The organism is Gracilibacillus timonensis (assembly GCF_900086715.1).
Lineage (GTDB): Bacteria > Bacillota > Bacilli > Bacillales > Amphibacillaceae > Gracilibacillus > Gracilibacillus timonensis.
Window position 1 is genome coordinate 634386 of the sequence record NZ_FLKH01000012.1, and the last position, 922746, is coordinate 1557131.

886 protein-coding genes, 7 tRNA genes, 2 other RNA genes, 9 pseudogenes, 1 CRISPR repeat array, 4 riboswitches and 4 other annotated features are annotated in these 922746 nt (G+C 40.0%); of the genes and pseudogenes, 457 read left to right on the forward strand and 447 right to left on the reverse strand.

Features of this window, described 5'->3' with window-relative positions; all coding sequences use genetic code 11:
• Positions 1-334 precede the first annotated feature (334 nt).
• The 6 genes from menB to metK all read left to right on the forward strand — a co-directional run bounded on the left by menB (position 335) and on the right by metK (position 6666).
• Entirely contained in the window at positions 335-1153 is an 819-nt protein-coding gene (gene menB, locus BN6556_RS14095; protein ID WP_066192623.1) for a 1,4-dihydroxy-2-naphthoyl-CoA synthase, read from the forward strand.
• 118 nt (positions 1154-1271) lie between these two features.
• The gene (locus BN6556_RS14100; RefSeq protein WP_066192625.1) at positions 1272-2702 is read left to right on the forward strand and encodes an o-succinylbenzoate--CoA ligase; all 1431 of its coding nucleotides are present in this window, start codon (positions 1272-1274) and stop codon (positions 2700-2702) included.
• Between the two features lie 155 nt (positions 2703-2857).
• Positions 2858-3697 (forward strand): ABC transporter ATP-binding protein, encoded by an 840-nt coding sequence (locus tag BN6556_RS14105; protein ID WP_066192627.1) that lies wholly within the window; start codon positions 2858-2860, stop codon positions 3695-3697.
• 154 nt (positions 3698-3851) lie between these two features.
• Positions 3852-4184 (forward strand): hydrolase, encoded by a 333-nt coding sequence (locus BN6556_RS14110; protein WP_066192629.1) that lies wholly within the window; start codon positions 3852-3854, stop codon positions 4182-4184.
• 94 nt (positions 4185-4278) lie between these two features.
• Positions 4279-4752 carry an RNA deprotection pyrophosphohydrolase gene (gene ytkD / locus BN6556_RS14115; protein WP_066192631.1) on the forward strand — a complete coding sequence of 158 codons (474 nt, stop codon included), beginning with the start codon at positions 4279-4281 and terminating at the stop codon, positions 4750-4752.
• A 714-nt stretch (positions 4753-5466) separates the two neighbouring features.
• Positions 5467-6666 (forward strand): methionine adenosyltransferase, encoded by a 1200-nt coding sequence (gene metK / locus BN6556_RS14120; protein ID WP_066192633.1) that lies wholly within the window; start codon positions 5467-5469, stop codon positions 6664-6666.
• Between the two features lie 55 nt (positions 6667-6721).
• On the opposite strand, the gene BN6556_RS14125 is transcribed toward metK, so the two are convergent.
• Positions 6722-7243, reverse strand: coding sequence for a gamma carbonic anhydrase (locus BN6556_RS14125; RefSeq protein ID WP_066192635.1), 522 nt, complete (start codon positions 7241-7243; stop codon positions 6722-6724).
• 84 nt (positions 7244-7327) lie between these two features.
• On the opposite strand from BN6556_RS14125, the gene BN6556_RS14130 reads away from it, so the two are divergent.
• Positions 7328-8398, forward strand: coding sequence for a tetraprenyl-beta-curcumene synthase family protein (locus BN6556_RS14130; protein WP_316245328.1), 1071 nt, complete (start codon positions 7328-7330; stop codon positions 8396-8398).
• Between the two features lie 15 nt (positions 8399-8413).
• On the opposite strand, the gene BN6556_RS14135 is transcribed toward BN6556_RS14130, so the two are convergent.
• Positions 8414-8983, reverse strand: coding sequence for a class I SAM-dependent methyltransferase (locus BN6556_RS14135; protein ID WP_066192636.1), 570 nt, complete (start codon positions 8981-8983; stop codon positions 8414-8416).
• Between the two features lie 102 nt (positions 8984-9085).
• Between BN6556_RS14135 and BN6556_RS14140 the strand changes: the two genes are divergently transcribed.
• The 8 genes from BN6556_RS14140 to BN6556_RS14180 all read left to right on the forward strand — a co-directional run bounded on the left by BN6556_RS14140 (position 9086) and on the right by BN6556_RS14180 (position 17221).
• On the forward strand, positions 9086-9370 hold the full coding sequence (locus BN6556_RS14140) for a DUF2524 family protein (RefSeq protein ID WP_235817531.1): 285 nt from the start codon (positions 9086-9088) through the stop codon (positions 9368-9370).
• Positions 9371-9492: 122 nt separating this feature from the next.
• Positions 9493-10203: a hypothetical protein gene (locus tag BN6556_RS14145; protein ID WP_066192640.1), complete on the forward strand. Its 711-nt coding sequence runs from the start codon at positions 9493-9495 to the stop codon at positions 10201-10203.
• Positions 10204-10205: 2 nt separating this feature from the next.
• Positions 10206-10571, forward strand: a complete 366-nt coding sequence (locus tag BN6556_RS14150) for a GntR family transcriptional regulator (protein ID WP_066192643.1) — start codon at positions 10206-10208, stop codon at positions 10569-10571.
• Positions 10564-11220, forward strand: a complete 657-nt coding sequence (locus BN6556_RS14155) for an ATP-binding cassette domain-containing protein (protein WP_066192645.1) — start codon at positions 10564-10566, stop codon at positions 11218-11220. Before BN6556_RS14150 ends, BN6556_RS14155 begins: the two co-directional genes overlap by 8 nt.
• Positions 11221-11445: 225 nt before the next feature.
• A complete protein-coding gene (gene codB, locus BN6556_RS14160; RefSeq protein ID WP_066192647.1) occupies positions 11446-12702 on the forward strand; it encodes a cytosine permease in 1257 nt (418 codons plus the stop codon).
• Positions 12703-13959: a cytosine deaminase gene (gene codA, locus BN6556_RS14165; protein ID WP_066192649.1), complete on the forward strand. Its 1257-nt coding sequence runs from the start codon at positions 12703-12705 to the stop codon at positions 13957-13959. It abuts the gene before it with no gap.
• Positions 13960-14632: 673 nt separating this feature from the next.
• Positions 14633-15412: a hypothetical protein gene (locus BN6556_RS14175; protein ID WP_066192653.1), complete on the forward strand. Its 780-nt coding sequence runs from the start codon at positions 14633-14635 to the stop codon at positions 15410-15412.
• A 99-nt stretch (positions 15413-15511) separates the two neighbouring features.
• On the forward strand, positions 15512-17221 hold the full coding sequence (locus tag BN6556_RS14180) for an MFS transporter (RefSeq protein ID WP_066192654.1): 1710 nt from the start codon (positions 15512-15514) through the stop codon (positions 17219-17221).
• A 37-nt stretch (positions 17222-17258) separates the two neighbouring features.
• On the opposite strand, the gene BN6556_RS14185 is transcribed toward BN6556_RS14180, so the two are convergent.
• Positions 17259-18494 (reverse strand): MFS transporter, encoded by a 1236-nt coding sequence (locus tag BN6556_RS14185; protein ID WP_066192655.1) that lies wholly within the window; start codon positions 18492-18494, stop codon positions 17259-17261.
• A 271-nt stretch (positions 18495-18765) separates the two neighbouring features.
• Between BN6556_RS14185 and BN6556_RS14190 the strand changes: the two genes are divergently transcribed.
• The 8 genes and pseudogenes from BN6556_RS14190 to BN6556_RS21730 all read left to right on the forward strand — a co-directional run.
• The gene (locus BN6556_RS14190; RefSeq protein ID WP_078060105.1) at positions 18766-19410 is read left to right on the forward strand and encodes a helix-turn-helix transcriptional regulator; all 645 of its coding nucleotides are present in this window, start codon (positions 18766-18768) and stop codon (positions 19408-19410) included.
• Between the two features lie 4 nt (positions 19411-19414).
• Positions 19415-20221: a pyruvate, water dikinase regulatory protein gene (locus BN6556_RS14195; protein ID WP_066196402.1), complete on the forward strand. Its 807-nt coding sequence runs from the start codon at positions 19415-19417 to the stop codon at positions 20219-20221.
• Between the two features lie 15 nt (positions 20222-20236).
• Positions 20237-21205, forward strand: a complete 969-nt coding sequence (locus BN6556_RS14200) for a 2-hydroxyacid dehydrogenase (protein ID WP_066192658.1) — start codon at positions 20237-20239, stop codon at positions 21203-21205.
• A 189-nt stretch (positions 21206-21394) separates the two neighbouring features.
• Positions 21395-21622 (forward strand): hypothetical protein, encoded by a 228-nt coding sequence (locus BN6556_RS14205; protein ID WP_066192659.1) that lies wholly within the window; start codon positions 21395-21397, stop codon positions 21620-21622.
• Between the two features lie 186 nt (positions 21623-21808).
• Positions 21809-22579, forward strand: a complete 771-nt coding sequence (locus BN6556_RS14210) for a sirohydrochlorin chelatase (protein WP_066192661.1) — start codon at positions 21809-21811, stop codon at positions 22577-22579.
• Complete coding sequence (locus tag BN6556_RS14215; protein WP_187374480.1) at positions 22551-23546, forward strand: anthranilate phosphoribosyltransferase; 996 nt, start codon at positions 22551-22553, stop codon at positions 23544-23546. Before BN6556_RS14210 ends, BN6556_RS14215 begins: the two co-directional genes overlap by 29 nt.
• A gap of 38 nt (positions 23547-23584) precedes the next feature.
• Complete coding sequence (locus BN6556_RS14220; RefSeq protein ID WP_066187115.1) at positions 23585-25303, forward strand: IS1634 family transposase; 1719 nt, start codon at positions 23585-23587, stop codon at positions 25301-25303.
• 102 nt (positions 25304-25405) lie between these two features.
• Positions 25406-25666, forward strand: a pseudogene (locus BN6556_RS21730) (anthranilate phosphoribosyltransferase); the annotation flags it as partial.
• A gap of 5 nt (positions 25667-25671) precedes the next feature.
• Here BN6556_RS21730 and BN6556_RS14225 read toward each other — a convergent pair.
• Positions 25672-26289, reverse strand: a complete 618-nt coding sequence (locus BN6556_RS14225) for a precorrin-2 dehydrogenase/sirohydrochlorin ferrochelatase family protein (RefSeq protein ID WP_066192663.1) — start codon at positions 26287-26289, stop codon at positions 25672-25674.
• A 143-nt stretch (positions 26290-26432) separates the two neighbouring features.
• Between BN6556_RS14225 and BN6556_RS14230 the strand changes: the two genes are divergently transcribed.
• The 8 genes from BN6556_RS14230 (at position 26433) to BN6556_RS14265 (ending at position 33356) form a co-directional block, all read left to right on the forward strand.
• Positions 26433-27041: an alpha/beta hydrolase gene (locus BN6556_RS14230; protein ID WP_066192664.1), complete on the forward strand. Its 609-nt coding sequence runs from the start codon at positions 26433-26435 to the stop codon at positions 27039-27041.
• Between the two features lie 305 nt (positions 27042-27346).
• Entirely contained in the window at positions 27347-27742 is a 396-nt protein-coding gene (locus tag BN6556_RS14235; RefSeq protein ID WP_066192666.1) for a GntR family transcriptional regulator, read from the forward strand.
• Positions 27729-28631 (forward strand): ABC transporter ATP-binding protein, encoded by a 903-nt coding sequence (locus BN6556_RS14240; protein ID WP_066192667.1) that lies wholly within the window; start codon positions 27729-27731, stop codon positions 28629-28631. Before BN6556_RS14235 ends, BN6556_RS14240 begins: the two co-directional genes overlap by 14 nt.
• On the forward strand, positions 28606-30582 hold the full coding sequence (locus tag BN6556_RS14245) for a DUF6449 domain-containing protein (RefSeq protein WP_066192669.1): 1977 nt from the start codon (positions 28606-28608) through the stop codon (positions 30580-30582). The genes BN6556_RS14240 and BN6556_RS14245 overlap by 26 nt, the downstream gene beginning before the upstream one ends.
• A gap of 16 nt (positions 30583-30598) precedes the next feature.
• Positions 30599-31126: an RNA polymerase sigma factor gene (locus BN6556_RS14250; protein WP_235817532.1), complete on the forward strand. Its 528-nt coding sequence runs from the start codon at positions 30599-30601 to the stop codon at positions 31124-31126.
• A gap of 138 nt (positions 31127-31264) precedes the next feature.
• Positions 31265-31522, forward strand: a complete 258-nt coding sequence (locus BN6556_RS14255) for a hypothetical protein (RefSeq protein ID WP_130859772.1) — start codon at positions 31265-31267, stop codon at positions 31520-31522.
• A 379-nt stretch (positions 31523-31901) separates the two neighbouring features.
• Positions 31902-32255, forward strand: a complete 354-nt coding sequence (locus tag BN6556_RS14260; protein WP_066192673.1) for a hypothetical protein — start codon at positions 31902-31904, stop codon at positions 32253-32255.
• A 60-nt stretch (positions 32256-32315) separates the two neighbouring features.
• Positions 32316-33356, forward strand: a complete 1041-nt coding sequence (locus BN6556_RS14265; protein WP_066192675.1) for a lactonase family protein — start codon at positions 32316-32318, stop codon at positions 33354-33356.
• 41 nt (positions 33357-33397) lie between these two features.
• Here the strand turns inward: BN6556_RS14265 and BN6556_RS22320 are convergent, their stop codons facing one another.
• The 3 genes from BN6556_RS22320 to htpG form a co-directional block, all read right to left on the reverse strand.
• A complete protein-coding gene (locus BN6556_RS22320) occupies positions 33398-33565 on the reverse strand; it encodes a hypothetical protein (RefSeq protein ID WP_162840601.1) in 168 nt (55 codons plus the stop codon).
• A gap of 24 nt (positions 33566-33589) precedes the next feature.
• The gene (locus tag BN6556_RS14270) at positions 33590-35524 is read right to left on the reverse strand and encodes an aconitate hydratase (RefSeq protein ID WP_066192677.1); all 1935 of its coding nucleotides are present in this window, start codon (positions 35522-35524) and stop codon (positions 33590-33592) included.
• Between the two features lie 453 nt (positions 35525-35977).
• Entirely contained in the window at positions 35978-37858 is a 1881-nt protein-coding gene (htpG, locus tag BN6556_RS14275; RefSeq protein ID WP_066192679.1) for a molecular chaperone HtpG, read from the reverse strand.
• A gap of 196 nt (positions 37859-38054) precedes the next feature.
• On the opposite strand from htpG, the gene BN6556_RS14280 reads away from it, so the two are divergent.
• The 6 genes from BN6556_RS14280 to BN6556_RS14305 all read left to right on the forward strand — a co-directional run bounded on the left by BN6556_RS14280 (position 38055) and on the right by BN6556_RS14305 (position 41651).
• Positions 38055-38312 (forward strand): hypothetical protein, encoded by a 258-nt coding sequence (locus BN6556_RS14280; protein ID WP_066192681.1) that lies wholly within the window; start codon positions 38055-38057, stop codon positions 38310-38312.
• Entirely contained in the window at positions 38296-38565 is a 270-nt protein-coding gene (locus tag BN6556_RS14285; RefSeq protein ID WP_066192684.1) for a type II toxin-antitoxin system RelE family toxin, read from the forward strand. Before BN6556_RS14280 ends, BN6556_RS14285 begins: the two co-directional genes overlap by 17 nt.
• Before the next feature lie 231 nt (positions 38566-38796).
• Positions 38797-39615, forward strand: coding sequence for a purine-nucleoside phosphorylase (locus BN6556_RS14290; RefSeq protein WP_066192686.1), 819 nt, complete (start codon positions 38797-38799; stop codon positions 39613-39615).
• Positions 39616-39626: 11 nt separating this feature from the next.
• Complete coding sequence (locus tag BN6556_RS14295) at positions 39627-40034, forward strand: cytidine deaminase (protein ID WP_066192688.1); 408 nt, start codon at positions 39627-39629, stop codon at positions 40032-40034.
• Positions 40035-40049: 15 nt separating this feature from the next.
• Entirely contained in the window at positions 40050-40715 is a 666-nt protein-coding gene (deoC, locus tag BN6556_RS14300; RefSeq protein WP_066192691.1) for a deoxyribose-phosphate aldolase, read from the forward strand.
• Between the two features lie 399 nt (positions 40716-41114).
• Complete coding sequence (locus BN6556_RS14305; RefSeq protein ID WP_066192694.1) at positions 41115-41651, forward strand: GNAT family N-acetyltransferase; 537 nt, start codon at positions 41115-41117, stop codon at positions 41649-41651.
• A 116-nt stretch (positions 41652-41767) separates the two neighbouring features.
• Here BN6556_RS14305 and BN6556_RS14310 read toward each other — a convergent pair whose 3' ends face one another.
• Positions 41768-43168 carry a purine-cytosine permease family protein gene (locus tag BN6556_RS14310; protein WP_066192696.1) on the reverse strand — a complete coding sequence of 467 codons (1401 nt, stop codon included), beginning with the start codon at positions 43166-43168 and terminating at the stop codon, positions 41768-41770.
• Between the two features lie 386 nt (positions 43169-43554).
• Here BN6556_RS14310 and BN6556_RS14315 point away from each other — a divergent pair, with 386 nt between their 5' ends.
• Together BN6556_RS14315 and BN6556_RS14320 are read left to right on the forward strand one after the other, a co-directional pair.
• Entirely contained in the window at positions 43555-43992 is a 438-nt protein-coding gene (locus tag BN6556_RS14315) for an NUDIX domain-containing protein (RefSeq protein ID WP_066192698.1), read from the forward strand.
• A gap of 76 nt (positions 43993-44068) precedes the next feature.
• Positions 44069-44842 carry a class I SAM-dependent methyltransferase gene (locus tag BN6556_RS14320; RefSeq protein ID WP_066192700.1) on the forward strand — a complete coding sequence of 258 codons (774 nt, stop codon included), beginning with the start codon at positions 44069-44071 and terminating at the stop codon, positions 44840-44842.
• Positions 44843-45336: 494 nt separating this feature from the next.
• Here BN6556_RS14320 and BN6556_RS22165 read toward each other — a convergent pair whose 3' ends face one another.
• The 8 genes from BN6556_RS22165 to ilvB all read right to left on the reverse strand — a co-directional run bounded on the left by BN6556_RS22165 (position 45337) and on the right by ilvB (position 53856).
• A complete protein-coding gene (locus tag BN6556_RS22165) occupies positions 45337-45510 on the reverse strand; it encodes an NUDIX hydrolase (protein WP_161485713.1) in 174 nt (57 codons plus the stop codon).
• A gap of 228 nt (positions 45511-45738) precedes the next feature.
• Positions 45739-46323, reverse strand: a complete 585-nt coding sequence (gene leuD / locus BN6556_RS14325) for a 3-isopropylmalate dehydratase small subunit (RefSeq protein ID WP_066192702.1) — start codon at positions 46321-46323, stop codon at positions 45739-45741.
• A gap of 20 nt (positions 46324-46343) precedes the next feature.
• The gene (gene leuC / locus BN6556_RS14330) at positions 46344-47762 is read right to left on the reverse strand and encodes a 3-isopropylmalate dehydratase large subunit (protein ID WP_066192704.1); all 1419 of its coding nucleotides are present in this window, start codon (positions 47760-47762) and stop codon (positions 46344-46346) included.
• Positions 47763-47864: 102 nt separating this feature from the next.
• On the reverse strand, positions 47865-48935 hold the full coding sequence (gene leuB / locus BN6556_RS14335; protein ID WP_066192706.1) for a 3-isopropylmalate dehydrogenase: 1071 nt from the start codon (positions 48933-48935) through the stop codon (positions 47865-47867).
• A gap of 29 nt (positions 48936-48964) precedes the next feature.
• Positions 48965-50488, reverse strand: a complete 1524-nt coding sequence (locus BN6556_RS14340; RefSeq protein ID WP_066192708.1) for a 2-isopropylmalate synthase — start codon at positions 50486-50488, stop codon at positions 48965-48967.
• A complete protein-coding gene (ilvC, locus tag BN6556_RS14345) occupies positions 50475-51506 on the reverse strand; it encodes a ketol-acid reductoisomerase (RefSeq protein ID WP_066192710.1) in 1032 nt (343 codons plus the stop codon). The genes BN6556_RS14340 and ilvC overlap by 14 nt, the downstream gene beginning before the upstream one ends.
• A gap of 98 nt (positions 51507-51604) precedes the next feature.
• Positions 51605-52126, reverse strand: a complete 522-nt coding sequence (gene ilvN / locus BN6556_RS14350) for an acetolactate synthase small subunit (protein WP_066192712.1) — start codon at positions 52124-52126, stop codon at positions 51605-51607.
• Positions 52123-53856: a biosynthetic-type acetolactate synthase large subunit gene (gene ilvB / locus BN6556_RS14355; protein WP_066192714.1), complete on the reverse strand. Its 1734-nt coding sequence runs from the start codon at positions 53854-53856 to the stop codon at positions 52123-52125. The genes ilvN and ilvB overlap by 4 nt, the downstream gene beginning before the upstream one ends.
• 786 nt (positions 53857-54642) lie before the next feature.
• Positions 54643-54738, forward strand: a riboswitch (TPP riboswitch).
• 107 nt (positions 54739-54845) lie between these two features.
• Between ilvB and BN6556_RS14360 the strand changes: the two genes are divergently transcribed.
• The 9 genes from BN6556_RS14360 (at position 54846) to BN6556_RS14400 (ending at position 61508) form a co-directional block, all read left to right on the forward strand.
• Positions 54846-55463 (forward strand): thiamine phosphate synthase, encoded by a 618-nt coding sequence (locus tag BN6556_RS14360; protein WP_066192717.1) that lies wholly within the window; start codon positions 54846-54848, stop codon positions 55461-55463.
• Positions 55460-56596 (forward strand): glycine oxidase ThiO, encoded by a 1137-nt coding sequence (gene thiO / locus BN6556_RS14365; protein ID WP_066192719.1) that lies wholly within the window; start codon positions 55460-55462, stop codon positions 56594-56596. The genes BN6556_RS14360 and thiO overlap by 4 nt, the downstream gene beginning before the upstream one ends.
• Positions 56597-56613: 17 nt before the next feature.
• Complete coding sequence (thiS, locus tag BN6556_RS14370) at positions 56614-56823, forward strand: sulfur carrier protein ThiS (RefSeq protein ID WP_316245329.1); 210 nt, start codon at positions 56614-56616, stop codon at positions 56821-56823.
• A 4-nt stretch (positions 56824-56827) separates the two neighbouring features.
• Positions 56828-57586: a thiazole synthase gene (locus BN6556_RS14375; RefSeq protein WP_066192722.1), complete on the forward strand. Its 759-nt coding sequence runs from the start codon at positions 56828-56830 to the stop codon at positions 57584-57586.
• A complete protein-coding gene (locus BN6556_RS14380) occupies positions 57586-58611 on the forward strand; it encodes a ThiF family adenylyltransferase (protein ID WP_066192725.1) in 1026 nt (341 codons plus the stop codon). The genes BN6556_RS14375 and BN6556_RS14380 overlap by 1 nt, the downstream gene beginning before the upstream one ends.
• 166 nt (positions 58612-58777) lie before the next feature.
• The gene (locus tag BN6556_RS14385; RefSeq protein WP_066192727.1) at positions 58778-59386 is read left to right on the forward strand and encodes a dihydrofolate reductase family protein; all 609 of its coding nucleotides are present in this window, start codon (positions 58778-58780) and stop codon (positions 59384-59386) included.
• Between the two features lie 157 nt (positions 59387-59543).
• On the forward strand, positions 59544-59987 hold the full coding sequence (locus BN6556_RS14390) for a DUF3995 domain-containing protein (protein ID WP_235817576.1): 444 nt from the start codon (positions 59544-59546) through the stop codon (positions 59985-59987).
• An 86-nt stretch (positions 59988-60073) separates the two neighbouring features.
• Positions 60074-60532 carry a DUF6884 domain-containing protein gene (locus BN6556_RS14395; RefSeq protein ID WP_066192731.1) on the forward strand — a complete coding sequence of 153 codons (459 nt, stop codon included), beginning with the start codon at positions 60074-60076 and terminating at the stop codon, positions 60530-60532.
• Positions 60533-60542: 10 nt separating this feature from the next.
• On the forward strand, positions 60543-61508 hold the full coding sequence (locus BN6556_RS14400; RefSeq protein ID WP_066192735.1) for a zinc-binding dehydrogenase: 966 nt from the start codon (positions 60543-60545) through the stop codon (positions 61506-61508).
• A gap of 47 nt (positions 61509-61555) precedes the next feature.
• On the opposite strand, the gene spoVAE is transcribed toward BN6556_RS14400, so the two are convergent.
• The 4 genes from spoVAE to BN6556_RS14420 are packed head-to-tail and all read right to left on the reverse strand — an operon-like array spanning position 61556 to position 63860.
• Positions 61556-61906, reverse strand: a complete 351-nt coding sequence (spoVAE, locus tag BN6556_RS14405; protein ID WP_066192737.1) for a stage V sporulation protein AE — start codon at positions 61904-61906, stop codon at positions 61556-61558.
• A 47-nt stretch (positions 61907-61953) separates the two neighbouring features.
• The gene (gene spoVAD, locus BN6556_RS14410) at positions 61954-62961 is read right to left on the reverse strand and encodes a stage V sporulation protein AD (RefSeq protein WP_066196414.1); all 1008 of its coding nucleotides are present in this window, start codon (positions 62959-62961) and stop codon (positions 61954-61956) included.
• Positions 62958-63413 (reverse strand): stage V sporulation protein AC, encoded by a 456-nt coding sequence (spoVAC, locus tag BN6556_RS14415; protein WP_066192739.1) that lies wholly within the window; start codon positions 63411-63413, stop codon positions 62958-62960. The genes spoVAD and spoVAC overlap by 4 nt, the downstream gene beginning before the upstream one ends.
• 12 nt (positions 63414-63425) lie before the next feature.
• Positions 63426-63860: a YhcN/YlaJ family sporulation lipoprotein gene (locus BN6556_RS14420; RefSeq protein WP_066192742.1), complete on the reverse strand. Its 435-nt coding sequence runs from the start codon at positions 63858-63860 to the stop codon at positions 63426-63428.
• A gap of 332 nt (positions 63861-64192) precedes the next feature.
• Between BN6556_RS14420 and BN6556_RS14425 the strand changes: the two genes are divergently transcribed.
• Entirely contained in the window at positions 64193-64636 is a 444-nt protein-coding gene (locus tag BN6556_RS14425) for a hypothetical protein (RefSeq protein ID WP_066192744.1), read from the forward strand.
• Between the two features lie 208 nt (positions 64637-64844).
• Here BN6556_RS14425 and BN6556_RS14430 read toward each other — a convergent pair whose 3' ends face one another.
• Complete coding sequence (locus BN6556_RS14430; RefSeq protein ID WP_066192745.1) at positions 64845-65486, reverse strand: hypothetical protein; 642 nt, start codon at positions 65484-65486, stop codon at positions 64845-64847.
• A gap of 1839 nt (positions 65487-67325) precedes the next feature.
• On the opposite strand from BN6556_RS14430, the gene BN6556_RS14435 reads away from it, so the two are divergent.
• Complete coding sequence (locus tag BN6556_RS14435) at positions 67326-67523, forward strand: aspartyl-phosphate phosphatase Spo0E family protein (RefSeq protein ID WP_066192746.1); 198 nt, start codon at positions 67326-67328, stop codon at positions 67521-67523.
• Between the two features lie 149 nt (positions 67524-67672).
• Here BN6556_RS14435 and BN6556_RS14440 read toward each other — a convergent pair whose 3' ends face one another.
• Positions 67673-68827 carry an aminotransferase A gene (locus BN6556_RS14440; RefSeq protein WP_066192747.1) on the reverse strand — a complete coding sequence of 385 codons (1155 nt, stop codon included), beginning with the start codon at positions 68825-68827 and terminating at the stop codon, positions 67673-67675.
• A 129-nt stretch (positions 68828-68956) separates the two neighbouring features.
• On the opposite strand from BN6556_RS14440, the gene BN6556_RS14445 reads away from it, so the two are divergent.
• Positions 68957-69271, forward strand: coding sequence for a hypothetical protein (locus BN6556_RS14445; RefSeq protein WP_066192749.1), 315 nt, complete (start codon positions 68957-68959; stop codon positions 69269-69271).
• A 55-nt stretch (positions 69272-69326) separates the two neighbouring features.
• On the opposite strand, the gene BN6556_RS14450 is transcribed toward BN6556_RS14445, so the two are convergent.
• The 3 genes from BN6556_RS14450 to BN6556_RS14460 all read right to left on the reverse strand — a co-directional run bounded on the left by BN6556_RS14450 (position 69327) and on the right by BN6556_RS14460 (position 71274).
• Positions 69327-69770, reverse strand: coding sequence for a YkyB family protein (locus tag BN6556_RS14450; RefSeq protein ID WP_066192751.1), 444 nt, complete (start codon positions 69768-69770; stop codon positions 69327-69329).
• Between the two features lie 64 nt (positions 69771-69834).
• The gene (locus BN6556_RS14455) at positions 69835-70404 is read right to left on the reverse strand and encodes an SCO family protein (protein ID WP_078060107.1); all 570 of its coding nucleotides are present in this window, start codon (positions 70402-70404) and stop codon (positions 69835-69837) included.
• 15 nt (positions 70405-70419) lie between these two features.
• Complete coding sequence (locus tag BN6556_RS14460; RefSeq protein ID WP_066192753.1) at positions 70420-71274, reverse strand: metallophosphoesterase; 855 nt, start codon at positions 71272-71274, stop codon at positions 70420-70422.
• A 593-nt stretch (positions 71275-71867) separates the two neighbouring features.
• Here BN6556_RS14460 and cbpB point away from each other — a divergent pair.
• From cbpB to BN6556_RS14490, 6 genes are all read left to right on the forward strand, one after another.
• On the forward strand, positions 71868-72347 hold the full coding sequence (cbpB, locus tag BN6556_RS14465; RefSeq protein WP_066196424.1) for a cyclic-di-AMP-binding protein CbpB: 480 nt from the start codon (positions 71868-71870) through the stop codon (positions 72345-72347).
• Between the two features lie 136 nt (positions 72348-72483).
• Positions 72484-73203: a 2,3,4,5-tetrahydropyridine-2,6-dicarboxylate N-acetyltransferase gene (gene dapD, locus BN6556_RS14470; protein ID WP_066192755.1), complete on the forward strand. Its 720-nt coding sequence runs from the start codon at positions 72484-72486 to the stop codon at positions 73201-73203.
• Between the two features lie 161 nt (positions 73204-73364).
• The gene (locus tag BN6556_RS14475; RefSeq protein ID WP_066192757.1) at positions 73365-74483 is read left to right on the forward strand and encodes an N-acetyldiaminopimelate deacetylase; all 1119 of its coding nucleotides are present in this window, start codon (positions 73365-73367) and stop codon (positions 74481-74483) included.
• Between the two features lie 787 nt (positions 74484-75270).
• Complete coding sequence (locus tag BN6556_RS14480; protein WP_066192760.1) at positions 75271-77022, forward strand: ABC transporter ATP-binding protein; 1752 nt, start codon at positions 75271-75273, stop codon at positions 77020-77022.
• Positions 77023-77043: 21 nt separating this feature from the next.
• Positions 77044-78885 (forward strand): ABC transporter ATP-binding protein, encoded by a 1842-nt coding sequence (locus tag BN6556_RS14485; RefSeq protein ID WP_066192761.1) that lies wholly within the window; start codon positions 77044-77046, stop codon positions 78883-78885.
• Positions 78886-79457: 572 nt separating this feature from the next.
• Positions 79458-80132 (forward strand): potassium channel family protein, encoded by a 675-nt coding sequence (locus BN6556_RS14490; protein WP_066192763.1) that lies wholly within the window; start codon positions 79458-79460, stop codon positions 80130-80132.
• A gap of 50 nt (positions 80133-80182) precedes the next feature.
• Here the strand turns inward: BN6556_RS14490 and rnjA are convergent, their stop codons facing one another.
• Genes rnjA through BN6556_RS22670 form a run of 3 tightly spaced genes read right to left on the reverse strand, consistent with a single transcriptional unit; the run spans position 80183 to position 82230 of the window.
• The gene (gene rnjA / locus BN6556_RS14495; RefSeq protein ID WP_066192765.1) at positions 80183-81850 is read right to left on the reverse strand and encodes a ribonuclease J1; all 1668 of its coding nucleotides are present in this window, start codon (positions 81848-81850) and stop codon (positions 80183-80185) included.
• 3 nt (positions 81851-81853) lie between these two features.
• Positions 81854-82063: a DNA-dependent RNA polymerase subunit epsilon gene (locus tag BN6556_RS14500; RefSeq protein ID WP_066192767.1), complete on the reverse strand. Its 210-nt coding sequence runs from the start codon at positions 82061-82063 to the stop codon at positions 81854-81856.
• Between the two features lie 38 nt (positions 82064-82101).
• Positions 82102-82230, reverse strand: a complete 129-nt coding sequence (locus BN6556_RS22670; protein WP_262361317.1) for a hypothetical protein — start codon at positions 82228-82230, stop codon at positions 82102-82104.
• 390 nt (positions 82231-82620) lie between these two features.
• Between BN6556_RS22670 and BN6556_RS14510 the strand changes: the two genes are divergently transcribed.
• Positions 82621-83406, forward strand: a complete 786-nt coding sequence (locus BN6556_RS14510; RefSeq protein WP_392388595.1) for a Cof-type HAD-IIB family hydrolase — start codon at positions 82621-82623, stop codon at positions 83404-83406.
• A 191-nt stretch (positions 83407-83597) separates the two neighbouring features.
• Here the strand turns inward: BN6556_RS14510 and def are convergent, their stop codons facing one another.
• The gene (def, locus tag BN6556_RS14515; protein WP_066192772.1) at positions 83598-84149 is read right to left on the reverse strand and encodes a peptide deformylase; all 552 of its coding nucleotides are present in this window, start codon (positions 84147-84149) and stop codon (positions 83598-83600) included.
• A 350-nt stretch (positions 84150-84499) separates the two neighbouring features.
• On the opposite strand from def, the gene BN6556_RS14520 reads away from it, so the two are divergent.
• The 7 genes from BN6556_RS14520 to BN6556_RS14550 all read left to right on the forward strand — a co-directional run bounded on the left by BN6556_RS14520 (position 84500) and on the right by BN6556_RS14550 (position 93152).
• The gene (locus tag BN6556_RS14520; RefSeq protein WP_066192773.1) at positions 84500-85144 is read left to right on the forward strand and encodes a YkyA family protein; all 645 of its coding nucleotides are present in this window, start codon (positions 84500-84502) and stop codon (positions 85142-85144) included.
• A gap of 681 nt (positions 85145-85825) precedes the next feature.
• Positions 85826-86908, forward strand: a complete 1083-nt coding sequence (pdhA, locus tag BN6556_RS14525) for a pyruvate dehydrogenase (acetyl-transferring) E1 component subunit alpha (protein ID WP_066192775.1) — start codon at positions 85826-85828, stop codon at positions 86906-86908.
• Positions 86909-86911: 3 nt separating this feature from the next.
• The gene (locus BN6556_RS14530) at positions 86912-87889 is read left to right on the forward strand and encodes an alpha-ketoacid dehydrogenase subunit beta (protein ID WP_066192777.1); all 978 of its coding nucleotides are present in this window, start codon (positions 86912-86914) and stop codon (positions 87887-87889) included.
• 31 nt (positions 87890-87920) lie between these two features.
• Entirely contained in the window at positions 87921-89207 is a 1287-nt protein-coding gene (locus BN6556_RS14535; protein ID WP_066192779.1) for a dihydrolipoamide acetyltransferase family protein, read from the forward strand.
• Positions 89208-89210: 3 nt separating this feature from the next.
• Positions 89211-90620 carry a dihydrolipoyl dehydrogenase gene (lpdA, locus tag BN6556_RS14540; protein ID WP_066192781.1) on the forward strand — a complete coding sequence of 470 codons (1410 nt, stop codon included), beginning with the start codon at positions 89211-89213 and terminating at the stop codon, positions 90618-90620.
• A gap of 256 nt (positions 90621-90876) precedes the next feature.
• Positions 90877-91824: a polysaccharide deacetylase family protein gene (locus BN6556_RS14545; protein ID WP_235817534.1), complete on the forward strand. Its 948-nt coding sequence runs from the start codon at positions 90877-90879 to the stop codon at positions 91822-91824.
• Between the two features lie 1055 nt (positions 91825-92879).
• Positions 92880-93152 carry a UPF0223 family protein gene (locus tag BN6556_RS14550; protein ID WP_066192783.1) on the forward strand — a complete coding sequence of 91 codons (273 nt, stop codon included), beginning with the start codon at positions 92880-92882 and terminating at the stop codon, positions 93150-93152.
• 204 nt (positions 93153-93356) lie between these two features.
• On the opposite strand, the gene BN6556_RS14555 is transcribed toward BN6556_RS14550, so the two are convergent.
• On the reverse strand, positions 93357-93977 hold the full coding sequence (locus BN6556_RS14555) for a DUF1054 domain-containing protein (RefSeq protein WP_066192786.1): 621 nt from the start codon (positions 93975-93977) through the stop codon (positions 93357-93359).
• 144 nt (positions 93978-94121) lie between these two features.
• Between BN6556_RS14555 and BN6556_RS14560 the strand changes: the two genes are divergently transcribed.
• On the forward strand, positions 94122-94925 hold the full coding sequence (locus BN6556_RS14560; RefSeq protein ID WP_130859797.1) for an inositol monophosphatase family protein: 804 nt from the start codon (positions 94122-94124) through the stop codon (positions 94923-94925).
• Between the two features lie 113 nt (positions 94926-95038).
• Here the strand turns inward: BN6556_RS14560 and BN6556_RS22170 are convergent, their stop codons facing one another.
• The gene (locus BN6556_RS22170; protein WP_161485714.1) at positions 95039-95212 is read right to left on the reverse strand and encodes a DUF5325 family protein; all 174 of its coding nucleotides are present in this window, start codon (positions 95210-95212) and stop codon (positions 95039-95041) included.
• Between the two features lie 120 nt (positions 95213-95332).
• On the opposite strand from BN6556_RS22170, the gene BN6556_RS14565 reads away from it, so the two are divergent.
• Positions 95333-95701 carry a YlaH-like family protein gene (locus tag BN6556_RS14565; protein ID WP_066192791.1) on the forward strand — a complete coding sequence of 123 codons (369 nt, stop codon included), beginning with the start codon at positions 95333-95335 and terminating at the stop codon, positions 95699-95701.
• A gap of 61 nt (positions 95702-95762) precedes the next feature.
• On the opposite strand, the gene BN6556_RS21735 is transcribed toward BN6556_RS14565, so the two are convergent.
• Positions 95763-95969: a YlaI family protein gene (locus BN6556_RS21735; RefSeq protein ID WP_078060108.1), complete on the reverse strand. Its 207-nt coding sequence runs from the start codon at positions 95967-95969 to the stop codon at positions 95763-95765.
• A gap of 255 nt (positions 95970-96224) precedes the next feature.
• Between BN6556_RS21735 and BN6556_RS14570 the strand changes: the two genes are divergently transcribed.
• Entirely contained in the window at positions 96225-96482 is a 258-nt protein-coding gene (locus BN6556_RS14570; protein ID WP_066192793.1) for a hypothetical protein, read from the forward strand.
• 296 nt (positions 96483-96778) lie between these two features.
• Here BN6556_RS14570 and BN6556_RS14575 read toward each other — a convergent pair whose 3' ends face one another.
• Both BN6556_RS14575 and BN6556_RS14580 read right to left on the reverse strand, forming a co-directional pair.
• Positions 96779-97363 carry a YhcN/YlaJ family sporulation lipoprotein gene (locus BN6556_RS14575; RefSeq protein WP_066192795.1) on the reverse strand — a complete coding sequence of 195 codons (585 nt, stop codon included), beginning with the start codon at positions 97361-97363 and terminating at the stop codon, positions 96779-96781.
• A gap of 137 nt (positions 97364-97500) precedes the next feature.
• Positions 97501-97956: a hypothetical protein gene (locus BN6556_RS14580; protein ID WP_066192797.1), complete on the reverse strand. Its 456-nt coding sequence runs from the start codon at positions 97954-97956 to the stop codon at positions 97501-97503.
• A 189-nt stretch (positions 97957-98145) separates the two neighbouring features.
• Between BN6556_RS14580 and BN6556_RS14585 the strand changes: the two genes are divergently transcribed.
• Both BN6556_RS14585 and BN6556_RS14590 read left to right on the forward strand, forming a co-directional pair.
• On the forward strand, positions 98146-98427 hold the full coding sequence (locus BN6556_RS14585; RefSeq protein ID WP_392388610.1) for a DUF1507 family protein: 282 nt from the start codon (positions 98146-98148) through the stop codon (positions 98425-98427).
• Between the two features lie 89 nt (positions 98428-98516).
• Complete coding sequence (locus BN6556_RS14590) at positions 98517-99722, forward strand: FtsW/RodA/SpoVE family cell cycle protein (protein WP_066192800.1); 1206 nt, start codon at positions 98517-98519, stop codon at positions 99720-99722.
• A 307-nt stretch (positions 99723-100029) separates the two neighbouring features.
• On the opposite strand, the gene BN6556_RS14595 is transcribed toward BN6556_RS14590, so the two are convergent.
• Positions 100030-100935 (reverse strand): COX15/CtaA family protein, encoded by a 906-nt coding sequence (locus tag BN6556_RS14595; protein ID WP_066192802.1) that lies wholly within the window; start codon positions 100933-100935, stop codon positions 100030-100032.
• Between the two features lie 300 nt (positions 100936-101235).
• Here BN6556_RS14595 and cyoE point away from each other — a divergent pair, with 300 nt between their 5' ends.
• From cyoE to BN6556_RS14630, 7 genes are all read left to right on the forward strand, one after another.
• A complete protein-coding gene (gene cyoE / locus BN6556_RS14600) occupies positions 101236-102171 on the forward strand; it encodes a heme o synthase (protein WP_066192804.1) in 936 nt (311 codons plus the stop codon).
• 79 nt (positions 102172-102250) lie between these two features.
• Entirely contained in the window at positions 102251-103336 is a 1086-nt protein-coding gene (coxB, locus tag BN6556_RS14605; protein ID WP_066192807.1) for a cytochrome c oxidase subunit II, read from the forward strand.
• A 17-nt stretch (positions 103337-103353) separates the two neighbouring features.
• Complete coding sequence (gene ctaD, locus BN6556_RS14610) at positions 103354-105213, forward strand: cytochrome c oxidase subunit I (RefSeq protein WP_066192809.1); 1860 nt, start codon at positions 103354-103356, stop codon at positions 105211-105213.
• A 1-nt stretch (position 105214) separates the two neighbouring features.
• Positions 105215-105835, forward strand: a complete 621-nt coding sequence (locus BN6556_RS14615; RefSeq protein WP_066192811.1) for a cytochrome (ubi)quinol oxidase subunit III — start codon at positions 105215-105217, stop codon at positions 105833-105835.
• A gap of 3 nt (positions 105836-105838) precedes the next feature.
• Complete coding sequence (ctaF, locus tag BN6556_RS14620; RefSeq protein ID WP_066192813.1) at positions 105839-106165, forward strand: cytochrome c oxidase subunit IVB; 327 nt, start codon at positions 105839-105841, stop codon at positions 106163-106165.
• A 369-nt stretch (positions 106166-106534) separates the two neighbouring features.
• Complete coding sequence (ctaG, locus tag BN6556_RS14625) at positions 106535-107422, forward strand: cytochrome c oxidase assembly factor CtaG (RefSeq protein ID WP_066192815.1); 888 nt, start codon at positions 106535-106537, stop codon at positions 107420-107422.
• Positions 107423-107478: 56 nt separating this feature from the next.
• Positions 107479-107934 carry a DUF420 domain-containing protein gene (locus BN6556_RS14630; RefSeq protein WP_066192817.1) on the forward strand — a complete coding sequence of 152 codons (456 nt, stop codon included), beginning with the start codon at positions 107479-107481 and terminating at the stop codon, positions 107932-107934.
• 62 nt (positions 107935-107996) lie between these two features.
• On the opposite strand, the gene ytvI is transcribed toward BN6556_RS14630, so the two are convergent.
• Together ytvI and BN6556_RS14640 are read right to left on the reverse strand one after the other, a co-directional pair.
• A complete protein-coding gene (ytvI, locus tag BN6556_RS14635; protein ID WP_066192820.1) occupies positions 107997-109052 on the reverse strand; it encodes a sporulation integral membrane protein YtvI in 1056 nt (351 codons plus the stop codon).
• 93 nt (positions 109053-109145) lie between these two features.
• Positions 109146-109511: a YugN family protein gene (locus tag BN6556_RS14640; protein WP_066192821.1), complete on the reverse strand. Its 366-nt coding sequence runs from the start codon at positions 109509-109511 to the stop codon at positions 109146-109148.
• 236 nt (positions 109512-109747) lie between these two features.
• Here BN6556_RS14640 and BN6556_RS14645 point away from each other — a divergent pair, with 236 nt between their 5' ends.
• The 8 genes from BN6556_RS14645 (at position 109748) to coaD (ending at position 113929) form a co-directional block, all read left to right on the forward strand.
• Entirely contained in the window at positions 109748-110788 is a 1041-nt protein-coding gene (locus tag BN6556_RS14645) for a CAP domain-containing protein (protein ID WP_066192823.1), read from the forward strand.
• A 70-nt stretch (positions 110789-110858) separates the two neighbouring features.
• Positions 110859-111227, forward strand: a complete 369-nt coding sequence (gene ylbD, locus BN6556_RS14650; protein ID WP_148436791.1) for a spore coat protein YlbD — start codon at positions 110859-110861, stop codon at positions 111225-111227.
• An 8-nt stretch (positions 111228-111235) separates the two neighbouring features.
• Complete coding sequence (locus tag BN6556_RS14655; RefSeq protein WP_066192826.1) at positions 111236-111469, forward strand: YlbE-like family protein; 234 nt, start codon at positions 111236-111238, stop codon at positions 111467-111469.
• 66 nt (positions 111470-111535) lie between these two features.
• Positions 111536-111976, forward strand: coding sequence for a YlbF family regulator (locus BN6556_RS14660; protein WP_066192828.1), 441 nt, complete (start codon positions 111536-111538; stop codon positions 111974-111976).
• A gap of 30 nt (positions 111977-112006) precedes the next feature.
• Entirely contained in the window at positions 112007-112282 is a 276-nt protein-coding gene (locus tag BN6556_RS14665) for a YlbG family protein (protein WP_078060109.1), read from the forward strand.
• 60 nt (positions 112283-112342) lie between these two features.
• Complete coding sequence (locus BN6556_RS14670; RefSeq protein ID WP_066192830.1) at positions 112343-112852, forward strand: hypothetical protein; 510 nt, start codon at positions 112343-112345, stop codon at positions 112850-112852.
• 35 nt (positions 112853-112887) lie between these two features.
• Positions 112888-113457 carry a 16S rRNA (guanine(966)-N(2))-methyltransferase RsmD gene (gene rsmD / locus BN6556_RS14675; protein ID WP_066192832.1) on the forward strand — a complete coding sequence of 190 codons (570 nt, stop codon included), beginning with the start codon at positions 112888-112890 and terminating at the stop codon, positions 113455-113457.
• Positions 113450-113929: a pantetheine-phosphate adenylyltransferase gene (coaD, locus tag BN6556_RS14680; protein WP_066192834.1), complete on the forward strand. Its 480-nt coding sequence runs from the start codon at positions 113450-113452 to the stop codon at positions 113927-113929. The genes rsmD and coaD overlap by 8 nt, the downstream gene beginning before the upstream one ends.
• Here coaD and ylbJ read toward each other — a convergent pair.
• On the reverse strand, positions 113882-115090 hold the full coding sequence (gene ylbJ, locus BN6556_RS14685; RefSeq protein ID WP_392388596.1) for a sporulation integral membrane protein YlbJ: 1209 nt from the start codon (positions 115088-115090) through the stop codon (positions 113882-113884). The genes coaD and ylbJ overlap by 48 nt on opposite strands.
• A 139-nt stretch (positions 115091-115229) precedes the next feature.
• On the opposite strand from ylbJ, the gene BN6556_RS14690 reads away from it, so the two are divergent.
• The gene (locus BN6556_RS14690; protein ID WP_066192838.1) at positions 115230-116249 is read left to right on the forward strand and encodes a SepM family pheromone-processing serine protease; all 1020 of its coding nucleotides are present in this window, start codon (positions 115230-115232) and stop codon (positions 116247-116249) included.
• A gap of 156 nt (positions 116250-116405) precedes the next feature.
• Here the strand turns inward: BN6556_RS14690 and BN6556_RS14695 are convergent, their stop codons facing one another.
• A complete protein-coding gene (locus BN6556_RS14695; RefSeq protein ID WP_066192840.1) occupies positions 116406-117611 on the reverse strand; it encodes a nucleotidyltransferase in 1206 nt (401 codons plus the stop codon).
• Positions 117612-117763: 152 nt separating this feature from the next.
• Between BN6556_RS14695 and BN6556_RS14700 the strand changes: the two genes are divergently transcribed.
• From BN6556_RS14700 to BN6556_RS14950, 51 genes are all read left to right on the forward strand, one after another.
• Positions 117764-118291 (forward strand): YceD family protein, encoded by a 528-nt coding sequence (locus BN6556_RS14700; RefSeq protein ID WP_066192842.1) that lies wholly within the window; start codon positions 117764-117766, stop codon positions 118289-118291.
• Positions 118292-118323: 32 nt separating this feature from the next.
• Complete coding sequence (rpmF, locus tag BN6556_RS14705; RefSeq protein ID WP_066192844.1) at positions 118324-118497, forward strand: 50S ribosomal protein L32; 174 nt, start codon at positions 118324-118326, stop codon at positions 118495-118497.
• A gap of 395 nt (positions 118498-118892) precedes the next feature.
• Complete coding sequence (locus BN6556_RS14710) at positions 118893-119342, forward strand: RsfA family transcriptional regulator (protein WP_066192846.1); 450 nt, start codon at positions 118893-118895, stop codon at positions 119340-119342.
• A 282-nt stretch (positions 119343-119624) separates the two neighbouring features.
• On the forward strand, positions 119625-120029 hold the full coding sequence (locus tag BN6556_RS14715; protein WP_066192848.1) for a DUF3397 domain-containing protein: 405 nt from the start codon (positions 119625-119627) through the stop codon (positions 120027-120029).
• Positions 120030-120275: 246 nt separating this feature from the next.
• Positions 120276-121898, forward strand: a complete 1623-nt coding sequence (gene bshC, locus BN6556_RS14720) for a bacillithiol biosynthesis cysteine-adding enzyme BshC (RefSeq protein WP_066192850.1) — start codon at positions 120276-120278, stop codon at positions 121896-121898.
• Positions 121899-122267: 369 nt separating this feature from the next.
• The gene (mraZ, locus tag BN6556_RS14725) at positions 122268-122699 is read left to right on the forward strand and encodes a division/cell wall cluster transcriptional repressor MraZ (RefSeq protein WP_066192852.1); all 432 of its coding nucleotides are present in this window, start codon (positions 122268-122270) and stop codon (positions 122697-122699) included.
• 22 nt (positions 122700-122721) lie between these two features.
• Positions 122722-123660: a 16S rRNA (cytosine(1402)-N(4))-methyltransferase RsmH gene (gene rsmH / locus BN6556_RS14730; RefSeq protein ID WP_066192855.1), complete on the forward strand. Its 939-nt coding sequence runs from the start codon at positions 122722-122724 to the stop codon at positions 123658-123660.
• Positions 123661-123714: 54 nt separating this feature from the next.
• Positions 123715-124092, forward strand: a complete 378-nt coding sequence (ftsL, locus tag BN6556_RS14735; protein ID WP_066192857.1) for a cell division protein FtsL — start codon at positions 123715-123717, stop codon at positions 124090-124092.
• Positions 124093-124098: 6 nt separating this feature from the next.
• Positions 124099-126324: a penicillin-binding protein gene (locus tag BN6556_RS14740; RefSeq protein WP_066192859.1), complete on the forward strand. Its 2226-nt coding sequence runs from the start codon at positions 124099-124101 to the stop codon at positions 126322-126324.
• Positions 126325-126410: 86 nt separating this feature from the next.
• Positions 126411-128336: a stage V sporulation protein D gene (locus BN6556_RS14745; protein WP_066192861.1), complete on the forward strand. Its 1926-nt coding sequence runs from the start codon at positions 126411-126413 to the stop codon at positions 128334-128336.
• Positions 128337-128492: 156 nt separating this feature from the next.
• Positions 128493-129956 carry a UDP-N-acetylmuramoyl-L-alanyl-D-glutamate--2,6-diaminopimelate ligase gene (locus BN6556_RS14750; protein ID WP_066192863.1) on the forward strand — a complete coding sequence of 488 codons (1464 nt, stop codon included), beginning with the start codon at positions 128493-128495 and terminating at the stop codon, positions 129954-129956.
• A 72-nt stretch (positions 129957-130028) separates the two neighbouring features.
• Entirely contained in the window at positions 130029-131015 is a 987-nt protein-coding gene (gene mraY / locus BN6556_RS14755; protein WP_066192865.1) for a phospho-N-acetylmuramoyl-pentapeptide-transferase, read from the forward strand.
• Complete coding sequence (murD, locus tag BN6556_RS14760) at positions 131012-132358, forward strand: UDP-N-acetylmuramoyl-L-alanine--D-glutamate ligase (RefSeq protein WP_066192866.1); 1347 nt, start codon at positions 131012-131014, stop codon at positions 132356-132358. Before mraY ends, murD begins: the two co-directional genes overlap by 4 nt.
• Before the next feature lie 90 nt (positions 132359-132448).
• Entirely contained in the window at positions 132449-133552 is a 1104-nt protein-coding gene (gene spoVE / locus BN6556_RS14765; protein ID WP_066192869.1) for a stage V sporulation protein E, read from the forward strand.
• 465 nt (positions 133553-134017) lie between these two features.
• A complete protein-coding gene (locus tag BN6556_RS14770; protein ID WP_066192871.1) occupies positions 134018-134809 on the forward strand; it encodes a cell division protein FtsQ/DivIB in 792 nt (263 codons plus the stop codon).
• On the forward strand, positions 134799-135488 hold the full coding sequence (locus BN6556_RS14775; protein ID WP_066192872.1) for a DUF881 domain-containing protein: 690 nt from the start codon (positions 134799-134801) through the stop codon (positions 135486-135488). The genes BN6556_RS14770 and BN6556_RS14775 overlap by 11 nt, the downstream gene beginning before the upstream one ends.
• Before the next feature lie 5 nt (positions 135489-135493).
• Positions 135494-136222, forward strand: a complete 729-nt coding sequence (locus BN6556_RS14780; protein ID WP_066192874.1) for a DUF881 domain-containing protein — start codon at positions 135494-135496, stop codon at positions 136220-136222.
• On the forward strand, positions 136222-136593 hold the full coding sequence (locus BN6556_RS14785) for a small basic family protein (RefSeq protein ID WP_066192876.1): 372 nt from the start codon (positions 136222-136224) through the stop codon (positions 136591-136593). The genes BN6556_RS14780 and BN6556_RS14785 overlap by 1 nt, the downstream gene beginning before the upstream one ends.
• 177 nt (positions 136594-136770) lie before the next feature.
• The gene (ftsA, locus tag BN6556_RS14790; RefSeq protein ID WP_066192879.1) at positions 136771-138066 is read left to right on the forward strand and encodes a cell division protein FtsA; all 1296 of its coding nucleotides are present in this window, start codon (positions 136771-136773) and stop codon (positions 138064-138066) included.
• Between the two features lie 63 nt (positions 138067-138129).
• The gene (ftsZ, locus tag BN6556_RS14795) at positions 138130-139284 is read left to right on the forward strand and encodes a cell division protein FtsZ (protein WP_066192882.1); all 1155 of its coding nucleotides are present in this window, start codon (positions 138130-138132) and stop codon (positions 139282-139284) included.
• A gap of 184 nt (positions 139285-139468) precedes the next feature.
• Positions 139469-139819: an IS66 family insertion sequence element accessory protein TnpB gene (tnpB, locus tag BN6556_RS14800; RefSeq protein ID WP_205410304.1), complete on the forward strand. Its 351-nt coding sequence runs from the start codon at positions 139469-139471 to the stop codon at positions 139817-139819.
• A 66-nt stretch (positions 139820-139885) separates the two neighbouring features.
• On the forward strand, positions 139886-141448 hold the full coding sequence (gene tnpC, locus BN6556_RS14805; RefSeq protein WP_235817537.1) for an IS66 family transposase: 1563 nt from the start codon (positions 139886-139888) through the stop codon (positions 141446-141448).
• Between the two features lie 1270 nt (positions 141449-142718).
• Positions 142719-143651, forward strand: coding sequence for a sigma-E processing peptidase SpoIIGA (gene spoIIGA, locus BN6556_RS14815; RefSeq protein ID WP_066196434.1), 933 nt, complete (start codon positions 142719-142721; stop codon positions 143649-143651).
• 27 nt (positions 143652-143678) lie between these two features.
• Positions 143679-144398: an RNA polymerase sporulation sigma factor SigE gene (gene sigE, locus BN6556_RS14820; RefSeq protein WP_066192886.1), complete on the forward strand. Its 720-nt coding sequence runs from the start codon at positions 143679-143681 to the stop codon at positions 144396-144398.
• A 92-nt stretch (positions 144399-144490) separates the two neighbouring features.
• Entirely contained in the window at positions 144491-145270 is a 780-nt protein-coding gene (sigG, locus tag BN6556_RS14825; protein ID WP_066192888.1) for an RNA polymerase sporulation sigma factor SigG, read from the forward strand.
• 310 nt (positions 145271-145580) lie between these two features.
• Complete coding sequence (locus tag BN6556_RS14830; RefSeq protein ID WP_066192891.1) at positions 145581-145865, forward strand: YlmC/YmxH family sporulation protein; 285 nt, start codon at positions 145581-145583, stop codon at positions 145863-145865.
• 305 nt (positions 145866-146170) lie between these two features.
• Positions 146171-146965: a peptidoglycan editing factor PgeF gene (gene pgeF, locus BN6556_RS14835; protein ID WP_066192892.1), complete on the forward strand. Its 795-nt coding sequence runs from the start codon at positions 146171-146173 to the stop codon at positions 146963-146965.
• Positions 146966-146986: 21 nt separating this feature from the next.
• On the forward strand, positions 146987-147667 hold the full coding sequence (locus tag BN6556_RS14840) for a YggS family pyridoxal phosphate-dependent enzyme (protein WP_066192895.1): 681 nt from the start codon (positions 146987-146989) through the stop codon (positions 147665-147667).
• An 11-nt stretch (positions 147668-147678) separates the two neighbouring features.
• On the forward strand, positions 147679-148113 hold the full coding sequence (locus BN6556_RS14845) for a cell division protein SepF (RefSeq protein ID WP_066192896.1): 435 nt from the start codon (positions 147679-147681) through the stop codon (positions 148111-148113).
• 40 nt (positions 148114-148153) lie between these two features.
• Positions 148154-148396: a YggT family protein gene (locus BN6556_RS14850; RefSeq protein WP_078060227.1), complete on the forward strand. Its 243-nt coding sequence runs from the start codon at positions 148154-148156 to the stop codon at positions 148394-148396.
• Positions 148396-149169, forward strand: coding sequence for a YlmH family RNA-binding protein (locus BN6556_RS14855; protein WP_066192900.1), 774 nt, complete (start codon positions 148396-148398; stop codon positions 149167-149169). The genes BN6556_RS14850 and BN6556_RS14855 overlap by 1 nt, the downstream gene beginning before the upstream one ends.
• 90 nt (positions 149170-149259) lie before the next feature.
• On the forward strand, positions 149260-149781 hold the full coding sequence (locus BN6556_RS14860; protein WP_066192902.1) for a DivIVA domain-containing protein: 522 nt from the start codon (positions 149260-149262) through the stop codon (positions 149779-149781).
• A 48-nt stretch (positions 149782-149829) separates the two neighbouring features.
• Positions 149830-150050, forward strand: a binding site (T-box leader).
• 193 nt (positions 150051-150243) lie between these two features.
• Positions 150244-153006, forward strand: a complete 2763-nt coding sequence (gene ileS / locus BN6556_RS14865) for an isoleucine--tRNA ligase (protein WP_066192904.1) — start codon at positions 150244-150246, stop codon at positions 153004-153006.
• Between the two features lie 351 nt (positions 153007-153357).
• Positions 153358-153639 carry a sporulation protein YqfC gene (gene yqfC, locus BN6556_RS14870; protein WP_316245330.1) on the forward strand — a complete coding sequence of 94 codons (282 nt, stop codon included), beginning with the start codon at positions 153358-153360 and terminating at the stop codon, positions 153637-153639.
• Positions 153640-153666: 27 nt separating this feature from the next.
• Positions 153667-154875: a sporulation protein YqfD gene (gene yqfD / locus BN6556_RS14875; protein WP_066192908.1), complete on the forward strand. Its 1209-nt coding sequence runs from the start codon at positions 153667-153669 to the stop codon at positions 154873-154875.
• A gap of 2 nt (positions 154876-154877) precedes the next feature.
• The gene (locus BN6556_RS14880; protein ID WP_066192909.1) at positions 154878-155831 is read left to right on the forward strand and encodes a PhoH family protein; all 954 of its coding nucleotides are present in this window, start codon (positions 154878-154880) and stop codon (positions 155829-155831) included.
• A 39-nt stretch (positions 155832-155870) separates the two neighbouring features.
• The gene (locus BN6556_RS14885) at positions 155871-158015 is read left to right on the forward strand and encodes an HD family phosphohydrolase (protein WP_066192911.1); all 2145 of its coding nucleotides are present in this window, start codon (positions 155871-155873) and stop codon (positions 158013-158015) included.
• Positions 158005-158475, forward strand: coding sequence for an rRNA maturation RNase YbeY (gene ybeY, locus BN6556_RS14890; protein ID WP_066192913.1), 471 nt, complete (start codon positions 158005-158007; stop codon positions 158473-158475). The genes BN6556_RS14885 and ybeY overlap by 11 nt, the downstream gene beginning before the upstream one ends.
• A complete protein-coding gene (locus tag BN6556_RS14895; protein WP_066192916.1) occupies positions 158447-158827 on the forward strand; it encodes a diacylglycerol kinase family protein in 381 nt (126 codons plus the stop codon). The genes ybeY and BN6556_RS14895 overlap by 29 nt, the downstream gene beginning before the upstream one ends.
• 350 nt (positions 158828-159177) lie before the next feature.
• Positions 159178-160083: a GTPase Era gene (gene era / locus BN6556_RS14900; RefSeq protein WP_066192918.1), complete on the forward strand. Its 906-nt coding sequence runs from the start codon at positions 159178-159180 to the stop codon at positions 160081-160083.
• Between the two features lie 212 nt (positions 160084-160295).
• Complete coding sequence (locus tag BN6556_RS21740) at positions 160296-160427, forward strand: YqzL family protein (protein WP_316245345.1); 132 nt, start codon at positions 160296-160298, stop codon at positions 160425-160427.
• 23 nt (positions 160428-160450) lie between these two features.
• Positions 160451-161203 carry a DNA repair protein RecO gene (gene recO, locus BN6556_RS14905; protein ID WP_066192920.1) on the forward strand — a complete coding sequence of 251 codons (753 nt, stop codon included), beginning with the start codon at positions 160451-160453 and terminating at the stop codon, positions 161201-161203.
• 298 nt (positions 161204-161501) lie between these two features.
• Positions 161502-162395: a glycine--tRNA ligase subunit alpha gene (gene glyQ / locus BN6556_RS14910; protein WP_066196437.1), complete on the forward strand. Its 894-nt coding sequence runs from the start codon at positions 161502-161504 to the stop codon at positions 162393-162395.
• A complete protein-coding gene (gene glyS / locus BN6556_RS14915; protein WP_066192921.1) occupies positions 162382-164472 on the forward strand; it encodes a glycine--tRNA ligase subunit beta in 2091 nt (696 codons plus the stop codon). Before glyQ ends, glyS begins: the two co-directional genes overlap by 14 nt.
• Positions 164473-164507: 35 nt before the next feature.
• On the forward strand, positions 164508-165344 hold the full coding sequence (locus BN6556_RS14920; RefSeq protein WP_066192923.1) for a pyruvate, water dikinase regulatory protein: 837 nt from the start codon (positions 164508-164510) through the stop codon (positions 165342-165344).
• A 406-nt stretch (positions 165345-165750) separates the two neighbouring features.
• Positions 165751-167580: a DNA primase gene (gene dnaG / locus BN6556_RS14925; RefSeq protein WP_066192925.1), complete on the forward strand. Its 1830-nt coding sequence runs from the start codon at positions 165751-165753 to the stop codon at positions 167578-167580.
• Between the two features lie 14 nt (positions 167581-167594).
• Positions 167595-168710 (forward strand): RNA polymerase sigma factor RpoD, encoded by a 1116-nt coding sequence (rpoD, locus tag BN6556_RS14930; protein WP_066192927.1) that lies wholly within the window; start codon positions 167595-167597, stop codon positions 168708-168710.
• A 389-nt stretch (positions 168711-169099) separates the two neighbouring features.
• Entirely contained in the window at positions 169100-169630 is a 531-nt protein-coding gene (locus BN6556_RS14935; protein ID WP_066192929.1) for a hypothetical protein, read from the forward strand.
• Between the two features lie 211 nt (positions 169631-169841).
• A complete protein-coding gene (gene cccA / locus BN6556_RS14940; protein ID WP_066192931.1) occupies positions 169842-170198 on the forward strand; it encodes a cytochrome c550 in 357 nt (118 codons plus the stop codon).
• 815 nt (positions 170199-171013) lie between these two features.
• Positions 171014-171697, forward strand: coding sequence for a tRNA (adenine(22)-N(1))-methyltransferase (locus BN6556_RS14945; protein WP_066192933.1), 684 nt, complete (start codon positions 171014-171016; stop codon positions 171695-171697).
• Positions 171694-172806, forward strand: coding sequence for a Nif3-like dinuclear metal center hexameric protein (locus BN6556_RS14950; RefSeq protein WP_066192935.1), 1113 nt, complete (start codon positions 171694-171696; stop codon positions 172804-172806). Before BN6556_RS14945 ends, BN6556_RS14950 begins: the two co-directional genes overlap by 4 nt.
• Before the next feature lie 422 nt (positions 172807-173228).
• Here BN6556_RS14950 and BN6556_RS14955 read toward each other — a convergent pair whose 3' ends face one another.
• Positions 173229-174173 carry a 4-hydroxy-3-methylbut-2-enyl diphosphate reductase gene (locus BN6556_RS14955; protein WP_066192937.1) on the reverse strand — a complete coding sequence of 315 codons (945 nt, stop codon included), beginning with the start codon at positions 174171-174173 and terminating at the stop codon, positions 173229-173231.
• A gap of 130 nt (positions 174174-174303) precedes the next feature.
• Between BN6556_RS14955 and BN6556_RS14960 the strand changes: the two genes are divergently transcribed.
• Together BN6556_RS14960 and BN6556_RS14965 are read left to right on the forward strand one after the other, a co-directional pair.
• A complete protein-coding gene (locus BN6556_RS14960; RefSeq protein WP_066192938.1) occupies positions 174304-175620 on the forward strand; it encodes a DEAD/DEAH box helicase in 1317 nt (438 codons plus the stop codon).
• Positions 175621-175631: 11 nt separating this feature from the next.
• Positions 175632-176528, forward strand: a complete 897-nt coding sequence (locus BN6556_RS14965) for a deoxyribonuclease IV (protein WP_066192940.1) — start codon at positions 175632-175634, stop codon at positions 176526-176528.
• Between the two features lie 284 nt (positions 176529-176812).
• On the opposite strand, the gene BN6556_RS14970 is transcribed toward BN6556_RS14965, so the two are convergent.
• Positions 176813-177097: a DUF2624 family protein gene (locus BN6556_RS14970; RefSeq protein ID WP_066192942.1), complete on the reverse strand. Its 285-nt coding sequence runs from the start codon at positions 177095-177097 to the stop codon at positions 176813-176815.
• 129 nt (positions 177098-177226) lie between these two features.
• On the opposite strand from BN6556_RS14970, the gene BN6556_RS14975 reads away from it, so the two are divergent.
• Positions 177227-177934, forward strand: coding sequence for a lytic transglycosylase domain-containing protein (locus BN6556_RS14975; protein ID WP_066192944.1), 708 nt, complete (start codon positions 177227-177229; stop codon positions 177932-177934).
• 82 nt (positions 177935-178016) lie between these two features.
• Entirely contained in the window at positions 178017-178436 is a 420-nt protein-coding gene (locus tag BN6556_RS14980; RefSeq protein ID WP_066192946.1) for a hypothetical protein, read from the forward strand.
• A 28-nt stretch (positions 178437-178464) separates the two neighbouring features.
• Here BN6556_RS14980 and ispG read toward each other — a convergent pair whose 3' ends face one another.
• Positions 178465-179574, reverse strand: a complete 1110-nt coding sequence (gene ispG / locus BN6556_RS14985; RefSeq protein WP_392388597.1) for a flavodoxin-dependent (E)-4-hydroxy-3-methylbut-2-enyl-diphosphate synthase — start codon at positions 179572-179574, stop codon at positions 178465-178467.
• A 367-nt stretch (positions 179575-179941) separates the two neighbouring features.
• Between ispG and BN6556_RS14990 the strand changes: the two genes are divergently transcribed.
• From BN6556_RS14990 to phoU, 16 genes are all read left to right on the forward strand, one after another.
• The gene (locus tag BN6556_RS14990) at positions 179942-180571 is read left to right on the forward strand and encodes an NfeD family protein (RefSeq protein ID WP_066192949.1); all 630 of its coding nucleotides are present in this window, start codon (positions 179942-179944) and stop codon (positions 180569-180571) included.
• 524 nt (positions 180572-181095) lie between these two features.
• A complete protein-coding gene (locus BN6556_RS14995; RefSeq protein WP_066196439.1) occupies positions 181096-182724 on the forward strand; it encodes a Na/Pi cotransporter family protein in 1629 nt (542 codons plus the stop codon).
• Positions 182725-182890: 166 nt separating this feature from the next.
• A tRNA-Asn gene (locus BN6556_RS15000) sits at positions 182891-182965 on the forward strand.
• Positions 182966-182969: 4 nt separating this feature from the next.
• Positions 182970-183046 (forward strand) — tRNA-Met (locus BN6556_RS15005).
• A 10-nt stretch (positions 183047-183056) separates the two neighbouring features.
• Positions 183057-183132: transfer RNA gene (locus BN6556_RS15010), tRNA-His, on the forward strand.
• 19 nt (positions 183133-183151) lie between these two features.
• Positions 183152-183228 (forward strand) — tRNA-Ile (locus tag BN6556_RS15015).
• A 9-nt stretch (positions 183229-183237) separates the two neighbouring features.
• Positions 183238-183330: transfer RNA gene (locus BN6556_RS15020), tRNA-Ser, on the forward strand.
• A gap of 22 nt (positions 183331-183352) precedes the next feature.
• Positions 183353-183425, forward strand: a tRNA-Phe gene (locus BN6556_RS15025).
• Between the two features lie 175 nt (positions 183426-183600).
• Entirely contained in the window at positions 183601-184212 is a 612-nt protein-coding gene (sodA, locus tag BN6556_RS15030) for a superoxide dismutase SodA (protein WP_066192951.1), read from the forward strand.
• Positions 184213-185276: 1064 nt separating this feature from the next.
• Entirely contained in the window at positions 185277-186506 is a 1230-nt protein-coding gene (locus BN6556_RS15035) for an MFS transporter (protein ID WP_066192953.1), read from the forward strand.
• Positions 186507-186557: 51 nt separating this feature from the next.
• Entirely contained in the window at positions 186558-188669 is a 2112-nt protein-coding gene (locus BN6556_RS15040; RefSeq protein ID WP_066192955.1) for a peptidoglycan D,D-transpeptidase FtsI family protein, read from the forward strand.
• A gap of 875 nt (positions 188670-189544) precedes the next feature.
• On the forward strand, positions 189545-190528 hold the full coding sequence (locus BN6556_RS15045) for a PstS family phosphate ABC transporter substrate-binding protein (RefSeq protein ID WP_066192957.1): 984 nt from the start codon (positions 189545-189547) through the stop codon (positions 190526-190528).
• 81 nt (positions 190529-190609) lie between these two features.
• Positions 190610-191563, forward strand: a complete 954-nt coding sequence (gene pstC / locus BN6556_RS15050) for a phosphate ABC transporter permease subunit PstC (protein ID WP_066192959.1) — start codon at positions 190610-190612, stop codon at positions 191561-191563.
• On the forward strand, positions 191563-192453 hold the full coding sequence (gene pstA / locus BN6556_RS15055) for a phosphate ABC transporter permease PstA (protein WP_066192961.1): 891 nt from the start codon (positions 191563-191565) through the stop codon (positions 192451-192453). Before pstC ends, pstA begins: the two co-directional genes overlap by 1 nt.
• Before the next feature lie 48 nt (positions 192454-192501).
• Positions 192502-193338: a phosphate ABC transporter ATP-binding protein PstB gene (gene pstB, locus BN6556_RS15060; RefSeq protein ID WP_066192963.1), complete on the forward strand. Its 837-nt coding sequence runs from the start codon at positions 192502-192504 to the stop codon at positions 193336-193338.
• A 15-nt stretch (positions 193339-193353) separates the two neighbouring features.
• On the forward strand, positions 193354-194016 hold the full coding sequence (gene phoU, locus BN6556_RS15065) for a phosphate signaling complex protein PhoU (RefSeq protein ID WP_235817538.1): 663 nt from the start codon (positions 193354-193356) through the stop codon (positions 194014-194016).
• A gap of 148 nt (positions 194017-194164) precedes the next feature.
• On the opposite strand, the gene BN6556_RS15070 is transcribed toward phoU, so the two are convergent.
• Positions 194165-194647 carry a hypothetical protein gene (locus tag BN6556_RS15070; RefSeq protein WP_066192967.1) on the reverse strand — a complete coding sequence of 161 codons (483 nt, stop codon included), beginning with the start codon at positions 194645-194647 and terminating at the stop codon, positions 194165-194167.
• A 20-nt stretch (positions 194648-194667) separates the two neighbouring features.
• Positions 194668-195015 carry a hypothetical protein gene (locus BN6556_RS15075; RefSeq protein ID WP_066192969.1) on the reverse strand — a complete coding sequence of 116 codons (348 nt, stop codon included), beginning with the start codon at positions 195013-195015 and terminating at the stop codon, positions 194668-194670.
• Between the two features lie 166 nt (positions 195016-195181).
• Between BN6556_RS15075 and rpmG the strand changes: the two genes are divergently transcribed.
• The 4 genes from rpmG (at position 195182) to BN6556_RS15090 (ending at position 198729) form a co-directional block, all read left to right on the forward strand.
• Complete coding sequence (gene rpmG / locus BN6556_RS15080; RefSeq protein WP_018933855.1) at positions 195182-195331, forward strand: 50S ribosomal protein L33; 150 nt, start codon at positions 195182-195184, stop codon at positions 195329-195331.
• 972 nt (positions 195332-196303) lie between these two features.
• The gene (locus BN6556_RS15085; RefSeq protein WP_066192970.1) at positions 196304-196870 is read left to right on the forward strand and encodes a 5-formyltetrahydrofolate cyclo-ligase; all 567 of its coding nucleotides are present in this window, start codon (positions 196304-196306) and stop codon (positions 196868-196870) included.
• A 56-nt stretch (positions 196871-196926) separates the two neighbouring features.
• Positions 196927-197100, forward strand: coding sequence for a hypothetical protein (locus tag BN6556_RS22175; RefSeq protein WP_161485715.1), 174 nt, complete (start codon positions 196927-196929; stop codon positions 197098-197100).
• 75 nt (positions 197101-197175) lie between these two features.
• Entirely contained in the window at positions 197176-198729 is a 1554-nt protein-coding gene (locus BN6556_RS15090) for a rhomboid family protein (protein ID WP_066192972.1), read from the forward strand.
• Between the two features lie 2 nt (positions 198730-198731).
• Here BN6556_RS15090 and BN6556_RS15095 read toward each other — a convergent pair whose 3' ends face one another.
• Positions 198732-199619 (reverse strand): hypothetical protein, encoded by an 888-nt coding sequence (locus BN6556_RS15095; RefSeq protein ID WP_148436793.1) that lies wholly within the window; start codon positions 199617-199619, stop codon positions 198732-198734.
• Positions 199620-199707: 88 nt separating this feature from the next.
• On the opposite strand from BN6556_RS15095, the gene BN6556_RS15100 reads away from it, so the two are divergent.
• The 4 genes from BN6556_RS15100 (at position 199708) to BN6556_RS15115 (ending at position 204465) form a co-directional block, all read left to right on the forward strand.
• Complete coding sequence (locus BN6556_RS15100) at positions 199708-201156, forward strand: spore germination protein (RefSeq protein ID WP_066192976.1); 1449 nt, start codon at positions 199708-199710, stop codon at positions 201154-201156.
• 56 nt (positions 201157-201212) lie between these two features.
• Positions 201213-201410: a YqgQ family protein gene (locus BN6556_RS15105; RefSeq protein WP_066192978.1), complete on the forward strand. Its 198-nt coding sequence runs from the start codon at positions 201213-201215 to the stop codon at positions 201408-201410.
• A 5-nt stretch (positions 201411-201415) separates the two neighbouring features.
• Complete coding sequence (locus BN6556_RS15110) at positions 201416-202375, forward strand: ROK family glucokinase (RefSeq protein WP_066192980.1); 960 nt, start codon at positions 201416-201418, stop codon at positions 202373-202375.
• A gap of 200 nt (positions 202376-202575) precedes the next feature.
• A complete protein-coding gene (locus tag BN6556_RS15115; RefSeq protein ID WP_066192982.1) occupies positions 202576-204465 on the forward strand; it encodes an LTA synthase family protein in 1890 nt (629 codons plus the stop codon).
• A 386-nt stretch (positions 204466-204851) separates the two neighbouring features.
• Here BN6556_RS15115 and BN6556_RS15120 read toward each other — a convergent pair whose 3' ends face one another.
• Positions 204852-205031 carry a DUF2759 family protein gene (locus tag BN6556_RS15120; RefSeq protein WP_066192984.1) on the reverse strand — a complete coding sequence of 60 codons (180 nt, stop codon included), beginning with the start codon at positions 205029-205031 and terminating at the stop codon, positions 204852-204854.
• Between the two features lie 146 nt (positions 205032-205177).
• On the opposite strand from BN6556_RS15120, the gene BN6556_RS15125 reads away from it, so the two are divergent.
• Positions 205178-205801, forward strand: coding sequence for an MBL fold metallo-hydrolase (locus tag BN6556_RS15125; protein ID WP_066192986.1), 624 nt, complete (start codon positions 205178-205180; stop codon positions 205799-205801).
• Positions 205802-205991: 190 nt separating this feature from the next.
• Here BN6556_RS15125 and BN6556_RS15130 read toward each other — a convergent pair whose 3' ends face one another.
• The 8 genes from BN6556_RS15130 to comGA all read right to left on the reverse strand — a co-directional run bounded on the left by BN6556_RS15130 (position 205992) and on the right by comGA (position 210262).
• Positions 205992-206234 (reverse strand): DUF2626 domain-containing protein, encoded by a 243-nt coding sequence (locus BN6556_RS15130; protein ID WP_066192988.1) that lies wholly within the window; start codon positions 206232-206234, stop codon positions 205992-205994.
• Positions 206235-206441: 207 nt separating this feature from the next.
• A complete protein-coding gene (locus BN6556_RS15135) occupies positions 206442-206729 on the reverse strand; it encodes a hypothetical protein (RefSeq protein WP_066192990.1) in 288 nt (95 codons plus the stop codon).
• Positions 206730-206763: 34 nt separating this feature from the next.
• Positions 206764-207219, reverse strand: a complete 456-nt coding sequence (locus BN6556_RS15140; RefSeq protein ID WP_078060113.1) for a competence type IV pilus minor pilin ComGF — start codon at positions 207217-207219, stop codon at positions 206764-206766.
• On the reverse strand, positions 207167-207511 hold the full coding sequence (locus tag BN6556_RS15145) for a type II secretion system protein (RefSeq protein WP_066192993.1): 345 nt from the start codon (positions 207509-207511) through the stop codon (positions 207167-207169). The genes BN6556_RS15140 and BN6556_RS15145 overlap by 53 nt, the downstream gene beginning before the upstream one ends.
• A complete protein-coding gene (gene comGD, locus BN6556_RS15150) occupies positions 207498-207938 on the reverse strand; it encodes a competence type IV pilus minor pilin ComGD (RefSeq protein WP_066192994.1) in 441 nt (146 codons plus the stop codon). The genes BN6556_RS15145 and comGD overlap by 14 nt, the downstream gene beginning before the upstream one ends.
• Complete coding sequence (gene comGC / locus BN6556_RS15155; protein ID WP_066192996.1) at positions 207935-208237, reverse strand: competence type IV pilus major pilin ComGC; 303 nt, start codon at positions 208235-208237, stop codon at positions 207935-207937. The genes comGD and comGC overlap by 4 nt, the downstream gene beginning before the upstream one ends.
• 17 nt (positions 208238-208254) lie before the next feature.
• A complete protein-coding gene (locus BN6556_RS15160; RefSeq protein ID WP_066192998.1) occupies positions 208255-209298 on the reverse strand; it encodes a type II secretion system F family protein in 1044 nt (347 codons plus the stop codon).
• The gene (comGA, locus tag BN6556_RS15165; RefSeq protein ID WP_148436795.1) at positions 209276-210262 is read right to left on the reverse strand and encodes a competence type IV pilus ATPase ComGA; all 987 of its coding nucleotides are present in this window, start codon (positions 210260-210262) and stop codon (positions 209276-209278) included. Before comGA ends, BN6556_RS15160 begins: the two co-directional genes overlap by 23 nt.
• 112 nt (positions 210263-210374) lie before the next feature.
• On the opposite strand from comGA, the gene BN6556_RS15170 reads away from it, so the two are divergent.
• A complete protein-coding gene (locus BN6556_RS15170) occupies positions 210375-210875 on the forward strand; it encodes a shikimate kinase (RefSeq protein WP_078060114.1) in 501 nt (166 codons plus the stop codon).
• Between the two features lie 51 nt (positions 210876-210926).
• Positions 210927-211130 (forward strand): YqzE family protein, encoded by a 204-nt coding sequence (locus BN6556_RS15175; RefSeq protein WP_066193002.1) that lies wholly within the window; start codon positions 210927-210929, stop codon positions 211128-211130.
• Positions 211131-211157: 27 nt separating this feature from the next.
• On the opposite strand, the gene BN6556_RS15180 is transcribed toward BN6556_RS15175, so the two are convergent.
• The 3 genes from BN6556_RS15180 to BN6556_RS15190 form a co-directional block, all read right to left on the reverse strand.
• Entirely contained in the window at positions 211158-211949 is a 792-nt protein-coding gene (locus tag BN6556_RS15180) for a YqhG family protein (protein ID WP_066193004.1), read from the reverse strand.
• Positions 211946-213571, reverse strand: a complete 1626-nt coding sequence (locus tag BN6556_RS15185) for a DEAD/DEAH box helicase (protein ID WP_066193006.1) — start codon at positions 213569-213571, stop codon at positions 211946-211948. The genes BN6556_RS15180 and BN6556_RS15185 overlap by 4 nt, the downstream gene beginning before the upstream one ends.
• 237 nt (positions 213572-213808) lie before the next feature.
• The gene (locus BN6556_RS15190; RefSeq protein WP_066193008.1) at positions 213809-214201 is read right to left on the reverse strand and encodes a rhodanese-like domain-containing protein; all 393 of its coding nucleotides are present in this window, start codon (positions 214199-214201) and stop codon (positions 213809-213811) included.
• Positions 214202-214455: 254 nt separating this feature from the next.
• On the opposite strand from BN6556_RS15190, the gene mntR reads away from it, so the two are divergent.
• Positions 214456-214872 carry a transcriptional regulator MntR gene (gene mntR, locus BN6556_RS15195; protein WP_066193010.1) on the forward strand — a complete coding sequence of 139 codons (417 nt, stop codon included), beginning with the start codon at positions 214456-214458 and terminating at the stop codon, positions 214870-214872.
• A gap of 71 nt (positions 214873-214943) precedes the next feature.
• Positions 214944-215834 carry a patatin-like phospholipase family protein gene (locus tag BN6556_RS15200; RefSeq protein ID WP_066193012.1) on the forward strand — a complete coding sequence of 297 codons (891 nt, stop codon included), beginning with the start codon at positions 214944-214946 and terminating at the stop codon, positions 215832-215834.
• 15 nt (positions 215835-215849) lie between these two features.
• Here BN6556_RS15200 and BN6556_RS15205 read toward each other — a convergent pair whose 3' ends face one another.
• Positions 215850-216239, reverse strand: coding sequence for an SA1362 family protein (locus BN6556_RS15205; protein ID WP_066193015.1), 390 nt, complete (start codon positions 216237-216239; stop codon positions 215850-215852).
• A gap of 143 nt (positions 216240-216382) precedes the next feature.
• Between BN6556_RS15205 and BN6556_RS15210 the strand changes: the two genes are divergently transcribed.
• The 29 genes from BN6556_RS15210 to spo0A all read left to right on the forward strand — a co-directional run bounded on the left by BN6556_RS15210 (position 216383) and on the right by spo0A (position 242880).
• Complete coding sequence (locus tag BN6556_RS15210; RefSeq protein WP_066193016.1) at positions 216383-216871, forward strand: YqhR family membrane protein; 489 nt, start codon at positions 216383-216385, stop codon at positions 216869-216871.
• Positions 216872-216922: 51 nt separating this feature from the next.
• Positions 216923-217348 (forward strand): type II 3-dehydroquinate dehydratase, encoded by a 426-nt coding sequence (aroQ, locus tag BN6556_RS15215; RefSeq protein ID WP_066196442.1) that lies wholly within the window; start codon positions 216923-216925, stop codon positions 217346-217348.
• 67 nt (positions 217349-217415) lie between these two features.
• Positions 217416-218486, forward strand: a complete 1071-nt coding sequence (locus tag BN6556_RS15220) for a M24 family metallopeptidase (protein WP_066193018.1) — start codon at positions 217416-217418, stop codon at positions 218484-218486.
• A gap of 60 nt (positions 218487-218546) precedes the next feature.
• Positions 218547-219104: an elongation factor P gene (efp, locus tag BN6556_RS15225; protein WP_066193020.1), complete on the forward strand. Its 558-nt coding sequence runs from the start codon at positions 218547-218549 to the stop codon at positions 219102-219104.
• A 509-nt stretch (positions 219105-219613) separates the two neighbouring features.
• On the forward strand, positions 219614-220534 hold the full coding sequence (gene spoIIIAA, locus BN6556_RS15230) for a stage III sporulation protein AA (RefSeq protein WP_066193022.1): 921 nt from the start codon (positions 219614-219616) through the stop codon (positions 220532-220534).
• Positions 220528-221043, forward strand: a complete 516-nt coding sequence (spoIIIAB, locus tag BN6556_RS15235; RefSeq protein WP_078060115.1) for a stage III sporulation protein SpoIIIAB — start codon at positions 220528-220530, stop codon at positions 221041-221043. The genes spoIIIAA and spoIIIAB overlap by 7 nt, the downstream gene beginning before the upstream one ends.
• Before the next feature lie 14 nt (positions 221044-221057).
• Positions 221058-221264, forward strand: coding sequence for a stage III sporulation protein AC (spoIIIAC, locus tag BN6556_RS15240; protein ID WP_066193024.1), 207 nt, complete (start codon positions 221058-221060; stop codon positions 221262-221264).
• 6 nt (positions 221265-221270) lie between these two features.
• Positions 221271-221663 carry a stage III sporulation protein AD gene (spoIIIAD, locus tag BN6556_RS15245; RefSeq protein ID WP_066196448.1) on the forward strand — a complete coding sequence of 131 codons (393 nt, stop codon included), beginning with the start codon at positions 221271-221273 and terminating at the stop codon, positions 221661-221663.
• Positions 221664-221684: 21 nt separating this feature from the next.
• The gene (spoIIIAE, locus tag BN6556_RS15250; RefSeq protein ID WP_130860191.1) at positions 221685-222845 is read left to right on the forward strand and encodes a stage III sporulation protein AE; all 1161 of its coding nucleotides are present in this window, start codon (positions 221685-221687) and stop codon (positions 222843-222845) included.
• Between the two features lie 14 nt (positions 222846-222859).
• Positions 222860-223468: a stage III sporulation protein AF gene (gene spoIIIAF, locus BN6556_RS15255; protein ID WP_262361334.1), complete on the forward strand. Its 609-nt coding sequence runs from the start codon at positions 222860-222862 to the stop codon at positions 223466-223468.
• 1 nt (position 223469) lies between these two features.
• Positions 223470-224102 carry a stage III sporulation protein AG gene (gene spoIIIAG / locus BN6556_RS15260; protein WP_078060116.1) on the forward strand — a complete coding sequence of 211 codons (633 nt, stop codon included), beginning with the start codon at positions 223470-223472 and terminating at the stop codon, positions 224100-224102.
• A 13-nt stretch (positions 224103-224115) separates the two neighbouring features.
• Entirely contained in the window at positions 224116-224709 is a 594-nt protein-coding gene (locus BN6556_RS15265) for a SpoIIIAH-like family protein (protein ID WP_066193029.1), read from the forward strand.
• A 298-nt stretch (positions 224710-225007) separates the two neighbouring features.
• Entirely contained in the window at positions 225008-225505 is a 498-nt protein-coding gene (accB, locus tag BN6556_RS15270; protein WP_066193030.1) for an acetyl-CoA carboxylase biotin carboxyl carrier protein, read from the forward strand.
• 12 nt (positions 225506-225517) lie between these two features.
• Complete coding sequence (gene accC, locus BN6556_RS15275; RefSeq protein ID WP_066193031.1) at positions 225518-226873, forward strand: acetyl-CoA carboxylase biotin carboxylase subunit; 1356 nt, start codon at positions 225518-225520, stop codon at positions 226871-226873.
• Positions 226874-226896: 23 nt separating this feature from the next.
• The gene (locus BN6556_RS15280) at positions 226897-227292 is read left to right on the forward strand and encodes an Asp23/Gls24 family envelope stress response protein (RefSeq protein ID WP_066193033.1); all 396 of its coding nucleotides are present in this window, start codon (positions 226897-226899) and stop codon (positions 227290-227292) included.
• 603 nt (positions 227293-227895) lie between these two features.
• Complete coding sequence (gene nusB, locus BN6556_RS15285; RefSeq protein WP_066193034.1) at positions 227896-228276, forward strand: transcription antitermination factor NusB; 381 nt, start codon at positions 227896-227898, stop codon at positions 228274-228276.
• A 12-nt stretch (positions 228277-228288) separates the two neighbouring features.
• On the forward strand, positions 228289-229146 hold the full coding sequence (gene folD, locus BN6556_RS15290; protein ID WP_066193038.1) for a bifunctional methylenetetrahydrofolate dehydrogenase/methenyltetrahydrofolate cyclohydrolase FolD: 858 nt from the start codon (positions 228289-228291) through the stop codon (positions 229144-229146).
• A gap of 261 nt (positions 229147-229407) precedes the next feature.
• Positions 229408-230769 (forward strand): exodeoxyribonuclease VII large subunit, encoded by a 1362-nt coding sequence (xseA, locus tag BN6556_RS15295; protein WP_066193039.1) that lies wholly within the window; start codon positions 229408-229410, stop codon positions 230767-230769.
• Positions 230753-230995, forward strand: coding sequence for an exodeoxyribonuclease VII small subunit (gene xseB, locus BN6556_RS15300; RefSeq protein ID WP_066193041.1), 243 nt, complete (start codon positions 230753-230755; stop codon positions 230993-230995). Before xseA ends, xseB begins: the two co-directional genes overlap by 17 nt.
• Positions 230996-231880: a polyprenyl synthetase family protein gene (locus BN6556_RS15305; protein ID WP_066193043.1), complete on the forward strand. Its 885-nt coding sequence runs from the start codon at positions 230996-230998 to the stop codon at positions 231878-231880.
• Positions 231881-232569: 689 nt separating this feature from the next.
• A complete protein-coding gene (locus BN6556_RS15310) occupies positions 232570-233148 on the forward strand; it encodes a hypothetical protein (protein ID WP_066193045.1) in 579 nt (192 codons plus the stop codon).
• A gap of 31 nt (positions 233149-233179) precedes the next feature.
• A complete protein-coding gene (dxs, locus tag BN6556_RS15315; RefSeq protein ID WP_066193047.1) occupies positions 233180-235078 on the forward strand; it encodes a 1-deoxy-D-xylulose-5-phosphate synthase in 1899 nt (632 codons plus the stop codon).
• A 6-nt stretch (positions 235079-235084) separates the two neighbouring features.
• The gene (locus BN6556_RS15320; protein ID WP_066193049.1) at positions 235085-235900 is read left to right on the forward strand and encodes a TlyA family RNA methyltransferase; all 816 of its coding nucleotides are present in this window, start codon (positions 235085-235087) and stop codon (positions 235898-235900) included.
• 27 nt (positions 235901-235927) lie between these two features.
• Positions 235928-236377 (forward strand): transcriptional regulator AhrC/ArgR, encoded by a 450-nt coding sequence (ahrC, locus tag BN6556_RS15325; protein ID WP_066193051.1) that lies wholly within the window; start codon positions 235928-235930, stop codon positions 236375-236377.
• 15 nt (positions 236378-236392) lie between these two features.
• Positions 236393-238111: a DNA repair protein RecN gene (recN, locus tag BN6556_RS15330; RefSeq protein ID WP_066193052.1), complete on the forward strand. Its 1719-nt coding sequence runs from the start codon at positions 236393-236395 to the stop codon at positions 238109-238111.
• Positions 238112-238260: 149 nt separating this feature from the next.
• Complete coding sequence (spoIVB, locus tag BN6556_RS15335) at positions 238261-239514, forward strand: SpoIVB peptidase (protein WP_066196454.1); 1254 nt, start codon at positions 238261-238263, stop codon at positions 239512-239514.
• 186 nt (positions 239515-239700) lie between these two features.
• Positions 239701-240051 carry an IS66 family insertion sequence element accessory protein TnpB gene (gene tnpB, locus BN6556_RS15340; RefSeq protein WP_205410304.1) on the forward strand — a complete coding sequence of 117 codons (351 nt, stop codon included), beginning with the start codon at positions 239701-239703 and terminating at the stop codon, positions 240049-240051.
• Between the two features lie 66 nt (positions 240052-240117).
• The gene (gene tnpC, locus BN6556_RS15345) at positions 240118-241668 is read left to right on the forward strand and encodes an IS66 family transposase (RefSeq protein WP_222860568.1); all 1551 of its coding nucleotides are present in this window, start codon (positions 240118-240120) and stop codon (positions 241666-241668) included.
• A gap of 429 nt (positions 241669-242097) precedes the next feature.
• Positions 242098-242880, forward strand: coding sequence for a sporulation transcription factor Spo0A (spo0A, locus tag BN6556_RS15350; RefSeq protein ID WP_066193054.1), 783 nt, complete (start codon positions 242098-242100; stop codon positions 242878-242880).
• Between the two features lie 394 nt (positions 242881-243274).
• On the opposite strand, the gene BN6556_RS15355 is transcribed toward spo0A, so the two are convergent.
• Positions 243275-244357: a mechanosensitive ion channel family protein gene (locus BN6556_RS15355; protein WP_235817540.1), complete on the reverse strand. Its 1083-nt coding sequence runs from the start codon at positions 244355-244357 to the stop codon at positions 243275-243277.
• Positions 244358-244852: 495 nt separating this feature from the next.
• Between BN6556_RS15355 and BN6556_RS15360 the strand changes: the two genes are divergently transcribed.
• The gene (locus tag BN6556_RS15360) at positions 244853-246205 is read left to right on the forward strand and encodes an aspartate kinase (protein ID WP_066193056.1); all 1353 of its coding nucleotides are present in this window, start codon (positions 244853-244855) and stop codon (positions 246203-246205) included.
• 23 nt (positions 246206-246228) lie between these two features.
• Here BN6556_RS15360 and BN6556_RS15365 read toward each other — a convergent pair whose 3' ends face one another.
• Positions 246229-246471, reverse strand: a complete 243-nt coding sequence (locus BN6556_RS15365) for a DUF2627 domain-containing protein (protein WP_066193058.1) — start codon at positions 246469-246471, stop codon at positions 246229-246231.
• Positions 246472-246601: 130 nt separating this feature from the next.
• On the opposite strand from BN6556_RS15365, the gene BN6556_RS15370 reads away from it, so the two are divergent.
• From BN6556_RS15370 to BN6556_RS15405, 8 genes are all read left to right on the forward strand, one after another.
• On the forward strand, positions 246602-248185 hold the full coding sequence (locus BN6556_RS15370; protein WP_161485717.1) for an AAA-type ATPase lid domain-containing protein: 1584 nt from the start codon (positions 246602-246604) through the stop codon (positions 248183-248185).
• Positions 248182-249261, forward strand: a complete 1080-nt coding sequence (gene buk / locus BN6556_RS15375) for a butyrate kinase (RefSeq protein ID WP_066193062.1) — start codon at positions 248182-248184, stop codon at positions 249259-249261. The genes BN6556_RS15370 and buk overlap by 4 nt, the downstream gene beginning before the upstream one ends.
• 14 nt (positions 249262-249275) lie before the next feature.
• The gene (lpdA, locus tag BN6556_RS15380) at positions 249276-250685 is read left to right on the forward strand and encodes a dihydrolipoyl dehydrogenase (protein ID WP_066193063.1); all 1410 of its coding nucleotides are present in this window, start codon (positions 249276-249278) and stop codon (positions 250683-250685) included.
• Between the two features lies 1 nt (position 250686).
• Complete coding sequence (locus tag BN6556_RS15385; RefSeq protein WP_066193065.1) at positions 250687-251688, forward strand: thiamine pyrophosphate-dependent dehydrogenase E1 component subunit alpha; 1002 nt, start codon at positions 250687-250689, stop codon at positions 251686-251688.
• Positions 251688-252671, forward strand: coding sequence for an alpha-ketoacid dehydrogenase subunit beta (locus BN6556_RS15390; protein WP_066193067.1), 984 nt, complete (start codon positions 251688-251690; stop codon positions 252669-252671). The genes BN6556_RS15385 and BN6556_RS15390 overlap by 1 nt, the downstream gene beginning before the upstream one ends.
• A gap of 36 nt (positions 252672-252707) precedes the next feature.
• On the forward strand, positions 252708-253979 hold the full coding sequence (locus tag BN6556_RS15395) for a dihydrolipoamide acetyltransferase family protein (protein WP_392388611.1): 1272 nt from the start codon (positions 252708-252710) through the stop codon (positions 253977-253979).
• A 368-nt stretch (positions 253980-254347) separates the two neighbouring features.
• Positions 254348-254980, forward strand: coding sequence for a transporter (locus BN6556_RS15400; RefSeq protein ID WP_066193071.1), 633 nt, complete (start codon positions 254348-254350; stop codon positions 254978-254980).
• Positions 254980-255597: a trimeric intracellular cation channel family protein gene (locus BN6556_RS15405; RefSeq protein ID WP_066193073.1), complete on the forward strand. Its 618-nt coding sequence runs from the start codon at positions 254980-254982 to the stop codon at positions 255595-255597. The genes BN6556_RS15400 and BN6556_RS15405 overlap by 1 nt, the downstream gene beginning before the upstream one ends.
• Positions 255598-255616: 19 nt before the next feature.
• Here the strand turns inward: BN6556_RS15405 and BN6556_RS15410 are convergent, their stop codons facing one another.
• Positions 255617-256285, reverse strand: a complete 669-nt coding sequence (locus BN6556_RS15410) for a TerC family protein (RefSeq protein WP_066193074.1) — start codon at positions 256283-256285, stop codon at positions 255617-255619.
• A 1055-nt stretch (positions 256286-257340) separates the two neighbouring features.
• Here BN6556_RS15410 and BN6556_RS15415 point away from each other — a divergent pair.
• The gene (locus BN6556_RS15415; RefSeq protein WP_066193075.1) at positions 257341-257772 is read left to right on the forward strand and encodes a BrxA/BrxB family bacilliredoxin; all 432 of its coding nucleotides are present in this window, start codon (positions 257341-257343) and stop codon (positions 257770-257772) included.
• Between the two features lie 162 nt (positions 257773-257934).
• On the opposite strand, the gene prli42 is transcribed toward BN6556_RS15415, so the two are convergent.
• Positions 257935-258039 (reverse strand): stressosome-associated protein Prli42, encoded by a 105-nt coding sequence (prli42, locus tag BN6556_RS21970; RefSeq protein WP_149867529.1) that lies wholly within the window; start codon positions 258037-258039, stop codon positions 257935-257937.
• Between the two features lie 169 nt (positions 258040-258208).
• On the opposite strand from prli42, the gene BN6556_RS15420 reads away from it, so the two are divergent.
• Positions 258209-259327 (forward strand): M20/M25/M40 family metallo-hydrolase, encoded by a 1119-nt coding sequence (locus BN6556_RS15420; protein WP_078060117.1) that lies wholly within the window; start codon positions 258209-258211, stop codon positions 259325-259327.
• Positions 259324-260457: a DNA polymerase IV gene (locus tag BN6556_RS15425; RefSeq protein ID WP_066193079.1), complete on the forward strand. Its 1134-nt coding sequence runs from the start codon at positions 259324-259326 to the stop codon at positions 260455-260457. The genes BN6556_RS15420 and BN6556_RS15425 overlap by 4 nt, the downstream gene beginning before the upstream one ends.
• A gap of 31 nt (positions 260458-260488) precedes the next feature.
• Here BN6556_RS15425 and rnz read toward each other — a convergent pair whose 3' ends face one another.
• Positions 260489-261403: a ribonuclease Z gene (gene rnz, locus BN6556_RS15430; protein WP_066193081.1), complete on the reverse strand. Its 915-nt coding sequence runs from the start codon at positions 261401-261403 to the stop codon at positions 260489-260491.
• 201 nt (positions 261404-261604) lie between these two features.
• The gene (locus BN6556_RS15435; RefSeq protein ID WP_066193083.1) at positions 261605-262333 is read right to left on the reverse strand and encodes a glycerophosphodiester phosphodiesterase; all 729 of its coding nucleotides are present in this window, start codon (positions 262331-262333) and stop codon (positions 261605-261607) included.
• Positions 262334-262634: 301 nt separating this feature from the next.
• On the opposite strand from BN6556_RS15435, the gene BN6556_RS15440 reads away from it, so the two are divergent.
• Positions 262635-263423 (forward strand): SDR family NAD(P)-dependent oxidoreductase, encoded by a 789-nt coding sequence (locus tag BN6556_RS15440; RefSeq protein WP_066193087.1) that lies wholly within the window; start codon positions 262635-262637, stop codon positions 263421-263423.
• A gap of 13 nt (positions 263424-263436) precedes the next feature.
• Positions 263437-263751, forward strand: coding sequence for an iron-sulfur cluster biosynthesis family protein (locus BN6556_RS15445; protein ID WP_066193088.1), 315 nt, complete (start codon positions 263437-263439; stop codon positions 263749-263751).
• 510 nt (positions 263752-264261) lie between these two features.
• Here BN6556_RS15445 and BN6556_RS15450 read toward each other — a convergent pair.
• Complete coding sequence (locus tag BN6556_RS15450; protein WP_066193089.1) at positions 264262-265176, reverse strand: aldo/keto reductase; 915 nt, start codon at positions 265174-265176, stop codon at positions 264262-264264.
• Positions 265177-265361: 185 nt separating this feature from the next.
• On the opposite strand from BN6556_RS15450, the gene BN6556_RS15455 reads away from it, so the two are divergent.
• The 18 genes from BN6556_RS15455 (at position 265362) to BN6556_RS15545 (ending at position 282816) form a co-directional block, all read left to right on the forward strand.
• On the forward strand, positions 265362-265907 hold the full coding sequence (locus BN6556_RS15455) for an NUDIX hydrolase (RefSeq protein ID WP_066193091.1): 546 nt from the start codon (positions 265362-265364) through the stop codon (positions 265905-265907).
• Position 265908: 1 nt separating this feature from the next.
• Positions 265909-267072 carry an endonuclease Q family protein gene (locus tag BN6556_RS15460; RefSeq protein WP_066193093.1) on the forward strand — a complete coding sequence of 388 codons (1164 nt, stop codon included), beginning with the start codon at positions 265909-265911 and terminating at the stop codon, positions 267070-267072.
• An 82-nt stretch (positions 267073-267154) separates the two neighbouring features.
• Positions 267155-267802 carry a stage II sporulation protein M gene (spoIIM, locus tag BN6556_RS15465; RefSeq protein ID WP_066193095.1) on the forward strand — a complete coding sequence of 216 codons (648 nt, stop codon included), beginning with the start codon at positions 267155-267157 and terminating at the stop codon, positions 267800-267802.
• 101 nt (positions 267803-267903) lie between these two features.
• Entirely contained in the window at positions 267904-268383 is a 480-nt protein-coding gene (gene fur / locus BN6556_RS15470; protein ID WP_066193097.1) for a ferric iron uptake transcriptional regulator, read from the forward strand.
• 81 nt (positions 268384-268464) lie between these two features.
• A complete protein-coding gene (locus BN6556_RS15475) occupies positions 268465-268683 on the forward strand; it encodes a DUF4227 family protein (RefSeq protein WP_066193099.1) in 219 nt (72 codons plus the stop codon).
• A gap of 12 nt (positions 268684-268695) precedes the next feature.
• Positions 268696-269583 (forward strand): site-specific tyrosine recombinase XerD, encoded by an 888-nt coding sequence (gene xerD / locus BN6556_RS15480; RefSeq protein ID WP_066196461.1) that lies wholly within the window; start codon positions 268696-268698, stop codon positions 269581-269583.
• 1198 nt (positions 269584-270781) lie between these two features.
• Positions 270782-271957, forward strand: a complete 1176-nt coding sequence (gene deoB, locus BN6556_RS15490) for a phosphopentomutase (RefSeq protein WP_066193103.1) — start codon at positions 270782-270784, stop codon at positions 271955-271957.
• 16 nt (positions 271958-271973) lie between these two features.
• On the forward strand, positions 271974-273275 hold the full coding sequence (locus BN6556_RS15495) for a pyrimidine-nucleoside phosphorylase (protein WP_066193104.1): 1302 nt from the start codon (positions 271974-271976) through the stop codon (positions 273273-273275).
• Positions 273276-273689: 414 nt separating this feature from the next.
• Positions 273690-274838 (forward strand): D-alanyl-D-alanine carboxypeptidase family protein, encoded by a 1149-nt coding sequence (locus tag BN6556_RS15500; protein ID WP_078060229.1) that lies wholly within the window; start codon positions 273690-273692, stop codon positions 274836-274838.
• Positions 274839-274978: 140 nt separating this feature from the next.
• Entirely contained in the window at positions 274979-275332 is a 354-nt protein-coding gene (gene spoIIAA, locus BN6556_RS15505) for an anti-sigma F factor antagonist (protein ID WP_066193107.1), read from the forward strand.
• A complete protein-coding gene (gene spoIIAB, locus BN6556_RS15510; RefSeq protein ID WP_066193111.1) occupies positions 275329-275769 on the forward strand; it encodes an anti-sigma F factor in 441 nt (146 codons plus the stop codon). The genes spoIIAA and spoIIAB overlap by 4 nt, the downstream gene beginning before the upstream one ends.
• Before the next feature lie 9 nt (positions 275770-275778).
• Positions 275779-276525, forward strand: a complete 747-nt coding sequence (gene sigF / locus BN6556_RS15515) for an RNA polymerase sporulation sigma factor SigF (RefSeq protein WP_392388598.1) — start codon at positions 275779-275781, stop codon at positions 276523-276525.
• Between the two features lie 979 nt (positions 276526-277504).
• Positions 277505-278122, forward strand: coding sequence for a stage V sporulation protein AA (locus BN6556_RS15520; protein ID WP_066193112.1), 618 nt, complete (start codon positions 277505-277507; stop codon positions 278120-278122).
• Entirely contained in the window at positions 278115-278546 is a 432-nt protein-coding gene (locus BN6556_RS15525; RefSeq protein ID WP_066193113.1) for a stage V sporulation protein AB, read from the forward strand. Before BN6556_RS15520 ends, BN6556_RS15525 begins: the two co-directional genes overlap by 8 nt.
• Before the next feature lie 14 nt (positions 278547-278560).
• Positions 278561-280012, forward strand: coding sequence for a spore germination protein (locus BN6556_RS15530; protein WP_066193116.1), 1452 nt, complete (start codon positions 278561-278563; stop codon positions 280010-280012).
• Positions 280013-280300: 288 nt separating this feature from the next.
• Complete coding sequence (gene lysA / locus BN6556_RS15535; protein ID WP_066193118.1) at positions 280301-281599, forward strand: diaminopimelate decarboxylase; 1299 nt, start codon at positions 280301-280303, stop codon at positions 281597-281599.
• Positions 281600-281611: 12 nt separating this feature from the next.
• Positions 281612-282046, forward strand: coding sequence for a peptidylprolyl isomerase (locus tag BN6556_RS15540; protein WP_066193120.1), 435 nt, complete (start codon positions 281612-281614; stop codon positions 282044-282046).
• 404 nt (positions 282047-282450) lie between these two features.
• Positions 282451-282816 carry a GNAT family N-acetyltransferase gene (locus BN6556_RS15545; protein WP_066196468.1) on the forward strand — a complete coding sequence of 122 codons (366 nt, stop codon included), beginning with the start codon at positions 282451-282453 and terminating at the stop codon, positions 282814-282816.
• A gap of 45 nt (positions 282817-282861) precedes the next feature.
• Here the strand turns inward: BN6556_RS15545 and BN6556_RS15550 are convergent, their stop codons facing one another.
• Positions 282862-282945: a YjcZ family sporulation protein gene (locus tag BN6556_RS15550; RefSeq protein ID WP_066193122.1), complete on the reverse strand. Its 84-nt coding sequence runs from the start codon at positions 282943-282945 to the stop codon at positions 282862-282864.
• A gap of 345 nt (positions 282946-283290) precedes the next feature.
• Between BN6556_RS15550 and BN6556_RS15555 the strand changes: the two genes are divergently transcribed.
• The gene (locus tag BN6556_RS15555) at positions 283291-284022 is read left to right on the forward strand and encodes a segregation/condensation protein A (protein WP_066193124.1); all 732 of its coding nucleotides are present in this window, start codon (positions 283291-283293) and stop codon (positions 284020-284022) included.
• A 26-nt stretch (positions 284023-284048) separates the two neighbouring features.
• Positions 284049-284630, forward strand: coding sequence for an SMC-Scp complex subunit ScpB (gene scpB, locus BN6556_RS15560; protein ID WP_066193127.1), 582 nt, complete (start codon positions 284049-284051; stop codon positions 284628-284630).
• 218 nt (positions 284631-284848) lie between these two features.
• On the opposite strand, the gene blaI is transcribed toward scpB, so the two are convergent.
• Positions 284849-285235 carry a penicillinase repressor BlaI gene (blaI, locus tag BN6556_RS15565; RefSeq protein WP_066193129.1) on the reverse strand — a complete coding sequence of 129 codons (387 nt, stop codon included), beginning with the start codon at positions 285233-285235 and terminating at the stop codon, positions 284849-284851.
• 16 nt (positions 285236-285251) lie between these two features.
• Complete coding sequence (locus tag BN6556_RS15570; protein ID WP_066193131.1) at positions 285252-287039, reverse strand: BlaR1 family beta-lactam sensor/signal transducer; 1788 nt, start codon at positions 287037-287039, stop codon at positions 285252-285254.
• Positions 287040-287251: 212 nt separating this feature from the next.
• Between BN6556_RS15570 and bla the strand changes: the two genes are divergently transcribed.
• The 11 genes from bla (at position 287252) to BN6556_RS15625 (ending at position 297108) form a co-directional block, all read left to right on the forward strand.
• Positions 287252-288187, forward strand: a complete 936-nt coding sequence (gene bla, locus BN6556_RS15575; protein ID WP_066193133.1) for a class A beta-lactamase — start codon at positions 287252-287254, stop codon at positions 288185-288187.
• Positions 288188-288445: 258 nt separating this feature from the next.
• Positions 288446-289591 (forward strand): D-alanyl-D-alanine carboxypeptidase family protein, encoded by a 1146-nt coding sequence (locus tag BN6556_RS22765; protein ID WP_316245332.1) that lies wholly within the window; start codon positions 288446-288448, stop codon positions 289589-289591.
• Positions 289584-290174 (forward strand): nucleoside recognition domain-containing protein, encoded by a 591-nt coding sequence (locus BN6556_RS15585; RefSeq protein WP_066193135.1) that lies wholly within the window; start codon positions 289584-289586, stop codon positions 290172-290174. The genes BN6556_RS22765 and BN6556_RS15585 overlap by 8 nt, the downstream gene beginning before the upstream one ends.
• Positions 290175-290182: 8 nt before the next feature.
• Entirely contained in the window at positions 290183-290713 is a 531-nt protein-coding gene (locus BN6556_RS15590) for a spore maturation protein (protein WP_066196473.1), read from the forward strand.
• A gap of 113 nt (positions 290714-290826) precedes the next feature.
• Positions 290827-291543, forward strand: a complete 717-nt coding sequence (locus tag BN6556_RS15595; protein WP_066193137.1) for a pseudouridine synthase — start codon at positions 290827-290829, stop codon at positions 291541-291543.
• 67 nt (positions 291544-291610) lie between these two features.
• Complete coding sequence (gene resA / locus BN6556_RS15600; protein WP_066193138.1) at positions 291611-292195, forward strand: thiol-disulfide oxidoreductase ResA; 585 nt, start codon at positions 291611-291613, stop codon at positions 292193-292195.
• A 9-nt stretch (positions 292196-292204) separates the two neighbouring features.
• Positions 292205-293824 carry a cytochrome c biogenesis protein ResB gene (locus BN6556_RS15605; RefSeq protein ID WP_066193139.1) on the forward strand — a complete coding sequence of 540 codons (1620 nt, stop codon included), beginning with the start codon at positions 292205-292207 and terminating at the stop codon, positions 293822-293824.
• 50 nt (positions 293825-293874) lie between these two features.
• Positions 293875-295080, forward strand: a complete 1206-nt coding sequence (gene ccsB, locus BN6556_RS15610) for a c-type cytochrome biogenesis protein CcsB (RefSeq protein ID WP_066193141.1) — start codon at positions 293875-293877, stop codon at positions 295078-295080.
• 110 nt (positions 295081-295190) lie between these two features.
• Entirely contained in the window at positions 295191-295913 is a 723-nt protein-coding gene (locus BN6556_RS15615; protein WP_066193143.1) for a response regulator transcription factor, read from the forward strand.
• Positions 295912-296096: riboswitch (cobalamin riboswitch) on the forward strand. It overlaps the preceding gene by 2 nt.
• 95 nt (positions 296097-296191) lie before the next feature.
• The gene (locus BN6556_RS15620; protein ID WP_066193146.1) at positions 296192-296605 is read left to right on the forward strand and encodes a DUF4430 domain-containing protein; all 414 of its coding nucleotides are present in this window, start codon (positions 296192-296194) and stop codon (positions 296603-296605) included.
• A 5-nt stretch (positions 296606-296610) separates the two neighbouring features.
• Complete coding sequence (locus BN6556_RS15625; RefSeq protein ID WP_066193147.1) at positions 296611-297108, forward strand: ECF transporter S component; 498 nt, start codon at positions 296611-296613, stop codon at positions 297106-297108.
• Between the two features lie 197 nt (positions 297109-297305).
• On the opposite strand, the gene BN6556_RS15630 is transcribed toward BN6556_RS15625, so the two are convergent.
• A complete protein-coding gene (locus BN6556_RS15630) occupies positions 297306-297539 on the reverse strand; it encodes a ferredoxin (protein ID WP_392388612.1) in 234 nt (77 codons plus the stop codon).
• 183 nt (positions 297540-297722) lie between these two features.
• Between BN6556_RS15630 and BN6556_RS15635 the strand changes: the two genes are divergently transcribed.
• From BN6556_RS15635 to BN6556_RS15660, 6 genes and pseudogenes are all read left to right on the forward strand, one after another.
• A complete protein-coding gene (locus BN6556_RS15635) occupies positions 297723-298763 on the forward strand; it encodes a helix-turn-helix domain-containing protein (protein ID WP_066193148.1) in 1041 nt (346 codons plus the stop codon).
• Between the two features lie 31 nt (positions 298764-298794).
• Positions 298795-300327 (forward strand): RecQ family ATP-dependent DNA helicase, encoded by a 1533-nt coding sequence (locus tag BN6556_RS15640; RefSeq protein WP_066193149.1) that lies wholly within the window; start codon positions 298795-298797, stop codon positions 300325-300327.
• On the forward strand, positions 300317-300901 hold the full coding sequence (locus BN6556_RS15645; RefSeq protein WP_066193151.1) for a CPBP family intramembrane glutamic endopeptidase: 585 nt from the start codon (positions 300317-300319) through the stop codon (positions 300899-300901). The genes BN6556_RS15640 and BN6556_RS15645 overlap by 11 nt, the downstream gene beginning before the upstream one ends.
• Positions 300898-301101 (forward strand): hypothetical protein, encoded by a 204-nt coding sequence (locus BN6556_RS15650; protein ID WP_066193153.1) that lies wholly within the window; start codon positions 300898-300900, stop codon positions 301099-301101. The genes BN6556_RS15645 and BN6556_RS15650 overlap by 4 nt, the downstream gene beginning before the upstream one ends.
• A 13-nt stretch (positions 301102-301114) precedes the next feature.
• Positions 301115-301375: pseudogene (locus BN6556_RS15655) on the forward strand (class I SAM-dependent methyltransferase); the annotation flags it as partial.
• A 166-nt stretch (positions 301376-301541) separates the two neighbouring features.
• Positions 301542-303602, forward strand: a complete 2061-nt coding sequence (locus BN6556_RS15660; RefSeq protein ID WP_066193157.1) for a catalase — start codon at positions 301542-301544, stop codon at positions 303600-303602.
• Between the two features lie 368 nt (positions 303603-303970).
• Here BN6556_RS15660 and BN6556_RS15665 read toward each other — a convergent pair whose 3' ends face one another.
• Positions 303971-304963, reverse strand: coding sequence for a YpdA family putative bacillithiol disulfide reductase (locus tag BN6556_RS15665; protein ID WP_066193159.1), 993 nt, complete (start codon positions 304961-304963; stop codon positions 303971-303973).
• Positions 304964-305299: 336 nt separating this feature from the next.
• Here BN6556_RS15665 and prsW point away from each other — a divergent pair, with 336 nt between their 5' ends.
• From prsW to nth, 54 genes are all read left to right on the forward strand, one after another.
• Positions 305300-305965, forward strand: a complete 666-nt coding sequence (prsW, locus tag BN6556_RS15670; protein ID WP_066193161.1) for a glutamic-type intramembrane protease PrsW — start codon at positions 305300-305302, stop codon at positions 305963-305965.
• Positions 305966-306507: 542 nt separating this feature from the next.
• Entirely contained in the window at positions 306508-307317 is an 810-nt protein-coding gene (gene sleB, locus BN6556_RS15675) for a spore cortex-lytic enzyme (RefSeq protein ID WP_066193162.1), read from the forward strand.
• A 15-nt stretch (positions 307318-307332) separates the two neighbouring features.
• On the forward strand, positions 307333-308667 hold the full coding sequence (ypeB, locus tag BN6556_RS15680) for a germination protein YpeB (RefSeq protein ID WP_066193165.1): 1335 nt from the start codon (positions 307333-307335) through the stop codon (positions 308665-308667).
• A 405-nt stretch (positions 308668-309072) separates the two neighbouring features.
• Positions 309073-309717, forward strand: coding sequence for a flagellar brake protein (locus BN6556_RS15685; RefSeq protein WP_066193166.1), 645 nt, complete (start codon positions 309073-309075; stop codon positions 309715-309717).
• A 52-nt stretch (positions 309718-309769) separates the two neighbouring features.
• A complete protein-coding gene (cmk, locus tag BN6556_RS15690; protein WP_066193167.1) occupies positions 309770-310441 on the forward strand; it encodes a (d)CMP kinase in 672 nt (223 codons plus the stop codon).
• A 6-nt stretch (positions 310442-310447) separates the two neighbouring features.
• Complete coding sequence (locus BN6556_RS15695; protein ID WP_066193169.1) at positions 310448-311026, forward strand: lysophospholipid acyltransferase family protein; 579 nt, start codon at positions 310448-310450, stop codon at positions 311024-311026.
• A 96-nt stretch (positions 311027-311122) separates the two neighbouring features.
• Entirely contained in the window at positions 311123-312265 is a 1143-nt protein-coding gene (gene rpsA / locus BN6556_RS15700; protein WP_066193171.1) for a 30S ribosomal protein S1, read from the forward strand.
• A gap of 910 nt (positions 312266-313175) precedes the next feature.
• The gene (locus tag BN6556_RS15705; protein WP_148436797.1) at positions 313176-313775 is read left to right on the forward strand and encodes a YphA family membrane protein; all 600 of its coding nucleotides are present in this window, start codon (positions 313176-313178) and stop codon (positions 313773-313775) included.
• The gene (locus BN6556_RS15710) at positions 313772-314644 is read left to right on the forward strand and encodes a YIEGIA family protein (RefSeq protein ID WP_066193176.1); all 873 of its coding nucleotides are present in this window, start codon (positions 313772-313774) and stop codon (positions 314642-314644) included. Before BN6556_RS15705 ends, BN6556_RS15710 begins: the two co-directional genes overlap by 4 nt.
• 17 nt (positions 314645-314661) lie before the next feature.
• Positions 314662-314847: a capping complex subunit for YIEGIA gene (locus BN6556_RS15715; RefSeq protein ID WP_066193179.1), complete on the forward strand. Its 186-nt coding sequence runs from the start codon at positions 314662-314664 to the stop codon at positions 314845-314847.
• A gap of 279 nt (positions 314848-315126) precedes the next feature.
• Positions 315127-316437, forward strand: coding sequence for a ribosome biogenesis GTPase Der (gene der / locus BN6556_RS15720; protein ID WP_066193181.1), 1311 nt, complete (start codon positions 315127-315129; stop codon positions 316435-316437).
• Positions 316438-316448: 11 nt separating this feature from the next.
• On the forward strand, positions 316449-317477 hold the full coding sequence (locus BN6556_RS15725; RefSeq protein WP_066193184.1) for an NAD(P)H-dependent glycerol-3-phosphate dehydrogenase: 1029 nt from the start codon (positions 316449-316451) through the stop codon (positions 317475-317477).
• A 58-nt stretch (positions 317478-317535) separates the two neighbouring features.
• Positions 317536-317796 (forward strand): stage VI sporulation protein F, encoded by a 261-nt coding sequence (locus BN6556_RS15730; RefSeq protein WP_066193187.1) that lies wholly within the window; start codon positions 317536-317538, stop codon positions 317794-317796.
• Between the two features lie 581 nt (positions 317797-318377).
• Complete coding sequence (locus BN6556_RS15735) at positions 318378-318560, forward strand: DUF2768 domain-containing protein (RefSeq protein WP_066196478.1); 183 nt, start codon at positions 318378-318380, stop codon at positions 318558-318560.
• A 21-nt stretch (positions 318561-318581) separates the two neighbouring features.
• Entirely contained in the window at positions 318582-319307 is a 726-nt protein-coding gene (locus tag BN6556_RS15740) for a hypothetical protein (protein ID WP_066193189.1), read from the forward strand.
• Between the two features lie 325 nt (positions 319308-319632).
• The gene (spoIVA, locus tag BN6556_RS15745; RefSeq protein ID WP_066193191.1) at positions 319633-321111 is read left to right on the forward strand and encodes a stage IV sporulation protein A; all 1479 of its coding nucleotides are present in this window, start codon (positions 319633-319635) and stop codon (positions 321109-321111) included.
• Positions 321112-321644: 533 nt separating this feature from the next.
• Entirely contained in the window at positions 321645-322385 is a 741-nt protein-coding gene (locus tag BN6556_RS15750) for a DUF899 domain-containing protein (RefSeq protein WP_078060119.1), read from the forward strand.
• An 815-nt stretch (positions 322386-323200) separates the two neighbouring features.
• Positions 323201-323473 (forward strand): HU family DNA-binding protein, encoded by a 273-nt coding sequence (locus BN6556_RS15755; protein WP_066193194.1) that lies wholly within the window; start codon positions 323201-323203, stop codon positions 323471-323473.
• A 232-nt stretch (positions 323474-323705) separates the two neighbouring features.
• Complete coding sequence (locus tag BN6556_RS15760; RefSeq protein WP_066193197.1) at positions 323706-324470, forward strand: heptaprenyl diphosphate synthase component 1; 765 nt, start codon at positions 323706-323708, stop codon at positions 324468-324470.
• A 75-nt stretch (positions 324471-324545) separates the two neighbouring features.
• Positions 324546-325268: a demethylmenaquinone methyltransferase gene (locus BN6556_RS15765; RefSeq protein ID WP_066193199.1), complete on the forward strand. Its 723-nt coding sequence runs from the start codon at positions 324546-324548 to the stop codon at positions 325266-325268.
• Positions 325269-325276: 8 nt separating this feature from the next.
• Complete coding sequence (hepT, locus tag BN6556_RS15770; protein ID WP_066193203.1) at positions 325277-326248, forward strand: heptaprenyl diphosphate synthase component II; 972 nt, start codon at positions 325277-325279, stop codon at positions 326246-326248.
• A gap of 13 nt (positions 326249-326261) precedes the next feature.
• Positions 326262-326708: a nucleoside-diphosphate kinase gene (gene ndk / locus BN6556_RS15775; RefSeq protein ID WP_066193206.1), complete on the forward strand. Its 447-nt coding sequence runs from the start codon at positions 326262-326264 to the stop codon at positions 326706-326708.
• Between the two features lie 23 nt (positions 326709-326731).
• On the forward strand, positions 326732-327505 hold the full coding sequence (locus tag BN6556_RS15780) for a CheR family methyltransferase (RefSeq protein ID WP_066193208.1): 774 nt from the start codon (positions 326732-326734) through the stop codon (positions 327503-327505).
• A gap of 133 nt (positions 327506-327638) precedes the next feature.
• A complete protein-coding gene (gene aroC / locus BN6556_RS15785; RefSeq protein ID WP_066193212.1) occupies positions 327639-328802 on the forward strand; it encodes a chorismate synthase in 1164 nt (387 codons plus the stop codon).
• A complete protein-coding gene (gene aroB, locus BN6556_RS15790) occupies positions 328802-329881 on the forward strand; it encodes a 3-dehydroquinate synthase (RefSeq protein ID WP_066193215.1) in 1080 nt (359 codons plus the stop codon). The genes aroC and aroB overlap by 1 nt, the downstream gene beginning before the upstream one ends.
• A complete protein-coding gene (aroH, locus tag BN6556_RS15795) occupies positions 329881-330246 on the forward strand; it encodes a chorismate mutase (protein WP_066196484.1) in 366 nt (121 codons plus the stop codon). Before aroB ends, aroH begins: the two co-directional genes overlap by 1 nt.
• Before the next feature lie 30 nt (positions 330247-330276).
• A complete protein-coding gene (gene hisC / locus BN6556_RS15800; protein ID WP_066193216.1) occupies positions 330277-331371 on the forward strand; it encodes a histidinol-phosphate transaminase in 1095 nt (364 codons plus the stop codon).
• Between the two features lie 193 nt (positions 331372-331564).
• On the forward strand, positions 331565-332665 hold the full coding sequence (locus tag BN6556_RS15805) for a prephenate dehydrogenase (RefSeq protein ID WP_187374481.1): 1101 nt from the start codon (positions 331565-331567) through the stop codon (positions 332663-332665).
• Positions 332666-332677: 12 nt separating this feature from the next.
• Positions 332678-333970, forward strand: a complete 1293-nt coding sequence (gene aroA / locus BN6556_RS15810; protein ID WP_066193221.1) for a 3-phosphoshikimate 1-carboxyvinyltransferase — start codon at positions 332678-332680, stop codon at positions 333968-333970.
• Positions 333971-334515: 545 nt separating this feature from the next.
• The gene (locus tag BN6556_RS15815) at positions 334516-335787 is read left to right on the forward strand and encodes a tetratricopeptide repeat protein (RefSeq protein WP_066193222.1); all 1272 of its coding nucleotides are present in this window, start codon (positions 334516-334518) and stop codon (positions 335785-335787) included.
• 158 nt (positions 335788-335945) lie between these two features.
• Positions 335946-336503, forward strand: coding sequence for a ReoY family proteolytic degradation factor (locus BN6556_RS15820; RefSeq protein ID WP_066193223.1), 558 nt, complete (start codon positions 335946-335948; stop codon positions 336501-336503).
• A gap of 330 nt (positions 336504-336833) precedes the next feature.
• A complete protein-coding gene (locus BN6556_RS15825) occupies positions 336834-337298 on the forward strand; it encodes a DUF2487 family protein (protein ID WP_066193225.1) in 465 nt (154 codons plus the stop codon).
• Positions 337299-337474: 176 nt separating this feature from the next.
• Positions 337475-338005 carry a QcrA and Rieske domain-containing protein gene (locus tag BN6556_RS15830; RefSeq protein WP_066193227.1) on the forward strand — a complete coding sequence of 177 codons (531 nt, stop codon included), beginning with the start codon at positions 337475-337477 and terminating at the stop codon, positions 338003-338005.
• Between the two features lie 18 nt (positions 338006-338023).
• Entirely contained in the window at positions 338024-338698 is a 675-nt protein-coding gene (gene qcrB, locus BN6556_RS15835; RefSeq protein WP_066193229.1) for a menaquinol-cytochrome c reductase cytochrome b subunit, read from the forward strand.
• Positions 338699-338724: 26 nt separating this feature from the next.
• Positions 338725-339522, forward strand: coding sequence for a menaquinol-cytochrome c reductase cytochrome b/c subunit (locus BN6556_RS15840; protein WP_066193231.1), 798 nt, complete (start codon positions 338725-338727; stop codon positions 339520-339522).
• Positions 339523-339706: 184 nt separating this feature from the next.
• Positions 339707-340288, forward strand: coding sequence for a lipoprotein heptaprenylglyceryl N-acetyltransferase LhaT (lhaT, locus tag BN6556_RS15845; protein ID WP_066193233.1), 582 nt, complete (start codon positions 339707-339709; stop codon positions 340286-340288).
• Between the two features lie 71 nt (positions 340289-340359).
• Positions 340360-341034: a sporulation protein YpjB gene (locus tag BN6556_RS15850; protein ID WP_066193235.1), complete on the forward strand. Its 675-nt coding sequence runs from the start codon at positions 340360-340362 to the stop codon at positions 341032-341034.
• Between the two features lie 104 nt (positions 341035-341138).
• Positions 341139-341489 (forward strand): nucleotide pyrophosphohydrolase, encoded by a 351-nt coding sequence (locus tag BN6556_RS15855; RefSeq protein WP_066193236.1) that lies wholly within the window; start codon positions 341139-341141, stop codon positions 341487-341489.
• Positions 341482-342282, forward strand: coding sequence for a 4-hydroxy-tetrahydrodipicolinate reductase (dapB, locus tag BN6556_RS15860; protein ID WP_066193237.1), 801 nt, complete (start codon positions 341482-341484; stop codon positions 342280-342282). Before BN6556_RS15855 ends, dapB begins: the two co-directional genes overlap by 8 nt.
• Before the next feature lie 11 nt (positions 342283-342293).
• Positions 342294-342695, forward strand: coding sequence for a methylglyoxal synthase (gene mgsA, locus BN6556_RS15865; RefSeq protein WP_066193239.1), 402 nt, complete (start codon positions 342294-342296; stop codon positions 342693-342695).
• 20 nt (positions 342696-342715) lie between these two features.
• The gene (gene bshA / locus BN6556_RS15870; RefSeq protein ID WP_066193241.1) at positions 342716-343846 is read left to right on the forward strand and encodes an N-acetyl-alpha-D-glucosaminyl L-malate synthase BshA; all 1131 of its coding nucleotides are present in this window, start codon (positions 342716-342718) and stop codon (positions 343844-343846) included.
• Positions 343836-345023 (forward strand): CCA tRNA nucleotidyltransferase, encoded by a 1188-nt coding sequence (locus BN6556_RS15875; RefSeq protein WP_161485718.1) that lies wholly within the window; start codon positions 343836-343838, stop codon positions 345021-345023. Before bshA ends, BN6556_RS15875 begins: the two co-directional genes overlap by 11 nt.
• On the forward strand, positions 345013-345990 hold the full coding sequence (locus BN6556_RS15880) for a biotin--[acetyl-CoA-carboxylase] ligase (RefSeq protein WP_066193244.1): 978 nt from the start codon (positions 345013-345015) through the stop codon (positions 345988-345990). The genes BN6556_RS15875 and BN6556_RS15880 overlap by 11 nt, the downstream gene beginning before the upstream one ends.
• A 12-nt stretch (positions 345991-346002) precedes the next feature.
• On the forward strand, positions 346003-346839 hold the full coding sequence (panB, locus tag BN6556_RS15885) for a 3-methyl-2-oxobutanoate hydroxymethyltransferase (protein WP_066193245.1): 837 nt from the start codon (positions 346003-346005) through the stop codon (positions 346837-346839).
• A 2-nt stretch (positions 346840-346841) separates the two neighbouring features.
• Entirely contained in the window at positions 346842-347717 is an 876-nt protein-coding gene (gene panC, locus BN6556_RS15890) for a pantoate--beta-alanine ligase (RefSeq protein ID WP_130859876.1), read from the forward strand.
• 11 nt (positions 347718-347728) lie between these two features.
• Positions 347729-348112 (forward strand): aspartate 1-decarboxylase, encoded by a 384-nt coding sequence (panD, locus tag BN6556_RS15895; RefSeq protein WP_066193247.1) that lies wholly within the window; start codon positions 347729-347731, stop codon positions 348110-348112.
• Positions 348113-348278: 166 nt separating this feature from the next.
• Complete coding sequence (dinG, locus tag BN6556_RS15900; RefSeq protein WP_066193251.1) at positions 348279-350903, forward strand: ATP-dependent DNA helicase DinG; 2625 nt, start codon at positions 348279-348281, stop codon at positions 350901-350903.
• Between the two features lie 124 nt (positions 350904-351027).
• Positions 351028-351831, forward strand: a complete 804-nt coding sequence (locus BN6556_RS15905) for a ComEC/Rec2 family competence protein (protein WP_066193253.1) — start codon at positions 351028-351030, stop codon at positions 351829-351831.
• Between the two features lie 264 nt (positions 351832-352095).
• On the forward strand, positions 352096-352272 hold the full coding sequence (locus BN6556_RS21745) for a YpmA family protein (RefSeq protein WP_235817581.1): 177 nt from the start codon (positions 352096-352098) through the stop codon (positions 352270-352272).
• On the forward strand, positions 352235-352768 hold the full coding sequence (locus BN6556_RS15910) for a cell wall elongation regulator TseB-like domain-containing protein (protein WP_066193254.1): 534 nt from the start codon (positions 352235-352237) through the stop codon (positions 352766-352768). The genes BN6556_RS21745 and BN6556_RS15910 overlap by 38 nt, the downstream gene beginning before the upstream one ends.
• Positions 352769-352791: 23 nt before the next feature.
• Positions 352792-353973: a pyridoxal phosphate-dependent aminotransferase gene (locus BN6556_RS15915; RefSeq protein ID WP_066193255.1), complete on the forward strand. Its 1182-nt coding sequence runs from the start codon at positions 352792-352794 to the stop codon at positions 353971-353973.
• 14 nt (positions 353974-353987) lie between these two features.
• The gene (gene asnS, locus BN6556_RS15920; protein ID WP_066193259.1) at positions 353988-355280 is read left to right on the forward strand and encodes an asparagine--tRNA ligase; all 1293 of its coding nucleotides are present in this window, start codon (positions 353988-353990) and stop codon (positions 355278-355280) included.
• 402 nt (positions 355281-355682) lie between these two features.
• Positions 355683-356360 carry a DnaD domain-containing protein gene (locus BN6556_RS15925; protein ID WP_066193260.1) on the forward strand — a complete coding sequence of 226 codons (678 nt, stop codon included), beginning with the start codon at positions 355683-355685 and terminating at the stop codon, positions 356358-356360.
• A 14-nt stretch (positions 356361-356374) separates the two neighbouring features.
• Positions 356375-357034, forward strand: coding sequence for an endonuclease III (nth, locus tag BN6556_RS15930; protein ID WP_066193261.1), 660 nt, complete (start codon positions 356375-356377; stop codon positions 357032-357034).
• A gap of 1193 nt (positions 357035-358227) precedes the next feature.
• Here nth and BN6556_RS15940 read toward each other — a convergent pair.
• Positions 358228-361071, reverse strand: coding sequence for a PBP1A family penicillin-binding protein (locus BN6556_RS15940; protein WP_066193265.1), 2844 nt, complete (start codon positions 361069-361071; stop codon positions 358228-358230).
• Entirely contained in the window at positions 361049-361675 is a 627-nt protein-coding gene (gene recU, locus BN6556_RS15945) for a Holliday junction resolvase RecU (RefSeq protein ID WP_066193267.1), read from the reverse strand. The genes BN6556_RS15940 and recU overlap by 23 nt, the downstream gene beginning before the upstream one ends.
• Before the next feature lie 681 nt (positions 361676-362356).
• On the opposite strand from recU, the gene BN6556_RS22180 reads away from it, so the two are divergent.
• From BN6556_RS22180 to BN6556_RS15975, 8 genes are all read left to right on the forward strand, one after another.
• A complete protein-coding gene (locus BN6556_RS22180; RefSeq protein ID WP_161485719.1) occupies positions 362357-362500 on the forward strand; it encodes a hypothetical protein in 144 nt (47 codons plus the stop codon).
• Positions 362501-362707: 207 nt separating this feature from the next.
• On the forward strand, positions 362708-363058 hold the full coding sequence (locus BN6556_RS15950; protein WP_066193268.1) for a DUF1798 family protein: 351 nt from the start codon (positions 362708-362710) through the stop codon (positions 363056-363058).
• A gap of 91 nt (positions 363059-363149) precedes the next feature.
• A complete protein-coding gene (locus BN6556_RS21750) occupies positions 363150-363473 on the forward strand; it encodes a CotD family spore coat protein (protein WP_078060122.1) in 324 nt (107 codons plus the stop codon).
• Between the two features lie 284 nt (positions 363474-363757).
• On the forward strand, positions 363758-364303 hold the full coding sequence (locus BN6556_RS15955) for an SLOG family protein (protein ID WP_066193270.1): 546 nt from the start codon (positions 363758-363760) through the stop codon (positions 364301-364303).
• 75 nt (positions 364304-364378) lie between these two features.
• A complete protein-coding gene (gpsB, locus tag BN6556_RS15960; protein ID WP_066193272.1) occupies positions 364379-364666 on the forward strand; it encodes a cell division regulator GpsB in 288 nt (95 codons plus the stop codon).
• Positions 364667-364735: 69 nt separating this feature from the next.
• Positions 364736-365129: RNase P RNA component class B (gene rnpB, locus BN6556_RS15965), an RNA gene on the forward strand.
• A 107-nt stretch (positions 365130-365236) separates the two neighbouring features.
• Positions 365237-366373 carry a THUMP domain-containing class I SAM-dependent RNA methyltransferase gene (locus tag BN6556_RS15970; RefSeq protein WP_066193273.1) on the forward strand — a complete coding sequence of 379 codons (1137 nt, stop codon included), beginning with the start codon at positions 365237-365239 and terminating at the stop codon, positions 366371-366373.
• Positions 366374-366421: 48 nt separating this feature from the next.
• Positions 366422-366700: a DUF6123 family protein gene (locus BN6556_RS15975; RefSeq protein WP_066193274.1), complete on the forward strand. Its 279-nt coding sequence runs from the start codon at positions 366422-366424 to the stop codon at positions 366698-366700.
• Here BN6556_RS15975 and BN6556_RS15980 read toward each other — a convergent pair.
• Complete coding sequence (locus tag BN6556_RS15980) at positions 366695-367090, reverse strand: ribonuclease HI family protein (protein WP_066193275.1); 396 nt, start codon at positions 367088-367090, stop codon at positions 366695-366697. The two genes, BN6556_RS15975 and BN6556_RS15980, sit on opposite strands and share 6 nt — an antisense overlap.
• A gap of 275 nt (positions 367091-367365) precedes the next feature.
• On the opposite strand from BN6556_RS15980, the gene BN6556_RS15985 reads away from it, so the two are divergent.
• The 3 genes from BN6556_RS15985 (at position 367366) to BN6556_RS21975 (ending at position 369006) form a co-directional block, all read left to right on the forward strand.
• On the forward strand, positions 367366-367998 hold the full coding sequence (locus BN6556_RS15985) for a histidine phosphatase family protein (RefSeq protein ID WP_066193276.1): 633 nt from the start codon (positions 367366-367368) through the stop codon (positions 367996-367998).
• Between the two features lie 349 nt (positions 367999-368347).
• Positions 368348-368593 carry a hypothetical protein gene (locus BN6556_RS15990; RefSeq protein ID WP_148436801.1) on the forward strand — a complete coding sequence of 82 codons (246 nt, stop codon included), beginning with the start codon at positions 368348-368350 and terminating at the stop codon, positions 368591-368593.
• Positions 368590-369006: a hypothetical protein gene (locus tag BN6556_RS21975; protein WP_066193281.1), complete on the forward strand. Its 417-nt coding sequence runs from the start codon at positions 368590-368592 to the stop codon at positions 369004-369006. The genes BN6556_RS15990 and BN6556_RS21975 overlap by 4 nt, the downstream gene beginning before the upstream one ends.
• On the opposite strand, the pseudogene BN6556_RS22855 reads toward BN6556_RS21975, so the two are convergent.
• Positions 368930-369358, reverse strand: a pseudogene (locus BN6556_RS22855) (ISL3 family transposase); the annotation flags it as partial. The gene BN6556_RS21975 and the pseudogene BN6556_RS22855 sit on opposite strands and share 77 nt — an antisense overlap.
• Positions 369359-369494: 136 nt before the next feature.
• On the opposite strand from BN6556_RS22855, the pseudogene BN6556_RS16000 reads away from it, so the two are divergent.
• Positions 369495-370067 (forward strand): annotated as a pseudogene (locus BN6556_RS16000) (GNAT family N-acetyltransferase).
• A gap of 66 nt (positions 370068-370133) precedes the next feature.
• The gene (locus BN6556_RS16005) at positions 370134-371099 is read left to right on the forward strand and encodes a S66 family peptidase (protein ID WP_066193282.1); all 966 of its coding nucleotides are present in this window, start codon (positions 370134-370136) and stop codon (positions 371097-371099) included.
• A gap of 162 nt (positions 371100-371261) precedes the next feature.
• Here BN6556_RS16005 and BN6556_RS16010 read toward each other — a convergent pair whose 3' ends face one another.
• The 3 genes and pseudogenes from BN6556_RS16010 to BN6556_RS16020 form a co-directional block, all read right to left on the reverse strand.
• The gene (locus BN6556_RS16010; RefSeq protein WP_066193284.1) at positions 371262-371447 is read right to left on the reverse strand and encodes a hypothetical protein; all 186 of its coding nucleotides are present in this window, start codon (positions 371445-371447) and stop codon (positions 371262-371264) included.
• Positions 371448-371483: 36 nt separating this feature from the next.
• Positions 371484-372626 (reverse strand): annotated as a pseudogene (locus tag BN6556_RS16015) (IS4 family transposase).
• Positions 372627-372877: 251 nt separating this feature from the next.
• The gene (locus BN6556_RS16020; protein WP_066193285.1) at positions 372878-373078 is read right to left on the reverse strand and encodes a cold-shock protein; all 201 of its coding nucleotides are present in this window, start codon (positions 373076-373078) and stop codon (positions 372878-372880) included.
• A 571-nt stretch (positions 373079-373649) separates the two neighbouring features.
• On the opposite strand from BN6556_RS16020, the gene BN6556_RS16025 reads away from it, so the two are divergent.
• The 12 genes from BN6556_RS16025 (at position 373650) to BN6556_RS16080 (ending at position 394381) form a co-directional block, all read left to right on the forward strand.
• The gene (locus tag BN6556_RS16025; RefSeq protein ID WP_066193287.1) at positions 373650-374618 is read left to right on the forward strand and encodes a LacI family DNA-binding transcriptional regulator; all 969 of its coding nucleotides are present in this window, start codon (positions 373650-373652) and stop codon (positions 374616-374618) included.
• A gap of 195 nt (positions 374619-374813) precedes the next feature.
• Entirely contained in the window at positions 374814-376196 is a 1383-nt protein-coding gene (locus tag BN6556_RS16030) for an ABC transporter substrate-binding protein (protein ID WP_078060124.1), read from the forward strand.
• Positions 376197-376226: 30 nt separating this feature from the next.
• Complete coding sequence (locus BN6556_RS16035; RefSeq protein WP_066193289.1) at positions 376227-379145, forward strand: extracellular solute-binding protein; 2919 nt, start codon at positions 376227-376229, stop codon at positions 379143-379145.
• Positions 379135-380019 (forward strand): carbohydrate ABC transporter permease, encoded by an 885-nt coding sequence (locus BN6556_RS16040; RefSeq protein ID WP_066193291.1) that lies wholly within the window; start codon positions 379135-379137, stop codon positions 380017-380019. The genes BN6556_RS16035 and BN6556_RS16040 overlap by 11 nt, the downstream gene beginning before the upstream one ends.
• A 20-nt stretch (positions 380020-380039) precedes the next feature.
• The gene (locus BN6556_RS16045) at positions 380040-380918 is read left to right on the forward strand and encodes a carbohydrate ABC transporter permease (protein ID WP_066193292.1); all 879 of its coding nucleotides are present in this window, start codon (positions 380040-380042) and stop codon (positions 380916-380918) included.
• Positions 380919-380930: 12 nt separating this feature from the next.
• Positions 380931-382958, forward strand: a complete 2028-nt coding sequence (locus BN6556_RS16050; RefSeq protein WP_066193293.1) for a YIP1 family protein — start codon at positions 380931-380933, stop codon at positions 382956-382958.
• Positions 382951-385221 (forward strand): DUF5696 domain-containing protein, encoded by a 2271-nt coding sequence (locus BN6556_RS16055; RefSeq protein WP_066193294.1) that lies wholly within the window; start codon positions 382951-382953, stop codon positions 385219-385221. Before BN6556_RS16050 ends, BN6556_RS16055 begins: the two co-directional genes overlap by 8 nt.
• On the forward strand, positions 385218-386084 hold the full coding sequence (locus tag BN6556_RS16060) for a carbohydrate ABC transporter permease (RefSeq protein WP_066193295.1): 867 nt from the start codon (positions 385218-385220) through the stop codon (positions 386082-386084). The genes BN6556_RS16055 and BN6556_RS16060 overlap by 4 nt, the downstream gene beginning before the upstream one ends.
• A 13-nt stretch (positions 386085-386097) precedes the next feature.
• Entirely contained in the window at positions 386098-387057 is a 960-nt protein-coding gene (locus tag BN6556_RS16065) for a carbohydrate ABC transporter permease (protein WP_078060125.1), read from the forward strand.
• A 71-nt stretch (positions 387058-387128) separates the two neighbouring features.
• Positions 387129-390491: a cellobiose phosphorylase gene (locus tag BN6556_RS16070; protein ID WP_066193297.1), complete on the forward strand. Its 3363-nt coding sequence runs from the start codon at positions 387129-387131 to the stop codon at positions 390489-390491.
• Between the two features lie 128 nt (positions 390492-390619).
• A complete protein-coding gene (locus BN6556_RS16075) occupies positions 390620-391939 on the forward strand; it encodes a glucoamylase family protein (RefSeq protein WP_205410332.1) in 1320 nt (439 codons plus the stop codon).
• A 21-nt stretch (positions 391940-391960) separates the two neighbouring features.
• Positions 391961-394381, forward strand: coding sequence for a beta-galactosidase (locus tag BN6556_RS16080; RefSeq protein WP_066193299.1), 2421 nt, complete (start codon positions 391961-391963; stop codon positions 394379-394381).
• On the opposite strand, the gene BN6556_RS16085 is transcribed toward BN6556_RS16080, so the two are convergent.
• Positions 394362-395132 (reverse strand): helix-turn-helix domain-containing protein, encoded by a 771-nt coding sequence (locus BN6556_RS16085; protein ID WP_066193301.1) that lies wholly within the window; start codon positions 395130-395132, stop codon positions 394362-394364. The genes BN6556_RS16080 and BN6556_RS16085 overlap by 20 nt on opposite strands.
• Before the next feature lie 158 nt (positions 395133-395290).
• Here BN6556_RS16085 and BN6556_RS16090 point away from each other — a divergent pair, with 158 nt between their 5' ends.
• The 3 genes from BN6556_RS16090 to BN6556_RS16100 all read left to right on the forward strand — a co-directional run bounded on the left by BN6556_RS16090 (position 395291) and on the right by BN6556_RS16100 (position 399065).
• The gene (locus BN6556_RS16090; protein WP_066193303.1) at positions 395291-396727 is read left to right on the forward strand and encodes a sulfatase family protein; all 1437 of its coding nucleotides are present in this window, start codon (positions 395291-395293) and stop codon (positions 396725-396727) included.
• Between the two features lie 95 nt (positions 396728-396822).
• The gene (locus BN6556_RS16095; RefSeq protein WP_066193306.1) at positions 396823-398073 is read left to right on the forward strand and encodes a hypothetical protein; all 1251 of its coding nucleotides are present in this window, start codon (positions 396823-396825) and stop codon (positions 398071-398073) included.
• Positions 398074-398213: 140 nt separating this feature from the next.
• Positions 398214-399065, forward strand: a complete 852-nt coding sequence (locus BN6556_RS16100) for a DUF72 domain-containing protein (protein WP_066193310.1) — start codon at positions 398214-398216, stop codon at positions 399063-399065.
• 148 nt (positions 399066-399213) lie between these two features.
• On the opposite strand, the gene BN6556_RS22770 is transcribed toward BN6556_RS16100, so the two are convergent.
• Positions 399214-400317 (reverse strand): C40 family peptidase, encoded by a 1104-nt coding sequence (locus tag BN6556_RS22770; RefSeq protein WP_066193312.1) that lies wholly within the window; start codon positions 400315-400317, stop codon positions 399214-399216.
• 152 nt (positions 400318-400469) lie between these two features.
• On the opposite strand from BN6556_RS22770, the gene BN6556_RS16110 reads away from it, so the two are divergent.
• The 17 genes from BN6556_RS16110 (at position 400470) to BN6556_RS16190 (ending at position 417618) form a co-directional block, all read left to right on the forward strand.
• Positions 400470-401423 carry a thymidylate synthase gene (locus BN6556_RS16110; RefSeq protein ID WP_066193314.1) on the forward strand — a complete coding sequence of 318 codons (954 nt, stop codon included), beginning with the start codon at positions 400470-400472 and terminating at the stop codon, positions 401421-401423.
• A 10-nt stretch (positions 401424-401433) separates the two neighbouring features.
• Positions 401434-401931: a dihydrofolate reductase gene (locus BN6556_RS16115; RefSeq protein WP_066193316.1), complete on the forward strand. Its 498-nt coding sequence runs from the start codon at positions 401434-401436 to the stop codon at positions 401929-401931.
• An 83-nt stretch (positions 401932-402014) separates the two neighbouring features.
• Positions 402015-402191: a twin-arginine translocase TatA/TatE family subunit gene (locus BN6556_RS16120; protein ID WP_066193318.1), complete on the forward strand. Its 177-nt coding sequence runs from the start codon at positions 402015-402017 to the stop codon at positions 402189-402191.
• Between the two features lie 27 nt (positions 402192-402218).
• Positions 402219-402395, forward strand: coding sequence for a twin-arginine translocase TatA/TatE family subunit (locus BN6556_RS16125; RefSeq protein WP_066193320.1), 177 nt, complete (start codon positions 402219-402221; stop codon positions 402393-402395).
• Positions 402396-402510: 115 nt separating this feature from the next.
• On the forward strand, positions 402511-403269 hold the full coding sequence (gene tatC, locus BN6556_RS16130) for a twin-arginine translocase subunit TatC (protein ID WP_066193324.1): 759 nt from the start codon (positions 402511-402513) through the stop codon (positions 403267-403269).
• Between the two features lie 2 nt (positions 403270-403271).
• The gene (locus BN6556_RS16135) at positions 403272-403493 is read left to right on the forward strand and encodes a YozE family protein (protein WP_066193328.1); all 222 of its coding nucleotides are present in this window, start codon (positions 403272-403274) and stop codon (positions 403491-403493) included.
• Between the two features lie 351 nt (positions 403494-403844).
• Entirely contained in the window at positions 403845-406895 is a 3051-nt protein-coding gene (locus BN6556_RS16140; RefSeq protein WP_066193330.1) for an ATP-binding protein, read from the forward strand.
• A 233-nt stretch (positions 406896-407128) separates the two neighbouring features.
• The gene (locus BN6556_RS16145; protein ID WP_066193333.1) at positions 407129-408277 is read left to right on the forward strand and encodes an exonuclease SbcCD subunit D; all 1149 of its coding nucleotides are present in this window, start codon (positions 407129-407131) and stop codon (positions 408275-408277) included.
• 1 nt (position 408278) lies between these two features.
• Positions 408279-411383: an AAA family ATPase gene (locus BN6556_RS16150; RefSeq protein WP_066193336.1), complete on the forward strand. Its 3105-nt coding sequence runs from the start codon at positions 408279-408281 to the stop codon at positions 411381-411383.
• 175 nt (positions 411384-411558) lie between these two features.
• Positions 411559-412071, forward strand: a complete 513-nt coding sequence (gene vrrA / locus BN6556_RS16155; RefSeq protein WP_066193339.1) for a VrrA/YqfQ family protein — start codon at positions 411559-411561, stop codon at positions 412069-412071.
• A 90-nt stretch (positions 412072-412161) separates the two neighbouring features.
• A complete protein-coding gene (gene msrA, locus BN6556_RS16160) occupies positions 412162-413124 on the forward strand; it encodes a peptide-methionine (S)-S-oxide reductase MsrA (RefSeq protein ID WP_066193341.1) in 963 nt (320 codons plus the stop codon).
• Between the two features lie 159 nt (positions 413125-413283).
• Complete coding sequence (locus tag BN6556_RS16165) at positions 413284-414327, forward strand: AbrB family transcriptional regulator (RefSeq protein ID WP_066193343.1); 1044 nt, start codon at positions 413284-413286, stop codon at positions 414325-414327.
• 81 nt (positions 414328-414408) lie between these two features.
• Entirely contained in the window at positions 414409-414612 is a 204-nt protein-coding gene (locus BN6556_RS16170; protein ID WP_066193345.1) for a DUF6501 family protein, read from the forward strand.
• 80 nt (positions 414613-414692) lie between these two features.
• Entirely contained in the window at positions 414693-415259 is a 567-nt protein-coding gene (locus BN6556_RS16175) for a histidine phosphatase family protein (protein WP_066193347.1), read from the forward strand.
• Between the two features lie 112 nt (positions 415260-415371).
• Complete coding sequence (locus BN6556_RS16180; RefSeq protein WP_066193349.1) at positions 415372-415611, forward strand: indolepyruvate ferredoxin oxidoreductase subunit alpha; 240 nt, start codon at positions 415372-415374, stop codon at positions 415609-415611.
• 222 nt (positions 415612-415833) lie between these two features.
• The gene (locus tag BN6556_RS16185) at positions 415834-417165 is read left to right on the forward strand and encodes an alpha/beta hydrolase (RefSeq protein WP_078060127.1); all 1332 of its coding nucleotides are present in this window, start codon (positions 415834-415836) and stop codon (positions 417163-417165) included.
• Positions 417166-417168: 3 nt separating this feature from the next.
• The gene (locus BN6556_RS16190; RefSeq protein WP_066193351.1) at positions 417169-417618 is read left to right on the forward strand and encodes a DUF3887 domain-containing protein; all 450 of its coding nucleotides are present in this window, start codon (positions 417169-417171) and stop codon (positions 417616-417618) included.
• A gap of 31 nt (positions 417619-417649) precedes the next feature.
• Here BN6556_RS16190 and BN6556_RS16195 read toward each other — a convergent pair whose 3' ends face one another.
• Complete coding sequence (locus BN6556_RS16195; protein ID WP_066193352.1) at positions 417650-417925, reverse strand: acylphosphatase; 276 nt, start codon at positions 417923-417925, stop codon at positions 417650-417652.
• Positions 417926-417986: 61 nt separating this feature from the next.
• Between BN6556_RS16195 and BN6556_RS16200 the strand changes: the two genes are divergently transcribed.
• The 6 genes from BN6556_RS16200 to BN6556_RS16225 all read left to right on the forward strand — a co-directional run bounded on the left by BN6556_RS16200 (position 417987) and on the right by BN6556_RS16225 (position 423633).
• On the forward strand, positions 417987-418979 hold the full coding sequence (locus tag BN6556_RS16200) for a P1 family peptidase (protein ID WP_187374482.1): 993 nt from the start codon (positions 417987-417989) through the stop codon (positions 418977-418979).
• Between the two features lie 162 nt (positions 418980-419141).
• Positions 419142-420299 carry an FAD/NAD(P)-binding protein gene (locus BN6556_RS16205; protein WP_066193354.1) on the forward strand — a complete coding sequence of 386 codons (1158 nt, stop codon included), beginning with the start codon at positions 419142-419144 and terminating at the stop codon, positions 420297-420299.
• 403 nt (positions 420300-420702) lie between these two features.
• Positions 420703-422007, forward strand: a complete 1305-nt coding sequence (locus tag BN6556_RS16210) for a Y-family DNA polymerase (protein ID WP_078060128.1) — start codon at positions 420703-420705, stop codon at positions 422005-422007.
• 2 nt (positions 422008-422009) lie between these two features.
• Positions 422010-422414, forward strand: a complete 405-nt coding sequence (locus tag BN6556_RS16215; RefSeq protein WP_066193356.1) for a hypothetical protein — start codon at positions 422010-422012, stop codon at positions 422412-422414.
• Positions 422415-422550: 136 nt separating this feature from the next.
• Positions 422551-422853: a hypothetical protein gene (locus BN6556_RS16220; RefSeq protein ID WP_066193358.1), complete on the forward strand. Its 303-nt coding sequence runs from the start codon at positions 422551-422553 to the stop codon at positions 422851-422853.
• Positions 422854-422937: 84 nt separating this feature from the next.
• The gene (locus BN6556_RS16225) at positions 422938-423633 is read left to right on the forward strand and encodes a hypothetical protein (RefSeq protein ID WP_066193360.1); all 696 of its coding nucleotides are present in this window, start codon (positions 422938-422940) and stop codon (positions 423631-423633) included.
• Positions 423634-423821: 188 nt separating this feature from the next.
• Here BN6556_RS16225 and BN6556_RS16230 read toward each other — a convergent pair whose 3' ends face one another.
• Positions 423822-425192 (reverse strand): catalase, encoded by a 1371-nt coding sequence (locus BN6556_RS16230; protein ID WP_066193362.1) that lies wholly within the window; start codon positions 425190-425192, stop codon positions 423822-423824.
• A gap of 242 nt (positions 425193-425434) precedes the next feature.
• On the opposite strand from BN6556_RS16230, the gene BN6556_RS16235 reads away from it, so the two are divergent.
• Both BN6556_RS16235 and wrbA read left to right on the forward strand, forming a co-directional pair.
• Positions 425435-425890, forward strand: a complete 456-nt coding sequence (locus BN6556_RS16235; RefSeq protein WP_066193364.1) for a MarR family winged helix-turn-helix transcriptional regulator — start codon at positions 425435-425437, stop codon at positions 425888-425890.
• Positions 425891-426253: 363 nt separating this feature from the next.
• Positions 426254-426865, forward strand: coding sequence for an NAD(P)H:quinone oxidoreductase (gene wrbA / locus BN6556_RS16240; RefSeq protein WP_066196506.1), 612 nt, complete (start codon positions 426254-426256; stop codon positions 426863-426865).
• A gap of 183 nt (positions 426866-427048) precedes the next feature.
• Here the strand turns inward: wrbA and BN6556_RS16245 are convergent, their stop codons facing one another.
• The gene (locus BN6556_RS16245) at positions 427049-428179 is read right to left on the reverse strand and encodes an Rpn family recombination-promoting nuclease/putative transposase (RefSeq protein WP_066193365.1); all 1131 of its coding nucleotides are present in this window, start codon (positions 428177-428179) and stop codon (positions 427049-427051) included.
• 281 nt (positions 428180-428460) lie between these two features.
• Here BN6556_RS16245 and BN6556_RS16250 point away from each other — a divergent pair, with 281 nt between their 5' ends.
• The 8 genes from BN6556_RS16250 to BN6556_RS16285 all read left to right on the forward strand — a co-directional run bounded on the left by BN6556_RS16250 (position 428461) and on the right by BN6556_RS16285 (position 435104).
• Complete coding sequence (locus tag BN6556_RS16250; RefSeq protein ID WP_066193367.1) at positions 428461-429201, forward strand: MerR family transcriptional regulator; 741 nt, start codon at positions 428461-428463, stop codon at positions 429199-429201.
• A gap of 33 nt (positions 429202-429234) precedes the next feature.
• Positions 429235-430248 carry an ATP-binding cassette domain-containing protein gene (locus BN6556_RS16255; RefSeq protein WP_205410333.1) on the forward strand — a complete coding sequence of 338 codons (1014 nt, stop codon included), beginning with the start codon at positions 429235-429237 and terminating at the stop codon, positions 430246-430248.
• Positions 430249-430254: 6 nt separating this feature from the next.
• On the forward strand, positions 430255-431025 hold the full coding sequence (locus BN6556_RS16260; protein WP_066193369.1) for an ABC transporter permease: 771 nt from the start codon (positions 430255-430257) through the stop codon (positions 431023-431025).
• Positions 431026-431391: 366 nt separating this feature from the next.
• On the forward strand, positions 431392-432117 hold the full coding sequence (locus BN6556_RS16265; protein ID WP_066193371.1) for an ABC transporter ATP-binding protein: 726 nt from the start codon (positions 431392-431394) through the stop codon (positions 432115-432117).
• Position 432118: 1 nt separating this feature from the next.
• Positions 432119-432832 (forward strand): ABC transporter permease, encoded by a 714-nt coding sequence (locus BN6556_RS16270; protein ID WP_066193373.1) that lies wholly within the window; start codon positions 432119-432121, stop codon positions 432830-432832.
• Between the two features lie 2 nt (positions 432833-432834).
• A complete protein-coding gene (locus BN6556_RS16275; RefSeq protein WP_066193375.1) occupies positions 432835-433047 on the forward strand; it encodes a hypothetical protein in 213 nt (70 codons plus the stop codon).
• A 29-nt stretch (positions 433048-433076) separates the two neighbouring features.
• Positions 433077-434354, forward strand: a complete 1278-nt coding sequence (locus BN6556_RS16280; protein ID WP_161485720.1) for an MFS transporter — start codon at positions 433077-433079, stop codon at positions 434352-434354.
• 195 nt (positions 434355-434549) lie between these two features.
• Positions 434550-435104 (forward strand): PadR family transcriptional regulator, encoded by a 555-nt coding sequence (locus BN6556_RS16285; protein WP_066193377.1) that lies wholly within the window; start codon positions 434550-434552, stop codon positions 435102-435104.
• A gap of 192 nt (positions 435105-435296) precedes the next feature.
• On the opposite strand, the gene BN6556_RS16290 is transcribed toward BN6556_RS16285, so the two are convergent.
• Entirely contained in the window at positions 435297-435764 is a 468-nt protein-coding gene (locus BN6556_RS16290; RefSeq protein ID WP_130859910.1) for an SRPBCC domain-containing protein, read from the reverse strand.
• Positions 435765-436407: 643 nt separating this feature from the next.
• Between BN6556_RS16290 and BN6556_RS16295 the strand changes: the two genes are divergently transcribed.
• Positions 436408-437943, forward strand: coding sequence for a multicopper oxidase family protein (locus BN6556_RS16295; RefSeq protein WP_066193379.1), 1536 nt, complete (start codon positions 436408-436410; stop codon positions 437941-437943).
• 322 nt (positions 437944-438265) lie between these two features.
• The gene (locus BN6556_RS16300; RefSeq protein WP_235817541.1) at positions 438266-438760 is read left to right on the forward strand and encodes a LysM peptidoglycan-binding domain-containing protein; all 495 of its coding nucleotides are present in this window, start codon (positions 438266-438268) and stop codon (positions 438758-438760) included.
• A 201-nt stretch (positions 438761-438961) separates the two neighbouring features.
• Here BN6556_RS16300 and BN6556_RS16305 read toward each other — a convergent pair whose 3' ends face one another.
• On the reverse strand, positions 438962-439600 hold the full coding sequence (locus BN6556_RS16305) for an NAD(P)H-binding protein (RefSeq protein WP_066193383.1): 639 nt from the start codon (positions 439598-439600) through the stop codon (positions 438962-438964).
• 107 nt (positions 439601-439707) lie between these two features.
• Positions 439708-440430, reverse strand: a complete 723-nt coding sequence (locus tag BN6556_RS16310) for a RibD family protein (protein ID WP_066193386.1) — start codon at positions 440428-440430, stop codon at positions 439708-439710.
• Positions 440431-440664: 234 nt separating this feature from the next.
• Here BN6556_RS16310 and BN6556_RS16315 point away from each other — a divergent pair, with 234 nt between their 5' ends.
• Positions 440665-441921, forward strand: a complete 1257-nt coding sequence (locus tag BN6556_RS16315) for an ATP-grasp domain-containing protein (protein WP_066193388.1) — start codon at positions 440665-440667, stop codon at positions 441919-441921.
• A 277-nt stretch (positions 441922-442198) separates the two neighbouring features.
• A complete protein-coding gene (locus BN6556_RS16320) occupies positions 442199-443182 on the forward strand; it encodes an aldo/keto reductase (protein WP_066193389.1) in 984 nt (327 codons plus the stop codon).
• A 185-nt stretch (positions 443183-443367) separates the two neighbouring features.
• On the opposite strand, the gene BN6556_RS16325 is transcribed toward BN6556_RS16320, so the two are convergent.
• Positions 443368-443763 (reverse strand): RidA family protein, encoded by a 396-nt coding sequence (locus BN6556_RS16325; protein WP_066193391.1) that lies wholly within the window; start codon positions 443761-443763, stop codon positions 443368-443370.
• Positions 443764-444172: 409 nt separating this feature from the next.
• On the opposite strand from BN6556_RS16325, the gene BN6556_RS16330 reads away from it, so the two are divergent.
• The 5 genes from BN6556_RS16330 (at position 444173) to BN6556_RS16350 (ending at position 449046) form a co-directional block, all read left to right on the forward strand.
• Positions 444173-444844 carry a response regulator transcription factor gene (locus tag BN6556_RS16330; RefSeq protein WP_066193393.1) on the forward strand — a complete coding sequence of 224 codons (672 nt, stop codon included), beginning with the start codon at positions 444173-444175 and terminating at the stop codon, positions 444842-444844.
• A 1-nt stretch (position 444845) separates the two neighbouring features.
• A complete protein-coding gene (locus BN6556_RS16335; protein ID WP_066193395.1) occupies positions 444846-445832 on the forward strand; it encodes a sensor histidine kinase in 987 nt (328 codons plus the stop codon).
• Between the two features lie 121 nt (positions 445833-445953).
• Positions 445954-446721 (forward strand): ABC transporter ATP-binding protein, encoded by a 768-nt coding sequence (locus BN6556_RS16340; RefSeq protein WP_066193398.1) that lies wholly within the window; start codon positions 445954-445956, stop codon positions 446719-446721.
• On the forward strand, positions 446714-448732 hold the full coding sequence (locus BN6556_RS16345) for an FtsX-like permease family protein (RefSeq protein WP_066193400.1): 2019 nt from the start codon (positions 446714-446716) through the stop codon (positions 448730-448732). The genes BN6556_RS16340 and BN6556_RS16345 overlap by 8 nt, the downstream gene beginning before the upstream one ends.
• Before the next feature lie 29 nt (positions 448733-448761).
• Positions 448762-449046, forward strand: a complete 285-nt coding sequence (locus BN6556_RS16350; RefSeq protein ID WP_066193404.1) for a hypothetical protein — start codon at positions 448762-448764, stop codon at positions 449044-449046.
• A gap of 74 nt (positions 449047-449120) precedes the next feature.
• On the opposite strand, the gene BN6556_RS16355 is transcribed toward BN6556_RS16350, so the two are convergent.
• Both BN6556_RS16355 and BN6556_RS16360 read right to left on the reverse strand, forming a co-directional pair.
• Entirely contained in the window at positions 449121-450506 is a 1386-nt protein-coding gene (locus tag BN6556_RS16355; RefSeq protein ID WP_066193406.1) for a sensor histidine kinase, read from the reverse strand.
• Entirely contained in the window at positions 450503-451189 is a 687-nt protein-coding gene (locus tag BN6556_RS16360) for a response regulator transcription factor (RefSeq protein ID WP_066196519.1), read from the reverse strand. Before BN6556_RS16360 ends, BN6556_RS16355 begins: the two co-directional genes overlap by 4 nt.
• Before the next feature lie 186 nt (positions 451190-451375).
• On the opposite strand from BN6556_RS16360, the gene BN6556_RS16365 reads away from it, so the two are divergent.
• The 3 genes from BN6556_RS16365 to BN6556_RS16375 are packed head-to-tail and all read left to right on the forward strand — an operon-like array spanning position 451376 to position 453789.
• Positions 451376-452287: an ABC transporter ATP-binding protein gene (locus tag BN6556_RS16365; RefSeq protein ID WP_066193408.1), complete on the forward strand. Its 912-nt coding sequence runs from the start codon at positions 451376-451378 to the stop codon at positions 452285-452287.
• On the forward strand, positions 452284-453042 hold the full coding sequence (locus BN6556_RS16370; RefSeq protein ID WP_066193410.1) for an ABC transporter permease: 759 nt from the start codon (positions 452284-452286) through the stop codon (positions 453040-453042). Before BN6556_RS16365 ends, BN6556_RS16370 begins: the two co-directional genes overlap by 4 nt.
• Positions 453043-453054: 12 nt before the next feature.
• Positions 453055-453789, forward strand: coding sequence for an ABC transporter permease (locus BN6556_RS16375; protein WP_066193412.1), 735 nt, complete (start codon positions 453055-453057; stop codon positions 453787-453789).
• Positions 453790-453942: 153 nt separating this feature from the next.
• Here the strand turns inward: BN6556_RS16375 and BN6556_RS16380 are convergent, their stop codons facing one another.
• The gene (locus BN6556_RS16380) at positions 453943-454290 is read right to left on the reverse strand and encodes a TetR-like C-terminal domain-containing protein (RefSeq protein ID WP_066193417.1); all 348 of its coding nucleotides are present in this window, start codon (positions 454288-454290) and stop codon (positions 453943-453945) included.
• Between the two features lie 69 nt (positions 454291-454359).
• On the opposite strand from BN6556_RS16380, the gene sufU reads away from it, so the two are divergent.
• From sufU to BN6556_RS16415, 7 genes are all read left to right on the forward strand, one after another.
• Positions 454360-454815 (forward strand): Fe-S cluster assembly sulfur transfer protein SufU, encoded by a 456-nt coding sequence (gene sufU / locus BN6556_RS16385; protein ID WP_066193419.1) that lies wholly within the window; start codon positions 454360-454362, stop codon positions 454813-454815.
• A 192-nt stretch (positions 454816-455007) separates the two neighbouring features.
• Positions 455008-455637: a TetR family transcriptional regulator gene (locus BN6556_RS16390; protein WP_066193421.1), complete on the forward strand. Its 630-nt coding sequence runs from the start codon at positions 455008-455010 to the stop codon at positions 455635-455637.
• 5 nt (positions 455638-455642) lie between these two features.
• Positions 455643-456200, forward strand: a complete 558-nt coding sequence (locus tag BN6556_RS16395; RefSeq protein WP_066193423.1) for a GNAT family N-acetyltransferase — start codon at positions 455643-455645, stop codon at positions 456198-456200.
• Between the two features lie 134 nt (positions 456201-456334).
• Positions 456335-457168 carry a helix-turn-helix domain-containing protein gene (locus BN6556_RS16400; protein WP_066193425.1) on the forward strand — a complete coding sequence of 278 codons (834 nt, stop codon included), beginning with the start codon at positions 456335-456337 and terminating at the stop codon, positions 457166-457168.
• Entirely contained in the window at positions 457165-457581 is a 417-nt protein-coding gene (locus BN6556_RS16405) for a DUF2000 domain-containing protein (RefSeq protein WP_066193427.1), read from the forward strand. Before BN6556_RS16400 ends, BN6556_RS16405 begins: the two co-directional genes overlap by 4 nt.
• Positions 457582-457599: 18 nt before the next feature.
• Complete coding sequence (locus tag BN6556_RS16410; protein WP_066193429.1) at positions 457600-458220, forward strand: LysE family transporter; 621 nt, start codon at positions 457600-457602, stop codon at positions 458218-458220.
• Positions 458221-458517: 297 nt separating this feature from the next.
• Positions 458518-460392: a heavy metal translocating P-type ATPase gene (locus tag BN6556_RS16415; protein WP_066193431.1), complete on the forward strand. Its 1875-nt coding sequence runs from the start codon at positions 458518-458520 to the stop codon at positions 460390-460392.
• Positions 460393-460806: 414 nt separating this feature from the next.
• Here the strand turns inward: BN6556_RS16415 and BN6556_RS22400 are convergent, their stop codons facing one another.
• The 3 genes from BN6556_RS22400 to BN6556_RS16430 form a co-directional block, all read right to left on the reverse strand.
• Positions 460807-461304 carry a hypothetical protein gene (locus tag BN6556_RS22400; protein ID WP_205410334.1) on the reverse strand — a complete coding sequence of 166 codons (498 nt, stop codon included), beginning with the start codon at positions 461302-461304 and terminating at the stop codon, positions 460807-460809.
• Positions 461305-461557: 253 nt separating this feature from the next.
• Positions 461558-462421, reverse strand: a complete 864-nt coding sequence (locus BN6556_RS16425; RefSeq protein WP_066193432.1) for a DUF3307 domain-containing protein — start codon at positions 462419-462421, stop codon at positions 461558-461560.
• Positions 462418-463194 carry a hypothetical protein gene (locus BN6556_RS16430; RefSeq protein ID WP_066193434.1) on the reverse strand — a complete coding sequence of 259 codons (777 nt, stop codon included), beginning with the start codon at positions 463192-463194 and terminating at the stop codon, positions 462418-462420. The genes BN6556_RS16425 and BN6556_RS16430 overlap by 4 nt, the downstream gene beginning before the upstream one ends.
• A gap of 255 nt (positions 463195-463449) precedes the next feature.
• Between BN6556_RS16430 and BN6556_RS16435 the strand changes: the two genes are divergently transcribed.
• Both BN6556_RS16435 and BN6556_RS16440 read left to right on the forward strand, forming a co-directional pair.
• Positions 463450-464451, forward strand: coding sequence for a phosphotransferase (locus BN6556_RS16435; RefSeq protein ID WP_066193436.1), 1002 nt, complete (start codon positions 463450-463452; stop codon positions 464449-464451).
• Between the two features lie 150 nt (positions 464452-464601).
• Positions 464602-464922, forward strand: a complete 321-nt coding sequence (locus BN6556_RS16440; RefSeq protein ID WP_066193438.1) for an antibiotic biosynthesis monooxygenase — start codon at positions 464602-464604, stop codon at positions 464920-464922.
• 126 nt (positions 464923-465048) lie between these two features.
• Here BN6556_RS16440 and BN6556_RS16445 read toward each other — a convergent pair whose 3' ends face one another.
• Positions 465049-466101 (reverse strand): helix-turn-helix transcriptional regulator, encoded by a 1053-nt coding sequence (locus tag BN6556_RS16445; RefSeq protein WP_078060130.1) that lies wholly within the window; start codon positions 466099-466101, stop codon positions 465049-465051.
• A 213-nt stretch (positions 466102-466314) separates the two neighbouring features.
• On the opposite strand from BN6556_RS16445, the gene BN6556_RS16450 reads away from it, so the two are divergent.
• Positions 466315-466989, forward strand: coding sequence for a class I SAM-dependent methyltransferase (locus BN6556_RS16450; RefSeq protein ID WP_066193440.1), 675 nt, complete (start codon positions 466315-466317; stop codon positions 466987-466989).
• Positions 466983-468011: a saccharopine dehydrogenase family protein gene (locus tag BN6556_RS16455; protein ID WP_066193442.1), complete on the forward strand. Its 1029-nt coding sequence runs from the start codon at positions 466983-466985 to the stop codon at positions 468009-468011. The genes BN6556_RS16450 and BN6556_RS16455 overlap by 7 nt, the downstream gene beginning before the upstream one ends.
• Positions 468012-468261: 250 nt before the next feature.
• Here BN6556_RS16455 and BN6556_RS16460 read toward each other — a convergent pair whose 3' ends face one another.
• Positions 468262-469053, reverse strand: coding sequence for an alpha/beta hydrolase (locus tag BN6556_RS16460; RefSeq protein ID WP_205410335.1), 792 nt, complete (start codon positions 469051-469053; stop codon positions 468262-468264).
• A 611-nt stretch (positions 469054-469664) separates the two neighbouring features.
• Here BN6556_RS16460 and BN6556_RS16465 point away from each other — a divergent pair.
• From BN6556_RS16465 to BN6556_RS16475, 3 genes are all read left to right on the forward strand, one after another.
• Positions 469665-470183, forward strand: coding sequence for a cupin domain-containing protein (locus BN6556_RS16465; protein WP_078060131.1), 519 nt, complete (start codon positions 469665-469667; stop codon positions 470181-470183).
• A 235-nt stretch (positions 470184-470418) separates the two neighbouring features.
• Entirely contained in the window at positions 470419-471108 is a 690-nt protein-coding gene (locus BN6556_RS16470) for a Na-translocating system protein MpsC family protein (protein ID WP_066193446.1), read from the forward strand.
• Between the two features lie 230 nt (positions 471109-471338).
• Positions 471339-471752, forward strand: coding sequence for an anti-sigma regulatory factor (locus BN6556_RS16475; protein ID WP_392388599.1), 414 nt, complete (start codon positions 471339-471341; stop codon positions 471750-471752).
• A 315-nt stretch (positions 471753-472067) separates the two neighbouring features.
• On the opposite strand, the gene BN6556_RS16480 is transcribed toward BN6556_RS16475, so the two are convergent.
• Positions 472068-472394, reverse strand: a complete 327-nt coding sequence (locus BN6556_RS16480; RefSeq protein ID WP_066193447.1) for a four-helix bundle copper-binding protein — start codon at positions 472392-472394, stop codon at positions 472068-472070.
• Between the two features lie 303 nt (positions 472395-472697).
• On the opposite strand from BN6556_RS16480, the gene BN6556_RS16485 reads away from it, so the two are divergent.
• The 5 genes from BN6556_RS16485 to BN6556_RS16505 all read left to right on the forward strand — a co-directional run bounded on the left by BN6556_RS16485 (position 472698) and on the right by BN6556_RS16505 (position 479700).
• Positions 472698-473129, forward strand: a complete 432-nt coding sequence (locus BN6556_RS16485) for a MarR family winged helix-turn-helix transcriptional regulator (protein WP_066193449.1) — start codon at positions 472698-472700, stop codon at positions 473127-473129.
• A gap of 153 nt (positions 473130-473282) precedes the next feature.
• Complete coding sequence (locus BN6556_RS16490; RefSeq protein ID WP_066193451.1) at positions 473283-473735, forward strand: anthrone oxygenase family protein; 453 nt, start codon at positions 473283-473285, stop codon at positions 473733-473735.
• A 540-nt stretch (positions 473736-474275) separates the two neighbouring features.
• Positions 474276-475067: an MBL fold metallo-hydrolase gene (locus BN6556_RS16495; protein ID WP_066193452.1), complete on the forward strand. Its 792-nt coding sequence runs from the start codon at positions 474276-474278 to the stop codon at positions 475065-475067.
• Between the two features lie 53 nt (positions 475068-475120).
• Positions 475121-475801 (forward strand): class I SAM-dependent methyltransferase, encoded by a 681-nt coding sequence (locus BN6556_RS16500; protein WP_066193454.1) that lies wholly within the window; start codon positions 475121-475123, stop codon positions 475799-475801.
• Positions 475802-476649: 848 nt separating this feature from the next.
• On the forward strand, positions 476650-479700 hold the full coding sequence (locus tag BN6556_RS16505; RefSeq protein ID WP_066193457.1) for an ATP-binding protein: 3051 nt from the start codon (positions 476650-476652) through the stop codon (positions 479698-479700).
• A gap of 145 nt (positions 479701-479845) precedes the next feature.
• Here the strand turns inward: BN6556_RS16505 and BN6556_RS16510 are convergent, their stop codons facing one another.
• Entirely contained in the window at positions 479846-480376 is a 531-nt protein-coding gene (locus tag BN6556_RS16510; RefSeq protein ID WP_066193459.1) for a hypothetical protein, read from the reverse strand.
• Between the two features lie 13 nt (positions 480377-480389).
• Positions 480390-480842 carry a LytTR family DNA-binding domain-containing protein gene (locus BN6556_RS16515; protein WP_066193461.1) on the reverse strand — a complete coding sequence of 151 codons (453 nt, stop codon included), beginning with the start codon at positions 480840-480842 and terminating at the stop codon, positions 480390-480392.
• A 649-nt stretch (positions 480843-481491) separates the two neighbouring features.
• Between BN6556_RS16515 and BN6556_RS16520 the strand changes: the two genes are divergently transcribed.
• The 3 genes from BN6556_RS16520 to BN6556_RS22325 all read left to right on the forward strand — a co-directional run bounded on the left by BN6556_RS16520 (position 481492) and on the right by BN6556_RS22325 (position 482947).
• Positions 481492-481815, forward strand: a complete 324-nt coding sequence (locus tag BN6556_RS16520; RefSeq protein WP_066193463.1) for an ArsR/SmtB family transcription factor — start codon at positions 481492-481494, stop codon at positions 481813-481815.
• A gap of 83 nt (positions 481816-481898) precedes the next feature.
• Positions 481899-482783, forward strand: a complete 885-nt coding sequence (locus tag BN6556_RS16525) for a permease (RefSeq protein ID WP_066193466.1) — start codon at positions 481899-481901, stop codon at positions 482781-482783.
• Between the two features lie 14 nt (positions 482784-482797).
• The gene (locus BN6556_RS22325) at positions 482798-482947 is read left to right on the forward strand and encodes a hypothetical protein (RefSeq protein WP_162840602.1); all 150 of its coding nucleotides are present in this window, start codon (positions 482798-482800) and stop codon (positions 482945-482947) included.
• Between the two features lie 82 nt (positions 482948-483029).
• Here the strand turns inward: BN6556_RS22325 and BN6556_RS16530 are convergent, their stop codons facing one another.
• On the reverse strand, positions 483030-483656 hold the full coding sequence (locus BN6556_RS16530) for a nucleoside phosphorylase (protein ID WP_066193468.1): 627 nt from the start codon (positions 483654-483656) through the stop codon (positions 483030-483032).
• A 662-nt stretch (positions 483657-484318) separates the two neighbouring features.
• On the opposite strand from BN6556_RS16530, the gene BN6556_RS22330 reads away from it, so the two are divergent.
• Positions 484319-484477, forward strand: coding sequence for a hypothetical protein (locus BN6556_RS22330; RefSeq protein WP_162840603.1), 159 nt, complete (start codon positions 484319-484321; stop codon positions 484475-484477).
• Between the two features lie 172 nt (positions 484478-484649).
• A complete protein-coding gene (locus BN6556_RS16535; RefSeq protein WP_066193472.1) occupies positions 484650-485483 on the forward strand; it encodes an LAGLIDADG family homing endonuclease in 834 nt (277 codons plus the stop codon).
• A gap of 651 nt (positions 485484-486134) precedes the next feature.
• Here the strand turns inward: BN6556_RS16535 and BN6556_RS16540 are convergent.
• The 5 genes from BN6556_RS16540 to BN6556_RS16560 are packed head-to-tail and all read right to left on the reverse strand — an operon-like array spanning position 486135 to position 490430.
• Positions 486135-486956, reverse strand: coding sequence for an undecaprenyl-diphosphate phosphatase (locus BN6556_RS16540; protein ID WP_066196540.1), 822 nt, complete (start codon positions 486954-486956; stop codon positions 486135-486137).
• 19 nt (positions 486957-486975) lie between these two features.
• Positions 486976-487695, reverse strand: a complete 720-nt coding sequence (locus tag BN6556_RS16545) for an ABC transporter permease (RefSeq protein WP_066193474.1) — start codon at positions 487693-487695, stop codon at positions 486976-486978.
• Positions 487688-488608: an ABC transporter ATP-binding protein gene (locus BN6556_RS16550; RefSeq protein WP_148436835.1), complete on the reverse strand. Its 921-nt coding sequence runs from the start codon at positions 488606-488608 to the stop codon at positions 487688-487690. Before BN6556_RS16550 ends, BN6556_RS16545 begins: the two co-directional genes overlap by 8 nt.
• Positions 488609-488668: 60 nt before the next feature.
• On the reverse strand, positions 488669-489727 hold the full coding sequence (locus BN6556_RS16555) for a sensor histidine kinase (protein ID WP_066193478.1): 1059 nt from the start codon (positions 489725-489727) through the stop codon (positions 488669-488671).
• On the reverse strand, positions 489714-490430 hold the full coding sequence (locus tag BN6556_RS16560) for a response regulator transcription factor (protein ID WP_066193480.1): 717 nt from the start codon (positions 490428-490430) through the stop codon (positions 489714-489716). The genes BN6556_RS16555 and BN6556_RS16560 overlap by 14 nt, the downstream gene beginning before the upstream one ends.
• A 137-nt stretch (positions 490431-490567) precedes the next feature.
• On the opposite strand from BN6556_RS16560, the gene BN6556_RS16565 reads away from it, so the two are divergent.
• The 3 genes from BN6556_RS16565 (at position 490568) to BN6556_RS16575 (ending at position 493677) form a co-directional block, all read left to right on the forward strand.
• Positions 490568-491785, forward strand: a complete 1218-nt coding sequence (locus BN6556_RS16565; RefSeq protein ID WP_066193483.1) for an N-acetylmuramoyl-L-alanine amidase — start codon at positions 490568-490570, stop codon at positions 491783-491785.
• A gap of 159 nt (positions 491786-491944) precedes the next feature.
• Positions 491945-493171 (forward strand): MFS transporter, encoded by a 1227-nt coding sequence (locus tag BN6556_RS16570; protein ID WP_316245333.1) that lies wholly within the window; start codon positions 491945-491947, stop codon positions 493169-493171.
• A 182-nt stretch (positions 493172-493353) separates the two neighbouring features.
• Positions 493354-493677: a hypothetical protein gene (locus tag BN6556_RS16575; RefSeq protein WP_066193485.1), complete on the forward strand. Its 324-nt coding sequence runs from the start codon at positions 493354-493356 to the stop codon at positions 493675-493677.
• 19 nt (positions 493678-493696) lie between these two features.
• Here BN6556_RS16575 and BN6556_RS16580 read toward each other — a convergent pair whose 3' ends face one another.
• Positions 493697-494122 carry an ester cyclase gene (locus BN6556_RS16580; protein ID WP_066193487.1) on the reverse strand — a complete coding sequence of 142 codons (426 nt, stop codon included), beginning with the start codon at positions 494120-494122 and terminating at the stop codon, positions 493697-493699.
• 79 nt (positions 494123-494201) lie between these two features.
• The gene (locus BN6556_RS16585) at positions 494202-494918 is read right to left on the reverse strand and encodes a ferredoxin--NADP reductase (RefSeq protein WP_066193489.1); all 717 of its coding nucleotides are present in this window, start codon (positions 494916-494918) and stop codon (positions 494202-494204) included.
• A 230-nt stretch (positions 494919-495148) separates the two neighbouring features.
• Here BN6556_RS16585 and BN6556_RS16590 point away from each other — a divergent pair, with 230 nt between their 5' ends.
• Positions 495149-495499: a VOC family protein gene (locus tag BN6556_RS16590; RefSeq protein ID WP_066193491.1), complete on the forward strand. Its 351-nt coding sequence runs from the start codon at positions 495149-495151 to the stop codon at positions 495497-495499.
• A gap of 78 nt (positions 495500-495577) precedes the next feature.
• Here BN6556_RS16590 and BN6556_RS16595 read toward each other — a convergent pair whose 3' ends face one another.
• The 7 genes from BN6556_RS16595 to BN6556_RS16625 form a co-directional block, all read right to left on the reverse strand.
• Positions 495578-496480, reverse strand: coding sequence for a sensor histidine kinase (locus BN6556_RS16595; protein ID WP_066193493.1), 903 nt, complete (start codon positions 496478-496480; stop codon positions 495578-495580).
• A gap of 22 nt (positions 496481-496502) precedes the next feature.
• Positions 496503-497252 carry a hypothetical protein gene (locus BN6556_RS16600; RefSeq protein WP_066193495.1) on the reverse strand — a complete coding sequence of 250 codons (750 nt, stop codon included), beginning with the start codon at positions 497250-497252 and terminating at the stop codon, positions 496503-496505.
• On the reverse strand, positions 497249-498163 hold the full coding sequence (locus BN6556_RS16605; protein WP_066193497.1) for an ABC transporter ATP-binding protein: 915 nt from the start codon (positions 498161-498163) through the stop codon (positions 497249-497251). Before BN6556_RS16605 ends, BN6556_RS16600 begins: the two co-directional genes overlap by 4 nt.
• Before the next feature lie 118 nt (positions 498164-498281).
• Positions 498282-498962 carry a response regulator transcription factor gene (locus tag BN6556_RS16610; protein WP_066193499.1) on the reverse strand — a complete coding sequence of 227 codons (681 nt, stop codon included), beginning with the start codon at positions 498960-498962 and terminating at the stop codon, positions 498282-498284.
• Positions 498963-499122: 160 nt separating this feature from the next.
• Positions 499123-500070, reverse strand: a complete 948-nt coding sequence (locus BN6556_RS16615) for a LacI family DNA-binding transcriptional regulator (protein ID WP_066193501.1) — start codon at positions 500068-500070, stop codon at positions 499123-499125.
• Positions 500071-500084: 14 nt separating this feature from the next.
• Positions 500085-500384, reverse strand: coding sequence for a hypothetical protein (locus BN6556_RS16620; protein WP_066193503.1), 300 nt, complete (start codon positions 500382-500384; stop codon positions 500085-500087).
• 86 nt (positions 500385-500470) lie between these two features.
• On the reverse strand, positions 500471-501319 hold the full coding sequence (locus BN6556_RS16625) for a formate/nitrite transporter family protein (RefSeq protein WP_066193508.1): 849 nt from the start codon (positions 501317-501319) through the stop codon (positions 500471-500473).
• Between the two features lie 213 nt (positions 501320-501532).
• Between BN6556_RS16625 and BN6556_RS16630 the strand changes: the two genes are divergently transcribed.
• Positions 501533-502306, forward strand: coding sequence for an arylamine N-acetyltransferase family protein (locus BN6556_RS16630; RefSeq protein WP_066193510.1), 774 nt, complete (start codon positions 501533-501535; stop codon positions 502304-502306).
• Between the two features lie 48 nt (positions 502307-502354).
• Here the strand turns inward: BN6556_RS16630 and BN6556_RS16635 are convergent, their stop codons facing one another.
• Positions 502355-502996 carry a cupin domain-containing protein gene (locus BN6556_RS16635; RefSeq protein ID WP_066193512.1) on the reverse strand — a complete coding sequence of 214 codons (642 nt, stop codon included), beginning with the start codon at positions 502994-502996 and terminating at the stop codon, positions 502355-502357.
• Positions 502997-503187: 191 nt separating this feature from the next.
• On the opposite strand from BN6556_RS16635, the gene BN6556_RS16640 reads away from it, so the two are divergent.
• Positions 503188-504030, forward strand: coding sequence for an aldo/keto reductase (locus tag BN6556_RS16640; RefSeq protein WP_066193514.1), 843 nt, complete (start codon positions 503188-503190; stop codon positions 504028-504030).
• A 64-nt stretch (positions 504031-504094) separates the two neighbouring features.
• On the opposite strand, the gene cls is transcribed toward BN6556_RS16640, so the two are convergent.
• Positions 504095-505549, reverse strand: a complete 1455-nt coding sequence (cls, locus tag BN6556_RS16645) for a cardiolipin synthase (protein WP_066193516.1) — start codon at positions 505547-505549, stop codon at positions 504095-504097.
• A 281-nt stretch (positions 505550-505830) separates the two neighbouring features.
• Here cls and BN6556_RS16650 point away from each other — a divergent pair, with 281 nt between their 5' ends.
• Positions 505831-506958: a CAP domain-containing protein gene (locus tag BN6556_RS16650; protein ID WP_066193521.1), complete on the forward strand. Its 1128-nt coding sequence runs from the start codon at positions 505831-505833 to the stop codon at positions 506956-506958.
• A gap of 62 nt (positions 506959-507020) precedes the next feature.
• Here BN6556_RS16650 and BN6556_RS16655 read toward each other — a convergent pair whose 3' ends face one another.
• On the reverse strand, positions 507021-507749 hold the full coding sequence (locus BN6556_RS16655; RefSeq protein WP_066193523.1) for a YkgJ family cysteine cluster protein: 729 nt from the start codon (positions 507747-507749) through the stop codon (positions 507021-507023).
• 159 nt (positions 507750-507908) lie between these two features.
• A riboswitch (Lysine riboswitch) is annotated at positions 507909-508092 on the forward strand.
• Between the two features lie 150 nt (positions 508093-508242).
• Here BN6556_RS16655 and dapA (BN6556_RS16660) point away from each other — a divergent pair.
• Both dapA (BN6556_RS16660) and BN6556_RS16665 read left to right on the forward strand, forming a co-directional pair.
• Positions 508243-509133, forward strand: a complete 891-nt coding sequence (gene dapA / locus BN6556_RS16660; RefSeq protein WP_392388600.1) for a 4-hydroxy-tetrahydrodipicolinate synthase — start codon at positions 508243-508245, stop codon at positions 509131-509133.
• 81 nt (positions 509134-509214) lie between these two features.
• Positions 509215-509658, forward strand: a complete 444-nt coding sequence (locus BN6556_RS16665) for a YaiI/YqxD family protein (RefSeq protein WP_066193525.1) — start codon at positions 509215-509217, stop codon at positions 509656-509658.
• On the opposite strand, the gene BN6556_RS22335 is transcribed toward BN6556_RS16665, so the two are convergent.
• Complete coding sequence (locus tag BN6556_RS22335; protein WP_162840604.1) at positions 509652-509816, reverse strand: hypothetical protein; 165 nt, start codon at positions 509814-509816, stop codon at positions 509652-509654. The two genes, BN6556_RS16665 and BN6556_RS22335, sit on opposite strands and share 7 nt — an antisense overlap.
• A gap of 15 nt (positions 509817-509831) precedes the next feature.
• Positions 509832-510584, reverse strand: coding sequence for an alpha/beta hydrolase (locus BN6556_RS16670; RefSeq protein WP_066193527.1), 753 nt, complete (start codon positions 510582-510584; stop codon positions 509832-509834).
• 212 nt (positions 510585-510796) lie between these two features.
• Here BN6556_RS16670 and BN6556_RS21760 point away from each other — a divergent pair, with 212 nt between their 5' ends.
• Positions 510797-511078, forward strand: coding sequence for a hypothetical protein (locus BN6556_RS21760; protein ID WP_235817589.1), 282 nt, complete (start codon positions 510797-510799; stop codon positions 511076-511078).
• Positions 511079-511142: 64 nt separating this feature from the next.
• Here BN6556_RS21760 and cysK read toward each other — a convergent pair whose 3' ends face one another.
• The 4 genes from cysK to rhaB all read right to left on the reverse strand — a co-directional run bounded on the left by cysK (position 511143) and on the right by rhaB (position 517265).
• Complete coding sequence (gene cysK / locus BN6556_RS16680; protein WP_066196549.1) at positions 511143-512057, reverse strand: cysteine synthase A; 915 nt, start codon at positions 512055-512057, stop codon at positions 511143-511145.
• A gap of 380 nt (positions 512058-512437) precedes the next feature.
• Positions 512438-514504 (reverse strand): bifunctional aldolase/short-chain dehydrogenase, encoded by a 2067-nt coding sequence (locus BN6556_RS16685; RefSeq protein WP_066193531.1) that lies wholly within the window; start codon positions 514502-514504, stop codon positions 512438-512440.
• Between the two features lie 95 nt (positions 514505-514599).
• Positions 514600-515859 carry an L-rhamnose isomerase gene (gene rhaA / locus BN6556_RS16690; RefSeq protein ID WP_066193533.1) on the reverse strand — a complete coding sequence of 420 codons (1260 nt, stop codon included), beginning with the start codon at positions 515857-515859 and terminating at the stop codon, positions 514600-514602.
• Positions 515856-517265: a rhamnulokinase gene (gene rhaB, locus BN6556_RS16695; RefSeq protein WP_066193535.1), complete on the reverse strand. Its 1410-nt coding sequence runs from the start codon at positions 517263-517265 to the stop codon at positions 515856-515858. The genes rhaA and rhaB overlap by 4 nt, the downstream gene beginning before the upstream one ends.
• A gap of 176 nt (positions 517266-517441) precedes the next feature.
• On the opposite strand from rhaB, the gene BN6556_RS16700 reads away from it, so the two are divergent.
• Complete coding sequence (locus BN6556_RS16700; RefSeq protein ID WP_066193539.1) at positions 517442-517801, forward strand: VOC family protein; 360 nt, start codon at positions 517442-517444, stop codon at positions 517799-517801.
• Positions 517802-517864: 63 nt separating this feature from the next.
• On the opposite strand, the gene BN6556_RS16705 is transcribed toward BN6556_RS16700, so the two are convergent.
• Positions 517865-518239 (reverse strand): hypothetical protein, encoded by a 375-nt coding sequence (locus tag BN6556_RS16705; RefSeq protein ID WP_066193541.1) that lies wholly within the window; start codon positions 518237-518239, stop codon positions 517865-517867.
• Positions 518240-518379: 140 nt separating this feature from the next.
• Between BN6556_RS16705 and BN6556_RS16710 the strand changes: the two genes are divergently transcribed.
• Positions 518380-519294 carry a VOC family protein gene (locus BN6556_RS16710; RefSeq protein WP_162840605.1) on the forward strand — a complete coding sequence of 305 codons (915 nt, stop codon included), beginning with the start codon at positions 518380-518382 and terminating at the stop codon, positions 519292-519294.
• A gap of 78 nt (positions 519295-519372) precedes the next feature.
• Here the strand turns inward: BN6556_RS16710 and BN6556_RS16715 are convergent, their stop codons facing one another.
• The 12 genes from BN6556_RS16715 to gltB form a co-directional block, all read right to left on the reverse strand.
• Entirely contained in the window at positions 519373-519762 is a 390-nt protein-coding gene (locus BN6556_RS16715) for a GNAT family N-acetyltransferase (protein ID WP_066193549.1), read from the reverse strand.
• Between the two features lie 162 nt (positions 519763-519924).
• Positions 519925-520908, reverse strand: coding sequence for an AraC family transcriptional regulator (locus BN6556_RS16720; protein ID WP_066193551.1), 984 nt, complete (start codon positions 520906-520908; stop codon positions 519925-519927).
• 474 nt (positions 520909-521382) lie between these two features.
• Entirely contained in the window at positions 521383-522642 is a 1260-nt protein-coding gene (gene ilvA, locus BN6556_RS16725) for a threonine ammonia-lyase IlvA (protein ID WP_066193552.1), read from the reverse strand.
• Between the two features lie 80 nt (positions 522643-522722).
• A complete protein-coding gene (locus BN6556_RS16730) occupies positions 522723-523424 on the reverse strand; it encodes an aspartate/glutamate racemase family protein (protein WP_066193554.1) in 702 nt (233 codons plus the stop codon).
• Between the two features lie 25 nt (positions 523425-523449).
• The gene (locus BN6556_RS16735; protein ID WP_066193556.1) at positions 523450-524223 is read right to left on the reverse strand and encodes a class I SAM-dependent methyltransferase; all 774 of its coding nucleotides are present in this window, start codon (positions 524221-524223) and stop codon (positions 523450-523452) included.
• A gap of 65 nt (positions 524224-524288) precedes the next feature.
• Complete coding sequence (locus BN6556_RS16740; RefSeq protein WP_066193558.1) at positions 524289-524867, reverse strand: hypothetical protein; 579 nt, start codon at positions 524865-524867, stop codon at positions 524289-524291.
• A gap of 92 nt (positions 524868-524959) precedes the next feature.
• Positions 524960-525883 carry a manganese-dependent inorganic pyrophosphatase gene (locus BN6556_RS16745; protein ID WP_066193560.1) on the reverse strand — a complete coding sequence of 308 codons (924 nt, stop codon included), beginning with the start codon at positions 525881-525883 and terminating at the stop codon, positions 524960-524962.
• 77 nt (positions 525884-525960) lie between these two features.
• Positions 525961-527205 (reverse strand): glutamate-5-semialdehyde dehydrogenase, encoded by a 1245-nt coding sequence (locus BN6556_RS16750; protein ID WP_066193562.1) that lies wholly within the window; start codon positions 527203-527205, stop codon positions 525961-525963.
• Positions 527198-528325 (reverse strand): glutamate 5-kinase, encoded by a 1128-nt coding sequence (proB, locus tag BN6556_RS16755; RefSeq protein ID WP_066193563.1) that lies wholly within the window; start codon positions 528323-528325, stop codon positions 527198-527200. The genes BN6556_RS16750 and proB overlap by 8 nt, the downstream gene beginning before the upstream one ends.
• Positions 528326-528647: 322 nt before the next feature.
• Complete coding sequence (locus BN6556_RS16760) at positions 528648-529727, reverse strand: branched-chain amino acid aminotransferase (protein WP_066193565.1); 1080 nt, start codon at positions 529725-529727, stop codon at positions 528648-528650.
• Between the two features lie 208 nt (positions 529728-529935).
• The gene (locus tag BN6556_RS16765; protein ID WP_066193567.1) at positions 529936-531432 is read right to left on the reverse strand and encodes a glutamate synthase subunit beta; all 1497 of its coding nucleotides are present in this window, start codon (positions 531430-531432) and stop codon (positions 529936-529938) included.
• A gap of 14 nt (positions 531433-531446) precedes the next feature.
• Positions 531447-535997 carry a glutamate synthase large subunit gene (gene gltB / locus BN6556_RS16770; protein ID WP_066193569.1) on the reverse strand — a complete coding sequence of 1517 codons (4551 nt, stop codon included), beginning with the start codon at positions 535995-535997 and terminating at the stop codon, positions 531447-531449.
• 282 nt (positions 535998-536279) lie between these two features.
• On the opposite strand from gltB, the gene BN6556_RS16775 reads away from it, so the two are divergent.
• Positions 536280-537176 carry a LysR family transcriptional regulator gene (locus BN6556_RS16775; protein WP_066193571.1) on the forward strand — a complete coding sequence of 299 codons (897 nt, stop codon included), beginning with the start codon at positions 536280-536282 and terminating at the stop codon, positions 537174-537176.
• Between the two features lie 1339 nt (positions 537177-538515).
• On the opposite strand, the gene BN6556_RS16780 is transcribed toward BN6556_RS16775, so the two are convergent.
• Positions 538516-539400, reverse strand: coding sequence for a 5'-3' exonuclease (locus BN6556_RS16780; RefSeq protein WP_066193572.1), 885 nt, complete (start codon positions 539398-539400; stop codon positions 538516-538518).
• Between the two features lie 240 nt (positions 539401-539640).
• Between BN6556_RS16780 and msrA (BN6556_RS16785) the strand changes: the two genes are divergently transcribed.
• Positions 539641-540168 carry a peptide-methionine (S)-S-oxide reductase MsrA gene (gene msrA, locus BN6556_RS16785; RefSeq protein WP_066193573.1) on the forward strand — a complete coding sequence of 176 codons (528 nt, stop codon included), beginning with the start codon at positions 539641-539643 and terminating at the stop codon, positions 540166-540168.
• A 102-nt stretch (positions 540169-540270) separates the two neighbouring features.
• Here msrA (BN6556_RS16785) and hisIE read toward each other — a convergent pair whose 3' ends face one another.
• The 7 genes from hisIE to BN6556_RS16820 are packed head-to-tail and all read right to left on the reverse strand — an operon-like array spanning position 540271 to position 545883.
• Complete coding sequence (gene hisIE / locus BN6556_RS16790) at positions 540271-540918, reverse strand: bifunctional phosphoribosyl-AMP cyclohydrolase/phosphoribosyl-ATP diphosphatase HisIE (protein WP_066193574.1); 648 nt, start codon at positions 540916-540918, stop codon at positions 540271-540273.
• Positions 540908-541666, reverse strand: a complete 759-nt coding sequence (gene hisF, locus BN6556_RS16795) for an imidazole glycerol phosphate synthase subunit HisF (RefSeq protein WP_066193577.1) — start codon at positions 541664-541666, stop codon at positions 540908-540910. Before hisF ends, hisIE begins: the two co-directional genes overlap by 11 nt.
• A 6-nt stretch (positions 541667-541672) precedes the next feature.
• Positions 541673-542278 (reverse strand): imidazole glycerol phosphate synthase subunit HisH, encoded by a 606-nt coding sequence (hisH, locus tag BN6556_RS16800; protein WP_066193580.1) that lies wholly within the window; start codon positions 542276-542278, stop codon positions 541673-541675.
• Positions 542275-542862: an imidazoleglycerol-phosphate dehydratase HisB gene (hisB, locus tag BN6556_RS16805; protein WP_066193582.1), complete on the reverse strand. Its 588-nt coding sequence runs from the start codon at positions 542860-542862 to the stop codon at positions 542275-542277. The genes hisH and hisB overlap by 4 nt, the downstream gene beginning before the upstream one ends.
• Complete coding sequence (gene hisD, locus BN6556_RS16810) at positions 542859-544145, reverse strand: histidinol dehydrogenase (protein WP_066193584.1); 1287 nt, start codon at positions 544143-544145, stop codon at positions 542859-542861. Before hisD ends, hisB begins: the two co-directional genes overlap by 4 nt.
• Positions 544142-544762 carry an ATP phosphoribosyltransferase gene (gene hisG, locus BN6556_RS16815; protein ID WP_066193585.1) on the reverse strand — a complete coding sequence of 207 codons (621 nt, stop codon included), beginning with the start codon at positions 544760-544762 and terminating at the stop codon, positions 544142-544144. The genes hisD and hisG overlap by 4 nt, the downstream gene beginning before the upstream one ends.
• A complete protein-coding gene (locus tag BN6556_RS16820; RefSeq protein ID WP_066193586.1) occupies positions 544759-545883 on the reverse strand; it encodes an ATP phosphoribosyltransferase regulatory subunit in 1125 nt (374 codons plus the stop codon). The genes hisG and BN6556_RS16820 overlap by 4 nt, the downstream gene beginning before the upstream one ends.
• 175 nt (positions 545884-546058) lie before the next feature.
• Here BN6556_RS16820 and hisJ point away from each other — a divergent pair, with 175 nt between their 5' ends.
• Entirely contained in the window at positions 546059-546862 is an 804-nt protein-coding gene (gene hisJ, locus BN6556_RS16825; RefSeq protein ID WP_066193588.1) for a histidinol-phosphatase HisJ, read from the forward strand.
• Between the two features lie 173 nt (positions 546863-547035).
• Here the strand turns inward: hisJ and BN6556_RS16830 are convergent, their stop codons facing one another.
• Together BN6556_RS16830 and BN6556_RS16840 are read right to left on the reverse strand one after the other, a co-directional pair.
• Complete coding sequence (locus BN6556_RS16830; RefSeq protein WP_066193590.1) at positions 547036-550626, reverse strand: dynamin family protein; 3591 nt, start codon at positions 550624-550626, stop codon at positions 547036-547038.
• 1069 nt (positions 550627-551695) lie between these two features.
• Positions 551696-552580, reverse strand: a complete 885-nt coding sequence (locus BN6556_RS16840) for a fructose bisphosphate aldolase (protein WP_066193594.1) — start codon at positions 552578-552580, stop codon at positions 551696-551698.
• A gap of 249 nt (positions 552581-552829) precedes the next feature.
• Between BN6556_RS16840 and BN6556_RS16845 the strand changes: the two genes are divergently transcribed.
• Positions 552830-553621, forward strand: a complete 792-nt coding sequence (locus tag BN6556_RS16845; protein ID WP_066193596.1) for an SDR family oxidoreductase — start codon at positions 552830-552832, stop codon at positions 553619-553621.
• Positions 553622-553823: 202 nt separating this feature from the next.
• Here BN6556_RS16845 and parC read toward each other — a convergent pair whose 3' ends face one another.
• The 3 genes from parC to BN6556_RS16860 are packed head-to-tail and all read right to left on the reverse strand — an operon-like array spanning position 553824 to position 558707.
• Positions 553824-556277, reverse strand: coding sequence for a DNA topoisomerase IV subunit A (parC, locus tag BN6556_RS16850; protein WP_066193598.1), 2454 nt, complete (start codon positions 556275-556277; stop codon positions 553824-553826).
• A gap of 21 nt (positions 556278-556298) precedes the next feature.
• The gene (gene parE / locus BN6556_RS16855; protein WP_066193599.1) at positions 556299-558254 is read right to left on the reverse strand and encodes a DNA topoisomerase IV subunit B; all 1956 of its coding nucleotides are present in this window, start codon (positions 558252-558254) and stop codon (positions 556299-556301) included.
• A gap of 39 nt (positions 558255-558293) precedes the next feature.
• On the reverse strand, positions 558294-558707 hold the full coding sequence (locus BN6556_RS16860) for a CoA-binding protein (protein ID WP_148436838.1): 414 nt from the start codon (positions 558705-558707) through the stop codon (positions 558294-558296).
• 176 nt (positions 558708-558883) lie between these two features.
• Here BN6556_RS16860 and plsY point away from each other — a divergent pair, with 176 nt between their 5' ends.
• From plsY to yidD, 3 genes are all read left to right on the forward strand, one after another.
• The gene (gene plsY / locus BN6556_RS16865) at positions 558884-559465 is read left to right on the forward strand and encodes a glycerol-3-phosphate 1-O-acyltransferase PlsY (protein ID WP_066193603.1); all 582 of its coding nucleotides are present in this window, start codon (positions 558884-558886) and stop codon (positions 559463-559465) included.
• Positions 559466-559860: 395 nt separating this feature from the next.
• Complete coding sequence (gene folE2 / locus BN6556_RS16870) at positions 559861-560784, forward strand: GTP cyclohydrolase FolE2 (RefSeq protein WP_066193605.1); 924 nt, start codon at positions 559861-559863, stop codon at positions 560782-560784.
• 11 nt (positions 560785-560795) lie between these two features.
• Positions 560796-561026 carry a membrane protein insertion efficiency factor YidD gene (yidD, locus tag BN6556_RS21765; RefSeq protein ID WP_078060135.1) on the forward strand — a complete coding sequence of 77 codons (231 nt, stop codon included), beginning with the start codon at positions 560796-560798 and terminating at the stop codon, positions 561024-561026.
• Positions 561027-561312: 286 nt separating this feature from the next.
• On the opposite strand, the gene BN6556_RS16875 is transcribed toward yidD, so the two are convergent.
• From BN6556_RS16875 to BN6556_RS16905, 7 genes are all read right to left on the reverse strand, one after another.
• Complete coding sequence (locus BN6556_RS16875) at positions 561313-561612, reverse strand: hypothetical protein (protein WP_066193607.1); 300 nt, start codon at positions 561610-561612, stop codon at positions 561313-561315.
• Positions 561612-562040, reverse strand: coding sequence for an acyl-CoA thioesterase (locus BN6556_RS16880; RefSeq protein WP_066193609.1), 429 nt, complete (start codon positions 562038-562040; stop codon positions 561612-561614). The genes BN6556_RS16875 and BN6556_RS16880 overlap by 1 nt, the downstream gene beginning before the upstream one ends.
• On the reverse strand, positions 562040-564313 hold the full coding sequence (locus BN6556_RS16885) for an AAA family ATPase (RefSeq protein WP_066193611.1): 2274 nt from the start codon (positions 564311-564313) through the stop codon (positions 562040-562042). The genes BN6556_RS16880 and BN6556_RS16885 overlap by 1 nt, the downstream gene beginning before the upstream one ends.
• Before the next feature lie 17 nt (positions 564314-564330).
• Positions 564331-564939 carry a redoxin domain-containing protein gene (locus BN6556_RS16890; RefSeq protein ID WP_066193612.1) on the reverse strand — a complete coding sequence of 203 codons (609 nt, stop codon included), beginning with the start codon at positions 564937-564939 and terminating at the stop codon, positions 564331-564333.
• A 1211-nt stretch (positions 564940-566150) separates the two neighbouring features.
• Positions 566151-567461: a group II intron reverse transcriptase/maturase gene (ltrA, locus tag BN6556_RS16895; RefSeq protein WP_066193613.1), complete on the reverse strand. Its 1311-nt coding sequence runs from the start codon at positions 567459-567461 to the stop codon at positions 566151-566153.
• Positions 567462-568034: 573 nt separating this feature from the next.
• Positions 568035-570737: an aconitate hydratase AcnA gene (gene acnA, locus BN6556_RS16900; protein WP_066193614.1), complete on the reverse strand. Its 2703-nt coding sequence runs from the start codon at positions 570735-570737 to the stop codon at positions 568035-568037.
• Between the two features lie 174 nt (positions 570738-570911).
• Complete coding sequence (locus BN6556_RS16905) at positions 570912-572015, reverse strand: ATP-binding protein (protein ID WP_235817543.1); 1104 nt, start codon at positions 572013-572015, stop codon at positions 570912-570914.
• Between the two features lie 251 nt (positions 572016-572266).
• Here BN6556_RS16905 and BN6556_RS16910 point away from each other — a divergent pair, with 251 nt between their 5' ends.
• Positions 572267-572728: a DUF2621 family protein gene (locus BN6556_RS16910; RefSeq protein ID WP_066193616.1), complete on the forward strand. Its 462-nt coding sequence runs from the start codon at positions 572267-572269 to the stop codon at positions 572726-572728.
• Positions 572729-572758: 30 nt separating this feature from the next.
• Here BN6556_RS16910 and BN6556_RS16915 read toward each other — a convergent pair whose 3' ends face one another.
• The 7 genes from BN6556_RS16915 to BN6556_RS16945 form a co-directional block, all read right to left on the reverse strand.
• A complete protein-coding gene (locus BN6556_RS16915; RefSeq protein WP_066193618.1) occupies positions 572759-573187 on the reverse strand; it encodes a Na(+)/H(+) antiporter subunit B in 429 nt (142 codons plus the stop codon).
• 34 nt (positions 573188-573221) lie between these two features.
• Positions 573222-573926 (reverse strand): cytochrome c biogenesis CcdA family protein, encoded by a 705-nt coding sequence (locus tag BN6556_RS16920; RefSeq protein ID WP_066193622.1) that lies wholly within the window; start codon positions 573924-573926, stop codon positions 573222-573224.
• A 298-nt stretch (positions 573927-574224) separates the two neighbouring features.
• Entirely contained in the window at positions 574225-575079 is an 855-nt protein-coding gene (locus tag BN6556_RS16925; RefSeq protein WP_066193624.1) for an aldo/keto reductase, read from the reverse strand.
• Between the two features lie 643 nt (positions 575080-575722).
• Positions 575723-575947 carry a YneF family protein gene (locus BN6556_RS16930; protein ID WP_066193628.1) on the reverse strand — a complete coding sequence of 75 codons (225 nt, stop codon included), beginning with the start codon at positions 575945-575947 and terminating at the stop codon, positions 575723-575725.
• A gap of 224 nt (positions 575948-576171) precedes the next feature.
• A complete protein-coding gene (tkt, locus tag BN6556_RS16935) occupies positions 576172-578172 on the reverse strand; it encodes a transketolase (protein ID WP_066193630.1) in 2001 nt (666 codons plus the stop codon).
• A gap of 251 nt (positions 578173-578423) precedes the next feature.
• On the reverse strand, positions 578424-578651 hold the full coding sequence (locus tag BN6556_RS16940; RefSeq protein WP_066193632.1) for a DUF896 domain-containing protein: 228 nt from the start codon (positions 578649-578651) through the stop codon (positions 578424-578426).
• Between the two features lie 67 nt (positions 578652-578718).
• Positions 578719-579381: a YneB family resolvase-like protein gene (locus BN6556_RS16945; RefSeq protein WP_066193634.1), complete on the reverse strand. Its 663-nt coding sequence runs from the start codon at positions 579379-579381 to the stop codon at positions 578719-578721.
• A 259-nt stretch (positions 579382-579640) separates the two neighbouring features.
• On the opposite strand from BN6556_RS16945, the gene lexA reads away from it, so the two are divergent.
• Positions 579641-580261, forward strand: coding sequence for a transcriptional repressor LexA (gene lexA / locus BN6556_RS16950; protein ID WP_066193636.1), 621 nt, complete (start codon positions 579641-579643; stop codon positions 580259-580261).
• A 169-nt stretch (positions 580262-580430) separates the two neighbouring features.
• On the opposite strand, the gene BN6556_RS16955 is transcribed toward lexA, so the two are convergent.
• Positions 580431-581780 (reverse strand): sodium-dependent transporter, encoded by a 1350-nt coding sequence (locus BN6556_RS16955; RefSeq protein WP_066193638.1) that lies wholly within the window; start codon positions 581778-581780, stop codon positions 580431-580433.
• Between the two features lie 322 nt (positions 581781-582102).
• Here BN6556_RS16955 and BN6556_RS16960 point away from each other — a divergent pair, with 322 nt between their 5' ends.
• Complete coding sequence (locus BN6556_RS16960; RefSeq protein WP_066193640.1) at positions 582103-583011, forward strand: cation diffusion facilitator family transporter; 909 nt, start codon at positions 582103-582105, stop codon at positions 583009-583011.
• Positions 583012-583152: 141 nt separating this feature from the next.
• Here the strand turns inward: BN6556_RS16960 and BN6556_RS16965 are convergent, their stop codons facing one another.
• From BN6556_RS16965 to BN6556_RS16975, 3 genes are all read right to left on the reverse strand, one after another.
• Positions 583153-584802, reverse strand: coding sequence for a DUF2334 domain-containing protein (locus tag BN6556_RS16965; RefSeq protein ID WP_161485721.1), 1650 nt, complete (start codon positions 584800-584802; stop codon positions 583153-583155).
• Between the two features lie 101 nt (positions 584803-584903).
• A complete protein-coding gene (locus BN6556_RS16970) occupies positions 584904-585104 on the reverse strand; it encodes a hypothetical protein (protein WP_066193641.1) in 201 nt (66 codons plus the stop codon).
• Between the two features lie 214 nt (positions 585105-585318).
• Positions 585319-586566, reverse strand: coding sequence for a peptidoglycan recognition protein family protein (locus tag BN6556_RS16975; protein WP_066193643.1), 1248 nt, complete (start codon positions 586564-586566; stop codon positions 585319-585321).
• Between the two features lie 520 nt (positions 586567-587086).
• Here BN6556_RS16975 and BN6556_RS16980 point away from each other — a divergent pair.
• Positions 587087-587809, forward strand: a complete 723-nt coding sequence (locus tag BN6556_RS16980; protein WP_262361336.1) for a potassium channel family protein — start codon at positions 587087-587089, stop codon at positions 587807-587809.
• 232 nt (positions 587810-588041) lie between these two features.
• Here BN6556_RS16980 and glnA read toward each other — a convergent pair whose 3' ends face one another.
• From glnA to smc, 116 genes are all read right to left on the reverse strand, one after another.
• Positions 588042-589373, reverse strand: a complete 1332-nt coding sequence (gene glnA, locus BN6556_RS16985; protein ID WP_066193647.1) for a type I glutamate--ammonia ligase — start codon at positions 589371-589373, stop codon at positions 588042-588044.
• Positions 589374-589397: 24 nt separating this feature from the next.
• The gene (locus tag BN6556_RS16990; protein WP_066193650.1) at positions 589398-589784 is read right to left on the reverse strand and encodes a MerR family transcriptional regulator; all 387 of its coding nucleotides are present in this window, start codon (positions 589782-589784) and stop codon (positions 589398-589400) included.
• A gap of 94 nt (positions 589785-589878) precedes the next feature.
• Positions 589879-591111, reverse strand: a complete 1233-nt coding sequence (locus BN6556_RS16995) for a methionine gamma-lyase family protein (protein WP_066193652.1) — start codon at positions 591109-591111, stop codon at positions 589879-589881.
• On the reverse strand, positions 591108-592361 hold the full coding sequence (gene hflX / locus BN6556_RS17000; protein WP_316245334.1) for a GTPase HflX: 1254 nt from the start codon (positions 592359-592361) through the stop codon (positions 591108-591110). Before hflX ends, BN6556_RS16995 begins: the two co-directional genes overlap by 4 nt.
• Positions 592362-592423: 62 nt before the next feature.
• Entirely contained in the window at positions 592424-592648 is a 225-nt protein-coding gene (gene hfq, locus BN6556_RS17005; protein WP_066193654.1) for an RNA chaperone Hfq, read from the reverse strand.
• A 36-nt stretch (positions 592649-592684) separates the two neighbouring features.
• On the reverse strand, positions 592685-593620 hold the full coding sequence (gene miaA, locus BN6556_RS17010) for a tRNA (adenosine(37)-N6)-dimethylallyltransferase MiaA (protein ID WP_066193656.1): 936 nt from the start codon (positions 593618-593620) through the stop codon (positions 592685-592687).
• Between the two features lie 105 nt (positions 593621-593725).
• Positions 593726-595552: a DNA mismatch repair endonuclease MutL gene (mutL, locus tag BN6556_RS17015; protein WP_066193658.1), complete on the reverse strand. Its 1827-nt coding sequence runs from the start codon at positions 595550-595552 to the stop codon at positions 593726-593728.
• A gap of 6 nt (positions 595553-595558) precedes the next feature.
• The gene (gene mutS, locus BN6556_RS17020) at positions 595559-598150 is read right to left on the reverse strand and encodes a DNA mismatch repair protein MutS (protein WP_066193660.1); all 2592 of its coding nucleotides are present in this window, start codon (positions 598148-598150) and stop codon (positions 595559-595561) included.
• 161 nt (positions 598151-598311) lie between these two features.
• A complete protein-coding gene (locus tag BN6556_RS17025) occupies positions 598312-598875 on the reverse strand; it encodes an outer spore coat protein CotE (protein WP_066193662.1) in 564 nt (187 codons plus the stop codon).
• Positions 598876-599194: 319 nt separating this feature from the next.
• A complete protein-coding gene (locus BN6556_RS17030) occupies positions 599195-599617 on the reverse strand; it encodes a RicAFT regulatory complex protein RicA family protein (protein WP_066193664.1) in 423 nt (140 codons plus the stop codon).
• On the reverse strand, positions 599618-601195 hold the full coding sequence (gene miaB, locus BN6556_RS17035) for a tRNA (N6-isopentenyl adenosine(37)-C2)-methylthiotransferase MiaB (protein WP_066193666.1): 1578 nt from the start codon (positions 601193-601195) through the stop codon (positions 599618-599620).
• 82 nt (positions 601196-601277) lie between these two features.
• Positions 601278-602195 (reverse strand): dipeptidase, encoded by a 918-nt coding sequence (locus BN6556_RS17040; protein ID WP_066193667.1) that lies wholly within the window; start codon positions 602193-602195, stop codon positions 601278-601280.
• A 443-nt stretch (positions 602196-602638) separates the two neighbouring features.
• Positions 602639-602899 carry a stage V sporulation protein S gene (locus tag BN6556_RS17045; protein ID WP_066193670.1) on the reverse strand — a complete coding sequence of 87 codons (261 nt, stop codon included), beginning with the start codon at positions 602897-602899 and terminating at the stop codon, positions 602639-602641.
• A gap of 122 nt (positions 602900-603021) precedes the next feature.
• Complete coding sequence (locus BN6556_RS17050; RefSeq protein ID WP_066193671.1) at positions 603022-603819, reverse strand: TIGR00282 family metallophosphoesterase; 798 nt, start codon at positions 603817-603819, stop codon at positions 603022-603024.
• A 118-nt stretch (positions 603820-603937) separates the two neighbouring features.
• A complete protein-coding gene (rny, locus tag BN6556_RS17055; protein ID WP_066193672.1) occupies positions 603938-605497 on the reverse strand; it encodes a ribonuclease Y in 1560 nt (519 codons plus the stop codon).
• Positions 605498-605767: 270 nt separating this feature from the next.
• Positions 605768-606811 carry a recombinase RecA gene (recA, locus tag BN6556_RS17060; RefSeq protein ID WP_066193675.1) on the reverse strand — a complete coding sequence of 348 codons (1044 nt, stop codon included), beginning with the start codon at positions 606809-606811 and terminating at the stop codon, positions 605768-605770.
• Between the two features lie 186 nt (positions 606812-606997).
• Complete coding sequence (locus BN6556_RS17065; RefSeq protein ID WP_066193676.1) at positions 606998-608239, reverse strand: competence/damage-inducible protein A; 1242 nt, start codon at positions 608237-608239, stop codon at positions 606998-607000.
• Positions 608239-608817: a CDP-diacylglycerol--glycerol-3-phosphate 3-phosphatidyltransferase gene (gene pgsA / locus BN6556_RS17070; protein WP_066193679.1), complete on the reverse strand. Its 579-nt coding sequence runs from the start codon at positions 608815-608817 to the stop codon at positions 608239-608241. The genes BN6556_RS17065 and pgsA overlap by 1 nt, the downstream gene beginning before the upstream one ends.
• Positions 608818-608942: 125 nt before the next feature.
• A complete protein-coding gene (locus BN6556_RS17075; RefSeq protein WP_066193681.1) occupies positions 608943-609842 on the reverse strand; it encodes a helix-turn-helix domain-containing protein in 900 nt (299 codons plus the stop codon).
• A gap of 252 nt (positions 609843-610094) precedes the next feature.
• Positions 610095-610352, reverse strand: coding sequence for a DUF3243 domain-containing protein (locus tag BN6556_RS17080; RefSeq protein ID WP_066193684.1), 258 nt, complete (start codon positions 610350-610352; stop codon positions 610095-610097).
• 83 nt (positions 610353-610435) lie between these two features.
• Positions 610436-611161, reverse strand: coding sequence for an elongation factor P 5-aminopentanone reductase (gene ymfI / locus BN6556_RS17085; protein WP_316245346.1), 726 nt, complete (start codon positions 611159-611161; stop codon positions 610436-610438).
• 2 nt (positions 611162-611163) lie between these two features.
• Complete coding sequence (gene yfmH, locus BN6556_RS17090; RefSeq protein WP_066193696.1) at positions 611164-612450, reverse strand: EF-P 5-aminopentanol modification-associated protein YfmH; 1287 nt, start codon at positions 612448-612450, stop codon at positions 611164-611166.
• Positions 612440-613723, reverse strand: a complete 1284-nt coding sequence (gene yfmF, locus BN6556_RS17095) for an EF-P 5-aminopentanol modification-associated protein YfmF (protein ID WP_066196561.1) — start codon at positions 613721-613723, stop codon at positions 612440-612442. The genes yfmH and yfmF overlap by 11 nt, the downstream gene beginning before the upstream one ends.
• A 467-nt stretch (positions 613724-614190) precedes the next feature.
• Entirely contained in the window at positions 614191-614916 is a 726-nt protein-coding gene (locus tag BN6556_RS17100; RefSeq protein ID WP_078060138.1) for a GntR family transcriptional regulator, read from the reverse strand.
• A 105-nt stretch (positions 614917-615021) separates the two neighbouring features.
• Positions 615022-617328 carry a DNA translocase FtsK gene (locus tag BN6556_RS17105; protein ID WP_066193699.1) on the reverse strand — a complete coding sequence of 769 codons (2307 nt, stop codon included), beginning with the start codon at positions 617326-617328 and terminating at the stop codon, positions 615022-615024.
• Between the two features lie 511 nt (positions 617329-617839).
• Complete coding sequence (locus BN6556_RS17110; protein ID WP_235817544.1) at positions 617840-618040, reverse strand: YlzJ-like family protein; 201 nt, start codon at positions 618038-618040, stop codon at positions 617840-617842.
• Complete coding sequence (locus BN6556_RS17115) at positions 618040-618756, reverse strand: ClpP family protease (RefSeq protein WP_066193707.1); 717 nt, start codon at positions 618754-618756, stop codon at positions 618040-618042. Before BN6556_RS17115 ends, BN6556_RS17110 begins: the two co-directional genes overlap by 1 nt.
• Positions 618757-618891: 135 nt before the next feature.
• Positions 618892-620103: a chromate transporter gene (locus BN6556_RS17120; protein WP_066193711.1), complete on the reverse strand. Its 1212-nt coding sequence runs from the start codon at positions 620101-620103 to the stop codon at positions 618892-618894.
• A 487-nt stretch (positions 620104-620590) separates the two neighbouring features.
• Positions 620591-621466 carry a 4-hydroxy-tetrahydrodipicolinate synthase gene (dapA, locus tag BN6556_RS17125; RefSeq protein WP_066193715.1) on the reverse strand — a complete coding sequence of 292 codons (876 nt, stop codon included), beginning with the start codon at positions 621464-621466 and terminating at the stop codon, positions 620591-620593.
• Positions 621467-621662: 196 nt separating this feature from the next.
• Positions 621663-622874 (reverse strand): aspartate kinase, encoded by a 1212-nt coding sequence (dapG, locus tag BN6556_RS17130; RefSeq protein WP_066193720.1) that lies wholly within the window; start codon positions 622872-622874, stop codon positions 621663-621665.
• A 13-nt stretch (positions 622875-622887) separates the two neighbouring features.
• Positions 622888-623940, reverse strand: coding sequence for an aspartate-semialdehyde dehydrogenase (locus BN6556_RS17135; RefSeq protein ID WP_066193722.1), 1053 nt, complete (start codon positions 623938-623940; stop codon positions 622888-622890).
• Positions 623941-624102: 162 nt separating this feature from the next.
• Complete coding sequence (locus BN6556_RS17140; RefSeq protein ID WP_066193725.1) at positions 624103-624693, reverse strand: dipicolinate synthase subunit B; 591 nt, start codon at positions 624691-624693, stop codon at positions 624103-624105.
• Positions 624694-624772: 79 nt separating this feature from the next.
• A complete protein-coding gene (gene dpaA / locus BN6556_RS17145) occupies positions 624773-625657 on the reverse strand; it encodes a dipicolinic acid synthetase subunit A (protein WP_066193727.1) in 885 nt (294 codons plus the stop codon).
• A 1129-nt stretch (positions 625658-626786) separates the two neighbouring features.
• On the reverse strand, positions 626787-627026 hold the full coding sequence (locus tag BN6556_RS17150; RefSeq protein WP_066193729.1) for a YlmC/YmxH family sporulation protein: 240 nt from the start codon (positions 627024-627026) through the stop codon (positions 626787-626789).
• 20 nt (positions 627027-627046) lie between these two features.
• Positions 627047-628261, reverse strand: a complete 1215-nt coding sequence (locus tag BN6556_RS17155; RefSeq protein WP_235817546.1) for a M16 family metallopeptidase — start codon at positions 628259-628261, stop codon at positions 627047-627049.
• A gap of 66 nt (positions 628262-628327) precedes the next feature.
• Positions 628328-628573, reverse strand: a complete 246-nt coding sequence (locus BN6556_RS21985) for a hypothetical protein (protein WP_130859995.1) — start codon at positions 628571-628573, stop codon at positions 628328-628330.
• 215 nt (positions 628574-628788) lie between these two features.
• The gene (pnp, locus tag BN6556_RS17160) at positions 628789-630894 is read right to left on the reverse strand and encodes a polyribonucleotide nucleotidyltransferase (RefSeq protein ID WP_066193732.1); all 2106 of its coding nucleotides are present in this window, start codon (positions 630892-630894) and stop codon (positions 628789-628791) included.
• A 184-nt stretch (positions 630895-631078) separates the two neighbouring features.
• Positions 631079-631348 (reverse strand): 30S ribosomal protein S15, encoded by a 270-nt coding sequence (gene rpsO, locus BN6556_RS17165; protein WP_066193735.1) that lies wholly within the window; start codon positions 631346-631348, stop codon positions 631079-631081.
• 129 nt (positions 631349-631477) lie between these two features.
• Positions 631478-632422 carry a bifunctional riboflavin kinase/FAD synthetase gene (locus BN6556_RS17170; protein WP_078060234.1) on the reverse strand — a complete coding sequence of 315 codons (945 nt, stop codon included), beginning with the start codon at positions 632420-632422 and terminating at the stop codon, positions 631478-631480.
• 22 nt (positions 632423-632444) lie between these two features.
• Complete coding sequence (truB, locus tag BN6556_RS17175) at positions 632445-633344, reverse strand: tRNA pseudouridine(55) synthase TruB (protein ID WP_066193739.1); 900 nt, start codon at positions 633342-633344, stop codon at positions 632445-632447.
• Between the two features lie 170 nt (positions 633345-633514).
• A complete protein-coding gene (rbfA, locus tag BN6556_RS17180) occupies positions 633515-633865 on the reverse strand; it encodes a 30S ribosome-binding factor RbfA (protein WP_066193742.1) in 351 nt (116 codons plus the stop codon).
• Between the two features lie 100 nt (positions 633866-633965).
• Positions 633966-634244 (reverse strand): DUF503 domain-containing protein, encoded by a 279-nt coding sequence (locus BN6556_RS17185; RefSeq protein WP_078060139.1) that lies wholly within the window; start codon positions 634242-634244, stop codon positions 633966-633968.
• Positions 634244-636304: a translation initiation factor IF-2 gene (gene infB / locus BN6556_RS17190; RefSeq protein WP_066193746.1), complete on the reverse strand. Its 2061-nt coding sequence runs from the start codon at positions 636302-636304 to the stop codon at positions 634244-634246. The genes BN6556_RS17185 and infB overlap by 1 nt, the downstream gene beginning before the upstream one ends.
• A 4-nt stretch (positions 636305-636308) precedes the next feature.
• On the reverse strand, positions 636309-636629 hold the full coding sequence (locus tag BN6556_RS17195; RefSeq protein ID WP_066193749.1) for a L7Ae/L30e/S12e/Gadd45 family ribosomal protein: 321 nt from the start codon (positions 636627-636629) through the stop codon (positions 636309-636311).
• 1 nt (position 636630) lies between these two features.
• A complete protein-coding gene (rnpM, locus tag BN6556_RS17200) occupies positions 636631-636900 on the reverse strand; it encodes an RNase P modulator RnpM (protein WP_066193751.1) in 270 nt (89 codons plus the stop codon).
• A gap of 12 nt (positions 636901-636912) precedes the next feature.
• The gene (nusA, locus tag BN6556_RS17205) at positions 636913-638061 is read right to left on the reverse strand and encodes a transcription termination factor NusA (protein WP_066193755.1); all 1149 of its coding nucleotides are present in this window, start codon (positions 638059-638061) and stop codon (positions 636913-636915) included.
• 20 nt (positions 638062-638081) lie between these two features.
• Positions 638082-638549: a ribosome maturation factor RimP gene (gene rimP, locus BN6556_RS17210; protein WP_066193757.1), complete on the reverse strand. Its 468-nt coding sequence runs from the start codon at positions 638547-638549 to the stop codon at positions 638082-638084.
• A gap of 377 nt (positions 638550-638926) precedes the next feature.
• Positions 638927-643213, reverse strand: a complete 4287-nt coding sequence (locus BN6556_RS17215; RefSeq protein WP_066193761.1) for a PolC-type DNA polymerase III — start codon at positions 643211-643213, stop codon at positions 638927-638929.
• A gap of 435 nt (positions 643214-643648) precedes the next feature.
• Positions 643649-645346, reverse strand: coding sequence for a proline--tRNA ligase (locus BN6556_RS17220; protein ID WP_066193763.1), 1698 nt, complete (start codon positions 645344-645346; stop codon positions 643649-643651).
• A 46-nt stretch (positions 645347-645392) separates the two neighbouring features.
• Positions 645393-646649, reverse strand: a complete 1257-nt coding sequence (gene rseP, locus BN6556_RS17225) for an RIP metalloprotease RseP (RefSeq protein WP_066193766.1) — start codon at positions 646647-646649, stop codon at positions 645393-645395.
• Positions 646650-646676: 27 nt separating this feature from the next.
• Complete coding sequence (locus tag BN6556_RS17230) at positions 646677-647822, reverse strand: 1-deoxy-D-xylulose-5-phosphate reductoisomerase (protein ID WP_066193769.1); 1146 nt, start codon at positions 647820-647822, stop codon at positions 646677-646679.
• A gap of 42 nt (positions 647823-647864) precedes the next feature.
• Positions 647865-648647 carry a phosphatidate cytidylyltransferase gene (locus BN6556_RS17235; RefSeq protein ID WP_066193771.1) on the reverse strand — a complete coding sequence of 261 codons (783 nt, stop codon included), beginning with the start codon at positions 648645-648647 and terminating at the stop codon, positions 647865-647867.
• Positions 648648-648663: 16 nt separating this feature from the next.
• Positions 648664-649428, reverse strand: a complete 765-nt coding sequence (locus BN6556_RS17240; protein WP_066193775.1) for an isoprenyl transferase — start codon at positions 649426-649428, stop codon at positions 648664-648666.
• Positions 649429-649755: 327 nt separating this feature from the next.
• On the reverse strand, positions 649756-650313 hold the full coding sequence (gene frr, locus BN6556_RS17245; RefSeq protein WP_066193777.1) for a ribosome recycling factor: 558 nt from the start codon (positions 650311-650313) through the stop codon (positions 649756-649758).
• A gap of 2 nt (positions 650314-650315) precedes the next feature.
• Positions 650316-651038, reverse strand: coding sequence for a UMP kinase (pyrH, locus tag BN6556_RS17250; RefSeq protein WP_066193779.1), 723 nt, complete (start codon positions 651036-651038; stop codon positions 650316-650318).
• Positions 651039-651300: 262 nt separating this feature from the next.
• Positions 651301-652188, reverse strand: coding sequence for a translation elongation factor Ts (gene tsf / locus BN6556_RS17255; RefSeq protein ID WP_066193782.1), 888 nt, complete (start codon positions 652186-652188; stop codon positions 651301-651303).
• 83 nt (positions 652189-652271) lie between these two features.
• Positions 652272-653027 carry a 30S ribosomal protein S2 gene (rpsB, locus tag BN6556_RS17260; protein WP_066193785.1) on the reverse strand — a complete coding sequence of 252 codons (756 nt, stop codon included), beginning with the start codon at positions 653025-653027 and terminating at the stop codon, positions 652272-652274.
• A 223-nt stretch (positions 653028-653250) separates the two neighbouring features.
• Positions 653251-653442, reverse strand: a complete 192-nt coding sequence (locus BN6556_RS17265) for a hypothetical protein (RefSeq protein WP_066193796.1) — start codon at positions 653440-653442, stop codon at positions 653251-653253.
• Positions 653443-653895: 453 nt separating this feature from the next.
• Positions 653896-654375, reverse strand: a complete 480-nt coding sequence (locus BN6556_RS17270) for a hypothetical protein (RefSeq protein WP_066193799.1) — start codon at positions 654373-654375, stop codon at positions 653896-653898.
• A 9-nt stretch (positions 654376-654384) separates the two neighbouring features.
• On the reverse strand, positions 654385-654684 hold the full coding sequence (locus BN6556_RS17275) for a hypothetical protein (protein ID WP_066193801.1): 300 nt from the start codon (positions 654682-654684) through the stop codon (positions 654385-654387).
• A gap of 126 nt (positions 654685-654810) precedes the next feature.
• Positions 654811-656205, reverse strand: a complete 1395-nt coding sequence (locus BN6556_RS17280) for a DUF342 domain-containing protein (RefSeq protein WP_066193806.1) — start codon at positions 656203-656205, stop codon at positions 654811-654813.
• 21 nt (positions 656206-656226) lie between these two features.
• Positions 656227-656988, reverse strand: coding sequence for a FliA/WhiG family RNA polymerase sigma factor (locus BN6556_RS17285; protein WP_066193811.1), 762 nt, complete (start codon positions 656986-656988; stop codon positions 656227-656229).
• A gap of 44 nt (positions 656989-657032) precedes the next feature.
• A complete protein-coding gene (locus BN6556_RS17290) occupies positions 657033-657524 on the reverse strand; it encodes a chemotaxis protein CheD (protein WP_066193816.1) in 492 nt (163 codons plus the stop codon).
• Positions 657524-658147, reverse strand: a complete 624-nt coding sequence (locus BN6556_RS17295) for a chemotaxis protein CheC (protein WP_066193820.1) — start codon at positions 658145-658147, stop codon at positions 657524-657526. The genes BN6556_RS17290 and BN6556_RS17295 overlap by 1 nt, the downstream gene beginning before the upstream one ends.
• Entirely contained in the window at positions 658131-658622 is a 492-nt protein-coding gene (locus tag BN6556_RS17300) for a chemotaxis protein CheW (protein WP_066193823.1), read from the reverse strand. Before BN6556_RS17300 ends, BN6556_RS17295 begins: the two co-directional genes overlap by 17 nt.
• 10 nt (positions 658623-658632) lie before the next feature.
• Positions 658633-660651, reverse strand: a complete 2019-nt coding sequence (locus tag BN6556_RS17305) for a chemotaxis protein CheA (RefSeq protein ID WP_066193825.1) — start codon at positions 660649-660651, stop codon at positions 658633-658635.
• Between the two features lie 5 nt (positions 660652-660656).
• On the reverse strand, positions 660657-661715 hold the full coding sequence (locus tag BN6556_RS17310) for a protein-glutamate methylesterase/protein-glutamine glutaminase (protein WP_066193828.1): 1059 nt from the start codon (positions 661713-661715) through the stop codon (positions 660657-660659).
• Between the two features lie 6 nt (positions 661716-661721).
• On the reverse strand, positions 661722-662588 hold the full coding sequence (locus BN6556_RS17315; RefSeq protein ID WP_066193831.1) for a MinD/ParA family protein: 867 nt from the start codon (positions 662586-662588) through the stop codon (positions 661722-661724).
• Positions 662585-663694, reverse strand: a complete 1110-nt coding sequence (gene flhF, locus BN6556_RS17320) for a flagellar biosynthesis protein FlhF (protein ID WP_066193834.1) — start codon at positions 663692-663694, stop codon at positions 662585-662587. The genes BN6556_RS17315 and flhF overlap by 4 nt, the downstream gene beginning before the upstream one ends.
• Positions 663691-665724 (reverse strand): flagellar biosynthesis protein FlhA, encoded by a 2034-nt coding sequence (gene flhA / locus BN6556_RS17325; RefSeq protein ID WP_066193838.1) that lies wholly within the window; start codon positions 665722-665724, stop codon positions 663691-663693. The genes flhF and flhA overlap by 4 nt, the downstream gene beginning before the upstream one ends.
• Positions 665725-665763: 39 nt before the next feature.
• Positions 665764-666843 (reverse strand): flagellar biosynthesis protein FlhB, encoded by a 1080-nt coding sequence (gene flhB, locus BN6556_RS17330; protein WP_066193841.1) that lies wholly within the window; start codon positions 666841-666843, stop codon positions 665764-665766.
• 4 nt (positions 666844-666847) lie between these two features.
• Positions 666848-667618, reverse strand: coding sequence for a flagellar biosynthetic protein FliR (gene fliR / locus BN6556_RS17335; protein WP_078060140.1), 771 nt, complete (start codon positions 667616-667618; stop codon positions 666848-666850).
• Positions 667619-667621: 3 nt separating this feature from the next.
• The gene (gene fliQ / locus BN6556_RS17340) at positions 667622-667891 is read right to left on the reverse strand and encodes a flagellar biosynthesis protein FliQ (RefSeq protein WP_066193846.1); all 270 of its coding nucleotides are present in this window, start codon (positions 667889-667891) and stop codon (positions 667622-667624) included.
• Positions 667892-667916: 25 nt separating this feature from the next.
• Entirely contained in the window at positions 667917-668594 is a 678-nt protein-coding gene (gene fliP / locus BN6556_RS17345) for a flagellar type III secretion system pore protein FliP (RefSeq protein ID WP_066193849.1), read from the reverse strand.
• Positions 668575-669258 (reverse strand): flagellar biosynthetic protein FliO, encoded by a 684-nt coding sequence (locus BN6556_RS17350; protein WP_066193852.1) that lies wholly within the window; start codon positions 669256-669258, stop codon positions 668575-668577. Before BN6556_RS17350 ends, fliP begins: the two co-directional genes overlap by 20 nt.
• A 4-nt stretch (positions 669259-669262) precedes the next feature.
• Positions 669263-669625, reverse strand: coding sequence for a response regulator (locus BN6556_RS17355; protein WP_066193854.1), 363 nt, complete (start codon positions 669623-669625; stop codon positions 669263-669265).
• A 22-nt stretch (positions 669626-669647) separates the two neighbouring features.
• A complete protein-coding gene (fliY, locus tag BN6556_RS17360) occupies positions 669648-670838 on the reverse strand; it encodes a flagellar motor switch phosphatase FliY (protein ID WP_066193857.1) in 1191 nt (396 codons plus the stop codon).
• A gap of 1 nt (position 670839) precedes the next feature.
• Positions 670840-671829: a flagellar motor switch protein FliM gene (fliM, locus tag BN6556_RS17365; protein WP_066193860.1), complete on the reverse strand. Its 990-nt coding sequence runs from the start codon at positions 671827-671829 to the stop codon at positions 670840-670842.
• A gap of 28 nt (positions 671830-671857) precedes the next feature.
• Positions 671858-672274 (reverse strand): flagellar basal body-associated FliL family protein, encoded by a 417-nt coding sequence (locus BN6556_RS17370; protein WP_066193862.1) that lies wholly within the window; start codon positions 672272-672274, stop codon positions 671858-671860.
• Positions 672264-672488 (reverse strand): flagellar FlbD family protein, encoded by a 225-nt coding sequence (locus BN6556_RS17375; RefSeq protein WP_066193865.1) that lies wholly within the window; start codon positions 672486-672488, stop codon positions 672264-672266. The genes BN6556_RS17370 and BN6556_RS17375 overlap by 11 nt, the downstream gene beginning before the upstream one ends.
• A 55-nt stretch (positions 672489-672543) precedes the next feature.
• Positions 672544-673437, reverse strand: coding sequence for a flagellar basal body rod protein FlgG (gene flgG / locus BN6556_RS17380; protein WP_066193868.1), 894 nt, complete (start codon positions 673435-673437; stop codon positions 672544-672546).
• A 77-nt stretch (positions 673438-673514) separates the two neighbouring features.
• Positions 673515-673874, reverse strand: coding sequence for a TIGR02530 family flagellar biosynthesis protein (locus BN6556_RS17385; RefSeq protein WP_066193870.1), 360 nt, complete (start codon positions 673872-673874; stop codon positions 673515-673517).
• Positions 673864-674337, reverse strand: a complete 474-nt coding sequence (gene flgD, locus BN6556_RS17390; RefSeq protein WP_066193873.1) for a flagellar hook assembly protein FlgD — start codon at positions 674335-674337, stop codon at positions 673864-673866. Before flgD ends, BN6556_RS17385 begins: the two co-directional genes overlap by 11 nt.
• A 9-nt stretch (positions 674338-674346) precedes the next feature.
• On the reverse strand, positions 674347-675759 hold the full coding sequence (locus BN6556_RS17395) for a flagellar hook-length control protein FliK (RefSeq protein ID WP_078060141.1): 1413 nt from the start codon (positions 675757-675759) through the stop codon (positions 674347-674349).
• 41 nt (positions 675760-675800) lie between these two features.
• Complete coding sequence (locus BN6556_RS17400) at positions 675801-676385, reverse strand: MotE family protein (protein ID WP_066193877.1); 585 nt, start codon at positions 676383-676385, stop codon at positions 675801-675803.
• Between the two features lie 14 nt (positions 676386-676399).
• Positions 676400-676837: a flagellar export protein FliJ gene (fliJ, locus tag BN6556_RS17405; RefSeq protein WP_066193881.1), complete on the reverse strand. Its 438-nt coding sequence runs from the start codon at positions 676835-676837 to the stop codon at positions 676400-676402.
• Positions 676838-676843: 6 nt separating this feature from the next.
• Positions 676844-678154, reverse strand: a complete 1311-nt coding sequence (gene fliI / locus BN6556_RS17410; protein WP_066193883.1) for a flagellar protein export ATPase FliI — start codon at positions 678152-678154, stop codon at positions 676844-676846.
• A complete protein-coding gene (gene fliH, locus BN6556_RS17415; protein ID WP_066193886.1) occupies positions 678129-678887 on the reverse strand; it encodes a flagellar assembly protein FliH in 759 nt (252 codons plus the stop codon). Before fliH ends, fliI begins: the two co-directional genes overlap by 26 nt.
• Complete coding sequence (gene fliG, locus BN6556_RS17420; RefSeq protein ID WP_066193891.1) at positions 678880-679890, reverse strand: flagellar motor switch protein FliG; 1011 nt, start codon at positions 679888-679890, stop codon at positions 678880-678882. The genes fliH and fliG overlap by 8 nt, the downstream gene beginning before the upstream one ends.
• Positions 679891-679905: 15 nt before the next feature.
• Positions 679906-681525 carry a flagellar basal-body MS-ring/collar protein FliF gene (gene fliF, locus BN6556_RS17425; protein WP_066193893.1) on the reverse strand — a complete coding sequence of 540 codons (1620 nt, stop codon included), beginning with the start codon at positions 681523-681525 and terminating at the stop codon, positions 679906-679908.
• Positions 681526-681547: 22 nt separating this feature from the next.
• Entirely contained in the window at positions 681548-681847 is a 300-nt protein-coding gene (gene fliE, locus BN6556_RS17430; RefSeq protein WP_066193898.1) for a flagellar hook-basal body complex protein FliE, read from the reverse strand.
• A gap of 25 nt (positions 681848-681872) precedes the next feature.
• Positions 681873-682328, reverse strand: coding sequence for a flagellar basal body rod protein FlgC (flgC, locus tag BN6556_RS17435; RefSeq protein WP_066193901.1), 456 nt, complete (start codon positions 682326-682328; stop codon positions 681873-681875).
• Between the two features lies 1 nt (position 682329).
• Entirely contained in the window at positions 682330-682722 is a 393-nt protein-coding gene (gene flgB, locus BN6556_RS17440) for a flagellar basal body rod protein FlgB (protein WP_066196571.1), read from the reverse strand.
• A gap of 720 nt (positions 682723-683442) precedes the next feature.
• Complete coding sequence (gene codY, locus BN6556_RS17450) at positions 683443-684216, reverse strand: GTP-sensing pleiotropic transcriptional regulator CodY (protein WP_066193907.1); 774 nt, start codon at positions 684214-684216, stop codon at positions 683443-683445.
• A 16-nt stretch (positions 684217-684232) separates the two neighbouring features.
• Entirely contained in the window at positions 684233-685627 is a 1395-nt protein-coding gene (gene hslU, locus BN6556_RS17455; RefSeq protein WP_066193910.1) for an HslU--HslV peptidase ATPase subunit, read from the reverse strand.
• Between the two features lie 15 nt (positions 685628-685642).
• Positions 685643-686185: an ATP-dependent protease subunit HslV gene (gene hslV, locus BN6556_RS17460; RefSeq protein WP_066193912.1), complete on the reverse strand. Its 543-nt coding sequence runs from the start codon at positions 686183-686185 to the stop codon at positions 685643-685645.
• Positions 686186-686198: 13 nt separating this feature from the next.
• Positions 686199-687104 carry a tyrosine recombinase XerC gene (gene xerC, locus BN6556_RS17465; protein ID WP_066193917.1) on the reverse strand — a complete coding sequence of 302 codons (906 nt, stop codon included), beginning with the start codon at positions 687102-687104 and terminating at the stop codon, positions 686199-686201.
• Between the two features lie 298 nt (positions 687105-687402).
• Positions 687403-689481, reverse strand: a complete 2079-nt coding sequence (gene topA, locus BN6556_RS17470; RefSeq protein ID WP_066193922.1) for a type I DNA topoisomerase — start codon at positions 689479-689481, stop codon at positions 687403-687405.
• A gap of 244 nt (positions 689482-689725) precedes the next feature.
• Positions 689726-690622 carry a DNA-processing protein DprA gene (dprA, locus tag BN6556_RS17475; protein ID WP_235817547.1) on the reverse strand — a complete coding sequence of 299 codons (897 nt, stop codon included), beginning with the start codon at positions 690620-690622 and terminating at the stop codon, positions 689726-689728.
• A 107-nt stretch (positions 690623-690729) separates the two neighbouring features.
• Positions 690730-691632 carry a succinate--CoA ligase subunit alpha gene (gene sucD / locus BN6556_RS17480; protein ID WP_066193924.1) on the reverse strand — a complete coding sequence of 301 codons (903 nt, stop codon included), beginning with the start codon at positions 691630-691632 and terminating at the stop codon, positions 690730-690732.
• Positions 691633-691670: 38 nt separating this feature from the next.
• Positions 691671-692837, reverse strand: coding sequence for an ADP-forming succinate--CoA ligase subunit beta (gene sucC, locus BN6556_RS17485; protein ID WP_066193927.1), 1167 nt, complete (start codon positions 692835-692837; stop codon positions 691671-691673).
• A gap of 104 nt (positions 692838-692941) precedes the next feature.
• Entirely contained in the window at positions 692942-693217 is a 276-nt protein-coding gene (locus tag BN6556_RS17490) for an EscU/YscU/HrcU family type III secretion system export apparatus switch protein (protein ID WP_066193929.1), read from the reverse strand.
• On the reverse strand, positions 693214-695319 hold the full coding sequence (locus BN6556_RS17495) for a hypothetical protein (RefSeq protein WP_066193931.1): 2106 nt from the start codon (positions 695317-695319) through the stop codon (positions 693214-693216). Before BN6556_RS17495 ends, BN6556_RS17490 begins: the two co-directional genes overlap by 4 nt.
• Positions 695320-695563: 244 nt before the next feature.
• Entirely contained in the window at positions 695564-696322 is a 759-nt protein-coding gene (locus BN6556_RS17500; protein ID WP_148436807.1) for a ribonuclease HII, read from the reverse strand.
• Positions 696323-696394: 72 nt separating this feature from the next.
• A complete protein-coding gene (gene ylqF / locus BN6556_RS17505) occupies positions 696395-697258 on the reverse strand; it encodes a ribosome biogenesis GTPase YlqF (RefSeq protein ID WP_066193935.1) in 864 nt (287 codons plus the stop codon).
• Between the two features lie 24 nt (positions 697259-697282).
• The gene (lepB, locus tag BN6556_RS17510; RefSeq protein ID WP_066193937.1) at positions 697283-697834 is read right to left on the reverse strand and encodes a signal peptidase I; all 552 of its coding nucleotides are present in this window, start codon (positions 697832-697834) and stop codon (positions 697283-697285) included.
• Between the two features lie 236 nt (positions 697835-698070).
• On the reverse strand, positions 698071-698415 hold the full coding sequence (gene rplS, locus BN6556_RS17515; RefSeq protein WP_066193940.1) for a 50S ribosomal protein L19: 345 nt from the start codon (positions 698413-698415) through the stop codon (positions 698071-698073).
• 272 nt (positions 698416-698687) lie between these two features.
• Positions 698688-699413: a tRNA (guanosine(37)-N1)-methyltransferase TrmD gene (gene trmD, locus BN6556_RS17520; protein WP_066193943.1), complete on the reverse strand. Its 726-nt coding sequence runs from the start codon at positions 699411-699413 to the stop codon at positions 698688-698690.
• Positions 699410-699922: a ribosome maturation factor RimM gene (rimM, locus tag BN6556_RS17525; RefSeq protein WP_066193946.1), complete on the reverse strand. Its 513-nt coding sequence runs from the start codon at positions 699920-699922 to the stop codon at positions 699410-699412. Before rimM ends, trmD begins: the two co-directional genes overlap by 4 nt.
• A 19-nt stretch (positions 699923-699941) precedes the next feature.
• Positions 699942-700328: a YlqD family protein gene (locus tag BN6556_RS17530; protein WP_066193949.1), complete on the reverse strand. Its 387-nt coding sequence runs from the start codon at positions 700326-700328 to the stop codon at positions 699942-699944.
• 1296 nt (positions 700329-701624) lie between these two features.
• A complete protein-coding gene (locus BN6556_RS17535) occupies positions 701625-701855 on the reverse strand; it encodes a KH domain-containing protein (RefSeq protein ID WP_066193951.1) in 231 nt (76 codons plus the stop codon).
• A gap of 14 nt (positions 701856-701869) precedes the next feature.
• The gene (gene rpsP, locus BN6556_RS17540) at positions 701870-702142 is read right to left on the reverse strand and encodes a 30S ribosomal protein S16 (protein WP_066193953.1); all 273 of its coding nucleotides are present in this window, start codon (positions 702140-702142) and stop codon (positions 701870-701872) included.
• A gap of 78 nt (positions 702143-702220) precedes the next feature.
• Positions 702221-703582, reverse strand: a complete 1362-nt coding sequence (gene ffh, locus BN6556_RS17545; RefSeq protein ID WP_066193956.1) for a signal recognition particle protein — start codon at positions 703580-703582, stop codon at positions 702221-702223.
• Between the two features lie 11 nt (positions 703583-703593).
• Positions 703594-703920 carry a putative DNA-binding protein gene (locus BN6556_RS17550; protein WP_066193959.1) on the reverse strand — a complete coding sequence of 109 codons (327 nt, stop codon included), beginning with the start codon at positions 703918-703920 and terminating at the stop codon, positions 703594-703596.
• Between the two features lie 77 nt (positions 703921-703997).
• Positions 703998-704996 (reverse strand): signal recognition particle-docking protein FtsY, encoded by a 999-nt coding sequence (gene ftsY, locus BN6556_RS17555; RefSeq protein WP_066193962.1) that lies wholly within the window; start codon positions 704994-704996, stop codon positions 703998-704000.
• 18 nt (positions 704997-705014) lie between these two features.
• Complete coding sequence (smc, locus tag BN6556_RS17560) at positions 705015-708581, reverse strand: chromosome segregation protein SMC (protein WP_066193965.1); 3567 nt, start codon at positions 708579-708581, stop codon at positions 705015-705017.
• A 138-nt stretch (positions 708582-708719) separates the two neighbouring features.
• On the opposite strand from smc, the gene BN6556_RS17565 reads away from it, so the two are divergent.
• Positions 708720-708947, forward strand: a complete 228-nt coding sequence (locus BN6556_RS17565) for a DUF1128 domain-containing protein (RefSeq protein ID WP_066193968.1) — start codon at positions 708720-708722, stop codon at positions 708945-708947.
• 249 nt (positions 708948-709196) lie between these two features.
• On the opposite strand, the gene BN6556_RS17570 is transcribed toward BN6556_RS17565, so the two are convergent.
• The 10 genes from BN6556_RS17570 to BN6556_RS17615 form a co-directional block, all read right to left on the reverse strand.
• Positions 709197-709913: a DUF6612 family protein gene (locus BN6556_RS17570; RefSeq protein WP_066193971.1), complete on the reverse strand. Its 717-nt coding sequence runs from the start codon at positions 709911-709913 to the stop codon at positions 709197-709199.
• A 207-nt stretch (positions 709914-710120) separates the two neighbouring features.
• The gene (gene rnc / locus BN6556_RS17575; protein ID WP_066193975.1) at positions 710121-710807 is read right to left on the reverse strand and encodes a ribonuclease III; all 687 of its coding nucleotides are present in this window, start codon (positions 710805-710807) and stop codon (positions 710121-710123) included.
• A gap of 133 nt (positions 710808-710940) precedes the next feature.
• Positions 710941-711174, reverse strand: a complete 234-nt coding sequence (acpP, locus tag BN6556_RS17580; protein WP_066193977.1) for an acyl carrier protein — start codon at positions 711172-711174, stop codon at positions 710941-710943.
• Between the two features lie 163 nt (positions 711175-711337).
• Positions 711338-712078 (reverse strand): 3-oxoacyl-[acyl-carrier-protein] reductase, encoded by a 741-nt coding sequence (fabG, locus tag BN6556_RS17585; protein WP_066193980.1) that lies wholly within the window; start codon positions 712076-712078, stop codon positions 711338-711340.
• Positions 712079-712081: 3 nt separating this feature from the next.
• Positions 712082-713026, reverse strand: coding sequence for an ACP S-malonyltransferase (fabD, locus tag BN6556_RS17590; RefSeq protein WP_066193983.1), 945 nt, complete (start codon positions 713024-713026; stop codon positions 712082-712084).
• Positions 713027-713029: 3 nt separating this feature from the next.
• Positions 713030-714034: a phosphate acyltransferase PlsX gene (gene plsX / locus BN6556_RS17595; RefSeq protein WP_066193986.1), complete on the reverse strand. Its 1005-nt coding sequence runs from the start codon at positions 714032-714034 to the stop codon at positions 713030-713032.
• On the reverse strand, positions 714031-714615 hold the full coding sequence (gene fapR, locus BN6556_RS17600) for a transcription factor FapR (RefSeq protein ID WP_066193989.1): 585 nt from the start codon (positions 714613-714615) through the stop codon (positions 714031-714033). Before fapR ends, plsX begins: the two co-directional genes overlap by 4 nt.
• 424 nt (positions 714616-715039) lie before the next feature.
• Positions 715040-717073, reverse strand: a complete 2034-nt coding sequence (gene recG / locus BN6556_RS17605) for an ATP-dependent DNA helicase RecG (protein WP_066193992.1) — start codon at positions 717071-717073, stop codon at positions 715040-715042.
• A gap of 153 nt (positions 717074-717226) precedes the next feature.
• Complete coding sequence (locus tag BN6556_RS17610; protein ID WP_130860024.1) at positions 717227-718885, reverse strand: DAK2 domain-containing protein; 1659 nt, start codon at positions 718883-718885, stop codon at positions 717227-717229.
• Between the two features lie 58 nt (positions 718886-718943).
• Positions 718944-719306: an Asp23/Gls24 family envelope stress response protein gene (locus tag BN6556_RS17615; RefSeq protein WP_066193998.1), complete on the reverse strand. Its 363-nt coding sequence runs from the start codon at positions 719304-719306 to the stop codon at positions 718944-718946.
• Between the two features lie 516 nt (positions 719307-719822).
• Between BN6556_RS17615 and rpmB the strand changes: the two genes are divergently transcribed.
• Complete coding sequence (gene rpmB, locus BN6556_RS17620; RefSeq protein ID WP_066194000.1) at positions 719823-720011, forward strand: 50S ribosomal protein L28; 189 nt, start codon at positions 719823-719825, stop codon at positions 720009-720011.
• Positions 720012-720531: 520 nt separating this feature from the next.
• Here rpmB and BN6556_RS17625 read toward each other — a convergent pair.
• Together BN6556_RS17625 and BN6556_RS17630 are read right to left on the reverse strand one after the other, a co-directional pair.
• Entirely contained in the window at positions 720532-722367 is a 1836-nt protein-coding gene (locus BN6556_RS17625; RefSeq protein ID WP_205410336.1) for an FAD-dependent oxidoreductase, read from the reverse strand.
• Between the two features lie 122 nt (positions 722368-722489).
• Entirely contained in the window at positions 722490-724520 is a 2031-nt protein-coding gene (locus BN6556_RS17630) for an FAD-dependent oxidoreductase (protein ID WP_066194003.1), read from the reverse strand.
• 157 nt (positions 724521-724677) lie between these two features.
• Between BN6556_RS17630 and BN6556_RS17635 the strand changes: the two genes are divergently transcribed.
• Positions 724678-725667, forward strand: a complete 990-nt coding sequence (locus BN6556_RS17635) for a helix-turn-helix transcriptional regulator (protein ID WP_066194008.1) — start codon at positions 724678-724680, stop codon at positions 725665-725667.
• 156 nt (positions 725668-725823) lie between these two features.
• Here the strand turns inward: BN6556_RS17635 and spoVM are convergent, their stop codons facing one another.
• The 14 genes from spoVM to BN6556_RS17705 form a co-directional block, all read right to left on the reverse strand.
• Positions 725824-725910: a stage V sporulation protein SpoVM gene (gene spoVM / locus BN6556_RS22860; RefSeq protein ID WP_078060143.1), complete on the reverse strand. Its 87-nt coding sequence runs from the start codon at positions 725908-725910 to the stop codon at positions 725824-725826.
• A gap of 106 nt (positions 725911-726016) precedes the next feature.
• Positions 726017-726655 (reverse strand): thiamine diphosphokinase, encoded by a 639-nt coding sequence (locus BN6556_RS17645; RefSeq protein WP_066194014.1) that lies wholly within the window; start codon positions 726653-726655, stop codon positions 726017-726019.
• Between the two features lie 28 nt (positions 726656-726683).
• A complete protein-coding gene (gene rpe, locus BN6556_RS17650; RefSeq protein WP_066194017.1) occupies positions 726684-727337 on the reverse strand; it encodes a ribulose-phosphate 3-epimerase in 654 nt (217 codons plus the stop codon).
• Position 727338: 1 nt separating this feature from the next.
• Positions 727339-728220: a ribosome small subunit-dependent GTPase A gene (gene rsgA / locus BN6556_RS17655; RefSeq protein ID WP_066194020.1), complete on the reverse strand. Its 882-nt coding sequence runs from the start codon at positions 728218-728220 to the stop codon at positions 727339-727341.
• Positions 728221-730224 carry a Stk1 family PASTA domain-containing Ser/Thr kinase gene (gene pknB / locus BN6556_RS17660; protein ID WP_066194023.1) on the reverse strand — a complete coding sequence of 668 codons (2004 nt, stop codon included), beginning with the start codon at positions 730222-730224 and terminating at the stop codon, positions 728221-728223.
• On the reverse strand, positions 730218-730970 hold the full coding sequence (locus BN6556_RS17665) for a Stp1/IreP family PP2C-type Ser/Thr phosphatase (RefSeq protein WP_066194026.1): 753 nt from the start codon (positions 730968-730970) through the stop codon (positions 730218-730220). The genes pknB and BN6556_RS17665 overlap by 7 nt, the downstream gene beginning before the upstream one ends.
• A 15-nt stretch (positions 730971-730985) precedes the next feature.
• The gene (gene rsmB, locus BN6556_RS17670) at positions 730986-732338 is read right to left on the reverse strand and encodes a 16S rRNA (cytosine(967)-C(5))-methyltransferase RsmB (RefSeq protein WP_066194028.1); all 1353 of its coding nucleotides are present in this window, start codon (positions 732336-732338) and stop codon (positions 730986-730988) included.
• Positions 732331-733272 (reverse strand): methionyl-tRNA formyltransferase, encoded by a 942-nt coding sequence (fmt, locus tag BN6556_RS17675; RefSeq protein WP_066194031.1) that lies wholly within the window; start codon positions 733270-733272, stop codon positions 732331-732333. Before fmt ends, rsmB begins: the two co-directional genes overlap by 8 nt.
• 12 nt (positions 733273-733284) lie before the next feature.
• Complete coding sequence (priA, locus tag BN6556_RS17680) at positions 733285-735693, reverse strand: primosomal protein N' (RefSeq protein ID WP_066194034.1); 2409 nt, start codon at positions 735691-735693, stop codon at positions 733285-733287.
• Position 735694: 1 nt separating this feature from the next.
• Positions 735695-736894 carry a bifunctional phosphopantothenoylcysteine decarboxylase/phosphopantothenate--cysteine ligase CoaBC gene (gene coaBC, locus BN6556_RS17685; RefSeq protein WP_066194037.1) on the reverse strand — a complete coding sequence of 400 codons (1200 nt, stop codon included), beginning with the start codon at positions 736892-736894 and terminating at the stop codon, positions 735695-735697.
• 121 nt (positions 736895-737015) lie between these two features.
• Complete coding sequence (rpoZ, locus tag BN6556_RS17690) at positions 737016-737234, reverse strand: DNA-directed RNA polymerase subunit omega (RefSeq protein WP_286171930.1); 219 nt, start codon at positions 737232-737234, stop codon at positions 737016-737018.
• Complete coding sequence (gene gmk / locus BN6556_RS17695) at positions 737231-737854, reverse strand: guanylate kinase (RefSeq protein ID WP_066194039.1); 624 nt, start codon at positions 737852-737854, stop codon at positions 737231-737233. The genes rpoZ and gmk overlap by 4 nt, the downstream gene beginning before the upstream one ends.
• A 14-nt stretch (positions 737855-737868) precedes the next feature.
• Positions 737869-738129 carry an extracellular matrix/biofilm regulator RemA gene (remA, locus tag BN6556_RS17700; RefSeq protein WP_066194043.1) on the reverse strand — a complete coding sequence of 87 codons (261 nt, stop codon included), beginning with the start codon at positions 738127-738129 and terminating at the stop codon, positions 737869-737871.
• A gap of 130 nt (positions 738130-738259) precedes the next feature.
• Positions 738260-739138, reverse strand: coding sequence for a YicC/YloC family endoribonuclease (locus tag BN6556_RS17705; RefSeq protein ID WP_066194046.1), 879 nt, complete (start codon positions 739136-739138; stop codon positions 738260-738262).
• Between the two features lie 130 nt (positions 739139-739268).
• Between BN6556_RS17705 and BN6556_RS17710 the strand changes: the two genes are divergently transcribed.
• Positions 739269-740978, forward strand: a complete 1710-nt coding sequence (locus BN6556_RS17710) for an Rqc2 family fibronectin-binding protein (protein WP_066194049.1) — start codon at positions 739269-739271, stop codon at positions 740976-740978.
• Between the two features lie 298 nt (positions 740979-741276).
• Positions 741277-741349 (forward strand) — tRNA-Val (locus BN6556_RS17715).
• Positions 741350-742233: 884 nt separating this feature from the next.
• On the opposite strand, the gene BN6556_RS17720 is transcribed toward BN6556_RS17715, so the two are convergent.
• Together BN6556_RS17720 and BN6556_RS17725 are read right to left on the reverse strand one after the other, a co-directional pair.
• Positions 742234-744039 carry an ABC transporter ATP-binding protein gene (locus tag BN6556_RS17720; protein WP_066194052.1) on the reverse strand — a complete coding sequence of 602 codons (1806 nt, stop codon included), beginning with the start codon at positions 744037-744039 and terminating at the stop codon, positions 742234-742236.
• Positions 744029-745756, reverse strand: a complete 1728-nt coding sequence (locus BN6556_RS17725) for an ABC transporter ATP-binding protein (RefSeq protein WP_066194054.1) — start codon at positions 745754-745756, stop codon at positions 744029-744031. Before BN6556_RS17725 ends, BN6556_RS17720 begins: the two co-directional genes overlap by 11 nt.
• A 320-nt stretch (positions 745757-746076) precedes the next feature.
• Here BN6556_RS17725 and BN6556_RS17730 point away from each other — a divergent pair, with 320 nt between their 5' ends.
• A complete protein-coding gene (locus tag BN6556_RS17730) occupies positions 746077-747279 on the forward strand; it encodes a Bcr/CflA family efflux MFS transporter (protein ID WP_066194057.1) in 1203 nt (400 codons plus the stop codon).
• Positions 747280-747561: 282 nt separating this feature from the next.
• On the opposite strand, the gene BN6556_RS17735 is transcribed toward BN6556_RS17730, so the two are convergent.
• From BN6556_RS17735 to BN6556_RS17870, 28 genes are all read right to left on the reverse strand, one after another.
• Positions 747562-748119, reverse strand: a complete 558-nt coding sequence (locus BN6556_RS17735; RefSeq protein ID WP_066194060.1) for a hypothetical protein — start codon at positions 748117-748119, stop codon at positions 747562-747564.
• A 445-nt stretch (positions 748120-748564) separates the two neighbouring features.
• On the reverse strand, positions 748565-749188 hold the full coding sequence (gene pyrE / locus BN6556_RS17740; RefSeq protein ID WP_066194063.1) for an orotate phosphoribosyltransferase: 624 nt from the start codon (positions 749186-749188) through the stop codon (positions 748565-748567).
• The gene (gene pyrF, locus BN6556_RS17745; RefSeq protein ID WP_066194068.1) at positions 749181-749885 is read right to left on the reverse strand and encodes an orotidine-5'-phosphate decarboxylase; all 705 of its coding nucleotides are present in this window, start codon (positions 749883-749885) and stop codon (positions 749181-749183) included. The genes pyrE and pyrF overlap by 8 nt, the downstream gene beginning before the upstream one ends.
• Positions 749882-750793, reverse strand: coding sequence for a dihydroorotate dehydrogenase (locus BN6556_RS17750; protein WP_066194071.1), 912 nt, complete (start codon positions 750791-750793; stop codon positions 749882-749884). The genes pyrF and BN6556_RS17750 overlap by 4 nt, the downstream gene beginning before the upstream one ends.
• Positions 750790-751551, reverse strand: coding sequence for a dihydroorotate dehydrogenase electron transfer subunit (locus tag BN6556_RS17755; RefSeq protein WP_066194074.1), 762 nt, complete (start codon positions 751549-751551; stop codon positions 750790-750792). The genes BN6556_RS17750 and BN6556_RS17755 overlap by 4 nt, the downstream gene beginning before the upstream one ends.
• Complete coding sequence (gene carB, locus BN6556_RS17760; RefSeq protein ID WP_066194076.1) at positions 751548-754748, reverse strand: carbamoyl-phosphate synthase large subunit; 3201 nt, start codon at positions 754746-754748, stop codon at positions 751548-751550. The genes BN6556_RS17755 and carB overlap by 4 nt, the downstream gene beginning before the upstream one ends.
• Positions 754748-755836, reverse strand: coding sequence for a carbamoyl phosphate synthase small subunit (locus tag BN6556_RS17765; protein ID WP_066194078.1), 1089 nt, complete (start codon positions 755834-755836; stop codon positions 754748-754750). The genes carB and BN6556_RS17765 overlap by 1 nt, the downstream gene beginning before the upstream one ends.
• Positions 755833-757113: a dihydroorotase gene (locus BN6556_RS17770; RefSeq protein WP_066194080.1), complete on the reverse strand. Its 1281-nt coding sequence runs from the start codon at positions 757111-757113 to the stop codon at positions 755833-755835. The genes BN6556_RS17765 and BN6556_RS17770 overlap by 4 nt, the downstream gene beginning before the upstream one ends.
• Positions 757114-757126: 13 nt before the next feature.
• Positions 757127-758002, reverse strand: a complete 876-nt coding sequence (locus BN6556_RS17775) for an aspartate carbamoyltransferase catalytic subunit (protein WP_066194083.1) — start codon at positions 758000-758002, stop codon at positions 757127-757129.
• A 135-nt stretch (positions 758003-758137) separates the two neighbouring features.
• The gene (pyrR, locus tag BN6556_RS17780) at positions 758138-758683 is read right to left on the reverse strand and encodes a bifunctional pyr operon transcriptional regulator/uracil phosphoribosyltransferase PyrR (protein ID WP_066194086.1); all 546 of its coding nucleotides are present in this window, start codon (positions 758681-758683) and stop codon (positions 758138-758140) included.
• 210 nt (positions 758684-758893) lie between these two features.
• Positions 758894-759808 carry an RluA family pseudouridine synthase gene (locus BN6556_RS17785; RefSeq protein ID WP_066194088.1) on the reverse strand — a complete coding sequence of 305 codons (915 nt, stop codon included), beginning with the start codon at positions 759806-759808 and terminating at the stop codon, positions 758894-758896.
• Entirely contained in the window at positions 759805-760278 is a 474-nt protein-coding gene (lspA, locus tag BN6556_RS17790) for a signal peptidase II (protein WP_066194090.1), read from the reverse strand. Before lspA ends, BN6556_RS17785 begins: the two co-directional genes overlap by 4 nt.
• A 516-nt stretch (positions 760279-760794) precedes the next feature.
• A CRISPR array of direct repeats spans positions 760795-761434; the repeat unit is 30 nt; unit sequence GTCACATCCTTTTATGGGTGTGTGGATTGA.
• A gap of 279 nt (positions 761435-761713) precedes the next feature.
• A complete protein-coding gene (cmr6, locus tag BN6556_RS17795; RefSeq protein WP_066194095.1) occupies positions 761714-762550 on the reverse strand; it encodes a type III-B CRISPR module RAMP protein Cmr6 in 837 nt (278 codons plus the stop codon).
• A complete protein-coding gene (gene cmr5, locus BN6556_RS17800) occupies positions 762537-762926 on the reverse strand; it encodes a type III-B CRISPR module-associated protein Cmr5 (RefSeq protein ID WP_066194098.1) in 390 nt (129 codons plus the stop codon). Before cmr5 ends, cmr6 begins: the two co-directional genes overlap by 14 nt.
• Positions 762919-763794, reverse strand: coding sequence for a type III-B CRISPR module RAMP protein Cmr4 (gene cmr4, locus BN6556_RS17805; protein ID WP_066194101.1), 876 nt, complete (start codon positions 763792-763794; stop codon positions 762919-762921). The genes cmr5 and cmr4 overlap by 8 nt, the downstream gene beginning before the upstream one ends.
• On the reverse strand, positions 763795-764928 hold the full coding sequence (locus BN6556_RS17810) for a type III-B CRISPR module-associated Cmr3 family protein (RefSeq protein WP_066194108.1): 1134 nt from the start codon (positions 764926-764928) through the stop codon (positions 763795-763797).
• Positions 764925-766595, reverse strand: coding sequence for a type III-B CRISPR-associated protein Cas10/Cmr2 (gene cas10 / locus BN6556_RS17815; RefSeq protein WP_066194111.1), 1671 nt, complete (start codon positions 766593-766595; stop codon positions 764925-764927). The genes BN6556_RS17810 and cas10 overlap by 4 nt, the downstream gene beginning before the upstream one ends.
• Before the next feature lie 3 nt (positions 766596-766598).
• A complete protein-coding gene (locus BN6556_RS17820) occupies positions 766599-767549 on the reverse strand; it encodes an RAMP superfamily CRISPR-associated protein (RefSeq protein ID WP_066194113.1) in 951 nt (316 codons plus the stop codon).
• Positions 767546-768436 carry a DUF6602 domain-containing protein gene (locus BN6556_RS17825; RefSeq protein ID WP_066194120.1) on the reverse strand — a complete coding sequence of 297 codons (891 nt, stop codon included), beginning with the start codon at positions 768434-768436 and terminating at the stop codon, positions 767546-767548. Before BN6556_RS17825 ends, BN6556_RS17820 begins: the two co-directional genes overlap by 4 nt.
• A 573-nt stretch (positions 768437-769009) precedes the next feature.
• Positions 769010-769594, reverse strand: a complete 585-nt coding sequence (locus BN6556_RS17830) for a hypothetical protein (protein WP_066194124.1) — start codon at positions 769592-769594, stop codon at positions 769010-769012.
• A gap of 48 nt (positions 769595-769642) precedes the next feature.
• On the reverse strand, positions 769643-770647 hold the full coding sequence (gene floA / locus BN6556_RS17835) for a flotillin-like protein FloA (RefSeq protein WP_066194126.1): 1005 nt from the start codon (positions 770645-770647) through the stop codon (positions 769643-769645).
• A gap of 18 nt (positions 770648-770665) precedes the next feature.
• Positions 770666-771973: an NfeD family protein gene (locus BN6556_RS17840; RefSeq protein ID WP_066196582.1), complete on the reverse strand. Its 1308-nt coding sequence runs from the start codon at positions 771971-771973 to the stop codon at positions 770666-770668.
• Between the two features lie 447 nt (positions 771974-772420).
• A complete protein-coding gene (locus BN6556_RS17845) occupies positions 772421-772867 on the reverse strand; it encodes a GatB/YqeY domain-containing protein (RefSeq protein ID WP_066194129.1) in 447 nt (148 codons plus the stop codon).
• Positions 772868-772881: 14 nt separating this feature from the next.
• The gene (gene rpsU / locus BN6556_RS17850; RefSeq protein WP_018931586.1) at positions 772882-773058 is read right to left on the reverse strand and encodes a 30S ribosomal protein S21; all 177 of its coding nucleotides are present in this window, start codon (positions 773056-773058) and stop codon (positions 772882-772884) included.
• A 146-nt stretch (positions 773059-773204) separates the two neighbouring features.
• Positions 773205-774548, reverse strand: coding sequence for a tRNA (N(6)-L-threonylcarbamoyladenosine(37)-C(2))-methylthiotransferase MtaB (gene mtaB / locus BN6556_RS17855; RefSeq protein ID WP_066196585.1), 1344 nt, complete (start codon positions 774546-774548; stop codon positions 773205-773207).
• Between the two features lie 1181 nt (positions 774549-775729).
• Positions 775730-776926: a Bcr/CflA family efflux MFS transporter gene (locus tag BN6556_RS17860; RefSeq protein ID WP_066196588.1), complete on the reverse strand. Its 1197-nt coding sequence runs from the start codon at positions 776924-776926 to the stop codon at positions 775730-775732.
• A 182-nt stretch (positions 776927-777108) separates the two neighbouring features.
• Positions 777109-778035, reverse strand: a complete 927-nt coding sequence (locus BN6556_RS17865; protein WP_066194132.1) for an STM3941 family protein — start codon at positions 778033-778035, stop codon at positions 777109-777111.
• Positions 778036-778092: 57 nt separating this feature from the next.
• Complete coding sequence (locus BN6556_RS17870) at positions 778093-778632, reverse strand: hypothetical protein (protein ID WP_066194135.1); 540 nt, start codon at positions 778630-778632, stop codon at positions 778093-778095.
• Between the two features lie 237 nt (positions 778633-778869).
• Here BN6556_RS17870 and BN6556_RS22185 point away from each other — a divergent pair, with 237 nt between their 5' ends.
• Positions 778870-779034, forward strand: coding sequence for a hypothetical protein (locus BN6556_RS22185; RefSeq protein WP_161485722.1), 165 nt, complete (start codon positions 778870-778872; stop codon positions 779032-779034).
• A gap of 152 nt (positions 779035-779186) precedes the next feature.
• Here BN6556_RS22185 and BN6556_RS17875 read toward each other — a convergent pair whose 3' ends face one another.
• Positions 779187-780170: a ketoacyl-ACP synthase III gene (locus tag BN6556_RS17875; protein ID WP_066194138.1), complete on the reverse strand. Its 984-nt coding sequence runs from the start codon at positions 780168-780170 to the stop codon at positions 779187-779189.
• A gap of 137 nt (positions 780171-780307) precedes the next feature.
• Positions 780308-782089: a DNA ligase D gene (locus BN6556_RS17880; protein ID WP_066194141.1), complete on the reverse strand. Its 1782-nt coding sequence runs from the start codon at positions 782087-782089 to the stop codon at positions 780308-780310.
• 107 nt (positions 782090-782196) lie between these two features.
• Here BN6556_RS17880 and ku point away from each other — a divergent pair, with 107 nt between their 5' ends.
• Positions 782197-783039, forward strand: a complete 843-nt coding sequence (ku, locus tag BN6556_RS17885; RefSeq protein WP_066194144.1) for a non-homologous end joining protein Ku — start codon at positions 782197-782199, stop codon at positions 783037-783039.
• A gap of 451 nt (positions 783040-783490) precedes the next feature.
• Positions 783491-783706: a YjzC family protein gene (locus BN6556_RS17890; protein ID WP_066194147.1), complete on the forward strand. Its 216-nt coding sequence runs from the start codon at positions 783491-783493 to the stop codon at positions 783704-783706.
• A 37-nt stretch (positions 783707-783743) separates the two neighbouring features.
• Here BN6556_RS17890 and BN6556_RS17895 read toward each other — a convergent pair whose 3' ends face one another.
• The 17 genes and pseudogenes from BN6556_RS17895 to gpr all read right to left on the reverse strand — a co-directional run bounded on the left by BN6556_RS17895 (position 783744) and on the right by gpr (position 803336).
• The gene (locus tag BN6556_RS17895) at positions 783744-784418 is read right to left on the reverse strand and encodes a spermidine synthase (protein WP_066194150.1); all 675 of its coding nucleotides are present in this window, start codon (positions 784416-784418) and stop codon (positions 783744-783746) included.
• A gap of 56 nt (positions 784419-784474) precedes the next feature.
• The gene (locus BN6556_RS17900; protein ID WP_066194153.1) at positions 784475-785335 is read right to left on the reverse strand and encodes a DMT family transporter; all 861 of its coding nucleotides are present in this window, start codon (positions 785333-785335) and stop codon (positions 784475-784477) included.
• A 93-nt stretch (positions 785336-785428) separates the two neighbouring features.
• Positions 785429-786268 (reverse strand): SDR family oxidoreductase, encoded by an 840-nt coding sequence (locus tag BN6556_RS17905; RefSeq protein WP_066194156.1) that lies wholly within the window; start codon positions 786266-786268, stop codon positions 785429-785431.
• Positions 786269-786568: 300 nt separating this feature from the next.
• A pseudogene (locus BN6556_RS22560) lies at positions 786569-787240 on the reverse strand (DUF443 family protein).
• 144 nt (positions 787241-787384) lie between these two features.
• Positions 787385-788965 (reverse strand): BCCT family transporter, encoded by a 1581-nt coding sequence (locus BN6556_RS17915; RefSeq protein ID WP_066194162.1) that lies wholly within the window; start codon positions 788963-788965, stop codon positions 787385-787387.
• Positions 788966-789892: 927 nt separating this feature from the next.
• The gene (locus tag BN6556_RS17920) at positions 789893-790651 is read right to left on the reverse strand and encodes a 16S rRNA (uracil(1498)-N(3))-methyltransferase (protein ID WP_066194164.1); all 759 of its coding nucleotides are present in this window, start codon (positions 790649-790651) and stop codon (positions 789893-789895) included.
• A 1-nt stretch (position 790652) separates the two neighbouring features.
• Entirely contained in the window at positions 790653-791606 is a 954-nt protein-coding gene (gene prmA / locus BN6556_RS17925; protein WP_066194167.1) for a 50S ribosomal protein L11 methyltransferase, read from the reverse strand.
• Between the two features lie 98 nt (positions 791607-791704).
• The gene (dnaJ, locus tag BN6556_RS17930; protein ID WP_066196591.1) at positions 791705-792820 is read right to left on the reverse strand and encodes a molecular chaperone DnaJ; all 1116 of its coding nucleotides are present in this window, start codon (positions 792818-792820) and stop codon (positions 791705-791707) included.
• A 154-nt stretch (positions 792821-792974) separates the two neighbouring features.
• A complete protein-coding gene (dnaK, locus tag BN6556_RS17935) occupies positions 792975-794813 on the reverse strand; it encodes a molecular chaperone DnaK (RefSeq protein ID WP_066194170.1) in 1839 nt (612 codons plus the stop codon).
• Between the two features lie 38 nt (positions 794814-794851).
• Complete coding sequence (grpE, locus tag BN6556_RS17940; RefSeq protein ID WP_066194174.1) at positions 794852-795409, reverse strand: nucleotide exchange factor GrpE; 558 nt, start codon at positions 795407-795409, stop codon at positions 794852-794854.
• 237 nt (positions 795410-795646) lie between these two features.
• Positions 795647-796669 (reverse strand): heat-inducible transcriptional repressor HrcA, encoded by a 1023-nt coding sequence (gene hrcA / locus BN6556_RS17945; protein ID WP_066194176.1) that lies wholly within the window; start codon positions 796667-796669, stop codon positions 795647-795649.
• Between the two features lie 112 nt (positions 796670-796781).
• Positions 796782-797936: a radical SAM family heme chaperone HemW gene (hemW, locus tag BN6556_RS17950; protein WP_066194179.1), complete on the reverse strand. Its 1155-nt coding sequence runs from the start codon at positions 797934-797936 to the stop codon at positions 796782-796784.
• Between the two features lie 224 nt (positions 797937-798160).
• Positions 798161-798646, reverse strand: a complete 486-nt coding sequence (locus BN6556_RS17955) for a peptidoglycan recognition protein family protein (RefSeq protein WP_066194181.1) — start codon at positions 798644-798646, stop codon at positions 798161-798163.
• 197 nt (positions 798647-798843) lie between these two features.
• The gene (gene lepA / locus BN6556_RS17960) at positions 798844-800649 is read right to left on the reverse strand and encodes a translation elongation factor 4 (protein ID WP_066196593.1); all 1806 of its coding nucleotides are present in this window, start codon (positions 800647-800649) and stop codon (positions 798844-798846) included.
• A gap of 115 nt (positions 800650-800764) precedes the next feature.
• Positions 800765-801070: a hypothetical protein gene (locus BN6556_RS17965; protein ID WP_066194184.1), complete on the reverse strand. Its 306-nt coding sequence runs from the start codon at positions 801068-801070 to the stop codon at positions 800765-800767.
• A 1-nt stretch (position 801071) separates the two neighbouring features.
• The gene (gene spoIIP, locus BN6556_RS17970) at positions 801072-802235 is read right to left on the reverse strand and encodes a stage II sporulation protein P (RefSeq protein WP_066194187.1); all 1164 of its coding nucleotides are present in this window, start codon (positions 802233-802235) and stop codon (positions 801072-801074) included.
• A 63-nt stretch (positions 802236-802298) separates the two neighbouring features.
• Positions 802299-803336 carry a GPR endopeptidase gene (gene gpr / locus BN6556_RS17975; RefSeq protein ID WP_066196596.1) on the reverse strand — a complete coding sequence of 346 codons (1038 nt, stop codon included), beginning with the start codon at positions 803334-803336 and terminating at the stop codon, positions 802299-802301.
• A 264-nt stretch (positions 803337-803600) separates the two neighbouring features.
• Here gpr and rpsT point away from each other — a divergent pair, with 264 nt between their 5' ends.
• On the forward strand, positions 803601-803867 hold the full coding sequence (gene rpsT / locus BN6556_RS17980; protein WP_148436811.1) for a 30S ribosomal protein S20: 267 nt from the start codon (positions 803601-803603) through the stop codon (positions 803865-803867).
• Between the two features lie 93 nt (positions 803868-803960).
• On the opposite strand, the gene holA is transcribed toward rpsT, so the two are convergent.
• Positions 803961-805001 carry a DNA polymerase III subunit delta gene (holA, locus tag BN6556_RS17985; protein WP_066194195.1) on the reverse strand — a complete coding sequence of 347 codons (1041 nt, stop codon included), beginning with the start codon at positions 804999-805001 and terminating at the stop codon, positions 803961-803963.
• A gap of 398 nt (positions 805002-805399) precedes the next feature.
• Here holA and BN6556_RS21770 point away from each other — a divergent pair, with 398 nt between their 5' ends.
• The gene (locus BN6556_RS21770) at positions 805400-805534 is read left to right on the forward strand and encodes a YqzM family protein (RefSeq protein ID WP_078060147.1); all 135 of its coding nucleotides are present in this window, start codon (positions 805400-805402) and stop codon (positions 805532-805534) included.
• A gap of 176 nt (positions 805535-805710) precedes the next feature.
• Here the strand turns inward: BN6556_RS21770 and BN6556_RS17990 are convergent, their stop codons facing one another.
• From BN6556_RS17990 to BN6556_RS18000, 3 genes and pseudogenes are all read right to left on the reverse strand, one after another.
• Complete coding sequence (locus tag BN6556_RS17990) at positions 805711-807918, reverse strand: DNA internalization-related competence protein ComEC/Rec2 (protein ID WP_161485723.1); 2208 nt, start codon at positions 807916-807918, stop codon at positions 805711-805713.
• A gap of 108 nt (positions 807919-808026) precedes the next feature.
• Positions 808027-808473 (reverse strand): annotated as a pseudogene (locus BN6556_RS17995) (ComE operon protein 2); the annotation flags it as partial.
• Between the two features lie 116 nt (positions 808474-808589).
• On the reverse strand, positions 808590-809207 hold the full coding sequence (locus BN6556_RS18000) for a helix-hairpin-helix domain-containing protein (RefSeq protein ID WP_161485724.1): 618 nt from the start codon (positions 809205-809207) through the stop codon (positions 808590-808592).
• Between the two features lie 74 nt (positions 809208-809281).
• On the opposite strand from BN6556_RS18000, the gene comER reads away from it, so the two are divergent.
• The gene (comER, locus tag BN6556_RS18005) at positions 809282-810100 is read left to right on the forward strand and encodes a late competence protein ComER (RefSeq protein WP_316245336.1); all 819 of its coding nucleotides are present in this window, start codon (positions 809282-809284) and stop codon (positions 810098-810100) included.
• 488 nt (positions 810101-810588) lie between these two features.
• Here the strand turns inward: comER and BN6556_RS18010 are convergent, their stop codons facing one another.
• Positions 810589-811695 carry a 5-methyltetrahydropteroyltriglutamate--homocysteine S-methyltransferase gene (locus tag BN6556_RS18010; RefSeq protein ID WP_066194205.1) on the reverse strand — a complete coding sequence of 369 codons (1107 nt, stop codon included), beginning with the start codon at positions 811693-811695 and terminating at the stop codon, positions 810589-810591.
• Positions 811696-811793: 98 nt separating this feature from the next.
• Positions 811794-811885: riboswitch (SAM riboswitch) on the reverse strand.
• A gap of 99 nt (positions 811886-811984) precedes the next feature.
• On the opposite strand from BN6556_RS18010, the gene BN6556_RS18015 reads away from it, so the two are divergent.
• Complete coding sequence (locus BN6556_RS18015) at positions 811985-813046, forward strand: DUF2515 family protein (RefSeq protein WP_235817548.1); 1062 nt, start codon at positions 811985-811987, stop codon at positions 813044-813046.
• A gap of 31 nt (positions 813047-813077) precedes the next feature.
• Here BN6556_RS18015 and BN6556_RS18020 read toward each other — a convergent pair whose 3' ends face one another.
• The 12 genes from BN6556_RS18020 to BN6556_RS18075 form a co-directional block, all read right to left on the reverse strand.
• Positions 813078-814421, reverse strand: coding sequence for a CoA-disulfide reductase (locus BN6556_RS18020; protein ID WP_066194211.1), 1344 nt, complete (start codon positions 814419-814421; stop codon positions 813078-813080).
• A gap of 100 nt (positions 814422-814521) precedes the next feature.
• Positions 814522-815376 (reverse strand): patatin-like phospholipase family protein, encoded by an 855-nt coding sequence (locus BN6556_RS18025; protein WP_066194214.1) that lies wholly within the window; start codon positions 815374-815376, stop codon positions 814522-814524.
• Positions 815377-815479: 103 nt separating this feature from the next.
• Positions 815480-816157 (reverse strand): ribose-5-phosphate isomerase RpiA, encoded by a 678-nt coding sequence (rpiA, locus tag BN6556_RS18030; protein WP_066194216.1) that lies wholly within the window; start codon positions 816155-816157, stop codon positions 815480-815482.
• A 382-nt stretch (positions 816158-816539) separates the two neighbouring features.
• Positions 816540-820019 carry a hypothetical protein gene (locus tag BN6556_RS18035; RefSeq protein ID WP_078060150.1) on the reverse strand — a complete coding sequence of 1160 codons (3480 nt, stop codon included), beginning with the start codon at positions 820017-820019 and terminating at the stop codon, positions 816540-816542.
• A gap of 216 nt (positions 820020-820235) precedes the next feature.
• The gene (locus BN6556_RS18040; RefSeq protein WP_066194222.1) at positions 820236-820964 is read right to left on the reverse strand and encodes a class I SAM-dependent DNA methyltransferase; all 729 of its coding nucleotides are present in this window, start codon (positions 820962-820964) and stop codon (positions 820236-820238) included.
• A 1-nt stretch (position 820965) separates the two neighbouring features.
• Positions 820966-821310 carry a ribosome silencing factor gene (gene rsfS, locus BN6556_RS18045; RefSeq protein ID WP_066194226.1) on the reverse strand — a complete coding sequence of 115 codons (345 nt, stop codon included), beginning with the start codon at positions 821308-821310 and terminating at the stop codon, positions 820966-820968.
• Positions 821303-821872 carry a bis(5'-nucleosyl)-tetraphosphatase (symmetrical) YqeK gene (gene yqeK, locus BN6556_RS18050; protein WP_066194229.1) on the reverse strand — a complete coding sequence of 190 codons (570 nt, stop codon included), beginning with the start codon at positions 821870-821872 and terminating at the stop codon, positions 821303-821305. The genes rsfS and yqeK overlap by 8 nt, the downstream gene beginning before the upstream one ends.
• A 67-nt stretch (positions 821873-821939) precedes the next feature.
• Positions 821940-822503 carry a nicotinate-nucleotide adenylyltransferase gene (locus BN6556_RS18055; RefSeq protein ID WP_066194232.1) on the reverse strand — a complete coding sequence of 188 codons (564 nt, stop codon included), beginning with the start codon at positions 822501-822503 and terminating at the stop codon, positions 821940-821942.
• Positions 822504-822517: 14 nt separating this feature from the next.
• Complete coding sequence (gene yhbY / locus BN6556_RS18060; protein WP_066194235.1) at positions 822518-822811, reverse strand: ribosome assembly RNA-binding protein YhbY; 294 nt, start codon at positions 822809-822811, stop codon at positions 822518-822520.
• 1 nt (position 822812) lies between these two features.
• Positions 822813-823652, reverse strand: a complete 840-nt coding sequence (aroE, locus tag BN6556_RS18065; RefSeq protein WP_066194238.1) for a shikimate dehydrogenase — start codon at positions 823650-823652, stop codon at positions 822813-822815.
• Between the two features lie 24 nt (positions 823653-823676).
• Positions 823677-824819 (reverse strand): ribosome biogenesis GTPase YqeH, encoded by a 1143-nt coding sequence (gene yqeH, locus BN6556_RS18070; protein WP_235817549.1) that lies wholly within the window; start codon positions 824817-824819, stop codon positions 823677-823679.
• Positions 824777-825295 (reverse strand): YqeG family HAD IIIA-type phosphatase, encoded by a 519-nt coding sequence (locus BN6556_RS18075; RefSeq protein WP_066194242.1) that lies wholly within the window; start codon positions 825293-825295, stop codon positions 824777-824779. Before BN6556_RS18075 ends, yqeH begins: the two co-directional genes overlap by 43 nt.
• A 508-nt stretch (positions 825296-825803) precedes the next feature.
• Between BN6556_RS18075 and sda the strand changes: the two genes are divergently transcribed.
• The 8 genes from sda to sigK all read left to right on the forward strand — a co-directional run bounded on the left by sda (position 825804) and on the right by sigK (position 833533).
• Positions 825804-825950: a sporulation histidine kinase inhibitor Sda gene (gene sda, locus BN6556_RS18080; protein WP_066194245.1), complete on the forward strand. Its 147-nt coding sequence runs from the start codon at positions 825804-825806 to the stop codon at positions 825948-825950.
• Positions 825951-826388: 438 nt separating this feature from the next.
• A complete protein-coding gene (locus BN6556_RS18085) occupies positions 826389-828719 on the forward strand; it encodes a Na+/H+ antiporter subunit A (protein WP_066194249.1) in 2331 nt (776 codons plus the stop codon).
• Positions 828720-829061 carry a Na(+)/H(+) antiporter subunit C gene (locus BN6556_RS18090; protein ID WP_066194251.1) on the forward strand — a complete coding sequence of 114 codons (342 nt, stop codon included), beginning with the start codon at positions 828720-828722 and terminating at the stop codon, positions 829059-829061.
• Positions 829054-830535 carry a Na+/H+ antiporter subunit D gene (locus tag BN6556_RS18095; protein WP_187374492.1) on the forward strand — a complete coding sequence of 494 codons (1482 nt, stop codon included), beginning with the start codon at positions 829054-829056 and terminating at the stop codon, positions 830533-830535. Before BN6556_RS18090 ends, BN6556_RS18095 begins: the two co-directional genes overlap by 8 nt.
• Before the next feature lie 6 nt (positions 830536-830541).
• Positions 830542-831018 (forward strand): Na+/H+ antiporter subunit E, encoded by a 477-nt coding sequence (locus tag BN6556_RS18100; RefSeq protein ID WP_066194257.1) that lies wholly within the window; start codon positions 830542-830544, stop codon positions 831016-831018.
• Positions 831015-831305 (forward strand): Na(+)/H(+) antiporter subunit F1, encoded by a 291-nt coding sequence (locus BN6556_RS18105; RefSeq protein WP_066194260.1) that lies wholly within the window; start codon positions 831015-831017, stop codon positions 831303-831305. Before BN6556_RS18100 ends, BN6556_RS18105 begins: the two co-directional genes overlap by 4 nt.
• On the forward strand, positions 831286-831657 hold the full coding sequence (gene mnhG / locus BN6556_RS18110) for a monovalent cation/H(+) antiporter subunit G (protein WP_066194264.1): 372 nt from the start codon (positions 831286-831288) through the stop codon (positions 831655-831657). Before BN6556_RS18105 ends, mnhG begins: the two co-directional genes overlap by 20 nt.
• 1177 nt (positions 831658-832834) lie before the next feature.
• Complete coding sequence (gene sigK / locus BN6556_RS18115; protein ID WP_066194267.1) at positions 832835-833533, forward strand: RNA polymerase sporulation sigma factor SigK; 699 nt, start codon at positions 832835-832837, stop codon at positions 833531-833533.
• An 18-nt stretch (positions 833534-833551) separates the two neighbouring features.
• Here the strand turns inward: sigK and mtnN are convergent, their stop codons facing one another.
• Both mtnN and BN6556_RS18125 read right to left on the reverse strand, forming a co-directional pair.
• Complete coding sequence (gene mtnN / locus BN6556_RS18120; protein WP_066194271.1) at positions 833552-834247, reverse strand: 5'-methylthioadenosine/S-adenosylhomocysteine nucleosidase; 696 nt, start codon at positions 834245-834247, stop codon at positions 833552-833554.
• 18 nt (positions 834248-834265) lie between these two features.
• Positions 834266-834907, reverse strand: coding sequence for a YrrS family protein (locus BN6556_RS18125; RefSeq protein ID WP_066194274.1), 642 nt, complete (start codon positions 834905-834907; stop codon positions 834266-834268).
• A gap of 166 nt (positions 834908-835073) precedes the next feature.
• Between BN6556_RS18125 and BN6556_RS18130 the strand changes: the two genes are divergently transcribed.
• On the forward strand, positions 835074-835301 hold the full coding sequence (locus BN6556_RS18130; protein WP_066194277.1) for a KTSC domain-containing protein: 228 nt from the start codon (positions 835074-835076) through the stop codon (positions 835299-835301).
• Positions 835302-835381: 80 nt separating this feature from the next.
• Here BN6556_RS18130 and greA read toward each other — a convergent pair whose 3' ends face one another.
• From greA to alaS, 7 genes are all read right to left on the reverse strand, one after another.
• The gene (greA, locus tag BN6556_RS18135; RefSeq protein WP_066194279.1) at positions 835382-835858 is read right to left on the reverse strand and encodes a transcription elongation factor GreA; all 477 of its coding nucleotides are present in this window, start codon (positions 835856-835858) and stop codon (positions 835382-835384) included.
• A gap of 468 nt (positions 835859-836326) precedes the next feature.
• On the reverse strand, positions 836327-836983 hold the full coding sequence (locus BN6556_RS18140) for an O-methyltransferase (RefSeq protein ID WP_066194281.1): 657 nt from the start codon (positions 836981-836983) through the stop codon (positions 836327-836329).
• A 52-nt stretch (positions 836984-837035) separates the two neighbouring features.
• A complete protein-coding gene (gene mltG / locus BN6556_RS18145) occupies positions 837036-838172 on the reverse strand; it encodes an endolytic transglycosylase MltG (RefSeq protein ID WP_235817550.1) in 1137 nt (378 codons plus the stop codon).
• Positions 838173-838553: 381 nt separating this feature from the next.
• On the reverse strand, positions 838554-838838 hold the full coding sequence (locus BN6556_RS18150; RefSeq protein ID WP_066194284.1) for a DUF1292 domain-containing protein: 285 nt from the start codon (positions 838836-838838) through the stop codon (positions 838554-838556).
• Positions 838839-838852: 14 nt separating this feature from the next.
• A complete protein-coding gene (gene ruvX / locus BN6556_RS18155; protein WP_066194287.1) occupies positions 838853-839272 on the reverse strand; it encodes a Holliday junction resolvase RuvX in 420 nt (139 codons plus the stop codon).
• On the reverse strand, positions 839269-839535 hold the full coding sequence (locus BN6556_RS18160; protein ID WP_078060152.1) for an IreB family regulatory phosphoprotein: 267 nt from the start codon (positions 839533-839535) through the stop codon (positions 839269-839271). Before BN6556_RS18160 ends, ruvX begins: the two co-directional genes overlap by 4 nt.
• 79 nt (positions 839536-839614) lie before the next feature.
• Complete coding sequence (gene alaS, locus BN6556_RS18165; RefSeq protein ID WP_066194290.1) at positions 839615-842251, reverse strand: alanine--tRNA ligase; 2637 nt, start codon at positions 842249-842251, stop codon at positions 839615-839617.
• Between the two features lie 537 nt (positions 842252-842788).
• On the opposite strand from alaS, the pseudogene BN6556_RS18170 reads away from it, so the two are divergent.
• A pseudogene (locus BN6556_RS18170) lies at positions 842789-843169 on the forward strand (IS1634 family transposase); the annotation flags it as partial.
• Positions 843170-843172: 3 nt separating this feature from the next.
• On the opposite strand, the gene BN6556_RS18175 reads toward BN6556_RS18170, so the two are convergent.
• Positions 843173-844534, reverse strand: a complete 1362-nt coding sequence (locus tag BN6556_RS18175) for an IS4 family transposase (RefSeq protein WP_066194296.1) — start codon at positions 844532-844534, stop codon at positions 843173-843175.
• A 165-nt stretch (positions 844535-844699) separates the two neighbouring features.
• Here BN6556_RS18175 and BN6556_RS18180 point away from each other — a divergent pair.
• Positions 844700-846043 (forward strand): annotated as a pseudogene (locus BN6556_RS18180) (IS1634 family transposase); the annotation flags it as partial.
• Positions 846044-846161: 118 nt separating this feature from the next.
• Here the strand turns inward: BN6556_RS18180 and BN6556_RS18185 are convergent.
• Both BN6556_RS18185 and BN6556_RS18190 read right to left on the reverse strand, forming a co-directional pair.
• Positions 846162-847232 (reverse strand): AI-2E family transporter, encoded by a 1071-nt coding sequence (locus BN6556_RS18185; RefSeq protein WP_066194303.1) that lies wholly within the window; start codon positions 847230-847232, stop codon positions 846162-846164.
• The gene (locus BN6556_RS18190) at positions 847225-847425 is read right to left on the reverse strand and encodes a hypothetical protein (protein WP_066194306.1); all 201 of its coding nucleotides are present in this window, start codon (positions 847423-847425) and stop codon (positions 847225-847227) included. Before BN6556_RS18190 ends, BN6556_RS18185 begins: the two co-directional genes overlap by 8 nt.
• Positions 847426-847592: 167 nt before the next feature.
• On the opposite strand from BN6556_RS18190, the gene BN6556_RS18195 reads away from it, so the two are divergent.
• A complete protein-coding gene (locus tag BN6556_RS18195) occupies positions 847593-848234 on the forward strand; it encodes a hypothetical protein (RefSeq protein ID WP_066194309.1) in 642 nt (213 codons plus the stop codon).
• Positions 848235-848309: 75 nt separating this feature from the next.
• Here BN6556_RS18195 and recD2 read toward each other — a convergent pair whose 3' ends face one another.
• The 5 genes from recD2 to cymR all read right to left on the reverse strand — a co-directional run bounded on the left by recD2 (position 848310) and on the right by cymR (position 855219).
• A complete protein-coding gene (gene recD2, locus BN6556_RS18200) occupies positions 848310-850670 on the reverse strand; it encodes an SF1B family DNA helicase RecD2 (protein WP_066194311.1) in 2361 nt (786 codons plus the stop codon).
• A gap of 14 nt (positions 850671-850684) precedes the next feature.
• On the reverse strand, positions 850685-851353 hold the full coding sequence (locus BN6556_RS18205) for a tetratricopeptide repeat protein (RefSeq protein WP_066194316.1): 669 nt from the start codon (positions 851351-851353) through the stop codon (positions 850685-850687).
• 1120 nt (positions 851354-852473) lie between these two features.
• Entirely contained in the window at positions 852474-853583 is a 1110-nt protein-coding gene (gene mnmA / locus BN6556_RS18210; protein WP_066194319.1) for a tRNA 2-thiouridine(34) synthase MnmA, read from the reverse strand.
• A 12-nt stretch (positions 853584-853595) separates the two neighbouring features.
• Complete coding sequence (locus BN6556_RS18215) at positions 853596-854738, reverse strand: cysteine desulfurase family protein (protein ID WP_066194323.1); 1143 nt, start codon at positions 854736-854738, stop codon at positions 853596-853598.
• Positions 854739-854799: 61 nt separating this feature from the next.
• Complete coding sequence (gene cymR, locus BN6556_RS18220; RefSeq protein ID WP_066194326.1) at positions 854800-855219, reverse strand: cysteine metabolism transcriptional regulator CymR; 420 nt, start codon at positions 855217-855219, stop codon at positions 854800-854802.
• A 358-nt stretch (positions 855220-855577) separates the two neighbouring features.
• On the opposite strand from cymR, the gene BN6556_RS18225 reads away from it, so the two are divergent.
• Together BN6556_RS18225 and BN6556_RS18230 are read left to right on the forward strand one after the other, a co-directional pair.
• Complete coding sequence (locus BN6556_RS18225) at positions 855578-856840, forward strand: replication-associated recombination protein A (RefSeq protein ID WP_066194329.1); 1263 nt, start codon at positions 855578-855580, stop codon at positions 856838-856840.
• A gap of 222 nt (positions 856841-857062) precedes the next feature.
• On the forward strand, positions 857063-857764 hold the full coding sequence (locus tag BN6556_RS18230; protein WP_066194332.1) for an RsfA family transcriptional regulator: 702 nt from the start codon (positions 857063-857065) through the stop codon (positions 857762-857764).
• A gap of 132 nt (positions 857765-857896) precedes the next feature.
• Here BN6556_RS18230 and ssrS read toward each other — a convergent pair.
• From ssrS to BN6556_RS18280, 11 genes are all read right to left on the reverse strand, one after another.
• A non-coding RNA gene (gene ssrS / locus BN6556_RS18235) (6S RNA) lies at positions 857897-858092 on the reverse strand.
• An 89-nt stretch (positions 858093-858181) separates the two neighbouring features.
• Positions 858182-859939: an aspartate--tRNA ligase gene (gene aspS, locus BN6556_RS18240; RefSeq protein ID WP_066194334.1), complete on the reverse strand. Its 1758-nt coding sequence runs from the start codon at positions 859937-859939 to the stop codon at positions 858182-858184.
• Between the two features lie 7 nt (positions 859940-859946).
• On the reverse strand, positions 859947-861215 hold the full coding sequence (gene hisS, locus BN6556_RS18245; RefSeq protein ID WP_066194335.1) for a histidine--tRNA ligase: 1269 nt from the start codon (positions 861213-861215) through the stop codon (positions 859947-859949).
• A gap of 67 nt (positions 861216-861282) precedes the next feature.
• Positions 861283-861504, reverse strand: a binding site (T-box leader).
• Between the two features lie 44 nt (positions 861505-861548).
• On the reverse strand, positions 861549-861722 hold the full coding sequence (locus BN6556_RS22190; protein ID WP_161485725.1) for a hypothetical protein: 174 nt from the start codon (positions 861720-861722) through the stop codon (positions 861549-861551).
• 79 nt (positions 861723-861801) lie between these two features.
• A complete protein-coding gene (gene dtd / locus BN6556_RS18250) occupies positions 861802-862254 on the reverse strand; it encodes a D-aminoacyl-tRNA deacylase (RefSeq protein WP_066194338.1) in 453 nt (150 codons plus the stop codon).
• A gap of 17 nt (positions 862255-862271) precedes the next feature.
• Entirely contained in the window at positions 862272-864470 is a 2199-nt protein-coding gene (locus BN6556_RS18255; RefSeq protein ID WP_066194341.1) for a RelA/SpoT family protein, read from the reverse strand.
• Between the two features lie 713 nt (positions 864471-865183).
• Positions 865184-865696, reverse strand: a complete 513-nt coding sequence (locus BN6556_RS18260; RefSeq protein WP_066194344.1) for an adenine phosphoribosyltransferase — start codon at positions 865694-865696, stop codon at positions 865184-865186.
• Positions 865686-867998, reverse strand: coding sequence for a single-stranded-DNA-specific exonuclease RecJ (gene recJ / locus BN6556_RS18265; RefSeq protein ID WP_066194348.1), 2313 nt, complete (start codon positions 867996-867998; stop codon positions 865686-865688). Before recJ ends, BN6556_RS18260 begins: the two co-directional genes overlap by 11 nt.
• A gap of 58 nt (positions 867999-868056) precedes the next feature.
• Positions 868057-868386 carry a LapA family protein gene (locus BN6556_RS18270; protein WP_066194351.1) on the reverse strand — a complete coding sequence of 110 codons (330 nt, stop codon included), beginning with the start codon at positions 868384-868386 and terminating at the stop codon, positions 868057-868059.
• An 845-nt stretch (positions 868387-869231) separates the two neighbouring features.
• Complete coding sequence (secDF, locus tag BN6556_RS18275) at positions 869232-871499, reverse strand: protein translocase subunit SecDF (protein WP_066194354.1); 2268 nt, start codon at positions 871497-871499, stop codon at positions 869232-869234.
• Between the two features lie 73 nt (positions 871500-871572).
• Positions 871573-871863 (reverse strand): post-transcriptional regulator, encoded by a 291-nt coding sequence (locus tag BN6556_RS18280; RefSeq protein WP_066194356.1) that lies wholly within the window; start codon positions 871861-871863, stop codon positions 871573-871575.
• Positions 871864-872003: 140 nt separating this feature from the next.
• Here BN6556_RS18280 and spoVB point away from each other — a divergent pair, with 140 nt between their 5' ends.
• On the forward strand, positions 872004-873545 hold the full coding sequence (spoVB, locus tag BN6556_RS18285; protein WP_066194358.1) for a stage V sporulation protein B: 1542 nt from the start codon (positions 872004-872006) through the stop codon (positions 873543-873545).
• Positions 873546-873579: 34 nt separating this feature from the next.
• Here the strand turns inward: spoVB and BN6556_RS18290 are convergent, their stop codons facing one another.
• The gene (locus BN6556_RS18290) at positions 873580-874251 is read right to left on the reverse strand and encodes a DUF421 domain-containing protein (RefSeq protein ID WP_078060153.1); all 672 of its coding nucleotides are present in this window, start codon (positions 874249-874251) and stop codon (positions 873580-873582) included.
• A 307-nt stretch (positions 874252-874558) separates the two neighbouring features.
• Between BN6556_RS18290 and BN6556_RS18295 the strand changes: the two genes are divergently transcribed.
• A complete protein-coding gene (locus BN6556_RS18295; RefSeq protein WP_066194360.1) occupies positions 874559-874936 on the forward strand; it encodes a TIGR04086 family membrane protein in 378 nt (125 codons plus the stop codon).
• A gap of 94 nt (positions 874937-875030) precedes the next feature.
• Positions 875031-875522, forward strand: coding sequence for a hypothetical protein (locus BN6556_RS22000; RefSeq protein ID WP_148436812.1), 492 nt, complete (start codon positions 875031-875033; stop codon positions 875520-875522).
• Positions 875523-875600: 78 nt separating this feature from the next.
• On the opposite strand, the gene yajC is transcribed toward BN6556_RS22000, so the two are convergent.
• From yajC to safA, 10 genes are all read right to left on the reverse strand, one after another.
• The gene (gene yajC / locus BN6556_RS18305) at positions 875601-875864 is read right to left on the reverse strand and encodes a preprotein translocase subunit YajC (RefSeq protein ID WP_066194364.1); all 264 of its coding nucleotides are present in this window, start codon (positions 875862-875864) and stop codon (positions 875601-875603) included.
• Positions 875865-875881: 17 nt separating this feature from the next.
• A complete protein-coding gene (tgt, locus tag BN6556_RS18310; RefSeq protein ID WP_066194367.1) occupies positions 875882-877021 on the reverse strand; it encodes a tRNA guanosine(34) transglycosylase Tgt in 1140 nt (379 codons plus the stop codon).
• Between the two features lie 17 nt (positions 877022-877038).
• Positions 877039-878067 (reverse strand): tRNA preQ1(34) S-adenosylmethionine ribosyltransferase-isomerase QueA, encoded by a 1029-nt coding sequence (gene queA / locus BN6556_RS18315; protein WP_066194371.1) that lies wholly within the window; start codon positions 878065-878067, stop codon positions 877039-877041.
• A 17-nt stretch (positions 878068-878084) separates the two neighbouring features.
• Entirely contained in the window at positions 878085-878285 is a 201-nt protein-coding gene (locus tag BN6556_RS18320; protein ID WP_066194374.1) for a DUF2905 domain-containing protein, read from the reverse strand.
• Positions 878282-879283 carry a Holliday junction branch migration DNA helicase RuvB gene (ruvB, locus tag BN6556_RS18325; RefSeq protein WP_066194377.1) on the reverse strand — a complete coding sequence of 334 codons (1002 nt, stop codon included), beginning with the start codon at positions 879281-879283 and terminating at the stop codon, positions 878282-878284. The genes BN6556_RS18320 and ruvB overlap by 4 nt, the downstream gene beginning before the upstream one ends.
• An 18-nt stretch (positions 879284-879301) precedes the next feature.
• Positions 879302-879901 carry a Holliday junction branch migration protein RuvA gene (ruvA, locus tag BN6556_RS18330; RefSeq protein WP_066194380.1) on the reverse strand — a complete coding sequence of 200 codons (600 nt, stop codon included), beginning with the start codon at positions 879899-879901 and terminating at the stop codon, positions 879302-879304.
• Positions 879902-880384: 483 nt separating this feature from the next.
• Positions 880385-880783, reverse strand: a complete 399-nt coding sequence (locus BN6556_RS18335; protein ID WP_066194383.1) for a VOC family protein — start codon at positions 880781-880783, stop codon at positions 880385-880387.
• A 144-nt stretch (positions 880784-880927) separates the two neighbouring features.
• The gene (locus BN6556_RS18340) at positions 880928-881455 is read right to left on the reverse strand and encodes a BofC C-terminal domain-containing protein (RefSeq protein WP_066194385.1); all 528 of its coding nucleotides are present in this window, start codon (positions 881453-881455) and stop codon (positions 880928-880930) included.
• A 208-nt stretch (positions 881456-881663) separates the two neighbouring features.
• Entirely contained in the window at positions 881664-882413 is a 750-nt protein-coding gene (locus BN6556_RS18345; RefSeq protein WP_066194387.1) for a YebC/PmpR family DNA-binding transcriptional regulator, read from the reverse strand.
• A 232-nt stretch (positions 882414-882645) separates the two neighbouring features.
• Positions 882646-883599 carry a SafA/ExsA family spore coat assembly protein gene (gene safA / locus BN6556_RS18350; protein WP_066194389.1) on the reverse strand — a complete coding sequence of 318 codons (954 nt, stop codon included), beginning with the start codon at positions 883597-883599 and terminating at the stop codon, positions 882646-882648.
• A gap of 402 nt (positions 883600-884001) precedes the next feature.
• Here safA and BN6556_RS18355 point away from each other — a divergent pair, with 402 nt between their 5' ends.
• Positions 884002-884532 carry a transcription repressor NadR gene (locus BN6556_RS18355; protein WP_066194391.1) on the forward strand — a complete coding sequence of 177 codons (531 nt, stop codon included), beginning with the start codon at positions 884002-884004 and terminating at the stop codon, positions 884530-884532.
• Positions 884533-884708: 176 nt separating this feature from the next.
• Here the strand turns inward: BN6556_RS18355 and tnpC (BN6556_RS18360) are convergent, their stop codons facing one another.
• The 12 genes from tnpC (BN6556_RS18360) to BN6556_RS18415 form a co-directional block, all read right to left on the reverse strand.
• Positions 884709-886259 carry an IS66 family transposase gene (tnpC, locus tag BN6556_RS18360; protein WP_222860569.1) on the reverse strand — a complete coding sequence of 517 codons (1551 nt, stop codon included), beginning with the start codon at positions 886257-886259 and terminating at the stop codon, positions 884709-884711.
• Positions 886260-886325: 66 nt separating this feature from the next.
• Positions 886326-886676 (reverse strand): IS66 family insertion sequence element accessory protein TnpB, encoded by a 351-nt coding sequence (gene tnpB / locus BN6556_RS18365; RefSeq protein ID WP_205410304.1) that lies wholly within the window; start codon positions 886674-886676, stop codon positions 886326-886328.
• 155 nt (positions 886677-886831) lie between these two features.
• Positions 886832-887713 (reverse strand): prephenate dehydratase, encoded by an 882-nt coding sequence (gene pheA / locus BN6556_RS18370; RefSeq protein ID WP_066194394.1) that lies wholly within the window; start codon positions 887711-887713, stop codon positions 886832-886834.
• A 19-nt stretch (positions 887714-887732) separates the two neighbouring features.
• A complete protein-coding gene (locus BN6556_RS18375) occupies positions 887733-888185 on the reverse strand; it encodes an ACT domain-containing protein (RefSeq protein WP_066194396.1) in 453 nt (150 codons plus the stop codon).
• 47 nt (positions 888186-888232) lie between these two features.
• Complete coding sequence (obgE, locus tag BN6556_RS18380; protein ID WP_066194400.1) at positions 888233-889516, reverse strand: GTPase ObgE; 1284 nt, start codon at positions 889514-889516, stop codon at positions 888233-888235.
• 19 nt (positions 889517-889535) lie between these two features.
• Positions 889536-890048, reverse strand: a complete 513-nt coding sequence (locus BN6556_RS18385; RefSeq protein WP_066194403.1) for a Spo0B domain-containing protein — start codon at positions 890046-890048, stop codon at positions 889536-889538.
• Between the two features lie 156 nt (positions 890049-890204).
• Positions 890205-890483, reverse strand: a complete 279-nt coding sequence (gene rpmA, locus BN6556_RS18390; RefSeq protein ID WP_066194405.1) for a 50S ribosomal protein L27 — start codon at positions 890481-890483, stop codon at positions 890205-890207.
• A 14-nt stretch (positions 890484-890497) separates the two neighbouring features.
• Complete coding sequence (locus BN6556_RS18395) at positions 890498-890830, reverse strand: ribosomal-processing cysteine protease Prp (protein WP_066194408.1); 333 nt, start codon at positions 890828-890830, stop codon at positions 890498-890500.
• Positions 890831-890841: 11 nt separating this feature from the next.
• Positions 890842-891150 (reverse strand): 50S ribosomal protein L21, encoded by a 309-nt coding sequence (gene rplU, locus BN6556_RS18400; protein ID WP_066194412.1) that lies wholly within the window; start codon positions 891148-891150, stop codon positions 890842-890844.
• 14 nt (positions 891151-891164) lie between these two features.
• Positions 891165-891236: a sequence feature (ribosomal protein L21 leader region), on the reverse strand.
• A gap of 34 nt (positions 891237-891270) precedes the next feature.
• Positions 891271-892704: a ribonuclease E/G gene (locus BN6556_RS18405; RefSeq protein WP_078060155.1), complete on the reverse strand. Its 1434-nt coding sequence runs from the start codon at positions 892702-892704 to the stop codon at positions 891271-891273.
• A 9-nt stretch (positions 892705-892713) separates the two neighbouring features.
• On the reverse strand, positions 892714-893571 hold the full coding sequence (locus tag BN6556_RS18410; RefSeq protein WP_078060156.1) for a site-2 protease family protein: 858 nt from the start codon (positions 893569-893571) through the stop codon (positions 892714-892716).
• The gene (locus BN6556_RS18415; RefSeq protein ID WP_066196614.1) at positions 893555-894295 is read right to left on the reverse strand and encodes a M23 family metallopeptidase; all 741 of its coding nucleotides are present in this window, start codon (positions 894293-894295) and stop codon (positions 893555-893557) included. The genes BN6556_RS18410 and BN6556_RS18415 overlap by 17 nt, the downstream gene beginning before the upstream one ends.
• A 231-nt stretch (positions 894296-894526) precedes the next feature.
• Here BN6556_RS18415 and BN6556_RS21775 point away from each other — a divergent pair, with 231 nt between their 5' ends.
• Positions 894527-895000, forward strand: a complete 474-nt coding sequence (locus tag BN6556_RS21775) for an ATP-binding cassette domain-containing protein (protein ID WP_078060157.1) — start codon at positions 894527-894529, stop codon at positions 894998-895000.
• Here the strand turns inward: BN6556_RS21775 and BN6556_RS18420 are convergent.
• The 16 genes from BN6556_RS18420 to BN6556_RS18485 all read right to left on the reverse strand — a co-directional run bounded on the left by BN6556_RS18420 (position 894932) and on the right by BN6556_RS18485 (position 912568).
• The gene (locus BN6556_RS18420) at positions 894932-895486 is read right to left on the reverse strand and encodes a histidine kinase dimerization/phospho-acceptor domain-containing protein (protein WP_066194417.1); all 555 of its coding nucleotides are present in this window, start codon (positions 895484-895486) and stop codon (positions 894932-894934) included. The genes BN6556_RS21775 and BN6556_RS18420 overlap by 69 nt on opposite strands.
• Positions 895483-896169: a response regulator transcription factor gene (locus BN6556_RS18425; RefSeq protein ID WP_066194420.1), complete on the reverse strand. Its 687-nt coding sequence runs from the start codon at positions 896167-896169 to the stop codon at positions 895483-895485. Before BN6556_RS18425 ends, BN6556_RS18420 begins: the two co-directional genes overlap by 4 nt.
• 161 nt (positions 896170-896330) lie before the next feature.
• Positions 896331-897134 (reverse strand): septum site-determining protein MinD, encoded by an 804-nt coding sequence (gene minD, locus BN6556_RS18430; protein WP_066194423.1) that lies wholly within the window; start codon positions 897132-897134, stop codon positions 896331-896333.
• Entirely contained in the window at positions 897127-897810 is a 684-nt protein-coding gene (gene minC / locus BN6556_RS18435; RefSeq protein ID WP_066194426.1) for a septum site-determining protein MinC, read from the reverse strand. Before minC ends, minD begins: the two co-directional genes overlap by 8 nt.
• A 263-nt stretch (positions 897811-898073) precedes the next feature.
• Positions 898074-898613: a rod shape-determining protein MreD gene (gene mreD / locus BN6556_RS18440; protein WP_066194429.1), complete on the reverse strand. Its 540-nt coding sequence runs from the start codon at positions 898611-898613 to the stop codon at positions 898074-898076.
• On the reverse strand, positions 898610-899488 hold the full coding sequence (gene mreC / locus BN6556_RS18445) for a rod shape-determining protein MreC (protein WP_066194431.1): 879 nt from the start codon (positions 899486-899488) through the stop codon (positions 898610-898612). Before mreC ends, mreD begins: the two co-directional genes overlap by 4 nt.
• Positions 899489-899515: 27 nt before the next feature.
• Positions 899516-900541 (reverse strand): rod shape-determining protein, encoded by a 1026-nt coding sequence (locus BN6556_RS18450; protein ID WP_066194433.1) that lies wholly within the window; start codon positions 900539-900541, stop codon positions 899516-899518.
• Between the two features lie 441 nt (positions 900542-900982).
• Complete coding sequence (gene radC / locus BN6556_RS18455) at positions 900983-901675, reverse strand: RadC family protein (RefSeq protein WP_066194435.1); 693 nt, start codon at positions 901673-901675, stop codon at positions 900983-900985.
• Between the two features lie 176 nt (positions 901676-901851).
• Positions 901852-902700 carry an SPOR domain-containing protein gene (locus BN6556_RS18460; protein WP_066194438.1) on the reverse strand — a complete coding sequence of 283 codons (849 nt, stop codon included), beginning with the start codon at positions 902698-902700 and terminating at the stop codon, positions 901852-901854.
• A 120-nt stretch (positions 902701-902820) separates the two neighbouring features.
• Entirely contained in the window at positions 902821-903609 is a 789-nt protein-coding gene (locus tag BN6556_RS18465; RefSeq protein ID WP_316245337.1) for a prepilin peptidase, read from the reverse strand.
• An 82-nt stretch (positions 903610-903691) separates the two neighbouring features.
• Positions 903692-904984 (reverse strand): bifunctional folylpolyglutamate synthase/dihydrofolate synthase, encoded by a 1293-nt coding sequence (locus tag BN6556_RS18470; RefSeq protein ID WP_066194441.1) that lies wholly within the window; start codon positions 904982-904984, stop codon positions 903692-903694.
• Positions 904985-905780: 796 nt separating this feature from the next.
• Positions 905781-906899, reverse strand: a complete 1119-nt coding sequence (locus BN6556_RS18475; protein WP_066188741.1) for an IS110 family RNA-guided transposase — start codon at positions 906897-906899, stop codon at positions 905781-905783.
• A 708-nt stretch (positions 906900-907607) separates the two neighbouring features.
• Entirely contained in the window at positions 907608-910259 is a 2652-nt protein-coding gene (locus BN6556_RS18480; RefSeq protein ID WP_066194443.1) for a valine--tRNA ligase, read from the reverse strand.
• 53 nt (positions 910260-910312) lie between these two features.
• Positions 910313-910541: a binding site (T-box leader), on the reverse strand.
• 79 nt (positions 910542-910620) lie between these two features.
• The gene (locus BN6556_RS22675) at positions 910621-910815 is read right to left on the reverse strand and encodes an ABC transporter permease (RefSeq protein ID WP_316245338.1); all 195 of its coding nucleotides are present in this window, start codon (positions 910813-910815) and stop codon (positions 910621-910623) included.
• Between the two features lie 28 nt (positions 910816-910843).
• Positions 910844-911113 carry an ABC transporter permease gene (locus tag BN6556_RS22680; RefSeq protein ID WP_262361321.1) on the reverse strand — a complete coding sequence of 90 codons (270 nt, stop codon included), beginning with the start codon at positions 911111-911113 and terminating at the stop codon, positions 910844-910846.
• Between the two features lie 240 nt (positions 911114-911353).
• Positions 911354-912568: an NAD(P)/FAD-dependent oxidoreductase gene (locus BN6556_RS18485; protein ID WP_066194446.1), complete on the reverse strand. Its 1215-nt coding sequence runs from the start codon at positions 912566-912568 to the stop codon at positions 911354-911356.
• A 178-nt stretch (positions 912569-912746) separates the two neighbouring features.
• On the opposite strand from BN6556_RS18485, the gene BN6556_RS18490 reads away from it, so the two are divergent.
• Entirely contained in the window at positions 912747-912935 is a 189-nt protein-coding gene (locus tag BN6556_RS18490; RefSeq protein WP_066194449.1) for a hypothetical protein, read from the forward strand.
• A gap of 2 nt (positions 912936-912937) precedes the next feature.
• Here the strand turns inward: BN6556_RS18490 and BN6556_RS18495 are convergent, their stop codons facing one another.
• The 7 genes from BN6556_RS18495 to hemA form a co-directional block, all read right to left on the reverse strand.
• Positions 912938-913933: a phosphotransferase gene (locus BN6556_RS18495; protein ID WP_066194451.1), complete on the reverse strand. Its 996-nt coding sequence runs from the start codon at positions 913931-913933 to the stop codon at positions 912938-912940.
• Between the two features lie 331 nt (positions 913934-914264).
• The gene (locus tag BN6556_RS18500; protein WP_148436814.1) at positions 914265-915575 is read right to left on the reverse strand and encodes a LysM peptidoglycan-binding domain-containing protein; all 1311 of its coding nucleotides are present in this window, start codon (positions 915573-915575) and stop codon (positions 914265-914267) included.
• Positions 915576-916976: 1401 nt separating this feature from the next.
• Entirely contained in the window at positions 916977-918269 is a 1293-nt protein-coding gene (gene hemL, locus BN6556_RS18505) for a glutamate-1-semialdehyde 2,1-aminomutase (RefSeq protein WP_066194457.1), read from the reverse strand.
• A gap of 1 nt (position 918270) precedes the next feature.
• On the reverse strand, positions 918271-919263 hold the full coding sequence (hemB, locus tag BN6556_RS18510) for a porphobilinogen synthase (RefSeq protein WP_066194460.1): 993 nt from the start codon (positions 919261-919263) through the stop codon (positions 918271-918273).
• Positions 919263-920027, reverse strand: coding sequence for a uroporphyrinogen-III synthase (locus BN6556_RS18515; protein WP_066194462.1), 765 nt, complete (start codon positions 920025-920027; stop codon positions 919263-919265). The genes hemB and BN6556_RS18515 overlap by 1 nt, the downstream gene beginning before the upstream one ends.
• On the reverse strand, positions 920024-920956 hold the full coding sequence (gene hemC / locus BN6556_RS18520) for a hydroxymethylbilane synthase (RefSeq protein ID WP_066194465.1): 933 nt from the start codon (positions 920954-920956) through the stop codon (positions 920024-920026). The genes BN6556_RS18515 and hemC overlap by 4 nt, the downstream gene beginning before the upstream one ends.
• Positions 920957-921289: 333 nt before the next feature.
• Positions 921290-922657 carry a glutamyl-tRNA reductase gene (gene hemA / locus BN6556_RS18525; RefSeq protein ID WP_066194468.1) on the reverse strand — a complete coding sequence of 456 codons (1368 nt, stop codon included), beginning with the start codon at positions 922655-922657 and terminating at the stop codon, positions 921290-921292.
• Positions 922658-922746: the final 89 nt, after the last annotated feature.

The following is a 922746-nucleotide window of genomic DNA, read 5'->3' on the forward strand; positions in this document are numbered from 1 at the left end:
AGGCCCACTGAATGAAGTTTCACTTTTTCGCAGTGTAACTGGCTGTAAGGCTTCCACTACAAGAATTAGTGAAGGTATGAGGGAAGAGGATGGAATCCAAACAGCCAGTAACGGCCCGATTAGCTCAACTAACATTCAGCGAAAGGCCCACTGAATGAAGTTTCACTTTATCGCAGTGTAACTGGCTGTAAGGCTTCCACTACAAGAATCAGTGAAGGTATGAGGGAAGAGGATGGAATCCAAACAGCCAGTAACGGCCCGATTAGCTCAACTAACATTCAGCGAAAGGCCCACTGAATGAAGTTTCACTTTATTAACCAAAGGAGGTAAGGAAATGACAGTAGATTGGGTAACAGCTCATACATTCGAAGATATTTTATATGAAACATACGATGGAATTGCTAAGATTACGATTAATCGACCAGAGGTGCGCAATGCCTTTCGTCCGCAAACTGTGAATGAACTAATTGAGGCATTTACATACGCACGTGATGATTCAAGCATTGGTGTGATTGTCTTAACTGGTGCAGGGGATAAGGCTTTTTGTTCTGGGGGAGATCAGAAAGTGCGCGGTCATGGAGGTTACGTGGGGGATGATGAGGTACCACGTTTAAATGTCCTCGATTTACAGCGTTTAATCCGTGTCATCCCTAAACCAGTAGTGGCAATGGTTGCAGGCTATGCCATCGGTGGAGGTCATGTATTGCATGTCGTTTGTGATTTAACGATTGCGGCAGATAACGCTATCTTTGGGCAAACAGGGCCAAAGGTAGGCAGCTTTGATGCAGGATATGGCGCTGGTTTATTAGCTAGAATTGTCGGCCATAAAAAGGCGCGTGAAATTTGGTATTTATGTCGGCAATACAATGCACAAGAGGCGTTAGATATGGGACTTGTTAACACGGTCGTACCTTTGGAGCAATTGGAAGAGGAAACGATCCAATGGTGTTCTGAAATGTTGGAAAAATCACCAACTGCCCTTCGTTTTCTTAAGGCATCATTCAATGCAGATACCGATGGATTGGCTGGTTTGCAGCAAATGGGCGGAGATGCCACCTTGTTGTATTATACAACGGATGAAGCAAAAGAAGGCCGCGATGCCTTTAAAGAAAAGCGCAAGCCGGACTTTAAACAGTTTCCGCGTTTTCCGTAAGTGAGAAGAAGGTCAATGCTGTAAAGGTGTTGATCTTCTTTTCTTTAAGTGCATGTTTCAAAAATACTACATCATATGATAAAGGTGATGAGGCCATCTTTTAATAAGGAGGAGCAGTATGGAGCATTGGCTGACAAAAAGAGCATTATTAACACCAGAACAAACGGCATTAGAATTAGCAGATGGACAACGGCTTTCTTTTCGAGTATTACGGGAGCGAGCACTGTCTTTTGCTGAACATTTAGCTCGACTAGACATCAAGCAGCAAGTAGCGATTCTATCTCATAATTCAGTAGATATGGTGGTGGCTTTATGGGCTTGTACCTATTTGCAGACACCGGTCGTTTTTTTAAATACCAAATTAACAAACGCTGAATGGAAAAAACAATGTGAAGATGCCCATGTCTCTACCATAATTACTTCCGAATTGCTTCGGAAACAGGCGGAAAGCTTACCAGTCGTGGTGGTAACTTTTGCAATGGTGAAAGAATTATCGGCACTGCCAGGGACAGTAAAAGAAACGATGAAGGAAGAAGCGATCTGTTCCATGATGTTTACTTCAGGTACAACAGGCAGGGCTAAAGCCGTTCAGCATTCCTACGGCAATCATTGGGCAAGCGCGATTGCCTCGGTACTCAACCTTGGATTAACAACCGATGATAAGTGGCTGGCCTGTCTTCCTTTATTTCATATTGGCGGTTTGTCTATTTTGTTTAAAAGTGTGATCTATGGCATGCCTGTTTATTTACTGGAACGCTTTGATGAAGAGCAGGTACATCAAGCTATTATGCACCAAAGAGTGACGATGATTTCCGTGGTTGCGCTGACCTGTGCGCGATTATTAGAACGTCTCGGGGATGAGCAATACCCAGAGACGTTTCGCTGCATGCTTTTAGGTGGCGGATCAGCGCCAGAGCCTTTATTAAAAAAGGCAGAGCAAAAACAGGTACCTGTGATCCAAACCTATGGTATGACAGAAACCAGTTCACAGGTTGTCACGCTGCATGAAACAGAGGCATTACGAAAGCTTGGTTCAGCAGGTAAGCCGCTTTTTTCAGCTTCTTTACAGATTAGAGATGGTCACAAAGCGTTGCCTGCAAAACAAGTTGGAGAGATTGCTGTTCAGGGACCGATGATTACGCCAGGTTATTACCAAGCAGATGCGAGCAATCAAGCTGTCTTTCATGATGGCTGGTTTTATACGGGAGACCTGGGCTTTTTGGATGAGGAAGGTTTTTTATTTGTGGTTGATCGAAGAAGTGACTTGATTATTTCGGGAGGAGAGAATGTTTACCCTGCTGAGATCGAGGCCGTTTTGCTGGCGTTTGCTGGTGTAGTTGAGGCAGGTGTAACAGGCAGAACGGATGCAAAATGGGGTAAAGTACCTGTAGCTTATGTGGTAGTAAGTGACCCAGCTATTACTGAAAATGCATTGCAGGCTCACTGTGAACAACAACTAGCAACATTTAAGGTGCCTAAACAGATTTTTTTTCGGAAACATCTTCCACGCAATGCGACCAAGAAGTTGCAACGTTATAAATTACAATAGAATAAAATATTTCTCCAGTTTAATTAATCTTAATGAGATTGATTATCAATATTGACAGGAAAGAAAAAAAGCCCTAAACTTAGAGAAAGAGATTATTTTAATTTAAACAACAAATAGTAAGAACCTGACCCATGTTGTTGAAAGGGGTAGTTCGCATGGAAACGTTAGTAGCGAAAGATTTGACGCTGGGATATGGCGATGATGTCATTATTGATGACTTAGATATAACGATTCCGAAGGGTGAAATAACGGTATTTATTGGTGGGAACGGCTGTGGCAAATCAACCTTGCTGCGCTCTTTGGCACGATTATTGAAACCAAAGACAGGTAGTATTGTTTTAAATGGAGATGCTATTGCGAGTATACCAACGAAAGATGTAGCCAAGCAATTAGCTATTTTGCCCCAAGGTCCGACAAGCCCAGAAGGTTTAACGGTAGAGGATTTGGTAAAGCAAGGGCGTCATCCGCATAAACAGATGTTTAAACGTTGGTCAAAAGAAGATGAAGAAGCTGTAGAAGAGGCGTTACAATCAACCAATATGGATCATTTGCGAGATAGAGATGTCGATTCTCTGTCAGGTGGTCAAAGGCAACGGGCTTGGATTGCGATGACCTTGGCACAAGGTACGGATACGATTCTGCTTGATGAACCAACGACTTACTTAGATATGACACATCAGATAGAGATATTGGATTTATTATTTGAGTTGAATGAGAAACGTAATAGCACGATTGTGATGGTGCTGCATGATCTTAATATGGCGTGTCGTTATGCTCATCAAGTAGTAGCTATTAAAGATAAACAGATTTTTGCTCATGGTAAACCAGAAGAGATAGTTAATTGCAACCTCATACATGAAGTCTTCCAAATGAAGGCAGATGTTGTTTATGATCCCATGTTTGGAACACCGATGTGTATTCCTCATGGACGTGGACGTTGTCTAATTAAGGAGACCATTGCAGAATCGCAAAAGCAAACCAGCCTAACAAGTTAATGAAGTAAGCCTTGCATTCCAAATAAGAGTGTGAGGCTTTTTGTTATGTTAGATAAGCGCTTCATGGTGATCGGTCTCTATTAAAAAATGATATAATATTGCGTCGTACATGTTTTAGCCTAGGATGCATACAATATGGGCAGAGGTGATCAACATGGAAAAACGACAATATTATGTGAACATAGGAACAAAAGAAATATCCCAAATTCCATATGGAAACAACGCTACTTATACGATTAAGGCAACCGGTGAAGAGGTCTTTTTATTAAGAGAAAAATTTAATGAAATACAACAGGATGAGATGGGCACGTTCGTCCGCTCCCACATCCCTTTTATGCAATACCATCAAGATCCTGAGAACCAAGAATATGACAACGATTTGCAAGAGATATACCAAATGATTTATCAACTAGCGACTCCTGAGACAAGACAAGCACTGCAAGAATCGGGGATGAAAATCGATGGAAATGAATTTTTAAAAGATTAGTTTCGGCATCAGATTAGGCGGCAACGGTAATAGTAAACCTTATTATCGTTTGTAAACATTCGCATTTGTCGAAAGAAAAAGGTAGTATAGAGATATGAAAACTTTTTATGATTATTATCACAATAAGGTGCAACTTTCTTTGGATAAGCAACAACGATTCGAGTCAAATCCAAGACATGTATGGGTGATTTGTCGTTATCAGGATCAATGGCTGCTCACCAAACATAAGGATCGAGGATTAGAATTTCCAGGTGGAAAGGTGGAGTCAGGCGAATCTCCGCAGCAGGCTGCTATTAGGGAGGTTAGAGAAGAGACTGGCGGACAAGTACAAAATATTCAATTAATCGGTCAATATTATGTGTCGGGAAAAAAAGAAAAGCTAGCAAAAAATATTTATTTTGCCTGGATCGATCGACTGGATGTACAATCCACTTATTTTGAGACAAACGGACCTGTGTTGTTACCGACGATTCCTTCCAAGGTTAAGGATAATCCTCAGTATAGTTTTATTATGAAAGATGATGTACTGACCCATAGCTTAGCGTATATTGAGCATCATCTATCATAAAAAGAAGCGTTATGCACGGGTTGTTCTGATTAAAAAAAGGCTGCAACCCGTCCGGTTCTTTATCGCTAAACCAGGCTAGATATTATACTCCTGATAAGATGAATGATGTGAAGTAGCAGGTCCATCTATTCCTGACGGTTTGTCAGTGTTAGGAAGAGTGCTGCGGAAATAGTTCCGCTTGTACCTACAAGTGCATAAGTCAACAAGCGATGCGAGCAAAGAATGTTCTTATCGAGTTTTCTATGCCGCGAGACAAGCTTTAGCGAAGGGCTTGGCCGGAGCGTTGTTATGCATACAATCTCTCAAAATAATGACTGGGCTACTTCACGGCACTGCGATTCATTTAAATTCTTTCCAAATCCTATTGTATCAAGAGAGTTATCCTTTCTTGGCTTGTATAACCATTTTTTAGTATGGACCATCCATTAAGCTGGATAAGGTCCTCATTTTTTTGTTGGAAACTAGTCAGATAATCCGTGACGTCCTCCCAGAGCACTTGCTCAGCCCATGTAAATGATCGAACGGCTCACATAAAAAATGGACGACTTAATGAGCTTCATCCCATTGGCTTTCGTTAATTGTTTCGTGCATTTTTTGCTAAAACGTTGTATAGTGAAAGGTATAGGTTTATTCATAAAATCCATAAAGCAGACTTTTACATATAGATAGTACAGGAAAGTCTTAGTGATTGATCATAGGGAGGATGCTAGAAAGATGACGAAAAATCGACGTTTATTTACATCAGAATCGGTAACAGAAGGACATCCGGATAAGATATGTGACCAGATTTCCGATTCTATCTTGGATGAGATACTTAAAAGTGATCCCAATGCCAGGGTAGCTTGTGAAACAACCGTTACTACCGGTTTGGTCTTGGTTTCAGGTGAAATCTCCACAACAACCTATGTGGATATTCCCAAAATTGTGCGGGATACCATTAAAGATATTGGCTATACGCGGGCAAAATATGGCTTTGACGCAGAAACTTGCGGTGTGTTAACTGCAATTGATGAGCAATCTCCAGATATTGCCGGAGGTGTGGACAAGGCGTTAGAAGCTCGGGAAGGCAAGATGACAGAAGATGAAATTGAAGCAATTGGTGCGGGAGATCAAGGCTTGATGTTTGGCTATGCCAGTAATGAAACATCGGAATATATGCCATTACCGATTAGTATGGCACATCGTTTGGCTAAGCGTTTAGCAGATGTGCGCAAAGATAAGACATTAGCTTATTTGCGTCCAGACGGAAAAACACAAGTCACCGTGGAATACGACGAGAATAACCAGCCAAAACGGATTGATACGATTGTTGTTTCCACTCAGCATCATCAAGATATTACTTTGGAGCAGGTGCAAGCTGATATAAAGGCACACGTCATTCAACCGGTTGTGCCCAAGGAATTATTGGATGATCAGACAAAATATTTTATTAATCCAACCGGTCGTTTTGTGATTGGTGGACCTCAAGGGGACGCAGGTCTAACAGGGCGTAAAATTATTGTCGATACATATGGTGGTTATGCCCGTCATGGTGGCGGAGCGTTCAGTGGAAAAGATGCCACCAAAGTCGATCGATCGGCGGCATATGCGGCGCGTTATGTGGCCAAGAATATTGTAGCGGCTGGTTTAGCAGAAACGTGCGAAGTGCAATTTGCCTACGCCATTGGAGTAGCCCAGCCAGTTTCGATTTCGATTGATACGTTTGGCACGAGTGACTATTCGGAGGAAGCTTTGGTTGCTGCCGTGCGCGAGCATTTTGATTTGCGTCCAGCAGGTATTATTAAGATGCTGGATTTGCGCAGACCGATTTATCGCAACACAGCTGCCTACGGTCATTTTGGGCGTACAGATGGAGACTTCCCTTGGGAAAAAACAGACAAAGTAAAGGCGCTTCAAGCTGCCTTATCTCGATAAGATAAAAAAAGGTTGTGACGCAGCGTTAGAATAAACGCCGTCACAACCTTTTTTATCAATCTGTCTGCTCGATAGTCTTTTTGTATTCTTGCGCTTTTTCTGCATATTCGGCTTGAATCCGTTTCATCTCTGCTATATCTTCCTCAGTTAAATCACGCACTACCTTGGCCGGACTGCCAAAAGCAAGTGTGCGAGGTGGAATTTTCTTTCCAGGTGGTACGAGACTACCTGCGCCGATAAAGGCTTCTTCACCGATCTCTGCTCCATCTAAAATAATGGATCCCATACCAATTAAGGCCTTTTCCCGAATAATAGCGGAATGTAACGTTACTTGATGTCCAATGGTTACATGATCTTCCACGATCAAGGGAAGATCAGGGCTCTGGTGCAATAAAGACAAATCCTGAATATTGCTATAGCTGCCAATACGAACTGGGGCGACATCGCCTCTAATCACCGCCTGGAACCATACACTACTGTGTGCACCAATTTCTACATCCCCTGTTATCACCGCATCCGGTGCTACAAAAACTGTTTTATCGATTACAGGCCATTTTCCTTTATATTGATAGTTCATTTGTGTTAACCTCCTATATAGCTAGTCCTATTTATATGATATCATATTTAAGCGTGTAATTATGCAAAAAGTGAGGGAAACAAAGTGTCCGTTAAAGTCCCAGCAAGCGCTACTTTATTAATGAAAAATGTTTATCGAAAAGTTTTTCCTGAAGTAAATAATCAATTGGCTTACTGGAAAGAAAGAGCAAGTCAGATACCTGACCCAGAATTACGCACGCAAGCATTAGCGAGCATTCGTGATAAGAAATTTCATTGCCAGGGCGGCAGTGTTTATAGTATGCTAGCGGGCGAATATTGGCAGGAAGCGATTCGGTTTATTGTCGCCTATCAAACGATCAGTGATTATTTGGACAATCTGTGTGACCGCAGTACCTCCTTGGATCCTACTGATTTTCGTATGTTGCATCAATCCATGGAAGACGCACTTTCTCCAGATAACAAGGTACAGAACTATTACCACTATCGAATGGAGCAGGAGGATGCAGATTATCTGAAGGATTTGGTGTTAACCTGTCAAGCTGTTGTACGTTATATCCCTAATTACCGCTTGTTTCAACACCATGTACTAGAATTGGAAGGGATGTATAGTGACTTACAGGTACACAAACATGTCACGCATAGTGAGCGAATTCCACGTTTGGAAAAATGGTTTGGAGAGTATCAAGAAAAATGGCCCATGTTGACTTGGTATGAATTCTCAGCCTGTACAGGTTCGACATTAGGTATTTTTTGTATGGTGGCATATGGATTGACTAATGAGTTAACGAAAGAATTATCTGAGCGTATTTTTTCGAGCTATTTCCCATTTTTACAAGGTTTACATATTATGCTCGATTATTTTATTGATCAACAAGAAGATCAAGAAGAAGGTGACCTCAATTTCTGTAACTACTATGCCAATGAGCAAGAATTAGAGGAGCGATTGATCTATTTTGTTGAACAAACCAACCAGATGATGCAGGAATTACCTGACTCTACCTTTCATGAGATGGTACAGCAAGGACTGGTTGGACTTTATTTGGCCGATCCAAAAGTGAAAAAAATGAGTCAGTATCAAGCCTTAGTCAAACGATTAATCCAGGCAAGCGGGCGTAAATCGTCGTTCTTTCACTGGAATATTCGGGTGTACAATCGTTTAGCGGGTAAAGGGTAAACAAGCATCAGCGTGTTAAGAAGCGCTGGTGCTTGTTTTTTCAATCGCAAGAATAAAAGGCGGGTGATTTCGCTGGTTAATAAATTGATATTGCAACACTTGGTAATTTTTTTGATCCAGTTGTTGGCAGTACGAAAGCAATTGATCTCGCTCGTCTGCTCCACCGGGGTGTCCGTGATAAATAACCAGTACAACACGTCCATTTTGCTTTAAAACAGATAAGATGGTATCAACGGCGCTGATCGTGGTTTTCGGCAAAGTGGTGATGGAATGATCGGCTTTTGGCAGATAACCGAGGTTAAAAATTGCCCCAGCAATCGGTTGTTGATCGAGATATTGTTCGATATGCTGATGCCCGTCATGGATGATCTCGACTTGTTTCATATTTGCGTTTGAGACTAATGAACGCGTGTTTTCAATCGCCTGCTCCTGAATATCAAAGGCATAAACCTTTCCTTTTTCTCCGACAAATTGGGCTAATTTTAAGGTGTCATGACCATTCCCGCAGGTAGCATCAATGGCAAGATCTCCGGGTTTTAGAGTGTCTGCTAATAATTGATGGGAAAATTGGATAACAGATTGCAACAAGGATACTCCTCTCTCTATTTACTCCTGCTTAGTTTAACAAATCAATCTCGAAAAGTGTATGATTTTTTCTGAATTCCTCACACTATAACAGAGGTGATCATGATGGCAACAAGGGATTCCATTGATCGCTTGCTGGAAGAAGGCCAGCAGTTGGTGCAGCAGGCGGAAGAACAATTAGAGCTGTCTAATAGAAATAATTTTATCATGGATGAAGAATATACGAGTGCCCATGTGGAGCTGGAGGCGTTGGCCCAAAGAATTGAGCGTGTCTTGCAAAGCGCTAACCCACAACAGCGAGAGCAACTTCAGCGATTCCAATTCATCGTAAATGAAAAGCTCAATGATTTGATTTTAGATCAAACCGATGTGGAACGTTATCAATAAAATAAAGTAAAACGTTATGCAGTGAGGAGATTTTTCCTCACTGCATATTAGTTGTGGGGGTAGACATTTTCTTTGTATTAGTGTACTATTTGATTAGTACACTAATACAAAGAGGTGATGATTTGTCTGTATATCAAGGTTTATGGAAAAAGGAAATCAGAATGATGCGTGGTTTTCACATATTGTTTGGTTTAGCGGTTCTTCTTATGTGGACCAGCCTGCTTTCTCAGGGTAACTGGGATTGGATGACGTTAGTTGATATGTCACCCTTTAGTTTTGTGATCATACCAGTCGTAGTGCTTTTTAGTTTAAATATGGAAAGGCATCAACTTGCTTCTTTTTTATTTGTGAAAAAACATTTGTCTAAACAAGTTTTGATTAAATTCGGGCATGGTTTACTGCTTTACATGTTGTACTATATTTGTATTGGATTGATGGGAATTGTTTTATTCTTCACTAATCATTTGGATGAGTCGCTATCTCACACTTTTTCGGTAGTAGGAATGGTTGGTATATACTTATTGGCGGTTTCTTTAGCGGGTGCTGTATTCATATTACTGGCATGGGTGCTCTATCAGTGGTGGAGAAAGAACCTGTTCACTTTACTAAATATCCTGCTTTTTTTCGTCCTTTTTATAGGAGCTATAAAAGCAATGCAGTGGTTGATGGAAATAGTGAGCAATTGGTTGGTTCTAACGATTGATGTTACAGAGGTGCATGCATTGTTTGGTGATGGACAAATTTCTCTGCTTGCTGTGTTTTTGTTCATCTGCTTAAACTTTCTTATCTACCAAGTAAGTGTCATCGTGTTAAGACGCAAGGTAGAGGTGTAAGGATGCCACCACAATTTCAACGGGATAAACCCATCTATTTGCAAGTTGTCGACCAAATCATTCAAGAGGTTGTCAGCGAGGAACGTCAACCTGGGGAAAAGCTGCCAGCAGTGCGTGAGCTTGCGCTAGAAACAGGTGTAAATCCCAATACGATTCAGCGTGTCTATCGTGAACTAGAAGGACGGGGGATCACGGTTACCAAACGAGGGCAAGGCACGTTTGTAACGGAAGATCGCAAACATATCGCCGCTGTTCGCGAACAATTAAAAGAGCAATATGTTACCTCTTTTATTGAGGATATGGCGGCATTGGGATTTGATAAACAGGAAATTATCGACCGGCTTAAACAGGAGGAGAAATATGATTAATATCCAACATTTACAAAAAAAGCGACGAGTAACCGATGCCACTTTTCAAATCGAAACGGGCAAGATCATTGGAATAATAGGTGAAAATGGCAGCGGAAAAACAACGATATTAGAAATGATCGCCGGAGTATTGCGTTCGGATAAAGGAGAAATAAATCTGCCGGCTGACCGAAGTGAAATACTCTCCTTCAGTTCTGATCAAGATTATTTTTATGACTATTTTACGGTAACACAGCTAGTGGATTTTTATCAGTCGCAATTCGCTGATTTTCATCGCGAGAAAGCAGAAGAACTCATCGATTTTTTCTCGATACCACGACAGGAGAAGATGGCCTATCTGTCAAAAGGTCAAACGGCGCGCGTGAAATTGGCCGTAACCCTCGCCAGGAATTGTCCGTTATTTATGTTGGATGAGCCTCTGGCAGGACTGGATCCAATGGTGAAAGAAAAAATCGTGCAAGGACTGATTCGATTTATTGATCTGGAGAAGCAAAGCTTGTTAATTACGACACATGAATTATTGGAAGTAGAGGCTATTCTGGATGAAGTAGTGGTCATGAAGCAAGGGAAAGTTATTGCCCAACAAGCAGTAGAAAATATCCGTGAAGAGACGTCGGTGCAAGAATGGCTGAAACAGATGTATGCCTGATTAAATTGATATTGACAAAAACCGACTTGATTGAGATAATATTTTTAATTTGATATTGGTACCTTTAATTCAGTCCCGCGAGGCTGACAAGGACAACGTGTGATACAATAGACGATAGGTGCTGTCTATTGATCGAAGGCTTCTTGTCGGTTGGGCAGGAAGCTTTTTTTATGATAAAAAATCCTGCCTGACGTTGGTACCAGTAGCTGACAAGGAGGATAAAAAATGGATAAAGAATTTTCACTGCAGCCTGTACCAGCAGCACACAGGCAAGGATTTTGGCGAATGTTTGTTGTCATGTTGGGTTTTACCTTTTTCTCGGCAAGTATGTTGTCGGGTGGAGAATTAGGTTTAGGATTGACGATGTCCCAGTTTATTTGGATGGTATTACTTGGTAATTTGATTCTTGGTGGCTATACAGCTGGACTTGCCTATATGGCTGCTAAAACAGGATTATCGACACACTTATTGGCCCGTTATGCCTTTGGCGAAAAGGGTTCTTACTTGGTTTCTTTTTTATTAGGGGGAACGCAAGTAGGCTGGTTTGGTGTTGGTTTGGCCATGTTTGCCGTACCGGTTAACAAGGTTACCGGGATAGATATGTTGCCGCTTGTGCTTATTTCTGGGGTAGTGATGACGGCTTCTGCCTTTTTTGGCATGAAGGCGCTGGCGATCTTAAGCTTTGTCGCTGTTCCAGCTATTGCCGTGTTAGGAAGTATGTCTGTTGGTATTGCTATTAGCGATTTAGGTGGTATCTCTGCCTTGTTCGACTATCAGCCGGAAACTACCTTAAGTCTAGCAGCAGCATTAACGATTTGTGTAGGTTCTTTTGCCAGTGGTGGGACATTGACACCTGACTTTACTCGCTTTGCCAATCGTAAAAAAACGGCCGTGTGGACGACGCTAATTGCCTTTTTCATCGGAAATTCATTGATGTTTCTTTTTGGGGCAGTGGGATCTATTTCCACTGGATTAGGTGATATCTCAGAGGTCATGTTTGTGCAAGGCTTAATTGTGCCAGCCGTGATTGTCTTAGGGCTGAACATTTGGACGACCAATGATAATGCCCTTTACGCGTCTGGATTAGGATTTTCCAATATTACCAAGATTAAAAAAAGCAAAATGGTTATTTTCAATGGAATTGTTGGTACGATTTTTGCGATGTGGCTGTACAATAATTTTGTTGGCTGGTTGAACTTATTGGGGGCTGCCTTACCGCCAATCGGGGCCATTCTATTAGCTGATTTCTTTATTCTTCGTAAAAGGAAATATCCTGATTTTCATAAAATGACGTTTCAAACGATCAGTTGGCCGGCGGTTATTGCTTGGGTTGGTGGTTTTGCCTCGGCTCAGTTCTTACCAGGTATACCTCCATTGAATGGTATTGTTGGCGCGGTTATCATTTATGTAGGATTGCGTCTAGCTGCCGATAAGTTAGGAGAAACAGACAAGCAAACGGAAATAGGAAAAGGGGTATCTTAAATGATATTGATGAATGCGACTTTACCAAAACAAGAGGGATTATGGAATATTCATGTAGAGGATGGTCGATTTACAAAAATAGTGGAAGCGACCGAGGTAGAAGGGGCGGTTAATCTGAATGGTAAGCTAGTCAGTGCTCCGTTTATCGAACCGCATGTCCATTTGGATACGACGCTCACGGCAGGCGAACCGAAATGGAATGAAAGTGGGACCCTTTTTGAAGGGATATCTACCTGGGCAGAGCGTAAGAAGACTTTAACGATAGAGGATGTCAAACAACGAGCAACGAAGGCGTTGAAATGGCAAATCGCTCAAGGCATTCAGCATGTGCGTACTCATGTTGATGTTTGTGATCCATCGCTTACAGCAATGAAGGCCTTGTTAGAGGTAAAGGAAGAGATGAAGAATTACGTGGACCTGCAGTTGGTTGCCTTTCCGCAAGAAGGTTACCTGTCTTATCCGAACGGGACAGAATTGGTTGAAGAGGCTTTGAAACTGGGGGCAGATGTGGTTGGCGGAATCCCTCATTTTGAATTCACGCGTGAGTATGGGGTAGAATCGATGAAACTCGCTTTTGACTTAGCCGAGAAGTATCAGCGCTTGGTCGACATTCACTGTGATGAGATCGATGATGAACAGTCTCGTTTTGTCGAAGTGGTTGCAGCAGAAGCCCATAAACGGAATATGGGAAGTAAGGTAACTGCCAGTCATACGACAGCGATGCACTCTTATAATGGTGCCTATGTCTCTAAATTGATGAAATTATTAGGGATGGCTCAAATCAACTTTATTGCCAATCCGCTTGTAAATATTCATTTGCAAGGGCGGTTTGATGATTATCCAAAACGACGGGGTGTAACAAGGGTAAAGGAATTGACCGAAGCCGGTTTGAATGTCAGCTTTGGTCATGATGATATCTTCGATCCTTGGTATCCACTGGGTACCGGTAATATGTTGCAGGTGTTACATATGGGGATCCATGTGACCCACTTGATGGGGTATCAACAAATAATTCAATCGTTTGACTATATAACAGAGAATAGCGCTGTTACCATGGATATCCAAGACCAATATGGCATAGAGCCAGGTAAACCAGCCAATTTTATTATTCTTAATGCTACCAATGTTTATGACGCGATTCGCAAACAGGCAGAAGTGCTTGCCTCTTATCGTAATGGCGTGAAGATTGCCGAAACCAAGCCAAAAGAAGCTTCTCTTTTTATGGAGGAGACAGAGCTGATTAACTTTGAGAGATAACAGCTGTTCGAGAAAACCGTATCCCTTGTTGAGATGGATACGGTTTTCTCTTGTTTCATCGGTTGTTAGTTTTACTTTGTTCAGAGACGCAGAGAGAGTTTGGCTGTTCTTCTAACGGACAAAAAACCAGCGGATTACGAAATACTGTCCGTAAGAATGAATCTAACGGACAAAAAAACGCTGAATTGCAAAATACTGTCCGTAAGAATGAATCTAACGGACAAAAAACCGCTGAATTGAAAAATACTGTCCGTAAGAATGAATCTAACGGACAAAAAACTGCTGAATCGCGAAATACTGTCCGTAAGAATGAATCTAACGGACAAAAACCGCTGAATTGCAAAATACTGTCCATAAGAATGAATCTAACGGACAAAAAACCGCTGAATTGCAAAATACTGTCCGTAAGAATGAATCTAACGGACAAAAAACCGCCGAATCGCGAAATACTGTCCATAAGAATGAATCTAACGGACAAAAAACCGCTGAATTGCAAAATACTGTCCGTAAGAATGAATCTAACGGACAAAAAACTGCTGAATCGCGAAATACTGTCCGTAAGAAATGTTATCGTACTCTATAAGGGGTAGACGCTGGCAGCTAGTCACTTTCATAACAAATGCAATTGAGCAACATTTTATTCAATCAGCAGTTTAACGAAGGGGGAGCAGGAATGTTTTTTGACGGAGTGATGCCGTTAGCGACAGAGCTTACCATCTGGGCTACCTATATCATGGCTCTTATCTGGGGTTATCGCGGGCCGCGAACATATCGACGGGATCGTTTTTTTGCAACGCAAAATAAAAATTTGCAAGAAGAAAGCGAGGAATTGATTACGACTGGTCAATTATTTTATCAAGGCTTTCAGGAGGTAGAAGACGTACGGCAGCTGTTACCAAACCAGCCGTTATGGAAACGACATGATATTCAGTTTCATTATACCTCTCGATTCTATATCTATACCGAAGACTGGTCCTGTCATGTTAGTGAATCTGTAGAAGAAAGCCGGAAAATAGTCGATTATGCCAGAATGACAAAAATGCTTGGTGCCGTAAGTTTGGAAATGGCGCCCAACTTTTTTCACCGTGTGTTACGATTGATTAATTGGATGCTTTTCTTCATATTATTTCTCACCCCTTTTGTGCTAGTAATTACGGCGGTGGAAACACGGCCAGATGGACTCCCCAATATCGGCGGGCCTTGGGAGCAGCTTAATGATGGCGGTATCGTACTCTTTTTCTATATGGTCTTCCGCTTGGGAGTGGAAACCATTCAATATCTTATGCAGAATCGACGTTCTAAAAAAATGATCAGTGAATTACAGGTCTTTCAATCGGAGCGGACGATTCAATTGATTCACCAATACTTACACCGCCAATTTTGGGGTTATTTCATCAGTTATGCCCTAGTAATCATGGTGTTTTTAGCACTCACCGCTTGGTCATTGGAATAAGGGGACGTCGGTTCCAGTAAAAAATTGTAGCATGCAAAATGAATCCTTTTTGCTTGTTCAATCGTAAACAATAGGAGAGTAAGTAAGGAGGAAGAAAAAATGGGAGTTCTATTAACGTCATTAATGAGTTTAATCTTGTATGTATTAGGTGTGATCGTTACAACTGTGGTGACATCATTTCCGACCAAAAAAGTATTCAAATTTGCTTTAGGAATATTTATTTTTGGATTTATTATCATGGCCATTATTAATTATTTTGCCATGCCAACCATTACGGTTCCCAATATGTTAACCATTAATGTAATTGTGGCGGTTATCCTAATTCCACTCTATTTATTTGTATTACAGCCTAATAAATTAGTAGAGAAGAAGGTATTACGGCCATTAGTTGGCATATTTTCTTTGGCGATTATCGCTATTATTGCGGTAGTTATTACTAGCTTTGTCACATTGGATAATGCCCAGCAGACCATTTCCGTGAGTGAAGAAGAAGAGGCAGAGCCGTTGACCAAGGATGAAACGCCTATCACGGTTGCACCAGAGTTTGCCCGGAATAAGATTCAGAAGGCGATGAGTGTGGTACCGAACCCGCAATTTTATGACCTTGGTAAGCTGCAAGTGCAAAAGGTAGACGACGAGATTGTGTATGTCGCACCGGTAGAGTTTGCTGATTTTTGGAAGTTTTTAAGAGGTCAAGAAACACCTGGTTATTTTACGATTTCGGCTACGAATGTAAATGCCCAACCTGATTTTCATGAAGATGCCATGAATTATACTAATTCTAGCTATTTTCATAAATATGTTAAGCGGGTCATCTACAATCAATACCCTAATTATATTCAAAGTGGTGAGGCACAGATTGAAGTAGACGATAACGGCAAGCCTTGGTATGTGCAAACCATTTATAAGCCGATGCACATTACCAATAAGCCGAACTTGGATCAGTTAAAAGTGGTGGTCATTGATCCCGATACTGGGGATATGCAATCCTTTGATACAGACGAGGCACCAGCATTTATCGAGGGATCGGTCAGTTCCGAGATGGCTACTTTAACCAATGATTATTACGGAAAATACGTACATGGCTGGTTAAATAGTGTGTTTGGCAAGCGAGATGTGAAGATTCCTAATCAGTCCGGATCCGAATCTGGTGTTACTCCGATGTTTGATGAAAATGGAGACATGTATTATTTTACCGACATGACGTCACCAAAGGAAAATATTGATTCGGCGTTAGGTTATACGTTAATCAATGCTCGTACCGGTGAATTAACCTATTATGGCGGAGAAAAGAATAACGGTATTATGGACAGTGAAGGGGCCAAACAGATTGTTAACAAGGAATTTCCTGAGAAAAAATGGGAAGGCTATATGCCTGTTTTGTATAATATTGATGGGAATCCAACGTGGGTCGTGAATGTATTAGATCCGAATGGTTTACACAAGCAATATGCCTATATTAAAGCCAATGATTCGGATTTCGTCGTGTTTGGCGATACGGCTAATGAAACACTGGATGCCTATCGCATGGCCTTATTACAAGATCCAGGTAACACTGGGGCAACAGGTGAAACACAGACAGAGGAAGTGACAGGCACAATAAACCGTGTGTTGGTTCATTCCACCGAGCAAGGACAGATTGTACAATTTTTAATCGAAGACGATACAACGATTTATACTGTCAACGCCAGCAAGGTACCATTAGCGATTTTCTTACAGCAGGGTGATGGAATCCAAGCAGAGGCGCAAGTGCTTGATAACGGAACGGCAACGATTGAGACGATGGAAATAGAGGGATTAACGGAATAAAATAAGCAATTTGGTTGATAAGAAAAAGGCACGAGGATTACTCGATGCCTTTTTTCTGTCTGCGATAAATTTCTAACGTGCTCACGGCACAGAGAATGGCGGTGAGCCCGATAAAGAAATAGCCTGCTTGCATACCGATTTGTCTGCTTGCCTCCCATGAAGAGCCAAAGGATAGACTGGTGACAAATTCAATAATATAACCAATTAATAGGTTTGTCAGAACCCCGCCAATCCCAATCAATACTACGACGAAGGTGATCGCAGCATCGGTTCCTGCCCGATATTGTTTGGTGACTAGTGCCATCATTGTAGGATAAATCGGGCCAATCCCTAAACCAGCAATCGCAAATAAGAAAGCAATCTGATCACCAATAAAAAGTGGCAATAGACTAAGTAAACCTGCGAATGTAGAGAAAATAACAATCGAGATCGCATAACCAATCCGATCTGTTAACGGTCCAAACAACAATCGTGCCATCATAAACGTAAAAAAGAACAGAGATAATAAGCCAGAAGCATCACCAATCGACCATTCATTTACCCTAACCAAATAATTCACCAGCCAAGCGGCGATTCCTAATTCAGCGGTCACACCCATTGTTAAGGCAAAAACAATCAGCCAAGCTATTGGGTCTTTAGTTAGCTTTTTAAAAGAAGCTGGTTCCCCGGATTCTGTTGCCTCCTGTTCCTTAGGGAATTTGCTCCATAACACCGGGATAATAGGCAAGAGTGACAAACTCATCATCACTAAATACATACCACGCCAGCCAAACACGGTAGACGATATCTCCCAGCCCATCACGTAGGCAGCAGCAATCGGTGCTACTGTAGAACCAACCCCGTAAAAGAAGTGAGATAGGTTAAGCATGGTTCCCGTATTTTTTGTAAAAAGCCGGGCCGCAATAATGGCTAAACCGATTTCAAGCATGCCATTTCCTATGTATAATAAAAAGTAAGCGATCACTAAAGAGGTAAAATTATTAGAGAAATAAATAAAAACGCCGGAGAACGCCATCAAGATAAAGGTGAGAATATTAGTCGTCTTTGCTCCGATTTTTGCGATTAACCACGACGTATAGGTACAGGCGAGAAAAAAGCCAAAGGAATTAATCGCTAATAAGATTCCTAATGTCCCATCTGTTATGGTTAATTCTGTTTGCATCTCTGGCAAGGCCGGCCCCTTAATATTCTCGGAAATGCCAAAAATGAAAAATCCCCCAAAAATAACAAATAGCAATAATATGTAGTTCGTTTTTTCTTTCTGCTTGATCATGACTGAACTCCTTTGATTTTCCATTCCGTCTATCATATCATAAAAATGATGGGTTACCTATGCTTTTTTTGCGAATATTATTTCCTTATAGGATAAGAAAGCAGTCTTGGTATGATCAGATGTGGAACAATTTTGACTTCTTTGAGTGCCGGTTTTCTCTTATTGATAGAAGGAAACAACATTAGCCGATAGATTTTTCGCTACTCATCAAAAATATGTTATGATATTTATTAGACATGTGTTTGTTTTGCATAGAATCAGGAGGAAGATAATGATTGATTTTACCAAGCGACAAAAAGAAATTATGCATATTTTAGCAAAACATGAACCGATTACGGCGGAACAAATTGCAGAAATGCTGGGCGTAAGTAAAGGGACATTGCGATCTGATCTAGCTGTGTTAGTCATGACGGGACATATTGAAGCTAAGCCGAAAGTAGGTTATTTTTTAGCGAAGGAACAGAAGGAGCCCAGTCAACAGAACATTTGGAAGCAAACACAAATAAAAGATGTTCAAGGAGTACCTGTTACCATTCAGCGGACAACCACCGTCAAGGATGCTGTGATATCTCTTTTTATGGAGGATGTGGGAACACTGATTGTGGTCGATGAACATCATTATTTAGAAGGAATTGTCTCGCGCAAGGATTTATTAAAGGTAACTTTGGGAAATCCAGAAGCTGTATCAATGCCGGTACATTTGGTGATGACCAGACAGCCAAAGGTATATACCATTGCATCAGATAAAAGCGTTTACGAGGCTGCCAGTATGATGGTGTTGTATGAAGTGGACAGCTTACCGGTCGTTAAGAATCAAGAAAACAAAGACAAAGTGATTGGCCGAATCACCAAAACCAATATCGTGAAAGCATTGATTGATCATCCATTTGATAGCTTACACACAAGGGGAGTGTAGAGTGATGGCAGAACAGTCCTACGTATTTGTATGTTCCGATGCCGTGGGAGAGACGGCAGAAGCAGTGGTGAGAGCAACCATCAGACAATTTGCTAATAACAATGTACAAGTGAAACGACAAAGCCATATTCAGACAGAAACAGAAATAGAGGATATTATGAAAGAGGTAAAAAGCAAAAAAGGTTTTATAGCGTATACCTTGGTTCAGCCTGAATTGAGGGCGAAAATGCAACAAGAAGCGATTCAAGCTGATATTCGGGCCGTAGATGTGATGGGACCGATGATGCAGGCATATATTGATACCTTTGATGGTAATCCAAAGCCAGATCCCGGTCAGCGACAGGTCTTAGATGAAGAATATTTTAAACGGATTGAAGCAGTGGAATTTGCCGTTAAATATGACGATGGAAAAGATGTGAAAGGTCTCCTGATGGCTGATGTTGCCTTAATCGGGGTGTCACGCACTTCGAAAACACCCTTAAGTATATTTTTAGCTCATAAAGGTATTAAAACGGCGAATTTGCCTATTTTGCCTGATATGGAAGCACCGGAAGAGCTGTTTGCTGATGTAGATAGAATGGTGGTGGGACTGACGATTGACCCAGCCCAACTGTTGAAAATCAGGACGGAGCGGTTAAAGACTTTAGGTTTGCCTGCTCAATCCAAGTATGCCTCCATGGATCAAATTGAACGGGAGATGGAAACAGCCGATAACTTGATGGACAAGTTAGGTTGTCCGGTGATTAACGTATCCGATAAATCCATCGAAGAAACAGCAGGATTGATTATGAAGATGTTGTCAGAAAGATAAACGAGGAGGTAGACAATGAGAAAAAGCGTATTAGTAACGGAAACTATACCGTCATCCGTAAAAGAATTATTGGAAGCGGAGGTCGACGTAACAGAGTGGGGGAGCTCTGAACAAATGCCAAGAGAACAGCTACTGAAGGAGATCCATGCATACCACGGATTATTGACTTCCAAGGATAAGATTGACACCGAGTTGTTACAAGCAGCCAGCAAATTAGAGGTGGTCAGTAATATTGCCGTTGGTTATGATAATTTTGATACAGAAGCGATACAACAGGCGGGAATACAGGCTACCCATACGCCATATGTATTAGATGAAACCGTCGCTGATTTGATTTTTGGACTGATTCTGGGCACTGCACGGCGAATACCAGAGTTAGATCAATACGTTAAACAAGGCAGATGGCAGAAGGCAATAGATCTCCCTGAATTCGGTCATAATGTACACCATAAGAAATTGGGCATTATCGGAATGGGACGAATAGGGGAAAAAGTAGCTCGCCGTGCCCGCTTTGGTTTTGAGATGGATGTATCTTACTATAATCGTTCCCGTCATGAAACGGCAGAACAAGAATTACAGGTTACTTATGAAGAATTGGATCGTTTACTGGAAAGCTCTGATTTTATTTTGCTAATGACGCCTCTTACAACAGCTACTTATCAGCTAATAGGAAAAGAAGCATTTGCCAAGATGAAAGACAGCTGCTTTTTTATTAACGCCTCTAGAGGTGCCGTAGTAGATGAACAGGCTTTAATCGAGGCATTGGAAGACAAGCAGATTGCCGGGGCAGGTTTAGATGTATTTGTGCAGGAGCCAATCGATCCTAGTCATCCTTTTTTACAGATGAATCAAGTCGTTACCCTGCCGCACATAGGCTCAGCGACTGCCGAAACACGGGAAGCAATGAAAAAGTATGCAGCTGAAAACTTGCTGACAGGACTGCGCGGTGAGCAGCCAGAGGCGTTGATTAAGGAACTACGATAGGAATAGCAAAAAATGCACAAAGGGAAGATTTCCTTTGTGTATTTTCTTACAAGTAATAAGGATGTTTTAACACCCAATACACGACATTTTTCTTAACAAAAAGGTTACATTATAAAAAAATACTTTCATATTCGGCAAAATATTGTATCATAGTAGAAGAAAATAGTTCATGTTTAATGAGGTGTAGTTGTGAGTATCTTAGTCGAATCGATGAAAATGCCAGTAGATAATTTTCTGGGCATGCTTTTATATGCAGTCATTTATATTTTTGTTACAGTAATTGTATTAGGACTTATTCTGAAGCTCATACCATACCAGCTTCCATACGCGATAAAAAGTCTGATCGTATTTATTGGTATCCTGATTAGTTTATTGGTTTGGTGGAATACGATCGCCTCCCCAGCCTTGCCGTTGTAAAGTACGGCTGCCATCAGTGGAGCTTTGCTTTACTGATGGTTAGTGCTTTGGACAATGAATCACCCTGCGCGCACATCTCCATTGCCTGGCAATATGCTGCCAGCCTCTCTGTTCTCCTTTTAGCTTCTCAGCAGATATGATAAAATTAGAATGTAAATAAATAAAATAGATAGAGGGGCTGTTAGCGTGGAAGCCGTTATATATATATGTCATGGGAGTAGAGTAGAACAAGCCAAACACGAATCAATGCAATTGCTTAGACGAGTAAAGGATCAAGTCGATGCACCGATTCAAAAGGGTTGCTTTTTAGAACTACAGGAACCAAATATATCAGACGCCGTTGCAAAAGTTGTAGAACAAGGGGCCACAAAAATTGTTGTGATGCCCATTTTATTACTCACTGCAGGACATGCTAAACGAGATATTCCCAAACTGATCGAACAAGAACACCATAAGTATCCCGAAGTAGAGTTTGTTTATGGAAAGGCGATTGAAGTGGATGACAGGATGGTAGATGTATTGGCAGAACGCATTGATGAACTACCACTTCAAAATTTGGAACATTTCGAAATGTTGTTGGTGGGAAGAGGCAGCAGTGATCCGGATATATTAACCGATATGGACCAATTGGCAAACATGCTACAAGAACGATATCCGAATTCCTCGCTGGAGGTCTGTTTTCTAGCGGCTGCAAAACCTAAATTTGAACAACTGTTACAAGCCAAGGTAAATCAATCCAGTTCCGTGATTGTTATTCCTTATTTATTATTTACCGGGCTGTTAGATCGTGGCATCAAGGAATATATTGCTTCCTTGAATTTGGGGAACGATCAACAAGTGCTGCGAACCGATTATCTAGGGCATCACCCTAATGTGGTTGATGTGTTAGTTGATCGAACCAAAGAAGCAATGGAGGGAGCGGCTGACCGTGCAGAAATGGCTGAAGGAAGTAGCTAGAGGAAAAAAGGGCTCCAAGGATTTAACTTATCAGGAAACAGTGGAAGTAGCCGAAACCTTGCTGTCTGGACAAGCAACATCGGCACAAACCGCCGCTTATTTGGTGGCAGAACGCATCAAGATGGAATCGGCAGAAGAATTATTGGCATTTATTCATACGTTATCCGATCATGCCGACCATCTGGACTTAAGCGCCGATCGGCAAGCCCAAGCCATTGATTTTGCAGGACCGTATAATGGTCGGAATTCCTTTGCGGCCACTATTCCTGTATCGCTTTTGTTAGCGGAACATGGTGTACCTGTTTTTCTCTCTGCTAGTGACACGCTGCCTCCTAAATATGGTACTTCATTAAAAGCGATTATGCAGGAATTGTTGATATCAACGGAGGCAACTAAGCAAGAGCTGACCGCCATGGTCGAGCATGATCAGTTTGGGTTTGCCGACACCGAACAATATTGTCCGGCTCTTGCTCGCGTTCGTCCCATAAGAGAAGAGATCGGGGTGCGGACCCTATTTAACACCGTAGAAAAACTAGTCAACATTAGCCAGGCGAAAAATGTGATGCTGGGTGCCTTTCATCGGACGGCTATTAATAAATTATCGGAGGTCTTCAAGCAGCTTGATTATCAACATGTTTATGTAGTTCAAGGCTTGGAAGGTTCAGAAGATGTCCCAGTGCACCGCAATAGCTTCGTCTTTGATTGGACACCAGAGGGACTGGACTCGTTTATCGTCAGACCAGAAGATTATGGGCTGGCGAGTAAAGAATTTGATAAACAGGAAAAGTTATCGGCAGTAGAGCAGGCACATAGAGTTCGAGCTGTTTTCCAAGGGGAACAGACGGGGAAGTATCGCCGTTGTTTTACAGTTACCTCACCTATATTAACACTGAAACCAGTTGCTCTATCAATGATACGAGCTTATTTTTTTATTTATTTTAAGTTATATTTTGATAGCGTAATATAACGATATATGATATAATAAGGGATAAAGCAGGTGATATCATGTATTTAAAAAAGACAAAAACAAAGAATGGACGAATTCATTTAAGTATTGTCGATTCTTATTACGATAAAGCGAAAAAACATGCCAGACAGGTAACCGTGGAAAGCTTAGGTTATCTGGATGAAGCGGAGAAAAAATATGATGATCCCATCGCTCACTTTAAAGCACGTGTAGAGGAATTAAAAAGAGCGAAAAACGAAAAGAAAGAACCCATCCGATTGGAACTGTCTGTTGATGAAAAAATGGAAAAAGGAAAAGCATACCGAAAAAATTTCGGGCATGTGATACTCAGTCAGATTTATCACCGGCTGAAGCTGGATACTTTTTGGAAAAATCGTTCGCATCGCCGGAAATTTGATTTTGATGCCAATATTATTTTTAAGTTATTGATTTTTACACGTCTCTTGTATCCCGGATCGAAATATCAATCGTTTGAAAATCAATCGCTCTTTTTTGAAAGAACAACTTTTAAGCTTGCCGATGTCTACCGTGCACTTAGCTTCTATAACGAGAAAAAAGACGACTTCCTTTCGTGGCTGCATGACCAAGTAACAGAAAATTATGGACGAGATACCTCCCGTGTTTTTTATGACGTCACCAATTATTATTTTGAAACAGAGACTATCAAAGAAGATGATATGCGCCGGAAAGGGGTATCGAAGGAGCATCGCCCCAATCCAATTGTCCAAATGGGGCTGTTTATGGATAATCAAGGCATTCCCATCACCTATCAGTTATTCCCTGGAAATACGAATGATTGTATGACCTATCGTCCAAACCTCAAAAAAATGAAATTAGATTATGGAATCAAGCGTGCTGTTGTCGTAGCTGACAAAGGAATGACCACAGGAGATAACATCTGGTATACGCTCTCTGCCAAAGACGGCTATGTATTCAGTATGTCCGTACGTGGAGCGAACAAGGCATTAAAAGATTATGTGACGAATGAAAACGGCTATGAATGGCTCGGAAAGGAATACAAACGAAAATCCCGGTTATATCCAAGAGATATTCAAGTGACAGCGAAAAATGGAAAAAAACTTACTAGACAAGTCCATGAAAAACAGGTCATCTTTTGGAGCGAAAAATATGCGAAAAAAGCCAAATACGAGAGAGAAAAAATCCTTCAAAAGACACAAGCTTTAATCGACAATCCAGGGGCTTATAAACGTGCCACTTCCGTAGGTGCCAGTAATTATATTAAAAACATCCGCTTTGATAAAAAGACAGGCGAAATTTTAACACCAAAAGAACAACTGCAGCTCGATATAGAGAAAATAAAGGAACAAGAAAAACTGGATGGCTATTATGTATTGATTACCAGCGAATACAACGAATCGGATGATGCCATCATTGATATGTATCGAGGATTATGGCGGATTGAAGAAACGTTCCGGATCACGAAAAGCAATTTAGAAACCCGGCCTGTTTATGTTTCCAGCCAGGAACATATTGAGGCACATTTTCTAACTTGTTTTGTATCACTTACGATCGCCAGGTTATTGGAGATGGAGATGAAAGGAGAATATGGTGTCTCTCGTTTATTAAACAGTTTACGCAAAGCAGAATGTACAGAGCTTAAACAGAATTATTATCTATTTGATTATTATGACGATGTTCTGGAGGCTGTTGGCAAGCAATTTCAAATTGATTTTTCTTCCAGATATCGTCGATTGGGAGAAATTAAAAAGATTTTAGCACAGACGAAGAAAAGGTGATTTTTCCCCATGAAAACAGGACAAAATACAACACCCCTCCATCCCAGTTACATCAAGGGATAAAGGGGTGTTTTTGTTTGTTTTTACTGTAAAACTCAGGATTATGGGCTGGCGAGTAAAGAATTTGATAAACAGGAAAAGTTATCGGCAGTAGAGCAGGCACATAGAGTTCGAGCTGTTTTCCAAGGGGAACAGACGGGGAAGTATCGCTATGCCTATCATCAAACCCTTTTAAACGCGGGTTTACGCTATTACCTTTTTCATATCACCTCAAGTATAGAAGAAGGAATTGAGCTTGCTAAGCAACAAATACATACGGGGCGGGCGTTGGGAAAATTGCAGTCGCTCCAGCAGCATAACTGAGGTGTCTACATCGATTTCATTTGCGCCACATGATCGAGCCAGTCTTGTTGTGCTCTCGTAGAAAAAATAGGTTCATCGACAATCGTTTGTAATAATTCCTGTCTCTTTTGGGCAGAAGCTATATGCGTACGGACTGTGATGCGGGCTTGGTATAAAAAATCGATATATTGCTCATACGAATCAGGGATTTGTTCTTCTATCGTCTGCTTTATTTTTTGTGCAAGGATAGGACTGGCACCTCCCGTAGAAATCGCAACCTGTAATCGCCCTTTGTTTATCGTGATCGGGAATTGCAGGTTGCCGACGTGTGCTTGATGGCTGGCATTTACCCAGGCTTTCTCTGGAGCATGTTCTGCCAAATATTGATTAGTCGCTGGATCGTTGGTGGCAATAATAATAACGTCTGCCTCTGTCATATGGGATAATTGACAACGTGCCTTGATCCATTGAATTTGATACTGGTCAATAAGGTTTTGTATGATAGATGATATTTCCGGACTGACAATCGTTATATTGTGATGAAAAGGAAGCAGTTTTTGCAATTTTCTTGCTGCTACCGTTCCTCCGCCTGCTAAGACAATTTTTTTATGATGCAGATTCACAAATAAAGGTATGAGACACATGGATAAATCTCCTCGCCGTGATGGTTTTTCTTCATTTTAGTATGAGTAATCACTTTAGACAAGCGGTTTGACAGAAAGTATGATCTTTTTTAAACTTAATATAATAAATAGTTTGATTTCGAGAGAAGAGGAAGGGTGATAAGATGAAGCATATTTTTAAAGAAGGAAAACAATTACAGGGCCCCACCTTACTTTTATTACATGGCACAGGCGGTACAGAAACTGATTTGCTGCCGATTGCAGAACGACTGGATCCAGATGCCAATGTGTTAAGTGTGCGTGGCAACGTGTTGGAAAATGGCATGCCGCGATTTTTTAAACGGTTAGCGGAAGGCGTTTTTGATGAAGAGGATTTGCGCTTGCGGACGAAAGAGTTATATGAGTTTCTGGATGAAGCGGCAGAGGAATACCAATTTGACCGTAACTATGTGATCGCCGTAGGTTACTCGAATGGCGCAAATATCGCAGGAAGTTTGTTATTTCGCTATCAGGATGCTCTATCTGCTGCTATCTTACACCATCCAATGGTCCCAAGCAGGAACATCGAATTGCCAGAGCTGACTAATGTGAAGGTTCTGATTACCGCTGGACATAATGATCCTTTGTGTACAGAGCAAGAATCCTTGGACCTGGAGCGAATTTTGAAGGATAATGGTGCTTTGGTTCAGATTCATTGGGAGAATAATGGCCATCAGCTGACCCAAACAGAAGTTGCTGCAGCAAGCGAATGGTATCAAAAAGAAATGAGCTAAAACAAGACCTTGTATTCCGTGATGGAGTGCAAGGTTTTTTATGGTTGCCATAAAAGAAATGACGACCAAAAAAGTTCGGAAAGCTTAGAAAATGGTTGTCATGATCAAGATAATCCCCCGTTTTATTTTCCAGGTTTGGTCCATCATTTAAGATCGTCAATGTTCCTTAAGTGATAAAAGATCAACACATGGAAGTCTAAAAAATTAAAAAACCCTCTTGCAATTTTTCAAAAATCATCTATAATTAACTGTATTAACATAACTAGTACACCTAATACAATTAATACAGTGAAAGGGAGGGTGCCATGTTTGAATTAGATTTGCGCAGCAGGCAGCCGATTTATGAGCAATTAGTGGATAAATTCAAACAGCTCATTATGAGTGAAGTACTTCAGCAAGATGAACAGTTACCCTCGGTACGATCACTAGCACAAGATTTATCAATTAATCCTAATACGATTCAAAAGGCATACCGAGAGTTAGAAGCACAGGGCTATATTTATTCTGTAAAAGGAAAGGGTAGCTTTGTCAGTCAAATATCACAGATAGATAACACAGCAGAGATCAAGGAAATTAGAGAACATTTGAAACGATTAATGGTCGAGGCTTTTTTTCTCGGCATGACAAACCAAGAGATGAAGCAAATAATAGAAGAGAGTCAGACATCAGTGTTAAAGGGGGATGCTTATGATCCAGATTGAGCAATTGTCAAAGCATTTTGAAAAAAATAAGGTGCTGCAACAGATTAACTTATCCGTTAAAAAGGGTTCAATTTATGGATTACTTGGTTCGAATGGCGCGGGCAAAACGACATTGCTAAAAACGATTGCTGGTATCATTAAGCAGAATCACGGGAGTATCCTGATTGAAGACAACCCGGTTTTTGAGCATACGCTATTAAAAGAACGAATGATTTTTATTCCAGATCAACCCTTTTTCTTTTCACAATATACCGTTAAGCAAATGGCATCATTTTATGCCAATACCTATCCATACTGGGATCAAAAACGCTTTGATCATATGCAGCAGTTATTGGATTTAAATCCGAAAGAGAAAATCCATAAATTCTCCAAAGGAATGCAGCGCCAAGTAGCTTTTTGGCTGGCTTTATGTGCTCGCCCGGATTACTTAATTATGGATGAACCATTTGATGGGCTTGACGCCGTCATCCGACGTAAAATCAAGTCATGGATCATTCAGGATGTAGCGGAACGTGATATGACCGTACTTATTTCCTCGCACAACCTTCAAGAAGTGGAGGACATGTGTGACGCGATCGGCGTATTACATCGTGGTAAGCTCTTGATCGAGAACAATCTTGATGATCTAAAATCCGATACACATAAGGTGCAATTTGCCTTTAAAGGCGAAGTGGATGAGGCAGCTTTATTAGAAGGATTACAGATTATTGAAAAGGAAAAACGAGGCAGTGTTTATGTTTGTGTGATTCGAGGGGATCGAACAGATATTGAAGAAAAAATAGGGAAGTATCAACCAGTGATTTTTGATATTTTGCCGTTAACATTAGAGGAAATCTTTATTTATGAAATGGAGGATGCGGGCTATGGGATCGAGAATATTCTCTTATAAAAAAGAATTAATGAAACAAAGTTTTCGATCAACTGGCTGGATTGGCATCGCCTACTTATTGGTATTATTGCTCGTCTTACCAATACGCGTTCTCATGGAGCTGTCCAATGAGGAATTTAGGCTCGGACTTGCGCAAGAAGAAATGTGGGAGCATACCGATATCTTTCTATCCTTGGGTTCTGCTTTTCAAGTGCTTTTTATTGTTATCTTTTCTGTATTGGCTGGTATTTTCGTTTCCCATTATATGCACGCAAAGGGGTCTTCTGATTTTATGCACAGTCTGCCCTTGAAACGCTCCACCATTTTTATTCATCAGCTGGTGATGGGGTATATCCAATTGTTAGTTCCTGTTGTGCTTACTGGTTTGATCTTACTGGCGCTGTTGAATATCGATCAAGTGGATATCATTTATCAAAGTGGCGATATTTTTCGCTGGTTTTATTATACGATGACGTTCCAAACCTTGTTCTTTGCTTGCAGTTTATTTATCGGACACCTTACCGGTAATTCAATTGTTCAAGGTGCACTTACCTATATTACCCTGTTTTTCCCGGCGGGTATTATCTTTTTGCTGCAAAGTAATTTGGCGCTATTATTAATTGGTTACAGCGATTCCTTTACGCCAGATGCGTTAATGTACCGTTTATCGCCAATTATCTGGCTGATAGATAATATGTATGGCGTTTCGGATGGCTGGACGTTATGGTATTACTGGATTGTTGCCCTTGTCTTTATCGTTGTGGCTGCTTTGCTTTATCAGATAAGACCAGCAGAAGTAACACAACAAGCCTTTGCGTTTCCAATTATCAAGCCTATTTTTAAGTTTGGGGTTACCTTTTGTATGATGTTGCTGGGCGGCATGTATTTTGCGGTGATACAAGGTGCAAGCCTTTCTTGGTTAACGGTAGGTTATGGATTAGGAGCTGTGATTGGCTATGTATTGGCAGAAATGTTAATTCAAAAAACTTGGCGTGTGTTTGCCAAGTGGAGAGGATTTGTCGTGTATATCGGCATCTCGATTATTTTACTCTTATCCGTTGTCTTTGATTGGTATGGATTTGAGTCTAAAATTCCAATCGCTGACCAAGTAGAGGGAGTGATGATTAACACTGGAGAGATGGGAAGCAGGTACTATTTAAATGAGGAGTATGATTCCGATTATTTTGTGGAAGATCATCAAAGCATTCAAGATACGATCTCGCTGCATCAAGAGCTACTGGATCGGAACCGACACTCTACTTTTGACGGCATTTTCTATTCCAATAACGTAACGCTAACGTATTTATTATCCAACGGCCAGCAGATGACGAGGGAATACACAATGGATGATATTACGACACTAGATCCATACCTAGAACGAATGGCACAGCATGATAATTTTAAAAAAGCTATCTATCCGTGGCTATTTGAGGAGGGTATTACATTCCGGTCTGTTTACCTTTATGGTTACCAGCAATCACAGGAGATAACGTCTCCGGAAATGATCGATAAGCTAGTGGAAGCTTATCGGCAAGATGTGCTTGATATGGACTATCAAATGCTTAGACGGGCAGATGTACAATCTACGCTTTCGATCGAATTTCAACTCCATGATGGAACGTCTATTGGTCATGGTGTTCCGGTGAATTTTCGGCATGTGATTGAGTTGTTGCAAGAAGAAAACATGGATGACTTAATACAAGTCAACGAAGATGATGTGCGAATGATTGCTATCACAGATGAAACAGGTGATCCAGAAGATTTTTACGCCTTTCCATTTCAAGATGTACCAGGAAATTGGCTACGTGTGACCGATGGACAAGATATTAGTGAGTTAATGGATTTAAACGCAAATCAAGACGGGGATCGGTGGATTGGCTTTTACGGACGTGAGAATGAATTATTGTATACCATTCCGATTGATTCGTCGCAATTACCTGCTCATATAAGCAGTCAATTAGAATCGCCCTAAAGGAAGGTGAAGCAGTGTGTGGAACTACGATATCATTGTTGATCAATTTCAAGCCATGATGTATTATACCGCCTTCAATGTAGTAAAAGACAAGCAAACCGCTGAAGACGTTGTGCAAGAAACGTGGATCAAGGTGCTAAAACAAGGGAAGAAAATAACGCAGGTGGAAAAGCTGGGTTCCTGGCTAAAAACAATTACGACCCGAACGGCCATTGATTTACTCCGCAAAGAGAAACGCTCACATACCTGTTTGTTTCAGGATCCTAATTGGCTGGAAGAGCTGGATTTGTGTGCGGGGGACTTTGTGGAAGAACGTTTAAATTGTTCAATCCTATTGGAAGAGTTAGAACAATGTATCGGTAATCAGCAAAAATTATTGGCTGTCTTTCAACTAAAATTCAGGCTGGAGTTTGATAATCAACAAATAGCAGAGATGTTAAATATTAGTAATTCAGCAGTGAAAACACGACTGTTCAGAATCAGAAAATTACTTAAACGTGCGGAAGTTGTAGAGGATTTTTCCGAATTTGCAGTCGGTGCATAATATGTATATGCAACTGTTTTTTACAAAGGGACTTCTTTTAATGGAAGTCTCTTTTCACTTAGGTAAAATAGGTTTATAATGACAGTAGCAAGGAGAATGATAACTAACTCCTGTCAGTGTAAATAAAGGATGAGTAATGTGGGGCATTTTATCTATGTGGTATTACCATGGTTTTTTCTAAGTGTGTGTTTGATCGGGATGATTATTAGTTTATTCAAACGATTGCCTTATTGGTGGGGGTTTCTTAGCTGTGCCGTAGGTGTAGTGATCTATCTGATTGGTAATGAAATGGTAGGGGGCTACAATGGGATGAGTTTGAGTCTGATTGGCGCTTTGCCCTTTACCATTGGCTTGTTTATTTTATTTTTTCTATTTGTAGGAAACAAATTCCAATGAGATGCTGGGGTTAGATAGAACAAGATAGCAAATAATAAGGTGTATCCTAACGAATGGAGGAATACACATGAGAAACAAACGAATGCTGTCTGTACTAGCGTCGGTTGGAATTGGTGCGTATGCCTATTACCATATGCGCCGCAACAAAACAATGATGTAATCGATAGCGAGGGGAAACTCGGCAATGGTCGAGTTTCCCCTCGTATGCTATTCTAGACGGGCATGCTTCCTGTTCTTGTAAATGACTGCCTATTGTATGTGAGACTAAGAAGAAAAGGCAGCCTCGATCCCGTATCATCTAACGGACAAAAATCCGTACAATCATGAAATATTGTCCGTAATGAATCTAACGGACAAAAAATGGAGAAATCACGAAATATTGTCCGTAAGAACGAAGAATCTAACGGACAAAAAAATGCGAAATGGCGAAATGCTGTCTGTAAGAATGAATCTAACGGACAAAAAATGGAGAAATCACGAAATATTGTCCGTAAGACCGAATCTAACGGACAAAAAAATGCGAAATGGCGAAATGTTGTCCGTAAGAACGAATCTAACGGACAAAAAAATGCGAAATCGCGAAATGTTGTCTGTAAGAATGAATCTAACGGACAAAAAAATGCCAAATCATGAAATATTGTCCGTAAGAATGAGCACAATACTGCTTCGTCTTATCTGCATGCTTGTAACTGACACAGCTCATGGTGGTACCAAGTACACTTCTTGGTTTTAACAATTATTTTTTGCTATAATAAAAGGGTGAAAACACGGAAACAACGAAAGGTGGAGGAAAATGACAAAATATATCGGCTATATCGGATCTTATACAAAAAAGGAAAGTGAAGGAGTATATAAATTTATTTTAGATACAGAAAAGAAACAATTAAGCGGTGTAGAGGTGGCAGCCTCTCTTGATAACCCTACATATGTAACGATAAGTAAAGATAATCAGAATCTCTATGCGGTGGCAAAAGAAGGAGATCAAGGTGGCGTGACGGCATTTGAAATTGCGGATGATCAGGGAAGCTTACGCCCGTTAAACAGTCAAGTAACACCTGGATCGGCTCCTTGCCATGTCAGTGTAGATAGTCAAAACCAACTAGTGGTGGCAGCCAACTACCATACTCAGTTAGTGGAGGCATTCGCAACCAATTCCGATGGATCCCTGCAGGCACCAACTTCTGCCAAGCATGAAGGGAATGGGCCTCATGAAAGACAAGAAAAGCCACACTTGCATTTTGCAGGATATACACCAGATGAACGTTTTGTGGTGGTAGTCGATTTAGGAACGGATACGATCACGACATATCAACCTCAGGATGGTAGTTTGGAAGAAGTGAATGTGTTAAAGACAAAACCAGGTAGTGGTCCTCGTCATATCGCTTTTCATCCCAATAGAGAATATGCTTATGTAATGACAGAGCTTAGCAATGAAGTGATTGTCTTAAAATATGATCAGCAGGACGGTCGTTTTGAAGAATGGCAGTATATCTCGACATTACCAGAGGATTTCACGGAGAACAGCCAGGGAAGTGCGGTTCACCTTTCCTCTGACGGTCGGTTTGTTTATGCTGGAAATCGAGGACATAACTCGATCGCTGTGTACCGCGTATTAGATGATTTTACCGTGGAATTTATCGAATGGACAGATACAGAAGGGGATTGGCCACGTGATTTTGTTTTAGATCCTTCTGAACAGTTTATTGTAGCTTCCAATCAGGAATCTGGCACCATCGTATTATTTGAACGTGATCCAGAAGCAGGCACGTTAACGCTTGTCCAAAAAGATGTAGCTGCACCGGAAGCCGTTTGTTTGAAATTTCTTTATGCATAAAATTAAGAAGTGCCCTGTCTTGAAAAAACAGGGCACTTTTGCTATTCAATGACTCGGTTTGTTTCATCTACTTCTAACTTCTCAACTGTCTCCATACGGGCAATATAACCATCTCCATGGCAGATGGAACAAGTATATTGCCACTGGTTATCATCCATTAACAGACCTGTTCCATCACAAGCCTTACAAGCAAACTGTTGGGAACCCATAAACGAACACCCCTTCCATTGGGATTATTGTTTTTGTTTAATCCAATTAATAATACCGCCTTGTAAGATGATATCAAGCTGTCGATCGGTTAAATCATGCTGTACCTGGATTTGTTGCTCAGATCCTTTGACCTGAATCGAAAAGTCTCGTTTTTCTTTAAGGGTATCATGGATGTGACGAAATTCCAGGATATCTCCTTGTTTAATCTTTTCAAAATCCGTTTCATCGACAAAGGTTAATGGTAAAATCCCGAAGTTAATCAGGTTTTGTAAATGGATCCGGGCAAAATCCTTCACCAGTACCACTTTTAATCCCAAATAACGCGGCGCAAGTGCAGCGTGTTCTCGACTGGAACCTTGACCATAATTGGAGCCGGCAATAATCGTATGTCCACCACTGTCACGCTTTTTCATCGCCTTCTCATAATAGTCTTCATCGATAATTTCAAAGGCGAAGGTACTAATTTTTTGAATATTACTACGGTATGGCAATACTCTGGATCCACCAGCTAGGATCTCATCGGTAGAGATATTGTCCGTCATTTTTAATAATACAGGCAGATCGAAATTATTTTCAATCGCTTGAAAATCAGGTATGGAGGAAATATTTGGTCCTTTTTCCAAGTTGATCTCACGATTGTCTTCTGGTGGTGCCTCCAACATACCCTGTGTAGAGAATTTGGTTGGCTCACTAATAGTCGGATAGTCCATCTCCAAGCTGCGTGGATCGGTTATCTTACCTGTCAGGGCAGAAGCGGCAGCTGTCTCTGGACTACATAAGAAAACACTATCCTCTTTGGTACCTGAGCGTCCCGGGAAGTTTCTCGGCGTGGTGCGCAGACTGTTTCTTCCTGTAGCTGGCGCCTGTCCCATACCGATACAGCCATTACAGCCAGCTTGATGCATACGGGCGCCAGCCGATAAAAGATTGGCGATATGGCCGTTTTCGACAAGCTGTTCCAATAATTGCCGCGAAGTAGGGTTAATATCGAAAGAGATACCTGCCGCAATTTGTTTGCTTTTAACAATCTCACTAGCAATCGCAAAATCACGATAACCAGGATTTGCCGACGAGCCGATATATGACTGATAGATGGTCTCTCCAGCTACCTCTGCAACTGGAACGACATTGTCTGGACTGGATGGCGTTGCAATTAATGGTTCTAACGTAGATAAATCAATATGATCTTCTTCATCATAGCTAGCCCGTTTATCAGCAATCAGTTCTGTCCAGTCCTCTTCACGTCCTTGTTGTTGTAAAAATCGCTTGATCTCCTGATCGGAAGGAAATACTGTTGCTGTTGCACCAAGTTCGGCGCCCATGTTGGCAATCACATGTCGGTCCATTGCCGATAATTCTTGGACTCCTGGGCCGTGATATTCAATAATTTTACCAACACCGCCTTTTACTCCGTGACGGCGTAACATTTCTAGGATGACGTCCTTGGCACTTACCCAGTCTGGTAATTTTCCGGTTAATTCAACGCCCATCACACGTGGCATTTTTACATAATAGGGTTCACCGGCCATTGCCATGGCGACATCAATCCCACCGGCGCCAATTGCTAACATGCCCATACAGCCATTGGCACATGTGTGACTATCCGACCCTAACAAAGTTTTACCTGGTTTGGCTAGCTGTTGCATATGGACAGGGTGGCTAACTCCATTACCTGGCCTGCTGTAATAGATGCCAAACCTCTGAGCCGCACTACGCAAAAATAGATGGTCGTCGGCATTACGAAAGTCTTCTTGAATCAAGTTATGATCGACATATTGAGCTGAAGCTTCGGTCTTCACCTTATCAATTCCCATTGCTTCTAATTCCAGCATGACCATTGTACCTGTTGCGTCTTGCGTCAATGTCTGGTCTATCTTCAGTCCGATCTCTTCACCAGCATTCATCTCACCTGACAGTAAATGTTCTTGAATTAATTTCTGCGCTACGTTTAGCTGCATGCTTTCTCCTCCTTATGTTATACTGTCTTGCTTAGAATATGCTTATATAGTAATTATTACACCTGTGAGTTGTCGTTAAACTGTAAAAATGGGGAAGTGACAATATTTTATGTAGGAAATCTTTGCTTAAGAGGTTATAGCCTATTGATAATTAGATAATTACCAAGACCACAAGTGATGAATCTCGCGGACTGTAGAGAGGAAAACGCGTTCCTGAGTCCATAAGAATGAATCTTGTGAATGAGAACTGAGGAAAAAAGATCGCACTTGACGTGAGATAGCTCTGGAAAGCAGAGGGCTTGGCTAGAGTGTTGTTAGGCACTAATTATTCTCTCAAAGTACCCGATTTATCGATACGCTGATTTTGAGGATCCAATCGATTCAAAATATAATGAGGATTGTATTATTATCCTCAAAAAAAAGATACCGGAAAAAACCGGTATCTTCATGACCTTACACCATCACCTTACACATATCATTCGTAAGTGCAACAGGATCTTCAACAGGAAGACCTTCGATTAACAAGGCTTGGTTGTATAGAATATTGGTATATAATTTAACCTTTTCTTGATCAGAACCATGGGCGCGTACCAATGCATCGAAAATCTCATGCTTATTGTTGATTTCCAATACTTTAGTCGCTTCGATGTTTTGATTATCTGGCATTTGCTTTAATACCTTTTCCATTTCAATCGATACTTCACCCTCAGCAGATAAGCAAACCGGATGCGACTTCAAGCGAGTAGATAGCTTAACATCCTTCACTTTACCGCCTAAGATTTCTTTCATCTCGTTTAGTAAATCCTTATGCTCTTCTTTTTGCTTTTCTGCTTCTTGTTTGGTCTCCTCATCCTCTAGATCAAGGTCACCGCTAGAGACATTCTTGAATTCTTTCTCGTCATAATTCATTAGCATACGGATCGCAAATTCATCGACTTCATCAGTGAAATAAAGGATCTCATAACCTTTATCCTTGACTAATTCGGTTTGTGGCAGTTTTTCAATCCGGTCATGCGATTCGCCTGTTGCATAATAAATATGCTCTTGATCCTCTGGCATGCGTTCGACATACTCTTTTAAGGATACTAATTTGTTTTCACTCGAAGAATGGAACAGTAATAAGTCCTTTAACGTTTCTTTGTTGGCGCCGAAGTCGGAATAGACACCAAACTTGATTTGTCGGCCAAAGGCTTGGTAGAAACGTTCATATTTTTCACGATCGTTCTTCAGCATGCTTTGTAAGTGATTTTTGATTTTCTTTTCTAAGTTTTTGGCGATTAGCTTCACCTGGCGATCTTGCTGCAGGATTTCCCGGGAGATATTTAAAGATAAATCCTCGGAGTCAACAATCCCTTTGACAAAACTGAAATGATCCGGTAATAGGTCAGCACATTTTTCCATAATCAAGACACCGTTAGAATAGAGCTCCAACCCTTTTTCATATTCCTGAGAATAATAATTGAACGGTGGCTGTTCTGGAATATAAAGGATTGATTGGAAACGTACGGTACCGTCGACACTGATGTGCTGATGGCTTAATGGTTTGTCAAAGCCAAAACGTTTCTCTTGATAAAAGCTTTCATAATCCTCATCTGTTAACTCCTGTTTATTTTTGCGCCAGATTGGCACCATACTGTTAACCGTCTTTTCTTCGGTAACATCGATGAATTCTTCTCCTTCATCGTCTTGCGGTTGTTGTTCGGTTATATCCATCTTGATTGGGTAGCGGATAAAGTCAGAATATTTTTTGATAATCGTCTGTAGTTGGTTTGGATCTACGAAATCATCGTAATTTTCTTCTTCTTGATTTTCTTTGATTTGGATGACGATTTCTGTACCAACGTCTTCCTTTTCGATCGGTTCAATGGTATAACCCTCGACACCGTCAGACTCCCATTTGTAACCTTCGTCACTGTAGAGTGAACGTGTATAAACGGTTACTTGATCGGCTACCATAAAAGAAGAGTAGAAACCAACCCCAAATTGACCAATGATCTCTTGTCCATCCTTCATATCAATGTCTTTTTTGAAATCAAGGGAACCACTCTTGGCAATGATACCAAGGTTATTCTCCAGCTCTTCTTTGGTCATTCCGATACCAGTATCTTTTACGGTTAAGGTACGAGCTTCTTGATTTGGTTCAATACGAATAAAATAATCTTCTTGGTTAAAAGATATATTTTCATCCGTCAATGCTTTATAATAGATCTTATCAATCGCGTCACTCGCATTGGAAATCAATTCACGTAAGAAAATTTCTTTTTGTGAGTAGATAGAGTGCACCATCATTTCTAACAGCCGCTGTGATTCGGCCTGGAATTGCTTCTTTTCCATGTCGTATTCCTCCTCTATTTCTGTCTACTATGTATTTTAGCACTCTTTGCTTCTGAGTGCTAACACTTTACATAAATATCATATATTTAATAGACTGTCAAGAATAATAGTGTGTTAACGTTTGGTATAAATGAGAGCATTTTAATAATTCCATCGCGGAATTTCGTGTTAAAATATAAAAAAGGAGTGTAATTTCATGAAAATAACGTATAATGATACTGAGGTGAATAAAATGACTGAAAAAGAAAAGCTCTTTTTGTTGATTGGTCGTTTGAATTCAAAGCAAATTACTGCTCTTCATGAAGTGGTTAGTTCTATGGTTTCCTCAGAAGGAAAAGCGTATCCTGAAGAGGAACTAACCGAAGGAGAACAGGATGAATTGAATGCAGCAATAAAGGACTATAAAAACGGAAAGTATGAGCGCGGGGACAACTTGCATGAATTATTTAGTTAATGTAGCTGTATCTTCAAAAGCAAGAAAGTATATAAAAAAGCTTGATAAACCTAATAAAAAAAGAATGATCGATGCTATTGAAAAGCTACAACATATACCCCCTGAAGGAGATATTAGTTCATTGAAAGGAAACCCTGGTATACTTCGTTGTCGAGTTGGGGATTGGAGAATTGTTTTTGAGCAAAACATGGCATCTGAAGAGCTAGTTATTCATGCAGTTGATTCCAGATGTCAAATATATAAACATTTATAAATGATTTATTTCAAAACATTCATTTACCTACTATCTATTTAGGTGAATGAATGTTTTTCAAATGTTTTGACTACACTAGTATGTTAGAGGAAATAAGAAAAGACGATGTGACTGTTTCTTAAATTATATTAACTATTTTTTTGGAACAAGTAAGTGAATCATTTTAATTGACTTTTTGAACAACCAATAAAAAATGATATAATAAAACCAAACGTAAGTAGAAACGGAGGAATGGCAATGAAGCAATTAAATGAAGCAACGAATTTTTTACAGCAAAGAATCAATGGCAAGCCAGCGATCGGATTGATTCTCGGCTCGGGATTAGGCGTGCTTGCTGATGAGATCACAGAGGCTACGAAAATCAAGTATGAAGAAATCCCAGGGTTCCCTGTTTCCACCGTGGAAGGACATGCAGGACAGTTAGTTATTGGCCAGCTGGATGGGGTTGAAGTGATCGCCATGCAAGGACGCTTTCACTACTATGAAGGATATGGACTAGACGCTGTCACTTTTCCGGTCCGTGTAATGAAGGAATTAGGTGTCAGCACATTGATTGTTACCAATGCAGCCGGCGGAGTCAATCAATCCTTGGAACCGGGCGATTTAATGTTAATTACAGACCATATCAACAATACCGGTCAAAATCCATTAATCGGGGAGAATGTGGCTGAGCATGGTGTACGCTTTCCAGATATGTCGACGGCTTATGATCGAGATTTACAAGCAATCGCCAATCAAACAGCGGAAGCTCTAGAGCTCCCACTAAAACAAGGGGTGTACGTATGGAATACCGGCCCTAGCTATGAAACACCAGCCGAGATTCGCATGTTAGATAAAGTTGGTGGCGATGCAGTTGGCATGTCCACCGTACCAGAGGTAACCGTCGCTCGACATGCTGGCATTAAATGTCTCGGTATTTCTTGTATTTCCAATATGGCGGCAGGTATTCTCGACCAGCCATTGACACACGACGAGGTGATCGAAACCACCGAAAGAGTGCGGACCAGTTTTTTACAATTTGTGAAGCACTTAGTGCAAAAAATTAGCTAGAGAGGAGGGAAATGATGCAAACGAAACTTATCGAAGAGGCAAAAAAAGCGATGAAAAAAGCCTATGTACCCTATTCGAACTTTCAAGTAGGTGCCGCCTTGTTAGATAAAGACGGACACATTTTTCATGGCTGTAATATTGAAAATGCCGCTTACCCTATGTGTAATTGTGGTGAGAGAACGGCTTTATTTCATGCTTATGCCAATGGTTCGCGAGATTTTTCCATGATGGCAGTTGTCGCCGATAGTGACCGGCCCGTTTCACCATGTGGGGCTTGTCGTCAGGTGATGGCAGAATTGTGCGAGGCTGATATGCCGGTGATTTTGACCAATTTACAAGGGGATGTACTGGAAACGACGGTGCAGGACTTGCTGCCAGGCGCATTTATCTCAGACGATATGTCTAATGTACAACAATAAAGGAGTGTAGCAAATATGACACTAGCAAATAAGATAGATCATACGGCATTAAAGCCAGATACGACGAAAGAACAGATAGAAACCTTATGTCAAGAGGCAAGAGAACATAGCTTTTTCTCCGTATGTGTGAATCCAACCTGGGTAGAGACAGCGGCTGCATTATTAAAAGGATCAGATGTGGCTGTATGTACGGTGATTGGTTTCCCATTAGGAGCCACCACACCTGCCGTCAAGGCCTTTGAAACCAAATATGCTATCGAAAAAGGCGCTACAGAAGTGGATATGGTCATCAACATCGCTGCCCTAAAGGATGGCAACCATACCTTGGTACAGCGAGATATCGAGTCCGTAGTGCAAGCAGCAGGGGAGAAGGCCTTAGTCAAAGTGATTATCGAAACATGTCTGCTCACTGATCAAGAAAAGGTAGCTGCCTGTGAACTGGCTGTTGCGACTGACGCTGACTATGTCAAAACCTCAACAGGCTTTTCGACAGGAGGCGCTACCGTAGAAGATATTCGCTTAATGCGAAAAACAGTAGGACCAGACATTGGTGTGAAGGCTTCAGGCGGTGTCCGGGATCGTGAAAAAGCAGACGCCCTCTTGGAAGCAGGAGCAAGCCGAATTGGCGCTAGTGCCAGTGTAGCGATTGTGAATGGTGGAGCGAGTAATAGTGATTATTGATAGGGCAGGATGATTGGTAGAGAGAATACTTTTTTGTTAATAATTAATATCCTAGTGGAGTGCTCTTGGCTTTCACTAGGATATCATTCTAAAGGAATAAAAAATTGGATCACCATAATGCATCCAAATGATATTATTTAAAGAAATATATGTTAGTGTTTAAATTTTTGTATTTATGTTAGTTTCATAAACATGGAGGATATGGCATTGATCATAGCACTCGATCCATACTTTCCAGCACTTCGGACTGTCTTAAAAGATTGAAAAGGAAAATGGAATTCTCCACTCGTAGACCGCAGTTATTTACCAGGGGATAATCAGAAGAAGGGATGTTTTTGGAAGTTCAACAAGTGACGACTCCATGCGATGAGCCAACTATGAAAGGAATGGAACTAGAAAATGATCCAACTTGAATATTTCGAAGAGAAAGATTTTAAGGATTTGATGGATTGGATACCTTCAGCAGAATTTCTTCTTCAATGGGGAGGTCCCCAATTTGTATTTCCTTTGACCAAGGATCAACTTCATGATTACATCAAACATGCCAATCTACATGATTCCGAAACGTATATTTATAAAGCAAAGGATTCTGTAACAAGGAAAATGATTGGGCATATTTCATTAAATAAAGTGGATAGAAAAAATAGATCAGCTCGAATAGCTAACGTATTAATTGGTGATAAAGCTTCCCGCGGAAAAGGAATGGGAAAGGTAATGGTAAACGAACTTCTTCCTATTGCGTTTGAAGAATGGAAGTTGCATAGAGTGAGCCTTGGTGTATTTGATTTTAACCAATCGGCTATTCATTGTTACGAAAAAGTTGGATTTAAAAAAGAAGGACTATTAAGGGAATGCCGTAAGATAGGGGGAGAATATTGGAATCTTTTAGAAATGAGTATTTTAGAGGATGAGTGGAAGGCGTTATCCTATAAATAAGCCAAATCCAAACCCGATTACTTATCGTTGGACAATAAATAGGATGAAAAATATAAAAATAACTCTATCCACAAATGGAAAAACCCTCTACAAATTCATGTAGAAGGTTTAACACGTCAAGCAATATAGTCTTCTCTTTCAATATCATCAGTTTCTTTTTTAAGATAATATTTTCCTTTGGTCGTAACGGCGATAACAACGGTTAAAACCGAGGCCAGTATGGCGGCGAAAAATGCTGCTGTGTTTTGCAGAAATTCCCCCATAAATCCTAACGCAGCCACGGTTCCGAGACCACTAGCAATGATCAGCGAAACAACACCCACTGGATTCCATTTATGCAGATTTTCTTGTCTCACCTCATAATATCCAGGACCAATTTTTAACATACGCTTCACAAAAACAGCATCCGTCACAAGAATAGCTGCCCAGGATAATAGGAAAACTCCTTGGAATGTCAATACGGTATCCAGATGGTTTACAATTTTGGCGAGCATTAAGATGATTGCAGATACACCTGTTACCACCACCCAAAAACGTCTGCCCGGTTTAAAATGAAAAATATTTTCAAAAAAATTAGATAAGGACAGGGAGCCGCTATAGATATTTGTCACGTTAATTCTTACTTGGGTAATCATGGTGAATAATGCGCCCCAAACGCCAAGAAGTGTAACAATATATACACCCGGATTTGGCTCTCCTAAACGAACACCGAACCAAATGCCAAGGCCGCCCATAACCCCGAAACAGAAAATTTGCGGGATAAATCCAATAGCAAATATACCAATTTTACGATCCTTTGGTTTAAGGAAACGGGCATAATCGGAAGCCAGCAGGGGGGTTAGACCCATAATACCATGTTGCATTCCAATACAAAGCAGCAAGGCTGTGCCTCCAACCTGCACATTTTCTGGCATATATGTCCAAAATTCGCCATCGTAAAGAGACGGTTTCATCGCAGCTACAATAATGGCAGTTAATAAAAATATAAAAAACAATGGCAATGACCATTTCTGCAATTTATCCAATTGCTTAATGCCAAACCAATTTAACGGAATAACAAGAGTTCCAAAGAAAAGAATCAAAGCCCACTCCGGGATAACAGGGAAGAATTCATGTACAGCAGCAACTAGAATAAGTCCCTCAAGTGCGCAATACATAATAAAATTGGTGGCATAAATCAAGGAAGTCAAGGACGCACCAATATAACCAAAACCGCCGCCTCTTGATAATAAGTTGACGTTCGTACCAGATTTTGCTGATAGATACGCAATAAATGTTCCGAGGATACCAGCAACTACGATAGCATATACAGCAGAGATAATGGCATTAATTGCGCCAAATTGCAGGGCCATCACACTTCCCATTTGAAAATAAAATATTGCCGTTGCAATGCCAAAAGTAATATTAGTAATACTTAACCAACCCATGTTTCTTTTGTGGACAGGGACTCTGCCCAATGAATAGTCATCACTAGAGTTTTGGGTTTGATTTTGATCTGAAGAAATATCAGAATGCACATCATCATCTCCTTTTGTATAGAGTTTCACATACTATCTGATTTACTTAAGAAAGTTCGTATAGAAATCAGACGAACTTTTATATAGTATCAATTATTTAGAAACCGAACAAATGCAATTACTGTTCATATTCCCGTGTGTAACACAGGGAAGCTTCCTCTATCTGCTAAACCCCTCGTTTATCATAGGATTAAGGAAGATATGCTATTTTGTAGTCGTTTCATTCAGAAATTCAATCGACGAATCTTTTATATAAATGAGCTGGCTAATTACTACTGTTATTTACTCAAAAATCCCCATGATAAGGTTGTAACCGATTACTTTTCATTGTATAATAAGCTTTATGTAAAATATTGAAGGGGTGTTAAATACATGCATGATCATTTATTTCAGGTACGGGGGTTACGGGGATTTTAGTTGAAGATGATGAAATACTTATAGTAAAACAAAATGTTTCCACAAAAAGAAATTGGTCACTTCCAGGTGGGCATTTGGAAGAAGGGGAAACGTTAGAAGAAGGTGTTAAAAGAGAATGGAAAGAAGAAACAGGGATAGAAGCTCAAGTCATTAAATTGTTATATGTATGTGATTTTCTTGAAGCCACTTCACCTTTACTACACATAACATTTCTCCTGAGCAAAGTTGGCGGCTCGATAACCCTTCCTTCTAATGAGTACGATGCAAACCCTATATCGGATGTGAAAATGGTACCGATTAGCGAGTTAGAACAATATGGATTTAGCACAAGATTTACGAATTTAGCTTTATCTGATTTTCCTCATGCTGGTCAATACATGGGAGTGAAATCGAATATTGGATTGTAGAATTTAGCGAGGAATATTAATGAATCTTACAATCAATTGAATAATAAGATTTCAATGATGAAAGGTGTTTTATAAAATGGGAATTGATTTTCACAATCAAGAAAATAGACACAGTTATTCTGCTAGAGGGGTGGATGATACATGGATAAACTTCATGAGAGATTTAATTCCTTCTAGTAAACGTAATAAAGCATTAGATATTGGATGTGGAGGTGGTATTTACTGTAAAGGGCTCTCAAAACTAGGTTTTAAAAGTATAACAGGAGTTGATTATTCAAAAACTCTTTTAAAAGATGCTATAGAAAATTGCAAAGAATATAATCATATCAATTTTATTAACGGAAATGCTTTTAATACGGGACTAAAGAGTAATGAGTACGATATTGTACTAGAGAGAGCATTGATTCATCATGTCAATGACCTGGAACAACTTTTTATGGAAGTTTATAGAGTTTTAAAAAAGAATGGTCTTGTTTTTATACAAGATCGAACTCCTGAGGATTGTGTATTAAAAGGAAGTAATACTCATATAAGAGGTTACTTTTTTTCATGTTTCCCAAAGTTATCCCAAAAGGAAGCGAATAGAAGATATAAAAGTGAGACCGTAAAATATAATTTGAAAAAAGTTGGTTTTAAAAAAATAGAAGAATTCAAGATATGGGAGGTAAGGAAAAAATACCAGAGTAAGCAACAACTGTTAGAAGACTTGCTATCAAGAACAGGAAGAAGTATTTTACACGAACTCAGTGATGCTGAATTAAAAGAGCTTGTTCATTATTTGGATAAAAAAATTCATGATAATGATATTATAGAAAAAGATCGTTGGACGATTTGGTTGGCAACGAAGTAAATTAGCATGATAAGTAATACATTTTGGTGAAGCAAATAACGTAAAAAATGCAGATTATATAATTGTACTAGAGAATGGTTTAGTAGTAGAAGAAGGAAACCACGATGAATTAACAGCAAAAAAAAGCGTCTACCATAAGTTGGTTCATTCAGTGGAAGAATATGAAGTAATAACATAATTTATAACTCAAAGATAGAATAGACAGGTATGTCATAATATAGTTTGGTATGCCTGTAGTCAAGTGCTATAGTTGATTATTAACTTTGATTTCCTAAAACATATTGCTCAAAGTTTGTCCATCAAGTCTACAGCTGCTTATGAAGATTCTATAGCCCATTTTAACTCATCATTAGGAGGAATCCACTCTATAGTAGCTTTTGCAAATTTTTTCATTTAAAATAACTTTTAGCAAAGCTTTGTGATAATCAGGGATATCTTTATGAGATGGAATATCATCTATACTTATCCAGTGAGAAGTCTGCTTTTCAGGTTCATTAGATCGTAACTACCTCTCTAATACAAGCATTTTCTATTTTTTCGAATGTATCTACATGTCCACCTGGTGGGATATATTTATTATACGTTTTATATTTCGGATCATTCTTTTTTATTGTAGCAATACAATTATTTTTAATGATGATACAGGATGTTTGTACTCGAATATCCATATGTAAAGCTCCTTCGGGTATATTTAGCTCGTTTATTTTAACCTATGGATTGACTTATATTAATTCGTGTTACGGTAGTTTGATTTTTTCTTTTTGTGATTGCGTTTACCATTTCAAAATGGGGGTAACAAGTATCTATTTCTTTTCAAAACAAAAGGGGAGAAAAGCTTCTCACAAAAAAGCAAATACCCCCAGACTCTCGTTTCCAAGAGCCTGAGGGCTATTTTTTTAACCGCGCGCTTGCTCAAATGCAGCAATGCGGTCTTCATTGGTTAAGGTTACAGCAATTTCGTCCCATCCGTTTAAAAGCATTTCTCGTTTATAGTTATCCAAATCAAAGCTTGCCTCAAATCCTTCGTTATCGAAGACTTTCTTTTCTTCCAAGTCTACGGTAAGATGGTAGGATTCGGATTCGGCCTTTTGGATTAAGGTCTGTACTTCATTCTCTGTTAGCTTGACGGGCAAGATCCCGTTTTTCGTACAATTGTTATAGAAAATATCGGCAAAGCTTGGGGCAATGATTACCCGGAAGCCATAATCCTGCAATGCCCACGGTGCGTGCTCACGTGAGGAGCCGCAGCCGAAATTCTCGCCAGCTACCAAGATGGAGGTGCCTTTATATTTTGGTTGATTTAATGAAAAGTCTTCTCGTAATTCTCCTTTGGAATCAAAGCGCCAATTATAAAAAACAAATTGACCGAAACCTTGACGAGAGATTCGTTTGAGAAACTGTTTTGGAATAATTTGATCGGTGTCAACATTTGCCCGGTTTAACGGGTATACAAGCCCTTCATGTTTACGAATTGGTTCCATGTCTCATTCCTCCTTGTCGATTAGCTTGGTGTAGCAACGCCTAAATGACGTACATCGGTAAAGTGGCCCTTGATCGCAGCGGCTGCGGCCATTTCTGGGCTGACTAAGTGTGTACGTGCACCTGTGCCTTGACGACCTTCAAAGTTACGGTTGGAAGTAGAGGCACAGCGCTCGCCTTCTGGTACGACATCATCATTCATGGCAAGACACATACTGCAGCCAGCATCACGCCATTCAAAACCTGCCTCTTTGAAAATTTGATCCAATCCAAGCTCTTCTGCCTGTGCCTTGACGCTATGGGAGCCAGGTACTACAATGGCCTGCACATCAGGATGGACAATGTGTCCTTTGATAATTTCCGATGCCCGTTGTAAGTCAGCTAATCGCGAGTTCGTACAAGAACCGATAAAGACATGCTCAATGTTAACAGAAGCAATCGGTTCGCCGCCTTCTAGTCCCATATATTCTAAGGCGCGTTGGATTTCATCACGGTCATTGTCATTTGTTGCGTCTTCTGGAACAGGAACATTAGCACTAACCGGAATACACATGCCTGGATTCGTGCCCCAGGTTACTTGTGGTTCGATTTCTTCTGCGTCTATTTCTACTTGCTCGTCATAGACAGCACCTTCATCGGTTGCTAGTGCCTTCCATTCTTCGGCTAATGCTTCGAATGCCTCTCCTTCTGGAACATATCGTTTACCACGTAAGAATTCGATTGTAGTATCGTCAGGACTGATTAAACCAGCACGTGCTCCAGCTTCAATCGACATATTACAGATCGTCATCCGGCCTTCCATGGATAGGTTACGAATCGCTTCTCCCGTGTACTCAAGCACATACCCAGTACCAAATTTTACGCCGAATTTACCGATAATTGCTAGGATTAAATCTTTGGCAGTAACGCCTGTTCCTAGCGTGCCATTTATTTTAACATTTAAGGTCTTCGGTTTTTCTTGCCAGATCGTTTGAGTGGCTAATACGTGCTCCACTTCACTCGTACCAATGCCAAATGCCAAGGCGCCAAATGCACCATGAGTAGATGTGTGGCTATCTCCACAAACAATCGTTTTACCTGGCTGGGTTAAACCTAGTTCTGGCCCGATTACGTGCACAATCCCTTGGTCGGGATGATTAATGTCTGCTAATGGTACACCAAATTCTTCACAATTTGTCTTCAACGTTTCCATTTGTGTTTTGGAAACTTCATCTTTGATCACATTGCGGTGGATCGTTGGTACGTTATGATCCATCGTCGCAAAGGTAAGGTCTGGACGTCGTACCTTACGATTATTAATCCTTAGTCCTTCAAAGGCTTGGGGAGATGTCACCTCATGAACAAGGTGCAAATCAATATATAACAAGTCCGGTTTACCTGCTTCTTGATGGACCACGTGCTTTTCCCAAACTTTTTCAATGACTGTCTTTGGTGTCTTCATCGATTGTCACTCCTTCTTTTATCATGATAAGTAGAAAAAAGATCGGCGTTGATACGATCCGAAGATAGACCACGCCGACATTTTCCCTCTTGGTTTATGACACTAAGCCTGAATTTCCTCTGCAATGAGGCGTGTCATTTCCGCTGTATTTACGAGTTTACCATCCGTACTTTGCAAATCTGCTGTATGGTAATTGCGATTTAATACGGCTTCTACCGCTGTTTCAATCGCCTCTGCTTCCTTATTCAGGTTAAATGAATAACGCAGCATTAAGGCAGCGGAGAGCACCATTGCAATCGGATTGGCAATACCTTTGCCAGCGATATCTGGTGCCGAGCCATGGGCCGGTTCATATAAACCAACACCATCCTCCGCCAAGCTGGCAGAAGGGAGCATACCAAGCGATCCCGTTAATACAGAAGCTTCATCACTGAGAATATCACCAAACATATTCTCGGTCACGATCACGTCAAAATCAGTTGGGCTGGTGATCAATTTCATGGCAGCGGCATCGACTAAGACATGATCTACGGTTACGTCGGGATAGTCTGACTTTTTCTCTTCGACAATCTCTCGCCACAGTTTACTAGATTCTAACACATTTGCCTTGTCAACAGAAGTAAGGTGCTTATTGCGCAGTTGCGCACTTTCGAATGCCTTATCGACAATGCGTTCGATTTCTCTTCTTGTATAGGTTAACGAATCGACAACTGCATTACCATTGTCGCGTCGTTCACTCGGTTCTCCAAAGTATAAGCCACCCGTTAATTCACGGACAATCAACAAATCACTTCCGGCAATAATGGACTCCTTTAATGGGGAGGCATGTAATAATTTTTTGAATCCTTTTACCGGACGCAGATTGGCATATAAATCTAATGCCTTACGAATCCCTAATAATCCACGTTCAGGCCTCAGTTCAGATGGGTTGTTATCCCATTTTGGGCCACCAACCGCTCCTAATAGAACCGCATCTGCAGCTTGACATGCCGCTATCGTTTCATCTGGGAGGGGAGTGCCATGGTTGTCGATAGCAATTCCACCAATATCATAAGAAGAGAATGTGAATGAATGATTGAATTTTTTTTCAATTGCTTCAAGGATATCTTGGGCTGCATGGATTACCTCAGCACCAATCCCGTCCCCGGGAAGCAATACGATTTGTTTACTCAATGCCTTAACCTCCTGTAAGAAAATGCGATTTAACTAGCTTTTTTTTGATAAATAGCCCGATTCACACCATTAATATAGGCTAAGATGGCAGCTTCTAATACATCTTGTGCAGAGCCGCGACCACTCACGTGATGTCCGTCAACGGTTAAGCTGACATGCACTTCTGCTAATGCATCACGCCCTTGACCGATTGAACTCAATTGAAAATCGGTTAAGTGGGTTTCCTCGACGAAAATAGCGTCTAAGGTGTGGTATAATGCCTCCACACTTCCAGCACCTGTCGTTGTTTTTTCAACGGATTGACTAGACGGTGTCGTTAAGCTGATGGTTGCCTCTGGTTGATGATTGGAACCATACTGAACAAAGAAATGATCCAGCTGATATCGTTTGACATTGGATGTGTCGGTTTGGATATCGGTTAGTATAGCAAACAAATCATCATCGGTTACTTCTTTTTTATGATCCGTTAAGCTTTTGAACGCCTTGAACGCTTCTTTTAGTTTTGCTTCTGGTAATTGATAGCCTAATTGTTTGATTTTATCGGTAAAGGCATGGCGACCTGAGTGTTTGCCTAGTACTAGATTATTAGAATGTACCCCAACTAATTCAGGGGTAATAATTTCATAGGTTTCGGCATTCTTGAGCACACCGTCTTGATGAATACCAGATTCATGGGCGAAAGCGTTACGACCGACGACGGCTTTATTGCCTGGTACGGTCATACCGGTAAACTTACTGACCATGTCACTAGTGCGTTTGGTTTCGTTTAATATCAAGTTTGTATAAAAAGGATAATAATCATTGCGAATTTGTAAGGCAACGGCAAATTCTTCAAGGGCAGCATTACCTGCGCGCTCACCGATACCATTAATGGCACCTTCGACTTGTGTTGCTCCATTTTCGATGGCAGCAAAGGAATTAGCCAAAGCCATTCCCAGATCATTGTGGCAATGACAGGATAAATCTACTTGCTCAATATTCGGTACGTTGTCTTTCATATACTTAAACATGGCACCGTACTCACGAGGCATCGTATAACCAACGGTATCAGGCAGGTTAATCACGGTGGCACCGGCGTCAATTACCTTTTCTATGATTTCTGCTAAGAATGGCAAATCAGAACGGGAAGCATCCTCTGCTGACCATTCGACATGGTCAAAGAATTGCTTACCATATTTCACCATCTCGACAGCCGTTTCGATCACTTCTTCTGGTGTCTTGTTTAGTTTGTATTTCATATGAATAGGGGAGGTGGCGATGAAGATGTGGACTCTGGGGTTGGTGGCGTCCTTCAAGGCATCTCGACAAGCATCGATGTCTGATTTTACCGCACGCGCTAAACCAGTGACGGAGACATCTTTCACCGTTTCCGCAATCTTTTTGACTGCTTCAAAATCCCCTTTGGAGGAAGCAGGGAATCCTGCTTCCAATATATCTACTCCAAAGCGTTCTAATTGTTTAGCCAGCTCTAATTTCTCTAATTGATTTAAGTTGACACCTGGTGATTGCTCACCATCTCGCAGTGTCGTATCAAAAATCTTAATTGGAGTCATTAGAGACCACTTCCTTCTTATTAATGGCCTTTTGTTTTACAAATGGCATTAATTCACGAAGTTCTCTACCTACCTCTTCAATTTGAAGTTTTGATTCTGCTGTTTTAATAGCTTCATAACGAGGACGGTTTGCTTGATTTTCAAGGATCCACCCTTGGGCAAACTTACCTGTTTGGATATCAGAAAGTACTTCTTTCATACGTGCTTTGGTGCCTTCATCAATGATACGCGGACCAGACATAAAGTCGCCCCATTCAGCAGTATCAGAGATAGAGTGGCGCATGTTTTCAAGACCACCTTCATATAATAAATCAACGATTAGTTTTAATTCATGCAGACATTCGAAGTAAGCAATTTCTGGTTGATAGCCTGCTTCTACAAGTGTTTCAAAGCCTGCTTTAACTAGCTCAGAGGTACCACCGCAAAGTACGGCTTGCTCACCGAATAGATCTGTTTCTGTTTCTTCTTGGAAGCTTGTTTCAAGAATACCAGCACGACCTGCACCGATTCCTTTGGCATAAGCAAGTGCGATGTCTACAGCATTACCAGTCGCATCTTGGAACACACCATAAAGGGAAGGGACACCAGCGCCTTCTTCATAGGTTCTGCGTACAAGATGTCCAGGGCCTTTTGGAGCTACTAGGAATACATCCACATCGGACGGAGGTACGATTTGGTTAAAGTGAATATTGAAACCATGAGCGAATACTAGAGCATTTCCTGCTTCTAGGTTAGGTTCGATCGCTTCTTTATAGATAGCTGGCTGATTTTCATCTGGAAGAAGAATCATGATGACATCGGCATCTTTGGATGCTTCTGCAACGGTTTTAACTTCTACACCATCTTCTTCTGCTTTGTCCCAAGAACGTCCTTTACGAAGTCCTACGACCACATCAAAGCCGCTTTCTTTAAGGTTTAGGGCATGTGCATGACCTTGAGAACCATATCCGATAATGGCAATTTTCTTCGATTGTAATACCTCTTCGTTGATATTATTGTTGTACAATACTTTTGTCATAAATATACTACATCCTCTCAAAAATTTTTATTTATATAATAAAGAAAACAGGTCTTTCCCTAGATGAAATAGGGAAAGCCTTCTTTTCTTATACTATCCTAACCTAATAAGGAAGAAAAATTCCCATCAATGGTGTTTGGCTGTTGGCCGCGAACAAAGGCGGTTAAGCCAGTGCGAGCCAGCTCTTTGATGCCATAGGGCCTTAATAATTCAATCAAGGCTTCTATTTTATCTGGCTTACCTGTAACCTGAATCGACATACTATCCTTGCTGACATCAATAATAGAAGCGCGGAATGGCTCGATGATGCCTTGAATTTCAGCGCGTAATTGGCTGTTGCTGACAATTTTAATCAGGGCCAATTCACGTGCAACAATGGCTTTATCGGTAATATCAGATACTTTTATCACATCAATTTGTTTGTTTAATTGCTTGGTTACTTGCTCTAATTTCTGAAAATCTTCCACATCTACAACAAACGTCATCTTGCTCATGTCCTCTGTTTCTGTTCTGCCGACGGAGATGCTTTCAATATTGAATTGACGACGCTGCAACAGCCCTGTAATTCGATTTAAGACACCACTGCGATTTCTAACCGTTGCTGTTATAATTCGTTTCATGGTTTCACCCCAATCATTTCATCTAGTCCTGTACCAGGGGCAATCATAGGGAATACATTCTCCTGCTGCAATACCCGTGCATCCACAAGAACAGGTCCATCATAATCAAAAATATCTGGTAAAGCATTGATAAATTCTTCTTGTGTCGTTAACTTGATTCCTCTCACATCATAAGCCTCGGCTAGTTTCACAAAATCTGGCTGGATTTGAAAGATAGATTGGGAATAACGTTCGCCATGGAACTTCTCTTGCCATTGTCTAACCATCCCTAGTGCTTGATTGTTTACGATAATGATTTTAACGGGTAATCTTTTTTCTTGTAAAATCGATAATTCCTGCAAGGTCATTTGGAAACCGCCATCGCCCACGATCGAGACAACCATTTCTTCGGGATTAGCCAATTGGGCACCAATAGCAGCAGGAAATCCAAAGCCCATCGTACCTAAACCACCAGATGAAACCCATTTATTTGGCTGATTAAAGGTATAGTATTGCGCCGCCCACATTTGATGCTGCCCAACGTCTGTTGTCACAATTGCATTGCCATTCGTGGCTTCGTATACTTGTTTGATCACCCATTGGCCGATCATTTCCTTATCCGGTGTGTTAAACCATAATGGGTAATTTTCTTTGTTTTCATGGATACGAACGAGCCATTCATCGTGATTCGGTTGGCTAATATCATGAGACAACAATCGTTTCAATGCCTCTTTGGCGTCACCAACGATAGGTATGGCTGTTGGAACATTTTTGCCAATCTCAGCAGGGTCAATGTCGACATGAGCCACGGTAGCTTTCGGTGCAAACGATGATAATTTACCAGTTAAGCGGTCATCGAACCTGGCACCAATGTTAATGAGTAGATCACATTCATACAAGGCCGTATTGGCAGCGTATGTGCCATGCATACCGGCCATTCCCATAAATAGCGGATGATCGCCAGGAAATGCTCCTAAGCCCAATAAGGTAGAGGTAACCGGAAGTGAGTACTTTTCTGCAAATTCCTGTACCTCTTTGGAGGCTTGCGCCATTAAGATACCAGCACCAGTTAATAATACTGGTTTCTCTGCTTTTCCGATCGCCTCCGCTAATTTTTTGGTTTGTAACGGATTTGGCTTGAATGTTGGCTGATATCCAGGTAAATCAATCTCTACTTTAGCTTGAAAATCATCACTGATAATTTCGGCTGAGACGTCTTTCGGGATATCGATCAATACAGGACCAGGACGACCAGTAGTTGCGATATGAAAGGCCTCTTTAACAACACGAGGGATATCTTTCAGATCATTTACTTGATAATTGTGTTTAGTAATTGGTGTAGTAACCCCCATGACATCAACCTCTTGGAAGGCGTCACTGCCAATCACACCTTTGGCAACTTGACCAGTAATCACAATTAATGGCAATGAGTCAATCATTGCGTCGGCAATTCCTGTTACTAAATTCGTTGCACCAGGTCCAGAGGTGGCTACCACAATTCCTGGCTTACCTGATACCCTGGCATAGCCCTCGGCTGCATGAATGGATCCTTGCTCATGTCGAGCTAAGATTTGATCAAAGGCATCTTGTGCTCTATATAATGCGTCAAAGATTGGTAATGCTGCACCGCCGGGATAACCAAATAGCGTGTCAACGTCTTCGTTAATCAAGGCATCGACTAGCAAATCAGCACCAATCCTGGGTTCTTTTGGTTCTACAGCTTCATTTGCTTGCTTTTGTGTGTTTTCCACGTTAATCCCTCCTATTAATAATTATCAACAATCACCTTGATTTATTGGTATTAGAAGATGTTTATGGTACAAAGAAAAGTATGGCTATTGTCTTTTCCTTACACTAAAAAAGGCCATCTCACCCTTGATTTCCGCCACTAGTGTAGCAGAGATCAAGGGTGAAAAGGCCTTTCTTTTCACGGTACCACCCTGATTTGCAATATTCTCACAAACATTGCCTCATAAAGCTATTTACAAAATCAAATAGCTTTGATTGGATAACAGGTACTGTGTAATACCTGGCTATACTTAATGGGAGAACCGTTCAGCATAGCACTCAGGGATGAGTAGTCAGATAAGGTGTATGGCCAAGTTTCCACCTGTCTTGGCTCTCTGCAGCATACATGATCCTGATCCTTTTTTCCCGTCCGCGTTTTTAAACATATTCGCTTATTGTTATAGTATACGATATCGCTTATTCTGTCCACAAAAAAGTTTTTAAATGTGTAATTTTCAGAAAAATCTGATTGACGACAATAATACAACTAAAAAGACGATAGGTCAACTGTTTTTTGCGGATTTTTTTGTTAAAAATAAGAAAGTACGGAATCCACTAAAAACAGAAGCGCTTTCTATCTTAAAATAGACAGGTAGGAAGAGTATAAAAGCACATTTCTAATGCCCATAACAATAACGTTGGCCATATCTAGCATCGTTTTTAATGAATCTGCTACGATTTTGAAAAACACCTGTAAAAATAAAACAGGATGTGTTATGCTTTGGAGGTAGTTCTAATTTCATAATCAACATCAACACTAGGGGAGCCTTTGGCTGAGACGAGTATTCGGACCCTTTGAACCTGATCTGGTTAACACTAGCGTAGGGAAGTGGCGGAAGCATGACGATATATTATTCGACAAATGAATTTTATATAATCGAAGCCACTTGTCCTAACTGGATAAGTGGTTTTTTTCGTTTCTTCCGGCTCAACGAAGAAAGGAGTAATGGAGATGGATAAATCACTGCATCTTATCAGTGATGGCGATTTTTCTAAACGGCATGTACAAATAGTAAAGCGTATTCATGGGGATATTGATTATTTGCATATAAGAGAAAAGAATAAGTCAGCAAAAGATATTCTGGAACTAATCGAAGTATTAAAAACTAGCGGGTTACCCTTAACGAAACTAATCGTAAATGACAGAGTTGACATTGCCGTGATGAAACAATGTGCAGGAGTCCAGTTGGCCTATCACAGTCTAGCTGTTTCATTGGTTAAAAATTGCTTCCCAACGCTTCTTACAGGGAAATCTGTCCATTCGTTAGCAGAGGCTGAACAGGCTCAACAAGAGGGAGCAGATTACTTGTTATATGGTCATATTTATCCTAGCAGTTCTAAGCCGAATCAACAACCAAGAGGAATAGCTAATCTTCGGCAATTAAGCGAAGAACTATCGGTACCGGTCTATGCTATTGGCGGCATTACACCTGATCGAACAAAAGAAATAATCAAGTCAGGGGCAAGTGGGATAGCTATCATGTCAGGTATTTGGCAGGCGGCGGATCCGATACAAACAGTAAAGGCTTACCTGCAAGTGTTGAATAACAGGAAAGAAGGTGGAAAGTGAAAAAGACATTTGATCAAATCATTGTTGGTGGCGGCGTGATTGGTTGTTCGATTGCTTATCAATTGTCCAAAAGAGGTTATCAGGTGCTGATAGTTGAAAGGGATCAAATCGGTTGTGAGGCCTCTAGTGCTGCAGCAGGAATGCTAGGTGCTCAAGGAGAATTCACACAAGCAAGTCCTCTTTTTCAATTTGCTCAAGAAAGCAGAGCGTTATTTGCAGATTTATCAGTTGAGCTTTGGGAAGAAGCAGGGATGGATATTCAGTATGTTCATAAAGGAATCATGAAGTTCGCTTTTGATCAGCAGCAATACAATACGTTGAAAAGCCTGGCAACTTTTCAACAGGAAGCTGGTTATCCTGCTTATTTGCTGTCGACAGAAGAAGCGAGAAAGATGGAACCAAGTTTGACAGAGGAGCTCCACACGGTTCTTTACCTGCCGAATGATGGTCAGGTGTCCGCTTATCATCTGACAAAAGCATTTTCCCTTGCCGCCTATCGTCATGGTGTCATGCTTCATGAACAGGAAAAAGCAGTTGAACTGCTAAGGGAAAATAAAAAGGTTTATGGTATACGAACCACAAAAGGAACCTATTACGCTGATCAAGTCATTGTAGCAACGGGAGCATTTGGCGATGATCTGCTGCCTGATGAATATGCCATTATTCCTGTAAAAGGGGAATGTCTGCTATTGGAATCAGAGCAGCGCTTATTTCAAACAACCCTGTGGATGGACGGCTGTTACCTTGTCCCCAAGCAAGGCAACAAGGTGGTAGTTGGCGCTTCATCTATACCAGGAAAAACAGATAAACATGTCCACGCAGCAAGTGTTCAAGGGCTATTATCACGAGCAGAACAGATGGTTCCGCAGCTGGCAGAGGCAACAATAAATTGTTTTTGGGCAGGGATCAGACCAGCTACCGCCGATGAACGTCCTTACTTGGGTGAGATTCCTGGAATCAACGGTTTATATGCTGCCAAGGGACACTATCGCAATGGCATTCTATTATCAGCGATTACAGGCATCTATCTAGCAGACTTAGTTGAAAACAAGTCGGTTCGTCCACTTTATTACGATTTTTTTCGTGGTGGTCAAGCACGAGATCCATCAGCAAATGTCACAAGTTTGGAATAAACACAAAAGGCAGGTGCATGCATGTGGAAATAATCGTTAATGGAAGTTATTTGGAAGTAAAGAAAGGAGTAAAACACATCAAAGATTTACTTGAGTTTCTGGGGTTGCAAGATAAACCGTTGATTATCGAGCATAATCAACAGATATTACAAAAAGAAAGACATAAACAAGCGGTGTTAAAAGATGGAGACAAGATTGAGATTGTTCATTTCGTTGGAGGAGGATAAGCAAATGCTTAATATTGGAAACTATTCGTTTGCTTCTCGTTTGTTCTTAGGGACTGGCAAATATCCTGATTTTGATATTCAAAAGCAGGCAGTAGATCAATCAGAGGCAGAAGTTCTTACTTTTTCCGTGAGAAGGATGAATATCTACGACCCATCCCTGCCCAATTTTTTAGAAAAAATAGATGTAAACCGCTATACTTTTTTACCGAATACGGCAGGGGCAAAGGATGCGAAAGAAGCGGTGCGAATCGCTAATTTAGCTGCCGCTTCAGGGCGATGCGATATGGTGAAAGTGGAGGTTATTGGTTGTGATAAAACATTGCTGCCAGATCCGATCGAGACACTAAAAGCAACGGAAGAGCTGGTGGCAGCAGGATTTACCGTGCTTCCATATACCTCAGATGATGTGGTATTAGCCAAAAAGCTGGAGGAGGCGGGAGCGCATGCCATCATGCCCGGAGCTTCCCCGATCGGAAGCGGTCAAGGAATTATCAACCCGTTGAACCTTTCTTATATTATCGAACAATCGAACGTTCCGGTTATCGTGGATGCAGGTATCGGTTCGCCAGCTGATGCAGCGTATGCTATGGAGTTGGGTGCAGATGGTATCTTGTTGAATACCGCCGTTTCCGGAGCAGAAGACCCTGTGAAAATGGCTAAGGCGATGAAATATGCAATAGAGGCCGGCCGACTTGGCTATCAAGCAGGAAGAATCACGAAGAAGGCATATGCGGTAGCTAGCAGTCCGGAGGTAGGGAGCTAATGTTGGAGACGAATCGTTATCAACGCCAAGTCTTATTTGTACCAATTGGTGAGACGGGGCAAACAAAGCTTAGTCAAAGCCATGTACTGATTGTCGGCGCAGGTGCGTTGGGATCAAGCAGTGCGGAGGCATTGACACGAGCAGGTATTGGCCAGTTGACATTAATTGATCGAGATTATGTGGAAGAAAGTAATCTGCAGCGGCAACAGCTATTTAGTGAAACGGATATGAAACAAAAAACACCAAAGGCAATTGCCGCCAGACAAAGGCTTGCTGAAGTAAATCATCATGTCCAAATACATGCGATTGTCGGAGATGCCGAAGTCGATATATTAAGAAAAGTGGTGCCTGAAGCGGATTTAATTATTGACGCTACCGATAATTTTGAGACAAGGCTTATACTGAATGATATCGCACAGAAGTATCAAAAACCATGGATTTACGGAGCTGTTGTAGCAAGCTATGGCATTACCTTTACCGTACTCCCTGATAAAACGCCATGTCTGCAATGCCTGCAAGCTTATATACCAGCTTACGGGGCCACCTGTGATAGTGTTGGAATTATCCAGCCCGTGGTACAAAAGGTCGTGTCTCACCAAGTAACCGAGGCACTCAAGCTATTAACCGGTAACGAAGCCGATTTATCTGGAAAACTTATTTCGTTTGACTTATGGAAAAATGCACACACAGAAATAGACATAGCAGCCTTACGAAAAAAAGACTGTCCGTCCTGTTCCGAGAACAGAAGCTATCCAAACCTAGCTTACGAGTCCCGTATGAAAACGACGAAGCTATGTGGAAGAAACACTGTTCAACTACGATCGCAACGTAAATCAACAGATTTGAGTGAAGTTGCCAAAGAATTACAAAAGAATAAACAGATAAAGCTATTTCAAAATCCTTATCTGCTTTCGTTTGAAATAGATTCGTACCGAGTAGTGCTCTTTCAAGATGGGAGAACGTTAGTTCATGGGACGATGGATCAACAGGAAGCAAAAAAAATCTACCATCGTTATTTGGGATGAATTTTTTGCTAATAATGTCCATGTTATCGAGAATGCAGCAAGAAAGCTGCATTCTCACACATAACCCCTTTTCCTAACTCGCTTGTAGCAATATACAGCAATCGAGAAGAAATATAGTCTATTTTTACGTGATAGAATGATACTAATTAGGAGGGGGGCTTTTGAAATGAATAAAGTGATGCTAAATATCTCCATGTCGCTAGATGGCTATATAGCAGGGAACAATGATCATCCGCAACAACCCTTGGGAGATCAGGGTGATGTTATCCAAAGGTGGTTGTTTTCAGGGGAAGAAACGAGCGAAATCAATTCTTTTTTCAAGCTTTCCAGCGTCGATAAAGAAGTTTTTGATTCGTCAGCTCGAGAAACAGGTGCGATGATTGTTGGGAAGAGGACGTTTGATATCGTGCACGGGTGGGGCGGGAGCCACCCATTAGCGAATATTCCCGTATTTGTGTTGACACATCATATTCCGACGGATCCTCCGGAAGGTGCTACACCGTTTATTTTTATCACCGATGGGGTGAAAGAGGCAGTTAAACAAGCGAAGGAAGCAGCAGGCAAGAAAGAGGTAAGCGTTGGAACAGCTAGTGTTGCCCAGCAGTGTATAGCATTTGGTCTGCTGGATGGACTTGATTTGCATATTGCTCCAGTGTTATTAGGGAAAGGTGTGCGCTTATTTGACCATATTGGAGAAGAAAATATTATGCTAAAATCAACTAAGGTCATCGAGGGAACAGGTGTCATTCATGTTAAATATGATATTGTAAAATAATCACATACCATATCTCATAAAGGAAAAAGTTTTGTTCATAATGGATGAAGCTTTTATTTTTGGGTAAATAAGGAATATCCATTTTTTCATGCAATGCGCGCTTTTTTTCATATATACTATGATAAAAAGCTATGCAGAGAGGAGCTTTTATTTGCGAGTGAACAAAAGGTGGCTTACTTTAGGTGTGGTTTGGACGGTTGTGTTTGCTGGGATGAGTTTTTATTGGGCGATGGGTGGAATGTTTGGTGTCAGATCTCTAGGTGATGCCATCTATGAGCAATCGCTTGATCCGGATCCCTCCTTTATATTACTTGTCTGGCTAACTGGTTTTGTGAAATTATTAGGTGTGTTATTGCTAGTACTGCTGCTTATTTCTTGGCAAAATGTCTTCATGAATAAGGTGCTTTATTACCTTACCAAAACGGGAGGGATCCTTCTCTTTTTATATGGATTATTAAATTTTATTACCATTTCTATGAGTGCATTTGATATATTGGCTATGGATTTAACGACCTATGCAACTTTTTGGAGACTTGTATTTTGGGAGCCGTACTGGATGACAGGCGGTGTTTGCTATTTTTTCTCTGTGAAGAAGGCATAGTTTTACACGAAGGTCTTTGTTATTTACAGTGCTGACCAGTTTTTGGTATACTAGTTAATAAATTATAGTAATAAGGTCGTGAAAAGATGGAAGCATTAGCTATCCTTCCCTGTGGTCGACGAAAGATCTGGGACAAAAACCCTGCAGTCGGTGGAGTCAAGGCAGCGGATGCCTATATTGGAGTGCTTCACCGTTTATGTCGCCAATATGCGTCACTATATGTAGGCGAGTGGGCGGTTATTTCAGGCAAACATGGCTTGTTATTGCCAGATGATATCGTACCGGAGAATTATGATGTCACCTTTGGACAAAAACATCCTGATGTCATTTCGATCGCTCAATTAAAACAACAAGTCATCGACAAACAGCTTGACCAATTCCCCAACATTATTGCTCTAACGGGGAAAAAGTATCAGCCGATTATCAAGCAGGTATTTACGACCCAAGAGATCCAATATCCCTTATTAGGTACAAAAGGAATTGGTAAAATGCAACAATTATTAAAACATAGTATCGAACAAGGTCAACCACTTCACAAACAATAGGAGGTCAATTATGCAATCATTTGCCGTTCAACATGGTTCTCAACAGTTCTTGGAGCAACAGATAGCCGACCCTCAGCCAAACGAGGTGGTAGTCGCCTTGCGAGCAGCAGGACTAAACCATCGTGATTTAATGATGAAAGACAGAATTGGTAATCAGCCCGATATTTATACGTTAGGTTCTGATGGGGCAGGTGTTGTTGAAAAGGTGGGCAGTGAAGTTTCTCGATTTAAAATAGGGGATGAGGTGATTATTAATCCGAGCTTGAATTGGTATGATAAAACCAGTGCTCCGCCGGATGATTTTCGTATTTTTGATGGAACGTTTGCGGAAAGGACGGTTATCAGCGAAGACTTTATCGAGAAAAAACCAGATCATTTGAGTTGGACCGAGGCAGGGGTGTTTACCTTATCGGCCTTGACTGGTTATCGCGCCTTGGTGACATTAGGGCAAATCAAGCGAGGTGAAACCTTGTTTATCCCAGGCGTTGGAGGCGGTGTGGTCAGTTTTATTATTCAATTGGCCAAGGCAAAGGGGGCTTATGTGATCACGACGTCAAGGGATCCGAATAAATTGAAACAGGCTGAAATTCTAGGATATGATCGAGCGATTCTAACAGATGATAATTGGGAGGAGCAGCTAGCAGATGAAGAAATTGATCTGGTGATAGAAACGATCGGTGGTGCTACCTTTAATCGTTCTTTAGGTGTTCTCAAGAAGGGTGGGCGTATCGTTACGTTTGGTTCATCGACAGAGGATCAATTTACTCTTAACCTGCGTCAGTTTTTCTATGGGCAATATCAATTGTTCGGCTCCACGATGGGGAGTAGAGAGGAATTGCGGGAACTCCTTGCATTTTGTGAACAACATGAATTGAGACCGCTACTTGATAAAGGATTCCCTTTTACTAAAATAGATCAGGCCTTTGACCATTTATCCGGTCAAACCCAATTAGGTAAGGTATATGTTGTTATGTAATGTAAAAAGTACACAAAGCAGACAGGTTCACCCTGCCTGCTTTTTGATTATCCTTTCGGCTTAAAAAAGATAGCCCCAATCATACCAAAAATAATCGCTGCAGAGATGCCAGAACTAGTTACCTCAAACATACCCGTGACGACTCCAATTAACCCATGTTTTTCGGCCTCTGCCATTGCGCCATTAACGAGCGAGCTGCCAAAACTGGTAATCGGAACGGTGGCACCCGCTCCAGCGAAATCGATTAAAGGCTCATACCAGCCCAAGCCATGTAGGACTGCCCCGGTGACGACTAGTATGCTCAGGGTATGACCGGGGGTTAATTTTCCGACATCCAACAATAGCTGACCAATCACACAAATGAGTCCACCTACGAGAAACGCCCATAAAAATACCATCTATAACCCCTCCTATCTCTGTTTTGTTACGTATCCGTTATCAAGGCCTATTCCATGTTTTCAATAGAAACGGCATGAGCGATGCAGGGAATCGTTTGTTTTTGTTGTACCGATAATGGGGATAATAATGCGCCAGTTGCCACAACTAAGATTCGTTGACAATCACCTTTCAATAATTTGTGATAAAAGTGACCGTATGTAACGATCGCTGAACAGGCTGGCCCGCTTGCGCCAGAAAAAGTGGGTTGGTCTGCCTTGTATATCGTTAAACCACCATCTACAAACTGTTGCTCTGTAACCCCTGTCTGGTTTTGATTTAATAAATCCATGCAACGCTCCCTGCCAATTTTGGCCAAGTCACCGGTAATAATATAGTCATAATAATCCGCACTGATTTGCCGATCTTCCAGGTGTTGTTTAATCGTATCAAAGGCAGCAGGCGCCATAGCTCCGCCCATATTAAAGGGATCCTTTAGCTCTGGATCGACGACTTTCCCGATGGTAGCGGAGGTCACTTTAGGCCCTTTACCTGTCGAGGCGATAATGGCGGCACCAGCCCCTGTCACCGTCCATTGTGCAGTATCAGGCTTTTGACTGCCATACTCTGTAGGATAACGGAATTGCCTTTCCGCTGCCGAGTTATGGCTAGAGGCTCCCGTTATGACATAATTCGCCTTCATCTGACTAACGATTAAGGCAGATAGAGCCAAACCTTCCATAGAGGTAGCACATGCACTGAATACCCCAAGGTAAGGGATAGCCAAATTACTGGCAGCAAAATTAGAGGGGGTTAATTGATTGATGAGATCCCCTTGCAGCAGGAATTGCATGTCACTAGACGTAAGTTGGGCCTTCTTTAATGCATAACGACAGGCATCCTCCATCATATGCTGTTGAGCCAGTTCAAAAGACTTTTCTTCCACCCATTGATCATCATAAAAATGATCGAAATCGGTACGAATATTACCTTGTTTTTCAAATGGGCCACCGACGGTTCCTGTAGCTAAAATGGTAGGTGGCTGTTCAAATAACCACGTTTGTTTTCCAATCATTATATGCCACTCCAATATGAAAAAATGGTTTTAATTAATGCAATAAGAAAAGCTGAAAAAACACCAAACAAGATAACCGAACCTGCCAGTTTAAACATATTACCGCCTACACCTTGTACAAAGCCTTCGGTACGGTGCTCAATGGCAGCCGATATAACGGCGTTTCCAAAACCTGTGACAGGAACCGCTGTACCTGCACCGGCAAATTGGGCGATGCGGTCATATACCCCAAATCCGGTAAGAAGCATGGTGATAAAGATTAAAGTAGCAACGGTCGGATTTCCAACGGTTTGTTCTGTGAAATGGAAGAAATACATGTAAAAAAAAGAAATCAACTGACCTATTACACAAATAAGCCCGCCTACTAAAAAAGCTCGAATACAATTTTTAACAAGTGGTCTTTTCGGTTCGGTTGCCTGTTCATAGCTTTTATAATCTGATTGTATGTCTTTCATTGTTTACCTCCCTTAAGCCTGTTCTTCCGAAAGCTTGATTAACTTATTGATTTCCTTTTTCGCTTCTTTTTTTGACAAATGCTTGTCTTCTAATTTGCCTAATTCAATCATAAATTTTTGATCAGATGTCACCTTTACTTTGTCAGAATCAACTGCTTTTTTCAGTCCTTTTTCTATTTTTTTTTCTAATTTTCGTTCGGTGGCTTGCTGGATAGGGTTTGCTGTGATGGCGACAAAGAGCTGATCATCCACTTGAACAGCTTTATAATCAGATATTTCTTTTACATCATCTAGATAGGCTTGACTGGGGCTGCTGCCTCCGTTTTTGGAATGTAAAATAAGTACTTCTTCGCCCGTTTCTGGTGCTTCTGCTGATGGAGAATCAGGATTTTGACATCCAATCAAAGTAAAAACGAAGGCGATGATTAGTGTATAGACCAACTTCATACTTCTCTTCCTTTCTAAATGGAATGGTGACTAGTACGGTGTGATTTATAAAATGACGAGTAGTGAGAGCTTATCGGGGTGTTAACACCTGTTATCCCTCACTTAGACTTCCTAGAATTCTCTTCAACGCTGCAAGTGGAGGCTTACGGATGATTGCACCGAGATAAATTGTTTTCACCTCTATTTTGTAAAGTTTTTGAAAAAGTATGCATTTGATTTATAATTTGAAGAGAAAAAACATTTTTTTGTCAAAAAAGTGAAACGATTGCACGATTAAAATCGTCTATATAGAGTAAGCGAAAAAATGGTAACATAGGGGGAGGGAGCTACTTTTGAAAAAGAAATATATGGTGATTATCGCTTTCCTTGTTGTAGTAACCATTTCATTCTTCATTGTACGAGAGTGGCAAGGTGCTTCTCTAACTGAAACGGTAAAGTTTGAAGAACAGTATCAAGATTTCGTCGTACATATTCAAGTGGAACCAATGTCGGAAGGGTTTATGGTACTACGTTCGATTCAATACTTAGGTGATGAGGATATTGTTATTTATCATAGAGCACCGCTGACGCAAGTGACGATAGATCAAGATAATCCTGTGTTTACGGGTAGCGAAGTGGAAAAACAATTAAATAGCGGGGGACAGTACTATCCTCAGGAGCCATTGACTTTCTCTTCGCTTAAGAAGGGGGAACATGCTATATTTATTCATACACAATTTAAATTGGAAGGGGAGCAGGTTAACATTAAGAGTGAGGGAGAGCTTGTGTTTGAATAGCGCCTATATATGAGGGTTCATTATGCGATGATAGGTTCATGAAATGAAGGGCCGTTTATAAAAAGCAGTACTATATAAGAACGGCCCAGATATACGGTTGTGAGACGTAGAAAGTGCTAGACAAACATCGGGAGACCGAAGTTTTAACCGGAATGCTTCCTAGCACCTGTCAGTGATTCTTCCTGTACTTGGTTTTCTTCGTGCAAGCTCACTCTACCATACGCAACTTAGTTTCTTGGGGATCAGAGTTGGTAATCAGATGATACTGGATATGAATGTTTTGTTCATCCTGCCAATTGGCCTCTATTACACGTAGATCTTCTAATTCCGCTTCGGCCTGGAAAGGGGCCATTTCCCAATCTTCTAGTTGAAAAACTTTCCATACATCTTTGTTTTTATGTTCGAAAAGTATAAATAATTGCGTCTCTTCAGGGGAAGGAATGATTTCTTTTAGTTTTACCATGTCATCCAGCAGCAGTGAGCGGTTAGGTTCTTTTCGATCTAATAATAAAAAAGAACACTTCTCATCTTGACAATTGAAAGATAATAAATAGAGTTTTTCTAGCATAAGTTTCTCTAATTTCATATTTGCAACAGCTTGTTCCCGATCGTTTGTTGTCGCTAGAAAGGATTTCAAGATAGTAATGTTGTTAGTATTTAAAACAATGACCTCATCATCTAATGCAAATTCAATTTCATGTTGTTCTTCGATGGGTTCTGCTTGTTCAGGCGGCTGTTCCACTGTTTCATTAGACATAGCGTCGGTTTCTTTCGTAATCATCAAATCTTCTTGATCATTATCGCATGCACACAGCATCAATAATAGGAAAATCCAAATCGTGTGTTTCATTGCGTCACCACCTTTTTATAAAATAAATACTCCTAGGTATAAGATTTTGAACGAATCAATAAGACGGATGATGAGAAGGTGCCGGTCCATCTATTTCATGTAGTCAAGTTGTTGTTTGTCTGCGCTAGGTAACACGCCGGGAATAGGTTTTGCTATTTCTCTTAGGGCACAATTCAACAAGTGATTCGAGTAAAAAACGCTCTCATTTATGTTTCCGATACAGCGGACTTGTGCTTAGCCTCCTGATATGAACGAAACTGTCAAGGCCCCACTCTGCACCAAGTTTTAATCTATTTTTGACAAACTTTAAGAAGAGAAGCGATTTTTGGCTTCTTTACTTTCTTGGTGTTACATGTGTAGCCTACTCGTCAGCAATAATCGCTTCCATAGACAAATCTAAGACATCTTAGTTAGATGACGAGAACCAAGGTAAAGTTATAACAAAGCCCTAGAGTTGTATAAAAGAGTTAATATGGACCATATTATACCATGAAAAAAGAAAAAACAGGGAACAAAATCGTGTAGGAATCATAAAATGCAGCTTTAGCTTTATTAATCCAAAAAAAATGATATAATAAAAGTAGAATTTGGAGAAAATGAGGTGTAAGCAATGAGTACATTAATGGGTATTCTATGTTTTGTTATTATCATTGGTACGGTGGGTTACAACATATTTGACCGAGTGAAATAGCATGGCCAGCATAAGTCTGGAATGAGATCAGTAATATCAAATACAAGCAGGTAACCGCCGATTCACTGCTTAGCGGTTATTTTCAGAAAGAAATGGGGGAGAACTATAGATGATAGGCTTCCCGATTTTTTTATAAGCAAAGAACGTATATAATCCTTGGCATAATAGGACTTGGAATGATGTTGACCTGAAACGAATTTCGATATCGATAAGTTGGATGATGTAAAGTAAGCCGTCCATCTATGCCCTGTCGTAAAGTTGATCGTTTGTCGGTGCTAGATAGCGCAGATGAAACGCACCATTCCGTAAAAGACTCTACTTAACATCATCCCGCCTTATCGACAGTCAGTATGTTCTTTTGATGATATAAGTGGAATGAAATCATGTCTCATAGATCGGATAGGTGCTCTTGATCCATTTACGTGGTAGGAGGAGATAACCAAGGAATAAATGCATTTATTCTCTGGTTATCTCCTCCTACCGCTAGTGCGGCAATTATCGTCGTGATTTGGGCAGGCAAGTTCTTTTTGTAACTGAAAACCATAAATAAAAGCGCTTTCCTGTCATTAGAAAAGTGTTTTAACATCTTCATAAAAAAGCGATTATGTTAATTTTATCTATCTTTACAGGGATCTGGTTAATAAGAATCACAAAAAATCCAAATTTACAGTTGATTTATGCTAAAGCATTTGGTTTAAGATGAGAAAAAACGGGATAAATCGCTAAAATATGCTAAAATGGCAGGTGACAAAAGTTTTTTTGTGAGAAATATGTCTAATTTTGCGGTTTGCTTTACATTCTTACAATAATTTGGGATAATCAGTAGACATGAGTATAACGTTTATTCTAGCATAAACGTTCATATGCCCTCATTTTCAGACTTATAGAAAAGTCTGAGTGGAGAATTGCAGATGCTGATAATAAGCTAAGTCTTATTACCCAGCAAGGGGATAATCGAATAAACTCATGGATAGCAGCCTCGCTTAGTAACTGCTCGGTTGGTTCAACTAATATTCATTGGGGATGTGGAAGCAGACGAAGCTCGCGATGTTCTGTCGCGACATCTGCGCTAGCACGCCCTGTGCGGTAGTCCTAACTGAATAAAGTTTCACTTTATCACATCCTACAATACTGGAGGATTTAAACTTATGACGGTGTATCTAAATGAGCTAGTCAAGGAAATCGAAAGACTACGTAAAGAAATGACGGAAGTCGCCCTCCAAAAAGGTATGACAAGTGAGGAATCATTACAAATCAGTCAAAAATTAGATGGTTTGCTTAATGATTATCAACATTACAAACAAACTCAAAAAAAGGAGGCGCTTCCCAAGAAAGAGAGCAGCTAACCCGCACAAATCTAAGAAAATATAGATCTGTGCGTTTTTTGTTTCTTTTTGGAAGGCGTCTTGATTTAGTTCCATTACAGTCGTTGATATCCGTCCACATCTATTTTATTTCTTTCTTTCGCTAAGTCTTATGGGGATGTCTTGCTGTATTAATTATTACTAATAGAAGTTTCTATTCGATTTAAACCTTCTGCCAGGGTATCCATATCATAGGCGTAGGATAATCGGAGATAACCTTCTCCGTACACGGAGAAAGCACTCCCGGGGACCAAGGCTACGTTGGCTTCATCAACTAATTGCAATGCTACTGTGAGCGAATCTGCTGCTAAGTGTCGAATGTCTATGAAGAAATAAAAGGCTCCTTCTGGCAGGTAAACCGGAAGATTCATTTTTTTTAATCGATCATATACGTAATCTCTGCGCTGGAGATAGGCTTGTTTCATGATAATTGGGTCATTCTCTCCGTTTTGTATAGCTTCTAGTGCCGCATATTGACTGATGGAGGAGGCGCAAGAGATATTATATTGGTGGATCTTGATCATATGCCTCATCAACCACTTTGCACCTAGGACATAGCCAATTCTAAATCCAGTCATGGAATGGGACTTGGAGACACCATTGATGATAATAACCTTGTCACGTATTTGAGTGTGTCTTCCAATGGAGAAATGGACGTGTTCATACGTCAGCTCACTGTATATTTCGTCTGCGATAAAGAAGATATTGTACCGTTCAACCACAGCTGCTATTTCGGTTAGTTCTTCCTCTGACAGGGAGACACCAGTTGGATTGGATGGATAAGGAAGTATCACGGCCTTCGTTTTTGGTGTGATCGCGGCTTCGAGTTTGGCAGCAGTCATTTTAAACTGGCTATTTCGTGTATCAACATAGACTGGTACTGCTTTAGCAAGCTTAATTAATGGTTCATAACCAGGATAAACAGGACCAGGTAAGATTACTTCATCCCCCTCGTTGAGAATGGTACGAAGGGTAATATCAATTGCTTGAGATGCCCCAGCTGTGACAATCACCTCATGGACAGGATCATAGTTTAGTTGGTAATGGCGTTGCACAAAGGCAGCAATTGCCTCACGCAAAGGAAGTATACCAGCATTTGCCGTATAAGTAGTTAAGTTATTATCAAGAGCTTGTTTTGCTTGTGCTTTCACATGTTCGGGAGTAGGAAAATCTGGCTGTCCAATCGTTAAGGAAAGTACCCCCTCTTTATTACCTACCATATTAAAAAATTGTCGAATACCAGATATTTTAATGTCTTTCACTTCTTTGTTGATATAGTGTTCCATCATTATTACCTCCTGTTGATTGAAAATCATGATCTAGGTCTAAGCATTAGAGAAAATGGTGATACTGCCAATAGGGAAAAGAAATCCAAGTTTATTTTATCACAAGTAAGCTGAGGGAGGGTATAATGCATGTTAACAGAATGGTGGAAGGAACTAGAAAGAGTGAGTGATTATTTATTAGTAACAAAGCAAGCAGAGATGTTTAGTGTCATCTATATAACCATTGGTCTGACTATCCTTTATTTTACTTTGCGTCCATTGATTTCGTTATTAGTACTAATCGAATGGAAGGCATTTATGACCTATAGCTTTGTCATTATGATCATGCTTGTCATAACGGCTATGATCCAAACGGAAATAGAGGGGAAGTACTTGATAGTCAGCTGCCTGATTTTTACTAGTATTGTCTGTTTTCATCGTTTGTTTAGGCGGTCTTACTCGTAGGCAGCTTCGAGCGAGCGGCAGATGTGTCGATAGCTGCACTGGAAACGGCATAGGTCTACCATTTTCGTTTATGATAGAAAGGAGACAGGTTTGAAGTCATGTAGTTGTCTTGATTGTTTTGCTGTTTCGTAAGAGACCAGTTTAAATAACGGTATAAAATGGTTTTTGCCTGCCGCAGTGACAATCTTGATTTAGGATTCTGATAGCTCTCGTCCAGTTTACCTAAGTGGGGCAATGTTTTTAAGTCGTGTTTATCCGGAGGGATATGGAAATAAAAATTCCCAATTTGAATGAGCAGGACAGAATGCTGCTTGCTATGTCTAGGGTTATTAGAATAATGCAAACCAATCTTTGTGGCTTTTCCTTCTTTTAGTAATTTTTGGATGGCTTCTTTTTTTAAATGATAAAGCTTAGAGGGGTCTGGTGCTGTTTTGGTATGTCTGTTGACGATAAAGAGCGCTTCTCCCATTTCATTTGGAGCGTGTTTTTTTGTTTCCATGTTGTTCCACCTTTATTGGCATAGTAAAAGAGTAGAAGAATCTTATATTCTCCTACTCCATACTTTAATTCATTGCCTTTAAATCTTCAACTATTTTCTCCATTTCGTTTGCTTCCTGTCCACTATATCTCTTGATTGCATTCCCTTCTGGTGTAACTAAATAAAAGAATCCTTGATGAATCACTTGATCATCATTGTCGGGGTGTTCAACAATTGCTTTAAAGGAATCTCGTGCAAATGCTTTGATATCTTCATTAGAATATCCAGTCAAGGCATGCCAATTATCAAAATCTCCGCCTCGATCTTCAATATATTGTTTCAGCATCTCCGGTTCGTCCACCGTTGGATCTACAGAAAAGGAAACCATCTCTACATTGTCGATCCCTTCGTCTGCCAGCATATCTTGCAATCGCGACATATTGGCGGTCATTGCTGGACAAATCGAATTACAATTCGTGAACATCATATCTGCAATCCAAAATTTTCCGTCCAATGCTTCTTTGCTGAAGCTTTGGTTATCTTGATCTGTATAAGTGAAGTCTTCTATCTCATAAGAGAAGTCTCCTTCATATTTGTCACCACATGCCGCTAACAATAATAACATGGCAGTGAGTAGTAATACTTTTTTCACCACTTGATTTACCTCCTGCTATTGATTGGTTTTTAAATGATAGATCGTAATTTCTGGTTTACATAAAAAACGATAAGGTGCCCTGGTTGTTCCAATTCCGCGATTAACAAATAATTGGAGCGGTCGACTGCCGACTTGATAGTCACCTTCTACATATATTTCAGATAGATGCGGAGTATAGATATAACCAACAAAAGGAAGTTGGACTTGTCCACCGTGGCTGTGTCCCGACAGCTGTATGTCAATAGGATATTCCTTGGCTACCTCTGCATAATCTGGTTCATGTGCTAATAATATGGCTAAGTGCTCTTCGCTAAGGCCATGCGTTGCTTCATCCAGATTGGGATCGCCCAATAATACATCGTCTACACCAATCAGGTTAATCATATCACCATTTTTATTGATTTGTCTGTGTCCGTTTTGTAACAATTCAAATCCACTTCGCTCAAAAATTTCTTTTAATATATCGGTTCCATATCCTCCGTGGTCATGGTTACCATAGATCCAAAATTTACCGTCTTTAGCCTGAAGGTCTGCCAACGCATGAATTAACTTGCTTTCTACCTGATAGGTGCGCGGGTTGTCTATTAAATCACCGGTAAAAACGATGAGATCAGGCTCTAATTGATTGATTGTTTTGGTTAATTCGACCAATTGATCAACGGTATAATGAAAACCGATGTGGGTATCGGAAAATTGAAGTATCGTATAATCATTGAAACTGCGAGGTGTTTTATGGGAAATAATATCAATATGGTGTTGATCTAATAAGCCTGGCTCGATTTCCCTTGCATAATAATAAGTTCCTCCACCCAGACCGAAGAAAGCAACAATACTACCTAAAAAACGTTTTAAAAAAGTTCTGCGATTCATTAGATTTATACCTTTCTATTGTTTATCCAGGTGCAAACGACTGTAAGCCCCGGGGATGTTCAAACATTCTATCGAGAGAGTTTGCGCTAGAATTGAATAAAGTTTCCCTATATTATAGCACGATAGATTAGCTTATGAACAATAAAGGGAATCCATTAGATCATTATTTCATTGCTTTTTCTTATCAGCACCAGTACCTCGACACCATGATATGAAAGGAAAGGTGCATACTCTTTATTCGTTGATGATGACTAAAATGGTGCAAATTCTTAAGGTGTTGTCCGTCATATCTGAGGTGATGAAAAAAGTATCGAGCATTCACTGGAGACTAGTTATCAGCTGTGGCTTAGCGATAAACACCTAAATTTTTTTAAAAATGCAGGAAAGTATATTTTTTGTAGAATTAGCTTTGGTACAATTTTGACTTTGACGAATCGGCAGTTCAATAGCTACTTTTAAGGGCTGAGACGGGGGTTTGTTCATTTTTCTTCTCAGGTGCCCTCATGAAGCTTTTTGAATCGACTATTTTATGTTAAACTATGTGAGGTGATGTCAAAATGGACCCTTCATACAAAGAAAAGGAAGTGGAAGACATGTCTGACATATTAGGTGAAAGATTAGTCGATTTGACGGTTGGAGAATTAATGATCCCCGCTGAGCAGGTTGCACACGTTCAGCAAGGAAATCCAATTGAACATGCCCTCTTATTGTTAGTTCAATCTGGTTACTCTTCTGTTCCAGTATTAGATGCTGATTATCGCTTGAAAGGAATTATTGGAAAAACCCCCATTTTAAAAAGCGTTACTGGATTAGAACGTTTTGAAATGGAGAAGATGGCAGACATCAAAGTAGAGGATGTTATGAAATCTGGACAACCTGCTTTACAGATGGATAGCAGTTTTCTGACTGGTTTAAAAGTGGTCATTGATCATGCCTTTGCTTGTGTGGTAGATGAAAACAATTACTTTCTTGGCATCCTAACAAGAAGGGCGATATTAAAAGAGGTAAATAAATCGATTTATAATACCGAATCACATAAGAGAGTCCAAATGGAACATACATCATTTAAATGAACAAAATGATACGTTTTGATAGTGAAATAAACAATAATTTGTTATATTTAGCACAGTGAAAAAAAGTTGAGATCTTATGCTTTGTCTTAATAAGCAATCATAGATAGAACAATACAAAATACATTGGAGGATTACGATGAAACAAATGGATGCCCATGAAATTATTTCTTTTATATCAAACAGTGAAAAATCAACACCGGTAAAGGTCTATATAAAAGGGAGCGATATAAATCAGATAAAAGCCACTGGTTCTGTGCAAACTTTTTTTAATGAAACGACAGGTGTTATCTTTGGAGAGTGGAAAGAGGTAGAAGCACTTCTGGATGCCCACAAAAACCAGATTGATGACTATGTGGTGGAAAGTGACCGACGCAATTCCGCTATTCCTTTATTGGATACAAAAGGTATTAACGCTAGAATTGAGCCTGGCGCTATCATCCGTGATCAAGTAGAAATCGGTGATGGAGCAGTTGTCATGTTTGGCGCGATGGTGAATATTGGTTCTGTGATTGGTGCAGGAACGATGATTGATATGAACGCAAGTCTGGGTGGACGTGCTACAGTAGGGGAAAATTGTCACGTTGGTGCAGGTGCAGTACTTGCTGGTGTGATCGAACCCCCTTCAGCGCAACCTGTTATTATTGAAGATGGAGTAGTAATTGGCGCTAATGCAGTGGTATTAGAAGGTGTGAAAGTCGGCGCAGGAGCAGTGGTTGCAGCAGGGGCTGTTGTTACAAAAGATGTCCCAGCAAACACCGTTGTAGCAGGTACACCCGCCAAAGTAATCAAAGAAATTGATGATCAAACAAGATCAAAAACAGAAATTATGGAAGCACTTCGTAAATTAAATGATTAAGATGATCTAACAGGCAGGATATCATATCCTGTCTTTCTTTGAAAAAGAATGCATGATTTTTGGAAGGTAGCTATCTACGTAACATAGTAACAAGATGGAAGAGGTTATATTAGGTGGTCATCGAAAAGACTAATGAAAATGACGAAGGAGGTGGTCGGAACATGAACCAAGACCAGATGAGAGACATCCGTCGATCATTACATCAAATACCTGAATTAGGTTTTCAAGAAGTGAAGACACAGACTTTTTTAATGGAAATCATTCAAAGGATGAACCGTCCCAACATTGAAATGATCAAATGGAAAACAGGCTTATTTGTTTTAGTGAAAGGAACCAATCCATCAAAAACAATTGGTTATCGAACGGATATAGATGGATTGCCGATAAAGGAAGAAACGGATTTACCTTTTCAATCGAAGCATAGTCAACATATGCACGCATGTGGTCATGACTTGCATATGACGATTGCATTAGGTGTCTTGGATGAGATATCAGCTCATCCTGTCAAAGACGATGTATTATTTTTATTTCAGCCAGCAGAGGAAGGGCCTGGTGGAGCGGTCCCTATGATGGAGACAGAGCAATTTAAACAGTGGAAGCCGGATATGATCTTTGCTCTACATATAGCACCGGAATTACCGGTAGGCACGGTATCCAGCAGGGCTGGCACCTTATTCGCCAATACAAGTGAACTATTTATTGATTTCAAAGGACGAGGTGGTCATGCTGCCTATCCGCACTTGACAAGGGATATGATCGTAACGGCTAGTTATTTTGTAACCCAGCTACAGCAAATTATTTCTAGAAGCCTGGATCCACTTGATAATGGTGTGATTACGATAGGGAAAATGACAGCTGGTACTGTGCAGAATATCATTGCTGAGACGGCTCGCCTGGAAGGAACGATCCGAACACTTGAGCCAAAAACTATGACATTGATTAAAGCAGCATTGGAGCATATGATTACCGGATTTGAAATAGCCAATGACTGCGAGATTAAGCTGGATTATGGCTCGATGTATTATCAGGTTCATAATACGGAAGAGTTGGTAGCTCAATTTCAGCAAGCTGTGGAGAAAGAAGAAAGAATAACCTTTGTGGAGGCTGGTCCTGCGATGACGGGGGAGGACTTTGGTTATTTCTTAAAAGAGGTGCCGGGATTTATGTTTTGGCTAGGAGTTGACTCTCCATATGGTTTACATCATAGCAAATTAAACCCAAATGAAGATGCGATACATATCGGTGTTCGATCGGCAGTGGCGATGATTCAATCACAATAAAATAATGTTGAGGTTTTCATCGCTAATAACCTTAAGTATCTCAGCCTTTTTTTTCGTTGGAATGAAGAGTAATGAAGAAAAGAAAGAGACTCCTTCTTTATAAAGGGAAGTTGGCTAGTATGCAAACGAAGAAAAGCTTAGTCTTTCGATAATGGACTAAGCTTTTTTATATGATAAAAAAGTATATACTTTTTGGTATAATAGGACTCGAAATGATGTTGAACTGGAACGAATTACAATATCGATAAGTTGGATGATGTTAAAGTAGCAGGCCCATTTATTCCATGTCGTCAAGTTGATTGTTTACCAGTACTAGCAGATAAAACGCTAACACTCACCACTTCGTAAAGGGCTCTACTAACATCAGCCCCTTATCAGTAGTCAGCCTTTTCTTTTGATGATATAAGTGGAATGAGATCATGTCTCATGGATCGGATAGGCACTCTTGATCCATTTACGCGGTGTGATGGTCATGCACACGAATGGGTCAAACTAAGTATTATCAGGAAATCATGCGAGCAAAGACGTGCTTGTCACACGTTTTTGTGACATTTATACGTTCAACTTATATAGTAATAAAGGACTGGGCGGAGTTTGCCCGGTTTTTCTTATCATGAAATCAGCTGAACGTTTTTGGAATAAAGGTCTTGAATACGCTTATATCAGGGAAACTTCAAATGGATTTAATATCCAATAAAAAAATTTAATAAAATGAAGCGAAAGGCTAGCATTTTATTTCGGAAACCGTTATATTAGTAAATACGTATAAAAATGGAGGGAGAACAACATGGAGATATTCAGGAAATTAAAAGGATTTTATTGGCCTTTTAAAAAGTATTTTTTGTTATCTGTATTATTTGTTATGGTTGTAACCGGTATCACTGTTATTTACCCCATTGTTCTGCAAATCACGATTGATGATGTCGTCTTAGCAGAGCAATATCAGTTGATTCCTATTCTATCGATTGGATTTATTCTTATTATGTTAGTTAAGGGAGTTGCTAATTTTCTACAACAATATATGGGAGATTTGTTCGGGATAAAAGCGGTCTATACCTTAAGAGACGCCTTGTATAAGAAGTTGCAAAGACTATCCTTTACTTATTATGACAACGCCCGGACTGGTGATCTTATGTCACGATTAACGATGGATGTAGAAGGATTTCGCTTTTTCTTAGCGGCAGGCTTTCGTGAATTAATACGGGTATGTTTATTGATTGTTATTAGTTTAGGTGTTATGTTTTTCTACTCTGTTCCGCTTGCATTAGTGACAATGGCTGCTATGCCTTTCTTAGCTGTCGTTGTTTACCGGTTCGATAAAACCGTACATCCAGCCTTTCGAAAGATACGTAAATCTTTGGGACGATTAAATACACGTATTCAAGAGAATGTGACAGGCATGCATACGGTAAAGTCTTTATCTAAAGAAGATTTTGAGATTGGTCGTTTTACTACGAATAACACGAACTATAAAGAAGTGAATATCCACACCTCCAATATTTGGGCAAGATATTTCCCTTTCATGGAGTTCATCGGAAATATTTCGATGGTAGCTTTACTTATTTATGGTGGTTATTTGGTCATTAATGATTCCTTGCAATTAGGGGAATTAGTAGCTTTCTTTAGTTTAGTTACTTATATTCTGGGACCTTTAATGAACTTGGGCTTTATTGTTAACCAGTTTTCACAAGCAAAGGCGTCAGGTGAGCGTCTATTAGAGATTTTGGAGGCAAAAGAAGATGTGGAAGAAGAGGATCATCCCATTGTACCAGAACGTATCAATGGTCATATCACCTTTAAGAATGTTTATTTGACATATACAGCAGAAGATGATGCGGCATTACGAAATATCTCATTCGATGCCCCCCCTGGTAAGGTGATCGGTTTAATTGGTCCGACTGGGGCTGGGAAAACCAGTATTACTCAATTAATTACAAGATTTTATGAACCTGATCAAGGTCAAGTTTTAGTTGACCACAAACCGACTAGCAGTTATTCGCTAAAATGGCTTCGAAAACATATTGGTTTTGTATTGCAGGAATCCTTTTTGTTCTCTACTACGATTAAAGAGAATATCGCTTATGGAAATCCAGAAGCTTCGATGGAAGAAATCATAGCTGCAGCTAAACGAGCTCAGGCACACGATTTTATCATGGAAATGCCTAAAGGATACGATACACTACTTGGTGAACGAGGGATGGGACTTTCTGGTGGCCAAAAACAACGTGTCGCGATTGCTCGTGCGATATTGATTGACCCAAGCATTCTTGTACTGGATGATGCCACATCGGCAGTAGATATGGAAACGGAATTTCAAATCCAGAAGGCGTTAAAAGAGGTAATGGATGGCAGAACGACGTTTATTATCGCACACCGAATTTCGTCATTGAAACATGCAGATGAGATCTTGGTTCTGGACGCAGGGGAAATTGTGGAGCGAGGCACCCATGATCAGTTAATTAAGCAACAGGGAGCTTATCGTCGTATTTACGATATACAATATCAAGACCGTGACAGCGTCATGCAAATAGTTAAATAAAAAAGGAGGTCACCGAATCAAATGGCTAAATCAAAAAATATCCAACAGGGCACCCATAAACCGAGCCCCCACCTGAATAGGTTTTATTATCCACTAGATCAAGCCGTGGAAAAGCCGTTTAACTGGAAACAAATGTTGCGATTATTAACCTATTTGAAACCATATGCCAAAGGATTATTGCCCGCAGCAATTGTTGCGATGCTGGTTTCTACGATTGTCAGGTTAGTGGTACCAGTAGTAATCGGTACTTGGGTAATCGATAAGGCAATTACAGAGCAAAACGTTTCTTTACTAACTTATTTGATTATCTTTGTGGCTGTATTATATTTAATAAGTTATTTGGCCAATCGATATCGTATTAAATGGGTGAATATATTAGGTCAACGCGTGATATATGATTTGCGGGAGAGCTTGTTCACACATGTTCAGCGTTTATCTCATAATTTCTTTGATAAACGCTCTGCTGGTTCCATTTTGGTTAGGATTTTGAATGACGTTAATTCATTACAGGAATTATTCACAAATGGGATCATTAATTTACTAATGGATGTCGTGATGTTGACAGGAATTATTGTGATTTTATTCGTGCTAAGCCCGCCGCTGGCTTTGGCTGTTCTGATTATTTTGCCAATTATGTTTTTCATCTCGACGAAGCTGCGACGAAAGATTCGTCGATCATGGCAAGATGTTCGTATCCAGAAGTCACGACTAAATTCACACTTGAATGAAAGTATGCAAGGTATTCGTATTACGCAATCCTTCTCTCAAGAAAAGGAAAACACAGAATTTTTTAATGGTGTTAATTCAGATAACTTTGAAAAAGAACGAGTTGCTATGAAAAAGAGTGCCTATTTTGGTCCTTTTGTGGAAATGAGTAATGCGGTTGGTACCGTCATCTTAATTTCTTATGGTGCTCATCTCATAATTTCTGGAAATATCGGAATTGGTGTTTTTGTCTCATTTGCCTTTTACCTAGGTATGTTTTGGGAGCCGATCTCCAGATTGGGGCAAATCTACAATCAATTATTAGTTGCTATGGCATCCTCGGAACGTATTTTTGAGTTTTTAGATGAACAGCCAAATGTGGAAGAGAAAGAGAATGCTATGCCATTTAAGGATATGAAAGGGAATATTGTTTTTGACAAGGTGGAATTTTCTTATAATGAAGATCGTATAGCATTGCATGAGATCTCTTTGGAAATGAAACAAGGTCAGACTGTTGCATTAGTTGGTCATACCGGTTCAGGTAAATCGACAATTGCCAACTTAATTAGTCGTTTTTATGATCCTACCAATGGTAGAGTGCTTATTGATGGCTATGACCTTCGAGATATGCGATTAGATAGTTTAAGAACAAATATTTCTGTCGTTTTACAGGATACGTTTATTTTCTCGGGAACAATTAAAGAGAATATTCGGTTCGGAAGACCAGAAGCAAGTGATGAAGAGGTAAGAGATGCAGCCAAGGTAGTAGGAGCGGATGAATTTATTCAGCGCTTGGCAAATGGCTATGAAACCGAGGTAGAGGAGAGAGGGAATATTCTTTCTGCTGGAGAAAGACAGTTGCTTTCTTTTGCCCGGGCCTTATTGGCAGATCCTAAGATTTTGATTCTGGATGAGGCTACTGCCAGCATCGATACAGAAACAGAGGTCAAAATCCAGAAGGCGCTGCGCCGATTATTAGAGGGGCGGACAGCAATAATGATTGCCCATCGTCTTTCAACGATTCGGGAGGCAGATAATATTATTGTGTTGGAACATGGAAAAATCTTAGAGCAAGGCAGTCATGATGAGCTCATGAAATACAAGGGCGAGTATTATGGTTTAGTACGATCTCAATTCGAGATGCTCGATGCACTATAAAAGACAGCGAAAGAAGCTAGTACACGAAGCTAGCTTCTTTCTTTTTATCTTGGAAAGTATATTAGTTCTTGGATTAGGATTTGAAATGATGTTGACCTAGAACGAATCGCGATATCGATACGTTGGCTGATGTAAAGTAGCAGGGCCATCTATTCCATGTCGTAAAGCTGATTGTTTGCCAGTGCTAGCAGATAAAACGATGAAACTCAACACTCCGTAAAGGACACTACTTAACATCACCCGTCTTATTGGTAGTCAGTATTTTCTTTTGATGATATAAGTGGAATAAAATCATTTCTCATGGATCGGATAGGTGCTCTTGATCAGGAAATCATGTGAGCAAAGACTTGCTTGTCACACGTTTTTCTTATCTTGGTAACTATATAAATTGCAGTTTCATCCCTCACCTATTTTAGCGTTAATATACCGACCGGATCTGCGCTTGGTTTTACACATCTAACCCAGTTGTCGGAAGTAAAGGACTTTTTATAAACCATATTAACAGAAACTATGTACGTTTTCTGTCTGATTTGTGATAGAATATCAATGATAATGATTGTGGAGGAATTTGTATGAAACGAGAATTTGCCGTAATTGGCTTAGGACGATTTGGCGGCAGTATTTGCCGAGAACTTAGTGCAGAAGGCATGGATGTGTTAGCTATTGACAAACAAGAGGATAAGGTAAAGGAATTTAAAAATATTGCTGCCTATGCTGTAATAGCTGATACTACGGATGAAGAAGTCTTAAAGGAACTAGGGGTCAGAAATATTGATCATGTCATTGTAGCAATCGGAGATGATATACAATCGAGTATACTTACGACATTAATGCTTAAGGAATTGGGTATTAAGAAAATTACGGTCAAGGCCCAGAACGATTACCATGAAAAAGTGTTAAATAAAATTGGCGCAGATTTTGTTGTTCACCCAGAGCGTGACATGGGCAGAAGGATTGCCCATAATATTATTTCAACCAATATTTTAGACCATCTTGAATTATCCGATGATCATAGTATCGTGGAAGTTAAAGTCGGAGAAAAAATGCATGGCCGTTCTCTGTTAGATCTAGATATCAGGGCTCAGTTTGGGTGTAACGTCGTTGCCATTAAAGAGGGAACGCAGAAGAAAATAAATGTATCACCAACCGCTGATCAACATTTGGACGAGAATGATGTGCTGATCATTATTGGAGCAGATAAAGATATATCCCGATTTGAGCAAGAATTAGTAGTGGAGAATGAATAGTGGAACAAGAAAAGCAGGCTGTTTTTATTTATCAGCCTGCTTTTCTGTCTTTACACTTCCATAATAATAGGTAAAATCATTGGTCGACGTTTCGTTTTATCGTGTAAGAATGGTGCAATCGTGTCCGTGATTTCATTCTTTATTTCAGACCATTGGGTTGTACGACGCTCCATTACTTTATTTAAATGCTTAGAGACAAGTTTTTGTGCCTCATTAATAAGGTCCTCGGACTCTCTCATGTATACAAAACCACGAGAAATAATGTCTGGACCAGAAGCAATTTTAAATTCTTTCATATTAATACTTACAACAACAATAACTAATCCTTCTTCAGATAGGATGCGGCGATCACGCAATACAATATTACCAATATCACCAATGCCACTTCCGTCCACGTAAATGGCACCTGAAGGGATTTTTCCAGCTATTTGACCACTATCCTTGCTTAAAGCCAATACTTCTCCATTGTCCATAATAAAACAATCCTTAGGGGAGATGCCACAGCTGTCCGCAAGTTTGGTATGTTCCTTCAACATGCGGTATTCCCCATGAATCGGCATAAAGAATTTAGGTTGAATCAAGCGTAACATTAATTTTTGTTCTTGTTGCCCACCGTGTCCAGAAGTATGGATATCGTTAAGTGGTCCATGAATAACTTCGGCACCTGCTCGATATAACTGGTTTATAATGCGACTGACACTTAATGTATTTCCAGGGATTGGCGAAGAGGAAAATACAACAGTGTCGCCAGGAATAATCTGAATCTGACGGTGTGTTCCATTGGCAATTCTTGATAAGGCTGCCATCGGTTCTCCTTGCGAACCGGTACAAAGGATCGTTATTTCATCAGCAGGGATCTGATTGATTTGATGCGCGTCAATAAAGGTATTCTTAGGTGCGCGAATATAACCTAATTCTTGACCAATTTTAATGGAACTTTCCATACTTCGGCCGAATACGGCTACTTTCCGATTATTTTTCACCGCAGCTTCGACCACTTGCTGCAAACGATGGATATTAGACGCAAACGTCGCAAATATAAGTCTGCCATCCACTCTAGAGAAAATATCATTAATACTGTCGCCAACTACGCGTTCGGATAAAGTAAAGCCAGGGACTTCACTGTTTGTACTATCTGATAACAGACAGAGTACACCTTCCTTTCCAATCTCTGCCATTTTGGCCAGATTAGCAGGTTCTCCAACAGGGGTGAAGTCAAACTTGAAGTCACCTGTATGGACGATATTACCTGGAGGTGTTTTTACTACAATACCGTAAGAATCGGGAATACTATGTGTCGTTCGGAAAAAGGACACAGAGGTCTTTCTAAATTTAATCACATCCTCTTCTTGAAAAGGATAAAGTTTGGCATTTCTTAACAATCCATGCTCATCCAATTTATTTCGAATAAGTCCAATTGCTAATTTACCAGCATAAATAGGCACATTAATTTCACGCAGTAGATAAGGGACACCACCAATATGGTCTTCATGACCGTGGGTGATAAATAACCCTTTAATCTTATCTTGATTTTGCACTAAATAGGTGTAATCAGGAATGACATAATCAATCCCTAATAATTCATCCTCAGGGAATTTAATACCGGCATCAATCAAGATAATTTCATCTTGAAATTGAACACCATACGTGTTTTTGCCGATTTCTCCTAAGCCACCTAGCGCAAAAATAGCTGTTTGATCATTCTTTACAAACTTCATCTGCTATGCATTCTCCACTTGAAAGTGAGGAGATTGTTGTTCATAAGCTAGATGTGCCCCTTCTAAGCGTTGGATGAACTCAATGTTAATTTGTTGATCTTTTAAAATTTCACGTACTTTGCGTTCAGATTCTGCTTCGATATATTTACTTTTGGTATGTTCTCGTACAGGAATTTCTGCCGCATTTTCTTGATATAGTACTTTGAAAATCATGTTATCTCTCCTTTTGATTAATATTTATTCCGTATTTGTTATCCGATTTTACGATGTTCCGATTGGTTGTAGTATTCACTAGAACGATTTATTGTAGTTGGTACACGTTTTCTCCGTAACGCTTCACGCATGCGACGTTTTAATTTCTCTTTTAAACGTTTTAACATTGTACTGCCAACTCCTTTCTATAATGGTATGTAAATAGAAAGAAATGCAAGTATTCAACGAACCGATCCAATCCCTATTACTTATAGTATAGTATGAATCCAATAAATTTGAAACAAAAAAGCAAAAATTCTTCAATTAATTATTTATTTAGGTAGAGAAATGGGGCAAAGAAATGAACGAAATGCCTATTGGTATGATCAAAAATTGACCAAGTGCTTGGCGATAGAACCAGGAAAAGAGGTGGTCGTTGTAATAGGTGATTTTGCTGGCTTATCTGTGCTCCCGTTTCATCTTGATTTTTTTTGTGTGTTTATAGTGTTGGCTTTGATAAATATACTTATTCCTATGATTCATGGTATAATGACGAAGAAATATAAATTGAATAGAGGATGAGGCAGTTGGAACAAAAAATAGTATTTCTTGACATTGATGACACGATTCTGGATCATCGCAAACAAATTCCCCAAGCAACACGCAAGGCTGTTGAACAGCTGCATAATAATGGTGTTATTGTCTCCATCGCAACGGGAAGGGCACCATTTATGATTCAAGATATCTTAAAAGAATTACAAATTTCATCACATATTACCTTTAACGGACAACATGTTGTACATAATAACGAGATTATTTATCGTAATCCGATTGATTCTTCGGTTGTACAAGCATTGACGACATTTAGCATGGAAAACGATCATCCATTGGTTTATCAGAGTGACCATGATATGCGATCCAACGTTAGTGAAAGTTCTTTTATAGAAAAAGGTATGAATAGTTTAAAATTAAAACACCCGCTAATCGATGAAGATTATTATAATAAACATGATATTTTTCAAGTGCTGCTATTTAATGAAAAATCGGAGCAAGGTGCATATGAAGATAAATTTGATCAACTTCGCTTTGTAAGATGGCACGAGTTTTCCTGTGATGTATTACCAGGCAATGGTTCTAAGGCCCATGGGATCAAAGAATTCGTGAAGATACTAGGTATAAAATGGGAAAATACATATGCCTTCGGTGATGGTTTGAATGATATTGAGATGATAGAAAGCGTTCATACAGGGGTCGCCATGGGAAATGCCATGCCAGAAGTGAAGAAAGTTGCTGATCTTATTACAGAAAATGTCGAGAATAATGGCCTTAGCAGAGCAATGCGGCAATTGGGATTAATTGATTAAGAAAATAAGAAAACCGTAAAAAACCCCGATTGGTTCATGCAAAAATCGGATGTGTTACATCATCTAACGGATTGGCCTTTCTATATTGTACAAGGTCAAAATTATTGCAAATCCAAGGCTGCCAAGAATTTTATAATTTCTTGTCTTAGAACAAAGAAGCTGGTCAGCATGGCTGATCAGCTTCTTTGTATCTATTCGATGGCTTTGGAGTTCTCAGGTACAGTAAAGGGAGCCTCACTATTTATTCGATCATAGAACATGACACCATTTAAATGATCAATCTCATGCTGAAAAACAATGGCAGCATAACCTTTCAGTTTTAATTTCAATTCCTCACCATTCAAATCTGTTGCTTTTACCGTAATGCGTTGATACCGTGGCACGTATCCGGGTACTTCGCGGTCCACAGATAGACAGCCTTCACCACCTGCTAAATAAGATAACGCCACAGAATGGCTCACAATTTTGGGATTGAACAATCCATAGCTATATTGTGTTTCCTCAAAATCTTGAAAGTGCACCGCAATCATTCGTTTGGAAATACCAATTTGCGGAGCGGCCAGACCAACACCAGCACGTAATTGATAGGCATTGGCAAGCTCCTCGTCTTGACTGTTCTTCAGAAATTGCAGCATCTCAGCTAAGGTATTTTTTTCTTCTTCAGTTGGCGGCAATTCCACAGCCTCAGCTACCTGGTTTAATATGGGATCGCCCTCTCGTAGGATATCTTTCATCGTAATCATTTTGCTATTCACCTCTCATTTATCGCAATTCTAACCATCCAGTTGGGAAATAAATTTGCAGGGTCATGCCAATTTATTTTGCTTCTAGTACCCACAAGCACCCATCTAATAAAGTTTAAGCGGGGAATAACTAATAGGTTATGCTATCCAATAAGGGGGTGAGAAGACCCTTGCTGAAGGTAAGTTTCACTGTATCACCATCATATATTATAACGAAAAAACTTTCAAAAATATAGAATTTCTCGGTAAATTCAGCTAATGCTTTAACAGATAGAGGGTGCTGTGTTATAATTAAAAAGGTTAAATGAGGAAATGGCATATGTTATTACTATAGGAGGATATGGAGACTTATGAAGAACGTGGTTTATGGCGGTATATTATTGATGCTATTTTTGGTGGGGTGCAGTGGTCAATCGGTCGCTAATAATATGTATGACCACTTAGAGAAAACCGTTGAATTAGAGCAGCCCTTTGCAGAACAGCAAGATACTTTTACACAGTTAGAAAATGAAGAACAAGAGCTATATAACCAAATTATAGAATTGTCTTCAGAAGAAATGGATCAGATTCAGTCTTTGTCAGAAGAAGCATTATCGACTATTGACGAGAGAAGAGATCTGTTGAGTACAGAAAAAGATAGTATGGATGAAGCGAAAGAAGAATTTTCTAATGTAAAAGATGAAGTAGGTGAATTAGAAGAAGGTCCTAAAGAGCCTGCGGAAGAGATGATACAAACGATGGATGAAAGATATAATACATACGAGCAATTAAATGAGGCTTACGCTGCTGCTTTAGATCAAGATACCGCATTATATGAAATGATGATGGAAGAAGAGTTAACAGAAGATGAATTAAAAGAACAAATTGATCAAGTGAATCAATCGTATGATGAGATCATTAGCTTGAATGAACAATTCAATGAGCTAACGGATGCTTACAATGACCAAAAACAAACTTTTTATGAAGCAACAGATTTAAATATTAGCTTTGAATAGACAGGAAAGGCATGGGTGTTTCGACCAAACACTTATGCCTTCTTTTATAAGCAAATAAAGTAAATAACCCTTGGTATAATAGGACTTGAAATGATGTTGAACTGGAACGAATCGCCTTATCGGTAGTCAGCATGTTCTTTTGATGATATAAGTGGAATGAAATCATGCCTCATGGATCGGATAGGTGCTCTTGATCCATTTACGCGAATGGATCAAATGAGGTACTAGCAGGAAACGATGCAAGCAAAGACTTGCTTGTCACACGTTTTTGTTACATTTATACGTTCAACGTATATAGTACTAAAGGAACAGGTGGAGTTTGCCAGTTTTTTCTGTTGTTATTCAAAATAGTACAGTGCAAAAAATATAATGAAACAGATTTTAAGAAAACGCTTTTAATCATTATTGGAACTTCGCTTTCGCAATAATAATGTTAAAAAAATTTATTGCAAAGTGTTTGACCAATGTACATTGATAAGCTAAACTATATAAGAGTAATAATTGTACCAATAATTTTATTATATTTTTATGTAACAGCTTCTAGCTTACATAGAATGTTTAATTTTTTGTGATAAAGGTATAACAGTAATAAAAACTTTTGGTACAGATTTTCTAATTTTTTGGGGAAGCTAAATTTGATTCATTAAATTTTTGTTATAAGGAAGGAAGAGGTGAATTCTTGTGAAACGTGCTTTAGAAAATATCGAAGAACAGTATCAAACGTTTCAAATCTTGGATGAAGAGGGTAAGGTCGTAAATGAAGAGGCAATGCCTGAACTTTCAGATGAAGAGTTAAAAGAAATAATGTATCGAATGGTGTATACGAGAATCCTTGATCAGCGTTCCATCGCATTAAATCGTCAAGGGCGCTTGGGCTTTTATGCACCAACTGCTGGGCAAGAGGCGTCACAATTAGGGACACAATTTGCTTTAGAAAAAGAAGATTTTATCTTACCAGGTTATCGTGACGTTCCACAATTAATTTGGCATGGTCTTCCTTTATATCAAGCATTTTTATTCTCTCGTGGGCATTATCATGGGAATCAAATGCCAGAAGATGTTAATGCATTCAGTCCTCAAATTATAATTGGTGCCCAGTATGTACAAGCTGCTGGTGTGGCACTTGGTATGAAAAAACGTGGAAGTAAATCAGTAGCCATCACATATACAGGTGATGGAGGTACATCTCAAGGTGATTTCTATGAAGGAATTAACTTTGCTGGTGCATATGGTGCTCCTGCTATTTTTGTGGTGCAAAATAACCATTTTGCTATCTCCGTACCAGTTGAAAAACAAACTGCTGCTCGAACACTAGCTCAAAAGGCAGTAGCAGCAGGTATTGAAGGTATTCAAGTAGATGGTATGGATGTACTTGCCGTATATGCTGCAACGAAGGAAGCGAGAGAGCGTGCCGTAAATGGTGAAGGTCCTACTTTAATTGAAACATTAACTTATCGTTATGGCCCTCATACAATGGCTGGTGATGATCCAACTCGTTACCGCACAGAAGATATGGATAGTGAATGGGAAAAGAAAGATCCAATCGTTCGTTTCCGTAAATACTTAGAAGACAAAGGTCTTTGGTCAGAAGAAGAAGAAAATGAAGTAATCGAAAAAGCAAAAAAAGAAATCAAAGAAGCTATTAAGAAAACGGATGAACAGCCAAAACAAAAAGTGACAGATTTGATTAGTAATATGTATGAGGAACTTCCAGCACACCTTCAAGAACAAATGGAAGAATATAAAGAAAAGGAGTCGAAGTAAATCATGGCTCAAATGACAATGATCCAAGCAATCACTGAAGCAATGCGTGTAGAATTGAAAAATGATGAAAATGTCTTAGTATTCGGGGAAGACGTTGGCCAAAATGGCGGTGTGTTCCGCGCCACAGAAGGTCTACAAGATGAATTTGGGGAAGAGCGTGTGTTTGATACACCGCTAGCTGAATCTGGTATTGCAGGGCTTTCCATCGGTTTAGCAACACAAGGCTATCGTCCTGTTCCTGAAATTCAATTCTTTGGTTTTGTTTTTGAGGCGATGGATGCGATCAACGGTCAAATGGCTCGCCTACGTTATCGTTCGGGTAACACTCGTAATAATCCGATAACGATTCGTTCACCATTTGGTGGTGGTGTACACACGCCAGAATTACATGCCGACTCTTTAGAAGGTTTAATTGCACAACAGCCAGGAATGAAAGTGGTTATTCCATCTGGTCCATACGATGCCAAGGGATTATTGATTCAATCGATTAGAGATAATGATCCAGTGGTATTTCTCGAACATATGAAATTATACCGTTCCTTCCGTGAAGAGGTGCCAGACGAAGAGTATACGATCGAGCTTGGAAAGGCAAATGTCGTACGAGAAGGAAATGATGTAACCTTAGTCGCTTACGGTGCCATGGTACAATCTGCTTTGAAAGCAGCGGAAGAACTTGAAAAAGATGGCGTGGACGCAGAAGTAATCGACTTGCGTACGGTTATGCCGGTTGACTTTGACACCATTGTACAATCTGTTGAAAAGACAAATCGGATGGTGATGGTTCAAGAGGCACAGCGTCAAGCAGGTATGGCATCTTATATTGTATCAAATGTACAAGAAAGAGCCATCTTACACTTAGAAGCACCAATCTTGACTGTAGCGGCGCCAGATACGGTATACGCATTTACTCAAGCAGAAGAAGTTTGGCTGCCAAACTACAACGACATTATCGAAAAAGTAAATCAAGTAGTTCATTTCTAAAAGATAAAATCTAAGGTAGGAGGTCATATGGATGGCTTTTGAATTTAAATTGCCCGATATTGGCGAGGGTATCCATGAAGGCGAAATAGTAAAATGGTTTGTAAAAGCTGGTGAAGAAATCAAAGAAGATGATGTGCTTTGCGAAGTGCAGAATGATAAAGCTGTGGTCGAGATTCCTTCCCCTGTTGACGGAACGGTAAAAGATGTTCATTTTGATGAAGGATCAGTTGCCACAGTGGGAGAAGTCATTGTGTCTATTGATGCAGAAGGTTATGAAGGGGAAGGCTCTTCAGAATCTGCTGAAGACGAACAAGAAGAAGACAAGCAGGAAACGCAAGAGCAAGAAAAGGATACTTCTTCCGATAAGAAAGAAGAAAAACCAGCTAAGTCTTCCAATGAGCGTGTGATCGCAATGCCTTCTGTTCGTAAATATGCACGTGATAATGACGTCAACATTAGCGAAGTTACAGGCAGTGGTAAAAATGGACGCATTATGAAAGAAGATATTGATTCTTTCTTAAGCGGAGATCAGGCAACGGAAGCTTCTTCGGCAGATGCACAGCCAGAACAAACGCAGACTCAGGATGCAAGTGGGGCTGCAGCGCCTGAAGGTGAGTTCCCTGAAACACGAGAAAAAATGAGTGGTATTAGAAAAGCAATTGCGAATGCAATGGTGAATTCTAAACATAAAGCACCACATGTTACCTTGCATGATGAGGTAGATGTGACAGAACTTGTCGCTCATCGTAAAAAATTCAAACCGATTGCTGCAGATAAGGAAATTAAATTAACCTATCTTCCTTATGTAGTAAAATCGTTAGTTTCAGCGTTGAAAGAGTATCCAATCTTGAATGCTTCTGTGGATGACGACACGGATGAAATTATTCAAAAACATTACTATAACATTGGTATTGCAGCCGATACGGAAAAAGGCTTGCTAGTACCTGTTGTGAAAAATGCGGATAAGAAATCAATTTTTGAAATTTCTCAAGAAATCAATGAATTAGCGGTAAAAGCACGGGATGGCAAACTAGCTCCAAACGAAATGAAAGGTGCTTCTAGTACGATCAGTAATATCGGATCTGCAGGTGGACAATGGTTCACTCCGGTGATTAATTATCCAGAAGCTGCGATTTTAGGTATTGGTCGTATTGCGGAGAAACCAGTCGTTCGTGACGGCGAAATTGTGGTTGCACCTGTACTAGCATTATCATTAAGCTTTGATCACAGAATTGTGGATGGCGCTACCGCACAACATGCGATGAATCAAGTGAAACGCCTATTAGAAGACCCACAATTAATTATGATGGAGGGGTAAAAGATGGTAGTTGGAGATTTTCCAGTTGAATTAGATACTCTAGTTGTTGGAGCAGGACCAGGTGGATACGTTGCGGCAATTCGCGCAGCGCAAACAGGCCAAAAAGTTACTATTGTTGATAAAGGTACTGTTGGTGGGGTTTGCCTTAACGTAGGCTGTATCCCATCCAAAGCCTTAATCGAAGCTGGTCATCGTTATGCCCATGCGCAAGGTGATGATGACTTAGGTATTACGACAGAAAATGTTTCTGTTGACTTTTCTAAAGTTCAAGAGTGGAAAGGTTCTGTGGTTAAGAAATTAACCGGTGGAGTCGAAGGATTGTTGAAAGGAAATAAAGTAGATATTGTTAGTGGTGAAGTATACTTTGTTGATAAAAATACGGTAAAGGTAATGGATGAGAAGAATTCGCAAACTTATACCTTTAAAGACTGTATCATTGCAACAGGTTCTCATCCCATTGAATTACCAACTTTCAAATATTCTGACCGTGTCATTGACTCGACCGGTGCATTAAATTTGAAAGAAATTCCAGAGAAATTGATTGTCATCGGTGGCGGATATGTCGGTACTGAATTGGGTACAGCATATGCTAATTTCGGTACAGAAGTAACCATCTTAGAAGGTCTAGATGATATTCTCAATGGCTTTGAAAGTCAAATGAGTTCCATTGTTAAGAAGAAATTGAAGGCGAAAGGAACAACCATCGTCACGAAAGCAATGGCTCAAGGTGTAGAAGAAACAGATGATGGGGTCAAGGTTACCTATGAAGTAGACGGTAAGGAAGAGACTGTTGAAGCAGATTACGTATTAGTAACGGTAGGACGTAAACCTAATACCGAGGAGCTTGGGTTAGAGCAAGTTGGTATTGAAATGGATGACAAGGGATTAATCAAAATTGATGAACAATGCCGTACAAACGTAGATAATATCTATGCAATTGGTGATATTGTTGCAGGACCTCCGCTAGCTCACAAGGCATCTTATGAAGGTAAGATTGCGGCAGAAGCCATTGCTGGTGAAAAATCCGTGATTGATTACAACGGTATTCCAGCAGTTGTGTTCTCCGATCCTGAATTGGCAACGGTAGGCTTTACCGAAGCTGGTGCTAAGGAAGCGGGCTATGAAGCGAAGGCATCCAAATTTCCATTTGCAGCAAATGGCCGTGCCTTGTCCCTTAACGAAAGTGACGGATTCTTGAAGCTTGTCACACGTAAAGAAGACGGACTATTAATTGGGGCGCAAATTGCAGGACCGAATGCCAGTGATATGATTGCAGAGATTGGGCTTGCTATCGAAGCAGGAATGACGGCAGAAGATCTTGCCTTAACCATTCATGCTCACCCATCACTTGGTGAAATTACTATGGAAGCAGCAGAAGTTGCAATTGGAACACCAATTCATATTGTTAAATAAGGAAGAAGCCTGCTAGTGCAGGCTTCTTTTTATCGCAGTGTTCAAGAATAGAGAAAACAAGCATGCTCATGATGGCAGAGAGAAAAATGTTCTACTTCGTTTTTCTTAAGAAATGTTGTCGATCTTTGTTTAAGGATAAATAGAAAGGGAATATCATATTTATCGCCTTGTAAATGTTTGTAAGGTTTCCATTTCAAGAATAGCAAAGAAATGAAGATACACGTTATTGTGAAAAACATTGGTTAGGAGGAAAAATGTGATAAAGAAATACATAGTATTCATACTTGCCTGCAGCATGCTTTTGCTAGCGGCTTGTAATAGTGAAGATGCTGATGGAAATACTCAATCGAATGAAGATGCCGAAGATACTACAGAAGATGCAACAGAAAGTGAAGGAGACAACAGTGAAGAGGATCCTGATCAAACAGGTGATGAAACAGATGGAGCCAATGAAACAGATGAAAAAACAGATAACACAGATGATCAAAGCTCAGAAGAAACGGACAATCAAACGGATCAAGTCGGAGATCCAGAGGCAGAAAAACAATACGAACTGGATACATCTACTTGGAGCCTTACACCCATAGAAGACGGCACTAATGAAAAAGTCGTTTTACTTACAATAGACGATGTGCCAGACGAAAATGGATTAGAAATGGCAAAAACTTTAAAAGAGCTTGATGCACCCGCTATTTTTTATGTAAATGGTCATTTTATTGAGTCTGAAGAAGATCAAGAAGCATTAAGAGAGATACACGACATGGGTTTTGCAATCGGGAATCACACCTATAACCACCAGCAATTATCGGTGGCAGATGAAGAAACTCAAAAACAAGAAATCATGGAATTAGATGAAAAAATTGAAGAAGTCATTGGAGAACGCCCAGAATTCTTTCGAGCGCCACATGGTGACAATACGGATTATGCCAAACAAGTCGTTAAGGATGAGGGTATGCTGTTGATGAATTGGACCTATGGCTACGATTATTTTGAGCCGTATATGGATGAGGATAAGATTAGAGAAGCAATGATTTCAGGAGAGGCACCTGAAATTGATATCGACTATTCCTTATTAAAACCAGGCGCCATTTTACTTATGCATGATCGTGAATGGACGGCTGCTGCATTAGCAGATATTGTAGAAGGTTTGAGGGAACAAGGGTATGAGATAGCGGATCCTAACACTATTGAAATTCCAGAGTAAGTAAAACCGGGCAAAATTCGCCCGGTTCTTTACGAATAACTAAAAGTAGCCACTGAACTGCCGATAAGATGGATGATGTTAAGTAGCCCACTTTCCTTAGTGGTGAGTTTGATCGTTTTATCTGTGCGAAGCAAGCACTGCGGGAATAGGTTCCGCTTTCCATGGGGCCGGCTTCAGCTAACTAAAAAGAAGAGCACTTTTTAGTGGATCTTCAGCTCGTCCTGGTCCCATAGGAGTCTCCACCTATTCCCTCCGCTAGATTGGCGTACAACAATGGTTATCACTGCAAGGAGAAAGCGTTCTAGGTACCTAGACACTGTTGAGCCAAAAGGAGAAAATCGTCAGCTGATTCTTCGTCTACGTAATGGATCATGTGGTACAAATATAAAATCATAACGTAGGATCAAGCCGTTCTCAGAAAAAGGTTATGCGGTTTGCTTATTGACAGAAATATAGTGTCTGGAACACTTCATCTTCGCAGTCATTTGATTGTAGTACTACTACCTAGCGTAGGAAATAGGTGGAGACTCCTGCGAGAAAAGCGCAGTGTGAAGACCCCGCAGGAAGCGATCTTTGCTGACGAGGAGGCTGAGCCAAGACATGGAGGTTCGCAGGCTAAGATCACGACCTCCTGTCGTAACGCCTGCACTTGCATGTCCTATGCATCGAAGCGGAACCTATTTTCGGAGCGCTGTCTAGCACTGACAAACAATCAACTTTACTACATGGAATAATGGAACTAGATACTTTACATCATACATCTTATCGGTATCACCATTCGTTCAAGATCAAAATCGGTCCACATCCTTTCATACTCAGAATTTTATGCTTTCTTATCTTAAGAAAAACTGGGTAACCAGATCTTTTACTGACCACTCAAAATAGATATGGAGCTCAAGGTCAAATCGTTCCATCTCCTATTATGCCAATGATTATATACGGCTTGATCTTATAAAAAGAAAAACCCTAAGCATAGTCAGAATATGCCTTAGGGTTCTTCTTTTGTATTGAAATGCTGCCATGTTACAATGATAAAAGTAAAAGGAGTGATAGGTTTGAATTACAGTTATCCAATTGATTCATCTTGGTCAACAGCAGAAATCATTGATGTGGTCAACTATTTTTCGTTAATTGAAAAGGCCTATGAAAAGGGAATCCCCAAACAAGATTTGATTGCGGCATACCGACGTTATAAAGAAATTGTTCCTTCCAAAAGTGAAGAGAAACAATTAGATCGTCAATTCGAGCGACAGTCTGGATATCTGGCTTACCGCGTGCTTAAAAAAGCGAAAGATTTAGACAACCATGATACGATAAAAATGTCGTAAATAAAATCTGGTCAGACTGCTGGTAAGGTGATTATTTGAAGCATCCTTACCATTATTTTGAACGAATGTGACAGTTATGATAACTGCTACAGCATATTCCTGGAGCGGTTTGCCTAGCATAAAAACAGGCAAATTCACTACATAGAAAAATGGGATACTTCATATCATCTTATCGTTAGCTTGTCCAGTGGTAGTGTTTATCGTTTAGCTTTCCAAGGAAGAGCGATACAACGGTGCAACGGTTTGTAAGGTTTCCTTTATCGTTTGAAGCAAGGCCTCGCCATCTGTCACTAATGGATCGTCGGCAGCAATTCTTCGACCAACGAGAAATTCGGCTTTTTTCACCTTTTTAAAGCGTTCCAGACATTGTTGTAAATCGGCTTCTGCTACCGTCGTCGCTTCATTTTTCATATGATCAAGCGAAATAGCGAAGTCAGCAGGCAGTATCTCCTTTATATCATCGATTTCCGTTAAAAACTTACTGGCAATTTCACTTTTGTGAGGTAGTTCATAGATATAAGCTAACCAAATAAATAAATGATCTCCCCACAAACCAACTTGAAAATGCGGATGTTTCTTATATCCGCGTTTATTATGGCAGTAGGCTGACCAGGTATCGTTTGGTGCATTTTTTGTTCTACGAGCGTGCCTGGCAATGTGTAAATGCATGTCTTGTCCAGCAATATGATCTATATCGTCCGCAAGTGCGTCATAGATAGCCTGAAATTTGGGCTGAATACGCTTTTGAATAGCTTCCATTCTTTCATCTAATCCCTCAATATAAAAAGTATTAAAGTCTTCTTGCGTAAATCCTGTAAATGTCATGTATTTCACCCTTTTTATTTGATTATTATCATTACTATTTTATATTAATTATTATCTGAATGCAAAGAAGAGTTGCCAGATTTTTAAAATAATTATTTTTTTGCTAAAATAGAAGGTAGCTAAAAATGAATGGGGGAAAAGCTGATGGATGTTACCATTCGGCAAGGTATATTTGATCATGCAAAAAAATGGGTATATGAAGCAGGTAATACTATTCGTAAGCAGATGCAGGAAAGCTTTCAAGTGGATACCAAATCCAACCCAAATGATTTAGTAACCGAAATAGATCGATCAACGGAAAGGTTTTTCATTGAGAGAATCAGGAGAGAGTTCCCTGCTCATCACATTGTAAGCGAAGAAGGATATGGTGATAATGTAACGGATGCAGAAGGGACAATCTGGATTATTGATCCAATTGATGGAACCATGAATTTCGTACATCAAAAAAGGAATTTTGCGATATCTATTGGGATCTATCAGGATGGTGTTGGAGAAATTGCCCTTATCTATAATGTGATGGATGACGTCCTCTATACAGCTTTGAAAGGGGAGGGTGCCTTTCGTAATGAGGAGCCGTTACAGCAGCTTAGCAACGAGGTATCGATAGAGACGAGTATTATCGCAATGAACAGTTCATTGGCTTGTGAAAATGATCGAATAAATGAAAAGAAAATCCAGCAGTTAATTCGAGATAGCCGAGGTACGAGATCCTATGGTTCAGCAGCTTTAGAGTTTGCCTTTGTGGCAGAAGGGATTGTGGATGCTTATCTCACCATACGATTATCCCCATGGGATTTTGCGGCAGGACTTATTTTGGTAAGAGAAGTTGGTGGAGTTACGATTCAATCGAATGGTGAACCGGTTGATATGTTGCATAATAATACGATTTTGACATCCAATCAGGAAATTCAATCTGACTTGTTAGAGCGTTATATTGATTTGAAATAAACGTTCATGAGAAGCTGTTTTCTAAGAAGCGACTGCCGGAGCGATTTTAGGCGGCGGTATCACCATTTATTATCACCAACCTATGACCCCGGTGCAGTCGCTGTGTATGCAACTTAGCTTTCTGACTGCTTTCTTTTTTGTGCAATTCCAAAGCCCATTAAGGCAAACCCCAAGAGAAAGGCAAGCAGAATAAAAGGAACACTGCGAAAAGCAATGGCAACCCCTGCTGCCGAAAAAGAGAGAATGACACAGAGTGCCAAGAGCAATTTTGATAGTTGGATATTCATTTCCTCACCTCAAGTATGATAAAGTCTAATTAGAGTCTATCATATTTTAGAAGGAAATTGTATTTATCCCTATTATCACGTATAATAGATTTGTTTGAGAGTTGAGTATGGAGGTATCATATGGAGAGCCAGACAATAATAGAAGTACCGAATAACTTGTGGCCGGTTGCCGATTTTTTTATGAGAGGTCTTGGTGGGGAAGTTGATGTATCGGACCCTGAACAGATGGGAATGTTAATCAGAGGTTTTTTCTTCTTATACATAACGGTTGTAATCTTAGCAATTTTGGCGTATAAATTTGGATTTGCTAAAAAATTATCCCCATTGAAATCATTAGTTGTTTATATTTTATTAGTAATAGGAACATTTATATTAACTTTATTATTTGGATTGAATTTACCTTTGGCAGAAAGTTTATTTATTATTGCTATCGTCATGGGGATTTATCGTCTTCGTTTGCACCAAGAAAGAAAACAGCAAGCAAATTAATCGAATCCATTATTTACTCAAAAGCGCAAGCTGCATAACACTGCTTGCGCTTTCGTTTACTTTAATCAAGGTATTGGTCATATACTTCGTACTTGCGAAATAACTTGAATCGCCCTGTTTTATGGCGTTTTATGGTATTTTCGCCAATTCGCTTGGAGCATGTATCACACATATAGGTATGAATTAAGCGGTTCTGCAGTTTTTTTGCTTCAGGGCAATCATTATCTATTCTTTCAATGGTGTCACATATTACACATTTGACCCTCATCGTTCCACCTCAAATTCAAAAATCATTTATTCATTAAATTGTAACATATCTAGAGGAATAACCATAGACATTTGATAATTTGCGTATTTTTCCAATGGGGAGAAAGGGTTGGAATGGAATGCGGATTATGTCATGTTTTGCGTATAAAACGTGAGTCATTCTTGATAGAACAGGGAGATAAAGGATGTTTTAAATAGAGCAAGTTGGGTATATTTTTATTAAGGACAACAATAGTTAGCAGAAAGGATGATAAGCTTGAATAAAAGATATATTATCAGTGGAATAGCAGGCATAGTAAGCGCGGCAGCAGTATCCTATTTATTATCAAACGAAGCCAATCGCGAAAAGTTATGTGATGTATGGAAAAAAATAAAAACCAATCTACAAAGTAATTACGATGACTTTCCAATTGATGTGGCTGGTGATCCAGGCATTGACAACCTTGAGAACTCCGATATGGTTGAAGAAGGATCACAGTTTGGGGTTAATTATTATAATGAAAAAAGACAATAAGTTAAAAAAGGAGAGATTGAATGACCTCGATGAGAGGGAGAGCATGACAGGCTAGGTTCAAAAAGTAATCGGGGGATGATTTTTTTCCCTATTATTGCTATATTAGGATTCTTAGATGTGATCCCGGTGTCGAAGGGGCTTGCATGGTTTGCCTTAGCTATTTTTGTCGTTTGTTTACTGGTTTTCTGGTTCTCATTCAAAGGAAAAGAACCAGAAAGAGGTTAACCAATCAAAATGTGTACGGTGGATAAAAACCAGGCTGTCAGAAGTTTACTTGTCAGCCTGGTTTTTTATTCTTATTTATGATGATTAGACTGGTCTTCTTGAATGTTATCTAAATTCTGTTCCTCTTGATTATCGATGATTTGTTTATTCTCATCTGGTGGTGTCGAGCGATTTTCATCTACTGGAAACTCGGGCATCCATCGGCTTGTTATATTGGCTAATTCTTCACTAACCGCTTCCACTGGATGGCCTTCTTTCATTTTATTACCGATTCCCTTCATACGTTCGTATAAGTCGCTATCAGCTACTATAATCGCCTTGCTTCCTTGAGTATCGTGCTCCAGTGCCTCTAAAACGGCATATTTAATGGAGCCAATACTTGATTGGTCTAAATCTTTATCTACATCAATACTGACAAGGGAACCTCGTTTTGTAACAAGGGCAGTTGCCCCGTTGACATTAGGGACTTGACTAGCCAAATTAGCAAGATACTGCGCCTTTTCCGTTCCTTTAAGTTCATTATCTAAGGAAGGATCGGCATTCTTTAATTGTATGGTACCCAACTGATTGGGTGATTCGGCGGTACTTTGCTCTGGTTGCTCTTGTTGACATCCGAATAAAAGAAAGATCAGAACCGTCATTATTATATACTTCATGCTTATTGCGCCTCCTTTTCTCTGTATATTTTCTGATAAAAACAAAAAAATATACCTGAGACAGCAAGTAGCATGTGTATGTGTATCGTGAAACAGGTCCTAATGTGGTTTAGACAGAGATAACGGACACAAATTATTTACTGAATCTGAATAATCTTAATGGCCTTGATTGGGTTCTGCCGGTTACTGCCATCACCGAAATAAAGGTGACCAGGCCCGTCTTCTTTGATTTGCCTGCCGTCAATTGAGAATAGCATTAAGGAATTCAGCAATGTTTCAAGTGACACTGGATGTTTGCCATCTTCTGTTTCGATGATTGCTTCTGTTGCTGTGTCATCGATTTCAGCGGTCTCCATAAATGGTTTAAGCGGCATGACATAAGAGTAATGTAATAATTCCTTTTTGTTATATTTTTTGATGCTATGATTAACAGGCGGTTTGTTCAAACGGCTGGTTAACGCTTGATCGTCTTCCTCTGCTACGGGCTGATGATGGAACGCATCTTCTAACCTGATTTTTCGGTCATCAAAAATCCATACGCTCGGGTCCAGCGTAATCGGGTATGTAACGTTACCTTTTACTTGGATAATCACAATAAGTTCACCTCTTCTTATTTATCTTCTGTTATAGGATAGCAGATACAGGCTAATTTTGCATAGGAACTGATCTTACTCATCATCAAGGAATTCGCAGCAAGAATGATATTATCTTGCAATTTACATATGTTCACGATAAAATAAAGAGAAGAAGTTGTAGCGGAGGGGATTGGCGTGATAACAGAAATGCCTTTAAATAAAGAAAAGCAAGCCTACGCGCTTCTCAAGGCAGATGCAGATAAAATTTTACAGCTTATTAAGGTCCAGATAGATAACTTAACTATGCCTCAGTGTCCACTTTACGAAGAGGTATTGGATACGCAAATGTTTGGCTTATCGAGGGAAATCGACTTTGCTGTGCGTTTGCAATTGATAGAAGAAGAGGAAGGTAAAGCACTGTTGGATAACTTGGAACAGCAGCTGAGTGTTTTGCATGAAGCTTCTCAAGAGCGCAATATGCAGATGTAGAAAACTTTGCTAACATATCGAGCAAAGTTTTTGTACTTTTTACATTGGATCAATTAAAAACAATTTTATGATGTTTTGAGGTAATCAAGATGAAGAAACAGAAAACAAAAACATTCGATTTTCTATTAATGTTATCTCCATTGCTGTTGTCTGGTTTTGGTGTAGTGATGATCTATAGTGCCAGTATGGTAACCTCTGTTATTATACGTGGGGAACCGGCTTATTCACAAGCGGCTAATCAGTTAATGTGGCTGGTAGTAGGTATTGGCTTGTTTATATTTGCCAGTTATTTCAAATATACCATTTACCAGTATTTGACGAAGTGGATCGTCTTGCTTATGTTTCTCTCTTTAGTTGCCGTTGAGTTATTTGGTGTGAATCTAAATAACTCCCAAGCATGGATACATTTAGGCCCTTTTTCCATACAGCCATCCGAGTTTGTAAAGATAGGGTTAGTGCTGTATTTGGCAGCTGTTTATACAAAAAAACAAGAATATATTGGAGACTTTTTCAAGGCTGTATTGCCTCCTTTGGTGGTGACGGCAGTGTTGCTTGGCTTAATCATTAAACAGCCTGACATAGGAACTGCGGCGATTATATTTGCTGTTGCTTGTACGGTTATCTTTAGTGCAGGAATTAAATTTAAACATATTAGCTTTTTGATATTAGTTGGTGTGGTTGTATTAGTGGCGGTTGGCATTCAATTGGTCACAGACACAAGGATTGCTCGTTTTACAGGTGCTTACCATCCTTTTACTGATCCAGACGCTACTGGATATCAGTTGATTCAATCTTACATAGCGATTGGCACGGGAGGGCTATCAGGCCAAGGAATTGGCCAAGGAATTCAAAAGCTTGGTTATCTTACCCAAGCGGATAGCGACTTTATCATGGCGGTAATCGCAGAGGAATTAGGCCTGTTTGGCGTTTTATTTGTCCTAGGTTGTTTAAGTGTAATTGTATTAAGAGGGCTATATATAGCCAAAGAGTGTAAGGATCCATTTGGCACGTTAATAGCTATTGGGATTTCATCGATGATTGGAATTCAAACTGTGATAAATATGGGAGCAATAAGTGGTCTGCTTCCCATCACAGGTGTACCTTTGCCTTTTGTTAGTGCAGGTGGTACTTCCTTGGTTGTCTTATTATTCTCGGTGGGTATCCTCAATAACATTGCCCGTCATGTGAATTATCAGCGTTATCAGGAAACAGAGGACGCAGATATACCGACAGAAGAGAAGCCATCTATTCGAGGTTGGTCCAAAAAAAGGAATCGTCAACGCCAATTATCTTAAAGGGCAAGCAATCACGAGGTGCGCTTGATCCTTTTATGCTAAATACCTACTTTAAATTCTGATGAGGAGATGTGCTTTCCTCTCATTAAGACAGGGAAACACAGCTTAATCTGAAGTATGGTTCTGCTTCCTTTATTTACAAACAAAAAGGTTTACCAGCTTATCCAAAGCGGTAAACCTTTTTTATATAATGGGAAAGTAATCAAGGATAATAGGATTTGGAAAGAAATTAACTTTGAACGAAGCGGCAGTTCTTGTCTAGTTTCGGGTAGTAATAAAGAACCGGGCGAAATTTGCCCGGTTTACCTTATGTTCTTCTTTTTTCAGTTTTAAAGCTTCGATACGATAGTAATAAGAAATAACAAAGCAGTCCAAAGAATAATGTAATGAACAAGGCGTGCATTAATGCGATAAACAAATTTCCAATAGTAAAAATGACAAACGCTCCTAATGCGACTTGTGCGGTAATGAGGAACGTGCCGATAGCCCATCCGTAATACATCACATGACTATCTCGATAATGTCGCCTGATTTTAAAGAATAGAACCCATGTCCATATAAAAGCCAAACCAGCTAGTAAACGGTGTCCCATTTGAACCCATTGTCCAAAGTGATAATTCGCGAAATCAAAGGGCTGTGTGTTTGTACACATCGGCCAATCTGGACAAGCAAGGCTTGACTCAATATGCCGTACCAAGGCCCCAGAGTAGACAACGACCATAATAAAGATGGCCAAGGTAATGAATTGTTTGCGAAACTTACTGGAAATATGGAGCGAGTCTGCATCAAATTTGTGATCGACTTCAAAAATAAGCAGCGTGAGTAATAATACAGCAGCAAAGGATATAAGAGAAATGCCGAAATGCAGGGCCAACACAAAGTCTGATTGCGGCCATAATACTGCAGCAGCACCGATAAGTGCTTGAGCAACCAGAAAAAAGACGGATACAATGGCCAAAAATTTGGTCTCGCGTATGTAACCGATTTTGATCCAGGCAAGCACCGCAAGTAGTAAGACAAAGATGCCAGCCATTCCTGAAACTAATCGGTGACTCAACTCAATAAACATTTCCACCGACCAGTCACCATAGCAGAATGGCCAATTAGCTCCACATCCCATGCCGGAATCTGTTTTTGTAACCAGTGCCCCTCCTACAAGAACCCCAGTCATGATCAGGGTGGAGATCACTGCCAATGTTTTTAGAAATTTCATACTTCACCTCAAATTATCTATCTGTATTTCTATGTATAGATTTTAGCAATAAACAAACCCATTATACCAAATAAACAGTGATGTGTGTGTGTAAACTACATATCAAATAAAATGTTCACAAAAATGCCATAAATAGAATTGATTATAGGAGTTGGATAGCACACGATGCAATTCCATGATACAATAGCATTGTTTGATAAAATTAGGTATAATGCAGATACATACTATTTTTGAACATACAACGAAAGCATTTGCATATCATGACGGAAATTAAAAGTTAGAAGGGAAGAGGCTATTTAAATGGACAAACTAGGAGCTTCGTCTAACGATGCCGTTTTTTCGGGGACGTTGGATACATATCTTTATAAATGGTCAGATTTAAAACAAATATTAAAATTAGGCATTATTAACTCCAACACGATGACTGCTCTGGCTGGTTTTTGGCTGGCGTTGTATTATACGAATTCTTCTATCGCACAGTATTGGCATATGTTGTTAGTGACCATCGTAGGTACAGCTTTTGTAATAGCAGGGGGCTGTGTCATCAATAACTATTATGATAGAGATATCGATCGGAAAATGAAACGAACGAAGGTCCGTCCAACGGTTACAGGAACCATTGATTTATTTCATGTACTGGTTATCGGTGTTTCTTTATCCATTATGGGTGTGCTTGTGTTATCTTTGGCCTCATGGCAGGCCGCTTTCTATGGAGCTTTGGGTTGGTTTAGTTATGTTGTATTATATACGATATGGTCGAAACGCCGCTATACGATTAATACAGCCATAGGAAGTCTTGCAGGAGCAGTACCGCCACTAATTGGCTGGTCGGCTGTAGATCCACAGCTTCACCCCGCAGCTTGGGTTTTGTTTCTGCTTATATTTATTTGGCAGACACCTCACTTTTTAGCCATCGCTATGAAAAAAGAAGACGAATATCGAGCAGCAAATATCCCAATGCTTCCAGTCGTTTACGGCTCCGAAATAACCAAGCGTCAAATGTTTGTTTATATTGTTTGCTTATTACCACTGCCATTTTTACTCTATGATTTAGGATATATTTTCTTAGGAATAGGCACAATATTAAATATAGGGTGGCTGGTACTATCGATAAAGGGGTTTTTTGTAAAAGATAATGACAAATGGGCAAATAAAATGTTTATTTATTCCTTATTTTATTTAATGATTATATTTCTATCGATGATCGTTATTACTTTGCCGAATAATTTGTTATAATAAATTTATCAGTAGGACTTGATTTTCTTCAAGTTTTTCTAAATAATATAGTAAGTTATAAAGAAAGAGAGGGTTAAAAATGAGAGATTGGATGGGAAAAATCCGAACGCTAGCCTTATTTTCGTTTTTGGCAATGGTACTTTCTGCATGCGGTAAAGAAAACCTAAGTGCATTTACGCCAAAAGGATACGGGGCACAACAATCAATGGTTGTTATTATTGTATCCATTCTAGTAATGATTGTGGTCTTTATTGCAGTTATGGTCATTTATTTTTATGTCATTGGCAAGTTCCGACAGAAAAAGGGACAAGAAGATCACGTACCAAAACAAGTGGAAGGGAATCACACATTAGAAGTAATCTGGACAGTTATTCCAATTATTCTTTTGATTATTATTGCGATTCCGACAGTAGCCGTTACATATGGCCTGGCAGATGAAGGTCCAAAAGAGGACAGCATCAACGTCAATGTCACTGGTATGCAATTCTGGTGGAACTTTGAATATGCAGATGAAGAAATTCAAACCAGTCAAGAATTATACATCCCAGTTGATGAAAGAGTTTACTTGAATATGATGTCCAATGATGTTATTCACTCCTTTTGGGTACCATCTATATCAGGTAAAATGGATGTAAATCCAGATAATGAAAATACAATGTATATTGAAGCAGAAGAAGAGGGTGTATATTGGGGTAAATGTGCCGAGTTCTGTGGGGACTCACACTCTTTAATGGACTTCAAGATCGTTGTCGTAAGTCAGGAAGAGTATGATCAATGGGTAGAAGGTATGCAGAACACGGATCCTGAGTATACTGCTGAAGCAACAGAAGGTCAGCAATTATTCGAAAATAGCTGTGTCAGCTGTCATGCCATCGATGCCAGCTCCAATAATCCAGTAGTAGGGCCTAATATGGCAGACTTTGGTAATCGCTCGTTAATAGCTGGTATTAATGATTTTAATAAAGAGGAACTGGTTGATTGGATTCTTGATCCAGCTAGTATCAAACCTGGAAATGGTATGCTGGATGCGCCATATCTTGAGGATAACTCCATTTCGGAAGAAGAAGCTGGACAGATTGCTGATTTCTTAATGGAACTAAAGGCTACAGAGGAACCAGTTGATAGTGTGAAACAATTTAGGGAGAATGAATCGACAGAGAACTAAAGGGAGGTAAATGACACGTGAGTACATTGGCAGCAACGAATAAAAAAAGTTTCGGCTCCACCTTGTGGGATTATTTAACCACAGTGGACCATAAGAAAATTGCTATCATGTACCTGGTTGCTGGGGGATTATTCTTTATCCTCGGTGGTTTAGAAGCACTTGCAATCAGGATACAGTTAATGAAACCGATGAATGACTTTGTTAGTGCAGGTTTCTATAATGAATTAATTACTATGCATGGAACGACCATGATCTTTTTGGCTGCCATGCCATTAGTTTTTGCATTTATGAATGCCGTTGTGCCTTTGCAAATCGGGGCACGTGATGTGGCATTTCCATTCTTAAACTCATTAGGGTTTTGGTTATTTTTATTTGGGGGTATCTTACTGAACGTAGGCTGGTTTACCGGTGGTGCAGCTGATGCAGGCTGGACAGCATATGCGCCTTTATCCACCACTTCTGCAGGTCATGGGGTAGATTATTATGTATTAGGATTGCAGATCTCTGGTGCGGGTACATTAATGGGCGGGATTAACTTCCTTGTAACGATTGTAAATATGCGGGCGCCAGGTATGACTTATATGCGTATGCCATTGTTTACTTGGACAGCATTTGTAGCAAGTGTTCTTATTCTATTTGCCTTTCCAGCCTTAACGGTCGGGTTATTCTTAATGATGTTTGATCGTTTATTTGGAGCAGGGTTCTTTGATCCGAATATGGGTGGTAATGCCGTCATCTGGCAGCACTTATTCTGGATTTTTGGTCACCCAGAGGTTTATATTCTGATTTTACCAGCATTTGGTATTTTTAGTGAGATTATTTCGACATTTTCTAGGAAACGATTATTTGGTTATACCGCTATGGTGTTTGCTACGGTATTAATTGGTTTTCTAGGTTTTATGGTATGGGCTCACCATATGTTTACAGTAGGTATGGGACCAGCGGCTAACTCCATTTTTGCGGTAGCGACGATGGCGATTGCGGTGCCAACTGGTATTAAGATATTTAACTGGTTGTTTACCCTTTGGGAAGGGAATATCCGGATTAATACCGCCATGCTGTGGGCACTTGGTTTTATTCCTAGTTTTACAATCGGCGGAATGACAGGAGTTATGTTAGCTGCCGCTTCGGCGGATTATCAATATCATGATTCCTATTTCGTTGTTGCGCACTTCCACTATGTTATTGTGGGTGGTGTCGTATTCGGTTTAATTGCTGGTACACACTATTGGTGGCCAAAAATGTTTGGTACAATCTTAGATGAAAAATTAGGTAAATGGACATTTTGGATCTTCTTTATTGGTTTCCATATGACGTTCTTTGTTCAGCACTTCCTTGGTTTAATGGGGATGCCAAGACGTTACTGGGTGTTCTTGGAAGGTCAGCATTTGGACTTAGGGAATTTAATAAGTTCTATTGGTGCCATGCTGATGGGGGTAGGAACGATTATACTACTCATCAATATTGTGAAAACATCTATTCAAAACAAAAAAGTTGGTGGCGATCCTTGGGATGCGCGTACTTTGGAATGGGCTATTCCTTCACCTCCACCATTTTATAATTTCAAGCAATTGCCATTGGTTCGTGCGTTAGATCCTTTATGGATTGAAAAGATGGAAGGGCGTAAAGGTATGACACCGGCAGAGCCACTTGGAGATATCCATATGCCGAATAACTCTTTCTTGCCGTTTATCATGTCGGTAGGGTTCTTTATTGCAGGACTTGGCTTTATTTATCAAAAGGATAATTTGGCTTGGTTAACCGCAGTATTTATTGGAATGGGCATTGCATTAGGCTGTATGCTCACAAGATCGTTGAAAGACGATACTGGCTATCACATCCATAAAGAAGATTTGCAAAAGGAGGCGAAGGAATAAAATGAGTGAACAAGATGTATTAAATCCAGATCATATGCCTCATAATCCTGAACAAGCCACCTTAGAAGGAAAGAATAAGTTCATGGGCTTTTGGTTTTTCCTTGGTGGAGAAACAGTCCTTTTCGCTAGTTTGTTTGGTACCTATTTGGCATTAAACGATTCGACGAATGGCGGCGCTTCTTCAGAGGAACTATTTGGTTTAGAGCTTGTATTTATCATGACGATGCTGCTTTTAACCAGTTCATTAACCAGTGTGTACGCTATGTACCACATGAAGAATAATGACTTTAAAAGAATGATGATTTGGCTTGGTATTACTGTTGCTTTAGGACTTGGCTTCCTTGGTTTTGAGTTATATGAGTTCTTTCATTATATTCATGAATATGAATTTACGTTGCGTTCATCTGCTTTCGGTTCGGCATTCTATACATTAGTAGGCTTTCATGGAGGCCACGTTGTGTTTGGTTTATCATGGATCATTGCCCTAATGCTTCGTAATAGCAAGCGTGGCTTGAATTTATATAATGCGCCGAAGTTTTACATTGCAAGTTTATATTGGCACTTTATTGATGTTGTGTGGGTATTCATCTTCACAGTAGTTTATCTGATGGGGGTGCTCTAAATAATGACGGATAAAACAGTTGGAACATTAGAACAGCAAGAAGCGTATGAAAAAGAAAAAAGAAAGCAGGAAATGAAGCAGCAAGTCATTACGTTTGCTTTAATGATTATCTTTACATTAGTTTCTTTCGGAATGGTTATGGCTGGTTTAGACAAATTATTTATTGTTCCTGTTATACTCCTTCTAGCGGCAGTACAGGTTGGATTTCAACTTTATTATTTTATGCATATGAGTCATAAAGGACATGAATTACCATCCGTTATGTTTTATGGAGGGGTCTTTACCGCCTTTTTAACAATCTTGGCATTAGCTGTGCTTGTCTGGTGGTAATACAAATAAGGCTTGAGAGGGCGTGATTACATGCCCCTCAAGTCTTTTTTATCAGAAAGTATAGAATTTTGGCATAATAGGTTTTGAACGAATCGGCAGTTAGTATCTAGTTTCGGATAGTAATAAAGGACCGGGCGGATTTTGCTTTGTTTATTTTACTGCTATATTTCGTGAAAGGATGTTTCGAATGAATGCCCACTTGCCAGTAAATCAGCAGCTTGAAAGAGGAAGTGAATAGTGATGGCAAAGGTAATGAGAATGACATGTTCATGAAATTGTTAAAATAAGATTTGCTTTATCCTTTTTAATCCGCCGTATCTTTTGTATAATAAGAAATAGTGTAATTCGATATTAATTGGAGTGATATACATGTGGCAGGATTTAAGTATCTTTGGTTTTCGGGCACTTTGGAGTCCATATTTTGCAATCTTTGTGGCCTGCTTAGGAATTCTTTATTACATTATCTTTATTCGTAGACAAGACGATAAAAAGGCAACGATTAGTCAGATTAAGTTTTTTTATGGTGGCTTATTGTTATTATATGTGATAAAAGGTGCACCTATTGACCTGTTATCACACATTATGTTTACATCGCACATGTTGCAGATGGCTCTTTATTGCCTGTTATTCCCTATATTAATCATTAAGGGATTACCAAAGTGGGTATGGGAACGGATTTTTTCATTGCCTGTACTGGGGTTTGTATTAAGGATATTAACCAAGCCATTAATTGCCATCCTCTTATTTAACGGCTTATTTTCGATTTATCATATTCCAGTGGTGTTCGATTTTGCCAAGGCCAATGAATGGGCTCATACATCCATTTCTCTGATCTTGTTGGTATCTGCCTTTATCATGTGGTGGCCAATTTTTACACCTATTAAGGAAATGGACACGATGTCACCATTACTGAAAATTGGTTATATGGCAGGTAATGGCATGTTGATTACTCCGGCTTGTGCTTTAATTATTTTTTCCATGGTGGACATATATACTACATTTGGAGCAACAGGAAGCTGGGTTCAAGCCTTGGCATTGTGTGTACCAACCGATATTTTGGATGGTCTAACCTTGAGCGGTCCTGAGATGTTCTCGCCTATCGGTGTATTAGAAGATCAACAGCTAGGCGGTATCATCATGAAGATTACCCAAGAGATTATATATGGTGCCGTAATCGCCAAAATCTTTTTCCCTTGGTTTAATAAGGGTACTGATAAAGTAGATCCGTTGCCACAGCATAGCGTTAAGCAACCGTAAGTTTTTCTGCAATAAGACAAGCAAGAGTTAGTATAAGAGTGGAAGGAATGTGTTACATGGAGATCTTACCTACTATAAGTACGTCTTTTATTTTGATAAGTGCCATTTTGGTGGCAATCGGATGGCGCTTTGTTGCTTTGAAAAAGTATAAGGCACATAAGCGTACGATGACTGCGGCTGCGATTAGCGCTTTAATCTTTTTTATTATTTATTTGTCACGGACAGCCTTTATTGGAAATACAAGCTTTGGGGGACCGGAAGAATTAGAACTATATTATACCATCTTTCTTATCTTCCATATTATACTTGCGACTGTTGGCGCAGTGTTCGGTATAACAACACTAACACTTGCCTGGAAGCGCAACATAAAAAAACATCGTAAAATAGGTCCGATAACGAGTGTTATTTGGTTTTTTACCGCAATCACGGGTTGTGCGGTGTACATATTATTGTACGTGTTATATGATGGTGGAGAGACAACAAGTTTGTTAAAGGCTATTTTAGGCGGTTAATGATACTATATATAAGAAAACTCGCACTTGCTCAAAATGCAGAGCAGCTGCGAGTTTTTTAGTTATATCTTAAAGTTGGTTTTAATAATACCTGATTCTTTAGCGGAGTTATAGAGAATAACGATCAAAGGTCCGATGATAAAGCCGAATATTCCTAATAGTTTCAAACCGATATACATAGAAATTAACGTTGCAAGAGGGGACAAGCCAATCTGAGTTCCCATTACCTTAGGTTCCATTGTTCTGCGGATTGCCAATAATATAATGGCAAGAATGGCTAGTTGCGTGCCAAGCAGTACGTCGCCGGTAAAGAATACATATACACACCAAGGACCTAAAATAATAATAGAACCGAGAATAGGTACTAGATCAATAACCCAAATAATTAAAGACATTAGCAAAGCATATTCTGGAAGGATGATATATAATCCGATTAACGTAACAATGAAGATTACAAGGCTTACAAGAAATTGTGCTTTGAAAAAACCGAAGAAAACATTGGCTAAGCGTTGCGTCATAAAGCTTACCTTTTCCGCTGTATTATCTTTTAAATGGTTGTACATCATTACTTTTAAACGAGGAACTTCCAGCATAAACATAAACAAGGCAATTAAATATACGATAAAACTAATCAAATACTCTGGGACTTTACCAATAATGGAGGTAATCTGTTCGATTGTTAGGACTTCCCTTAATTTATCACCAATGGAGGTAGTTGTCGACTGTATTTGTGATTTGGTTTCTTCAATTACCTGTTCGGGCAGGTTCTCGCTAAAGGTATCTAATTCCGCTTCCCATTCGCCTAATTGTTGATTTAATTGCATCATATAACTAGGGACATTCTCAGCGAAGTTTACAATCTGTCCAATGGTTTTGGTGACTGTGAAAAAACCAACCACACCTAAACAAATAATAAACAATAGAAACACAAGAGTAACGGCTAGTTTACGATTTAATCTTAATCTATTTGTAATTAAACGAACAAGAGGGTTCAGAATTAGCGCTGTAAGGAATGCCAGGATAAGAGGTATAGAAACAGGCAAAATGAAATACGCAGCAAGCAGTAGAGCTAAAACAATCAAGGTAATACTAACTTGTTTTTTAGTTGGTTTCTTCATTGAAATTTACATAAACTCCTCTCTCATTACACAAGAACTCATTCTTAAAAACACGACTGCATGGTCATTGCAGCCGTGTTTACTAGAGTTATATCACTTAGTAAATGGTACAATATTTTCTTTAGCAGTTTTCAATAAATTTTCTGTGCGGTTGACGATACTTTCTGGGAAGTCTTCATTCTCACCGTACTCGACACCATGGGGATAATAATGTTTTCCAAGTAAAGGTGTCATTAATTTAATAACTGCATCACCGCGATCTACATCTCCTTCGAGGGCATATCCTTGAACACGTATATAGTATGTAATATTATTTTCCGCAGAATTAATTTTGTAGTCGTATGTAACACGTTCATAATCCCATTGTGAAGCTCGTACAAAGTTAGCTTGCTCCATCGCATGATCTAGCGGTTTCAAATCGATAATTAAATCTTCCAATCCAATATCTGTAAATTTCATACCTTCACCTCATCTATAATAATCACTAATCCTATCATATTATGAATTGAAACAAGATGCAATTATTCTTAGTCAAAAACTTTCATGAAAGAAAATCAATTGCATACATATGAGATAAAGTGTGACTTATCAGGATGTATAGCGACCGTAGTGTCTTTGTTTTAACTTTTCAGAAAGTATGGTAGAAACAAACGCTTAACACAGGATGATGATACGGATAGGGAAGGAGAAATTAAATGAAAACAAAGGTGATACTTGTTATTGTCTGTATCTTTTTTATTATCATAACGACATTGTTGTTCGTTCAAGTAAAATTGGATTCTTCTGTGAAGGTTATTCAGCACGACAGTCACCACGTCCTACTCGAGAAAAAGTCGCCATTACCTACAGATTTATTTATTTTTGGGGACGATGCCCCTCTTTGGTATTTTATTGATCAGCCAGTCAATATTTTTACAAAAATGTATGGAAAACCTGAACGTAAAGATCCGTCTCTTTTCGAATGGGAGTGGTGGATATTTAACAAGGCAGATCACTATCTGCAAATAGCCGTAAAGGATAAGCGTATTCTTGGGATATATACCAATTCGGACGTACTATCCACATCTCCTGTCAAAATAGGAGAAACGACAGAAACACTGGAAGAGGAGTATGATTGGCAGCAGACGCTTGATTTCGATCTATTTCAAATAAAGCTATCGGATGAAGATATGGTAGAGCGTCCCCTTCTGTCATTAAATGATCAAGTTCTTGCCCAATTGTTTTTAGATGAGGGGGAAGCAGCAGTAGCGGGTGTCCGTTTTATGAATGAGGAGATGTTAGAACAATTACACCCATATCCAATGTATTATACCGGTGAATTACAAGAAGTTAAAGAGCCTACTGATCAGGAATGGCAGTTAATAGAGGAAGCAGAGGCACAACAAATGCTGGAAATCACCAATAGTATTCGTCGCAATCAAGAGCTAACGGAGCTTAGCTGGGATGAAAGGACAGCCAAAGTTGCTAAGTCTCATAGTGAAGAGATGAGAGAAGAAGAATTTTTTTCTCATTCTAGTTCAAATGGGGAGGGCTTAGTGAAACGTTTGGATATGGCAGGTATTGATTATACAGCAGCTGGTGAAAACATCGCCATACATTCTCCTGATGCAGTGGAGGTTATCCATCAATGGCTTCACCATAAGGGACAGCGAGAAGCCTTGCTTAAAGAAGAGTATACTCATCTGGGTGTCGGGGTGCATCGAACACATTATACGCAAAATTTTCTAAAAAAATAGGGAGAACGCACATAGAAATCGTTTATGCATAATTATAATAGTAGAATACATGCAAGAGGGGGGATTACTTATGAATCCCAAAGTGAAAGAGTTCAAACAATTTATCCAAAAACACCCACAGTTACTGCAAGAAGTCCGTAATGGAAAAATCGGGCTTCAGGAGGCATTCGAGCAATATGTGTTATTAGGAGAGGATGATCCCTCATGGAAAAAATACACGAATAAGACTAGCGATAAAAAAGAAAAAGACAATGAACAACTCTTGAAGAAATTATGGAAACATGTGGAACAGCTAGATGTCGACCAAATTGAAACACATATCAACGGCTTGAGTGGTGCGATTGATCATGTAGTAACGTTAATTGGTCAATTTAAGGATTATCGTAATAATCAAACATCGTCATCCCAGCATCCATTTCAGCATCATACAAGAGATTAGGAGGCGTTATGGAATTAGATACGTATCGTTATCTACAACAAAAAGAAGAATTGTGGAAATTTGTCCGGCTGCATCCAGAATGGTATCGTTATTTAACTCGTGAACCTGCCAGGGTAGCAGAATTAGAGGTCATGGCCAAACAGTATTATGGTAAAACCTTGCCACAAAGGATGGAACGAGTACAACAAAATATGCAAATGATTCAATTGCTTATGCAAATGGCAGGTTCTTGGAATGATTAAGAAACTGCCCCCTTTTTTTTCTATGTCAAAATTGGTATGATAAGGGTATGGAGGTGGATAGATTAAATGTTAACAACAATAGAAATTGTCGATATATTAGATGAATCAGAGGATTTAGGGCAAATGGTATTGTCTTCTGAGGTAATGGAAGAATTTTATCAGGCGAAGCAAGTGATGGAAGAAGATCAGAAAGCACAAGAATTGATTCGTCGTTTTAATCATATGAAAGAAGCCTACGAAGAAGTAGAGCGTTTTGGCCGGTATCACCCGGACTATAGTCAAATTATGAAGGACATCCGTGCAACGAAAAGAGAGATGGATATGCATGATACGATTGCTTCCTATAAGATGGCGGAGACTTCGTTGCAGAAATTTTTAGATGAGATTAGCCAATTGGTGGCTTACAGTGTCAGTGATAATGTGAAAGTTCCTCTGGATGGTGCGGCATTAACCGATAGTGGCTGTGGTTGCGGATCTGGCGGTGGTTGCAGCTGTAAAGTTTCATAAATAGATCGATTTAAAAAGGGAGGTGTCATCGTGATTGTAAGCAGACAGGGCCTCGTTGTTTGGTTTCATCAAATGAAGCATATTAAACATATTAAACGATATGGCCATATGGTTCATGTATCAAAAAAATTAAAGTACGCGATTATTTATGTCAATCAAGAGGATGTGGAAGATACTACGGTTGCATTGAATAAGCTGCCATTTGTAACTAGAGTAGATCCGTCCTTTAAACCATATATAAAAACAGAATTTGAAGAGAAAGTAAAAATAGAGGAAAAGGAACTAGACTATAAAATGGGGATATAAACCCCGTTTTGTCAGGTTAATACTTAGAGAGTATGCTGGGCCCATTGGCGGAGATTGCTAATGGGCCAAACGTGTGGCATTTTTTATATGATCGATCATTTGTCCATCGTCGTCCTATGCGTCATCGCGGAAATGACGGCCAAAATCCGAGGGGAAAGCACCGAAATGGGCGTCATCATGGAAATGACGGCCAAAATCCGAGGGAGAAGCGCTGAAATGGTCGTCATCATGGAAATGACGGCCAAAATCCGAGGGAAAATCGAAAAAACGGTCGTCATCGACGATCAAACTCTGTACAAGTACCTTGTTATAGAAGGAGCTCTATTCATACTTTGCTTACACCGAAAAAAAACCTGCAGCTTATTCAACTGCAGGCTCTTTTTATCGTCTCAAACAGGAGATGATAAAAAGATAAAGGGAGAGGAGAAACCGGAAGAAGAACTTATGGGGAAATGTAAGTCTTCTCCGACTAAAGCAACTCATCCTTGTTGCTTTAATATAAGGTTACCCAAAAGAATGAAAAATATACAAACACATTTGAGAATATTCCTGCTTTTATGCTATATTTAAAAAGATTTGCGACAGAGAATGGAGGTAGCAGCCAATTGAGAATCATTGCTGGTAAATTTAAAGGAAATAGAATTCAAGCAGTCCCTAATCAGTTGACAAGACCAACAGGAGATAAAATAAAAGAATCCTTGTTTCAAATGATTGGTCCCTTTTTTGATGGCGGCCAATGTCTTGACCTTTTTGCGGGAAGTGGTGGACTTGCTTTGGAAGCGATGAGCAGAGGAGTCGATTACGCTGTACTAGTGGATAAACAAGCAAAGGCGATTTCTGTCATTCATCAAAATGTTCAGCAATTGCATGTAGAGGAATCCACTGAAATATATCGAAATGATGCCTTTCGAGCGATAAAGGCATTACAAAAACGAAAGATGTTATTTGATATTATTTTTCTAGATCCTCCTTATCATAAGGTATCTTATGATAAACTGTTAGAGAGTATTTTCTCTGCTGACATTGTAAAGGAAGATGGTCTGGTTATTTGTGAACATGATCCAGCTGTTGCTATGTCGTTATCCAATCATTGTTATCATGTATGGAAACAAGAGATATACAACCATACTACCGCGATTACTATCTTAAAGAAAGGTGCGAAAGCGCATGACTAAACTAGCTATTTGCCCAGGAAGCTTTGACCCTGTTACGAATGGACACTTAGATATTATCAAAAGGGCGGCCAAAATATTTGATGAAATAGTAGTGACCGTGTTTAACAACCAAGCAAAACATCCGCTATTTACAGTAGAAGAAAGAATGGAGTTGCTTAGACAGGCAACAATTGACATCCCTAATATCTCAGTGGATGCAAGCAAGGGGTTGTTAATGGACTATGCCCAAGAGAAACAAGCCCAAGCCATTGTTCGTGGGCTGCGGGCTGTCACTGATTTTGAGTATGAAATGCAAATTACCTCGATGAATCGAAAATTAAACGAAGATATTGAAACTTTTTTTATGATGACCAATAACCGATATTCCTTTTTAAGTTCGAGTGTGGTAAAGGAAGTCGCAAAATATCACGCCGACGTATCAGACTTAGTACCTCGTGTGGTTGAAACGGCTTTGATGGAAAAATTTAAATAATAAGATATATAAGTATATCAATAAAGCAAAGAAGGTAATCACCCAGCCAAAGGTTTCTAATGAGAGTGTGGTGGTTTGGGTAAGGTCGATCAATGACAAAGCCGGCTTAGCCAATTCTTTGCTGTAAAAGAAAAGGTAGAGTACGATAATAAAACACCCGGCAAAAAAAGCATGCAACAGACGAGCGAAAAAATAGGGCAGGAAGCGAATATCAGTCTCTGCCAAAATACTAGCGACTTGAGCCTGTACGGAAAATCCGTTAAAAGCCAATATAATCGAAATGGCAATCGCTTGAAAGAAGAGGGGAACTTCTGTCTGGGCAATTGCACTAGCGCCAATGGTTAGTTCAAATATTCCTGTGAACAATGGAAGGGACAAGTCTACAGGTAGTTGTATAACCTGCAGGAAAAAAGCAATCACTTGTGCGCATATTTCTGCCAATTGAATCGTGGATAATATTTCAGTGATTACCGAGAATAAAATGATGAAGCCACCAATCTTTAGCAAGGTTTCAATCGATTGTGTGACGGCTTCTCCTAATATTTTTCCGAGAGCTTGCTGTTTATGTATGCGAGCTTGATGAAGCTGTTCGAATGCCTTCGTAATGGAAAAGTTGTAACGAGCTTTTGAGGTTGCTTGTCCCCTTTTGAAAAATCTCATACATATCCCAACAAAGAAATTACTGAGATAGTGGGTGAGGGCTAACAGGATACCCAGCTTTGCATCGTGTAAAAAACCAATCCCTACGGCGCCGATAATAAATAAGGGATTCGATGCATTGGTGAAAGACACAAGTCTCTCCGCTTCTATCTGAGATATTTGTTTTTCTTGTCTAAGTCTTGCTGTGTATTTGGCACCTGATGGATAGCCGCTCGCCATCCCCATCGTCCATACGAAACCGCCAACGCCCGGCACATTAAAAAGAGGACGCATAATCGGTTCAAATAGAACACCGATAAAATGGACAACACCGAAGGCAATTAACAACTCTGCCATAATGAAAAAAGGCAATAAGGAAGGAAATACGATGCTTGCCCAAATTTCCAATCCTTTTTGACTTGCTTGTAAGACTGCCTGGGGATAGATAATGATCATTACTGCCATAAATAAAGCCGCTGTTGCATACAATAGGGAGGGTAGTTTTTCTCGCAAGCTTGTCACTCCTTTAGCACATTCCTGTACCTTTTTGATAATCAGTAGTAAAATATATCGTGCTTTACATGTTTATCCTACGTTCTAATATACGCTAGAGGACCCTATAAATATGACAATGCAATCAGATTTTGAAAGAAGGGATAGGATGTTTCGATTCAAAAATAATGTAAGGATTGTCGCTTTTTTAATAGCGTTAATCGCCGTCTTTTTCTTTTTTAGCTTCCGGCTCCCCTTTTATATTCATCAGCCAGGACATGCGGATCCACTAGATCCAGTGGTAGCGGTTGATGATGGATATGACAGTGAAGGGGAAATGTATTTGGTTACCATTCAAGGTGGCAGGGCTACGCCGTTCACCTATTTAATGGCACAACTTAGAGAGTATTATGATGTACTCCCTCTAAATGAAGTATTGCCAGAGGATATGACGGATGAGGAATATCGACAACTACAATTAATGATGATGGAGAATTCACAGGAAGCCTCTAAAGTTGTTGCATATGAGGCGTCAGATCAGTCCATTGATATTGAGTACAATGGTGTGTATGTTGTGTCTGTGGTGGAGGACATGCCAGCAGATGGTGTGCTTCAATCAGGGGATAAGGTCATTGAGATAGACGGTGAGAAGATAGAAGAGGCAGATAACCTGATTAGCCTGGTTACATCGAAGTCTCCTGGAGATACAGTAAATCTAACCATTGATAGAGAGGGAGAAACCCATACGGAGGAGATCACTTTAGAAGCAATGGATGCACTAGATGGTCAACCTGGTATAGGTATTCAATTGGTGACCAACAGAGAAGTTAACGTTTCTCCTGAATTGAATTTTTCCAGCGGGGATATTGGAGGTCCGAGTGCTGGTTTAATGTTTTCTTTGGAAATCTATGATCAGCTGACAAGTGAAGATTTAACGAAAGGACATCAAATCGCTGGTACTGGAGAGATTGATTATCATGGAAATGTTGGACGTATCGGTGGGGTGGATAAAAAGATAATCGCAGCCGATAATGCCGGATGCGAGATATTTTTCGCGCCTAATGAAGGAGACAGAGAGGGCTCAAATTTTGAAGTAGCCAAACAAACTGCTGAAGATATTGGATCAGATATGGAAGTCGTCCCAGTAGACACCTTCACCGATGCTTTGGAATATTTAGAAGGATTATAAGGTCAGAATTATCAGGAGGTTTAGGGATTGTTGGTTTCCATATCTACTAAGGGTTACCGCTCCTATAGCCGGAAAACTTACGATCCCTTAACGCTGTGGTAAAGCGAGACTTACGTAATACTAAAAAAGCAGTAAGGAATGCGTCCTGCTGCTTTTTTAGATGATAAATGGCTTCTGATAGCTTTGTTGACTAAGTAGCTGCTGAGAGGCATTAGGCAGGATACTGTAATAGGCCGCATCGACACGATCATCAAGTGTTTGATAAGGGTAAGGAGCCTTGTTGCTGGTATACCAGCTAATATCTGTCTGTTTTTTTATGGAACGAAGGTAAGCCCGTCCTTGGTCATTCATTGCTAAAACACGTACTATTGGTAACGTTTCTGCTTTTTCTAACCATGCCTCTATTTCACTTGTCTGCGTATTGGTCAGCAAATGAGTGAAAAGTCGCTGCAAACTTGTCCATGTGTAGCGTTTAGTTTTCATAAGAGACATCCATTCGTGGAAGTTGTCTGCATATTTCACTGTTTGAAGCATACGATGCTCCAGTCCTTCTTTCATGCCATGGATATTTGCCAATTCCTTCGGTTTCATTGTTAAAAGTCGATACTTCAACAAGTGGAAATAGGCCTGCCAGTCATGCCAAGTACCATGTTTATGTTGATAGTTGTGTAGTGTAGTCCAAGTTTCTTTAGGAATAGCCGTTTCAACCTTTCCGTGATAATTTTGAAGCAGATAACGCCGGATACTGGTTGCGCTTGCGATTGGATTATTCAATTCCTGATCATGATAATGATTTTTGACCCGAGAGATCGTATAAGGCTTGATAGCAGCCTGATGATCATAAATGTTTTTCACGTATTGATAGCCCAATATATTGTTTGGCTGAGTAGCATCAAGTGTTAATTGATCCCCGCCAATGTGTACCAAGGCTTGTTCATGCGCTTTTGGATAAGCGAGGCCTTGATCAAGTTCCTCTGTTAGTTTTTCATTATAGGCTGTCTGGTGGGCGTTGATCCATTCATACATGTTTTTAAAATCATCTATTCTACCGTGTTCACTGCCGAAACAAACGGTGTCCACGTTTAGGTGATGGAGCAGATGGATAGCCCCTTTGGCAAAAATTTCGCTATGTTGGACGGCATAGAAATAAGGGAGCTCTACCACTAGGTCTATTCCTTGTTTTGCAGCAATTTTCGCTCTGGAAAATTTATCAATAATGGCAGGTTCCCCTCTTTGCAGAAAATTGCCGCTCATAATTGCCACCATACACTCTGCTTGTGTCGCTCGTTTGGCCTCTTGAAAGTGGTAATGGTGACCATTATGATATGGATTATATTCAACGATTAGTCCGCAAGCTTTCATATTTACCCTCCATATATGTTATAGTAAAGAAGAAGGAAATGTCTTTTGTAGTATATCATAAAAAAGTCAGTATTGTGGTGGTGTAAAGAAAATATATTGACAAATGGCCAAATACCTTTTAAAATATTTCTTGTTGCCTTGAGGTGATTTTAATGAAAATATTTATTCAGAAATTGATGCAATCACAGGAAGTCCCATATGAGTTTCATGAAAAAGTGGACGTGTCTAACTTAATAGAAGGCAATAATGACATTCGTGCCATTGAGCCAGTTATCGTTAAAGGAAAGGCATGGATGGACGGGGATGATATTACCTGTGTTTATACTGTAACAGGGACGATGATTTTACCTTGTGCCAGAACATTGGTGGATGTACCGTATGATTTTCATATCGATACGGCAGAACAGTTTACCACATCCAGTTATCATACGGAGGAAAATGTGTTCTACGTAAGTGGAGAAGTACTTGACTTAACTCCATTTATCGAGGAAAATATCATATTAGAGGTTCCAATGAGAGTATTTGCTGATAAAGAACAGCTAGAAGCAAATACAGTGACAGAAGGCCATGGATGGACATTGTTTACGGAGGAAGAACAATCCGATACCGTCGATCCACGCCTGGAAAAGTTGCAGTCTTTATTAAATGACAAAAGTAATGAGGGAGATAGTAAAGAATAGATCTTTACTTCCTGATAAAGGAGGTGTAATGCATGGCAGTACCAAAGCGCAGAACTTCGAAAAAGGTAAAAAACCAACGTCGTACACACAAAAAATTACTTGTACCAGGAATGGTAGAATGTTCAAACTGTGGTGATTTGACTAAGCCACACCATGTATGCAAATCTTGTGGACAATATAACGGTAAACAAGTAGTAGCACAATAATGGAATTATAGGTTACGACATAGTAGTGTAAGGGGATTTCCCTTACGCTATTTTTGTTTGTGTACGACAACGGGCATTGGATCATGAAATAGATGTAAAAACCCTATCCTGCTATCGATAGATCATCGTACCGGCCTTCCCATATCTAGCTTGGTTTTAAATAGGTTCAGTCCGATTTTTCTTGATGTTCTAGAAAATGCTTAGATAGTTGATATAAATCAAATGAGTAAGTGACCGAAGACGCGAAAATAATCAACATCACCTTGTGTAAAATAGCACCCTTTTCATCTCTCTTTTTCTTTCTGAAAATTTGTTGGGATGAAATTGCTTCGTAATAAGTCTATCCTCTCTATTAATTGCATACATTATATCAATGAATAGAGGGGGTGGCATTATTGCAAGGGATTCGACAGGACGCTTGGTCACATGAAGAAGATGTATTGTTAGCAGAGACCGTATTGCGATATATTCAAGAAGGGAAAACACAGCTCACAGCTTTTCGGGAGGTTGGAGATCAACTATCTCGAACGGCAGCTGCATGCGGATTTCGCTGGAATGCAACGTTAAGAAAACAATATGATGAAGCCATTCAAAAGGCTAAACAAAACCGCAAACATATTCCGTATACAACAGCTGAAAGTGGGATGGTTATTCGAGAAAAGGGACAACCGGCCATACATGAGGTATTGGAATCATTGGAACGTATGCAGAAGTATTATCATAGTTTAAATGAACAGCAAGAAGTGCAACAATTGCTAGAGCAGAATCAGCAATTACAACAAACGATTACGAAATATCAGGACTTCCACCAAATCATCAAGGAAGCAATGAAGCGCTTAGAATAAAATCACTCGCTGTGTAAGCCTCACTTTATCAAGTGGGGTTTTTGTTTGTCTTTGTTGAGCATCATTCTTTCAATCATAAAAAGGGGAAAGAAGACGAATGATGAAAATTTTACTTGCTTGAAAAAGAATGTTCTATATAATTGAATTACATGAACCAATAGAAATCAGAAGGTTTATATGCTAGACGAAAAGAAGAGGAGGGAAAGGATAGTTAGTAGACATTGCAATAGTTTTTATATTTTATCGCACTATTTTCTTTCAGAACAGAAATGAGGAATGAGAATGTTGCAAGGATTATACTACTTATTTGCTTTAATGGTGACTATACCTGTGCTAGTCACTTATATCGTATACCTCATAACATTTAGAATAACCAGAAAAAACCGCTATTCCTTTCATGTGGCTGTTGACTGGACAACTCTTTTATATATTTTTTCAGTGATCGCCATGGGAGAATGGTTTTTCTCGATTAACTTATTTGGCTATATTATTACTTTCTTACTTTTATTACTGTTAATCATGGTTATCTATCACTGGCGATTCTATACAGATATTGTCTTCACACACGTCTGGAAGCGATTCTGGAAGCTGGCCTTCTTGATTTTTTTCATGATGTATTTAGGAGGCAGTGTAGCGGGTATTATTTATAGTATCGGCACCTTTTTTACCATTGTGCAGATAGGATAAGTGCGAGTTTAATGTTGGGGAAAAAGGCTCAACGGATACATACCAAGCATTCTGGGAAGACCCACCAAATACATCTTGTCAGGTCTGCACTTGTCTGGCTCCTGTTTCGAAATTTCCATGTGTTATTTTGTTGGCCTTGTTGAATAACCTTCATAAACAAATTATGTGCGTTTCTTCAACGGATTATGTACAATACTAATGGACTGTCATACTGTATATAATTGATAAAAAAGGAGTAAATGATGCATGCGTATCGAATCTGATCGACTCGATTTACATAATAAATTTATAGTGGACTATCAAGGTGAAAGGGAGACGGTGTTAGAGCAATTCGATTATAATCCATATGCTAACCAAGTGTTTCAAGATCGCCTGCAAGATATTCACAAGACCTCATCAGAACGAAAAGCATTAACAGAAGTGCTAAGTACATTGAATAAACGCTGGTATGCTTCAGAGGTAACGATGGATAATATCAACAGATTAAATCAGGAGGATAGTGTGGTCGTTATTGGAGGGCAGCAGGCTGGAATCCTCACTGGACCGTTGTATACTATTCACAAAATCATTTCTATTATTGCTTTGGCACAAGAACAGGAGCAACATTTACAAGTGCCGGTGCTGCCGGTTTTTTGGATTGCAGGGGAAGATCATGACTTTGATGAAGTGAATCATCTTTTTATACCAGAAGATCAGCACTTACAGAAACGAAAAATAGACAGTGATCATCCAGAAAGAATGTCGGTATCCCACCGAGATATGGATAAAGCACGTGCACATAAATGGTTGCAATCACTATTTGGCTCCCTGCAAGAGACGGCACATACGAAGCAATTATTTCATCGCGTAGCGGATCATTTGGAACAATCGCATACTTATGTTGATTTTTTTGCGGCATTTATCCATGATTTGTTTGCTGAGAGTGGAATTATTCTCGTGGATTCCGGTGCGCCGGAGCTTCGTCGGATTGAATCGGACTTCTTCAAGCAATTAATCAATAAACAGCCGGATATCAGTGCTGCTGTCTATCACGCTTCACAGTCAATGCAGAAAAAGGGATATCACCTTAGTGTCGAGGTAGAACAAACAGATGCTCACTTGTTTGTTGAAGTGGAAGGTGAGCGTATTTTATTGCAGAAGGAGCAAGATAAGTGGATAGGGAAGCATAATGAATGTTGTTACTCCCAAACAGAATTACTCGAAATAGCAGATAAAGAACCAGAACGCTTAAGCAATAATGTAGTAACCAGGCCGTTAATGCAGGAGATGTTATTTCCGACACTAGCTTTTTTTGCTGGTCCGAGTGAGGCCGCATACTGGTCGTTATTAAAAGGAGCTTTTCATCAAGTCTCATTGCAGATGCCTCCTGTTTTACCGAGGTTGTCTTTCACACTGGTGGAACAAAAGGTCAGCAAGCAATTGAATCAGTTGGCGCTTGAACCGGCAGCCGTGATAAATCATGGAGTTCAATTAGAGAAACAACAGTGGCTGGCTGCGCAATCCCAACAGCCGATTGGCGAACTAACGAAACAATTTAAGCAAGGATTGGAGCGAAATCATCAGCCGTTTAGAGATATCTCTGAGCAATTGGGGGATGATGTTGCTCAATATGCTGATAAAAATCTGCAGTTAATGTATTACCAAATTGAACAGCTTGCCAACCGGATGGAGAAAGAATTTTCACATAAATATAAAAAACAGTTACAATTGTTTGATGCGGTTGAATTGCAGCTTCATCCACAAAATGGTTTGCAAGAAAGAGTTTGGAATATTATTTATTTTATTAATCGTTATGGTACGAATTGGTTTCAAGAATTGCTGGTCTATCCCTTCGATTGGAAAGAACAGCATTATATCGTATATTTATAATACTTCAAATATCAAGGGAGAAGAGTCGTAGCAGGCTCTTCTCCCTTTTTCTTATAAGTAAAGAAAGCATACAATCCTTAGTATAATAGGACTTGGAATGATGTTGACCTGGAATGAATCGCGCTACCGATAAGTTGGATGATATAAAGTAGCAGCCCCATTTATCCCATGTCGTCAAGTGGATTGAAACATCCCTCCTGACTTGCCACTTTCTCCCCACGATCCCCCACCTTGTTTTTTGATTCAAAAACATAGATATATCAAGCCATTCTGTCATTAAATATAGGAGCATTTAATTATTTTTAAAAATATAGTGGTGTAAAGTGGGGGAATGTGGTACGATAAAAAAAGAAAGTGGGGTGCGTGGCTATGTTCATGGGCGAGTATCAACATAACATTGATACCAAGGGACGTATCATTGTTCCAGCGAAGTTCAGAGAAGGTTTGGGCGATCAGTTTGTTATTACCCGTGGTCTGGACCAATGTTTATTTGCTTACCCGATGAATGAGTGGCACCAGTTAGAAGAGAAATTAAAGAAGCTCCCACTTACTAAAAAGGATGCACGTGCCTTTACACGTTTCTTTTTTTCAGGTGCAGTAGAATGTGAGTTAGACAAACAAGGAAGAATCAATATTCCAGGACCACTTCGTAAGTATGCAGCTATTGAAAAAGAGTGTGCGGTAATCGGTGTATCCAATCGAGTAGAATTCTGGGCGGAGGACAAATGGAACGAATTTGTCGATGTATCAGAAGAATCCTTCGCTGAAATAGCGGAGAATATGATGGATTTTGATTTGTAAGCGGCGAGAAAGAGGTGACGGAATGTTCGAACATTATACGGTATTAAGGCAAGCTACGGTTGACAATTTACATATTAATCCAGATGGTATCTATGTGGATTGTACATTGGGAGGGGGCGGACACGCTCAATTCCTATTGCAACACTTGAACAAAACAGGTCATTTGTTTGCCTTTGATCAAGATCAGACAGCCATTGAAGCAGCCAAAGAGCGTTTAAAAACATATGATGGACAAGTCACCTTCATTAAACAAAACTTTCGTTACTTACAAGAAGAGCTAGCCAAACATAATATAAATAAAGTCGATGGAGTAGTGTTTGATCTAGGTGTATCCTCTCCGCAATTTGACAGAGGAGAAAGAGGATTTAGTTATCAACACGATGCACCATTAGACATGAGAATGGATCAAGATCATCGTTTAACGGCCTTTCAAGTGGTAAACGAATGGTCTTATGAACAATTGGTATCTATTTTCTTTAAATATGGGGAAGAGAAATTTTCAAAACAAATAGCGAGAAAGATAGAAGCAGAAAGACAGAAAAAAGCTATAAATACCACGTTTGAACTGGTTGATCTCATTAAAGAGGCGATACCAGCTCCGGCTAGGCGAAAAGGTGGGCATCCAGCTAAGCGAATATTCCAAGCAATTCGTATAGCGGTGAATGATGAATTACAAGTTTTTGAAGATGCCCTTGAACAAGCGGGTGAACTGATTGCAGTGAATGGTCGTATTGCGGTGATTACATTTCATTCCCTTGAAGACCGTATCTGTAAACAAACGTTTAAAAAGTGGAGTACCCCGCCAGAATTACCGAGAAATATCCCAGTACTGCCAAGTGAATATCAACCAGCCTTCCAATTAATCAACAAAAAACCAATTATAGCAACGGAAGCAGAACTGGCGGAAAACAGGCGGTCCAAGTCAGCTAAATTAAGAGTCATTGAAAGAGTAAAAGAATAATGACTAATTTTTATAACAACCTCTATCAGTTAAGTAAGGAAAGGTGGCAAAAGAATGAGTAGTCAACACGCTAAAGATCTTAGATATGACAGTGTAAGTCAGCCGGTAAGGCAGCCTAAGATTGTACGGAAGAAGGTAAAAGTACAGAAACGCTGGGTCACTCGCGGCGAAAAAATTATGTATGCTGCATGTGCCGCTATTTTCCTGAGTATGTCGGCTTATATCGTTTCGTATAGCTCAACCTTAGACCAGCTCAACCGGGAAGTAGAGACATTAAACACGCAAGTGGAACAACAAAATGTAGTGAATACGAATCTATCTTATGAAGTAAAAGAACTAAGTCAGCCAGAGCGTATTATTGAAAATGCTAAAGCAAATGGTTTGAAAATTCAGAATACCAAAGTTAAGCAAGCAAATGAATTAGTAGATTAGGTGTTGATGATGAAAAATAAGGTGACACAAATCATGCCAACGATCTGGATTATCCTTTTTGCTTTACTCTTCACCATTATTTTGGGGCGATTTCTCTATATCCAAGTATCAGGGGAAGCGTCTGGTGTCGATATACAACAACTGGCTGATGAAAAACGAACCAATCATTATACGATTCCAGCAGAAAGAGGAACGATATATGATCGTACCGGTATGCCGTTGGCGCAAGAACATACGGTGTATCGTTTATATGCTGTGTTAGACGAAGGTCAAACAAGTAATCCAGAATCGCCATTGCATGTAACAGATGTGGACAAGACGGCAGCAGGATTAGCTCCTATTCTGGGAATGGAAGAAGCTGAAATAGCAGAGAGTTTGAATGCAGGTATTGAAAATGGTCAGTTCCAAGTGGAATTCGGTGCTCAAGCTAGGGAATTAAATCAAGAACAGAAAGAGGCCGTAGAAGAACTAGAACTGCCAGGGATTCATTTTCTTGAAGAACCGATTCGTTTTTATCCTAACGGCATGTTTGCTTCTCGCACAATTGGTTTAACGGATAAACAAGAATCCAATATTGTTGGAATTAATGGCATTGAAGGGCTGATGAATGATGATTTAACTGGTGTGGATGGAAGTCTTTCTTACCAGCGAGACCAGTTCAATATGAAGCTACTTAACCCTAAAGAAGTAATTAATGAACCAGATAACGGAGACAGTGTCGTGTTGACGCTGGATCAAAAAATACAAACATTACTTGAGGACGCTTTGTCAGAAGTTACCGAACAATACAACCCAGCCAATGTGTCGGCTGTGGTTATGAATCCTAAAACAGGAGAGGTATTAGGCTTAGGTAACCGCCCAAGCTATAATCCGAATGATATGAATGAAGTATCTAATTGGTACAACGATGTAATCTCCACACCATTTGAACCAGGTTCGACGATGAAGATTTTCACCTTGGCAGCAGCTATAGATGCTGGGGTGTGGAACCCTGACGAGGAATATAAGTCTGGAACTTATAAGGCAACCGATAATACGGACTCTATTGGCGATCACAATGGTGGGCGTGGTTGGGGAACGATTTCTTTCTTAGAAGGAATTCAACGATCTTCCAACGTGGCAGCGGCCAAGTTAAGTTATGAAAAGCTGGGCAAGGAACGATTCTATGATTATTTCCAATCATTTGATTTGGATAAAGAAACTGAAATCGATCTACCCAGTGAAGTAGCAGGTAGTCTCGTGGAAGGTGGGCCAATCGAACAGGTTACCACCTCATTTGGTCAAGGAAGCACGGCAACCCCGATACAAATAATGAAAGCAGCCACCGCGATAGCTAATGGCGGACAGATGATGAAGCCGTATGTAATTAGTAAGGTAGTGGATGGTGATACAAGTGAAGTACTGGCCGAGCAACAGCCAGAAGTGGTAAAAGAACCGATATCGGCAGAAGCAGCAAGTGAGACGTTAAGTATATTAGAAACGGTTATTTCTTCTGAAAACGGCACAGGACACAATATTTATAACCTAGATGGTTATACCGTTGCGGGTAAAACGGGAACAGCGCAAATACCCGATTCAGAGTCGGGAGGCTATAAAACAGGAAAGGAGAACCACGTGTTTTCTTTTATTGGTATGGCCCCTGCTGAGGATCCTGAATTGATGATTTATGTCTCTGTAAAAGAGCCAGAATTAGAAGATACGGAGACAGGTTCTGCACCGGTATCTTTTATTTTCAAAAACGTAATGGAGAATGGCTTGCGTTATTTAAACATTCGACCTGATAAAGAGTCAGATCAACCAATAGAGGCCATTGATATGCCTGCCTGGGAAGGTAAGCAAACAAATGCGGTAGTGGAAGAGTTAGAGCAAGCAGGTGTAGCACCTGTTGTGATTGGTGATGGCGAGCAAGTAGATAAAGTAAATATTGCAGAAGGCGACAAAATTTCTTCTAGACAGACTGTGTTCATTGTGACTGATCAGCCACAGATGCCAGATATGCAGGGATGGTCATTTAGAGATGTTCTTATGCTTAGAGACTTTTTGGACTTGGATGTGGAATGGATCGGCAGCGGTTATGTGGTGAAGCAAAGTATTGAGCCTGGGACACCATTAAATGAACAAGGTTATGTCATGCTCGAATTAGAAGAGCCAAGCGGAGAACCGTCTGATCCAGAAGAGGAAGAAGAAACAGAGGAAACGGAAGAGACAGAGGATGCAGAAGAGGAAGGATAGTAGGTGATAAGACACAGTGTTCTATTCCTGCTTAAGTCATCATATATTGGGACAAATAGTTTCTAAGAGTAAAAAGGAGATTTGCTATGAAACGAATGACCAATATTCAGGTGCAGCGCAGAATAGTGACTGTGTTTCTTTTTGCATTTTGTGTGATGTTAGTGATTTTTATTCGATTAGGATATGTACAATTTGCCTTGTCTGATTTTTTAGGTGCGCAAGCAGAAGAACTTTGGAGCCGTGATATTGTGTTTGAACCGGAACGTGGTAAAATTGTTGATAGTAATGAAGAGGTATTGGCTGAAAATGTCTCCGCTCCAACGGTGATGGTCGTACCTAGACAAATTAACAATCCAGAACAAACAGCTGAGCTATTAGCAAAGGCATTGTCAATGAGCAAGGAAAAAGTAATGGAATACCTGCAACAAAATGAACGCATTGTTATTTTAAAGCCAGAGGGTCGAAAGATTTCAGAAGAAAAAGCGCAGGCGGTACAAGCCTTACATTTGGACGGTGTCTATATTGCAGAGGATTCGATCAGACATTATCCTAATGGTGCTTATTTATCTCACGTATTAGGGTTCAGTGGCATTGATAATCAAGGCTTGACGGGTCTTGAATTGAGATATGATGAATTGTTAAGTGGTAAGAAGGGGAGTTTATCTTTTTATAGTGACGCAAAGGGAAAACGACTAGAGCAAAAAGCAGATAAATATACAGCACCAGTTGATGGTTTAGATTTGCAATTAACCATTGATGATCGCGTCCAAACAATTATGGAGCGTGAACTAGATATTGCAGAAGAAACATATCATCCGGATGGTGCCATAGCAATAGCGGTAAACCCTAAAGACGGTAGTATCTTAGGTATGACCTCGAGACCTAATTTTGATCCAGCAAACTATCAGGATATTGGTGCAGAAGTATATAACAGAAATTTGCCAATTTGGAGTACTTATGAACCAGGATCTACGTTTAAGATTATTACGCTGGCGGCTGCCTTGGAAGAAAACCTTGTTGACTTAGAGAATGATACTTATTATGATGACGGGGACATTGAAGTAGAAGGAGTAAAGTTACATAGTTGGAAACGCGGCGGACATGGTCAGCAGACCTTTTTGGAGGTCGTCCAAAATTCCTCTAACCCAGGCTTTGTTGTCTTAGGGCAGAAGCTAGGAAAGGAGCGTCTTTTCTCTTACATTGATCAATTTGGTTTTGGTAAAAAGACAGGTGTCGATTTACAAGGAGAGGCAAAAGGCATTCTCTTTGACTTAGATAATGTTGGTCCAATCGAGCTGGCAACGACTGCCTTTGGTCAAGGTGTATCGGTCACTCCTATTCAGCAAGTGATGGCCGTATCCGCAGCTGTTAATGGTGGATATCTATATAAACCTTACGTAGCGAAATCGTTCCTTGATCCTGTTACTGGAGAGGTCGTTTCAGAGACCGAGCCCGAATTGCAGCGTCGTGTAATTGGACAAGAAACGTCCAAAAAAGTGCGTGAAGCGCTGGAATCGGTTGTTGCTTTAGGGACGGGACGGAGTGCTTACGTAGACGGTTATCGAATCGGCGGAAAAACTGGAACTGCCCAAAAGGTCGGAGAAGGGGGACGATATATGGAAAACAATCATATTGTATCTTTTATCGGGTTTGCCCCCGCAAACGACCCGGAGATTGTCGTATATGTAGCAGTGGATAACCCTAAAGATGTTGTACAGTTTGGTGGGGTTGTTGCGGCACCGATTGTAGGAACGATTATAGAAGATAGTTTGCGTGCGTTAGGAGTACCGAAACAGGAGGAAGGTTTAGAGAAAGATTATGAATGGCCGGAATCTCCTCCTGTTGAGGTTCCCGATTTAATTGGCTTGCAGAAAACGAAATTACAAGAATATTTACTATCGCTGCAAGTGGAGATTGTGGGAGAAGGTGATTATATCTTGGATCAATCACCTAAAGCAGGAACAAGAGTAGCAGAAGGAAGCAAAGTTCGGTTAGTATTAGGAGATCAATAGCAAAATATAAATGCTTTTGTTATAATGTTCTGGTTGTCTATCGATAGATAAATCGATAAAATAGAGATAATGTTTAAGATGAGAGACGTAAAAAACAGATGACGTGATTAGCTTCGTCAAAAATAGCTCATCCTTAAAATGGGAAGGTGAATAATGATGTATGCAACTGACTTGATAAAACAATTACCCGATTATACGTGTGAAGCAGAAATAGCTAATATTGAAATAAAACAAATGGAGATGGATCATCGATTGTTAGAAGAAGATTCTATGTTTGTTTGTATTGCTGGTTACACGGTGGATGGGCATCAATTTGCAGCAGCAGCGGTAGAAAACGGTGCTCGAATTATCATAGCTGAGAAACCTGTGGCAGTAGATGTGCCAGTAGTAATGGTTCCTGACAGCAAACGTGCTTTGGCGCTGTTGGCTAATGTGTTTTATCGGCATCCTTCCCGTCAATTACAGGTGATTGGTGTGACAGGCACCAACGGCAAGACATCTGTCACCCATATCATTAATGAGATCCATCGACACGTTCAAAAACGAACAGCAATGATTGGCACGATTGAAATGGTCATTGATGAGGAAGTGTTTCCAGTCAAGAATACAACGCCTGATGCCTTGTTTTTGCAAAAGAATCTTGCGGCAATGGTAGATAAGGATATTGAAACGGCGACGATGGAAATTTCCTCGCATGCCTTAGATTTAGGCAGAGTGCACGGGCTAGATGTGGATATTGCTGTATTTACTAATCTAAGTCAGGATCACCTCGATTATCACGAAACAATGGAGAAGTATTTATTTGCAAAAAGCCTATTATTTGCGCAGCTGGGCAATTCTCTCGCAGACGACCGGCGCAAGTATGCCATTATCAATAACGATGACGGTCATGCCGATTTCTTAAAAAGGGCAACCGCTCAACCGCTTATCACCTATGGCGTCAAAAAAGAAGCGACCTTTTGTGCCTGCAACGTTGAATTAAAGGCAAGTGGCGTGTCATTTATCATGAAGACACCGAAAGGAGATCTACTGATTGACAGTCCCTTAATGGGAATGTTTAGCGTCTATAACCTGCTTGCTGCAGCGGCCGCGGCCTATGCATCTGGGATTGATTTGGAATCGATACAGACCGTTTTGAATCAAACATCTGGAGTGAAGGGGCGTTTTCAACCAGTAGAACATGCTGGCCGCTTTGGTGTAATCGTGGATTATGCACATACGTCTGATTCATTAGAGAATGTATTAACCACGATTAAACGATTCTGTGAAGGAAATATCTATGTCATAGTAGGTTGTGGTGGTGATCGTGACCGAGCCAAACGCCCTTTAATGGCGCAAGTAGCATGTCGATATGCAGACCAAGCAATCTTCACGTCTGATAATCCGCGATCTGAAGCACCAGAAGCGATTATCGATGATATGGTGGATGATCTTCCTTTTGTCAATTATCAGATAGTAGTGGATCGTGAACAAGCGATTAAACAAGCAATAGAACAAGCGGAGGAACACGATGTGGTGCTCATTGCTGGCAAAGGACATGAAACCTATCAGATTGTCGGAGAGGAAGTGCGTCACTTTGACGATGAGGCGATAGCGAAGAAGTATCTACCGCAACGATAAGCCTCACTGCACATATGAATCCATGAATGAACAGCGCCATTTTTGTTAATCAAGATAGGAGAGAATATAGAAATGAACCAACTAACCTTTTTCATAACGATAGCTATTGCCTTTTTAATTACCGTGCTTCTTTCTCCAATTATTATTCCCTTTCTAAGAAGGTTGAAATTCGGACAAAGTATTCGAGAAGAAGGACCAAAATCACATCAAAAGAAGACAGGAACACCTACAATGGGCGGTGTTCTGATTATTTTAAGTATTACCATTACCAGTCTGATTGTGGTATTACGAGCAAACGGTGGCTCATTGGACTATGAGATCATTTTACTATTATTAGTTTTAATAGGCTTTGGCCTGTTGGGCTTCTTAGACGATTTTATCAAAGTTGTCTTAAAAAGAAATTTAGGGTTGACCTCCAAACAAAAACTGCTAGGGCAAATCGTGATTGCGGTCATCTTTTATATCGTGTTATTGCAGCAAGATTTCCCAAGTACGATTGTTATCCCTGCAACGTCGTTTTCTATTGATTTAGGGTGGTTTTACCCCATCTTCTTGATTGTCATGTTGGTAGGTGCCTCTAATGCAGTGAACTTGACCGATGGCTTGGATGGATTATTAGCGGGTACGGCAGCCGTTGCCTTTGGGGCTTTTGCGATTTTGGCTTGGTATGATACACCAAATACGACAATCACCTTGTTTAGCCTGGCGGTTGTTGGAGCGCTCTTAGGTTTTCTCGTGTTTAATGCCCATCCTGCCAAGGTGTTTATGGGGGATACAGGGTCATTGGCCCTTGGCGGTGCGATAGCTGCCATTGCCATTTTGCTCAAATTAGAAATTATTTTAGTAATTATCGGCGGTGTATTTGTCATTGAAACCTTATCCGTGATTATTCAAGTCATTTCGTTCAAAACCAGAGGGAAACGGGTCTTTTTGATGAGCCCCTTGCATCACCATTATGAATTGAAGGGCTGGTCAGAATGGCGGGTCGTTACCACGTTTTGGGCGGTAGCGGTTTTATTTGCTTTATTAGGAATCTATATTGAGGTGTTAACAACATGAGAGAACTTACGAACTTTCCATATCAGCGCGTATTAGTATTAGGTCTTGCAAAAAGTGGTACAGCGGTAACACAGCTGCTTGTCCGTAACCAAATAGAGGTGAAGGTCAATGACTTAAAAACACCTGAGGACGACGATAATGTCCGTTTATTACGAGAGCAAGGTATACAGGTTGAACTAGGGAGGCATCCCTTATCGTTGTTAGAGCAAGTGGATGTTGTCATCAAAAATCCAGGTATTCCTTATGAAAACCCCATTGTAGAAGAGGCAGTGGCGCGAGAGATTCCTGTCATTACCGAAATGGAGCTTATTCCTTATTTTGGTGTAGAAGAGATTGTCGCTATTACTGGTTCGAATGGAAAAACAACGACAACGACGCTTATCTATCAAATATATCAAGCTGCCCAGCGTGAGACGGCCTTGGCAGGTAATATTGGTCACGTTGCTTCAGAAGTAGCGGAACAAATGACGGATCAGCAGACCATGATTGTGGAATTGTCCTCTTTTCAATTGTTAGGAATTGAAGTATTCAAACCGAAAGTGGCAGTGTTATTAAATATTTTCGCTGCACATTTGGATTATCATCATACATTGGAAAATTACCAGCAGGCAAAGGCAAATATCACTAAAAACCAGTTGCCAACGGATTACCTTGTCTATAATGCGGATGATGCGACCGTATCCAGTATGATTAAAACATCCCAGGCCCAGTTAATTCCTTTTAGCAGCCATAAAGTAGTGAAAAATGGCGCCTACGTGGAGGGAGGAGTTATTTGTTTTCAGGAGACACAGGTGATGGATTTGCGCGATCTCGTTCTAGTAGGAGAGCATAATCTGGAGAATGTACTTGCCGCTGTTTGTGTGGCAAAAATTGATGGCATATCGAATCATGCCATTCAAGAAGTGTTGACTAGTTTTACCGGGGTAGCGCACCGATTGCAATTTGTCAAAGAACTAGCTGGAAGAAGGTTTTACAACGATTCAAAGGCCACCAATATCCTGGCAACCAGCAAGGCCTTATCTGCCTTTCAACAGCCGGTTATCTTACTAGCAGGAGGGCTTGACCGTGGCAATGCATTTGATGAATTAATCCCCTTTATGACACAGGTGAAAGGGCTTGTTTTGTTTGGGGAAACCGGTGAAAAGCTACAACGATTAGGTGAGGAAATGGGGGTTCCTGATATTATCATGGTAGACGACATGCCCTCAGCCGTACAGAAATCTTATCAGTTATCAGAAGCAGGAGACGTTATTCTATTATCACCTGCCTGTGCAAGTTGGGATCAATATAAGACCTTTGAAGAAAGAGGTAACATGTTTGTAGATGCTGTGCATAAGTTATAATAGGGGCTTGTCTATTATAATGTGCATGGAGAAAATATAGGTCATCCAAAGGCCCCTAATCTTAGTTGAAAAAAAGATGGGGGTTTTTGAATGTTTCAAAATCAAAAGCAGCATAAACCAGATTATTGGTTGATCACCATTGTCCTTGCGATTTTATTATTCGGGACGATCATGGTATATAGTGCTTCTTCAATTTGGGCGGAATATAAATTTGATGATTCGTTTTATTTTTTAAAGCGGCAGTTATTATTTGCTGGTGTTGGTGTAGCAGCAATGTTGATCGTTTCGAATATTCCTTATTACCAATGGATTAGACAACGGAAGTGGCTGCTAGTGTTGTGTCTCGTTCTATTGGTTGCCGTTTTGATTCCTGGTATTGGTATGGTGAGAGGTGGAGCGCGAAGTTGGATTGGGGTTGGTGCTTTTAGCATTCAGCCAGCTGAATTTATTAAATTAGGGATGATCTTGTTCTTAAGTGGTTATTTAGTACACCATCAGGACAAAATTACAGCATTCAAAAAAGGTTTTCTCCCTCCCTTATTGTTGTCATTAGGTGTCTTTTTGATCATTATGCTCCAACCAGATTTAGGCACAGGAATGGTTTTCTTATTAACCTGTTTTTTGCTGATATTTGTGGCAGGAGGCAGATGGAGTCATTTTCTTTTTCTGGTTGGCTTTGGGGTGATTGGCTTTTTATTATTGATTATTTCTGCTCCTTATCGTGTCAATCGGATTTTGGCCTTTTTAGATCCGTGGCAGGACCCACTCGGAACTGGATTTCAAATTATCCAATCCTTGTATGCGATTGGTCCTGGCGGGTTATTAGGTGTTGGCTGGGGCAACAGCCTACAAAAATATTTCTACTTACCGGAGCCGCATAATGATTTTATTTTTGCCATTATTGCCGAAGAGCTTGGTTTTATTGGAGGAGGTTTTGTCTTACTGTTATTTTTCCTGTTTGCTTGGCGCGGTATTTTAACTGCGATCCACGCCCCTGATTTATATGCCAAATTGTTAGCGGTTGGTATCGTAGGTATGATTATGATCCAGGTGATGATTAATATTAGCGTGGTAATCGGCCTGATCCCGGTAACAGGTATTACTTTACCGTTCTTAAGCTATGGTGGTTCTTCGCTTACCCTTATCCTATGCTCTGTCGGAATCCTGATCAATATTAGTAAATATCGCCAATAAAGAAGCTTGTTCTCATAAACGGTGAGAAATATAAACTTACATACGAATTCTATACACCGGAGCAATCGTCCATAATCTATTTCCTTTCAGAGTACATTTGACGCTTTTGGCGTTTGATTGTTAGGGATCAATTCGTTTCTACCTACTCTTTGCATAGTTACGAAGAACCGTGCACGTTTGGAATTTTTTTAATTCTAATGACGTATTTCGTTCCGGAAGTATTTTTAAAAATTTCCAACCTAAACGATATAACGCATTTTATTAGAGGAATGATATCTATCCGCTTGCGTCTGTGATATAATGTTGTTACTAGATTTAACCTCAAAGAAAATCTGTTTTGACCAGGTAATGAAGTCTGGGAGAGCCATTCTTAGCAAGGCTCTATACAGGCGCTTGCCCCATGAAAAAAGACTAGTTCTTTATCCAATGAGTATGCAACCATATTTAGAGAAGGAAGTTAGTGTAATGGCACAAAAAAGAGTAGTTTCCATTGAAGATCGTATTCCAAAATTGAAGCATGAACGAAGAAAAAAAGCCAATCGTAAACTTGTGATGTACCTGCTTCTATTCTTTCTATTAATCTTTATCGTGATCTATTTGCAGTCACCTTTAAGTTATGTGCGCCATATTGATGTGACAGGCTTGCAATGGTTAGCAGAAGAAGATATTATCGAGCAAAGCGAAATAGAAACAGATGCTAATTTTTGGAGTGTGAAATCGTCACGAATAGAAGAAAATATTAGGAATAATCCACAGGTGAAGGAAGTAAATGTAAGCAAATCTTTTCCAAGTACCATTCATATTGATGTGAGTGAACTAAGTCATGTTGCTTATATTAATGTGGAAGGAGTATTACATCCCTTATTGGAAAATGGCGATATGCTGCAGGAAGTGGATTGGAGTGATATAAATGGCGAGGTGCCAATTATTACAGATTTCGATAATGATGCCTACTTGAAAGAGTTATCGGAAGAGTTAGCACAACTATCCGGTTATGTAACGGCATTGATTTCCGAAGTGCAGTGGACACCTACAGAATCCAACCCATACACAATCAAGCTGTATATGACAGATGGAAATGTAGTGGAATCGACGCTGCGGAATTTTGCTGAAATCTTCGATACCTATCCATCTATTGCAGGGCAATTAGATCCAGATAATGAGGGGGTTATCAAAATGGACGAGGGTGGAGCCGTATTTACACCATATGATACAGGAGAAGAAGAGGAAGAGGAAGCAGAAGAAAATGAAACGTAATCAATTTTTATATGCTTGTGTGTTACTCATATTAGGCTTTTTGCTCGCTTCAAACTACACATTCACCAATGCTACAAGTAGGGACAGCAGCCAAGAGAATTCCTCCAATTGGGAGGAGGAATTTCAATACAAGCAAGAATTAATAGAAATGGAAGAAACGAACAAACAGCTACGGACAGAACTTAATGAGTTACGTCATGATGTACGATCCATGGAGGAAGAACTTGGAACAGAAGCGGATCTTATCAAAGATTTAGCGAATACCAAAAATAAGCTGCAAAAATTAACAGGAGATTTCCCCATCTATGGCGAAGGATTAACTATCACCCTTCGCGATGCAGCGTATATCCCAGCTGAACATCATGCTAACCAATATATTGTTCATGACCGGCACATTCATCAAGTCATAAACGAACTATTTAGTGCTGGTGCCAAGGCATTAGCTATTAATGGTCAACGCATTTACCGAAATAGTTATATTTCTTGTGTTGGCCCGGTTATATCGGTAGATGGCACTCCTTACCCAGCACCATTTGAGATTTCTGCTATTGGTGATCAACGCATACTGAATACAAGTTTGGAGATTCAAGATGGTGTTATAGATAGGTTGGTTCAAGATAATATTGAAGTAACGGTTGAGAAGCAATCGAGAATTGAAATGGAAGTAAAGGATATGTGACCATAATGAAAAGTAGATTATCTCGTCAAACCATCTTGTTTAGTTTTGTATGTTTATTAATTGGTTTCCTGGTGTCTACGTTGTTTCATACCCATCAAGATCCAGAAAGCAGCCGTGACACGAGAGACACTTGGGAGGTTAGAACCGCCTTACTAGAAGAACAGGAAATCCAGCAGAAATTATATAAAGAAATAGCGGAAGAAGAGCAAGTATTGAACGAATATCAAAGTCAATCCGAGCACCAACAAGTCGTACTGCTTAAAGAAACCATTGCCCAATTACAGGAAGAGGCAGGTTTAACAGAGCAGGCTGGATTGGGCGTGGAGATCACGTTAGAGCCAATGTTCTTAGATGAAGATGAGCAATCCTATCCAAAACTAACTGCTGAATTGTTACAACATCTTATTAATCAGTTAAATGCAGCGGGGGCAACAGATATGGCAGTACAAGATCAACGCATTATTAATCTTAGCCCTGTCAGAGATGTGAACGGGAGTATCTATATTAATAATGGATCAATCGGTGATCTACCCTACACATTGCGGGTTTTAGCAGAAGATAGTGAACAACTAATTAGACAGATTGAGTCAGATGAAGTGAATGATTATTTTGCTTTAGAGAATGTAGCTATTCATATCACAGAGCCTCAACGTGTTACTTTGCCATCATATGATGATCCCATTGATTTAACAGGTATTCATACAATGGATCAGGAAGAAGCGGAGGAAGAATGATGTGGCTGCCGCTACTATTTTTGATTATAGGATTAAGCTTAGGCTTTTTGGCTAACATACCTATTCCCGCACAGTATGCCGATTATTTATCTATTGCCGTTTTAGCAGCATTAGATACACTGTTTGGTGGAGTGAGGGCACAACTGGAAGCTAAATTTGATCAACGTAATTTTGTTTTTGGTTTCTTTCTTAATGTCAGTATTGCTGCATTATTGGTCTTCTTAGGTACACAATGGGGAATGGATTTATATTTAGCCGCTATTGCTGCCTTCGGTGTACGATTATTTCATAATGCAGCTCGTATTCGAAAAGTGTTACTCGATAACTATCAGCAACGCAAAGAAAACAAGAGTACAAACAACAAAAAATGAGTCTTTTTGCCTAAATAATTATATGAAAAGGCACAGAAACTGAATAAATTTTATGTTTTTTTAAAGAAATGACAGTTATTCATGTAAAATTACCGTTTTTTTTATTATAATAACACTTATATAGTTTACTATTATGTGAAGAAGCGCAATAATATACATAGAAATAGGAGGTGCCTTATGGATAATGGAGAGATTCTAGTCAGCTTAGATATAGGTACATCAAAAATCAAAGTGATTATTGGGGAAGTGTTAGGGGAATCCCTTAATGTAATAGGTGTTGGTACGGCGAAATCTATGGGAATGAAAAAAGGGGCTATCGTCGATATTGATGAGACCGTGCATTCCATTCGTACGGCAGTGGAGCAAGCGGAGAGAATGGTTGATATACATATTGATCGTGTCATTGTTGGTATTAATGGAAGTCACGTTCAATTACAGCCTTGTCATGGCGTTGTGGCTGTTTCAAGTGATGACAAAGAAATTGAAGAAGAAGATATCCATCGGGTACTAGACGCAGCACAAGTAATGTCCATTCCACCAGAGCGAGAGGTAGTCGATGTGATACCTAAACAGTTTATTGTCGATGGATTGGATGAAATTCGTGATCCAAGAGGAATGATTGGTGTTCGATTGGAAATGCAAGGAACGATTATTACTTGTGCGAAAACGATGTTGCATAACATCTTGAAATGTGTAGAAAAAGCAGGTTTAGAAATTATGGATATCTGTCTGCAGCCACTGGCTACTGGAGAAGTAGCATTATCTCCAGATGAAAAGAGTCTAGGTGTTGCTTTGTTAGATATTGGCGGAGGCAGTACTACGGTGTCTGTATTTGAAGATGATAGTTTGGTAGCAACAAACGTAGTACCGCTTGGAGGCGATAACATTGCAAAAGACTTGTCTATTGGTCTCCGCACCTCCTCAGAAGAGGCGGAAGACATTAAATTAAATCATGGACATGCCTTTTTCCCAGACGCTGATCCAAATGATGTGTTTGAGGTCAATATTATCGGCAGCAACCAGAAGCAAACATTTAGTCAGCCAGAATTAGCAGAAATCATTGAGGCAAGATTAGAAGAAATATTGATCTATAGTGCACAAGAGATTCAAAAAATGGGTTATAATGAAATACCTGGCGGTCTTGTTTTAACAGGTGGTACTATGAGTATGCCTGGCGCCGCTGAGTTAGCGCAGGATATTTTCCAAAGCAATGTACGTATTGCGATTCCTGATTATATCGGGGTGAGAGAGCCCTTGTATACAGCAGGAATTGGCATCTTGAAATTTGCGTATAAGAATGCGAAAATACAAGGGAAAGAATTTGTACATGCGGTAACAATAGAAGATGAGACCTCACATCCCGAAAGAGAAAAAGAGAAGATAAAGCAATCCAAGAGGTCTGTATCAAAAAATCCATCAAAGGAAAAGAAAGAGCCAAAAATAGCTAATTTTTTCAAGTATTTCTTTGATTAAAGTGACAAAATAGATTGATAAATAGATAGACTATACAATTCTAGTAAAATAGGAGGAAATTGCATGTTAGACTTTGATACAAATATGGACCAGCTGGCCACAATAAAGGTTATTGGTGTCGGTGGTGGTGGTAACAATGCAGTGAATCGAATGATTGAACATGGTGTTCAAGGCGTCGAATTTATTGCGGTTAACACAGACGCTCAAGCTTTAAATCTATCAAAGGCCGAAGTGAAACTTCAAATAGGGACCAAATTAACACGAGGATTAGGAGCCGGTGCAAACCCAGAGGTAGGAAAAAAGGCCGCAGAAGAGAGCAAAGAACAGATTGAAGAAATCCTTAAAGGTGCAGACATGGTTTTCGTTACTGCTGGCATGGGCGGTGGTACAGGGACTGGTGCCGCACCTGTTATTGCACAGGTAGCTAAAGACGTAGGTGCCCTAACCGTCGGAGTTGTTACACGCCCGTTCACCTTCGAGGGAAGAAAACGAGCTACACAAGCAGTTTCAGGAATCGATGGACTGAAAGGTGCGGTAGATACCCTCATCGTCATTCCAAACGATCGTCTATTAGAAATTATAGACAAAAATACGCCAATGCTTGAAGCATTTAGAGAAGCAGATAATGTATTACGTCAAGGTGTCCAAGGGATTTCAGATCTTATCGCAACACCTGGTTTGATCAATGTTGACTTCGCTGACGTCAAAACCATTATGCAGGATAAAGGTTCTGCCTTAATGGGAATTGGTGTGGCAACTGGTGAAAATAGAGCGACAGAAGCGGCGAAAAAGGCGGTTTCTTCTCCATTACTTGAAACAGCGATTGATGGAGCACATGGTGTCCTAATGAACATCACTGGTGGTTCTAATCTAAGCCTTTATGAGGTACAAGAAGCGGCAGATATTGTAACGTCTGCAGCGGATCAAGAAGTGAACGTGATCTTTGGCTCGGTCATTAATGAAGAATTGAAGGATGAAATTGTCGTGACGGTTATTGCGACTGGTTTTGATGAATCACAAGCGAGCAATACTCAAAGAAATCAACAACCTTCCTTTCAGCATAAGAGTCCTAAGAGAGAGGCAGAACCGACACAAGCACAGCCGCAGCAAGAGCAAAGACAGGAAACACCACAGCCTTCTGCCAGTTCAAGAGGAAAACAAGAAGAGGATACATTAGATATTCCAACCTTCTTAAGAAATCGAAATAGAAGAAGATAATCATGCGATAGACTGCATACACCATGAAGGTGTGTGCAGTTTTTATTTAAAGAAAGTATAAAATCATTGATATAATAGGATTTGGGACGAGTTGACCGTAAGCGATCAATAACCAAGTATCTATAAATGCAGCATCACCTCCTGTACACTTATGGTAAGACAAAGATACAGGAGGTTTTTCTATTTGATTGTTAATTTAAAGCAAGCGAAAGGGTTTTATATTGTATGTGGAAAAACAGACATGCGGTATGGGATTGATTCGTTGGCTTATACGGTGCAATCCCAATTCCATTTAGATCCTTTTCAAGAAGCGTTGTTTTTCTTTTGTGGAAACAAGCAGGATCGCTTCAAGATGTTGCATTGGGATGGAGAAGGTTTCTGGCTGTTATATAAACGGTTTGAAAATGGGCAATTAAAATGGCCTCGAACGACCAAAGAAGCCCGGGAACTGACCAGTCAACAAGTGGATTGGCTACTCCGTGGTTTTTCGATTGATCCACCGATACAAATCGCTTCTTCTCGCGCCTTTTATTAAATAAAGAGTGCTTTTATATCCCTTTTATGGTATAATATAGTTAGAAAATAAAAGGGAGAAACGCGTATGAGTCCCGAGGAGACATTACTAAAAATCAACGAAGCACAAGTGAAACAAATCGAACAATTAACAGCTCAGCTCGCTCAACAAGCGAATGAGCTGACATTGTTGCGGGAACAAGTCGCTTACCTCACCCAAAAAATCTTCGGTAAATCCAAAGAAACACTACCTCCTGATCATCAACTCACCTTCTTTGATGCAGCAGAAGCCCCTCCTATCGTGGAAGGGGAAATCGAGGAAGTTACCGTGAAACGAAAGAAAACGAAAGGCAGAAAAAAAGCCATCTTAGACCAGTTTCCGGAGCATCCTGTTCACCATCAACTGGAGGGGGAAGCCTGTACCTGTCCCACGTGCAAGGGAACGCTGGACGCTATCGGGAGCTATGCCGTGCGAGAAGAAGTCATTTACCTTCCTGCCAAGCTTCAACGAAAGGTGCACTACCAACATGCTTATAAGTGCGCAACCTGTTCCAAGCAGGGACCAGAAGATAAGATTATCAAAGCACCAGTTCCCAAAGCGCCTATCGATAATAGCTTGGGTTCTGCTTCGATTATTGCCCAGTCCATTCATCAGAAATTTGAGTTAAAAGTACCTGCCTATCGTCAAGAAAAAGGTTGGCACCGCATTGGTTTACCTATTACGCGCCAACAAATTGCCAATTGGCATATACGAGTGTCGGATTATTATTTAGCCCCTTTTTATCAACTGTTGAAAGACACGCTACTTCAACAGCCGATGTTACATGCCGATGAAACAACGTATCGGGTATTGGAAAGTGATACCGTGAATACGCATTTTTGGACCTTTTTAAGCGCCAAATATAGTGAAAAGCCGATCACGCTCTATCATCACGATCCAAGTCGGGGAGCCCATGTCGCCCAAAGCTTCCTTGATACGTATAAAGGGTACATCCATTGTGATATGTGGAAAGCTTATCAAGCCCTTTCTAACGTAGAGTTGGTCGGGTGTTGGGCGCATGTTCGTCGCAAATTCATAGACGCGATGCCAAAGGATTGTCCCGCTGATGCGTTGAGTCGACAAGCAGCCGAGAGGTGTGACCAATTCTTCACGTATGAGCGCGCGTGGTCCAAACTATCCGATGAGGAAAGGCTGGAGAAACGCCAAACCATCTTGAAACCCAAAATGGATGCCTTTTTTGATTGGTTACGGGAACAAGATCCTTTATCCGGCAGCAAGTTAGGCGAAGCGATACAGTATGCTTTGACATACGAGTCCACGTTTCGCACGGTCTTGAAAGATGCGAAACTAGCGCTTGATAACAACCGAGCCGAACGGGCCATCAAACCCTTCGTGATGGGAAGAAAAAACTGGTTATTCAGCGCCACCTATGAAGGAGCGACAGCCGCTGCGATTATCATGAGTATCATCGAAACAGCGAAACAAAATAACCTCGTTCCCGAAAAATATATCATTTATTTACTCGAAGAACTTCCTAACCTTCCCACCTTAACCAATGAGGAAGATTTGAAGGCTTATTTGCCATGGCGTTCCCACGTCAAAGAACGTTGCCAGGAAAGAACGCTGCCAAAGCCACGAAACAAGAAATAAGGATAAATCTCCCCAACCCTTCTGTTCCTCTTTCTAGAACAGTTTATCGCAGGGTTGGGGATTTTTCTATACACTTGAGTATTGATCGCTTACAGTTGACCTTGAATGAACCAGAGTACCGATAAGACGGATTATGTAAAGTAGACTACTTTTGCTGGCAGTTGACTTTGCCCGTTTTTTGTGCTGGGCAAATCGCTACGGGAATATGCTGCGCTTTTACCCACAGGGCATAAGTCAACAAGCGACTCGAGTAAAGAACACTCTCGCCGTGTTTCCTATACCGTGGGACCGGCTTCAGCTAACTAAAAAGAAGAGCACTTTTTAGTGGATCTTCAGATCGTCCTGCGATGCACAGGACGTGCAAGTGCAGGCGTTGCAACAAATGGGCTTCGGTGGGGCGAGTAATCGCAGTCCCAGGACGTTGCGATTTTAGCCTGTAAACCATTTTCAAGTCTCCGCATATTCCCTCGCTAGAAAGTGATTCAACAATGATTATCACTGCAAGGATAAAGCGCTCTAAGTACCTAGATAGTATGGCAACAAAAAGAAACAAACCCTCCATTGATTTTCGGTATCATGATGAATTCATGCTACAAAATAGTTCCGTCGTCCAATCGTTTCTCCAAAAGAGGATGTGGCTTACTTATGGACAGGATGATAGTGCTTGAGCTCTTCATATTAGCAGTCTATTCGATTGTAGTGCTACTACCCAGCGGAGGAAATAGGTGGAGACTCCTGTGGGAAAGCGCAGTGTGAAGACCCCGCAGGAAGCGGTTTTGGCTGACGAGGAGGCTGAGCGCAAGCCCACGGAAAGCGCAACCTATTTCCGCAGCGCTTCCTAGCACTGACAAACGATCAACTTTACTATATGGAATAGATCCCTGAACACTTTACATAATCCGTCTTATCGGCAGTTAGTATCTGGTTGTGATAAGAGCAGGGATGGGATGTCCGTATTTTCTTGTGTCAGGCAATAAACTATATATTTTGAAAGAATGTTTGTAAGCAGGCTTTTCGCTTATACTCGTGAGTCATATTAGCAAAGAACACTTATCCCGCTTCAGCTAATTTGAAAAAGAGCGCTTGAAGTATGAAAGATCCTCCGTTTTATAAAATTCACTATTATATTCACCTTGGGATCTCCCCACATGAAATCCCCACTCGATCCAGCATAATTAAACCCTTCAACATTTTTATCGCCTTTTTCCCAAAACTAGATGGTTTTTGCAGTCAAACTATGACAGACTTCTTTGCTTTGGTGCTATATACTATGAGACAAGTACTAGAGATAACCAAAAGTAAAAGAAGGAAATGGGTGTTAATGGTTTATATCGAAGTAATTTGGCTGCTCAATTTTTTACTAGACTGGATGATTTTACTGCTCACACAATCCATTACAAAACGCATAACCCCATGGTATCGATTAATGCTTGCTAGTGTATTCGGCTCATTAATCGTACCCTTCACTTTCATTTTTCCAGATATCGCTTGGAATAGTTGGGTGATAAAAATAGGGTACTCCTTTTTCATTATTGGTATAGCCTTTCCTTTCCGAAACCTGGCTAGTTACGGTAAAGTGTTATGCAGTTTTTATTTTATGACCTTTGCCATTGGGGGAGGATTGCTTGCGATGCACTTCTTATTATCATCAGAGAACCATACATCGCAACCGTATATAGCATCACAGCATATTCACGGGCTATTTGTGTTAGTAGGTTTTCCATTGGCATGGTGGTTTGCAAAACATCGTATGGATCAGCACAAACTGCAACAATTTAATCAGCAATTTTATTATCAAGTAAAGATTGGGTGGTTAGAGAAGATAGCGAGGACAACAGGTTATTTAGATAGTGGCAATCATTTAGTTGATCCGATTAGCCAATCCCCCGTTATTATTGTCGACGAAACCATTCTGACCCATTTCTTAGATCCAGAAAAAATTTCCATTCTGCGTGCAGGTGCAATGCAAACAGGAGAGATAGAGGACGACCTTGCAGGGTTGTTTCATATCCTCCCTTATCGAGGAGTCAGTGGAGAATATGAAATGATGATTGCCTTTCGACCAGAGTATGTAGAAGTTGACATGCCGGATTTTCCCTTTACAACGAAAAAGGTTTTGATCGGCATTCAATTTGGAAATTTGGTAGCGGATCACAGCTATCATTGCTTACTACACCCTAAATTGTTTCAACAGGCAGGGTGAGACTAATATATAGAAGGAGTGGATCACATGATTCCCGTACAACCAAAATACAAATTGATGATGTTAAAGATACTAAAAAAGTTAGGCTTTAAGGTAAATGAAATATACTATATTGGCGGGAGTGAGGCATTACCACCACCCCTATCCAAAAAAGAAGAATTCGAGTTGATCAATCGGCTGCCAGTAGGTGATAAGGCAGCTAGGGCAATGTTGATTGAACGAAATTTGCGTTTGGTGGTGTATATCGCCAAAAAATTTGAAAATACGGGTATCAACATAGAAGATTTGATTAGTATTGGTACAATTGGTTTGATTAAGGCGATTAATACCTTTAACCCAGAAAAAAAGATCAAGTTGGCGACGTATGCTTCGCGTTGTATTGAAAATGAAATCCTGATGTTTTTGAGGAAAAATAATAAAATTAAAACAGAGGTTTCTTTTGATGAACCATTGAATGTAGATTGGGATGGAAATGAGCTATTGTTATCCGATGTTTTGGGGACAGACGAGGATGTAACATTTAAAGATTTGGAAGAGAATGTTGACAAGAGTTTGTTACGGAATGCACTGGAACAATTAAACGGTCGTGAAAAACAAATTATGGAGCTTCGTTTCGGCTTGGTAGGCAAGGAAGAGATGACGCAAAAGGATGTGGCCGATTTATTAGGCATCTCCCAATCCTACATTTCTCGTCTTGAAAAAAAGATTATCAAAAGACTGCAAAAAGAATTTAATAAGATGGTGTAATTGTTTTTTGGTAAATGATGGAGTGTGCATAAAAACCCTCCGATTGGTGATACTTTATTTTGAGAAGGATCTCCAATTGGGAGGGTATTTTTATGAAAAAAAGCAAGGTAGAGATTTGTGGAGTAGATACCGCAACTCTTCCCGTTTTGAAGAATGAAGAAATGCGAAAATTATTTCGAGAAATGCAGAGTGGGGATCAATCGGCACGAGAAAAATTGGTGAATGGTAATTTGCGATTGGTACTTAGCGTGATTCAGCGATTTTCTAATCGTGGTGAATATGGTGATGACTTATTTCAGGTGGGATGTATCGGTTTATTAAAGTCGATCGATAATTTTGATTTGGGTCAAAATGTTAAATTTTCGACGTATGCTGTTCCAATGATTATTGGTGAAATAAGACGGTATTTACGTGATAATAACCCAATTCGAGTGTCGCGATCATTACGAGATACCGCATATAAGGCATTACATGCACGAGAGAAATTACTTAGTAAAACAGCCAAAGATCCTTCCCCAGCAGCTATTGCCAAAGAATTAGACGTGCCCGTAACTGATGTGATTTTTGCGTTGGATGCCATCCAAGACCCTGTATCGTTATTCGAGCCGATTTATAATGATGGTGGAGATCCGATCTATGTGATGGATCAAGTCAGTGATGAAAATGTGCAAGACGATGACTGGGTCGATCATCTTTCGATTAAAGAGGGAATGAAGCGCCTGAACGATCGGGAAAAAATGATCGTTAGCCGCCGATTTTTTCAGGGGAAAACACAAATGGAGGTAGCCGAAGAAATTGGTATCTCTCAGGCACAGGTGTCACGCTTAGAGAAGGCGGCTATTAAAGAAATGAACCGGGAAATGTTTGAATAAAGGAACGTAAAAGTGGTGTTCTGCACACAAGTATAAAAGCTGTGACATTTCTAGATGATTTGAATTTCTCTTGTATTTATTTGGAAGTGAAGAGTGTGTACTGCAAGCGAACGCTCTGATCAATATACTGCTATGCTCTGGTGCAAGCGAAGTATATATTCTGAGCGCTTTTGAACTCAGGAATGTTGTCAAAATCATTAATTGAATAAGGTTTTGGCATTTTCCTTTACCCCTAGAGTCCCTGATCGTCGTGTAATACGGTGATAAATTTACGCAATGTACATATATTTAGTACAAGGGGGTGCTTGGATTGATTACACTTTCGGCTTTGCAGGTAAAGGACATTGTTTTTATTGAGGATGGAACCAAACTTGGGAATGTGACGGATATCGAAATCAATGTGGAAATTGGTAAGATTACAAATCTGGTGATCGCGACCAAAACGAAAACATTAGGTATGTTTGGCGAATCTCGTGAGGTTATCGTGCCATGGGATCATATTATTCGAATTGGTCAAGATGTTATTTTAGTAAAAAAGAATGGGTACACCTTATTAGCGCAGGGGCAAGATTCTGAGAATACATCTCCTTCGTAGGTATAAGCGTGGTTGTTGATAAATCCGTACAATACAGTATTGTACGGATTTTAAGCTTGCTTCCAGTTATCAAACTCAGAGAAATAGTCATACTCACTGCATAAGAAGATCAGGACCGGTCCTTTATTACGAATTAAAAGCAGACACTGACTACTAATAAAGGGGGCTGTAAAACAGTTGCTCATCTTGAAGTTTTTACTTGATTGAAACGTCAAATGAAGGATTGACAACTACAACAGAAACCATTATCATGCGACACTAGTGAAAAAATATGATAAAATGATGAAAAATAGGAGGCGAGGCAGTTGGAGCCCTTTATCCTGAGTTCGGATCAATCGTTCTTAACCATACAGCCTTGGCAAAATGATCCACAAATCATTGCTGGATTTACAACACGTTACCACGGTGTGAGCCAGGAACCATATTATAGTCAGAACATGGGGTACCATGTAGGTGATGAGTCCTCTGATGTGTTAACCAATCGGACCCTTTTGGCCAATAAGATTGGGGTGAACTTAGAGGATTGGGTGGCAGCAGAGCAAGTGCATGATAATCAAATTAAAGAAGCCGTAACAAATGATCGTGGTAAGGGTGTCTTTACTTTGGAGGATGCCATTCAGGGAACGGACGGATTATTCACAAAGCAGCCCCGATTGTTGTGTACGGCACTGTTTGCAGATTGTGTTCCTGTCTTTTTTGCCGACCGGCAGAAAGGAATGGTTGCGCTAGCCCATGCTGGATGGAAAGGTACAGCAGCTAATATAGTGGGGGAGATGACAACACGCTTTCAAGCGGAATCCTCAGAGCTAAATGATATCGAGGTGGTGATCGGACCGAGTATTGGTCCAACCTGTTACCAAGTCGATGATCGAGTGATTCAGCATGTCGCTTCGGAATATACACAAATATATGAAGGTGATAATGGACAGTACCAGATTGATTTAAAAGAATGGAATCGATTATTGGCAATAGATGCCGGAATTCCTCCTAGCCAGATCTGGAAAACATCTTACTGTACGGCGCAAAATCCGTTATTTTTTTCACATCGCGAAGAAGGACATCCAACAGGAAGAATGATGGGCTATATAGGCTTAAGGTAAGAGATAGAAAGGAGCAACAAAGTGAAAGTAGCCGACAATTTAACAGCTATTCAGTCAGAAATAAGTAAGGTATGTCAAAAAATAGATCGAGAACCTACAGACATAACCATTATAGCTGTGACGAAATATGTTACAATAGAAAGAGCAAAAGAAGCATTACAAGCAGGGATCCATGATTTAGGCGAAAATCGGCTGGAAGGTTTTGCGGAAAAACATGCCCAAATAGGTGAACAGGCTTGTTGGCATTTTATTGGAACCCTGCAATCGAGAAAGGTGAAGGAAGTCATTCATCATGTGGATTTTCTTCATTCCTTAGATCGACTGTCATTAGCCAAAGAAATTGATAAGCGGGCAGATGAAATGGTGGAGTGTTTTATCCAAGTAAATGCCAGCGGAGAATCGACCAAGCATGGTTTAGCCGTTGAGGACGTGATACCATTTGTCGAGCAATTAGCTAACTATCAGAAGATTCGCGTAGCAGGTTTGATGACAATGGCACCTCATACGGATGATCAAGCACAGATACGTAAGGTGTTTAGCGCTTTAAGACAGTTACGTGATGAGATACGGACTTTAGACTATGGGCATGCACCTTGTCATTATTTGTCGATGGGGATGAGCAATGATTATCAAATTGCCATCGAAGAAGGAGCAACCCACATTCGACTTGGCTCAGATTTAGTCGGACCGTACACAGAATAGAGGTGATGTAAATGAGTATAAAGGGCAAATTTCGCAACTTTTTTAGTGTGGACGAGGACGAATATGAAATTGTAGAAGAAGAATGGGAAGATGAAGACCGTCCACAACGCCGCAGCTCCAGGAAAGATGATAAAGAAAATATCGTCAGCCTGTCATCCGTACAGAAAAACGCCAAAATGGTTCTATGTGAGCCAAGGTCGTATAATGAAGTACAAGAAATTGCCGATCATATTGTTAATCGTCGCTCGGTTGTTATCAACCTGCAGCGAGTAGATACAAGTCAAGCAAGACAGATTATTGATTTCTTAAGTGGAACCGTTTATGCGGTATCCGGACAAATAAAAAAATTAGGGTCACAAACCTTCTTGTGTACACCAGAGAACATGGAGATTTCAGGGAATATCACAGAAATAATGGAAGATGTCGATCCGGAACAAAGGTGGTAAGAAGATATTGGATTTTTTGTATCAAATTTTGCATTTTGCAATGAATGCCTATATGATTGGCATTGTCATTTATATCCTTATGTCATGGTTTCCGGGGGCGAGGGAATCCTCTTTTGGACAAATGCTCGCCACGATTGTAGAACCATATTTAGAGCCATTTCGTAAGCTTATCCCGCCTATCGGTGGTATGATTGATATTTCACCAATCGTTGCCTTGATTGTACTGCGGTTTGCGATGACGGGACTTGACTACCTTTTCATTCAGCTATTTAGGTGGTTTTAATGGATTTATACCAACATTTTAGACAAGAGGAGTATCCGTTTATTGATCAGGTGCTGTCGTGGCAGGAGGAAGTAACAAACCGTTATCAGGCGCGATTAATTGATTTTCTCCATCCTCGCGAACAGCGTATATTTCAAACCATCATCGGAAAAGATGATGAGCTGCAGCTGGCCTTTTATGGTGGTTGGGAGCAGGCGGAACGACAACGAGCTTTATTGGCACCATTTTATGAAGAAATTGGTCCAGAAAGGTTCGAAGTAGAGTTACTACAGGCAAGCTTTCCACAGAAATTTGTTACCATCGAACACCGAGATGTGTTGGGAGCTTTTCTATCAGCAGGAATAAAACGGAAAAAGATAGGGGATATTGTGATCCATGGTGGTCTTGTGCAGATACTGGTCAGCTCTGATATCAGTGCCTACTTAACTGCCAATATCACTTCGATTAAGCAAGCGGGCGTCCGTTTTGAACAGATAGAACTAACGGACAGGCTTCCTTCCCAAGATACATGGAAAAGTAGTGTCGGGACTTGTGCTTCCCTTCGACTGGATGTGGTGATGAAGGAAATTTACAAAATCTCTAGACAACAAGCGTTGGATGCCATCAAAAAAGGTCTTGTTAAGGTGAATTTTCAAACCATCGATCAGCCCTCTTTTATATTGGAAGAAGAGGATTTAATTTCGATCAGAGGAAAAGGAAGATCAAGAGTGAAGGAGATACAAGGGCGTACAAAAAAAGACAAAATCCGGCTTTCGTTTGAAAAATTACAATAAATTTGTCTTTTTTTAGAGGAATTGTGAAGAAAGTATGATAGTATAAACTATAAATAAATTTATTTGATGTCAATTTAGGAGGTGGATGGTGTGACTTTAACACCACTCGATATTCATAATAAGGAATTTGCAAGAGGTTTTAAAGGTTATAATGAAGATGATGTCAATCAATTCTTAGATCATGTCATCAAAGACTATGAAACTATTATTCGTGAAAAGAAGGAGTTAAAGGAACAAGTAGATCAGTTAAACGAGAGACTTAGTCATTTCTCCAATATCGAAACGACGTTAAATAAATCGATCCTTGTGGCACAGGAAACTGCAGAGGAAGTAACAGAAAATGCCAAAAAAGAAGCGAAATTAATTATTAAAGAAGCAGAAAAGAATGCAGATAGGATTATCAACGAATCTTTACATAAGTCAAGAAGTGTGACGTTAGAAGTCCAAGAATTGAAAAAGCAAGCCAAGGTCTTTCGCACACGCTTGAAAATGTTGGTGAGCGCTCAATTAGATTTGCTGGAAAACAATGATTGGGAAGGTCTTTTTGATCTGGATGAAGACGAAGATGAAGAAGAGGTAGATGCACAAGCAGAAGAAACAAGTAATGCTTGACTTTCAGCTGAACATTACCTATAATTTTATTACAATTTATTGATAAGGAAACATACTAAGATTGGGAGAGTATATGTGATGATGTTTGTAAAAGCGAGTTAGGGATGGTGAGAGCCTAATACAACGGTTTGCATAGAAAATCACCCATGAGTATTTATGCTGAATAGAGTAGGTATAAACGAGTTATTCACGTTACGAATCCTGGAGTGGACAGTATAGGTAGTGAACTGTCTATAAGGGTGGTACCGCGAGAACCTCTCGTCCCTTTTATGGGATGAGGGGTTTTTCTAATGGATAAAACTTGCGATCATTGTTATCACATCGTTAATCATTCGTAACATCCCCGCTTTAAAATTCAAGAAGAACAAAAAAGCTAAGGGATGGACAACGAAAGCGAAATACTTTTTTATCTAGTGAAACTTGTGTTTTTCTATTACAGCAAAAAATAAAGGAGGAAACAAAGTGGATTACAAACAAACGTTGAAAATGCCACGAACTGATTTTCCAATGCGTGGTAATTTGCCAAATAAGGAACCAAAACTGCAAGAGAAATGGGAAGAAGAAAACATCTATGAACAGGTGCAGCAGCACACCGCTGGACGACCATTATTTATCTTGCATGATGGCCCTCCTTATGCTAATGGCGATATTCACATGGGACACGCCTTGAATAAGATCTTAAAGGATTTTATTGTCAAGTATAAGTCAATGTCCGGTTTTCATGCCCCGTATGTTCCAGGCTGGGATACCCACGGGTTGCCTATTGAACAAGCATTGGCGAAGAAAAAGGTAAACCGCAAAAAGATGACAACAGCAGAATTTAGGCAAAAATGTGAAGAATATGCCTTGAAACAAATCGATAATCAGCGTAACCAATTCAAACAATTAGGTGTAAGAGGTGATTGGGATCACCCTTATATTACATTGGATAAATCGTTTGAATCGGCCCAAATTAAGCTGTTTGGCGAGATGGCGAAGAAAGGTTATATTTATAAAGGGAGAAAACCTGTCTACTGGTCACCTTCTTCTGAATCGGCATTGGCAGAAGCAGAGATTGAATACCAAGACAAACGGTCTCCATCGATTTATGTGGCCTTTGATGTGAAGGACGGTAAAGATTTACTGGCTGGTGATGAGAAATTTGTTATTTGGACAACGACGCCATGGACACTTCCTGCTAACCTTGCAATCGCGGTTCATCCAGATTTGGAATATGCTGTAGTCGAAGAAGTTGAATCAAAATATATTGTCGCATTGGACATGTTAGCTGATGTGAAGGAAAATTTAGGATGGCAAGAGGCCAAAGTAATCCAAACTTTTAAAGGGGTGGAGGCAGAACATTTGGTTGCCAGACACCCATTCTATGACCGTGATTCGGTGGTTGTACTGGGTGAACATGTCACAACGGAAAGTGGTACTGGTCTTGTCCATACAGCTCCTGGACATGGGGAAGATGACTTTGTAATTGGTCAAAAGTATGGATTAGATGTGCTATGTCCAGTTGATGAAAAAGGTTATTTCACGGCAGAGGCACCAGGATTGGAAGGACAGTTTTATGATGCAGCAAACAAGGCCGTTACGGAAATGCTGGAAGCTCATCATGCCTTATTAAAACTGGATTTTATTACACACTCTTATCCTCACGATTGGCGCACGAAAAAACCGACCATCTTCCGTGCGACAAGTCAATGGTTTGCCTCAATCAAAGATTTCCGCGAGGAGATTCTGGCAGAAATCAAACGGATTAACTGGCTTCCAAAATGGGGGGAGACACGTCTGTTTAATATGGTACGGGACCGCCAGGATTGGTGTATTTCTAGGCAGCGTACGTGGGGAGTGCCTATTCCTGTTTTTTATGGTGAAGATCACACACCGATTATTACAGATGAAACAATCGAACATGTCGCTAATCTATTTGCAGAGCATGGATCTAATGTGTGGTTTGAACGAGAGGCAAAAGATCTGTTGCCAGAGGGGTTTACGTCTGTACACAGTCCTGACGGCACCTTCACCAAAGAGATGGATATCATGGATGTGTGGTTTGACTCCGGAAGTTCCCATGCTGGTGTTTTAGAAGAGAGAGAAGAATTACGTCGTCCTGCTGATGTTTACTTAGAAGGTTCGGATCAGTATCGTGGCTGGTTTAACTCCTCTATCTCAACGGCAGTGGCGGTTACTGGCAAAGCACCTTACGAAACGGTGATTAGTCATGGTTTTGCCCTAGACGGACAAGGACGTAAAATGAGTAAATCGGTTGGGAATACTGTTGTACCATCTAAAATTATGAAACAATACGGTGCAGATATTCTTAGACTTTGGGTTGCTTCTGTTGATTACCAAGCGGACGTTAGGATTTCTGATGAGATTATTAAGCAAACCTCGGAAGGATATCGTAAAATCCGTAATACTTTCCGCTTTATCTTAGGCAATTTAGCCGATTTTGAATTAGCGGTTAAGGTGAGCGATGAAAACTTAGAAGAAGTAGACCGTTATATGCTATACCGATTGCAACAAGTAATCGAACAAGCCAAGAATGCCTATGATAACTATGATTTCTCTACAGTCTATCAAACGATCCATCATTTCTGTACGATTGATTTAAGCTCTTTCTATTTAGATTTTGCCAAGGATATTCTGTATATTGAGGCAGAAAATAATCATAGAAGACGCAGTATCCAAACAGTCTACCATGAGATTATCACTTCGTTAGTGAAACTGTTGACGCCAATTTTGACACATACGATGGAAGAGGTATGGAGTTACATTCCTGAGATGGAAGAGAAAAGCCCGCAGCTTTGTGATATGCCAACTGCCAGAGAGCTTGATGGACAAGAAGCTCTTGCAGGAAAATGGGCACAATTCATGGATGTTCGTGATGATATTTTAAAAGCATTAGAAGAAGCACGTTCGGAGAAAGTTATTGGCAAATCTTTGGAGGCAGCAGTAACCATTGTGCCTAATGATCAAAACACCAAAGACCTGTTAGAGTCGATTGATTATTTACATCAACTGTTGATTGTGTCCGGTGTAACCATTGTGGATCAGCTGACCGAAGCGAAACGATATGACCATGTAGCAGTGAGTATTGCCAAGCATACTGGCGAAACTTGTGAACGCTGCTGGGTTGTTTCTGATACGGTAGGAACAGACCCTGATCATCCTACGTTATGTGCTCGCTGTGCTAAGGTAGTCAAAGAAAACTATGCCGATGTCGTTGAGGAATAAGAAAAGCGCGGTAAGCAGGATGCGAGAATACGATCACCAAACAAAGAAGAACCATTCTTGGTTCTTCTTTGTTTTATAAGTAAAGAACGTATATCCCCCTTGATATACTAGGACTTGGAATGATTTTGACCTTGAATGAACGAGAGTACCGATAATTGTCGATAAGTTAAATAAAGTTACGTTTTGTTATTTTTTACGCTTTACGGAGTGCTTGCTTAGCACAGAAACAAGATCATATTCACATAACTCCCCATTCCAACTTTTTTCTCCAGAATCACACCATAATCTTGATGTCAAAGTTCTGAATTCTTATTCGTTTCATAGAATGAAATGAGGGGAGGATCAGATTCAGTGACAAAAAGCAAACTGAAAGAAAAAATCATGCGTTCCATTACCCAAACATTTGATCTGCCTTCTGAGGTGACCTTAAAACTTCCACGCATCACCATGATTGGAACGATTCACGCCTATATTGAAAACCATCAAGGTTTAGTCGTTTTTTCCTCCGATGAATTATTATTAAAAGTTCATCAAGGACATGTCCGTATTACAGGAAAAGATTTTGTATTAAAAATGATGATTGCACAGGATATTTTACTAGAAGGTGAAATTACAGACATTCGTTTTGAGTAATCTTGCAGCTGCTCGGAGGGACGTTGTATGTTTTTTATTAAAAAGAATTGGTTTACAGGTTATATAACGATAGAAGTACGAGGTGTACATCCTGAGCTTTTTTTTCAAATATTGGCAAAGCATGGGGTGATGTCATGGGATATTGAAAAGAAGACCGACACTGTTGCCATCGGAAAAGTGAAATTAACAAGTCTGATGAAAATACGTGAAGTCAAACGACAAACAAGGTATAAACTATTCTTTACTGGACGACATGGTTTACCCTTCACAAGTAAACAGTTAATAAATAAAAAGCCGCTCATTTTGGGCTTTTTATTGGCGCTGATACTAATATTTCTTTTATCCAATATTGTCTGGCGGGTAGAAGTGACCGGTTTAGATCCAGACATGGAGACAGAAGTAACGGAAACGCTGGAGAAATACGGGGTGGAAATCGGTAGTTTTCAGTGGGATTTGGCCCCGCCAGGTGTGATTCAGCGGCAATTGTTAGCCGACATTCCTGAATTATTATGGGTAGGGGTGAAAAAGAATGGTTCCGCTTATCATTTAGAAGGAGTAGAGAAAACGATTGTTGAGAAAGAAGAAGAAACACCGCCTGGACATTTGGTAGCAGCAAAAGAAGGGGTCATTCATGACTTGTTTATTACTAAAGGACAACCTTTAGTACGAACCGATGACGTCGTATCCAAAGGAGATATGTTAGTTTCTGGATACCTTAAACAAGTGGAAGAAGAGGAAGAAGAGGAAGAAAAACGAACGGCAGTAGGAGCAGATGGAAAGGTGATTGCCGAGGTATGGTACAGAAGCGACGTTACCGTGCCCATTGAACAGCATTTTCAAACACTCAAAGGAACAAAAGAAGTTAAACACTATCTTCGGTTGAAGAAATGGTTATTACCTGTTTGGAATTTAGACGAGCCATCGTTTCCTCAATATCAAGTGGAAGCCGACGAACGGGCATTTTACTTTCTGAAATGGAAATTACCAATCAGCTATATTAAACAAACGATTTATGAAACAGAAGAAACCACGCAGCAATTACAGAAAGAACAAGCAAAACAATTGGCTTTGGCACATGCCAGGCGAGAAATAGAACGAAAAACTCCTCCCGAATCAAAAATATTGGATGAAAAAGTTTTGCACGAATCGGCAGAGAATGGTAAAGTAAAAATAACTTTATATTATTCAGTACTCGAAGATATTGCAACGAAACAACCAATTAGCCAAGGAGATTGATTATGACAGAAGACTTAAGAATCATTGATTTACAATTAGAAAACCCTAACGAGGCCTTAGCCTTATTTGGTACAGAAGATCGACATCTCAAACAACTGGAAGAGCAATTGCAAGTATCCATTATATCTCGAGGAGAGCAGATCGGTGTATCTGGTCAACCAGAGGATGTTGGAATAATAGAAGATGTCTTAAATGGCTTATTATCCATTATTAGAAAAGGGATTACTATCTCTGAGCGTGATGTGATATATGCCGTGGACTTAGCCAAACGGGGAAAAATAGATCAATTAGCAACCTTATTTGAAGATGAAATAACCAAGAATGCCCAAGGAAAGCCTATTCGTGTCAAAACACTAGGACAACGTCACTACCTACAATCGATTCGACAAAGTGATCTGGTGTTTGGTATTGGCCCTGCTGGTACAGGTAAGACCTATTTGGCGGTGGTCATGGCGATCCATGCCTTAAAAAATGGTAAGGTGAAAAAAATCATCCTTACCCGCCCGGCAGTAGAAGCGGGAGAAAGCCTCGGTTTTTTACCTGGAGATTTGAAAGAGAAGGTAGATCCCTATCTCAGACCTTTGTATGACGCCTTACATGATGTGCTGGGCACCGAACATACGGCAAGGCTCATCGAACGGGGGACGATCGAGATAGCGCCGCTTGCTTATATGAGAGGGCGGACGTTGGATGATGCCTTTGTCATTCTTGATGAAGCACAAAATACAACTAATGCACAAATGAAAATGTTTTTAACGCGCTTAGGCTTTGGTTCTAAGATGGTAATTACCGGAGATGCGACACAAATCGATTTACCAAAAGGTGTACGATCTGGTTTGATTGATGCAAAAGAAAAGTTAGCAAACGTAAATGGCATTGGTATCGTTTATTTAAGTCAGTCTGATGTAGTACGTCATCCGATCGTTCAGAAGATAATCGATGCTTATGAAGATTAATTTAAATCGTGATGAAACAGGTGGAAAAGAGGGGAGAGCATGCGTTTCTTTCATGCATTAAAACGTGGCAGTAAGTCTTTGTTTCGGCAGCAATCTTGGCAAATTTATTCCTGTATTTTATTAATAATGACCGTTCTGTTTGTTGCCTTATATAACAATGTGCATCTCCAAACCTATGCCATTGAAAAGTTTTCCTCAGCCCAGGAAACGATCCGCTCCCCGATCACGATTGAAAATACGAAAGAGACGGAGAGGCGCCTTCGAGAAGCCATTCAATCCGTAGAAGATCATTATGAAGTGAGCCAGGAAGTCGCTGAGGAACAAATTACATATATTAATGAATTATTTGAAGCGATTCATAAAATAGAGAGTGGTGACATCGAGACAGAAGACGAAGAACTAGAATTGGATGATATATCAGATAAGATAAACTATTTAGAGGCTCTAGTTAACGCAGATTTATTTCAACAAATTGGTCGAGAGGATCTTGTCACCTTATTTGAGGCGCCAGAGAACTCGAGAATGCTGGCTAAGGAATTATTAACAACGGCTCTCTATGATGTCTATTATGACGGTGTTAAGCGAGATGATGTCGAACAAGCAATGGAGACTGTACAACAAAAATTAAACTATTCGACATTGCCAGACGACTTGGTTGCTGCCTTACAGCCGTTGTCTGAATTCGGTGTTCAGCCGAACTCCTTTTTTTCCTTAGATGAAACCAATCAAGCTCAACAACAAGCCAGAAGTGCAGTAGAGCCGGTGGTTATTCGGGCGGGAGAAGTAATTGCGGAAGAAGGACAGCTTATTACCAATGAAATATATGAAGAACTCGAATTAACCGGACTTTTAAATGAACAGAAGAGTTTTTATCCGATTATTGGTTTATTGTTATTTGTGATTTTGAATGGTATCTTCCTTTTGTTACTAATTCGAAATAGTGTACACCAACAACAGGTGACAGGTCGGCAGTTGGCCGCGTTATTGGTGTTGACGACCTTTTTGATGATTATGATGAAAGTCATCAGTTTCTATGCTACCACCGTGAATCCGCTGTATTGGCTTACACCGATCGCTTCGGTGTCTATGTTAATCAAGATTTTAATCAATGAAAAATACGCCTTAACCATGGCGATGCTTTACTCCGTGATAGGCAGTATTATTTTTAATGGTAATATCCCAGGGAATCTTAATATTGAAGCAGGCACTTATTTATTATTTTCACAGCTGGCAAGTATATACTGCTTGAAATTGATGAAGGATCGTACAGCAATCATTAGAAGTGGATTTGCTATTGCTCTAATTAATGTTATGGTGATTTGCTTCTTTATATTCCTATCATTTGAGAAATATAATTGGATGGATTATTTACTGTTTGGTGGCTATGGTATTTGTTCAGCAATCATTGCTACGGTATTAACCATTGGAATGCTGCCATTCTTTGAGACAGGATTGGGATTGCTATCTGATACGAAGCTGTTAAGCCTGTCCAGCCCTAACCATCCTTTATTACGAAAATTATTAATGGAGGCTCCAGGGACTTATCATCATAGTATTATGGTAGCGAATCTGAGTGAGGCCTCTTGTGAAGCGATAGGCGCTAACGGGTTATTAGCAAGAGTGGCCTCGTATTACCACGATCTGGGTAAAACACTTCGCCCTCATTATTTTATTGAAAATCAAATGGGTGCCAAGAACCCGCATGATTATTTGGACCCCTATCAAAGTGCAGAAATTATTCTGGCACATCCTAAAGATGGTGCAGATTTATTAAAAGAGGAGAAGATACCAAAGGAAATCATTGATGTTGCGTATCAACACCATGGCACGACTCTGTTGAAGTATTTTTATTACAAGGCAAAAGAACAAAATGATCAAGTAGAGGAAGCAGATTTTCGTTATGATGGTCCGCGCCCTCAATCGAAAGAGGCAGCCGTTATTTCTATATGTGATTCCGTAGAGGCGGCTGTGCGGTCACTGGATCATCCTGATCAAGAATCAATTGAGAAGATTGTTTCATCGATCTTTAAAGATCGCTTATTGGATGATCAATTAAGCGAAAGTACATTGACTTTTAAAGACTTAGAAAAAATCAGACTGGTAATTGATGAAACCTTAAAGGGAATGTATCATTCTCGTATACAATATCCCACAGATAAGGAGGACACAGAGGATGGAGATTGATTTTTATGATGAGACAGCAAGTATTTCAACAGAACTGCAAGAAATTCTCACTCAATTACTATTGTACGCAGCAGAATTTGAGGGCATTTCAGACACCGCAGAATTGTCAGTTTCCTTTGTAGATAATGAAGAAATTCACCGCTTGAATAAACAATTTCGAGCAATGGATCGCCCCACAGACGTATTATCGTTTGCGCTGGAAGAAACGGGTGCAGAGGAACTGATAATCAAAGGCGCAGATATGCCGGTAGTACTTGGTGATATCATCATTTCTGTAGATAAGACAGCAGAGCAAGCCGAACAATATCAACACTCTTTCAAAAGAGAACTGGGCTTCTTAGCGGTTCATGGATTATTACACTTGATTGGTTATGATCATATGGATAAAGAAGAAGAAGAAAAAATGTTTACCAGACAAGAGGAGATTTTAAATGGCTTCGGATTATCGCGGGAGGAATAAACTTCACTTTGGTTTGCGTTACGCCTTGCATGGATTGAAGGTAGCAATCATAACTGAGCGAAATATTAAGATTCATTTGATTGCTGCCTTGCTGGTGGTATTGGCAGGTGTGGTACTGCATGTCTCGGTCATGGAATGGATGGTGTTGTGTCTAACGATGAGTGCCGTTGTTAGTATGGAATTGATGAATACTGCTTTGGAAAGAGCGTTGGATCATTTAGAGCCTGAAAAAAAAGAACTGATAGGGGTCGCTAAGGATATGGCAGCTGCTGCTGTATTAATTACGGCCGTGTCGTCAGTCGTGATCGCCTGCTTGATCTTTATCCCAAAAATCGTAGCGTTTGTCAGCTGATTAACCGAATCAACCTTTTTGATCAGCACTCCACGCCCCTATCCAGCAAACACACTTGGTCCAACCGACGAAGTGTTTTTTTTATAAGCAAGGAGAGTATAAAATCCTTGGTATGATAGGACTTGGAATGATTTTTTCCTTGAATATCTTATCGATAGCAGCCGTTTTTATAAAATAAAAAAGGATAAGGACACTCTTCCAGCTGTTCTGAAAGCATATCCTTTTTGCTAGGCAGGCGTGAAAATCTTGAAGGAAATCCCACTACTTTTGTCGAAGCTATGCACGAAGGTGAAAAATATAGTATGATAAGAATAAGCAACTCAACATGAATGTAAGCGGAGGAAATAAATATGGATAACGACTTTAAATCAGGATTTGTAGCAATTATCGGCAGACCAAATGTAGGAAAATCTACGTTCATGAATCGGGTAATTGGTCAAAAAATTGCCATTATGAGTGATAAGGCACAAACAACAAGGAACAAAATTCAAGGCGTATATACTGATAAAGATAAACAAATCATTTTTATCGATACACCAGGTATTCATAAACCGAAGCACAGACTAGGTGATTTTATGGTAAAGATTGCCGAAGATGCTTTAGGCGAAGTAGATGCAGTCATGTTTATGATCAATGCAGAAGAAGGCTATGGGCGTGGAGATCAATTTATTATGGATCGGCTGCAGTCTGTCAACAAACCGGTCTATTTGGTCATTAATAAGATTGATTTGGTCCATCCTGATCAATTATTGCCATTAATTGATCAGTATCGTTCAGCATATTCATTTAAAGAAATTATCCCTATTTCTGCATTAGAAGGAAACAATGTAGAGCATTTAATGCAGGTTTTTGCCGAACAGTTGCCAACAGGGCCACAATATTATCCCGAAGATACAGTAACCGATCATCCAGAACGATTTATTATAGGAGAACTGATTCGGGAAAAGGTACTCCAGTTAACCCGTGAGGAGATTCCACATTCCATTGCTGTTGTCATTGAACAAATTGATCATCGCGGGGAAGATGAGAAGATATTAGTACAAGCCGTCGTAGTAGTGGAACGAAAATCACAAAAAGGTATTATTATCGGCAAGCAAGGCAAAATGCTCAAAGAAATTGGGAAGAGAGCGAGACAAGATATTGAACGCCTATTAGGTTCTAAAGTGTATCTGGAATTATGGGTGAAGGTACAAGAGAACTGGAGGAATAATCCTCAACAGTTGCAAGAGTTTGGTTTCAACAAAGATGATTATTAAGCCCCTCCATCTAATGGGTGCAAAGTCCAGTCTAAGGTATTTTTCCCTTTAACTGCAAAAAAGAAAATGCAACGTTTTACATGGTAAAAATTATGACTCATTTAATTGTTTGTTTCGGAAAAACTAATCATAAACGTAAGAGAGGCAATCATCACTGTCTTTCCTCCTTACGTGCAATAACAGATTACCAATGAAAGGTGAGGTTTATTGTGATGGATGTACCGTGGAAAGTTTTTAGTCAAACAGGTAATATTGAGGCATACTTATGGATGAAAGAAGTAGAAGCAGATGATATAGATGAAGAAGAGGGCGAAGAGCCTATTATAGAAGATCGACATCTCTAGAGAAAGAAGGGAAGGGGAAGCTTGTGCTGGAAAAAGTAGAAGGCTTCATTCTCAAAACGCAGGATTATGGGGAAACACATAAGATTGTTACCATACTATCCCCGACCTTAGGCAAGCTGGGTGCCATTGCAAGGGGAGCAAAAAAAACAAAAAGTCGAATGGCTGCAATAACGCAGCCATTTATTCATGGATCTTTTTTAATTCAGTCTGGCAGTAATCTGGCTACGATTCAGCAAGGAGAAGTGTTGTCTTCTTTTCGGAAGATTCGTGAGGATATTTTTAAGACGGCTTATATGAGTTATATTGCAGAACTAACTGATAAATTAATTGATCAAAGGAAGTATAGCGCTTATATGTATAGTCAACTGTTGCATACTGTAGAGCGCTTGAATGAAGGGCAGGACCCAGAAGTACTGGCGATGATGTATGAATGGAAAATGTATAAAGAATCTGGGATTGCTCCTGTGGTCACACAGTGTGTATCTTGTGGTACCACCGATGACTTAAAGGCATTTTCCGTCAGCAATGGGGGACTGCTTTGTAAACGATGTGTCCATATTGACCCTCATGCCATCCCTGTTCCTGAACAAGTCGTGAAATTGATGAAACTGTTTCTTTGGATAGAAATTGAACGAGTAGGGGATATCTCGGTCAAACCAGAAAATAAGCGGATCCTTCAATTTGTGATGGATCAATACTATGAAACATACGGAGGGTATACGATCAAATCAAAACGGTTTTTAAAGCAGATGAAGGGTTGGCAGGATAAATTATAATTGACATTTTTGATCTTTTTGCGTATGATGTAAAAATAAATCAAATACAGTGTTTGCAAAGAAAGAGAGTAGTACTGAGGTTTATGGTGCCATCAAGCGAGTTCAGGCGGGTGAGAGCTGAGCAGGTTACCTCTTAGGAAGGCACTCTGGAGCGATGAAACAAGAAAAAGAGGTTGCGTTTATTGCAACAAGTAGGGTGGAACCGCGGAAAATCCGTCCCTATGCCTTATCGTTAATAATAAGGCATAGGGACGGATTTTCTTATTGTCGAATAACCGAAGTGGAGGATGAGATAAACATGAATATTCAAGAAATGATTTTAACCTTACAACAACACTGGTCTGATCAAAATTGTATTCTTATGCAGGCTTATGATGTGGAAAAAGGAGCGGGAACGATGTCGCCTATGACTTTATTGCGCAGTCTCGGGCCTGAGCCTTGGAATGTAGCTTATGTAGAACCATCAAGACGACCAGCAGATGGTCGTTATGGTCAAAATCCCAACCGATTATATCAGCATCATCAATTTCAGGTAATTATGAAGCCATCACCGGATAATATCCAAGAGCTCTATTTGAATTCTTTAGAGAAGTTGGGTATTGATGCGGCTTATCATGATATTCGTTTTGTAGAGGATAATTGGGAGAATCCCACGCTTGGAGCCGCGGGATTAGGATGGGAAGTTTGGCTCGATGGAATGGAAATCACTCAATTCACTTATTTTCAACAAATCGGAGGTTTAGAGGCAAAACCGGTAGCAGTTGAAATTACTTATGGTATTGAACGCCTTGCTTCCTATATTCAAGATAAAGAGAACGTTTTTGATTTAGAATGGACCAGTGGTGTAACCGTTGGAGATATTTTTTATCAACCGGAGTATGAACACTCTAAATATACGTTTGAAGAATCCAATACAGACATGCTTTTTGACCTGTTTTCTACTTATGAGGAAGAGGCGCGGAATGCGATGAGTAAAAGTCTAGTTTTTCCAGCGTATGATTATGTTTTGAAATGCTCTCACGCTTTTAATTTATTAGATGCTAAGGGGGTTATTTCTGTCACGGAGCGAACTGGGTACATTGGGCGTGTGCGTCACCTGGCAAGAGAAATAGCCAAATTATATGTCGAAGAGAGAGAGCGACTAGGATTTCCAATGTTGAAAGGAGAAGAAGCTTCCCATGAAAACAACTAATGTATTATTTGAGGTTGGACTTGAAGAAATGCCTGCTCGTTTTATGAATGATACGGAGCGCCAGCTTAAAGATAGAACGATGGAATGGTTGGAACAAGTTCGCCTTACTTATCAAACGATCACTACCTATATTACACCGAGAAGATTTGCCGTATTAATTACGGAACTTGCGGATAAACAGCCAGACCAAGAGGAAGAAGCTAAAGGTCCTGCCTTAAAGATTGCTAAAAACGAGCAAGGAAATTGGACCAAGGCGGCTATTGGTTTCTCTAAAGGGCAAGGGAAATCTGTCGAAGATTTGTACGTGAAAGAAGTGAGCGGAACGGAATATGTTTTTGTACGTAAATTTATTGCTGGAAAAACGCAAGATCAACTGCTAGCTGATTTTAAGGATATTATTCTTCATTTGAATTTCCCCAAAAACATGCGTTGGGGCGACCAAGATTTACGTTATGTCCGCCCGATTAAGTGGTTGGTTGCCTTGAAAGATGATCAGGTCATTCCCTTTGAAATAGCTAAGGTACCAACAGGGAATATTAGTAAAGGACATCGCTTCCTTGGGGGAACAGTGGAAATCAATGATCCTTTAACCTACGAACAGTTATTATCGGATCAATATGTGATAGCACAAGCGCAAGATAGGAAAGAGCGTATTGTTGCCGGCATTGAAACATTAGCAAATGACAAAGGATGGGTTATTCCAGTAGATAAAGATCTGCTGACAGAAGTAACCCATTTAGTAGAGTACCCTACCGTATTTTACGGAAAGTTCAGTGAAGAATTTCTGCAGCTGCCGAAAGAGGTACTGATCACTACTATGAAAGAGCATCAGCGTTATTTTCCAGTAGAGAATGCCAAAGGAGAACTGTTACCTTATTTCATTGGTGTCAGAAATGGCACAGCTGAACATGTGGATACTGTGGCCCGTGGTAATGAAAAGGTGTTAAGAGCACGCTTGCAAGATGCGCAATTCTTTTTTGAGGAAGATCAGAAGCAATCAATCGAGAATAATCTCGCACAATTGAAACGAATGGTATTCCAAGAAAAAATGGGAACCATAGCAGATAAGGTTATACGTGTCGAAAAAATTAGTGCATGGATCGCAAATATGTTACAATTAAATGATAAACAAAAGTCTCAAGTAACAAGAACGGCACAAATCAGTAAGTTTGATTTAGTCACCAACATGGTGAATGAATTTACAGAATTACAAGGAATCATGGGCAGGAAATATGCAGAAATGTTTGGTGAGGATCGTGTGGTTGCTCAGGCGATAGAAGAACATTATATGCCAAGAAACACCCATGATGACCTGCCAGAATCAACAGTAGGTGCAATTGTCAGTATGGCAGATAAATTAGATACGGTTGTTGGTTGTTTTGCAGTTGGCTTAATCCCTAGTGGTTCACAAGATCCATATGGTCTAAGAAGACAAGCACTAGGCATTTTGCAAATTGTTCAAGCAAAACAATGGGAGCTTAATATTACGGAGGTCTGTGAACAGGTATTGGCATTATTTACGGAAGAGAACATACTAGAGGGTAGTAAGGAGCAAATTACAGCGCAAATCGAATCATTTTTTAAGCAGCGCAGCGTATATATTATGAAAGAGGCTGGACTCGATCCAGATGTCATTGACGCGGTATTAGCCAGCCAGTTAGCCGACTTCTCTTTCCTTATCAAGAAGGGAGAGGTATTACAAGAGAAGAAAACAGACCAAGACTTCAAAGATAGCCAAGAGGCCTTTGTTCGAGTGCTAAACCTTGCTGTAAAGGCAGAAGAGCAAACCAAAATAGATACAGCTTTATTTCAGAATCAAGAAGAAGCTAACTTATATCAAACCTACCTGGATAGGAAGGAACCATTTACAGAGGCATTGGCACAAAAAGACGCGAGTCGTGCGTTATCGGTGTTGGCACCCCTAGTGACACCAATACATGCATTTTTCGATCATTCCATGGTTATGGATAAGGATATGGCTATTCGTCATAATCGTCTTTCCTTGTTAAATCAGATCGCCAAACAATTATTATGTTTTGCGGACTTGACAAAGGTGCAATGGAAACAACAAGGTTAACAGATGATAAGGAAGGCTGAGGAGGGTGTTAACAGATGGAGAAAAAGATTATCTATGTCGTGTCTGATTCGGTCGGTGAGACGGCTGAGTTTGTTACCAAGGCAGCTCTCAGTCAATTTATGAATGAAAATGATTATGATATCTATCGAATTCCTTACGTAGAAAATGTAGAGGTTTTGCGTGGTGCCGTGTACCACGCAAAACAATTGGATGCCATCGTGGCCTTTACTATTGTGAATACAGAACTGCGAGAATTCTTCATTCAGGAAGCGGAAGAAAAAGGGGTGGACTGTGTCGATATTATGGGTCCGATGCTTCAGGTGATGGAACAAAAGTATAAGCAAAAACCTCGCCAAGAACCCGGCTTAATCCATAAACTAGATGCAGATTACTTTCGAAAAATTGAAGCCATCGAATTTGCCGTTCGTTATGATGACGGAAAAGATCCAAGGGGAGTTGCCAAAGCGGATATAGTACTGATCGGTGTTTCCCGTACATCAAAGACACCACTTTCTCAGTATTTAGCCCACAAGCAATTAAAGGTAGCAAACGTACCCATCGTACCAGAAGTAGAACCGCCTGAAGCACTATTTACCATACCTTCCCATAAATGCATTGGTCTTCGTATTAGCCCAGAGAAGCTAAATGGTATTCGCAAAGAAAGATTAAAAAGTCTTGGGTTAGGAGATCAATCTAGCTATGCCGCTTTTGAACGAATTGAGGAAGAATTGACTTGTTTTAACGACTTGGTGAACAAATTAGGTTGTCCCGTCATCGATGTTTCTCATAAAGCGGTAGAGGAAACGGCCAATATCATTTTAAATATGATTAACCAGCCATACTGGGAGCTGCAAAATAGACAGATTGATTAACTCTCAGGTAATGAGGGGGAGATTCCCCCCAACAAAAGCATTGCGTCATTTTTATTAAAATCGTAAAAATAAGTAATAATAGTTGATTTTATTGGTGAATATATTATAATAATACTTTGGGCAAATGTTTATATCTAGCTAAAAAGGTGTAGTATATATGGCAAATAAACATTTTTTTGGCTTGTTTTTATAAAAAAGAAGGATTTTGCGGATTTATGTAGAATATTTTTTACAACGAGGAAGAAGGTTCGCGGTTCATTTGCGCACATCGTGTTTATATCACTGATAATCGAGGTATTATGTAAGCAAGGACTGTTGAAGAGGACAGAGTTGCTTTTCCTATTTTGAATAACGAGAAAATTGTCGAATCAAGGTTGTAAAAGCTATGTAGAAATGGTGATAAGCAATGGCCAATCAAGTGTCAGATCAAGTAATTGAATCACTGCGCCAAGCTAATGATGTCGTGGATATTGTTGGAGAATATGTCCAATTGAAAAAACAAGGACGAAATTATTTTGGCTTATGCCCTTTCCATTCTGAGAACACACCATCTTTTTCCGTTAATCAGGAGAAGCAGATCTATCATTGTTTTGGTTGTGGCAAAGGTGGAAATGTGATTAGCTTCATCATGGAGATGGAAGGTTACAACTTTCAGCAGGCCATACGTTATTTAGCGGATAAATCTGGTCAAACGATTCCAGAATTCCAACAACCAGAACAAGGGGAAAGTCGGTCAGAGGAGCAGAAGGTGTTAGAAGCCCATGAGTGGTTAGTTAAACTATATCACCATTTGCTGCGACATACGAAAGAAGGAAAAGAGGCGTTAAGCTATTTATATGAAAGAGGCTTTTCCGATGAAACAATCGATACTTTTCAAATCGGATTTTCTCCTCCATCACGAGATTTTGTCGTGTCTTTCCTTGAAAAAAAGGGATTTCATAAACAGGTGATGGCAAACGGGGGAGTACTCGCTATGACGGAGGATGGTCATTATTATGATCGTTTCCAGAATAGAATCATCTTTCCCATTCGTAATCACTTAGGGAAAACCATTGCTTTTAATGGCAGATCGCTGCGAGACCAAGGTCCTAAGTACCTAAATAGTCCTGAAACTACCCTCTATACCAAAAGCAGGCTACTGTACAACTTCGATCTTGCCCGCGGTGAGATTAGGAGAAAAGGAGAGGCCGTGTTGTTTGAAGGGGCGGCAGATGTTATTTCTGCTTATCAAGCCGGAGTCAAAAATGGTGTTGCTTCCTTGGGAACCTCTTTGACAGAAACACATGTCAACATGCTGAGGCGCTACGTGGAAACGATTGTTATCTGTTATGATGGTGATGGTGCAGGACAAGAGGCCACGTATAAGGCCATACAGTTATTGAAACAGGCTGGATGTGTGATTAAAGTGGGAATAATGCCCACTGGTTATGATCCTGATCAATATATTCAAGAGTATGGAGCAGAGCAATTCAGAACCCAAATCATCGAAACAGCTGATACAGAAATGGTTTTCCTGTTAAAGTATTTACGAAAGAACTTTAATTTAAAGCTTGAAGGCGACCGTTTGAAATATGTAGAAGCAGCTGTTGCAGAAATAGCAAGCTTAACAAGTTCTATTGAACAAGATCATTATCTTCGTGAGTTAGCGGCAGAATTTCATTTATCCGAGGAAACGCTAAGGCAGGAATTATCGGCAAGATCACAACAAGTACAAAAAAAGGTTGATAACAAGCGCATCTTTGGTAATACTAATGTTGGAAAACAACAACAAACAGTTTCTAAACCCTTGCATGCACTGCAACCAGCTTATCATAATGCGGAACGACGCCTGCTTGCTGCTATGCTTCAGAACGCATTTATAGCTGATAAGATACAAGAAACCATCGGGTCCAGCTTCAACGTAGAGCAGCATCAGGTAATTGCAACCCATCTTTATGGCTTTTATGAAGAAGGGAATGAGCCAGATCCAGCCCAATTCTTAACTTATTTGGATGATCAAACATTGCAACAATTGGTCGTCGAGTTATCGATGTTGGATTTTTCATGGGAGATGTCGGATAAGGAATTAACCGACTATATTCATATCATTCAGGCAGAACAAACAGAACATGTCATGCTAAACCAGCTTCAAGACAGGATGAAACAAATAGAGAAAACAGATCCTAAGGAAGCTGCTAAGATAGCGATGGAAATGATACAAATTAAACAGCAATCAAGGAAATGGAGTAGTTTTTAAAAGGAGGGCAACTCATGGCAGAGAATAAGTCATCACATTCTAAAGAAGTAGAATTGACCGTTGATCAAGCGAAAGAACAGCTATTAGAGTTGGGGAAGAAACGTGGCGTATTGGCGTATGAGGAAGTAGCAGAAAAATTAGGTAACTTTGAATTAGAATCAGATCAAATGGATGAGTTCTATGAGTTTCTTAATGAGCAAGGTGTAGAAGTGATTGGGGAGACAGATGAAGACCCATCCATGCAGCAATTATCGAAAGAAGAAGAATTCGATCTCAATGACTTGAGTGTACCTCTGGGTATTAAGATTAATGACCCAGTTCGCATGTACCTAAAGGAAATTGGTAAGGTGGATCTTTTATCAGCTACCGAAGAAATCGACCTGGCAAAACGTATTGAACAAGGTGATGAATATTCGAAGAAACGTTTAGCAGAGGCCAATTTACGCTTGGTTGTCAGTATAGCGAAGCGTTATGTAGGTAGAGGAATGCTATTCTTAGACCTTATCCAAGAAGGAAATATGGGACTGATCAAGGCAGTAGAGAAATTCGACTTCAGAAAAGGATTCAAATTTAGTACCTATGCTACTTGGTGGATTCGCCAAGCTATTACAAGAGCCATTGCTGATCAGGCAAGAACCATCCGTATTCCCGTTCATATGGTAGAAACCATTAATAAGCTGATTCGAGTTCAACGTCAATTATTGCAAGACTTAGGACGTGAGCCAACTCCAGAAGAAATTGCGAAAGATATGGAACTTACCCCAGATAAAGTAAGAGAAATCTTGAAAATTGCTCAAGAACCTGTATCTTTGGAAACACCTATCGGGGAGGAAGATGATTCACACTTAGGTGATTTCATCGAAGATCAAGAGGCGACTTCTCCTTCCGATCATGCAGCCTATGAGTTATTAAAAGAGCAATTAGAAGATGTCTTAGATACACTTACCGACAGAGAAGAAAACGTGCTTAGACTCCGTTTCGGTTTGGATGATGGAAGAACAAGAACATTAGAAGAAGTGGGCAAAGTATTTGGCGTTACTCGAGAACGAATTCGTCAAATCGAAGCCAAAGCCCTTCGTAAGTTGCGCCACCCAAGCCGTAGCAAACGATTGAAAGATTTTCTAGAATAAGAATGAAATAGAGAAATGTAGAGAGTTGTTTTCTTTCCATCTTTTTTCTTTTGATTAAGGTAAAAGAGGACAACTCTATCTTTATAGAAGCTGTTCAAAAAACAAAATACACGTTAAACTTTTGTATTGCCATAGCTTTTTGATTTCTTTTATCGCAGTATACCTGATGTGCGTTTCCCAGATCTGGAGTAGATTGCTCGGAAGCATGAGATCCAACAATCAGGCTGCACGATGGGTTCACTAACATTCAGAGCGGATGGAAAGCGCCTCTCTGAATGAAAGTTTACTTTATCAGACTAGGGATATATAAACTTTTAAATGAAAATCACTTGATTGTTTCCTAGCATAAACCGATATAAAGAGAAATGAAGGAATCTTGGAGTGGTGGTATGAAAGCAGAGAGAAAACAAGTTATCATTAGTGAGATTCATTACTGGAAATCTCATCAAATCCTCCCAGCGCATTATTGTGATTTTTTGTTAGCGCTGTACTCAGAAGGAGAGGGAGCAGACGAACAAATGCCGCGCCCGAGTCCTTATTATTTATTTTTTTATGTATTGCACACGTTATTATTGTTAGTCCCCATCCTTTTGTTTACACTTAGTGAGCATATGATGTTACAAATAGCTGGTAACTGTGTGGTATTAATCATAGCGTTGTTAGCGATCAAACTTTTTCACCGACATCCCTACCTGCGCGAATCTTATGCGGTTATGATTTTCTTTGTGTATTTTTTGCTTTTTACGGCTTTGGTATTGTTTCAATACTTGCCAAACTGGATGATCTTGTATAGTTGGATCTTTTTAAATAGTGCTTCATGGGTCGTATGTGGTTGGTGGAGAAAGCAGTTCTTTTTACAGGTTGCTGGTGTTTTTGTTTTTATCGTCCTGCTTATTAGGCTGGGGTTCCATTATTTTTAATGTCTTCTAAAGAGGATTGCTTCGGATGCAACTAAATGTTGCGAACGAAGGGACGCAATATGGCCGCTCTATTTATCAGCATATTTTAAACAGTTTATGAATTTTAATAGATAACACTTCCCAATCTTCACATTTTAAAGTAAAATAAAAGTGGCTTTCTTTGTACATAAAAAAACGTAGGCGTTTAGTGTTATTGAAGGAGGAAAATCAAATGAAAAAAAATCCTATTATACCATTCGCACTTATTGCCGTGCTTGGCATCTTAGCTATGATTATCATTTCTGCAGTAGGATTAGATCAACAAGATAAGATTGCTAATGGTGGTGAAGAGGGCGGCGAAACAGAAGAAGCCCAAGATCCTGAAGCATTAATCCAAAGCTGTGTAGGTTGTCATGGTGGTGATTTGGAAGGCGGTACAGGACCAGCCTTGCAGGATGTAAGTAGCAGACTAGATCAAGATCAAATCAGAGAAACCATCATTAATGGTACAGACGGCGGTATGCCGGGCGGATTGGTGTCGGATGAAGAAGCGGAAGTATTAGCCGAATGGCTGACTGAAGAACATTAAAGCATGCAAAAAGCCTTCTGTTTTAAACAGAAGGCTTTTTCTTATAACGCTAGCATGGCATAATAAGATGTAACGATTCTGATCTAAACGATTAGAAATACCGATAAGACGAATTATGTAAAGTAAACCACTTTTCTGGGTGGTGATTTTGATTGTTTAATTGTGCTAGACGAGCGCTCCGGGAATAGGTTCCGCTAGATTGGAGTACAACAATGGTTGTTACTGCAAGAATGAGGAGTTCTAGGTACCTAGACAGTATTGTAGCAAAAGGAGAAAATCGTCAACTGATTTTTCGGATATGTCATGGATCATGCTACAAAATGGTTCTTTCATTTATAAAAACCATAATGTATGATCGAATCATTCTCTGAACAAGTTTATCTAGCATGATAATGGTGCCTAGAATCCCACATCCTAGCAGTCATTCGATTGTAGTGCTACTACCCAGGAAGGAAATAGGTGGAGACTCTATAAAGTGTTCACAAGCTAAGAATCACCACGCCTGCACTTCATAGTGTGAAGCCCCCGCAGGAAGCGGTTTTGGCTGACGAGGAGGCTAAAGCCTTGTCTCGCGGTATAGGTAACACAATGAGAGTGTTCTTTGCTCGAATCGCTTGTTGACTTATGCTTCGCGGGTAAAAGCGTAATCTATTTCCAGAGCGCTATTTAGCACTGACAAACAATCAACTTTACTACATGGAAGACATGGACCGCTACTTTACATAATTCGTCTTATCGGCAGTTATATAAGTTAATAATAAAGGTATTCAAAGCAACAAAATCCACTAAGATTAAATGGGAAAGGAACACAAGGAATGATTTCAAAACGTTTAAGCCGTGTTGGCGAATTTCTAAACAAACCGATCCACTTTGCAGATATTGGTTCCGATCATGCCTATCTGCCATGCGTGATTTGTTCTGCAGATCCAGATGCTACAGCTATCGCCGGAGAAGTGAATGAGGGTCCTTTTCTGCGTGCCAAACAAACAGTAGTCGAACAGCAACTAACAGATCAAATAGAGGTACGTAAAGGCAATGGCTTAGAGGTAATTAATCCAGGAGAAGTCAATCAGATGACGATTGCAGGAATGGGCGGGAAACTGATTGCTTCTATTCTGGAAGAAGGAAAAGAAAAATTAATAGGGGTCAATCGTTTCATTCTACAACCTAATTTAGATGCTAACATGGTTCGATCATGGCTGCAGCGTCATCAAATTGCGTTAGTAAATGAGGCCATCCTAGAAGAAGAAGGGTATATATATGAAATCCTTGTAGGCGATCAGACCAAATCGTTCGCTACATTGACAGAAAAGGAATTATTATTTGGCCCTTACTTGTTAAAAGATCGACATCCGGCTTTTATTAAGAAATGGAATCGGGAATATGAAAAAAGAAAGAGGCTGTTGCAGCAAATGAAACAAGCTGCTCAATTGCCCTGGGAAAAAATCCAGCAATTAGAACACGAGAATGCCATGATAGAGGAGGTAATATTCGAATGACAAAGGTAAAAGATATTGTGCAATTATTTGAGGAATGGGTTCCTGTTGATTATGCAGAGCACTGGGATAATGTTGGTTTACAACTGGGGCATACAGAACAACCAGTTACAAAAGTGATGATTACGTTAGATGTCGTAGACCGGGTAGTGAAAGAAGCCATCGAGCAAGACGTGGACATGATTATTGCCCATCATCCCTTGTTTTTTCAAGAACTCAAATCGCTCGACCTTGCTACTCCCAAAGGCAAGGTCGTGCAGCATTTGATCAAGCACGATATTGCTGTGTATGCCGCACATACTAATTTAGATGTCGTCGACGGTGGAGTGAACGATTTGCTGGCAGACCAATTGCAAATCATCGATACCAAACCATTAGTAACCACCAATATTGAAAAAATTTACAAATTGGTGATCTATACACCGGCAACACATATAGAACAATTAAAACACGCCTTGGGTGATGCTGGGGCAGGTCATATTGGAAACTACAGCCATTGCAGTTTTCGCTCCAGAGGGACAGGGGCGTTTAAACCACTAGCAGGAACTAATCCGTATTTAGGTAAACAAGATGAAATGGAGGAAGTGGACGAATACAAACTGGAGACGATTATTACTGAGTCCCAGTTTACCTCTGTCTTAGAAGCAGCGGAGCATGCTCATCCTTATGAAGAAATGGCCTACGATGTGATCCCATTGGCTAATCAAGGAAAAGTACGGGGATTAGGCAGGATAGGTTTCCTAGCACACCCGATGCCGCTAAAAGAATATATCGAGATCGTGAAGCAACGTTTTTCCCTGCCAGCACTACGTTATGTCGGTTCTGCTGATCAGCAGATTAAACGAATAGCCGTATTAGGTGGAAGTGGTAAGGGATATATTGAGGCAGCTCGGAAAGCTGGAGCAGATTTGTATGTAACAGGTGATCTCACCTTTCACGACGCTCAAGACGCAGAGGAAGCGGGGATATGCTTGTTGGACCCAGGGCACCATGTCGAAGCAGTAATGAAACAAGGTGTGAAAGACTACTTTGACCGCAATAAAGAGCAGCTGTCGAGTGACGTCGAGGTTATTACATCGAAACAATTTACAGAGCCATTTCATTTTGCATAAATGTTATTGTGATTGTTGTTCTGATGACGACCAAAAAAGTGTCCATCATGGAAAATGGTGGTCATCTCTATGGAGGTTTGGAGTGCATTTTTAATGCTTCATTTAGATTCATTGAGCAGGCAGAGGAAGTGTGAAGATCCCACAGAAAATGCTCTTTACTGACGAGCAGGTTGAGCCAAATGCCTCGCGGTATAGGAAGTATGATAAGAGCGTTTTTGCTCAAATCGCTTATTGACTTATGCCAAGTGGGTAAAAGTGGAACCTATTTTCGGAACGTTTCCCGAGCGCTAACAAATCATCAACTTTCTTACATGGAATAAGTTGGACTGGTGACTTTACATCATTCGTCTTATCGGCAGTTAGTGTCTAGTTCGGGTAGTAATAAAAAACCGGGCAGAATTTGCCCGGTTTTCTTATGCATGTTATTTTGCTTTTACCTTAGGAAGGATTTTATCTTTTTGCACTTTTGATGTGATGTCCCATGTGTTGCTGTCGTTTGGATCATATTGTTCGACAAACTTAATCACTTCTTTGGCTATGGGGGTGGGTGTAGAAGCGCCAGCAGTTACGGCTACTTTCTGAACGCCATCGAGCCAGTCTAATTGAATCTCAGAGACATCAGCAATACGATAGGCTTGCGTATTCGCTTTTTCAATGGATACTTGCGCCAGGCGGTTCGAGTTATTACTACGAGGATCACCGACTACTAATGTGAGATCGGCTTCTCCTGCCTGTTCAGCAACGGCTTCCTGACGTACTTGTGTTGCCATACAGATTTCTTGTTCCATTTCTGTCTGTGGGTATTTCTCTTGCACCTTGAGCATGACATCATAGACGTCCCATTGGCTCATTGTTGTTTGATTTGTTACCAATATTTTTTTATCAGAGGCAATTATCAGTTGCTCTACTTCTTCTTCATTTTGTATCAAGTGGACATGATCGGGCGCAACGCCCACTGCCCCTTCAGGTTCCGGATGACCTTTCTTACCAATATACACAATTTCGTAATCTTCTTTCACTTTTTCCCGGATGAGATCATGTGTCCGTGTGACGTCTGGACAGGTGGCGTCCAGCACGGTTAAGTTTTTCTCCTCGGCCCTATTTTTCACTTCAGGTGATACACCATGGGCGGTAAAAATCACCGTCCCACTCTCAATATCCTCTAATAAATCGGCTCTATTCCTGCCATCTAATGTATAAACACCCTGCTCTTCAAAGGCGTTGGTAACATGTGAATTGTGGACAATCATACCCAGTATATAAATAGGTCGAGGTAGATTGGGATCTTTTACGGCATTTTGCGCAATAACCATTGCATCGACAACTCCATAGCAATATCCCCTTGGAGCAATCTTAATTACTTCCATTGTCGTTCCCCCTCTGTACTTTCTGCTTAAGATAAAGTAAAATGTCTAATAGTGGACTTTACGTCCAATACTTTCATTATAAAGGTATTTAGCATAATTGACAAAGATAATCAGTCAAAAGGAGACAGATATGAAAAAACACCAATTTAGACAATATGCATTAGAAGACTGGATGAATGATGTGATAGATGGTCTCGGGTTTTATGAGCCGACTCCGATTCAGACAAAGGTTATTCCTGAGGCGTTAAAGGGAAAAGATATTATCGGGCAGTCAGAGACTGGTTCAGGAAAGACACATGCTTTCTTAATCCCTTTATTGCAACAAATAAATAGTACCGATGATGCAACACAAGTCGTGTTAACTGCACCCACAAGAGAATTAGCGACACAAATTTATGAAGAAGTAAAAAAGATCAGTGAGTTATCAGCTAATCAAGACGCGTGGCGAACCAAGCTGATTATTGGTGGGACCGATAAAAAAAGAATGATTGATAAGATGAAACAGCCTCCACACATTGTAGTAGGTACACCAGGACGGATCTTAGATTTAGTGGAACAAGGTGTGTTATCGATTTATTCGGCGAAATCTTTTGTTATCGACGAAACAGATTTGATGCTGGAACTAGGTTTGATTCAAGAAATCGATAAAATCTTAACCAACGCCCATCCATCGATTCAGCTAATGGTGTTTTCTGCTACGATACCTGAGAAACTTCAACCATTTTTAAAGAAATATTTACAGTCTCCACTGTATATTAAAATAGATGATCGATTGGCACCGGAAAACCTGGAACATCGCTTGATTGACTTAAGACATAGACAAGCTGCCGATCTTATTACACAACTGTCTTCACTGATTCAGCCTTATTTGGCGATTATATTTACAAATGGGAAAGAGCAAGCCGATCAGCTAGCTCAGCAATTACATGAAAGAGGTCTGGGAGTTGGTTTAATTCATGGCGGTTTAAGTCAACGGGAACGAAAAAGGGTGCTGAAGGAGATTCAACAACTGAAGTATCAATATATCGTTGCTACAGATCTCGCAGCACGGGGGATTGATATCAAAGGCGTCAGCCACGTGATTAATGCCGAATTGCCAAAAGAAGAGGGATTTTATTTACATCGGGTAGGCCGAACTGCACGAGCTGGTATGGAAGGAACTGCTATTAGTCTTTACCAGGAACAAGACCTCCCGTTAGTTCAGACATTAGAGAAAAAAGGATTAACCTTTACCTTTTACGATATTGTGCAAGGGGAGTGGCGTGAAGCCAAGCCTTGGAATGTACGTCAAAAACGAGTGAGAATGGAAAATGAAACAGAAAAACAGGCCTGGCAGCAGGTAAGAAAACCGAAAAAGGTGAAGCCAGGTTACAAAAAGAAAATGAAAAAGCAGCAGCAAAAAGTAAAAAAGAAAATACAACGCAATACATTTAACAAAAAGAAATGAGGGAGCAAACCATGTTGAAAATTGGTTCACATGTATCTATGAGTGGAAAGAAAATGTTATTAGGATCGAGTGAAGAGGCGGCTTCCTATGGGGCAAATGCTATGATGATCTATACCGGCGCTCCACAAAATACGAGAAGAAAAGCGATTGAAGAATTAAATATTGACACAGCACAGACTCACATGCAAGAACATGGGATTGCTGATGTTGTCGTTCACGCTCCTTATATTATTAATATTGGCAATACCGTCAAAGAAGAGACGTTTGATTTAGGCGTTCGTTTCTTAAAAAGCGAAATTGACCGAACGGAAGCGATCGGAGCCAAGCAAATCGTGTTACACCCAGGCGCCCACGTTGGCCAAGGGGCGGATGCAGGGATTGTTAAAATCATTGAAGGTTTGAATCAAGTGCTTGATCCCGAGCAAGATGTACAAATTGCGCTGGAAACGATGGCGGGAAAAGGTTCGGAAGTAGGTAGAAGCTTTGACGAGTTAGCCAAGATTATCGATGGTGTAACGCATAATGAGAAATTATCGATTTGTTTAGACACCTGTCACATTCATGACGCTGGTTATGACGTTGTGAACGATTTTGATGGGGTATTGGATGCATTTGATAAGATCATTGGGTTAGACCGCCTGAAAGTAGTGCATGTGAATGACAGTAAAAATATCCAAGGGGCGGGAAAGGACCGTCATGAGAACATTGGTTTTGGTCATATTGGCTTCGACGCATTGAACTACGTAGTTCATCATGAGCAGTTGAAGGACTTGCCAAAGATTCTTGAAACGCCTTATGTAGGAGAAGATAAAAAGAATAAAAAGCCACCTTATAAGTTTGAAATCGATATGTTAAGAAAAGAAGCTTTTGTTCCAGATTTAAAAGAACAAATTGTTCAACAAGGCTAAAATAAGCAAATCACCAAAGGATATATATCGTCTTTGGTGATTTTTTTATGATAAGTAGGTGCTCTTGATCCATTTACACGAATGGATCAAATAAAGTATTAACAGGAAATCATGTGAGCAAAGACTTGTTTGATAATGTAACGGGCGGGGATTCCTAGTTTTTCTTATCTAAGAAAAATTATAGGACGTAGAACGATTTTGGCCTTGAACGAACTGGCAAGTAGTCTCTATTTTTTGCTGCCGAGGGTTGATTGTGAGAAAATGAAGTCGTGAACATATTGGCTTTAATAAAACAAGTGCTCTACGTTATACTCCTTGATCAATTGTTTGAACAAGCTTTGACATGCTTGAGCGGTTTTACTATCCGTCAATTCCGCTAATTTTTTTAACATCTTGGTACGATCAGCAGGCTTGGTTGGATCGTAGTTGCTTTGCTTGAGGTGTGAAGCAATCGCATTTGCTTGCTGATGACTTAATGCAATCTGGTATTCATCGGCCTTCTGTTTAATTTCTTCTGCCGATAAATGCTTTAGCTTATAGGCAATCATTTTTTTCGTTAACATGTTCATGATATGAGCTCCTTTTTTTTATTATAGCCTATTCTATGCAAGGATGTTTAGCAATTATGCAAAAAGGTTATATGAAGTAAGTAGGTCTGCTATTGGCTAATCCGCTAAGAATGAGGAGGTGTAGCCTGAATGAGCAGAAGACAAATCCTTTTTTTAACTGGGTGTGCCCTGATTTTATTATGTTCTGGTGGGTGGAATTATTATCAAATACAAGGGTATCATCAAGAAATCGAAACGCTACAAATGGAGAAGCAAATACTCCAGCAACAATCAAATGCAAGAGAGCATATCTATAATCAGTCTCTCGATAAAGCGGAATTGCATCTGGATTACGAAACGTGGCCACATTACTTCGATGCAGCAGAGGCGATGGTAAAAGATAGCGAAGGTAATTTTGAACGTCCATGGGCAATTTTTTTAGTGAAAGAAGCGGAGCCTTATGATATTGATCCATTTCTGGTTTATGAACTGTTAAAAGTGGAGACAGGTAATACATTTAAGCAAGACTTAGTTGGACCAGAAACAGAATATGGGCACGCTTATGGTATGGCACAATTTATGAAAAATACGGCACCTTGGCTTGCCGAAAAAGCCAATATACCCTACGAACAGGACTTATTATTCAATCCTTATTATTCCATGAAGTTGTCGCTGGTTTATCTTGATTTTCTGTATAATCAATACGGAAACTGGAATGAGGCATTAACGGCTTATCATCGGGGAATGACTGGCCTACAGGAATACAAAGAAGAGAATGGAAATGCCAAAAGTGAGTATGCCGTTAAGATTCAGCGACAAGCAGAAAAATATCAAGATTTTGTTGCATACCTTCCATAACCGTGCAGTATAATTTTCCACGAAAGAAACAGCTAAATCATGGCATACTACAAATGTACCTTAAATATGGAGGAGGTGTAGTATGTCAGAATATAAAAATGACGATCGTGTAGAAGATGCACCAAGGGTTAATAATGGTCAGCAATCAGAGGACCTCACCACACAACAATTTACAGAAACAAATGAATTATATGCACAAAACGAACTCAATCGACGAGATGAAGAAACAGCGGCTGAATTAAGTGCTGACACGGATTTCAATGATCAAATAGAAGAAGCAGAACAAGAGACGCAGATGCAGGCGGAAGTGAATATGACTTATGGATGGATCGGCCTTGTTTTGGCAGTTGTTTCTTTTTTTGTATGGCCACTAGTCATGGGCGTTGCAGGTATAGTATTTGGGATTATTTCGAAGACAAAAGGCGCAGATACGTTAGGGAATGCTGCTATCACCGTATCGGTAATTTCCTTACTTGTATCCCTCTTTTTTGTTCCTTTTTAGACATTAAAAAACCGGGCAGCTGCCCGGTTTATACTTCTTGGGTTTCTTCCTCTTCTTTTTGTTTTTGATAAAATTCTTCTGCAATTTTATCTACTTCAACCTTCAATTCTTCTACCATCGTTTCTTCAGGAACCTTGCGGATGATTTCTCCGTGACGGAATAATAATCCCTCACCACGTGCCCCGGCAATACCAATATCTGCCTCACGTGCTTCACCAGGTCCGTTGACGGCGCAACCTAACACAGCAACTTTTATCGGTGCCTTGATCGTCGATATATATTCTTCTACTTCATTAGCGATCTTGATTAAATCGATCTCAATTCTGCCACAGGTTGGACAGGAGATTAAAGTAGCAGCATTGGAAGCTAAGCCAAATGTTTTCAATAATTCTTTGGCTACTTTCACCTCTTCCACTGGATCTGCACTTAACGATATCCGCATCGTACTGCCGATACCTTTACTTAGGATAGCACCCATACCGGCTGCACTTTTGATACTTCCAGCAAACTGGGTTCCTGATTCAGTAATACCTAAATGCAGTGGGTAAGGAATGACTTCGGCTGCTTTTTCGTAAGCCTCAATCGCCAATGTAACATCGGAGGCCTTTAAGGAAACTACCATATCATGAAAATCGAGATCTTCCAAGATCTTAATGTGATGAAGTGCACTTTCAACCATTCCGTCTGCCGTTGGATAGCCATATTTTTCTAAAATATGACGTTCCAGAGAACCAGCGTTTACACCAATTCGTATCGGAATTCCCTTTTCTTTCGCTGCATTGACAACAGCTTCTACTTTATCACGCTTACCAATATTACCAGGATTGATTCGAATCTTATCGGCGCCGCCTTCAATCGCTTTTAGGGCAAGCTTATAGTTAAAATGTATATCTACGACTAACGGAATATTAATGCGTTTTTTGATCTCTGGAATGGCTGCGGCTGCTTTTTCATTCGGGCAAGCCACGCGGACAATTTGACAGCCCGCCTCTTCCAAGCGACCGATTTCTTTAACGGTAGCCTCGACATCTTCTGTCTTTGTCGTTGTCATCGATTGGATAACAACTTGATCTTTTCCCCCAATCATAACATTGCCAACCTTGACTGGTCGCGTATCTTTACGGTGTATTATCGTCATATCAATCATCGCTCCTTTTATTCAAATGACCTCTATCATGAAAATAAGTACTATTCATCTACTTAATTACCATCCTTCATTATAAAGGTTATCAGTACAAATGAGAAGTAACAAACCTTCATAATTAAAAAAATTAACATAAAAACCGAGTAAACATCGCTTGTAGGTGGTGAAGTTTTTTATGATTGGTTAGTAAAGCATACTTTCGGAAGTATGCTACAGCAAAATTTGATTCTTCACCTAATTGTCATAAAAGAAAATAATGAAGATTAATAAGAGGTGGTTCACGTTTAAAAATAAAATGAAACAAAACACAACCTTTATTCGTATGTTATGATAAGAATAAATGTCAGTAGGGGTGGTGCATATGTTTGCGATTACGGCTGATTGGATGAGCCTTGTCGTAGTTGGGTTTGCGACGTTGTTTTTAATTGGAGAGTTACTTGTTAATGCAAAAGGAATATTTGCTGTTTTGGGATTTGGCTTTATTACGGTTTATTTTTCCTCTTTTTTGGATATCAGTATGTTTTTTATGATGATTGTCATTTATTTGTTTGGTTTAATGTTGATCATTATTGATGGAAAAGTGCTAAATGATGGAACCTTAGCAGTGATAGGTCTTGTCTGTATGATGGTGTCCGTTGGTTTTGCTGCGCCGAATTGGACGGCAGGGCTTTATGCGATCATCGGGATATTTGTTGGAGTTCCTGCTTCTTTTGGGTTCTTAAAGGTATTTAAGAAACGTCAGATGTGGACGAAGATCACATTATTTGATCAGCTGAGTGATGACGCTGGGTACTCCAGTATCAATCAATCTTATAAAGAATTGGTTGGGAAAACAGGAGAAACCCTGACAGATATGCGTCCAAGCGGTACGGTGAGAATTGATGATAAGGAGTACAGTGCCGTTACACAAGGCAAATGGCTCACCAAAGAAACAGAAGTTAAAGTAGTGCAAGTCGATGGAACGAGAATATTGGTCAAAGAAACAAAGTAAATTTTTTTGACTATATAAGTTGAATTAAATAATTTCTCATTAATGTATGATCAGAAAATCATATGAGCAAAGACTTGCTTGTCAACGGTTTTTTTACATTTATAAGTTCAACTTATATAGCGAGAAATAGAAAGGACGGTATGAACCCGTAATCTGGGTGCGTATCGTCCTTTAATCGTTAATGGCGATATCTACACTTTTTTATCACTTTTTGAAGAAAATCAAAAAAAAGATTACCTTTATAGCATATTGTTGATATAATAGGGTTGTTTGTTAAGGTTTTGTAAATTTTCAATAAAAGTCTTTACAAATACTCAACAAATCATTAATAATGAGGTGGTGTGCAAGTTTTATTTGGAGGATGGAAACAGGATAACTTTTATCAGATACCGTGGAGGATGTCTAAATTTGTTGAATACATAAAAATGTGCTTTAGTTAAAGTTGGATGATAAAAGTATGCCATAATATTTGCATAGCCGGAAAACCTAATCTGAGAATGCTTTGCGAGAAGGGATGAACGTTGTTGGAAGTGAATCTACAAACAATGCTATTTGAATTTATTGGTGGATTGGGAATCTTTTTATTAGGTATTAAATACATGGGAGAGGGCTTGCAGAAGATTGCAGGGGATCGCTTGCAATATTTCTTGGATAAAACGACTAGTAACCCTTTTATGGGGGTACTGGCAGGGATTGTAGTAACGATATTGTTACAGACAAGTTCAGGGACGACTGTACTGACAGTTGGTTTGGTAAATGCCGGCTTTATGACCTTGAGACAGGCCATTGGTGTCATAATGGGGGCAAATATCGGAACGACGATGACCGCATTTATTATAGGGATCGATATTCAAGAATATGGTCTGCCCATCCTTGCTGTTGGGGCATTGATGCTGTTTTTCTTAAAAAATGAGAAATTTTCCAATATTGGTTTAACCATTTTTGGTTTTGGTGCGTTGTTTTTTGGGCTTAATTTAATGGGTACGGGTTTAAGGCCATTAAGTACTTTGGAATTTTTCCATGAACTTACATTAAGTATGTCTAACACACCGATACTCGGTGTCCTAGTAGGGGCTTTGTTCACGATGTTAGTACAAAGTTCCAGTGCTACCATTGGTATACTGCAAGGTTTGATGACAGAAGGTGCTATGGAGTTGAAAGCAGCCTTGCCGGTATTGTTTGGTGACAACCTAGGTACGACGATTACAGCGGTAATTGCATCTGTTGGTACGTCTATCGCAGCACGAAGAGCCGCTTTAACACATGTTGTCTTTAACCTCATAGGTGCGATTATTATTGTGATATTCCTAAACGTATACACTATATTTATTGCTAATTTACAGGATTGGTTAAATTTAAATGAGGCAATGACGATTGCCTTTGCACACGGTATATTTAATATTTCAAACACGGTTATCCAGTTTCCATTTATCGGAGCACTTGCCTATTTTGTAACAAAGTTAATTCCAGGTGAAGATGTAGTGGTGAAATATAAACCACAGCATTTGGACCCTATTTTCATTAAGCAATCCCCGTCTGTCGCACTAGATCAAGCAAAGGCAGAGGTTATTCATATGGGGAGATATGCCTTGAAAGGTTTAGGTGAGACAAGCCAGTTTCTAAATACTAACGAACAGAAAAAAGCAGAAATGGCCTTGCAAATTGAAGGTGCTTTGAATAACCTAGATCATGAAATTACGGATTATTTAGTCGAATTATCTCGTACCAATTTTACGGAAGCGGAGAGATATAGCCATTCAGCGCTAATCAATGCGGTTCGTGATATTGAACGTATGGGTGATCATTACGAAAATATTATCGAGTTAGTCAATTACAAAATTTCCAATAAGGTAGATATTACGGAACAAGGGATGATTGATCTCGACAATATGTTTGAGTTAACGATCAGCACGGTGGATGAGGCTATTAATGCGTTAGAGAACATGGATAGAGAAGCTGCACTTAGCGTTATTCAAAAAGAGAATGCCATTGATAAGATGGAACGTAACCTGCGCAAAAAACATATTATTCGATTGAATGAAGGAATTTGTACAGGTACAGCCGGGATCGTATTTGCTGATATTATTAGTAATTTAGAGCGTATTGGTGATCATGCGGTAAACATTGCTGATGAAGTGTTAGAAGAAAGGTAACCCACATGCAGAGAGCAAGAGATCTTGCTCTCTGCAACCTATTTGTGGTTAGATGGCTGTGTTGAGCGTTTTAAGGGAATTTGACGAAAATATTACAAAAACTATTGACTATGATAAAAGGCTGTGGTAAATTGTTATATGTCGCTTCAGTGATTATCGAAAACATTCCACAGTAGCTCAGTGGTAGAGCAATCGGCTGTTAACCGATCGGTCGTAGGTTCGAATCCTACCTGTGGAGCCAATATGGCGGTGTAGCTCAGCTGGCTAGAGCGTACGGTTCATACCCGTGAGGTCGGGGGTTCGATCCCCTCCGCCGCTACCATTTTAGAATGGCGATCGTGGTGAAGTGGTTAACACATCGGATTGTGGTTCCGACATGCGTGGGTTCGATCCCCATCGATCGCCCCATTTTTATTAGAAACAGAAAGGACCCTTAGCTCAGTTGGTTAGAGCTATCGGCTCATAACCGATCGGTCGCAGGTTCGAGTCCTGCAGGGTCCACCATACTTACACGGAGGAGTACCCAAGTCCGGCTGAAGGGAGCGGTCTTGAAAACCGCCAGGGGCTTCACGGCTCGCGGGGGTTCGAATCCCTCCTCCTCCGCCATATCATACATATTATTACGTTAGGCTCGGTAGCTCAGTCGGTAGAGCAACGGACTGAAAATCCGTGTGTCGGCGGTTCGATTCCGTCCCGAGCCACCTTTAACAAGCTATTAGAAAAGCTTGTTTTTTATTGTCTAATAATCGCAAGCGCTATCTTTTTTGATAGATAATAAACCGTAATAGTTGCATTTTATTTCTGATATTTGATACTATTTGTCATAGAGAAGTTAATACACTTTCTTTAAAATTAAGCTCATAGGAGGAATGTAACATGGCAAACTTTACTTTACCTGAATTACCTTATGGATATGATGCTTTAGAGCCTCATATTGACAAGGAAACAATGAACATTCATCACACTAAACACCACAACACGTATGTAACGAAATTAAATGCAGCACTAGAGGGTCAAGATGATTTAGCCAGTAAATCAATTGAAGACATTCTTGCAGATCTTAATGCTGTTCCAGAAAACATTCGTACAGCGGTACGTAATAACGGTGGTGGCCATGCCAATCACAGCTTATTCTGGACTTTACTTTCACCAAATGGTGGTGGCGAACCGTCGGGTGAGGTAGCAGAAGCTATTAACTCAACGTTTGGCAGCTTTGACAAATTCAAAGAAGAATTTGCAGCTGCAGCGACAGGACGTTTTGGATCAGGCTGGGCTTGGTTAGTGGTTAACAATGGTAAGCTTGAGATTGTTAGTACACCAAATCAGGATACTCCAATTTCTGATGGTAAAGCTCCAATCTTAGGATTAGATGTATGGGAGCATGCATACTATCTTAAATATCAAAACAAACGTCCAGACTACATTGCTGCATTTTGGAATGTAGTAAACTGGGATAAAGTAGAAGAGTTGTATCAAGCAGCTAAATAATAGAATACCACTCAAGAGGTTATGACGATTGATGTCATAGCCTCTTTTTATAAGTAAAGAAAGTTAAAATCATTGATATTATAGGGTTTGTAACGATTTGACCGTGAACGAACTGGAAACCGAAGTACCGATAAGATGGATTATGTTAAGTAACGAGTCCATCTATTCCATGTAGTAAAGTTGATTGTTTGTCAGTGCTAGGAAACGCTCCGGAAATAGGTTCCGCTTTCCGCGAGACAAGGCTTTAGCCTCCTCGTCAGCAAAAATCGCTTCCTGCGGGGTCTTCACACTGCGCTATTCTCGCAGGAGTCTCCACCTATTTCCTCCGCTGGGTAGTAGCACTACAATCGAATGACTGCTAGGATGAAGTGTTCCAGACACTATATTTCTGCCAATAACCAAACCACATAACCTTTTTCTGAGAACGATTCGATCATACATTATGACTTTTATATTTGTATCCTGCTCTCCCGAAAACACATAACGATGGTCTTGCAACACGCATAAACATAGGAAAGCACCCTTGTTATGCGTTAGTAAGCATAACGATGATATTTTAAAAGATTGTAGTACTAAAACCTTGTCACAACAGTATTTGTGCAAAATTCTCGTTATGTAATACCGGGAGTTTAGGTTGTATCACGATCCATCACGCAGCCGAAAAATCAGTTGACGATTTTCTCCTTTTGTTACCATACTCTCTCTGTATCAAGAATTTTTCATCCTTGCAGTGATAACAATTGTTGTACCTCTACCTAGCGCAGCATATTCCCAGAGCGCTCGCCTAGCATAAAAAAACGGGCAAACTCACCACTAAAGAAAGCAAATTACTTAACATAATCCATCTTATCGGCAGTTCAGTGACTACTTTGAATGGTCGATAAAGGACCGGGCGGGGTTTGTCCGATTTTCTTAATTCGTAAAGGACCTATCTGTTAAAGGATGAAGGAGCGCTCTAATTTTGCCAGTATCCTTATCTCCGCCAAATAAATATTCCAAAGCTTCATGCATATCTCATGGCTTCTAGTCCAAAATAAAGATTAGATTGCAGTGGGGTGTTAAACATGGAGACATTTAATAAAATAAAAAAACGAGCGATGCCGAACCGTAAAGATCTATATCTTTTGTTAACGATTGGTGGGCTGTATGCCTTAGCCACTTTTTTGTCGAATACATTTGTAAATATATATATATGGAAACAGTCTGGCGACTACATTAGTATTGCTTTATATAATCTGTTTATTTATCTCTTGCAGCCGATAGCATTTACAGTAGCGGGGAAATGTGCCAAACGTGTGGATCGTACATTGGTAATTAGAATCGGCGTATTATTCCTATCGATTTTTTATGTGATCGTTTTGCTGGCAGGAGAACAAGCTTCGGAATATCCCTATTTGTTAGGGGCGATCTTAGGTATTGGAGCAGGCTTTTATTGGTTATCCTTTAATGTATTGACTTTTGAGGTAACCGAGCCCGAATCAAGGGATTTTTTTAATGGAACCTTTGGTACCTTACAATCTTTAGGGGGAATGATCGGCCCTTTTTTCGCTGGTTATATCATTACAAGGCTTGATAACTTCCAAGGTTACAGCTTTATTTTTTTATTGTCTTTTATCCTTTTTGCCTTAGCAATGGCTTGTTCCTTCTTTTTAACCAAACGGAAGGCAAGAGGGGAATTTCGTTTTAGACAAGTACTTCAGGAAAGAAAGAGGAACAGAAACTGGCATTTGGTTTTGATGGCACATATTTTTCAAGGACTACGTGAAGGTTTATTTCTTTTCGTAGTAGCTATTTGGATTTATGTGGCTACCGACAGTGAGCTTGCTTTGGGCTCGTTTAATTTGGTATTATCCCTCTGTTCCTTTATCGGATACTATGTGTTAACGAAAAGAATCACCGTTGCCAAACGGAAGCGAATGATCATGTGGGGAGGTTTACTGCTGTATGTTAGTGTCATTTTGTTAGTACTTCAAGTAAATTATGCCATGTTGTTATGGTATGGGGCGATCGTCGGTTTTGCTTATCCACTGTTTAATATTCCTTTCTTTTCCTTGACCTATGATGTGATAGGTAAGGCTAGAAGAGCAGGTGATTTACGGATAGAATATATTATTGTTCGAGAGGTGTTTATGAATATAGGCAGAGTATCTGCCATTTTGTTGTTTATCGTTTCGATTCTATTCATTAAGCCGACTTATGCCATTTCTGGTTTATTATTGATTCTTGGAGCTGGTAATCTGGTTGCTTTTTTCTTTATAAAAGGAACTTACTTGGCTACTTCTAAAATGCAATAACTGGTGAAAGATGTTATAATTAGAAGGATAGCGATGCTAAGGGGGAGCAACATGGATTTCAATCAGGCATTTAAAAAGAAATATAAAAAGCAAAAGAAAAAGAAGTCACAGTTACCTTTTCGTTTAAATATATTATTTATTGCCGTGTTTCTAATTTTTTCATTATTGATTGTTCAATTAGGCGTTGTGCAAATTTTGAATGGGGAGGAGGCACAGCGCCAAATTGATCAGACAGAAAATACACCGACGGAAAAATCAGTGCCACGAGGTAAGTTCTATGACAGTAATTATGATCTCGTAGTGGATAATAAGGCCGTTAAATCGATTACATATACACCGCCAAAAAATGGGGATACGGCTGATGACAAATTGAAGTTAGCGGAAGATTTGGCGAGTTATATTACGATATATAAGGAAGAAGAAGAACTAGAGGATGCGGTTACCGATCGTGATAAACGAGAATATTATTATTTGGAAAATACAGAAGATATACAGGACCGTTTAACCGAGGAAGAGCTAGATTTAGATCCTAGTGAAAGGTATCAAAAAGAGCTTGATGCCATAACTGAAGAGGAGATCGAAAACTTTGATTGGAATCACGACTTGCTGAATGTGATTGCGATCAGAAAAGAATTAGATGAGGCACAAGAACTTTCTTCGCACGTAGTAGTGAATGAAGGACTAACCGATGAAGAATATGCCTTAGTATCTGAACATTTGCCGCAGCTTAATGGCATTGATGCGGTGATTGACTGGGATCGTGAGCCAGCTTTTGGAGAGACTTTTAACTCCTTTCTAGGCGGCATCACCTCATCTGATGAGGGAATACCGCAAGATAGAAGTCAATTTTACTTGGCAAACGGCTATAAACGAAATGACCGGGTCGGGACAAGTGGATTAGAAGAACAATATGAAAATGTCCTGCGAGGGCGTAAAGAGAAGGTGCAATATACCACATCTACTAGAGGTGAGGTGTTGAGCTCTGATGTAGTGGTAGAAGGACAACGAGGTAAGGACCTTACCCTAACTGTTGATATGGAATTTCAGCAAGCCGTCGATGAAATTGTTCAAGAAGAACTGGAAACAGCGATTAATAATCCAGCCAATAATAACGGTTACCTTGAAGACGCCTTAGCGGTGGTGATGAATCCGCAAACGGGTGATATTCTGGCCATGTCGGGGTCGCACTATAATCGAGAGGATAAGGAATATGAGAATCAGGCTTATCGAACGATCTATGATGCCCATGAAGTAGGTTCATCGATAAAAGGTGCCACATTGCTTGCTGGTTATCAGGAAGGAATCGTGGATATTGGTTCAGTACTGGTGGACGAATCACTATATATTCAATCGACACCGACATTCTCATCGATTGGTGCAGCAATGGGGCCTATTGATGATTTGACTGCCCTCGAGAAATCGTCCAACGTATATATGGGAAAAATTGCGATACAAATGGCAGGTGCGACATATCAACGTAATGAGATATTGCATAATTTTGACTATGCCGCCTTTGATAAATTGAGAAGCTATTATAGTCAGTTTGGTCTAGGCTCAAGCACCGGTATTGACTTACCATACGAGGCCACTGGGTTAGCCGGAAGTGATGTGGATCAAGGGAATTTACTTTATATGGCAATTGGACAATACGATACCTATACTACTCTGCAATTAGCTCAATATGTATCAACGATCGCTAATGATGGTTATCGGATGAAGCCGCGTCTCGTTAACGAAATTAGAGAACCAAGTGGCGAAGAAGGGGTGCCAGGCAAGGTGATCGAATCTTTTGAGCCGGAAGTAATGAATAAGATTGATATGGATCAAAAGTATATTGACAGGGTGCAGGAAGGTTTTAGAAGGGTATACACTAGTGGAACAGCTCGAAGTTATTGGAGTGGCATTCCTTATGAAGTAGCCGGGAAAACCGGTACAGCAGAAAGACCGCAATATAATGAAGACGGAGATAAGATTGCGGATACGGACAATCTCACGCTAGTGGGCTATACTCCATTAGAGGAACCAGAACTTGCTTTTGCTGTTATTGTGCCAGAGAATGGAACAGAAGGTGAAACGCATAAAGCCCATCATGAGATTGGCAAGCGGATCGTTGAAACGTATTATGATATGCAAGAAGAACAATCTGAAGAAGATGAAGAATAAGTTTAGTTAACATAAAACTGGTGAACAAGTGATTGAGAATCGCTTGTTCACCAGTTTTTTTATTTAATAAGATAAGAAAGCTTGTAAAACAATAATCATTGAAATGATTTTGATCTTGAACGAATGGTGGTACCGATAAGATAGATGATGTAAAGTAAAAGGCTATTCCAAGTGATCATGTTGAACGTTTTTTATGTGCTAGGAAACGCTCCGGAAATAGGTTCCGCTTTCCGCGAGCTTGGCTCAGCCTCCTCGTCAGCAAAGATCGCTTCCTGCGGGGTCTTCACACTGCGCTTTTCTCGCAGGAGTCTCCACCTATTTCCTCCGCTGGGTAGTAGCACTACAATCGAATGACTGCTAGGATGAAGTGTTCCAGACACTATAATTCTGCCAATAAGTAAACTGCATAACCTTTTCTGAGAACGGTTCGATCATACATTATGACTTTTATAAAATGAAGGAGCCATTTTGTAGCATGATCCATTACGCAGACGATGAATCAGTTGAAGATTTTCTCCTTTTGCTACAACGGGTCTTGGTACCTAGAACACTTCATTCTTGCAGTAACAACCATTGTTGTACGCCAATCTAGCGGAACCTATTCCCGGAGCGCTTGCTTTGCACAGATAAAACGATCAAACTCACCACTAAGGAAAGTGGACTACTTAACATAATTTATCTTATCGGCAGTTCAGTGGCTACTTTTAGTTATTCGTAAAGGACCGGGCGAATTTTGCCCGGTTTTTCTTCATTTATTACGATTTACAATATCTTAACAATCCATTAATAGTAGATTAACAATTATTCGATATGATGGGTACAGAAGCTAAGCAATACAGCTTCATTATTATGTTAAATAATTGGGGGAAAAACAGATGAAGAAAAAAATACTATTTTTGTTATCCGTACTAGTCATGATTAGTTTGCTAGTAGCTTGTGGAAGTGAGGGTAATAGTGAAGAAACGGATAGTGAAGGCAATAGTGGAGAAACCTCTGCTGCAGAAAACGAAGAGTTGGAAGGAACGGTTGCGATTGATGGTTCAGGGACCGTTTATCCGTTAATGGCAAAACTAGCAGAGGAATATATGATAAATGAGCAGCCAAATGTTTCTGTTGAGGTAAGTCGTGCCGGTACGAGTGCAGGGTTTGAAAAATTTCTAGTAGAGAACGGAACAGATTTCAATGACGCATCGCGCTTGATTAAAGAAGAAGAACAAACAAAAGCAGATGACCTAGGAATCGAAACAATGGAAATTAAAGTAGCATTAGATGGCTTAACGATTGTTACCCATCCAGATAATGATTGGGCTTCAGAATTAACACAGGAGCAAGTGCAAGATATCTTTTTAGGAAATGTAACCAAGTGGTCTGAGATCAATGAAGAATGGCCAGATGAAGAGATTCAAACTTATGGTCCTAATGAAAACCATGGTACCTATGAATTTTTCTATGAGGATATTATGGAAGAACAAGATCTAGTAGGCAACATTGATTTACAACAAGATTATTCTACACTGGTGACTCTTATTTCTGAAGATCCAAACTCGATCGGATTTTTCGGATTTGGTTACTATGACAGCAACCAAGACAAGCTAAATGCAGTTGGCATTGATTTCGGTGATGGTGCTGTTGTTCCTTCCTTGGATACCATTGGAGAAGAAGGACCGTATGCTGACTATACTCGCCCTGTATTTACTTACTTAAATGTAGGAAATGCACAAGAGAAGACGCAAGTATATGATTATGCAACCTTCGTCGGGGAGCAAATCAATGAATTTGCCGGTGAAACAGGTTTTGCACCAATTCCAGAAGAAGAGCAGCAAGAACAGTTGCAAGCTATTCAAGACATCCAAGAATAAAAAAATAGGTAAAAAGGTGACAGTGAAATGGGAGTGTGTATCTCATTTCGCTGTTCATTTATCAAAGGAGTGCCAATGACCATGACGAGTCACAGCAAAAAAGAGAACAGCGCTGTCTCCGTTCGTGAGATGATAGCAAATAATAAACGTAAAAAAAGTTTGCATAACTTTAATGAGAAGAGCATTCCAGTTGTTCTTTTTCTCCTAGCTTCTGTTACGGTATTAACAACCATAGGGATACTGTACACATTAATCATAGAGGCCGTCCATTTCTTTATGGAGGTGCCTATACTTGATTTCTTTACGGGAACAGAGCTAAGGCCATTAAGTCAGAATCCGGAATTTGGTATTTTACCATTACTTAATGGTACTTTAATTTCATCGTTGATTGCCATTTTAGTTGCAGGTCCAATTGGTCTTATGTCTGCGATTTATTTAAGTGAGTATGCCTCAACACGAGTCAGAAAGGTGTTAAAGCCATTGCTGGAGGTGTTGGCAGGTATTCCGACGATTGTATATGGATTCTTTGCCTTTACGTTTGTCACCCCACTTATTCGTGCAATTTGGCCGAGTGTGGAAGCGACAAATATCTTAAGTCCAGGATTGGTAATGGGGGTAATGATTATTCCGATGATCGCTTCTTTGTCAGAGGATGCGATGACCTCCGTTCCTAACCGTATCCGTGAAGGTTCTTTAGCAATGGGAACAACAAGGCTGGAAACAACCTTTAAGGTCGTCATCCCAGCTGCATTATCGGGAATAGTAGCGTCCTTTGTCTTATCGATCTCACGTGCCATCGGAGAAACGATGATCGTCACGATAGCAAGCGGCAGCTCGAAGAATTTCACCTTTGACCTTACGCAATCGATGCAAACGATGACCGCTTATATTGTTGAGGTTTCAGGAGGAGAGGCCCCAGCAGGTTCTACCTTGCATTACAGCTTATATGCCGTGGCCTTAACCTTGTTTGTCTTCACCTTGATCATGAATTTACTAGCGAAGTATGTCTCTCGTAGATTTAGGGAGGAATATTAATGGAAAAAACAGAAAGACTCGTACAGAAACAAAGCAATCGAATCGCAACAAGGATCCGTTTGAATACCTTTTGGAAAACTATTTTTTTCCTCTCTACACTATTTGGTTTACTTGTATTAGGCATTCTTATTTATCGAGTATTGGTGCAAGGACTGCCTTGGTTGAATGTCGATTTTTTGGTATCACGTTTATCTACTACGGCTGAAGATGCAGGAATAATGGGCGCCATCCTCGGTACTTTATGGGTGATGGTTGTTGTCATTCCCGTTACTTTACTAGTCGGAATAGGAACGGCAATTTATTTAGAACTATATGCACAAAAAGGATGGGTAAAATCATCCATTGAAACGAACATTTCCAACTTGGCTGGTGTGCCATCAATTGTCTACGGATTGCTTGGATTAACCGTTTTTGTCCGATTAATGGATTTTGGTAATGTTGTACTTGCCGGTGGTTTGACGCTTTCCCTTTTAATCTTGCCAATTTTAGTTGTATCGAGTCAAGAGGCAATTCGTGCAGTACCTGGTTATTTAGCGGAGGCATCCTATGGGATGGGGGCGACGAAATGGCAAACGATTCGACGGATTATTTTACCTGCGGCGATTCCCAGTATCTTAACTGGATCGATTTTGGCCTTGTCACGTGCGATTGGTGAAACGGCTCCACTAACGGTATTAGGTATCCCAGCCTTGCTGATTCCTTTTCCAAATGGTTTGTTCGATACGTTCACCGCCTTACCGATGCAAATTTATTATTGGACGATCGATGCATCCCTGGTTGCCGAATATGCCAATTTAGCCGCTGCAACGATTATTGTGCTATTGGTTATTCTGTTTATTTTGAATGCTACGGCCGTATTTATCCGTAATAAATATCAACAATCATTGTAGAACACGAATTGCGAGTAGACAGACATCACGTAATGGAGGAATGAAAGCATGAGTACTTTAACAGATAATAGTATTAAACTGGATGTTCAAACGCAACAAGCAGAGGTACAGCAGAATATTGATCAGGAAAAACAAGTGATCTATGATACCAAACATTTGGATCTATGGTATGGCAGTACCCATGCTTTAAAAGATATTAATCTTGCCATTTTAGAAAACGAAGTAACGGCCATCATTGGTCCATCTGGTTGTGGGAAATCAACCTATATTAAGACACTTAACCGTATGGTGGAGCTTGTGCCTGGTGTGAGCACTTCAGGTAGTATCTCCTATAAGCAGAAAGACATCTTAGATAAAACGATTAAGGTAGAAGATTTAAGAACCGATGTAGGTATGGTATTTCAAAAACCAAACCCATTTCCAAAGTCTATTTATGAAAATATTGTCTATGGACCTAAAATACATGGAATTAAGAAGAAAGCAGTTCTTGATGAAATCGTTGAAAAGAGTTTGCGAGGGGCAGCTATTTGGGATGAAGTAAAGGATCGTTTGCATGAGAATGCTTATGGTCTATCAGGTGGTCAACAACAGCGTATTTGTATCGCACGTTGCTTGGCGGTAGAACCGGATGTCATTCTGATGGATGAACCGACATCGGCCTTGGATCCGATTTCTACGCTCAAAATTGAAGAATTAATGAAAGAATTAAAGGAAAAATATACAATCATCATTGTTACCCATAATATGCAGCAAGCGGCCCGTATTTCGGATAAGACGGTGTTTATGTTGCATGGAGAAGTGATTGAGTTTTCCGAAACGAATCAACTATTCTCTAATCCAGTTGATAAACGAACAGAAGATTATATTACGGGGCGTTTTGGTTAAGAAAGGAAGTGTCTAATGATGTCAGCAAGCTCATTGTTTCAAGAAGAGCAACAACATATTGAAAAATTAATTATTCAACTCGCCAATAGAACGAAGGATCAATTAACGCAAGCGGTAGACTGTTTGTATCATGCAAATGTAGTAGAAGCAAAACAGGTGATAAAGACAGACGAACATCTCGATCAGCTGGATCATGATATTAATGAAGAAGCGATTGTATTGATTGCCCGACAGCAGCCGGTAGCCCGTGATTTAAGAAGGTTAGTTGTTGCATTGCGGATTTCAACTGATTTGGAAAGAATGGCTGATAATGCCAAGAATGTGGCAAAGTCTACCGTTCATCTTGGCTCTCATCCCACTGTTGAGGCTCACCCATCTATTAAAGAAATGAAGAATCTCGCCATAGAAATGATTGATTTGGCTATGAGGGCATATACTTATGAAGATATCAGCTTAGCCAGGAAATTGGCTAGCTTGGATGATAGGTTGGATCACCTTTATGCAAGTATGTTGCAAGAATTGCTGGAAGAAAAAGCAACAGACTCTCAGGAAATTCAACATATCATGCAAATGGCGTTCAGTGGTCGATATGTCGAAAGAATTGGAGATCACGCAACCAATATTGGAGAAGACGTGATGTATTTGGTAAAAGGAGAATCGTTAGACTTAAATGAATAAACTTAAGTGGTAAGGATAGAAAGGCAGGTTAATCAGTGCCTTTGCTATCCTTTTTGTTATATTAGTGTGTCAGCCTAATTGATTTTTTTATCATATCGAGTGGCCTATTGCTGTATAGTGGTTATTTTTGACAATCAGTCTAACTATACTATTCGGATGTTTGTCCAGTCACCGTATCTGCCACTTCTTCAGGTGTAGCGGTGGTTGAGACTTCGAACTCTCCTGCTTGAATGGATCTGCTCAGATCATTTTGTTCCAAATAGTCAAGGAAGGCCTGTTGATCATCCAATAACTCATTCTCTTCTAATAAATCTAAGATATCTATAATCCCCATGCCGCCTTCAATTACAATCGTCACCGAATCTGTTTCCGGTTCTTCAGCCGTTTCATTGTCTTCACTAGGGTCTGTGGGCTCGTCTGGTTCCTCTGTCTCTGCGCTTGGTTCTTCCTCCACCATCTCACGTTGTTCATCATATACAAAATATCCATCATTCTCCACTTGTTCAATAGCTTCTTCGGTGGAGAGAGTGGTTGTCTCTTCTGAATTATTATTATTGATAAAGTATACCAGCGCCAAAATAATGGCTGCTGTTAATAGCCCTAAAGAATAAGATCTCACGATTTGCTTCAATGTATATCCCTCATTTATTATTATGATTCTCGAATAATGGTAATCACATCTTGTTCATTAATCTGAAGTTGTTCAGCAATAGAATCCGTATCATGGCCTTGTTGGTATAAGGTGAAGATTTCATTGGTTATATCTGTTTCCATATTGCGTTTTGGATGTAGTGACTGCCGTACGGAGGCATCGTCCATTAATAACTCTTCTTCTAATACACCGATTTTCTTCTTTAATTGATAGCTTTCTTGTAAGGAAGAGATAGATAGTTGTTCCATCTGTTCTTCCAGCTGTTTGAATTTATCCTGCATGAAAAATGAAGCAATCCATAGAATAATTCCTACAGCAATGATGGTAGCTGCTACTGCGTAGATCATGACTTTCCTCCTAAACCATTATTTTCATACTTATAGTTATATCATATTTATAAGTTCAATTAAACATTTACTTGAAATAATCTGTTCTTTTTGCTATTATATCTTAGTAAAGTAATTCGAATAAGAATGAATAGCAAGATGTTCGATTTAGTTTGGAGGGAAAATGATGCGCGTTAATATTACATTGGCTTGTACCGAGACAGGTGACCGTAATTATATTACGACTAAAAATAAACGTAAACACCCAGAACGTTTGGAGCTTAAAAAATACAGCCCACGTTTGAAACGTCATACGTTACACCGCGAAACAAAATAATCAGGCTTTCCATGTCAGGACCTTTACTTCGTCTAACAAGTAAAGGTCTTTTTCATACTAAGGAACGCATGTAATCCTTGGTCTAATAGGATCTAGATGGATTTTAATTTGAAACGAACCACGATACCGATAAGACGGATTATGTTAAGTAGCTAGTCCATATATGCCATGTCGTAAAGTTGATTGTTTGTCGGTGCTAGATAGCGCTCCGAAAATAGGTTCCGCTTCGATGCATAGGACATGCAAGTGCAGGCGTGGCGATTGTCGTCGTGATCTTAGCCTGCGAACCTTCATAGCAAGGCTAAGCCTCCTCGTCAACAAAGATCGCTTCCTGCGGGGTCTTCACACTGCGCTATTCTCGTAGGAGTCTTCACCTATTTCCTCCGCTGGGGAGTAGTGTTACAATTGAATGGACTGTTAGCATGAAGAGCTCAAAGCACTATCATTCTGCAAATCAGCAAGCCACATCACCTTTTGGGGGAACGATTGGAACGTTATGATGATTATAGATGGAGGAACCATTTTATAGCATGGATCCACCACGCTTCTGAAAAATCAGTTGACGATTCCTTCTTTATTGTTGCAACACCGTCTAGGTACCTAAAACACTCCATCCTTGCAGTGATAACCATTGTTGTACTTTTACCTAGCGGAGGGAATATGCGGAGACTGGAAAATGGTTTACAGGCTAAAATCGCAACGTCCTGTTGCAACGCCTGCACTTGCACGTCCTGTGCATCGTAGGACGAGCTGAAGATCCACTAAAAAGTGCTCTTCTTTTTAGTTAGCTGAAGCCGGCCCCACGGAAAGCGCAGCATATTCCCGGAGTGCTCGCCTAGCACAAAAAAGCGGGCAAAGTCAACTGCCCACAAAAGTGGTCTACTTAACATCATCCGTCTTATCGGTAGTCAAACAAAAAGCTATATTAACAGCTTTCCGAGATGATTGTTCGTAGAAGGGAGAGGATGGTATATGAAAAATTTAAAGCAATGGCAGCGCGAGCATGTTATGGAAGCGTGGAAATCATGTGTTGATAGAACGTTTATCACAGAATCTCTGCATCGACATTTATACCTTACGCCCGCATGGAAGCAAGCTACCACAATAGGTATCACGATATCAAAGGGACTTGAATGGGAAACACAACCAATTATAGAGATGTCTTATTTATTAGGAAAAAAAATCGTCATTCCTAGAACGAACCCGCTAACGCATGAAATGAACTTTCATTATTATAGCCAAGGAGATCAATTAGAGCAGATGTGGCAAAATATATATGAACCCATAGCGAATTTACCTATCGTTGAAAAGACAGAAATTGATTTAATGATCGTTCCAGGCATCGTATTTGATAAACAAGGCTATCGCATCGGCTATGGCGGAGGATTCTACGATAGATATTTAGCAGATTATCAAGGGGAAACACTATCGCTAGCCTCCGATTTTCAAATGGTCAGCCAGTTAATGACCGAACCACACGATCAGCCGGTCGATCAACTGGTTACGAATTTTGGCAGAATATATTGTACCCATACATAAAATAAGGACTTCAGGTAAAAACTTGTGATAACACACAAGGAGAGAAGGATAACAACATGAAAAAAATAATCTTAATCATTGGCAGTATTTTGTTAGTCCTGATATTTCGGAAACCATTAGGCAATCGAGCGATGGAAATACCTGCGATAAGGAGGATGGGTGTCCGCTTTATGCTAGGTATACCTTATTTCCGTAAGCGACTAATGCAGTCGATGTTTTCCAATCGGTAATAAATTGCTTATTATTGTTCTTGACCAAACGATTCATGGTATGATGAGGACAATAGTAAGGTAGGTGTTGTCATCGTGTTAGAAAGTCAATTTGTCCAGTGTCAGTTGGTGCTCCATCTAATCGAAAAGGAGCAATTCGAGCTTGTGACGATTTCATCCAATCAGCAGGAGTATTTATTGTGGCGGCGTCATAAACGCCATACGGAAATTGTCCATGTGTCTTCCACCCCTTTTTCGTGGCAGCAAGAGCTTGAGCGTGTCGTGCGTTTAATCGAACAAAATGCATTGCGTCAGTTACAACAATCGTTGCTTTTTCAAAAAGTATCTTTTTATCATGTGTTTTTAAACGAACGTTATCTAGAACAAGATTGGCATGAAATGAGTCTGGAAATGCCAAAACATAAAAAGGTTCAATCTTCGGATGTTTATGTATGGCATAAAGAAGATCAACAAGATTTGGCTCGTTTTTTTCAAGAAGTAAAGCTAAAAGAACCTCTATCTTTTACTATTCAGACGCAAGGGCTGGCGCTCTCCTATGAAGTGACAGCATTGCAAAAACGAATCACCGATTATCATCAACAAACGTTAAAAGATGTGCAAGCCGTGTTTCAACGAGCAAAACCGTATATGACATACTTGTTGCTTGCTATAAATTTGATTATGTTTTTCCTCCTGGAATCCAATGGAGGCTCTACTAATACCGAGACATTGATCGATTATGGGGCCAAGTATAATGTAGCTATACTTGATGGTGAATGGTGGCGGATCCTTTCTTCCATGTTCTTGCATATTGGATTTGTCCATCTAATTCTCAATATGTTGGCCTTATATTTTATTGGGACATTGGTTGAAGGGATATACGGTAATGTGAGGTTTACGCTGATTTACTTTTTAAGCGGAATTGCAGGAGGTTTATGTAGTTTTGCGTTTAGTCCAAGCGTTGGAGCAGGAGCTTCTGGTGCCTTATTTGGACTATTTGGTGCTTTGCTTTATTTTGGGCTCAAAAAGCCAAACCTCTTTTTTCAAACAATTGGTGCCAATGTGTTGTTTATTGTAGCAATTAATGTGGTTTTTGGTTTTGTGGTTCCCCAAGTCGACCATGGGGCTCACTTAGGAGGATTAGTCGGTGGTTTTCTCGTAGCTGCTATGGTCATGCTTCCCAAAACAAAGGGATTTTTATGGCGCATAGTAGCAACAGTCATATTTCTGGTCTATCTGGCAGCGATCCTATTATTTGGCTTGTCCAACGATAGGGTTCAATTTGATGAGACTATGCAAATCCTGCATGTGGAGCAGTTACAGCAAGAAGACAACTATTCGCAAATGATTGATACGGTAACGCAGACACTACCACATGCTGAAGATTACCAAGCAGAGCTTCTTTTTTTGCGCTCGATTGCTTATGTACATACAGAAGACCCCGATCAGGCAATTCGTGATTTAGAACAGGCCGTACATTTAAAGTCAGACTTTGAGAATGGTTGGTACAATTTGGCCTTGCTATATCACCTAGAGGGTCAGCAAGAAGATGCCTTGATAGCGGCAGAACAGCTATTGGGGTTAAATGACCAGGATGAAAGTTATCTGGCCTTGTATGATGATATTCGTCAAGAACAAGAGAGCCACTGATCTCAGTGGCTCTTATTTATTTGCTGATATAATATGTCTCCTTGCTGATCATCGATATTATATAAAACAAGTAAATGATCCCCTGCTTTGCTTATTAATAATAACGGCATGGTTACCTCAGAAAATTCTTTTTTATCGATAAGCGGTATCAGATAATTCCGGTACAACCCTTCCCAAAGCTGTCCAATTATTTGATCGGTCTCTGCCTGTGTAAAGCCTGATATAGGGTGTTGCTGGAATTGAAGGATATCGCTTAATGGAATTTGCTCATACCGATTGCTATCCAATTGATGATCCGACATCCATTGCTGCCAGGTATGGTCCAATTGTTGATAAATAGCCTGATTCCATTTAGTTTGCTCTTCTTTACCTGTTTCTTCCCATGCCTCAGAATCGGTAAAGATATACAGGTTATCTTTCGACATTTGCTGTATGCTCCTTATTTGATCCTCAGGATAATGCACCTCACCATGATGATAGGAAACCGCCTGAAATAAATGGTTGCCACTCCCTTGAAATGTCTTTTCTAAAGCCAGATCAGCTACTGATTCCTTCCAAAGACTCTTCACCCCTTTAAGCAGACCGTCCTGAAAAAGCAGACTGATATCCTGCCTAAGGTATACCGATTGATTTGTCGAACTGGTTGCTGCCCATTGTATTTGGTAACCTTTATTAGGGGCAGGTGATAATAAATCAAGCATCGTGACAGCCTCGGTAAACTGCACGGTTGGATCAGGCGGAAAATATTGCAATGTTTCTTGCGATTTGTCATGTTGAATTAATAATAACAAGAGAAGAATCATTAATAATGTACAAAAAATGGTATGCCATCTACGGGTTAAAAAACGTATTTGTTGTCTGATTACTTCCACCACCTTGTTTAGATGCAATATAAAGCTTGTCTTATGTATATGTGCATGAAATAGCCCATGTTAGTGAAAGCTATAAGAAACCTATGGGAAAGCGAGAGAATAAAGTATGAATTCCTTGTATCATGATTATGAGACAACCGTAAAATATATGCATGAGTATTTAGCGATTGAAAAAAGCTTTGACTTGATTCAAATGGATCTGCACTATGCCGACAGAAGAATGAGTTTATTCCTAGTGGATGGTTTAGTCAAAGATGAAATGCTGCATTATTTGATGCGTTTTTTGGCAGAATTAGATAAGGACGCCTTGGCAGAAGCCCCTTTAGAAAAATTAATTAAAAGAGATATTCCTTATGTGGAGCTGGATGTAGAACAAGATATACAAAAGGCAGCTGATTTGGTGTTGGCTGGACCTACTGCTTTAGTTGTAGAAGGAATTCCTGAGATCATTATGATTGATGCCAGAACTTATCCTGTAAGGGGACCGGAAGAACCCGATTTAGAAAGAGTAGTACGCGGATCGAGAGATGGATTTGTGGAAACCATTATTTTTAATACGGCCTTAACCAGAAGAAAAGTGCGGGATCGTTCATTACGAATGGAATATATGTCGATTGGCAGAAGGTCAAAGACAGATGTATGCATTTGTTATTTGGAGGATATCGCTGATCCTAAGAAAGTAAAATTCCTCCAAGAACATTTGAATCGGATTGATACAGATGGACTGCCCATGGCAGAGAAAACGATTGAAGAATACCTAAGTGAGAAAACATGGAATCCATATCCAACTATACGTTATACAGAACGACCTGATACGGCAGCAGAACATTTATATGAAGGCCACATTTTATTGATGATCGATGGTTCTCCAAGCGTCATGATCACACCCGCAACCTTTTGGCATCATTTACAGCATGCTGAAGAATACCGACAAAAGCCATTTATTGGTGTTTATTTGCGAATGGTTCGATTTTTTGCGGTATTTGCTTCGATTTTTTTGTTACCTTTTTATTATTTATTATCGACAGAGACAGGTCTTGTGCCAGAGTCTCTAGCGTTTGTTGGTCCGAGAGAAATTGGTCTGATTCCTTTAATTGTCCAGTTTCTTATTGCCGAGGTTGGCATTGACGTCTTGCGTATGGCGGCAATCCACACGCCTTCCGCTTTAGCAACTGCCTTAGGATTAGTATCTGCGATTATCATTGGTCAAATTGCGGTGGAAGTAGGGTTATTTTCCAATGAAGTCATGCTTTATTTGGCTGTAGTTGTGATGGGGACCTATGCCACGCCCAGCTATGAATTAAGTCTGGCTAATCGTGTAACAAGGCTTATGTTACTGCTGATCACTGCGTTATTTGGGACGAAGGGGTTTGTCTTAGGAAGTACTTGCTATTTGTTATATTTGGTCCATTTAAAAACCTTTTATATTGGTTACCTATGGCCATTTATTCCCTTTGATGCAAAATCATTTTTGCAAGTTTTCATTAGACAGCCAGTTACAAGAGATTTCCAACGCCCTGTCTTTCTAAATCCACAAGATCCGGATAGGAGATAAAGTATTTTTATTTCTTTTTATAAGTGTCTTTGGTATAATATCTTAGGTGATAATTAATGAAGGATATGTATGAGGTGCGCAAGCTGTTATTACGGTTCGGCACCATTATTTATAGTGGGGACCGTTTAGCAGATTTGGAACTAATGGAAGATGAATTTATTGAATTATATCAAGTGAATATGATCACAAAAGATGAATGGTTGCAAGCAAAAAGGATTATAATGAAAGAAAAAGAAAAAACAGATAAAGGGTGAGCCAGGTGGAAAAGGATTTGTTAATTGGAATTGATATTGGGGGAACAACAGTAAAAAATGCAATTTTCACAAAAGCTGGAGAGATAGTGGCGAAATGGGAGATTCCAACGGATTTAACGAATCAAGGTGCAAGCGTCCCAGCTGATACTTGGGCCTCTATTGAAAATAAATTGGCAGAACTGGACATCAGTAAAGACCGCTGTTTGGGGATGGGAGTCGGTGCTCCAGGTTTCATTGAGCCAGAAACGGGTAAAGTAGCTATAGCAGTAAATATTGGCTGGAAAAATTTTGCGTTAAAATCTATTTTTGAAGAAATTTCTGGTTTACATGTGTATGTGGAAAATGATGCGAATATTGCCGCGTTAGGCGAGAACTGGAAAGGATCAGGGAATCAAGTAAAAAACATGATTGCCGTAACCTTAGGCACAGGAGTTGGAGGTGGCATAATCGCAAATGGTCAAATAATCAGTGGTGCTAATGGTACTGGTGCTGAAATTGGTCATATCACGGTAGAAGAGGACGGTGCATACTGTAATTGTGGCAGATATGGCTGTTTAGAAACTGTTACATCGGCAACTGGCATCGTGCGACAAGCCGAAGAATTGATTGCGGAAGGAAAGGCAGATCCATTGTTGCAACGCAAAGAGAAAAATGGAGCTATCACGACAAAGGATGTATTTGAGGTGGCAGCAGAAGGAGATACAGATTGTCAATCTTTAATAGATCATGTAAGTGAAGTGCTTGGATCCAGTCTGGCGATGCTTGCGATTATAACGAATCCAGCGAAGATTGTGATTGGTGGTGGTGTTTCTAAGGCGGGAGCTCAGTTATTGGAACCTCTAAAAGTGGCCTTTGAAAAACACACCCTTCCTCGCACGAATGAAGCTTGTGAATTTGAAATTGCGCAATTAGGAAATGATGCCGGTGTGTATGGCGGCGCATATTTGGTCTTGCAAAATAGTTAAAATATGTTACTATATATCTCATGGCATAAATGAAATGTAAATTTTTTTTAAGATTTATGAAACTTATTTGTGATATTGTTCGTCTATAATAGAGAGAGATAGACAGAGTAATAGACACTGGCCTGTGATCATAAAAATGAAATAAATACAAGATGATCATGCCAGTCAAAGTGGGACGAATTGTTTTGAGGAGGAGAAGTATGTTTAAGAAAAAGCTGCACATGCCTTTGTTTTTAATCGCAGCATTGTTATTTGGAGCCAAAACGTATATTATCTACCGTTTTATATTTAATATTTCCTTGGAGAATGCTATGCAAGAGTTGATACTCTTGATTAATCCATTCGCCACCGCCTTTTTCTTCTTTGCGTTAAGTTTATTTTTTAACAAGAGAAGGCAGATCAAGTTTATTAAATACGGGATGATATTAGGAAGTTTAATTCTGTATTTTAACATTGTGTTTTATCGTAACTTTTCAGATTTTATTACGATCCCGGTGTTATTCCAAGGAAGTAACGCAGCGGATTTAGGAAGCAGTGTGCTTGACTTAGTGAAGTTTGGAGACATTGCCTTATTTGTCGATGTTGTTATCGTTTGGCTACTTGCTAGGAAGTATGGTGAAAAATTAGCTGTTACATTCTCTAAACGCTACCGATCACTAGTCATCGCTACTTCTATTGCATGTTTAGTTGGTAACTATGTATTAGCGGAAATTGAACGTCCGCAGTTATTGCAAAGAACCTTTGACCGTGAGTATTTGGTGAAGAACATCGGTGTGTTTAACTACCATATTTATGATGCGATATTACATTCTAAATCCAAGGCTCAGCGTGTGTTCGCTGATGGTAATGAGTTAAATGATATTGCTGATTATATGAAAGAAGAGACAACAAGAAAAGGTAATGAAGACATGCACGGGATTGCCAAAGATAAGAATGTTATATTTGTCTCCCTGGAATCTTTGCAGAGCTTTGTTATTAACAATACCGTGAACGGTGAAGAAGTAACACCATTCTTAAATGATTTGGTGGATGATAGCTACTACTTTGAGAACTTCTATCACCAAACGGAGCAAGGTAAAACATCTGACTCAGAGTTTATCATTGAGAATTCACTGTATCCGTCCCCTAGAGGAGCCGTATATTTCACTCATGGTCAGAATGATTACCATTCATTACCAGAGATTTTGAATCAACAAGGTTACTATACCTCTGTGTTCCATTCCAATAATAGTAGTTTTTGGAATCGGGATGTAATGTATGATAATATTGGCTACGATCATTTCTATGATGAAAACGCCTTTGAAGTAACGGACGAAAACTCTGTTGGCTGGGGACTCAAAGATAAACCTTTCTTCAAGCAGTCAATGAAATATTTAGAACAAATGGATCAACCTTTCTATTCGAAGTTTATTACGTTAACAAACCATTATCCATTTGATTTAGCGGAAGAGGATGCGACAATTGATCAATATGATTCCAATTCGAACACACTTAATAAGTACTTCCAGACCGTCCGGTATATGGATGAATCGATCGAAGAATTCTTTACCTATTTAAAAGAATCAGGTTTATATGAGGATTCCATTATCATTCTAATGGGTGACCACTATGGTATTAGTGACTTTCACCAAAAAGCAATGAGTCAATATCTGGATGAAGATTATACAGATTATCTTCATGCTCAGTTGCAACGAGTACCTTTCTTTGTTCATATACCTGGACAAGAAGGTAAAGTGATGTCAGAAGTTTCTGGACAAATCGACGTAAAACCAACTATTCTTAACCTTATTGGTGTCGATGCAGATGAAGACTTATCCTTTGGTACAGATTTATTTAGTGAAGATAGAAAAGATTTCCTTGCTTTCCGTGACGGTAGTTTCATTACCGATGACTATGTTTACGCCAAATCACATTGCTATGACCGTGAAACAGGTGAGTTAATCGATGAGGAGAATGAAGATTCAGCGAATAACGAAGAACAAGAGGCCTGTGGTCCAATGGTAGAAAAAGTTGAGGAAGAATTAGGGTATTCTGATGAGATCATCTTTGGTGATTTATTCAGATTCTATGATTTTAAAGACGAAGAATAGCAATAAAAAAGGGATGAACTTTCGGGTTCATCCCTTTTGCTATGGCTAGGAAATAGTAGGAAGACGTGCTGTTTATGCAAGTTGGCAATCGCAAGGTAAGAGTAATGAGAACCTTTGTTTTTCTCAATTTAAGAAAAACCAGGAAAACTTCGCCCGTTCCTTTATTACGATATAAATTGAACGTATAAATGTAACAAAAAACGTATGACAAGCAAATCTTTGCTCGCATGATTACTTCGTTTGGTCTATTCGTGTGAATGGATCAAGAGCACCTATCCGATCCATGAGACATGATTTCATTCCACTTATATCATCAACTGATTCTTTCAAAGTTTATCTAGGATCTTATACTTTCCAATTAAAAAAACGCCTAGGACGGCGCTTTTTTAATTGGAAACATAGGGATGAATTAATTCCCAATACAGTGTTGCAATGGAAAAGAAACCAAACACAAGAGAAGATAAACCAGCAAATAATATGCCAAGTATATTCTGGGCTTTAAACTCACGTACTAAGCCAGCAACACACAAAATAGCTATAACAAGCACGATAAATCCTAATACCATGTTACGACCTCCTTCACTTCATAAGTTGAATATTTTTCAATTCAGACTTTTACCATTATAATATGTAAATATAACGAATTCATCATTATTTTAAATGAAAATGTCTAATTTGTCCATTAAAACATTAGGAAAGGAAGTGTTAAGAAATGATGATAACACCACTATCTTTAGGACCAATGGGAACAAACTGCTATATTATCGCTAAGGGAGTAGAGGCGATCATTGTTGATCCTTCAGGAGAAGCTAATAAGATTGCAGAAAAATTAACAGAGCTACGGGTGCAGCCATTAGCTATTTTATTAACACATGCACATTTTGATCATATCGGTGCATTAGATGAGATTAGAGAGCAATACAATATACCGGTATACCTAAGTAAACAGGAGCAAGGCTGGTTGTCTGATCCAGAAAGAAATGGTGCTTTACTCTTTGGTTTAGGAGATAAAACAGCTAAAGAGGCAGACTTCTTTTTTACAGATACAGAGCTTAGTTTTGGAAGTATAACACTGTCTTTGCGTAAAACGCCAGGACATTCTCCTGGAAGTGTTTCATTTATCTTTACAGAAGCAGAAAGTGTGATTGACGGTGACAGCCTGTTTAATAGCGGTATTGGACGAACCGATTTATTTGGCGGGGATTATGAACAATTAGAGAAGAGCATTAAAGAGGAGCTGTATTCACTACCAAGTCATTATACGGTCTATCCCGGACATGGTCCCAAAACGACGATTCAAAACGAACAGGCAAGCAACCCATTCGTAAAAGGCTAAGGGAAGGGACTCGTATATAACCCGACTCATTCCTTTGCCGTTAAACAGGACCAAAGATTGGACTGCCGATAAGATCGATGACGTAAAGTAATACTTTTTTTATGTAGTGAGTATAACTGTCTTTTCTGTGTAAGGCGAGCAGATAAAAACCCCTGATCTAAAGAAGTAAAGATCAGGGGTTTTTGGATTATTAATGTCCAAATCCAGGAACAAGAATAAAGTTGGTATAGAATGTAAAGCCAACAAAGAAAATAGTGCAATAAGCGGCAAATAAGTACATATACATTCTTTCAGATAATTTTAGATATCCAACACCCAAAAAGAAAATTGTTTGGGCTAGGAACAGGTAGGCCATTGTTTCCATATCTCCAACATAGAACATAACGGTAAAAATCCCTGTCCAAAAGGAAAGCATACGGAAGATTCGATCCATTGTTCCCCCTCCTTTTCAAATCACTATGTATCCATCTCCATCTTTACTTAAATCCGCTAATCATCAGATAACGATTGATTAGATGGAAGTCTGTTTATATTATATACGAGTCTGATGCAAATGTAAAATATCTATGGAAACAAAAAATATTTTTTATGGCATCTTTCTACCCATCGTTTTTATTTAGGATTACCAGATCTACCAAGATTATTCCTGTAGATAGAAGTTCATTTGACGAAAACCGCCAGTGTCGCTGGTAAGCTCCAACTGGTACGCTTGTCCGGCCATAGTATCAGGGATAGGAGATATGGTAATAGTGCCATCAGGGAAAGAATACAATGGGAGCAAGGAGCTTGGCTCTTCCGTCTGTATCAAGTGATAGGCTTTCTGATAAAGCATTTCCAATTTATATTGTTCTTCATTGATTTGTTGCAGTTGTTGTTGATGTTGATACTGATTGATCTGATGAAGAATAATAAAGAGCAGTAAGAACATGAGTAGGCTCGTTACAGGGAAAATAAAGCCTTGGTCATTCTGTTTGTTTTTTGAGCAGTATTTTTTCAAACTGTTCACCACGATTCGTTTTTATTCGCAGATAGAACCCTTGGTCTTGTTCTGTTATGTTAAAAGAAGCAACGTCCCGCAATAATTCTTCATGACCAGATCTGTTGACCTGTCGGCGGATTTTATGATTAAAGAATGAAATGGTAACTACTTCACCTGTATGATGGTGAAATTGCAGCAGATTTTTGTCTGTTGTAATGAAAATGGAAGATTGCGCTTCTAGTTCTATCATGTGATGAAAGTGATAAATCTCTGTGTGAGAGGAATTCTCTATTTGTTGCCATTGTAAAATAAGCTGTGTGAACCATGTTAACAAAATGATCATCAGCAGCATGGAAAGGAGAGCTTCTAACAGCATATAGCCTTTACTATTCTTGATAAAGGGTATATAAACACTTGGACGATTCTGTTTCCTTTTCATTGGTCCATGTCACACATCCTTTTAGTAAATTAGCGGAATGGGATATCTGCAATGTTAGTGGTCGATCAAGCACATCTTCATATACCGCTGTTTGATCATATTGTTTGTTTAGTAGTGCTTCCTGTATTTGATTGGATAGAAAATAAAGGGCTGCATTTTCTTCTTGTATTATTTGCTTTTCGAGCAAAATATGGTACTGAATGGGAAGTAATGTGAGACAACCGTTAAAAAAGATAGTAACAGAGAGCAGGGCTTCTAATAAATAGAAACCCTGTTGCTTATTTTTTCTCATGATAGCACCTACCTTTGCCGAAGGGACAAGTAATCAATATTCGGTTATTTGTCGTAGTAATGCTCATTGTACCAGGTTTTTTGAGATTTCCTCGGTAGGAGAAGGTGATCGTACGCCCCAGTGTTAGCGTCCGAATCACCCAAGTACGAGGGATTTCACGTTCAAGGATGATTTCCCCGGACATTTGATTCTGAATCATGTATTTATTCTGATCGGTATAGAACATTAAATGGTGCTCCTCTTTCTCCGTTAAGGCCAATTGCTGCAAATAGAAAACATCTTGATGGAATTGTTGTAGAAACCCCTGTTCTTGCCAAGTATCATACCATTTATAGGTAATATTGCTACCAATCATTAATATAAAAATGGTCATAGTAAGGACCAATAGTAATTCAACAAGTGTAAAGGCAGCTTGTGGTGCTCTCATTTATCGATAACGCGAAGCTCGTTGTTTTCTAAGCCAATTTGTTTATTACCATTACTGCACTCCAGTGTTTCTAAGTAATCTTCCTCCACCAGTACGTTCAAATCAGTAGGTTGTTCCCCATGATCAATTTCGTAAGCAAGCATTTGGTTTTCTGTCATCTGTAATAGCGCATCGCACCCTTTTGAATTAATATTCTCACTCTTATTAGCCAGATTGGGAATAAATAAAATAAGCAGGATACTGATAACGGCTAAAACGATCAGCATCTCAATTAAGGTAAAAGCCTTTGAGTTACGCATGGTATTTCCTCCTTTGATTATAAAGTATTCATATAGTCAAACATAGGCAGCATTAAGGCTAGATAAACAAATACAATAAATAGGGCGAGGATACTTAACAGAAAAGGTTGTAAAAAACTCATCCATTTTTTTAAATAGTCTTCTAATGAGGTGATCAAATGATCGGCATAGAAACTCAAATCTTTTTCGAGCTGTTGCTGATTACGATCTTTGGACATAATCTCTCCTAGTTGTGTGGTTAACAAACGACATTGGGGAAGAATAGAGGTATAACTATACCCTTGTGCCAGGTGATCACTAATCATCGCGGCATAATAATGAATAATATCACCATTCTCTTCTGCCTTCATGATTTGGAGGCACTCATTAATCATTAGACCACTTGTTAATAAACTAGATAAATGGGAGACAAACAGGTATGTGATATTCATTTGTTTATATGGCTTATAGATGGGGATCTTATCAAATAAAACCAGCTTTTGTTCCACACTAATGACTCGTCGCAGTGAATAACCAGAAAGTAGTAATATACTAATGGTTAAAACCATAATGATCACCCCATAAAATAAAAAATTAATCACTACTTTTGCCGTTGTAAAAACAAATTGGATATCTGAACTGGTTCCCATTAATTGAGAAAAGGCAGGGAAAATCGATGTTTTCATGACATACAGGATAAGGATAAAGAAGCTGAATAAAAATAAGGGGTATCGAGATAATTTTTTAAGTTTTAATAAAAAATCCTTGCGCTGTTGCAGTAACTTACAGCATTGTGCTAAACCTCTAGCCAGATGGTCATGCTGGATGGCGATCGTTAAGAAATGGATCACATCCTTATTAAAATGAACAGCTTGCAAGCTTTCAATGAATGTGTGACCTTTCTGTAAGGAGGCTTGCATGGAACTGGCAATCGCTGTATAACGTTTATCCCACATCAGTACATCTAAAGCGTCATTTAAGCTGTAACCTGTTGTAAATAGCTGTTGAAACCGATGGAGGATATAATGTTGGTCGTGTAAAGATAAGTCATGGTGTCGTCTAAATATAGTTCGTAAATCCATAAGCAAAGGCCTTTCTTTTTAATTGTTGAAAAGATGGGGTAACGCAGGAGGGTTCGTCTGCTATAACCTGATGAATCTGTTCGCGTTCTAGCAATTCCATGATGGCGGCTCGTCTTTGGCCAAATCCAGTATCATTAAGTGATAGTAATTTCATGGAAGCAACAGCAAGCAAGTGATGGTCGATTTCCAGGGGCGTAATTCCCATATTTACGAGTCTGTTGATGGTTCCCTTTCCATCGTTGGCATGTAAAGTGGATAAAACTAAATGACCTGTACTCGCGGCCCGAAAAGCAAATTGCGCCGTTTTTGCATCCCTGATTTCTCCAACCATAATAATGTCCGGGTCATGGCGTAGAGCAGCCTTGAGTCCTGCATCATAAGTTACGCCGGCTCGCTCGTTGATTTGGATTTGAATAATCTGATCTAACTGCTTTTCTACAGGATCTTCTAAGGTAATAGTCTGAAATTTATTCTGTTCCATAAAAGTCTTGAGTAAGGCATAGAGCAGCGTTGATTTGCCAGTACCAGTTGCCCCAGTTAATAATAGTAAACCGGAACGGTATTGAAGCCATTGTTGGATTTGCTGCAGTTGGAATGGAAACAAGAATAAATGTGGAAGGGTCTGCATTTGCTTTTGGGGGAGAAGACGGATCGCCAGACTTTCTACCGGAGTTGTTGGCAATAAAGATAACCGTAAGGAATAGGTATCTGCGTTGTGCTCATAGTAAATCGCACCTTGCTGTGGTTTTCGGCTTTCGCCAATATCCATTTTACCTATATACTTGTAATAGGAAAGCATCATCAAGTACTGTTGATGAGACAGAGTACTTTGGTATTGTCGCTCTCCATGACAACGGAGGAAAATGAAAACTTGTTCCTGTTGAGGGATAAAGTGAATGTCAGAAGCGCTTGATTGGATGGCTGTCTTGATCAAGCGTTTAGACAACGTGGCAGCTTTCGTCAATGCATATTTCACCTCCTGTCTATTCGTGGTACAATACATATATTCGACAAAGGGAGCTACATTCCTGCAAAGAATTAAAATTTTTTAAAGAAGTTGTATGTAAGGGGAGTTAATGATGAAAAGTCTTTATTTAATCGGGTTTATGGGTAGCGGGAAAACCAGTATTGCGGAACGATTGCATCAGAAGTTAGGTTGGGAAGTAGAGGACACGGATCAATTGATTGAGGAATGGTATCAAACGACGATCCCAACTATTTTTAAAGAGAAGGGGGAGTTGGTTTTTCGTCAATATGAAACAACCGTCTTACTGAAAACAACTCGGAAAAATACGATTATTTCTACGGGTGGAGGGATTATTGAAAAAGAGTCGAACCGTGAATGGCTGAAAGAACAAGGCAACGTTGTGTTTTTGTCCGCTTCATGGGAAGAAATTAATCAAAGGTTAATCCATGATCAAAACCGGCCGATTTGGAATAATCAAGATCGTGATAAAAAAAAGCTGTTAGCTGATCGTTTACCTCTATACAGAGAAATAGCAGATATTGTAGTGGAAACAGACGGCAAGACGGAGCATGAGATAGCAGAAGAGATTATGAATCGCTTGTTTGTATAAGTATTTAGCTGATGGGGAAGGCTATGGTTAAAAAAGATAGGAAGTGAGACCATGGCGAATAACGAATATATCAAGTATATGACGCAAAGGGTCGTCAAGTATATGGATACACCGAAAGAAGAGAGGAAACAACGGAAACAAGAAAGGAAACAATCAGAAATTGCCTATACGAACAAATGGTTTGGGGTTCTTCCTTTTGCCATCAAACTATTTATGAAAGAACGAAAAGACAAACGTCCACTCAAACGCAGATGATGAGTTGGACGTTTGTCTTTTGTATGGTTAGTTTGGCTGTAAAAATGTCTGATTGGTTTTTTCGGTTACGTAAAATAATCCGGCATTGTGTACGATTAGATGGATGTCTGGCTGCAAACGTTGTCGTAATTGCTCTTCCTCTGTAGCAAGCAGCTGCTCATCCTCCGAAAAAAAATAGTGCAGCAGCTGCAATTCCTCTTCTAAGCAAGCAATCGATTCTTTGATCCATGTCGTATCTTGATCCAGCAAATGTTGTTCTATAAAGTGAAAAGTTCGTTGGAATCCACTTCTTGGTGTGATTAGTGGAGAAATGGTATAACAATAATCCTGCATTCTTTGTCCCCATGCGATGGTCTTTAATTTATCCATCATCTGGATCGATAACGTCCCGTTGATTAGCTGTAAGCCAATGGAGTGTATGGCTTCTTTTGTCTGTTTTCCATTATATTGTACCTTTACATTTACGACTAACCAAGGTAAGAGAGCCGATCGATCCTGGTTATCTGTTTGTTCATACAGCAAGGTATACTGCGCTGATTGTGTGATATAGCGGAAAATTTGCTGTAATCTGGGACTGCCAAAATGAATCCATTCCTTTTTTCGATCTTCACTTTGCCATCCTGTGTCTAAGCTTAAAGACATCGGTTCGCCTTGTCGTCCCATTTTATCCATGTAATGCCAGTAGAAGGGACGATTCATTAACGCTTGATCTAATTCTCGTGTCAATCTTACCGTTAATCCCGTCTCCTGCTCTTTTGTGACGTGACAGTGCTGCTGAGTAAAAAACTGGTCAAGAAATCCGTGTAAATTGGTTATCATATCGACTGCTCCTCGCTATATGACTGAATGACGGCTGTTAAGTTATCTAATTTAATCTTGGATTCTCCAATCGATTGTGATTCTGCAAAAATTTGTTCAATTTCCTTATCCATTTCTCCCACTTGCAAATCACTGAGGATTTTCTCCAAATCACCAATAACATGTTCGAATAATTCAATTTTTGTATACAGTAGATTCATAATATGTTCTTCGATGGTTTCTTTGATGGCAAAATTATAAATGTGTACGTCATTTGCCTGGCCAAATCGATGGATTCGACCAATACGCTGTTCGAGCCGCATCGGATTCCATGGCAGGTCATAATTGATTAAATGATGACAGAACTGCAGGTTGATACCTTCTCCAGCTGCTTCCGTTGCGATCATTACTTGGGCATGCTGTTGGAAAAGCTGTCTCATCCAATCTTTTTTCCCTTTTTTAAAACCACCTCGATAGATAACGGTGGGTATTTTTTCTTGATGTAATAGCCATTGTAAATATATTTGTGTAGCACGATATTCAGTAAAAACAATAACCTTGGAGTCGATTTGTTTAATCAATTCTATCAACCGCAAAGCCTTGGCATGATGCGGCAGTTGCTCGATGGCAGATAGTAGCATTTGAGCTTCATGCAATTCTTCTTTCTCCGCCAACCATTTTTTTAAGGAGAGATAACAGGCTTCCCGTGAACTACAAAACTCCCGGATATAGGTCATTGCTGATACGGAAGTATAACCCTTAAAAAAAGCTTCTAAAGCCTGATATAGCTGCTGCTCTTCTTCTTTAAAAGTAACCCAGACGGTTTCGACTTGTCGTTTGGTCCAGTCAATCCCCGTTTCGGTTCGCTTATTCCTTACCATGACCTTGCTAATTAATTGTTTCAAATAAGGGTCATTATTAATGGTCTCATGCTGATATTGTTTACTGAAATCTTCAAAGGTGCCTAAGTAACCTGGTTTAAGCAAGCTGACAAGATTAAAGATATCACTTAGCTTATTTTGAACTGGGGTTGCCGTCAGCAAAAGACAATACTTTTTAGAAAGCTTTTGAACAAATTGAAAGTTCTTCGTTTTATGGTTTTTTAATTTATGAGCTTCATCTACGATTACTAGGTCATAGTTCTGTTCCAAGATGGCCTGTTGATGTCTAGCTGATTTAGCGGTATCTAATGTGGTAATCATCACATTCCCATATGACCAGTCTACCCGCTTACTAGAAGTGAGTGCCGGTATTAAGAATTTCTGATTCAATTCCAGCGCCCATTGATTAACAAGTGAGGCAGGGACCAAAAGCAAGATTTTCTGAGCAAGTCCTCTAATCATATACTCTTTTAATATTAATCCTGCTTCAATAGTTTTCCCCAGTCCCACTTCATCTGCTAATAATGCCCTGCCATTCATGTGTTGAATGACGGTTTCTGCGCACTGGAGCTGATGAGGAAGAAAGGTCATATGGGGAAGAAAGGCAGGGGCTCTTAATTCGTTGAAACTGGCTACTTTCATCGTTTCTGCAATTTGATAGGATTGCTGAAATAATTCCCAACCGACTAATTGCGAGGGATTTTGTAATGATTCTTCAAAGTTAGTAATAAATGTTTGATCTTTTTTAATATAATTATTCATTATGTCCATCCTAACCTTCCGTCTAGTTAGTATTTATTCTTGGCGAAAAGTTAGTACTTATACGTATTTTGTGTTAAAAAGTAAGGAATTATGCTGTATGCAGAGTCATTGGAAAAATAATATGTCCGTTATGAGGGCGACAATAAGGTGTTGGTAAAGGATTGGCTGGTAACAAGGACGAGTTAGCGATGTAAAAAAATCGAGGGCAGAATTGACTCATACCCTCGACTGTCTTTGTTATTGTAGTTTTTTTGTTTTTTTGATTTTACCTGTCCATTTTTTGTAGCCGCCATCTAATTGATACAATTGTTTATACCCTTGTTTATTCAATAAAAGGGCCGCTCGTATCGAACGCGAACCATTTTGACAATACAAATAAATGGGCTGATCCTTTCTTAACTCGGTTAATCGTTGTTTTAATTGGGTTAATGGAATGTTACGAGCACCCAAGATATGTCCGCCATCAAACTCCTTAGGCTCTCTTACATCAATCAGTTGCGCTTTACGATACCCTTCACGGAAATCGGCTTGTGATAAGGTAGTAAGAACTCTTCTTTGTTTAAAGTAGCGATATACAGCAAACAAAATAAAGGCAACTAATATACCAATTAAAATGTATAGTTCTGTCATACTAAAATCCCCCAATGTTTTCTATTAAATCCTCTAAGAAGGATTATACCATTTATCCGACATAAATACAGAGAAAAAAATCATTGATCATAAATGAAGGGAAACGCTTGTCTCACTATGGATTATATTGTATGATTTTATTGATACGTTAAATAAATGTAGCCGGTTTGAGTGGCGATTTTTTGGATTGTTTGCGGGACACGTCAAAGTAGAACGGCAGTTAAGGTTAATACTATTATTTTTGGAGGTTCATTATGCGTACACCGACAATGGAAGACTATATCGAACAAATATATATATTAATACATACAAAAGGGTATGCTAGGGTGTCTGCTATTGCAGAAGCCTTAGAAGTACAACCATCTTCCGTTACAAAAATGGTGCAGAAGCTGGATCGTGATGATTATTTGAATTATGAAAAATATCAAGGACTTGTGTTAACGGAAAAAGGCAAGCAAATTGGTGAGCGATTAGTCTATCGTCATGAGTTATTAGAGAAATTTCTACAGATTATTGATGTCGACGAGGCAGAAATTTATAAGGAAGTAGAAGGAATTGAACACCATTTAAGCTGGGATTCGATTGATCGTATAGGTGAGTTAGTTGCGTTTTTGGAAGATCCTGAACAATGGAAAACCTTTCAGGCATTTAAAGATAAAAATGAAAGATAAAAATAGGTAGTTCTATCAGCAGTGGCTGCTGTGTATAAATAATACAGATGCCAAGCTGATAGGAGGATAAGATGAAAATTGACGGTGTGTTTTCAGGTGGAGGTGTGAAGGCCTTTGTGTTTATTGGGGCATTACAAGCGCTCGAAGAAAAAAACATTCAATTTGAGCGGGTGGCTGGCACATCAGCAGGCGCATTATTCGCCACATTACTCGCTGCTGGCTACACCTCGAAAGAATTAAAAAAAATATTTATGGAGATCTCGCTCGATCAATTTCTCGATCAGTCTTATATAGCCAAATTATTTCCTTTTCTCAAATGGATAACGTTATACCAAACCATGGGATTATATAGAGGGAATTATTTTGAAGAATGGTTACGAAAAAAGTTAAGTGATAAAGGAATTCTTACCTTCGCAGACATACCTGCCGATAAATTAAAGATTGTTGCTGCCGATTTAACCTTCAACCAGATCGCTGTATTTCCAGATGACTTGAAAGACCACTATCATATTGAAGCAGACTATTTTCCAATTGCAAAGGCTGTGCGCAGTAGCATTTCCATACCTTATTTCTTTCGGCCGGCGAAAATGATTAATCCATTAACAAGACAGCGAAGTTATCTCATTGATGGAATGATTCTAAGCAATTTTCCACTGTGGATTTATGATCAGCACGATAAACAGCGGACAAGACCGATATTAGGCATGCAATTAACGGATCCCAATCAACACGACCAAAAGCGGTCGATTGAGAATGCGATTGACTTATTAAAGGCGACCATTGATACTATGCGCAAAGCCTTTGATACGAGGTATATATCCGAAAATATTGCCAAGGATATTTTGTTCTTTCCTGTAAAGGACATAAAAGCAACGGATTTTCATCTTACAGACAAACAGAAATTAGAGTTGATTGACTTTGGTTATCGACGTACTCAAGCATTCTTAATGAAATGGCCATAGAATGTGACCTTCGTTTTATAACGAGGCACGATTCTTCTTTTTGTCTTTATTCCCCTCAATCACCGTGAGATGTGTAGCGCGTTTTTTCGTTACCTTCTTGGTTGGTTGAGGTTTCTTTTTGTTGAACGATGATGTCACAGGAGCACCTTTACTTGGTGGTACTGTTTTATATCTTTTTTTTGATTGTTTGACGGCTTTGCGATATTTTTTCAGGTCATCTGTAGCAGCAGTACGTCTTTTGATGACAAACACATAGAGTAAACCAAATATAGCAGCCCCTATTGCTAGAGAGATAAATAGGCTTATGAAGAAACCTAACGCGTCAGATAGCAACATATTGATCAACCCAATTCCAGCTAAACCGATTAGAATATAGATAATGGTAGACATGATATTTCGTCTCATAGCAATTCCTCCTTATTATCATTATACCCAATAATTACTATAATATATACAATGTTAACAGAAAATTCAACACATAATAAGCAGGAATCAGATAGCATGAATGATGGAGAATTGGACAGCCTATCTCTTAGAGGTGATAATCTATGAGAAGGATTCAACATAAGGAACAACAGAATCAAAAGACCAATATGATCACGAAAACCATTAGTGCTGGTTTCTTTGGTGCGATTATTTGGGGAACGCTTGCCTCGCTGGCTGGCTTTTTTAATTTTACTGCGATTTCCCCTAAAAGCTTGATGTTGCGATCCTGGCTGCAACAGGCTTGGGCTGATCGCTGGCTGGGGGATATTGTATCGGTATTACTGCTTAGCGTACCATCTATTCTCGTTGCATTTGTTTATTATGCTTTGTTAAAGAAATATAATGGAATGCTTCCAGGATTTATCATGGGTTTTGTGCTTTGGTTTCTCGTATTTTGGTTAATGAATCCATTATTTTCGAACATAAAACCTTTTTATCAGTTAGATAGTAATACCATTTTAACAACGATGTGTTTGTTTGTACTCTACAGTGTCTTTATTGGTTATTCGATTTCTTTTGCTTACCATCAGCATAAGAATGAACAAAGTTAAGCACTTTATGTTACTATGGAATAGGAAAACTTTATGGACGGGGTGAGAAAGATGGGGAATGTGTTATTATTAAATGGTCCTAATTTAAACCGTTTAGGCAAAAGAGAACCAGATATCTATGGGGATACTACCTTAGAAGATATAGAGCAGCGAGTTAGGCAACAGCTAGCCGCCAGCTCATGGGGAATGGATTCAAAACAGTCCAACCATGAAGGGGACTTGATTGATTGGATTCATCAAGCAGAAGATAGCTATGATGGGATTATCTTTAATCCGGGTGCTTATACGCATACAAGTATTGCCATCCGTGATGCCATCAGTTCTGTTACCGTCCCTGTCATTGAAGTACATATTTCAAATGTTCATCAACGAGAAAGCTTCCGGCATGTGTCAATGCTGGCTCCCGTATGTGCAGGACAGATAGTGGGGCTTGGGGTGAAAGGTTATGAACTGGCAGCAAGTTATTTTATCTCATAAACTGGTTGTTGATACAGCAACCGAAGTGGTATTTTGTTTATCATTTTAGAAAGAGAGGAGTTATCACATGAAACGACTAGAGAAATTGAGACAGCAAATGAAGCAAGAAGAGCTAGAGGGATTATTGATTACGAGCTCGATTAATCAAAGATATATGACTGGATTCACCGGAACTGCTGGTGTGGTCGTCGTGACGCAAAATAAGGCAGTGTTTATAACAGATTTTCGCTATATGGAACAAGCCCATCAACAAGTGACGGATTTTGAGATTATCGAGCACCAAGGTCCGATACAAAAAACGGTAGACGAATGGGTGAAAGCACAGGCTATTAGTTCCATTGGGTTTGAAAAAAATGACTTAACCTATGGACAGTATGAACTGTATAAACAAGCCTTGTCAGTACAGCTTGTTCCTTCTGACGGACTCATTGAAAAAATACGTCTGATAAAGGATCCGGCTGAGCTTGATATATTAAAAGAAGCCTGTAAAATTGGAGATAAAGCTTTTGAGCACATCTTGTCGTACATTAAACCAGGAGTGAAAGAGATTGACATCGCCAATGAATTAGAGTTTTTTATGAGAAGACAAGGAATGACTTCTTCAAGCTTTGATACAATTGTTGCTTCTGGCTATCGATCTGCTTTGCCTCACGGTGTCGCGTCAGATAAGCAAATTCAATCAGGTGAACTAGTAACACTTGATTTTGGCGGTTGGTATCACGGATACAGCTCTGACATGACGAGAACCGTTGCGGTAGGAGAAATTTCGGAAGAATTGACTGCTATTTATCACATTGTTTTAGATGCGCAAATGAAGGGTGTGGCAGGTATTAAGCCTGGCATCACTGCTGCTGAGGCGGACGCTCTAACTAGGGATCATATTAAGGAAAAAGGTTATGGCGATTATTTTGGTCATTCTACTGGTCACGGTTTGGGAATGGACGTCCATGAAGCACCAGCCTTGTCTTTTCGTTCAGATGCCGTGTTAGCCGAAGGGATGGTCGTAACGGTGGAACCAGGAATTTATGTACCTCAGGTAGGCGGCTGTCGAATTGAAGATGATATTGTTCTTACCGCAGAAGGCAATCAGCGTTTATCTCACGCACCAAAAGAATTAATTTATGTCCCAAATGATTAACCATGGAAATGATCAACCATAGCACTAATCGACATGAGTATTTTAGAGGAGGAAATAGCAATGATATCAGTAAATGATTTTAAAACGGGATTAACCATCGAAGTGGATGGTGACATTTGGCAGGTGTTGGATTTTCAGCATGTGAAACCAGGAAAAGGAGCGGCGTTTGTTCGTTCCAAATTGCGTAACCTTCGTAATGGCAATATTCAAGAAAAAACCTTCCGTGGTGGTGAAAAAGTAAACCGAGCGCATATTGAAAATAGTAAAATGCAATACTTATATGGCTCAGGAGATATGCACACTTTTATGGATACCCACACTTATGAACAGACGGAACTTCCTACTAGCCAAATCGAGACAGAATTACAATTTATCAAAGAAAATATGGAAGTAAACATTTTGCAGTATGAAGGGGAAACGATTGGAGTGTCTCTACCTAATAACGTGGAATTAACCGTCACCGAGACAGAGCCGGGAATAAAAGGGGACACAGCAAGCGGAGGAACCAAGCCAGCAACTCTTGAGACAGGATTGACAGTTCAAGTGCCATTCTTTATCAACGAAGGAGACGTACTGGTTATCTCCACCGCAGACGGAAAATATGTTTCTCGTGCATAATCTTTTAAATAGCAACTACCAAGTATGATGATATACTTGGTAGTTTTTTTATGTTAAGCAGGAAGCAAGCCTATTACTTTGACTACAATCTTTGTTGAAGCGGCTTTGATTTGGAAATAAGAGGCGATACGAAAAATATAAACGTCACCTCAGGCTGTGTTGATGGTTAGGGATCATCATACGTTTCTATCTACCCTAGCTTATCGCTCATGAACTAATTACCCTGTTTGATTTTTCTAACCAGGTAGGCAAGATTATAATCCTAGATATAATAAAAATTGGAATGATTCTGACCTTGAATGAACAAGCAGTTCAGTGACTTCTTTGAGTGGTCGGTAAAGGACCGGACGGAGTTTGCCCAGTTTTTCTTAATGCAAAAAAATAATAGCTAAAGTTATACAATATCCTACCCCACTCCAATTCCTTTTCTTGATTTCCCACTTTGGTTATATCTAGTATTTCTATGCATAGAATATAAATAGAATAAGAAATGAAATGAGGAATATCTCATGGAAAGTGTATTATCCATCCTTCCCAAACCAATCGCAGCAGCCGTTAAAGCATTTATGAACCAAAATAGCTTTGATATCCAAGAAATCAGGCTCCGAGTCAATCACCCGGTGGAGATGAACGATGGCAAACGAGTCAAGTGGCTGTCGGAAGCCTATTTTAGTCAGGAGGATGCCCGCCTTTTTTTGAATAAGATCAGTGATTTTTCCTTATATCGTTTGGAAGAAGAGTTAAGGCATGGTTATATCACGATTGCAGGCGGTCATCGTATCGGTATAGCTGGTTCTGTCATCGTAGAGAACAAGAAGGTGAAGGCAATCCATTACGTCAGTTCCTTTAATATTCGCATTGCCAGCCCGAAATTTGGTGTGGTCAAGCCTTATATTCCGTATCTAGTTGAAGAGACCGTCTTCAACACCTTGATCATTGGGCCGCCACAAGCTGGCAAAACAACCTTTCTCCGGGATTTTGCCAATTATTGCGCTGCCGCTAATTCTAAACAGGCTTTGAAAACGGCGATTGTAGATGAACGTTCCGAAATCTGTGGTTCGATTAACGGAGTGCCTCAGCATCTGTTTTCCCCGAGAATCGATGTCTTGGATCAATGTCCGAAAGCAGAGGGAATGATGATGCTGATACGATCGATGTCGCCTGAGGTCATTGTTGTGGATGAGATTGGCAGTGCCAAAGATGCGGAGGCCATTGATGAAGTAATTCATGCAGGTGTTCAATTAATCAGTACCGCACACGGCAGATCTTTAGCTGATATAAAGAAACGTCCCGCCATGCAAGCGATCTTAGAAAAGCAGATTTTTCAACGTTTTGTGATCTTATCTAACCTTAATCAAACGGGAGAAGTCGTAGAAATTTGTAATGAACAGGGTCAAGCCTTGTATCAAAAGAATGTGACCATATGTTGAAATTAGTGATTTCATTGAGTATTATCATATGCTTAACTTGGCTTGGCCATGAATATGCCATTCGATTATCTAATCGACCCAGGTATCTCCGGATGTTTAAACATGCCTTACAGATTCTAGAGGCAGAGATTGTGTATAGTCAAGTCACTGTCAAAGAAGCGTTGTTCCATATCGCTCGCCAGACAGAACCGCCAATTAACCGATTGTTTGAACGTATAGCAGACGATATTCAGCCAGATCAAGAAGAGCTATTTCCGATTTGGAAAACCCACCTTATTGAATTCGCTCGTGCACAATCCTTAACCGAGCAAGATGTGGAGGTTCTTAAACAATTCGGCAGGACATTGGGACAGCACGATATCATTCAACAACAAAAATATATTCGTTTAACGATCCAGCATCTGGAACGTAATTTAGACGAAGCCAATCAGTTAAAACAGCGCTATGGTAATATGTCTAGAAGTATTGGTTTTTTAGTAGGTGTTTTTATTGTTTTACTCTTGTTATAGAGAGGAGTTATTCCATGCTTGGAGACACTAGTATCCTCTTTCAAATCGCTGGAATTGGAATTATTGTGGCAATGATTCACACGATCTTAAAGCAAATGGGAAAAGAGGAATATGCACAATTTGTTAGTCTGATTGGTTTTATCATCGTATTGCTGTTTGTATTAAACAGCATATCTGATTTATTCCAGCAGATTAGATCCGTATTCTTTTTAGAAGGATAAATGTCTATGGAAATGTTAGAGATTATCAGTATCGGGGTCGTTGCAACTATTTTGTATCTTTTGCTAAAGGACAAGCAGCCGAGTATTGCTTTTTTAATCGTTATCATCACAGTCATTTATCTGTTTGTGTTTGCCATCCAGTATGTGAAAGAAATCATTGATTTGATTGTATATTTGGGAGAACAGGCGAACATTCATCAAGTTTATATTAAAACGATCTTGCAAATCATTGGTATAGCTTACATTACAGAAGTTGGCGCCAATATTGTGAAGGATGCCGGCTTAGAATCTATCGCCGTAAAAATTGAAATGACAGGAAAGGTAATTATTCTTATTCTGGCCATTCCCATTTTTAAGTCATTGATCGAGACCATTATATCTATATTTCCAGTTGCCTAGTGAGGATGAGTAGAAATGCAAATGATCAGAACTTCTGCATTCATACTAATCATCATGTTGATAGCCCCAACCATGAAGTTGTATGCTGCCGAACCAACGTATTCCTTAGACCCTTATAAGGATATGCTAGAAGAGAGTGAACTAAATGACTATTGGCAATATATAAGTGATGAGTACCAGCAATCATTTCCGCGATTAAGTAAAGAAAACATCTGGCAAGTGGTCAAAGGAGAAAGCAATCTGACTTTAAGAGATTGGGTCAAGGGCTTTCTAAATTACTTGTTATTTGAAATAGTAGAAAACGGTAAGTTATTAGCTACCTTAATGCTATTGACCTTATTTTGCTTGATTTTACAAACCATTCAAAATGCTTTTGAAAATCAACTGGTGAGTCAGGTAGCCTATGCTGTTGTCTATATGATGTTAATTATAATGGCCTTGCGGAGTTTTCAGCTTGCGTCTGATTATGTCCTAGATACGGTAAACATGTCTGCGGATTTTTTGATTGCCTTAATTCCCATGCTGCTCGGTATCTTGGCTTCCTTAGGTAATTTGGTGACCATCTCTTTTTTTCATCCGATTATTATTTTCTTAATTCATACGAGTATTTTTGTTATTTCCAAAATAGTGATTCCCTTTATCTTTTTTTCCGCGATCCTGCAGGTGGTTAGTACGTTGAATAGCGAATATAAAGCGACCAAACTAGCAAATCTTATCAAAAATGTCGCGATTAGTATTATGGGAATTCTATTAACGATTTTTTTAGGGGTTATTTCGGTGCAGGGGGCTGCTAGTGCGATACAGGATGGAATTGCGATGAAGACGGCTAAGTTTGTAACGGGGAATTTTATTCCGGTTATTGGGAGGATTTTCACGGATGCGACGGATACCGTGTTAAGTGCAACCATCTTGATCAAAAACGGAATAGGTATCGTCGGGATTATCGTATTAATTGCGATGGTGATGTTTCCGGCTATCAAGATATTTGTGATTGCCTTGATGTATAAACTAGCTACTGCTATTTTACAACCCATTGGAGAGGGGCCCGTCATTGAATGTCTCGATATTATCGGTAAGCATATTCTATATTTGTTTGCTGCCTTATTATTAGTCACATTTATGTTTTTCTTTACGATTGTGATCTTGATTATTTCAAGTAATATCACCATGATGGTGCGGTAAGGGAGGACAAGCCAATTGAATTTCTAACTAGTTGGATTCTACAAATTATTATTTATATGCTGTTGGCAATGGTTGTTCATTTGTTATTACCCAACTCCCAGTTAAAGCAGTATGCCCGACTTGTGATTGGTTTGCTGCTCATTTTGGTTATCTTACAGCCTTTACTTGCCTTGTTGGATATTGATATTCCAACGATGTCCGACGAGATGATGCAGATAACGGAAGGCTCGGTGGATGAGCAATTAATAGAAAGTCAAGTAGATAAGCAAAAAAGTGAAATAGAAGAGGTACAAACTGCATATATATTAGATGAGATGGTTGTCCAAATGCAATATGTAGCAGAGGAGGAATTAATCGAGACATATGCTTATCAAATGGATGATTTAGATGTTACTTGGAACAATCCACAACAAATAGAAGATTATAAGCCAGAGTATATTCAGGCAACATTAGCCAAACATGAAGACCAAACCTCACCTATTGATGAAGTGAAGATCCAAGTAACAGATCCACCGGAAAAGCCAACTTCAGAACCAGACAACAGTGAAGAGATACAGGCATTTCTGGCTGAAAAGTGGGGAGTAGACCAAGACATGATAACCGTGATATGGAAGGAGGAGTAATGTGCCCAAATGGCTGGAGGGGATTGTTTCCAATATGAAAGGGAATGGCAAGAAACCAACGAAAGTACAATATATTGTGCTGATTGTATTAGGGGCTGTTCTCATTTTAATTATTAGTAACCTGTTTAGTAAAGATGAAGCAGACGAGCCCAATATGGAACCACCAAGTACAATCACTGCCCCGGATGATGAAGAGGCGTGGAAGCAAACACCTGCCTCTAATGCCACCGCTGAGATAGCTGATTTAGAAGCCTCATATGAGGAAGATTTAGGACAGCTATTAGAAAAAATAGAAGGCATTTCTGATGTAGAAGTCATGGTGAACCTAGATGCCACGAAGGAACAAATCTATCAGAAAAACCTTATTATCGGTACACAAGTGACCAATGAAACCGATCAAAACGGTGGAAATAGAAAGATTGATGATGAAACCAGGGAGCAAACGATTGTGATTGTCCGACAAGGGGAGAAGGAGATTCCACTTCTGGTACAAACCAAAAAACCAAATGTCAGAGGAGTATTGGTGGTTGCCAATGGAGTGGACAATCTAGAAGTGAAGAAATGGGTCCATGATGCTGTTTCGAAGGTGTTAGATGTACCGGTACATCGCGTGTCCGTCATGCCGAAAAAATAATAGGGGGATTAAAATGATTAAAAAACAAACGATTTGGTTATTAACGATGTTAAGTCTGATGATTGTATTAAGTGTCTATTACTTGAATGCACCTAGGGATGGGGAAATGGCACTTTTTGATGACCAAGAACAGGATGAATTAACTGGAGAGACAATTAGTTCTGAAGAAGTCGATCAAGTGTTGGATCAGGATGGAGAGCAACAAGGGGACGCAGCAAAAGAAGAGGATGGAACCACTGCAGCGAATTTGGATGAATATTTTGCTTCGGTGCGAACGGAAATAAGTAATCAACGCAGTATGGAAAAAGAACGACTAGAATCGATTGTCGCATCAAGTGAGAGCAGCTCAGATGAAGTAAATCAGGCTTATGAAGCAATGAAAGAAATCGAAATGTTAGATGTTAAAGAAGGAAACTTGGAGGCTCAATTGAAAGCAGTAAGTGGTTATGAAGGGGTACTGGTTCGCAACGTATCTGATAATAATTTAGTAGTTACCGTTCAAGCGGACAATTTAACAGCAGAGGAAGCCAATCAGATTATGCTGGAAGCACAAAATGAATTTGGTGACGTGAAAGTAGATGTCGAGTACCATGGAAATGAAGGATAACAGGACAGATCAGACGATATATTACAAAATCGGGGAAGAGACACTTAGGGCTCTTCTCCGATTTGTGTGTGCTCCATAAAAATGATATAGAGAATTCTCTAGTTCGTCAGATAGTGATGTTGTCCGCTTTTTCACCTGTGGTATCAAGCTACGTTCAATGTTTATTAAGTAAGAGGAACTTCTTAATTTACTGGAGCTAAAAAACAATGGTTGCAGTTTAGAAGAGGATTGCGTAAAATGTTAAAAGAAGATCTTAGTACCTGTTATTAAGTGTATTAAATGATGGAGGAGTGCTAGCATGTTAACAATACATGAAATTAATCAACTAATTGAACAATTAGACCAATCATCTATTGATGAATTTTCTTACGAGAGTAATGGAGAAAAAATTAAACTAAAGAAGAATAAGCAACAGTCCGTACAAACGACTCCGCAAACTGCTGTTACAACAAAAGAAGTTCCACAAGTGGCGCGAGCAGAGGAACTAATGACACAAGAGCTTCAAACAAGTCAGCAAGAAGTAAAGGAAGAGCCACAAGCAACCACAACAGACTATGATCAAGAGATCGTAGCGCCAATGGTTGGAACCTTCTACAGCTCTCCATCACCAGATCAGCCTGTCTATGTTCAGGAAGGTGATAAAGTGAAAGATGATACCATTGTTTGTATTGTAGAGGCCATGAAATTATTCAATGAAATAGAAGCAGATGTAAGTGGAATCATTACTGAAATATTAGTAGAAAATGGTGAGCTGGTGGAATATGGTCAGCCACTATTCCGAATCAAGAAGGCATAAGGGGATGACATTGTGATAAAAAAACTGTTAATTGCTAACCGGGGAGAAATAGCTGTACGAATTATTCGTTCCGCTAAAGAATTGGGGATAGAAACGGTAGCAATTTATTCAGAAGCAGACAGTGAGGCACTCCATGTACAATTAGCTGATGAGGCGTATTGTATTGGGCCGAAATTAAGTACAGACAGCTATTTGAACTTTACCAATATCATGAGTGTTGCTACATTAACGGAAACGGACGCCATTCACCCGGGGTATGGGTTTTTATCGGAGAATGCTGATTTTGCTGAAATATGTGCAGCTTGTAATATTACCTTTGTAGGACCAAGCGCTTATGCCATTCAAAAAATGGGAACGAAAGATGTTGCCAGAGAAACAATGAAAGAAGCAGGAGTTCCTGTAGTACCTGGATCTAATGGTATTATTGCGGATGAAGAAGAGGGAAAGAAAGTTGCTGAGCAAATTGGTTACCCGGTCATTATCAAGGCGACAGCTGGCGGTGGTGGTAAAGGGATTCGAGTAGCACGGACAGAAGAAGAACTGGTCAAAGGGATTCAAGTGACGCAAAATGAAGCGGAAAAATCCTTTGGGAACCCAGGGGTCTATTTAGAAAAATTCATAGAGGATTTCCGACATGTGGAAATACAAGTACTGGCAGATAATCATGGCAATGTGATTCATTTGGGCGAAAGAGATTGTACAATTCAGCGCCGCTTGCAAAAATTGATTGAAGAAACACCATCACCAGCCATCAGCGAATCTATGCGTGAACAAATGGGAGAGGCAGCTGTTAAGGCTGCCAAGGCGGTAGATTACTCTGGGGCTGGAACTATAGAGTTTATCTTTGACCAAAAGGATCAAACCTTTTATTTTATGGAAATGAATACACGCATTCAAGTGGAGCATCCCGTTACTGAAATGGTTACAGGAATTGATTTAATTAAAGAGCAGCTGTATATTGCCGATGATCAAGTATTACGTTGGAAGCAGTCGGATGTTACGTTTAATGGCTGGGCAATGGAATGTCGTATTAATGCGGAAAACCCAGTTAAGGATTTCATGCCTTCCCCTGGAACTATTGACTTGTACTTAGCACCTGGAGGATTTGGTGTGAGAGTCGATTCGGCTGCGTATCCGGGTTATCAAATTCCACCCTACTATGATTCCATGGTAGCCAAGCTGATTACATATGGTTCGACTAGAAAAGAAGCAGTCGATAAGATGAAGCGGGCGCTAGAAGAATTTGTTATTGAAGGGGTCTATACTACTATCCCGTTCCATCGCAGAATGATGGCGCACCCTGTCTTTGTGGAAGGTGATTTTAATACGCAATTTTTGGATAAGTATAGTATAATGGAGGAAGAGTAACCAATAGACAAAGGGGGATCATCATGGCTGAAGATCAATTATTAAGTGTTGGTGAATCAACATTACTAGGCAAAGTAGAGATTGCTCCTGACGTATTAGAGGTTATTGCTGGAATTGCCACCGAAAAGGTTGCTGGTGTAGCGAACATGAGAGGGAATTTTGCTGCTGGTGTAGCAGAACGTTTAGGTAAGAAAACACATGGTAAGGGTATTAAATTAGATTCTACAAAAGAAGTTATTACGATGGATGTCTATATTGACATTCTGTTTGGGTATACGATCCCGACCATAGCATACAAAATACAACAACAGGTGAAACAAGCTATTGAGAACATGACAGCTATTCGGATAGCTGAAGTGAATGTTCATGTTGTTGGTGTGCACACGGTGACAAACGACGAAAAAGAAACAGGATCTTAACATGATATGGATGAATAGATAGAAGCCTTGGACGATACCAAGGTTTCTATTTTTATATGGGTAATTGAATTTGAAAAAATTTTATATTCCCCAGCGGAAGCCAACCACGTAGACGTGTGAGTCGTTCGCAGGCTAAAATCGTGACGTCCAGTCACAACGCCTGCACTTGCACGTCCTGTGCATCGCAGCACGAGCTGAAGATCCACTTGGAAAAGTGTTTTTCTTTTTCAAGTTAGCTGAAGCCATGCGGAAAGCGAAGGTCTTGAGTGGAGTTGTCGTGCACACTTATTCTCTCAAAATGACAACTAAGATGTTTAATATAATCCGTATTATCGGCAGTGTATCTAGTTTGAATAGTAATAAAGGATCGGCTGGAATTTGCCCGATTTTATCCTATAGTTAAGAAAGCAAAAAGGTGTCAGCAATAATGGATTAAACGACTTTAACACCGAAATAGCCGTTCGTGGTTAATTGGTAGAAAGCATATAACCTTCTTTGCAGTGAACGTCTAATATTTTTACTAGTGGGTAGTAGCAATCATGAATAGAACGTGGTATCATTTGGTGAGGAAGAATAGATCGTGATAAGGAGTAGAAGAAGTTCATGAAACGAAGAACAGCACGTGAGAAAGCATTGCAGATATTATTTTCGTTAGACGCAGAAGAATACGATGTCCAAACAACAAAGGAGTATATTCTGGAAGAGGACGAACAAGATCCTTTCTTGCTACAGATTGTGGAAGGTGTTATACAACACCAAGTTGAGATTGATCAAAAAATTAAAAATCATTTAGAAAAATGGACGATAGCGCGAATAGCTGTCGTAGAAAGAACATTACTGCGAATGGCAACGTATGAATTATTTTACTATAAAGATGCGCCAGAGAGTGTTATCATTAATGAGGCAATAGAATTAGCGCACATTTTTGGTGATGAAAAATCGGGCAAGTTTATCAATGGCGTATTATCTAAAATGATGAAATAGGGGGAATCTTTGGTGACTGCAGAAGTGATTTATGGGAAAGAATTAGCTCAATCATTGCGAGATGACATGAAAGAAGAGGTGGAAGCCTTGCGGTTAAAGGGGATCATACCTGGTTTAACCGTTGTTTTGATTGGTGATGACCCTGCCTCCAAATCTTATGTCAAAGGAAAGCAAAAGGCCTCTGACTATGTAGGTGTCGCTTCGGAATTAATTGAACTTCCTTCTTCTACCAGCCAAGAAGAATTATTGACATTAATCGATGAATTAAATAGTAAAACGACAGTGAATGGTATTTTAGTTCAGCTGCCATTACCAGCACATATTGATGAACAAATGATTATTGAAGCTATTTCGCCGGAAAAAGACGTTGACGGCTTTCATCCTGTTAGTATTGGTCGGATGATGACCGGTAAGGATACCTTTTATCCGTGTACACCATACGGGATTATTCAGATGCTGAAATCAAAACAGATTGACATAGAAGGAAAACATGCCGTTATTATTGGTAGAAGTAATATTGTTGGAAAGCCAGTGGGACAATTATTGCTGGGTGAGAATGCAACGGTAACCTACTGTCATTCGCGCACGAAAGATATGGCCAAGTTTATTGCGGATGCTGATATTTTGATCGTAGCGGTAGGTATCGCTCATTTTATCAATGGCGATCATATCAAAGAAGGAGCAGTAGTCATTGATGTAGGTGTCAATCGTGTAGAAGACGGTTCTTTAACTGGTGATGTAGATTTTGAATCAGCTAAGGAAAAGGCTGGTTTTATTACACCAGTACCTAAAGGGGTTGGCCCAATGACAATTACCATGCTGATGCACAACACGATTAAATCAGCAAAAAAAGCAAACGGCTTGTTGTAAAGTGAAACCAGCTTCTGTTCGTTTAGAAAAATGCTTATGAGAAATATGCTGTTATCCTTATCGAACGCAAGGATAATGACGACCGTAACGCTTTATATTGAGGCGTGTCCCAATATCCGAAAAAGACTGAGAACTTTAAGCCAACGCAAAAATTTGGTGTGTTATTTTAGTTGAGCTTTTTGAACATCCTTTCCAAGGTCATTCTCCAAAAGAAATGACCTTCTCTCCCATCGGATAAACTGAATGTAAAGGAATGAGGGCGTGGAAGATCAATATTTATCTGTAACAGCATTAACCAAATATATTAAAAAGAAATTTGATGTGGACGAGCATTTGAATGAGCTTTGGTTAAGAGGGGAAATCTCTAACTTCAAGCATCATTCCCGTGGTCATATGTATATGACCATAAAAGATGATTATGCAAGCATTAGAGCCGTCATGTTTCAAAGACAGAATCATCATTTGAATTTCCAACCGGAAAGCGGCATGACTGTATTGATCAAGGGATTTGTCAGTGTGTTTGAATCACAAGGTCAGTATCAGTTGTACATTCAAGAGATGCAGCCAGATGGTATTGGAGCCTTTTATTTGGCTTATGAACAGTTAAAAGAAAAATTGAGCAAAGAAGGTTTATTCGACAAGATACATAAACAGCCATTACCTAAGTATCCTCAAAATATAGCAGTGATTACTTCTCCTACCGGTGCAGCCATTCGAGATATCTTAACAACATTAGAGAGACGCTATCCGATTGCAAACGTACTGATTATCCCTGTCCTTGTACAAGGAAAACAAGCGCCATCCTCGATCGTGAAAGGGATTCAGCAAGCAAATAGTATACCAGAAATAGATCTTATCATTACAGGACGTGGTGGCGGTTCACTGGAGGAACTGTGGAGTTTTAATGAGGAGGAAGTAGCACGTGCTATTTTTGCTTCTGATCTGCCTGTCGTTTCTGCAGTTGGCCATGAAACGGACGTGACAATCAGTGACATGGTTGCCGATTTACGTGCGCCTACTCCAACGGCAGCTGCCGAACTGACCGTACCATCACAGCTGGATTTAATGGAGAAGATCAAGCAATCAGAGCAAACGATGCTGCAGTATATACGCAACAAACTGCAACTATTGCAAGATAAGGTAAAGTCGATCAATAATTCGTATGTATTTAAATATCCAGAGCGTCTAGTGTTGGAAAAGGAGCAGCGTTTGATTGATCAGACAGACAGACTGTCGAAACAATTGGAGAGAGTCGTTCAACGTAAACAAGAACATTTACAATTTGTTGATACCCGTTATGAACGTCTAGATCCATTGAGACAGCTATCTAAACAGCAGGAGCAGATAGAGGAAAAGTATAACAGGCTGCAACGGATTACCAAGCAGCAATTTGAACAGAAACGGAACCAGTTCTCCAATACATTGATGCAGTTAGATTTACTTAACCCGGTTCACATTATGAGAAGGGGTTATTCTGTAACCTATAATCAAGAACAGCAAATCATTAAGAGCGTAGAACAAGTGCAGCCAGAAGAGGGAGTTACGATACAATTACACGACGGAGAACTGGACGCGACGATTATTGAAACGAGAAAGGGAGATTCAAGTGACGGAATCGAATGAGCAATTATCTTTTGAGGAAGCCTTAGAAAAGTTAGAAGCTATTGTCCATAAGATGGAAGAAGGAGAAGTACCTTTAGAACAGGCGATGGCTTACTACACGGAAGGAGCCAAACTGTCAAAGATATGTCATGATAAATTGGCTAGTGCAGAAAAACAAATGAAGGAATTACTCACGGAGGATAACGATCGTAAACCTTTTACCATTGAGGGACAGGAGGAAGAATAGTTGAATTCGTCCATTGAAGAATTATTAACATCCGAACAACAGCTTATAACGGAAGCCATTACAAGCAAAATTGAGTCATTACCTATTCCAAAGCGGTTAAAAGATTCTGTCCTATATTCCGTACAGGCAGGAGGAAAACGCATTCGCCCGATATTGATGAAGTGGACTGTTGCTGCACTCGGCGGAAATATTGCTCGAGTGTATCCAGCTGCTGTTGCCTTAGAAATGATTCACACCTATTCTTTGATTCATGATGATCTGCCATCCATGGATGATGATAAGTTTCGGCGCGGGCAGCTTACCAATCATAAGAAATTCGATGAAGCCACTGCCATTTTAGCAGGTGATGGTTTATTAACAAATAGTTTTTTTATGGTGAGTAATTCTGATCAATATACCCCTAAGGAAAAAAGTTATCTTATTAGCCTGCTTGCAGAAGCAAGCGGATTAACAGGAATGGTAGCAGGACAATATTTGGATATGCAGGCAGAAAACCAGGAAATCACCATCGATGAATTGGAAGAGATTCACCGTCTAAAAACGGGTGGTCTTATTTCATTTGCGATAGAAACGGGCGGTTTCATAGCGGGTGTAACGAATCAACAACAGTTGCTTTTAAAAGACCTCGGTGATTGCTTAGGGCTTATCTTTCAAATCCAAGATGATATTCTGGATGTGGAAGGTGATCAGGCCTTACTTGGCAAACAAGTAGGAAGTGACGTGAGTAACGAAAAAAGCACCTATACGAGTATATTAGGCGTTGATGGAGCCAAACAGCATAAAGAACGTTATGTCCAAAAAATGAAGGGTATTTTAAGCCAGCTTCATTTAACAGACTCTGACCTAGCCCAACTTTGTCATTATATAAGCGAACGTAATCAGTAATGATTGAGGAAAGAGTGATAACATGTTATACTATAATTAATGGCGTGGAGTGGTGCAGTATTCTAGTCGATCCGACGTTTCTGAAGGCGAGCCTAAAAATTCGCCAAAGGGCACATCGATGAAGTTCCTTGTGCTGGCTTGAGCCGCCCAGGCTTGGGTTGGTGCTGGGAGTTAAGGTTGAAGGGCGATCCACAAAGGCATGTGGGCGACGACCCTCCTTCCGCGGAGGCCCATCTCTGTATTTCTTGTTTAGCCAAACAAGGAGTATGGACTGGGGTATGAACCTACGGAGCAAGGATATGGGATATGCTTGTTCGTAGCGTAGCCTGCCTTGAGTGGTACGAAGGGGATTACAGGTAAGAAGATGCCTTGTATTAGGTGGCCACTAATATGAAGTGCTTTTTGTATGAAATTCGTACTGCAAAAGAGGCTAGGGGGCGTTTAAAGATTGCCGAGGAAATCTCCTAGACTGTTCCAATCGGACATTTAAAAGGGATTATAGTGCGGACTGAGTGGTAATCCAGTCGAGCTGATGGTGACATCGCTAAGGCAGGTTTAAAGGGGAACCGCCAGAGTGGCAACACTCGGTACCTGTCTGGGAAAACCTACTGGACCTATGCCGCAGTTTTAACTTTTTAAATGACCATTCCACCTTACATAGAGTATAATAATGAACGAGGTTTACACATATGAACAAAAAACAACTAAAAAAATCAATGAAATTTAGTTTTAGTATTGCCGTTATCACGTTTGTGTTAGCGGCTATTTTTTCAGTAGTCTCTTCTTCTATTCTGGGCGGAGTTATGTCCATTGTTGGGTTGCTGATTGTCTTTCTAATCGTCTTAATTGGCGTTATTTTCGATACACTGGGGATAGCGGCAACAGCAGCTGATGAAGTACCATTCCATGCGATGGCTGCAGAACGAGTTACTGGTTCGAAACATGCCATTTTGATTGTACGGAATGCGGACCGATTTGCAAGCTTTTGTAATGATGTTATTGGCGATATTTCTGGTATAATAAGTGGTACGGCTTCAGCAATTGTTGTCTTACAGATAGCCAATGGTTTCGGACATGGGGAAGGTTCTATTTACTACATCATCATTAACGTGACCCTAACCAGTCTTGTTGCGGCTTTAACCGTTGGTGGAAAGGCGATGGGGAAGTTTCTAGCGATTACCTCTTCTACAAAAATCATCTTTTTTGTAGGGAAAATCATTGCATTTCTTGAAGAAAAACTTAAAATAAAAGTATTATCAAAATCGTAATTAATAAGAAAAAGATAGGGAGGATTCCTTTATGGATCTTACCAAGATAAAAAATCCAGCTTTTTTAAAAAAATTATCTACCGAAGAATTAGAAGTGTTGGCAGCTGAAATTCGCCAGTTTTTAATTCGGAAATTGTCTGTTACAGGTGGCCATTTAGGTGCTAATTTAGGTGTGGTGGAGTTAACATTAGCCTTACACAAGCATTTTAGCAGCCCAACAGACAAGCTATTATTTGATGTAGGCCACCAATCCTATATTCACAAAATTTTAACGGGAAGAACAGATCGTTTTGATACACTAAGACAATATAAAGGGTTATGCGGTTTTCCAAAAATGGTCGAGAGTGAACACGATGTGTGGGAAGCGGGTCATAGTTCTACTTCGTTATCAGCTGCGATGGGAATGGCGATAGCTAGGGATATGAAGCAAGAAGATTATTCCGTTGTTCCGATCATTGGTGATGGTGCTTTGACAGGCGGCATGGCGCTAGAGGCCTTAAACCATATTGGGCATGAGAAGAAAAATTTAACCGTCATTCTAAATGATAATGAAATGTCGATAGCAGGTAATGTAGGGGCACTGCACAATGCCTTAGGCAGGATGAGAAGTGCAGGGAAATATAACCGTGTCAAAGATGAACTGGAATTACTGTTGAAAAAAATTCCGGCTGTTGGGGGGAAAATAGCTCAAACGGCGGAACGAGTAAAAGATAGCATGAAATATTTCATGGTTCCAGGCATGTTATTTGAAGAATTCGGTTTTACGTACTTTGGTCCAGTAGATGGACATGATTTTAAAGATTTAGAAGAGCACATTACGTATGCCAAAAAAACGAAAGGTCCTGTGTTGGTTCACGTAATTACCCAAAAAGGGAAAGGTTATCAGCCAGCAGAAACGGATCAAAAAGATAAATGGCATGGCGTAGGTCCTTATAAGATTGAATCCGGAGAAAAAATCAAGCCTGCGGATGCCGCTCCTGCCTGGAGTCAAGTCGTTAGTGATACGTTGGAACGGGAAGTATCCCGAGAGGATCGCTTAGCGGTCATTACCCCGGCGATGATTTTGGGTTCTAAATTAGACAAGTTTCAAGAGCACTATCCAGACCGTTTACATGATGTCGGCATTGCCGAACAACATGCTGTGACACTGTCTGCAGGTATGGCTACACAAGGAATGAAGCCGTTTCTGGCTATTTATTCCACTTTCTTGCAGCGGGCATATGATCAATTAGTTCATGATGTTTGCCGACAAAATCTTAATGTGGCATTTGGAATCGATCGAGCTGGTTTAGTAGGGGCAGACGGTGAAACTCACCAAGGGGTGTTTGATATTGCCTTTTTACGACATTTGCCGAACATGACAATTATGATGCCAAAAGATGAAAATGAATGTCAGCATATGGTGCATACTGCCTTAACTTATGATGATGGCCCAATAGCCTTGCGTTTTCCAAGAGGAAATGGTTTAGGTGTAGAGATGGATGCAGATTTACACCCGTTGCCGATTGGAAAATGGGAAGTCCTTAAAGAAGGAACAGATGGTGTGATTCTGACTTTTGGTACAACGATTGAAATGGCCTTGGAAGCCAGTCAAATGTTAAAAAAACAAGGATTAAATATCGAGGTAGTCAATGCTAGGTTTATTAAGCCGTTGGACGAAGCTTTATTACATGATCGTATGAACAAGCATATACCGATTGTAACGGTCGAAGAAGCCGTGCTGAAAGGCGGCTTTGGCAGTTCAGTTTTAGAATTTGCTGAAGAACATGGATATAAACCACAAATCAAACGTATGGGTCTGCCTGATCGATATATTGAACATGGTAATGTTAAGGAGCTTCTGGCAGAGGTACAGTTAACCAAAGAGCAGCTCGTACTCGAAATGAAAGCACTGTTAACAGCGAGTAATGATAAGCAAAAAAGGGCATGATAAAAGATGGGTAAAAAACGATTAGATCAACTGATAATGGATAGAAATTTGATTGATTCAAGAGAAAAAGCCAAAAGAACTATCATGGCCGGTCTTGTTTTTTCAGAAGGGTTATGCCTAGATAAACCTGGTACAAAAGTGCCTGAAGATATTCCTCTTGAAATAAAAGGAAAGGCGATTCCATATGTTGGCCGTGGGGGATTGAAACTAAAACAAGCGATCGATTTTTTTGGTTTAGATTTATTAGGTCAGGTGATGATAGATGTCGGTTCCTCAACAGGTGGTTTTACGGATTGCGCATTACAGCATGGTGTGACACTTAGCTATGCTGTTGACGTTGGCTATAATCAATTAGATTGGAAATTACGCAATGATCCTCGTGTCGTAGTTATGGAAAGAACTAATTTTCGTTACGTCACACCGGATATGCTTACAAAGGACCAACCAAATTTTGCAACGGTTGATGTGTCCTTTATTTCCTTACGTTTGATCTTGCCACCTCTTTATCAGTTATTAGCAAAACAAAGCAAAGTGGTTATTTTAATAAAACCGCAATTTGAAGCTGGTCGGGATCAGGTTGGTAAGAAAGGCATCGTTAGAGACCCCAAAATTCACCAACAAGTGGTTGAGGAGACGCTAGGATTCGCTCAAGAGCTAGGGTTTCACATTTCGGGTCTTACCTTTTCGCCAATTACTGGTGGAGACGGTAATATTGAATACTTAGCGCTATTGGAAAAATCGACAGCACGTGTCGAGCAGAACCCGCTGCCGTTGCTTATCAAACAAGTAGTAGCAGACTCCCATCAAGCCTTAAAACAATAGCAAAAAAGCAAAGTTGGAGGAACTGGAATGAATAAAGCGCAACGTCAAATTAAGATTCGTGAAATTATTTCTGAACAAGAAATTGAAACCCAGGATGATCTAGTAGCGGCATTACAGAACCAAGGCTATGGAATAACACAGGCAACGATTTCACGCGATATCAAAGAGTTACATTTAGTGAAAGTTCCCGGGACAGATGGTAATTATAAATACAGCTTACCAGCAGATCAAAAGTTTAATCCCTTAAACAAGCTAAAGCGATTTATTATGGACGCTTTTATCAGCATTGATACGGTGACTCATTTTATTGTAATGAAGACCTTACCGGGTAATGCACAGGCAATGGGGGCGTTAATTGATAACTTAGGATGGGAAGAGATTGTTGGTTCTATTTGTGGCGACGATACCATCCTGATCATTTGTAAAACAACAGATGAGGCAATGGCATTAAAAGATAAATTCTTAGAGATGTTATAAAAGGTGTGGAAGCAGATGTTAACGGAATTATCAATCCGAAATTTTGCGATTATCGATGAATTATCTATTTCATTTAATAAAGGTCTAACCGTGTTAACCGGTGAAACAGGTGCTGGAAAGTCCATTGTTATTGATGCATTAGGGCTGTTAATTGGCGGTAGAGGTTCCGTAGAGTATGTCCGTCATGGTGAGAAAAAAGCGGAAATCGAAGGATTGTTTATCGTGGAAGATAACGATCATCCTGTATACCGCATGACCAAAGACTTTGGCTTTGAAATCAAAGAAGATCAGATGTTGGTCTTACATCGAACGATTTCTCATACTGGCAAAAGCATCTGTCGGATTAATGGGAAATTAACCACCTTAGCAATTCTAAAGGAAATCGGCCAATCTATCCTTGATATTCACAGTCAGCACGAAACGCAATCTTTACTTAATCAAGAGAAGCATATCGAATTGCTTGATCAATTTTTGCAAGCAGATCACCCCGCCTTTAAACAAGATTATCGACGTTTTTTTCAACAATGGAAAGACTTAAAGGCGAAATATGAAGCTAATAATAAGAACGAACGTGAATTGGCACAAAGAATCGATCTGTTAGAGTTTCAACTGAGAGAAATTCAAAATGCAGAGCTACAACCAAATGAAGATGAATCTCTAAGTGAAGAACGAAATCATCTTCATCACTTTGAACAGACACATCAAGCATTGAATGAGGCCTACAATGCACTGCATGGTGAACAAAGAGGGCTGGATTGGCTGTCACAAGCTTCCAATAACCTGGAAACGGCTGGTGAACATCATCAAGATATTCAAAAGCTACATCAAACGTATGTTGACCATTATTTTATGATTGAGGAATTGTCCTACCAAATCCGTCAATTTGTTGATTCGATGGATTATGATCCAGCCCGATTGGAATTGATTGAATCCAGACTCCATGAAATTGATCAGTTAAAGCGTAAATATGGACCAACTGTAGAAGAGATAATGACCTATAGTGCCAAAGTTGAAGAGGAACTGGAAGAAATTAGGAATCGCGATCAACATCTCGCCAACCTGTCAGAAACACTGCAAGAGCTAGCCAGTGATCTGTTAATAGAGGCAAAAGAATTGCATGAGATAAGAAAAAAAGCAGCTTCTACACTAGAAGCTGCAGTGTTAGCAGAATTAAGGGATCTTTATTTAGAAAAGACGACCTTTCAAGTAGATTTATCGATCCCTACACGAGAAAATGGGTTGTTTTTTGAAGGGAAGCACATTCAGCCACATCATAATGGCTTTGATCAAGTTCATTTTCTGATCTCCACTAACCCCGGTGAGCCTGTTAAAGAATTAGCAAAGATTGCCTCAGGCGGTGAAATGTCCAGGATTATGCTTGCTTTAAAGAATATTTTTTCAAAGCATCAAGGGATTACCAGTGTGATTTTTGACGAGGTTGATACCGGTGTGAGTGGCAGGGTAGCACAAGCAATGGCTGAGAAGATTTACAATATTTCAAAAGGATCACAGGTTTTATGTATTACCCATTTACCGCAAGTCGCTTCTATCGCTGATACCCACATAAAAATTGAAAAACTTGTTGAGGATAATCGGACCCATACGACGGTTCAGACCTTAACTTTTGAGCAGCGAATCGAGGAAATTGGCAAAATGGTTACTGGAAATGAATTAACAGAAGCCTCTAAGACTCATGCCAAAGAATTGATTGAAATGAACCAACAAGCAAAATAACCTTCCTAAGCTTACTTTTTCCAAGGTGGAAATCTTCACCCGTTTTTGTTATGTTTAACGGGTTTAAAAAGCCCTCTTTACGGTCAAATTAAAGATACAGATTAATTATCTGGACCAACAAGGAGGGCGATTATGTGAAGAGAGGTTTCATGAGGAAAAGTACAGGATTAATACTCCTTGTCCTATTAATGGTACTCCCATGGTACACACCATTTCAGATATACCTTTCCATTCCCACGCATATTAAAACTTTTGCACAGTCAGAGATCATCAATCCAGATGAAACTGTTCAGGCTTCAGCAGAACAGAGAGTTCAATATGCCACGGATTTAATGGAGAATCAGATACAGGAGAGCGGGGAGCAAGAAATAGTCTATACCTTGAACAATATTCCTGTAAAAAAAGTAAATGTAGAAGCGTATGATGATTTTAAGGTGATTCCGGGAGGACATTCTGTTGGGATTAATCTGCAAACACAGGGGGTTTTGGTGGTTGGCCATCATTTAGTAACGACTAAAGAAGGAACCACATCCCCTGGAGAAGAAGCAGATATTCAAGTAGGGGACAATATAATTTCAATCGATGATAAAGAAATTGCAAGTATGCAGGAAGTGCAACCAATGGTTAAACAAGCAGGAGAAGAACAACAAACATTAGATGTTACTCTAAAACGAAATGACAAAGTGATGGAGACCGAATTAAAACCAACGTATGATGTAAAAGCAGAAGAATATCGGATAGGTATTTATATTCGAGATTCAGCCGCTGGAATTGGCACGATGACCTTTTATGATCCTCAATCCAAAAAGTACGGTGCTTTAGGGCACATTATTTCCGATATGGATACAAGAAAGCCAGTAGAGATAAATAATGGATCCATTGTTCGTTCCGAGATCACGGATATCAAAAAAGGAGAACATGGTGTACCTGGAGAAAAACAAGCGGATTTTATCTTGAAGGATTCCAATTTAGGTAATATTACAAAGAATTCGCCTTTTGGCATCTTCGGTACTTTAAATCAATCTCCGGTTGAGGGAGAATGGTCGAAGCCAATGTCGATTGCGCTCCCTAATGAGGTAGAAGAAGGGCCGGCCAAGATTCTAACCGTTATCGAAGGCGAGAAGATTGAAGCATTTGATGTGGAGATTGTCAATACACTTGATCAATCAGCGCCGGCTACTAAAGGGTTGATATTACAAATCACGGATAAGCGATTATTGGATTCAACAGGTGGTATTGTTCAAGGGATGAGTGGAAGTCCTATTATTCAAAATAATAAAATCATCGGTGCTGTTACGCATGTTTTCGTGAATGATCCAACCAGTGGTTACGGGGTACACATTGAGTGGATGCTGAGCGAAGCGGGTATCGATATCTATAAACAGGATAAGAAGGCAAGCTAAGCCTAATAAAGTCCGTTTCCATTAATAGCTGGAAGCGGGCTTTATTAGGTTTTGTTACAAGTAAGCATCATAATCATATCACAAGCTGTATGAACGTCCGTAAGCGATCAATAACCAAGTATCTATAAATGCAGCATCACCTCCTATACACTTATGGTAAGACAAAGATACAGGAGGTTTTTCTATTTGATTGTTAATTTAAAGCAAGCGAAAGGGTTTTATATTGTATGTGGAAAAACAGACATGCGGTATGGGATTGATTCGTTGGCTTATACGGTGCAATCCCAATTCCATTTAGATCCTTTTCAAGAAGCGTTGTTTTTCTTTTGTGGAAACAAGCAGGATCGCTTCAAGATGTTGCATTGGGATGGAGAAGGTTTCTGGCTGTTATATAAACGGTTTGAAAATGGGCAATTAAAATGGCCTCGAACGACCAAAGAAGCCCGGGAACTGACCAGTCAACAAGTGGATTGGCTACTCCGTGGTTTTTCGATTGATCCACCGATACAAATCGCTTCTTCTCGCGCCTTTTATTAAATAAAGAGTGCTTTTATATCCCTTTTATGGTATAATATAGTTAGAAAATAAAAGGGAGAAACGCGTATGAGTCCCGAGGAGACATTACTAAAAATCAACGAAGCACAAGTGAAACAAATCGAACAATTAACAGCTCAGCTCGCTCAACAAGCGAATGAGCTGACATTGTTGCGGGAACAAGTCGCTTACCTCACCCAAAAAATCTTCGGTAAATCCAAAGAAACACTACCTCCTGATCATCAACTCACCTTCTTTGATGCACCAGAAGCCCCTCCTATCGTGGAAGAGGACATCGAGGAGGTTACCGCGAAACGGAAGAAAACAAAAGGCAGAAAAAAAGCCATTTTAGACCAGTTTCCGGAGCAGCCTGTTCACCATCGACTGGAGGGAGAAGCCTGTACTTGCCCCACGTGTGAGGCAACGTTGGACGCCATCGGGAGCTATGCCGTGCGAGAAGAAGTCATTTACCTTCCTGCCAAGCTTCAACGACAAGTGCACTACCAACACGCTTATAAGTGCGCAGCCTGTTCCAAACAAGGGCCAGAAGATAAGATTATCAAAGCACCAGTTCCCAAAGCGCCTATCGATAATAGCTTGGGTTCTGCTTCGATTATTGCCCAGTCGATGCATCAGAAATTTGAGTTAAAAGTACCTGCCTATCGTCAAGAAAAAGGTTGGCACCGCATTGGTTTACCCATTACGCGCCAACAAATTGCCAATTGGCATATACGAGTGTCGGAGTATTATTTAGCCCCTTTTTATCAACTGTTGAAAGACACGCTACTTCAACAGCCGATGTTACATGCCGATGAAACAACGTATCGGGTGTTGGAAAGTGATACCGTGAATACGCATTTTTGGACCTTTTTAAGCGCCAAACATAGTGAAAAGCCGATCACGCTCTATCATCACGATCCAAGTCGGGGAGCCCATGTCGCTCAAAGCTTTCTTGGTACGTATAAAGGGTACATCCATTGTGATATGTGGAAAGCTTATCAAGCCCTTTCTAACGTAGAGTTGGTCGGGTGTTGGGCGCATGTTCGTCGCAAATTCATAGACGCGATGCCAAAGGATTGTCCCGCCGATGCGTTGAGTCGACAAGCAGCCGAGAGGTGTGACCAATTCTTCACGTATGAGCGCGCGTGGTCCAAACTATCCGATGAGGAAAGGCTGGAGAAACGCCAAACCATCTTGAAACCCAAAATGGATGCCTTTTTTGATTGGTTACGGGAACAAGATCCTTTATCCGGCAGCAAGTTAGGCGAAGCGATACAGTATGCTTTGACATACGAGTCCACGTTTCGCACGGTCTTGAAAGATGCGAAACTAGCGCTTGATAACAACCGAGCCGAACGCGCCATCAAACCCTTCGTGATGGGAAGAAAAAACTGGTTATTCAGCGCCACCTATGAAGGAGCGACAGCCGCTGCGATTATCATGAGTATCATCGAAACAGCGAAACAAAATAACCTCGTTCCCGAAAAATATATCACTTATTTACTCGAAGAACTTCCTAACCTTCCCACCTTAGCCAATGAGGAAGATTGGAAGGCTTATTTGCCATGGCGTTCCCACGTCAAAGAACGTTGCCAGGAAAGAACGCTGCCAAAGCCATGAAACAAGAAATAAGGATAAATCTCCCCAACCCTTCTGTTCCTCTTTCTAGAACAGTTTATCGCAGGGTTGGGGATTTTTCTATACACTTGAGTATTGATCGCTTACGAACGTCCTCTGATCAAGAGCACCTATCTGAGAAATCTGAGAAATGACTATAGTTCATTTTCCGGAGCAGGTAAAACAGATCAACATTATCACATGGAACAGTTTGTTTGCAGCACCTGTCTTATTAGCAGTTGATACTTGATTTTCACTATTGAATCCGTTAACAAAATTTGTTATGCTTAAATAAAGATTTTTCGACAAACAGCATGTCGATAATTGACAGTAAGTTTTTTACAACAAAAGCAGGAATTCTCTTTGTTTTGTCGAAAATATTAGTTGATGACAAAATAATTTAGCAAGATCATAATTGAAGGAGGACTTTTTGTGGAAAAAACAAAGGTTATGTTAGTGGATGACAATCGCGAATTGGTGGAATTGATGGAAGAATACTTAGAATACCAAGAGGGGCTTGAGGTAGTAGGCAAGGCTTATAACGGTAAGGAATGCCTGGAAATATTGGAAGATATACAACCGGATGTGGTTGTTTTAGATATTATCATGCCCCATATCGATGGATTGGCGGTGTTGTCAAAGTTAAAGCAAAATGATGAGACAAAGCATATTAATGTCATTATGTTGACGGCATTCGGGCAAGAAGAAGTAACCAAAAAAGCAGTTAATCTAGGGGCATCTTATTTTATTTTAAAACCATTTGACTTAGAATATCTGGCCGAACAAATTAAGCAGGTTCATGGTATACAAACATCTATACAGCACGAAACTGCGTCTTCTAGTCAATCGTCAAAAAAGAAATTCGATTTAGAGGCCAATATCACACATATTATTCATGAAATTGGAGTCCCTGCACATATTAAGGGATATATGTACTTGCGCGAAGCCATTACAATGGTCTATAATGATATCGAACTGTTAGGATCGATTACCAAGGTACTCTATCCCGATATTGCTTCGAAATACAAAACAACTGCTTCACGAGTGGAACGTGCTATTCGTCATGCCATCGAGGTAGCGTGGAGCAGAGGGAATATGGATTCCATTTCTTCTTTGTTTGGTTATACAGTCAGCGTCTCCAAAGCAAAACCCACCAACTCCGAATTTATTGCGATGGTCGCTGATCGTCTCCGATTGGAACATCGAGCGAGTTAAGGCAGTGTGAGGCACGGAAGCTTTATTAAAATAAAAGCATTGATTAATTTGTTGACTTATAAAAGGTCAGAAAAACCGGGCATAATTCGCCCGGTCCTATACCGACCACTCAAAGTAGCCACTGAACTGCTCGTTCATTCAAGGTCAAAATCATTCCAAGTCCTCTCATACCAAGGATTTTATACTTTCTTACAAAAAACCGGGCGAAAACCAGCCCGGTCCTTTATTTTGCTATCCGAAACTAGATACTAACTGCCGATTCGTTCCATATAAAATAATTCCAATCCCTATTATATCAATGATTATAAACTTTCCTAATTTACAAAAAAGGGAAAGGGACACGAAATGGTCCCTTTCCCTTCCATCTAAGAATGTTATGCAGATAGTCGCCGTTTTATGAGGCGCGACCGGTTTGGTCTTGATCATTAAAATAGATCGAACGAGTCGGAAAGGCCACTTCCACTCCTTCTTCTTCCAATATATCCATGATTTTAAAATTCATGGCTTCTTTGATATCCAAGTGTTCTTCCCAAGCAGTTGTTTTAGTAAAGAGATAGAACATAATATCCAGGCTATTTTCATTATATTCGGAGAACTTTACAAAAATAGTCTCAGGATGGATATCCTCATTGTTTTTTAAGTAGGTTCTAATCTTGTCTAATACGTTATCCAGCTGTTCTTTCGATGTTTCATACGTGACCCCAAGTGTAAAGGAAATCTGTCGTTTACCCATTAAACTCCAATTAGTAATTGGCTCATTGGAAAGGGTAGCGTTTGGGATGGTCACTAATGAATCCTGAAAGGTACGAATGATTGTACTACGGAAATTGATATCCTCAACCGTACCTTCCACACTAGGTGTCATAATCCAATCCCCAATCGAAAATGGTTTTTCTGTAATAATCACCACTCCACCGAAAAGGTTTTTGATGACTTCTTGTGCCGCCAAAGCAAAGGCTAAACCACCTAACCCTAACCCAGCGACAAATCCGCTGACGTCATAACCGAATTCCTGGGCGATAATACTTAAAGCAATCGCAATGATAATAAAGCGAAGGGCTTTCGATAGGAAAGGAAGTAATATTTGATCCACTTCAAAGTTTAGTGTTTCCCCGATCTTTTTGAAGAAAAGGGAAGAGCTTGAGCTTAAATTATAGAGCCACCAGGCAACCGCGATAATGACAGAAATACTGAGTAATTGTCCTACAAGCTCTGCCTTTTGACTGATAAATGGAAAGTAGGCTAACGCGATATAGATACCAATCACTACAAACAAGAAACGTAATGGCTTCTCAAAAGCCTTAAGTGCAGCATTTAAGAATTCCGTTTTGCTATTATTGGTTAGTTTGACAAATAAATAAAAAACATACTTAATAAAAATCTTTCGAATGAGGAAAGCAACCAAAATGATGGCAATACTAATCCCCAGTTGTATATAGTCGTCCATCGTTATGTTTTCCCAAAATCTCCAATTCAAATAAATCCCTCCTGGTTTCGTTTCGACATGTTGCGGATTTTGATGTTTCTCCCTTTTCCCTTTTTTCCATTCGCACTCTATTATCTTTTACCTTGAATGATTGTACACTTTAACATACTATGCGACAGATTTCCAATCAACCGCTATAAAATTGCATAATAGTTCTCGTTATATAAGTTGAATGAATAATGTGAGCAAAGCCTTACTTGTCACACGTTTTATTATATTTATAAGTTCAACTTATATAATTAAAGTTTACATCTTAAAATCCGGATTTTTTGTCCTACATTATCAGATCATAGCATAATCAAAAATGCATTCGCAACCATTTACCAGAGAATAAGGAGTGAATTTTACGATCTCATGCATGAAGAATCGTTTAGCGTCGATATTCGACTGTATCTTTCGTGTTAGAGCACATTTTTGTTTAACATTTTGTCGTAAGATGTGATACTATTTTAGTGATATAAAATAATTATTGGAGAGGTTAGATACATGAAGGTAGCAAAGTTTGGAGGAAGTTCAGTAGCAAGCGCTGAACAATTACAGAAAGTAGCAAAGATTATCCAGGATGACAAAGATCGCAAAGTAGTGGTTGTTTCTGCTCCTGGAAAACGTTTTTCAGATGATGTGAAGGTAACCGACCTTCTTATTCAATTGGGGGATACTTATTTAAAGGATGAGCCTTATCAAGGACAATTGAAAGTAATCCTCGATCGTTTTCGAGAAATTACCACGGAATTAGGCATTTCAGAAACCATTATTGATGAAATAAAAACAGGAGTGGAACGAATTTTTGCTTCAGACGATAGTGTGGCCTTAAAAATGGACGCACTCAAGGCAACAGGGGAAGACTCCCTTGCCAAAGTATTGAGTGCCTACTTACAATCGCTTGGACTGAAGGCGACGTATTTAAATCCGCAAGAGGCAGGGATTTTGGTTAGTGATACACCTGGCAATGCCCAAATCTTATCGGAAAGTTACGATCTTTTATACCGATTGCGGGAACGGGATGAGATTGTTGTCATTCCAGGATTTTTTGGTTATTCAAAAACAGGTAAATTAGTCACTTTTTCACGAGGTGGATCCGATATCACTGGTTCCATCGTCGCGGCAGGTGTAAGGGCAGATTTGTATGAAAACTTTACCGATGTCGATTCCGTGTATTGTGTCAATCCGACGATTGTTGATCAGCCAAAGCAGATTACATCCTTAACCTATAAAGAAATGCGTGAGCTTTCTTATGCTGGTTTTTCGGTGTTTCATGACGAGGCCCTCATTCCAGCGTTTAAAGCGGATATTCCGGTCTGTATCAAAAACACAAATAATCCTAAAGGAATGGGGACTATTATCGTTTCCAAAAAGGAACCACAGCCGAACCCTGTGGTAGGAATTGCAAGTGATACTGGTTTTATTAGTATATATGTCAGTAAATACTTAATGAACCGAGAACTTGGTTTTGGTCGGAAGCTATTAACGATTTTAGATGATGAAGATATCTCATTTGAGCATACACCATCTGGTATTGATGATATTTCCGTGATTATTCGTGAATCTCTATTAACAGAAGAAAAAGAAGCGCGGATTATTTCTCGCATCAAAGAGGAACTTGATCCCGACACAGTTACGGTGGAGCGTGACTTAGCATTGATTATGGTAGTTGGCGAAGGAATGGATAGCGGAATTGGTCTAGCTGATAAAGCAACCCATGCCTTCACCAAAGCTAATGTAAGTATCAAAATGATGAACCAAGGATCTTCTGAGGTATCGATGATGTTTGGCATTAAGTCAAATAAAGTGAATGAATCCGTAAAGGAACTGTATCATATTTTCTTTGAAGTCAATTAAAAATAACAGGTGCTCCTGCTTGATTAAGAGGAGTACCTGTTATTTTTTTCACCCTTGGTTAGCTTTCGTTTGCGGTCTCTATGTAGAATAAAGCCAGCGATAAATACAAGTCCGCCAACAAATAGACCTAATCCGGCAATAAACTGTATGACAATATGGAAAAAGAAAGGTGTTAATTCACCAAAGAATGCATCGCGCATTAATTTGATGCCATAGGTTGCTAAAATGGCAGGTAATACTAATATAAATAAAGCTATAATCCTCAACCGTTTTCCCCCTAATGTTATGGAAATACCTTCATTATAGCAAAAAAAAGAAAGAAAAGAAATCTCATATACCTTGCAATTGTTTGCAAGGTGTATTATCCTTTAGGTATGAAAAAACATGCAAGGTGTGATGAAAATAACTGCAAACATATTCTCCCGTTATCATGATGTATTAAATCAATTGACGATTGCTGTGGTAGTAACAGATAAGACTGGTGTGGTTATCTATACGAATCAAACCGCCTTAACAATGTTTGAACGAGCAAGTTTAAAAGATGTAAAACTAACAGAATTGTTGAAAGCTCCTTGCATAGAAGAAGTGAAACGAGTGCACCACCCACTGGACCGTCTGGATAGAATCAAGACGACCGGTCAAAAGGTGATTAATAACTACGCCCCTTTTTTAGACGAAAAGGGGAGACTGCAAGGAATTTTGTTAAGCATTGAGACAGCTAAGAGCTTTCAAGATCGAGAAAGGGCTATCCATGATACGGATTTAGAGAAAGAAATTTTCGAACAATTGTTGGTAAGCAGCCAACATGAATTTCGGGTGTTGTTAGCCGATCAACAAGTGTGGCTGACTAGTAAACATTGGGATGAAGTGATACGACAAGCCAGCCCATATATGATATCGCTGGCGAATCAACAAGCGACAGAAGTTCTAACATCCAGAAGAGAAAAAAAAGAAACTACTTTGCCAACAACAGCGGCTAAAACAGATAAGGTGCAGTTAATCAGCCGTCCCTTACAAAGAAACGGAAAATTATTAGGTTGTATGCAATATGTGCTAACAGATCCTTCGCATGAATGGAGAAGTGAACTGGAACTGGCAAAAAAAGTGATACGAAAAATAGAAAAAACAGAACAAATCAAGGATATTGCTGGTGAACATCATGTAGTCGAAATTGCTAGAGAGCAGGCAAGGTTGTATGCGAAGATGGATACAACCATCGTGATCCGGGGCGACAAAGGAACTGGGAAGAAGATGTTAGCGCGAGCTATCCATCAAGCGAGCCGCCAAGCCATACACCCGTTTATCATCCAGCATTTTTCCCAGATGGAAGATCATTCTGTTTCTAAATTAAAGGAAAACATGGAATTCGGCACCATTTATTTTCATATAGATGAGGGGCTTTCCAAACAAAAACAGATGCAGCTACTCCATTTTTTGCAGGAGCAGAAATCGGTACGGTGTATATTTGGCACAGAAAAGCTGCTTATACCTGAACTATGGCACGCTCCGTTATATGAATACCTCCAATCTTATCAAATGATGTTGCCTGCCCTACAGGAACGGCTAGAGGACATGGAGACATTGGTGGAGGTATTCGTTCAGCAGATGAACTTGCAATTTGGTTTCACGATAAAATCAGTGGACCAGCAAGTATTGACATATTGGAAAGGGCTGAACTGGCCGGGTAATGTAGCACAATTACGACAAACCGTTGAACAAACGATCTGGAATCTGGACGTGAGTGATCATGTGATTACCGTCGATCACTTGCCGGGAGAGACATATAGCGCTCAACAGCTGCAACAAACAGAGCGGCCTTCCTTGCAAAACGCCATGGATCAATTCGAACAAAACTATATTTATGAAACATTAGAGGCGCATCACTTCAATAAGACACAAACAGCAAAGGCTTTGGGCGTGTCCGTACGTAACCTCTATTACAAAATGGATAAATATCAGATGGATCGAGGTGTTACATGAGTCATCACGTAACGAAACGAATATTAGTGATTAATCCGATGGTGGAATCCAATCAGATCGCATTATACGAGAATGAGGACTGTATCGTGGAAAAGTCACTCCCTATCAGCGAATTGGGCTTGCAACAGGAGATATTGTTGCAATTAGAGGAACGGAAACAATTGATTGTGGACTTTATGCAGGATATTGGCTTAAATGTGGCGACGATCGATGCGGTATGTGGGATAGGCGGATTGTTAAGACCAATTGAAGGTGGAACTTATCCAGTCAACGAACAGATGATTAAGGATCTAACCGAAGCTATTAACGGTAGCCACGTATCCAATCTGGGGGCACTACTGGCAGCTTCTATTGCTGCGGACTGGCATGTGTCCGCCTACATCGTCGATCCAGTTGTAGTCGATGAAATGATGGATATTGCCAAGAAAACAGGGATTGTTTCGATTGAACGTAGTAGCGTTTTTCATGCGCTTAATCAAAAATCAGCAGCCCGTTCACTAGCACAACGTTTGTATCTGCGTTATGAGGAAGCGAATTTTATTGTGGCCCATATGGGTGGAGGTGTAACCGTTGGTGCTCATCAATATGGTAAGGTGATTGATGTAAATAATGGATTTGATGGGGATGGCCCTTTTTCTTTTGAAAGGGCGGGCAGTATTCCTAATAAAGATTTGATTCATCTTTGTTGGGAAACCAATCAAACTAAAGAAGCGATTGAGCAGCAAATCATCTACCAGAGTGGTATAAAGTCGTATCTAGGTATCGAAAGAAAAAGCGATTTAGCCTTACTATGGAGAACCGATCAGCAGAAGGTGGAGCAAGTCTTCGAGATATTAGCTTATCAAGTAGCAAAAGAAATAGGTAAGATGAGCACCGTTCTGGCAGGGAACGTTAATGCGATTGTATTAACTGGTGATCTAGCTGAATATGATGAATTAAATAAGCAAATTACCAACCAAGTCAGCTGGATTGCAGACGTTTACCATTATCCAGGGGAGAATATTATGTTAGCCTTAGCTCAAGGGACGCTTCGGGTACTACAAGGACAAGAAGAAGTCAAGCATTATCATAAATGAGAGGGATGTAATCAATGGCAATGAATTATGATTTAGTTGTTGTAGGTGGCGGTACCGGCGGCTATATAGCAGCTATCCATGCGGCACAGGCAGGACTGAAAACAGCGATTGTAGAAAAAGATAAACTAGGCGGAACATGTTTACATAAAGGCTGTATACCGACAAAAGCATTACTAAAAAGTGCCGCTGTTTATCAACAAGTAAAGCACGCAGAGACTTATGGAGTAGAAACAGGAGAAACCTCTTTCCATCTAGAAACGGCAATGAAGCGGAAAAATCAAGTAGTTGCCACCTTATATAATGGCGTTCAGCAGCTTATTAGCTCCCATAAGATTGATCTATATAACGGTTATGGACGTATCTTGGGACCATCCATTTTTTCTCCGATGGCTGGATCTATTTCGGTGGAGTATGAGGATGACAGAGAGAATGATATTCTAGTTCCCAAAAATGTACTGCTGGCAACCGGCTCTTCACCAAGTTCATTATCATTAGTAGAGGTTGACCACCGTTTGATTGTCACCTCTGATGATTTAGTGCATCTGGAACAATTGCCTGAATCGATAGTCATTGTGGGAGGAGGAGTCATCGGGATCGAATGGGCCTCTTTTTTACATGATGTCGGAGTGGAGGTCTCGGTTATAGAGGCGCAAGAGCAAATCTTGCCAGGCTTTGATCAAGATATTGTGAAACAAGTGCGGCAAGATCTACAAAAGAAAGGCATTCATATTTATGAACAGACTTTATTGAAAAAAGTAGAGGCCGACCAAGACGTGACCGTTACCTACCAGCTGACAGACAAGCAGGAGAGCATATCTGCTGATAAGTTGCTGCTAGCCGTTGGAAGAAAAGCCAACACTCATAAGATAGGCGTTGAGAACACCGATATGGAGATGGATGCCCATGGCTTCATCCAAGTCAATAACCATTTTCAGACAAAAGAAGATCATATTTATGCAATTGGAGACATGATAGGTGGCAAGCAGCTTGCCCATGTCGCGACCTATGAAGGGAAGAAAGCTGTTGACCATATGATTGGTGTAAATAGCAGTTCACTCACCGAGCAAGAGATGCCATCTTGCGTTTACAGTAATCCTGAAATTGCCACAATCGGGTTGACCGAACAAGCAGTACAAGCTAAAGGACTGGATTATTCCGTGGCAAAGGTATCAGGGCTTGCGATTGGCAAGGCACATGTAAATGGTAATACGAATGGCTTCACCAAGATTATTACCGATAACAAGACGAATGATGTATTAGGAATTCATATGGTTGGCGATCAGGTAACCGAATTAATCGGCCAAGCTAGTACAGCCAAATATTTTGATAGCTCTGTGATGGAACTGTCAGAGGTTATCTATCCACATCCATCTTTAAGTGAAATGATAGGAGAAGCTGCATTAGCAGCTGAGAGGAGGAATTAACATGGTTAATCAAACGGAAACAGTAGGACTAGATAAGGACACGTTGGTGGCAATGTATCGAGAAATGTTACTAGCAAGACGCATAGACGAGCGGATGTGGCTCTTGAATCGATCGGGAAGTATCCCATTTGTTGTTTCCTGTCAGGGACAAGAAGTATTGCAAATTGCCACTTCCTTTGCGTTGAATAAGGAGGAAGATCATATCTTACCTTATTATCGTGACCTAGGTGTGGTGTTGCATTTTGGCATGACTACCAGAGAAGTTTTTCTACAAGCTTACGGTAAGGCAGAAGATCCTAACTCAGGTGGTCGTCAAATGCCTGGTCACTATGGCCAGAAGAAAAATCGCATTATTACAGGATCTTCACCGGTAACGACACAAGTACCACATGCGGCAGGTTTTGCCCTTGCCTCGAAGATGGAGCGTAAATCAGCCGTTTCTTTTGTTACCTTAGGGGAAGGTTCTTCTAATCAAGGAGATTTCCACGAAGGATTAAACTTTGCAGCAGTTCATAAATTACCGATGATTGTCATGGTCGAGAATAATAAATATGCAATTAGCGTGCCATTAAGTAAACAGGTTGCCTGTGAGAACATTTCTGATCGAGCAGTCGGTTATGGTATACCTGGGGTGACCGTTGATGGGGATGACGCTTTAGAAGTGTACCGAGTGGTGAAGGAAGCACATGAGCGTGCCTTAAAAGGCAAGGGACCAACCTTGGTTGAAACTATTTCTTATCGACTCACTCCGCACTCAAGTGATGATGATGATATGACTTATCGAACCAAGGATGAAGTCAGTCAATACAAAACGACTGACGGTATTGCGCGATTCCGGGATATGTTAATCGAACAAGGCTATTTGACAGAAGCAGAAGATCAAGCGATTGAAGCAGACTTAAAACAAGAGATTAATGAGGCTACAGAGTATGCCGAGCAAGCACCATATGCCGATGTGTCAACATTAACGGATCATGTTTATGGAGTAGGAGGGAAAGCATAGTGGCTGTCTTAAACTATATTCAAGCAGTGAATCAGGCTTTAAAAGAAGAGTTAGAACGAGACGAGAAAGTGTTTATTTTAGGAGAAGATGTCGGGAAGCGTGGTGGTGTTTTTCTAGCGACGGAGGGGTTATATGATCAGTTTGGTGAAGAACGGGTGATAGATACCCCGTTGGCAGAATCAGCCATTGCAGGTGTAGGTATTGGAGCTGCGATGTATGGTATGAGACCCGTTGCTGAGATGCAGTTTGCTGACTTTATTTTGCCGGCAGTGAATCAAATTATCTCTGAAGCGGCTAGGATTCGTTATCGTTCGAATAATGATTGGCATTGTCCGGTGACAATTAGGGCGCCTTATGGAGCGGGTGTTCATGGCGGTCTCTATCATTCCCAATCCATTGAAGCCATTTTTGCTAACCAGCCTGGATTGAAAGTAGTGATGCCTTCCAGTCCTTATGATGTGAAAGGATTATTAAAGGCTGCGATTCGCGATGAAGATCCTGTATTATTTTTAGAGCATAAACGGGCTTATCGTTTGTTGAAGGAAGAAGTACCAGAGGAAGATTATACGCTTCCGATTGGTAAGGCAGAGGTGAAAAGAAGCGGGGAGGATGTCACGGTCATTACCTACGGATTATGTGTGCACTTTGCAAAACAGGCCGCTGAAAAGCTGGAACAAGAGGGAATAAGCACGGAGATTCTTGATTTGCGCACCGTTTATCCAATAGATCAGCAAGCAATTATTGAAGCAGCGTCCAAGACTGGTAAGGTATTGCTCGTTACAGAGGATAATAAAGAAGGCAGTATCCTCGGAGAAGTCGCTGCCATTATTAGTGAGCATTGCTTATACGATTTAGACGCACCTATTACACGATTAGCAGGCCCTGATGTACCGGCAACATCGTTTGCACCGCCATTGGAGAAAGAATTCTTAATCAATGCGGATAAGGTAGAGCAGGCCATTCGTGACTTAGCGGAATTTTAAAGAGGAGTGAGAAACGTGACGATCCAGAGAATTAATATGCCTCAATTAGGCGAAAGTGTAACAGAAGGCACGATTAGCACTTGGCTTGTTCAAGTGGGTGATCAAATTGAGAAGTATGATCCCATTGCAGAAGTGATGACAGATAAGGTAAATGCCGAGGTACCTTCTTCTTTCTCCGGTACCATTACGGAGTTAATTGCAGAGGAAGGCGAGACAATAGAAGTAGGTCAGTTGATGTGTTACATAGAAGTGGAAGGTGAAGCAGAAGAAACCGCCTCTATGCCAGCTGCATCTGCAGAGAGTCAAGTAACAGTGGACACTGGTGATCATACGAATATGAAAAAACGCTATTCTCCTGTCGTGATGCGTTTGGCTCAGGAGCATAATATAGATTTAAATACCATAAATGGCACTGGAAAAGGTGGAAGAATCACGAGGAAAGATGTAGAGGCATGGATAGCAAGCGGAAAATCTGAGGTGAAAGAAACCAACCATTCAGAGCCGGTTTTAGACGCAACGATTGCAGAGCCAGAACCAGAGCCACAAGAAGACGCCATCGAGGAGTTCACACCTCCAATCATTAGAAGAAGAGCAGTGAAGGCAAATCCTGGAGATCGAGAGATACCCGTTACGGGTCTGAGAAAAACAATTGCTCAGAACATGGTACGGTCCAAAACGGAAATCCCGCATGCATGGATGATGATTGAGGTAGACGTCACCAACCTTGTGGCTTATCGTAATGCAGAAAAAGACAGCTTTAGAGAAAATGAAGGCTATAATTTATCCTATTTTGCTTTCTTTTTAAATGCCGTAGCTAAGGCATTGAAAAAATTCCCAGAGTTGAATAGCTGCTGGGCAGGGGATAAGATTATCCAGCGGAATGATATCAATCTTTCTATTGCAGTGGCTCATGAACATGAATTGTATGTACCCGTCATCAAAAATGTGGATGAGAAGAGCATTAAAGGGATTGCGAAAGAAATTGCGCAATTAGCCAAAAAGGCAAGGACGAACTCCTTAACACAAGAAGATATGGAAGGCGGAACCTTTACTGTTAATAATACGGGTTCATTCGGTTCCGTAGAATCAATGGGGGTTATTAATTATCCACAATCGGCTATCTTGCAAGTAGAATCGATTGTGAAGCGGCCAGTGATTATTGATGATATGTTTGCCGCACGTGATATGGTGAATCTGTGTCTATCATTAGATCATCGTGTGTTAGATGGTATTATCTGTGGCGCCTTTATGTCGCACGTAAAAGCAATCCTGGAGAACATCTCCAGCGATACAACACCAATTTATTAAGAACTTGCTGCATCAATGGTAGTTTATAATATAATGATTATTTTTTGCATGGCAAGCGCTCCGTCTAAATCCTACGGAGCGCTTTTTGACATGCCGCTAATTAGGTAATGGTCACAAACTTCCAAATGACGCCGTATAATAGAAGAAGCTCTACAAAAAAACATCAATACCTGCCCAGTCTTATATTACGCATTAAAAGTATATACTTTTTTCTATCTTTTCCTATTTGATAAAAAAGCGATTCAAAGACTGTTTTAGAAACTTTCCCTTCCAAATCGCTATCTATGTGTGGTAAAATCAGGACGTTCCTATCTGTGATGTAACACAGTCAATAATTATGTTTTTATATCTTTTGGAATGGTGATGGGATGAAAAATAAAGCAAGATATATCTATGATATACTGATGATCAGTTTGGTTATTATAACGATATTAACCTTATGGGTCGATCACGAAGTAAATTCCATGGTGAATCTAGTAGTTTGGTTGGTTTTTTTAGTAGACTATCTGGTACGAATACTGACAGCGCCAAATAAATGGCAGTTTATTCAGAAGAACCCGTTTCTTCTATTGGCAGTAATACCGCTTGACCAATTTTTTCAGGTGGCCAGAATCGTACGGGTTATTTACTTGTTTCGGATCAAAACAATTACCAAGTACTATGTAACACCATACCTAAAGAATTTATCTTATGTGAAAAAAATATTATTAGGTTCAGTTGTTCCAATTATTGTCGTGATCAATGCTAGTGTTATTTGGCTGATGAACAACAGTTTGACAACATGGATAGAGTCATTGGTGGTAACAGCTAAGCATTTATTTGTGTTTGCTAATAGCTTGCAAACCGTTAATCATTTTCCAACGATCATTCTATTAACGCTGACATCCATTGTAGGTGTTATTATCCAAGGTCTTGTGCTTCAATGGCTTTTTGATCGAATGGCAGAACTTTGGAGTAAACGAAAAGAAGTTTTTCCATCATCCAATAAGGAGAGGTCCTAATGTTTTTAATTGAGACGTTTGTATATATTGGCACCATTGCCTTCGCTATATCAGGGTCATTACTGGCTATCAAAAAAGACTTGGATGTCTTTGGTGTGCTTCTGTTGGGTTTAACAACGGCATTAGCTGGAGGCGTGATACGTGATTTGATGATCGGGAATATACCTCCAACCAATCTGGCCGATCCTCAATATTTTTTAGTGAGTCTGTTGGCTAGTTTAGCTACAATTCTTTTTTATGAAAAACTGAATCGGTTTGAGCATGGGATCGCTTTTTTCGATGCGATTGGTTTAGGTGTTTTTACCGCAGTAGGTGCGAATGCGGCAATTAGTTTAGATTATTCCCAGCCTTTTCTGATTATTACAATGGGTTTGGTGACGGGAATAGGCGGCGGTGTCTTAAGAGATGTCTTTGTGCGCGAGATTCCACTGGTGTTTCGCAAAGAAATCTATGGTATCGCCTCGATTGCTGGTTCAGTCGTCCTTATCTGCACTTATGAATTCATTTCACTCACTGTAAGCCTATATTTATGCTTAATTATTACCTTGATTATTCGTATCCTTGCCTTAAAATGGCGTTGGAATGTACCTATTGTGCAAAAGAAAACAAATATATAATCATCGGCTGGATGTTATGCTAGGACTCCAGCCGCTTATTGGTAGAATATCCGCTGATAATGACACCAAGTGTTAGAATCGCGCTTAATAAAATAGTGACGATCCCAGTTTCTAGCTGAAAAAAATGATAAATGAAAGGTTCATGCACGATCATATCTACACCTGTATATACCAAAATGGCGGAACCAATATAAATGAGATAAGTAAAGCGTTGCATCAGCCAGACAATAAATTTTGCTCCGAAAATCATCAAAGGGATGCTAATAAGAACACCTAAGGCTAACAATGGAAGGTGTCCTTTAGCGGCACCAGCAATGGCTACTACATTATCAAGGCTCATCACAACATCTGCTAAGATAATGGTACCTACTGCCCCATAAATAGAAGGCGAGGAAGCTATTTTCTGGTTTTCATCTTCTTTTAAAATGATTTTGTATCCAATCCATATCAGTAGTAAACCTCCAATAAAATAAATAAAAGGATAACCTAACAGAAAAGTAATCCCACTGGCAAATAGTATCCGTAACAAGATAGCGCCTGCCACACCCATTAGAATTGCCCTGTTCTGGTATTTCTTTGATAGGTTTTTGGTTGCCATCGCAATGATTAATGCATTATCACCCGACAGTACAATGTCAATAGCAATAATATGTAGTAAGCCCATCCAATCTATATGAAATAAATCCATCCTATCCCTCCTACACAAAGCTTGTTTCTTTCATCTTATGCTTGTCTCTTCTGAAAATATACCTGTTATCGTGATACCAATTTTGTAATAAAAAACCGTGCAAAACCCGCCCGGCGCTTTACGAATAACTAAAAATAGCCACTGAACTGTCGATAAGTTGGATTATGTAAAGTAAGTAGCCCACTTTCTGGAGTGGTAAGTTTGATCGTTTTATCTGTGCGAAGCAAGCGCTCCGGGAATATGCTGCGCTTTCCGTGGGGCCGGCTTCAGCTAACTTGCAAAAGAAGAGCACTTTTACAAGTGGATCTTCAGCTCGTCCTGGTCCCACAGGAGTCTCCGCATATTCCCTCCGCTAGATGGAGTACAACAATGGTTGTTACTGCAAGAAGGAAGCATTCTAGGTACCTAGACAATGTTGTAGCATAAGGAGAAGTCGTCAACTGATTCCATGGTATAAATATAAAAGTCATAACGTAGGATCGAATCGTTCTTAGAAAAAGGTTATGCGGTTTGCTTATTGGCAGAAATATAGTGTCTGGAACACTTCATCTTCGCAGCCATTCGATTGTAGTGCTACTACCCAGCGGAGGAAATAGGTGGAGACTCCTGTGGGAATAGCGCAGTGTGAAGACCCCGCAGGAAGCGACCTTTGCTGACGAGGAGCCAAGCCCACGGAAAGCGGAACCTATTTCCGGAGCGCTTCTCAGCACATAAAAAACGTTCAACATGATCACTTGGAGTAGCCTTTTACTTTACATAATCCATCTTATCGGTACTCCGGTTTATTCTAGGTCAGACCATATCAAATCCCCTTATATCAATGATTATCAATCTTCTTAGCTTATTAGAAAAACCGGGCTTAAACCTGTCCGATCCCTTACCGTCCAATTAATACTGCTGGCTTGTCTGTATCCGTAACCTGCAAGATGATCTGATGGATATTTTAGCAATCATAATCAAAAGAAGTCGCATATCAGTAAAGCTAGCTGATTGAAAAAAACGCTGATTCTTGTTACTATTTTAATTATAAACAATGAAGAGAGGAAAGTGAGACAATGGATTTTAATTTATATATGGGTGATGTAGCCGAATCTGCAAGAAAAGAGATCAGAGATGCTGGTTTTACGGAATTAATGACATCAGAGGAAGTGAAGGATTCTTTAGAAAAGCAAGGAACAACATTGGTAATGGTGAACTCCACTTGTGGTTGTGCTGGAGGCGTAGCTAGACCCGCTGCCGCAAGCGCTATTCATTATGACAAGCGTCCGAACCAATTGGTAACTGTTTTTGCTGGTCAAGATCGAGAAGCAACAGAGACAGCCCGCCAATACTTTGAAGGATATGCCCCTTCCTCTCCATCGTTTGCTTTATTAAAGGATGGTAAGATTGTCAAAATGGTAGAACGTCATGAAATTGAGGGACACAGTCCAGTTGAGGTTGTCACTAAGCTGCAACAACTATTTGAAGACAACTGTGATGAATTGTAAATAAGATTCAAAATGCTGAAAGTGTTGTAAAGTTACTTAATAGAGCGGACAAGTTTAGGCTTGTCCGCTCTATTATGGAATAAAAAAGGTGCTGTTTCATTAGCCATTGTGAGAATATGTGATCAGACGGCACCGTAGATTCAATCTGGGTAAGCCATGGTCTTAGTTGATAAACATCGCTAACCCGGTAGTGAATACAGATAGTACCATGGCCACAATCATAATATATATAACCAGCCTAATGCGTCTTTGTCGCTTAGATGCCACTATAAATCCTCCTTTAGTAATTGAGCTTTTTGAACATCCTTTGAAATCGTGTAAAATAGAGGTATGTTCCCATCCTAATCATAGTTTTTATTTTACATCGAATAGCGAACGGGGACAAGGGAATAGTTGTGAAAATAACAAGAAAACATAATAAAAAGGAGTTCATATGATGATTAATCGAGAAAGAGTTGTGGAGCAGTTTCTGACGTTAGTACAGATTAATTCAGAAACTACTAAAGAAAGACAAATTGCTGACTATTTAATTGAAAAATTCCAAGATCTAGGGTTGAAGGTAGAAGAGGATGCAACAGCAGAAATCACTGGACATCAAGCTGGTAATATCATAGCAACATTAAAAGGAAATGACCCTAATAAACCATCCATTTATTTTACCGCCCATATGGATACCGTTGTGCCCGGCAATGATGTAAAACCGGTTATTCGTGAAGAAACGATCTATTCTGATGGAACAACCATTCTAGGTGCAGATGACAAGGCAGGTATCACTGCCATTATAGAACTTATTCATCAATTGAAAGAGCAGCCAACAACACACGGAGATATCTCATTTGTGATTATGAGCGGAGAGGAATCGAGCTTAGCGGGATCCCGTCAATTTGATACAAGTCGATTGACGGCTGATTATGGCTATGCTTTAGATAGTGATGGCGATATTGGCACGATTATCGTGGGAGCACCGGCTCAAATAAGGCTAACGGCACTTATTAAAGGGAAAGCAGCGCATGCTGGTGTTCAACCGGAAAAAGGGGTTTCGGCCATCAGCATAGCGGCTAAAGCAGTTACACAAATGCCTTTGGGGCGAATTGATCAAGAAACAACGGCTAACATTGGCAGCTTTGAAGGCAAAGGACCGACCAACGTCGTTTGTGAGGAAGTACAATTAATTGCGGAAGCCAGATCATTGAAGGAAGACAAGTTAACCAAGCAGGTGGAAGCGATGGAACGTGCCTTAAAACAAACAGCGGAGCGAATGGGAGGAGAGGCAGAAGTTACTTTGGAAAAACTATATCCAAATTATAACTTCACAGAAACGGATCAAGTCGTTGACGTAGCGACACAGGCAATAAAAAACATGAATAAAACGACCAAGCTGACCGTAAGTGGCGGTGGAAGTGATGCCAATAATATGTCAGGCAAAGGAATACCAACCGTCAATCTTGCGGTAGGATATCGGCATATTCATACAAAAGCAGAAAATATCGATATAGATGATCTTACAGAAGTACCCTTGTTAATGTATCATATTGTTAAAGAAGCGGTAAAATGAGTTCCAATCATCCAGGATACCCCAAGAATGGTCGTGTGATTCTGCATGTGGATATGAATAGCTTTTATGCGTCGGTAGAGATTGCAGACGATCCTTCTTTAAAAGGGAAGCCATTAGCCATCGCAGGTAATCCCGATGAACGAAAAGGGATTATAGTAACGAGCAGTTATGAGGCAAGAAAAAAAGGAGTCAAAACGACGATGACGTTGTGGGAAGCGAAGAAATTGTGTCCTCAACTGATAGTTAGACGACCAAAGCATGAGCGATATCGCGAGGTTTCTGGTGAGATTTTTCGTATACTAGAGGATTATGCAACCTTTGTTGAACCGGTATCGATTGATGAAGCGTTTCTGGATATTACAGATAGCTACGATCTAGGACATCCGGTTGAGATAGCCGAGGCTATTCAACAACATATTGCCAATGACCTCTCGTTACCCTGCAGCATTGGCATTGCCCCCAATAAATTTTTGGCAAAGATGGCCTCTGATATGAAGAAACCAAATGGGATCACCATATTAAGAAAGCGTGATATTGTTGCTAAACTGTGGCCGTTACCGATTGAAGAAATGTATGGGATTGGTCGTAAGACAGCGGCAAAATTAAACAAATATGATATTTTCACCATTGAAGATTTAGTCGAGTCTGATACCGTACTGTTAAAAGGGATTCTGGGAATCAATGGGGAACGATTAAAAACACGGGCGTTGGGGGAAGATCCAAGGCCGGTAGACCCTGAAAAAGCGGCCAGCTTCAAAAGTATTGGAAGCTCGCAAACCTTTCCGCATGATATTGTGGATTACGATGAATTACGGGGACAATTACGTTATTTAGCTGACAAGGTGGAGAAACGTTTAAAACGTAAAAAAGCAGTCGGAGACAGTGTGCAGCTTACGATTCGTTATAATGATCGCAAGACAATCACAAGAAGAATCAAGTTGAAGGATTATATTGAAATGGCTGATGAGCTCTTTGCTTATGCGGAACAATTATTGGAGCAGCATTGGAATAGTGAACCAGTCCGTTTGCTGGGGGTCACCATACAAAACGCAGTGAAAAAAGAAGGGATGACCTATCAGCTTGATTTATTTCAATACTTGAATGAAAGGGAAAAACAAGAGGATCAGTAAACGAACGGATCTTCTTGTTTATATAAGTCATTCAAACGATAAAGGAGGAAAAATCGGAAGCAATGGCTGTCTGTGGAAACAGGCATTGTGCTTCTGCCAACAACTGCTCTGTTTGGTCTAACTGAAAACGAGAAGAAATATGGGTAAGTATTAATTGTTTTACAACAGCTTGTTGGGCAAGGCTTGCAGCCTGTGTAGTGGTTGTATGGTAATAATCATAAGCAATCCTCTCCTGATCTTTACTAAAAGTTGCCTCATGAACAAGGAGGTCAGCATGTGCAACAAAGTCCACTGTTTCCTTCATGGTTCGCGTGTCACCAAGAATAGCAACGTGTTTCCCTTTTTTTGCTTTTCCAATAAAATCTGCCGTTGCAACGGTTTCGCCGTCTGGCAGTGTGACATAATCTTGTGTTTTAAACTGTTGATAAATAGGCCCTGGTGCAACGCCTCTTTGCTTTAGCTTGTCTGCTTGTAACTGACCAGGGCTGTTCTTTTGTTCGATTCGATAACCATAGCTGTCGATGCCATGATCTAATCGCTTCGCAAAAACTTGAAATTGATCATTTTCATAAATCTTTCCTTCCGTTACCTCTTTGATTAAGATAGGATAAGCAAGTCGCGATTGGCTGACCTGGAGAGAGGTTTCTATGAACGCCTTTAAACCTTTTGGACCATAAATCGTCACAGCTTCTTTCCCTCCTTGAAAGGATCTGCTGCTTAAAAAGCCGGGGAGTCCAAAGATATGATCACCATGTAAATGGGTAATAAAAATATGACTCACTTTGCGCGATTTAAGGGAAGTATGTAATAGCTGGTGCTGTGTAGCTTCACCACAATCAAACATCCATAAGCTATTCTGTTCTTGTAATGTATCTAAGATAATCGATGTCACATTGCGCTGTTTGCTAGGCATACCAGCACCCGTTCCTAAGAAGTTTATTTTCATGAGTCCCTTCCTTTCTAAAAATTAGCTATATAAGTTGAACGTATAAATGTAACAAAAACGTGCGACAAGCAAGCCTTTGCTCGCATGATTTCCTGATAATACATCGTTTGATCCATTCACACTGCGTAAATGGATCAAGAGCACATACCAGATCCATGAGAAATGATTTCATTCAACTTATATAGATAGATTAGAGATCCTTTATAAGGAATCTCTTGCCTGTTTGGCTACCTGGGGCACGTCTGTGAAAATAGCATGACAACCCAGTCGTATTGCCCTTTTGATCGTAGCTGGCATATTTACAGTATAAACAGCGACATATAGTTGATTGGCTTGAGCCAGTTTTATTAATGGACCTGATAACAGACGATAGCGAATGTGAATGCCAGCTGCTTGGATGTGTGTTCCATAGCTAATCAAATCTTTGGCTTTTTTTCCTGATAGTAGGCTGTAGTCGATAGATTGCTGCCATTCACTAATATGTTGAATGCTGCGGTGATTGAAGCTGGATATCACACTTTTCTCCAGCATTTGATAATCCGCTAATTTGTTATAAACAACCCGCTCTATCCCTTGGTAAGCAAAGACGTTATTTTTCAATTCAATGTTTAAGGCCAAATGTTTATCTTGATTCCATTTTAACAAATCATCTAACGTAGGGATAGTTGTCCCTTGATAAAAAGGATTTTTCCAGCTGCCAGCATCGAGCTGCTTCAATTCTTGATAGGTTTTATCTTTAATATAACCCTTGCCGTTCGTGGTGCGTTGTAACTTCTCATCATGAATAAGCACAGGGATGTTGTCTTTTGTTAATTGTACATCCGTCTCAATGCCATCTGCTCCCTGTTGATAGGCCAAATCAAAGGCTGGCATTGTATTTTCCGGAGCTTGCTTGCTAGCCCCGCGATGTGCATAAATAATCGTTGTCATGAATTTCTAAGCCTCCAAAAAACGCTGTGTTTCTTTGTATTGTCTTTAAAAAATATATAAAAGTCAATGTAAATGTCTTTGAACTGCAAAGAGTTTGCCTCGTTTTTTATATAACCAATCTTCTTGCAGTTTGTGATCCGGATTGCTTTCGTAATTAATAGTCGGACGGGTTTAAGCATAGTTCTTAGTCAGATCAATCAGCCGGTTTTGGTGATGGTGGGAGCCTATGATATGATAGCAGGAGAAGAAGTGATACGATCACCAGCTGCTGTATGTAAATGGGATAGATAGGGGGAGCAGGATGAGCAAACTACAAGGGAAATATGTACTAATCACAGGGGCTTCCGGTGGTATTGGGGAGGCGATTGCCTATCAAGTGGCTGAACAACAGGGAATCCCTATATTGGTGGCTAGAAGCCAAGAAAAATTGCAAAAAATCGCTAGTCAGATAACGGCCGGCTATCAGGTGAAACCAATCATACGGGTAGTAGATATCACCAACTTTCAAGAGTGGGAGCAAATCTTGCAAGGTTTGATTGCTGAGCTAAACAGGATCGATGTCCTCATTAATAATGCGGGTATTGGTTATTTTGATCGCTATACGGATATGGAATGGGAACGAATCGATCATATGGTTACTCTCAATAACCGATCGTTGTTTTTTACGACCTATCAGCTATTACCCCACATGTTTGAAGGGACAGACGCACATATTATCAATATAGGTTCACAGGCAGGAAAGATAGCTACACCAAAATCAGCCGTCTACAGTGCCACCAAAGCGAGTGTTATCAGTTTCTCGAATGCATTGCGGATGGAACTAGATGGAAAGGTACGGGTTACTTCTGTCAATATTGGTCCTGTGTCTACCAGTTTTTTTGACACTGCTGATCCTTCTGGACAATATCAACAGAGTGTGGCTAGATACATGTTAAACCCGGATGATGTAGCAACCAAGGTAGTGCAAGCGATTTTCACCCGAAAACGAGAGGTTAACCTGCCAGCTTGGATGCAGGCTGGTAGTAAATTATATCAGATCGTACCCAGGGTGGTAGAGCTATTTGGCAAACGGCTATTTAATAAAAAATAGGGAGGCAAGACAAATGCAATTAACCATAACGGAACGTGCACTTGAAAAGTTATATCAATTAAAAGGCGACAAGCATATATTACTTGCCTTAGTCTATGACACAGATGATTGCGGCTGTGGCGTCAATGGGGTACCTGCTATACAATTGATCAAGGAAGTGTCCGCAAAACAAGAACCAATTGTATGTGATCAAGCAAAAGTAGTGATACAACAGCAGCAGGCGGTTTTCTTTAACAAGGAAATGAAGTTGGATTACAACGGGGCCACATTCCGCCTCTCCAGTCCGGAAGAAATGTTAAACCCATTCATCCATGTGCAAGCAGTATAGTTGTGATACAGTTTCTTCCGCCTGTTAGTCTTTCTGCATCAAGTTCCATTTATTGCAAGAACGCAAAGCGCAGGAGCGCCCTCTTAAAAACGTAGAGACCTGCGCGTTGCAACTGAGATAAAGGAAACACGGCGACGTGAGGAGTCGATGTTGACTTTCACCCGCAGGGCATAAGTGCGACTTTAGCTCTGTCTGCGCCTGTTGGCTTGCCAGTCGCTAAGTCTTCTTATCGTAGGGCGTGTCGTGAAATCTCTAAAGTTTGGCGCCTGGAGCTGGACACGGCTGTTCCTGAATAAAAATTTATTCATGCAAAATGATATACTTTCTTATCTTATAAGAATAGCCGGGCAAAACCCTGCCCGGTCCTTTATTACGAATCAAAAGAAGCTATGGATTGCCGGGTCGTTTCAACTTAACATCTCTCCAAATTTTATTTGCTTTTCTTTCATACAAAAAAGGGACACATCGCAAGTCCAATCGTTGCATGTCTCCCTTTTTGTAGAGCATATCCTAAATGCGGTGTGCTTGATACTGGCTGGCTTTGGTGATTCGCTGGGCCTGCGTGAATTGCTCATTGTCAAATGATTGTTCCAGTGCATATACGTTTTCCTCTAACTGGCTTGGTGAGCTGGCGCCAGCAACTACAGAAGCTATTCCAGGCTGGTTCAGGATATACTGTAAGGATAAACCAGTCAAGGTTTGCCTCTCTCTTAATAAATTAGAAAGCGCACGAACGGTATCGGTTAACTCTCCTTTCTCATAATCCAGGTAGCCTTTCTCTCCTTTTCGGTTAACAAGCTCTTGCCCTTTTGTACTAAGCATACCTTTGGCAAGTGATCCTCTAGTAACCACACTGATGGAATGAGAGGAAATCGTCGGTAATAACTCTTCCGGCCGCCGATCTAATAAACTGTATTGCATCATGATACTACTGATCTGTGAATGCTTGATATATTGATCGATGACATTGGGGCGGATTGACGAAATACCATAATAGCGGATTACGCCTTCCTGAACAAGTTCTTCAAATGCCTCGATCGTTTCGTCTATCGGATCTTCTATCGTGCCACCATGTAATTGATATAAATCAATATAGTCTGTCTGTAGCCGCTGCAAGCTTGTTTTTACCTGTTCTTTAATGTAAGACTTTCGTGGATCCCAGAACCAGCTGCCATCGTCTTGCAGATGATTACCAACTTTGGTAGCTAGTACAAATTGATTGCGTTTTTGTTTCATTACTTCCCCAACCAATTCTTCATTACGACCTTGATCGTAAAGATCAGCTGTGTCCAAATAATTAATCCCCAAGTCAAGGGCAGCATCCATGATTTGTTCGGCTTGTCTTTTTTCTGTTCCTAATGACATACAGCCTAATGCAAGCGTAGACACATCTAAAGAAGTGTTACCTAATGTTCGTTTTTCCATGATAAAAAACTTCCTTTCTTCCTGAAAACTGTGATCCTGCTTTGCCTATTCCCGTCATTTGGAGAATAAAACACGTATATTTATCGCGAGACGAACATCCGTCAGACAGCAGGCTCACTTTATTGTACAAAATCCACGGATAGAATTACAATAAAAGAAGGAAAGAACAAGAAAGGAAGTTAGCGATGCATTCATTTGAAGAAAAGACCTTAGAATCAAAGCCCATTTTTAACGGTAAAATTATTGAAGTACAAGTTGATCAGGTGAGTCTACCCAATGGTGAAAATTCCACGCGTGAACTGGTGAAACATCCCGGCGCCGTTGCTGTGATTGCCTTAACGGAAGAGAATAAAATCGTATTCGTCAGACAATATCGTAAACCATTAGAGAAAGCACTTGTTGAAATACCAGCAGGCAAGCTGGAGGAAGGAGAGCAGCCAGAAACTACTGCAATTCGTGAATTAGAGGAGGAGACTGGGTATACGACGGATCACCTTCAACTGATCCAATCATTTTATACTTCCCCAGGATTTTCCGATGAGATTGTTCACTTGTATTTGGCAGATCAATTACAAGTGTTGGATACGCCAAAGCTGCTGGATGAGGATGAATTTGTTGAACGTATGGAATTAACATTAGAAGAGACAGAAGAGCTCGTGGAAAAGCAAGAGATTCACGATGCCAAGACGGTTTATGCCTTGTTATATTTGAAGTTGCGAGGAATGAAATAGTATGCTGCATTCCTATTATGCGGATTTACATATCCATGTAGGAAGGAATATCCAAGGAGGGCCGGTCAAGATAACTGCTTCTGATCAGTTAACGATTACCAACCTCCTTGAGGAAGCCAGTCAACGAAAGGGAATAGATATCGTTGGGGTTATTGATTGTCACGCTCCACTTGTATTACAGGAGATAAAGCAGTTGATTGCTGATGGAAAAGCGTACGAGAAGAGTCATGGTGGTATTCAGTTTAAGGATACAACACTGTTGCTGGGTAGTGAAATCGAGATTTATGATCAACATTGTCATGGGCCGATTCACGTACTCTGTTTTTTTCCATATATTCAGACTATGCAAAGGTTCTCTGGTTGGCTGTCTCAACACATGAAGAATGTTGAATTAAGTTCACAACGTTATTATGGCAGTGCTCTTTCCCTTCAAGAACAAGTAAAGCAGTTAGATGGCTTGTTTATTCCTGCCCATATTTTTACCCCTTTTAAAAGTTTATATGGAAAGGGTGTGAATCGATCGTTGACAGAGGTATTTCATCCTGCTTTAATCGACGCTGTGGAGCTTGGTTTAAGTGCCGATACCAGCATGGCCGATCATCTGCAAGAATTAGCTAACTATTCGTTTTTAACAAATTCGGATGCCCATTCTTTAGGGAAGATTGCCAGAGAGTATCAGCAATTGATCCTGCACGAGGCAAGCTTTTTAGCCTTAAAACAGGCGCTGCAGCAACAAAGTGGTTGTCGAATTGCAACTAATTTTGGCATGAATCCCAGACTAGGGAAATATTATACGACGGTTTGTGCCAAATGTTTGGCACCTTTCAAGGCAGATAAATGTAAGGAGTGCAGCTCTTCTAAGTTTATTAGAGGAGTGAAAGAACGGGTGGAAGAGTTAACTGACACGTTTCAGATCAACACGAATCGGCCAGATTATTTCTATCAAGCTCCTTTAGAATATTTACCTGGCTTAGGGACGAAAACATTGGATCAACTGTTAGTCCATTTCGGAACAGAAATGAATATCATTCACCATGTCCCAATAAAACAATTAGGTGAAGTGATTCCAGATAAGCTTGTCCAGCTGATCATCGCCTTACGTCAAGGAAAACTATCTATTCAAGCAGGTGGGGGAGGGCGGTATGGTAAGGTTGTGTTCGAATAATATTTTACCACTAAGGTTTGTTCTATTTCGCTAGCTATTATCATAGAGTAGCAATAGAACAAAAGTGGAGGATGTGAACACAATGCAGCTGCCTAAAAAGCAAAATAATATTTTACAGCATATGGTTAAATATCATACGATTTACTTGTTTACAATTATCTTGTTTGTGACTGGGATTGTCTTTGGTGCTATCATTGTCAACAGTATGACATTCGTACAGAAACAAGATTTGTTTTTTTATTTAGAACGATTCTTTTTAGGTTATGTCCAAGAAGATGGAGTTTCTCAACTAGAATTGTTCAAAAATGCCTTGTTTTATCATATACAGTTTTTGGCGCTTATCTTCTTTTTAGGAATTGCAGTTATCGGAGTGCCGATCATTTGGGTGTTGTTATTTGTCAAAGGGGTTGCTGTTGGTTTTACCGTTGGTTTCTTTGTAAGTCAATTAGGTGCAAAAGGGTTGTTATTTTCCTTTGCAAGTATTGCTGCCCAGAATTTGATTATCATTCCGATCTATATTATTGCAAGTACGTTGGCGATGATATTCTCAATTTCCATTCTGCAAAGTATCTTCTCGAAGCGGTATAAACGACCGATGATTCCAAGCTTTTTTCGATATGCTACTGCCTTTATCTGTTTTATGTTGATCATTGCTGTCGCTGCTTTGATGGAATCTTTTGTGTCTTTTGAGTCGATTAAAATCATTGCCGACCAGCTGACTATGGAATGAAATTATTAATTAATAATAATTATTATCAACTTTTTATAATTATCTGAATTGACATCCTACATTAGAATACTTATAATTGAAGATGTAGGGAGGTCTTTATTATGGAATATCGATTAGACCGTATCAAGAAGAAATTACATGCACAAAGTTATAAGCTTACACCACAGCGTGAGGCGACTGTTAGAGTATTATTAGAGCGAGAAGAAGATCACTTAAGCGCGGAAGATGTCTATTTATTGGTGAAAGATAAATCACCGGAAATAGGACTGGCCACGGTGTATCGAACCTTGGAATTATTAACGGAATTAGATATTGTAGATAAAATAAACTTTGGTGATGGAGTATCCCGCTACGACTTGAGAAAAGAAGGAGCGAAACATTCCCATCATCATTTAGTATGTACAGAGTGTGGATCTGTCGAAGAAATAACAGATGATCTATTAGGAGATGTAGAAGGTATTGTTCAAGATGACTGGGGTTTTATTGTCAAAGATCACCGTTTAACCTTCCATGGTATTTGTCAAACATGCCAAGAGCGTATCTGTCAAAATTGTGAAGCGAAAAAATTAGCAGCAAATTAGGTATATTTTTCTGATCTAATGGCATAAATTTTAATAGAGAGAATGTTTTAGAATAAACCTTTCTATTAGGAGCGAGATGTCATGAATGCAGTTGTTAAAATAGGCCTTGATTTGCTAAAGATTTTTGTAGTATTTGTAGTCTGCACCATATTGTTTTATTATGTATTAAGGGCGTTTCATAGTGAATATGAGAAGTTAGATCGTTACGAGTCTCCTCAAGGGAATGCAGTAAAGGTGATGAGTCAGGAAGAAACCGATATGTGGAAACGCCTGAGTATTTTTTTTCGATTGGGAGAATAAAATATGGATGAAATGCAGTATCCGGTAGAAGAGTTTTTTCATTATTTACGCATCGAGCGAGGTCTGTCGGAGAACACGTTAAAAGCATACCAGCGTGATCTAAGGAATTACCTGGATTTTTTGCGTGAAAGTAGACAGATGAAGAATTGGCAGCAAGTCACCCGTCATGAAGTCATGCAGTTTTTATATCATTTGAATGATCAAGGCAGATCCTCTGCAACCATTGCAAGGGTATTGTCTTCTTTGCGATTATTTCATCAGTTTTTGATTAGAGAGTATCAAATAAAAGAGGATCCTAGTCTGCATATTGATACGCCTAAGGCTGGTCGCACACTGCCAAAAGTATTGTCAATGGCAGATGTGGATAAGTTATTAAACATACCGGCAGTGGATAAATTTGCGATTAGAAACAAGGCAATGCTGGAAACATTATATGCCACTGGATTACGGGTAACCGAATTGATTTCGTTAACCATGAATGATCTGCATCTAACCATGGGTTTTGTTCGTTGTTTTGGCAAAGGTTCTAAAGAACGCATTGTACCGTTAGGTGATATGGCCAAAGACGCAATAGAGAAATACTTGCAGTCGGCAAGGCCGGAATTAGTACATAAAAAGCAAACGGAAACGGTATTCGTTAATCACCATGGAAATCCGATTTCACGACAAGGTTTCTGGAAGATTATTAAAACGATTGCCAAACAGGCAGGAGTAGAAAAGGAGCTTTCTCCTCATACCTTGCGCCATTCCTTTGCTACTCACTTATTGGAGAACGGTGCGGATTTAAGGGTAGTGCAGGAAATGTTAGGACATGCCGATATTTCGACAACACAAATATACACCCACGTATCCAATACACGCCTAAAGGATATCTATAAAACGCACCATCCAAGGGCATAACACTACTTTTGGAGTCTGGCAAAAAGGAATCTACCTTTTACCAGGCTCCATTCTTCATTCTGCCTCAGCAAAATATAAAAATCTACAGTAGTTGAATACAAAAGCTTATTCAGAACATTAAAGAAAAACCGGGCAAAATTCGCCCGGTCCTTGACGCATAACTAAAAGTAGCCACTGAACTGCCGATAAGATGGATTATGTAAATTGGCAAGTCCATCTATTCCATGTAGTAAAGTTGATTGTTTGCCAGTGCTAGGAAACGCTCCGGAAATAGGTTCCGCTTTCCGCGAGCTTGGCTCAGCCTCCTCGTCAGCAAAGATCGCTTCCTGCGGGGTCTTCACACTGCGCTTTTCTCGCAGGAGTCTCCACCTATTCCCTCCGCTAGATTGGCGTACAACAATGGTTATCTCTGCAAGGAGAAAGCGTTCTAAGTACCTAGACACTGTTGTAGCAAAAGAAAAAAATCGTCAACTGATTCTTTGGCTGCGTAATGGATCACGGTACTAATATAAAAGTCATAACATAGGATCCAGCCGTTCTCAGAAAAAGGTTATGCGGTTTTCTTATTGGCAGAAATATAGTGTCTGGAACGCTTCATCTTAGCAGTCATTCGATTGTAGTCCTGCTACCCAGCGGAGGAAATAGGTGGAGACTCCTATGGGACCAGGACGAGCTGAAGATCCACTAAAAAGTGCTCTTCTTTTTAGTTAGCTGAAGCCGGCCCCATGGAAAGCGGAACTTATTTCCGGAGCGCTTGCTTTGCACAGATAAAACGGTCAAACTCACCACTAAGGAAAGTGGGCTACTTTACATAATCCATCTTATCGGCACCACCATTCGTTCAAGATCAAAATCGGTCCACATCCTTTCATACTCAGAATTCTATACTTTCTTATCTTTTAAGAAATACTGTGCAAACCCACCCCAGTCCTTTATTACTATATAAGTTGAACGTACAAATGTAACAAAAACATGTAACACAAGTCTTTGCTCCTATTATTTCATTCAACTTATATCATCAAAATAACATGCTGACTACCGTTTATTACTTGCTCTGAGTTTATGGTAAAGGACTGGAGGGGGGAACTTGATTTTTCTTTTCGCCGAATGCTCATGCGTAAATCCTTGCGTATAGTCTCAAATAATATGGTATACTAACGGTAAATACAGGGTATTGCAGTAGTAGGAGGGAAAAAAGATGACAAATTTTAATCGTGTATTTTTGATTGTACTTGATTCTGTTGGTATCGGTGAAGCACCTGATGCAAAGCAATTTAATGATGTCGGGGCAGATACGCTTGGTCATATTGCCGAGCACCGACAAGGATTAAATATGCCTGCTATCGGTCAACTAGGCCTAAGCAATATAAGAGAAATTAAAGGAGTTGCTCCAGCAGTGCCGCCAAAAGCGCATTATACCAAAATGCAAGAGGCTTCCAATGGCAAGGATACAATGACCGGGCATTGGGAAATTATGGGCCTTTATATGGAGACACCATTTCGAACCTTTGAACAGTTTCCTAAGGAACTGATTGACAGGATCGAGCAGAAAACCAATCGTAAAGTGATCGGTAATAAACCCGCCTCAGGGACGGAAATTATCAAGGAATTGGGGCAACAGCACATGGAAACAGGTGATTTAATCATTTATACCTCTGCCGATTCCGTTCTACAGATTGCTGCGCATGAAGACATTATTCCGGTTAATGAACTGTACGATATTTGTGAGTACTGCAGGGAAATAACCAAAGAAGAAAAATATATGATTGGCAGGGTTATTGCTAGGCCGTTTGTTGGCGAACCTGGAAATTTTGAACGGACGGCTAACCGCCACGATTATGCGCTCAAACCATTTGGTTATACGGTGATGAATGCACTAGAGGATGAAAATTATGATGTCATTGCCTTAGGTAAAATCTCGGATATCTATGATGGAGAAGGGGTAACGGAAGCAATTCGAACATCAGGTAATGATGACGGAATGGAAAAATTCATCCAATCGATGGATAAGCCGTTTCATGGACTAAATTTCTTAAATCTTGTCGATTTCGATGCAAAATATGGACACCGACGTAACCCAGACGGATATGCGGAGGCGTTAGAGACATTTGATCAACGTTTACCAGAAGTGCTTGATAAGCTGAAAGAGGATGATCTATTAATCATAACCGCTGATCATGGTAATGACCCAACACATCACGGTACCGATCATACGAGAGAATATGTACCACTGTTGATATATCATCAAGGTATCACAGAAGGAAAGAACCTGCCCATACGAAAAACATTTGCTGACATAGGTGCAACGATTGCTGAAAATTTTGCAGTGAAAATGCCAGAATATGGAACCAGTTTTCTGAAAGATATCCAATAAAGAGGGGGATCTGACCATGCGCATGATTGATATTATTGAACGAAAACGAAATGGCGAAAGTTTGTCTGAACAAGAAATTGCCTACTTTATTGAAGGTTATTTAGATGAGAGTATCCCCGATTATCAAGTATCCGCTTTGTTAATGGCCATTTATTATCAGGACATGTCGCAAGAAGAAATAGCTTATCTAACGAAGTATATGGTTGCATCCGGTGACACGATTGATTTGAGTTCCATTCAAGGGCATAAGGTTGATAAGCATTCAACAGGTGGTGTAGGCGATAAAACGACCTTTATTGTCGGACCATTAGTAGGAGCTGCTGGCATCCCTGTTGCGAAAATGTCTGGCCGGGGGCTGGGTCATACAGGCGGAACCATTGATAAATTGGAATCGATCACAGGTTTTAAAGTGGAGTTAACCAATCAGCAATTTATTGATAATGTGAATCGTCACAAACTAGCTGTTGTCGGTCAGACTGGTAATCTTGCACCGGCAGATAAAAAGCTGTACGCCCTTAGAGATGTAACAGCAACAGTCGATTCCATCCCGTTAATCGCCAGTTCCATTATGAGTAAAAAGATTGCCTCAGGAGCAGATGGCATTGTTTTGGATGTCAAAACTGGTTCAGGGGCTTTTATGAAGTCATTAGAAGATTCTCAGCGATTGGCGGAAGCGATGGTTACCATTGGAAACCAATTAGGCAGACAAACTATAGCGGTGATTAGTGATATGAATCAGCCACTTGGATTCGAGGTTGGCAATGCGAATGAGGTAAAAGAAGCGGTGCAGGTATTACAAGGAGAGAAGATTGCGGACCTTCGTGAATTAGCAGTTGAGTTAGCAGCTCAAATGACCTTAATTGCAGGTATTTATGATCATTATGACACTGCTGTACAAGCCTTAGAAGCAAAACTGGATAATGGTGAAGCACTAGCCTGCTTCAAAGATTTTATCGAAGCACAAGGTGGAGATTCCGCGTTTATCGATGATTTCAACCTTCTTCCTCAACCTTCTTATAATATAGAGGTGAAGGCACATACAGATGGTTATATTCACGAGATGGCAGCAGAGAAAATCGGTCTGGCGGCCATGCATTTAGGAGCTGGCCGTGCCACAAAAGAAGATACGATTGATCATAGCGTAGGCATTACCTTGAAAAAGAAAATCGGTGATTCTATTGTAAAAGGAGATACATTAGCCATTTTGCACAGTAACAAGGATCAAGCAGACGAAGTAGGCGAGATTGTCAAACAAGCCTATACTATTTCCCAAAGCCCTGCTGAACCAAGACAAATGATTTACCGGGTAGTGAAGTAAGCTAACATTTTTCATCAACTAACTTAGATATTATTGTAACAAGAAGGCAGCTGCTGATAGAGCAGACCTGTCTTCTTTTTTTGTTAGCAATAAAGGGACATAGGGATGGGAAAGCGTTTTACCTTGCAAATCAAACCCATGAACGCGGAGCCTACCCATGGGCAACGTGACATCACCTAACTTAGCGGCAGTGACTTGGTTTTGCGATAAAGGCTCAGGATGCTTTTCACCCGATTTTCTTAGTAGAATGACCTCCTCTAAGAAAATTCATCTGATCCCCGTTTTATGTGACGATCTTTTCTACTGATTTTTGCACTTCTAGTTATATTTCTAGTTTTATTTGGAAAAAATAGAGATGTTACTATTCTGGAGGTGAATCGATTGAAAAAGTCAATCATCCGTTTCATATGCATCATGCTACTGCTTCTATCCATTCCAAATATGGCATTAGCCCAGCAAGAGACGGCCGAAAAGGAAGAAGAGAATCTAGAGTTAGCCACTCACTCCACGTCAGCTATCTTAATGGAAAGGGATACAGGAACCATCCTTTACGATAAAAATGCAGAGGAAAAGCTTCCTCCAGCAAGTATGACAAAGATTATGACGATGTTATTAATTATGGAAGCACTGGCAGATGGACAAATTACGTTAACGGAAACGGTGCAAGTGAGTGAACATGCAGCTTCTATGGGAGGTTCGCAAATATTTTTAGAAGCTGGAGAAGAAATGACCGTACATGATCTGCTAAAGGGGATTGCTGTTGCTTCTGGAAATGATGCAAGTGTCGCAATGGCTGAGCGGATTGCAGGCAGCGAAGAAGCCTTCGTAAAAAAAATGAATGCCAGAGTAAAAGAACTTGGTTTGACATCAACCAAATTTCAAAATGCCACAGGCTTGCCTGCAGATGATCATTACAGTACGGCGCATGATATGGCAGTTATGGCAAAGGCCTTGTTGAAACATCAGGAGATTACCGAGTATACCGGTATCTATGAGGATTATTTGCGGGAAGGAACAGAAGATGAGTTCTGGTTGGTGAACACTAATAAACTAGTTAAATTTTATGATGGTGTAGATGGTTTAAAGACCGGTTATACCAATGAAGCAAAATACTGCTTAACGGCAACCGCAGAAAAAAATGGTATGCGCACGATTGCGGTGGTAATGGGGTCAGATAATACCAAAAACCGCAACAGTGATGTGACTGAGCTGCTGAATTATGCTTATTCACAATATCAAACCAAGTCTCTCTTTGAAAAGGATCAAGTTGTTACGTCGTTTGAATGGCTAAAGGCAGATAAAAATAAGGTGGATGTTGCTACGAGCGACAGTGTATCGATTCTATATGCCAAAGGTACAAATATGGATAATATGGACACACAAATTACCATCGATCAAGATATCCACTTACCGCTGACGAAGGGGACAACCGTGGGTAAACTTGTGGTAAAAAATGGAGAAGAAGTATTAAGCGAAACGGATTTGGTTTTATTAGAGGATATGGAGCAGGCTAATTTATTTCAGTTATTTAAACGTACCTTTCGTTCCTTTTTTCACTTGTAATAGGAATGTATGGAGTGAAAGAGAAATAAAGTCGAATCATTACTAGTTTCGCCGAATAGTTTCTAGTTTTGTCAGGTGGCAGGATTATACGAATGAAAAATAGAAAAAAGAGTTATCGAAAAAAATGGGAGGGAACTATCATGCAATTACAATCACAATTTTCAGTTATGGAGGATGTCTTAATTGTTCGATTAGATGGTGAATTGGATCATCATTCCGCTGCCAAGCTGAAATTAGAGTGGCAACAAAGAATACAAACAGGCAACATTAAACATGTCGTACTTAATTTGAATAAACTCCATTTTATGGATAGTTCTGGTTTGGGCGTGGTATTAGGCCGTTATAAGGAAATTAAACAAATTGGTGGCGAAATGATCGTCTGTTCCGTCAATCCGCCCGTCAAACGATTATTCAATATGTCGGGCCTCTTTAAGATTGTCCGGTTAGAAGCAGATGAACATTTCGCATTAACCAGTTTGGGGGTGGCGTCATGAATAATGCAATGGAACTGAAGTTTAAGAGTATTAGTGCCAATGAGTCCTTTGCACGTATTGCCGTAGCCTCCTTCGTCTCGCAGATCGATCCTAATATGGATGAATTAACCGAAATCAAAACAGTCGTATCTGAAGCAGTTACCAATGCAATTATTCATGGATATGAAGATGATCCCAATCAAGATATTTATATTCGTTGTTCGTTAACGGATGATTTTTTATCAATAACCATCGCTGATGAAGGAATCGGGATTGATAATGTTGATTTAGCCAAAGAGCCTTTGTATACCTCCAAACCAGAATTAGAGCGTTCGGGGATGGGTTTTACCATTATGGAGAATTTCATGGATCGTATTAGCATTACATCCCATCCAGGAGAAGGTACAAAAATAAATATGACCAAACAATTTCAAACCATCAAGAGCATGTGTAAGTAGGTGATGCCTATGAAAACACAAATGTCAAAGACATCACCATTAAGTGATCATGAGGTCAAACAATATATTCAATTGAGTCAAAAAGGCGATGAAGAAGCCAAAGCCATCCTCGTTGAAAAGAATATACGATTAGTTTGGTCTGTTGTACAGCGATTTTTGAATAGAGGTTATGATCAAGATGACTTGTTTCAAATTGGCTGTATTGGTTTGCTTAAATCAATTGATAAGTTTGACTTGAGTTACGAGGTGAAATTCTCAACTTATGCGGTACCGATGATTATTGGTGAAATTCAACGATTTATTCGCGATGATGGAAGTTTGAAGGTAAGCCGATCATTGAAGGAGATTGGAAATAAGATCAGAAAGGCGCAAGACGAGCTTACGAAGCAATTCTCAAGGGCACCTACGATTCAAGAAATTGCCGATGAACTGGAGCTGACGCCAGAAGATGTAATTCATGCACAAGAAGCCATCAAAAAGCCGCAATCGATACACGAAACGGTTTATGAAAATGATGGTGATCCCATCACCTTACTAGATCAAATTGCAGATATGAATGATAACTGGTTTGATAGACTTTCTATTGAACAGATTATCAATGACTTAGATCAACGGGAGCGATTAATCGTCTATTTACGCTATTACAAGGACCAAACCCAAACCGAAGTAGCGGATCGATTGGGCATATCACAAGTGCAAGTGTCACGGATCGAAAAAAAGATTTTGGATAAAATAAAAACAGAAATGCTAACCTAACATGTTCCGCTAGAAAAAATCGGACAGTGCTCCTCGAAAGGAGTCTATGTTCGATTTTTTTGTTTGTAAAATTCACCTATGAAGCGGTTTAGCTCTTTAAACGGGGGCCAAATAATTGAAATGGAATCCATGCCAATGCACTAAAAAATCACCACCTCTGATAAATACCGATAAAGTGGCCTTACCATTGCTTTTTCAAGTGGAACTTCCGCTCATGCCGCAATGTACAGGAAATGTAAAGTGCAGGTGTTGTGACTGGACGTCATGGGTTTAACCTGCGAATGACTTACCCGTCTAGGTGATTGGTCTACGCTAAGGAATAATAATTCCACACTTCTAGCAAGAATTAGCATGACGGTGATCTGATACGAAATCCTGTTTGTATGCTTGATTTTTTGCTGAGGCTAAGAAATAAAACTTCCTTCACCATCATCGTTCTATATCAGTTGAGTGAAATAAATTCTCATGCATCTGCTATGTGTTCTTGATCCATTCGTGTGATTATCTCATCATACTGCGTAAATGGATCAAACGAGGTATTAGCAGGAAATCATGCGAGCAAAAACTTGCTTGTCACACGTTTTGTTATATTTATTCGTTCAACTTATATCGTCACAAGAACCATTTTATAAGTTATCTATTTTATGGTAGGTGCAATGATTTTTGCATGGATCAATCACTGTGATACCTCCTATGTTTCCAATATAAAAGTCATAAGGCGATACATGCCTTGCAGTATCTAGAATGCTTCATGCTCGCAGTGATAACCATTGTTGAGCCATATTCCCGCAGCGCTTGTTTCGCACAGATAAAACGATCAAGCTCATCACTCAGAAAAGCGAACTACTTAACATCATCCACTATATCGATCGATAGCAGATAAAAGAGCCTCCCAAAAACATTTTTCAATCGATCTTGCATGCATGAATTTCCCACATCTTCATCATACTAAGATAAACCATTTAAAGGATGATGTTATATGGCCGAGGATAAAGTATATGTCCGTCTCAAAAAGAAAATATCGGCAGAAAAAGACCAGCAAATTTACTTAAAAGATATCGCCTTTATCACAGGAAATATCGATTATTTAACCGATCTGAAGGACTTACCTATCTATCACATCACGGAAGCAGACAAAAGCATATCGGTAATAGATGGATTTCAGTTGTTGGAAGTTTTGGTGCAGGCATATCCCTTGCTCACCATTGAATTATTAGGTGCAAATCAAGTGATTATTGAAGTGAAAAAACAAACAAAAAAAGTACCTATTTTGTTAATCGCCTTTATATGGCTGCTTATGTGTGTGGGTTCCGCCATGGCGATTATTAATTTCCATTATGATGTCAGCATGGAAGAAGTCCATCAAGGTATTTATTACTTGTTGACCGGTGAAAAGGTGAACAAACCACTTTGGTTGCAAATTCCGTATTCCTTCGGACTGGGCTTGGGGATGATATTGTTCTTTAATCACATCTTCAAAAAACGATTCAATGAAGAACCAAGTCCGCTGGAAATTGAAGTATTCAATTATCAACAGGACCTTGATCAATATGTAGTACAGCATGAAAATGGACTGAACAAACACCGTGATGTCTGAATTAATCCTTATTAGTGCACAAATACTAATAGGACTTGGCTCGGGATTAGTAGTCGGTTCAGGGTTTGTAGCCTTTTTAACGGTATTGGGTATTATTCCCAGGCTTATTCAACTGAGTAAATCGCATCAAAGTTTGCCTGCTTATCAATTCAGCGTGATTATCGGTGCACTGTTAGGTACTTATTTTACCTTTACAGACTGGACGATTGCTTTGCCATTGCCGTTGCTCAGTTTATGGGGATTGCTACATGGCATATTTATTGGCATGCTGGCCGCTGCATTAACGGAAGTATTGAATGTTTTCCCCATATTGATGAAACGACTTGGTATCGATAAAGAATTATTATGGCTATTAATGGCCATTGTCATAGGAAAGATTATCGGTTCTCTCTTTCATTGGCTTTTATTTGTTGAAATTATCTAAAAAGGACGTTATTTATGAAAAAAATTGATCGCTCGATTACAAAAAATCAACAATATTTAACAAATCACCTTGGGATTGATGTATCCTTTGACATCGGATTTCGCGAGTTGATTGTCTTAAAAAGGAAGGTCCAGCTATATTATGTTACAGGCTTAGTCGATGATGAATTTGTTATCGAAGTGATTAAGAAACTGGTTTCCATAAATGATGAGGAAGAAGTAAACAGCGATCTCTATCAAGAGCTGAATAATCGAATTGTACATCAGCAGGTGGAGAAGGCTAAAACAATGGATGAGGCAGTCGATCAAATGCTGTCAGGTTTATTGGTTATTTTTGCTGATGACCAAGAAGAATGTTTTATTGTCGATGTTAGACATTATCCTGGCCGAACACCTGAGGAGCCAGACACAGAAAAGGTAGTTCGCGGTTCAAGGGATGGCTACACGGAGAATATCATTGAGAATACGGCCCTGACTAGGAGAAGAATACGTGATGAAAGGCTGCGTCATGAGATGCTTCAAGTAGGGGAACGATCTAAAACGGATATCTGTATATCTTATATACAGGATGTAGCAGATATTGGTTTGATCGAATTAATTAAAAATGAACTCGGACAGATTAAAGTAGATGGACTCTCGATGGCTGATAAAACAGTGGAAGAATATTTGGTGCACCAAGGTATGAATCCATATCCGTTAGTGAGATATACCGAACGTCCGGATGTGGCTGCAGCTCACTTGTTTGAGGGACACGTACTTATCATGGTGGACACTTCTCCCAGCATGATCATTGTGCCAACCACTTTCTTTCACCACGTACAGCATGCAGAAGAATATCGTGAGTCACCTGCCGTAGGGACGTTTGTGCGCTGGGTTCGATTTATGGGCATCTTTGCTTCGTTGTTTTTACTGCCGTTATGGCTACTGGTGGTATTAGAACCTACCTTGCTACCTGAACAATTACAGTTTATCGGTCCGAACGAAGTAGGAAATGTTCCGATTGTGGTGCAGATTTTAATGGCCGATATCGGGATTGAGTTCCTGCGTATGGCGGCGATTCACACCCCGACCCCGTTATCAACAGCAATGGGGTTGATTGCCGCTGTATTAATCGGGGAAATTGCGATCGAAGTTGGACTATTTAGTTCCGAGGTCATTCTTTATGTTTCAATTAGTGCTATTGGTTCTTTCACCACACCAAGTTATGAACTCAGTGTCGCTAATAAAATCATCCGATTAACCTTAGTCATCGTGACTGCCCTTTTTCAAGTAACTGGTTTCATGTTAGGTATTACGTTATTTATTTTGTTTTTAGCAGCAAAAAAATCGTTGCAAACTCCTTATTTATGGCCGTTTATTCCATTTAATGCGAAAGCAATGTGGCAGATTATGTTCCGAGTAGCAATGCCGCTATCCAAATCGAGGCCAAGTATTGTTCGTACAAAAAATACACAAAAACAAGCATAACTTAGAAAGTAAAACTTGAACTAAACGAAAGCCTATGATAAATTTATTTTATACTTTATGAGCTTACAAACTATTTAGTAGCAACGGTCGAAAGTGCTACCCATTGTTCCTAGTGTCAACCGCTTGGCGGGACAATGGGCAGTATATGGCTGTTTTAACCCATCACTAATGGTGGGGATTTTCAAATCGGATGTATCCCTTGTCAACCTGTCTTTCCATGGGACAAGATAGGGATGGGGGATTTTTGTTTGATATCTAAATAAAGAGACAGAGAAAGCAGGTGGTAGAATGCAGCATGACGCTCAGACAAATGAACAAGGCCATTTACTTATTAATGGTTTAGATAGTGTAGAATTAGCAAAAAAATATGGCACGCCTTTGTTCGTATATGATATAAATAAAGTACGGAATAATGCACGGGCTTTTGTAGAAACCTTTAAAGAGCTAGGCGTACAAGCTCAGGTTGCTTATGCAAGTAAAGCATTCTCTGCTATTTCGATGATCCAAGTCGCCAAGCAGGAACAGCTTAGTCTGGATGTTGTTTCCCAAGGGGAGTTATACACAGCCATTCAGGCCGGATTTCCTGTTAAAAAAATACATATGCATGGTAATAATAAAAGTTATCAGGAAATTTCAATGGCCGTTACCAACAATATCGGCTGTATTGTCGTCGATAATTTCCATGAAATTCATTTATTACAGCAAGTATTAAAGGAACAGCAGAAAACAATGGAGGTCCTTATTCGAGTTACGCCAGGTATTGAGGCACACACCCATGATTATATTCTGACTGGTAATGAGGATTCAAAATTCGGCTTTGATTTAACCAATGGACAGGCCGAAGAAGCTATGAAGCAGCTTAAGGAAATAGATTCCATCGATCTGAAAGGACTACATTGTCATCTTGGTTCACAAATATTTGAAACCGATGGATTTACCTTGGCAGTGGCACGGCTGTTCCAAACCTTACATGATTGGAAACAACAGCATGGTTATGTTGCAGAAGTAATCAATTTAGGTGGAGGTTTTGGTATTCACTATACCGATGAGGATAAACCACTACCGCGTCCTAATTACGTTAGAGCACTGGTTGATAAGGTAAAAGAACAGGTAGAAACCTACCAGCTGCCATTGCCAGAGATATGGATAGAACCAGGCCGATCTATTGTTGGCGATGCCGGTGTAACGCTCTATTCGATTGGATCAATAAAGGAAATACCTCATGTACGTAAGTATGTTTCCGTTGATGGTGGGATGACGGATAACCTGAGGCCAGCCCTTTATCAAGCGAAATATGACGCCGTTATTGCGAATAAAATGAATGCAACAGAAGAAGAAGAGGTGTCAATAGCAGGGAAATGCTGTGAATCGGGAGATATGTTAATATGGGATATCGCATTACCCGAGACAGAAGCTGGGGATATATTAGCCGTTTTTTCAACGGGTGCCTATGGTTATTCTATGTCAAGCCACTATAACCGATTTCCAAAGCCAGCCGTTATATTTGTAGAGAATGGACAAGACCAACTAGTGATTAAACGAGAATCGTATGAAGATATGGTGCAAAACGATCTATCATACGAATAGGGGGAAAAGAAAATGAAACAAGCAATTATCGAATTTGAAAATGGTGAAAGAATTGTGATAGAACTATATGAAGAGGCTGCACCGAATACCGTAGCCAATTTTGAGAAATTAGCAAATGAGAACTTTTACGATGGTGTTATCTTTCACCGGGTGATCCCTGGCTTTGTTGCACAGGGCGGTGATCCAACAGGTACAGGAATGGGTGGACCAGGCTATACGATTAAATGTGAAACAGAAGGTAATCCACATAAACACGTGGCTGGATCACTATCTATGGCACATGCTGGTAAAGATACGGGTGGAAGTCAATTTTTCCTTGTTCATGAACCACAGCCTCATTTAGATGGTGTGCATACGGTTTTTGGTCAAGTAACAGAAGGACTAGATACCGTATTACGTATCCGTCAAGGAGATGCCATGAAAACAGTAAGAGTTTCAGAAGTATAAAAGAACAATAAATAGTATTGACATCTGAAAGGCGTTATAATATGGTAAGGTGAAAGGTTGAAAGAATGATGGACGACCTCTGTTTGTCCAATTCATTCAACAATGAAGCTTCATTGTCTGTAATCAGCAATAAAATGCACCCTAAAGGAAGTGTGCACCTTGCGCAAGAAAAATATATTACTATTTACCATTCTCTTGTTAATAAGTATCGCCTGGGGTAGTTATTATTGGTTTGGTATCGTATTTTCACCATAGTAATTGGATATAATAGAGGATGTTCAAAAAGTCCAAAAAAGGAAGCATCGAATGTCGAGCTTTTGTAACACACAGTACTAGTAACGACTTTTTAGATCAAAACATAACATAGCTATGGATGAATTGTTATGAATAATGAGGGATTCAATATGTTAATACGTTTTAAGAAACGATCAGAAAAGATAGCCATGGGTTTACTTTCGTTTATGCCTGCTGAAAAAGAGGTTAAGAAGTTGCAAGATACCATTCAGGAGTATGAAGTGAACGAGGATTGGCAGCTGTTTCTTTGGAAAGAAGGGGACGATGTGCTTGGTGCTATAGGGGTAAGGCTTGACCAAGACAACCATCAAGCAATTATTCAGCATATCAGTGTAACACCGTCGCATCGCAATTCAGGAATCGGGAAGAAAATGGTGGACGAATTGCAGAAGCATTATGGTTCTCCTTATAAATTGGTTGCAAATGATGTCACTAGGAAATTTTTCGAAAAGTGTAAAGAAACACCTAAAGAATAAAGATAGGAAGAACCTTTGCGCTGGCAAAGGTTCTTTATCGTGTTATTAGCACCACGCTGCACCGACAATGATTAACAAAATAAACAAAACAACGATTAGAGCGAATCCGCCGCCGTATCCAGATGACATGTAGTGACCTCCTCATTCTGTTTGTTTTAACTTTCTTGCTAATAGCGTATGTCAATCCACTCAAATCGTATAGGCGCTTATCCTGTATAGAGAAAAAAACAACGAATCAACTATTTGCTATATGAAGCAAGATCGCCGTCAGTGAAAGTTTTACGGTCTTATATGTGGTGGCATTGTCTGGTTTATCTCATGGTGAACCATCATTATCACAACTGCGTTTGTCCTATGTCGTCTGGTTCGGGCGTTTTATGTTGCGCAAAAAAGCGTCTTATTCCTGATATTCTGTATTATTTCAAGAAAAAATGCTATACTGGGTGAGAAGTTCACAAGGCATGGAGGTATGTTATGTCTGTCCATTATCAAGTAAAATTAGAATCATTTGAGGGACCATTAGATTTATTGCTCCATCTCATTAATAAATACGAGATCGATATTTATGATATACCTGTGTCAGAGATAACCTCTCAATATTTAACGTACATTCATACGATGCAGGAATTAGAATTGAATATTGCCAGCGAATATTTGGTGATGGCGGCTACTTTATTAGAGATTAAAAGTAAGTTATTATTGCCGAATCCTACTGTAGAAGTCGAAGAGGAGTATGAAGAAGATCCGCGAGAGGATTTGATGAGACGGTTAATTGAATACCGTAAATACAAAGAAGCTGCCATGCACCTCAAGGAACGGGAAGCTGAACAAAGCCAGATACATACGCGTCCTCCTCTTGACTTACAGGTTGATGAAACCCAGTCATTACCAGAAGGCGGCGCTAATATGTACGATATGATAGAGGCGATTGGCAAAGTCTTGGAGCGACGTAAATGGAACCGGCCGATGGAGACCTCTGTTCAGCGACAAGAGATCCCAATCGAGCAACGAATGGAGGAAATCATGACGAAGGTACATCAGGTAGATCATCCTGTTTTATTTACGGATTTATTTGTAACGAAAACCCGTACCTTTGTAGTGGTAACGTTTATGGCTGTATTAGAATTAATGAAACAAAGACAGATAAACTGTAAGCAGGAAAATAACTTAGAGGAATTAATCGTTTATCCTTATCAGCATGAGTGAACATACAAAATACGGAGGTAGTCAAATTGGATATTCATGAAATGAAGGCAGTGATGGAAGGTTTGATCTTTGCTGCGGGCGATGAAGGCATTCGTAAAAATGAATTGCGCAAGGTCTTAGACCTAGATAAGGATATGGCGGAACACATGTTAAATGAATTAAAGTTTGAGTATGAACATTCGATTCGTGGAATCATGTTGATGGAATCACAAAATATGCTGTTTTTAACGACCAAACCGGAACATAGTGAGTACTATTCAAAGTTCAAAGAAACAAAAGTACACACGAAGCTTTCACAGGCGGCATTAGAAACATTGGCTATTATCGCTTATTTGCAGCCTATTACCCGCACAGAGATCGAAGAAATTAGAGGAGTGAAGAGTGAACGGCCTTTACAGACGTTGATATCTAGAGCGTTGATTGAGGAAGTTGGAAGGAAGGAAGGTATTGGCCGCCCGATATTGTTTGGAACGACCATTGATTTTCTCACTTATTTTGGCCTCAGTTCCATCGATGATTTGCCTCCATTGCCAGACAACTTTGATGAGGTAGACATAGAACAAGAAGCCGATCTATTCTTTGATCAGCTTAAAGATATGGAAAATTAGGGCAAGATTTTTTCGCTAAATGGAGCTTGTTATATCATGGTACATCCGTGACATAACAAGCTCCATTATGGTTGATGAACTTGCTTGAACCAGAACCGTGTGAGTTCTTGATCCATTCACACGAATGGATCAAACGAGGTATTAACAGGAAATCATGCAATTAAAGACGTGTTTACTTATCCGATCCATGAGAAATGATTTCATTCAACTTATATAGGTTATTTTTCCTTTTTCGGTTTTTCATCTAAAATCGATTTTAATTCCTCAATATCCTCTTCAGATAAGGAATCTTCTTCCATGAATTGAACAAGCATTGATTTTACCGTACCTCCGTAGATTCGCTTAATGAAGGATTCTGCTTCGGCACGCTGGCATTTATCCTGTGAATACAGCGGATAAAAGGTATAGACCCGCTGTTCTTTATTCACACCTGCAACACCTTTTTGTACTAATCGATCTAACAATGTGCGTATCGTTTTAGCTTTCCAATCTTTTGGCCCCTGCAGGGAAGTGATCACATCATTTGCTGTTTGTGGTGATTTTTCCCACAGGACATTCATTACTTCCCATTCTGCTTCAGAAATACTTGGTACTTCTTCCATCATGTTCCCCCCCTCAGTCTTATTCCTCGTAAATTTGTTTATCTTTTAAAATAGTTAGGGTTATGTCTGCTGCTATACTTCCAGAGGCATGATCCTCATCCTGTATATTCGTTGCAAAGTAATAGGTATTTGTTTCTGTTTCAATAAAACCGACAAACCAACCATTGATATCTTTCCCATTCACATTACCTGTACCTGTTTTTCCATAGAGCGCAGTACCTTCTTTTTCATCCATTTTCAATGCATTTTTGACTGCCTGAATATGGTCGTCTTGAAAATCAAAGCGATTGTTATCAAATGCCTGTAAAAGCTCTACTTGTTCTACTGGAGAAATCTTTAAAGAAGATTCTAGCCAATATGGTTTAGGACCTCCAGAGGCATCCTGATTTCCATAATGAATGTGATTTAGGTAGGATTGTATGCTGTCAATTCCTGTTTCTTGATCTATCTTCTGAAAATACCAGTTAACTGAATGGTTTAAAGCAGTTTCTAGATTTTGCTCTTTCTCCCATTGTTCATATGGTTGCTTAGTGCCGTCCCATTCCATGGTGTTTTGCTCTGATGTGATAATATTCTCTTCTAACCCGAACAAAGCACTATAAATTTTATAGGTGGAATCAGGAGAAACCCGTAATGTGCTCTGCTCTTTATCATAGATATGATAAGCATCCTTCTGCAGATCGTACAGAACAAAACTGCCCTCGTAATTTTGGAAGTAAGCACTAAGATCTTCGGCGTTTGTCTGTTCATGGCTAAAAGACGTATAGCGATTACTGTCGTTTGCCATCACTGCTGCAAGCGGAATCTGTGTGCTGACAAATAATCCCACTAACAAAAAGATAGCGATGCTTTGAACATGCTGTAATTTAGAGTCAGTTTGAAAAGAAGCGATCTTGATCATACGTTTCTTGATTTGTTTTTTGGATCCATTTAATTGATTGGCCAGTTTATTATACGATGATCTGGGAGATTCATCGATAAATTGAATGATGGTATGTCCATATTTCTTATAGCTTTGATCACCTAAAGCTGTCAATACGGCGTGATCGCATGCCATTTCACGGTCTAGGCGCATTTCTTTAAATGCTAGCCAAATCAACGGGTTGAACCAATAGATGATTTGAAAGAATACCATCAGATAGTTCGTCAGTATATCCTTATATTTGATATGATTCAATTCATGCAAAAAGATATGTTTGATATCCTCTTTGGATAGCCATTCCTCAACGTTTACTGGTAAGACAATAAAGGTTTTGCGTAACCCGAATGTTAGGGGCGAGCGTACTTTATTTGAAACACCTAATGTGATGTTTTTTGAAATATTTAATTGCTGTTTTGATTGTTTAAACAGGTTCATCAAGTCCTTATCTTCCACTTGGTTAATAGACTTTCTAATGCTCATTAAATGAAGCCATGCACTTATAGAAAACACGGTCAACACGAGAGCACCAGCAATCCATATACCGATGGCAAAACCATTTAACAGATCCGTATTCGTTTGAGTAACGGTTACGGAAAAATCCTGCATCCAATTAGTGTTTGTTTCACTGGCTTCGGTTGCTCCATTATGCAGAGAAGCAGAATCGCCTTCAATAGAACTGCTATCTATAAATGCAGGAAATAAATTACCAGGAGGTAGCAAATAAGCAGGAATAAATGGAATAACCAAAGCAGTATGCAGTAAATACCATAGGTTATACTGCCACTTGGCTGATAATTGTTTTTGGAATAGTTTTCTTATCAGCAAAATAAATCCGACTGTGATGGAAGAAATAACGAGACCCGTAAGAAGCGTTGATATAAACATTCTTTTCGTCCCCATTCTTTAGTTGCAGTAATTTGATATACAAACGTTTGCCAAAACGTATTTAAATTACATTTGTAATACAATGAATTTTAGCATGTCAAGCTGATGGAATCAAATGTTGAAGAAGAAAGAATAAAAAACATTGACATATCAAGACTACATGTGTAGTATGTTATTACAGTTGTAGTCAATAAATTTTAGGAGGGTTTTAAATGGTACATGTGCAACATATTTTTAATAAAAAAAGTCTGAGCTTATTGTTATGGATTGCTTTGATAGGAATAGCAGGTTGTACTAATGGAGGTGAGAGCAGTGAAGAACGTTCGGAAGCTCCAGAAAAAGCCTCTTCAAGTGAAGAAGCTTATAAAGAACTGGAGGATGAACGGGACGCGAAACTTGGCATATATGCGGTAGATACTGGAACGAATCAGACCGTTGCCTACCGTGCAGATGAAAGATTTGCCTATGCTTCTACTTTTAAAGTTTTAGCAGCAGGAGCCATTTTACAAAACACATCCATCGATGATTTAGAGAAAGGAATTACATATTCGGAAGAAGATTTAGTCACTTATTCTCCAGTGACGGAGAACCATGTAGATGATGGGATGAAATTGAAAGAAGTCATGGAGGCAGCTATTCGCTATAGTGATAATACAGCAGGAAATTTGTTATTGAAAGAGTTAGGAGGACCAGATGGACTGGAAGAAAATTTACGAGAAATTGGTGATGAAACTATCGAAGTAGATCGGGTTGAGCCAGATTTAAATGAAGCTGTACCGGGAGATACCAAAGATACGAGCACGCCGAAAGCATTTGCTGAAAGTCTGCAAAAATATGTGCTAAGTGATTTACTTCCTGAAGAGAAGCGGAAGTTGTTGATAGATTGGATGACAGGCAATGAAGCGGGAGATACGCTGATTCGTGCTGGTGTACCTGAAGGCTGGAAAGTTATCGATAAGAGTGGAGCAGGGGGGTATGGTACAAGGAATGATATTGCTGTTGTATGGCCATCTGATCATCAGGCACCGATTGTCATCTCCATCTTTTCTAGTCGAGATAAAGAAGAGGCAGATTTTGATGATACAGTTGTTGAAAAAGCAGCAGAGCTTGTCGTGGAGCAGCTGCAGAGTCAGAGTGAAGATTCTTAGGAAGATAAAAGTATGAAAGTTACCGAATGATGATCTTTTCAACTGGGAGAATAGAGATCTTTCTGTTATGTACGAACAGCTATAAAAATATATGCTGGAATAGTAATGGTATATACGGTACTCAGAAAGTAGCTATCGAAACCGAGAAGCAAGCACGCTTCTCGGTTTTCCATATGGTAAGAATCAAAGATTAGTGACATATCTACAGCTTGTCTGCATAAAATGGTACAAACCTAGTGGCAATACGAGCGGAGTGATATGATGAAACGAAGTTTAGGATGCTGGTTTAAATCAGGTCAAGGCAAAAATAAGGCATTTTTACAGAAAAAGAATCACTGCTATATTTGGCTAATTATTGCAATAGCATTCACTGTTGGATTGTCTCCTGTCAAGGTCAAAGCAGAGGTGCAGGTCTCTGCAGAACACGCTATTTTAATGGATCAATCATCTGGCAGGGTATTATATGAAAAAGCAGCCGATCAGCCCACATTAATTGCCAGCATAACCAAAGTGATGACGGCAATCATTGCCATTGAATACGGGCATTTAGAGGACAAGGTTCCAATCTCAGAACATGCAACCAATGCAGAAGGTTCATCGATTTATTTAAAGAAAGAGGACAAGGTAACCTTAGAAGATCTTCTCTATGGTTTAATGCTTCGTTCTGGAAACGATGCAGCGGTAGCTATTAGTGAATACGTAGCCGGCAGTGAGCAAGGCTTTGCCTATTTGATGAATGAGAAAGCACGCTGGCTAGGTATGACCAATACACATTTTGATAATCCCCATGGGTTGGATTCGGAAACACACTATGCCTCTGCTTATGATATGGCAATCTTAACACAATATGCCATGGAAAATGAGATATATCAAACGATTTCCGCGACTTCCTCCTATCAAGCAAAGGCCCGAGACTATGCTTGGATTAACAAAAATAAATTATTAACCCAATTATACCCTCATAGTTCGGGGGGGAAGACTGGTTATACCAAAGCGGCGGGGCGAACGCTTATATCAACTGCCAAAAAAGATGATCAGACCTTAATCGCCGTTACCTTAAATGGCCCGAACGATTGGCAGGATCATATGCAGTTATTTGATTGGGGGTTTGAAAACTATCCCTTACAACTCTTGCAAAAGGAAGAGCGGTTTGCGATTAAGCAATCGGACACGGAGCTTTCCGCAGCGATTACCGACAATCTTTATTATCCATTAAAAGCATCAGAACTTGAAGATATTCATTATACCAACTATCTCAGTTCCAAGCCTCTCTCCTTTGATAAGATTGGTACACGAGTATTCTATTTGAAGGAGCAACCTATTGCCGAAACAGCATTATATCAAGCGTCAACAAAAGAAAAAACTTCCTTTTGGCAAGGATTATTCGGTGTTCGTCATGATTAATGTTATTTGGGCAGTGATGGCCGTGATCGGAATCGTCTACGCCATGTTCAATGGCACGATGGATAAGGTCAATCAGGCATTGTTCGATGGTGCCAGTGAAGCCGTCACCTTAGTGATTGGTCTTTCCAGTGTATTGATTTTTTGGCTGGGTATGATGCGAGTAGCAGAGAAGGCAGGGCTCTTAGCGGGCTTCTCCAAATTGGCAAGACCGATCGTGCAGCGATTATTTCCTGATATACCTCCAGATCATCCGGCAATGGGGTATATCCTGGCCAATTTTTCAGCTAACCTGTTCGGACTGGGCAATGCCGCGACTCCCATGGGCATTAAAGCAATGGAAGAAATGAAGAAAATAAGTAAATCCGATAAAGCAAGCCCGGCGATGATCACCTTTTTGATTATCAATACCTCCAGCATTACATTGGTACCAACAACGGTGATTGCCATTCGAATGGAATACGATTCCTTGGCTCCAACAGAGATTGTTGTTAGTACGATTATTGCTTCGGTCATTACAACGGTTGTCGCCGTGTTTATCGATCGATGGTTTCGAAAAAGCCAGCATTCCTTAGGGGGGAGTTGATTCTAGTGATCGATTTATTTACTACCATCAGTGTATGGCTCGTTCCATTGCTGATTATGCTCATATTAATGATGGCAATTATCAGACGGGTTCCGGCATATGAGGTGTTTGTAGAAGGAGGTAAAGAAGGCTTACACATGGCGGTCTCTTTACTTCCTTTTTTACTGGGAATGCTTGTAGCAATTGCCATATTAAGAAGTTCAGGGGCGCTCGATGCCTTTATTGGACTGTTAGAACCGTTTTTATCAATGATTGGCGTGCCGGCGGAGATTGCCCCGCTAGCAATTCTACGGCCCATTTCAGGAACGGCTGCCTTAGGGGTAACCACTGATATTATTCAAACACATGGACCGGATTCTTTTTTGGGTAAACTTGCCTCGACAATGCAAGGAAGTACAGATACCACCTTTTATATCTTAACCGTATATTTTGGGGCAGTAGGAATAAAAAGAATGGGAAACGCTCTAAAAATTGGACTGATTGCCGACTTTATTGGTATAATAATGTCGGTAATCATTGTCACTTGGTTATTTGCGTAGTAGCGCCTGGTAAAAGCGCTACTCGTTTTCATTAGAAATGATGTCGTGTTCAGGCAGTATGCTGCATAGAGCAATGGCTAGGAATATAAAGGTGAAGGAAGCGTGATGTAATCATGGAACGACTGCAAAAGGTAATTGCCCGTAGCGGGATAGCGTCCCGGCGTAAATCGGAGACTCTCATTGAACGTGGACAAGTAGAAGTGAATGGTAAACGGGTAACCGAACTTGGCACGAAAGTCTCGGAGAAAGATGAAATTAAAGTAGATGGTGTGCCGATTGAACAAGAAGAAAAACGCTATTTCTTATTGTATAAACCGCGCGGGGTGATTACGAGTGCCTCGGATGACAAAAATCGTAAAACGGTAACCGATTTTTTTGAAGCCTATCCGGAGCGATTATATCCGGTAGGCAGATTGGATTATGATACCTCTGGTGTATTAATTATGACGAACGATGGGGATTTTACCAATCTGTTATTACATCCTAGCCATCAAATAAATAAAGAGTATGTTGTAAAAACAAGAGGGATTCCATCAAAGGAAAAACTGCATCTTTTTAAAAAAGGGATACGCTCGGAAGGTGACGTTCTCAAAGCCCGTTATGTTAAAACGATGTCGGTTGATCACAAGAAGCAGACAGCGATTATTAAAATGGTTCTTCAACAAGGCAAGAACCGTCAAATAAGGCGAATGTTTGAAGCGATTGAAACACCCGTGCAGAAATTAAAGCGGGAGAAATTCGGTTTTCTCACTACGGAAGGATTAACACCAGGAGATTATCGTGAATTAACTCCGCAAGAAATAGCAGAATTGAAAAAATTAGCCAAATAATTGTTGGATAACTGTCACAATTTCGCATGCTACAAAATGATACAATGTGGAAAGGGAGTGAATCGCGATGAGTAAAGTCGAACAGGCGAACCAGAATAAACAGAAAAAAAAGCGTAATCGTTTTATTTTTCGTTTATCCATTTTAGTGGTTTTGTTCGGAGCGTTAGTATTTGCGGTATTTAATAATCTGACAGCCGATGAAGGTGCGATAGTAGATGTAGGCGATGAAGCACTTGATTTTTCACTGAAGCAGGTGGCGACAACCGAAGAGGCAAATAACCTGCAGCTATCCGATTATGAAGGCAAAGGTGTCATGCTTAATTTCTGGGGGACCTGGTGTGAGCCATGTGAGCGGGAAATGCCATATATGGAACAACTATATCCTGAATATAAGGAAAAAGGTGTGGAAATTATTGCAGTAAGCGTGGATTCCACTGAGTTGGTCATTGATAATTTTGCAAACAAATATGGACTTACTTTTCCGATTGTCCATGACGAAAATAAACAAGTTCTAGATGCCTATGGGGTTCGACCGTTGCCAACCACTTATTTTATTGATGAACATGGCGTTGTACAGGAACGTGTGCTAGGTGAGCTCACTTTAGAGAACTTAGAAGGTTATTTGCAACAAATAGTACCAGAAGGATCGTGAGGGGTTTGAATGAACGAGAAAGTTTGTGATACATGCGGACATCACAATAAGGAAGGTACCACCATTTGTGCCAATTGCGGCAAGCCCTTAGATAATGATAAGAATAATACCTTATTGAATATGCGTTATGATGGAACGGCGATTCGTTCTAAAACAAGAAATCGCTCTATCATTGATAAGATATGGAACTTTTTTTCTTCGATTAAGATAGGGGTCAGCTTAATCGCAATCGCCTTGGTGGCGTCTGCAATTGGCACGATCTATCCTCAGGAAATGTATATCCCGCAAGCTGTTGATGCTAGTGAACATTACCGAGATCAATATGGACTGCCGGGGCAAATCTATTATCAGCTTGGTTTTCATGATTTATATGGTTCCTGGTGGTATATGATTTTGATTGCATTGATCGGTATGTCGATCTTTATTGTCAGCATTGACCGCGGGGTGCCATTGTATCGCGCATTAAAACATCAAGCAGTTAAGCGTCATCCGAAATTTCTGAAGCGGCAAAAGCTCTATGGAGAGTATGCTGGCTCTAGCTATACAGAAGAGGACAAGCAGGCTCTGATTAATCACTTTAAAAAGAAGCGTTACAAAATAAGCGAAAAAGATGGACATTTTCTAGCGGAAAAAGGTAGATTCTCTAGATGGGGCCCTTATGTGAACCATTTAGGTTTGATTATTTTCTTGGCAGGTACGTTGATCCGTTTTCTACCAGCTATGTATGTAGATGAATTTATGTGGGTACGTGAAGGTGATACGGATGTTATCCCGGGAACAAACCAGGAATATTACATAAAAAATAATGATTTTATATTTGAGGTGTACGGCGAATCGGAAGAAGATGCGCTGTATCAAACGGCCTTAGAAGAAAATAATGAAATTGTTCCAAAACACTTTGAGACAAAGGCTACCATTTATCGCGATACATCGAGTGATGATGTCATTTCCGAACCGGAACTGGAAAAAGTGATGGATGGAGGTATTGTCGTAAACCACCCTTTGGAGTTTGACCATTTCGGTCTTTTTCAAGATAGTTATCAATTAAACGAATTTCAGAGTATGTCCTTCAAGCTGCATGAAACAGATGATGAGGATGAAGAAGCGATTTTAGACTTTACTGTAGATTTAGTAGAGCCTGAGCGAGTGTATCAATTCGATAACGGTTATCGTGTCGAGTTAAACGAATATTATCCAGATTATGAATTAAGTGATGGTGAACCTAGAACGGTGTCTAATTATCCACGTAAACCAGGTTTTGTATTTTTCGTGTATGGACCGGAGATGGAGGAACCAGAAGTAAGCTTTCTAGCGATTGGACAGAATCTTCCAGCAGGGGATAACCAATATAAATTGACTTTAACTGATTTTGATGTACGTGATGTGACAGGGCTCACGGTGCGGAAGGATTTAACGTTACCAATTCTAGGTTTGGGCGCTGCCATTTTCATGATTGGTGTGATTCAAGGTATGTACTGGCAGCATCGTCGTGTCTGGATACACCCAACCACAGACAAGCTTTATTTGGCTGGTCACACGAATAAAAACTGGTATGGTTTTCACAATGAATTGATGAAAACAACGGAAGGAACACCGTTTCATGACATTCAAGATCAAGAAAAAAAATAACGAAAAGAATGCCACATTACCGTGGATGGTAAGGAAAGGGGTGGAGATAGATGGATTTATTAAGTCTTAGCAGTACATTGCTGTATACGGCGTTTGTTATTTACCTGATAGCGATTGTTTTTTTTGCGGCAACGGTACGTGATAAGCGTCATGAAAAACAATTCACTTTCATGAATAAACTAGCGATTGGATTAACGGTCATTGGTTTGTTAACCCAGATTGGTTATTTTGTAACGAGATGGCTTGGATCTGGACATGCACCAGTCAGTAATTTATTTGAGTTTATTACCTTTTTTAGTATGATGCTGGTGGTAGCTTTAATCATTCTTTATTCCATTTATAAGCTGGCACTATTAGGGTTGTTTACCCTGCCGATCGTGTTGATTATTATTGCATATGCTAGTATGTATCCGAGAGATGTATCACCTTTGATACCGGCATTACAGAGCCATTGGTTGTACATCCATGTCACTACGGTTGCTCTTGGTGAAGCGATTTTGGCGATTAGTTTTGTTGCTGGGGTTATTTATTTAATACGTCAAGTGAATCAAGAGAAATCAACTTATAAGACAAAATGGCTGGAAGTAGTAATGTATGGTGTCTGTTCTACGATTGCTTTTATCTTAGTAACAACTAGTTTTAATATGATGAACTATGAAGCGGATTTTGTGTATACTCAGATAAACGAAGAAACGGGTGAGGAAACAGAGGCTGTTTTAGACTATCATTTACCGGCTATATTCGGGTTGAAAGGTTCAGAGTTAGCAACGGATGGCCGTATGGATGCTTTATTGACTGCACCTGAATTTCTCCATGGGGATGAAGCCCCGCGAAAGCTGAATACATTGGTATGGTCGTTAGGTGTAGGATTACTATTATACTTATTGGCACGTTTAGTATTTAGGAAACGTATTGCCCATGTGATTCAACCAATGTTGAAAAAGGCCAATCCGGAATTATTGGATGAGGTATGTTATCGAGCCGTAGCCATTGGTTTCCCTGTCTTTACGTTAGGCGGTCTTATCTTTGCTTCTATTTGGGCACATGAGGCATGGCAACGATATTGGGGCTGGGATCCTAAAGAGGTCTGGGCTTTGATTACCTGGTTCTTCTACGCGATATTTTTACACCTGCGATTGTCGCGAGGCTGGCATGGCGAACGCTCCGCTTGGCTTGCGGTCATCGGATTTGCGGTCATCATGTTTAACTTGATTGTAGTGAATCTCGTTTTAGTGGGATTACATTCTTATGCGTAAGAACCATCCTCTTTAAGTATATTTATGAGTTGAAAAGTACAAGTGATTATTTGTCTCTTGTGCTTTTTAATTATATACTAGATAAAGAGGAAGGAGGGGGAGAAGAAGAAATGGATGTACAGGAAGAGCACAAAGTATTGGTAGTTGATGATGAAGAGCGTATTCGCAGATTATTGAAAATGTATTTAGAAAGAGAAGGATATACAGTGGAAGAAGCAGGTGATGGTGAAGAGGCACTGAAAAAGGCACTATCAGAAGAGTATGAGGTGATTTTACTGGACTTAATGATGCCTGGCAAGGATGGTGTTGAGGTATGTAAAGCACTTCGTAAAAAGAAAAGCACACCGGTCATTATGCTGACTGCTAAAGGGGAAGAATTAAATCGTATTCAAGGATTTGAAGCGGGAACTGATGATTATATTGTCAAACCTTTCAGCCCGCGTGAAGTAGTATTAAGGGTAAAGGCCTTATTAAGAAGAGCTTCCACCTCAAAAAACGTGAATACCTCGCAAGAATCAAAGGATATTATCGAGTTCCCTCATTTGACCATTGATAATGATGCGCACCGCGTGTTAGCAGATAATAAAGAAGTAAGTTTAACACCAAAGGAATATGAATTGTTATTATTCCTTGCCAAAGCACCAGATAAGGTATTTGAGCGAGAAGCATTATTAAAAGAAGTTTGGAAATATGAATTTTTTGGTGATTTACGTACCGTAGATACCCACGTCAAACGACTTCGAGAGAAATTAAGCAAGGTATCCAAGGATGCTGCCAAAATGATTGTAACAGTTTGGGGTGTGGGATATAAATTTGAAATAAATCATGAATGAATGGGTTATGTTTAAAGGTGTACTTACTTGATAGGGAATCTGGTTAAAATCCAGAGCTGTCCTCGCAACTGTAAATGTGTCCAGCCATAGAGCAAAAGCCACTGTACCACGAAGGAGGTATGGGAAGGTGCTTTTTGGTATTTACACATAAGCCAGGAGACCTGCCTTTAAATATAGGATCATGCTTCGAGGATTGAGCGTGTAAGGAAGTATTGCTGTATACATACTTATACATGGCTTGTATCCTCCATAATGAGAATAGGATGGGGGAGATATAAATGGCTTTTTTTAGAAGATTTATGATTGGTATCATTTTACTGGTGGGATTGGCAGCTTGTGGTGATAGTGAAAATCCTGATAATCAACAAGATACAAATACATCAGACGAAGCCGTGGAAGAAGTCAATGTATCGATCACGATTTCGGATCATTCGTCAGATACGGTTATTAGTGATGAGGAGCTGCAAGTGGAGTCAGGAAGCGACATACTTACCATTTTGCAAGAGAATTATGAGCAGGTGGAGCTAACGAATGAAGGTTTTTTGACAGGAATTGAAGGTCACCAGCAAGATGAAGAAAACAATGTATATTGGGTCTATGAAGTGAACGGAGAAATGGCCAATGTCGGCATGTCTGAATATGAAGTTAGCGATCAAGATGAGATTACCTTAAGTTTAGAAAAGATGGAGTAATCCAAGTGAACACCTATAAATTGACGCTGATTGCCCTATTGGCCGCTGTATGTGTGGTGGGCAGGCTTGCTTTTCAAATGATCGCTAATGTCCAGCCTGTCACGTCACTGATTATTATTTCAGGGGCAATGCTTGGGATTGGTCCAGCTATTTGTATAGCACTTATTACGGCCTATGTGACTAGTTTGTTTATGGGCATGGGCCTGTGGACGGTTTGGCAGATGCTTGCTTGGTCCGTGATTGGTCTTGTGGCAGGATTAATTGGTAAATGTACGTGTAAACATCAGTTACTATGGCTCACGGTTTTTTCTTTTATAGCGGCTTATCTATATGGCTTGCTGCTCAATTTAGGCACGTATACCGTCGCCAGCGGAAATTTTTGGAGTTATTACTTGGCGGGCATTTCATTTGACACGGCACACGCTATCGGCAATGTGATTTTTATGATTATTCTCTATCCGATACTCTATCGAATCTTTCAGCGAAAACGATCGTTTTACTAGAAGTATCTATTTTACCATTGATCAAATTTCTTGTAATGGAGATGATCTAGTCCCTAAGGTATAAGAAAAACTTCACTTTGTTCCAAATCAAAATCGATCCAATCCCAATCCTATTACACCACGTATGTTAAGTTTTCTACTGATAAAGAAAAACAGTTGAGATGCAAGAGGGCTAAGCTCCTTCACGCATCCAACTGTTACTTCTCACCTTCTTTTATTCGCACCGATTCCGTTGGGCATCCATCCTGTGCATCCAATAAATCCTCCATTAATTGCTCAGGTACTGACTGTTCTCCACTATTGTGATCGCGTCTGCCGAATGCGATTCCTTCCTCATCGTAATCGAACAGGTCAGGAGCAGTAGCACCACACACACCGCAAGCAATACAAGTTTCTTGGTTAATCCATGTATAATAAGGCAAAAAAGCCACTTCCCTTTTTCTTAATGTATTGAAAATTTCGATAAAATCGTTTGTTCCTCTATTTTTATCCAAAGTAATCCTGATAATTCCTGCTATAAGCGTACCAAATTTTAAATGGATATACAATGATGCCGTATCCAAACGATAGCAAAGTCTGATAAAATAAAAGTATTACCAATCTGAGGTGTATTTATGTTTATATATATTTTGTTAGACTGTCTCGAGAAAATAAAGGCGGAGCGAACGATTTACAATATATTTCACTTATTAACGGCTAAAAAGGCGACGCAAACGATCCAGGACAGTCATTTATATGGATTAACCCGTTATTATGGTATTGCAAGAACGCTGAAAAGGGAGCAGTTTGATCAAGAAATTAAGTCAATGATCGAGCAGGGGTTTATTTGTATGTCGGAAGAGCAGAAGGCATTATTAACGGAAAAGGGGAGAAATGAAGCAAAGGGGTTACATGATCAATATCAGTCTGTTTTGTTTTTGGATGGGGCAGGATTTCATCAAAGTGGACAACAGTTCTCCCAGCATTTGCTCTTGTTTATTCAAACATTGACACATCTGCATCAAGGAAATACCAGATTTGTCCCGATTGTTGAAGATGTCGAGGCACAACGATTTGTGAAGAAGCTGTGGCAGGAAGTGCAGCCACAATCAACGGCAGCATGGCTTGAACAATTATATCAGGAATTGCATCGCATGTTGGCAAGTTACCCTGAATCGATGGCTGGAGTACTGGTTGACCATTTAACTTCTGCAAAACGTGTAGGTCTTAGTACATATCAAATAGCAACGAAATATCAGTTAGCACCACTTGATGTTTCCCTTATCTATACGAATATGATGCATGCCATGTGTCAAACAGTGATTGATACAGAGGACTTTCCTGTCCTGTCTCGCTTGTATCCGCATCATCCAGCCACCTTGATGATTAGTGCCTCTGCTAAGAAGACCAATCAATTACTGCATCAGCAGTTAACGATTGATCAAATGGCAGACATACGTCATTTGAAGGCCAATACCATTATGGATCATATTGTAGAAATTGCTTATCATTCTAAACAGGTGGCTTGGCAAACATTTATGACGGATGACGAATATCAACAGATTAGCCAAGTCTTGCATGGTTTGCGCTCACGTAAGCTAAAAACGATAAAAGAAAACCTTCCTGAGCAGATTAGCTTTTTTCAAATCAAGCTCGTGATGGCACTGGAAAGATAGGTCCAATGAAAAGCAGAAGGAGCAATGCACCATGTCGAATAACAAATTAGCACATTATTTACATAATTATTTTGGCTACTCCGATTTTCGTAAAGGGCAGCAAGAGATTATTGAAGCGGTATTAGCCAGACAGCATGTATTCGCCGTATTGCCAACAGGTACAGGCAAATCAATTTGTTATCAATTACCGGCGATGTTGTTAGATGGGCTGGTAGTCGTTATTTCTCCTTTACTCTCCTTGATGACTGATCAAGTGAAGCAATTAAAGGCACAAGGGATTAAACGTGTGGCGGCGCTTAACAGCATGATGACCCTTCAGGAAAGAAATCACTGTTTGGCTAATCTGCAAGCGTATCAACTAATCTATATTTCACCAGAGATGTTACAAAGCGAGCGAGTAAGACGTCCATTACAACAAATAAAAATCGACCTATTTGTGGTAGACGAAGCCCATTGTATTTCACAGTGGGGTCACGAGTTTCGTCCAGACTATTTACGCTTGAAACAGGTAATGAAGCAGCTGAATTCACCTCCGGTATTGGCGCTTACGGCTACGGCTACACCAGACGTCCAAGACGATATTAAAAAGGCATTAGACCTAGCCAATTTACAAGAATTTGTGTATCCTATGGATAAGCCAAATATTGCATTTACGGTAGAGCATATGGAAGCTGTCCAGGATAAAGAGCTACGGCTGAGAGAGCTATTACGTATCTATCATGTACCAACATTGATTTATTTTTCTAGTCGTAAGGAAGCAGCAAGGATAGCTATGCAGCTCCAGGAACAGCTTCCCCAACGCAAGATTGCTTTTTATCACGGGGGCTTGTCCCATTCTGACCGCTTATTAATACAACAGCAATTTATGCAGGAACAATTAGATGTGATTTGTTGCACCAACGCATTTGGAATGGGTATAAACAAGAAGGATATTCAATTGGTGATTCATTATCATGCCCCTTCACAAATCGAATCTTTTATTCAGGAAGTCGGCAGATCGGGAAGGGATGGGCAAGAATCGGTCAGTCTGGTGTTATACCATGAGAGTGATCAGATCATTCCGCGACGTTTAATTGAATCGGAACTGCCTTCTATAGATTGGCTACAATCTGCCTTACATGGCATTTATCAAAAAGGGTACACCTATGACCAAGCTAAAGAGGCTTGTATGTTAATGGCTGATGGACAAGAGACCTATTGGCGATTTTTTGTCTTTCAACTAGAAAGGTTGGGAGTATTAGTTGATTATCACTTTGTCCTGGAAAAGGTGACGGAAGAACAGGTCTTTCTGGAGCTAGAACAGCTAGTGGAGCAGCGCTATCAATATAAGATCAACAAACTAAACGAAATGGTGAATTGGTTATATACAAGTAGTTGTAAAAGAAAAAAGTTATTCCAACCTTTTCAGCCAGCGTTTCAAACTCCTGACTATATGTGTTGTGATGCTTGTGATTTCGAATGGAGGAAATGGCAGCCTACAGAACAAAAACGCGTTGAGAAAACACTAGGTTGGCAAGAGACACTCAAGCAAATCTTATATCAAGGAGTAAGCAATGAAAAATAGACAAGCAGAATTAGTCAAGCAGCTTACCAGCCAGCAGTTAAAACAACAAACTTGGATCTCGCAAGGTCTGATCGCCATCATTGCCTTGATCGCCAGCTGGATACTCTTTGATGATTGGAGCGCGTTCACTTCACTATTCGTTTGGTCGCTTCCGTCCATTCTCTTATTTGGTATCGGTTCTGCCCTTATTATTGTTTTATTAGATCTGTTGATGATGTGGTTAGTACCGAAGACGTGGTGGAATGATGGCGGAATTAATGAGAAACTCTTTCGTGAAGGATCGTATCTGGAGATTATTCTCCTTTGTATGGTCGTTGCCTTTGTGGAAGAATGGCTGTTTCGCGGGGTCATTCAAACTCAGTTCGGTCTATTCGTCGCCAGCGTGCTGTTTGCCTTGATTCATATTCGATACTTAACCAAGGTGGCGTTATTTACCGGTGTACTTATATTAAGTTTTTGGCTGGGATTCGTGTATTGGTGGACAGATAGTTTGCTAGTCGTCATCGTGTTACATTTTGTTGTTAATGTTATACAAGCATGTATCATTCGATCAGGAAGGGTGGCTATTCAATGAGTGAAAAAAATAAAAAGGATCAAGCAGCATCGTTAAGGAACAAGGTAGCAACGAATACCAGCAAGCCTCAGCTTCCACCAAGAAGTGAACTTCATTCACAGAAGAAGGGAAAAACGAAATGGAAGGTTTCTCCTGGCTTATTGCGTATAGTGATTATTTTCCTGCTGTTAGCTGGATTAATCGGTTTTATTTTGTGGTGAGGGAGGAAAAATAATGAAGTTGCAGGCTAGTACCGAAGAAGCAATCAAACGCTGGGAGCGATTTGCAGAGGAGTATGCCGAAACACATACAGAACATGGGGATACCCATAAAGAAGTCCTTCTTAATCCTGTATTATTCAAATTATTGGGAGATATCAAAGGAAAGCGCATTCTAGATGCAGGTTGTGGGGAAGGGTATCTAAGTCGGAAATTGGCGAAAGCTGGTGCCGAAGTGACAGCGGTTGATTATGCAAAACGAATGCTTGAAATCGCTAATAGATAGTGATCATGGTTGGATATGGAAAAATGCGAGAAACGCGGCATATCACCAACGATCGAATCGTCCACTCCAAAAAGATAATAGAAAAGTTCTAATTTAAGCAATGGCGCGTAAATATAGAAATGATATGTATATCTTTGAGGTTAGGGAGGACGATTACATGGATGAGAAGTCATCAAGAAACCAAAAACCTGTTGACGGCACAAGTAAAAATGAACAATTGGAACAATATCGCGTCAAAAATACAGGCAAGCCAATGACCACTAATGCATCTTTAAAAGTGTCAAATGATGAAGAGACCTTAAAAGCAGGCGTTCGAGGTCCTGCCTTGCAGGAAGATTTTCATTATTTTGAAAAAATGACCCACTTTGTTCGAGAACGGATACCAGAAAGGGTTGTTCATGCAAGAGGCTACGGAGCTCATGGAGAATTTGAATGTTATCAGTCGATGGAAGCATTTACAAAAGCAGGTTTTTTACAAGAGAGTGGTCAAAAGACCCCTTTGTTTGTTCGTTTTTCTACCGTGCAAGGTGGAAAAGGCTCTATGGATACGGCTAGGGATTTACGTTGTTTAGGTGTGAAATTTTATACGGAAGAGGGAAATTACGACCTGACAACGATTGCCATGCCTGTACTAATCAATCAAGACCCGATGAAGTTTCCGGATGTCATACATGCTTATAAGAGTGAGCCTCGTACCGATATTCCAACTGCTTCTGGGGCACACGACAATTTTTGGGATTATGTAGCTAATAATCCAGAAGCGCTTCATATGGCTCTGTGGGTCATGTCAGATCGTGGCATTTTAAGAAGCTATCGAATGATGGAATCTTGGTCGATTAATACGTACCTATTTGTCAATGAAGAAGGCACGGCAACCTTTGTAAGATTTGTTTGGAAGCCTGTACTTGGTGTCCATTCCCTGCTTCAAGATGAGGCCATGAAAATAGGTGGAATCGATCCAGATTTTCATCGGCGGGATCTGATCGAGGCAATTGAAAACGGCGCTTATCCTGAATATGAACTGGGTGTGCAGCTGATCGCACAAGAAGATGAGTTCAACTTTGATTTTGATATTCTTGATCCTGCTAAATTTTGGCCGGAAGAGCTTATTCCAGTGCAGCTTATTGGAAAAATGACGTTAAATCGAAATGTAGATAATGAATTTGCCGAAGTAGAGCAAGTAGCCTTTAATCCTGCTAATGTGGTTCCTGGCATCGGTTTTTCTAATGACCCGGTTTTGCAAGGAAGGTTATTTGCTTACCAAAGTGCTCAATACCATCGCCTTGGTGGAGCGAATTTCCAAGACTTACCGATTAATCGTCCCATTTGTCCGTTTCATAATAATCAGCGACAAGGTTTTATGAGGTATCGTATTGATGTCGATCAGGTAAATTACCACAAAAACTCGTTAGCAGACAACACTCCTTATACGACACCACCAGAGGAAGGCGGTTATGCGCATTATCCAGCCAAAGTAGAAGGCCGGGTCATACGGGGAAGAAGCAAATCGTTTGATGATTTTTTTTCGCAGCCGAGGATATTCTGGAATAGTCTGTCTCCTGTGGAAAAACAACATATGATTGGCGGATTGAGTTATCAGATTGGAAGCGTCAAAAGCGAATCCGTCCGTCAGCAAAACGTTGATCTCCTAGTGCACGTAGATAAGGCAATGGCGAACGTGGTTGCAGATAATCTTGGGGTGCAACGTCCGAGTGGAGAACAAGTGCCTGTCTCGACAAGTTCTCCTGCCCTTAGCCAAGCGAACACGCCTCGTTATGCTTATACACAAAAAGTCGGTGTGCTGATTGGCGATGGTTTTGATGATAATGAAGTGACCACTGTACTTCAAGTCTTACAAGACAATGGGGTTTTTATGGAGATGGTGAGTGAAAATTTAGGTGCGGTTACGGGTGCGAATGGAACAGAGCTCCAAGTAGATAAAACCTTTATTACGACAAGCCCGTATCTCGTTGATTCGCTGTATGTCGTTGGTGGAAGGTCAGGGAATCAAATGAATTTCAATGCCAACGTGGCCGAATTCGTACATGTAGCTTATAAGCATTATAAACCAATGGGTATTGCCTCAACTGGCGAATCTTATATCCAGGCATCACAGGAAAATAATTTAGAAGGTGTTGTTTTTAACAGGAATAATCCTGACTTTGCTGAAGATTTCGTTTCGGCAATCGCAGAACAACGTTTTTGGGACAGAACCTAGTTTTGTAAATAGAGGAGGAAGAGCGATAATGAAGTAGCTTTGCTGCGAGTTTTTAGTTAGCTGAAGCCGACCCGACCCCACGATATAGGTAAGATGGCGAGAGTGTTCTTTGCTTGAGTCGCTTGTTGACTTATGCCTTCTTTGTGGGTAAAAGCGCACCATATTCCCGGAGCGCTTGCTTCGCGCGGGTAAAACGATCAAATTCACCTCGGAAAAGTGGGCGACTTACTTTACATCATCCATCTTATTGGTAGTTAACATTGGATCTTTATGCTGACATTTGGTAAAGAGTCTGCCCGACTTAAAGTTTCTGCATACGAAAAAACTGCCTTGTTGGCTTAGCGACAAGGCAGCTTTTGTGTCTTCTGTTAGTCTGCTCTGTTTTGTTCTTTTTGCTGGATACGGCGAGCGATAAGGCTACCATGAAAGCGTCCGTTTTCAATGAAAATTTCGTTGTTATCATATCCTGCTGCAATAACCCCTGCAATAAATATATTATTTACATTGGTCTCCATCGTTTCTTTATCAAAGCTAGGTCTTCCTGTATCTTGTTCAATAGAGACTCCTGCTGCTTTTAAAAACTGTTGATTCGGTTGATAGCCTGTCATCGCAAAGACATAATCGTTAGCAATCGTATGGGTTTCGCCGTTTACCGTATAGGTTAAATCATGTTTTGTTATTTTATCGATCGTGGCATTAAACTCCATATCAATCTTGTTATTTTTCACTAAAGAGGCGAACTCGGGCAATATCCATGGCTTGACACTGCTTGAATAATCATTGCCACGATAGAGCACGGTAACATTTGCCCCAGCTTTATGCAATTCGATTCCCGCATCGACAGCAGAGTTCTTACCACCAATAATGACGACATTTTGTTGGTAGAATGGGTGTGCTTCTTTAAAATAATGGGATACCTTGGAGAGCCCTTCCCCCTCGATGCCCATGTAATTTGGCTGACCATAGTAGCCAGTAGCGATAATACAATAATCGGAGTGATAACGTTTGGTTTCTCCATGCTGATTAACCGTTTCTAAAGCAAAACCGTGATCTAATTGTTGTAACTCTATTACTTCTTCATAGCTGTTAATCCGAAGATTTTTTCTAACGGCAACGGTTCGATAATAGGCTAATGCTTGGTTTCTAACCGGTTTGTTCTTTTCTGTTACAAATGCCACATCACCGATTTCTAGTTTATCACTGGAACTAAAAAATGTTTGGTGGGTGGGATACTGATAAATCGCATCGACAATATTACCCTTTTCGATAATTAAAGGGTCGATCCCTACGTTCTGTAATTCGATTGCTGCAGACATGCCACAAGGACCTGCACCAATAACAATAACTTTCTCTTCTTGCATCGATGATACACTCCTTCAATAATTCACAACGGCTTCTTTTTTCAACAATATACATGATAACACGTTTGTCACTTGAAATATAGCAAGGAAACTTTTTTCTGATGTACAACAATAGGAAAGGCACTAATCCTCTCTCTCCCTCATAGAAAAGCTTTCAACATCTCCTTTATGACCTGAATGTAAGAGGTCCTTGCTTCTATTATTAGACCTAAAAAGACTTTTGGAAGTATGAGGTTGATGGGCGTTCTTACCGAGATAAATATAATGACCTTTTTTACTGCATCTATCTTCAAATTATGCCATAATTATGGAGAGAAAGAAAGTAGGTGAGTCATCTTGTTCGCACTGGTATCTGTTGCGATTGCACCAGCATTTGCCCTGTTATCGTTCTTTTATTTAAAAGATGAATATGAACTAGAACCTATCCTGGCCATTTTTCGCACCTTTATTTATGGGGCGCTATTAGTGTTCCCCATTATGTTTATTCAATATGCCTTTATCGAAGAAGGGATGATTCAGCATTCCTTTCTACAGTCTTATTTCTTATATGGCTTGTTTGAAGAATTCTTCAAATGGTTTATATTTTTAGTGACTACCTATAGTTATTCGAGATTTAATACGGTATATGATGGCATTGTTTACGGTGTATCCATCAGTTTAGGCTTTGCTACTGTGGAAAACGTATTGTACTTATTTGCACATGGGATTGAATTTGCTTTTAGTCGGGCTATTTTCCCAGTCTCTTCCCATGCCCTATTTGGTGTGATTATGGGATATTATGTCGGAAGGGCAAAGTTTACCAACAAGCGAAAATATCCATTATTACTTATTGCATTACTACTGCCTACTTTTCTGCACGGTACATATGACTTTATCTTGGAGACGATTCAATCACAATGGCTTTATGCCATCATTCCTTTTATGGTAATGTTATGGTTGTTGAGTTTGAAAAAGGTCAAGGTAGCGAATGAGTTTAGCAAACATCAATTAAAAAAAGTATGAGTACTCTCACCACTTCATTTTGATATAAAATGGAAGTGGTGTTTTTTGAGGAATTAGCTTATAACTAGTGCGAGGGGCTGACATATATGTTTTCGATGGGGCGCATAACCAAGCTTCAGTTCCAAGATGCTACGATGTTGCCTGATTTGGAATTGAGAGACATTTAGAATGAACTGCGATCAAAAAGAGACGATGGATTCATGAGAATCTGTCGTCTCTTTTTATAAGATTAGGAAACATATAACCTTTGGCATAATAGGATGTGGAATGATTTAGATTATGAGCTCGTCGGTGTGTAAAGTAGTTGATTCCATCATTCCACTCAGGAAAGTGGACTACTTAACATCCTCCGTCTTAAGGCAGTTCAGTGGCTGCTTTGAGTTATTCGTAAAGGACTGGCTGTGTTTTTGCCCGTTTTCTTGTTTTGGAACAAATACCTTCGTTTTTTGGCAAACTTACACTCAGGATGTATATTTTTTCTTATTTATAAAAAGCTATCCCTAAGTGAAGCAACTTTATTCGATGTGTGGAGGTAACATGATATGAAGAAAAAATTTATCATTAGTTTTTTGCTGCTTATGATCTGTACGCTAAACTTATATGAAACAGAAGTGGATGGTTTTTCGGACCAAGTCATTCAGCATGGTGCCACTGGGGACGATGTTATTGAACTCCAGGCAAGACTTCAATATTTAGGATTTTATAATGGGAATATTGATGGTGTGTTTGGTTGGGGAACCTATTGGGCATTACGAAATTTCCAATATGAATTTGGGATGGAAATCGACGGTTTAGCAGGACAATCGGCTAAACAAAAACTGGCAGAAGCGAGTGAATTTGACAAGGAATATGTGCATCAGCAGATACAAGAAGGAAATAAATTCAATCATTATGGTGGTACAGATCGATCGGAATCAAATGACCCAGCTAGTGATCAGGGTGCTGGGGAGGGAACTGGAGATTTAGAACCTACCGCCGTTAATATTCCACAAGGTTTCTCACAAAACGATATTCAGATCATGGCGAATGCCGTATACGGAGAGGCGAGAGGAGAACCATACGAAGGGCAAGTAGCGGTTGCTTCCGTTATTCTAAATCGAGTAGAAAGTCCAACCTTTCCGAATACGGTATCGGGGGTAATCTTTGAACCAAGGGCATTTACAGCGGTCAGTGATGGACAGATCTGGCTTACCCCAAATGAAAATGCGAGTAAGGCAGTGCTAGATGCTATCAATGGTTGGGATCCAACTGGTGAAGCCTTGTATTATTTCAATCCTGACACGGCGACATCAGGATGGATTTGGTCTCGACCGCAAATTAAACGAATTGGCAAGCATATTTTCTGTATGTAAGGAGGAGGTGAACAAGTGATACGTTGGATTTTAATCAGTATATTAAGCATTGGTTTGATTGGTATTGGAGTATGGGGGTATAAAGAGCATCAAGAAAAGAATGCGATTTTGATTCAAGCTGAAAATAGTTATCAGCGTTCTTTCCATGATTTAACTTTCAACTTGGATTTATTACATGACAAAATAGGTTCTACGCTGGCAATGAATACGAGGAGACAGCTTTCTCCGCAATTAGCTGAGATTTGGCGATTAACCTCGATGGCACATAGCGATGTCGGTCAATTGCCACTAACCTTATTACCATTTAATAAGACAGAGGAATTTTTATCCCAAATGGGTGATTTCAGTTATCGTACCGCTGTTCGAGATCTGGATACGGAACCGTTAACAGAAGAAGAAGTAGATACATTAAGCTCTCTCTATGAAATGTCAGGAGATATTGAACAGGAATTGCGTAAAGTACAAAATATGGTATTAAATGAGAATTTACGCTGGATGGATGTACAGCTCGCCTTAGTAAATAATGATGAGCCAGCGGATAATACCATTATTGATGGTTTCGAGACGGTTGAGAAGACAGTGGAAGGTTACACAGAAGGAAAATTAAATGCGAGCCTCCTTGGGACATCCAGTGACAAAGATGGTTTCAATATGCTGGGTGATCAGGTAATATCACAGGAAGAGGCTGAAGAAACGATGCGTACCGTCCTTGGTTTAGAGGAGAACACCGCGTTGGATCTTAGTAAAACTGGTGATGGGGCAAATGTACCGTTATTTAGTGGTTCTTTCCAAGAAAACAACCGATCAGGTTATATCGATTTGACACAGCAAGGAGGTTATCCGCTATCTTTTATGATCAATCGTGAAGTGAAAGAATCAAAGATCAGCCTCCATCAAGCAATGCAGACTGCGGAAGACTATCTTGAAAACAGTGTATTTTCCAGTGACTTTACCGTAATTGAGAGTAACCAATATGACCATGTAGGTGTATTCCAGTTTGTGCCACGTGACGGAGAAGTATGGATTTATCCCGATGCGATTCAGGTGAAAGTGGCCTTGGATACCAATGAGGTGATTGGATTTATAGCAAAGGATTATTTGGAAAATTATCATGAACGTCAGATTCCAGAGGCTGCTATTTCAGAAGCAGAGGCAGAAGAGGCTGTAAATCCTAATTTGAGGGTAGAGGATCATCATCTAGCGATAATCGAGGATGACCTTGGTGAAGAAGTGTTAAGCTATGTCTTTTTAGGCACCTTAGATAGTGATACGTATAAGATCTTTATCGGAGCAGATGATGGCGAGGAACTGAGAATAGATAAATTAAAACAGGCAGAAATCAAATATTAATCGATAAACAAAGGCTGACACTGCTCAGCCTTTGTTTATTATAGACAACACACTTTGATTAGTAACCAAGCTAGAAACGAAACAGCCGATCAGATGGCTGATTTGAAATAGCTAGTCCTGTAGTAAAGGTGATTGTTTTTCTCCGTTGAATAATTGCTCCAAAATAGCCTGCCACTTTATCACATCAATTTTATTTGTACAGTACTAGCATAGGTTAGCGTTTTTTCGTTATTTTGTACTAACACCTTTTCCCATCAGTCGTTTTTTGTGGTAGACTATAGAGAGACACTTATGCCAATGATGAAAATATCAAAAGGTGTAATCGTACATCTTCTGCAGTTAATGAGCACTGCGCAAAGACTTGAATGACGGCGATTTACATAATAGGGAGAAAGAGGAGAAACATTGATAAAATTAGGTGCTGTATTGCAGTTAGAAGCCACAGATAGTGAGCATACCTATAAGTGTAAAGTAGTAGATATTAGCGAAGGACAACTATTTGTAGATTACCCTGTCCATACCATTACAAGACGGACGGAGTTATTTCCGGTAGGAACGACTTTTCATAGTTCATTTATCCAGAATAACAGTGTATATAGTTTTTTTACGAAGATACTAGCCAAACAAAACATAAAAGAAATCCCTGTATTGGTTTTGGCATTTCAAGAAAATAGCATGAAAAGGATTCAAAGACGGGAACATTTACGGGTAGAAACCATCTTAGATATATCAGTGAAATCTTCCTCCATTGCTTTTCATACTGTTAGCGCTGATCTGAGCGGTGGCGGAGTATCTGTCATTTTGCATTCCGATCAAGTGATCCAAGAAGGGGAACAGCTGGATTTGATGCTTGTTTTACCGATTAACGGTATAATAGAATATATCCATGTTATTGGCACAGCTTTACGTGATCGCGAGCAAAAAGAGAATAAACGTCGGTTATCCATCCGATTTGACAAGGTCCGTTCACAAGATCAACAGCTGATTGTACGCTATTGTTATTTGCGGCAGCTAGCCGATTTTAAAAAAGAATTTAATAAGGATGTATAATCATTTCAGAGAATGACAGGGTGTAGTGATAAAGAAAGAGAGGTTGTAAGGGATGAGTGCAAAGCATTTAGCGATAGCGATTGATGGACCAGCTGCTGCAGGAAAAAGTACAGTGGCCAAGATAGTCGCAAAGGAATTATCCTATATTTATATTGACACAGGTGCGATGTATCGCTCGCTAACCTATTCGGTGATGGTAAATGGCGTTCCAAGAACCGATAAACAACAGGTGATAGACCATTTAGCAGCCATTGAAATCTATATCGATACCAATCAGGCTGTCTTCATTGATCAAATGGAGGTAACCGAACGTATTAGAACAGAAGAGGTGAGTCAGCATGTTTCTGAGATAGCTTCTATTCCAGAGGTACGGGAGGAGATGGTGCGCCGTCAGCAACAGCTAGCTGCAAAAAGAGCAGTGGTGATGGATGGCCGGGATATTGGAACACACGTCATTCCAGATGCAGAGGTGAAAATTTTCTTAATTGCTAGTGTCGAAGAGCGAGCACAAAGACGACATGCTGAAAATCAAAAGAAAGGTTTTACCTCCGATCTTGAGCAAATCAAAAAAGATATCGCAAGGAGGGACAAACTAGATTCAGAACGAGAGGTGTCTCCACTAAGAAAAGCGGACGATGCCATCGAAATCGATACGACATCCTTAGCGATAGGCGAAGTGGCCGAAAAGATATTGACGATTGCGAAAGAAAAGGTAAGGGGTTAATAGGAGATGAGTTTATATAACATTGGAAAAGTCCTTGTAAAAATGGTACTACAGCCAAAATATAGAGTGCAGAAGCAAGGCTTAGAGAACATTCCGGCGGAGGGTCCTGTTATTATCTGCAGTAATCATATTTCCAATTATGATCCGCCGATTGTAGGAATGACCTGTCCTAGGACGATTCACTTTATGGGGAAAGAAGAGTTATTTGAGAACAAAATTCTCGGGTTTATCATGCGTCAAATACATGTCTTTCCGATCAAGCGAGGGATGAAAGATCGAAACGCCTTGAGAAAAGGGCTTGAGATTTTAAAAAACGGGAATGTATTGGGATTGTTTCCAGAAGGGACCAGAAGTAAAACGGGTGACTTACAACGCGGGTTGGCAGGCGCGGGATTCTTTGCGCTAAGGTCTAAAGCAACTGTGATCCCTTGTGCGATTATTGGCAACTATAAAGGGAAACAGCCATTAATCGTTCGGTATGGTCCACCTGTTGAGATGGAAACATTAAGAGAAAATAAGGCATCCGCACAAGCGGTGACCGATGCTATCATGGCAGAAATAAAAAAACTGAAAGAAAATGACTGATTTTATGCTATATAACTTGACAAATCAGACTAAATATTAGAAGTTAGAAAAAAGCACATTTATGTTTTGTGTTGTAAATCGAAGGAGGTCTTTGTCATGGAAGAGATGAATAATGAAATGTCTGAGATTAAGGAACTTTCAGTAGGAGATACCGTTACAGGAAAGGTTTTGAAAGTAGAAGATAAACATGTGCTTGTTGATGTTGGGTACAAAGTAGAAGGTATTGTACCAATCAGCGAATTATCTGCTTTACGCATTGAGACAGCCAGTGACGCTGTTTCAGAAGGCGATGAATTAGAATTAAAGGTAAAGAAAGTGGAAGATGAAGAAATCGTATTATCTAAGAAAGAGGTCGCAGCAGATAAAGCTTGGGCCGATCTGTTAAAGATTTTTGAAAACAATGACACGATTGAGGCAACCGTTCGTGATATTGTAAAAGGCGGTTTAGTAGTAGATGTTGGTGTACGAGGTTTTATACCAGCTTCTTTAGTGGAAACACACTATGTGGAGGATTTTGCTGATTATCAGGATCGAGTACTCAGCCTGAAAATAGTAGAGCTTGATCCCGATCAAAACAGGATCATTTTATCTCACCGTGCCGTCGTAGAAGCGGAAGAAGAGCAAAAGAAACAGGATGTGTTAGCAGACTTAGAAGAAGGACAAGAAATAGATGGTACAGTCCAACGAATTACTGATTTTGGTGTATTCGTGGATATTGGAGGAATCGATGGACTTGTACATATTTCTCAATTAGCTCACAGCCATGTTGATAAGGCTTCTGACGTTGTTTCTGAAGGTGACACATTAAAAGTGAAGGTGTTATCTATTGATAAGGAAAAAGAAAGAATTTCATTATCACACAAGGCTACTCAACCAGGTCCTTGGGATGGCATCGAAGAGAAGATTCAAGTCAATGATGTGGTAGAAGGAACCGTAAGACGTCTTGTGAGTTTTGGTGCATTTGTAGAAGTACTTCCTGGAGTAGAAGGTCTTGTACACATTTCACAAATTGCTACGGAACATATTGGCACTCCTGGTGAGGTATTATCAGTAGGTCAGCAGGTTCAAGTGAAGGTGCTGGAAGTAAGTGAAGAAGAGAAACGTATTTCTTTAAGCATGAAGGAAATAGAAGAAGAGAAGAGTCAGCAGGAAATTCAGCAATATGAAACCGATGAGGATCAATCAGGTTTCCAACTTGGTGATATGATTGGTGATAAACTAGATAAATATAAGAAATAATACAAAGAAACATGCTGCACACGTTGCAGCATGTTTTTTTGTGAAAATATAAGAAAGTATAGAATTCTGAGTATGTTAGGATGTGGACCGATTTTGATCTTGAACGAATGGTGGTACCGATAAGCTAGATGATGTTAAGTAGCCCACTTTCCTTAGTGGTGAGTTTGATCGTTTTATCTGTGCAAAGCAAGCGCTCCGGGAATAGGTTCCGCTTTCCATGGGGCCGGCTTCAGCTAACTAAAAAGAAGAGCACTTTTTAGTGGATCTTCAGCTCGTCCTGCGATGCACAGAACGTGCAAGTGCAGGCGTTGCAACAGGACGTTGCGTTTTTAGCCTGTAAACCCTTTTCCAGTCTTCACCTATTCCCTCCGTTAGATTGGAGTACAACAATGGTTGTTACTGCAAGGAGAAAGCGTTCTAGTACCCTAGACACTGTTGTAGCAAAAGGAGGAAATCGTCAACTAATTCTTCGTCTGCGTAATGAATCATGGTACAAATATAAAAGTCATAACGTAGGATCAAACCGTTCTCAGAAAAAGGTTATGCGGTTTACTTATTGGCAGAAATATAGTGTCTGGAACACTTCATCCTAGCAGTCATTCGATTGTAGTCCTGCTACCCAGCAAAACCTATTTCCGGAGCGTTTCCTAGCACTGACAAACAAGCAACTTTACTACATGGAATAATTGAACTAGATACTTAACATAATCTAGCTTATCGGCAGTTCATTAACTACTTTGAGTGCCCGGTTTTTCTGAGCAACATAGTATAGAATTTTTGCTACCATTATGCGGGTTTAAACTTGTTTTCGAATCCCTGAGCTCGCTTCCTCTCTTACATTCATTCCTATTAAGCAAAATGATATGTCTAGAATGATAAAGGGTTGGTCATACTGGTAAGGGTGATGAATGTGCAATTATATTATACGATTTATCTATGTTGGATTTTATGGTGCTGTGTCACATTTTTTATGAACAGGTCTCCGATTCAATATTGCTGTTCCATTAGCTTGTTGTTATTTCTAGTATTACTGCCACATGAGCTTATATTGTATGATTTTCCAGTGCAACTTGCATTCGTACTACTGCTTCTTGTCGGCATAGTGTTAGCTATTCATCAACAGCTGCGTATCAAGCAATACCTTCTGATTGCTATGATGGGTTACTTGTACACCATTTATTTTCTTTGGCGGTTGATTACACCAGTTTTTAATGACCGTACCTTTATTGCAGCAGCAGTTCTTATTGGCGTTTTAATCTTGGTTTTTTTATCTCGAGATTTAATGGTACAGGTAACCCTGTTAATAAATGCTGTTTGCTTTGGCCAACTGTTATACAGTTTGATTTGCTACAGCTACCATCTGCAATATTCAATGGATCCACTATATGGTTTTCAAATTGTATTGACAATATTGACTGTTTTGACCGTAAGAAAATGCTGGTTGCAAGGTATAAGAAGAATAGAACAGTATATACAAGCATTAAAAATAAAAAAGAGGTGGCACGTATGAATGAATATACCTATCCTATTATGTTTGGTATTTTTGTTGGAGTAATCACGAGACTGCTTTTACTGCGGTCCGATTATCGTCAATACCCAACCTATCTACATGGTAAGATTATTCATTTAGCACTTGGTTTCATTGCGGCGAGTTTAGGGTCAGTTGCAGTCCCTGCGTTAATGGAACAGGAATACACAGCGGTGACTTTCCTGACTATTGCGGCTTCTCAATTCAGGGAAGTAAGAAATATGGAAAGAAACACGCTTACGGAATTAGATGGCTATGAGCTGGTTCCTCGAGGTAATACATATATAGAAGGGATTGCGATTGCATTTGAGAGTAGAAACTACTTAGTTATTTTCACTTCTTTAGTAACGACTTTGTCTTATCTCGTGTGGAATTTATATGCCGCAATAGTGGTTAGCGTCATTTGTGTGGTGCTTGCTAAAAAGAATATGTCTGGCTCTAGATTGGGGCAGATTGTAACGATAGAAAAAAAACCACTGACCTTTGATGGTGCAGGTTTATATGTTGATAATATCTATATTATGAATATTGGTTTACCTGAACGTCAAGAAGAAATTATGAAATATGGAATGGGCTTTGTGCTAAAACCTAAAAACTTTAACGCCCGTGCTACAATCGCTAATCTGGGGCAGCGTCAAGCCATTCTTCATGATGTATCGGTTTCCTTAGGTGTATTTCGTGATTCCGGAACTCCAGCGCTTGTTCCCTTGATCAAACGTGATTTAGATGATGGTCGGATTGGCGTATTTATCCTGCCACAGGAACAAGAGGTACAAAAGGCTATCCATGTCATTCAATCTGTTCCTGTTTTGGAAAATGCAATCCGAATGCCCTACAAACCAAAATTGTGATGATTGGAGTGAACATAATGCAACTGGAAAAGGCAATATTAGCAACAATTACAACAAATTCGAATAAGGTGACAGCGGGTGCCTCCATCTTTATCTGTGAGACGAAAGAAGAGATGGACAAGGTTGCGGCGAATCTGGAAGCAATTCTAGATGGGATTAGTCATGCACTTAGTGAAGAACTATATATTATCGTGAAGCATTAAGTTTACTATAATTTTATTATGTAAACTAATAGAAAAACTTGTTTGTACACGATGAGTATGGTAATTTAATTAAGTGAGACTAATTATGCAAGAGAATTACCTCTAAATAATAGTGAATGCGATACGATCATCTGGAGGCTTTATTCTTCTGGATGGGTAGCGCGACTTATCGGAGTGTTAACGCAGTTATTCCACACCATTCTTAACTCTGAAAGCGTGAGGATTACGGACGATTACATCGAGATAAAATAAGAAGATAGTAAGGAAGGATGAGCCTTCATGAGAAGTTCAGTAGTTGCCATTGTAGGAAGGCCAAATGTCGGGAAATCAACCATTTTCAATCGATTAGTTGGCGAAAGAATCTCGATTGTTGAAGATATCCCTGGGGTTACACGAGATCGTATTTATGCAGAAGCAGAATGGCTAAATACGACCTTTCGTTTGATCGATACAGGTGGTATAGAGATTGGTGATGAACCTTTATTGGTTCAGATGCGGGAACAGGCAGAAGTAGCCATTAGAGAAGCAGATGTGATTATTTTTATGGTGAATGGAAGAGAAGGAATTACCGCAGCCGATGAAGAAGTGACCAAAATATTGTTTAAATCGAATAAACCGGTTGTATTAGCAGTGAACAAGGTAGATAATCCAGAGATGAGGGATCAAATATACGAATTCTATGCCCTAGGATTTGGCGAACCATACCCTATTTCTGGCACACATGGTTTAGGATTGGGTGACTTGCTCGATCAAGTCGTAGGTCTTTTCCCGGAAAGAGAAAATGTACCGATCGATGAAGAGGTTATCCATTTTAGCTTGATCGGCCGACCAAATGTAGGGAAATCCTCCTTAGTCAATGCGATTTTAAACGAAGATCGTGTGATTGTAAGTGATATCGCAGGTACGACTAGGGATGCGATTGATACTAATTTGAGCAGAGACGGACGAGATTTTGTTATTATTGATACAGCAGGGATGCGAAAGCGGGGCAAAATCTATGAATCTACAGAAAAATATAGTATCTTACGTGCCCTGAAGGCGATTGAACGGTCAGATGTGGTATTAGCCTTGATTGATGCGGAAACGGGCATTATCGAACAAGATAAGAAGATAGCTGGATATGCCCACGAAGCAGGCAAGGCCGTTATTATTGTTGTTAATAAGTGGGATACGATTGAGCAACATGATCAGGCAATCAAGGAATTTGAAGAAGAAGTTCGAGCTCATTTCCAGTTTCTTGATTATGCACCAATTGTATATTTATCCGCTCAAACCAAAAAAAGATTACACACGCTTTTGCCAAAAGTGGTGGAGGCAAGTGAGAATCACGCCAAACGTGTGGAAACGAATATCCTTAATGATGTCATTATGGACGCTTTGGCGATTAATCCAGCTCCAACGAAACACGGGAAAAAATTGAAGGTCTTATATGCCACACAAGTTGCTGTTAAACCACCCAGTTTCGTTGTGTTTGTGAATGATCCGGAGCTAATGCATTTTTCTTACCAGCGTTTTTTGGAGAATCAAATTCGAGAAGCGTTTGGCTTTGAAGGCACACCGATTAAAATATTTGCACGAAGAAGGAGTTAGGAGGCAAAGATATGAATAAAGTTGCAGTGCTTGGAGCAGGAAGCTGGGGCACTTCTCTTGCCCTAGTGTTATGTGGTAACCATCATGATGTCAGGCTCTGGACACACAACCCAGAGCAAAAAGAAGTCATGGAACAAACACGAATGAACGAAAAGTATCTTCCTAATATTAAACTTCCAGACAATTTGGCAATTTTCGATGATTTACAGCAAGCAGTGGATCAAGTCGAAGCTATTGTCTTGGTTGTGCCAACAAAGGCGATTCGTGAAACCTGTCAAAAATTAAACCAAGTATTAACGAAAAAAGTCGTCATCATCCATGGCAGTAAAGGGATTGAACCAAATTCTCATTATCGTATTTCCGAAATGATTAAAGAAGAATTAAGTAATGAGTTGTTTGATGAGGTAGTTGCTTTATCTGGACCGAGTCATGCCGAGGAGGTAAGTGTGCAGCATCCTACGACCGTAACTGCTGCTTCAAGTAATCAAGAATTGGCGAGATTTACCCAAGATTTATTTATGAGCAATTATTTTCGAGTTTATACAAGTACAGATATCATCGGAGTAGAATTAGGAGGGGCATTAAAGAATATTATTGCCCTGGGAGCAGGGATTTCGGATGGTCTTGGTTATGGGGATAATGCCAAGGCGGCTCTCATTACTAGAGGTTTGGCGGAGATCACCCGTTTGGCGACTTTCAAAGGTGCCAATCCGCTTACTTTTATTGGTCTATCTGGGATGGGCGACTTGATTGTAACGTGTACCAGTCAGCATAGCCGTAACTGGCGGGCAGGTCACTTGCTTGGTCAGGGTAAACCGGTAGATGAAGTGCTGGAGCAAATGGGTATGATTGTGGAAGGTATACGCACTACAGAAGCCGTTGCGCAATTGGCAGAAAAAGAAAAGGTCGAAATGCCTATTACGAAAGGTATTTATGAAGTAGTCTACCAAAATCGCCCGCCAAAAGAAGTAGTTGACGATTTAATGGCAAGAAGTCGTACAAATGAAATCGATGATGTGATGAACCGTCATTTGGGTTAACTGTTTTTCTCCTCCATGCATAGTATAGAGAAGACTATGCAGGATTGGAGGGGTTCATTTGAGTGATTTTAAACAATCGATGTTTGATCAGATTCAAAAAAAATCGAATATCCAGCCAGATCAAATTATGAAAGTAGCACAGTCCGTTCAAAGTGCTGATTTTTCTGATGAAAAAACAGTCCGACAGTTAGTTCGACAGCTCGCAAAAGTGGCTGGCAAAAATGTCTCGAAGCAAAAGGAAGATAAGATTGTCAAGGCGATTACAAATAATAATATGCCAAGCGATGTCCAATCGTTAAGTAAACTGTTTAAAAATTAAACGCAATAGGCACTTGAGGATGCAAGGTATTATTGCTTCGCATAGAATGCATCGCATAAGTATTTTCTTGAAGGGCGAACTGGGTGTTATTTAGTCAAGGCCGAAGTAGCTGCTGCCCCTAACTACTTCGGTTTTTTTGTGTGAAAATATAAAATGCCATGGAACGATTTTGAGCTTGAATGATGAGTGCGAATAAGGCGAATGATGTGAAGTAGTTTTTTCTATGTAGTGAGTCTTGATCGTTTGATTGTGTTGGACGATCGCTATGGGAATATGCTACGCTTTGACAGTCCATAAGAATCGATCTCGTGGACTGAGGAGAGCAAATAACGCTGCTGGGTCCATAAGAATCGATCTCGCGGACTGAAGAGAGCAACTCGTGCTCCTAGGTCCGTAAGAACAAGATGATTTCGCGAACTACTTAGAAAAGCACATTCAATATTGGTATAGCAAGCCAAATTTTTGCTGCCCGATTTGGTAAGGCATAGTATCCGTTCCTGAATGTTCTATGTTATAATAATGGACAACTGTGTACATATAAGAATAAAGGAAAGGATGAATCAAAATTGGGAGATCCATTAATGAAAATGTGGATATCATTCGGTGGGATGGGTGCCTTGATTGTATCCATGCTGCTGATTTTGTTAAGCAGATATAAGCTAAAAGGTATTATAAAATTTATTGTTGCCTTGATTGCCTACATATGTTTGATAGTTGGTGGCTTGATAATTGCGTTAGTAGTCTTAAGTGGACCTTCCGCATGATAGAGAAGGAGTGAAGTAGCAATGTTACAAAAAATGATATGGGGGATGTGTCTTTTATTTTTGGCTGGGTGTATGTATCCTTCAGAGAACTTAAATGAGAACCAACTGTCTAATGATGCGCAGTTGCAAGTGGTTCAGCAAGCAATCGATCAATATCAAACGCAGAATAATGGATTACTTCCCATTGTCACCAAAGAGGAAGAAACACCACTATATCAAAAATATCTAATAGATTTTAATTTATTGAAGCAGCAAGGGCTGATCGAAACACTTCCAGGAACTGCTTTTGAAAATGGCGGAAGTTATCAGTACGTGTTGGTGGATGTGGAGGAAAACCCAACGGTCAAGGTGCTTGACTTACGTATAACAAGCGAGATGAGGGAACTGGAACAACGCCTAAGAATATACCGAGATGAACATATTTACCCTCCATTTGGTGAACAAGTAGCAGATAACATTTATAAACTAAATATAGACGAGCTGAATCTAGAAGGAGAGCCACAAGTAACCAGTCCATACTCAGATAATAAGTTACCTGTTTATATTACTACAGAAGGAAATTTACTGATAGATTATCGCATCGAATTATATGAGGCATTACAAGCCAACGATCATGATTATACAAATGGGGATGACATCCGTCCCATTCTAATCGAAAATCATCCAGTTGTACCAGCTTACAGCATTCCATTTACCATTGAAGATGGAGAACCGATATTTGCTCCTGAATTAGAAGAAGGATGGTAATCTGAAAAAGCAAGTGCAAGTATGCTTGTGATATCCTGACAAGAAGATATGTAGTTGTATTTAAGAGAAGAATGCCATTAGTGGAAGAGCCACTTGGCATTCTTCTCTATTTTTAACCGGGAAATGAAGGGTTTCCGGACACTCACATGGAGATAAACGAAATTTTGCTATTTTTATAGTCATAATAGAGCTTAGGCTTACATAAGTTGTCTATAGCTAAAGCTTCTCCATTTGGCAATAAAGATTAGCATAAATTAGTAGGACAACATCATATACTTAGATTGTCAAGGATATGATGAGGTCGAATTGATCGGGAGGGGATCATTTGGAAAGGGTAGATATCTTCAAGGATATTTCAAAAAGAACCAACGGCGATATTTATTTAGGAATCGTAGGTGCAGTTCGGACAGGAAAGTCAACTTTTATTAAGAAATTTATGGAGAAAATGGTTTTACCTAATATGGCAGATGAAAGCGATCGTCTACGAGCTCAGGATGAACTGCCGCAAAGTGCAGCTGGCAAAACCATTATGACCACAGAACCCAAATTTGTACCCAATCAGGCGGTGGCACTTCAAGTAGAAGAAGGGTTAGAGGTTAATGTAAGGCTCGTTGATTGTGTAGGCTACACAGTTAACGGTGCACAAGGTTTCGAGGATGAGAATGGTCCTAGAATGATTCACACCCCTTGGTATGAAGAGCCAATTCCGTTTCATGATGCGGCCGAAATTGGGACGCGTAAGGTGATTCAGGAACATTCCACAATGGGAATTGTCGTAACCACCGACGGAACAATAGGTGAAATACCTCGCTCCGAATATGTGGAGGCAGAGGAACGGATCGTTACGGAGTTAAAAGAAGTTGGAAAACCTTTTATCATGGTTATTAATTCGGTACAACCTTTCAATCAGGAAACAGAGTTACTGAGGCAAGAATTAGTAGAAAAACATGATATACCGGTCCTGTCAATGAGTGTGGAGAGCATGACAGAACACGATATTAACAATGTATTGCGGGAAGTATTATATGAGTTTCCAGTGCTGGAGGTAAATGTTAATATGCCTAGTTGGGTACTGGTTCTGGACGAGTCGCATTGGCTACGACAAAATTATCAGACAGCAATTGAGAACACGATTAAGGATATCAAAAGACTCAGAGATGTCGACCAAGTCATCGGTCACTTCGACCAATATGAATATATCCAGCAAGCTTCTTTGGTTGGAATTGAGATGGGAGAAGGAATAGCAGATATTGACCTCCATGCACCAAATGAATTGTACGACCAGGTGTTAAAAGAAATTGTAGGAGAAGAAATTAGAGGAAAAGATCATTTGTTAGAACTTATGCAAGAGTTTACCAATGCCAAACGTCAATATGACCAAGTGTCGGATGCTTTGAATATGGTCAGACAAACTGGTTATGGTGTGGCTGCCCCAGCTTTAACGGATATGGCGTTAGAAGAGCCTGAAATCATTCGTCAAGGTTCCCGATTTGGTGTGCGTCTAAAGGCTGTTGCACCATCGATCCATATGATCAAGGTTGATGTAGAATCAGAATTTGCCCCGATTATCGGGACAGAGAAACAGAGTGAAGAACTTGTTCGTTATTTGATGCAAGATTTTGAAGAAGACCCACTATCTATATGGCAGTCTGATATCTTTGGCAGGTCATTAAGCTCCATTGTCAGAGAGGGTATCCAAGCGAAAATATCACTTATGCCGGAAAATGCTCGCTTTAAGCTGAAAGAGACATTGGAGCGGATTATTAATGAGGGATCTGGTGGTCTTATTGCTATTATTTTGTAAAAAAGCTTAGGACGCCAACAACTCAAAGTTTATTAAAACGACGGAGGAGGAAAAATACTCATCCGTCGTTTTTTTATGCGCAAAAAGAACATGTCCTCTCCGCTGCAACGTCACTTTAACTTAAATTAATCGGGGTACCAATACAAGGTGGAAGAGATTATGTAAAGTAGTTTTGTAATCTGTTTGTATCCTATGTTTCAAATATAAGAAGGCAACAGAATAAAAAGTTACTTAACATCATCCGTCTTATCGGATCCGATGAACTCATGATCAAAATCGTTTCAGATCCTATATTAGCAAGGATTTTATAATTTCTGGTTATCTGATAAAAAAGTATATTTAAAACAGTAGTATCTGAGTTTGACTATCAGATACAGGTTTATTCAAGTAATTACCAAAAGCATCTATTTGGATCAATTTACTGCTATTTTTAGCAACAACTTCACATTACCGCAATCGATAAGAAATATGGCTCTTTTAAAAATGAGATAATAAAAATGAGAAAAACGATGATGAAAAGGAGATTGAAATATATGAATAATAAATCGAATGAAAGCTGTTGCTCCATTAACACAAAAACAAATGGGATCGTAAACACAAAGGAAACATCTAGCCGTAAAATTGTTTCAAAAGATGAATGGCATGCATCCCATCAAGCTTTTCTGGAAGAAGAAAAAGCATTTACTAGGATTCGAGATAAACTGAACGCCAAGAGGCGCCGTCTGCCAATGGTTGAAGTAACAAAGAATTATATCTTTCAAGGGAATAACAAAGAAATAAGGCTATACGATTTATTTGCAGGTCATAAGCAGCTCATTGTGTACCACTTTATGTTTGATCCAAATTGGGAAGAAGGCTGTGATGGCTGTTCGATGATGGTTGATAATATGGGGCATCCTGCTCATTTAGAGGCGCGTAATACAAAATTAGTCCTAATATCAAGGGCGCCAATGGAAAAAATAATACCTTTCAAGGAACGTATGGGCTGGAAGATTCCATGGTACTCTTCTTATGCAACTGATTTTAATCAGGACTTCGGTGCAACAACAGAAACTGGTGAAACACATGGGTACAGTGTTTTTCTATTGGAAAATAATCAAATATATCATACCTATTCCACTTGGGCACGAGGCGTAGAATATTTGGGGAGCAATTGGAGTTATCTGGATATCACTCCGTTTGGCAGACAAGAACTGTGGGAGGATTCACCACCAGGGGTTGTTCAAAGCCAAACATATGAATGGTGGAATTATCATGATCGTTACGAAGAGTAAATAATACGAGGGAATAAACTTAAAAAAATTCTTGGAAGACGCAGTGTTTTTATCAAGTGATAGTTTTTAATATTCGTTTCCATTTATCTATTTAAAAATAGGATAACCTGTTTTCTGATGTTTTTTAACTCCCTGTTAGAAACGGGGGGTAATTTATTTTGCTCATTCCATACTTTCGACTTAGAATCTGTTTATTATAGAGGTTGTTCAAAAAGCCCAATAAAAATGACGCAGCGAATTTCTGCGTTGGCGATATAGGAACTTCTACTAAGACCACCCACGTCCTGTAGGCAACGCTGAAGTCAACACATCCTGCGTGAGTCCGTTCCTCACGTATGAAAAGCATACGTTCCGGTACTCAAAACTGCACCGCCTTGAACTTCTTGGTCCTTTTCATCAGGCTTTTTGAACGTGCGCTTATATAAAGAAACACATGTGTAATAACAAATAGGTATATCTAAGAGAAAGATGGCAATAATGATGCCAGACCTAATCTATAGATCAACGACATCATTGTTACAAAAAGAAAAAATTTTCTTTAAAAATAGCAAAAGGAAATCGGTAGACAAGAAATTTTTGGAGAATAGGATGATAACAATGTTTGTAAACACTTGCATAGCGCGAATACATGTGTTAATATTCAAATTAGCTTATAGCGAGATGAGAGAAATATCGATTTTTAAACGGATATTTGTTGAATTATCTTTCATTCTCAGTTATTATAAGCCTTGTCATCATTCATATGGTGACAATTAGCTATAGAAATGCTTTCTTCATCGAGGAGTTTATAGCTTTATTGGGAGGAGGTGAATATCATGAACAAGACAGATCTAATCAATGCAGTAGCTGAAAAAAGCGAACTTTCCAAAAAAGACGCTACAAAAGCTGTAGATGCGGTTTTTGAATCTATCATGGATTCACTTAAAGATGGTGACAAAGTTCAACTAATTGGTTTTGGTAACTTTGAAGTACGTGAGCGTGCTGCCCGTAAGGGTCGTAACCCACAAACAGGCGATGAAATTGAAATCCCTGCAAGCAAAGTGCCTGCATTTAAACCAGGTAAAGCCCTTAAAGATACCGTAAAATAATTTATGGTATTACATACGGGCGAAAAAAGGGTGCTTCTGGCACCCTTTTTTATTTTTTGAAAGTTATAGTCAAAGGAATCTCCGGCCACGCAGAAAACTACCATAGCTAGGCACCAGTTCGTAAGCATTTCATACGTAATTAATCCCCCATATTTATCCCTCCAGTATTCTGCAAACTTATGTTATACTATGTTATTATAGAAAAGGATCTTGAGGAATTGCGGTGAGCTTGATGACAGATAAGAAAACAATAGATTTTTACACGAATTTAATAGCAACGTCCGTAGACCAGCCGTATCTCCGCAAGCGACTTGCGGGACCAGCGCTTGACAAACATAAGATAATGGTATTGCATGAGTTAACTCGAGACAGGGATAATCATGTCGATTTAGTCCATGCTACCATGCTTGTACAGATTGCTTTGGACACACACGATAATATTACACACGATTTTGATGAAAGCAATCAAAAAGAACAGCAGTTAACGGTATTGGCTGGTGATTATTATTCCGGTATTTATTATCACCTTCTCTCGAAACAAAGTAATCTTGCCTTTATTCGCCTGCTTGCGGATGCGATTAGTGAAATGACGCAACGGAAGTTAACAACCTACTACAGGGAACATGAGGATGTTGTCTCTTTTTTAACAGAATATCAATCGATTGAAACAAAGTTAATGGATAAAGTGGCGAGTTTTGTCGATCAATCAGCATGTATGTCATACCTAACAGATTGGATTTTACTAAAAAGAATGGAATATGAAATACAGCAGCTGAAAGATGGATTACCAACGTTCTTACAGCGATTAATGTTGCGTCAAATCCGCACAGTAAAATCACTGGAGCAGTTAAAGCAACAGTTATTACAAGCACATACAAACTTATGGAAACTTGTCGAACAGAAGGTGCATGATAATGAATATCCCGTTGTGCCAAAGCTAGGGACAGACAACTTTAGCTTTGAAAACTTCGATCAAAAACAAATGGGTGTGTGGTGACCGTCAAGGCTAGATGCGACAAATCATTCCGAAATAACTATGGAAACAACGTATAAAAAAAGAGGATTGCATAACATGACAAAACAATCAAAAGAAGAAAAGGTACATCAAGTATTTGAAAAGATTTATCATAATTATGACTCCATGAATACGATTATCTCGTTGAGCCGTCATAAGAAGTGGCGCAAGGATGTGATGAAGCGTATAAGCGTCAGGAAGGGATCAAAAGCTTTGGACCTATGCTGTGGAACAGGAGACTGGTCTTTTGCCTTAGCGGACGCTATTGGAGGCGATGGAGAGGTAATAGGATTGGATTTCAGTGAAAATATGTTATCCGTCGCAGAACAAAGGCTAACAGAGACGGATAAGCGCAATCTGACGTTTATGCACGGAAATGCAATGAAATTACCATTTGAGGACAACTCCTTTGATTATGTGACGATTGGCTTTGGATTGCGAAACTTGCCAGACTATCGCCGAGCATTACAAGAAATGCAGCGAGTAGTGAAACCAGGAGGACAAGCGGTTTGTTTAGAAACATCTCAGCCTAAAAATGGCCTATTTAGACGGGGGTATTATTTTTATTTTGAACATATTATGCCGTTTTTCGGTCGCATTTTTGCCAAAAGCTACAAAGAATATGTATGGCTGCATGAATCGGCCAAAGATTTTCCTGGCAGGGAAGAATTAAAACGCCTATTTGAAGAGGCAGGTTTTGTGAATGTGCGTTTTAAAGGCTACACGGGTGGCACAGTCGCCATGCACGTCGGGGAAAAACAAGTTGAGAATGGAAAGTAGGGCAGTCAATGAAGCTAGCGAAAACATACGCTTTTATAAAAAAAGATCTAACTCTCATTGAAGAGGCATTAGAAAAAATGGTATATGCAGAACAGCCACTCTTGCACGACGCCTCTACACAATTACTGAAGGCCGGTGGGAAAAGATTGCGCCCTGTTTTTTTAATACTTGCTTCCAAGTTTGGTAATTCCCCGTTTGAACAGGTCAAAAAGGCGGCTTGTTCACTAGAATTAATACATATGGCTTCGCTTGTTCACGATGATGTGATAGATGATTCCAACATCAGGAGGGGAAAACCTACCGTGAAAGCGAAATGGGATAATCAGATTGCCATGCTGACGGGAGATTTTATTTTTTCTACTGCTTTACAACAATTTACAGAAATCGATCAGCCCAGAGCACATCAAGTCTTATCCAAAACGATGATGGAGCTGACGGTTGGTGAAATTGAGCAGATTAAGGATAAATATAATCTTAGGCAAAACTTGCGTACCTATTTGCGGCGCATTAAACGAAAAACGGCACTGTTGATTTCCTCTAGTTGTCGGATTGGTGCTATTGTGGCAGGTACGAACGAAAAAACAGAACAAGCCTTATATAATTATGGCTATTATATGGGGATGTCCTATCAGATCACGGATGATATACTGGATTTTACAGCTTCCGAGAAACAGTTAGGTAAGCCAGCCGGCAGTGATTTATTCCAAGGAAATATTACGTTACCAGTACTGTATGCCATGGAAGATGATCACATGTTACAAGAATTACAATCGGCTTTTCGAGATAGCAAGCAGTTGGAGATTGCACAGTTGAAGCCAATCACATCCAGCATAGCAAATTCTGACGCAATCACCAGGGCACAAGCATTAAGTCATACATATTTACAAAAGGCCTATGATTCTTTGGCTGATTTACCCAATAATCAGGCGAAGGAAGCATTGGCTAATATTGCGCATTATATAGGTAATCGAAAAATCTAACGAGGTGATAAACATGGAAAAAACATTTGTGATGATGAAACCAGACGCCGTACAACGAGGTTTGATCGGGGAAGCAGTCTCTCGATTTGAACAAAAAGGATACACATTAGCAGCTGCGAAATTGATGACTATTTCTGAAGAATTGGCAAAACAGCATTATGCAGAACATGAGGGGAAATCATTCTTCCATGATTTAATCAGTTTTATTACCTCTGGGCCTGTATTTGCGATGGTGTGGGAAGGCGAGAATATCATCGCAACAGCTAGACAAATGATGGGGAAAACAAATCCTCAAGAAGCGCATCCAGGTACCATTAGAGGGGATTTTGGTGTTGTGACACACCGCAATATCATTCATGGTTCGGACTCGCCGGAAAGTGCAGAAAGAGAAATTAATCTCTTTTTCACCAACGAAGAAGTCCAGCATTATACGAAAAGCACCGACGCTTGGTTGTCCTAAATAAAGAGCGGGGAGAAAAAACGATGTCGGATTATCAGCAATTCATCCATAAGATTTATAAGAAAACGGGCCTTGATTTATCACTCTATAAAGAGGCGCAAATGAAAAGACGTTTAACATCCTTATGCCAAAAACGAGGCTTCGATTCATTTCTCTCTTACTTTCACGCGATTAATAAGGATCAACAACTATTACAGGAATTCTTAGATAAGGTAACAATTAATGTTTCTGAATTTTATCGAAACCCTTCTCGTTGGAAGGTTCTGGAAAGAAATGTGCTGCCAGTCTTTAAACAAAAGCGGAATAAAATCAAAATCTGGAGTGCGGCATGTTCTACCGGTGAAGAGCCTTATACATTAGCCATTATAGCTAGTCAGATTTGGGGATCGCACAATATTGAAATCATCGCAACAGATATTGATCCTAATGTCTTAGCGCGTGCTAAGCAAGGTATATACAAGGAACGAGCCTTGCAAGAAGTGTCTGATCCTATCAAAAAGAAGTATTTCCATCAGGAAGGTCCAACCTTCAAAGTAGATGAGAAGATAAAAAGGACTGTTACCTTTAAACAGCATAATTTATTGGCGGATAAGTACCCAATGAATGTGGATATTATTGTTTGTCGTAATGTACTGATTTATTTTACCGAAGAGGCCAAGCAAACGATTTATAACCGTTTTAGTCAAGCTTTGGCAAAGGATGGCGTCTTTTTTGTTGGTAGCACGGAGCAAATTTTTTCTCCAGAACAATATGGCTTTCGTGTATTAGATACTTTTTTTTATGAAAAACAAGCCTGACTCGTATATGGTTAGTAAATGTTCATACGATTAGTCAATCAACAGGTACGTGCTTAACGGAGAGTAGCTCTACAAACCTGTCTTCGTGAGCAATAAGATCACAATTAAACATAATCTTTCAGGGGGGATAACCATGCGTTACTTAACAGCAGGTGAATCACATGGAAAACAACAAACAACAATTATTGAAGGCATACCTGCGAAAATGCCATTGACACCAGATAATATTAATGAGTCATTACTTCGTCGTCAAAAAGGACATGGTCGAGGTAAACGAATGCAGATTGAGAAGGATTTAGTAGACATAGTAGGTGGTGTGCGTCATGGTTATACATTGGGCTCGCCAATTGCTCTTGTCGTACCTAATGACGACTTTAAGCACTGGATTGATGTAATGGGAGAAGATCCAGTAGACGAGGATCAGAAGATTCGACGCGTGGTGACGCGACCACGTCCAGGACATGCCGACTTGAACGGGGCGATTAAATACGGCCACCGGGATATGCGAAATATCTTAGAGCGTTCGTCAGCAAGGGAAACAACAGCCCGTGTTGCTGCAGGTGCTGTTGCCAAAACATTACTTAAACAATTGGATATTGAGATTGTTGGCTATGTGAAAGAAATCGCAGGCATTCAAGCGGCAGAGAAAGATTTACCGATCGCAGACAAAATTCGTATCTCAGAAGAGTCTCCTGTACGCTGTCTTGATGATACTGTTGGTCAGCAAATGATGGATGCCATTGATCAAGCCAAAAAGGACGGAGATTCTATCGGAGGGGTTTGTGAAGTAACCGTCGAAGGTCTTCCGGCTGGGCTTGGTTCTTATGTTCACTATGACCGTAAATTAGATGGGCGCATTGCTGGTGCGGTGCAGAGTATTAATGCCTTTAAAGGAGTAGAATTTGGCTTAGGTTTTGAAGCTGCACGAAAGAATGGCAGTGAAGTCCACGATGAGATTCTCTGGTCAGAAGAGCGTGGATATTATCGAAGAACGAATCGTTTAGGCGGTTTTGAGGGGGGAATGACCTCAGGTATGCCAATTGTTGTCAAAGGGGTAATGAAACCTATTCCGACACTATATAAACCTCTTCAAAGTGTGGACATTGAATCTAAAGAGCCCTTTAATGCCAGTATTGAGCGCTCCGATTCCTGTGCAGTACCGGCAGCTGCCGTAGTGATGGAACATGTGGTGGCCATTGAAGTGGCTAAAGCTGTGCTTGAACAGTTCCCGCATGATCAATTCCCTAAATTAAAAGAGGCAATTGACCAGTACCGAGAAGAAGTCAGGTGTTTTTAATGCACAAGCAGACCATTCAAACAAGTACGAATCAATATGATGTCTATGTGGGTCCGGGTGTACTCTCTCGAATGACAGAATATTTGCCAGATCATTATCATAGCATTTTAGTGATCACGGATTCCGTAGTATATCCTTTATACGGTAAAGCCCTTGTCACAGAACTTACTAAATCAGCAGAAGTTTTTGTAAGTGTGGTTCCTTCAGGAGAAGCATCCAAAAGTATCGAACAATATTATCAGTTATTGACGGACGCTATTGAACACCAATTGGATCGCAAGTCATTAATCGTTGCTTTAGGCGGTGGAATGATTGGTGATCTCGCTGGATTTGCAGCGGCTACTTATATGCGAGGTATTGACTTTATTCAAGTGCCGACAACAATCCTGGCCCATGATAGCAGTGTTGGTGGAAAAGTAGCCATCAATCACCCCGAAGGAAAGAATTTGATTGGGAATTTTTATCCTCCGCAAGCGGTGTTGTATGATACAGACACGTTAACCAGTTTACCAGCTAGTGAAGTACGCTCTGGTTATGCAGAAGTGATTAAGCATGGTTTTATTGGTGATGCCTCGTTATTAGACGATGTCCTGCATACAGATTTAACCCAGCCAATAGAAGAAGAGCGATTGGCTGATCATTTGCAGAAAGGGATTGCCATCAAAGCCGATATAGTCGAGGCAGACGAGAAAGAAGCTAATGTGCGAAAACATCTGAATTTTGGTCACACTTTGGGTCATGCCATTGAATCCGAACTAGGCTATGGGGCGATTACGCACGGAGAAGCGGTTGCTATCGGTATGCAATTTGCCTTGTTGTTAAGTGAAGCACAATCAGATATCGATCTGTCAAGTCATGCTTTTGCTAAATGGATGGCGGATAACCACTATCCAATACATGATGTCGGTCCTTTATCACCAGAGCGATTACTGCAACGGATGAAAAAAGATAAAAAATCAGAAAATGCAACGGTACAAATGGTCTTATTGCAAGAAATTGGCCATCCTTATGTAAAAAATATCGCAGATGAACAGCTATTGGGGCTATTGGAAAAATTCATAAGAGAGTTGGATGGATGATGATACGAGGAATTAGAGGAGCGACAACGGTACAGCACAACGAAGCAGAAGAGATTATTCAAGAAACAAAGAAATTGCTTGAGAAGATGTCAGAAGTCAATAAGGTAGAGCCTGAAGCCATTGCCTCTGTCCTTATTTCCGTGACGTCAGATTTAAATGCCGCATTCCCTGCCAAGGCGCTACGCTTAATCGACGGATGGAAGTTTGTTCCGGTTATGTGTATGCCTGAAATAAATGTGCCAGGAAGCTTAGCAGCATGTATTCGTGTCATGATGACAGTCAATACATCACAGGATCAACAAGAAGTAGAGCATATTTATTTACATGAGGCTGTTAAATTAAGACCGGATTTACAAGGCAAATAAAGATTAAGAGATAAGGAAGGAGTGTCTACGATGCAAGCCAAGAAAGTCTTTCAATCGATGGCACCATATACACCAGGAAAACAAATAGAAGAAGTGAAGCAAGCGTATGGACTCAACCATATTGTCAAACTAGCTTCCAATGAAAATCCTTTTGGCTACTCGGAAAAGGTGAAACAGTTGATACCAAATCTGCTCGATCATCTCGAGAAATACCCTGATGGAAATGCTACAGGTTTGCGAAAAAAATTAGCCAATTATTTAGAGGTTGAGGAAGAACAGATTATATTTGGCTGTGGATCGGATGAAGTGATCGACTTTATTTGCCGTACGTATTTAGAAAAAGGCACTAATACGATCATGGCGACACCAACCTTCCCTCAATATCGCCATAATGCGATTATTCAAGGTGCAGAAGTGATCGAAGTACCTTTAATAGACGGTTATCACGATTTAAAAACGATGTTAAACCAGATTAATAGTCAAACAAGAGTGGTTTGGCTATGTTCTCCTAATAATCCAACGGGCTCCTTGATTAGCCGTGACAAACTTGTGCACTTTTTAGACAACTGTCCGGAAGAAGTGATGGTTGTATTGGATGAAGCTTATTATGAATATATTGAGGCCTCCAAAAATCCACAGAGTATTCAACTGCTGGATCGGTATAAGAACCTAGTCGTACTACGCACTTTCTCTAAGGCTTATGGGTTAGCCAATCTACGGGTAGGCTATGGAGTAGCATCTAAGAAAGTAGCCACGTTGTTGAATATAGCGCGAGGACCATTTAATACTACCTCACTTTCTCAGGCAGCAGCGGTGGAGGCGTTAGACGATGAGGCATTTTTATCGTACACCTATGAAAAGAATCTTGTTAATAAGCAAGCCTTTATGGAGGCGTGTGAAGAGCTTGGTTTGAGCTATTATGACTCCGAAGCTAATTTCTTGTTTGTGAAATTACCGACGAGTGGTGATGCATTGACGGAGTATTTACTAGAGAATGGTTTTATTGTCCGGTCTGGTGAGGCGTTAGGTCATCCAAATGGGGTACGGATAACGATTGGAACGGAAGAACAAATGAAAGAACTTGCCCAGCATATCAAACAGTTCTTGGCCCTGCATAAGGCCTAACTAGCCCCCTGGGTTACTCTAAACGTCCGCTTAACTTTTGCATATCCTTTTTTGAGATAATCCAATCATCCTCTATAAAGACTTGATCAGAGCGGGTTATTTTATAACACGGTATGCAGCTTTGCTTATGTATGTAAGAGTTCAAGCGATTATGCGAGGCATTCTTTACTAAAGATATAGAAGGAGAATCATCGTGAAACAAACGGTTTTAATAGCGGGTCTCGGATTAATTGGCGGCTCACTTGCTTTGAATATAAAGGAAACAGCAGATATCAAATTGATTGGGTATGATTCCAATCAGACCACGTTACAGTATGCGTTGCTGCATCAAATGATTGAGGAAAGCTATCAGGATTTTGGCGAGGCAGTGAAGACAGCAGATATCTGTATTCTGGCCGCCCCAGTGTCCGTCACCGTCGAGTTAATTAAAGAATTAAATGAAATGGAGTTGGACCATCATTTGATCGTATCAGACGTCGGATCGGTAAAAGGCCCTGTTATGGAAGCAGCTGGTCAGCTTACCACCAACCAAGTAGCCTTTATTGGTGGTCATCCAATGGCAGGTTCACACAAAAAGGGTGTACAAGCTGCCAAAAAATATCTGTTTGAGAATGCCATTTATGTATTATCGCCGACAGAAAGCAGTACACCAGACGATATCCAAAAATTAAAGGCATTATTAGCGCCAACAAAAGCCAAATTCATTGTACTGGAGCCTGAAGAGCATGATGAAATGACCAGCGTAATTTCTCATTTTCCACATTTAATCGCTTCTTCCTTGGTGCATCAAGCGAGAAATTGGCAAAAAACACATCCATATATCCCAAAACTTGCAGCCGGTGGTTTTCGTGATATTACGAGAATTGCTTCAAGCAATCCATTGATGTGGCGAGAGATCTTTTTTCAAAACCGTACTAAAATGAGTCGTCTGCTTTCTGACTGGATCGAGGAAATGGAAGGGTTGAAACAGCTGATTGATACGGGAGAAAAATCACAAATACAGGCATACTTGGAAGATGCGAAGGAGTATCGGGATGGGCTTGATAAGAAGCAGCGTGGCGCCATTTTGTCTTATTATGATATTTATGTCGGTATCCTGGACCAGCCAGGTGCTTTACTGCAGGTAATCGAACTATTAGCAGACCATGATATCAGCATTAATAATATTGAAATCCTTGAGATTAGAGAAGGAATTACCGGGATGTTACGTATTAGTTTTCAAAATAAGAATGATCAAGAGTTAAGCTATGCCATTCTCAAAAAGCATAACTATGACACAGTGATCGAAGAATAGGAGAGGTGGACCTTGTCACAAAAGCTATTATCATATGAGCAAAAGAGATTAGCAGGTTCTATAGCTGTTCCAGGAGATAAATCGATTTCGCACCGAGCGATTATGTTTGGATCACTTGCCGAAGGTACGACAACTGTTACAAACTTTCTGGCAGGTGAAGATTGCTTATCCACGATTGCTGCATTCCAAGGGATGGGAGTATCCATAGAGCGTGAGAATAATACCGTGAGGATCCAGTCACAAGGCGTTTCCGGCTTGAAAGAGCCATCTCAACCGATTAATCTTGGGAATTCTGGAACAACAGCAAGGCTTTTATTAGGGGTTCTTGCTGGACTTCCTTTTCACTTTACCTTATATGGTGATGAATCTTTATCTAAAAGACCGATGGACCGAATTGCGAATCCATTGCGTGAGATGGGAGCCATTATCGATGGGCGAGAGAATGGCAGGCTGCTGCCGATGTCGGTGCGTGGTCAGCAATTGCATCCCATTCATTTTCATCCACCTGTCAAAAGCGCCCAGATTAAATCTGGAGTTTTGTTAGCAGGTTTGTTGACAAATGGGGTAACAACCGTTGAAGAAGAAACGAAGACTCGTGACCATACGGAAAACATGCTGCAGGCATTTGGAGCGGATGTGAGGGTTGACGGTACCAAGGTTTCGATTGAGGGAAATAAATCACTGTACGCTTGTGATATCGAAGTGCCAGGAGATATTTCCTCTGCCGCTTTTTTCTTAGTCGCCGCAGCTATCGTACCTAATAGCAGTCTAACGGTAGAAAATGTAGGGTTGAATCCAACTCGTACGGGAATTGTGGATGTATTAAACATGATGGGGGTTTCCATTGAAATGACCAAAACAAAAGTTATTGGTGGAGAACCGATCGGCGATATCCACGTCCAATCTTCTTCCTTGAATCATGCGGTTATTGAAGGAGACATTATTCCGAGTATTATAGATGAAATCCCGATTATCGCCTTACTTGCCACACAGGCGCAAGGGGAGACGATTATTAAGGATGCAGCCGAGTTGCGTTTTAAAGAGACTGATCGAATCGCAGCGGTTGTAAGTACCTTAACTCAGTTAGGAGCAAACATAACGGCAACAGAGGATGGCATGATCATCCAAGGAAAAACACCACTTCACGGCGGCGTTACCAAATCGTTTGGTGACCACCGTATCGGTATGATGATCGCCATCGCTTCTCTCTTAACGGAAGAGCCGATTGCATTACATGATGATAAATGTATCGCTATTTCTTATCCAACTTTTTTTGAAGACTTAGAGAAACTATTGGCGAAATAAAACGAATAAACACCATGTTGAAACTGCTATTCAACATGGTGCTTTTCGTGTTGCCCATAACAACACCTTTGAATATCGTACCAATAAAGTGAATGATGTAAAGTAGCGGATTCATTCTATATAGTAAAATGGATTGTGTGTCTGCACTAATAAGTGCTGTGGAAATAATCGGATAAGACAGTTTATAATCCTTGATATAATAGGACTTGGAATGATTTGACCTGGGACGAATCGGTAGTCAGCATTTTCTTATGATATAAGTGGAATGAAATAATTTCTCATTGATATCGGATAGATGCTCTTGATCCATTTAGGCGGTATGATGGATCAAACGAAGTATTATCAGGAAATCATGCGAGCAAAGACTTGCCAGTCACACGTTTTAGTTACATTTATACGTTCAACTTATATAGTAATAAAGGAACAGGCGAGTTTTGTCCGGTTTTAAAATAACAAAAGAATATCAAGTCCTTCGAGTTGCTCGTTTGTCACGAATTCGATAAAATTACATTATAGTATGAGACGTAAAGGAAAGGTGGAAGCCATTGGATATCATTGAACAGTCAGTAGAGATGATTCAGCGGGGCGAGGTGGAGCAAGCACTAACGCTACTTATGGATACTGCAAAAACGGCGGATGTAAATACGCAATTAGAAATTACGCAAATTTTTGTCGACCTAGGAAATCATGACCTAGCAGAAGAGGTACTGCAAGAAATTTTAGCCATTGAGCCGGAAAATGGCGAGGCAAAGATTATGTTAGCAGATATTATGACCGATAACGAACAAGATGAGCAAGCTATAACCCTCTTAAATGAAATCACAGAAGATAACCCTAATTATTTGCAGGCATTAGTCCAGTTAGCCGATCTCTATCAGGTGCAAGGACTGTTTGAAGTAGCAGAACAAAAATTGCTAGCGGCAAAAAACATGGCACCCGATGAGCCGATTATCGATTTTGCCTTAGGAGAATTACTCTTCTCAGCAGGAGAATATCACAAGTCTATTGTCTATTATGAAAATGTGCGTAAGCTGACACAAGAGTTTGCTAATGTAAACATTGATAGCCGTTTAGCAGAGGCTTACGCGTTAAACGGTGAATTTGAGACATCTTTAGCCTACTATCAAACGTTAGATACAGAAGATCCTGATATACTGTTTCGTTATGGTTTTATGGCCTATAAATCAGAACGGTATGAAATTGCGATTAAAACATGGGAAAACTTATTGAAAGGTGAAGTAGAATATCCATCTGTTTATTTGTATCTCGCCAGGGCATATGAACAGGAAGGTCTGATGGATGAAGCCTATCAAACGGCGATCACAGGCGTAGAAATGGATCCACTCAATAAGGAAATGCGTCTTACAGCAGGACAAATCTGCTTAAAGGCCGGAGAATATCATGAAGCTATCACACAGGTGAAACGTGCTATATCGATTGACAATGAATATCAAGAGGCATTGCTTTTCTTGATAGAAGTCTTTAAAACGCAAGAGGATTATCAAGAAATTATTACATTATTAACCATAGAAATGGAAGTCGAAGAACTGGATGGCATTTTCGCATGGGAACTTGCACAAGCTTATAATGAGGAAGAAGCGTTTAAAGAGGCATTAAATGCCTATCAAAGTGCATATAATAAATTAAATAAAGATACGGATTTCTTAAAGGATTATGGTTATTTCCTAGTGGAAGAAGGCAATATTCATCAAGCTATTCAAGTTTTTGAAGAGTATTTACAGTTGGAACCTTCGGACTTCGATATTGCCCAAAATCTAGAACGATTAAAAGAACAACATGGCGATACTCTCTTATAAAAGGGAAACTTCATTACAGTGCCGCACTGAATGTTAGTTGAACCAATCGGGTCGTTACTGGCTTTTAAGTCTCCACACAAACAGGAGTATTGCCTCTTTCTGGAAGTGGGGGTCTTACAAACAGTTACATAGCGATAAAAATGGAGGGGAATAATAAATTGGAAACTTCGGTGCAAACAGAAGATAAAAAGGATTTTATTGAATGGTTTCTGCGTCATTATCAGTTGAAAAAGCGGGAAAGTGTTTGGATACTCAATTACTTATTGAACCATGAGGAGTTATTACAACAGGTTCACTTTGTATTAGAAGCACGTTTTTGTCCAAGAGCCATGATTATTTCTACACATTGTTCCAATGAGATTGCCTTTCGTTTTTACAAAAAACATATTGTAACCACCGATGCCGATAAATCATTCCATGATATTCGCTTACATGCAACAGAACCGATGTATATTCAACTGAATTTTAAAAATGTCAAACGTTGTATTCCTTATATGAAAGTACTGGAAGATAATCCTTTTATCCCTGATGATTATTTTCTTACTGGGAGCGACAAAAAGGTGATGGAGAAGTGGCTGGATTATTCTATCTATGAATATCAAAGGGTTAAATTACTTCAGCAAATAAACGATGCCTTGGACGAGAGAGACCAGCAATTATTTCTATACTATACAGATCAGTTGAATAAATTAGGTATGTCATACCAAAAGGATTAAGAATAGTTACGGGCTTAAAAATGTAATGCTGAAGGGTTTTGTTTTATGTTCCGATTAATACCTTATCAAAAGCGATTAATACAAAACAAATAGTTACGAGTGGGGAGTAACTTGTCCCCACTTCAACTCTTTTTAATCTCTTCTATATATGTTGACCTTATAAAGGTAACAAAAACGTTTGGCAACAGTCCACTTGCCGCAAAATCTCTTTTACAAGGTTTATACATCATAGGTATTGAAAAGACAAGTTAACACAGCCATTCGTTGCGTCATTTATTTCTAATGATCTGAACAAACTCATTAGCTGCAACAAGATTGGGGGGACAATAGATGCAATGGAACAGGAAGGATATACACCTTTTTTTTCAATCAAAACCATATATTGATACGCTGTTAATCCCTTTAGATCCCATTCAATTGCTGACGGAATCAGAGTCAGCTAAATTAGCGGATCAAACGAAAACGTTACAAATTATTTCCGATGAATTAGAACGCCAATTTATGGGAAGAATACTGTTAACTCCGAGTTATACTTATATCTATAATACAGACTATCAGCAAGAAATCGAGCGTTTAAATGATTGGACAAGCATGTTGTCCAACGAACATTTTCAACATATATTTTTTCTTACACACGACGTTAATTGGAAAAAACATGAACGTTTGTTAAATGGAAATTTAATATGGATTACGAGTACATCCATAGAAGATTTCCAATCGGATTACACGAAGAAATGGGTAGGGGAACAAGTAAGTCAAATCAGTGAATTAATCGGGAGTTATTGGAATGTTTAATGACCTGTTCAGATGACCAAGTGCTGAAGACATTTTCCTACATAAAAAATTGATAAAAAGATAGATTTTATTGACCATAGCGTCAGTTTGCGCTATCATAGTAATGTCCTAGTAATATATAAGAGATGATAATGAAAATCCGTAAAGTCGGAATATGTTGTAGAGGGGGGTAAATAATGTCTGAGAAAAAGCAACAAGTTTCCCGTCGCCAATTTTTAAATTATACGTTAACTGGTGTAGGGGGATTTATGGCAGCAGGAATGCTAGCACCAATGGTAAGATTTGCTATTGATCCAGTATTAGAAGCTTCGGGAGGCACCGATATGCAAGCAGTAGTCGATGTTTCAGAGATTACCGAGGAGCCGCAACGTTTCGACTGGACGTTTGAACAAGTGGATGCATGGTATACATCAGATACCACCAAGAGTGCTTGGGTCTATATGGACGGCAATGATGAGATTGTTGCTTTATCACCAACGTGTAAACACTTGGGGTGTGCGGTCAGTTGGAATGGTAGTGAAGATTTTCCTGAAGAATTTTATTGTCCATGCCATGGCGGTCGTTATTACAAGAACGGTCTAAACGTTCCCGATACGCCACCTGATGCTGCTTTAGACTTATTTGAAATGGAAGTAAGAGAAGGAACTTTGTATCTTGGGGACGTAACAGAGAATCCAGTACAAACTCAAGATGAGGATCCAGTGTAGAAAGGAGGAGCTTAATAGATGCTACAGAAGATTTATGATTGGATAGATGAGCGAGTAGACATAACTCCTTTATGGCGAGATATTGCAGATCATGAAGTGCCAGAACATGTTAATCCAGCCCATCACTTTTCAGCGTTTGTTTATTGTTTTGGCGGTTTAACGTTTTTTGTCACCGTTATTCAAATCCTGTCTGGTATGTTTTTGACGATGTATTATGTTCCGGATATTGAAAATGCTTGGCGTTCTGTGTATTATTTGCAAACAGAAGTGGCGCATGGTCAAATCGTTAGAGGAATGCACCATTGGGGAGCTAGTGTAGTAATCGTCATGTTATTTTTACATACTTTACGTGTTTTCTTTCAAGGTGCCTACAAAAAACCACGTGAGCTTAACTGGATGGTTGGGGTATTAATTTTCTTTGTTATGCTTGCTTTAGGTTTAACCGGTTACTTGTTACCGTGGGATAACAAGGCTTATTTCGCAACAGTCGTAACGCTTGAGATTGCGGAAGGGGTCCCATTTATTGGGGAAATGGCGAAGACGTTGCTAAATGGAGATCCAAGTATTATAGGTGCACAAACATTGGCAAGATTTTTTGCCATCCATGTATTTTTCTTACCGGCAGCTTTGTTTGTGTTAATGGGTATCCACTTTATAATGATTAGAAAACAAGGTATTTCAGGTCCACTATAGAATAAGCAGATAAAGGAGGGATAGCTTTGAAACGAGGTAAAGGGATGAAGTTTGTCGGTGATTCCCGGGTCACAGCCGATAAAAAGAAGTTTATTCCAAAAGATTATTCAGAATATCCTGGCAGGACGGAAGCTTTTTGGCCGAACTTTCTATTAACCGAGTGGTTAGCAGGAGCTGTATTTCTGGTTGGCTTTTTATGTTTGGTAGTTGCGCATCCGGCTCCACTTGAGAAAGTGGCAGATCCAACAGATACGGCTTATCTGCCGTTGCCGGACTGGTATTTCCTATTTTTATATCAATTACTAAAATATAAATTTGCCAGTGCGTCGTTCTTTGTACTTGGCGCTATTGTTATGCCTGGTTTAGCTTTCGGTGCGTTGTTTTTGGCTCCTTTCCTTGATAAAGGGAAAGAACGTCGTCCGCATAAGCGCCCGATCACCACAGGTTTAATGATATTTGCTTTCATCGCTGTATTTTGGTTAACATATGAAGCAGCTGCCCATGTTAATTGGGAAGAAAAAGCAGAGAATAATCAACCGGTATGGCCAGACGATCAGCCATCTGTTGAAATTGATGAATCGGATCCTGGTTTTGAGGTATATCAAGCCAACAGTTGTGTAAACTGCCATGGTGACGATTTGGCTGGTACTGGTTCAGCTCCAGCATTAATTGGTTCAGAGCATACGGTTGATGAAGTAAAAGACATTGCTGTGAATGGTATCGGAACAATGCCAGCTGATCAATTTGACGGTTCAGAGGAAGAATTGCAGCAGCTAGCTGAATTCATCGTCTCTGTTAATGAACAAGCAGCAGAAGAAGAATAATCCTGTACCCTCGCTCAAACCAAAATGAGCGAGGGTTTTTAACGATAGCTAAATATTTGGCTGTTTCTTTTAAATAACCAGCCATCTTATTACCAAGTTTTCTATACGATTATCTAAGTCTGAATATAAGCGGGCTGTTGAATGATCGCGCCGGGTTAACCAATGAAGAGAAGGAGTCCATTAGATGATTAGGAAATTGCTATTCCATCCGATCACGATCGCCCTATTATTTTTCATTAATCTAATAGGCACCATTTACGGATATTACTGGTACAATAGCCAATTGCAGCAAACACCAGCTATTTTTCTGGCTTTTGTACCTGACAGTCCAACGGCCAGTTTGTTTTTTACCATCTTTCTTTTGGTTCTGCTGCTGGGTAAAAAAGCCCCAACGATAGAGGCATTAGCGTATACGACGTTAATTAAATATGGTATTTGGGCCGTTATTATGAATTTACTCACCCTTTATATAGAAGGAAGTATCAGCTGGCAAAGTTATATGTTGATCGCTTCACATGGAGCAATGGCCTTGCAAGCTGTTTTGTTTGCACCGTTATATACCTTTAAATTAAAACATTTAACCATTGCAGGTATTTGGTTACTACATAACGAGATCATTGACTATGTCTATGGTATGATGCCGATTTATTACAGTTTGACGAGCTATCAGGAACATATTGGTTACTTTACTTTCTGGTTGTCTGTGATGGTTTTACTTGTGGCCTATCATCAGGTAGTCAAAAGAAACGAACTTGTGGATGCCTAAGGATCATTAAGCACAATTATAGCTATTCTCTCATACCATTTAATAAAGGATAATGGGGAGAAGGGATAATCGTGAAGTCCGTGCTTACCTTTTTATTCGCAATAGGAGTTGTTTTAATTGCTGTCACGACCGTTAAGGCAAGCGCTGTTGATGTAAATGAAGTGGAACGATTAATAAACGAGAAAGAATATGATGTAGCCCTTGATTTGCTCTATGCTTTACCAACAGTAGCGGATCAACCTGTTATTTGGCAAGAACAGCTGCAGGACAGTATAAATATATTGGAAGATGAAAGCGTTAGTCATCAGGAAAAACAGTTAACTATACAAAAATTAGTGGTGCTTTCAGATAGCTTGGAGCATGGGTATGCCCCATTATGGCTGAGACACCAGCAAGCATTTGAGCGAAAGACACAGCAATTGTTGCAACAAGAAGAAATACATCCAGCAGAAATCGAAAGGCTTGTTGATCAAACAGAATTGCTAGCACCTGTCATACAGCTGCAATTAACAGATACGCAGTACCAAAACTATCAAGATGTCGTAACAAGGCTAAAGAAGCAGCAAACCATAATGGATCATGAGCAATTCCAAGCCGTCTTTGGACAAATGAAACAATGGCATGCTTTAACCATCAAACAGACGAACGCTTCCCAAACCAAATGGCTTATTTTCACCCTTGTTAGTGCTTATCTGGTTAGTTTTTCCTATGTTGCTTGGAAGAGGAGCCGTGTTCGACAGATGTAAATGAAGGAGCTTCTTCGCTTGCAAAACAGGGTGAACATTCCATATGATAAAAGACAGATGTAGTCTTACATCTGTCTTTTTATTTTGTCAATGGAGGCGATTAAATGTATAATAAAGAGAACATGGAAGCGATGCAACAGCGAGTGGATGATTATATTTCCCAATTTAAAGAGGGGTATTTCTCCCCGTTAAGTATGCTGGCACGTTTTACTGAGGAGATTGGTGAACTGGCGCGAGAGGTGAATCATCAATATGGAGAAAAGCCTAAGAAGATAGATGAGGCCGATAACTCGATGGAAGCAGAGTTGGGTGATTTGTTATTTGTGATGATTTGTTTCGCCAATTCACAGCAAATCAGTTTAACCGAAGCCTTTGAGAAAACGATGACTAAAATAGAGTCAAGGGATAAAGAGCGATGGACAAAGATAGACAAACAGGAGGATAAGCATGAGTAAAATAAAAGTAATTGTAGCAGGTCCGCGAGGTAAAATGGGAAGTGAAGCCTTACGGATGATAGAAAGGGAAGCTGACTTAGAGCTAGTGGCATGTTTGGATCATAAATACGAGGGTAGAGAGATCCGTTCATTTGAAGAACTGCCTAATCTGGATGCCACGATTTACACCGATATTACTACGTGTCTACAAGCAGTAGAAGCCGATGTATTGGTTGACTTGACGACACCTGAATTTGGTTATTTACATACGAAAACGGCTATTCAATATGGGGTTCGCCCTGTAGTAGGTACGACCGGTTTCACAGATGAGCAATTAACCGAACTAACGGATTTGGCGGAAGAAGAAGGGGTCGGTGTGATCATAGCACCGAACTTTGCATTAGGTGCCGTATTGATGATGCAATTTGCCAAATGGGCGGCAAAATATTTTCCGGATGTAGAAATCATTGAGAAACATCATGATAACAAGCTGGATGCCCCTTCCGGTACGGCTGTAAAAACGGCACAACTGATCCAAGAAGAAAGACAAGCGAAAAAACAAGGGCATCCGAATGAGAAGGAGACGATCCCGGGTGCACGTGGTGCAGAGTTTGATGGAATGAGAATACACAGTATGCGTCTGCCAGGACTTGTGGCTCATCAAGAAGTAGTATTTGGTTCCGCTGGGGAAAACTTAACAATTAAGCATGATTCTTTTGACCGGAAATCTTTCATGACAGGGGTTAAATTAGCTATTGATCAAGTGATGACATTAGATATTTTGGTATATGGCTTAGAAAATATAATGGAGTAGGAGCGATTAACATGAATATAGCATTGATTGCCCATGATAAGAAAAAAACAGATATGGTGAATTTTACGATTGCATACAGCCATATATTAGAAAAGCATACCCTTTTTGCGACAGGTACAACAGGTACCAAGATTCAAGAAGCGACAGGGTTAGCGATTCATCGTTTTCAGTCGGGGCCATTAGGCGGCGATCAGCAAATCGGGGCAAGGATTGCTAACAACGAAATGGATTTGGTGATTTTCTTTCGCGATCCATTGACAGCACAGCCGCATGAGCCGGATATCAGTGCATTGATGCGTTTGTGTGATGTTTATCAGATACCATTAGTTACTAATACTGGAGGAGCAGAGGTATTGATTCGTGCCCTCGATGCGGGGTTCTTTGACTGGCGTAATCTTAAAGAATCAAAATAATAGGCTAGGTAGGTTTAAATATGTTAAAAATAGGTATTATTTGTTATCCCTCAGTGGGAGGTTCTGGCATTATCGCCACGGAACTAGGGAAAATGCTAGCTAGAAAAGGATATGAGATTCATTTTATTACCTCTAGTGTGCCATATCGGCTGGATTCGTATTATCAGAATGTCTATTTTCATGAGGTGGAAATGAATCATTATCCTGTTTTTCAATATCCGCCTTATGATTTAGCGCTGGCAACTAAGGTAGCAGAGGTCATTGATACCGAACAGCTGGATATTATTCACGCCCATTATGCCGTACCACATGCGATTTGTGCCATCTTAGCTAAACAGATGGCGGAACATCCGGTTAAGATTGTAACGACCTTACACGGTACAGATATTACCGTATTAGGCATTGATTTAAGCTTGAAGAAGATGATTCAATTTGGTATTGAACAATCAGACGCTGTTACCGCAGTCTCAGAAAGTTTGGTTCGGCAGACCAAGGAAATGTTAGCAATCAAGCGACCGATAGATGTGGTGTATAACTTCATTAATGAAGAAGATTACTATCCACGTGATACGAACTGGAAAGAAGAATATCAGATACCTGCTGATGAAAAGGTGCTGGTTCATATTTCTAACTTTCGTAAGGTCAAGAGAATGGAGGATGTCATCAAGGCATTTGCGCTGATTTATGATCAGGTGCCATCTCGACTATTACTAATTGGTGATGGACCAGAAAATGCCAGAATGCATGAGCTTGTGCGTGAACTTAACCTTGAACATGTCGTTCATTTTTTAGGAAAGCAAAAGAATATACCTGAGCTTTTATCGGTGGCCGATTTGAAATTACTTTTATCAGAGAAGGAAAGTTTTGGCTTAGTGTTATTGGAGGCAATGGCTTGTGGTGTCCCATGTATTGGTACCAATGTAGGAGGTATTCCTGAGGTGATAGAAGATGGGGTAAATGGTTATATCGAAGAGATGGGTGATATCAGAGCGGTTGCCAGTCGAGCAATCGAACTGCTACAAGATGATGATAAATGGCTGCAATTTTCAGAGAAAGCGAAGCAGCGAGTCAAAGAAACCTTCTCCTCGGAAAAGGTTTGTCAGGAATATGAAACCATCTATCAACGTGTGCTTGGTGAAGATGATGTGTAAGGAACTTTTTAAACGAGCAGAAGAAATTATCGAAAGACTGGAGCAGGCAGGTTTTGCAGGTTATATCGTTGGCGGAGCAGTAAGGGATACCTTGCTGCATCGCAAGATTGGTGATATGGATATCGCAACCGACGCAAAGCCAGAAGAGGTACAGGCATTATTTCCTAAGGTGGTGCCAACCGGTATACAACACGGTACGGTGCTTGTTAGGCATCATGGTCTCTCGTTTGAGCTAACCACTTTTCGAACGGAGTCTGGTTATAGTGATTTTCGTCGGCCGGATCAGGTGCGATTTGTCACGGAATTGCAAACCGATTTAAGTAGACGAGATTTTACGATCAATGCCATTGCGATGGACCGTTTTCAAACGATTATTGATCCCTTTGGTGGGCAGACCGATATGCAGCGACGTCTCGTTCGTACGGTAGGCAATCCAGCCGATCGCTTTCAAGAGGATCCGCTGCGTATGATGCGTGCGATACGTTTTCAGGCGCAACTGGGATTTGCGATTGCGGAGAATACCATGACTGCTATGCGAGCACATGCCCATCTTATACGGCACATTGCGGTAGAACGGTTGGCGATAGAGTGGGAGAAGATGATGACAGGCGATTACTTTTCTCACGCAAAAGAAGGGCTTCTTCAATCAGGTTTACTCCGTTACTTGCCGGTATTCACTGATAACCAGCCTTTGCACCGTTTATTTGCGACAGTGGATCAGCCTTTTACTGGATGGGCCAATTGGATTGCCTATATGGATATTGCTTGTCCCAATTCTTCTGTTACCGATTGGGTGCGGGAATGGAAATTATCCAATCAAGTCAAAAAGGATAGCAAACTATTGGTGCACCTTTATCAGTCGTTTCAGCATGAACCGATCGAATGGACGGTTTATCAATTACCGAACGCATTAATGGATGATTTTTTACAATTATTAACTAGATTAGGTTTTTCTGATTTAACTGCTAAAGATATTGCCTCTTATCAAGAGCAATTGCCGATTAAGATCAGACAAGAGATGGCAGTAGACGGAAAGGATTTACAGCAATTTTTCCCGAATCGACCACGTGGTGCTTGGCTGCGAGAGCAATTAGAGGTATTAGAGAAAGCGATCGTGCTACAAGAAATAGTGAATGATTATGATACAATAAGAGAGTGGTTAAAGCATGGCAATTAATAAGCGACAGCAATTAATAACCATATTGGCTAATCATGCCGATGATTATATTTCAGGACAGGCTATCTCTGATCAATTAAACATTTCCAGGACGGCTGTTTGGAAGCATATTAATGAGTTAAAAAAGGCCGGTTATCAATTTGAATCGGTGCCACGGAAGGGATATCGTTTATTAGCCAGACCGACTGCGTTGAATGATCATACAGTTCAATGGGGACTTGAGACTGATTGGCTTGGTCAAACCATCATCTTTCAAGAGGAAATGCCATCGACACAGGATTTGGCTCATGAGTTGGCACGCAAGGATTACCCCCATGGAACCGTCGTCTTGACTAATTTCCAACAGGCCGGTAGAGGCAGGATGGAACGGGTATGGGAATCCAACAATCATGGTGGAATCTGGCTAAGCCTGTTGCTGCGGCCCAATATACCCCCATATCAAGCCTCACAGATGACCCTGTTTGTTGCGGTCACCTTGGTAGAAACCTTGGAACGGCTGACAGATCAACGTATCGAAATCAAATGGCCAAACGATTTATTTATAAATGGCAAGAAAATCTGTGGTATTCTGACCGAAATGCAAGCAGAGTTAGAAGCAATCAACTATTTAGTCATCGGTTTTGGCATTAATGTGAATCAAACAAGTGAGGATTTTCCAGAGAGACTCCAGGACAGATCCACCTCTTTACAGATGGAAACTAAGCAGTATTGGAATCGTTCAACGATCATACAAGCCATCTTGAAGGATTTTGAATATGCCTATCAGCGTTATTTAAATAACGGCTTTGATGAGGTGAAGCAGAAATGGCTGCAACATGCCTATAGATTGAATCAAACCCTTACAATTAAGCAGCATCATGATGTATTCGAGGCCCAAATCGAAGGGATTAATCATGATGGGGCATTGCTTGTTAAGACAGAGAATGGCAAACAACGTATGATTTATAGCGCCGAAATAGACTGGTGAGGAGTGAAAAAGATGAAAAATACGATGACGTTCCAACAAATGAAGGAAAAAGGGGAAAAAATCTCGATGGTGACCGCTTATGATTATCCCAATGCCAAACTAGCGGAACAAGCGGGGATGGACATGCTGTTAGTAGGAGATTCCTTAGGGATGGTTGTATTAGGTTATAGCTCCACCATCAATGTTACCATGAATGATATGATTCACCATGGGAAAGCAGTAACTCGGGGAGCAACGGATACATTTACCGTTATTGATATGCCATTTATGTCTTATCATCTGTCAGTTGAAAAGGCAATGGAGAATGCCCAACAGCTTATCCAGCAGACAAAGGCACAGGCAGTGAAATTGGAAGGTGCAGCTGCGGATACATTAACCACTATTAAAAAATTGACAGAAGCAGGGGTCCCAGTGGTAGGACATATAGGGTTAACACCTCAGTCAGTGCATACTCTGGGTGGTTACCGAGTCCAAGGAAAAGATAAAGAAACAGCCAAACAGTTAATTGCAGACTCCCTTAAACTGGAAGAAAACGGTGCATTTGCAGTTGTATTAGAGTGTGTCCCAGAACAGCTGGCGCGATATATTTCTGAACAGCTGACGATCCCAACTATTGGTATAGGTGCAGGAAAGGATTGTGATGGTCAGGTATTAGTCTATCATGATATCTTACAGTATGGTACAGATTTTAAACCGTCATTTGTTAAGGTGTATCATGAGACGGGTAACGATATTCAGTCCGCCTTGCAGCACTATCAACAAGAGGTAAAAGCAGGCACATTTCCAGATGCGTCCAGCTCTTTTCAAATGGATCCGCAGCTGATCGAAGAATTACTGTTGGAGGATTAATGATGACACAGGTAATACGAACCGTAGCAGAAATAAGACAAGTAACCGAACAAATCAAAGCTAGACAACAGACGATAGGTTTTGTGCCAACGATGGGTTATCTCCATGAAGGACATACAACATTAATCGATAATGCCAAACAAGATACTGATTTCGTGATCGCTAGTATTTTTGTCAATCCTTTGCAGTTTGGACCAAATGAAGACTTTGATAAATATCCAAGAGATGAAGTTCACGATTTATTACTGGCAAAGCAACATGGGGTAGATTACTTATTTATGCCGACGATAAACGAGATGTATCCAGCTGAACCCACCATTCGATTACATGTGGAAAAACGGACAGATGTGCTTTGCGGTAAGTCTCGACCGGGTCATTTTGATGGTGTTGTGACTGTTTTATCGAAGTTATTTCATCTCACCAAGGCCGATTTCGCCTATTTTGGTTTGAAAGATGCCCAGCAAGCGGCCATTGTCGACGCTTTAGTAACAGACTTAAACTACGAAACGACAATGGTGGGAGTTCCTACCGTTAGAGAAACAGATGGATTAGCGAAAAGCAGCCGAAATGTCTATTTAAGCGAACAAGAAAGACAGGAAGCAAAAGAGATCTATCTATCCTTGCAAAAGGGAAGGCAACTAATGGTTGACGGCAACCGAAATCCTGCTATGATAATAGAGGAAGTGAAAACAAGAATCCATCAAAAAACAAATGGTATCATTGATTATGTCGAAATATTATCCTATCCATCCTTGCAGCCATTGGAAATGGTTCAAGGTCAAGTCATTATCGCCGCAGCCGTTCAATTTAAGCAAGCAAGGCTGATTGATAATATCATTATGGATGAACGTGGTCAGATACCAGATGTTATTTTTTAGGGGGAATCATCATGTTACGAACGATGATGAAGTCTAAGATTCATCGAGCGAGAGTGACGGAAGCTAATTTGGATTATGTTGGCAGTATTACGATTGATCAAGAAATTATGGAACATGTCGATATTTTGCCACATGAGAAGGTGCAGATTGTTAATAATAATAATGGCGAACGCTTTGAAACATATGTGATTGCGGGGGAAAGAGGAAGCCGAGTATTCTGTTTGAATGGTGCGGCTGCACGAAAGGTTCAGCCTCATGATGTCATTATTGTGGTGGCCTATGCGATGGTTGCAGAAGAAGAATTGGCGGATTTCCAGCCTAAAGTGGCGATACTAGATGAAAAGAATCAAGTAGAACAAATGTTACAGCAAGAACCGCCTCTCACACGTCTGTAGAAACTCTTATCCTGTGCTGATAAGAGTTTCTTTCGTCATGTGTTTACAGGGAAGCGACCTGTTGTTTGGTCTCCATGGAGATCCCTATCCTTATCAGAAAGCAAAACGGAATCGTTTTTCTGGTAATATGGAGTATAGTACATAATCAAGAAGCGGAGATGATCCTTTGCAGAAATATGTTGTAGTGGATGTGGAAACAACGGGACAATCCGTCCCAAAAGGTGACCGCATGATTGAAATAGCGATAGTGGTAATTGAAAACGACCAAATTACCCAGCAATATATGCAGTTAATAAATCCTGAAAAACCAATTCCAGCGTTTATTTCCCAGCTTACCTCAATTGAAGATCAGGACGTCGTTGACCAGCCTATTTTTGAGGATATCATCGAGACAGTGGAGCCTTTACTGGAAGGGGCGGTATTTGTGGCTCACAATGCTCCGTTTGATTTATCCTTTTTAAATGGCGAGCTTATTCGGGCGGGAAAGCAGAAGCGAACCCCGTACGTGATCGATACAGTGGAATTAGCGCGAATTCTATTGCCACAGGCACCAAGCTATAAGCTGAATGAATTGGCCGAGTATTTGCAAATTACTCACAATAATCCGCATCGTGCTTTATCAGATGCCCTGGTGACAGCTGATCTGTTACTTCTTTTAAAAAATAAATTTCAGCACCTACCGCAAAACGTGATACAACAAATTCTATCCCTGTCGTCTGGTTTTCGTTCGGACTGGCAGATCATCCATCAAGAGATCGATCAATATGCAGACAGATCTGATATGGAAACATATCGAGGCTTTTCCATGAAGAAGATGGCACAAACCACACCAAAGGAACAGGTGATCACGGAAGATTTCGCCGCTTTTGCAGAAGACTGTTACCGTTATTTAGCCGAGACCAACTCGGATTATGAAGAGCGGCCAGGGCAAGCAGAAATTAGTAATATTGTTTTTGATCATTTTCGCATGAATCAGCATGCTTTAATCGAGGCTGAAACAGGATTAGGGAAGACGATTGCGTATTTAATTCCAATGATCTATGAAGCCCTGTCTTTTCATCATCGAGTAGTTGTTAGCACAAATAATACCAATCTCCAGTCACAGCTGTTGGAACAGGATATGAAAAAGCTTGGAATTCCGGTTCGTGCGGCGATCATTAAGGGAAAGAATCATTACTTGAGCTTACAGAATTTTGAACAATTTTACCAAGACAAGAGCCGATCTTCCTATCAAGATCGCATGTTTAAGGCCATGATATTGGTATGGTTAACGGAAACGTCGACAGGCGATATCGATGAATTGCAATTCTCTTTGCATAAACAACCCGCGTTATACCAATTAGTGAGCCAACACCAGAGATTACAGCCTGCTTGGCAAGGTTATTGTTTCTATGAGAGAACGCTGGCACAAGCTGATCAGGCGTCTGTTATCATTACTAATCACGCCTTGCTGGCCATTGATATGTTATCTGAATACGACATCCTGCCGTCATACCAGAAATTAGTGGTGGATGAAGCACATCAACTGGAAGAAGTAGCCGCCAATTATCTGGGAGCATCGGTTAGCTATGTAGAAATAACTGCTTTTTTCCATCCATTAGAAAAACAAACATTGCAAGATATATGGTTAAGCGAATCAATTGAGACGTGCAAATACGAATTGGATCTCTTTTTTAGACAGTTATTTCAGTATGTGCAAGCAAAAAATAAACAAGGGCGTATGGTATCTGATATAGGCAGACTCAAAGCCGTATGGGACAATCAGGCTCGAATCGACTATCAAGATGCCACCAAACGGGTGATGTTACTGCTTGACCAATTGGTTCCGTTTTTTGATGAAGAAACACAGCAGCAACTGACGGCATATAAAGAGGTAATCCGTCAATTACTGCTTCAAGAAACCAATGAATCGATCACTTGGCTGGAAATTGACCCTCAGGGAGCCGAGAATGCCGTTTATATCCAACAAGAGCCTTTTTCTGTGCAAGAAGAGCTCCAAGATTATTTATTTTCTCAAAAAGAATCCGTCATTTTAATCAGTGCTACCTTGACCATGAATCGATCCTTTAGCTATATGAAAGCAAAACTCGGTCTTATCTCCAGCCAGGTCAAAGAATATGTGATGGATCCGTATTTTGACTATAAACGAAACGTACAATTATTGATTCCCAATAATTTACCGGCGTTTCAATATCCGAAAAACGAGGCTTTTCTGTATGCGATTAATGAAGCCATCGTCTCGATTGCCGTACAAAGCAAGGGGCGATTATTGGTATTATTCACGTCTTATGATATGTTGAAAAAAAGTTATTATATACTGAAGGAAGTGGAAGAGCTTCAAGATTATTTGCTGCTCGGTCAAGGTCTTACAACCGGAAGCAGGAATCGTTTGATCAAGCAGTTTCAAGGGTTTGATCAATCGATCTTGTTGGGAACGAATGCCTATTGGCAAGGCGTGGATATTCCAGGAGATGACTTGTCTTGCCTAGTTATTGTGAAATTACCTTTTCAATCCCCGCAAGATCCGATTTTTCAAGCGAAATCAGCTTATCTAAAATCGAGGGGGAAAAATCCTTTTCGGGAATTATCTTTACCACAGGCTGTTCTTCAATTTAAACAAGGATTCGGCAGGTTGATCCGTAAACATACGGATAAGGGGAGTGTGTTGGTATTCGATGATCGGTTAATCACCAAACGTTATGGCCAATCATTTATTGATTCGGTACCAGATATTCCAGTCTTTTACGAACCGATCGAAGAATTGATTGAACGAATTAGTAGGGAAGGATAATAATACGTCATTGTGAAAACCTAACGGATAGAGAACGCTCCAAATGAGTTATGTTATGCTGCTTCTTATATGGGACATAAAATGCTTGGAGCTTCATCATATTCTGTAGAAGGTAGGTCCCACAATGAAATACCAAATATATGGATTATTTATCCTTGTTTTCTTGTTGATGGGGGCCAATGCGGTTTCCATACCATCGATCCCTAAGCTCGATGAAGGTGAGATGGATATGCTATTTATGAATTTACCAGATGGAGAAGCCAGCTTGTTAACGAATGCTAAAGGAGAAAATGTCCTGATTAATACGGCGTCAGAGCGTAGTCAAAAACAACTTTATCAAATGTTAAGCCGTTTAAATATTGATACGTTGGACTGGGTTATTATTACAAATCCTGATGAGGCGTATACTGGTAACCTAGACTACCTCATCGATCATTATCAAGTGAAAAAAATAGTAGTGCCCATCTCCTTTGAAACAGCTCGTATCGATTCACAAAAGGTGGAAAAATGGAACCTGTCTCAAAACTACGCTATTTGGGATAACTTAAATATGGAGGCATTTGATCAATCGGAGGAAGGAAATATTTCATTTCTCCTCCACTATGAAAAAGAAACCATCTTGTTTTTAAACCATCATGGGGAAATGATGGAAAAAAGACTGCTGCAATTGGTACAGGATGTGGATATGATCAAAATTGCAGACTTTGGCAGTGTTAATTCGCCGTCAGAGCAATTATTAGCAAGGTTGGATCCCTATTTATGTGTGATATTTCCTAGTCAAACGGAAGAAATAAGTGATGCCTTAGTGGAACGATTAAGTGCTACCTGGATCGATGTTTATTTTTTACAGCAAACAGGCTCCGTTTATGTCCGTTTGACTGGCCGGGATTATGAAATATTAACAGGGAATAGCGCGGTCAATGCTTAAGAGAATAAAATCAAATTTTTTCTGCTAAAACTGTTGTTATTAGTTGAAAAATTGCTGAAAGTCCATCAAAATAAGGAAAGAGGTATTATGGGATAAAGGAAAAAGATTCATTTGCTGAGATGGTGTGTAGAGCGACGAGTTCGGTACTCGTCGTCTGCTCCTGTCCTGTTATTCAAAGCAAGCTCATCCTAACCACGGATGCGGCCCGTAATTCATCTGTGTAGTAATGCAAAATCAGAAAGGGTTGCTTGGAGGTGGAGAAAAATCAATCGATCTACTAAAACGACATTATCTACCGTTGAGGTACACTATTCTGATGATTTGTATAAGCTGGTTGACAGCTTAAATCGCACATTAAAGCAAGATAATTTAACATTTGGACTAACATTAAGTGAGGAAAATCATGAGAAGGCAATTTTCAGCATCTATCGAATTCAATAAATTTTGGTTGGTTTTTGTGATCGTGCTTTTGATAATCATTGGTTGTTTTATTTATCTTTATTCGCTTTATCAAGACACATTGGAAAATAAAACAGAAGGGGATCCGAGCGATATCGAGGAATTGGCAATAGAGAATACCGATATAGCAGAGATTGATTCCGTTGAACGTTATCATGGCGATTATGTCTATTATGTAATAGACGGTAGTAACGAAGAAGGAACCGAACAGTTCGTATTTATGCATCGGCCGGAGGAAGAAGACTGGCAATTCCAAAGCTTCGATAAGGAACCGTTTCATTCGAAAGATACCTTATTGTCAGAATGGTCCGATCGTTGTGACGGCTGTGAATATTTAGGTGACACGATTGGGATTGACGAGGAAACACCAATACTCGAAATTAAGTTCTTTAATCCATCCCAACAACTAGTTTATGAGAATGTCGTATTGGAAGACAAGAGCTACAATCGATTAACCTTAGATCCTACATTTAATTAAATAAAGAAAGGTGAATGAAAAGTATGCAATTAGCAAACAGAGTACAAACATTAACCCCCTCATCAACCCTAGCGATTACTGCAAAGGCAAAGGAGTTGAAGCAGGCTGGACATGACGTGATCGGCTTAGGTGCAGGTGAACCTGATTTTAATACCCCCGCTCCGATTATAGAGGCGGCCAAACAGGCGATGGACGAGGGCTTCACTAAGTACACTCCTGCTGGGGGAACGGTTGGGTTAAAACAAGCCATTCAAACCAAGATAAAAGCAGATCAAGGTCTGGACTATGGATTAGATCAAATCATTGTAACGATGGGTGCTAAGCATGCATTATACACCTTGTTTCAAGTATTGTTAAATAAAGGCGATGAAGTGATTGTTCCTGCGCCTTACTGGGTTAGTTATCCAGAACAGGTCAAATTGGCAGAAGGGAATCCGGTCTTTGTCGAAGCAGAAGAAGAAAATGATTTTAAACTGACACCAGAACAATTAGAACAGGCGATTACGGAAAAAACAAAGGCTGTTATTATTAACTCCCCAAGTAATCCAACTGGTGTCATGTATGAAAAAGAAGAACTGGCTGCCTTAGGTGAGGTGTGTCTGCGTCATGATATCTTTATTGTATCGGATGAAATTTATGAAAAACTGATCTATACATCGACAAAACATGTGTCTATTGCCGAGCTATCAAGTGCTCTAAAAGATAAAACCATTATCATTAACGGAGTATCTAAATCACATTCCATGACCGGCTGGCGTATTGGTTATGCAATTGGTAATCAACAGATTATTAAAGCAATGTCGAACTTAGCTTCTCATTCTACCTCTAATCCTACTTCCATTTCACAGGTAGCGGCTGAGGCGGCTTACACTGGTTCACAAGCACCGGTTGAAGAAATGCGTCAAGCCTTTAGTGAACGATTAGAGAAATTGTATGAGTGGCTGGTGGCCATTCCAGGTGTTGAATGTGTCAAACCAAAGGGTGCCTTTTATCTATTTCCTAACGTACAAAAGGCGGTAAAACAAAATGGTTTTGATTCTGTAGATGCATGGGTGACGGCGTTGTTAGAAGAAGAGAAAGTGGCGCTAGTACCTGGATCAGGATTTGGTGCACCAGAAAATGTACGGCTATCCTATGCCATTTCTTTAGAGCAATTAGAAGAAGCAGCGAAGCGCATTAAGCGCTTTGTAGAGAATCATCAGTAAGTGGAGGAAAGAACATGAAAACGACAATTAATCGTGTGTCTGCTTATGTAGACCAAGAAGTAACCATCGGTGCTTGGTTAAATAACAAGCGCTCCAGTGGTAAGATTGCCTTTCTGCAGCTGCGGGATGGCACCGGTTTTATTCAAGGTGTAGTGGTCAAGTCCGCTGTATCAGAAGAGATATTTCAGTTAGCTAAATCGCTGACACAGGAGTCTTCTTTGTACGTAACGGGTACCGTGGTTGAGGATTCACGCTCGCCATTTGGTTACGAACTGCAGGTCAGCCATTTAGAGCTGATTCATGAAGCGGTCGACTATCCGATTACACCAAAGGATCATGGTACGGAATTTTTAATGGATCATCGCCATTTGTGGCTTCGTTCCAAGAAACAGCATGCCATTATGAAAATAAGGGATCAAATCATCCAAGCAACCTATCAGTTTTTCCAAAGGGAAGGCTTTACCAAGATTGATCCGCCTATTTTAACAGGTGCTGCCGCAGAAGGTACCACCGAACTCTTTCATACGCAATATTTTGAGGAAGAGGCATATTTGTCGCAAAGTGGCCAGTTATATATGGAAGCAGCCGCTATGGCTTTCAATCGTGTTTTTTCATTTGGTCCAACTTTCCGTGCAGAAAAATCCAAAACAAGAAGACACCTGATTGAGTTTTGGATGATTGAACCGGAAATGGCGTTTGTAACTCATGAGGAGAGTCTAGTTATTCAAGAGCAGTATGTACAATATATTGCAGAATCCGTGCTAGCTAATTGTCAGCTAGAGCTGCTCACTTTAGAAAGGGATACAGCTGCCTTAGAGAAAATCAAGGCTCCTTTTCCGCGAATCAGCTATGATGAAGCCGTTGAATTTTTAAAAGAAAAAGGTTTTACCGATATTGAATGGGGGGAAGACTTTGGTGCACCGCATGAAACTGCGATTGCCGAAAGTTATGATCAACCCGTATTTATCACCCATTATCCGAAGTCCATTAAGGCGTTCTATATGAAACCAGATCCCGAACGAGAAGATGTTGTGTTGTGTGCCGATTTAATTGCCCCAGAGGGTTATGGCGAAATTATCGGAGGATCGGCGAGAATCGATGATTTGGATTTAATGGAACAGCGTTATCAGGAGCACCAATTATCAGGTGACGCTTATGAGTGGTATTTAGAGTTACGTAAGTATGGGAGTGTACCGCATGCCGGCTTTGGACTAGGTCTGGAACGGACGGTTGCCTGGATTAGCGGCGTAGAACACGTCAGAGAAACCATTCCATTTCCTAGACTACTCAATCGACTATATCCTTAACCAAGTGTAATCCTTTGCCCCAACTCGCAAAGGATTACGCTATTTCAGTAGCTTTAGTTGGAAATCATACGGACACTACAAAACATAAAATGGTGCTTTGAGTAAAGCTGTCGATGGTGGATGATGTTAAGTAACTAGTCCATCAATTCCATGCAGTAAATCGGATTGCTTGTCAGTGCGAGGAAACGCTCTGGAAATGGTTGTAAGTGCAGTATATTCCCGCCGCACAGGTGAAACGATCAAACTCACTACGCAGGAAAGTAGACTACCTTAAACAAAGCTTCTCATCGTAAGAAATCGTTTGAGAGGAAACATTGTTCCGTTGCTCATAGCTACAAGATCAACGATACAGCCAAATACTCTTCTTAACTAATCAACATCAAGCATACGAGGAGGATCAACATGAATGAACACTTACAAAAAGTCATACAGGATCAAATCAACGTTCCCGCCGAGTTGATTAGGAACTATGCATTATTGTCCATTAATGAAATGCAGTTGGCCATTATTTTGCAGATTTATTTAGCTCAGCGGGAGGGAAACCCATTTCCAACCCCCGAGGGTATTGCCGAGCATTTATCGATATCCAGTAATCAATGTTCCCATTTATTACGTCAACTCATTCAACAAAATTTACTCCAGATAGAAGAGAATAGAAGCAATGATATGATTAATGAATATTACTCTTTAGATCCTTTATGGGAACGATTATACCATGAGAAGGAGCAGCCAGTTGAATCGCTTCACGAGAAAGTTGGAGAAGTATTCCAGAAATTTGAACAAGAGTTTGGTCGAGCTTTATCTCCCTTTGAAATTGAGATGATTAATAATTGGCTGGATGAGGATCACCATGAAATCTCGCTTATTTATGCTGCCTTAAGGGAAGCGGTATTAATGGGGAAGGTTAATTTCAAATATATTGACCGGATCTTAATGGAGTGGAAGAAGAAAGGTATCCAATCACCACAACAAGCGCAGCAATCCAGCAAGGAATTCCATCAAAACATAGGAACGAAACAAACGAAACAAACAGATACCCGTTATGATAAATCTCTGTATTATAATTGGCTGGAGGAATAGAAGGGGGGATTACCATGCTGACAAAAAAAGAAATAGAGATCGTATTGGATCGCATAGAAGACATGTATCCAGATGCCAAATGCGAATTATTACATGATAACCCGTTTGAATTACTGATAGCCGTTGTGTTATCTGCCCAATGTACCGATGCGCTTGTAAATAAGGTGACGAGAACCCTTTTTCAAAAATATAAATCACCAGAGGATTATCTTGCCGTTTCCATTGAGGAATTGCAGCAAGATATTCGTTCGATTGGTTTATATCGAAATAAGTCGAAAAATATTCGTAAGTTATGTCAGACATTAATAGATGATCATGATGGCGTGGTACCTCATACAAAGGCAGAATTGGAGGGACTGGCTGGTGTTGGTCGGAAAACAGCGAACGTGGTTGCCTCGGTTGCATTTGGAGAACCAGCTATTGCAGTGGATACTCATGTCGAAAGGGTGTCCAAGCGTTTGGGGATATGTCGCTGGAAAGATAGTGTCTTAGAAGTGGAAAAGACCTTGATGCGAAAAATACCAAAAGAAGAGTGGAGCAATACGCATCATCGCTTGATTTTCTTCGGCAGGTACCATTGTAAAGCAAAAAGCCCGCAATGTGAGGTCTGTCCTTTATTGGAGCTATGCCGAGAAGGTAAAAAGCGCATGAAGAAACAGGAGGCTCATAGTTAATAACAAAAAATCACTTAGAACGATTGTTGATCTGAAAATGAGCTTTACTTTCGGCTATTGTATAAATGATTTAACCTTCAGAAAAACCGGGCATAATTCGCCCGGTCCTATACCGACCACTCAAAGTAGCCAGACTATTTATTCCACAAAGTAAAGTTGATTGTTTGTCAGTGCTAGGAAACGCTCCGAAAATAGGTTCCGCTTCGATGCACAGGACGTGCAAGTGCAGGCGTGGCGATTGACGTCGTGATCTTAGCCTGCGAACCTTCATGTCAAGGCTCAGCCTCCTCGTCAGCAAAGATCGCTTCCTGCGGGGTCTTCACACTGCACTATTCTAAGGCTTTCTACAAGCGTCAAAAACTAGACAACTTCCCGACAGCGCCTTACGATAAAGAAGACTTGCTGATTGGCGAAGACAGAAGCTTAGTCGCCCTTTCATCGGCTAAAATCGGTCACGTCCTGTGACCAACGCCGATACTTGAACGTCCTGTTCATCGTGCCCTTGGGCGAAAGTCATCATCGGTTCGTCCCTCACCGTGATTCCTTTATCTCAGTCGCTTCGGTCCAGTTGTTACGTTTTTACCCGACGCTTTCCGCCTTTCTTACAGGAGTCTTCACCTATTTCCTCCGCTGGGTAGTAGGACTACAATCAAATGACTGCTAGGATGTAGAATTCTAGACACCATTATCATGCTAGATAAACTTGTTCAGAGCATGATTCGATCCTACATTATGGTTTTTATAAATGAAAGAACCATTTTGTAGCGTGATCCATACGGAGTCGAAAAATCAGTTGACGATTTTCTCCTTTTATTACAACACTGGCTTGATACCTAGAATGCTTCATCCTTGCAGTAACAACCATTGTTGTACGTATATATAGCGGAGGGAATATGCGGAGACTCCTGTGGGACCAGGACGAGCTGAAGATCCACTTGTAAAAGTGCTCTTCTTTTGCAAGTTAGCTGAAGCCGGCCCCACGGAAAGCGCAGCATATTCCCGCAGCGCTTGCTTTGCACAGATAAAACGATCAAACTTACCACTCCAGAAAGTGGTCTACTTTACATCATCCATCTTATCGGTACTCTCGTTCATTCAAGGTCAAAATCATTCCAAGTCCTACTATACCAAGGATTTTATGCTTTTTTTAGAAAAGAAGCAAGATGGATGCTAAAGTCCATCTTGCTTTTTGCTTATTCTTCTGAGGATTCATCAACTACGTTTCCTTGCTGCTCTTGCTCTCCATCTCCAGTGTTTTCTTGCTCATCCTCAGAATTGTCATTATTCTCTTGTTCTTGCTGTTGGTTATCGCCTTCTTGCTCACCTTGGTCATCACCGTTATTCTCTCCGCCATTTCCTTCACCTGAATTATCACCGCCGGAATTATCCTCTTCCGGAGGACTTTCGTCGCCTTCGTCAGGTGGAGTAGGCTCTTCTTCATTGCCTTCCTCAGGTTCTTCCTCCTCAGGGGCATCAGTTGCGACCTGTACGCTGGCAGAAGGACCTCTCGTATTATCTAATACAGGCGTCACATGGATGGTGTAGGTTGTATTCAATTCCAACTGTGTAATATTCACGGATTGCTGACTTGTTGTGAATTCATCTACATTTTCCCCACCTTGCTGCACGCTAACCTCAAATTCAACGGCTTCTTCATGATCATACTGCCAGCTAATCATAGCAGAGCGATTATCCGGATTAAAGGATTGCTGTAATTGACTGACAGCAGGTAATTCCTCTGTCTCCTCATCCTCCACCGTCACCGTTGTGGTAGCTGCTTCACTTTCCATTTCATCATTTTGTGCAATGACCTCAATGGTATAAGTTTCTCCTCTTTCTACATTGGAGATTTCCACTTGATTGTTCGATGTGGTGGTTAGTTCTTCGACGTCTCCATCAGTTCCAGCAGAAACCCTGAATTCCACATCACTGTCATCATGATCCCAGCTGGCAGTGATTTTATCCTCTTCTTCGGAGTACTCTGCACTTAAACCAGAGACAGGATCAAGCTCGTCAAACTTCTCGGAAATAGCACCAGAATCTGGCTCGGTTCCTTTAACGAAAAGCTCGGTTACTATTTGTGAGCTAGGCGTATAGCTACTTGGCCGTTTGGCTGGGTTAGAGCCATCTTCTACCTCGACTTCCACAACGGAGTCGGGGCGGCTAAAGTCTTGTGTTTCAATATTTTCGGATAAGAATGTCATCGTATCCTTAAATAAATATTTCGCTATATTGGTGTCTTCAATAGCCTTCCGTTCGTCATATCCTGTCCAAACAGAAACGGTATAGTTCGTTGTATAGCCAACAAACCATGAATCTGGGCTTCCAGGTTCGTCTTGTAAGTTGGTGGTTCCTGTTTTACCTGCTACCGGTAAACCGGAAATATTGGCCGCCGTTCCTGTACCACTTTCGACAACGGTTTTTAACATATCGGTAACCATATATGCCGTATAATCCGACATCGCGATTTCTTCTTCGGATTGCAGTTCTTCGGTGCTTTCATCCGGATACGTAATACTGGTTACAGAATAAGGTTCATGGTAAATTCCTTCGTTACCAAATGCCCCGTACGCACCAGCCATTTGTAGTGGAGTCACCCCATTACCAGTTCCTCCAATAACATCGCGAACAGAAATGTCTTCGAAATCAAGCCCTAAATTATTAGCAAATTCCGTGACATCACCATGATCAACCTCATCATAGGTCTTGACTGCTGGTACGTTTAAGGACCATTCTAAGGCGTAACGAGCACTCATCCAGCCTTGATATTGTCGGTTCCAGTTTCTAATCTCCGAATCTGTCCCTGCTACGGAATAAGGCTTATCATCATTAAGCTGCTGATAGGTCGACCATTGTAAATATTCGATGGCAGGTCCATAGGCCATAATCGGCTTCATGGCTGATCCACCTTGACGACCATCTCCATCGATGGCATAGTTCCAGCCATCATTTTCACGGTTTCTACCACCGCCAATTGCACGAATGGCACCCATTTTGGTATCTGTCACGACTAGACCTGCTTGTAACTCATCATCTCCGCCAAATGTCTCATCACTATTTAATAGGGATTCGACATGTTCTTGTGCCCTTGGATCAAGGGTGGTCTGTACTTCTAAGCCATCTTCATAAATATCGGCACCCGTTTTTTCTTGTACTTCATCGCGTACTTGTTGAATAAATGATTCATATTTGACAAAGTCAGGTTTTTTATCTACCAATAGATCTTCGATGTTGACGTTTCGCGCTTCATCGGCCTCTTCTTCAGAAATTCTATTATGAAGTACCATATAGTTTAATACGGTGTTCATGCGTTCTTTGGTCAGCTCTGGATTGACAAACGGGTCATAAGCAGATGGCCTTTGAGGTAAGCCAGCTAAAATCGCTGCCTCCGCCAAGGTTAATTCACTTAAGTCCGTTTTGCCGAAATAAATCTCTGCTGCCATCGCCACACCATGCGCACCAGCGCCATAATAAATTTTGTTGACATACATCTCAAAGATTTCTTCTTTGGAGTACTGGGCATCCAAGCGAAGGGCAAGCCATTGTTCTTGCACCTTTCGTTTCAATTTCTTGTCATTCGATAAAAAATATCCCTTTACCACTTGTTGGGTAATCGTACTGGCACCTTGCGCGCCAAACCCATCCCGCACATTGGCAAGGACTGCTCCGCCGATTCGTCGGAAGTCAATCCCAATGTGATCCTTGAAGCGGATGTCTTCTGTCGCTAGGATGGCATCCTCTAACACCGTAGGCACATCATCATATGAAATCTTTGTGCGTTTCTCGGCGCCAATTTTGGCAAAAATATCACCATTTATATCATATAAGTTACTTGTAGTTGGGTCGGATAATATCGAGGCGTCTAGTTTCGGCGCCGTGATAATGTAATAAGAGAATAACACACCCACACCTAGTCCAATTAATAGAATGGCAATAAGGGCGTATCTTGCTATTTTTCGCCACAATGGCTTATTTTGCTTTTTCTGATCTTTTTGTTGTTTTCGTCTTGCTGTCCTACTCTGGCCTTGTTCCGCCATAAGCTTTTCCTCCGTTCTTCATATAATGACTGTCAATAACAGAGAGGTAGTCCACCTTTGCTTGATATCGAACAGGGATTATATGCCCTTCCTTTTTCAAAGTTTCATAACGAATTGATTTTCTGCCTCCGGAAAATTGGTTTTCCCAGTAGATAAACAAGCTTTCCGCTGGGAATAAAAAGGTTTCCTGAGTAGCATGAAATCGAATAATAACAAAGCAAATTCCTTGATGTGCTACGACTTGTTTCATGTGATCAATTTGATGTTGATGAATATTGTTTAAAGGAAAAGAATGTTTGTTTTTCGTTTCTTTCGCTTCAAAATCAATATGTCTGCCTTTATAAACGCCGTTGTAGTCAGTGGTAGAGGCTTGTTTAAAATAGGCCTCTTTGATAACCGCTGCACTTCTTCTTGGATAATCCACATGAACAATTTGAACAGGTGTAGGCTTTTTATGGATAATCGCTGTATTGTTTGCTAGATAGTGCTGGTTCGTTTCATTAATATCGTCTTCTAGTGTCATGCCACGATTACTGTAAACCGTTTGTTTATTGGTTGAATGATTAAATTTGGCTGATGATCTCCTTCCATTTGGATATTGCATGTTTTTCCCTCCTACATATCATCAACACACCCAACTTTCAAACTAAAAGTTGGCTAGATTTATCATACGCTATGTAGCGAAAATCTTCAATGAATAAGTATTAAAAACGCTTGCTATTACAAGGTGCCAGACCTTTATACATTCGCAAAAAATACACAAAATTCGGGGGTATTCGGAAGGAAAAGAAGCGACCGTCATGAACGGACCATGACAGTAGTTGTTCTAAGTAAAGAAAGAATAGAATCCTTGGTATAATAGGACTTGGAATGATGTTGACCTGAAACGAACATGGATTAAACGAGGTATTATCAGACAATTATGTGAGCAAAGACTTGCTTATTACGCGTTTTTGTTACACGTTCAACGTATATTGTCATAAAGAACCGGGCGCGGTTTGCCCGGTTTTTCCTTCATCTAAGTAGAAGGACGGTTGGGTCCATTGATTTTTTTATCATTTTGCGTTGGAATGGTACGATCTCGATTTTTGTCGTTTTTTCGCTGTTTCTTTTCTTTCATTTTGGAAAAACCTCCTTTTGGTATTAGTTTGACGAATTTTAGGTGAAACATGCATCATCACTGCATTTTCTGTCAGGTAAGTTCTAGTTTTGTCAGTGCTAGAGGAGTATTATTTTTTTTATCGAATAGGTTAGGTAAGCGATAAAAACGAGGAGGAATGAAGAGATGGATATGTATTCCACGATGTATCGAAAAGAAGTGTGCCAGCAGAAATTAGAACGATTAATTCATTTATATGAACAAATAGAAGAAACATGGCCAGAATCAGAGGAGCAGGAAGTATATGTGCCGATAAAAGAGGGGGCGTAATGGCATTCTTTCGTAAAACGTGTTAGGGTGTATATATAAATTGAACGTATAAAAACGTGTGATAAGCAAGTCTTTGCTCGCTTGATGTCCTGATAATACTTTGTTTGATCCACTCACACGAATGGTTCAAGAGCAGCTATACAGATCCATGAGAAATTATTTCATTCAATTTATATAGTAATGAGGCAGAAAGGCGGTTCATTATTTATGCTGCTAACCTATATAGAATCACTGGAAGAGATTTTGCTCCAATTGCAACAACGATATTTGACGCATGAGCGCCCGGACAATAGACGAGATCCTGACTTTTTTTCACTAGTAAAGGAAGAAACGGACCCCATCTTTACCTTAATTGATCAATGGTATCAAGAGGCTGTTCCTTTCGTACAGGACCGTGAAGTGCGTGTTCATCCGCAGCAAGTCGACTCTACAGAGGAAAACATGAAGCTGTTGTTGCTGCATAGTTATTATATCGATACCCCAAAATCACGGTATATGGAATTACATCAATCGGTTTTGTACGTGATGGAATTATTGAAGCAGGATCTCAAACAATAAAAAAATTAGCTCTGCATAGGTAAGTGTCTTAGACAATCTCTCACGCATGACATACGCTAGTATGGAATAATAAATAGTGAGGTGACTTATAATGAGACATTGTCGACCTAACATGGGTTGTGGAATGCCTACGAAAACCATTGTTCATCCAACCAAGTGTAATGAGGTTCATACCTGTAGCGAGAGCCTTGTCAACCATATTCACCCATCCCATACCAATGTAGTAAATCATCATTTAGTAAAGAATGCACACTATTATCCACATACTACCTCTAACCAAAACACGGTTAATTCGGTGAATGTAAATGGTGGTGGCATGATGCCGCAGCAAATGGGCCCAATGAACAACTCCATGAATCCGATGAACCAGAACCAATCCATGAATCCAAACGGGAACGGTTCCTGCGGTTGCTAGCTCCTTGAATCAGGAAGTCCTGCGTGTGCAAACCTGTCATAATCAGACGTTATGACAGGTTTTTTTGCATGGGGAAAATAGGATCTGTGATATGGATCAGATCATTCGCAGCTAAGGCGGCAAAAAAGTTTGTCTGACAGTAAGACTAGAATATATTTGTTATTTGTTTTATACTAAGGTAAAGTAAGACATAGCAGGATATAAAGTTCCTGTTGTTTTAGCTGTATTTGTTTATACAGGGAGACTCACGGACGCAGCGAACGAGGTAAAGGCAGGGTCATAAAGTGAAAATTATTACAATTTCAGGTAATAAGCCCCATGAACTCCAAATTCGTAATGAGAATGATCCGCGTATCCCTTACGTGAAGTTAGCATTAAAACAGCGGTTAATTGCTTTATTGGAAGAAGGACTCGAATGGGTGATTATGACGGGTCAAATGGGAGTGGAATTATGGGCAGCAGAAGTTATTCTGGACTTAAAGCAAATGTATCCCATTAAATTAGGCATATTTCCTCCTTTTTTAGAATATGAATCTAGATGGCCGGACATTTATCAAGAAAAATATTTGAAAATAACGGAAAAGGCGGACCATTTTCAGCCTTTATATAACGAAACCTATCAAGCAGCATATCAACTCATCAATAAAGACCGCTGGCTGATTGATAAGACAGAAGGGGCCTTATTGCTAGTGGATGAGGAACATCCTGGAAGTGTGCACTTTTTGTTGGACAAGATCAAGGTTGCAGTTGATCAAAGGCAGTACTTGTTGATGTACATTACACCAGAGGATTTAGAAGAAGTGGTACGAGAACAACAAGACTTTTTTTGAATAGGCAGCCGGTTCATCTTGGGTAGTGTGACTTGCTTACAAACGAAAATGGACTGATTAAATGAGGTGGAGAGAATGGCAAATCAACTGAATGGCAAAGAAATTTTGGAAAAGACATTTAAAACTTCCATGAGAGGTTACAATCAAGAGGAAGTCGATGAATTTTTAGACACGATTATTCAAGATTATGAATTCTTTCAAGATGAAATAGCTCGACTACAGCAAGAGAATGACCGCATGAAGAAAAGCACTGAACAAACGAGGTTACGTCCGTCTACATCGAATCATCAAGTCAATTATGATGTGCTTAAACGATTATCGAACTTGGAAAAAGAAGTGTTTGGCAAAAAGTTTGAGGAGTAGACGTTTGGGCTGTTTTTCCATTGACTATTGTGCGATTCATGGTAAAATGGTAGAGGCTTTAATGAATGAATGTGGAAGTAATCGCTGCACATCCCTTAGAGGATATGTAGAGGAAAGTCCATGCTCACACAGGCTGAGATGCCTGTAGTGTTCGTGCTTGACGAAATCATAAGTCAAGGTAACCATGCTTTCATGGTTAACGGCAGGGAAAACACCTACGTCCGACCGGATAGGGTGTGAATACCTTGAAAGTGCCACAGTGACGTAGCTAAAGAGGAAACGATTTAGGTGGAACGAGGTAAACCCCTCGAGTGAGCAACCCAAATATTGGTAGGGGCATCTTTTAGTAGGGAATTCAACCGAACGAAGGACAAGCTTTTGCTTGTAGACAGATGATTACGCCTTTTGTACGAGGCTGACCACCGCTTGTAGTACACAAAAGGACAGAACATGGCTTATGACATATTCATTTGGTCCTTGTCTATAGTAACGAAACCCCTTTTTACATGTTAAAAAGGGGTTTTATTCTTATATGTATCGCTCGTAATATATGCTGAAAGGAATGACATAATGAAGAATAAGGTAACCTTGATTGCTACTGCAGCAATGGGTTTAGAGGCTATCGTTGCAAAAGAGGTGCGCGACTTAGGGTATCATGAGGTAACCGTAGAAAATGGAAAAGTACGATTTGAAGCGGATGTAAAGGCGATTGCGCGCTGTAATTTATGGCTTAGAACAGCAGACCGAGTCAAATTATTAGTGGGGGAGTTCAAAGCATATAGCTATGATGAGCTTTTTGAACAGACGAAGGCGCTGCCATGGGATCAGTATATCCCTGAAGAGGGGATGTTTCCTGTCACAGGAAAATCACATAAATCTACTTTATACAGTGTGCCAGACTGTCAAGCGATTGTGAAAAAGGCGATTGTCGAGAAATTAAAACAAAAGCACGGGGTGGCTAACTGGCTTCCAGAGACAGGGCCACTTCACAAAATCGAAGTAGCGCTGTTAAAAGATGAGGTAAGCTTGACATTAGACACATCTGGTGCGGGATTACATAAACGAGGTTATCGTCTTCACCAAGGAGAGGCTCCTTTAAAGGAAACATTAGCCGCTGCCTTAGTCAAACTGACCAATTGGCGTGCAGATGCCCCATTTTATGATCTATTCTGTGGTTCAGGCACGATTCCCATTGAGGCTGCCTTGATTGGACAGAACATTGCCCCCGGTTTTAATCGTTCCTTTGCGGCAGAGGAATGGGGATTTGTTCCGTCTAACTATTGGGAAGAGGCGCTGGAGGAAGCGGAAGATGTCGCGGAATATGATCGTCCGTTAGCGATTTATGGTTCGGATTTAGATCCGCGGATGCCTGAAATAGCTCGCGAGAATGCACTAGAGGCTGGACTGGCTGACTTGATTGAATGGAAACAGATGCAGGCAGCGGATTTTCATTCCAAAGCAGAAGGCGGTTATATTGTCAGTAATCCGCCATACGGGGAACGAATAGGGGATAGAAAACAAGTGGAAGAGACCTATCGAAGACTCGGGGAGACATTGCGTGATTATCCGTCCTGGAATATCTATATCTTAACGGCAAACGAAAACTTTGAACAGCTCTTCGGCAAAGAGGCATCCAAGAAACGAAAGCTGTTTAATGCTTTTATCAGAACTGATTATTACCAATACTTTGGTCAAAGGAAACGATAAATGGCCTTTTCAATATAGTGAATTTTCTAGAAAAGGGGGAGGGTTAACATGAGAGATAGTGAGAGGCTGGCCTACTTTTTAGAGCATTTATGGTCTAAAGGCTTTAAGCTAACAGACGATGAAGTAAACTTTATCTATTTTGGTCATAAATACACGGATTCCTCTGTAGAACATGTCCAGTTAGCCATCCGCTTTACTTTACAGCTGCAATTAACCTTTGACCGAAGCTTCTATATCAGTTTATTGGAACTGTTTAATCAGCATCAAGTGGCACATGAAGATCAAGCCATTGCCTTACTGCAGCAAAATGGCTTGATTACTTCATGATCCCTGTTGATCTAATGCCTTCCGCGCCAAAAGATCCGCTCGTTTATTCTGTTTTTCAGGAATCCATTTTACAAATACATAAGAAAAGCTGGCGGCAATATGATTGATTTGCTCTAGATAAGATTGAAATGGTTTATTCTTGGCATAATTCTTTTCATATGCATCGGCAACCACCTTGGAGTCGGTGCGGCAAGAAATAATCTCATCTGGAAAGTACTCCTGACATAGCTGCAACCCCTTAATCAATGCAATAAATTCCGCCTCGTGGTTGGTTTGTTCACCAATAAAAGCATGCTCCTCCCATTGACGGTTTCCCTGTTTCATATAAATACCAATACCACTTGGACCGGGATTGCCCCTGGTGGCAGCGTCTGTATAAACCTCTATCATATACTATTTCTCCCTTGTTTCTATTCGTGTTTCGCATGACGTCCAGCTTGCATGGTGTTTGGAAGGATTCAACTTGTATATTAAAGTATCATATTGCTTTTGTTCGTGCAAATGATCGTGTTTTATCATTGAAAAGTTATTACCAGTTTTTTATAGAAGCAATGTATTGGAGTATCCAATATTGTTCTTGAAGATTGAAAAGAAGTATGTGACATTGCTAGGTAACCAAACGTTCTTATGAGTTAATAGGTCATGAAAAAGGAGGTTTAATAAGTATGAAGGAATTAATTGTTATAAGACATGGTGAATCAGAGCATTTAGTAAATAATTTGTCTGGTGGTTGGACAGATTTACCTCTTACATCTTTAGGGCAGAAGCAGGCAAGACAAACAGCTAGAAGGATAGCTAAATATATTTCAGAAAGTAAAGACGTGATTATGTTTAGTAGTGATTTACAACGAGCTAAAGACACTGCTTCAGCTATTAATAAGAGTATAAAGTTAGATACTATTAACTTAAATGAAGGTCTTAGAGAGTTAAATAATGGAGATGCCAAAGGCCTGTCGAAGGAAGAAGCAAAAAAAATTCAAAATCCGATGACAGATCCAGCAATAGACTGGATTCCATACAATAATTCTGAGAGTTGGAGAATGTTGTATGAAAGAATTGTCAAGTCTATGGAATTAATAGATAAAAGGACTAAAGGTAAAACTGTAATTATTATCTCACATTCTAATGCAATGATTTGTATTATTAACTGGTGGTTAAATATCCAAGAAGATCATCATCTAACAAATATTATGTATACATTAGACCCTTGTAGTATTACACACTTAATAAAAGATAAAGATGGCTGCTTTACAATTAATAAACTAAACGATACGTCTCACTTAATTGAAGAGGAGTAAAGTAATGAATTTAATTAGAGAAATCAATGATTTAATATCTTGACTCACTTTCATTTTTCTTATTGTAAGGAATGAAGGTAGATAACATCTAAATCCATCGCAGAAATAATCGATACATAACGTTGGATAGGTTCATTTATTATAATTCCTGGATGCCAAATAGGTTTTGTTGTCGCATAATGGTCATAGGGAGTACTGCTCCAGTCTTTTTTGGATCAACTACCATTATACAAGAATTGGGGAGGTATTTCCTTTTTCGGATTTCAAACCTGTTCAGGATTAAGGGCTAAGAATTATGAAATTCACTCAATAAGTAAAATTAATTTTTGTACTGAGGTGGTTTATGGTGGTGAAAAAGGTTTTGGAAATGAAGGATCCAATTATTAACACATATACTTCTTATGGAACTTTATTCTCAATTATGCATGATAATTTATGGTCATGGATTTATAATAATTTTATTCAAATTAGATACGCAAAAACATGGGGAATGTTTGTTTTTGATCAACACCATGTTTTGCTTAAAAATTGCCCTGGAGTGTCTTATTACAGTTTGTCTCAAGAATTGATAATCCCCAAATACGGGAAAAAATGAAAGAATTAATCGAAGTTGCTATAGATTCGGGTTATTATCTGTATATTTATGTTGACAGATACTATATTAATCAAATAAATACAAATGGAAAGAAGGAACCGCATGAATTGCTAATTTATGCATACGATTCGAAAGATGAAGTAGTTTTTGTAGCAGATAACTTAAAAGATGGTAAATTTATAAAAGCTAGTTATTCATTTAAGGAAATAGAAGATGGATATTGGTCTTTAGAAAGTAATAATTATGATTTTTTAACTGAAATACGTTATTTAAAGCCAAAAGAAGAATTTATTTGTAATATTAATTTGGCTCTTCACCAAAATCTATGGTTGACCATTATGCAATCCCCTGCATGTAATTCCAGTTGCATTCGCCCAAAATCCGATTGTCGTATACCGTCCGATTGCGCGTGAAATAATGCCTGCGTTGTATTGCTTTGAGCTTATTGTGTCGACCTTCCACCACTTCATTGGTGAACCGTAAGCGATGATATTTGATGATGTCTGTCTCCCAATTCTGTATCGTTTGGATAGCGGATTCCACGGCTTTATGCTGGATATGGTGCCCTTGTTGATACCAATGTTCCAGCGTATTCTTCGCTTGCTCCGCGTTGGCGCTTCGATCATACCAGTCAATAAAAGCTTCTTTCCAATGGTAGGCAGCTTTTAACTGTTGATCATAGGTTAACAGCCTTTGAACGGTTGCTTGATCTTGAGCGGATAAGTCCTCATAGCGTCTTTCTAATAGGCGATGGTTCCGTTTTAACTGTTTTTTGGCATCTTGGGTCCATTATAATTAGAATGGGCTTTTATAGAGGGAAATAAGAGTTTGAAAAAGTTGGAATAAAGCGAATAAAAGATTGAAAATTACAAATATAATCTGATATATTCATTCTAAGGAGATGTTGGCTGTGGATATTAAAGCATTACCTATTGTTAGCTTAAGAGAGCTTCATATGGAAGATGTTGGAGATCGTTATCGATGGTTTTTGGATAAGGAAGTCACTAAACATTTGAATCTGTCCGACACCTATCCGCCGTTTACCAAAGAAAAAAACAGCTCAATGGATAGAAATGTGTATTAACAAAACTAATGGATATGAACAAAAGGCAATTATAACAGAAGTTGGTACTCATATTGGCTGGGTTGATCTAAAAAATATCGATTCATTCAATAAACATGCTGAACTAGGAATAGCAATAGGTAACAAAAGCCATTGGGGAAAGGCTACGGTCAATCTGCTATGATGGCCATGTTAGAATATGGATTTAAGACACTAATCCTTAATAAAATTTGGTTAAGAGTGGAAGTGGATAATAAGCAGGTAATTAAATCCTATAAACGAGCAGGAGATGTGGAGGAAGGAATCCTCAGACAGGATCGATATAGCGATGAATATATAGACCGTCTAAACATGAGTATCTTGAAACAGGAATTTGAAGATATCGTAAAGAAGACAGGTATAGATGAATGAGGATGAGAACAGAGGATAGCATTTGTTTTCTTGAACCGAATAAAGTGAATCTAAGGAGGAGACCAGATGAAGAGACCAGCAAAACTAAAGCAGGGTGATGAAATTCGAGTGATAGCACCAAGCCGCAGTATAAAGATATTATCTGACGAAGGGATTCAATTAGCGAAACAACGGCTGGAAAATCTAGGATTTAAAGTGAGTTTTGGTAAAAATACCAGCATTAGTGATTTACAGCAGTCTTCTTCTATTGAACAACGTATTGAAGATTTGCATGAAGCCTTTGCAGACCAACAAGTAAAAGCTGTATTAACTGTTATTGGCGGATTTAACTGTAATGAGTTATTGCCGTATATAAATTATCAGCTGTTAATGGAAAATCCTAAAATCTTATGTGGATATAGTGATGTTACGGCACTAGCTAATGCTATTAGTACGAAATGTCAATTTATCACATATTCCGGGCCGCATTTCTCAAGTTTTCAAATGACAGGATTGCAGGACTATCAAACAAATTACTTCATAAAATGCTTGATGGGTGCAGAACCTTATCAAGTGTATCCATCCACACATTGGAGTGATGATTTGTGGTTTTTAGATCAAGAAAATCGAGTATATGAAGAAACGGAATGGAAAGTTTATTCGGCTGGAGAGACTACAGGGTCTTTATATGGAGGTAATCTTTGCACTTTGAATCTATTGCAAGGTACGCCGTATTTTCCAGATATAACAGATTCCATATTATTTATTGAAGATGATGAATTAACCAATCCAGAAACTTTTGCCCGGGATTTAGCTTCTCTGCTTCAGGCTGCGAACGGAATAAAAGGATTATTAATTGGCAGGTTTCAAAAAGTGTCTCGTATGACAGAAGAACAGTTGTATTTTATTTTAGATAAGCATCCTCAATTGAAAAATATACCAGTTCTTTATGATATCGATTTTGGTCATACACAGCCATCGATTACACTGCCAATTGGTGGTACTATTCATGTTCATTCAAATTTGAGAAAAGTAGAAATAGTTAATTTTTAATAAAAGTAATCAGGCGTCATAGTAAGAAAACTTAATCTGATAACATTATCACCTATGAAATTGAAATATGCACAGGATATTCAAACATATATGAACGTAACATTCTAAAACCATCTCTTATCATTATTCCGATAATGTGTCGCTGTCAGCTGGTAATACTGACTAAAAGCTCTGGTAATTGCATTCTAACAGCCAACTTTTCAATTCCAGAATTTGATTGTTAAAAGTGGAAAATCGCTTTTTCTGATAGTGTGGTGTTAATTCAGCAGACTTGGTGGTAATGACGGTGGCGATTAAAAAGCGCTTGTGCACATCAATACCAAAACAAACGGGATAAACGACTTTCATAGGACTTCTCCTTGTATATTATATCACGAGTGTTGATTATCCAGAATTATACAGACTTATCCCTTGAAAATAGGCATGTTTTTTCAAAACGACAACCATTTCCGATTGCCAGTCTATCGGTAAGCTATTTTCTCGTAGTTTTCTTTGAAAGGAGATAAATGATAGATGATGAAATATCCTTTCTCCTGAAGTCTTGGTATAGAGCCATTTCAATAGGACATAGGCGATTAAAGCAGCAAATAGTTGATTAAAAACAGCATTTTTGGTCGTGCCAAATAAAACAGGAACATTCAAATGCTGTTTGATCCAACGAAAAAATAATTCGATGCCCCATCTTGCTTTATACATGTTAGCAATCGCTTCAGGGGAAACACCCATAACATTGGTGACCACACGTATTTCGTTTCCATTATCATCCTTGAAAAATACCACACGATGACGCTTCTCAGAGCGGGATTGTTTGGTCCCTAACTGACAAGTGAAGTCACGTGTAACAGGCGATCCTTCTGACTTATAGTGTTTTAAGGCATGCGGTTGAACGATCTCTACATTTTCTTTCATTCGAATGACAAACGGTTGCTTTTCGACACTGGATACAAAGGCATCGATTCGTTTGATTTTAAAATAAGCCCGGTCTTCTACGAGAATAAATCGAGGATCTACCAACTTTTCACCAACCGGTCCATCATGCTTGAGCCCCGTCGTTTCGATGACTTGAAGGGGCATTTCCGTAAGCGGCGTATAGCTCACGTGTAGCTTGATTCCTGCACGTTCTCCGTGATAAAGGGCCCAAGGAAGACGAGATTCTCCCACCGTAATAGTGGTAGAGTCTACTAAAAGCAGTTCTTTTGAAATCTTCAGTGCTCGACGTGTCGCTCGATTGCATTTGGACACGACGAGGTGGAATAACTTCTTCATCAGATCGTAATCCACATGACTCGCCTTTTTCGATAGCGTGGAATGATCCACTTTGGGTAGTGCCTATTGGTCCCCTACATCGGCACAGTCTCGATAACTTTTCCATTCGTTCATGGCCGCAGCGAGTAAATAGTGGATGAGCGTTAACACATCTAGTTTACGGGCGGTATCTTGATAGCCTATGCCTTCTTGAATATCCGCTATTTCTTCATCAGATACAATTTTTTGAAACAAGTTATGGAATGTGGTATGCTTTTTCATGAGGGCACCTCTTCTGTAGTTTGTTGGTCTGGTAACTTTCATTCTACAAGAAAGGTGTCCTTTTCTCTATTTTATTGTTGGATATTATTGGTTAATCAACACTCGTGTTATATTAATACTGTTACAACGTATTAGGACATAACTAATTTAGGTGGCAGGGGACCGATAAGAAGTACTCCTTAAGTGAATAATTACCCCAAAACCAACCAAGAAAAAGGCGATGCACCCGCACCGCCTTTTTATATGATCTATTATTTTTTTTCAACATTAGCAGCTTGTGGACCGCGTTCGCCTTCAATGATTTCAAATGATACTTCCTGACCTTCTTCTAGCGTTTTGAAACCTTCTTCTTGGATGGCGGAATAGTGTACAAATACATCATTTCCTTCTTCCAATTGAATAAAGCCGTAGCCTTTTTCTGCGTTGAACCATTTTACTGTACCGTTTTCCATGTTACGTTCCTCCTAAAAGCTTTCACGCAAATAACGTGGTAATACAAACAAGATGGTGGATAATGAAAAAGGTAGCAACTACAGAAGTATAGGATCATCATTCCCTTTACTCCTTGTAGAAGCTACCTGATCATAATGAACCCAAACATCTTCTTTGCTTGTAAACACTATAGCTTATTTTTCCAATGACGTCAAGGGGGAAATCGACAAAAAATCCTTTATTTATAAGGGAGTAACCACTTACATTTGTCTTTGAATAGTTGGAATAAACAGATGTTCCTGTTGTTCAATTTCTGACATTCTTCTTTCCTATCTAATGAAAGTTTTCTCACCTATCTATATAAGTTGAATGAAATAATTTCTCATTGATTGACTAGGTGCTCTTGATCCATTTATGCAGCAGAGCTGAAAGGCGTGTGAATGGTCATTCACACGAATGGATCAAACTAAGTAATATCCCTGAGTAGAAAAAATTTCACAAAACACTTGAAACCGATTACAGAATCGTTTATAATCAATTCAAACGTTTCAATGAATATTTTTTGTTTTAGATGGGAGAAGTGGAAAGCCTGTGACTACGCTAAAAGATGTGGCGAGAGAGGCGAATGTCAGTGTATCAACGGTATCTTATGCTATTAATGGAAGTAACTTAATTTCCAAAGGTACAAGAGATAAAGTATTGCAGGTGGCAAATGAATTAGGTTATCACCCTAATGGAAACGCCAAGAATTTAAAAAAGAATAAAAGTGACATTATTGGTTTATTTCTCAGCGGTTTCAAGGGTCCTTTTTTTAATGAAATGCTGGAAGGGATTCAGAACGAGGTAGAGAGGAATGGCTATGAGATGGTGGTTTGTGCCTCGTCAGATATGCATCGATTGTTGAAAGAGCGTTACGTTGGCGGAGCGATTATTTTGAATTATCATATTCCCGATGATTTGTTGCAGGTATTGGCTACCGAGAAATATCCATTTGTAGTGCTTGATCGTGAAATTGATCATCCTCACATTGAACAAATACTGCTGCCAAATAAAAAAGGAATCAATCATGCCATTGATCATTTAGTAGAGAATGGTCACCAGCGTATTGGATTTATTGCAGGATCAAAGGAATCGTTCGATGGTGAAAAGCGTTTAGAGGGTTTTGGAGAAGCACTGCAAAGACATCAACTACCATTCGACAGGCAGGATATCATAAGGGCAGATTTCACCGAAGTAAGTGGATTGTTAAGCATGAAAGCCTATTTGAAAGATCGTAAAGACTACCCAACTGCCTTTGTATCTGCGAACGATGAGATGGCCATGGGTGCGATTAAAGCGCTGCAGCAAGAAGGTTTTAAGGTGCCAGAGGATATTGCCATGGTTGGCTTTGATGATATTGAATTGGCAAAGCATTTTCAGCCAGCGTTATCCACCATACGTGTCCAACAGAAGGAATGGGGGGAGATATCGGCTAGAACATTGTTTCAAATGATCAATAAAGAAGAGAGGCAACAGCCAACAACGATTCCCATTGAACTTGTTGTGCGCCAAAGTACCTGATTGTATTTGTATCACCCTTAATATATCGATAGCTTGGCTTTTAAGGGTGATATGATGTGCCGGTTGTGAAAGCGGATTCACAAAATAGTGAAATAGAGATGAGCCCATCATCCTTTTTATTTGGCAATTCATTGAAACGTTTCAATTCAAAACAAAATGCTTGGTTTAAAAATTCAAAATAAGGAGTGTTAGGTGATGAAAAAGCTAGTTTCCGTTTTATTGTTTGGACTGTTAATCATGATTCTTATCGCTTGTAGTAATGACGAGGAAGCCAGTGACGCAGGTGAAGGCGAAGATTCCGGTGAAAATGGGGATCAAGTTGTATTGAAAATGGCAAGCTGGTCCTTCGGTACGGAGGGAGATCAAAACATTAACCGCTTAATGCTAGAAGCCTTTATGGAAGAACACCCTAATATCAAAGTAGAAATTGATGAATCATTTGGTGATCCTTGGCAGGAATCACTAGCGGCTGCAGCAAGTGCAAATGCCATGCCAGATGTATTTTCCATTACCAATATACCGACTGGAATAGCCAATGATTGGATGATGGATGTAAAGCCGTATCTGGAAGAAGACGAAGAGTTTGAAACATTGCCGGACTCTGTGATAGAAACCATTACCATGAATGACCAAATTTATGCCATTCCAGCTTCTCAGCACATGCTTGGCTACTATGTGAATAAAGAACTATTTGAAAACGCTAATCTGAATGTCCCAGAGCTCGGTATGGATTTAGATAGTTTTAATGAGGCCGTTCGAAATGTAACGAATGTGAACCAAGGGATTATTGGCTTAAATGAAACATTTTCGATCATTGATTGGTATCCAGCAGCAGCAAATGAGGATTTAGGATGGTATACCTATAACGAAGATGGATTCCATTTGGATAGTAATGAATTTATCGCTGGTCTTGACTTCGCACAGTCACTGAACAGTAATGGTTATGTGTATCAATCTCTAACGGATGATCAAAAGGCGAATTTCAACGGAGAGGATGCCAATGAGGTTTGGTTTAACCAAGGTATCGGCATTAGATGGGATGGTACTTGGGCAATTAGTGGTTTAACAGAAAATGCTGATTTTGACTGGGACTTTATTGGAATTCCAGGTGAAAGAGACTTACTCACGCACGATTATTATGGTATGTCCAGTTCCACGGAACATCCGGAAGAAGCTTATTTATTGGCAAAATGGATGGGATTCGGTAAAGATGGCTATTTAAAACGCTTAGAGATTGCAGAAGAAGTGGATGGTGTAACGATTGATCGCTTACCATTAACGACCGACCAGGAAGTGCTCGATTCCTTCTTTGATGGCTTGGACGTACCTGGGTTAGAACAAGCCTTTGAGAATATCGATGACGCCGTAGTAGAACCATTTAAAACAACACCAGGTTATGGCCAGGCTCGTTGGGAGGCATCTACTGGTGTGGAAATAGGCGATGAGGCAAATGCTTCTATTGGTACGTTGATCGACAATGCCGTAACTGGAGAAATTAATTATGAGAATTATGCACAGCAGGTGAATGAATTAGCTAACGAAAAATATCAAGAAGCCCTTGAAGCATTAGAAAATTAAGTTATTGGGTAAAGTTGAGGAGGTAACAACATGAAATGTAAGTTAGTGGTTGTATCGATAATAATGTTTCTGGTTCTTCCTGTTCTATCTGTGCAAGCAGAGGATGCCAATGAAGCACAAATAGAAGAACCACATTATTATAATAAACTCAACGAATGGCAAGAAGCAGGATTGGATCGGATTGCTCCTTATGAGCAATCCATCCCTCCGTCTGCTTTTATCGATGGCGGAGAAAATATATTGCCTGCTGAAGAAAGTAATGAATACGGGGATAGCGTATTCTATTGGCATAATCAGAATGCTGCAACGTTAGAAGTAGAAGTAGAGGAAGCAGGATTATATGAGCTTTCGATCGATTATTCACCTCAAGGAGATTCGATTATCCCAGTAGAGGGTGCCATCCAGGTTAATGGTGAATACCAATACGAAGAAAGCAGACGGATCGTGTTTCCAACCTTTTGGCAAAACCAAACGGATCAGTTTGAAACGGATCGTTCCGGAAACGAGATGATTCCTGAGCAGGTAAAGGTACCAGATTGGAAGCAGATGAAGATAGAAGACTCACAATATTTATACAAGGGTCCTCTGCGCTTTCATTTGGAAGAAGGGGAAAATACGATCACCTTAAATAACTTACGCGGGGAAATGCTGATTGGAAACGTAGAAATAAGCTCTTTCCAATTAGATAGAACGTATGAAGAATATAGAGAAATGCATCAAGAAGCTACTATACAAGAAGAGATGATCATACATGAATCAGAGCAACTGCTGGAGAAGAATAATTCCTATATACGTCCAGTTTCTACTTCAGATCCATCTGTTCATCCTTACGATAATGATATGCTTCACCTGAATACATTAGGCGGCGAGTCATGGGATACACCAGGCCAAGCAGTCAGCTGGGATATAGAGGTGGAGAGCGCTGGGTTATATCAGCTCTCTTTCAAGGCCTTACAAGAAAAGGAATCCAGTTCTCCTGTTTACCGAACGTTATTAATCAATGATGAAGTACCTTTTGAAGAGATGGAAGCTTACTCGTTTCCATACAGTAAAAGCTGGTATCAAGAAACCTTAAGCAACCCAGACGGAGAACCGTACTTGTTTTATTTAGAAGAGGGGACAAACAAGATTACTCTACAGGCAAATGCATACCCTCATGCACAAGCACTTTTTACCATAGACGAAGTGATGCAAGAAATCGAAGAACTCTCGCTATCTATTCGTAAGCTGACTGGCAACCAGGAAGGAGAAAGAGATTGGGAGATTGATGAGTACTTACCTGGTATTGATGAGGAATTAATGGCATGGACGGAGCGTCTAGAGGAAGAGATGGAACACTTGCACTCCTTAAATGGAGGGGAGGAAACAACGGAAATCTCTTCATTAAAAATAGCCATTGATAAATTAACGACGCTTGCCAATAAACCAGATGAAATACCTAATCGACTAACGGAACTATCGACAGGATCGAACTCGGTGGCACAATTTTTAGGTGATATTCGATCAGAACTACAAAGTCAACCATTACTTCTCGATCAGATGTATGTACATGGTGAAGAAGAGTTACCTGCTGTAGAAGCAAGTTGGTGGGTGAAGGTACAGGATGCTGTATATAGCTTTTTCCGCTCTTTTACAGAAGAAAATTTAGCAACCTCTGATGTAGCAGATGATACCTTAGAGGTGTGGGTAAACCGTCCGCGCCAATATGTGGAAGTGTTACAAAATATGGCTGATCAAAACTTTACTCCAGAGACAGGAATCGAAGTGAAGTTCTCGTTAATGCCGGATGAACAAAAATTGGTGTTAGCAAGTGCTGCTGATACACAGCCCGATTTGGCTATTGGTGTTAGTAATTGGATCCCTTATGAACTAGCTATTCGTGGATCTGCTGTAGACTTACGCCAATTTGATGATTTTGCTTCGGTTGGTAAACAGTTTTCACCTGGTGCGTTTTTACCAATGATTGTTGAGGACAGTGTATATGCCTTACCGGAAACACAAGATTTCTTCGTTCAATTTTATCGGAAAGATATTATGGATGAATTGAATTTACCTATCCCTAATACGTGGGATGATGTAACAGAAATTCTGCCAGAATTACAAAGGTATGGCTTGAATTATTATACACCGTTAGCTGAGGAATCCGCCTTCAAGGCATTTCAAACGACATCTCCGTTTATTTATCAGTTTGGAGGCGATATTTTTCAAGAGGACGGTTTTGGATCAACGATTGATGAGGATAATGCCTTGGAAGGGATTCAGTTTATGTCTGATTTAAGTACTATTTATAGTATGCCATTACAAGTGCCAAGATTTTATAACCATTTTCGCTATGCTACGCTGCCCATTGGTATTGCTCCATTTGGAACGTATGTCGAACTGACAACCGCGGCGCCTGAAATCTCTGGGTGGTGGGATATTACTCCACATCCCGGCATTGAAAATGAAGAGGGCGAAGTAGAACGTTGGGCGGCAGGATCAGGTCAAGCTGGCATGATTTTTAATGGAAGTGATCAAACAGAGGAAGCTTGGGAGTTACTGAAATGGTGGATGTCTACAGAAACACAGGTGGAATATGGATCTACCTTGCAAACCTTATATGGACCAGAATATATGTGGAATACGGCCAATTTGGAAGCATTTAAGGAATCTCCATTGCCCGAAGAGCACAAAGATGTCATTTTGGAACAATGGGAGTATTTACATGAGGTACCGAAAACACCATATGCATACATGGTCGAACGGGAGATCAGCAATGCATGGAACCGATCGGTATTTGATGGAGACAACGTAAGGGCTTCCGTCGATGACAGTGTGATTTTAATCAATCGAGAAATGCGGAGGAAAATGGAAGAGTTTGGCTATATGCAAAATGGAAAAGAGGTTGAGCCATATCCAGTACCAACTATTGAGAAAGTAGAAAGGTGGCTGGAAGAAGATGAAGAATAATCAGGTGAGTACGACGATTTTTTTGGCGCCTTATGTCATTTTGTTTACTACCTTTATTATTATACCGGTGACGATAGCGATTGGGTTATCCTTTACCTATTTCAATGCGATTGAGAGTCCCAGCTTTATTGGGTTAGACAACTATGTCAATATTCTGACGCAAGATAATACTTTCATGCAGTTTGTTTTGCCTAACACACTCATTTTTGCATTGATTGTCGGACCTGGTGGATATATTATGGCGTTTTTGCTGGCATGGATGCTGGCGCAGATTTCCAAGGTACCACGAACGATTTTGGCGCTTATCTTATATTCTCCATCGATGACAGCAGGGATTGCGATGGCAGTAGTATGGAAGATTATTTTTAGTGGAGATGAAGCAGGTTATTTAAATAGTCTTTTAATTTCGATGGGATTTATTAATCAGCCGATACAATTCCTCCAATCCCCGGAGTATTTAATGGTTATTATGATCGTAGTCACTCTTTGGGGCAGTATGGGTGTAGGGTTTCTTGCGATGTTATCAGGGGTTTTAAACATTGATCAAGAGATTTATGAAGCAGCCTATATCGATGGGATTAAGAACCGCTTTCAAGAGATTATCTACATCACGATTCCATCAATGAAACCACAGATGCTGTTTGGTGCCGTAATGGCAGTTGTTACCACGTTTCAAGCAGGTGCGATTGGTGTGGAGTTATCTGGTCAAAACCCGACCCCGCAATATGCTGGACAGTTAATTGTGAATCACTTAGAAGACTTTGGTTTCATTCGATATGAAATGGGTTATGCGGCGGCATTATCCGTTTTACTACTATTGTTTATATATGGATTTTCGAAGATTGCGATGAAATTATTTGGCGAAAAGGACTAAAAGATAGGAGGAGAAGAAGTATGGCATCATTTCATGGGTCAAAAATTAATCCAGATCGTTTTCACCGAAGTCAGTTAAAATTCTATGCCATTTTGATACCGATTAGTATCTTGATGTTGTTACCCATTGTATATATATTCTCGCATGCCTTAAAGCCGATTGATGAATTATTTGCTTATCCACCTAGGTTCTTTGTCCAAAAGCCAACCTTTCAGAACTTTCAGGATCTAGTCAATAATTCAAATGAAACGGGCGTACCCATGTCACGATACTTGTTTAATAGTATTACGGTTACGGCTATTGTGGTATTTTTTACCGTGATCATCAGTACAATGGCTGGGTTTGCGTTATCGAAGAAACATTTTAAAGGGAAGAAAACGTTGTTTGAGATTAACACATTGGCATTAATGTTTGTTCCTGCCGCAGTAACGATTCCACGTTACCTGTTGATGGATGAAATTAGTCTATTAGATACGTTTGTTGCTCATATTTTCCCTTTATTAGCAATGCCAGTAGGACTATTTTTGGTCAAACAGTTTATTGATCAAATTCCCGATGAATTAATCGAAGCGGCTAAAATTGACGGGGCCAATGACTTTCAAATTTTCAGGAAAATTATTGTACCACTTGTCAAGCCTGCCATAGCTACGATAGCTATTCTATCATTCCAAGCCGTTTGGAATAATGCGGAAACGTCGACTTTATTTGTAGATGATGAGAATTTAAAGACGTTTGCCTTCTATATGTCTACCTTAGCAGTGGACACGGGAGGAAATACGGTTGCTGGTCAAGGGATGGCAGCGGCTGCCGCGTTAATCATGTTTATACCAAACCTGCTTATTTTTATTTTTATGCAGAGTAAAGTCATGAACACGATGGCTCATTCAGGGATTAAGTAAGGAGGAACGGGGATGAAAAAAAATGTAACCATTTTACTTTCGATTGTTTGGTTTTTACTCATGTTTCCCGTTTATTCCTCTGCTTCCGTTTCTGTGCCCTATAAAACAGAAACACTGACAGCTGATGGGAACATTATTGAGACGCAGACGGCCTATGTACCGATTGGTTTATTTGCCAAAGGAGCGGAAATCATTAATCCTGAAGATATTTACATTAGTGCAGAGGATGAAGTGATTGTTGCTGATTCTGGTACACAAACGGTTAAGAAGTTTGATGTAGAAGGTAACTTGATTCAGGAATACGGAAGCGAAACATTACAACAACCAATGGGTGTGACCGCTGACCAAAACAATAACGTTTATGTAGCCGATTATGGACAGGAAATTGTCTTTAAGTTTAGTGAATCAGGTGAACTGCTGCAAGAATATGCCCGGCCTGAATCCCCGTTATTTGGACGGTCTGCTCCATACAAACCACAAAAGGTATCCATTGATCAACGGGGAAATATCTATATTATTGGTGAAAGTGCCACTAACGGCATTATTCAACTAAGTCAGGATGGAAGTTTTCTTGGGTATTACGGTGCAAATACGCTGGAGCCGACCTTCAGTGGAGCACTAGAAAGCTTTATTACCACACAAAGACAGCGAGCAAATTTATTTTTACGTGAACCTCCTGCAGCACAAAATATAGCGATCGATGATCAAGGGCTAACCTATACGATAACGTCAGGAACGGCTTGGGAAGCGATTCGTAAATTAAATATTGCAGGAGATAACATCCTGCCTCCAGACATCACAGAGGAGACGAATCTGCTCGATGTTGCGGTTGGTGGCATTGGAAATATTTACGCTGTTGGTAATGACGGGGTAATCTATGAATTTGACAGCTCCGGTAACTTTCTCTTTTCGTTTGGTGGCAGTACAGAGGAAACCAATCGTTTAGGCTTAATGGTGCAGCCGACTAGTATTGAAGTGGATAGTGTGGGTCGCGTCTATGTTACTGATCAAGAGTTAGGTGTTATTCAAGTTTATGAACCTACGGAATTTACGACAATTCTTCATCAAGGCTTATCCTTGTTTGAAGATGGCTACTATGTTGAAAGTGAAACATATTGGGATGAGATTCTAAGCCTAAATTCCTCCTTTGGGTTAGCCCATTCTGCCAAGGGGGAGGCTTTATATAAACAGCAATCATTTGATGAAGTATTAACGGAATTCACCTTAGCCAATGATAAAGATGGATATTCTACGGCTTTTTGGGAGGTTCGTTATCAATGGATGGAGGATAACTTAGCGACGGTATTTATCATATTATTCACGTTACTTGTTTTGCGATTTGTGATCCGCATATTAGATAAGAAACGTAACCTATTACAACCGTTACGACGACTCCGTTCCAAATGGCAACAACGATTTACTTTGCTGAATGAAGTGCTTTATGTGAAAAATTTTATCAGGAAGCCGCTTGATAGTCTGTATTACTTGAAAGAGTATGAGAAAGTATCGATTTTATCGGCTTCGATTCTGTATATGGTGTTACTTGTCGAATACATTCTGATGATTTATTGGACTGGGTTTTTGTTCAGTGATCAAGCCCTGGAAGAAATAAATATTTTCTTTGAAATGGGTAAAATCGTGCTTCCATTGATCTTGTTTATTGTGATCAATTACTTAGTTAGTACGATTACAGAAGGAGAAGGCAGGTTTAGGGATGTATACAATGGTACGATCTATTCCTTAGCGCCGTTTCTATTATTTGTTATTCCGATCACACTGGTCTCCAATGTGCTCACTTATAATGAAGCCTTTATTTATACACTTTCTTTTCAGGTTATCATAGCGTGGTGTGTCATCCTATTGTTTATGACCATAAAAGAAATTCACGATTATTCATTCTGGGGAACAGTGCGAAATATATTGCTTACATTGTTTGGTATGTTTTTAACGGTGTTAATTTTCTTTGTGTTGTATGTATTGTTTGATCAAGTTTATGACTTTGTACGTTCGATTATACAGGAGGTGATTCTACGTGTTTAAGAAATGGAAATGGTTGATGCTTGTCATGGTCCTTGTCTTCCCCGTTCAATTGCTTGTGCATGGAACCACCGAAGATGCTGCAACAGAAGAAGTAGAAGAGATCGAAGAACAGCGATCGAATGATATGCTGCGGTACCAATCGAATCAATACACCCAGCCAGAACAAGAAGATGGGGCATTAGAGGAAAATCGGTTACTGGAAGGATATGAACTGGTGACGGAGAATGATCAGCTAGCCTTATATGTAGAAGAAGCCTCCCTTGCTCTGCAAATCGAAAATAAACAAACGGGTCATATTTGGAACTCGGGTGTGGATCGTACGCAAGAGTACAATCTAAATGATACATGGTTGAGTATGGCACACTCTGCGCTAACTATCAGTTACATGGATGAGGGAGGCGATGAATCCAGTGAAAGTATTTTATCTAATGATTCAAACGTTGAGCTTGAGCTAGTGGAAGATGGGTTCAATGCAAGAGTAGACATGGAAGAAGCGGATATCGGTATTGCGTTAGAAGTCCGTTTAACCGAAGATTCTCTGGAATTTCGGGTACCACAAGAAGCGATCGAAGAGGGCGACAATCTATTAACAAAAATGAGAGTCTACCCATTTCTTGGTGCGGAGGAAGGAACGGCTAATGAGAGCGGCTACCTCTTTATTCCAGATGGAAGTGGCGCACTAATGCGTTTTTCGGAACAACAATTAGCTTCATCTGCTCCTTATCAAGCGGCGATATACGGTGAAGATGTAGGGTTTACTAGAACAGTGACGAGTGAGGAAGAGAGCCGTACTAGAGAAGCCCAGCAAATTACCGTTCCTGTTTATGGCGTAACCCATGCTGCTAATCAGGATGCCTATGTCGGGGTGATTGAAGAAGGGCAGAGCTTTGCAGAGATATTGGCATATCCTTCGGGGGTGTCGACTGATTTTCATTGGATTACGGCGGAATATAACTATCGTTATCAATATTATCAACCGACTAGTCAAAGTATGAATGGTTATAACGTATTTCAGCAAGAAATGAATGGGTTTGATATTCAAGAAAAAATAACATTTTTAAGTAACGATGAGGCGAATTATACCGGCATGGCCAAGTCTTACAAAAATGATTTGCAAGAACAAGAACGTTTGCCAGAAGTAGAAGATACCGTTGATGTACGTCTAGAGTTTTTGGGTGGTGAAGTGAAAAGCGGTTTGATTTGGGATTCTGTCCAAGTGATGACCAGCATAAACGAATTGCCACAAATGGTCAATCGCCTGCAGCAACAAGACGTGACAGATATGCATCTTGTATACCGTGGATGGTCGGAAGGTGGATTGACGGGCGCACTGCCTCAAAAATTCCCGCTGGAAGATAAGCTAGGCAGCTCTTCTGATTTCGAAGAGGTGAATCAACAAATGGAGGAACAAGGTATCCCACTTTATTATTATACGGATTATACGAAGGCTTATGAAGGGGCAGGGGATTTTTCGGGGAGCACGGACATTGCTCGTAAAATCAATGCCGAACCTATCTTTGGCAATCAGCAAAGAGAATATTACTATTTAAATCCGGTAAAAACAGAGGAAATGATGGCAGCGGACCGTGAACAATATCAAGACCATCAAATGCATCAGTTAGCCATTGACACAACTGGGAACACCTTATTCTCAGATTTTAATTCTAACACGATCCGTTCCGCGTCTATTCCGCTGTATCAAGACATCTTCTCGCAATTAAAGGATACGATGGAATCGATCGCTTTGTACACACCGAATGATTATATGTTTCCTGTCATGGATCGTTATTTAGATGTTCCGATGTATTCATCTAACTATCAATTTGTAACGGATACCGTGCCATTCTTACAGATTGTGTTAAAGGGAGATGTCCCTTATTATGCATCTTTTGCTAACTTTCAATATAATCCAGAGGATGAGTTATTAAGAATGATCGAATACGGTGCTTATCCATCCTTTTATTTAACGTCAGAGCCGTCTCATGAATTAATGCACACACCTTCTAGTGATCTGTATACATCCCAATTTTCCGATTGGGAGGAGAAGATAGTCAACCAGTATAACACGATGAAGCAATCACTAGAGCCGGTGGCAGGAGAAGCCATTAACAAACATATCGTTCACGAAACAGGTGTTGTTGAGGTGCAGTATACCAATGGCATATCGATCTATGTGAATTATACGAATCAAGCAAAAGATATTCGTGGTGTGACGGTAGAAGCGAAAGGTTATCAAGTGGTAGAAGGAGGCGATCCTTCGTGAAACAGCTATCCTTAAAAAACAAAAAAAGTCTAATTGGTTATACTTTTATTCTGCCGTGGATTGTGGGGTTTTTGGTTTTCACAGCTTTTCCGTTTATTTATTCGTTGTTTTTAAGTTTCCAGCAAGTAAAGATTACACCAAGTGGGATTGTCACCACAAATATCCAATGGGAGAATTATGCATATGCCCTTAGCGCAGATCTAGAATTCACCCAAATTTTGTTACGATTTTTACGAGAATTAGTGATCTCGACACCGATTATTATCGTATTTGCCTTGATTATTGCCTTACTGTTAAATCAGCCGATTCGGTTTCGAACGTTTTTCCGAATGGTGTTCTTCTTACCTGTTATTATTGCCAGTGGCCCCGTTATTACGGATTTGATGGATCAGGAGGTTACATCGATTCCTGCGATAGAAGATTATGCGATCTTTGCTGCGGTATTGACGAATACAGAGGGTACACTGCAAACGATTTTGACTTATTTAATGGATAACCTGGTGATCATCTTATGGTATTCAGGGGTGCAGATACTCATCTTTTTGGCAGCACTACAAAAGATGGATCGACAAGTATATGAGGCTGCCAAAATTGATGGGGCCTCCAACTGGGAATGTTTTTGGATGGTGACATTGCCATCTCTATTCCCGATGATTCTAGTGAACTTAATTTATACGATTGTCACCTATTCCATCTTTGCACTTAATCCGGTAGTAGAACATATTCAAAATCATATGTTCGAGGTATCAACCGGCTTTGGTTATGCATCGGCACTTTCTTGGATTTATTTTGTCGTAATTACGATTGTCCTTGCTGTTGGAGCAGGAATTCTCATGATACAAGGAAGGAAAAATTATCGCTAAAAGGAGGGATTGGATGTCCCTAGCAAAACGAAATAAACAAGACAAGCGGCAAACGTATTATTCATTAGGGAAAGTCCGGAGTTTTTTCTTAGGTGCGCAAGGTAATCATGGTTTTTTGTTGAAGCTATCTGTCTATTTACTGTTAATCGGTATCGGATTTGTTTATTTGTATCCGCTCATCTATATGGGTTCCTATAGCTTGAAGTCATTGGAAGATTTATTAAATCCATTGATCAGCTGGATACCAACAGCCTTTTATTTCGATAATTACCTTACCGCTTTTCAAGTGTTAGATTTTTGGCCGACGTTGGCTCAAACATTATATGTAACGGTGATTCCTGCTGTGGCACAGACCGTTATTGCTGCGATCATTGGCTATGGTTTTGCCAGATTTGATTTTCCTTTTAAACGAATCTTCTTTGTGATTGTGTTGATTACGTTTATTATTCCACCGCAAGTATTGATGATACCAAGATATGTGTTCTTCAATGAATTAGATTTAATCGGCAGTATTTTTTCCTTTTTGTTACCGGCAGCTTTTGGGCAAGGGCTAAACAGCACCATTTTTATCCTGATTTTCTATCAATTTTTTCGTATGATGCCTCAAGCGTTGGAAGAGGCAGCTCATCTGGATGGGGCAGGGAATTTTCGGGTGTTTTTGACCATTGCTATTCCTATGGCTGTGCCGGCAATTATCATTTCCTTTCTCTTTTCTTTTGTATGGTATTGGAATGAGACGGCTTTGGCCAGTTTATACTTTGGTAACAGTTTAACGACATTGCCGGTTGAACTAGAGAAATTTAGTGATACCTTTAATGAAATGAGCAGCACGGAAACGAGTTCCAATGATATCAATGAAGGGATTAGTATGGCGGGAACGATGCTATCGATTTTACCACTATTAGTCGTCTACATCTTTACACAAAAATGGTTTATTGAAGGGGTGGATAGGTCTGGTATCACTGGTGAATAGAGGAATATCGTTTATTCCTCTCGCCACCCTTTGAAACGTTTAAACTTGCAGAATAATTTAGGAGGGATTATATGATTCAAACGGAATCTAGTATGGTGCATGTTGCAGTAAATCAACTTAATTTTTCTTTTTTAAACAGTGGAGATATTTACGAAATAACCAATCAATCGGTGCTACTTAATCAGTTGCGAGGAAATCCCATTGATGGATCTTTAAATCAGCTTTATTTACGCATTCATAAAGAAGACTCGATGACGTTCTATCCCTTATTAGGAATAGAGGCGAATCCGTCGGTTAGTTATGGAACAAATCTGGTTCGCTGGACAGGAAGTGTCGAAGGAATTACCTATCAGGTAAGCTTTATACTGACAGACGAAAATATCTGGTTTTGGGATGTCAAGCTGAATGGGAATGGACAGGAAGTTGATCTAATTTATGGGCAGGATGTCGGTTTGGCGGATAAGGGTGCCGTTCTCAATAATGAGGCCTATGTTTCCCAATATATTGATCATCACATTTTTGAAGAGGAAGAGAGCGGTTATGTTGTCTGTTCTCGCCAAAATCAAACCCAATCGACTGGTCATCCTTATTTACAGCAAGGAAGTCTTACCAAAACGGTGGGCTTTTCAACAGACGGCTTTCAATTCTTTGGTAAACGTTATAAGGAAACCAATCAGCCGGAAGCACTCTCACAAGCAAATCTAGCTAATGATGTATATCAATATGAATTTGCTTATGTCGCTTTGCAATCAGAAAAAGTCCGATTACAAGAAGAAGCACAATTTGTTTTTTATGGTTTATTTGAAGAAGACCATCCAGAGGCCGTTATGAAATTAGCGTTTCAAAACCGTATCTGGGAAGTATGGAATAAGTATGCAAAAGAAGATCTATCTACTTCCCATCAGTTGCCAGCTGTTAGCAAACAAGCGGATATCGGTGCACCTGTTCAGACGATACCGATGACAACGCTAGAGATCGAACAACGCTTTCCCAAACGTCATCAAGAGGAGCGGGAAGATGCTCAATTGCTATCTTTTTTTACCGATACGTATGAACATGTCGTCCTAAAAGAAAAAGAATTACTGGTTGAACGGCCGCATGGTCACATGATAATGTCTGGAAATAATCATCGCATCAAAGAGGATACCATGTGTACTACTTCTTGGATGTATGGCATCTTTAATGCCCAATTAGTGATTGGTAATTCTAGTTTTAATAAATTATTATCGAATGCAAGAAATCCATTAAACATCCAGAAAATATCTGGCCAAAGGATTTATGTAGAGTTGGACGGGGAATTTTGCTTATTGACGCTGCCATCCCTATTCGAAATGGGCTTTAACTATGCGCGTTGGTTTTATAAAACAAAAGAGGAAATGTTTATCATCACTAACTACACCAGCGTTGATCATGCAGAAGTGGTATTAACCATGGAAACTCAAAGTGGAAGAAGTTACCGTTATCTAGTCACCAATCAATTGGTTATGCACGCCAATGAAGGAGAAGTTTCTTATCAGGTCAAACAAGAAGAAAACATCGTGACGATAACTGCAGATAGGCAAGCAATGAATGCGGAGGTTTACCCGCAATTAAACTATCGTCTTCAATTAAACGGTACAGGATATCAATGGCTGGATTCAAAGAGACTGGCTACACATCATTCGTTTCAGCCGGAAACGGTTCAAATCTATCAACTAGAACCAACAAATGCCTGGCAATTAACGATCCAAGGTAGTTTAAAAGGAGAACAGTCATCCGAACGAGCAGCCGATTGGCAAACGGAAACAGAGCGTTATCGTGCGTATTACCAGCAAATCATGAATCAGTTTCAATTAACAACGCAAGCGGGTATGACCGAAGAATTAAATAAAATGAATGCGACTGCCTGGTGGTATACCCATAATATGCTGGTGCATTTTTCTTCTCCACATGGCTTGGAACAGTATAGTGGTGCGGCTTGGGGAACGAGGGATGTATGTCAAGGTCCTTTCGAATACTTTATGGCCACACAGAACTTTGCAACGGTTAGAGAGATTATTAAAACCGTTTACCAGCACCAATTTCACGAGGATGGTAATTGGCCACAGTGGTTTATGTTTGATAACTATTATACGATTCAGGCTGGGGAAAGTCATGGTGATATTATTGTTTGGCCATTAAAGGTTGTTGGGGATTATCTAGCGGCTACGGAGGATTTTGGACTGCTGGAAGAGCGTGTACCTTACACTTGTAGAGATGAAGGCTTCCAACCGACAGATAAACAAGCAACCATCTGGGAACATATGGAGAAGCAGATACAGTATATACAAGATCATTTTTTACATGACACTTTCCTCTCATCCTATGGTGACGGGGACTGGGACGATACACTGCAACCAGCTAATGCCCAATTAAAACAAAATATGGTGAGCAGTTGGACGGTTGCTTTAACCTACCAATCCTTTAGTAAGCTGGCAACTATTCTCCGAGAAGTGTATCCAAAAAGAGCTCAGCAACTAGAAATGTTAGCTCAAGGGGTTGCTGGTGATTTCCGAAAATACATGTTAACGACACAGGTTATACCAGGTTTCCTCTATTTGGAGGAACCAGATCAACCGAAACCAATGCTGCATCCGCAAGATCAAAGCACATCGATTGATTATCGTTTATTACCAATGCAGCGCAGTATGATTAGTGAATTATTCAGCAAAGAAGAGGCAGAAGCCCACTATCAATTAATCAAAACCTATTTGTCATTTCCTGATGGTGTGCGTCTTATGAATCGCCCTGCTTTCTATATGGGAGGGATAAGCAGACACTTTAAACGGGCAGAACAAGCGGCTAATTTTGGCCGGGAGATAGGCTTGCAATATGTTCATGCCCACATTCGCTATGTAGAGGCAATGGCCAAATTAGGTAAAAAAGAAGAAGTGTGGAATGGCCTGCAAGTGATTAATCCGATACAAATTCAAACACAAGTACCTAATGCAGAACGTCGGCAAAGTAACAGCTATTTTAGCAGTTCGGATGGAGCTTTTCACACGCGTTATGAGGCACAAGCCGATTTTGATCAATTAAGGCATGGGGAGAAGAAAGTGAAAGGCGGCTGGCGTATTTATTCTAGCGGTCCAGGGATTTATATCAATCAGCTGATTTCCCATTGTCTCGGTATTCGTATCGAGCACAGGCAGCTTGTCATAGATCCCGTCTTAGAGGAACGATTAAACGGTTTAATTTTTCACTTTGAATTATACGGAAAAAAAATAGCGTTCATCTATCATTTAGGAGCCCAGGAAAACAGAATAGAGATCAATCAGCAAAAGATAGACCATCTGTCAAACGTTCACAATCGCTATCGAGAAGGTGGATTTATTATTCCAGAAGAAACATTGGAAGCCTATTTACAGGAAGAAGAAAATACGATTGCTATTTATCACAGCGCTAAGTGTCCGTAAGTTTTCCTGCTGTAAAAGCGTTAATCGATAAAGAGTATGGAAAACAACGGACCCTAAACATCCTGATAAGTCTCGCTTTATTTACCATAGTGGTTACTTACGAATAGAAACATGAAAGGAGCAATGCAATGCTGTTGTTAGTTACAAAACGCTTCATCGTTATGGCTCTGTCACTAGGTATGATGAGTATGCTGATCAGTAGTTGTTCGGTATCGGCCCCAACAGAACAGCAGCAAACGGAAAAAACACTGCCAGATATCCTAGAGCAAGAAAGTGAGCTTAGTTTTACGTTTTTTTGGGAAGAAGTAAATAACAACAAACAAAGCAAGGGCTATGGTCTGATTAGAGACCGGGCTCCCAGTAATCCAGATTTATCAAGTGTAGCTTCTACTGGTTTTGGTTTAACCGCTATTCCTATTGCGGTAGAAAGGGGTTGGATCAGTAAAGAAGAGGCGATAGATAGGGTGAATGGAACATTGGATACTTTGTTGCAGCGGGCAGATCACGTAAATGGTGTGTTTTATCACTTTTTAAATATGGAGGATGCCACCAGAGCAGGCAACAGTGAAGTTTCCATTATTGATACCGCTTTGCTAGTTAGTGGTGCGTTAACGGCGGGTGAGTATTTCGGTGGGGATATAAGTGAAAAAGCAGAAGATATCTATAAGCGAGTGGATTGGGAATGGTATCGTAATCCGAACACCAATCAGTTTTACATGTCTTATTCGCCTGAGGAGGGCTTTTCCGGAGCATGGGATTTTTACGCAGAACAGCTCATTCTTTATGTATTAGGAGCTGGTTCTCCTACGCATCCTACGAATCCAGAGATGTTTTACGACTTTACACGTGAACAAAAGGCATATGGGGATGGGGAACCATTTATTCATTCTTGGTTTGGCTCCATTTTTACGCATCAGTTTTCGCATGCGTGGTTTGATTTTAGGGGGCTCCTGGATCAAGAAGGGGTGGATTGGTTTGCTAATTCGATCGAGGCCTCAAAGGCAAGTCGTTCTTTCTCCATCGATCATGCCGAGCAGTTTCAGACATTTGGTCCAACTGCCTGGGGATTAACAGCCAGTGATGGTCCGGACGGTTACAAAGGAGAGTATGGCTCTAGTCCGTCTGGAGGCGATAATAGTGCTCATTTTACCGATGGAACGATTCCACCTTCTGGAGCGGCAGGCTCGATTGTCTTCACTCCTGAGGCCTCCGTGGAAGCACTAGAACACTATGCTACGATTTCGGAGCTATGGGGAGAGTATGGGTTTTATGACGCCTATAATCTTGATGTCAACCCGGCATGGTTCGCCTCTGATGTGATTGGTATTAATAAAGGAATCACCTTGTTGATGATCGAAAACTATCGCAGTGCATTGGTTTGGAAATGGTTTATGCAGAATTCGTATGTCCAACAAGGGATGGAGCGCATCGATTTAACGGAAGAATAATAATGGAAAGGAAGTGGGAACATGATAGAAGTCAAAGAGAAACAGATCCTGATTGATGGCAAAGCCGAGATCATTATGAGCGGAGAAGTGCATTATTTCCGCTTAGATCGCTCCGAATGGCAAGATCGTTTGGATAAGTTAAAAAAGGCTGGTTGTAATGCCGTTGCTAGTTATGTACCGTGGATTTGTCATGAAGAAGTAGAAGGGGTGGTCGACTTAACCGGTACGACCAGACCGGAATTAGATTTGCAAGGATTTATCGATCTGTGTGCGGCCAATGATTTGTATTTTTTCTTACGACCTGGTCCTTTTATTATGGCAGAAATGCGTAATGAGGGTATTCCAGATTGGTTGATTGAAAAGCATCCAGAAATCGTCCCGGTTACATGGGATGAAAAGAAGACATTAGCAAAAACGTTAGATTATACAGCACCTGCCTTTTTGAAGTATACAAAAAAATGGTATGAACAGGTTATGAAGGTTGCTGCACCGCGGATTCAGCCAAATGGTGGAAATATTATTGCTTTGCAGCTGGACAATGAGGTGGGCATGTTGTCGTGGGTCAGTAATTCCCCGGATTTGACAGATAACAATATCGATCATTTGATCGAGTGGTTGCATACAACCTATGACAGAGAGGAATTAAAGACGCGTTATCCCTTTACCCTAGACAAGGAGGGCCCCAACTATCAGGCTATCCGTTCGCCTGAGCAATCCTATCAAGCTAGTTTGCATCATGATTTGGGATATTATATGCGCCATCGTTTTGCTCGCTATGTTGCGGAGTTAAGGAAATATGCAGAAACCTACGGGGTAAAGGATATCCCATTTGTTGTCAATATACACGGTATGGGCGGGGGAAGAGCCTTTACCTTTCCCATTGGCATTAGTCAATTATACGAATCCTATACACAAACGGAAGGCTATTTATCAGGATCTGATATCTATTTTGGCGATTTGAATATGGAAACCTTTCAAGATTTGTATTTGATTAATGCCTTTATGGATGCCGTACATCGAGAAGAACAGCCGCTAACCTCGGTTGAATTTAATTGTGGCGATGGCAATTTTGGCAACAACTTTAGCGGACGTGTTGATCCCTCTGCCACTGATTTTAAGGCCAGAATGTGTGTGGCACAAGGGAATCGGCTGCTTAATTATTACTTGATGACAGGTGGGAGAAACTATCGCTTCCAAAACAAGAAACATGATGGAAATGATCGTATTGCTCACACCGGTGAACGACATGGATTCGCTGCACCAATTAGTCCAGAAGGAAAATTGAATTATACGTTTCCGCGAATGGCACGATCGATCGGAGCGATTAGAGCGGTTTCCGATAAACTCGCAGCCATGAAAGAAGAACGCGACGACGTAAGCTTTGCCTTTATTCCCGACTATTATATGACGGAATCTTGTTATCCAGATAGTTTCCAAATGAGATCGATGTATCAGAACCTGCAAGAACACCGGGCCCATGCAGCTTGGGAGAATATGGCGAGAGCTATGTTGCTTGCCGGTTACCGTTTTGGTGCTACCGATATGCAACATAAGCCGCTAGAAGTAACAACGACACCTGTGCTTGCGTTACCATCGGCAAGCTATATGTCACTTGCCATTCAAGAAAAGTTAGTGCTCTTTCTGCAACAAGGCGGCTCCATCCTGTTGTACGGCGAAGTGCCACGTTATGATATGGAAGGAAATAGCTGTGAGTTATTGGCAAAGGCACTTGGTGTGCAACACAAAACGATGCATCATGCCAGTCAAGATTTCGCCTTATCTGTTTATGGAGATGGATGGGCGAGAAAACAAGCAGAAATTCGCGTTCCTAAGGCACAAGCATTTACGTTTGATCGAGAAGTAGAACCTCTATTTCGTGTATACGGCAGTGATGATATTTGTGGGTTTGAATGTCAGGCAGGTGCAGGCAAAGCAATTATTATGGCCACACCTTATGTATGTGATTTGCCCTTGTTTACGCAGGCATTGAAACGTTTAGGAGCAAAAGCGAAGTTAACGCATGATGGCGCAGAACACGGTATCTTTATGACTTCCACCAGCAATAAGCAGCAGGAAACCTTTCTACATCTTCTGAATTTAGACGGTTTTGATAAAGAGATTCATATCAAGTATGAAGGAGAAAAACTGTTTGATGGGCGAACGTTATCGATACAAGCAAAAGAAGGTGTGATGCTGCCGATCAATATCGAACTAGGCAATATCAAGATAAAGTATGCAACAGCTGAGATTAGTAAGATAGGGGAGCAGCAGCTAGTGTTTCGGCTGACACAGCCCCAAGATATTATCGTATTAGAAACCGAGCGTTCTGTTCTTCCTAGTGAAGATTATGATGTGCATACCGAAGGCAACACACACTATCTTTTATCTAAAAAACATGCCAAAGTGGACGATGACTTCATTGTTACGTTTTCGGATGAGTAGAGCGTCTTGCATGGGACGGTGCTATTCCCATCCACTTTTTAAACATGCGGTTAAAATAAGATTGATCACAGTAGCCTAGATATTCTGCTACCTCCTTAACAGACATATTCGTTGTGGTCAGCAGGTTATGGGCCGCATTAATCCTTGTTTGGTGCAGATACTGGATCGGCGTCATTCCCATGACCTCTTTAAATAAAACCGTCACATAATTGGGCGTGACGTCGACCAGTTCTGAGAGTTCTTCAATAGTGACATGGCTGCGGAAATGATATAGCAGATGGTTTTGCATTTTACGTACAACCACTTCTTTAGCAGGAGAAGCATTTTGTTCAAACCGTTCTTGGGCAATGAAAAATAATAATTCTCTGATTAACTGTTGCGATAACTGTTGATAATAAGCGCGTTTGCCTAGCCATTGCACATATAAAAAAGAAAGTCGCTGTTCATAATAGGCCATGTTTCTTGGGCGATAGGAAAAGAATTGCCCCTTTTGTGGAAAGGGGAGTTCTTCCTGCTCGATCTCACATAGCAACGTATATTTCGTATGATTGATACTAGGCGCACTTTTCCAAGAACGATAAACATCGTCTGGAATCCAAAGAAAATCACCTGCTGTTAATATAATTTGTTCGTCATTGATAATATAATGGACTTCTCCCTCTGTGACAAAAACGATGGTATACAAACCACGTGCTTTCCCTGTATGCCAATGAGGGGCGATGTCATGATAGATGCCTTCGACTTGTATCATTTTTGAACACTCCTATGATTTAATCGATGAATTATACAAATATATTGATTTTGTTTATGGTGATTATAACATGAATATCATATAATTTGTTTTAAGAAGTTCACAATAAATAGGATAGTACAAGAAATGAATTATCCAAAGGAAGGGTGAAGAGAAAAATGAAGATTTTGTATATTGATGTAGATTCATTAAGACCAGATCATTTGGGAGCTTATGGGTATCATCGGAACACCTCCCCAAATATCGATCGGATTGCTGCAAACGGGGTGCGATTTACCAATTACTATGCCTCAGACGCACCATGTGCACCGTCCAGGAATGCCCTATTTAGTTCTCGATTTGGTATTCATACTGGCTCTATTAATCACGGTGGGTTAGACGCAGATACCCGGCCAATCGGGAGTGATCGACCATTTAATCATCACCATACACCTTATCAGGCGTGGGTAGAAGATTTGCGTTTTAAAGGTCATCATACCGCCATGATTAGTCCATTCCCAGGGCGCCATGCGAAATGGAATGTATTGGAAGGGTTTCTTGAAATGCATGATACTGGGAAGCATGCTGGAGAGACGGCAGGAGACGTATCCAAGCAGGCAGTCAATTGGCTTCAAAGTACAGGGGTGGAGAAAGATGACTGGTTTTTGTATCTCAATTTTTGGGATCCACATACACCATATCGCACCCCGGAAGACTATGGTAATCCTTTCAAAGACGACCCTGCTCCAGAGTGGTTAACAGAGGAGATTATCCAACAACAACGAGACAGTTTTGGACCAATGAGTGCCAGAGAATTACCTAGAGGGGATCAATGGCCAAACTTACCAGATGAAATCCGCCATCCGGAAGATTTTAAACGTTGGATTGATGGGTATGATACAGCCATCAAACACGTCGATGACCATATCGGTCTTTTATTAGATACCTTGGAAGAGAATGGCATGCTAGAAGAAACGATCATTATTCTTTCGGCAGACCACGGGGAGAATCAAGGAGAGCTGAATGTATATGGAGATCATCAAACGGCTGATCATATCACGAGTCGTATCCCATTAATTATCAGTGGACCATCCTTTAAAAAGGGACATGTCGATGAAGATTTTCACTATCAAATCGATTTAGGACCAACATTAACCGAGTTTGTTGGCATGGAATCTAGTGAAAGAAGAGACGGTAAAAGCTTTTTGCCTGCTATTACAACGGGAGACTCGGCAGGTCGCCCCTATTTAGTAGTGAGTCAAGCAGCTTGGAGCTGCCAACGCAGTGTGCGTTTTGACCAATGGATCTTGATTCGTACCTATCACGACGGTTTAAAGGATTTCCCTAACCTCATGCTTTTTAACGTCGAGGAAGATCCACATGAAACGAATAATCTAGTCGATCAAAGGCCAGAAATTGTAGCAAAAGGATTGCGCCTGTTGGATGAGTGGGTAGCAGAGCAAATGGCAATCTCTGATTCGCCAACAGATCCTATGTGGAGCGTTATTCAAGAAGGTGGCCCTTATCATACAAGAGGAAATCTTCATTCCTATGTCGAAAAGCTGCAAGAACAAGGCAGACACGAAGCAGCCAATCGCCTGCTTAGCAGACATTAGAAAAACGCGCATTCACTCCAACAAAGAGTGAATGCGTTCGTTATAAAAAAATGAATCTTACAAAAATTAGACATGAATAAAGGGGTAAATCAGGTATGGAAGAAACAACTGCGTATTATCGTCACTTACCAAAACAGGTTCAAGCATTTGTCGACCAGCAATATAAGGATGCCTTTCAGCTAATCAACGCTTCTCGTCATCCAGAAACAGGGTTGTATGCGGATAGCTATATGACGTTTGGTCAGAATCCTGATCACCGTTGTTCGATTGCAGCAACAGGTGTCGGTTTAATCAGTCTTTGTATAGCCGATCAAGAGGAATGGGATCCTCAGGCTGCGACGAAAGCGCTTAGTACACTACAGACAGTTTTAGGAAAACGAAAAGGATGCCAGGTAGCTCGCGATGCACAAACTGGTTTCTATGCCCATTTTGTCGATATGGAAACAGGTGAAAATATCCGTTCCGAGTTTTCTACGATTGACACGTCACTATTAGTCGCCGGAGCGTTGTTTGCAGGTAACTACTTTGAGGCATCTGTTCCAGCTATCAAACAACTGGCGCTTGAATTGCTCCACGAGATCGATTGGTCGGTGATTGTTGCTGATCTTGCTACCGGATCGATTCATATGGTGGTGGAAGAAGGGCAAGGAAAATTACCACTGCCCGCCTTTAATGAATATGTGCTTGCTGCCTACTTGGCCTTGTTGGCTCAACCAGATGATGAGAATATTCAGGCGTTATGGCACCATTTTAGTGAAGAAAAGATAAAAGATTTACCGCACACGTCTTATCGTGATATTCCAGTGCTAACTGATACAAACGGAGGGGCGACTACATTTCTTTCTTCGTTCGTGCATCAATTTCCTTTTTATTTGGTACCTGAGTATGCAACGAGTGACGTCTATCGTCATTATTTTGAGAATGCCTGCCTTGCCGATCGATTAAAATGGAAAGAGCTGTCTGACGTTCCTTCTTATGTTTGGGGATATGGCGCAGGTTCTAATGATGGCTTACATGGCGGTTATCATGCCGATAAAATAAACAATGCACCAGGTGATATCGCCTCGGCTTATATTGTAGCTGGTTTTTTACCGGTATACCCTGCAGGTGTTTATGATTTGTTTGCCGTGTACGAGCAGCATATACCATATAATAAAGACCATGTCGATCCTGGTTTACGTTCGGCTTATCGATTTGGCTTGCACCGTTATTCATTTTGGCATTTGGATGAAGGTACGCGCTGGTACCCAGAGAAGGTTACGTTGATTGACTGGAGTTCGATGCTCTATGGATTGGCTGCGTTTAAGCGTGGAATGGGTTTCTTTGCTGATAAGGTGAAATTGTAAATGTGACAAAGGTGCTTAGGTGAAAAAATAGATGTTATCGCAATAAGTATGGAAAACGAAAGCAGTGTATCGTTTGATGAGCACTGCTTTTTTTGCTTAGATATGCTATTCTAAAAGGGCAATGATCGGAGGTGAAGAATGTGTCGATATCGATTGGCTTAACAGGGTGGGGAGATCATCACTCCTTATATCTCACACCGGAAGAGCGACAAAGCAAACTATATACATACAGTGCCCATTTTCCCGTCGTAGAAGTAGATAGTTCCTTTTATGCTGTACAACCAACCACTAATTATCAAAAATGGGTGGAAGAAACACCAGAGGCCTTTCGTTTTGTAATTAAAGCGACGCAAAACTTAACTGGTCATGATCGAAAACCCCGTACGAATAAAGAAATGAAACAATTGGTGGAAGAATTCAAACAATCGATTGTCCCCGTAAGACAGGCCAATAAATTAAAAGCTGTGTTGTTTCAGTTTCCGCCGTGGTTTAATCTAAAGGCCAATAATATTCAAAAAATAAAAAAACTAAAGGAATGGATGGGGGAAATCCCCCTTGCGATTGAATTTCGCAATCAAACATGGTTTACTGAGGAGTCACGAGAGCAGACCATTACATTTCTACAGACACTGGGCGTTACTCATGTGATTTGCGATGAACCACAAGCGGGAGAAGGATCTGTTCCATTGGTGTTGGCGACAACCAATGACCATGTACTCATTCGCTTTCACGGGCGAAATATACACGGTTGGAATAATCATGGACAGGAGAATTGGCGGGAGGTTCGTTTTTTATATCGCTATAACGAACAGGAGTTAATGGAGTGGGTCGAGCACATTCGGCAATTACAGCAGCAGACAAAAGATATAACCATTCTATTTAACAATAATTCCGGTGGAGATGCTGCTGATAATGCCAAACAATTCATTGACTTGCTAGGTATTCAATATCAGGGACTCCATCCAAAGCAGATGGATCTTTTTGACTTATGATAGAGGCTGTTCAAGGGGGAACTACGCCGCCTTGAACTTTATCATTGCACGGACATGGCAATTATCGTCGCGAGTTCAGCTATATGTTTAACAGGATATCGTGGTTCTAACCGACGGGCCCTGTTAGTTGAATTTTTGGAACATGCCATTATAGTGCTTCTACTCTTTTGGCACCTAAGTATCGTTCTGTCCAATAGCTGTTACTTAATTCGCTGATCTGCACACCATTCGAAGAACCGGCGTGGATAAACTGGCCATTCCCAACATAAATACCAGCATGGGAGGGGCCGGATTGATAGGTCTCAAAAAAGACAATGTCTCCTACGGATGGTTTTTCTACTTGGCTGGTGGCGTTCCACATTTCACTAACCGTTCTTGGCAGGCTAATATCAAGCTGTTGGTAGACATATTGTAAATAGCCGCTGCAATCAAATCCATCGGTTGACGTCCCGCCCCATACATATGGTATCCCGATATATTGTTTCGCAATAGCGACGGCATCGGCAGGCGGGGCACTTTCGACTTCTACCATTGTTTCTGCTTCAGCTGGTGGTTCTTCTTCGGATGAGCTATTTTCCTCTGTCTCTGGTAGGGTTTCCTCTTCTATCTGTGTGTCCGTATTCCCTTGCGCTTCCTCGTTTGCAGCAACCGTCTCTGCTGTCTCCACAGATTCTTGTGGTGGCTCTAGCTCTGATTCGGGTTCTGGCTCGACTTTTTCCACGTGAAGAATTTCTTGACCGCTATCTTGTTTATATGCCGTAACCGCCTGCTCAGATAGCGGACCATAGATTCCATCCAATTCTGCTTGATAATAACCCAAATAAAAAAGAGCTTCCTGAACCTCTTTAATTTGTTTGCTTTGTTCTCCTTGCTCGAACTCCAGCTCATTTGACCTCAAGATATTATGGTAATAGGATTCTTCTTTTTCTAAAATAGCTTGAACGGTATCCTCATCTGCTTTACCATTAGAGGGAAGCACTTGTTCATCCTGAAATTTTTTGACGGCATATTCCGTCAATAGACCATATTCTCCATCTATGGTATCTTCGTAGTAATTTAATTTCTTCAATTTGTGCTGCAGGATGCGCACGGCTTGATGTTGCACACCATAGTGTAACTCCTTTGTTTGTTCTAATAGCTGGTTCTGCATGAATGGGTAGGCATCCACATAGAACGCAAATGGCTGGCTAAAGGCAAAGCTGTAGGCAACAGAGTGTTTCACTACGAGTGATAGTTGATCTTGTAACAACACAAATCACCCCTTAAAAAATTACTTACTTAGGGCAAATTTATGTTAAAATAAATAGAATATGTGTAGTTAATGATTTTGTTACTTTTTTGTAATACTTTATAGTGTGTGTTCAAACACTTGGAACATGTATTTAGAGAAAGGAAGAGTAAAAGATGTCTACGAACGAGCAACAATACATAAATCTTTGTCAGAAAATATTAACAGAAGGCATGAGAAGAGAGGATCGTACCAAGACGGGGACACTATCGATTTTTGGCCACCAAATGCGCTTTGATTTAGCGGAAGGCTTTCCCTTATTAACGACCAAGAAAGTTCCATTCCGTTTAATAGTTAGTGAATTACTTTGGTTTATTAAGGGAGATACGAATATTCGCTATTTATTACAGCACAATAATAATATCTGGAATGAATGGGCCTTTAAAAATTGGATAGAAAGCAGCGACTACCACGGGCCGGATATGACTGACTTTGGAAATCGATCCCTTGCTGATCCCTCGTTTAAAAAGGTGTACGAGGAACAAATGACCCTTTTTAAGGAAAAAATCCTGGCAGATGATGATTTTGCCAAACAATACGGTGAGCTGGGATCGGTATATGGCAAACAGTGGCGCGCTTGGCAGACAAGCAGAGGGGAAACGATTGATCAATTAAAAGAGGTTATCGAATCGATCAAGCATTCTCCTTACTCCAGAAGGCATATTGTATCTGCCTGGAATCCAGAAGACTTGCCATCGATGGCGTTACCACCTTGTCATACCATGTTTCAATTTTACGTAGCAGATGGCAAGTTAAGCTGTCAATTATATCAACGAAGCGCTGATACCTTTTTGGGAGTACCCTTTAATATTGCCAGCTACGCCTTGTTAACGATGATGATCGCACAGGAATGCGGCTTGGAGCGAGGAGAGTTTGTTCATACACTTGGTGATGCTCATATTTATGCCAACCATCAAGAACAAGTTCAGCAGCAATTAGAACGTGAACCACGTTCGCTGCCAAATGTGGTGATCAACCAACACAAATCCATCTTTGATATGGAAATCGAGGATATCCAACTAGAAGGATATGATCCACACCCAGCAATTAAGGCACCCATTGCCGTATAGGAGGTAAACTATGATTTCATTATTATTTGCAATGAGTAAAAATAGGGTAATTGGCAAGGATCAACAGCTGCCCTGGCATTTACCGAAAGATTTGAAATTTTTCAAAGACAAAACATTGGGACAAACGGTGATCATGGGAAGAAAGACGTTTGAGTCCATGAATGCTCCCTTACCTAAGCGCCATAATATTTTATTGACGACAAAAGAAGTGGACCAGCCTGATGGTTACGATGTCATTCATTCGATAGATGATATTCAGGCACTGGAGGCGCAAGATCCAACGAAGGAATGGTTTGTGATTGGTGGTCAAGAAGTGTATCGAAAAGCATTAGCATTTGCCGATCGTATCTATATGACTTTGATTGAAGAGGAATTTGAAGGGGATACCTTTTTCCCAACATTTGATGAAAGTAAATGGGAGATCACCTCCAAAGAAAAAGGGATCAAGGACGAAAAGAACCCCTATGACTATTATTTTATCCAGTATGATCGAAAAAAGTCGCAATAAATGTTGTGTTATTACAGACAAGCAGGTAAAATCATGTTAAGATAAGAGGTAATGAAATTCTATACAAAAGGGGAGTAGCTGTCATGCTATCATCAATTGGTATTCCCGGATTGATTTTGATTTTAGTCATTGCTTTAGTGATCTTTGGTCCAAAGAAACTACCAGAAATTGGTAAAGCTACTGGTGAAACGTTGCGTGAATTCAAGAAATCAGCACGTGATTTGACGGACGATCAACAAGATCAAAAAGAAAATAAATGATAAGCCATTAATCGAGGTGAAGATCGGATGTTATCAAACATTGGCTTTCCAGGTTTATTTTTAATCCTTATTGTTGCCTTAATCATTTTCGGACCATCGAAACTCCCGGAAATAGGCAAAGCGGTCGGAAGTTCCTTACGAGAGTTCAAAAAGGCAACCAATGATTTACTTCGTGAGGATAAAAACAATTCAGAACATAAGTAGAGCGAGAAGGGCTGTCAACACGTTCGTAAGTGACAGTTCTTTTTTGTGGGATAGAAAGACAAAGCGTTTGTTTTAATAAATGGAACAGCTTTATATGTAGGAAGGAACGTTGCCCATGACGCAAGATAATGCAACATCAACGGAAAAAGAAATGGGGTACTTAGACCATTTTGCAGAATTGCGAAACCGGCTGTTATGGACTGCCGTTGTCTTTATCGTTTTTTTTATTGTCGGTTTTTATTTCGAGAGCCATATTCGTGCATTCTTTTTACAAGATATAGATATTAACTTACACTTAATGGCGCCAGAAGAAATGCTCTGGATTATCATTATGATTGCTTTTTTGGTTGCCTGTACCATCACGTTGCCATTTCTATGTGTGCAAATTTGGCTGTTTGTGAAACCAGGATTAACGAGACATGAACAACGGACAACGGTTTGGTATATTCCCGTTATCTTTCTTTTGTTTCTTGGCGGTTTGGTGTTTGGTTATTTTATCTTTATTCAGTTAATCTTGCCATTTGTATTATCACTTAATGATGGTATGTTTGATACGGTATTTACGGTAGAGAGATATTTTCGCTTTATGTTTCGAGTAGTCTTTCCGTTTGCGATCTTTTTTGAAATACCTGTTATTACGATGTTTTTGACTAGTTTAGGCATGGTAACGCCAAAATTCTTAAGCAAAACGCGAAAGTATGCCTATTTTATCTTGATTATTATCGGAACGATGATTTCACCGCCAGAGTTTATCACACAAATTGTTGTTGCCATACCACTTATCGTTTTATATGAAATCAGTATTATGCTCTCCCGCATGATCTATCGCAGAAAAGAGAGGCAGCGGCAAGCGTTTATGAAGGAAGGTGAATGATCATGAAGTCTTTTTATCATTTTATGATGCGCTATCGCGGTAATAAACAGCTGGATGATGCACGTAAGCTAGCAGATTGGATGTTCTATGAATCAGGTTTTCCTAAACATTCGAAAGATTATCATGAGATTAGCGAATTTATGGAGTGGCATGCTCCGTTTCCATCTGCCGTAGCAACTTTTGATCAATTATGGAATGAATACGAGGAACAAGAAAGGCCTTGAGCGGGAATGCTCATGGCTTTTTTTAAAAGATAAAAAAGCATAAAACCATTGATATAATAGGGTTTGGGACGATTTGACCTTGAATGAACCAGAGTACCAATAAGATGGATTATGTAAAGTAATAAGAAATTCCAAGTAATCATGTTGAACGTTTTTAATGTGCTAGGAAAAATAATGCTCCCTCCTAACAATTATCGCAATCCCTTCGACAGTTCTCGATTCTTCTTATATCAAGAAGAATAATTTGAATCTATAGTAAACTAATAGCTAAAAAAAAGGTATAATAGTTTTAACCTCTATTGATGGTTTATTTGAAAAGGAGAGAAATTGACAAAGGGGATTATACGGATCATGAATAAAAAAAAGGTAATGATTATTCTGCTATTCCTATTATTTCTCACTGGCCTACGACTTCTATGGTTTGCTTTTGTTGAGACAGGAGAGTCCAGTCCAGTTTTAATTCAAGAAGGTCATGGACACATTCAAGAGCAAAACGCGGAAAAGTCAGAGATTTTTCAACTTGAAGGAGAGTGGGAATTTTATCCTGAACAAATAATTGATCCAGAGAAAGTAGAGGATGGAGCAGCATTTCAAAATAAAAAATATACCGTATTCCCGGATCAGTGGTTTTCCTATATAGATAATCAAGCATTCTCCTCAGGCACCTTTCGCATGCAAGCTAGCCTTGATGAAAGTTTTGTGGATCAACCGTTAGCGATTTATATACCAAGGATCCCCTCGGCTAATCATATATATATTAATGGAGAACTGATAGGGAAATCAGGGAATCCATCTATGCTTCGAGAAAGCTTTGTAGCAAATACTTTGCCGTACTATATTATGTTTCAGGTGCATTCACCTGATTTGGATATCGTAGTGCAGGCAAGTGATGATGGCAGAGTATCTAATTTTGGTATACAACCACTCTTATTTGGTTTCACAGCAGATATTCAGCATACCTATCAAATGAATATGCTGTGGAAGGGAATCGTTTTGATTTTTATGCTACTTCTTTTCATTGCAGCTGTTCTCTTATTTTGTATGCAATATAAAACGAAATTAGCATTCTATTTCGGTTTGTTGATGATGAGTGCTTCTCTCATGATTTTGTTTGACCCAGATGGAGCCCCTTTATTATCGCTTTTTATCGATGCTACTATACGATCAAAAATAATATTCTTAATACATATTTCCATTGCAACCTCTTTATTGAAATTTATAGAATATTTTTTGCCAGGCTATTTTCCTGCGTTGATTTATCGAATGGTTACAACGATGTATCTGCTATATGGTTTACTGATTATCCTATTACCTATTTCTATTATTTGGGAATATCAATTCTTACTTGGTATTGTGTATTTTAGTTGTCTTTCTATAATTATTACGCAGATTGTTAAAGCGAATTTAGCTGGAGAACCGAATACATTGTTACTGATACTAGCTGCTATCGCCGTATTAAATAGTATTATATGGTCTACATTAAAGCATGAAAAAAATATGATAATGAATTTTTACCCTTTTGACCTCTTCATTGCTTTGTTGCTGTTTGAGTTATTCTGGATTTGCATGTTTTTAAAACATGTAAGGGATGTAGAAGAAAAGAATACCAAATTGCAGTTAGCAAATAAAAGCAGAGATGACTTTTTAGCTAATACCTCCCATGAAATGCGAAATCCATTACATAGTATGATGCATATCGCGCAATATGTGTTGGATAACCCAGCAAATAAAATCACCAATAAAGATCGTGATGACCTTCTCTTATTAATACAGGTAGGAAGAAGAATGTCGATGCTCATTAATGATTTAATTGATCTGTCCCAATTAAAGGAACATCACTTACGATTGGATAAAAAGTCTGTTGATCTTCATGTGCAAATGAAGATGGTTTTGGATATGTTAACGCATGTAGTGGAAGGGAAACCATTACAAATTATAAATCGGGTTGATCCATCCTTTCCTTTATTAGATGCGGACGAAAATCGTTTGAATCAAATATTATTGAATCTTTTACATAATGCCATTAAATTTACTGATGAAGGTACCATTATGGTTCGATCACATGTAGCAAATGATATGGCAGTGATAGAAGTTATTGACTCAGGAGAAGGTATTGAAGCCGATAAGATAGAAAAAATCTTTTTACCATATGAACAAATCATTACAGAATATAATGCCTATCATTCCGGAACAGGGATTGGCTTAGCAATTACGAAGGAACTGATTGAATTACAAGGTGGTACCATTGATGTAGAATCAGAGTTAGGAAAAGGCACCACATTTCGTTTTACACTTGATTTATATCAAGGAAAAAGGGAGAACCTAGAGAATTTAGAAATTCCTACAACAGAAATCATTATGCCAGAAGGGTTGGAGGATGCATCACCTGCTGCTAGTAATCAGAAGCACTTTAAGTTATTACTCGTAGATGATGAAAAGATCAATTTAACTGTGGTATCTAAAATATTAGATCAACATCGGTATGAAATTACTTTTGCTAATAATGGGGAGGAAGCATGGCATTATATCAATAACCAACGATTTGATTTAGTAATAAGTGATGTGATGATGCCAGGCATATCAGGATTTGAACTAACAAGAAAAATAAGAATAAAACACAATTTATCAGAACTGCCAATCCTTTTACTTACTGCTAGAGCACGAGCAGAAGATTTAGAGGCAGGTTTTAAAGCGGGAGCTAATGATTATGTTGTGAAACCTATTGAACCATTAGAATTACGGGCAAGAGTACAGGTACTTACAGACCTAAAAGAAGCTATCTCCGATCGATTAAGTATGGAAGCTGCATGGTTAAGAGCACAAGTTAATCCACATTTTATTTTTAATACTCTTACGTCTATTCTAAGTTTAATGGTAGTTGATAAAGAAAAAATGACGGAATTATTAGATCATTTTAATTATTTTATGCAATCTAGCTTTGCCTTTCAAAATATGGATGAATTGGTTTCATTGAAACAAGAATTGAAATTAGTTGACGCCTATCTTGGTATTGAACAAGCTCGTTTTGGAGATAAAATCAAAGTGAATAAACAAATTGACGTAAAAACAGAGGGCATTTTAATTCCACCACTTACGGTTCAGACATTAGTAGAAAATGCGATCAAACATGGCATATTGAAACGCCAGCAAGGTGGAGAAGTTACTATTCAGGCAGTTTATAGCAAAGGAAAATGTGAAATGAGAATAAAAGACAACGGTGTTGGATTCCAAGAAGAGGTAAAAGAAAAATGGCGTAGTGAGAAAAGGAAACATGGAGTGGGATTATTAAATACGGAAAAAAGATTATTTCAATATATGGGAGAAGGTTTGATGATTGATAGCAGTCCGGATAAAGGAACGATAATTAGTTTCCGACTTCCCGTTGTTGATGATGTAAAATAATGTTTTTAGTCTATAAAACAGAAAAAATAATCCACCTAATACGGACGAGGATGATTGGCTTATTCATCTTGTCGATAGTTCAATAGACAGTTGTATGATTTGAAAAAGTAACAAACTTGAATGAGGATGTGCAGTAATGAAAAATAATATTATTTTTTAGGCAATTTGCTGACAGCGATCATTTGTTCGTGTATAATGATAAGTAAGATTAGAGGAGAAAGGCTGGGAACGTAATGAAGATATTACATACGGCGGATTGGCACTTAGGCAAGATTGTACATGGATTACATATGACTAATGATCAAGCGGAAATGATGCAGCAATTACTAGCTATTATTAAAGAACAAAAGCCAGATATCATTATCATTGCAGGCGATTTGTATGATCGCGCTGTGCCCCCGCGAGAAGCGGTGGAGTTATTGAATGACTTTTTTACAACGATTACTACAGAATTACATATTCCGATTATGGCGATTTCAGGTAATCACGACAGCCCTGATCGGTTAGGGTTCGGTGCTAGCTTATTTCATGCTAACCAATTGTATCTTGCAACCACAATGGCAGATATTTTTCAGCCGGTGACCTTTACACAGGATGGACAAGATGTGACCTTCCACCTTGTTCCATATGTAGAGCCTGAGCAAGTAAAACACTATTTTCAGGAGTCAGATATCCAGACACATCAGCAGGCTATGGAACGTATTATTCAAGAAATAAAAAAACAAATGAACCCAGAATCGAAGCATGTGCTTGTTGCCCATGCCTTTATTGCCGGAGGAATGGAATCGGAATCGGAAGAACGACTCACCATGATTGGCGGCAGCCCCTATATCGACGTCTCTCTCTTTGATGCCTTTGATTATGTGGCACTTGGGCATCTTCACCAGCCGCAGAAAATCAAGCGGGATACGGTTCGTTACAGCGGTTCTCCCATGAAATATTCTTTTTCCGAAGCCAATCATCAAAAATCGGTGACCATCGTAGAAAGCACCGATACGATCGAGCTAAGCACCATACCTATTAAGCCTGTTAGGGATTTACGTATTGTTGAAGGTTATTTTGAGGAGTTATTGACTGGTAATTCAGAACCTCCTAGTGAAGATTATTTACAGATTCGCCTTCTGGATGATGGAGCTATCATCGATCCAGTTACCAAGCTGCGGCGATTATTCCCTAATATTTTACGATTGGAACGAAAGCAGTATTTCATCCATCAATCTTTAAAAGAGATCGAATCCATCAAAGAAAAACAGCAAATGACGCATGAGCAATTGTTTGCCGCTTTCTATAAAGAAATGAAAGGGGAAGACCTGCCGAAAGAACGGGAGCCTTACGTAAAGGAAGCGATAGATCAGGTTATGCAAGCAGAAAGGGAGAAGTAATATGCGAGCGATAAAATTGGAACTAACGGCATTTGGGCCTTATCGAAATAAACAGGTCATCGATTTTTCGAAACTAGGGGAAGAACCTATCTTTTTAATCACTGGTCCAACTGGAGCAGGAAAGACAACGATTTTTGATGCGATTTGTTATAGCCTATATGGCAAGGCGAGTGGAATGGATCGAGATCAAGAAGCCTTTCGCAGTCACTTTGCTGAAGTAGGGGAGCCAACGTTTGTGCAATTTACCTTCCAGCTTCATGACTCCTTATATTGCGTTACCAGAAGTCCAAAGCAACAGAAGCTTAAGGCGCGTGGTGAGGGCTATACGGAGGAAGTGGCAGCCGCCAGTTTATATCAATGTAACGCGCTCGGTGAGTGGGTATTGCAAAGCTCTAAGATTAAGGACGTCAATGAGGCGATAGAGTCGATGATCGGTCTGGATTACGAACAATTTAAGAAAATGATTATGATCCCCCAAGGTGAATTCAGAAAACTGATTTCGGAAAATAGCCGAGAACGAGAAGAAATTTTGCAGAAGATATTTCGGACGCATTTTTATCAACAGATGACCGAGGCGTTCAAGGAAAAGGCCAGCAAATTAAGCGATGAGATTGCTAAGCTGGATTGGAAATATCAGCAAGCAATCGCTAAGCTGCCATCCGAGTGGATAGATCAAGCGTTGCCTGCGGACGTTACAGACCAATTGGAGGACCGTCTGCGTCAATTGACAGAGCAGAAACAACAGGAAGAGCACATTCAGACAGAGCTAGCTGAGAAATTGCAACGATTACAAGAGGCATATTATCAGATGAAACAGCTGCTTGAAGCTTTTCAACAATATGAACAATTGCAACAGCAACAAGCGGAACTTATTTCAGCTCAGCCAACCGTGAATAAACATCGGGAGGAGTTGGAACTTGCCAAGATCGCTGATCAGGTCTATCCGCTGGAACAACAAGCTAAGGAAAGAGAAGAAGAGCGACAGATACAGTACAAGCAGTTGCAGACCTTAACACAGCAGTATCAACAATCGGAGGAGAACTACCAGGATGTCAAGCGTCGTTATGTGGTAGAGAAAGATCGAGAACAGGAACGGACAGATCTCCAATTTGAGTTGAAGAAACAACAAGAACTTCTGTCACAAATGGACCGGTTTCATCGTTTGCAAGAGAAGCTCCAAACAAGTAAAGTTAAACTGGATCAGGAGGAAAAGGATAGCGCCGAATGGGGAGAACGGCTGGAAAAACTCGATCAATTAAGAAAAAAGATTTATCAGGATAAAGATGAATTACAATTCATCAAAGAGCGAACGTTTGAACTGTTTCAACAACAAGAAAAATATAAGCAAGTCATTCAAATGGTAGCAGAATTTGTACAGAAAGAACGAGAACGACAGGAATTTGGGGAACAGGTTCAGAAAGAAAGTCAGCGTGTAAAGGAACTGCAAAGCAAGCAAAAACAGCAAGAGGAAACATGCCATCATATTGAAATACAGCAGCAAGAACAACTATCCAGTTATTTAGCGACGACACTGACCAGTGGGGAGGCATGCCCAGTTTGTGGTTCCACTACACACCCATCTCCAGCGGAACCAACAGACGCCTTGGTGTTGCAAGATGAGCTGGAACAAGCCAAACAGCGCCTGAGAGATATACAGCAAGAAACCAATCAAGCGGAACTAGCAGTACTTCAGGTAGAACAATCACTTAAAAATAATCAACAGCAAAGACAACACATGGCTGATCAATTAGAATGGCCGGTTACTGATCGTTCACTAGATGACATACAACAGCATGAACAACAACTGGAAGAAAAGCGCCAACAACTAAATGATGAACATAAACGGCTGATGGCAGAACAAGAAACGATCACTACAAGACTATCTGCTAATCAACAAGAAGTAGACCGGTATGATGAGTATAAGCAGCAACAGATGAACATAGAACAGAAACATCAAGCTACTCAGCAAGAGTATCATCAATATGCTGCTGAGTATAAGCAGCTGCAGCAGCAAATGCCAGAGCACATTGATTCAGACCAAGCCTTCCAAGACAAGGTGGCCTCGCTTGAGAAAGAGGTAACCCAACAAATACAAACTTGGGAGAACATACAATTAGAATTGGAAACTGCCTTGACCGATAAAAACAAAAAAGAGAGCGCCTATCATGAAGCGGTGAAATATGATCGTCAGCTGCAAGAGAAGGCGGAGGCGGCAAAGCAACAATTTCACCAAACCTTACTAGAATATGGATTCAAAAAACAGGCCGATTATCAGGAGGCGCTTCGATCTTCGCAGGAAAAAGTTCGGTTAGAAGAAGTGATAAATAGACATAATAAACAGAAGGATCTTGTCCAACACCAGATGCAAGAACTTGATAAACAGATTGCTCAAAAGCAAAAACCAGATTTAGCTAAGGCAGACAAGGAAATTCAACAAGTGTCAGCAGAAAAAGAATTGGCAAATGAGCGTTTGCAGCATAGGAAACAACAGTTGCAGCAACTGCAAGAAACGATTGGACAAACCAATCAATTAACCAAAGAAAAAAAGGAACTGGAAAAAGAATACTTGCATGTTGGGGAATTAGCTGATTTGGCGCGAGGTGATAATAGCGCTCGTTTATCATTGGAACGATTTGTTTTGGCTACCTTTTTAGATGAAATTGTCTTACAAGCCAATTTGCGCCTGAGCCAAATGACGGATCATCGTTTTCAGTTATTGCGCAGCGAATCCTTGGCTAAACGTGGAGCTCAAAGTGGGTTAGATTTAGAAGTACTTGATCATTACACCGGTAAACAAAGATCTGTGAAAACATTGTCCGGTGGAGAAGGTTTTAAGACGGCTTTAAGTTTGGCTTTAGGTATGGCTGATATTGTACAAGCACATGCGGGCGGGGTGCAGTTAGACACGCTGTTTATTGACGAAGGTTTTGGAACATTGGATGAGGTATCACTGGAGCAAGCGATTAAATGTCTTAAAGATTTACAGCAGGATCATCGAACCATTGGTGTTATCTCTCACGTAGCTCAGTTAAAAGAAGAAATCAAGGCAAAATTAGTGATTGAAACCTCACCATCTGGGTCCTCCGCAGCTTTTCGGATCGATTGACGGCATGATATGACATGATCTAACAATAAATAACAATTATATGTCAGTTCCTGCGCTTGCCCAGGAAATAATCGAAGTCAAGAGAGATTATTTCCTCTCTTGGCTAATGACCTATAACTTTTTGCAGGTGGGAACATATACTATATAGCAACTAGTGTATGGAAGGAGAATGTCTATGTTTCGACCACCTAATCAACCTCCATTCTTTCAGCAGCAACAGATGCCGCCTCCATCATCCTTTATGTCGCCCTTTCCGAACCAAGGTCCCAGCTCGTTTGTACCGAATCAAGCAGCTAATCCAAGAGGTCTCCAAGGTTTGCTGCAACGATTTTTACCGTCGCGAGGTGCTGCCGGCGCAGCACAATTGCCAGCCAATATAGCGAGCGGTGCTGCCTCAACCGGTTCCGGTCTAACCAATACCTTGTCAAATGTGCAGCAAGTAATGAAGGTTGCCCAACAGGCTACGCCACTCATTAAAGAATATGGACCAATGGTTAAGAATGCACCGAAATTAATCAATATGATGAAGGCATTAAGTGACATTAATAGTGAGGAAGAAGAAGAGGCGGAAGTAACAGCCGAAACTGCGGAAGAAGTTATTCCAATTGCAGAGGACGCAGAAAAGGGGGAATGGGCGGAGCCAGAAGAGCAGACGTCACGCGAATCCCAACCGAAACTTTTCTTCTAAATAAGTAACCAACAAACAGACCACTTGCATTTTTTGCAGGTAAATAGCAGAATAATTAGTAAGAATGTATCGATATAGGAGGCTTTTTTCATGACAGATCAAGCAATAGAAAAAGCAATTTTTGCCGGTGGTTGTTTTTGGTGTATGGTAGAACCTTTTGACCAACAGCCAGGTATTAAACAAGTGATTTCTGGATATACGGGTGGGGATAAACCAAATCCAACTTATGAAGAAGTCTGTACGAACACAACAGGCCATCGAGAAGCAGTCGAGATTACATTTGATCCAACGGTTTTTCCTTATGAGAAACTACTATCGCTTTTTTGGAAACAAATAGATCCTACTGATGCAGGAGGACAGTTCCATGATCGAGGTGAATCCTATAAAACAGCGATTTTCTATACCAATGATCGCCAGAAAAAACTAGCTGAGGCGTCCAAACAGGAACTGGAGGAAAGCGGGAAGTTTAATCAATCTATAGCAACAGATGTCCTACCGGCTAAGACCTTTTATCCCGCTGAAGAAAAGCATCAAGATTATTATAAAAAACAAAGATTTCACTATAAAATGTATAAAAAAGGGTCCGGCAGGGAAGATTTTATCAAACGAAATTGGTCTAAAACGCCAAATAAAGCGGAGTTAAAAGAAAAATTAACACCCATACAATACCATGTGACACAAGAAAACGGGACGGAACGCCCGTTCGATAATGAATATTGGAATAATAATCAGCAAGGAATTTATGTCGATATTGTGAGTGGCGAACCTTTATTTTCCACCACTAATCAATATGATGCTGGATGTGGTTGGCCAAGCTTCACCAAACCATTGAATCGAAACGCTTTAAATGAAAAAATGGATACTTCCCATGGAATGAGAAGGATTGAGGTCAGAAGTGATGAGGCTAATTCCCATCTGGGACACATCTTTGACGACGGTCCTATTGATCAAGGTGGTATGCGATATTGTATCAACTCAGCAGCCTTGCGATTTATCCCTAAAGATGAATTAGAAGAGAATGGACTGGAAGCATACCGAACCCTCTTTGAATAAATTCTATAGAAAATAGAGTTGTCCATCAGTGCAGTTTGCTGATGGGCAACATCCATTACTGTAAATGAAAACGATTGATATTATAACATGATCCGGGGGATGTGGTTGGAGACCCTCAGACAATAAAATATGTTTCCAGAAATATGAAAGAGGATGTTTATGCCTTTGCAAATTGGTTATCTTATAATGATGTATACCGTTGGTTTATTGGGTACTGGGTTGTTTTACATTTTACATATACCACTGCCATGGATCTTGGGTCCCTTAATCGCTATATTTACATTAAATTCCTTTATCAAACCTTCCTTACATCAATCAAAGTCGCTTTTACAGTGGAGCTTTCTGATTACGGGGGCCCAAATCGGGACCAATTTCACCGAGGACACATTAGCACAAGTCTTGCCGTACTTTATTCCTTTTTTATTAATGACCGTCATTCTTGTTTTCATCTGTATTAAAAGTGGAGAATGGATGGCTCAATATGCAGAAATTGACCGCACGACAGGTATACTAGGAAGTGTTCCTGGCGGTTTGTCCGTTATGTTGGAAATTAGTGATTCGGTCAAGGCGAATACCGGTATGGTTGCGATTTTCCATACCATTCGTTTAATGAGTGTGTTGATGTTAGTACCTATGTTAGTGATGTTTTTGTTTACTCCTGAGCAAAGCGGAGGTATTTCTTCTGAAGAGGTGATTCCGCTAAATGGTTGGACGATTGCTCTATTTATTGCCTTATTTGGTTTGGCGTATCTCGTTCGTTTTAAAATGCCTGCTCCGTTTGTATTGATACCGATGTTTATCATTGCTATTTTACGAATTATATCCATTCCTGTCAGTGATGTGCCGATTGAAATATACCATGTGGCTCAACTGTCTATTGGCATTCATTTAGGATTATCGATTTCTTTTTCTGATTTTAAAACTATTGGCCGCTATTCTTTTTTATTCTTTTTATTTTCGACAGCGCTCATTGCTATATCTGCCTTATTCGGTTATTTATTATCTCTTTGGTCCAGTCTGACGTTTGCTACGGCAATGCTTAGTTTAGCACCTGGAGGGCTAGTAGAAATGGCAATAACGGCCCATGAAGTAAACGCAGATCCTGCCATTGTTGGTTCCTTACAATTAATTAGGATGTTGTTTATCAGTTTGATTCTTCCTTTTGTGTTGAAAAAGGTGTTCACACAACATAGTAGTCAATAATATTATTATGTAAACTAAAATGAAAAAGCTCTTGTAATCAGCCAAATATATGTTTATGATAAAGGTGGGGAGGGATAATAGATGATTCACCATGGTTGGGAAAACAATGAGACCTTGAAAAAAGTAAAATGTATACACACTAACGCAAAAAAATATAAAGTGGATTCGGTATTAACAGTAGGTAATTTATATGAAGTCAAAAATGAAACGGATGAATTTTATTTTATCATAGATAATACCAATCGCATGGCTGGCTTCAAAAAAGATTATTTTGCGGATGCCTAATGTTTATTCAAAGAAAATAAAGGGAAAATTAAGTAATAAAACATATTTTTAGTAATAGATTCTCCATAGGAGCTGATGAAATGAAAAGAATTCTATTAATTCGACATTGCCATGCACCAGGGCAGCATAGTGATTCCCCGTTATCGAAGAATGGTATTAAACAAGCCCATGCATTATCGTGGAAGTTGGAAAATATGAGTTTCCAAATAGATCGTATTATTTCCAGCCCTTATTTACGTGCCCAGGAAAGTATTAAACCCTTTGCGGAGAAACAGCATGTGGATATTGAGATAGATGACCGGTTAAAAGAACGTATCCTAAGTGAAGAGCCGGTAGATGACTGGATGGATATACTAGAGGAATCTTTTCAAAATTCACACTTTAAATTACCTGGTGGAGAATCATCCACAGAAGCATATGATCGTGGAGTAGCAGTCTTAAACACTTGTATCCAAGATGAAACGAGCGAGAATATTGCGATCGTCACCCACGGTAATTTACTGGCACTGATGTTAAGAAAGTTTCGTGTTGATTTTGGTTTTCAAGAATGGAAAACATTAACAAATCCTGACATTTTCCTAATCCAACGCATCGGTGGAGAGTTTATTACAGAAAGAATATGGGACGATACCAAAAGTTATGACTAAATAACTTGCAAACTCGACAAATTGAGCTATAATGGTATTCGTTTTTACGAAAATATGATAAGATAAACATATGTCAAGCTACATAGAGAGTTAGTGTAAAGGAGGGACAGTCATGGCATTTATTATTACTTCACCTTGTGAGGCTGAAAAATCAGGCGAATGTGTAGAAGTTTGCCCTGTTGATTGTATAGAGGAAGGCAAAGATATGTTTTATATCGATCCGGATATCTGTATTGATTGCGGTGCATGTGAAGCGGTATGCCCCGTTGAAGCAATCTATATGGAAGACGAGGTACCGGATGAGGAACACGAATATATTGCACTGAACCGCAAATTTTTTGAAGAAAAGTAAGATTTTTCAATATGCTTCGAAAAGAAACATTCATAAAGACGACTGCACATATTCTTCAGAAGGTGCAGTCGTTTTTATTTATTATTATAACCTTTTTGCTAGACATAATGAAGATGGGGCTGTCATCAGTTGGGTCTGGTAGATAAAATATTGAAACTATTTGCTCGTTTTTTTCGTATAGTTCGTATAGATGGATGAGAGATTTTTTAGGGGGCAATACGCATGATGAAAAGATTATGGATCGTCACCGCCTTAGTGGTGTTAGTGAGTTGCGCAAATCAGTCAGAAGAAGATGTCGAGACAAAATCTCGTGATTTGCTTTCTTTACTTGCAGATGGTTCCTATCAAACGCTAGTGGAGGATTATTATGCAGAGACACTTCAGGAGCAATCAACTGCGGCTGACTTACAACATAGTTGGGAAACAAATAAAGGAGACAACTTTATCGAATTAGGTGAACTGAATGCAACTACGCAACAGGATTATACGATCATAGAAACAGAAGCAAGATTTGAAGAGACGTCAGTACATATCAGATTAACGTGGAATGAAGATGAAAAGCTGCAAGGAATATACATACAAGCGAATACACAAGAGGTGGAGAAGAGTCAGCCTCCGGAAGATGTAACCGAGGAAGAAATCGTCCTTAACCAAGGGAAGGCGTATGAATTGTCTGGTAGGATAACTATGCCGACAAAGACAGATGCAGAAAGTCCGATTCCTGGTGTAGTGTTGGTGCATGGTTCTGGGCCCTCTGATATGAATGAGGCCATCTATGCTTATCAACCATTCCAAGATATAGCTTACGGCCTAGCAGAGCAAGGAATAGCTGTTCTGCGTTATCACAAGCGTACCTATCAATACGGAGAAGAGTTGATGGAAGACGTGGGGAATAAGCTTACGGTCCAGGAAGAAACGATAGATGACGCAGTGGAGGCAGCAAAGTTGTTACAAGAGGATGAACGAATCGATCGAGTATACATTATCGGGCATTCACTCGGTGGCATGCTAGCCCCGCGCATCGGTCAGCAGGCAGAAACGGAAGGTCTAGTAATACTGGCAGGTTCTCCACGATTCTTTTGGGAAATCATTTCGGACCAACAGTTAGCAGCTATCCCATCAGACATGGATGAAGAAGAAAAAGCACAATATGTTGAGGAAATAGAAAAGCAAAAAGAACTTGCTTCTAGTATGCTGGATGTGTCGGATGAAGCAGCTGCTCAACAGGAAATTTATGGAGTCAGCGGTTATTATTTAAAAGAAATGGCACAATATGACGCAGGACAAATCGCATTAGAATCAGACAAACCTCTATTGATTTTACAAGGTGAGGCGGATTTTCAAGTTAGTATGGAGCACGATTTCTCCGAATGGCAGGAGCTGATGCACAATCACTCATTAGCTACGTTAAAAAGTTATCCTGAATTAAATCATTTCTTTATCGAATCACAGGGAGAACAGCAAGGAACTGTTCAAGAGTACACCATTCCAGATCATGTAGATGAACAAGTTATTTCCGACATAGCCGAGTGGGTATTTCAACAAGGAGGGTAAAGCATGAAAAAAATCATTTGGGTATTATGCATAGGGTTATTTACGCTTGTGGCATGTAATGATGACGATGATACAGTCATATTATCATCAGATGAAGAGGAAGAGCAAACAAATGAAGAGATAGCTCCAGCAGATCAAGACGAAGACGTACCAAGTGAGGTAACAATGGCTGCTGATTCTTTTCTATCATCCTTTGTCCATGAAGAATTTGACGCGGCAGCAGAGAATTTAAGCGCTGAAGTGAGCGCTGAATTAGGTTCTACTGAATTGCAGCAGTTATGGCAGCAGCTTAAGGAACAATATGGTGATTTTATTGATTATGAATACCAACAATCGCAACAAGTAAATGGTTTTTATGTGCAGAGCTATGCAGGACTATTCTCAGGTGAAGAAATTACCTTTGAGGTGACGGTAGATCAAGCTGATCAAATAGCGGGTTTTTATTTGAAATAAGCGTAAAGCCAAAGAGCTGATTCTCTTTGGCTTAACCTTTAATACCAAACGATGTAAACCCAGGATCGCCTTTAAGTTTAGTCACATCTGCCTCTTGCACCTTGGCAAATCGTGAAGGGCCTTGTTTGATTTGGGTAATAAAGTTTTTCATATCTTGATCATCAGCCGTTGCCTCGATTAAGACACTGCCATCATCCTCATTCCTTACCCAGCCGAACACGTGATGTTCCATGGCTAGTTGCTGGGTAAAAAAACGAAATCCTACACCCTGCACTCTTCCTCTAACGTGTATACGCACATATTTCATTTTAATCACCTCTATTTACATGATATCATAGTTAAAAAGCTAGCAAAAAGAGAAAGGGTAGATGAATGTGAAAAGGCTTTCTTATGCAGGGTTAGTTGATTTTAAAATAGGCCATGCGACCAATGAACAAGCATTAACCGGCTGTACGACGGTGATTTGTCCGGAAGGTGCTGTTGCAGGCGTAGATGTAAGGGGTGGCGCTCCAGGTACAAGGGAAACAGACCTCTTGCAACCAACGAATACCGTGGAACAAGTCCATGCTGTATTTCTTGCTGGTGGGAGTGCTTTTGGGTTGGAGGCAGGCTCTGGAATCATGCGCTTTCTAGAAGAAAAACAAATTGGTATGGATACTGGAGCGGCTAAGGTTCCGATTGTACCAGGTGCTATTTTATTTGACCTTGGTGTGGGAGATGCTCGTATTCGTCCGGATCAAGCATTAGGGTATCAAGCGGCTTTAAACGCTTGGGAAAACTCATTTGAAGTGAGCGGTGGTAATGTCGGGGCAGGTACTGGTGCCACAGTGGGTAAATTGCTTGGTGAAGATTATCTGATGAAATCAGGCATAGGGTATGCTGGACTTCAAGTAGGGGAAGTGCAACTAGCAGCCGTTGTCGCCGTAAATGCTATCGGTGATATTTTTGACCCTGCCACTCATACCCAAATAGCTGGTCTCTATGATCGAGAGAAAAAGCAGTTATTAAACACGAATGATTGCCTGACAGCCCAATTCGAACAGGACGGTACAGTGGCGAATAGAGACAATTCTGGCAAAAATACCACTATCGGCGTCGTCATGACCAATGCTAAGTTAACCAAATCACAAACAAATAAAATAGCCCAGCTTGCCCATAACGGTATAGCACGCACGATTCAACCTGCCCATACAGCGATGGATGGTGACACCTTGTTTGCGATGTCGAGCAGCAGAGTTGATGCACCAGTTGATTTGGTCGGAATGCTGGCAACGAGGGTGGTTGAATCAGCCATCGTCCATGCTGTTAAAGAGGCGGATGCCGTCGGTAATATTCCTTCTTATCATTCCATAGGTTTTTAACTTGCTTCTCCCTTTGTGAGTCTAGTTAAAGAAAATAGGTGCCAACATCTCATACCTAAGGGAATGACAGACATATACCACAAAAACATTGTACTTCTTCCTATTTCATGATAAAGTAAATCGTAATGATTACGTTTTTTACAAGTGAAAGAAGGTATATATATGTTTAAATGGATCATCATTGGCGGGGGGATGCAAGGGAGTTGCATAGCTTCCCGGCTGCTTGAAGAGAAAAAGGTGGAGAAAGAAGATCTATTAATCATTGATCCGCATCAACAACCATTAGCAAGGTGGATAACCATTACGGATAAGATTGGAATGGAATATTTACGTTCCCCTTTGGTTCATCATTTAGATAAAAATCCCTACAGTTTAAAGAAATATGCAACGGCACATGACTATGCGGCTGCCTTTAAAGGTCAGTACAAAAGACCGCGTTTAGATATGTTCAATCAGCATAGTTTAGATTTATTTAACAAAACTGGAGTAATGGAATGCTGGCTGCAAGGAGAAGTAAATGGACTCACGTGGACAGAACAGGGCTGGAAGGTTTGTGTATCGGATGGTCATTGTTTCTTTAGTGAACAGGTGATACTAGCTGTTGGTGTAAATCACATCCCGCATTATCCAGTATGGGCAGAGGAATATAAAGGAACCAGCTCCATTAGTCACATCTTTGAAATGCAGCATAACCTTCCAGAAACAGGGGATGTTGTAGTGGTGGGCGGTGGAATGACGGCTGCACATCTGGTATATGCCCTTACCCAAAAAGAAACAATCAACTCGGTTACCATGATCAAACGCCATCCGCTCCGCATTCACCATTTTGATAGTGACCCAGGCTGGTTGGGACCTAAATATCTCAATAAATTTGAAAAGCTAACCAGCTATAAAGAAAGACGAACAGTTATACAAAAGGCAAGAAATAAAGGCTCGATCACCAAAGATTTATTAATCAAATTGAGAAAACAGGAAACGTTAGGGAATCTTTGTATATACACGGGCAGTATTCAAGGGGTACAGGAAGAGGCAGAACAATGGCAACTTTGGTTGGAAAATGGTGAGAGATTAAAAGCAAGTTCTATCTTGTTAGCTACTGGTGCAGCCATTGAAAGACCGGGGAAAAACTGGCTGGACTCCGTGATAAAACAATTGCAGTTGCCATGTGCACCTTGTGGATTTCCGATTGTTCCAGCTTCCCTTGAATGGAAAAATGGACTTTATGTGGCAGGGCCATTGGCGGAACTGGAACTTGGTCCGATTTCTAGAAATATTTCCGGTGCAAGGAAGGCAACCGAGAGAATATTACAACAAGCATAAGAAAAACAGACGAAAGAGGCTGATCATTCATCAGTCTCTTTTTTGATCATTGTGCTAACACGATCTGTAGAGTAGCCGCTTAAGATGCCAGAAGATCAAAGAAGCTAAGAGGGGACAACAGATGCTAAATATCCTGGTTAGTCTTGCTTTATTAACATAAGAGAATAATAATACTTCTGTTGATAAACTTGTAGAGAATCAAGCAGGTTTTGGCCTGACTCTTCTTAATCATAGAAAACTACTTTCTGTAAATTATCAGCATGCTTATTTACGCGATGATAATGAACTGCTTCCAATCTATCCACATATTGGCATGTGTTTGCATCCTTACGTCACTTGACTACAAGAATATTTGTTCGTATAATAAAAACACAAACACTTATTCGTATTAGGAGAGAGTACAATGTCACGGATGATCATGATGGATTATACAAAAGAGCCACGCAGGGATATTTTATGCATTGATGTCAAATCATTCTTTGCAAGTGTTGAAGCAGCTGAAAGAGGGGAGGACCCTTTGCATGCCCGAATTGCCGTGGTCTCCAAACCAGCTAATCAAGGAGGATTAGTTTTAGCATCATCCCCTTTAATCAAACAAGAATATGGTGTGAAAACAGGTACTCGAATATATGAAATCCCTAAACAAGCGAATATTCAAATAGTAGAGCCGCGAATGGCCTTGTATCTGGAAAGAAATTTAGCCATTATGCGTATCTTTAAACGCTATATTCCCGAAGAGGATCTGCTGGTTTATTCGATAGACGAATCACTTCTCGATGTAACGAAATCACATAAGTTATTCGGCAGTACGTTCAATATCGCCAAGAAAATTCAAGATGATGTAAAGCGAGAATTAGGGTTAGTATTAACAGTAGGAATAGGTGATAATCCGTTGTTAGCAAAATTGGCTCTTGATCATCAGGCCAAACATGATAGAATGAATGATTTTATTGGAGAATGGCATTATGAAGATGTACCAAATACCGTGTGGAAAATAGAAGCACTACAAGATTTTTGGGGGATAGGGGCGAGAACAGCGGCCAGCTTGAATCGGATGGGTATTCAAAATATTTATGATTTGTCCCAATATAGTATCGATCGATTAAAGGCCAGATTCGGTGTCATTGGAGAACAACTCTTTTTTCACGCTCATGGTATCGATCGAACGTTGTTATCCGACAAGTATACACTCCAAAGTACATCCTTCAGCAAAAATCAGATACTCAACAGTGATTATCTGGTGAAGCATAACATAGAAGTGGTGATTCGGGAGATGACAGACGAGAATGCAGCAAGACTCAGAAAGCACAAGTTGACGACCGCTGTAGTAAAACTATCGATTGGATATTCAAGAAACAGCCTACAAAGTGGTTTTAATCATCAAATGAAGATCAACGCCACTGATTCATCCAAGAAATTGAAAGCGTACATGCTGCAAATTTTTCATAAATATTATCAGGAACATATCCCTGTAAGAGTGATTAATGTCACCTTTGGGAAGGTTCGTCCGAAACAATCATTGCAACTCAATTTGTTCGAACCAGCCGAAGAAACGATGGAGAGGGAAGAACTGGATAAAGCTATCGATTCTGTTAGAGAAAAGTATGGCTATACATCTTTGTTACATGCTTCCAGTTTATCAGAAGGGGGGATGGCCAAATATCGGGCTACCTTACTTGGAGGTCACAGATCTGGAAAGGAAGAGTGAATATGGAACCGACATCGATCACACGCATCACTCCGGAACAATTGGGCTATAAAGACAGAGGTATTGTGAAGTGGCTCGGCATGATGCTGTCCGATCACTCAGAGGCGCTAAAGAAAGAGAAAAACAAGCTAGAAGTGAAAGCGAAAGAAATGATGACAGAAGAGGAAGTAGCCATGGTATTGCAGCAAGCTTTTGCAACGAAATCACCTGTTTTGATTCAAGCTAACACGATTCGAGATGGCAATTATTATAAAGATGTAGAGTGCAAAGTTGCTGGGTACGCTGAAAATCAGATATATCTATGTTTAAAAGATGGCCGGGTAACTAGTTGTACCCTAGAGGAAATAAGAAATATTGAATGGATGAATCCTCTTAATTGGTATGATAAAAGAAATAACGAGGTTTAAAAGGTAGGCCGTTCTCAAAATTCAAATTAGTATAAGATGCGTAACGACGGCGGGTTATGTTACCATAAAGTAACTATCCGTCCATCTCACTATAACATTTAGGGAGATGGACCTCGTGAATCAACGGGAGGGAGCTATGCAAATTATTGCGCAACAACCATACGTAAAAATTGTTCGTCAGGTTCGTTCATTAGAACAAAAGGATGTAGAAGAACAGCGTTATTTATACCTTTATCCAGACAAGATTGTTACTAAATATCGGGAATTTCCCATCGAGAACGTTCTGGATATGTCCTATCGTTTTTCTGGAGACAGAGGTTTGCTTTATCTACACACACTTCAAGGGGTCTATTCTTATATTATTAAATCTTCACCACAATCGTTTGTCGAGGCATTTAAAGCTCGAACGGAAAGTACAATCTATCCTGATAAGAGGTAAAGCGATGGGAAATGAGGTTTTTGATCCTCCTTTGTCGTAAACTTTTGTCCCTCTGTGCATAAGCTGATGTTAGAGGTGATGAAAATGGTGTATCTGAATCAGCAAAAGCCTATTTATGCGGAAAAGATACAAGGCGCTTCGTCCAATCAGGAAATATTTACGTATAAACATGCTAGTGAACAAGAGCGAAAGCAGTTGGAAATGCAGCGAGAGTCTGCAGAATTGTTACGAGGTCTCCAGCGAGAAGTGTACGCAAAAAAACAGCAGTTGAAACGTATGGAGAAAAGCTTAAAAGAGATAGACAAAAATAAAAAGCATAACCAACAGCTGCAAGAAAAAATAGTTCATCGCTTAGATTTGCTGGATGACCATGCCGAAGCTAAAAACAAACAATGGGTCGATGTTCTTGCCACACAAGAAATGGCAAAACAAGAAGCGAAAGACTTCAAGGATAATCAAATATTAATGCAGGCTAAGCTTGAAAAAATCGAACGAGAGAACAAAAATAATGCAGAAAAACAGCAGAATAAACTGGATGAAATCTATCATCAAACAAAACAACGAGAAGAAGCGTTTACTAAACTGCATGAAAGGCTCGATAAGCATGAGGCATGGCTGGAGAAATTGATGCGGCAAGTGCATGATTTAAGGGGTATTATTTATGAAAGAGCAGATGAAATCATCAAAAAGCTAGAAAAAAGCATGCACTTATTTGGTAGTAAGTGGAGTATGATGCAGCGAAATGATACAACGTCTTCTAAAGAGACTAGCAAACAATGAGAAAGCGAAATGCAGTTGAGAAAACAACAGCTCTAATAGATAGCTGTTGTTTTCTTGTATCCCAATTCGTAATGCCAGTTGGATGGCATAGGTAAGTACACCAAAGTCGTTACCAAACGGCGACAAACTAAATTTTGTTCCTCCCATCCTTCGTTTTCAGCCCTAGATCTGCGCTTCAGTAGTAATTTTCATCCTTGCAAGCCTTCCGAGACATGTTCACCGAGATCCTGAGAAGCAAGCGAAAGGTATTCGAGCACCTTGACCTGTAAATTACGCTGTACTCCACTCAATGCCGTGACAAGATTGGAGATAAGATGGGATTTTCCTACTTGTGATAACGATTGATAGAAATCCCCTGCTTGTGAAAAATCATCTTGTTTTGCGATGTCCGCGCGCACGAGTTTACCTTCCACATATCTGCCTTCACCACTAGTCTGTAAATCGCTTGGGCGCCAATACTTTTGCGCATTCACCGGCACCTTACGGAATCCTGGGCCGATACGATAACGCTGTGAATCCCAGTATACATTCGCTCGTCCTTGTAGAATCTTATCATCCGACAACTCTGCCCCATCCAATAAGTTCGATGGAGAGAAGGCAATCTTCTCGACTTGCTCCATATAGTTTTCTGGATTGCGGTTCAGTACCATTTTTCCGACAGGATGTAAGGGGTACTTCTTTTCATCCCACACCTTGGTGTCGTCAAGCGGGTTGAATAGAAGTTGTTCTGCCTCCCGCGGATCCATCACCTGCACGTATAAACCGTATTGCACGGACTTCCCACTTGCAATCGTTTGGAAGAGATCTTCACCGGCGTAATCAGGATTGATTGCTGCAATTTTTTCGGCTTCCTCACTTGTGATGTATTCGACACCGTCAAATGGCATCCACAGGTATTTAATGTAGTGACGTTTCCCTTCCAAATTTCGCCATACATACGTACTGACACTGTGACCGGGAATTCGCCGCAAGCTTTTAACCGTACCGTGATCAGAATAAAGACGGACGATAAAATGAATAGATTCGGGATTACGGGCGACAAATTTCCAAAGCAGATTTGGGTCCATTAAATTGTTCCGCGGTGATGGTGATAATGCTGCGATACTTTCTGGAAAACGCATGGGATCACGTAACAAAAAGACCGGGATATGGTTGCAAATCAAATCAAAGATTCCGTCGTCTGTATAAAATTTGGTTGAAAATCCACGAATGTTTCGTGAGGTATCTGGTGTACCTTTATTGCTAGCCCCGAGTGAAAAACGAACAGCAACAGGAACGGTTTGCCCAGCCTGTTGAAGAAAAGGCAGTTTGGTATATTCACTCATGTCATGCAATGTTTCAAAATAGCCAAAGGCACCAAATCCTTTTACATGTAAAGGGCGCTCCACAATTTTTTCGTGAACAAACGTTTCCAACTTTTCATGCAATATGTTATCTTGCTCCAGGATAGGACCATTCTTGCCAATCGTTTGTGCAAAAAATGGAGCGGAGTGATCCAATTGCTTGTTTTCTTTTGCTTTTTGAGAATTGGGAATATTTCTCTCTTTATTATCGTTCATTGCTACCTCCTCGTAAAAAAATGATCTACATTCTATGGTTATGAATGAGGCTTGTTTCAATATGCATGATGTGCAAAGAACAATCGAAGGAACGAAAAGATTGATGGCATAATGGGAGTAAGTCTAAACATCTCGCGACATTTTATGTTAAATCAAATGGTTGACAAAAATAGATAGTCGATATATAATTTATCTCGAGTTAAAGATATATGAATTCAAGATATTTAGAGAGAAGGATAAAAATGATTGAAAACGAAAAAATCGCACAAGAAGAAGAATTATCTTTGAAGTTATTTGTTGTCTTGAACCGAGCGCTAGATGCACTTCAAAAACGGGCAGAAGAAAAAATAAGATCTTTAGGGTTAAACCCAACCGAATTTGGTGTTCTTGAGCTCATTTATCATAAAGGTGAACAGCCTATTCAGAAAATCAGTCAAAAGGTATTGATTGCTAGCAGTAGTATCACGTATGTAGTCGATAAATTAGAAAAGAAAAGGTTGTTAAAAAGAAAACCATGCCCGGACGACCGACGCATCACTTATGCAGCCATAACAGCGGAAGGAACAGCATGGATGGATCAAGTCTTTCCAAAGCATCAATCGGCCATAAAGGAAATATGTGCAGGTTTAGATACAGAAGAAAAGAAAGGAATGATTGAACAGTTAAAAAAGTTGGGTTATTACGCACAACGATGGTGATTTTTTTATCCAATTATCTCGAATTCAAAATATATTAATTCATAATAAATAAAGTATGTTATTTTCAAAAACTTAAGGCTGAATCTAGCTGATTTAAATAACCGGACTATTGGAAAGGATAAATAAACGTTTTTGACAAATAATAGGTAAAGCTTCAAAAAGACGGTGTTGCCGGACGCATTTTATTAAAAGTTCGTATTCAAAAAATTTGATAAAAAGGACCAAGAAGTTCCTTGTTTGACAACACAGAGACTCGGTGCGTTCATTTTGTTGGATTTTTGAACAACCTCTAAAAGGGGGATAAAGATGGGGTTTTTAAATAAACTATTTGGAAGGTCAAATGAATCAAGGGAGATGGAAAATATGTCAAATGCAAAAGTAGCAGTTATTTATTATAGTATGGGTGGTACAAACTATCAAATGGCGAAATGGGCAGTGGAAGCAGCTGAAGCTAATGGTGCGGAAGCAAGATTATTAAAAGTGGAGGAATTAGCTCCAGAATCCGTAATTGAGGGAAATCCGGTATGGAAAGCAACAGTGGAAGCAACAAAGGATGTTCCAGTAGCTTCTTCAGCAGATATTGAGTGGGCAGATGCCATCATTTTCAGTGTTCCTACACGTTTTGGAAATATGCCTTCTCAAATGAAGCAATTCTTGGATATTCAAGGCGGTATTTGGGGAGAAGGAAAAACAATTAATAAAGTAGTAAGTGCCATGTCATCAGCGCAAAACCCTCATGGCGGTCAAGAAGCAACCATTTTATCTCTTTACACGAGTATGATGCATTGGGGAGCTATTATTGTCCCTCCAGGTTATTCCGATCAGGCTTTATTTGCAGCTGGTGGTAATCCTTATGGTACAAGTGTTACCGTTGGTCAAGATGGAAAAATGGTGGAAAAAGTAGAGGAAGCTGTTAAACATCAAGCACAGCGTACCATTACTACAGCAGAATGGGTTAAAAAAGGGAATCAATAACCACTTTCACTATGATCTATTACGTAAGGCGCAAGAACCGGGATTTCTCCTGGTTCTTTTTAATGGTTCTGTTAAAGTTTAACATTGATATAATGAACAAGAATAATCTTCATCGTAATGCCAGTAAAGGCAATATCTTCAGCCTGCTCTTACGTCATAATAGTAAACTTACTTGTTTTGACATTAATGCTCAAGTGATTTCCGAAGCTTCATTATTTCTTCCAATTCCAGACTGGTTAATTCCAATATTTCTTCATCTGAATAGTCCCGACCTATCAGCTTTTTGGCAACATTACGTTCCGCTTCTTCGATGCCTTCCATTTTGCCTTCTTCTCGTCCTACTTCTCTCCCGCGCTCCATCCCTTGTTCCATCCCACGTTCCATGCCTTGCTCCATGCCTTGTTCCATGCCTTGCTCCATCCCACGTTCCAATCCTTGTTTTGTAGCTGCTTCTTCAATCTCTCTAATCAATCGGCCAAACGTCGGGGTGTCTCTTAATTTTTCCATTCCCATAATGTTTTTGCCCTCCTTCTCGTTTTGGATGATGGGTAATGATTCGTAAAATTGTTCCTGTAATTCGTCTGGTAGCTTCATGATATAATCAATAAAATACAATAAGGCGGAAAGATACATGGGATGATGCCGATATTTTTCGTAGGCTAGGTCGACCAGTATCTTCTTATGATCAAACTTGGTTTCCTCGCGTTCTTGCTTCTTTTGTTCCTTACTCTTTTTGTGTTCATCTTTTATTTTGATTTTTTTACTGGCATAGATACCGGCAAGCACCACTAATGCGAAGGGGTTCGGCGATTGTTTCAGTTCTTCTTCGTCTTTCCCGTAAAAGTGATAGGTGTTGTAACGATACGTGATTTCCGTGCCATAAAAGGCATCATGAAACTGATCTTCATAGTTTGCTTCGCTGGCATCCGTTAACAGTGCGATGGCATAAATCGGTTCTGTATGGTTTTCGTAGATGCGGTAAAAATATGGAAACATGCGTCGGGCAAATTTTTTATTCCCAACTGCCTGCACTTCAATATGGATATGGACGTATTGATTTTCCCCGTTTTTTAGTGTTACTTTGGCTAGCTTATCCGTATATCTTTTCCCTTTTGCCTGTCTCAAAATATGCGGGAGAAGCTCTGTACCTTCAAAGTCGATGCCTTTGTCAAAATCAATGTCCGGATACAAATCGGGCGCAAAAAAGGCCATAAATTCTTGAAACAGTTCTTGAATAATGTTTTTCCATAGGCCATCATAATCCGGAGGTGTCGAGCGATAATCATGGGTATCTTCTTTTACTGCGGTTAACATTAGTATACCACATCCTTTCGTTAGAATAAATTTGTTTTCATCTTATCGCTTTATGGCGGGCAAGGCAAAACGGTAAAAGTAGATTTTCATGAGGTGTAGAGGGGAGATAATCGGAATAGTGCCTGGCTATTTGATGATTTTTGCTGAGGTGAACACCTTCAAAATGGGATGTTGCTTTTTTTCAAGAAAGTACAGCAGCAGGTATAGAATTTTCCCTTGAATCACACGTGACGTGATGTTTTATACTTAAATTGCAAGATAAACGGAAAGGAGCAGATGTGATGTATTCCATCGGCCAATTATCCAAAAAAACCGGTGTGACCGTTCGTACACTGGATTACTATGACGAGGTCCAATTACTTCAGCCATCTTCTGCAACGGAGGGAGGCCATCGTCTATACGATGACCAGGATGTATTACGGTTACAGCAAATATTAGCCTTGAAATATATGGGTTTTTCGCTGGAACTAATCAAAGAAAACTTGGATAACCCAGCAGCAACGTGGGAGCAATCACTGGAACAACAGTTGGAGATGGTGAAGCAGCAACAGAAGCAGTTACAGGCACTAGAACAAGCGTTAAGGGGAGTGCTGCACTCTGTTCAAATGGAAGATGAGCTTAAATGGCCCCTTATCTTCGACATTATTCACTTGTTTCAACGCGATCAAGATGCCGTTAACCAACTATATCAGAAATATCTAAGTGAACAAGAACAAGAGATGATTATGCAATTACAAGTAGAAAGAGATAAAGACGATATTCAGGAATGGGCTTGTATTATTCGTAATGTACGTGCCATTTCACACGAACACCCTGGGTCGGAAAAGGCACAAAGATTAGCGGAACAGTGGATGAATAAAGTTCATGCGATGTTTGGGGATAATCATCAGTTACAAGAAAAGATGTGGGATGTAATCCGAAATCATTCCGGAGAGGTTGAATTATATCCCATGGATGAAGAGGTAGTGACGTTTATGGAACGAGCTGTTCGTATCATGAATGAGCGAAAAGGGGAATCATAATGACGAGATCAAGGAGTGGAGGGAGACGATCAAGTGAAAAAAACGGCGCAAAATCAATATAAAAAGAAGTACCACATTGCTTCCGATAAAAGCTTGGCAATAGAAGTGCAAGCACTGACGAAAAGGTATAATCCAGATGTCCTTGCTCTTAATGGTTTGACTTTCTCTATTAACCGAGGGGAGATTTTTGGATTAATAGGCCCAAATGGTGCGGGAAAATCAACTGCAGTAAAAATAATGACCACATTATCACGGCCAAGTCAAGGAAAGGTTCGGCTTTATAATATCGATGCTACCCAGTATCCCAAAAAGGCTCGCCATCTATTTGGATACGTAGCTCAACAATCTGGAGTAGATGGAGAGAGTACAGGTCGTGAAAATCTGATGCTGCAAGGACGTTTATATGGATTAAGAGGGCTCAGATTGCGTGAAAGGGTTGGACAATTATTGACACAATTTAATTTGATAGAGGCTGCGGATCGCCTGACAAAGACCTATTCGGGTGGTATGCAGCGCAAACTGGATTTGGCTATGGGACTGATTCATCGTCCACAACTATTGTTTCTCGATGAACCAACGACTGGACTAGATCCAGAAGCACGCACGTCCCTATGGAAGATGATTCATCACTTAGCTGAGGAAGAAGGTTTAACAGTGTTGTTAACCACGCATTATTTGGAAGAAGCGGATCAACTCTGTAACCGCATGGCCATTATCGATCAGGGGAAGGTTGTCAAACAAGGAACAGCGGGAGAGTTAAAAGCAGGATTAAATGGTGACGTCGTACATATGGAGATAACAGAGACAATAACAGAGTCACGAGCGACAACGATTTTACAAGATATTTCGGGCCTAGATGAAATAATCGTTGAGGCATCCACCTTATATGTTCGTACGAATCGCGGTGCGGAACAACTACCCACATTGATCAATGCTATTAAATCAGCAAATATAGAAGTACAGTCAGCAACTATTTCTCGTCCATCGCTAGATGATGTGTATTTACGTCATACCGGGCGAATATTTGCTGAAAATGAGGAGGTATAACCCAAGATGAATATAATGATAGATTCTTGGTATATGATGATGCGCAATCTGCGGCAAATTGCTCGTTCCCCATTTATTATCGCCATCAATCTTATACAGCCAATTCTTTATATGCTTTTGTTCAGTTCGATATTTACCAACGTTGTACAGCTTCCAGGATTTGAAGCAGATGCTTATATTGATTTTCTTAGTCCGGGGATTGTAGTGATGAGTACGCTGACGGCAGGAAGTTATGCTGGCATGGGTATCCTTTCTGATTATAGACAAGGAGTACTGCAGCGTTTTCTTGTTACGCCGATTCACCGTTCATCCATTATCATTGGTTTCCTTTCCCAACATGTTGTCACGTTGATGGTGCAAGCAAGTATGATGATTGGTCTGGCATTTGTTATGGGCGCTCGTTTTGAAGGAGGTCTCAGCGGCATTGCCATCCTTCTTTTATGTAGTGTCTTACTTGGCGTTTCCTTTGGCGCATTATCCATTGCGTTTGCTATTATCATTCGCCAAGAAGAAGGATTAACCTCTATTGTCGCTTTTTCGACGATGCCTCTCTTATTTATCTCAGGCTTGTTTATGCCTTTACAGCTGGTGCCAAACTGGGTACAAACCTTAGCTGGTTTCAACCCAGTAAATTGGGCAATCGAAGCAAGTCGAGGAGCATTAACGATGAGTATTAATGGTAGTATCTGGATTCCTGTCGGATATTTAATTATTTTCACAGTTGTTGCCCTTGGTTTAGCTACTTATGCTTTTTACCGTTATCAGCGTTCTGTATAAAATGGAATGTGATAAGGGTGGTCCTGAAAAAATGGATAGTATGGTCATCACGTATCTAAACCTAACTGTTTTTAATCAGTTAGGTTTTTTCATGCTCTATTAGCAGTTGACAAGCAAAGCGGGAACGTCTATACTAAATAAAACCGACCGGTTGGTATTTTTATAGTATAGGAAGTGATTCGTTTATTTAAAAAATAATGCGCAGCACAGGTAATGGTTGAAAATACAGTAATTGTTCGATATTTCAAGGAGACGCGAAAAGATAGAAAGGCGGTTACCATTTTTACAGTACATGATGAAGTTATTGGCAGCGGCGTATGTCGTAATATATAGATTGCAAACGTTATATTAGAGGAGGAATGAACATTGAGTAAATCGTACGTGGTAGAGGTAGAAAATCTGACAAAAACCTTTTCTGGAAAGGAAGTGATCAAGCAGTGTGATATGCATGTGACAGAAGGTACCATCTATGGCTTTTTGGGGGCAAACGGAGCAGGGAAGACGACGGTATTCAAGCTCTTGTCCGGGTTACTGACGCCAACCATGGGTGAAGTATATGTTTTAGGGAAAGAGGTTAGCTCGCAGCGCCATTCGATTTTAGCGGAGATTGGTACATTAATTGAAACACCATTATTTTATGAGCACTTATCCGCAACAGAAAATCTCAAGATACACCTAGCTTATATGGCAAAGGATCATGGGGATATCGCTTCTGTTTTATCCAAAGTTGGACTCCCTCATACAGGAGCTCAGCCTGTTTCGGAATTTTCACTAGGTATGCGGCAGCGCTTAGCAATTGCAAGGGCCATTATTCACCAGCCCAGATTGTTGATCTTAGACGAACCAGTAAACGGGCTGGATCCGGTAGGTATTCGAGAAATGCGAGAGCTCTTTTTGGATCTTGTTATCAACGAACAGATGACCATCCTGATATCCAGTCATATATTAAGTGAAATGGAGCAGGTAGCCGATGAAATTGGTGTGATTGTCGATGGTCAGATCATCGAGGAAGTTCCTTTATCTTCTATCCAACAACAATTTCCCAATGGCTTAGAACCATATTTTTTTGATTTAATGAGTGGGGGTAAGTAACATGGTTGCTTTAATGAAACTGGAATTAAGAAAACATCATATAAACACCTACCTCATTGCGGCTTTGGTTCTTACTATGGTGATGCTGGCTTTTATTTATCTATTTGCTTATGTACCGCAATTTGATCCCAATGATGCCGATTTACACTTGTTTGTTGGTTACCAAAACATTATCTCTTTATTTGGTGTCATCCATATGACAGTCTTTTGTATATTAGCATCCGTTATGTATACACGTTTCGTGATTGACGAATATACAGGAAAACGAGTGATACGTCTTTTTTCGTACCCTGTCAAAAGAGGAAAGGTATTCTTTTCCAAGGTGCTGGTTATTTCGTTATTTACCATGATAACGATGCTGATTAGCAGTATCCTTATTTTCAGTATTTTTGGATTAAGTGAAACGATCTCTCCAATAGTCGATGAAAGGATGACAGTTGCCTTTATCACCAAAGCCATAAAAACTACCATTGTGCTGGCCATTGCTGCTGCAAGCTTAAGTATCATTGCCATGGGGATTGGATTCATCCAGCGATCGGTTCCGACAACTATTATTTCCGCTATTCTGCTTAGCTCTATTTTTTGCAATATCGTCGCTGGGACCTTAAGCACATCAGACACACCGATTATTCTCGCTATGATCTTGGCCATCTTAGGTGGAGTCTTTGTAGTCGGCATGTTAGCAAAGAAAATTAATCAAATGGAGGCCGGATAACCATGGAAGAAAAAATCGAAAACAATATAGACAATGCTTTAGGCGTGATCGCTCCTCAGCTTACAATATTTAGTATGATAATAGGTATGGTGCTGATTGTCTTAGGTATGATATTCTGCTTGAAAAAATCATCCAAAAAACACTTGAAAACAACCTGGATCCTATGTATCGGTATTGGTATTCTTGCCATCATCAGCAATTTAATGCAGCTATGATCATTTGCATGTGACGAAGGAGTGTTATTTTGAAGGAAAAGAATAATCGCAATGGAATATGGAGTAACTTTAATTTTGTTGTCCTGTTAATAGGGCGGTGTCTTTCCAATATCGGCAGCAGCTTGTATGCAGTTGCCGCCATGTGGCTAGTGTATGAATTAGGTGGTTCTAGTTTTTATACAGGGCTGGCACTTTTTCTCACCCAGGCACCTGCACTTTTGCAAGTGATACTTGGCCCTGTGATCGATCAATTCCACATAAAAAAATTGTTGGTTTATACGCAAATGTTACAAGTATTACTTCTGCTTGTCATTCCTATGGCGGATCTGTTTGGATTTTTAACGATTACGGTCGTGCTCATCATCATGCCGATGATTGCTTTATGCAATCAATTTCTGTACCCAGCTCAATTATCGCTCCTGCCAAAAATTCTAAAGAAAGACCAGCTAACAAAAGGAAATTCCCTTTTTGCGGTTGCGTATCAAGGAACGGAGGCGCTCTTTGATGCCATTGCTGGTTTACTGCTGGTCTTGATCGGAGCTGTTACCATCTTGTATATTAACAGTTTTATGTTTATATTATCGGGACTTATGTTTTTAGCTCTTCGTTTCCCTTTTACATCACTTTCTAGAACGTCAGATTCTCAAAAGAAGACGATAAAAGAGCTGGTCTCAGGCTATTACATTCAATTAAAGGAAGGCATACAAACGCTCTTGCATCCATTTTTTATGTGGCTGCTCGGAGGTGTTCTATTTGTAAATTTGGCAGGCTCTGCAATGTTTGCCATTCTTCCTGCATTTAGTGCTGCACAAGGCGGAGCTTCCTACTATGGATTCTTTTTGTCTGCAGCGGGGATCGGAATGATTGCAGGTGCAGGACTTGTATCCGTCTTCCAACTTCAGAAAGTTCGAGTCGGGAGATTATATACGATAATCATAGCTCTAAAAGGAATTTGCATGATTATCCTTGCCTTCATTACTACTCCTTGGATGTCTATTATATTGTTTGGTTTAGCTTGGCTTCCAGCAGGGATTATAAATGTCACGTCACAAGTGATTATTCAGTCTTCTATCTCGGAAGATAAATTAGGTCGTGTGATGGCAGCGGTATTAGGTATATCTGCAGGTATTGCACCGATAGGCGCTTTGCTTGGCGGCGCTATAGGAGCTATTACATCAAGTGTGTTCATTATTCTTGTAGGAGGTATATGGATGTTTAGCGTAGGTGTGATTTGGCGATTTAGTAAAACGATGCGAAATGTTCCTGCGATAGAAGAACTAACGCCGGACTCATGGAGCATAAGATAATGTTTCACCTACATAAGTGAGGGTGTCTTATTTTCAAACGAGGTACTATCAGGAAATAAAGCGAGCAAAGACTTGTTTGTCACACGTTTTTGTGCTTTTATCCCAAACCAAATCGCAACAAAAAAAGAGCATTTTTTGACTTCTACATATATTCATTATATAATACTCAACATTAAAGTAAAGGATGTGATGTTGATGACAAGGTTGCTGGTTCTCTGCATGTTGGACATAAAGCCAATGTCTGGTTATGATATTCAACAGGCATTGCGAATGACTGACGCAGAAAGGTGGGGCGGTGTACTCATTGGTTCGATTTATCATGCACTTAAAAAATTAGAGAAAGACGGCTATATTATGATAGACCGGGTGGAGCAAACAGGTCACCGGCAAAAATTCACCTATCGAATCACAGAAAAGGGTAAAGAGCACCTTCAAGAGTTGATTCGTGATGCATTAACCAATCCTTCTATCTCCTATCCGTCGTCTTTATATGCAGGCATCTCTTTTTTTGATAAGTTACCTGTTGAAGAAGCGCGACAAGCATTGGAACAACAACAAATCCATTTGGAAAAAGAATATACAAGTGTTCAAATGGGATGGGAGGAAAAGCGTGAAGCCACGGAAGGTGCGATTCCTCCTATGGTACAATTGGTTTTTGATCATATGTTCGCCACTATTAGGCAGCAACAGGATTTCGTTGAAAAAGCTTTGACCTATTTGCAATCAGACGATTCGTCATTCTCTCTCTAAGTGGGGCGGTCTCTGAGTGATTCAGTTTACCAATCAAACTATGTTGCATCGGACTGATGGTATTAGTGTATATGCTATTTTTTGCCGGAATGACGTGGTTAAAAGGCAGAGCCAATGAAAAGTTATAAGATATGGAAAGCATCTATGATGGATAGATGCTTTTTGTTTGGTATGAATAAAAGAGCAAGTTGATCATTCTGTAAAGGTTGCAAGGTTTTCTAATGTGGAGTTTAAACCAACATCATGGTCTTCCTTTGTCACTCCTTCCGGTACATTCTCACAAACAACCGTAACCTTTGTACCATTTGAAACAGGTTCCAATACCCAGCTTTGGATCATTTCACCTGAAAAGGCTGGATCATCCGAAGCAAATAGGATCGCTTGCACAATCCGTTTATTCGGAACTAGTTCTAAAAACTTACCTTGTATGGCATCTGTGTTTTCCGATGACTTACCATGTATAGAGGTAGCCTCTTCATAAGTAAGAGTTATGTTGAAAAATCCTCCCTCTACAGGATCAAACTTGCCGATAGTACCTGTCATACCCTGTGGAGGAAGCCATGAGATCAGCGCCTCCGGATTTAGAAAGGCCTGATAAATAGTTTGGATAGATGAATGAATGACTCTGGAAGCAGAATCTGTTCTTCTATTACGCATCATATTCACTCCCTTCTAGAGTTGGTCCATTCTAAGTATAGCAAATAGTGAATTTCTAGATTTCTTTTCGATTGCTAAAACTTAAGGAAATTAGTTATCGACTAGACGAATGAGCCTTTTATACGTTTTGTTTTTGTGTGTTCAAAAGACAACGCCTTATTAGTTTCCGGCTCTTATACTCATCCATCAAATGCGTAATAGGAGGCTTACCTATTAACGGGTCCAAAAGAGAAATTGCTTTATGGGATATTGGAGTGGGCCTGGCTACTATGGTGACACAGATTTAAAAAACATCCAATATGCTCAAATACTTGCTTTTTTGGCGACTGTATGAGGTGGCTTATTGGGTGCCCATCACTTGATCGCCACTTTAACTTATTCGGCTAATACTTCCTTACATTGGCTTGGAGCGATAGAAGTGCTCGGAATCGGAAACTTACTTGGTTTGTTCGCTCTTTATCAATCTTCGTTTTTTCATAACCTATTTCAACGATCGGATACTTAGTTCACCGAACGGTCAGGAATATCTTTCTGGTTTTGATTGGACAAACGCAATAAGGAATTTAGTTGATACCGTACATTTGCCTTTCCCCTTTGGCCTGTAGTTACATTTACTATGTTAAGGAAAGAAATGGGGTGCATACAAATGCGTTATCAACTAGAAAAATATGTCGATCCACTTCCAAGAATGAAGCGTCTCCAACCGATGAAAAAAACGAAGGACGGCGTTCATTATGAGATGACGATGAAGCCATTCAAGAGTAAGTTGCATCGTGATTTACCAGCTACCTCTTTATGGGGATATAACGGACAATTTCCTGGGCTGATAATAGAAGCAAATCGTGATGAACCTGTTCACGTCACCTGGCTTAATCAATTGCCAAATAAACATCTTCTGCCGGTCGATGTATCCATTCATGGACTCAACCAGCTTCCTGCTGTACGCACGGTCGTACATTTACATGGAATAGAAACTAAACCAGACAGTGATGGTCATCCAGAAGCATGGTACACCAATGGTTTTCGCGAAATAGGGCCTAATTTTTCCAGAAAAACGTTCACGTATCCGAATCATCAGCGCAGCAGCCTCTTATGGTATCATGATCATGCGATGGGCATTACACGATTGAATGTGTATGCAGGGCTAGCTGGAATGTATATTCTTCGAGATAAGCAAGAGAAAGAATTAAACCTGCCAAGCGGTGAATATGAGGTTCCTCTTATGATTACAGACAAAAGCTTTCAGGAAGATGGGTCGTTATTTTACCCATCACAGCCTGATGGAGCAGCAGCAAGTTTGCCCAACCCATCTATTCTACCCGCCTTCAATGGTGATACGATATTAGTGAATGGAAAGGTATGGCCATACTTGGAGGTGGAACCTAGAAAATATCGTTTTCGAATGTTGAATGCTTCCAATACAAGGTCTTATCGACTACAGCTTGATCCCAATATAGGCCTCCAGCAAATTGGCTCTGATGGGGGATTACTCAGAAATGCGGTAGGGATGGAAGAAATCCATTTTCATCCCGCCGAACGAATCGATGTCATTATTGATTTCTCGCAAGCAGGGGGCAGGTCCATTTTGTTGAAAAATAACTTAGGGCAAGACGCAGATCCAAATGATGACACCAGTCATATCATGCAATTTCGTGTTACAAAGGGATTAAAAAATAAAGATCAAAGTCTCTTGCCTGCAGATCTATCTACTATTCCTTCGTTAAAACAAAATAATATTTCTACCATTCGCTATTTAAAATTAGTGGGGTCATCAGACCAATTTGGTCGCCCTTTATTGCTGCTAAACAATAAGCATTGGCATGATCCCGTTACCGAAAAACCAAAGCTAGGGGCAACGGAGGTTTGGGCTTTTACCAATACCACCAATTTTTCTCATCCGATTCACATCCATCTAATACAATTTCAAATATTGGATCATCAGCCATTTGACCTTGAACGATATAATGCAGACGGTCACATCACCTTTACAGGCCCACCTAAAGCACCAGCCGCCAATCAGCGCGGGTGGAAAGATACATTGGAGGTTCCTGCCGCCAATATTACCAGAGTCATTGCAAAGTTTGCACCATATAGCGGGGAATTCGTCTGGCACTGTCATATTTTAGAACATGAAGATTATGATATGATGCGTCCTTATATAGTGGAAGACGACGAACAGTAGCCCTGATGGAGATCAACTAGAATGGTTTCGGATTGCTTGGTAACGTAGAACGGAATAATAACGATAAAAGGGGCATCCACATTTCGTTGCTTCTTTTATCGTTTTATTATAAATAGCCGCCATCTATTCGAACAGATGAATAAAACCTTTCTATGTGGATGATGTATTAAAAACACAATTTAGTCATGCGGTACATGATTTGCATGATCGTTAATCAAGTAAATAGAATAGAAGTTTACAAATTTAAAAGTAGGGTAGATAGTAATTACATAATAGAGAGGGAGGCGTTATTATCAAGTATACTTCTTTAATCATCCTTACGTTGGTCGGGTTCGTACTCTTCGCAGGGACAGTAGCGGCCGAGAAGCATTATGAAGTACAATCAGGAGATACGGTATACCGTATTGCGCAGGACTATCAAGTAGATGTAAATACAATCATTGCCGCCAATTCATCTATAGCAGATACTGCTTCTATTGTACCCGGGCAAACATTAAACATCCCAGATGAAACGGGAACACCTTTTACCGTTACAGCTTATACGGCTGGACCCGAATCTACAGGAAAAGAACCCGGTGATCCCGCTTATGGTATCACAGCGTCTGGTGAAGTGGTAGAAGAAGGAAGGACCATTGCGTGCCCGTCATCTCTTTCTTTTGGTACGAAGATACATATTCCCGAGTTAAATGAAACGTATGTGTGTGAAGACCGGGGGAGTGCGATTACAAATGGCCATTTAGATATTTATATAGAAGACTTAGACGAGGCATTGGAATTTGGTGTACAACAATTGCAAGCGAAAGTGTGGACCTATTAAGCCGAAGAGAAAGATGGAGGAATTTAACACAACAAGCAGTCGATCTATAGAATGTATGTAGGTTGGGTGCTTTCTTTTTTTGCGAATGGTAGGATGAAGCTTCATTATAAAAAAAGTGCCCGCTGGATAAGTAAGCAGACACTTACAAGAATCGTTCAACATAGCAGGGATCAAAATGAATGATTTCAATCACTTCTACACTTAATAAAAAGAAGGTTTGGACCAATTAGTATTTGGTTCCACTACACCTAAACTGTTGTTTCGATATTTTTCCGGGTCCGAAAGAATATCCATAATCAATCGCACAACGGCTTCGCGCGTCACTTGTGCACCGGTAAAGGGTTCCCCCTTTTGAGAAATTTCATAGTTTTCGTTTCCTTTTTGATTGTATAACCAGGTTAGTCTTAAGAGCGTATAATGCAGTCCTGAAGCTTCCACTATTCTAGCAGATTCTTTATGACGATTAACAGCCCTTTGACCAACCATTCGAACATTCCATTTACCAAATTCACCTACTACTTCATCGTAAATACCTAACACACTTGCGCAAATAATCCAGGATTTCTTCTCCTGTTTCATTACTTCTATAATGTTTTGAGTTGGCTCTGGATAAGTCATATCATTCAAGAAAACCAAATCAACATCTTGCATGGCTTGTGCCAAAGTCGCTGTATCCTCGAAATCTCCTGAGACAATTTTCTCTCTGTAGGGTTCCTGGATATGCAAGCGCCGAACAGCATTACGTGCATATAGAATCAGTTGATGGTCTGTTTCAGCCAACAGTCTTTCCGTCAGCATGCTGCCAATTTGTCCTGCAGCTCCTAAAATTAATATTTTCATTGGTTAAAGACTCCTTTCATTTCCTGCATCCGTATACGTATGTCAAAAATGCTTTCTGAATCCGAAGATACAGAAAGCATAGTGACAGACTATTGGATATAACAGGATTAATTTTTTACTTTATAACGTAACCAAACCGTGCCATCTTCCTTACTTTCCACATGATCTAAGTCAAACGAAACAGGGGTATCCGTTGATAATCCCTCTTTTGTTTCAAATAGAGAGGCAGCAGAAGCAGAACCATCAGCAAACGGGGCCATAACAACACTCACTTCATCACATAATCCAGCTTGTACAAAAGACCAGTTAAGCACAGCACCGCCACCAAGCATCAAGGTTTCAATATGGAATAAATCACTTAGCTTTTCCATGAGAACTTCGTAATCGAGTGCGTCCTTTCCTGCAATAACATAAGAAATATTTAACTTTCGCAACATCGCTTTGTATTCATTACTTGCTTTTTCTGTTAGTACCTCAATGATATGCGCTTTCGTGTCTCGATACTTTAACGTATTATTGTCCCAAGCAAGCTTTCCAGATGGATCTACGGAAACATAATATTTTGGTAAATCTGTTTCAACGACGAAATCACCCTCTGGTACAGGAGCGGCGCTCTTGTCTACATCAGGTTCTTTATATTTAGTAAAGGCCTCGTCTGTTGTGGTACGTCCAGAAAGCCAAGCTTGCATATCATAGTGTGAGTCTTCTCCAAAGGCAACATTATAAAAGAAATCAGCACTTGACTTTCTTTCCGGTAATGCCTTATGTGTTCCATCAATTTTTCCGTCAATGGACACAATCATATGGCAAAAGATATAAGGTTTCTTCATTTTGAAAAACTCCTTTTTCCTTTATTTCTTTTTAATATAAAGGATAGAGTGCACTCTATGTCAACTAGAAAGCCTTAGCTAACATTTTATATACGAATCACTTGACCTAGAGTTCACTCTAATCGGTAAACTTATTATCAAATGGTAGTACCGATATTTTACACAACGTTTCTAATAGTCATGGAATGATTCAAAGGAAGATATTGACCATTCATTTTATAGGGAGGATTTATATTGAAGACTTTATTGTATGTAAATATTCGAAATTACAAAGTAGAGCGGTTGAAACCTATTTATACGGCAAAAAAAATGGGGTATAGAATCGCTTTACTGGCAGATGTTGATCCAGGATTAGATGAAGGACTGATTGATGATTTAATCTTAGTTAACACGTATGACATGAAAGCTTCGGTTAAAGCAAGTGTTATCTATGCGAAAAAACATGCAGTGGCCGGTGTACTAACTTGGTCGGAAAAAGATGTGGAACTAGTAGCAAAGATTGGGGCTGAATTAGGGCTGCCTACCATTAGTACAGAAGCAGCTAAAAGGGCAAGAAATAAATATTTCATGCGAGATGCATTAAGAGAGGTGGAAGGGATTTGTCCAAAATTCAAGCGAGTCTTGTCGTTGGATGATTGGAAGCAAGCGGTTGATGAAATTGGTACACCAGGAATTTTTAAACCAGTCGGGGCAGCGGGAAGTAAAGGGATTTTTAAAATTGAGGCCGATACGGATATTCATGAAGCGTATGAAGTAATGATTAACTCCACTTCTCCGGATGACGATAAAATTTATACCTACTACCCTAATGAATATATTTACGAAGAGTATTTGGATGGCGCCGAAGTATCTGTTGATGGCGTGGTTCAGGATCATAACGTATATATTACCGGGGTGGCTGATAATTTAGTTTCGGAAGAATATTCTTTAGACTATATGGAGATTTTCCCATCTGAGAAGGATGAGGCGACCGTTAACGAGATAAAGAAAAGCGCGGAAACGGTTGTGAAAACACTGGGATTTAACCATTGTTCTTTTCATTTGGAAGGCAGGGTGACTACAGATGGCTTCAAATTGATTGAAGTGGCAGCTCGACCGGCTGGTGGGTTCATTGCTTCTCATGTTATGGAGAATGCTTCAGGTATTTCTTATTTAGAGTTCATTATTAAGGTTGCAGTTGGGGAAAGTATTAAAGACAGCTGGCCAGACTTTGATACAATCAGCACCCATAGTGTATGTCATTATGAAGTATTAGCTGATCAGGAAGGTGTTGTTACAGATATACGTGGCTTGGATGATGTCATGGAAGATGAGGATGTTATCTTGATTATTCCTGTAAGACAAATCAATGAGGAAGTGGTCCTGCCTCCTGAAGATTTTGAATCAAGCTACTTGGCAACAGCGATTATTAGAGGAAAAGGGTACGAAGAAGTGAAGAAAAAAATAGATAGATTAGAAAGCAAATTAGAGTACAAGATAAATGAACAATGACGGATGATTTGAAGGAGAAATAGTAAGGAGAGTCGCACAATGCAATGCTTAAGAAAAGTGTTGGTGTAGGTGATCACTCTTGGACCTTTCATTAGATGGTGACAGCAGTCAACTGTGGGGCTTTGATTAAGAACTTCCCAGTGTCAGGTGCTTGTTCTTAACCAAGTCATGCGTTAATATATGATTTCTTTATTGGACTTCTAATGTATCTTTTAATAGTATTATTTATTAATAGAATATTGCAAATAACCATTCTACATTTGGAGGAGGATATGTAATGGAATATGTAAAGTTCGGAAATACCGGTTTAGATGTATCACGTATCTGTTTAGGAGCAATGGGGTTTGGAGACCCTGATAAATGGATTCATAAATGGGTGTTAAATGAGGAAAAGAGTCGCCCTGTCATTAAGAAAGCAATTGATTTAGGCATTAATTTCTTTGATACAGCTAATATTTATTCCATGGGAGAAAGCGAAAAAATTCTCGGTCGGGCGTTGAAAGATTATGCCAAACGAGACGATATTGTTCTTGCAACCAAGGTTTACATGTCGATGCGTCCTAATCAACCGAATAGCAGAGGTTTATCCCGAAAAGCCATTATGACAGAGATAGATCATAGTTTAGAACGATTAGGAACAGATTATGTCGATCTGTATATTACTCATCGTTGGGATTATGATACACCAATTGAAGAAACGATGGAAGCTCTTCATGACGTAGTGAAATCAGGAAAGGCACGCTATATTGGGGCTAGCGCCATGTATGCTTGGCAGTTTCAAAAAGCGCAACGAGTGGCGGAGCGTAATGGATGGACAAAATTTGCATCGATGCAAAACCATTATAATTTGATCTATCGGGAAGAAGAACGAGAAATGATTCCTTTCTGCCAGGATGAAAAAATAGCATTAACGCCTTATAGCCCGCTTGCTTCTGGTCGATTAACTCGTGACTGGTCAGACACGACCTTCCGCTCTGAAACAGATGAGGTTCAGCAATCCAAGTATGATGCAATGATGGAATCAGATTCTGGGATCGTAGAACGCGTAAAGGAGCTTGCAAATAGGCACCAAACGACTAGAGATAAAATTGCCTTAGCGTGGCTTCTTCATCAGGATCAGGTGGTTTCTCCTATCATTGGCGCTCAAAAAGAAAGTCATATTGAAAGTTCTGTAGCTGCGCTGGACATTCAGTTAACACCGGAGGAGTTAGCATATTTGGAAGAATTGTATATTCCTCATCCCGTAGTTGGAGCTCTTTGAAAACTCCAAAATCACAGCTGAAACTTTTTAAGTAAAGGAATACGATAACAAGCACCCAAAACGAGTGTTTATAAATCGCTAGTTTTGGGTGCTTGTTTGTAAATAATATACTCAATTTTTATGATGAATCTGATGACGTTAACGATTGGTTACAATGTAATGATAGTAATGGACCTCACACTAGTTTATGAAACGTCTGCACACCAAAGCTCGATTTCTATTTTCAATTCAGGCCATCCTAATGCAGTAATATAGGCAACGGTCATGGAAGGGTAGGCTGTTTCGAATAGCTTATCCCATTCGGTGTAAAAATGATCCCAGTCTATTTCCTCGGTTGCCCAAATGTTCACTTTTATTACGTTGTCCTCCGTCAAACCTTCGGAGGCCAGCACCTTACTCATGTTGACAAACGTATAGCTCACCTGTTCGTTTAAATGGGAGGGAATATGAGCCTCTTCATCTATTCCGACCTGACCTGATGTCACGACCAAACCAGCACCTTTGGGTACCCTTGTGACATGGCTGTAGTTACCTACCGGTTTAGGCATAAAGGTTGGATTGCTTCTCGTAATTTTTTGCATAGTATTTACCTCACTTATTATTATTTCTGCTGAAAGAAGACAGACTCCACCAATTTGTTGAAATCTAAAAGAAAACAGCAGTAGAGTATCCATAGCCCATCGATAAAAATAGCAGTATTTTTTTCTTCATGACTAGAACACTCCTTTCCCTCCGTCTGTGAAGTAATCTATTTACGTTTCTTAACCATTCCATCAAGATAGATCGATTAAATCAAATATAATTCTAACAAACCGCAACATTCCTGTCCAACGCAATATCGATCAAAGTAGCACGCTGCCTAATGATATCATAAGAAGATTTGTTGTGAAGGCCCGAGCTTATTCTTTACGTGCACCCTGTTAAAAAGCATCATATTAGATGCAATAGTAGGATAAACTCTGTACAATCATAATAAAAAAGGTTGATAAAATGAAACTATTTATCGTAGAAGATGATTCCGTCATTGCTCAAAAGATGAAAGAACATGTAGAAAAATGGGGATACGAAGGTACGGTGACAGAGGATTTTCAGCATGTCCTCTCCGAATTCATTGCCTTAGATCCGCAACTAGTACTTATGGATATTTCGCTTCCTTTTTTCAATGGCTATTACTGGTGTGGCGAAATACGCAAGGTATCCAAAGTACCGATTATTTTCATTTCTTCCGCTGTAGATAATTTGAACATTGTCAGGGCGGTTGAAATGGGAGCGGATGACTACATTACTAAACCATTTGATTTGGAGGTGTTGATGGCAAAGATTCAAGCGATTCTCCGCCGGACATATGACTTTAGTGGAGATAGTCATTTAATGGAACATCAAGGGTTAATTTTTAATGTGAATAATTTTACGATTTCCTTTGCGGATAAAACAGAAGAATTAACCAAGAATGAAGCAAAAATATTTCAAAAACTATTAGAAAATAGAGGGAAAATTATCAAACGGGATGCGTTAATGATGGCTCTGTGGGAGTCTGACAGTTTTGTCGATGATAGCGCATTATATACCAATATCAATCGATTGAGAAAGAAATTGCATCACATGGGGTTGGAGCATTATATTACGACAAAAAAAGGGGAAGGGTATATCATTGAGAGTTAACATGAAAATCTTATTAACCTATATAAATGATTATAAACGACCGATTGGTTTATGGCTATTGTTTGGTTTAATCCATGTTCTCACCAGCTTTTTATATCAACTGCCGATGGAACGTTCTATGTTATGGCTGGTGGTGTGTGGCTTTATTGGAATGATTGCGGGGTGTTTCCATTTCTATAACTATTACACGAAACATAAGGAATTGGAAGTTCTCCCTAGACAACCACATCTGGATATAGAGCAATTACCGAAGCCGGAAAACGTAATAGAGGCTGACTACCAGGCAATACTAAAAGAATTAACGACTGCACTTTCTCAGCTTGAACATACGAAAGCGCAAAACGAACAGGAAATATTAGACTATTTTACGATGTGGGTACACCAAATAAAGGTACCAATTTCCGCGCTTCATTTAATTCTCCAAGAAGAAGACAGGGAAGTTTCTGCTGAAATGAGGGATCAGTTATTCAAAGTGGAACAATATGTGGAACTCCTCCTACAGTATGTACGGTTAGGCAGTTCATCTACTGATTATCAGTTCCATAAGATAGACTTGGATACAATGATTCGAGACACACTCAAAAAGTATGCCTCCCTCTTTATTCGAAAAAGACTACCTGTCCGTTATGATGGTGTAGATCAACGTGTGATCACGGATTCAAAATGGTTGGGCTTTGTATTAGAACAACTATTATCTAATGCCTTGAAATACACCAATAAAGGAGTTATTTCAATTTATTGGGAAGAACATGCAATAGTGATAGAGGATACTGGCATCGGGATTCGTCCAGAAGATATACCGCGTGTAGGCGAAAAGAATTTCACCGGTTTTACCGGCCGCCAGCATAAAAGTGCCAGTGGTATTGGACTTCATCTTTCCAAGCAAATTCTAGCGAAACTCGGGCATAAGATCGAAATAGAATCAGAAGTGGATAAAGGTACGAAGGTTTCCATTCTGTTTGATCCTGGGCAAATAACAATCGAATAGCTATCTAACAAAAACGTTAGAAACAAAGGAGAAATGTCAGATCGAACGGTAGAATGGCATTTCTCTTTTTTGCTATCGTATAAGTAGCAACAAGATAGTTGCTCAAAGAAAGGAGACTAGTATGACACTGTTACAAGTTCAACATTTAGGAAAAGTTTATACAACAAGATTTGGAGGGAATCAAGTAGAGGCATTATCTGATGTTTCATTCAGCGTTGATTCCGGGGATTATATCGCTATTATGGGTGAATCGGGTTCTGGTAAAACAACGCTATTAAATATTCTTGCGGCATTGGATAAACCAACACGAGGCAATGTAATATTAAATCGAAAAAATATGGTGCACATACCCGAAAACGAAATTTCTGCATTTCGGCGTAATCATTTGGGATTTGTCTTTCAGGATTTTAACCTGTTAGATACGTTTTCCATTCAAGATAATATCTTTGTTCCCTTGGTGCTAGCTGGAAAAAAGCATAAAGAAATGGAACAAAAACTAATGCCGATAGCAAAGAAACTTGGTATTGAGAATATCTTAGCCAAATTTCCCTATGAGATATCTGGCGGTCAGAAGCAAAGAGCAGCTGTTGCCAGAGCATTAATTGCGAATCCGGAATTAATCTTGGCAGATGAGCCAACTGGTGCACTGGATTCAAAATCTTCTGATGACTTATTGGAACAATTCGAACAAATTAATGCGGAAGGTCAGACGATTCTCATGGTAACTCATAGCATTCGAGCTGCCAGCCATGCCAAACGAGTATTGTTTATCAAAGACGGCAATGTATTTCATGAGTTGTATAAAGGGGAGACATCAAATGAGGAAATGTTCCAAAAAATCTCTCATACGTTAACAGTGTTAGCTACGGGGGAGGATAGCAATGCGTAATGGCTTTTATTTGAAAATGGCGGCAGACAGTATTCGCAAAAATAGCAAAATGTATTTACCTTTTATCATTTCTTGTATTAGTACGATCATGATGACGTATATTATCCAGGCATTATCCACCAACCCGGGACTTGCGGATATTCCAGGCGGAGCTAACTTACAAACTATTTTGTCCATGGGATATTTTGTCTTGCTTATCTTTTCCACTATTTTTCTTTTTTATATGAATAGTTTTTTAATGAAAGATAGGAAAAGGGAATTTGGCGTCTACAACATTTTGGGTATGGATAAAAAGCATATCACGAAAATGCTTGCTTACGAAACATTTTATATTGGTGTATGCAGTATGATCGTAGGGTTAATTGCCGGCACGATCCTGAATAAAGTATGCGTACTATTGATTCGCCAAATGATGGGGGCGAATGTAGCGCTTGGATTTGAATTTTCTTCTGGAGCCGTTATATGGACACTAAGCTTCTTTACCATCATTTTTCTAATGATTTTAATGGGGAATGTCTATCAAATTCGCTTAGCTCATCCGATAGATCTGCTGAAAAGCGGAAATGTTGGAGAAAAAGAGCCGAAAACCAAAATTTTTCTTTCCATTCTCGGTGTACTACTAACGGGTTGGGGATATTATATTGCGTTAACCTTACAATCTCCCATTCAAGGCATGCCTTATGTCTTGCTAGCAGCAGTCGTAATTATTGCAGGTACTTACCTCTTATTTACGACGGGAAGTATTGCCGTACTCAAAATCTTAAAAAACAATAAAAATTATTATTATCAGACCAACCATTTTATTCCGGTTTCCGGTATGATCTATCGGATGAAAAAGAATGCGGTAGGGCTTGGAAACATTACGGTTTTATCTGTGGGTGTTATTTTATTACTTTCGATTGCTGTTTCCTTATATATTATATCGGAGGGGGATGGCAATTCACAATATTCTGGCAATGTCATTTCAGAGGTAAGGTTATCAGAAGATGTAGCGGACACGGGGGAAGAAATAAAAGCAGATCTCAATGAACTCATTGATCAAACCGCTACGGAAACGAATCAAACAGTTACCGGGTCATCCACTAATCTCTATCTTACTTTTCAGACGATAGCTACAGAAGATGGTTTTGAAGTCACCAAAGATGCTTATTCGATGTTAGGGAATCAGCGTACAGTCGGTTTATATTTCACGGATCAGGATAATTACAATCAGTTAACAGGCGATCATATATCGCTTGATGAAAATGAAGTGTATATACATGGGACGAATGATGAATATCCAAACGAAACTCTTTCACTGATGGATCATCAATTTACTGCCAATGTCATGGGAAATATGGAAGAGTTCTCAATGGGCAGTGAAACGACAAGTGCCGTTGGGGCTACCTATTATATCATTGTCGAAAATGTAGCTGTTCTTCGACAAATTGACCAGCAGCAACAAGAAATATTGGAGGAATATGCTGCGGGCACGAATGTGTCTACACAAATCCATTTAGAACAAGGGATCAATGAGCAACAAGAAATAGCATTTGGCGACCAGCTGCGATCTAACATGGAACAAGCAGGTATGGACATTGTTGTCGTAGATACCAGAACAGAAGCAGCGAGTGATCTACAAGCTCTCCGAAGTGGTGTGTTGTTTATCGTCTTGAATTTAGCGATCTTACTGTTGTTAATGACGGTACTGATTATTTACTATAAACAGACATCGGAGGCGTATGATGATCAAGAGCGCTTTTCCATCTTACAAAAAATTGGTCTGAATCAATCAGAAATTAAAAAAGCAATCAAATCTCAGATTTTGACCGTGTTTTTCTTACCTGTAATCGTAACAGGAATCCATATTTTAGCACTTTATCTTCTGATGAGAAAATTGATGATTCTAGTGATGATCAATCAAGTGAATTTATTTCCCGTTGGTCTGCTTCTCGCTTTTTTGGTTTTCTTGATTGCTTATGTGATTGTTTACCGGATAACGGCTCGGGTTTATTACAAGATAGTTCAATAAATGATGTCATAAGAGAGGGGTGATGCTGTATGCATTTGAGTCTATTCGAGTTACTGCTTATTTTTGTTGGCGGGATGGTTATTTTAGGGGTTCAATTTTTCTTATCGACTAGAAAGAATCGATTAATGGGGCTTCTTTTCCCGCTAGTATCTTTGGGCTATTTCCTATATATGTTTTTACAATCAGATATCTTTGCTGATATGTCCTTCGGTATGAAAACGTATATGCTAATTGCTCAAAATATCCCAACACTTCTTTTGCTGGGGATTTACTTTGCCTCCCGTTACCGTATGAATAAGCGAAGGGAGGGGTAACGGAGTATTCAATGTCATTTCCATGATAAAGAACCGGACTGTTTTTGTCCGGTTTTCCTTATGATTCAAAGAGATCAGCGTGGTAAAACAATACGACACTCTGTTCCGATATTTGGCTTGCTTTTGATCGTAATATCTCCATGATGAGCCAAGATAATTTGTTTGGCAATGGCCATTCCCAGGCCAGTTCCCGCATTACCCTCGGCAGAATTAGTTCCCCGGAAATAGCGATCAAATAAACGGTCGACAGTTTCTTGACTCATACCAATTCCATCATCCTGTATGGTAATATGAATGCTGTCTGTTGTTTGCTGTAGTTTGATTCGGACGCTAGTGTTAGCTGGATTATGCTTGCTGCTATTTGCCAAAAGATTCTCTAACGCTCGTTTTAGGTATTTGCTATCGATAGCATAGAAAATAGGCTCTTGATTCGTTTCAAAAGAGAATGTTTGTTGTTTAGCATCTGGCATCTTCTCCATTTGCTCCACAATTCCTTTAATAAAAGATACCAAATTCATTGGTTTTAGTTGGATGGGGATGGCCTCATTTTTTAATTGAAACGTTAAGTTAAAGTCCTTAATAAGTTGCTCCATATATTCGACGCGGTCTTCCATCGTCTTCGCAAAATGGCGTATCTCTTCTTGTTTCCAATGGTATTCATCGGAAGCCATGATTGTAGTATATCCTTTAATGGTGGATAAAGGGGTTTTTAAATCATGGGAGATCCCTGTCATCCATTCTTCTCTTGACTTCTCTAATAACTCCCTCTCGGATCGGCTTTGTTTTAATGTTGACGTGAGGTTAGAGAGCGCAAGCATCAGATCTTGATACACTTTGTGTTTTGTATTGTTTCTTTTCTTTTTTTGGAGTGGCTCCTCATATGTTCCTTTTGATAACTGGTCGATCCAAGATACGACATGTAACAGAGGAGCACCTAATTGCTTTCCAAAAAAGAGAGCAATGAAAATCCCGATCACAAGGATGGAGAGGATCCATAGGTTATTCGCCCAATAATAAAAGGGATTATTACTAGCCGCTGGTTTTCCCATAACCCAAGTCAGGTCATGATCGTCTATTGTTTCATACCAAGTGGACAGCTGATAGCCTTTGTTAGCCGGATAGACGTAATCAGAAACCAATTCCCCAGGAGCATAATGTTCTTGAATCGATACTGGTTTATTATAGGAAAAAGATTCATTACCGTTTTCATCTAATATCTGCAGCCACATCCGATTGTTTTGCAAATCTTCCTTAACGGTAGGACTTATATCTATCTGTTGATTTTGAATCCGTGTATCCTCTGCGATCCTATCCATGGATAATGGAGAGGCTTCCGGTTGATGATCTCGAAGAAAAAAACTGAAAAGACTGATACTAACAACAAGTAATATTCCCCAAATCACCATTAGCCAAAAAAGCCGCGAAACGAAATAAACGGCTACTCTATTTCTTAGATTCATGGTAATTCCCTATCCGCTTCAAAGATATATCCCAGACCTCTCACTGTTTTAATCCAGCGGGGATTACTTGGATCATCCTCTAATTTTTCGCGCAGGCGCCTCACATGAACCATTACGGTATTATCTCCACCGTAATATTCTCCCCATACATCTCGATAGATTTGATGCTTACTTAACACTTGATGAGGATGTTCGCAAAAATACAGCAACAATTTCAGTTCTAAAAGGGGACAGTCTATTTGCTCCCCTTTAACAATTAACTTTCCACTATTAGCATCTGCAGTAAAATAACCATAGTCATACACCGTTTTCGCCCGATGATTGGTTTCGGCTTGCTTGGATCGTTTTAATTGTGCTTTCACACGTGCAACTACTTCTAAAGGGTTAAAAGGTTTCGTAATATAATCATCCCCACCAAGACTAAATCCTTGTAACTTATCCAAATCCGTTGTTTTCGCTGTTAAAAATAAGATAGGAACCGAGGTCTGCGCGCGAAGCCTGCTGCAAAGTGTAAAGCCATCGACATCAGGTAACATCACATCTAATAAAAGAATGGCAGGATTATTTTTAATTGTTTGCGATGTTGCTTCTTGTCCTGTGCTTGCTTGATAGATATGTTGAAAACCTTCTTTTGTAAAGACAGTTGTTAATAAATCTAGAATATAGGGATCATCATCAATCATCAGAATGGAATAGTCTTCTGCTTGGAATGGCAATGTGTTGTCCTCCTTTGTTATTATTCTATCATTTTACACAATAATGAATGGCATTGTAATCCCTTATACACTTTGTTAAGGAGATGTTAAGAAAGAGTTATGCTCGCGTTTAGAAGATTTCGATTATGATAGGGATAAGCGAGGTGAGGAGAAATGAATGATCAAATTGTAGTGACAAACAATCTGACCAAAAAATTCAAGAAAAACATTTCCGTTGACAAATTAAACATGTGTATTAAACGAGGACAAATTTATGGTTTTTTAGGGCCGAACGGAGCTGGTAAAACGACGACCATACGAATGTTATTAGGTTTAATACAACCAAGCCAAGGAAGTATTGAAATTTTTCATCAAAACCTAAATAAAAAGCGCATCTCCATATTACAACGCATTGGATCCTTGGTTGAGTCGCCAACCTATTACGGTAATTTAACTGGTCGTGAAAATTTAGAAGCCGTGCGAAGATTACGGGGCATTCCGGAAAAACGAATGGATGAAGTGCTCGAAATTGTCCGATTAACGAAAGTGGCCAATCGATTAACCAGAGAGTATTCGCTTGGTATGAAGCAGCGGCTTGGCATTGCTTCGGCTCTACTTAGTGAGCCAGATCTATTAATTTTAGATGAGCCAACCAATGGTTTGGATCCATCCGGTATTCAAGAAATTCGGGAATTAATTAAACAACTACCTGAATCTGGGATGAGTGTGCTGGTGTCTAGTCATTTGTTAAGTGAGATTGATCAGATGGCTACAGAGGTCGGCATTATTAATGGCGGCAAAATGATTTTTCAAGATTCGATCGAACAATTAAGGCAAAAGCGTAAATCATTATTAAAAGTTGGGGTGAGTGATGGAAGTGCCTCTCATTCGATATTAAAAAGACAAGGAATCCAATCGCAATGGCAAGATGATTATTTATGGTTAAAGGAAACAAAACCTGAATTTGTCTCTGAAATCAATGCACTGCTTGTTCGTTCTGGAATATCAGTATATCGTCTGGAGGAAGTGACCAAGTCGTTAGAAGATATCTTTCTAGAATTAACTGGTACCGAGGGTAGTCTATGAGACAGTTATTATGGGCAGATAAAATCAAATTAAAACGTTCCTCCATACTGATTATTGTCTTACTGGTACCACTCTTGATCTTAGGGTATGAATTAGTCAATCTTACTTATCGAGGGGAGTTTGTAGAGGAGCAAGCAGAGCTGTTTCAAGCACGCTCGATGTGGATCTATTTATTGTATGATAACAGTCTATTGTTGGGTCTTGGATTTCCTTTAGCAACCACACTGACTGCATCGGTTATAGCCAATATTGAACATCAAGCGAACGGTTGGAAACAGACTTTATCGTTACCACTTTCTAGAGTGCGTGTGTATCTCAGTAAATTTATCTGGCTTTTCATCAGTCTGTTTTTCTCAATCACTATTTTTATGCTTGGCATGCTTTTGTTAGGAAAGGTGTTAGGGTTTGAAGGAACTACACCATGGGGCCTGTTGTTAGGAGATAGTTATAGTATGTTGATTGTTGTATTACCAATGATGTCTGTTCAGCTTTGGTTATCAATGACATTTAAAAATCAGGCTTTCTCGATACTTGTTGGAGCTATTTTCTCCATGATGGGACTTTTTTTAGCAGCGGCACAAACAACCAGATGGTTTCCGCTAGCCTATCCCAGTCAAGCGTCAACCATTATTTTGCAATATGAAGGCTTAGGCTATAATACAGACCTGTCTGCCTATCTAGTCATTAGTTTTTGTTTAGGGATGATTTTATTGGTTTTCGGTGCTGTTCAATTTGCTAGAAAGGAAGTTAAATAGGGAGGGATACAATTGAAAGATATATTGTTTGTAGAGCGATTAAAGCTAAAGCGGTCTAACATATGGTTAATGTATATCATTGGTCCCTTATTAGGGGTGCTGCTGGCTTATGTTAACTTTTTTAAGAATTATGATTTATTTATGGGCCCTGGGGATAATGCATGGGAGGAGGCATGGACACAAGTAGCCTTATTTATGGGACCTTTTGTCTTACCTATCTTGGTCGGAGTATATGCGGCACTGGTATGCAGAGGCGAACATGTAGGAGGAGGGTGGAAACAGCTATTAGCATTTCCTATTAGCCATTCCAAGATTTTTTTCGGGAAGTTTATCACCATCATCCGGATGATCATGATTACCATGATTCTTTTGTTGGTATTCTTTATTGGTTTGGGTTATGTAACGGGAATCGATGGGGTGCTTCCGGTTATGTCGTTATTGGGATATATAGTAAGAGGCATATTGGCCTGTTTGCCATTGGTTGTCTTACAGCTGATTATCTCGATCCGTTCCAAAACGTTTGGTATACCACTTGCGGTTACTATTATTTTTACACTCCCTGCGATTATTGTAGCCAGCACATCACTGGGACAAATTTATCCGTGGACGCAGCCAATGCTGGCCATGTCTCCAGAAGATGAATCACCTATTCAATCCTATTTTTTATTTTATAGCTTGTTGACTGTTACATTTTTCATATTACTGATTTATGGCTTAAGAAATTTCAAGAAAAGAGATATGATTTAATGTTGGAATAGCACCGCATGAAGAAGTCAGCATGATGGCAGTGACTTTCATTTTTAATACGACTATCTCACAACATAATGACGATCAACTTGTAAACCCAACTGTTCACTGTTCAGTTGGGTTTGTTCATAAATAATGTGCAAGGGAACATGGTCACCTTAACCCTGCTACATGATAAGGACCATTTATCGTCATGTGCGACAGTTTTTCTGCCATGTACTCTGGGGAGTACTGCATATTATTCTCCAGCCAATAAGCAATGACTCCTACATAACCATGAGCCACATAATGAATAAACAACTCTTTGGGAATTTCCATTTTATCTGGACTAGGGTGTAATTTTTCTATGTGTTCCATCATGTACATTTTTATAATATTTAGAAATTGCTGCTGGAACGAAGGGATCCCATTTTTTCCGAACATCACTTTAAAAAATGTACTGTGCTGATAAATATATTGTGTTGCTCTTACATAAAAAGGATTTGGGACATCACCCACCATAATGGAGACAGTGAAAAGGGATAACGTCTAATCTTTTCCGTGTTTTTCTAATCAGAGGGGGAGCTTACAATGCTTGATAACATATATCGCAAAGTGATTATGGATCACTATAAATATAAGAGAAATTTTGAGGAATTAGAAGGAGAAAATATCGTAAAAGTACATTATAAGAATCCGACGTGCGGTGATGTGATCTCTTTATTTTTAGATATGGATTCGGATAAAGTAAGAAAAGCTGCTTTTCTTGGTGAAGGATGCCGTATTAGTATGGCTTCTACGTCCATGATGACCGAATTGATCGAAAATAAATCATTAAAAGAGATTGCTATACTAAGAGATAAAATGGAAGATTTAATTCGTCATGGTAAAGCATCAGGTAATGAAGAATTGGGTGACAGCTTATCGTTGCAAGGGGTTCACGCTTTAAAAGCAAGGCATAATTGTGCGTTAATGACTTGGCAAGCTTTAGACAAAGCCTTGGAAGATACAGCCGGGTACGATGTTGGTACATGTCATCCAAAATAAGACCCAAAACTTTGAATATCAAATGACAACATGAATATCATGGTTTTCTCCTCGCTTTTGTGGGAAGTTTTTTGTGATGACGATTTTTTCAAGTGCGCCTTTCTTGAAACTATACACTAGTGTCGTTTATAATGGATACCATAAAACGACAACACTGTATAGTTTTATATCATTCAAATTGGAGGTGGTTTTATGGCGCCAAAAGTTAGTGCCGAATATAAAAGGGAAAGAAAAAAGGAACTGGTAGAGATAGCGAAGCAGGTGTTTATCGAGCAGGGTTTTATTCACACATCGATGCAGGATATTATGAACAAAGCTGGCATCTCAAGAGGGGCATTATATAGTTATTTTGATAACGTGGAACATGTTTTTCTCGAAGTGTTACGCGATGATGACGAAACAAATATTCCAGATTTTGTGTCTGCAAAAGAGACATCCATATGGCTCCAAATAAAAAATTGGCTTGACGAACAGCGTTTGTATGTAGAAAGCATTCATCAAACGCTGCTTCAGGCAAGGGCAGAATTCTTTTTGTCCTCTCATTATGTAAAGGATAAAGATAATTCCCCTTACATTTCAGTACGTTACAACCGACTGATCGAGACGATAGCAGATATATTAAATGAAGGAAAGCGAACAGGAGAATTGAACCCTCAACAACCTACACAGTCGATTGCAAGGTACTTGGTATCTTTTCTAAACGGCTTGATGTTAGATACATTTCAATTGGGATATGACCAAACAAAAATAAAGGAACAATTAGACGTTTTACTTTTCACCTTGGAACAATTAGTCCATCCAAAATCGATACACGAGGAGTGAGAAGGTTGTTATTTGAATCATCAAGAGTGCGGCTGAGAAAGATGACAAAGGATGACGTAACGATATATCACAAATGGCGAAACGATTTGGAAGTGATGTATACTACCAACCCATCCTTAGATGTTTATCCGATGGAAGCAACGCAGGAATTTGTCGATCATGTTATCTTGGGATCTACTTCAGCTAAAAGTTATATCATGATGGAAAAAGAAGACGAAACCCCCATTGGTATTGTATCTTTAATCCAGATCGACTATGAGAACAGAAATGCAGAATGTATCGTGGATATCGGTGAAAAAGAATATTGGGGCAAAGGTTATGGTTCAGAAGCTTTGCGGTTACTGTTAGATTACGTTTTCTATGAAATGAATCTTCATCGCGTTTCCCTTAAAGTCTTTTCGTTTAATGATCGAGCCATTCATTTGTATACGAAAATCGGTTTTCAACAAGAAGGAATCAGTAGACAAGTCTTGTTTAGAAATGGTAAATGGCACGACATGATGCATATGGGATTGCTTCAAACGGAATACTTCCAGCAGCAAAAACGTGGAATGAACAAGTAATGATGAGGAACAAGGCATTATTTTCGTGATGAAGTAATGCCTTTTTTATATCCAATCGCAATATCATACAAGAAACCACAAAGAATACGTGTTATTTTAGAAAAAGATAAAGCAGGTTGAGAGGAGAGCGAGGGATGTCAGATACAACTCGAACAATTTACTTGGACTCTGATTTGAATGTGGAAGCCTACCGATTTAAAGGGATCACGCAAAAGTTCCCAGCACACTTTCATGATTATTATGTGATTGGTTTTATGGAGGAAGGAGAGCGGCATCTTATCTGCCAAGGAAAAGAATTTATTATTAACGCAGGAGATGTACTTATTTTTAATCCATACGATACCCATCGTTGTGAGCAAATCGATGGAAAAACATTAGATTATCGTTGTATCAATGTCAAGATAGAAACAATGAAAAAGGCCGTTTTTGATATAAACGGAGAAGAAAAACTGCCGCATTTTCAAGCAAATGTGCTCTATCAAAGCGAAGTAGTATCCAATTTAAAGGAATTACATGTAAAAATAGGGCAGGGAGAGGATGAATTGGAAAAGGAAGAATTATTTTTATATGTCATAGAAGAACTGATGAAAACAAACTCGAACATGCCTATTCCGGCCACAGTTCCGGAGTCTTCTCATCAAATTCAAGAAATAAGTGATTATATGGATGTGCATTATAACCAGAAAATTTCATTACAAGAGTTAAGTGATTTAACAGGATGGAGCAAATATCATTTATTGAGATCTTTTACTAGCAACAAAGGAATATCTCCGTACAGTTATTTGCAAACCATTAGGGTGAATCATGCAAAAAAGCTGTTAGAACAAGGCATTAAACCAATTGAAACAGCTTATGCAACGGGATTTAGTGATCAGAGTCATCTGACCAAATGTTTCAAAAGTATGATTGGATTGACACCTAAACAATATATGAAGACGTTTGAAGCAAAGGAGAGATCCAGTAAATGAAGGAAACGAAAACGGTACTTGTCATCGATGAAAACCTTCCGTTAGGATTGATAGCCAATACAGCAGCTATTCTAGGTGTAACATTGGGCATGAAAGCACCCGAAATGATCGGTGAGGATGTCAGCGATCATTCTGGTGTAAAGCATGCAGGCATTGTCAAAACACCAGTCCCGATCTTGAAAGGAAACGCTGAACTTCTCCATCAACTAAGAGATAGGATGCTGACAAAGGAATTTACGAATCTAACCGTTGTTGATTTCTCCAATGCGGCACAAAGCTGTAAAACGTATGACGAATACATAAAGAAACTTCAGAAAATGGATAAAACAGATTATCTGTACTATGGACTAGGTATATACGGAGAAAAGAGGAAGGTAAATCAATTAACTGGCAATCTTGCTTTATTAAGATAGTAGGAAGGGGGAGAGCGGATGGACCATTTAGCAGCATATATGTTGATGGCGCTGATGATGTCGATGCTACCTGGCACAGATACGGTATTGGTGATGAAAAACACGATGGCTCATGGCTCCAAGGCTGGCTATTATACCACGCTGGGGATAGCTTCAGGGCTAATTTTCTGGACGATGATTGCGGTATTCGGTTTGGCTGTTGTTATTGCCCGATCTGTCTTTCTGTTCCATGTTATTAAGTATCTAGGGGCCGCATATCTGATTTATTTAGGACTCCGGGCTTTTTTTACGAAAAGTACTTTTTCCATGGATAGCGTGCCGGATCACAACAAAAAATCTACCCATGCTTATGTAAAAGATTCGTTTTTTCAGGGGGCAGTGAGTAATGTATTGAATCCGAAAACGGTTTTGGTATATGTTACTTTCATGCCGCAGTTTATCCATGTAAATGGGAATACAAATCAACAATTGATAATACTAGGTTTCATTCTTACATGGATAGCAGCTGGTTGGTTTTTTATTTTGGTCTATTTCTTGGATGTGATGAAAAAATGGTTCAAGAAACCCGTATTCCAAAAGTTTTTTCAAAAATGTACTGGAGTGCTGTTGATGGGCTTTGGTGTGAAAATGATTGTTTGATGTCTATCAGGCCAACGATGAAAAGTAACAGACGTGGCAGTTAAAAAAGATACCAACTTTTTCTAGATTGGTATCTTTTTTGTTTGTCTTTTTGTGTTCTCCTAAACCAAGTTCCCATGTTAATAATGCTATTTTCTCTGTTATCCCTAAAAAACATGAATTTGTCATAATTATAATAAACAAACAGTAGAAAATATGATATACTATTTATGATAATTATAAAATGATATTTATTATAAATAAATGAAAGTGATAATCACTATCAAAGATGATTATCGGTTAAAGGAGGACTACAAAATGACAACATTAAATGGTGGCTTATCTTACCTCAAACTACATGGTGAAATTATCGCTGCGGCCATAAGCGGAATACTTATTTTTACAGCCTGGATATTATCCGACTATCTTAGTCACGGTTCATGGATTACATTATTAATTGCCGCTTTTCTCATCGGTGGGTTTGCTAAAGCGAAGGAAGGGATTACTGAAACATATAAGACCAAACGTTTAAATGTGGAACTGCTGATGATTATTGCTGCCATTGGAGCGGCCTCGATCGGTTTTTGGGCAGAAGGGGCTATTTTGATTTTTATCTTTTCTTTATCTGGTGCTTTGGAAAGTTATACGGAAAATAAAAATAAGAATGAATTACAAAGCCTGATGAAGCTGCAGCCAGAAACAGCCACCTTGCTTAGTGGTGAGGTAGTAGCCATTGATCAATTAAAACCAGGCGAATTGATTACGGTAAAATCAGGAGAGCGAATTCCTGCTGATGGCGTGATCAGTAAAGGAGATACGACGATAGATGAAAGTGCCTTATCTGGAGAGTCTATACCTATTTCCAAGACGATAAGTGACGAGGTTTTTGCTGGGACCGTTAATCTCGGTGGCAGTCTGCAAATTGAAATAAATACATTGCCAACAGAAACCATGTTCCAAAAAATTATCGAATTGGTGCAACATGCACACGAAGAACGTTCTCCTTCCCAGCAATTTATTGAAAAGTTTGAAGGATTATATGTCAATATCGTCTTGATCACCGTTGCAATAATGATGTTTCTTCCTCATTTTTTATTTGGCTGGTCTTGGACAGATACGATTTACCGTGCCATGATTCTATTAGTCGTCGCCTCTCCATGTGCGTTAGTAGCATCGATTATGCCGGCAACACTATCCGCTATCTCTAATGGAGCGCGCCAGGGAATTCTGTTTAAGGGTGGAGTGTATGTCGAAGCTTTAGCGAAATTAGACGCGATTGCTTTTGATAAAACAGGGACATTGACGAAAGGTGAACCAGCAGTAGTGGATTATTATATTGATCCTAATCAAGAGGTGGATGATGTAGCAAATGCCATTTATGCGATAGAAAATGAATCGATTCATCCGCTAGCTGCTGCCATGAAAAAATGGGCAGGGCCGAAACGCAGCAGCCAAGAGGAGTTATCTGTAACAGTGGAACATCATAATGGCAGGGGGTTATCTGCACAAGCAGACCATAGCCATTGGATGATTGGTAATGCAGAAATGATCGGAAAACAAGAGGCGGCTCAGCTCATGCAGCATTTTTCGACACATCAACAAGCAATGACGGAAATCTTTGTGAAAAAAGATACAAAGGTGATCGCTGTCTTTTTATTAAAAGACACCCTTCGGCAGGACGCAGTGGAAGCCATCCAAGAACTTCAAAGTTTGGGACTGCGGACGATTATGCTGACGGGAGATAATCAAGCCACCGCAGAAAATATTGCCAAAGAAGCGGGAATCGATGAATTTCATGCCAATTGTTTACCCGCAGATAAGGTGAACTACTTAAAACAACTGCGCCAGCAAAACCAGCAGTCGGTCATGATAGGAGACGGTATAAACGATGCTCCAGCCTTAGCTACTGCCAACATTGGTGTTGCGATGGGGACTGGCAGTGATATTGCATTGGAGACTGCAAATATCGTCCTGATGAAAAATAATCTAGCAAAAATGGTTCATGCCATTCGTGTTTCTAAAAAAATGAATACCATCATAAAACAAAACATTGCCTTTTCCTTATCCGTTATAGCTGTTTTGATTACCAGTAATTTTCTGCAGATGATCAATATGCCGCTAGGTGTGATCGGTCATGAGGGAAGTACCATTCTGGTTATTCTTAATGGATTGCGGGTATTAAGAGCGAAGTAAACGAATATTATTGATGGGATCATACACAGACAGCAAAGGGATAGATGTTATTGCTCAATCATTACTTATATAGTTTACCTGAGAAGGAGAGCAGGATGTTTATCTAAGTTCGTCACAAACATCAGCTGAACCAGAGGATATCAATGAATCAATGGAGACATTTATCAATCAGATGGAGGAAAAAGATATTGGTCAATCGATCACCATCAACGGAAATCAATTGACTATACGCTACGATCAAGCGTCGGGGTAGGAATGGATAGATGTAATAAACTAACAAGGGCCATACCCAACCAACAATGTTCTCGTGTTATACCAGGCGAACAGCGTGCTTATCTCATGTAGAAGGAACGTACACATCAATAGGAGTAGCTTTTATATCCTCTGTCTGAATGAACATTCTTACACAAAAAATCACTCTAGCGAAAACAGTAAGCTATATACAGAAGCAACCACCACTGCTATGACAAGTCCTATTACGATTCCTTTCAAAAAGGCTACAAAATGAAACCAGTAATTATGATAGTCTTTCACCATATCTTCTGTTCCAGGAATGCGGAATCTTTTCACATAACGAAATAGCAGCCAGTCAATCACTATCAAATCATAGAGATTGACCACAGTAAATAAAAGGAACATATGAATAAATGCCCCTAGAAAACCATCTACCTCTGCTGTCCAGACTAGCAGCATACCAACAAGAACAAATACAACAGCACCCATTAACTTGAATGTTAGTTTATCATTTCTGCTTGGAATTCGCCCTTCATACTCTTTCATGGATTTTACTCGTTTTTGTATGTTGGGCGGGTAATTGTACAAGTTTTTCACGGGATCATTTTTAATGAGTTGCACCAGGATAGCGAGGGAGAATAAGAGACAGACAACCATACATTGAATAAACAAAACCATTTTTATTCCTCCTTACTTCATTAGCTGAAATAATAATGTACTTGTTTCCATGCAGGATATATATGGGTGGAATGGGGTAGATAATTAGCTCGTTAGTTTCTCTGTTGAAAATAAGTTTACATAAAGAAACTTTAAAAGTAAAGAGGAGAAAGGAAGATCATAATAGGAAACGTTTCATGAGAGGGAATTATATCATGTTGTCAGCCAAGGGAAGAGGTCCCTTGCTAACCATGTAGCTGTGACTCGAAATCTCTTACAAAATCATCTTTTGCACCACGAGTCCAAGCACTAAACCAAGCAAAATAGAAGATAAGGTACCTAACAAGAAATATTCTGCCCAGTTGCGATCATCTAACTGTTTAAAGCGAGCAATCGACTTGGCTGCAATAATGAAGGCAATCGATTCATAGGCTCCAATGGCCGTTAAGAGAATCACTAGCAATCTCTCGATATAGCCAATCCATTTTCCATGCGAGCGCAGCGGGGCGGAGTAGGTATAATAATGGTATTCCTCGGTAAAATTATTTTCTGTCTGAGGTTCATTTGTTCCTGCTGTATGGTTCATCTGATTCCGTAACGTCAATGCCCCGGCAAAATTGGCAAGCTCTGACGGAAAGGAACCAATGATATACTTGACGATATGACCGCTGACACTGGTCGCCAATATATAAATGATGAGCAGCAATAACGTGGTATCGAATAAGTTTAAGCGAGCCTCTCCATCCAAGTCTGCTAAACTTGCTGCCATTTCTGGTGCCTGCATTTGGAAGAATAGAATGCTAGCAATGAGTATCATCAATACATGTAATGCTTGATCTAACAAGAAATATCCTAGATTGGCCAGATTGCTAGTTTTATTGGCGTTTACTAGTTTTATTTTTAACCAATCAATCAGCAGATGTGTGACGTTAATAAAGGCGAGAGGCAAGATAAAATAACGGAACACATGTTGAAACTCATAGGAATACCCCCAGATAAAAACCAGTGCGATCCCTGTTGTCAGCAAGTGATGGATCATGTGTTTTTTTAAATATTTGATTTTATGCTTTACCATTTGGTCGGATTGCAGCCAAAAGTCAGCGATGAAATGGGCAAGAAGCAGCAATAGAATTGTCATGATGAACTCCCTTCTTTCGGCAAATAAGCGTCTAAGTGATGGCGGATCTGTTGTTTCATATTACTTTGCAGCTTATCCATTAAAAATGTCTTATCTGTTTCTTCTAATGAACCGAGCACCTTTACCATATCATCAAATGCTTGTAAAATAACCTGTGTTTTACCCTGTTTGATATGATGGGAAATAGTAGCGGTTGTCCGTCCCAGATATTGGCTGACTTTATTTTGCTGACCGAGTATCAGATAAAGCGAACAGACAAGCGATTGAACGTCAGTTTGTCCGTTCAAATGCTCTTGCTTTAGTGTTAAACTGGTGTTGATCAACGACTCAAACTGTTCGTGATAGACAGTATATCCCTGTTCTGCTTGTGAACGAGGTAATGAAAAGCGAAAAAGATTTCTATTCGCTTGATTTTTCAGGTAATCATTGGCCTGTCTTGCTTGTTTCATTAATGGATGAATCCAGGTTTCCAAGTTTAAGGTGCCCACATCCGTTTCAATATCACCAAATGAAAGACCGAAATAAGGCCGGTGGTCAGTGAATTTCCAAATACGGCTAATATAGAAAGCAAGTACATATGCGGTGGCATAGCCTTTGCAAACAACGACCAGTTCATCGCCAGCCCGATGACTCACTCTTGTCTCTACCGTATATTGTGTCCATTTAGTTAGGCTGTCTCTTATTTGTGCTAGGTATTCACTGATTTCATTCCCGATATGTTCTACTGATGAGTTACTGACATCCATGATAAAGACGGAAACTTGTTGGGACATGTAGAAATAACTCCTTCCTTAACCAAAATAAATAAATTCGATTATATGATCTAATATATCAAAAGTTAGATGAAATAGTCAAACTTTATTGTGGTTAGATGATAAAAACTAATATAATCCCCTTTTCCAAACGAATGTTCTGTTAATTATTTTACTATATAGAGAATAAAAAATCTAGTAAAAAAAGGATGCAACTAATGATAGAATAGAAAAAAAGAGTGTCAGCACACAAACTAGATAAGGAGACTTGATTTTATGCAAATGAACTATGCCAAAGAAATAAAAGCTAGGACGTCGGAGTTCCGTCAGTATCTAGAGAGTGGGCGATACACTGCGGACGATCAATTCCGTGTGATTTTCAAAGCATCCAAACGTAATAGCCCGATTTTGACAGGATTAAATGTAGAAGTACTTGATAATCATGTAAGTATACATCAGCAAACACCTGCACACTTTGCAGGAAATATGCTGTGGTTTTGCAGCAATGGAGATGTCAAAATATTCTCCGATTCGGAAGTACTTACCTTATGCTGTAGTCAAGATAATTACGTAAGGAAAATCAGTAATTATGATTATTTCTCACGTTTTTTTCGAATACCTGCGTGGATCTGCCGTGATGATAAAAACTATATATTGGTAGAGCAATTAGTTACATTTGAGAACAAAAAAGACCAGGATGACGCCTTCCTATTAGAAACCATATACAATGATTACACCCATTATTTCAACTACATTTATCGTGAGGCGATGATGAACTACCGATCGATCAATGATTTGATAAGGCTTAGTCCCAATACGACTCACCGTAAAGAATTCGAGGATATTATTCATCTCATCGATCCTTGTTTATTTGAGGTATCCTTTCCTTTTATGAGACTTCACGGCGATTTATGGACGGATAATCTCCTTTTGAAGAAAGAGAGCACAGATGATAAACAATTGTGGTATATCGACTGGGACGCTTCAGGAGAGTATATCTTCTTCTATGATTTCTTTAAATTTATCTGGAATGAGTTAGATGTGCATGATAATAAAGTGTATTATGATCGATATGTAAAAGGCGAGTATGATGTCATGCTGGGAAAAATCTTTGCTATTTTCGATCTGGAATTTCGGCCCGAACAGAAATCCTCCTATTTTTGTATGTTCTTTTTGAATACTCTTCTAGAGGATAATGGAGTGATGACGTATGAAGTAAAACGTATGGAATTAGCCGATTTTCAGAGGAAGGTAGTGGCATTTATGAAAGATTCCTGAAGGGTACTATCGTTCAATAACAGTCGTTCTGACAAAGTGGAATTTCATGCAGTGTTCATTGGAGATAAGATGAGATGGCTGGAAAACAAACAGAACCCGTATTAAAATATATACAAGGATTATTATCCAAATCAAAGGAGGTCGTTGCAAATGATGAAAGTAGTGAATACCTTACGTATTGAAAAAGGAAGAGTAAAGGAAGTGGCTGAACGGTTTCAAAAAGCGAAAGCAGTGCACACCTTTAATGGATTTGTTTTGATGGAGGTTCTGATAAAAGAAAATACAGAAGAATATGATGAGCTGCAGGTTTGTACAACTTGGGAAGATTACGCTTCTTTCGAGGTTTGGAAAAAAAGCAGAGAAACAAGAGAAGCGCATGCCTCACAAGAAAAGCAAGGAAAAGAGAATAGTCCGATACTTGGATCTGAATTAGCTACATTTGAAGTCTTTGTACAGCACCATCCAGCATAGTTTCTTTCACTTAATAGCTCATCAGTGTTCATGAAAATCCCCCCTTCCGATAGAAGAAGGGAGGATTTTTTGATGGGATTATTTCAAAGATTCACAAGAATCAGACAATCTTTTTCCTTTTATAGTTTATGGGTGGTTCGCAAACAGCTTCCAAACCAATTCATTTCTTGTCTGGACCCCTACTTTGTAAAATATACCTTTTAAATGATCTTGAACGGTATAATAAGAAATCTTAAACTGATTAGCTATTTCTTTGGTACTGGCACCTTGTATACAGCTTGTCACAACTTGCTTCTCCCGAGCAGTTAAAGCATAAGTCTCCATAAGATGTCCAAACATTTCTTTAGGAGAAGCTTTATCTATTGTAATAGCGATCATTGTTTTGTGTGAAGCTCCGGAGCGCAAGAAGGAAGCGGATGCTACAAGTACTATTTTGTCTGCTAGCGGGATGAATACAGAAAAACTTTTTTCATCCTGTGCTGATAGCTTCGCGCATATAGCTTGAAGAGATTTAGGAAGTCGATGGAGATTCTTTGAACGTTCAAATTCCTGCAATAAGGTGATGTATTGCTTTCCTGCTTCATTGGTTGACTGTAATGTTAAATATTGATCTAGTATTATGACCCCAGAGCCCATATAGCTAGATTTAGAATGCTTTTCTAATTCAATATAAAAGTAATCCCTTAATGCTTTACCCATTATTAGGGATAGACCTTCTAGTAATAACACTTCCTGATCTGTAAAATAGCTTTTCTCCTCTTTTTTAAATAGCGTTAAAAAGCCAAAACATTTTCCTTTATCCATTAATGTGACACGCAGTTCATCTGAAATCTGACGTGGACTTAATATGTCCGTGAAACGTCTGCTTTTCTGTTTACCAAAGGTATCACTTAACCTAGCCGATTTAACATTGCTTTCCACTAAATCTTGATATAGATGTACATCCTCTTTATCGTATTCAGCTGCTAATATATCTTGGTGAATGGACTCAAGAGAGCATTCTGTTATCGCTCCCACCGTAGTTAGCGTGGTCGGATTGACGACGGTACAACAGTATGCATCAAAAGAAATCTGTTTCTGTAATAGGAGAATCATTTGTTCACGATAAAGATAAGAATCTTTATATTTATCCCAAAAATAATTTGATTTTTCATTCCAATAGTTCATAGAATAGAGCAATTTTGGCTTCCCCCTTGTTTATGGGATAGTATATAAGTGCTAAAAGTTTATAATTGATAATGATTTTCAATGCTAATTATAACAGGAGGAAAATAAAAAATGAAGCGGATATTTCTTTTTATTACTAGTGTATACTTACTTTCTAGCGTGGGGACTGCAAATACAAAAAGAGAAAGTAAAATATGTCAGCCTGTGTGGTAAGGAGGAAAATAAATGACTAATAAAAATTGGGAAAGACCTGAAGTGGAATATTATCAACAAACCATTCGCAGTAAAATTCCTGGGTATGATCTTATATATGAACAAATGCTGGCAATTATGAAGACTCATTTCATACCTCAGGATATCTTGATTGTAGGTGCTGGAGGAGGTCAGGAATTACATGTTCTGGGAGAACAGTATCCACAAGCAACTTATACCGCTTTAGACCCTTCCCGAAGAATGTTGGAACTTGCTAAGCAAAGAATGAATAATAGGTCATTAAAAATAGATTGGCAACAAATAACCATAGACAAACTTTCTAGTGAAAAAGAATATGATATGGTTACTTGTCATTTAATACTACATTTCTTAAAGGAAGAAAAAGCAGCAGTTATAAATCAGATCAGCCAAAGAGTAAAAGCGGGAGGAATTCTTTTCATATCAGCGATTGTGGAAGAAGAGAAAGATAACACCCTTCCATATTGGCTTCAACATATGCAATTATACAATGTTTCAGCTTCTGATTGTAAAAAATTTGAGGAGTCATTTGATAAGACCACACATCCACTATCTGCTTCACTACTGTTGCAGGCCTTAAATGCTAATGGCTTCGAAACGGTTCTTCCTTATTTCAAAAGTTATGCGATGGAAGCCTATGTGGCAAAAAAGGAGAGAAAAGGATGGTAGAATCGGTTATGATTATCGGTGGTTACGGGAAAGTAGGTGGAAATATTGCAAAGCAGCTAATCCAATCTACAGACTTACAAATTTTAATTGCTGGCAGGTGCTTGGCTAAGGCTTGTACATTCAGCCAACAATTAGGTGAACGTGCTTTCCCTGTAGAGGTGGACATTGAAAATGAAGCAAATTATGAGTCCCTCCTGCAGGCGAACCTAGTTATCATGTGTATAGACCAAACAAACACAAGCGTGGTTCAATATTGCTTGAAACATGGTATACATTATATAGATATAACGGCTAGTTTTGCATTTCTTGAACAAATAGAATTACTCAAACCATTGGTGCAGCAGTCTACTGTTATACTTAGCGTTGGTTTTGCTCCCGGTCTCTCTAATTTATTAGCAAAGCAACTTAAAGAAAGCATGAAAATCGTGGATAAATTAGATATTACGATTCTATTAGGTTTAGGAGAGCAGCACGGTGATGGGGCTGTTCAATGGTTGCTAGAGCAAATGAACCAATCTTACCGTATTAAAAAGAACGGTAGCACGCAAACCGTCCAGAATTTTTCTGGCAAAAAAACTACTTATTTTAATCGCTTGGGTACGAGAAGTAGTTATTTATTTAACTTTTCCGATCAGCATACTCTTCAGCGACAGATGCCTTATAGTGAGGTGAACACTTACCTTACATTTGATATAGAATGGGTAAATCGACTGTTGGCAGGACTTCACTATTTAAACATAACCTCGCTTCTCCGATATAGCTGGGCAAGGCGAGTCTTGGTTAAAATCATCCAAGGATGGCAGTTTTTTTCGTCAGGTTCGGATATCTGTGCTATAAAAGTGGAAGCAGTCAACAAAGAAAATAACCAGATTAATGAAGCACATCAAGTATGGTATGAAAACAACGAGGCGTTGATAACAGCCAATGTAACTTCATTGGTTGTACAACACATGATGCACTCACCGTTGCCTGCAGGTATTCATCATTTGGATGAGTTGTTTTGGTTGGATGATTTATTTTGATAATGACAGATGTATAATCATCTCTTTTATGATGAACAAGGTGATCATTTAATATGATACGTGACTTTTGTGGTGAGACACGACCCTAAGCTTTCACCTTTACTAGAGTACATCAACCATTTCTCATATGAATCATTCGATTTGTTAAAAGAATTTGTACAGGGTAATATTTCGGAAAGAAAAGATAAACCAGGGAATCCAAAATAACTCTATTTACTTTGGATTCCTTTTTAAACTTAGAATAAAATAATTAGTCAAAATTAGTCGATCCGTTTTTTTTATCACCATAAAGCCATCGAAGTGCACGGATGAAATGTGGACTAAAGAAATATACATCATGTGTACCTTCCGGATGCGTTTCAAACAGTAAATTTGAATCGGAGAAACCTTCCTTCTTTAGTTCAGCATACGCTTTTTTCGTATATTCCACCATGTGTTTTTGAGCACTATCTCGATAAATTCCTTCTATTTCACCAACATATAGGTACATTCGATGATTTTTTCGGTTGATAATTGGTTTTTGGTAGCTTCTTCCCGAACGAGTTACTAGATCTCCTTGCAAATATGGTAGCAAACCATCATACCAGAATGAGGCGGATAAAATAATATAGTCATGAAATACCTTTGGGTAATAATAAGAGGCAAAGATAGAGACAAGACCTCCAAATGAGCAGCCAGCAATTGCGGTATGACTCGGTGCAGCGTTTGTTGCATAATGCAAATCTATATAAGGTTTGATTTCATGAACAAGTATGTGTAAATATTCGTCTGCCTGCCCGCCCAGATTCGGTTGATTCGGTAAGAGAGAAGAGGTTTCCCATGGTGTGTAATCATTATTTCGATCAATCGGTACAATACCGACAAGAATGATCGGCTCGATTTGTTCCGTAATGATAAGATGGTCTATGTAATTCATGGCCTGTGTCGCTGCATTTCCACCATCATGCATATAAATAGTTCGATATTGCTTTTCAGAATCATAATTTGTGGGTAAGACGACGTTTACTTGATAATTATGAATTTTTTCTTGTTGCCTTTGCATCAAAAATTCCCCCAGTGTTTCCATTTTGGTTTTTAATAAAGATGGTTTAATTGAAATTAATAATCATTATCAATTAAGATTATAATATAAAAAAGAAGAAAAAGAAAGAAAGGCATGAGATAAATCTTGGAATTCTTGATTCTAGGGAGATATCTTTTAAAAGGCAACTTCGAGCAGGTGAAAGATGAGTGGTTCAACTAAACATCAATCAAAATGCTCGAGGTTTTCCCATTTTCAACACTGACCATGATGGCTAAGAACGATTTCTACGGTGTCTTTCTTTGTCATCTTTCATAGCATTTAGTTCTTCTTTGCTTTTCTTCTTTTTCTTTTTCCCTTTATTTACACTCATGAAAATACCCCCTTTTTGATTAGTATGGGCTAAGTGTTAAATAAAATGTAAATAAGCTCCTAAGTCATTAAAAAAATGAATGTCCTGCTCTTCATGAATAGATGCTAATTATCCCTTTTATTGCCTGTGAAAGATTTTTTTATTATAATCTATAGTATATTGCTGACGGACAGGCTGTCTAATAAAGGATCGATGTTTTCATAAAATAGTGGATGTTAGATGAATTAAGGGTTAAGTGGACAAAAGGGAGGCAAAAAAAATGAAAAAAGCTGAAAATATGGAGATGAAATCCTTTCTATACGAGAATGATGGCTTTATCCCTAATCATCCGAGCTATCCATTATTGTTGTATAAGAAGGTCTTGACTTCTGAGGATGATCCAAAACATATTTTGACACACAACAATTGGCTGGGGGCATGGCAGGGAACCGTGGCTCCTTTTCATCATTTTCATAGCAACACACACGAGGTGCTTGTTGTAACAAATGGAACTGCCTTACTGCAGCTTGGCGGAGAGCGGGGAGACAAAGTGCAGGTAGAACAAGGAGATGTCGTTATTCTTCCGGCCGGATTTGGTCATAAATTACTGGAAAGCAGTGTTGACTTTGCAGTGATAGGGGCTTATCCAAATGGGAAAAGTTATGATTTCTGCTATGGAAATGAATCCAATCGATCGGAACAAATAGAAAATATCAAACATGTTCCTTTACCAGATGCTGATCCGCTTTTTGGTGAAAAGGGGCCATTGTTCTCCTATTGGACAGTCGACATAGATTAGTAGGCATGCGGGCAGCAAAGTTTTCACCTCTGTATAGATATAAAGCGTTGTTTTTAATGAAAATTCAGATTTTTTCTAATATCGATTTTCAAAATCTAAAATTAAGAGTATAATAGGGAAAGGGATTGTAAAATAATGTACGGTCCTTAATTTTTTTCAAAATCTACGTCATAACAATCGAGCCATTATCCTATTTAGCACGTTCATTACAAAATCTTACTAAAGGAGATACCACGTGGAAAAAACAGTCGAATCCGGAATATCTAGTGCAATCGGCAAGTTATTTCGAACTAATTTCGGAAAAGGACCGGAATCAATTTTTGTATCCCTATCAAAACCGTACATTACTATTTATTTGCGCAAGTTTTTGGCACCGATGGAAAAGGTTATCCTGAAACAGGAAAGTGAAATGAAATTTCAGGAAACACGAGATATGTTAATGAAAGAATTAACACCTCATATACAATCCATCATTTCTTCACATGCAGGAGTGGTAGTGGATAAAATCTATTATGATTGGTCGATAGAGAATGAAAATGGCATTATTTTTGCGGAATTGGATTCTGAATTCGATACGACAACCGAGGACTATATTAACTATCCGGCGAAACAACAAATTCATGAAGAAATTAATCGATTTACGCAAAAAGCACAAAAATTTCCTAGGAAGCTTACTTCCTTTATGCTCAATGCTCGCACATTAATTTCCAGACGAGAGGATATTTTTGTTTTGATTGAACAAGAGCTTATTCAATCTGGTTTTGAAAATCAACTCAGATTGTCAAAACGAAAGTTGGAAAAAAGTTTGATTGATAGAACGTTTTTGGAATCTGTGCTGCAACAAGAAATACAAGATTTATTTGTAGACTGGGATTTTAAAAACGACATAGGTTTTGTTGTATTCATACTTAAACCTAAAAAATAATAATGGTGGGAATGTCTAGACATTAGCGCTAAGACATAAGCCGAAAAGGAAAATGAATCCTTTTCGGCTTTTTTTAATTGATGAAACGGCAAGGAAAAATTTTTACCTGGTATTTGATCTCCATTTTCTATAACGCTGATGGAATGAAGTATGAGTCTCCAGCATTTACTAAACGCACTTTATTGGAAGCAAGACATTTAAAATGATATCAAAAACTGGGGGGGGAATAGATGATGATGAAGACTTCATCCAATGTGAGAGTACCCATTCACAAGGAATTGGACATCGTCCGTGCCAGGCAAGTAAGTCGGGAATTAGCAAAACAGCTGGGTTTCCATACCGTTGATCAGGCACGTATAACCACAGCTATTTCCGAATTAGCCCGCAATATTTACTTGTATGCGGGAAAAGGAGAAATTTCTTTTGACATCATCGATACACGTGATCGAAAAGGAATAATGATGATGGCAGCTGACTCCGGACCGGGAATTAGCGATATAAGATTGGTCTTACAGGATGGTTATACGACTTCTGGAGGTCTCGGCGCCGGTCTTCCTGGAGTAAAACGTTTGATGGATGAATTTGATATTCAATCCAATCTTGGAGACGGTACTATCGTCACCATATCGAAATGGTTGCAATGAGGTTCGAGATATATTCTACATACCCAAAAAAATTTTTACTGGTTTTGATCAATAAGGAATAAACAGGCTTGTGATCCTAACCCAGATATATTGTTAGATTTTTTACGACTCAAAAAGAATGTTTCTATTTTGTAGCGTTCGAGTGATCAATGGAATAAATAAGGATTTCCATTGGAAGAAGAATTTTATGGTGGCGTCACATGAATAGTGATAAAGGAACCAACTCGTAGTACTCTAAGATAGAATAACTAAAAGAAAAAGTTGCTCTAAACAAGATGAATGACTTGTCGAGCAACTTTTTTAAATAACTCTTCTTTAAGCAATACTTTTACATGCCTCTGCACATTGAAAACAGGCTTTTGCACATTTTTGACAATGTTCATGCTCATGCTTGTTGCATTCATTTCCACACGCTTCACAAATAGTAGCACAAGCAGCGGCTAGTTCCGACGCAAAAGGAGTATCTCTGCATAAAGCTTGTGCCAGATAAGAACAGATTTCTGCACATTCTTTGTCCAAACGGATACATTCAGCCATCATCTGCATATTTTCTTCTTTAAGACATGCGTCATAACAATGGTTACATACGATAATACAATCTTGTAAAGCGTTTATGACTTGTTGGTGTTGTTCGTGTGCCATTAAAGAAAACCTCCCTGTCTTTTCTTACATTGAATACTTTTCCCACTTTTGGCTGAAATAAACGAATGTTAATCATATCTTTTTTTAGATTTATCACAATGCTATCCATTCGTAAGACTCTTTTTAAAAGAGAATAGAAAGGAGGCCTTCCAAATGATTAGATAATGATTGATGAAAGCAAAAATGAAACCATAAAAAGTTGAACTAAATACTTGGAACTGGACACAAAATTCACAGCTTGACATTAGTTAATAGATGACCTATCATTTAGTTGCACAAGCAAATATAGAGGTGGTAAATAAGATGGAGCATTATTTAAATGAATGTTTATATTTTACAACAAGCAGGTTAAACAGGCTGTTAACAAAAATGGCCGAGGATACATTTTCTAAAATGGGACTTTCTCCCAATGGAGCATTTTTTATGATGATACTCTCTGAAAAAACGGGAGTGAGCCAAAAGGAGATGGGGGAGGCTTTGCATCTTCAGCCATCGACCATAACAAGGCTTATTGAAAGTTTAATAAAGAAAGATTTCATTTCAAAAGAAGTGAAAGGCCGATCAGCTCACTTACATTTAACCAACAAAGGAGAAAAAATGATTGATGATATTTATCAAATATGGGATGAGCTTCGACATAAATATAATGATATATTAGGAAAAGAAGTTGCTGATCAATTATCAGTAGACATACGCCAAACATCAGATGCATTAGAAAAAAATATATCTTACTAAAGGTATATTTTTCAAAAAATGGCTTGTACAAACAAATAAATGGAGGGAATTTATGAGTATATCAGTTTTTTGGCTAGAGGGAATAGGTGAATTAGGCAGACGGGTTTATAAAGATAAATGTTTCACCTGTCCAATCTGGCAAGGAGTTTGGCAATGATGGATTGGCTTTTGATTATCTATACAGTTAGTGTGGCCATCCAAGCAGGTTTATTCTTTGTATTTTCCAACACAATTATGAATGTTTTACGGGATTATCCATTGACTGAAGCGCGTAAAGTGATGGTGAACATTAATAATGCTATACAAAACCCATTGTTTTTAACCATTTTTTTAAGTCCTTTTATTGTGATCATGATCAGCCTCTTGTTAATGGTAGTTCAACCATTGTTGTTTAATAGTTGGATAATCATTAGTTTTGCTATCTACTTTTTAGGTGCGTTTATGGTTACTATTTTTTTCAATGTTCCGATGAACAATCGTTTACAATCTAATGAAAACACGGAGTACTGGTCACAATACTTAAGTCAGTGGACACGCTGGAATCATGTAAGAACCCTTTCGTCTATAACAGCATTAGTCATTATTGTTGTACTGTTTGTGTTATGAAAATCTTCATTTGCTCCATGTTGTGAAATTGTGCAGAATCGAAATAGAGCAACAGCTTTCTAAGCTGTGGATCGCAGTTTCTCATGCTGTCTAGGCGGTTTTCAAATTCTTAATGGACGTCATTACATCAAAGTAAAGATTACCCTGAAATATAAAAATAGTTGATTTTTAATAGGTGAGTTTATATAATATTCATAAATCATAATGATTTCGATTTAAGAATATTATAGCACATGCTTAGAAAAGATAGCGTAAGGAATATTAAAAAGTCGTTGATAATCTAATGCCTAGGAAAGATTATCATTGTTTTGATTTGATTTGGGAGCGTTTCATTTTTCATCTTTCCATCTCATTTATAAAGATGGATTTTTTTGGAGGTTACATAGTAGATTTTATGTTTTGTAGTTATAGATAGAGAAAACCTTATGAAAGTTCATCGTTTAAAAACAAGATATAAATAAGCTTTAAATGAAATTAGAAAGTAATACACAATTTTCCAAACAGACACATCAAGAATAAATGAATAAGGAAGGGTTGTTCATGTCAAAGGTATATACTTTACAGTTAGGAAAAATCAACATGATGTCTATATCGGATGGAGCATTTCCAGTCTCTAAGCAATTCTTTTTTGCGAATACACCAGAGGAAATAATCCGAGATATTCCATCCCATTTTGACGCTCCGCTTAATTTTTTATACATAGATACAGGAGATAAACGGATATTAGTAGACGTTGGATTTGGACAAACGTTAGCAGAGGCTGGACAATTGTTTCTTCATCTAGAGTCACAAGGCATAGATCCAGCAGACATTGATACCATAATAATCACACATGCTCATATGGATCACATTGGAGGACTTTCCTATGATGGAAGCCCCGCTTTTCCAAATGCAGAGTATGTCATACGAAAAGATGAATGGGATCATTGGAAAAGCAAACCGGAATCCAATGAATTCAGGAAGCTAAAGGATATTGCGGATCACTTAACATTCATTACGTCGGATAGGGAGTTGTATCCTGGTATTCATCTTATTCACGCTCCAGGGCATACCGTAGGACACTTATCTCTTCATATCCAATCAGAGGGAAAATCTTTATTGGTTGCCTCTGATATATTGAATGATCCGATAACTTTGCAACATCTTCCTTCCTATATACGTGCAGAGATGTCGCCAAGACAAGGATTAGAAACTCGGAAAAAATTTTTACAAGATGCTGTAGATAAAAAGGCACTCGTTTTTGCCTGTCATTATCCTTTTCCTGGATTCGGGTATGTTCATAAGGCAAAGGAAAAGGATAGATGGAAGTGGTCACCGATTGTCACAGGCTAATATTTTTTTAGAATAGATCAACTTAATCAAAGAAAGGATGAGTGTGAACAAACATGAGTGAACAAATATACGATGTATGGTGGGATAACGACAAACGGGAAGCTGAGATGGAAACGGCGCATCAGAATGGCTGGAAAGATACGATATCGTTAATGAAAGAAAAGGACTTGTCCGCATATTCTGTGCTTGATTTTGGTTGTAACCGTGGAGGATTTTTACGTACTCTTTATCAGGAAAAACCTTTTAAAGAAGGGATCGGCATTGATCTAGGTACAGAATCTATCCAAATAGCAGAGGAAAGAAAACAAGGTTTGCCACTGCATTATATGACCACAGGTGTCCCAGGAAAAACAGGAAAAACATTTGATATCGGCTTCTGTCTTTCCGTTATTTATTTAATTGAAGATTTGGAAGATCATGCGCAGAAGATCAAACAAGTATTGAATACAGGAGGAGCTTATTACATCACCTATACTGAACTCCCTAAAAATAAAAGTTTTCCATACTTTAAAGAAAGTATAGAAGGATATAGCAAATTACAAGTTCAGTCACATACTATAGATGATATTGCTTTTGCCTTTATGCAAGAAGGATTCCAAGTAGAGGTTCAGAGAAAGATACCAAATGGGTTTATTTCGATCTCAGGTGAGCAAAACGGATTTCGATCCATTCATGATCAATTAATATCTCAATATGAACAAGCGTACTTATTCAGAATGACCTTACCCTCTTAAAAGTAAGTGCTGCAGATGAAAAAAATATTGCCAAATGGTTAATCGTGATAGCTTTAGTGCATTTATGATGGCTTGTCAAGCAGAAGAAAAGGGTGCTCTTTTCAATGACTATAGATAAGTGTGGACGTGACATAACAATAGAAGAACCGCCTCAAAATATTTTGTCTTTAGGAGAGTAGCGGGTACATTATTGGAGCCGGCTATCATTAATGGATACTGTGATCAGGACAATCCGCAAGAGAATAATGATTTATGATCGATTTGAAAGCATTTTTGCAGATACAGAAACGTTAGCAAAGTTGACAGGAACAAAACATTAAGCACAGGAAAATATTGAAAACTATCGAGAAAGAGTAGTAACACGATACGAGAACAGACAGAAGGAATTCCAATATCTAGTGATTATGCAGTAACGCTATTCGTCTTTCGTTTTGAAGGTATTGGAGCATTTGGAGAGCGTAGCATCATTAATCAACAAATGGCGTATACAGAATGGCCCAATATATATAGATGAACCAGAACGTTACTTAGGGCCTGCTATAGAATCTATCATTGATCAAAATCCGGAATATATTATTGCGTTATATGAAAAAAGAGATATGACAGAAGGTAACTGTTTATTTTGCTCTCTCCACATTTGTTGGGTGGGGAGTCTTTTTTCGTTTTACAAAAAAATGGTGTTAAAATCTTGGGTGATAAACAGGTCCATTTGTCGTATAATTAGTGTAATTCGTCAACTATCATTGTACTGGATGGATGGATGGAGGGAGATACTTCTTTTTGATGTCTCAGAATCTTTGAAGCCAAGCAATTACACTTTATGAAATATACTACGAAAAGGAGACATTATGCGAAAGAAAGTAGTCATCATTTTATCTATCATGGTTATACTGTTCTTCATCATTAGCATTATTGGGGGAGCGAGTAAATATTGGAAGCAAGAGATCACGGCAGAACAAGGGGTGCTTGATCTAACAGATTATAATGTAGAATCAAATGAAATGATTGTATTAAATGGAGAATGGCAATTTTATAAGGGGCAGTTTCTTGATCCAGCATCGGCTGTGAACACTAGTAATAGTGGCTATATTGACGTACCTGCTTCATGGGATGAAAGATATCCTTCCTTGAAAGAGGATGTGGAAGTAGGGACCTATCGACTGGTTATCCAACTTCCTGAAGATGGAAATTATGGCATTAGAGTAAACATGATTCGTAATGCAAGTAACGTATTTATTAATGGTGTAGAAGCTAATGAACAAGGGAAAGTTTCAACTGAATCTACTGAATACCAGTATCGTCAGGGGAAGTATGAGGCGTATGGTCAAAGTGATAATAAAGAAATGGAAATCATGATTCATGTTGCCAATTACCAACACCCAAATGGCGGCATTATTAAGCCAATTATTTTTGGAAATGAGGAACAGATAGAATTACTAGCTGATCGTAATAAAATGATGGAAGGCTTTGTGCTTAGCGGCTTCGTTTTGTTAGCGATTATTGCTTTTTCTAATTTTATTCAGCAAAATAAATCAAGGCATGAGTTATATTTTGCACTATCAAGTCTGCTCCTAGCAGTTTATATCGCTGCAGGTGGGAATGAAAAGCTGATTTATTTACTATTTCCTAACCTATCGAATAGTAATTTGTTAAGTATACAGCTACCGTCTGCGATTTTATTCACTTTATTTTTCCTGCTATTTATTTATTCGCTATTTCGGAAATACGCTAATTTGTATATTGTAAAAGTTCTGGTTATATTATTAATCTTACAAGTAGTGTATCATGCTGTACCAATAAGAATCTTTGAGGTCGTACCGTTTATCACCTTAGAGTCAGGGCTCGTTTATTTTGTCATTCTGATTTCATTGCCTTATTTGTATTTTATCTTTATTCTTTTTAAGGCTTTTAGAGATCGAGCAGAAGGAATAGAATACTTAATGCTGGTGGTAACCTCGCTCATATGCTACGCGATAGCGTTAAGTCTGGATCTTTTATTTGGGATTCATGTGGATCAGCTTACAATATTTTCACTTTTCTTTATGGGACTTGGTTTTTCATTTTACATTTCTTATCGACGTAGATTGATTTTTGAGAAGTTGGACAGACTTTCGTTGGATCTGTTAACGCAAGAACAGCTTAAGGAAGAATCCCTGTTTAAAACATCGAAAGAACTGGACCGTCCAATTGATGATATCATCCAATCCTCCACGATTCTGATGAAAGGGGAAAGTGGGCCTCTAAAAATGCAGCAGCAGGAACTAGTTTATGACGTGAAAAATAATGCGGATAAATTAGCTCAGCTTCTAGAAAATTTTCGTAATGCAATGGCCGATAAGGAGCAATTAACGATGAAAATAGAGCCTCTACACTTAAAGGTGATAAATGAAATGGTGGATGACGTGTCCCTTCATGTAAACAATTCGGTTGAAGTGGTCATCGAAAATCGTCTTGCAATGGATTCGCCATTGGTGATGGCAAATGAGAATAGTTTAAAACAAGTGATACTGCAGTTACTTGAAAATGCTATTGAAAATACGGAAAGTGGAAAAATTGTGGTGGAGAATAAAGTAATCAATCAAATGATGCACCTTTCTGTAGAAGATACAGGGAAAGGTATTCAAGAAAAATATATCCCATATGTGTTTGATACTTTTTTCCAAATTCCCGAAGCGCAGAAAACAACATCGAGCGGAATGGGACTTGGTCTAACCATCACAAAAAATTTCGTTACGTTGATGCATGGTGAAATCTGGGTGGAATCCAGTTCGGCAAAAGGCACTAGGATCACGTTTACATTACCAATTGCTGAAACAAATCAGGAGGAGGAATGGCTGACTCAAGAAAAAGAAATGGCGAAGAAGGGATCTGAAGAAGTGTCTTTATCAGAGCAAACAGAAAAGGAAGCAATAGACGCTAAAGTCATTCTCATTGCTGATTCAGATCCAGATCATTTCCTGCATTTGTCCTTTATTTTATCTCAATCCGGCTACAGAGTGATAGCGGCTCATAAGGGTGCGGATATGGATGGTTTTTTAAAGCGTGAATCTATTCATTTGGCTGTGATTGATATTAAAATGCCTGATATCTCTAGCCTTGCATTAATTAACACGATTCGTCAAGAATACAATCAAGTAGAACTGCCGATTCTTTTACTTTCACCTTTTATTTTAAAAACGGACAAAAACAGTTTATTGCAAGCTGGTGTCAATGATTTTATGAGAAAGCCAGTCGCTGAGAATGAGCTTTTACCAAAAATTCAATCCTTATTTGCTGTGCAAGATGCCGTTGAACAATCGATAACAAATGAATTGAAAGCCTATCATGCACAAATCACACCACATTTTTTGTTTAATACATTAAATACAATCATTGCACTGAGCTATAAAGATGGAGATAAATCAAGAGAGGCATTATCTTATTTATCGATTTATTTTCGAGCCAAGCTGAATTATCAAAAACAGCAAAGCCTGGTACCACTTGATGATGAAATAGAATTAGTACAAGCCTATTTAGCCATAGAAAAACTTCGCTTTGGTGATCGGCTGACTATTCACTATAATATCGATGAGCAAGCTCAAATCCTTATACCATCTATGACGATTCAGCCTTTAGTAGAGAATGCCATACAGCACGGTCTTTTCGCGAAACCAATCGACGAGCCTACCTTCTCACTGTCGATCAAAGAGGAAGAAGACGTCATTGTCATCCGAGTAGAGGATAATGGTGTGGGCATACCAAAAGAAAAACAGGAGCAACTTTTACGTGGAGAAAGCCAGCGTTTCGGTTTTAAGAATCCTTTTGCAAAGCTTACATTGATTAAAAACGCCACATTTGAACTAGAAAGTGAAGAGGGGAAAGGAACAAGAATTTGGATTCGACTGAAAAGAAACGGGTGACCATTTATAGAACAATACATAGGTCAGCCTTGCTTTACCAAAGAAAACATAAAAAACTTTATAAAAGCAATATTCTAAAAAATAGACGTTCGATAAGAGCGTCTATTTTTATGACATATTTTTAGTGCTAGTGATTGGTATGCCATTACTCCTCATCAGCTAATAACTGGATTTTGAAAATATTTGTAATGCCGGTGCGGTCGGTGAATAGTGTGATGGAAACCAAATCACCTTCTGACAAATCAGAAAGCTGGATAACTGTATCCTGCTGATATATCCTCGAAAATTCTTCCAATATATCATCATATTGAAACTCACCTCGATAATTCTCATCATTGAGGAAAATACCATCAACTAATATAGAGTTCTCGCCAACTTCTTTTACTTCGGCATAGAATGTCTGAATATCGGAATGCGACAGTTCCCATGCATCTTCTTCGTAATCTTTATAAGCATTCATATATCCCACATAATAGCTAATCAATATGCCGGTGAGTAAAACGATAATGGTCATAACAATAGCGACTTTATTGGGGGGAACCATTTTACGCTTGCCTTCGGTTGCTCTTAAAGCCTTATTGATATGCCGTTTATAGACTTGAAAATAAACAACCACCGTAGCGACTAATATCATTAGAATGGCAAACAGTATGAGAAAATAAATAGGAAAACCCATGTAATCACCTCCTCTATATTCCGAAATATTCTTTAAAAATATAATAATAGCTTCTTGTAACATCCACACTTTTTCCGTTTGACATGGTAAGAATAAATTTTGACGAAAGAGTAGGTGTAATTCGCTGAACTCTATCCTTTGCAATGACAACAGAATTACTTATACGCAAAAATTTTGTTGGGTCAAGCAAACGGACAATTCGATATAATCGGTCACTAGCTTGATATAATGTTTCTTGCGTTTGAACTTCAACAGAGTGTCCGAATGTTTCGATATAAACAATCTCATCTACTGATAAAATAATCCGCTCATTGGCTTCTTTTTCTCTCACTGTCAAATGATCAATGAAGCTATTGGTTTCACTTAATACGAAGTCGGCAGTATCGTCTATTACAATCCCTCGTTCTTCGAGCGCACATTTGATTTCATCATAATGCTCATTGCTAATGTCAAGCTTGATTTTCAAATGGCAACCTCCTCTCGCTCCGCTGGGTACATGACCATTTTTCAAAAGTAGTATAGCAAACCGGATATTCATTTTTCAATATAAGAAGAACACTTTACAGAAATAGCCTCATAGATTACATCAAACAGCGTATACAGCAAAATCGGAAGGCAAGGGGCGGAATGGTAACGTCGGGGAATGCGAAAGGCTCTGAGTAGTGAACACAGAGCCAATACGTGAGGAAGTAAACTTGGATATGTTGGCTAGAACGTAAGCCTAGATAAATCAAAGATAACCTATTCAGAGGAGAACCAGGATCAGAAACGAACTTGGAAAAACCGATCGTCCAGGATCGAAGAGTGTACAGCAAATGGGATCCAAATGGATAGATGCGTCAGATAATTCACATCATCTCCTTTATCTATCGGTACACCGATTCGTTTAAGGTCAACAGGAAGACGAAGGTTTAATTATTTCGGGCATTCGGATTATAGTGTGGAAAATCCATTTTAATATTTTTATTCGGACAAATCTCATTCGGAAAATCGTGTGTAAAAGGGACTATAACAATTCCATCAAATAAATTTGATTTAAATGGTTGCAATTTGAAATAATGAATAATATAATAACAATACATCAAACAAATTTGATATAAGGAAGTGAAACCAAAATGGTGTTACAAAATATAAGTGATACGAATCAACAGGAAATATTTAGAACTTACGAAGTTAAATTCAAAGCCTTGTCTGATCAAATCCGCCTGAAGATCATGTATGAATTAAACCAGAAAGGACAAATATGTGTTTGTGACTTAACTGAAATTATTGGTTTATCACAATCAAAATTATCTTATCATCTAAAGATTTTGCTTGATGTCAATCTAATTGAAAGGGAAAAAATCGGTACTTGGAATTATTATCGTTTAAATGAAGAAGAGGTAAGAGGACTACTCTCAGAAGAATTGTGCTGTATTTTTTATCCAGAGAGGAAATAAAAAATTTTAAGTTAAACATCAAATAAAATTGATCTATATATATCAATTTTTTTTGATTTAAAATAGAAAATGGAGGCAAAAAAATGGATAGTTTTTTGCAGTTTTTGAAAACATTTTTTACGCTTTTTATGGAGTTAACAGTGCTATTTATTTTTATCAGCTTTTTGGTGAGCTGGTTACAACAAAAGGTTACTGAGGATAGAATTAAACGGGTACTAGATCGTCCGAATAAATGGAGTGGTTATCTTTATGGAACAGGGCTAGGTGCTTTGACCCCGTTTTGTTCATGCTCCACCATACCAATTTTAGCGGGCTTATTATCTTCCAAAGCACCATTTGGTCCTTCAATGTCATTCTTGATTGCTTCACCTCTCTTGAATCCAGTCATCGTAATATTACTTTGGACCTTACTAGGATGGAAGTTAACACTTTATTATGTTGTCATTGTAGGGGTATTTTCAGTATTGATTGGTGTAGTTTGGAAAACATTGGGGCTTGAGCATTCTGTTAAAAACGTGAACGTTAGAAAAGCAAGCAGTCAAGAGGACAATCTTAAGAAATCAAAGTGGAAATTAGCGCTTGAAGATGCTTGGGGATTCTTTTATCCATTACTGCCTTATTTATTAATTGGTGTTTTTATTGGGGCATTTATTTATGACTTTATTCCGCAAGAATTTATCGTCAAATATGCAGGAGGCGACAAGCCTTGGACAATTCCAATAGCCGCAGTTGCTGGTATTCCAATGTATATTCGTGCAGAAGCAATCTTACCTATTGGTGACGCTCTAGTAAGCAAGGGGATGGGGATTGGTTCCGTTATCGCCCTCTTAATCGGAGGAGCAGGGGCAAGTATTCCCGAAGTTGTCTTGTTGAGTAAGCTTTTCAAGAAAAAATTAGTGATTACATTTGTAGCTTCTATTTTGATAGTTGCTATTAGCACAGGATTTATTCTTCAAATATTTCTTTAAAGGAGGTGATTCGTATGGCAGAAAAAAAGTCAGGGCTTAAAAAATTGCTCTCTAAGTCCAATAAAGACTGTTGTAGTATTGAAATCGAGGAAGTAAAAGCCAGTGAAAAAGACTGTTGTGATACTACGGAACAGAAGAGTGATAAACAACAGAAAGAGGCTTGATGATCAGTCAGAATTTTTTGGCATCGAAACAAAGGACTTTCTAAAAAAGTCCTTTGTTTTTCGCGAGTGGCAGCACATACCACTAAAGGGTGAAAGTCCCGAATGCGCCGCCCAGCCGGAAAGCATTAGCTGACATGTAGTGCGCGTACTGTGAAGTAGCGTGCGGAGGACATGAAAGCAAACCTCTGACCAGAGCTGGGATCCCATGATGGCATGAGAGAAGGATGACTGTGCAAAACAACAGGAAGTCCAAATAGCTGGCAATCTCGACATGTTTGGTGTTTAGTGCTTGCTTGATGCAGGCTAAAAGCTGAAAGTCTGGAACAGCTGGATAAATTTCTTCCATATAAGCCTTGGTTGTTCCTTCATCACGGATCGCACCCGTTGCGACAAGAAGATCGCCAAGCTGCATTTCAGGTTGGAGGGCCCCGCAGCTGCCTATCCGAATCGCATACTTGACCCCAATGTTCGCAAGTTCTTCCACACCAATTCCAGTGGATGGTCCGCCCATGCCAGTTGACATCACGAGTACACGAGTCCCATTGTAGTATCCAATCAAACTTTTATACTCCCGATTAAAGACTAATTCCTTTGGAGAATCCAACCACTTTTTTAATCGATCTACACGTGCAGGATCACCAGGCAGGAGGACTTTATCAACTGCTATGTCATTTGATAATTGGATATGAGGCTGAACAGTTTTGGGCAAATTTTCACCTCCTTTTGTGAAATATATAACTTAATAAGCTGTTGTTCACTATGAGGTCAATCATAACGGAGATAAAATGTTTTCGTTTTCATCAATTGTATATTATTTTGAACTACCCCCACTTCATTTTCTAATGAAAATTTGAAGTGGGAGATTCCTGCGAACACCGGTGCATCCACCAGTTTTTTAGCAGGCTAACCCCGTCATCCCAACGGTTCGTGCTTTATATCTTGTACGCCCGACTCGCCACACGTCCTACTTTAGCTTGATTTTCGCAACTTCGGGTCGTGTGGGGCGACTGAACGTTGAAGATTTTACGTTGCAGACGATTTTCCTGCAACAACCTCCTATCTTCAGTTTTCAAAGAGCAACTTACAATCATATTATAGCACAAATGTTCGCTGTTTTCAACTATTTAGGATACTACCGACATTCATCTCCCACCTACTCATTGGGCTATGCCCTTCACATTCCTTGAGGTGGGAGTCTTCTGTCGGAGTTTGATAAAGGATTATTGGTAAATAGCAAAGACCAATGTTCATAAAAATGAAAGAAAAGGATGCATTTCCGGTAATTAGAATGAAACAGCCTAATTTTAGAAAAAATTGTCGTACAGCAGCTCCGTTGTTTGGTACATACTAAAAGACAAGGAGGTGTTAGCCATGGATAAGAAAGAGAAGAATAACAAGCAACCATTTGAAGGTGGTAAAGGCGTTCAAACGGTGCAAAATCAGTTGAATGAGAGTTATCAAAGTGGAGTGGTGGAAGACCAATTAAAAAACAATAGAGGAGTACATCATTTTAACAATAAGAGCAGATAATAAAAATAAGAATGTATCTATTTGTTGAAAGGACGTCGCTACTTGTTGATTACGATACTAAGTGGTGACGTTTTACATAGCGGGTGTATGGCTTGCAAATATAAAATAATATGTTAAAATTAATTTAGGAACACTAGTTCTTTTTAGTGGCGGTGGGAGGGGAAGAATAAATATGTGTCGGCGTTCTAGCAAAAGAAATTTAGAGATTAATGAAATTATCAAATTGTATGAAGATGGAGAAAGTACAACCGAAATCGCAACAATTGCAAACGTTTCCTCGAGGTATATTCGAATGCTATTGAAACAGCATCATGTTGAAATGAGACCACGCGGGAGCTGGAAGAGAAAATATACATTAAATGAAAATTATTTTAAAACATGGTCAAATAATATGGCATATATACTAGGTTTTATCATAGCAGATGGAACCATAGCTAGAGATGTTCAATTTGTAAGCATAGCTCAAAAAGAAAAATATATTCTTGAAGCTATAAGAGAAGAATTAGGATCCAATCAACCGATTGTTAAAAATAAAGATACCGGAGTTTATATGTTAACCATAAATAGTAAAGTAATGAAGAATGATTTAATCGAAATACATGGGGTAAAACCTAACAAATCAAGTACTATTGAATTTCCGCACGTACCTAAGGAATATATGAGTCATTTTATTCGAGGTTATTTTGATGGTGATGGTTTTGTTAATTATGAAAAATTCTTTGTCAGTTTTGTAGGTGGTTCTAAATCATTTATGGATGCATTAAAAAATGAAATAGAGGCAAATGGTTTGGAGACAAATTTCACGGAACATGATACATTTTTTCGTGTATATGTAAGTGGACGTAGAACCATTAAATTATTTTCTGAATGGATATACCAAAATAAAGGATTGTATCTAAAAAGAAAATATGCAGCTTTTCAAAAAGAATTACTACCTTTAGATCAATTAAAGGATCGGGAATTGAAAATGCATAAAAATGCCCTTAAAACAAGAAAGGGTAGTTAAGTACCACAACTAAGGCAATATATAAAAAAAATCTAGTAGACATAATATATATTATCGGAAGTCGTAATAAAAAACAAAATTCCGTCTCATATACTAAGTATACTTTAGATAGTGAGACAGAATTTTGTTAAACACTAGGATGCAGTTTGTTTTTTTCTATATTATCTAATACTTCGTTATCAATTTCTAATCTTCAAACCACTCACAGCTTTAAAAAAATCTTTTGCAAATTAAACCGAATTCTTCCCGATGGCATATGCGCGGTTATTAAACCGAATTCTTTATCATTAACTGCATATGTACTAATTCGTTTCTTCATATTTGTATTTATGTCAATTCCCAAATCATCATTTTCTTCATCGCTTTACTATTTTCAAGATAATTCCTTTTGGTATACATTACCATCTTACTAATTCGACGCTGCACTAACAAGCCACCAGCCTACTCCTATGTATACTTAGAGGCAATCAATAAACTCTGGTCAAAAGCATTGCTGTTGGTAAGTATTCTTTAAAAGTGGTAATATCAGAGCTGCACACAACGCTGGTACGAAAGGAGAAATTTCCGCTTGTAAAGGCAATATCCGAATCACTTTCTTGAAATAGAGCCACATCTTCCCCGTCTTCATTTTGACAGGAGAAAGTTTCTTTATTATAAAAAAACGAGGGTCATAATACCGACAATGATACAGTAAAACGCAAAATATTCGAGTTTTCCACGCAACATGATATGCATAAACCACTTTAATGCAAAGTAGCTTGCGATAAAAGCGGTAATAAAGGCTATCAGATATGGCGCCCACAACTGAGTCATCGCTGGATCTCTTGTGATCTCAGGGATTTCTAATAGACCCGTACCTAAACTGACTGGGATATAGAGTAAAAAAGAAAAACGCAAGGCCGTTTCTTTTTTCATCCCAACAAGCATCGAAGCAACAATGGTTGCACCAGATCTGCTGATGCCTGGTGTCACTGCAATAGACTGCACTAGACCGACGATGATCGCATCTTTTGTCGACAAATCGCCATCTTGTTTACGACCACGTAAGTTGCGAATCATCCAAAGAGCCAGTGCTGTGACTAACAGCGTAATTCCGACGACTTCTGTTCCATTTAAAACTTCACCAAGTACATCTCCGAATAGCAGGCCGATAATCCCAACAGGAATGGTTGCAATCACCAAATAGATCACAAACATAAAGTCCTTTTTCGTTGCTGGCTCTCTTTTTAATAGAAAACGGCATGTATTCATGAATAAACGAGCGATATCCTTACGATATATCAGCATAACAGCAAGCAAAGAAGCAAAATTGACGAATATTTCAAAAGATAATCCCTCTGTTTCCAGGTTAAATAATTTCCTGACAATAATGATATGACCACTAGATGATATGGGTATTGGTTCTGTGACTCCTTGAACAAGACCAAGGATAAAATATTGCAGTAAAGTCCAGATCTGACTAAAAGATTCCATCATTTGATTCCCTCTCTTTTTAATGAATATCTGTTTTCTGAAAATAGGCGATCATCATTACAGCCCCAGCCAGCGCCGTAATGGCAATCATTGTATAAGAATATTCAGCTGGATAAGTGGCCGGAAGTGTTTGATTTGCTATATCACCTGCTGCTGCCCATGGAAATAACCCTCTATGTTCTGAATTACCTGCCATAACGTTGATCAGCGTGATAATAATCGTAAAAATGATGGTGGGGACATAATTTTTCATCACCAATGTAACGAATATGATGGGAGTGGAAAGGATAAATAATAATACGCCACCCGTAACAAATTGCTGCAATGATGCTAATAACAGCGAAGTGCTCCAACCATCAAACTGTAGTAATAAACCTATTCCGGCAGTGAGGCACCAAGCCAGTGCGGTTAACAGTGAAATCCAGATGAATAGTAACATCATCTTGCTCACCATGAAACTTAGACGGGACACAGGGATAGTTAGTAAATTTTTTAATGTGTTTTCCGTGTATTCCCGATGAAAAAGATAAGTTGTTACTACTCCATATAACGGAACGCCTATAATAAGAACGGTATACAAATTGACTTGAAAGAAAAGCTGATCGAAAAGAATTGTCTCTTCACTAATGTAGCTTGCAACCACTACAACAAAAGGAGCTACTGTAGCGCCAAGTATGCTTATCAACAGCATGCTGGAGCGTTTTAATTTTAAACATTCCGTCCATAATAAACTAACCAATGGCACCACCTCCAACTAGTTTGGTAAAGTAATCTTCCAGTCTGTCTTCGTTTATCATTATTTTGAATACTTCTATCCCATGTTCAACCAACGCATGATTGATCTTTCCTTGTTGTCCTACATGAGAATAGATACGAATGTTGCCCCCAAGATGAACTTCATAATCAACAATACCAAAGTGTTTTTCCAAAATCATCGCTGCTTTATGATCGTTAGAGACTTGAAATTCTAAATATTTGCGATTCCTTTCTTTCATTTGCTGAAAGGAGATTTCTTCTAGAAGTTTGCCCTCGTGAATCATCCCGATATGGTCAGCTAATTGTTCGATTTCCGATAAAATATGACTGGACACAAAAATCGTTATGTTTCTTTCTCTTGCCAGTGTTTGAATCATGTTTCTCATTTCTTTAATGCCAATTGGATCTAAGCCATTGGTAGGTTCGTCTAGTATTAATAATTCTGGGTAATGAAGCAGAGCTCTAGCGATTCCTAACCTTTGCTTCATGCCTAACGAATATTGTCCCACTAGCTTTTTTGTTTCATGCTGTAAATCAACTATCTCTAAAGCCTCTTCCAGTGCATTTCTCTTATGAACCCCCATGATTTTCGCATTGATTGATAAATTTTCTTTTGCGGTTAGATTTTCATAAAAACCTGGCACTTCTACGATGGAACCTATCCGTCTTAAAATATCATTTTGATGTTTAAAGAAATTCTCCCCAAATATTTCGATGCGTCCAGAGGTTGGTTTAATCAATCCCAATAGCATGCGGATGGTAGTCGTTTTTCCGGCTCCGTTTCTGCCAAGAAAACCGTATATGTCTCCTTGATTTACCGTTAAATGAAGCTGATCTACAGCATGTTGCTGCTGGTAAGTTTTCGTTAAATGGGACGTTTTAATAATTTCGCTTATGGTAAACACCTGCTTTCCCTACTTATAGTTATATTATAAGGAACAAATTTTAAAACGCCCTTAATGATTTCTTAATTGTTTCTTAAAAAGGTTTTTTTCGTCATATTTAGGAAGGGAAAAGCCGAAAGTCGTTCTTGTCCAGGGGTTGCTCTCCACCCAAATCTTTCCGTGCTGTTTCTCTACCAGTGCTTTTGCAATAGCTAATCCAAGACCGCTCCCCTTGTTCCATTGATTTCTGGATTGGTCCACGCGATACATCTTGTCAAATACATAGGGCATATCTTGATCACTTATCCCAGGACCCTGATCCCAAATCAAAAGCTGATACTCATTAGCCGATTCAGTTAGTTCTACTCCTAGCACCTTTCCTTCTTTCCCATAATATAAGGCGTTTTTTAGGAGATTGCCGATAACCCGTGTCAAACTCAAACGATCTGCTTGAATAAAACAGGTTTTCTCTGGAATGGTCGTATGTAATGCAATGGCTTCTTGTTTTAAATCAGGCAAGAACGCAATCAATGATTCTCTTGTTATTTCAGCAAAATCTAACTGCTCTTCTTCCAAATGGATTTCATCCGCATCTATTTTGGCCATATGAAAAAGTTCATCCACTAGATGTTTTAAACGGCTTGATTTTCTGGATATGATATCCAAATACGCTTGTTTTTCTGTTTCTGACGCTGCTATACCATCCTTCAAGGCATCGATATAGCCAATTATGGATGTAAGCGGTGTACGAAGATCATGGGAAATACCTGAAAGTATCTTCTCTCGTGCTTGTTGTGATTGTAGCGATTGAATCTGTATTTCCTCTGCTTCTTCTATTAATTCATTGATGGAAAAAATGATATCATCTAACGTATGGTCGGGATTCGTCCATAATCTGGTTTTTAAGTTTCCTTGAACAGCTCGCTTGATGGCCTTATTTATTTGCTTTAACTGTAAAAAAGTACGAATTCTCATCCCAATTAACATCACAGTGATAAGAATTAGCAACGTAAATAGCACACCTATAGCTTGTTCTTTAGCCGGTCCGTTAACAGAAGTATCGATAAGAAATATACCTGCTAATATAAAAAATTGGCAGACAATAAGTAATAATACCTTATCCTTTTTCATCGTGTTCACCTACAAATTTATAGCCTATGCCCCAGACGGTTTGTATAAATACTGGATTTGATGGATCCCTCTCTATCTTTTTTCGTAGTTTTCTAATATGAACCATGACGGTATTGTCATCCTCAATGTAGCTGCTTCCCCAGACATTGCGAAATAACTGTGTTTTGGTGAAAACCTGTTCCGGATGGGAAGCTAGAAACGTCAGTAATTCAAATTCTTTAGCGGTCAATGGGATATCCTGTCCATGAACAGTAATGTTATATTTTTTTCGGTCGATGGTTAAATGTGGATACGTTATCGATGTATGCTCGGTCGTACTTTCTTCACTTCCCAGCACCAAGTATCTTCTAATTAATGCCTTTACCCTGGCAATTACTTCATTAATACTGAATGGCTTTGTCAAGTAATCATCCGCTCCAATGCCCAACCCCAGCACCTTATCTACTTCTTGGTCTTTTGCTGTAAGCATTAAGATCGGCACATTAGACGTTGCTCGAATCCTTCTACATACTTCTATTCCGTCTAGCTTTGGCATCATCAAATCCAATAGCAATAGATTATAGGAATGTTGATGACACGCTTGCAACACTTCTTCCCCATTAGCCACTACGTCTACTTGATATAACTCTCTTTCTAAGTATTTTTTTAGCAAATCACGGATTTCTTTCTCATCATCCGCCACCAGTATACGTATCTCTTCCATATGTTCACCTGCTTTTTTAAAAGTTTTTATCTCTTAACCTTCGAAACTTCAATAAATATTGAAATAAAAGGTATATTCATAAACTAGATTGGCAAACCTGTCAATATTAGAAACTATGAATCGGAGGTTTATCCAATATGAAGTATAACATAATCATAGGTATCGCTTTTTGTGTTTGCCTATTTATTTTCTTACCTAATGTGCATGCAAATGACGGAAAAATGTACGAGGTCAATGCAGAAAAAGTGGAATTACGAGACGCACCTGCTCAGGAAGCAAATGTAGTTGCAGAGTTGCAGCGCGGTGCAAAGGTAACGGTGTTTGAAGATTCGTATGGTTGGGGCGAAACCTTTTATAACGGTGAGAAAGTCTGGGTTGCTATCCACCTGTTATCAGAAGTGAATGCGAATCAAGCAGCTGATTCAGACAGAGAAACAGAGACTACTACATCTGAAGAAGATAGACAGTTATATCATGTGCAAGCACCTGCTGTCAATGTGCGTAACGCACCTGATACCCATGCAACGATTATAACAACATTAAATAAGGGAGACAGGGTCACTATTTTTCAAGAAAAAAACGGTTGGGGTAAGACCTATTATCAGAATAAAGAAGTATGGATCGCTTTATATCTGCTAGATAAAGAAACGGAGAAAGTAGATAACGAGAAACCAACGGAAAAGGAGATAGCGAAGGCATCAGCAAAGCACAAGCAAGTAACCACAGATCAAGAAAATAGTGACAAAGAACAGAAACATGTTGAAAAAGCACAGGAAGAAATACAGACAGATCCAACAAAGCAAGCTAGTGAAAACACGTTAGAGGATTATCATATTGTGATCGATCCCGGTCATGGCGGTAAAGATCCCGGCGCCATTGGATCCGAAGTAAATGAAAAAACGTTAACGTTATCTACGGCAAATAAATTAGCAAAACAGTTACGTGATAAAGGGGTTTCCATTACCTTAACGAGGACGAATGATACGTATATTCCATTAGAAGAACGAGTGAGTATCAGCAATTCCGCACAAAAAGCCATTTTCATTAGCTTACATTATAATGCCTCGACAGAAACAGCGGCACGTGGAATCGAAACGTTTTATCACGATGGTGTAGAAGATCAAAAGCTTGCGAAATCTGTTCAGGCCTCATTGATTGATCATGCGGAACTTCAAGATCGCGGAACAAAGCAAGCAGATTTTCAAGTGTTAAAGGAGAACAAGCAGCCAGCCATTCTAGTAGAGCTTGGGTTTATTAGTCATGGGGAGGAACAGCAGCTGATTCAAACCGATCATTATCAAGAAAAAGCGGTTGCAGGAATAATAGCTGGTTTAGATACTTATGTTCATGGGTAACACCCCCTATCCCTTAACGATGCTGCTCGTTAAGGGATAGAGTTGTTTATTTTTTTACTACCTCATCCAAGTAAGCATAACATTTTCCATTCAGTTAACTTAGCGCTATACTATTATTTAGGGTAACGAAATAAAAAGGACTAAAGAAGGGATAATATAGTGAATGTAGAACAAGTCGCAAAGCGTAATGCAGCTATTATGTGGTTTGCGAATTTTTTTATTGCCGCTAGTTTGACGATGGTCATTCCATTTCTATCCTTATATATTGAAACATTAGGCAATTATTCTGATGACTATGTCCAGCGTTGGTCCGGCTGGGTATTTGCTATTTCTTTTTTAATCGCCTTTATTGTTTCGCCATTTTGGGGTAGATTTGGTGATAAACATGGACGGAAGATATTTTTGGTTTTTGCTGCATTTGGTCTAGGCATTAGTGTATTCTTAATGGGCTTTGTTACCAATGTGACGCAGCTTTTTTTCTTACGCTTATTTATGGGTTTTTTTACTGGTTTTATTTCTATGTCACAGGCGTTTATCTCTACCCAAACACCTCCAAAAATCGCTGGAAAAGTACTAGGTACGTTACAAACGGGTAATGTCACCGGTAGTTTATTAGGGCCGCTGTTCGGTGGGATATTGGCGGATACGTTTAGTTATTCTGCCACCTTTCAATTAACTGCCGCTACTTTATTTATTGCCGCTTTTCTAGTAACGTTTGGTACAAAAGAGTTAAAACAAAAAACAAAACAAGCAGAAAGTCATTATTCGGTTGGTCAGGTGCTACAGCACATTATTAGTAAGCCGGTATTGGTGGTCATTATGCTTGTCTCGATGTTTGTGCAAGTAGCCAATTTTAGTATACAACCGATTCTTTCCTTATATGTCAGCGAAATTCATGGACCGGCAAGCATTGCCTTCTTTTCAGGTCTTGCTTTTTCCGCTGCTGGTTTAGGAAATTTATTAATGTCGAGAAATTGGGGTAAGTTAGGAGATCGAATAGGCTATGAAAAGGTACTGGTTATTCTTTTATTCTTATCAGCCATTTTCTTCTTACCAGGGGCGTTTGTTGGATCGATTTGGCAATTAGTAGTGGTTCGCTTTCTATTAGGAACAGCAATTGGCGGTGTCATTCCGCTTCGAACGGCCTATATTCGTGAGGTTTCTCCTTATCAAATTCAAGGGGAAGTACTAGGTTATAACACAAGTATTCGTTTTCTAGGTAATATTATCGGTCCAGTAGTGGGTGGCTGGATTGCAGGGCTTTATGATATTGCCGCTGTCTTTATTTTTAGCAGTGTGTTATTGCTATTAAGTGCCATTAGTCTGCTTATGACCATCAAGCGTGATCAGAAACAAGGGTTGGAGCAATCTCCTGTTCATTCCTAAGTTGAATAATCAAACAAAGAGCAGGTTCGAGGTCAATCCACGCAGAACCTGCTCTTTGTTATCTTGCCTTCTCTATGTATGGAACCGATTGCTTATCCCTTGTTTATCATTTAAAATAAGTTATTAAAAATAACATAGGAGAATGCCTTATTTCAAAATTATGCTCAGGGTTTGCCCTTCTTTTGTTAACCTTATTATTGGTCTATGATTATTTCCCTATCCAACAATTAGTAGTTTCTAAGACGACGGTTAGCATGCTGCTTCTTGTCTGTATCCTTATCAGTCTATTTTTTCAGCGTTACACAAAGAATGATAGACAAGATGGACTGAAATGGCAAGCGTTTATAACGATTTATATCCTATGCCTGATCGGGATATTTTCCCTTTTAGGCGGCGAGTCTTCGGTGGGTATTTCATTTCATAACGGTTTTTTCTGGATTGTTTTATTGATTTCTCTAGCTGAAATGTTCTTTCAATGGAAAAAGCCTGAATCGCGGGAACAGTAAATTAAATGGTGCTACAGCTTCACAGCATACCCATCTGCTGCATAAAATGAACCCCATCGGAACTTACCCAGTAATCTTTGATTTTTCCGTCCTCCAGAAAGAAGATATCCATCCCTTGAAAAGCTATCACTTTCCCTGCCTTTGCCTGTGCACCTGGCATCGTTCCGTTATACGTGCCGGTGAAACGCCATCGAGCAGATACATAATTTCCTTCTTCGATAGGCCCTGTTTCAATAGACATCTTTACATCGTCAAAGAAGGCACACCCGCTCCCAATCATATCTTTTAGCGCTTCTGCCCCCTTCTGCCTTTCCGAATTTTGCTGGTCAAGCCTTGCTTGATGTACGGTACAGTCAGGGGATGTTATGTCATCCAACACAGATATATCTTGATTCCATGCCTGAACCCAGCGTTCGTATATTTGTTTCCCATTATGCACGAGCATCCTCATCAACTCCCTGTTTAAAAAGGGAGAGGTGAAAAGCACCCCTTCTCCTCCCTTTTTCCTTATGGACACCATTTGTTTAATATCCAGCAAATTCCTCGGAACGGATGTTATCTTCATTCACACCCGCTTCTATCAGCATATCTTGCATCGCTTCCACCATACCGCCGGGACCAGACAGGTAATAGATCGGTTTATGGATATCGGAAACGTAACGTTTGAGCAGCTTGGCACCAATATGACCACGTTCACCACCCCATTCATCGGCACTTGACCTTGTCATAACCGGAACAAATTGGAAATCAGGATTTCTTTCTGCCATTTCCTCCAAATCGGATAGAAATGGGGCATCTTCTGGGGTTTTATTGGAGTATAATAACGTTATCTCATGATCTGTCTCTTGATTCGTAGCCTCGGCAATCATGCTGCGGACAGGTGTGATCCCAATACCGCCAATAATAAATACCGCCGGAGTGGATTCTGTTTTGTGGAGGGTGAAACTTCCGCTTGCTCCATCAAATTCGACCTCGCTTCCCTCTGGTAAATCCTTTAATTCCTGCTTAAAAGCAGAATCCCTTATGCGCGTAGCCGTCACTAATTCATTTTCGCTCGGTGCATAGACCAGCGATAAGGCTCTTTTATTCCCTTCTTCATCTGTTTTACTTGGGTTAATCAGCTTAATATGAGTGAGCTGACCTGCTTTAAAATCAAATCCATCTGGCATTTCCCAATGAAACGCCATCGTATCTTTGGCCACTAATTCTTTTTTCTTTAAAGTGATTTTTTGATTTGCCATTTTTATTCGCTCCTTTATGATGAAACTCCTTTATTTGAAAATCATATGTTATTTTGCTATATCCTATTTCTACCCTTATTTTTCCTTTGCTAAACAGGCAGTTGTTCCTAAAGAAAATGATGACTACAAATAATGTTGGTGAAAGGAGTACTTTCCTATATTGCAATGTGCATATGACGTGATTAGAATAGTAGTAATACCATCATGATTTTTTTATAAGGAGGATAATGATGAAGGTTAAACGTATTGTTGCTAATATTGAAACACCTGAGATGGAAAAGGCTGCTTATTTTTACGGGGAGATTCTTGGATTGGATCAGTTGATGGATTTGGGGTTTATTACAACGTTCGGTTCGCATGAGAAAATGGATACACAAATTAGCTTTCTCTCACAAGGAGGGTCTGGAACGCCTGTCCCTGATCTATCAATGGAAGTGGACGACTTGGATGATTTATTGGTTCGTGTGCAAGAAGCAGGGATTGCTATTGAATATGGGCCAGTCGAGGAACCTTGGGGGGTTCGGCGATTCTATGTCCGTGATCCTTTCGGCAAGCTGATTAATATTCTTGTTCATCTATAAGTAAGCACAGGGAGAGCGTCCATTTGAACTAAATGGACGCTTTTATTTCATGTACGCTGCTCTTATCATTATTCGACCTTATTTCCTAAACCAAACCTCTATTTGAAATTCATTTTCATGCAGATAGGCGGTTACATGGCCTCCTTGCTTGTCAACCAACTGTTGTACAATGTGCAAGCCTAAACCTAAATGTCCATCCGCGCGACTCTGATCTATCCGGAAGCTTCTATCAAACATACGTTCGACATCTTTTTGATTAACGCCAGTAATATCATTTGCGGCATGTAAACGAACATAGTCGTCCTCTTCGACCCAGTCGATAGAAAAATAGGTTTGCGCATAACGCAATGCATTCTGGATGATATTATTAATGATTCGATGGACAGCCTTTTTATCAGCCCATATCGGTGATACAGGTGTTTCTTCCATCTTTACCTGCAAGTTACTTTTCTCAAAATCGTTATAGAACATCAGCATCGTTTCTATTACGATTTGATCGAGTGATACCTGTTCGGTCTCTAAAGGCTGATCAGCTGAATCTATTTGCGAGATCTCATAGAACATATCTACTGTCATGGTCAAGTGGTCCATTTTCTGCTGGATAATCTGTAAAAACTCGCTTCTCTCTGCTTCTGATAAGGAAGGGTCATTTAACAATTCCGTAAAACCTTGCATAGAGGTTAACGGTGTTCTCAAATCATGTGAAATATTGGTAATTTCCTGCTTGAGTTCTTTTTCTCGTTTTTGTGCTTGCTGCTGATCCTGTTTAAATAACCGAAGCAACTGATTAATTCGAGAAAGGAAACGAACAACATTTTTATTGCGTGTGTTGGTACGAACCAGCTCATTGGTACCGAAATGTTCGATGATATTCATTAGTTGATGGGTCATGCCCTTGATCTCCCAATGAAGAAATACCAGCCTACCTATGCTGATGACTAGCAGGACCGCAAGTACGATGATAATCAACCAGCTGCTCATGGTTATGTCTCCCCTTTTTTAATCAATCGATGTTTTGTTTAGTGAATTTTCTTGCCCCGAATAGTAATGCAGGAATGGCAAGCACAATGCCTGTTATCCAACAACGAAAATCAATGGAAGTGGCTTGAGCCATAAAATCATTCAAGTTGCCTCTTAATAAAATGTCTGGTCCATACTGGTAAAGTTGATTTAATCCGGAGATCGGTCGAAAAATGGAATAAACGAACTCACCAGAATACGTAAATAGGACAAACAATATAATGATGATGTAAATGGTATTAATCTTTGTCATTTTCATGCTATGAATGATCGTAAATCCAGCGAATACAAGCGGGACCATATTGGTAAGAGCGATCAGAAAATTGGTGATAGATTGCTCCTCTTTAGCTAAGAGACTTTCTCCCAAACCAACGATGAAGAATAGACTGACCACACATAATAAGAGAAAGTAGCTTAATGTAAGCATAAATTTAGACCAAAAAATTGATTTTCGTGAAATACCAAAAGAGATGGCTTGTTTTATCAGTGTCATGTCCTTGCCAGTCAACATCAAATTAAACAAAAAAGCGATAATAACTAGAAAAGTCCCACTGCTCACCACATTCGAATACAAAAATCGACTCGTAGCATAAGGAAAGTCAGTTTCAATCTGATTAAAAAAATATAACAGCAGAGCGGCCATCATTTGAAGCAGAAGGCAAATGCCACCTGTTACGTACAGACTTGGTTTTCGCAATAAACGATAGTGTTCACTTTTGATATAATTCATCATTGGATCTCCTCCCCGACTAATCCTAGGAAAAATTCTTCCAAGTTAAGAGCTTCTAAACGAAACTCCATTACCACCACCCCATTCTCAATCAAGAGGCGATTGATGTTACCAGCTTCTTCGATATAGTTTTGGATCGTAATCATTTGATCAGGAAGGACTTTATATCGAATATCGCCATAATTTCGTTCTAATAATTGCACCGCCTTAGCTGTATCCTCGACCTTCAGTTGGATTTGTTTTCTACTTTTTTCATCTAAATCTGCTTTGCTTAAGTCTTCCACTACTTGACCATCCTTCACAAAAACAAAGCGTGTGGCCAGCAGTTGTAATTCCGTTAAAATATGACTGGAAATCAAAATCGTTATTTGTTTTTCTTGATTGAGCTTCAGCAGCAGTCGTCGCATTTCCCTAATCCCTTCCGCGTCTAAGCCATTGATTGGTTCGTCCAGCACCAAACAATCGGGGCTGCTTAGTAGCGATAATGCTATGCCTAATCGCTGTTTCATGCCCATGGAATATTCGCGGAATCGTTTTTTCTTTTGCTTGGCCAAGTCCACAATTTGCAATACTTCCTGAACTCGCTGCTTTTCCACCACGCCTCGCTGGATGCGAAAGTATTCGAGGTTTTGACTGGCGGTAAAATCTGAGAAAAAGGCCGGTGTTTCAATCATAAAACCCATTCTCTTTTTAGCCTCCGCTAAATCATTACCTGTAGCACCAAATAAGTGAATATCACCCGCTGTCGGCATTAGTTGTCCCGATAACATCTTAAAGATCGTTGACTTACCGGCTCCGTTTTTCCCAATTAGGGCACAGATTTCTCCTTTCCCCACGGAAAAATCTAGTGGTTTGATTACTTCCTCCTTCTTAAACGTCTTTGTCAATTGGTTGGTTTGTATGACGGTATCCATTGCATTGACTCCTTCACTAAATATTCTTTCTTGATACGTATAGTTTAGCGCAGGTGTCTTTAAAATCCTTTAAGCAAAATATAAAGAAATCATAAAGTTAATGGAACGAATCGGCGTATTATACTAACATAAACCCTACTCCCCAAATCGTTTTAATATACTCATCTGGGGTGATGTCAGCTATTTTTTTGCGCAGGTTGGAGATATGTACACTGATGGTATTGTCATCACCTACATAGGTTCCTTTCCAAATTTTTTCATAAATCTCTTGTTTGGAGAAGGCACGGTCGGGATGATCAATTAATAAGCATAAGATATCCAACTCGGCTTGTGTGAGCTGTAAGGGTTGTTCTTCTAAAGTCGCTGCATATTTATGGAGGTCAATCGATAAACCTCGCCATTTTTTCTCTGCTTTTTGTTCCGGCTGTGTCGCGGATTTTCGTAATTGTACTTCGACACGGGCTTCTACCTCTTTCTGGTGAAAAGGTTTGGTGATATAGTCATCCGCTCCCATCTGCAAGACTTGCACCTTATCCTCGATTCCAATCTTGGCAGAAATGACGATAATCGGGATGGCGCTTTCTTCTCGGACTTGAGTAATCAGCTCCTCTCCACTAATACCGGGCAGCATCAAATCTAATAAGATGAGATCAAAGGATTGACGCTGCAGTTGCAGCAGTCCTTCGGTACCGGAATAAGCCGCAACAGTTGCTATCCCAGCCTTGGTCAAAATCACCTGCAACAATTTACTAATTTCTTGATCATCTTCTATCAATAAGACGTCTTTTCCTGATTTCAATTCTACCACTCGCCTTTTTACTATAATCTTTTTATTGCTATTATTATTCCAGATTTTCTGGCTTTGTACAATAGCTTACCTGGATAACGCAAATGGACAGCATGAAAAAACGCATTCGCTCATAGTTGGAGTGAATGCGTTTTTCACTAAAAAGGATGCGTTACATGGATTGCCTCTCCACCATTTGGTAGGGGATGTTCACCTTTTCTTTTGATCGATGAATCACGAGGTTCAAGGCTTGTTCTCCAATTTTCGTTAGCTGATGATCGACGGTGGACAGTCCCAAGCCGATACCCACGGGTTGATTTTCTTGACCGATAATCGCTACATCACTTGGTATTTGTAGTTGTTGCGACTGAGCATACAAATAAATGCCGCCGGCCACTTCATCTCCATTGGCATAAATGGCAGATGGTCGTTCAGGCAATTGCATAAATTGCTGAGCTGCTGCATATCCATCATCTAAAGACTGGCAATTTGTAATGTGGTAGCCAGCCGGTATGTCTCCGAAAATCTCTTGATATGCAGCAATGATTTGTGTGGTACTGTTGCTTGCGAGCCTGGCTGTTGTAAAAGCTACGGCTTGGTGTCCCTTGTTTTTTAATAATTGCAGGGCATCTAGGAAAGAACGATAGCGATCTGTATAGGCACAACCAATCTCCGGTTGCTCGGTAAATTCACAAGAGATAATCGGACCATATTGGCTGTATGGAACAATCTTCTCCCAGTCATTGGCCCTAGAAGTAAGGATGATACCATCAAACAGCTTACTTTTTATTTTTTCTAAGTAGCCTATTTCTTTCGCTTTATCATATTGAGAAGGTAGCACGGTTATTAAATAGTCCTGTTTTGAAGCCTTGTTTAGTATACCGTGTAACAGCTGATCAAAGGCCGTATTGTTGTTATAGGGCAGAATAACGCCTATATTTCTAGTTTCGCCGCGAATTAAATCAATCGCATGCTTATTTGGCGTATAGTTTAACGCTTCGATGATGTCTAAGACAGCGGCTCGTTTATCACTCGCGACATACTTATAATTGTTAAGGACTCTGGAAACAGTGGATACCGATACACCTGCCTGTTTAGCAATATCGTGAATATTTGTCATCCGATCGCTCCTATTTACTGGATTCTGTTTTGAAATTGTCTCATAAAATCACGCAGGTTGCCACGATATAGCCATTTTATTGTCAGCTCATCCTCCCCAACCATGAATGTAGAGTGATCTATTCCACTTTCTTGCTCTTTAAACCAAAGAGAGGTCTCCATCTTCATAAATTGATGACTTACGACATACAATCTTTTATTGGTTAAATATAAGTCACCAAAATAGATTGTCTGCATGCCATTAAAACCTTCAAATAATCCTGTTAATGTCGAATACAGTTTTTCACCTTGTTGCAGATTTCGTATATGATTCATTGGTTCTCCTCCTTGACTTGAAATGGGTATAGATTCACTCTAATTGATGAAATGCATTTCAAGTCAAGCAAGATTTTCTACTCACGCTATTTAAATTCTGAGGACCATTCTGGCTCTTCTTTTCTTTGTTCTTTGTTTAAAGCTTTCTGAAGAGCAGGTTTCTCTGCGGTTTGCTTATCGGTTACGCCATACCAATAGGCGGCTCCGATAAAGACAGCCCCACCGACGATATTACCAAGGGATACCGGGATGAGATTGGCAAACATGCCCACTAAAGACACAGTTTCTGGGTGAGGCACCAATAATGCTAACGATAATAAGGACATATTGGCCACACTGTGCTCAAATCCAGATGTAATAAAGGCAAACAAACACCAGAAGATCATAATTAATTTTGCCGTTTCGTTTTTCAGTTTAAAGGAACACCAGACTGCTAAACAAACAAGAATGTTACAAAAGATCCCGCGTACAAACAATTCCATAAACGGTGTGTTCATCTTACCACTGGCCAAGGAAGTAACATAATTGGCCGTCTCCCCAGTAGCTAAACCAGAATAATAGAACAGCACGGCTATCAAAATCGCTCCGACAAAATTGCCCAGATAACTATAGAGCCATATATTCCCGGCATCTAAGACCGTTGTTTTCTTCGTTAACCATCCAATGGTCATTGTCATATTATTCCCTGTAAACAGATCGGCGCCTGCCATAATGACAAGACTCAAAGCAACACCAAAGGCCATTCCTGTCACAATTTTGGTACCGGCAAACTGTTGTGGTTCCAGCAGACCGCCAATTGTAGCAATTAACACGATGCCAAGCCCGACAAAAAATCCGGCAAGCATGGTCATTACTAAATACTTGCTTTTACTCGTTTGTAGTTGATTTCGTTTGGACACAGCCGTATTGCTTAAGGCAGTTATCGTTTCCTTCACTGTTTATTCCCCCATTGTCTGAATTAATCAGCGTACTTCGCCTTTTATGTGAATATATTCACATAAAACAAAAGACTACTTCGGCTTCTTTATTATGTTACCTCTATTATAGCATATTGTAACATGGAGATGTATAAACATTTTGTGTCAAGTACAACTATCGCTTATAATGAAGAATAAGTAACGATGTATTTTTTGTTTGGAGGGATATAGATGAAAGCACAGCAATCACCTAATGTAAGCGATTATTTGAAGCGGATCAAGTATGACGGGCCATTAGATGGGAGTGCCAACATGCTTGCTCGTTTGCAGGCAAGCCATCTACATACCGTGCCTTATGAGAACCTTGACATCCTGGATCAGGTGCCGCTATCACTAGCTATTCCTGATGTATTCGACAAAATTGTCACGCGAGGCAGAGGGGGTTATTGTTTTGAATTGAATGCCCTATTTGGCTGGCTGCTTCGGGAGCTTGGCTATTCGGTTACGGATTATTTTGCCCGATTTTGGCGTGATGAAACCGATTTGCCGCCAAAACGACGCCATCACGTATTACAAGTGGAAACAGAGGGGAAACTTTATTTATGTGATGTCGGTGTGGGTGGTATTATCCCTAAGCGCCCAATTGAAATGGTGGAACGACTTGAACAGCGCCAGGGAGAGGAATGCTATCAATTGGTGAGAGATTCACAATTTGGCTGGGTGCTCCAGGAATGGAAAAAAGATCAATGGCAGCGACTCTATTCTTTCTCAGAGGAACCACAGCTGCCACGTGACTTTTTGATGGCCAATTATTGGTGTGAAAACAGCCCGGATTCTATTTTCACCAAGACAGTGATGTTGTCTGTCTTCACAGAGAATGGCAGAAATACGGTAGCTGGAGAAGAATTTCGATTATTTACTGATCAAGGAGTGCAAACGTTCACTCCGGCAAATAACGAAGAATATACGCAAGCTTTAAAAACTTACTTTGGGATCGTTCGATAAGCTGGTTACATGTACAACAATGAGGAATAACTCTTTGTTATACAAACATTAATAAGCACCATGATAATAAGGATATGTCGGATAAAAGGTTGACGACGTTTGCCCTGTGTATGGATAGGTATAGGGTAAATATTCTGTATAAGTAGTCTCTTGCCTCTGACAGCCATCAGGTGGCCCAATAATGACCGTTTGTTTAATGGGTTCTACTGCCTCCTGCCACTCCTGTTTATCTAAACAATAACTATTGGCCATAACCTCACTAGGTGTTAAACGCAAAATATCGGAGCCGAATATCGCTTGAGGATATGGGGCATCAAATATTGCTAACAAGTGCGTATCGTCCACCGTTGCTACTTCATAATGCCAAAAACCTTGAGGAACATTAGCGATTTGTCCTGGCTGAATCGGAATATGATGAAGTTGATTGGTGAAAGGATTAATAAAAGAGACGATTGCCGCTCCACTGACACAATATACGATTTCAGAGGCATTTTGATGAATATGCGGCTCTACATATTTTCCTTGACTTAAGTAAATATCAAGGATAGAAGCATTTCCCAATGTGTTAACTTGGTCCCTGCCCACAGCATTAATATAATTTTGCTGATCTCTTTGGAAAAACGGATTGTTTCGTAAATCGAAATAAAATTGGTTATTAGGTGACTGATAATCAATATATAAGACTGCCATTTTTCTGACTCACACTCCCTATCTTATTTAGGTGTGATCAGTATATGATACATCCGCCCAAACGTTCCTTTAGCCGTGTTTATCAAAAATTAAGGTTTCCTCCTCTTGACTATTCGAGCTCCCCTAGGAGTCGCAAGTTTAAGGTTTCCTATCAAAGGGTAATAAGGATATGGAAAGGAGAGATGCTAAAAATGATTAACCAAATACCAGTAAAAACGCTACATGATGGCGTAGTTATTCCATCGGTTGGATTTGGTACCTATCAGTTAAAAGGAAGTCAAGGAGCGCAAGCTATCAACCATGCCATTACCAATGGTTACCGATTGCTAGATACTGCCTATAACTATGAAAATGAAGCAACTGTTGGAGAAGCTGTCCGACGAACCACGGTGCCACGTGAGGAATTGTTCATTACCTCAAAGCTGCCTGGTCGATATCATCATTATGATGATGCTGTCACTACCATTCAAGAGTCACTCTATAGAGCCAATCTCGATTACTATGATTTATACTTAATTCATTGGCCTAACCCAATTCAAGATCATTATGTGGAAGCTTGGCAGGCCTTAATAGATGCAAAGAAATGGGGCTATATCCGTTCCATCGGTGTATGTAACTTTATGCCAGAGCACTTGGAGCGTTTGAAAGAAGAAACAGGGGTATTACCAACAATTAACCAAATCGAATGTCACCCATTCTTTAACCAAGCAGAGCAACGTAAATGGAATGAGGAGCATCAAATTGTCACGGAATCTTGGAGTCCCATCGCCAGAGCAAACGAAGTGATCGAACACAAAGAGTTGCAAAAGATTGCTACTCAACATGGAAAAACGGTAACGCAGGTTATTTTACGCTGGCATTATCAGTTAGGGGCGATTGCTATCCCTAAATCAGCTACCCCTTCCAGGCAAAGAGAAAATATTGCAATCTTTGATTTCGAATTGACACCAGCGGAAATGGAGGCCATCAACGACCTTACGAAACCACACGGTCGTATCAATGATCAAAACCCTGCGGAATATGAAGAATTTTAAATCACAATTATAAAAGCGCAATGGAGTTCTATGAAACTCTCATTGCGCTTTTGCTAGATTTTCACTATAAGATGGGTGAAAGTAAACGTGAAACCCCTTCTTTGAATTTAATCCATAAGGAGCGTTGATGATAGCGTTCTTTAGTAAGTACCGAGCAATGTTCTGTGTCTTTCTCAAACAACCGATAAAGCTGACAAGCTTCTTCTTCATCATAGATGACGGCATTGACTTCAAAATTCAATCGAAAACTGCGAGAATCAATATTCATTGTTCCCACAGAAGCAACTTCTTGATCGACGACGATGGTCTTGGCATGCAAGAACCCATTCTCATAGAGTAAAATCTTCGCACCATAGTCGATTAATTCACCCACATAGGACCAGGTTGCCCAATACACAAATGGATGATCCGGTTTGCAAGGGATCATAATCTGCAGATCGACGCCGGAAAGTAAGGCCATCTTACAGGCATCGATAAAACTAGTATCCGGGATAAAATAAGGGGTTTGAATCCGTATGCTTTCCTTAGCCGACATGATCAATTTGATATACATATTCTTAAGGTGTTCTGTTTTAGAGTTAGGACCGCTGGAGATAATCTGAACAGGGGACTGGCCACTCTGTTGGCTGTTTTGAAAACAAAACTCCTGATAATTCCAAAGCTCTCCTTTCCCCGCTTGGTGCCAGTCTAAAATAAACCTTCCCTGAATATCATTAATCGTTTGGCCAGTGATTTTCAGATGGGTATCACGCCAGTAGCCGAACTTTTTGTCTAACCCTAAGTATTCGTTACCTACGTTAAAACCGCCAATATAAGCTATTTTGCCATCAATGATGCAAAGCTTGCGGTGGTTGCGATTATTGATACGAAAATTGATCGGACCTAAAATAGATGGAAAAAATACTTCCACCTCCCCACCTGCTTCACGCAACGTTTTAAAAAAGGCAAGAGACAATTTCTTCGAGCCTATTTCATCATAAAGAACCCTTACTTTGACTCCTTGCTTCGCCTTCTCTGTTAGCAAATCACGAAGCCGAATCCCTAATGAATCGGGCTGGATGATGTAATATTGCAGATTAATTTCTTTTTCTGCCGATTCGATATCCGCCAGCAAATGATCAAATTTGTCATGCCCATCATGAAAAACAGTCAGCTGGTTATCTGTTGTCAGCAAGGAATTAGAAGAGCGCAAATTCATTTCAATCACATCTTTGTGTTTCTTTAATAAGGGAGAACTCAGTAATTCCTTATTATTGATTGCCTCCACTTGTGCATCGACCTCTTCTTGTAGAAACTCCTGCTCTTCTGCTGTTAAACCGTAGAAATTCTTATGTTTTACCTTACGTCCCAAAAAGATATAAATAAGAAAACCGACAATCGGAATAAAAAATAACACCAAGATCCACGCAAGGGTAAAACCGATTTCCCGTTTTTCAAAAAAAAGTACACCAATAGCTAAGATGATATTTATAACGGTAATAATAGTTACAATAATGGGTATGATATTTCCTAGTTCCATGATTTTTCTCCTTTTTTGAGCAATGAGTACGCTTAATAGTGTAACATGATTTGCGATGCTTGTCTTCCATAGAAGGACAATCTCAATGGTTGGTATAGTTGTCTATCTGTATAAATGAAGTTATAGAAAACAAGTTTTTTATTTGCTTGCCTATACGTACAAGTAGGCATCTGGACGATGTGCTTCATTCTCTAGCTTATTAAGACATTTTTCGTTATAAATGCCTCTGTTCATGATATAATATGGCTGTTAGACATATAGAATCAGTCAGGAGTGAGAGTTTGCCGAAAATCAGAACAATACTTTTTTTACTATTGGTTGCTGGTTTGTTGTATTATTTTTATGCGGATGATTATAAGCAGCAAGGTGCTTCAGGAGTGTGGCATGAAATGAAGCAAGATGCTTCTGATATCAGCAATAGTGAATGGATGACCACTTCTCTTGCATATATCGATGATTCGATCAACTACCTAATCGATAGTGTCTCAGGATGGATTGGAGAAACGGACGAATCTAATCCCTCTGTCGCTTCCCCGGAATTAGATGAGCCGACAGAGCAATCCTTTTCCGTCCACAATATAGAAATCATGGAAGACAAACAAAGTGTCGAAGCAGAACTACCTGAGCCAGCAAGAGTCAGCAAAAATGAATATAATACAGAGTGGTACACTTATCATGAACATTATCAAAATTTCTTGATGGTGGCATACAATGACGCTGGACAAGTAAGCGGCTTGTATACCAATCAAGACTTGCTACGCTCCAAAGAGGAGATTAGCCTCTCGAATACAAAGCAAGACGTTCGTGATGTGTATGGAGAACCGATCGATACGATGCAAAAAGGGTTGGTTCGCTATCGAATCAATGATGAACAAGCGCAAGATACCTTCGAGATAGATAATAACTACGTTACCTTTTTCTATGATGAACATCAGAATGAGCAGATTGCTGCTGTTCAAATTATTTCAAAAGATATGGAAAATCAGAAAGAGAATTTCTTTGGAGAGCCTGATGATTCGTTGCAGCAAGGTTTTGAATATCAGTTGTTTGATTTGACGAATGCGGCCCGAGCCAAATTTGACCAACCCATCCTGGAATGGTATGATCAAGCACAAACGACGGCGCGAGGACACAGTTTGGATATGGCAGAGAATAATTATTTCAGTCACGAAAACTTAGAAGGAGAATCCCCATTTGATCGTTTAGAAGCAGATGGCATTCGTTTTCGTACGGCGGGGGAGAATTTAGCTGCCGGACAATCTAGTAGTATATATGCCCATCAAGGCTTGATGAATTCAGAAGGGCATCGCAAAAACATTTTACATCCGGATTTTCGCGAAATGGCCGTTGGCGTGGCCTTTCATGATGATGGCCAGCCATTCTATACGGAAGCTTATTTAACACAATAAACGAAGCAAAAGCTAGACGAATAGTCTAGCTTTTTTTGCAGTGTCTTACCTTATTGTTACCTTTACGCTTCCTTTAACCAATTGATCAACAAATCCTCTTGGTATACATCGTCGGGGTAGTTCACGCCTATTTGTTCATCTGAGTCATACAGCACTTGAAGCAGTTCATTAAAGGCGCCCATATATTCTTGATACAAAAAGTCATAGCTGATCGTTTCCTTGGGCATATGATTTTCTTCACACGCCTTTGGATCGGTATAGTTTACATAGGTTCTGCATGGTAACGGACGAAACTCATAAGCCAGACAGGTATTGGTCTCTGTGTTCAATAAAACACAAGGAAGGTTGGCCTTTTTATAGGATAGCTTTGCTTCTGGATCACCCGCTATATCCACATTCCCCAGCGAATCTACTTGATCTTGATACCGGTGATAATAGTCAGCTATATGGCGCTTAATAAATGTCTTGCGATCAGCTGGCATCTGGTTGATGGCTTGTTTCATTAAATCGGCTTCCATTTTAGTAATAACAATCGGGAAATAGCAACAAAAGGCGCACCCCATTTGACAGGTCGGTTGCAGATCTGCTGTAGCTTCCATACCCGCTATTTCTTCGTTAACGGCTTGTAATAATAATTGAAAAGCCTGATGAATCTTTTCTTCGTTTGATAAACGCGGAGTATCGACTAAATAATCAACAATTTGATCAAAGCGATCCTGATTGATTTGATACTGTTGATTAATTCTTTGGCAACGACGTAATACTTCTTCGTAACTGATATATCGTGACATCTTAACAACCTCTGTTTTTAGTTTAGTAGCTCAAGTATAACACGAATACATCGGTTGAGATATCCTCTTTCCAAAAGAAATCTCTCACTTCTCTTGCGCATCCCCTCTATTTCTGATATAGTGGTAATCAATTAAATAGTCAGCTTCAATTTATATTGAAGTGAGAATAGAGGCGCAAAAACCATTAGTACCTAGTTAGAGGACGATGCTCCAGTGACGACTAGCGGAAAGGGGAATTTGCCGAAGTAATATAGACAGACATCTGATTATATTGCTGGTCTTGCATTGAATAAATGCCGGGCTGTCATATAGTTTCTTAACTATATGGAGGGCTATCTCACGCATCGAGATTAGATAATTCCAAGGTGCAGTAGTGAATCCCTTCATTACTGCACTTTTTTGCGGTGTTGGGATATATCTTATCGGATGAGATACCCTCTATTCATTGAAGGCTTAATGGTTTGACAAAAACATGAATAGAGGAGCATGCATAATGAATTTTGGAAATGTTTTAACCGCAATGGTCACCCCTTTCCAATCAAATGGAGAGATTGATTATGGAAAAACCGAATCGCTTGTCAATCACTTAATTTACAACGGCACAGATGCCATTGTTGTCGCAGGGACAACCGGAGAATCCCCTACTTTATCCAAAGAGGAAAAATTAGAATTGCTACGTTTTGTGGTGAAAATTACCCATAAAAGGATACCTGTCATTGCGGGTACAGGGTCAAATAATACGTACGAATCGATCGAAATGACAAAAAAGGCAGAAACGATTGGTGCAGATGCCGTCATGTTGGTTGCCCCGTACTACAACAAACCGTCTCAAGAAGGATTATATCAGCATTTTAAAGTGATTGCTGAATCAACGAGCTTGCCAGTCATGCTGTACAATATCCCCGGAAGAACAGGTGTAAACGTAGAACCAGAAACGATTATCGCACTGTCCCAGATAGAGAATATTGTTGCAGTTAAAGAGGCTAGCGGCAGTCTAGATGCTATGACGACAATTATAAGGGACACCGATGCGAATTTCTCGCTATATACGGGAGATGACGCCTTAACCTTGCCAGCGGTAGCGATTGGTGCAAATGGCGTGGTTTCCGTTTCCTCGCATATTATTGGAAATGAGATGCAAACCATGGTTGCAGCTGCGCAATCTGGTCAAATCGAAAAAGCGCAAGCATTACACCAATATTTACTGCCAGTGATGCAGGCGATGTTTATGGCTCCTAGCCCAACACCAGTTAAAGCGGCTTTGCAGCTACAAGGAATAGACGTTGGCAGTGTACGCCTACCTCTCGTTCCATTGAATGACGAACAGCAGCAGATCCTGGGGCAACAGTTACATTTTTTACAACAGCATTATTATATTGGCTAAACAGATAAACTTGGCTTATCACAAGCCAAGTTTTCTTTGTTTTGCTATACTATACGTATGTTATGACAAAGGGGTTTTTATATGCAAATTATCGTTGATGCCGATGCTTGTCCTGTTACGGATATTGTCATCCAAGAAACAGCAGCGTTCCATATCGCTGTTACCTTGGTAAAAAACTATAATCATTTTTCGATGGAAGCCTATCCTGATCATGTGAAGGTAACCTATGTAGACGACGGAGCAGATGAGGCGGATTATCGCATTGTTAAATTGGCGCATCCAGGCGATGTAGTTGTTACACAGGATTTTGGCTTGGCTTCTCTTTGTTTACAGAAGGACTGCCTTGTCTTACATCATAAGGGCTTCCTCTACCGCAAAGAGAAAATCGATCAAATGCTGCAAGAACGTCATATAAGCGCTAAGATGCGCAAGGCCGGAAAACGAACCAAAGGACCAAAAAAACTAACCAAAGAACATAAAGAAAGCTTTCGTAGCACATTACGAAAGCTATTAACGAATTACTGATTAGTCGATTGTTCTTCATCTGGCGCTTCCACAATTTCAGCGATTTTGCTAATTTGCCAGCGTTGCGCGGTGTCATCGTTCACTTCATACGTTTTACCCGCTCGTAACAGTTCATCATTATAGGTGGATTGCACGAGCATTTTTACTTTTGTTGTCATACATTCTCTCTCCTTTTAGCTGATATGGTTTTGTAACCACTCTAGACAAGCTTGTTTCCAAGCGGCTGTTGCAGGGTGTTCATCTGCTAGCCCCAATCCATGTCTGCCATCCTGATAAACGTGAAGTTCATAAGGAATCTCATGTTTCTGTAGCGCCATTGCATAGGCCAAACTATTATTGCAAGAGACTGATTGATCATTTGCAGTGGTCCAGATAAAGGCTGGGGGTGTATGGGAATGCACTTGTCCTTCACAGGAATATTTATCCTTCCTTTCTTGGGACGGTTGTTCTCCAATTAAATTGGTTCTGCTTCCTCCATGAGTATTTTCTTTCATCGTAATCACAGGATATCCAAGAATATGAAAATCAGGCCGAGAGTCTTGTAGGTAACAGTTACTGATATAAGCAGCCAAGTGACCTCCAGCTGAGAAGCCTAGCACCCCGATTTTGCTATCAGATGCAAGTCCCCATTCGCTTCTTTTGATTTTTAATTCTAGTAATGCTTGCTGCGCCTGTACTATCGTTACTTGTTTTTCAATAGGAGCCACCTGGTAGCGCAAGACACAAGCGTGAAAGCCATGATCATTCAGCCATTGAGCAACGGGTTCTCCTTCGTGATAGGCTCGATGTCCATATCCTCCGCCAGGAATGACTAAAATGATGGGGCTGTGGGGCTTATTAGATAAGATATAGGGCGTTAAACTAGGGATATCTTCGTGCAAATATTGCTCTTCCCAATGAACTGATTGCTGATCAATGATTTTCATCTATTCCTCTCTCCTTTATGCTTCATTTGCTAATGCCATGTAGATTTTTTCAAAAAATAGGTGTTTACCCTGCCGCATTTATTGGAACGACCATAGGCTACTATCAAGTGATCAGCATTTATCCTGGTGACCATTTATTTGTTGTATCTGATGGCTTCTTCTTGATAATGATCACTCTGTCTGTAATTTTTGATAGGAAGGGAATGTGATATATGCAACCGTATCATCAAATGACACCACCGTCATATTATCCGGCCGCACCACCACATCCGCAAATGGATGAACGATTTATAGGAGGCCCATTCGGCCCTTTAGGCGCAGGATTGTTGGGATTTGGGTTAGGATTTCTAGGGGGAGAACTAGTGGATCGTCCTCCTTATTATCCACCTTACCCACCATATTATGGTCCGCCATACGGGCCACCTTATGGACCGCCTTTCGGACCGCCTGGACCACCATTTCCACCCGGACCTCCGTTCTACGGCCCGTTTTAATCAAAAAGCTCATCTCCAACGTTACCCTCTTGCGACCACTTTTTTGCAAGAGGGTAACGTTGGTTTAAAATAAATCCATACTTAGATAACGTTCCCCGGTGTCTGGAGCGATGCAGACTACCTTTTTGTCTGGTCCGAGTTTCTCGGCGACTTGGATGGCAGCGAAAACGGCCGCACCAGCAGACGGCCCAACAAATATTCCTTCTTGTGAGGCTAAACGTTTGAATGTCCGAATCGCCTGGTCATCGGTAACTTGAATGATCTCATCATAGATAGACGTATTCAGAATGGCCGGAATAAATCCTGGACTAGTTCCGACTAGTTTATGTTTGCCAGGTTTTCCACCTGATAAAACTGGTGATCCTGCCGGTTCAGCGACCGCAATGTGAAGTTCCGTCAAGTGTTCCTTTAATACCTCGCCCGTACCTGATATCGTACCACCTGTTCCTGCCGTAGCCACAAATCCATCTAGGCGATGATCCATCTGTTCTAATATTTCAAGCGCTGTTGTCTTTCGGTGAATGGCTGGATTCGCTAAGTTTTCAAATTGCTGCGGCATAAAACTGTTTGGAATGTCTTGTGCTAGCTGCTTCGCCTTTTTAATGGCCCCGGGCATTTTTTCCATACTGGGTGTCAGTACAACGGATGCTCCATATGCCTTTAAAATATTGATCCGCTCTTGCGTCATATTATCCGGCATTACTAACAGGCATTGATAACCTTTCGCAGCCGCTGTCATAGCTAGTCCAATTCCTGTATTTCCGCTTGTTGGTTCAATAATCGTAGAGCGTTCCGTTAATAAGCCTTGTCTTTCTGCTTCATCAATCATATGATAGGCAGCTCGGTCCTTTACGCTTTTGGACGGATTAAACATCTCTAATTTTACATAAACATCTGCTATGTTGTCTGGTGTGATGCGATTAAGTTTTACCATGGGCGTGTTGCCTATTAACGCCGTCATGTTTTCAAATAGATTCATTTCATTTGCTCCTTCCACAATATCTATTCCTATGATAGCAGGGATGTCGATTTAAATCCAAGTATTATTATCGAAAAAGTAGTGAGAGCATAGAAATGACGGATAGGATAGATTATGGAAGTTTACTTGATCGTTCGTTCTTATTGCATTTTATGGACTGCTTGTCTGTCATCTAGTATAATGTCGTTAAGACAAATCGAGCTCGATACTGTATTACTATCCAAAGCTAGATTCGGCAACCTGGATCGTTCAAGGTTTAAATTGTTCCACATTCTATCATATCAAGAATGTTATATTTTCCTATCTTTTTAAAAAGTTCATCTCCGTTTAAATAACGAAGATGAACTTCATTTGTAATGGTATAAAAATCCACTGCCGGCTTATCGAGTGAAAGCGGCAGCTACTCCTCCATCCACTGTTACCATACAGCCCGTGGTTTTGGCAGATCGTTGCGAAGCCAAGAAGGCAACTGATTCTGCGATATCCTCAGGAAGTATATTAACATTCAAGATCGTACGTTTGCGGTAGTGTTCCTCCAAATCATCGGTTCCAATACCATAAGAGGAAGCCCGCTCTTGTTTCCAAGAAGAATCCCAAATTTTCGAACCACGAATAACGGCATCTGGTAAAACGGAGTTGACACGGATACCCAACGCACCACCATCTGCGGCAACCGTTCGGGCAAGATGGACCTCTGCCGCTTTTGCTGTACTGTATGCGGCTGCATTTTTGCCGGCATAGATGGAATTTTTCGACCCGATAAACACCATATTGCCACCAATTGCCTGTTCTTTCATTAACTTAAATACTTCTCGAGCTACTAGGAAATAGCCAGTAACTAAGACGTTCATATTCAAATTCCATTGCTCCATACTTGTTTCCTCAAACGGACTAGAACTAGCCAGACCTGCATTATTTACCAGGATATCGATACCACCATATTGTCGAATAGAGGCAGCAATTGCTTGTTTGACATCTTCTTCTTTTGTCACATCCATTGTTACCGCAAAGGCGCGATGGCTGCCATATTGTTGATTGATCGAATCAGCCAAGTCGGCCGCTCCTTCTGCGTTAATATCTGCAATGACGACATGGGCTCCCTCTTCCAGTAAACGGTAGGCTGTTGCTGTACCGATCCCGCCAGCTCCTCCCGTAACAAAGGCAACCTGTCGAGAGAAATCAGACTCAGCTGGAGCTAAGCTCAGCTTATACAATTCTAACGGCCAGTACTCGATCCGATAGGATTCTTCCTCGTTAAGCGAAACAAAATGACCCAACACGCTCGTCCCGCTCATCACAGCAATGGCGCGGTGATATAATTGCTCACTAATATTCGCAGATTTCCAATCCTTCCCTGTGTTGAACATTCCCACACCTGGAATCAAGATGATACGCGGTGCCGTTTCCATGATTTGATCACCTGCTACTTTATTCCTTTCAAAATAGGCGACATATTCCTGTTGGTAATCAGCAATCCCTTGTTGAATTTTTTCTTTTAAGACCCCTGTATCGCCTGATTGAGGATCCCAATCAATGAATAATGGAACGCGTTTAGTATGCACCAAATGATCTGGACAAGCAGCGCCGATTTGTGAAAGTGTCTGCGCCTCTATACTATTCACGAAGGATAGTACTTGTTCGTCATCGTTGTAAGTCACCAGCATCTGTTTATCTTGACTTACTTTTCCTCGTATAAACGGCATAACCTCTGCCAACAATGCTTCTCGTGCAGCTGGCTGTAAAGATGTATACTTTTCCCCACCAAACAGCTTTTGTCCTGCAGCTTTTTGTTGAATAAAGGTTTCTGTTTCCTGAATGACCTCGATTGTTTTTGCATAACTTTCTTTCGAGGTTTTACCCCAAGTAACCAAACCATGTTTCTCCATAATAACGAGTTCTGCTTTCGGATTATTTTGTACACCTTCTGCAATCATTTTGGACAGCTTGAACCCCGGACGGATATAAGGAACCCAAACAAAACGATCTCCATAGATTTCTTCGGCAATTTGTTGACCATTATCGGCGCAGGCTATACTAATAATGGCATCTGGATGGGTATGATCAACGTGTTTAAAAGGTAGAAATGCATGTAATAATGTCTCAATCGATGAACGTGGATGGCTGGCATCGATCATGCAGTGCCCCAAGTAAGCTACCATATCCTCATCAGACATATCCTCACGTTCGAGTAATGGCTGAATATCCGACAACTTTAATCCGGTGAAATTCGATTTCTTCATCGTGGCCAAATCTGAACCGCTTCCCTTGACCCACATTACTTCAATGTCTTCCCCTTTAAAATCTTTTTCTACCGTTTTGGCGGAGGTATTTCCCCCGCCGATATTAACGACTGAACGATCAGAACCTAATAGATTCGAACGATAAACAAGTGTTGCTAGCCCTTCCCCATTTGCTGCTTGGTCATTATCCCAATGATTTTGAACCATAAACATCCCTCTCTTTTTTGTTTACTTTTATTTGTGTGGGTATTTCTGTGTTTATTCTCCCATAAAAACAAAAATAAAGCAACAAAAATCGAAATTTAGCTATCTCGCTGTGACAATATCTCTTTTTCATAGGTTTTAACAGGATCCAGCCATTGTTCCTGCACAGGTACCCCCATCTCTTGGCAATAATAATCCCAAATTGCCCCGAATGGATAGGTCTTAAATTCTTCGAATAAGGCTAATCGTTCAGTGAAGTTTCCTTCTTCTTGTAATTGTTTTAAATAATCATTTGGCATTAAAAGAGCATATAATAGAGCTTTTATCATATTTCGTGTCCCAATCGTCCAAGCTGCCACACGGTTAATGCTGGCATCAAAGAAATCTAGACCAATCATCACCTTATCCAGTGCGTCATTTCGGACAATTTCCAAACCAATTTCCCGCAATTCATCATCTAATATCACCACATGATCACTATCCCAGCGTACGGGCCGTGATACATGGAGCGCCAGCTTATCCTGGAATAATAGCAAGGAAGAAATTTTGTTCGATACCATTTCGGTCGGATGATAATGACCGGAGTCTAACAAACATAGAATATTATTTTTTAGGGCATACCCCATATAAAATTCGTGGGATCCGACAACGTATGCCTCTGATCCAATTCCAAATAATTTACTTTCCACGGCGTCCACGGATAACGAATCATCAATATCCCCAGCAAGGATTTCGTCAAGCGATTCCTTTAGTCGTTGACGTGGAGTGAGTCGATCACTTGGAATATCCTTATAGCCATCTGGCACCCAAATATTGTTTAAAGAAGTCTGACCTAACTCTTTGCCAAAGTATTCACTTATTTTACGAGATTGAATACAATGACGGATCCAGAATGCACGAATAGCTGGATCTGGGTGTGCTAAGGTTAAACCATCCGCTGCCTTAGGATGAGAAAAAAACGTAGGATTAAAATCCAGGCCAACCCGTTGCTGTTTGGCCCATTCTACCCAATTGGTGAAATGTTTTGGTTCCAAGGCATCGCGATCAACGATTTCTCCTTCTGTTTCCGCATAAATGGCATGAAGATTAATCTTATGCTGACCAGGAATCAATGCTAACGCCTGTTCCAAGTCATTCCTTAATTGCTCTGGATTCGTCGCCTTCCCTGGATAATCCCCAGTCACATCAATACCACCAGATAGTTCTTGCTGATCTACTTCAAATCCTCCGATGTCATCACCTTGCCAACAGTGAATGGAGATAGGAATTTGCTTCAACTTTTCTAAAGCATCCTCTACGGACACCCCCCATTTTTCATACTGCTGTTTAGCTGTTTCATAGTTTTGTTTGATACTCATTTTATCACGTCCCCCTTATATTGTTTCATTGGAAATGAATGACGCACTAGTTGTCTGGCATGCTCAAGCGAATCCATTTGTCCTGTTGCAATCATCTGGGCAGTGATATTACCAATTGCCGTTGCTTCTTCTAAGCCAGCGCACACCTTTCTGCCTGAGATGGATGCAAGTTTCTGATTCATATACTTATTTTTACTCCCCCCACCTATAATATAAATGGTTGGATAGTGCTTTCCTGTTAAGTGTTCCATTTGTTCGATAGTCATTTGATAGGAATGGACTAAACTATCAAAAATACATTTTGCCAATTCTCCAGCTGTACGGGGGATCGGTTGATCTGATTCCCTGCAATAACCTTGGATGGCAGTAATCATACTGGGTGGATGGAGAAAGCGACTATCATTAGCATCCACTGTTGCATTGAAATCAGCTTCCTGATAAGCAAACTCTACAAAATCACTATAGCTATAGTCTTGACTTAGTTCTTTTTTGACTTGCTGGATCATCCAGAGCCCCATGATGTTTTTTAGAAAACGTATTTTTCCTGCTGCACCGCCCTCATTGGTGAAATTAGCAGTCAGTGCCTCTTCCGTTGTGATCGGCTGATCGATTTGCACCCCCATCAACGACCATGTGCCGGAACTTATATAAATGACTTGATCATCCGGAACAGCAAGAACGGCAGAAGCCGTATCATGCGTGCCCGGCAACACGACATCCAATTCATAACCCAATTGTTGGGATATTTCACTTGTCACTGGTCCAAGCGATTGCATCGGATTCGTAATTTCTTGAAAAAAATGGGTTGGAATATGCAATTTTTGCAGTATTCCTTGATGCCAATCTTTTGTTTTGGCATCTAATAATTGCGTGGACGTAGCATTGGTGTATTCATTGACGATTCTGCCGGTCAATCGAAAATGCAGATAGTCTGGAACCATTAGAAAATAGGCGGCATGCTCCAGTTTGTTTGGGTTTTGATGATAGAAAGCATACAACTGATAGATGGTATTAAACGGCTGAAATTGAATACCTGTTTCACGGTACAATTCTGTCGATGGAATGATTTCACACACCTCTTCCATGATTCCCTCTGTGCGAGAATCACGATAGGCAACGGCGTCGGTTATTCGTTCTTTTTGTTCATCTAGCAAGACAAAATCGACTGCCCATGTGTCAATCCCTATCGTTGTCGGCTGCAAATCCTGTGACGGACAAGCTTTTAATCCGTTGATGATTTCATGAAAAAGCCCATCAATATCCCAGCACCAATGCCCATTCTGAAATTGCATATCATTAGCAAAGCGATGTACTTCCTGCAGCTTCAGTTGTTGCCCTTCTAAGAAACCAGCCATTAACCGCCCGCTTCCCGCTCCAATATCAACAGCAATGTGACATTTTTGCATTTTTTCACTCCTTTTTGTAAGCGATTTATATATTATTATAAAAGGGATAAATATAAAAAATAATAACGAAATTTATATTATTAATGTCTATTTTTGCGAAATGCATAGGTTAAGTAATACATGGAAATGCCTCGGGAAATATGATAGGCTTAGCATGCAGGAAGGAGATTGATATCATGTTAATAGGGATTGATCACGTTCAATTAGCGGCTCCGGAGAATAGCGAAGAAGCGGCTCGTACTTTTTTTGCGGATATATTGGGGATGGAAGAAATCGAAAAACCGGAAAATTTAAAAAAACGTGGTGGAGTTTGGTTTCAGTGCGGTGCCCAGCAGTTACATATTGGCATTCAGCAAGGATTTGCGCCTGCCACCAAAGCACATCCAGCCTTCGCCATAAAAGATATCCATCAATGGAAAGAAAAATTAACCAACAACGGTGTAGTCATCAAAGAAGATGAACCGCTTGAAGGAGCTGAAAGATTTTATGTCGATGATCCTTTCGGCAATCGATTGGAGTTTTTAGAACGTCTCTAATTCATAAGAATAGGATAAAGGGTGCAGACTAGACAGCGTTGTTGTGTTTCCCCTTTTTCTTTATTATGATGAGAAGAGCAGCTTAGGCCCTTTTAGCTGATTACGCTGTTTTTGCAACCGTATCATCATCAGTATATCAATCAGCAGGCTGACAGCCAATCCCACGGTAAGCATCATGTTTAACTCATGCAAAAACAACAACCAAAACACCGCAACTATTGTATATAGTGCAGATAAACCATAGCATACCAAACCAAACATTAACCAGAAAGATCGTTTGGTTAGATAACCAATGATAAACGATAAAATCAGGATAAAGACAGTAGCAGTGACGATAAGAAATAGATAGTTATCCGCACGCCAATAGAAAAAAACCTGTGATAAAAGACCAAGACACCATAAAACAGAAAAAAAGAGCACAAACTTGCTTCTTTTCACATCCATTCCTCCTTGTAAGCATCCTTATTTTTAGCAAGCGCTTTCTTATTCGTGCTTCTAAAGCATAACATAGGGACCAGACGCTGTATAGGATCATTATATGATATGATAGATATAATCTAATGAAGGAGGAGTATGCCATGCAGAAAATAGTTTATCACCTTTGGTATGACAAAGAGGCAGAAGAAGCAGCAACGTTTTATACTTCTATTTTCCCGGAGTCAGATATCATGGAGACAAACATGATACAAGACACGCCGTCTGGTGATGTAGCAGAAGTCTCATTCAAGCTTTGGGGACAGGAATTTACGGCGATCAGTGCTGGGCCATATTTTAGCTTTAATCCCTCGATTTCCTTTATGGTAAACTTTGATCCAGCACGAGACAAACATGCCAAGGATAAGCTTGATGAGGTTTGGGACAAACTAGTGGATGGTGGCACGGTTTTAATGCCACTTGATACCTATCCATTTAGTGACCGTTATGGATGGATTCAGGATAAATATGGACTCAGTTGGCAGTTGATACTAACGAATCCCGAAGGTAAGGAGCGTCCTACCATCCTCCCCTCACTTATGTTTGTCGGGGACCATTGTGGAAAGGCAGAAGAAGCAGCTCAAATGTACTTGTCGGTGTTTAAAGATAGCCGTCATGGCTTCCTCGCTCGCTATCCTGCCGGAATGGAGCCAGATCAAGAAGGATCTGTTATGTTCTCTGATTTCATGTTGGAAAATCAATGGTTTGCTGCCATGGATAGTGCCCAGGATCATTCTTTTTCCTTTAATGAAGCCATTTCATTCATGGTCTATTGCGATTCTCAAGAAGAACTGGATGATTATTGGACAAAATTGTCGGCAGTGCCGGAAGCAGAACAATGTGGCTGGTTAAAAGACCGCTACTCTGTCTCTTGGCAAATCGTTCCTCGCGAGCTTGAGGTATTAATGAAACAGGCAAGTCAAGAAAAGCGACACCAAATAAATCAAGCTATCTTGCAAATGAAAAAACTGGATATTCAAAAGATAAGAACGGTTTATAATAATCCGTCTCGCGCTTAGCTTTAGTTGATTGCAGAGAATATTAAATGGGGCAAGTTGGTTGATACATAAGTATGAACGGACTTGCCTTGAGTTGTTTTAGCGTTTACTCTTGAGTTGCGTCCAAATAGCTTTGGTATAGGCAATCTCCATGCCCATTTTTTGCATATTTCGCATGCAAGTACTAGCAAACGCCGCTTGTCCGACAACCAAATCACAATGATCTTGCAAGGCTTGTGCCATTCGCCAATTGATCAATGCGGAGTGACATCCTCTCCCCCTATACTGCGGAAGCGTTGCTGCAGCTGCTAATACTGCCGTTTTCCCTTGTTGGTAATACACACCAACTCCGATTGGTGCGTCATCTTCTTTAGCGAGAAAAAAATGCCATCCAGGTTTTTTATACAATACTTGATTATTTACTGCGATACCCTCACTTAAACTGCTTGGTAAACCAAAGCCCTCAGCATAGATAGCATCAAACGTCATAAAGTCCTCCATATGCATTTCGGTAATCGTAAGTGCAGATTTCCTTCTAATTGTTTCAACGTATGTAAACGAGATGATAAGGCATTGCTTTCCGCGTTCTCTATTCTTTTTGTCAACGAGAGTGAAAGACCAGATAGCTGCATATTATTCTTCCATTTTTTGCTAAATTTCCTCTTTCCGTATTTGTTGTTTAAAATCCTTAGGGGTCTGATTAAATTTCTTCTTAAACAAACGATAGAAATAACTGATATTTTCATAGCCAACCTCTTCGGCAATTGCCTGGATCGACAAATCACTATACATTAACAAATTTTTGGCAACTAGTAATCGCTTTTCCTGAACCAAATCTTTAAAATTGGCATTGGTTAACGTCTTAATGCGCTTACTTGCCCAATAGCTAGATTGTTTATATTGAGCAGCCAGCGTTTGCAGGCTAGCCGTCTTGTAATGGTTTTCAATATAACGAAACACCTCTGCTACAAAAGCGTGCTCTGCTGCTTGCGTTGCGTTTTGTTGTGATTGGTGCTGTTGTTCTGCTAATTCAAGTATCAATAACCCCATCAAAAATTTGATCTTCGACTTAGCTAAGATAGAATCATTCATCATCTCTATTAACAGCTGTTCCATTATCTCCTGGATACGAGCAGAACCGGAAACGGGATAGTACAAAAATTGGGCATATTGATCATAGTTAAACATACTATTCATCAAAAATTGGACCATCTGGTTTTGAATAAATCCGGAAGAAAAATTGGACAAAATATAATCAAAAAAGGCCGGATGAATAATAAAGTTAATCACAATATCTTCTCGGCCGCACGCAGCTAGTTCATGTTCAATATGTTGATTGAGCAGCAAGATATCTCCCTGTTTTAAATGGATTTTTTGATCAGCTACCTGTTGTCGAAATTGCCCACGAAAGACATAATTCATTTCAATAAAATCATGAGTGTGTTTAGGGAAATCGATAAAACGAGGGTGCTTACGGATCATGATCAGCTCGTCTTTTAGAAATTTATCACTTTGCACGACAAAGTCAGAGGTCATATCCGTATACATTTTCTTGTTGACCGCTTGATTTCCAGCTAAAATGGCTTGTTCTTCCGGTGTCTCTTGTGCTAGTTTCTCATACAGGACAGACTGCATAGGATCCACTCCATTCAACAGGTTGATAAGTAAGGTTAGACGAAACCTTGTGCGCAATGGTGAGATGGATTATCTATAATCGACCATTGTTAAAAGAAACTCCTAAGATTAAAATTCCCATCATCCACCCTGATACTACCTGAAATGCCTTTTTCATCGTCCGAAATTCCCCTTTTATCATAGCCAGACTAACCCCCTAACCTTAAAGTAAGAGCCATCGGCACCCTGGGGTTCGTTCAAAGTTAATATCATTCGAGATTCTATTATACAGTAATATGCTTTCCTAAGATGATATTTTTTTACCTTATTCAGAAAAAACGAGCAAAATTTGTCCGGTGCTTTACCGACCACTCAAAGTAGCCACTGAACTGCTCGTTCATTCAAGGTCAAAATCATTCCAAGTCCTATTATAACAACGATTATAATATACTTTCGTTTACAAAAAAGGGCTTATTTAAGCCCTTTTTTGATTCATCATATTAACAGCTGGAATAATTGTTCATCTTTGTTAATCTCGATATAGGAGAAGCCGTTCTTCTCCATCCGTGACAGTAATAAATGATAGTCTGTGGCATGCTGTAGTTCAATTCCTACCAATACAGGCCCTTTATCACGATTATTCTTTTTGGTGTATTCAAAACGAGTGATATCATCACCTTCGCCTAATACTTCACTCATAAATTCGCGTAAAGCCCCAGCTCGTTGCGGGAAATTAACGATAAAATAATGCTTCAACCCTTCATAAATCATGGAACGCTCCTTAAACTCCTGCATACGATCAATATCATTATTTCCACCACTGACGATGCAGACAACGTTTTTTCCTTTGATTTCATCTTTATAATAATCCAATGCCGAGATAGGTAAAGCCCCGGCAGGTTCTGCGACAATCGCGTTTTCATTATAAATATCCAAGAGGGTTGTACAAAGCTTGCCCTCCGGTACTACAGCGATATCATCGATAATCTCTTTGGCGATATCAAATGAAATATTCCCAACCTGCTTCACACTGGCACCATCGACAAATTTATCGATCTTATCTAGCTTTACATTTTCCCCTTTTTCGATAGCGGCTTTCATCGATGAGGCTCCCTCTGGTTCTACTCCAATGATTTTAGTGTCTGGACTGATGCTATTTATGTAAGAACCAACACCAGAAATCAAACCTCCGCCACCGACTGCCATAAAAATATGAGAAATAGGTTCTTCCATGGTATCGAGAATTTCAAGACCTATCGTGCCTTGTCCAGTAATGGTCCTTGTATCATTAAAAGGATGAATGAAAGAAGCGCCGTGCTCTTCACAATATTCCATCGCTTGTTCAAAGGAATCATCGAAAGTGTCTCCGATTAGACGAATTTCAACATAGGATCCGCCAAAAAATTCGACGCGGTTCACCTTCTGTCTCGGTGTTGTACTTGGCATGAAAATAACACCTTTAACACCTAATGCTTTACATGAATAAGCGACTCCTTGTGCATGATTACCTGCACTGGCACAGACGACACCGTTTTGTAGTTCATCTTCTGTTAAGCCTTGCATTAAATTGTATGCCCCGCGGATTTTGAACGAACGCACCACTTGTAAGTCTTCACGTTTTAAATAGACATTACAATCATACTTATCGGATAAAATCGTATCACGCTGTAATGGCGTTTTTACTACCACATCTTTTAATACTTGATTGGCAATGATGATATCTCTTACTTGAATTGGATTGACTTTTGTACTCATTCTAAGACCCTTCCTACTTCTGTTTATTACTATTATACTAACATAAAGAAAACAAATAGAAAATATATTTTGCTTCTTACCTAATCTTTTTTGACTATTAGTGCATCATGGACTGCTGTTGTAGCGTGGATCACTGTCGTATCAAAGAGTGGCACTTCTATATCGCTTGACTGAATTAATAAGCCAATCTCTGTGCAACCTAAGATAACTCCCTCCGCTCCATTGTCGACTAGATCCTGAATCACCTGTTGAAAATACGCTTTCGATGATTGCTGTATTTGTCCCAGACATAATTCTTCGTAGATTATTTTATTAATCTGGATTCTTTCCTGTTCATTTGGTATCAACACACCAAGCTCGTTATCCTTCAAGTGTGATTTATAAAAGTCTTGTTCCATTGTATATTTTGTTCCTAGTAGTCCGATGGTTTGGACATCCGTTTGCTGAATATGTTTCACTGTAGCGTCGGCGATGTGAAGGATGGGGATCTGGATTGATTCCTGGATCATGTCCGCGACTTTATGCATCGTGTTGGTACAGATGACAATAAAGGACGCACCTGCACGTTCTAAAGCTGCAGCGGCTTCAGTAAGGATATTTCCAGCCTCTCGCCAATTTCCAGCAGTTTGATGTGTTTCAATCTCTGCAAAATCAACGCTGTATAAGATACAGGATGCGGAATGTAATCCACCTTGTCTTCGTTTCACTTCTTCATTGATTAAGCGATAATACTCTGCAGACGATTCCCAGCTCATTCCACCGATTAAACCAATTGTTTTCATCATTACTCTCCTCATATATTAGTAATCATATATCCATTATCCCATAATGAAATAATGATGTTTTTCTTTTTAATTGTGTAAAACCAAACTGAACAAACCGTTTACTCTGCCAATGGTCTTTCAAAACAACTCGTCTGCTTGCTACTCGTTTGGCCTCTTCTATCGTTAGCTCTGACAAGCTATTCGACAGCACGGTTCCTTGAAGTGCTTGGATATGGATTGATTCGGTAATGGTTTCGGTAAACATGGGATCAAAATAAACGACATCATAACTGTTGTCTGGAAGTGTCTGCAAATGCGATAAATGCTCAAGACCGATTACTTCTATGCGACGCATCGCCTCATTTAATATTGGGAAACCGGTATCTAGTGTAGATAGTCCTTCTTTTAGTAAGATAGACAACGAGGCGCTCCCCTCTAATCCGGTAACCTTACCAGCCTCTCCTACTACCAGACTCGCAATCGTGCTATCACACGCTAGGCCTAAGGTACAATCTAACAAGGACATTCCTGTCTTTAATCCCGTTGCGGAAATAAAGGTATCAGACTCCCCGTTGGCTATACGTTTTGCTCTGATCATTGCCAAACTGGGGTGAAAAAACACCTTTTCTGTTTGATGCAGGGGGGAAAGATACAGCTGATCACTCCCGACAACAAGCACATCCTGCTGATATTGTCTTTTCAAGGCAGTGATCGAATCCTTCTTGCGCGTTACATAATGGAGGTTATATTGGTTGGATAACTGCCGTGCTCGCTCCGTTAAACTGGCCTTCGTACGTCCTGCTGTTGTTATAATCATTGCCTCAGTTCCTCTTTATTATTTATCACGACTATTATACCTATCAGTCTGGCTGACATGATTTTTCACTTGATTAGCTTCCCCCTAAACACATAAGCCTCTTGGTACCCCTGCAATACCCCTATATGCTGATCTGGCTCTGTAAAAAAGGATTGGTTTATCCCACTAACGGCACCTTCTTGATCTACATAAGCCAGTACGGCAAATACTGCCTGTTCATTCCATGTTTCTTGCGGAAAGGTATTTTGTGAAATAAGATAATCCTCTCGTTCTCCCTCCCCCGTCAGTTCGAAGGTGACACTGCCACTGGAACCCTCGTCTATCATGGCCATCGCTCCAGTTGGCGTGTAGGCGAGTTCAGACATCGAAAACAAAATAGATCCCTCTCTGTTTTCAATATGACTAGATAATACATTCATTCTTTCTTCGACTAATTCCCCATTTTCATAGCGATCTACCCAAAGTTCGATCTCTTGATAGTCCTCGGTTAATTGATAATCAAACACCGAGACATTATCAGAAAGGGCATTGATAATCAACTGCTCCCGATTGGTTAACTGGCTGGGTTCGATGCTGTTTTGTTCATTATCGGTACACGCGATTAGGAAACAAAAAGTAATCATCGCTACCATCTTTTTTAACAATCGACTCCCCCCTGTTTTTCTCTAAATCATTGGGAAATAAGACAAAGACAGGTAATCCCTTGTCACCTGTCTTTGATCATGATGTTGGTCTGTTAAAATACGTTCTGCAAATTCGGAACGACTTGTTTCTTGCGGGAAACGACACCTGGTAGTGGAGCTGTTTGATTATCTAATGTCACATCAAAGGCAGCTTCTACCTTGGCAAGTTCATCCCCTGCTGCAAGTATGACGGAATCATTATTCAAGATATCTGTAATAACAAAAGCAAACAAGGATAGTCCTTTATCGGCAATGGTTTTCTCAATAACCGGTTCAATTTCTTGGCGGAGTGCTAACACGTCATTTATTTCCACGGTATTCACTTGAGCGATTTCTACTTTTTGACCATTCATATCAAATTCCTTGGCATCCATGGTAATCAGTTCTTGCGCAGATTTATCACTAAGATCTGCACCTGCCTTAAGCATTTGGAGACCATAAGTTTCTGCGTCTACCCCGGCAATAACAGCTAGTTCTTTCGCAGCTGCTACATCTTGTTCCGTACAAGTAGGGGATTTGAATAATAAAGAATCAGATATGATGGCTGACAGCATTAAACCAGCAATATTCTGTTTCATTTCTACGCCGTGTTCTTTATATAGTTTGTTTAAAATCGTTGCCGTACAACCAACTGGCTCTGCACGATAATAAAGTGGATCTTTGGTTTCAAAGTTGGCGATACGATGGTGGTCAATAACTTCCAGCACTTGTACGCGATCAATATCATCAGCACTCTGCTGACTTTCATTATGATCCACCAAGATGACTTGATCTACTTCATCTGATACATTCTCTACCATACGTGGTGCTGCATGCTGGAACTGATCTAACGCGTATTGTGTCTCATTGTTAACCTCACCTAAACGAACAGCCTCTACATCTTCTCCCAAGGCCTGTTTCAACTCCGCATACGCAATAGCTGAACAGATGGTGTCCGTGTCCGGATTCTTGTGTCCAAAAATTAATGTGTTTGTCATCTCTCCATACTCCTTTTTTCACTTGTGTTTGCAACCTATCGTACATTATACAGGAACTGTTGGCAAAGAAAAATAGTTTATTTGATTTGTCCATTTCCATACAATAAATATTTATTAGAGGTTAATGCTTCTAAGCCCATTGGTCCACGCGCATGCAATTTCTGAGTACTAATACCAATCTCGGCACCAAATCCAAATTCGAATCCATCAGTAAAACGAGTCGAGGCATTATGATAGACGGCTGCGGCATCGACTTGATTCATAAAATCAACCACATGCTGCTCATTATCGGAAACAATCGATTCCGAGTGGGTAGTGCCGTATTGATTAATATGATCAATGGCTTCTTGAACTGATTCAACGGTTTTGATCGCCACAATGTAATCATTAAATTCTTCATAAAGGTCTTCTTCTGTAACTGGGTGGATATCTTCCCCATATTTTTGAGTGAAAGTATCACCGCGAATTTCTACATTCTTCTCTTGCAAGGCAGAAATTAACTTAGACAGGTGTTGTGCTGCCCAAATTCTATCTACTAATATGGTCTCCACCGCATTACAAACAGATGGACGTTGTGTTTTTGCATTAACAGCCACTTCAATAGCCATCTGCACCTCTGCAGATTCATCAATAAACAAATGACAATTTCCCGCTCCTGTTTCTAATACTGGTACCGAAGAATTGGCTACTACGGTGTCAATTAGATTTTTCCCACCTCTTGGGATTAGTACATCGAGATAGTCATTTAATTGAAACATGTCAGAGGCTGTTTGCCGGCTTGTATCTTCGATTAATTGTACCGCACCGTCTGGTAAACTCGATTGCTTTAAGGCGTCGTGGATAACCTTCACCAACGCCGTATTGGAACAAATGGCAGATGAGCTACCGCGTAACAGTACGGCATTCCCTGTTTTCAAACACAGGCTGGCTGCATCAATTGTTACATTTGGTCTCGCCTCATAAATCATGCCGACTACACCGATTGGCACACGTACTTTTTTTATAAGGAGACCATTTGGGCGTTCCCATTCCTCCATTACCTTACCAATTGGATCGGTTAATTCGGTTAACTGAACTAACGCATCAGCCATTTCTTCGATGCGTTGTGCATTTAAGACGAGTCTGTCGATCAAGGATTCACTTAACCCATTGTGACGACCATTATCGATATCACGCTGATTTTCTTGAACAATAAACTCTGTTTGTTTTCGTAATTCACTTGCCAAGATGAGCAATGCCTGATTTTTTTCCTTCGTTGTACTCGTCCCGAGGGCCGTTGTCGTACCCTTTACTAGTTGTGCCTTTTGTATTAAATCACTCATAGTAATACGCCTCCTTTATAGATAATACCAAGCGATCTCGATGAATCACTTCTGGCTTGCCTCGATCGGATTGCTTCATGGCTACCTTACTGGACTCTCCCTTGGCCTTGATTAGTTCTTGGGAAGAGTAGTTCACCTGCCCTTTAGCAATTACTTTGTCATCAAAAACGACATCAACGACATCGCCAGCCATAAAATCACCTTCTACCCATTTGATACCTGCAGGAAGTAAACTTCTGCCATCATGGATAACGGCTTCGCTGGCTCCCTTATCGATATGAAGCTTACCTGCCGGATTGGAATGGAAGGCAATCCACTGTTTTTGTTTACGATAGTTACTGGTTAAATCTTCGCCAATATACGTCCCGTCTCCCCGGTTTTCCATAATGTTTAGTAACTTATTTTTCCCTGATCCTGTTCCGACAAATACCTTCACACCAAGGGAAAGGGCCGTTTTTGCTGCCAGTAGTTTTGACTTCATCCCCCCTGTGCCAAACTTCGATCCGGAATCGGTGTTGGTTTGCTGGACAATATGCTCCGATAAACGATTCAAACGGTCATAGCGTTTAGCGGAGGGATCTGTGTTCGGATTCTTATCGTATAATCCGTTAATATCTGTAAGAATAATCAAAAAATCGGCGTGTACCAGTCCACTGACCAAAGCAGAGAGCATATCATTATCCCCAAAGGTTAGTTCATCAATAGCTACCGTATCATTTTCATTAATAATAGGAATAACATCACGTTTTAATAATTCGGTTAGCGTAGAAAAAACATTGCTGTACTGCATCTCATTACGGAAGACATCCTTGGTTAAGAGCAGCTGGGAAGTAACCATATTATATTTCCTAAATTCGTCAGTATAAGCTTGAATTAACAAGCCCTGCCCTACAGCAGCTGCTGCTTGTCTGCCAGCTACTGTGACAGGTCTTGTCGGATAACCCAAGTCAAAGAAACCAGCGGACACCGCGCCGGAAGAGATCAGAATGACCTCGACATTTTGTTTTTTTAGTGCAGCAATAGCTGACGTATGTTCCTGCAGTTTTAATAAGTCTAAACCACCATTTTTGTTGGTTAACGAACTACTGCCAATTTTCACCACAATTCGTTGCTTTGCCATCTCATTCACGCCTTTTATTATGGATGCTAAAAGCCCTCCTCATCCTTGATTATAAGGACGAAAAGGGCTAATTCCGCGGTACCACCTTGTATTGATCATCATGTGACGATCCTCTTAAGCTCGCTAACGCCGAGTAACGGTTAAGTTTACGCTTAACAGTTCATAGAGCAGGTTCATTGATCTAGCGGGCGATGGAACCTTTCAGCCGGTGGATTCCATTCTCTGCATGCCATAGCATCAACTAATGACTCTAATCATTACTTTTGGATATAGTTTCTATCATTATAGCCAATTTCGCACGATATCTCAAGCATTATTTTTCTTAAACAAAGCTGACGGACGTGGTCCAGTTGAATACGTCTTTTTCCGTGCCATATTGGATACCGGTAAGTGTATCATATAATCGTTTCGAGATTTCACCGATTTCGCCATTATTAATAACCATTTTCTCATTTCCCCAAGCTAATTCGCCTACAGGAGAAATAACGGCAGCCGTACCGGAACCGAAAGCCTCTTCTAGCTCTCCTTTTTGATAATAATCATAGATTTCTTCCATCGTGATACGGCGCTCTATAATGGGAAGCTCCCAGTACTTTAACAATTCAATAACGGAATCTCGTGTGACCCCTGCGAGGATACTACCGTTTAGCTCTGGTGTAATAATCTCGCCATTAATTTTAAAGAATACGTTCATGCTGCCTACTTCTTCGATGTATTTCTTTTCAACACTGTCTAGCCAGAGTACTTGTTCATAGCCTTCTGCAGAAACAACTTCTTGCGCTTTCAAACTGGCGGCATAGTTTCCGGCCGTTTTTGCTTCCCCGGTCCCGCCTTTCACTGTACGTGCATAACGACTCTCCACTGCAATCTTAACCGGGTTGATACCTGATTCATAATAGGCACCAACAGGAGAAAGAATCACGATAAACTGGTAAGTAGCCGATGGCGATACACCCAAATATGGTTCTGTTGAAATAATAAAGGGACGAATATACAAAGATGTACCCGGTGCGCTTGGTACCCAGTCTTGATCAATATGTACCAAGTGTTTAATGGCATTGATGCCAAATTCTTCGTCGATTTCAGGGATGCACATTCTTTCGTTGGAATGGTTTAAACGCGCCATGTTTTTATCTGGACGGAACAACTTGATTTGACCTCTATCTGTTTTGTAAGCTTTTAAACCTTCGAAAACAGTTTGACCATAATGAAAAATGATCGATGCAGGATCCAAGACAATTGGCTGATACGGTACAATGCGCGGGTTGTGCCAGCCTTCCTGTGGTGAGTAGTCTTGGATAAACATGTGATCGGTGAAGTATTTTCCAAAAGAAAGCTGATCATCTTGAGGTTTTACCTTTGGATTTTCGTTTTTGATATAGGTGATGGTATACTCTGACATAAAAAAGACTCCTTATTTAAAAATTCTACATACCCTCTATTTTATTACTAAATGAGCAGTTATGACAACTATTTATTCTCGAAAAGCTGATAAATAACGCAAACCATCTTATCGGAGATAGTCAGAATGGTAGTTTTGATTTGATGTTTCCTTCAACGATTAAAAACCCATCCCCCACGGTTTGTTTGGCGGGAGATGGGTAGAGTCCTTACATATTAGCGACAGATGGAAGTGTTGTTTGCCCCATTAAAAATTCGTCGACATGGCAAGCAACTTCTCTGCCCTCATTAATTGCCCAGACAATTAAGCTCTGTCCGCGACGAACGTCACCGGCAGCAAAAACATGTTCTACATTTGTACGGAAGTCACCATACATTGCGTTTACCTTATGGTTAGTTGTTTGCACATCAAAGGCATCTAAAACGGGTTGTTCCGCACCCTGAAAACCAATGGCGATCAAGACTAGTTGTGCAGGCCATACTTTTTCCGTGCCTGGCAATTCTTCAAAGACAAAGATGCCGTTTTCATCACGAGTTTTTTTCATGTCTATGGTGTGCAATTCTTTCAATTTGCCATTTTCATCCGTGACAAACTTCGTCGTTTGAATGGAATACTGACGAATATCCTCTCCAAATGCTGCCTTTGCCTCCTTATGGGCATACTCTAGGCTAAAGACTTGTGGATAGGCCGGCCATTGATTCTCTTCTGCTCGTTTGATTGGGAGCTGAGGATGTTTACCGAATTGAACAATGCTTTTGGCACCTTGTCGCAGTGCCGTTGCGATACAATCCGCACCAGTGTCTCCACCGCCAATCACAATCACGTCTTTTCCTTCTGCATTTAATTCTTGCTCTAATTTTACTTGATCATCCAATAATTTCTCTGTAGACCTTGTGAGATAGTCCATCGCAAAACGTACTCCTTCTGCCTCGCGTCCTTCCAACGGTAAATCACGGTGTTGTTGAGCACCTGTACACAGAATAACAGAATCATAGTCTTGTTTAATGGTATTTGCAGAAATATCTTTACCGACTTCCGTATTTAAAACGAAGTCAATTCCCTCTTGTTTCAATAAATGGATGCGGCGTTCCACTACGTCTTTATCTAACTTCATATTAGGAATACCATAAGTTAATAATCCTCCAGCACGATCTGCACGCTCAAACACTGTTACCGAGTGACCTGCCTGATTTAATTGATCAGCTGCCGCTAAACCAGCTGGCCCTGATCCAATAATGGCTACCTTTTTACCTGTACGATGTGATGGGATTCGAGGTTCTATCCAACCTTCTTCAAACCCTTTATCGATGATTTTCTGTTCGATATTTTTGATCGTTACCGCTGGATCATTAATCGCTACGGTACAAGAACCTTCACAAGGTGCAGGGCAAACTCTTCCCGTGAATTCAGGAAAATTGTTTGTTTTCATTAAACGATCGAGTGCCTCTTTCCACTTTCCTTTATAAACCAGATCATTCCATTCAGGGATCAAGTTATAGATAGGGCAGCCTGATGTGGCACCTGCTATATCTGTTCCGATGTGGCAAAATGGCGTGCCACAATCCATACAACGTGCTCCTTGCGTCTTAGCTACCTCATCAGAGAAAGGAGCGGAGTATTCTTTCCAGTCATGAATTCTTTCTAAAGGATCACGTTCATTAGCTGTTTGACGTTCGTAATCCATAAACCCTGTTGCTTTTCCCATTTTCCCTCTCCTTTCTATTTGGTTAGTACCTCTTCTGGGTCTTGTGCTACGGTTATGGTTCCATTTTTCTTTGCCATAAAAGCTTGATAACGAGCCTCTTCTTCTGATAAACCTTGAGCTATCAAGGCATCAATTTGCGCTAACATCTGCTTATATGCGGTTGGAATAACCTTGACAAAGCGTTTTGCCTCGTCTTCCCAATTATTTAATAGCACAGCAGCCTTCTCACTATTAGTATATTCGTGATGATTGATAACCATTTCTTTTACATGTTCGATTTCTTGCGTATTCGTTAATGACTCAAATTGAATCAGCTCATCATTGCATAGTGCCTTGAATTGTTCCAGATCACTTGGCAGAACATAGGCAATTCCTCCAGACATACCAGCTGCAAAATTTTTACCAACATTACCTAGAATGACGACACTTCCTCCTGTCATATATTCACAGCCATGATCTCCAACACCTTCTACAACGAGTTTTGCACCACTGTTTCTCACAGCGAAACGTTCTCCAGCATACCCTTGGATGTAACCTTCTCCTCTGGTTGCCCCATAGAAAGATACATTTCCGGCAATCACATTATAGCTAGGGTTAATCGTAGATAGTTCTGACGCACGCACAATGATTTTCCCACCTGATAAGCCTTTACCAACATAATCATTGGCATCGCCAGTGACAGTCATTGTCATCCCAGATGGGATAAATGCTCCGAAGCTTTGACCGGCAGAACCCCTAAAATGCAGATTGATCGTGTCTTCTGGCAGTCCTTTTTCACCATGCTTCTTGGAAATCTCGCTGCCTACAATCGTACCAACCACTCGATTGGTATTTTGAATGGGATAAGAGGCCTCTAAAGCCTCACCGGTCTCAATCGCACGTTTTACTGCCGGAAGAATATGTGCTAAGTCCAAAGATTCCTCCAGACGGTGATCTTGTTCGGTGCTATTTCTGCGATGACCTTGTGGCTGGTACAGTAACGTTGCCAAATCTAAATATTTGGCTTTCCAATGCTGTCCTGCCCGTTCTGACACTTCTAATACGTCGGTGCGCCCGATCATTTCATCGATCGTTCGGAAACCTAATTCAGCCATAATTTCACGAACTTCTTCCGCAATAAATTGCATATAATTGATCACATGCTGTGGGTCACCACTAAACTTTTTACGCAATTCTGGGTTTTGCGTGGCCACTCCGACAGGACAAGTATCTTTATGACATACTCGCATCATGACACAACCAACTACGACAAGCGGAGCTGTGGCAAAACCATATTCTTCAGCACCCAGTAAGGCCGCCATTACAACATCCTTACCTGTCAATAATTTTCCATCTGTTTCTAAAATGACACGATCTCGCAAGTCATTTAACATTAACGTTTGGTGCGCCTCTGCTAGACCCAGCTCCCACGGCAAGCCTGCATGCTTGATACTGGTCTTTGGCGAAGCACCGGTACCGCCGTCATAGCCAACGACAGAAATAACATCGGCATTACCTTTTGCCACACCTGCTGCAATGGTACCTACACCCGATTTGGCTACCAGCTTCACACTGACACGAGCGTCTCGATTGGCATTCTTTAAATCATGAATCAATTGAGCCAAATCCTCAATCGAATAAATATCATGATGGGGCGGCGGCGAAATCAAATCGACACCAGGAGTAGAACCACGCACATCGGCAATCCAAGGATAGACCTTATCGGATGGCAGCTGACCTCCTTCACCAGGTTTTGCCCCTTGTGCCATTTTTATTTGAAGTTCTTTGGCGTGGACCAAATAATGACTCTTGGCACCAAAACGTCCGGAAGCAACCTGTTTGATCGCACTGGAACGCAAATCGCCATTAGCATCCTTTGTAAAACGACCTGGGTCTTCGCCACCTTCTCCACTGTTGCTTTTACCACCTAAGCGATTCATGGCAATAGCTAACGTTTCATGTGCTTCTTTACTAATCGAGCCATAGGACATCGCTCCTGTCTTGAAACGTTTTACAATAGATTCTACTGATTCCACTTCCTCAATCGGGATGGACGTAGCTGGTTTAAAGTCCAGTAAATTTCGTAAAAAGCCAATTCGTTCTTTGTTTGCGGCCTTGGAAAATTTCTTAAATAAGTTGTAATCTCCACGTCTGCAAGCCCATTGCAGAGTATAAATCGTTGTTGGATTAAAGGCATGATGCTCTCCTGTTTTACGCCATTGAAAATCGCTCCCGGCATCAAGGGACGCAATGATTGCCTCTTGATAACCTGTCTGATGATGCATTTCTACTTCGCGCTGGATAACATCTAAGCCAATACCATCAATCTGAGAAGCTGTTCCTGTGAAATAATCTGCTATCACCTGTTTACTAATCCCAACTGCTTCAAAAATTTGTGCCCCACGATAACTTTGAACCGTAGAAATGCCGATTTTCGACATAATCTTGACGATGCCTTCTGTTGCTATATCAATAAATTTCGTTTGTATGGTTTGAATATCCGTTGCTAAACGATCTTGTAGAATCGCTTCATAATAGGTTTGATACACAAGGTAAGGATGAATAGCATCCACACCAAAACCTAAAAGGGCCGCAAAATGATGTACTTCTCTTGATTCTCCAGTCTGAGCGATAATGCTCACTTTTGTACGGATTCCTTCACGAACTAAATATTGATGTAAACCGCTCACGGCTAATAAGGCTGGGATTGGTTTGTGATTTGCATCCAAGTTTTGATCACTTAATACAATAATATTTTTTCCTGCTTGAATCGCTATTTTTGCTTGAGTAAACACTCGTTTCAGTGCTGATTCCATATCATTAGTAAATAATGTATCAATTACTTGTGCGTCTAAACCGTCCATTTGATTGGTAGTAATTTTATGCAGTTGGTTATTGGACAAGATCGGTGAATCTAAGCGAATACGCCTTACCTGCTGTTCAGATGGATGAAGCACATTACCCTCGCTTCCTAGCCAGGTTAGCATGGAAGTAACCAATTGTTCTCGATAGGCATCAATCGGCGGGTTGGTGACTTGTGCGAATAACTGTTTAAAATAATTAAATAAGCTTTGCGGGCGTTCTGATAAGACAGCTAATGGCATATCATTCCCCATTGCACCAATAGGATCTTTTCCATTTTCGATTAAAGGCAGTAAATATTTTTCGATATCCTCCGTCGTATAATGAAAAGCTTTCTGTTTTACAAGTAATTGTGGATCAAATTGAACATCATTCTTTGCTGCTACATCAAGCTTAATCGCTTGTTTAGCTAACCATTCGTTATACGGGAAAGCCTCTGCTACCTCGCGTTTGATTTCTTGGTCTGAGATAATTCTGCCTTCTTCCATATCTAATAACAGCATCTTGCCTGGACTTAAACGTTCTTTCAATAATATATTTTCTTCCTCGTAATCAATCACACCAACCTCTGAGGAATAAATAATATAATCATCTTTGGTGACATAGTATCGAGCAGGACGTAAACCATTACGATCTAGGATAGCACCAATCTGTTTCCCATTAGTAAAAGTGATCGAAGTTGGGCCATCCCACGGCTCCATCATCATACTGTGATATTGATAAAAAGCACGTTTTTTTGCATCCATATGTTCATTTTTATCCCATGGTTCTGGAATTAACATCATCGCTGCATGAGCGGGTGTTCTGCCAGCAAGTGTTAGAAATTCTAATGCATTATCTAAAGTAGCAGAGTCACTTCCACCACCATTAATGATAGGGAGAATCTTATTTAAATCATCTCCAAATGCTTCCGAGACAAATTGTTGTTCTCTTGCCCTCATCCAATTGATGTTACCTCTTAAGGTGTTAATTTCACCATTATGAATCAAATAACGATTCGGATGAGCTCGTTCCCAAGAAGGAAACGTGTTCGTGCTAAAACGTGAGTGTACAAGTGAAAACGCTGATACGAAATCCTTGTCTTGCAGATCCAAATAAAAAAAATCTACTTGCTCCGGTGTTAATAAACCTTTATACACAATGGTACGATTGGAAAAACTTGCTGCATAAAAACGAATCGATTGTTCCTTCGTCCAGCTTTCTACTTGTTTTCGAATAATATACAATTTACGCTCGAAAGCTAGCTCTTCCATTTGATCACCTGCTGCAATAAACACCTGTTTCACCACTGGTAGGGTTTCAATCGCTCCTTTACCAATGTGAGATGGATCAACGGGTACGTCACGCCACCCTATTAATGATTGTTCTTCTTGATCAATTAATTGATTTATTTTTTCAATCGTTTTCTCTCTTTCCATCTCATTTTGAGATAAGAAAAGCATACCAACTCCATATTGGCCGACAGCTGGTAGTTGAAAGTCTTTACATTCTCTTCTAAAATAAGAATCAGGGATTTGCACCATAAGGCCGGAGCCATCTCCTGTAAGCGGATCACTGCCTTGACCGCCTCGATGCTCCAATTTGCATAACATGTTTAATCCCTTTCTTACAATATCGTGTGTTTGTTTACCTTTTATATGTGCGTACATACCGATGCCGCACGCATCATGCTCAAATTCGGGATGATAAAGTCCTTGGGCATTTGGTAAATCATAATGTGTCATCTAAGTCGCCCCCATTTCAAATACTTTGTTTATTCCATTCCATAAAGCGTGATTTGTCGAGGTGTTGATGACCGTTATCTCCCACTCCGACTACTAGTATGGGATCGCGGCACATCCACCGGTAACAACTAATATTTAACTGCTCCGTCAGCAGAAATATTTATACCATTAAGAGAATGAATAAACGTGACTAATATAATAATACGATATTTTTTCGATCTAAACAATATATAATTAATATAAAAATGATCTAATTTTGATATACATAAACGAGGTGAAAGAATGGAATTACGTCAACTTCGCTATTTTGTTGAGGTTGCGGAGCGTGAACACGTATCTGAGGCAGCAGTCGCTTTACATGTAGCACAATCCGCAATAAGTCGGCAAATAGCTAATTTAGAGGCAGAATTGGGTGTAGAACTCTTTGAACGAGAAGGAAGAAATGTCCGCCTCACTCATATCGGCAAGATTTTTCTAACTCATACCAAAACGGCATTAAAAGCAATTGATCATGCCAAAAAGCAAATTGATGAATACATAGATCCTGAACGTGGTTCCATAAAAATTGGTTTCCCGACTAGCCTTGCTAGTAATTTTTTACCTTCCGTAGTGTCTGCATTTAAAAAATTGCATCCGAAGATCGGTTTCCAATTACGGCAAGGATCTTACAACTTTCTGATTGAATCGGTAGAAAACCGGGAACTGGACGTTGCATTTTTAGGGCCAGTCTTTACAGAGCATCCTGATATTATTGGTGATGTGCTATTTGAGGAAAACTTTTATGCTTTGGTACCGAGATCGCACCCACTTGCCGAGGCGAAAAGTGTAGACTTTAAGGAGTTATATAATGAAGATTTTGTCTTATTTCCTGAAGGATTTATTCTCCACCAACTCGTGATTGACGGCTGTGAAAATGCTGGCTTCACACCTAGAGTTACTTCTGAGGGGGAGGATTTAGATGCGATTAAAGGGCTGGTTGCGGCAGGCATTGGGATTACGCTCCTACCCGAAAGTGCCTTTAATGACTTAAATTCGGATTACAGTGTAAAAGTAGCGATTAAAAATCCTGAGTTAACCCGAACAGTAGGTTTGATAATTCCAAAACATCGACGGCTGGCACCTTCTGAACAGGTGTTTTATGACTTTGTTAAATATTATTTCGCCAATAAATCGCGTTGATTGTAGATTTTACAATGTCATGGGCTTGTCTAGGCGGTTAAGCATTGATCCAGTGGGACTCAAGTATGAAACCATCGGAAAGGCTTGGCGCTGCTTTATGAATATGGTGATTGAAAATGAAAATTGGTTAAGTAAACGGCTACCCTATCCCTATGTAGTAAAAGTGTAAACATTTTAATATTTTTAGTAAGAAAAAGAAAAAAACGGAATTTCCGTCCGGTCCTTTATTTCTATCCGAAACTAGATATACGGACTACCCATAAGACGGATTATGTCAAGTATTCAGGGGTCTATTCCATGTAGTAAAGTTAATTGTTTGTCAGTGCTAATAGGCGCTGCGGAAATAGGTTGCGCTTTTCGCGAGACAAGGCTTAGCCTCCTGATATGAACGAAACTGTCAAGGTCCCCACTCTGCACCAAGTTTTAATCTATTTTTGACAAACTTTAAGAAGAGAAGTGATTTTTGGCTTCTTTACTTTCTTGGTGTTACATGTGTAGCCTACTCGTCAGCAAAGATCGCTTCCTGCGGGGTCTTCACACTGCGCTATTCTCGCAGTCTCCACCTATTTCCTCCGCTGGGTAGTAGCACTACAATCGAACGAACTGCTAACATGAAGAGATCAACGCACTATTATCCTGCAAATAAGCAAGCCGCATCACCTTTTGGAGAAACGATTGGATCGTTATTATACTTATAGATGATGGAACTATTTCGTAGCATGGATCCATCATGATATCGAAAATCAATGGAGGGTTTGTTTCTTTTTATTGCTATACTATCTAGGTACTTAGAACACTTCATCCTTGCAGTGATAATCATTGTTGAATCGCTTTCTAGCGGAGGAAATATGCGGAGACTCCTAAGCGGTTCGTAGGCTAAACCCGTGACTTCCTGTCACAACGCCTGCACTTGCACGTCCTGTGCATCGCAGGACGAGCTGAAGATCCACTTGAAAAAGCGCTCTTCTTTTGCAAGTTAGCTGAAGCCGGCCCCATGGAAAGCGCAGCATATTCCCGCAGCGCTTGCTTTGCACAGATAAAACGATCAAACTCACCACTTAGAAAAGTGGACTACTTGACATAATCCGTCTTATCGGCACCCCAGTTGTTCAAGGTCAAAATCGTTTCACATCTTATAATACCAAAAATGTTTATCCTTGGTATAATAGGATGTAAAAGTTTTAATTTGAGGTAAACGACGTTTTGGGTGGTTTTATAGTTTACATAATATAATTATCGAAAACTATAAAACACTACAATGCGTCGTGTTTTGTTAAAGCGCAAAAGACAGAGAAAAACTAACCACGCTTATATGTGATGTGGTTAGTTTTTCTCTGTCTTAGGATGGTAACTTACTTAACCATCGTTCAGGGTGTTTAAATTCTAGTTCTTCTATCAAGTAATGCTCCATATTCGATAAATTCGTTGACCATAGTGCATCCTCCATGGTGAATTGAAATGGTACCTTGGTGTAGATAGCAGCAAGTTTACGGGAGATATCTAAATCTTCTTGATACGCTTCTAGCTTTTTCTGCATCCCTTTCGTCAGCTGCTCTCGATTTGCTAATAGATTATCAATAGATTGATATTCTTGTAGCAGTTTTAATGCTGTTTTTTCTCCAACTCCTTTGATTCCCGGATAATTATCCGAGCTGTCACCCATTAACCCTTTTAAATCAATAATCTGTTTAGGGAGTAATCCTTTTTTCTCAAAGAAATTATCGCTGTTGAACAAGTCATAATTGCCTTGCCCCTTCTTCATAATTGCGACTTGAATCTGATCATCTACCAACTGTAATAAATCTTGATCACCACTCACCACGGTAACAAAATGGTCTGATTGTAATTGCTGCGCTAGTGTACCAATACAATCATCCGCTTCGTAACCTACTTCTCCTATATTGGGAACCTGAAACATCGTTACGATATCCTTGGCCAAGTCAAATTGTGGGACAAGTTCCGCTGGTGGTGCTTCGCGGTTTGCTTTATAACCCGCATACAATTCATTACGAAATGTTTTACTACCCATATCCCAACAGCAGACAACATGTGTGGGAGCAAAGGTTTCCACCGCATTTGTAAAATAGTTAAGAAAACCAAATAAGCCATTACGAGGGATACCTTTACTATTCACCATGAAATTCCCTGAAAAGGCCGTTGCAAAAAAACCTCTAAACAGTAATGCCATTCCATCAATTATCAATACATGTGATTTATCTTTCATATCCGTCATCCTTTAATCTTTTTTTCCACTCTTGCACAGGAATAGTTGCTGTCATTGCCAAATCTTAAGTCATTTCGTCAAGAATGTGACCCAGCCTGATCCAAGATTCGAAGAAAAACTTGTACGCTTTCTAGCAGTTCATGTTACTCCCTATACTAAAGTTGAGTTTATTTACTTTATCAAGCATCCATTGTATATTAAACGTTATGAGATAATTTTGCAATAAAAGGAGTTTAATAGATGACTAGACAACAAGAAAAGGCAACCTTTGCTGGTGGCTGCTTTTGGTGTATGGTAAAACCATTTGATCAATGGGATGGCGTCATAAGTGTCCAATCTGGTTATACGGGAGGACAAACTAAAAATCCCAGTTATGAAGAGGTGAAAACAGGTACAACTGGACATTTTGAAGCTGTGCAAATCACTTATGAACCAGAAATCATCTCTTATCAGCAAATCTTAGATGTATATTGGCCACAGATTGATCCAACCGATGACGGTGGACAATATATGGATCGTGGTCCACAATATCGGACAGCAATTTTTTACCATGACAACAAGCAAAAACAATTGGCAGAAGCCTCTAAGAAAAAACTGATCGATTCTGGCCGTTTTCAAGCAAAGATTGTCACGTCCGTCCTGCCTGCTGACGTGTTTTATCCAGCTGAATCTTATCATCAGGATTTTTATAAGAAGCAGAAAGAGGCCTATAAGCAGGAACGTATACAATCTGGAAGAGATGCGTTTATTGAAAAGTATTGGCACTAATTCCCCACTGTTAATATATTGAAAAGCAACAAAAATTCTGATCGATAATATTCGAGCTGTAAACAAAAAGGTTCTTAGTTTCCCTTCTAAGAACCTTTTTGTTTACCATTGTTTAATCTCTGCTCGGTCACCTTTACTGTTTCCTTTAGTAGCGAAACGATTGGAAAGCTCTTGTTTCACATCGCTTAATGCCACACCTTGATCGGCCATCATGACGAAAGTATGGTAGAGCAAGTCACTTACTTCCTTAGTTAGCTCTTCGTTATCTTGATTCTTAGCAGCAATGACTACTTCTCCTGCCTCTTCAATCACCTTTTTACCAATTTTATCGACTCCTTTATCAAAAAGGTAATTGGTATAGGAATTCTCCACACGCTCTAACTTACGCTGTTCTACTTCCTCCATGACATGCTCTATGATGGCTCCATCAAAATTATCGTTCGTTTCCGCTACTCGATTAAAAAAGCAGCTTTGTCTTCCAGTATGACATGCCGGACCTGCTGGGATCACTTGAATTAACAATGTATCTTGATCACAATCCAGATCAATCGATTGTACCTCTTGGGTATTACCAGAGGTAGCACCCTTGTGCCATAGCTCATCCCTTGACCGTGAATAAAACCATGTTTGTTTTGTTTCTAACGTTTTTTGGTAGCTTTCCTCGTTCATATATGCCAGCATCAGCACATCTTTCGTATCATAATCGGTGACAATAGTGGGGATTAACCCTTTAGAAAAATCAGGTTTCACGAATATTCACTCCTTGTTCTGCACATACCTGCTTTACTTCTTCAATGGTAAAGCTGTTCTCATGAAAAATGGAGGCAGCCAGACCAGCCGATACATCGGTTTTATTGAATACTTCAGGAAAATGCTCTGGCTTACCGACTCCCCCAGATGCAATCACTGGGATTCTTACAGATTCAACAACAGCGGCAGTTAATGGAAGGTCAAAACCATTCTTGACACCGTCCGTATCCACGCTAGTTAATAAAATCTCACCAGCACCACGCTGCTCAACTTCCTTCGCCCATTCTAAGGCATCTATACCGGTGTCTTTACTGCCCCCATGTGTCATCACATGCCATTTATCACTGACACGTTTGGCATCAATTGCCACCACTGTGCATTGTGCACCGAAACGATTGGAGGATTGGGTAATGAGCTCCGGATTATTTACTGCTGCGGAATTGATGCCAACTTTATCTGCTCCTGCCTGAAGCAATCGATTTACATCTTCTATCGTACGAACTCCTCCGCCTACCGTAAACGGGACAAACACTTGCGCTGCTGTTTCTTTAACAATATCGACCATTGTTTGGCGCCCTTCGTTAGTCGCTGAAATGTCTAAAAAAGTAATTTCATCTGCCCCAGCTTTGGAATATTGGGAGGCCATTTCCACCGGATCACCTAGTTCTCTTAAACCAACGAAATTTGTTCCTTTCACCACTTTACCTTCCTTCACATCAAGGCATGGTATAATTCTTTTTGCAAGCATATACTGTTACCTCCTTGTTTCGGTTATTTTCATAAATGTTTGTAGCAATTGCATCCCTATTTCTCCGCTTTTTTCTGGATGAAACTGCATGCCTACTACATTGCTTTTCCTAATGATAGCTGGAACCGTCGTACCATAATCAGCAGAAGCGACTACATATTGTGGCGCTGTTACTGCTTGAAAAGAATGGACAAAATAGACGTGTTTATCTTGAAAGGCAGCAAAATCATCTTGTTCTGTAGTGATATCCAGTTTATTCCATCCGATGTGCGGCAAAATATAAGGGGTTTCTATCGCTTGGACCTCTCCTGGGATTAGTCCTAAACCAGAAGATATCCCATTTTCATAACCTGTATCCAGTAAAAGTTGCATCCCGAGACAAATCCCTAAAAAGGGTTTCTCTGCTGCCAAATTACGTAAAAGATCGGCGAGATTACGCTCTTCTATCTCTGCAACAGCCGCTTGAAAAGAGCCTACTCCAGGTAAGATAAGATGACTTGCTTGTTTTAATCGCTCTGGATCATCGGTTACTTCTACTTGATAACCTAGACGCTTGAAGGCTGTTTGAACACTAGCGATATTTCCCATACCGTAATCTACAATAGCTATCATTCGATGTACCCCTTTGTGGAATTGACTCCCTGAATTTCAGGGTTGATGCGTACTGCTTCACCTAATGCTCGACCAAGCGCTTTAAACAATGCCTCAATTTGGTGATGGGAATTAGATCCATGAATGATTTTTGCATGTAAGGTAATGGCCGATTGGAAGGCAAAAGCCTGCATAAATTCTTCCACTAATTCCGTGTCAAAATTGCCTAAACGTTCTTGTTTAAACGATGCATCGAAAACGAGATACGGGCGACCGCTTATATCCAAAGCAACAAACCCTAACGATTCATCCATTGGCACATAGGAACTTCCAAAGCGATTGATCGAATGTTTGTCACCTAAAGCTTCTTTTACTAATTGTCCTAATACGATGCCCACATCTTCTACCGTATGATGGCTGTCAATATGCAAATCTCCATCTGCCTTGACATGGAGTCCAATCCGGCCATGGCGGGCAAAAGCAGTCAACATATGATCAAAAAAGCCCACCCCTGTAGCAATACTCACTTCATTAGGATTATCTAAATCCACGGTAACAGCAATTTTCGTCTCTAATGTTTCTCTTGTTTTACTAGCCTTTCTCATTTCTTCTCCTCCAAGCGTTTGCGAACAGCCAGCCCATGACCAGCCAGTTGTTCTTGATTTGCGATCGTCACCACATCTTCACCAGCTTGTTGCAGAGCCGTTTCAGTATAGTATAGATAGGTCGTTTTCTTAACAAAGTCATCTACCGATAATCCTGATGAAAAACGAGCCGTGCCTGATGTTGGCAGAACATGATTAGGACCAGCATAATAATCGCCCAGTGCTTCAGGTGTATAATGACCTAGAAAAACAGATCCCGCATGTTTGACGTTACCTAGATGGCTTAGTGGGTCTTCTACTTGAATTTCTAAATGTTCAGGGGCGATTTGATTGGATAAGGCAAAGGCCTCCTCCAACGAATCTACTACAACGGCTGCCCCTTTTTCCTGCAATGCAGCAACAGCAATATCCTTACGCGGCAAACTGGCGGTTTGTTCCGATAAGGCCTCTACTACTTTACGCACTAATTCAGCAGAAGTCGTTATCAGAAAGGCGCGTGCATTCGTATCGTGCTCTGCTTGGGCAATCAAATCAGCTGCTGTAAAGCTCGGATTTGCTGTTTCATCTGCAATAATCGCCACTTCACTTGGTCCGGCAATCATATCAATACCAACATCACCATATACTAATTTTTTTGCTGCCGCGACGTAGGCATTTCCTGGGCCAACAATTTTGTCTACCTTAGGAATCGTTGCCGTTCCATAAGCAAGGGCGGCAATCGCCTGTACCCCACCTACTTTATAAATACGATTTACACCTGCAATATCAGCCGCTACAGCGAGGATTGGGGCTAATGTTTCGCCATCCTTTACCGGAGTGGTCATAATCACTTGGTTCACACCAGCCAAAACAGCAGGAATAGCGTTCATTAACACAGTAGATGGATATACGGCTGTCCCACCTGGTACATAAATTCCTACACGATCAAGCGGGCGGAAAAGCTGACCAGAGATAACGTCCGTTTCTGCTTGCATGAGACGAGAGTGATTTAATTGTTTCCGGTGAAATGACCGAATATTTTCGGCTGCTTTTTGTAAGGCGGTAATGACTTGGGTGTCAACAAGGTCCCATGCCTCTTTACGTTCTTCGTCAGTAACCAGTAATGTGTCTGGTGCTTTACCATCAAATTCTTCCATATATTTTCGAACAGCACGGTCCCCTTGTGTTTGCACATCTGCAATGATCGAACTAGCTGCCTGCAAAAAAGGTTGCTGCTCCTGACTATTGGCCTGTTCTGGAAGGGCCTTCTTTAAAAATTGGTCAACGGTTAACTGTGGAATCATGTTTGTTTCGCCCCTTTCTTAAATCGTTCGATGACAGGTGTTAACTGATTCCGTTTAATCTTCAGGGAAGAACGATTAGCAATTAACCTAGCGCTAAAGGAAAAGAATTCATCCTCTATCACCAAGCCATTTTCCTTTAGTGTTGTCCCTGTTTCGACAATGTCTACAATTGCATCGGCCAAACCGAGGATCGGGGCTAACTCAACCGATCCTTCTAACCGAATGATATCCACAGACTCTCCTTTTTCTTTAAAATAGCTCTTGGTAATATGGGTAAAGGTACTGGCAATCCTCTTCTTCTGATCTGGCCAAGTATGGTCTGCTTTCGTGGCTAAGGCCATGCGACAATAACCAAAGGGCAACGGAAATAAATTGTATACATCTGGCTCATGTTCAATTAAAATATCACCGCCGACCACTCCTAAGTCAGCAATACCGTTCTCTACATAGGTTGTGACATCTACTCCTTTAGCAAAAAAGAAGGAGAAATCATTGGTTTCTACTTGCAACTTGCGGCCTTTTTCCTTCAAAGGACCGATTTCATAACCCAAGCTTTCGAAAAAGGTCAAAAATTGTTTTTCGAGCCGTCCTTTTGTTAATGCGATTACTGGCTTCATAGCTTTACCACCTTATATTGACTGTTCTCTTCAACTACTTGATATAGGTTTTCATAGTTTGCCGGATTCTCCAGCTGGTATTGAATGTCTACCACTTGCTCGGCAAGCTCTGTACGATAAGCCTCGGCAATGGCATGTGTCTCCGGCTTGGCAATAATACAAGCCTTACTTGTCTCTGAAGCTGGCTGCATACATGTAGCTAAGACATCTACATCAAAGGCAAGACCAACTGCCGAGATGGTCTGCTCAAACTGTTCATATAACTTGTCATATCTACCGCCTGAAAAGCAAGTAGATCCATTATTCGTTAAGAATGCCCGAAACATGATGCCATCATAATATGGCAAGTTTTTCACTCTCCCTAGATCGACAATCACCTCCGTTACTCCGCTTGCCTCCAGCAAATTAATTAATTGGTCAATATGGTCCAAAATATCAATTAACGCCGGCTGTTCCGCCCAGTTTTTGCGGTATTGCGTAACGATATCTCTGGAACCATAGGCATTGATAAGGGCAAGCAAGGCTTCGACAAGTGTTGCATCTCCATGGACATGAGCGATCTCTTCTACTAAATCGGCCCGCTTATCATGCATGGCTGATAATAACTGCAATTCTTGGTCCTTCGTCAAGGAATAAGGAGCAATTAATTCCTCGAAGATACCAGTGTGTCCTAGTTCAAAGACGTAATGATCAATATTTAACTGTTGTAGATAAGCGATTGCCGTCAACAGACTCTCCGCTTCTCCATAAAAGGTATCTGCATGGACAATTTCAATTCCCGCCTGCCTGCTTTCTGTTTCTTCTTTGTCAAAACGAAAGACACTGCCTTGATAAGACCATTTTTGTTCCGTTGGTGGCTGACCAGCAATGGCACGAGCAATCGCTGCCGTCCAATCCGGACGCAGTACTTCTATTTCGCCATCTCCGTTAAACCATTTTAACATGGACTGCAGATCCATCCCGGCGATTTCATTGGTGAAAGTAGCAGCATATTCCACTACAGGTGTGGCAATTGGTTTGAAATTTCTACGTTCAGCTACAAGGCGGAATATCTCCGAAGCCTTTAAACGATTGGATATTTGAGCACCTGTCTCATCTTGACTTCCTGCTGGTAAAAACATTTTGTTCACATCCTATTTTTCGCTTTATTGATTTACCACTCTACTGTGATAAAGCGTTTGATTATGTTTATAACCATATCATACTTTTTTCATTATTGTCAATTCCCTCTTTTCAATCTACTGTGAAAGTTATACAATGAGATCATTACCTTAAATGAGAGGATGGACCATTTACATGAATGGAGATTATCACGTACATACCGCCTACTGCCCCCACGGTTCTGATGACCAGCTGTCTCAATATATTGAACAAGCAATCAGCAAGGGCTTAGCAGAGCTTAGTTTTACAGAGCACGCCCCTTTACCAAAAAACTTTGTGGACCCAAGTCCAGAGAAGGACAGCAGTATGAAATGGGAAGACCTTGAGGCCTACATCCAGTCTGTTCAAACAGCCAAACAGCAATACCAATCCGATATCCAGATTAATCTAGGTTTTGAATTAGATTATATTGAAGGGTTTGAAAGAGAAACCACCGATTTCCTCGCTCAATACGGAAAATATATGGATGACGGCATTTTATCAGTACATATGTTAAAGAAAGAAACGAACCATTATGTATGTTTGGATTACAGCAGGGATGAATTTCAGCGCATCATTCAACTATTCGGCGATGTAGAAACCGTCTACCAGAAATACTATCAAACCGTGGCTTCTGCCATTGCAGCCGACTTAGGTCCCTATAAACCGAAACGTTTGGGGCATCTTACCTTAATACATAAATTCCAGCACGCTTTCCCAGTGAATATGCAAGAACAAGCGGTGATCACTTCCTTATTGGACACCATAAAATTAGCGGGGTTATCCCTTGATTTAAATACGGCTGGTCTTTATAAAGACGATTGCATGGAAATATATCCAGCACCTGCCATCGTTGAACAGGCTATTCAAAAAGGGATTCCTTTACAGCCTGGTTCAGATAGTCATCAAGCTTCCACTATCGCCCGTGGTTTTGAACAGCTCTATCCATGGCTACGTTAAGGCGAGAACGTTTATTTTGCACTTTAAGAAAGTATAAAAAATGCAAGGAATAAAGTATAAGTGCAACTAAGGCATTCGCAAAAGGCTTGGCGAATGCCAAGTTTTCTTTATCTGAATAGGAGACGATTTTACACGTCAACCAGCAGCTCATCAATGTAAGCTGCTGGTATATTTTATGGCTGTGCCAACATGGTTGTTAATTGCTGGTGAATGGTTTCTAATTGCTGCTTGTTCTCACCTGAATGCTGGATACCATCTCGTAAATGCTGATAATAGGATACGATTTCGTCCGTAAACTGTTGAATAAACGGATGATAATGCGCCTGCCATTGCTGTTGATAGTATAGACGTAATTGTTCTTCTAATTGCTCTAGTGCCTGCTGCCATTCCGTTTGTAAATAAGCGGCCGATTCTTCCTCTAGCACGTGTCTACCTTTTTCCGCAAAAAACGCTTTGGTATCCTTATAAGCTTGTATCCATTTACTTAACTGTTGTTCTGCTATGGTCAAATCATAGAGTTCAACGGGTGCCTTATTAAAATGCACATCTTCCCACTGTGATAAGGAAAAGTTATCATCGATGTGCTGTGCTTTTGCTTGTGTATCTTGTCTCATTTGTTGCAAAGCTTGATTCATACTTTGCTCCAAACGAATCGATATCGCTTCAAACTCGTGTTGTAATCTCCTATTTAAAGCCTTGATTAATTGGTTTAATGCCTGTTCCAGCTCCTTTTTCCCTTTACGACCTTGTGATTTGATCGCACCAGGGTGTACAAAATCCTTAAATACATCTTGATACTGTATCGTTAAGCGCTGAGTCGCATAATAGATTTGTTTATGGAGTTTCTGTAAAACGGTCTCTAGGTATACCTGGCCCTCTACTTTTGCAATGATTTGCTTGATCTGCTGTTCTTTCCTATCATTTTCTGCTAGAATAGCCGCCTTTTCTTGTTCATTACTATTCACGATCGATAACCACTGGGTAACTAACCCCAAGCCTTTAGATAAATCCGTATAAATAGCTTGCATACTCATTTGTGTCAATTCTTCTTTGATAAAACGATAGAAATTCCGTTCAAATGCCAGCAATCCCGTATCCTCTGTTTTTGCCTGTAGCGCCTGTTTACTAGACACGGCATGCATTCTCGGCTGGGTAATATCAAACACTTGTAATTCTTTACGGATGTAATCAATCACTAATTGTGCCTCTGTCTGATCTTTTGCTAAATCAATCGCATTGATAATAAAGAACATTTTGTCTAAAGCAAAGGCGTCCTTCACTGTACCAAGACGTTCGAGAAATTGCTGGTCCGGCTTTGAAAACGGATGATTATAGTAGGTCACAAATAGAATCGCGTCGGCATCTTTTATATAAGAAAAGGCGAGTTCTGTATGGCGGGCATTGACCGAATCCGCTCCCGGTGTATCTACTAGCGTAATTTGCTCATCCGTTAATGGCGATTGATAAAACAATTCCATTTCTTTGACAAAACAAGCGATTTCTTCATCCCTAATGTATCGTTGAAATGACGTAAACCCGATGCGGTAGGCCGTACCAATTCGCTCTTTCATTTCTGGATAACCATGAAGAAATGCAGTCAAAAAAGACTTGTGTTGATCGGCGATGGTCAACTTGTCTAGATTTGTTTTTTTAACCCAACGATAGGCTTCCTGTATATGTTCAAAGGTTTGCGCCGTCATTTCATTGATGTTCTCGATCAATTCTTGCTCCTGTTTCAAGACCACATAAACGTCCTTATGTCGGTAGTCCCCTCGGATTGGACTGATTTTATTAATCGCTGCCGTCGTAGGGTTAGGAGAAACCGGTAATACCTTTTCTCCAATTAAAGCATTCGCAAAAGAAGACTTTCCGGCACTAAAGGCCCCAAATAAGGCAATAGTAAACGAGCGCTCCTGTAATCTTGTCTGTTTACGAGTCAAGTCGTTACTCAATCCTTGCAGATCCTGAATGGGTGCAAACAAACGCAATGCTGTTTGCACATCACTCACTGTTTGATCGAAACGGTGGCTAGTTACAGCCTCTTTTGTCTTAGGGGTTGCATCATTATGTTCTTCTACCATGGTAGAAGCGGTTGACATTTCGTTTAAATTAACAAGCTTTGTTACTTTATTGGATGCTAATTGCTGTTCTATCAAGGCGAGTAATGACGTATCACACGCATAGTCTGGAGACAAAATAGCAAAGGCCTCCACTCGTAATGCTGCATAGCCCTCTTTACATCTATCCATTTGATCCAGCAATGACTGATAATGCCGTTGGTGCTCTATCTCTGTCATTGTTTTTTCTAACATTTGGTTTGTTAGTTGTAAAATATCGGATTCAAGCTCTTGCCATTTTTGCTTATAATATTGACGGTAGGTTCGTTTGATCGCTTGCGCAACTCGATCGGTATAGACAAGCAAATATTCTCCATTTAGAGTAGCCCCTTCATCCATTAACTGGACAAAATCAGTAGGCTGAAAATGGGAAGTGAAAATAGACTCCGAAAAATCCACTGGCATATAGGGCTGTATCATCTCTGTCAACTTATCACGAAGCTTCCACTCTAACCCGATCTCTACTTTCTCTCTTAACGCCTCATAAAAAGCCGTCAAGCGCTGCTCTCGTTCTGCTTGGATCTTCTTTTGATTGCGAAACAGACCCGTTTTGAATTTCTGATCATAAGCAACTAATACCTGTTCTGCCTTTTCTCGAATATCGAAAGGGACAAGCTGGGCATTGTTTGTTGTTCTCTCTACTTCATCTGAGAAACTAGCAATGATCTGCTCTTTTTCTTCCACTGTTTTTTGATAGGTTTGCTGTAGTGTTTCGCTATCCTCTGCCATTTCTGGAAGTGTATCTAACTCTTCTTGCCACCCCTCAAGCTGGACATCCAATTCCTTCTGTCTATCCTGAAGAAATTCGTGAATCGTGTGTTCCATCCCTGCCTGGATCGTTTCTGTTAATAAGCGTTGATGATTCTTAGTGATCAACTGGTCAATCACTTGTTGCAGCGAATTAAATTGATTAATGACAGCCTCGTCCTTCATCGAGGTATAAAAAATTTCTTCTGGATTAATCTTCCATTGTTGAAAAACCTGTTCTAAACTTGTTTGAAAATCATCGAAGCTAATTTCTTCTTCATCGTGCTTATCCATTTGATTGATAATCACATAGTACGGTTTTTTCATGGCATCGATTTTCTTCAAAAAAGTAGCATTAACCTCTGATTGCACATGGTTATAATCCATAATATAAAAGAGAACATCTACTTTATGTAAGGCCGATTCTGTCATTAGTCGATCGGCATCATTCGTCGCGTCAATACCAGGAGTATCCATGAAACTAATTCCTTCTGGTAATGGAGTGAATTTTTTAAATATCTCTATTTTTTTTACTTCATCACCTGCACGGCATAGTTGATGCAGGCGATCAATTGGAGGTAATGATTCCATCTTCACTGGGGATCGTTCAGCAAAGTGCACCATGATTTCATCTGGCCCTCGTCTTATTTCGACAATATTGGCACTTGTGGGAATCGGACTTTGTGGTAACAAAGGCTCGTCCATTAAACGGTTAATTAAGGTGGATTTACCTGCTGAAAAGTGTCCACTGAAACAAATGTGGAGCATTTGATTTTTTAATTTATCGTAAAAATCAAGCACTTGTTCTTGGTATTTACTCGCTTGATGTTGTTGGAAAAAGTCAAATAATTGTGCTAGTCGTAATTTTTCTGTTTCTGCGTTCGGTTTCGCTGTCTGCATCTCAAATCTCCTTGCCATTTCATGCTAATTTTTATTATACTGATTTTTGCGAAAAATGGCTAATGGTTTTTATCATTCTGTTTTGGAAAGTGATAAATAGGCACGGAAAGAAGGTGAAAATAGGAGTGATATGAGGTATGCTTTTTTCTTTGTAAGATGTTTCCCCGACTATTCTTACCACGTATGAAGAAAAATCGGATAAAGCATGCCTATGAATCAAAGGTAGATATACGGACTTCCGATAAGACGGATTATGTTAAATAATTCATTTTCTTGAGTGATGAGTTTGATCGTTTTATCTGTGCGAAGTAAGCCGCTGCGGGAATATGCTGCGCTTTTACCCGCGGGGCATAAGTCAACATGCGACTCGAGCAAAGACCACTCTCGTCGTGTTTCCTATACCGTGGGGCCGGCTTCAGCTAACTAAAAAGAAGAGCACTTTTTAGTGGATCTTCAGCACGTCCTGCGATGCACAGGACGTGCAAGTGCAGGCGTTGCAACAAATGGGCTTCGGTGGGGCGAGTAATCGCAGTCCCAGGACGTTGCGATTTTAGCCTGTAAACCATTTTCCAGTCTCCGCATATTCCCTCGCTAGAAAGTGGTTCAACAATGATTATCACTGCAAGGATAAAGCGCTCTAAGTACCTAGATAGTATGGCAACAAAAAGAAACAAACCCTCCATTGATTTTCAGTATCATGATGAATTCATGCTACAAAATAGTTCCGTCGTCCAATCGTTTCTCCAAAAGAGGATGTGGCTTACTTATGGACAGGATGATAGTGCTTGAGCTCTTCATATTAGCAGTCTATTCGATTGTAGTGCTACTACCCAGCGGAGGAAATAGGTGGAGACTCCTGTGGGAAAGCGCAACCTATTTCCGCAGCGCTTCCTAGCACTGACAAACGATCAACTTTACTATATGGAATAGATCCCTGAACACTTTACATAATCCGTCTTATCGGTACCCTGGTTTGTTCAAGGTCAAAATCGTTCCACATTCTATAATACTAAGAATGCTTTCTTACCTTTTTAAAAAGAGCCCCTGAACTGGGACTCTTCTTCCTTTTTTATATCGATGCCTGATAGATCGATTGGACGGCTTCTTCTAAGGACTTGTTGAAAGCTTGATCGGATTGATCCGCTCGCAGATCTTGGCTCAGTGCCCTGGAAAAACTAGCGATTAATCCGTCATTCTTTTTTAGCTTCTCGTTAGCTTCTTCACGAGAATAACCTCCAGATAAAGCTACCACTCGAATGACATTTGGATGTTCAATTAATTCTTGGTAGAAATTCGGCTCTGTTGGTATGGATAATTTCAACATAACCAACTCTTGATTACCTAGTTCATTTAATTGTTTCAGGATCTCCTCTTTCAAGATAGCTTCTGATTCTTGTTTGTCCGCACTATTAATATCTACTTCTGGTTCAATAATGGGAACTAAATCGGCAGCAATAATTTGTTTTCCAATCTCAAATTGCTGATCCACTACTCGTTGAATGGCAGCTGGATTGGCTTGTTTAATAACCGAACGCATTTTAGTACCAAAGATGTGCCGTTCGTTGGCTCGTCTTAAAGTATCTTGCAAGTCATTAATTGGCTTCATTAACTGAACACCATCTTCTTCTTCAGCAAGCCCCTTATCGACTTTCAAAAATGGAACAATATCCTTTTCCTCTGCTAAGTAATCGGCTGTATATTTTCCTTCTACTTTACTATCCATGGTTTGTTCAAAAAGAATGGCACCCAAAATAAAATCAGCGTTAAAAGCAGGAGATGTCACAATTCTTGTCCGCATTTTGTGCACTAAATCAAACATTTCATCTTCACTAGAATAAGCGTCTTCTGGTACACCATATGCAGCCAAAGCCTTTGGTGTACTACCGCCGCTCTGATCCAATGCAGCAATAAATCCTTTGCCTTGTTTCATTTTTTCTAATTGATGTGTTTGCATGTTTCCACTCCTTCTAATTGATTGAGGAAAGCATTATTTTCCATAGTTTTATTGTAACATATGCTACGGTAAAGGTTAACTGTTCTACCTTGTTGTTTGATATCGTACACCAAAGGGTACATTGATGAAAAACAATAAAACGCATATCATATAAGTTGAATGAAATTATTTTTTATTTCTGTTATATATAGAAGTTCAACTTACATATGTCAGATGGCAGTGTTAATAAAAGAACATGGAGTGGATAAGATGAATACTCAGAATAAGCTATTAACCGATCAAACAGCCCTTGTTACTGGAGCAGGCTCTGGAATGGGAAAAGCCTCTGCTTTAGCTCTGGCACATGCTGGGGCTCGACTATGCCTGTTCGATATCGACGAGAAGAATGCAGAGAAAGTCAAAACGGTTATTGAAGAAAACGGTGGTGAGGCCTTTGTCTCCAAAGTTGATCTCGCCGATGATAAACAGGTGCAGCAAGCAATGAAAGAAACGGAACAACGCTACGGCACATTAGATATTGTCTTTGCGAATGCAGGGATTAATGGTGTACTCGCTCCGATTGAGGATTTGACGTCGACGGATTGGGAAAAGACAATGCAAACCAACCTACAAGGAACCTTTCACACCGTAAAGTATGCGATCCCTTTGATGAAAGAGTCTGGAGGTAGCATCATAATTACAAGCTCTGTGAATGGTAATCGTGTCTTTTCTAATCTCGGTATGGCTGCTTATAGTACATCTAAAGCAGGTCAAGTAGCCTTTGGTAAAATGGCTGCACTCGAATTAGCCCAATACGGGATTCGTGTCAATATTATCTGCCCAGGAGCATTTGAGACAAATATAGGGGAAAACACGAAGACAACGGACGCCTTGCAAAAAATTAAGATCCCTGTTAACTATCCTACAGGCGATCAGCCACTAGAGCATAAACCTGGCAAGCCTGAACAGATAGCTGACCTTGTCCTATTCTTAGCTTCCAATCAGTCTAAACATATAACTGGTACGGAGTTGTATATTGATGGAGCCGAATCATTATTATAAGCCAAGTGAGTATTATCCAGTCGCTTCTTTGTGATCCTTAATGGTGCAAAACATAGTTATGGACTAAGAGAATAAATCCTGTGCGCTTGAGGGTTGCAACAACGTATTTGACAGGATCCTTTTTTTATCGCAATAAATGTCAAGACAGTTTTCCGGAACCATGAAAAAGGAGCTGATCTATGTTATCAGCTCCAAGTTACTATTATGACTCTGGTTCAGGGAAGGCAGTGGTAAGCCCAATCTGACGCTTGATTCGGACAACTTCACCGGAATTATCTGAATCAATGACGTAAGAACCATTCGTATATCGATCACTTAATGGTAATTCAAATGGTTTGACCGTATGCTGCTGGTACTTGGCTGTAATGATATCAAATTGATCCTCAGGACTGGTTAAGGCAAAGCCAACCAATCGGTGCGGTTTTGTTTTTAGTTCACGTAGCATGACTAGACCTTTTTTGGCACGCGTCGATTTCTCAAAGCGATCAATTGGCATTCGTTTACAAGAACCTCTCTGAGTGGTGACGAACAATTGGCGGTCCTCATGCCATTCGTTCAACATTACGGCATTTACCACATATTCATCCTGTTTCAATTGAATAGCTTTCACACCTGAAGCACGTTGACCAACGGTTGATACTTCTGATTCATGGTACCACAAGCCATATCCTTTATTAGTGGCAACAAAAATATCCTGATGCCCATCCGTCTCGTACACATTAATTAGTTCATCTTCCTTTTTGACATTCAAGGCAATCAGAGGTCTGGAAAAACGTTGCGAAGCATAAAGATCCAGTGTACTTTTTTTGACCATCCCATTTTTGGTGAAGAAAATCAAGCATTTCTCCTGACTGAATTCCCGGACAGGTATTGCTTTAACAATCTTCTCGTTTTTTTCCACGGAGGTAATATTGGAAATGTGCTGACCTAATTCTTTCCAGCGAATGTCTGGTAATTGATGTACAGGCAATGGTAGATAACGCCCTTTATTAGTAAAGACAAGTAAGTGATCAGTGGTGTTTAGTTCCAGCAAAGAAATTAAATGATCATCGTCTTTGATCATGAAATCTTCTTGACTGGAAGCAGTATAAGAACGGATGCTCGTTCTTTTGATATACCCTTGCTCTGTTACGGAAGTAATGACATCTTCGCTAGCAACAGTGACCTCTACATTAATCTTTAATTCCTCAATCTTTTCTTCAATCTTTGTTTTACGTGTATCTGCGTACTGCTTTTTCATTTGTTTCAGGTCTTTCTTGATAACCGATAACAATTTCTTTTCATCGGCTAAGATCGCTTGATAGCCTTCAATCGCTTGCTGTAACTCCGTTGCCTCTTGTTCTAGCGCTGTAATATCTGTATTGGTTAATCGATACAGTTGTAAGGTGACAATCGCTTCTGCCTGCACCTCGGTAAAATGATAAGCGGCCATAATACGATTTTTCGCGTCTTGTTTATCTTGCGAAGCTCGAATCGTCTGTATCAATTCATCCAGAATAGATACCGCCTTGATTAAACCCGCCACGATATGCGCTCGTTTCTCTGCCTTCCTTAGATCAAATTGGGTTTGCCGTGTAATAATCTCTTTCTGATGTACAATATACGCATCGATCATTTGTCTAATATTCAATAGCTGTGGAGTGCGATCTTTTATGGCAACCATATTAAAATTATAAGTAATTTGTAAATCGGTATTCTTATATAAATAATTGAGCACACCCTGACTGTCAGCGTTTTTCTTTAACTCGACAACCACTCGTAGTCCAGTGCGGTCTGTTTCATCACGCACTTCAGCAATGCCCTCTACTTTACGATCTAAACGCAGTTCATCCATGCGTTTAACTAATACAGCCTTATTCACCTCATAAGGAATCTCATCAATGACAATTTGCTCTCGATTTCCTTTAATTGGTTCAATGACTGCCTTGCTGCGGACAACCACTTTGCCTTTTCCAGTTTCATATGCCTTTTTCAAGCCTTCATAACCTTGAATAATACCACCAGTTGGAAAATCCGGTCCTTTAACAATGGTTAACAGTTCTTCAATCGTGACAGATGGTTTATCCATGCATTTAATAATTGCTTCAATGACTTCGCTTAGATTATGCGGTGGAATTTCTGTGGCATAACCTGCCGAAATACCTGTCGAGCCGTTAACTAGTAAATTGGGTATCTTTGCTGGTAAAACAACAGGTTCATTAATCGTATCATCAAAGTTCGGGACATAGTCCACCGTCTCTTTATCGATATCACGTAATAATTCTTGTGAAATAGCAGATAATCTAGCCTCCGTGTAACGCATAGCGGCTGGTGGGTCACCATCGACACTTCCGTTATTCCCATGCATCTCTACCAGAACATTACGCACTTTCCACGATTGACTCAAGCGTACCATTGCTTCATACACAGAGGAATCTCCATGTGGATGGTAATTCCCAATTACCGTTCCGACTGTTTTTGCTGATTTTCTAAAGGGTTTATCATGGGTATTCTTTTCTTCGTGCATGGCATACAAAATGCGCCGCTGCACAGGTTTCAATCCATCACGCACATCAGGAAGTGCTCGATCTTGAATAATGTATTTACTATAACGTCCGAAACGATCTCCCATCACATCTTCAAGTGGAAGATCCAAATATTTTTCTTCTACTGCCAACGAAATTCCTCCTAAAACAACTTATGCTTGAATGTTCTCATTGTCGATAATATTCTCATCATCTTCCAGCCCAAACTGAACATGTGATTCAATCCATTTTCGGCGTGGTTCCACCTTATCCCCCATTAATGTAGATACTCTGCGTTCCGCACGAGCCACGTCGTCTATCGTTACACGGATTAAGGTACGTGTTTCTGGGTTCATAGTTGTCTCCCAAAGCTGATCGGCATTCATTTCGCCTAACCCTTTATAACGCTGCAGGTGATAACCATTCTTGAACCTTTTCGTTACATCGGTAAGTTCATCTTCTGTCCAACAATACTCTACTTGTGCCTTTGCTCCCTTTCCTTTGGAGATCTGGTATAAGGGAGGTAGAGCAATAAATACTTTTCCTTGCTCAATGAGTGGTTTCATATACCGATAAAAAAACGTTAATAATAAAACTTGGATATGAGCACCATCCGTGTCCGCATCGGTCATGATAACCACTTTGTTATATTGGCAGTCCTCAATCTCAAAATCACTGCCAACCCCTGCGCCAACGGTATGAATAATCGTCGATATCTCTTCATTTTTCAATATATCCACGAGTTTTGCCTTTTCCGTATTAACGACCTTTCCTCTTAAAGGTAACACCGCTTGAAATTTGCGATCACGTCCTTGCTTAGCAGACCCTCCCGCCGAATCACCCTCGACCAAATATAGTTCATTCTTCTCTGCATTGCGGGATTGAGCAGGGGTTAATTTACCGCTCAGCAAGGCATCCTTACGGCGCTTTTTCTTACCAGAACGTGCTTCTTCGCGTGCCTTTCTTGCCGCCATTCGGGCATCTTTAGCTCGAATCGCTTTTTTTATTAACATACTAGCACTATCCGGGTTTTCTTCCAAGAAATATAATAAGTTCTCTGCTACTATAGCGTCTACTACGGATCTCGCTTCGGCTGTTCCCAACTTACTTTTGGTTTGTCCTTCAAACTGTAGTTTCTCTTCTGGGATTTTAATGGCAATAACCGCTGTAAGTCCTTCGCGGATATCGTTCCCTTCCAGATTCTTATCCTTTTCTTTCAACAAGTTTACCTTTCTGGCATAATCATTAAATACTCTGGTGATAGCTGTTTTTGCCCCCGATTCATGCGTTCCACCGTCTTTGGTGCGGACGTTATTGACGAAGGACAAAATATTCTCTGCATAGCCATCGTTAAATTGAAAGGCAAAATCAAGTTCCATCTCCTGCTGCTCTCCTTCAAAAGAAACCACACTATGAAGCGCGTCTTTTTCTTCATTCAGATAAGCCACAAATTCTTGCAATCCATTTGGGTATTGATAGATTTCTTTATGATTCTCATTCCGTTCATCGACCAACTCTATTGTAATTCCTTTTAGTAGAAAAGCTGACTCTCGAAGCCGTTCAGCCAATATGTCGAACTGATAGGAATCTGTTGAAAAAATAGATCGATCAGGCTTAAAACTGATCACAGTACCTGTTTTTTTGGTTTTCCCTTTCTTTTCAAGTGTTGTAACTGGCTTTCCGCCATTTTCGAACCGTTGATAAAATGTTGTGCCATCACGATGTATGGTTACCTCTAACCATTCCGACAGCGCATTTACAACCGATGCACCTACTCCATGCAGTCCACCACTTGTTTTATAACCACCTTGACCAAATTTACCTCCAGCGTGCAGGACGGTCAAGATGACTTCCGGAGTTGGTCTCCCAGTTTGATGCATACCAGTTGGCATGCCACGCCCTTGATCTGCCACCGTTATACTTTGATCAGGATGTATCGTTACAGATATTTTTTGCCCGAAACCAGATAAGGCTTCGTCAACTGAGTTATCGACTATTTCAAAGACTAAGTGGTGAAGGCCGCGGGCATCGGTACTGCCAATATACATACCCGGTCGTTTCCTAACGGCCTCTAACCCTTCTAGTACTTGAATGGATTCATCGCTATACACTGCATTACTTTTGCTCATTCATTGTTCCCTCTCTTTCCCATACCACTTCCACATACGTTATTTCATTAATACGCTATGTGCTACTTTGATACATTGATTCATGATCACTTGTTTACCATGCTCCGTTAAATATTGATACACTTGTTTATCTTGCACTCCTTGCTGCATCCAAACAAACCTTGCATTTGTTTGGATGATATCCTCTGCTAAAGCAGGTAAAAAGATCGACCTGCGAAAAACATTAACCATATCAAAAGGTTCCTCAATTTCTGGTAAGCTATCGTACGCTTTTTCACCCAGGACCTCATCGATATGTGGATTTACCGGAATGATTCGATACCCGGCCTGTTGCATAGCTTTGGCAATTTGATAAGATGTTCGCTGCGGCTTATCGGAAAGTCCGACCACCGCAATTACCTCTGTTTCTGTTAGCATGTTGGTCATTAATTGTTGCTCGTTTTCCTTCTCCATCATAGCACACCTCATTTTTATTGATTAAATCATATAAATAGCGTATAAAGCAAGTAAACATTTTTTCTCGTACATAAGATTCAGAAAAAAATAGCCAGCTAGAGTATTCATTTCTCACAATACATGCTAAAATAAAGAAACCATAGCAATGATAACATGAATTAAGGGGTTTGATGATGGAATATATTATTTTTATTCTGCTTGCTTACCTGCTTGGATCGATACCTACGGGATTAATTATCGGTAAAGTCGGCTACCAAAAAGACATTAGAGAACATGGGAGTGGAAATTTAGGTGCCACCAATACCTTTCGTGTGTTAGGCCTTAAAGCAGGGATTATCGTAATAGTGGTTGACATTTTAAAAGGAACACTAGCAGCTACTCTGCCTATTTTATTCCACGCCGACGTCTATCCTTTGGCAATTGGTGTTTTCGCAGTAATTGGGCATATGTTTCCTCTATTCGCCAGATTCAAGGGTGGAAAAGCAGTGGCAACCTCAGCAGGTGTAATTCTAGGTGTGAATCCTTTAGTATTTGTCATTATGATCGCAAGTTTTTTAGTTATTTTATATGTAACAAAATATGTCTCTTTATCTTCTATGTTAACTGGAATCATTACAATTATTGTCACACTTGTACAACAAGATATTGGACTGATGGTTGTTACTTCCCTGTTAACCGCTGTCGTGATTTATCGTCATAAGGCAAATATTCGAAGGATTATCGATAAAACAGAACCGAAGATTACCTGGATGTAATAGGAAAAAGGAGGCATGCAATCGTGCTCTCCTTTTCTTTTTTTGAATAATCAAGAACACATGAAATACCTCTTGAAGTTATGACGAGGTAATCAATCCGCCTTCAACCACAGACATGAGCCAACCAGCAACAAAATCTAGAATGCCATTTAGGATAAATCAAACTGTACGATCTTACTTCCTCTCGTTATTTCCAATATGAAAGAAACGTAAACAGAGAAATACAAACCAATTCCATGCACCCTACTTTATATCTATTATAACAAATAGTACAATAGGAACCAGTAAGATGATCCTTTCCATCTAAATGGATTGGAATAAGGTTAATACATTGAATATTTCCGACAGATTGGGTATACTTTGAAATAGTGAAGAAGAAGAAAGGGGTCAAATCAATGGAAGAGTTTCCTGCCAAACAATTACCTAGTAAACAAGAACGTCATAAATTGTTTGGGTCTGTTGCACCTGGTGAAAAGACGAAACCAACAGAAAAAGCTAAAATGAAAGATCTTCAAAATACAAAAAAAGATTTTTTATTTCCAATAAATCAGGTAGGGATCGCAAACGTCAAGCACCCAATTCAGGTCACAAGCCAATTGCTCCCTGAGACCCAAACAACGATCGGGACATTTAAGTTAACGTCCTCGATTGAAAAGGATCATAAGGGCACCAACATGAGTCGTTTTACCGAGTTAATGCAGCTATACAGCAAGGATGGGGCATTTAACCTGTCGATAGCAACCTTGAAGCAGTTCAGCAAAGAAATGGCGACTCGTTTGGAACAAAAGGATACACAAATCACGGTTTCCTTTCCTTGGTTTTTTGAGAGAAAAGGGCCATCATCTGATATAGCTGGTTATAATCATGCCGAGGCTGCATTGACGGTCGTTTATGATCAAGATACTGGCTATCATATTACAGCCTCCTTGAAAGGAACGATTACGACTTTATGCCCTTGTTCGAAGGAAATCAGTGAATACAGCGCACACAACCAACGTGGTATTGTAAGTATGGAGGTCACATTAAATCCTGATTTTGATGAAAAAGACAAGGATTGGAAGTATCTCCTCTTAGAAGCCGCAGAAAGCAATGCCAGTGCTCGGATCCATCCGATATTGAAGCGCCCGGATGAGAAAATGGTCACTGAACAGGCTTATGAGAATCCACGCTTTGTAGAGGATATTGTCCGATTAGTGGCAGCTGATTTGTATGAAATGCCCTTTGTGGAGAAATTCACGGTCCACTGTCAAAATGAAGAATCGATTCATTTGCATGATGCCATAGCAACCATTACTTATGACAAATCGCTGCATACTTGAGGTGAAACAAGGTGAGAAGAATATTTATTGGTATTATCCGTTTCTATCAACGTTTTATCAGTCCGCTTTTTCCACCTACTTGTCGATTTCATCCTAGCTGTTCTAATTATAGCCTGGAATGCTTTCGGCGTTTTCCTGTATGGAAGGCAATTTATTTAACCATTAAAAGGGTTATCAAATGTCATCCGTTCCATCCCGGTGGCTTTGATCCCGTACCCGAAAAAAAGACCGATGTCAGATAAAAAGGCATTCGGTTTTTTTGTTAGAAAAGAATATACTCCTTAGAATCATAGGATTTGGAACGATGTTGATCTTGCACTTATCGGAGCAACGATAAGATGGACTATTTTACATAATCCGTCTTATCGGCGATTTCGTACTTGCTTTGATTGAGCGGTAAAGGACCAGGTTATCTTACTGGTCGTAAATGCAGCAATCAATGTGAGTAAGGAATGCTCTCACCGTGTTCCCCATACAGCAAATCATTCTTTCCTTGTAAGCAACGTTTACTTCCGACAGATCTCGGCATCACAAACGAAATTGTTCAATTTGCTGCCATTGGTTCTCCTTCTGTAAAATATCCTTCTGTATACCGCCAAACAAATCAAAATGCGGAAATTGCGGGTCTAAATGGATCCATTGTTCTTGTAAACCATAACGTTGCCCCCATGCGACCAACTTACCATAATCACTACATCCTACTTTGGTTACCGTTGTACAGTCAGGAAAACGATCATCCAACCAATAATGGGTTAAAAAAGAGATTTTGCCTTGCTGTACATCCTGTTTCCACTGTTTAAGCGTCGGACGGTCAATACCAAAGGCCATTATTGCGCTTCTCCATGCAGAGCACGTTGGTAGGCTTGATCCCATTGTGGAAAATGTTTTTTTAACGAAAGTGGTCTGAAATTCGTTTTCCTTACAATCACATGCTGAGTAGTTCCTGTTACAGCGGGCTGTCCTGCTTGATCCAAAACCTGATAACCATATGTTGTGCGTACACCATTGTAGGATTCAAGCCATGTTTCTACCGTTGCTGCTTCTCCATAACGAATAGGATGCTTGAATTGAATATCAGCATCTATTACAGGTGAAACCACTCCTTCTGCTTCCATTTCATGATACTGAAAGCCTAGTGATTCCACAAATGCTGTCCTGCCAATCTCAAACCAAATTAAATAATTGGCATGATAAACGACTCCCATCTGATCTGTTTCTTGATATCTGACTTGAATTGGTGTTGTAACCTTTCTCATTACTTCGTCCTCCTAATTGACTGCCACGCTAGCTCAAAATCTTTTTTGGTTAAACATTGTAATTGCTTACGATCTTCTATATCCATATCCATTCTTAGGGCCTGGTATTGAATCGCCTCATTAATAAGGTTGACAATGAACCTGCCATTCCCTGCTATCACGCGATCAGAAAAGCATTCCCTTAAAAAGGGGAGTACCTCTTCATCTAATTGGTATTGGTAGGAGATGACATGGTAACGAACCATTTCTAGCAGCTCATCCTCCGTATAATCTTGAAAATGAAAATACTTCTTAAAACGAGATTCCAAACCGGGGTTACTCGCAATGAATTGTTCCATTTCATCTTTATATCCGGCTAAAATGACCACAAGGTTCTCATTATGTTTCGTCATTTCATCCACCAGCGTATCAATGGCTTCTTTACCGAAGTCCCTTTCCCCACGGTATAAGGAATAAGCCTCATCGATAAACAATACACCGCCTAAGGCTTGTCTGATCTTATTCTTGGTCTTGCCAGCCGTTTGTCCGACATAACCTGCAACAAGATCGCTTCTAGAGGCAATTACTAAATGACCTCGCTTTAAAAGACCACATTGTTTTAAAATTTGTGCAAATAGCTTGGCGACCGTCGTCTTCCCAGTGCCTGGATTACCTGAAAACACCGAATGCAATTGAATCGGAACGGATGGCAAATCTAAAGACTTCCGTTTCTGTTGTACTCGGACAAAGGAAGATAATTTTTTGACTTCTTCCTTGACTTGTCGCAGGCCGATTAATTGTTCCAAGGTGTTCATTGGCACAGAAGTATCCTGTTGATCATCCAAATCGGTGATATCCCCTTCGGTAATCCGCATATGCTTGATCCAGTCACCATCAAATGTCATATGATGATTTGCTCCAATATGAAAAATAACTTGAAGTACTAAATCCTTAACCGTCCGTGCATTACCAAAAGAGTCATCCACCCTTGCTTTCTCAATTAATGAAAGAAAACGATTTCTCGCTTTTTCTGTGAAAAAATAATCGTTCTGCAGGGCGGTATCTTCTCCAATTTGCAATAGCTCTTCGTCATTAAAATCTGGCAGTTTAATTAGGTTCCCCTCTGGAAAACGACTACGCAGACCTTGATTAGCCCATAGGAAATGCTCCATTTCTTCCGGATATCCCGCAAGAATCACGACAAATTGCTCTGCATATTCATAACTTGTCATACTGGATACTAATGTATCAATGACAGCTTGACCATAGTCATTTCCCGGTTGATCTTCGCGTTTCAGGTTGTAGGCCTCATCAATAAATAAAACCCCTCCTAACGCCTTTTTGACATAATTAAGGGTATTCTCCTCACTCTGGCCCATAAAAGAACCAACCAGCTGTGATCGGTTTACTTCTACCACCTGATCCGTTTTTAAAATACCTAAACGATGATAAATAGTCGCCAGCAGTCTGGCAATCGTCGTCTTACCAGTTCCAGGGTTCCCAGTGATCACCATGTGGAGTCCCTGCTCATCATTCATTTGAAAACCTGCCTCTTTCCGTTGCTGTTGATATTTCAAATAATGATAGTACTGATTAATATACTGTTTGACGTCCTCTAACCCAACCATTTGATTTAATTCTTCTAACGGATCTGCTGACACTTCTTCCTTCATTACCTCTGGTAAGGCATCATAAAACAAGGTGATGAAATACCGAAGCTGCTCCACTGCTTCATTGTATGGCTGAATATCTTTAGTTGATTTCCGCTGTTCCAGTGCGTACACCATGCCCTCTGCGATGTCTTCGATTTGTTCTATCTGGTTAAATAACTGATGATAGGCCTTGCCAATTTTTGAATTGCTTGCTGTTTGCTCCATTTTTAGCGGCTCGATCTGCCCTATTTCCTTCAACAAACCCTTTGATTTTCTTAATTTAACCGGGTCAAAATCGGTTTCGCGAAGCTGGTATTGCAGCCAATCAATCGCTACAAATTCATTGTAAACCGACAAATAATGATGAAGTGACTGCATCTCTTTAATGATCGGCTGCTCGGTTTCCTGCTTCCATCCCTCTATCTGTTTTTGCAAATGGTCATCCGTAACATTTCGCTTTAATCGATAAAAAATCAACATGCTGTATAATATGGCCAGGCTGTCCTTGTCCGCTTCAATGGATTCTTGCTCTAATGTATCCAATATTCGCAAAATCTCAATTTCTGTGAAAGGTGGAATGTCGTCCAGCGAGTTCCATTGGAAGATCTTCGCTTTGATTTGTTCCCATCTTTGTAATGTCATAAACATCCCCCTCCTATTTAACGCTTATCCTCTGTTAAGCTCATTAATTCTTCTTCCATTTGTTCATAGGTCAACGGTCCATTTATTCGTTTCATGATCTGCTGGTCCTCGGTACGAATGATAAATGAAGTAGGCATGTTGATGATCGAATAGAGATCGTATATCTCACTTTCCTCATCTAATAAAATCGGGTATTCTAAGTCAAGATCATGAACAAAGTTATCTACTTTATTCCGAGAGCGTTCGACATCGGTTACGTTAACAGCAAGGACTTGTATCTTATCTTGATGGTTGTCTTGAAATTTTTGGAGATCTGGCATCTCATCCACACAAGGCGGACACCATGTCGCCCAGAAGTTTAAAAAAATAAAGTCTTGTTCCTGATCAAACGCCTCTAACTGATCTCCTGATAAGGTCTCTAAAGAAAAGGCAGGTGCCGTCCCCCCTTCTTGCAATTGCGATACATTAGGAGCCGTAATCGTCACTCCTTCGGCAGAGGTATCCCCTGTCACATCTACAATATTTGGGTCTTGCTCTTCTAGGTTAAATAAATCATTGGCATTCATCACTAACACGACAACGATTAAACTCACAAGAATACCAACGGAAAGGATATTTTTCCACATGCTGCTTCACCTACTACATTAGAAAATGATTACATTAAACCTTATTATAACGAATTTCAGGACAAGCGTCTAACAATCAATTTTATTAGTTTACATAATAATGTTATAGTAAATAAAAAAGTTTGTAGCCAAATACGCGGACATATTCAACCACACTCGTATTACCTTCTGTCATCTTTTTAACTTATTACAATAAAATACAGATGAGTCCTTTATTGCTAATCAAAAAGAGCTACTGACTGTCAGTTCATTTAAGATCAAAATCGTTCCACTCCTATAATATCAAGAATAATACTTTCTTCTTTTAAGAAAAATCGGAAAAAATTCGCCCGGTCCTTTACGAATAACTAAAAGTAGCCACTGAACTGCCGATAAGATAGATTATGTAAAGTAGTTTGCTTTTCTTTAGTGGTGAGTTTGCCCGTTTTTTTATGCTAGGCGAGCGCTCCGGGAATATGCTGCGCTTTTACCCACAGGGCATAAGTCAACAAGCGACTCGAGTAAAGAACACTCTCGCCGTGTTTCCTATACCGTGGGGCCGGCTTCAGCTAATTTGCAAAAGAAGAGCACTTTTACAAGTGGATCTTCAGCTCGTCCTGCGATGCACAGGACGTGCAAGTGCAGGCGTTGCAACAGGACGTTGCGATTTTAGCCTGTAAACCATTTTCCAGTCTACACCTATTTCCTCCGCTAGATTGAAGTACAACAATAGTTATCACTGCAAGGAGAAAGCGTTCTAGGTACCTAGATACTGTTGTAGCAAAAGGGAAAAATCGTCAACGGATTCTTCGGCTGCGTAATGGATCATGGTACAAATATAAAAGTCATAACATAGGATCAAGCCGTTCTCAGAAAAAGGTTATGCGGTTTGCTTATTGGCAGAAATATAGTGTCTGGAACACTTCATCTCATCCTAACAGTCATTCGATTGTAGTGCTACTACCCAGCGGAACCTATTTCCGGAGCGTTTCCTAGCACATAAAAACGTTCAACATGATCACTTGGAATAGCCTTTTACTTAACATCATCTATCTTATCGGTACCACCATTCGTTCAAGATCAAAATCGGTCCACATCCTTTCATACTCAGAATTCGTAGAGTAGGAGAGCGCCTTTCCGGTTGGATTGTGCCTCTCTCCCCTCGTTGAACCGTGCGAGCGGAACTACCGCACACGGCTCTCCTCCATCTTCCTTCACAAAATATAGCTAATTTATTTTCTCAACTCATAGATATTTACCTTTACTTTTGGCTTCGGGATGGGAAATCTTCTTAGAAACAACTGGAACTTCTCCCAGTCGAAGGACTTCCGCTGGCTCCTTCTGTTGAACCATTTAAACACTATTCGTTTGATCTGGTATCGAAACTCTTCCACGGCGCGACTGTTATCTGTGATACAATAGTAGTTATAGTATCCTCTCATGGCTCGTTGTACTTTGTCCATGATGACACCACTTCCTTGGTTGCGTATCGATCGTAACCATTGATTACACTGCTTGAGTTTTGCCTGCATTTTCTTCCGGGAAGTCTTTCGTTTCACCCGAAACTTTCCTTGCTGGCTCTTGCTACAGTAGTGTGTAAAGCCTAGAAAATCAAACGTATCTGGTTTCTTCTTCCCTTTTCGCTTGCTGTTCTCCTCGGCATATCGCCCGAAAGCCAGCACCTTTGTCTTTTCTTCCGACATTTCCAGGTGGAAGGTGTCTAATCTTTCTTTCAGTTCCCGATAGAAACGATCGGCTTCCGCTTTGTAAGAGAAACAACACACAAGATCATCCGCATAGCGCACGATATATGCTTTCCCCTTATATTGTTTTCGGATCCTTTTCTCAAACCAGAGATCCAATACATAATGAAGGTATATATTCCCTAATATGGGGGATATAAGTCCACCTTGAGGAGTGCCTCGATCGGTAGGTAACTTGCTTCCTTGTTCCATATATCCTGCTTTGAGAAATCTACCAATCAAGCGCAATAGACTTGGATCGGCTATCCGATGTTCTAGAAACTTCATGAGCCATGTATGATCCACATGGTCAAAGAATCCCTTAATATCTGCGTCCACGATGTAGTTCGTATACCGTTTCTCGATATAGACATTAAGCACCTTCAGGGCGTCATGACCGTTCCGATGAGGACGAAAACCAAAAGAGCTCGCTAAGAAATCTTGTTCATAGATAGCGGTTAAGATCTTGGCGATTCCTCTTTGTACGATTTTGTCTTCGTACGCTGGAATGCCCAATGGTCTTTTCTTCTTGCTATCGCTTTTCTCGATATACGTACGCTTGACGGGCTGTGGTCGATACTTCTTCCCTTTCATGCGTTGGACGAGGTCCACCAGATTGTCATGCAGATTTTCTTCATATAATTGTTTGGTTACCTGATCGATACCCGTTGCTTTGTTTGCCGCTAGTTCTCGATGACATGCCTTTAGTGCCTCCACGTTGAGTAGGTGGGCGAGCGATGTAAAGGTCATCTTTTGATTCGATTTTGCTAATTCTGCTATCCTTACCAGTTTTGTGTGCATGATATATATCCTCCTACCTCTGCGTGTAGATCATGTGTCTCCTCTAAGGACGAAAACGGAGGGATCGACCTTCACTCCATCCGCGTTACCCGATATTCTCACTACTATGTCGATCCTCCGACTTCCTGTTCCGCATTTGATGTCCTCACTTTCTTATCGCTTGTTCATCATACTCTCCTTATGTGGAAAGACGGAACAGGACCTCCCGAGTTGCCATCACCTAACCATATCCAGCGTGCCCCGGTCTCGGACCCCGGGGAAATCGTCTTCTCCTTGCCATTTGTCGGCGAAGACCATGTTGCTTTCTGAGAGCATAAACTCATCAGCTTTCCCATTTCTAAGTTTTCGGGGCTCTATTCCTTCAACCATTTGGCTTGCGGCCCACTGTCTTGCTGTCTACGCTTAAAGATTGCAGTTACCTGCCATCCTCCAAGACTCGCTACGGATGAGTGGCTAGCTCTTTTCCCGACGGGATTCCCACCCGCTATAGGTGATGACCTATGCTCGGACGCTCTAAGCTTTCTTACCTTTGCACAAAAAAAGAGACCGGGGATCCCAGTCTCTTTCCATTGTTTATGCTAGTTTATTTCGTAATACCATTTGCAGGATTCCACCATGTCGATAATAATCTACTTCCACATCACTATCAAAACGAGCAATCACTTCAAATTCTGTGGTTTTTCCGTCTTCATCGGTAGCAATCACTTTTACAAGATCACGTGGTTGAACTGTTTCATCCACTTGCACCTCAAATGTCTCTTTACCTGTCAACCCAAGAGAATCAGGACTGTCTCCATCTTGGAATTGCAATGGCAGCACGCCCATCATAACAAGGTTAGAACGGTGAATTCGCTCAAAACTTTGTGCAATAACCGTTTTGATTCCAAGTAGATTGGTCCCTTTAGCAGCCCAGTCACGCGAGCTTCCCATACCATAATCGTTACCTGCTAATACGACAAGACCTGTATTATCTTGTTGATATTTCATCGCTGCATCATAAATCGGCATCACGTCACCCGTTGGCCAATAGGTAGTAAAACCACCTTCTGTCCCAGGTGCTAATTGGTTTTTAATACGAATATTAGCGAATGTACCGCGCATCATAACCTCATGATTTCCACGACGAGAACCGTAAGAGTTAAAATAACGTGGAGATACATCCTTTGCTTGTAAATATTGTCCTGCTGGCATATCTTTGGCAATCGCACCTGCTGGTGAGATATGGTCTGTTGTGACGGAATCACCAAATTTACCAACAACACGCATATTAGAAAGTGTTTCTACCTTACCTGGTTCCTTAGCAAGGTTTTCAAAGAACGGCGGGTTTTGAATATAAGTGGAGTCTTCATTCCAAGTATACAATGGCTCGTCCGTTGTTTCAATTTGATTCCATTTTTCATTAGAGTTAAATACATTCTCGTACTCTCTGCGGAAGATTTCAGGTGTTACTACTTGTGCCACCTCTTGACGAACTTCTTCCATTGAAGGCCAAATATCATCAAAAAATACGTCATTACCCTCTTGATCTTGACCAATCGGATCATTTTTCAAGTCGATATCCACCGTCCCAGCTAGTGCGTAGGCAACGACTAACGGCGGAGAAGCCAAGTAGTTCGCTTTAACAAGCGGATGGATACGACCTTCAAAGTTACGGTTACCAGACAATACAGAAGCAACCGTCAGATCATTGTCGGCAATTCCTTTTTCGATTTCTTCACGTAACGGACCAGAGTTACCGATACATGTCGTACATCCATAGCCTACAAGGTTAAAGCCTAATTGATCTAGATAAGGCGTAAGCCCAGCGTCTTCTAAATACCCTGTTACTACTTTAGAACCTGGTGCCAAAGATGTTTTGACATAATCAGGCACAGACAATCCTTTCTCCACTGCCTTCTTCGCTAGTAAACCAGCCCCTAGCATCACATATGGGTTGGATGTATTCGTACAAGAAGTAATAGCAGCAATAGCTACAGCACCGGTTTTCATCACTGATTTTTTTCCGTTTGGATGATCAATTTCTACCATTTTATCAAATTCATCCTTATCTAATCCAAAACCTTGATTGCCAGCCGGAGCAGTGATTGCTTGATTAAATGAATTCTGCATCGCGGATAAGGGAATTAAGTCTTGTGGACGTTTTGGTCCAGAAAGGTTAGGTTCTAATTCGGATAAATTAATTTCTACTAATTCGGTGAAATCGGCATCTGGCTGATCAGGAGAATACCATAAGCTGTTTTCTTTACAATATTTCTCCACTAAATCAATTTGCTCTTCACTTCGGCCGGTAAGACGAAGATAGTTTAATGCCTCTTGATCTACGGGGAAGAAACCACATGTTGCACCATATTCCGGCGCCATGTTAGAAATAGTTGCACGGTCAGCAAGCGGCATATCTTGAAGCCCCGGTCCAAAGAATTCTACAAACTTGCCTACTACTTTCTTTTCACGAAGCACTTGGGTAACCTTAAGGGCTAAGTCTGTTGCCGTAGTTCCATTTGGAAAACTTCCTGTGAATTTAACACCAATTACTTCTGGAGCAGGAAAATAAGAAGGTTGTCCAAGCATACCTGCTTCTGCTTCAATACCACCAACACCCCAGCCAAGAACACCTAGACCATTGATCATGGTAGTATGGGAATCCGTTCCCACTAAGGTGTCAGGAAATGTATCAATCTCGCCATCTTGGTTCTCTATGGCATGTACCACATTAGCAATATATTCTAGATTGACTTGGTGCACAATACCAGTTGCTGGTGGTACCGCGCGGTAGTTATCAAATGCTTTCTGTGCCCAATTTAAGAATTCGTAACGCTCGGCGTTTCGTTCAAATTCAAGTTCCATGTTTGCTTGTAATGCATTCGTTGTACCATACTCATCCACTTGTACAGAGTGGTCAATAACTAGATCGACGGGTACTTCTGGGTTAATACTGTCAGGTGAGCCACCCATATCGACCATCGCTTTACGTAAAGAAGCCAAGTCAACTACTGCTGGAACACCAGTGAAATCCTGCAAAATAACGCGAGATGGTTTGAATGGCACATCCTCCCCTTTCTCTTTTCCCCAGTTAGCTAAACTTTTGATATGTCCATCTTGTATGACACGTCCATCCTGTTGTCGAATTAATGATTCCAATAACACACGAATGGAAAAAGGTAAACGGTCAATGTTACCGACACCTGCTTCTTCTAAAGCTTTTAATTGATAATAGTTATACGTTTTTCCGTTCAATTCAAATTGCTTTTTTGTTTGAAATGAATTTTGATTACTCATTCAGTCAATTACCCCCTTGACAAAAAATTGGAGTGAAAAACTCTCATTCTCCTACACTACTATATTATCATATAGCCCATACCCCTATTATTTTATCTGAAATCGGTTTATAAGTAAATTGATTCACCGCAAAAAGTCGAAATTAATCTATATATAAATAAAAATGATAGCCATCTAATGAACTTCAAACGGCAAATGAATATGGAACGTACTACCATTCCCGACCTCCGAATCAATTTCCAGCTTCCCTTGATGATTCGTGATAATTTGATTACAAATCATAAGCCCAAGTCCGGTTCCATTCTTCTTTGTCGTAAAAAACGGCTCCTTGAGTTTATCGATCAAATGCGCAGGAATACCAGGCCCTTGATCCTGAATGGAAATGACACAACCACTTTCCTTTCGATTAATGACAATATGGATCAATCCCCCTTCTTCCATTTCTTCGATCGCATTTTTGATTAAATTAATAAACACTTGTTTCATCTGTGAACAGTCACAAGTAACAAGTACATCTTCATCTGTCTCCAAGACAATATCAATATTATATAGATTGGCTTCTGTATATAGTAGGGTGATTACGTCTCGGAGCATTTTATTAATACTCTCCTGATTCCTGTCATTGGTCATGGGTTTTGATAAAAATAACAATTCGGAAGTTATTGCAATAATTTTATCAATTTCATCCATCATGATGGTGTAATATTCTTCTTTGTTCGAAATGCCATTTTGTAATAATTGCATAAATCCTTTCAAAGAAGTAAGTGGATTTCTGATTTCATGTGCTATCCCTGCGGCCAATTGACCCGTAATCGACATCTTTTCTGATCGAATCAACACTTCCTCGGCCTGCTTTTGATCGGTTGTGTCTTTTAATAACGACATGACCTTTCGCTCTCCATTCCAATAGAAAGCATAAAGCATTGCCTCAAAAATCATATATCTGCCCAAATGATTGCGGAGATGAAGAAAGGATTTCTCCCCATGCTCAAGTGACCTATCGATATCGAAGTTCCTTAGTAAAAACAGCTTGTCTTCATGCATGAGGTATCGGAATATGGACCTTCCCATTACCTCTTGTTTTGCAAAGCCCAACACCCTTTGGACAGACTCTGAGACATATTCGATCTTCCCTAAATGATCACTTATACATATAATATCAAACCCATGTCTTTCGATCTGCTGTCTCATTTGTTTCGGAATTGTTACTAATGAAAATTCACTGTCTGTAACTCTACCAGTACTTATCTCTGTGATTCGATCTCCATCATAAAGCAAACACTTCCCCTCCAATTCCAGCTAAGTAAATTATTTTCTTGAAGTGCGCAAACATGCTATAATATCAACGACTTGATATATTGTATGAGAAATATGGATTTTAATGACTGAATTTAAGATTCATTGTTATATTACTATACTTTCAGAAAAAATAAAATAATCATTTCCAATAGTTAGCAAAAAAACCGCTAACATGCTCGTTTTTTTTAAAAAAATATCGAAGGCAGGTGATCGAATTGAGTTTTACATTTATGTTATTTATCGTGATATGGACCTTCATACTGCTAGGTTTAATGTCGATAGGCGGTTTCTTTATGTTCCGTAAATTTCTAAAAAGGTTACCTAAACAAGACGGGAAATCTGATTTGGATTGGGAAAATTATTATATCCAAGAAACAAAACACTTATGGCAGGACAAAGAAAAAAACCTTCTAGAAGAGTTAGTCAGCCCCGTCCCTGAATTGTTCCGTGACGTAGCTCGAGAGAAAATTGCCGGCAAGATCGGTGAACTAACCTTGCGCAAAAAGGAATCGTACGTTACACAGGATACCTTAATTCAAGGGTACATTATGGCCACTCCAAAACGTGACCATAAATTCTTAAGAAAAAAATTGCAGGAAAAAGAGATTGATCTTGCATCCTATGAGCACTATTTTCAATACTCCCCTGATGACTATAAGAACAAAAAATACGCAGCAAAAACACGGAAATAATATGTCGTGTCCTCGCTGCGTATTATATTTTTATGCTCTGTCCTGTGATATAGTTAACACAATCGTCATGGTGACACCAATAACGGTTAAATAAACACCTAAATCAAAGAATAGTGCCGTTGCTAATTCCATCTCACCAAAAATAGGAAAGTGAAAATAATCAAAGGTTTGACTTAAAAAAGGCTCTCCAAATGCAAACGATCCCACACCTGTGCCGATAGCAATTAGTAAGCCAATGACAATCAATGTTTGGTAATTAATTGGCAGTACTTTATTTATAATTGCTTCTCCATATGCCATATACATTAATACGATAGCTGCCGCTGTCATCAGTCCGCCGACAAAACCTCCGCCTGGCGCATTATGTCCGGCAAAAAACAAATAAATAGCAAAGCCGAATTGAATGAAGGCAATAAAGACAGTGGCTGTTTTTAAGATTAAGTTATTCTTTTCCACCAAATAAAACTCCCCCTAACACAAATATTTCTTTTGTCTAAAACCCTCGGAAATTAAAGAATGTGGCTAAATAGGAGGTTAAATCTGTCATCCAGTCGAAAAACAGAAAGAACCCCATAAAGATCATCACATAACCGCCTATCTTCACTAATCTTGGAGCATTACGCTTTATCCATTTCATTTTACCAATAAAAAATGCCAAAATAAAGAACGGAATTGAAAAACCTAGAGAATAGGAGGTCATCAATATAATACCCATTTCCGTATTAGTTGCTGCCAAGGACATTACCGCCAAAAGGATGGGACCTGTACATGGTGTCCAGCCCAAAGAAAAAGCCATTCCCACTAGAAACGTGCCGAGGAAACCCGCTGGTTTATTCTTAAAACGAATCTTTTTCTCTTTCATCAGAAAATCGAATTTAAGCGCCCCAATGATGACGAGCCCAAAAAAGATAATGATAATTGCTCCAACTTGTCTAATTAAAGTATCATATTGATTAAGAAAACCACCTAAAAAGCTGGTACCAAACCCTAGCAAAACAAAAATGCTAGAAAATCCCAACAGGAAAAACAACGTATGTAGAATACTTTTATAATTGAACATGGCGTTGTCTTCTTTAATATCACTGACACTCATACCCGTAATATAGGACAAAAAAGCTGGATAAAGCGGAAGTACACATGGTGAAATAAAGGATAGAAACCCTGCCCCAAATGCAATAAATAGATTGACTTCTGTCAAAATTCGTCACCTCAAACAAACGATAAGGTATCGTTATATATCATTACTATACCCTATCATAAGACCGATAGAAAAAATAAGCAAGTATTCTAATCTGACCATTTTGTTACGTTTTTGTCATCTTCTCTTTTGGAACAATCATGGGCATGATATTTTTCCTTAAGTGGTTAGTCTGACCTTTTTCCGTACAAAGGGTCCCCTATCACCTCGAGCAAGTAAAGCCCGTCAAAATAATTCGACAGCCTTATTTATAGCCGCGAAACTTTTTTCTGTGCTTTACTAATATCAACGTTCATATTCACCATAATGCAAGCGGTTGCTTCTTGTTAGGTTCGGGAAAGACGGTATCTATTTGTTTAAGATCTTGTGCTGTTAATTGGATGTCCGCTGCCTTGACATTATGGAACACGTGAGTAGGGTTGCTGGATTGCGGTATAGCGATGGTTTCTCCATTGCGGATAGTCCAGGCTAATAAAATTTGAAAAATATCTGCTTGATGCTTTTTAGCTATTTCTTTTAAAACACGTTGCTCGGTCAATCTTGTACCGGAGCTATCATGACGATCAACCGGTGCATAAGCAATCACCGGTATTCTCTGTTTACTCATGAACGGTACTAAATCATATTCAATCCCTCGATCTGCCAAATTATAACGTACCTGGTTGGCAGCACAATTCCCCCCTTCTGGAAAGGTCCATATTTGTTCCATATCGGCTGTATCCAAATTAGAAACACCCCATGCTTTGATTTTGCCTTGGTTTTTGGCTTTTTCTAACGCCTCTACAGTCTCTTGAAGCGGGATGTTACCCTGCCAATGAAGTAAATATAGATCCAAATAATCCACCTTCAATCTTTTTAAACTATGATCAAGACTAATTGGCAATTGCTGCTTAGAAGCGTTGGAAGGCAGTACCTTGGAAATCAGAAACAAATCATCCCGCTGTTGAAGATATGGTTGGATAGCTTGTGCTACCAATTGCTCGGAATTCCCGTTTCCATACATTTCAGCTGTGTCAATAACCTGCACGCCGTTATCTATTCCAGTTTGTATGGCTTTCACTTCTTGTTCTCGTTTATTTGGTTTGTCTCCCATGTTCAAAGTGCCTAAACCTATTGGGAATACTTCTCTATCAGCTATTTTTACTTTTTTCATCTGTTTTCTCCTCCTAGCTGCAGTATAATATAAAAAAATCAGTCAACAGTTATGCAAATGCTGATTTCATCATTGAGATTATGCTCATTTGCATACATTGTATCATCAGTGGACCAAATGATCCATTGAGGATTGCGGTTAGATAGGCGAGTTATCCATTAGTATCGCCCCATCTAAGTTCCCACTTAAAACGTTCCCACCTAATGAACCAAGATCTTGTGCTATTTCACGTTAAAATACGTCTTCTGCAATAGCCAAACATCTTTTGATACTCATTATTTAATCCCCTTTCGTTCCTAGTGTAATTTAAATATACCAAGACGTTATAGTTAGACGGAGATAAGATAACCTTTAGTAGGTTAGAGCCTTACCTTGCAGTAGTGGAACTTATTTCTAGAGCACTTCCTAATATAGACAAACCATCAACTTTACGACATGGAATTGATAAATCTGCTATTTAATATCATACAAAACTTATCTGTATGTCAATTAGTTTGACGTCATAGGCTTCTTTTCTTACAATAAAAAAGCCACTCTCCTGTTTAATTTTTTATACAGGAAAGTGACTTTTTAGAAAATTAACCACGTAATTTTTTATCGGCTGTAGAAGCCTAATCCATCAGCATTTATAATCAAAAATAGGTTATTTTTTATCCATTTGATTATTCATAGAACGCATCATTTGTTTTATCTTTTTCTGACTTGGTTTTTGTCCCATTTGCATCATCAAAGTACGCAACATTTGTTCATTAATTGGTGGATTTTTCTTTAGATAGTTCATCATATACTTTCTCGCAATAAAGAAGCCCAGCGCAACACCTGCTAGAAGAGCGACAACGATTAGTATAATCCAGATAAAAGTGCTCATTCCCTCGTTCCTCCTTCAAACTGTCTCTTATACAGTATAGTAAAAATTAACTTATAATACAAGCACTTGTTTTATGAACCAGAGCTGTAGGTCATCATGATATAAGTTTTTCCAACATACGTACATTACTTATGCATTTTTTTTAAGATGAGCAACAAACAACGAGAATACTTTAAGGCATTATAAAGTGAAAAAATGGGACGAGGAATACCTCGTCCCATTTTTTAGAATAATTCATTTACATGATTCACTACATTTTCCACGGTAAAGCCATATTCTTCAATAATTTTATCGCCTTTAGCAGAAGCACCAAAGCGATCGATGGAAATAATTTTACCTTCGATGCCTACGTAACGCTCCCAGCCTAGGGAAGCAGCCATTTCAATCGCAACACGTTTGCTTACAGCTTTCGGCAGTACTGCTTCTTTATATGCTGCATCTTGGGCATCAAAACGGTCCCATGAAGGAATGCTTACTACACTAACATCTTTTCCTTCTGCTTTTAATTGCGCCTGTGCTTTCACTGCCAGCTGAACCTCTGATCCAGTTGCTACAAGAATGGCATCTGGTGTTTCTTTAGATGCAGGACTGACTACATACCCACCTTTTTTCACACCTTCATATGCATGTTCTGCTGTACCTTCCAACGTTGGTAAGCCTTGTCGTGTGAGTACAAGAGCAGTTGGTTGATCTGTCGATTCAAGAGCTAAACGCCATGCGGCTTGTACTTCATTACCATCTGCTGGACGAATAACAGACAAGTTTGGCATACCTCTAAATGCAGCTAACTGTTCCACTGGTTCATGTGTTGGTCCATCCTCACCAACAGCGATGGAATCGTGTGTTAATACATAAGTGACAGGGAGATTTTGTATCGCTGCCAATCTGACAGCAGGTCGTAAATAATCACTGAACACAAAGAATGTACCACCAAATACTTTTAATCCACCATGTAATGCCATACCATTTAGAGCGGCAGCCATAGCAAATTCACGTACTCCAAACCAAATATTTCGGTTTGCAGGTTCATTTGCAGAGAAGTCTCCATCATTGTTTAGATTAGTTTTATTGGAACCTGCCAAATCTGCACTACCACCAAACAACGTTGGCACTGCTTCGGCAATTGCATTTAATACCTCGCCAGAAGTAGCACGAGTAGCAGCTTCATCTTTACCTGCTTCATATACTGGTAAGTTCTTATCCCAATCTTTTGGAAGTTCTTTATTTATCGCCGTTTCAAGTTCTTTTCCTAGTTCCGGATACGCCTTTTTATAGTCTTCCAATAATTGATTCCACTCTTGTTCCTTGGTTTGACCGTCTTCAACAATTTTTGTATGGAAGTCTTGATAAACCTCTTCAGGTACATGGAAGTCTTCATAATCCCAGTTGTAAAACTCTTTTGTTAATTTAACTTCATCGGCCCCCAATGCTGCACCATGTGAAGCGGCAGAAGCAGACTTGTTCGGCGAACCATAACCAATAATCGTTTTAACTTCAATAAGTGTTGGTTGATCCGTGTTTGTTTTCGCTTTTTCAATCGCATCAGAAATAGCCTGTGTATCGTTGCCATCTTCTACACGAAGAACCTGCCAGCCATAAGCCTCAAAACGTCCGGGAACATTTTCGGAAAATGCCTTGTTTAACTCTCCATCCAACGAAATATCGTTAGAATCATATAAAGCGATCAACTTACCTAATTGAAGATGCCCGGCTAAGGAAGAAGCCTCATGAGATATACCTTCCATTAAGTCACCATCACTTACTATGGCAAAAGTGTAATGATCCACAACTGGGTAATCCGGCTTATTATACATGCCTGCTAAATGTTTTTCTGCCATTGCCATACCGACACTCATAGCAATACCTTGACCTAGAGGTCCTGTGGTAGCTTCTACCCCATCTGTATGATGAACTTCTGGGTGACCAGGTGTTCTTGAATCCCACTGACGAAATCCTTTCAAGTCATCAATTGTTACATCAAAACCAGATAGATGTAAAAGGCTGTACAATAACATAGAACCATGACCCGCAGAAAGTACAAAACGGTCTCTATTAAACCATTGGGAGTTCTTCGGATTAATGTTCATATATTCGGTCCAAAGTTTGTAAGCCATTGGCGCAGCCCCCATTGGCAAGCCTGGGTGGCCTGAATTAGCATTCTCAATTGCATCTATCGCCAATGTTCTTATCGTGTTAATCGACAATTGTTCTGTTTGGTTTGACATCATTTTTCTCCTTTCGATATTCAAATATGTACGCACATCTATAATCCTATAACGAAATGGCATGAATGACAAGTAAATCAGTCAATTTTCTTCTTAATTCTCCGTTCTTACAACAAAAAACTGCACCGGAGAATGGCTTGGCAGATCATTTGTCTTTTCCAAGCTGTTTTCTGCATGCAGTGTAGCGGGTTATGAAAAAGCAAACGAACAACAAGAACTAGGGAATGAAGTTGTTCGTGCACGATCGTCGCTTATTTCTGTTTCCTTTGGAATTTCCTGAGCTTTTCAGGTGTGACGTCATTCCCGTTTGGATCAACGACAGTCATCCCTTTCATATGATTTTTAAATGATTTTCGTACATTTTTAAGGTAGGCTTGTCTTAATTCAGCTTGTTCCTGTTTTTCTTCTTCACTTAATTCCGTTTTTTTTGCTTTATTAGCAAGCTCATTTATTCTAGCAATTTTTTCTTCAGATAACATCCAGACTTCACCTCACTTACTTTTGACAGTTATTCAATATCTTTATCCTGTCCATCCTGTTTCCATTTTAATCTGGATGTTTTGAGTTTTCAAGTGTTTGATATTCTTGATATCTTCGGTGAACGGTTGCCTTCGACACATCGTATCCCATCCCTCTTAAGATAGAAGCAATTTCACGAAAGGTCAATTTCTTTTCTCTTAAACGGAGCACCTCATCTATTGGGAACTCAATCCGTTCTCTTCCCTGGGCTTGCGTGAGATTAGATAAGTTTTGTGCCGGATTATATCCATTTTGGATAGCCTTATTCATCCCTCTTTTGATTTTGGCATTATGCAATTTCCGTTGATATTCTTCAACGATAGAGACAATTTGCAGCACCATAGAATCTCCCTCTGATAATTGGAGTTCGCCGTGATGCGACAAAGAATAGATCGTTACATTTAATTTGGTTAACTGATGTAATAAAGCGATCTTAGTATTCCCTCTTCCAAGTCTTGTTTCATCCTGAATTAACAGGGTGTCTGCCTGACCATTTTGAAAGACAGACAGCATTGCAAATACGCCTTCGCGTTCAATATCATATCCGCTCTGTTTTTCCTTGATTGTTCGGTAAATAGAAATATGGTGATTGACTGCAAACTCTTCTAGTTCTTCTTGTTGTCGTTGAATGGAGCTTTCTTGCGTCTCTTTCTCCGTACTGACTCGGCAATATATAATGGCTGTTCTCATATTGATTCCCCATCTTAGATATTATTTACTGCTGCAATATAGAAAAAAATAATAGCAAAAACAAAAGATAATAAATAAAAGAAATCCACTTTTGTCATATTCTTTAGCATGTTATTTCCCTCCTTAGAACTTTTGTTCGTAATTTCATTATACAGGAACAAACGTTCATGTCAACACTTTTTTCGAACGAATGTTTGTCAGATTTATTTTCCTGTGTTATACTATGATTATTAAATATTACGTCTATGGGGTGAAAGTTATGACAAACCTATCAAAGCGGCAAGAAGATATTCTGGAATATATAAAAGAGCAAGTGGAATTAAAAGGTTATCCGCCTTCTGTGAGAGAAATTGGGGAAGCAGTAGGATTAGCATCGAGTTCTACAGTACATGGACACTTAGCAAGATTGGAGAAGAAGGGCTATATAAGGCGTGATCCTACTAAGCCAAGAGCCATTGAAATACTACAGCAGGAAGGTGAATGGGATGTTCCTAAAATGGAACCCACCTTTGCACCTGTCATTGGGAAAGTTACGGCTGGGCTGCCTATTACTGCAGTAGAGAATATCGAAGAGTATATTCCAATACCACAAAGTGATCTGCAAGGAAATTCCACATTATTTGTGTTAATAATTGAAGGGGACAGTATGATCGAAGCAGGGATTTTAAATGGGGACAAGGTCATTGTCAAACAACAAAACACTGCAGAAAACGGGGATATCATAGTAGCTATGACAGAAGAAACAGAAGCGACTGTCAAACGATTTTTTAAAGAAAAAAATCATATTCGCCTGCAGCCAGAAAACGCTACAATGGAACCTTTAATTTACGATAATGTTTCCATTTTGGGAAAAGTAATCGGCTTATACCGCAGCCTGTAATCCAATCGTCTTATTTGGTGGAGAACTGAATAAGACGATTGTTAACCAAAAAGACCATCTGCAATGACATCCATAAAGTACCTAAGCCGCACAATAAGGAAATCTTGTAAAGAGAGGGTGTTTTGCAGATTGACAGCACCTCTATCCTTTTTAAGAGGTGCTTATCTCGCTATCCGTAAATAATTCCTAGAGAGTATAGAAAAACAACAATAATCGTCACAGGCGCCAACCAGCGAATAACACCAAACCATAATTGAAATACTCCTTCACCGAAGTGATTTCCAAAGAAAAATTCTTGATGTACTAAATCACGATCCATCTTAAACCCAACAAATAAGGCGATAAAAAGACATCCTCCTGGCAACATGATATTACTTACCAGAAAATCGCTGGCATCAAATATGCTTTTTTGAAAAATGATCAAGTCAGCTAACACATTAGAAGACAAGGCAGCAGGGATCCCTGCTATAAAAACGAAAAATCCGGCGATCCATGCAATCGACTTACGTGAAGAAGAGATTTTTTCTGAAATCGCAGAGGTAATAATCTCCAACATGCTGAATGAGGAGGTCAACACAGCAAATAAAAATAATAATAAAAATAAAGTTAAAAACAGCTCTCCAAACAGCATTTGCGAAAAAGCCTCTGGTAAAACAATAAATAATAAACTTGGTCCTTCCGCAGGTTCTAAACCAAAGGCAAAAACAACTGGAAAAATAGCTAAACCAGCTAGAAAGGATACCAGGATGTTCATCATAGATACAGATGTCGCTGAATGACTTAAGCTAATATTTTTTTGTAAATAAGAGCTGTAAGTCACCATCACTGAAATACCAACTGCCAGCGAGAAAAAAGCATGCCCTAAGGCGTTCAATATATTTTCACCATTTAATTTGCTGAAATCCGGCTGTAAAAAGAAACGAATACCTTCCATCGCTCCTTCAAAAGTAAGAGAACGCACAACAATAATGATAAAGAAAATAAATAGAAGCGGCATCAGTATTTTACTGTATCTTTCAATGCCTTGTTTAATGCCCGATGAAATAACAAAGGCGTTCAGAAGAATAAACAACGCCAAACCCGTAATTGTAAGCCATGGGTTTCCTGTAATATCAGCAAATAACTGCCCGTAATCCGCGTTATTGGAAATGACTTTTCCTGGAATAGATAAGACGGTGTATAGCAAAACCCACCCGCCTACTACACCATAAAATGATAATAGGATAAACGCACCGACAACTCCCCAATAACCAATCAGTGATGATAGACTGCCTGGAGCTAACTTTTGATAAGCACTGACCGCTTCTTTTTGTGCACCTCTTCCAATGATAAATTCAGCAATTAATAAGGGTAAACCGATCAAAATGGTGAACAGTATAAAAAGAAAGAAGAACGCACCTCCACCATTCATACCAGTCATGTATGGGAATTTCCATATAGCTCCCAGACCTACGGCTGCACCAGCTGACGAAAGAATGAATCCCATCCTTGTACCCCATTGTTCTCTTTTGGCTTCCATTTATAATCGTTCCTTTCTCTTTGTTGCTATATGATGATAATGAGTTGTTGGGTAATGGCTTATAAAGCATAAACAGTATAACATAATTCAATCACAAAGGATGTAAAAAATAATCTATCCCATTTATACTGCATTATTAAATAGTTCTGAAAGGACATATTGACAATAGGATGGTTGAATTAGACGATATTTATTAGATATATTCAACTCTTTTTCGAAACAGATATATAATTTGAAATGAACCAAAAGGTTGCTATAGACCCACTCAGCCTTCTTTTGTTATACTTATTCTCTATTCCATAAAAGGTAGGAGAATGTTGGGATGAAACGAACTGATAAAATTGCATTTTTGTCTGTGTTAAGTAATTCTTTTGTCGTTGTTTTAAAATTAATCGTCGGGTTGTGGACTGGTTCCATTGCCGTTATTTCAGAGGCTATCCACTCTGCACTAGATTTATTGGCTTCCTTTATTGCATTTATTTCTGTTCGAGTTGCAGGAAAACCAGCTGATAAAGGGCACCCTTTTGGTCATGGTAAGGTAGAAAATATTTCTGGCACTTTAGAAACTCTGCTCATTTTTGTGGCTGGTTTCTGGATTATTTACGAATGTCTCCACAAGCTATTCACACCTGAGCCTGTCAAACTTCCATTCTTAGCGATTGCCATCATGCTTGTAGGTGCGATTCTTAATTTCATTGTATCCAAATTGGTTAAAAAGGAAGGAGAAAGGGTCCATTCCATTGCCATGAAATCCAACGCTTTTCATCTGTTGACGGATGTGTACACCTCTCTCGGCGTAGCAGTTGGATTACTACTTGTCTATCTGACTGGATGGCATTTCCTTGACCCGTTGATTGGAATAGCTTTAGCGATTTATATCATGCTAGAAGCGGTAAAATTAATCAAAGAGGCTTTCCCACCGTTATTAGATGCTAAGCTTTCTCAGCAAGAAGAGAAGGAAATCCTCCAGATTATCCAAATGTTTCATCACGAATATATAGAGATTCATGACTTCAGAACCAGACGGGCTGGAGCAGTGGAATATATTGAATTCCATATGGTCGTTCCTTCTCATGAAACGATTCAGAAAACGCATGACCTGTGTGACCATATAGAATTAAGGATCCGAGAAACATTCGCTAATGCCCATATTTCCATACACGTGGAGCCAGAGAATGAACGTAAAGGAGATCAAAAAAGGGATGTTTTGCATGATGAAGGAGGTGTATAAATAAATACTATCTTAACATGAGAGTATCTCAAAGTCTTGCCCTACCAATATCACGCTTCGTTCTAGCCTACGAGAGGTGCCCCGAAAGCTCCTTGGATTCCTCTCGTCATTACTCTTACTGGTGCGAATGATCTTCAGACATTAAGATCTCGGTCTTCTAAATTTACTTACTAGCAGTAAAATAACTACTATAAAGAAAATCAGACCTGGTATAATGACATACAGGCTTTGTTTTAATTTAATGTTTTTTTCATAATCACTTGCAGCAAACGGTTTTGTCACTTCGATTTCCCCATCTTTTGATGCGATCGTGATCAACTCTGTTTGTACCAAATTATCTTTTTTCTTCAAATCAAGCCATGCCGCATCACTTGCCTGTTCTAGATTTTTTACCACTTTTTTTAAGCCTTCTAATCCAAGATAAGGATGATAAAATGCAGAAATATAGGCTTGTTTATATTTCTGCAATTCTTGCACCTTATGCTGCATATCAACAAAAGATTGCTTGTTCTCTTGTTCAATAAAACCCGCAGTTTCTGGGTATACTGTCATTCCATGCAAAAAAGCAGGGGTTGACTCAAAAATAGGGGCATAATCCCTTTCCCACGTAAAATCTGTCAACTGCAAACGTCCTACATAAGAAGTAAAATGTTCTGATAGGATTTCGTAACCTTGTTGAGACATGGTATAATGAGGGGCTTCCATCGCTAACGGATATAAACCATGGGCTGTCAATTCCTCCACTCCTCGATTAATTGCGTCTTCAATATACCTGCGTTCATATGCCTCGCCCTGTGCAATAAACGATTGATATGCTTCCTCAGATGTAAAATCGTCACGAAATTTAGGTTCTTCCGTTGCTTTTTGATAAATAGGGCGATCATTTTCGACATCCCAAAACTCAAAACCTTCCCCTGTTTCTGAACGGCGATATTGATGCTTGTATCCGTGTAAAATCATACTTGCCCCATTATCCTGCATATATTTTAATGTTTTTACAAGCTTAGGTGAATCTGATAAATGCTTGGTTTGCCCTGCTTCATTTGTATAAACAGGGATGACAGCTACTAAGTAGGGAATATCTTTTGCTTGAAGATACTCTGCTTGTTCTCGCAATAGATCGGCATCTATCATCGGATGAATGTCCTCTAAGCGAAGATATCGAATATGCGCTTCCTTCTTTTCATCAAAGAACGCACGAAAAGCTTCGGTTAAGGCTTCACCGAAAGGGGAAAATAAACTCTGTGCTGCAAAATAATAATCTCCGTTATTCTTAACAATTAAGGGTACCTTATCGTTTCCCTTCAACAGTACTTGTGCCTTCTCTCCTTCTAGTTGATAAACGATATGATCCTCTGATAATGTTTGGCCGATTGGCTCTTGTGTAAATGTTAATTGGTTTACTAGTGTTTCTCCCGTTATGTCCACCCAAGCAAAACGTGGATTGAATTGATCCAGATTATGTCCGATAGCAAAAACAGATCCTTCAAACTGATCAATTATTTCTTTGGCTTGAGCAGATATCTCATTTTTTCCTGCACCAAAATAAATCAAGCGGGAATAATTATGTAGATCCAATGAAGGGAGCTTATCATCCTGGACCAATTGATAGTCACTGGCAAACTGACCAATCAATGTATCCAATACCCTTACTTCTTTGATCTGGCTATCTTCTTCTATCGTATAAATGACTAACACGTTATCTTCTTTTTTCGCAGAAACTTGAGTTGAGGAGATAAAGAGAATACCTATAAACAAGACAAGGCAGCAAAGCATCATACGTTTGTACACGATCATAACCCCTTTTATATTTTATTTATAGACTGATATTTATATAACCTCGCATGCTCACATTGTAGCTTATGTTAATAAATGCATTTAATGAAGCGAATTTAGTTGATTACTAATATCTCCACTTTGCAATCTCGACAAATATATTTTGGTATCCTATTCTCATAAATCGCCAGTGTAATATCATAAAAAGAATGAGAGGTTATATCGTAATTCTGTAGTGCTTGCTGCCATTCATCTTGGTAAAGTAACGTTCCGCCACACTTTGGGCAACTTATCAAATCTTGATCCGACTTTTTCATTTGGTCCACTTCCCCTGTATGATATATATGTATTTTGACAAAAGAGTTGCATTCTTGCAAGTTCCAAGTTAGTAATAAACAATTATATTTAAAAAGAGAGAGGTATTCAAACCTGATTGTGTTTGGTTTACTCACAAATGATTTTTATTTTATTCATGGCATAACTAGAGAGCAAACGAACAAGTCCAGGCTTTTCTGGCCTGGACTTCATTCGCTAGAAAGCACCTGTATTTAATCGATTTTGTAGTTCTTTAACCATTACAGAAGATGGACGACTAATCCTTCCATCAATCGGGGTGCCGAGATATTTTTGCAACGCTTTAATGGTAGTTGGACCTAGTAAACCATCTACTTTAGTTCCAATCTTGCGCTGTAGTGCCTTGACCATTGGACTGCCATCCGTTCCCCAGGTCACCGTGCCATATAATGCCTGGGTCACGACATTAGATAGCTGGTTACTAATCACCCCATCTACCGTAGTGCCCAACGCTTCTTGCAATGCCGTCGTTACTTTATCTCCCCATTTTCCATCAACGGTAAGGTCAGCTCCGGATTTTACTGCTTCTTGGCCAACAATATCCCAACTATAAACCCAACTGTAAATTTCTCGGAGTAATACTTGATTTTTATTAATCTGTTGTACAGTATACGTTTGTCCCTTTACATTTGCCGGTATAGACTGACCAGTTGCATATCTACTGGCCGCATTGGATAAGGTTACCTTGGCTCCTTTTTTTATTTTGGCCGTTTTATTTGTCATCGGGTCCTCTTCTTGCAACGCTGCTAATAGTTCGATATTTTTTATGGCAGAGTAATCATAACCTGTCACCTCGTATTTTTTTGCAAGCACTTTTCTATTTGCTTTGCTGGCATCCATCCCCTTGCTATTCATCCAATCTACGAGTCCTAGCTGACCTTTAGGTGTGGGCGTTGAAAGAGAAACTTCCCCTTTTTCTATCATCACCTTTTCCGATGATTTGTCTAATGTTCCAATAAAATCTAACCAAGTAATACCTTTAGACCCGCTTCGTAAATAATGAGGACAGTCTTTCCAACCAGAAGCTGTTTTATGAGTAATAACATGGGTTAGGGGGATATTATATCTTTTCATTAGATACTTTGTAAGCCTTGAGGTGTTAGCAACTGCTTTTTTAAAATCGCCATCAGCATTGACGCAGATTTCGATACCGATGGAATAATGGTTATACCTACCCCCAGCATGCCAGCAACGATAATGATCTTTAAATGATTGAATCATATCTTTATCGTCAACCTGATAATGCCAAGAAGCCTCACGACTGTTCCCTCGCGATTGTAAATTAGCATGTGCTTGTGCATCAGCCCCCTGTGCTGTATTGCCTGTTTCATGCACGACAATATACCTAATTTCATTGCCTGTTCCATACGTTAACTCATTAGCAATGGATTTATCGACCAATTGCCTTTTCATCGTAATAGTCATCCTAAAACCTCCTTCTTATTATATAAAAAAAGCAGCCAGCCCGATTGGACTAGCTACCTATAAAAAGGATAATTTGGATCCTGCAATCAGAAGGCTGGATTTTTTTATGTGAAAAAAATTTAATACGAGCAAATCGGATGATCACGAGCCAGGAATGTGTTTTTTACCAAAGATGTTTAGTTTTACACTTCATTTTGAACGGAACCTCTTTGTCTTTCATCCAATTTTCGAAATGAATGGTTCTACAATATCAAACAAACAGGTTCTTCCATCATAGGTCTATTTAATTTGGTGATTGAAACCTAGTGTTTTTTGCGGTAAAGTAACCATAGAAGAATTCCTTCTTTTGGTTATTTGGGGCTACATGTAAATGAAATCGATATTGAATATATGGTAGATCCTTTGTCGAACAATTGTACAAGCAGTGTCAATCCGGATAATTGACGCTATAATCTACTAATTCTATAAATTGTGGGTGATTTAATTGTCTAGTAAAATAATAACAATATATGAAATAGTTTTGGCATGTTTAGCACTTCTCTCCGTTATATTCATATGGTCAGAGAATGATTATCGAATGATCTTTGATAGAATTGTGTGGTTTTTACTTTTTGTAGATGTCATAATACGAATCATTATTAGCAAAAATAAATTTCAATATATTTTAAACAATCCCTTTGATATTATTGCTGCGATACCATTAGATGCGATATTTCATTCTGCAAGATTAGTGCGACTCTTTCGAATCATTCGTTTAATTTCTATAGGAACTAAGCATTCAAAGACATTAAAACAGATACTTCAAACAAATGGTCTAAATAAAGTATTTTCTTTATCCATAATCATGCTTTTTTCATCATCGATTCTTGTGACACACTTTGAACCTTCGATCGATTCCTATGCAGATGGCCTCTGGTGGTCCATCGTTACTACAACTACAGTAGGTTACGGTGATATCTCTCCGCAATCCATCATTGGCCGCTTAGTAGCTATATTTTTAATGGTGGTAGGAATAGGTTTGATTGGTATGTTTACTAGCTCATTAACAACTTATTTTATAAATGGCAAAGAGAAAAACAATCCCACCATCGACTTTTTAAAAGCAGAGTTAGATAGATATGATGAACTGAATGACTCAGAAAAAAAGCGAATGGTTCTATTATTGGAAGAGATGAATAAGGAACCGTCTCCACTTGATCAAAAGGAAAACGAAACACCTTCTAATGCGGAAAACACTAGCTAAGTTAGTATTTTCGTTTGTTCTAAAATTTGATGATTAAATATTGAATAAAAACATACGCTTCTGCAACAAAATGAAAATCATGCGATGTTTAAACGCTTAACAATAACTAATTTTAAGCGAATCATTTTTTAGGTATTTCGTGGCATGATCGTGGCGCTCACCTCCCGCTCTCCCCCCCCTCAACCACAAAAAGAAAAACCCCGACACCAACTGTGCCAAGGGTTTCCCTTTATTAGAACGACGACATATATTGTTCTCTTTCCCAAGGGTGAACTTGTGTTCTAAACATATCCCATTCGATTTCTTTGGATTCGATAAAGTGTTCAAAAAGATGCTCGCCAAGTGCTTCGGTGATTATTTCATCTTTCTTCAAGAGATCTAATGCGTTGGCAAGTGTAGCTGGGAGATCGTCAATCCCATTTTCTTCACGTTCTTCTTTATCCATAATATAAATGTTACGGTCAATCGCTTCTGGTGCTTCCAACTTGTTCTTGATCCCATCAAGTCCAGAAGCTAGTAAAACCGATAATGCTAAGTAAGGATTGGCAGCAGGATCCACACTGCGGACTTCCACACGTGTACTTAATCCGCGAGAACTTGGAACACGGATTAGTGGACTGCGGTTAGAACCAGACCACGCTACATAACATGGTGCTTCATATCCAGGAACTAAGCGTTTATAAGAATTAACGGTTGGATTCGTTACAGCCGTGAAAGAAAGCGCATGTTTGATCGTTCCTGCAATAAATTGATAAGCCGTTTCACTTAATTGTAGTGGTCCATTCTCGTCTAAGAATGCATTCGTCTTTCCTTTGAATAAAGACATATTACAATGCATACCAGAACCATTCACTCCGAATAAAGGCTTAGGCATAAATGTTGCGTGCAGACCGTGTTTACGAGCGATCGTCTTGACAACTAATTTGAACGTTTGGATATCGTCAGCATGTTTAACGGCGTCAGAATATTTAAAGTCAATTTCATGTTGGCCAGGAGCCACTTCATGGTGTGAAGCTTCAATTTCAAAGCCCATTTCTTCTAACTCTAACACGATATCTCGACGGCAATTTTCACCCAAGTCGGTTGGTGCAAGGTCAAAATAGCCACCTTTATCATTTAATTCCAATGACGGTTCGCCTTTTTCATCCAGTTTAAATAAGAAAAATTCGGGTTCTGTACCAATATTAAAAGCTGAAAAACCTAATTCTTCTGCTTTTGCTAAGTTTCTTTTTAGATTATATCGTGGACATCCTTCAAATGGCGTACCGTCAGTATTATAGATATCACAAATAAAGCGGGCTACTTTCCCTTTTTCCGATGTCCATGGGAATACAACGAAGGTATCTAAATCTGGATATAGTTTCATATCTGATTCTTCAATGCGGACAAAGCCTTCGATTGAAGAACCGTCAAATACCATCTGATTATCTAGCGCCTTGTCTAATTGACTTAAAGGAATCTCCACGTTTTTGATGGTTCCTAATAAATCAGTAAACTGCAGGCGAATAAATTTTACATTTTCCTCATTAATTCTTTGCTTGATGTCTTCTCTGCTTAATCCCATTTCATTAACTCTCTCCTTTATGTTTTAATGGAAGAACCTTGATAATTCTCCCTGTCTTAACGAAGTTTTACCTGGCTTGTTCGAATCCAGCAACTCTTTTTGCAGCATTTTACGCAAGGCCTTTTCCGAAATTTCATCAGATTTTCGTTTTTCTTCTTTTTTCGAGATCTCTCCCATTTCTAGCACCTGTTTAATTCCTGCAAGATTTAAACCTTTTTCAATCAAGTCCTTAATCTCCAGCAGGCGATCTACGTCATTAAATGAAAATAATCGCTGATTTCCTTCTGTTCGAGATGGATGAATTAACTGATGCTGCTCGTAGTATCGGATTTGTCTTGCGGTTAAGCCAGTTAATGATTTAACAATACCGATAGAAAACAAGGGCATGGTACGTCTATCTATATCACTCATGTTCGTCACCCCTTTCTACTGCTTCCTATAATTATATTATACACGATGTAAGTTTGATGTCAACAGATGTTAAGAAAGTTAACATGATTTTTTACTATGCTAATTCCTTTGCTGCTTGTGTAACTGCAAGCCTTACATGATAGTAGGTGAGTCCGCCTTGCACAAATGCTGTATAAGGTGGTCTGATTGGACCGTCAGCGGTTAATTCCAGGCTTGCTCCTTGTATAAAGGTGCCAGCCGCCATAATTACCTTATCTTGATAACCAGGCATCGGGGCGGGATATGGTAATACATGCGAATTAATCGGTGAATATTTTTGAATAGCCTGGCAAAACGCTATCATTTGTTCTGCCGTGTCAAAGGTGACCGACTGTATCAGATCGGTTCGTTTAACATCGTGACGTGGGTTGGTTCGATAACCTAAGTGTTCTAAATAAGCAGAAGTAAAAATAGCACCTCTTAACGCCTCACTCACCACATGTGGCGCCAGAAATAAACCTTGATACATTTCTTGCAACATACCGATACTTGCACCGATGTCTTTCCCTATACCCGGTGCCGTTAGTCGATTGGCTGCCATTTCAACCAATGTTTGTTTGCCACCAATATAGCCTCCCATTCTTACAATACCACCACCTGGGTTTTTGATCAGAGAACCAGCCATCAAATCTGCTCCTACATCGGTTGGTTCTTGCTGCTCTACGAATTCTCCATAACAATTATCGACAAAGATAATCACCTGTTTAGAAACCGCACGAATATCTTCTATTGCCTTTTTTAGTTCAGCTATAGTAATAGATGGACGGCTGTCATAACCTTTGGAACGTTGAATCGCCACAACCTTTGTCTTCTCACTGATAGCTTCTGTGACAGCGGCAATATCTATTTGACCATGCTTTAAGGCGATATCACGATATCTAATTCCAAAGTCTACAAGAGATCCTGCGACATGCTGATCGTGACCAACAACCTTGTTCAATGTATCGTAAGGTTTACCCGTAATATAGAGCAGCTCATCACCCGGTCGTAACACACCAAATAAAGCAGTACTAATTGCATGCGTACCGGAAGTTAGCTGTGGGCGTACAAGGGCGTCTTCTGTACCAAAAACCGCTGCATAAACGGCCTCTAATTTATCCCGACCATAATCATCATAACCATAACCGGTCGTAGGATTAAAATCACTGTCACTTACTTGGTGCTGTCTAAAAGCATCCAGCACCTTTTGTTGATTGACATATTCATTGTGGTGCACCGCGTCAAACAACGGTTGGATCTGTTTTTCAATTTGTTCTGCGTCTGATAACGCTGTATGCTTACTCGTCATTCTTTCTGTAACTCCTTTATCTCTTTCATAATGGCGTGTTCAGGATCCACAAAACCCTTCAGATAATATCCTGCTAATGCCTCATTATAAGTCTCTTCTGTTAATATACTGTTCTGTCTAATGCGGGCAAGTTTGTCTGCCCGTTGTTCTGGTAAGAATCCGCTATATTCTGCCCAGCCTTCTTTCATCATGTCTTCTACCTTCTGCTTAATCTTTTGAATATCCTGTTCGTCAAAGGCGCTGACTAACAAATATGGATAAGATGAGGGGACAAAAGAAATGGGATCAATCAAATCTTTTTTATTAAAAAGGGTCAATGCAGGCACTTGATCCGCACCTAATTCCGTTAACAAACGGTCGACCGTCTGAGCTTGTTCTTCACGATTGGGTGCATGGACATCCATCACATGCAAGATGAGATCGGCCTCAGTCACTTCCTCTAGTGTCGAACGAAAAGCAGCTACTAATGATGTCGGCAAGTCCTGAATAAAGCCTACCGTGTCGGTTACCACAATCTGCATGTTAGAAGGGAGTACCATTTTTCTGGAAAGTGGATCCAAGGTAGCAAATAACTGATCTTCTTGTAGTGATTCGCTCTTGGTCAGCTGATTAAAAAGTGTGGACTTCCCAGCATTTGTATAGCCAACTACCGCAACCTGGAACAGTTGGTTTCGCCGTCTGTTTTCGCGATATTGCTCTCGCTGATTGACTACTTGTTTCAATCGACGTTTGATATCATCCATACGATTGCGGATATGACGCTGATCGGTTTCCAGTTGCGTTTCACCAGGGCCACGTGTACCGATACCACCTCCCAGTCTGGATAATTGACTGCCTTGGCCATGCAGACGTGGCAGCATATAATCATATTGGGCGAGTTCGACCTGTAGTTTCCCTTCTTTCGTCTGGGCTCTCGAAGCAAAAATATCTAATATGAGTTGACTACGATCAATCACTCTTACCGCTAGATGATCTTGTAGATTTCGTATTTGTGCACCAGATAACTCCTCGTTAGCTATGACCACATCGATAGCTTCTTCCTCGACCAATGCAGTTATTTGCTCCAACTTGCCTTCTCCAATATAATATTTCCGGTGACGGCTTTGTCTTTTTTGTACAACCGTATCCACAACCGTTCCTTGTACGGTAGTAACAAGTGCTTGTAATTCTTCTAATGAATAAAAAAAGGATGCTTCTTCAAGTTTTTGATGCAGTACCGCTAAAAGTAATACACGTTCAATAATGATCACCTGCTTTATTATATTTTTTCCATATAAATAGCGCTATCTAAATAATAGCGCTATTGTTTCCCTTATTCTTTGTCAAGCGTTACATTTTTAGAAGGAACAAATGTAGAAATAGCATGTTTAAAAATTAATTGTTGTTTTCCTTCTGTTTCCAGAAGCACCGTGAAATTATCAAAAGCCTTCACCGTTCCTCGCAGCTGAAAGCCGTTCGTAAGGAATAACGTGGTGAAAATTCGATCTTTTCGAAGTTGATTTAAGTATTGATCTTGAATATTAACTGTTTGGGACATGGTACTACCTCCTATTTTTCTCTATATTTTAATATTCTATGCGAATGAATAGAATCCTTCTATATCCGTCAATATTTTTTGGAAGGCGATATCACTTGTTTCAGGAGTAATGGTATACCAATGTACGGGCATTTTGTTGTTAAACCATGTATATTGTCGTTTGGCGAAGCGCCTGGAATTTTGCTTTAAAGTGGCAATCGCCTCTTCTAAGGAATGTTCCCTTCTGAGATAGGGAAGGAACTCCTTATAACCAATTCCGCGCATGGCTTGTGTATCTGCATAACCTTGTTGATAAAGATTGGTAACCTCATGCAGCAGCCCTTGTTCGATCATTTGATCTACCCGTTGATCAATGCGCTGATATAGTAATTCGCGATCCATATTCAGTCCGATGATATAAAAATCATAGGCGGATTCATGGGTTTGCTTCGCTTGATAGTCGGTCATCGTTCTGCCTGTACGGTCATAGACTTCCAACGCTCGAATCACCCGTCTCTTATTGTTAGGATGGATTTTTTCCGCTTGTAGTGGGTCTACCCTTTTTAGGCGATGATAAACATGGTCTAACCCTTTTTGCTGTATCTCCCGTTCGATAGCTTGCTCATAAGCACTGGAGCGCTGCTGATCAGAAAACTGATAATCGTAAAGTACCGCTTGAATGTACAAACCTGTCCCACCAGCAATAATTGGCAAGTGCTTCCTAGCTGCGATTGCTTGAATTTCGTGCTGCACAAGTGTTTGGAAATTAGCTACGGAAAAATCTTGTTCGGGAGAAAGAATATCAATCATATGGTGTGGAATACCTTGCCTCTCTTGTTCGGTTACCTTTGCAGTTCCGATATCCATTCCTTGATATACCTGCATAGAGTCACCACTAATAATTTCTCCTTGAAACCTTTTCGCTATTTTTATGGATAAATCCGTTTTTCCCACTGCTGTTGGTCCCACAATTACCACTACTTTTTCTTTCAAGCTATCACGAACCTTCTTCAGAGTAATGCGTATATTTGCATACACATCTTTACTTATTTTATCACTATCTTCAGTATACAGGATTACCCGTTAACATTCATCTATTTACATAACCCGCTTGAACATTTTTTCCATTTCGTATTTACTGAACTGGATAATAACGGGACGACCGTGCGGACAAGTGAACGGTTCCTCACACATTCTTAAATCATCTAACAAGCGCTGCATGTCGGTTAAGTTCAAATAATGGTTGGCCTTGATCGATTTTTTACAAGACATTAAGATGGCAGCCTCTTCCCTAAGCTTATGGATATTCACTTGCCTATCTTCCAGTAATTGATCGACCATCTCGCGGACCATCTCGGTTTCTTCACCAGGCGGAAACCATTGCGGATGAGCACGAATTCGATACGTATGCTGACCAAACCCTTCAAAGAATAGCCCCACTTCTTGCAAGGCCTCTTTATATTGCTCAATATAAAGTGCTTCTTGCTGGGTAAACTCAAAAGTGAGCGGAACCATCAAATCTTGCAATTGATTATCGACTTCCCCAATTTTCTCACGATAAAATTCGTATTTGATCCGTTCTTGAGCAGCATGCTGATCGATAATAAACAAACCGCCCTCATTTTGTGCAATAATATAGGTGCCGTGATGCTGGCCGATTGGATACATAATAGGCACACGAGGTTCGGTCTGTTGTGGCGGAACATCCTCTTCGGAAACACGTGGTGGCTCTTCTTCCGTTGAGGCAATGGGTTCCAACTCTGTCTCTGGTTTTTCTATTTCCCATTGTTCTTCTTTGACCATCGTATCGATCGTCTTAACTGGTGGTACCTCTTGCTTTTTGTCATATGTTCCCCATTGCTCATTCGGTTCAAAGTTAAACGTCGGCTGTTCCGTAACCTGCTTTTCTCTTGGTTTTGGTACAGGGGCATCTGGTATTAACGTCTGTTTGTGAAGGGTGTCCTTAATCATTTGTTCTACAGCCTGCGTTAGCTCCTTTTCCTTGCTGAAACGCACTTCCAGTTTTGTCGGATGTACATTGACATCAATTAAATAAGGGTCCATTTCTATGTTTAAAATCACAATCGGTTGCCTGCCAATAGGCAAAAAAGTATGATATCCGTTTGCGATCGCCTTCGCCAAGCCAAAATTCCGGATAAAACGTCCATTGACGATGGTCGTGATATATTGTCGCGAAGCCCGGTTAACCTCTGGTTTGGCAATAAACCCTTTAATGGTATAATCCAATGTTTTCGTCTGTACGGGAATCATCTGTTTAGCCACATTCATACCATAAACGGAAGCCGCAATTTGACGTAAATCACCTTTTCCCATTGTTTGAAATACTCGCTTACCGTTATGGATTAATTCAAAACGGATCGTCGAATGCGCAAAAGCGATTCGGTTGAGGATGTCGGTAATATGTCCCAATTCCGTATGAATGGTTTTCATATATTTCAATCTGGCCGGCGTATTATAAAAAATATCCTGTACGGTAATCTCTGTTCCTTGACGCGCATCGCTTCTCGATTCTTCCGTTAAATGACCACCCTCGATTTTCAGCCTTGTACCTGCCTCTGTACCGGTTGAAGTTTTTAACTCAAGCCTGCTTACAGCTGCGATACTTGCTAAAGCCTCACCTCTAAACCCTAGTGTTTGGATATGAAATAAATCATCCTCATTACTTATCTTACTTGTCGCATGGCGCAAAAAAGCATGTTGGCACTGGTCATGAGGAATACCAGCACCATTATCGGAGACCTTAATCTCCTGCAGGCCTGCCTCTGTAATCTCAACTTTTATCCAGCTGCTGTTAGCATCAATACTATTTTCGACTAACTCCTTTACAACGGAAGCAGGTCGTTCGACTACTTCACCAGCAGCTATCTTATTAGCAAGATAATCTGGCAGCTCTTGAATTTGCATGCATGATCACTCCTTTGTATCCTGCGCTTTCTTTTGAAGCTGGTATAATTGATTGATCGCATCTAACGGTGTCATTTCCAAAATATTCACATCCTGTAACGCTTGTATAATCTCCTTCGTAACAGGACTTGTTTTCTTTTGTGAAGCAGGTGCAGGCTCTGTATCAAAAAACGCCATCTGCTCCATAGTTGCAGTTTGTTTCGTAACGACAGCATTATTGTTCTCCGGACCATTTTCTAATTGTGTTAAAATGACATTTGCACGTTTGATAAGGGAATCTGGCAATCCCGCTAATTGGGCCACATGAATACCGTAACTTTCATCTGCCGCGCCATGATGAATCTGATGAAGAAAGACCACTTTCCCTTCGATTTCCTCTGCGCGTACATGAATATTTTTTAGATGAACCAGCTTCTCTTCCAAGCTTGTTAATTCATGATAATGGGTGGAAAAGAGCGTCTTAGCTTGAATTCGATCGTGAATATGTTCAATAATCGCTTGAGCCAGAGCCATTCCATCATATGTACTTGTACCACGACCGATTTCATCTAATAAAATCAGGCTGCTTGAAGTGGCGTGTTGGATAGCATGATTGGCCTCCAACATCTCTACCATAAATGTACTTTGACCGGAAACAAGGTCATCAGCCGCACCGATTCTGGTAAAAATTTGATCAACAATCGATAAGGTCGCCGATGTGGCGGGTACAAAACAACCAACCTGTGCCATAATAACCGTTAAGGCAAGCTGTCGCATATATGTGCTTTTACCAGACATATTAGGACCGGTAATCAACAATAACTGATTATCTTCTGAGAGCTCAATGGTATTGGGGACAAAGGCTTCGTTTTTCATTACTTTTTCGACTACAGGGTGCCGGCTTTCCTCAATAGTGACAGTATCTGTCGAAAAAGCGGGACGCACATAATTGTTTTGCTCACTCACGGTGGCATAGCTTTGGTAGACATCCACTTCACTTATTACATCGGCAAGTTGTTGTAAGGCCGGGATATACTCCTTCACCTTTTCCCTGATTTCAATAAATAATTGATATTCTAGTTCAACGCTTTTTTCTTCTGCCTCTAAAATCAGTGTTTCTTTCTCTTTTAATTCTTCTGTAATAAAACGTTCGGCATTGGTTAACGTCTGTTTTCGCTGATACCTGTCTTCAGGAACCGCTGATAAATTGGCCCTCGTCACCTCAATATAATAACCAAATACACGGTTATAACCAATCTTTAATGATTTAATGTTGGTTTCTGCTTTTTCTTTTTGTTCTAGTTCGGCAATCCACTGTTTCCCATTTCTTGAAGCATAACGATAACGATCTAACTCTTCATGATAACCATCCTTTAGAATATTCCCTTCTGTTATAGACAGGGGTGGCTCTTCTGCTACGCTGTCTTCTAATAATTGATACAGGTTGGGCAAGGAATCAATTTGATCAGCCAATTCCTGCACAGATGTATGGACAAAGGCTTGCAACTGCTTTTTGATGTTTGGAATGTTCGCTAGGGATCGTTTGAGCTGCACTAAGTCTCTAGCATTGACATTTCCGAAAGAAACCCTGCCAGATAATCGTTCCAAATCATATATCGTCTGTAGTGATTCTCTGATCTCCTCTCGCTCAAAAAATTGATCATAGAATCCACTCACCAGATCCAAACGCTGTTCAATCAATGACCGGGTTAATAGCGGGCGTTCCAGCCATTTTTTTAATTTCCTTGATCCCATTGCCGTCACTGTTCGATCCATTACCCACAACAAACTTCCAAATTTTTCTTTGCGCATCAGAGAGCTGGTAATCTCTAAGTTTCGTTGGGAATACATATCTAGTGACATATGCTGTGCTAACTCAATTACCTTTGCCTCTTGCAGGTGAGCAATGACCCGTTTCTGCGTATGAAATACATATTGGTATAACAGTTGACAGGTATATCGTAGCGTCTCTTTCTCTACATGGATCAACAAGTCATCAATTGTTTGCTGATTGGTCAGTTCTTTGGCATATGAAACAGTCATCTGCATCTTTTCGATTAATTCTGTTTGATAAGCTTCTGCTAGGTCTTCTTTAACGACGACCTCTTTAATGGGTCGGTTATATAACTCGCTTAGTAAGGCACTCCACCCCCTGGAGATTTCCATTACAAACGTTTCTCCGGTAGACATATCGGTATATGCCAACACAAATAGGTCTCCTTCGACTTGGTGAATCATTGCCAAATAGTTATTTTCTTTATCATCCAGCATGGTACCTTCCATGACCGTTCCTGGTGTAATTACTTGGACGACTTCTCGTTTAACTACGCCCTTTGCGATTTTCGGATCTTCCACTTGTTCACAAATAGCTACCTTGAAGCCTTTTTCCATTAAAGCTTTTATGTAATTTTCAGCGGAATGATACGGAACACCGCACATCGGGATTCGCTCCTCACCTCCGCCATCTCGGCTGGTAAGTGTAATTTCAAGTTCTAGTGCGGCTTTCTTTGCGTCTTCAAAGAACATTTCATAGAAATCGCCTAAGCGAAAAAATAGAAAACAATCTTGATAGTCTGCTTTTATTTTTAGATATTGCTGTATCATCGGTGTATAGCTCATTCATTTTTCCTCCAACCATTCTCTCGTTTCTTGCAATCTATTATACCATAGTACGTCTGTTCCAAAAAATAATCGAACAATGTGGTCGTTTTGACAAAAAATTTCATGCTTTCCTATCTGATAAAAAAATAACAGTGTGAGCGCCACCCACACTGTCTTATTTATTCTTCTTCATGGTCATCGAGAAAATCAGGATCAATCGTTTCTAATTCTTCATCGGAGATGACATTGTCCCAATCATCTGAGTCATGTACTTTCCCTTTAGGGTCTACTTTCACACAAATCTTTGTTTCGCCAATCACTTCTACCAGAAACTCTCTCTCTACATCGACCTTGATCTTATTACCTTTCGTATCAATCCGGCATTCTAAACAGTTAGGCTGTTGAATCACTTTCGCTATCACTTCGCATTCATCACCAATATGCTGTTTATCTTTGATCGATAAGGATACGGTATCACAGTATTCGATTCGTTCCGTGATTACTTCTGTCTTGGTATTATCATTATAAGCATACCAAATGTTGGCGTCATAGCTACCTCGTATCTCGACCGCGTCCTCCTTTACTAATTTGGCATGATAATGATGATTGATAATCCAGCAGCCCAAAATACTTGATGGGCGGTGTGCAGGAGTAATAACATCCGTTTCCTGCTTAAATTTTCTTCCCTTCCCAATGACCGCCTTAGTAATAATTTCACGATATTGTTGATCTAAAAAAGACATGGAAAAATCCTCCCTCTTATTTCCTTTGCATCTTATGCAGGAATTCGCCTATAGTGCCTATGTCTCCATATGTCAACCCTAGCACCTGATATATCCTATGCAAAAGCCCATAAAAGGTGTGCATGATCCAAATTTATTTCCAAAGAAATCTGGATTTCAGAAAAGTAAGAAGTCTATTTGCTCCTTGTATCACTACATCAAGACAGTTTCTAATTACTACCATGTTTTCATTTTCTATTTTACATAGGAAACCAAACAAAAGAGCAAGTACCTTCCTCTGAAAAGATACTTGCTCTTTTTATTAATTGATCACTTCTTATCAGCAATGACTGCCGTTCTTACGTTTGGATCCTGTTTCGCCTGCTAGCAGATCTCCACCAGTAGAGCGAATTACTTCATTGGTTATTTCTCTTGCAATCGTGTTGGTAACTAACTGCAATAGATCATTGATGACGACCTGCGACTCCTTAAACTCTTGTACGATCGGGATCTCATCAATCTCTTCTTGCAGACGGTCGATTTCTTCTTCTACTCGTTTTAATGCTTCTTGCTTGCCATAGGCCTGAAAATTAACAGCCTGTTTCTGTAAGGCCTTAATTTTCTTAATCGAACTTTGCACTTTTTGATTATCGTTTAACTTGGCTTCCAACTGTTTGAATCGATCAATCTCTTCCATATTAGCCATTTTATTAGCTAACTTGTGCGCATGCTCGATGACTTCTGATCTTGTATACTTCGACATTTATTTCACCTCAACTGCAGACTCGACTAATTCTCCGTCAAGCGTCCAAGTTTTTGTATTGTTTATTTTGACATCCACAATTTGACCGATCACTGATTTAGGACCTTTAAAGTTAACCAACTTATTACGCTCTGTGTAACCAGACAATACATCAGGATCTTTTTTACTTTCACCTTCCACTAGTACCTTTACCGTCTCACCTTGATACTTACTCATTGCCTCGGCAGATTGTTTATTGATTAAGGCATTCAATCTCTGCAGACGGGCTTTCTTTACCTCCATCGGGATATTATCTTCCCATCGTGCGGATGGTGTTCCTTCCCTTGGAGAATAAATGAATGTATAGGCGCTCTCGAAGCCGACTTCCTCCACTAATGTCATCGTTTCTTCAAACTGTTCATCCGTTTCATTCGGGAAGCCAACGATGATGTCTGTTGTTAAGGTAGCATTTGGCATTGCTGCGCGAATCTTGTCAACAAGTTTCAAATAATCCTCTCTCGTATACCGACGAGCCATCACTCGTAAAACATCAGAGCTGCCTGATTGCACTGGCAAATGAATATGGTCTAACAAATTGCCGCCTTGAGCAAGTACTTCAATCAAACGGTCATCGAAATCACGTGGATGAGAGGTTGTAAACCGTACTCTTGGGATATCTATTTTACTGATTTCTTCCATCAAATCACCCAAACCATAGGTGAATTCTAAATCTTTGCCATAAGCATTAACATTTTGACCTAGTAAGGTAATTTCTTGATAGCCCTGTGCTGCCAAGTGACGTACCTCTTGAATAATATCCTCTGGTAACCTGCTTCGTTCCTTTCCTCGTGTATAGGGAACAATGCAATATGTACAGAATTTGTCACAACCATACATAATATTAACCCATGCCTTCGTCTTTCCTTTACGGGCTTTTGGTAAGTTCTCAATGATATCGCCTTCCTTGGACCATACCTCTACTACCATTTCTTTACTAAACACGGCTTCATTAACTAGTTGCGGTAAACGATGAATATTATGCGTACCGAAAATTAAGTCAATAAATGGGTGTTTCTTTAAAATTCGGTTCACAACAGCTTCTTCTTGTGACATACAGCCACAGATACCAATGATTAATTCCGGGTTTTCCATTTTCAAGGGTTTCAAATGTCCGATTTCACCAAAGACTTTATTTTCAGCATTTTCACGTATGGCACATGTGTTCAATAAAATGATATCTGCTTCCCGCGTATCTTCTGTAGATTGATAACCCATGTGCGATAGAATACCTGCCATCACTTCCGTATCATGCTCATTCATTTGACAGCCATAGGTCCGAATCATAAATTTCTTACCTTCTCCAAACCCTTTCATTTCTTCTGGAATATCAAAATCGTAATGAATGTCGACATCTTTCTTGAGTCGTTTTTTGGCTTTCCTCATATTTGGTGGTTCATACGTCGTTTGAAAATACCTTGAAATTAAATCATCGCTGGATAGTTCTTTTAATCGATGTAAATTATCGTTCGAATCGGATTTTACGTCCGTTGAACTAGGCTGTTTTATTTGTTGACTTTCTAATCGTTGTTTTTCGTTCATATCATCTATCTCCTTTCTTGCCAATTCAATCACTACTTCATCTATTATAGAGGATATAAGGGCCAAATACAAAACGAATTTACTATGAACATGGAAAAAGATCAAGAAAATTTTGCTCCGTCATTTTAGTTAACTGTTTCGGAGAAAAATAGCCTTGGAGAAATCGTTGTAGTTCTGCATAATCCTTTATAGATGTAAGGTTCGTTACATACTGATCTGTCCCGTCAAAATCTGAACCGAATACCACTGCCTGCTCCCCACCTAAACGCAACAAATGGGCCATGTGGAGCAGTAAATCCTGCATCGTTGCAGTTGGTTGATTGGTGACAAATTCTTTCACAAACGTGAGGCCCATCAATCCATTTTTCTTAATCAGTTTCTGAATCTGTTGATCCGTGAGATTGCGTGGATGCGGACAGATATGATAGCAGTTTGCATGGGATACGATAGGGAACGCTGCTAATTCAATGACCTGATCAAATCCTCTTCTAGAAACATGGGCCAAGTCCGTCCATATCTTGTATTGATTTAACAAGTCAATCACTTCATAACCAAAGTTTGTTAAGCCAGCCCCTCTTCCTTCACCAATGCCATCGATCACTAAATTGGCATGATTCCATGACACCCCTACCATCTTCACTCCTAACCTCAGTAATGTTCTCAACTTATACAGCTCTGCACCGATACAATCAAGACCTTCTAGCGTTAACATAGCTCCTTTTTCGTTTACTGCTAACTGCGCGATATCTTCCTTTTTTTGGATAAAAATTATATTCGTATACGGGGCAATTATTCTCTCGAAAAAAATGTCTATCATTTGCATAGCTACGGTGAAAGTTGCTTCTGCGGGAACCGAGGGAGGGATATAGATCGCAAAACATTGTACTTGAACAGGGCTTTGCATCCATTCTTGATAATTCACATCTAAGCGATCATCTTGCTCAAAATCGATTTGATGCAACCACATTTTATAAAGCGCATCACAATGACAATCAATCATATTTCACCCCCCTTTCTGTAAGATAAAGTCTAACATTCTTGATATGATAGGATATGGAACGATTTTGACCTTGAACGAATCCGATAGTCCATTTCTAGTTTCGGATAGTAATAAAGGAACGGTCGGAATTTATCCGTTTTTCTATAAAGTGAACTTCATTCAATGGGGGGGTTACTTGCCATTCCCTGCTGTTCGTTAAACTAATCGTTTCGATGCTGACTTTAGATTTAGAACTCTCTATTTTCGATGTGGCAGACATACTGTCACTGCAAAAAACAGATACACTAAGGACAAGATAAATGCCTGTTTGCATCTCACAAACAGGCTGGAATTTCTCCTCTTTTATCATGGTGACTTGGTTGCAATAACCCAGTTCTATCTGGACTTTGTGTGCTAACTTCCCGATCCATTTCGCTCACCACCATCACACGGAGGGACTCTCTTTATCTTGGTTCTACAATCAGTTTAATTGCGGTACGCTCTTCATTATCAATCATAATGTCCGTAAAAGCTGGAATACAAACAAGATCAACTCCACTTGGTGCTACAAATCCACGTGCTATTGCCACTGCCTTTACTGCCTGATTAAGTGCACCAGCACCTATCGCCTGAATCTCTGCTGAACCTCGTTCTCGTAGTACATTTGCAAGTGCGCCTGCTACTGAATTAGGATTTGATTTTGCTGAAACTTTTAATATATCCACTCCTGCTACCTCCTTCAAATGCTAATGTTATTCCACTTTTACTATATTCATTATTTTGAAAGATATTACTTTAATTATGAAGGAATAAACAGCAAAATTCAAATCATTTGAAGGGTTCGGACTTACGAGTAGAATGGATGATCATCATTGATTAGGATTCTCTTCATCTCTTTTGCTTTGCCTGTCGAATCATTAATATCAATGATCACAGCACTCAACTGTGATCTCCCGGTTTTTGGAACCTCAAATCGTACAGGTAAGCCGGTTTTAAATTTTTTCAAGACGGCCTCTTTGTCCGTTCCTAAGATTTCATCATATGGTCCCGTCATGCCAACATCGGAAATATAAGCGGTGCCGTTTGGTAAAATCCGTTCATCGGCAGTCTGCACGTGAGTATGTGTGCCAACCACGGCGCTTACTTTACCATCATTATACCAGCCAAATGCCTGCTTCTCACTTGTTGCTTCTCCGTGGAAATCTACAAAGATAATATTCGTACGCTTTTTCGCCTCTTTGATTAACGTATCAATCTTACGAAAGGGATCATCAGCTGGTTGCATAAAGGTACGGGCCAATAAATTAATAACGGCAACCTCTTGATTATTGGATTTGATGAACACGATCTCATTTCCTGGAGTTCCAGGAGGTAAATTTGCCGGACGAGCCATATAGGTTGCCTCGTCAATAAAATGAAAAATATCCCGCTTATCCCAAGTATGATTGCCCATTGTCAATGCTTGTACGCCCCATTCAAGCAAATTCTTGTATATTTTTTCGGTAATACCTTTGCCTGCTGCTGCATTTTCACCATTTACGATCGTTACGTGTGGCTGGTGAGCAGCCTTTAGCTTTGGCAAATACGTTTCCACCATTTCGCGACCTAGTGAACCTACGATATCACCAATAAATAAAATTCTCATATCATTTTCTACCTTTCTCTAAGTAAGTAACCATATTCTTGCATAGTATTTGTTAAATGTCAAAACTAGCCATTGATTAGCTGAATAATGCAAAAAATAGAGAGGCGCTTTCGCCTCTCTATTTCGCATATTCAACAGAACGTGTTTCTCTTATAACAGTAATCTTAATATGTCCAGGATAGTCTAGTTCGTCTTCAATGCGCTTGCGAATATCCCTTGCTGCCTTGATCGCTTCTGCGTCATCAATTTCATCAGGTTTGACAATGATGCGCACTTCGCGACCAGCTTGAATGGCAAATGATTTCTCCACACCTGTGAAGGATTCAGCTATTTCTTCTAGTTTCTCTAAACGTTTGATATAATTCTCTAACGTTTCACTTCTAGCACCAGGACGCGCTGCGGACAGAGCATCTGCTGCTGCTACAATTACTGAAATAACAGACGTTGCCTCTTCATCTCCATGGTGGGAAGCAATGGCATTAATAACGACTGGGTGTTCCTTATACTTGGTTGCTAACTCTTTACCGATCTCTACGTGGCTTCCTTCCACTTCATGATCAATGGCCTTTCCAATATCATGCAAGAGACCTGCACGTCTAGCAAGATTCTGATCTTCTCCGAGCTCAGCAGCTAATAAACCAGATAGGTAAGCAACTTCGGTAGAGTGCTTTAATACATTCTGTCCGTAACTTGTACGATATTTCAATCGTCCTAAAATTTTCACTAAATCAGGATGCAGGCCATGAATACCTACTTCAAAGGTTGTTTGCTCTCCGTATTCTCGTATATGTTCATCCACTTCTCGTCTCGCTTTGTCAACCATCTCTTCAATCCTAGCAGGGTGAATGCGTCCGTCTTGTACTAATTTCTCCAACGCAAGCCGGGCAATTTCACGACGAATAGGATCAAATCCTGACAAGATAACAGCCTCTGGTGTATCATCAATGATTAAATCAATTCCAGTTAACGTTTCCAGAGTTCGAATATTTCGACCTTCTCGACCAATAATTCGACCTTTCATCTCATCATTTGGCAGATTGACAACAGAGACAGTGGTTTCTGCCACGTGATCGGCAGCACATCGTTGTAAAGCAAGTGATAAAATATCCTTCGCCTTTTTATCGGACTCTTCTTTCACCCGATTTTCTGCCTCTTTAATGAGCAATGCGGATTCATGGGTTACTTCTTCTTCTACACGCTGTAGAATAATTTGTTTTGCCTGATCCGTTGTATAGCCTGATATCCGTTCTAATTCTGCTTGTTGCTCGCTTAACATTGCTCCAACTTTGCTTTCCATTTCTTCAATTTGTTGTTGTTTGTCTGCTAGCGAACTTTCCTTATTTTCTAACATCAGCTCACGTTTATCCAACGTCTGGTCTTTACGATTCAGATTCTCTTCCTTTTGCGAAAGACGACTTTCAAGCTTTTGGATTTCGCCACGTCGTTCTCGTAACTCTTCTTCGCCACGTTGACGAATTTGGTGGTTTTCATCCTTCGCTTCCAGTAAGGCCTCTTTTTTAGCTACTTCTGCGTTTTTATGACCTTCTTCCACGATTTGACGCGCTAATTCTTCAGCGCTTGAAATTTTCTTCTCCGCAATCGATTTTCGAATCAGATAACCAACAACAATACCGACAAATGCAAGCAAAATGGAGATGACAATTGCAATTGTATCCATTATTTCACCTCCTCTTGCTATAAACTTGTACCACTTTTTTTAAGTCGGTATGCACAATCATAGACTTTCATAAATTAACATGTATAAAATCTTTTTGAAATTATACATGTTAATTTTAATCCTCTATTCATGGGATGTCAAGGATTGTAAAGCTATCTGAACGAATAAAGACCATACTTACGTATATTTTTTCAAAAAAGCCCCAGAATTCCAAGCAAAATAGTACTTCTCATTTCGACATAGACTGGTGTTTACATTCCTATTTATTTTTTATTCGTCTAGTAACGTTTTTTGCGCGTCTTCTTCTGCTTCCTCTTCTGCATTTCCATCTTGAATATCGTAGTGTGATCGAATGGATTGATAGATTTCAGTAGCGACAGCCGGATTTTCCTTAAGATATTGTTTGGCATTTTCTCGTCCTTGGCCTAAACGGTCTCCATCATAGGAATACCAAGCACCGCTCTTCATGACGATATCTAAATCAGATCCAATATCAAGTATTTCTCCTTCTCGCGAAATACCTTCTCCATACATGATGTCTACTTCTGCTTGCTTGAATGGAGGGGCTACCTTATTCTTCACTACTTTGATTCGTGTTTTATTACCAACCATATCATTCCCGATTTTTAAGGTTTCTGCCCGTCTTACTTCTAAACGTACGGAAGAATAGAATTTAAGTGCACGCCCACCTGGAGTTGTTTCTGGACTACCAAACATGACGCCTACTTTTTCCCGAATTTGATTGATAAAAATAGCAGTTGTTCTAGACTTATTGATAGCACCCGATAATTTACGCAAGGCTTGCGACATAAGACGGGCTTGCAACCCAACGTGTGAATCACCCATATCTCCCTCTATTTCTGCCTTTGGCACGAGTGCTGCTACAGAGTCAATAACAAGAATATCGACGGCACCACTACGTACAAGAGCTTCGGCAATCTCTAATGCTTGTTCCCCTGTATCTGGCTGAGATAATAAAAGTTCATCAACATCTACCCCTAATTTCCTTGCATATATAGGATCCAAAGCATGCTCGGCATCGATAAATGCCGCCTGCCCTCCTGCCTTTTGCGCTTCAGCAATGGCATGCAAAGAAACGGTGGTTTTACCAGAAGATTCTGGCCCGTAGATTTCTACCACTCGACCTCTTGGATATCCTCCTACACCTAATGCTACATCAACGGCAATGGATCCACTAGAAACGGTTGCTATCTTCTGTTCTGCCTGCTCACCCATTTTCATAATCGAACCCTTACCAAATTGCTTTTCAATTTGTTTTAATGCCTGATCTAAAGCTTCTTGTCTATCGCTCAATGTGATTCCTCCTTATGATTGCTACTACTATCTTACAACCTTTTGTCTCGTTACACAAGTCATAAACGAATAAATGTTCCCACATTTTCATAACTAAAACACTTGACAATTGCAATAAGTTCAGAAGAAAAGCATTTTTTCTAGGTATTTTATGCTTAGAAAAAATGCTTTTCGACCTTTTTAAAATTAGTTTTGTAAATAGGCGTGCAATAACTCGAATCCCTTTTTCACAGCACGATTGCGTATTGTCTGACGATCACCATGAAAGCGAAATGACTTTGTTTCACAGTTCTCTTGACTGGCTATGGTTATATAGATCGTCCCAGCAGGATGACCTTCTAATGAATCCGGCCCTGCAACACCGGTAAAACTAATACCGATATTAGCCGTGAAAGCTTTACACGCCCCATTTGCCATCGCCTCGGCGCATTCTTTACTTACTGTACCAAAGCGGTCAATAAGCTCTTCACTGATCAATAATACCGATTGCTTGGCCTCTGGCTGATAGACTACGGCAGAGCCTTTAAACACTGCTGAAGCGCCTGGCTGGTTAACTACTGCTGCACCAAATGCTCCTCCTGTTAAACTCTCCGCACTAGCAAGCGTCCATTGTTTCTGAAGTAATTCTTGATATACCTTATGTTCAATGCTTTCCTCATCATAACCATAGAGAAACTGTCCTACTTTATCTGCTATCAGCGCCTCTGTCTCATCTATCATTACTTCCGCATCTTCTGGCTTATTTGCTTTTGCAGTCAACCGCAAGGCTACTTCACCTTCTGAAGCAAGCGGGGCAATCGTTGGGTTCGTTTGATTGGAAATAATATCTTGTAATTCATGTTCCAACTGTGATTCACCTATACCAATAAACCGAAGCATACGGGAGCGAATAATCGTTGTTAAATCGAAGTGTTCTGCCAGGTATGGAAGAACGCCATCCGCCATAATTGCCTCCATTTCACGGGGGACGCCGGGCATAAATATCCAAAGTGTATTCCGATATTCAATTATCATACCTGGAGCAATCCCAACAGAATTGTTGATAACTTGCGCTCCTTTAAATATATGTGCCTGTTTGCGGTTATTCGGTGTCATATTGCCCCTGTTAGCAAAAAAGGCAGTCATTTTACCCATGGTGGACGAATCCTCGACAATCTCTAAACCGGAAATGTGCTGAAAAGCCTCTCTAGTTAGGTCATCTTCCGTTGGACCAAGACCGCCAGTGATTAAAACAATATCTGATCGTTTTTCTGCTTGCTCAAATACCTGGGAAAGCCGACTGAAATTATCACCAACAACACTGTGATAGTACACAGAAATCCCTTTATTGGCTAATTGCTGCGATATCCAGGCAGCATTTGTATTCACAATCTGTCCTAATAATAATTCCGTACCAACAGATACTAACTCTGCTTTTATTTCTGACATTATTTAGACTCTCCCATCACATGCCAATTTTTGACGAAATACTCTACCCCAGAAACAACGGTCATGATCATCGCTGCATATAATAGGATCAGATCAACCGGAATCCCACTGCTGGCAAAAGGAACGTTATGTAACAGTAAGACAAGAATGGCGACAATTTGTAAGACCGTTTTAAATTTACCAAGCTGACCTGCAGCAAGTACTACCCCTTCCCCAGCAGCAACCAAGCGTAAGCCAGTCACGGCAAATTCACGACTGATAATAATAATCACAATCCATGCCGGAGCCATATCAATGGCTATCAGTAAGATAAACGCCGCTGAAACTAATAGTTTATCTGCCATCGGGTCCAAAAACTTACCCAGATTGGTTACTAATTGGTACTTTCTTGCATAGTATCCATCTAACCAATCGGTTGCAGATGCTATCGCAAAAATGATTAAGGCAACCAAATGCGTGATAGGAATATCCTGTCCCTGCACATGCCATACTCCCCAATCGAAAGGATAAGAAAGCAGCAGGATAAAAATAGGAATAAGCATAATGCGGGATATCGTGATGCGATTAGGTATGTTCATTGTTTAATTGTCACTCCTTGATTGAGACAAGACAAGTTCCCCTTACTAACAGACTTGCCTCGCCGTGTTTTGGCCTAGAACTCATATTCCGGCAAACAACGAGCTGACCCATTTAGCCAGCTCGTTTATTCTTGCGTCCATTCTACTTGCGCCTCTTGAATCGAAGATGGTTGAATCTCTTCGGATAACTCCAGTTCTTCACCATTGATAGATATCGTAATATCCTGTGGCTCACCAAAGCGAAGATACAATTCATCCAGTTCAGAAATATCTACTTTCAATGGGCTTTCATCAGAGGTGAAAGTACTCTCATAAAGGCTTTCACCGCTTGCTCCATTCTCAACCTGAAGCCAGTTTCGATTCGTTGTTTCAATCATTAATTCGATGGTTTCCTCATTGGTGGTCAACTGATAATTGGATGTACCATTTTCATAACTATCTAAAGTCACCTCTGTAGCAGGCTCTTCTTCTTCTTCAGGCGTTTCTTCTTCTTGATTCTCGTCTTGATCCTCTGTTGTATCTTGGTCTTGTCCTGCCCCATTGTTCCCTTCTTCTTGTGGGGGCTGTGTCGTAACAGATTCACCAGCTGAATTTTCTTCTTCTGTTGGAGCTGGATCTGTATCACCATCCGTGAAAACACCTTGCCTAAATAACCAGACAAGTAAAACTATACCAATTATCAATAAAACCACAATAACCGTCGGCATAAATGAAAAAACTCTCGACGTCTTTCCAGAACTGACACTCTTACTGCTGCTCATGCGTGATAAGGGGATAGTCTCCTCTTGCTGTTCGAAAGGAAGATCGCTTTTGTACTCTTCCATTAATTCATCGGGATCCAATCCAAGTACAGTCGCATATTCTTTAATAAAGGCTCTGACGTAAAAGGAGCCTGGCATTACATTAAATTTCTCTTGTTCAATGGCATCTAAATACCTTACCTGTATTTTCGTTGACTTTTGTACGTCTTCAAGGGACATTTTCTTTTGTTCTCGCTCTTGTTTTAGTCTCTCTCCTATTGCCATAAAAAAAACACCATCCATCAGTCTGTATTCTATTAAACCAAACACTATATAAGACGTATATACTTACCAATTCGTTTCATCTATTATCTTATCTTAATATCTATTCTATCATATCTTAAATTATTTCGATTGAAAAGTGAAAAACCAATGATTTTTGACAAGAATAGTAAAAGCCCTATCACATAACGCCAAAAGGAGTGATAGGGCCGCGTTTTTTCAATACTATTCCCATTTAAAAAAAGATCTACCTGTTTATTTGTTGCCTTGCTCTTGCACAAGCTTTACCATAATATTGGCAATGGCATGTTGTTCTTTCTCGTCGGCTGCGTTCCATAGATCATGTAAGATTTGTTCTTGCTCATTTTGTGCTTGAACTTCCGTCGACAAATAATTTCCTATGTCAAAGGCAAATTCAGAAATGGCTTTATTGCTCATACCATTACCTTGAGCTTCTTGGAGACGATCACCTAAAAAGTCTTTCCATGATTCAAAATTGTTCCTAACAGACATGTACAACCCTCCTCGTATCATCATGCATACTTAGTTTTAGTTTTTTTCTAAAAAATATGCATCAACCATACGAAACCGTTGTTTTAATGCCAGCCACCATCCACTCTGATTTGTTCACCTTGAATATAACGGGTTGATTCCTGACAAAGAAAGCCGACCGCTCCTGCCACATCTTGAGGCAGGCCGGTTCGCTGTAATGGTATCTCTTCCTGTAATGTTTGCTTATCCTTTTCAGTAAGATGATGATTCATCTTGGTATTAATCAAGCCTGGACAAACGCCATTCACGTATATCTGGCTGGGCCCTAACTCTTTGGCTAATGCTTTGACAAAGCTGTTTTGTGCCCCCTTCACACTCGAATAAGCTACTTCACAACTTGCCCCGATCTCTCCCCAAATAGACGAAATCAGCACAATACGGCCATGCTTCGCTTGAATCATGGAGGGAATCAGTTGTTGAGCGATTTTCCATGGCGCCTTCACGTGCAATTGTAACATCTGATCCATTTGTGCATCCGACATATCTTGAAATAAACCAACATATGACTGTCCACTAGTATGAATATAGTGGGAAATGTTTTCTGGGCATTCCTGCACAAAAGTATCAAGACCTACTGGAGTAGACAAATCTGCCTGGATGATTCCCAGCACTTGTTCCGCTGTAAGTTGCTGCTTTAGCTTTTCGATAGCGGCATGATTCTGATGATAATGCAGCCATAGTTGGTGTCCTTCGCTTGCTAATTGTAAGGCAATTTCCTTACCGATTTCCCCACTTGCACCTGTAATAAGTGTCGTTTTTTTTATGCTGATTTTTACTCGTCTCCTTTAACCATACAAACAGATAACCGATCTTCGGATATCCAGTTCTTGATAAAGTCCGTGATCTCTTGATAGGTTAAATTCTCTAGCCATTCGATGCTGTCAAAGAAATCGATGTTCAATAACTGATAGTGTGTATATTGATTGGCAATAAACTCCAAAGAATTCATCGCTCGTAAAAGCTGCCCTACTTTTTTTCTTTTAATACGCTCAAAATGCGATTCCGTTAAAGAATCGGGTGAGATGGATAACAGTTCATGCTTGATCTGTTCAGCTAATTTTTCTGGTTCTTTAGAATTACCGCCAATGACACTGAAACCAAAGTCACGTTCAAAATTGTTTTCACAACTAAAGGATTGATCAATTAATCCCGATTCATATAGGCGTTCATAGGCAGAACCACTTCGAGAGAATAAATGATCCAAGACAATATCTGCCATCCATTCCTTTTTCATAAATTGCTTAGGATCTGTTGGGAGGTCCACTTCCTTAATACCTACCAATGCCTTTGGAACAGATACTGGCATAGAAATCGTAAGCTCTTTATCTGCTACTTGACTTGGTTCATCCGGGAAATGCCTTTCAATCTCCGTTGGTTCCGCAAATTCTTTGGCTGCTTGATTATCCCTAATCATGGACATCATCTCGTCTGGATCAACATTACCGGCGATACATAATACCATATTACTTGGATGATAAAAGGTATGGTAACACGTATATAAATCCTCTTTTGTAATATCTTGAATGGAATCAACGGTACCCGCAATATCAATTTGAACAGGATGGTCATGATACAAGCTTTTAATGGTTCCAAAGAAAGCACGCCAATCCGGCTGATCATCATACATCCTGATTTCTTGTGCAATAATTCCTTTTTCTTTCTCTACAGAAGCCTCTGAAAAGTATGGATCTTGGACAAAATCGACTAATGTTTTGACATTTTCTTTAATTTTTGACGTGGCAGAAAACAAGTATGCTGTTTTAGTGAACGAGGTAAAAGCATTAGCCGATGCCCCAGCCTTCGAAAAATCCTGAAATACATCTCTGTCTTCTTTTTCAAATAGTTTATGTTCTAAAAAGTGAGCAATACCATCAGGTACGGTTTGCGCCTCCTGTTCACCTAATGGTACAAAGCGCTGATCGATGGAACCATAGTTGGTCGTAAAGATGGCAAACGTCTTCGCCATTTCGTGCTTTGGTAAAATAAATACACGCAGACCGTTGGGAAGTGTTTCTGAGTAAATGTGTTCATCTATCTGTTGATAATGTTTATGCTTCATTCGATTCCGCCTCCTTACTAGTGAGTAAATAGATCGTATCCAATTGTACTTTATTGGCTACTTCTATCACTTGTTCCTTGGTTACACGCTTTACGTTTTCCAGCAGTTGTTCAGGGGAAAGCGCAGATTTAGCTAGCACACGTTGATAATGTAATTCAATCATCCCTTGTGGGTTATCTAAGGTTTCACGCAGTTGATTTACAGTCATTTCTTTTGTTTCTGCCAAATTATTATCAGTAAACTCTCCTTGGCGCATTTGTTCCATTTGTTCTAAAATAATCGACTTAGCTTTCTCATACTGCTCGGGAGCAATTCCACTAAACACAAACATAAGCCCCTTGTGACTCTCTATTCTAGAAGCTGCATAATAGGCAAGGCTGTGTTTTTCTCGTACATTCAAGAATAGTTTGGAGCTAGGAAAACCACCAAATAAACCATTAAAAACATGTAAAGCAGGATAATCACCATCTTGATAGGTAATATTAGTACGGTAGCCAAAGTGGAGCTTTGCCTGGTTAATATCATCATGTTCTACAATGGTTTGTTGCTGCCCTGCGTCCTTGAACTGATTATCCGCAATAGTAGCTGGCTTGCGAGTTCTTACTAATGGGGCAACTTTATCTTCCACCGCCAATTCTTCAATATCGCCTACAACGAAGACATCTAAATGATCGTTTGTTAACATTTCTTGAAAATAGTCAAACAGTACTTTAGGTGTAATCGCTGCTAGATCTTCTTGATAACCATGGACACGCAAATGATACGCTTCATCTTGGCACATCTCTTCAATCATTCTTGTATTAGCGAAACTCATTTTATCTTCTGTTAGAGCTTCTATTTTACTGAGAAGGGTTTGTTTCTCACGATCGACAATCTTGCTGTCAAAACCATCTGCTTCCGTTTTTGGTTGATACAATACTTCTTGGAGAAATTCGATACCTTTATCTAATAAATTCGCTTCGCCAGAAATATACTGTTCATTTGCTAGTTCCAAACGAACGGTAAGAATATGGTGCTCCCCCTTTTTACTTGTATCAATGGATAAAACGGTGCCATATAATTCGTCCAATCGTTGACGGAGTTTCATTGCGGTAGGAAACTGGTCCGTTCCTTGCTGCAGCACATAGGGCAGTAACGCTCGCTTTGTCACATTTTCTCGTGTTAACTTCGTTGTGAATTTCAGCGACAAATGAATCGTCTTGAATTTTTTCGTATGTAACAGATGTAAATCAAACCCGTTTTTTGGTATTACTTTTTCTAATGTATCCACAATCACTTGTCTCCTTTTAATGAATTATTTTGTGTCTTCGTTTATTCTATCAAATAATGCGAGAAATTATGCTCTTTACGATTTTTATCGTCCCCTGTATTGTAAATTAAATTCGGTGGAACGTAAACAAAGAAGAACCGAACTAAATTGTCCGGTTCTTTATTACAACCTGAAACTGGATACGGAATGCCGATAAGGTGGATTAAGTTAAGTAGCACCTTTTTCTAAGTAGTGAGCATGATTGTCTTTTCTGTGCAAGGCGAGCGCTACGGGAATATGCTGCGCTATATTGGAGTACAACAATGGCTATCACTGCAAGGCTGAAGCGTTGTTATACACACATAATGACAACTTGGATGTTTTACATAATCTCGTCTAATCGTCACCCCAGGCCAAATCCTATTACCGTGGATTCTATTCTTTTCTATCATATAAAAAAAGGGCTGCCGTTAAAGCAAGCCCCCTCTTATTTATGTGAATCTTTTTCTCAGTACATAAAAACTAAAAACGTCTGCCCTAAAAAAGTTAGCAGAATATAATACCGGTTCATGATCTTTCGTATAATGCATCTGTTTCAATAATAATAGTGCTTGATCCGGCTCACAATGAAGCATTGGAGAAATGCGTTCGTGATAACCAATTGGCTCAATATGTGCCACTGCATAGTCAATATCCTTATGTGCGAAAGTTTGTAACGCTTGAAAAATAGAGGACTGACTGTGAACAATGTTTAATGGCAACAATCGATGATCCACCCGATCGATACAATAAACAACTGGCTCTCCATCTGCTGTACGGATCCTTTCAACCTGAGCGAATTGTTCAATATTTAACGGGTCAAAGCGCTTTTGATCCTGATCTGTCGGCTTTGTCAACTCTGCAGATATATATTGAACACCAGGCCTTTTCCCCGCTTGCTTAATCATATCCGTCACACTGGCCAACTGTTCAATACCGGAGGATAAGATTGGTTTGGCATGTACAAAAACCCCTACACCTGGTCTTCTGATTAGTACCTGTTCCTCTTCCAAAATATGAATCGCTTCACGCATCTCTTGCCTCGATATATTAAAAAGTTTTGCCAGCTCATATTCTGTCGGTATTTTTTGCTTTTCTTGATAAAAACCATCTTCAATAAGCCGTTTGATATGCTTGGCTGCGTCCATGGTTGTATGCTTTTCCAAATCAGATAACATAGCGATTATCACCCAACCTATAACCAATGTCGTTGCTTCACTATCATTTAATATATCACTTTTTCGACAATTAATAAAGATGATTTTTCGTTTTTCGACATTTCCTTATTGTGGTGGATGACTGGGCACATCTTCTGATGGTTGACTTTGTAGGACTGTTCTTGGTTTAGACCCCTCGTATGGACCAACAATCCCTCGATCTTCCATCGCATCAATCAAACGCGCAGCCCTGGTATATCCAACTCTAAATCGTCTTTGCAACATAGATACACTAGCACTTTGCATCTCCAGTACCAATTGGACGGCCTCCTCATATAAATCATCATCCACCTCTTGTGTTACTTCTGTTTCTTCTTCTGGTATCATCTCTTCTTGATATTGTGCCTTTTGCTGTTCAATACAATGATCTACTACCTGTTCGACCTCATTATCTGATAAAAAGGCACCTTGAATACGCACAGGTTTCGACAAACCGACTGGAATAAATAACATATCCCCACGACCTAATAGCTTCTCTGCTCCACCCGCGTCCAAAATCGTCCGTGAATCGGTTTGTGAGGATACACTAAAGGCTATTCGTGATGGAATATTGGCTTTAATCACACCAGTTAATACATCGACAGACGGACGTTGTGTCGCAATAACCAAGTGGATGCCGGCTGCCCGAGCCATCTGTGCCAATCTGGTAATAGCATCTTCCACTTCACTGGAGGCTACCATCATTAGATCTGCCAGTTCGTCAACAATTACTACAATATAAGGAAGTTGCGGTTGTGGTTCCTCTTGATCTTCATTATATCGATGAACATACTCATTGTACCCTTCAATATTTCGTGTCCCTGTCTCGGAAAAAAGATCATATCTTCTTTCCATTTCTGACACTACTTTCTTTAATGCCCTTGATGCCTTTTGTGGATTGGTGACCACAGGGGACAACAAGTGAGGCACGCCATTGTATACATTCAATTCCACTTTTTTAGGATCAATCATCATCATTTTTACCTCGTGTGGTTTGGCACGCATGAGAATACTTGTAATAATACCGTTAATACATACACTTTTCCCACTCCCGGTCGCACCAGCTACTAACAGGTGAGGCATTTTATTTAATTCTGCCATAACTGGCTCTCCCGAAATATCCTTTCCTAATGCAAAGGCAAGCTTATTCGTTACTTGATTTTTCCTAGACTCTAAAACCTCGCGCAGCGTAACCATTGCCGTTTCTTCATTTGGCACTTCAATACCAACCGCCGATTTACCTGGAATAGGAGCCTCTATTCGAATATCCTTAGCCGCCAATGCTAATGCAAGATCATCGTGTAGATTTACAATTTTACTTACTTTTACACCAGCTTCCGGATAAACCTCATATTTGGTAACGGAAGGACCAACTTGCACCTTGGTTACACGTGCTTTTACACCAAAACTTTGGAAGGTCGTTTCCAATTTACGCACAATCCGTTGAATGTGAGACTTTTCCTGCTGCTTTCCTGCGTTTTTAGGTAGTGTCAGCATAGTCATCAACGGTAATTGATAATCTTGATTTTCAAACTCAGAAGTTGGAAACTGCACAGGTTCATTACTTGTATCACTTGATGCGGGTTCCTCTTGTTTCGTCTCCACTGGTTCAGGTTTTGGTTCCGAAGCGTTGGGTTCTACCACTTCTACCTCTTCATTCGCATAAGCAATAGCAGGTAATTCGGTTTCTTCTTCTTGTTTTTGCTCAATAACTGGCTCTTCTTCTTTAGAAGCTTGTTTTGCTTGTTTTTTTTCTTTTCGTTCCGTTCGTTTAGCTGCCATTTTTTGTTTCCAATCGGATAAATTGCCACTCAGATCATTAAAGGCAGCCGTAAATAAATCACTGATTGATAAATTACAAAATATGACTACTCCAATAATCATCATAAATACAGCAAGAATCTTCGCCCCTACATCGGAAAAAAGGAAGAAGGTGATGCCGAATAACGCGGCACCAATCATTCCTCCACCTAAAAAATTCGAGGTGCGTTCTGCTTCCAGATATTCTCTAAAAAAAGTGAACGTTTGTGAGATAATCGGTTGATAATCCGTTGTATTCGTAAAGATTTCCTCAAAGGTTAAAATATGGGTCATCAAAACAAAACCTGTAATAACTGTAAATGTACCTATCCATTTTCTAGTATACAGGTTCGGCCATTTTCGTTTAATGATTAAAGTCAATCCTATTACAAACAAGATAACCGAAGCTACGAAATACCAGGAACCTAAGAAAAAGCGAAAGGTGTCCTCCATTAAAGCAGGGATAGCACCATCACTAATTAAGGTTGCTCCACTGCTCAAAATTGCTAAAAATATAAATAAAAAGCCGAGTAATTCTATTTTTATTGTCTTTTTTAACGGCTGTTTCTTTCTTCTTTTTTTGCTTTTTGCCATGTAAGCCACTCCCCAAATTGATAATTACTATATGGAACGCTAGGAAGTACCCTTGCATCATGACGTGCAAGGGTACTTATGAAGAGAAAATATTGATTTATCTATCTATAATATACGTTGGATGGATCGTTTTTTTCTCTGTACACGATGCATTTCATGTTCGATTATCATTATAACACATATTTTGTTATAGAACGAATATTCTATTAGCAATTGTCTCTAAATTCAACGAAAGAAATGGTGATTTTTCCTATGTTAGTAATGTATTTGGGAAGGCATCATACACTGCTAATTACTTGGATGATGCAAAAGATTCCTCTTTCCTTTTCTCAGTATGTTGGATTGCTTTTGCAAATAGGTTTCGCAAAGCTTAAAGGTTCTGAGTGCAGGAAGTAGCGGAAGAGTAGTAGAATATAGGAAAAGGTATGCTTTCTCGATTCAGCAAAAAAAAACGCAGCGGGTTGCTGCGTTTTTTACTGCTCGCCTTGCTAAGCATCATCGGTGGAAAGTCTTATTTGATGATGGTGCCTGGGGTTAATGATTCAATAAGGTAGTCGTTTGGGTTGGTTGATAGCAATTGGACAATGCGGATATCTCCGTTGGCAAGTTTTTGCACACAACAATCCCTGCCTTGGAAACGCATCAACTGAAAGTCTTCATATGCATGCTTGGTATCATCAATCTCTTCATAACTTAGTGGCGTATATAACATTATTGAATCAACTCCTGTGTATCTTGTCGTTGTTGCATCAATTCATTAAGTTTCGCCATGGCACCACTAATTCCACCTACTTCATTAATCATTCCATACTTCACTGCGTCTTCTCCTACCACATTCGTGCCAATATCTCTTGTTAAATTCCCTTTTTCAAACATTAATTCCTTCAATTTATCCTCTTTGATATTCGAGTGAGTAATCACAAATTGAATCACTCGATCCTGCATTTTATCAATATATTCAAATGTTTGAGGCACTCCAATGACTAAGCCAGTTAAACGAATCGGATGAATCGTCATGGTGGCAGATGGAGCGATAAATGAATAATCCGCAGCTGTAGCAATCGGAATTCCGATCGAATGCCCACCGCCTAATACGACAGAAACGGTTGGTTTTGATAAAGATGCAATCATTTCTGATAAAGCAAGACCTGCTTCTACATCTCCTCCTACGGTATTTAAAATCACCATTAGTCCTTCAATCTTTGGATTTTGTTCGATAGCCACCAGCTGAGGGATTAAATGTTCATATTTTGTTGTTTTATTTTGTGGTGGTAATTGCACATGCCCCTCTACCTGTCCGATGATCGAAAGTACATGGATATTCGAATCTGGCGCTGCCGGAACGGTTGATTGACCTAACTGCTGAATTTTTTCAACAAGCGATGATGATGTATCTTTGTCCTTTGTTTCTGGTTGTTGCTCATTCATTCCTATTCCCTCTCTTCCTGCATTAGATGTTACTTAGTATGAACGAGCGAGAATTTTTCATTCAATGAATGTCAAAGTGACGTTCTTTTTACCACCATAAAGACAAAGAAAAATGCAATATGTACTGAATCTTTTTTATAATAGCGAAAGTAGTATACCACCTGCTGCTCCAACTATAACAATTATCCAAGGTGGCAGTTTAAAGTAAACCAACATACTAAACAATACAGCAGCGAATGCAAAATCAATTGGTTCTATAATAGCACTAGTCCAAATGGGTTGATAGAATGCGGCGATCAAGATACCGACGACGGCTGCATTTACTCCCATCAATGCCCCTTTGATTTTAGGATTACGTCGTAAGGAATCCCAAAAAGGAAGCGTTCCTAAAATCAGAAGAAATGCAGGTAAAAAAATAGCGGCTGTTGCTATTAATCCCCCTTCCCATCCATTTATAACTGTCCCTAAATAAGCAGAGAAGGTAAATAAAGGACCCGGAACGGCTTGTGTTGCTCCATATCCTGCAAGAAAGGCTTCTTGGTTTAACCAACCAGTTGGAACAAATTCTCGTTCCAGTAATGGTAATACAACATGTCCACCACCAAAAACCAATGATCCTGAGCGATAAAAACTATCAAACATGGCAACCCATTGAACAGAAGTGATTTCTCTCAAGAACGGTAATAAAAATAGCAATCCAATGAACATCACCAAGCAAAATGCTCCAATTTTTTTAGAAATTAGAAAAGGAGTGCTTCTGTGGTCTTCTTGAATATGATGTTGTTTATAAATCAGATACCCAATCAATGCAGATAACAAAATAATAATTACTTGAGAATAGATGGTTTGCCATAATAGTGTAACGACTAATGCTAATAAAGCGATGGTTTTTCGGCTTAGATCTGGTGTTAATTTTTGTGCCATTCCTAAAATAGCATGTGCGACAATGGCCACGGCCACCAGTTTAAGTCCTTGTATCCACCCTGCTTCTCCAACATCAAGTCCTTGCAAAATCAAAGCAAACATCATAAGAGCAATAACAGAAGGTATAGTAAATCCCAGAAATGAGGCGATTCCTCCCAAAATTCCACCACGCGCAATACCAATACCAATGCCCACTTGACTACTTGCAGGACCGGGAAGAAATTGAGCCAGTGCCACTAAATCCGCATACCCTTTTTCATCCATCCATTTTCTTCTCCGAATATATTCCTCATGGAAATAGCCTAAATGGGCAATGGGACCTCCAAAGGATGTGAATCCTAATCTTGTGGAAACAATAAGAATTTCCAATAAAGTTCGGAAGGAGGGTTTTCTTTTGGTTTTATTTTCCGTTTGATTATCCATATAGTCATTTTCCCTTCCTTATGAAATATAAAAATGGCTAGGCGTGACCCCTTTAAATAACTAGTATGTATTTGCTCTTGGTCTCGTTACCTGTTATTTTTCCTTTATTCCGATAATTCAATATTGAATTATCTCAATGAGAATATCACATTGTTTTAGCTATTTCAAAGCAATTTACAAAATCTTTACACAGCATTTTTTATTACGTCAATTAGACATACATAAGGAACTATAATATATATTGGAATGGTTTTGATTTTGAATAGTAGAACGGATGATGACCATAACGAGCCCAAATCCCCAAAGTATATAGTCGTCTAAACAATAAGAAAAACCAGAAAACTCCAGCCCGTTCCTAATACTAAGAATGTTATACTTTATCTTTCAAAAAAGAGATACTGCTTTTGCAATATCTCTTTACCTAGAAAATATGTTATGTTGTACAATCGATATGAATACGAATGCTTTAGGTTATTGGCAATCCTCTTTATTCAAAAGAATCAAGTACTCGAAATAAGTTCTGTTCTTCGAAAGGGGATAAAGGAACGAGCGGTAATCGCACAGAGCCTACGTTAATTTGTTGATACCGTAATGCCGATTTCACAGGTGAGGGAGAAGGCGCCATAAAAAGGGCACGCATAATGGGTAACAATTGACGATGTCGTGTCGCCGCTTCTTTTACATTCCCTTGCTCAAATAAATGGATCATTTCTTTCATTTGCTTCCCTACAACATGGGAAGAGACAGACACCACACCCGCACCACCAATCGATTGAATAGGCAGGGTCATGGAATCATCCCCGCTATATACGGTAAAATCATCTGATGTTTGCTCAATAATGGAAGCAAGTGCATCTAAATCACCAGTAGAATCTTTAACCGAGACAACATTATCCACTTCAGATAATGCAACCACTGTCTCTACATTAAGCTTTACCACTGCCCGAGACGGAATGTTATAAAGCATAATGGGCAATGTGGTTTGATTAGCAATGGCAGAAAAATGTTGCAGCAGTCCTTCTTGATTCGGTTTATTATAATATGGTGAAACAATTAATGCTGCGTCCACGCCAAGCTGTTCTGCCTCTTTCGTAAGTGCTATCGATTCTTGTGTATTATTATTCCCTGTTCCAGCAATGATAGGCACACGCCCATCTACCACTTGTAAGACATGCTTAAATAAGGAGATTTTCTCCTCATGACTCAAGGTGGGCGACTCTCCTGTCGTACCAGCCACAACCAGACCATCTGTACCGTTATCAAGTAAGTGCTCGATTAATTGTGTGGTAATATCAAAGTCTATACGATTTTTTTCATCAAAAGGTGTCACCATTGCTGTTAATAAGTGCCCAAAAAACATAATGTCACCAGCTCCTTCCTGTGCCCCTTGCCAAAGTTGATAGTCGTTATTTTGTCTTGATCACTTTACAAAATGATTCAAAAAGTCCCATCACAATGACGCAGCGAATATCGCAACATCCATCTGTTGGAAACTTGCATTTCATGTAAAATAGCAAACTAATTATGCCATGAAATAACCCTTTTATCAATAGTAATGATCAATCTAATTGAAATCTTTCATGCAATCCATTTAACGCCTTCTCTAAGTATTCATTGTGGATTAATACCCAAATTGTTCGATGACTATCAGCTGATTGTAATATTTGTATTCGTTGTGCAGTTAGCGTCTGTACTATCTCTGAGGTTACACCCGGCACACCGGACATACCAGCTCCGACAATCGATACTTTCGCACAATTTCTAGTTACGGTTGGCACAACACCCATTTGTTCCAATACTTGTAAAGCTAACGGTTCATCTCTTTCAAAAATGGTATATACGACACCATTGGGAGAAATATTAATGAAATCTACCGATATGCCCGCCTCTGCCATCGCCTTAAAGACGTTCACATGGAGTTCTTCAGGTTTCTGTACTTTTTCAATCTTAATTTGCGTTATTTGATTAACATACGCAATTCCTGTTGCCAATCGATCATAAACATTGCCACCGTGCGGGCTTTCCGGGATATTCGTAATCAATGTTCCTTCATCTTCTTCGCTAGTAGAACGCACTCTGATCGGGATATTTGCCTGCATAGCAATTTCCACTGCACGGGGATGAATGACTTTTGCCCCTTGATAGGCCAAATTACAAATTTCTGTATAAGAAATCGATTCAATTTTTTGCGCTTTTGATACCATTCTCGGATCTGCTGTCATAATTCCTGCCACATCTGTAAAAATATCTACACACTCCGCCTGGAGGGCAACGGCTAAAGCCGTGGCAGAGGTATCGCTTCCGCCTCTGCCAATCGTGGTGATTTCATGATTTTCTGTTCTACCTTGAAAACCCGCTACTACAACCACCTGGTGATAGGCTAATAAATCAAGCATGTGTTTGGTATCGATCGATTTGATTTGTGCATTAGAAAAGTTGCTTGTAGTAATGATACCTGCTTCTCCACCTGTTATCGCAACAGATTGAATATCATTTGCTAATAAATCATGCGAGAATACTGTTGCGGAAATTGTTTCACCGGCTGAAAGTAATATATCTTTCTCTTTATTCGATAAAAGAGACAATCTCCCCTCAATCAAAGAGTATAACGTATCTGTTGCATAGGGATCGGGATATCTTCCCATTGCGGAAACCACCACTACTACCTTGTCATTTTCCTCTAAGGCTTTTTTTACTTGTTTTATGGCAGATTTTCGTGATTCCTTATCTTTGACTGAGGTTCCGCCAAATTTCTGAACCAATACTCGCATGATTCCACCTCATTTATTTACTTAACCAATTGTTTTTTATTAACGATTCTGCGATTTGAACAGAGTTCCACGCAGCTCCTTTTAATAGATTATCGGAAACTACCCACAAATGAAATCCTCTGTCTTTATCTAAATCTTTCCGAATGCGACCAACAAATACTTCGCTCTTGCCAGCCGATCCAAGTGGTGTCGGATACACTTGATTTACTGGATCATCTTCTAATACAACACCATCTGCCTGACTAATTGCCTCTTTCATTTGTTCAACTGTAATGTCGTCCTGATCTACTTCAACATATATACTTTCTGCATGTGAGGTAAAGAATGGTAATCTCACACAAGTAGCAGCAACGTGAATTGCCTCATCATGCATGATTTTTTTGGTTTCATTAATCATTTTCATTTCTTCAAAGGTATAGCCATTATCTTGGAATACATCGATTTGCGGTAAGGCATTAAAAGCAATTGGATAGTGTTGTTTCTCGCCGGATACTGGCAGCAATTCTGCTTTCAAATCCTCGCCATTAAGAAATGCTTGTGACTGTTCTCTTAATTCATCTACGGCTTCGTTTCCAGCACCAGATACAGCTTGATAAGTAGAAACGAGCACCCTTGCTAATCCAAACTGCTCTTGCACCGGTTTCAAAGATGCTACCATTTGAATCGTAGAACAGTTTGGGTTGGCAATGATCCCTTTATGTTGGGAAATGTCTTCTTCATTCACTTCCGGTACCACTAATGGCACATCTGGATCCATGCGAAAGGCGCTTGTATTATCGACTACGACAGCACCACGTTTTACAGCCTCTGGAGCTAGCGCTTTTGAAACAGAGCCGCCTGCGGAGAATAAAGCTATATCTACCCCTTCAAAGCTGTCAGGCGTTGCCTCTTGTACTGTATATGTGTTGCCTTGAAATGTAATTTCTTTTCCAGCAGACCTTTTCGAGGATAGAAGAGATAATTCTTCAATTGGAAAGTTCTTCTGGTCTAATGTTTCTAGCATTTTTACCCCTACAGCACCAGTAGCACCTACTACTGCTACATTATATTTTTTTTCAAAAGTCATGTTTCCTGTCCCCTTCCATTTACTTCAATGATTGGTGTATATTTGTTGGCATCATTTCGCTGCTGACGATTATCTCTCAGCAAATCGCAAAAAACCCACTATGATACGAGTCTGTTTTTATCATAACATAAAAGGTACCTGTCTTTCATTATTAGATCATAATTACTTCGCTCTTTCAATAATTACCGGTTGAATTTGTTTATATTCTAGTGCGTGTTGAACTGTCTCCGGAATCAAGCGCATATCTGAGACCATTGAATTCGGTTTTTTCACAGGGTCATCTTGGCCAAAGGGTACAAAATACATTAATTTCGTTGCCATTAAACGCATAAGGTTTACCCCGTTTAACCCTAATGCATCATTAGTAGAGACACCAATGACAACGGGGTTACCATTACGAATCGTCGCCTTTGTTGCCATTAACACGGGACCATCAGTAATAGCATTTGCCAGACGACTCATTGAATTGCCTGTTAAAGGGGCTAAAACCATAACATCTAGCGGCTCAATCGGACCTAGCGGCTCTGCATCCACAATGGATTGGATAGGTTCTCTTCCGGTTATTTCGCGAACGCGTTGCATATGGTCTGCAGCCTTACCAAATTTACTATCGGTAGATTGAAACGTATGAGAGACAACGGGCACAATTTCTGCCCCCATCTCTTTCAGCTTTTCCATTTGTGGATAAACAGCTTCATACGTACAATGAGAGCCGGTTAAACCAAATCCGATCTTCTTTCCTTGTAATTCCATCAAACAACCTCCTTGCCGTATATACAAAATAAATTAGGCTATTTTCCTAATCTCAGTATATGACCACCAAAGAGAAGTGTTACTGTTTTACTGATTTCAGTAACTTGCTGACTTGTGTGGCAAGGATTTCTCCAGCAGTTTTTGGGGCAACCATTCCCGGCAAGCCGAGAGCATGAATAGTCTTCAAACCAATCGCGTCGGCACAATCGAAGTCAATTCCACCTGGTTTAGAAGCAAGATCTATGATAATCGCCTGACTGTTCATTTGCTGGAGTATAGATTGTGTCACTACCTTACTTGGAATCGTGTTAATCAAAATCTGACATTCTGCAATCTTTGATCCAACCTCTTTTAAGCTATACCCTTCCCACCCTTTCTCATAAACACGGGCAAGGTCAGCATCATCTTTTGTGACGACAGATACTTTTGCACCAAGTCCTGCAAAGCACTGTGCCGTGGTCTCCCCTACGCGGCCATAACCAAATATATATACATTCGCATGGTGAATCGTCACATTCGTATGTTGAATGGCCAGCATGATGGCCCCTTCTGCTGTAGGAATCGAGTTATATATCGCTACTTCATCCCGGTTCATTAATTCGATGAGGGTTAAACCGGCGTTTTGTGTAAATTGATCCAGTGTAGGGTTGGAAATACCCGTAAATATGACACAGTCATTTGGTAATGACTGAAACCATTCTTCTGTCAACTGGATCGTCTGATCAGTAAAAACAGCTTCTACCTTACCTTGTTCGTCAATCCCTGTGATGGGTAATACAACACCGTTTAAATGACTTGTGTCCAAATTGTTTAACTCTGTTTTCATAGCCTGGGTATAGCTTTGTTCCACTTGCTCAAATCCTAACAATTGGATTTGAATGTCTTCTTCTCTATTTAACGTATGGATCAGCGGTATATACCTCGCATCACCGCCAATTATCGCCAATTGTTTTGCTTTATTCATTTATTCCTTCACCAACCTCTCTACCTAAAAGTATCATATGTTACTGGTTATACAGAAGTGAAGAGGCAAATACCCCTATTTTATAAGAAAATATCCTATTTTGTATTTTTGAGCGAATGCCCTGGATTTTTAAGTTTAGGGTAATAAAATCCATACTTTTCATCAACATATGTACAAAAAAACGAGGAACCCCATTAGTCCTTTGTTGCTAAGCCAGAAACGGTAGTAACTTTTCATGATAGAAACGGATCATGAGCGCATTTTATCCGAATTATGTTATCGTGACATTATTTTCAGGTAATGTCTTCTATTTCCAGATAAAAACCATTTAAACATCTATTGTAGCCGAAAATAGATGTTTCACAAATAAAAGAAAACCGGGCAAAATTCGCCCGGTCCTTTACCGACCAGCCACTGAACTGCCGATAAGATGGATGATGTAAAGTATCTAGTTCCATTATTCCATGTAGCAAAGTTGATTGTTTGTCAGTGCTAGGAAACGCTCCGGAAATAGTACTACAATCGAATGGCTGCGAAGATGAAGCGTTCCAGACACTATATTTCTGCCAATAAGAAAACCACATAACCTTTTTCTGAGAACGATTCGATCATACATTATGGCTTTTATAAAATGAAGGAGCCATTTTGTAGCATGATCCATTACACAGTTGAAGAATCAGTTGACGATTTTTTTCTTTTGTTACAACAGTGTCTAGGTACCTAGAATGCTTTCTCCTTGCAGTGATAACCATTGTAGTACTCCAATCTAGCGGAGGGAATATGCGGAGACTTGAAAATGGTTTACAGGCTAAAATCGCAACGTCCTGTTGCAACGTCTGCACTTGCACGTCCTGTGCATCGCAGGACGTGCTGAAGATCCACTAAAAAGTGCTCTTCTTTTTAGTTAGCTGAAGCCGGCCCCATGGAAAGCGGAACCTATTCCCGGAGCGCTTGCTTTGCACAGATAAAACGATCAAACCCACCACTAAGGAAAGTGGGCTACTTTACATCATCTAGCTTATCGGTACCACCATTCGTTCAAGATCAAAATCGGTCCACATCCTATCATACTCAGAATTCTATACTTTCTTATCTTATAAAAAAAGACGAAGCAATACTGCCTCGTCAGTTATACCTTTTCGGTCTCTACTATAATCATATCCTCGCCGACTTTTCTGATTTGCTTCCATTCAATTCTGGAATATACTTCTGTCTTACGCAGGCCAAACATTCGATATTGCGGGATCGTAAACGAAATAATTTGGCCAGTCTTTTCATCAATTTCAAGATCCGTTTGACCTAACACTCCCAGTCTAGAACCAGATGTTAAATCGATTAACTCTTTATTGCTCAAATCATAGAATCGCAATGGTATTCCCCTCTCTTAAACTATTTAGGAGAAATGACTGCTTGAGCTGCCCGATCTCTTGTCAATCCTTGAATGATTTCTTCTGCATCTGACAGTTGAACCTGTTCGATTTGCTCGATGATCTCATCCAAAGAACGATGGTCTTCTTGCAGCAACTCATTCCTTGCATTCATGCTCATCTTACTGTTGGTGCTTTCCAAGCCTAGAATATACAGCCCTTTTAATTGTTCCTTGCTATTGGTCCACTCTTTTTCTGTGAATCCATGTCTTTGCAGTTGATCCATAATCGTATACAGCTTTTCTTCTACCACGTTTAACTGATCACGGGCAGTACCGGCATAAATAGTCAGCATTCCGCTATCTACAAACGTACTATGATAAGAGTAAATAGCATAAGCTAATCCAGACTTTTCTCTGATTTCCTGGAACAAACGTGAGCTCATACTGCCACCTAGCACGTTGTTAACGATCATCATTGGATAGATATTTTTATCCGTGGCCGCTAAGCCTTCAAACCCGATACATAGGTGAGCCTGTTCGATATCTTTATGCAGCGTGGTATGACTAGGACAAAAGCTCGGTGGTGATTCCTGTTGTGGTTTATTACCAGACACAGAGAAGGTTAATTTTTCCTCCACCATATCCATAAAAGACGCATGCACATTCCCAACAATCGAAACGACAATATGTTCTGCAGTATAATGTTTATTTACATATTGAAATAATTGATCTTGTGTAAAATGATTAACGATCTGTTTCGATCCAAGGATTGGCTTTGCTAAGGAATGGTTCTGATAAGCTGCTTCTGCCAGATAATCATGAATGATATCATCAGGAGTATCTTCTGTCATATTGATTTCTTCTAGTACTACTTGTTTTTCTCTTTCCATTTCTTCCTTGTCAAAGGTCGAGTTCAATAACATATCGGCAAGGATGTTTACTGCCATCTCTTTGTGTTGATCTAGTACTTTGGCATAAAAACAGGTATATTCTTTTGATGTGAAGGCGTTAATCTCTCCACCGACACTGTCAAACGCTTCCGCAATCTGTTGTGGTGTATAAGTAACGGTTCCTTTAAACAGCATATGCTCAATAAAATGAGATATGCCATTTTGGGTTGCTGTTTCATTTCTGGAGCCAGTTTTCACCCAGATGCCAATGGTCACCGAACGAACAGTTGATTCTTCTTCCAAAACAATGCGCATGCCATTATGGCACTCTTTACGATGAAGCAATGCATATCCCCCTATCGTTTTATATAAATATCTATAACTTGATCATTTATCAGATTGTGAAGGTCTCTACCTTCTTTCAAGACCTGATAAGATTTGCAAACTGTAACCAAACAACCTTATCAATATGGTTTTGGTCATCAGTGATGTCCATGGTTTTCGTGTGGATTTGCCTAACAGTGCGTGTTCAAAAATGCCGATAAATAGGGCCTCGTTGGCTAAAACCTCAGGCGTCCTGGGACTGCGATTACTCGCCCCACCGAACCCATTTGTTGCAACGCCGACACTAGTACGTCCTGTACGTCGAAAGTTCAAGGCGGCGCAGTCTCCCGGTACCGGAACGTATGCTTTTCATACGTGAGGAACGGACTCACGCAGGATGTGTTGACTTCTGCGTTGCCTACAGGACGTGGGCGATCTTAGTAGAAGTTCCTATATCGCCAACGCAGAAATTCGATGCGTCATTTTTGTTGGTCTTTTTGAACATCTTCTAACAAAGAAAAAAGAAACTGGTTGTCCAGCTTCTTTGCTTAGTTATCCTGTTTCTGTTCTACTAAAACGGCCTTTCTTGATAGGTTAATCCGGCCTTGTCTATCTATTTCTTTCACTTTTACCATGATTTGATCACCGATGGATACCACATCTTCCACTTTGCCGATGCGCTCCTCTGCAAGTTCGGAAATGTGTACCAGTCCTTCTTTACCCTTAAATAATTCAACAAAAGCTCCAAATTTCTCAATGCGCTTCACGGTTCCAAGGTACATTTGTCCTGGCTCTACTTCGCGAACAATATCCTCAATTAACTTCTTGGCTTTATTATTCATGTCGGTATCTGTAGATGAAATAAAGACATGTCCATCTTGTTCGATATCGATTTTAACACCGGTTTCCTCAATAATTTGGTTGATCTGCTTTCCGCTCGGTCCGATCACATCTCGAATCTTATCTGGTTTAATATCCATCGTTAGGATTTTTGGTGCATAATCAGAAAGTTCTTGTTTCGGTTCTTTAATGGTATCCATCATATGGGAAAGGATGTGCATTCTGCCTTTTTTCGCTTGCGTTAAAGCTTCGGCTAAAATTTCACGAGACAACCCTTCGATTTTGATATCCATCTGCAAGGCGGTTACACCTTGCGCCGTACCTGCCACTTTGAAGTCCATATCCCCTAGGAAGTCTTCCATACCCTGGATATCACTTAGGATGGTGTAATCTTCTCCGGATTTCACAAGCCCCATAGCAATCCCTGCTACCGGCGCCTTAATCGGCACACCTGCATCCATCATCGCTAAAGTACTCGCACAAATACTCGCTTGTGATGTGGAACCATTCGATTCCAATACCTCGGATACTAAACGAATCGTATAAGGGAAGGTTTTCTCATCCGGAACTACTTTCTCCAATGCTCTTTCGCCTAAAGCACCGTGTCCGATCTCACGACGACCTGGTCCACGGATAGGTCCAGTTTCTCCCACACTAAAAGATGGAAAGTTATAGTGGTGCATAAAACGCTTAGACTCTTCTGCATCCAAACCATCAAGAATTTGAACATCACCAAGTGCCCCTAAGGTACAAATACTTAATGCCTGAGTCTGACCACGTGTGAATAAGCCAGAACCGTGCGTACGTGGCAATACTCCAATTCGAGAAGATAGTGGTCGGATTTCATCTATTTTACGACCATCAGGACGAATCTTTTCTTTTGTAATTAATCGACGTACTTCCTCTTTTACCATTTTATCAAGCACGTTTTTCACTTGTTTGATTGTTTCTTCATCAGCTTCAGCTTCTTCATAGGAAGCAAGCAGATCTTTTTTCACTTGGTCAATCGCCACATCTCTCGCATGCTTTTCTTGCACTTGAATCGCCTCAACCAATGTGGATGCGACTTTGTTTTCTACTTCTGCCGTAATATCTTGATCCAGCTCAAATAAGTCGATATCCATTTTGGCAATTTGTAATTCTGCTATGATCTCTTCTTGGAAAGTGATCAAGCGTTTTATTTCCTCATGTCCAAACATAATCGCTTCTAACATAATTTCTTCTGGAACTTCTTCAGCACCAGCCTCTACCATATTAATTGCGTCCTTAGTACCCGCAACGGTAAGGTCAATATCGCTTTTTTCCCGTTCTTCTAAGGTCGGATTAATCACAAATTTCCCATCGACTCTGCCGACTACCACACCAGCTATTGGACCGGCAAAAGGTATATCAGAAACACTTAGTGCGATCGAGGAACCTATCATAGCGGCGATTTCAGATGGTAAATTCTGATCCACACTCATAACCGTACTGATTACTTGTACTTCATTACGAAACCCATCGGGAAACAATGGTCGAATTGGGCGGTCAATCAAGCGGGAGGTTAAGACTGCTTTCTCGCTTGGACGACCTTCTCTTTTAATAAAACCTCCTGGGATCTTACCAACGGCGTATAAACGCTCTTCATAATTCACTGTTAATGGAAAGAACGGCAGGTCCTTCGCTTCTTTAGAGGCGGTTGCTGTTGCTAAAACGGCCGTATCACCGTAATGCACCATACATGCTCCATTTGCTTGTTTTGCCAATTCTCCAATTTCCACACGGAACGTCTGTCCTGCTATTTCCGTTGAAAAAACTTTTTTGTCATCTGTCATTATCGTTCTCCTCTCAAAAACCAAACATATTCCTGTATATTTATTATTTTAGCATTGTTTGTCGTATATGTAACGGTAAGACTTTCATTATTATAGTATTTTCCCAATACCTCATGATTTAATCACACATTCTATTATTTTTTTGCATACAGAAAAAGCGGGATAACTCCCGCTTCACAACTGTTTATCGACGTAATCCTAATCGATTGATTAGTTCACGATAACGCGCAACATCTTTGTTACGAAGATAGTTCAATAAATTACGACGTTTACCTACCATTTTTAATAGACCACGGCGTGAATGGTGATCCTTCTTGTGTGTACGCAAGTGGTTATTCAATGTATTAATTTCCTCAGTAAGGACAGCAACTTGAACCTCTGGAGAACCAGTATCATTCTCGTGAGTTTTGAATTCATTGATAATTTCATTTTTACGTTCTTGTGCTAAAGCCATCCTATTCACCTCCTATATTATATAACAATTGAAACACCGATCCCCTAGCAATCGTCGGAGAAATCGAATTGCCAAGTAGATGGTTTCCGTATTAAAGGTTACACCTTTTTGCATAAAAAAGCAAGAGTTTTACGAAAGAGATTCAAAAAAATCACGTGAATGTCGTTCATCTTCCTTCAGTTTGGCAATTAACGCATCCACTCCAGTAAATTTCTCTTCGTCTCTTAAGTGTTTCCGCCAATAGATCGTCACGTTTTCACCATAGATATTATCATCAAAATCAAAGATGTGCACTTCCAATTTTTCATTCTCTCGATCATCCGTGAAAGTTGGGTTATATCCGAGGCTGGCCATGCCATAATGCACATGTCCATCTATCTTGATTTCCACAGCATAAATACCAATAGCCGGCAAATAATAATTGTCATTAATACGAATATTGGCAGTTGGATAACCGATCGTACGACCTCGCTTATCACCGTGGATAACCTCACCGGACATTGAATATGGCCGACCTAATAGTTGTTCTACTTGCCCGACATGTCCTTGTGCTAATGCCGCCTTTATTCGTGTGGAGCTGATTTTCTCATCATTATCATTAATTTTATTAATCATGGTTACTTGCAGATCATCTCCAGCAAGTTTCTGGATATTCTGCATATTGCCTGCCCCTTTATGTCCAAACGTAAAATCATAACCTGCAACGATATGAGTAATATGCAAATCTTTTACAAAATGCTCAAGGAAATGTTTGGGAGATAGTTTTGCCAAGGTATGGTCAAAACGAATAATATATAAATAATCAACATCCAATTCCCTAATCGTCTCGATCTTTTCTTCAATCGGCGTAATATACCTTACCGTTTCCTGTTTTCGTTGTAAGACAACAGAAGGATGTGGATCAAACGTTAGCACAGCGGAAGCTCGACCGGATTGATCTGCTATTTGCTTCGCCTGTTTAATTACTTGTTGATGTCCCTTATGAATACCATCAAAAAAACCTGCTGCCGCTACTGTTTCTCGTAAATTTTCCCGTTTTAATGAATGGGGATAGGTCAATGATTTTATTTCCATATCTTTCACCTGCTTTCTTTCCTTAAGGTTTCCATACTCGTACGGGCTTTATTTCCTGCTTTGTCTCATGCCGTTGATAAATAGCAAGTAACTGCTCATTTCGCAACATTTGAAAATAGGTCGTATCCGGCATCTTTTCGGGCAAAGGAAGCTTCTGACCATGCGCTATTTTTGTTGCGGTGATGTCATCCACTTCAATACTATCTAAGTGTGTTAACCCTGCCGTTATTGGTAAAAGTGGAAGCGATGCTTCTGTTTGTACTTTTTCTGCTAGTTCGGCTAAGGTAATAGCGTTTTGTTCAGTAAAACCCGCTGTTCCTTGGCGAACCAAATTGGCCATATGAGCAGGATAACCTAAGTCTTTTCCGATATCTACACATAGTGTACGAATATAAGTGCCTTTAGAGCAAGTAACCTCAAATTCAATGGTTTGCACGTTCTCTACTTTATCATAATTAGTTGCTAAAAATCGAATATCATGGATGGTGATCGACCGTAAAGGACGTTCTACGGTTTGATCTTCCCTAGCATATTCATACAGTTTTTTACCCTTGACTTTTACAGCTGAATACAAGGGAACCTGTTGGGTTATTTCTCCGCAGAAGCGTTGTAACGTCTCGCGAATCTGTTTAGAGGAAACAGGGGCTGGGACTGCCTTTTTGTCTTGAATCGTTCCTGTATGGTCTTCGGTATTGGTTGATAAACCTAGGCTTGCTACGGCACGATAGATTTTTTTGGTATCGGTGAGATAGGGCACTATTTTGGTTGCTTCTCCAATACAAAGTGGTAATACCCCTTCCACCTCAGGATCTAAGGTTCCGGTGTGGCCTACCTTTTTGGTATGCAGCAGTCTGCGCACCTTAGCAACACAATCATGGGAAGTCATCCCCTTTTCTTTCCATAATACTAATATACCATTCATGCTTGTTCCTCGCTTTATGTAATAATAAGAAAACCAGAAGCGCGTCTGCTATATCCCACAAAAGCCGCGCAAACTCTAGCATGATACAATCTGTATCTGTTAATCTCTTCTATATTAGTTCATTTGACGATTAACCATTGGAAAACCCTTGTCGGAACAAGGGTTTTTTATCAATCGTTGGGTCCGTTTAATTCTCTCAGGATATGCTCAATGCGATTGCCGCGCTCAATGGTGTCATCAAAGTCAAAAAACAGTTCTGGCGTTTTTCTTAAACGGATTCTTTTACCAATTTCCGATCGAATAAACCCCTTCGCTTTTGCTAAACCGATGAGCGTCTCCTGTTTCTTATCTTCATCACCCAATACGGAAATAAATATTTTCGCTTGTTGTAAATCACCTGTTACTTCTACATCTGTAATCGTCACAAAGCCTATCCTTGGATCTTTGATCTTTCGAGAAACGATATCGCCAAGCTCTTTTTTCATCTGCTCGGCCACTCGATTAGAGCGTAATTCACTCATTCCAATCACCTCTTGTGTATGGTTAAACTTTATAGCTGAGTGGCTTGATTGGTGTCCCTTCGATTAGCGAGCAGGATCCCCCTCACTAATCGAAGTTACCCTATCTCTGTTCCACGTTCGTTATCGTGCGCTCCGCTTCCCCAAATGAATCCATTAAGTCAAATGCTTGTTGTAACACATGCTGATTGATTTCATTCGATTCTGATACCGTTACGAGGGCTAGAGATGTACGCTGCCATAAATCCTGATAAGCGATTTCTGCCACTGCTATATTTAGTGTTTGACTTAGTTTTTTCTTGATTCGTTTTAAAATCGACCGCTTATCCTTCAAGGAATGGCAAGTTGGTAAAAAGAGTTCTACTTCTGCATAAAGCAGCATTATCTCTCTACTTCCTGCATGACATACGCCTCAATAATGTCACCTTCTTTAATATCGTTAAAGTTCTTGACGGTAATACCACATTCATAGTTTTGCGCCACTTCTTTCACATCATCTTTGAAGCGTTTTAAGGTATCAATTTCTCCTTCAAATATAACCACACCATCACGGACAAGACGAATGCCGGCATCTCTCGTTACTTTTCCGTCTGTTACATAACTTCCGGCAATCGTGCCAATCTTAGATACCTTGAAGATCTCACGCACCTCTACTTGGCCAATTACCTTCTCTTCGTATTCAGGATCAAGCATACCTTTCATGGCTGCTTCTACCTCTTCGATTGCCTTGTAAATCACTCGATGCAGACGAATATCCACATTTTCTATTTCTGCCGCCTTCTTCGCATTGTTATCTGGACGGACATTGAAACCGATCACTACCGCGTTAGATGCAGAAGCAAGGATAATATCTGATTCTTTAATCGCACCAACTCCGGTATGAATAATATTGACCTTCACACCTTCTACATTGATTTTCTTCAGGGAAGCGGCAAGTGCTTCAACAGAACCTTGTACATCCCCTTTAATGATGACATTAATATCTTTGATTTCCCCTTGTTTAATTTGTTCAAAGAGATCATCCAGACTGACGCGTGATTGAGAACCTCGTTTTTCTTCTAATTGACGTTGTTGTCTCATTTCGCCGATTTGACGTGCTTGCCGTTCATCATCAAACACAACAAACGTATCGCCGGCTAGTGGCACATCATTTAAGCCGGTGATTTCTACAGGTGTTGATGGCCCTGCTGATTTGATTCGTTTACCTAAGTCATTGACCATGGCACGTACTCTTCCGAATGTATTTCCGACTACAACCGGGTCTCCTACCTTTAACGTTCCATTTTGAACGAGTAACGATGCGACGGAACCTCGGCCCTTGTCAAGCTGTGCCTCAATGACGGTACCATTCGCTATTCGATTGGCATTGGCTTTTAATTCTTCTACTTCAGCAACGAGCAGAATCATTTCCAAAAGATCGTCAATACCTTCTCTTTTAATAGCAGAAAGCTGAACGAAAATGGTCTCACCGCCCCAATCTTCTGGAATCAATTCATACTCGGTTAATTCCTGCATGACGCGATCAGGGTTAGCCCCTTCTTTATCCATTTTATTAACAGCGACAATAATAGGCACTCCGGCAGCTTTTGCATGGTTAATAGCTTCCGTTGTTTGTGGCATAACACCATCATCTGCAGCTACGACAAGAATCGCAATATCGGTAACTTGAGCACCACGAGATCGCATGCTGGTAAATGCTGCGTGACCTGGTGTATCAAGGAAGGTTACTTTTTTGTCATTTTCCCGCACTTGATAAGCACCGATATGTTGTGTGATGCCACCGGCTTCTCCTTCGGTTACTTTCGTATGACGGATCGCATCTAGTAAAGTCGTTTTACCGTGATCGACGTGCCCCATAATGGTAACCACTGGAGGGCGCTCTTTCAATAGCTTTGGATCATCTTCCTTAATATACGTAGAAAGATCTGCTTTATCGACCTCTATTTCTTTTTCCAGATCTACACCGTATTCTGCACAGATCATTTCTAATGTATCGTCATCCAAATCCTGGTTTTTGGTTGCCATTACCCCTAGAAACATTAATTTCTTAATGATTTCATTGGCTCCTTTATTTAATTTCTCAGCCAACTCTGATACGGTAAGCGTTCCTACATAGGTAACCTTTTCAGGCATCTTTGGTTGAGTGCCTTGTTGTTTGGCAGCTGCTTGTTTTGGCTTACCTGGTCCATTCTTTTTCTTATTTGGCTGATTTTGCTTTTTGTTATGGTTGGCATTGCGTTGTTTATTATTTGACTGCTTGTTGTTATCTTTAGTAGAAGCTGGCTTTGCTTGAAAATGTGCATCTAGTTTCGACTTCATTTCGTCTGTAATAGTGGACATATGATTGGAAACTGGTGCCTTTAACTCCTGTAATTTATGGATAATTTCCTTACTTGTTTTGTTTATTTGTTTTGCATATTCATATACTCGTATTTTTGACATACGTTCACCCCCGAATATTATCATCAAGTAATGCAGCTAGCTTCTTGGCGAAACCTTGTTCATGTATAGAAACAGCTACACGTCCTGATCTTCCTACAGCTTGTGAGAGCGTGTCGCGATCAGCCACATAGTAAAAAGGGATTCGATAATACGTACATTTATCGGTCAGCTTCTTACGTGTCTGATCACCAATATCACTTGCAATAAGGACTAGCTTCGATTTTCTTACTTGGATTTCTTTGACAATCTGTTCTTCACCAAACGTACATTTCCCAGCACGCGTGGCAAGACCGATCAGGTTTAAATACGCTGATTGTTGCTCCATATTATTCGCCTGCCATCGCTTGACGCAATTGTTCATATATTTCATCTGGTATCTCTATTTCCAGCTGTTTAGCTAAGACACCCGTTTGTTCAGCTTTCACGACAGTTTCGAGATGTTTAGAGATATAGGCGCCACGACCGTTTTTCTTGCCCGTTGTATCAACAAATACCTCTCCGTCTTTCGTTTTCACCACACGGATTAAATCTTTTTTTGGAAACATTTCCTGTGTCACGACACATTTTCTCAATGGTACTTTTCGTTTTTTGGTCATGTAAATGCCTCCTTACCTAAATAGATCTTCATCCATGTCTTCGTATGATGTTTCATAATCTAGGCTATCTTGATCGTTTAATGAATCATCTTGTTCTTCCATATCTTCCTCGGTGATAAGCCCTTCTTCCTTGGCTTCGGTTTCACTTTTGATATCTATTTTCCAGCCAGTTAACTTAGCGGCCAATCTGGCATTTTGACCTCGTTTTCCAATGGCTAACGACAATTGATAGTCAGGAACAATGACAGTGGTTGCCTTCTCCTCTTCGTCTACTAAAACACGAATCACTTTCGAAGGGCTTAAGGCGTTAGAGACGTAAACCACTGGATCCTCTGACCACTGGACAATATCGATTTTTTCTCCTTGCAATTCATCCACAATCGTTTGCACACGCTGACCTTTTTGTCCAACGCATGAACCCACTGGATCCACCTCTGGATCATCGGCATAAACGGAAATTTTAGATCGATCCCCTGCTTCTCTAGCCACTGACCGCACTTCTACTGTGCCATCATAAATCTCCGGTACTTCCATTTCAAATAATCGTTTTAACAAGCCGGGGTGGGTTCTAGATACAAAAATACTCGGACCTTTGTTGGTATTCTCCACCTTGGTTACATATACCTTAATTCGGTCATGAACATGATAAGACTCTCCATCAATGCATTCGGCCTCTGGTAATTTTGCTTCTACCTTCCCTAGGTTTACATAAACAAAGCGACCGTCCATACGTTGGATCGTTCCATTCATAATATCTTCTTCCCGATCAATGTATTCGTTGAAAATAATACCCCGTTCCGCTTCCCTTACACGTTGTGTGACCACTTGCTTGGCAGCTTGAGCGGCAATTCTTCCAAAGTCTCTAGGTGTAACCTCAATCTCGATGACATCACCAATTTCATAACTTGGACTTATTTGATGTGCTTCTTCCAACGATATCTGCTGTTGTTTGTTTTCTACTTCTTCTACAATATCCTTTTGGGCAAAGACACGCATGGAACCAGCGTCTTCGTTTAAATCCACCCTTACATTAGTAGCGGACTTAAAATTCTTTTTGTAGGCAGAGATTAAGGCTGCCTCTAATGCCTCAATCAAGATGTTCTTATCAATACCTTTTTCCTTTTCCAAATAATCAATCGCATCGAACAACTCTCTGTTCACCAATATTTCCCCCTTTTTTATCAAAAAGTTACTGCCAACCGTGCCTTTGCAATTTTGGCAAATGGAACATCCACTTCTTTCGATTTCGTCTTTTCCTTATAGTTTATGGTAGCGACATCGTCTTTAAACGCTACCAGGTCACCTGTGAATTCTTTTTGTTTTTCGATTGGTTCATATAATTTCACATAGATATGCTGTCCAATATTTTTCTCGAAATCGGTCTTTTTCTTCAAAGGTCGTTCGACACCCGGTGAAGAAACTTCTAAAAAGTAGGCCTCCTTAATCGGATCTACTTCATCCAAGACCGCACTTAACCTTTCCGATACTTGACCACATTCCTCAATATCTACTCCACCATCTTTATCAATATATACCCTTAAAAACCAGTTAGAGCCTTCTTTCTCATAGACAACATCCACAAGCTCCAGATCACATTCATTTACGATGGGGAGGGCTAATTGTTCTACTTGCTGCGTTACTTGTGACACCTTGTTCCCTCCTTTGTCTTTCGTTTAGCTATACCGTCCTGCATTAGTCAGAAACAGAATGACAAATCCCTTGCCACTGCTGGCAAGGGATTTATCAAAACCCTATATCGTTCAGTACTTCCGGCATAGAAAGAGTGAAAGTTTACTCTTTTCACTAACCAAAATCAAGTCTATATAAAATATAGCATACTCCATGGATGAACGCAAGGAATTAGATGGGATAATCAGGCATCTTCAGGGAAAAAGGAGCTAGATACGAAACTTCCAATACAGTGGATGATATAAAGCATCCAACTCTTGCAAGCAGAGTTGGATCGTTTTTCATGCTAAGCCTGCGTTCCGAACATAGACTAGAGCATTACTTTCCACATAATACCTTAAAACAAGGATAACTGATTTTTCTCTTCCATCCCTTCTAAACAGCCATGGTGGTCGAGATACTCTAAAATCGTTTTAGAAATACGGCTTCGTTCTCGCAAATCCTCTTTAGACAAGAATTCACCATCTTCACGTGCCTTCTCAATATTAATCGCAGCATTGGTACCCAAGCCATCCACTGCATTAAAAGGAGGAATCAGACTATCTTCCTCGACTAAAAATTCTGTTGCAGAAGATTTGTATAAATCGACCTTTTTGAAGGAAAAGCCTCGTTCATTCATCTCTAAAGCTAACTCCAACACCGTAAGTAAGTTTTTCTCTTTTGGTGATGCATCATTACCTTTTTCGTTAATATCTTTTATTCTTTTCCGAATGGCTTCTGATCCTTTAATCATCGTATCTAGTTCAAAGTCATCCGCTCTAACAGTGAAATAGGCGGCATAAAAGTAGATTGGATAATGCACCTTGAAATACGCGATCCGAATCGCCATCAGTACATAGGCGGCAGCGTGTGCCTTCGGGAACATATATTTAATCTTCAGACAAGAATCAATATACCAATCCGGCACTTGATGCTTCTTCATTTCTTCAATCCACTCCGGCTCTAATCCTTTGCCTTTACGAACAAATTCCATAATCTTAAAGGCTAACGAGGCGTCAAGTCCTTTATGCATCAAGTACACCATGATATCATCACGACATCCAATCACTTCTGGTAATGTACAAGTACCATTATTGATAAGCTCCTGTGCATTTCCTAACCATACATCTGTTCCGTGACTTAAACCAGAAATAATCACTAACTCTGCAAAGGTATTAGGTTTGGTATCTTCAAGCATTTGTCGAACGAACCTTGTCCCAAATTCCGGTACACCCAAGGTCCCAGTTTTACACATGATTTGTTCAGGACTAACCCCCAGTACCTCCGGCCCGGAGAAAATCTTCATTACATCTGGATCGGCAGTAGGCAATGTCTGTGGATCAATGCCACTCAAATCTTGCAGCATGCGAATAACGGTAGGATCATCGTGACCCAGAATATCTAACTTTAGTAAGTTATCATGGATTGAATGGAAATCAAAATGGGTTGTACGCCATTCAGAATTTCGATCATCTGCTGGAAATTGGATCGGCGTAAAATCATAGATTTCCTTATCATCTGGTACGACAATAATCCCACCAGGGTGTTGACCTGTTGTTCGTTTCGCGCCAGTACATCCCTTCACCAAACGGTCCACTTCCGCTTGCTTCATGGTTAATTCTTTATCACTGGCATAACCTTTCACATAACCATAGGCCGTTTTCTCAGCAACCGTACCAATGGTTCCGGCACGATAGACCTTCTCCTCACCAAATAGTATTTTTGTATAATTATGCGCAGTTGGCTGGTATTCTCCAGAAAAGTTAAGGTCAATATCCGGAACTTTATCCCCCTTAAAGCCCAAAAAGGTTTCAAAAGGAATATCCTGACCATCTTTTCTCATCATGGTCTGACAAGATGGACACTCTTTATCTGGTAAATCGAAACCACTTCCGACCGTACCATCATTAAAAAATTCACTATGCTGACAGGATGGACAAACATAATGTGGCGGCAGTGGATTAACCTCGGTAATCTCCGTAAAGGTAGCAATCAAAGAAGATCCTACAGACCCCCGCGAACCAACTAAATAACCATCATCTAATGATTTTTTTACTAGCTTTTGTGAAATAAGATAAATAACCGCAAACCCATGTCCAATAATACTTTTTAGTTCTTTTTCGATGCGTTTCTCCACCAGTTCAGGCAAAGGATCACCATATACCGATTTGGCAAAGTTATAACTTAGTTCCCTTATTTCTTCTTCTGCACCATCTATATTGGGTGTATATAAATCCTCTTTTACCGGCTTAATCTCTTCTATTTCATCAGCTAGCTGGTTGGGATTGGTAATAACGATTTCCTCTGCCTTTTCCTCACCTAGAAACGAGAAGCAGGATATCATTTCATCCGTCGTACGGAAATAGGCGTTTGGTAACGTCTGACGGCTTAATGGATTACCACTTTGTGAAGAAATTAGAATTTGCCGGTATATTTTATCATTTTCCTCCAGATGGTGTACATTACTCGTTGCTACACATGGTTTATTCAGGTCATCAGCAAGCTGTACAATATTACGAATAATATCTAACAACTGTGCCTCGTTTTGTACTAATTCCCGATCATATAAATGGATAAAATTACTTGGTGGCTGAACTTCAATAAAGTCATAAAAGCCTGCCACTTTTTCTGCTTGGTCCTTCGATTTCTGCATCATCGTTTCAAATACTTCGCCTTGATCACAAGCAGTACCGACTAATATACCCTCGCGAAATTGTTGTAACTTGGAGCGAGGAATCCTTGGTACACGATAGAAATAGTCAATATGAGCCATTGAAATCAGTTTGTACAGGTTCTTTAATCCCTCTTGTGTTGCTGCTAGCAAGGTCGCATGAAAAGGTCTTGAGCGTTGATACGCATTTCCTTCTCCCATATGCCGATTAAACTGATTATGGTTCACAATATCACGTTCTATTGATAACTTAATAAATTTCCATAATAAATATCCAGTTGCTTCTGCATCGTATATTGCTCGGTGGTGCTGCGTTAATTCAATATCAAGCTTCTTACATAGGGTATTCAAACGATGATTTTTTAATTCCGGAAAGAGGAAACGAGCCAGTTCCAATGTATCGACAACTGGATTGGTTGCCTCGTCTAATCCAATGCGTTTTAACCCTGTGTTGAGAAAGCCCATATCAAAATCCGCGTTATGGGCAACTAAAATAGCGTCTCCCATCCATTCATGAAATTCTTTTAATACATCCTCGACTTCAGGCGCGTCCTGAACCATATCATCAGTAATGCCTGTTAAATTAATCGTCGTATCTGATAAAGGGTGATGTGGATTCGCAAAGGATTCATAACGATCAATAATCTCTCCGTTATGTAACTTAACGGCCGCAAGCTCAATAATCGTATCATAAATAGCTGACAATCCCGTCGTTTCTACGTCAAAAACAACATATGTACCATCCATTAAGTCACGATCCGTTTCATTATAAGCAATAGGCACACCGTCGTCGACCACGTTTGCTTCTACGCCATAGATGATCTTGACACCATGTTTTTGTCCCGCCGCATATGCCTCTGGGTAAGCCTGAGCTACGGCGTGATCCGTAATAGCCATTGCCTTGTGTCCCCATTTTCCTGCCTGTTCAATTAGGGCAGATGCCGAAACTACCGAGTCCATTTGACTCATTAAGGTATGGGCATGTAATTCGACACGCTTATTTCCTTGATGACCCTTATCTTCACGTACAACAGAAGCTACCTCCTGAATATCTCTGGCCATCATGGTTAATTCATTACTAAAGTTATCAGTTTGCACGATGCCATGAGCCTTAATCCACATACCTTCTTTTAATTGATTAAACTTTTCCGCATCTTGATCTCCTTTGGAAAACATTTTAATCAAGAAGGAATCCGTATAATCTGTTACCTTTAATATTAATAAATGCCGACCGGAACGCAGCTCTCTGATATCGACATCAAATAAATAGCCTTGAAAGACGATATTTTTTTCTTCTTCCGTAATATCCTTCATAGGAGTAGCTGCCTCTTTGATAGGATATCCCAATTGAACTGGTCCGGTGTGTTGTTCTTTATTTGCTTGTTGAGCACGTTTTTCTTGCTGCTGGAAGGCTTCTTCTACCTTTTTACGATCCTCTTCCGCTTTTGCCTGCTGAAACTGCTCCAATTCTTCCTGTTGCTCTCCTACCTGTAAATCAATCACGTATTTACCTAAGCCTACTTTCCCACAAAAACTGTCAAACGATTGCTGGATATCTTTTTTCCAATTTTGTTCAATTTGATTCCCTACAGTTAACATAATATTATTATCGTCAATTGTTGGGTGTTTTTTTTCAAACGACCGATATTTTGGAGACGTTTGGATTAGTTCAGATAAAAAGATTTGCCAGTATTTAAATGGTTCTGTCTCATCGGTTAGGCTGGATTCCGTTTCGATCGTCCAGGATAAACGGGCAATCGAAGAGAAAGTTTCTGTTAGCTTAAAAATAAATAGCTGATAGATATCTGCTGGTAATGTCTCTGCCAGTTGGAAATGGAAATGCCATTGTTGATTGGCCTTAAATACTTCTAATTTACGGATTGCTGCTTTCTGAAAATATTTATTTCTCATATCATCGGTGATACCGATCTGCGTGGTTAATAACTGAAATTTTTCTTCTCCAGAGATGTTCATTTTCAATCTCCTTTACTATAATTTCATTTACTATTCTAACATAATTCGGTCATTTTCCATACGACGGAGTGTTTTTTATAAATTAGGAAAGTTTATAATCATTGTTGAATCGCTTTCTAGCGGTGGGAATAGGTGGAGACTTGAAAATGGTTTACAGGCTAAAATCGCAACATCCTGTGCATCGCAGGACGTGCTGAAGATCCACTTGAAAAAGCGCTCTTCTTTTGCAAGTTAGCTGAAGCCGGCCCCATGGAAAGCGGAACCTATTCCCGGAGCGCTTGCTTTGCACAGATAAAACGATCAAACTCACCACTAAGGAAAGTGGACTACTTAACATAATCTATCTTATCGGCAGTTCAATATCTACCATGGGTTCGTCAGCTGACAAAAATAATACGGGCAAGTTTTGGTTTGCCCGTATTCATTGCAATGCTATTAGATTAATTCGTTGACTTTTTCGACTAGCTGGTTGATATGGATATCTTGTTGATCTCCACTCTCTCTTTGTTTACTTTCTACATAACCATCGACAGCCGCTTTCCCTACTGTCAGACGAAGAGGCAAGCCAATTAGATCACTGTCTTTAAATTTTAAACCAGGTCGTTCTTGACGATCGTCAAACAGAACCGATATATTGGCTGCTTGTAATTCTGTATAGATTTGTTCAGCTAATGCTGCTTGTTCTTCTTGTTTTGGATTAATCACAATCAAATGAACGTTGTATGGCGCAATTTCTTTTGGCCATATGATACCATGCTCATCATGATGCTGCTCTACAATAGCTGCTAGTGTTCGAGATATACCAATACCATAACAGCCCATTGTCATCGTTTCCTGTTTGCCTTGTTCATTCAGGTATTGAGCGCCTAGCTTCTCTGCATAGAAAGACCCTAGTTTAAACACTTGTCCAACTTCAATCCCTTTGGCAAATTGAATGGTACCCTTGCCATCCGGAGAAGGATCGCCTTCCTTAATAAAACATAAATCATCATAACGGTCTACATGAAAATCACGATCCAGATTGGCAGCGATATAATGTTTACCTGCTTGATTAGCACCACAATAGACATTCCGCATCATCGCCACAGCATGATCAGCAACAATCTCGATATTATTTGGGAGGTTAATAGGCCCAATCGAACCAATTTCAGTGCCAAGCAGCTCTTCTGTCTCTGCTGCTGATGCCAGCTCTACCTCTTGCGCTCCCAAGGCATTTTGCAGTTTAATATCATTGATTTCTCGATCTCCTCGAGCAAGAACCAAGACAAAATGTTCATCCACCTTAAATAGCATAGATTTAATACCTGCTTCTACTGGCTGCTGTAACAGTTCTGCTACATCAGCCATTGTTTTCACTCCTGGCGTATCAACCAACTCAAGGTCCTGCAAGGCCTTCTCATTTTGCGGATAGGTAATGTTCACTTCGGCCATTTCGATATTAGCAGCAAAATCGGATTGATCAGAATAGGCAATGGTATCCTCACCGATTTCTGCTAAAGCCATGAACTCATGAGTATCTTTTCCGCCCATCGCCCCAGAATCGGCTATTACCGCCCGAAAGTTTAAGTTACAACGGCTGAATATTTTGCTATATGCTTGATACATATTATCATAGGCTTGATCCAGGCTTTCCTGAGAGGTATGAAAAGAGTAAGCATCCTTCATAACAAATTCCCGTCCTCTTAGTAAGCCAAAACGAGGCCGTTGTTCATCACGAAACTTGGTTTGGATTTGAAAAAGCTGCAATGGAAGCTTTTTATAGCTCTTCACTTCATCCCTTAGTAAGCTAGTAATTACTTCTTCATGTGTAGCCCCTAAGGCGAATTCTCGATCATGTCGATCATGAAGACGCATTAGTTCTGCCCCTAATTTATACCACCTTCCTGTTTTTTTCCATAGTTCCGATGATTGCAAGGCTGGCATCAACATTTCTGTAACACCTGCTTTTTCCATCTCCTCACGCACGATCTGCTCCAGATTTTTTAATACTTTATGTCCCAATGGCAGATAGGTATAGACGCCTGATACGGTCTGTCTAATAAACCCCGCTCTTAATAAAAGTTGATGACTTTTAGCATCGGCATCAGCAGGTATCTCTTTTAATGTTGGTATTAGTGTTTGACTATGTCTCATTTACTTTTCACCTCATTGATTGTTTCCTAGCTTTTTTTGCACTTTTTTACAAGAATAATCGTTGGATATCATTCCATGTTACCACGAGCATTAACACCATTAATAAAGCAAATCCAATAAAATGAACAATCCCCTCTTTTTGCGGGTCTATTGGTTTGCCACGGATGGCTTCTACGCCAACAAATAGCAAGCGCCCACCATCTAAGGCAGGTAGTGGTAAAAGGTTCATAATACCCAAGTTCACACTCAACGCCGCCGTCCAAGTTAGGAAATTGAGAAAGCCGGTTTGAACCACTTGATCCGTCGCGTCATAAATACCTACTGGTCCAGAAAGCATATCAATAGAGAATTGACCTGTAATTAACTTGCCGACATTGGTCAAAATCAAGGTAGCCCAGTAATAGGTTTCCTCTATACTGTATGGGATGGTACGTATAAACGATTTTTCCAAGGCTTGAGTGACCCCTACTTGACCAATCGATTGATCGGGCATTTCAATGAGTGCCGGGGTTACATCTACCTCGATCTCTTCCCCATCACGCTGCACGGTCATATTTAGCGATTCATTAGGATTCACCTCTACAATGTCACGAAAATCGTCCCAAGTAGGCGTAGGCTGTCCATCAATTGCGGTTATTGTATCTCCTGATTCAAAGCCAGATTCTTCGGCAGGGCTATTTTCAGCAACAGAACCGACCGTTACATCCTCCACAGGCACCCCTTGAATATTTGCCAAAATCAGAAAAAGCACAAATGATAATATAAAATTCATTAATGGCCCTGCAAAAAGCTGTAATCCCCTCTGCCCAACTGACTTAGAAGCAAATTGTCGATTATATGGGGCTATTTGTGTAGAACGTTCGTCCATGATAAAGGCTGCCTTATCATTAATTTGGAATACATGCCTCTCTTCATCATTGATGTCATAACCTTCCACCCGCAAGTCATGATCTAAATCGATATGTTCGACTTCTATAACAAACGCTTCTGGATGTTTTGCCTTATTGTTTACAATGATTTGTGTCACTTCGCCTTGTTCGTTAAAGTTCAAGCCAATATGTTGTCCAGGTTTAATATCTACAATCTCTGGATCTTCACCGGCAACTCGCACATATCCTCCCATGGGTAATAAACGGATGGTGTATAATGTTTCATTTTTGACGGTAGCAAATACCTTGGGACCAAACCCAATCGCAAATTCGCGTACGAGCATACCTGTTTTTTTGGCAACAATAAAGTGACCGTATTCGTGCACGGTTACCAACACGCCAAACATCAATATAAAGGCTATTACAGTTGTCAATCAAAAGCACTCCTTTCCCTGATCGTGCTATTTATATTTTTCATACAGGTGCACTCGTGTTTCGTTATCAATCGCTTGTATGGTTGCCAAATCAGGCTGTTGAATGACTTGGTGTAAGTCCATAGCCTCTGAAATAATAGCTTCGATTTCTAAAAAGGTGATTTTTTCCTCTAAGAATAGAGAAACAGCTACTTCATTAGCGGCATTTAACACGGTCGGTAGCGATCCACCTTTTTCCCCCGCTTGATAAGCATAGGATAAACATGGAAATCGGTCAACATCCATTTCAGAAAAATGTAAGGTACCGATTTCTGCCAGATTTAAGCTCTTCGATGAGGCGAGTGGGATTCTCTTCGGATAGGTTAACGCATATTGAATGGGTACTCGCATATCAGGTGTTCCTAATTGGGCTAGTACACTTTTATCAGTATATTCAACCATCGAGTGAATCATACTTTCTTTATGCTGCAATACTTCAATTTGCTGATAAGGAATATCAAACAACCAATGTGCCTCAATCACTTCTAGTCCCTTATTCATCATCGTTGCCGAATCAATCGTAATCTTCGCACCCATACTCCAATTGGGGTGGTTTAAGGCATCCCTTACGGTGACCCCTTGCAATTGTTTTCTTGTTTTATCACGAAAACTGCCACCGGAAGCCGTTAAAATAATTTTGTTAATCTCACGAGGTGATTCGCCGTTTAACGCTTGAAATATAGCAGAGTGTTCACTGTCCACTGGTAAAAGCTGTACACCATATTTTTTTGCAGCAGCCATTACCAAATGACCAGCAGTTACTAGAGTTTCTTTATTGGCAATAGCAATTTGTTTCTTATGCTCAATCGCCGTCAATGTTGCTGTAAGCCCGACACTGCCCATAACTGCGTTCACTACGAGATCTGTATCAGGGGATGCACTCACTGCTTCCAGTCCTTCTGTTCCAACCAAGATCCTTGCTTTGTCTATATATGGAAGCAATTGCTGTCTTATTTCTTTCTCTTGTGTCACCACTATCTCCGGTGAAAATTCTCTGATAATCGCTTTTGCCTTTTCTACATTCTTACCAAAGGCAAAACTATATAGTTTGAACTGATCAGGGTGTTCCCTGAGCACTTCTAATGTTTGTTCGCCTATCGAACCTGTTGCACCTAATAAAGTTATATTTTTCATCGTCTGAACTCTCCAATTATTTACTAGTTTAGCTACGAATCATTAACCGATAAAATGGAGGAAGTGTAATAAGGGAAACACAAACAACCAACTATCGAACCTGTCCAATATACCTCCATGCCCAGGTAATAGTTTCCCCGAATCTTTGACATCAAATTGTCGTTTGATAGCTGATTCCACGAGATCACCGATTTGCGCAAAGGCGGAGGCAACCATGGTAACAATAATAACCAGCCATAAGGAGTCATTAACCGGATAAAAATATTGAAAGATAACGGCTACTACACTTGCTAACAAAATTCCCCCAACAGCCCCTTCAATCGTTTTATTTGGACTGATTAACGGCCATAATTTATGCTTGCCAAACGCCCTGCCAAAAAAGTAAGCGCCTGTGTCCGTTGATAGTATCACTAGAATAGCATAAAAAATATAAATGAGTCCATTTTCAACCCCACGTGTCTGCGTAAAGTAATAGAAACCCAAACCAACATAGATAGAAGCCAAGAGAAGAAATCCTGCGTCCTCGAAGGTAAATTTATTCTTAACAAGTACCGTGTAGCTTAATAATAATAAGACGAAGAACATCAATAATTCAGTTTTTGAGGTGAAAAACAGGTGATCACTCTGAAAAAGCAACGCCCATAAGAGCAGGACCCCTATAAAGGTGGGAATAGGATACTTTGTCATGCCGCGCATATGCAATAATTCCAAAAACCCAATCGTCGCTATAACATACATAATGACTTGAAATGGTATCCCGCCAAAAAATACAAAAGGAAAGAAAAACAATATGGCAATGATTGCTGTAATGATTCTAATTTTCATGCTAATTATTCACACCTTATATTCCGCCATATCGGCGTTTTCTTTGTTGGAAGTCCTCAATAGCTTCGGCAAACTTTTCCGGCCCAAAATCCGGCCACAATGTTTCTGTAAACCAAAGTTCCGAATAAGCAGATTGCCACAGCAGGAAATTACTCAGCCTTACTTCCCCACTTGTTCGAATCAGCAGATCGGGATCTTGATAATTACGCGTAAACAAATGTTCACTTAATGTATGTTCTGTGATATCTTCTACTTTATACTTTCCATCTTGTACTTCCTGGTAAATCTCTTTAATAGAATGAATCATTTCTCCTCGACTTCCATAATTGATCGCAATGTTTAAAATCAATCCGGTATTTTCCGCCGTACGTTGTTTCGCATTGACAATCGCTGCTTTTGTTTTGGAAGGTAATAAATCCACCTCACCAATCGTTTCGATTCTCACATTTTCCTCTATTAATTCTGGTAAATAGTGCTGCAGAAAATCAATTGGCAGTTTCATAATATACTCAACTTCTGAAGTTGGCCGCTTCCAATTCTCTGTCGAAAAGGCGTATAAGGTTAAAATATGTATTCCTGTGTGACTGGCTGTTTTGACAATTCGTTTGACATTATCCATTCCTTCTCGATGTCCGGCAATCCGAGGCAGCCCTCTTTTTTGAGCCCATCTGCCATTTCCGTCCATGATAATGGCCACATGCCTTGGTATATTTACTGGTTCAGACACAACTAATTCCTGATTTTCTTTTATTCTCTTAAAAGGAAGTTTAAACAAGCGCATAAGAGTTCCTCCATTTTCAAAAAAGCCATGCTTATCTATTTATAATATTCGTTTATCTGCGTATTTTCTCGGTGCAAACGTCCGTATGATCCTCACAATGGAAGGCTACTAGGAAAACGGACACGAACTCCCGATAAGTATCGCTTCATCTCTGCATAAGACACCAACGTATTATGTTCTTCTGCCTAAGGGATCGAGTGGTGCGATAGGACCTTCTTCATCACCGTACACCTCGTCTGTCACTGGCTGACTCACTAGATAAGTGGAAAAACCCTCTTCTTAGTAAGAGGGCTTTTCCGCTTATCCTTTATTCTACCTTGTTTCTGCTCAAACTTCCATAATTTCTTGTTCTTTTTCTTTTGTTAAATCATCAATTTTCTTGATGTACTTATCCGTTTCGTTTTGTACATCCTCTTGATAGGCCCTTAAATCGTCTTCTGTAAGGTCGCCTGTCTTTTCATCTTTTTTCAATTGATCATTAGTATCACGACGAATATTGCGGATTTGCACCTTCGATTCTTCGGCATACTTGCCGACGATTTTTACTAATTCTTTGCGTCGTTCTTCTGTCAAGGCTGGGATAGCAAGACGAATGACATTTCCATCATTTGCCGGCGTGAGTCCTAAATCGGCTTTTTGAATAGCTTTATCCATATCAGAGATAGAAGATTTGTCAAATGGTGTAATCACTAAGAGACGTGCCTCAGGAACGGAAATAGAGGCTAACTGATTTAAGGGCGTTAAAGCACCATAATATTCCACCTGAATACCGTCTAATAAAGCTGGATTTGCTCGTCCAGCTCTGACTGTTGCTAAGTTTTTCGAGTAAGCCTTGGCAGCATGTTCCATTTTCTCACGGGTTTCTTTCAATAACTTTTCAGACATGATTAACTCCCCTTTATAATAGTTCCTATTGTTTCGCCCATTACTGCCTTTTTGATATTTCCTTTTTCAGAAATCGAGAAAACAAGTAATGGAATGTTGTTATCCATACATAAGGAAGAGGCTGTGGAATCCATGACACCTAGTCCTTCGTTAAGGATATCCAAATAGGATAATTGTTCATATTTCTCAGCTTCCTTGTGCAGCTTCGGATCAGCAGTATATACACCGTCCACATTATTCTTCGCCATTAAAATAACATCTGCTTCCACTTCAGCCGCCCTTAACGCTGCGGTAGTATCTGTTGAAAAATATGGATTTCCTGTTCCAGCAGCAAAAATAACGACACGTTTCTTCTCCAAATGACGAATAGCTTTCCGTCGAATATAAGGTTCAGCTACTTGCCTCATTTCAATAGAGGTCTGTACTCTGGTAGGGATGCCAACATTCTCCAAGCTATCCTGTAAGGCAAGTGAATTCATTACCGTTGCTAGCATCCCCATATAGTCAGCATTAGCACGATCCATACCCATTTCACTACCAACTTTTCCGCGCCAGATATTACCTCCGCCGACCACTACAGCTACCTCTACTCCTAACTCCACAATATCTTTTACTTGTTCAGCAACAGACTGAACGATTTTTGGCTCTAAACCAAAACCTTGCTCACCACTTAATGCCTCTCCACTTAGTTTAAGTACCACTCTTCTATAATTAGCGATTGCCATAATTACCTCCACTTATGTAAATTATTCTAAAACGTACGACCTGTTTCAATACTTCACAGTGTAAGAAAAGCATCTAGTGCTGGGTGCCCAACGCCTCTATCTTTGCGTTGGAATAGTCTCTATTATTATGCAATAAAACGCATATCTTTTCAAACAAAAGGGACACCGTGTGCCCCTTTTTTGTTTGAAATATAGAAAGGAGCAGGCAACACAACTTATCCAGCATTCCAATGATGCGCGTTATTGCCCTTCCAGTCATTTATTACTTCTTGTTCACTTGGCTCATTACTTCATCTGCAAAATTATCCTCACGCTTCTCAATTCCCTCGCCTACTTCATAACGAACGAAAGACTGTACAGTTGCGTTATGATTAGCAGCCACTTGTTTTACTTTTTGGTCAGGATCTTTTACGAAACTTTGATCTAATAAACAGATTTCTTCAAAGAATTTGTTCAAACGACCTTCCACCATTTTTTCTACGATATGTTCTGGTTTTCCCTCGTTTAAAGCTTGAGTCTTTAGTATTTCACGTTCATTTTCTACGTCTTCTGCAGACACCACATCACGTGATAAATATTTCGGATTAATAGCAGCAACATGCATCGCTATATCCTTCGCTATTTGCTCATCGGTTGTACCTTCTAGAACGGTTACGACACCAATTTTTCCGCCCATATGGATATAAGCGCCAAATGCATCGTTATCCGTTTTGTTAAAGAGAGTAAAGCGACGCAGTGAAATCTTTTCACCAATCTTCGCAATATTGGAATTGATAAAGGCTTCTACATTCTCGCCTTCACCCTGAAATGGTTGTTGAAGTGCTTCTTCTACGGTTGCCGGTTTTTCAGATAAAATGTGTTTTGCCAAAGCTTCGGCTAGGTCCTTAAACTGATCGTTTTTAGTAACAAAATCTGTCTCACAGTTTAATTCTAATAAGACAGCTTCATTCCCTGAAACCTCGGCATACGCTGCCCCCTCTGCTGCAATGCGGTCTGCTTTCTTAGCGGCTTTAGAGATCCCTTTTTCACGAAGGAAATCGATTGCTGCTTCCATATTACCATCTGTTTCTTGAAGTGCTTTCTTACAATCCATCATTCCAGCACCTGTTTTTTCTCTAAGTTCTTTGACTTGTTGAGCTGTAATTGCCATATTAACTATTCCTCCCTTGAGTTATCGAAATACTGCTGAAAAAAAGGTGATAAAAGGTCCCCCTCTTATCACCAAACCTTTGCTTACTCTTCTACGGCTTCTGTTTCTGCTTCTTTTTCTTCTGTCACTTCTTCAGCCTCTGCTTCTTCTGTCACTTCACCTTGTTTAGCTTCTAAAATAGCGTCGGCCATTTTACCAGTAAGAAGTTTTACAGCGCGGATCGCGTCATCGTTCGCAGGGATGACATAATCAATTTCATCCGGATCACAGTTTGTATCGACAATACCTACGATAGGGATGTTTAATTTATGCGCTTCTGCAACGGCAATTCGTTCTTTTCTAGGGTCAATAATAAACAGCGCATCTGGAATCTTGTTCATTTCCTTGATTCCACCTAAAAATTTAACTAGGCGCTCTTTTTCTTTTAGAAGACCAACGACTTCTTTTTTAGGCAATACTTCAAAAGTGCCATCCTCTTCCATTTTTTCGATATCTTTCAAACGATTAATTCGTTTGCGGATCGTTTCAAAATTCGTCAATGTTCCGCCCAACCAACGTTGGTTTACAAAGTACATACCGGAACGGATCGCTTCTTCTTTCACGGATTCTTGTGCTTGTTTTTTGGTTCCTACAAAAAGCACGGTTCCGCCATTTTCAGCGGTTTCTTTCACGAAGTTGTAAGCTTCCTCTACCTTTTTCACTGTCTTTTGCAAGTCAATGATATAAATGCCGTTACGCTCTGTGAAGATATATTTCTTCATTTTTGGATTCCAACGGCGTGTTTGATGTCCAAAATGAACACCAGCTTCTAGCAATTGTTTCATGGAAATTACTGCCATGGTTATTCCTCCTAAATTGGTTTTTTTATCCTCCATTTGTGTCATTAGATACAAGGACTCGGATAGAGCACCACTTGTATCTTCCACAAACGTGTGTATTTAACACCGTCATTAAATATACCATAAGGAAAACATGCAATCAAGTGATTTATTTATTTTTGGAGAAAAGTTGGATAATTCGTCGTTGAGCTGTCGAAATAAAGCCCTTTCATTGCCTAAAATCTTAGTGAGGGTAGTGCATAAGAAAAACCAACCGGGCAAACTCTGCCTGTGCTTTTATTACTAGCAGGAGGGCGCCTTTCCGGTTAGATTGTGCTTCTCTCCCTCGTTGGAACCGTGCTAGCAGAACTACCGCACACAGCTCTCCTCCATCTTCCTTCACAGCTTCTGCTATCCTTACAAGTTTTGTGTACATGATAGATATCCTGCTACCTCTGGGGGTTTTCGGGGCTCTATTTAACCTCCTAATTGTCGTTTCGATGGAAGTTGGTTTATTGGTATAATAGCTCCTTTTTATAAGGTGAGAAAGGATAGATTTTTGGCTGCGATAGGTGTTTAAGCTACTTTGATTTGGAAATAAACATCATTTCCATACAAGAGGCCGCTAAGGTGTATGATGCAAAGTAGCTTCGCAATTATTTTGAGAGAATGCGTGTGCTAAACAACCGCTTCGCCCAAGCCTTTCGCTTTTACCCACGGGGCATAAGTAAACAAGCGACTTAAACAAAGAACACCTTCATCGTGTTTCCTATACTTAGGCACAGCTCTCCAGCTAACTTGAAAAAAGAAAACCACTTTTTCAAGTGGCTTTCTTTGGGGAAGCACCATACGTTCCTATTTACTTTGGCTTAGTGTTAATGCATCGAGGTTATTTATGATTAAACTTCAGCAATAACTCAATCTCTGTTTTTCCTTTGTTTAACTTTTTCGCTATCCCCTCTATGGTATAACCTTTATCTTGTAGGTGAAGGGCCTGGGCAATAAGTGACTGCTCGAGTTTGTCTTCTACCTGATCCACTTCAGTGATAGGCTGATAATCTGCTGTTAGCGTTTCGACAGCTTCATCAGGCTGTTCTGTTTCCTGATGAGGTGGTTGTTCGGCATTTGTGACAATTGGCTCCTTAGTACGACTGGAGGATTGTTCCGCTTCCAAACGCTCGATTAACGCCGCATTCTCTTCTTTAATTTCTACTAAATACAATGCTAAAGTATCCTCCAGTGAGCGAGACTGTTCCTTCATACGAAGTTCTGCTTCTTCTACTGCGTCTACCTTCTTCTTCCATTGCTTTATAATGATAAAGGTTACCAGGTGGATCAAAAAACTAATTAATAACAAAAAATAAATCATAGTCCGCTCCTATTTCATTAGATCAATCGTATGTCCTAAATAAGGGTGAGGCAACTGACTTGTCACATTTGCTGACTCGTCCCTATCTTCTCCAAACATCATTTGCTCGGATGAGACATCGTTCTGTTTGACTCGTTCGCTATCCGTCTGCTTTTGTACCTGTGTCCGCTTCTGTTTATCTTGCCAGGTAATTTGCTCTGTCAATTGCTGCTGCTCTGTTTGGGGTTGTTGTTGAAGCTGTTGCTGTATTCTGCCTGCTTCCTGTGTTCTCGGTAAAGCGATCTGCATTTCCACTGCTTTCCAGCTCATCGTTCTCCCCTCCTAATAAATAGCTTCTTTTATTTGCTTTTGCTAACGTCATGGTTTTATCTATAGTATACTGATATTACCTGCGACAAGCAAGCGTACTATGCTGTTATTCTAGCGATTGGTCATTCATGATTTATTGCGTTGCGTCTTACCCTCTATTGCATGGATCACAATTTCTTTTTGCTTCAAATAGGCCTGGAAATGTCGATTTCTTTGTTGTAAAATACGTTTATATTTATCAAACGCTAATTCCACATTCTCAAAAGCTTCTTTGGTCACAATCAACTTTCGCTCTACCGGCTCGCTTCTTTCTGATTCTATCATGGCTAATTCTGTTTCAACATCCAATAACTGATCGGCTATTTTGTTCATCGTATTTCTTTGCTTCAAAAGCATAATTCGTTCTTTTGCTGGCAAATCTCCATCCACCTTTTTCTTTTGCTGCAACATATCACCTAGCTGCCTTACTTTGCGCAAATTGGCATTTAGTTCTGTTTCTTCTTTTTTTAAAGCGGTTACAAAGTCGTGGGATCGCCCATCGGAACGTATCACAATATTGGTCTTTGTATTAGCTGGATTTCCAAGAGTTGCTACCTCCATAGACTTTCCAGCAATACATTCGCCGCCAATAATACTTCCGGACGTACAAAAAATACTGCCTCCTGCCGTACAGAAGCTATGCAGGATATCCCGCTTCACCCTCAGATCTCCTCCCGCTGTAATCTTTGCCTGATTAATATAACTTACCTCGACACTTCCCTCAGCGGTAATCACTGCCTTTTCCATGCCTGCGATACCATTATAGATTAAAATATTCCCACCAGATGTGATCTCTGATGCTTCTACCATTCCATAAATGGTAATATCACCTTTTGCCTTGACTTGATAGCCAGCAGGAACATTACCGGTAATAGTAACGGCTCCATTAAAGTCGATATTACCAATCTTTAAGCTGAGATCGCCATCCACTTGATAGCGCGGGTAAACATGCAGGCTGTTCTTTCTGACCGATAGCTGTCCAACAGATGTGGAACGAAACGCCTGATCTTGTTCAACAAATACCACACCATTTCCTGCCTTGCAAAAATAGGGTTTGCCCCGTTTTTGTTTTATAGCCTTATGGTATACATCAATTCCTTCTTCACCATTAGTGGCTGGTTCCAGTTGAGCTAGTACTTCATTCTCCTCCACCATAGGGATTTTTTTGACATCGCGAAAATTGGAGCGTTCTGATTCTAGCATCACACTGGATGTCGTGTGTTTCATGATTAATTTTCCATTCTCTCCATCAATAGGTGGTTTTCCTTGAGCAATAAGCAGCTGCCCTTCTGAGATAAGTTGACTTTTCCAATCAAGCTGCTCTAAATCAATGATGCCATATTTTATTCCGGCCTGTTTAATTAATCCATAGATATCTTCTGGCAGAAGATTATCATCACTATTTTTATCTTGCAAGCTGATTTTTGCGCTGAGTCGATCCTTTGCTACCTTAATGATTAACTTCTCCTGTCTATTAATCATAATCGTGTACCGTCCTTCTCCTTATTTTTGGAACAAACGACGAATTTTCGTGATAGCTTGCTTATGTATTTGGGAGATGCGTGAGGTTGTTAAATTTAATACCTTGCCTATCTCGGTGAATGTTAATTCTCTATCATAAAACAAATCTAGCACGAGCTGTTCCTTCTCATTTAACTGCTGTATACACTTCGCTAATTCTTGATAATCTTCCTGCTGCAGCACATGGGCATCTGGCTGCATTTGTTTATCATCTGGAATCAAATAACCGATCGATTCGCGGTTTTCCTCGGTAGTTGTTTTACTTTTTTCTTCCATTGATAATAAATGGGCAAAAAAACTATCCTTTAGTGTTTCTTCCACTTCCTCTTTCGTGATCTGCAGATAAGCAGCAATTTCCTCATTCGTTATTTCATGCTGCCGTTCTTGTTCCAGCCGTTCCATTGTTTGTTCCAATTTCTTTATTTTATCCCTTGTCGTTCGAGGAAGCCAATCTTCTTTACGTAAACCATCAATAATGGCACCTTTAATACGAAAAGAGGCATACGTATCAAATTTCAGTTCCCGGGTCGGATCAAACTTTAAAATGGCGTCATATAGACCAAACAAGCCTAGGCTGTGAATATCATCTCTATTTACACTTCTCGGAAGATTACTAGCAATTCGCTGCACATGATAATTAACAAGATACATATAATATTCAATCAATCGATTGGTATCTTCTTCTCGTTTACTATGAAGCCAGTTATCCCAAAGAGTCTGCTCAGAAGTTGTGTCTTTTACCATCGAATCACCTTCTTTCCGTTTTGCTTGTTATAGTACGTGACTTCTTATATCTGGCTGACGCCCCCGTGAACGGTGCGTATATCCATTATTCCTGTTTCAACATGGAACTCAATCGTTCTCCCTTTACTCCCACCTACATCTTGGGCGATCACCTTCACTTGATGCTCTCTCAGTTTGTTTTGTACGGCTTCAATATTTCTTTCTCCTATTTTTAACATATTCTGTTGAGGCTGCATGGAAAACATGTGAGCACCACCAGCGATTTTGGCTTTTAAATGAGCACGGCGAGCCCCCTTATCAAGTAGTTCCTTCATTAATAGATCAATAGCTGTATCGGCATACTTCATTTTGTTTATCGTAGGCTTCTTGGTTGTTGTGGAATTTGGAAGCATGACATGCGCCATTCCTGCCAGTTGTTTGTTGTAAATTACTACGCCTACACATGAACCTAACCCGGAGGTCTTTAAGCTATTAGGTACTTCTGTCACTTTTAAATCGGCAATGCCAACCTTTATAATCGTCTTAGTCAAGGTCATTATTCTTGAACTCCTAGTGATTGAAATATTTTCTCAAACGACTCCAGTTCAGGTAATAATAAAAAATGGCCCTTTACGGTGTCGTCCTGTTGATTGTTCTCTTCAATAGATGTATCAATAATAATGGCGTAGTCACTTTCTTGTGAGATTTCTACCAGACCCTGCATTAAAATAGCTGCTGCCATATCAAATAATAAGGTAGGTACCGTTGGCTGCATATTAATAGCGGTGAAATCTGATAAGGCAGACAAATAAGAGCCAGATAGAATATTTCCCACTTCTGAAACAGCGGAAAGCGCCATTTCATCGCTAGATACATCTTTCACTGGTACACCAAGGAGCTTTTCTGCGAGCGCATTAGCCTCTTCTGGTTTCAGAACAAAAAACATACTGCCTGGTGCTTCTCCTTGAATACGAAGACATACACTTACAATTTCTTGATCCGGCCCACCCACATATTCCATTAATTCATTAAAGCCTACAATTTTAATAGCTGGCACCTTCATATCAATTTTTTTGTTCAATAAGCCAGATAAAGCAGTTGCTGCATTTCCCGCTCCAATATTGCCGATTTCCCCCAGAACATCTAAATGATACGATGATAACTTATTGATATCTACCATAGGCCAGCTCCTCATTTCCACTTACCGACACTAATAACCCCATATCCATCACTTTTTCCATCTCTAAGATCATGATTAAACGCTTATCGATCTTGGCTACTCCCTTCATATAATCGACATCAACAGTACCGATTACTTGAGGGGTAGGTTCCATTTGTTCGGTAGGGATGTCCATCACATCATATGCCGCGTCCACTATTAATCCAGCCGCATAATCTTCCATATGAATGATGATAATCCTGGTGCTTTCTGTGGCTTCCAATGGAGACTGCATGCCAAAGCGCTCTCGCAAATCAACAATTGGTGTAATCACCCCGCGCAGGTTAATCACCCCTTTTACACAAGAAATAGTTTGAGGAACCCGAGTGATCGGTTGACTGCGCTCGATGGCAGCTACCAAATCGACTGGTATCGCATATTCTTCTTGCTCTAGCTCTACAATGATATATTTATTTATATCTGTCTGATTCATCATGCTCAACCTCCTAACTTATGAGTGAATTGCTGTCTATGATTAAGGCTACCTGTCCATCTCCCAAAATCGTTGCTCCCGATATAGCAAAGACATTTCCTAAAAACTCACCTAATGACTTGAGAACAATCTCTTGTTGGCCAATAAAGGTATCGACCATTAATCCGGCCATCTTATCACCTTTGCGGATGATAACAACAGAATAAAGTTCCGATTCTTCTTCATCCGCCGGCACTTCAAATACCTTTTTTAAATCAATTAATGGTACTACTTTGCCGCGGAAGTCCATCACCTTCTTATGGTGTGCACTGAGAATATCCGAGCGTTGTATAATTGCTGTCTCAATAATGGATGACAGTGGAATAGCATATTTTTCATCTGCTACTTCAACAAGTAACGCTGAAATAATCGAGAGAGTCAATGGTAATTGAATCGAAAAGAGAGAACCCTTTCCTGCTTCCGATTCGATCGTTAATACACCGCCGAGCGATTCAATTGTATTTTTCACCACATCTAAGCCGACTCCACGACCGGAAACATCACTAATTTGATCAGCAGTAGAAAATCCACTTGATAAAATAAGCTGATAGATTTCTTGATCAGCCATTTGTGCAGCATCTTCCGCTGTTATAACTTGGTTGGCTATTGCCTTATGGACTACCTTATCTTTATTGATACCCGCACCATCGTCAGAGATTTCGATAAAGACATGATTGCCACTATGATAAGCCTTCAATAATAGTTGACCAGTTTCAGCTTTGCCTGCCTCCACTCTTCTTTCTGGTGCTTCAATGCCATGGTCTAATGAATTACGAATTAAATGGACTAACGGATCGCCGATCTCATCAATGACGGTTCGATCCAGCTCTGTTTCTGCTCCTTCAATTTTCAAATCAATCTGTTTGCCTAGATCCTTGGAAAGTTGGCGAACCATTCTAGGGAATCGATTAAATACTTGTTCAACCGGAACCATGCGCATATTCAAGATAATATTTTGCAGATCATTAGAGATTCTTGACATTCGTTCGACGGTCTCTTGCAATTCGCTGTGCCTCAAGTTATGAGAAATCTGTTCCAACTGCCCTCGATCAATCACCAATTCTTCAAATAAATTCATTAAAGCGTCCAATCTGTCAATATTGACACGGATCGTTTTATTGGCGGTAGGCTTGGCCATTTGTTTTGGATTCTTAGCAGGAGCGTCTGCACTTTGTTCTGATGGCTGATTGGATGGCTCAGCTTCCAATTCCTGCTGATTTTCATCTTGTTGATTGGATAGTGTAAATTCTCGAACGGATACTTCTTCGATCTCTGATACCTTCAATATCTTTTGTTCTACAAGGTCTGGAGTCTCTTCAGTAATCACCAACACATGAAAAGACAGATCAAATTTCTCATCCTCTAATTCTTGCACCGTTGGATCGGATTTGATGACTTCTCCAACTTGTTCCAACACCTCAAATACCATATAGACACGTGCGGCCTTCAACAGGCAATTTTCATTCAATTTCACAAAAACCTCTAAGTTATGGCAGTTTTTTTCTTGGGACTGGGTCAAAATAGCTTGTTCAAACTCATCGACTTGTTGAAACCAGGTCAGCGGCTGCTCGGCAGCTACTGATAAGGATTGGTCTTCGGGCACTGAAATGGGTTCTTTATTTTCAATCGCTTGCAGAGCAGTAACTAATGCTTGGACATCTGCCGCTCCATCGCCACCTTCCGCAATGTCTAACACCATCCCCTCTAATTGATCAACAGCTTGAAAAATAACATCAATCATGTCCGTATGAATCGATAACTGATGGTTTCGTACAGCGTCCAGCACATTTTCTAATTTGTGTGTCAAATTCGCAATATCTTGATAGCCCATGGTTGCTGCCATTCCCTTTAAAGTGTGGGCGGCACGAAAAATTTCGCTGATCGTATCCATATTATTCGGTTCTTTCTCTAGTACTAATAACTGATCATTTAATGATTGGATATGTTCTTTACTTTCTTCAATAAACACTTCTAGATAATCATTCATTTCCATATCTTTCACCTCTGTTTAGGGACTTTTTGTGCTAGTACCTCACTGATATGATGGATATCTGCTTGATAATTGATTAAACCTGTCTTTACGGCAGCTTGAGGCATACCGTATACAATACAAGTTTCTTCTGATTGGGCAATAGCTATCGTTTTAGGGTGTTTCTTCTTCAAGGTAATCAAGCCATTTGTCCCGTCACTTCCCATTCCAGTGAGTACGACAGCAATCGGATGACAAGAGCGTAAGTTGGCTACTGATTCAAATAGCACATCAACGGCGGGCTGATGTCCATTAACCGGATGACCTAGCTCGACCTTCGCCGTCCAATGGCTTCCTGTACGGACCACACTAAATTGTTTACCACCTTGTGCCAGGTAGACATGACCTTTCTCGATCACATCGCCATGCTCCACTTCTTTCACCTGCAACTTGGATAATTTATTCAGACGCTCGGCTAGTGATTTGGTAAAACCGCGAGGCATATGCTGAACAATCACAATCGGTGCCTGTAGATCGGCAGGCAGCTGGCTGATCACATCTTGCAGTGCTCTGGGACCTCCAGTAGAAGCTCCAATGGCAATAATCGGATCCGTCCCTTGGATCGCCTTAACGGAAAAATTATTTTTGCTGGAACTTGGCTGTCTAGATGGTAGCAGACGCTGCTGCTTCACTTCCACTGCTCGTTCTGCCTTCGTAACGATTTCCTGTTCGATCTCTTTAATATTTAAGGAAATCGATCCCGACGGTTTAGCGATAAAATCAACGGCACCATGTGACATGGCTTCCACGGTTTTGTCAGCGCCAGCTTTGGTGAGACTGGAGAGCATGATCACCGGTGTTGGTCTTACTCGCATCATCCCTTTAAGTGTTTCGATTCCATCCATTACAGGCATCTCCACATCTAACGTGACCAAATCCGGTTTCCATTGTCTCAGCTTTTCCAGCGCATCCTTTCCATTTCTCGCTGTACCGCATACCTCTAAATATTCTGAGGTATTCAATATATCGGTAATCATTTTTCTCATGAATGCTGAGTCATCTACCACTAAGATCTGTTTCTTTGTCATCGCTATCTACCTCTCTTTGAATAAACTTTTAAATCGTTGAATAAATCCTGTTGCTGGCGATATCGATGAAACGTTGATCGGTTCGTCCAAATAGTGATTGACGATGTTCTCCATGGCCTTAGCTGCTCGTGATCGGTGATTATGTAGTACAAACGGTTGTTGAGCAATAACGGCTTTAGTGACTGCCTCATCATCTGGTATCGATCCTAGTGGTACCATGCGTTGTTGTAAGAATTGCTGGACAACTCGGCTTAAACGGTTTAACGTCTCTAGTCCTTGTCGTTGACTCCGTACACGGTTAACGATGATATGAAAGCTTAAAGGTTGCTCCATTAAGACATGTTTGATCATCGAATAGGCGTCCGTAATCGACGTTGGTTCCGGTGTCGTAACAAGTACACATTCATCAACCGTTAATATATACTGAATGGTTTCTCGCGTTACCCCTGCCCCCATATCAAAAATGATATAGTCGTATACCTTTACAACCTCGGTCAACTGTTGCATGAAGAAATTTAAATTGGCTTGATTTAATTGAAATATTTGGTTTAAGCCACTGCCTCCTGAAATATAATGTAGTGCATTTGGTCCTATCTCTATCATATCAAAAATCGAGACTTTTTGCTCAAATAATTTTTCGATTGAGTATTTAGAACTAATTCCGAGTAAAATATCGATGTTCCCCATTCCGATATCTAAATCAAATAACAAGACTTTCTTCCCTCTTTGACTTAACAATAAGGAAAAATTTAAGGCAATATTCGATTTGCCGACCCCTCCTTTACCACTTACCACAGCTATCGTTTTCGCTTGTTGGGATGGCGGAGAGGTATCCATTAACTTTCTGCGCAATTGTTCTGCTTGATCGCTCATTTGTTTTGTCCACCAATAATTAAATCAGCTACTTGATCGATTGTCGCCTCTTCAATATCATCTGGCACATCCTGACCATTGGTAATATAGGCAAGTCCTAAATCATGACTCAGACACAAGTTTAAAGCGGCACCGTACGTCGTCGTTTCATCTTTTTTCGTTAATATTGCTTGTTTAATGGGTATCTTATTAAACTGTTGATATAGTTGTTCAATATCACTTGCTCTTGTGGTTAGCGATAAAACCAAATAAGTATTAACCTCATGCGTTAGATCGACTATTTTTCCAAGTTCTTCAATATAATGATCATCTCGAAAGTTTCTGCCTGCTGTATCTACAAAAATATAATCATAGTCTTTAAATCTTTCCTTCGCTTTTTTATAGTCTTCTAATTGATAGGCGACTTCAATGGGAACATCCAATATCTTGGAATAGGTTTTTAATTGTTCGATTGCTGCAATTCGGTACGTATCCGTCGTAATAAACGCCACTTTCTTTTTTTGATTTAAGACACACTCTGCGGCTAGCTTTGCGATAGTAGTTGTCTTGCCGACCCCAGTCGGACCTACTAGATGAATGATTTGCTGATCAAAGGCAGCTCCGCCAAAATTTCCTTTTTGAGCTAGACGATTCTTAATTTCAAAACCTATCTGTTGCCAAAGTTGTTCCTGTTCTATTTCATTAGCGCCCTTCCGTTTTTCAACGGCAGCAATCAACTCATAAGCAAGTGCTGCCTCTACCTCACTATCTAACAAATATTGATAGGCCTGTTGATAGGGCTCAGGAAATACCATGTCCTGTTTCTGTTGCTTGAGCATACTTTTCATTTCCTGTACTTCTTTCAATAGATGATCTTGAACCGGAACACTGGTTTTGCGCTCAGGCTGCTTTCTATTTGGAGACGGTGCCTTCATTGGTGTCTTTCGCGGCAGAACAGGCTGATCAACAGCTGCCAGCACCTCAATCTTTCGCTTTTTGAACAGCCCTAAAAAACCACCCTCGTAAACAACCTTTGAGTTTAAAATTACCGCGTCTGCACCTAATTCTTTTTTAACCATTTGCATCACTTCCGGCATGGTTGTTCCCTTCATTTTTTTTACCTTCATGCGACGTTCACCACCCCAATACTTTGGATTTCGGCCGTTGGTTCCAATTCATTATAAGAAAGTACTGTAACGTGAGGATAAAAACGGTCAAGTAATTGCTTGAAATACATTCTTATTGTTGGAGAACAAATGATGATCGGTGTGTCCTCTTGCAGACTCATATTTTCTACGTTTTGTGCTACCGATTGAATCACTTGTTGTTGTGTATCTGGATTCATCGCTAAATAACTGCCATACTCCGTTTGCTGGATATGGTCGGCGATTAGTTTTTCCACTTCTCCTGAGACAGTAATCACTTTGAGCTGTGGTTTGCCTTGCAGGACATCCTTGGTAATTTGAGCAGATAATGATTGTCTCGTATATTCACCTAATAAATCGGTATCGGTTGTCATTTTGGAAAAGTCCGCCAAGGTTTCAAAAATAACTGGAAGATTCTTAATGGCCACTTGTTCACGAAGTAATTTGGCAAGCACTTTTTGGATATCACCTACAGACAATGGTTCTGGTGTGACCTCATCAACCAAAATCGGATTGTTTTCTTTTAAATGATCGATTAGCTGCTGTGTCTCTTGACGTCCCAGTAATTGGTGAGCATGCCGTTTGATCAATTCAGTTATATGCGTGGATACAACCGATGGTGGATCTACCACTGTATACCCAGACATTTCGGCATCATCTTTGACCTCTTCTGTAATCCATTTAGCAGGTAAGCCAAAGGCAGGTTCGACCGTATCGATCCCCTCTAGGTCATCCTCTTCCATCCCGGGGCTCATCGCCAAATAATGATCAAGTAATAATTCCCCCGTTGCCACTTCATTTCCTTTTATTTTCAAACGATATTCATTAGGATTTAATTGAATATTATCCCGAATGCGAACCACTGGTATCACTAAGCCTAATTCAATCGCCAGCTGTCTTCTAATCATCACGACACGATCCAGCAGATCCCCGCCTTGATTAGTGTCTGCTAGCGGGATTAATCCATAACCAAATTCAAATTCAATCGGATCCATATTAATTAAGCCAATCACATTCTCCGGTGATTTCATTTCTTCTGAATCAGACTCGTCCAATTCTTCGATCGACGACGTTTCTTCCTGATTGGATCGTCTCGAGAGGAAGTAGGCACTACCAATAAGCACCAATGCAATCGCACTTGTAAGCATGAAGTTGATCGGTGTCACACCTAACAAAAAGATGGTACCACCAGCAATATAAAGCAGGGTGGGATATTGTAAGAGCTGTTTACTCACATTGGCACTTAAATTTCCGTCGGCAGCAACCCTTGTTACTACAATCCCAGTCGCAGTGGAAATAAGTAATGCAGGTATTTGACTTACCAGCCCATCTCCCACGGTTAAACGCATGTAGGTATCAATCGCTTCACCAAAGCTTAACCCCATTTGTGTCATCCCAATGATCAAACCAAAAATAATATTAATGAGCACAATGATAATCCCTGCGATCGCGTCTCCTTTAACAAACTTGCTGGCCCCATCCATGGCCCCATAAAAATCGGATTCATGCTCGATTTTTTCACGACGTTCTTTCGCTTGTTGTTCATTAATCAGTCCAGCATTTAAATCGGCGTCAATACTCATTTGCTTACCAGGCATGGCATCAAGCGTAAAACGGGCAGCAACTTCGGAAACACGTTCACTACCTTTGGTAATCACGAGAAACTGAATAATAACGAGAATGACAAAAACAACAAAACCAACTAATGGATTGTCACCAATGACAAAGGTACCGAATGTTTCAACAACGCCCCCTGCATCTGCTTCTGATAGAATGGAACGGGTAGTAGAAACATTTAACCCCAGTCGATACAACGTCAATAAAAGCAACAAAGAAGGAAAAACAGAAAACTGTAGTGTTTCTGTTGTATTCATGGCTACTAATATCACGATTAACGCTAGAGAGATGTTGGTCAAAATAAGTATACTTAACAGCCATCCTGGTAAAGGGATGACAAGCATGATGATAATGGATATAACGCCAAACAATACAGACAAATCTCTAGCCTTCATTTTCTTGCAACTCCTTTAAATATAACAAGCAGTCTATCCTTATACCTTTTTTTGCACACGGTAAACATATGCCAATATCTCGGCAACGGCTTGGAAATATTCTTCACTAATAATGTCATTAATCTCTACTTCATCGTATAATGCTCTTGCTAAAGGGCGATTCTCCACCAACATCACTTGATGGTTTCTCGCAATATCTTTGATACGCATGGCCACAAAATCAACACCTTTAGCAACAACATAGGGGGCTTCCGCCTTATTCTCATCATATTTTAAAGCAATAGCATAATGGGTAGGATTGGTAATCACGACATCGGCATTGGGTATTTCACTCATCATACGCTGCATCGCCATCTGCCTCTGCTTCTCTTTTATCTTAGACTTGATTAACGGATCCCCTTCGATATTCTTATGCTCATCTTTGATATCATGCTTGGACATGCGATTCTGCTTTTCGAAATCAAAGCGCTGATAACTGTAATCCAACACAGAAATAATTAACAAACCAATCGCACTGGCCAGCCCCATTTGTATCGTCATTTGGCCAAAGAATGCCAATGCTCCCTGTACATCTTTGCCTGCCAGCATCATCATTTCATCCCGATTGATCCAGATAATTGAAAAAGTAATGGTAGCAATCACCACAATTTTTAACATGGATTTGACTAACTCCACCAAGGCTCGGGCCGAGAAAATCCGCTTTGCCCCTTGGATCGGATTAATCTTATTTAATTTCATTTGTAAAGGCTCTGCCGAGAACAAAAATCCAATTTGCATGAGGTTAGATCCCAATCCGGCTATGATGGCCGCTAGCATAATCGGAGCCAGCGCCCAGGTAATTTGTGATAAAAAATCTAACAGCATTTGTTGCACTTCGGTAATCGTTACCTCGTGATGAATATACTCGGTGAACGAATCATGATAAATACCAGTCATCGATGTCTTGAGCAGATTCCCTGTTACAAACAGAATAATAAAGACAAAGAATAAGAGAATCGCCGTATTGACATCTTGACTCTTAGCGACTTGCCCTTTCTTCCGGACATCCTGCCGCTTTTTCGGGGTCGCTTTTTCGGTTTTCTCACCAGCGAAAAATTGTAAATCTAATGATAATCGCACGACGCTAACTTCCTCCCATCAAGCGCATCAACTCCTGCATCGCTTCTAGTGCAAATTGGAACAACTGCTTTACAATCATGATATAAAACGAGATAAAAACAAATAAGGTAATAAAAGATACCAAAATCTTTAACGGTAAACCTACTACAAATACATTTAGCTGTGGAACGGTTCTGGCAATCATCCCTAAGGCCACATCCACCAGGAATAAACAACCGACAATCGGAATAGCAAGTTGAAAAGCCATCAGAAACATTTCACTAAATATCTGCAGAATCACATCGATATTATCTAAACGAAATAACTGGTCAATGGGCAATTCACTAAAACTGTACATCACACCTGTTAACAATAAATGATGGCCATCCACCGTAAACAAAAACAGAATCGCTATCGTATAGAAATACTGACCAATTAATGGGCTTTGTGCCCCGGTTTGCGGATCGACCACATTCGCGATCGCAAACCCCATTTGAAAATCAATAAAGCCCCCTGCAATTTGAACGGCTGCCAAAATAAGAAAGGCAATCAAACCTAATAACAGGCCAACGACAGCTTCCTTTAACACGAGCAAGATAAACATACCATCTATCGCTATCTCGGGAAGATCCATCATATAAAACATAATCCAGGCAATAAAAACCGCCATACCAATCTTTAAAATGGTAGGAATGTTCCGATAAGAAAAAATAGGAACCGTAGCAAAAAAAGCTGTCAGGCGAACTAAGATAAGAATAAAGGCGGGTAACAGGTTCATATTTACAAACTCCAGCATCGCCTATCTCACAAACTGGTTCATATTTTGAAAAATTTCGGAAGCGAATTCCACCATGGTGGTCAGCATCCATGGTCCGAAAAATACAATCCCTAATAATACAGCAACAATTTTGGGTATGAAGGCCAAGGTCTGCTCCTGAATTTGAGTCGTTGCTTGAAAAATACTGACTAGTAAACCGACAACTAATGCAAGTAACAAGAGGGGGCCAGTCACCATCAATATTGTATAAATCCCTTTTTCTGCTAATGAAATAACGTTCTGCCCACTCATTTGTTACCATTCCTTTCCATCGCTGTCATAACGGCAAAAACCCATCTAGTAGGGAGCGGGTAATAAGATACCAGCCATCCACTAATACAAAAAGTAAAATCTTAAACGGTAATGAAATCATGACGGGCGGAAGCATCATCATCCCCATCGACATCAGAACACTCGCAACGGCCATGTCTATGACCAGAAAGGGGACAAAGATCATAAAACCCATCTGAAAGGCTGTCTTTAACTCACTAATAGCAAAAGCTGGTACCAAAGTGGTCAGAGGCACTTCTTCCAACGTATCAGGTCGTTCCATTTCTGCATAATTCATAAATAAGGCAAGATCCTTTTCCCGGGTGTGCTGTGCCATAAATTCCTTCATTGGCATACTGGCACTATCATAAGCCTCTTCCAGCGTGATTTCCTCATTAAAAAGAGGCTGCAGTGCTTGCTCGTTTACTTCTTGAAAAGTCGGCGCCATGATAAAAAACGTCATAAACAGTGCTAAACCTATCAACACTTGATTTGGTGGCATTTGCTGTGTGGCCAAGGAGGTTCGCACAAACGATAGTACAATAATAATTCTGGCAAAACTGGTCATTAAGATTAAAATACTGGGTGCAATTGACAAGACCGTTAAGAGCAGTAACAGTCGTACAGAAGTTGAGATATTACCGGCATCCGTACCGGAAAAGACATCAATCAGATGGATGATCATGATCTTGTTTTCTTCCCTTCCAGCGCGCAAATGCCTGGCTTCTATCGTCTTTCATTTTTACTAACTCCTTATTAAATACGGCCGTGAAAGGTTTCGACTGCTCTTCTGATTTCCCGGCTTGTTTATTTGGTTTCACCAGTTTTGTTTTTATCGTATCCCACGAACCGAACTCTGCTGGTTTTTGCTCTAATTGTTCAATGGTTTCCTTGTCAGTAATCTCCATTAATACCTCAATCGTGTCACTCACCCCGACTGCAAAATAACGCTGGCCAATTTTTATCGTTTGTACGGATTTGTTTGGTCCCAGTGAGATACCTCCATAGTTTTCTAGCACTTGACCTTGTTGCATAAATCCTTTTCTCTTCTTAAGAAACTTAGAGATAAGGAAGATCAGTCCTAATACGACCGCTAAGGCTATGACTAGGCGAAACAGGCTGCCAATGAAATTTGTGTTGTTATCTCCTATGAGATCCTCCTCTGGCTCATTTACAAGGGGCTCTTCTTCATCATTGTTGGATGGATCTTGTTCTTGCTCTTGATCAGAGCCCTGATTATACGAGTCGCCGACCATAGCCTTTGTTTCGATCGTAAAACAAGACAAGAACACAGCAATGATAAGAAGGATACTTACATGTATGATTAGATGGTTGGTGATTCGCTTCACTTGATTACCCCATTACTTTAGAAATAGCTTCAATCACTCGATCGGCCTGAAATGGCTTCACAATAAAATCTTTGGCACCAGCTTGAATGGCGTCAATGACCATCGCCTGCTGTCCCATGGCAGAACACATAATAACCTTTGCTTCTCCATTTAAACCTTTAATTTCTTTTAAGGCAGCAATACCATCCTTTTCTGGCATAGTAATATCCATGGTAACGAGTTCAGGTGTGAGTTCCTTATATTTCTCGATGGCCTCTTGCCCGTCTTGAGCCTCGCCGACAACCTCATAACCATTTTTCGTCAATATATCTTTGATCATCATCCGCATAAATGCTGCATCATCTACTACCAATACTGTTTTTCCCATTTCCATCTACCTCACTTATTCTCTATTTTAGTTGTTTTAATCGATCTTCTTTATTTACTATTTCCGTAACACGTACACCAAAGTTCTCATCAATAACAACTACCTCTCCTTTGGCGATTAATTTCTGATTAACTAGTATATCTACTGGTTCGCCGGCAAGTTTGTCCAGTTCAATAATAGAACCAGAGGTTAACTCTAAAATCTCTCGAACCGATCGCTTCGTTCTACCAAGTTCTACGGTAACCTTTAAGGGAATGTCCATCAGCAAATCAAGGTTCCGTTGTTCAGGAGACGGTGTGCTTTCCCCCTCAAAATTGGAAAAAGCGGCACTTTGTACCTGTGATGCTGGATCGTTCTGCTGGGCTCCCATTTGTCTTGGATGTTTTACCGCTGCCTTATCTTGCTGTGGCATTTCATTGGTTACAGTCACCTCGCTGCTTATTTCTTCTTCAACGGCTGGTGCGGGCTCTGGTTCGGTTGCCGATTCCTCCGCTGTTGGTGGCTCCGCTTCTTCCATCATTGGCTCTTGCGCAGGATTCAATAATTCATTGACTAATTCCTTGGCAAACGTTACGGGTAGTAATTGCATAATAACCGAATCAATTAAGGTGCCAACTTTTAATTGAAAGGAGACTTTAATTAATAGATTATCGTCTGGATTTAACGATGGCGCCTCTTCATTTGCAACATCCATAATCGAGGTAAATGGCGGTGTGATGTCTACTTTTTTATTGAATATCGTCGACATGCTCGTTGCCGATGTCCCCATCATTTGATTCATCGCCTCTTGAACGGCACTTAAATGAATATCGTTTAACTCAGTGGAAGCTGGCTTGCCTTCACCACCTAGCATCAAGTCTGCTATAACTGCAGCATCCTTCGATTCCAACACAAACAAGTTTGTCCCGGTAAAACCCTCGGTATATCTCACTTCAATACCAACATAAGGTACTGGAAACTCCTTTTCCAAATCATTCTTGTTTATGGTATGAATGGTTGGTGTTGTAATCTCTACTTTTTGATTTAAGATCATTGACAAGGTTGTTGCGGAACTGCCAAACGATATATTCCCGATTTCACCCAAGGCATCGATTTCTAGCGATGAAAGGTATTGTTCAGTGGAAGGAGTGTTGTCATCGTTTTGATCTTCCTCATCTGTTCCATTTAATAACGCATCAATCTCATCTTGAGATAACATTCCATCGTCCTTCATATTAATCCCCTCCCTTTATTTCATCTAACACTTGCACAGCCATTTTTTTCTTTTTCTTTCCGGGCTGTACCAAGAATTTTGCTTGTTGATCCACAAACAAGGTGAGTTCTTGATCAATCGTTTGATTCAACACAACCGTATCCTGTCGATCTAAAAATAGAAAATCTTCTAAACTAATCGTTGTTTCTCCGAGTAAGACCGTTAAGTCCACGTTTGACTGTTTAATATTGGCGGCTATGGAATCATACTCCTCTGGCTTTCTTTCTTTATCAGTATCCTTTTGCATCCAGTAGTGTGCCGATAATTTAGGGATAATTGGTTCTAAGACGACATGCGGTATACAAATATTGATCATGCCGCTGCTATCACCAATCGTGGTATCCAGTGAGACAACGATGACTGTCTCATTCGGTGAAACTAACTGTAAAAATTGTGGGTTCACTTCAAAATCTTCCAGGATAGGGTCGATTTCCACAACGGACATCCAAGCCTCCTGGAGATTATCTAGTGCCTTTTCGAATAACTGAGACATGATCGTTGTTTCGATTTCGGTTAAGTTATCAATTTTATTGACACTATTCCCTTGGCCGCCTAGTAAGCGATCCAACATGGCATAAGCAATATTTGGATTAAACTCAAATATAATGCGGCCATCTAGTGGTGCAACACTATATACGTTTAAGATCGTCTTGGTCGGAATCGAGCGTATAAATTCTTCATATGGTATTTGATCTACCGAAGCAACAGCTATATGAACATAAGTCCTCAGCTGTGCGGAAAAGTAGGTAGACAGTAAACGGGCAAAGTTATCATGCATTCTACTGATACTTCTAATTTGATCTTTAGAAAATCGTAACGCCCGTTTAAAGTCATATACCTTTACCTTTTTTTCTTTTTCTTCTTCTTTTAATTGATTGGCATCCATTTCCCCAGATGATAAGGCGGAAAGTAGTGCGTCAATCTCATTTTGTGAAAGTACCTCATCTGCCATTCCGTTCACCTCCATTTCGGAGCTATCTCTATTGAATTACTTTATTAATTACCAAGACTTCAACAATGTTCCCTTCTTCCATATGGGTATTCATTGCTGTCTTCATCTCCGATTCCACCTCTGCCAGATTATGTTTAAAATCCTCCGCAGTCATGTTCACAGCCAGCTTGATAAATTCATTCTTGATTTGAAACTCTCGTTTTTCAATCTCTTCTAAACCATCCCTAGTATCAGTAATGAATTGGAATTGTATTAATACAAAATTACCATCCGGTAAATCGGTACGAATCTCTTCGGTGGTATAGGAATTCTCCACCATATCATCGATGTTCATCGCTTTTCCTGTATCCGGTTCTTTGTTTAAAACGAAAAATATTGCCACTACTCCTGCAATGGTGATGACAAGCAGCATTGCAACTAATGTTTTGATTATTTTAGGACTCATGCTTTGGTTCACCTGCCCTTTGTGGAAGATGATATAAGCCAATCTCTTTATAGAAATCGGTCACCTGTTGTTTTACTTCCTGTTCTGACTCCTTCACAAAAACTTTCTTGTTGTTAACAAGTGTAATGGTCGTATCGGGTAATGATTCGACCCTTTCTATGTACATAGCATTGATCGTCAAACGTTGATTGTTTAATTTGGTTAACGTAATCATAGATTGGGAGGGTGAAGGTGCGATAGCCCTTCCCCCTCTTCCCCCTTTTTTTAAACTATCGTTTTAGGTTGACAAGTTCTTGCAGGATTTCATCTGAGGTAGTGATGATTCTGGTATTTGCCTGAAAACCACGCTGTGCCGTGATCATTTCGGTAAACTCTTCGGATAAATCAACATTCGACATTTCTAAAGCTCCGGAAACAAGGCTGGCCGTACCACCTGATTCCGGCTGAAAGAAGATACTGTCATTTTCTCCTGTTTCTATCTGACCATCATTCTGAGACTCTTGAAACATGTTTGCCCCGACTTTATCGAGACCACCCGCATTGGCAAATTTACTTAGTGCAATCTGACCGGCAATCCTTGTTTCCCCATTCTCTAAGTAAGTCACTAATCCATTTCCTTGTATGCTGATACTGTCCGCTCCATCTGGTATATTGATAATGCCCACATTTCCATGATCGATATCATCAATCGAGGATGGCTCCTCTCCTGTGGTAGTAAAACCCATTAAATATTGACCATTTGGATTAACAATATTTCCATCATTATCTAAGTAGAGATTTCCTGCTCTAGAATATTGCATTTCTGTATCACCAAGGTTGTCGACGGGCAGGTTACCCGCTATGTTTCTAGCAAAGACGAACATACCATCTCCTTCTAATTGCAGGTCTAACGGTCGTTCGGTTGTTTGACGATTACCTCCCGTATGGATGTTATCCACTGTACCTAATTGTACCCCTGTACCTACTTGCGACGGATTGACACCACCTCGAATATCAGTCGGTGCACTAGCGCCTGATATGGGTTGACTCATCATATCCTGAAAGGTGGCCCTGCCTTTCTTAAAACCAGTAGTATTGACATTGGCAATGTTATTTCCAACCACATCAAGCTTTGTTTGGAAACTTTTCATTCCTGAAATACCTGCATACATTGAACGTAACATAGATTCCCTCTCCTTTTTCTACTCCATTACACTGCCTCAGTCAATCAGCAGTGAAAGGCTTCCCGAATGGGTCCGGCCTAATCTAATAGAATAGTTCCGTTTATATTTGTGAAGATCTTACTACTCATTTCTTGTTTACTCATCGCCGTGATCACTGTCTTATTTTGTGCATTAACGATTAAACCGGCATCATCGAGCAATACTAACGATTCTTTTACCCCTTTTTTCCTTGCCTCTTCTAGTTTGTCATCGATCTCCTGCCACTTCGTCTCATTGATGTCAATGTTTCTTGCCTGTAGACGCTCGCTGGCATGTTTACTAAGTTGGAGCGTCTGTTCCGACTGTAGCATCTGCTTAAAGGACGCTGACGACGATTTAGCTTTTGGTGGAGTGCCTGGCAAAATAGGAGGATGATAGGCATGAATTTTATTCTCCATCGTCGGGCTCCTCATGCTCTTCCGTTAGATCGGAAATCTTGAGAATTTCGTCGGTATATATCTTCGTCCCATTTTCTAATTCAATCACCGCATACCCTTGATTTTGCGAGATCGAACGCACGACACTATCTACTATTTCCTTAGGCTCTGCTACCTCGCCTGTCTCCTCATCAATTTGATAATAAGAGACTTCTTTGCCAATCAAATGACTGTATTGAATCACTGGGGAGACCATTTGGTTTTGAACCAGCATTTCCATAGAGTTGGACATATTCATCATTTGTTCCAATGAAGAAAAAGTGGCCATTTGTGATATAAATTCCTTATCATCCATTGGATTTAAGGGATCCTGATTTTGCAATTGTGTCATTAAAATTTGTAAAAATTCATCCTTGCCAAGTTGGCTGGAGGGCGAAGACTGCGCCTGATTCTTCAAATAATAAGACGGATCGATTGCTGTCATCCTATTCACCTACACTTTCATTTCCATTAACAGTTCATGAAAATCTATTTCGTTATCATCAGAAGAAGCCGACTGCTCTTCATGATCTGAGCCTTGCTCACCTTGCTCCTCTTCATATGACTCCTGCTCTTGGGTGAGTTCATCACTAGATGGCGTCAGAAAAGTTTCTTGTTTTTCGACAACGACTTGTTGCGGACTAAACAAATGGCGTAATTGCTGGATATTCGTTTCCAATAACTCTTTCGCTGCTTGTGAATGTACTAACATTTTCACCGTCATCTCACCATTCATTTGTACTAATCGTACCGTGATCTCTCCTAAGTGCTCTGGCTTTAATTGTACGGTTAATTGTCCATTACCATTGGCTAACTGCATAAAATTACTTTTTTGCATCACTCGCTGAAATTGCTGAATTAATTGTTGCTGCACGGTTCGTTCTTCCGATTGGGTTTGCTGCAAGTGGATCACGTATTGTTGTACCTTTGATGATGATTGACCAACTTGAGACTCCATGATTCGCGGTTGTTGGTCCACCCAATTTGTATGCTCTAAGGCCTTCTTCACCCATTTACTGATATCCTGTGCCGTGATCTCTTTGGCATAGGAACGCTGGAGTGAGGAATCCTGTCGGTTTTGATAGTTGGTTATTAGCCTTTCCCAGATCTGTTTTTCTTGTTCTGTTAACTTAGAACCGATAAACAGTTGCATCCCTTGTTGGTTCGCAGGCTGAAGTTGTGACCACTGTTTCAATAATTGCAACATTTGTCTAGACGATTCAAAGGAAACTGGCTGATCTCTCCATTGATGGAGAAATTGTATGATCTTGGATCCGATCACCTCTAGATCCGCTTGGTTCTTTTCTGATACAAGTGTCATGGTTGGAAAAACAAGATCCTCTGACTCGATAGCTGGCGTTTTCGTCGGTGCCAGATTGGTTGTCTCAAATGACTCGGCCCATCTTTGTAGCTGATCGGTAAGTTGAACTGCCGATCCCTCTATTCCTTCATTAGCACGGAACCATTCTTCCATCTTTGACAGTAATTTATCTTGAGATATCAAAGCTTGAATCGCAGAGCGGAAATCTTCTACATCCGGTAAGTTGATACTCTCCCGACTTGTTTGTCCTGGATAGAGGCTCTCCAGCAAAGATGACCATTTTTCCTCATGGATGTGAGGATCATCGTCTCCTTCCTCTTGAGAATTCATTTCTTTCAACAAGGAAAGCAGTAAATCCTTTACGGTAGAAATGGGGGCTGCAGGTGAGTCTTCTAATGGCTTTTCATTGGTCGGAAGGAATATCTGTTGACCACCAAGCACTTCACGAAAGCTCATCACTTTGTCCGGTACGGCAGACGGCAGCGTTAAGAATTCCCTCATACCTAGTTGTAAACCTCCATTGAATACTTCCATCGGATTCATCATGTCACCTCCTTTCAAGCAGATTTTTAACACGATAGGCAGCTCTATTCTGCCGCTAACATACTGGCATAATTGGCAGCTACTTCTGACTCCATCACCGCCATGATCTCCCCACGTGCTTCTGCGTCCATCAAGGTCAATAGGGGAATAGCTACCTCATCAGCAAGATTTTCAATAATTGGAGCTGCTTCTTCAGGTTTCATAGCTAGGAAGGATTCAGATAATTCTTCCAGATTGTCATCCTCTTCTTCTGGTGTTTCTTCACTGTTGCCCAGTTCCACACTCTCTACCGATGCCTCTGCTAATTCCTCTTCTAAATCGGTAACGGTACCTTGACTTGTCTCCAGCTCTACTTCCAGTTCCTCTACTCTTGCTTGCAATTGTTCAATCGATTGATCTCTGTTTGTCAGCTGGTGTTGATAGTAAGCTTCGTCGTCGGTTGTAACATATTCACTCAAAAATGGAACTTTATTAAGCGTCTCTTTTGTATGTTTCATCACATCTACGCCCATTACCGATAAAATAATCACCGTGATGATAGCTGCAAAAATCAATGGGACAACAATCACCATCAACCATTGAAACATACCTGCCTTTTTCTCTTTCTGTTTAGATGAATTCTTTGCCATATCTTCACCTGTCCTTACCTATGCATAAACTGCCGCAGTGATATTTCGTCCATTACGAAAGCTTCCTTACGTTTTTCCATTTGATGAAAAGCCACCTTCTTTTTCTCAATTAACTTGTCGATTTTCTTGACCTCGATATAATCTTCCGCTACTCGCTCTTGTAACGACTGCATCTTTGTTCTCGCTTGATTTACCTGTTGTTGCAGCGTGATAATAGATGGCGTTAAGAAATCCAAATATTGATGATAAGAGCGTAGTGTCTCAATCGGAACAGATTGGGATAATGACTGCTTATATGCCTGTTCTATATCTTCTTTCTGCTTTAATAGATCATACAATTGTTCAGCGCGTTGTTCGAAATCTGCTACTGCTTCTCTAAACGCTAATTCTGTTTGATCTTTTTCGTTATCCCTTATCCGTTTGATTTTTTCATAACCATGCCACTCTTCCATCTGTCACTACCCTTTCTCTAACAATTTCTGCATTTGTTGGAGCACTTGATCTGGCTCTGCCGTTTCCTCTACCTCTTGTTTAAGAAAATCCATGATAGCTGGCTGCAGTTGAATAGCTTGATCGACTAATCGATTGGAGCCCTTTTTGTATGCCCCAATTTGGATTAATTCTTCATTGTCTTCAAATGTCGCTAATATCTGTCTCAAAGATTGTACAATCTGCAGTTGTTCCTTCGAGACAATCTCATTCATTACCCGGCTGACGGAGTGTAAGACATTGATAGCTGGGAACTGACCTTTTTCTGCGAGCTTCCGATCCAATATAAAATGACCATCTAAAATCCCACGTGTCGTATCGGCAATCGGTTCATTAAAATCATCGCCATCCACTAACACTGTATAAAACCCTGTAATCGAACCCCTCTCGTTCGTTCCCGCCCGCTCTAGCAAAGACGGCAACAGCGCAAACACGGATGGAGTATATCCCTTGGTGGTTGGAGGCTCTCCTATCGCCAGCCCGATTTCCCTTTGTGCCGTAGCTACTCTTGTGACGGAATCCATCATTAAATTGACGCTATACCCCAAATCCCGAAAATATTCACTAATCGCAGTTGCCGTATAGGCTCCTTTGATTCTCATCAGGGCGGATTGATCAGAAGTAGCCACCACCACAATCGACTTTTTCAATCCTTCTTCGCCAAGATCTTTCTCGATAAATTCTTTCACTTCTCGTCCTCGTTCGCCGATTAAGGCAATCACATTGATGTCTGCCTCACTGTTACGAGCAATCATCCCCATTAATGTGCTTTTTCCAACACCGCTTCCCGCAAAAATACCAACTCTCTGACCTTTACCTACAGTTAGCATGCCATCAATCGCCTTTACACCAATGGGAATGGTCTCACGAATCCTTGGCCGCTCCAAAGGATTGGGAGGTGATTGTTCTGTCGGATACTCTATTAATCCTTTCGGCAGCGGGGCGCCATTCAAATAAGCACCAGTGGAATCAACTACTCCGCCAATCAACGGGCGTCCAATCTTGATTTGCAAGGGCTGTTTCGTCGCTTCTACCAAACAACCTGAGGCAATATCATGCACACTTGTGTAAGGCATAAGTAACACCTTTTCTTGATAAAATCCGATGACTTCTGCTCGAATGCTCTGTCCCATCTTTTTTGTATGGATCAGACAGACTTCCCCAATCCGAGCTTCAGGACCCCTTGCTTCAATTAACAGTCCAATCACTCGGTCTACCTTGCCATATCGTTTGTACGTGTCTATTTGTTCTAGTTCACTCCATATTTTCGTGAGATTCACGTGTCATTTCCTCCGATATTTGAAAAAGACGTTTTCTGATTTCATCAAGCTGACTATCAATCGAGGCGTCCACTTTTCCTGATGGTGTTTCGATCATCACTTGATAAGGATTTTTATCCTCCGCTGGGTAGATCATAAAATCTGTTTTATGATGAACGATCGCCTCGAGTTCATCTTTGTTCTCGATAAATAAAGGATATACACTATTTGGAACAAACAATTTAATTTGTGGATGGTCCTTTACCTGAGCAATTAATGACTTTGCCACTGGAATAAATTGTTCTTTATGAGACTTGAGTTCCTCATGCAATACTTTTTCTGCCACTGCTAATGCAATCTGCAGAATTGTCTCATCGCTTTTCACTACGATCTCACCATATTCTTGCTTTGCTATTTGCAACGTATCGTTTGCTTGTACAAGCAGATCTTGATATTGCTGTTGCCCATCTATCTCTCCTTGGGAATAGCCGTGCTGATAGCCCTCCTGCTGCGCTTGTTCTATGTATCGGGATCGTTCTTGCTCCCATTGAGCTTTTTGTTCTTCGATCGCTTGATTGGTCTCTTCTTTTTTCTGTTTCATATGTTGTTCTAATCGATCAAGTTCTGCCTGTTTATTGGTGATTTGCTTCTCCAAATCCATCGCCGTGTCGGCAGAAGACTTTACGGATGATTCGGGTTTTACCTGCACCTTTTTCAATTGAATTTCTCTTGCTGGAAGGGAAAAATTAGACAATAATATCATCTCCTCCACCACGCGCGATCACAATTTCACCAATCTCTTCCAACCTACGAATAACTGATACAATTCTTGATTGGGCTTCTTCAACATCTCGCAAGCGAACAGGTCCCATAAACTCCATTTCTTCTTTAAATGTTTCTGCCATCCTAGTAGACATGTTTTGGAAGACAACGTCCTTCACTTCATCACTTGCTACTTTCAAGGATAGTCTTAAATCATCATTTTCCACTTCACGAATCACTCGCTGGATAGCTCGATTATCCAGAACCACAATATCTTCAAATACAAACATTCGTTTCTTAATCTCTTCTGCCAGTTCTGGATCATCAATCTCTAAGGAATCCAAAATTGTCCGTTCTGTACTGCGATCCACTCCATTTAACACTTCAACTACTGCTTGAATACCACCTGTTTGTGTATAATCTTGAGAAACCGTAGTTGACAGCTTTCTTTCCAAAACTTGCTCCACTTCGGCAATGATTTCCGGGGATGTTGAATCCATAATGGCAATCCTTCTAGCGATATCCGCCTGCACCTCCGGTTGTAATTCCGATAATATTTGAGCCGACTGTTCGGCGTCTAAATAAGATAAGATAAGGGCAATCGTCTGTGGATGCTCATTTTGTATAAAATTGATGATTTGATTAGGCTCTGCCTTTCTAGCAAAATCGAACGGCCTCACCTGTAAGGAAGAAGTCAGACGATTTAAGATATCTTGAGCTTTCTCTTCTCCTAATGCCTTTTCAAGTACCGTTTTCGCATAACTGATACCGCCCTGTGAAATATAATCCTGCGCCATTGCTATCTCATGAAACTGTTCAAGAATCTCTTCTTTTTGACTGCCTTCCACCTTCTTCACAGAAGATATTTCCAGCGTCAATCTTTCCATTTCCTCTGGAGTCAAGTGTTTAAAAATCTGGGCAGAAACATCTGGGCCTAAAGAAATTAATAAAATAGCTGCCTTCTGTTTTCCTGTTAACACCTTTCTTTTAGCCAAAAATATTAACCTCCCCTAATCTTCCGTTAACCAAGATCTTAATAGTTTCGCAAATTCTTCTGGTTTTTCCTTTGCATATTTCTCTAACTGTTTCCTTCTCATACCTTCATCTGAGTCATCTGTATGAGTAATCGGCGGAACGTCTTGCTCTTGTGACGCACTTTCTGTATGAGCAACTGGTGTCGTCGTTTCTTCCATTATTTCTTCATATTCCTGTTTCCTGCTCCTTCTCCACATCCAAATGACAAAAATAATCGCTAATAGCACGGCCCCTCCCAGTATGTATAGCCATGTTGGAATGCCAGGTGCCGCTGCTGTTGCTGCAGGAGTCTCCGTACCTTGAAAAGGTTGAAAAACAATCGAAACCTTCTCTTCCGGTTGGAATTCACCATATGATTTATCAATGGAAGTAGAGATAATCGAATTCAGAATCGAAGCCACGCTTTGTTCAACGGCCTCCTGTTCTTGTGCCGTTAGTTGTTCCACTTCACCATTCTCCAGAAGACGCTGATTATCAATTGCTACTTGAATACCTAAGTCCCTAATCTTATATGGACTCTCAACAATATCACGCTGGATGCGGTTCACTTCGTTATTTACGGATTCTTTGACTAATTCATAGTCACCCACATTGCCATTTTGACCGGCCGGATAATTGGCGATCTCACCCTCGCCAACCCCTGCAGCTCCTTCCTCCGGTTGTTCACCGGTAAAGGACTCCGTTATGGTTTCCACGCTAACTGGCAGTGTATCATCGTCCTCATTAACAGGCTCGACTAGTTCCTCCACACGTTGTTCTTGTGTAAAATCAATATCTGCCGTAGCGGAGATAGCCACCTTATCCATACCAATCATGGAACCAAGCATGCGCTGAACATTTCGTTCCATATCTTGCTCAATATCACCCTTGATCTGCTGTTGTGACGTATAGGTAGAATCTGCTCCAAACGTGCCTTGATTGTCCAAGTCGACATACTCAAAGTTTTGATTCATGATCACTATGTCGTCGGTAGATAGGTTTGGCATGGACTTCGATACAAGATGATACAATGCATTAACCTGACTTGGTTCAAATTGATAGCCCGGTGCCGTTTGAATAACAATCGACGCCGATGACGGCTGTTGCTCCTCTGCCATAAACACTGGCTCTGGTGCCACATTCAAGTTCACCTCTGCCCCATTAATTCCATCAATTTGAGAAATAAGGTTGGCAATTTCCGTTTGCATGGCATCGGTTCGCATCACTTCAAATTCGTTATCTGTCACTCCCCACGAGCTATTCTCAGCAAAGAAAGAGTAGTCGATATTGCCACTATCCGGAATGCCCTGAGCAGCAAGATCTACTAACAGGGAATCTGCCATTTCTTCAGGCACTTCCACTCCAGTGCCGGCCTCGGTAATCTGGTAATCTACATTCCTAGCGTCAAGTTCCTCTGTGATTTGTCCCACTTCTTGCAGGGATAGATCATTATAAAGAACGACACGATCATTTTTTGATGTTGTAAGCACCGTCCCCAAGATAATCACTGCTAATACTAAGCCTATTCCACCAAATAGGAATATTCGTTGCTTGTTAGAAAGTGACTGGTAGGACTTAGACAGTCGTTCCTGGGTCTGTTTTAGTTTTTCCTTCATTTTCTGCCCCCAAAATCATTTCTTACACTTGCATTCTCATTACTTCATTATAAGCGTCTACTGCCTTGCGCTGTACTTCTACCCCTGTTTGCAGGGTGATACTAGCTTTTTGGGCAGTAATCATGACATCATGTAAATCATCTATTTCGCCCGACGCTAACGCCTGCGTTTTTTGATCAGATGCTGCTTGAGCTTGGTTGATTTCTTCAATTGCCTGTTTTAACTGCTGAGTAAAGGCCTGCTGAGACTCTCCTACAGTAGGAGAAGCAGCAGGTGTCGATTGTAGTTTGGTTTGAATATTGTCTAGTGAATAGATGTTCATTTTTTGTCACGTCCTTCATTATGTATTATTTACCAATCTCCAGTGCCTTCATCAACATCGTTTTGGAGGCATTGATCGATGTTACATTTGCCTCATAGGATCTGGTGGCACTCATCATATCGACCATCTCTTTTAAAGGATCAACATTTGGCAAGGCAACATACCCTTCTTCATCCGCATCTGGGTGGTTTGGATTAAACACCATCTTAAACGGTGCCTCATCCTCCGTTATTTGCGATACTTTCACTCCATTATTCACTACTCGGCCGGATCCTTGTGCTTGAGAAAGGGTAGAGGCAAAGGTTTGACCATTTTCTCCTAAGACCGTCATTTTCCTTTGATATGGTTGATATTCACCATCTTCGTTTACTGTTGCTCGAGTGGTATCCGCATTGGCTATATTAGAAGAAATCACATCCATTCTCAGTCTCTGAGCAGTCAACCCACTTCCACTCGTATTCATTGCCTGGAATATTGACATGTTAATTTCCTCCTCTAATTACGCTTTGCATACTACTAAACTTTCCATTAATTCTATCTACTAATGCCTGATAATAGATTTGGTTCTTGGCCAATTCTGTCATCTCATGATCAATATCCACATTATTCCCATTGTGATTATAAGTAGTGTTATTATTGGTAGTGATACGAAAGCTCTCTTGGTCTGATGCAAAAGGCAGATGACGTTGATCCGTTCGTTTGGCTTGAAAAGGTTGTGACATTTCCGAGTTTAATATATCTTGAAATGCGACGTTTTTCGATTTGTAATTGGGCGTATCCGCATTCGATATATTATTCGCGATTGTTTTGTTTTTTAATGAAGCATAGTTTAATGAATGTTCTAGTTGTTGAATGGTACCGCCAAATAAATTCATCATTTGAGTCCTCCATGTTTATTTCCGTCTAAGACTAATGTAATAAAACCATTTATCAAATATTGTAAGGGAAAAAAGGTTTATTGTCTATGACTATTCGTCATATTTTTACGAAAACATTACATTTTTTTATCAAATCGATACTTTTTCACCATTATTCGCAATAAAACAACCTTGAAAATATGACTTTATTCCTAATGTATTTAGAAAATCGTGTATAAAGTAGGGGGAATTTTTCAGGAAGGTGATTTCTAATGAATAGCTTTTGTTTGGTAGAATATAGTGTATTTTTAATCGAGCTTATCCATATTATGATTATGGTTGTTCATCTATTTCAAAATCAAAACATTTCAATGGCTATTGCGCTTCCATTAATAAGATCAACCGGGCAAATTCCGCCGGCCCCACGGTGGCGAGAGCGTTCTTTGCTCGAGTCGCTTGTTGACTTATGCCCCGCGGGTAAAAGCGCAACATATTCTCAGAGCGCTCGTTTAGCACAAAAAAACGGTCAAAGGCAACGACCAAAAGTGATTACTTTACATAATCCGCCTTATCGGCACCTGAATTCGTTTAAGGTCAAAATCGTTCCAAAATCTATTACGGCAAGAATGATATACTTTTTAATATCATTAAAAAACGGATGAAAAGGCACTCGATTTCTTTGCCTTTTCACCCGTTTATTGGGAACAAACAGAACCTTCACCTTTTACAATCGTTCACCTAGGACTGTTGTTCGATCGCTTCCTGAAATTTATCATTTAAAATTTTAATATAGGTCCCCTTCATACCCAATGAGCGAGACTCAATTACACCTGCGCTTTCCAGTTTACGCAGTGCATTGACAATAACTGAGCGAGTGATGCCTACACGATCGGCGATTTTACTTGCCACCAGCAATCCTTCCTTATCTTCTAGTTCCTCGAAAATATGGGCAATGGCTTCTAGTTCACTATAAGAAAGAGAACGTATCGCCATTTGTACAATAGCGGCACTTCGGGCTTCTTCTTCAATAGCTGCAGATTTTTCATGAAGAATTTCGATCCCTACCACCGTGGCAGCATACTCTGCTAAAACGAGATCATCCTCACCAAATCCTGTTGATAAACGGCTGAGTATCAGCGTTCCTAGCCGATCACCACTGCCTATAATCGGCACAATGGTTGTTAAGCCTTGTGCGAATAAATCCTTATTTTCCACTGGAAAGGCAGTGTGTTGACTGTTAATATCCAGATTGGTTGTTGTTTTCGTAATTTGAAATAAATTTTCCGTATACTCTGTTGGGAACTGCCTTTCTTCTAACATTCGTTTCATACGTTCATTTTCAATTTGCTGATTAATAGAAAAACCCAACAATCTACCGGTACGGCTAACGATAAATATATTCGACCCAATAACGTCTCCCAACGTATGGGACATCTCACTAAAGTCTACCGGATTTCCCTTTGCCTTTTGAAGTAGTGTATTAATTTCCCTTGTCTTTTCTAATAGCTTCATCTTTTCACCATCCAGTTTATAAAATAAATTGACTGAGGTCTTTATTAGTAGCAATCGACTGCAGTTTTTCATTCACATAATTTTCGGTTATTTCTATATTGCCAACTCCGATGTCTGATGCTTCATATGAAAGTTCTTCCAACAACTTCTCTAAAATCGTATGCAATCTCCTTGCCCCAATGTTATCCGTCTCTTGATTCACTTGATAGGCTATTTCTGCTAAGCGATCGATTGCTTCAGCTGTAAATGAAATCGTGATACCTTCTGTTTCTAGCAAGGCTTCATATTGTTTAAGCAAAGCATTAGACGGCTCACGTAGAATTCGTTTGAAATCATCCACCGTAAGCTTTTCGAACTCAACCCGGATCGGAAAACGTCCTTGAAGCTCTGGAATCAAGTCAGATGGTTTCGACATATGAAAGGCCCCAGCAGCAATGAAAAGAATATGATCGGTTTTTACCGGGCCATATTTCGTGACAATGGAGGAGCCTTCTACGATTGGCAAGATATCACGCTGTACACCCTCGCGAGACACATTGGCAGATTGTTCCTGTTTTACCGCTACTTTATCCATTTCATCAATGAAGATAATCCCCGATTGTTCTGTTTTCTCCAAAGCTTGTTGAGTCACTTGGTCCATATCGATTAGTTTTTGTGCTTCTTGATTCGTTAACACTTCTCTTGCTTCCTTGACAGGGAGCTGACGATTTTTCTTTTTCTTAGGGAAAAGCTGCCCGAAAGCGTCCTGCATATTCATGCCCATTTGTTCCATTCCGGACCCCTGCATCATGTCAAACATATTAGGCGGCTGTTCTTCCACTTCAATCGTTATAACACGATCTTCTAGCTCTCCTAAATCTAATAAACGCTTCGTTTTCTTTCTCTGTTCCTTAATGGAATCCTGCTCTTGGGTATCATCATTTTCTGTATCCTCTTGCTGATTAGGGTTCATAAAAATTTCAAAAGGATTCTTGGATGAGTTTTGCTTCTTTTTGGAGGGGACTAGTATTTCTACAATTCGTTGGTTTGCCTGCTTCTCTGCCTTATCCTTCACCTGTTCTGCTGCTTCTTCTTTGACCATTCGGACAGCGGTCTCCACCAAGTCACGAACCATGGATTCCACATCACGTCCCACGTAACCAACCTCGGTATATTTGGTTGCTTCTACCTTGATAAATGGGGCTCCGACTAATTTTGCTATCCTTCTGGCAATTTCAGTTTTACCTACCCCTGTTGGGCCGATCATTAGTATATTTTTGGGAACAATTTCATGGCGCAGTTCTTCCGTCAACTGCATACGGCGATAACGATTTCGCAAAGCCACCGCTACCGATTTTTTGGCTTCTTGCTGACCAATGATATATTCATTAAGTTTGGTTACAATCTGTTTTGGTGTTAAATTCATCGACATCTCTTTCACCTCGCATTATTGGATTTCTTCTACTATTAATTGATCATTGGTAAAGACACAAATCTCACCTGCTATTTCTAAAGAAGCCTTGGCAATGTCTTTCGCTTCCATCTCTGTTGCATGCCGTTTCAATGCTCTGCCTGCACTTAGCGCGTAGTGACCGCCCGAACCAATTGCCAAGATACCATCATCTGGTTCAATCACTTCTCCAGTACCAGAAATTAATAGCAGCTCTTTCTTGTCCATCACAATTAGCATCGCTTCTAATTTTCGTAAATATTTATCATTTCTCCAATCTTTGGCAAGTTCTACTGCAGCCCTTGACAGGTTACCATCATGTGTTTCCAATTTAGCTTCAAAACTTTCAAATAAGGTAAACGCATCAGCTACTGATCCTGCAAATCCTGCGACCACTTGATTTCGAAACAAACGCCGTACTTTCTTGGCGGTATGCTTCATTACCACCTGATTTCCAAATGTCACCTGACCATCTCCGCATATAGCAGATTTTCCGTTATGCTGGATAGCGAATATGGTGGTTGCATGAAATGAGTCCATTTTTTCATTCCTCCTATTTATGTGCCCTTGGATGTGCCTGATGATAGACATTCTGAAGCCGGTCACTCGAGACATGTGTGTATATTTGTGTTGCTGATAAATTGGCATGCCCCAATAACTCCTGAACGGCTCTTAGGTCCGCCCCATTGTCAAGTAGATGGGTCGCAAAGCTGTGTCTCAATTTATGTGGGTGCAAATCAACGGTTAATGCTGCATCCTCTACGATACGATTCATAATCATTCGAACACCCCTGGCACTTAATGGGTTTCCCTTCGCATTCAGAAATAAAACATTGCCTGGCTGGCTATGTTTACCAATCAATCCATCCCGGCCATGCTCCATATATTCAAGCAACGATTGTTGGGCGAATTGTCCGAAGGGGATATACCTTTCTTTGTTACCTTTCCCTGTTACCAATATCGTTTGCAGATCCATATCCACACTTGCCAAATGTAATTGCACACACTCACTCACACGAATACCTGTACCATATAATAACTCTAATAAGGCTTTGTTTCGTATTCCAATAGCGTTATCAGTAGTAATAGAATGGAACAAAATGTCCAATTCTTCGGCATACATAATATCAGGGATAGCTTGATCTGTTTTCGATAATGGTAATTGAGCAAATGGATTAGTCTGCACTATCTCTTCCCTCATAAGGAATTTATAAAAGGAGCGCAAACTAGAAATCTGACGGTTTACCGATCGTTTCGATAACCCTCCATGGTACAATTCCGTTAAATAAGTTCTTATCATCAAATAATCTACATCTGTTAATTCTTCCATCTTTTCTCTGATCAAAAACTGAAAAAAATGTTCAATGTCTCTTTGATATGCTTGTATCGTCAGTTGGGAAGCATTCTTTTCAATCTGTAAATATTCAAGGAATAACTTCCAGTATTTATCATAATCCATAGGTCACCTCTTAATGCGTTAAAATAGTAACACAATCCTAGCTAAACTTCAATCAACTTCATTTTTCACCATATGCCTTGTTATTATTCTAACATGCATTGCCAGATAATAAAGCGTTCTTGCTTAACTTCACAAGATTGTTAATAGTTGAACAAATAAGTGATCAGCTATGTGTTGGAGGATATTATAAAAAGAATGATGTGTGCATTTTCGCTTAGGCCGCTGAGCTGTGATAGATACGATTATATACCTTCTCTAAAAAAAAACGAAACCCCGTTGCAATGGGGCTTCACTTTGATTAACCTTGTTCTTCTTCTTTATAGTCACAGTTCGAGCATTGTACTTGAACCTTTTTCTTGCTTTTCTTTTCTACTAGCATAGAATCACACTTCGGACAGTCTCTACCCACTGGTTTATCCCATGAAATAAAATCACATTCTGGGTATTTATCACACCCGTAAAAAGTTCGTTTCTTTTTGGTTTTTCTTTCTACAATATTCCCATCTTTACACTTGGGGCATTTAACCCCAATTTCTTTTAAGATCGGCTTGGTATTTCGGCATTCAGGGAAATTGGAACAGGCCAGGAATTTACCATATCTGCCCATTTTATAAACCATTTCATGACCACATTTTTCACAGGTAATGCCGGCAGGTTCATCACGTATTTCGACCTTCTCCATTTCTTGATGCGCCTTTTCCAGACGTTTATCAAAACCTTGATAGAATTGATCTAATATGCTAATCCATTCGGTTTTTCCTTCTTCAATGGCATCTAAGTCATCCTCCATTTTCACAGTGAAGGCAACGTCAATGATTTCCGGGAAAAACTCTTCTATTAACTTCGTGACGATTTCTCCTAATTCAGTCGGAATGAATCTCCTATTATCCAAGGCTACATAACCACGGCGCTGAATGGTATCTAACGTTGGTGCATAAGTAGATGGGCGACCAATACCTTTCTCCTCCATCGTTTTTACCAGTCTTGCCTCCGTATATCGTGGAGGCGGCTGAGTAAAGTGTTGATTTGGTGTGATTTTACTCGTCTTCACTGTTTCTCCAACCTCTAAGTTAGGCAACCATTTATCCTTCTTCTTATCTTGGTCATCTGAGCTTTCAATATAAACGCCCATAAAACCTTTGAACTTAATCTTGGAGCCAGAAGCCCGAAACTCTACACCATTGTTCGATAAATGAACCGTCATCGTATCCATTACCGCAGGCGCCATTTGACTGGCAATAAATCGTTCCCATATTAGCTTATATAATCTAAACTGATCTCTGGATAAAGTTTGTTTTAATGAATCAGGAGATCGAAGGGCATTGGTTGGCCGAATCGCTTCGTGTGCGTCTTGCGCCCCTTCTGCATTTTTCGCTTTTCTCGACGAACCACTATATTCTTTTCCATAATTTTTTTCAATATATTCTTTGGCTTGTGACTTGGCGGTATCGGAAACCCTGGTCGAATCGGTACGCATATAGGTAATCAAACCTGTTATACCGCCTTCTCGCTTGCCTAGATCTATCCCTTCATATAATTGCTGTGCCACCATCATCGTTTTTCTAGCGCGAAAATTCAATTTCCGTGCCGCTTCCTGTTGTAAAGAGGAGGTGATAAATGAAGGAGAAGGATTCCGTTTTCTTTCCCTTTTATTTACTTTATCAACGATAAACCCTTTATCATCCATCGTTTGAAGGATTTTATCAACATCTTCTCTTGAGGAAAGCTTCTTTTTCTTACCATCAACGCCATAAAAACTTCCCTCAAAGCTTTGCTTGCCTTTGAGAAAATCAGCGTCAATACTCCAGTACTCTTCCGGCTTGAAGTTTTTGATTTCGTTTTCGCGATCAATGATCATCTTTACAGCAACCGATTGCACTCGTCCTGCACTTAATCCTTTTTTCACCTTCTGCCATAACAAAGGACTGATGTTATACCCTACTAAACGATCCAAAATTCTTCTGGCTTGTTGTGCGTCTACCAAGTCCATATTTATCGTTCGAGGATGTTTGAATGATTCTTTTACAGCGTCTTTAGTGATTTCATTAAAGACAACCCGACATTCACTATCCACATCCATATTTAAACTATGGGCCAAATGCCATGCAATTGCCTCACCTTCGCGATCGGGGTCGGCTGCGAGAAATATTTTGTCCGCTTTTTTAGCTGCGGTTTTCAGTTCCTTTAATACCGGCCCTTTTCCGCGGATCGTAATGTACTTTGGTTCAAAATTATTCTCTACGTCTACACCCGTTTGACTTTTTGGTAAGTCACGGACGTGTCCCATTGATGCCTTGACTTTATACTTTTTTCCTAGATATCTTTCAATTGTTTTTGCTTTTGCTGGTGATTCCACAATGACTAGATATTGTGCCATATATTCCATACACTCCCAAGAGGTAATATCAATTCTTTTTTGCTTACATTTCAATGCGTGTTCAAAAGCTGATAGAAAGAACCAAAAAGTTCCCCACATTGTCCATGCAAATATTCGATACGACATTTTTATTTGACTTTTTGAACAACCTCAATAAATAAGATAAATCTTCCCTATTATTAAATACTTTACAAGCATTTGTCAAACGAGAAAACTATATTTATTGGATTATTTTTATTTTTCTTCAGGAAAACGAGGGAATTGTCGGCACCTCTATCCAAATATCCATGCTGTCTTGAACAAGTTTTGCCCCGTCTTTAATCAAGCGATTACAGCCATTACTTGTTTCCGTTAAAATAGATCCTGGCATTGCAAATACTTCCTTCCCTTGTTCTAATGCCTGATCTACCGTAATCATCGTCCCGCTTTTTTCCTTTGCTTCCACGACTAGTGTCCCAAAACCTAAGGCACTAATTAATCGATTTCTTTCAGGGAAATAGTATTTTTGTGGTGAAAAGTCAGGAGGATATTCGGATACAATTAAGTTTTGCTTGGCCAATCGATGAAAAAGGGTCGTATGCTTTTGAGGATAAATATGCTGAAAACCTCCTCCTAAAACAGCAATGGTCTTGGCATGATTGTCTAATGCCAATTGATGCGCCAAACCATCAATACCTGCTGCCATCCCGCTGACAAGGAGAATATCTTTTTTTAATAAGGGTAATAATACCTGCTGCATGGTTTGTCTGGCAAACCTGGAAGGGTATCTTGTTCCAACCACGCTTAAGTTAGGGTAATGTTGGAGAAGTGATTTATTTCCATGAAGATATAAAACGAGAGGAGGATCTGGTATTTGTTTTAGATAAGAAGGAAATTGAGGGCTCCATATCGTTAGAATCTGATATTTCCGAGCAAATCGGACAATTTTCTCCTTGATATCCTGATTGTTTAATCGCTGTAATAAATGATGGGCTCGTTCACTGGACAGTTGCAACCGTTCTTGCCACTCTGCTGATTTCCACTGATAATAAACAGTTAATGCTGGGTCTTGCTCTAATATTTGCCTGATCATTTGACGATTGTTATAGCAAACATAATGCAAGTGAAGTAAGCGCCATTCTCTTTTATCTATGCTAACCACCACACTTTCTTTATAATTTTGTTCCTCATCAGGTATATGCTTATGTGGAATTGGTTACCACATAAGCTTTTCGTACGTGCTTATTTGGTAACCAATCCATGCTCATTTTAGTGTGTTTTACATTTATCGTAAAGACCTTTTTCCTGAAGCACATTCAGTAACGTTTCTCCCATTACAGCAGGGGTCTCAGCCACTTCAATACCACAGGCGTTCATCGTTTTAATTTTTTCTTCTGCTGTACCTTGACCACCGGATATAATCGCACCAGCATGCCCCATACGCTTACCTGGAGGTGCAGTACGCCCACCTATAAATCCGACAACCGGCTTCGTCATATTGGCTTTCACCCACTCGGCAGCCTCCTCTTCAGCGGTTCCACCAATTTCGCCAATCATAATGACAGCTTCGGTATCTGGGTCCTCATTGAAAGCCTTTAATACATCGATAAAGTCGGTACCATTCACTGGATCGCCCCCAATACCAACGGCCGAGGATTGACCAAATCCTTTTTCGGATAATTGATGAACTGCTTCATAAGTTAAGGTACCAGAACGAGATACCACACCAATGTGTCCTTTCTTATGAATATAGCCCGGCATAATACCGATTTTGCATTCTTCTGGGGTGATAACGCCTGGGCAGTTCGGTCCCACTAGACGGGTCTTTTTCCCTTCCATATAACGTTTCACTTTTAACATATCCATTACAGGAATATGTTCCGTAATACAAATCACAATATCCAATTCGGCATCAACAGCCTCCATAATAGCATCAGCAGCAAACGGGGCAGGTACATAGATGACCGATGCATTCGCACCTGTAGTCTGAGCAGCCTCCTCCACCGTATTAAATACGGGTACCCCTTCGACTTCTGTACCGCCTTTCTTTGGCGTAATTCCTCCGACAATCTGGGTACCATATTCTAGCATTTGTTTCGTATGAAAAAGTGCAGTTGAACCAGTAATCCCCTGAACAAGCACCTTGGTATCTTTATTGATAAAAACACTCATGTTAATGGATCCTCCTTTTTCTCTTGAATGATGAATGGTTATGCCTGATGCACAAGTGCAACAATTTTCTCAGCACCATCTGCCATTGATTCTGCAGGCGTAATATTAAGACCGGAATCTGCAAGGATTTGCTTGCCTGCTTCTACATTGGTACCTTCCAAGCGGACAACTAAAGGTATCGTCAAGCCAACTTCTTGAGTTGCCTGTACTACCCCTTCGGCAATAACGTCACACTTCATAATACCACCGAAGATATTGACAAAAATCCCCTTGACATGGTCATCTGAAAGGATGATTTTGAATGCTTCGGTTACCTTTTCAGCCGTTGCACCGCCCCCAACATCAAGAAAATTAGCGGGATCTCCATTATAATGTTTGATAATATCCATGGTAGCCATGGCTAAACCGGCCCCATTTACCATACAACCAATGTTACCATCTAAAGCAATATAGCTTAGGTCATACTTGGAAGCCTCAATTTCTTTCTCATCTTCTTCATCTAAATCACGAAAAGCCGCGATATCTTTTTGACGGAAAAGGGCATTATCATCAAAATTCAGTTTGGCATCTAGCGCCAACACCTCTCCATCACCTGTCGTTACTAATGGATTGATTTCGGCAATCGAACAATCCTTCTCGACAAATAGCTGATATAAGCCCATCATAAACTTAACCGCTTTCGATAAATAATCAGCGGGAATATTTATGTTAAAAGCAAGACGTCTTGCTTGATATGGTAACAGCCCAGTAACAGGGTCGATCACTTCTTTAAAAATTTTCTCTGGTGTTTCTGCCGCTACTTCTTCAATTTCAGTACCGCCTTCTTCTGATGCCATCATGGTGACACGTGAAGTAGCTCGATCCAATACCACACCGACATAGTATTCCTTTTGAATGTCACAACCGGCTTCGATGAGCAAACGCTTTACTTCCTTACCTTCCGGACCGGTTTGATGTGTGACTAAGGTTTTTCCCAGAATTTCATCTGCATATGTACGCACTTCATCTACATTTTTGGCAACCTTCACACCTCCAGCCTTACCTCTTCCGCCGGCGTGAATTTGCGCTTTCACTACACTGACAGCTGTTCCTAATTCCTCTGCAGCTTGTACAGCTTCATCGACTGTAAAAGCTACTTTTCCATCAGGTACAGCGACACCATAGCTGCGCAATATCTCTTTGCCTTGATATTCATGAATATTCATCTTTCATCCTCCCATCAATTAATCACTGCATTCTCATTGTATAAAAAGATGCAGGTCATTGTCTAGAAAATACTACAAATAATTATGATGTCGAATGTTACTTATCACTTCGATACTTGTTTGTCCACTTGATAAATATAAGCAAATACCTCTGCAACTGCTTGATATAGCTCTTCTGGTATCTCTTCGTTTATGTGCAGCTCCGATAACAAAGCGACTAAAGTGGGATCCGACTGAATCGGAACATTATTTGCCTTTGCCCGCTCCATGATCTCTTCTGCCAGATAACCTTTTCCAGCGGCCACTACTTTGGGCGATTGATCGGTCGCTACATCATATTGCAAAGCTGCTGCCTTTTTACGATAGTTATCTTCTGTCATATCCGATAATCCACTCCTTCGTTAGGATACGTTTGCCGCTCCGTTCTAGCGGGCTGTGCTGGGACTGTTTGAGAAATTGGCTTATGGGTGACCGTAGTCAAGCGGTAATCTATCATCTCCAGTTTATCCTTTAATAGTGGCTTAAACTGCTCCATTAACGGCTTAATGCGTTCTTCGTCATTGTAGACGGTTAGATGAACCATTCGCTTTTGAACCGACATAGCTATCATTGTTTCTCCCAAACTGCGTAGTTGTAAATGAAACAGAATTTTACAAAAATCGGGATCGATTTCGTCGCTACCCTTGCGCTTTTTCCCTTCAAATTGCAGCTTGATATCACCAGCCAATCCTAATCTGTCACCAGGGATGTACATCGGAATTTGCAATAGCCCTTGTGCAGGATCATGCGTCATATGAATTTGCAAACCCGTTAGACTTTGAACTAACCGCTGTACTTGATTTCCCGCTACGTCCGGTTGTTGCTGCTGCAAAAGCATAAGCTGTTGTTTCACGGATAAATCTTGTTCCCTGTACGCTGTTTCTTGCAGGGATGTTTGCTGCAAAAATGGTCGGATGACTTGTAACATCGTTTCTTTTGTAAAACCACTGTTTGCTTGAGCCGCCATTTTCAATTCTTGAACCATAGTCTGTTGATTGGGAGTTAATGACGACGTTTCTATCCCTCTTATCATGGTTGCCATTTGTTCGTTTTGACGAGAAGGGGCTGGAGACTGCAACAACCACTCGACAAAAAAACGTTGCTGGTCTGCTGGCAGGCTTTGCTGTAAATGCTGCAAAACTTGTCCAAAACGTTGCGAGGGGTCACCTTGCTGTAAAAGTCCTGTCGAAACAAGTATCGAACGACTCGATAACGCACCCGAACCAGCCTGTTGCAGAGACTGAGCGATTTGGGACTCGTCCTGTAAGCCACTCGATTGGACAAAATGCTTTAGTAAATTTATCATGGTATCTTTCGTAGCAGAGAGAGACGTAGGATACGCTTGATCCATTTGTAATAAAAAGGTACGCAAGATTTGCTGATCTCCTGCTGATAACTGGTTTTGGCTAAGGCGCTGCAGAAGTGAGGCTGCTTGCTGATTAAAGTTAGCTGACGATGTTTGTAGTATTCGTTGTAACAACTGACGCTCCTCTGTAGGAATACGTCTCAACACTTCTGAAAAGAACCCTTGATTGGCAAATGCTTGTTTCATTGTGGCAGTGGCGTCTGGATCATGCCGCAAGCGACTAACCATGTGTGCTAAACTTTGCTGTTTTTCTGCTGGAAGCTGTTGATTTAATAGGTTCTGCAGTTGATCAACAAAAGGTCTTATTTGCTGCTCACTCACTGGTTTACCAGCGGTTAATTGTGCTAATACAGATTCTTGTGTTGGCGCTAGCCGACGAACCATCAACGATAATAATAAAGAGTTTGACGCTAAGAATTGCTGCAGGCGAGCATTGGCCTGTTCACCAATCTCTGATTGATAGATCATCAGTTGTTGTGTTAATGCTTGAGCTAATGACGGTTGCCCAGTTTGGCTGCCTATTTGTTGTAGCACTTGCTGAATTTGTCGAGCTAATGAATTGGATTGAAAGCTCTGCAAACTTTGAAAGGTCGCCTCTGTTAGTGGCAGCTGCTGCTTTACCATTTGCAACAGTAACTCTCGATTGGCAGTGCTGTTCCCTTTTTGTTCTAGCAGGTCCGTTATCTGTCGTAATTGCTTAGAAGTAAAGGGGATTTGCTGTTGAATCAATTGTTGGAACAGGGGTTTAGCTGGGCTGTTGGATGATAAACCGATCTGTTGTAATAATGGATTGCTGAGTTTTCCCTGCGTATTGGCTGGTACTTCACTTACCTTTTTTAAATGAACCATTTGATCGACGGCCGTTACTTGAAACAGATAGTTTTGCTTGGCGGTGAGTGCCGTCTCTATACGGGCTACTATCCTTGTCCCACCCAATTGAATAGCAGCTCGTTGCTGAGGATAGATCTCCAGTACCTTCCCAGTCAACAATTGCCCAGGTCGCATCGGCGGCTGTGCCGTTGTTTTTTGTGTACGATTGCTGCTTGATAAAGAAGGAAAAGATGATGTGTATCCCATAACTTAACCCCTTTCTTCATTATTTCTCAAGAAAACGTGTGACAAGCAAGTCTTTGCTCGCCTTAGTTCCTGATAATACCTTACTTGATTCATTCGTGTGAATGAATCAAGATCACCTATTCGATCCATGAGAAATGATTTCAATCCACTTATCGGTATCGCGATTCGTTCTAGGTCAAAATCATTTCAAGTCCTATTATGCCAAGGGTTATATACGTTCTTTGCTCACAAGAAAAATGTTAGCTTACGAATGAATGAAACTTTTCCTATGATAAGGTGTTTTGCCATCACGTTGAAGAGCCTCGATATGCTGACGTGTTCCATAACCACTGTTTTGATCAAAACCATAAGCTGGGAATTGCTGATGTAAGTCGTGCATATAGGCATCTCTTGCCACTTTGGCAATTACACTAGCTGCAGCAATCGATACACTTTTCTGATCTCCTTTAATAATCGCCTCCTGTGTGACAGGCAGGTGATCTAACTTAACAGCATCAATCAAAGCATGTTCCACCTTATCTAAGTGGGTAATGGCTTGGTGCATCGCCTTTTTAGCGGCATTTAAGATATTGATTTCATCGATAATTTCTGCGTTGATCATAGCAATATGGTAATCAACGGCATGTGTCTTAATATAGGCAGCAAAGCTTTCTCGTTTACTTTTGGAGAGTTTCTTAGAATCGTCCAAGCCCAATAATTGAAAATCGGCTGGCAGGATAACGGCAGCAGCAACTACAGGTCCTGCTAATGGTCCTCTGCCAACTTCATCTACACCGGCAATATAGGTCATTCCTTTAGCTCTCCACTTCTTTTCGTAGCCAAGCATTTCCTCAAAATGTGCCTGTTGCGCCTTCACTTGTTCTTGGCGTTTGCTATATTGCTGTAACAAGCGCTGTACTCCTTTTCGTTCGTCTTTATGTAATTGTTCCACCACAGCAGAATCGATCGTTTCTCCGGTTAAATAATCTCTAATTTTTGCAATTGTCCAATTAGACGTCAACATTTTCATCCCCATTTCTTTTATTATCGGTTTCTACATAAAAAAATAAAGGAACTGATTCGAATTTCAGCCCCTTTATTTATCCGATTCTATTTGGTCTGGATGTTCTAGCGTGATCCTGCCAAAATGGCCTAACCTAATATCTTGCAGGATAACATCGGTAGTCTTTTCTATATTTACTTTTCCACCCGACTCTAGACATCCTCGTTTGCGTCCGATTTGCTCAAAGATAGCCAACAGGTCCTCTTCTTCCAGAGACAACTGATACCTATCTTGTAATCGCTGTGGATAGGCCGTTTTCAAATAGTTAATCACGAAGGCCGCAATATCTTCGAGTGGGAGTATTTGGTCCTTAATCGTTCCAATAGCTGCTAAACGTAACCCTACCAATTCCTCCTCGAATTTTGGCCAAAGAATCCCAGGAGTATCCAATAATTCAAAGTCTTTTTTCACCTTTATCCACTGCTGACTTTTCGTAATACCTGGTTTATTTCCTGTTTTGGCTATTTTTTTATGGGCCAGTCGATTAATTAAAGTGGACTTACCTACGTTAGGAATACCGATAATCATCGCACGAGCCGGGCGAGGTCGAACTCCTTTTTTCTCAAGGCGTTGCATTTTGTCTTTTACCATATCCTTAGCAGTTGCAATAACGGCTTGAATCGCTTGACGTTCATTTACGTCTACCGCCACAGATACAATACCTTGTCCCTCAAAATGAGTCAGCCATTCCCTTGTCACTTGCTCATCTGCCAAGTCCTGCTTCATTAATACCATCATTTTCGGTTTCTGATTGAGTAACTGCTGCATCATAGGATTTTGTGAGGAGTAGGGAGCCCTAGCGTCAACTAGCTCTATCACAAAGTCTACTAGCTTTAATTTTTCCTGTACTTCTCTTCGTGCCTTTGCCATATGACCTGGAAACCATTGAATTGCCAAAAATCACACCTCTATTCTTTCCAATTATCGTACCAGACCGATATTATCTAACGGCCAATAGGTGAGACTGGCGACACCTTCTATTTGATCGATTGGTACAAAACCGATATGTCTGCTATCGGTAGAATCTGGCCTATTATCTCCTAACACAAAGACATGACCGTCGGGCACTACCTCTTCATTCCCTGGTATGTCTTGCATCGTAAAGTTTGTTGTATAGTTAAATTGTTCATCCGCAACTTCCTGCGCAATAAACGGTTCTGCAACAGGCTCATCATTGATATATAATTGATCATCTTGATAAGCAATCGAATCACCTGGCAATCCAATTACTCGTTTAATATAGTCTTCCCTTGCAGTAGCATGGAAAACCACCACATCAAAACGATCGGGGTCACTAAACATTAACCCTATCTTATTGACAATCAGGCGATCTTTATCTATTAATGTAGGAAGCATGGATGGCCCATCTACTACGATCGGTACGGCAACAAACAATCGCACTATAAAAACAACGATAATAGTTATGACGATTGTTTTCACCCAGTCAACCCAGTCCTGCTTTTTTTTCGACATGAAGATTCCTTCCTTTTATCACAGCCACAGCGCTAAATTCATCTCCAGCTTACCATTTGAAGGAGCATCGTAATGAATAGCTACCGCCAACATATATATGGAGCTATTTTGTTTGTTCCGTATAGTTATATTAGTTTATGAAAAGTTTACCCAGTTGAACACGCACTTCTAAAATTTACCCTTTTAATTGATAAAAAGGAGCCTGACTACTCAAGCTCCTTTTACATCATAGCGAATTAACGAATTTCTTTAATACGCGCAGCTTTACCACGTAATTTACGTAGATAATAAAGCTTAGCACGACGAACTTTACCACGACGGCTTACTTCAATTTTATCAATCCGTGGTGAATGCACTGGGAATGTCCGTTCCACCCCTACACCGTAAGAAATCTTACGCACTGTAAATGTTTCACTGATTCCGCCGTTCTGACGTTTAATGACTACACCTTCGAATACCTGGATACGCTCACGGTTACCTTCGACAACCTTTACGTGCACCTTTACGGTATCACCAGCACGGAACTTTGGTAAATCAGTTTTCAACTGTTCTTTAGTAATTTCTTCGATTAATTGTTGCATTCTCTCACACTCCTTCCAACCAATGTTCTTAACGTTCAAAATACGCCAGCGGAGCACCGTTTATTACCTTAAGCGTTCACTTAAGCACAACTATCAATATAGCACATCCTATAAGATATTTCAACTATTTTTCATGGTTTTGTTTTTAAACAGTAGGGTTTTTAAAAGGCTTAAAAGTGCACTTGGACCTTTGTGACTATGATAAAGCTTTTTCAAGCATCTCATACGTTCAACATGATAAGCAAATTAATGGGAGAACTGACTGCTTGTTTTCACTCTTTCCATTCCTCTAACCAGACACGTTCCTGTTCGGTTAAGGCAACATCTGTTAATAAATCTCTCCGTCGTAAAAAGGTTCGCTTTAACGCTTCTTTCCGGCGCCATTCTTCAATATGGGCATGGTTACCAGAGAGTAATACATCAGGAACTTTCAAACCACGAAAATCCGCCGGTCTGGTATAATGAGGGTGTTCTAGTAACCCCGTGGAGAACGAATCTTGCATGGCCGAATCATCGTTACCTAGCACACCTGGGAGCAAACGGATTACACTATCGATCACAACCATCGCACCAAGCTCACCGCCAGTGAGCACATAGTCACCAATTGAAATCTCATCAGTTACAAGTTCCGTACGTATCCGCTCATCATACCCTTCATAATGACCGCAAATGAAAATAAGCTGCTCTTCTTTCGCCAATTCTTCTGCCTTTGCTTGGGTATACGGCTCACCTTGAGGACACATCAGGATGACTCTTGGTGTAGCCGTTGTTTTCTCTAGTTGCTGGACCGCATCAAAAACAGGTTGTGGCTTTAATACCATACCAGCACCGCCACCATAAGGATAATCATCTACCTTATGATGTTTATTATCAGTGAAATCACGAAAATTAGTAATCTGATAGTGAAAGGCTTCTAATTCTTGAGCTCTTTTTAAAATAGACGATTGGAACACACCTTCAAACATCTCTGGAAATAAAGATAAAACATCGATTCTCATTGGCTTAATAACCCTTCCATTGGTTCGATGATGATTTCCTGCTCTTCCACATTGACTTGTTTAACTACCTCTTCAATATAAGGGATCAAATGCTGCTTGCCTTGTCCGGAAACAACCCATACATCATTAGCTCCTGGCGAAAGTATCTCCGTTACTTTACCAATATACACCTCATCTGTGGTATGGACTTTACAGCCGATAATTTCGTGATAGTAAAATTCATTTTCTGCTAAATCACCTAGTTGTGCTTTATCGATGACTAATAGCGCATTTTTTAGACGTTCCACATCATTAATATTATCCCAACCTTTAAAATGTAATAAATCAAAGTTTTTGTGGTTGCGATGCCCATCAATGGTAACTTGCTGCATGGTATCCTGTCCCTCTGTTTGGATCCAAAGGACATTGCCTTGCTCAAACCGCTCTTCAAAATCGGTTATGCGCAATACCTTTACTTCGCCTTTTATTCCATGCGTATTAATGATTTTCCCTACTCTAACATACTCCATTTTTACTGTAACCACCTATTTATGTAATTTTTATAATAATACCATCTTTGACGGTGATTGATTTCTGTTCATTAAGCTCGTGCCAGCTCATGCCTTCTTCGATATCGATCAAGGCTTCGATCTCACCATCTTCCACTTCACTGTCTAATGGCAGACTATCCAATTGTTCTAATTTATATTGATACCACTTAATGTGGTCTTTTCGACTGTCGATTCGTTTCTTAAATTTGGCAGCTATCTCATCTTTGTTGCCTGTCGATTGCTGTTCTAATTTCTTCTGTTCAAACTTCAGCTGATCACATTCTTGTTCCAGTTTAAAAATTTTGAATTGATATTCTTCTTCTAGCTGTTCTTTGCTTTGGTCGGTTACTACTTTTTTCACTGCGATTTTTTTTATAATTTTCATCTTTTTCCGCCTTTCTCTTAGTGATGAAAAAATGAGCGGGGATCAATAAGGTAATAAAGTATAACAACTTTAGCACCACTTCTGACTAACCGTTCCAATAAAATGGATGGTGCGAAATAACCTTACAATTTCAACTTTCGCACTTAAGAATAAATGTGAATATCTTGCCATTCTAGGATAAAACGGCTTCATCATTATAGTGCTTGTTTTTTGGTTAAGTAATCCTTCATTCTTTGTCATGACGTTGAACTCTTGCTTGCGCATAACCGCTCTGGCCAACCATTACGCTTTCCATGGGGACGGCTTCAGCTAACTTGAAAAGAAAACCGCTTTTCAAGTGGATCTTCAGCTCGCCCTGTTCCCATAGGAGTCTACATGGTTGGCCTACGCTGAAATATAGTGCTACACTGTATGTGAGAAGGAGCAGCTTGTTCGTATGGAACGAAATGGTAGCTTTTTCTCTTGGTTACACAATCGTTCATATGCTGTACATGTTTGATGGAATGATTTCCATTATAACGGCAATGTTACGTGATCAATAGCACGGCTTCCAACTACAGAAAGCATATTATCTTTTATATTGAAAAAATGGACATGGTCCAGCTATAATACATATATCTTTTTTCTAAGTTGATGAGGACATACTAGGTCTTTGTTTAGCGAATCTTTCTTACACCCACCAGATGAACAGCGGCACCAATATAGACAATCCTCTACTAGCGAAGACCGACCGTTTTGACCCCTGTAAGAAAAGCGGAAAGCGTCGGTTAAAAACGTAACAACTGGACCAAAGCAACGAAGATAAAGGAATCACCGTGAGCTTGCGAACGGATGATGACTTTCGCCCAAGGGCACGATGAACAGGACGTTCAAGTATCGGCGTTGGTCACAGGACGTGACCGATTTTAGCCGATGAAAGGGCGACTAAGCTTCTGTCTTCGCCAATCAGCAAGTCTTCTTTATCGTAGGGAGCTGTCAGGAAGTTATCTAGTTTTTGACGCTTATAGCTAGACAAGGGATCTATATAAGTTGAACTTATCGTTTGATCCATGAGACATTTTTTGAGCATTTCCTAACACAGACAAACAACCAACTTTACCACACGGAATAAACGATCTAGCTATTTCACATAACTCACCTTATTGGCAGTGATTGTACTAGTAAAAGAATAGCATGTCTCTTTACCAAAGCGCAAGCAATGAATCCGTTTTTCTTCCAATCAATAAACGTCAGTCAGCCAACAAACGGTCTTTCAACCGCAAAAGAAAAGAGGGACCATTTTGTGCAGGTTCCCTCTTACATAATATCCAAAAATATCTTTTTGTTATTAGATTTCATACCAGCTGCATAAACAACCGTACGAATTGATTTGGCAATGCGACCATTCTTGCCGATCACCTTTCCAACATCCTGCTCGTTCACTTGAAGATGATAAACAATCTTGCTTTCTTCTTCCTGCTCCGTCACAACAATGTCATCCGGATGATCCACTAACGGTTCTACAATTGTTTCAATCAATTTTTTCATCGAATCACATCACTTTATGATTGGATTTTTGATTCGTGGAATTTTTTCATGATGCCTTCAGTGGAAAAAATGTTACGTACTGTATCACTTGGTTTCGCGCCATTAGCCATCCAATTAATTGCTTTGTCTTCATCTAATTTCACTTCGGTCGGATTTGCTACCGGATTATATGTGCCAATCTGCTCGATAATACGTCCATCACGTGGAGAGCGAGAGTCCGCTACAACGATACGATAGAATGGATTTCTTTTTGATCCCATACGTCTTAAACGAATTTTTACTGCCATTATTAACACCTCCAAATAAAATTCTTACACAAGATAGAATTGTAACAGATTATTTTTTGTCTGTAAAGGGTTTTTACCTTACATGAATGGAAAATTTAATCCCTTCATTTTTTTGTTCTTTTTCCCTTTCTTTCCTGGCTGGGTATTGGTCATCTGCTTCATCATTTTCTTCATCTCATCAAACTGTTTTAACAAACGGTTGACCTCGGAAACAGAACGGCCAGAACCTTTGGCAATACGCTTCCTTCTCCCCGCATTAATTACACTTGGATCTTGCCGTTCTTGGGCGGTCATCGATTGAATAATTGCCTCTACATGGGAAATCTGTTTCTCATCAAAATCGACATTCTTTAATCCCTTCATTTTATTAGCACCAGGGATCATATCAATCAGTTCATCTAGTGGTCCCATGTTTTTCACTTGACTCATTTGATCTAAAAAGTCATCAAATGTAAACGAGGCAGAGCGCATTTTCTGCTCTAGTTCCTTCGCTTGTTTCTCATCGACGTTCTCCTGCGCCTTCTCGATTAAAGACAGGACATCTCCCATTCCAAGGATACGGGAAGCCATTCGTTCTGGATGGAAAACTTCTATTTGATCTAGCTTCTCTCCCATACCAGCGAACTTAATGGGTTTATCTGTCACTGCTTTAATAGAAAGAGCGGCACCACCGCGCGTATCACCATCCAGCTTGGTCAGTACGACACCTGTAACATCAAGCTGCTCATTAAAACTCTCTGCTACATTGACGGCATCTTGCCCAGTCATCGAATCGACCACCAAGAATACCTCGTTGGGATTGACATTCTGCTTAATCTGGATCAATTCATCCATCAAATCATTATCCACATGCAAGCGACCTGCTGTATCGATTAAAACATAATCAAGATGTTCTTGCTTGGCATAATCCATTGCCTTATTCGCAATATCAACTGGATTAGCATCGGTACCTTCCGAATAAACAGGCATACTTAACTGCTTGCCTAAAGTTTCTAATTGATCAATTGCTGCAGGACGATAGACGTCGGCGGCAACTAATAATGGTTTGCGATTATATTTCTTACGTAACAGATTGGCCAATTTACCAGTGGTAGTCGTTTTACCTGCCCCTTGCAAACCTACCATCATAATCACCGTAGGCGGCCGATCCGCAACGGCAATTTTACTCTCGTCACCACCCATTAGATTGGTGAGTTCTTCCTTGACTACTTTAATAACCTGCTGTCCTGGTGTCAAGCTTTCCATTACTTCTTGACCAACAGCCCGTTCTTTTACTTTTTTGATAAAATCTTTCACTACCTTAAAGTTAACGTCTGCCTCTAATAAAGCAAGACGAACTTCTCTGGTCATTTCCTTGACATCTTGCTCATTTACCTTCCCTTTACCCTTGATTTTCTGAATGGTACTCTGCAGGCGGTCGGCTAAGCCTTCAAATGCCATAATGTCGCCCCCTATTCCATATCATTGATCTGTTCTAGCTTTTTTTTCAATGTTACATTATGCTGTTGGTCCGCTAACTCCAATATTTCCTTTAGCAGTGTCTGACGATCTTGAAATTTCTGATACAGCCCAAGTTTCTCCTCATAATTCTCCAGCATCTGCTCTGTACGTCGTATATTATCATAGATGGCTTGTCGAGATACATTGGAACTTTCGGAGATTTCCCCTAATGAAAAGTCTTCTAAATAATACATTTCCATATAATTTCGTTGTTTTTGTGTTAACAACTTTTGATAAAAATCATATAGAGCGTTCATCCTTGTTGTTTTCTCTAACATAGAAGGACACCTCGTTAAGTAAAATACCTTTACACTTCAGTCTACCTATTCCTTATCATGATTGTCAAGCTATAGGGCTACTCTTCTTCCTCCAGTAAATCTGCGAACAATCCGTAGACAAAGGCATGGGGATCAAAAGTCTCCAAGTCTGTCATCTTCTCTCCTAGCCCGACTAATTTTACCGGTGTACCTAATTCATTTCGAATCGCCAGTACAATTCCACCCTTGGCCGTACCATCCAGTTTCGTCAATACAATACCAGATACATTGGTAGCCTCGGCAAATGTCTTTGCTTGGCTTAACGCATTCTGCCCTGTGGTCGCGTCTAATACCAATAAGACTTCATGTGGAGCGTTCGGTATCTCCCGTTCGATGACACGCTTGACCTTAGACAATTCATTCATTAAGTTGACCTTGTTCTGTAAACGGCCGGCTGTATCACATAACAAAACGTCGACACCACGGGATTTTGCCGCACGGATACCGTCATAAATCACAGCTGCGGGATCACTGCCCTCACTATGTTTAATCACATCCACTCCTACACGGTTCCCCCATTCGCTTAATTGCTCGATAGCTCCCGCTCGAAAGGTATCACCTGCTGTTAAGAGCACCTCTTTCCCCTCTTCTTTCAGTTGATGAGCGAGCTTACCAATGGTCGTTGTTTTACCAACACCATTGACACCGACGAATAAAATCACGGTTAATTCATCTTGCTGTATATTTAGTGAGGTATCATCTTCACTGTCTCCTTCACCTTGGTAAATATCCACTAGCTTTTCAGAGATGACACCTTTAACTTCCGAGGTATCCTTAATATTACGTCTTTTGACTTCCATCTCTAGCTCCTCGATTAAATCCATCACCGTCGTCACACCGACATCCGCTGCAATAAGAATTTCTTCTAAATCCTCGAAGAATTCTTCATCTACTTTTCGATAGCGAGCTACCAAGTCGTTAATTTTTTCGGAAAAACTTTTGCGTGTTTTGGTCAAGCCTTCTTTATACTTATCGGAAACTTCCTCTTGTTGTTCCTTTGATGTGAATTTTTCCTTCCACTTTTTCAAAAAGCTCAAACTAATTCCCCCTTCAACTTATGCTTCCAGTAATTCAGGTGCTTCCTCCAGTTTAACCGAAACCAGACGTGATACACCTGATTCTTGCATCGTTACCCCGTATAGAACATCTGACTCTTCCATCGTACCTTTGCGGTGGGTAATCACGATAAACTGGGTATGTTTACTGTAATTTTTTAAATATTGAGCAAAGCGAGCCACGTTTGCTTCATCTAAGGCGGCCTCTACCTCATCCAATACACAAAATGGTACAGGCCTTACCCGCAGAATAGCGAAAAGCAGGGCGATAGCCGTCAAAGCTCGTTCTCCTCCCGATAGTAGACCGAGCTGCTGCAGTTTCTTACCAGGCGGCTGTGCAATAATATCTACACCTGTTTCTAATAATTGCTTGGGATCGGTGAGCTTTAATTCAGCATGTCCACCACCAAATAAGCGCTGGAATACGATGCTAAATTGCTCTTTGATTTGTGAGAAAGTTTCATCAAATCGGCTTGACATTTCTTCATCCATTTCAGCAATGATCTCGTAAAGCGTCCGTTTGGCATTCACCAAATCGGTCTGTTGTGTCGTCAAAAATTCATGGCGTTCTTTAATGCGATCATATTCTTCAATGGCACCAATGTTAACGACACCCAGTTCATCCATTGATTTTTTGATTAATTTCACTTGCTGTTTGGCCTGCTCCATATCATCTGGCTGTGAATAATCCGCTTTGGCTTTTTCAAATGTCAATTGATACTCTGTTTCCAACCTTTGCAATCGATGTTCTAAATCGATGTCCTTACGGTTATATTGCATTTCCTCTTGCTGCATCTCTTGTTGCAACATGCTTTCTTCCCGTTTTGCCTGTTTCAAGGATTCCTCTAAAATTTGCGTGTGCTCCTGCGTTTTGGTTCTGTCTGTTCGAATCTGTTGTACCTTTTCTTGCAAGGCATCTTTTTCAGTGCGTTTTTCTTTTATGTTATGGTCGATTTCTTCCTCGGTTTGTTGGCTATCTTTTACGTCGATCAATTGCTGTAACTGTTGCTGCTTTTGCTTGATTGTTTCCTTTACATCCGTCCATTCGGCCTTTGTATATTCAACCTTTTCGCTTTGATTAGCAAGCTGGCTTCTTCGTTCAGCTTGTTTGATCTCCAAATCATGAAGCTGTTGCTGCAATTCTTGTTCCTTTGCTGCAAAATTTTTATGTTGCTCGGTCGCCTGTTCAATTTGACTGTTTAGGTCTTTGATTTCCTGCTCTAAACGAACAAGCTCTTGCTCTATAGCGGCGGATTGTGTTTCTAATTGGGAACGATCCCTTTCCTGCTGAAGCTTATCCTGATCGTACATGGATAATTGGTTATTAAGATGATCTAAGGAAAGCTTGCCTTCTGTAAAATTGTTTTTGCTTGTCTGTACCTTGTCTTGCAGGTGATTTACTTGTCCTTCCAAATCCTCCCGTTCTTGTTTTAATTCATCCAAGCTAGATTTTTGTGCCTGAATTTGCTGCTCATAGTCTTGAACGCGAGTTTGGTATTCTTCATACTTTGTGGTCAACGTCTTTAATTCGCGATCTCTGGTAAATAAGGATTGCTTATTCTTCTTTTTAGCTCCACCTGACATCGAACCACCTGGATTCACGACATCACCGTCTAATGTTACAATTCGGTATTTACGACCCGTTACTTGTGCTAGTTTATTGGCAGCCTTGAGTGAGCTAGCGACCACGACATTGCCTAAAAGTGCTTGCATAACAGACTGGTAGATTGGATCACATTGCACCAAATCAACCGCAATTCCAACAAATTCATCTTGCTGCTTTAAGGTTTGCTGGACGGTATGGGGAATCTGCTTCCCTCTCATTGATTCCATTGGTAAAAAGGTAGCACGCCCTTTATTGGTTTTCTTTAACCAGCCAATCGCTGACCGGGCAGATTGCTCTGTATCCACCACAACATGCTGAGCTTGAGCCCCTAATGCCGTTTCCATTGCTTCCACATACTGTTCTTCAAATGAAACCAGTTCAGGAATGGCCCCATGGATGCCAGTAAGTTGCTGCTGGTCACGTGCCTTTAATACTTCCTTCACTCCAAAATAAAACCCTTGAAAATCCTCTTTGAGATCCTCCAGCATTTCTTTTTTAGATTTTAAGTTTTCGACCATTTGGTAACCCTTGTATAGTTTTTGCTGCATATCTTCTAATAATTGATTTTCGCTGATAATCTTGCGGTCTGTTGTGGCACAGGCAGTTTGCAGCTTTTGTAAAGCTTCTTCCTCCTGTTGATAACTTTTCTCAGCCTCTGCTACTCTTTTTTGTAGAGACAGCCGCTCTTCATCTAACTTTTCCCATTTCGAAGATTCCAGGCTTTGCTTTCCTTCCATTTTTTCCAGTTGCTGCTGAATAGATCCTTTTTCGTTTCTTTTGGCGGCCTGTTCGTTTAACAGTTCGATGTAATCCGCCTTCATTGATTCAATATCTTGCTCCAAGGTGTTCTTTCCTTTGTATAATTCCTGCTCCATTTCTTTACGTTGTTTCGTAAACAGACTCTGATCTTGTTTGTATTGCGTTAACTGCTGCGTTTCCGTTTCTAACTGATCTGCCAATGCCTGTTCTTTTTGTTGACTACTGGTAATTTCTTGCTCCAATTTCTCCTTATTTTCTGAAAAATGTTGCAGTCGTTCATGAAAAATTTTCTTGTTTCCTTCCAGGTTTTCTAGTTCCTGTGTAAGAATAAGCAAAGATTCATGTAGGCGATTAATCTCATCATCCATCTCTTGTATTTGTCGTTTGGATGCTTCCACTTCCAGTTCCTGCTTATCTATCCAGGCTTGTTTATCCTGATGTTGTTGTTTTTGCTGTCGCAGTTTCTGCTGCGATTCATTCATTTCTTGGTTCAACACATCAATTTCTTTGACCAAGAGCCCCACTTCCACATTAGTTAAACGTTCTTTTTGCGCCACATACTCTTTGGCAATCGCTGCTTGCTGTTCCAACGGCTCTAGTTGCCCGTTAATTTCATAAATAATGTCTTCCACTCGATTTAGATTTTCTTGTGTTTCCGCTAATTTATACTCGGCTTGTTTTTTTCTGTTTTTATATTTGAGAACTCCTGCTGCCTCTTCGAATATAACACGCCGTTCTTCGGATTTTGAGCTGAGTATCTCCTCCACCTTACCCTGGCTAATAATAGAGAAGGCTTCCCTGCCTAATCCCGAATCCATAAATAGTTCGGTGATATCCTTTAATCGGCATGGCTGTTTGTTAATCAAAAATTCACTCTCACCTGAACGGTAAACTTTTCTCGTAACGCTTACCTCATGGTAATCTACTGGTAAACGATTATCTGAGTTATCTAAGATAAGAGTCACTTCAGCCACATTTAACTGTTTACGTGTTTCACTGCCTTGAAAGATAATATCCTCCATCTTGGCACCACGTAACGATTTGGCTGATTGTTCACCCAATACCCAACGAATGGCGTCTGTTATATTACTTTTACCGCTGCCATTTGGTCCGACTACGGCTGTTACACCGGGTACAAAATCCACTTTGCATCGTTCGGCGAAGGACTTAAATCCAACGGTATCTAGTTGTTTTAGGTACATATATAAAACCCCTATTTCAAAATCATCTATTTGAAAAAAATTTAATTAACACTTTGCTTTTCAATTCATTTATTTTATCATAAAGACTAGAGTTAGAGAAGAAAGTTTTATTAAATATGACATTAGGAGTGTAAAGACATGAGTTTAGAAGAACAAACACAGGAAAATTTGACGTATATCATTCGCGAAATGGGTAAAATGTTACAAGTGGTGAATGATTCGATCATGAACCCTGATGACTATCATTTGGAGAATTATGCGGAATTGAAAGAATTATATGATTTGTTAAAACAGAAAGGCCAGTTAACGGTAGCTGAAACGCATGCCTTTATTGACGAATTAAAGAATTATCGCAAATCTTCCTAAGTCATTAGACATAGACATTTTTCTGACTTACTTGATGGTTATATGTGTTAAGAATAATCGGTCTTGCTTTACATGCCGTGCAGCTGAAACGCTATTTCAGACATGACGGTTGTCATCGCGAACTTTGACGATAAACATTTGATTCTTTTGAGGAAAGAAACGACAGTGGTTCACATACCAAAACGCGATGACAATCACACGGTTATTCTTGAGTACTGAATGACATTTTTGCAGAATATTCCCGTTTTACTAAATACCCGTTTGAACTTCTTCTGGAATCTCGATATCTTCTATTTCATTTACTTGATCATATTCCAATGAAATATTCATCTCCAATTCATTGTTGCCGCTTTCTGCAAAAATCGTATAATCCAGATTTTCAATATAATGATCCTGTTGATGAATATCAATAACCAGTTCCAGCGTTACATCTTCGTCGACACGAAAGCCGGTTAATTGAACACTAAACGGTCCCTCAAAAGCATCATATATCGATTGATCAAAACCACTATAACTAATTTGATAGGTGTCGCCGCTATTATCAAATTCCACAAGCTCTTCTACATTTTCCAATACCGAAACCACTGTTTCATAATCAGGTTCAAAATTGGCCATTTCAGAAGTTACCGGCTGTTCCGTCCATGCTCCTTCACCTTGCTTGACAAACGCCTCATCTTGCACACGATAAATTTCGGTACTAGTTTCTGTACCCTCCTGCTTAGAACTAAAAAGCTGATGAATTGCGATGGGGTCTTCTATCAAGGTTACTTGCCCATTCATAGTAGAGCTGTCATTTGCTATATCAGACTTTATATCAATATCGATACCAAAATCCGCAAAATAACTCTCTACCTGATCCGGTGATTGCAGCGCCTTTTCCAATACTTCTTGCTTACTTTCATTACCAGAACAGGCGGTAATAACAAAGATAATTCCAATCATAAAAACGATAAATAATTTCTTCACTCCACTTCCTCCTCGCTGTATATTAATTCCAGATATATTCCAGTAAAAGGATGGGTAATTAATACCCATCCTTTTCTTTCTATTGGAGGTGAATTCGCACACAGAAAAGGCGCTCTTCTTTTCTGAAGGGCAACCGATTTCTGACTTAGCATGGGGCTTCATAGATAACCCACTCTCTTATACATTTACTTGCACTTAAGGTTGACACTATTCATTCAGACGATCCAGTGCCTGCTTTGCAGCCCGCTGTTCGGCTTCCTTCTTGGTACGTCCTACACCTTTACCTATTATTTTGCTGTTTATAGTGACAACTGCAAAAAATTCACGGTCATGGGCAGGGCCTTTTTCATCGACAATTGCATATTCCACGATACGATTTTTGTGTTGTTGAATCGTCTCTTGCAGCTGACTTTTATAATCCATCGTATGCGAAAAAGCACCGGTTGATATTTCCGGATAGACATGCTGTTTTAAAAATTTGATTACCGGCTGATAACCCTGATCTAAATACAAGGCACCAATAAACGCCTCAAACACGTCTGCCAAAAGGGCTGGACGATTCCTGCCACCAGTTATTTCTTCGCCTCTCCCTAGTAAAATATAGTGGCTAAATCCAAGAGATTCTGCGAACCTTACTAAAGCTGGCTCACATACAATCGAAGCTCTTAATTTGGTCAAATCACCTTCTTCTAATTCATCAAATTCACGAAAAAGATATTGTGATACACCCAATTCTAATACCGCATCGCCCAAGAATTCCAATCGCTCGTTATCAACCAAATCTTTTCTCCGGTGCTCATTCACATAGGATGAATGTGTAAACGCTTGACGAAGTAGTTCTTCATCGTTAAAAGTGATCTCTAAATCTGCTTGTAATTGCTTAAAATCAGACATCTTTTCACCTCCTACTTGATTTTTTTGAATTCTGCTGTTATCGCTTTTTTCTTGTAATACAAGGAAGGATAGCTTTCTCCTCTTTGTTAGAAAAAGGGGCCCTTGAATAAGCCCCTTTTTTTCCTCTTACCGTCTATTGATTGCTGTCTATGTAAGATACAGCATCGCCTACTGTAGCAATTTTTTCTGCATCTTCATCGGCAATTTCCATATCGAATTCATCTTCTAGTTCCATCACTAGTTCTACAACATCAAGAGAATCCGCCTCTAAATCATCTTTAAATGAAGCTTCAGGTGTTACTTTATCTTCATCAACGTCTAGACGATCGACAACGATTTGTTTCACTTTTTCGAAAGTATCTGCCATTTCCCGTCACCTCCTTTCAAGGTTGTGTGCGTTTATCGCAGTATAGCCGAGTGGTGCATCCTCAAGTAATAGGAATTCATGGCATATTTATCCGAAAGACCTAACTGTCAGTCTGCGAGGGATAATGAGCGCTATACATCTTGATAATTCTCACTTTATCCTACTACATAACCATGCCGCCATCAACCTGAATTGTTTGTCCTGTTACATAATTGGCTTGTTCAGAAGCAAGAAACATGGCTACGTTGGCTACATCTTTCGCCTCACCAAGTTTATTCAATGGGATTAGTCCAAATATTTGCTCTTTTTGTTCTTCGGTCAATTGATCCGTCATTTCAGTAGCAATAAATCCTGGTGCTACAGCGTTCACCAAAATATTACGAGCCGCTAACTCCTTAGCTGTTGTTTTGGTTAAACCGATTACGCCAGCCTTCGCTGACACATAATTGGCTTGGCCTGGGTTACCACTAATCCCTACAACAGAGGAAATATTAATGATACGTCCGCTTTTTTGTTTCATCATTTGGCGGGTAACTGCCTTGGTACACAGGAAGACACCCTTCAGATTAATATCAATCACATCGTCAAAATCGGCTTCGCTCATGCGCATTAACAGGTTATCACGGGTAATGCCCGCATTATTAACCAAGATATCAAGACGACCAAAGGTTTTGGTCGTTTCCTTTACCATTGATTTTACCTCTTTTTCTTTACTGACATTCGCCTTTATTTTAATGGCTTCCCCGCCGAATTGCTTGATTTCATCGACTACTTGCTGTGCTTTTTCCTCACTGCCTGAGTAGTTTACTATAACCTTTGCACCGTTTTTAGCAAAAGTAAGGGCAATCTCCCGCCCAATACCACGAGAAGCACCGGTAATAAGAGCAACTTGACCATTTAACATTGATTATTCCTCCTTCATCCATTCTATAAATGCCTGTAATGTTGGCACATCTTGTACGGAAAAAGTCTTGGTTCTTCTATGAATTTTTTTCACGAGACCAGATAACACCTTGCCGCTTCCTACTTCTACGATGGCATCAAGATCTTCGTTTACTAATTGCTCCAATATCTCTTGAAAGCGTACTGGCGAATAGAGTTGCTCCACCAATAATTGCTTAATCTGTGCGTTGTCCGTTACTTGTTTGGCCGTTACATTGGCATAGACTGGAATATTAGCATCAGACCAGTTTACTGCAGCGATTTCCTTTGCCAAATCCGCAGCAGCAGGTTTCATCAGACTAGAGTGAAACGGTCCACTTACAGATAGCGGTAATACACGTTTTGCCCCAGCTTCTTTTAACCGTCCTACCGCCGTATCTATTCCTGTTCGGGTACCCGAAATTACGATTTGACCAGGACAATTTAAGTTAGCAAGCTCTACTACTTCACCAGTCTCTTTCTGAATAGCTTGCAGTTCACTATGTAAGGTGCCTTGTTCCATTCCTAAGACGGCTGCCATGGCACCCTTACCAGCAGGGTAGGCATGCTCCATTAACTTCCCACGTTGATGCACGAGACTCACAGCATCTTCCACTGCTAACGCATCCGCAGCAACCAAGGCGCTATATTCTCCTAGGCTGTGCCCGCTTGTTTGCACCGGCCGGATGCCTTCTTCTGCTAGTAAACTCGTTAATGCCGTACTTACTAACAGCAAAGCAGGTTGGGTATATTCTGTCTTTGTTAATGTCTCTTCCGGTCCGTCAAACATGATGGATGTTAAATCAAAGCCAAGACGCTGATCGGCCGAATCAAATAATGCCTTCACTGTATCATAGGTTTCATATAAATCTTTTCCCATTTCAACGGCTTGTGAACCTTGCCCCGGATAGATAAATGCTACTTTTTTCATCTCTTATTCCTCCTCACCTGTCACCTTCATTTGTTGGACGTCTTCTGTAATCTTACGAATAACGTCTTTTTCCACAATACGGATAGTTTGTCGAATCGCACTGTAAACGGCTTGATGATTGGAAGAACCATGTGCCTTCACAACTGGGGCAGATAGACCAAATAACGCAGCACCACCATATTCAGAGTAATCTAATTGATCCTTCAGTCCCCTAAGTTCATTTTTCGCAAGTGCTGCAGCGATTTTTGTTTTCGTATTCGTCATCAGTTTATCCTTCACCATCGAGAAAAGAGTAAGTGCCGTTCCCTCTGTTGTTTTCAAAGCAATATTGCCGCTGAAGCCGTCGGTAACTACTACATCAGCTACCCCTTGAAGCAGATCACGAGCTTCCACATTGCCAACAAAGTTTATCGGTAATTCGGATAAAAGATGATAAGCCTTCTTCGTTAATTCATTTCCTTTACCCACTTCTGTCCCAACATTTAACAAGCCAACCTTTGGCCGTTCCACTTGTCCTACTTTTTCCATATAGATGGATCCCATTAAACCGTATTGCTGCAAGTGTTGTGGTTTGGCGTCAACATTGGCACCTACATCCAACAGCAAGAAGCCTTGACCATCCACTGTTGGAAGGGTTGGACTTAAAGCTGGACGATCAATCCCTTTGATTCTACCCACAATAAATAAACCGGCACTCATCAATGCTCCAGTGTTTCCAGCAGATATACAGGCGTCTGCTCTTCCTTCTTTCACCTCATTGGCCATTAAGACAAGAGAGGCTTGCTTTTTTTTACGAACCGCCTTAACGGGTTCATCTTCACTTGTAATCTTTTCTTCCGTATGAATCACAGAAATCGCAGAATGATCCTCCAAATGTTCTTTTATTTTGGCCTCATCGCCGATTAAGGTAATCTGTAAGTCAGCAAATTCTTTAACCGCCTTTACAGCACCTAATACCAGCTCTTTCGGGGCATGATCACCGCCCATGGCGTCTATCGCTAGTCTCATGCTTGATTCCCTTCTTTCTCTTGATTAGATCGAAACATCTCAAATACTCCAGTGAAGACAACTTCATTGTCCACTTGACTTTGTACTTCTACTACAGTACGTTTTTGTTTCCTTTCTGTATCGAGCACCCTCGCCTTGGCAATGACTCGCTCCCCTTGTACTACTTGTCGTTCAAAGGTAATATTGGCGTTTGCGGTAAGCGCCAGTTCATCATTGATAAGCGCAACGGCTAATGAATTAGCTTGTGCAAACAAATGGTGCCCACGTGCAATCTTATTTCGTGAAAAGACATGCTCTGGTGTAATCTCTAACATCGAAATAGCGCGGTCATCCAATTCCAAATCGATTATTTCTCCGATCACTTCATCAATCGGCAGTGATTTGACCGTTTCATTCCAATTATAGGTTGCCATTGATTTAATTCTTTCTCGCAATTCCGGAATATTCAACTCCATTCGATCAAGCCGAATCGTTTGAATACTTACTTGAAATTGCTCAGCCAGTGCTTCGTCTGTGATAAAGGGTTTTGCTTGAATAGTCTCCTGTAATAAACCTTGCCTTTCCTTTTTTGATCTCCTCATCTATTACACTCCATGTCATGCTCCTTAGTATCCAGCTAATCCCACTGTACATTAGAGCCGCTATACAGGGACATTTCGATACCATCTTTTCTAACTAGCTGGTGTAAACAGCTGGAAGATCCTTTCTAAGAAGACTGAACGTTATTTTCAAGATCTAACAGCCAGTAACGGCCCGATTGGTTCAACTAACATTCAGTGAAAGATCCACTGAATGAAGTTTCACTTTATCGCAGTGTAACTGGCTGGTAAGACCACCTTTTCAAACATAAAGAAGGCTCAATGTTTCTTGGTACGAGGTCTAACAGCCAGTAACGGCCCGATTGGTTCAACTAACATTCAGTGAAAGATCCACTGAATGAAGTTTCACTTTATGACTAGGTACTAATAGTAATATATAATACCACTAGAGATTATGCAAGTGTCGTTAAGGTAATAATTGTTTCGCCATGTTAACCTCTTTTGCCAAATAAGAGAATAAGGGATGATAGGCTTCGTCTAACCAACGTTTTTGTTCAATCATTTCGACGGCGTCTGTCCTCGCTGTTTCTAGTGCCCGATAATCGTGAACTAAATCCGCCAAACGGAATTCAGGCAGCCCACTTTGTTTGACGCCAAAGATGTCTCCCGGGCCACGCAATTCTAAGTCCTTTTCAGCTAAAACAAATCCATCTTTCGTCTCGCTCATAATCCTCATTCGTTCCTTACCAACCTCGCCTTTCGGATCCGCAACGAGAATGCAATAACTCTGTTTTTTGCCTCTCCCTACACGCCCTCTCAATTGATGCAGCTGTGATAGTCCAAAACGATCGGCATCATGAATAACCATGACCGTTGCGTTTGGTACATTGACACCTACCTCGACAACAATAGTAGATACAAGGATTTCAACTCTGTTCTCCGCGAAATCACTCATCACCTGCGCCTTTTCTTCTGTTGAAAGACGGCCATGCATTAAACCCACCGTCGCCTTATCTTTCAACACTTCCTGCAGTTGAGAAAACAAATCCAAGGCATTTTGAATATCCAATTTATCCGATTCCTCAATTAATGGACAGATAATATAAGCCTGTGCCCCTTTTTTTACTTCCTTATAAACAAAATTGATCGTACGTTTAAACATATTATGTTTTACCCAATAGGTTTCAATCGGTTTTCTCCCCTTAGGCATTTCATCGATCTTGGAAACATCCATATCTCCGAATGTAGTAATCGATAAGGTACGCGGAATCGGGGTAGCTGTCATATAGAGAATATCCGCCAGTATTCCTTTTTCCCGTAAGGTATTGCGCTGGTGAACCCCGAATCTATGTTGTTCATCAATAATGACATAAGCCAGACGAGCAAAATGAACATCCTCTTGTATAAGTGCATGAGTACCAATAATGATGTCACAAGTTCCGTCTTGCAATTCTTGCAGGATTTCCTTTCTTTTTTTTCCTTTGATCGAACCTGTTAAACGACGAACAGTGACGGTATTTGGCAGCAGATCGCGCAAGGATTCCTCATGTTGCTCGGCCAGAATTTCAGTTGGTACCATTAACGCTGCTTGTTTACCCGCAGTGATCGTGCCATACATGCTGATAACCGCAACAGCCGTCTTCCCAGAACCAACATCTCCCTGAAGCAGTCGGTTCATTCGGTAAGGAGATTGCAGATCTTTATTTATTTCATCCAATGCCCGTGTTTGCGCATCGGTTAAAGAAAAAGGCATCTGCAGAATCATCGACTTCACCTCAGACCATTGGATTTCCTGGGCGTTTCCCGTCGTCTCTTCCCGATTTTGTTTACGATGTAACTGCATCTTTAATTGAAAAAGCAATAACTCTTCATAGATAAAACGACGCTTGGCATGTTTTAAATGCTGAAAAGTCCCGGGGAAATGCATATGACGAATCCCTGCTGCTCGCTGAGGCAGTTTGTATGATTCTAATAATGTTTGTGGCAAAATCTCTGTTATTTGATCAGAAAATTCATCCAGAGCATGCTTCACCACTTTTTGCAGTTGGCCATTTTTGATATCTCCCTTACTCGAATATATCGGCGTAATCGGACTGTTTTCGGCAGTTTCTCCTCGTTTATAACTATCAATGATAATTTGTAAGCGATGTTGGTCCCATTTCCCATTCACCGATACCGTTTCTCCGGGGATAAAGTGTTTCTTGGCAAAGGAACGATTAAAAATAATTCCTTTAACAACTGCTCCTTCCACACGCAAGTTCACTACTACTCTTGATTTCTTTCTCGAGTAAAAATTGACGATTGGTTCCTGGATGACTTGTCCAACAATCGTTACCTTCTCCTGATGGATTAATTCTTGTAAGGGTTTCTGTTCATAATGATCATATCGATTAGGAAAATAGTAGAGTAAATCTTCCAAGGTGTTAATATCGACTTCCGCAAATTTTTCTGCTAATTTAGGTCCTACTGCTTTAATTTGCTGCACATTGATCTCTTTCATGTTTTCACCTCACTACGCCTAAAAAAGCATCCATTACTCTATTCAAAAAGGGGGGAGACAGCTAGATAACGCAATGTTAGATGGCGCTTCTTAGCTGTAAAAAAGCCCTACCACTTAAATGGATAGAGCTTTTTAGTTAATGCTTTTTTGTCCTCATTCAATCGAAAAGATATAAGGGTAGACCGCCTGACCACCGTCGTGCAACTCCACTTCTATATCGCTAAAATGGTTCTCTACAAAGGTAACAATCTCCTCTGCTTCGTCCTCTGTTGTATCTTCTCCACGAATGACGGTTACAATTTCATCTTCGTCTTCATCGATCATGTCTGATAAAAGCGTTTCAATCACCTGACGTTTATCGGCATTGGATACCTTGATGCTTCCGTCAGCTAAGCCCATATAATGACCTTTTTCAATGGTGATTCCATCAATTTGTGTGTCCCTCACCGCATACGTAACTTGCCCCGTTTTTACATGTTGACAAGCTTCACTCATTGCCTCTTTGTTATCCGATAAAGCGAGTTCTGGATTGTAAGCGAGTAGGGCCGCCATTCCTTGCGGGATCGTCTTTGTCGGTACAACAGCGACTTCTACTTCAGCTAGTTCTGCGGCTTGTTCTGCGGCCATCACAATGTTCTTATTGTTTGGCAGTATCAAAACGTGTTCTGCATTAGCCTCATTGATAGCATCTGTTATGTCTTGTGTGCTTGGATTCATAGTCTGACCACCTTGCAACACTACGGTAGCACCTAAACTCTTCAGTAATTCGGTTAAACCATCTCCAACCGCCACGGTTACCACTCCGAAGGCTGCTTTCTCCTTCTTCTCTTCCTTCTTCACGATGTTAGAATGCTGGTCACGCATATTCTCTGCCTTTAGATTAATAAAGCTGCCAAAGCGCTGTCCTAAGTTAAAGACATCCCCTGGGTACTCTGCATGAATATGTACTTTTACGATTTCGTCATCAGAAACAACTAAAAGAGAATCTCCATGCTCACTTAATTCTTTTCTAAATGTCTCTTCATCAAAAGGGTGTTCCTTAAGCTTATCTTCTTCAAAACGGACCATAAATTCCGTGCAATAACCATATTGGATATCATCGGTGTTCATAAAATCTTGCACCTGTTTGTGGTGTTCTGCATTTACCAAATGGTCTAAATCCATCGTATCACTTTGCGTATGTTCAGGCAATGCTTCACCTTTTAAAGCAGCCAAAAAGCCTTCATAAATAACCACTAAACCTTGCCCGCCGCTATCTACCACGCCCACTTCTTTAAGGACAGGCAACAAGTCTGGCGTACGCTTTAACGACGTCTTTGCTGCCTTAACTACTTGTTCCATAAAGGTCACTACATCCCGTTGTTTAGCAGCAATTTGCTTCGCTTCTTCGGCTGTGTCCTTTGCTACGGTTAGAATCGTACCTTCCACCGGTTTCATCACAGCTTTATAGGCCGTATTCACGCCGCCTTCCAGTGCGGCAACGAACCCATCCACATCCAAATCCTTGTTTTTTTCTATCGCTTTGGCAAACCCTCTAAATAATTGCGACAGTATCACACCAGAATTACCTCTTGCCCCCATTAACAACCCCTTGGCAAAGGCATTAGCTACAGTGCCGGCATGATCCTGATTCACGTTTTTCACTTCATTCGCACCCGAAGTGATCGATAAATTCATATTGGTGCCCGTATCCCCATCTGGTACAGGAAAAACATTTAAGGCATCGATCTTATCTGCATTTTTCGCTAAATGATTTGCTCCAGCTAACACCATGTTGGCAAACATGGCGCCATCGATATTTTTTTGCACCACCAGTACGTTCCTCCTCTTCTGTTCCATTTTCTTCACATTATGCTAAAGGCAAGATATCCTATTCCTGGATTACACGAACACCTTGTATATATATATTAATCGATTTAATTTTTAAGCCTAGCGTTTTCTCCAGATTATATTTTACTTGAGATTGGACATTGTGGGCAACCTCAGATATTTTGGTACCATATCCGACAATGATGTACATATCAATATGGACATCCTCTCCATCTTGCCTGACAATCACCCCTTTTGCAAAGTTCTCTTTCCGTAATATTTCTGCAATACCATCACGTAATTGTTTCTTGGAAGCCATCCCAACAATACCATAACATTCGATTGCCGCTCCCCCAGCAATCGTTGCAATCACTTCATTAGTAATGGTCACTAAACCATCTTGCATTTTTAATTCAATCGACATTGTGCATCCTCCTTGTGTGGTAGGAAATGTAATCGGTGTCGTCCCACTAGCTGAAAAAATATGTTGTTCCATTATAGAATGTAGGAAAACGAGCGCTATGTCAAGCGATCTTCTTCATATTTCTTAAGCAATTCTACTATTATTAATGGTTAACCATATACATTTATTGAACCTGGAACTTAAGAGCATCTCCTCATACTCTGCTCAGCGTCGCGGATGAATCTTTTTACAATGATTCTTGTGAAAATAGTCGCTGTTGATCTCGCGGACTGAAGAGAACAAATCCCGTTCTACAGTCCATAAGAATGAATCTCGCGGACTGAAGAGAACAAATCTCGTTCTACAGTCCATAAGAATAAGCTTGTACACCCTCAACACAACTCCAGAATGATTTCAATTCCTGCCATTGTGCTCCTCAATCCTGTACTCTGCTAACATAGGGATTGCATTCTAGCGCAAACTATGATAAATTATTTTAGTATGAATAAGAGTTAGTGCAGTAGGAGGGAACAAATTATGGGACGTAAATGTGTTGTAACAGGTCGCAAAACGACTACTGGAAATAATCGTTCGCACGCATTAAATGCTACCAAGCGTAAGTGGAAAGCAAACGTACAAAAGGTTCGAATCATGGTTGATGGAAAACCTAAACGTGTGTATGTTTCGGCTCGTGCGCTTAAGTCTGGTAAAGTAGAGCGCGTATAATTCTATGAAGTATCGAAAAGGGGAAGAACGTTCGTGTCAGAACGTTTATCCCCTTTTTTTATAAGCAAAGAAAGTATATGTTCCTTGGTATAATAGGACTTGAAATGTTGTTGACCTGGATCGAATCGCGCTACCGATAAGTTGAATGAAATCATGTCTCATGGATCGGATAGGTGCTCTTGATCCATTTACGCGAATGGATCAAGCTAGATTAATGCAAAGACTTGCTTATAACACATTTTTGTTACATTTATAAGTTCAACTCATATAGTAATAAAGGAACGAGCTAGCTTGCCTGGTTTTTATTACTTCTCTTAGCATATGACAGTCTAGACAAAGTTAGCACCACAAAAGCAAAGGTGCTGTTTTCTTCTGAAATTCAACCTCTTTTTTAACTCAACCAAAAACACTTGAGAAGTCATTGTGGCAATCTCAAGTGTTTTTCTAAACATTCATTTGATCTTTGCGAAGCTAGCTGCAAGGCGCTTGTATCAACCTTAAGGGCGTACCTTCCTCCAAATTATTCGATTGTTTCAAATGCCTTTTCTGCTGCTATTTTTCCAGAGGTTAAAGCCCAGGCATTATTGGCACCTGAAGGAGAATCGTCACCCATGACACCTCCTTCTATTTCACCAGCTGCGTATAATCCTTCTATAGGATCCTGATCTGTATTCATTACTTGTAAATCTCCATTCAAGACTAAACCACCCATGGTCGTCGCAAATCGCGGCTTCTGTTCAATCAAGTAGAAATGATTTCCTTCCACTTCCTTATTCATAAATGCATCCGGACGATTAAATGTCTCATCATAACCTGCTTGTACCGCATGATTATATTGTTCGACTGTAGCAGATAACACATCAACATTTATATCCGCTATTTCTGCAACATCTTCTAATGAATCACCGTGAATGAAATAAGGTGTTTCCGAACCATTATTCTCTAACCAGCCATCGATATCACTTTCAGAAATGCCAGCATGTGCTAACCCAGGTGTCCACATCTCAAAAGTTTCTTCATCTAACAGTAGATAGAACATTTGCGACTCTTCTGCTAATTGCACTTTCAAAATATCACGATTGCTTGCTTTTTCGTTCACTACACGTTCTCCGGCATCATTAATTAAAATAGCTGAACCTTCATTAAAAGCAGTGATGTTTCCACCAATAGTAGACTTGGCAATGCCTTCAGAAACTTCTACACCATTGGGATATTGCTTTCCGTATTTCATCAATTGAGTGTCCGCAGCAACTGCTTCTTGAGCCATTAAAATACCATCACCTGTTGCAGATTCTATTCCATAGTACAAAATATTTTTCAATTCATCAGTCAATAATGCATCATTATTTCCATACCCGCCAGTTGCTAAAATAACAGACTCTGCTGTAATTTCATAGGTGCGACCACTATCTTCTTGTGCAATAGCGCCAACAACCCTTCCACTTTCCACAACAAGTTCATTGGCAGTAGTGGACGTATATAGTTCAATATCGGAATTCTCCATGGCTTGCTCAGCCGTTTCCGTAAATCCAGATCCGCCGTTAACATAAGCTAGCTCTCTGTCATGTTCGTATTCTGCCAAGACATGCAGACCATCTTCCATATCGTATTTAATACCGACATATTGGTTCAACCAATTGGTTGATTCTCCAACGTTTTCAGCGAATAAAGTTAAGGTCTCTTCGTCATTCATGTGAGCACCATTCTCTAAGAGGTCTTGAATCAAACTTTCTGCACTATCATTCGTTACACCAGCTTCTGCTTGTAGTTCAGATCCCATTACAACTTGGTTACCTCCACTAACAGAAATGGCCCCGCCTATAAAAGGCATTTTTTCCAGTAAAACCACATCTGCTCCTAATTCATCTGCACGTAATGAGGCTGCCATACCAGCTGCTCCAGATCCAATAACTAACACATCTGTTGCGATCGGAACCACTTCATCAACCTGCTCGGTAGTAATAGGTACATTCTTCAACGCCTCGACATCTCCACCAGCCTGATTGACAGCACCCTCCACCGCTGTCAGGATCGCCTCTGAAATATAGGTGGCACCTGAGACTGCATCCATAGCTAGTGACTGATTTTCTACGATCAGATTAGGAAACTCGTTAAGAGGCTTGTCGCTGATATCTGGTGATTCATTGTGTGAAACAATATCCACAGCCTCGATTCTATCCTCAGTAAAGGTAACTTCTACTTCTACATCTCCATTATGACCATCTACAATCTCGGTATACGTTCCGGGTTCGTATAATAGCTCACCACTTGTGGCCTCACCCTCTTCTTGATTGGAGCATGCCAACAGACTAAATAATAAGATGAAAACGAACATATACAAATACTTCCGCATCATATCCACCCCTCTTTATAGTGAAACAATTCACATGTTTATTTCTATTTTACTATATTCATACCATCAAATAATATAATGTAGTTTGTTTTTCATACATCAAAGAGCCGGTCATTCGCTATTGCTTATAGATTCATTGCTATCTCATAAGCAGACCAGATAGCCTCCATCACATTAGCTGGTTTTTTGGCATCGCCAATTAGATAAACATTTTCTGCCTTTATTTCTTGATAGAGTTGATCATTGGGATGATACCCAATAGAAACAACGATATTATCTGCCGGAATTTCATGAACTTTTGGCATACCAGCAGCTCCTAACGCAAACATGTGCTGAGCGCGATTCGCAACATTTGGATAGTTCTTGATTGTCTCTGTTACATGTGCGATGCCATCTTCCAATTTATCTACAACAGCATTTTTGATGACTTCTATTTGATAATAATCTAGCAATTCCATCAGCATATTATAATTTGCTGCAGCTAAACCGGGCACGTTTAAAATCGTTTCAGACGCTTCAATAATCGTTACTTTTTTGCCTTTTTTAGCTAAGTCATAGGCAATTTCACAACCGGTAAGACCTGCTCCAACGATGACCACATTCTTGCCGGTAATTTCTTCGTTGTATAGAGTCTCAATGGCATAACTCACGTTTGGTTGATCAAATCCAGGTGTTGATAGTACTTTTTCAGTGGTACCCGTAGCAACAAATACTTCATCATAATCGGATACCTGATCCTTCGTAATCTGTGTATTTAATTGAATATGAATAGACAAATCATCCATTTGTTTTTTATACCAAGCAAGTAATTGTCGATCATCTTCTTTAAAATCTGGTGTTGCAGCGGCCACGAATACGCCTCCAAGTTGCCCTGCCTTTTCAACCAAATCCACATGATGTCCGCGAATGGCGGCAACTCTTGCAGCTTCCATTCCACCTAATCCGCCTCCTATCACTAATACACGTTTTTTCTTTTTAGCTGGTTGCAGCGCATAACTTTTCTCTCTTCCACAAGCAGGATTTACGGCGCAAGAAATATCTTTACCTTGGAAAATCCGGCCTAAACAGCCTTGATGACAATAAATACATGGTCGAACATCCGCTAACCGATCTTCGGCAAACTTATTAGCAAGCTCTGGATCAGCAAGTAACGGGCGACCCATTCCCATCATATCCAGTTTCCCAGCTGTGATAACCTCATTTGCTAATTCTGGATTATCAAACCTTCCGGCGCAAACGACCGGAATCGACACCACTTCTTTCACTTTCATCACATCTTCTAGATTACAAGCTTTCGGCATGTACATAGGTGGATGCGGCCAGAACCATGAGTCATAACTTCCATTATCACAGTTCAACATATCATAACCAAACGCTTCTAACTTTTGTGCGACAATCAATGATTCCTCGATATCTCTTCCTTTTTCTTCAAACGTTTCGCCTGGTAACGCACCTCGGTTAAAATCTTTGACATAACTTTTTACACTGTAGCGCATTGACACGGGAAAATCCTGACCACATTTTTCTTTGATCGCTTCTACAATTTCTTTAATGATTCGCAATCGATTATCTAATGAACCACCATATTCATCTGTTCTATTATTGAAAAACGAGATCGCAAATTGATCCAGTAGATAACCTTCATGAACGGCATGGATTTCTACACCATCTCCGCCAGCCTCCTGCACTAATTTAGCACCTTCTGCAAAATTTCTGACATAAGTATGGATATCTTCCTTTGTCATACCTATATCTGTTTTCGTCGGATCCCAAACATTCTGGATTGGAGCAGGCGCCTTGATGACACCTGTCAAACCGTGATTCACTCGACCTGTCAACGATGTCAATTGCACGAAAACCTTGCTTCCAGTTTCATGGATACCGTCCATCAAATATTTCATTTCTTCTACATATGCCGTCGGATTGGATAAAATACTGAATCCCATATCATTGATAATCGGCATGAGTCCTGTAATGATTAATCCTGTTCCGCCTTTTGCTCGTTCAATGTAATAATCTGCTCCCTCTTGGGTGTACGCTACAGATTCCATGTTCATTAAGCGAGGGGAAAACACGCCCATCGGCATCATGGCAATGCGGTTTGGCACTTCCACTGAGCCAATTGTCAACGGTGAAAATAACGCTTCATACTTCATACAGCTACCTCCTAATTTTTAATAATTTGTTACAATTGTCGCTCAAACATTGTGAATTATTGAACAATGTTTATAATTAAATAATAAGAGACCTATTCAAATAATGATATAACTATAGCGCCTCTTGTTTTAACAATTATACGAAAGGAGTACTAGCATGAATTCGCAACATTCAACTCATTTGAAATTTTCCAAACCACAAGATTATTCGGTTGGCTTATCTCAATTGAATTATTGCTATACGATTAGAGAAAAGCGGGATGCAACCATCACTTCTGAGATCCACCAACTAGATGAGGTTCTTTTTACGTATAGTGTGATTGGTGCGTCTCATGGGGTGTTTTTTAGAAATGCGAGGGACAAGAAAGCCTTCATCGGTTTACGATTGATCAAAAAAGGACATGAAATCCATCGTTTCTCTCATAAAGAGGTTACTTTACAGGATTATTCACTAGGTATCTTTGATTTAAATAATAGTAGTCATTACGAACGAAAAAAATTAACAGAGGGCATCAATCTATTCATTGAAAAAACCCCTCAAACAAAAGCATTATTGCCTGAGTATAATTCGGGTAAAAGTATCGATGCCTCTTCTGGATTTGCTAGATATCTGCTAGACAGTTTTTTTACGTTGCAAACGCAACTTGAATATTGTTCAAAAGGAGAAAATGTATTGATATTGCATCATTTATTATCGCTTTTACGAGATTGGATCCAGCAAAATAACCGAATAGCTCCCAATAAACAGATGGAATCAATGGTCATTGCTGCCTCTTCTTTCATTCATACCTATTTCTGGGATGCTTCGTTGAGTTTGGAAGAAACAGCAAATAGATGTTATGTTTCTCCTAGGACATTGCAAAAAGCATTTCAAGCATTAGGTTTATCATTTAGTTCCTATGTCAATGATATACGCTTAACCAATGCAGCGGTAAAATTATTTCAGACTAATACGGAAATTACAACCATCGCCTTTCAATGTGGTTTTACCAACTCGTCTTATTTTAGCAAACGATTCAAGGAAAAGTATCATCGCTCACCTAAAGATTATCGAAAAGAAAAGCAAGCATTATTGCACTCTGTTCAAGCGGTTAGTTTCCAGTGTCCATTAACCGCTTGTACCAGTATATCAAAGACTGTAATATAAGCCCGGCAAAATAGGTGATGTGCAGCAGTTGTGGTGAATTTTAGTGCTTGTTCTTTGCCTTTCTTCACAAAGAATAAGTCCATATAACGAAGAGGGCGAGACAAATCATAGTGCGTTTGCTAACAAGAAAAAAAGCCTCTCTCAGAAGAGAAGCTTTCATTTTTGTTTTTTTCCATTGCCTAATAAAGCACGAATAAAGCCGCCGATATACCTTGGAAGTTTAATAGTATAGAATTTCATCATATCCCTCCTCCGAGCCTTAGCTACTTATGGGAATCACCCATCACTATGATAGCTTATGACAGCCGTCACAAAAGTTGCCGTTTCCTTCTCTTTTTCACGATATTATTTATTCCTTGCTCTTTATCATTATTAATATGCCTTCATCAAACGAAAAAGTACCATGATGTGCAATAATTTGATTAGAAATACATCTTGTACTTCCCCAATGTAAGGAGTAATCTTCTAAAGCATAATAAAAACCATGAAGCGTTAATCCCTTGACGACGGGAGACAAGGGAACAAAGGAAATCAACTCACTAGTATTAGCTAAAACTCGGTATGTACCTGGCTGAAACATGCGTATTTGGTTATGACGATCAACAATGGTAACATCCACACCTTGATCCATTAACCGGTATAGCAGTTGAATATTTGCTAGTTCGTGATCCAATCGACCAGCTGTCACCCCAAAGAGTAAAATTGCTGACGGCTGATAACGAAAAGCCTCCTCCACCGCTAATTCCAAATCAGTTTCATTCTTCTCTTTGGGATAGGCCTTATAACGTTCTGCTTCCTGTTGAATATCATGTCTTTGTTCTTCAGAAATCGAGTCAAAGTCTCCAATAGCAACATGTATAGGCAAATGGTATTGCATTAAATAGATAGCTCCAGCATCTGCGGCTATCCAGATATCAATATCCTCTTTATAGGTGCTCAACGAAGCTAACGCCCGCTCCGGACCACCTGCTACTATACCAATTTTCAAGATATGTCAACCTCTCTTCTCGCAGAATCTAAATAGATTGTTTGATGGCTTCTATCGCAGCCTTTCGATCTGGCTGATTAAAGATGGCACTTCCCGCTACCAACACATCAATTCCTGCTTCGACACATTGTTTGGCTGTATATTGATTGATGCCACCGTCAATTTGCATCTCAAAGGAAAGATGTTGTTCTGCCCGCCACTTAGCCGCTTGTTTCACTTTATCCAGTACTTCCGGAATAAATACTTGTCCACCAAAACCTGGATTCACGGACATAAATAACAACAAGTCGATATCATGGAGGATAGGCTTTATCATTTCCACTGGAGTGGCGGGATTGATTACTACCCCAGCTTTTGCACCACATTCTTTAATCAGATGGATCGTTCGATGCAGGTGAGGACAAGTTTCCTCATGCACCGTGATAATATCTGCCCCTGCATCGGCAAATGCCTTCACATATGCATCGGGATTTTCAATCATTAAATGGACATCCATTGTCATATCGGTAATCGGACGAATGGCTTCTAATACTAAGGGTCCAAATGTGATGTTGGGAACAAAATGACCATCCATCACGTCGACATGGATATAATCGGCCCCAGCTGCAACCACATCCGTCACCTCTTCTTTTAGCTTTGAAAAATCAGCTGACAAAATGGATGGTGCTATCTTCGTGTTCATTCTAATACCTCGGCTTTCTATTTTGTATTTCCTCAACAAACTGCAAATAGTTTTGGTACCTCTGTTCAGGGATTAACTGCTGTTCCACAGCCGCCTTCACTGCACATTTGGGTTCACGAACATGTAGACAGCCTCTAAACTTACATTGGTCACTCAATGCCATAAAATCAGGATAGCATTGTGGTAATTCATCCAGTTCCATATCCTTAAAATCAAGCGCACTAAAACCAGGTGTATCTGCGATTAATCCCCCCTTGAACGGGATAAGCTCAACATGACGAGTAGTATGCTTCCCTCTACCCAGGCTCTCTGAAATAACATTAGTTTCCAAATTAAGATCTGGAATGATTTTATTTAACAGCGAGGTTTTCCCTACCCCTGATTGGCCCGCAAATACAGACACTTTTTGATGTAAGTAGGGAGCAACACTGTTTATGATTTGTTCATCTTGGGTGGATAGGAATTGCACGACATACCCTATTTGTTGGTAATAAGCCAATTGTTTTTTAATTTTTTCCGCTTCTTGTTCCTCTAATAGATCCATTTTCGTAAAAAACAATAAAGGTTCAATAGCTTTGGCTTCTACCAAGACAAGAAATTTATCCAACAAACGTAAACCAAGATCTGGTTCTTTTACAGAGGTTACGATAATGGCTTGATCGACATTGGCTATAGGTGGGCGCGTCAACTCGTTGTCTCGCTTATCAATCGACAGAATATACCCTTCATCTGTATGATTATATTCGAATTCTACATAATCTCCCACAAGCGGAGAGATTTTCTTCTGCCGAAAAACACCACGACCACGACATTGGACAATGCCACCTTCATATTGAACATAATAAAAACCACTTAATGCTTTAATAATCTTGCCTTTTGGCATTTACTCACCCTCTACCTCTTCGTATGTTAATGTTCGTTCATGGATAACCTCATCATCACGCAATATGCGGTAGGAGCCTTCTTCTCCAGGGGCTATTGTCAATTCAATCGAAAAGGTGGTTTCTTCTGTGATCTCTTCTTCTTCTTGGTAAAGTTCTGCGCCATCATGATCCATATCATCTACGAAAATACTTACTGTCTGTGGAGTAGGTTCTTCTGATTCCTCATCCACTTCGCCTGTATAAGGGATTGTAAAATTCTCAGTATGGGTTACCGGCGATTGTGGTTCAGGTCCTAAAGAAATAACTAATTCTACTTCGGTGCCTTTTTCCACTTGTTCATTAGCACCAGGGCTCTGCTCGATCACGTGTCCTTCTTCTACTTCTTCGCTATGCTGTTCTTCGATACTTACCTCTAATTCGTTATCGGTTAAGTAGGTCTCCGCTTCCTCTTGTGACAAGCCAACCAAACGGTTCAAACTGATCTGTTCCGGCCCTCTACTAATTTCAAAAATAACATTCGTTTCCCTTGGAATCACTTCATTATCCGGTGCAGGTTGAATTTGATTGATGATCTCACCAACAGGACGATCTGAATATTCCTCATAGTATCGGACATCATTATATCCTTGATCGACCAGTAATTCTTCCACCCGTTCATAATCTCTGCCAACATAATCATCAAATTCTACTGTTTCTGGTCCTTGACTTACAAATAGCATGATATCCTGACCTTCCTTGATCACGTCATTTGCTTCGGGATTGGTTTCAATGACAATGTTTTCTTCAATTTCTTCATCCGTTCTTTCCTCTTTGACAACATTCAATCCCAAAGCAGTGAGGCTTTCATGGGCCTCGTCGTAATCTTCACCTGCAACATCTGGAATGGTTACATCTTTAGGTTGAAACAAGCTTGGAAACACAAATAAAGCAAGCAAAATTGCGCCAAATAAAATAACGAATAAACTAGTTACCCATATAAAGGTTTTTTTGCGACGTTTTTTCTTTTTTTGTGCTGGCTGTTTCTCCACTGTATCTTTGACCTTCTTGGTATCTTGTTTTGCAGCCATTGTGGCATCATCATTCACATCTGCTGCCTCTCCTTGATTTTCTTGAATGATAGGAATTGCCTTCGTAACCGTATCCTCAGAGACAGGCGGCTCATATTTGGGTTCATTCATTCTATCCGGGTCCAAGGAATGATTTAAGTCATCTTCCATCTCGGGCACGGAAGCATAACGCAGCAATGGGTCTTTTACCGTTGATTTGATCACTATATTTTCTACTGACTGCGGAATTCTGGGATTGAATTCTTTTACCGATGGTGTCTCTGTTTGTAAATGTTTTAAGGCGATCGACACCGGTGACTGCCCAAAAAAAGGAAGTTTCCCAGTCAACAATTCAAACAAAACAATTCCTAAAGAATAAATATCTGATTTATTGTTGGCCTTTCCTCCTCGTGCTTGTTCCGGCGACAAATAATGCACCGATCCCATCACAGAATTCGTCTGCGTTAAGGCCGTTGCGCTTAACGCTACCGCTATCCCAAAATCAGTTACCTTGACTTGTCCATAGGTATCAATAAGGATATTCTGTGGTTTGATATCACGATGAACAATGCCATTTGCATGGGCATGAGCGATAGCTGACGTAATTTGAGTCATAATGTCAATAACTTCCCCCACTTCAATGGGGGCATGCAATTGTATGTATTGCTTTAATGTCATTCCATCCACATATTCCATGACCATATAATAAATTTGTTCTTCTTCTCCCACATCATATATGTTGACGATATTAGGGTGAGATAGGCTAGTAGCCGACTGAGCTTCCCGATGAAAACGGGTGATAAACTCCGGGTCATTGGCATACTCCAGTTTTAATACCTTGATAGCAACTTGCCTTTCCAGGATTTGATCATTACCTAAATAGACGTTGGCCATACCGCCGCCACCGATTAGTTTAATAATCTCGTAGCGTTCATTAAGCATCTTTCCTTCTAACATGACGATTCACCAACTTCTGCATCCTCATTCTTCACAATCGTTAAGGTGATATTATCTTCTCCACCTCGGTCATTTGCTAATTGGATAAGGATTTCACTTGCTTGTTTTACCTCATTATTCATCAGGATGTCATATAGCTCTTGGTCATCTACCTTATCAGTTAAACCATCCGAACAAATCAATAATTGTTCCTGTTCCTCCCAAGTCTTCTGGTAAATATCTGGTACTAAATCTTCCTCCGTGCCCAAGGCCTTGAGTATAATATTCCGTTGCGGATGTACTTGTGCATCCTCTGCAGACAACTGTCCCTTCCTCACAAGCTCGCCAACTAATGAATGATCATTAGTTACTTGCTGCAAGCCCGTCTGATTGATTAAGTATGCCCTGCTATCACCAATATGGCCAATCGTGATGGCAGCTTTTGTACAGACTGCTACCACAAGAGTGGTCCCCATCCCTTGATAGGACGCATCTGTTTGTGCTGTATGATACACCAAATTATTAACCTTTGTAATCGTATCTTTCAACCATCCCTTGACATTATGCTCCCCTAATGAATCGGTTAACTCTTTCCAATGGACTGTAACAGTTTCCACTGCTAAATGACTAGCTACATCCCCAGCTTGATGCCCACCCATTCCATCGGCAACAATCGCTAATAATTGATTTTCATTAGTCAGCACATCTACCGCGTCTTCATTTAATTCACGTACTTTTCCTTTATCTGTTTGAAACACATATTTCATGTATCACACCTCTTCCTATACGTCATTCTTTACCAATCGCGTGATAAAGAATCCGTCGCTATTCAAATCCTGAGGAAATAATTGCAATCCCCATTTGGATTTCCCGGCACACTGTTGAACGATCTGGGGCAGCTCCTCAAAAAAAGTCGGATCAACCTGATAATTCGGATAACGTACAAGGAAAGCCTCTATCACTTGTTCATTTTCTTCCTTATCTACTGTGCAAGTACTATACACTAGTTTACCATCTTTTTTTAATAAAGGCTGTACTGCTTCTAATATTTCTATTTGAATAGACGCTAATGTGGTAACATCCTGTTCTTGTCGATGATAGCGAATATCTGGTTTGCTGCGCAGCACTCCAAGACCCGAGCAAGGGGCATCGATCAATATTCTGTCAAACGAAGCAGCTGCATGGGTTTCTGCTAATTTTCTAGCATCACCTGCCTCTGTTCGAATAGCTGTTAATCCTAATTGCTCTGCCTTTTGCATCACTAGTTTTGTCTTTTTTTCGTGAAGATCATTGGCAATAACAATACCATGATCGCACAGTTTTTCAGCGATATGTGTCGTCTTGCCTCCTGGGGCACTGCAAGCATCCAAAATCTTCATGCCTTCTGTAATATCCATTAATTCTGCCACCAGCATGGAACTTTCACCCTGAATAGTAACAAGTCCTTCTGCAACTGCAGGATGTTTGCGAATATTTCCTTGATCAATGATCATACCCTGTGGCGAAACACTAGACAAACGGGCTTGTATACCATCTGCTTCCAAACGATCCAGCATCCTTTCACGGGTTGTTCTCATCGGCTGTATTCGCACAGAGGTTGGCTTATGGGTCAGGTTCGTTTGACACATTGCTTCGGTCAGCTTCAGTCCGTACTGTTTTATCCATCTTTTCACCAACCATACGGGATGGCTTGTGCTAACACTGATTCGTTTGCTATCGTCTGTGATGGTTTGATAGTCAGGGAACCCTTTGCGTTGAGCCGATCGCAATACCCCATTGACAAAATTAGCAATTCCTTTATGCCCTTTTTGCTTAGCTATTTCCACCGCTTGATGAATAGCTGCATGGTCAGGCACTCGATTCAAATATTTCATTTGGTAGAAAGTCAAATAAATCAACCATTGCACCCATCGATCTGTTTTCTTCTTTGGCTGAATGAAAGATTGCAGATCGTACGCTAATGTTAATTTTCGCTGCAGCGTACCGTAAGTTATTTCCGTCAAAAGCGCTGCATCGCGTGGTTCTAATCGATGCCTCTTCAGCCATTGGTCCACCAGCAGATGACTGTAGCCTCCTTGATCACCTATTCGGACTAATAAATCAAGGGCCAATTGTCGTACATTATAATCACTCATTACCTAATATCTCTCCCGCACTCATATTACTTCCTACACCTCGATAAAAATCGGCCGCAGACATTTTTTTCTTGCCCGCTGGCTGAACCTCTGTTAATAAGAGACTTTGGTTTGCGGCTACCGCGACTTCAATACCCGTTTCCGTTATGTCTACGATCGTACCTGGCGCTTGATCGATTGTGCGGTTGGTTCGTTCGGCACGATATACTTTCAAGATTTTTCCTTGCCAGGTCGTAAAGGATACAGGCCACGGATGCAGGCCACGAATATGATTATATACTTGTTGCTGAGGTTTTTTCCAATCAATCTTCTCCTGCTCCCGTTTAATATTAGGAGCAAACGTTGCTGCCTCCTCCTTCTGAACGATTCGCTTCGCCTTACCAGAAAAGATGTCAGGAATTGTTTTCGCTAATAAATCCGCACCCGTTTTGGCTAATTTATCATGCAAGGAACCGACATCATCCTGATCTGCTATATCGATTGCCTGCTGACTGATAATATCCCCAGCGTCTAATTTCTCTGCCATATACATAATCGTAATACCAGTCTTTTGGTGACCCTCTAGAATTGCATAATGGATTGGCGCACCACCTCTTAACTTAGGCAGGAGCGAGGCGTGTACATTAATACAGCCATAAGCAGGAATCTCTAACAATCCCTTTGGCAGTAATTGTCCAAAGGCAGCGGTGACAATTAAATCGGGATTTCTGTCTTTGATTTCCTGGTAATTATCCTTAATCTTTTCCGGCTGAAAAACAGGGATATCATGGGCTTCAGCTGCCGTCTTCACTGGTGGTGCGGTTAAGATACGTTTTCTGCCGCGAGGTCGGTCAGGCTGTGTGACAACTAAGTCAACTTGATAACCTTCTTGCAATAAACGTTCTAAGACAGGCACCGCAAAATCAGGGGTACCCATAAAAATAACTTTTTTCATGTTATGACTCCTTTACATAAATGAGTATGGTTCAAAGTCTACTTGGATGGTCAAATCGTTCCGCAGTATTTCATCATTATAATGCGATTGTATTTTTCGAATAATGTCTCTTTGGTTTGGTTCATCCTTATATTTTACCATGCACTGATAACGATATCTATTATTTATGCGAACCATTGGAGAAGGAGTTGGTCCTAATATCTTGGCTTCGTCGGATAAATACTTGTATAGCAACTTACAGATCGTTTTTGTCACTTCTTGTGCCTTAAAAGAATTAGGATGTGTTACGGTAACTAATGTCAGGAAAAAATATGGCGGATAACCAAATCCCTTACGCATCATCATTTCCTCACTAAAAAATTGGGCATAATTATATTTACTAGCATGTTGAATACTATAATGATCAGGAGTATACGTTTGAATCACTACTTCACCCGGAAGTTTATGCCGGCCCGCACGTCCGCTAACCTGTGTTAAAAGCTGAAATGTCTTCTCCGAGGAACGAAAATCCGGTAAATGCAGCATGGTGTCAATTGCCAATACACCAACCAGCGTCACATTCTCAAAATCAAGCCCTTTGGCAATCATTTGCGTACCCAATAAAATATTAGCCTCTCCCCTGCCAAATGCATCCAATAGACGCTTATGTGATCCCTTCCGTCTGGTATTGTCCACATCCATGCGAATGATGGAAGCCTCGGGAATCTGCTCTTTTAATGCCTCTTCCACCTTTTGTGTGCCTGTTCCAAAATATCGAATCGAATGGCTGCCGCATGCAGGGCATTCCTTCACCATTGGTATTTGATAATCACAATAGTGACACTTCAATTGATGCGTATTTTTATGGTAGGTCAAAGCAATATCACAATTAGGGCACTTCATCACTTCACCACACTCCCGACACATCACGAACGTCGAATAACCGCGTCGATTTAAAAACAAGACGACCTGTTCTTGACGGTCAAGGCGGGTTTGAATAGCTTCTAGTAGTTGTCGTGAAAACATCGTTCGATTGCCGGCATGTAATTCTTCCCGCATATCGACTACTTCTACAGGAGGCATCTCCGTTTCATTCATTCGTGCTGGCATATCCAGCAACTGATAAACCCCTTTTTGAGCTCGAGCATAGGATTCAAGCATAGGGGTAGCACTCCCTAAAACGATCGGACATTGATGAGCTTTTCCTCGCCATTTCGCTACTTCTCGAGCGTGATACCGGGGTTGCTCATCTTGTTTATAACTTGTTTCATGTTCTTCATCGATAATGATAATTCCAATATTAGTAAATGGTGCAAAAATAGCGGAACGTGCTCCTACCACTACCTTGACTTCTTGTTTCTGAATTTTTGTCCATTCATCAAATTTTTCCCCCGGGGAGAGAGCGCTGTGCATAACGGCTACTTCGGAACCGAATCGCCCCTTAAAGCGCTGTACCATTTGTGGTGTTAAAGATATTTCCGGTACTAGCACAATGGCTTCCTGTCCCTTTTCTAACACCTTAGCAATCGCCTGTAAATAAACCTCTGTCTTACCACTTCCGGTCACCCCATGCAGAAGAAAGACATCATCACGAGCGTGATCCAGCGATTCATGTATTGGCGTGATGGCTTGTTGCTGTTGCTCACTTAATGGCAATGGATCGGTTCGTTCAAAGGAACTATCTTGAAAAGGATCACGATATACTTTTTTTCGTACGGTTTGCAATAGTTTTTTATCGATTAATTGATTCAAAGCAGAAGTGCTAGACTTCAATTGTTTTATTAACACTTGTTTTTCCAATGGCTCTGGATGCTGGATAAAATGCTGTAGTATTTCTTTTTGTTTTTTCGCTCGATTAGAGATATCTGCCAATGCCTCATCCAATAAATGATCAGGTTGAGCAGGCTCGATATACACCTTGGTCTTGTTAGTCGCTTTAGATTTGACTTGATAGTTGATTTTCACATGACCATCGTTCACTTCTTTGCGCAGCTGCTTATAATCACCATTGCGCTCTAGAAATTCTTGATAATCAACAACCGCTCGACCAGCAAAAAGAGTCTGAAAGGCTGGGGACAAGTCTGATTCCGTCAACGCTTCGAGTTCTTTTTTATAACTTGCTTTTAATACTTGAGGTAGCATGGCTTGCAGTGTTTGTATATAAAAACTGGTTGTTTGTTCGCTAATCCAAATCCCCAATTCCAGTAATTCGCCTGTGAGAATGGGATGGATATCCATCACTTCGTCCAAGGGCTTGACATTCTCTACTGAGGTTTGTGAAGTAACTTCCAGGACAAAGCCCATTACTTTTCTAGGACCAAAAGGTACAGAGACACGCATCCCCTTCTGCACAATCGCTTCAAGCGGTTCTGGAATGGAATAATCAAAAGTATGGTTTGTCTGATTGGTTGGGACATCGACAATCACTTGGGCAATTTGCATATTAACCCTTCCCTATTTCACGATCAATTAGTTCGATGACTTGTTCAGCTATCGCCGATTTACTCGCTTGCTCGATGGGCCACGTGTTTCCTGCTTTCGTGATAAGAACCACTTCATTCTGATCAGAATCAAAGCCAATATCGGAACGGCTGACATCATTAATGACAATGGCATCGAGGTTCTTTTCCTGAAGCTTTTTCCGACCATATGCCTCTAAGTCTTCTGTTTCCGCAGCAAAGCCAATCAAATATTGCCGTTCTTTATGTTCTCCTAGATAGCGTAATATATCTACATTCTTTTCAAGTTCTATCGTGATATGATCCTTGTTTTTTTTGATTTTTTGCTCACTGGTTTCTACTGGGCGATAATCGGCCACTGCTGCTGTTTTGATCACAATATCTACCTGATCATACAAGGCGGTCACTTGCGCAAACATTTCCTCCGTACTTGATACAGGGACATGCTCAACCGATGGGGGCACTGTTAAATTGGTTGGGCCTGAGACTAGATAGACCTTTGCTCCTTGTTCTGCCGCTTCCTGTGCGAACGCATAGCCCATTTTCCCAGAAGAATAATTGGTAAAATAACGAACCGGATCCAATGGTTCTCTCGTCGGTCCTGCTGTAATAAGTACCTTTTTTCCTTGCCATCGCCCTAGTCGATGATAATCTCGATCAATCACCTGCACGATTTCTTCTGGCTCTTCCAATCTGCCTTTGCCTACGTAACCACAAGCCAGGTAACCGTCTCCTGGTTCAATAAAACGATATCCCCACGTTTCTAAGGTCTTCATGTTTTGAACTACTGCTGGATGTTGATACATGTGCACATTCATAGCCGGTGCTACATATACCTGAGCTTGGGTAGCTAACAAGGTGGTTGTCACCATATCATCAGCCATACCGTTTGCCACTTTTCCTAACACATTTGCTGTGGCAGGTGCTATCACCACCATATCCGCCCAATCCGCTAAATCGATATGAGCAATCTTGGCAGGATCTTTTTCATCAAAAGTATCCGTATACACGGGGTTTCTTGACATCGCCTGAAAGGTCAACGGTGTGACAAATTCAGTCGCATGTTCGGTCATCATTACCTTAACCTCCGCTCCCGCCTGAGTCAGTTTGCTTGTTAAGGCAACCGCCTTATAGACCGCAATACCACCAGACACTGCCAAAAGTATTTTTTTTCCTTTTAACATATCCACTACCTCCTTCAAGCTGATAGAAGAAACCCTCGCAAGCGAACGCAATGCGAGGGAAGATTCTTTTATTTAATAGGCTGTTCAAAAGTGTTTTATATGAACTTTTGAACCTCACCATTTATTCATAAGCAGGTGCTTCTTGATCCGGGTCTACTGTCAGCTTCTCTTCTAAGATTTCTTCCAAAGCAAGCCCTACATACGTAGCTGCTTTTGGTGACTCTAATTGATGACGTTTATTTATCTGAATCTGACGTGCTCGTTTAGCAGACAAGGTTACCAAGGTATACTTTGAATTAATTTTGGTTTGTAATTTATCGATGGATGGTTCTAATATCATTTGCTATCTACCTCCAATAAGGCTTTATTGTATTGTGTTGCTACTCTTTCCCTCTTGCAATGTTCACTTTGTACAATGGCCTGTACTTTTTTAACTGCTGTGTCTACATTATCATTGACTACTACATAATCATAGTAATCCATCATTTCAATTTCTTTACGTGCCTCGTCCAAGCGATCCGTAATGAGATCCTCGGTTTCTGTACCGCGGTCGACAATCCGGTTCTTTAGCTCTTCCAGGCTTGGCGGTATTAGAAAAATAAATACACCTTGAGGGAAATTCTGTTTGACTTGCATCGCCCCTTGCACTTCGATTTCCAGAAATACATCATGGCCTTTCTCGATAGTATTTTCTACATACTGTCTAGGGGTACCATAATAATTCCCTACATATTTGGCATATTCCAACATTTTCCCTTGCTCGATCATTTCTTCAAATTGTTGCTGCGTGCGATAGAAGTAATCTATCCCTTCTCTTTCATTCTCTCGCATCGCTCTGGTAGTCATCGAGATGGAATATTTTAAATTGGTGTCCTGCTCAAATAATGCCTTTCTTACTGTGCCTTTCCCTACTCCGGATGGACCAGAAAGTATAAATAATATTCCCTTCTCTTCTATCAACTTGTTTCCTCCTATTATTCTTCGTTGATTTCATCATGACTAAGTACTCGCTGCCCTACTGTTTCCGGCTGCACAGCCGATAGTACGACATGATCACTATCGGTGATAATAACGGCTCTTGTCCTTCTGCCATACGTCGCATCTACTAATTTATTATTGTCTCTTGCGACGGTAATAATACGTTTAATCGGTGCAGACTCTGGTGAAACGATCGAAATAATTCGATTCGCTGATACCACATTGCCAAAACCGATGTTAATTAACTTCAAACTCACTTCAAGTTCCCCCTTAATTATTAGCCAAACGTACAACGCTATTTCAAGCGAAATAACCAAAAAACGCCAGATGGGTTTGGATTACACGACTGGAAAATTTAAAACGATCGATCCTTATTACCAATCATTATTATTCCAAATTTTGAATCTGTTCTTTCATTTTTTCCGTTTCGCTCTTTAAATAAACAATTTGTTCACTAATCCAAGGATCATTTGATTTGGAACCAATCGTATTCAATTCTCGATTTAATTCCTGTACAATGAAATCTAATTTTCTCCCTTTTGCGTCTCTTTCCTTGACGATTTGTCGCATCTGCTTCAGGTGACTATGTATTCTAGTTATTTCTTCCGTGATGTCCCCTTTTTCTGCCATTAATGCCACTTCAGAAAGGATTGTTGTTTCATCGTAAACCGAAGTATGGGAAAGATATTGTCTGATACGACTGATTATTCGCTCCTGGTATTCTATTATAACAATATTTCGCCGTTCACCCAACCTTTTTATTTTTGATTCGATATTTTGGATACGTGAGATGAGGTCATTTGCCAACTCTTTCCCTTCTGTTTGGCGCATCTGATTTAATTGCCATACGGCTGAATCCATCAATTCTTGCACCTTTACATTTATCCCTGACAAGTCGAGTTCCTTTTCCTCTAATGCAAAAATATCCGAGAAACTGGCAAGCATATCAATCGTGATATCCCCTTTCAATTGATAGGCGTTCTGCAGTTCTTTTAATTGTTCCAGGTACTGTTTCGCTAAATTCCAATTCGTTTGGACCACCTGATTCTTGGTATAAGCACCTGTTATATCAAGGGATACGGACACTTTCCCCCGTTGAACCTGTTGCTGTATTTGTTTCTTTAATTGATTTTCAATCGGGTACAGAAAAGAAGGCATTTGAAAGGAGATATCCAAATAACGATGATTGACCGATTTCATCTCCACTACGATCGTTACGTCCTCTTCTTGTAATACTTCTCTGGCAAATCCAGTCATACTTCGCATAGCGATGTCACATCCATCTTTTTTTGTTGTCCTACTATATCCTACCAAAAGTAAACAAGTAAAGACAAATAATTCTTTGCAACCATCTCTTCTTCCTAAATATGATATAATGAAAATTCGAGGTGATAATATGGTATTTGATGGTATAGTAACAAGAGCAATCACACATGAATTACAGCAAGCATTGACTTCAGCACGCGTACTAAAAATATATCAACCAACCGACTCAGAATTATTACTGACAGTGAGACAATACGGTAAAAATAAACAACTGTTAATCAGTTCTCATTCCCGTTATGCGAGAATGCATGTAACCAAAGACAGTTATCATAATCCAACAGAGCCATCGATGTATTGTATGATGCTGCGTAAATATCTAAGCGGAAGCTTTATTGAATCGGTAGAACAAATTGAGAACGAGCGTATTGTTCATATCCACTTTCAAACCAAAAATGAAATAGGCGATCAAAGCCTGAAAACGCTCATCATCGAAATCATGGGAAAACATAGTAATATTATTTTATTGGATCCAGAAAAAAGTGTCATTCTTGATAGTTTAAAGCATGTCTCACCTGCTCAAAACAGGCATCGATCGATCTTACCTGGAAGCAGCTATATACAGCCTCCAGATCAAGGGAAGATCAATCCATTAACGATAGATGGTGATACTTTTATTCGCAAGCTGGACTTTAATGGTGGCAAACTGGAGAAACAAATCGCTGACACTTATATGGGGGTGTCAACGGTCTTGGCACAAGAAATAGTCCGTCAGGCCAACCTTGGAGATACCCAGGCATATCAGCAGGCATTTCTCCATTTCCAAAAGCAAATTTTAGACAATCATTTTCAACCCTATATATCACAAGGGAAAAAGGAATCATTTTATGTCCTGCCGCTATCTAACGAACAGGGTGAGATCACCAAGTTTGAAACAGTCAGCTCCATGTTGGATAGCTTTTACTCCGGTAAAGCCGAACGAGACCGCGTCAAACAAAGAGCTGGAGACTTATCCCGGTTGCTAAGCAACGAACAAAAAAAGAACAAACGTAAATTAGGGAAACTGGATCAAACCTTGAAGGATGCGGAAAAGGCTGATACGTATCAAAAAGACGGCGAGTTATTAACGGCGCATATGCATTTAGTGCAGAAAGGTGATAAAGAAGTCGAGGTAATGGATTACTATGACCCTGAGCAGGCAAAACGAGTGATTACATTAAATGAGAACAAATCTCCCAGCGAGAACGCGCAAAGCCTCTTCAAAAAATATCAGAAGCTGAAAAAATCAAAACAAATGGTCGAGGAAGAAAAAAAGAAAACCCATCAAGAGATCCGCTACTTGGATGAAATCATCGAACAAATCGAGACGGCACGAGAAGATGATATTGAAGAAATTCGTGAAGAATTACAAGAACAAGGCTATCTCAAAAGAAAAGCTGCTCAAAAAAAGCAGAAGAAAAAGCCTACCAAACCAACACCTGAACGGTTTCTTTCCTCTGATGGCACCGAAATCTTGGTTGGAAAAAACAACAAGCAGAATGAACATTTAACCAATCGCATCGCACGTAAAAATGATATTTGGCTGCACACAAAAGATATACCAGGCTCCCATGTCGTCATTCGTTCCGAACAACCTACGGAGAACACCTTACACGAAGCTGCTCAGCTGGCCGCCAATTTCAGCAAATCGAGGCATTCTTCATCGGTACCTGTCGATTACACATTAATTAGACATGTAAAAAAGCCGAACGGAGCCAAACCTGGGTTTGTTACGTATGATAATCAGAAAACCTTGTTTGTGACACCGGATGCCAGTATGGTGGAAAAGTTAAAACAGGGATAATGTGAAAGGAGTGCCTTGAGACGAGGTACTTCTTCACATATTTGCTACTCCGCTTCACCATTCAACTCAAACGCCCCCATCGTAACCCTATGCAATTTCATCGGTGAAAGGCCTTGAAGTGAATCATTTGTCAATTCTGATAAATGAGTTATTGTTATGATGGGAATTTCACCTTATTATCTACTAGCTATCACCAAAAAACATATAGAAAAAAGTAACGATTGACAAACTATCAAGATTATATTTATAATATCTATGGGAGTTGTCACCCTTTTACAATCAATCACCATAGCATCACGATTCCGTAGCTCAGCTGGGAGAGCGCTACCTTGACAGGGTAGAGGTCGCTGGTTCGAGACCAGTCGGAATCATACGTTGAAACGCTTGTCCTGTATGGGATGAGCGTTTTTGTTTATCTATGCGTGCTTCAGACAAAAAGGCTATTAGGCACAAATTAGGCACAAAAATGTATTATTATCGCTTAAAATGTGTTAAACAGCTTGGAAAAATATCATACATTGCATACTATAATACATTTAACTTTGCATGGTATTTCTTTTTTTATAGTGTCTTAAAATTCCCTTTTTAGGTTTCCGATATCACCACTTTAAAACGAATAATAAGCCGCTCTCAGTTTTAAGATGTTATTTGTTTATAATATATCTCGAAAACTGATTAAAGCCTGTATAAATCAAAATCATCGTTCAATAGACTAACTTTGGTCGCTGGAATATGGTGACATCATATCAACCATTGCAAATGTCGCCTAGTGTGCTTCTTCTGTTGTTAAGGGTAGTTTCAAACTACATTCTTGTCAAAGCTTGTTTTTACGTGATCTCAAAATAGATGTTGTTTCAAAACCAACAGGTATCATAACTCAAATTTGATCAGCCCTCTATCCACACATGATAAGAAATCATCACTCACCAATTTTGGGTATCGCTGGTTCGAGACCAGTCGGAATCATACAAGACGCTATAAACCGTATAAGCAACGGGATATAGCGTTTTTTTATGTAGTCAATTTATACGGAGACTTGTACAGAATATATAGTGTACAGGGTAGTGCACCTACGAGCGTGCAAGATATGCCAGGTAGAAGTTCACCTAATTCTTCCGTATGGGATGAGCATATTTTGGGTCTTCATTTTTGAGATGACTGCCTTTTTCCTGTGATTCCACGTTTTTTAGGTTGTCATTTTTGAATGGATGTAATCCAGGTTTTTTCAGCATAAAGACTGTTTCTTTAGGATATTTTATTGATTCAATTGATAATAATGACCTTTCTGTTGCAGCAATTGCTGGTGATTTCCTTGTTCGATAATCCTACCATTTTCCAACATAATGATTTTGTCTGCTTCACGAATCGTATTGAGACGGTGAGCAACGACAAAGCTGGTTCTACCTTTCATTAATCGTTTTAATGCCTCTTGGATTTTCCATTCCGTGACCGTATCAATATTACTAGTTGCTTCATCTAATATAAGAATCTTCGGTTCGGCAAGTAAGGCACGAGCAATGGTCAATAATTGTTTTTGCCCTTGACTGATACCGCTGCCCTCTTGATCCAAAACGGTATCATAACCAAGCTCTAAGCGCTCAATAAAATCGTGAGCATTGGCATGAATGGCGGCCCGTTGCACTTGTTCATCGGTCGCATCCAATTTTCCATATCGAATATTTTCACGAATGGTTCCATGGAAGAGAAAGGCATCTTGTAAGACAAAGGCCATTTGCTGCCGCAAGCTGCTTCGTTTAATTTTTTTGATATCTTTGCCATCCAACGTAATCGAACCACTGTCATAGTTGTAAAAGCGAGAAAGTAAATTAATGATGGTTGTTTTCCCAGCACCAGTATGACCGACAAATGCTACCGTCTCACCTGGTTTGGCCTCAAACGATATGTCGGCTAACGTATTCTGCGATTCATATCCAAAAGAAACCTGATCAAAAATGATGTGTCCTTTCGTATCATGTATTATTTCTGCGTCATCCTCGTCTAAATCTTCTTGTGGTTCATCCATCACTTGGAAGACCCGTTCTGCACCAGCAATGGCAGATAACAGCAAATTAAACTGGTTAGACAGTTCATTTAATGGCCGAGTAAACTGTCTGGCGTACTCCGTAAAAATGACGATGGTACCAACCGTGACAAGGGAATTATCAGAGGCAATCACCAACATTCCGCCGATTAAGGCAATCAAACCAAAACTAAGGAAATTTAGCATATTCATTACTTTAGGAATAAAACCGGAAATGGTGATCGCCCAAAAACCAGTATTTTTTAATCGATCATTTCGTTTCTCAAAAGATTGCACCACATAATCTTCTTGTGAATAAGTCTTCACCACCTGCTGACCAGAAACAATCTCTTCCACATAGCCGTTTACCTCACCTAAATCTTGCTGCTGTAATTTATAGAGTGGTCCGGTTCTTTTCGTAATCCAACGCATGGCGAGATACATGACAGGAATAATAGACATGGTGACAAGGGTTAAGATAGGACTTAAATAAAGCATCACGATAACCGTACCAGTCAATGTCAAAACACTAGAAAATATTTGGATAACGGACTGGTTTAAGGTGTTGTTAATATTATCAATATCATTTGTCAGGCGGCTCATTAGTTCCCCATGTTGTCGTTTATCAAAATAGGATATCGACAGTCGATGAAACTGTTCGAATAAATGACGACGCAGAGTATGGATGGTGTTTTGTGCGATGCCGACCATCCAGTAATTTTGCAGAAACAAAGAAAACGAATGGATCAAATAAACAATTAGTAAACCAATTAAAAGGGTAATAAGGCCAGTCGTCTGTTGCGTGACAATAAAATCATCGATAGCCCTTCCTACTAAAAAAGGACCAAGTAAGGCAAAGGCAGAACTGATTAAGACCATGAAAATAACCAAGGTTAGCTTTCTTTTTTCAAGAACCAGATATCTCCAAATACGCCGTAATGTCGCCCCCATATATTTGGCCTTTTTGGTTTGTTTCTTCCCTACGTTATCTAACCCAATGCGCTCATATTGGAAGGGAGCTTTCAAGGAATTATTTCGCATGTTCCGCCTCCTTTTCTGCTTGTGAACGAACAATTGCTTGATAGAATGTTGAACGATCGAATAGCTGGTCATGTGTGCCAATATCGAGAATTTCTCCGTTATCAAGCAAGAGAATTAGATCTGATTTTTTTACCGTAGATATTTTTTGTGTAATGATCAAAACCGTACATTCATAGTGCTCTAAAGCACTTAACAAATGCGATTCCGTCGCCAAATCAAGAGCACTCGTACTATCATCCAGCATTAACAGACTAGGTTTTCGAATAAGGGCCCGTGCGATAGAAATACGTTGTTTTTGTCCACCGGAAAGATTGACTCCTTTTTGACCGACACGTGTTTGATATTGCCCCTCAAGCTGTGTAATGGTCTCATGAATTTGTGCATCCTTGGCTGCCTGCACTACCTCTTCCATCGTGGCATCGTTTTTGCCAAAAGCGATATTGTCATAAATCGATCCCGTAAATAACAAAGGACTTTGTGGTACATAACCAATCTGCCCCCGCAATTGCTTGACATCTAAATCTTCAATAGGTACATCGTCAAGATAAATCGTTCCCGCGGACGGCTGATATAACCTAGGGATTAACTGGAAAAGAGAAGTTTTTCCTGATCCGGTTGCGCCAATCATTGCCAAGTGCTGGCCAGGTGCTACTTGGAAAGAAATATTCTTCAATGTATTTTGTTTTGCCTCCGGATAATGAAAGGAAACATGTTCAAAACGAAGACTTCCTTCTCCTTTTATTTTAGCTGGTGCAAGAACTTCGTTGTTAGATTCTTTATCCAGATTTAATACTTCTGCAATCCGGTCCGCCGAGGCTTTTGTTCGTGAGATACCCATGATGATAAAAGAAAACATAGAGATTGACATCGAGACACGTAACGCGTAGTTTACCATCGTTACTACTTCACCAACATTCGCCTGTCCAGCAAGAGTTTGTGCATTCCCGAACCAGATGATAAAAATCAAACTGAAATTCATCACTAATAGCAAAATCGGACCAGTCGATTCGACAATACGAAATGTTTTTTTAGTCGAGTCTGCAAGGGCCGTATTAGCACCATCAAAACGAGTTTTTTCGAATGACTGGCGAGAAAAGGCCTTAATCAGTCGCATCCCAGCCAAATTTTCCTGCATTACTTGATTGACTCGATCAACATTACCCTGCACGGTACCAAATAACTTACTGGTTAGCTTTAATATCCATAATAAGAACAGCACTAGCAAAGGGACAGTAATAAAGAAAATAGCTGCCAACTTAGGATTTACAATAACGGCCATAGTGACACCGCCTATCACAATCAATGGTGCCTTGGCCATAATTCGTAAGCCCATAAATATCGTGTTTTGTATTTGACGGATGTCGTTGGTAAAGCGAGTAACCAATGCAGAAGTCGGATATTGATTGAGCTGAGCAAACGAGAACCTTTGTATTTTTTTAAATAAGGATTGTCGGATATCATATCCAAAGCTAAAGCTCACATGAGAGGCAAAAAAAGAGTTAATCACTCCTGCGATGAAAGAGAGGAATGCCAATCCAATCATCAAGCTGCCCCACCATACAATATTCCCCATATCCTGTTCGATCACTCCCTGGTTGATCATAAAACCAAGAAACAAAGGAAGCGTTAATTCTACTGATAGCTCCACAAGCATAAGTGAAAAAGCTACCACTGCTGGCAGTTTATAACCTTCCAAATAAGAAAGTATCGTTCGCAATGACTATTCACCTACCGTTTAACGAAATGATAAAGCTAGACTGCCATCCGTGGAGTTTTTTATCTCTAACTGGACAGCTAGCACTATGATAAAACATGTTTATTAGATTAACTCATTTTATTATAATGTTTATGTGGTAAGAGAATCCAGTATTATTATTTCTGTTTCGTGGCATCCTATGAAGAAATCAATTCATATTTGGATATTAATAGGTGCAAGTAAGAAGTTGGACAGACATTAACACTTGTATTCTCTCAATCTCAAAACTATACTTCCCTACCCCCTTCCTTTATAATAGAATAATTGGGAAGGTGATGAAAATGTCAGAAAAAACGGAACAATGGAACTGGAAACAAAAGATCGGCTTAGCATTTTTATTAGCATTGTTAGGAATGATTGGTCCTTTTAATATTGATATGTATCTTTCCAGCTTCCCGATGATTGCCGAAGATTTTTCGGTGCGTGCTTCACTTGTGCAACTCAGTTTAACGGCTTGTCTTATCGGGCTTGCGATTGGGCAACTGGTAATTGGACCGATAAGCGACTCGGTTGGTCGAAAAAAACCGTTAATTATTGGTTTGTCTTTGTTTGCTATAGCATCGTTAATCTGTGCAATAGCCCCTAATATTTTTGTGTTGATTGTCGCACGCTTTTTACAAGGTTTCTTTGGTTCTGCAGGTATTGTATTATCAAGAGCAATGGTAAGAGATAAATTCTCGGGCAGGGAGTTAACGCAATTCTTTGCCATGTTAATGGTGATTAATGCCGTAGCTCCGATGGTTGCCCCGATAAGTGGTGGAGCGGTTTTATTATTGCCGTTTGCTACGTGGCATACTATTTTCCTTGTCTTATGCCTGTTCGGACTTTTTTTGGTGTCACTTGTTATCTTTAAAATAAAGGAATCCTTACCAGTTGAGAGAAGACAGCCGGCTTCGATTATTGGCACGTTTAAAACGATGGGTGCCTTATTAACCGATAAAAGCTTTGTCGGTTATGCGATAGTCGTCTGTTTTGTACAAGGAGGTACGTTTGCCTATGTAGCAGGTACACCGTTTGTTTATCAAGACCTATATGGTGTTTCACCACAGGTTTTCAGTTTATTATTCGGTGTTAACGGCTTGGCAATCATCTCCGGAAATGCCCTTGTCGGCAAATTAAGTGATTACATACCCGAGCGAACCTTATTAAGAACAGGCGTCATTATTTCTTTAAGCGCTAATTCCTTGTTATTAGTAATGACCATAATCAAAGGTCCACTGCTGATGATTGTATTACCAATCTTTATTCATATGTTTACGATTGGTATTGTATTAACCAGTTCTTTTTCGCTCGCCATGAAAAACCAAGCAAACCACGCCGGCAGCGCCAGTGCTATCCTAGGCATGTCACCGATGCTGATGGGCTCCATTATCGCTCCGCTGGTCGGTTTAGATGAGACTACCCCCATTCCGATGGGAGCTGCATTGTTCACTACTTCGTTGATTGGTTTTATTGCATTTTTTACGTTAACTAAGAAACCATAAAAAAAATGAAAAAGGAGAGGGATTAAGTAGAGCCCTCTACGGAACGGTGAGTTTGATCGTTTTATCTGCGCTTTCTAGTACCGACAAACGATCAACTTTACGATATCGCATAGGTGGACTCGTTATGTTACATCATTCAACGTATAGGTATCGCGATTCGTTCAAGATCGAAATCATTCCAAGTTCTATTATATCAAGGATTATAAACTTTCCTATCTTACAAGAACAAACCGCAAAGAACGAGGCATAGTTCTTTGCGGTCTTTGATTCTGTCTGCTTTTACTAACCACCATTTCTCCTCACATAAGTTACATCAAACCAAAATGTCGCTTCTTCTGGATATAAAGTGATATATGCGTCGTCGCCTGGGCGTACATAAGCAAGTTTTGATTGCTCCAGAATTCCAATATATTTCAGTTCTTCTATAATGGTTTTTGCAGCTATGTTCACATCTATCACGTAATTAAAAATATTAACCGTTCCTTGCCCAATATCTCCACCGTCGCAAGCACCATTTCCTGTCCAACCTAAGCATTCATTCATTAGTTCTTCGATAGACTGTCTAAGATCGAATGCTGCTTCCATTTCATTTTCTTCGTAGGTATACTGAATAACAACCTGGAATAACTTATCTTCATCCAAATAGTCGAAGCCTTCAGCTGCTTTTTCTTTTGCTAGCTTTCCCATTATTTTTTGTCCTTTTTGAAATGCTGGTACCTTCTGCTTCTCAGATTCTCCAGTATCTCCAACCGTACCATGGTGGATGACTAAGTATTTCCCATCCTGCCAAACCTCCCAATAAAGTATTGTGTCTTTCATACGCTTTGCCATTTTTATCATTAGAGCACCGCCATTATTATTTATTTTTTACGGAGTATATATGTAAATTTATAAATGTAACAAAAACGTGTGACAAGCAAGTCTATGTTCACATTATTTCCTGTTAATACCTCGTTTGATCCATGTTTGACCCATTCGTGTGAGTAGGTCAAGAGCACCTATCCAATCAATGAGAAATTATTTAATTCAACTTATATAGATTATATTATTATTCAAACAGAAATTCTTATAAACTATTATAATCCAAAGCGGAGTGGCAGTCCTCTGTTTCTTAAGGAAAAACAGACTTAAACCTGCCCCACCTTTTCTTATTCTTTTTCAAGACCAGCAATGTTCTATTGTATTATATACTTTTTACCTTATAATAAAAAACAAAAATGAAGCCGATTTTTGGCTTCATTTGACGAATTACTTAATTATTTGCGGTTTCCCGGGAAATATTCCATTAAGATTTCCCGAGATCATCACGCCATGCTAACAAATCTTTTTTCTCTGCTTCCGTTATTTCCTGCTTCTCTACCAAAGCCTCTGCTAAAATATCAAAGGTTGTAATCGTACGGAAAGGAATTTGCGCCTCAGCAAATTCGTGATCGGCTTTCGATAATCCATAACTAAAAATAGCTAATACTCCCATCACCTTCGCACCGGCTTCTTGTAAAACTAAGGCACTTTGCAAAGAAGAACCGCCCGTAGAAATAAGGTCTTCAATCACAATGACCTTGGCTCCTTCTTGAATGGTTCCTTCAATTTGATTGCCTTTTCCATGCCCCTTAGGTTTAGAACGAACATAAACCATTGGCAAATCCAAATAGTCTGCTAACCACGCGGCATGTGGAATACCCGCGGTAGCACAACCAGCAATAACATCAGGCTTTTCGTCCATTTCAGCGATTAGAGACGCAAATTGTTCGACGATTTGTTTCCTCACCTTTGGATAAGACATTGTTAAGCGATTATCGCAATATATCGGTGATTGAATACCAGATGTCCAAACAAAGGAACGATCGGGGCGAATTTGAATTGCTTCAATCTCGTATAAGGCATTTGCCATTTCTTTTGCTTTAAGCATTATTCCACTCCTCTATTACTCGTTGATAACTTGCCTTGGGGTCTTCTGCTTGTGTAATACTGCGACCGATCACTAAATAATCGGCGCCTAGCTGCTTGGCCCGTTGTGGTGTTGCTACACGCTGTTGATCATTTTGATTAGAATCGATCAAGCGAATCCCAGGCGTTACGGTTAAAAAGTCGGCCCCGCAAGTCTCCTTAATTACCGGAACTTCATGGGCAGAACAAACCACACCATCTGCTCCGCTATCTTTTGTCAATAAGGCAAGTCGTTTTACCGCCTCTTCGACAGACTGCTGGATATATAATTCGGTTTCTAGCGTGTGTTGGTCCATAGAAGTTAATACCGTGACCGCTATTAACTTAGGAACATCTTTCGTTGACCCGGCTAGCAGACCCTTCTTGGCAGCTTCGATCATCTTAGAACCGCCAGCGGCATGTACATTGACAATATCTACGCCTAAACTGGCTAGATTATACATTGCTTTTTCCACCGTGGTTGGAATATCATGAAGCTTTAAATCCAAAAAGATCGGATGACCGTTATCTTTCAGCCATTCAATCATTTGCCGTCCTTCACGATAGAATAGCTCCATGCCTACTTTTACTGGAATGCCCGCTAAGTGGTTGGTTTGGATAAAATCATGTGCCTCGTCAGCCGTACGAAAATCCAACGCTAGAAAAAATGGTTGCTTCATCCGTTATGCCCCTTTCCGATCGCTTCTTCCACTGATGCAAAACCATATTGCTGTAAAACAGCTGGTAAAGCGTCGATAATTTCAGGACATGCCAACGGATTTTGGAAATTGGCTGTCCCAACCGCCACTGCATTCGCACCTGCTAATAAAAACTCTAGTGCATCTTCTGCTGTGATAATACCACCCATACCAATAATCGGGATATCCAGTGACTGCCGCACCTCATAAATCATCCGAATCGCAATCGGCTTAATCGCAGGACCGGAAAGTCCTCCGGTTTTATTGGCAATAATCGGTTTCCTTTGCTTTAAATTAATCTGCATCCCCGTCAAAGTATTAATCATCGTCAGTCCATCAGCGCCTGCCTCTGCTACCGCCTTCGCCATCACAACAACATTCGACACATTGGGTGACAATTTGACATAGACAGGATACCTGCTTGCCCGTTTCACTTGATCAGTCACTTGTTTGGCTAACTCGGGATCAGTCCCGAATTGCACGCCGCCTTCTTTTACGTTTGGACAGGAAATATTTAATTCTAACGCACTAATATCTTTTGAACGATTCAATTCCTCGGTAACCTTTACATATTCTTCCACCGTACTACCAGCCACATTTGCGATGACAGGTGTCTGAAATGACCGCAAAAAAGGCAGTTCTTCATCGACGATCCGGGTCACACCCGGGTTCTGCAGGCCAATGGCATTGAGCATGCCGCTTGCTGTCTCTGCAACCCTTGGTGTAGGATTACCGGGACGGACCTCACCTGTTGCTGCCTTTACAATAATGGCACCCAGCTGACTTAAATCATAGAATTGGCTGTACTCTTTGCCGAAACCAAAGCAGCCAGAAGCGGGCATGACAGGGTTTTTCAAGGATAAGCCTGGTAAAGTTGTCGCTAAATTCATGTCAATATCACCTCATTTGCAACAAATACAGGGCCATCCTTACAAATTTTCTTAGACTGGCTTGGATCTGCTTGTAACGGCACTACACAAGCATAACACGTGCCAATACCACAACCCATTCGTTCTTCAAGTGAAATATAACCCTCTCTATCGGTTAATTGGCTTGAGACAGCCTTAAGCATCGGGGTCGGACCGCAAGAGAAGAAATAATCGAAATGCGGCTTTACTTCTGCAATAATATCCGTCACAAATCCTTTAGTACCGTAACTTCCATCATTCGTGGCAATATAGGTATCCCCTAATGCCTGAAATTTCTCTTCATAAAAGATTTGATCTCGTGTTTGAAAGCCTAACACACTAGTGACTTGCACGCCTTTTTCCTTCAAGGATTTTGCTAGATAGTAGAGCGGAGGAACGCCAATTCCCCCACCGACTATCATGGCATGATCCAGTGTCAATTCCTCAATCGGATAATAAGAGCCACATGGTAAGATCACATCCAGTTGATCTCCTGTCTGATATTTGCTTAATGCTCTAGTCCCCTCACCAAATATCTTATAAATAACGGTAAATGTTCCAGCTTGTTGATCCACACCAGCAACAGAAACTGGTCGGCGCAGCATATGGTGTTTTAACGCAATATATACAAACTGACCAGGTAGCAATTCTTTAGCTAATGACGACTGCAAAACCATTTCAAACGTGTCTTCCGCAATCTGTAAGTGACTTTTAACTTCGATAAGTTGTTTGGTTATCACAATACAATAGCCTTCCCTTCAACTGCTGGCTTCGCAGTAAATGTAGTGGAATCAATCACATTCACAATCGCTTCTGCTGTATCGAGACTTGTCAAACAAGCAATACCATGCTCTACTGCTTCTCTTCGAATTCGGAAACCATCTGAACGTGGTTTTTTACCAGAGGTTAGGGAATTGACGACGACTTGTACTTCCCCTTGTTCGATAATCGAGATGACATTTTTACCGTCTGCTCCTACTTTACCTACTTCCGTTACAGGTAAATCTAAGCTCCTAATCGCCTCTGCTGTACCTTTCGTTGCGTATAAATGGAAACCTAATTCAAAGAAGCGTCTGGCAATTTGACAAGCCTCTTGTTTGTCCTTGTCGGCTACTGTCATTAGTACAGCTCCACCCATTGGTACCTTTAAACCAGAGGCAGTTAATCCTTTGTATAAAGCTTTTGCTAAGGTATGATCTCGTCCAATGGCCTCTCCTGTTGATTTCATTTCAGGTCCAAGCATCGTGTCGACACTGCGTAACTTCTCAAAGGAGAAGACAGGGACTTTCACGGATACCGTTTCTGGCTCTGGTAATAAGCCATTTTGATAACCTAAGCCTGCAAGGGTATCCCCGATAATACAACGTGTTGCTAGATTGGCCATGGTTACGCCCGTGATTTTACTTAAAAATGGGATCGTGCGACTTGCTCTAGGGTTCACCTCTAACACATATACTGCCCCTTTATGGACAACGAATTGAATGTTAATTAAGCCTTTCACCCCTAGTTTTTCGGCAATCTTAATGGTTGTATCCACACAGGTCTGTTTCGTCTCTTCTGTTAATCGCTGAGAAGGGTAGACGGCAATGGAGTCACCAGAGTGGACACCTGCACGCTCAATATGTTCCATTACACCTGGAATAATGGTAGTTTCTCCATCGCTAATGGCGTCGACTTCTACCTCAATACCCGTTAAATATTTATCGATTAAGACAGGATGCTTATGCTTAATATGATTGGTTTTTGCCAAATAGCCTTCTAGTTCCTCTTCATTATAAACAATCTCCATTTGACTTCCACCAATAACATAAGAAGGACGAACTAATACTGGATATCCAATTCCTGCAGCTGCCTCTTTTGCTTGATCGAGTTGACGGACACTTTTTCCTTGTGGCTGCGGAATATCAAGCTCTTGTAATAGTTGTTCAAACTTATCACGATCCTCTGCTGTATCAATAGCAGTCAGCGGGGTACCTAAGATTTGAACTCCGCGTCGCTCCAGTCCTTCGGCAAGATTAATCGCCGTTTGTCCCCCAAACTGTACGATCACACCTTCTGGTTTTTCCCATTCAATTACATGCATCACATCTTCTAAGGTTAACGGCTCAAAGTACAATTTATCTGAAACACTAAAATCGGTGGATACCGTTTCTGGATTACTATTCATAATAATCGCTTCATAACCTGCTTCTTTCAAGGCTAGTACGGAATGTACCGTTGCATAATCAAATTCAATCCCTTGCCCGATTCGGATTGGCCCGGAGCCGATAACAAGTACTTTTTTGCGATCAGATACCTCTGATTCATTCTCTTCTTCATATGCACTATAAAAATAAGGGGTCTCTGACTCGAATTCGGCCGCACAGGTGTCCACCATTTTATAAACCGGTAAAATATTCGCCGATTTTCTCATTTGGTACACATCATCGACATCGATGTTCCAGACACGGGCAATTTGTGTATCGGATAGCCCTAGTGCTTTTGCTTCTCGAAGTACATCAACGTTCTGTGGAATTTCAGCCAGGCTTGCTTCAAAATCAATAATTTTTTTCAGTTTATCTAAGAAGAAACGATCAATTTTTGTTAATTCAAAAATCTCCTCCGTGGACACTCCTCTTCTTAATACTTCGGCTAAGACATAAATACGCTCATCATCTGCTTTTACCAAGCGATGTTTCAGGTCATTCGTAGCGATTGCCTCTAGTTTAGACAGGTAAAAGTCCTCGCCGCTAATATCAAGTGAACGCACGCCTTTCAGCAGCGATTCTTCAAAATTACGGCCGATCGCCATCACTTCGCCTGTTGCCTTCATTTGTGTGCCTAGTGTTCGGTTACCGAGCACAAATTTATCAAATGGGAAACGCGGAAATTTTGTTACTACATAGTCTAATGCCGGTTCATAACAGGCATAGGTAGTACCGGTAATAGGGTTCATAATCTCATCTAAGGTCATGCCAATCGCAATCTTCGCAGCTATTTTCGCAATCGGATAACCCGTGGCCTTCGAGGCTAGTGCCGAAGAGCGGCTCACCCTTGGGTTGACTTCAATAATATAATACTGGAAACTATAAGGATCTAAGGCCAGCTGGACGTTACAGCCACCTTCGATTTCCAAGGCGCGAATAATCTTCAAGGAGGCAGAACGCAACATCTGATATTCTCGATCACTTAATGTCTGTGAAGGTGCTACGACGATCGAATCACCGGTATGGATACCGACAGGATCGATATTCTCCATATTACATACCACAATCGCTTGATCGTTTTTATCACGCATCACTTCATATTCAATTTCCTTAAATCCAGCTATGTTTTTTTCAATAAGACATTGATTAACGGGAGATAATGCCAATCCGTTTCTGGTAATCTCCTTCAATTCATCTTGATTGTAACACATGCCACCACCGGTTCCTCCAAGGGTGTAGGCAGGTCGTACGATAAGAGGAAAACCAATCTCTGCCGCAAATGCTAATGCCTGATCAATGGTGTTGACAATCTGGCTTTCTGGAACTGGCTCATTTATTTCATTCATTAACGTCCGAAACTTCTCTCGATCTTCTGCTCGTTGGATCGCGTCTAAACGAGACCCAAGTAGCTCTACATCATATTCCGCCAAGATCCCTGATTCATCCAAGGCCACGGCCAAGTTTAAACCAGTCTGCCCCCCTAAGGTTGTTAAAACAGCATCTGGGCGTTCTTTTCGGATTATTTTGGAGAGAAATTCAACCGTTAATGGCTCCATGTAAACCGTATCCGCAATCGTATGATCCGTCATAATGGTAGCTGGATTGGAATTTGCCAAGATAACCGTGTATCCCTCTTCTTTCAGGGATTGACAAGCTTGTGTTCCCGAATAATCAAATTCGGCAGCTTGTCCAATCACAATGGGACCGGAACCTATCACTAGAATCTTCTGTAGGTCTGTTCTTTTCGGCATTAGACTTCCTCCTTCTGTGCTTTAAAGCTTTTGATATTATCCATAAATTGATCAAACAAATAGTTAGTGTCATCTGGACCTGGTGAAGCCTCTGGATGGTACTGCACGGAAAATGCAGGGTAGGTTCTATGTTTTACCCCTTCTACCGTTTTATCGTTTAAGGCGATCTGTGTTAGTTCCAAATCGGTTAATTCAACGGAAGCTTTTGTGACCGCATAACCATGATTTTGTGAGGTTAAATACGTACGCTCGGTTTCAAAATCATAAACCGGGTGATTCGAACCGCGGTGACCAAATTTCAAACGGTCCGTATTCGCCCCACAGGCAAGTGCAAGTATTTGATGGCCTAAGCAAATCCCGAATACTGGTATATGCGGTATGACTTGCTTGACCATGTCAATCGCCTCCGGTACATTCTTAGGATTTCCGGGACCATTCGTTAACATGATGCCATCTGGCTTCAAACGCATGATATTCTCAGCACTATAATTATAAGGTACAACCGTTACGTGACAATGACGTAAGGTCAATTCACGAAGGATACCATGTTTCATACCAAAATCGACCAATACAATGCGATGTCCTCTGCCTGGAGACACATATGGCTTCACGGTGGACACGAGTTCCACTTGATTGGTTAATGGCTGTGCTTGCTCTAGTTTTTCCATGGCACGATCATCAGATGCACCTGCTTTGGTGATAATTCCCTTCATGGTACCATGCTTACGTAAAATTTTTGTTAATTTTCGTGTATCAATACCTGAAATACCAGGAATATCATTTGCCTGTAAATAAGAGTCAATGTTTTCATCACTACGGAAATTGGATGGTGTTTGACAATGTTCCTTTACCACAAATCCAAAAAGAGATGGAGTGATTGTTTCAAAATCGTCTCGATTAATCCCATAATTCCCGATCAACGGATAGGTCATCGTGACGATTTGTCCACAATAGGAAGGGTCAGATAGTGTCTCTTGATATCCTGTCATCCCCGTATTAAATACTACTTCGCCCATTCGCTCTTCCAAAGACCCGAAGGCATCTCCATTAAAAATGGTTCCATCTTCCAGAATTAGCTGTCTTTTCATTTTGTTTCCTCCTCATAGACCTTTTCCCCTTGATAAATCGTCATCACTGGTTTACCCGTTACTGGCCAGTTGTTAAACGGTGTATTTGTTCCTTTAGAGGCAAAAGTAGCTGTATCCACTTTTGTTGGCACCTCTAAATCAAGTATGGTAAGATCTGCTGAATAGCCAACCTCTATACGTCCATATGGTAAACCAAATGTATCGGCAGGTTTAACGGTCATCCAATCGATTAATTGCTTTAAACTAAAGATTCCTTTTTGTACAAAATGGGTGTGCAATAAGGAAAAGGCCGTTTCAAAACCAACAATTCCAAATGGAGCTTCCTCCATACCATTCGCTTTCTCCGCTTGTGTATGTGGGGCATGATCGGTTGCAATAAAATCTATCGTTCCATCCAACAGCCCATCGATTAAGGCCTGTTGATCTTCCGACGCACGTAATGGTGGATTCATTTTAAAGTTGGCGTCATTTTCATGAATCGCTTGTTCATTTAACAAAAGATGATGCGGTGTAACTTCAGCCGTCACATGGATGCCTGCCTTTTTCGCATCACGAATCACACGTACCGATTCCTTTGTACTAACGTGGCAGACATGATAATGACAATTAGCCGCCTCTGCTAATAGCACATCTCGCGCAATCTGTACCGATTCACAAATCGACGGTATGCCAGGTAAACCAAGCTTGGCACTCACTTCCCCTTCATGCATCAGTCCATCATGAATCAAAGTGTTCTCTTCACAGTGAGCAACGATTGGCATATTCACTGCTGAAGCACGCTTCATCGCCTGCAGCATCATATCGGCAGATTGCACACCAACGCCATCATCCGTGTAGGCAAACGCTCCCGCCTCTTTTAACGCACTCATATCCGTTAAGCTATTTCCTACTAATCTCTCCGTAATAGATGCATATGGTAACACGCGAATAACGCTGGTATCCTTGATTTTTTGTTGTATTTGTTCAAGTACTTCCACTGAATCAGGGGTTGGCTGAGTATTAGGCATAGCACAAACCGTCGTATAGCCACCCCGAGCCGCTGCTTTTGTCCCCGTGGCAATCGTTTCTTTTGCCTCTCCACCGGGTTCTCTTAAGTGCACATGGACATCGACAAAGCCTGGTACTGCCAGTTGTCCTTTTCCATCAATGATAGTGGCGTCCTCTCTTGGTAATTCCAAGCCGATTACTTGGACCTGTCCCTTTTCTATTAAGATTTCAACAGGTGCTATCTTGCCATTCTCCAATATACGGTTCACATTTGTTACGATGGTTTTCATCAACAATTCCTCCCTAATTTAAAAGTGATTCAATGACGGCCATCCTTGCAGCAACACCATTCTCCATTTGTTTAAAGATTCTGGAGCGTGGACACTCTACTAAACTACTATCTATCTCCACTCCTCTATTCACCGGAGCTGGATGTAAAATAACGGCATGTTCCTTCATTCTTGCTTCTCTTTCTATGGTCAAGCCATATTTATCCAAATAAGTTCGTTGGTCTAACTGGATATCTTGGTCATGACGTTCATGCTGAATCCTTAATAACATCAGCACATCTGCTTCTTTAATTGCCTCGTCCATTGTGATATAGCGATAAGGCAAGTGTTCATCATGCCATTCCTGTTTACCTGTCAGCAACACGTCACACCCTAAAGTGGACAAGGCATAAGCGTTAGATCTAGCCACTCGGCTATGCTTAATATCACCTGCAATGACCACTTTCAATCCTTGGAATTGAGCAAATTCTTGATGGATTGTCACTAAGTCTAGTAAACATTGAGTAGGGTGCTCTCCAGTACCATCCCCTGCATTGATAACAGGAATGTCGAGAGAATCGGCTAATTGAGCGGCGGCATATTCTTGATTATGCCGGATCACAATCAAATTTGCCCCGATTGACTCCACGGTTCTTGCCGTATCATAAATACTTTCTCCTTTTAATACACTTGAACTTTCTGAAACAAAATCAAGCGTCTCGATACCTAATTTACGTTCTGCTACCACAAAACTCATCTTCGTCCGTGTACTTGGTTCAAAGAATAAGTTAGCAGCGAAGTACTGTTTGGAAAATGGAGGAATTCCTTGCTGATTGATATACTCGGCACGTTCTATTAATTGAAGTATGTCCTCTTTCGTTTGCTCCTTCATCGCCACAAAATGCTTCATGGTCCTTCCCCCTATTCTGATTAAGTACGCATTCTAATAAAAAACCTCTTTGCAAAGTCGCAAAGAGGCAGACGTGTCCAATAAAACACATCCATTTGCGACCTTGCAAGCAGCTCTGTACTTGCTTAAAGGTCCTTATTCTATTTCATAAATATGGACATTATCATGCTGATCAATTTCAGACAAGGCAACCGTGATAATTTCACTATGGGCAGTAGGAATGTTCTTCCCAACAAAATCAGCCCTAATAGGAAGTTCACGATGACCTCTATCGACTAATACCGCAAGCTGAATTTGTGATGGTCTGCCTTGATCCATCACGGCATCCATCGCTGCTCGCACGGTTCTTCCAGTATAAAGAACGTCATCTACCAAAATTACCTTTTTGCCGGTTAATTGACCGATAATATTCTTTTGATTAATCTGCGGCTCCTGTTCTTCACTAACATGGGTCAGATCATCCCGATAAAGCGTGATATCCAATTCACCAATGGGGACTTGTACACCCTCAATTTCCTCAATACGTTTCTGTAATCGTTTAGCAATCGGAACCCCTCTTGTCTTTATTCCAACAAGCACCAGGCCATCTACCCCTTTGTTACGTTCTAAGATTTCATGGGCAATTCTGGTTAAGGCACGTCTCATCGCCGCCGCGTCCAGAACATTTGCTTTTTTATTCATTCTCAAAACCTCGCTTCTTTAAGATAATAGGTGGGATCTCTTGAAACGGAGCTTGTTTTACAGTGAAAAACCCTTATTCACCGTAAGGGAATAAGGGTCAAAAGAGCATACTTCATGCATATACTAATCCGTTTCCTTTTCAGCCTCACGGGACTGTTCTTAAAGGGCTTTATGATATTGCATTAATTATGTCAAAAAGCGACATAGAAGTCAATAGCTTTTCCGGATATTTTCAAGTACGCCAGCAAATTTCTCCGGTAATGGTGCTTCAAATTCCAAATCTTCACCTGTCATCGGATGGGTAAAGCGCAAGTAAAAGGCATGAAGAGCCTGCCCATCTACATCCATCGTCTTCCGTTGACCGTATTTAGGATCACCCAATAACGGAAAACCAATATATCTCATATGAACGCGAATCTGGTGCGTTCTACCTGTTTCCAATTTACAGGTGATAAGTGTGTAGGGACCAGGCAATCTCTCCATTACTTCAAAATGAGTGACAGCTGGCTTACCATTTTCGACAACATCCATTAACTGTCTATTCTTCTCACTGCGACCAATCGGCGCATCAACTGTACCATAATCATGAGGAATATCTCCATGAACGATTGCCTTATATTCTCTTTTAATCTTTCTTTCATTTAATTGATCTGCTAACCGTTCATGGGCTTGATCATGCTTTGCTACGATCAACAACCCACTGGTATCCTTATCAATCCGATGAACAATACCAGGACGTTTGATACCATTAATACCAGACAAGTCATCGCAATGATACAGTAAGGCGTTTACTAGCGTGTCATCATAATGGCCTGCAGAAGGATGCACCACCATACCGCTTGGCTTATTAACAACCAATAAGTCCTTATCCTCAAATACAATCGAAATTGGGATATTCTTCGCTTCTATCTGTAATGGTTCCGGCTCTGGTATGTGCCATTCGATATGGTCATTTTCCTGGCATTTATAGTTTGGCTTTACAACTTTTCCGTTGACAGTTACCAATTGCTGATCAAACCAGTTTTTGATTTGCGATCTGGAGTAAGCATCATTCCAATCAGCCAAACCTTTGTCCAGCCGAACTCCTTCTTCCTGTTTTTTTACTATGTATTTTCCTTGCATCATGCCGTTTTCTCCTTCTTTTTGTTTCTTTCTTCCCAGATGGTTAGGATAAAAATCGTAATAACTCCTATAACCAACGAGGCATCGGCTATATTGAAGATAGGATAATTATAACTTCCCAAATAAACATCAAAGAAGTCCACTACTTCTTTTCTAAATAATCGGTCGATAAAATTACCAATCGCTCCTCCTAGAATGAGAGCGAGTGCAATAGCCAAGAAACGATTATCTTTTGCATATTTTTGAATATAAAAGATGATAAATCCTACCACTACTGTAGTAATAATATAAAAGAAGGTCATTTTTCCTTGCAGAATTCCCCAAGCTGCTCCTTGATTCCGATGAGAAGTGATATAGAAAAAGGATTCAATAAATGGGATTCGCTCGCCTATTTCCATATTGACGACAACCAACCATTTGGTTACTTGGTCGATCAAGATAATTGCTAATGCAATGATGTATACTCTCCACATAATATACCTCCGCTATTTAGTTCAGACTTATTTATTATAGCACTATAGGCTAAAGTGAGTAAAGCAAACTTGGCTTACCTCCGCTATAAGAAGTGTATTTATATGAAAAACGGTGCAGGGGATATCTTGAAAGTCAGACCAAGGATGGAGTTTGGATGTTAATAACTGCTTCGTCAATGCAATGATAATTAAATTTTTAATCTGAATATAAATGGTATTCACGTGTTGTTTTCTACCCTAGTGATCAAGTGAAATTACGGTAAATGGAATAGAAAGATTTGAAAGAAGATTTGGAAAAGTAGTATAATGATAGAGAGGTCTTATATACCTAAGTGATTTGATCTATTTGGTGCTAACCTTAGGCAAACATAAAATACTAAGGAGATTAGCACCTCACTAAACATAAGGCTTGTGTCAGATGGAAACAGCTATTGTGAAGAAAAATGAAATAGAGTGAGACGGTTAGCACTTTTTATAATTTGAAGTGTTGGTGTTCAAGAGACAATAATGTGCGCTGTCACATCCTTTTATGGGTGTGTGGATTGAAATCGTGCTATTAATTATTTTATTTTTTGTAAAACTGGTCACATCCTTTTATGGGTGTGTGGATTGAAATTTATCAGACATAGAGCCTGATATACGTTACTATGCCGTCACATCCTTTTATGGGTGTGTGGATTGAAATCTCCTTATTTTTTAATAAAATTTATAATATCGGCGTCACATCCTTTTATGGGTGTGTGGATTGAAATTTTGGCCTCTTGTTTCGTAAGAAAGCATGTATTCGGTGTCACATCCTTTTATGGGTGTGTGGATTGAAATTCTATAGGCTTCCGATGTCGCCTTCTTTTGAACGTCACATCCTTTTATGGGTGTGTGGATTGAAATCATTCTCAAAAGCGTGTTCTAATTTAGTCTTGATCGTCACATCCTTTTATGGGTGTGTGGATTGAAATTCAAAAGAACTTTGAAAATTATCTAAACCAGGGAGTCACATCCTTTTATGGGTGTGTGGATTGATATGCTGATATGTGCTATTTGTTTCGCCCTTCTTTTCGTCACATCCTTTTATGGGTGTGTGGATTGAAATCTAACGTCACTTTGTCGTAAGGAAAATGCTGCGTAAGTCACATCCTTTTATGGGTGTGTGGATTGATATGCCACTGTTGGTTCGCTTCGTGCACCATGTTGATCGTCGCATCCCTCTAAATAATCTTAATGGATCACTAACATCTGGGACACATGACAAATAGCCCTAGCAGTGTTAACCTTTAATCAAGGAAAACTCCGTTAAGGCTATTCAACCAATTTTATCATCATAATGTGATATGAATTACATTATATAGATATTTTTTATAACTACTTTTTTACTTTACACCCGCTTTTGTTGCTTACATAATATTATACTCCTGGAAATCATTCTGATACGATTCTATCACTCATCTTTGGCATGGCTTGTGACATGTCCTAAGCCATATCCACTCGATGTTTTTGCACCTATTCCATATTCCTCTAAAGCAATTCTTGCATATTCGCCAAGCATATCTAACTGACTATTTTCAAAATCTGCATTTAAGGTTCCAATAATAATTTCAAAATTCGCTTTACCCACAGCTGAATAATAAATCGGTACTGGCTGTTGATCGTCAGTTGGTGCTTTAGCCCCTTGAGAAGTATAATAATCTTGATAATGAACCGTCTGCACATCTAATTCTAAACTTTTTATATCCCTTTTCGGATATGCATCTAGAAAGATAAGTTCTCCTTTTTGCTGATTCTCCGTAACATCTCTTCCTGCACCAAAACATCTGATAAAGAACTCAGCATCTGCCAATGCCTTTTCCTTGTCTCCATTATATTTCTCATGGATAACGGCATGCCTAATCGCTCCTTTTATCGCACTGCTTGGAATATATGGTACACCATACAACGGATGCAATGCGATTAATGTATGATTTGAATAGATAACGTTCTCGCCAATATTCATTAGCAGTCTAGTCACTGGCGTATATTCCAGTACTAGCTTCTGCTTCAATTCTTGTTTGATAACACGGTTATAATATCTAGCTTTATGATAAGCAGCTTCTGTTACATGTCCCAGTTTATTCAAATTCTTTATGCTTTCAGATGGTGTCCTGCCTTTATCATCGAACATCCTCGGTAACCTTCTATATTGCAAATAACTATTTTCTATCTCTGTTACATGTTTGGGGTTATCTTTCATCAGTGTTTCTGTATCTTTTGGTACTAAAAACTCCTTATTGTAGCTCACTTGTGATCATCCCTTCGGCAAAACGCTTTATCCATATTGATAATTCTAACACCTCACGGGTAAAGATCCGATACTCTTCACTACTCATGCATGGAATTTTACAATATAATTCAAAGTCTCTTGCCACTTGCTTACCATCCTTTTTGCCATACCATTCATTTAATCGACGGTATAAAGCGTGATGTGCATTCTTTTCTTCTCTCCCTTTCAAATATAAAACGGCAGCGCCCAAACCATTTGCTTTGATTAATGCCGGAAACGATCGCGCTAACGAACGATACTCTTTTCCGTCTTCCTTATGACTTTCTATAAATCCCTTTACCGAATCGTAAGCATATTGCATCCGTTTATTATGTACTTCCTTGATATTACTCATCGATATCTCCCCCAATAAACGAACATTTGACAAATCCTTTACCTAATGTTGCATTGCCACCAATTTGGAATAAATCAAATAACTTACTGCTCTTTAACTCTTCAAATATATCTTTTGCCCGCTCCTGCCCTTGTCCATATCCATCTCGCACAAACAACAAACTATACATCATCGTTTCAGGTGGCAAATATTCTTCTGTAAATAAAGCCCCTTCCTCTACTATCCCAGTTTCTATGTCTATACGAATTCGTGTAACGACTTCTGTAGATAGTTGAACAAAATCACTAAATTCATCATCTGAAACTAGAATAGTATTGTTCTTGACTGGATCAAATCCATTACGCACTCTCACTTGATCTATCTTATTTAGTAATTTATCCCATTCTGAATTTGTACAGACATCCAAAGTATATTCATCTAACATGACTTTCTTCTTATTATGCTTAAAAACTAAGTTGCTGTTATTGGACACTACAGCTAATTCATCCTTTGGAGACCAGATTTGGAATTGGTTCTCCCCGATCAACTCCATATCCTGACAGAACCGCTCCCAAACCATGGGGCAAGTTACATAAGCAAATACGCCATTCGCAGAACGCATGGGGAAAAATAAAATTCTTGCATCTGTAAAAGTAGTTGGGGAAGCCTGATTCGCTTCTTCCGAGCCAAACAAGTCATTCCCATCCTCTTTCCTCTCTTGTTGAAAGGCGTGACGTATACTTCCTTTTAAACTTGACGTTTCTATTTTTGGAAAATGCGTGTGCACCTCGCGCTGAATAGGCTGATCCACTACCCCAAGCTCATTTTCACCTCCTGCATGTAGAGATGTTAAGACATTGATAAGCATTGCTCTATTTAATTGATTCATTTATTCTACCTCCTTCAACTGTTCACTAGAAACTTTTGCTACCAGACTGTATCCGAAACCCCTATCACAATAACGCAGCCGATTTCGTTTTTTATTCGCGAAGCCCAAATTTTCTCGATAATCACTGATACATTTTTGATGAAATAACTTTACTGCATCGAAAAAACTGCCCTCTAAAATCTGAAAAAAGTATACTGTCCCTGCCGGCGCCGCCAATTGCAGCTCTTTCGGCTTTCCTTGCTTCACTCCAAACCCGCCTGCCGCAACTGCTCTGCCTACTGCGGCATTTAAAAGTTTTACTTTAATTCTTCTATTTCTATGTGTAAACACACCGTCCCATGTTTCTTCATTTATCCATTTAGGTAGCCAACCATTTTTAAAGATGGCTGGTGTAGCTAAGTATAATTTGAAATACTTACAGTTTGAGGCAGGTACATCGATGGAAAACTGCTTTGTTAAAGGGTTAACTACTGCTGTTTTTGATTCTCCTCCCAGTTTGATAATCGTTTGCCTGTTTACATCCGTTCCTTCTATCTCCACTGCTAATTGACAATGTAATTGATCATTAGTAATTGGCTTAACTCTTTCGGTTGTATACCATTTTCCCTCTTCTGTCCTGCCTGTAGCTGGATCCATTTGGATACCTGTATGCTTTTCCCTTTCTATAAAATCTGAAAGTGCATAACTATACAAAGATTCATCCCCTGCTTGGATATACTGGTTCAGTGCCTCTCGTTTTATATAACCTCCGCCAGCTGGATTTTTTGTTTTTTCTCCTGATAGACGACGTGTTAGTTGTAGAGAATATGGTAAAACTGCACTGCTCAACGATTTAGGTTTTAGATGTAAAACGTCTAATTTATATTTCTCGTCAGATATATCGTCCGCTGCCTGTTTTTGCTCTGTCACCTCCATGTCTAATGGCTGTGGAAACATGATATCTCCATTTACCATAAGCCCGTTAAAATTAATTTTTAATTGTCGTGCAGATATTCCTGTTGTTGTTATGATAGCACCAGCATAGACAGATGGTAATGGTGGAAAAAGGCTTGTTGCATGAAAATTCGTTCCCGCATCGAATGGAGAAGCATTTCGAAAAAAGAAATTGTCTATCGCTTCAATAGAATAGATCATTGTTTCACCTCTTTGGCAAGTAATACAGCAAAGTCTAGGGTGTTTTGGAAGACTCGCATTTTTTGTTCATTTGCTTCATGTTCATTTACTTTTTGATAAATTTTCATAATTCGGTCTGATTTATGTTCAATATCATTACTATTTACTCCTACATAAGAACGTTTTAATGCTTGTCTTACAAATGTCTGTACCATCTCCAGCTTATCCTCACTAACTATTCCTTCTAACTGCATAAGCATTCTTGCTAAATTTTTTACAAAAGATACAGAATAACTCTTCTCACTCAGCTCTTGTCTTAATGTGTCCAACTCTTTCAATGCCTCAAATTTATATCTTAAAATAGTCGTATTTCCACTTCTCATCATTAAACCAATGGCAAAAGCATCTTTATCTTCCATTTCTTTGGCATATGCTTCTAAATTAGTGGTTTGATTGAGAACTTCATATAATGGATCCATAAAATGCGCAATGGTTATTCCTGCCGAGAAGGTCAATCTTTCCTGAGGTTGATTTGGAACCTGAATGGCTTGAAACTTTTCCCGTAAGACATTCAAAGTGGGGATGAGCTTGTCCAACGGCAGGAATCCTAGTATATCTTCCCCCCCTGTAAATATACACACACCCTGTTGAGTGAATATTTCTTTTTTAGCCTCATTGGCAAAGTTGCTAATAAACTTACTAAATTCCTCGTGTTCTTCTTTCGACTGGAATGTTTGATACAACCGACCAATCCCATCGCCATCTAATTTTATTAATGCATAATACGAACTAATATTGTTTTTGTTTTGATCGTAAATTCTTTGAGCCGATTGGATACTTTCAGGATCATATTGCTCCTCTATATTCTGTTCATTTAATAAATCAAATACCGCTTCTTCCGCACCGTTATTTTTAAGAAACGTCAAGTCTTTTAGAGCTTCTTCTGCTAGTTGATTTTGCAGCAACATATACGCTACAGAGTGAATTTGATGATCGTGATGTAACTCTCCTTCAAAATCTAGCAACATCCGTTTAACAAATGCAAGTGCACTTAATCCTTCTCTGTCCTTCAGTCTATGTTTACTATCACAAAATGTGGTAGCTTCCTTTGTAAATGCAGGCAGTTTTTCTTTTGTTTTAGGTTGTCGATAAATTAATGCATTATATTCCGAATACAAAGAACATTTTCTTCCTGCTGGTTCTTGTAATTGCGAGAAGCGACGAAGTCTCTTTATGCCGTTTAGCTTGGTCACAGCAATAGAAAAAGCCTTTCCAAATTGATTTGCTTCATAATCCTCAAATAACCAATATACTTCTAAGAAATTCTCAAATTGCTGCTGGGCTTTTTGAACAACCTCTTCTTTCGCATGTTCACTAAAAATATCGTGGCAAATCTTATGGAAGTTATGCTTTACTTGATTTGTTAAATCTTCTGCTAGTTGTTGCCTCTTTGTTTCGGAAAAATTCTCAACAACTCCTACAATTCGATTCGGAACATTCCCATCATGAATACTTCCAGGAGTAATAATCTGGACATTATCATTTTTATTTAAGCATTTAACAGCTTTAATGATAAGGTCGGAAATTAAATAACTTCCTGCGTACAAATCACGCATTTTTCTGGATGGCTCAATAAATCCCTTTACTGGACCGATGGTGAATAAAAATAGAGAGGAATTTTTGCTCATGAATTACCCTTCTTTCTCCACTTTTTTTACAAAATTATCACGTTCTTGATTAGTTTCCGTTATTGGCCTGCCACCTTGAATAGCTTCTACAAAAGTATATACAGGTATCAGTTTCTCATCCTTTGTTTTGGTAATGCTTACAATAAGAGAAGAAGCAAAACGCTTTCCTGATTCAGCAAATCCAGTTGTGCGTTTGTAATGATACTTATTAGTATCTTGTTTGATTTCATGGGCTGCTTTATCTACTCTTTGAAGAAAATCCTCCACTTTACTAACTTCTTTGCCTAAACGAATTTCCTCAATAATTGGGTGATTTCTCTTGGTATGACCTTGTTTATTTTTTATAGTAGATGGTTTTTCCACTTTATATGGACAATTATCGTTAAAATTGTTTAACTGTTGAACCATCCAGTCTAATAAATCAGAATGGTTGGACATATTTGGAACAATAAAACACCCCCTACCTCGGCGACTCCTACCACCAATCCCGCCAAGTATGGCTGATAGTTTTAACAAATTTATGTACCATCGGATGGACATATCTGCTTTTTCCTCCATACGATAACCCTTATATCTCAAAATAATATCAAATAGCGAATCTTTTTGAATCGTATGTGCAATTGGATTCCGTCGTCCTTGTTCTTTATAGAAAAATAATTTTGATGAGGTATCTACTATATCAGCATTTCTGTTCTGTTGAGATTCATACATTTGTATGCTTATTGGTGACGCTTTACTCTGTGCGTCTCCAAAGTAGATCGATTCATGTTGAAATAGGTCTGTTGTTGTTTGAGTCATTTTTGCCATTCGATAAGTTTGCCTCATAAGAGCTTTTAATTCGGTAGATCGCAGTTCCGGTTTTGTTTTTAATCCATTATCAAGATTTCCATGCGACAACATGGGACTAATAACCTCACAATGAAGTATTTCTTTTGCAATTTTAGATTCTATCAAATTTCCCTCCCTCCATCTTCTGTTTCTCCTCTATTAAACATATCTACATATGCTTTATGAGGGAATAACATTGGATTGTTAATTAGCATTAATATTTGGTTTAGCATAAAATTAAATGATAATAAAGAGACTTCTGTCTTACCTATTGTTTTGTCCCATACGCGATAATCGTCGATAGAGTAGTTATCTTCTAAACCCCATTCTACTTTAGTAGATTTGTTTTCTTCCATTCCTTCTCGCGAGTGGTTTAACTCATCATAGTAACTTGATAATAACTCACCCTCTTTCTTTCCTGTGATTTGAATTCGTTGTTCTTGCTGTGTTTTCTTTGCATGAACTATAAAATCAAAGTCCAGTTTGTCTGTGTTTTTTTCTGTCTCTCCTAGATAACACAATATTAAAAGCGGACGTGTTGCCGTTTGAGTCGTTGATTGAGATGATTGGTCTGAGTAACCTACTATTCGTGGTTGCATACGAGCGATTCCTCTTCGTGATGTTTTTAAATTCTTTACAGATTCGCACCAATCATTTAATTGCTCGCACTTCAGGACTTTACTTTTACATTCCACAGCTACTGCAACTGCTTCAATCGGAATAAATTTTATCTTCCCTTTTTTTAATATATACGGTGTATACATTTCATCCAGTATAGCTAAATCTACTTCATTAGAAATTCGACCACTCGAATCTATCAAAAAAACCGAATGCTCTACTACAAATTTCTTCGGAATCATATCTTGGAACCAATCACTCCAAATTTCTTCTCTAAAAGTTCCTACCGTAGTACCATGTGGATGCTCAAAATACAATTGATTTACCATAGATACTTCTTCGCTCATATAGTTGTGAATTAACTGCTTCACTATTTCTGTTTTACCAGTAGTCATAACTACCACCTCTTTCCTGATATTTTTAGTTATACCATTACTATTGAATATTTACTATTAATATTCAATAAAGGGTATATTATACTTTTAATAATACTATAGTATCATATAAATATATAAAAATCCTCAATTTTTATATTTAATTTTAGCCTTTTAAACCTATATTATATTTTGTATCAATAGTGTTGCAAAAACATAAAATCTTGTCGCTTGCTTTAAATGAACAATCAAATAGAAAAACCTTCTGTATCTTTGTCTTACAATCAGTGTATAAGAGATGGTACTACATTTATAGATACTTGGTTATTAATCGCTTACTTTATACTATGAATCAATCCGCTATTTTTTTCTAAATCGAAACTGGGGACAGCTATCCTTTCGATAATTAGTTATCTAATCGGGGCGAATGTGATAATTTCTAACCCATGAAAAAACGGGTAAATTCCGCACGGACCTTTATTATTCACCCGAAACTTGATACGTACTGCCGATAAGACGTATTGTGGCAAGTAGCTGGAATACCAAGGATTAAATCAAAAAACCGAATGGAATTTTCTCCATTCGGTTTCTGATTTAACGTGCATGACGATTCATTTTTCTTTTTCTGTATGCCCGTGGCGGTCCTAAGACTTCTGACATGATGATGCCTTGAGCAACTCCTTTGCGACTAAGGTTGGTCCGTATATCAAAGGATTCATTACTCTTATATGGCTGCTTATATCTAGTGCTTGCTTTTTCTTGAAGGGTATCTTGAAACTCTTCATATTTACTGAGTTTATCACGTTGTGTTTGCTTTCGCTTTTGCTGAGCCTTCTGCAATTCTTTTTTCAGCTGGCTCATCTGCTCACGCTTTTGTCCGCCATAATTTTCTTCACCAATACCTCCGGTTTCACCAATCTTGCCTTTTTCGCCAAGATCGCCAGCAGTGCCTATACTTCCTATTCGCTGACCATCACCAGAATTTCTCGTTTCCGCTTCCGGGTTTGATCTTGTACGATATTGTTGCTGTGTTGTTTGACGTTGTTGTTGTTGCTGTTGCTGCTGCCCTGTTCTAGGTCGCTGCTGCTGTTTTTGTTGATCCTCTTTTTGCTTACTCAGACCGAGCACCCATACAATCAGTGCAATAATCGGAACAATAAATGTAAATAAGTCTCCCATGAACATCTTCCTTTCAAGGACTATCTATACGGATAGAATGGGAAGCCTTTAGTTGTTATAGTCATCCTCGTCGCGATCAGATTCGGATAGTTTTCCGATGGAATCACGCATATCTGTGTCGGCATCGATGTTCTGATAATTCATGTAGTCCATCACACCCATATTGCCAGATCGTAAGGCTTCTGCCAATGCTTGAGGCACTTCTGCTTCTGCTTCGACCACTTTCGCACGCATTTCTTGTACCTTGGCAACCATTTCTTGCTCTTGAGCAACGGCCATGGCACGGCGTTCTTCCGCTTTTGCTTGGGCAATGTTTTTGTCTGCTTCCGCTTGGTCTGTCTGTAACATTGCACCAATGTTTTTACCGATATCCACATCGGCAATATCAATGGAAAGAATCTCAAAAGCTGTTCCTGAATCTAAGCCTTTGGTTAAAACAGTCTTCGAAATCGTATCTGGATTTTCTAACACTTGCGTATGAGCCTCTGAGCTACCAATCGTACTTACAACACCTTCCCCTACACGGGCAATAATCGTTTCTTCACCAGCACCACCGACTAATCGGTCAATATTGGCACGAACGGTAATACGTGCTAATGCCTTTACCTCAATACCATCCATTGCGATACCTGCGATAAAAGGTGTTTCAATTACCTTCGGATTAACACTCATCTGTACTGCCTCTAACACGTCACGGCCAGCCAAGTCAATCGCTGCACATCGTTCAAAGCTTAATTCAATATTTGCTCGTTGTGCGGCAATTAATGCATTGACTACCCGGTCTACATTACCACCAGCCAAAAAGTGACTCTCTAACTGATTGGTCGTAACACCAAGGCCTGCTTTATGAGCCTTGATTAACGGGTTAATTACTCGAGAAGGTACAACCCTTCTTAAACGCATCCCGATTAAGGTAAAGATGCTTACCTTTACCCCTGCTGCTAATGCACTAATCCAGAGCATCACTGGAATAAAGGTAAATAAAATAGCAACCGCAATAACGATAAGACCAATTATAATAATTGGAATAATGATATTTTCATTTCCACCCATGTAACATCCTCCTAAAATCTATTGTGTTATTTCTCTTACTACAATACGCGACCCTTCTACTTTTATGATCTTCACAGGAACATTCGGCCCAATAAAACCGCCCTCTGACACTACATCCAGGCGTTCGTCATCAAACTCAGCTGCTCCCGAAGCATGCAACGGAGTCACCGTCACACCTTCCATTCCTACTAATTCCATACGGTTGGAGGTTGATACATAGCCTAGATCAGAAGAAGTAGAATCCTGTAAGATTACTCGGCGAAATATACCCTTCTCTAAACCAATCGTTTTAAATAAAATAACCGCCACGACAATACTTGCGATCAGTGCAATAGCAATACTCATTGTCATATTACCGACATCATCCGTCGACATGTACAAGGCAGCAACTATTGCACCCACTCCAATGAAGCCAAGAATGCCTCCAGGAGCAAAAATCTCAATAATAATTAATACAAGGCCAAGTAATAATAATAACATGGTTTCATAACCGGCCAGTCCTGCTACAATATGTCCGTAAAAGTATAAGACAAGGGAAGCTATCCCTATCGATCCCGGTATACCAAAGCCAGGTGAATACAATTCTACAATCAAACCAATACTTGCGAGGGATAAAAGGATCGGTACCACAACCGGATTCGTTAAGAACCTTGCCAGTCCTTCTGCAACCGTCGTTTCTGTTTCTATTATTTCAGCATTCGCTAGAGATAATTCATTTAATAGTCCGGTACGGTGATTGACGATACCTTGCGCATAATCCACTTCAACTGCATAATTAGCGTCAAGAGTTAGAAATTCACCTTCAGGAGCACCGTATTCTGGGAGGTCTAAACTTTGATTAGCCATTGCCTCTGCGTACAACGGATCCCTGTCTTTAGAAGAAGCGGCACCTCTCATACTAGCAATCCACGCAGACTGAGCTTTTTTATCCGCAGCATTACCATCAGCAGTAATCACACCACTGGCACCCATGTTTGCTTGAGGCTTCATATAAATATTATCCGTATTAAGGGCAATATAAGAACCAGCAGACAAGGCTTTTACCGTAATAAAAGAAGTAGTCTCCACCTCTAAATCTTGTAATATCTCACCGATATTTTCCGCAGCATCGACTCGTCCGCCAGGTGTATTGATCTCTAAAATAATATGGTCGGCATTCGCTTCCTCTGCCTCGGTGGTGGTACGTTTAATAAACGCCTCCAAACCTCTTTCTACTTCATTTTCAATGGGAATAACATAAACAAGCTTTCCTTCCCCATTGTCCTCGGCTGAAACCGAGACGTTTGTTTGCTGACAATAGAATCCAAATAACAACACTGTTGCCATCGTGGTAAACAATACATAGAGAATCCTCTTTTTCAACTATGTCCCCCCTTTCTCAGCTCTAATAATCCCTCCTACTGTTACGTATATTATGTACACGAGGTTTCAAAAAATTCGCGTATTGTTCCATACCTTGATTCTACCACAACTCTTATCCAGTAGAAAAGGATTTCATCATTTCAGGGTAACGAGAAAGGTCATTATCTCGTTACTATTACTTTTGCATCCTAATATAGGTGGTGAGCTTAGTGCGGAGATTTTATCCTGCTTAAGAATAATTGAAAAAACGAGAAGTATACTTAAAGAATTGATTTTCGCTCTGACTTTGTGCGTTATTTTCGATATAGGGAGACACTTTACCAAGTTTTGACTTGACATCAAAATACAAAAAGACCCCTGACTATCACAGCCAAGGATCTTTTATTGATGAATGAATATATCTGATTCCGTTTATGATAAATTCTTTTGAACGAATTGATTCACTCTCGCACCTTCTGCCTTTCCTTTTACTTTAGGCATTAAGCTGCTCATTACTTTCCCCATGTCTTTTTTTGATTGGGCTTGCACTTCTGCAATCGTCTGAACAACTATCTCTTCTAATGCTTCATCCGAAAGCTGTTCTGGCATATAGGATTGAACCACGGTAATCTCTTCTTCCAGCTTACCGGCAAGATCCTCGCGCCCAGCTTCTTTAAACTCGTGGAGGGAATCTTTTCTCTGTTTTAATTCTCTTGATAAAACAGTTAATTCTTCATCATCCGTTAATGTGTCTTTTTGTAACTTAATGGCTTCATTTTGCATCGCTGCCTTGACCATTCGAATAACGCCTAATTTTAACTTTTCTTTATTCTTCATCGCTTGCTTCATATCCTGGTTCAATTGTTCAACGATTGCCACTGATTACACCCTCTTTAGAATTTACGCTTTCTAGCCGCCTCTGATTTCTTCTTGCGGCGTACACTAGGTTTTTCATAGAATTCACGTTTACGATATTCTGATAATGTACCAGATTTTGATACACTACGCTTAAAGCGACGAAGAGCATCTTCTAGTGACTCGTTTTTACGTACGCGAGTTGTGTTAGACATGCAAATTTCCCTCCCTCCGAAGCATACAACAAATTAATACAACATATGAACGGTACACATATGTTTGCATATTATTATAATATAACCACTTTTATTGGTCAACCGTTATCCATCAGAAAATTAGAGAATCATAAAGTGATGTACTACTAGGCATTAAAAACAGTTGTGTCATCCATGATTCTAACAAATGTACCTTCATTATATGGGTACCCTGCTTTATTTATTTTCACACGGACAATCTCCCCAATCATATCCTTGGTACCTTCAAACTTCACTTTTAGATAATTATCGGAGTAACCAACCAACATATTAGGGTTTTCCTCATCGACCGTTTCTTCTGGGATCACTTCGACTACCTCATTTTCATATTGCTTGGCATAAGCAAGTGCCTGTTGATTTGATTGCTCTACTAATGCTTGTACTCGTTTATGTTTGATATTATCATCTACCTGATTATCCATTCTTGATGCAGGTGTTCCCGTTCTTTTGGAGAATGGGAAGACATGCAATTCGGAATAACCAATTTCCTTGATGAAATCGACCGTTTCTTGAAATTCTTGTTCCGTTTCACCTGGAAAGCCAACAATAACATCCGACGTGATTGCTAAGTGCGGTAATGCCTTTTGAATTTTAGCGACCCTTTTTTTATAAAAATCGCTTGTATACTTACGACGCATACGCTCCAATACCGAATCGGAACCAGATTGTAATGGGATATGCAAGTGAGGCACTACTTTCTCCGATGCGTCTAACACCTCAATTACTTCATTGGTAATTTGACTAGCTTCAATGGAAGAAATCCGAATTCGTCTCAAGCCTGGCACTTCTGTTTCTAACTCACGTAATAATTGGGCAAAGTTATAATCCTTCATGTCTTCCCCATAACCAGCCGTATGTATACCAGTTAGGACGATTTCTTTATAGCCTGCTTCGACTAAGTTCCGAGCTTGTTTCAACACATTCTCTGGTTCACGAGAGCGCAGCAAACCTCTTGACCATGGTATAATACAGAAGGTGCAGAAGTTGTTACATCCTTCTTGAATTTTAAGAGACGCGCGCGTTCGATCAGAAAACTCAGGGACATCCATTTCCTCAAATACACGATTTTTCATGATGTTGGCGACCCCATTGATCGGTTGACGGTGTGTTTGATGTTCTTCAATATACTGAATCATTTTGCCGCGATCCTGTGTCCCAACTACTACATCAACACCTGGGATCTCCATGATTTCACCAGGAGAAGTTTGCGCATAACAGCCCGTTACACAAACCACGGCGTCTGGATTGTTACGAATCGCTCGGCGAATGACTTGCCTGCTTTTTTTATCGCCTGTATTGGTTACGGTACACGTATTAATTACATACACATCAGCATGGTGATCGAAGTCCACGCGTTCGTATCCAGCATTCTTGAATTTTTGCCAGATCCCTTCCGTTTCGTAATGATTCACCTTACATCCCAGCGTATGGAAGCTTACGGTTTTTGGCATTTTTTCAGCCATTTATATATCATCCTTTCATTGCTGTATCATTAAATAAACGCTAACTTTCATCATAGCATAGATCAGGAAATCTTTCCCCAAAAAAGGTTGACGACTTTCCTCATCTGCTTTTCTTCTGTCAATTCATGAAAAATTTAATTTTTCTGTACATAGACTATCATTTTAACATAGTTTATCGGATTCTTTCCATTACTGTATCTAATTCGTATTTTATTTTCAACGCCTATGTACTTCCTTCCAGCCACTTTCGTTAAAGTATCGTTATTTCTTACAACTATAATGATGCCTTAACGGTATCTTCATACATGCATTACTAATTATCATCGGTATCCAAAAGAACTTGAACTCCCCCTAATTAATACTCAAACTGAAAAACATGAAAAAACCGCGATGCCTATACTGATTATAGTATCAAAAAACAGAAAGCTATCCAGCTCTCCTCCCTCATGAATGATTGCTGTGATGTAATAGGCAGCAATTCCTGCAAAAAGAAAAAAATCAGAGCAAGATGCAACCTCAAAGCTTTTTTAGCATGTGACTTTACTTCTGCTTTCCACACTACCCAAATAATCATTGGCAGAAGAAGTGGCAGACTTAATGCAGATAATAACTTCTTTTTTCATGTCTATCTCCTGACATATTATAAATTCATTCCATCACTTGATTCATCGCAAATAAGGAGTATTCCTCTCCGTCCATGTAAAATTTAGTATATTTTCCATTAAATAACTATATAGGTCGTCAAATACTTCAAAATAAGTCCTAAATCATTTTTAATACTCTAAGGTATATTTATCCTTCCCAAAGATCAAATAAGATGATTAATTACTAATCTAATCGTTTTTATAGTTACGTGATATAATCAGTGTATGAATAAACTTGTTAATCATTTTGTAGACAATATTTCATTAAAAAAGGAGGTGGATTTCCATTGGATAAGGAGACGATTTTCACTATTTTTATTTTGCTTCTTACGATTATAGGTACGTATATTTTCTATAAAATTTACGTAAGGCTGCTCATCAAAATAATGGTTCATCGGCATAAAAAAGCTTAGCAAAGGAACCATACCAAATCAAAAGTTGATGAAAATGTATAACCGCTTCAAACGAAATCCTGATCAATCGCTAACCGTTGTGACCTCACAGCCGAAGTACCTCCTTCATTTTTCACTTTTCTTTTTTGACAAGTGTAAAGAAAAAAATAAAACCGATTAGTGTCGTTGTAAATATAACCGTCCCCATCGGCACCGCTGAGGCCTCATTAATGCCTGCGAGTGGTGAACAAATGGAACCAAGTAATAACGGGAGCATGCCTAAAACAGCGCTCGCACTACCTGCGCGATGATCCTGTTTCGCCATTCCCAATGTAAACGTGCTTGTCAATATCATCCCCATCGTTGTCATATAGATGAAAATGAATAGCACAATCAGTACTAAAGGTCCTTCTACAACCGTCGTGACAAGTAATGCAGAAGTGACGATAAGTGCAGACACAACAGCTGTCTGCAGCATCTTCTTTTCAGCGATGATTCCACTGAAACGTCCGATTATAAAACTACCGGTAATAATGGCTAATCCATTGATACCAAATAGTACACTAAATACTTGGGGGGATACCCCATAAATATCTTGATAGACAAACGGTGTTCCAGAAACGTAAGCAAAGCTGCCACCATGGACAAAACCGACAACTAAAGCATAACCGATAAAGGAACGATCTTTCAGCAAACTGCCCATGGTTTTCACGGAGGCACCTGCCGAACTCGGAATGCGCTTATGTAATGGCAGGGTTTCTTTTAGTTTCCATGCTACCGTGGCAACGATCAGTAATCCGACTATACTTAAAAAGAAGAAGATGCTTTTCCAATTGGTCGATTCAAATGATAGAATTAAACCGCCAATCATAGGTGCGATCATCGGTGCGATCGCATTAATCACCATCAATAACGAGAAAAACTTCGTAAGCGCCGGTCCGCTGAACACATCTCGAACAACGGCCCGTGACAGTACAAGTCCTGCCGAAGCAGTTAACCCTTGAAAAAACCGCATCGTAATCAACACCACAATATTAGGGGCTATCGCACATAGAATGGATGCTAAAGAAAATAAAAGCGTAGCAATCACTAATGGCTTCTTTCTCCCCTGTGCATCACTAATCGGACCAGCAAATAATTGCCCGATCGCAAGACCTAGTAAACAAGCCGTTAAACTCGCTTGTACAAGCGTAGCACTGGTATCTAAATCCAGCGCAATTTCCGGAAAACTTGGTAAATACATATCAATGTTCAATGGTCCTAGAAAAGCAAGTAACCCTAGCAGTAAAGCTAATCCCCATCGATTTGCTCCTACCGGATTATGCTGTATGGTTACATCTTTTTCTACATTCAATGATGATTTCTCCTCACAACAATATCGTTTGAAATGGTCTATGTATATATATAAAGTTTAATTTTTTTCTTATTGATCTGTCAAATCTTTCAAATATTCTCGCTCAACCAACTAATCTATCGTAAACATGGTTAAATGGCGAATGCCTCCTGTCTTATTCATTCTCTTCTCTTTTTTATAAAATGGTAGATGGTTTTGCATACGAAATAGAGAATACCAAATGGTGCAATGACCAAACCAAAAAGATACACGATAAAGTTAAGCAGGTAATGAAATTGCGCCAGATAGATGGAAGAATCCATCTTATCACTAAATCGAAACCCTATCAGTATATCATAAATCATTTTGGCAAAGGGATATAAAACAAAAGACACGACGATATACGCCAAATCGACAGCATTTGATAAATGAAACAAAAAGTAGGTAAACATGGCGAGAATAAGACCAAATCCATATGCTTTTCCTATGTATTTACTGTTGATTTCTCTACGTCGTTTTTCTTCTTTGCGCTCGGCCTTCATTTGATCATGAATGGTATAATTCGCCGCCACGGCACGGCTATCTAACTCACGAACTACCTCTTCCCTGTCTTTCCGTTTCACCTGTCCCCACATAATCGCAAATGGAGATGCCTTCATCGCTTTATTTAATTTATTTAAATGTCGTGTACGCTGAGACATTAGCGTAAGATATTCTGTTTCCTTATATAGTTTGACTTCAAACGATTTATTGAGATGCACCTCTTGCATACGAAATCCTTGTATGTCCTCCCATTTTATAGGCATCGTACATTTCGAAGTATAAATAATTAATTCATCTTCTGTTAAAAGGAGGTAGGGTTCACCATTCCACACTCTTTTAATACCGCCATACGCTATCCAGACAAGGAGGATAGCCACACCTATCCCTATGCCACCAATCAACCAATCTCCTTCCATAAAAGCAAATACAGCTATCCCCAAGCTGCATACGGCGAACACCAGCAAAATAAGGGCTACAAGCGTAAGTTTTATCTTGGGGGAATAATAATAAAGGCCTGGTGTGCTTTCCCTATGTATCGAAGGATTTTGTTGCAAATGAGTCATTGCTTATCTCTCCCTTTAACTATCGGCCAGAATATGTCCCATCCGTCAAATATAACCTCACTCTTCTGCACGTTTAAGATCGCGAAAATTTCCTAAGCCTTCGTGACCTTTGACATATTCCAGTTCATATGTATCGATTAATTCATCTCGATAATCTGCCACATCTATGTATTTCGCTTTTAATTCCTCGGTATTAAAAAAATGATCCACAACTGACCACTCATCACTTTCATAATAATCAACCGATTCTTCCATGTAATCCTTCGCAAGCTCTTCTGCTTCGATTTGCATATCATTCCATTCATCTACTTCTTTATTTGCTGTGTCCGCAGATTCCAATTGATCCAGGACTTCATCCATAACTGGTACGATTTCGTTCTCGACAAGGAGAGCGGCCTCCTCTATTTTTCCTGCGCTTTCAAGTTCTTGCTGCATTGATTCTAGATCGTTCAGTTCGGTTTCCTTCATTTTATTGATAGGTACCCAGACTTCATTATTATATTGAATCAATTCTTCAGCTATTTCCTCTTTATCACTGCAAGAGGCTAGCAGCAGCAAAGAACATGCGGTAATGACAAGAATCATTCGTTGTTTCATCGTCATCTCCTTCCCGTAAAATGTTTGTCATTCATTACTTTAAGCACGTATCATTTTTCCTCCCTCATTATACGCTTGCTGCTTGGTCAACTCAATGATTTGATACACAGTTTTCACATGCGTTAACATGTATACTAGAAAATGGCGCGAAGACTTTTTGACGTAAAAATTTTCGTGTTACAATAAATTATGAAGTACACGCTAAGCGTTTTTCAATATATTAAGGGAGTGATTGCGATGGATCTGGAAAAAGAAATCGAACAGCTACAACAAATCATGGATGAACAAGATAAACTCTTTGAAAGACTTGGACGCAAGCCAAATAAAATAGAGTATGATGAAAATGGCTATATTATGGTTGATATGCATGATAAGCGTCAAATGCAGTTATGGTCAGGTTAATACACTATCTCGTGCTACAGGATAATAACGCCTCAAAAAACAGCTATAAAACCTTGATTTGATAGCAGGATTGCAGCTGTTTTTTCTGTTTCTTAACTATCATAACTAATCTTGATCATTTTCTGTCTGAATGACCGTACAAAAAGAATATATTAAAGTGTCCATTGGATCAGTAATCCTGCGTGCGCTAATCCGCCGCCGAATCCATATAATAATACCTTGTCTCCATATTGGAGTTTCTTTTCCATTACCCCTTTGTCTAGCGACAGTGGTATGGTTGCTGAAGAAGTGTTGCCAAAATCAACTAAACTATGTAATGTCTGATCGATTGGATAGCCACTTCTTTCACAAATCGATTCAATCATTCGTAAATTGGCACTATGTGGTACAAACCAATCCACTTCGTTTAAAGGTATAGAGGCTTTCTCCATTACCTGTTGCATGACTTTTGGCACCGTTGCAACTGCCCATTTGTATACCTCACGCCCATTTTGTACAATTTTATCCGTATCGGCTAACGTTTCCTCAAACATACGATGGGATAAATTCGCACAATATAAGTGCTTTCCGCTTTCTCCTTCTGATCCTAAATACGAAGCAAGAAAACTTGGCTGCTCCTCGTCCCATTCGACAAGAGCCGCTCCTGCACCATCTCCAAATAAAATGCATGTGGTTCTATCCTTATAATCTGTGACTTTCGATAATGTTTCTGCTCCAACAACCAAAATTTTCTTGTTTAAACCAGCAGTTATTAACCCATTAGCTACATGCAATCCATAAGTAAACCCTGCACAGGCTGCATTTAAGTCAATGGCTCCGGCATGTTTAATACCTAGCTTTGCCTGTACTAAGGAAGCCACACTTGGCGTTTTAAAATCAGGAGTTAAGGTACAAACAATAATCATATCCACATCTTCCATGGATTGATCATACCGTTCCATCAAGTTTCTAGCTGCCTTAAAACTGATATCACTGGTGAATTCCTCTTCAGCAGTAATTCTTCGCTCTTGAATGCCCGTACGTTGAACAATCCATTCATTATTGGTTTTCACTAATTGCTCTAAATCATCATTGGTCAACCTTTTTTCTGGTACGTATGAACCGATTGCGGTAATTCGAGCCTTAGATGTATTCATGCTAAAACCTCCTCGATTAAAGTAATCACTTCCTTTCTATTTTATCACTTGTTATTAGTACCAGCTACTAATTTGAATGATACGGGGCTATTATTTTGTTTCCTACCTGCAATACACGCCAAATAGGATTGGAATAGTTAGCCTCTGATAAATCTTAACATCTTTTCCATTCGTTGCTGCTTGCGTATCTTGTGATAATTTGAAAAGGGACAGCCTCCTTCTCGTACTCGTTCCAGCACGTTGCCAATCCTAAATAACGTCGGATCAAGATCTGCATTCACTTCGTGCCAATACAATGGTGTGGAGACGGTGGCTTCCTTGGTCATCCGCGGAGAATACGGCGCAATCAGTGTTTTATCCTTGCCATGCTGGACATAATCTATATATAAACAATTCTTTCGCTTCTTTTTTATTCTTTCGGTGGTAAAACTGTCGGGATATGCTTCTTCCATTGTTTTCGCAATCGACATCGTTAAGAGCCCCGCTTCATCGTATGTCATACTACCTTCTTCTATCGGAATATATACTTGTAAACCTTTATTCCCTGATGTTTTCACGAAGGAAACAAGCTCTAAGTCATCTAATAATGATTTTATGATGTTGGCAGCTTTTACTGCCATTTGAAAATGATTCCGACTGGGTGGGTCCAGATCAAAGGCTATTTCCACTGGACTCTCTTTGCCCACTTTTTGAAATGGGATATGATATTCGATTGCCCCATGATTGGCCAGCCATATCAACTCCTCTAAATGATGGCATACCATATCCGTACCATTAGCCGATAAATCATCTGGCGCATAATCAGGCGGGTTTTTTTGAAAAAAAGATTCCTGATCCACCCCATTGGGACATCGAATGATCGTTAGTGCCCGATCGCTCAGAAATGGTAGCAGCCAAGGGGAAACTTCTCTCAAATAGACCAGTAAATCTGTTTTTGTATAGTGATTAGGCCAGAGATTCTTTTCCACATTAGTGATGTCAATAGATGCAGGTAATTGAGCCATGTCCAATCGTAGCTTATTCAAGGTACAATCCTCGTTAGAAACGGAAGGATCGATTTGCTTAAAATGAGGCTCTCTTAACTCACCACCATATAAATCTAATGTATGAATATTGCCAGTAATCGCAGGCGGCAATTGGTATATCCCGTTTTCTAATTCTCCTTTTTCTTTAAAAAATGCTTGCACCATACGAATAGAATCTTCAGGGCCATATTTACATGTTCCAATATCGATGAATTGATCGTTATCACGTACCTTCACGGTAAAATAGTCATTACTGGGATTGTACGCTGTTACGATTCCTTGAATTTCTCTCCAGTTTTTAATTTTGAACCAATCATGATGGTCCTTCCCTCTTTGATACATGCTTTTTTTCCTCTTAGCTATCGTTCCCTCACTTTGTGAAGCAAAGACTACTTTTTGCACCTCTGTCACAGATGTAAAAGTCGCCACATAGCTTAAAAAAGTGTGATCGGGAATGAGCTGCAATAGCTGCTGAAGCATTTCTTTTCGCAGGGATAACGTATCTTGACGAACATCATCTCCATTTATTTCTAACAAATCAAATACCATAAATGTTGCTGGTCTTTGTTTTGCCTGTTTTACGATTCGATCCGTATTTCGCATCCTACCTCGAACTTGTATTTGAGCGAAATTAGCTTGATACGTATGGTTTAAGATAACTAGCTCACCATCTACTACCAACGGCAGTTTGTTGCTGACATAAGTGTGATTAGCCTTACACCAATCGATTATCTCCGGAAATTGTTTGGACATATCACGATCATTCTTGCTTACCAGCCTAATATTTTCATTTTCCCATATTAATTTACAGCGAAAACCATCATACTTGACTTCATACAGCCATTCATCACCTGTTGGTATATCGGTTCTTTCTATTGGTTTCATCCAGTCCATGTGTGATCACCTCTATTCAATAGAATGCCTCCTTTTGTTTGATTTACTACTATTGCATAAAAAAACATATAAAGCAGCAAAATAAGCTCTAAAAAGGAAGTGTACTGATGCATACGATGTGGAAAGGAACCATAAGCTTCGGCCTGGTCAATATCCCAGTAAAAATGCATGCCGCAACGGAAAATAAAGACATTAAACTCCGACAGCTGCATAAAAAATGCAAAACACCGATCAAATATGAAAAAACATGTCCTCATTGTGAAGAAGAAATTAAAAATGATGATATTGTAAAAGCCTACGAATACGCAAACAATAAGTTTGTGATTTTAGACGACGAAGAGTTAGAGGCGCTTAAACAGGAGCAAGCAGATAAAGCAGTAGAAATCATCGACTTTGTTCAATTACAAGATATTGATCCCATTTACTTTGAAAAAAGCTATTATTTATCTCCCAATGAAGGGGGAGCTAAGGCTTATGCCCTTTTGCGAGAAGCCTTAACAGATTCAGGAAAGATTGGCATTGCCAAAATGATGATTCGTTCCAAGGAACAGCTGGCCATTATCCGTGTATATAAAGACGCTATCGTCGTCGAAACCATTCATTATCCAGATGAAGTTCGTGCCATTTCCGACGTACCTAATCTGCCAGAGCAGGAGGATATAGGCAAAAAAGAATTAGACACCGCCACGTTGCTTATTGATCAATTAACCACCGAATTTGACCCAGAAAAATATCAGGATAATTACCGTACCGCACTTCTTGAATTGATTGAAGCGAAGAAAAATAAGGAAGAAGTGGAAATCGGAAGGGGAACGAAGCCAGCGCCAGATAATGTGGTCAACTTAATGGACGCACTGCAGGAATCATTGGATCGTGTAAAAAAGGACAAACCAAAGCCAAAGCAAGCAAAGAAAAAAACAACGACAAAAAAGAAGAAAGCTACTTCCTAAGTAAAATTGTTCAAAAAGACCAATTCATACAAGTTATCGAAAAAGCTTGTCAACTCAGATATGACTCGTTTATCACTTGGTGACTGGCTTTTTGAACAATCTTTTTCACGAAAAAATTATACCATATAAGCATTGATCATATAAAAAATCCTTCAACTTACCCGAATCTCCCATTTCATAACAATCAGATAAAAGGGTATGAAATTCTTTTTTCCTGTTTCAATCAGTAATTTGTTGGCACAAATGTTGCTAGTTCTTTTATTACCATCCTAGAATAATTGTGAACGCATAGCCCAAACATCATACGAAAGAGCCCTGCAGCATCCAACACTTCCATACGATTGAATAAAAAGGATAAAATTCTAAATACTTAACATACATTTATTAAATTATTTCCATTCATGAATTCGTTCATTATTCCTCATAATAAATGATAAGGGGGGTATCTATCATGGGTGAAGGCAGCCAATTCAAAAGCGGAGACAAAGCTCCTAATAATGGAGTCTATATGGAAGTTGGTGAGACAGGCAGTAGTGTGGAAGATCCGCTTCAAATCTCCATGAAAGCTGGAGATACATTTCCAGAAACCAAAAACAAGGATCGCGTTTGGAAAAACAAACGCAGACAATCACGACAAAGTCCACAAAACAGTCGGCATACGTCTTAATGCAGCGAGGATGGGGGCTTCTTTTGCCCCCATTACCTTATGTTAGCATGGACGAAAAAGGTGCTTTGGCAAGGTAGATATAGTCAGGTTCTCCCTTTTCTTGAGGTACGGGAATTTCTTGTACTTCTGCGAAATATTTTTTGAGTTTATGAACAAAATCTTTCGACGAATGAGCGCTCCAAAAAGCTAATACGCCATTAACAGATAATAATTCGACCAATGAGCGAAGGGTATTCGCTTGGTATAAGTCCGCATTGGAGTTCGTTACTGTCCAGTCAGGTCCATTATCGATATCTAAGCAAATCACATCAAATCTATCTGTCGCTGTATTCATCCAGTCCAGCAAATCAGCTTGAATCAAATTCGTTCTCGCATCCGTTAAAGCATGGTTTGAAATGGTAGCAAGATGCGTACGGTTCCATTGAATAATAGCTTCTTCTATCTCAATCACGGTTACTCGAGCAACTTGTTTATGTCGCAATGCCTCGGCTAAAGAAAATCCAACTCCAAGGCCACCAATAAGTACATGTCGAGGGGCTTTTGTATTTTTTAATGCGGCACTTACTAAAAGCCTTTCCGATTCCCCATTATAGGTTGCCATTAAAAACGTCCCATTGCTTATGATTTCATAGTGACTGTCACGTTTTTGCAACTGTATATCCCCTCTGGGCGTCCGCACACGTTCTATAATATCAGGTGTTTGATCATACATTCTACACACATCCTTTATCACCACAATATGATTTTACCATTGGATAAAACACTTATTTAAGAAAGAGCAACAGCGATTACGCCAATCACCATGATCGCTGCAGCAATCATCCTTCTTCTTCCAAAATTCTCTTTAAAGAAAACTACTCCTAGTACCGCACCGATAAATATGCTTAATTCTCTTACCGGCGAAACATAACTCACTGGAGTCGTCACCATAGCTATTAGTATTAATATGTAAGCCAATGGATTTAAAATGCCTACACCAATTGTTTCCAACTTAAGGTATTTCCAATCTTGACGGATTTTCTGCCAATGCTTGTTAGCAAATGGAATCAGTAAAACCACCTGTCCCACAATACTGCCATAGCTTAGTAAGATAGGATGAATGACCGTCACGCTGACAATATACTTATCCAACAGCGAATAACTCGCAATCATACAACCGATCAACAGACCGTATAAAATCGCTGGCAGTACCGTTTTTTCTCGTAAAATTCGTAACCCGCCAGTGAATATAAACACACTGAACACAATGCAAAAAATCCCTAGTTTCCCAAGCCAATTCAGCTCTTCGTCTAATAGAAAAAATGCCGTAATGGCAATGATCATTGGACCAATTCCACGAGCGATCGGATAGACTAATGAAAAATCACCTATTCGATAACCCTTTTGTAAAGTTATAGCATACAGCAAATGTAAGCAAGCACTAGCCAGAATAAGCCCTAGCTCCAACCAGCCAAATTTGATATCGACCACTACTATAACTATGATGACTAAGGGGCTGTAGATCACTGCACTTACTAACATATATAACCATACAAAAGAAGTGCCCCCGGATGATCTTTTCGCTAAAAAGTTCCATGTTGCATGGATAGTAGCAGAGATCACGACAAGGGTTAATGCCCAAATCGACATCTGATTGCCCCTCCTTTATCCCATAAACTGTCTTTTCTAGATTTAATTAGATGGTTGGTTCTGTATCCATCGCAGCCATTTTACTAACCATACCTATTCGTTCAATCCCGTCCACTCCATACTTTTGGTATATAATATTTTTTGAATGTCTTCATTATACGAAACGGGGGCAGTCAGTTCTACCTTATTATCTTTGAAAAATTTACCGCTAACACCTTTTATATCGTTAGAGGCAGCCAAATAAACAGACGTATCCGCACCTTGTTCCGGTGATTTTGAAAACAATTTCATTATCGGTCTCAGCATTTTTGGTGCCATTCGCGTGGCTTGAGGTGTGTAAATAAAGCCTGGATGTAACGCATTTATGGTAACACCACTGTTTTCTAATGCTTTACTCATGTAATAGGTCATCATAAGCACAGCCGTTTTTGCCGTTTTATACGCCTGCATTCCCGAATAGTTGGAAACTGTTTGGGGGACAGCATCTTTTGGTTGAAAATGTTTGTCTTGTACAATGGAGGCTACATTAACAATCCTGGCTGGCTCGGAAGCCTTTAATTTATTTAGCAACAATTGTGTCAATAAAAAAGGTGCCAAATAATTAACCGCAAACGTCATCTCAAATCCATCACTATTGACCTGATATTGCCCAAATACTCCACCGGCATTGTTGATGAGCACGTCTAATGAAGGATACCCTTCCTCCACTTCTGCAGCTAGCTTTCTAATATCATGCTGGGAAGACAAATCAGCAACTAACAAATCAATGTTTTGGTTACCTGTAGTATCCATGATATGCTGGCGCGCCTCTGCTCCCTTTTGCACATTTCTGCAGACCATGATGATGAGATGACCTTGTTTAGCTAAATGATTAGCCGTTGCGAATCCAATTCCTGAATTAGCGCCTGTGATCAACATCGTTTTTGTATCCATTTAATACTCACCTTCTTATTTTCGATCGATTAAGTAAAGTGGGCCCTTTTCAAAACCATAATGAATACTTCCATCTATATCTTATCGAGACAATACCTTCTGTGCAAGTCAGGTGTTCTGCACAATCTATATAACCATACATTTCCCACTCGAAATGCACTTCCTATAAGAAAAACGTCTTCAGCTGGAACATTGGCAAATGAATGATGTTAATTCTGCATGCTTTGATATAATCTAGCCAGCGAAGGGAAACCATATATATATATCTTCTACTAAATCCCTTTCCGTCACATATACTGCTTATTCTGGATAAACAGCTTGTCTTTTGCCGCCTAGGAACAGAACCCTTGTCTTTCCTGCCACGACGGTTGCCATACTAGGTAATACGGTTCCTACCAATACAATACACACGGAAAATAATAAAATCAGCCAATTACCTTTTTGAATAAAAGCAGCAATTCCAAGTCCACCCAAGGCACCTCCAAAAAGATACATAAAGGTAACCAGGAGAATAATTTTAAACGAAACTGGCATGATCTATATATGACCTTTCGTTAAACGATGTAGGTTGACCAATTGATCCATCTTTTTTCTAAACATGCGATTTAGAGAAGACAGTAGAAAAATAATGAATGCCATAATAAAGGCGACAATGATTACATTCATGTATTTCGGAATACCTATCTCAAAATAATTGGCAAGCGGACTTAAAGTACTGGCCATAATAGATGCTACAATCGTCCATAAAAACGGAGAAGATCCCACTTTATTCTTTACTGCTGGTGCTGTTAATTCTTTTACGATTTCTGGATTTTCGAGTTTGTAGACATGGTTAGGGAGCAGCCAGTAAAGAAAAGGACATAACATCTTCCAAAGGGACCCTCCTCCCATATCCAGGATATATTGCTCTTCTTTTATCGCAAGGACTCGATACCTTACATTTTTCGCCACGAGCCGTACGGTGCATTTCATTCCTTACTCCCCATTTCTTCTGTTGCTATATCGATTAAAAAGAAAAAACATACATCCGCTTAACAGTCTCAATAAACTGTAAGTGACGTATGCTTTTTCTATCTATTTCACATTTTTATATAATCAGCTTCTAGCATCATCATTTTAATCATGCTTTTTCTCAGACTGATCAAGGGTTATCGAGCTTGATGATTTCACCTTCTTCTGGCGGTATAAATCATGGCTAGAAGCCCGCATAAATGACCATGCAAGTAAAACAATGATAAAGATTACTGGAAATCCTGCGACAATACTGGCGGTTTGTAATGCCTCCAGCCCTCCAATAAACATCAGAGCCATCGGTAGAATCATTAATACAAATGCCCAAAAGATTCGATGCCAACGCATTGGTTCCCCAGCAACAATTCGCCTTTGCGCAACGGAAGCTAAAATATAAGATGCCGAATCAAATGTTGTTGCTAAGAAAATAATCGCCAAGACGGTGAATACCGGAATAATCAACCATGAAATAGGTAATTGATCCAAAATCGCAATAATCGCTGCCGGCGCACCGTAATTATCCATAAAGCCAATCACATCAAACGAACCTGACAATTGTAGATAAAGCCCAAAATTTCCTAAAATCCCAAAGAATAACACACTACCTAGCGTACCGTATACTAACGTTCCCAGTATCATTTCTTTAATGGTACGTCCTCTAGATATTCTTGCCACAAACAATCCTACGAACGGGGCGTATACTACCCACCATGCCCAATAAAAAATCGTCCATGTCTCAGGAAAACCAGTTCCTTCTGTTCCTGGGATATTCGCAAGTGGTTCCAACCAAGTAGCCATATTGAAAAAGTTATTGGCAATCATACCAAGGCTTGTGAATGTCATTTCACTAATAAATAGGGTTGGACCAAAAATAAAAACAAAGATTAAGATAAAAAATACCAGCCAAATATTTAAATCACTTAGCACTTTGATTCCTTTATTGATCCCCGAATAAGAGCTAAACGCAAAGATAGCCGTACAAATTAACATAATGACTGCTTGCATGCCTAACGTAACAGGAATATTGGTAACATGATTAATCCCTTCCGCAATCATTGGTGTACCAAGTGCTAAAGTAGTACCGGCACCGCCAAGGAGACCAAAGATGAATAATACATCGACAAGTACTCCTAAAGGTCCATCGGCGTATTTTCCAATAACGGGTCTTGTCGCTTCACTAATTTTTAGCACAGGCTTTTTACGGACATAATAGAAATATCCAATAGGCAATGCTGGTAATGTATAAAAAGACCAAGCAATCGGTCCCCAATGAAAGATCCCGTAACTTGCTGCCCAATTAATTGCCTCTTCTGATTCTGGGTTGATTCCAAATGGAGGACCTTGGTAATAATAAGCCCATTCAATCAAACCCCAATATAAAATACTGGAACCGATCCCGGCTGAGAAAAGCATGGCAGCCCATGAGAAGGTTTTGAATTCTTTTTTTGTTTCTCTACCCCCTAGCTTAATTTTACCGCTTTTACTGAAAGCAACATAAAGCAGGAAGGTCAATATACCAAGTCCTAATATTAAATAGAGAATACCAAAATTCCCTGTTACAAATTCGTTGGCTTGACTGATAACTTCAGCTCCAGCTTCTGGAAATAGAATTAACGGAATAACAACACTAAGCAAAATAACTAATGAAAAAATAAAAGTTGGCCAATCGATTAACCGTTTGTTCATAAATTCCTCTCCTGTTCGTTTGATAGTCTTCCATTATGTACAGCTTGTTCAACATCACGGAAGAAAACAGATGATTATGCAAGCGTTTTTCACTTGCTTCCCTTATCGTCTGTAAACTCTATAGCTTTTATTCTGAGAACACTTTCATCCGTGTTTGTTGAAGGATGGTCTTCATTTATTCTTTCATTCGATGACAATACCATGCATTTGGTCTGGCTGCAGGGATCAGACCTTGTTACGAAAAAGATATCATTTCTTATGTTATACGTTAACTTGTTAATCGTCAAGTTTATTGGTTAATTTTTACTTTTATGGTTAAAACGTTATTTTATCGTGTTGACAATACGAAAAACCAGGCAACCCCCCGCCCGGTCCTTTATTACTATATAAGTTGAACGTATAAATGTAAAAAAAAAACCGAGTGACAGGCAAGTCTTTGCTCGCATTATTTCCAGATAATACCTTGTTTGACCCATTCGTGTGAATGACCATTCACACGCCTTTCAGCTCCTCTGAAAGGTAGCGGTATGAGAGATAACCAGAAAATAAATGCATTTATTCCTTGGTTATCTCCTCAAAGCGCGTAAATGGATCAAGAGCACCTATCCGATCCATGAGATACGATTGCATTTCACTTATATCATCAAAAGAACCGGCTGACTACGATAAGGAGGGACTATGTTAATTAAGTAGACTACTTTACGGAGTGATGAGTTTGATCGTTTTATCTGTGGATATGGTTTAGAGGCATTGTTATACACATATAATCTCTGAAAATAACGACTCGGCAACTTCCCCGCATCCGGCTTAACAAAAATCCGGTTTGTTCAAGACCAACATGGTGCTACACGAAAAAAGCCCCCCATTGTTTGGAGGCTTCTTCTCTGCTATCATTATTTTTGCATATTGAAATGATCAATGGTGTAACTATTGCCCTTGCATCTCTTCAAATTTATAAGATATACATGATAGCGCATATAACGACGCTGTTTCCGTACGCAAGATTCTTGGACCTAAGCGGACAGCAGAAAAACCAGACTGCTTTAATGCTTCTGCTTCTGCTTGACTGAAACCACCTTCTGGACCAATGCAAAGCAAAACGTTTTCCGCTTGTTTCAGCTTGGAGAGGTAATAATCAAATGTTTGTGAGTTAGAGGTACGCGTCTCTTCCTCATAAGCAAAAAGGCAGCAATCATACATGGAACGTCGATCAATTAATTGCTGAACAGATATCACCTCATCAACCGAGGGAATCACATTGCGGTGGGATTGCTCACTGGCTTCCTTCACAATTTTCCGCCATCTGTCTAGCTTTTTTACTACTTTTTTTTGATCCCATTTAGCTACGGAACGATCCGCTTGAAAAGGAATAAAGGAGGATGCACCTAGTTCGGTACCTTTTTGTAGAATGGTCTCCCACTTATCTCCCTTTGGTATTCCTTGAGCGATCGTCACAGATACGGGCAGTTCAACTGTCTCATTTAACCATTCTTTTACCCGCGCCTCAATAGTTTCATCTGTAATGGACATCACTTCACAAACGGCCGCTTGTCCATTGTTTTGGCTGGCAATAAATGATTCGCCTGGCTTCATACGCATCACATGCACGATATGATGAAAGTCTTCCCCATCAACGATAAGCGTTTGCTCTTGCCAATTATTCGCCTCAATAAAATAACGCTGCAACCTATACCCTACTTTCTTCAGGCTTTTGAGCGATTATGGAAATCCAATCTTCCATCTGGTTTACTTCTAAAATGATAAACCCTGCGTTTTCTAAGCCTTCTTTAACCGCCTGTTTTTTCTTCTGGATAATACCGGAAGTAATAAATAATCCGCCTGGTTTAAGCGTATTTATCGCATTTGTTTCAAAACGTAAGATGATCTCTGCCAGAATATTAGCGACAATCACATCTGCCTTTACCTGAACATGCTCTAATAAGTTATTCTGCTTAACCGTTACATTGTCCTGAACCTTGTTAACCTTTACGTTCAACCTTGTACTTTGAACAGCAACATCGTCCAAATCATAGGCATAAACATGGTTAGCACCTAACTGTACCGCAGCAATACTCAACACCCCTGAACCACAGCCTACATCGATGACGGTATCATCCTTTTCAACAAAACGCTCTAATGCCTGAACACTTAAAACCGTGGTCGGATGCGTCCCCGTACCAAAGGCCATACCAGGATCGAGTTCGATAATAAGCTCATCTGATGAAACAGGCTGATAATCTTCCCACGTTGGGGTGATGGTAAATCGCTCGGATATCTTGGCGGGTTTGTAGTATTTCTTCCACGCTGTTGCCCAATCCTCTTCATTAACTTCACTCATCGTGATTTTGTTTAGACCGATATCAATATCATAAAGCAGCAAATTGTTAATGGCTTGTTTAATCTCTGAAACGGTTTCCCCCAAAAAGCTGTTCACTGGTAAATACGCTTTTAGACGAACCCCTTCTTCTGGATAATCATCTGGGTTAAGATCATATATTTCACCATATTGACCTTCCCAGTCTCTCTCCAAATCTTGACGATCCTCAATCACCAATCCGCTAGCTCCTGCCTCATGAATAATATTAGATATCGGCTCAATCGCTTCATTTGTCGTATAGATACACAGCTCTGTCCACTTCAAGCAGATCAACTCACTTTACTTTTTATTTGCTACAGAACCGTCCAAAAGGTACAGCATAAAAGTCATGCTGCCCTTCTGATCGGATGAAGCTGGATCCTTTATTCTCCTTTAAATGCGCGTTTTACTCGCTGAAAAAAGCTATCTTCATGTTCATCAGTTGGCTGATTCCCACTAATTTCATTGAATTCTCGTAATAATTCTTTTTGCCGGTCACTTAAACTAGACGGAGTAATTACTCGTATTTGAACATGCTGATCACCATGACCATATCCTCGTACATTCGGAACCCCTTTTCCTTTTAATCGGAACGTTTTCCCTGTTTGTGTACCAGCTGGTATTTTTAATTTTACCTTGCCATGGACAGTCGGTACCTCAATCTCATCTCCAAGAGCTGCCTGTGCAAATGTAATCGGCATTTCACAGTAGATATTATCTCCCTCTCTTTGATAAAATTCATGTGGTTTCACTTGAATAACAACATATAAGTCACCTGCTGGACCACCGTTAATACCAGGTTCTCCTTGACCACCCACTCTGATTTGCTGACCATCATCAATACCTGCTGGGATGCTAATGTGGATTTTTTTGGATTTCTTCACTTTACCAGAACCATGGCATGTCGTACATTTGTCTTTAATGATTTTACCGGTACCTTGACAATAGTGGCATACACGACGGTTAACTACCCTGCCAAACGGCGTGTTCTGCTCTACATTTAACTGACCACTTCCATTACAATGACTACAGGTTTCTGGATGTGTACCAGGTTTGGCACCTGTTCCTTGACAGGTTTCACATTCTTCTTCTTTCGGAATATGAATATCGGTTTCTTTACCAAAAATAACGTCTTCAAACTCTAAGGTCATCGCATATTGTAAATCGTTACCCTGTTGTGGTGCGTTGGGATCGCGACGACGACCTCCACCGAAGAACATATCAAAAATATCTCCGAAGCCACCAAAATCTTCTCCACCGCCAAATCCGCCTTGGCTTTGTGGACCGGCATGACCGAACTGATCATATTGTGCCCGACTCTGATCATCACTTAATGCTTCATAAGCCTCTTTAGCCTCTTTAAACTTAGCGTCAGCACCTTCTTCCTTGTTCACATCTGGGTGATACTTCCTGGCAAGTTTTCGATAAGCCTTTTTTATTTCATCTTTTGAGGCATCTTTTGATACCCCTAATACCTCGTAGTAATCTCGTTTACTCACTGACAAATCACACTCCCGCTCATTGGTTGCATAAATCTTATCATAACATTGAATAATCATGATAAGCAACACTATTTGCTTTATTATCGCTAATATGGAAAAAGTCAAAGCCATTTACTGACTTTGACTTTTTCCTTTCTGTCTCAAATGGTGCTTACTTTTTATCCTCGTCATCAACTTCTTCATAGTCAGCGTCTACTACATCATCATTTGCCTGCTGATCTTGTCCTTCACCAGCACCACCTGCTTGTTGCTGCTGTTGCGCTGCTTGCTCATACAATTTTGTTGTTAAGGTTTGTACTTCTTGTTCTAAGGCTTCTTTCTTGGCTTTAATATCCTCTGTATCTTCACCTTCTAACGCCTGTTTTAATTCATCCTTGGCTGCTTCAGCTTTTTGTTTTTCATCATCGGAAACGTTGTCGCCCAAGTCTTTTAACGTCTTATCTGTTTGGAAAACCAATTGATCCGCTTCGTTACGAAGATCGATTTCCTCGCGGCGTTGCTTATCTGCCTCGGCATTCTCTTCGGCGTCTTTTACCATTTGTTCTACTTCTTCATCAGAAAGACCAGAAGAAGATTTAATCGTAATAGACTGTTCTTTGTTGGTACCTAAATCTTTGGCACGGACACTTACAATACCATTGGCATCAATATCAAAGGAAACTTCAATTTGTGGTACCCCTCTTGGTGCTGATGGGATATCTGCTAATTGAAAACGTCCTAATGTCTTGTTGTCAGCTGCCATTTCACGTTCCCCTTGCAACACGTGAATGTCTACTGCCGTTTGATTATCCGCTGCAGTGGAGAACACTTGGGAATGGCTCGTTGGGATCGTGGTATTACGTTCAATTAATTTCGTTGTAACACCGCCCATTGTTTCAATACCTAAAGAAAGTGGTGTGACATCTAATAAGAGTACGTCTTTTACATCACCTTGTAATACCCCGCCTTGAATGGCTGCACCTAGCGCAACCACTTCATCTGGGTTTACTCCTTTTGATGGCTCTTTGCCGATTTCTTTTTGAATCATTTCTTGTACGGCCGGGATACGAGTAGAACCACCCACAAGGATAACTTTATCAATTTGACTTGGAGAAAGATCCGCATCTTTTAATGCCTGGCGTGTTGGCCCCATCGTTTTTTCTACTAATCCAGCAGAAAGTTCATCAAATTTAGCACGTGTTACCGTCATTTCTAAGTGTAATGGACCCGCGTCTCCAGCAGTGATAAATGGCAAGGAGATTTGTGTCTGGGTCACACCTGATAAATCTTTTTTCGCTTTTTCTGCGGCATCTTTTAGACGTTGTACCGCCATCTTATCTTGGCTTAGATCAATACCGTTTTCTTTCTTAAACTCGGCAACCATATGATCGATGAGCACTTGGTCAAAATCATCCCCGCCTAAACGGTTATTCCCTGCAGAAGCAATTACTTCAAATGCTCCGTCACCGATATCTAAGATAGAAACATCAAAGGTACCGCCACCAAGGTCATATACTAAAATGGTTTGATCTTCTTCTGCTTTATCAATACCATATGCCAAGGACGCTGCCGTTGGTTCATTAATAATACGCTCTACTTCCAGACCAGCAATTTTACCGGCATCTTTTGTTGCTTGACGCTCCGCATCGTTAAAATAAGCTGGTACCGTAATAACGGCTTTTTCTACCGTATCGCCTAAATAGTCTTCAGCGTATGATTTTAAGTGCTGCAAGATGATCGCAGAAACTTCTTGAGGTGTATATTCTTTTCCTTCAATTTCCACTTTATAATCTGTACCCATATGGCGTTTGATCGATTGAATGGTATTTGGGTTGGTAATCGCTTGACGCTTGGCTACTTCCCCAATTTGGCGTTCACCGTTTTTAAACGATACGACAGAAGGTGTGGTACGGTTTCCTTCTGGATTAGGGATAACCTTTGATTCGCCACCTTCCATTACTGCTACACATGAGTTTGTTGTACCTAAGTCAATTCCTATAATTTTTGCCACTTTCAAAATCCTCCTTCACAAATGTATGTAAGGTCTATTTATTGGTTTACTTTTACCATAGCCGGTCGAATGACGCGGTCTTTTAATAAATAGCCTTTTTGCATAGTTTCGACAATTTGATTTGATTCGTACCCTTCTTCATCAACTTGCATCACAGCTTGATGAAGGGTTGGATCGAATTCACCACTAGTGTCTATTTCTGTAACCTCTTCATTATCAAGTACGGTCTTTAATTGACGATAAACCATCTCGATTCCTTCTACCACACTTTTGGCTTGTGGGTCATCCACATCAACCTGAAGTGCTCGTTCAAAGTTATCTAATACGGGTAAAAGATCCGTCACAATCGCCTGTGATTTATACTTTAAATCAGCTTGTTTTTCTTTCTGTGTTCGTTTCCTGAAATTATCATATTCAGCTTGAACACGCAACAAACGATTTTGTAGATCTTCTTTCTCTTCTTGCAATTGCTCGTAAGCTGCTTCACTGACTACTTCTTGTGTCTCTTCTGTATCCGTGATTATTTCTTGTTCTGGTTCTTCTACGCTTTCCTCTTGTTGAGTTTCTTCTTTTTGTTTTACATCTTTCTCTTCCACACAAATCACCTCCTAATCCTACTAAAAACCATTTAATGATATTTGCTATCTTTGTAATAAAACCATTGTATAGCTAAACACATTTTTAAGAATTACGCAACTATTATTCACGCACGATAAAAGAGTACGGGAAGACCATACCCTTTTATCATTACTTCACCTGCTATAAAACGCAGACCGTTTATCCGCTTGGCTACGTCTAAAACGAAGGGATAACGACCTACTGCGCTATTGATTTCAGTACCATGAGTTAAATGTTTTACTCAACTGTCCTGACAATACATTTAATACAGATACAACTTTAGAATATTCCATCCTTGTAGGTCCTAACAGAGCAATTGTTCCTAACTGCTTACCACCTAAAGAATAGGTGGCGGTTATTAAGCTGCAATCCTGCATAGCCGCCATTTCATTTTCTTGACCTATGGAAACCTTAATTCCTTTACTAGAAGATTGTAATAACTTGGCAATTTCCTCTTCCTTTTCCATAATCGAGAACAGGGATTGAATCTTATCGATATCATGAAACTCCGGTTGTAACATCATGTTTGTCTTTCCATCCATATAGAGTTTCGCCGGCTGTTTTTCCAGCAAGGCTTCCTTTAGGTAATTGTAGGTTACATCCAGATTAGATGTATGTTGCTGTAATAACAAGGCTACCTCACCATATAGCTTTTGTTCTAACTGTATAATCGGTATACCTGTTAACCGATCATTCAAAATATTGACCAGTTTTTCCAGGTCCGATGTTTTCAGCATTTGTGGCACATTAAAATAACGATGCTCCACATGCCCTGTGTTGGTAACCAAAATCGCTACCGCAGAATGATCGGACAGGCTGACAATCTGAATCTGCTTTAATGTCGCTTCAAACACTTGTGGACCTAAAACAATTGACGTGTAGCTTGTTATATCAGAAAGAACCTTAGCAGATTGCTGAACTACCTTTTCAAATTCAACCATACCACGAGTAAAAGCGTGCTGAATAACTCCCATCTCTTGACTAGATAGCCGAAATGGCATCATTAAATGATCGACATAAAAACGATAGCCCTGTTCTGAAGGAACCCTCCCGGAAGACGTATGTGTCTTCTCAATAAAACCTAACTCCTCTAGATCCGCCATCTCATTACGAATCGTCGCCGGGCTTGAAGATATGTTCTCCTTCTTGGCTATGGCTCGCGATCCGATGGGCTGTGCGGTCTGGATGAACTCATCAATAATGACTTGTAATACTTGAATTTGCCTTTCTGAAAGCATCGATGATCACCTCTGTTAGCACTCTTTGTACTTGAGTGCTAAATCTACTTTATAAATTATCAAATCCAGCGATGATTGTCAAATAGGATACATTCAAATGGTGAATTTTTTTCTAAAGACGTACTTTTGCGTCATCGTCTATTAAAAAGGCTTGGAAAACCTCATTACCAAAAGGTTTGCCTGCTTCCGTTAATCTAACTGTCTGTTTGTCCATCGTTAGCCATTCTCGCTGAATGAGCTGATCGAGTTCTTTTTCGTAAACGTGTTCTATCGATATACCATACTTTTGCTCAAAGGCTTGACGTCTTACTCCCTCTGTTTTACGCAATCCGAGGAACATTTCTTCTTCGATTTGTTCTTTGCGGCTGATCCTCTCAATATGAAGAATCGGTTTGCCGCTTTGATTAGCTTCGTATACATACTTCGGAAATGGCCGAATGTTAATAATTCGCTCTCCGGGTAAATAACCATGGGAACCAGCGCCAAAACCATAATAGTGTTGATTATTCCAATAAGTGAGATTATGTTGACTTTCATAACCTGGCTTGGCAAAATTACTAATTTCATATTGTACAATCCCATTATTACGCATCTTTTCTCGTAAAAGGGCGTACATGTCTGCTTCGATTTCTTCCGGCGGCTTCGTAAGCTTCCCTTGCATATATCGTTGATAGAAAATCGTTTTTGGTTCAATTTGCAAGGAATAGGCCGAATAATGCGGTAATTGAAACTGTAAAGCCTCTTCCAGTGATCGCTCAAAATGGTTGATGGACTGATTAGGCAAGCTGTACATCAGATCAATACTAATATTAGAGATGCCTGTTCTGATTAGGTCATTTACATTCTGGTAGACATCCTTTGTTCGATGCAATCTACCCAATTGTGCTAACATATCGTTGTCAAAGTCTTGTACTCCCATGGAGATTCGATTGACACCATGATTTTTTAATATGTTGATTTTTTCCAAAGTCAAATCACCTGGATTCGCTTCAAACGTATATTCTTCAACGGCATTAATGTCAAAGTAATACTCGATGATTTGAACTAATTTGGTTAATTGCTGATTATTTAAAGCAGTGGGTGTACCTCCACCGACAAAAATGGTTTTCATTTGCTGCTTCGGAGTCTGGATATAGGCCTTTATCTCATTATTTAAGGCCACCAAATAGTCATCAGCCATTTTTTCTTCGTAAAAGAATTTGGTGAAGTCACAATAATGACAGATTTTCTCACAGAACGGGATGTGTATATAGACGGAAGAAACCATGCTTGTCCTCCTTAAATATGGAATCAGTGATATGTTACATGCATGCTCATTATCTCATTTGCCAAACAACACCTGCTACAACATTATAACACGCACGGCACATGAAAAACCCCTGCCATTGGACAAGGGAAACAATCAAATAACACTATATTATTCTATAATATTTACTTGGATTTGTCGATGATAACAGGCTACAAAGCGCTTGTTTTATCATTAATGTAGGGTTAATTGGGAGCATCGGACTGTTGTACTGCTTTTTTTAATTCAGACATACGAAAATGCTGACCAGGACAATCGATACGTATCAAATCTTCATGAGCGACGATATCTTTAACAGAAAGATTAGTTAACTGGCTGATTAACCATCTATTTAATGCAGCACCGGCCATTAGTTGTGCGTCAGTCATCGTTTGTTTACTAAAATCGCCTTGATAGCCGATTCCTAATGTTGTCTCATTATACTCCTGGCAATGAGCGCCGATATGCCAGCCGCGTCCTTGATAGATCGTACCATCAAATGCTATCCACCAATTATATCCAATCCCGTACTCCCCCTTCCCGTTGACATGATACTTATGCACATCATAAATATCCCAAGTCGGATGTCCTGTATGATGCTGGACAAGCTTCTTGATCTTTCTTGGCTTCAAACGGAAAAGAGTTCCTGTAAAAGATAGTTCAGGGTCCACGATGGCTGGTTTTATAATCATTAACATCCCCTCCCTATTTTCCATGTATATAAAAAAGCAGCTAATCCGCTTGGACTAGCTACCCATTTCCCTACTGAATTGATGATGAAGACTATCAAACAAGTGAGAAAGTCTGGTTGTGTCTCAACAAAACGTAGATGCTGTCGTTATAAAAACCAGCTGTTGAAGGAAAAAACATTAAGGTGAGACTATATTTTTCAATCATCATCCATCTCAAGAACCGCCATAAATGCTTCCTGGGGAACTTCAACCGATCCCACCATTTTCATTCGTTTCTTTCCTTCTTTTTGTTTTTCAAGCAGTTTTCGTTTCCGGGATATGTCCCCACCGTAACACTTGCTCAATACGTTCTTGCGCATCGCTTTGATATTGGTTCGAGCGATGATCTTATTTCCAATAGCTGCCTGAATAGGTACCTCAAACTGTTGCCTTGGTATCAGCTTCTTTAGTTTATCAGCGATCGTTTTGCCGCGATCAAAGGCAAAATCACGGTGCACAATAAATGATAAAGCATCAATCGTATCCCCATTTAATAAAATATCCATTTTCACAAGATCAGAGGTCTGATAACCAATTAAATCATAATCAAGGGAGGCATATCCTTTTGTTTGTGATTTCAGTTGATCAAAGAAATCATAAACAATTTCAGACAATGGAATTTCATAGACAACATTTACACGATTATCATCCAGATATTGCATGTCCATAAAATTACCACGTTTTTTCTGGCAAATTTCCATGACTGGTCCGACAAAATCATTAGGAACCATGATCGTCGCCTTCACGAAAGGTTCTTGTACTTCTTGAACCGACTGATTATCCGGCATAAACGATGGGTTGTCAATCTCTAATTCTTCCCCATCTGTTTTAATCACCTGATAAATCACACTTGGCGCCGTTGTGATCAGATCAATATTAAACTCTCGTTCGATTCGTTCTTGAATGATCTCCATATGTAATAACCCAAGAAAACCACAACGGAAACCGAAACCTAAAGCTTGTGAAGTTTCCGCTTCATATTGCAGGGAAGAATCATTTAGTTCCAAACGTTCTAATGCCTCACGCAGATCATTATATCGATCGGCATCTACTGGATAGAGTCCGCAAAATACCATTGGATTTAAACGACGATAGCCCGGTAAAGGCTCATCAGCAGGACGATTGGCTAAGGTGATGGTATCCCCGACACGGCTGTCGCCTACGTTTTTTATAGAAGCAGTTAAATAACCTACATCCCCCACGCAAAGTTCCTCTTGCTGAACTGGCTTTGGGTTAAAAACCCCAACCTCATTTACTTCAAATTCTTTGCCGGTTGCCATCATTTTTATCTTATCTCCGACTTTAACAGATCCTTCTTTCACACAAATATACGCTATAACACCGCGGTAAGGATCATATAATGAATCAAATATTAATGCCTTTAACGGGGCATCTTGATCTCCAGATGGAGCAGGAATCTTTTCTACGATTTGTGTTAAGATCTCTTCAATCCCAATACCGGATTTGGCACTGGCAAGAATAGCTTCATCACCATCAATTCCAATAATATCTGTTATTTCCTGCTTCACCCTTTCCGGATCTGCACTTGGTAAGTCCACTTTGTTAATCACCGGAATGATTTCTAAGTCATTATCCAAAGCCAGATACACATTGGCCAGTGTTTGTGCCTCAATGCCTTGTGCCGCATCGACAACAAGGATAGCCCCTTCACATGCCGCTAGGCTGCGTGATACTTCATAGGTGAAGTCTACATGCCCCGGGGTGTCAATTAAATGAAATAAATAGTCATCGCCAGCTTCTGGTGAATATTTTAACTGCACGGCATTTAATTTTATAGTAATCCCACGCTCACGTTCTAAATCCATGGCGTCTAGAAACTGTTCCTTCATCTCACGCGTCGTAAGTGCCTTGGTCTTCTCCAGAATTCGATCTGCCAGGGTGGATTTCCCGTGATCAATGTGTGCAATAATGGAAAAGTTACGGACTTTACTTTGATCTCTCATGTTCGTCAATGTCATTCAACTCCTATATTCGTCCACAATCCTAGCATTGATTATAGCAGTCCATTCCCTGATATTCAATAGATATATCCAAGACATAGCTGGCTTCTTGACAGATTTAAAAGAGAGCATCCACAATTGCATAAGTTGCTCCCATCAATTGATCAGAGATATGACGTACAATCGCCGCCCCGCTCTCAGCCGTTTGATGCAAAACAGTGGATTCTATTTCATCTGCTGCCGGTGATTCTTCTATTTCTAATTCTTCGATAACCGTCTCGCGGTTCACCACGTCGTCGGTTTCCGTTACCTCCTCTGTCGTATCTGCTGGTGCGGTATGTGCTGGTGATGAATGGGTAGTGCCTAAATACAAACCAAAGGAAAATACAAGACAAGTGAGTAACATACAAAGAAAAAATTTCATGCTATTCCTCCTCATTAGGATTGGATACCTTTTCTGCTTCCCAATAAAATTCACTAAAAATTTCTGCAAATGCCTCGGATGTATTAAAAAGCTCTTCCATGGTATTGTCCACACCACCAAACTCCAGCGTTAGGGCATTATCCGACAGATCCTGGTTATATACCCCATTTCGCCCTTCTCCGCCATACTTTTCAATTCCCCTGCTGAGCCCAGGATAGTGTTTTTCCAATAAGTCTTGTAGTTGTTTAGCCAGTTCAAAATTACGTTCAAAATTAGGGTTATCTCCACCGATTACAATCATCAGCCTTGCGTAAGAATCCCCATCAATCTCTGCCGTTGTGACTTCTTTTCGCTGACTGTCACGGTGTATATCAAACACATACTTCAAGTCTCGATTATCGGTTAATGCAGCCTCCACTACCTCTTTAGAGGCACGGTAAGAGTCCGTTGAATAGTTCCACCCTTTTTCATTTAGCAAAGAACCGATGTCCGTTTGTTCAAAAGCCGCTCCAATACCTTGATTTCCTAAATCTTTGGCTAGTTGTTCACTTATTTTCATCACGTTCACTTCATGATGGAAGGCATCGTTCGGTTCATTGGTGTCTGGCAAGTAAGGCAGAAAGGATTCACGATTATGTGTATTATATAGATATACCACATCCTTATCGACTTGTTGCTGCTCTTGCTTATCGCCTTGCTTTTCTTCTGGAGTTGTGGCATTACGTTCTTCTAATACGACATCTAGAGGTGGTGTTGACTCGGCTGTGAGGTTGGTATAATCAGTTCCTTCACCTGCAATCAAGATTTTACGATCATACATTTCAAATCCAGGTATTTCTCTGCCTAACAAACTGCGAATGTCATGTGGGCGAAGATTTGTGCCTAATTCAAAGGCAATCTTCCACATATCAATAGGGGGATTTTCCTCAGGTAATGCTTTGTTGAAGATTCGATTTTCCATCGTCATTAAGGAAAGGTAATGAAGTTCTGAAATATTACTAGTCCATTTTTTTACCATATTGGAACTCATCCGATAGCTTGGGTCTACACTCGTTAATGCTCCGATAAGAATAAACATAGCAAAAAAAAGCGTAATAAATGTGGAGATCCAAACGATCAATTGATGTTTTGAAAAAAGAAATACATGTCTTCTTGGTTTTTTCATTGCATTTTCTACCTCCTCTACCACATTTACTAGAGCATATGTAGAGGAGATAGAGAATAGAACTTATCTGGTAAAAGAAGCAAAATTTTTGATATTTACCTTTTCATGCATAGCGGCATTAATGGCAGCCGCAAGCAAATGGGACATATCTTGAATATAACCGTCTATTTCCTTTGGCGTTACCATCAGATTTTGTCCTAATGGGGTCAATACTTCTTGCATAAGCGCTCGTTTCTCTTGCTCATTTAAGGCTCCTATCATCCCGAAAATCTTTTCTCGTTCTTCCGCAGATGGCAGTTCCATATCGGAAAGAGAATAATCGCCGAAGGATAAACCAGCAGGGGTGAGCGATTTAGATGGTTTATCTTTCTCTTTCCATTCTTTCACAATGTGTTTCAAGACATAATCAATCGCATCACTAGTAATCGTCACCGCATCTACCACGGTAGGCACACCAATAGCAAAAACAGGCACACCAAGACTCGCTTTTGATAATTCTTTCCTTTTGTTTCCTACTCCTGAACCTGGATGAATTCCGGCATCGGACAGTTGAATAGTAGCATTCACTCGCTCAATCGATCGGGAAGCTAAGGCATCGATGGCCACTACAAAATCCGGCTGATACTTTTCCATGACTCCAGTAATAATGTCACTCGTCTCTATCCCTGTTACACCAAGTACACCTGGGGACATAATGGCAACCCTTCGATACCCATCTTCTACATATTGGGGCTCATGTTCAAATAGATGATTGGTAACGAGTATTTTTTCTAAGGCTAACGGTCCTAGTGCATCAGGTGTGACGTGCCGATTACCCAGCCCTACAATTAACCCTGTTGCTTCTTTGTTAATCTGATTTTTCTCCATCAATTCTAATAATTGCTTTGCTACTACTGTGGCTGTTTCCTCTTGTGAAACCGTATCTTGCTTCTTGATCGCTTCGGAATAAATGGTGCGATAAGATCCAGGACTTTTGCCAATTTGTTCTGCCCCTTCTTCATCCACCTCCACTTCGGTAACCTGAATATTCCCTTCCTGAAATTCGTTTGTCTTCACACCAGCGATTGTTTTTCTTTTGCTTTTTTCCTGATTTACATACATATCCTTTGCCTCGACTGCTAGATCTGTTCTTACCTCGAATTTTTCTTGTTTCAATCTGTTTCCTCCTCAGAACACTTTTTCAATAGCTTTTCCAACTACGTTTGTTTGATACTTCGCTTCCAATATTTGTGATGACAAACAACCGATTTGACAAAGTTTTTACGACTTGATCATTATTTATATTGATAAATTGTGAAAGCTTTGATAAAATGTCATGTGACCTAATATATAGTAGGTGTATGAAGCAAGATGGAGGTGAAGACATTGGCTAATATCAAATCAGCTATTAAACGTGTACGTACTAATGAAGATCGTCGTCAACTAAATCAATCCGTAAAATCAGATATGCGTTCCTATGTTAAGAAAGTAGAAGCGTTAATTGATCAAAAGGATGTAGAGGGTGCAACAAGCGCACTTCAAACAGCTGTTCAAAAGATTGACAAAGCGGTACAAAAAGGACTTGTTCATCAAAACAAGGGTAACCGTCAAAAATCACGCTTAACAAAGAAAGTAAATCAACTTAGCGCATAAATAAAAACCACAGCAGTTTAAAAATAACTGCTGTGGTTTTTATTACAAATCTTGCGTATAACTCGACTTTACAAAATGGATACGACCTTTTCTTTATGATACACTCTGTGACCTTATGTTTACCAAACGATATAACAATAATTCAAATGCCAACGACTTCTCCATTCCACCCGTTTTTATCTCTGTATCCGTCTCTGCTAGCCAATCTATTGCGAGTTCCAATTCTTTCAAGGAATAGTTATTCTGCCTTTGCAACGATAATTTCGCAACATAAGGATGTATTTTCAACTGCTTTGCCATTTGTTGCTGAGTAAAACCTTGCTGTTTCAATAATTTCACTTGAAGTAACGTGCGATACTGAGAAGCTACCAGCGCCAATAACGCAATCGGATCTTCATTCATTTTTTGCAAATCTTTGCTGATATTAACCGCCTTCGCCAAATTGTTCTCCATAATGGCATCGACTAATTTTAGTGCAGAACTATTCTCTGGGCTTGAAAGCAGTGTCTCGGCGTCCTCTAATCGAATGTGATTTCCTTCCCCCACATATAACGCTAACTTAGCCATTTCCGAATGAATCAACATCAAGTTTGTCCCTATTTCGTTAATGAAATAATTGACTACTTCCTCCGAAATGTAAACTTTATTTTCCTTTGCAATAGAATGGATGACAGTTTGTACATTCCATTCTTTGAGGGCTTCACATGCGATAGTACTTGCCGATTTCTTTAATTGCTTTACCACCTTTTTTCGCTCATCTACTTTCTCATAAGGTGCAATCATTACTAAGATCGAATAAGGGGCAGGATTCTCCAAATATCGAAGTAATTCCTCTGGCTGATGGACTATTTCGGTATTTTGAGGTTTTGCCTTTAAAAAATCGGCATTGTTGGCAATAATAATTTTTCTTTCACCAAGAAAAGGGAATGTTTCTGCATCCGTAATCACTTCCTGGATGGTGGTTTCTTCTAAATCGTATAACGATAAATTCGTATCCTGTTCTTCCGGTTGCATGCCATATTGAATCATTGCTTGCTTTACGGCCTCCAACATGTAGGTTTCTGTTCCATATAAATAATATACCAGATCGAACGTTCCTTGTTTCATCTTTTGGATGTGCTGTAAATAATCCATATATCCTCATCCCCAACTATGTAGACATCATTTTAAAATAACATACTTATGATAAGAAAATGTTGAAAAAAAATCAATTATGTTTTATTGTATAATAAGAAATACATATTGAAAAGAAACTTAGGCAACTGAATTATTTCTTAACTGCAAATGATTGTATTCCTTTTGTTTCTTATGCATAGCATAAGGGAGAGGGAAGTAAATAGCTTACATCCCTCTGCAATCTATATGAACGCAACTTCATTAGTCCTAGGCCTCTAATCAAGCTGCGATATTTTCTTCTTATATAGATTGACCAGTATCGACTAAATATATAGGTGTAAACTCTTGCTAAGTAAGGGAATACTAAATATTGATGAAAATCAAGAAGCACATTGATATGGAAGGAGGCATTGGCAATGAATGAATTCGAAAAAGATGTACAATCAAAGCGTCACGATCTATTTGATGCTGGATTAGGTTTTGTGTTCTCCTTTTTATTCTTTATGATTATTTTCTTTATTGGTGTCATTTTTGACGCAGTCGGTTCTTAAAACATGCGCAAGAACAGGTGCAACACGCAAATGTTAGTTTCCATTACATTTGTGTGTTTTTTTGTTAGAAAAGGATAACATTAGCCCCTGCGAATAACGTTTTATCGAAGAAGAGCTACGTCTAGCCCCAAGCGCTTTTATTTTTTGCATAAAATGTGACGCGATACTATCTTATTCTATGGTAGAAAGGGAAAAATGGTTACACTTTCTTTTGTATATTGATATGTTATCGCTCCAGAAGTATCGGTTCGATAAATATCCATGGACTGCTGCTTAAGATTTGTTAATACGTCTGGATGTGGATGTCCATATTGATTATCAAGACCAGCAGATATAATGCCTATATCGGCTCCCGTTTCACGTAAAAAACTTGCTGCACTGGACGTGTTACTGCCGTGGTGAGCTACCTTTAATACATCCAGATGCAATGATGGAAATTGTTCCAATATCTGCGCTTCCGATTTTTTGCCAATATCACCCGTAAACAGCCATGTATGCTGCCCTAAGCTTGTCTTTAGTACCACTGAATTTTCATTCTTATCGCTATTTTCCTCCCATGGATACAGCACTTCCAATAATTGTCCCTGAACGTCAACCTGGTCCCCTGCTTTTATTTGATGATCTGTCGTTTTCGGACTGATTTCTCGGTATTGCTCCAATAATTTCTGATCGAAAAAAGGGCTGCTAAACAAATGATCCACCTGATAATCATTCAAAATAAAGGGAACACTGCCAATATGATCATGATCTGCATGTGATAAAATGATCGCGTCGATCTGTTGAATCCCCCTCGCTTGAAAAAAAGGTTGGATGATTTGTTCAAAGGTTTCTGCAGAAGGTGTTTGAAAATCACGGCTCATCGTCCCTGCCGCATCGATCATTAAGACCCCTTTACGATAAGGTAATTCTATAACGATCGCATCTCCTTGCCCGATATCTAAAACCGTTACATAGCCGTGGGGATCCAGATATGGCTTTATGCTTACCGCAACCAATAAAAACACAATTAATACCGCTGAACGAAACGCCTTTTTCATCTCGTTTCCTTCCCAAGCAACCAAGCATACGTATAATAATACATAATAAATCCCCACCAAAATAAGAGGGAATTCTCCTGTTAGCCAAAGAAAACTTATCCTTTCATCGAGTATGGTCATTGCGTGTATGATAAAGGAATGTACCTTCCAAAACACCATATCAATAATCGTTAGCAAAAATGGAAAAGGCAAACCAAGCAATAGAATAAACAATAGTGGTAAAACAAATATGGAAAAATAAGGGATAACCAAAAGATTAATCAGTACGGAGGATGGTTGAAATTGATAAAAATGATATAATTGAATCGGCAAAATAATCATCAAACTTAAAAATGAAATCTGCAGCATATTCCATATGTTATGCGAAGTATGTGATAATACCTGCCGTGATAAGATAATCGCAAAAGTGACCGTAAAGCTAAATTGGAAGGCTAAAGAATAAATCAAGTGAGGATTATACAATAACAACAGGATACAAACAAGACTAAGCGTATCAGATAACGTTAAACGAATGGGGAGCTTATTTGTCACCAAAATGACATTCATCATTAAACAGGCACGCCAGACGGAAGGGGTCCCACCAGCCATAATCGGATAAATTAACAGAATAGCTATCAATACGAGTTGGGACTTTTCCACCGTCATGCGACAGACATATACCAATATAAAATAAAGAAGCCCAACTATCAGACCTACATGTAAACCGGAAATAGCAATGATATGGGTCAAGTTCCAATCTTGAAAAACATCGACCACTTCCTCTTCTAGTGACGATCGATCCCCAAATAACAAAGCAGCAAACCAGGCATAAGTAAACGAATGCAGCTCCCGCTCCGCATGCTGTAATATCCTATCACGCAAATCATATATTTTTTGTATCGGACCTTGTCCCATACATGAACTATTCTCCAATGATTCAATAATGAACTGTTGATGAATATCTTGACTGGCTAAATAGAATTGATAATCAAACTGACCGGGATTTCTGGCTGTTGGAATTGTTTGATACTTCCCAGCAAAGGAACAGTTTGCCCCTGTCTTTAGAGTATTTGTAAGTGCTGGTAGGTCACTCTCTGATAGGAAATAAGTCAGTTGCACTTTTTCTTCCTGATTTGTATAAAGAGTAAAGCGTAGAAAAGTGTCCCTTTTTTCTACGTAAGAGGTAATCTGACCGGAGACAGTAGTGGTTACACTTGTATCAAGTGGAGGTTCGCTTTGGACAGCAGGAATCTGACCATACATCCATAGACCAAACAAGCATAAACCAACCAAATAAAAAGTAGGTAAACGATGGCCTAATAATAAATACATCATAAGTGCTAATAATAACACTAAAAACAGATACAAGGATATCCCTTGGCAAAAAAGGCATAAGAGATATATGACCATTATCCAGTGCAATCTTTGAAACAATTGGTTATATACCTCCTTTCCCTTTTTCTTCTCCTATTCAGGTTTCAATGAAATATAAGTATGGTCTAATTCCACTTTTTCCGTATATACACCAACCTCTTTAAAAAGCTCGATGGCATAGGGGTGATTTTTATAGTCTTCTGCATAATACACCGTTTTAATACCGGCCTGAATGATTGCTTTACAACAATTCAGACACGGGAAATGGGTAACATATATCTCTGCTCCTTCTGTGGAAGCTCCAAATTTTGCACATTGCAGTAATGCATTCATTTCAGCATGGATGGTACGGACACAGTGCCCATCAATGACATAGCAGCCCTCATCTATACAATGCACACTCCCTGAGACACTCCCATTATATCCCCCTGCAATAATCCGTTTATCTCGAACAATGGTAGCACCAACCATCAACCGTTGACAAGTACTTCGTAATGCCAACAGATGGCTTTGTGCCATGAAATATTGATGCCATGAAATTCGTTCCATTTCTTCATCTCTCCCTTAAAGTAACACACTCTAATAAAATTCTATCGATATTGACCTTAACCGTCAATACATCCCTCCTGTCATCACAAAAATGCTTTCTCACTCTACCTCCTTAATCATGGAACTTGAACAAACGCTTTTATCTTTTCTAACGTTTTTTCACCAATTCCAGATACATTCGTTAAATCCTCAACCTTCTGGAATGAACCGTTTGTCTCCCGATATTCCAGGATCGCCTGTGCCTTGACTTCCCCGATTCCGGGTATGGTTTGAAGTTCTTCTAATGAAGCCATATTGAGTTTGACTTGTGGTCCTGTCTCCTGTGTTGGTGGAGTAGAAGATGATATAGCAACTTCTTCCTCTTCTGACTGATTCGGTACATAAATGACCATTTCATCGTATACTTTTTCTGCTAAATTGATTGATAACTGATTGGCCTCTGAGGTAAATCCATCAGCAAGCAGAATCACATCCTGAACTCGATCTTCAGGCTTCGCAATATATACACCAGGTTTATTCACTTCCCCTTTAATATCTATTTTTAGTTCCAATTCTTTGACTGGCTCATCCTCTTTTTCTTCTTCTGTTACTTCCTTTTCCGTTGTTGTCACTTCTGCTGATGGGTCCACACTTACCTGATTGGACTGTTCTGCAGCACTAGGGTTTATAATAAGCCATAAGATAATGACTACCGCAATAAGTATGATATACCAATTTTTCAACAACCAAGACATGATCATCATTCCTTTATCATAGAATAGAAAAGTATGTCATAGGATAGTCTTAGCAACTATCCAGGAGGCGAGTAATGATGAAATGGGGCATAATAGGGACTGGTAATATGGGGGAGATTCTAATACGAGCTTTCCTTGAATCTGCCACCATCAAGGAAACAGATTGTTATATTACCAATCGAACGATCGAAAAGGCGTATCAAATCCAAAAACAATACCCAAACTTACAGGTCGAGACTAATTTACAGGAATTACTTGAAAAAGTAGACACCGTTTATCTATGTGTCAAACCCTTGGAAATGATAGATGTATTGAAGGAAGCGAAGCCCATTCTAACGGAGAAACAGCTGTTGGTTTCCATTACAAGTGCTTTATCTGTTGATGAATTAGAGGAATTAGTCGATTGCCAAGTAGCAAGAATGATTCCAAGCATTACAAATTATGCATTAGCAGGGGTCACGTTAGTTACCTTTGGTACACGTTTGGAGGCCTTTAAAAAAGATCAACTTCTGCAAATCTGGAACAACTTTTCAGAGGCATTAGAAATAGATGAGTCTATCGTACGGATAGCTTCTGACATCGTTTCTTGCGGCCCTGCTTTTTTCTCATATTTAGCAGAACATTTCATTACCTCCGCCCATGATCAAACCAACATATCAAAAGAACAAGCGACTGTCTTAATGGAAAAAATGTTAGCTGGATACGGAAAATTACTTTCTGAGAAACATTTCAGCCTTACAGAATTAGTAGATAAAGTGTGTGTGAAAGGTGGGGTAACGGGTGCGGGTATCGCTGCTATTGATGAGCACTGGGAAGACTTATTTGGCCATGTCATTCAAGCCACTCATGACAAATTTTACGAAGATAAGGCTTTACTTCATAAAAAACAATAACCATTTAAGGTCTTCTTTATAATCATTCGACAATAGATGATCTATCTCCTGCCTGTATGATAAATTTTTTCTGATGTATGAATATATTCCGCTGAAAAGTCGACACCCCTGCGTTTTTTCGTCACTCTAATTAAATAATTCATTTGAAAACTGGTCCGCGTAACCGAGCCAGTTTTTAAGCGTAGCAAAATGATGCTTCACATAAACTAACTATTTAAATAACAAAAAGAGTATCCACCACTCATGAATATGACGACTATTTTTTTGATAAGCAAAGAATGTATATAACCCTTGACATAATAGGACTTGAAATAATTTTGACCTATAACGAAACGCGATACCGATACGTTGGATGATGTAAAGTAGAGCGCTTTACGGGGGTTGCCTGGTTTTTCTTAATTCCTTCTTTTTTGGTCGTTAGTGGCTCTAAACCACCCCAACGAAAAAGGCTTTGTATCTTATTCGATACAAAACCTTTTTTTCATTCATTAACCCCAGATTTCTTCTGCTAGGGCAACAATATATTTTAGTTTATTCCACTGATCTTCTTCTGTTAGTTTGTTGCCATGATGTGTGGAAGAAAAGCCACACTGTGGACTTAGGCAAAGCTGATCTAATGGAACATACTGTGAAGCTTCTTCTACTCTCTGTTTAATGGTCTCTTTATCTTCCAACTGACCATGTTTTGAAGTGATTAAACCTAATACAACTCTTGGTCCGCCTGCTGGGATATGATCTAAAGGTTTGAAACCGCCAGAACGATCATCATCATACTCTAGGAAAAAGCCATCTACCTTTTCTTTGGCGAATAAAGTTGGTGCAATTAAGTCATAGCTTCCTTCAAATGCCCAGTTAGAACGATAATTACCACGACATAAATGAGTGGTCACCACCAAATCTTCCGGTTTATCCTCTAACACGGCATTGATCACTTTTAATGCCAAATCGATTAAATATTCACGTGAGAATTCACCATCATTGAATGGGATATCAGGCGAAGACAAACCAGCAATATACACATCATCAAACTGCAGATAGCGAACCCCTGCATCATAAAATGCCTTAACTGCATCACGATACGTCTGGATCACATCTTGAGCATAGACCTCTATATCAGGATAAACACTTTCATCTCTGATGCTTCGGTTAAATAACTGGTTCGGGCTTGGTATCGTTTGTTTAGCAACTGCTCTGCCATCAACGATTGCGTTAAATTCTTTAAAATCTTGTAAGAAAGGGTGATCTGGATTAAATGATACCTTACCTATATTACGGACATCATAGCGTTCTGTTTCTTCGTCTTCATTGAAAATAAACCCTGTATTCGGGACATATCCTTCGATTCCATGAAGGTGTTCTAAGAAATCAGTATGCCAGAAACGACGGCGGAATTCTCCGTCAGATACCAGCTCTAAACCAACTTCAATCTGCTTATCTACAATATAGCTGATTTCCTGATTCTCAACTTCACGTAATTGCTGATCCGTAATCTGACCAGCTTGATATTCTTTCCTTGCTTGTAATAATTTCTCTGTTCTTAATAAGCTTCCGACATGATCGGCTCGAAATGGTGCTGTTTTTGCTTGCACTACCATGTTATCCTCTCCTTTTATGTTATGGTATAGTTACTTATCCAGTAAAAAAAAGCCTCTTCTGATAAGAAGAAGCCCTTTACTACTATAAGGGAACAATCTTCTTATCTGTTGGAAGTAGCACCGTGTCTAATGATTAGACTGGTTGCTGAGACATCATCAGGCCAAATCCCTCCGTCTCTCTGGATAAGAATTACTATGTAATAAAATTGTATGAAAACAATCATACTACAAATATCAAAAGAATTCAACACTATTTTTAAACATTTCTATAAAAAAGGAGGTAAGCAAATTGATCCTTTCCATCCCAGACGAATACAGAAAGCTTAAACAAAAGTTAAACAACTCTAATCAGCATGCATTCCCAAAAATTTCTCACGAAGATCAGCATATCATCCGATTAGTCGTCAGGAAAACCAAATCAGCCAATCTTAATAATTTGACTCGGACAAAGGCTTATCTAGACTTTTATTTGGACTATCCTGAAATCAATTGGTCCATGCTTGCGCATATGGTTTCTAGAAATGCAGGTTGGAATATGACCGATCTAAGAGGCAGCAATTATCGACAACTATTGTCTGAGCAGCAGCAACATTATTTTTTCAACTTATTAGAAAAAAACAATTGGTTAATCTTTCAAGATGCTTACCCCCAATTACTACTGTATGCAGAAGGCTTGCGTCATCAAAAAGATCTTAGCTATTTACTACCTTATTTTGGAATATCCATTTTCATGCAAGTCATGTGGGAGTATTTCCATGTACATAAGGACCTTTTCTTACTCAATACCGCATTGATTATCAATGAACAACACTATATCGAAAAGCGGGTGATGCAAAATAAACATTGGCGCCCTTCTCTATCTGAAAAGATCAAAAGCAGTTTACCTGAGCTGTTGCAGTGGAATTACATCTTATTTCCCTTCCATAAGGAGCAGCAAGTGACTCTCGTTGGTCTGCCTGTTCGCCATTTCGCTTCATTAAAAAAACGTATTATCCTCGGCAAAAAGCTTTATCAATTACTATGTTATTCTACTTATACGGATGGAATTTTAGAGTGGGCGATGCAACAGAAACATAGTGGCTCAAGGAGTGACTACTGGCCAGATAAATTTTCTGTTGATAAACCCATGCATCCATATTCCACGATCTACAGCCCTTGTTTAAACGAGATATGGCCAAACATTCAGCATACACCTGCGCTTTGGCATGACTGGTATCACGATTGGCATGTCCTTCATTTCTTTAAGAAAACAAGGAGAAGTGTCAATGGTAAAATTCAGAAGGATTATGTAGAGGCATTACAGCAATTGGAATTTGCCAATATGCTGCTTCATACCTTAGATCCAACCTAGATCCTTCTTTCTGTATCATGGTAACGAAAGCTTAAGTCTTATCTCGATTCCAACGCCGCGCTATTTTTTGTATGGGATCCCAGACACCATTATAAGGCGGTGCGTATGCTAAGTCTAAGTCTTGAAGCTGATCGATCGTCATTTGATTATATAGAGCCGTTGCTAAAACATCGATGCGTTTATCTACCCCTTTCTTTCCAATGATTTGTCCTCCAAGGACATGATTGGTATAAGGGTGATAAAGTAACTTGATGTGTAAGTCTTCACCGCCAGGATAATAGCCTGCTTGATTATTTGCCGTTTTCGTTTCTGCTTGATAAGGAATGTTCAATCGTTTGGCTTCCTTTTCCGTAATCCCTGTACGACCGAGTGTTAGATCGAAAAATTGGATAATAGATGTGCCGGTGATTCCTTTGAACGTCAGGTATCTCCCCGCCATATTGGCCCCTGCAATTCGACCTTGTTTATTCGCTGTTGTTCCCAATGGTATATAATCATTGAGCTGTTTGACGATATGATAATGCGTGGCACAATCGCCAGCCGCATAAACATCAGGCAAAGATGTTTGCATCGCTGGGCTTACTATAATCGCGCCTTCATCCGTCATATGGAGGCCGGAGCCTTTGAGAAAATCGGTATTTGGATGGATACCAGCGCTGATCAATACTAGATCGGTATCAACAGCACCATTCGTTGTTATGACACGCTTTACCCGCTTATCTCCTTCAAAATGGGTAACTTCTTCCCCTAGTTTTACATCAACACCATGTTTGCTGGCTTCTTCGTGAATCTGTCGCGCCATATCTAAATCAAATATTTTAGCTAATTGATCCCCTCTTTGAATAAGGGTAACCGACAAACCTAAAGAACGAAAGCTTTCTGTCGCTTCTAATCCTATATAACCACCACCGATAATGGTAACGTGTTCGACGTTTTCCATCATATCGGTCACAATTGCCTTGGTATCAGGAATTGTCTTTAACACATGAATCCCTTCCAGGTTTATCCTCGGCCAGTTTGGCTGTATAGGATCTGCACCTGTAGCTATCAATAAACGATCATAAGTAAAGCTAACAACTTCTTTCGTTTGGATTCTTTTGGCATAGACTTTTCTCTCTTGAGCATCCAGTTCGGTAACCTCTATATTAATTTCTGCCTGAATACCATGATCCTCTCGAAACGATTGAACGGACCGTGCAATAACGTCGTCTGCTGAAGGAACAAGACCATTAATAACATAAGGAAGACCACATTGACCATAAGAATAGACAGCACCACGCTCAAGGACGGTTATCTCGGCCTGTTCATCCGTCCTCATAATCTCCATAGCCGCACTCATGCCCGCCGCTACTCCTCCAATGATGACATATTTCATCTGACACTCCTCCTCAACTATTGAATATCTAACGAACTCCACCAGTCTGTGCATTCATAGGGTGACAGAAAACACCAAAATACATGTAATCTTTTCATTGCTATCCTGCTAAGAAATCTTGTAAGATAGGGGCGATAGCTGCGGTATCCTGATAACCTTGTTTATATAAATCCATCAATTTTCGTTTGTTACGATCCATCCTAGCTACCTTTAATTTTTCACGGGGCGAAATGATTAATATATTTCCTTTTTCCTCTTCTTCATACAAATACTCCATTGTCTCGTTATATTCAATATGCCGATGTTTAAGGGCTTCTAATAAACCGGGATACTCTTGATATTTTCTGCTTATGTACCAATGAAAGGATTGTGGTTTCTTTACATAGCCACGATTTCGGGTTAAAACCACAACGTTCTTCGTATTCCCAGCACGTATTGACTGCTTAATAGGTATAGGGTTGCTAATACCACCATCCATTAAGGCCCGGCCTTGATAATGCACAATTGGCGCTGCCAACGGAAGTGAGCTGGAAGCGCGAATTAATGTCAATACATCCTTCGCATGGTGCTTCTTATCATAATAGACCGCTTCCCCTGTCATACAGTCTGTTGCTGTCACCACAAAAGATTCTTTCGCTTGTTGAAAAGTAGCAAAATCAAAAGGAACTAATTGATTTGGTAGCTGATCAAAAATAAAGTCCATTCCAAACAACTGCCGCTTTTTCAATAAATTTCGCATGGATAAGTAGTCTGGGTGACGTACATAATCAATGGACACTTTTTTATTTCTGTCCATTTGTCTTGATATATAGGAAGAACCATGACATGCCCCTGATGAGGCGCCGATCACATAGGGCAGATATATTTGATGCTTCATTAAATATTGCAACACACCTGCCGTATATACCCCCCTACTGCCTCCGCCTTCTAAAACAAGTCCAATATTACTACACATAAAAAACCCTCTTCCACTTTTCTGTTAATTAGATGCTGTTTACTTACTATTTTACTACTTAGCAATAGGAAATGAAAAGGAAGAGGATTGAGTAGTGCCTGACTCATATTCTTTTTTGTTTAATATCTAATTTCCCGTCTTTTTTACCAATAATGATCGTATCTGCCACATTGGAAAAGAGCCCATTTTCTACTACACCTGGAATAGAGTTAATCTTTGCTGATAAAATGGATGGTTCGGCAATTTGTTTAAATGCACAATCTACAATGTAATTGCCATTATCCGTAATGTAAGGAATATCATTCTCCGCCATTCGCAGTGCCGCTTGACATCCCAGCTGTTCAATCTGCTTAATGGTAACCTTCCATGCATAAGAAACAATTTCAACAGGCAATGGAAAAGCACCTAATTGTTCTACATATTTGTCTTCGCCAATAACAACAACAAAATGAGAAGAACTGGTAGCAATCATTTTCTCACGAAGCAGGGCACCTTTGGCACCTTTAATAAGATCAAACTGTGTACAGACCTCGTCTGCGCCATCAATCATGAGATCAATTGTTTCTATATCTTCCACATCCATTAACGGGATTTGAAACTCTCTGGCTCGTTCTTCTGTAGTTTTCGAAGTGGCTACCCCTTGGACTGACAGGCCATCCGCTACTCGCTTAGCTAATTCACGCAGGACGACATTCACGGTAGTGCCTGTGCCGAGGCCCACGATCATTCCATCTTGGATAAATTCCACTGCCTTTTCTCCTGCTAATCGTTTCTCTAACATGCTGTTCACCTCTTTTTAACTTTCTTATTCACCGAAAAAAAATAAGAGTGTATATTCTTTTTCCCTTGTTGCTTACCTTGTAAACATTTTTATGCTGGGAATTATTTGCATGTGAAGATTCATTCCTGATTAGTTATCCATTATATTTTAATCAAGAGAGCAAATCAATGAGAAGTTATTTAATTCAACTTATATAGACGTAAAGTATTCCCTAGTGGAAGTCAGCCAGCATAGACGAGTAAGAAGTTCGTGGGCTAAGCCTGTGACGTCCAGTCACAACTCCTGTGCAGCGAAGCACGTGCGGAAGATTCACTTTAACATGTGAAATGGTGATTTATCAAAAACGGGTTTCCTTATGTGCAAAAGAAACCCGTATCCATCATTAATTCCACTCTTTCAGTCGTGCTACCATTTTTTTGATATGCTTGACCAGCTTTCCTTCTGTTTCTTGTTGCTTTTGCCATTCATTATAACTAGCAATAGCAATGAATAATAGGCCAACGATCAACAAGTAACCCCACCAAGGCATATTCCCCCAGTAAGGTCTGGTCTGATAGATTACATTAAACAATAAGGTTCCCAGACCCACGAAAAAGTAAGACTTGATCTGATATTTCATCCCTGCTAAGAACGAAATGACAGAAAGTGTACCAATAATAAAGGCATCCCAAATCGTACTGCTTTGTATCGCATCATATACAAGGTAAACCGTAATAAAGACAAGTATGATCGTCTGTACATGCGAGACAATCTGCTGATACTGACGCCATGTTTTTATAGAGAGCAACAAACTGAGTACGAGTATGGGAAATACCCTCAGTTCCGCATGCCATAATGGATCAATCCATCGCAAGTACTCATTCAAAATAAGGTAATAAGCAGGTAACAACGATAAAGCAGCTAAGCTAAAAAAGACTTTTGGCGCCATTTTCCCTTCTAGCCGTTTGATTTGCAAATACAACCAACTGGAAAGCAACAAATACGGTATAATTTCTAGCCAAACATTAGTAAAGTCCATCGATAACGCCAAGGCGAAACCTGTATAAAGTAAGGCACCCACTGCATACCAATCGACGGTAAGCTGTCGATCGGATGCTGCTGCATATAATTGCATAAACAGATACCTGCCTGCCACTATTAACAGCAAAAACATCAACAAGCTGACTAGCAATAAATGACCTGATTCTATGATAACCTGCTGTTCACTCCACATCCATAGCGAGGTAAGAAGGGGCAGCAAAAGCAAAGCGTACCACTTTCGTACATGGATAAAAAACAATGTCAAAATGATAAAACCAATCAAAAATCCGAGACGCATAATAGAATCAATCGGCAAAAATGTAATAGCCAACAGCAATTGCAAATTGGCCATAGGAATCCAGTACCATTCCATCCGGCGCTTCCAGATTATTGGGACAAAGAACCAAATGATACTAATGAACACCAGCGTACCCAACCAGATATAACCAGCAGGGATATATGCCGTCCAGTCATAGTAACTAGCATGCTCATTGATCATCCAAGAGCCAATCAGCATAGCGGCATATAATTGCAGTTTGATTTGCCACTCTTTTATCTTGGTTAATGTGCTATAAAGATAGATCATAACCGGTATAACCAAAATCACGGGATGCAGTTGATTGGAAAAGAGGCTGCCGATCAGTACATGCCCCAGCACAATCAGCTGAAAAAGATGGGCCAACCAAAAGAAATACGGTTGTAACGCCTTTTCGTACGATCCAGCCACTCGATCAATCACCAGTAATAACACAGGTGCAAAAACGATAAACCACACAAAGCTGCGGTAAGATTCCCATGGGAACAAACTATAAATGGATAAATAACAGGCCAAGGTTAATAAGGCAACCAGCCCCCATAATATCGTTTGTTTAGAACGGCGAACGAGCCATACCGCTAAACCAATACCAATGAAAATAAAGCTGGTCCGTAAACCATCCATATGATTTACATCATTTACTGCCAGCAGTAGCAAAGCGAGATAATAGCTGACTTGACCTACATAAAATGCCGTATGCGCCCATCTGTCCTTTTCCTGCTTATCCCATAACTTGCAAACAGCAAGCAGCAATAAGGACGATGCACCCATGTGATATGGCATATCTACATACAGCTGATATCCTGAAACATGGTCGGTCATCATGGGATAAAAAAACAAGAACGCCAATAACAAGCTAACAGCATGGGCCCATTCCGCTATTTGACGTTCGATTGCCTTCTTAGAGGAAGAAACAAATAAAGCAACCCCGCCAAATAAGGCTAACAATACAGCTAATGTCGTATAGTTTGTCATCATATATTCAAGCAAGATTGTTAGTAACATCACCATTAGAGATAAATAATAGGTACTTGTTTGTATCGCTTGTAAAAAAGAATAGCGTTGATTCCCGCCAACGAAAAAAAATAAACAAACGGCATACACGAAGATAAACAACGACTGAGCAACCGCAAAATAAGGCTCGATGGCAACATTCCAAAGCTGTAGACCGAACGTAAATAAAAAGATCGGAGCCAACCAACGAAAAATCTGGCGTTCTGAAATATGAGCCAAATAGCTATAAGTGGCGGCAATCACCAAATAGGCCGCTAATAATATCCATGAGTCCGAATTCCCGCGGACGATTATTCCTTGAAAGCTGATATAAATAAAGGCAAAGATCGTAATAACACCGCTTGTATAATAGAAAATCTTTTGACTGATGTGATCCTTGCGCATCATATAGGCAAAAAGCAGATAGCCAATACCTAGCGAAGCATAGATCAGCAAATCGGCGGCATAAAGCCAAGAGTGCTCGGTGAATTGATATACACTATAAGCAAACAAAGCAATAAACACAAATTGATAAGCCCTGGTTTGGTAAACGAATACCATAGCCATGTACAGGAAGGCTGTTAATAAGACGTTGAAACTGTAAAAAATAGCTTGATCAAATACGATCAACATCAATAACGTCGAAATGATTAGATTTAGTTGGGCAAATGCAGGCAGTTCTTTTAAAAACAGTACCATTTTCATTTGTTTCTGACGATGAAAACGATGGTAAACCAGTAACAGGGCAGCATTATACAGCATAATAAATAAATAAAAAAGATCTATGGGTAGCCTTAGTGCCGCAAAGGAAAAACCTATCACAAAGGATAAAAAGATAAAGGTAATCCAGATAAACAATTTTGATTTGGTGACCAGGGCATTCCTTACATACAACGGTAAAGGGATTAAGGTACAAAGCAGCCCCAGGAGATATCTTCCCTCTCCTGTTAAAGTTAAGTAGTCACCGAATAAACCAAAATAACCTATAGCAAGAATTGTAATTGGTAATAATAGGCTTCCTAATGTTAAAAAGGCAAACGCTGTCTTTTTGATATGTAGAAAACGACTGCACAATCCGCTTAGTGCCAAGAAGAATAATGATACACCAAGCAATGTCATCACCTTTAGCAGCGCACCCATCTGTTCCCAAGTACTCGTTGCCACTACTAATCCGCTTATTAATAAGAACATCACGCCAAGGATAAGCAGCCAGGTAATATTCCGTTCTCTTAACTGTTCCTTTGTTTTTTTCGGTTTAGCTGGTTTGCTAGGTTTTACAGGCTGATGGTTCGCCATGTCAGAAGTTGACGATACCGCGTTCATTTCTGTTTCGCCAGGAGACTCTTGTTCTTTTTCCTCCATATGTACCTTACGCTGTCGTAAATCAGACTGTTCTTTTAATTGCAAACAATACTGGCGATAGCCTTGCTTAAAACGTGTGTATTCTTGTTCGGTAAGATACCCATGCTCCCATAATGCTTTGATTTCTTGTTGCACTATTTTCTCTTTAGCTGCTCTTGATAGGTTATCCAATGTCTTCACCTCACTTCTAATTAATTGTCGTAAAGAAACAGCCTTACTTTGTTATGGTTATTCTATCATTTTCCATTACCATTTGCATTACCTGCCATCCACTATCTTTTCGTGCAATGCGACCTCTCTATACATCGTGTGCCTTTTCATGATTCTTCACCAAAAAAACGAACCATCAAAACAGACTGTATGGTTCGCTCTGTCATATTCCATGATTTATTTTTTATAACAGACAAAAAAGATACGATGACCATCTTCTGGCTGTTCAGCCGGTTGTGTTTCAAAGTCTCCATATACCTGAACATGATGCCAGCCTGTCTGCTTTAACATCTCAAGATAAGCCTGGACTGGGAATGTCCGCTGCTGATGTTGTTCATCAAAACGTTCATATTTAGCCGTTTGTTCCTCTTGCAAAAAGAAGGTGAGATCATGTATCAGGCTGTTTGGCTCTGAACCTTGATCACATAACCACACATACGTAATATCATCATAGATTTCCGCAAAGGTTTGTCCTGCCATATTTTCTTGAAAATGGCTCACACTGTGGACATCGAAGATAAAGATACCATCTTCTTTTAAACTATGGTACACATTGGTAAACATCTGGAGAATATCGTGTTCTGTCACCAAATAATTGACCACATCACAAAGACTGACAGCTATATCAAAGTCAGTTAACCCTTCAAGAGCACGCAAATCCTGATGGATATATTCTACCCCTTCTGTATTTGCTTGTGCATAGGCCAGCATATCCTCCGAGTAATCTACCCCTGTTACTAGATACCCTGCTGCCGTAAACTGACTGCTCAGTTTACCAGTCCCGCAGCCTAAATCAAGCAATCTGCCTGTTGTAGGAGCAAAGTGTTGAACAAACTCCTGCCATGCTTGATACGGGGCATCCTCCATTAATATATCATAGATATAGGCCAATTTTGTATAGACCATCTTACCGCTTCACTTCGAGCTTTGGGGCATCTCCCCATAATTTCTCTAGATTATAATAATTTCGTTCATCTCGATGAAAAATATGACAAACCACGTCACCAAGGTCTACTAACACCCAACGAGCTTGATCAAAACCTTCCATTCGTTTGACGAGAATCTCCTGTTCTTCAGCAGCATCTTTTACTGCGCGTGCAATAGCTTGTACCTGACGCTCATTACTCCCTTCACAGATTAGGAAATAATCGGAGATTAAGGATACCTCCTGCATATCCATCACAACGATATCCTCTGCTCGTTTATCATCACATGCCTTGGCAATCAAATCAGCTAATTCTTTACTATGCATTCATGTTCCTCCCTAGTTTTTCGTTATACAATTGAAACGTATCTGGATAAACTGGCTGGTTTTTACTCATCAAAAATCGAATCGTGTTTCGAGCCGCCATCCAGCACGCCTTATCGATATCTTCATACACCACTTGTCGTACTTCCTCAACTCCTGGAAAAGAGCGACCAGGCTCAATATAGTCAGCAATGTATATTACTTTATCCATCAGATTCATATGACGTTTACCGGTGGTATGCCAATAAATAGCACTTTGAATCTCTGGATCATCCACACCAAGTTCCCGCTCAATCATTTTTGATCCAACAGGTCCATGCCATAGTTCTTCGTTGTATTCCAATAAATCATGTGGCAGTTTCTCCATAATAATCCACCGCTTCATTTCTTCCGGATCACGATATTTCGCATAATCATGCAAAATAGCTGCTAATTCCACTTTAGTTACATCCAAGCGATAATGCCTTGCTAACTGGACAGCCGTTTCCGTTACTCTTACCGTATGCTCATACCGTTTGGTTGTTAATTGCTGCTTCACCGTTTCGAATGCTTTGTCTTTTTGCATGTCTCTCACCTAATTTCTCTTACATTGTTCTATCCATGATTTTATCATGAAGAGGCTCTCCTCTATTTTATGAATATAATTGTCTTTTATTAATATACGCAATCACTTCTGGCGGCGTTAAATAACGAATCGATCGATTTTCCTTCACCCGTTTACGAATCATTGTTGAGGAAATATCGATTAACGGCATCTGCACTTCTTTCACTGGGTAAGGTGTCTCCAGCGTGTGACCAGGCCGATTGACACCTACAAAGGTGACTAGTTGCAATAACAAATCAATATCACTCCACTTAGGCAGATATTCTACCATATCCCCACCGATAATAAAATAGAAGGCATTATCAGGGAACATTTCCGTTAATGCACGAACCGTGTTCAAGGTATACGAGACTGTCTCTTGCTCTACTTCGATTGGATCTACTAAAAAAGCTGGATGACCTTTAATTGCTTCACTGGTCATCTCCAGTCGATCCAATGCCGTTGTTTTAGCCTCGGCCTTATGTGGCGGCTGAAAGGATGGTATAAACCATACTTCATCCAATTCTAACTGTTGATATGCCTGTTCTGCCATTAATAAGTGTCCGTAATGCGGCGGATCAAACGTCCCGCCAAATAGTCCAATTCGTCTCAAACCTGACACCTACTTTATGGTAATGTAATTTGTTTATGTTCCGTTGATTCTTTGTACAGTACAATGGTATTACCAATGATTTGTACCACTTGCGCGTCCGCTCCCTCGGCAAGCGCTTCTGCCACATCTTCTTTATCTTCCATGCAGTTTTGCAGTATAGATACCTTTATTAATTCACGTTTCTCTAGTGCCTCACCAATTTGTTTGATCATGTTTGGGTTCACACCATCTTTGCCTACTTGAAAAATAGCCTGTATACGGTGGGACTTAGCACGTAAAAAACGCTTTTGTTTTCCTGTTAATTGCAAATTATTCACCTCTTAGTTTCTTTTCTAACTGGTCGACCAAATGCGATACTTCCAGATATTTCCCTGTCCATTTCTCAAATGCAAGCTGTCCTTGATATAGCAGCATAGCATGCCCATGATGAATTTTCGCCCCCCTGCTTTTGGCGTCTGCTAACAACTGTGTCATGATGGGCTGGTAGACAATATCACTCACTACTGCATTTACTCTCAGATTATCTAATGCAATAATTTGTCTCTCCACTTCTGGTTTCATCCCTACTGAGGTAGTCTGAATGATCAGGTCATAATCGTTTAACTGTGCCTCTGCTTCTTGAAAATGAATGACACTGGTAGACACATCACCTATTCTTAGGTCAAGTAATGCCTCTGCCCTTTCCGGCGAACGATTGGCAATATCCATTCTGGCTACTTGTTTTTGCATCAACGCTCGATAAATCCCACGCGCTGCGCCGCCAGCACCTAATACTAATACCGATGTATTGGAATGAAGGAGACCGGGAAAGGCCTCCTCTAACGAACGGACATACCCTTCCCCATCTGTGCTGTAACCTTTCCATTTACCATTGCTATGAACCACCGTGTTAACAGCACCTAATAAAGCGGCATCCGTGTCCATTTCATCTAAATAATCGATAATGACTTGTTTATAAGGAACCGTAATATTAAAACCATCTATCTCTTCAATCCTAAGCTTTTCAATGACTTGTGGCAAGGCATGTTGATCCCCTTCATATAATTTATATTCCCCATCTATCTGCGCTAAATCTAAAAAATGCTGATGAATCCATGGTGATAAGGAATGTCCAATCGGATTTCCTATCAATCCTAATTTATAACCCATTTATTCTCTCCTCTCCCAACACCGTTAAATCAAGGCTGGACGCAATGTGATTTGATTACCCTTGGGAACATGAACGGTGACGGTTATTCCACCTTCTGTTACCGTTAGCCAGCCAAGTCCCGGGATCACAATGTCTGTTTTTTCTCTAGGAATTTTAATGGTCTGTGCCACTAACGGCGGCAGTTGTTCTAATGTTGCTGGACTAGGCGGCTGCAACAATTCCCCAATATGCTTTTCATAAAAGGTATCTGCTTGCTCTAGTTTCGTCCGATGAATCATTAACTGATTTGAAAAATAACAAACGAATGACTGCTTCATTCCCTTTTCGATATCAAATCGGGCAAAACCGCCAAAAAATAGCGTTTGTTTGTCCTGTAATTGATAAATTCTTGGCTTAATCTCTTTTTTCGGATGGATGAGCTTTAAATCTTTATCCGTTACATAATGAACTAATTGGGAGCGATTGACCACTCCGGGAGTGTCATATAAATAACTAGTATCATCCAACGGTATTTGAATAAACCCTAACGTAGTCCCTGGAAAATAAGAAGTCGTAATCGCGTCTTTTACACCACTGGAACGATGAATTAACTGATTGATAAACGTGGATTTCCCTACATTCGTACAGCCAACAACATAGACATCTTTATGCTTACGATGCTTGTCCAGCTCTTGTTCCACTTTTTCAAAACCAATACCTTTGGTGGCTGACACCAAAAAAACATCTTGTACCTTTAAACCATAGTCACTGGCTGTCTTTTTCATCCAATGAATCAGTTTATTATGGTTCGTTGATTTCGGTAAAAGATCCAGTTTATTTCCTATTAAAACTATCGGGTTATTGCCTACTAATCGTTTCAACCCCGAGATAAAACTACCATCAAAATCAAATATGTCAACAATTTTCACTACCAAACTGTTTGTATCACTAATCTGTTGAATCATACGTAAATAATCGTCATCAGTATATTCTACATCCTGTACTTCATTGTAATGAGTCAGGCGGAAACAACGTTGGCAGATAACCTGTTGATTGGCTAATGCTGCCTTTGGGACATAGCCTGCCTTTGTTTTGTCTTCCGTTTGAATGACAGCCCCACATCCTTCACAATAGATCGTTTCCTCTACTCTTCCTCCCATGAAATCATGCCCTTCCTTCTCATCCATGCTAGCACCCTTCTTTCCATCATTCTATTGATCCGGGTAATCTTGCCATCTGTCTCTACGATTGGCACTACTAAAACCGTATAAAAACCGGCACGATTCCCGCCCAGTATGTCGGTTAGCAGTTGATCACCCACTACAACTATCTCTTCTTTTTTTAGTTCCATCTGCGTTGCTGCACGTTTAAATGCTCTAGTCAGCGGCTTTCTGGCACTGTAAACAAAAGGGGCCTCTAAGGGCTCGGAAAAGATACTAACCCGTTCTTGATCGTTGTTGGAGATAATTGTTACTTTTATATCGTTCTCTTTCATTTGTTGAAACCATTCGATGATCTCAGGAGTTGCGTCCTTTACATTCCATGCCACGAGTGTATTATCTAAGTCCGTGATCACACCTTTGATGCCTTTTTCTCGTAAACGATCAGGTGTGATATCTAACACGCGCGGAACATGCTCATTTGGTAAAAAGTTTTTAAGCAAATTTGTCCACCTCAACTATCCAATTACATACCTTTGTCTATCATAAACAATTTTCTGCATTTATTCAAAGGAAACTGAAGAATTTTTATAAAAATCAAGCTGGCGTATTTACGTTTTTTGTTGATAGAGTAGTCGCATTCCGTTGCTTTATTCAACGACTAGCCTTTTACTTCACATAACTCGCCTTATCGATGTTTTGTTAACATTCGCAAGGGATTTTATTTTCCATAAATTTGCCGATAACACCAAGCCAAACTAGGATGTTCCTCATGAAGAACAAAGATAGAACCAAGAATCGTGCGACAATTTACTACAAAACACGACATGTGGATAACTTTATTCACACTATCCACACTGACAACGATTGACTTCTCCCTTTATTCCACAAACGTTATACACAAGTTATGAACAACCCCATGTAGATAACTGTTCTGTTGTTGTTTTTTACGTTTCATGCTACATTTACTAATGACATGGGAAGGACAACCTATTTATGGGAGGGAAAACAATGGACAAATTATCAGATGAACTACTCATTGAATCCTATAAAAAAGCAAATGAACTATGCTTAAGCCATGAATTTATCCAGTTAATAGAAGAAGAAATGAACAAGCGCTCCTTGATGGATTATATCCAATTCGCCAAACAGATATAGATAATACGACACTTAGTCACCAAGACTGAGTGTTTTTTGTTTAAGTAAAAAAAAAACTAGCGGGTTGTGCCCGGGTTTTTTTCATGAGAAAGGAAAGCCTAGTCCTTAAACAATGTACCGATATGGAGTGGCTATACGGTAAAAAAACAAGTTACCATACTATCCGCTTAGTCTTAACCAACTATTATAAAGCCTCTCCACAATCATCACGAGAAGACAATAGAATAATTTTCCTCAACCATTTATCACCCTCTCACTATTAAAAATTTTTTTCGTTTATTTATAAATAGGTAGTTTCTCGTTATAATGGATAAATATCTTGTCATAATAATGCTCTACCCTTGTGTTTCGTAATAATTTTAGATTAAAATATAAGAGGATGTTCAAAAAAATATTCCATCATGAAATGAGCATATACACAAGGAGGAGCAATGATAGATGTTATTTGCAGTTTTTTTGCCGGTATTACTGGCGATTTTTATCCCTTTCTTTAGTAAATGGAAAGAAAAGATACATACAGGCTACTTTGTCCTGTTAGCACCACTAGCTGTATTCCTTTATTTCATTCCACACATCGGTAATGATTTTTCTCCTATCCAGCAATCATATAATTGGATTCCATCATTACATATCGATCTTTCTTTTTATTTGGATGGTCTTAGTTTATTATTTGTGCTGTTAATCAGTGGAATTGGAACACTAGTAACATTATATTCCATTTTTTATTTGGATACTTCTGAGCGATTAGGCCAGTTCTATGTCTACCTCTTATTATTTATGACAGCCATGTTTGGTGTCGTCTTATCTGATAATGTATTTGTTCTTTATTCATTTTGGGAATTGACCTCGATTTCTTCCTTTTTACTAATTGGTTATTGGAACTTTAAAGAACGTTCTCGATACGGTGCACTAAAGTCAATGCTAATTACTGTTTTTGGCGGTCTCAGTATGCTTGGTGGTTTCATCTTACTTACTTTGGAAACAGGGACTACCAGTATCCAAGGCATGATTAGCCAAGCTGATCTTATCTTATCCAGTGATTATTTTGGATTGATTTTAGCACTTATTTTGTTAGGTGCCTTTACCAAATCGGCACAGTTTCCTTTCCATATCTGGCTTCCAGACGCTATGGAAGCTCCGACACCAGTAAGTGCTTATCTGCACTCCGCAACCATGGTGAAAGCTGGGATTTTTCTTGTTGCACGTTTTACTCCCATTTTCTCGGGGAATGAATGGTTCTTTATTTTGGTGAGCGGTATTGGAATTGTCACGCTTATTTGGGGCTCGTATATGGCGGTAAGGCAAACTGATTTAAAAGGTATTTTAGCCTTTTCCACCATCAGTCAATTAGGTATGATCATGTCCATGTTGGGATTCGGTACAAGCGTAGCTATTTACGCAGCCGTCTTCCATATTCTTAATCACGCTACCTTTAAAGGAAGCCTGTTTATGATAGCTGGTATTGTTGACCATGAGACAGGCACTCGTGATATTAGAAAACTTGGCGGGTTATTCACACTAATGCCCATTTCGGCCACACTTGCCTTCTTTGGCACGTTTTCCATGGCTGGGGTACCTTTACCATTTCTCAATGGATTCTATAGTAAAGAAATGTTCTTCGATGCTTCACTAGCGATTGAAACCAGCTCGCAAATTGCTGGTACACTTGCTACTGCCATTCCTTATTTGGCGGTATTTGGCAGTATTTTTACCTTTGTTTATTCCATGTATCTGGTATTTGGGACTTTCATGGGCAAACAACAACTGGATGAATTACCCAAAAAACCGCATGAAGCACCCATTGGCATGTTGATTTCGCCAATTATTTTGGTGATCGGTGTGGTTACGATTGGTTTATTCCCTAATCTTGTCAATAGCTCCTTCTTGGCACATACGGCCGAAGCGATTTATGGCAGTCCGGTAGAGAAACATGTACAATTCTGGCATGGGTTTATCCCACCACTTTATATGTCGTTAATCGTGGTTGCGGTAGGAGCCGTTCTTGCCTTGACCATTCGTTATTGGAACAAGATATATACCATCTTACCTGGTAAATTAAGCCTTAATAAGTGTTATGATTTTCTCGTTGATCAGTCAGAAAAGACATCTGCTAAAATCACCAATACTTATATGAACGGTTCCTTGCGTAGTTATATGTCCTACATTTTGGTAGCGATATTGGCAGTCAGCATCACCGTCATGTGGTTGACAGATGGCTTTGCGTTGGATACATCTGATCTTGCTGTGATAACGATTGAAGAAATGGTGATTGCCATTGCAATGGCAGTAGCGGCCATTGCAACAATTTTTACTAGAAGCAAGCTGGCAGCGATTCTTATACTTGGTGTTGTTGGCTACAGCTTAGCCTTGCTATTTGTGATTTACCGGGCTCCTGACTTAGCCTTGACACAGCTTGTCATCGAAACGATCACGGTTGCCTTGTTTCTGCTTTGTTTCTATCACTTACCTAACCTGCGTCAACGAACAGAGAAAATTTCAGAGAAAACGACTAATCTCATCATTTCGATAGCCTTTGGCGGATTAATGACCTTAGTTGCCATTTCTGCTCATAGCACCAAGCTGTTTGACAAAATTTCGGACTACTTCTTAGAAGTTTCCCATGACATTGGCGGTGGCGATAATGTCGTAAACGTGATTCTTGTCGATATGCGTGGTATTGATACATTATTCGAAATCGTCGTGCTAGGTATTGCAGCGTTCGCTATTTATGGTTTAATTAAATTGCGAAAGAAAAAGGAGGCAGAATAGATGGAAATTGTAATGTCGATTCTTGCCGGTATTCTTTTTACAACAGGGATCTATAACTTATTACAAAAACAGATGCTGCGTATTGTAATTGGTACAGCACTAATCTCACATGGGGCTCACTTATTTATTTTAACAATGGGGCAATTAAAAACAGGAGCACCTCCTGTTTTGGAAGATGGAATTTCCAACTACACAGACCCATTACCGCAAGCTTTGATTTTAACATCTATTGTCATTAGCTTCGGTGTAACGAGCTTACTGTTAGTACTTGCATATCGAACATCGAAGGTAAATGGAACAGATAATATGGATAAATTAAGGGGTAACGAAGATGATGAGTAATTTAGCAGTATTACCAATTGTCATACCACTGATTGCTGGTGTGATTGTGGCGCTCTTTCCGAAAAAAAGAAAAGCAGCACGGATTTTCTCGCAAATACTTACCATAATCAGCACCCTTGTTGCTGCATGGGTATTATACTATGTGCAGCAGAATGGGACGGTTATATTAGAAGCCGGCAATTGGTCGGCACCTTATGGTATTGTACTTGTGGCTGATCTATTATCGATGACCTTAGTGCTAACAACCAATATCATCGCACTAGCCTGTGTCTTTTATGCACCTAAGTCGTTAAGTGAAAAGCAGGAAGCATTTTATTTTTACACCTTCTATTTTTTATTGATTAGTGGTGTGTCAGGTGCGTTTATAACAGGAGATTTATTTAACCTGTTTGTATTCTTTGAGGTATTACTGATGGCCTCTTATGGATTAATTGTATTAGGCGGCGAACGCATTCAATTACGAGAATCGATGAAATATGTGTTGATTAACTTATTCTCGTCGATGTTGTTTGTGACCACGATTGCTTTCTTATATTCCGTTGTTGGAACCGTGAATATGGCTCAAATTGCCGAGCGTATTGGAGAAGTGGAACAAACGGGCATTCTTACAACGATTGGAATTCTATTGTTTTTTGTCTTTGGGACCAAAGCAGCCTTATTCCCGCTATATTATTGGCTGCCCAAACCATATATCACACCAAACCCTGTTGTTTCGGCCTTATTTGGCGCTTTGTTAACAAAGGTAGGTATCTATTCTTTATTACGTGTCTTCTCATTAATTTTTGTGCATAATCGTGATATCACACATGAGTTTTTTGTTTGGGTAGCGGCACTAACCTTGATATTTGGAGCGATAGGGGCATTATCAACCAATAATATTAAAATGGTGATTGCTTACAACATTATCCCTGCTGTTGGATTCATGCTGTTAGGAATCGGCGTATATAACGCTACAGGTTTTACAGGAACCATTTATTATTTAGTGAACGATATGTTTATTAAAGCAGCGTTATTCCTGTTGGCTGGTGCGATTGCCTACCTCGTTGGAACGAGTGATTTACGAAAAATGCGAGGGCTCTTGCATCAGTATCCTTTATTAGGCTGGATGTTCTTTATCGCTGCTCTCGTATTGGCTGGTATCCCACCTTTCAGTGGGTTTATCGGTAAGTTGGTCCTATTACAAGGGGCTGTCGAAGCAGATCATATTGTGGTTGCCATTATCGGTCTTGGCTCCAGCTTGCTTATCTTATTATCGGTTATCCGTATTTTTGTTCGAGGTTTCTGGGGAGAGAAAGATGAAACGATTATTGCCGATAAAAAAGCTGCTCGAGGATTTGCTTGGCCAATTGCCTTCTTATTATTCTTCACCGTACTCTTAGGGGTTGGAGCAGAATGGTTCTATCCAAGTATCGAATCGATCGGTGACTACTTAATGAATCCTGATGAATATATTCAATCTGTGTTAAAGGAGTAAATTATTATGCCACTGCAAATAATCTTAAATATAATCATTGCGGTTATGTGGATGTTTTTAAGTGAAAGCTATACGTTCCCTTCTCTTTTGACAGGGTTTATCATCGGAGCACTATTATTGTTTATGCTGCGACGATTTATACCAGCTAATTTCTATTTGTATCGCGTATGGAAAATAATTAAGTTATTGCTCCTTTTTGTCAAAGAGTTACTTATATCCAATATTGACATTGTAAAATGGGTGTATAAACCAAAACAAACATACTATCCTGGTATCTTTGCTTATCCCACGGAATTGAAGAGTTCTTGGGAAATTCTGCTCTTAACGTCGTTGATTTCTTTAACGCCGGGTACATTATCCGTTGCCGTATCAGATAACAATAAGATCATCTACATTCATGCAATGGATATCGAATCAGATGAAACATCGATTAAGGAAATCAAGGAGACTTTTGAGAAGGCTATTATGGAGGTGACACGATGAGTGATCTAATCCAAATCGTCGCAATTGTCTGCATGATTGTGATTACCATTTCTATTACCTTGTTAATGTTTCGTGTCGTTAAAGGCCCAACCAATCCGGATCGTGCCGTTGCCTTAGATGCCATCGGTATTAACCTAATGGGAATGGTTGGGTTGAGTGCCATTCTCTTAGTGACCACCCGTTTAAATGACGTCATCCTCTTGGTTGGAATTTTACTGTTTATCGGAACCATTGCCTTAGCAAAATATATTGAAAAGGGTGTTATCATTGACCGGGACAACGATTGAAACCATCATTGATATTTTCGTGATTATCTTGCTGCTATTTGGTACGTTTTTCTTGCTGTCAGCTTCCATTGGTGTACTGCGTTTTCCTGATGTGTACACTCGGTTACACGCCTCCACGAAAGCTGCTACCTTAGGGATTGCTAGTGTGATGATTGGTGCTTTCATTTTCTTACATGCAGAGTATAACATCGTAAGCGGGAAATTGATCTTGGGCATCATTTTTATATTATTGACTGCCCCAGTTTCTGCTCATATGATTGGCCGAGCAGCCCATACGGCTGGCATCAAACCATGGTCACCAGACGGCCATACCAAAGACGCTTATGCCGATAATCAAGATAAAACGTCGTGACTAGTTCACGGCGTTTTTTTTATACACTAGAAATCACTATAATAGGAATTTGATTGAACTTTGAACGAATTAGACTACCTATAAGTTGGATTATGTTAGTAGATTATTTTTCTGATTGGTGCGTTTGATCGTATTATCTGTGCGAAGCAAGCGCTGCGGGAATATGATGCGCTTCGATGCATAGGACATGCATGTGCAGTCGTGGCGATTGTCGTCGTGATCTTAACCTGCGAACCTTCATGGCCGGCTTCAGCTAACTAAAAAGAAGAGCACTTTTTAGTGGATTTTCAGCTCGTCCTGCGATGCACAGGACGTTACGGTTTTACCTTGTAAACCATTTTCGAGTCTTCGCATATTCCCTCCGCTAGAAAATGATTCAACAATGGTTATCACTGCAAGGATGATGGATTCTATGCCCTTTAAAACATTAAATATCCATCATCGTATAACTTTTATAATGAAAGTATCAGGAAAACTCAGAAATAGCCATGCAAAAATTATCTCATCTCTCATCAGTAGAAAAAAGATAACTTATTGAATTATGCCTGTGACAAAACCGATTATGATGATGAGATTTTCGTTCCTTAGCTTCAGCAAAAATCAAGCATACAAACGGCTCTGATGTCGATCATCACCATGCTATTTCTTGCTAAAAGTGTGGAATCACTCCCTAGCAGAAGCCAACCACGTAGACAAAATGAGTAGTTCGCAGGCTAAACCAACCTTTGACATCCAGTCACACCCCTACACTTGCAAGTCTCGTGGCATGAGCGGAAGATCCACTTGGAAAAGTGCTCTTCTTTTGCCAGTTAACTAAAGCCATGCCTAGGTATGAGAAATACGATGAAGGTGTCCTTTACCTAAATCGCTTGTTGACTTATGCTCTGTGGGTAAAAGTGAAGGGCTTGGTTGGATCTTTGAGCTGCACTATTCATATCTCAAAGTGGTCCCTAGTCAGATTTACATAATCCAACTTATCGGCAGTTTTTTTACTTCGTTTTATTTGCAAGAAAGGACCGGGCAAATTTCAACCCGTTTCATATGTCCTCATATTATTTTTCGATTGATCTAACACACTTATAGAAAAACAGCTTGGACGTATGACACGTTGGACAACGGTACTGCATAGGATGGGATATAGGCAAATACCTAGTTTGATATCGCAGGAGGTGCTGTATTGTCCATTCTACTTGGTTTGTTAGCCTTATGTAAGGAGGCCCTATTCTTTGTTGCTTACGTAAAGCAAAACACCTTTCCTCAACCACTCCCACCTGAAGAAGAAAAACAAATGATCCAGCGATTGCATGCAGGCGATGAACAGGCGCGAAACAAACTAATCGAACATAACTTAAGGCTGGTTGCCCACATCGTAAAAAAATTCGAAAACACGCAAGAAGAGCCAGAGGATCTCATTTCCATTGGCACCATCGGATTAATTAAAGGGATAGAGAGCTATTCCAGTGGAAAGGGAACAAAATTGGCTACTTATGCCGCCAGATGTATTGAGAACGAGATTCTCATGTACTTACGCGCCACAAAGAAGACGAAAAAAGACATCTCGCTACAAGATCCAATCGGGCAAGATAAGGAAGGAAATCAAATTAGCTTAATTGATATTCTAGAGGCAGATAACGAAGATGTGACAGAGACGATTCAGTTACACATGGAATTAAAAAAAATTCAGAAATACCTGCGCGTGTTGGATAAGCGGGAAAAGGAGGTGCTAATTGCCAGATTTGGCTTGGCAAATACCGATGAACTAACACAGAGAGAGATAGCCTCTAAACTAAAAATCTCACGCAGCTATGTTTCTCGTATTGAAAAACGAGCCTTAATGAAGGTCTTTCATGAATATTATCGAAACGAACTAAAATAGCTGTCGTTCACTCGACAGCTATTCTTCTATATTTTGTACTACATGTATAATTAAGTTTGCTGCATTCTCTGCTGCCTTTTGCAGGAATTCATCAAAAGAAACCGACGAATCTTTTCCGGCAATATCTGATAAGGCACGTATCACCACAAATGGTCTACTGTATTGATAACATACTTGCGCAATTGCGGCAGCTTCCATTTCTGCAGCAATCAGATCGGGAAACGCTTGTCTTACTGCATTGACTCGATCTGCCTCTTGCATAAAGGCATCGCCCGTACTAATCAAACCTTTCATAGCTTGGACATTTTCTAATTGTTTTACGGCTAGCATCGCCTTTTCAATCAGCACTGGATCTGCCTTAAACATGGCAGGGAGCCCAGGCACTTGACCATATTGATAATCAAAGGCCGTGACATCCACATCATGATGAACCACGTCTGTCGATATCACAATATCACCAACTTCTAACCCCTCATGAAAACCTCCTGCTGAACCAGTATTAATCACGATACTTGGACCAAATCTTTCAAATAAGATCGTAGTGGCAATCGCCGCATTTACCTTGCCAATACCGGACTTTAACACGACCACTTCTTTACCGCCTAACATACCAACAAAGAATTCACTATTTGCAGCCTGAACGGTTTCTTTTACTTCCATACGATCTTTTAATAAAGCGACTTCCTCATCCATCGCCCCAATAATACCTATCATTCTGTTATCCCCCAGACGTTATCTTCTTTCCACTTCATGTAATTCCTCTACTAAAACCGGTTTCCAACCTTGATCCTCTACCCACTCTAAATGGACACGGTAAAATTCATCTTGATTAGATTCGGGAGAGACCGTTGCTTCTACGGCTTGTTCTCCAGCACCGCCAAACCACTGATCGATTTGTGCTTCACTTGGTATACCTGTAGCAACCTCAACAGCTTGTTTCATTTCCTGCCAGTCGGTAGACCCTTGTTCAAAAGAAGTGGTATGAGGGCCCTCTTGTGAGGTACCGATGGCTTCCCAATTACTTTTATAGGCGTTCTTCACATTGCTATCATCAGACTCGACTTCTTCTGTGTCGTTTTGTCCCTCTTCCTCTTCTTCCTCATCATCACCTTCCACTTCATTAACCTCCAAGTCTTTCTTCTCTTGACTTTCGGGTTCATCTGCCTCTTGATTGGAAGAGCCCAAAGCAAATTCTTCTGCCTGATTTTCCTCGTTTCCGGCTGTAGTATCACTCTCTCTACCTATAAAAATAACTGACAGCATCACAATAACTAATACACCGCCAATTACACTTAACCATGTAAGTAATTTTGTATTGGTTCTTTTCTTCTCAAATCTGTCTCTTCTTGTATTCGTTTCATGATTATCCGACATGTCTTTCCCCTCCCAATGTCATTATACTAAAAAAAAAACAAGTGTACCACGACCAGCTATTACTTTAGGAAAATAGATCGATTTTTTTCTGTTTTTGTCATCGTTGCAGGAATTTGTTCATAGTTATGGAATATAACTATAACGATAATGGTTAAGGAGTGATTACATGTTGTCAACAAGCTTTGATGCAACAATTTGGAAAGAAACCCCTTTTTATATGATCAGCTATGATAAGACAAAACAACTGCTTATCATTCATTTTCATGAAAATGATTGTGTTACTTTTGAGCCAGTATCCGAGAATCTTGTCTTTCAATTAATCATTTCAACCGATAAACAGCGTTTTATCGAAGAACAGCTTGAGCCGCTTCAACAGAAACGAGAATTGGCCTGACCTTTCTCTTCTCTCCTGACTAGCAGCTAACTTCTATGACAAAATGGATGCCATACGTCATGACATCCATTTTACATGTGTTATTCTACATTCACTATTTTTACATTCATCTCACCAGCTGGTGTGGGAACCGTAATCTCTTCACCAATTGCATGACCAAGTAAACTTTTAGCAATTGGTGAATCATTGGAAATTTTCCCTTCAAAAGGATCCGCTTCAGCACTGCCGACAATAGTATAACTTTCTTCTTCACCGTCAGGCAATTCTAAAAAAGTAATCGTTCTGCCTAACGATACAATATCAGAATTCGCGTCCTCATTCTTTATAATAACGGCATTTCGAATCATGTTTTCAACCTGTACAATACGGGATTCTACAAATGCCTGTTCATCTTTTGCTGCGTCATACTCTGAATTCTCTGATAAATCTCCGAAATCTCTTGCTATTTTGATGCGTTCTACTACCTCTTGACGTCTTTCCGTTTTTAAGTATTCTAATTCTTCTTCTAACTTTTCCAGACCCTCTTCTGTCATATAAAATTCTTTTTCTTCTGCCATAACCCTACACTCTCCTTCAAACTATTACTATCACTCAGATAAGGCATATCTTGTACATGATATGAATCCTTATACAGAAATAGCACTTATTATATTGGTGAAAATGCTTTAATTACTAATCACTACTATCTCAGATTTTCAATTATTTTTCAACCGTTTTATTTGTCTATTTTTACTAACCTGACCGGATATGTTATAAACGCTAACCAGCCTACTAGAGCAGCTTGTTTTTCGTGTATACTCCTATTACTATACAAGTTGAACTTATAAATGTAACAAAAACGTGTTTCAAGCAAATCTCTACTCACATTATTTCCTATAATATAGTTTTGAATGACCATTCACACGCCTTTCAGTTCTGCTGAAAGGTAGCTGTATGATAAGATAATCAGAGAATAAATGCATTTATTCCTTGGTTATCTCATCTCATACTGCGTAAATGGATCAAGAGCACCTCTATTATTTCATTCAACTTATATAGTCATTTTCTCGTTTGATACTAATGGCAATTCCATCTCCAATAGGAAGAATAACCGTGTCATAGCCCTGATGTTGTAATAACCATCGATTATAGGCATCTATTTTTTTGACCATGTTTCGTAAACGCTTAGGGGCTCCGTCAGGATTTGCTACATAGCCATGAAACAATACATTATCAGTTATGATGACCCCATTTTTTGATAAAGTACCTTCATACAATTCAAAAAAGCGTCGATATTGACCTTTGGCAGCATCAATAAAAATCATATCAAATTTGCCTTTAGTCTTTGTTTCCACGGCTAGTTCTAAGGCGTCGCCTAAGATAACCTCAATTTGTGCTTGTCTCCCCTGATCCACTATATGATCCATAGCTCGTTGATACATTGCTTGATCTCGCTCTATCGTTACAATTTCCAAGTTGTTTTTAGCCTCGATCATGCGCAAAGCAGAATAACCAATTGCCGTCCCAATCTCTAGTAACTTTTGCGGCTGATAGAGTCGAATCAGTTGTTGCAATAAGGCAATTCCTTGTATATCCATGATAGGCACATGATCTTTTTGGGCATCATGTTGCATTTGTTTCACCCATGCCGGCTCCTGTTTCGGTAGACTATCTAGGTAATGGATTAATTGGCTCTCATTCATGTTTCCACATTCCCCTTGTATCAAACAAGGTTAAAGCAGGGCGATCCCTGCTTTAATCTTGATTATGAATATATTGTTCTTCCAGTTGTTGGTGTTCTTCATACGTTTGCGCATAATGAACATTTCCATCTGTATCCGCCAAGAAAAACAAGTAGTTGTTATTGGCTGGATCAAGCACGGCTGATAATGAACTCTCTCCAAAGTTAGCAATAGGGCCAATCGGCAAACCGTCTATTTGGTACGTATTGTACGGTGATTCAATCTCATAATCGTCATAGGTAAGCCGTGGGATGTGTTCCCCGTGAGCATAAATAACGGTTGGGTCTGTTTGCAATCTCATACCATCATTCATACGATTATAAAATACTGCTGCGATATTTCTCCGATCATCATTGGATGGCGCTTCTTCTTCTACCAACGAAGCAAAAGTGATGATTTCATGGGGCGAATAATCAGACTCCTCTATTTGCGATTGATAGGCTGCCATCACCTCATTCGTTTTATCAAGCATTTGTCTTACCACTTCATCTACGGTTGGATTCTCGTGATAAAATTCATAGGTAGCTGGGAACAAATAACCTTCTAATGGATAGATAATTTCTTCGGCTAATATTTCCTCGCTTAGGAAAGCAGAATATTCGTTTATCAAGGTTTCTATATACGATGTTTCTTGCATCCTATTCAAAAATTCATTCCGCTCGATACCTGCCTCTTCTTCAAAAATGGTTGCTATTTCTTCGATGTTCCGCCCTTCCGGAATCGTAACTCTCATAGCCGCTTCTTGCTGCAAAGTACCAGTTTCCAACTCATCAGAAATCTCTTTAAGTGTCATGGATGGACTTAAAGTATAATCCCCTGCTTGAAAATCAGATATATTATTAAATTTGACATAGAAGCGATAGACAAGGCTGTTTGCAATTAATCCTTCCTCTTCTAGCTGATTGGCAATATCGGAACTAGATGCACCAAGTGGAATGGTTAATTCTACGGTTTCATCAGATGATGGATCCACTGGTGTGGTGGCTGTCTGGATAAATTTATACGCAGAATAACCACCGATGATCATCAGGATAACTAATGCAATCAATACAATAGCTATGATCTTACGGGCAACGGTTATTTCCTTTGCTCGATTCTCGGCAATTTCTTTATATGTAGTTTTTTGGCGTTTTTCTTTCTTTTTACTCAATTTAGGGTTCCCCCTTTCACCCGATATATTATACTATAAATTAAATAAAAGGGAAACCATTCACTCATCTAATCGTTCTATATCGTCTATCAACAAGGCTAACTTATATAGAATTACTCCGTGTTCCCTTTGATATTCTGGATGGTTTATTGGTTTATTCCATGATGTGTTCCTAAGAATTAGCTTAGGAAAATAGCTTTAAACCTCATTTGATCTTTTCTCACTAAACCAATGTAGTATAATGGACATTTATGTCGTGTCATTTTTCCTATTTATTTATCTCTACGTTCCAATAAACGATGACACTGTAGATGTTAAACTATTTTACCCATTAGCAAAACCTCGTATCCAGGATTGGATACGAGGTTACTTTTCTTATGATTATTCGGTCAGATCCTCATCGGCTATGGTGTTTAACACTTCCTCTACCATATCCCATTCTTCATCCGACTCGATATGGAAAAGTTCGAGATCGTCCTCATTTTGCTTCTCTTCATAACGAAAAGCGAAGACTTCTACTTCTTCATCGTCACTTTGTTCTGCGGGTACAACGGCCACATAGGCATTCTCGGTCTCATCCACATCGAATGTAAATAAGACTTCAAACAAATGCTCTTCACCATTCTCATCTGGAATGATAATCCGTTCTTTTTCTTCCAATGACATGTTATCTACCTCCTTTACGATTGACTGTCCAAGTAACCTTGCAAAATCATGACCGCAGCCATTTTGTCGATTACTTTTTTACGTTTCGATCTGCTTATATCTGCCTCAAGCAAAACCCGTTCTGCTGCCATCGTTGTCAAACGCTCGTCCCACAAAACCGTCTCAATAGAAAAATCATCTTTTAGGAATTGAGCAAAATCTTGTGAGGCCTCTCCGCGAAATCCAATCGATCCGTTCATATTTTTAGGTAATCCAATAACTACCTTATCTATAGTGTGCTCTTCCATAAGTTGTTTAAACGTATCTTTGATTGAGTCATATTCTGGTTCCGTCCAATGCAAGGTGGTTAACCCTTGTGCCGTCCAGCCTAATTCATCACTTATCGCCACACCAATAGTTTTGGATCCTACATCCAAACCTAATATTTTCGTCATACTTGTTTTTTAGCGTTGATGTAATCCTTGACTAGTTCTTCCATGATTTCATCACGCTCTACTCTCCTTATTAAATTGCGTGCATCATTATGTCTGGGAATATAGGCCGGATCCCCCGAAAGTAAATAACCAACTATCTGATTAATCGGGTGATAGCCTTTTTCTTCGAGCGCTTGATAAACGACATGCAACACTTCCTTTACATTCTGCTCATCTGGCTCATCAGAAAAATCAAATTTCATTGTTTTATCCATTCCATCCAATCGAAGCACCTCCAAATTATAGTTCTTTCGGTAGCTTGTATTTGTCTATTATACCTGTTATTGAACTAAATTACCAAACTTATTCATGGGTTTGCACATATTTTTCCGCATAAGCAAGTGCCTGTGATAATTTTGTTGTGTCCTTACCACCTGCTTGTGCCATATCAGGACGACCTCCACCGCCGCCGCCACAAATTTTTGCGGCTTCTTTCATTAGATTGCCAGCGTGATACCCTTTTTCTACTAAATCTTTCGTTACTCCAGCAGCTAGTTGTACTTTATCATTATTAACAGCTGCTAATAAAATAATTCCTGAAGCTAATTTTTGCTTCATCTTATCCACCATTTCACGCAGTTGATTCATATCTGATACATCCACTTTCTGTGCAAGTACCTTTACTCCATTTACTTCTTTCACCTCATCCAAGATAGAAGAAGACTCCAACTGCGATAGTTTACTGTTTAATGATTGGATAGAGCGATCTTTCTCTTTCATTTCTTTAAAAAGATGTTCCAAACGCTCGGGTACTTGATCTTCTTTCGTTTTCAACAAGGATGCTGCTGATTGTAATAACTGCTGCTTGCCGTTAACAAATTGATAGGCTCCTTTTGCTGTAACGGCCTCTATTCTCCTTGTTCCTGCCCCTATTCCAGACTCAGAAATAATCTTGAATAATCCGATTTCAGCAGAGTTTCGCACGTGACAACCACCGCATAATTCAACGCTATAATCTCCTACTTCAACAACACGGACAACTTCTCCATATTTTTCACCAAAAAGCGCCATGGCTCCCATCTGTTTTGCTTCGTCCATTGTCTTATTTGTGATCGTTACCGGTAAAGAATCCCATATTTTTTCATTTACTTTTTGCTCTATTTCTATTAATTCAGCCGTATTCACTGCATTGAAATGCGAGAAATCAAATCGCAGTCGTTCACTTGCTACCAAGGAGCCTGCCTGATTAACATGTTCACCCAACACATCTTTTAATGCTTGATGAAGTAAGTGAGTCGCTGTATGATTCTTAATAATAAACTGTCTGCTTCGCCCATCCACTGTGGCTTGGATGTCCTGTCCTTTTACCAGTTTTCCCTCTTTGACCAGAATACGATGGAGGTTTTGACCATTCGGTGCTTTCTGAACATCTAACACCTCGGCAACACCTGTTTCACAAGTAAGGGTACCTTTGTCTGCAATCTGTCCGCCGCTTTCTGCGTAAAATGGTGTCGCTTTTAAGATTACCAATGCCTCCACACCTGATACTGCTTCTTCTGCTAATTCCTTATCTACGACAAGTGCTTGGATCGTTGTTTCCTTGGTTAATTGCTGATAGCCAATAAAGCTGCTGTCTACCTGAAGGTCACTTAGTACACGATCTTGACTTTGCATTGAGTCCACTTTCTGCCTTGCATTACGAGCTCGATCACGCTGTTTCGCCATTTCCGCTTCAAAGCCTGCTTCATCAATTGTGAAACCAGCTTCTTCTGCGTATTCTTCTGTCAATTCTTTAGGAAAGCCATAGGTATCATAGAGGCGAAATACTTCTGAACCAGGGAAGACTTCACTGCCTGCTTCTTGTTGCTGCTCAATGATATGATAGAAAATTTGTAATCCTTCTTGCAATGTCTCATGAAATCTTTTTTCTTCCGTTTGAATGACGTTCTGAATGAAATCGGCTTTCCGCTGTACCTCTGGATAGAAGGCCTCCATAATCGAGGCAACGGTTGGCACTAATTGGTACATAAATGGTTGATCAATGCCGATTTGTCGTGCATATCTCACCGCTCGACGTAATAACCGGCGCAGTACATATCCTCTGCCTTCGTTGGAAGGAAGGGCACCATCGCTTACGGCAAACGTCACTGTACGAATATGATCCGCAATCACTTTAAAGGCCACATCTGTTTCTTCCTGCTGTTGATAGGTGGCATTAGCTAATTTTTCGGTTGCATGAATAATCGGAATAAATAAGTCTGTTTCAAAATTGGTTTTGGTATCCTGAATTACACTCACTAAACGCTCCAAACCCATTCCCGTATCAATATTTTTTTTCGGTAGTGGAGTATACGTATCATCAGGATTGTGATTAAACTCAGAAAATACTAAGTTCCAGATCTCCAAATAACGCTCGTTCTCTCCACCAGGATACAGCTCAGGGTCTTGTGCATCATATCCATATGCCTCACCGCGATCATAGAAAATCTCTGTATTAGGTCCACTTGGCCCCTCTCCTATATCCCAGAAATTCTCTTCCAAACGAATGATACGTTCTTCTGGCAGCCCAATATGATCACGCCATAAAAGGTAGGCATCTTCATCCTCCGGGTGTACGGTAACCGATAACCTTTCTGGATCAAATCCAATCCATTTCTCACTTGTTAGGAACTCCCAAGCAAAGACAATGGCTTCCTTTTTAAAGTAATCACCAATAGAGAAATTGCCTAACATCTCAAAAAACGTATGATGTCTCGCCGTATAACCCACGTTGGTGATATCATTTGTCCGGATCGATTTTTGTGCATTAGCAATGCGTGGATTCTCCGGAATAACCCTTCCATCAAAATATTTTTTAAGGGTTGCCACACCACTATTAATCCATAATAAGGTGGGATCCTCCTGCGGAACTAAAGATGCGCTTGGCTCAACGGCATGACCTTTCTCTTGAAAGAAATCTAGAAACATCTGACGGACTTGTGCAGAAGTTAATCGTTTCATATCTATCGCCTCCCATATATCAAATACTTGGATCCATTAAAAAACTCTCCTCCCCATGCAATAAATGCAGGGACGAGAGTATATCCGCGGTACCACCCTGATTACAGTAAAACACTGTCATCTTCTCATCGATAACGGTGATGTAACCGGCAGGTGTTAGCTGCACTTCAAACTAGCTTCTTGGATAAGGGCATTCCGGAATTCTTTCAGCCTCAGAAATTCCTCTCTGTTGAAATGATTGTCCAATACTCAGGTTCTTCCACGTTTTTAATATTTACTTCGCTAATTATAAGCTACATTTTACCTATCTGTCAACGTCCTTTACTTGTCGATAAGTAAGAGGAATAGCAACTTTAGCTATAGTAAGCAACGGTATAGCCAGTATCACCGTTGTTTTACAGTTACCTCACCTATATTAACACTGAAACCAGTTGCTCTATCAATGATACGAGCTTATTTTTTTATTTATTTTAAGTTATATTTTGATAGCGTAATATAACGATATATGATATAATAAGGGATAAAGCAGGTGATATCATGTATTTAAAAAAGACAAAAACAAAGAATGGACGAATTCATTTAAGTATTGTCGATTCTTATTACGATAAAGCGAAAAAACATGCCAGACAGGTAACCGTGGAAAGCTTAGGTTATCTGGATGAAGCGGAGAAAAAATATGATGATCCCATCGCTCACTTTAAAGCACGTGTAGAGGAATTAAAAAGAGCGAAAAACGAAAAGAAAGAACCCATCCGATTGGAACTGTCTGTTGATGAAAAAATGGAAAAAGGAAAAGCATACCGAAAAAATTTCGGGCATGTGATACTCAGTCAGATTTATCACCGGCTGAAGCTGGATACTTTTTGGAAAAATCGTTCGCATCGCCGGAAATTTGATTTTGATGCCAATATTATTTTTAACTCAACTTTCGCACACTGAAATAGGCAGGTAAGCCCTGATATAGCTGGGTAAGCCAGCAATCCATTGTTGGACTTGACTTTTGATTAATTTTTGTACCTTTTTGTTGCTCATTTTCAAGGCATCTTCAAGAAGGTCGATCAACTGCTGAAGTGCCACAGCCCAATCGAGATCATGAACTTCATCACATAATTCATAAAACATGCCGCCAAGTGTTCTCTCATCTGTGCTACATCGGTTTTGCCACGAGAGAATAATATATCGTGCGAATACGATGGTCGTATGACTAATTAAGCCGTCATACGAACGACTTTGGAACTCTTTTTGGAGTTTCAAAAGAGATTTTGTTGTTTTGAAAAAAACTTCAATGTCCCATCTCATCCCATAAATACGAATGATTTCTTGATCACTAAGTGTACAATCGGTGCTTAGAATAGCTAACCATTCGCTCTTTTTATTCCGATTACGAACAAAGACAACTTTAATAGGAATGCCATTCGCTTGTGTCGTATGAATCGAACGAAGAATGTCTTTCTTTCCATCTGTTGGTTTCGCAAAACGATAAAGTTCTTTTAAGCTTACACGTTGGCCATTCACAAGGTAACGCTGTTTCAAGTTCTTTACCATGCCAATGACGTCCAAACCTTGCTCTTTTATCTCCTTAACGAGAGGTTGATACGTAAACCAAGAGTCCATCAGCACATAGGAAGCATCTATACCAGCATTCATCGCCCGTTCAACCATACCTGGTATTTGCTCAGGTGCGGTTTGTAATGCTTCGACTCTGCGTTTATAACCGGAACTACGCTTATCAATTTTTGATGATATACCATTGATTTGGCTTTTCTTTGAGCTCAATAATGAAAAGTCCACGGGAATGAACGTTGCACCATCTGACCAACCAAGCGTGAGCATACGGAACCCTTTATAAAAGCGCATCTTTTGAGATGCATGGTCAAAACAGCGAGCTAATAATTCAACCGATTTACTGCGATTACGATCATACGAAGAATCGTCGACAATCAATACTTTTGGGCGATCATGACTCGTTAAGTTGGTTACTTTTTCAATGGTATGAGCGCTTAGAAATAGTAAAAACCTTCTCCAAGCAAAGGTAGATTTGTTTAAAAAACGATAGACAGCATTCTTTTCTGGACATTCATTCGCTTTGTTACTTTGAAGTACTTGATACCAGTTCTTATTTTCAAAGATCAAACAAAAAATCAATTGAAAAAGATAGGCACAAGTAAAACCGACAGACTTTGTAATACCAGCTTTTCTAAGATGTTTAAACACGTCTAATTCTTTAAAAGTGGAAGAAAGTTCATTTGGTAGTTGATTATTGTGGTCATTATTCGCTATCATATAGGAGACACCTCTTCTGTATTGGTAGTGTTTTCTAGACAATTACACTATACCAAAAGTTGAGGTGTTTTTTATACCTATTTCTAATGTCAACGACCATATTTGAACAGTAATAAGCTTTACGGCTAGTTAAATGGAATGCTTCTTTCTAGCTGCGAAAGTTGAGTTTTTAAGTTATTGATTTTTACACGTCTCTTGTATCCCGGATCGAAATATCAATCGTTTGAAAATCAATCGCTCTTTTTTGAAAGAACAACTTTTAAGCTTGCCGATGTCTACCGTGCACTTAGCTTCTATAACGAGAAAAAAGACGACTTCCTTTCGTGGCTGCATGACCAAGTAACAGAAAATTATGGACGAGATACCTCCCGTGTTTTTTATGACGTCACCAATTATTATTTTGAAACAGAGACTATCAAAGAAGATGATATGCGCCGGAAAGGGGTATCGAAGGAGCATCGCCCCAATCCAATTGTCCAAATGGGGCTGTTTATGGATAATCAAGGCATTCCCATCACCTATCAGTTATTCCCTGGAAATACGAATGATTGTATGACCTATCGTCCAAACCTCAAAAAAATGAAATTAGATTATGGAATCAAGCGTGCTGTTGTCGTAGCTGACAAAGGAATGACCACAGGAGATAACATCTGGTATACGCTCTCTGCCAAAGACGGCTATGTATTCAGTATGTCCGTACGTGGAGCGAACAAGGCATTAAAAGATTATGTGACGAATGAAAACGGCTATGAATGGCTCGGAAAGGAATACAAACGAAAATCCCGGTTATATCCAAGAGATATTCAAGTGACAGCGAAAAATGGAAAAAAACTTACTAGACAAGTCCATGAAAAACAGGTCATCTTTTGGAGCGAAAAATATGCGAAAAAAGCCAAATACGAGAGAGAAAAAATCCTTCAAAAGACACAAGCTTTAATCGACAATCCAGGGGCTTATAAACGTGCCACTTCCGTAGGTGCCAGTAATTATATTAAAAACATCCGCTTTGATAAAAAGACAGGCGAAATTTTAACACCAAAAGAACAACTGCAGCTCGATATAGAGAAAATAAAGGAACAAGAAAAACTGGATGGCTATTATGTATTGATTACCAGCGAATACAACGAATCGGATGATGCCATCATTGATATGTATCGAGGATTATGGCGGATTGAAGAAACGTTCCGGATCACGAAAAGCAATTTAGAAACCCGGCCTGTTTATGTTTCCAGCCAGGAACATATTGAGGCACATTTTCTAACTTGTTTTGTATCACTTACGATCGCCAGGTTATTGGAGATGGAGATGAAAGGAGAATATGGTGTCTCTCGTTTATTAAACAGTTTACGCAAAGCAGAATGTACAGAGCTTAAACAGAATTATTATCTATTTGATTATTATGACGATGTTCTGGAGGCTGTTGGCAAGCAATTTCAAATTGATTTTTCTTCCAGATATCGTCGATTGGGAGAAATTAAAAAGATTTTAGCACAGACGAAGAAAAGGTGATTTTTCCCCATGAAAACAGGACAAAATACAACACCCCTCCATCCCAGTTACATCAAGGGATAAAGGGGTGTTTTTGTTTGTTTTTACTGTAAAACTCAGGTTATAAGCTACATTTTACCTATCTGTCAACGTCCTTTACTTGTCGATAAGTAAGAGGAATAGCAACTTTAGCTATAGTAAGCAACGGTATAGCCAGTATCACTCCAACCACCCCCGTCGCTTTCGATAAAAAAAACAGGGTAAACATTAAATAAACGGGGTGGATATGGACACTTTTCCCCATAATAAACGGGGATAATAAATTACTCTCTAACAACTGGATGATCACCACAATTCCTAAAACAAACAGCACCATTTTTGTGGAAATAGTAAAGGCAATGAGTAGAGCAGGTATGGCACCAATAATCGGTCCAAAATAAGGAATGAGATTGGTGAATCCCATAATTACTGCTAATACCGCCGCATAGTTCATACCAACTATTTTTAGTAACACAAAACTAGTAATTCCCACAAGAAAGCAAACCAAGATTTGTCCTCGAATATATTGACCAAGACTTTCCTCGATTTCATGACCCAATTTTCTCGTAAAATCTCGATATTTTGGCGGTATCAGTTGAATAATCCTTCTTAACAGGGTTTGGTAATCCTTCAAGAAATAGAAGGAAAGGACAGGTATAAGTACAATCATAATTACAAAGTCAAATAACATCGGTACATTCATCAATACGCCGGTGATTCTCTCGCCTATATTACTTTCTATTCCCTCTAGAAAACGATCCAGATTATCATGAAACCCTTCTGGTAAAAAAGAAGTTTGCGAGTAAATATTATAAATAAAGGAACGATAGGCCTCCACATATTGCGGCAGGTTCTTTTGTATCTCTTCTATCTGTCTAATCCACACAGGCACAGAGGCATAAATACCTGCTCCAGCCATCACAAAAAAAAGCAAATAAATACTAACAATCGCTAGTGGACGCGGCAAGTGAAATTTTTGAATATATTGCACAACCGGATGTAAGAGATACGCAATTAAACCAGCGATTAGAAAAGGTGCACTGACCTTTAAGAGTAGGACGAGAATATCACGATAAAAAGGAAACAAGATATAAATTAAATAAATGGATAAAATGGCCAGACACAACATAAATAATTGTAGTATTCTTCTGATAATTCGATCATTAGACATCTTTATTCTCCTCAAGCCGCCTTTGCTCAATGGAAAATAAGTCGTCTAATGAATGAAGAGAGCCATCTGATTCTATTTCATGCAAATGAATCACATTATCCTGTACAGATAACTCCACATAACAACTCCAACAATAATATTGATTTGGGCCTATGATACCAATATTCTTTCCACGACAAATAGGACAAATCACTAGTCTACCTCATTTCATCATCATTTCCTTTCATTTTCGCCATATTTAAGTTGATTTATACGTCTAAACAGACAATCTTCAAGGCTTCATCAATATTTTTCCTGCATTATTTTGCTAACTATGTTACAATGCCGTTACAATATATTTAAATAGGAGGGAGAATTAAAATGAAGCAGATTTTTTACTTCATTTTACTGGCTATCTTTTTGGTAGCCTGCGGAAATCAGGATAGTGCAGAGTCATCTGAGGACGTGCCGGAAGAAACCACTTCAGAAACCGAGTCAGACATGGATGAGGAAACAGCAGATATCTCAGATTCAGATGATATGCCGGAGGTTGAAGAAGCAGTAGCCGATGAATCGGACAACTCTACTGTCGATGGAGAAGCACACGCATTGAAAGAATTAAAGGGATGCGAAGAGGTCTTAAGCCTTTTAAGTGAAAGTGTGAGTGGATTAACGATGCAATCCGATGTACCGGGAATCGTTGAACCAGGTAAAATCTCTTGTGAATTTGTTTCAGAAGCAGACAATGTGCTCACCTCATCGATTAGTGCCGATCAAATCGACACTGATCAAGATATGATGAACACTTTAAAAGAAATGGCTGAAGAGGATGAGATGACAGAACTTTTCGAGAATGAATCAGTAGCAGAAATGGGTGGTATTGCTCATGGAGTGGAAGACGGTCCGATTAAATCAACAGTCGTGATTCTTCCGCATTTTGAAATGCAGTATATAGCGCCTGCTGGTGAGGAAGGGCTCTATGGAAAGGATGCAATTGACGTATTACTGCAATTGTTAAAATAATAAAGTAATGTTCATGCGGCACGGGATTCTTCTTCCCGGCCGCATGTTTATTCGTAACAATCAGAAATAGCTACATCACATAAAGTCATATGGACTGAAGCTTTCCTGTTCTATTTCAACCGCGAGCAACTTCTCATCAGCGGTTAAGACCAGTTCCTTTGATTTTTCAGCAGGTTTTGCTTCCTCTTTCTGAAACAAATGATGCAGGTAGGTCACTAAGGATGTATAACGTTGATTGCTATCCTCTGTTGCGATGCCGCGTAGGAAGGCACGCTTATCACCACAGATGACTAACGACTGTTTAGCACGTGTAATCGCAGTATAGAGCAAATTTTTACGAAGCATCCGGTGGTAACCAGGAATCACGGGCATAATCACAATCTGAAACTCACTTCCTTGTGACTTATGAATAGATGTACAGTAGGCATGCATGAGATTGATCAAATCCGCTCTTGGATAGACTACTTCCCTTTCGTCAAAGCTGACCACCACTTGATCGACCTGATCCTCATTCTCATCCTTCTCCAAGATCGCTGCCACTTCTCCAATATCCCCATTAAACACTTGATCCTCTGGCTGATTTACCAATTGAATGACCTTATCCCCTTTGCGGAAAACGCTCTCGCCAAATAAAAGTTCCCGCCGTCCTTGCTGTGGAGGATTAATGGCGGCTTGTAATTCCTTATTTAAACGATGAATGCCTGCCTTGGAACGATACATCGGCGCTAACACTTGAATTTGTTTGAGGTCCACCCCTTTTTGATATGCCTTCTGCACAATATGGGTAACCATCTCCACCACCTGAAAATCAGGACAATCAATAAAATTAAAATCATTCGCTTTGGTTAACGTGTTAGGCATGACCTGATTATGCTTAATCTCATGCGCTAGCTGAATAATCTTAGAGCCCTCTTTTTGACGATACACTTCTGTCAAAGAAATGGAGGGAATCACCTTACTTTTTAGCAAATCTGCCAGCACCTGACCAGGACCTACCGAAGGCAACTGATCCTCATCCCCAACAATCACTACTTGCATATCGCTTGGTATCGCACGAAATAATTGATGGGCAAGCCAAATATCCACCATGGAAAACTCATCAATGACTAATAATTTTCCTTCTAGTTTATTATTCTCATCTTTTTCAAACGATTCATTTCCATCCCAGCCAAGTAGACGATGAATGGTCACACTATCAACACCCGTAGACTCCTGCATACGTTTGGCTGCCCTACCAGTTGGTGCTGTCAAAATAAAAGGGTATTCATCATCTTGATCATAAGCATGTTTGTTCATCGAGCAGTCATGGATAGCCGCGTAAGCGTTGAGAATCCCTTTAATAACCGTTGTTTTACCTGTCCCAGGACCACCCGTCAGGATAAAAATCTTTTCCAATAAGGCCGTTTGCAATGCCTGATATTGTTCCTTACCATAGCTTAGTGCTTCCTCTTCTTCCATCTTTCCGACAATCTTAAGTAACTCAGCATCGGTAAACGTCGGCTCAATAGATTGGTTAGCTATCCGTTTTAATTTCGAACAAAAACCAGTCTCCGAATAATATAATGATGGCAGATACACCTTCCGCTCCATCACGATGATCTTTTTTTCTTTATTCAATTCGATAATCTGTTCACTCATCTTATCCGTCGGTATTTCATGAAGTTCACCGTCTATTAATTGGTCCATTTGGTATAATACTTGATCCAAAGGCAGATAGACATGACCATCTTGCATACTATTCTGCAAAACATAAATACAAGCGGCCTGCAACCTGGTAGCATGATCTACCGGGATGTCATGCTGTCTCGCTATTTGATCTGCCCGCACAAAACCAAAACCTTCTACTAAAAACACAAAGGCATATGGATTAGTTTGTAAGGTATCCAACGTCTCTTCTTTAAAAGCGGCATACATTTTTTGAGCCATTTTCAAGCCAAAGCCAAACTGGGATAACTGCACGACAATATGTTCAAACCCTTGATTTTCCTGGAGGACCTGATAGATTTTTTCTTGTTTTTCCTTAGACAGTCCTTTCACTGCTTTCAACGATTCTTTATTATGTAGGATAGTGGATAAGGCGTTTTCCCCTAGCTCTTCCACGATATGCTCTGCTGTTTTCTTCCCTACTCCGGGGAATAAATTACTCGAAAGATAGGCAACCACCCCTTCTTTGGTTTCTGGTAAAAAACGTTGATAGCTTTCTACCTGAAATTGTCGGCCAAAACGAGGGTGATCTACCGTCTTTCCATAAAATTCGTAAGTCTCGCCAGGATCTAATCGTCTAAAATAACCCTTTACCACTACCTCTGATTCCTCGAATGACTGGTTAGTTTCAAGCACTTTGATCTTTGCAATGGAAAAATGCTCATCTTTATTTTCGAAAATCGTATGGATCATTTCTCCCTTGATATAATTTTTCCGATTGGCTCCTTCCATTACAAAGACCTCCTTTATCCGTCTTGCTCCCCTAACATTTTTTCAATCTGTTTCTTACCATTCCCTGCCAATAAGTGATCTGGTTGGATCTCAAGAGCCAGGTTGAAATGTTCAAGGGCTTGGCGAATCTCCTCATCATACAACGCAATAACCCCTAAATTATAGTGAGCATCACTGTGCTGGGGCTCTAATTGCAGGGTGTGTTCAAAAGCTTCTCTAGCTTGTTCTAATTGTTGAGACTGTGCCAAGGCTAGACCATATTGGAATTGAATATCAACATCTTGCGGGCTTAGTTCCTGAGCGCGTTGTAAATATGGGAGAGATAAACGATACTTCTCATTATATAAAAAGGTCATCCCTAACATAAAATAAGGATCGGCTTCCTCCAACCCTTTTTGAATCGATTGTTGAAAATATTCCTGTGCCTTGTCCAATTGTTCTGTTTCAAAATATACGTTTCCGAGTCCATAGAAGGCAGTTGCTGCCTTTGGATCGAGTTCTATTGCTTTGTGATAAAATCGTTCTGCGCGTTGATAATCTTTCATATGTAATAGAAGATTGCCGAAATTAATATAATGAACCGGTTCTTCCGGATTCGACTCAATGGCTTCGGTAAAATATTGTGCCGCTTCTTCTAGTTTGCCTTCTTGCATATACTGAATACCTGGGTCGATGTCAGACATAGGTGTGGTCTCCTCCTTCTGTTGGATGTAATTATTTGCTAGTAAATGCAGGAGTTCTTTATTCATTTTAGCCTACTATGCTCACCCTCCGCAACCTTCGCCTTTCGAAAAATTCATATTGGGCTAATGAATGGGTGAATGCGATCTTGTTCTTATAAGATAAAAAAGGTGGCATTCGTGATATCATTGTATTTGCATTGAATGAAACTTAACTGAATCGAAGTGTCGTTTCATTCAAAACTCATATCTTTCTAAAGCATATTACCCACGATTTTATGCTTGCCATCATATCAGAAAAACTGGCCACATCTCGCTCGGCTCCTTACCTATTCAAAGTAGTCATTGAACTGTCGATAAGATGGATTATGTTAAGTAAATCACTTTTGTAGGGAGTTGACTTTGACCTTTTTTTGTGCTAAGCAGGCGCTGCGGGAATATGCTACGCTTTCCATGGGGCCGGCTTCAGCTAACTAAAAAGAAGAGCACTTTTTAGTGGATCTTCAGCTCGTCCTGCGATGCACAGGACGTGCAAGTGCAGGCGTTGCAACAGGTCGTTGTGATTTTAGCCTGTAAACCATTTTCAAGTCTTCGCATATTCCCTCCGCTAGAAAGTAGTTCAACAATGATTATCACTGCAAGGAAGAAGTATTCTAGGTACCTAGAATTTGTTGCAGCCAAAAAATCGTCAACTGCTTATTTGGCATCATGATAAACAACGCTATAAGGTAGTTCCATCCTTTATAAAGGAACATATCATATGATCGAATCATTCTCTAAACAAGTTTATTTGGCATGATGAAGGTGCCTAAACCCCTTCATCCTAGCAGTCGATTCGATTGTATACTAGGTGGAGACTGTGAAGACCCCGCAGGAAGCGATCTGTGCTGACGAGGAGGCTAAAGCCTTGTCCCACGGAAAGCGTAACCTATTTCCGCAGCGCTTCCTAGCACATTAAAAACGTTCAACATGATCACTTGGAGTAGCCTCTTACTTAACATAACCCATCTTATCGGTACTCTGGTTCATTATAGATCAAATCGTTCCATATCCTATTATACCAAGGATTACATGCTTTTCTGTCATATGAAAAAGGACAGCATATCACGCGCTGTCCTTTTTGTTATCCTACGTAATCCAGTTGTTGATTGTTTTTACTTATTTCGTTGATTGTGCCACCGCCTAAACATACATCCCCTTGGTAAAAGACGACTGCTTGTCCAGGGGTAATCGCACGTTCTGGGGCGTCGAAAACAACTTTTACCTTACCATCATCTTGTGGATGCACCATTACTCCATGATCCTGCTGACGATAGCGGAATTTCGCTGTACAATGAAAAGATTCTATCGGCTGCTCATTGATCCAGTTTAACGACTCCGCCATCAGACTTTCTGAATACAAGGCGTCGTTATGATAATCTGCACCCACATACAGCACATTATCTTCCAGGTTTTTACCAACCACAAACCATGGACCACCTGGACCACCAATGCCGAGCCCTTGTCGTTGCCCAATTGTATAATACATTAAGCCATCATGGTTTCCTTTCTCGACACCATCTAATGTCATCATTTTACCTGGCTGTGCTGGTAAATATTCACTTAAGAAATCCTTGAAATTTCGTTCCCCGATAAAACAAATCCCCGTACTATCTTTTTTGTATGCAGTAGCTAAGTTATTCTCCTCAGCAATGCGACGGACCTCGGATTTTGGTAGATGACCAAGCGGAAACAACACTTTTTGCAAGACTTCTTGCGATAATTGATTCAAGAAATAGGTCTGATCTTTATTATCATCCACGCCTCGCAACATCTCCACTTGATTCCCTTCCCTTTTTATTTGGGCATAGTGACCGGTTGCGACATAATCAGCCCCTAGCGATAAGGCATGCTCCAAAAAGGCCTTAAACTTAATCTCTTTGTTACACATCACATCTGGATTGGGCGTTCTACCTGCCTTATATTCATCTAAAAAATAGGTGAATACCTTGTCCCAATATTGCTTTTCAAAATTCACGCCATAATACGGAATATCTAATTGATTACATACCCTGATGACATCTTCAAAATCTTCTGTTGCCGTACATACACCATTTTCATCCGTGTCGTCCCAATTTTTCATAAAAATCCCTACCACATCATAGCCTTGTTGTTTTAACAAGAGTGCTGTAACGGAGGAATCAACTCCACCGCTCATACCAACGACTACGCGGGTATCTTGCTTTTTTTTCATGTTATCACCACCTTATCTAGTCAGTCTATTTACTGTATCGGCTATCTTATCGGCTGCTTCTCTGATACTCTCTTCATCATTAGCTAAACCAAAGCTAAAACGGACAGAATTCATGGTGCGTTCTTCTTCATCTAAAAACATCGCACTAAGTACGTGGGAAGGCTCTATGGAACCCGCAGTGCACGCACTTCCGCTAGAAGCGGCCACACCGTTCAAATCAAAGTTCATCAACAGTGTCTCCACATTCGTACCAGGAAAACTTACGTTAATAATCGTTGGCACACTTGCACGCCTGCCCCCATTAACCACAAAATCCACCTCTTTGGCACGTAAGGTTTGCAAGAATAACTCAGCAAACTGTTGATAGATATCATACCGAACAGCTTGCGATTCTTGAACCAATTCAATCGCTTTGGCAAAGCCAGCAATACCAGCCACATTTTCTGTACCGGCACGGCGCTTGCGTTCTTGTTCACCGCCAAATTGCAAAGGCTGTAAGTTTAATTCTTTGTCGGCGTAAAGGAAACCCAAGCCTTTTGGGCCATTAATTTTGTGCGAAGAAACGGTTAATAAGTCGACTCGCAATGCTTGGATGTCAATAGGAAGAAGGCCATAGGCTTGCACGGCATCCGTATGAAACAATACATCGCGCTCGTGTAATAACCGACCTATTTCCGCAATTGGCTGTATCGTTCCTATCTCATTGTTCACCATCATAATCGATACTAAGATCGTATCTTCGCGAAGTGCATCCATGACTTGCTCCACATGAATATGACCTTGTTCGTTGACCTCTAAATAGGTCACATCAAATCCTTGCTTTTCTAAATGATTTACCGTGTGTAATACAGCATGATGCTCTATTTGGGTTGTAACAATATGCTTTCCTTTCGCTTGATTAGCTAAGGCCGCACCCATGATAGCCATATTATTTGCTTCTGTACCACCGCTTGTAAAGGTAATACTGCGTTCATCTGCACCGATCGATTCAGCTGCCGTTGCCCTTGCCCGATCAAGTATTTGCCTGGCCTTTCTTCCAAACGAATGGATACTCGATGGATTACCAAAATTCTCCTGATAGACCTGCATCATTACTTCGATCACTTCTGGATGGACCGGCGTTGTCGCAGCATGGTCTAAATAAATTGCATTCATCTTCTGTCATCCTTTACTTTCCTGTCTCTAATCATTATCTCCATAGAGTATAGTGCCAATATTAAATATAAAACATATAAGGATCTTGTATTCCTTTTTCACCATAAGTGGATAGGTCTTGTAATGTAGTTGTATCAAGCACCTCTTTTACGGCGTCTCGAATCCGGATCCATAACTCCTGTTTGGCAGGCTCTTCGTCTTCCATACCCTCTACTGGTGTGATCGGCCCTTCTAAGATTCGAATAATATCGCCTGCTGTTATTTCGCTAGGTTCTTTAGCCAGTATATATCCACCATATGCTCCACGAATACTCTTCACCAAGCTGGCGTTTCTTAGTGGCGCAACCAGCTGCTCCAAATAATGCTCCGATAACCCGTGTTCTTGGGCAATTGTTTTTAATGAAATCGGACCATTCCCTTTATTTTTAGCTAATGCAATCATAATGGTTAATCCATATCTACCTTTGGTTGAAATCTTCATTGTTACACCTCATTCTTTCATCCGCTACATTATTAGTTTGTGTTCAAAAGCCGCTTAAAAAATCATTCAGCGACAGCCCCAGGAGGACGATTACTCGATCCAGCAAAAGGATTATTCCAGGTGTTGGCACATCCGTCAAAAATGCCACTATCATTCATTGCGGTCTTTTTCTTGAATTTTGAACATCCTATATTAGTTGTATTATACCATGAATGTTATAATAATGGCAGAGCTATCCTTTATGGTTTGCATATTAAACAATAGTAAAAAAACAGACACTCCTTGTCAAGTTGATTGCTTTACAAGACACTAGGGAGTTCTGGTCATAATACATATCGGAAAGGAAAGAGATATTCACATGCCAAATCAACCGCTTGCCTTTCGAATGAGGCCAAAAAATATTCATGAAATAATTGGACAACAGCATTTAGTCGGGACAGGAGAAATGATTCAACGAATGGTCGAGGCCAATCGGTTGCATTCTATGGTGCTATACGGACCACCCGGCACAGGCAAAACATCTATGGCGATTGGAATCGCTAATAGTTTACAGATCCGCTATAAGATGCTCAATGCTGCCATTGATAGAAAGAAAGATATGGAAATTGCTGTAGAAGAGGCGAAAATGTCTGGACAGCTAGTGGTTATTCTAGATGAAGTACACCGTCTCGATAAAGCAAAACAAGATTTTCTTTTACCTCATGTAGAATCTAACCTGATCACCTTGATCGGCTGTACGACGGAAAATCCATATCATAAGATTAGTCCTGCTATTCGCAGCCGCTCTCATATTTTCGAACTGTATCGATTAGAAAAACAGGATATTGATGATGCCATTAATCGAGCAATAGCCGATAAAGAAAATGGGTTAGGTGACTTACCTTTGGTCGTGAAAGACGAAGCGAAGGATCATTTTGCCAATGCATGTAATGGTGATTTACGAGCTGCCCTGAATGGTTTGGAATTAGCCGCCTACTCTACCCCGCAGCAAAATGGAGAAATTGTGATTGATCTAAATAATGCGGAAAAATGCATGCAGAAAAAAAGCTTTTCTCACGATAAGGGTGGAGATGCACACTATGATGTATTATCCGCCTTTCAAAAATCAATCCGCGGTAGTGATGTGGATGCAGCACTTCACTATTTAGCAAGACTGATTGAAGCCGGCGATTTAGAAAGTATTGCAAGAAGAATGCTGGTTTGCGCTTATGAGGATATCGGTTTAGCCAATCCACAAGCAGGTCCCAGAGCCTTAGCTGCGGTAGAAACGGCGGAAAGAGTTGGATTTCCTGAAGCCCGCATTCCTTTATCTGTAGCCATTGTAGAGCTATGTCTCTCACCAAAATCAAATAGTGCACCAACCGCATTAGATGACGCTTTATCCGATATTCGCACCGGAAACACAGGAGACATCCCTGTCCATTTAAAGGATGCCCATTACAAAGGAGCTGCCGCTTTAGGCAGAGGAATTGATTATAAATATCCACACAGCTATCAAGGAGGCTGGGTGCAGCAGCAATACTTGCCAGATAAGTTAAAGCATAAGCAATACTATCACCCAAAAGATACAGGTAAATTTGAAAAAAATTTACAACAAATATATCAAAAAGTAAAAAAATAATGTTTATTCTTCCTTATTCCTGGTCACACTAAGCTATAAACAGAAATATCTATTGGTCCTGCTTGTGTGGAAGCAATGGACTGACCAAGATTGCTAGCTTCTCTGGCACCACTATCGACTTTCTACTTGGTATTTTAACAGGGAAATAGACTTCGACGATTACAAGGTGCAAGAGTTTATATGGTTGACAATAAAACAGGAATGATGAAGGAGTGAAGCACCATGACAAAGGTAAGACAAGACGCTTGGTCCCACGAAGATGATTTATTGTTGGCAGAAACAGTTCTGCGGCATATTCGAGATGGGAGTACACAATTAACAGCATTTGATGAAGTAGGAGATAAGCTAAATCGTACTTCTGCTGCCTGCGGATTTCGTTGGAATGCAGAGGTAAGGCAAAGCTATGAACAAGCCGTTCAAATTGCCAAAAAACAAAGAAAAGAGAAAAAACGGGAATTGGCTAAGCAAAAACAACCACAGCAACCCGTTGCTAAACAGGAAAAAGAAGCCGACCGAAGTATTGAGGAAGAGGTTTATTCTTTTCTAAATTGGAATCAAACAAAACAGCAGCCAACACAGCCTGCACCGACGGAAAATTATACGGAGACGTATTCCATTGATCTTGATCAAGTGATTCGTTACTTACAATATATCAAGAAGGATTACCATCATATTCAGTCTTCACAGGCTAGCCAGCAGCACGTATTAGAAAACCATGAGAAGCTTAAGCAAGAGTTAGCCAACGAACAGAGAAGGGTAAAAGAGCTAGAGCAGGAACTACGAACCATGAATGAGGACTATCAGGCATTTATGCAAATCGTGGAACGCGCCAGAAAAATGGTTGTATTCGATGAAGAAGAATCTCGTCCCGTACCCACGTTTCGCATGGACAAGAATGGAAATTTAGAACAAGTAGCCAAATAATAAGCCTTGATACTGATTTAATCAGTATCAAGGCTTATTTATCTAATATTACCATTACATACGGTCTTTCATATCTTAAAGATTTAATCTCTACTTTTACCGTAGTCTACTCTATATTTGCCCCAAAAAAAAGACAATCCCAATTGTGCCGTTGAAGAAAACATGTTTTGATCCCGCTTCAAGCAGGTGGGTACCTTGTCCTGTACTTTGTGCGTCCGCAATAGATTCGTAAGTATAGCGGCATGCACTCCACACAAGAACAGCAGGTTCCCAATGTTATTAATGTTCGGTCAAAACATCATGAATTCAACGTACACATCAGGATTGCTTTTTCTATTTAACTAAATGATAGCATAACCATTTAAAAAATTCAAGCAATCACATACAATCTAGCCAAGCCCATTTTTAAGAATATACTTATTTTAACCTAAGGTGCAGCTCATTTAATTGTTTGTTATCTACCACGCTTGGTGCCTGTGTCATGGGATCGGCAGCAGAGGCTGTTTTAGGGAATAAAATAGTATCACGCAGGTTTGTACGACCAGCTAATAACATAATCAAACGATCAAAGCCAAAGGCGATTCCTCCATGCGGTGGTGCACCAAATTCCAAAGCTTCTAGCAAGAAACCAAACTGCGAAACGGCCTCTTCTTGCGTAAATCCAAGTTTCTCAAACATTTGATATTGCATGTCGCGCTGATAAATACGTAAGGAACCTCCGCCGAGCTCATAACCATTCAGTACAAGGTCATAGGCTTGAGCTTTCACGGAATCCGGGTCAGTGTCCACTTTGTCTAAATTAGCTTCTACTGGCATAGTGAAAGGGTGATGTGCTGCATGATAACGCCCCTCTGTTTCGTCATACTCCAAGAGTGGCCATTCCGTAATCCATAAAAAAGCAAATGTGCTTTCATCAATCAGATCATGGTCTTTTGCCAGTTTCATACGCAATGCGCCCAGTGTATCGAAAACAACTTCTTTTTTATCCGCAACAAAGAAAAGAATATCCCCCGTCGATGCTTCAAAAAGGGTACGAAACTCTGTCTGTTCTTCCTCGGAGAAGAATTTCGCAATGGGACCCGTTAAAGCCTCTTCTTCCACCTTCAACCATGCCAATCCTTTTGCGCCGTAGATTTTGGCAAAGTCGGTCATATTGTCCAAATCTTTACGAGAGTATTGGTCTGCCTTGCCTTTTAAGTTCAACCCGCTCACTTTTCCACCATTGTCAACTGCCTGACGGAAAACTTTGAAACTTGAGGTTTTGGCAACTTCAGATAAATTAACGAGCTCCATACCAAAACGGGTATCTGGTTTATCCGAGCCAAAGCGTTCCATGGCTTCCTCATATGGCATCCGTTGAAATGGCGTCTCTACCTCGAAATTCTTCACATCTTTCATTACCTTCTTCATCATTCGCTCGGTCATTGCCATAATTTCATCCATGGACATAAATGATGTCTCAATATCAATCTGGGTGAATTCCGGTTGACGATCGGCTCGTAAATCCTCATCCCGGAAACAACGAGCAAATTGGTAATACTTTTCAAAGCCAGCCACCATCAATAACTGTTTAAACAACTGTGGAGATTGCGGTAATGCATAGAAATAGCCTTCATGAACCCGACTCGGCACTAAATAATCACGAGCGCCTTCTGGCGTGCTTTTTGTCAGCATTGGCGTCTCCATTTCATAGAAATCTTCTTGATTTAAGAAGGATCGAATGGATTGTGTAGTCCGGTGGCGTAATTGAAAGGTTTCTTGCATCACCTCACGACGAAGATCTAAATAACGGTATTTTAAACGCAATTCTTCTGATACATCCATATCGTCTGTCAATGAGAACGGCGGCGTTTTTGCCTCGTTTAAAACAGAAATCTCGCTTACCATAACCTCAATCTCACCTGTTTGGATTTTTGGGTTGACCGTCTCTGCATCACGCTCAACCACTTCTCCCGTCACTTCGATCACATATTCACTGCGTACACTGTCAGCAATCGCATGAAGCTGTTTGCCGTTTTCAGCGTTCACCACAATTTGTACAACACCTGATCGATCACGTAAGTCGATAAAAATGATCTCACCTAAATCTCTGCGTTTTTGTACCCAGCCTTTCAATGTAACGCTTTTCCCTATATGCTCTTGCCGTAATGTTCCTGCTAATGTCCGCATCATCATATCCCCCTTATAGTATCTCTTTCATATGTTGTGTAAGCTGTTCCATGTCGATCGTCTCCTGATCTCCAGTTTTCATATTCTTTACAGCTATTTGCTGGTTGGCTAATTCATCATCACCCAGCACCAAGACATATTTAGCTTTAAGCCGATCCGCCGCTTTAAACTGAGCCTTGAATTTCTTATCTTGGTAATCTCGATCGGCCTGCACCCCTGCCAGTCGCAACTGATCGGTAATAGCTGCTGCTTTTAGCTTAGCCTCTTCACCAAGCGCTACGATGTAACAATCAAGTCCTTGATCAAGCGGTAATTCAATACCCTCTGCCTCCAAAGCCATCAATAGACGTTCCATACTTAAAGCAAAACCAATCCCCGGTGTTTCTGGACCGCCCAGATCCTGCACTAAACCATTATAACGACCGCCGCCAGATAAGGTAGTGATAGCACCAAACCCTTTGGCATCACTCATAATCTCAAATGCCGTATGGTTGTAATAATCAAGTCCTCTCACCAAGTTTGGGTCCACTTGATAAGTAATCCCCATTTCGTCTAAATATTCTTTTACTTTAGCAAAATAAGCTGTCGATTCCTCGTTTAAATAATCCAAAATGGATGGTGCTGTCTTCATTTTCGGATGATCTCGGTCCTTTTTGCAGTCTAATATACGCAGTGGATTTTGTTCCAGACGTGACTGACAATCGGAGCAAAGTTCTTTTTTCACCGGCGTAAAGTGATCAATCAATGCTTGACGGTGATTTTCACGACTTTCTTTATCCCCTAGACTATTAATTACTAATTTCAGCGACTGTAAACCGAAGACACGATAAGCATTCATCGCCAAGGATATCACTTCTGCATCGATAGCTGGGTCATCACTGCCTAAGGCCTCTACTCCATATTGGAAAAATTGTCGCATCCGGCCCTGCTGCGGTCTTTCGTAACGAAACATCGGACCAAAATAGAAAAGTTTTGTCGGCTGATTTGGAGAACCAAACAGCTTGTGTTCTACAAAAGAGCGCACAACAGAGGCCGTTCCTTCTGGTCTTAAGGTAATACTGCGGTCTCCTTTATCTGTAAAAGTATACATTTCTTTTTGCACAATATCAGTTGTATCACCCACTCCGCGTTGGAATAATTCAGTATGTTCAAATATCGGCGTACGAATCTCCTGATAGTGATAATTGTAACTCAATTCTTGCAGTTTATTTTCGATATACTGCCATTTTTCAGAGATTCCAGGTAAAATATCCTGCGTTCCTCTTGGCGCTTTCATACTCATTTCCTCCTTCTTATCAAATGGTGTTATTTTCCTTTTTTAACCATATAAAAACCCCTCATCCCAGTAAAAAAGGGACGAGAGGTTACCCGTGTTGCCACCCTAGTTGAAGTATTACTTGACCACTTCCACTCAAACAGTTAACGCCTGTCTACGTTTATACCTACTCTTATTCAGTATAAAACCTCCAGAATGTCTTTCACGCAAGGCAGTGAGTAAGAATTCTTACAGCCAGTGGAATTCTCTCTCTTTTCTCCTGCTTCTTGGTTACTTTTTCCTTCTATGGTTCTTCCTTCATTGTAATGTTTCTATAATACTTGGTTGCGATATGATTTGTCAAGCTTGTTTTTGTCGATTGGTTGTTTTTTGTGTAGAAGGTATCTCCATTGCTAACAGAGCCAAACCGTTATGAGGGTGCTCTCGAAAGGATAATTCTTTGCTGGGATGTAATTGTTGTTTGTAATGATTGGTTGCTGCCGTTATAGGGTGATGCCGATTCTTATATCTCATCTGCTTATTCCTTTACTTTGTAGGATAGTCTAAGTTTCCCCAGAACAATCAAGTATATACGGAATAGCAGGTAATTCCCTCAACGCTTATATTCTTCACTATCGATAATCATGGTCACCGGACCATCGTTGGTAAATGAAATATCCATTTTTGCACCAAAAATACCGGTGGCTACCTGAATGCCCTTCTCGCTTAATTGTTTATTATAATATTCATATAATTGCTTTGCATGATCCGGTTTAGCAGCCTGAGTAAAACTTGGTCGCCTACCTTTTCTTACATCTCCATATAACGTAAACTGTGAAATCGACAAAACAGATCCACCTACGTCTTTTAGGGACAAATTCATCTTATCATCGCTGTCCTCAAACACCCGTAAATGTATGGTTTTGTTCACGACATAATCGACATCTGCCTCTGTATCGGCATGAGTTATGCCGACTAATGCCAAATATCCATGTTCTATTTCTCCGATGACTTGATTGTCTACAGATACGGAAGCATGTTTTGCTCGTTGTAACACTACTTTCATTTAGTCCTAACCTGCCTTTACTGAATCGTTCTTTCTACGGTATAGACATCTTGAATTTGTTTTAAACGATCTACTATTTTTTTTAAGTGTTGATTATTATGAATCAAAATATTAATGTGAATCACCGCTATTTTTTGTCGGTCGGATCGTCCATTTACCGCCATAATATTGGTTTTCGCTTCATTAATCACCTGCAATACATCATTTAATAAACCTTGGCGATCATACCCAGAAATCTCCAAATCTACATGGTAAGACCGTTTTTCTGATTGTTCATTTTCCCATTTCACCTCTAAGAGTCTTTCCTTGATATGATCGGTTTGCACATTCGGACAGTCGGCGCGATGAACAGATACACCACGTCCTTTGGTAATATACCCAACAATCTTGTCTCCTGGCACTGGATTACAGCATCTGGCAAGGCGAATCAGCATGTTATCTACACCTTCTACGCGTACCCCTGACTCCCCTTTCGCTTTTTTACGCATCGATTGCCCGCTTGCATTAACCTCTTCAATCGTTTCCTCGATTGCCTTATCCTTTTCTTGCTGTTCACGAATTTTCTCGGTTAATCGTGTAACAATCTGTGCTGCTGTTATCCCATGGTAGCCCACTGCAGCAAACATATCCGCTTCGGTCGTAAAGCTAAATTTCTCCAAAACGGTTTTCAATTGTTCTTCCGTCATCAATTCCTTTGGCTCAAAGCCAGCTGCCCTTAATTCTTGCTCCACCATTTCCCGACCTTTAGATACATTCTCCTCACGTTGTTGTTTCTTGAAAAATTGTTTAATTTTATTTTTTGCCTGAGATGTTTGGGTTAACTTGAGCCAGTCTTGGGAAGGTCCGTAGGAATGCTTCGATGTCATCATTTCAATGATATCACCATTTTTCAGCTGATAATCCAATGGTTCAATCTTGCCATTAATCTTTGCACCGATCGTGTGGTTTCCCACCTCCGTGTGAATCTTGTATGCAAAGTCAATCGGCACGGAGCCTCTCGGCAGTTCCACCACATCACCTTTTGGAGTAAACACGTAAACCATATCGGAAAACAAATCGACCTTTAGGGATTCCATAAATTCTTCTGCATCCGTGGCGTCATTTTGCCATTCCAAAATCTCCCGAAACCAAGCCAGACGCTCTTCATTGGACTGTTGAGAAGCATTTTTCCCCTCTTTATAAGCCCAATGTGCCGCAATCCCGTACTCCGCAATTTCGTGCATCTCTTGGGTACGGATTTGCACTTCTAAAGGGGCTCCTTTTGGTCCAATCACCGTGGTATGCAACGACTGATAAAGATTTGGCTTAGGCATAGCAATATAATCCTTAAAACGGCCAGGCATCGGCTTCCAACATGTATGAATAATGCCTAATACGGCATAACAATCTTTGATACTTGAAACGATAATTCGAACGGCCAATAAGTCATAAATTTCATTGAATTGCTTCTTTTGCAGCATCATCTTTCGGTAAATACTGTAGATATGCTTTGGCCTGCCTGACAATTCCGCTTTAATATCTACATCCTTTAACTGTCTTTTGACTTCTTCCATGACTTCATCAATATAATGTACACGTTCTTCACGCTTTTGCTTCATGAGGTGTACAATACGATAATATTGTTGTGGGTTTAAATACCGCAAGGCCGTATCTTCAAGTTCCCATTTAATAGCAGATATCCCCAAACGATGAGCAAGCGGGGCGAAGATCTCCAGTGTTTCATTAGAAATGCGGCGTTGTTTCTCTGCTGGTAAATGCTTTAATGTACGCATATTGTGCAACCGGTCTGCCAGCTTAATCAATATAACACGAATATCCTTTGCCATAGCAATAAACATTTTTCGGTGTGTTTCGGCCTGCTGTGCCTCTTTCGACATATATTTAATTTTCCGTAGTTTGGTTACCCCGTCCACAAGCATGGCAACTTCCTCGTTAAACGCTGCCGAAATGTCTTCCAGTGTGTACTCCGTGTCTTCCACAACATCATGAAGAAAACCACCTGCAACTGTCTCCGGATCCAATTTTAAGTCTACTAAGATTCCAGCCACCTGAACGGGATGAATAATGTAAGGTTCACCTGATTTTCGAAATTGACCTTCATGCGCCTTTTCAGCAAACTCATACGCACGTTTAATAAACCCGACATCCTCTTTATTTAAATAACTTTCCGCTTCATGAAATACATCTTCAGGCGCTAAAATTTTATCCTTTGCCATATAATCACCTTTTACTAAGTAATACTTGCACATTAGATACAGCTTTTCAGAAATGCTCGCTGCTTTTCTATTCGATACTTATCTTCACATGTTATTGCATGGATATGCTAATAGTGTAGACCTTTATCATCGAACCAAAACGTTTATTTACTATCATAACAGAAAAATCGTGATTTTTCCTCATAAAAATCATATTTCTCTAATTGTTCGTCCCACATTTGGTTTTTACGATTGATGTTCTTTAGGAGTGATCTTCAAAAGTACACTTTATTCTTTATCTTGATAGAAGTGTATGCTCATGCTTGACTCGATAAGATGGATTATGTGAAGTAGCTTGGTCATTATGTTGAATATGTGTGGATGACAACGCTCCACCCAAGCCCTTCGTTAGGAATGGTATCCTACTGCGTTAATGGATCAAGAGCACATATCAGGTCAAAGAATGCTTTGTATCCAACTTCTTTTCTTTTTCATATATACCAGCGTCTAGAACCTATTCCCAAAGCGGATTATTTCACATAATCCACCTTATCGATACTTTAGCCGTCAAGCAACCTAAGCATATGGAATTATTTATGATTATCCATCGCACGATCAAAACCTTTCCAACTGCTGTTTAAGTAAGGGTTATATATCTTATTTACTGTATAAAAAAACCAAAGCATATCACTTTGGTTTTTTGTTCGGCATATGGTAATACGTGAACCTTATAATTAGTACTGCATAAGCGTTAATACATCATAGCCTTCTAATTTATCACGACCATTTAAATAGGTTAATTCAATTAAGAAAGCACAGCCAACAACGATTCCTCCAAGTTCTTCTACCAGATTGATGGTTGCTTCAATCGTTCCACCTGTCGCCAGTAAATCATCGGTAATAAGAACACGCTGTCCCGGCTTGATCGCATCTTTATGGATCGTTAGCACATTTTTTCCATACTCCAGTCCGTAGTCTACCTTAATGACTTCCCGTGGCAGTTTACCTTCTTTCCTAACTGGGGCAAATCCTATTTCTAAGGCAAACGAAACCGGACATCCAACAATAAAACCTCGTGCTTCTGGTCCTACTACCAAATCAATTTCTTTATTCTCCGCATATTCAACAATTTCTTCCACCGCAGCCTTGTAAGCAGGACCATTATCCATCAAAGTGGTAATATCCTTAAACTGTACTCCTTCTTTTGGCCAATCTTCTACTAAGGTAACATACTTTTTATAATCCATAGACGACTTCCTCCTCTTGTTCACTGTTCAATTGTTTCGTGATCCATGACTTTAATTGCTTATAAGATGAGTATACCAATATTTCTTCCAGTTGTATCTGTTTTTTTCTTTCCTTATATACATTGGCTTCCGTTAGATCCTTTTTAGAGGGACTCTGCAGCGGTACGATATTCTGACCATTTCCGCCAACAAAGTTTAATTCATGGAATACTTGAAACATAAATTTAATTTTGTCCAGCTTCCATCCCTTAAATTGGGCAAGTTTAGGAGCCTCTATTTTATAATTAAAGCTACCTTTTTTTAACAATGATTGATATAACCATTTGAACTCTTCGCGTGTCGGCAACGCTTCGAAATAATGGCCTTGATTCGTTGGGTAACACAGAAATAAACGTTTGAAATTTAAGGTTTGTAACAAATGAATGACATCATCCAGTTGATTCGGCATATCTAATAGAAAAAGTCCATCGGTGGACCGATTTAGTTGTGCTGCTTGCTCCTTAGAAAGGACATGTTCACCATCATGCTGTCCTTGAAAACTAACAGTAATATCCTGCGCTGTAGGTTTTATGTTCTTATGCCAATTTTTTACACCACGGTAATCAAATAATTGCCAATCAAACACGGCAATATCCTTTAGCATTAACTGAGGTTTGCGGATACCGTTCCATTCATTTATTTGCAGTTCAGCAATAACCTCTATTACGGAATCTTTTGCTAGATGAAGAAACGACGAGCCAAACCCAAAACCAATGGCATCCATTTGCACCCCTGCTTCCGCAAATTTTATTTTCAAATGATTCTTGGTTTCTCCAATTTGCCTCATCTCAGTAGGGGCTGCCTCCAAGTGAAATAAAGGCTTTGGGTTTCCCATGCCAAATGGTGCGAGCTGTTGCAATTCCATCAACAAATCTAAATCAATCTGGCTGATCGTCAAATGACCAGTCACCGTTAATTGGGGTTTAAAGTCATCCTCTGCCAACTGGATTTTGGCTAATGTCATTAATTCTTGTTGCAGCTTATTGATATTTTCAACGGGCAAGGTCATCCCAGCAGCTTGAGCATGACCGCCAAAATGCGTGAATAAATCTCGGTGCTGCATACAATTTTGAAACATATCAAATCCAGCTATACTACGTGCCGATCCTTTTGCTTGATTGGTTTCAGGGTCTATTGTTAATACAATGGCCGGTCGATGATAGGTTTGAATCAATTTCGATGCCACAATGCCGAGCACCCCCTGGTTCCACCCTTGCTTGGCCACGATAATGACATCGCCTTGTTGCTCATTTTCTTCATAGATTGCCATCGCTTCTTCTGTTATAGCAGAAACAATTCGTTGTCTTTCTGTGTTTAATTCTTGGATGTATCCTGCCAATTCTTCGGCTTCTTCTTCATCTTCTGTAAGCAATAAATCTACTGCCATATTGGCATCTTGCAGACGTCCAACCGCATTCAATCTTGGAGCAATTCGAAAGCCTACATCTTCTTCTGTTATCTGATCACTTATTTTACATTTTCTCATTAACGCTTGCATGCCTTTTCTTGATGTTTGGGCTAGTGACTGCAACCCATAATAGGCCAAAATCCGATTCTCATCTTGTAATGGTACCAAGTCAGCAATCGTGCCAACAGCTACTAAATCAAGATACTGTTTTGGTAGATAACCTAATAAGTGCTGGGCAAACTTAAAGGCGACACCTACACCGGCAAGTTCTTTAAAAGCGTAATCCTCCGAGCATTTTGGATGAATGACTGCCAAGGCTTCTGGCAGTTGTTCTTGTACCTCATGGTGGTCAGTAATGATAACATCCAGCCCTAATTCGTTAGCAACGGCTACTTCTTCCACTCCTGCAATGCCATTATCCACCGTGATAATTAACTGAAAGCCTTGTCGATGGGCTTCTCTAAATGCCGTCTCGTTTGGACCATACCCTTCTGTGAATCGATTGGGTATATAATAATCACACATGGCTCCCGCTTCTCTTAATGCTTCGATCATTACCGTTGTTGATGTTACACCATCTGCATCATAATCCCCATAAACAAGAATACTCTCTCCAGCTTCTACTGCTTGCTTTACTCGTTCTACTGCTGTATCTACCCCCGCCAAGTCACTCGTTGCAAGTAGATGATCTAAGGAAGGCTGTAGAAATTGTCTTGCCTTTTCCACCGAGTCAATTCCTTGCTGTACGAGCAGTTCCTTAACAACAGGGCCTGTGTCTATCGCGGCAAGCACCTCTGTGTTCGGTTTATTTTCCTGATTATATGTAAACAACCATTTTGACTGACTTTCTAACATGATTTCACCCCTGACTCACTTATTATACTAAAAGAGTAGCAGGGGTAGCAAACAGAAATTATTTATGATGGTTCGTCTCTTGTAAACTATGATTAGTTTCTGGATCCACCGTTTCCACATCTACAATCGGATCTTTCTTTGCTTTTAATGCATTTAATTCCGCTTTTACTGTCCGCAATTCTCTTTGCAACCGAATCAAACGAACGACGCCGACTGCTGCCGTAATCAATGCCCCCATCAATACAGAAAATAAAATGACAAGTATTAATGGTGCATGTCCGGTTCCGAACAAGTAATTCACTTCTACCGCATCAACATTGATAACCGCAAATATAGCAATAACAACAGCAAACACGACGGCTGATATAATGTATGTCTGACCTCTCATAACCACTCCACCTCCAAACAAGTCTCACTATTGTTCTATACCCTTTTCTCTTCTATCTATCTATGCAAAACTTTTATCCTTCACACGATTCTCTACTTATTAAGAAAAGCCGGTCAAAATCCGTTCGGTCCTTTACCGACCACTCAAAGTAGTCACTGAACTGCCGATAAGATGGATTATGTTAAATAATCCATCTTCTTGAGTGATGAGTTTGACCGTTTTATCTGTGCGAAGTAAGCCGCTGCGGGAATATGCTGCGCTTTTCTCGCAGGAGTCTCCGCCTATTTCCTACGCTGGGGAATAAGTACTACAATCGAATGGCTGCGAGAATGAAGCGTTCCAGGCACTATATTTCTGCAAATAAGCAAACCGCATAACCTTTTTCTGAGAACGATTCGATCATACATTATGACTTTTATAGTTATACCATGATCCAATACACAGCCGAAAAATCAGCTGACGATTTTCTCCTTTTGCTATCATAGTGTCTAAGTACCTAGAACGCTTCATCCTTGCAATGATAACCATTGTTGTACTTTTACCTAGCGGAGGGAATATGCGGAGACTCCAGTGGGACCAGGACGAGCTGAAGATCCACTTGTAAAAGTGCTCTTCTTTTGCAAGTTAGCTGAAGCCGGCCCCACGGAAAGCGCAGCATATTCCCGGAGCGCTCGCCTAGCATAAAAAAACGGACAAACTCACCACTAAAGAAAGCAAACTACTTTACATAATCCATCTTATCGGTACTCCGGTTCATTCAAGGTCAAATCGTTCCAAATCCCATTACATCAATGATTATAAATTTTTCTTACCTTAGAATAAAGGCTGGGATTACCCAGCCTTTATCAAACTTGTGGACCGTCATTACGTTTTTTCTCAGCATAAATAATGGGTTTCTCTTTGATCGATCTTCCACGCCATACTAACCATAGCTGGGCGGCAATGAACAGGGACGAATAAGTACCTGCTAATAAACCGACAATTAAAGCAAACGAGAAGTTGGTAATAGCGCTAGCCCCGAATACAAACAACATCACGGCTGCAAAGATAACGGTAAGTACCGTATTGATACTTCGTGCCAATGTTTGCATTAAGCTGTTGTTCACAATTTTAGCTAATTCCGCAAATGACTTAATTTTCTTCTTACGTTTTAAGTTCTCTCTAATTCGATCAAAAGTAACAATGGTATCATTAATCGAATAACCGACGATCGTTAATATCGCTGCAATAATGGTAATATCAAACTCCATTCTCGTAATCGCGAACAATGCCACAATAAAAAAGGCATCGTGGAGCAAGGCGACAATCGCCGTAAGTGCAAAATAAAACTCAAAACGAAAAGCGAGGTAAACAACAATCGCAATGGAGGCATACAATACGGCCAATAAAGCATTTTTCGCTAATTCCTCCCCGACAATTGGGGAAACCGTGCTGACGGTCGGCGCATGGCCATACTGCTCTTCAAATAAGCTCCTCACCTCGGCCACTTTTTCCTGAGAAAGGTCTTCTGAAAAACGAGCAACCGCCATATTCTCATCCTCACCCGAAACAACAATCGGGGCACTTGCTTCTAATCCTAACTCTTCAAAGGAGGACTCTACCTGCTCTGAGCTGATCGCTTCGTCCGCCAGCACATCTACTCGTGAACCAGAAACAAAGTCAATCCCTAGATTTAAACGAAAGATCGCTAAGCAGACAATACCAACCACTACTAATAAAATGGAGATGCTAAAGAACTTCTTGCGGTGCTCTACAATGTTAAAATAGCGTCCAAACACTTTTGGTTCTACCTCTTCATTGCTGTTAATATCTTGAATTTGTGATTTTTTCACCCCAAACCAGCCTGGACGCTTTTTAAGAAAGTTACTCTTCACCCATAAGCCAAGAAATAGACGTGAACCGAAGACTGCCGTTACAAAACTTAACACAATACTTACGATAAGCAAGGTCGCAAACCCTTTGACAGAGCTTGTACCAAAGATAAATAACACGGAAGCTGCAATCAATGTGGTAATATTTGCATCCAAAATCGTGCTTAACGAATTCTTATTACCTGATTTAAAGGCCGCCTTAATGGATTTACCTTCTTTCAATTCTTCTTTAATCCGCTCGTAGGTGATAATATTGGCATCCACGGCCATCCCTACCCCCAGCACAAGGGCTGCGATACCTGGCAATGTCAACACACCATTCATAAGCTGGAACACCAATAAAACCAAATACACATAGATACTTAAGGTGATCGCTGCAATCACACCAGGAAAGCGATAAAAGCAAATCATATAGATAAAGATTAATAAAACACCTAAGAAACCAGCAAAAACGGTTTTATCCAAGGCCTGCTGACCAAACTGGGCACCTACAGAAGTTGAGTATTCCTCCTCTAAATCAACGGGCAGAGAACCCGCATTTAACAGATCAGCTAATTGCTGAGCGGACTCAACGGTGAATGTTGGACTCTCAATCATAATATCGGTGGTTCGTAAGACATTTTGAAAGCCTGGATCCGAGATAATTTTCGAATCTTCTTTATTTCTTTCTTCCTCGTAGCTGTCGCCTTCTTCATAATCCATCCAAATCACGACACGATTGCTCGCCTCAGGGTCATCCGCAATCGCCTGTGTTGTATCCCCAAAACGATCGGCATCCTTAAATTTCACACTAACGATCGGTTGATTGGTATCCGGATTAAAATCCTGCCTTGCACTTCCTTCCTGGAGATCGGAACCATCCAAGTACTCTTGGTCATTCACATCTCGAAAGGAGAGTTCTGCAGTAGTAGCCAGCATTTCTCTTGCCTGGTCTTGATTTTCTACTCCAGCTAACTGTACACGAATACGATCAGGTTCCTCAATACTAAAACTAGGTTCGCTGATCCCCATGGAATTCACTCGCCGCTCCAGATTAGCAACGGTTGCTTCCAGCACACTGCGGTCTATTTCTTGACCTTCCTCTTCATCTAAAGGTTTCACCTCATAAAGAACTTCAAAACCGCCCTGAAGATCCAAACCTAGATTAATTTTACTTGCTACTCCAGAATATGTAGTACCAATTGTTGCACCCAAAATAATAACAATAAGAAAAAAGGCAACAATTCTTCCTTTATTTACCATTTATAAAGCCTCCCTAAATTAACAAACCCACTCCATTTTACAACAAATGCTAGTAAATCGACAAGTAACTGTGCTAAGCATCTGTTCTCCCTAGCACGGCATCCAGGGACTCTTGTAAATTGGTGTCCTCCCATGTACGCTGTGTTAAAAAGGTCATATACATACTCGATCGTAAGTGCATAATATCTTGTACCACCGCATTCAGCGATTTTTCCGGATCACCTTTCCATACTTTGGCTAGTAAGCATTGCCAAATATCCTCTGTCGAAATCTTGGAATAATCCAATAGTTTAAACTCTTCTACTTTACTCTCAAGCACAGGATCTAGTTCACTTTTCCAAGCAGATACTGCTTTTTTTGTCATTATAATTCCTCCGTTCATTCTACAAGGCTCTTTTCCTTAAAATAAAAAATCTATCTCATATTTGTCATGCCTGTCCTTATCTATTGCATATAATTCATTGTATATGAAAAATTTCGATTTGAGAAGGCAGGTCGATCAAAGTGACCAAACAAAATTTTTTAAAGGGAACATTGATTTTAATTACAGCAGGTATGATTACACGATTTCTAGGATTTATCAATCGAATTGTAGTTGCTCGCATAATGGGTGAAGAAGGAATTGGATTATATAATATGGCCCTCCCCACCTTGTTTTTGATGTATACTATCTCACAAGTTGGTCTACCTATTGCTATCTCTAAGCGGGTCGCTGAAGCAGAAGCTAAAAATAATCAGCAAAAAATCAAACAAATTCTGCTTATTTCTCTATCGATTACCATATCGCTTAGTGTTGTGTCCTCTGTGATTATGTTTATTAGCATCCCGTACATTGCAGAATATCTACTGACAGATAAACGGGTCATACTCCCCATGATGGCTATTATTCCGATGATTCCTATTAGTGCAGTAGGATCCGTTATACGTGGATATTTTCAAGGAAGACAGAACATGAAACCGCAAAGCTATGCCCAAGTAATTGAGCAAGTAGTTCGCATTGGCTTTGTGATCTTGCTTGTGCATTATTTGGTACCTTATGGTGTGGAATATGCCGCTGCAGGAGCAATGGTTTCCGTTATCATTGGTGAAGGCGTTTCGCTCTGGTATATGATTTGGGTGTTTCAAGCTAAAAAACGAATTAAAATAAGGAAAAATATTTGGCATCATTTAAAAACGGGAAAACAAACGTTATACCAACTGTTTTCAATCGCGATTCCGAGCACAGCCAGCCGGATGGTGAATTCCATTGCCAATTTTCTTGAACCAATCCTTGTTGCTCAAAGCCTTGCTTTAGCAGGATTTCAAGCTACGGTGGCTACGAAGCAATATGGTATGCTGACTGGTTATGCGCTGCCACTTTTATTCTTGCCAACCTTTATCACCCATTCGTTGGCAGTAGCGCTTGTTCCTAATTTAAGTGAGGCAGAGGCCTTGCATCACTCAAAACGGATTCACTATCGAATTCACCAGGCTATTCGTTTGTCGTTTGCTTCAGGAGCCATTGCAACCGTCTTATTAACCTTATTTGCTGATACGATTTTGCATTACATGTACGGAACGACCAATGCCAGTATCTTTCTTAAATTAATGGCTCCTTGTTTTCTGTTTATGTATATTCAGTTTCCGCTCAATGCCTCCTTACAGGCATTAGATCTGGCCAAGCAAGCCATGTGGAATAATATTATATCTACGATCATTAAATTTGTTGTCTTAATCGGGTTAACGACTAACCCAGAAATAGGTATTTATGGGGCGGCAATTGCGATGTGTGCTGGTGTTATTATTGGTACCATGCTTCATTTAATAACATTACATCGAGCGATTCGATTCCATATTCCGGCCATTATGATCGTAAAAATGCTCGCCTTAATTGTGCTGACATTTTGGCTCGGCGAACTATTGGTTCGAATTTTATCATTTGATTTAACCAATCTCGCTTCCTTTGCTGCCATACTCTTACTATTATTTGCTTGCTATATTATCTTTCTCTTCTGCTTACAGTTTATTCGTTGGGACGAGCTTAAACCATTATGGAAACGGTCATGATCAAAACAGAAGATAGCCTGATTACTATTAATTCCTATCTCTCATTCTTGATATCAATATACCACTCATCGTTCACATCAATGGAACAAAATGATATGTTCTCTATCGATCGATAGTTTTGCTCTTGCAATTGTTCAAGAAGCCATGCCTCATTTTTTCCTAATTGCTTCAAGGCATCGGGCTGGATTCTACCATCAATGATCAACGGTAGGACTAGTCCATCTATTTTCTGACGAATGGGTTCTTGGTCACCTTTCTCAATAATCGATAGATTGCCGGATGGTTCGAGGATGGCATACGAAACATCCTTGATGCTTTGGGTGCCATTTTCACGCAATTGCTGTAATAAATCATCGAAATTAAAACGATTTTTCTTCATTTCGTATTCATCGATCTTGCCTTGAGAAATGATAATAGATGGCTTCCCTTCAAACCATTGTCGAAATAAGGGACTTTTCAATGAAATCCAAGCCGTTAATCGTTGAATAACTAATAATACAGCCATGGGAACCAGGCCATAACCAAAAAACATATCAAGATCATCAATGGTAAGCACCGCCATTTCTGCAATCATAATATACACAACAATGTCTAAAATGCTTAATTCACCAACTTCTCGTTTGCCCATTAATCGAAAAATAAGCACCACAATCACATAATAAAAGGCCGTTCTGGCAATTAACGCCAATATTTCTTCCATTGCCAATAAACTCACTTCCTTTATTTTTCTTTAACTATAGCTTATCCCGATTGAAAGGCATTATTCTTAGCTTCATCTAGCTAGAATATTACACTTTTTCACTTCTAAGCAAGACAGGCTCTGCATATAGTTAAAGAAAAGCAATCGTTTGGGTTATTAGTTTGAGATTGCCAGTGCTGCCTGTTGCTTTTGTCCTGCTATAAACATCTGAACCCTACTCCAAACTTATGTAAATATCAACGATAACTTTGTGGGACAACGGGGTTCTAACATCTCACTAACCATAAAATAACTAAAAGATTGGGGTGCTCCTATGCGAATGATAACCGGGGCGATGTATGGTTCTGTTTGTATCTTCACTTTGATGATAATCGCTAGCGTCATTTTGTCTTTTTTATTACGATTCACTTCACTAGGTGAATCTACACTTTCGTTAGCTGTATTATTTCTTAGCTTTTTTGCTTTGTTTACCGGCGGACTTATTGCGGGGCTGAAATCAAAACAGAAGGGCATTGTTGTCGGACTGATTACTGGATTGTTGTTTAGTTTAATTGTTTGTTCTTATCGTTTTCTTGGATTGGGTGAAGCGTTCAGTGTAGTGGAAATCGTTCATCATGCTGCCTTTTTATTATTAGCCATGATTGGGGCAGTTATTGGTGTGAATTTGGCAAAACCAGAGGAAGCAAGTTAAATCGCTATTTTTTCGAGCTCCAGCTGGTCCATATGCTATCCATGAAGGCATATAGTATTATTCCATACTTCATGGAAATGACGACTGTTTTTCTGTGATTAAAACTTTTTTTGGTCGTCATTTTGATTATGACGACCGTTTTTTCGTGATTTGCACTCTTTTTGGCCGTCATTTTCGAGATGACGTCCATTTCGACGCTTTTTCCTCAGATTTTGGCCGTCATTTCTGCGATGACGCCCATTTCAGCGCTTTTCCCTCGGATTTTGGCCGTCATTTACGCGATGACGTCCATTTCGACGCTTTTTCCTCAGATTTTGGCCGTCATTTACGCGATGACGTCCATTTCGACGCTTTTTCCTCAGATTTTGGCCGTCATTTCTGCGATGACGCCAATTTCAGCGCTTTTCCCTCGGATTTTGGCCGTCATTTTCGTGATGACGTCCATTTCGACGCTTTCCCCTCAGATTTTGGTCGTCATTTCCGCAATGGCGCCCACTTCAGCGCTTTTCCCTTGGACTTTGACCGTCATTTTGTAGATGACGACCGTTTTTTCCTATTTCGCACTTTCTTACTGACTCCACGGTGAAAATCTTTTTCTGTTAAACTACAAAAATGCCTCGGCATTATCGATTGACATGTCAAGGCATTTTTGTTTGTTCCTCTATTAGCTTTGTTCTACAACATCACGTACAGCTGAACGATCATATGTAAGCTTCGTTCCATCAGCAGTAACTAGCACTAATTGGTTTTCGTCTAAGGCATGAACAGTTCCATGGAAACCACCAATTGTAATGATTTTATCACCTTTTTTAAGTTCTGACTGCATCTGACGCACTTGTTTTTGTTTTTTCTGTTGTGGTCTGATGAGCAAAAAGTAGAAGATTACAATCATCAATAGTAGTGGTCCCAGTGTTGCAACAAATTCCATTCTTGATTCCCCCCTTTCTAAAAGTTCTTTGCATTTGGTTGATTAAAACCATATTGTTCAAAGAATGCTTCTTTAAAATCTCCAAGCCGGTCCTGCATAATCGCTTCACGGACTTGCTCCATTAATTTTAACAGAAAATAAAGATTATGATAAGTAGTAAGCCTAAAACCGAATGTTTCATTTGCTTTCACTAAATGCCGGATATAGGCTTTTGTATAATTCTTGCATACATAACAATCACAATGAGGGTCAAGTGGGGTGAAATCTCTAGCAAATTTGGCATTACGTACTACCAAGCGACCTTGTGATGTCATACACGTGCCATTACGCGCAATCCTTGTGGGTAATACACAATCAAACATATCAATCCCGCGAATCGCACCATCAATGAGCGAATCAGGCGAGCCCACCCCCATCAAATAACGAGGCTTGTCCGACGGAAGTAATGGTGTGGTATATTCTAATACTTGATTCATCACATCTTTTGGTTCACCAACCGATAACCCGCCAATCGCATATCCCGCAAAGTCCAATGAGGTGAGGTCACGTGCGCTTAATCTTCTTAAATCTTCATATTCTCCACCTTGTATGATTCCAAATAACCCTTGTTTGTCTTTCCTTTGGTGTGCCTCCAAACATCTTTCTGCCCACCTGCTGGTTCTTTCTACCGATTTTTTCATATAATCATGCTCAGCTGGATATGGCGGACATTCATCGAAAGCCATCATAATATCAGAACCTAAAGCATTCTGTATTTTCATAGCCTTTTCTGGGGACAGAAACAGTTTTGCACCATTTAAATGATTTCGGAAATGGACGCCCTCTTCCTCGATCTTACGCAAATCACTTAAACTAAAGACTTGAAAACCACCAGAATCGGTTAAAATAGAGCCATCCCAATTCATGAAGGAATGTAATCCCCCAGCCTCTTCAATAATATCCTCCCCTGGGCGTAACCAGAGGTGATAGGTGTTAGAAAGAATCATATTGGCTCCCATTTCCTTCAGTTCCTCTGGACTCATTGTCTTCACCGTTGCCAGTGTGCCTACTGGCATAAAAGCCGGCGTATCAAATGTGCCATGTGGGGTATGTACCTTACCTAACCGCGCACCTGTTTGTTTACATGTCTTGATATGTTCATACCTAATTGCCGTCATTATGCGTATTCCTCTCTTTACAATATTAACATCGCGTCACCAAAACTAAAAAATCGATAACGCGTATCCACTGCCCGTTGATAAGCCTCTAAAATAAAATCCCGATCCGCAAAAGCACTCACTAACATAATCAGGGTCGATTTTGGCAAGTGAAAATTGGTAATTAATCCATCAATAGCTTGAAACGAATAAGGTGGGTAAATAAAAATATCTGTCCAGCCATTCCTTTCAACAAAATGACCACCGGTATCTCTGGCGATGGTCTCCAGGGTCCTGGTGGATGTTGTACCTACCGAGATAACACGGTCACCGCGTTGCTTTACTTGATTAAGCTGGTCAGCAGTACCCTGAGTCATTTGATAGAACTCGGCATGCATTTTATGTGTTTCTATTTTATCCACACTAACCGGCCGAAAGGTACCTAATCCAACATGTAAGGTAATAAAGGCAATCTCTACTCCTTTTTGACGTAAAGCTGCTAACAAAGACTCCGTAAAATGCAATCCCGCCGTCGGTGCAGCGGCAGAACCTTCTTCCTTGGCATAAACAGTTTGGTAACGGTCCTTTTCTTCCAACTGTTCCTTAATATATGGAGGTAACGGCATTTCGCCTAATCGATCTAATATCTCATAAAAAATACCTTGATAATGAAAATGCAGCACTCTGCCCCCATGCTCTTTCGTACCAACACAAGTAGCCGTAAGCAGCCCTTCTCCAAACGTAATCGAGGTACCTACTTTAATTTTCTTAGCCGGTTTAACCAATACTTCCCATTCATCCGCTTCTAACTGGGTTAATAAAAGCACCTCCACTTTGGCGCCGGTATCTTCCTTCACTCCATACAGCCTCGCTGGAAGCACTTTGGTATTATTTAATACTAAACAATCACCCGGTCGTAAAAAGGAATCTATATTATAAAAATGGTGATTCGTAATCGTTCGTTCAGCGCGATCCAACACCATCAAGCGGGAACTGGCTCGATCTTTTAACGGCGTTTGTGCAATTAATTCTTCTGGTAAGTCAAAATCAAATGTTTCAATATCCATGTGCTTTCTCCTTCTGCTTATTTGAATCGTTGAACCAAGGCAAGTATAATGGTCAAAATAATACTAACGACAATCGATGTCATGATCGGAAAATGAAAGGAGACATTGCCTTTCTTAAAACTGATATCACCTGGCAGTCTTCCAAACAGGGACCATACCAAGCCAATCACAATAAACGCAATCCCTATGACAATAAAGATTTTTCCGAATCCCGTCAAGCCTCAGGCACCTCCCGATTAAAATGAGCATAAGCCTTAGCCGTTACCAATCTCCCTCTAGGTGTACGTTGAATAAAGCCTTCTTGTAGCAAATATGGTTCATAGACATCCTCAATCGTTTGTGATTCTTCACCAATCGAAGCGGCAAGCGTATCCAAGCCGACTGGCCCACCACTAAAACCATCCATGATCGATTCAAGCAATTTGTGATCAATATGATCCAAGCCTGCTTGATCGACCTGCAGCATGTTCAAGGCCTCTTTCGTCGTCTCTAACGAAATACTGTCCTCTCCTTTTACTTGAGAAATATCGCGAACTCTTTTTAACAGACGGTTTGCGATACGAGGAGTTCCTCTTGATCGTCTGGCAATTTCCAAAGCGGCCGATTTATCGATTTCTACTTGAAAAATGTCGGCCGTTCGCTCGACAATGGCTGATAAATCCACTATTTCATAGAATTCCAGGCGTGAAAGCACCCCAAATCGATCCCGAAGTGGTGCCGATAATAACCCTGCCCTTGTTGTCGCTCCTACTAAGGTAAACGGCGGCAAGTCAAGTTGAACAGAACGAGCACTTGGCCCCTGACCAATCACAATATCCAGACAAAAGTCCTCCATAGCTGGATAAAGAATTTCTTCTACTGCACGTGGCAATCGATGGATCTCATCAATAAACAGAACATCCCCCATTTCTAAAGAGGAAAGAATGGCAGCTAAATCCCCTGAACGCTCAATTGCCGGTCCAGAAGTCTGCTTAAATTGAACCCCCATTTCATTCGCGATAATCTGCCCCATCGTCGTTTTACCCAATCCTGGCGGTCCATATAACAACACATGGTCAAGTGGCTCATTACGCATTTTTGCCGCTTCAATAAAAATAGCCAAGTTTTCCTTCGCCTTATGTTGCCCAATATATTGTTTTAACAGCTGTGGACGGAGACTGAGCTCTTCTGATACATCTGTTTGTTGCAGCTCACTGGATATAATCCGTTCCTCCATTGTCAAGCCCCTTTCTCCCTATTTCATCAATAATGCTAACCCTTTTCTAATATATGTATCGGCCGTTTCTCCTGTTTCTTTCGTTAAAACAGGTTTAACTTGGTTGATTTCTCGCTCGGAGTATCCAAGTGCTTTCAAGGCCTCCACGGCTTCTTGCATCGCTACACTATGTTTTGTCGTTGTCTTGCTTGTGTTGACATTTTCTTCCATCGTATAAGTGAATGGCAGTTTGCCTTTCAAGTCAAGGATCATCTGTCGAGCCGTCTTCTTTCCTACCCCAGGGAAACTGGTAAGAAATTTCTCATCCTCTTGTTCTACCGCAATAACAAAGTCCTGTACGGAGGTAGTGGCCAGTACAGCTAATGCTCCCTTTGGTCCTATACCAGACACATTCAGTATATGAGAAAACAATTGCTTCTCTTCTTGATCTTTAAAACCATATAAAATTTGTGCATCTTCCCGCACATAGTGATAGGTATAGACTTTCAACTGCTGTCCAAGTTCTGCCTGAAAACGGAAAGGATTTGGGCAAATCAATTCATAGCCTACTCCGTTTGTATCTAAGACGATTACTTGCTCCGTTATTTCTGTTACTTCCCCTTTTATATACGCAATCATACCACTGATCTCCTCTTCATTCCAATTCTTCCTGCATTTCGCTTTCCTAATTCGTAGATTTTCTGCTGATAACGTACCATTTTATCATAACATTAACCTTTGATAGGAGAAAGCATTAATGAATGTTGGTCACGACTATCAATCATACGTTCGCATTATCTATCATAGCTTATCTTAGTAAAATTAGCAAGTCGACTTAAGAGAGAATCGTGTCCTTTGATATCTTGAAAACTAAAAAATGCAGCTGATTTTTTTTCATAAAAAAACAGGCTAGATCCACTGGCCCTTTACCACTTATACAAATGGTGTTAAATGACAAAAAAACATCAAGTATACACTGGTATGCTCCCCTAAGATAGACATTAAAACAAACTACTCTAGGGGAGCATACCAGATGATCCGTACCAGACTGTTTCCTATCTTTATTACTTGTCCACTTATTGGACCGGGTTCCATTCCATATTGCTTCTTTTCATTCCATAATTATTGTTTCATCCACATCGGTTCTAACATGTTTCCATCCATATCGGATACTTCTAAACCATACATTTGTTCTTCCGGTATTTCCGTGTCGATATGATAAGCATCGCCTCCGTTTGCTTTCGCTACTCGTCCAAATTCTTTGACTGCTTCCGCGCTTTCTAGGCTAAAACAGATTAAGGCAGCGTTTTCTTTTTGTGTATCAGCAATCTTCTTATCTCTGAGAAACTGTTGGTAAAACGAATGTTGTAACAACATAATATAAAAATGGTCGTCCCAAACCATACTGCTTGCATGATCACTGGAGAAGTGATCATTTTTCGTAAATCCTAGTTTTTCGTAAAAATTAGTGGCCTCAGCAACATTTTTGACTGGAAAGTTAACAAAAATCATTGTACTCATTAAAATGCCTCCTTTTTATTAGTTTACTATAAACCAATCATAAAAGCTTCTATTCAATTGCTCATGTAAAGCAATTTGTTAAACAACAAGAAAAGGCTGGATATTTGTTAGTACCCAGCCTTCTTCATGGTTCCTGTCTAGCTATTAACCTTTGAGTGCATTCGCATCTGAATAAACTCGAAATATCTCTAATGTATCTAAATAATCTGCTTTAGAATTGATTTTAATGCCTTCTTCCAGTTGTTGATACAATTTCGTCTCCAATTCTTCTGTATCAATTTGGTAAAAAGATTGAACAGCAGCTTCATGTAGAGGAATTCCTTCAAAAATGGTGAGCTGTCCATTTTTTAGTCCAAAATAACCGTTTGCCTTCAAATAAGGGGAAATATCATCTATTTCTTTTCGGAAACGAATATAACCTTCCGATTGCTCCATTACTTGCCAAGTTTCATATTCTGCCCAGAAGTCTTCCATGGAAGCGATAGACTTCTGCTTTCTTTCTGTCTCCACTCGCCCGTCCATAAACTGTCTTTCTAATTCGATCTCCAAGATTAATAGGTCACCTACTGCCTTTGCATTGATCTGATTACTATCTGAGTGATTGGTCGTCAAAAGAAAAGCAAAAACAGTTACACCAATCAATCCAATCACTGCTAATCCTATTTTACGCATCGACCATTACCTCCTATCAGGTTTTCTACTATATAGTTTGCCCAGCTTTTACAAGCTTAACCATCCAGGAGATTTTTTCTGATAAGATTCGTTGACATCGATTTTGCAAAGACAGACTACATCATTCACACGTTGCATGTTCCTTGTTTTGAACAACAGTCGTATTATAAAACAAAAAGACAGCCTCTTTAAAAGAAGCTGCCTGTCGTTAAAGTTGTGCCATGATTTCTTCAGCGGCATCCATGTTATGATACACTTCCTGCACGTCTTCCATCTCTTCCAGCATATTAACTAGTTTAATCATTTGATTGCCTGCTGTCTCGTCGACATTCGATAGTGTCTGTGGAATCATCGTGATTTCAGCGGTAGCAAAAGAGAAACCACTTTCTTCTAATGAGGTCTTGACTGATTGAAAATCCTCTGGACTAGTGAAGATTTCAAATGCTCCCTCTATAGTTTCCATTTCTTCCGCTCCAGCCTCAATCGCTTCCAGCATCACGGTATCTTCATCAGCAGCTGTTGAATCCTGTTCGATCACTAAATATCCTTTCCGGTCAAACATGAAGGCGACACAGCCATTTTCCCCAAGGTTACCTCCTGATTTACTAAAAGCATGGCGAACATCGGAAGCTGTTCGGTTTTTGTTGTCTGTTAATACCTCTACCATCACTGCCGTACCACCAGGACCATAGCCTTCGTATGTCAACTCTTCATAATTAGCACCATCCAGGTCGCCTGTTGCCTTTTTAATAGCACGGTCAATGTTCTCATTGGGCATATTATCGGATTTTGCCTTATCTACAGCTAAGCGAAGGCTAGGATTCATCTCCACGTCTCCTCCACCTTGTTTGGCAGCCACATATATATCTTTCGCGTGTTTCATAAAAATTTTCCCACGTTTAGCGTCCTGTGCATTTTTTCGTCTCTGGATATTCTTCCATTTTGAATGTCCTGCCATCTAACTCACCCTCCAAATTCGTTTTCCTCATTTTATACTTTATCATAACTCGGATGAATTGAAAATGACATGGCACAATAAGCATTACTTCATCGACTCATTACGTTACATCATCCAACTTATCGGTATCGCGTTTCGTTCCAGGTCAACATCATTTCAAGTCCTATTATACCAAGGATTATTTCTTTACATACAAAAAAAGACGATCCAGAAAAGAATCGTCATCTAATGATTATTCCTTTCGATCGTCTCCACAACCACAGTCATTCATTGGTGGAAACATTGACATTTGCTGAGGAAATTGCGCCATTGGATAACCTGGCATACCCGGCTGAGGAATCATCGGCTGCTGCCCTTGCATCTGCATATTGCCTTGTTGTTGCATAGGCGGTGCTTGTTGCTGCATTGGCTGTTGCCACGGCATGCCATTCATCGACTGTGGCTGCATTGGTTGTTGCTGATAATTGCCATATGGATGCTGCATCGGCTGCTGAAAGCTAGGTTGTTGCATTTGTGTTCCCATTACTTGCGGTGAATAGTTTGCTGGCAATGGTGTTGGTTTTTGGTATGGATGATTGGTGTAACCAAAAGGAATGCCTTCCTGTGAATAACATGGTGCCTGCTGTTGTTGCATTGGTTGCTGCATAGGCATTGGTGGCTGAGGGATTGGTTGCTGCATTTGCTGAGGTGGTTGTTTTTTTTCTTTTGGCGCTTCTGCTGGTGACATCTGCTGTTTTTTTTCTTCTTGTTTCTGTGCTGGATGAAAGTGTGTTTCAAAATCAAAATTGTTGGTAAACTGCGCCCATTGTACTTCTTGAGATGGTTGTGGTTGCTGCGGTATCGGTTGTTGATTAAAATGTAACGGTAATGCTGGCATTTCCTTTTTTAATGGCTCCCATTTTTCTTGTTCATCTTCTTCAATTGCAGGTAGAATTTGATTGGATGGTTGTTGTTTTGGCTTCATCTCTTGCTTTTCTTTCATCTGGGTTTTAGGTTGTGCTTTGTTTGGTGTAGCAGCTTGTTGTTTGTTACTCGCATTGGCAGGAACCGTGATTTTCATACCTGGCATAACCATATTAGGATTCGAAATCTGTGGGTTAGCCGCAATAACCTCATCCACACTCACACCATATTTTTGGGCAATATTCCACAATGTTTCGTCCTTTTGCACGACATGAATTTTCAAACTTCTCTCTCCTTTCCTCCCCATAACATACATTAATCCTAGAAGAACATGACTAAAACAATCGTATTCTTCTTCGACGTTGGCTTCTTTACCAACATATGCAATACGCCCAAAATGTTGAATAAAAAACGATATTTTTTATAAATGCATGTTACCATCATTCAAAACAGCATCTATTCTCATAAAGAAAAACAGCTTAAGAAACTTGGGGAATTTCTGCCCGATCCTTTACCCAAAACCAGATGCAGACTATAGATAAGTTGAACTTATAAATGTAATAAAAACGTATGATAAGCACATCAATGAAAATAGTGTTCCTAATTCCTATCGATTTTTGCTTGCAAATGATAAAATAGAGAAACAAAAGGCTGTATATCAGTTAAAAGAAGGAGTTCATCCATCATGTCAAAAAAGATGATAGGAAAAAGGAGACGGGAGCAATTAGTGGGCTGGCTTCAGTCAAGTACCACCCCCATTACCGGCGCGGAGCTCGCTAACCGCTCCAATGTCAGCAGACAAGTCATTGTGCAGGACATTTCCTTACTAAAGGCACAAAACTATCCGATTATCGCTACAAGTAACGGATATTTATTTTTACAGCAAGACCCTTCACCTGCTTCGTATCGACGAGTGATAGCCTGTAAACATACCCCAGCACAGACCCGGGAAGAGTTATACACCATTGTAGATCATGGGGCTTCGATAGAAGATGTCATCATTGAACACCCTATATACGGAGATTTAAAGGCATCGCTGCTGCTCGATAATCGTATGGACGTCGATCTATTTGTCAGAAAAATTGAAGAGGAACAAGCCCCTTATTTATTGGAGTTAACCGATGGCGTGCATAACCATACGATTGTCGCAAACGAGGAGCAGCAACTGGACAAAGTCTTTGAAGCACTAAAACAAAAGGGATTTATTGTGGAATAAACTATCACCATACATTTAAGCATAGTATCGTTTCCTCAGCTGATGTAGTCATATCTTCTGAATCATACAGCGTAAGCGATCAATACTCAAGTGTATAGAAAAATCCCCAACCCTGCGATAAACTGTTCTAGAAAGAGGAACAGAAGGGTTGGGGAGATTTATCCTTATTTCTTGTTTCATGGCTTTGGCAGCGTTCTTTCCTGGCAACGTTCTTTGACGTGGGAACGCCATGGCAAATAAGCCTTCCAATCTTCCTCATTGGCTAAGGTGGGAAGGTTAGGAAGTTCTTCGAGTAAATAAGTGATATATTTTTCGGGAACGAGGTTATTTTGTTTCGCTGTTTCGATGATACTCATGATAATCGCAGCGGCTGTCGCTCCTTCATAGGTGGCGCTGAATAACCAGTTTTTTCTTCCCATCACGAAGGGTTTGATGGCGCGTTCGGCTCGGTTGTTATCAAGCGCTAGTTTCGCATCTTTCAAGACCGTGCGAAACGTGGACTCGTATGTCAAAGCATACTGTATCGCTTCGCCTAACTTGCTGCCGGATAAAGGATCTTGTTCCCGTAACCAATCAAAAAAGGCATCCATTTTGGGTTTCAAGATGGTTTGGCGTTTCCCCAACCTTTCCTCATCGGATAGTTCGGACCACGCGCGCTCATACGTGAAGAATTGGTCACACCTCTCGGCTGCTTGTCGACTCAACGCATCGGCGGGACAATCCTTTGGCATCGCGTCTATGAATTTGCGACGAACATGCGCCCAACACCCGACCAACTCTACGTTAGAAAGGGCTTGATAAGCTTTCCACATATCACAATGGATGTACCCTTTATACGTACCAAGAAAGCTTTGAGCGACATGGGCTCCCCGACTTGGATCGTGATGATAGAGCGTGATCGGCTTTTCACTATGTTTGGCGCTTAAAAAGGTCCAAAAATGCGTATTCACGGTATCACTTTCCAACACCCGATACGTTGTTTCATCGGCATGTAACATCGGCTGTTGAAGTAGCGTGTCTTTCAACAGTTGATAAAAAGGGGCTAAATAATACTCCGACACTCGTATATGCCAATTGGCAATTTGTTGGCGCGTAATGGGTAAACCAATGCGGTGCCAACCTTTTTCTTGACGATAGGCAGGTACTTTTAACTCAAATTTCTGATGCATCGACTGGGCAATAATCGAAGCAGAACCCAAGCTATTATCGATAGGCGCTTTGGGAACTGGTGCTTTGATAATCTTATCTTCTGGCCCTTGTTTGGAACAGGCTGCGCACTTATAAGCGTGTTGGTAGTGCACTTGTCGTTGAAGCTTGGCAGGAAGGTAAATGACTTCTTCTCGCACGGCATAGCTCCCGATGGCGTCCAACGTTGCCTCACACGTGGGGCAAGTACAGGCTTCTCCCTCCAGTCGATGGTGAACAGGCTGCTCCGGAAACTGGTCTAAAATGGCTTTTTTTCTGCCTTTTGTTTTCTTCCGTTTCGCGGTAACCTCCTCGATGTCCTCTTCCACGATAGGAGGGGCTTCTGGTGCATCAAAGAAGGTGAGTTGATGATCAGGAGGTAGTGTTTCTTTGGATTTACCGAAGATTTTTTGGGTGAGGTAAGCGACTTGTTCCCGCAACAATGTCAGCTCATTCGCTTGTTGAGCGAGCTGAGCTGTTAATTGTTCAATTTGTTTCACTTGTGCTTCGTTGATTTTTAGTAATGTCTCCTCGGGACTCATACGCGTTTCTCCCTTTTATTTTCTAACTATATTATACCATAAAAGGGATATAAAAGCACTCTTTATTTAATAAAAGGCGCGAGAAGAAGCGATTTGTATCGGTGGATCAATCGAAAAACCACGGAGTAGCCAATCCACTTGTTGACTGGTCAGTTCCCGGGCTTCTTTGGTCGTTCGAGGCCATTTTAATTGCCCATTTTCAAACCGTTTATATAACAGCCAGAAACCTTCTCCATCCCAATGCAACATCTTGAAGCGATCCTGCTTGTTTCCACAAAAGAAAAACAACGCTTCTTGAAAAGGATCTAAATGGAATTGGGATTGCACCGTATAAGCCAACGAATCAATCCCATACCGCATGTCTGTTTTTCCACATACAATATAAAACCCTTTCGCTTGCTTTAAATTAACAATCAAATAGAAAAACCTCCTGTATCTTTGTCTTACCATAAGTGTATAGGAGGTGATGCTGCATTTATAGATACTTGGTTATTGATCGCTTACCATACAGCTTGCTTAGAAACATTTCATTCTCTCAGGAAACGGGAAGAAAGGAAAAAACGCCTGCGATATTAAACCGCAAGCGTTACGCCATTTCCTGTGTGTAAATAATAAGGGTAACTTCCTAATATAGTAACACTACATCCTAAGGACTCCAACTCGGCAATTGCATTTGGAATCAATACTTCATCCAGCTTTTGCTCGATATCGATTAGAAAATAATAATTTCCCAACCCTGTCTTCATCGGACGGGATTCAATTTTTGATAAATTCAAGTTGCGCCACGCAAAGGCAGAAAGGACTTGATGTAAGGCACCAGGGCGATCAGATGGTAGCGTAACCGTGATCGTGGTCTTATGGCCTTTTTCTTCTAATGTATTGGATGTCACTTCCTGCGTATCCTCATGCAGGACCACAAAACGGGTATGGTTACTTTCAAAATCATGGATATCTTTTTGCACGATAGACAGCCCGTACTCTTTGGCCGCCAAATGATTGCCGATTGCTGCAATATTTTGTTCAGGATGTTGACTGACATACTCAGCAGCGGCGCCTGTCGACGTCATTGAGTCAGTGGCGACCTGTGGCAAATTAAGACGTAAGAACGCATGACATTGTGCAATCGCATGAGAATGAGAATAAATCGCTTGAAGCTTCATCCATTGATTGACATTGTCCGGATGAACCATTAAGTGTTGACGAATGGGGACAATCACCTCACTGACGATATGAATATCTTCTGTCTGTGCTAAATAATCCAGAGTAACATTGACCGTACCTTCAATGGTATTCTCCAAAGGGATAACGGCATAGGAAACCTTCCCTGTCGCAACCGCCTCTATACATTCTGGAATCGTTCCATAACCTTTCTTTTGTTCATCATCAAACATAGCGTCTACTGCCATCTTGGTAAACGTACCTTTAGGCCCTAGATAACCAACTGTTTCCTTCATTTCCTTTGTACCTCCTTACCTATGACACACCAGAGCTGAGTATTTCTACTTGATTCACATATTTCACCTGTTTTAACTCATATAGAAGCTGATCAATCTCTAGTTTCATACCATTTGTATTTAAAGATAATGTGACATTTGCTTTTCCTTGGATGGGGATCGTCTGGTGAATCGTAAGGATATTACAACCCGCTTCCGATACAACAGACAATAAACGCGACAATACACCTGTATGATCTTCTAGATGGAAAAACAGTGTGATCATTTGTGCCCTCACCATATCTTGGAAGGGAAACACGGCATCACGATATTTATAGAACACACTCCGTGAAACACCTACTTGACGTACTGCCTCATGAATCGATTCCACTTTGTGACTCTCTAATAATTTTTTAGCTTCTAATGTTTTTTTCATTCCATCTGGTAAAAATGTCTCGCTTACTAAATAAAATTTTTCGTTCTTCTCAGACATCCTGTTATTCCCCTTTTTTCGGATGATCTTTGCCTGCGCTTTGCTCTTTATTCCATAAACTCAAATTCATATTCCAATAATCGCACAGTATCCCCATCTTTGGCGCCACGCTCTCTTAAAGCATCGTCTACACCCATCCCTCTTAACTGTCTGGAGAAGCGCTGGATCGATTCGTCATGCGCAAAGTTGGTCATCTTGAAAAGCTTTTCGATGCGTTCACCATATAAAACATATGCACCATCTGGATCTCTTGTAATGGCAAATGGACGCTCTCCCTTTTCAAAGCGATAAACAACTCGTTCCTCTTGTTCTTCAATTGGTTTCGTATTCTTTGGTATCTGATCCAGTTGGTCGGCAACGGCAAACAGTAATTTCCTAAGACCTTGATTTGTCACTGTTGAAATAGGAAAAATAGGGTAATCCTTTTCCGTTAATTGTTCTTTAAAAAGGGCTAACTGCTCTTCTGCCTCGGGTAAGTCCATTTTGTTAGCCGCTATAATCATTGGCCGTTCTAATAATGATGGATCATACGCCGCTAATTCGTTATTGATAGTAAGAAAATCTTGATAGGGATCACGTCCCTCGGTCGCTGCCATATCAATCACATGTAAAATCACCCGTGTACGTTCAATATGACGTAAAAATTGCTGTCCTAAGCCAACACCTTGGTGAGCCCCTTCGATCAATCCAGGCAAGTCTGCCAGCACAAAACTGCGCTGATCCGCCGTATCCACGACTCCCAGGTTAGGAGACAAGGTAGTAAAATGATAATCCGCAATTTTGGGGCGGGCGGCGCTTACTGTTGACAACAATGTTGATTTTCCTACACTTGGGAAGCCCACTAATCCTACATCGGCAATTAGTTTAAGTTCTATTTGAATATCTCGTTCCATTCCAGGCTCCCCTTTTTCAGAAATATCAGGGGCTGGGTTTTTGGCTGTTGCAAATCGAATATTTCCTCTTCCACCGCGACCTGCCTTCGCAATCACGGCCCGTTGACCATGTTCCAGTAAGTCCGCAATGACCTCACCACTATTAACATCTTTCACGGTTGTTCCTTGAGGTACATGAAGGACGAGTGGATCTGCATTTTTGCCATGCATGCCTTTTCCCATGCCATTTCCGCCACGTTTGGCCTTAAAATGCTTCTGGTAACGGAAATCCATGAGTGTATGTAAACCCTCATCCACTTCAAAAACGACGTCACCGCCATTTCCGCCATCACCACCAGCAGGACCGCCCATGGGGACATATATCTCTCGTCGAAAGGCTACGATTCCATCACCACCATCGCCTGCCTTTACATATACCTTCACCTGATCGACAAACATCACTTCACACCTTCTTTCCTTATTCTTCCCATTCTATCCGAAGTTTATCATTTGCTGTCACCTGTTTGACAAATGAAAGAGAACGAAGCTCTTTCACTAATTGGTCTAGCTCATTCCAGTTCAAGCCAAGTGCTAGTTGAATATGTATTGTATGATGCTCTTTTTTAAAATGAAGTATACCATGATATTCCTCATATTCTTTTTGAAAAGAGGGAAGTATTTGAAATAATTTCTGCAGCTTTGTTAAAACCGCCTCATCGTCAATTAATATCGTATCCCCTTCAACAAATGACTTGAATTGAAGTTGAAAGGAAGCAGAACGCCAATTCAATTGGTACAACCACACCATGGTTTTCGGAATATTTAAACGATCTAATCCCTTCTCTTGATTAGACCTGTCCATTATGTCAGTAATTTTATTTTCTACTTTTTCTAACTTACCCAACTGTGCATAGCCTAATATTAATTGAAGATCATTTAACCAGTCATGTCGATAATGACGAAGCATCTCGACAACATCATGTTCTTCCAAATTTCTCACCTCTCATGCAATAAGCAAATTATAGCATAGAAACGCTATGTAATCATCCATCGGCTTCTAATTCCCCTTGATTCTTACTTCTATTAAGCAGTACTTGATAAAGGAAAAGGCTCTAACCTTGAAAGATTAGAGCCTTTTCCAACTTATTTATGCAGGGTATACACTTACTTGTTTACGATTGCGTCCTTTACGCTCAAATTTCACGATACCGTCGGCTTTAGCATAAAGGGTATCATCCCCACCGCGGCCTACGTTAACACCTGGATAAATCTTTGTACCGCGTTGACGATAAAGGATAGCACCACCACTTACGATTTGACCATCTGCACGTTTAGCACCTAAACGTTTTGATTCAGAGTCACGACCGTTTTTTGTACTACCTACCCCTTTTTTCGTTGCGAAAAACTGTAAATCTAGACGTAGCATATTACTGCACCTCCTTATTTTTCAGAGATAGAAATAAACTGACCATAGTCCCGTTCCACTGTCTGTAAAGATACGATCATCCCCTCTAACAGCAAAGAAGCTTGCTCAAGCTTTTCTTTCGCTAGACCATCAGGAATGGTTACCTTTAGAAAGCCACCTTCATCACCGGCTTGGTCGATCTCCAATTCGATTTCACATAATACAAACACTGCATTGACAGCACCAAAAGAAATACCAGACACAGCGGCGCATACAAGATCCTGGCCTGCTGGTCCGCTTTCGGCATGTCCTTTCAGTGTAAATGATTTAACATACGAGTGATCACGCTGGATCATGGCTTGAATCATGTAACCAATCCTTATGCATTGATCGCATCAATCGTCAGTTTAGTATATGGCTGACGATGACCTTGTTTACGTGAATAATTTTTCTTTGGTTTGTACTTAAATACGGTAATTTTCTTTTGACGACCTTGCTTTTCTACTTTCGCAGTAACGGAAGCACCATCAACGTATGGTGTACCAAATTTAGCTTCTTCGCCACCAACAGTAAGTACTTTATCAAATGTTACAGAATCACCAGCTTCAGCTGCTAATTTCTCTACGTAGATCACTTGACCTTCTTCTACTTTGATTTGTTTACCACCAGTTTCAATAATTGCGTACATTCTCTGCACCTCCTTAGTTCACTCAGACTCGCCATACAGGCAGCTATGACAGCTTTACAACCTGTTCTGCGCGGTTGTAGCACGGGTGCTACAAATACAACAAAACGATTCTATCACAGTTCAGCTAAACTTGTCAATGACTATCTCTGGATGCTGTTTCATATATTCGTTAATCAATGTTTGACTTCCTGCACGCAAAAGTTGATAACCACTAATGGTTTCATCTATGTGGTAATACACATCCAACTGATAGGAGAAATTTTGCTGATGGAAACACGGATAAACAGCTGACTCCATGACAATAAGCACCGCTTCTACTTGCCGTTCTAGTTCCACTAGTTCACGTTGAAGCTGATAGGCAATGGAGGCATTCGATAATGGCGTGCGATAAGCGGATGTTCGATCGGTCAACAGCTGTAACAAGCCGATTCTTTCCCTTTTACGCGTCATCTCAAGCAACCCTAATGCCGTAAATTCGAATACCTTGGTTTGGACTGGGTCCTCTCTTAAGCACTTGTTTAATAATTGGATAATAACTTGTTCTTCTTTCGGTTTCATTTTGAGAAAATCGATCATAATCATGCCCGACATATTACGTTTTCGAATTTCCTCAACAGCGTACACAACAGCTCGTTTGTTCATTTGAAAGGTCGTCATTGCCTTATTTTGCCGACTTTTGAAGGCGTGACTATCTATATCTATGACCGATAAAGCCGCCGTTTCCTCCACGGTTAATACCATACCATCTTGTTTGCGTACTTCTGGCTGAATCGCCTCCACCAACCATTGATTAATATGCTTACCAGCAAAACGATGACGCTGCTTGCTTACCCGCATGTTTGCTGCTTGATTGGGATAAAGTTGCTGCATGGCTTGACATATCTTAGGATCGTCAAAGGTAATATCATCAAACGATTTATTTTGATAATCATTTAACATTTGATTAGGAACAAGTGGAGGTTGCCATAATAAAACTGGTGCTTCGGCTTTCGAGGCACTGTCTAAAAGATTTGTCCATTGACTCCGCAAATACCATAATTCTTTGCATATCGTTTCTTCTTCTGCGCTCTCAACATTGGTTCTTATAATTATCCCTTCACCGTTTTGTAATTCCTTCGCTACTATATTCTTCCAATGCCTCTGCATTGATTCTGGAAGCTTTCTGGAAGCAGTAATCTTATTGGCTATTGGCAGAAAAACAAGGTGTTGTCCTGCTATTGCGATATCTGCCGTTACCTGAGGCCCCTTATCCTGATAAGCTTCCTTGCTAATCTGCACCAGCAGACGTTTACCTTCCTGAAGATACGAAGACAGCTTGTCACCACGCGGTACAAATGGAATCATACGCTTGGGTAAAAAGGCAACCTTCTCCTCTCCAATGTCAATAAACGCCGCCTCCATACTTTCATCAATATTCCTAACCTTGCCTAAATAAACAGAACGATAACTTGCCTTTTGTATTTCTCGTTCTATAAATATATCTAAACATTGTTCCCCATCCAGCAGTAAACCTATTTTCTCGGATAAAGTCGTAATAAAATGCAGCTTCATCATATATCCCTTCTATTCTGTAAATACTGCCCCTATTGTAGCATGAATCTGCTGTTCATCGAAGAAATAACGTAAACAATCTCTTTCTGACAAATAATGGACATCACCCGTTTGATCCAATACCTTCAATTGATAATGATTATGACGCTTAAAACGTTGAAAAACCTGCAACAATGGTGTCTGAAAGGATACCTCTAACACTCGTTGTTTGGCTGACTGTTCTGTACGGCTATACCGCTGCCATAAGGACTGCCACCAGCGATAATACACTCTTCTCCATTCCAAGCGATTCTCCCAGCCTAGAAATAGAATAAGCAGCATAAAACTTAAGGAAAAAGAATAGAAGCGCAACATACCATATGTCACTAAAAAGATGGTGACGAAGGATAGGATAATGGTAAGCTTATGAGCATATGTCAGTGTAAACAAACGTTCCAGCCCTAATTGCAGCAGTTTTCCACCGTCCAAGGGCCATATCGGTAACAAATTCCACACCAAAATAAAGGTATTATATTGCAGCATAAGCTGAAGCGTCGATTCGGATAAAAAAGAAGTCCCATCCGCCATATAAATAAAGAGATAAATCCACAGATGCTGTATGGGACCGGCTATCGTTACCAGACATTCTTCGTGCATGGGCCTAGAACCATATTCATCCGTTTCCATGACACCGCCAAATATCCATAAAAAAATCCGTCTGATCCGCCAACGAAAAAATCGCGCGCATACAAAGTGCCCCCACTCATGAAATAATACAATCCCAAAAATAATAGTGAATTCCAGCAACATCCCGGTAATGATAGCAACAAACAAGAAAAAAAAGAGAACCGGATGAATATGAATAATGGAGAATTTACGACTGATCGTCAACTTTTATCACCTGGATAGGATCCATAAATTGTTGATTTTTTTCAATAGCAAAATACATTTTATCGGTTGCTGCTTCCGGTTCAAATGTTCCAATTGCTTGATTTGCTTCGATCGATTGATAGGAGTGCACATCCAACGTGGATAGGTTGCCATAGATCGATTTACTGCGATCCTCATGCTGCAATATAATCGTATTGCCTGTTTCCCGGTCCTTACCTGCAAATAGAACCGTACCCGACTGGATAGCGACGACTTCTTTCTCCTCAGCGGATGAGATCAACACGCCTTCCCCATTCTCCTGAAAGGTTTGACTAATCTCTCCTGAAACCGGGAGAGCAAGTGGTTCTTCTTCGTTGATCTGTTTTTGCTGCAGGGCTAATGGCGCTCCAAATTTTGCTTGATACCAGGCATTTACAGTAGCAAAAGGGAATTCAACGGTATATAATTGCTTCGTAAATTGGTGTGGTTTTTCCAGCCATCCGTCCTGATTGGTTAATAATAGGGTGCTGGCAAAAAAAAGTGTAGTAGCAAGGAATGTTTTGATGAGAAATCTTCTTTGAAAAGAACGTTGTGGGACATGTGGTGTATTATTTTCTGAAAACGGCCTGTCCTTTTTTTGTTTATACATAACCGTATTCGACGCTTGAATCGTACTGGGACGTTTTTTCTTTTGTTTTCGCTTCATAATATTATGCCGAATGGTAGATAGATCTTTATTTTTCATCTCACTCAACCCTTTTTTATGTTTGTAACCAATATATGTGGACAACCCATAAAACATGCTAAAAAATATCTATATCGATTCCCTCTATATAAGCTATTTATTTCATCATATTCCCCATGGGAGCTCTCATTCATAAAAAATAAATTATTTTAGAAATATTTGAAGATTGGTTGAGCAAAATCTGAGAAACAGCCTGTACAATAAGAAGTATAGCAAAAGGAGGTAAGCAAATTGGACACCATATTAGAGATAAAACAACTAAATGTATCGTTTAAAAAACAATACGCCTTGAAAAATGTATCGTTATCCATCCAAAAAGGAGAAATTTATGGTTTGATCGGGAGAAATGGTGCAGGTAAAACCACCTTATTAAAGTCGATCGTAAAGCTCATCCATCCAACTAATGGACGAGTATCGTTATTCGGCTCCTCATCTGAAAAAAGCTGGACAACTGCTTTACATCGAACTGGTAGTGTAATTGAAATCCCAGTCGCGTATGACCAGCTTTCCAGCTGGAAAAACCTTGCTTATTATTGTAAATTACGAGGCATTACCGATGAAACAAAGGTTATTGAGGAAACACTTCATATTGTAGGATTAGATCCAACAGATAAAAAGAAATTCAAATATTTTTCATTAGGGATGAAACAGATCCACATCTACATCAAAAGCACGATCGTTAAGTGTATCATAGAACAACACTAGCTCTTGCTTGATCAGTTCCGTAAGGTTTACCGATTGAAACACAGGCTGAACTGATTGCTCTAGAAGGTTTTGATACTCTAATAAAATATCTAAGCGATCGGCAACAATACGAATATTGCCATGGACTTTTTGTAGTGTTGGCTGCATGTTGCTCTGTTTTCTTAGCAACTGTTGTGTATAACCATTGGCAATCGTCAATGGTGTGCGAATGTCGTGGGTAATATTATGTAGTGCTAATTTTAATGTTGCTTGTTCTTGCTGACTGGCAACTTTGGTAACTTTTAATTCATGAAAAAGCTGATTAAATGCGTGGATCAACTGATTGACTTCGGCATTTTTCGTTTGGCTGGTCAATAACAAGTTAGTTTCCGTGAGACGCTTTGTTTCGATATCCTCTAATAACCTTTTTAGCGCCTTTTTCTGTCGATAATAAAGAAAGATAAACACAGTGCATAGACCAACCAAGAAGATGGCAAAACCAATCATTTCTTCTCACCCGCCAAACGCACACCAAGCCCCCATATGGTTTCAATATATTCTTCTTTAGCATCTAAGGTGGCAATTTTTCTACGTAAATTACTTAATTGCGCATTCAAGGAATTATCTCCTGGCAAATAACTCTCTTGCCAAATCGTTTCGTATAATTGCTCTTTCGTATAAATCTGGTTAGGATGATCAAGTAAATAGGTCAAAATCTCAAATTCTTTTTTTCCTAGGCGCAAACGCTCCCCCTTACGTGATATCTCGAAGTTACGTCTATCTATCCATATATTTTTAATAGCTTGTACATCACTCACTGCTGATTCCACTTCCATATGACGTAGTTGAACCAGCACACGAGCTAGTAATTCATCATCATCAAATGGTTTCGTAATATAATCATTCGCTCCATTTAACAAGTACTCAGTGACCAGCCTTTTCTCACCTAAAGCCGTTATCATAATTATAGGTACTTGACTTACCTTACGAATTTCTTGCAATACTTGAGCCCCGTCTTTCCCTGGCAGCATAATATCCAATAATACTAAATCAGGTGCTTCCTTTTGTAGCAAAAGTAACCCTTCCGTTCCCGAGTATGCGCCGACTACTTGATAGTGATTAGACAGCAGCTCTCTCAGCATTTGGTTAATTTCATTATTGTCTTCTACCACTAAAATTTTCTTTTTCATCTGATTGCTCCTATATGCTTTATTGAGAAGCCTTCGTATGGTTCCGTTCCCAATATGTTAAGAAGAACCAGGCTAAATCGCCAGGTTCTTCCATGTTACGCTAGATGACTAAGATTGGTGAAGATAATTATCTTTTATAAAATGGTTACGGAGTTCAAAAGCTATTTTTTCCTCTTCATACCTAAAGCTTTTTTCACCTTATCCATGAAGGTTTCCTTGTTCTCTAAAGATTGTAATGGTACGGATTCTCCTAAGATTCTTCGAGCAATATTGCGATAGGAGATAGAAGCTCTTGCTTTCGGTTGAAAAGCAACAGGTTCACCATGGTTAGAGGCCTTTATCACGTCATCATCATCTGCCACTATGCCAATTAGATCAATGGATAGCACCTGTATCACCTCATCAACATCCAACATATCCCCATTTTTCATCATATGATTGCGAATTCGGTTTATAACTAAGTGGGGTGGTTCAATATCTTCTTGTTCCAATAAACCAATAATCCGATCCGCATCACGCACACTGGATTTCTCGGGGGTAGTTACAACAATCGCTTTGTCCGCTCCTGATACCGCATTATGAAAACCTTGTTCGATACCAGCCGGGCAATCAATCAATATGTAATCATAATCTGGCTTTAACTCTTCAATAATTTCAAGCATTGCTTCCGGCGTCAAAGCTGTTTTATCACTTGTCTGTGCTGCTGGCAATAAAGCCAGCTCGGAAAATCGTTTATCCTTGATAAGAGCTTGGGACACTTTACATCTGCCTTCGACCACATCCACAATATCGTAAATAATTCGGTTCTCTAATCCCATAATGACATCTAAATTCCGCAAACCGATATCCGTATCCACCAGGCATACCTTTTTATCTAATAAGGCCAATGAGGTTCCAAGATTGGCTGTAGTTGTTGTTTTACCGACGCCACCCTTACCAGATGTTATAACGATAGCTTCACCCATTCATAATTCTCCTTTCAAAAACATTAAGATCTGGACGATACCTTGAAATCGTACTAATACGATCCATAATGATTTGTTCGCCCTCCGCGTCTATAAAGCCGCACTCCATTGGTACGCCTACTTCATCCATCTTATCGGCACGACTAATCAATTCTGCAATCCGCAGTTGACTCGGTGCCATGTGCGCTGCTGCGATAATTGCTTCTCGATTCCCTTGATAGCCTGCGTGTGCCACACCCTTCAGATTACCCATTATAAAAATGTTGCCCGTTGCGATAACTCTTCCACCAGGGTTCACGTCACCGATGAGTAATAAGTCTCCCGTTACCTGTAACACCTGTCCAGATCGAATGATTTTATTGTGTAAATGAATGTCTGTTTCGTCTTTCCATTCCAAAGCCTTTTGCCTTAACATCACGTTAGAAACAACCTGTCCCACTTCTAATTTATTGTATTTGCGAATTAATTCTGTTAGTGACTGTTCCTGTTCCTGTGTAATATAACGATTCCCTAATTCGACCTTTACCGTCACCACAGGCTCGTCCTCTGTGATATGTTTAGTGGAGAGGATCTCCTCCAATTCTCGTAAGATTTCATGCCATGCACATTGATCATCGAGAAAAAGCGTAAGACCATCCCTTGTACCTTTTATTGTTACCTGCTTGTTTGCTGGCATCCTTCTCAACCCCTTACCGCTTTCCTTCCGAGACGATGAAATACACGAGAAAATGATAGAGATATCTCGCTTCCCATCCATCAGCCTCTTATGGTTGTCTGTTCTGTTTTCTGACTATGTACATTCACTACGGATGTCCTATCATTTAAACTAGTGGAAATAGGTAGAGTTCCTTCCACATAACTAAGAAAACCATACCATCTATATAACCTTCGCAAATTGCCTAAGATAACTGCCGGTCATCTAACAAATGGCAAACCTGTTTAATCCATACGGTCAAACTTGATCACGGACCAATTAGCTAATCGTTTCGAAAAGATCATGTACAATAAGATTCCAATGATCAGATTCCACAATACCGTTGGCAAGAGACGGTTTTGCCAATAGAAATACCAATCTACTTGTTGAATTTGGATTAATTGATAAAGAAAATTCACAACGGCATCTGCTGCGGTAACTCCCATTATAGTCATAAGCATAGCAATGAGCACATTTGCCTGTAATACTTTCATTAAAACCCGAATCACATATAAGGTGAAGGTATAGGCAAAGATGTATACGCCAATGACATCCGTGTATACAATATCAATAATCAAACTGAAGATGACAGAGAAGGCAATGGCGTAATAGGTATGTTCCTTTTCAAACAAAATGGTCACGTATATTAAAAAAACAAAAACAAAATGGGAAATAACCATCCAGTCTGTTGGAAGAAAGGGAATAGAAATAGCAGCAAACGTTCCTTCTAATATGACTAAAATAAAACAAATGAAGGCAATTAGAAAAGGAATCAATTGCTTCATGAAGATTCCTCCTCTGCTTGCTCATCCACCGTATCCATTGCACGGTCAATCACAATCACATGACTTAGGTCTGCCAAATCTGCAGCAGGCTCTACATAGGCCATGGTCGTCAATTCATACCGGTCTGCCTGCACTTCTTTAATCTCGCCAATTTCTAAACCTTTAGGAAAGATCCCGCCAAGTCCCGAAGAAAAAACGTTCTGGCCTTCCTCCACTTCTTGGTTGCTTTCATTCATTTCTAATACTAATAATTCTCTTTCTTCATCATAGCCAACGATAAAACCAGACATATCATTATCAGCCTCTGCTTGATTAACATTAACCGAGATGCGATTAGACCGATCAAACCCATTTAACAATAAAACCGTTGAAGTGAAAGGGGAACTGGTTTGCACCTTACCAATCATTCCATGACCAGCTATTACCGCCATATTAGGTTCCACGCCATCTTCTGTTCCCTGATTAATCGTTACCTCTTTAAACAACTTGTCTTTACTCCTAGCAATAACAGAGGCTTGAATCGTATCGAAATTCTGCAAAAAATCAGATTCCGTTTTATCGAGTACCTCTTTTAATTCTTCTATTTCCTGTGTTAGTTCTTGATTTTGATATTCTAACTGTCTTAGTTCACCTATATTCGTTTTTAACACTTGATTTTCCCGGTATACATTGCGAATTTCTTTTATATTGTTCGTCACACTTGCCGTAAATGCGATCGGTTTATTGACGATCTCTTGTACCCATCCCACGCTGTCATGTACAAAGTCCTCTACCATGGTTAAATTGGTACGATCTCGCAAAGTAAAACCAATCAATCCAACAATGATAATGAGGGATATCATGATGATAAACAGTCTTCTCTTTTTGTCAAACATTGTAACACCTTCTTTATTTGTTACGCATTACACGCCAACATTGGGATGTGCTTTAAAGTGATCAATATATTCCAATGCCTTTCCAGTCCCAATAGCGACACTATCAAGCGGTTCATCTGCTACAAATACAGGCATTTTCGTCTCATCACTAATGACTTGATCTAAATCTCGGAGTAAAGCCCCGCCTCCAGATAAAACTATACCTCGATCCATTATATCTGCCGCTAATTCTGGCGGTGTGCTCTCTAATGTATTTTTTACCGCTTCTACAATAGCTTCTACGGTATCTCTTAGCGCAGAGGTAATCTCTGATGATTGGATCGAAATAGTTTTCGGTAAACCGGTAAGTAAGTCACGCCCCCTGATGTCCATCTCTTGATCACTCTCTAGTGCTTGAGCCGAACCTATATCCATTTTAATCGATTCTGCGGACCGTTCACCAATCATTAAATTATATGTTTTTTTGATATATTGGATAATGGCATCATCCATGTCATCTCCTGCAGTACGGATAGAACGACTAGTAACAATACCACCTAAAGAGATAACGGCTACTTCCGTTGTTCCGCCACCAATATCAACGATCATACTTCCTGTAGGTTCCCAAACCGGCAAACCAGCTCCAATTGCCGCTGCAAATGGTTCCGCAATCGGAAAGGCATCCTTTGCTCCTGCTTGTTTGGTTGCATCAATAACCGCCCGCTCTTCTACCATCGTAATACCAGATGGTACACACACCATCACACTAGGCTTTTTCGCTAGACTGGAGCGATTTTTCTGAGCTAATTTAATATAGTATTTCATCATCGAAGCAGTTGTGTCATAATCAGCTATTACACCATCTTTCATTGGGCGAATAACCGAAATATTCCCTGGCGTCCTGCCAATCATATTTCTCGCATCACTACCAACTGCTTCAATGTTACCTGTCGTTTTATTTATCGCAACAACAGAGGGCTCTCGCACGATAATCCCTTTACTTTTAATAAATACCAATGTATTTGCTGTACCTAAATCAATTCCTAAATCTTGTGAAAAATTAAATATACCCACTCTTTCTCTTCCTCTCAACCAAGTTATTCACTTCTATTATTTTATGCTTTTCTAAGCGATCAAGCAAGAAATTGTATGTTGTCACAATAAGGAGCGCCTCCATACAAGCAATTCTTGTATAAGGCGCTATTCATAGCTTGTAACTTCTATTATACTGAAAAAAAAACAAAATAGATAGTATTATAAATACATGTATAAAAAGTTCGTTAAAAAGAATCATTTGTCTGTACGTTTTCACGTTGCAGAACAGCCGTAGAGACAGACATAAGCCAAGTGAACTTCTTGGTTTTAATACAGGAAAAAGATATCAAAACTCTATTACGTATAAAATGATGAAATGATCATTCTCTAGGATTTTACCATCATTTTCAGAATAGATGGTTCAAGCAGCGACAGTTCCATGTAGCAACAAAGGACCAAGTGTGTTTCTTTGATCTTCTATTATAAATACCCTTTTTCTTTTAAAGAGATAAAGGTATTATCCCCGATAATGATATGGTCTAATAGATCTATTCCAATCATCTTGCCACTATCTGCTAAACGTTTGGTTACATGAATGTCTTCTTGAGAAGGAGAGGGATCACCAGATGGATGATTGTGGGCACAGATTATCGAGGCCGCCGATCGCCTGACCGCTTCACGAAAAACTTCTCGCGGGTGCACAATCGACGAGTTAAGACCTCCAATAAAAATTGTTTGTCGATGTAACACTTGATTTTTTGTATTAAGATATAGACAGACAAAATGTTCTTGCTTCAACGTCTTCATCTTCTCCATCAAGAAATTGGCACCATCCTCAGGGGTACGAATCGTGTAACGTTCTGGCTTTTTGTATACTTGAATCCGCTTACCAAATTCAACAGCAGCTAAGATGTTTACTCCCTTTACTTGGCCAATTCCATTGATGTTGGTCAATTCTTCAATGGTTACCTCTCGCAGCATGGACAAGCCTTCAAAGTGACGCAGTACCTTTTCCGCCAACTGATGAACATTTTCTTGGCGCGTTCCTGATCCCAATAATATCGCCAGTAACTCTTGATTCGATAAATGACTTGCGCCGTGTTCTAACAGTCGCTCACGTGGTCGGTCCTCTTTCGGTACTTCTTTCATTTTAATCGTTGTTGGCAGTTTCATTCTTTGTCCTCCTTTTCGCAATGATCTTATTGTAATAGGAAAAACAGCTGCCAACAAATGGTGAAAAACAGATTTGTGGTCGTTCACTACATCAGAAAAGCATCGTTTGCTAATGGTATAATCCGAATATAGCTTACTTTTACGTATCACTTTTAAGATTTTACTTATTCCGTTATTTATTGAGAAAGCATCTGATAAGCTTGAATTAATTCTAAAGTTGCGGCTTGTATCGCTTGTTCATTATTGGCTGATTGAATTTGTTCCAGTGCTTCTGTGATTGGTGCAGTGTCCAATGAATCTGTTCCTTGCCATTGATCGATTGCCCCTGCAGCATCTGCTCCCTCTAACAATTGCGTGATGATTGATTCCAATTGCGTTAATGCCTCCTGATCTGCACCGGTTATTTCCATAGAGGCCGAAGATATCTGCCATGGTTTGCCTGCATAAAATTCCATATCAGAAGGTAACTCGGAACTGGCAAATGCCTTTGAGCCTGCTTCATTCCCATCAACCCCTACCAACACATGAAATTGATTGTCTTCCACCCATGTCACAGATTTAATTTCTGCCCCTTGTAAGCGATCGACCAATTCTTGTGCCTTTGCTTCTTCGCTAAAAACACCAGCCTGTGTAACAAAAAAGGAAAAACTTTGTGATGCAAAGGTTGATGTGCTTTCAGTACCGTTTCCCTCGGCCTTGGTCGTCACAGTTTGTCCATTTGCCTGTCCTCCACTTTGAAAAGTTACTTCTTCTGGGTCTAAATCAATAAATATCTTCAACATAATCACACCTAAACTGACGCCAATGATTACAGCAATAAGCGTCGAAATAAGCAACCCTTTATACTTTTCGAAAAAAGAAGTTTTTTTTGAATAAGAAAAAGCTTGATTACCTGTAACGTGGGTATAACTTCCATTGTCCCAATCACTGTACCCTTTATGCACCAGCACATTATCTTGATTCGCTTGCTCTGTGTTACCTTCTTGATCTGTAGATGGAAATCTTGAACTATTTTTCTCTTCCATGCTTCTCCCTCGTTTCACCTTTGTTTCTATCACCCTACCATAATTGCTATAAAAAGTAAGACGACTTTTGTCAGTCTAGTAAAAAAAGTATCCGGCAATTAACGACAAAACAAAGAAACTTCATGGATAAAACGATAAATAATACGCAATAATAGGTTCTCCGCTAAACCAAGCTACCAATCCGGCAATAGCTAGAAATGGGGCAAAAGGGATCGGTCGTTTGTGGTGGATAAGGCGCAGCGCGATAAGACCATAACCCAACACCAATCCCAGCAAACTGGCGATAGATAAGGTTAATAATACACCTTTCCAACCTATTACTATCCCTATAACTGCCATCAATTTCATATCTCCTGCCCCCATCCCGCCACGAGACAATAGAATAATCAGCAACAAAAGCACGAATCCAAGGAGACTGCCCCAAATAATGTCATACCATGGAGTTGGTGTCTCTAGTAATCGCATGAAAAGTAATAGTGGAGTAAAACAAAGAAGTAAACGATCAGGAATTAACAGATAACGAATATCTGTTATGATCACAATCATCAATAAGGAGACAAAGAAGAGGCTGAGTAGACAAGCTGTGGACAAGCCAAAGAAATGATAACTCAACATAAACAAAAAGGCTGTACTTAATTCAATCAAGGGGTAAATGGGAGAAATTAGTTGTTGACAATGACGACATTTTGCAAATTGAAGTAGATAGGATACAACCGGGATTAGCTCATACCAACGGAGTACATGCCGACAATGCGGGCAAATGGATCGGCTCTGCTCTAAAAAATTTTGTTGCGGCACCCTTATTCCGACCACATTGAAGAAGGAGCCAAATACAAGTCCTAATAGACAAAAACATACATAGGGAAAAATGTGCAACACCGCCTTTATATAGAATATAGAGGAGTGCACGGAAGAGAGGGATAGTTCCCTTTCATTATAGAACAATGGACTATTATTGTCTATGTGGATATAAGAAACACCCGCGAAAAAATTAATCGTTTTTCGCGGGCGAGTGATTCAACAAATACTTTCTTACTTGTGTAACAAATTCAACGGACCCAGTAACATACAATCGATCCATAGGCGCTAATGATAGTAAGAACGGTTTCCAGTCTACTGTCTGTACCTTAGGGAATGATAATGCTATTTCCTCTGTCTTAGCTGCCCGTGGATGGTCAAAAGTTGTACAGAGAATTTCATCAAACTGTCTTGCTAAACACGTCATCATGGCTGCAATGGGTTTATCTTTGAAAACAGCAAATAACACTTTTGGGGATTTACTGTTATCCCGTTGCGAAACGGTCCGACAAAATGCCTGTATGGACTCGTGATTATGAGCACTGTCTAAAATAATCAACGGATGGCTCATCACCTGTTCAAAACGCCCCGATATAAAGGCATTGGATAATCCTATTTCCATATGCGCTTTTCCTATTGTAAAACCGTGTTCCTTTAATTGCTGACAAGCGGCAACAGCCAGTGCGGCATTGTCTACCTGATGCTCACCCACTATCTGTTTCGTAAATGTCAATCGATCACTACCCATCGTTAATTGTACCTGATCTATCCTATCAAGTGGGACATACTGATCCACGCTAAGCTGTTGTTCCAACCAAATCAAAGGGGCCGTTTGCCGTTCCGCTTCCGTTATAAACGTCTCTATCGTACAAGCAGGGACTCTGCCCACTATCACTGGTGTATCCTTTTTGATAATACCTGCCTTATGGTAGGCGATCGCTTGATAGGTGTCTCCGAGAAAACGTTGATGATCTAAACCAATGGTTGTCACCACCGATACAAGTGGAGTGAGAATATTTGTGGTGTCCTCTCTCCCTCCCATCGCAACCTCAATAATGGCAATATCGGCAGACGCTTGTAAATGGACGAAGGCGATAACCGTTAATATTTCAAATTCGCTGGGAGGATCCTGTTGCTGATCTAATTGCTCAATACTCGGCAGCAGTCTTTGCAAAATATCAATAAAATCAGTGTCTGTAATCGATTGGTCACCCACTTCGATCATGTCCAAGAATGTCTCTTTTGGCGGAGAGGTGAAACTGCCCACACGATAACCTGCTTGCTCTAGTATACTCTTTAAAAAGACAACTGTAGAACCTTTTCCATTTGTACCTGCAATATGAACGGCATTCAGTAATTGCTCTGGATTTCCAACTGCTCTAGCCAGCTTCTCCACCCTTTGTAGGCCTGGTTTAATGCCTAATTGCCTGCGTTGTTGAAAAAAGTCGTGTGCTTCTTCCATTGATTGGATGCTTTTGTTAGACATGATTTTTTCACCCCTATTATCAGATAGACAGAACATTCTATGTTGTTGCTTGCTCTTAATGTAAAAATATACGATGACGGATTTTTCAGTATCGAGAACACTTCATTCTTGTCGTGAAAATTATTTTGGTCTATTTAACATCATCCCGTCTTATCAACAGTCACTTTCTGTGGACCGATTTTGACCTTGACGAATGGTGATGCCGATAAGATGGATTATGTAAAGTATCTAGTTCCATTATTCCATGTAGTAAAGTTGATTGTTTGTCTCTGCTAGATGGCGCTCCGAAAATAGGTTCCGCGTTCCGTGGGCTTGCGCTCAGCCTCCTGATATGAACGAAACTGTCAAGCCTCCCACTCTGCACTAAGTTTTAATCTATTTTTGACAAACTTTAAGAAGAGAAGCGATTTTTGGCTTCTTTACTTTCTGGGTGTTATATGTGCAGCCTACTGGCTAGACTAGCTTCTTCTTTAACTTAGCGATCACTTCTCACCTCTTTTTAGTTAAAGAAGGAATCATCTTACCTCCTTCATCATTTTTGGAATAGATGGATAAGAACACGGCACGAAGGCAAAAATCTCTACTGCGGTTTGCATTCTGATATTCGTGGGTTTTCACATTTTATCTTTCCGTATAAAGGACTTTTCCACTAACTCGTGACGTGCGTTATTCTATACAGAAATGGCACAGAGGAGGCACGTGGGTTTTCCTTTCCGGTTTTTTTCTTTGCCTTCGGGCCCTATTCTCATTCTTCTATTTTTATTCATAAAACGTGTATGCTGGCTTCTATCATTTATTAGAGATTAGACGTAGGAACATCCTCCATTTCTTGCGTAATTGCCCATATAAAACCTGCTAATTCCCTCGCTACTGCGGTAATCGCTTTACCACTTTCTTTTCCTCTGGATAATAATCGATAATATTTTTTGTGTAACCGGTTTTGTGCTTTCCAAGATATTGCTTGAACACTGGCACTCTGACCTTCTTGCCTTTTCTTCAGCTGCCCTTTTACGGCCGGTTGATAACGATAACTCCAAGCGGATTCTATTAATAGACGACGCACATGTCGATTTCCTGTTTTGGTAACATTCCCTTGATTTCTTCTGTCACCACTTGAATCCTCACTTGGAATTAATCCAACATAAGCCATGAAGTGTTTGGGGTGAACAAATCTTTTGAATGATCCAATCTCAGCTACGAGGCTTGTAGCTGTAATTAAAGCCACCCCTCTCAAAGCCTGTAGTGCCTGAATTTTTTGGGCATGTACACCTTCCGTTGCTTGTGTTTTTATCTCTTCTTCATACCTTTTTACACGCTGTTCAATCTCCTGTAATTGATGAAAAGATTCCTGAAAGACAGTGCTTGAAGCAGACCGTTCGAATGTCAAAGTACTTAACCACTCCCGATACTTATAGGTCCACGTTCTTACCCCTTCTGGAGGATAGATATGGTGCCGTAACAGAAATTTGGTTAACCGATGTTTTGCCCTTGACTCATCTTCTTTTGCATCTTCCCTTGCCCGAACTAAATCACGAAGAGCTTCATCATCTTCGGTCGGCACATAAATAGATGTTAATTCGCCGGCACGAAATAGTTGAGCGAGTCTAACAGCATCCCTTTTATCCGTTTTGATTCTCTCACCAGGCTTTTGGGGAATAAGAGAGGGAGCAATGACATCACATTCTATTCCAAGACTAAGAAAGAATCTGTGCAGTTTGTAGCCTGTTGGCCCCGCTTCATAACAAATTCGAAGGGATGTAGGATCGCCTAATTTCTTTACTAACCTTCTAATGCTTTCATACTTGTGAGGGACGACTCCCCAATATCTTGGTTTTTCTCGCCCTTCCTCTGCAATAGCAACTGAAATTTTTCCCTTGTGCACGTCTAATCCAACGTATTTAGTGGTATCCTTCATAATAACTAGCTCCTTTCGTAATGTAGCTCTCATTTGGTTTTGTTTCTTTAGTAGTCAGTCTAACCAGATTAACCTACGAAATTACAAGTAAGGAGCTAGTTTCGTTCATGATAACTCGTCAGCGAAGTTCGCTTCCTGCGGGGTCTTCACACTGCGCTTTCCCACAGGAGTCTCCACCTATTTTCTCCGCTAGGTAGTAGGACTACAATCGAATGACTGCTAGGATGTAGCATTCTAGGCACCATCATCATGCTAGATAAACTTTGTTGAGAGTATGATTCGATCATACATTATGGTTTTTATAAATGAAAGAACCATTTTGTAGCACGATCCATATGCAGTCGAAAAATCAGTTGGCGATTTTCTCTTTTTGCTACAAAATTATTTAGGTACTTAGAACGCTTCATCCTTGCAGTAACAACCATTGTTGTACGTATATCTAGCGGAGGGAATATGCGGAGACTCCTGTGGGACCAGGACGAGCTGAAGATCCACTTGTAAAAGCGCTCTTCTTTTGCAAGTTAGCTGAAGCCGGCCCCACGGAAAGCGTAGCATATTCCCGCAGCGCTTGCTTTGCACAGATAAAACGATCAAACTCACCACTAAGAAAAGTGGGCTACTTTACATAATCCATCTTATCGGCAGTTCTGTGGCTACTTTTAGTTATTCGTAAAGGACCGGGCGAATTTTGCCCGGTTTTTTCATTAATTATTTTTGTAACTCTTGAATACGTGCCTCTACCTTTTCTCTTTTCACAATATAATCTCTTTGTTTGTCTTTCTCTGCCTCGACTACTTGAGCGGGTGCCTTACTGACAAAACCTTGATTAGCTAATTTCTTTTCTACTCTAGCTACCTCTTGGTTTAATTTCTCGTGTTCCGCTCGCAGACGAGCCAGTTCTTTATCGATATCAATCAAACCTTCCAACGGCAGGAATATCTCTGCTCCTGTTACCACTGCAGACATTACCTTATCTGGAATGTCAAGCGATGTACCAATCGTTAGCTCACTTGGATTACAAAAACGTTCCAGATAGCTTTTGTTTGCTTCAAGCTGCTCTTGATTTGCTGTATCATTCGCCTGAATTAAAATGGGTATTTCTTTGGACATTGGTGTATCCACCTCAGCCCTTGTATTTCGAACCGAACGAATAATAGCAACCAGTTTCTTCATTACTTCGGCAGACTCCTTATTCGAAAGGGAATCGTCTACCGTCGGCCAGGAAGCGAGCACAATCGATTCTCCTTGATGTGGCAACTGCTGCCAAATTTCCTCCGTCACAAACGGCATAAATGGGTGAAGCATACGCATGGTAGCGTCTAAGACATACGCTAGAATGGAGCGTGTTGTCCGTTTCGCATCTTCGTCCTCCCCATAGAGCGGCAATTTGGCCATTTCAATATACCAATCACAGAAATCATCCCAAATAAAGTTATATAAATATCTGCCAGCCTCACCAAAATCATATTTATCAACATGGCGAGTCACCTGCTCGATCGTCTCGTTCAACCGGGTGAGAATCCATTGATCGGCAACGGATTTTTTTCCAGTTATATCGATCTGTTCGTGCGTCAGACCTTCCATATTCATCAACGCAAATCGCGAAGCATTCCATATTTTATTAATGAAATTCCAGGTCGATTCCACCTTCTCCCAGTGAAAACGCAGGTCCTGCCCAGGGCTTGAGCCGGTTGCTAGGAAATAACGCAGTGAATCAGCACCATATTTTTCGATAACCTCCATCGGATCAACCCCATTGCCTAATGACTTACTCATTTTACGGCCATCTGCAGCACGAACTAACCCATGGAGCAATACATCTTGGAACGGTCGCTGATCAGTAAATTCCTTTGATTGAAAAATCATCCGCGATACCCAGAAGAAAATAATATCATACCCTGTAACGAGTACATTGGTTGGGAAAAAGTGTTTAAATTCTTCCGACTCCAAATTCGGCCACTCTAAAGTAGAAAATGGCCATAAGGCAGAAGAAAACCATGTGTCCAACACATCCTGATCCTGTTCCCAATTCTCCTCATCAGCCGGGGCTTCCTTGCCAACATAGATCTCTCCTGTTTCTTTGTGATACCAAGCAGGAATACGGTGCCCCCACCATAATTGACGAGAAATACACCAGTCCCGAATATTCTCCATCCAGCGCAGATACGTTTTCTCAAAGCGTTCAGGAACAAAATGGACTTTCTCTTCATCTGTACCTTGTTGCATATCGATTACAGCATCTGCTAAAGGCTGCATGTGGACAAACCATTGCGTAGATAAATAAGGCTCTACTACAGCGCCACTTCGCTCCGAGTGTCCAACTGAGTGCATGTGTTCTTCGATTTCAAATAGAACGCCTTGATCTTGTAAGTCTTTTACAATCTGTTGCCGACAATCAAAACGATCCAAGCCTTGATACTTACCAGCATTTTCATTCATGGTGCCGTCCTCATTCATAATCAACACTCGCTCTAATTGATGGCGTTCCCCCACCTCAAAGTCATTGGGGTCATGAGCAGGGGTGATCTTTACAGCACCCGAACCAAATTCCATATCAACATAAGCATCAGCAACAATCTCGATTTCACGACCAATGATAGGTAGTTTTACCTTTTTGCCAATTAAGTGCTGATAGCGCTCATCGTCTGGGTGAACGGCTACCGCGGTATCTCCAAGCATCGTCTCCGGTCTTGTTGTCGCAATCTCAATATGACCGGAACCATCTACTAAAGGATATCTCATATGGTAGAAATGTCCTTGAACATCTTGATAGATCACCTCAATATCCGATAGCGCCGTTTTTGTATCAGGATCCCAGTTGATAATATATTCTCCACGATAAATGAGATCTTTTTCATATAATTTCACAAAAACCTCTTTTACCGCTTCGGATAATCCTTGATCAAGGGTGAAGCGTTCGCGGGAATAATCGAGACCTAATCCAAGCTTTTCCCACTGTTTCCGAATGAAGCCGGCATATTCTTCTTTCCAATTCCAGGCTTGCTCGAGAAATTTATCCCGTCCTAGATCATGGCGTGAAACACCTTCTTCACGCAGTTTGGCCTCCACTTTCGCTTGAGTAGAAATTCCAGCATGGTCCATCCCCGGCAAATATAATACATCATAACCTTGCATTCTTTTCACTCTCGTAATAATATCTTGCAAAGTCGTATCCCAAGCATGACCGATGTGCAGCTTCCCTGTGACATTTGGCGGTGGGATAACGATTGTAAATGGTTCCTTACTGGTATCATTCTGTGCTTCAAAATATTTTCCCTCTATCCATTTCTGATACCTGCCTTGCTCAACGGCAGCAGGATCATATTTTGACGGCAAATTTACTTCCGGCTGTTGTGTCATGTCTCTTCCTCCTTTTTCTGTGGACATTACAAAACCCTTCTCATCCTATTATATAAAAGGACGAAAAGGGTTAACTTCCGCGGTACCACCTTTGTTTATAGACAACCTGCCTATACACTCATTCAAGAAAATAACGGTTCCCACCGGCTAAACCTACTCGATTTTCAGCATAGCTGCTCTCAAGGCTACCTTCCTTCATCCCTTTTCGAGAAAACCTTTCAGCCAGTGGGTTTTCCTCTCTTTCGAACGGTGTGAAGTACTCTTCCTCATCAATGCATTTCATTGTTTATTTCTCATTACGTTATATGTTATTGTAGCTAAAAGGGTGTTCATTCGTCAAGTTTATTGTTAGAAAGTTCTATCACTTAAGCTGGGCATATCGATTAAAGAAGGTTTTATAGCCAAAATATAAAAACAGAATAACCGATAGAGAAACATTGCCCACCACACCCAGCATGATGACAATTTGATATTTGATCGCGTCTAAAGACCCGGCACCTGATAAAATCACTCCAGTCATCCTACCCGGCAAAAATACGATTCCCATTCCGATCATACGGTGAATCGTTAGTAAAATAACCGAATCAAAGACATAATTTATAATCCCTTGGGGTCGCCCCTAACATTAGAGCTGCCTCTAATTCCTTTCTGCTGGCCTGATAACCCGTCAAAGCTGCTACCCCTAAGGTAATCCCTGTCATTGAATTTCCTATCAGCAAGACGACTATGAAGATAAAGTAACGAGGGTCACACCATGGAGAGAATTGCACGACAATGAAATTAAAATAGAACAAGGCAAAGGGAGGAAAGGGCGCTACTCTACATAATCCAACCTTATCTGCATCTCGGTTCATTCAAGGTCAAAATCGGTCCATATCCTATAATGCTGATCTTCTAAAAAAGAGCAGTCACCTTACAAGGCAGCTGCTCTTTTCTATACTTAGCGAAAATCTCGCTTATCTTCCATTTTTCTTGAAATTAGCACATATCCAACGGTTGCTAATGCTGTCAATAAAGTATAGAACAATGTGTTTTTCATCTTGCTTTCCTCCTTGTAAGAAGAACTTGATATTTACCTCTAAAAAAGCGAATCTTTAAAATGGACGGAATTTCCCTTTTCTCAAGACGAGCATTGGTCCGCCAAGCAAGAACAGGTAACGATCATCAATGACATTTTTCATGACACTGGCAGATAAGCCATATAGTTTATTACCATCAAAAACCGTCCCCATCGCATCACTTCCACCTAATGAAGCCACTGTTCCCTTGTCATCAAAGGAAAATTCTTGTAAGGTACCACCAAAGATAGAAGTCTTAATGTTGTGAGCACACACATCTGCCTCCTGGATAGCAATTTGTGCAGTTGGAGGATATGGTTTGCCTGTTTCATTATTCATTACCCACGCACAATCACCGAGCATGTAAACTTCTTCATCACCAGGCGCACGCAGCGTGGCGTCAACATTCACTTTTCCTTTGGTCAATTCAAAGCCTGACTCACCAATGATTCGATTAGCTTGTACACCACCAGTCCAAACAATGGTACCTGCTTTTATTTCTTCGTTATCCTCGCCAACAATAACCGAATCTGCTTTTACTTCTTTAATCATCGTACCTAGTTTGAACTCAATACCACGAGCCTCTAAGGAATCCTTTGCATAATTTAATAATTCTTCGTCAAAACCGGGTAGAATGGTTTCCATTGCCTCGATATCAATAATTCGTACATCCCGGCGCGGAATGTCATATTTCTTGCACAAGACCGGAATCCGTTCCGCTAGCTCACCGAGGAACTCAATACCTGTGAATCCAGCACCACCAACAATAATCGTCAGCATACTTGAATCAGGATTAGCCTCATTGCGATAACGGGCAAATTGATATTCGATATGATCGCGAATCAACCGGCTTTTATCCACACTTTGAATCGAGAAGGCATGTTCCTCCATCCCTTTAATACCGAATGTAGCTTTTTCAAAACCTAACCCGACTACTAAATAATCATAATCCACTTTACCATTTTCCAATTGTACTGTTTTATCCGCTTTGTTAATTTTTTTCACGGTGTCATAGATCAAGTGAACACGTTTAGGGTTGATCACATCAGAGATCATTATACGCGAACGGTTAACATCAATCGTCCCTGCCGCCACCTCATGTAACCAAGTAGTTTGGTAGTGATAATTGTGTTTGTTAATCAGGGTAATCTCTGCTTCTTCTGGTGCAAATTGCTGCAATAATCGTTTAGTGGTCATCATCCCAGCATATCCAGCACCAAGTACAACTATTTTGGGTTTATTCTCTGACATACCTTTCATTCCTTTCTTTTCATTATGATCACTACTAAATTTTTGCTTTCACATAACCATATGTAACTGCATACAGTATAACAAAGATGTAAAAAGCCGTCTAATATGTTATACCCTTTCGAATAAAATATAATCATATCGCTACATAGTTATTGAAAAAAGAAAAGAGGTGTTTAGAATGAGTCGGTATTATCGATATCGCCTGCCTCCATGGGCAAGAGAATGGATTTTAATTTGTGAAAGATGTATGCTTCCGCTTGTAATCTTTCAGGCGATCCGCACGTTACTGCTGCCAACGACGTTTGATGTATTGCTTCTTGGTATCCTAATCGGTATTCTGATTGCCTTTCAATTAGAATGGATTTAACTCTATTCCATGGCTTGCAGTTGCTGATAAACGCTTGCCTGCATCTCGAATCCAAACAGCAAGGTGCGATAAATACGTTCCAGTTCCATGGAATATGACAAACTATCCAATCGATTGTTGTTTTGCTCCGTAGCCATATGTAACAAACGTGCTGGTGATAGTATTTGTAAAACAAACAACGATTTCTCAAAGTTGGTTAACGGCACATATTGACAATAGACTAGGAAGGCCTGCTTCAGTTTGTTCATATCGCAATCATGAAACTGAAATAGATATTGATAGTAGACCGTTAAATCGTAAGTAGGTGAGGACATGTAGGCGTATTCCCAATTCAATAAATACGTATAGGGGTTAGCTACCACATAATGAGATGGCTGCAGATTACCATGACATAAACAATACTTCATTTGTTCTGTTTTTTCTAGTTCTGTTACATAATAATTCTGCCATTCTTCCAACGTATCATATATCTGTAATAGGTCGCGATAATACATACAGAACTGTAATTCTGTCGGTGCCATAAAACGTTTTGCCTCTATTTGACGCAGATAACCTAAGCTTTGTTCCCGATATTGCAATAATTCTTGTTGGAATTGTGCCGTTATCGTATCTTTATTATCTTTCAGTGACTGTGTTGGATGACTTTGCATCGTTGTCCCATGCAATCGTCCAATCGTATGCATGACTGTTTCATATTCATCAATGGGCTGCTCTTGTGTGCTGCGCTCCAACCAAGGCATTAAATAGTAGATAGCTTGCTGATCATAGATAAATGGCTGTTTTTGTTTACTCTGAAAAATCGGCGCAAACGCAAAGATTTGTTGTTGATCCAAATACTGCTGTATGGCTAACCATTTACCAAATACATCTTCCTGGTAAGGAGTGCGTTTCAGGGCATAGTATTGTTGATTGGCCTTGATCTTATACACCTTTTCCGTAACCTGTTCGATTTCTTCTGGTTGCAGTTGAAATGAATCCAGAATCTCGTTCCAATTCATTAGAAAACCTCCTCGAGATTGTTATCCTTCCTCCACCTAAAGACAATATAGGTTTTCTGGAGTTCCAAATCGTATAATACCAAGGATTATCTATATTCCCATTTTATCAGAAAAAAACCGAGCAAAACTCAACTGGTCTTTTATTACTATATAAGTGGAACGCATACATGTAACAAAAATGTGTGACAAACAAGTCTTTGCTCACATGCTTTCCTGCTAATACCTCGTTTGATCCATTTACACAGTATGATGAGATAACCAGATAAAATTCTTTGCTTAGTACAAAAAATCCCTTGCTTGTAGGACAAGGGATTCTATTGCTTCCTGCATATTAAGAAGATAGTGGGATATAAATAATCTGTCCCGTTGAAACATCCTCCTCTTCCAACCGATTCGTGCGGACGATTTGATGCGTACTTACCTGATATCGTTCAGCAATATGATGGATTTGATCCTCCGGCTGTACGATATAAAGCTTCAATCGCGAATAATTGTTATCCTCTTCTTCTTGAAAAAGCTGTGACAAATAAGAAGTTTCATCGATATCCTGTTCTGCTGAACGAATATGGACTTGTTGTGTCTCCTCCGAAGGAACATCCACCACTTCGGCACCTTCTTCCTCGAAGTCTTCTATCTCCGCATCGGCAGTGTCTTCCGCCGTCGTTTTCTCTTCTTCAATGGCTTCTGCTTTCCTATCTGTTTCTTCTTGTTGAACACTTAACGTCGGTTCCTTTTCTTCTTGCTCCTCTGTCTCTTCTTGTGTAACAGATCGTTCCATTTGTTTTTCTTCTGTTGTGGTATCTTTGTGTGAAATCGGCTCTGCTACCTCCTCGTCACTATTGTTTTCCTTTTGCAATACCTGCTCTTCTTTTATGATTCGTTCTTCCTTCTGCAATAATGCTTCTTCCTGAGAGCTATCTTTCTTTATTTCCTGTATTTCCTCCTGCAATGCTTCTCTTTCCTGAATACTATCTTCACGTATTTCCTCTTCTTGCTCTAGCACTTCCTCCGCCTTTTCGGGTATTGCTTCTTTGGCAGACGTTTCATCCATAATTGACGGGGGTACGTCTGCAACATCCGCAGAACGATTCACTGCAAACTGTTCTAGTTCTTCCTCTGTGATTTCCAAGTGAAAGCTTTCCTCACCCTCGTCCATCTCCTCTTCTTCCCGAAAAGCAGGCAGACTGTAAGTATCTTCTACTTCCTCTTCCACCTCTTCTACTTGCTGTCGAATGCCAGAGATAGCCAAGTTCACCTCAATTTCCATTTCAGCTGCAGAGTTTAATTTATAATCAAAGTGTTCTACATCTATCGCTACTGAGTCCATGGATTCTACTCGATCAGCTGGAATGGAAATATCAATTAACAGCTTGTGAAAAAATTCATTGACGGTTTCAGACAATACATCCACTTGTTCTACATAAGTTCCGCGAATATCCTCTTCATTCTGCTCTATTGGGGCACTTGATCTCATATATTCTCCCTTTAGTTCCATCACTCCTCTAATGGACAAGCTGTGCTCCTGTTCATCAAAAGTAATGACAGGTTCCAGTCCAATCCCCAACATCTCTTGGATTTGCTGATCTTCTCGGAAGGCCAGTCTTTCCTGAAAATGAAACATAACGGTATCTTGCAACATCATTCCCCCTCTCCGATATACATGCGTTTCTCTTTATATGATATGAATCTTAATCGGTAATATGACTGTATTTCGTTAACAGAATCAAAAACGACCATCCTTTTATGGCTAACACAAAATAAAACGGATCTCCAAATAAAATCGATTATGTAAATTTGATTTTGTAAATAGTGAGCTCCTAGGATAGGTAGGGTAAGGCGAACGATCATAATAAGAAAAACCGGGCGAATTTTGCCCGGTCCTTTACGAATAACTAAAAGTAGCCACTGAACTGCCGATAAGATAGATTATGTTAAGTAGTCCACTTTCCTTAGTGGTGAGTTTGATCGTTTTATCTGTGCAAAGCAAGCGCTCCGGGAATAGGTTCCGCTTTCCATGGGGCCGGCTTCAGCTAACTAAAAAGAAGAGCACTTTTTAGTGGATCTTCAGCTCGTCCTAGTCCCATAGGAGTCTCCACCTATTCCCTCCGCTAGATTGGAGTACAACAATGGTTGTTACTGCAAGGAGAAAGCGTTCTAGGTACCCTAGACACTATGATAGCAAAAGGAGAAAATCGTCAACTGATTCTTTGGCTGCGTAATGGATCATGGTACAAATATAAAAGTCATAACGTAGGATAAAACCGTTCTCAGAAAAAGGTTATGCGGTTTGCTTATTGGCAGAAATATAGTGTCTGGAACACTTCATTCTAGCAGTCATTCGATTGTAGTGCTACTACCCAGCGGAGGAAATAGGTGGAGACTCCTGCGAGAAAAGCGCAGTGTGAAGACCCCGCAGGAAGCGATCTTTGCTGACGAGGAGGCTGAGCCAAGCTCGCGGAAAGCGGAACCTATTTCCGGAGCGTTTCCTAGCACATAAAAAACGTTCAACATGATCACTTGGAATAGCCTTTTACTTTACATAATCTATCTTATCGGCACCACCATTCGTTCAAGATCAAAATCGGTCCACATCCTATCATACTCAGAATTCTATACTTTCTTACCTTTGAAAAAAAGATTCCGTATCCTCTATGATCTATAATCCGGCATATTGAGAGATTATACAAGAATACACGAAAATAGGAGGGATGTACAAATCCCTGAAAAGAAAATCATTCAAAAGCGCTTTCCACCTTATCAACATAACGTTGGATGGAGGTTAACGGATACAAGAGGCAAGAAATATCTATTCGAAATATGCGATAAAGACGCGGTCACCTATCAGATAAACTTTAATCAGAAAGAATAGCATAAAAGTGAATATTTCCAATTGTTCACTGTTTTTGGGTGGGGTTTATCACAAAATAGGATTATTTTATCTGGTCAAACACCCATTATGGTCGAGATTGTCTATTTTCTTTGCTTATTATGAAAAAAACACCACCAAGCAATCTAATCTGCAAGGTGGTGTGGAAGATGACGCTTATTTTTTTGCTAATTTGGCGAACGCCTTTTCTACTGCTGCAATGGTTTTTTCTATATCTTCTTCGGTATGGGAAGTGGATAAGAACAATCCCTCGAATTGTGATGGCGGTAAGAAAATACCTTCTTCCATCATCGTACGATAGTAACTGGCAAATGCCACGGTATCTGATTTTTTCGCCGTTTCAAAATTGATAACAGGTTCTTCTGCAAAAAAGATTCCTACCATGGAACCAGCTCGATTGATTTGTAGTGGGATCTGATATTCATCAGCGGCTAAACGGTATCCTTCTATCAAACGATCTACTTGTTGGTTTATCCATTGATAAGAAGAACGATCCAACGCCTTCAGTGTCTCTAGGCCAGCCGTCATAGCTAAAGGATTCCCAGACAGCGTACCTGCCTGATAAATATCGCCTACCGGGGCCACATGTTCCATAATCTCTCTCTTCCCCCCATAAGCGCCAACGGGCAGTCCGCCACCAATTACCTTTCCTAGACAGGTCAAATCCGGAGTGATTTCGAAATGGCCTTGGGCGCAGTGGAAACCAACACGGAATCCTGTCATCACCTCATCAAAAATAAGCAAAGATTGATACTGCTTGGTAATATCCCTTATAGACGCTAAGAACTCTGCATCTGGCGGCACCACCCCCATATTCCCTGAGACAGGCTCAACGATGACAGCCGCTATATCATCACCAAATTGTTCAAAGGCATAACGAACGCTCTCAAAATCATTATATGGCACTGTTATCGTATGTTCAGCTACACTCTTCGGTACACCAGGGCTATCAGGCAAACCTAAGGTGGCCACACCTGAACCAGCCTTGATTAACAAGGAATCACCATGCCCATGATAGTTTCCTTCAAACTTCAGAATCTTATTCCGGCCCGTATAACCCCTGGCTAGACGCAAGGCACTCATTGTCGCCTCGGTACCTGAATTAACCATACGTACCATTTCGATCGATGGCACCCGATCAATGACCAACTGTGCTAATTCATTTTCCAAAAGCGTTGATGTTCCAAAGCTTGTACCTTTTGCCACGGCTTCTTGTAGTTTCGTGACAACCTGTGGATGGGCATGACCTAGAATTAGTGGTCCCCAGCTTAAGACATAATCGATATAGGCATTTCCATCAATATCATAAATTTTAGAACCTTCTCCATGATCCATATAAATCGGATTCATTCCTACCGATTTAAAAGCACGCACAGGTGAATTCACCCCTCCTGGCATTAAATCTATAGATTCTTTATAAGCATCTACTGACTTCTGGTTTTCTAACATGTTATTTGCCTCCTTCTCTATTTCGGAGCCATTTGGCAACATCTTTGGCAAAATAGGTAATCAAAATATCTGCACCTGCTCGTTTCATCGCCGTTAATTTCTCCAATACAATGGCTTGTTCATCCACCCAACCATTTTGACTCGCTGCTTTTACCATGGAATACTCTCCACTCACATTATAAGCTACAACAGGAACTGGATGTCGATCTTTCACTTCCCGAATAATATCCATATAGGCTAAGGCAGGTTTTACGATAAGAAAATCAGCCCCTTCTTCTATATCGGACTGCGCTTCACGCATAGCCTCTAACCGATTTGCTGGGTCCATTTGATACGTTTTTCGGTCACCAAACTGCGGCGTGCTTTCCGCTGCCTCGCGGAAAGGACCATAAAACGCAGAGGCATACTTCACTGCGTAGGACATGATCGGAATATGTGTATAACCTTCCTTATCCAAACCTTTTCTAATCTCTGTCACAAAACCATCCATCATATTAGAGGGAGCAATAATATCAGCTCCCGCCTCTGCCTGGGTAATCGCTGTTTTTACATGAAGCGGCAGTGATTGGTCATTATCCACATCCCCAGCGCTGATCACCCCACAGTGCCCATGAGAGGTATACTCACAAAGACATGTATCAGCAATAATCAATAACTGATCTGTTTTTTGCTTAATGCGGCGAATGGCTTGCTGAACAATTCCATTCGGATCATATGCACCTGAACCAACTTCATCTTTGTTAGCAGGAATACCAAATAACAGGACAGAAGGAACACCTAAATCCAACAGCTCATCGATTTCTCCATCTAAATGATCCAATGATACCTGGTACACTCCTGGCATCGATCGGACTTCATCTCTGATATTGTCACCTTCCACAACGAACAGGGGATAAACCAAGTCAGCTGTGCTTAGTTCTGTCTCTCGTACTAGCCTTCTCATCACTTGTGAATGGCGCAGACGACGATGACGATCAAAATTGTTTGTTGCCATTAACGATCACCTTTTCTTAAATATTGTATATAGACATAAACCATGTCTTCTATAGTGTATGTTTCTGGATATATAATCTTGGAAAATTGCTGTTCTTCTAATACATTGGCGGTTGTATGCCCAATCGCTACTGCCGTCAGCTGTGTTGCCAGTTTCCTGAACATCCAATCAGGGAGAGACTGTTTAAACGCTTCAACGGTCGATGGACTAGTAAAAAAAACAGCATCTACACCAGAAACACTCTGAATCAGCCGTTGCTTAGATACTTTCTTTTTTATTGTACGATAAATGACGATTTTTTTAAAATAAATATCTGCTGCAGTCAGTATTTTGGGAATATCTTCTCGAGCACTTTCTCCACAAACTAAGGCGACGGACTGCTGCTGATATCGCTGCAGAAATTCCTTAGCCATTGTCTCACCACTGTATACAGATGGTTCAAAATCTATGTCATATCCTAAACGCAACAGCTCGTTTGTTGTTTTCTTACCTACAGAGCCAATCTTGTTGGTAACGGAATACGTCTCGCTTTGAACCCATTCATGGAAAAAACGGACGGTATTTGCACTCGTAAAAAAAAGCCAGTCAAATGGCGGCAACTGTTCTTCACATCGTTGTTCCAATTGCTGAAAAAGGGGTTCAAATTGCAGCAATGGGACAGATACGCAGTCCGCCCCATTCCTTTGTAATAATGTAATCAGGGGAGCTGCCTGAGATTCTTCTCTTGTCACCAAGACACGCTTCCCTGCTAAAGGCGAGTTCATTCTTGGTTTGCCTCGATTGCTTCATCAACCAATTGCTGGGCCCCTTGATCCTTTAATTTATCAGCCGCCTGTTTACCAACTTGCTCAGGATCTGTACCCCTCACTACTTCTTTCAACACGGTCTTACCATCACTGCTCGCTACTAAAGCAGTAAGTATAATGTCTGTTCCCTCAAGGTAAGCATAGCCACCAATCGGTACTTGGCAGCCTCCATTCAATAGATGAAGAAAGGTACGCTCCGCCGTTACTGTTTTTTCGGTATAGGCATCATTGATCTGTTTTAATAAATCCAATAGTTCGGCATCATCTTCCCTACATTCAATCGCCAACGCACCTTGACCTACTGCTGGTACGCAAACATCTGGTTCCAAATATTCCGTTACGATTTCTTTATCCCAATTCATTCGATTTAAGCCGGCCGCCGCTAAAATGATCGCATCAAAATTCGCTTCTTTTAGCTTTCTCAATCTCGTTTCCACATTTCCTCTGATCCATTGAATTTCTAAGTCGGGACGTTCTGCTAATATCTGCGAACCTCTTCTTAAGCTGCTAGTTCCCACAATCGCACCAGCCGGAAGATCCTTTAGCGCCACATGATTATTTGAGATAAAGGCATCCCGATGATCTTCACGTACAGGGATCGATCCAATGATCAAACCTTCCGGCATGACAGCTGGCATATCTTTCATACTATGTACAGCAAAATCGATTTCCTTGTCATACATGGCCTTTTCGATTTCTTTTACAAATAATCCTTTTCCACCCACCTTAGACAAGGTTACATTGAGAATTTGATCTCCTTTTGTGACAATCTTCTTGATCTCAAATTCAAAGTGGTCACCAGCTCGTTCCTTTAATTGATCAATCACCCACTCTGATTGTGTGAGTGCTAAGTTACTTCGCCTTGATCCAACTACAACCTTACGCAATGTCATCCATCCTTTTTCTCACATAATTAATTCGTATAGCATCTGTATGCTTTTTCTTTCCCGCTAATAGTTGTCATAAAACCCCATCGATCCGAAAATGAAAGCATATGCACGTTTGCAACGGGTTAAGAAAAAACGCGCAAACTCTGCTCGGTCCTTTATTACTACCCAAAACCCGATACGTCAACTCGGTTTTTATTCTCTTTTTATAAAAAAATGGTTAGGAATCATCCAAACCACTTTGAATAATCAGAAGACACTACTCTCTGACTCAGCGGCACAGCTGATTACATCCAGCTGTGCTTATTGTTATGAGCAGGCTGCCTGATTCCCTTAATGGGTTGATACATTCTGCAGCTTCTGAAATACTTTTTCTTTTGTTTTCGCCAAGGTAACTACCTTATCTTGCTCGGCTTGTTTCGTTTGTTCCACTACCTGATCCTCAATATTGAAGATTTTCATAAACAGATCCAAAGTTTCTTGCGCATCTTCCCTGCCAGCAAATTCTTTGGCCTGTAGAATTGGCTGCTTCAATAGTTGATTGACAATACTTTTGGTATGTTTATTCAATACTTTTCGTTCGCGTTCCGTTAGCTCTGGGATTTTCCGTTCAATACTCTTCATCGTCTCTTGTTGAATGGATAAGGCCTGTTCTCGCAATGCAGTAATAACCGGGACAACCCCTAATGTACCCAGCCATTCGTTAAACGCAATGATTTCTTCTTCAATCCATAATTCAATTTCCATTGATGCCGTTTGACGTACTTGCTTATTGGTATCTACCACATGCTGTAAGTCATCAATATCATAAAGAAACACATCTTCTAAATCTGCTAAAGCTGGATCTAAATCCCTTGGTACAGCAATATCCACAAAGAAAATCGGACGTCCTCTACGTTCAGATGCCACTTGTTGGTACATTTCCTTTGTCACTACATATTGATCGGAGCCCGTGGAGCTAATCACAATATCTGCTTCTTTTAAGGAATGAACCAACCCCTGAACCGTACATGCTTCTCCATTAAATTGCTCCGCTAATTGCCGGGCCTTCTCAATGGTACGGTTGACGACGGTTACTTGATTTGCGCCAGAACCATACACATTCTTAGCAGCTAGTTCTCCCATCTTTCCTGCCCCGATAATCATGACATGTTTATTTTTTAGATCTTGGAACAGCTTTTTGGCTAATTCAACCGCTGCATAACTTACAGAAACGGCATTCTCCCCGATCGCTGTACTTCGGTGTGCCTTCTTACCAATGGTAATCGCTTGTTTGAATAATTCATTAAAAATCGTACCCGTCAGTTGATGATGTTGAGCAGCTAAAAAGGTTTTTCGTACTTGACCTAGTATTTGTGTCTCTCCCATCACCATGGACTCCAAGCTGCAAGTCAATCGAAACAAGTGTTCAACAGCCGCTTCCTTTTCATAAATAATGATATGTGGTATAAAGTCCTCTTTGTCAATTTCAAACCAATCGGCAAGAAATTGCTTGATAAAGTATCTGCCCGTGTGAAGCTGATCAACAACGGCATATACTTCTGTACGATTACAAGTCGAAAGAATGACATTCTCTAAGATGCTTTTCTGTTTATTCAACGCTGTCATTGCTTCTACAAGCGTATCTTCACGAAAAGCAAGCAACTCTCGCACTTCCAAAGGTGCCGTCTTATAATTTATTCCTGCTGCTATAATGTGCACTATATCTACCCCCAAAAAAACAAAAGCCTAGCCAGTAATCTTCATTATAAAATACTCAAAAATAATTCTTTGTAGATTATTATTGTAAT

Coding starts and splice junctions, on each gene's coding strand:
- BN6556_RS18415 (WP_066196614.1), bottom strand. CDS start 894,295: ATGAAAAATAAAGATCTATCTACCATTCGGCATAATATTATGAAGCGA.
- BN6556_RS18255 (WP_066194341.1), bottom strand. CDS start 864,470: ATGGCAAAGGATAAAATTTTAGCGCCTGAAGATGTATTTCATGAAGCG.
- dapA (WP_392388600.1), top strand. CDS start 508,243: ATGAATTTTGGAAATGTTTTAACCGCAATGGTCACCCCTTTCCAATCA.
- radC (WP_066194435.1), bottom strand. CDS start 901,675: ATGAAACTGCCAACAACGATTAAAATGAAAGAAGTACCGAAAGAGGAC.
- BN6556_RS16615 (WP_066193501.1), bottom strand. CDS start 500,070: ATGACAAATATTCACGATATTGCTAAACAGGCAGGTGTATCGGTATCC.
- hrcA (WP_066194176.1), bottom strand. CDS start 796,669: ATGCTTTCAGAAAGGCAAATTCAAGTATTACAAGTCATTATTGATGAG.
- BN6556_RS16945 (WP_066193634.1), bottom strand. CDS start 579,381: ATGAGAACAGCCATTATATATTGCCGAGTCAGTACGGAGAAAGAGACG.
- rpsP (WP_066193953.1), bottom strand. CDS start 702,142: ATGGCAGTAAAAATTCGTTTAAGACGTATGGGATCAAAAAGAAATCCA.
- BN6556_RS18195 (WP_066194309.1), top strand. CDS start 847,593: ATGAAGCAGATTTTTTACTTCATTTTACTGGCTATCTTTTTGGTAGCC.
- alaS (WP_066194290.1), bottom strand. CDS start 842,251: ATGAAACGATTAACTTCTGCACAAGTCCGTCAGATGTTTCTAGATTTC.
- BN6556_RS15425 (WP_066193079.1), top strand. CDS start 259,324: ATGAGTTCCAATCATCCAGGATACCCCAAGAATGGTCGTGTGATTCTG.
- yajC (WP_066194364.1), bottom strand. CDS start 875,864: ATGGAATTTGTTGCAACACTGGGACCACTACTATTGATGATTGTAATC.
- BN6556_RS17735 (WP_066194060.1), bottom strand. CDS start 748,119: ATGATAAAAATGGCAAAGCGTATGAAAGACACAATACTTTATTGGGAG.
- BN6556_RS17395 (WP_078060141.1), bottom strand. CDS start 675,759: ATGATGAATCCGATGGAAGTATTCAATGGAGGTTTACAACTAGGTATG.
- ytvI (WP_066192820.1), bottom strand. CDS start 109,052: ATGAAGAAACCAACTAAAAAACAAGTTAGTATTACCTTGATTGTTTTA.
- BN6556_RS17290 (WP_066193816.1), bottom strand. CDS start 657,524: ATGACCTTGACTAAGACGATTATAAAGGTTGGCATTGCCGATTTAAAA.
- rpmB (WP_066194000.1), top strand. CDS start 719,823: ATGGGACGTAAATGTGTTGTAACAGGTCGCAAAACGACTACTGGAAAT.
- BN6556_RS18405 (WP_078060155.1), bottom strand. CDS start 892,704: ATGATGAAGCTGCATTTTATTACGACTTTATCCGAGAAAATAGGTTTA.
- BN6556_RS17625 (WP_205410336.1), bottom strand. CDS start 722,367: ATGATGCGGAAGTATTTGTATATGTTCGTTTTCATCTTATTATTTAGT.
- hisF (WP_066193577.1), bottom strand. CDS start 541,666: ATGCTTGCAAAAAGAATTATACCATGCCTTGATGTGAAGGAAGGTAAA.
- ftsZ (WP_066192882.1), top strand. CDS start 138,130: ATGTTAGACTTTGATACAAATATGGACCAGCTGGCCACAATAAAGGTT.
- BN6556_RS17075 (WP_066193681.1), bottom strand. CDS start 609,842: ATGGCAATAGGAGAGAGACTAAAACAAGAGCGAGAACAAAAGAAAATG.
- BN6556_RS17240 (WP_066193775.1), bottom strand. CDS start 649,428: ATGCGCTTGTTTAAACTTCCTTTTAAGAGAATAAAAGAAAATCAGGAA.
- BN6556_RS15205 (WP_066193015.1), bottom strand. CDS start 216,239: ATGAGACGAAATATCATGTCTACCATTATCTATATTCTAATCGGTTTA.
- aroE (WP_066194238.1), bottom strand. CDS start 823,652: ATGGGTTATAAATTAGGATTGATAGGAAATCCGATTGGACATTCCTTA.
- rnjA (WP_066192765.1), bottom strand. CDS start 81,850: ATGAAGTTTGTAAAGAATGATCAAACAGCTATTTTTGCGCTAGGTGGC.
- BN6556_RS17825 (WP_066194120.1), bottom strand. CDS start 768,436: ATGACTACTGGTAAAACAGAAATAGTGAAGCAGTTAATTCACAACTAT.
- BN6556_RS14670 (WP_066192830.1), top strand. CDS start 112,343: ATGGGCCAAACGTGTGGCATTTTTTATATGATCGATCATTTGTCCATC.
- BN6556_RS16205 (WP_066193354.1), top strand. CDS start 419,142: ATGTTTAAATGGATCATCATTGGCGGGGGGATGCAAGGGAGTTGCATA.
- spoIIIAE (WP_130860191.1), top strand. CDS start 221,685: ATGATCAGAACTTCTGCATTCATACTAATCATCATGTTGATAGCCCCA.
- BN6556_RS16050 (WP_066193293.1), top strand. CDS start 380,931: ATGAAAAAAAATGTAACCATTTTACTTTCGATTGTTTGGTTTTTACTC.
- BN6556_RS17315 (WP_066193831.1), bottom strand. CDS start 662,588: ATGAGCGATCAAGCAGAACAATTGCGCAGAAAGTTAATGGATACCTCT.
- rpiA (WP_066194216.1), bottom strand. CDS start 816,157: ATGTTAGAGAAACGATTAGCAGGAGAAAAGGCAGTGGAATTTATCCAA.
- hisC (WP_066193216.1), top strand. CDS start 330,277: ATGCAAGCCAAGAAAGTCTTTCAATCGATGGCACCATATACACCAGGA.
- BN6556_RS16020 (WP_066193285.1), bottom strand. CDS start 373,078: ATGGAAAACGGTACAGTAAAATGGTTCAACGCAGAAAAAGGCTACGGC.
- BN6556_RS15525 (WP_066193113.1), top strand. CDS start 278,115: ATGTCTGAATTAATCCTTATTAGTGCACAAATACTAATAGGACTTGGC.
- tatC (WP_066193324.1), top strand. CDS start 402,511: ATGACGCAAGATAATGCAACATCAACGGAAAAAGAAATGGGGTACTTA.
- hepT (WP_066193203.1), top strand. CDS start 325,277: ATGAAGCTAGCGAAAACATACGCTTTTATAAAAAAAGATCTAACTCTC.
- BN6556_RS17110 (WP_235817544.1), bottom strand. CDS start 618,040: ATGTTATATACGCCACTAAGTTATGAAGAGATTGATGATACCAAGCAT.
- BN6556_RS16085 (WP_066193301.1), bottom strand. CDS start 395,132: ATGATACAAGTCGAAGGCATCTATCATGACATCGCCCCTCATTGGCAT.
- BN6556_RS16830 (WP_066193590.1), bottom strand. CDS start 550,626: ATGCAGACAGCGAAACCGAACGCAGAAACAGAAAAATTACGACTAGCA.
- fliJ (WP_066193881.1), bottom strand. CDS start 676,837: ATGGAAGAGTGGCATGGTTATGAAAAAATCAAACGGATAAGGGATAAC.
- BN6556_RS14715 (WP_066192848.1), top strand. CDS start 119,625: ATGTTGCAAGGATTATACTACTTATTTGCTTTAATGGTGACTATACCT.
- BN6556_RS16075 (WP_205410332.1), top strand. CDS start 390,620: ATGCTGTTGTTAGTTACAAAACGCTTCATCGTTATGGCTCTGTCACTA.
- spoIIIAC (WP_066193024.1), top strand. CDS start 221,058: ATGCTTGGAGACACTAGTATCCTCTTTCAAATCGCTGGAATTGGAATT.
- BN6556_RS16200 (WP_187374482.1), top strand. CDS start 417,987: ATGAATGTGAAAAGGCTTTCTTATGCAGGGTTAGTTGATTTTAAAATA.
- BN6556_RS18270 (WP_066194351.1), bottom strand. CDS start 868,386: ATGAGAGGTCAGACATACATTATATCAGCCGTCGTGTTTGCTGTTGTT.
- BN6556_RS14965 (WP_066192940.1), top strand. CDS start 175,632: ATGTTGAAAATTGGTTCACATGTATCTATGAGTGGAAAGAAAATGTTA.
- BN6556_RS15635 (WP_066193148.1), top strand. CDS start 297,723: ATGTTTATATATATTTTGTTAGACTGTCTCGAGAAAATAAAGGCGGAG.
- BN6556_RS14490 (WP_066192763.1), top strand. CDS start 79,458: ATGAAACGAGAATTTGCCGTAATTGGCTTAGGACGATTTGGCGGCAGT.
- BN6556_RS16230 (WP_066193362.1), bottom strand. CDS start 425,192: ATGAACGATAATAAAGAGAGAAATATTCCCAATTCTCAAAAAGCAAAA.
- BN6556_RS14225 (WP_066192663.1), bottom strand. CDS start 26,289: ATGTGTCTCATACCTTTATTTGTGAATCTGCATCATAAAAAAATTGTC.
- BN6556_RS15980 (WP_066193275.1), bottom strand. CDS start 367,090: ATGATAGAGGTTTATACAGACGCTGCCACCAGGGGCAATCCCGGTCCA.
- BN6556_RS16635 (WP_066193512.1), bottom strand. CDS start 502,996: ATGGCAGTCTTATATATTGATTATCAGTCACCTAATAACCAATTTTAT.
- BN6556_RS16065 (WP_078060125.1), top strand. CDS start 386,098: ATGTCCCTAGCAAAACGAAATAAACAAGACAAGCGGCAAACGTATTAT.
- BN6556_RS16960 (WP_066193640.1), top strand. CDS start 582,103: ATGAAACGAACTGATAAAATTGCATTTTTGTCTGTGTTAAGTAATTCT.
- BN6556_RS16430 (WP_066193434.1), bottom strand. CDS start 463,194: ATGTCCCAACAAGTTTCCGTCTTTATCATGGATGTCAGTAACTCATCA.
- BN6556_RS15170 (WP_078060114.1), top strand. CDS start 210,375: ATGATGAAAAGTCTTTATTTAATCGGGTTTATGGGTAGCGGGAAAACC.
- BN6556_RS18485 (WP_066194446.1), bottom strand. CDS start 912,568: ATGTCAGAGAATAAACCCAAAATAGTTGTACTTGGTGCTGGATATGCT.
- BN6556_RS14475 (WP_066192757.1), top strand. CDS start 73,365: ATGAACCAAGACCAGATGAGAGACATCCGTCGATCATTACATCAAATA.
- ylbD (WP_148436791.1), top strand. CDS start 110,859: ATGAATCCCAAAGTGAAAGAGTTCAAACAATTTATCCAAAAACACCCA.
- BN6556_RS17830 (WP_066194124.1), bottom strand. CDS start 769,594: ATGGGAGACTTATTTACATTTATTGTTCCGATTATTGCACTGATTGTA.
- BN6556_RS14690 (WP_066192838.1), top strand. CDS start 115,230: ATGTTTCGATTCAAAAATAATGTAAGGATTGTCGCTTTTTTAATAGCG.
- BN6556_RS15190 (WP_066193008.1), bottom strand. CDS start 214,201: ATGACAGAACTATACATTTTAATTGGTATATTAGTTGCCTTTATTTTG.
- BN6556_RS15415 (WP_066193075.1), top strand. CDS start 257,341: ATGGATTTTAATTTATATATGGGTGATGTAGCCGAATCTGCAAGAAAA.
- rnpM (WP_066193751.1), bottom strand. CDS start 636,900: ATGACCAAAAAACGAAAAGTACCATTGAGAAAATGTGTCGTGACACAG.
- rnc (WP_066193975.1), bottom strand. CDS start 710,807: ATGTCTGATTTTAAGCAATTACAAGCAGATTTAGAGATCACTTTTAAC.
- BN6556_RS15725 (WP_066193184.1), top strand. CDS start 316,449: ATGAATAAAGTTGCAGTGCTTGGAGCAGGAAGCTGGGGCACTTCTCTT.
- BN6556_RS16730 (WP_066193554.1), bottom strand. CDS start 523,424: ATGAAAACAATTGGTTTAATCGGTGGAATGAGCTGGGAATCGTCTGCA.
- spoIIIAA (WP_066193022.1), top strand. CDS start 219,614: ATGGAAAGTGTATTATCCATCCTTCCCAAACCAATCGCAGCAGCCGTT.
- BN6556_RS16035 (WP_066193289.1), top strand. CDS start 376,227: ATGAAATGTAAGTTAGTGGTTGTATCGATAATAATGTTTCTGGTTCTT.
- BN6556_RS15640 (WP_066193149.1), top strand. CDS start 298,795: ATGTCGAATAACAAATTAGCACATTATTTACATAATTATTTTGGCTAC.
- fur (WP_066193097.1), top strand. CDS start 267,904: ATGGAATATCGATTAGACCGTATCAAGAAGAAATTACATGCACAAAGT.
- BN6556_RS17495 (WP_066193931.1), bottom strand. CDS start 695,319: ATGGGATACACATCATCTTTTCCTTCTTTATCAAGCAGCAATCGTACA.
- BN6556_RS15550 (WP_066193122.1), bottom strand. CDS start 282,945: ATGTCATCTGGATACGGCGGCGGATTCGCTCTAATCGTTGTTTTGTTT.
- pstB (WP_066192963.1), top strand. CDS start 192,502: ATGAGTACTTTAACAGATAATAGTATTAAACTGGATGTTCAAACGCAA.
- BN6556_RS16370 (WP_066193410.1), top strand. CDS start 452,284: ATGAGACAGTTATTATGGGCAGATAAAATCAAATTAAAACGTTCCTCC.
- mntR (WP_066193010.1), top strand. CDS start 214,456: ATGCGTACACCGACAATGGAAGACTATATCGAACAAATATATATATTA.
- BN6556_RS18150 (WP_066194284.1), bottom strand. CDS start 838,838: ATGTCATTGGAAGAAAAAGAACGGATTATCATTCCAGATGAGAATGGT.
- BN6556_RS14530 (WP_066192777.1), top strand. CDS start 86,912: ATGGCTCAAATGACAATGATCCAAGCAATCACTGAAGCAATGCGTGTA.
- BN6556_RS14655 (WP_066192826.1), top strand. CDS start 111,236: ATGGAATTAGATACGTATCGTTATCTACAACAAAAAGAAGAATTGTGG.
- BN6556_RS18090 (WP_066194251.1), top strand. CDS start 828,720: ATGGAAATTGTAATGTCGATTCTTGCCGGTATTCTTTTTACAACAGGG.
- blaI (WP_066193129.1), bottom strand. CDS start 285,235: ATGATGGAAGAAGTACCAAGTATTTCTGAAGCAGAATGGGAAGTAATG.
- BN6556_RS15495 (WP_066193104.1), top strand. CDS start 271,974: ATGCGCATGATTGATATTATTGAACGAAAACGAAATGGCGAAAGTTTG.
- BN6556_RS15585 (WP_066193135.1), top strand. CDS start 289,584: ATGATTAATGTTATTTGGGCAGTGATGGCCGTGATCGGAATCGTCTAC.
- bshC (WP_066192850.1), top strand. CDS start 120,276: ATGCGTATCGAATCTGATCGACTCGATTTACATAATAAATTTATAGTG.
- BN6556_RS14920 (WP_066192923.1), top strand. CDS start 164,508: ATGGAGAAAAAGATTATCTATGTCGTGTCTGATTCGGTCGGTGAGACG.
- BN6556_RS14750 (WP_066192863.1), top strand. CDS start 128,493: ATGTATGCAACTGACTTGATAAAACAATTACCCGATTATACGTGTGAA.
- BN6556_RS14295 (WP_066192688.1), top strand. CDS start 39,627: ATGATGCAAACGAAACTTATCGAAGAGGCAAAAAAAGCGATGAAAAAA.
- fliQ (WP_066193846.1), bottom strand. CDS start 667,891: ATGAGTGGGCAGAACGTTATTTCATTAGCAGAAAAAGGGATTTATACA.
- BN6556_RS16580 (WP_066193487.1), bottom strand. CDS start 494,122: ATGCTCGTGCATAATGGGAAACAAATATACGAACGCTGGGTTCAGGCA.
- BN6556_RS15085 (WP_066192970.1), top strand. CDS start 196,304: ATGAAAAATTTAAAGCAATGGCAGCGCGAGCATGTTATGGAAGCGTGG.
- BN6556_RS16140 (WP_066193330.1), top strand. CDS start 403,845: ATGAATAAAAAAAAGGTAATGATTATTCTGCTATTCCTATTATTTCTC.
- BN6556_RS16090 (WP_066193303.1), top strand. CDS start 395,291: ATGAAGATTTTGTATATTGATGTAGATTCATTAAGACCAGATCATTTG.
- BN6556_RS14850 (WP_078060227.1), top strand. CDS start 148,154: ATGAATGCCTATATGATTGGCATTGTCATTTATATCCTTATGTCATGG.
- BN6556_RS18490 (WP_066194449.1), top strand. CDS start 912,747: ATGAGTCGGTATTATCGATATCGCCTGCCTCCATGGGCAAGAGAATGG.
- BN6556_RS14645 (WP_066192823.1), top strand. CDS start 109,748: ATGAAAACAAAGGTGATACTTGTTATTGTCTGTATCTTTTTTATTATC.
- BN6556_RS15555 (WP_066193124.1), top strand. CDS start 283,291: ATGTCTGTCCATTATCAAGTAAAATTAGAATCATTTGAGGGACCATTA.
- BN6556_RS16685 (WP_066193531.1), bottom strand. CDS start 514,504: ATGGTTCAAAATCATTGGGATAATGACCAAGCAGCAAATGGGGAAGGG.
- hisH (WP_066193580.1), bottom strand. CDS start 542,278: ATGATAGCTATTGTAGATTACGGTATGGGAAATATCGCTAGTGTTCAA.
- nth (WP_066193261.1), top strand. CDS start 356,375: ATGCTGACAAAAAAAGAAATAGAGATCGTATTGGATCGCATAGAAGAC.
- bla (WP_066193133.1), top strand. CDS start 287,252: ATGGTACATGTGCAACATATTTTTAATAAAAAAAGTCTGAGCTTATTG.
- deoC (WP_066192691.1), top strand. CDS start 40,050: ATGACACTAGCAAATAAGATAGATCATACGGCATTAAAGCCAGATACG.
- BN6556_RS16700 (WP_066193539.1), top strand. CDS start 517,442: ATGTTAATAGGGATTGATCACGTTCAATTAGCGGCTCCGGAGAATAGC.
- rsfS (WP_066194226.1), bottom strand. CDS start 821,310: ATGCATAGTAAAGAATTAGCTGATTTGATTGCCAAGGCATGTGATGAT.
- BN6556_RS14700 (WP_066192842.1), top strand. CDS start 117,764: ATGAAAATATTTATTCAGAAATTGATGCAATCACAGGAAGTCCCATAT.
- BN6556_RS17310 (WP_066193828.1), bottom strand. CDS start 661,715: ATGACAAAGAAACAGATCTTAGTGGTAGATGACTCAGCATTCATGAGA.
- parE (WP_066193599.1), bottom strand. CDS start 558,254: ATGAGCAAAAGTAATGCAGTGTATAGCGATGAATCCATTCAAGTACTA.
- yqeK (WP_066194229.1), bottom strand. CDS start 821,872: ATGCAAAAAGACAAAGCATTCGAAACGGTGAAGCAGCAATTAACAACC.
- mnmA (WP_066194319.1), bottom strand. CDS start 853,583: ATGAAAAAAAAGCAAGATACCCGCGTAGTCGTTGGTATGAGCGGTGGA.
- BN6556_RS18140 (WP_066194281.1), bottom strand. CDS start 836,983: ATGAATGAGAGCCAATTAATCCATTACCTAGATAGTCTACCGAAACAG.
- BN6556_RS17900 (WP_066194153.1), bottom strand. CDS start 785,335: ATGTCGATTTGGGCATTAACCCTTGTCGTGATCTCTGCTACTATCCAT.
- BN6556_RS15595 (WP_066193137.1), top strand. CDS start 290,827: ATGGAACGACTGCAAAAGGTAATTGCCCGTAGCGGGATAGCGTCCCGG.
- BN6556_RS14560 (WP_130859797.1), top strand. CDS start 94,122: ATGGATGTTACCATTCGGCAAGGTATATTTGATCATGCAAAAAAATGG.
- BN6556_RS14950 (WP_066192935.1), top strand. CDS start 171,694: ATGACAAAGGTAAAAGATATTGTGCAATTATTTGAGGAATGGGTTCCT.
- dapD (WP_066192755.1), top strand. CDS start 72,484: ATGAAACAAATGGATGCCCATGAAATTATTTCTTTTATATCAAACAGT.
- BN6556_RS16875 (WP_066193607.1), bottom strand. CDS start 561,612: ATGGCCTTTGGTATTGACCGTCCGACGCTTAAACAGTGGAAACAGGAT.
- BN6556_RS17300 (WP_066193823.1), bottom strand. CDS start 658,622: ATGATGAATCAGACAGATATAAATAAATATATCATTGTAGAGCTAGAG.
- BN6556_RS17065 (WP_066193676.1), bottom strand. CDS start 608,239: ATGTCAGAAATAAAAGCAGAGTTAGTATCTGTTGGTACGGAATTATTA.
- BN6556_RS14970 (WP_066192942.1), bottom strand. CDS start 177,097: ATGAACATGTTAACGAAAAAAATGATTGCCTATAAGCTAAAGCATTTA.
- BN6556_RS14895 (WP_066192916.1), top strand. CDS start 158,447: ATGGCTTCGGATTATCGCGGGAGGAATAAACTTCACTTTGGTTTGCGT.
- BN6556_RS18040 (WP_066194222.1), bottom strand. CDS start 820,964: ATGGTCTATACAAAATTGGCCTATATCTATGATATATTAATGGAGGAT.
- BN6556_RS17025 (WP_066193662.1), bottom strand. CDS start 598,875: ATGTCTTTTTTAGATCAACAATATCGTGAAATTATTACTAAGGCGGTC.
- BN6556_RS14445 (WP_066192749.1), top strand. CDS start 68,957: ATGTTAACAGAATGGTGGAAGGAACTAGAAAGAGTGAGTGATTATTTA.
- BN6556_RS16170 (WP_066193345.1), top strand. CDS start 414,409: ATGATTCACCATGGTTGGGAAAACAATGAGACCTTGAAAAAAGTAAAA.
- BN6556_RS16525 (WP_066193466.1), top strand. CDS start 481,899: ATGGATAGTTTTTTGCAGTTTTTGAAAACATTTTTTACGCTTTTTATG.
- BN6556_RS15180 (WP_066193004.1), bottom strand. CDS start 211,949: ATGATAACCAATTTACACGGATTTCTTGACCAGTTTTTTACTCAGCAG.
- hisG (WP_066193585.1), bottom strand. CDS start 544,762: ATGAAGCCAGTAATCGCATTAACAAAAGGACGGCTCGAAAAACAATTT.
- BN6556_RS14395 (WP_066192731.1), top strand. CDS start 60,074: ATGGAAGCATTAGCTATCCTTCCCTGTGGTCGACGAAAGATCTGGGAC.
- nusB (WP_066193034.1), top strand. CDS start 227,896: ATGAAACGAAGAACAGCACGTGAGAAAGCATTGCAGATATTATTTTCG.
- menB (WP_066192623.1), top strand. CDS start 335: ATGACAGTAGATTGGGTAACAGCTCATACATTCGAAGATATTTTATAT.
- BN6556_RS15750 (WP_078060119.1), top strand. CDS start 321,645: ATGAATAATAAATCGAATGAAAGCTGTTGCTCCATTAACACAAAAACA.
- BN6556_RS15310 (WP_066193045.1), top strand. CDS start 232,570: ATGAACAAAAAACAACTAAAAAAATCAATGAAATTTAGTTTTAGTATT.
- rhaB (WP_066193535.1), bottom strand. CDS start 517,265: ATGCAAAAATGTCACATTGCTGTTGATATTGGAGCGGGAAGCGGGCGG.
- BN6556_RS17615 (WP_066193998.1), bottom strand. CDS start 719,306: ATGTCGATTGAATTAAAAATGCAAGATGGTTTAGTGACCATTACTAAT.
- BN6556_RS15855 (WP_066193236.1), top strand. CDS start 341,139: ATGTATAATAAAGAGAACATGGAAGCGATGCAACAGCGAGTGGATGAT.
- BN6556_RS14575 (WP_066192795.1), bottom strand. CDS start 97,363: ATGAAGTATATAATAATGACGGTTCTGATCTTTCTTTTATTCGGATGT.
- BN6556_RS16955 (WP_066193638.1), bottom strand. CDS start 581,780: ATGGAAGCCAAAAGAGAACAATGGGGTACAAGGATGGGATTCATTCTT.
- rpsO (WP_066193735.1), bottom strand. CDS start 631,348: ATGGCTTTAGCACAAGAACGTAAAAATGAAATTATCAATGAATTCAAA.
- tgt (WP_066194367.1), bottom strand. CDS start 877,021: ATGACGGCAATTAGGTATGAACATATCAAGACATGTAAACAAACAGGT.
- lexA (WP_066193636.1), top strand. CDS start 579,641: ATGACAAACCTATCAAAGCGGCAAGAAGATATTCTGGAATATATAAAA.
- BN6556_RS16185 (WP_078060127.1), top strand. CDS start 415,834: ATGATGAAAAGATTATGGATCGTCACCGCCTTAGTGGTGTTAGTGAGT.
- BN6556_RS15985 (WP_066193276.1), top strand. CDS start 367,366: ATGAAGGAATTAATTGTTATAAGACATGGTGAATCAGAGCATTTAGTA.
- panC (WP_130859876.1), top strand. CDS start 346,842: ATGACACAGGTAATACGAACCGTAGCAGAAATAAGACAAGTAACCGAA.
- BN6556_RS14185 (WP_066192655.1), bottom strand. CDS start 18,494: ATGATCAAGCAGAAAGAAAAAACGAACTACATATTATTGCTATTTGTT.
- dtd (WP_066194338.1), bottom strand. CDS start 862,254: ATGAAAGTAGTGTTACAACGAGCAAAACATGCTTCCGTATCTGTAGAC.
- BN6556_RS16995 (WP_066193652.1), bottom strand. CDS start 591,111: ATGACGAGTAAGCATACAGCGTTATCAGACGCAGAACAAATTGAAAAA.
- topA (WP_066193922.1), bottom strand. CDS start 689,481: ATGGCACAATATCTAGTCATTGTGGAATCACCAGCAAAAGCAAAAACA.
- glyS (WP_066192921.1), top strand. CDS start 162,382: ATGAAAACAACTAATGTATTATTTGAGGTTGGACTTGAAGAAATGCCT.
- BN6556_RS18475 (WP_066188741.1), bottom strand. CDS start 906,899: ATGAAGGATACCACTAAATACGTTGGATTAGACGTGCACAAGGGAAAA.
- BN6556_RS14180 (WP_066192654.1), top strand. CDS start 15,512: ATGGGAGTTCTATTAACGTCATTAATGAGTTTAATCTTGTATGTATTA.
- BN6556_RS17710 (WP_066194049.1), top strand. CDS start 739,269: ATGGTATTTGATGGTATAGTAACAAGAGCAATCACACATGAATTACAG.
- codA (WP_066192649.1), top strand. CDS start 12,703: ATGATATTGATGAATGCGACTTTACCAAAACAAGAGGGATTATGGAAT.
- BN6556_RS16285 (WP_066193377.1), top strand. CDS start 434,550: ATGACAAGGTTGCTGGTTCTCTGCATGTTGGACATAAAGCCAATGTCT.
- BN6556_RS14285 (WP_066192684.1), top strand. CDS start 38,296: ATGAATTATTTAGTTAATGTAGCTGTATCTTCAAAAGCAAGAAAGTAT.
- mgsA (WP_066193239.1), top strand. CDS start 342,294: ATGAATATAGCATTGATTGCCCATGATAAGAAAAAAACAGATATGGTG.
- BN6556_RS17100 (WP_078060138.1), bottom strand. CDS start 614,916: ATGTTATCTGATTTGGAAAAGCATACAACCATGGACGCAGCCAAGCAT.
- BN6556_RS16465 (WP_078060131.1), top strand. CDS start 469,665: ATGAAAAAAGCTGAAAATATGGAGATGAAATCCTTTCTATACGAGAAT.
- comGD (WP_066192994.1), bottom strand. CDS start 207,938: ATGAGAGCACCACAAGCTGCCTTTACACTTGTTGAATTACTATTGGTC.
- BN6556_RS18495 (WP_066194451.1), bottom strand. CDS start 913,933: ATGAATTGGAACGAGATTCTGGATTCATTTCAACTGCAACCAGAAGAA.
- miaB (WP_066193666.1), bottom strand. CDS start 601,195: ATGAACGAAAAACAACGATTAGAAAGTCAACAAATAAAACAGCCTAGT.
- BN6556_RS17865 (WP_066194132.1), bottom strand. CDS start 778,035: ATGACTCATTTGCAACAAAATCCTTCGATACATAGGGAAAGCACACCA.
- BN6556_RS18095 (WP_187374492.1), top strand. CDS start 829,054: ATGAGTAATTTAGCAGTATTACCAATTGTCATACCACTGATTGCTGGT.
- BN6556_RS15280 (WP_066193033.1), top strand. CDS start 226,897: ATGGCTGAAGATCAATTATTAAGTGTTGGTGAATCAACATTACTAGGC.
- BN6556_RS15830 (WP_066193227.1), top strand. CDS start 337,475: ATGTCTGAGAAAAAGCAACAAGTTTCCCGTCGCCAATTTTTAAATTAT.
- rhaA (WP_066193533.1), bottom strand. CDS start 515,859: ATGAGTATCAAACAAAACTATGAAACAGCTAAACAGCAGTATGAAAAA.
- lspA (WP_066194090.1), bottom strand. CDS start 760,278: ATGTGGAGAGTATACATCATTGCATTAGCAATTATCTTGATCGACCAA.
- BN6556_RS16330 (WP_066193393.1), top strand. CDS start 444,173: ATGAAACTATTTATCGTAGAAGATGATTCCGTCATTGCTCAAAAGATG.
- BN6556_RS16325 (WP_066193391.1), bottom strand. CDS start 443,763: ATGCAAAAAATTACGAGAAGCAATCCAACCTTTATGCCTAAACCGGTA.
- BN6556_RS17140 (WP_066193725.1), bottom strand. CDS start 624,693: ATGGAATTACAAGGAAAGAAGATCGGATTTGGTTTAACCGGCTCTCAT.
- BN6556_RS15440 (WP_066193087.1), top strand. CDS start 262,635: ATGAGCAAACTACAAGGGAAATATGTACTAATCACAGGGGCTTCCGGT.
- BN6556_RS14770 (WP_066192871.1), top strand. CDS start 134,018: ATGGCACAAAAAAGAGTAGTTTCCATTGAAGATCGTATTCCAAAATTG.
- BN6556_RS14420 (WP_066192742.1), bottom strand. CDS start 63,860: ATGAAGTTGGTCTATACACTAATCATCGCCTTCGTTTTTACTTTGATT.
- infB (WP_066193746.1), bottom strand. CDS start 636,304: ATGTCAAAAATACGAGTATATGAATATGCAAAACAAATAAACAAAACA.
- BN6556_RS16845 (WP_066193596.1), top strand. CDS start 552,830: ATGAATACTCAGAATAAGCTATTAACCGATCAAACAGCCCTTGTTACT.
- BN6556_RS15200 (WP_066193012.1), top strand. CDS start 214,944: ATGAAAATTGACGGTGTGTTTTCAGGTGGAGGTGTGAAGGCCTTTGTG.
- BN6556_RS16535 (WP_066193472.1), top strand. CDS start 484,650: ATGTGTCGGCGTTCTAGCAAAAGAAATTTAGAGATTAATGAAATTATC.
- BN6556_RS14200 (WP_066192658.1), top strand. CDS start 20,237: ATGAGAAAAAGCGTATTAGTAACGGAAACTATACCGTCATCCGTAAAA.
- BN6556_RS16080 (WP_066193299.1), top strand. CDS start 391,961: ATGATAGAAGTCAAAGAGAAACAGATCCTGATTGATGGCAAAGCCGAG.
- ftsL (WP_066192857.1), top strand. CDS start 123,715: ATGAGTAGTCAACACGCTAAAGATCTTAGATATGACAGTGTAAGTCAG.
- BN6556_RS17895 (WP_066194150.1), bottom strand. CDS start 784,418: ATGTATGATCAAACACCTGATATTATAGAACGTGTGCGGACGCCCAGA.
- spoVAC (WP_066192739.1), bottom strand. CDS start 63,413: ATGAAAGACATACAATCAGATTATAAAAGCTATGAACAGGCAACCGAA.
- pyrF (WP_066194068.1), bottom strand. CDS start 749,885: ATGAAGCAACCATTTTTTCTAGCGTTGGATTTTCGTACGGCTGACGAG.
- BN6556_RS16390 (WP_066193421.1), top strand. CDS start 455,008: ATGGCGCCAAAAGTTAGTGCCGAATATAAAAGGGAAAGAAAAAAGGAA.
- BN6556_RS16490 (WP_066193451.1), top strand. CDS start 473,283: ATGATGGATTGGCTTTTGATTATCTATACAGTTAGTGTGGCCATCCAA.
- BN6556_RS21770 (WP_078060147.1), top strand. CDS start 805,400: ATGAATGAATTCGAAAAAGATGTACAATCAAAGCGTCACGATCTATTT.
- BN6556_RS16345 (WP_066193400.1), top strand. CDS start 446,714: ATGCGTAATGGCTTTTATTTGAAAATGGCGGCAGACAGTATTCGCAAA.
- BN6556_RS16735 (WP_066193556.1), bottom strand. CDS start 524,223: ATGATTATAACAACAGCAGGACGTACGAAGGCCAGTTTAACGGAGCGA.
- BN6556_RS14450 (WP_066192751.1), bottom strand. CDS start 69,770: ATGGAAACAAAAAAACACGCTCCAAATGAAATGGGAGAAGCGCTCTTT.
- hemB (WP_066194460.1), bottom strand. CDS start 919,263: ATGGCAACAAACAATTTTGATCGTCATCGTCGTCTGCGCCATTCACAA.
- sufU (WP_066193419.1), top strand. CDS start 454,360: ATGCTTGATAACATATATCGCAAAGTGATTATGGATCACTATAAATAT.
- lpdA (WP_066192781.1), top strand. CDS start 89,211: ATGGTAGTTGGAGATTTTCCAGTTGAATTAGATACTCTAGTTGTTGGA.
- BN6556_RS17565 (WP_066193968.1), top strand. CDS start 708,720: ATGAGTTTAGAAGAACAAACACAGGAAAATTTGACGTATATCATTCGC.
- BN6556_RS14780 (WP_066192874.1), top strand. CDS start 135,494: ATGAAAAGTAGATTATCTCGTCAAACCATCTTGTTTAGTTTTGTATGT.
- BN6556_RS16500 (WP_066193454.1), top strand. CDS start 475,121: ATGAGTGAACAAATATACGATGTATGGTGGGATAACGACAAACGGGAA.
- fabG (WP_066193980.1), bottom strand. CDS start 712,078: ATGTTAAATGGTCAAGTTGCTCTTATTACCGGTGCTTCTCGTGGTATT.
- ftsA (WP_066192879.1), top strand. CDS start 136,771: ATGGATAATGGAGAGATTCTAGTCAGCTTAGATATAGGTACATCAAAA.
- gltB (WP_066193569.1), bottom strand. CDS start 535,997: ATGACACATTATGATTTACCAAATGCCCAAGGACTTTATCATCCCGAA.
- BN6556_RS14110 (WP_066192629.1), top strand. CDS start 3,852: ATGGAAAAACGACAATATTATGTGAACATAGGAACAAAAGAAATATCC.
- BN6556_RS16595 (WP_066193493.1), bottom strand. CDS start 496,480: ATGAGCAGCTGGTTGATTATCATCGTACTTGCGGTCCTGCTAGTCATC.
- BN6556_RS15125 (WP_066192986.1), top strand. CDS start 205,178: ATGATGATAACACCACTATCTTTAGGACCAATGGGAACAAACTGCTAT.
- smc (WP_066193965.1), bottom strand. CDS start 708,581: ATGTACCTAAAACAACTAGATACCGTTGGATTTAAGTCCTTCGCCGAA.
- mtaB (WP_066196585.1), bottom strand. CDS start 774,548: ATGCCAAAAACCGTAAGCTTCCATACGCTGGGATGTAAGGTGAATCAT.
- BN6556_RS16450 (WP_066193440.1), top strand. CDS start 466,315: ATGACTAATAAAAATTGGGAAAGACCTGAAGTGGAATATTATCAACAA.
- resA (WP_066193138.1), top strand. CDS start 291,611: ATGAGTAAAGTCGAACAGGCGAACCAGAATAAACAGAAAAAAAAGCGT.
- BN6556_RS18125 (WP_066194274.1), bottom strand. CDS start 834,907: ATGTCGGATAATCATGAAACGAATACAAGAAGAGACAGATTTGAGAAG.
- BN6556_RS15460 (WP_066193093.1), top strand. CDS start 265,909: ATGCTGCATTCCTATTATGCGGATTTACATATCCATGTAGGAAGGAAT.
- rsgA (WP_066194020.1), bottom strand. CDS start 728,220: ATGCCAAAAGGCAAGATTATTAAAGCATTAAGTGGTTTTTATTATGTT.
- BN6556_RS14155 (WP_066192645.1), top strand. CDS start 10,564: ATGATTAATATCCAACATTTACAAAAAAAGCGACGAGTAACCGATGCC.
- BN6556_RS16195 (WP_066193352.1), bottom strand. CDS start 417,925: ATGAAATATGTGCGTATACACGTTAGAGGAAGAGTGCAGGGTGTAGGA.
- BN6556_RS17195 (WP_066193749.1), bottom strand. CDS start 636,629: ATGGAGCAACAATCAGCGTATTTAAACCTGATCGGTCTTGCCACGCGT.
- pyrE (WP_066194063.1), bottom strand. CDS start 749,188: ATGCTTAAAGCAAAAGAAATGGCAAATGCCTTATACGAGATTGAAGCA.
- BN6556_RS14485 (WP_066192761.1), top strand. CDS start 77,044: ATGGCTAAATCAAAAAATATCCAACAGGGCACCCATAAACCGAGCCCC.
- BN6556_RS22670 (WP_262361317.1), bottom strand. CDS start 82,230: ATGTTAAAACGTTTAAAAGAGAAATTAAAACGTCGCATGCGTGAAGCG.
- tnpC (WP_222860569.1), bottom strand. CDS start 886,259: ATGAGTCCCGAGGAGACATTACTAAAAATCAACGAAGCACAAGTGAAA.
- BN6556_RS17785 (WP_066194088.1), bottom strand. CDS start 759,808: ATGATGCAAGGAAAATACATAGTAAAAAAACAGGAAGAAGGAGTTCGG.
- hemW (WP_066194179.1), bottom strand. CDS start 797,936: ATGGTTTCTTCCGTCTATATACACATCCCGTTCTGTGAGAAAATCTGT.
- BN6556_RS15135 (WP_066192990.1), bottom strand. CDS start 206,729: ATGTTCTTACTGCTCTTTATTATTCTTCATCAGATCAATCAGTATCAA.
- BN6556_RS14955 (WP_066192937.1), bottom strand. CDS start 174,173: ATGGAAGTAATTAAGATTGCTCCAAGGGGATATTGCTATGGAGTTGTC.
- BN6556_RS22170 (WP_161485714.1), bottom strand. CDS start 95,212: ATGAATATCCAACTATCAAAATTGCTCTTGGCACTCTGTGTCATTCTC.
- flgG (WP_066193868.1), bottom strand. CDS start 673,437: ATGTTACGTTCAATGTATGCAGGTATTTCAGGAATGAAAAGTTTCCAA.
- BN6556_RS15950 (WP_066193268.1), top strand. CDS start 362,708: ATGCTGCTAACCTATATAGAATCACTGGAAGAGATTTTGCTCCAATTG.
- BN6556_RS15710 (WP_066193176.1), top strand. CDS start 313,772: ATGAATGAATATACCTATCCTATTATGTTTGGTATTTTTGTTGGAGTA.
- rpoD (WP_066192927.1), top strand. CDS start 167,595: ATGGCAGAGAATAAGTCATCACATTCTAAAGAAGTAGAATTGACCGTT.
- dapG (WP_066193720.1), bottom strand. CDS start 622,874: ATGCGAGTATTGGTTCAGAAATTTGGCGGAACCTCAGTCAAAGATAAG.
- BN6556_RS17105 (WP_066193699.1), bottom strand. CDS start 617,328: ATGGCAAAAAGCAAAAAAAGAAGAAAGAAACAGCCGTTAAAAAAGACA.
- BN6556_RS15970 (WP_066193273.1), top strand. CDS start 365,237: ATGAAGAATAAGGTAACCTTGATTGCTACTGCAGCAATGGGTTTAGAG.
- spoIIAA (WP_066193107.1), top strand. CDS start 274,979: ATGCAATTACAATCACAATTTTCAGTTATGGAGGATGTCTTAATTGTT.
- BN6556_RS15420 (WP_078060117.1), top strand. CDS start 258,209: ATGATTAATCGAGAAAGAGTTGTGGAGCAGTTTCTGACGTTAGTACAG.
- flhA (WP_066193838.1), bottom strand. CDS start 665,724: ATGAAGGCTAGAGATTTGTCTGTATTGTTTGGCGTTATATCCATTATC.
- BN6556_RS18395 (WP_066194408.1), bottom strand. CDS start 890,830: ATGATTCAAGCCATGATCCAGCGTGATCACTCGTATGTTAAATCATTT.
- rpsB (WP_066193785.1), bottom strand. CDS start 653,027: ATGGCAGTAATTTCCATGAAACAATTGCTAGAAGCTGGTGTTCATTTT.
- BN6556_RS15570 (WP_066193131.1), bottom strand. CDS start 287,039: ATGTTTATATCAACGCTTCTTACGGGTCTCGTTATTTCTTCCATCACA.
- BN6556_RS16480 (WP_066193447.1), bottom strand. CDS start 472,394: ATGGCACACGAACAACACCAACAAGTCATAAACGCTTTACAAGATTGT.
- rny (WP_066193672.1), bottom strand. CDS start 605,497: ATGGATACAATTGCAATTGTCATCTCCATTTTGCTTGCATTTGTCGGT.
- BN6556_RS15265 (WP_066193029.1), top strand. CDS start 224,116: ATGATTAAAAAACAAACGATTTGGTTATTAACGATGTTAAGTCTGATG.
- metK (WP_066192633.1), top strand. CDS start 5,467: ATGACGAAAAATCGACGTTTATTTACATCAGAATCGGTAACAGAAGGA.
- pknB (WP_066194023.1), bottom strand. CDS start 730,224: ATGTTAGAAGGAAAGATGCTTAATGAACGCTACGAGATTATTAAACTA.
- qcrB (WP_066193229.1), top strand. CDS start 338,024: ATGCTACAGAAGATTTATGATTGGATAGATGAGCGAGTAGACATAACT.
- spoVE (WP_066192869.1), top strand. CDS start 132,449: ATGTTTCAAAATCAAAAGCAGCATAAACCAGATTATTGGTTGATCACC.
- BN6556_RS17275 (WP_066193801.1), bottom strand. CDS start 654,684: ATGAGCTGGAAAGCAGTGGAAATGCAGATCGCTTTACCGAGAACACAG.
- BN6556_RS16605 (WP_066193497.1), bottom strand. CDS start 498,163: ATGGATACCGTCATACAAACCAACCAATTGACAAAGACGTTTAAGAAG.
- BN6556_RS17280 (WP_066193806.1), bottom strand. CDS start 656,205: ATGATTAATAGACAGGAGAAGTTAATCATTAAGGTAGCAAAGGATCGA.
- BN6556_RS15520 (WP_066193112.1), top strand. CDS start 277,505: ATGGCCGAGGATAAAGTATATGTCCGTCTCAAAAAGAAAATATCGGCA.
- BN6556_RS16165 (WP_066193343.1), top strand. CDS start 413,284: ATGCCTTTGCAAATTGGTTATCTTATAATGATGTATACCGTTGGTTTA.
- aroQ (WP_066196442.1), top strand. CDS start 216,923: ATGGGGAATGTGTTATTATTAAATGGTCCTAATTTAAACCGTTTAGGC.
- BN6556_RS15715 (WP_066193179.1), top strand. CDS start 314,662: ATGCAACTGGAAAAGGCAATATTAGCAACAATTACAACAAATTCGAAT.
- BN6556_RS16250 (WP_066193367.1), top strand. CDS start 428,461: ATGTATTCCATCGGCCAATTATCCAAAAAAACCGGTGTGACCGTTCGT.
- BN6556_RS14480 (WP_066192760.1), top strand. CDS start 75,271: ATGGAGATATTCAGGAAATTAAAAGGATTTTATTGGCCTTTTAAAAAG.
- holA (WP_066194195.1), bottom strand. CDS start 805,001: ATGGATTATTTACAGCACATCCAAAAGATGAAACAAGGAACGTTCGAT.
- BN6556_RS15780 (WP_066193208.1), top strand. CDS start 326,732: ATGTCGGATTATCAGCAATTCATCCATAAGATTTATAAGAAAACGGGC.
- frr (WP_066193777.1), bottom strand. CDS start 650,313: ATGTCTGAAAAGTTATTGAAAGAAACCCGTGAGAAAATGGAACATGCT.
- fliY (WP_066193857.1), bottom strand. CDS start 670,838: ATGAAGGACGATGGAATGTTATCTCAAGATGAGATTGATGCGTTATTA.
- comGC (WP_066192996.1), bottom strand. CDS start 208,237: ATGCGTAACTCAAAGGCTTTTACCTTAATTGAGATGCTGATCGTTTTA.
- recN (WP_066193052.1), top strand. CDS start 236,393: ATGTTAACGGAATTATCAATCCGAAATTTTGCGATTATCGATGAATTA.
- BN6556_RS18500 (WP_148436814.1), bottom strand. CDS start 915,575: ATGATGTTGCAAGATACCGTTATGTTTCATTTTCAGGAAAGACTGGCC.
- BN6556_RS16190 (WP_066193351.1), top strand. CDS start 417,169: ATGAAAAAAATCATTTGGGTATTATGCATAGGGTTATTTACGCTTGTG.
- BN6556_RS14320 (WP_066192700.1), top strand. CDS start 44,069: ATGGGAATTGATTTTCACAATCAAGAAAATAGACACAGTTATTCTGCT.
- BN6556_RS16435 (WP_066193436.1), top strand. CDS start 463,450: ATGCAAATGAACTATGCCAAAGAAATAAAAGCTAGGACGTCGGAGTTC.
- BN6556_RS15740 (WP_066193189.1), top strand. CDS start 318,582: ATGTTACAAAAAATGATATGGGGGATGTGTCTTTTATTTTTGGCTGGG.
- BN6556_RS14100 (WP_066192625.1), top strand. CDS start 1,272: ATGGAGCATTGGCTGACAAAAAGAGCATTATTAACACCAGAACAAACG.
- BN6556_RS16990 (WP_066193650.1), bottom strand. CDS start 589,784: ATGAGTGATATAGATAGACGTACCATGCCCTTGTTTTCTATCGGTATT.
- dapB (WP_066193237.1), top strand. CDS start 341,482: ATGAGTAAAATAAAAGTAATTGTAGCAGGTCCGCGAGGTAAAATGGGA.
- BN6556_RS18335 (WP_066194383.1), bottom strand. CDS start 880,783: ATGAGTACAATGATTTTTGTTAACTTTCCAGTCAAAAATGTTGCTGAG.
- proB (WP_066193563.1), bottom strand. CDS start 528,325: ATGGCAAAGCAACGAATTGTGGTGAAAATTGGCAGTAGTTCGTTAACC.
- cbpB (WP_066196424.1), top strand. CDS start 71,868: ATGTCTGACATATTAGGTGAAAGATTAGTCGATTTGACGGTTGGAGAA.
- BN6556_RS17955 (WP_066194181.1), bottom strand. CDS start 798,646: ATGATTATAAAACCAGCCATCGTGGACCCTGAACTATCTTTTACAGGA.
- BN6556_RS17635 (WP_066194008.1), top strand. CDS start 724,678: ATGAATTCGCAACATTCAACTCATTTGAAATTTTCCAAACCACAAGAT.
- BN6556_RS14125 (WP_066192635.1), bottom strand. CDS start 7,243: ATGAACTATCAATATAAAGGAAAATGGCCTGTAATCGATAAAACAGTT.
- BN6556_RS16975 (WP_066193643.1), bottom strand. CDS start 586,566: ATGACTATTACGATGAAAAGGCAATTGGTCGATAAATCCATTGCTAAT.
- dpaA (WP_066193727.1), bottom strand. CDS start 625,657: ATGAATAAAGCAAAACAATTGGCGATAATTGGCGGTGATGCGAGGTAT.
- BN6556_RS17235 (WP_066193771.1), bottom strand. CDS start 648,647: ATGAAAATTAGAATCATTACAGCAATCATTGCCATATTGTTTTTCTTT.
- BN6556_RS22320 (WP_162840601.1), bottom strand. CDS start 33,565: ATGGGTTCCCAACAGTTTGCTTGTAAGGCTTGTGATGGAACAGGTCTG.
- leuC (WP_066192704.1), bottom strand. CDS start 47,762: ATGAAGACACCAAAGACAGTCATTGAAAAAGTTTGGGAAAAGCACGTG.
- BN6556_RS16220 (WP_066193358.1), top strand. CDS start 422,551: ATGCAAATTATTGCGCAACAACCATACGTAAAAATTGTTCGTCAGGTT.
- msrA (WP_066193573.1), top strand. CDS start 539,641: ATGACTAGACAACAAGAAAAGGCAACCTTTGCTGGTGGCTGCTTTTGG.
- BN6556_RS15115 (WP_066192982.1), top strand. CDS start 202,576: ATGTTTAAGAAAAAGCTGCACATGCCTTTGTTTTTAATCGCAGCATTG.
- BN6556_RS17265 (WP_066193796.1), bottom strand. CDS start 653,442: ATGTACACAAAACTTGTAAGGATAGCAGAAGCTGTGAAGGAAGATGGA.
- BN6556_RS16630 (WP_066193510.1), top strand. CDS start 501,533: ATGAAAGCACAGCAATCACCTAATGTAAGCGATTATTTGAAGCGGATC.
- fapR (WP_066193989.1), bottom strand. CDS start 714,615: ATGAGGAGATCAAAAAAGGAAAGGCAAGGTTTATTACAGGAGACTATT.
- BN6556_RS16245 (WP_066193365.1), bottom strand. CDS start 428,179: ATGTTAACCGCAGTAAAAGAAGATACCCATGATTATCGCTCGACACCT.
- BN6556_RS17875 (WP_066194138.1), bottom strand. CDS start 780,170: ATGAATACATCTAAGGCTCGAATTACCGCAATCGGTTCATACGTACCA.
- comER (WP_316245336.1), top strand. CDS start 809,282: ATGATGAAATGGGGCATAATAGGGACTGGTAATATGGGGGAGATTCTA.
- BN6556_RS14990 (WP_066192949.1), top strand. CDS start 179,942: ATGTTTGCGATTACGGCTGATTGGATGAGCCTTGTCGTAGTTGGGTTT.
- hfq (WP_066193654.1), bottom strand. CDS start 592,648: ATGTCCCAAACAGTTAATATTCAAGATCAATACTTAAATCAACTTCGA.
- BN6556_RS18205 (WP_066194316.1), bottom strand. CDS start 851,353: ATGTCTGACATCGACCCAGGTATTCAGTATATGCAAGAAGGCAAACTA.
- coaD (WP_066192834.1), top strand. CDS start 113,450: ATGACTAAACTAGCTATTTGCCCAGGAAGCTTTGACCCTGTTACGAAT.
- BN6556_RS16225 (WP_066193360.1), top strand. CDS start 422,938: ATGGTGTATCTGAATCAGCAAAAGCCTATTTATGCGGAAAAGATACAA.
- BN6556_RS16400 (WP_066193425.1), top strand. CDS start 456,335: ATGTCAGATACAACTCGAACAATTTACTTGGACTCTGATTTGAATGTG.
- BN6556_RS16930 (WP_066193628.1), bottom strand. CDS start 575,947: ATGAGCACTTTTATCTGGATTATACTAATCGTTGTCGCTCTTCTAGCA.
- BN6556_RS22165 (WP_161485713.1), bottom strand. CDS start 45,510: ATGGATATTCGAGTACAAACATCCTGTATCATCATTAAAAATAATTGT.
- BN6556_RS22330 (WP_162840603.1), top strand. CDS start 484,319: ATGGATAAGAAAGAGAAGAATAACAAGCAACCATTTGAAGGTGGTAAA.
- BN6556_RS14240 (WP_066192667.1), top strand. CDS start 27,729: ATGATCCAGATTGAGCAATTGTCAAAGCATTTTGAAAAAAATAAGGTG.
- BN6556_RS14510 (WP_392388595.1), top strand. CDS start 82,621: ATGAGGCAGTTGGAACAAAAAATAGTATTTCTTGACATTGATGACACG.
- acnA (WP_066193614.1), bottom strand. CDS start 570,737: ATGAGTAATCAAAATTCATTTCAAACAAAAAAGCAATTTGAATTGAAC.
- BN6556_RS16560 (WP_066193480.1), bottom strand. CDS start 490,430: ATGGAAGAGATACGTATACTGGTGGCGGATGATGAGAAAGAAATCCGT.
- BN6556_RS14585 (WP_392388610.1), top strand. CDS start 98,146: ATGCCTTTAAATAAAGAAAAGCAAGCCTACGCGCTTCTCAAGGCAGAT.
- BN6556_RS17270 (WP_066193799.1), bottom strand. CDS start 654,375: ATGATTTATTTTTTGTTATTAATTAGTTTTTTGATCCACCTGGTAACC.
- ytkD (WP_066192631.1), top strand. CDS start 4,279: ATGAAAACTTTTTATGATTATTATCACAATAAGGTGCAACTTTCTTTG.
- deoB (WP_066193103.1), top strand. CDS start 270,782: ATGACAAATTTTAATCGTGTATTTTTGATTGTACTTGATTCTGTTGGT.
- BN6556_RS17400 (WP_066193877.1), bottom strand. CDS start 676,385: ATGGCAAAGAATTCATCTAAACAGAAAGAGAAAAAGGCAGGTATGTTT.
- codB (WP_066192647.1), top strand. CDS start 11,446: ATGGATAAAGAATTTTCACTGCAGCCTGTACCAGCAGCACACAGGCAA.
- BN6556_RS17050 (WP_066193671.1), bottom strand. CDS start 603,819: ATGAGAATTTTATTTATTGGTGATATCGTAGGTTCACTAGGTCGCGAA.
- BN6556_RS16890 (WP_066193612.1), bottom strand. CDS start 564,939: ATGTGGAAAAATATCCTTTCCGTTGGTATTCTTGTGAGTTTAATCGTT.
- truB (WP_066193739.1), bottom strand. CDS start 633,344: ATGAATGGTATATTAGTATTATGGAAAGAAAAGGGGATGACTTCCCAT.
- ilvA (WP_066193552.1), bottom strand. CDS start 522,642: ATGAGTACAAAAGTCAATCCAATTCAAGTAAGAGATATCATCATTGCC.
- lpdA (WP_066193063.1), top strand. CDS start 249,276: ATGGCAATGAATTATGATTTAGTTGTTGTAGGTGGCGGTACCGGCGGC.
- BN6556_RS15825 (WP_066193225.1), top strand. CDS start 336,834: ATGCAATGGAACAGGAAGGATATACACCTTTTTTTTCAATCAAAACCA.
- BN6556_RS16670 (WP_066193527.1), bottom strand. CDS start 510,584: ATGAAAATCATTGATCAGCAATCAGTTCATTGGGAAGAGCAATATTTG.
- accB (WP_066193030.1), top strand. CDS start 225,008: ATGTTAACAATACATGAAATTAATCAACTAATTGAACAATTAGACCAA.
- BN6556_RS16310 (WP_066193386.1), bottom strand. CDS start 440,430: ATGAAGAAACCTTATATCTTTTGCCATATGATTGTGTCCATTGACGGA.
- recD2 (WP_066194311.1), bottom strand. CDS start 850,670: ATGGAAGGAGCCAATCGGAAAAATTATATCAAGGGAGAAATGATCCAT.
- wrbA (WP_066196506.1), top strand. CDS start 426,254: ATGTCAAATGCAAAAGTAGCAGTTATTTATTATAGTATGGGTGGTACA.
- flgB (WP_066196571.1), bottom strand. CDS start 682,722: ATGAATTTATTTGGCGGTACCATTCAACAACTAGAACATTCATTAAAC.
- BN6556_RS16175 (WP_066193347.1), top strand. CDS start 414,693: ATGAAAAGAATTCTATTAATTCGACATTGCCATGCACCAGGGCAGCAT.
- BN6556_RS15175 (WP_066193002.1), top strand. CDS start 210,927: ATGGCGAATAACGAATATATCAAGTATATGACGCAAAGGGTCGTCAAG.
- BN6556_RS16005 (WP_066193282.1), top strand. CDS start 370,134: ATGAAGAGACCAGCAAAACTAAAGCAGGGTGATGAAATTCGAGTGATA.
- BN6556_RS18175 (WP_066194296.1), bottom strand. CDS start 844,534: ATGATAGCGAATAATGACCACAATAATCAACTACCAAATGAACTTTCT.
- cls (WP_066193516.1), bottom strand. CDS start 505,549: ATGGAACTAGGAAATATCATACCCATTATTGTAACTATTATTACCGTT.
- ruvX (WP_066194287.1), bottom strand. CDS start 839,272: ATGACGAAAATATTAGGTTTGGATGTAGGATCCAAAACTATTGGTGTG.
- BN6556_RS16780 (WP_066193572.1), bottom strand. CDS start 539,400: ATGAAAGATAAATCACATGTATTGATAATTGATGGAATGGCATTACTG.
- coxB (WP_066192807.1), top strand. CDS start 102,251: ATGAGAGATTGGATGGGAAAAATCCGAACGCTAGCCTTATTTTCGTTT.
- BN6556_RS14565 (WP_066192791.1), top strand. CDS start 95,333: ATGGAGAGCCAGACAATAATAGAAGTACCGAATAACTTGTGGCCGGTT.
- BN6556_RS18280 (WP_066194356.1), bottom strand. CDS start 871,863: ATGACAAAAAAAGCAGTATCTGCTTGGAAAAGTGAACTAGATCCTGTG.
- rbfA (WP_066193742.1), bottom strand. CDS start 633,865: ATGAGTGAATTACGCTCTAATCGAGTGGCCGAGCAGATGAAAAAAGAG.
- BN6556_RS21735 (WP_078060108.1), bottom strand. CDS start 95,969: ATGAGGGTCAAATGTGTAATATGTGACACCATTGAAAGAATAGATAAT.
- BN6556_RS16115 (WP_066193316.1), top strand. CDS start 401,434: ATGATTTCATTATTATTTGCAATGAGTAAAAATAGGGTAATTGGCAAG.
- BN6556_RS14190 (WP_078060105.1), top strand. CDS start 18,766: ATGATTGATTTTACCAAGCGACAAAAAGAAATTATGCATATTTTAGCA.
- fabD (WP_066193983.1), bottom strand. CDS start 713,026: ATGAAAAAAGTAGCATTTATCTATCCGGGGCAAGGTTCACAAGCCGTT.
- BN6556_RS14140 (WP_235817531.1), top strand. CDS start 9,086: ATGATGGCAACAAGGGATTCCATTGATCGCTTGCTGGAAGAAGGCCAG.
- BN6556_RS15940 (WP_066193265.1), bottom strand. CDS start 361,071: ATGGCGGAACAAGGCCAGAGTAGGACAGCAAGACGAAAACAACAAAAA.
- BN6556_RS21740 (WP_316245345.1), top strand. CDS start 160,296: ATGGATGTACCGTGGAAAGTTTTTAGTCAAACAGGTAATATTGAGGCA.
- BN6556_RS16010 (WP_066193284.1), bottom strand. CDS start 371,447: ATGAAAGTCGTTTATCCCGTTTGTTTTGGTATTGATGTGCACAAGCGC.
- obgE (WP_066194400.1), bottom strand. CDS start 889,516: ATGTTTGTCGATCAGGTGAAGGTATATGTAAAGGCAGGCGATGGTGGT.
- lhaT (WP_066193233.1), top strand. CDS start 339,707: ATGATTAGGAAATTGCTATTCCATCCGATCACGATCGCCCTATTATTT.
- BN6556_RS15100 (WP_066192976.1), top strand. CDS start 199,708: ATGAATTCCTTGTATCATGATTATGAGACAACCGTAAAATATATGCAT.
- BN6556_RS16210 (WP_078060128.1), top strand. CDS start 420,703: ATGTCACGGATGATCATGATGGATTATACAAAAGAGCCACGCAGGGAT.
- spoIIAB (WP_066193111.1), top strand. CDS start 275,329: ATGAATAATGCAATGGAACTGAAGTTTAAGAGTATTAGTGCCAATGAG.
- BN6556_RS16665 (WP_066193525.1), top strand. CDS start 509,215: ATGCAAATTATCGTTGATGCCGATGCTTGTCCTGTTACGGATATTGTC.
- sucC (WP_066193927.1), bottom strand. CDS start 692,837: ATGAATATTCATGAATATCAAGGCAAAGAGATATTGCGCAGCTATGGT.
- BN6556_RS16150 (WP_066193336.1), top strand. CDS start 408,279: ATGCGAGCGATAAAATTGGAACTAACGGCATTTGGGCCTTATCGAAAT.
- BN6556_RS16655 (WP_066193523.1), bottom strand. CDS start 507,749: ATGTCACGATATATCAGTTACGAAGAAGTATTACGTCGTTGCCAAAGA.
- BN6556_RS15475 (WP_066193099.1), top strand. CDS start 268,465: ATGAATGCAGTTGTTAAAATAGGCCTTGATTTGCTAAAGATTTTTGTA.
- BN6556_RS15160 (WP_066192998.1), bottom strand. CDS start 209,298: ATGGATTTACGAACTATATTTAGACGACACCATGACTTATCTTTACAC.
- ctaG (WP_066192815.1), top strand. CDS start 106,535: ATGTGGCAGGATTTAAGTATCTTTGGTTTTCGGGCACTTTGGAGTCCA.
- pnp (WP_066193732.1), bottom strand. CDS start 630,894: ATGACAGATGACAAAAAAGTTTTTTCAACGGAAATAGCAGGACAGACG.
- BN6556_RS15545 (WP_066196468.1), top strand. CDS start 282,451: ATGTTAATACGTTTTAAGAAACGATCAGAAAAGATAGCCATGGGTTTA.
- BN6556_RS15735 (WP_066196478.1), top strand. CDS start 318,378: ATGAAAATGTGGATATCATTCGGTGGGATGGGTGCCTTGATTGTATCC.
- BN6556_RS15765 (WP_066193199.1), top strand. CDS start 324,546: ATGACAAAACAATCAAAAGAAGAAAAGGTACATCAAGTATTTGAAAAG.
- sleB (WP_066193162.1), top strand. CDS start 306,508: ATGAAGAAAAAATTTATCATTAGTTTTTTGCTGCTTATGATCTGTACG.
- BN6556_RS16840 (WP_066193594.1), bottom strand. CDS start 552,580: ATGCAAACACATCAATTAGAAAAAATGAAACAAGGCAAAGGATTTATT.
- gpr (WP_066196596.1), bottom strand. CDS start 803,336: ATGTATGTAAATCAGGAAAAAAGCAAAAGAAAAACAATCGCTGGTGTG.
- spoIIP (WP_066194187.1), bottom strand. CDS start 802,235: ATGAAAAAACCAAGAAGACATGTATTTCTTTTTTCAAAACATCAATTG.
- coaBC (WP_066194037.1), bottom strand. CDS start 736,894: ATGTTAAAAGGAAAAAAAATACTTTTGGCAGTGTCTGGTGGTATTGCG.
- BN6556_RS14305 (WP_066192694.1), top strand. CDS start 41,115: ATGATCCAACTTGAATATTTCGAAGAGAAAGATTTTAAGGATTTGATG.
- BN6556_RS22400 (WP_205410334.1), bottom strand. CDS start 461,304: ATGGTTTTGTTTATTCAATGTATGGTTGTCTGTCTCTTATTCTCCCTC.
- BN6556_RS16135 (WP_066193328.1), top strand. CDS start 403,272: ATGAAGTCTTTTTATCATTTTATGATGCGCTATCGCGGTAATAAACAG.
- BN6556_RS18515 (WP_066194462.1), bottom strand. CDS start 920,027: ATGAACTCGCCTTTAGCAGGGAAGCGTGTCTTGGTGACAAGAGAAGAA.
- hisS (WP_066194335.1), bottom strand. CDS start 861,215: ATGAGTATGAAAGCGCCAAGAGGAACGCAGGATATTTTACCTGGAATC.
- BN6556_RS17220 (WP_066193763.1), bottom strand. CDS start 645,346: ATGAGACATAGTCAAACACTAATACCAACATTAAAAGAGATACCTGCT.
- BN6556_RS17880 (WP_066194141.1), bottom strand. CDS start 782,089: ATGGACTGGATGAAACCAATAGAAAGAACCGATATACCAACAGGTGAT.
- BN6556_RS15530 (WP_066193116.1), top strand. CDS start 278,561: ATGAAAAAAATTGATCGCTCGATTACAAAAAATCAACAATATTTAACA.
- acpP (WP_066193977.1), bottom strand. CDS start 711,174: ATGGCAGATACTTTCGAAAAAGTGAAACAAATCGTTGTCGATCGTCTA.
- BN6556_RS15695 (WP_066193169.1), top strand. CDS start 310,448: ATGAGTTTATATAACATTGGAAAAGTCCTTGTAAAAATGGTACTACAG.
- BN6556_RS17840 (WP_066196582.1), bottom strand. CDS start 771,973: ATGGCAACAGTGTTGTTATTTGGATTCTATTGTCAGCAAACAAACGTC.
- BN6556_RS16405 (WP_066193427.1), top strand. CDS start 457,165: ATGAAGGAAACGAAAACGGTACTTGTCATCGATGAAAACCTTCCGTTA.
- BN6556_RS15760 (WP_066193197.1), top strand. CDS start 323,706: ATGACAGATAAGAAAACAATAGATTTTTACACGAATTTAATAGCAACG.
- phoU (WP_235817538.1), top strand. CDS start 193,354: ATGATGTCAGCAAGCTCATTGTTTCAAGAAGAGCAACAACATATTGAA.
- BN6556_RS16495 (WP_066193452.1), top strand. CDS start 474,276: ATGTCAAAGGTATATACTTTACAGTTAGGAAAAATCAACATGATGTCT.
- BN6556_RS16425 (WP_066193432.1), bottom strand. CDS start 462,421: ATGACAATTCTATTGCTGCTTCTTGCCCATTTCATCGCTGACTTTTGG.
- BN6556_RS16110 (WP_066193314.1), top strand. CDS start 400,470: ATGTCTACGAACGAGCAACAATACATAAATCTTTGTCAGAAAATATTA.
- BN6556_RS14660 (WP_066192828.1), top strand. CDS start 111,536: ATGTTAACAACAATAGAAATTGTCGATATATTAGATGAATCAGAGGAT.
- BN6556_RS16320 (WP_066193389.1), top strand. CDS start 442,199: ATGGAATATGTAAAGTTCGGAAATACCGGTTTAGATGTATCACGTATC.
- recG (WP_066193992.1), bottom strand. CDS start 717,073: ATGAAAGAGATCAATGTGCAGCAAATTAAAGCAGTAGGACCTAAATTA.
- BN6556_RS16365 (WP_066193408.1), top strand. CDS start 451,376: ATGAATGATCAAATTGTAGTGACAAACAATCTGACCAAAAAATTCAAG.
- BN6556_RS18105 (WP_066194260.1), top strand. CDS start 831,015: ATGAGTGATCTAATCCAAATCGTCGCAATTGTCTGCATGATTGTGATT.
- BN6556_RS17550 (WP_066193959.1), bottom strand. CDS start 703,920: ATGTTAGAGAAAACAACAAGGATGAACGCTCTATATGATTTTTATCAA.
- pstA (WP_066192961.1), top strand. CDS start 191,563: ATGGAAAAAACAGAAAGACTCGTACAGAAACAAAGCAATCGAATCGCA.
- sigG (WP_066192888.1), top strand. CDS start 144,491: ATGAAAAAAAGCAAGGTAGAGATTTGTGGAGTAGATACCGCAACTCTT.
- vrrA (WP_066193339.1), top strand. CDS start 411,559: ATGTTTCGACCACCTAATCAACCTCCATTCTTTCAGCAGCAACAGATG.
- cccA (WP_066192931.1), top strand. CDS start 169,842: ATGAAAAAAAATCCTATTATACCATTCGCACTTATTGCCGTGCTTGGC.
- hisB (WP_066193582.1), bottom strand. CDS start 542,862: ATGAGAAAGGCTAGTAAAACAAGAGAAACATTAGAGACGAAAATTGCT.
- hslV (WP_066193912.1), bottom strand. CDS start 686,185: ATGGACTCATTTCATGCAACCACCATATTCGCTATCCAGCATAACGGA.
- der (WP_066193181.1), top strand. CDS start 315,127: ATGAGAAGTTCAGTAGTTGCCATTGTAGGAAGGCCAAATGTCGGGAAA.
- BN6556_RS17770 (WP_066194080.1), bottom strand. CDS start 757,113: ATGAAAACCATCGTAACAAATGTGAACCGTATATTGGAGAATGGCAAG.
- lysA (WP_066193118.1), top strand. CDS start 280,301: ATGCAGCATGACGCTCAGACAAATGAACAAGGCCATTTACTTATTAAT.
- rpsA (WP_066193171.1), top strand. CDS start 311,123: ATGGAAGAGATGAATAATGAAATGTCTGAGATTAAGGAACTTTCAGTA.
- BN6556_RS16880 (WP_066193609.1), bottom strand. CDS start 562,040: ATGAGAAAGGTTACAACACCAATTCAAGTCAGATATCAAGAAACAGAT.
- dnaG (WP_066192925.1), top strand. CDS start 165,751: ATGGCCAATCAAGTGTCAGATCAAGTAATTGAATCACTGCGCCAAGCT.
- BN6556_RS18000 (WP_161485724.1), bottom strand. CDS start 809,207: ATGTCTTGGTTGTTGAAAAATTGGTATATCATACTTATTGCGGTAGTC.
- cymR (WP_066194326.1), bottom strand. CDS start 855,219: ATGAAGATTTCAACCAAAGGTAGATATGGATTAACCATTATGATTGCA.
- BN6556_RS15645 (WP_066193151.1), top strand. CDS start 300,317: ATGAAAAATAGACAAGCAGAATTAGTCAAGCAGCTTACCAGCCAGCAG.
- aroH (WP_066196484.1), top strand. CDS start 329,881: ATGATACGAGGAATTAGAGGAGCGACAACGGTACAGCACAACGAAGCA.
- mtnN (WP_066194271.1), bottom strand. CDS start 834,247: ATGATAGGTATTATTGGGGCGATGGATGAGGAAGTCGCTTTATTAAAA.
- BN6556_RS18480 (WP_066194443.1), bottom strand. CDS start 910,259: ATGACACAACAGCCGGAAGTAAATTTGCCGTCAAAATATGATCCTGCT.
- BN6556_RS14175 (WP_066192653.1), top strand. CDS start 14,633: ATGTTTTTTGACGGAGTGATGCCGTTAGCGACAGAGCTTACCATCTGG.
- BN6556_RS15880 (WP_066193244.1), top strand. CDS start 345,013: ATGGCAATTAATAAGCGACAGCAATTAATAACCATATTGGCTAATCAT.
- BN6556_RS15360 (WP_066193056.1), top strand. CDS start 244,853: ATGAAGGTAGCAAAGTTTGGAGGAAGTTCAGTAGCAAGCGCTGAACAA.
- BN6556_RS14460 (WP_066192753.1), bottom strand. CDS start 71,274: ATGAATCGCAGAACTTTTTTAAAACGTTTTTTAGGTAGTATTGTTGCT.
- panB (WP_066193245.1), top strand. CDS start 346,003: ATGAAAAATACGATGACGTTCCAACAAATGAAGGAAAAAGGGGAAAAA.
- BN6556_RS21760 (WP_235817589.1), top strand. CDS start 510,797: ATGCAACCGTATCATCAAATGACACCACCGTCATATTATCCGGCCGCA.
- BN6556_RS16440 (WP_066193438.1), top strand. CDS start 464,602: ATGATGAAAGTAGTGAATACCTTACGTATTGAAAAAGGAAGAGTAAAG.
- BN6556_RS18010 (WP_066194205.1), bottom strand. CDS start 811,695: ATGGTAGTGCAAGCAAAAACAGCACCATTTCGAGCCGATCATGTCGGA.
- BN6556_RS16235 (WP_066193364.1), top strand. CDS start 425,435: ATGATTGAAAACGAAAAAATCGCACAAGAAGAAGAATTATCTTTGAAG.
- BN6556_RS15040 (WP_066192955.1), top strand. CDS start 186,558: ATGGATTTCAATCAGGCATTTAAAAAGAAATATAAAAAGCAAAAGAAA.
- htpG (WP_066192679.1), bottom strand. CDS start 37,858: ATGGAAAAGAAGCAATTCCAGGCCGAATCACAGCGGCTGTTAGAAATG.
- cas10 (WP_066194111.1), bottom strand. CDS start 766,595: ATGAGCAAAAATTCCTCTCTATTTTTATTCACCATCGGTCCAGTAAAG.
- minD (WP_066194423.1), bottom strand. CDS start 897,134: ATGGGTGAAGCTATCGTTATAACATCTGGTAAGGGTGGCGTCGGTAAA.
- pheA (WP_066194394.1), bottom strand. CDS start 887,713: ATGAAGGAAACAGTTGGTTATCTAGGGCCTAAAGGTACGTTTACCAAG.
- BN6556_RS17115 (WP_066193707.1), bottom strand. CDS start 618,756: ATGAATGAGCAACAACCAGAAACAAAGGACAAAGATACATCATCATCG.
- BN6556_RS16215 (WP_066193356.1), top strand. CDS start 422,010: ATGGAACCGACATCGATCACACGCATCACTCCGGAACAATTGGGCTAT.
- ndk (WP_066193206.1), top strand. CDS start 326,262: ATGGAAAAAACATTTGTGATGATGAAACCAGACGCCGTACAACGAGGT.
- BN6556_RS14555 (WP_066192786.1), bottom strand. CDS start 93,977: ATGACATTTACAGGATTTACGCAAGAAGACTTTAATACTTTTTATATT.
- BN6556_RS14975 (WP_066192944.1), top strand. CDS start 177,227: ATGAGCAGAAGACAAATCCTTTTTTTAACTGGGTGTGCCCTGATTTTA.
- lepB (WP_066193937.1), bottom strand. CDS start 697,834: ATGTCGAAAAAAAAGCAGGACTGGGTTGACTGGGTGAAAACAATCGTC.
- BN6556_RS14520 (WP_066192773.1), top strand. CDS start 84,500: ATGAAGAACGTGGTTTATGGCGGTATATTATTGATGCTATTTTTGGTG.
- BN6556_RS18470 (WP_066194441.1), bottom strand. CDS start 904,984: ATGTCTAACAAAAGCATCCAATCAATGGAAGAAGCACACGACTTTTTT.
- BN6556_RS14440 (WP_066192747.1), bottom strand. CDS start 68,827: ATGGAACACTATATCAACAAAGAAGTGAAAGACATTAAAATATCTGGT.
- glnA (WP_066193647.1), bottom strand. CDS start 589,373: ATGGGATTAAGCAGAGAAGACATCAAGCAAAGAATTAATGAGGAAAAT.
- spoIIM (WP_066193095.1), top strand. CDS start 267,155: ATGCAGCTGCCTAAAAAGCAAAATAATATTTTACAGCATATGGTTAAA.
- BN6556_RS17630 (WP_066194003.1), bottom strand. CDS start 724,520: ATGAAGTATGAAGCGTTATTTTCACCGTTGACAATTGGCTCAGTGGAA.
- BN6556_RS15385 (WP_066193065.1), top strand. CDS start 250,687: ATGGTTAATCAAACGGAAACAGTAGGACTAGATAAGGACACGTTGGTG.
- BN6556_RS15130 (WP_066192988.1), bottom strand. CDS start 206,234: ATGGATCGAATCTTCCGTATGCTTTCCTTTTGGACAGGGATTTTTACC.
- BN6556_RS16305 (WP_066193383.1), bottom strand. CDS start 439,600: ATGAAAATATTAATTTTAGGAGCTGCAGGACAAATTGGCAGCATGCTG.
- BN6556_RS17295 (WP_066193820.1), bottom strand. CDS start 658,147: ATGGTAGATATCAATAAGTTATCATCGTATCATTTAGATGTTCTGGGG.
- ctaF (WP_066192813.1), top strand. CDS start 105,839: ATGACGGATAAAACAGTTGGAACATTAGAACAGCAAGAAGCGTATGAA.
- BN6556_RS16410 (WP_066193429.1), top strand. CDS start 457,600: ATGGACCATTTAGCAGCATATATGTTGATGGCGCTGATGATGTCGATG.
- BN6556_RS16590 (WP_066193491.1), top strand. CDS start 495,149: ATGAAGGTTAAACGTATTGTTGCTAATATTGAAACACCTGAGATGGAA.
- tsf (WP_066193782.1), bottom strand. CDS start 652,188: ATGGCAATTACAGCTCAACAAGTCAAAGAACTTAGAGAAAAAACAGGT.
- BN6556_RS16290 (WP_130859910.1), bottom strand. CDS start 435,764: ATGATGCGTAATAGAAGAACAGATTCTGCTTCCAGAGTCATTCATTCA.
- BN6556_RS16885 (WP_066193611.1), bottom strand. CDS start 564,313: ATGACATTACAAAGATGGGAACAAATCAAAGCGAAGATCTTCCAATGG.
- BN6556_RS14640 (WP_066192821.1), bottom strand. CDS start 109,511: ATGAAATTTACAGATATTGGATTGGAAGATTTAATTATCGATTTGAAA.
- ffh (WP_066193956.1), bottom strand. CDS start 703,582: ATGGCATTTGAAGGCTTAGCCGACCGCCTGCAGAGTACCATTCAGAAA.
- BN6556_RS15450 (WP_066193089.1), bottom strand. CDS start 265,176: ATGGAAAAACGAACATTAGGTAACACTTCTTTAGATGTGTCTACGCTT.
- BN6556_RS15650 (WP_066193153.1), top strand. CDS start 300,898: ATGAGTGAAAAAAATAAAAAGGATCAAGCAGCATCGTTAAGGAACAAG.
- BN6556_RS22175 (WP_161485715.1), top strand. CDS start 196,927: ATGAAAAAAATAATCTTAATCATTGGCAGTATTTTGTTAGTCCTGATA.
- cyoE (WP_066192804.1), top strand. CDS start 101,236: ATGGACAAACTAGGAGCTTCGTCTAACGATGCCGTTTTTTCGGGGACG.
- pstC (WP_066192959.1), top strand. CDS start 190,610: ATGACGAGTCACAGCAAAAAAGAGAACAGCGCTGTCTCCGTTCGTGAG.
- BN6556_RS14245 (WP_066192669.1), top strand. CDS start 28,606: ATGGGATCGAGAATATTCTCTTATAAAAAAGAATTAATGAAACAAAGT.
- BN6556_RS17185 (WP_078060139.1), bottom strand. CDS start 634,244: ATGCTGCTTTATGCAGAAGTAGAACTCTTTTTACCAACTTGCCATTCC.
- cmr4 (WP_066194101.1), bottom strand. CDS start 763,794: ATGAATCAATTAAATAGAGCAATGCTTATCAATGTCTTAACATCTCTA.
- sucD (WP_066193924.1), bottom strand. CDS start 691,632: ATGAGTGTTTTTATCAATAAAGATACCAAGGTGCTTGTTCAGGGGATT.
- BN6556_RS15755 (WP_066193194.1), top strand. CDS start 323,201: ATGAACAAGACAGATCTAATCAATGCAGTAGCTGAAAAAAGCGAACTT.
- ilvN (WP_066192712.1), bottom strand. CDS start 52,126: ATGAAACGAATTATAACAGCAACGGTTAGAAATCGCAGTGGTGTCTTA.
- BN6556_RS14360 (WP_066192717.1), top strand. CDS start 54,846: ATGGATAAATCACTGCATCTTATCAGTGATGGCGATTTTTCTAAACGG.
- BN6556_RS22335 (WP_162840604.1), bottom strand. CDS start 509,816: ATGACAACAAAAGTAAAAATGCTCGTGCAATCCACCTATAATGATGAA.
- BN6556_RS18100 (WP_066194257.1), top strand. CDS start 830,542: ATGCCACTGCAAATAATCTTAAATATAATCATTGCGGTTATGTGGATG.
- BN6556_RS14340 (WP_066192708.1), bottom strand. CDS start 50,488: ATGACTCCAATTAAGATTTTTGATACGACACTGCGAGATGGTGAGCAA.
- BN6556_RS14270 (WP_066192677.1), bottom strand. CDS start 35,524: ATGCAGCTAAACGTAGCGCAGAAATTAATTCAAGAACATTTACTGTCA.
- BN6556_RS17765 (WP_066194078.1), bottom strand. CDS start 755,836: ATGAAAAGACAGCTAATTCTGGAAGATGGAACCATTTTTAATGGAGAT.
- BN6556_RS16710 (WP_162840605.1), top strand. CDS start 518,380: ATGCAGAAAATAGTTTATCACCTTTGGTATGACAAAGAGGCAGAAGAA.
- BN6556_RS18340 (WP_066194385.1), bottom strand. CDS start 881,455: ATGCGTAAAATAGGATTAGCAGTGATTGGATTGATTGGTGTAACTGTT.
- yqeH (WP_235817549.1), bottom strand. CDS start 824,819: ATGGATGAGAAGGAAGGGCATGATTTCATGGGAGGAAGAGTAGAGGAA.
- BN6556_RS15875 (WP_161485718.1), top strand. CDS start 343,836: ATGATGTGTAAGGAACTTTTTAAACGAGCAGAAGAAATTATCGAAAGA.
- aspS (WP_066194334.1), bottom strand. CDS start 859,939: ATGATGATGCGGACATTAGCAGGAACATTACGGCAAGAGCATATAGGG.
- BN6556_RS15410 (WP_066193074.1), bottom strand. CDS start 256,285: ATGGATTTATTTCATATAGATTGGATGGGCTTACTACATATTATTGCT.
- BN6556_RS16475 (WP_392388599.1), top strand. CDS start 471,339: ATGATGATGAAGACTTCATCCAATGTGAGAGTACCCATTCACAAGGAA.
- BN6556_RS14615 (WP_066192811.1), top strand. CDS start 105,215: ATGAGTGAACAAGATGTATTAAATCCAGATCATATGCCTCATAATCCT.
- BN6556_RS14775 (WP_066192872.1), top strand. CDS start 134,799: ATGAAACGTAATCAATTTTTATATGCTTGTGTGTTACTCATATTAGGC.
- BN6556_RS18225 (WP_066194329.1), top strand. CDS start 855,578: ATGCCAAATCAACCGCTTGCCTTTCGAATGAGGCCAAAAAATATTCAT.
- ruvB (WP_066194377.1), bottom strand. CDS start 879,283: ATGGAGGAACGGATTATATCCAGTGAGCTGCAACAAACAGATGTATCA.
- BN6556_RS16910 (WP_066193616.1), top strand. CDS start 572,267: ATGTTATTTATCGTGATATGGACCTTCATACTGCTAGGTTTAATGTCG.
- BN6556_RS16510 (WP_066193459.1), bottom strand. CDS start 480,376: ATGGGTTTTCCTATTTATTTTCTCATACTGTTTGCCATTCTAATGATA.
- BN6556_RS15620 (WP_066193146.1), top strand. CDS start 296,192: ATGGCTTTTTTTAGAAGATTTATGATTGGTATCATTTTACTGGTGGGA.
- ku (WP_066194144.1), top strand. CDS start 782,197: ATGCATACGATGTGGAAAGGAACCATAAGCTTCGGCCTGGTCAATATC.
- BN6556_RS14590 (WP_066192800.1), top strand. CDS start 98,517: ATGAAGAAACAGAAAACAAAAACATTCGATTTTCTATTAATGTTATCT.
- BN6556_RS16125 (WP_066193320.1), top strand. CDS start 402,219: ATGTTATCAAACATTGGCTTTCCAGGTTTATTTTTAATCCTTATTGTT.
- BN6556_RS17120 (WP_066193711.1), bottom strand. CDS start 620,103: ATGGATAATCAAACGGAAAATAAAACCAAAAGAAAACCCTCCTTCCGA.
- BN6556_RS18025 (WP_066194214.1), bottom strand. CDS start 815,376: ATGTGTAGTAATATTGGACTTGTTTTAGAAGGCGGAGGCAGTAGGGGG.
- spoIIIAB (WP_078060115.1), top strand. CDS start 220,528: ATGTTGAAATTAGTGATTTCATTGAGTATTATCATATGCTTAACTTGG.
- bshA (WP_066193241.1), top strand. CDS start 342,716: ATGTTAAAAATAGGTATTATTTGTTATCCCTCAGTGGGAGGTTCTGGC.
- BN6556_RS16640 (WP_066193514.1), top strand. CDS start 503,188: ATGATTAACCAAATACCAGTAAAAACGCTACATGATGGCGTAGTTATT.
- BN6556_RS15075 (WP_066192969.1), bottom strand. CDS start 195,015: ATGATCTACGCAGTAGCAGCTACCATCATTGCTGTAGGAATTATTCTA.
- plsX (WP_066193986.1), bottom strand. CDS start 714,034: ATGAGACTAGCGATAGACGCCATGGGCGGTGATCATGCCCCGAAAGAG.
- mraY (WP_066192865.1), top strand. CDS start 130,029: ATGAACCAACTAACCTTTTTCATAACGATAGCTATTGCCTTTTTAATT.
- mutS (WP_066193660.1), bottom strand. CDS start 598,150: ATGAGCTATACACCGATGATACAGCAATATCTAAAAATAAAAGCAGAC.
- BN6556_RS14150 (WP_066192643.1), top strand. CDS start 10,206: ATGCCACCACAATTTCAACGGGATAAACCCATCTATTTGCAAGTTGTC.
- BN6556_RS16460 (WP_205410335.1), bottom strand. CDS start 469,053: ATGCAAAGGCAACAAGAAAAAATTCATAATTATCAAGTAAACGTCGTC.
- yqfD (WP_066192908.1), top strand. CDS start 153,667: ATGTTTTTTATTAAAAAGAATTGGTTTACAGGTTATATAACGATAGAA.
- BN6556_RS17870 (WP_066194135.1), bottom strand. CDS start 778,632: ATGAAACAACGAATGATTCTTGTCATTACCGCATGTTCTTTGCTGCTG.
- BN6556_RS17810 (WP_066194108.1), bottom strand. CDS start 764,928: ATGATCTATTCTATTGAAGCGATAGACAATTTCTTTTTTCGAAATGCT.
- def (WP_066192772.1), bottom strand. CDS start 84,149: ATGATTACGATGAAAGATATCCTACGAGAGGGCGATCCCATATTAAAC.
- BN6556_RS14400 (WP_066192735.1), top strand. CDS start 60,543: ATGCAATCATTTGCCGTTCAACATGGTTCTCAACAGTTCTTGGAGCAA.
- recJ (WP_066194348.1), bottom strand. CDS start 867,998: ATGTTAGAAAGTCAGTCAAAATGGTTGTTTACATATAATCAGGAAAAT.
- spoVM (WP_078060143.1), bottom strand. CDS start 725,910: ATGATGAAATTCTATACTATTAAACTTCCAAGGTATATCGGCGGCTTT.
- BN6556_RS18230 (WP_066194332.1), top strand. CDS start 857,063: ATGACAAAGGTAAGACAAGACGCTTGGTCCCACGAAGATGATTTATTG.
- BN6556_RS17230 (WP_066193769.1), bottom strand. CDS start 647,822: ATGAAAAATATAACTTTATTAGGTGCAACAGGTTCGATAGGCGAACAA.
- murD (WP_066192866.1), top strand. CDS start 131,012: ATGAGAGAACTTACGAACTTTCCATATCAGCGCGTATTAGTATTAGGT.
- hemL (WP_066194457.1), bottom strand. CDS start 918,269: ATGTTAGAAAACCAGAAGTCAGTAGATGCTTATAAAGAATCTATAGAT.
- BN6556_RS18295 (WP_066194360.1), top strand. CDS start 874,559: ATGCGAATGATAACCGGGGCGATGTATGGTTCTGTTTGTATCTTCACT.
- ltrA (WP_066193613.1), bottom strand. CDS start 567,461: ATGCACACAAAACTGGTAAGGATAGCAGAATTAGCAAAATCGAATCAA.
- BN6556_RS16380 (WP_066193417.1), bottom strand. CDS start 454,290: ATGGTGGGTGATGTCCCAAATCCTTTTTATGTAAGAGCAACACAATAT.
- BN6556_RS15220 (WP_066193018.1), top strand. CDS start 217,416: ATGAAACGACTAGAGAAATTGAGACAGCAAATGAAGCAAGAAGAGCTA.
- folE2 (WP_066193605.1), top strand. CDS start 559,861: ATGGAAGAGTTTCCTGCCAAACAATTACCTAGTAAACAAGAACGTCAT.
- BN6556_RS22680 (WP_262361321.1), bottom strand. CDS start 911,113: ATGAACCGAGATGCAGATAAGGTTGGATTATGTAGAGTAGCGCCCTTT.
- BN6556_RS14290 (WP_066192686.1), top strand. CDS start 38,797: ATGGCAATGAAGCAATTAAATGAAGCAACGAATTTTTTACAGCAAAGA.
- BN6556_RS18355 (WP_066194391.1), top strand. CDS start 884,002: ATGTCAAAAAAGATGATAGGAAAAAGGAGACGGGAGCAATTAGTGGGC.
- BN6556_RS16775 (WP_066193571.1), top strand. CDS start 536,280: ATGGAATTACGTCAACTTCGCTATTTTGTTGAGGTTGCGGAGCGTGAA.
- BN6556_RS16350 (WP_066193404.1), top strand. CDS start 448,762: ATGCATTTGAGTCTATTCGAGTTACTGCTTATTTTTGTTGGCGGGATG.
- BN6556_RS14375 (WP_066192722.1), top strand. CDS start 56,828: ATGCTTAATATTGGAAACTATTCGTTTGCTTCTCGTTTGTTCTTAGGG.
- rplS (WP_066193940.1), bottom strand. CDS start 698,415: ATGCAACAATTAATCGAAGAAATTACTAAAGAACAGTTGAAAACTGAT.
- BN6556_RS15905 (WP_066193253.1), top strand. CDS start 351,028: ATGAAATACCAAATATATGGATTATTTATCCTTGTTTTCTTGTTGATG.
- BN6556_RS18425 (WP_066194420.1), bottom strand. CDS start 896,169: ATGAAAAAGAAAATTTTAGTGGTAGAAGACAATAATGAAATTAACCAA.
- rpmF (WP_066192844.1), top strand. CDS start 118,324: ATGGCAGTACCAAAGCGCAGAACTTCGAAAAAGGTAAAAAACCAACGT.
- BN6556_RS14595 (WP_066192802.1), bottom strand. CDS start 100,935: ATGAAATTTCTAAAAACATTGGCAGTGATCTCCACCCTGATCATGACT.
- glyQ (WP_066196437.1), top strand. CDS start 161,502: ATGAATATTCAAGAAATGATTTTAACCTTACAACAACACTGGTCTGAT.
- BN6556_RS17080 (WP_066193684.1), bottom strand. CDS start 610,352: ATGTCTGTTAGGAACAATTTTGAATCATGGAAAGACTTTTTAGGTGAT.
- BN6556_RS17915 (WP_066194162.1), bottom strand. CDS start 788,965: ATGAACAAACGGTTAATCGATTGGCCAACTTTTATTTTTTCATTAGTT.
- rpoZ (WP_286171930.1), bottom strand. CDS start 737,234: ATGATATTAGAACCATCCATCGATAAATTACAAACCAAAATTAATTCA.
- BN6556_RS18215 (WP_066194323.1), bottom strand. CDS start 854,738: ATGAATGCAATTTATTTAGACCATGCTGCGACAACGCCGGTCCATCCA.
- BN6556_RS17705 (WP_066194046.1), bottom strand. CDS start 739,138: ATGCGAAGTATGACTGGATTTGCCAGAGAAGTATTACAAGAAGAGGAC.
- BN6556_RS16620 (WP_066193503.1), bottom strand. CDS start 500,384: ATGAATCATATACGAAATCTGCAACAAGGTGAAAAACTGTATTCGACA.
- hisJ (WP_066193588.1), top strand. CDS start 546,059: ATGAATGGAGATTATCACGTACATACCGCCTACTGCCCCCACGGTTCT.
- BN6556_RS16750 (WP_066193562.1), bottom strand. CDS start 527,205: ATGAGTGATTTAATACAAAAGGCACAACTAGTAAAGGGTACGACAACG.
- BN6556_RS15120 (WP_066192984.1), bottom strand. CDS start 205,031: ATGGTATTAGGATTTATCGTGCTTGTTATAGCTATTTTGTGTGTTGCT.
- BN6556_RS14385 (WP_066192727.1), top strand. CDS start 58,778: ATGAATAAAGTGATGCTAAATATCTCCATGTCGCTAGATGGCTATATA.
- asnS (WP_066193259.1), top strand. CDS start 353,988: ATGAAAACGACAATTAATCGTGTGTCTGCTTATGTAGACCAAGAAGTA.
- BN6556_RS22765 (WP_316245332.1), top strand. CDS start 288,446: ATGATGAAACGAAGTTTAGGATGCTGGTTTAAATCAGGTCAAGGCAAA.
- BN6556_RS15910 (WP_066193254.1), top strand. CDS start 352,235: ATGAGAAGGCAATTTTCAGCATCTATCGAATTCAATAAATTTTGGTTG.
- BN6556_RS16145 (WP_066193333.1), top strand. CDS start 407,129: ATGAAGATATTACATACGGCGGATTGGCACTTAGGCAAGATTGTACAT.
- BN6556_RS16030 (WP_078060124.1), top strand. CDS start 374,814: ATGAAAAAGCTAGTTTCCGTTTTATTGTTTGGACTGTTAATCATGATT.
- flgC (WP_066193901.1), bottom strand. CDS start 682,328: ATGTCAATATTCCAGGCAATGAATACGAGTGGAAGTGGGTTGACTGCT.
- codY (WP_066193907.1), bottom strand. CDS start 684,216: ATGAAGCTATTAGAAAAGACAAGGGAAATTAATACACTACTTCAAAAG.
- BN6556_RS16355 (WP_066193406.1), bottom strand. CDS start 450,506: ATGAATCTAAGAAATAGAGTAGCCGTTTATTTCGTTTCGCGGCTTTTT.
- fmt (WP_066194031.1), bottom strand. CDS start 733,272: ATGAAAAAAGTTATTTTTATGGGTACCCCTGATTTTGCGGTGCCTGTC.
- tnpC (WP_235817537.1), top strand. CDS start 139,886: ATGAGTCCCGAGGAGACATTACTAAAAATCAACGAAGCACAAGTGAAA.
- BN6556_RS15395 (WP_392388611.1), top strand. CDS start 252,708: ATGCCTCAATTAGGCGAAAGTGTAACAGAAGGCACGATTAGCACTTGG.
- BN6556_RS17490 (WP_066193929.1), bottom strand. CDS start 693,217: ATGACAGAAGATAACTATCGTAAAAAGGCAGCAGCTTTGCAATATGAT.
- rsmH (WP_066192855.1), top strand. CDS start 122,722: ATGTTCGAACATTATACGGTATTAAGGCAAGCTACGGTTGACAATTTA.
- BN6556_RS15405 (WP_066193073.1), top strand. CDS start 254,980: ATGTTTTTAATTGAGACGTTTGTATATATTGGCACCATTGCCTTCGCT.
- carB (WP_066194076.1), bottom strand. CDS start 754,748: ATGCCGAAAAGAACAGACCTACAGAAGATTCTAGTGATAGGTTCCGGT.
- BN6556_RS16745 (WP_066193560.1), bottom strand. CDS start 525,883: ATGACAAACACATTAATTTTTGGACACAAGAATCCGGACACGGACACC.
- BN6556_RS18130 (WP_066194277.1), top strand. CDS start 835,074: ATGTTGTCAACAAGCTTTGATGCAACAATTTGGAAAGAAACCCCTTTT.
- BN6556_RS14945 (WP_066192933.1), top strand. CDS start 171,014: ATGATTTCAAAACGTTTAAGCCGTGTTGGCGAATTTCTAAACAAACCG.
- BN6556_RS16295 (WP_066193379.1), top strand. CDS start 436,408: ATGCGTTATCAACTAGAAAAATATGTCGATCCACTTCCAAGAATGAAG.
- BN6556_RS17370 (WP_066193862.1), bottom strand. CDS start 672,274: ATGAGTCCTAAAATAATCAAAACATTAGTTGCAATGCTGCTTGTCATC.
- BN6556_RS14695 (WP_066192840.1), bottom strand. CDS start 117,611: ATGAAAGCTTGCGGACTAATCGTTGAATATAATCCATATCATAATGGT.
- fliF (WP_066193893.1), bottom strand. CDS start 681,525: ATGAAGGAAAAACTAAAACAGACCCAGGAACGACTGTCTAAGTCCTAC.
- fliR (WP_078060140.1), bottom strand. CDS start 667,618: ATGCTGGAGTTTGTAAATATGAACCTGTTACCCGCCTTTATTCTTATC.
- BN6556_RS16600 (WP_066193495.1), bottom strand. CDS start 497,252: ATGATGAATTATATCAAAAGTGAACACTATCGTTTATTGCGAAAACCA.
- BN6556_RS17665 (WP_066194026.1), bottom strand. CDS start 730,970: ATGAAATATGTGTTTCAAACAGATAAAGGAAAAGTACGTGAATTAAAT.
- BN6556_RS18375 (WP_066194396.1), bottom strand. CDS start 888,185: ATGTCTGAGAAGAACGAAAAATTTTATTTAGTAAGCGAGACATTTTTA.
- BN6556_RS15975 (WP_066193274.1), top strand. CDS start 366,422: ATGAGAGATAGTGAGAGGCTGGCCTACTTTTTAGAGCATTTATGGTCT.
- BN6556_RS22185 (WP_161485722.1), top strand. CDS start 778,870: ATGGATCTGGAAAAAGAAATCGAACAGCTACAACAAATCATGGATGAA.
- BN6556_RS15665 (WP_066193159.1), bottom strand. CDS start 304,963: ATGCAAGAAGAGAAAGTTATTGTTATTGGTGCAGGTCCTTGTGGCATG.
- BN6556_RS17890 (WP_066194147.1), top strand. CDS start 783,491: ATGGGTGAAGGCAGCCAATTCAAAAGCGGAGACAAAGCTCCTAATAAT.
- queA (WP_066194371.1), bottom strand. CDS start 878,067: ATGGATATTGAAACATTTGATTTTGACTTACCAGAAGAATTAATTGCA.
- BN6556_RS21750 (WP_078060122.1), top strand. CDS start 363,150: ATGAGACATTGTCGACCTAACATGGGTTGTGGAATGCCTACGAAAACC.
- BN6556_RS14740 (WP_066192859.1), top strand. CDS start 124,099: ATGATGAAAAATAAGGTGACACAAATCATGCCAACGATCTGGATTATC.
- BN6556_RS16335 (WP_066193395.1), top strand. CDS start 444,846: ATGAAAATCTTATTAACCTATATAAATGATTATAAACGACCGATTGGT.
- xerD (WP_066196461.1), top strand. CDS start 268,696: ATGCAGTATCCGGTAGAAGAGTTTTTTCATTATTTACGCATCGAGCGA.
- BN6556_RS15915 (WP_066193255.1), top strand. CDS start 352,792: ATGCAATTAGCAAACAGAGTACAAACATTAACCCCCTCATCAACCCTA.
- BN6556_RS16260 (WP_066193369.1), top strand. CDS start 430,255: ATGAATATAATGATAGATTCTTGGTATATGATGATGCGCAATCTGCGG.
- lepA (WP_066196593.1), bottom strand. CDS start 800,649: ATGAGAGATCAAAGTAAAGTCCGTAACTTTTCCATTATTGCACACATT.
- BN6556_RS14845 (WP_066192896.1), top strand. CDS start 147,679: ATGAGTATAAAGGGCAAATTTCGCAACTTTTTTAGTGTGGACGAGGAC.
- BN6556_RS17965 (WP_066194184.1), bottom strand. CDS start 801,070: ATGAAATTTTTTCTTTGTATGTTACTCACTTGTCTTGTATTTTCCTTT.
- cmr5 (WP_066194098.1), bottom strand. CDS start 762,926: ATGAGTAATATCAAGGAAGTACATAATAAACGGATGCAATATGCTTAC.
- BN6556_RS16275 (WP_066193375.1), top strand. CDS start 432,835: ATGGAAGAAAAAATCGAAAACAATATAGACAATGCTTTAGGCGTGATC.
- ilvC (WP_066192710.1), bottom strand. CDS start 51,506: ATGACAAAAGTATTGTACAACAATAATATCAACGAAGAGGTATTACAA.
- BN6556_RS14935 (WP_066192929.1), top strand. CDS start 169,100: ATGAAAGCAGAGAGAAAACAAGTTATCATTAGTGAGATTCATTACTGG.
- BN6556_RS17285 (WP_066193811.1), bottom strand. CDS start 656,988: ATGGTAAAAGACACAACTTCTGAGCAGACTCTTTGGGATAACTGGCTT.
- trmD (WP_066193943.1), bottom strand. CDS start 699,413: ATGAGAATCGATGTTTTATCTTTATTTCCAGAGATGTTTGAAGGTGTG.
- BN6556_RS14980 (WP_066192946.1), top strand. CDS start 178,017: ATGTCAGAATATAAAAATGACGATCGTGTAGAAGATGCACCAAGGGTT.
- BN6556_RS15605 (WP_066193139.1), top strand. CDS start 292,205: ATGAACGAGAAAGTTTGTGATACATGCGGACATCACAATAAGGAAGGT.
- BN6556_RS14280 (WP_066192681.1), top strand. CDS start 38,055: ATGAAAATAACGTATAATGATACTGAGGTGAATAAAATGACTGAAAAA.
- fliP (WP_066193849.1), bottom strand. CDS start 668,594: ATGATCATCCATCTGATTGATGTCTTTTCCGGTACGGATGCCGGTAAT.
- BN6556_RS14630 (WP_066192817.1), top strand. CDS start 107,479: ATGGAGATCTTACCTACTATAAGTACGTCTTTTATTTTGATAAGTGCC.
- fliM (WP_066193860.1), bottom strand. CDS start 671,829: ATGGCAGATGAGGTACTTTCACAAAATGAGATTGACGCACTACTTTCC.
- ahrC (WP_066193051.1), top strand. CDS start 235,928: ATGAATAAAGCGCAACGTCAAATTAAGATTCGTGAAATTATTTCTGAA.
- BN6556_RS14500 (WP_066192767.1), bottom strand. CDS start 82,063: ATGATTTTCAAAGTACTATATCAAGAAAATGCGGCAGAAATTCCTGTA.
- BN6556_RS14235 (WP_066192666.1), top strand. CDS start 27,347: ATGTTTGAATTAGATTTGCGCAGCAGGCAGCCGATTTATGAGCAATTA.
- BN6556_RS17040 (WP_066193667.1), bottom strand. CDS start 602,195: ATGATTGATTGTCATTGTGATGCGCTTTATAAAATGTGGTTGCATCAA.
- aroC (WP_066193212.1), top strand. CDS start 327,639: ATGCGTTACTTAACAGCAGGTGAATCACATGGAAAACAACAAACAACA.
- BN6556_RS15045 (WP_066192957.1), top strand. CDS start 189,545: ATGAAGAAAAAAATACTATTTTTGTTATCCGTACTAGTCATGATTAGT.
- BN6556_RS17375 (WP_066193865.1), bottom strand. CDS start 672,488: ATGATTACGTTAACCAAATTAAACAATCAACGTTTGACGATCAATGCT.
- BN6556_RS15400 (WP_066193071.1), top strand. CDS start 254,348: ATGAAAAATAAAGCAAGATATATCTATGATATACTGATGATCAGTTTG.
- msrA (WP_066193341.1), top strand. CDS start 412,162: ATGACAGATCAAGCAATAGAAAAAGCAATTTTTGCCGGTGGTTGTTTT.
- ybeY (WP_066192913.1), top strand. CDS start 158,005: ATGGAGATTGATTTTTATGATGAGACAGCAAGTATTTCAACAGAACTG.
- BN6556_RS17215 (WP_066193761.1), bottom strand. CDS start 643,213: ATGAACATCTCTGGAGAAGAAAAATTTCAGTTATTAACCACGCAGATC.
- buk (WP_066193062.1), top strand. CDS start 248,182: ATGAGTCATCACGTAACGAAACGAATATTAGTGATTAATCCGATGGTG.
- BN6556_RS15925 (WP_066193260.1), top strand. CDS start 355,683: ATGAATGAACACTTACAAAAAGTCATACAGGATCAAATCAACGTTCCC.
- BN6556_RS17720 (WP_066194052.1), bottom strand. CDS start 744,039: ATGCGAAATAATTCCTTGAAAGCTCCCTTCCAATATGAGCGCATTGGG.
- BN6556_RS17730 (WP_066194057.1), top strand. CDS start 746,077: ATGTCAGAAAAAACGGAACAATGGAACTGGAAACAAAAGATCGGCTTA.
- BN6556_RS15455 (WP_066193091.1), top strand. CDS start 265,362: ATGCATTCATTTGAAGAAAAGACCTTAGAATCAAAGCCCATTTTTAAC.
- BN6556_RS14105 (WP_066192627.1), top strand. CDS start 2,858: ATGGAAACGTTAGTAGCGAAAGATTTGACGCTGGGATATGGCGATGAT.
- xerC (WP_066193917.1), bottom strand. CDS start 687,104: ATGGATTATGATAAATACTGGAAGTTATTCCTTGAATATTTACAGATT.
- spoIIIAD (WP_066196448.1), top strand. CDS start 221,271: ATGGAAATGTTAGAGATTATCAGTATCGGGGTCGTTGCAACTATTTTG.
- BN6556_RS16120 (WP_066193318.1), top strand. CDS start 402,015: ATGCTATCATCAATTGGTATTCCCGGATTGATTTTGATTTTAGTCATT.
- BN6556_RS21975 (WP_066193281.1), top strand. CDS start 368,590: ATGAAAGAATTAATCGAAGTTGCTATAGATTCGGGTTATTATCTGTAT.
- yfmH (WP_066193696.1), bottom strand. CDS start 612,450: ATGAAGCATAAACATTATCAACAGATAGATGAACACATTTACTCAGAA.
- BN6556_RS17905 (WP_066194156.1), bottom strand. CDS start 786,268: ATGGATACAAAAACGATGTTGATCACAGGCGCTAATTCAGGAATTGGA.
- mutL (WP_066193658.1), bottom strand. CDS start 595,552: ATGCAAATTCAAGAGCTGCCAGATTATCTTGCTAATAAGATAGCTGCT.
- BN6556_RS17530 (WP_066193949.1), bottom strand. CDS start 700,328: ATGAAAATTATAAAAAAAATCGCAGTGAAAAAAGTAGTAACCGACCAA.
- spoIVB (WP_066196454.1), top strand. CDS start 238,261: ATGAGGAAAAGTACAGGATTAATACTCCTTGTCCTATTAATGGTACTC.
- recU (WP_066193267.1), bottom strand. CDS start 361,675: ATGCAATATCCAAATGGAAGGAGATCATCAGCCAAATTTAATCATTCA.
- greA (WP_066194279.1), bottom strand. CDS start 835,858: ATGGCAGAAGAAAAAGAATTTTATATGACAGAAGAGGGTCTGGAAAAG.
- ispG (WP_392388597.1), bottom strand. CDS start 179,574: ATGACGATAATACACCGTAAAGATACGCGACCAGTCAAGGTTGGCAAT.
- BN6556_RS14885 (WP_066192911.1), top strand. CDS start 155,871: ATGCGTTTCTTTCATGCATTAAAACGTGGCAGTAAGTCTTTGTTTCGG.
- BN6556_RS18420 (WP_066194417.1), bottom strand. CDS start 895,486: ATGATTGGTTTTGCCATCTTCTTGGTTGGTCTATGCACTGTGTTTATC.
- BN6556_RS14880 (WP_066192909.1), top strand. CDS start 154,878: ATGACAGAAGACTTAAGAATCATTGATTTACAATTAGAAAACCCTAAC.
- tkt (WP_066193630.1), bottom strand. CDS start 578,172: ATGTCAAACCAAACAGAACAATTGTCGATTAACACGATAAGAACATTG.
- BN6556_RS17750 (WP_066194071.1), bottom strand. CDS start 750,793: ATGAATTTAGCGACAACTTTACCAGGCTTATCCTTGAAAAACCCTGTC.
- BN6556_RS18020 (WP_066194211.1), bottom strand. CDS start 814,421: ATGAAATATGTCATCATTGGAGGAGTAGCGGCGGGCATGAGTGCGGCT.
- secDF (WP_066194354.1), bottom strand. CDS start 871,499: ATGGTAAATAAAGGAAGAATTGTTGCCTTTTTTCTTATTGTTATTATT.
- BN6556_RS17355 (WP_066193854.1), bottom strand. CDS start 669,625: ATGGGAAAAACAGTATTGGTAGTAGATGATGCAGCATTTATGCGGATG.
- rpe (WP_066194017.1), bottom strand. CDS start 727,337: ATGAACACGAAGATAGCACCATCCATTTTGTCAGCTGATTTTTCAAAG.
- BN6556_RS14855 (WP_066192900.1), top strand. CDS start 148,396: ATGGATTTATACCAACATTTTAGACAAGAGGAGTATCCGTTTATTGAT.
- BN6556_RS14195 (WP_066196402.1), top strand. CDS start 19,415: ATGGCAGAACAGTCCTACGTATTTGTATGTTCCGATGCCGTGGGAGAG.
- BN6556_RS15540 (WP_066193120.1), top strand. CDS start 281,612: ATGAAACAAGCAATTATCGAATTTGAAAATGGTGAAAGAATTGTGATA.
- BN6556_RS16970 (WP_066193641.1), bottom strand. CDS start 585,104: ATGAAAAAGTCGGATCAAGATTTGATAAGTTGCCCAAAGTGTGGCGGA.
- BN6556_RS17385 (WP_066193870.1), bottom strand. CDS start 673,874: ATGGAGAATAAAATTCATGCCTATCATCCTCCTATTTTGCCAGGCACT.
- BN6556_RS18260 (WP_066194344.1), bottom strand. CDS start 865,696: ATGGATTATAAAAAGTATGTTACCTTAGTAGAAGATTGGCCAAAAGAA.
- BN6556_RS16760 (WP_066193565.1), bottom strand. CDS start 529,727: ATGTCAGAGTATACCATCACCTATATCAAAAACGAAAATCCAAAGGTA.
- BN6556_RS17135 (WP_066193722.1), bottom strand. CDS start 623,940: ATGACTTTTGAAAAAAAATATAATGTAGCAGTAGTAGGTGCTACTGGT.
- mraZ (WP_066192852.1), top strand. CDS start 122,268: ATGTTCATGGGCGAGTATCAACATAACATTGATACCAAGGGACGTATC.
- BN6556_RS17170 (WP_078060234.1), bottom strand. CDS start 632,422: ATGGAAATAAAATCATTGACCTATCCCCATTCATTAAAACGGGAAAAT.
- BN6556_RS16360 (WP_066196519.1), bottom strand. CDS start 451,189: ATGATTGATGATGATCCCTATATTCTAGATTTATTAACAACTGTCTTT.
- rimM (WP_066193946.1), bottom strand. CDS start 699,922: ATGGAGTATGTTAGAGTAGGGAAAATCATTAATACGCATGGAATAAAA.
- plsY (WP_066193603.1), top strand. CDS start 558,884: ATGGAATATATTATTTTTATTCTGCTTGCTTACCTGCTTGGATCGATA.
- BN6556_RS16180 (WP_066193349.1), top strand. CDS start 415,372: ATGGCATTTATTATTACTTCACCTTGTGAGGCTGAAAAATCAGGCGAA.
- dxs (WP_066193047.1), top strand. CDS start 233,180: ATGGATCTTACCAAGATAAAAAATCCAGCTTTTTTAAAAAAATTATCT.
- BN6556_RS18345 (WP_066194387.1), bottom strand. CDS start 882,413: ATGGCAGGACATTCAAAATGGAAGAATATCCAGAGACGAAAAAATGCA.
- sigF (WP_392388598.1), top strand. CDS start 275,779: ATGAAAACACAAATGTCAAAGACATCACCATTAAGTGATCATGAGGTC.
- BN6556_RS15445 (WP_066193088.1), top strand. CDS start 263,437: ATGCAATTAACCATAACGGAACGTGCACTTGAAAAGTTATATCAATTA.
- BN6556_RS14535 (WP_066192779.1), top strand. CDS start 87,921: ATGGCTTTTGAATTTAAATTGCCCGATATTGGCGAGGGTATCCATGAA.
- thiS (WP_316245329.1), top strand. CDS start 56,614: ATGCATGTGGAAATAATCGTTAATGGAAGTTATTTGGAAGTAAAGAAA.
- BN6556_RS14220 (WP_066187115.1), top strand. CDS start 23,585: ATGTATTTAAAAAAGACAAAAACAAAGAATGGACGAATTCATTTAAGT.
- BN6556_RS16715 (WP_066193549.1), bottom strand. CDS start 519,762: ATGACGTTTGATGCTATCTATGCTGAGGGCTTTGGTTTACCAAGCAGT.
- BN6556_RS16415 (WP_066193431.1), top strand. CDS start 458,518: ATGACAACATTAAATGGTGGCTTATCTTACCTCAAACTACATGGTGAA.
- ccsB (WP_066193141.1), top strand. CDS start 293,875: ATGGATTTATTAAGTCTTAGCAGTACATTGCTGTATACGGCGTTTGTT.
- mreC (WP_066194431.1), bottom strand. CDS start 899,488: ATGTTTGACAAAAAGAGAAGACTGTTTATCATCATGATATCCCTCATT.
- spoVAE (WP_066192737.1), bottom strand. CDS start 61,906: ATGGTATTTTTATGGGCGTTTCTCGTAGGTGGACTCATTTGTGTGATT.
- BN6556_RS16540 (WP_066196540.1), bottom strand. CDS start 486,956: ATGGAATCTTTTAGTCAGATCTGGACTTTACTGCAATATTTTATCCTT.
- hisD (WP_066193584.1), bottom strand. CDS start 544,145: ATGATTCCACAGTTAACCGTTGACCAATTTTTAAAGAAGGCCCTTCCA.
- BN6556_RS14745 (WP_066192861.1), top strand. CDS start 126,411: ATGAAACGAATGACCAATATTCAGGTGCAGCGCAGAATAGTGACTGTG.
- BN6556_RS16565 (WP_066193483.1), top strand. CDS start 490,568: ATGAAGTATAACATAATCATAGGTATCGCTTTTTGTGTTTGCCTATTT.
- BN6556_RS16095 (WP_066193306.1), top strand. CDS start 396,823: ATGGAAGAAACAACTGCGTATTATCGTCACTTACCAAAACAGGTTCAA.
- flgD (WP_066193873.1), bottom strand. CDS start 674,337: ATGACAGCAATCGATCCGTCTTATTATTTGAAGAATCAGGCGCAGTCT.
- BN6556_RS18460 (WP_066194438.1), bottom strand. CDS start 902,700: ATGGAAGAGAAAAATAGTTCAAGATTTCCATCTACAGATCAAGAAGGT.
- BN6556_RS14785 (WP_066192876.1), top strand. CDS start 136,222: ATGTGGCTGCCGCTACTATTTTTGATTATAGGATTAAGCTTAGGCTTT.
- mreD (WP_066194429.1), bottom strand. CDS start 898,613: ATGAAGCAATTGATTCCTTTTCTAATTGCCTTCATTTGTTTTATTTTA.
- BN6556_RS16505 (WP_066193457.1), top strand. CDS start 476,650: ATGCGAAAGAAAGTAGTCATCATTTTATCTATCATGGTTATACTGTTC.
- ruvA (WP_066194380.1), bottom strand. CDS start 879,901: ATGATTGCGTATATAAAAGGGGAAGTAACAGAAATAACGGAGCAAGTA.
- BN6556_RS15320 (WP_066193049.1), top strand. CDS start 235,085: ATGGGTAAAAAACGATTAGATCAACTGATAATGGATAGAAATTTGATT.
- BN6556_RS16340 (WP_066193398.1), top strand. CDS start 445,954: ATGACACTGTTACAAGTTCAACATTTAGGAAAAGTTTATACAACAAGA.
- panD (WP_066193247.1), top strand. CDS start 347,729: ATGTTACGAACGATGATGAAGTCTAAGATTCATCGAGCGAGAGTGACG.
- rsmB (WP_066194028.1), bottom strand. CDS start 732,338: ATGAGTGATTATAATGTACGACAATTGGCCCTTGATTTATTAGTCCGA.
- fliE (WP_066193898.1), bottom strand. CDS start 681,847: ATGAACATCTATTCACTAGACAATATTCAAACCAAACTACAATCGACA.
- pgsA (WP_066193679.1), bottom strand. CDS start 608,817: ATGAACATACCTAATCGCATCACGATATCCCGCATTATGCTTATTCCT.
- BN6556_RS17305 (WP_066193825.1), bottom strand. CDS start 660,651: ATGGAAATGAATGATTATCTAGAAGTGTTTATTGAAGAAAGTAAAGAA.
- flhF (WP_066193834.1), bottom strand. CDS start 663,694: ATGAAGGTAAAAAAAATGAAGGGAACAACCATGCCGGAAGTGATGCAA.
- hslU (WP_066193910.1), bottom strand. CDS start 685,627: ATGTCGATGAATTTAACACCAAAACAGATTGTAACCAAACTTAATGAA.
- BN6556_RS16765 (WP_066193567.1), bottom strand. CDS start 531,432: ATGGGAAAAGCAACAGGGTTTATGGATTACGAACGTCAAACAGCTAAT.
- BN6556_RS18185 (WP_066194303.1), bottom strand. CDS start 847,232: ATGTCTAATGATCGAATTATCAGAAGAATACTACAATTATTTATGTTG.
- BN6556_RS15435 (WP_066193083.1), bottom strand. CDS start 262,333: ATGACAACGATTATTTATGCACATCGCGGGGCTAGCAAGCAAGCTCCG.
- BN6556_RS15105 (WP_066192978.1), top strand. CDS start 201,213: ATGAAGGATATGTATGAGGTGCGCAAGCTGTTATTACGGTTCGGCACC.
- BN6556_RS17775 (WP_066194083.1), bottom strand. CDS start 758,002: ATGAAGCATTTTGTGGCGATGAAGGAGCAAACGAAAGAGGACATACTT.
- BN6556_RS14435 (WP_066192746.1), top strand. CDS start 67,326: ATGACGGTGTATCTAAATGAGCTAGTCAAGGAAATCGAAAGACTACGT.
- sigE (WP_066192886.1), top strand. CDS start 143,679: ATGATTCCCGTACAACCAAAATACAAATTGATGATGTTAAAGATACTA.
- floA (WP_066194126.1), bottom strand. CDS start 770,647: ATGGGTGGAAATGAAAATATCATTATTCCAATTATTATAATTGGTCTT.
- efp (WP_066193020.1), top strand. CDS start 218,547: ATGATATCAGTAAATGATTTTAAAACGGGATTAACCATCGAAGTGGAT.
- rpmG (WP_018933855.1), top strand. CDS start 195,182: ATGCGCGTTAATATTACATTGGCTTGTACCGAGACAGGTGACCGTAAT.
- BN6556_RS16070 (WP_066193297.1), top strand. CDS start 387,129: ATGATTCAAACGGAATCTAGTATGGTGCATGTTGCAGTAAATCAACTT.
- rplU (WP_066194412.1), bottom strand. CDS start 891,150: ATGTACGCAATTATTGAAACTGGTGGTAAACAAATCAAAGTAGAAGAA.
- aroB (WP_066193215.1), top strand. CDS start 328,802: ATGCACAAGCAGACCATTCAAACAAGTACGAATCAATATGATGTCTAT.
- sodA (WP_066192951.1), top strand. CDS start 183,601: ATGGCAAACTTTACTTTACCTGAATTACCTTATGGATATGATGCTTTA.
- BN6556_RS16585 (WP_066193489.1), bottom strand. CDS start 494,918: ATGGCAAATCAAAAAATCACTTTAAAGAAAAAAGAATTAGTGGCCAAA.
- BN6556_RS15615 (WP_066193143.1), top strand. CDS start 295,191: ATGGATGTACAGGAAGAGCACAAAGTATTGGTAGTTGATGATGAAGAG.
- minC (WP_066194426.1), bottom strand. CDS start 897,810: ATGCCAGCAAACAAGCAGGTAACAATAAAAGGTACAAGGGATGGTCTT.
- BN6556_RS15035 (WP_066192953.1), top strand. CDS start 185,277: ATGGAGACATTTAATAAAATAAAAAAACGAGCGATGCCGAACCGTAAA.
- BN6556_RS22180 (WP_161485719.1), top strand. CDS start 362,357: ATGGATATGTATTCCACGATGTATCGAAAAGAAGTGTGCCAGCAGAAA.
- pyrH (WP_066193779.1), bottom strand. CDS start 651,038: ATGGCAATCGCTAATTATAGAAGAGTGGTACTTAAACTAAGTGGAGAG.
- cysK (WP_066196549.1), bottom strand. CDS start 512,057: ATGAATCTATTTGAAAACATGACGGCGTTAATAGGCAACACGCCCATG.
- BN6556_RS16485 (WP_066193449.1), top strand. CDS start 472,698: ATGGAGCATTATTTAAATGAATGTTTATATTTTACAACAAGCAGGTTA.
- BN6556_RS14265 (WP_066192675.1), top strand. CDS start 32,316: ATGACAAAATATATCGGCTATATCGGATCTTATACAAAAAAGGAAAGT.
- era (WP_066192918.1), top strand. CDS start 159,178: ATGGATAACGACTTTAAATCAGGATTTGTAGCAATTATCGGCAGACCA.
- BN6556_RS16860 (WP_148436838.1), bottom strand. CDS start 558,707: ATGGAGAAGGAAAACGAGCAACAATTAATGACCAACATGCTAACAGAA.
- BN6556_RS16555 (WP_066193478.1), bottom strand. CDS start 489,727: ATGAAAAAGGATAAGGTATTATTACTTATTGTCTGCCAATTTTTTATA.
- BN6556_RS14430 (WP_066192745.1), bottom strand. CDS start 65,486: ATGAAACACACGATTTGGATTTTCCTATTATTGATGCTGTGTGCATGC.
- priA (WP_066194034.1), bottom strand. CDS start 735,693: ATGCAAATTGCCCAAGTGATTGTCGATGTCCCAACCAATCAGACAAAC.
- BN6556_RS22325 (WP_162840602.1), top strand. CDS start 482,798: ATGGCAGAAAAAAAGTCAGGGCTTAAAAAATTGCTCTCTAAGTCCAAT.
- BN6556_RS16520 (WP_066193463.1), top strand. CDS start 481,492: ATGGTGTTACAAAATATAAGTGATACGAATCAACAGGAAATATTTAGA.
- BN6556_RS15140 (WP_078060113.1), bottom strand. CDS start 207,219: ATGAAAAGGAAACAGAATCGTCCAAGTGTTTATATACCCTTTATCAAG.
- rnz (WP_066193081.1), bottom strand. CDS start 261,403: ATGAAAATAAACTTCTTAGGAACGGGTGCTGGTATGCCTAGCAAACAG.
- cmk (WP_066193167.1), top strand. CDS start 309,770: ATGAGTGCAAAGCATTTAGCGATAGCGATTGATGGACCAGCTGCTGCA.
- BN6556_RS16940 (WP_066193632.1), bottom strand. CDS start 578,651: ATGTTATCTGAAGAAAAAATTGCTAGAATAAATGAGCTTGCTAATAAA.
- gpsB (WP_066193272.1), top strand. CDS start 364,379: ATGGCAAATCAACTGAATGGCAAAGAAATTTTGGAAAAGACATTTAAA.
- BN6556_RS15370 (WP_161485717.1), top strand. CDS start 246,602: ATGAAAATAACTGCAAACATATTCTCCCGTTATCATGATGTATTAAAT.
- BN6556_RS16925 (WP_066193624.1), bottom strand. CDS start 575,079: ATGAAAAAAGTAAAAATAGCTGATAGAGAAGTATTCCCAATAGGTTTA.
- BN6556_RS18085 (WP_066194249.1), top strand. CDS start 826,389: ATGTTATTTGCAGTTTTTTTGCCGGTATTACTGGCGATTTTTATCCCT.
- BN6556_RS16270 (WP_066193373.1), top strand. CDS start 432,119: ATGGTTGCTTTAATGAAACTGGAATTAAGAAAACATCATATAAACACC.
- BN6556_RS17030 (WP_066193664.1), bottom strand. CDS start 599,617: ATGTCGAAGTATACAAGATCAGAAGTCATCGAGCATGCGCACAAGTTA.
- pyrR (WP_066194086.1), bottom strand. CDS start 758,683: ATGAATAAAAAAGCAAATGTTCTGGACGCGGCGGCGATGAGACGTGCC.
- BN6556_RS15660 (WP_066193157.1), top strand. CDS start 301,542: ATGGATGAGAAGTCATCAAGAAACCAAAAACCTGTTGACGGCACAAGT.
- BN6556_RS14380 (WP_066192725.1), top strand. CDS start 57,586: ATGTTGGAGACGAATCGTTATCAACGCCAAGTCTTATTTGTACCAATT.
- BN6556_RS17535 (WP_066193951.1), bottom strand. CDS start 701,855: ATGAAAAAATTGATTGAAACAATTGTAGAACCGTTAGTGGATCATCCG.
- BN6556_RS15145 (WP_066192993.1), bottom strand. CDS start 207,511: ATGAGAAAAAATAAGCAACAGGGTTTCTATTTATTAGAAGCCCTGCTC.
- BN6556_RS22190 (WP_161485725.1), bottom strand. CDS start 861,722: ATGAGATATAAGAATCGGCATCACCCTATAACGGCAGCAACCAATCAT.
- BN6556_RS16045 (WP_066193292.1), top strand. CDS start 380,040: ATGGCATCATTTCATGGGTCAAAAATTAATCCAGATCGTTTTCACCGA.
- BN6556_RS14960 (WP_066192938.1), top strand. CDS start 174,304: ATGAAAAAACACCAATTTAGACAATATGCATTAGAAGACTGGATGAAT.
- BN6556_RS16040 (WP_066193291.1), top strand. CDS start 379,135: ATGAAGAATAATCAGGTGAGTACGACGATTTTTTTGGCGCCTTATGTC.
- BN6556_RS15210 (WP_066193016.1), top strand. CDS start 216,383: ATGAGAAGGATTCAACATAAGGAACAACAGAATCAAAAGACCAATATG.
- BN6556_RS16455 (WP_066193442.1), top strand. CDS start 466,983: ATGGTAGAATCGGTTATGATTATCGGTGGTTACGGGAAAGTAGGTGGA.
- rpsU (WP_018931586.1), bottom strand. CDS start 773,058: ATGTCTAACACAACTCGCGTACGTAAAAACGAGTCACTAGAAGATGCT.
- sda (WP_066194245.1), top strand. CDS start 825,804: ATGGACAAATTATCAGATGAACTACTCATTGAATCCTATAAAAAAGCA.
- BN6556_RS15185 (WP_066193006.1), bottom strand. CDS start 213,571: ATGAATAATTATATTAAAAAAGATCAAACATTTATTACTAACTTTGAA.
- BN6556_RS17500 (WP_148436807.1), bottom strand. CDS start 696,322: ATGTTGACGTCTAATTGGACAATTGCAAAAATTAGAGATTATTTAACC.
- BN6556_RS22675 (WP_316245338.1), bottom strand. CDS start 910,815: ATGATCGGAATGGGAATCGTATTTTTGCCGGGTAGGATGACTGGAGTG.
- spoIIGA (WP_066196434.1), top strand. CDS start 142,719: ATGAGACAAGTACTAGAGATAACCAAAAGTAAAAGAAGGAAATGGGTG.
- leuD (WP_066192702.1), bottom strand. CDS start 46,323: ATGGAACCAATTCGTAAACATGAAGGGCTTGTATACCCGTTAAACCGG.
- BN6556_RS15500 (WP_078060229.1), top strand. CDS start 273,690: ATGCTACTGCTTCTATCCATTCCAAATATGGCATTAGCCCAGCAAGAG.
- BN6556_RS16820 (WP_066193586.1), bottom strand. CDS start 545,883: ATGTTTTTACCAGCAGGAAGTCAAGATGAGACAGGTGCTCAAATATCC.
- BN6556_RS16720 (WP_066193551.1), bottom strand. CDS start 520,908: ATGCAGTCTGTCCTGTATGAGAAACTAGCACAAGAGACACCGGAAGAA.
- tnpC (WP_222860568.1), top strand. CDS start 240,118: ATGAGTCCCGAGGAGACATTACTAAAAATCAACGAAGCACAAGTGAAA.
- BN6556_RS14230 (WP_066192664.1), top strand. CDS start 26,433: ATGAAGCATATTTTTAAAGAAGGAAAACAATTACAGGGCCCCACCTTA.
- rpmA (WP_066194405.1), bottom strand. CDS start 890,483: ATGCTACGTCTAGATTTACAGTTTTTCGCAACGAAAAAAGGGGTAGGT.